The 919604-nt window shown below is 66.8% G+C and carries 870 protein-coding genes, 11 tRNA genes, 1 other RNA gene, 9 pseudogenes, 1 CRISPR repeat array, 1 riboswitch and 1 other annotated feature (2 of these 894 running past the window's edge); of the genes and pseudogenes, 435 read left to right on the top strand and 456 right to left on the bottom strand.

Annotated elements, in window-relative coordinates; translation table 11 throughout:
- Together K6L26_RS05380 and K6L26_RS05375 are read right to left on the bottom strand one after the other, a co-directional pair.
- A protein-coding gene (locus tag K6L26_RS05380) for a cytochrome P450 (RefSeq protein WP_221852828.1) crosses the window boundary here: on the bottom strand, positions 1-1013 show its 5' portion. The gene continues 271 nt to the left of window position 1, outside the view; only the first 1013 of its 1284 coding nucleotides appear in the window; its start codon is at positions 1011-1013; its stop codon lies off the left edge, out of view.
- Positions 1014-1016: 3 nt separating this feature from the next.
- Positions 1017-1253 carry a ferredoxin gene (locus tag K6L26_RS05375; protein WP_019348378.1) on the bottom strand — a complete coding sequence of 79 codons (237 nt, stop codon included), beginning with the start codon at positions 1251-1253 and terminating at the stop codon, positions 1017-1019.
- Between the two features lie 141 nt (positions 1254-1394).
- Here K6L26_RS05375 and K6L26_RS05370 point away from each other — a divergent pair, with 141 nt between their 5' ends.
- The gene (locus tag K6L26_RS05370; protein ID WP_047036219.1) at positions 1395-1988 is read left to right on the top strand and encodes a TetR/AcrR family transcriptional regulator; all 594 of its coding nucleotides are present in this window, start codon (positions 1395-1397) and stop codon (positions 1986-1988) included.
- Here K6L26_RS05370 and K6L26_RS05365 read toward each other — a convergent pair.
- Positions 1981-2820, bottom strand: coding sequence for a mycofactocin-coupled SDR family oxidoreductase (locus K6L26_RS05365; RefSeq protein WP_036392834.1), 840 nt, complete (start codon positions 2818-2820; stop codon positions 1981-1983). The genes K6L26_RS05370 and K6L26_RS05365 overlap by 8 nt on opposite strands.
- A gap of 368 nt (positions 2821-3188) precedes the next feature.
- Here K6L26_RS05365 and K6L26_RS05360 point away from each other — a divergent pair, with 368 nt between their 5' ends.
- A complete protein-coding gene (locus K6L26_RS05360; RefSeq protein WP_221852827.1) occupies positions 3189-4580 on the top strand; it encodes a hypothetical protein in 1392 nt (463 codons plus the stop codon).
- Between the two features lie 62 nt (positions 4581-4642).
- Here the strand turns inward: K6L26_RS05360 and K6L26_RS05355 are convergent, their stop codons facing one another.
- From K6L26_RS05355 to hsaA, 5 genes are all read right to left on the bottom strand, one after another.
- Complete coding sequence (locus K6L26_RS05355) at positions 4643-6175, bottom strand: hypothetical protein (protein ID WP_245008695.1); 1533 nt, start codon at positions 6173-6175, stop codon at positions 4643-4645.
- A 174-nt stretch (positions 6176-6349) separates the two neighbouring features.
- The gene (gene hsaB / locus K6L26_RS05350; RefSeq protein WP_019347995.1) at positions 6350-6919 is read right to left on the bottom strand and encodes a 3-hydroxy-9,10-secoandrosta-1,3,5(10)-triene-9,17-dione monooxygenase reductase subunit; all 570 of its coding nucleotides are present in this window, start codon (positions 6917-6919) and stop codon (positions 6350-6352) included.
- Positions 6920-6932: 13 nt separating this feature from the next.
- Positions 6933-7832, bottom strand: coding sequence for an iron-dependent extradiol dioxygenase HsaC (hsaC, locus tag K6L26_RS05345; protein WP_019347996.1), 900 nt, complete (start codon positions 7830-7832; stop codon positions 6933-6935).
- Between the two features lie 3 nt (positions 7833-7835).
- Complete coding sequence (gene hsaD / locus K6L26_RS05340; RefSeq protein WP_036391585.1) at positions 7836-8711, bottom strand: 4,5:9,10-diseco-3-hydroxy-5,9,17-trioxoandrosta-1(10),2-diene-4-oate hydrolase; 876 nt, start codon at positions 8709-8711, stop codon at positions 7836-7838.
- Positions 8712-8714: 3 nt separating this feature from the next.
- The gene (gene hsaA, locus K6L26_RS05335; RefSeq protein WP_036391582.1) at positions 8715-9905 is read right to left on the bottom strand and encodes a 3-hydroxy-9,10-secoandrosta-1,3,5(10)-triene-9,17-dione monooxygenase oxygenase subunit; all 1191 of its coding nucleotides are present in this window, start codon (positions 9903-9905) and stop codon (positions 8715-8717) included.
- A gap of 168 nt (positions 9906-10073) precedes the next feature.
- Between hsaA and K6L26_RS05330 the strand changes: the two genes are divergently transcribed.
- Both K6L26_RS05330 and K6L26_RS05325 read left to right on the top strand, forming a co-directional pair.
- Entirely contained in the window at positions 10074-11132 is a 1059-nt protein-coding gene (locus tag K6L26_RS05330; RefSeq protein ID WP_036391579.1) for a ferredoxin--NADP reductase, read from the top strand.
- Positions 11133-11160: 28 nt separating this feature from the next.
- A complete protein-coding gene (locus K6L26_RS05325; RefSeq protein WP_036392828.1) occupies positions 11161-11730 on the top strand; it encodes a hypothetical protein in 570 nt (189 codons plus the stop codon).
- On the opposite strand, the gene K6L26_RS05320 is transcribed toward K6L26_RS05325, so the two are convergent.
- On the bottom strand, positions 11659-12174 hold the full coding sequence (locus K6L26_RS05320) for an Rv1443c family protein (RefSeq protein WP_221852826.1): 516 nt from the start codon (positions 12172-12174) through the stop codon (positions 11659-11661). The genes K6L26_RS05325 and K6L26_RS05320 overlap by 72 nt on opposite strands.
- A 60-nt stretch (positions 12175-12234) precedes the next feature.
- Between K6L26_RS05320 and K6L26_RS05315 the strand changes: the two genes are divergently transcribed.
- Positions 12235-12852: a TetR/AcrR family transcriptional regulator gene (locus tag K6L26_RS05315; RefSeq protein WP_245008694.1), complete on the top strand. Its 618-nt coding sequence runs from the start codon at positions 12235-12237 to the stop codon at positions 12850-12852.
- Positions 12853-12927: 75 nt separating this feature from the next.
- Here the strand turns inward: K6L26_RS05315 and K6L26_RS05310 are convergent, their stop codons facing one another.
- Positions 12928-15057: an acyl-CoA dehydrogenase family protein gene (locus K6L26_RS05310; RefSeq protein ID WP_221852824.1), complete on the bottom strand. Its 2130-nt coding sequence runs from the start codon at positions 15055-15057 to the stop codon at positions 12928-12930.
- Between the two features lie 201 nt (positions 15058-15258).
- Between K6L26_RS05310 and kstR the strand changes: the two genes are divergently transcribed.
- Positions 15259-15933: a cholesterol catabolism transcriptional regulator KstR gene (kstR, locus tag K6L26_RS05305; protein WP_019344741.1), complete on the top strand. Its 675-nt coding sequence runs from the start codon at positions 15259-15261 to the stop codon at positions 15931-15933.
- A gap of 3 nt (positions 15934-15936) precedes the next feature.
- A complete protein-coding gene (gene otsB / locus K6L26_RS05300) occupies positions 15937-16686 on the top strand; it encodes a trehalose-phosphatase (RefSeq protein ID WP_065063478.1) in 750 nt (249 codons plus the stop codon).
- On the opposite strand, the gene K6L26_RS05295 is transcribed toward otsB, so the two are convergent.
- The 4 genes from K6L26_RS05295 to K6L26_RS05280 are packed head-to-tail and all read right to left on the bottom strand — an operon-like array spanning position 16683 to position 20437.
- Positions 16683-17783 (bottom strand): Rv3575c family transcriptional regulator, encoded by a 1101-nt coding sequence (locus K6L26_RS05295; protein WP_019344743.1) that lies wholly within the window; start codon positions 17781-17783, stop codon positions 16683-16685. The genes otsB and K6L26_RS05295 overlap by 4 nt on opposite strands.
- Before the next feature lie 11 nt (positions 17784-17794).
- A complete protein-coding gene (locus tag K6L26_RS05290; protein ID WP_076216122.1) occupies positions 17795-18676 on the bottom strand; it encodes a metal ABC transporter permease in 882 nt (293 codons plus the stop codon).
- A complete protein-coding gene (locus K6L26_RS05285) occupies positions 18676-19458 on the bottom strand; it encodes a metal ABC transporter ATP-binding protein (protein WP_065063480.1) in 783 nt (260 codons plus the stop codon). Before K6L26_RS05285 ends, K6L26_RS05290 begins: the two co-directional genes overlap by 1 nt.
- The gene (locus K6L26_RS05280) at positions 19445-20437 is read right to left on the bottom strand and encodes a metal ABC transporter solute-binding protein, Zn/Mn family (protein WP_221853341.1); all 993 of its coding nucleotides are present in this window, start codon (positions 20435-20437) and stop codon (positions 19445-19447) included. Before K6L26_RS05280 ends, K6L26_RS05285 begins: the two co-directional genes overlap by 14 nt.
- 57 nt (positions 20438-20494) lie before the next feature.
- Here K6L26_RS05280 and K6L26_RS05275 point away from each other — a divergent pair, with 57 nt between their 5' ends.
- Entirely contained in the window at positions 20495-21625 is a 1131-nt protein-coding gene (locus K6L26_RS05275) for a GTP-binding protein (protein WP_221852823.1), read from the top strand.
- 7 nt (positions 21626-21632) lie between these two features.
- Here the strand turns inward: K6L26_RS05275 and aztD are convergent, their stop codons facing one another.
- Positions 21633-22793, bottom strand: coding sequence for a zinc metallochaperone AztD (gene aztD / locus K6L26_RS05270; RefSeq protein WP_221852822.1), 1161 nt, complete (start codon positions 22791-22793; stop codon positions 21633-21635).
- Positions 22794-22819: 26 nt separating this feature from the next.
- Positions 22820-23935, bottom strand: a complete 1116-nt coding sequence (locus K6L26_RS05265; protein ID WP_221852821.1) for an ABC transporter — start codon at positions 23933-23935, stop codon at positions 22820-22822.
- Between the two features lie 82 nt (positions 23936-24017).
- Between K6L26_RS05265 and bluB the strand changes: the two genes are divergently transcribed.
- The 3 genes from bluB to K6L26_RS05250 are packed head-to-tail and all read left to right on the top strand — an operon-like array spanning position 24018 to position 25647.
- Positions 24018-24677, top strand: a complete 660-nt coding sequence (bluB, locus tag K6L26_RS05260; protein ID WP_019343598.1) for a 5,6-dimethylbenzimidazole synthase — start codon at positions 24018-24020, stop codon at positions 24675-24677.
- A gap of 9 nt (positions 24678-24686) precedes the next feature.
- On the top strand, positions 24687-25448 hold the full coding sequence (locus tag K6L26_RS05255) for a LamB/YcsF family protein (RefSeq protein WP_019343597.1): 762 nt from the start codon (positions 24687-24689) through the stop codon (positions 25446-25448).
- A 43-nt stretch (positions 25449-25491) separates the two neighbouring features.
- Complete coding sequence (locus K6L26_RS05250) at positions 25492-25647, top strand: hypothetical protein (protein WP_165611133.1); 156 nt, start codon at positions 25492-25494, stop codon at positions 25645-25647.
- Here K6L26_RS05250 and K6L26_RS05245 read toward each other — a convergent pair.
- The 21 genes from K6L26_RS05245 to K6L26_RS05145 all read right to left on the bottom strand — a co-directional run bounded on the left by K6L26_RS05245 (position 25608) and on the right by K6L26_RS05145 (position 46820).
- The gene (locus K6L26_RS05245; protein ID WP_221853340.1) at positions 25608-26741 is read right to left on the bottom strand and encodes an MlaD family protein; all 1134 of its coding nucleotides are present in this window, start codon (positions 26739-26741) and stop codon (positions 25608-25610) included. The genes K6L26_RS05250 and K6L26_RS05245 overlap by 40 nt on opposite strands.
- A 74-nt stretch (positions 26742-26815) precedes the next feature.
- Entirely contained in the window at positions 26816-27940 is a 1125-nt protein-coding gene (locus tag K6L26_RS05240) for an MlaD family protein (RefSeq protein ID WP_221852820.1), read from the bottom strand.
- A complete protein-coding gene (locus tag K6L26_RS05235) occupies positions 27937-29052 on the bottom strand; it encodes an MCE family protein (protein ID WP_221852819.1) in 1116 nt (371 codons plus the stop codon). The genes K6L26_RS05240 and K6L26_RS05235 overlap by 4 nt, the downstream gene beginning before the upstream one ends.
- The gene (locus tag K6L26_RS05230; protein ID WP_221852818.1) at positions 29049-30059 is read right to left on the bottom strand and encodes an MlaD family protein; all 1011 of its coding nucleotides are present in this window, start codon (positions 30057-30059) and stop codon (positions 29049-29051) included. Before K6L26_RS05230 ends, K6L26_RS05235 begins: the two co-directional genes overlap by 4 nt.
- Positions 30052-31137 carry an MlaD family protein gene (locus tag K6L26_RS05225; protein WP_221852817.1) on the bottom strand — a complete coding sequence of 362 codons (1086 nt, stop codon included), beginning with the start codon at positions 31135-31137 and terminating at the stop codon, positions 30052-30054. The genes K6L26_RS05230 and K6L26_RS05225 overlap by 8 nt, the downstream gene beginning before the upstream one ends.
- 10 nt (positions 31138-31147) lie before the next feature.
- Complete coding sequence (locus K6L26_RS05220; protein WP_221852816.1) at positions 31148-32530, bottom strand: MlaD family protein; 1383 nt, start codon at positions 32528-32530, stop codon at positions 31148-31150.
- A gap of 11 nt (positions 32531-32541) precedes the next feature.
- Positions 32542-33354: an MlaE family ABC transporter permease gene (locus K6L26_RS05215; RefSeq protein WP_221852815.1), complete on the bottom strand. Its 813-nt coding sequence runs from the start codon at positions 33352-33354 to the stop codon at positions 32542-32544.
- A gap of 1 nt (position 33355) precedes the next feature.
- Entirely contained in the window at positions 33356-34192 is an 837-nt protein-coding gene (locus K6L26_RS05210) for an MlaE family ABC transporter permease (protein ID WP_221852814.1), read from the bottom strand.
- Positions 34189-35877: a fatty acyl-AMP ligase gene (locus tag K6L26_RS05205; RefSeq protein ID WP_276081321.1), complete on the bottom strand. Its 1689-nt coding sequence runs from the start codon at positions 35875-35877 to the stop codon at positions 34189-34191. Before K6L26_RS05205 ends, K6L26_RS05210 begins: the two co-directional genes overlap by 4 nt.
- The gene (locus tag K6L26_RS05200) at positions 35814-36062 is read right to left on the bottom strand and encodes an acyl carrier protein (protein ID WP_019343373.1); all 249 of its coding nucleotides are present in this window, start codon (positions 36060-36062) and stop codon (positions 35814-35816) included. Before K6L26_RS05200 ends, K6L26_RS05205 begins: the two co-directional genes overlap by 64 nt.
- A gap of 7 nt (positions 36063-36069) precedes the next feature.
- Positions 36070-36840, bottom strand: coding sequence for an ABC transporter permease (locus K6L26_RS05195; RefSeq protein ID WP_221852813.1), 771 nt, complete (start codon positions 36838-36840; stop codon positions 36070-36072).
- Positions 36837-37784, bottom strand: a complete 948-nt coding sequence (locus K6L26_RS05190) for an ABC transporter ATP-binding protein (RefSeq protein WP_221852812.1) — start codon at positions 37782-37784, stop codon at positions 36837-36839. Before K6L26_RS05190 ends, K6L26_RS05195 begins: the two co-directional genes overlap by 4 nt.
- A 7-nt stretch (positions 37785-37791) precedes the next feature.
- Positions 37792-38544, bottom strand: a complete 753-nt coding sequence (locus K6L26_RS05185; RefSeq protein ID WP_019343376.1) for a hypothetical protein — start codon at positions 38542-38544, stop codon at positions 37792-37794.
- The gene (locus K6L26_RS05180) at positions 38541-39047 is read right to left on the bottom strand and encodes an Rv1443c family protein (protein WP_019343377.1); all 507 of its coding nucleotides are present in this window, start codon (positions 39045-39047) and stop codon (positions 38541-38543) included. Before K6L26_RS05180 ends, K6L26_RS05185 begins: the two co-directional genes overlap by 4 nt.
- Before the next feature lie 13 nt (positions 39048-39060).
- Positions 39061-39720, bottom strand: a complete 660-nt coding sequence (locus K6L26_RS05175) for a hypothetical protein (RefSeq protein ID WP_221852811.1) — start codon at positions 39718-39720, stop codon at positions 39061-39063.
- Positions 39717-41219, bottom strand: coding sequence for a pyridoxal phosphate-dependent decarboxylase family protein (locus K6L26_RS05170; protein ID WP_221852810.1), 1503 nt, complete (start codon positions 41217-41219; stop codon positions 39717-39719). The genes K6L26_RS05175 and K6L26_RS05170 overlap by 4 nt, the downstream gene beginning before the upstream one ends.
- Entirely contained in the window at positions 41216-42541 is a 1326-nt protein-coding gene (locus K6L26_RS05165) for an aminotransferase class III-fold pyridoxal phosphate-dependent enzyme (protein ID WP_221852809.1), read from the bottom strand. Before K6L26_RS05165 ends, K6L26_RS05170 begins: the two co-directional genes overlap by 4 nt.
- Positions 42541-43602, bottom strand: a complete 1062-nt coding sequence (locus tag K6L26_RS05160) for a fatty acid desaturase family protein (RefSeq protein ID WP_221852808.1) — start codon at positions 43600-43602, stop codon at positions 42541-42543. The genes K6L26_RS05165 and K6L26_RS05160 overlap by 1 nt, the downstream gene beginning before the upstream one ends.
- Positions 43599-44579 (bottom strand): NAD-dependent epimerase/dehydratase family protein, encoded by a 981-nt coding sequence (locus tag K6L26_RS05155; RefSeq protein ID WP_065063507.1) that lies wholly within the window; start codon positions 44577-44579, stop codon positions 43599-43601. The genes K6L26_RS05160 and K6L26_RS05155 overlap by 4 nt, the downstream gene beginning before the upstream one ends.
- Positions 44579-45700 carry an N-acetyltransferase gene (locus tag K6L26_RS05150; protein ID WP_409347522.1) on the bottom strand — a complete coding sequence of 374 codons (1122 nt, stop codon included), beginning with the start codon at positions 45698-45700 and terminating at the stop codon, positions 44579-44581. The genes K6L26_RS05155 and K6L26_RS05150 overlap by 1 nt, the downstream gene beginning before the upstream one ends.
- A 13-nt stretch (positions 45701-45713) precedes the next feature.
- Entirely contained in the window at positions 45714-46820 is a 1107-nt protein-coding gene (locus tag K6L26_RS05145; protein ID WP_019343384.1) for a hypothetical protein, read from the bottom strand.
- A gap of 163 nt (positions 46821-46983) precedes the next feature.
- Here K6L26_RS05145 and K6L26_RS05140 point away from each other — a divergent pair, with 163 nt between their 5' ends.
- Entirely contained in the window at positions 46984-47523 is a 540-nt protein-coding gene (locus K6L26_RS05140; RefSeq protein WP_019343385.1) for an Rv1363c family protein, read from the top strand.
- Positions 47524-47596: 73 nt separating this feature from the next.
- On the opposite strand, the gene K6L26_RS05135 is transcribed toward K6L26_RS05140, so the two are convergent.
- From K6L26_RS05135 to K6L26_RS05125, 3 genes are all read right to left on the bottom strand, one after another.
- Positions 47597-48244: a universal stress protein gene (locus K6L26_RS05135; RefSeq protein ID WP_047036319.1), complete on the bottom strand. Its 648-nt coding sequence runs from the start codon at positions 48242-48244 to the stop codon at positions 47597-47599.
- A gap of 173 nt (positions 48245-48417) precedes the next feature.
- Positions 48418-50520 carry a heavy metal translocating P-type ATPase gene (locus K6L26_RS05130; protein ID WP_174682944.1) on the bottom strand — a complete coding sequence of 701 codons (2103 nt, stop codon included), beginning with the start codon at positions 50518-50520 and terminating at the stop codon, positions 48418-48420.
- A gap of 44 nt (positions 50521-50564) precedes the next feature.
- On the bottom strand, positions 50565-50849 hold the full coding sequence (locus tag K6L26_RS05125; protein ID WP_065063571.1) for a DUF1490 family protein: 285 nt from the start codon (positions 50847-50849) through the stop codon (positions 50565-50567).
- Positions 50850-50928: 79 nt separating this feature from the next.
- On the opposite strand from K6L26_RS05125, the gene K6L26_RS05120 reads away from it, so the two are divergent.
- Together K6L26_RS05120 and K6L26_RS05115 are read left to right on the top strand one after the other, a co-directional pair.
- Positions 50929-51939 carry a permease gene (locus tag K6L26_RS05120; RefSeq protein ID WP_085140639.1) on the top strand — a complete coding sequence of 337 codons (1011 nt, stop codon included), beginning with the start codon at positions 50929-50931 and terminating at the stop codon, positions 51937-51939.
- Positions 51936-52643 (top strand): TIGR03943 family putative permease subunit, encoded by a 708-nt coding sequence (locus tag K6L26_RS05115; protein WP_221852807.1) that lies wholly within the window; start codon positions 51936-51938, stop codon positions 52641-52643. The genes K6L26_RS05120 and K6L26_RS05115 overlap by 4 nt, the downstream gene beginning before the upstream one ends.
- 29 nt (positions 52644-52672) lie before the next feature.
- Here K6L26_RS05115 and K6L26_RS05110 read toward each other — a convergent pair whose 3' ends face one another.
- The 7 genes from K6L26_RS05110 to rpmB all read right to left on the bottom strand — a co-directional run bounded on the left by K6L26_RS05110 (position 52673) and on the right by rpmB (position 56559).
- Positions 52673-53458, bottom strand: coding sequence for an ABC transporter ATP-binding protein (locus K6L26_RS05110; protein WP_245008692.1), 786 nt, complete (start codon positions 53456-53458; stop codon positions 52673-52675).
- Positions 53455-54471: a FecCD family ABC transporter permease gene (locus tag K6L26_RS05105; RefSeq protein ID WP_036391502.1), complete on the bottom strand. Its 1017-nt coding sequence runs from the start codon at positions 54469-54471 to the stop codon at positions 53455-53457. Before K6L26_RS05105 ends, K6L26_RS05110 begins: the two co-directional genes overlap by 4 nt.
- On the bottom strand, positions 54471-55442 hold the full coding sequence (locus K6L26_RS05100; protein ID WP_221852806.1) for an ABC transporter substrate-binding protein: 972 nt from the start codon (positions 55440-55442) through the stop codon (positions 54471-54473). Before K6L26_RS05100 ends, K6L26_RS05105 begins: the two co-directional genes overlap by 1 nt.
- 40 nt (positions 55443-55482) lie before the next feature.
- Positions 55483-55579, bottom strand: a riboswitch (cobalamin riboswitch).
- A gap of 11 nt (positions 55580-55590) precedes the next feature.
- Positions 55591-55854 (bottom strand): 30S ribosomal protein S18, encoded by a 264-nt coding sequence (rpsR, locus tag K6L26_RS05095; RefSeq protein WP_043367926.1) that lies wholly within the window; start codon positions 55852-55854, stop codon positions 55591-55593.
- Positions 55854-56159, bottom strand: a complete 306-nt coding sequence (gene rpsN / locus K6L26_RS05090) for a 30S ribosomal protein S14 (RefSeq protein WP_019343888.1) — start codon at positions 56157-56159, stop codon at positions 55854-55856. Before rpsN ends, rpsR (K6L26_RS05095) begins: the two co-directional genes overlap by 1 nt.
- The gene (gene rpmG, locus K6L26_RS05085; RefSeq protein WP_019343887.1) at positions 56159-56323 is read right to left on the bottom strand and encodes a 50S ribosomal protein L33; all 165 of its coding nucleotides are present in this window, start codon (positions 56321-56323) and stop codon (positions 56159-56161) included. The genes rpsN and rpmG overlap by 1 nt, the downstream gene beginning before the upstream one ends.
- Positions 56323-56559, bottom strand: a complete 237-nt coding sequence (gene rpmB, locus K6L26_RS05080; protein ID WP_019343886.1) for a 50S ribosomal protein L28 — start codon at positions 56557-56559, stop codon at positions 56323-56325. The genes rpmG and rpmB overlap by 1 nt, the downstream gene beginning before the upstream one ends.
- Positions 56560-56629: 70 nt before the next feature.
- Between rpmB and mrf the strand changes: the two genes are divergently transcribed.
- From mrf to K6L26_RS05055, 5 genes are read left to right on the top strand one after another with little or no spacing between them, the layout of a single operon-like run.
- The gene (gene mrf / locus K6L26_RS05075) at positions 56630-57808 is read left to right on the top strand and encodes a ribosome hibernation factor-recruiting GTPase MRF (protein WP_036391495.1); all 1179 of its coding nucleotides are present in this window, start codon (positions 56630-56632) and stop codon (positions 57806-57808) included.
- The gene (locus K6L26_RS05070; protein ID WP_019343884.1) at positions 57805-58059 is read left to right on the top strand and encodes a type B 50S ribosomal protein L31; all 255 of its coding nucleotides are present in this window, start codon (positions 57805-57807) and stop codon (positions 58057-58059) included. Before mrf ends, K6L26_RS05070 begins: the two co-directional genes overlap by 4 nt.
- Positions 58060-58074: 15 nt before the next feature.
- Positions 58075-58998: an MBL fold metallo-hydrolase gene (locus tag K6L26_RS05065; RefSeq protein ID WP_221852805.1), complete on the top strand. Its 924-nt coding sequence runs from the start codon at positions 58075-58077 to the stop codon at positions 58996-58998.
- Entirely contained in the window at positions 58995-60230 is a 1236-nt protein-coding gene (locus K6L26_RS05060) for an SLC13 family permease (protein WP_221853338.1), read from the top strand. Before K6L26_RS05065 ends, K6L26_RS05060 begins: the two co-directional genes overlap by 4 nt.
- 59 nt (positions 60231-60289) lie before the next feature.
- A complete protein-coding gene (locus K6L26_RS05055; protein WP_019345420.1) occupies positions 60290-61843 on the top strand; it encodes a purple acid phosphatase family protein in 1554 nt (517 codons plus the stop codon).
- Between the two features lies 1 nt (position 61844).
- Here K6L26_RS05055 and rlmB read toward each other — a convergent pair whose 3' ends face one another.
- The 5 genes from rlmB to carD are packed head-to-tail and all read right to left on the bottom strand — an operon-like array spanning position 61845 to position 65846.
- On the bottom strand, positions 61845-62789 hold the full coding sequence (rlmB, locus tag K6L26_RS05050; protein WP_036391490.1) for a 23S rRNA (guanosine(2251)-2'-O)-methyltransferase RlmB: 945 nt from the start codon (positions 62787-62789) through the stop codon (positions 61845-61847).
- On the bottom strand, positions 62790-64190 hold the full coding sequence (cysS, locus tag K6L26_RS05045) for a cysteine--tRNA ligase (RefSeq protein WP_036391489.1): 1401 nt from the start codon (positions 64188-64190) through the stop codon (positions 62790-62792).
- Positions 64191-64209: 19 nt separating this feature from the next.
- Entirely contained in the window at positions 64210-64686 is a 477-nt protein-coding gene (gene ispF / locus K6L26_RS05040) for a 2-C-methyl-D-erythritol 2,4-cyclodiphosphate synthase (protein ID WP_055118001.1), read from the bottom strand.
- A complete protein-coding gene (gene ispD, locus K6L26_RS05035; RefSeq protein ID WP_230983400.1) occupies positions 64683-65354 on the bottom strand; it encodes a 2-C-methyl-D-erythritol 4-phosphate cytidylyltransferase in 672 nt (223 codons plus the stop codon). Before ispD ends, ispF begins: the two co-directional genes overlap by 4 nt.
- A 3-nt stretch (positions 65355-65357) precedes the next feature.
- Positions 65358-65846 carry an RNA polymerase-binding transcription factor CarD gene (gene carD / locus K6L26_RS05030; protein ID WP_003921720.1) on the bottom strand — a complete coding sequence of 163 codons (489 nt, stop codon included), beginning with the start codon at positions 65844-65846 and terminating at the stop codon, positions 65358-65360.
- 297 nt (positions 65847-66143) lie between these two features.
- Here carD and K6L26_RS05025 point away from each other — a divergent pair, with 297 nt between their 5' ends.
- From K6L26_RS05025 to disA, 3 genes are all read left to right on the top strand, one after another.
- Entirely contained in the window at positions 66144-66722 is a 579-nt protein-coding gene (locus tag K6L26_RS05025; RefSeq protein WP_019345415.1) for a copper chaperone PCu(A)C domain-containing protein, read from the top strand.
- Between the two features lie 81 nt (positions 66723-66803).
- Positions 66804-68210 carry a DNA repair protein RadA gene (gene radA, locus K6L26_RS05020; RefSeq protein ID WP_043368484.1) on the top strand — a complete coding sequence of 469 codons (1407 nt, stop codon included), beginning with the start codon at positions 66804-66806 and terminating at the stop codon, positions 68208-68210.
- A 21-nt stretch (positions 68211-68231) separates the two neighbouring features.
- Entirely contained in the window at positions 68232-69350 is a 1119-nt protein-coding gene (gene disA / locus K6L26_RS05015; protein ID WP_019345413.1) for a DNA integrity scanning diadenylate cyclase DisA, read from the top strand.
- Positions 69351-69353: 3 nt separating this feature from the next.
- On the opposite strand, the gene K6L26_RS05010 is transcribed toward disA, so the two are convergent.
- Both K6L26_RS05010 and K6L26_RS05005 read right to left on the bottom strand, forming a co-directional pair.
- Complete coding sequence (locus K6L26_RS05010; protein ID WP_174551571.1) at positions 69354-70127, bottom strand: hypothetical protein; 774 nt, start codon at positions 70125-70127, stop codon at positions 69354-69356.
- A 73-nt stretch (positions 70128-70200) separates the two neighbouring features.
- Positions 70201-70821 (bottom strand): carbonic anhydrase, encoded by a 621-nt coding sequence (locus K6L26_RS05005; RefSeq protein WP_019345411.1) that lies wholly within the window; start codon positions 70819-70821, stop codon positions 70201-70203.
- A 25-nt stretch (positions 70822-70846) separates the two neighbouring features.
- Here K6L26_RS05005 and K6L26_RS05000 point away from each other — a divergent pair, with 25 nt between their 5' ends.
- Positions 70847-71719: an HhH-GPD family protein gene (locus K6L26_RS05000; protein ID WP_019345410.1), complete on the top strand. Its 873-nt coding sequence runs from the start codon at positions 70847-70849 to the stop codon at positions 71717-71719.
- Between the two features lie 100 nt (positions 71720-71819).
- Positions 71820-72080 (top strand): hypothetical protein, encoded by a 261-nt coding sequence (locus K6L26_RS04995; RefSeq protein ID WP_019345409.1) that lies wholly within the window; start codon positions 71820-71822, stop codon positions 72078-72080.
- Between the two features lie 4 nt (positions 72081-72084).
- Here the strand turns inward: K6L26_RS04995 and K6L26_RS04990 are convergent, their stop codons facing one another.
- Entirely contained in the window at positions 72085-73056 is a 972-nt protein-coding gene (locus K6L26_RS04990) for a GlxA family transcriptional regulator (protein ID WP_019345408.1), read from the bottom strand.
- A 71-nt stretch (positions 73057-73127) separates the two neighbouring features.
- On the opposite strand from K6L26_RS04990, the gene K6L26_RS04985 reads away from it, so the two are divergent.
- On the top strand, positions 73128-73358 hold the full coding sequence (locus K6L26_RS04985) for a hypothetical protein (RefSeq protein ID WP_019345407.1): 231 nt from the start codon (positions 73128-73130) through the stop codon (positions 73356-73358).
- On the opposite strand, the gene K6L26_RS04980 is transcribed toward K6L26_RS04985, so the two are convergent.
- Positions 73341-74102, bottom strand: a complete 762-nt coding sequence (locus K6L26_RS04980) for an alpha/beta fold hydrolase (protein ID WP_064898626.1) — start codon at positions 74100-74102, stop codon at positions 73341-73343. The two genes, K6L26_RS04985 and K6L26_RS04980, sit on opposite strands and share 18 nt — an antisense overlap.
- 39 nt (positions 74103-74141) lie before the next feature.
- On the opposite strand from K6L26_RS04980, the gene mhuD reads away from it, so the two are divergent.
- Complete coding sequence (gene mhuD / locus K6L26_RS04975; protein WP_036391477.1) at positions 74142-74459, top strand: mycobilin-forming heme oxygenase MhuD; 318 nt, start codon at positions 74142-74144, stop codon at positions 74457-74459.
- A complete protein-coding gene (locus K6L26_RS04970) occupies positions 74434-75801 on the top strand; it encodes a serine hydrolase (RefSeq protein WP_181821326.1) in 1368 nt (455 codons plus the stop codon). Before mhuD ends, K6L26_RS04970 begins: the two co-directional genes overlap by 26 nt.
- 7 nt (positions 75802-75808) lie before the next feature.
- On the opposite strand, the gene K6L26_RS04965 is transcribed toward K6L26_RS04970, so the two are convergent.
- The 17 genes from K6L26_RS04965 to ftsH all read right to left on the bottom strand — a co-directional run bounded on the left by K6L26_RS04965 (position 75809) and on the right by ftsH (position 92489).
- Positions 75809-76357, bottom strand: coding sequence for a histidine phosphatase family protein (locus tag K6L26_RS04965; RefSeq protein WP_064898628.1), 549 nt, complete (start codon positions 76355-76357; stop codon positions 75809-75811).
- Positions 76354-77112, bottom strand: coding sequence for a CbtA family protein (locus tag K6L26_RS04960; protein WP_221852803.1), 759 nt, complete (start codon positions 77110-77112; stop codon positions 76354-76356). The genes K6L26_RS04965 and K6L26_RS04960 overlap by 4 nt, the downstream gene beginning before the upstream one ends.
- Before the next feature lie 24 nt (positions 77113-77136).
- Positions 77137-77352, bottom strand: a complete 216-nt coding sequence (locus K6L26_RS04955) for a CbtB domain-containing protein (protein WP_036391470.1) — start codon at positions 77350-77352, stop codon at positions 77137-77139.
- A 210-nt stretch (positions 77353-77562) separates the two neighbouring features.
- On the bottom strand, positions 77563-80091 hold the full coding sequence (clpC1, locus tag K6L26_RS04950) for an ATP-dependent protease ATP-binding subunit ClpC (protein ID WP_036391468.1): 2529 nt from the start codon (positions 80089-80091) through the stop codon (positions 77563-77565).
- Positions 80092-80405: 314 nt separating this feature from the next.
- A complete protein-coding gene (lsr2, locus tag K6L26_RS04945; protein ID WP_003882525.1) occupies positions 80406-80747 on the bottom strand; it encodes a histone-like nucleoid-structuring protein Lsr2 in 342 nt (113 codons plus the stop codon).
- A 132-nt stretch (positions 80748-80879) separates the two neighbouring features.
- Positions 80880-82403, bottom strand: coding sequence for a lysine--tRNA ligase (lysS, locus tag K6L26_RS04940; RefSeq protein WP_064898630.1), 1524 nt, complete (start codon positions 82401-82403; stop codon positions 80880-80882).
- A gap of 154 nt (positions 82404-82557) precedes the next feature.
- Positions 82558-83373 (bottom strand): type III pantothenate kinase, encoded by an 816-nt coding sequence (locus K6L26_RS04935; RefSeq protein WP_019347480.1) that lies wholly within the window; start codon positions 83371-83373, stop codon positions 82558-82560.
- Complete coding sequence (gene panD / locus K6L26_RS04930) at positions 83373-83789, bottom strand: aspartate 1-decarboxylase (protein ID WP_019347479.1); 417 nt, start codon at positions 83787-83789, stop codon at positions 83373-83375. The genes K6L26_RS04935 and panD overlap by 1 nt, the downstream gene beginning before the upstream one ends.
- Positions 83789-84733 carry a pantoate--beta-alanine ligase gene (gene panC, locus K6L26_RS04925; RefSeq protein WP_019347478.1) on the bottom strand — a complete coding sequence of 315 codons (945 nt, stop codon included), beginning with the start codon at positions 84731-84733 and terminating at the stop codon, positions 83789-83791. The genes panD and panC overlap by 1 nt, the downstream gene beginning before the upstream one ends.
- On the bottom strand, positions 84730-85701 hold the full coding sequence (locus K6L26_RS04920) for a Rossmann-like and DUF2520 domain-containing protein (RefSeq protein WP_221852802.1): 972 nt from the start codon (positions 85699-85701) through the stop codon (positions 84730-84732). The genes panC and K6L26_RS04920 overlap by 4 nt, the downstream gene beginning before the upstream one ends.
- Before the next feature lie 82 nt (positions 85702-85783).
- Positions 85784-87250, bottom strand: a complete 1467-nt coding sequence (locus K6L26_RS04915; RefSeq protein WP_174552669.1) for a DUF6779 domain-containing protein — start codon at positions 87248-87250, stop codon at positions 85784-85786.
- Positions 87251-87327: 77 nt separating this feature from the next.
- Positions 87328-87804 carry a DUF3180 domain-containing protein gene (locus K6L26_RS04910; RefSeq protein ID WP_221852801.1) on the bottom strand — a complete coding sequence of 159 codons (477 nt, stop codon included), beginning with the start codon at positions 87802-87804 and terminating at the stop codon, positions 87328-87330.
- Positions 87804-88340 carry a 2-amino-4-hydroxy-6-hydroxymethyldihydropteridine diphosphokinase gene (gene folK / locus K6L26_RS04905; protein WP_019348911.1) on the bottom strand — a complete coding sequence of 179 codons (537 nt, stop codon included), beginning with the start codon at positions 88338-88340 and terminating at the stop codon, positions 87804-87806. The genes K6L26_RS04910 and folK overlap by 1 nt, the downstream gene beginning before the upstream one ends.
- Positions 88337-88711, bottom strand: a complete 375-nt coding sequence (gene folB / locus K6L26_RS04900; protein ID WP_043371119.1) for a dihydroneopterin aldolase — start codon at positions 88709-88711, stop codon at positions 88337-88339. Before folB ends, folK begins: the two co-directional genes overlap by 4 nt.
- A complete protein-coding gene (folP, locus tag K6L26_RS04895; protein WP_245008691.1) occupies positions 88704-89537 on the bottom strand; it encodes a dihydropteroate synthase in 834 nt (277 codons plus the stop codon). Before folP ends, folB begins: the two co-directional genes overlap by 8 nt.
- Positions 89534-90151 carry a GTP cyclohydrolase I FolE gene (gene folE / locus K6L26_RS04890; protein ID WP_019346080.1) on the bottom strand — a complete coding sequence of 206 codons (618 nt, stop codon included), beginning with the start codon at positions 90149-90151 and terminating at the stop codon, positions 89534-89536. Before folE ends, folP begins: the two co-directional genes overlap by 4 nt.
- A gap of 19 nt (positions 90152-90170) precedes the next feature.
- On the bottom strand, positions 90171-92489 hold the full coding sequence (ftsH, locus tag K6L26_RS04885) for an ATP-dependent zinc metalloprotease FtsH (protein WP_019346081.1): 2319 nt from the start codon (positions 92487-92489) through the stop codon (positions 90171-90173).
- 134 nt (positions 92490-92623) lie between these two features.
- On the opposite strand from ftsH, the gene K6L26_RS04880 reads away from it, so the two are divergent.
- Genes K6L26_RS04880 through K6L26_RS04865 form a run of 4 tightly spaced genes read left to right on the top strand, consistent with a single transcriptional unit; the run spans position 92624 to position 96484 of the window.
- Complete coding sequence (locus K6L26_RS04880; protein ID WP_167659409.1) at positions 92624-93547, top strand: alpha/beta fold hydrolase; 924 nt, start codon at positions 92624-92626, stop codon at positions 93545-93547.
- Positions 93544-94728 (top strand): LLM class flavin-dependent oxidoreductase, encoded by a 1185-nt coding sequence (locus tag K6L26_RS04875; RefSeq protein ID WP_019346083.1) that lies wholly within the window; start codon positions 93544-93546, stop codon positions 94726-94728. The genes K6L26_RS04880 and K6L26_RS04875 overlap by 4 nt, the downstream gene beginning before the upstream one ends.
- Positions 94728-95738: a zinc-binding dehydrogenase gene (locus K6L26_RS04870; protein WP_065063548.1), complete on the top strand. Its 1011-nt coding sequence runs from the start codon at positions 94728-94730 to the stop codon at positions 95736-95738. The genes K6L26_RS04875 and K6L26_RS04870 overlap by 1 nt, the downstream gene beginning before the upstream one ends.
- Before the next feature lie 20 nt (positions 95739-95758).
- The gene (locus tag K6L26_RS04865; protein ID WP_064898639.1) at positions 95759-96484 is read left to right on the top strand and encodes an SIMPL domain-containing protein; all 726 of its coding nucleotides are present in this window, start codon (positions 95759-95761) and stop codon (positions 96482-96484) included.
- Between the two features lie 83 nt (positions 96485-96567).
- Here K6L26_RS04865 and K6L26_RS04860 read toward each other — a convergent pair whose 3' ends face one another.
- The 5 genes from K6L26_RS04860 to dacB are packed head-to-tail and all read right to left on the bottom strand — an operon-like array spanning position 96568 to position 102812.
- The gene (locus tag K6L26_RS04860) at positions 96568-98784 is read right to left on the bottom strand and encodes a molybdopterin-dependent oxidoreductase (protein WP_221852800.1); all 2217 of its coding nucleotides are present in this window, start codon (positions 98782-98784) and stop codon (positions 96568-96570) included.
- Positions 98785-98803: 19 nt separating this feature from the next.
- Positions 98804-99382, bottom strand: coding sequence for a hypoxanthine phosphoribosyltransferase (gene hpt, locus K6L26_RS04855; RefSeq protein ID WP_019343669.1), 579 nt, complete (start codon positions 99380-99382; stop codon positions 98804-98806).
- A 45-nt stretch (positions 99383-99427) separates the two neighbouring features.
- Positions 99428-100387 carry a tRNA lysidine(34) synthetase TilS gene (gene tilS, locus K6L26_RS04850; RefSeq protein ID WP_064898641.1) on the bottom strand — a complete coding sequence of 320 codons (960 nt, stop codon included), beginning with the start codon at positions 100385-100387 and terminating at the stop codon, positions 99428-99430.
- The gene (locus K6L26_RS04845; RefSeq protein ID WP_076111885.1) at positions 100366-101433 is read right to left on the bottom strand and encodes a zinc-dependent metalloprotease; all 1068 of its coding nucleotides are present in this window, start codon (positions 101431-101433) and stop codon (positions 100366-100368) included. The genes tilS and K6L26_RS04845 overlap by 22 nt, the downstream gene beginning before the upstream one ends.
- Complete coding sequence (dacB, locus tag K6L26_RS04840; protein ID WP_043367820.1) at positions 101430-102812, bottom strand: D-alanyl-D-alanine carboxypeptidase/D-alanyl-D-alanine endopeptidase; 1383 nt, start codon at positions 102810-102812, stop codon at positions 101430-101432. The genes K6L26_RS04845 and dacB overlap by 4 nt, the downstream gene beginning before the upstream one ends.
- A 127-nt stretch (positions 102813-102939) precedes the next feature.
- Here dacB and K6L26_RS04835 point away from each other — a divergent pair, with 127 nt between their 5' ends.
- Complete coding sequence (locus tag K6L26_RS04835; protein ID WP_019343665.1) at positions 102940-103428, top strand: inorganic diphosphatase; 489 nt, start codon at positions 102940-102942, stop codon at positions 103426-103428.
- A gap of 83 nt (positions 103429-103511) precedes the next feature.
- Entirely contained in the window at positions 103512-104027 is a 516-nt protein-coding gene (locus K6L26_RS04830; RefSeq protein WP_221853336.1) for a 2-oxo-4-hydroxy-4-carboxy-5-ureidoimidazoline decarboxylase, read from the top strand.
- Here the strand turns inward: K6L26_RS04830 and K6L26_RS04825 are convergent.
- Genes K6L26_RS04825 through K6L26_RS04785 form a run of 9 tightly spaced genes read right to left on the bottom strand, consistent with a single transcriptional unit; the run spans position 104015 to position 113386 of the window.
- Complete coding sequence (locus K6L26_RS04825; protein ID WP_221852799.1) at positions 104015-104968, bottom strand: 2-hydroxyacid dehydrogenase; 954 nt, start codon at positions 104966-104968, stop codon at positions 104015-104017. The genes K6L26_RS04830 and K6L26_RS04825 overlap by 13 nt on opposite strands.
- A 1-nt stretch (position 104969) precedes the next feature.
- Complete coding sequence (locus K6L26_RS04820; protein ID WP_065063557.1) at positions 104970-106319, bottom strand: enolase C-terminal domain-like protein; 1350 nt, start codon at positions 106317-106319, stop codon at positions 104970-104972.
- A gap of 25 nt (positions 106320-106344) precedes the next feature.
- Positions 106345-107145 carry an IclR family transcriptional regulator gene (locus tag K6L26_RS04815; RefSeq protein ID WP_019343661.1) on the bottom strand — a complete coding sequence of 267 codons (801 nt, stop codon included), beginning with the start codon at positions 107143-107145 and terminating at the stop codon, positions 106345-106347.
- Position 107146: 1 nt separating this feature from the next.
- Positions 107147-107869, bottom strand: coding sequence for a sulfite exporter TauE/SafE family protein (locus tag K6L26_RS04810; protein ID WP_065063559.1), 723 nt, complete (start codon positions 107867-107869; stop codon positions 107147-107149).
- Positions 107866-108849 carry an ABC transporter ATP-binding protein gene (locus tag K6L26_RS04805; protein ID WP_221852798.1) on the bottom strand — a complete coding sequence of 328 codons (984 nt, stop codon included), beginning with the start codon at positions 108847-108849 and terminating at the stop codon, positions 107866-107868. Before K6L26_RS04805 ends, K6L26_RS04810 begins: the two co-directional genes overlap by 4 nt.
- Positions 108842-109903, bottom strand: a complete 1062-nt coding sequence (locus tag K6L26_RS04800; RefSeq protein WP_019343658.1) for an ABC transporter ATP-binding protein — start codon at positions 109901-109903, stop codon at positions 108842-108844. The genes K6L26_RS04805 and K6L26_RS04800 overlap by 8 nt, the downstream gene beginning before the upstream one ends.
- On the bottom strand, positions 109904-110887 hold the full coding sequence (locus K6L26_RS04795; protein ID WP_221852797.1) for an ABC transporter permease: 984 nt from the start codon (positions 110885-110887) through the stop codon (positions 109904-109906).
- 11 nt (positions 110888-110898) lie between these two features.
- The gene (locus tag K6L26_RS04790) at positions 110899-111828 is read right to left on the bottom strand and encodes an ABC transporter permease (protein WP_043367819.1); all 930 of its coding nucleotides are present in this window, start codon (positions 111826-111828) and stop codon (positions 110899-110901) included.
- 4 nt (positions 111829-111832) lie between these two features.
- Positions 111833-113386 carry an ABC transporter substrate-binding protein gene (locus K6L26_RS04785; RefSeq protein WP_019343655.1) on the bottom strand — a complete coding sequence of 518 codons (1554 nt, stop codon included), beginning with the start codon at positions 113384-113386 and terminating at the stop codon, positions 111833-111835.
- 318 nt (positions 113387-113704) lie between these two features.
- On the opposite strand from K6L26_RS04785, the gene K6L26_RS04780 reads away from it, so the two are divergent.
- Positions 113705-114685 (top strand): 2-hydroxyacid dehydrogenase, encoded by a 981-nt coding sequence (locus K6L26_RS04780; protein ID WP_065063563.1) that lies wholly within the window; start codon positions 113705-113707, stop codon positions 114683-114685.
- On the opposite strand, the gene K6L26_RS04775 is transcribed toward K6L26_RS04780, so the two are convergent.
- Positions 114682-115608 carry a LysR family transcriptional regulator gene (locus K6L26_RS04775; RefSeq protein WP_019343653.1) on the bottom strand — a complete coding sequence of 309 codons (927 nt, stop codon included), beginning with the start codon at positions 115606-115608 and terminating at the stop codon, positions 114682-114684. The two genes, K6L26_RS04780 and K6L26_RS04775, sit on opposite strands and share 4 nt — an antisense overlap.
- 113 nt (positions 115609-115721) lie before the next feature.
- Between K6L26_RS04775 and K6L26_RS04770 the strand changes: the two genes are divergently transcribed.
- Complete coding sequence (locus tag K6L26_RS04770) at positions 115722-117326, top strand: HNH endonuclease signature motif containing protein (protein ID WP_221852796.1); 1605 nt, start codon at positions 115722-115724, stop codon at positions 117324-117326.
- Between the two features lie 17 nt (positions 117327-117343).
- Here K6L26_RS04770 and K6L26_RS04765 read toward each other — a convergent pair whose 3' ends face one another.
- Genes K6L26_RS04765 through K6L26_RS04755 form a run of 3 tightly spaced genes read right to left on the bottom strand, consistent with a single transcriptional unit; the run spans position 117344 to position 121150 of the window.
- Positions 117344-118603 carry a glucarate dehydratase family protein gene (locus tag K6L26_RS04765; protein WP_065063630.1) on the bottom strand — a complete coding sequence of 420 codons (1260 nt, stop codon included), beginning with the start codon at positions 118601-118603 and terminating at the stop codon, positions 117344-117346.
- Entirely contained in the window at positions 118603-119526 is a 924-nt protein-coding gene (locus K6L26_RS04760) for a 5-dehydro-4-deoxyglucarate dehydratase (RefSeq protein WP_019343650.1), read from the bottom strand. Before K6L26_RS04760 ends, K6L26_RS04765 begins: the two co-directional genes overlap by 1 nt.
- Positions 119527-119551: 25 nt before the next feature.
- Complete coding sequence (locus K6L26_RS04755; protein ID WP_019343649.1) at positions 119552-121150, bottom strand: aldehyde dehydrogenase (NADP(+)); 1599 nt, start codon at positions 121148-121150, stop codon at positions 119552-119554.
- Between the two features lie 183 nt (positions 121151-121333).
- Here K6L26_RS04755 and K6L26_RS04750 point away from each other — a divergent pair, with 183 nt between their 5' ends.
- Entirely contained in the window at positions 121334-121696 is a 363-nt protein-coding gene (locus K6L26_RS04750) for an STAS domain-containing protein (protein WP_043367822.1), read from the top strand.
- Positions 121697-121747: 51 nt separating this feature from the next.
- Complete coding sequence (locus tag K6L26_RS04745; protein WP_019343647.1) at positions 121748-122191, top strand: ATP-binding protein; 444 nt, start codon at positions 121748-121750, stop codon at positions 122189-122191.
- Here K6L26_RS04745 and K6L26_RS04740 read toward each other — a convergent pair.
- The 5 genes from K6L26_RS04740 to K6L26_RS04720 all read right to left on the bottom strand — a co-directional run bounded on the left by K6L26_RS04740 (position 122164) and on the right by K6L26_RS04720 (position 126957).
- Complete coding sequence (locus K6L26_RS04740) at positions 122164-122607, bottom strand: response regulator (RefSeq protein ID WP_019343646.1); 444 nt, start codon at positions 122605-122607, stop codon at positions 122164-122166. The genes K6L26_RS04745 and K6L26_RS04740 overlap by 28 nt on opposite strands.
- Entirely contained in the window at positions 122604-124181 is a 1578-nt protein-coding gene (locus tag K6L26_RS04735; RefSeq protein WP_076213202.1) for a sensor histidine kinase, read from the bottom strand. Before K6L26_RS04735 ends, K6L26_RS04740 begins: the two co-directional genes overlap by 4 nt.
- Positions 124178-125389, bottom strand: coding sequence for a PP2C family protein-serine/threonine phosphatase (locus K6L26_RS04730; RefSeq protein ID WP_221853335.1), 1212 nt, complete (start codon positions 125387-125389; stop codon positions 124178-124180). The genes K6L26_RS04735 and K6L26_RS04730 overlap by 4 nt, the downstream gene beginning before the upstream one ends.
- Positions 125390-125516: 127 nt before the next feature.
- Positions 125517-125924, bottom strand: coding sequence for a hypothetical protein (locus K6L26_RS04725; protein WP_019346995.1), 408 nt, complete (start codon positions 125922-125924; stop codon positions 125517-125519).
- Between the two features lie 55 nt (positions 125925-125979).
- Complete coding sequence (locus tag K6L26_RS04720; RefSeq protein ID WP_036392743.1) at positions 125980-126957, bottom strand: TerC family protein; 978 nt, start codon at positions 126955-126957, stop codon at positions 125980-125982.
- A gap of 227 nt (positions 126958-127184) precedes the next feature.
- Between K6L26_RS04720 and K6L26_RS04715 the strand changes: the two genes are divergently transcribed.
- From K6L26_RS04715 to K6L26_RS04690, 6 genes are read left to right on the top strand one after another with little or no spacing between them, the layout of a single operon-like run.
- Complete coding sequence (locus K6L26_RS04715; RefSeq protein WP_076213207.1) at positions 127185-131129, top strand: Pls/PosA family non-ribosomal peptide synthetase; 3945 nt, start codon at positions 127185-127187, stop codon at positions 131127-131129.
- Positions 131126-132463, top strand: a complete 1338-nt coding sequence (locus K6L26_RS04710) for a M1 family metallopeptidase (RefSeq protein ID WP_221852795.1) — start codon at positions 131126-131128, stop codon at positions 132461-132463. The genes K6L26_RS04715 and K6L26_RS04710 overlap by 4 nt, the downstream gene beginning before the upstream one ends.
- Positions 132460-133743: a hypothetical protein gene (locus K6L26_RS04705; protein WP_076213210.1), complete on the top strand. Its 1284-nt coding sequence runs from the start codon at positions 132460-132462 to the stop codon at positions 133741-133743. Before K6L26_RS04710 ends, K6L26_RS04705 begins: the two co-directional genes overlap by 4 nt.
- A 24-nt stretch (positions 133744-133767) precedes the next feature.
- Positions 133768-134466: a polyprenyl-phospho-N-acetylgalactosaminyl synthase PpgS gene (locus K6L26_RS04700; RefSeq protein ID WP_019345807.1), complete on the top strand. Its 699-nt coding sequence runs from the start codon at positions 133768-133770 to the stop codon at positions 134464-134466.
- Entirely contained in the window at positions 134463-134813 is a 351-nt protein-coding gene (locus K6L26_RS04695; RefSeq protein WP_019345808.1) for a DUF2304 domain-containing protein, read from the top strand. Before K6L26_RS04700 ends, K6L26_RS04695 begins: the two co-directional genes overlap by 4 nt.
- The gene (locus K6L26_RS04690) at positions 134806-136080 is read left to right on the top strand and encodes a tetratricopeptide repeat protein (RefSeq protein WP_245008690.1); all 1275 of its coding nucleotides are present in this window, start codon (positions 134806-134808) and stop codon (positions 136078-136080) included. Before K6L26_RS04695 ends, K6L26_RS04690 begins: the two co-directional genes overlap by 8 nt.
- Here K6L26_RS04690 and K6L26_RS04685 read toward each other — a convergent pair.
- The 3 genes from K6L26_RS04685 to K6L26_RS04675 are packed head-to-tail and all read right to left on the bottom strand — an operon-like array spanning position 136077 to position 139422.
- A complete protein-coding gene (locus K6L26_RS04685; protein WP_019345810.1) occupies positions 136077-136658 on the bottom strand; it encodes a TetR/AcrR family transcriptional regulator in 582 nt (193 codons plus the stop codon). The genes K6L26_RS04690 and K6L26_RS04685 overlap by 4 nt on opposite strands.
- Before the next feature lies 1 nt (position 136659).
- Positions 136660-138441: an N-acyl-D-amino-acid deacylase family protein gene (locus K6L26_RS04680; protein ID WP_065063620.1), complete on the bottom strand. Its 1782-nt coding sequence runs from the start codon at positions 138439-138441 to the stop codon at positions 136660-136662.
- A 39-nt stretch (positions 138442-138480) separates the two neighbouring features.
- Positions 138481-139422, bottom strand: a complete 942-nt coding sequence (locus tag K6L26_RS04675) for a GDP-mannose 4,6-dehydratase (protein ID WP_065063618.1) — start codon at positions 139420-139422, stop codon at positions 138481-138483.
- 56 nt (positions 139423-139478) lie between these two features.
- On the opposite strand from K6L26_RS04675, the gene K6L26_RS04670 reads away from it, so the two are divergent.
- The 8 genes from K6L26_RS04670 to K6L26_RS04635 all read left to right on the top strand — a co-directional run bounded on the left by K6L26_RS04670 (position 139479) and on the right by K6L26_RS04635 (position 147559).
- On the top strand, positions 139479-141230 hold the full coding sequence (locus K6L26_RS04670) for a hypothetical protein (protein WP_065063616.1): 1752 nt from the start codon (positions 139479-139481) through the stop codon (positions 141228-141230).
- Positions 141231-141287: 57 nt separating this feature from the next.
- A complete protein-coding gene (locus K6L26_RS04665) occupies positions 141288-143573 on the top strand; it encodes a TPR repeat domain-containing protein (RefSeq protein ID WP_221852794.1) in 2286 nt (761 codons plus the stop codon).
- Positions 143570-144361 carry a hypothetical protein gene (locus K6L26_RS04660; RefSeq protein ID WP_221852793.1) on the top strand — a complete coding sequence of 264 codons (792 nt, stop codon included), beginning with the start codon at positions 143570-143572 and terminating at the stop codon, positions 144359-144361. The genes K6L26_RS04665 and K6L26_RS04660 overlap by 4 nt, the downstream gene beginning before the upstream one ends.
- Before the next feature lie 195 nt (positions 144362-144556).
- Positions 144557-144946, top strand: a complete 390-nt coding sequence (locus tag K6L26_RS04655; protein WP_221852792.1) for a hypothetical protein — start codon at positions 144557-144559, stop codon at positions 144944-144946.
- Positions 144924-145271 carry a hypothetical protein gene (locus tag K6L26_RS04650; RefSeq protein WP_221852791.1) on the top strand — a complete coding sequence of 116 codons (348 nt, stop codon included), beginning with the start codon at positions 144924-144926 and terminating at the stop codon, positions 145269-145271. The genes K6L26_RS04655 and K6L26_RS04650 overlap by 23 nt, the downstream gene beginning before the upstream one ends.
- 131 nt (positions 145272-145402) lie before the next feature.
- The gene (locus K6L26_RS31650) at positions 145403-146650 is read left to right on the top strand and encodes a hypothetical protein (protein WP_245008689.1); all 1248 of its coding nucleotides are present in this window, start codon (positions 145403-145405) and stop codon (positions 146648-146650) included.
- A gap of 157 nt (positions 146651-146807) precedes the next feature.
- On the top strand, positions 146808-147164 hold the full coding sequence (locus tag K6L26_RS04640) for a hypothetical protein (protein ID WP_076213215.1): 357 nt from the start codon (positions 146808-146810) through the stop codon (positions 147162-147164).
- A gap of 29 nt (positions 147165-147193) precedes the next feature.
- Positions 147194-147559 carry a carboxymuconolactone decarboxylase family protein gene (locus K6L26_RS04635; protein ID WP_076213218.1) on the top strand — a complete coding sequence of 122 codons (366 nt, stop codon included), beginning with the start codon at positions 147194-147196 and terminating at the stop codon, positions 147557-147559.
- Here K6L26_RS04635 and K6L26_RS04630 read toward each other — a convergent pair.
- Positions 147556-148083, bottom strand: a complete 528-nt coding sequence (locus tag K6L26_RS04630) for a hypothetical protein (protein WP_076213220.1) — start codon at positions 148081-148083, stop codon at positions 147556-147558. The genes K6L26_RS04635 and K6L26_RS04630 overlap by 4 nt on opposite strands.
- A gap of 49 nt (positions 148084-148132) precedes the next feature.
- Here K6L26_RS04630 and K6L26_RS04625 point away from each other — a divergent pair, with 49 nt between their 5' ends.
- Positions 148133-149014, top strand: a complete 882-nt coding sequence (locus tag K6L26_RS04625) for an alpha/beta fold hydrolase (protein ID WP_221852790.1) — start codon at positions 148133-148135, stop codon at positions 149012-149014.
- Here the strand turns inward: K6L26_RS04625 and K6L26_RS04620 are convergent.
- Both K6L26_RS04620 and K6L26_RS04615 read right to left on the bottom strand, forming a co-directional pair.
- Positions 149015-149090 (bottom strand) — tRNA-Thr (locus tag K6L26_RS04620).
- Positions 149091-149146: 56 nt separating this feature from the next.
- Positions 149147-150355 carry a DNA polymerase III subunit delta' gene (locus tag K6L26_RS04615; RefSeq protein WP_221852789.1) on the bottom strand — a complete coding sequence of 403 codons (1209 nt, stop codon included), beginning with the start codon at positions 150353-150355 and terminating at the stop codon, positions 149147-149149.
- A gap of 82 nt (positions 150356-150437) precedes the next feature.
- On the opposite strand from K6L26_RS04615, the gene K6L26_RS04610 reads away from it, so the two are divergent.
- A complete protein-coding gene (locus tag K6L26_RS04610) occupies positions 150438-152042 on the top strand; it encodes an adenylate/guanylate cyclase domain-containing protein (protein ID WP_036391368.1) in 1605 nt (534 codons plus the stop codon).
- Positions 152043-152047: 5 nt separating this feature from the next.
- Here the strand turns inward: K6L26_RS04610 and topA are convergent, their stop codons facing one another.
- The 3 genes from topA to K6L26_RS04595 all read right to left on the bottom strand — a co-directional run bounded on the left by topA (position 152048) and on the right by K6L26_RS04595 (position 155867).
- The gene (topA, locus tag K6L26_RS04605) at positions 152048-154870 is read right to left on the bottom strand and encodes a type I DNA topoisomerase (RefSeq protein WP_036391367.1); all 2823 of its coding nucleotides are present in this window, start codon (positions 154868-154870) and stop codon (positions 152048-152050) included.
- Between the two features lie 103 nt (positions 154871-154973).
- Positions 154974-155567 carry a hypothetical protein gene (locus K6L26_RS04600; RefSeq protein ID WP_019343265.1) on the bottom strand — a complete coding sequence of 198 codons (594 nt, stop codon included), beginning with the start codon at positions 155565-155567 and terminating at the stop codon, positions 154974-154976.
- 96 nt (positions 155568-155663) lie between these two features.
- On the bottom strand, positions 155664-155867 hold the full coding sequence (locus tag K6L26_RS04595) for a cold-shock protein (RefSeq protein ID WP_003882601.1): 204 nt from the start codon (positions 155865-155867) through the stop codon (positions 155664-155666).
- Positions 155868-156165: 298 nt separating this feature from the next.
- Here K6L26_RS04595 and K6L26_RS04590 point away from each other — a divergent pair, with 298 nt between their 5' ends.
- Together K6L26_RS04590 and K6L26_RS04585 are read left to right on the top strand one after the other, a co-directional pair.
- Entirely contained in the window at positions 156166-158523 is a 2358-nt protein-coding gene (locus tag K6L26_RS04590) for a DEAD/DEAH box helicase (RefSeq protein WP_065062690.1), read from the top strand.
- Positions 158524-158813: 290 nt separating this feature from the next.
- Entirely contained in the window at positions 158814-159839 is a 1026-nt protein-coding gene (locus K6L26_RS04585) for a PAS domain-containing protein (RefSeq protein WP_085140925.1), read from the top strand.
- Here K6L26_RS04585 and K6L26_RS31645 read toward each other — a convergent pair.
- Genes K6L26_RS31645 through ssd form a run of 7 tightly spaced genes read right to left on the bottom strand, consistent with a single transcriptional unit; the run spans position 159836 to position 164344 of the window.
- A complete protein-coding gene (locus K6L26_RS31645; RefSeq protein ID WP_342394408.1) occupies positions 159836-160159 on the bottom strand; it encodes an Rv3654c family TadE-like protein in 324 nt (107 codons plus the stop codon). The two genes, K6L26_RS04585 and K6L26_RS31645, sit on opposite strands and share 4 nt — an antisense overlap.
- 19 nt (positions 160160-160178) lie before the next feature.
- Entirely contained in the window at positions 160179-160451 is a 273-nt protein-coding gene (locus K6L26_RS31640; RefSeq protein WP_036391359.1) for a TadE family type IV pilus minor pilin, read from the bottom strand.
- Between the two features lie 50 nt (positions 160452-160501).
- Positions 160502-160705, bottom strand: coding sequence for a DUF4244 domain-containing protein (locus K6L26_RS04575; protein ID WP_076214760.1), 204 nt, complete (start codon positions 160703-160705; stop codon positions 160502-160504).
- Between the two features lie 27 nt (positions 160706-160732).
- Positions 160733-161323: a type II secretion system F family protein gene (locus K6L26_RS04570; protein ID WP_221852787.1), complete on the bottom strand. Its 591-nt coding sequence runs from the start codon at positions 161321-161323 to the stop codon at positions 160733-160735.
- On the bottom strand, positions 161320-162105 hold the full coding sequence (locus K6L26_RS04565; RefSeq protein ID WP_221852786.1) for a type II secretion system F family protein: 786 nt from the start codon (positions 162103-162105) through the stop codon (positions 161320-161322). The genes K6L26_RS04570 and K6L26_RS04565 overlap by 4 nt, the downstream gene beginning before the upstream one ends.
- On the bottom strand, positions 162102-163262 hold the full coding sequence (locus K6L26_RS04560) for a TadA family conjugal transfer-associated ATPase (protein ID WP_221852785.1): 1161 nt from the start codon (positions 163260-163262) through the stop codon (positions 162102-162104). Before K6L26_RS04560 ends, K6L26_RS04565 begins: the two co-directional genes overlap by 4 nt.
- A complete protein-coding gene (gene ssd, locus K6L26_RS04555; RefSeq protein ID WP_076214751.1) occupies positions 163259-164344 on the bottom strand; it encodes a septum site-determining protein Ssd in 1086 nt (361 codons plus the stop codon). Before ssd ends, K6L26_RS04560 begins: the two co-directional genes overlap by 4 nt.
- A gap of 412 nt (positions 164345-164756) precedes the next feature.
- On the opposite strand from ssd, the gene K6L26_RS04550 reads away from it, so the two are divergent.
- The gene (locus K6L26_RS04550) at positions 164757-165626 is read left to right on the top strand and encodes an HAD-IB family hydrolase (RefSeq protein ID WP_221852784.1); all 870 of its coding nucleotides are present in this window, start codon (positions 164757-164759) and stop codon (positions 165624-165626) included.
- A gap of 428 nt (positions 165627-166054) precedes the next feature.
- On the opposite strand, the gene K6L26_RS04545 is transcribed toward K6L26_RS04550, so the two are convergent.
- A complete protein-coding gene (locus K6L26_RS04545; protein WP_019347390.1) occupies positions 166055-166798 on the bottom strand; it encodes a Fic family protein in 744 nt (247 codons plus the stop codon).
- Positions 166799-166925: 127 nt separating this feature from the next.
- On the opposite strand from K6L26_RS04545, the gene acs reads away from it, so the two are divergent.
- Positions 166926-168887 (top strand): acetate--CoA ligase, encoded by a 1962-nt coding sequence (gene acs, locus K6L26_RS04540; RefSeq protein ID WP_221852783.1) that lies wholly within the window; start codon positions 166926-166928, stop codon positions 168885-168887.
- A gap of 11 nt (positions 168888-168898) precedes the next feature.
- Here acs and K6L26_RS04535 read toward each other — a convergent pair whose 3' ends face one another.
- Positions 168899-169594 carry a S1 family peptidase gene (locus K6L26_RS04535; protein ID WP_047036296.1) on the bottom strand — a complete coding sequence of 232 codons (696 nt, stop codon included), beginning with the start codon at positions 169592-169594 and terminating at the stop codon, positions 168899-168901.
- Between the two features lie 114 nt (positions 169595-169708).
- Here K6L26_RS04535 and K6L26_RS04530 point away from each other — a divergent pair, with 114 nt between their 5' ends.
- Both K6L26_RS04530 and K6L26_RS04525 read left to right on the top strand, forming a co-directional pair.
- Positions 169709-170215 (top strand): phage holin family protein, encoded by a 507-nt coding sequence (locus tag K6L26_RS04530; protein WP_043370053.1) that lies wholly within the window; start codon positions 169709-169711, stop codon positions 170213-170215.
- Positions 170215-171165: an alpha/beta fold hydrolase gene (locus K6L26_RS04525; protein ID WP_064898554.1), complete on the top strand. Its 951-nt coding sequence runs from the start codon at positions 170215-170217 to the stop codon at positions 171163-171165. The genes K6L26_RS04530 and K6L26_RS04525 overlap by 1 nt, the downstream gene beginning before the upstream one ends.
- Positions 171166-171169: 4 nt before the next feature.
- Here K6L26_RS04525 and marP read toward each other — a convergent pair whose 3' ends face one another.
- From marP to nth, 4 genes are read right to left on the bottom strand one after another with little or no spacing between them, the layout of a single operon-like run.
- On the bottom strand, positions 171170-172360 hold the full coding sequence (marP, locus tag K6L26_RS04520; RefSeq protein WP_036391347.1) for an acid resistance serine protease MarP: 1191 nt from the start codon (positions 172358-172360) through the stop codon (positions 171170-171172).
- Between the two features lie 11 nt (positions 172361-172371).
- Positions 172372-173148 (bottom strand): NUDIX hydrolase, encoded by a 777-nt coding sequence (locus K6L26_RS04515; protein ID WP_019347384.1) that lies wholly within the window; start codon positions 173146-173148, stop codon positions 172372-172374.
- Positions 173149-173159: 11 nt separating this feature from the next.
- Positions 173160-173804 (bottom strand): TlpA family protein disulfide reductase, encoded by a 645-nt coding sequence (locus K6L26_RS04510; RefSeq protein ID WP_043370051.1) that lies wholly within the window; start codon positions 173802-173804, stop codon positions 173160-173162.
- A 2-nt stretch (positions 173805-173806) separates the two neighbouring features.
- Positions 173807-174580: an endonuclease III gene (nth, locus tag K6L26_RS04505; protein WP_221852782.1), complete on the bottom strand. Its 774-nt coding sequence runs from the start codon at positions 174578-174580 to the stop codon at positions 173807-173809.
- A 412-nt stretch (positions 174581-174992) separates the two neighbouring features.
- Here nth and crp point away from each other — a divergent pair, with 412 nt between their 5' ends.
- Positions 174993-175667 carry a cAMP-activated global transcriptional regulator CRP gene (gene crp, locus K6L26_RS04500; RefSeq protein ID WP_003883807.1) on the top strand — a complete coding sequence of 225 codons (675 nt, stop codon included), beginning with the start codon at positions 174993-174995 and terminating at the stop codon, positions 175665-175667.
- Between the two features lie 69 nt (positions 175668-175736).
- Here the strand turns inward: crp and K6L26_RS04495 are convergent, their stop codons facing one another.
- From K6L26_RS04495 to K6L26_RS04485, 3 genes are read right to left on the bottom strand one after another with little or no spacing between them, the layout of a single operon-like run.
- Positions 175737-176537: an MBL fold metallo-hydrolase gene (locus tag K6L26_RS04495; protein ID WP_036391341.1), complete on the bottom strand. Its 801-nt coding sequence runs from the start codon at positions 176535-176537 to the stop codon at positions 175737-175739.
- Entirely contained in the window at positions 176534-176989 is a 456-nt protein-coding gene (locus tag K6L26_RS04490) for a RidA family protein (RefSeq protein ID WP_064898528.1), read from the bottom strand. The genes K6L26_RS04495 and K6L26_RS04490 overlap by 4 nt, the downstream gene beginning before the upstream one ends.
- Positions 176986-177147, bottom strand: coding sequence for a Sp36 family protein (locus K6L26_RS04485; RefSeq protein ID WP_003883810.1), 162 nt, complete (start codon positions 177145-177147; stop codon positions 176986-176988). The genes K6L26_RS04490 and K6L26_RS04485 overlap by 4 nt, the downstream gene beginning before the upstream one ends.
- A 70-nt stretch (positions 177148-177217) precedes the next feature.
- Between K6L26_RS04485 and K6L26_RS04480 the strand changes: the two genes are divergently transcribed.
- Positions 177218-178249, top strand: a complete 1032-nt coding sequence (locus tag K6L26_RS04480; protein ID WP_174551640.1) for an ATPase BagA — start codon at positions 177218-177220, stop codon at positions 178247-178249.
- Complete coding sequence (locus K6L26_RS04475; protein WP_076214737.1) at positions 178249-179382, top strand: ATPase BagB; 1134 nt, start codon at positions 178249-178251, stop codon at positions 179380-179382. The genes K6L26_RS04480 and K6L26_RS04475 overlap by 1 nt, the downstream gene beginning before the upstream one ends.
- Here the strand turns inward: K6L26_RS04475 and K6L26_RS04470 are convergent.
- The gene (locus tag K6L26_RS04470; protein WP_019347376.1) at positions 179379-179708 is read right to left on the bottom strand and encodes a WhiB family transcriptional regulator; all 330 of its coding nucleotides are present in this window, start codon (positions 179706-179708) and stop codon (positions 179379-179381) included. The genes K6L26_RS04475 and K6L26_RS04470 overlap by 4 nt on opposite strands.
- A gap of 326 nt (positions 179709-180034) precedes the next feature.
- Between K6L26_RS04470 and ponA2 the strand changes: the two genes are divergently transcribed.
- The 4 genes from ponA2 to K6L26_RS04450 all read left to right on the top strand — a co-directional run bounded on the left by ponA2 (position 180035) and on the right by K6L26_RS04450 (position 184854).
- Positions 180035-182485, top strand: coding sequence for a transglycosylase/D,D-transpeptidase PonA2 (ponA2, locus tag K6L26_RS04465; RefSeq protein WP_047036298.1), 2451 nt, complete (start codon positions 180035-180037; stop codon positions 182483-182485).
- Positions 182486-182512: 27 nt separating this feature from the next.
- Positions 182513-183457, top strand: a complete 945-nt coding sequence (locus K6L26_RS04460) for a metallophosphoesterase (protein WP_064898524.1) — start codon at positions 182513-182515, stop codon at positions 183455-183457.
- Complete coding sequence (locus tag K6L26_RS04455) at positions 183454-184560, top strand: L-cysteine desulfhydrase Cds1 (RefSeq protein WP_051752745.1); 1107 nt, start codon at positions 183454-183456, stop codon at positions 184558-184560. The genes K6L26_RS04460 and K6L26_RS04455 overlap by 4 nt, the downstream gene beginning before the upstream one ends.
- A 220-nt stretch (positions 184561-184780) precedes the next feature.
- Positions 184781-184854, top strand: a tRNA-Pro gene (locus K6L26_RS04450).
- Between the two features lie 79 nt (positions 184855-184933).
- On the opposite strand, the gene K6L26_RS04445 is transcribed toward K6L26_RS04450, so the two are convergent.
- Both K6L26_RS04445 and K6L26_RS04440 read right to left on the bottom strand, forming a co-directional pair.
- Positions 184934-186127, bottom strand: coding sequence for a tyrosine-type recombinase/integrase (locus K6L26_RS04445; protein ID WP_221852781.1), 1194 nt, complete (start codon positions 186125-186127; stop codon positions 184934-184936).
- A complete protein-coding gene (locus K6L26_RS04440; RefSeq protein ID WP_221852780.1) occupies positions 186111-186668 on the bottom strand; it encodes a helix-turn-helix domain-containing protein in 558 nt (185 codons plus the stop codon). Before K6L26_RS04440 ends, K6L26_RS04445 begins: the two co-directional genes overlap by 17 nt.
- Positions 186669-186756: 88 nt before the next feature.
- Between K6L26_RS04440 and K6L26_RS04435 the strand changes: the two genes are divergently transcribed.
- The 9 genes from K6L26_RS04435 to K6L26_RS04395 all read left to right on the top strand — a co-directional run bounded on the left by K6L26_RS04435 (position 186757) and on the right by K6L26_RS04395 (position 193182).
- On the top strand, positions 186757-186969 hold the full coding sequence (locus K6L26_RS04435) for a helix-turn-helix transcriptional regulator (RefSeq protein ID WP_245008688.1): 213 nt from the start codon (positions 186757-186759) through the stop codon (positions 186967-186969).
- Positions 186969-187118, top strand: a complete 150-nt coding sequence (locus tag K6L26_RS04430) for a hypothetical protein (protein ID WP_165609147.1) — start codon at positions 186969-186971, stop codon at positions 187116-187118. Before K6L26_RS04435 ends, K6L26_RS04430 begins: the two co-directional genes overlap by 1 nt.
- 5 nt (positions 187119-187123) lie before the next feature.
- A complete protein-coding gene (locus K6L26_RS04425) occupies positions 187124-187426 on the top strand; it encodes a hypothetical protein (RefSeq protein WP_221852779.1) in 303 nt (100 codons plus the stop codon).
- The gene (locus K6L26_RS04420) at positions 187423-188157 is read left to right on the top strand and encodes a hypothetical protein (protein WP_221852778.1); all 735 of its coding nucleotides are present in this window, start codon (positions 187423-187425) and stop codon (positions 188155-188157) included. Before K6L26_RS04425 ends, K6L26_RS04420 begins: the two co-directional genes overlap by 4 nt.
- The gene (locus K6L26_RS04415; RefSeq protein ID WP_221852777.1) at positions 188154-188507 is read left to right on the top strand and encodes a DUF2742 domain-containing protein; all 354 of its coding nucleotides are present in this window, start codon (positions 188154-188156) and stop codon (positions 188505-188507) included. Before K6L26_RS04420 ends, K6L26_RS04415 begins: the two co-directional genes overlap by 4 nt.
- Entirely contained in the window at positions 188504-190282 is a 1779-nt protein-coding gene (locus K6L26_RS04410) for a hypothetical protein (RefSeq protein ID WP_221852776.1), read from the top strand. The genes K6L26_RS04415 and K6L26_RS04410 overlap by 4 nt, the downstream gene beginning before the upstream one ends.
- A gap of 223 nt (positions 190283-190505) precedes the next feature.
- Positions 190506-190802 (top strand): hypothetical protein, encoded by a 297-nt coding sequence (locus K6L26_RS04405; protein WP_064848756.1) that lies wholly within the window; start codon positions 190506-190508, stop codon positions 190800-190802.
- 270 nt (positions 190803-191072) lie between these two features.
- On the top strand, positions 191073-192485 hold the full coding sequence (locus K6L26_RS04400; protein ID WP_221852775.1) for a phage major capsid protein: 1413 nt from the start codon (positions 191073-191075) through the stop codon (positions 192483-192485).
- Between the two features lie 436 nt (positions 192486-192921).
- Positions 192922-193182 (top strand): hypothetical protein, encoded by a 261-nt coding sequence (locus tag K6L26_RS04395; RefSeq protein ID WP_221852774.1) that lies wholly within the window; start codon positions 192922-192924, stop codon positions 193180-193182.
- Positions 193183-193292: 110 nt separating this feature from the next.
- On the opposite strand, the gene K6L26_RS04390 is transcribed toward K6L26_RS04395, so the two are convergent.
- Positions 193293-193484: a YegP family protein gene (locus K6L26_RS04390; RefSeq protein WP_221852773.1), complete on the bottom strand. Its 192-nt coding sequence runs from the start codon at positions 193482-193484 to the stop codon at positions 193293-193295.
- A 115-nt stretch (positions 193485-193599) separates the two neighbouring features.
- Between K6L26_RS04390 and K6L26_RS04385 the strand changes: the two genes are divergently transcribed.
- Positions 193600-194055: a hypothetical protein gene (locus K6L26_RS04385; protein WP_221852772.1), complete on the top strand. Its 456-nt coding sequence runs from the start codon at positions 193600-193602 to the stop codon at positions 194053-194055.
- A 251-nt stretch (positions 194056-194306) separates the two neighbouring features.
- Here the strand turns inward: K6L26_RS04385 and K6L26_RS31635 are convergent, their stop codons facing one another.
- Genes K6L26_RS31635 through K6L26_RS31630 form a run of 3 tightly spaced genes read right to left on the bottom strand, consistent with a single transcriptional unit; the run spans position 194307 to position 195401 of the window.
- Complete coding sequence (locus K6L26_RS31635; RefSeq protein WP_280639568.1) at positions 194307-194741, bottom strand: tyrosine-type recombinase/integrase; 435 nt, start codon at positions 194739-194741, stop codon at positions 194307-194309.
- A 10-nt stretch (positions 194742-194751) separates the two neighbouring features.
- Positions 194752-195000, bottom strand: a complete 249-nt coding sequence (locus tag K6L26_RS31875; RefSeq protein WP_280639567.1) for a tyrosine-type recombinase/integrase — start codon at positions 194998-195000, stop codon at positions 194752-194754.
- Entirely contained in the window at positions 194997-195401 is a 405-nt protein-coding gene (locus K6L26_RS31630) for a hypothetical protein (protein ID WP_245008687.1), read from the bottom strand. The genes K6L26_RS31875 and K6L26_RS31630 overlap by 4 nt, the downstream gene beginning before the upstream one ends.
- Positions 195402-195505: 104 nt before the next feature.
- Between K6L26_RS31630 and K6L26_RS04375 the strand changes: the two genes are divergently transcribed.
- The 4 genes from K6L26_RS04375 to K6L26_RS04360 all read left to right on the top strand — a co-directional run bounded on the left by K6L26_RS04375 (position 195506) and on the right by K6L26_RS04360 (position 197800).
- Positions 195506-195874 carry a hypothetical protein gene (locus K6L26_RS04375; RefSeq protein ID WP_245008686.1) on the top strand — a complete coding sequence of 123 codons (369 nt, stop codon included), beginning with the start codon at positions 195506-195508 and terminating at the stop codon, positions 195872-195874.
- On the top strand, positions 195874-196203 hold the full coding sequence (locus K6L26_RS04370; RefSeq protein ID WP_221852770.1) for a hypothetical protein: 330 nt from the start codon (positions 195874-195876) through the stop codon (positions 196201-196203). Before K6L26_RS04375 ends, K6L26_RS04370 begins: the two co-directional genes overlap by 1 nt.
- Positions 196204-196306: 103 nt before the next feature.
- Positions 196307-197113: a TIGR04255 family protein gene (locus K6L26_RS04365; RefSeq protein WP_221852769.1), complete on the top strand. Its 807-nt coding sequence runs from the start codon at positions 196307-196309 to the stop codon at positions 197111-197113.
- A gap of 339 nt (positions 197114-197452) precedes the next feature.
- Positions 197453-197800, top strand: coding sequence for a hypothetical protein (locus tag K6L26_RS04360; RefSeq protein ID WP_221852768.1), 348 nt, complete (start codon positions 197453-197455; stop codon positions 197798-197800).
- A 38-nt stretch (positions 197801-197838) separates the two neighbouring features.
- Here K6L26_RS04360 and K6L26_RS32000 read toward each other — a convergent pair whose 3' ends face one another.
- The 6 genes from K6L26_RS32000 to K6L26_RS04330 form a co-directional block, all read right to left on the bottom strand.
- Complete coding sequence (locus K6L26_RS32000; RefSeq protein WP_221852767.1) at positions 197839-198096, bottom strand: helix-turn-helix domain-containing protein; 258 nt, start codon at positions 198094-198096, stop codon at positions 197839-197841.
- A gap of 181 nt (positions 198097-198277) precedes the next feature.
- Positions 198278-198718, bottom strand: a complete 441-nt coding sequence (locus K6L26_RS04350) for a hypothetical protein (RefSeq protein ID WP_221852766.1) — start codon at positions 198716-198718, stop codon at positions 198278-198280.
- Positions 198715-199311 (bottom strand): helix-turn-helix transcriptional regulator, encoded by a 597-nt coding sequence (locus K6L26_RS04345; protein WP_221852765.1) that lies wholly within the window; start codon positions 199309-199311, stop codon positions 198715-198717. Before K6L26_RS04345 ends, K6L26_RS04350 begins: the two co-directional genes overlap by 4 nt.
- 745 nt (positions 199312-200056) lie before the next feature.
- Entirely contained in the window at positions 200057-200272 is a 216-nt protein-coding gene (locus tag K6L26_RS04340; RefSeq protein WP_221852764.1) for a hypothetical protein, read from the bottom strand.
- Positions 200273-200516: 244 nt separating this feature from the next.
- Positions 200517-200771 carry a hypothetical protein gene (locus K6L26_RS04335; protein WP_019344669.1) on the bottom strand — a complete coding sequence of 85 codons (255 nt, stop codon included), beginning with the start codon at positions 200769-200771 and terminating at the stop codon, positions 200517-200519.
- 92 nt (positions 200772-200863) lie between these two features.
- The gene (locus K6L26_RS04330; protein ID WP_221852763.1) at positions 200864-202003 is read right to left on the bottom strand and encodes a serine/threonine-protein kinase; all 1140 of its coding nucleotides are present in this window, start codon (positions 202001-202003) and stop codon (positions 200864-200866) included.
- A gap of 68 nt (positions 202004-202071) precedes the next feature.
- Here K6L26_RS04330 and K6L26_RS04325 point away from each other — a divergent pair, with 68 nt between their 5' ends.
- Genes K6L26_RS04325 through K6L26_RS04315 form a run of 3 tightly spaced genes read left to right on the top strand, consistent with a single transcriptional unit; the run spans position 202072 to position 204102 of the window.
- Positions 202072-202566 (top strand): SRPBCC family protein, encoded by a 495-nt coding sequence (locus tag K6L26_RS04325; protein ID WP_019346737.1) that lies wholly within the window; start codon positions 202072-202074, stop codon positions 202564-202566.
- A 36-nt stretch (positions 202567-202602) separates the two neighbouring features.
- Positions 202603-203397, top strand: coding sequence for an acyl-CoA thioesterase (locus tag K6L26_RS04320; RefSeq protein WP_221852762.1), 795 nt, complete (start codon positions 202603-202605; stop codon positions 203395-203397).
- A gap of 42 nt (positions 203398-203439) precedes the next feature.
- Complete coding sequence (locus K6L26_RS04315; RefSeq protein ID WP_221852761.1) at positions 203440-204102, top strand: phosphodiesterase; 663 nt, start codon at positions 203440-203442, stop codon at positions 204100-204102.
- Between the two features lie 3 nt (positions 204103-204105).
- Here K6L26_RS04315 and K6L26_RS04310 read toward each other — a convergent pair whose 3' ends face one another.
- Entirely contained in the window at positions 204106-204252 is a 147-nt protein-coding gene (locus K6L26_RS04310; protein WP_019346734.1) for a hypothetical protein, read from the bottom strand.
- Positions 204253-204335: 83 nt separating this feature from the next.
- On the opposite strand from K6L26_RS04310, the gene K6L26_RS04305 reads away from it, so the two are divergent.
- Positions 204336-204920, top strand: a complete 585-nt coding sequence (locus K6L26_RS04305) for a hemerythrin domain-containing protein (protein ID WP_064898483.1) — start codon at positions 204336-204338, stop codon at positions 204918-204920.
- 50 nt (positions 204921-204970) lie between these two features.
- Here K6L26_RS04305 and K6L26_RS04300 read toward each other — a convergent pair whose 3' ends face one another.
- The 3 genes from K6L26_RS04300 to K6L26_RS04290 all read right to left on the bottom strand — a co-directional run bounded on the left by K6L26_RS04300 (position 204971) and on the right by K6L26_RS04290 (position 207101).
- Positions 204971-205864: a manganese catalase family protein gene (locus K6L26_RS04300; protein WP_036391317.1), complete on the bottom strand. Its 894-nt coding sequence runs from the start codon at positions 205862-205864 to the stop codon at positions 204971-204973.
- Positions 205865-205944: 80 nt separating this feature from the next.
- Positions 205945-206409: a GatB/YqeY domain-containing protein gene (locus K6L26_RS04295; protein WP_019348905.1), complete on the bottom strand. Its 465-nt coding sequence runs from the start codon at positions 206407-206409 to the stop codon at positions 205945-205947.
- Between the two features lie 20 nt (positions 206410-206429).
- Positions 206430-207101 carry an SIMPL domain-containing protein gene (locus K6L26_RS04290; protein ID WP_043371112.1) on the bottom strand — a complete coding sequence of 224 codons (672 nt, stop codon included), beginning with the start codon at positions 207099-207101 and terminating at the stop codon, positions 206430-206432.
- 39 nt (positions 207102-207140) lie between these two features.
- Here K6L26_RS04290 and K6L26_RS04285 point away from each other — a divergent pair, with 39 nt between their 5' ends.
- The 5 genes from K6L26_RS04285 to K6L26_RS04265 are packed head-to-tail and all read left to right on the top strand — an operon-like array spanning position 207141 to position 212103.
- Positions 207141-208127 carry a DUF7847 domain-containing protein gene (locus K6L26_RS04285; RefSeq protein ID WP_080989640.1) on the top strand — a complete coding sequence of 329 codons (987 nt, stop codon included), beginning with the start codon at positions 207141-207143 and terminating at the stop codon, positions 208125-208127.
- A gap of 1 nt (position 208128) precedes the next feature.
- Positions 208129-208716 carry a DUF4129 domain-containing protein gene (locus K6L26_RS04280; protein ID WP_221852760.1) on the top strand — a complete coding sequence of 196 codons (588 nt, stop codon included), beginning with the start codon at positions 208129-208131 and terminating at the stop codon, positions 208714-208716.
- Positions 208713-209825, top strand: coding sequence for a DUF4350 domain-containing protein (locus tag K6L26_RS04275; RefSeq protein ID WP_221852759.1), 1113 nt, complete (start codon positions 208713-208715; stop codon positions 209823-209825). Before K6L26_RS04280 ends, K6L26_RS04275 begins: the two co-directional genes overlap by 4 nt.
- Positions 209822-210781, top strand: a complete 960-nt coding sequence (locus tag K6L26_RS04270; RefSeq protein ID WP_221852758.1) for an AAA family ATPase — start codon at positions 209822-209824, stop codon at positions 210779-210781. Before K6L26_RS04275 ends, K6L26_RS04270 begins: the two co-directional genes overlap by 4 nt.
- Positions 210781-212103: a DUF58 domain-containing protein gene (locus K6L26_RS04265; protein WP_065062632.1), complete on the top strand. Its 1323-nt coding sequence runs from the start codon at positions 210781-210783 to the stop codon at positions 212101-212103. The genes K6L26_RS04270 and K6L26_RS04265 overlap by 1 nt, the downstream gene beginning before the upstream one ends.
- Here the strand turns inward: K6L26_RS04265 and K6L26_RS04260 are convergent.
- Positions 212100-213092, bottom strand: coding sequence for a stage II sporulation protein M (locus K6L26_RS04260; protein ID WP_221852757.1), 993 nt, complete (start codon positions 213090-213092; stop codon positions 212100-212102). The two genes, K6L26_RS04265 and K6L26_RS04260, sit on opposite strands and share 4 nt — an antisense overlap.
- 32 nt (positions 213093-213124) lie before the next feature.
- Between K6L26_RS04260 and K6L26_RS04255 the strand changes: the two genes are divergently transcribed.
- Genes K6L26_RS04255 through K6L26_RS04240 form a run of 4 tightly spaced genes read left to right on the top strand, consistent with a single transcriptional unit; the run spans position 213125 to position 216966 of the window.
- Positions 213125-213958, top strand: a complete 834-nt coding sequence (locus K6L26_RS04255) for an RDD family protein (protein ID WP_221852756.1) — start codon at positions 213125-213127, stop codon at positions 213956-213958.
- 53 nt (positions 213959-214011) lie between these two features.
- Positions 214012-214587 carry a TetR/AcrR family transcriptional regulator gene (locus tag K6L26_RS04250; protein WP_019348081.1) on the top strand — a complete coding sequence of 192 codons (576 nt, stop codon included), beginning with the start codon at positions 214012-214014 and terminating at the stop codon, positions 214585-214587.
- Between the two features lie 24 nt (positions 214588-214611).
- Positions 214612-216138, top strand: coding sequence for an efflux MFS transporter LfrA (lfrA, locus tag K6L26_RS04245; RefSeq protein WP_019348082.1), 1527 nt, complete (start codon positions 214612-214614; stop codon positions 216136-216138).
- 48 nt (positions 216139-216186) lie between these two features.
- Positions 216187-216966 carry a class I SAM-dependent methyltransferase gene (locus K6L26_RS04240; protein ID WP_221852755.1) on the top strand — a complete coding sequence of 260 codons (780 nt, stop codon included), beginning with the start codon at positions 216187-216189 and terminating at the stop codon, positions 216964-216966.
- Positions 216967-216991: 25 nt separating this feature from the next.
- Here K6L26_RS04240 and K6L26_RS04235 read toward each other — a convergent pair whose 3' ends face one another.
- Together K6L26_RS04235 and K6L26_RS04230 are read right to left on the bottom strand one after the other, a co-directional pair.
- Positions 216992-218161 (bottom strand): cation:proton antiporter, encoded by a 1170-nt coding sequence (locus K6L26_RS04235; protein ID WP_221852754.1) that lies wholly within the window; start codon positions 218159-218161, stop codon positions 216992-216994.
- 9 nt (positions 218162-218170) lie between these two features.
- Positions 218171-219484: a carotenoid oxygenase family protein gene (locus K6L26_RS04230; RefSeq protein WP_019346072.1), complete on the bottom strand. Its 1314-nt coding sequence runs from the start codon at positions 219482-219484 to the stop codon at positions 218171-218173.
- Positions 219485-219541: 57 nt separating this feature from the next.
- On the opposite strand from K6L26_RS04230, the gene K6L26_RS04225 reads away from it, so the two are divergent.
- From K6L26_RS04225 to K6L26_RS04215, 3 genes are all read left to right on the top strand, one after another.
- A complete protein-coding gene (locus K6L26_RS04225; protein ID WP_043369009.1) occupies positions 219542-220060 on the top strand; it encodes a PadR family transcriptional regulator in 519 nt (172 codons plus the stop codon).
- Between the two features lie 70 nt (positions 220061-220130).
- The gene (locus K6L26_RS04220; RefSeq protein ID WP_019346074.1) at positions 220131-220856 is read left to right on the top strand and encodes a PadR family transcriptional regulator; all 726 of its coding nucleotides are present in this window, start codon (positions 220131-220133) and stop codon (positions 220854-220856) included.
- Between the two features lie 19 nt (positions 220857-220875).
- Positions 220876-221553 carry a hypothetical protein gene (locus K6L26_RS04215; RefSeq protein ID WP_047036305.1) on the top strand — a complete coding sequence of 226 codons (678 nt, stop codon included), beginning with the start codon at positions 220876-220878 and terminating at the stop codon, positions 221551-221553.
- 3 nt (positions 221554-221556) lie between these two features.
- Here the strand turns inward: K6L26_RS04215 and glpK are convergent, their stop codons facing one another.
- On the bottom strand, positions 221557-223077 hold the full coding sequence (gene glpK, locus K6L26_RS04210) for a glycerol kinase GlpK (protein WP_221852753.1): 1521 nt from the start codon (positions 223075-223077) through the stop codon (positions 221557-221559).
- Positions 223078-223086: 9 nt separating this feature from the next.
- Here glpK and K6L26_RS04205 point away from each other — a divergent pair, with 9 nt between their 5' ends.
- Positions 223087-223851, top strand: coding sequence for a class I SAM-dependent methyltransferase (locus tag K6L26_RS04205; RefSeq protein ID WP_043370493.1), 765 nt, complete (start codon positions 223087-223089; stop codon positions 223849-223851).
- Positions 223852-223857: 6 nt separating this feature from the next.
- Here the strand turns inward: K6L26_RS04205 and K6L26_RS04200 are convergent.
- Positions 223858-224847, bottom strand: a pseudogene (locus tag K6L26_RS04200) (AAA family ATPase); the annotation flags it as partial.
- A gap of 54 nt (positions 224848-224901) precedes the next feature.
- A complete protein-coding gene (gene eccA, locus K6L26_RS04195) occupies positions 224902-226710 on the bottom strand; it encodes a type VII secretion AAA-ATPase EccA (RefSeq protein ID WP_221852752.1) in 1809 nt (602 codons plus the stop codon).
- Positions 226711-226779: 69 nt separating this feature from the next.
- Here eccA and K6L26_RS04190 point away from each other — a divergent pair, with 69 nt between their 5' ends.
- From K6L26_RS04190 to K6L26_RS04130, 13 genes are all read left to right on the top strand, one after another.
- Positions 226780-227097 (top strand): hypothetical protein, encoded by a 318-nt coding sequence (locus K6L26_RS04190; RefSeq protein WP_064898455.1) that lies wholly within the window; start codon positions 226780-226782, stop codon positions 227095-227097.
- Entirely contained in the window at positions 227094-227447 is a 354-nt protein-coding gene (locus K6L26_RS04185; RefSeq protein ID WP_221852751.1) for a YbaB/EbfC family nucleoid-associated protein, read from the top strand. Before K6L26_RS04190 ends, K6L26_RS04185 begins: the two co-directional genes overlap by 4 nt.
- Positions 227448-227745: 298 nt before the next feature.
- A complete protein-coding gene (locus K6L26_RS04180; protein WP_019347241.1) occupies positions 227746-227997 on the top strand; it encodes a hypothetical protein in 252 nt (83 codons plus the stop codon).
- Positions 227998-228137: 140 nt separating this feature from the next.
- Positions 228138-229307, top strand: coding sequence for a hypothetical protein (locus K6L26_RS04175; protein WP_221852750.1), 1170 nt, complete (start codon positions 228138-228140; stop codon positions 229305-229307).
- Between the two features lie 22 nt (positions 229308-229329).
- The gene (locus K6L26_RS04170) at positions 229330-229623 is read left to right on the top strand and encodes a PE domain-containing protein (protein ID WP_221852749.1); all 294 of its coding nucleotides are present in this window, start codon (positions 229330-229332) and stop codon (positions 229621-229623) included.
- Between the two features lie 49 nt (positions 229624-229672).
- A complete protein-coding gene (locus K6L26_RS04165; protein WP_221852748.1) occupies positions 229673-230758 on the top strand; it encodes a PPE domain-containing protein in 1086 nt (361 codons plus the stop codon).
- On the top strand, positions 230755-231567 hold the full coding sequence (locus tag K6L26_RS04160; RefSeq protein WP_221852747.1) for an ESX secretion-associated protein EspG: 813 nt from the start codon (positions 230755-230757) through the stop codon (positions 231565-231567). The genes K6L26_RS04165 and K6L26_RS04160 overlap by 4 nt, the downstream gene beginning before the upstream one ends.
- 77 nt (positions 231568-231644) lie before the next feature.
- Positions 231645-231914: a WXG100 family type VII secretion target gene (locus K6L26_RS04155; protein WP_019344981.1), complete on the top strand. Its 270-nt coding sequence runs from the start codon at positions 231645-231647 to the stop codon at positions 231912-231914.
- Between the two features lie 19 nt (positions 231915-231933).
- On the top strand, positions 231934-232224 hold the full coding sequence (locus K6L26_RS04150; RefSeq protein WP_019344982.1) for a hypothetical protein: 291 nt from the start codon (positions 231934-231936) through the stop codon (positions 232222-232224).
- An 89-nt stretch (positions 232225-232313) separates the two neighbouring features.
- A complete protein-coding gene (locus K6L26_RS04145) occupies positions 232314-233093 on the top strand; it encodes an ESX secretion-associated protein EspG (RefSeq protein ID WP_065062608.1) in 780 nt (259 codons plus the stop codon).
- Positions 233080-234132 (top strand): 3-oxoacyl-[acyl-carrier-protein] synthase III C-terminal domain-containing protein, encoded by a 1053-nt coding sequence (locus K6L26_RS04140; protein WP_081288724.1) that lies wholly within the window; start codon positions 233080-233082, stop codon positions 234130-234132. Before K6L26_RS04145 ends, K6L26_RS04140 begins: the two co-directional genes overlap by 14 nt.
- The gene (locus K6L26_RS04135; RefSeq protein ID WP_019344985.1) at positions 234129-234449 is read left to right on the top strand and encodes a hypothetical protein; all 321 of its coding nucleotides are present in this window, start codon (positions 234129-234131) and stop codon (positions 234447-234449) included. The genes K6L26_RS04140 and K6L26_RS04135 overlap by 4 nt, the downstream gene beginning before the upstream one ends.
- Positions 234450-234479: 30 nt before the next feature.
- A complete protein-coding gene (locus K6L26_RS04130; RefSeq protein ID WP_221852746.1) occupies positions 234480-236267 on the top strand; it encodes a hypothetical protein in 1788 nt (595 codons plus the stop codon).
- A gap of 4 nt (positions 236268-236271) precedes the next feature.
- On the opposite strand, the gene K6L26_RS04125 is transcribed toward K6L26_RS04130, so the two are convergent.
- From K6L26_RS04125 to eccCa, 13 genes and pseudogenes are all read right to left on the bottom strand, one after another.
- Positions 236272-236568 carry a hypothetical protein gene (locus tag K6L26_RS04125; RefSeq protein ID WP_043370348.1) on the bottom strand — a complete coding sequence of 99 codons (297 nt, stop codon included), beginning with the start codon at positions 236566-236568 and terminating at the stop codon, positions 236272-236274.
- The gene (locus tag K6L26_RS04120; protein WP_019347989.1) at positions 236565-237005 is read right to left on the bottom strand and encodes a YbaB/EbfC family nucleoid-associated protein; all 441 of its coding nucleotides are present in this window, start codon (positions 237003-237005) and stop codon (positions 236565-236567) included. The genes K6L26_RS04125 and K6L26_RS04120 overlap by 4 nt, the downstream gene beginning before the upstream one ends.
- 2 nt (positions 237006-237007) lie before the next feature.
- A complete protein-coding gene (locus K6L26_RS04115; RefSeq protein WP_047036310.1) occupies positions 237008-237964 on the bottom strand; it encodes a WXG100-like domain-containing protein in 957 nt (318 codons plus the stop codon).
- Positions 237965-238074: 110 nt separating this feature from the next.
- Complete coding sequence (locus tag K6L26_RS04110) at positions 238075-239598, bottom strand: hypothetical protein (RefSeq protein WP_052773164.1); 1524 nt, start codon at positions 239596-239598, stop codon at positions 238075-238077.
- 5 nt (positions 239599-239603) lie between these two features.
- Positions 239604-239840: a hypothetical protein gene (locus K6L26_RS04105; protein ID WP_019346718.1), complete on the bottom strand. Its 237-nt coding sequence runs from the start codon at positions 239838-239840 to the stop codon at positions 239604-239606.
- Between the two features lie 2 nt (positions 239841-239842).
- Complete coding sequence (locus K6L26_RS04100) at positions 239843-240100, bottom strand: DUF7161 family protein (RefSeq protein WP_019346719.1); 258 nt, start codon at positions 240098-240100, stop codon at positions 239843-239845.
- Positions 240097-255021 (bottom strand): alpha/beta hydrolase, encoded by a 14925-nt coding sequence (locus K6L26_RS04095; protein ID WP_221852745.1) that lies wholly within the window; start codon positions 255019-255021, stop codon positions 240097-240099. The genes K6L26_RS04100 and K6L26_RS04095 overlap by 4 nt, the downstream gene beginning before the upstream one ends.
- 56 nt (positions 255022-255077) lie before the next feature.
- On the bottom strand, positions 255078-255374 hold the full coding sequence (locus K6L26_RS04090; protein WP_043368328.1) for a WXG100 family type VII secretion target: 297 nt from the start codon (positions 255372-255374) through the stop codon (positions 255078-255080).
- 4 nt (positions 255375-255378) lie between these two features.
- Positions 255379-255843, bottom strand: coding sequence for a YbaB/EbfC family nucleoid-associated protein (locus tag K6L26_RS04085; RefSeq protein WP_019345088.1), 465 nt, complete (start codon positions 255841-255843; stop codon positions 255379-255381).
- 248 nt (positions 255844-256091) lie between these two features.
- A pseudogene (locus K6L26_RS04080) lies at positions 256092-257480 on the bottom strand (MinD/ParA family ATP-binding protein); the annotation flags it as partial.
- A gap of 51 nt (positions 257481-257531) precedes the next feature.
- Positions 257532-258914 carry a type VII secretion-associated serine protease mycosin gene (gene mycP, locus K6L26_RS04075; protein ID WP_043368025.1) on the bottom strand — a complete coding sequence of 461 codons (1383 nt, stop codon included), beginning with the start codon at positions 258912-258914 and terminating at the stop codon, positions 257532-257534.
- The gene (eccD, locus tag K6L26_RS04070; RefSeq protein ID WP_019344098.1) at positions 258914-260347 is read right to left on the bottom strand and encodes a type VII secretion integral membrane protein EccD; all 1434 of its coding nucleotides are present in this window, start codon (positions 260345-260347) and stop codon (positions 258914-258916) included. Before eccD (K6L26_RS04070) ends, mycP begins: the two co-directional genes overlap by 1 nt.
- A complete protein-coding gene (gene eccCa, locus K6L26_RS04065; RefSeq protein ID WP_221852744.1) occupies positions 260344-264342 on the bottom strand; it encodes a type VII secretion protein EccCa in 3999 nt (1332 codons plus the stop codon). The genes eccD (K6L26_RS04070) and eccCa overlap by 4 nt, the downstream gene beginning before the upstream one ends.
- A gap of 45 nt (positions 264343-264387) precedes the next feature.
- Here eccCa and eccD (K6L26_RS04060) point away from each other — a divergent pair, with 45 nt between their 5' ends.
- Positions 264388-265893 carry a type VII secretion integral membrane protein EccD gene (gene eccD / locus K6L26_RS04060; RefSeq protein WP_245008685.1) on the top strand — a complete coding sequence of 502 codons (1506 nt, stop codon included), beginning with the start codon at positions 264388-264390 and terminating at the stop codon, positions 265891-265893.
- On the opposite strand, the gene eccB is transcribed toward eccD (K6L26_RS04060), so the two are convergent.
- Positions 265890-267389 (bottom strand): type VII secretion protein EccB, encoded by a 1500-nt coding sequence (gene eccB / locus K6L26_RS04055; protein ID WP_221852742.1) that lies wholly within the window; start codon positions 267387-267389, stop codon positions 265890-265892. The two genes, eccD (K6L26_RS04060) and eccB, sit on opposite strands and share 4 nt — an antisense overlap.
- 62 nt (positions 267390-267451) lie before the next feature.
- Here eccB and eccE point away from each other — a divergent pair, with 62 nt between their 5' ends.
- Together eccE and K6L26_RS04045 are read left to right on the top strand one after the other, a co-directional pair.
- Positions 267452-269146, top strand: coding sequence for a type VII secretion protein EccE (gene eccE / locus K6L26_RS04050; protein ID WP_221852741.1), 1695 nt, complete (start codon positions 267452-267454; stop codon positions 269144-269146).
- Between the two features lie 15 nt (positions 269147-269161).
- Positions 269162-269845, top strand: coding sequence for a DUF5336 domain-containing protein (locus tag K6L26_RS04045; protein WP_221852739.1), 684 nt, complete (start codon positions 269162-269164; stop codon positions 269843-269845).
- On the opposite strand, the gene K6L26_RS04040 is transcribed toward K6L26_RS04045, so the two are convergent.
- Complete coding sequence (locus K6L26_RS04040) at positions 269793-270929, bottom strand: acyltransferase family protein (RefSeq protein WP_064898421.1); 1137 nt, start codon at positions 270927-270929, stop codon at positions 269793-269795. The genes K6L26_RS04045 and K6L26_RS04040 overlap by 53 nt on opposite strands.
- Before the next feature lie 49 nt (positions 270930-270978).
- Here K6L26_RS04040 and K6L26_RS04035 point away from each other — a divergent pair, with 49 nt between their 5' ends.
- The gene (locus K6L26_RS04035; protein ID WP_019344091.1) at positions 270979-272448 is read left to right on the top strand and encodes a glutamate-cysteine ligase family protein; all 1470 of its coding nucleotides are present in this window, start codon (positions 270979-270981) and stop codon (positions 272446-272448) included.
- Between the two features lie 18 nt (positions 272449-272466).
- Entirely contained in the window at positions 272467-273150 is a 684-nt protein-coding gene (locus K6L26_RS04030) for a class I SAM-dependent methyltransferase (protein WP_064898419.1), read from the top strand.
- Between the two features lie 13 nt (positions 273151-273163).
- Here the strand turns inward: K6L26_RS04030 and K6L26_RS04025 are convergent, their stop codons facing one another.
- The 13 genes from K6L26_RS04025 to K6L26_RS03965 form a co-directional block, all read right to left on the bottom strand.
- Positions 273164-274750, bottom strand: coding sequence for an HNH endonuclease signature motif containing protein (locus K6L26_RS04025; RefSeq protein WP_221853330.1), 1587 nt, complete (start codon positions 274748-274750; stop codon positions 273164-273166).
- A 73-nt stretch (positions 274751-274823) separates the two neighbouring features.
- Positions 274824-275939: an ergothioneine biosynthesis PLP-dependent enzyme EgtE gene (gene egtE, locus K6L26_RS04020; RefSeq protein WP_221852737.1), complete on the bottom strand. Its 1116-nt coding sequence runs from the start codon at positions 275937-275939 to the stop codon at positions 274824-274826.
- Positions 275936-276901 carry an L-histidine N(alpha)-methyltransferase gene (egtD, locus tag K6L26_RS04015; protein ID WP_221852735.1) on the bottom strand — a complete coding sequence of 322 codons (966 nt, stop codon included), beginning with the start codon at positions 276899-276901 and terminating at the stop codon, positions 275936-275938. The genes egtE and egtD overlap by 4 nt, the downstream gene beginning before the upstream one ends.
- On the bottom strand, positions 276898-277590 hold the full coding sequence (gene egtC, locus K6L26_RS04010; protein WP_221852734.1) for an ergothioneine biosynthesis protein EgtC: 693 nt from the start codon (positions 277588-277590) through the stop codon (positions 276898-276900). Before egtC ends, egtD begins: the two co-directional genes overlap by 4 nt.
- Positions 277590-278864, bottom strand: coding sequence for an ergothioneine biosynthesis protein EgtB (gene egtB, locus K6L26_RS04005; RefSeq protein WP_221852732.1), 1275 nt, complete (start codon positions 278862-278864; stop codon positions 277590-277592). Before egtB ends, egtC begins: the two co-directional genes overlap by 1 nt.
- Positions 278861-280132: an ergothioneine biosynthesis glutamate--cysteine ligase EgtA gene (gene egtA / locus K6L26_RS04000; RefSeq protein ID WP_221852730.1), complete on the bottom strand. Its 1272-nt coding sequence runs from the start codon at positions 280130-280132 to the stop codon at positions 278861-278863. The genes egtB and egtA overlap by 4 nt, the downstream gene beginning before the upstream one ends.
- A gap of 76 nt (positions 280133-280208) precedes the next feature.
- Positions 280209-280850, bottom strand: a complete 642-nt coding sequence (locus K6L26_RS03995; protein ID WP_036392700.1) for a sensor domain-containing protein — start codon at positions 280848-280850, stop codon at positions 280209-280211.
- Between the two features lie 17 nt (positions 280851-280867).
- Entirely contained in the window at positions 280868-281395 is a 528-nt protein-coding gene (locus tag K6L26_RS03990) for a hypothetical protein (protein WP_085140871.1), read from the bottom strand.
- A 113-nt stretch (positions 281396-281508) separates the two neighbouring features.
- A complete protein-coding gene (locus K6L26_RS03985) occupies positions 281509-281946 on the bottom strand; it encodes a Fur family transcriptional regulator (protein ID WP_019343593.1) in 438 nt (145 codons plus the stop codon).
- A gap of 50 nt (positions 281947-281996) precedes the next feature.
- Positions 281997-282374 (bottom strand): hypothetical protein, encoded by a 378-nt coding sequence (locus K6L26_RS03980; RefSeq protein ID WP_308214024.1) that lies wholly within the window; start codon positions 282372-282374, stop codon positions 281997-281999.
- Between the two features lie 113 nt (positions 282375-282487).
- On the bottom strand, positions 282488-283579 hold the full coding sequence (locus K6L26_RS03975; protein ID WP_221853329.1) for a DUF4185 domain-containing protein: 1092 nt from the start codon (positions 283577-283579) through the stop codon (positions 282488-282490).
- Between the two features lie 40 nt (positions 283580-283619).
- Positions 283620-284654, bottom strand: coding sequence for an aspartate-semialdehyde dehydrogenase (locus K6L26_RS03970; protein WP_221852728.1), 1035 nt, complete (start codon positions 284652-284654; stop codon positions 283620-283622).
- Position 284655: 1 nt separating this feature from the next.
- A complete protein-coding gene (locus tag K6L26_RS03965) occupies positions 284656-285921 on the bottom strand; it encodes an aspartate kinase (protein ID WP_221852727.1) in 1266 nt (421 codons plus the stop codon).
- 87 nt (positions 285922-286008) lie between these two features.
- Between K6L26_RS03965 and K6L26_RS03960 the strand changes: the two genes are divergently transcribed.
- Complete coding sequence (locus tag K6L26_RS03960) at positions 286009-286623, top strand: nitroreductase family protein (protein WP_245008684.1); 615 nt, start codon at positions 286009-286011, stop codon at positions 286621-286623.
- A gap of 102 nt (positions 286624-286725) precedes the next feature.
- Complete coding sequence (locus K6L26_RS03955) at positions 286726-287691, top strand: UTP--glucose-1-phosphate uridylyltransferase (protein WP_221852723.1); 966 nt, start codon at positions 286726-286728, stop codon at positions 287689-287691.
- On the opposite strand, the gene K6L26_RS03950 is transcribed toward K6L26_RS03955, so the two are convergent.
- Entirely contained in the window at positions 287665-289602 is a 1938-nt protein-coding gene (locus K6L26_RS03950) for a hypothetical protein (protein ID WP_245008683.1), read from the bottom strand. The genes K6L26_RS03955 and K6L26_RS03950 overlap by 27 nt on opposite strands.
- A gap of 211 nt (positions 289603-289813) precedes the next feature.
- Between K6L26_RS03950 and efeO the strand changes: the two genes are divergently transcribed.
- Positions 289814-290980 (top strand): iron uptake system protein EfeO, encoded by a 1167-nt coding sequence (gene efeO, locus K6L26_RS03945; RefSeq protein WP_221853327.1) that lies wholly within the window; start codon positions 289814-289816, stop codon positions 290978-290980.
- 9 nt (positions 290981-290989) lie between these two features.
- On the opposite strand, the gene K6L26_RS03940 is transcribed toward efeO, so the two are convergent.
- On the bottom strand, positions 290990-292249 hold the full coding sequence (locus K6L26_RS03940; protein ID WP_221852721.1) for a glycosyltransferase family 4 protein: 1260 nt from the start codon (positions 292247-292249) through the stop codon (positions 290990-290992).
- Positions 292250-292535: 286 nt separating this feature from the next.
- On the opposite strand from K6L26_RS03940, the gene K6L26_RS03935 reads away from it, so the two are divergent.
- From K6L26_RS03935 to K6L26_RS03905, 7 genes are read left to right on the top strand one after another with little or no spacing between them, the layout of a single operon-like run.
- Positions 292536-294044: a lipopolysaccharide biosynthesis protein gene (locus tag K6L26_RS03935; protein ID WP_221852720.1), complete on the top strand. Its 1509-nt coding sequence runs from the start codon at positions 292536-292538 to the stop codon at positions 294042-294044.
- Complete coding sequence (locus K6L26_RS03930) at positions 294041-294640, top strand: hypothetical protein (RefSeq protein ID WP_221852718.1); 600 nt, start codon at positions 294041-294043, stop codon at positions 294638-294640. Before K6L26_RS03935 ends, K6L26_RS03930 begins: the two co-directional genes overlap by 4 nt.
- A gap of 2 nt (positions 294641-294642) precedes the next feature.
- Entirely contained in the window at positions 294643-296508 is a 1866-nt protein-coding gene (locus K6L26_RS03925) for an O-antigen ligase family protein (RefSeq protein ID WP_221852716.1), read from the top strand.
- Entirely contained in the window at positions 296505-297698 is a 1194-nt protein-coding gene (locus K6L26_RS03920; RefSeq protein ID WP_221852715.1) for a glycosyltransferase family 4 protein, read from the top strand. The genes K6L26_RS03925 and K6L26_RS03920 overlap by 4 nt, the downstream gene beginning before the upstream one ends.
- Before the next feature lie 3 nt (positions 297699-297701).
- Positions 297702-298688, top strand: coding sequence for a hypothetical protein (locus K6L26_RS03915; protein ID WP_221852713.1), 987 nt, complete (start codon positions 297702-297704; stop codon positions 298686-298688).
- Entirely contained in the window at positions 298685-299827 is a 1143-nt protein-coding gene (locus K6L26_RS03910; RefSeq protein ID WP_221852711.1) for a glycosyltransferase, read from the top strand. Before K6L26_RS03915 ends, K6L26_RS03910 begins: the two co-directional genes overlap by 4 nt.
- Positions 299824-301029, top strand: coding sequence for a glycosyltransferase (locus K6L26_RS03905; RefSeq protein WP_221852710.1), 1206 nt, complete (start codon positions 299824-299826; stop codon positions 301027-301029). Before K6L26_RS03910 ends, K6L26_RS03905 begins: the two co-directional genes overlap by 4 nt.
- Before the next feature lie 13 nt (positions 301030-301042).
- Here K6L26_RS03905 and K6L26_RS03900 read toward each other — a convergent pair whose 3' ends face one another.
- Genes K6L26_RS03900 through K6L26_RS03890 form a run of 3 tightly spaced genes read right to left on the bottom strand, consistent with a single transcriptional unit; the run spans position 301043 to position 303473 of the window.
- Positions 301043-302782, bottom strand: coding sequence for a serine aminopeptidase domain-containing protein (locus tag K6L26_RS03900; protein WP_245008681.1), 1740 nt, complete (start codon positions 302780-302782; stop codon positions 301043-301045).
- Between the two features lie 32 nt (positions 302783-302814).
- On the bottom strand, positions 302815-303231 hold the full coding sequence (locus K6L26_RS03895) for a 4'-phosphopantetheinyl transferase superfamily protein (protein ID WP_221852708.1): 417 nt from the start codon (positions 303229-303231) through the stop codon (positions 302815-302817).
- A gap of 5 nt (positions 303232-303236) precedes the next feature.
- Complete coding sequence (locus tag K6L26_RS03890; RefSeq protein WP_221852706.1) at positions 303237-303473, bottom strand: acyl carrier protein; 237 nt, start codon at positions 303471-303473, stop codon at positions 303237-303239.
- Between the two features lie 260 nt (positions 303474-303733).
- On the opposite strand from K6L26_RS03890, the gene K6L26_RS03885 reads away from it, so the two are divergent.
- Positions 303734-304795 carry a lipase family protein gene (locus K6L26_RS03885; RefSeq protein WP_221852704.1) on the top strand — a complete coding sequence of 354 codons (1062 nt, stop codon included), beginning with the start codon at positions 303734-303736 and terminating at the stop codon, positions 304793-304795.
- A complete protein-coding gene (locus tag K6L26_RS03880) occupies positions 304792-305745 on the top strand; it encodes an amino acid--[acyl-carrier-protein] ligase (protein WP_221852702.1) in 954 nt (317 codons plus the stop codon). The genes K6L26_RS03885 and K6L26_RS03880 overlap by 4 nt, the downstream gene beginning before the upstream one ends.
- Before the next feature lie 6 nt (positions 305746-305751).
- On the opposite strand, the gene K6L26_RS03875 is transcribed toward K6L26_RS03880, so the two are convergent.
- A complete protein-coding gene (locus K6L26_RS03875) occupies positions 305752-307236 on the bottom strand; it encodes a sugar transferase (protein WP_221852701.1) in 1485 nt (494 codons plus the stop codon).
- A 249-nt stretch (positions 307237-307485) separates the two neighbouring features.
- Here K6L26_RS03875 and K6L26_RS03870 point away from each other — a divergent pair, with 249 nt between their 5' ends.
- Positions 307486-308850 carry an alpha/beta hydrolase gene (locus K6L26_RS03870; protein WP_221852699.1) on the top strand — a complete coding sequence of 455 codons (1365 nt, stop codon included), beginning with the start codon at positions 307486-307488 and terminating at the stop codon, positions 308848-308850.
- A 7-nt stretch (positions 308851-308857) separates the two neighbouring features.
- Here K6L26_RS03870 and K6L26_RS03865 read toward each other — a convergent pair whose 3' ends face one another.
- Genes K6L26_RS03865 through K6L26_RS03855 form a run of 3 tightly spaced genes read right to left on the bottom strand, consistent with a single transcriptional unit; the run spans position 308858 to position 311561 of the window.
- Positions 308858-309574 carry a GntR family transcriptional regulator gene (locus K6L26_RS03865; RefSeq protein ID WP_221852698.1) on the bottom strand — a complete coding sequence of 239 codons (717 nt, stop codon included), beginning with the start codon at positions 309572-309574 and terminating at the stop codon, positions 308858-308860.
- Positions 309571-310257 carry a biuret amidohydrolase gene (gene biuH, locus K6L26_RS03860; RefSeq protein WP_019343584.1) on the bottom strand — a complete coding sequence of 229 codons (687 nt, stop codon included), beginning with the start codon at positions 310255-310257 and terminating at the stop codon, positions 309571-309573. The genes K6L26_RS03865 and biuH overlap by 4 nt, the downstream gene beginning before the upstream one ends.
- On the bottom strand, positions 310254-311561 hold the full coding sequence (locus K6L26_RS03855) for a cytosine permease (protein ID WP_221852697.1): 1308 nt from the start codon (positions 311559-311561) through the stop codon (positions 310254-310256). Before K6L26_RS03855 ends, biuH begins: the two co-directional genes overlap by 4 nt.
- Positions 311562-311747: 186 nt before the next feature.
- On the opposite strand from K6L26_RS03855, the gene K6L26_RS03850 reads away from it, so the two are divergent.
- From K6L26_RS03850 to mgtE, 8 genes are all read left to right on the top strand, one after another.
- Positions 311748-313001, top strand: coding sequence for an ammonium transporter (locus K6L26_RS03850; protein WP_036392695.1), 1254 nt, complete (start codon positions 311748-311750; stop codon positions 312999-313001).
- Positions 313002-313134: 133 nt separating this feature from the next.
- Entirely contained in the window at positions 313135-314439 is a 1305-nt protein-coding gene (gene glnT / locus K6L26_RS03845) for a type III glutamate--ammonia ligase (protein WP_064898396.1), read from the top strand.
- A gap of 14 nt (positions 314440-314453) precedes the next feature.
- Positions 314454-315323 carry a class II glutamine amidotransferase domain-containing protein gene (locus K6L26_RS03840; protein WP_065062562.1) on the top strand — a complete coding sequence of 290 codons (870 nt, stop codon included), beginning with the start codon at positions 314454-314456 and terminating at the stop codon, positions 315321-315323.
- Positions 315311-315997 (top strand): GltB/FmdC/FwdC-like GXGXG domain-containing protein, encoded by a 687-nt coding sequence (locus tag K6L26_RS03835; protein WP_221852695.1) that lies wholly within the window; start codon positions 315311-315313, stop codon positions 315995-315997. The genes K6L26_RS03840 and K6L26_RS03835 overlap by 13 nt, the downstream gene beginning before the upstream one ends.
- Complete coding sequence (locus K6L26_RS03830) at positions 315997-317289, top strand: FMN-binding glutamate synthase family protein (RefSeq protein WP_019343578.1); 1293 nt, start codon at positions 315997-315999, stop codon at positions 317287-317289. The genes K6L26_RS03835 and K6L26_RS03830 overlap by 1 nt, the downstream gene beginning before the upstream one ends.
- On the top strand, positions 317286-318470 hold the full coding sequence (locus tag K6L26_RS03825) for an NAD(P)/FAD-dependent oxidoreductase (protein WP_221852694.1): 1185 nt from the start codon (positions 317286-317288) through the stop codon (positions 318468-318470). The genes K6L26_RS03830 and K6L26_RS03825 overlap by 4 nt, the downstream gene beginning before the upstream one ends.
- A 12-nt stretch (positions 318471-318482) precedes the next feature.
- On the top strand, positions 318483-319127 hold the full coding sequence (locus K6L26_RS03820; protein WP_019343576.1) for a helix-turn-helix domain-containing protein: 645 nt from the start codon (positions 318483-318485) through the stop codon (positions 319125-319127).
- Between the two features lie 85 nt (positions 319128-319212).
- Positions 319213-320589: a magnesium transporter gene (gene mgtE / locus K6L26_RS03815; protein ID WP_221852692.1), complete on the top strand. Its 1377-nt coding sequence runs from the start codon at positions 319213-319215 to the stop codon at positions 320587-320589.
- Positions 320590-320597: 8 nt separating this feature from the next.
- On the opposite strand, the gene K6L26_RS03810 is transcribed toward mgtE, so the two are convergent.
- Positions 320598-320813: a hypothetical protein gene (locus tag K6L26_RS03810; protein ID WP_019343574.1), complete on the bottom strand. Its 216-nt coding sequence runs from the start codon at positions 320811-320813 to the stop codon at positions 320598-320600.
- Between the two features lie 316 nt (positions 320814-321129).
- Between K6L26_RS03810 and leuA the strand changes: the two genes are divergently transcribed.
- Together leuA and K6L26_RS03800 are read left to right on the top strand one after the other, a co-directional pair.
- Entirely contained in the window at positions 321130-322926 is a 1797-nt protein-coding gene (gene leuA, locus K6L26_RS03805) for a 2-isopropylmalate synthase (RefSeq protein ID WP_065062554.1), read from the top strand.
- 50 nt (positions 322927-322976) lie between these two features.
- Complete coding sequence (locus tag K6L26_RS03800; protein WP_019343572.1) at positions 322977-323363, top strand: SHOCT domain-containing protein; 387 nt, start codon at positions 322977-322979, stop codon at positions 323361-323363.
- On the opposite strand, the gene K6L26_RS03795 is transcribed toward K6L26_RS03800, so the two are convergent.
- Entirely contained in the window at positions 323364-324353 is a 990-nt protein-coding gene (locus K6L26_RS03795; protein ID WP_019343571.1) for a DEDDh family exonuclease, read from the bottom strand.
- A 74-nt stretch (positions 324354-324427) separates the two neighbouring features.
- On the opposite strand from K6L26_RS03795, the gene K6L26_RS03790 reads away from it, so the two are divergent.
- Together K6L26_RS03790 and K6L26_RS03785 are read left to right on the top strand one after the other, a co-directional pair.
- A complete protein-coding gene (locus K6L26_RS03790; protein WP_065062552.1) occupies positions 324428-325648 on the top strand; it encodes a Mur ligase family protein in 1221 nt (406 codons plus the stop codon).
- Complete coding sequence (locus tag K6L26_RS03785; RefSeq protein WP_019343569.1) at positions 325645-326352, top strand: type 1 glutamine amidotransferase; 708 nt, start codon at positions 325645-325647, stop codon at positions 326350-326352. The genes K6L26_RS03790 and K6L26_RS03785 overlap by 4 nt, the downstream gene beginning before the upstream one ends.
- 10 nt (positions 326353-326362) lie before the next feature.
- Here K6L26_RS03785 and K6L26_RS03780 read toward each other — a convergent pair whose 3' ends face one another.
- Entirely contained in the window at positions 326363-327082 is a 720-nt protein-coding gene (locus K6L26_RS03780; protein WP_019343568.1) for an MBL fold metallo-hydrolase, read from the bottom strand.
- 524 nt (positions 327083-327606) lie between these two features.
- Here K6L26_RS03780 and K6L26_RS03775 point away from each other — a divergent pair.
- Complete coding sequence (locus K6L26_RS03775; protein ID WP_221852690.1) at positions 327607-328875, top strand: hypothetical protein; 1269 nt, start codon at positions 327607-327609, stop codon at positions 328873-328875.
- Between the two features lie 84 nt (positions 328876-328959).
- Here the strand turns inward: K6L26_RS03775 and recR are convergent, their stop codons facing one another.
- Together recR and K6L26_RS03765 are read right to left on the bottom strand one after the other, a co-directional pair.
- Positions 328960-329571 (bottom strand): recombination mediator RecR, encoded by a 612-nt coding sequence (gene recR, locus K6L26_RS03770; RefSeq protein ID WP_003883644.1) that lies wholly within the window; start codon positions 329569-329571, stop codon positions 328960-328962.
- Positions 329572-329904, bottom strand: coding sequence for a YbaB/EbfC family nucleoid-associated protein (locus K6L26_RS03765; protein ID WP_036391184.1), 333 nt, complete (start codon positions 329902-329904; stop codon positions 329572-329574).
- Between the two features lie 147 nt (positions 329905-330051).
- Between K6L26_RS03765 and K6L26_RS03760 the strand changes: the two genes are divergently transcribed.
- Entirely contained in the window at positions 330052-330792 is a 741-nt protein-coding gene (locus tag K6L26_RS03760) for an Rv3717 family N-acetylmuramoyl-L-alanine amidase (protein ID WP_019343565.1), read from the top strand.
- A gap of 24 nt (positions 330793-330816) precedes the next feature.
- On the opposite strand, the gene K6L26_RS03755 is transcribed toward K6L26_RS03760, so the two are convergent.
- Complete coding sequence (locus K6L26_RS03755) at positions 330817-331257, bottom strand: SRPBCC family protein (protein WP_019343564.1); 441 nt, start codon at positions 331255-331257, stop codon at positions 330817-330819.
- 67 nt (positions 331258-331324) lie between these two features.
- Between K6L26_RS03755 and K6L26_RS03750 the strand changes: the two genes are divergently transcribed.
- Together K6L26_RS03750 and K6L26_RS03745 are read left to right on the top strand one after the other, a co-directional pair.
- Positions 331325-332716, top strand: coding sequence for an FAD-binding oxidoreductase (locus K6L26_RS03750; RefSeq protein ID WP_043367796.1), 1392 nt, complete (start codon positions 331325-331327; stop codon positions 332714-332716).
- A gap of 13 nt (positions 332717-332729) precedes the next feature.
- Positions 332730-334043: a class I SAM-dependent methyltransferase gene (locus K6L26_RS03745; protein ID WP_019343562.1), complete on the top strand. Its 1314-nt coding sequence runs from the start codon at positions 332730-332732 to the stop codon at positions 334041-334043.
- Here the strand turns inward: K6L26_RS03745 and K6L26_RS03740 are convergent.
- The gene (locus tag K6L26_RS03740; protein WP_047328175.1) at positions 334040-336016 is read right to left on the bottom strand and encodes a DNA polymerase III subunits gamma/tau; all 1977 of its coding nucleotides are present in this window, start codon (positions 336014-336016) and stop codon (positions 334040-334042) included. The two genes, K6L26_RS03745 and K6L26_RS03740, sit on opposite strands and share 4 nt — an antisense overlap.
- Positions 336017-336216: 200 nt before the next feature.
- Between K6L26_RS03740 and K6L26_RS03735 the strand changes: the two genes are divergently transcribed.
- Positions 336217-337113, top strand: coding sequence for a DUF559 domain-containing protein (locus K6L26_RS03735; RefSeq protein WP_019349238.1), 897 nt, complete (start codon positions 336217-336219; stop codon positions 337111-337113).
- 51 nt (positions 337114-337164) lie between these two features.
- Here the strand turns inward: K6L26_RS03735 and K6L26_RS03730 are convergent, their stop codons facing one another.
- Positions 337165-338445 (bottom strand): aspartate aminotransferase type Ic, encoded by a 1281-nt coding sequence (locus K6L26_RS03730; RefSeq protein ID WP_043367626.1) that lies wholly within the window; start codon positions 338443-338445, stop codon positions 337165-337167.
- A 34-nt stretch (positions 338446-338479) separates the two neighbouring features.
- Positions 338480-338576: signal recognition particle sRNA small type (ffs, locus tag K6L26_RS03725), an RNA gene on the bottom strand.
- 69 nt (positions 338577-338645) lie between these two features.
- Between ffs and K6L26_RS03720 the strand changes: the two genes are divergently transcribed.
- The 6 genes from K6L26_RS03720 (at position 338646) to K6L26_RS03695 (ending at position 344040) form a co-directional block, all read left to right on the top strand.
- A tRNA-Ser gene (locus tag K6L26_RS03720) sits at positions 338646-338731 on the top strand.
- Between the two features lie 84 nt (positions 338732-338815).
- Entirely contained in the window at positions 338816-339541 is a 726-nt protein-coding gene (locus K6L26_RS03715; protein ID WP_047039831.1) for a lipid uptake coordinator LucA, read from the top strand.
- Positions 339542-339592: 51 nt separating this feature from the next.
- Positions 339593-340615, top strand: a complete 1023-nt coding sequence (locus K6L26_RS03710; RefSeq protein ID WP_019348857.1) for a S1C family serine protease — start codon at positions 339593-339595, stop codon at positions 340613-340615.
- A 3-nt stretch (positions 340616-340618) separates the two neighbouring features.
- Complete coding sequence (locus K6L26_RS03705; protein ID WP_019348858.1) at positions 340619-342142, top strand: PucR family transcriptional regulator; 1524 nt, start codon at positions 340619-340621, stop codon at positions 342140-342142.
- A 75-nt stretch (positions 342143-342217) separates the two neighbouring features.
- On the top strand, positions 342218-343468 hold the full coding sequence (locus tag K6L26_RS03700) for an NAD(P)/FAD-dependent oxidoreductase (RefSeq protein WP_064898374.1): 1251 nt from the start codon (positions 342218-342220) through the stop codon (positions 343466-343468).
- Between the two features lie 98 nt (positions 343469-343566).
- Entirely contained in the window at positions 343567-344040 is a 474-nt protein-coding gene (locus K6L26_RS03695) for a GreA/GreB family elongation factor (protein ID WP_019345919.1), read from the top strand.
- Here the strand turns inward: K6L26_RS03695 and K6L26_RS03690 are convergent.
- Complete coding sequence (locus K6L26_RS03690; protein ID WP_019345920.1) at positions 344024-345103, bottom strand: glycosyltransferase; 1080 nt, start codon at positions 345101-345103, stop codon at positions 344024-344026. The two genes, K6L26_RS03695 and K6L26_RS03690, sit on opposite strands and share 17 nt — an antisense overlap.
- Positions 345104-345142: 39 nt before the next feature.
- Between K6L26_RS03690 and K6L26_RS03685 the strand changes: the two genes are divergently transcribed.
- Positions 345143-345709, top strand: a complete 567-nt coding sequence (locus K6L26_RS03685) for a TetR/AcrR family transcriptional regulator (protein WP_019345921.1) — start codon at positions 345143-345145, stop codon at positions 345707-345709.
- Here K6L26_RS03685 and K6L26_RS03680 read toward each other — a convergent pair.
- Entirely contained in the window at positions 345693-346262 is a 570-nt protein-coding gene (locus K6L26_RS03680; protein ID WP_019345922.1) for a TetR/AcrR family transcriptional regulator, read from the bottom strand. The two genes, K6L26_RS03685 and K6L26_RS03680, sit on opposite strands and share 17 nt — an antisense overlap.
- 84 nt (positions 346263-346346) lie before the next feature.
- Here K6L26_RS03680 and K6L26_RS03675 point away from each other — a divergent pair, with 84 nt between their 5' ends.
- The 3 genes from K6L26_RS03675 to K6L26_RS03665 all read left to right on the top strand — a co-directional run bounded on the left by K6L26_RS03675 (position 346347) and on the right by K6L26_RS03665 (position 349984).
- Positions 346347-347234: an SDR family NAD(P)-dependent oxidoreductase gene (locus tag K6L26_RS03675; RefSeq protein ID WP_019345923.1), complete on the top strand. Its 888-nt coding sequence runs from the start codon at positions 346347-346349 to the stop codon at positions 347232-347234.
- On the top strand, positions 347231-348283 hold the full coding sequence (locus K6L26_RS03670) for an aldo/keto reductase (RefSeq protein ID WP_081281747.1): 1053 nt from the start codon (positions 347231-347233) through the stop codon (positions 348281-348283). The genes K6L26_RS03675 and K6L26_RS03670 overlap by 4 nt, the downstream gene beginning before the upstream one ends.
- Positions 348284-348406: 123 nt before the next feature.
- On the top strand, positions 348407-349984 hold the full coding sequence (locus tag K6L26_RS03665) for a hypothetical protein (RefSeq protein WP_047039826.1): 1578 nt from the start codon (positions 348407-348409) through the stop codon (positions 349982-349984).
- 6 nt (positions 349985-349990) lie between these two features.
- On the opposite strand, the gene ligD is transcribed toward K6L26_RS03665, so the two are convergent.
- Positions 349991-351040, bottom strand: coding sequence for a non-homologous end-joining DNA ligase (gene ligD / locus K6L26_RS03660; protein ID WP_019349137.1), 1050 nt, complete (start codon positions 351038-351040; stop codon positions 349991-349993).
- Between the two features lies 1 nt (position 351041).
- Positions 351042-352100 carry an ATP-dependent DNA ligase gene (locus tag K6L26_RS03655; protein ID WP_047039824.1) on the bottom strand — a complete coding sequence of 353 codons (1059 nt, stop codon included), beginning with the start codon at positions 352098-352100 and terminating at the stop codon, positions 351042-351044.
- Between the two features lie 81 nt (positions 352101-352181).
- On the opposite strand from K6L26_RS03655, the gene K6L26_RS03650 reads away from it, so the two are divergent.
- Positions 352182-353255, top strand: coding sequence for an ATP-dependent DNA ligase (locus K6L26_RS03650; RefSeq protein WP_064898370.1), 1074 nt, complete (start codon positions 352182-352184; stop codon positions 353253-353255).
- On the opposite strand, the gene K6L26_RS03645 is transcribed toward K6L26_RS03650, so the two are convergent.
- The 3 genes from K6L26_RS03645 to K6L26_RS03635 form a co-directional block, all read right to left on the bottom strand.
- On the bottom strand, positions 353252-354106 hold the full coding sequence (locus K6L26_RS03645) for a hypothetical protein (RefSeq protein WP_019347287.1): 855 nt from the start codon (positions 354104-354106) through the stop codon (positions 353252-353254). The genes K6L26_RS03650 and K6L26_RS03645 overlap by 4 nt on opposite strands.
- A 58-nt stretch (positions 354107-354164) precedes the next feature.
- Entirely contained in the window at positions 354165-356963 is a 2799-nt protein-coding gene (locus K6L26_RS03640) for a helix-turn-helix transcriptional regulator (RefSeq protein WP_043369990.1), read from the bottom strand.
- Positions 356964-357038: 75 nt separating this feature from the next.
- Positions 357039-358340, bottom strand: coding sequence for a carboxylesterase family protein (locus K6L26_RS03635; RefSeq protein ID WP_019347285.1), 1302 nt, complete (start codon positions 358338-358340; stop codon positions 357039-357041).
- A 49-nt stretch (positions 358341-358389) separates the two neighbouring features.
- On the opposite strand from K6L26_RS03635, the gene K6L26_RS03630 reads away from it, so the two are divergent.
- The 4 genes from K6L26_RS03630 (at position 358390) to K6L26_RS03615 (ending at position 361925) form a co-directional block, all read left to right on the top strand.
- Positions 358390-358758 carry a hypothetical protein gene (locus K6L26_RS03630; RefSeq protein WP_019347284.1) on the top strand — a complete coding sequence of 123 codons (369 nt, stop codon included), beginning with the start codon at positions 358390-358392 and terminating at the stop codon, positions 358756-358758.
- 13 nt (positions 358759-358771) lie between these two features.
- The gene (gene gluQRS / locus K6L26_RS03625) at positions 358772-359653 is read left to right on the top strand and encodes a tRNA glutamyl-Q(34) synthetase GluQRS (RefSeq protein ID WP_019347283.1); all 882 of its coding nucleotides are present in this window, start codon (positions 358772-358774) and stop codon (positions 359651-359653) included.
- Positions 359654-359748: 95 nt separating this feature from the next.
- Positions 359749-361164, top strand: coding sequence for an ABC transporter permease subunit (locus K6L26_RS03620; protein ID WP_085980473.1), 1416 nt, complete (start codon positions 359749-359751; stop codon positions 361162-361164).
- Positions 361161-361925 (top strand): amino acid ABC transporter ATP-binding protein, encoded by a 765-nt coding sequence (locus K6L26_RS03615; RefSeq protein WP_019347281.1) that lies wholly within the window; start codon positions 361161-361163, stop codon positions 361923-361925. Before K6L26_RS03620 ends, K6L26_RS03615 begins: the two co-directional genes overlap by 4 nt.
- Here the strand turns inward: K6L26_RS03615 and K6L26_RS03610 are convergent.
- The 3 genes from K6L26_RS03610 to hpnE are packed head-to-tail and all read right to left on the bottom strand — an operon-like array spanning position 361912 to position 365223.
- Positions 361912-363252 (bottom strand): aldehyde dehydrogenase family protein, encoded by a 1341-nt coding sequence (locus K6L26_RS03610; RefSeq protein ID WP_048896286.1) that lies wholly within the window; start codon positions 363250-363252, stop codon positions 361912-361914. The genes K6L26_RS03615 and K6L26_RS03610 overlap by 14 nt on opposite strands.
- Before the next feature lies 1 nt (position 363253).
- Positions 363254-363877, bottom strand: coding sequence for a TetR/AcrR family transcriptional regulator (locus K6L26_RS03605; RefSeq protein ID WP_047039819.1), 624 nt, complete (start codon positions 363875-363877; stop codon positions 363254-363256).
- On the bottom strand, positions 363874-365223 hold the full coding sequence (gene hpnE, locus K6L26_RS03600; RefSeq protein WP_019348861.1) for a hydroxysqualene dehydroxylase HpnE: 1350 nt from the start codon (positions 365221-365223) through the stop codon (positions 363874-363876). Before hpnE ends, K6L26_RS03605 begins: the two co-directional genes overlap by 4 nt.
- A gap of 143 nt (positions 365224-365366) precedes the next feature.
- On the opposite strand from hpnE, the gene K6L26_RS03595 reads away from it, so the two are divergent.
- Positions 365367-367796 (top strand): plasma-membrane proton-efflux P-type ATPase, encoded by a 2430-nt coding sequence (locus tag K6L26_RS03595; RefSeq protein WP_109748985.1) that lies wholly within the window; start codon positions 365367-365369, stop codon positions 367794-367796.
- Here the strand turns inward: K6L26_RS03595 and tgt are convergent.
- A complete protein-coding gene (tgt, locus tag K6L26_RS03590) occupies positions 367775-369019 on the bottom strand; it encodes a tRNA guanosine(34) transglycosylase Tgt (protein ID WP_019346935.1) in 1245 nt (414 codons plus the stop codon). The two genes, K6L26_RS03595 and tgt, sit on opposite strands and share 22 nt — an antisense overlap.
- Before the next feature lie 78 nt (positions 369020-369097).
- Here tgt and K6L26_RS03585 point away from each other — a divergent pair, with 78 nt between their 5' ends.
- The 4 genes from K6L26_RS03585 (at position 369098) to K6L26_RS03570 (ending at position 373576) form a co-directional block, all read left to right on the top strand.
- Complete coding sequence (locus K6L26_RS03585) at positions 369098-369535, top strand: lipoprotein LpqH (protein ID WP_019346934.1); 438 nt, start codon at positions 369098-369100, stop codon at positions 369533-369535.
- 326 nt (positions 369536-369861) lie between these two features.
- The gene (locus K6L26_RS03580; protein ID WP_036392676.1) at positions 369862-370368 is read left to right on the top strand and encodes a lipoprotein LpqH; all 507 of its coding nucleotides are present in this window, start codon (positions 369862-369864) and stop codon (positions 370366-370368) included.
- A 107-nt stretch (positions 370369-370475) separates the two neighbouring features.
- On the top strand, positions 370476-371786 hold the full coding sequence (locus K6L26_RS03575; RefSeq protein WP_064898367.1) for a PE-PPE domain-containing protein: 1311 nt from the start codon (positions 370476-370478) through the stop codon (positions 371784-371786).
- Between the two features lie 23 nt (positions 371787-371809).
- A complete protein-coding gene (locus tag K6L26_RS03570) occupies positions 371810-373576 on the top strand; it encodes a penicillin-binding transpeptidase domain-containing protein (RefSeq protein ID WP_064898365.1) in 1767 nt (588 codons plus the stop codon).
- On the opposite strand, the gene K6L26_RS03565 is transcribed toward K6L26_RS03570, so the two are convergent.
- The 4 genes from K6L26_RS03565 to K6L26_RS03550 all read right to left on the bottom strand — a co-directional run bounded on the left by K6L26_RS03565 (position 373573) and on the right by K6L26_RS03550 (position 379266).
- Positions 373573-375279: a diol dehydratase reactivase ATPase-like domain-containing protein gene (locus K6L26_RS03565; RefSeq protein ID WP_064898363.1), complete on the bottom strand. Its 1707-nt coding sequence runs from the start codon at positions 375277-375279 to the stop codon at positions 373573-373575. The genes K6L26_RS03570 and K6L26_RS03565 overlap by 4 nt on opposite strands.
- Positions 375276-375608: a diol dehydratase small subunit gene (locus tag K6L26_RS03560; protein WP_019346929.1), complete on the bottom strand. Its 333-nt coding sequence runs from the start codon at positions 375606-375608 to the stop codon at positions 375276-375278. Before K6L26_RS03560 ends, K6L26_RS03565 begins: the two co-directional genes overlap by 4 nt.
- Complete coding sequence (locus K6L26_RS03555; RefSeq protein ID WP_064898571.1) at positions 375605-377824, bottom strand: propanediol/glycerol family dehydratase large subunit; 2220 nt, start codon at positions 377822-377824, stop codon at positions 375605-375607. The genes K6L26_RS03560 and K6L26_RS03555 overlap by 4 nt, the downstream gene beginning before the upstream one ends.
- A gap of 86 nt (positions 377825-377910) precedes the next feature.
- On the bottom strand, positions 377911-379266 hold the full coding sequence (locus K6L26_RS03550; RefSeq protein ID WP_064898361.1) for a WS/DGAT/MGAT family O-acyltransferase: 1356 nt from the start codon (positions 379264-379266) through the stop codon (positions 377911-377913).
- Positions 379267-379358: 92 nt separating this feature from the next.
- Between K6L26_RS03550 and K6L26_RS03545 the strand changes: the two genes are divergently transcribed.
- Entirely contained in the window at positions 379359-381149 is a 1791-nt protein-coding gene (locus K6L26_RS03545) for a peroxidase family protein (protein WP_064898359.1), read from the top strand.
- 52 nt (positions 381150-381201) lie between these two features.
- Here the strand turns inward: K6L26_RS03545 and K6L26_RS03540 are convergent.
- From K6L26_RS03540 to K6L26_RS03530, 3 genes are all read right to left on the bottom strand, one after another.
- Positions 381202-381292 (bottom strand) — tRNA-Ser (locus K6L26_RS03540).
- Between the two features lie 109 nt (positions 381293-381401).
- On the bottom strand, positions 381402-381857 hold the full coding sequence (locus tag K6L26_RS03535; protein WP_019348793.1) for a nucleoside deaminase: 456 nt from the start codon (positions 381855-381857) through the stop codon (positions 381402-381404).
- Positions 381854-382360 (bottom strand): tRNA adenosine deaminase-associated protein, encoded by a 507-nt coding sequence (locus K6L26_RS03530; RefSeq protein ID WP_019348792.1) that lies wholly within the window; start codon positions 382358-382360, stop codon positions 381854-381856. The genes K6L26_RS03535 and K6L26_RS03530 overlap by 4 nt, the downstream gene beginning before the upstream one ends.
- Before the next feature lie 98 nt (positions 382361-382458).
- Between K6L26_RS03530 and K6L26_RS03525 the strand changes: the two genes are divergently transcribed.
- Positions 382459-383403, top strand: a complete 945-nt coding sequence (locus tag K6L26_RS03525) for a prephenate dehydrogenase (protein ID WP_064898569.1) — start codon at positions 382459-382461, stop codon at positions 383401-383403.
- Here K6L26_RS03525 and K6L26_RS03520 read toward each other — a convergent pair.
- Genes K6L26_RS03520 through K6L26_RS03500 form a run of 5 tightly spaced genes read right to left on the bottom strand, consistent with a single transcriptional unit; the run spans position 383366 to position 387417 of the window.
- Entirely contained in the window at positions 383366-383953 is a 588-nt protein-coding gene (locus tag K6L26_RS03520) for a putative glycolipid-binding domain-containing protein (RefSeq protein ID WP_019347167.1), read from the bottom strand. The two genes, K6L26_RS03525 and K6L26_RS03520, sit on opposite strands and share 38 nt — an antisense overlap.
- Positions 383950-384732 carry an ABC transporter permease gene (locus K6L26_RS03515; RefSeq protein ID WP_064898567.1) on the bottom strand — a complete coding sequence of 261 codons (783 nt, stop codon included), beginning with the start codon at positions 384730-384732 and terminating at the stop codon, positions 383950-383952. Before K6L26_RS03515 ends, K6L26_RS03520 begins: the two co-directional genes overlap by 4 nt.
- Complete coding sequence (locus K6L26_RS03510; protein ID WP_036391116.1) at positions 384729-385394, bottom strand: ABC transporter permease; 666 nt, start codon at positions 385392-385394, stop codon at positions 384729-384731. Before K6L26_RS03510 ends, K6L26_RS03515 begins: the two co-directional genes overlap by 4 nt.
- Entirely contained in the window at positions 385394-386506 is a 1113-nt protein-coding gene (locus K6L26_RS03505) for an ABC transporter ATP-binding protein (RefSeq protein WP_064898357.1), read from the bottom strand. The genes K6L26_RS03510 and K6L26_RS03505 overlap by 1 nt, the downstream gene beginning before the upstream one ends.
- On the bottom strand, positions 386503-387417 hold the full coding sequence (locus K6L26_RS03500; RefSeq protein ID WP_036392664.1) for an ABC transporter substrate-binding protein: 915 nt from the start codon (positions 387415-387417) through the stop codon (positions 386503-386505). The genes K6L26_RS03505 and K6L26_RS03500 overlap by 4 nt, the downstream gene beginning before the upstream one ends.
- Before the next feature lie 154 nt (positions 387418-387571).
- Between K6L26_RS03500 and K6L26_RS03495 the strand changes: the two genes are divergently transcribed.
- The gene (locus K6L26_RS03495; RefSeq protein WP_019347162.1) at positions 387572-387967 is read left to right on the top strand and encodes a LapA family protein; all 396 of its coding nucleotides are present in this window, start codon (positions 387572-387574) and stop codon (positions 387965-387967) included.
- 4 nt (positions 387968-387971) lie between these two features.
- Here K6L26_RS03495 and K6L26_RS03490 read toward each other — a convergent pair whose 3' ends face one another.
- Together K6L26_RS03490 and K6L26_RS03485 are read right to left on the bottom strand one after the other, a co-directional pair.
- Positions 387972-389009 (bottom strand): phosphotransferase family protein, encoded by a 1038-nt coding sequence (locus K6L26_RS03490; RefSeq protein ID WP_036391108.1) that lies wholly within the window; start codon positions 389007-389009, stop codon positions 387972-387974.
- A gap of 3 nt (positions 389010-389012) precedes the next feature.
- Complete coding sequence (locus tag K6L26_RS03485) at positions 389013-389621, bottom strand: histidine phosphatase family protein (protein ID WP_036391106.1); 609 nt, start codon at positions 389619-389621, stop codon at positions 389013-389015.
- 48 nt (positions 389622-389669) lie between these two features.
- Here K6L26_RS03485 and K6L26_RS03480 point away from each other — a divergent pair, with 48 nt between their 5' ends.
- Positions 389670-390425 carry an SDR family NAD(P)-dependent oxidoreductase gene (locus K6L26_RS03480; protein ID WP_064917895.1) on the top strand — a complete coding sequence of 252 codons (756 nt, stop codon included), beginning with the start codon at positions 389670-389672 and terminating at the stop codon, positions 390423-390425.
- Positions 390426-390491: 66 nt separating this feature from the next.
- Complete coding sequence (locus tag K6L26_RS03475; protein ID WP_036392662.1) at positions 390492-391232, top strand: GntR family transcriptional regulator; 741 nt, start codon at positions 390492-390494, stop codon at positions 391230-391232.
- Positions 391233-391283: 51 nt separating this feature from the next.
- Here K6L26_RS03475 and K6L26_RS03470 read toward each other — a convergent pair whose 3' ends face one another.
- The 6 genes from K6L26_RS03470 to K6L26_RS03445 all read right to left on the bottom strand — a co-directional run bounded on the left by K6L26_RS03470 (position 391284) and on the right by K6L26_RS03445 (position 398393).
- A complete protein-coding gene (locus K6L26_RS03470) occupies positions 391284-392618 on the bottom strand; it encodes an MFS transporter (RefSeq protein WP_036391102.1) in 1335 nt (444 codons plus the stop codon).
- A gap of 181 nt (positions 392619-392799) precedes the next feature.
- The gene (locus K6L26_RS03465) at positions 392800-393498 is read right to left on the bottom strand and encodes a phosphonatase-like hydrolase (RefSeq protein ID WP_036391100.1); all 699 of its coding nucleotides are present in this window, start codon (positions 393496-393498) and stop codon (positions 392800-392802) included.
- A 24-nt stretch (positions 393499-393522) separates the two neighbouring features.
- A complete protein-coding gene (locus K6L26_RS03460; protein WP_036392659.1) occupies positions 393523-394662 on the bottom strand; it encodes a TIGR03364 family FAD-dependent oxidoreductase in 1140 nt (379 codons plus the stop codon).
- A gap of 90 nt (positions 394663-394752) precedes the next feature.
- Positions 394753-396630 carry an alkyl/aryl-sulfatase gene (locus K6L26_RS03455; RefSeq protein WP_221852688.1) on the bottom strand — a complete coding sequence of 626 codons (1878 nt, stop codon included), beginning with the start codon at positions 396628-396630 and terminating at the stop codon, positions 394753-394755.
- 18 nt (positions 396631-396648) lie between these two features.
- Positions 396649-397521 (bottom strand): NAD(P)-dependent oxidoreductase, encoded by an 873-nt coding sequence (locus K6L26_RS03450; protein ID WP_221852687.1) that lies wholly within the window; start codon positions 397519-397521, stop codon positions 396649-396651.
- Entirely contained in the window at positions 397518-398393 is an 876-nt protein-coding gene (locus K6L26_RS03445) for an NAD(P)-dependent oxidoreductase (protein WP_076211553.1), read from the bottom strand. The genes K6L26_RS03450 and K6L26_RS03445 overlap by 4 nt, the downstream gene beginning before the upstream one ends.
- 103 nt (positions 398394-398496) lie before the next feature.
- On the opposite strand from K6L26_RS03445, the gene K6L26_RS03440 reads away from it, so the two are divergent.
- The gene (locus K6L26_RS03440; protein ID WP_064896056.1) at positions 398497-398835 is read left to right on the top strand and encodes a winged helix-turn-helix transcriptional regulator; all 339 of its coding nucleotides are present in this window, start codon (positions 398497-398499) and stop codon (positions 398833-398835) included.
- On the opposite strand, the gene K6L26_RS03435 is transcribed toward K6L26_RS03440, so the two are convergent.
- Positions 398832-399329: a metallophosphoesterase family protein gene (locus tag K6L26_RS03435; RefSeq protein ID WP_019344072.1), complete on the bottom strand. Its 498-nt coding sequence runs from the start codon at positions 399327-399329 to the stop codon at positions 398832-398834. The two genes, K6L26_RS03440 and K6L26_RS03435, sit on opposite strands and share 4 nt — an antisense overlap.
- Before the next feature lie 64 nt (positions 399330-399393).
- On the opposite strand from K6L26_RS03435, the gene K6L26_RS03430 reads away from it, so the two are divergent.
- Positions 399394-399750, top strand: a complete 357-nt coding sequence (locus tag K6L26_RS03430; protein ID WP_076211554.1) for a Fe-S protein — start codon at positions 399394-399396, stop codon at positions 399748-399750.
- A gap of 102 nt (positions 399751-399852) precedes the next feature.
- Positions 399853-400224 carry a hypothetical protein gene (locus K6L26_RS03425; RefSeq protein WP_085980356.1) on the top strand — a complete coding sequence of 124 codons (372 nt, stop codon included), beginning with the start codon at positions 399853-399855 and terminating at the stop codon, positions 400222-400224.
- Positions 400225-400539: 315 nt separating this feature from the next.
- On the opposite strand, the gene K6L26_RS03420 is transcribed toward K6L26_RS03425, so the two are convergent.
- The 4 genes from K6L26_RS03420 to K6L26_RS03405 are packed head-to-tail and all read right to left on the bottom strand — an operon-like array spanning position 400540 to position 402260.
- Complete coding sequence (locus K6L26_RS03420; RefSeq protein WP_245008680.1) at positions 400540-400791, bottom strand: hypothetical protein; 252 nt, start codon at positions 400789-400791, stop codon at positions 400540-400542.
- Positions 400778-401116 carry a hypothetical protein gene (locus K6L26_RS03415; protein ID WP_221852685.1) on the bottom strand — a complete coding sequence of 113 codons (339 nt, stop codon included), beginning with the start codon at positions 401114-401116 and terminating at the stop codon, positions 400778-400780. The genes K6L26_RS03420 and K6L26_RS03415 overlap by 14 nt, the downstream gene beginning before the upstream one ends.
- Entirely contained in the window at positions 401116-401448 is a 333-nt protein-coding gene (locus K6L26_RS03410; protein ID WP_221852684.1) for a hypothetical protein, read from the bottom strand. The genes K6L26_RS03415 and K6L26_RS03410 overlap by 1 nt, the downstream gene beginning before the upstream one ends.
- Complete coding sequence (locus tag K6L26_RS03405; RefSeq protein ID WP_221852682.1) at positions 401445-402260, bottom strand: hypothetical protein; 816 nt, start codon at positions 402258-402260, stop codon at positions 401445-401447. The genes K6L26_RS03410 and K6L26_RS03405 overlap by 4 nt, the downstream gene beginning before the upstream one ends.
- Before the next feature lie 196 nt (positions 402261-402456).
- Between K6L26_RS03405 and K6L26_RS03400 the strand changes: the two genes are divergently transcribed.
- Together K6L26_RS03400 and K6L26_RS03395 are read left to right on the top strand one after the other, a co-directional pair.
- A complete protein-coding gene (locus tag K6L26_RS03400) occupies positions 402457-402642 on the top strand; it encodes a hypothetical protein (protein ID WP_221852680.1) in 186 nt (61 codons plus the stop codon).
- A complete protein-coding gene (locus K6L26_RS03395) occupies positions 402639-402911 on the top strand; it encodes a hypothetical protein (protein WP_245008679.1) in 273 nt (90 codons plus the stop codon). Before K6L26_RS03400 ends, K6L26_RS03395 begins: the two co-directional genes overlap by 4 nt.
- Positions 402912-402949: 38 nt before the next feature.
- Here the strand turns inward: K6L26_RS03395 and K6L26_RS03390 are convergent, their stop codons facing one another.
- Entirely contained in the window at positions 402950-404083 is a 1134-nt protein-coding gene (locus K6L26_RS03390) for a site-specific integrase (RefSeq protein ID WP_221852678.1), read from the bottom strand.
- A gap of 360 nt (positions 404084-404443) precedes the next feature.
- Here K6L26_RS03390 and K6L26_RS03385 point away from each other — a divergent pair, with 360 nt between their 5' ends.
- The 3 genes from K6L26_RS03385 to K6L26_RS03375 are packed head-to-tail and all read left to right on the top strand — an operon-like array spanning position 404444 to position 405408.
- Positions 404444-404773 (top strand): hypothetical protein, encoded by a 330-nt coding sequence (locus K6L26_RS03385; protein WP_221852677.1) that lies wholly within the window; start codon positions 404444-404446, stop codon positions 404771-404773.
- A complete protein-coding gene (locus K6L26_RS03380; protein ID WP_221852675.1) occupies positions 404773-405126 on the top strand; it encodes a VOC family protein in 354 nt (117 codons plus the stop codon). Before K6L26_RS03385 ends, K6L26_RS03380 begins: the two co-directional genes overlap by 1 nt.
- Before the next feature lie 57 nt (positions 405127-405183).
- Positions 405184-405408: a hypothetical protein gene (locus K6L26_RS03375; RefSeq protein ID WP_221852674.1), complete on the top strand. Its 225-nt coding sequence runs from the start codon at positions 405184-405186 to the stop codon at positions 405406-405408.
- A 144-nt stretch (positions 405409-405552) separates the two neighbouring features.
- On the opposite strand, the gene K6L26_RS03370 is transcribed toward K6L26_RS03375, so the two are convergent.
- The 5 genes from K6L26_RS03370 to K6L26_RS03350 all read right to left on the bottom strand — a co-directional run bounded on the left by K6L26_RS03370 (position 405553) and on the right by K6L26_RS03350 (position 409863).
- Complete coding sequence (locus tag K6L26_RS03370; protein WP_221852673.1) at positions 405553-408096, bottom strand: hypothetical protein; 2544 nt, start codon at positions 408094-408096, stop codon at positions 405553-405555.
- Positions 408097-408125: 29 nt separating this feature from the next.
- Positions 408126-408509, bottom strand: a complete 384-nt coding sequence (locus K6L26_RS03365) for a helix-turn-helix domain-containing protein (protein WP_221852671.1) — start codon at positions 408507-408509, stop codon at positions 408126-408128.
- Positions 408506-408769 carry a glutaredoxin family protein gene (locus K6L26_RS03360; RefSeq protein ID WP_221852669.1) on the bottom strand — a complete coding sequence of 88 codons (264 nt, stop codon included), beginning with the start codon at positions 408767-408769 and terminating at the stop codon, positions 408506-408508. The genes K6L26_RS03365 and K6L26_RS03360 overlap by 4 nt, the downstream gene beginning before the upstream one ends.
- 23 nt (positions 408770-408792) lie before the next feature.
- The gene (locus K6L26_RS03355; RefSeq protein WP_221852667.1) at positions 408793-409413 is read right to left on the bottom strand and encodes a RuvC family protein; all 621 of its coding nucleotides are present in this window, start codon (positions 409411-409413) and stop codon (positions 408793-408795) included.
- Positions 409414-409578: 165 nt separating this feature from the next.
- On the bottom strand, positions 409579-409863 hold the full coding sequence (locus tag K6L26_RS03350) for a carnitine racemase (protein ID WP_245008678.1): 285 nt from the start codon (positions 409861-409863) through the stop codon (positions 409579-409581).
- 269 nt (positions 409864-410132) lie between these two features.
- On the opposite strand from K6L26_RS03350, the gene K6L26_RS03345 reads away from it, so the two are divergent.
- A complete protein-coding gene (locus K6L26_RS03345; RefSeq protein ID WP_221852666.1) occupies positions 410133-410945 on the top strand; it encodes a hypothetical protein in 813 nt (270 codons plus the stop codon).
- A 603-nt stretch (positions 410946-411548) separates the two neighbouring features.
- Here the strand turns inward: K6L26_RS03345 and K6L26_RS03340 are convergent.
- From K6L26_RS03340 to K6L26_RS03325, 4 genes are all read right to left on the bottom strand, one after another.
- A complete protein-coding gene (locus K6L26_RS03340; protein WP_221852664.1) occupies positions 411549-413846 on the bottom strand; it encodes a hypothetical protein in 2298 nt (765 codons plus the stop codon).
- A complete protein-coding gene (locus K6L26_RS03335) occupies positions 413843-414481 on the bottom strand; it encodes a bifunctional DNA primase/polymerase (protein WP_221852662.1) in 639 nt (212 codons plus the stop codon). The genes K6L26_RS03340 and K6L26_RS03335 overlap by 4 nt, the downstream gene beginning before the upstream one ends.
- Before the next feature lie 64 nt (positions 414482-414545).
- The gene (locus K6L26_RS03330; RefSeq protein ID WP_221852660.1) at positions 414546-415169 is read right to left on the bottom strand and encodes a nucleoside/nucleotide kinase family protein; all 624 of its coding nucleotides are present in this window, start codon (positions 415167-415169) and stop codon (positions 414546-414548) included.
- A gap of 89 nt (positions 415170-415258) precedes the next feature.
- The gene (locus K6L26_RS03325) at positions 415259-415444 is read right to left on the bottom strand and encodes an excisionase family DNA-binding protein (RefSeq protein WP_221852658.1); all 186 of its coding nucleotides are present in this window, start codon (positions 415442-415444) and stop codon (positions 415259-415261) included.
- A 270-nt stretch (positions 415445-415714) separates the two neighbouring features.
- A CRISPR array of direct repeats spans positions 415715-416488; the repeat unit is 28 nt; unit sequence GGTTCATCCCCGCTTGCGCGGGGAGCAG.
- Positions 416489-416571: 83 nt separating this feature from the next.
- Here K6L26_RS03325 and K6L26_RS03320 point away from each other — a divergent pair.
- The 5 genes from K6L26_RS03320 to K6L26_RS03300 all read left to right on the top strand — a co-directional run bounded on the left by K6L26_RS03320 (position 416572) and on the right by K6L26_RS03300 (position 419935).
- Positions 416572-416775: a hypothetical protein gene (locus K6L26_RS03320; protein ID WP_221852656.1), complete on the top strand. Its 204-nt coding sequence runs from the start codon at positions 416572-416574 to the stop codon at positions 416773-416775.
- A gap of 164 nt (positions 416776-416939) precedes the next feature.
- Positions 416940-417260 carry a hypothetical protein gene (locus tag K6L26_RS03315; protein WP_221852654.1) on the top strand — a complete coding sequence of 107 codons (321 nt, stop codon included), beginning with the start codon at positions 416940-416942 and terminating at the stop codon, positions 417258-417260.
- Positions 417257-418069 carry a chymotrypsin family serine protease gene (locus K6L26_RS03310; protein ID WP_245008677.1) on the top strand — a complete coding sequence of 271 codons (813 nt, stop codon included), beginning with the start codon at positions 417257-417259 and terminating at the stop codon, positions 418067-418069. The genes K6L26_RS03315 and K6L26_RS03310 overlap by 4 nt, the downstream gene beginning before the upstream one ends.
- Positions 418070-418084: 15 nt before the next feature.
- Positions 418085-418378: a hypothetical protein gene (locus K6L26_RS03305; RefSeq protein WP_221852652.1), complete on the top strand. Its 294-nt coding sequence runs from the start codon at positions 418085-418087 to the stop codon at positions 418376-418378.
- Between the two features lie 51 nt (positions 418379-418429).
- Positions 418430-419935, top strand: a complete 1506-nt coding sequence (locus K6L26_RS03300) for a hypothetical protein (protein WP_221852650.1) — start codon at positions 418430-418432, stop codon at positions 419933-419935.
- Between the two features lie 9 nt (positions 419936-419944).
- Here K6L26_RS03300 and K6L26_RS03295 read toward each other — a convergent pair whose 3' ends face one another.
- Positions 419945-420289 carry a hypothetical protein gene (locus K6L26_RS03295; RefSeq protein WP_221852648.1) on the bottom strand — a complete coding sequence of 115 codons (345 nt, stop codon included), beginning with the start codon at positions 420287-420289 and terminating at the stop codon, positions 419945-419947.
- Positions 420290-420291: 2 nt separating this feature from the next.
- A complete protein-coding gene (locus K6L26_RS03290; protein WP_221852646.1) occupies positions 420292-420756 on the bottom strand; it encodes a prevent-host-death protein in 465 nt (154 codons plus the stop codon).
- Between the two features lie 160 nt (positions 420757-420916).
- Between K6L26_RS03290 and K6L26_RS03285 the strand changes: the two genes are divergently transcribed.
- The 4 genes from K6L26_RS03285 to K6L26_RS03270 all read left to right on the top strand — a co-directional run bounded on the left by K6L26_RS03285 (position 420917) and on the right by K6L26_RS03270 (position 426366).
- Positions 420917-423055, top strand: coding sequence for a site-specific DNA-methyltransferase (locus K6L26_RS03285; protein ID WP_221852644.1), 2139 nt, complete (start codon positions 420917-420919; stop codon positions 423053-423055).
- On the top strand, positions 423055-425646 hold the full coding sequence (locus tag K6L26_RS03280; RefSeq protein ID WP_221852643.1) for a DEAD/DEAH box helicase family protein: 2592 nt from the start codon (positions 423055-423057) through the stop codon (positions 425644-425646). The genes K6L26_RS03285 and K6L26_RS03280 overlap by 1 nt, the downstream gene beginning before the upstream one ends.
- A gap of 12 nt (positions 425647-425658) precedes the next feature.
- Positions 425659-426075, top strand: coding sequence for a hypothetical protein (locus tag K6L26_RS03275; RefSeq protein ID WP_221852641.1), 417 nt, complete (start codon positions 425659-425661; stop codon positions 426073-426075).
- An 87-nt stretch (positions 426076-426162) separates the two neighbouring features.
- Positions 426163-426366, top strand: coding sequence for a helix-turn-helix domain-containing protein (locus tag K6L26_RS03270; RefSeq protein WP_221852640.1), 204 nt, complete (start codon positions 426163-426165; stop codon positions 426364-426366).
- Positions 426367-426368: 2 nt separating this feature from the next.
- Here the strand turns inward: K6L26_RS03270 and K6L26_RS03265 are convergent, their stop codons facing one another.
- The 7 genes from K6L26_RS03265 to K6L26_RS03235 form a co-directional block, all read right to left on the bottom strand.
- On the bottom strand, positions 426369-426653 hold the full coding sequence (locus K6L26_RS03265; protein ID WP_221852638.1) for a helix-turn-helix domain-containing protein: 285 nt from the start codon (positions 426651-426653) through the stop codon (positions 426369-426371).
- 86 nt (positions 426654-426739) lie between these two features.
- The gene (locus tag K6L26_RS03260) at positions 426740-427195 is read right to left on the bottom strand and encodes a GNAT family N-acetyltransferase (protein WP_221852636.1); all 456 of its coding nucleotides are present in this window, start codon (positions 427193-427195) and stop codon (positions 426740-426742) included.
- A 7-nt stretch (positions 427196-427202) separates the two neighbouring features.
- On the bottom strand, positions 427203-427697 hold the full coding sequence (locus tag K6L26_RS03255; protein WP_221852634.1) for a hypothetical protein: 495 nt from the start codon (positions 427695-427697) through the stop codon (positions 427203-427205).
- 477 nt (positions 427698-428174) lie between these two features.
- Positions 428175-431108, bottom strand: coding sequence for a bifunctional DNA primase/polymerase (locus K6L26_RS03250; RefSeq protein WP_221852632.1), 2934 nt, complete (start codon positions 431106-431108; stop codon positions 428175-428177).
- Positions 431105-431332 (bottom strand): hypothetical protein, encoded by a 228-nt coding sequence (locus K6L26_RS03245; protein ID WP_221852630.1) that lies wholly within the window; start codon positions 431330-431332, stop codon positions 431105-431107. The genes K6L26_RS03250 and K6L26_RS03245 overlap by 4 nt, the downstream gene beginning before the upstream one ends.
- An 85-nt stretch (positions 431333-431417) precedes the next feature.
- Entirely contained in the window at positions 431418-431642 is a 225-nt protein-coding gene (locus K6L26_RS03240) for a hypothetical protein (RefSeq protein WP_221852629.1), read from the bottom strand.
- A complete protein-coding gene (locus K6L26_RS03235; protein WP_221852627.1) occupies positions 431639-431833 on the bottom strand; it encodes a helix-turn-helix domain-containing protein in 195 nt (64 codons plus the stop codon). Before K6L26_RS03235 ends, K6L26_RS03240 begins: the two co-directional genes overlap by 4 nt.
- A 247-nt stretch (positions 431834-432080) precedes the next feature.
- Between K6L26_RS03235 and K6L26_RS03230 the strand changes: the two genes are divergently transcribed.
- The 13 genes from K6L26_RS03230 (at position 432081) to K6L26_RS03170 (ending at position 441891) form a co-directional block, all read left to right on the top strand.
- On the top strand, positions 432081-433082 hold the full coding sequence (locus K6L26_RS03230; RefSeq protein ID WP_245008676.1) for a hypothetical protein: 1002 nt from the start codon (positions 432081-432083) through the stop codon (positions 433080-433082).
- Positions 433082-435067, top strand: a complete 1986-nt coding sequence (locus K6L26_RS03225) for a helicase HerA domain-containing protein (RefSeq protein ID WP_221852623.1) — start codon at positions 433082-433084, stop codon at positions 435065-435067. Before K6L26_RS03230 ends, K6L26_RS03225 begins: the two co-directional genes overlap by 1 nt.
- Positions 435068-435086: 19 nt before the next feature.
- A complete protein-coding gene (locus K6L26_RS03220) occupies positions 435087-435761 on the top strand; it encodes an ATP-binding protein (RefSeq protein WP_221852621.1) in 675 nt (224 codons plus the stop codon).
- A gap of 21 nt (positions 435762-435782) precedes the next feature.
- Complete coding sequence (locus K6L26_RS03215) at positions 435783-436646, top strand: hypothetical protein (RefSeq protein ID WP_221852620.1); 864 nt, start codon at positions 435783-435785, stop codon at positions 436644-436646.
- Positions 436647-436696: 50 nt separating this feature from the next.
- A complete protein-coding gene (locus tag K6L26_RS03210) occupies positions 436697-437068 on the top strand; it encodes a hypothetical protein (RefSeq protein WP_221852619.1) in 372 nt (123 codons plus the stop codon).
- Positions 437065-437571: a hypothetical protein gene (locus tag K6L26_RS03205; protein ID WP_221852617.1), complete on the top strand. Its 507-nt coding sequence runs from the start codon at positions 437065-437067 to the stop codon at positions 437569-437571. Before K6L26_RS03210 ends, K6L26_RS03205 begins: the two co-directional genes overlap by 4 nt.
- A gap of 93 nt (positions 437572-437664) precedes the next feature.
- A complete protein-coding gene (locus K6L26_RS03200) occupies positions 437665-438777 on the top strand; it encodes a hypothetical protein (RefSeq protein WP_221852615.1) in 1113 nt (370 codons plus the stop codon).
- 69 nt (positions 438778-438846) lie between these two features.
- Positions 438847-439410, top strand: coding sequence for a hypothetical protein (locus K6L26_RS03195; protein ID WP_221852614.1), 564 nt, complete (start codon positions 438847-438849; stop codon positions 439408-439410).
- Positions 439411-439433: 23 nt separating this feature from the next.
- Positions 439434-440096 (top strand): hypothetical protein, encoded by a 663-nt coding sequence (locus tag K6L26_RS03190; RefSeq protein WP_221852612.1) that lies wholly within the window; start codon positions 439434-439436, stop codon positions 440094-440096.
- A gap of 14 nt (positions 440097-440110) precedes the next feature.
- Positions 440111-440536 (top strand): hypothetical protein, encoded by a 426-nt coding sequence (locus K6L26_RS03185; protein ID WP_221852611.1) that lies wholly within the window; start codon positions 440111-440113, stop codon positions 440534-440536.
- 36 nt (positions 440537-440572) lie between these two features.
- Positions 440573-440932, top strand: a complete 360-nt coding sequence (locus K6L26_RS03180) for a hypothetical protein (RefSeq protein WP_221852609.1) — start codon at positions 440573-440575, stop codon at positions 440930-440932.
- Between the two features lie 78 nt (positions 440933-441010).
- Entirely contained in the window at positions 441011-441169 is a 159-nt protein-coding gene (locus tag K6L26_RS03175; RefSeq protein ID WP_221852607.1) for a hypothetical protein, read from the top strand.
- 83 nt (positions 441170-441252) lie between these two features.
- Positions 441253-441891 (top strand): hypothetical protein, encoded by a 639-nt coding sequence (locus K6L26_RS03170; RefSeq protein ID WP_221852606.1) that lies wholly within the window; start codon positions 441253-441255, stop codon positions 441889-441891.
- Positions 441892-441958: 67 nt separating this feature from the next.
- Here the strand turns inward: K6L26_RS03170 and K6L26_RS03165 are convergent, their stop codons facing one another.
- Positions 441959-442222 (bottom strand): helix-turn-helix domain-containing protein, encoded by a 264-nt coding sequence (locus K6L26_RS03165; protein ID WP_221852604.1) that lies wholly within the window; start codon positions 442220-442222, stop codon positions 441959-441961.
- A 186-nt stretch (positions 442223-442408) separates the two neighbouring features.
- Here K6L26_RS03165 and K6L26_RS03160 point away from each other — a divergent pair, with 186 nt between their 5' ends.
- Positions 442409-442918, top strand: coding sequence for a hypothetical protein (locus K6L26_RS03160; protein WP_221852602.1), 510 nt, complete (start codon positions 442409-442411; stop codon positions 442916-442918).
- On the opposite strand, the gene K6L26_RS31625 is transcribed toward K6L26_RS03160, so the two are convergent.
- Together K6L26_RS31625 and K6L26_RS03150 are read right to left on the bottom strand one after the other, a co-directional pair.
- The gene (locus K6L26_RS31625; protein ID WP_245008675.1) at positions 442915-444237 is read right to left on the bottom strand and encodes a hypothetical protein; all 1323 of its coding nucleotides are present in this window, start codon (positions 444235-444237) and stop codon (positions 442915-442917) included. The two genes, K6L26_RS03160 and K6L26_RS31625, sit on opposite strands and share 4 nt — an antisense overlap.
- Positions 444234-444512, bottom strand: coding sequence for a type VII secretion target (locus K6L26_RS03150; protein WP_042791437.1), 279 nt, complete (start codon positions 444510-444512; stop codon positions 444234-444236). Before K6L26_RS03150 ends, K6L26_RS31625 begins: the two co-directional genes overlap by 4 nt.
- Positions 444513-444658: 146 nt before the next feature.
- Here K6L26_RS03150 and K6L26_RS03145 point away from each other — a divergent pair, with 146 nt between their 5' ends.
- Positions 444659-445858, top strand: a complete 1200-nt coding sequence (locus tag K6L26_RS03145) for a site-specific integrase (protein WP_221852600.1) — start codon at positions 444659-444661, stop codon at positions 445856-445858.
- Between the two features lie 120 nt (positions 445859-445978).
- On the opposite strand, the gene K6L26_RS03140 is transcribed toward K6L26_RS03145, so the two are convergent.
- A tRNA-Arg gene (locus tag K6L26_RS03140) sits at positions 445979-446051 on the bottom strand.
- Between the two features lie 37 nt (positions 446052-446088).
- Positions 446089-446180, bottom strand: a tRNA-Ser gene (locus tag K6L26_RS03135).
- 88 nt (positions 446181-446268) lie between these two features.
- Here K6L26_RS03135 and hisC point away from each other — a divergent pair.
- Together hisC and K6L26_RS03125 are read left to right on the top strand one after the other, a co-directional pair.
- The gene (gene hisC / locus K6L26_RS03130) at positions 446269-447339 is read left to right on the top strand and encodes a histidinol-phosphate transaminase (protein ID WP_221852599.1); all 1071 of its coding nucleotides are present in this window, start codon (positions 446269-446271) and stop codon (positions 447337-447339) included.
- Positions 447336-447797, top strand: a complete 462-nt coding sequence (locus tag K6L26_RS03125) for a DUF4334 domain-containing protein (RefSeq protein ID WP_019344076.1) — start codon at positions 447336-447338, stop codon at positions 447795-447797. Before hisC ends, K6L26_RS03125 begins: the two co-directional genes overlap by 4 nt.
- On the opposite strand, the gene K6L26_RS03120 is transcribed toward K6L26_RS03125, so the two are convergent.
- Complete coding sequence (locus K6L26_RS03120) at positions 447794-448339, bottom strand: TIGR03086 family metal-binding protein (protein WP_081281744.1); 546 nt, start codon at positions 448337-448339, stop codon at positions 447794-447796. The genes K6L26_RS03125 and K6L26_RS03120 overlap by 4 nt on opposite strands.
- A gap of 19 nt (positions 448340-448358) precedes the next feature.
- On the opposite strand from K6L26_RS03120, the gene K6L26_RS03115 reads away from it, so the two are divergent.
- A complete protein-coding gene (locus tag K6L26_RS03115; protein WP_019344078.1) occupies positions 448359-449174 on the top strand; it encodes a crotonase/enoyl-CoA hydratase family protein in 816 nt (271 codons plus the stop codon).
- On the opposite strand, the gene K6L26_RS03110 is transcribed toward K6L26_RS03115, so the two are convergent.
- Positions 449161-450069 carry an NAD-dependent epimerase/dehydratase family protein gene (locus tag K6L26_RS03110; protein WP_064894035.1) on the bottom strand — a complete coding sequence of 303 codons (909 nt, stop codon included), beginning with the start codon at positions 450067-450069 and terminating at the stop codon, positions 449161-449163. The genes K6L26_RS03115 and K6L26_RS03110 overlap by 14 nt on opposite strands.
- Positions 450070-450492 (bottom strand): hypothetical protein, encoded by a 423-nt coding sequence (locus tag K6L26_RS03105; RefSeq protein WP_064894034.1) that lies wholly within the window; start codon positions 450490-450492, stop codon positions 450070-450072. It abuts the gene before it with no gap.
- 46 nt (positions 450493-450538) lie between these two features.
- Between K6L26_RS03105 and K6L26_RS03100 the strand changes: the two genes are divergently transcribed.
- The gene (locus K6L26_RS03100; protein WP_064894033.1) at positions 450539-451942 is read left to right on the top strand and encodes a MocR-like pyridoxine biosynthesis transcription factor PdxR; all 1404 of its coding nucleotides are present in this window, start codon (positions 450539-450541) and stop codon (positions 451940-451942) included.
- Here the strand turns inward: K6L26_RS03100 and K6L26_RS03095 are convergent.
- The 3 genes from K6L26_RS03095 to K6L26_RS03085 all read right to left on the bottom strand — a co-directional run bounded on the left by K6L26_RS03095 (position 451939) and on the right by K6L26_RS03085 (position 454880).
- Positions 451939-452661, bottom strand: coding sequence for a cutinase family protein (locus K6L26_RS03095; RefSeq protein ID WP_076211557.1), 723 nt, complete (start codon positions 452659-452661; stop codon positions 451939-451941). The genes K6L26_RS03100 and K6L26_RS03095 overlap by 4 nt on opposite strands.
- 137 nt (positions 452662-452798) lie before the next feature.
- Positions 452799-453716, bottom strand: a complete 918-nt coding sequence (locus K6L26_RS03090; protein WP_019347082.1) for an acyl-ACP desaturase — start codon at positions 453714-453716, stop codon at positions 452799-452801.
- 120 nt (positions 453717-453836) lie between these two features.
- Positions 453837-454880 carry a linear amide C-N hydrolase gene (locus K6L26_RS03085; RefSeq protein WP_064894032.1) on the bottom strand — a complete coding sequence of 348 codons (1044 nt, stop codon included), beginning with the start codon at positions 454878-454880 and terminating at the stop codon, positions 453837-453839.
- A 71-nt stretch (positions 454881-454951) separates the two neighbouring features.
- Between K6L26_RS03085 and K6L26_RS03080 the strand changes: the two genes are divergently transcribed.
- Positions 454952-455140 carry a hypothetical protein gene (locus K6L26_RS03080; protein ID WP_019347080.1) on the top strand — a complete coding sequence of 63 codons (189 nt, stop codon included), beginning with the start codon at positions 454952-454954 and terminating at the stop codon, positions 455138-455140.
- 192 nt (positions 455141-455332) lie between these two features.
- On the top strand, positions 455333-456430 hold the full coding sequence (locus tag K6L26_RS03075; RefSeq protein WP_165608689.1) for a GGDEF domain-containing protein: 1098 nt from the start codon (positions 455333-455335) through the stop codon (positions 456428-456430).
- 44 nt (positions 456431-456474) lie between these two features.
- On the opposite strand, the gene K6L26_RS03070 is transcribed toward K6L26_RS03075, so the two are convergent.
- Together K6L26_RS03070 and K6L26_RS03065 are read right to left on the bottom strand one after the other, a co-directional pair.
- Positions 456475-456561, bottom strand: a tRNA-Ser gene (locus K6L26_RS03070).
- A gap of 19 nt (positions 456562-456580) precedes the next feature.
- A complete protein-coding gene (locus K6L26_RS03065) occupies positions 456581-457093 on the bottom strand; it encodes a MarR family winged helix-turn-helix transcriptional regulator (RefSeq protein WP_019347078.1) in 513 nt (170 codons plus the stop codon).
- A 67-nt stretch (positions 457094-457160) separates the two neighbouring features.
- Here K6L26_RS03065 and K6L26_RS03060 point away from each other — a divergent pair, with 67 nt between their 5' ends.
- Positions 457161-458138 (top strand): NAD(P)H-quinone oxidoreductase, encoded by a 978-nt coding sequence (locus K6L26_RS03060; protein ID WP_064894106.1) that lies wholly within the window; start codon positions 457161-457163, stop codon positions 458136-458138.
- 19 nt (positions 458139-458157) lie between these two features.
- Here the strand turns inward: K6L26_RS03060 and K6L26_RS03055 are convergent, their stop codons facing one another.
- Positions 458158-459354 (bottom strand): cysteine desulfurase-like protein, encoded by a 1197-nt coding sequence (locus K6L26_RS03055; protein ID WP_036391076.1) that lies wholly within the window; start codon positions 459352-459354, stop codon positions 458158-458160.
- A gap of 124 nt (positions 459355-459478) precedes the next feature.
- On the opposite strand from K6L26_RS03055, the gene K6L26_RS03050 reads away from it, so the two are divergent.
- The 5 genes from K6L26_RS03050 to wzm are packed head-to-tail and all read left to right on the top strand — an operon-like array spanning position 459479 to position 464501.
- Positions 459479-461437 carry a DUF6541 family protein gene (locus K6L26_RS03050; RefSeq protein ID WP_064894030.1) on the top strand — a complete coding sequence of 653 codons (1959 nt, stop codon included), beginning with the start codon at positions 459479-459481 and terminating at the stop codon, positions 461435-461437.
- A 30-nt stretch (positions 461438-461467) separates the two neighbouring features.
- Positions 461468-461983: a bacterial proteasome activator family protein gene (locus K6L26_RS03045; RefSeq protein ID WP_019344607.1), complete on the top strand. Its 516-nt coding sequence runs from the start codon at positions 461468-461470 to the stop codon at positions 461981-461983.
- Between the two features lie 7 nt (positions 461984-461990).
- Positions 461991-462788, top strand: a complete 798-nt coding sequence (wzt, locus tag K6L26_RS03040) for a galactan export ABC transporter ATP-binding subunit Wzt/RfbE (RefSeq protein ID WP_036391072.1) — start codon at positions 461991-461993, stop codon at positions 462786-462788.
- The gene (gene glfT1 / locus K6L26_RS03035) at positions 462778-463674 is read left to right on the top strand and encodes a galactofuranosyltransferase GlfT1 (protein ID WP_064894029.1); all 897 of its coding nucleotides are present in this window, start codon (positions 462778-462780) and stop codon (positions 463672-463674) included. Before wzt ends, glfT1 begins: the two co-directional genes overlap by 11 nt.
- Positions 463671-464501, top strand: coding sequence for a galactan export ABC transporter permease subunit Wzm/RfbD (gene wzm, locus K6L26_RS03030; RefSeq protein WP_019344604.1), 831 nt, complete (start codon positions 463671-463673; stop codon positions 464499-464501). Before glfT1 ends, wzm begins: the two co-directional genes overlap by 4 nt.
- 28 nt (positions 464502-464529) lie before the next feature.
- Here the strand turns inward: wzm and K6L26_RS03025 are convergent, their stop codons facing one another.
- Together K6L26_RS03025 and K6L26_RS03020 are read right to left on the bottom strand one after the other, a co-directional pair.
- A complete protein-coding gene (locus tag K6L26_RS03025) occupies positions 464530-464949 on the bottom strand; it encodes a pyridoxamine 5'-phosphate oxidase family protein (RefSeq protein WP_036391065.1) in 420 nt (139 codons plus the stop codon).
- Between the two features lie 97 nt (positions 464950-465046).
- On the bottom strand, positions 465047-465694 hold the full coding sequence (locus tag K6L26_RS03020) for a porin MspA (protein WP_221852597.1): 648 nt from the start codon (positions 465692-465694) through the stop codon (positions 465047-465049).
- Positions 465695-466327: 633 nt separating this feature from the next.
- On the opposite strand from K6L26_RS03020, the gene K6L26_RS03015 reads away from it, so the two are divergent.
- The gene (locus tag K6L26_RS03015; RefSeq protein WP_064900149.1) at positions 466328-466666 is read left to right on the top strand and encodes a TFIIB-type zinc ribbon-containing protein; all 339 of its coding nucleotides are present in this window, start codon (positions 466328-466330) and stop codon (positions 466664-466666) included.
- On the opposite strand, the gene K6L26_RS03010 is transcribed toward K6L26_RS03015, so the two are convergent.
- A complete protein-coding gene (locus tag K6L26_RS03010; protein ID WP_064900152.1) occupies positions 466624-467403 on the bottom strand; it encodes a phosphotransferase family protein in 780 nt (259 codons plus the stop codon). The genes K6L26_RS03015 and K6L26_RS03010 overlap by 43 nt on opposite strands.
- Before the next feature lie 20 nt (positions 467404-467423).
- Complete coding sequence (locus K6L26_RS03005) at positions 467424-467894, bottom strand: carboxymuconolactone decarboxylase family protein (protein WP_019349040.1); 471 nt, start codon at positions 467892-467894, stop codon at positions 467424-467426.
- A 49-nt stretch (positions 467895-467943) separates the two neighbouring features.
- Here K6L26_RS03005 and K6L26_RS03000 point away from each other — a divergent pair, with 49 nt between their 5' ends.
- Positions 467944-469356: a MocR-like pyridoxine biosynthesis transcription factor PdxR gene (locus K6L26_RS03000; protein ID WP_109748903.1), complete on the top strand. Its 1413-nt coding sequence runs from the start codon at positions 467944-467946 to the stop codon at positions 469354-469356.
- Here K6L26_RS03000 and K6L26_RS02995 read toward each other — a convergent pair.
- Positions 469353-469979, bottom strand: coding sequence for a trimeric intracellular cation channel family protein (locus K6L26_RS02995; RefSeq protein WP_019349042.1), 627 nt, complete (start codon positions 469977-469979; stop codon positions 469353-469355). The two genes, K6L26_RS03000 and K6L26_RS02995, sit on opposite strands and share 4 nt — an antisense overlap.
- A 48-nt stretch (positions 469980-470027) precedes the next feature.
- On the opposite strand from K6L26_RS02995, the gene K6L26_RS02990 reads away from it, so the two are divergent.
- From K6L26_RS02990 to katG, 4 genes are all read left to right on the top strand, one after another.
- On the top strand, positions 470028-470426 hold the full coding sequence (locus K6L26_RS02990; RefSeq protein WP_043371298.1) for a GtrA family protein: 399 nt from the start codon (positions 470028-470030) through the stop codon (positions 470424-470426).
- A 37-nt stretch (positions 470427-470463) separates the two neighbouring features.
- Positions 470464-471846 carry a decaprenylphosphoryl-beta-D-ribose oxidase gene (locus tag K6L26_RS02985; RefSeq protein ID WP_064900154.1) on the top strand — a complete coding sequence of 461 codons (1383 nt, stop codon included), beginning with the start codon at positions 470464-470466 and terminating at the stop codon, positions 471844-471846.
- A gap of 75 nt (positions 471847-471921) precedes the next feature.
- On the top strand, positions 471922-472353 hold the full coding sequence (locus K6L26_RS02980; RefSeq protein ID WP_019343635.1) for a Fur family transcriptional regulator: 432 nt from the start codon (positions 471922-471924) through the stop codon (positions 472351-472353).
- Positions 472354-472386: 33 nt separating this feature from the next.
- Positions 472387-474594 (top strand): catalase/peroxidase HPI, encoded by a 2208-nt coding sequence (gene katG / locus K6L26_RS02975; protein ID WP_064900156.1) that lies wholly within the window; start codon positions 472387-472389, stop codon positions 474592-474594.
- A gap of 61 nt (positions 474595-474655) precedes the next feature.
- On the opposite strand, the gene K6L26_RS02970 is transcribed toward katG, so the two are convergent.
- From K6L26_RS02970 to K6L26_RS02955, 4 genes are all read right to left on the bottom strand, one after another.
- Positions 474656-475282: a TetR/AcrR family transcriptional regulator gene (locus K6L26_RS02970; RefSeq protein ID WP_221852596.1), complete on the bottom strand. Its 627-nt coding sequence runs from the start codon at positions 475280-475282 to the stop codon at positions 474656-474658.
- A gap of 10 nt (positions 475283-475292) precedes the next feature.
- On the bottom strand, positions 475293-475508 hold the full coding sequence (locus K6L26_RS02965) for a hypothetical protein (protein ID WP_019343632.1): 216 nt from the start codon (positions 475506-475508) through the stop codon (positions 475293-475295).
- Positions 475505-476590, bottom strand: coding sequence for an oxygenase MpaB family protein (locus K6L26_RS02960; RefSeq protein ID WP_065062279.1), 1086 nt, complete (start codon positions 476588-476590; stop codon positions 475505-475507). Before K6L26_RS02960 ends, K6L26_RS02965 begins: the two co-directional genes overlap by 4 nt.
- 86 nt (positions 476591-476676) lie before the next feature.
- Complete coding sequence (locus K6L26_RS02955) at positions 476677-477237, bottom strand: TetR/AcrR family transcriptional regulator (RefSeq protein ID WP_221852594.1); 561 nt, start codon at positions 477235-477237, stop codon at positions 476677-476679.
- 83 nt (positions 477238-477320) lie between these two features.
- Here K6L26_RS02955 and K6L26_RS02950 point away from each other — a divergent pair, with 83 nt between their 5' ends.
- The 6 genes from K6L26_RS02950 (at position 477321) to K6L26_RS02925 (ending at position 490736) form a co-directional block, all read left to right on the top strand.
- Entirely contained in the window at positions 477321-478199 is an 879-nt protein-coding gene (locus tag K6L26_RS02950; protein ID WP_221853322.1) for an SDR family oxidoreductase, read from the top strand.
- A gap of 92 nt (positions 478200-478291) precedes the next feature.
- A complete protein-coding gene (locus K6L26_RS02945) occupies positions 478292-479056 on the top strand; it encodes a decaprenylphospho-beta-D-erythro-pentofuranosid-2-ulose 2-reductase (RefSeq protein ID WP_019343628.1) in 765 nt (254 codons plus the stop codon).
- Positions 479056-480927 (top strand): galactan 5-O-arabinofuranosyltransferase, encoded by a 1872-nt coding sequence (locus K6L26_RS02940; protein WP_221852592.1) that lies wholly within the window; start codon positions 479056-479058, stop codon positions 480925-480927. The genes K6L26_RS02945 and K6L26_RS02940 overlap by 1 nt, the downstream gene beginning before the upstream one ends.
- 34 nt (positions 480928-480961) lie before the next feature.
- Entirely contained in the window at positions 480962-484195 is a 3234-nt protein-coding gene (locus K6L26_RS02935; protein WP_064900167.1) for an arabinosyltransferase domain-containing protein, read from the top strand.
- A gap of 68 nt (positions 484196-484263) precedes the next feature.
- Positions 484264-487545 carry an arabinosyltransferase domain-containing protein gene (locus tag K6L26_RS02930; RefSeq protein WP_245008674.1) on the top strand — a complete coding sequence of 1094 codons (3282 nt, stop codon included), beginning with the start codon at positions 484264-484266 and terminating at the stop codon, positions 487543-487545.
- On the top strand, positions 487542-490736 hold the full coding sequence (locus K6L26_RS02925) for an arabinosyltransferase domain-containing protein (protein WP_221852591.1): 3195 nt from the start codon (positions 487542-487544) through the stop codon (positions 490734-490736). The genes K6L26_RS02930 and K6L26_RS02925 overlap by 4 nt, the downstream gene beginning before the upstream one ends.
- A 79-nt stretch (positions 490737-490815) precedes the next feature.
- Here K6L26_RS02925 and K6L26_RS02920 read toward each other — a convergent pair whose 3' ends face one another.
- The 13 genes from K6L26_RS02920 to glf all read right to left on the bottom strand — a co-directional run bounded on the left by K6L26_RS02920 (position 490816) and on the right by glf (position 512278).
- Positions 490816-492228, bottom strand: a complete 1413-nt coding sequence (locus K6L26_RS02920; protein WP_221852589.1) for a phytoene desaturase family protein — start codon at positions 492226-492228, stop codon at positions 490816-490818.
- 270 nt (positions 492229-492498) lie between these two features.
- Positions 492499-494052 carry an acyl-CoA carboxylase subunit beta gene (locus tag K6L26_RS02915; protein ID WP_019349004.1) on the bottom strand — a complete coding sequence of 518 codons (1554 nt, stop codon included), beginning with the start codon at positions 494050-494052 and terminating at the stop codon, positions 492499-492501.
- On the bottom strand, positions 494049-499475 hold the full coding sequence (pks13, locus tag K6L26_RS02910) for a polyketide synthase Pks13 (RefSeq protein WP_019349003.1): 5427 nt from the start codon (positions 499473-499475) through the stop codon (positions 494049-494051). The genes K6L26_RS02915 and pks13 overlap by 4 nt, the downstream gene beginning before the upstream one ends.
- A gap of 56 nt (positions 499476-499531) precedes the next feature.
- Positions 499532-501424 (bottom strand): long-chain-fatty-acid--AMP ligase FadD32, encoded by a 1893-nt coding sequence (gene fadD32, locus K6L26_RS02905; protein WP_019349002.1) that lies wholly within the window; start codon positions 501422-501424, stop codon positions 499532-499534.
- Between the two features lie 232 nt (positions 501425-501656).
- Positions 501657-502670 carry a carboxylesterase Culp6 gene (culp6, locus tag K6L26_RS02900; protein ID WP_019349001.1) on the bottom strand — a complete coding sequence of 338 codons (1014 nt, stop codon included), beginning with the start codon at positions 502668-502670 and terminating at the stop codon, positions 501657-501659.
- A 41-nt stretch (positions 502671-502711) separates the two neighbouring features.
- Complete coding sequence (locus tag K6L26_RS02895) at positions 502712-503161, bottom strand: DUF732 domain-containing protein (protein WP_036391018.1); 450 nt, start codon at positions 503159-503161, stop codon at positions 502712-502714.
- 64 nt (positions 503162-503225) lie between these two features.
- The gene (locus K6L26_RS02890) at positions 503226-504137 is read right to left on the bottom strand and encodes an alpha/beta hydrolase-fold protein (RefSeq protein ID WP_064900175.1); all 912 of its coding nucleotides are present in this window, start codon (positions 504135-504137) and stop codon (positions 503226-503228) included.
- 168 nt (positions 504138-504305) lie between these two features.
- Positions 504306-505313: an esterase family protein gene (locus K6L26_RS02885; RefSeq protein WP_036391014.1), complete on the bottom strand. Its 1008-nt coding sequence runs from the start codon at positions 505311-505313 to the stop codon at positions 504306-504308.
- A gap of 332 nt (positions 505314-505645) precedes the next feature.
- Positions 505646-507655 (bottom strand): terminal beta-(1->2)-arabinofuranosyltransferase, encoded by a 2010-nt coding sequence (gene zomB, locus K6L26_RS02880; RefSeq protein WP_372514874.1) that lies wholly within the window; start codon positions 507653-507655, stop codon positions 505646-505648.
- Positions 507633-508574, bottom strand: a complete 942-nt coding sequence (locus K6L26_RS02875) for a decaprenyl-phosphate phosphoribosyltransferase (RefSeq protein WP_019343849.1) — start codon at positions 508572-508574, stop codon at positions 507633-507635. Before K6L26_RS02875 ends, zomB begins: the two co-directional genes overlap by 23 nt.
- Positions 508571-509104: a phosphatase PAP2 family protein gene (locus K6L26_RS02870; protein ID WP_019343848.1), complete on the bottom strand. Its 534-nt coding sequence runs from the start codon at positions 509102-509104 to the stop codon at positions 508571-508573. Before K6L26_RS02870 ends, K6L26_RS02875 begins: the two co-directional genes overlap by 4 nt.
- A 1-nt stretch (position 509105) precedes the next feature.
- A complete protein-coding gene (locus K6L26_RS02865; protein WP_047040266.1) occupies positions 509106-511043 on the bottom strand; it encodes a glycosyltransferase in 1938 nt (645 codons plus the stop codon).
- Positions 511040-512278, bottom strand: coding sequence for a UDP-galactopyranose mutase (glf, locus tag K6L26_RS02860; RefSeq protein ID WP_064900177.1), 1239 nt, complete (start codon positions 512276-512278; stop codon positions 511040-511042). Before glf ends, K6L26_RS02865 begins: the two co-directional genes overlap by 4 nt.
- A gap of 236 nt (positions 512279-512514) precedes the next feature.
- Here glf and K6L26_RS02855 point away from each other — a divergent pair, with 236 nt between their 5' ends.
- Positions 512515-513492, top strand: a complete 978-nt coding sequence (locus K6L26_RS02855; protein ID WP_036391009.1) for an exported repetitive protein Erp — start codon at positions 512515-512517, stop codon at positions 513490-513492.
- A gap of 137 nt (positions 513493-513629) precedes the next feature.
- Positions 513630-515246, top strand: coding sequence for an N-acetylmuramoyl-L-alanine amidase (locus K6L26_RS02850; RefSeq protein ID WP_064900178.1), 1617 nt, complete (start codon positions 513630-513632; stop codon positions 515244-515246).
- Positions 515247-515250: 4 nt separating this feature from the next.
- Here the strand turns inward: K6L26_RS02850 and K6L26_RS02845 are convergent, their stop codons facing one another.
- The 3 genes from K6L26_RS02845 to K6L26_RS02835 are packed head-to-tail and all read right to left on the bottom strand — an operon-like array spanning position 515251 to position 517632.
- Complete coding sequence (locus tag K6L26_RS02845; protein WP_064900184.1) at positions 515251-516075, bottom strand: Cof-type HAD-IIB family hydrolase; 825 nt, start codon at positions 516073-516075, stop codon at positions 515251-515253.
- A complete protein-coding gene (locus K6L26_RS02840) occupies positions 516072-516833 on the bottom strand; it encodes a lysophospholipid acyltransferase family protein (RefSeq protein ID WP_064900189.1) in 762 nt (253 codons plus the stop codon). Before K6L26_RS02840 ends, K6L26_RS02845 begins: the two co-directional genes overlap by 4 nt.
- 7 nt (positions 516834-516840) lie before the next feature.
- A complete protein-coding gene (locus K6L26_RS02835; protein WP_019347629.1) occupies positions 516841-517632 on the bottom strand; it encodes a lysophospholipid acyltransferase family protein in 792 nt (263 codons plus the stop codon).
- A 90-nt stretch (positions 517633-517722) separates the two neighbouring features.
- On the opposite strand from K6L26_RS02835, the gene K6L26_RS02830 reads away from it, so the two are divergent.
- Both K6L26_RS02830 and K6L26_RS02825 read left to right on the top strand, forming a co-directional pair.
- Positions 517723-519279: a Rieske 2Fe-2S domain-containing protein gene (locus tag K6L26_RS02830; RefSeq protein ID WP_221852587.1), complete on the top strand. Its 1557-nt coding sequence runs from the start codon at positions 517723-517725 to the stop codon at positions 519277-519279.
- On the top strand, positions 519276-519611 hold the full coding sequence (locus tag K6L26_RS02825) for a hypothetical protein (protein ID WP_019348502.1): 336 nt from the start codon (positions 519276-519278) through the stop codon (positions 519609-519611). The genes K6L26_RS02830 and K6L26_RS02825 overlap by 4 nt, the downstream gene beginning before the upstream one ends.
- On the opposite strand, the gene K6L26_RS02820 is transcribed toward K6L26_RS02825, so the two are convergent.
- Entirely contained in the window at positions 519608-520423 is an 816-nt protein-coding gene (locus K6L26_RS02820) for a DUF5718 family protein (protein WP_064894017.1), read from the bottom strand. The two genes, K6L26_RS02825 and K6L26_RS02820, sit on opposite strands and share 4 nt — an antisense overlap.
- A 124-nt stretch (positions 520424-520547) precedes the next feature.
- Here K6L26_RS02820 and K6L26_RS02815 point away from each other — a divergent pair, with 124 nt between their 5' ends.
- Entirely contained in the window at positions 520548-521237 is a 690-nt protein-coding gene (locus K6L26_RS02815) for a hemerythrin domain-containing protein (RefSeq protein ID WP_036392638.1), read from the top strand.
- A gap of 16 nt (positions 521238-521253) precedes the next feature.
- Here K6L26_RS02815 and K6L26_RS02810 read toward each other — a convergent pair whose 3' ends face one another.
- Both K6L26_RS02810 and serS read right to left on the bottom strand, forming a co-directional pair.
- A complete protein-coding gene (locus tag K6L26_RS02810; RefSeq protein WP_064894016.1) occupies positions 521254-524589 on the bottom strand; it encodes an ATP-binding protein in 3336 nt (1111 codons plus the stop codon).
- A 28-nt stretch (positions 524590-524617) separates the two neighbouring features.
- On the bottom strand, positions 524618-525874 hold the full coding sequence (serS, locus tag K6L26_RS02805) for a serine--tRNA ligase (protein WP_064894015.1): 1257 nt from the start codon (positions 525872-525874) through the stop codon (positions 524618-524620).
- Between the two features lie 137 nt (positions 525875-526011).
- Here serS and K6L26_RS02800 point away from each other — a divergent pair, with 137 nt between their 5' ends.
- The 3 genes from K6L26_RS02800 to K6L26_RS02790 are packed head-to-tail and all read left to right on the top strand — an operon-like array spanning position 526012 to position 528069.
- On the top strand, positions 526012-527454 hold the full coding sequence (locus tag K6L26_RS02800) for a septum formation family protein (RefSeq protein ID WP_064894018.1): 1443 nt from the start codon (positions 526012-526014) through the stop codon (positions 527452-527454).
- A 3-nt stretch (positions 527455-527457) separates the two neighbouring features.
- Positions 527458-527808, top strand: a complete 351-nt coding sequence (locus K6L26_RS02795; protein WP_036390997.1) for a metallopeptidase family protein — start codon at positions 527458-527460, stop codon at positions 527806-527808.
- Positions 527809-527868: 60 nt separating this feature from the next.
- The gene (locus K6L26_RS02790; RefSeq protein WP_019343612.1) at positions 527869-528069 is read left to right on the top strand and encodes a hypothetical protein; all 201 of its coding nucleotides are present in this window, start codon (positions 527869-527871) and stop codon (positions 528067-528069) included.
- Here K6L26_RS02790 and K6L26_RS02785 read toward each other — a convergent pair.
- Positions 528066-528755, bottom strand: a complete 690-nt coding sequence (locus K6L26_RS02785; protein ID WP_064894014.1) for a histidine phosphatase family protein — start codon at positions 528753-528755, stop codon at positions 528066-528068. The genes K6L26_RS02790 and K6L26_RS02785 overlap by 4 nt on opposite strands.
- A complete protein-coding gene (pheA, locus tag K6L26_RS02780; protein WP_019343610.1) occupies positions 528752-529696 on the bottom strand; it encodes a prephenate dehydratase in 945 nt (314 codons plus the stop codon). Before pheA ends, K6L26_RS02785 begins: the two co-directional genes overlap by 4 nt.
- A gap of 142 nt (positions 529697-529838) precedes the next feature.
- Here pheA and K6L26_RS02775 point away from each other — a divergent pair, with 142 nt between their 5' ends.
- The 4 genes from K6L26_RS02775 (at position 529839) to K6L26_RS02760 (ending at position 533435) form a co-directional block, all read left to right on the top strand.
- A complete protein-coding gene (locus tag K6L26_RS02775; RefSeq protein WP_036390992.1) occupies positions 529839-530633 on the top strand; it encodes a DUF2470 domain-containing protein in 795 nt (264 codons plus the stop codon).
- 46 nt (positions 530634-530679) lie between these two features.
- Positions 530680-531444 carry a CPBP family intramembrane glutamic endopeptidase gene (locus tag K6L26_RS02770; RefSeq protein WP_019343608.1) on the top strand — a complete coding sequence of 255 codons (765 nt, stop codon included), beginning with the start codon at positions 530680-530682 and terminating at the stop codon, positions 531442-531444.
- 25 nt (positions 531445-531469) lie between these two features.
- Positions 531470-532738 (top strand): LCP family protein, encoded by a 1269-nt coding sequence (locus K6L26_RS02765; protein ID WP_372516600.1) that lies wholly within the window; start codon positions 531470-531472, stop codon positions 532736-532738.
- Between the two features lie 148 nt (positions 532739-532886).
- Positions 532887-533435, top strand: a complete 549-nt coding sequence (locus K6L26_RS02760) for a ferritin (protein WP_036392634.1) — start codon at positions 532887-532889, stop codon at positions 533433-533435.
- Positions 533436-533447: 12 nt separating this feature from the next.
- On the opposite strand, the gene K6L26_RS02755 is transcribed toward K6L26_RS02760, so the two are convergent.
- Genes K6L26_RS02755 through K6L26_RS02745 form a run of 3 tightly spaced genes read right to left on the bottom strand, consistent with a single transcriptional unit; the run spans position 533448 to position 535767 of the window.
- Complete coding sequence (locus K6L26_RS02755; protein WP_019345344.1) at positions 533448-534275, bottom strand: glycerophosphodiester phosphodiesterase; 828 nt, start codon at positions 534273-534275, stop codon at positions 533448-533450.
- A gap of 5 nt (positions 534276-534280) precedes the next feature.
- Complete coding sequence (locus K6L26_RS02750; RefSeq protein ID WP_064894182.1) at positions 534281-535384, bottom strand: DUF4328 domain-containing protein; 1104 nt, start codon at positions 535382-535384, stop codon at positions 534281-534283.
- Positions 535385-535425: 41 nt separating this feature from the next.
- On the bottom strand, positions 535426-535767 hold the full coding sequence (locus tag K6L26_RS02745; protein WP_064894183.1) for a rhodanese-like domain-containing protein: 342 nt from the start codon (positions 535765-535767) through the stop codon (positions 535426-535428).
- Between the two features lie 409 nt (positions 535768-536176).
- On the opposite strand from K6L26_RS02745, the gene K6L26_RS02740 reads away from it, so the two are divergent.
- From K6L26_RS02740 to K6L26_RS02725, 4 genes are all read left to right on the top strand, one after another.
- A complete protein-coding gene (locus tag K6L26_RS02740; protein ID WP_165608685.1) occupies positions 536177-536335 on the top strand; it encodes a hypothetical protein in 159 nt (52 codons plus the stop codon).
- A 142-nt stretch (positions 536336-536477) separates the two neighbouring features.
- Entirely contained in the window at positions 536478-537101 is a 624-nt protein-coding gene (locus K6L26_RS02735) for a superoxide dismutase (RefSeq protein WP_003883955.1), read from the top strand.
- A gap of 189 nt (positions 537102-537290) precedes the next feature.
- Positions 537291-537827: a hypothetical protein gene (locus K6L26_RS02730; protein ID WP_019345340.1), complete on the top strand. Its 537-nt coding sequence runs from the start codon at positions 537291-537293 to the stop codon at positions 537825-537827.
- Between the two features lie 891 nt (positions 537828-538718).
- Positions 538719-539117, top strand: coding sequence for a secretion protein EspR (locus K6L26_RS02725; RefSeq protein ID WP_043368428.1), 399 nt, complete (start codon positions 538719-538721; stop codon positions 539115-539117).
- 82 nt (positions 539118-539199) lie between these two features.
- Here the strand turns inward: K6L26_RS02725 and K6L26_RS02720 are convergent, their stop codons facing one another.
- The 3 genes from K6L26_RS02720 to K6L26_RS02710 are packed head-to-tail and all read right to left on the bottom strand — an operon-like array spanning position 539200 to position 541313.
- Positions 539200-540333, bottom strand: a complete 1134-nt coding sequence (locus tag K6L26_RS02720; protein ID WP_019345338.1) for a hypothetical protein — start codon at positions 540331-540333, stop codon at positions 539200-539202.
- Positions 540330-540821, bottom strand: coding sequence for an ImmA/IrrE family metallo-endopeptidase (locus K6L26_RS02715; RefSeq protein ID WP_036390982.1), 492 nt, complete (start codon positions 540819-540821; stop codon positions 540330-540332). Before K6L26_RS02715 ends, K6L26_RS02720 begins: the two co-directional genes overlap by 4 nt.
- A 36-nt stretch (positions 540822-540857) precedes the next feature.
- Complete coding sequence (locus K6L26_RS02710) at positions 540858-541313, bottom strand: hypothetical protein (RefSeq protein WP_043368427.1); 456 nt, start codon at positions 541311-541313, stop codon at positions 540858-540860.
- Here K6L26_RS02710 and K6L26_RS02705 point away from each other — a divergent pair.
- From K6L26_RS02705 to rraA, 8 genes are all read left to right on the top strand, one after another.
- Positions 541312-541746 carry a hypothetical protein gene (locus tag K6L26_RS02705; RefSeq protein ID WP_131805828.1) on the top strand — a complete coding sequence of 145 codons (435 nt, stop codon included), beginning with the start codon at positions 541312-541314 and terminating at the stop codon, positions 541744-541746. The genes K6L26_RS02710 and K6L26_RS02705 overlap by 2 nt on opposite strands.
- Before the next feature lie 50 nt (positions 541747-541796).
- Positions 541797-542108 (top strand): hypothetical protein, encoded by a 312-nt coding sequence (locus K6L26_RS02700; protein ID WP_131805829.1) that lies wholly within the window; start codon positions 541797-541799, stop codon positions 542106-542108.
- 169 nt (positions 542109-542277) lie between these two features.
- The gene (locus K6L26_RS02695; RefSeq protein ID WP_036390978.1) at positions 542278-542934 is read left to right on the top strand and encodes a DUF6474 family protein; all 657 of its coding nucleotides are present in this window, start codon (positions 542278-542280) and stop codon (positions 542932-542934) included.
- A gap of 9 nt (positions 542935-542943) precedes the next feature.
- Positions 542944-543642: a YcnI family copper-binding membrane protein gene (locus K6L26_RS02690; protein ID WP_064894184.1), complete on the top strand. Its 699-nt coding sequence runs from the start codon at positions 542944-542946 to the stop codon at positions 543640-543642.
- Positions 543639-544145 (top strand): copper resistance CopC family protein, encoded by a 507-nt coding sequence (locus K6L26_RS02685; RefSeq protein WP_372516601.1) that lies wholly within the window; start codon positions 543639-543641, stop codon positions 544143-544145. The genes K6L26_RS02690 and K6L26_RS02685 overlap by 4 nt, the downstream gene beginning before the upstream one ends.
- The gene (locus K6L26_RS02680; RefSeq protein ID WP_234788402.1) at positions 544121-544975 is read left to right on the top strand and encodes a CopD family protein; all 855 of its coding nucleotides are present in this window, start codon (positions 544121-544123) and stop codon (positions 544973-544975) included. The genes K6L26_RS02685 and K6L26_RS02680 overlap by 25 nt, the downstream gene beginning before the upstream one ends.
- A gap of 89 nt (positions 544976-545064) precedes the next feature.
- Positions 545065-545592: a hypothetical protein gene (locus K6L26_RS02675; RefSeq protein WP_043368309.1), complete on the top strand. Its 528-nt coding sequence runs from the start codon at positions 545065-545067 to the stop codon at positions 545590-545592.
- An 82-nt stretch (positions 545593-545674) separates the two neighbouring features.
- The gene (rraA, locus tag K6L26_RS02670; RefSeq protein WP_043368310.1) at positions 545675-546163 is read left to right on the top strand and encodes a ribonuclease E activity regulator RraA; all 489 of its coding nucleotides are present in this window, start codon (positions 545675-545677) and stop codon (positions 546161-546163) included.
- A gap of 85 nt (positions 546164-546248) precedes the next feature.
- Here the strand turns inward: rraA and K6L26_RS02665 are convergent, their stop codons facing one another.
- Positions 546249-547718, bottom strand: coding sequence for a flavin-containing monooxygenase (locus K6L26_RS02665; RefSeq protein ID WP_019345013.1), 1470 nt, complete (start codon positions 547716-547718; stop codon positions 546249-546251).
- A gap of 61 nt (positions 547719-547779) precedes the next feature.
- Here K6L26_RS02665 and K6L26_RS02660 point away from each other — a divergent pair, with 61 nt between their 5' ends.
- Together K6L26_RS02660 and dinB are read left to right on the top strand one after the other, a co-directional pair.
- Positions 547780-548439 carry a TetR/AcrR family transcriptional regulator gene (locus tag K6L26_RS02660; RefSeq protein ID WP_275084936.1) on the top strand — a complete coding sequence of 220 codons (660 nt, stop codon included), beginning with the start codon at positions 547780-547782 and terminating at the stop codon, positions 548437-548439.
- A 24-nt stretch (positions 548440-548463) separates the two neighbouring features.
- Entirely contained in the window at positions 548464-549669 is a 1206-nt protein-coding gene (dinB, locus tag K6L26_RS02655; RefSeq protein WP_221852585.1) for a DNA polymerase IV, read from the top strand.
- 13 nt (positions 549670-549682) lie between these two features.
- On the opposite strand, the gene K6L26_RS02650 is transcribed toward dinB, so the two are convergent.
- Positions 549683-550111, bottom strand: coding sequence for a hypothetical protein (locus K6L26_RS02650; RefSeq protein ID WP_019345186.1), 429 nt, complete (start codon positions 550109-550111; stop codon positions 549683-549685).
- Between the two features lie 74 nt (positions 550112-550185).
- Between K6L26_RS02650 and K6L26_RS02645 the strand changes: the two genes are divergently transcribed.
- Positions 550186-550476, top strand: coding sequence for a YiaA/YiaB family inner membrane protein (locus tag K6L26_RS02645; protein ID WP_019345187.1), 291 nt, complete (start codon positions 550186-550188; stop codon positions 550474-550476).
- 1 nt (position 550477) lies between these two features.
- Here the strand turns inward: K6L26_RS02645 and K6L26_RS02640 are convergent, their stop codons facing one another.
- Positions 550478-551482 carry a PHP domain-containing protein gene (locus K6L26_RS02640; RefSeq protein WP_221853320.1) on the bottom strand — a complete coding sequence of 335 codons (1005 nt, stop codon included), beginning with the start codon at positions 551480-551482 and terminating at the stop codon, positions 550478-550480.
- Between the two features lie 43 nt (positions 551483-551525).
- A complete protein-coding gene (locus K6L26_RS02635) occupies positions 551526-552872 on the bottom strand; it encodes an NAD-dependent succinate-semialdehyde dehydrogenase (protein WP_047036917.1) in 1347 nt (448 codons plus the stop codon).
- Between the two features lie 186 nt (positions 552873-553058).
- Here K6L26_RS02635 and K6L26_RS02630 point away from each other — a divergent pair, with 186 nt between their 5' ends.
- Positions 553059-553910, top strand: a complete 852-nt coding sequence (locus K6L26_RS02630) for an LLM class F420-dependent oxidoreductase (protein WP_221852583.1) — start codon at positions 553059-553061, stop codon at positions 553908-553910.
- Between the two features lie 484 nt (positions 553911-554394).
- Here K6L26_RS02630 and K6L26_RS02625 read toward each other — a convergent pair whose 3' ends face one another.
- The 5 genes from K6L26_RS02625 to K6L26_RS02605 form a co-directional block, all read right to left on the bottom strand.
- The gene (locus K6L26_RS02625; RefSeq protein ID WP_221852581.1) at positions 554395-555699 is read right to left on the bottom strand and encodes a glycosyltransferase 87 family protein; all 1305 of its coding nucleotides are present in this window, start codon (positions 555697-555699) and stop codon (positions 554395-554397) included.
- A gap of 16 nt (positions 555700-555715) precedes the next feature.
- Positions 555716-556426: an immunity 52 family protein gene (locus tag K6L26_RS02620; RefSeq protein ID WP_221852579.1), complete on the bottom strand. Its 711-nt coding sequence runs from the start codon at positions 556424-556426 to the stop codon at positions 555716-555718.
- Between the two features lie 43 nt (positions 556427-556469).
- Entirely contained in the window at positions 556470-557936 is a 1467-nt protein-coding gene (locus tag K6L26_RS02615) for a glutamate synthase subunit beta (RefSeq protein ID WP_036390961.1), read from the bottom strand.
- Positions 557929-562509 (bottom strand): glutamate synthase large subunit, encoded by a 4581-nt coding sequence (gene gltB, locus K6L26_RS02610; protein ID WP_047037140.1) that lies wholly within the window; start codon positions 562507-562509, stop codon positions 557929-557931. Before gltB ends, K6L26_RS02615 begins: the two co-directional genes overlap by 8 nt.
- A 394-nt stretch (positions 562510-562903) precedes the next feature.
- Positions 562904-564961 carry a heavy metal translocating P-type ATPase gene (locus tag K6L26_RS02605; RefSeq protein WP_221852578.1) on the bottom strand — a complete coding sequence of 686 codons (2058 nt, stop codon included), beginning with the start codon at positions 564959-564961 and terminating at the stop codon, positions 562904-562906.
- A gap of 63 nt (positions 564962-565024) precedes the next feature.
- On the opposite strand from K6L26_RS02605, the gene K6L26_RS02600 reads away from it, so the two are divergent.
- Together K6L26_RS02600 and aqpZ are read left to right on the top strand one after the other, a co-directional pair.
- Positions 565025-565825 (top strand): PaaI family thioesterase, encoded by an 801-nt coding sequence (locus K6L26_RS02600; protein ID WP_221852576.1) that lies wholly within the window; start codon positions 565025-565027, stop codon positions 565823-565825.
- 113 nt (positions 565826-565938) lie between these two features.
- Positions 565939-566712 (top strand): aquaporin Z, encoded by a 774-nt coding sequence (gene aqpZ / locus K6L26_RS02595; RefSeq protein ID WP_221852575.1) that lies wholly within the window; start codon positions 565939-565941, stop codon positions 566710-566712.
- Position 566713: 1 nt separating this feature from the next.
- On the opposite strand, the gene K6L26_RS02590 is transcribed toward aqpZ, so the two are convergent.
- From K6L26_RS02590 to K6L26_RS02575, 4 genes are all read right to left on the bottom strand, one after another.
- A complete protein-coding gene (locus K6L26_RS02590) occupies positions 566714-567538 on the bottom strand; it encodes an MBL fold metallo-hydrolase (protein WP_221852573.1) in 825 nt (274 codons plus the stop codon).
- Between the two features lie 49 nt (positions 567539-567587).
- Positions 567588-568139, bottom strand: coding sequence for a Dps family protein (locus tag K6L26_RS02585; protein WP_019344945.1), 552 nt, complete (start codon positions 568137-568139; stop codon positions 567588-567590).
- A 69-nt stretch (positions 568140-568208) separates the two neighbouring features.
- Positions 568209-569108 carry a DNA-3-methyladenine glycosylase family protein gene (locus K6L26_RS02580; protein WP_221852571.1) on the bottom strand — a complete coding sequence of 300 codons (900 nt, stop codon included), beginning with the start codon at positions 569106-569108 and terminating at the stop codon, positions 568209-568211.
- Positions 569109-569117: 9 nt separating this feature from the next.
- A complete protein-coding gene (locus K6L26_RS02575; protein ID WP_019344943.1) occupies positions 569118-569477 on the bottom strand; it encodes a DUF427 domain-containing protein in 360 nt (119 codons plus the stop codon).
- 70 nt (positions 569478-569547) lie between these two features.
- On the opposite strand from K6L26_RS02575, the gene K6L26_RS02570 reads away from it, so the two are divergent.
- Complete coding sequence (locus K6L26_RS02570; protein WP_047036928.1) at positions 569548-570003, top strand: SRPBCC family protein; 456 nt, start codon at positions 569548-569550, stop codon at positions 570001-570003.
- Between the two features lie 34 nt (positions 570004-570037).
- Here the strand turns inward: K6L26_RS02570 and K6L26_RS02565 are convergent, their stop codons facing one another.
- Positions 570038-571432: an NAD(P)/FAD-dependent oxidoreductase gene (locus K6L26_RS02565; protein WP_047036931.1), complete on the bottom strand. Its 1395-nt coding sequence runs from the start codon at positions 571430-571432 to the stop codon at positions 570038-570040.
- A 107-nt stretch (positions 571433-571539) separates the two neighbouring features.
- Between K6L26_RS02565 and K6L26_RS02560 the strand changes: the two genes are divergently transcribed.
- Positions 571540-571761, top strand: coding sequence for a hypothetical protein (locus tag K6L26_RS02560; protein WP_085140779.1), 222 nt, complete (start codon positions 571540-571542; stop codon positions 571759-571761).
- Positions 571762-571821: 60 nt separating this feature from the next.
- Here the strand turns inward: K6L26_RS02560 and K6L26_RS02555 are convergent, their stop codons facing one another.
- From K6L26_RS02555 to K6L26_RS02540, 4 genes are all read right to left on the bottom strand, one after another.
- Entirely contained in the window at positions 571822-572640 is an 819-nt protein-coding gene (locus K6L26_RS02555) for a class I SAM-dependent methyltransferase (RefSeq protein ID WP_221852570.1), read from the bottom strand.
- A 63-nt stretch (positions 572641-572703) separates the two neighbouring features.
- On the bottom strand, positions 572704-573720 hold the full coding sequence (locus K6L26_RS02550; RefSeq protein ID WP_221852568.1) for an NAD-dependent epimerase/dehydratase family protein: 1017 nt from the start codon (positions 573718-573720) through the stop codon (positions 572704-572706).
- Between the two features lie 4 nt (positions 573721-573724).
- A complete protein-coding gene (locus K6L26_RS02545) occupies positions 573725-574225 on the bottom strand; it encodes a nuclear transport factor 2 family protein (RefSeq protein ID WP_047036939.1) in 501 nt (166 codons plus the stop codon).
- A 42-nt stretch (positions 574226-574267) separates the two neighbouring features.
- The gene (locus tag K6L26_RS02540; RefSeq protein WP_245008673.1) at positions 574268-574672 is read right to left on the bottom strand and encodes a hypothetical protein; all 405 of its coding nucleotides are present in this window, start codon (positions 574670-574672) and stop codon (positions 574268-574270) included.
- 35 nt (positions 574673-574707) lie between these two features.
- On the opposite strand from K6L26_RS02540, the gene msrA reads away from it, so the two are divergent.
- Positions 574708-575220, top strand: a complete 513-nt coding sequence (msrA, locus tag K6L26_RS02535; RefSeq protein WP_019344935.1) for a peptide-methionine (S)-S-oxide reductase MsrA — start codon at positions 574708-574710, stop codon at positions 575218-575220.
- Positions 575221-575224: 4 nt separating this feature from the next.
- On the opposite strand, the gene K6L26_RS02530 is transcribed toward msrA, so the two are convergent.
- Positions 575225-576601: a cytochrome P450 gene (locus K6L26_RS02530; protein ID WP_085140770.1), complete on the bottom strand. Its 1377-nt coding sequence runs from the start codon at positions 576599-576601 to the stop codon at positions 575225-575227.
- A 77-nt stretch (positions 576602-576678) separates the two neighbouring features.
- On the opposite strand from K6L26_RS02530, the gene K6L26_RS02525 reads away from it, so the two are divergent.
- Entirely contained in the window at positions 576679-577263 is a 585-nt protein-coding gene (locus tag K6L26_RS02525; protein ID WP_036390936.1) for a TetR/AcrR family transcriptional regulator, read from the top strand.
- On the opposite strand, the gene K6L26_RS02520 is transcribed toward K6L26_RS02525, so the two are convergent.
- Positions 577240-577809 carry a TetR/AcrR family transcriptional regulator gene (locus K6L26_RS02520; RefSeq protein WP_019344819.1) on the bottom strand — a complete coding sequence of 190 codons (570 nt, stop codon included), beginning with the start codon at positions 577807-577809 and terminating at the stop codon, positions 577240-577242. The two genes, K6L26_RS02525 and K6L26_RS02520, sit on opposite strands and share 24 nt — an antisense overlap.
- Before the next feature lie 54 nt (positions 577810-577863).
- Here K6L26_RS02520 and K6L26_RS02515 point away from each other — a divergent pair, with 54 nt between their 5' ends.
- On the top strand, positions 577864-578535 hold the full coding sequence (locus K6L26_RS02515) for a class I SAM-dependent methyltransferase (protein WP_221852566.1): 672 nt from the start codon (positions 577864-577866) through the stop codon (positions 578533-578535).
- Here the strand turns inward: K6L26_RS02515 and K6L26_RS02510 are convergent.
- The 5 genes from K6L26_RS02510 to K6L26_RS02490 form a co-directional block, all read right to left on the bottom strand.
- Complete coding sequence (locus K6L26_RS02510; protein ID WP_165588895.1) at positions 578532-579611, bottom strand: MMP endo-(1,4)-3-O-methyl-alpha-D-mannosidase; 1080 nt, start codon at positions 579609-579611, stop codon at positions 578532-578534. The two genes, K6L26_RS02515 and K6L26_RS02510, sit on opposite strands and share 4 nt — an antisense overlap.
- Positions 579612-579620: 9 nt before the next feature.
- A complete protein-coding gene (locus K6L26_RS02505) occupies positions 579621-580343 on the bottom strand; it encodes a class I SAM-dependent methyltransferase (protein ID WP_019344816.1) in 723 nt (240 codons plus the stop codon).
- On the bottom strand, positions 580337-581608 hold the full coding sequence (locus tag K6L26_RS02500) for an MMP alpha-(1->4)-mannosyltransferase (protein WP_019344815.1): 1272 nt from the start codon (positions 581606-581608) through the stop codon (positions 580337-580339). The genes K6L26_RS02505 and K6L26_RS02500 overlap by 7 nt, the downstream gene beginning before the upstream one ends.
- Positions 581609-581738: 130 nt before the next feature.
- Positions 581739-582194 carry a PPOX class F420-dependent oxidoreductase gene (locus tag K6L26_RS02495; RefSeq protein WP_221852564.1) on the bottom strand — a complete coding sequence of 152 codons (456 nt, stop codon included), beginning with the start codon at positions 582192-582194 and terminating at the stop codon, positions 581739-581741.
- Complete coding sequence (locus K6L26_RS02490) at positions 582169-582732, bottom strand: hypothetical protein (RefSeq protein ID WP_085140769.1); 564 nt, start codon at positions 582730-582732, stop codon at positions 582169-582171. Before K6L26_RS02490 ends, K6L26_RS02495 begins: the two co-directional genes overlap by 26 nt.
- A 77-nt stretch (positions 582733-582809) precedes the next feature.
- Between K6L26_RS02490 and K6L26_RS02485 the strand changes: the two genes are divergently transcribed.
- The 7 genes from K6L26_RS02485 (at position 582810) to K6L26_RS02455 (ending at position 588306) form a co-directional block, all read left to right on the top strand.
- Complete coding sequence (locus tag K6L26_RS02485) at positions 582810-583100, top strand: hypothetical protein (protein WP_234709373.1); 291 nt, start codon at positions 582810-582812, stop codon at positions 583098-583100.
- Positions 583101-583136: 36 nt separating this feature from the next.
- Positions 583137-583931, top strand: coding sequence for a DUF427 domain-containing protein (locus K6L26_RS02480; protein WP_221852562.1), 795 nt, complete (start codon positions 583137-583139; stop codon positions 583929-583931).
- A gap of 90 nt (positions 583932-584021) precedes the next feature.
- Positions 584022-585851, top strand: a complete 1830-nt coding sequence (locus K6L26_RS02475; RefSeq protein ID WP_221852561.1) for a hypothetical protein — start codon at positions 584022-584024, stop codon at positions 585849-585851.
- Positions 585848-586018: a hypothetical protein gene (locus tag K6L26_RS02470; protein ID WP_019344809.1), complete on the top strand. Its 171-nt coding sequence runs from the start codon at positions 585848-585850 to the stop codon at positions 586016-586018. Before K6L26_RS02475 ends, K6L26_RS02470 begins: the two co-directional genes overlap by 4 nt.
- Positions 586015-586455: a hypothetical protein gene (locus tag K6L26_RS02465; RefSeq protein WP_019344808.1), complete on the top strand. Its 441-nt coding sequence runs from the start codon at positions 586015-586017 to the stop codon at positions 586453-586455. The genes K6L26_RS02470 and K6L26_RS02465 overlap by 4 nt, the downstream gene beginning before the upstream one ends.
- Positions 586452-587735: a hypothetical protein gene (locus tag K6L26_RS02460; RefSeq protein ID WP_048896349.1), complete on the top strand. Its 1284-nt coding sequence runs from the start codon at positions 586452-586454 to the stop codon at positions 587733-587735. The genes K6L26_RS02465 and K6L26_RS02460 overlap by 4 nt, the downstream gene beginning before the upstream one ends.
- Positions 587736-587745: 10 nt before the next feature.
- Positions 587746-588306 carry an isochorismatase family protein gene (locus tag K6L26_RS02455; RefSeq protein WP_019344406.1) on the top strand — a complete coding sequence of 187 codons (561 nt, stop codon included), beginning with the start codon at positions 587746-587748 and terminating at the stop codon, positions 588304-588306.
- On the opposite strand, the gene K6L26_RS02450 is transcribed toward K6L26_RS02455, so the two are convergent.
- Positions 588299-589114 carry an enoyl-CoA hydratase/isomerase family protein gene (locus K6L26_RS02450; protein WP_221852559.1) on the bottom strand — a complete coding sequence of 272 codons (816 nt, stop codon included), beginning with the start codon at positions 589112-589114 and terminating at the stop codon, positions 588299-588301. The genes K6L26_RS02455 and K6L26_RS02450 overlap by 8 nt on opposite strands.
- Positions 589115-589184: 70 nt before the next feature.
- Here K6L26_RS02450 and glgX point away from each other — a divergent pair, with 70 nt between their 5' ends.
- The 6 genes from glgX (at position 589185) to K6L26_RS02420 (ending at position 595986) form a co-directional block, all read left to right on the top strand.
- Positions 589185-591302 (top strand): glycogen debranching protein GlgX, encoded by a 2118-nt coding sequence (glgX, locus tag K6L26_RS02445; RefSeq protein ID WP_036392608.1) that lies wholly within the window; start codon positions 589185-589187, stop codon positions 591300-591302.
- A gap of 301 nt (positions 591303-591603) precedes the next feature.
- Positions 591604-592065, top strand: a complete 462-nt coding sequence (locus tag K6L26_RS02440) for a MarR family winged helix-turn-helix transcriptional regulator (RefSeq protein WP_019347895.1) — start codon at positions 591604-591606, stop codon at positions 592063-592065.
- A complete protein-coding gene (locus tag K6L26_RS02435; protein WP_221852557.1) occupies positions 592062-592889 on the top strand; it encodes an ATP-binding cassette domain-containing protein in 828 nt (275 codons plus the stop codon). Before K6L26_RS02440 ends, K6L26_RS02435 begins: the two co-directional genes overlap by 4 nt.
- Before the next feature lie 43 nt (positions 592890-592932).
- Entirely contained in the window at positions 592933-593685 is a 753-nt protein-coding gene (locus tag K6L26_RS02430; protein WP_047036967.1) for an ABC transporter permease, read from the top strand.
- A gap of 34 nt (positions 593686-593719) precedes the next feature.
- Positions 593720-594877 (top strand): acyl-CoA dehydrogenase family protein, encoded by a 1158-nt coding sequence (locus tag K6L26_RS02425; RefSeq protein WP_019347892.1) that lies wholly within the window; start codon positions 593720-593722, stop codon positions 594875-594877.
- 8 nt (positions 594878-594885) lie between these two features.
- A complete protein-coding gene (locus K6L26_RS02420) occupies positions 594886-595986 on the top strand; it encodes an acyl-CoA dehydrogenase family protein (RefSeq protein ID WP_221852553.1) in 1101 nt (366 codons plus the stop codon).
- Here the strand turns inward: K6L26_RS02420 and K6L26_RS02415 are convergent.
- Genes K6L26_RS02415 through treS form a run of 3 tightly spaced genes read right to left on the bottom strand, consistent with a single transcriptional unit; the run spans position 595936 to position 600513 of the window.
- Positions 595936-597420: an MFS transporter gene (locus K6L26_RS02415; RefSeq protein ID WP_221852551.1), complete on the bottom strand. Its 1485-nt coding sequence runs from the start codon at positions 597418-597420 to the stop codon at positions 595936-595938. The two genes, K6L26_RS02420 and K6L26_RS02415, sit on opposite strands and share 51 nt — an antisense overlap.
- A 13-nt stretch (positions 597421-597433) precedes the next feature.
- A complete protein-coding gene (locus K6L26_RS02410) occupies positions 597434-598756 on the bottom strand; it encodes a maltokinase N-terminal cap-like domain-containing protein (protein WP_047036972.1) in 1323 nt (440 codons plus the stop codon).
- Positions 598753-600513, bottom strand: a complete 1761-nt coding sequence (gene treS / locus K6L26_RS02405) for a maltose alpha-D-glucosyltransferase (protein ID WP_019347888.1) — start codon at positions 600511-600513, stop codon at positions 598753-598755. The genes K6L26_RS02410 and treS overlap by 4 nt, the downstream gene beginning before the upstream one ends.
- A gap of 297 nt (positions 600514-600810) precedes the next feature.
- Here treS and K6L26_RS02400 point away from each other — a divergent pair, with 297 nt between their 5' ends.
- Genes K6L26_RS02400 through K6L26_RS02390 form a run of 3 tightly spaced genes read left to right on the top strand, consistent with a single transcriptional unit; the run spans position 600811 to position 602660 of the window.
- Positions 600811-601200, top strand: a complete 390-nt coding sequence (locus tag K6L26_RS02400) for a hypothetical protein (RefSeq protein WP_036392606.1) — start codon at positions 600811-600813, stop codon at positions 601198-601200.
- A gap of 57 nt (positions 601201-601257) precedes the next feature.
- Positions 601258-602055, top strand: a complete 798-nt coding sequence (locus tag K6L26_RS02395; RefSeq protein ID WP_036390897.1) for a HugZ family pyridoxamine 5'-phosphate oxidase — start codon at positions 601258-601260, stop codon at positions 602053-602055.
- Positions 602056-602090: 35 nt separating this feature from the next.
- Positions 602091-602660, top strand: coding sequence for an orotate phosphoribosyltransferase (locus tag K6L26_RS02390; protein WP_019347885.1), 570 nt, complete (start codon positions 602091-602093; stop codon positions 602658-602660).
- Positions 602661-602775: 115 nt separating this feature from the next.
- On the opposite strand, the gene K6L26_RS02385 is transcribed toward K6L26_RS02390, so the two are convergent.
- From K6L26_RS02385 to K6L26_RS02370, 4 genes are all read right to left on the bottom strand, one after another.
- Positions 602776-603816, bottom strand: coding sequence for an ABC transporter ATP-binding protein (locus K6L26_RS02385; RefSeq protein WP_019347884.1), 1041 nt, complete (start codon positions 603814-603816; stop codon positions 602776-602778).
- Positions 603813-604517: an ABC transporter permease gene (locus K6L26_RS02380; protein WP_245008786.1), complete on the bottom strand. Its 705-nt coding sequence runs from the start codon at positions 604515-604517 to the stop codon at positions 603813-603815. Before K6L26_RS02380 ends, K6L26_RS02385 begins: the two co-directional genes overlap by 4 nt.
- An 80-nt stretch (positions 604518-604597) precedes the next feature.
- A complete protein-coding gene (locus K6L26_RS02375) occupies positions 604598-605452 on the bottom strand; it encodes an ABC transporter permease (RefSeq protein WP_043370316.1) in 855 nt (284 codons plus the stop codon).
- A gap of 8 nt (positions 605453-605460) precedes the next feature.
- A complete protein-coding gene (locus K6L26_RS02370) occupies positions 605461-606597 on the bottom strand; it encodes an ABC transporter substrate-binding protein (protein WP_019347881.1) in 1137 nt (378 codons plus the stop codon).
- Between the two features lie 71 nt (positions 606598-606668).
- On the opposite strand from K6L26_RS02370, the gene K6L26_RS02365 reads away from it, so the two are divergent.
- The 3 genes from K6L26_RS02365 to K6L26_RS02355 all read left to right on the top strand — a co-directional run bounded on the left by K6L26_RS02365 (position 606669) and on the right by K6L26_RS02355 (position 609772).
- Complete coding sequence (locus K6L26_RS02365; protein ID WP_131721860.1) at positions 606669-607100, top strand: hypothetical protein; 432 nt, start codon at positions 606669-606671, stop codon at positions 607098-607100.
- A gap of 19 nt (positions 607101-607119) precedes the next feature.
- Positions 607120-607542 (top strand): TIGR03668 family PPOX class F420-dependent oxidoreductase, encoded by a 423-nt coding sequence (locus K6L26_RS02360; RefSeq protein ID WP_019347879.1) that lies wholly within the window; start codon positions 607120-607122, stop codon positions 607540-607542.
- Between the two features lie 76 nt (positions 607543-607618).
- Positions 607619-609772 (top strand): elongation factor G-like protein EF-G2, encoded by a 2154-nt coding sequence (locus tag K6L26_RS02355; RefSeq protein WP_047036978.1) that lies wholly within the window; start codon positions 607619-607621, stop codon positions 609770-609772.
- Here the strand turns inward: K6L26_RS02355 and K6L26_RS02350 are convergent.
- The gene (locus tag K6L26_RS02350) at positions 609769-610329 is read right to left on the bottom strand and encodes a carboxymuconolactone decarboxylase family protein (protein WP_047036979.1); all 561 of its coding nucleotides are present in this window, start codon (positions 610327-610329) and stop codon (positions 609769-609771) included. The two genes, K6L26_RS02355 and K6L26_RS02350, sit on opposite strands and share 4 nt — an antisense overlap.
- 88 nt (positions 610330-610417) lie before the next feature.
- Between K6L26_RS02350 and K6L26_RS02345 the strand changes: the two genes are divergently transcribed.
- From K6L26_RS02345 to K6L26_RS02335, 3 genes are all read left to right on the top strand, one after another.
- Entirely contained in the window at positions 610418-610963 is a 546-nt protein-coding gene (locus tag K6L26_RS02345; protein ID WP_036390880.1) for a TetR/AcrR family transcriptional regulator, read from the top strand.
- A 41-nt stretch (positions 610964-611004) separates the two neighbouring features.
- A complete protein-coding gene (locus K6L26_RS02340; protein ID WP_036390878.1) occupies positions 611005-611721 on the top strand; it encodes an SDR family NAD(P)-dependent oxidoreductase in 717 nt (238 codons plus the stop codon).
- Between the two features lie 243 nt (positions 611722-611964).
- Positions 611965-613116, top strand: coding sequence for an MCE family protein (locus K6L26_RS02335; RefSeq protein WP_047037151.1), 1152 nt, complete (start codon positions 611965-611967; stop codon positions 613114-613116).
- Here the strand turns inward: K6L26_RS02335 and K6L26_RS02330 are convergent.
- The 3 genes from K6L26_RS02330 to K6L26_RS02320 form a co-directional block, all read right to left on the bottom strand.
- Complete coding sequence (locus K6L26_RS02330; protein WP_047036983.1) at positions 613106-614005, bottom strand: DMT family transporter; 900 nt, start codon at positions 614003-614005, stop codon at positions 613106-613108. The two genes, K6L26_RS02335 and K6L26_RS02330, sit on opposite strands and share 11 nt — an antisense overlap.
- 103 nt (positions 614006-614108) lie before the next feature.
- Positions 614109-614396: a hypothetical protein gene (locus K6L26_RS02325; protein WP_047036985.1), complete on the bottom strand. Its 288-nt coding sequence runs from the start codon at positions 614394-614396 to the stop codon at positions 614109-614111.
- Between the two features lie 118 nt (positions 614397-614514).
- Entirely contained in the window at positions 614515-615222 is a 708-nt protein-coding gene (locus tag K6L26_RS02320; RefSeq protein WP_047036988.1) for a histidine phosphatase family protein, read from the bottom strand.
- A gap of 107 nt (positions 615223-615329) precedes the next feature.
- On the opposite strand from K6L26_RS02320, the gene K6L26_RS02315 reads away from it, so the two are divergent.
- Both K6L26_RS02315 and K6L26_RS02310 read left to right on the top strand, forming a co-directional pair.
- Complete coding sequence (locus tag K6L26_RS02315; protein ID WP_409347527.1) at positions 615330-615911, top strand: O-methyltransferase; 582 nt, start codon at positions 615330-615332, stop codon at positions 615909-615911.
- 27 nt (positions 615912-615938) lie between these two features.
- The gene (locus K6L26_RS02310; RefSeq protein WP_047036991.1) at positions 615939-616757 is read left to right on the top strand and encodes a DUF2127 domain-containing protein; all 819 of its coding nucleotides are present in this window, start codon (positions 615939-615941) and stop codon (positions 616755-616757) included.
- Here the strand turns inward: K6L26_RS02310 and K6L26_RS02305 are convergent.
- Positions 616690-617532 carry an AraC family transcriptional regulator gene (locus tag K6L26_RS02305; protein WP_174682909.1) on the bottom strand — a complete coding sequence of 281 codons (843 nt, stop codon included), beginning with the start codon at positions 617530-617532 and terminating at the stop codon, positions 616690-616692. The genes K6L26_RS02310 and K6L26_RS02305 overlap by 68 nt on opposite strands.
- Positions 617533-617556: 24 nt before the next feature.
- Between K6L26_RS02305 and K6L26_RS02300 the strand changes: the two genes are divergently transcribed.
- On the top strand, positions 617557-618819 hold the full coding sequence (locus tag K6L26_RS02300) for an amidohydrolase family protein (RefSeq protein ID WP_047036996.1): 1263 nt from the start codon (positions 617557-617559) through the stop codon (positions 618817-618819).
- A gap of 167 nt (positions 618820-618986) precedes the next feature.
- On the opposite strand, the gene K6L26_RS02295 is transcribed toward K6L26_RS02300, so the two are convergent.
- The 4 genes from K6L26_RS02295 to K6L26_RS02280 form a co-directional block, all read right to left on the bottom strand.
- Positions 618987-619478: a hypothetical protein gene (locus K6L26_RS02295; RefSeq protein WP_047036998.1), complete on the bottom strand. Its 492-nt coding sequence runs from the start codon at positions 619476-619478 to the stop codon at positions 618987-618989.
- 236 nt (positions 619479-619714) lie between these two features.
- Positions 619715-621451, bottom strand: a complete 1737-nt coding sequence (locus K6L26_RS02290; protein ID WP_019342971.1) for an ABC transporter ATP-binding protein — start codon at positions 621449-621451, stop codon at positions 619715-619717.
- On the bottom strand, positions 621448-624018 hold the full coding sequence (locus tag K6L26_RS02285) for an ABC transporter ATP-binding protein/permease (protein ID WP_019342970.1): 2571 nt from the start codon (positions 624016-624018) through the stop codon (positions 621448-621450). The genes K6L26_RS02290 and K6L26_RS02285 overlap by 4 nt, the downstream gene beginning before the upstream one ends.
- Positions 624018-624728, bottom strand: coding sequence for a TetR/AcrR family transcriptional regulator (locus K6L26_RS02280; RefSeq protein WP_047037157.1), 711 nt, complete (start codon positions 624726-624728; stop codon positions 624018-624020). Before K6L26_RS02280 ends, K6L26_RS02285 begins: the two co-directional genes overlap by 1 nt.
- Positions 624729-624830: 102 nt before the next feature.
- Here K6L26_RS02280 and K6L26_RS02275 point away from each other — a divergent pair, with 102 nt between their 5' ends.
- Positions 624831-625460 carry a TetR/AcrR family transcriptional regulator gene (locus K6L26_RS02275; RefSeq protein ID WP_019342968.1) on the top strand — a complete coding sequence of 210 codons (630 nt, stop codon included), beginning with the start codon at positions 624831-624833 and terminating at the stop codon, positions 625458-625460.
- Positions 625444-626106 (top strand): enoyl-CoA hydratase-related protein, encoded by a 663-nt coding sequence (locus K6L26_RS02270; RefSeq protein WP_019342967.1) that lies wholly within the window; start codon positions 625444-625446, stop codon positions 626104-626106. The genes K6L26_RS02275 and K6L26_RS02270 overlap by 17 nt, the downstream gene beginning before the upstream one ends.
- Positions 626107-626115: 9 nt before the next feature.
- Here the strand turns inward: K6L26_RS02270 and K6L26_RS02265 are convergent, their stop codons facing one another.
- The 6 genes from K6L26_RS02265 to K6L26_RS02240 are packed head-to-tail and all read right to left on the bottom strand — an operon-like array spanning position 626116 to position 632265.
- The gene (locus K6L26_RS02265; RefSeq protein WP_043367576.1) at positions 626116-627006 is read right to left on the bottom strand and encodes an SDR family NAD(P)-dependent oxidoreductase; all 891 of its coding nucleotides are present in this window, start codon (positions 627004-627006) and stop codon (positions 626116-626118) included.
- 52 nt (positions 627007-627058) lie between these two features.
- Positions 627059-627343 (bottom strand): hypothetical protein, encoded by a 285-nt coding sequence (locus K6L26_RS02260; protein ID WP_071533371.1) that lies wholly within the window; start codon positions 627341-627343, stop codon positions 627059-627061.
- 44 nt (positions 627344-627387) lie between these two features.
- Entirely contained in the window at positions 627388-627810 is a 423-nt protein-coding gene (locus K6L26_RS02255) for a Zn-ribbon domain-containing OB-fold protein (protein WP_019342965.1), read from the bottom strand.
- A 4-nt stretch (positions 627811-627814) separates the two neighbouring features.
- The gene (locus K6L26_RS02250) at positions 627815-629035 is read right to left on the bottom strand and encodes a thiolase family protein (RefSeq protein WP_019342964.1); all 1221 of its coding nucleotides are present in this window, start codon (positions 629033-629035) and stop codon (positions 627815-627817) included.
- 9 nt (positions 629036-629044) lie between these two features.
- Entirely contained in the window at positions 629045-631276 is a 2232-nt protein-coding gene (locus K6L26_RS02245; protein WP_047037002.1) for an acyl-CoA dehydrogenase family protein, read from the bottom strand.
- A complete protein-coding gene (locus tag K6L26_RS02240) occupies positions 631273-632265 on the bottom strand; it encodes an NAD-dependent epimerase/dehydratase family protein (protein ID WP_047037006.1) in 993 nt (330 codons plus the stop codon). The genes K6L26_RS02245 and K6L26_RS02240 overlap by 4 nt, the downstream gene beginning before the upstream one ends.
- 112 nt (positions 632266-632377) lie before the next feature.
- Here K6L26_RS02240 and K6L26_RS02235 point away from each other — a divergent pair, with 112 nt between their 5' ends.
- The gene (locus tag K6L26_RS02235) at positions 632378-632959 is read left to right on the top strand and encodes a TetR/AcrR family transcriptional regulator (protein ID WP_047328171.1); all 582 of its coding nucleotides are present in this window, start codon (positions 632378-632380) and stop codon (positions 632957-632959) included.
- Here the strand turns inward: K6L26_RS02235 and K6L26_RS02230 are convergent.
- On the bottom strand, positions 632956-633624 hold the full coding sequence (locus tag K6L26_RS02230; protein ID WP_036392597.1) for a GNAT family N-acetyltransferase: 669 nt from the start codon (positions 633622-633624) through the stop codon (positions 632956-632958). The two genes, K6L26_RS02235 and K6L26_RS02230, sit on opposite strands and share 4 nt — an antisense overlap.
- Positions 633625-634028: 404 nt before the next feature.
- Here K6L26_RS02230 and K6L26_RS02225 point away from each other — a divergent pair, with 404 nt between their 5' ends.
- Positions 634029-635165 carry a helix-turn-helix transcriptional regulator gene (locus K6L26_RS02225; protein WP_235624381.1) on the top strand — a complete coding sequence of 379 codons (1137 nt, stop codon included), beginning with the start codon at positions 634029-634031 and terminating at the stop codon, positions 635163-635165.
- Positions 635166-635175: 10 nt separating this feature from the next.
- On the opposite strand, the gene K6L26_RS02220 is transcribed toward K6L26_RS02225, so the two are convergent.
- Together K6L26_RS02220 and K6L26_RS02215 are read right to left on the bottom strand one after the other, a co-directional pair.
- Positions 635176-636576 (bottom strand): PepSY-associated TM helix domain-containing protein, encoded by a 1401-nt coding sequence (locus K6L26_RS02220; protein WP_047037163.1) that lies wholly within the window; start codon positions 636574-636576, stop codon positions 635176-635178.
- 109 nt (positions 636577-636685) lie between these two features.
- Positions 636686-637231 carry a hypothetical protein gene (locus tag K6L26_RS02215; RefSeq protein ID WP_047037012.1) on the bottom strand — a complete coding sequence of 182 codons (546 nt, stop codon included), beginning with the start codon at positions 637229-637231 and terminating at the stop codon, positions 636686-636688.
- 34 nt (positions 637232-637265) lie between these two features.
- Here K6L26_RS02215 and K6L26_RS02210 point away from each other — a divergent pair, with 34 nt between their 5' ends.
- From K6L26_RS02210 to lipE, 5 genes are read left to right on the top strand one after another with little or no spacing between them, the layout of a single operon-like run.
- Positions 637266-637919, top strand: coding sequence for a class I SAM-dependent DNA methyltransferase (locus K6L26_RS02210; protein ID WP_081288781.1), 654 nt, complete (start codon positions 637266-637268; stop codon positions 637917-637919).
- Between the two features lie 32 nt (positions 637920-637951).
- Positions 637952-638302: an ArsR/SmtB family transcription factor gene (locus K6L26_RS02205; protein ID WP_019344865.1), complete on the top strand. Its 351-nt coding sequence runs from the start codon at positions 637952-637954 to the stop codon at positions 638300-638302.
- On the top strand, positions 638299-638934 hold the full coding sequence (locus K6L26_RS02200; RefSeq protein WP_047037016.1) for an SRPBCC family protein: 636 nt from the start codon (positions 638299-638301) through the stop codon (positions 638932-638934). Before K6L26_RS02205 ends, K6L26_RS02200 begins: the two co-directional genes overlap by 4 nt.
- 25 nt (positions 638935-638959) lie before the next feature.
- Entirely contained in the window at positions 638960-639445 is a 486-nt protein-coding gene (locus K6L26_RS02195) for a peroxynitrite isomerase (RefSeq protein WP_047037018.1), read from the top strand.
- Positions 639442-640677, top strand: a complete 1236-nt coding sequence (lipE, locus tag K6L26_RS02190) for a lipase LipE (protein WP_019344868.1) — start codon at positions 639442-639444, stop codon at positions 640675-640677. Before K6L26_RS02195 ends, lipE begins: the two co-directional genes overlap by 4 nt.
- A gap of 1 nt (position 640678) precedes the next feature.
- Here the strand turns inward: lipE and K6L26_RS02185 are convergent, their stop codons facing one another.
- Positions 640679-641119 (bottom strand): PPOX class F420-dependent oxidoreductase, encoded by a 441-nt coding sequence (locus K6L26_RS02185; RefSeq protein ID WP_036390834.1) that lies wholly within the window; start codon positions 641117-641119, stop codon positions 640679-640681.
- A gap of 49 nt (positions 641120-641168) precedes the next feature.
- Between K6L26_RS02185 and K6L26_RS02180 the strand changes: the two genes are divergently transcribed.
- Positions 641169-642716 carry an acyl-CoA carboxylase subunit beta gene (locus K6L26_RS02180; protein WP_047037166.1) on the top strand — a complete coding sequence of 516 codons (1548 nt, stop codon included), beginning with the start codon at positions 641169-641171 and terminating at the stop codon, positions 642714-642716.
- A 3-nt stretch (positions 642717-642719) separates the two neighbouring features.
- On the opposite strand, the gene K6L26_RS02175 is transcribed toward K6L26_RS02180, so the two are convergent.
- Positions 642720-643205 carry a GNAT family N-acetyltransferase gene (locus tag K6L26_RS02175; RefSeq protein ID WP_047037021.1) on the bottom strand — a complete coding sequence of 162 codons (486 nt, stop codon included), beginning with the start codon at positions 643203-643205 and terminating at the stop codon, positions 642720-642722.
- Between the two features lie 57 nt (positions 643206-643262).
- Between K6L26_RS02175 and K6L26_RS02170 the strand changes: the two genes are divergently transcribed.
- Both K6L26_RS02170 and K6L26_RS02165 read left to right on the top strand, forming a co-directional pair.
- Complete coding sequence (locus K6L26_RS02170) at positions 643263-643700, top strand: DUF4383 domain-containing protein (protein ID WP_019344872.1); 438 nt, start codon at positions 643263-643265, stop codon at positions 643698-643700.
- Between the two features lie 305 nt (positions 643701-644005).
- Positions 644006-644404 (top strand): heme-binding protein, encoded by a 399-nt coding sequence (locus K6L26_RS02165; RefSeq protein ID WP_036392589.1) that lies wholly within the window; start codon positions 644006-644008, stop codon positions 644402-644404.
- 13 nt (positions 644405-644417) lie between these two features.
- On the opposite strand, the gene K6L26_RS02160 is transcribed toward K6L26_RS02165, so the two are convergent.
- Positions 644418-645182, bottom strand: a complete 765-nt coding sequence (locus K6L26_RS02160; protein WP_047037025.1) for an SDR family oxidoreductase — start codon at positions 645180-645182, stop codon at positions 644418-644420.
- Between the two features lie 79 nt (positions 645183-645261).
- Between K6L26_RS02160 and K6L26_RS02155 the strand changes: the two genes are divergently transcribed.
- From K6L26_RS02155 to K6L26_RS02145, 3 genes and pseudogenes are all read left to right on the top strand, one after another.
- Positions 645262-646215, top strand: coding sequence for a LysR substrate-binding domain-containing protein (locus K6L26_RS02155; RefSeq protein ID WP_047037028.1), 954 nt, complete (start codon positions 645262-645264; stop codon positions 646213-646215).
- A gap of 49 nt (positions 646216-646264) precedes the next feature.
- Positions 646265-648232 (top strand): CocE/NonD family hydrolase, encoded by a 1968-nt coding sequence (locus K6L26_RS02150; RefSeq protein ID WP_234791767.1) that lies wholly within the window; start codon positions 646265-646267, stop codon positions 648230-648232.
- Between the two features lie 89 nt (positions 648233-648321).
- A pseudogene (locus K6L26_RS02145) lies at positions 648322-649264 on the top strand (esterase family protein); the annotation flags it as partial.
- A gap of 297 nt (positions 649265-649561) precedes the next feature.
- Here K6L26_RS02145 and K6L26_RS02140 read toward each other — a convergent pair.
- Positions 649562-650668 (bottom strand): FAD-dependent oxidoreductase, encoded by a 1107-nt coding sequence (locus K6L26_RS02140; RefSeq protein WP_019345772.1) that lies wholly within the window; start codon positions 650666-650668, stop codon positions 649562-649564.
- Between the two features lie 59 nt (positions 650669-650727).
- Here K6L26_RS02140 and K6L26_RS02135 point away from each other — a divergent pair, with 59 nt between their 5' ends.
- From K6L26_RS02135 to K6L26_RS02120, 4 genes are read left to right on the top strand one after another with little or no spacing between them, the layout of a single operon-like run.
- Positions 650728-651930: an acyl-CoA dehydrogenase family protein gene (locus tag K6L26_RS02135; RefSeq protein ID WP_065063681.1), complete on the top strand. Its 1203-nt coding sequence runs from the start codon at positions 650728-650730 to the stop codon at positions 651928-651930.
- A complete protein-coding gene (locus K6L26_RS02130) occupies positions 651893-653119 on the top strand; it encodes an acyl-CoA dehydrogenase family protein (protein WP_409347526.1) in 1227 nt (408 codons plus the stop codon). Before K6L26_RS02135 ends, K6L26_RS02130 begins: the two co-directional genes overlap by 38 nt.
- Positions 653120-653167: 48 nt before the next feature.
- Positions 653168-654007 (top strand): alpha/beta fold hydrolase, encoded by an 840-nt coding sequence (locus tag K6L26_RS02125; RefSeq protein WP_065063677.1) that lies wholly within the window; start codon positions 653168-653170, stop codon positions 654005-654007.
- Positions 654004-654909 carry a fumarylacetoacetate hydrolase family protein gene (locus K6L26_RS02120; protein WP_065063675.1) on the top strand — a complete coding sequence of 302 codons (906 nt, stop codon included), beginning with the start codon at positions 654004-654006 and terminating at the stop codon, positions 654907-654909. The genes K6L26_RS02125 and K6L26_RS02120 overlap by 4 nt, the downstream gene beginning before the upstream one ends.
- On the opposite strand, the gene hrpA is transcribed toward K6L26_RS02120, so the two are convergent.
- Positions 654910-658809: an ATP-dependent RNA helicase HrpA gene (gene hrpA / locus K6L26_RS02115; RefSeq protein ID WP_065063673.1), complete on the bottom strand. Its 3900-nt coding sequence runs from the start codon at positions 658807-658809 to the stop codon at positions 654910-654912.
- A 138-nt stretch (positions 658810-658947) separates the two neighbouring features.
- On the opposite strand from hrpA, the gene K6L26_RS02110 reads away from it, so the two are divergent.
- Positions 658948-660777, top strand: a complete 1830-nt coding sequence (locus K6L26_RS02110) for an acyl-CoA dehydrogenase (protein WP_065063672.1) — start codon at positions 658948-658950, stop codon at positions 660775-660777.
- A gap of 25 nt (positions 660778-660802) precedes the next feature.
- Positions 660803-661513 carry a fumarylacetoacetate hydrolase family protein gene (locus K6L26_RS02105; protein ID WP_065063689.1) on the top strand — a complete coding sequence of 237 codons (711 nt, stop codon included), beginning with the start codon at positions 660803-660805 and terminating at the stop codon, positions 661511-661513.
- On the opposite strand, the gene K6L26_RS02100 is transcribed toward K6L26_RS02105, so the two are convergent.
- The gene (locus K6L26_RS02100) at positions 661479-662309 is read right to left on the bottom strand and encodes a helix-turn-helix domain-containing protein (RefSeq protein ID WP_065063670.1); all 831 of its coding nucleotides are present in this window, start codon (positions 662307-662309) and stop codon (positions 661479-661481) included. The genes K6L26_RS02105 and K6L26_RS02100 overlap by 35 nt on opposite strands.
- Before the next feature lie 117 nt (positions 662310-662426).
- On the opposite strand from K6L26_RS02100, the gene K6L26_RS02095 reads away from it, so the two are divergent.
- The 3 genes from K6L26_RS02095 to K6L26_RS02085 are packed head-to-tail and all read left to right on the top strand — an operon-like array spanning position 662427 to position 664678.
- Positions 662427-663482, top strand: coding sequence for a zinc-binding dehydrogenase (locus K6L26_RS02095; protein WP_019344783.1), 1056 nt, complete (start codon positions 662427-662429; stop codon positions 663480-663482).
- Positions 663475-663870, top strand: coding sequence for a nuclear transport factor 2 family protein (locus K6L26_RS02090; RefSeq protein ID WP_019344782.1), 396 nt, complete (start codon positions 663475-663477; stop codon positions 663868-663870). The genes K6L26_RS02095 and K6L26_RS02090 overlap by 8 nt, the downstream gene beginning before the upstream one ends.
- On the top strand, positions 663863-664678 hold the full coding sequence (locus tag K6L26_RS02085; RefSeq protein ID WP_065063668.1) for an SDR family NAD(P)-dependent oxidoreductase: 816 nt from the start codon (positions 663863-663865) through the stop codon (positions 664676-664678). The genes K6L26_RS02090 and K6L26_RS02085 overlap by 8 nt, the downstream gene beginning before the upstream one ends.
- A gap of 6 nt (positions 664679-664684) precedes the next feature.
- Here K6L26_RS02085 and K6L26_RS02080 read toward each other — a convergent pair whose 3' ends face one another.
- The 3 genes from K6L26_RS02080 to K6L26_RS02070 are packed head-to-tail and all read right to left on the bottom strand — an operon-like array spanning position 664685 to position 668695.
- Positions 664685-665866 (bottom strand): cytochrome P450, encoded by a 1182-nt coding sequence (locus K6L26_RS02080; RefSeq protein ID WP_065063666.1) that lies wholly within the window; start codon positions 665864-665866, stop codon positions 664685-664687.
- A complete protein-coding gene (locus K6L26_RS02075; RefSeq protein ID WP_234788399.1) occupies positions 665853-667262 on the bottom strand; it encodes an ABC1 kinase family protein in 1410 nt (469 codons plus the stop codon). The genes K6L26_RS02080 and K6L26_RS02075 overlap by 14 nt, the downstream gene beginning before the upstream one ends.
- Positions 667259-668695 (bottom strand): ABC1 kinase family protein, encoded by a 1437-nt coding sequence (locus K6L26_RS02070; protein ID WP_234788398.1) that lies wholly within the window; start codon positions 668693-668695, stop codon positions 667259-667261. Before K6L26_RS02070 ends, K6L26_RS02075 begins: the two co-directional genes overlap by 4 nt.
- 80 nt (positions 668696-668775) lie before the next feature.
- Between K6L26_RS02070 and K6L26_RS02065 the strand changes: the two genes are divergently transcribed.
- On the top strand, positions 668776-669372 hold the full coding sequence (locus K6L26_RS02065) for a TetR/AcrR family transcriptional regulator (RefSeq protein WP_064894239.1): 597 nt from the start codon (positions 668776-668778) through the stop codon (positions 669370-669372).
- Positions 669373-669495: 123 nt separating this feature from the next.
- Here the strand turns inward: K6L26_RS02065 and K6L26_RS02060 are convergent, their stop codons facing one another.
- Positions 669496-671097, bottom strand: a complete 1602-nt coding sequence (locus K6L26_RS02060) for an HNH endonuclease signature motif containing protein (protein ID WP_081288778.1) — start codon at positions 671095-671097, stop codon at positions 669496-669498.
- A 131-nt stretch (positions 671098-671228) separates the two neighbouring features.
- Between K6L26_RS02060 and K6L26_RS02055 the strand changes: the two genes are divergently transcribed.
- The gene (locus tag K6L26_RS02055; RefSeq protein ID WP_221851836.1) at positions 671229-672524 is read left to right on the top strand and encodes an integrase core domain-containing protein; all 1296 of its coding nucleotides are present in this window, start codon (positions 671229-671231) and stop codon (positions 672522-672524) included.
- Positions 672525-672595: 71 nt separating this feature from the next.
- Here K6L26_RS02055 and K6L26_RS02050 read toward each other — a convergent pair whose 3' ends face one another.
- Positions 672596-673513 carry a mycobacterial-type methylenetetrahydrofolate reductase gene (locus K6L26_RS02050; RefSeq protein ID WP_275084780.1) on the bottom strand — a complete coding sequence of 306 codons (918 nt, stop codon included), beginning with the start codon at positions 673511-673513 and terminating at the stop codon, positions 672596-672598.
- A gap of 133 nt (positions 673514-673646) precedes the next feature.
- Here K6L26_RS02050 and K6L26_RS02045 point away from each other — a divergent pair, with 133 nt between their 5' ends.
- Entirely contained in the window at positions 673647-674408 is a 762-nt protein-coding gene (locus K6L26_RS02045) for an alpha/beta hydrolase family protein (RefSeq protein WP_019347067.1), read from the top strand.
- Between the two features lie 9 nt (positions 674409-674417).
- Positions 674418-674870 (top strand): 6,7-dimethyl-8-ribityllumazine synthase, encoded by a 453-nt coding sequence (locus K6L26_RS02040; RefSeq protein WP_019347066.1) that lies wholly within the window; start codon positions 674418-674420, stop codon positions 674868-674870.
- On the opposite strand, the gene K6L26_RS02035 is transcribed toward K6L26_RS02040, so the two are convergent.
- Positions 674867-675811 (bottom strand): alpha/beta hydrolase, encoded by a 945-nt coding sequence (locus K6L26_RS02035; protein WP_275084779.1) that lies wholly within the window; start codon positions 675809-675811, stop codon positions 674867-674869. The genes K6L26_RS02040 and K6L26_RS02035 overlap by 4 nt on opposite strands.
- A gap of 319 nt (positions 675812-676130) precedes the next feature.
- On the opposite strand from K6L26_RS02035, the gene K6L26_RS02030 reads away from it, so the two are divergent.
- Positions 676131-676541, top strand: a complete 411-nt coding sequence (locus K6L26_RS02030; protein ID WP_234788397.1) for a hypothetical protein — start codon at positions 676131-676133, stop codon at positions 676539-676541.
- Here the strand turns inward: K6L26_RS02030 and K6L26_RS02025 are convergent.
- From K6L26_RS02025 to K6L26_RS01985, 9 genes are all read right to left on the bottom strand, one after another.
- Complete coding sequence (locus K6L26_RS02025) at positions 676520-676912, bottom strand: hypothetical protein (RefSeq protein ID WP_019347063.1); 393 nt, start codon at positions 676910-676912, stop codon at positions 676520-676522. The two genes, K6L26_RS02030 and K6L26_RS02025, sit on opposite strands and share 22 nt — an antisense overlap.
- A gap of 66 nt (positions 676913-676978) precedes the next feature.
- Positions 676979-677419: a hypothetical protein gene (locus tag K6L26_RS02020; RefSeq protein WP_047037172.1), complete on the bottom strand. Its 441-nt coding sequence runs from the start codon at positions 677417-677419 to the stop codon at positions 676979-676981.
- Between the two features lie 168 nt (positions 677420-677587).
- The gene (locus K6L26_RS02015) at positions 677588-678187 is read right to left on the bottom strand and encodes a TetR/AcrR family transcriptional regulator (RefSeq protein ID WP_036390794.1); all 600 of its coding nucleotides are present in this window, start codon (positions 678185-678187) and stop codon (positions 677588-677590) included.
- Between the two features lie 64 nt (positions 678188-678251).
- Positions 678252-678938 carry a hypothetical protein gene (locus K6L26_RS02010; RefSeq protein WP_047037045.1) on the bottom strand — a complete coding sequence of 229 codons (687 nt, stop codon included), beginning with the start codon at positions 678936-678938 and terminating at the stop codon, positions 678252-678254.
- Positions 678935-679843 (bottom strand): VWA domain-containing protein, encoded by a 909-nt coding sequence (locus tag K6L26_RS02005; RefSeq protein ID WP_064895015.1) that lies wholly within the window; start codon positions 679841-679843, stop codon positions 678935-678937. Before K6L26_RS02005 ends, K6L26_RS02010 begins: the two co-directional genes overlap by 4 nt.
- On the bottom strand, positions 679840-680802 hold the full coding sequence (locus K6L26_RS02000) for a hypothetical protein (RefSeq protein WP_019347452.1): 963 nt from the start codon (positions 680800-680802) through the stop codon (positions 679840-679842). The genes K6L26_RS02005 and K6L26_RS02000 overlap by 4 nt, the downstream gene beginning before the upstream one ends.
- Positions 680793-681266 (bottom strand): hypothetical protein, encoded by a 474-nt coding sequence (locus K6L26_RS01995; protein ID WP_019347453.1) that lies wholly within the window; start codon positions 681264-681266, stop codon positions 680793-680795. Before K6L26_RS01995 ends, K6L26_RS02000 begins: the two co-directional genes overlap by 10 nt.
- Complete coding sequence (locus K6L26_RS01990; protein WP_036392580.1) at positions 681256-682122, bottom strand: DUF58 domain-containing protein; 867 nt, start codon at positions 682120-682122, stop codon at positions 681256-681258. Before K6L26_RS01990 ends, K6L26_RS01995 begins: the two co-directional genes overlap by 11 nt.
- 7 nt (positions 682123-682129) lie before the next feature.
- Positions 682130-683131, bottom strand: a complete 1002-nt coding sequence (locus K6L26_RS01985; protein ID WP_064895013.1) for an AAA family ATPase — start codon at positions 683129-683131, stop codon at positions 682130-682132.
- 125 nt (positions 683132-683256) lie between these two features.
- Between K6L26_RS01985 and K6L26_RS01980 the strand changes: the two genes are divergently transcribed.
- Positions 683257-684624, top strand: a complete 1368-nt coding sequence (locus tag K6L26_RS01980; protein WP_064895011.1) for a cytochrome P450 — start codon at positions 683257-683259, stop codon at positions 684622-684624.
- Positions 684625-684645: 21 nt separating this feature from the next.
- Positions 684646-685095, top strand: a complete 450-nt coding sequence (locus K6L26_RS01975; protein ID WP_064895009.1) for a VOC family protein — start codon at positions 684646-684648, stop codon at positions 685093-685095.
- Here the strand turns inward: K6L26_RS01975 and K6L26_RS01970 are convergent.
- Positions 685028-687877 carry an MMPL/RND family transporter gene (locus K6L26_RS01970; protein ID WP_064895007.1) on the bottom strand — a complete coding sequence of 950 codons (2850 nt, stop codon included), beginning with the start codon at positions 687875-687877 and terminating at the stop codon, positions 685028-685030. The two genes, K6L26_RS01975 and K6L26_RS01970, sit on opposite strands and share 68 nt — an antisense overlap.
- A gap of 57 nt (positions 687878-687934) precedes the next feature.
- Between K6L26_RS01970 and K6L26_RS01965 the strand changes: the two genes are divergently transcribed.
- A complete protein-coding gene (locus K6L26_RS01965; RefSeq protein WP_047037051.1) occupies positions 687935-688669 on the top strand; it encodes a TetR/AcrR family transcriptional regulator in 735 nt (244 codons plus the stop codon).
- Here the strand turns inward: K6L26_RS01965 and K6L26_RS01960 are convergent.
- Both K6L26_RS01960 and K6L26_RS01955 read right to left on the bottom strand, forming a co-directional pair.
- On the bottom strand, positions 688666-689343 hold the full coding sequence (locus K6L26_RS01960; protein ID WP_174551556.1) for a DsbA family oxidoreductase: 678 nt from the start codon (positions 689341-689343) through the stop codon (positions 688666-688668). The two genes, K6L26_RS01965 and K6L26_RS01960, sit on opposite strands and share 4 nt — an antisense overlap.
- Positions 689344-689379: 36 nt before the next feature.
- Positions 689380-690561, bottom strand: coding sequence for a zinc-dependent alcohol dehydrogenase (locus K6L26_RS01955; protein ID WP_036390779.1), 1182 nt, complete (start codon positions 690559-690561; stop codon positions 689380-689382).
- A gap of 141 nt (positions 690562-690702) precedes the next feature.
- Between K6L26_RS01955 and K6L26_RS01950 the strand changes: the two genes are divergently transcribed.
- On the top strand, positions 690703-691143 hold the full coding sequence (locus K6L26_RS01950) for a flavin reductase family protein (RefSeq protein ID WP_064895048.1): 441 nt from the start codon (positions 690703-690705) through the stop codon (positions 691141-691143).
- Between the two features lies 1 nt (position 691144).
- Here K6L26_RS01950 and K6L26_RS01945 read toward each other — a convergent pair whose 3' ends face one another.
- Positions 691145-691864, bottom strand: coding sequence for an NUDIX hydrolase (locus K6L26_RS01945; RefSeq protein WP_064895005.1), 720 nt, complete (start codon positions 691862-691864; stop codon positions 691145-691147).
- Positions 691865-691888: 24 nt separating this feature from the next.
- Entirely contained in the window at positions 691889-692266 is a 378-nt protein-coding gene (locus tag K6L26_RS01940; protein ID WP_019347464.1) for a nuclear transport factor 2 family protein, read from the bottom strand.
- 72 nt (positions 692267-692338) lie between these two features.
- Here K6L26_RS01940 and K6L26_RS01935 point away from each other — a divergent pair, with 72 nt between their 5' ends.
- Entirely contained in the window at positions 692339-693031 is a 693-nt protein-coding gene (locus tag K6L26_RS01935; protein ID WP_036390772.1) for a cutinase family protein, read from the top strand.
- Here K6L26_RS01935 and K6L26_RS01930 read toward each other — a convergent pair.
- The gene (locus K6L26_RS01930) at positions 692985-693839 is read right to left on the bottom strand and encodes an adenylate/guanylate cyclase domain-containing protein (protein ID WP_043370125.1); all 855 of its coding nucleotides are present in this window, start codon (positions 693837-693839) and stop codon (positions 692985-692987) included. The two genes, K6L26_RS01935 and K6L26_RS01930, sit on opposite strands and share 47 nt — an antisense overlap.
- An 86-nt stretch (positions 693840-693925) precedes the next feature.
- On the opposite strand from K6L26_RS01930, the gene K6L26_RS01925 reads away from it, so the two are divergent.
- The 5 genes from K6L26_RS01925 (at position 693926) to K6L26_RS01905 (ending at position 701079) form a co-directional block, all read left to right on the top strand.
- On the top strand, positions 693926-694399 hold the full coding sequence (locus tag K6L26_RS01925) for a carboxymuconolactone decarboxylase family protein (protein ID WP_064895003.1): 474 nt from the start codon (positions 693926-693928) through the stop codon (positions 694397-694399).
- 55 nt (positions 694400-694454) lie between these two features.
- A complete protein-coding gene (locus K6L26_RS01920; protein WP_064895002.1) occupies positions 694455-696989 on the top strand; it encodes a DEAD/DEAH box helicase in 2535 nt (844 codons plus the stop codon).
- Positions 696990-697095: 106 nt separating this feature from the next.
- On the top strand, positions 697096-699267 hold the full coding sequence (gene helR, locus K6L26_RS01915; RefSeq protein ID WP_109748971.1) for an RNA polymerase recycling motor ATPase HelR: 2172 nt from the start codon (positions 697096-697098) through the stop codon (positions 699265-699267).
- Positions 699260-700465, top strand: a complete 1206-nt coding sequence (locus K6L26_RS01910) for an FAD-dependent oxidoreductase (protein ID WP_036390767.1) — start codon at positions 699260-699262, stop codon at positions 700463-700465. Before helR ends, K6L26_RS01910 begins: the two co-directional genes overlap by 8 nt.
- 8 nt (positions 700466-700473) lie before the next feature.
- A complete protein-coding gene (locus K6L26_RS01905) occupies positions 700474-701079 on the top strand; it encodes a TetR/AcrR family transcriptional regulator (RefSeq protein ID WP_064894998.1) in 606 nt (201 codons plus the stop codon).
- Here the strand turns inward: K6L26_RS01905 and K6L26_RS01900 are convergent.
- Positions 701061-701840 carry an SDR family NAD(P)-dependent oxidoreductase gene (locus K6L26_RS01900; RefSeq protein WP_019347472.1) on the bottom strand — a complete coding sequence of 260 codons (780 nt, stop codon included), beginning with the start codon at positions 701838-701840 and terminating at the stop codon, positions 701061-701063. The genes K6L26_RS01905 and K6L26_RS01900 overlap by 19 nt on opposite strands.
- 745 nt (positions 701841-702585) lie before the next feature.
- Here K6L26_RS01900 and K6L26_RS01895 point away from each other — a divergent pair.
- On the top strand, positions 702586-703494 hold the full coding sequence (locus K6L26_RS01895) for a leucine-rich repeat domain-containing protein (RefSeq protein WP_131806243.1): 909 nt from the start codon (positions 702586-702588) through the stop codon (positions 703492-703494).
- 193 nt (positions 703495-703687) lie between these two features.
- Positions 703688-704042 (top strand): annotated as a pseudogene (locus K6L26_RS01890) (VOC family protein).
- Here K6L26_RS01890 and K6L26_RS01885 read toward each other — a convergent pair.
- Complete coding sequence (locus K6L26_RS01885) at positions 704039-704935, bottom strand: LysR family transcriptional regulator (protein ID WP_065063330.1); 897 nt, start codon at positions 704933-704935, stop codon at positions 704039-704041. The pseudogene K6L26_RS01890 and the gene K6L26_RS01885 sit on opposite strands and share 4 nt — an antisense overlap.
- A gap of 109 nt (positions 704936-705044) precedes the next feature.
- Here K6L26_RS01885 and K6L26_RS01880 point away from each other — a divergent pair, with 109 nt between their 5' ends.
- Positions 705045-706082 carry an alpha/beta fold hydrolase gene (locus K6L26_RS01880; protein WP_409347508.1) on the top strand — a complete coding sequence of 346 codons (1038 nt, stop codon included), beginning with the start codon at positions 705045-705047 and terminating at the stop codon, positions 706080-706082.
- A gap of 4 nt (positions 706083-706086) precedes the next feature.
- On the opposite strand, the gene K6L26_RS01875 is transcribed toward K6L26_RS01880, so the two are convergent.
- Positions 706087-707232, bottom strand: coding sequence for a glycoside hydrolase 5 family protein (locus tag K6L26_RS01875; protein ID WP_036392571.1), 1146 nt, complete (start codon positions 707230-707232; stop codon positions 706087-706089).
- A 200-nt stretch (positions 707233-707432) separates the two neighbouring features.
- Here K6L26_RS01875 and K6L26_RS01870 point away from each other — a divergent pair, with 200 nt between their 5' ends.
- From K6L26_RS01870 to K6L26_RS01860, 3 genes are read left to right on the top strand one after another with little or no spacing between them, the layout of a single operon-like run.
- Positions 707433-709832, top strand: a complete 2400-nt coding sequence (locus tag K6L26_RS01870) for a molybdopterin oxidoreductase family protein (RefSeq protein WP_065063326.1) — start codon at positions 707433-707435, stop codon at positions 709830-709832.
- Positions 709829-710311, top strand: coding sequence for a hypothetical protein (locus K6L26_RS01865; RefSeq protein WP_065063324.1), 483 nt, complete (start codon positions 709829-709831; stop codon positions 710309-710311). The genes K6L26_RS01870 and K6L26_RS01865 overlap by 4 nt, the downstream gene beginning before the upstream one ends.
- 17 nt (positions 710312-710328) lie before the next feature.
- On the top strand, positions 710329-711171 hold the full coding sequence (locus tag K6L26_RS01860) for a class I SAM-dependent methyltransferase (RefSeq protein WP_051752700.1): 843 nt from the start codon (positions 710329-710331) through the stop codon (positions 711169-711171).
- On the opposite strand, the gene K6L26_RS01855 is transcribed toward K6L26_RS01860, so the two are convergent.
- Positions 711172-712011 carry an SDR family oxidoreductase gene (locus K6L26_RS01855; RefSeq protein ID WP_043368827.1) on the bottom strand — a complete coding sequence of 280 codons (840 nt, stop codon included), beginning with the start codon at positions 712009-712011 and terminating at the stop codon, positions 711172-711174.
- Positions 712012-712130: 119 nt separating this feature from the next.
- Between K6L26_RS01855 and K6L26_RS01850 the strand changes: the two genes are divergently transcribed.
- Both K6L26_RS01850 and K6L26_RS01845 read left to right on the top strand, forming a co-directional pair.
- A complete protein-coding gene (locus K6L26_RS01850) occupies positions 712131-712997 on the top strand; it encodes a DUF732 domain-containing protein (protein WP_047037064.1) in 867 nt (288 codons plus the stop codon).
- Positions 712998-713230: 233 nt separating this feature from the next.
- Positions 713231-713716, top strand: coding sequence for a hypothetical protein (locus tag K6L26_RS01845; RefSeq protein ID WP_036390757.1), 486 nt, complete (start codon positions 713231-713233; stop codon positions 713714-713716).
- Here the strand turns inward: K6L26_RS01845 and K6L26_RS01840 are convergent.
- The 3 genes from K6L26_RS01840 to K6L26_RS01830 form a co-directional block, all read right to left on the bottom strand.
- On the bottom strand, positions 713713-714702 hold the full coding sequence (locus K6L26_RS01840; protein ID WP_221852548.1) for an IS481 family transposase: 990 nt from the start codon (positions 714700-714702) through the stop codon (positions 713713-713715). The two genes, K6L26_RS01845 and K6L26_RS01840, sit on opposite strands and share 4 nt — an antisense overlap.
- A 210-nt stretch (positions 714703-714912) precedes the next feature.
- Positions 714913-715722: a L,D-transpeptidase gene (locus tag K6L26_RS01835; protein ID WP_036390756.1), complete on the bottom strand. Its 810-nt coding sequence runs from the start codon at positions 715720-715722 to the stop codon at positions 714913-714915.
- 107 nt (positions 715723-715829) lie between these two features.
- On the bottom strand, positions 715830-716087 hold the full coding sequence (locus tag K6L26_RS01830) for a hypothetical protein (protein ID WP_043370184.1): 258 nt from the start codon (positions 716085-716087) through the stop codon (positions 715830-715832).
- A gap of 506 nt (positions 716088-716593) precedes the next feature.
- Here K6L26_RS01830 and K6L26_RS01825 point away from each other — a divergent pair.
- Genes K6L26_RS01825 through K6L26_RS01805 form a run of 5 tightly spaced genes read left to right on the top strand, consistent with a single transcriptional unit; the run spans position 716594 to position 721441 of the window.
- Positions 716594-719218 carry a HAMP domain-containing sensor histidine kinase gene (locus K6L26_RS01825; protein WP_052773214.1) on the top strand — a complete coding sequence of 875 codons (2625 nt, stop codon included), beginning with the start codon at positions 716594-716596 and terminating at the stop codon, positions 719216-719218.
- On the top strand, positions 719215-719670 hold the full coding sequence (locus tag K6L26_RS01820; protein ID WP_019348607.1) for a roadblock/LC7 domain-containing protein: 456 nt from the start codon (positions 719215-719217) through the stop codon (positions 719668-719670). Before K6L26_RS01825 ends, K6L26_RS01820 begins: the two co-directional genes overlap by 4 nt.
- 8 nt (positions 719671-719678) lie before the next feature.
- Positions 719679-720044 (top strand): DUF742 domain-containing protein, encoded by a 366-nt coding sequence (locus K6L26_RS01815; protein WP_036392562.1) that lies wholly within the window; start codon positions 719679-719681, stop codon positions 720042-720044.
- Positions 720025-720609 (top strand): GTP-binding protein, encoded by a 585-nt coding sequence (locus tag K6L26_RS01810; protein WP_036390755.1) that lies wholly within the window; start codon positions 720025-720027, stop codon positions 720607-720609. The genes K6L26_RS01815 and K6L26_RS01810 overlap by 20 nt, the downstream gene beginning before the upstream one ends.
- Before the next feature lie 46 nt (positions 720610-720655).
- Entirely contained in the window at positions 720656-721441 is a 786-nt protein-coding gene (locus tag K6L26_RS01805; protein WP_043369424.1) for an MHYT domain-containing protein, read from the top strand.
- Positions 721442-721444: 3 nt separating this feature from the next.
- Here the strand turns inward: K6L26_RS01805 and K6L26_RS01800 are convergent, their stop codons facing one another.
- The 4 genes from K6L26_RS01800 to K6L26_RS31615 form a co-directional block, all read right to left on the bottom strand.
- Positions 721445-721894, bottom strand: a complete 450-nt coding sequence (locus K6L26_RS01800) for a hypothetical protein (protein ID WP_047037067.1) — start codon at positions 721892-721894, stop codon at positions 721445-721447.
- A gap of 63 nt (positions 721895-721957) precedes the next feature.
- On the bottom strand, positions 721958-722443 hold the full coding sequence (locus K6L26_RS01795) for an SRPBCC family protein (protein ID WP_047037071.1): 486 nt from the start codon (positions 722441-722443) through the stop codon (positions 721958-721960).
- 3 nt (positions 722444-722446) lie between these two features.
- Complete coding sequence (locus K6L26_RS01790) at positions 722447-722785, bottom strand: ArsR/SmtB family transcription factor (RefSeq protein WP_047037074.1); 339 nt, start codon at positions 722783-722785, stop codon at positions 722447-722449.
- Positions 722786-722908: 123 nt separating this feature from the next.
- Positions 722909-723280 carry a hypothetical protein gene (locus K6L26_RS31615; RefSeq protein WP_047037076.1) on the bottom strand — a complete coding sequence of 124 codons (372 nt, stop codon included), beginning with the start codon at positions 723278-723280 and terminating at the stop codon, positions 722909-722911.
- Between the two features lie 37 nt (positions 723281-723317).
- Between K6L26_RS31615 and K6L26_RS01785 the strand changes: the two genes are divergently transcribed.
- Positions 723318-724769, top strand: a complete 1452-nt coding sequence (locus K6L26_RS01785; RefSeq protein ID WP_234791749.1) for a hypothetical protein — start codon at positions 723318-723320, stop codon at positions 724767-724769.
- A gap of 31 nt (positions 724770-724800) precedes the next feature.
- Here the strand turns inward: K6L26_RS01785 and K6L26_RS01780 are convergent, their stop codons facing one another.
- Positions 724801-725217 (bottom strand): nuclear transport factor 2 family protein, encoded by a 417-nt coding sequence (locus tag K6L26_RS01780; protein ID WP_047037078.1) that lies wholly within the window; start codon positions 725215-725217, stop codon positions 724801-724803.
- Positions 725218-725321: 104 nt separating this feature from the next.
- Between K6L26_RS01780 and K6L26_RS01775 the strand changes: the two genes are divergently transcribed.
- Positions 725322-725894, top strand: coding sequence for a PadR family transcriptional regulator (locus K6L26_RS01775; RefSeq protein ID WP_036390745.1), 573 nt, complete (start codon positions 725322-725324; stop codon positions 725892-725894).
- Here K6L26_RS01775 and K6L26_RS01770 read toward each other — a convergent pair.
- Complete coding sequence (locus K6L26_RS01770) at positions 725854-727071, bottom strand: serpin family protein (RefSeq protein ID WP_047037081.1); 1218 nt, start codon at positions 727069-727071, stop codon at positions 725854-725856. The two genes, K6L26_RS01775 and K6L26_RS01770, sit on opposite strands and share 41 nt — an antisense overlap.
- Before the next feature lie 120 nt (positions 727072-727191).
- Between K6L26_RS01770 and K6L26_RS01765 the strand changes: the two genes are divergently transcribed.
- Complete coding sequence (locus K6L26_RS01765; protein ID WP_047037192.1) at positions 727192-728217, top strand: fused (3R)-hydroxyacyl-ACP dehydratase subunits HadA/HadB; 1026 nt, start codon at positions 727192-727194, stop codon at positions 728215-728217.
- On the opposite strand, the gene K6L26_RS01760 is transcribed toward K6L26_RS01765, so the two are convergent.
- Both K6L26_RS01760 and K6L26_RS01755 read right to left on the bottom strand, forming a co-directional pair.
- Positions 728210-728860 (bottom strand): maleylpyruvate isomerase family mycothiol-dependent enzyme, encoded by a 651-nt coding sequence (locus K6L26_RS01760; protein WP_047037083.1) that lies wholly within the window; start codon positions 728858-728860, stop codon positions 728210-728212. The genes K6L26_RS01765 and K6L26_RS01760 overlap by 8 nt on opposite strands.
- A gap of 88 nt (positions 728861-728948) precedes the next feature.
- Entirely contained in the window at positions 728949-730295 is a 1347-nt protein-coding gene (locus K6L26_RS01755) for an APC family permease (protein WP_047037195.1), read from the bottom strand.
- Between the two features lie 91 nt (positions 730296-730386).
- Between K6L26_RS01755 and K6L26_RS01750 the strand changes: the two genes are divergently transcribed.
- Positions 730387-730545 carry a hypothetical protein gene (locus tag K6L26_RS01750; RefSeq protein ID WP_165588896.1) on the top strand — a complete coding sequence of 53 codons (159 nt, stop codon included), beginning with the start codon at positions 730387-730389 and terminating at the stop codon, positions 730543-730545.
- A gap of 29 nt (positions 730546-730574) precedes the next feature.
- Here the strand turns inward: K6L26_RS01750 and K6L26_RS01745 are convergent, their stop codons facing one another.
- Positions 730575-731273 carry a DUF1906 domain-containing protein gene (locus K6L26_RS01745; RefSeq protein WP_109783727.1) on the bottom strand — a complete coding sequence of 233 codons (699 nt, stop codon included), beginning with the start codon at positions 731271-731273 and terminating at the stop codon, positions 730575-730577.
- Positions 731274-731475: 202 nt separating this feature from the next.
- On the opposite strand from K6L26_RS01745, the gene K6L26_RS01740 reads away from it, so the two are divergent.
- From K6L26_RS01740 to K6L26_RS01715, 6 genes are all read left to right on the top strand, one after another.
- Complete coding sequence (locus K6L26_RS01740; RefSeq protein WP_047037085.1) at positions 731476-733557, top strand: AMP-binding protein; 2082 nt, start codon at positions 731476-731478, stop codon at positions 733555-733557.
- Positions 733558-733756: 199 nt separating this feature from the next.
- A complete protein-coding gene (locus K6L26_RS01735) occupies positions 733757-735790 on the top strand; it encodes a toprim domain-containing protein (RefSeq protein WP_036390742.1) in 2034 nt (677 codons plus the stop codon).
- Positions 735791-735799: 9 nt separating this feature from the next.
- Entirely contained in the window at positions 735800-737956 is a 2157-nt protein-coding gene (locus tag K6L26_RS01730) for a DNA gyrase subunit A (protein ID WP_047037087.1), read from the top strand.
- Positions 737957-738034: 78 nt separating this feature from the next.
- The gene (locus K6L26_RS01725; protein ID WP_047037089.1) at positions 738035-738844 is read left to right on the top strand and encodes a DUF1906 domain-containing protein; all 810 of its coding nucleotides are present in this window, start codon (positions 738035-738037) and stop codon (positions 738842-738844) included.
- 10 nt (positions 738845-738854) lie between these two features.
- Positions 738855-739391 (top strand): pyridoxamine 5'-phosphate oxidase family protein, encoded by a 537-nt coding sequence (locus K6L26_RS01720; RefSeq protein WP_081288758.1) that lies wholly within the window; start codon positions 738855-738857, stop codon positions 739389-739391.
- Positions 739392-739516: 125 nt separating this feature from the next.
- Entirely contained in the window at positions 739517-740389 is an 873-nt protein-coding gene (locus K6L26_RS01715; RefSeq protein WP_047037201.1) for a serine hydrolase, read from the top strand.
- On the opposite strand, the gene K6L26_RS01710 is transcribed toward K6L26_RS01715, so the two are convergent.
- On the bottom strand, positions 740386-741153 hold the full coding sequence (locus K6L26_RS01710) for an SDR family oxidoreductase (protein WP_065063320.1): 768 nt from the start codon (positions 741151-741153) through the stop codon (positions 740386-740388). The two genes, K6L26_RS01715 and K6L26_RS01710, sit on opposite strands and share 4 nt — an antisense overlap.
- A gap of 99 nt (positions 741154-741252) precedes the next feature.
- On the opposite strand from K6L26_RS01710, the gene K6L26_RS01705 reads away from it, so the two are divergent.
- From K6L26_RS01705 to K6L26_RS01695, 3 genes are all read left to right on the top strand, one after another.
- Positions 741253-742002, top strand: a complete 750-nt coding sequence (locus tag K6L26_RS01705; RefSeq protein ID WP_065063317.1) for an FAD-dependent oxidoreductase — start codon at positions 741253-741255, stop codon at positions 742000-742002.
- A gap of 113 nt (positions 742003-742115) precedes the next feature.
- Positions 742116-742637 carry a hypothetical protein gene (locus K6L26_RS01700; RefSeq protein WP_221852546.1) on the top strand — a complete coding sequence of 174 codons (522 nt, stop codon included), beginning with the start codon at positions 742116-742118 and terminating at the stop codon, positions 742635-742637.
- Positions 742630-743316, top strand: coding sequence for a maleylpyruvate isomerase N-terminal domain-containing protein (locus K6L26_RS01695; protein WP_221852544.1), 687 nt, complete (start codon positions 742630-742632; stop codon positions 743314-743316). The genes K6L26_RS01700 and K6L26_RS01695 overlap by 8 nt, the downstream gene beginning before the upstream one ends.
- Positions 743317-743954: 638 nt before the next feature.
- On the opposite strand, the gene K6L26_RS01690 is transcribed toward K6L26_RS01695, so the two are convergent.
- A complete protein-coding gene (locus K6L26_RS01690; RefSeq protein ID WP_221852542.1) occupies positions 743955-744512 on the bottom strand; it encodes a hypothetical protein in 558 nt (185 codons plus the stop codon).
- Positions 744513-744624: 112 nt separating this feature from the next.
- Here K6L26_RS01690 and K6L26_RS01685 point away from each other — a divergent pair, with 112 nt between their 5' ends.
- Complete coding sequence (locus K6L26_RS01685; RefSeq protein WP_221852540.1) at positions 744625-745269, top strand: hypothetical protein; 645 nt, start codon at positions 744625-744627, stop codon at positions 745267-745269.
- 419 nt (positions 745270-745688) lie between these two features.
- On the opposite strand, the gene K6L26_RS01680 is transcribed toward K6L26_RS01685, so the two are convergent.
- Together K6L26_RS01680 and K6L26_RS01675 are read right to left on the bottom strand one after the other, a co-directional pair.
- Positions 745689-745895: a hypothetical protein gene (locus K6L26_RS01680; protein WP_221852539.1), complete on the bottom strand. Its 207-nt coding sequence runs from the start codon at positions 745893-745895 to the stop codon at positions 745689-745691.
- Positions 745803-745931 (bottom strand) — a sequence feature (AL1L pseudoknot). (Overlaps the previous gene by 93 nt.)
- A complete protein-coding gene (locus K6L26_RS01675) occupies positions 745892-746212 on the bottom strand; it encodes a transposase (protein ID WP_221852537.1) in 321 nt (106 codons plus the stop codon). (Overlaps the previous feature by 40 nt.) The genes K6L26_RS01680 and K6L26_RS01675 overlap by 4 nt, the downstream gene beginning before the upstream one ends.
- Between K6L26_RS01675 and K6L26_RS01670 the strand changes: the two genes are divergently transcribed.
- Entirely contained in the window at positions 746211-746615 is a 405-nt protein-coding gene (locus tag K6L26_RS01670) for an ATP-binding protein (RefSeq protein WP_435405357.1), read from the top strand. The genes K6L26_RS01675 and K6L26_RS01670 overlap by 2 nt on opposite strands.
- Positions 746616-746762: 147 nt before the next feature.
- Here K6L26_RS01670 and K6L26_RS01665 read toward each other — a convergent pair whose 3' ends face one another.
- The 6 genes from K6L26_RS01665 to K6L26_RS01640 form a co-directional block, all read right to left on the bottom strand.
- Positions 746763-749030, bottom strand: coding sequence for a hypothetical protein (locus K6L26_RS01665; protein WP_221852535.1), 2268 nt, complete (start codon positions 749028-749030; stop codon positions 746763-746765).
- A gap of 393 nt (positions 749031-749423) precedes the next feature.
- Positions 749424-752495 carry a type I restriction endonuclease subunit R gene (locus K6L26_RS01660; RefSeq protein ID WP_221852533.1) on the bottom strand — a complete coding sequence of 1024 codons (3072 nt, stop codon included), beginning with the start codon at positions 752493-752495 and terminating at the stop codon, positions 749424-749426.
- A 1-nt stretch (position 752496) separates the two neighbouring features.
- Positions 752497-753711: a restriction endonuclease subunit S gene (locus tag K6L26_RS01655; RefSeq protein WP_221852531.1), complete on the bottom strand. Its 1215-nt coding sequence runs from the start codon at positions 753709-753711 to the stop codon at positions 752497-752499.
- The gene (locus tag K6L26_RS01650; RefSeq protein ID WP_221852529.1) at positions 753704-755275 is read right to left on the bottom strand and encodes a type I restriction-modification system subunit M; all 1572 of its coding nucleotides are present in this window, start codon (positions 755273-755275) and stop codon (positions 753704-753706) included. Before K6L26_RS01650 ends, K6L26_RS01655 begins: the two co-directional genes overlap by 8 nt.
- 4 nt (positions 755276-755279) lie before the next feature.
- Positions 755280-755990: a hypothetical protein gene (locus K6L26_RS01645; RefSeq protein ID WP_221852527.1), complete on the bottom strand. Its 711-nt coding sequence runs from the start codon at positions 755988-755990 to the stop codon at positions 755280-755282.
- Between the two features lie 235 nt (positions 755991-756225).
- Positions 756226-756690 carry a winged helix-turn-helix domain-containing protein gene (locus tag K6L26_RS01640; protein WP_221852525.1) on the bottom strand — a complete coding sequence of 155 codons (465 nt, stop codon included), beginning with the start codon at positions 756688-756690 and terminating at the stop codon, positions 756226-756228.
- 136 nt (positions 756691-756826) lie between these two features.
- Between K6L26_RS01640 and K6L26_RS31610 the strand changes: the two are divergent.
- From K6L26_RS31610 to dszC, 4 genes and pseudogenes are all read left to right on the top strand, one after another.
- Positions 756827-757078: pseudogene (locus K6L26_RS31610) on the top strand (serine/threonine protein kinase); the annotation flags it as partial.
- Between the two features lie 363 nt (positions 757079-757441).
- Complete coding sequence (locus K6L26_RS01630; RefSeq protein WP_221853319.1) at positions 757442-758800, top strand: dibenzothiophene-sulfone monooxygenase DszA; 1359 nt, start codon at positions 757442-757444, stop codon at positions 758798-758800.
- A complete protein-coding gene (locus K6L26_RS01625) occupies positions 758797-759879 on the top strand; it encodes a type 2 periplasmic-binding domain-containing protein (protein ID WP_221852522.1) in 1083 nt (360 codons plus the stop codon). Before K6L26_RS01630 ends, K6L26_RS01625 begins: the two co-directional genes overlap by 4 nt.
- Positions 759876-761123 carry a dibenzothiophene monooxygenase gene (gene dszC / locus K6L26_RS01620; RefSeq protein ID WP_015388811.1) on the top strand — a complete coding sequence of 416 codons (1248 nt, stop codon included), beginning with the start codon at positions 759876-759878 and terminating at the stop codon, positions 761121-761123. The genes K6L26_RS01625 and dszC overlap by 4 nt, the downstream gene beginning before the upstream one ends.
- Before the next feature lie 67 nt (positions 761124-761190).
- Here dszC and K6L26_RS01615 read toward each other — a convergent pair whose 3' ends face one another.
- Complete coding sequence (locus K6L26_RS01615) at positions 761191-762534, bottom strand: IS256 family transposase (protein ID WP_015388812.1); 1344 nt, start codon at positions 762532-762534, stop codon at positions 761191-761193.
- Positions 762535-762558: 24 nt separating this feature from the next.
- On the opposite strand from K6L26_RS01615, the gene K6L26_RS01610 reads away from it, so the two are divergent.
- Positions 762559-763995, top strand: coding sequence for a protein kinase domain-containing protein (locus tag K6L26_RS01610; protein WP_245008672.1), 1437 nt, complete (start codon positions 762559-762561; stop codon positions 763993-763995).
- A gap of 58 nt (positions 763996-764053) precedes the next feature.
- Positions 764054-764860, top strand: coding sequence for a M14 family zinc carboxypeptidase (locus K6L26_RS01605; protein WP_245008784.1), 807 nt, complete (start codon positions 764054-764056; stop codon positions 764858-764860).
- Between the two features lie 12 nt (positions 764861-764872).
- Here K6L26_RS01605 and K6L26_RS31870 read toward each other — a convergent pair whose 3' ends face one another.
- Positions 764873-766426, bottom strand: a complete 1554-nt coding sequence (locus K6L26_RS31870) for a serine/threonine-protein kinase (RefSeq protein WP_221852518.1) — start codon at positions 766424-766426, stop codon at positions 764873-764875.
- Positions 766427-766732: 306 nt separating this feature from the next.
- Between K6L26_RS31870 and K6L26_RS01595 the strand changes: the two genes are divergently transcribed.
- Positions 766733-767398, top strand: coding sequence for a peptidoglycan recognition protein family protein (locus K6L26_RS01595; RefSeq protein ID WP_245008671.1), 666 nt, complete (start codon positions 766733-766735; stop codon positions 767396-767398).
- 68 nt (positions 767399-767466) lie between these two features.
- Here the strand turns inward: K6L26_RS01595 and K6L26_RS01590 are convergent, their stop codons facing one another.
- The 3 genes from K6L26_RS01590 to K6L26_RS01580 all read right to left on the bottom strand — a co-directional run bounded on the left by K6L26_RS01590 (position 767467) and on the right by K6L26_RS01580 (position 770125).
- Positions 767467-767937, bottom strand: a complete 471-nt coding sequence (locus K6L26_RS01590; RefSeq protein WP_221852514.1) for an LppA family lipoprotein — start codon at positions 767935-767937, stop codon at positions 767467-767469.
- 95 nt (positions 767938-768032) lie between these two features.
- A complete protein-coding gene (locus tag K6L26_RS01585; RefSeq protein ID WP_221852512.1) occupies positions 768033-769805 on the bottom strand; it encodes an alpha/beta hydrolase in 1773 nt (590 codons plus the stop codon).
- Complete coding sequence (locus K6L26_RS01580; protein ID WP_221852511.1) at positions 769805-770125, bottom strand: WXG100 family type VII secretion target; 321 nt, start codon at positions 770123-770125, stop codon at positions 769805-769807. The genes K6L26_RS01585 and K6L26_RS01580 overlap by 1 nt, the downstream gene beginning before the upstream one ends.
- Positions 770126-770524: 399 nt before the next feature.
- Here K6L26_RS01580 and K6L26_RS01575 point away from each other — a divergent pair, with 399 nt between their 5' ends.
- Both K6L26_RS01575 and K6L26_RS01570 read left to right on the top strand, forming a co-directional pair.
- Positions 770525-772030, top strand: coding sequence for a serine/threonine-protein kinase (locus tag K6L26_RS01575; protein WP_435405356.1), 1506 nt, complete (start codon positions 770525-770527; stop codon positions 772028-772030).
- 25 nt (positions 772031-772055) lie between these two features.
- Positions 772056-772901 carry a serine hydrolase gene (locus K6L26_RS01570; protein ID WP_221852509.1) on the top strand — a complete coding sequence of 282 codons (846 nt, stop codon included), beginning with the start codon at positions 772056-772058 and terminating at the stop codon, positions 772899-772901.
- Between the two features lie 179 nt (positions 772902-773080).
- Here K6L26_RS01570 and K6L26_RS31600 read toward each other — a convergent pair whose 3' ends face one another.
- Positions 773081-773617 (bottom strand): hypothetical protein, encoded by a 537-nt coding sequence (locus tag K6L26_RS31600; RefSeq protein ID WP_245008670.1) that lies wholly within the window; start codon positions 773615-773617, stop codon positions 773081-773083.
- 213 nt (positions 773618-773830) lie between these two features.
- Positions 773831-773911, bottom strand: a pseudogene (locus K6L26_RS31995) (DUF2510 domain-containing protein); the annotation flags it as partial.
- Positions 773912-774653: 742 nt separating this feature from the next.
- Here K6L26_RS31995 and K6L26_RS01560 point away from each other — a divergent pair.
- Positions 774654-774905, top strand: a complete 252-nt coding sequence (locus K6L26_RS01560) for a hypothetical protein (RefSeq protein WP_221852505.1) — start codon at positions 774654-774656, stop codon at positions 774903-774905.
- 246 nt (positions 774906-775151) lie between these two features.
- On the opposite strand, the gene K6L26_RS01555 is transcribed toward K6L26_RS01560, so the two are convergent.
- Entirely contained in the window at positions 775152-775871 is a 720-nt protein-coding gene (locus K6L26_RS01555) for a hypothetical protein (RefSeq protein WP_221852503.1), read from the bottom strand.
- 60 nt (positions 775872-775931) lie between these two features.
- Between K6L26_RS01555 and K6L26_RS01550 the strand changes: the two genes are divergently transcribed.
- Entirely contained in the window at positions 775932-776192 is a 261-nt protein-coding gene (locus K6L26_RS01550) for a helix-turn-helix domain-containing protein (protein ID WP_221852501.1), read from the top strand.
- Positions 776193-776208: 16 nt separating this feature from the next.
- Here K6L26_RS01550 and K6L26_RS31595 read toward each other — a convergent pair whose 3' ends face one another.
- Entirely contained in the window at positions 776209-777300 is a 1092-nt protein-coding gene (locus K6L26_RS31595; RefSeq protein WP_245008669.1) for a hypothetical protein, read from the bottom strand.
- Positions 777301-777684: 384 nt separating this feature from the next.
- Between K6L26_RS31595 and K6L26_RS31590 the strand changes: the two genes are divergently transcribed.
- On the top strand, positions 777685-777963 hold the full coding sequence (locus K6L26_RS31590; protein WP_245008668.1) for a hypothetical protein: 279 nt from the start codon (positions 777685-777687) through the stop codon (positions 777961-777963).
- Positions 777964-778077: 114 nt separating this feature from the next.
- Here the strand turns inward: K6L26_RS31590 and K6L26_RS31990 are convergent.
- The 4 genes and pseudogenes from K6L26_RS31990 to K6L26_RS01530 all read right to left on the bottom strand — a co-directional run.
- A pseudogene (locus K6L26_RS31990) lies at positions 778078-778503 on the bottom strand (TniQ family protein); the annotation flags it as partial.
- Entirely contained in the window at positions 778500-779612 is a 1113-nt protein-coding gene (locus K6L26_RS01540) for a TniB family NTP-binding protein (protein ID WP_221852498.1), read from the bottom strand. The gene K6L26_RS01540 and the pseudogene K6L26_RS31990, both read right to left, overlap by 4 nt.
- Positions 779609-781732, bottom strand: a complete 2124-nt coding sequence (locus K6L26_RS01535) for a TnsB C-terminal domain-containing protein (RefSeq protein ID WP_221852496.1) — start codon at positions 781730-781732, stop codon at positions 779609-779611. Before K6L26_RS01535 ends, K6L26_RS01540 begins: the two co-directional genes overlap by 4 nt.
- A complete protein-coding gene (locus K6L26_RS01530) occupies positions 781729-782466 on the bottom strand; it encodes a TnsA-like heteromeric transposase endonuclease subunit (protein WP_221853316.1) in 738 nt (245 codons plus the stop codon). The genes K6L26_RS01535 and K6L26_RS01530 overlap by 4 nt, the downstream gene beginning before the upstream one ends.
- 1270 nt (positions 782467-783736) lie before the next feature.
- Between K6L26_RS01530 and K6L26_RS01525 the strand changes: the two genes are divergently transcribed.
- Genes K6L26_RS01525 through K6L26_RS01505 form a run of 5 tightly spaced genes read left to right on the top strand, consistent with a single transcriptional unit; the run spans position 783737 to position 793108 of the window.
- Positions 783737-786130, top strand: a complete 2394-nt coding sequence (locus K6L26_RS01525) for an AAA family ATPase (RefSeq protein ID WP_221852494.1) — start codon at positions 783737-783739, stop codon at positions 786128-786130.
- A 14-nt stretch (positions 786131-786144) separates the two neighbouring features.
- Entirely contained in the window at positions 786145-789117 is a 2973-nt protein-coding gene (locus K6L26_RS01520; protein WP_221852492.1) for a CHAT domain-containing protein, read from the top strand.
- Between the two features lie 27 nt (positions 789118-789144).
- The gene (locus K6L26_RS01515; protein ID WP_076210632.1) at positions 789145-789465 is read left to right on the top strand and encodes a hypothetical protein; all 321 of its coding nucleotides are present in this window, start codon (positions 789145-789147) and stop codon (positions 789463-789465) included.
- A gap of 2 nt (positions 789466-789467) precedes the next feature.
- Positions 789468-790106, top strand: coding sequence for a hypothetical protein (locus K6L26_RS01510; protein ID WP_221852491.1), 639 nt, complete (start codon positions 789468-789470; stop codon positions 790104-790106).
- Complete coding sequence (locus tag K6L26_RS01505; RefSeq protein WP_221852489.1) at positions 790103-793108, top strand: hypothetical protein; 3006 nt, start codon at positions 790103-790105, stop codon at positions 793106-793108. Before K6L26_RS01510 ends, K6L26_RS01505 begins: the two co-directional genes overlap by 4 nt.
- Positions 793109-793583: 475 nt before the next feature.
- Here K6L26_RS01505 and dnaB read toward each other — a convergent pair whose 3' ends face one another.
- The 5 genes from dnaB to rpsF all read right to left on the bottom strand — a co-directional run bounded on the left by dnaB (position 793584) and on the right by rpsF (position 797108).
- The gene (gene dnaB / locus K6L26_RS01500; RefSeq protein ID WP_019345200.1) at positions 793584-794969 is read right to left on the bottom strand and encodes a replicative DNA helicase; all 1386 of its coding nucleotides are present in this window, start codon (positions 794967-794969) and stop codon (positions 793584-793586) included.
- A gap of 514 nt (positions 794970-795483) precedes the next feature.
- The gene (gene rplI, locus K6L26_RS01495) at positions 795484-795939 is read right to left on the bottom strand and encodes a 50S ribosomal protein L9 (RefSeq protein ID WP_003884146.1); all 456 of its coding nucleotides are present in this window, start codon (positions 795937-795939) and stop codon (positions 795484-795486) included.
- 11 nt (positions 795940-795950) lie between these two features.
- Positions 795951-796211 carry a 30S ribosomal protein S18 gene (gene rpsR / locus K6L26_RS01490; protein ID WP_003884147.1) on the bottom strand — a complete coding sequence of 87 codons (261 nt, stop codon included), beginning with the start codon at positions 796209-796211 and terminating at the stop codon, positions 795951-795953.
- 36 nt (positions 796212-796247) lie between these two features.
- Positions 796248-796748, bottom strand: a complete 501-nt coding sequence (locus tag K6L26_RS01485; RefSeq protein WP_019345198.1) for a single-stranded DNA-binding protein — start codon at positions 796746-796748, stop codon at positions 796248-796250.
- A 69-nt stretch (positions 796749-796817) separates the two neighbouring features.
- On the bottom strand, positions 796818-797108 hold the full coding sequence (rpsF, locus tag K6L26_RS01480) for a 30S ribosomal protein S6 (protein WP_003884149.1): 291 nt from the start codon (positions 797106-797108) through the stop codon (positions 796818-796820).
- A gap of 316 nt (positions 797109-797424) precedes the next feature.
- Here rpsF and K6L26_RS01475 point away from each other — a divergent pair, with 316 nt between their 5' ends.
- On the top strand, positions 797425-797868 hold the full coding sequence (locus K6L26_RS01475; RefSeq protein ID WP_221852487.1) for a hypothetical protein: 444 nt from the start codon (positions 797425-797427) through the stop codon (positions 797866-797868).
- A gap of 102 nt (positions 797869-797970) precedes the next feature.
- Here K6L26_RS01475 and K6L26_RS01470 read toward each other — a convergent pair whose 3' ends face one another.
- From K6L26_RS01470 to K6L26_RS01460, 3 genes are all read right to left on the bottom strand, one after another.
- A complete protein-coding gene (locus tag K6L26_RS01470) occupies positions 797971-799596 on the bottom strand; it encodes a glycosyltransferase family 87 protein (RefSeq protein ID WP_085140715.1) in 1626 nt (541 codons plus the stop codon).
- The gene (locus tag K6L26_RS01465; protein ID WP_080989574.1) at positions 799593-801935 is read right to left on the bottom strand and encodes a transglycosylase domain-containing protein; all 2343 of its coding nucleotides are present in this window, start codon (positions 801933-801935) and stop codon (positions 799593-799595) included. The genes K6L26_RS01470 and K6L26_RS01465 overlap by 4 nt, the downstream gene beginning before the upstream one ends.
- A 220-nt stretch (positions 801936-802155) precedes the next feature.
- Positions 802156-802578, bottom strand: coding sequence for a DUF5318 domain-containing protein (locus tag K6L26_RS01460; protein ID WP_036390731.1), 423 nt, complete (start codon positions 802576-802578; stop codon positions 802156-802158).
- 70 nt (positions 802579-802648) lie between these two features.
- Here K6L26_RS01460 and K6L26_RS01455 point away from each other — a divergent pair, with 70 nt between their 5' ends.
- The 12 genes from K6L26_RS01455 to K6L26_RS01400 all read left to right on the top strand — a co-directional run bounded on the left by K6L26_RS01455 (position 802649) and on the right by K6L26_RS01400 (position 815690).
- Complete coding sequence (locus K6L26_RS01455) at positions 802649-803521, top strand: DUF1707 SHOCT-like domain-containing protein (protein WP_036390730.1); 873 nt, start codon at positions 802649-802651, stop codon at positions 803519-803521.
- A 176-nt stretch (positions 803522-803697) separates the two neighbouring features.
- Positions 803698-804243 carry a PadR family transcriptional regulator gene (locus tag K6L26_RS01450; RefSeq protein WP_036392546.1) on the top strand — a complete coding sequence of 182 codons (546 nt, stop codon included), beginning with the start codon at positions 803698-803700 and terminating at the stop codon, positions 804241-804243.
- A 57-nt stretch (positions 804244-804300) separates the two neighbouring features.
- Positions 804301-805392 carry an inositol-3-phosphate synthase gene (locus K6L26_RS01445; protein WP_019344145.1) on the top strand — a complete coding sequence of 364 codons (1092 nt, stop codon included), beginning with the start codon at positions 804301-804303 and terminating at the stop codon, positions 805390-805392.
- A gap of 182 nt (positions 805393-805574) precedes the next feature.
- On the top strand, positions 805575-806138 hold the full coding sequence (gene ahpC, locus K6L26_RS01440; protein ID WP_019344144.1) for an alkyl hydroperoxide reductase subunit C: 564 nt from the start codon (positions 805575-805577) through the stop codon (positions 806136-806138).
- A gap of 130 nt (positions 806139-806268) precedes the next feature.
- Entirely contained in the window at positions 806269-807840 is a 1572-nt protein-coding gene (gene ahpF / locus K6L26_RS01435; RefSeq protein WP_065063658.1) for an alkyl hydroperoxide reductase subunit F, read from the top strand.
- A 21-nt stretch (positions 807841-807861) separates the two neighbouring features.
- The gene (locus K6L26_RS01430) at positions 807862-808776 is read left to right on the top strand and encodes an Rv0045c family esterase (RefSeq protein WP_221852485.1); all 915 of its coding nucleotides are present in this window, start codon (positions 807862-807864) and stop codon (positions 808774-808776) included.
- Between the two features lie 103 nt (positions 808777-808879).
- Positions 808880-810964, top strand: a complete 2085-nt coding sequence (locus K6L26_RS01425; RefSeq protein WP_221852483.1) for a PhoX family protein — start codon at positions 808880-808882, stop codon at positions 810962-810964.
- A gap of 45 nt (positions 810965-811009) precedes the next feature.
- A complete protein-coding gene (locus K6L26_RS01420) occupies positions 811010-811810 on the top strand; it encodes an LLM class F420-dependent oxidoreductase (protein WP_221852481.1) in 801 nt (266 codons plus the stop codon).
- Positions 811811-811899: 89 nt separating this feature from the next.
- A complete protein-coding gene (locus K6L26_RS01415; protein WP_019344139.1) occupies positions 811900-812565 on the top strand; it encodes a GntR family transcriptional regulator in 666 nt (221 codons plus the stop codon).
- Between the two features lie 45 nt (positions 812566-812610).
- Positions 812611-814383: an ABC transporter substrate-binding protein/permease gene (locus tag K6L26_RS01410; RefSeq protein ID WP_036390726.1), complete on the top strand. Its 1773-nt coding sequence runs from the start codon at positions 812611-812613 to the stop codon at positions 814381-814383.
- The gene (locus tag K6L26_RS01405; RefSeq protein ID WP_019344137.1) at positions 814383-815120 is read left to right on the top strand and encodes an amino acid ABC transporter ATP-binding protein; all 738 of its coding nucleotides are present in this window, start codon (positions 814383-814385) and stop codon (positions 815118-815120) included. Before K6L26_RS01410 ends, K6L26_RS01405 begins: the two co-directional genes overlap by 1 nt.
- Before the next feature lie 87 nt (positions 815121-815207).
- Entirely contained in the window at positions 815208-815690 is a 483-nt protein-coding gene (locus tag K6L26_RS01400) for a MarR family winged helix-turn-helix transcriptional regulator (protein ID WP_019344136.1), read from the top strand.
- 4 nt (positions 815691-815694) lie between these two features.
- On the opposite strand, the gene ggh is transcribed toward K6L26_RS01400, so the two are convergent.
- The gene (ggh, locus tag K6L26_RS01395; RefSeq protein WP_019344135.1) at positions 815695-817035 is read right to left on the bottom strand and encodes a glucosylglycerate hydrolase; all 1341 of its coding nucleotides are present in this window, start codon (positions 817033-817035) and stop codon (positions 815695-815697) included.
- Positions 817036-817112: 77 nt separating this feature from the next.
- Between ggh and K6L26_RS01390 the strand changes: the two genes are divergently transcribed.
- Positions 817113-817778: an SDR family oxidoreductase gene (locus K6L26_RS01390; RefSeq protein ID WP_019344134.1), complete on the top strand. Its 666-nt coding sequence runs from the start codon at positions 817113-817115 to the stop codon at positions 817776-817778.
- Positions 817779-817826: 48 nt separating this feature from the next.
- Here K6L26_RS01390 and leuS read toward each other — a convergent pair whose 3' ends face one another.
- Positions 817827-820721 (bottom strand): leucine--tRNA ligase, encoded by a 2895-nt coding sequence (gene leuS / locus K6L26_RS01385; RefSeq protein WP_245008667.1) that lies wholly within the window; start codon positions 820719-820721, stop codon positions 817827-817829.
- Between the two features lie 210 nt (positions 820722-820931).
- Between leuS and K6L26_RS01380 the strand changes: the two genes are divergently transcribed.
- Complete coding sequence (locus K6L26_RS01380; RefSeq protein WP_047037103.1) at positions 820932-821831, top strand: LpqN/LpqT family lipoprotein; 900 nt, start codon at positions 820932-820934, stop codon at positions 821829-821831.
- Positions 821832-821889: 58 nt separating this feature from the next.
- Positions 821890-822240, top strand: a complete 351-nt coding sequence (locus K6L26_RS01375; protein WP_036390723.1) for a hypothetical protein — start codon at positions 821890-821892, stop codon at positions 822238-822240.
- Between the two features lie 7 nt (positions 822241-822247).
- Here K6L26_RS01375 and K6L26_RS01370 read toward each other — a convergent pair whose 3' ends face one another.
- Positions 822248-822853 carry a YqgE/AlgH family protein gene (locus tag K6L26_RS01370; RefSeq protein ID WP_036390722.1) on the bottom strand — a complete coding sequence of 202 codons (606 nt, stop codon included), beginning with the start codon at positions 822851-822853 and terminating at the stop codon, positions 822248-822250.
- Positions 822854-822989: 136 nt separating this feature from the next.
- Here K6L26_RS01370 and K6L26_RS01365 point away from each other — a divergent pair, with 136 nt between their 5' ends.
- Both K6L26_RS01365 and K6L26_RS01360 read left to right on the top strand, forming a co-directional pair.
- Positions 822990-824225: an MFS transporter gene (locus K6L26_RS01365; protein ID WP_109756684.1), complete on the top strand. Its 1236-nt coding sequence runs from the start codon at positions 822990-822992 to the stop codon at positions 824223-824225.
- A gap of 23 nt (positions 824226-824248) precedes the next feature.
- On the top strand, positions 824249-825025 hold the full coding sequence (locus K6L26_RS01360) for a TIGR03084 family metal-binding protein (RefSeq protein ID WP_064894917.1): 777 nt from the start codon (positions 824249-824251) through the stop codon (positions 825023-825025).
- A gap of 29 nt (positions 825026-825054) precedes the next feature.
- Here K6L26_RS01360 and K6L26_RS01355 read toward each other — a convergent pair whose 3' ends face one another.
- A complete protein-coding gene (locus K6L26_RS01355; protein ID WP_065063649.1) occupies positions 825055-825537 on the bottom strand; it encodes a pullulanase in 483 nt (160 codons plus the stop codon).
- Between the two features lie 18 nt (positions 825538-825555).
- Positions 825556-827022, bottom strand: coding sequence for a CCA tRNA nucleotidyltransferase (locus K6L26_RS01350; RefSeq protein WP_076111482.1), 1467 nt, complete (start codon positions 827020-827022; stop codon positions 825556-825558).
- An 84-nt stretch (positions 827023-827106) separates the two neighbouring features.
- Here K6L26_RS01350 and K6L26_RS01345 point away from each other — a divergent pair, with 84 nt between their 5' ends.
- From K6L26_RS01345 to K6L26_RS01310, 8 genes are all read left to right on the top strand, one after another.
- On the top strand, positions 827107-827907 hold the full coding sequence (locus K6L26_RS01345; protein ID WP_047037105.1) for an NUDIX hydrolase: 801 nt from the start codon (positions 827107-827109) through the stop codon (positions 827905-827907).
- Complete coding sequence (locus tag K6L26_RS01340; protein ID WP_234791739.1) at positions 827904-830393, top strand: DUF6049 family protein; 2490 nt, start codon at positions 827904-827906, stop codon at positions 830391-830393. The genes K6L26_RS01345 and K6L26_RS01340 overlap by 4 nt, the downstream gene beginning before the upstream one ends.
- Positions 830390-834055, top strand: a complete 3666-nt coding sequence (gene murJ, locus K6L26_RS01335) for a murein biosynthesis integral membrane protein MurJ (RefSeq protein WP_076210618.1) — start codon at positions 830390-830392, stop codon at positions 834053-834055. The genes K6L26_RS01340 and murJ overlap by 4 nt, the downstream gene beginning before the upstream one ends.
- 98 nt (positions 834056-834153) lie before the next feature.
- On the top strand, positions 834154-834810 hold the full coding sequence (sigM, locus tag K6L26_RS01330; RefSeq protein WP_076111480.1) for an RNA polymerase sigma factor SigM: 657 nt from the start codon (positions 834154-834156) through the stop codon (positions 834808-834810).
- Entirely contained in the window at positions 834761-835507 is a 747-nt protein-coding gene (locus K6L26_RS01325) for an RsmA family anti-sigma factor (RefSeq protein WP_221852479.1), read from the top strand. The genes sigM and K6L26_RS01325 overlap by 50 nt, the downstream gene beginning before the upstream one ends.
- An 80-nt stretch (positions 835508-835587) precedes the next feature.
- Entirely contained in the window at positions 835588-836523 is a 936-nt protein-coding gene (gene trxB / locus K6L26_RS01320) for a thioredoxin-disulfide reductase (protein ID WP_036390713.1), read from the top strand.
- Between the two features lie 34 nt (positions 836524-836557).
- The gene (gene trxA, locus K6L26_RS01315) at positions 836558-836890 is read left to right on the top strand and encodes a thioredoxin (protein ID WP_019344858.1); all 333 of its coding nucleotides are present in this window, start codon (positions 836558-836560) and stop codon (positions 836888-836890) included.
- Positions 836891-837001: 111 nt separating this feature from the next.
- Positions 837002-838192, top strand: a complete 1191-nt coding sequence (locus K6L26_RS01310; protein WP_019344857.1) for an N-acetylmuramoyl-L-alanine amidase — start codon at positions 837002-837004, stop codon at positions 838190-838192.
- Positions 838193-838511: 319 nt separating this feature from the next.
- Here the strand turns inward: K6L26_RS01310 and K6L26_RS01305 are convergent, their stop codons facing one another.
- The 9 genes from K6L26_RS01305 to rpmH form a co-directional block, all read right to left on the bottom strand.
- Positions 838512-839384 carry an acetyltransferase gene (locus K6L26_RS01305; RefSeq protein ID WP_221852477.1) on the bottom strand — a complete coding sequence of 291 codons (873 nt, stop codon included), beginning with the start codon at positions 839382-839384 and terminating at the stop codon, positions 838512-838514.
- A gap of 222 nt (positions 839385-839606) precedes the next feature.
- Positions 839607-840647: a ParB/RepB/Spo0J family partition protein gene (locus K6L26_RS01300; protein ID WP_036392537.1), complete on the bottom strand. Its 1041-nt coding sequence runs from the start codon at positions 840645-840647 to the stop codon at positions 839607-839609.
- A gap of 64 nt (positions 840648-840711) precedes the next feature.
- The gene (locus K6L26_RS01295) at positions 840712-841701 is read right to left on the bottom strand and encodes a ParA family protein (RefSeq protein WP_036390711.1); all 990 of its coding nucleotides are present in this window, start codon (positions 841699-841701) and stop codon (positions 840712-840714) included.
- Positions 841698-842414, bottom strand: coding sequence for a 16S rRNA (guanine(527)-N(7))-methyltransferase RsmG (rsmG, locus tag K6L26_RS01290; protein ID WP_065063007.1), 717 nt, complete (start codon positions 842412-842414; stop codon positions 841698-841700). Before rsmG ends, K6L26_RS01295 begins: the two co-directional genes overlap by 4 nt.
- Before the next feature lie 60 nt (positions 842415-842474).
- Complete coding sequence (locus tag K6L26_RS01285) at positions 842475-843017, bottom strand: Jag family protein (RefSeq protein WP_019344852.1); 543 nt, start codon at positions 843015-843017, stop codon at positions 842475-842477.
- Positions 843018-843056: 39 nt separating this feature from the next.
- On the bottom strand, positions 843057-844136 hold the full coding sequence (yidC, locus tag K6L26_RS01280; protein WP_221852475.1) for a membrane protein insertase YidC: 1080 nt from the start codon (positions 844134-844136) through the stop codon (positions 843057-843059).
- The gene (gene yidD / locus K6L26_RS01275; RefSeq protein ID WP_019344850.1) at positions 844129-844485 is read right to left on the bottom strand and encodes a membrane protein insertion efficiency factor YidD; all 357 of its coding nucleotides are present in this window, start codon (positions 844483-844485) and stop codon (positions 844129-844131) included. The genes yidC and yidD overlap by 8 nt, the downstream gene beginning before the upstream one ends.
- Positions 844482-844838 (bottom strand): ribonuclease P protein component, encoded by a 357-nt coding sequence (gene rnpA / locus K6L26_RS01270; protein ID WP_036390707.1) that lies wholly within the window; start codon positions 844836-844838, stop codon positions 844482-844484. Before rnpA ends, yidD begins: the two co-directional genes overlap by 4 nt.
- A 30-nt stretch (positions 844839-844868) precedes the next feature.
- On the bottom strand, positions 844869-845012 hold the full coding sequence (rpmH, locus tag K6L26_RS01265) for a 50S ribosomal protein L34 (protein WP_003883350.1): 144 nt from the start codon (positions 845010-845012) through the stop codon (positions 844869-844871).
- A 513-nt stretch (positions 845013-845525) separates the two neighbouring features.
- Between rpmH and dnaA the strand changes: the two genes are divergently transcribed.
- From dnaA to gjpA, 13 genes and pseudogenes are all read left to right on the top strand, one after another.
- Positions 845526-847055 (top strand): chromosomal replication initiator protein DnaA, encoded by a 1530-nt coding sequence (dnaA, locus tag K6L26_RS01260; protein WP_036390706.1) that lies wholly within the window; start codon positions 845526-845528, stop codon positions 847053-847055.
- Positions 847056-847685: 630 nt separating this feature from the next.
- Entirely contained in the window at positions 847686-848879 is a 1194-nt protein-coding gene (dnaN, locus tag K6L26_RS01255) for a DNA polymerase III subunit beta (protein ID WP_019344846.1), read from the top strand.
- Between the two features lie 10 nt (positions 848880-848889).
- Positions 848890-849798, top strand: a pseudogene (gnd, locus tag K6L26_RS01250) (phosphogluconate dehydrogenase (NAD(+)-dependent, decarboxylating)); the annotation flags it as partial.
- A 12-nt stretch (positions 849799-849810) separates the two neighbouring features.
- On the top strand, positions 849811-850965 hold the full coding sequence (recF, locus tag K6L26_RS01245) for a DNA replication/repair protein RecF (RefSeq protein WP_065063001.1): 1155 nt from the start codon (positions 849811-849813) through the stop codon (positions 850963-850965).
- Positions 850962-851540, top strand: a complete 579-nt coding sequence (locus K6L26_RS01240; RefSeq protein ID WP_019344843.1) for a DUF721 family protein — start codon at positions 850962-850964, stop codon at positions 851538-851540. Before recF ends, K6L26_RS01240 begins: the two co-directional genes overlap by 4 nt.
- Positions 851541-851750: 210 nt before the next feature.
- A complete protein-coding gene (gyrB, locus tag K6L26_RS01235; RefSeq protein ID WP_036390703.1) occupies positions 851751-853763 on the top strand; it encodes a DNA topoisomerase (ATP-hydrolyzing) subunit B in 2013 nt (670 codons plus the stop codon).
- Positions 853764-853820: 57 nt separating this feature from the next.
- Positions 853821-856325, top strand: coding sequence for a DNA gyrase subunit A (gene gyrA, locus K6L26_RS01230; protein WP_019344841.1), 2505 nt, complete (start codon positions 853821-853823; stop codon positions 856323-856325).
- A gap of 52 nt (positions 856326-856377) precedes the next feature.
- Complete coding sequence (locus K6L26_RS01225; protein WP_221852473.1) at positions 856378-857280, top strand: DUF3566 domain-containing protein; 903 nt, start codon at positions 856378-856380, stop codon at positions 857278-857280.
- 56 nt (positions 857281-857336) lie between these two features.
- Positions 857337-857410: transfer RNA gene (locus K6L26_RS01220), tRNA-Ile, on the top strand.
- Between the two features lie 40 nt (positions 857411-857450).
- On the top strand, positions 857451-857573 hold the full coding sequence (locus K6L26_RS31865) for a hypothetical protein (protein WP_085980379.1): 123 nt from the start codon (positions 857451-857453) through the stop codon (positions 857571-857573).
- A tRNA-Ala gene (locus tag K6L26_RS01215) sits at positions 857572-857629 on the top strand. The genes K6L26_RS31865 and K6L26_RS01215 overlap by 2 nt, the downstream gene beginning before the upstream one ends.
- Positions 857630-857693: 64 nt before the next feature.
- Positions 857694-857764 (top strand) — tRNA-Ala (locus tag K6L26_RS01210).
- 497 nt (positions 857765-858261) lie between these two features.
- Positions 858262-859707, top strand: coding sequence for an outer membrane porin GjpA (gjpA, locus tag K6L26_RS01205; protein ID WP_221852471.1), 1446 nt, complete (start codon positions 858262-858264; stop codon positions 859705-859707).
- 326 nt (positions 859708-860033) lie between these two features.
- On the opposite strand, the gene K6L26_RS01200 is transcribed toward gjpA, so the two are convergent.
- From K6L26_RS01200 to K6L26_RS01185, 4 genes are read right to left on the bottom strand one after another with little or no spacing between them, the layout of a single operon-like run.
- A complete protein-coding gene (locus tag K6L26_RS01200; protein ID WP_221852469.1) occupies positions 860034-860465 on the bottom strand; it encodes a DUF6262 family protein in 432 nt (143 codons plus the stop codon).
- Entirely contained in the window at positions 860462-862468 is a 2007-nt protein-coding gene (locus K6L26_RS01195) for a tyrosine-type recombinase/integrase (RefSeq protein WP_245008666.1), read from the bottom strand. Before K6L26_RS01195 ends, K6L26_RS01200 begins: the two co-directional genes overlap by 4 nt.
- Positions 862455-863567, bottom strand: a complete 1113-nt coding sequence (locus tag K6L26_RS01190; protein WP_221852467.1) for a tyrosine-type recombinase/integrase — start codon at positions 863565-863567, stop codon at positions 862455-862457. Before K6L26_RS01190 ends, K6L26_RS01195 begins: the two co-directional genes overlap by 14 nt.
- Positions 863564-864292 carry a hypothetical protein gene (locus K6L26_RS01185; RefSeq protein ID WP_221852465.1) on the bottom strand — a complete coding sequence of 243 codons (729 nt, stop codon included), beginning with the start codon at positions 864290-864292 and terminating at the stop codon, positions 863564-863566. The genes K6L26_RS01190 and K6L26_RS01185 overlap by 4 nt, the downstream gene beginning before the upstream one ends.
- A 268-nt stretch (positions 864293-864560) precedes the next feature.
- Here K6L26_RS01185 and K6L26_RS01180 point away from each other — a divergent pair, with 268 nt between their 5' ends.
- The 3 genes from K6L26_RS01180 (at position 864561) to K6L26_RS31585 (ending at position 866805) form a co-directional block, all read left to right on the top strand.
- Positions 864561-865658: an ImmA/IrrE family metallo-endopeptidase gene (locus tag K6L26_RS01180; protein WP_221852464.1), complete on the top strand. Its 1098-nt coding sequence runs from the start codon at positions 864561-864563 to the stop codon at positions 865656-865658.
- A gap of 18 nt (positions 865659-865676) precedes the next feature.
- On the top strand, positions 865677-866018 hold the full coding sequence (locus K6L26_RS01175) for a hypothetical protein (protein ID WP_221852462.1): 342 nt from the start codon (positions 865677-865679) through the stop codon (positions 866016-866018).
- A gap of 544 nt (positions 866019-866562) precedes the next feature.
- Positions 866563-866805 carry a hypothetical protein gene (locus tag K6L26_RS31585; RefSeq protein ID WP_435405355.1) on the top strand — a complete coding sequence of 81 codons (243 nt, stop codon included), beginning with the start codon at positions 866563-866565 and terminating at the stop codon, positions 866803-866805.
- Positions 866806-866820: 15 nt separating this feature from the next.
- Here K6L26_RS31585 and cwsA read toward each other — a convergent pair whose 3' ends face one another.
- Positions 866821-867222: a cell wall synthesis protein CwsA gene (cwsA, locus tag K6L26_RS01165; RefSeq protein ID WP_221852458.1), complete on the bottom strand. Its 402-nt coding sequence runs from the start codon at positions 867220-867222 to the stop codon at positions 866821-866823.
- 147 nt (positions 867223-867369) lie between these two features.
- Between cwsA and K6L26_RS01160 the strand changes: the two genes are divergently transcribed.
- A complete protein-coding gene (locus tag K6L26_RS01160; protein WP_019345049.1) occupies positions 867370-867897 on the top strand; it encodes a peptidylprolyl isomerase in 528 nt (175 codons plus the stop codon).
- A 77-nt stretch (positions 867898-867974) separates the two neighbouring features.
- Here the strand turns inward: K6L26_RS01160 and K6L26_RS01155 are convergent, their stop codons facing one another.
- The gene (locus K6L26_RS01155) at positions 867975-868391 is read right to left on the bottom strand and encodes a PH domain-containing protein (RefSeq protein ID WP_036390700.1); all 417 of its coding nucleotides are present in this window, start codon (positions 868389-868391) and stop codon (positions 867975-867977) included.
- Between the two features lie 155 nt (positions 868392-868546).
- Positions 868547-868831: a cell division protein CrgA gene (crgA, locus tag K6L26_RS01150; RefSeq protein ID WP_019345051.1), complete on the bottom strand. Its 285-nt coding sequence runs from the start codon at positions 868829-868831 to the stop codon at positions 868547-868549.
- A 94-nt stretch (positions 868832-868925) separates the two neighbouring features.
- Between crgA and K6L26_RS01145 the strand changes: the two genes are divergently transcribed.
- Positions 868926-869675 carry a DUF881 domain-containing protein gene (locus K6L26_RS01145; RefSeq protein ID WP_019345052.1) on the top strand — a complete coding sequence of 250 codons (750 nt, stop codon included), beginning with the start codon at positions 868926-868928 and terminating at the stop codon, positions 869673-869675.
- 31 nt (positions 869676-869706) lie between these two features.
- Positions 869707-870381, top strand: coding sequence for an aminodeoxychorismate/anthranilate synthase component II (locus tag K6L26_RS01140; RefSeq protein WP_064894887.1), 675 nt, complete (start codon positions 869707-869709; stop codon positions 870379-870381).
- Here K6L26_RS01140 and pknB read toward each other — a convergent pair.
- The 7 genes from pknB to K6L26_RS01105 all read right to left on the bottom strand — a co-directional run bounded on the left by pknB (position 870359) and on the right by K6L26_RS01105 (position 880000).
- Complete coding sequence (pknB, locus tag K6L26_RS01135; RefSeq protein ID WP_043368319.1) at positions 870359-872230, bottom strand: Stk1 family PASTA domain-containing Ser/Thr kinase; 1872 nt, start codon at positions 872228-872230, stop codon at positions 870359-870361. The two genes, K6L26_RS01140 and pknB, sit on opposite strands and share 23 nt — an antisense overlap.
- The gene (locus K6L26_RS01130; protein ID WP_036390696.1) at positions 872227-873504 is read right to left on the bottom strand and encodes a protein kinase domain-containing protein; all 1278 of its coding nucleotides are present in this window, start codon (positions 873502-873504) and stop codon (positions 872227-872229) included. The genes pknB and K6L26_RS01130 overlap by 4 nt, the downstream gene beginning before the upstream one ends.
- Positions 873501-874976, bottom strand: a complete 1476-nt coding sequence (gene pbpA / locus K6L26_RS01125; protein WP_221852457.1) for a D,D-transpeptidase PbpA — start codon at positions 874974-874976, stop codon at positions 873501-873503. The genes K6L26_RS01130 and pbpA overlap by 4 nt, the downstream gene beginning before the upstream one ends.
- A complete protein-coding gene (locus K6L26_RS01120) occupies positions 874973-876388 on the bottom strand; it encodes an FtsW/RodA/SpoVE family cell cycle protein (protein WP_076210594.1) in 1416 nt (471 codons plus the stop codon). Before K6L26_RS01120 ends, pbpA begins: the two co-directional genes overlap by 4 nt.
- Positions 876385-877905, bottom strand: coding sequence for a PP2C family protein-serine/threonine phosphatase (locus K6L26_RS01115; protein ID WP_076210592.1), 1521 nt, complete (start codon positions 877903-877905; stop codon positions 876385-876387). Before K6L26_RS01115 ends, K6L26_RS01120 begins: the two co-directional genes overlap by 4 nt.
- 31 nt (positions 877906-877936) lie before the next feature.
- Positions 877937-878404, bottom strand: a complete 468-nt coding sequence (locus tag K6L26_RS01110) for an FHA domain-containing protein FhaB/FipA (RefSeq protein WP_019347010.1) — start codon at positions 878402-878404, stop codon at positions 877937-877939.
- Positions 878405-878536: 132 nt separating this feature from the next.
- A complete protein-coding gene (locus K6L26_RS01105; protein WP_221852455.1) occupies positions 878537-880000 on the bottom strand; it encodes an FHA domain-containing protein in 1464 nt (487 codons plus the stop codon).
- A 274-nt stretch (positions 880001-880274) separates the two neighbouring features.
- On the opposite strand from K6L26_RS01105, the gene K6L26_RS01100 reads away from it, so the two are divergent.
- A tRNA-Leu gene (locus K6L26_RS01100) sits at positions 880275-880357 on the top strand.
- A gap of 104 nt (positions 880358-880461) precedes the next feature.
- Here K6L26_RS01100 and K6L26_RS01095 read toward each other — a convergent pair.
- From K6L26_RS01095 to K6L26_RS01080, 4 genes are all read right to left on the bottom strand, one after another.
- The gene (locus K6L26_RS01095; RefSeq protein WP_245008665.1) at positions 880462-881139 is read right to left on the bottom strand and encodes a class I SAM-dependent methyltransferase; all 678 of its coding nucleotides are present in this window, start codon (positions 881137-881139) and stop codon (positions 880462-880464) included.
- A gap of 58 nt (positions 881140-881197) precedes the next feature.
- On the bottom strand, positions 881198-881659 hold the full coding sequence (locus K6L26_RS01090; RefSeq protein ID WP_131805818.1) for a hypothetical protein: 462 nt from the start codon (positions 881657-881659) through the stop codon (positions 881198-881200).
- Positions 881660-881674: 15 nt separating this feature from the next.
- Positions 881675-882070, bottom strand: a complete 396-nt coding sequence (locus K6L26_RS01085) for a hypothetical protein (RefSeq protein WP_221852453.1) — start codon at positions 882068-882070, stop codon at positions 881675-881677.
- A 237-nt stretch (positions 882071-882307) separates the two neighbouring features.
- Positions 882308-884437 (bottom strand): Rv1355c family protein, encoded by a 2130-nt coding sequence (locus tag K6L26_RS01080; protein WP_221852451.1) that lies wholly within the window; start codon positions 884435-884437, stop codon positions 882308-882310.
- Positions 884438-884517: 80 nt separating this feature from the next.
- On the opposite strand from K6L26_RS01080, the gene K6L26_RS01075 reads away from it, so the two are divergent.
- Positions 884518-885885 carry a cytochrome P450 gene (locus tag K6L26_RS01075; RefSeq protein WP_234709420.1) on the top strand — a complete coding sequence of 456 codons (1368 nt, stop codon included), beginning with the start codon at positions 884518-884520 and terminating at the stop codon, positions 885883-885885.
- On the opposite strand, the gene K6L26_RS01070 is transcribed toward K6L26_RS01075, so the two are convergent.
- Positions 885882-886529 (bottom strand): TetR/AcrR family transcriptional regulator, encoded by a 648-nt coding sequence (locus K6L26_RS01070; protein WP_019347003.1) that lies wholly within the window; start codon positions 886527-886529, stop codon positions 885882-885884. The two genes, K6L26_RS01075 and K6L26_RS01070, sit on opposite strands and share 4 nt — an antisense overlap.
- 133 nt (positions 886530-886662) lie before the next feature.
- Between K6L26_RS01070 and K6L26_RS01065 the strand changes: the two genes are divergently transcribed.
- From K6L26_RS01065 to K6L26_RS01040, 6 genes are all read left to right on the top strand, one after another.
- Complete coding sequence (locus K6L26_RS01065; RefSeq protein WP_047037116.1) at positions 886663-887424, top strand: dienelactone hydrolase family protein; 762 nt, start codon at positions 886663-886665, stop codon at positions 887422-887424.
- A gap of 113 nt (positions 887425-887537) precedes the next feature.
- Complete coding sequence (locus K6L26_RS01060) at positions 887538-888359, top strand: methyltransferase domain-containing protein (RefSeq protein WP_280639566.1); 822 nt, start codon at positions 887538-887540, stop codon at positions 888357-888359.
- A 136-nt stretch (positions 888360-888495) separates the two neighbouring features.
- Complete coding sequence (locus tag K6L26_RS01055) at positions 888496-889224, top strand: hypothetical protein (protein ID WP_019347000.1); 729 nt, start codon at positions 888496-888498, stop codon at positions 889222-889224.
- Positions 889225-889782: 558 nt separating this feature from the next.
- On the top strand, positions 889783-890202 hold the full coding sequence (locus K6L26_RS01050; RefSeq protein ID WP_036392530.1) for an MmpS family transport accessory protein: 420 nt from the start codon (positions 889783-889785) through the stop codon (positions 890200-890202).
- Positions 890199-893081, top strand: a complete 2883-nt coding sequence (locus K6L26_RS01045; protein ID WP_221852447.1) for an MMPL/RND family transporter — start codon at positions 890199-890201, stop codon at positions 893079-893081. The genes K6L26_RS01050 and K6L26_RS01045 overlap by 4 nt, the downstream gene beginning before the upstream one ends.
- 10 nt (positions 893082-893091) lie before the next feature.
- Entirely contained in the window at positions 893092-896016 is a 2925-nt protein-coding gene (locus tag K6L26_RS01040; protein WP_076112036.1) for an MMPL/RND family transporter, read from the top strand.
- A gap of 85 nt (positions 896017-896101) precedes the next feature.
- Here the strand turns inward: K6L26_RS01040 and K6L26_RS01035 are convergent, their stop codons facing one another.
- Complete coding sequence (locus K6L26_RS01035; RefSeq protein ID WP_019348667.1) at positions 896102-896440, bottom strand: hemophore-related protein; 339 nt, start codon at positions 896438-896440, stop codon at positions 896102-896104.
- 870 nt (positions 896441-897310) lie between these two features.
- On the opposite strand from K6L26_RS01035, the gene K6L26_RS01030 reads away from it, so the two are divergent.
- Entirely contained in the window at positions 897311-898219 is a 909-nt protein-coding gene (locus K6L26_RS01030; protein WP_064894859.1) for a sulfotransferase family protein, read from the top strand.
- A 7-nt stretch (positions 898220-898226) separates the two neighbouring features.
- Here K6L26_RS01030 and rfbA read toward each other — a convergent pair whose 3' ends face one another.
- A complete protein-coding gene (rfbA, locus tag K6L26_RS01025; RefSeq protein ID WP_036390686.1) occupies positions 898227-899093 on the bottom strand; it encodes a glucose-1-phosphate thymidylyltransferase RfbA in 867 nt (288 codons plus the stop codon).
- A 417-nt stretch (positions 899094-899510) separates the two neighbouring features.
- On the opposite strand from rfbA, the gene K6L26_RS01020 reads away from it, so the two are divergent.
- The 5 genes and pseudogenes from K6L26_RS01020 (at position 899511) to K6L26_RS01000 (ending at position 905230) form a co-directional block, all read left to right on the top strand.
- Positions 899511-900767, top strand: a complete 1257-nt coding sequence (locus K6L26_RS01020; RefSeq protein ID WP_065063432.1) for a glycosyltransferase — start codon at positions 899511-899513, stop codon at positions 900765-900767.
- A gap of 481 nt (positions 900768-901248) precedes the next feature.
- Entirely contained in the window at positions 901249-902049 is an 801-nt protein-coding gene (locus K6L26_RS01015) for a TylF/MycF/NovP-related O-methyltransferase (RefSeq protein ID WP_036390684.1), read from the top strand.
- Between the two features lie 31 nt (positions 902050-902080).
- Positions 902081-903349 (top strand): glycosyltransferase, encoded by a 1269-nt coding sequence (locus K6L26_RS01010; protein WP_065063430.1) that lies wholly within the window; start codon positions 902081-902083, stop codon positions 903347-903349.
- A 168-nt stretch (positions 903350-903517) separates the two neighbouring features.
- Positions 903518-904300, top strand: a pseudogene (locus K6L26_RS01005) (TylF/MycF/NovP-related O-methyltransferase); the annotation flags it as partial.
- A gap of 165 nt (positions 904301-904465) precedes the next feature.
- Positions 904466-905230, top strand: a complete 765-nt coding sequence (locus K6L26_RS01000) for a class I SAM-dependent methyltransferase (protein WP_109748914.1) — start codon at positions 904466-904468, stop codon at positions 905228-905230.
- Between the two features lie 11 nt (positions 905231-905241).
- On the opposite strand, the gene K6L26_RS00995 is transcribed toward K6L26_RS01000, so the two are convergent.
- The gene (locus tag K6L26_RS00995) at positions 905242-906495 is read right to left on the bottom strand and encodes a glycosyltransferase (protein WP_065063428.1); all 1254 of its coding nucleotides are present in this window, start codon (positions 906493-906495) and stop codon (positions 905242-905244) included.
- Between the two features lie 72 nt (positions 906496-906567).
- Here K6L26_RS00995 and mtf2 point away from each other — a divergent pair, with 72 nt between their 5' ends.
- The 5 genes from mtf2 to K6L26_RS00970 form a co-directional block, all read left to right on the top strand.
- The gene (mtf2, locus tag K6L26_RS00990) at positions 906568-907413 is read left to right on the top strand and encodes a fatty-acid O-methyltransferase Mtf2 (protein ID WP_081288767.1); all 846 of its coding nucleotides are present in this window, start codon (positions 906568-906570) and stop codon (positions 907411-907413) included.
- Between the two features lie 81 nt (positions 907414-907494).
- Complete coding sequence (locus tag K6L26_RS00985) at positions 907495-907740, top strand: hypothetical protein (RefSeq protein WP_019343968.1); 246 nt, start codon at positions 907495-907497, stop codon at positions 907738-907740.
- 548 nt (positions 907741-908288) lie between these two features.
- Positions 908289-908519 carry an MbtH family protein gene (locus K6L26_RS00980; protein ID WP_065063426.1) on the top strand — a complete coding sequence of 77 codons (231 nt, stop codon included), beginning with the start codon at positions 908289-908291 and terminating at the stop codon, positions 908517-908519.
- A gap of 26 nt (positions 908520-908545) precedes the next feature.
- The gene (locus tag K6L26_RS00975) at positions 908546-918868 is read left to right on the top strand and encodes a non-ribosomal peptide synthetase (RefSeq protein ID WP_221852445.1); all 10323 of its coding nucleotides are present in this window, start codon (positions 908546-908548) and stop codon (positions 918866-918868) included.
- Positions 918865-919604 carry the beginning of a non-ribosomal peptide synthetase gene (locus K6L26_RS00970; protein ID WP_065063422.1) on the top strand. It continues 7000 nt past the right edge of the window, so 740 of the gene's 7740 nt are visible here — the first part of the coding sequence; it begins with the start codon at positions 918865-918867; its stop codon lies off the right edge, out of view. Before K6L26_RS00975 ends, K6L26_RS00970 begins: the two co-directional genes overlap by 4 nt.

Below are 919604 nucleotides of genomic sequence, written 5' to 3'. Positions count from 1 at the left end.
TTGCGTGGATCGCGGTTGGCCGCGCCGAGACACAGCATCAGCACGGTGCCGGCCTTGATCGGCACACCGGCCAGCGTGGTGGACTTGCGACACAGCCGGAAGTCGATCTTGGTGGGGCTCTGGATCCGCAGTGCCTCCTCGATGAAAGCCGGGATCTGGTCCGGGTTTTCCCGCAGCTGCTGCTGGAACTCGGGCCGGTCACCGAGGGTCTGCACCGCGGCGCTGAGCAGTTTGGTGACGGTCTCCTGCCCGGCGGCGAACAGGAATGTCGCCGGGCGCACCACCTCGAGCAGCTCGGGGACAGAGCCGTCGGGATACGTCGCGGCGGCCATCCCGCCCAGGACATCGGCGCGAGGGTTCTCACGTCGCTCGGCGATGTATCCGCTGAACTTGTCGTCCAGGTACTGCAGCGGGTTGAGCCCGACCGCCTCGCCGTCGAGCGCACCGACGCGGCTACCCGGCTGCTTGCCCGCGCCGAGGGCCAACCGGAACTCGGCGCGATCTTCCTCGGGCACACCCAGCAGATCGGTGATGGCCAGGGTGGCGAACGGCTTGGCGTATTCCGACAGGAACTCGCATTTGCCGTTCGCGATGAACTCGTCGAGCTGGCGGTCGGCCAGCTGCCACATGTAGTCCTCGTTCTCCTTGAGCCGGCGCGGGGTCAGCAGCCGGCTGAGCAACGAGCGGGCCCGCTCGTGTTGCGGTGGGTCCATCACGACCATGTGCTCGAAGATGGGGAACTCGTGGCGGTGCGCCTCGATCTGCTCGGTGATGTCGTCGCCCTCGGGCTCGAAAGGCAGCGGGGGGAACGGGCCACCGATGGCGTTCACCGCCGAGAACGAGGCGTGGTCCTTGAAGGCCGCCATGACTTCCTGATAGCCGGTCAAGGCGACCACGCCGTGATGCGGCTCGGTGAACACCGGTCCGTTGCTGCGCAGGTATTCGTAGTACTCGTAAGGGTCCTGGGCGACGGCCGGATCGGCGAAGTAGTCGACTGAAGCGAGATCGGTCATGGCTCACTGGCCTTTCGTGCTGGTGTTGAGCAGGCTGATCGCCTGGCGCGGGCAGGCGTCGACGGCAGATTTGACGTTGTCCCAGGTACCTTGATCCCACTGCCCATCCACCGGGGCAGCGCCGGCCACCTCGTCGTCGGACAGGTCGAACACCTCAGGGGCAAGTTGGATGCACAGTGCATGGCCTTCGCACAGGTCGGCGTCCACCAGGACCCTGGCCGCACTCATGTCTTCGGGCATCTGTTTCCTCAGTTCTGAATTTGATCAGTCGATCAAACCGTTAGGATGGCTCATGCTTACCACCCCCGGCATTCGGCGGTCAAGGTTCCCGGCCCACATGAAATATGCGTTGTCGGGCAACAACTTTGGAGAGCTGCGCTGATGGCGGCGGCACGTGCGACCAAAGAAAAGGACGCGGGCACCCGAAAGCGCCTCATCGAGGCGACCGCCCAGGTGATCCGCGACGAGGGCTATGCCGCGGCCACCACCCGACGCATCGCGGCCGTAGCCGGGGTCCGCTCGGCACTCGTCTACTACTACTTCGACACTCTCGACGACCTCTACATCGCGGTGCTGCGCAGCGGTGCCGATGTCGCCCTGGCCCGGCTGCGCGAGGCCATCACCACCGACGACCCACTGCGGGCTCTGTGGCTGATCAACTCCGATACGCGAGTGACCGGCCTCAATACCGAGTTCATGGCACTGGCCAATCACCGCAAGGCGATCGGCGTGGAACTCAAGGCATACTCCGAACGGGTCCGCGACATCGAGGCGACCGCCATGGCAGGAGTCCTGCGCGCCCACGGTGTGGACATGGAGGAGTTTCCGCCGGTGGTGATGTCGATGCTGCTCACCCAGTCCGCCCGCAGCCTGTGCAACGAAGAGGCGGTCGGCGTGACCGACGGCCACGCCGAGTTCCGCGCCTTCGTCGAACGGTTCCTGCGCCGGTTCGGCAGCGAAGCGACCGCTACTTGAGCATGCTGCCCGCGTCGACCGTGACCGGCAGACCGGTGATGTAGCGGGCCTCATCGGAGGCCAGGAAGAGCACCGCATTGCTGATGTCGACAGGCTCGACCCAGCCGACCGGAAGCACGTGCATCAGCTGGGCAACGACGGCCATGTCGTCGGGGCCCGGGTTCTCCAGGTCCGGCCGGAACAGCTTCATCGTGCCCTCGTTCATGAACATCGGGGTGTTGACGTTCGTCGGACACACCGAGTTCACCCGGATCGAGTGCTGACCCAACTCCACCGCGAAGCTGCGCATCAGGCCGATCACGCCGTGTTTGGCCGCGATGTAATGGCCGGTGTGCGGGTAGGCCTTCAGACCTCCGACTGAGCTGGTCAGGACGATCGAACCGCCCCGGCCGCCGGAAAGAATATGCGGCACCGCGGCTTTCACGGTTTTCCAGACACCCGACAGGTTGACGCCGATCATGTCGTCCCAGTCGGATTCCTTGGTCTCGTGCAGAACATCGCCGCCGTTACCGATGCCGGCGTTGGCCACCACGATGTCGAGCCGGCCGAGCTGCTCGACACCGCTGTCGACAGCCTCCTTGAGCGCGTCGAAGTCACGCACGTCGAGCTCCGCGGTGACGATCCGGCGATCCAGCCCCTTGACGAGATCCGCCGTTTCGGCCAGGTCGTCCGGGGTGGACGCGGGAATCGCGCTGGTATCGGTGACCGGGGCACAGACGTCCACCGCGATGATGTCGGCACCTTCTTGCGCCAATCGCAGCGCATGGCTGCGCCCCTGGCCGCGTGCCGCCCCCGTAACGAGGGCAACCTTCCCCTCGACTCTGCCTGCCATGGCCATCCTTTCGGCGTTTTGATCAGTCGATCAAACAATCGCATTGCCCACCGAGGGTGTCAAGGCCGGCTTTGATCGACCGATCAGCACCTTCCGGCACTCAGACCGGAGATCCCCGCTGCGCACTCAGGAAACTCTCAGCTTGAGGGATGACACCCTGGCGCCGGCGCGACCCTGAACTGGAATCGCAGAGCCGCCCGTGAGCTGCGCTTTCATATCGCAAACCCAGTGCACTCACAGCTCAAACATAGGTAAATAGGCGTCCTAATTTAGGTAAGGCATACCTATTGCCGCTTAGGTAAATCTCAGCTAACGTCCCTCCTCGCCGCCTCCCTGGGCGGCAAATGAATTCGAAAGAGGAGAATCGCGTGCAACAAGCACTCCCCTGGTCAACCGGGCGCAGGAACAAGCTCGTGCTGGGCGGTATCGCGGCGCTGGGCGCCAGCGTCATCGCCGTCAACCCGATCGCCACAAGTCCGGCCCTGATCGAGGCACAACACCGTGCCGTCCAGCTGGTAGCCGACGCCACGGCATCACCACTCGACGTGTACGGCGAGCTGGTCAACAACACCATTACGAACATCAGTACTCTCGGCGGGCAGCTTGCGGCCAATCCCTTCCCGGTCCTGAGCACAATCGCCGCGAACCAACAGGGCTACGCCGAACAGATCGGCACCGCCATCGAGGCGATTCCGTCGACGTTGCAGAACTGGTACGAGAACGGTGGCCGAGAAGGCAGCGCGGGCAAGGTGTACGTGGCCGCCATCCAAAGCGCGCTTCAATCCGGCGACTTCTTCACGGCCTACGACAATTTCAACAAGTTCTTCTTGTTCGCCATGCAGAATTCGGTTCTGCCGGTCTTCAACGTTCTGTTCACCATTCCCCCGCAGATGGCACAGAACTTCGCCAATGCGGTCACCGCGGTATCCAGCGCCGGCACTCTGGTTTACGGTCTCTTCCAGTCGGCCTTCGCACCGCTCAGCGGCGCCGCATTCGAAAGCTCCCGGGTCAGTGACGCGATCTCGAGCGCCCTTTCCTCCGGCGACCTCGAAGGAGCGATCACCGGGCTGGTGAACGCACCCGGCATCATCGCCAACGCGTTCCTCAACGGGTTCGACTACAACGAGGGCGACACCACAGAGGCATGGTCAGGGCTCTTCTCCCCCAAGGGAACCCGGGCCAGCGGTGGACCGATCTCTCAGCTGCTGGTCACCATTCCGCAGAAGATCGCCGCCGCCATCGCCAACTCCACCACAGGCTCCACGACCGGTGCCACTGTGGTCGCGGATGCCCTTTCGCCGGTAAGTGATTCGGCCGCCTCCGGAGCAGTCGAAACCTCGGTCACCGACCTGGGCGCCGGCACCGACGCCGCCGACGCAGCAGAAACCGCCGCTGCATCGACGGCAGTCACCAGCAAGACCACCAAGGCTGCCCTGACCGCCAAGACCGCAACGGACGCCGACACCGAGGACGCCACGGCTGCAAGCGCCACCGATGTAGCCGCCACAACGGCGACCGAGGCGACCGAGTCGGAAGAGGCCAAGCCGGCCAAGGCCGAGTCGAGCACTCAAGGCAAGCCCGGCGGAAGTCGGCTGAGCTCGGCCGCCAAGAAGCTCGGCGAGAAGATCAAGGGCACGAAGAGCAAGGGCTCGAAGAACGAGGCCGGCTCCGGTGACACCGGCGGCACGTCCGCCAAGAAGTCGACCAAGAGTGAGGGTAAGCACCCCAAGAAGGAATCAAGCCACAAGTCTGCGGCGTGACCACCGAATGACGAAACTGGGCCCCACCCTAGACGGGTGGGGCCCAGCCGGTGCAGCGCTGATTACTCGGACGAATCCGAGCCTCCCTTGGAGTCGCTTGCCTTGGAGTCACTCGCCTTGGACTCGCTCGCCTTGGTCTGCTTGGCCTTGACCTTGGCGGCCTTGGCCTCCTTGGCGGCGGTGACCTTGGCCTGCCGCGCGTCCTTGGCCTCCTTCACCTTGGCCTTGATCCGGTCGGTGATCTTGACCCGATCGTTGACCTTCGTCGTGCCTTCCGAGCTGACCGAACTGCCCGCAGCAGGCGCGGTCTCGGCGCCGGCAGCAGGCGCGGTCTCGGAGCCGGCAGCAGCCTCTTCCGTCACCACAGGAGCGGCCTCAGCGACCGGCTTCTCCACCTTCACGGCCTGCACAGCGGCCGCCGGAGTCTTCGAGGACTCGAGCGCCGGTGCCTGATCGACGCTTCCGGTCTCCAGAGCCGGAGCCTGCTCGACGCTTCCGGACTCCAGAGCGCCGGCCGCTTCCTTCTCCTTCACGGAATCGACGGTCGACTCAGCCAGCGCCGCCGTCGGCGATCCGCTCAGCGCCGCCGCAACACGCTGGGCCACGGTAGCCGACGGGGCCTCGGGGGTGTTGTCGATGGCGTCGGCGAGGGTCTTCGGAATGTTCACCAGCAGGTTCTGCAGCAGACCCGCGACAATCCGGGCCCCGCCCTGCTCGCCGGGCTCGGCCCAGGTGAGCAGCGCCGGCCACTCAGTGAAGCCTCCGGCACCCGACTCGTCGGGATCGGCATAGTCGAATCCATTGAGCGCCGCGTTGACGAGGATGCCCGGCGTGTTCACCACGGCGTTGAAGACACCCTCCATGTCGCCGGCGGCGACACTGGTGCTGATCGACTCAGCGATGCGGGCGAGCTCGAACGCCGGGCCGCTGACCGTGGCGAAAGCACCCTGGAAAAGAGCGCTGACGACGACGCTCGAGGTCAAAGTGGCGGCGACCAGATTCGTGAAGTTCTGGGCCATCTGCTCCGGGATGCCGGCCAGGTACTCGGTCCCGCCACGCGGGACGCCCGAGAGAATGAACCCGGGGGCGATCAGTGCGCCGAAGGCGCCCTGGAACGCGTACAGCATGGAGTGGTTGAACCACCGGTATGCCTCACCGATGTTGCCGGCCTGCAGTTCGGCGAGCGCCTGGTCCAAGCGCGCCTGCCCGTTGGCGCCCTCGTACCACGCCTTCAGGTTGGCGGGGATGGCCTCGAACGCCGCACCGAACTTCTCGGCGTAGCCCATCTGGTTCTCCAGAATCTGGCTCAGCAACGGTGCCGGGTTGGCGGCCACAGCCCCGCCCAGAGACTGGAGGTTGTTGAACGTCGTCTCGAACAACGACCCGTAGACGTCGACCGGGGAGGCGGTGGCCTCCATCGTCGCGGTCAGGTCGTAGGCGAGTGACTTCGCCTGCTCGATGACCGTGGTGTTCTGGGCGACGGGGGTCACCGCGATGGCGCTGGCGCTCATCATGGCGACGCCGGCGAGGAGGAACTTGTCCCTCCGACTGACCGCCGGGGCGGTACCGGAGGAGGCAAGGGCAGGTTGACGCACGAAATCTCCTGAAGCTGATAATTGACTGAGGAACGACCAAAAGTTAGCTTAGCGTCCCCTAATAATCAATAGGTATGCCTACCCTGACTTTCGACCAGGTAAATATGTGCTGGCCATGCGACAAGTGGGCCCCCTCCGTCGGGAGGGGGCCCAGTTGATGTCAGCGATGAGAAGTCAGAGCCAGGTGTCGGACGTCGTAGCTGTGAGGAACGCATCCAGGTCGTCACGCCACTGCGCCGGCGTGTTCTTGTCCGGCTCGATACCGGTGTACTCGCCGCGGTAGAACAGTAGCGGTCGTGGCTTGCGCTTGGGCACCTCTGACAACGAGTGCACGGCACCGAACACCACGAAGTGGTCGCCGCCGTCGTGCACCGAATGCACGTTGCAGTCGATGTGAGCCAAGCTGCCGTCGAGCACCGGAGAGCCGAGTTCTGATGGCGTCCAATCGATTCCGGCGAACTTGTCGGGCGCCTTGGAGCCGAACTGCGCGGACACATGCTGTTGCTTCTCGTGCAGCATGTTCACACAGAACTTCCCGCTGGCCTCGATGGCCTTCCAGGCCCGTGACTGCTTCGTGGGACAGAACAACACCAGCGGCGGGTCCAGCGACAGCGCGGCGAACGACTGACAGGCAAAGCCGATCGGCACGTCGTCGTGCAGGGTCGTGATGACCGTGACGCCAGTACAGAACTGGCCGAGCACATTTCGGAACGTACGCGGGTCGATCGGCTGAGCCTGTGTCATCTGAACGCCTGCGTTACTTGAATCCGACGGAGAAGTCGTGGCCCCAGAGGCTGACGCCCACGCTCTCGCGCGCGATCCAGCTCTCATCCTCGACTTCCAGCCCCTCACAACCGAATTCCATGTCGAACCCGCCCGGGGTCTTCATGTAGAAGGACAACATCTTGTCGTTGATGTGCCGGCCGAGGGTCGCCGACATCTTGACCTTGCGGCGGTTGGCGCGGTCCAGGCACAGGCCCACGTCGTCGGAGTTCTCCACCTCGACCATCAGGTGCACGATGCCCGTCGGGTTGGGCATCGGCATGAAGGCCAGCGCGTGATGGCGCGGGTTGCAGCCGTAGAAGCGCAGCCACACCGGATCGCCGTCGGCCGGGCGGCCCGCCAGCTGCGGCGGCAACTGCATCGAGTCACGCAGCCGGAAGCCCAGCACATCCTGGTAGAACGCTTGCGCCGCGGCGTCGTCGTCACAGGTGAGCACCACGTGCCCCAGCCCCTGCTCGGCGGTGACGAACTTGTGGCCATACGGGCTGACGAACCGCCGACCCAGGTACTGGGCCCCGTAGAACGCCTCGAGCACATTGCCGGAGGGATCGGAGAACCGGATCAGGCCCTCGACCCGGCGCTCGCGGATCTCGTCGCGGGTGCCCTCGACGAAATCGACGCCCGCCTTGGACAGGGTCTCGCGCAGATTCTGCAGCGCGGGCGCGTCGGCGACCTCCCAGCCGGAGATCAGCAGCCGGTCCTGTTCGCCGGGCACGATCACCAGGCGGGCAGCGAAGTCGTCCATGCGCAGGTAGAGCGCGCCGGGAATGGCACCCTCGCCTTCGACCATGCCCAGAACCTTCAGCCCGAACTCGCGCCAGGCCGCCACGTCGGTGGCCTCGATGCGCATGTAGCCCAGTGCCTTGATGCTCATCTGCTAACCCCCAAGGAAATCGATGGTGAGTTTGTTGAACTCGTCGAACTTCTCGACCTGAGCCCAGTGTCCACACTGCCCGAAGACGTGCAGCTGTACCCGCGGAATCTGCTTGACCGCGACCAGCGCACCGTCGAGCGGATTGACCCGGTCCTCACGGCCCCAGATCAAGAGCACCGGCTGACGCAGCTTGTACACCTCGCGCCACATCATGCCGAGCTCGAAGTCCGCACCCGCGAACGACTTACCCATCGCCCGCGTGGCGGCCAGCGACTCCGGTGTGCTGGCGATCGCGAACCGCTCGTCGACCAGCTCGGGGGTGACCAGCTTCTGGTCGAACACCATGATCCGGATGAAGGCTTCGAGGTTCTCGCGCGTCGGTTCGAAGTTGAACTTGGCGAGCGCCTTGACGCCTTCCGTCGGGTCCGGCGCGAACAGGTTGACGCTCAGGCCGCCCGGGCCCATCAGCACCAGCTTGCCCGCCCGGTCCGGGTAGTCGAGCGCGAAGCGGACCGCTGTACCGCCGCCGAGCGAATTGCCCAGCAGCGGAACGCGTCCCGTGATACCCAGCTTGTCGAGCAGGCCGAGCACCGCCTTGGCGCTGTATCGGTTGTACTGCTCGTGCTCGGTGTGCTTGTCCGACAGGCCGTAACCAGGCTGGTCGATGGCCAGCACGTGGTACTTCTCGGCCAGCACTGCGATGTTGCGGCCGAAGTTCGACCAGCTCGACGCACCGGGCCCGCCGCCGTGCAACAGCACGATGGTCTGCGCCGCCGGGTCACCGGCCTCGTGGTAGTGCAACCGCATGGCCAGCTCGCCGGCCTGCACGTCGGCGTAGCGGGAGGTGGATTCGAATGTGATCTCTTGCGTGGCAGTCATCGATCAGACCATCGTGTCGGCCGGGGGCAGGCCGAACTCGTTGTTGCCGAAGATCAGGTAGGCCCGCTCGGGATCGTTGGCGGCGTGCACCCGGCCGGCGTGCGCATCGCGCCAGAACCGTTGTACCGGAGCGTCATTGGACAGCGCGGTGGCACCCGAGGCCTCGAAGAGCCGGTCGATCGAGGCGATCGCGCGGCCGGTGGCACGCACCTGGTCGCGCCGCGCCCGGGCCCGCAGCTCGAACGGGATCTCCTCACCGGCCACCAGCAGCGCGTACTCGTCGGCGACGTTGCCCGACAGCTGGCGCCAGGCGGCGTCGATGTCGCTGGCCGCCTCGGCGATGCGGATCTTGGCGAACGGGTCGTCCTTGGCCTTCTCACCGGCGAACGCCGCGCGCACCCGCTTGCCCTGGTGCTCGACGTGCGCGTCGTAGGCACCGTAGGCCATGCCCACGATCGGGGCCGAGATGGTGGTGGGATGGATTGTGCCCCAGGGCATCTTGTACACCGGAGCGGTGTTGGTCCGGTACCCGCCGGCGGTGCCGTCGTTCATCGCCTTGTAGGACAGGAAGCGGTGCTTGGGCACGAACACGTCCTTGACCACGACCGTGTTGCTGCCGGTGCCGCGCAGGCCCACCACATTCCAGACGTCGTCGATCTGGTAGTCGGTCCGCGGGATCAGGAAGCTGCCGAAGTCGACCGGGCGGCCGTCCTTGATGACCGGGCCGCCGAGGAAGGCCCAGGTGGCGTGGTCGCAGCCCGAGGACCAGTTCCAGGCGCCGTTGACGAGGTAGCCGTCGCCGGCCTCGGTCACGGTGCCCGCACCCATCGGGGCGTAGGAGGAGGAGATCCGAACCGAGGTGTCCTCACCCCAGACGTCTTGCTGAGCCTGCTGATCGAACAGCGCCAGGTGCCAGTTGTGCACGCCGATGATGCCGGCCACCCAGCCGGTGGATCCACAGGCGCTGGCCAGCCGCCGGACCGCTTCGTAGAAGACGGTCGGGTCGCACTGCAGGCCGCCCCACTGCTCGGGCTGCAGCAGCTTGAAGAAACCGACGTCCTCCAGCGCTTTCACGTTCGCGTCGGGCAACTTACGCAGATCCTCGGTCTCCTGAGCGCGCTCACGCAGCGTCGGCAGCAATTCATCGATGCCGGCCAGAACCGCCTGCACGTCACGCTGTTCAATGGATGTCACGGAAATGCCTCCCAAGATTCGGACTGCGATAAGCGCGAGCTGACCGCCTAGACAGAGATTAGAACACGTTACGATTTGTGTCGAGTAGCGCCTTGTAATGGTGGGCTGGACCAGCGCAAGTACGTTTTTGTAACATGTTCTAGTTATGAGTGAAGAAAGGGTCCAGCCGTGACTGATGAGCCACTGGGCAGCCATGTGCTCGAACTGCAGGTGAGCGCGGTCATCGAGGAGACGGCCGACGCGCGGTCCCTGGTATTCGCCGTCCCCGAGGGTTCGACCATCCCAGCCGACCGGTTGAGCTACTCCCCCGGCCAGTTCCTGACCCTGCGGGTGCCCAGCGATCGCACCGGCTCGGTGGCTCGTTGCTACTCGCTGTCCAGCTCGCCGGTGACCGACGATCAGCTGACCGTCACGGTCAAGCGGACGGCCGACGGCTACGCGTCGAACTGGTTGTGCGACAACGCCCACGCCGGGATGAAGATGCACGTGCTGGCCCCGTCGGGAACCTTCGTGCCCAAGGATCTCGACACCGACTTCCTGCTGCTGGCCGCCGGCAGCGGCATCACGCCGATGATGGCGATCTGCAAGTCCGCCCTTGCCCAGGGCAGCGGCAACGTCGTCCTCGTCTACGCCAACCGCGACGAGAACTCGGTGATCTTCGGCGCCACCCTGCGGGAGCTGGCCGCCAAGTACCCCGACCGGTTCACCGTCGTGCACTGGCTGGAGACCGTGCAGGGGCTGCCCAGCCCCGCTGCGCTCGCCGGGCTCGTCGCGCCCTACGCCTCCCGCGAGGCCTTCATCTGCGGCCCCGGCCCGTTCATGGCCGCCGCCGAGCAGGCGTTGCAGCAGGCCGGCGCCGCCGACGAGCGCATCCACATCGAGGTGTTCAAGTCGCTGGATTCGGACCCGTTCGCGGCCGTGGTGATCGAGGAAGACGACAGCGACCAGGAGCCGGCCACCGCAGTCGTCACCCTCGACGGCACCACGCACGAGGTCCGGTGGCCGAGGTCGGCCACACTGCTCGACGTCCTGTTGGACAAGGGCCTGGACGCACCGTTCTCTTGCCGCGAGGGTCATTGCGGCGCGTGCGCGGTGCTCAAGAAGTCCGGCGACGTCGAGATGAAGATCAACGACGTGCTCGAACCCTCCGACCTCGAAGAGGGCCTGATCCTGGGTTGCCAGGCCACGCCGGTGTCGGATTCGGTCGAAGTCACCTACGACGAGTAACGAGCGGATACCTTTCTTGACGATGACGATCAACAGGCTCTCCGCAGCGAGCGCGGCAGCAGTGCTGACCGCGGCGGCGCTGGCGTTCCCCGCGTCGGCCTCCGCGGCCGCGAACTCTTCGGTCACCTCGATCCCCAGCCCGCAGGGCGACATCGAGATGCACGTCAGCGCGGACTGCGCGGGCACGCAGTGCACGTTCAACACGCAAGCCAACCTGCTCACGCCGGACGGCCCCATCGGATTCCCCGGTGACGCGTGGGCCCGGCAGACCATCACCCTGCGCAGCTCGAACAAGGACACCTGGCAGGAAGCGTCCTACAGCGCGCCGGCCGGTATGCCCCGAGAAATCAAGGGCTCCAACCACGACAACGTGCTCTCGAAGCTGTACCGGTCGATCAACAAGGTCGAGATCTCGGCGACCTACTTCGGCGGCGGACCGATCGAACGCTTCCGCATCGAGGGCGTATCGACCCCGACCGATTGGCGGACGGGTCAGCCGAACACCAAGGACGAGTTCATCATCTGCTCAGTCATCCAGGTGGTGTTCGGCGGCGTCAACCTGACCACACCCACGGCCTGCACCCAGACGCGGTTCTGACATGTGCTTGTCCACGAGCTTGCGCCAGCGGCGGTGCCGGTAGGCGTAGATGCCGCGGGCCAGCGCGGCCACCGCTGACGTGAGTCGGCCGGCGTCGATCTCGACGGTGTCGCTGTAGCGGCACGACCGATCGGTCACCGGTTCGACGTGCAAAGTGTGGTCCCAGGACCGAAGCACCCCGCCGTACTCGTGCGTGCGGACCGTCCGCGTGGTGTCATCGACCTCGAGCACCTCGATGGTGTGCCGGTAGGCCGGGATGAGGTGAAAGGCGAACAGCCAACCGGTTCCGCGCTCGCCCGCCTCGAACGGTTCGGTACGTCCGGCCAGCGCCGGCACACCGAACAAGCCGCGGCAGACATAGAGAAAAGTCGGGACCTGCTGCATGGCCTGCCACACTCGCGCGGTGTCGGCGGGCAGAATTGTTTCGACGTGGATGCGCTGCATGACACCAATTTTCGACGGCCGCGCACCGGGTGACTACTCGCTTTTCCCGCGGAGATGACGATGACGCCGACGGACCGCTTCCGGCCCCGCAAGCAGCCCAGACAGCAACGCGCGGTCGAAACTCGCCGGGCCATCCTCGAGGCGGCGGCTCGCGTTTTCGCCGAATACGGGTACGCCGGCGGCACCACCAACCGCATCGCCGCAGCAGCCGATCTGTCGATCGGCTCGCTGTATCAGTACTTCCCGAACAAGGACGCGATCCTGTCGGCACTCACCGACGCGCACGTCGACGCCGGCGCGGCGCTGCTGCGCGAACGCACGGCCGCGGGCCTGCCCGAATCAATCGAAGGCCTGCTGCGGCTGTTCGTCCGGGCGGCCATCGACAACCACCGCGACGACACCCGGCTGCACCGGGTGCTGTTCGAGGAAGCTCCCCGGGCGCCGGCGCTCCTGGACCGGTTGCACCGCGTCGAAGCGGACGCGGTGGGCGCGGTAAAAGCCTTGCTGGACAATCACTCTGAGGTGGCGGTGGCCGACACCACGTTCGCCGCACGCATGGTGGTCGCCACCGTCGAATCACTCACCCACCGACTGCTGGCCTGCGACAAGCCCGCCGATGCCGAACAACTCGAGGACGGCATCGTCACGATGCTGGCGGCGTACCTGCGGGGCGACTAATCGCGCGAGCAGACGCAAATGTCCCCGAAACCACGGCGTGTCGGGGACATTTGCGTCTGTTCGCGGAAGAAAGTCCTAGCGCGGCAGGCCCAGCAGGCGCTCGCCGGCGACGGTCAGCAGGATCTGCTCGGTGCCACCGGCGATCGTCAGGCAGCGCGTGTTGAGGAAATCGTGCACCTCCTGGTTGCGCACCGCACCCCCGCCGTCGGACAACTCGAGGCGGAACTCGGCCAGCGCCTGGCGGTAGCGCACCCCGATGAGCTTGCGAGCGCTGGCCTGTGCGCCGGTGTCCTGGCCGCTGACCGCCAGTTGGGCGATCCGCTGATCCAGCAGCGAACCCACCTGCGCGGTCAGGATCAACCCGCCCAGCCGGTCCAGGTCGGCCGGGTCAACATCCGCCTTGGCACCGAGGGTGCGCAGCAGCTCCTCCATCGGATTGCCCAGCGCGGTACCACCGGCCATCGCCACCCGCTCGTTGGCCAGCGTGGTGCGGGCCAGCCGCCAGCCGTCGTTGACGGTGCCCACCACCATCTCGTCGGGCACGAACACGTCGTCGAAGAACACCTCGTTGAACAGCTCGTCACCGGTGATCTCGCGCAGCGGGCGGATCATGATGCCGGGCGTCTTCATGTCGATCAGGAAGTACGTGATGCCCTTGTGTTTCGGAGCATCGGCATCGGTGCGGGCCAGGCACACGCCCCAATGCGCCTTCTGCGCCGCCGAGGTCCACACCTTCTGCCCGGTCAGCTTCCAACCCGGCTCGCCGTTGGGGCCTTCGGCGCGAACGGCTTTCATGCGCAGCGCGGCCAGGTCGGAGCCGGCGCCCGGCTCGGAGAACAGCTGGCACCAGGCCAGGTCGCCGCGCAGGGTGGCCGGCACGAACTGGTCGATCTGCTCCGGGCTGCCGTGCTCCAGGATGGTCGGCACGGCCCACCACCCGATCACCAGATCCGGGCGTTCCACCTCGGCCGCCGCGAGCTCCTGATCGATCAGCAGCTGCTCGGCCGGAGATGCGTTGCGACCATAGGGCTTCGGCCAGTGCGGGGCCAGCAGGCCGGACTCCGCCAGGGCCACCTGCCGCTTCTCCACTGGCAGCGCGGCCACATCGGCGACCGCGGCGCTGATCTCCGGACGCAGGTCGGCCACCGAATCCAGGTCGATCCGAAGTTCACGCCGCACGCCCTGCTGCGTCAGCGCCGAGACCCGGCGGATCCAGCGGCGCCGGCCGCCGAGCGTATGCGAAATCCCATATGCGCGACGCAGATACAGATGCGCCTCGTGCTCCCAGGTGATGCCGATACCGCCGAGCACCTGGATGCAGTCCTTGGCGTTGGACTCGGCCGCCTCGATGCCCGCGGCGGCGGCCACCGCGGCCGCGACCGACAGCTGGGAGTCGTCGGACTCCGACACCGCGCGGGCGGCGTCGGCCGCCGACACCGAGACCTGCTCGGAGCGCAACAGCATCTCGGCACACATGTGCTTGACGGCCTGGAAGCTGCCGATCGGCTTGCCGAACTGCTCGCGCACCTTGGCGTATTCGGTGGCGGTCTGCAGGGTCCAGCGGGCCAGCCCGGCGGCCTCGGCCGCCAGTAGGGTCGCGGCGATGTCGGTGAACCGCTGCCGCGAGACGTCGAGCACCTGGGCGGGCGCCGAATCGAGCACCACGCGGGCCAGCGGCAACGAGAAGTCCGTCGCGAGCAGCAGTTCGACACTCACCCCGGCGGCGCTTCCGTCGACCAGAACCACCCGGTCACCGGCCGGCAGCAACAGCACTCCGGCGGTATCGGCACCGAGTACGTAGTCGACTGTGCCCGACACTGCGTCTCCGGACAGCGTCAGGTCGGCGTACAGAGCCGCGCCGGCGCTGCGCTCACCCGACACCAGTGCCTCCAGCACTGCCTCATCGCTGACGACCAGGGTGGCCAGGGCCGTGGTGGCGACCGGACCGGGCACCAGCGCGGCGGCGGCCTCGTCGACCATCGCGCACAGATCCTCGACCGTGCCGCCGGCCCCGCCCTGCTCCTCGGGGACCGCGACGCTGAAGATCCCTAGTTCGGCGAGACCCTGAAACGGCGTACGCCACGCGTCGGCATCCTGTTCGGCGGAGCGGACGGCGGTGGCTGTAGCGGCTGCGGCCGCCCAGCTACGCACCAGGTCACGGGCGGCAAACTGCTCGTCGGTGATGGTCGCGGACGCGCCGGACATGGTGGACCTCCTAGCCCCTAACGCGAGAAGTCCGTGCTTCCCACTAGAACGTGTTCTAATGGTGACAGCGTTCGACCGTCAAGTCGACCCGCATCACAGCAGGACACGTCCGTGTGTTTACCGGCGCGGAGGTGCGTAGAAGGAGATTGCCGTGCGTATCGTTTTCGACGAGGTACGCCACGAGAGGGGGCCACACACCGCATGTCCAGCGCACCACAGGCAGGCAGTGAATCGTCCGGGTCCGAAACCCGACCGCGTGAGGTTCTGAACGTGGCTGTCCTCGCCGAATCCGAACTGGGATCAGAAGCACAGCGGGAGCGTCGCAAGCGCATCCTGGACGCCACCCTGGCCATCGCCTCCAAGGGCGGCTACGAAGCTGTCCAGATGCGCGCCGTGGCCGAACGCGCCGATGTCGCCGTCGGCACGCTCTACCGCTACTTCCCGTCCAAGGTCCATCTGCTGGTGTCTGCCCTCGGCCGCGAGTTCGAGCGCATCGACGCCAAGACCGACCGGGCCGCCCTCTCCGGCGGCACCCCCTACCAGCGGCTGAGCTTCATGGTCGGCAAGCTGAACCGGGCCATGCAGCGCAATCCGCTGCTCACCGAGGCCATGACGCGGGCGTTCGTCTTCGCCGACGCCTCCGCCGCAGGCGAGGTGGACCACGTCGGCAAGTTGATGGACTCGATGTTCGCGCGCGCCATGAGCGACGGTGAGCCGACCGAGGATCAGTACCACATCGCCCGGGTCATCTCGGATGTGTGGCTGTCGAACCTGCTGGCCTGGCTAACCCGGCGGGCCTCGGCCACCGACGTCAGCAAGCGCCTCGACCTGGCCGTGCGACTGCTGATCGGCGCTGAGGACAAACCTAAGATCTAGCGGGTGAGCCTTCCCGCCGATCTGACCGAAGCGCTGACCGCGGCCGCCCGCGCCGACAGGTTGCTCATCACCTCTGATTTCGACGGCACCCTGGCCCCGATCGTCAACAACCCGGCCGACGCCCGCCCACTGCGCGACGGCGCCGACGCCCTGGTGGCGCTGGCTCGATGCCCGGACACCTCCACCGCCCTGATCTCCGGCCGAGCGTTGGAGGTACTGCGGGAGCTGTCCGGGATGCCCGCGGCCGTGCACATGGTCGGCAGCCACGGAGCCGAATTCGACTCCGGGTTCTCCCATCCCATCGACCGCGACCTCCTCGATCGGATCGGTGCCGAGCTCACCGCGATCGCCGCCGCCCGGCCCGGGGTGACCGTCGAACTCAAACCGGCTAGCGTGGCCCTGCACGTCCGCAACGCCGAACCCGCCGACGCCGAGGCCGCGTGCACGCAGGCACTCGAATCCGCACAAGCCTGGGATGCGCAGCTGACCAAGGGCAAAGCCGTGCTCGAGTTCGCGGTGATCACCACCGACAAGGGCGAGGCCATCGACATCCTGCGCGCCGAACATCAAGCCTCGGCGGTGATCTACTTCGGCGACGACGTCACCGACGAGAAAGCGTTCCGCCGGCTCCAAGACGGCGACGTCGGAGTCAAGGTAGGGCCGGGCGAGACGCTGGCGGGCTACCGCGTCGAAGGCCCCGAAGATGTCGTCGCCGCCTTGAAATTCCTGCTCGACGAGCGCAACGGAAGCTAGGCCGGCGGGCCCGAGGTCCGACCGCGCACCACTTCTGTGTCGAGCACGTCGATCACCGGCAACCCATCCCGCGGCGGATTGTGCAACAGTTCGCCGGCCCGCCGCCCCTTGGCCACGCTGGACTGCACCACCGTGGACAGGCCGCGCCGCAACGCCTCCGGCACCCCGTCGAACCCGGTCACCGTCATCTCCCCCGGCACGTAGATGCCCCGTGACCGCAGATAGTCCATGGCCGACAGGGCCAGTACGTCGGCGGTGCACATCAGCGCGGTGATGCGGGGATTGGCCTCCAAGGCCACCTCGGCGGCCGCCCCGCCGGAGGTCGGCAGATGGTCATAGCTCTCGACCACCGTGAGGGTGTCCGGTGCCAGACCGGCGGCGGTCATCGCGTCGTACACCCCGTGGATCCGTTCACGCTGTACGTGGAAATGCGGGGAGAGCACCCGATCCGGATCTGCCAGTGCGGGTTTCGTGTCCTCGTGCGGCCAGTCCCGACCCAGCCGCATGGTCAGCAGACCGATGTCGCGATGGCCCAGCTCAAGCACATGCTCGGCCAGCCTGCGCATCCCGCCGCGATCGTCGATGCTGACCCGCGAGACCCCGGGCACGTCCTTCGGCTGATCCACCACCACGACCGGCAAGTGACGCTGCCGCACCACCGGCAGGTACGGATCGTCGTCGGAGGCCGAATACACCACGAAGCCGTCGACGCCGGCCGCGAGCACCGCCGCCGCGCCGTCCTCGAAACTGCGGTTGGGCCCGATCGCCACCAGCAACAGGCCCTGGCCCACCGCCTCACAGGACTCGGCAAGTCCGGCAACGAAATCCAGCGCGGCGGGGTCACTGAACGAGTAGTTGAGCGGCTCGGTGATGATCAGCCCGACGGCACCGGCCTTCCGGGTGCGCAGGGAACGTGCCACCGGATCGGGCCCGGCATAGCCCAACCGCTTGGCCGCATCGAAGATCCGGTCGCGAAGCTCGGCGGACAGCTGGTCAGGGCGGTTGTATGCGTTGGAGATCGTGGTCCGCGAGACCTTGAGTTCGGCCGCCAGCGACGCCAGGGTGGCCCGCCGCGGCGGGTGGGGACTCCTCGGCATGCTTCCCGAGGCTAGTGGACCGTCGAATTCCTCACCCGGTCAACCGTCCACACCGCCAGCCAGATCCCGCAGGCGATCGTCACGATCACGAAGCTCGGCGGCATGTTGAAGATTGCTGACACCACCAGACCCGTCCACACCGACAGGACGCTGATCGCGGTCGAGATCGTCATCGCCAGAACCGGTCGCGCGGTCACCATGATTGCCGTCGCGGCCGGGGTGACCACGAGCGCGAACAACAGCAACGTGCCCACGGCGAGCACCGCCATCGTCACCGCGATTCCCAACAGCACCATGAACAGCACCGACAGGGCGCGAACCGGCACGCCTTTGGCCTCGGCCACCTGCGGGTTGACCGATGCGAACAGCAATGGGCGGAAGACGAATACGACGGTGGCGGCCAACAGGAGCAGCAGTGCGGTGAAGGTCAGCAACTGCTGATGCGTGATGGCAAGCAGGTTGCCGAACAACACGTTGGTCAGCGTGGAAGAGTTCTTGGTGGCCAGCGAGTTGAAGAACAACCCGAAGCCGGTGGCCAGGGCCAACACCGTGCCGGTGGCGACCTCGCGGTCGTGGGCCCGGCTGCCCAGTGCCCCGATCACCAAGGCCCCGCCGACGCAGAACGTCAGCAGCCCCATCCCGACCGGCAGTCCGAGCAGTGCCGCACCGGTGGCGCCGGGCAGGCCGATGTGGGCCAGCGCGTGGGCGGCGAACGCGGTGTTGCGCACGATGACGAAATAACCGATCAGCCCGGCGGCAAGCGCCACCAGCGTGCCGCCGATCAGCGCGTTGCGCATGAAGGCCGAGGTCAGGATCTGCCACCAGTTGTGCTGGTAGCCCAGTGCCAGACTGCCTTGGGCGAACGTACCCGCAGCCTGCAGGCTCGCCGGCATCACCCGCTCCTCATGTACATCTGGCCCAGCGGGGTGTGGGCGACCTGCACCTTGGTTCCGTACAGATGGGTCAGCAGGTCGGCGTCCACCACCTCGTCGATGGCCGCGTGGTGAGCGTGGCCGTCGAGCAGGTAGATGGCACTGTCGAGCACACTCAGCAACGGGTTGAGGTCATGGGCCACAACGAGAATCGTCACGCCGAGGTCATGGTTGAGCCGGGCCAGCAGTTGCACGATCTCGTGCTGGTTGCGCAAGTCGAGGGCGGCCAGCGGTTCGTCGAGGATGAGCATCTTCGGATGTCCGACAAGGGCATTGGCCAACGCGATGCGCTGCCGCTGGCCCCCGGACAGTTCGGACAGTCGCATGGTGGCGAACTCGGCGGCCTCGACCCACTCCAAGGCCTCGTCGACCCGGGCTTTTTCGGCTGCCGAGGTGCGGGTGAAACCCCATCGTCGCCCGGTGAGGCCGAGGGTCACCGCGCCCCGGGCCCGGATTGCCTCGCCCGCGCCTGCCGTGTAATCCTGCGGGACGTAGCCGATCAGGTCGTTGTGCTCGCCCGGCGCTGAACCGAGCACCCGCACCGAACCCGACGCCGCGGGCAGCAGACCCAAAATGACCTGCAACATCGTGGACTTGCCCGATCCGTTGGAGCCGATGAGCGCGACGATGCCACCGGTCGGGATCTCGAACGTGCCCTCCGACCAGATCAGCCGACCCCCGCGTACGGCACTGACGTCGTCGAAGACGAGAGCGGGTTCAGATTGACTGTTAGGACTCGACACCGAGAGCCTTGGCGAGCGCCGTCAACTGGTTCACCTGCCAAGCCTCGAACGAATCCGTGCCCGGCGCCACCGTTTCGGTGACATCGACCACCGGAATTCTGGCGCTCTCGGCGGCGGCCCGGATCTGTCCGGGCAGCGAGCCCTCGGTCTGGGTGTTGTAGATCAGCACGTCGACGCCGTGATCGGCGAGCAGACGCAGGAACGCGTCCAGGTCGGCCGGCGACGGGTCGGCCTCGTTGGACGAGGCGGCCTGGTAACCCGCGGGCGTGGCGTTGACCAGGCCGACAGCGGCCGCCATGTCGTCGAACACCGCTTCAGTGGCGGCGTAGCGCTTACCGGCGGCCTTGTTCTTGATATCTGTGATCAGCTGCTGGTAGGGCTGCATCGAGGTGGTGAACTCGGCGCGCCGCTGCGTGAAGTAGTCGCGCGCGTCCGGAGCCAACTGGCTCAACTCTTCGGTGATCGTGTCCGCCAGGCCGGTCACCGCAGCGGGGTTGTACCAGGCGTGCGGGTTGCTCGAGTGCTCGTGAGCGTGGCCGCCGTCGCCGTGGTCATGGTCATGGTCGTCATCGCCGGCCCCGATGGCGGAGACCATGACGGCGTCCGGTGCGGTGCTCTGGGCCAGCTTGGCCGCCCACTCGTCATAGTGACCGCCGTTGATCACCACCATCTGCGCGCCCTGGAATTTGGCCGCGTCCGCGGGCGAGGGTTCGAAGTCGTGCGGATCGACGGATGAGCCGGCGAGCACGGTGGTCACCTTGGCGCAGTCGCCGCCCAGTGCGGACACGATGTCGCCCCACTGATCGACGCTGACGACGACGTCGACCGGGGTCGTCACGCAGTTCGCGCCGGCATCGGACTGCTGGGTTTCTTCGGAGCCGCAGGCGGCGAGAGCGAATGGGGTGGCCAGCAGCAACGCGGTGGCGGCGGCGCGGAGGTTCAGGGGCGTGAGCACAGCGATAACGATAACCGTTTGCATTAGCTGACGCACGTCCGGATGATGAGTTATTGAAAATCATTTTCATTAAGGAGTGCGATGTCCGACCTGCTGCCCGTCACCGTCCTGTCCGGCTTCCTCGGCGCCGGCAAGACCACACTGCTCAACCACATCCTCGCCAACCGCGAGGGCAAGCGCGTCGCGGTGATCGTCAACGACATGAGCGAGGTCAACATCGATGCGGCGCTGATCGCCGGACAAGGCCACCTCGACCGCACCGAGGAGAAGCTGGTCGAACTCACCAACGGCTGCATCTGCTGCACCCTGCGCGAAGACCTGGTCGAGGCGGTCGGCGCGCTGGCTCGGCAGAACCGGTTCGACCACCTGGTCATCGAATCGACCGGAATCTCCGAGCCCATGCCGGTCGCGGCGACGTTCGAGTGGGAGTTCGAGGACGGGTTCCAGCTCGGCCGGCTGGCGAAACTGGACACCCTGGTGACGGTGGTCGACGCGTCCACGTTCCTGAGCGAGATCGTCCGCGGTGAAGGCCTGGCCGACCGGGATCTGGCCGCCGGCGAGGGCGATGCCCGCAGCATCGCCGACCTGCTCACCGATCAGGTGGAGTTCGCCGACGTGATCCTGCTCAACAAGACCGACCTGGTGAGCCCGGCGATCCTCGACACCGTCGAAACGCTGCTGCGCAGGCTGAATCCGACTGCCAAGCTGATCCGGACCGACCACGGCGTCGTCGACATCGGCGAGGTGCTGGGCACCGGGCTGTTCGATCCGGTGGCCGCCGCCCAGACCCCGGGCTGGGACGAGGAGATCGCCGACGGGCACACCCCCGAGACCGAGGAGTACGGCATCAGCTCGATGACCTTCCGCTCCGACCGGCCGTTTCACCCGCAGCGCCTCGGCGACGCCCTCGGTCAGGTGACAAGGGTGTTGCGCAGCAAGGGATTCTGCTGGATCGCCAGCCGCCCGACGATCGCCGCCATCTGGTCACAGGCCGGCCCGAACCTGGTGATCGAGCCGGCCCAGTACTGGTCGGGCACGGAGATCGCGCCCGGCCAGGAGATCGTGTTCATCGGGATCAAGCTCGACCGGGACAAGGTCCGCCGACTGCTCGGACAGGCCCTGCTCACCGACGCCGAACTGGCCGAGGGGCAGCAGGCCTGGGCCGGCTACCCGGACCCGCTTCCGGTCTGGAACGTCACGCACTCGCACTGAGCTCCGGCTAGTGCGCGTGGCCCACGGTGCCGCCGAGCTCGTTGGGTGCCTGCTCGAGGGTCACCGACGCGCCTTTCGTGCCGGATTCGATGTCGACGATGTGGATCTGCCTGGTGGCCGGATCGCTGACGAACACGTCGTGGCCGCGGGCGAACACGCTGGGCCGGGGCTGCTGCCAGTCGTCGGGCTCGGTCCACGGCTCGACGACCGCGATCGTCTTGACGGTGCGCCCGGACACCGGGTCGATGACGTGGAGGTTGCCGTCGGTGCCCAGGATGAGGCCTTCGGCATGCGGCCCGCGCGCCAGCGAGCGGAACGAGTAGCTGACCGACTGCGGCAGGGCCACCAGCCGCAGCTGGCCGGTCGAGGTGTCGACGAGGGCGAACCGGTTGGGCCGTTCCAGCTCGGCATCGGGATCGACCTTGTAGTCGCCCAATGCCACCGGTGAGTCCTGGTGCCCGCGCACGGTACCCACCCGGCCATATGCGTCCGGGGCGCCGATCTTTGTGAAGGCGCCGTCGGCGTAGGTCAGAACACCGTTCTCACAGCCGAATACGATGGTGGTGGACTCCACCACCGTTTCTCCGTGGATGCCGGGGCATTCGGCACTGCGGGCGATCTCCCGGTCCGAGGCGTCGAAGGCGACCGCACCGCTGCGCTCGTCGGGATTGCCTTCGCTGCGCACCCAACTCCCGTCGTCGAGTACCACCGCGACGCCGTGATGCGGCTCCGGTGTTTTCATGCCTCTCATTCGCGGCGCGGCGGCGGCGATATCGTGCGGGTTGAGCACGGTGATCTCGCCGGTCCCGTCGGCGAACAGCACCGTGTGTTCACCGTGGGTGACAACGTGACCGGGTTCCTCGGCGGCGAACGTGGTGTCGGTCAACTCGCCCGCCGAGGCGTCGAGCAGCCGGAACCCCTCCCCGGTGGAGACCAGCACATGGGAATCGTCGCCGGCCGGGTTGACGCGCAGGAACCCGTCCATCGGGACATCGGCCTTGACCTGCAAGCTGTTGCCGTCCAGCACATACAACCCACCGTCATAGGTGACCACCAGCGGATCAGGTATCGGCTCTCGTGCCGCCGACGGCGTTTCACCACCGCCGCAACCGGTCAGCGCCGCCGCGAGCGCACCGGCCAGCACCAGGGCCTTCGAAGAGTTCGGCATTCGGTCTCCTTTTTTGTTGGGTGGAATCACCAGCCCGCGGCCACCAGAAAATCTGGGATGACGCTCGTCCGGTGCGTGCGCTCGACCCGTAGGCCCTTCGCGTAGTCGATTTCGTGTACCGCCCTTGCCGTTGCGTCGTTGACGTAGGCCCGCCCGGCACCGACCTCGATCACCGGCGTGCCGACGGGAGCGTCGAGCAGTTCGAGGCGGCCGGTGTGGACCCCGGCCGCCACGTCGAGCGCGTGCAGAACGCCGTCTTGAGTCACGGCCAGCACGGTGGTGGCATCGGTGGTGTTGACCGCGACCACACCGGGAAGCCGCATAGACACCCAACGGCGGCCGTTGAGCAGCCACACCTCGTCACCGGCTACAGCCGCCAGAGAACTGCCCTGCCTGCGAAAGCCGAACGTTCCCAGAGGTTCTCGGGGACGAACCGACCCGAACGGGATGTTCTCGGCGACCAGCGCTCCGCTGCGACGGGAGATCTTCATCGCACCGTCACGGCAACCGAACACGACTGACCGGCGGAGCGCCACCGCATCGGTGACATCCGGGCAGTCCCCGAGTACAGCGGGCGGTTCGGCGGCAGTGCTGACGATTCCCCGCTCGCCGACGGTCAACAGGTCGGTCCCCAATGCGACTGCGGCTGCTGCTTTTTGGTGATCGCGAGCGACGGACGACATTGTCACCTCACCCCGGGCGAAAGCATCCCGATCCAGCGCGGTGACCGCGCCGTCAGCACTACGGGCCACGGCCAGCGCGCCGGATCCCCGCACTGCGGCGACCCGGCCGTCGATCCGTCCCACCACTGCCGGTGGTGCGTCGTAAAAGTGCGAATGGTCGCCGTGGTCGAACGTCCATGCCCCGCCGTCGAGGATCGTCACACCGGCATCGCCGTGCAGGTAGGCGTACCTGCCGTCACCACCCAGGGCGTCGACGCGGCCGTGTTGCCCAACCCCGGTCTCGACAGAGTCCGCGACATCGAGCACCGCGCCGGCGCCCGTCTGCCGATCCACCAGGACCAGACGCGTCACCGGCCGCTGAGCCTCCCGCGGCGATGCCGCTTGCGGGGCCTCCGCAGTGGTGGTGCACCCGGCGACCAGCAGGGCCACGAGCACCGCCACCAAGGCCCTGTTCAGCACCCCAAACTCTTATCATTAATGACATTCATTTTCAATTAGAGTGCCTGCTCGGCACTCCCGAGAGTCCGCCTAAGCTCGATCCGTGTCCGAGCACGCCTTCAGTTCCGACGAGCGCCGCGCCGTCTACCGCGCCATCGCCGAACGTCGCGACATGCGCCAGTTCGTCCCCGGCAGCACGGTCGCGCCCGAGGTCCTCGGCCGCTTGTTGCAGGCCGCCCACGCCGCCCCGAGTGTGGGCCTGATGCAGCCGTGGCGGTTCATCCGGATCACCGACGACGCCTTACGCAAGAAGATTCACGCGCTGGTCGACGAGGAACGCATCAACACCGCGGACGCACTGGGTTCCCGCGGCGACGAGTTCCTGGCGCTGAAGGTCGAGGGCATCCTCGACTGCGCCGAACTGTTCGTGGTCGCACTCGGCGAGAACCGGGACCGGCATATCTTCGGCCGCCGCACGTTGCCGCAGATGGACCTGGCATCGGTGTCGTGCGCGATCCAGAACATGTGGCTGGCCGCCCGCGCCGAGGGGCTCGGCATGGGGTGGGTGTCGATCTTCCAGCCGCTGCCACTGGCCCAGCTGATGGGTATGCCCGGTGACGCCGAGCCGGTCGCGATCCTCTGCCTGGGCCCGGTGCCCGAGTTCCCGGACCGGCCGGTGCTGGAGATCGAGCACTGGACCGTCGGTCGCCCGCTCCCCGAGTTCGTCTCGGAGAATGGATGGCCGTCCGAGCCGTCCCCTTAGGCTGGACGCATGGCCGTATCCGTCGACCTCAATGCCGATCTGGGCGAGAGCTTCGGCGCCTGGAAGCTCGGCGATGACGAGGCCATGCTGGGCCTGGTCACCAGCGCCAACATCGCGTGCGGTTTCCACGCCGGCGATCCGCCGCTGCTGCTGCACACCTGCCGTGGCGCCGCCGAGCGCGGGGTGCGGGTCGGTGCTCAGGTCAGCTATCGGGACCTGGCCGGATTCGGCAGGCGGTTCATCGATGTCACGCCAGAAGACCTGACGGCCGAGATCATCTACCAGATCGGGGCCTTGCGCGCAGTGGCCGAGGCGGCCGGCACCACGGTGAGTTACGTGAAACCCCATGGCGCGCTGTACAACGCCATTTCCACTCACCGCGAACAGGCCGCCGCGGTGGCGGCGGCGGTGCATGCCGTGGACCCTCGCCTGCCGGTGCTCGGCCTGTCCGGATCGGTGTTCTTCGAGGAGGCCCGGAAGGTCGGCCTGCGTACGGTGGCCGAGGCCTTCGCCGACCGCGCCTACCGGCCCGACGGCACGCTCGTGCCACGCCGCGAGCCCGGCGCTGTCCTGCACGACCCCGCGGTGATCGCCGACCGGGTGGCCGCGATGACGACGACCGGACACGTCATCGCCGCGGACGGGACCAGAGTTGCCATCGACGTGGAATCGATTTGCGTGCACGGAGACTCGCCTGGCGCGGTCGACATCGCCACCGCGGTACGGACGCGGCTGACCACCGAAGGGATCGAGCTTTCGCCGTTCAGCTAGCCCGCCCAGTCGAGACCCTGTTGGAAATGATTACCATTTTCATATGTCCCGGCATTCTCGCGCTCGCGAACGGCTCAAGCTCGCCGCGATGACCTGGTTCGTCCGACTCCTGCGGTTGATCGTCGTGATCGCCGACTGGTGGCCGGAACGCGGATGCGATCAGCGCGGCGGCTCGATCGGCAGCGTCGGCCCGCCATAGGGAGTCGGAATCGTATAGCGGCCCGGCGGCGTCGGATCGGCCGTGGTGGCCAGGTCCGCGCCCGCCGGAGGGCCCGCCGTGTCGTCGCCCGCCGGGCGCGGAGCATTGCGGGCACCGCGAACCAGCAAGCTCGGATCGTCGTCGTGGCAGTACGTGTACAGGAACGGTTCGGGATAGTCGGCCGCCGAGGGTGGGCGCCGAGGTGTGCCGTAATCGCAGGCGTACCGCGGATAGATGTCGGCGGTCACCCACAGTCCGTGCTCGTGCATGGTGCTGATGAAGGCCTCCAGCGCCGAACCACGGTAGTCGGGGAAGAGCGCGGCGAGCGCGGGCACCCGGACGTAGGACAGCTGCGCGACGGTGGCCAGGTTTCCCAGCAACTGCACCATGGTGTCCGAGTTGTCGGTGAACAGGTTGTCGATCGCACCCAGCGTCGCAGGAGACCGGCCGAGCAGCGTGCGGTAGCCGTCCTCCATCCCGGCCACACCCGTCAGCGTGTGGCGCAGATTGGTTGCCGTGGTGGCGATTCCCCCGTTCACATCCACCGCCGAGGAGAACACGACCCGGCTGCTGCGGATGATGCCCACCGTCTCCGGCAGCACCGAATCCAGCGTGGACAGCAGGAACGTCCCGCCGTCGACGATCGCGGAAAGCTTCTGCGGCCCGGCGTCACTCAGGCTCAGCTCCTTCTTGACCCGCTCCAGCTTCTGCGGATCCACCTGCGCCAGAACGCCGTCCGCGTGGGCCAGCAACTCGGCCATCGGGACCGGCACAGCCGTACGTTCGCGGGCGATCACGGCACCGTCGCCCAGATACGGGCCGCCGTCAGAGGCCGACGAGAAGTCGAGGTACTGCTCGCCGGCCGCCGACAGGGCCGAGACCCGGACCGAACTCGACGCCGGAATGCGAACGTCGTCCGACAGTCTCAGTACTGCCTCGACACCACCGGGCGTGAACGCGAGCTCCTCGACCTTGCCCACCCGCACCCCGTGCATGGTCACATCCTGATTGGGCAGGAGCCCGCCGGATTCCGAAAGCTGCACCGTCACGCGGTAGGTCGCCGACAGTGGTCGCACATGCAGCACGCCGACCATCAGGTAGGCGACCGACACGACCAAGGTGAGCGCCAACGCCGCCAGCGCGACCCAGGCGCTGCGCGGGGAGCCGCTCACTGTTGTGGCCCTCGGCCGACGACCCGTTCCTGCAGGCGCCAGAGCACGAACTTGATCGACCCGACGAACTGATGCCAATCGGCCCGTTTGGGACCGTGCAGCCCGGGGTCCCCCGGGAACCCGGCATCGGGAATCGATCCGAGGACCAGCCGGTCGATCCCGGCCGCCCCTGCCATCGACGTGCCCGCCGTCATCTTGATGAACGGCGCGTACAGCCGGTTCAGCGAGGCCAAGCTGGTCTGCGGGTCCACGACGACGTCGTTGAACGCGCGCGCGATCGTGTCCGCATCCGCGATCACGCTGCGACCGCTGGAATCCGTTCCGGCGATGGACGGGAACTTCGCCAGGTTCTGCGAGATGTCACCGAGCGTGAGGACGAGGCCGGTCACCCGGGCAGTGTTGTCGGCCAGTGTCTCGGTGGCCGGCGCCGCGGCCTGCAGCAGTTCGCCGACTTCATGGTTTTTGGACGCCAACAGCTCGGCCAGTCGAGTGGTCTCGGTCATCGCGGAATCGATCTGTGCCGAGCGCGCATTCACCGTGCTCAGCAGCCGGTTCGATTTGGCCACCAGGTCACCGAAGGCGCGGCCATCTGGCCCGGCCGCCTTACCCATGCCGTTGACGATGTTGGTCAGGTTGTGGACGGCGCCACCGTTGACCAGGACCGCCGCCGAACTCAGCACCGACTCGACGGTCGCCGCCGCCGTGGTGGAGTCGAGGCCGATGCTGTCGCCGTCTCGCAGTGAAGGTGTTCCCGCCTCACCGTTGCGAGGCGGAACGATCGACACAAAGACATCACCCAGCGGTGTGGCCGAACGGAGTTCGGCCGTGCTGCCTACCGGCAGCCTGACATCGTCACTGATCCGCAGCGTCGTGACCGCGGTGAAATCGCGGGCAGACATGTCCTCGACCTGTCCGATGTCGGCCCCGCCGAGCTTGACCTTGGCATGCTCGGGCAGATTGAGCGCATTGGCGAACACCACCGTCAGCCGGTAGCCACCCGACCCGAGCCCGGGCGCAGGCAACGGCAGGTCCGCCAGACCGTTCGTGGCACATCCCGCGGTCAGCAACGCCGCCGAAAACAATCCCAGCAACCGGCGCAGATGTGCTCGTGCAGCAGTCATTTCTGACCCATCGCCGCGAGACCGTCGAGCATGTTGGTCAGCCCGAAGTCGGGGCCGTAGTCCTGCAGGGTGCCGGTGCTGCAGCCGAGCTGGCGCAGACCCATCATGTTGCAGACCTCCTTGGCCATCTGGCCGTCGAACACCATGCGATCGGCCAGGAAATGCGCGCGGATGGCACCGTTGCGTTGATCGATCGCGTTGTACAGGTTGTCGGCCATCAGCGGAAGCACGTCGAAGAACTCCGCAAGCTCACGCTGGCGGTCGTTCAGGGTCCGCATGCTGGTGTCGCCGTTGGCGATTCCCTGCTTGATCAGATCCCGGTTCGCCGACAGGATCTGCCCGGTCTTCTCCACCACCTCGTTGAGTTGCCTGCCGGTGGTGCCCGACCCGAAGTCCTCGACGGCCAGAATCTGGCTGAGTTGGCGCACCGTGGACCCGAATTCACGCAGTTTCGCATCGTTGCCGGCGGCCGCGTCCAGTAGCGAACCGAGGTTGGTGATGATCGTGGTCACCTGTTGCCGGGTGCGGGCACCGCCGTCAGAACTCAACCGCAGTGCGCGCGACAGTTCGTCGAGGGCGGCCCTGATCTGCTCACCGTGCCCGGAGACCACACCGTCGCCCGCGTTCTGCAGGTCGGCCACCGGACCGCCCCCTGCTCCGTCCCCGCGTAGAGACATCGCCAGCTTGTCCAGCATCCCGAGGACCCGGTCGAACTCGACCGGGGTCTTGGTGCGGTGCAGACCGATGGTGTCGCCGTTGCGCAGCGTCGGCCCCCCGCGATACGGCGGTGACAGCTCGATCTGACGGTCGGTCAGGATCGAGGTGGACAGCGTCACCGCCTCGACGTCCGCCGGTATCGCGACCGCCTCATCGACGGTGAAGTCGACCTCGGCATAGCCGCCCTTCGGCGTCACCCGGGTGACCTGGCCGACCGGAACGCCCAGTACTGCCACCACATTTCCGACGTACAGCCCTGCCGCACTGTCGAACTGTGCGGTGACGGTGATGCTGTGGCCGCGATGGGTGATCAGGTACCGGCCCACCCCGGCGACCACTGCCAACACGGCGATCAGCGCCGCGGCGATCATCAGGCGCTTGCGCCGGCCGATCATTTGCAGTCCTTCAGATAGGGAATCATCCCGAACTGCTCGGCTCGCCCGCTGATGGCGCACATCCAGGAATCGATCAGGGCGCCTGCCGGGGCGTTGGTCTCGATCGCATTGCCGAACCCGGTGGCGTTCGCGATCTGACGGATCGGGACGGGCGCAATCTGCAGGAGGTTCCGGAACAGCGCATCCTGCTCGGCGAACTTCCCGCTGAGCTGTTCCATGGTGGCAAGCACGTCGTCCAGTGCGGCCCGGTCGTGCACCGCGATGGTGTGCAGCGAGCTCACCACCGACCGCAGGGACTGCATCAGTGCGTGAAAGGCGGCCGAACGCGCAACGAATTCGCCCACGAGGTCCTGGCCCTGACGGATGAAGTTGCCGATCTCGGACTGCTGGCGCCGCAACATGCTGGTGACGTGTTCGGTGTTGAGCAACAGGTTGCCGAGCTGGTCGCGACGCTGCGCGATCACCGACGACAACGCGCGTACGTTGTCCATCGCCTGGGGCACCACCGCGGGCAGTCCGTCCAGTTGCCGACTCAGGACGTCGAGCGAAGCAGCGATCCGGTCGGCGTCGACCTGCTCGAAGGTTCTCGTCGAATCCGCAAGGGCGGCTTGCAGATCGTAGGGAACGTCGGTGTGGGCCAGGTCGATGGTGTGGTCGCCGGGCCGCCCGTCGCCGGCCGGTCGCAAGTCGAGATAGCGGGACCCGAACAACGTGGTCACCTTGATCGCGGCACGGGTGTCGCGGCCCACCGGCACATAGTCACGCACGCGGATGTCGGCCTCGACGTGGTCCCCGGCGAGGCGGACAGCGGTGACCGTTCCCACCGGGATGCCCGCGACCGCCACGATGTCGTCGGCGCGCAAGGCGGCCGCCTGGGCGAATTCGGCTGTGTAGCGGTGATATCCGATACCGGCCTCCTTGACCAGCAGCATCGCCGCGATCAGGCCGCCCACTGTGAGGACGGCCAAAAGTCCGAGCCAGGCCTTCCTGGAAACCTCGTCAGCCATTGGCCATGCTCCTACACTTGGGGGTGTGCTTGGCGGTACCGCCGGGCGTCGCGGCGTCGACGACGATCGGCACGATGTCGTTGAGGCCGGGGAAGAACCCGTAGGCGTTGACGTCACACGCATAGGCGTTCATGTAGGCCCCTTCGCCGAACACCCGCGACAATCCCTTCAACAACAGCGGTGTGTTGAGCCCCGTGTAGGCGATCTGCGGTTCGATGTCGAGCATGTGGCGGGTGTAGCCGGGCTCGCGATTGAGCATGTCCCGGATGGTCGGTTGCACGTCCTGCCCGATCCGAGACAGGTTGCCCGCCACAGCCGTCATCGCGCCCAGAGACGTCACCAGAGGTTGACGGCGATTGTCGAAGGCCGACACCGCATTTCGGGCGGCCGTGATGGTGCGCTCGAAGTTGTCGTTCTGGCCGGACAGGTTGCCCATCGCACCGTCCATCCCGGCGATGATCCGGTCGAGCGTTCGGTCCTGGCCCACGAACGTCTCGGTGAGAACCGATGTCTGGTCGACCAACTGGGTGATGGCGGCGGTGTCGCCCTGCAGCGATCCGACGACGGCGTTGGTGAGGTTGTTCACCTGCTCGGAGTCCAGGACGGCGAACAGCGGCTCATAGCCGTTGAGCAGGGTGCCGATGTCGAAGGACGGCTCGGTGCGATCGATCCCGATCACCGCCCCCGCCGGGAGCTCACCGGCGGGCCCTTCACGACCGCGGTCCAATGCGAGATATCGCTGCCCGACGATGTTCTGGTAGTTGACCGACGCGACGGTGCCGCCGGTGAGGCGGTGGCCTTCCTGCACGATGAACGACACCTTGGCCAAGGTGCCCTGCAACTCGATCCCCTGGACGCGGCCCACCCGGACCCCCGCCACTCGCACATCGTCGCCCTCACGGAGACCGAAGACATCGGTGAACACCGCCGAGTAAGACGCGGCCGGACCGCTGACGTCGCGCCGCAGCGTGACATAGACCAGCCAGGTCAGCACGGTGGCGACCACCAGGAACAGGCACAGACCCAGTAGCGGGCCGCGGCGTCGTATCGAGTCGGCCGCCAGGGCAGATCTGGACATCGTTGATCTCCTACTTGGGTTCGGGTGTGGGCAGCGGCGTTCGCGTGACGACAGTCCCGCGTGCGACGGGCCCCAGAAGCAGTTGGGTGGCCACCGTCGCGGGTTCTCCGACGATCTCGCCCAGCCGGTCGCGCTCCTGGCCGCTGCCGACCGGGCCGACGTTGCCGCCGAACGAGGCGGGGGCCGCGCCACCGGGTACCGCGACGAGGTTGCCGTTCTCCCCGATGGCCGTACCCGGCGGTGGGGCCAGATCCGGCGGCGGCTGATAGTTCTGCGGCAGCAGAACTTCGGGGAGGTCGGCCCGGACGGGCACCTCGGGTGCGGTGAAGCAACTCGGCCCCACCAGCTCTCCGTATCGCGGGCAGTCGGCGCGGGTGTAGGTGAACGAGGGCGTGAACGAGAGATTCACCCGGCCACGCGCGGTGTCGAGTTCGGAGTCCCAGACCTCGGCGAAGAACGTGTCGGAGAACCTGGTCATCCGCTGGCTGATCGGCACGAAATGCTGGGCGTTCTGGGCCAGTACACCCAGCACCGGGGTCAGGTCGGTGGTGATGTGGACCAGCCGGTCGGTCTGATTGTCCAGCGATCGGTCGCTGGTACCCGTGGTGTGCGCGGCGGCCGCGAGGAAATCCTCGAGGCTACGGCGCTGTTCGACCAGGGTCCGCATGGGCACGACCGCCTCATGCAACGCCGAGACGAGGTCGGGCGCCGTCTGAGACAGACCGCGCGCAGCTGCCGCCAACGCCGAAATCGTCGACGGCCCTTCATCGGTCGCGACGACGGCATTCAGCTCATCGATGAGCCGGTTGAGTTCGGCCGCAGATGTCAGCAGTTGCCCGCGCCGGTTGTTGGTGGCTGCCGCGACGGCGGCGAGCACGCCGACGGTGTGATCGTCGCGCCCCCGGCCCGCTGCCGCGAGGATGTCACGCAGTTTGGTGATAGTGGTCTGGAACAACACCGTCGGCAGAGCGGTGTCCTCCGGGATCCGCCCACCGTCCCGGATCGCACCCCCCGAGCCGCCGGCGGTCTCGACCAGCTGCACCGAGGACACCGCGAAGGCGTTGCTGGGTACCACCCGGGCTGACACGCCGGCCGGAATACCGTGTGCATAGGAGGATTCCAACCGGATGCGAACTTGACTCGGCTGTTCGCCGGTGCCGGGCTCGACCCCTTCCACCGCACCGACCAGCACCCCGCGGAACTTCACATCCGAACGGGCCGGCAGACCGTCGCCGATGTTGCGCAGTTCGGCCACCACGTGCAGGCTGCGGTCGAACAGCCCGGCCGATTTGACCAGCAGCGCCGAGGCCACCACACCGACCACCGCCAACGCCACCGTGCCACGCCGGATCAGCTGCCTTCCGGTGAGATGGTTCCCGTCCAGGTCGACCATGCTCGTCACCGTCAACCACCCAGCCTTGCACCGGTATTCACGCTCCAGAGGGCCATGGTCAACAGCATGTTGACGATGATCACCACGGTGATGCCGGCCCGCATGGCGTGCCCCGCCGCGATACCGACCCCCTCCGGACCACCACCGGCACAGAAGCCGTAGTAGCACTGCACCGTTGCCGCGATCCAGACGAACACGACGGCCTTCACCGTGGAGTACACGATGTCAGGACCGCTGATCAGCAACGTGAAGTAGTGCAGGTATGGGCCGAGCGACCCGCCGCTGATGAAGCCCACCATGATCTGGCAGGACAGGTAGCAGATGCCCAGGCATGCGGCGTACAGAGGGATGATCGCGACCACCGAGGCCAGCAGACGTGTGGTGATGAGGTACGGAATCGGCCTTATCGCAAGCGAATTCATCGCGTCGATCTCCTCGGAGATCCGCATCGACCCGATCTGGGTGGTGAACCGGCAGCCCGCCTGAACCGCGAACGCCAGGGCCGCCATGATCGGTGCCAGCTCGCGGGTGGTGACCAACGACGAGATGATCCCGGTCGCCGGACCGAGTCCGAGCAGATTCAGGAAGTCATACCCTTCGACCGCGATCAGGGCGCCCGTGGTGATGCCGAGGACAACGATCACCCCGGCGGTGCCGCCGCCGACCACGATCGAGCCGTTACCCCAGGTGATGTCGGAGACCAGCCGGAGGAACTCCCGACGGTACCGGCGCAGGGCCAGCGGCACACCGGCAAGGGCGTGCGTGGAGAAGGCGACGAAATGTCCGAAGCGCGCCACCGGACGCATCATCACGGGCTGGGTCATCTCACAGTCCCGTCCGTGGGAACAGCATGGTGTAGAGCTGGCTCACCGTGACGTTCACCGTCATCAGCACCAGAACCGATTCCACGACCGCGGCGTTGACCGCGTTGGCCACGCCTGCCGGCCCCGGCCCGGCGGCCAACCCTTTCTGGCAGGACACGACCGCGACGATCGCGCCGTACACCGCCGATTTGAACAATGCGAGCAGCATGTCGCCCGTGGTGGCGAACGAAGCGAAGGTGGCGATGAAGCTCCCTGGCGCACCGCCCTGTACGTAGACGTTGAACAGGTAGCTCGACAGGAACCCGACGAAGCACACCACCCCGGTCAGGGCGACCCCGATGACGATCGCGGCCGCGAACCGGGGCACGACGAGCCTGCGGATCACCGAAACACCCATCACCTCCATCGCGGCCGTCTCCTCGCGCATGGTCCGGCAACCCAGATCCGAGGTCATCGCGGCGCCCACCGCCGCGGCCAGTAGCAGTGCGGCGACCAGCGAGGCGGCCTGTCGCACGACGGCCAGACCGCTGGCCGCACCGGCGAGCGAGGTCGCGCCGACCTGTCCGGCCAGCAGCGCGAACTGGATCGACAAGGTGACCCCGATCGGCAGCGCCACCAGGATCGTCGGCATCACGGCCGCCCCGGCCATGAACGCCGCCTGCCGAACGAACTCGGTCCACTGAAAACGCCCGGCCATCAGGTCGGTGACGCAGAACCGGATCGTCGTCAATCCGAATACCACCTGCTCACCGACGGTGGCCAGCGCCGCCACCGGATGGCGACGCAGGTATCCCGCACCTACCTGGACAACACGGGAACTCCTGTCCCGCACTGTCATCGGGCGAGTTCACGCTCCCCGGGTTGTCCCAGCCGGGCCAGCCGCGCCGTCGTCTCCAACCGTCGCAACTTGCCCGAGGAGGTCTTGGGCAGCCAGCCGGCCGGCACCACGTGCACGGCCCGCGGGCTGAGCCCGAGCCGCCGATAGATTCGATCGGCGATCTCGGCACGGATCCGCGCGATCTCGGCAGCGTCGTCGTGCAGCGCCGATTCGGCCACCATGGAGAACCCCTCGCCGGCAGTCGCTGCGGAAAACCGCACCGCTGCAACGCCCCCCGAGCGAACGCCGGTCACGCCGGCCACGCTTCGCTCGATGTCCTCAGGATGGACGTTGCGGCCCGAGACGATCAGGATGTCCTTCTTGCGGCCGCAGATGACGGGTTGACCGTCATCGGTGAGATAGCCGATGTCGCCGGTGCGAAACCATCCGTCGGCATCGGTGACCGCCTCGAACCCCTCGGCGGTGCGGTATCCGCGGGTCACGTTCTCGCCGCGAATCTCCAGCTCACCAACACTAGGCGAGTCGACCACCGTCCCGTCCTCGGCCACCACGCGGATCTCACAACCCGGCAGCGGCTGCCCGAGCGCCACCCGCTGCGCACATACCCGGTATTGATCGCCAGGACGGACGAACGACACTCCCAGCGTCGCCTCGGCCATCCCGTAGGCCGGCACGATGGCGTGCTTGCGCAGACCGAATCGCGCGCCCTCCGCGGTCAACCGGTCCAGTGTCGCGATATCGATGGCCTCGGCGCCACTGAGCGCAAACCGAAGGGACGACAGATCGTAGGCGCCGTCGGCAGCCTTGCGGAGCCTGCGCGCCAGCACCGAGTACGCGAAGTTCGGTGCCGCGGTCATGGTTCCGCGATACCTGGTGATCAGCTCGGCCCACAGCAGCGGATCGCCGAGGAAGTCCACCGGCGTGACCTTCACGGTCTCGATGCCCAGGCACATCGGCGTGATCAGATAGCCCATCATGCCCATGTCGTGAAAGAGCGGCAGCCAGCTCACCACGACATCGGTCTCGGGGTCCGCACCCGAAGCAGCGGCCATCCCGACCAGGTTGGCCTCGATGTTGCGGTAGCTGATCGCGACGGCCTTGGGCCTGCCGGTCGATCCGGAGGTCAACTGTGCGAACGCGATCGCGTCCTCGTCCGATTCCACGATCGGGCCCGGTGCCGCGTCGAGCAACTCGGTCAGCAGCAGGGTCTGCACCCCGGCCGCGGACAGGGCCTCGCCGGCGGCCTCCAACGGGCTACCGACGACGACAGTGGATGCGCCGACGGTCGACAACGTCGGGATCAGATCCGCCGCCCATTCCGAGATCTCGGTTCGGTGAGTCGGATGATGCAGCATGGTCACGGCCGCACCGGACATCCAGATTCCCTGCACCAGCGGCGCTATCTCGCCCGGTGCGCCGGCAAGCACGGCCACCGCACCTCCCGGCTTGACCCCGGCCTGCTGCATTCCGCCCGCGACGGCGCGGCCGGACCGGTGCACCTGCGCCCAGGTGGTCCTGGTCAGTTGGTCGAGACGCGAGCGGCCGTCCGGATCCACCGGTGCAGCGGTGAGACCGCGCGAGGTGTTCTCCACCGCGGCTTGCAGTCTCGCCAGGATGCGGTTCACGGCTGCCCCAGCAAGGTGCGGTTCTCCACCAGCTCGACCAGGGCGCCGACGGTCTTGCATTCGAACACATCGTCTTTGGTGAGCACGACACCGAATCGGTTCTTGATCTCGGATACCCCGAGGGCGAACGACAATGAGTCGAAACCCAGATCCCCGACCAGTTCCGAGAAATCGTTGACATCTTCGGCGGGAAGTTCGAGTTCGTCGGTGATGAACTCGATGAGGAATTCGCGTACTTCTGACACGGCTTGACTACCTTCCGATCTTGCGGCGAATCACCATGTGAATGGGTATCTGCAGAATGGCGAACATGCCAACGGCGACAAGGCAGCCCGTGATGACGGTGGCGGGGTCGAAATCGCCGTACATGATGGTCGACGCTGCCGCCACGATGTGGGAGAACGGGTTGAGGTTGATGCTGAACCGAAGCCAGTCCGACAGGAACACCGAGGGCATGAGCGCCTGGCTGATGAACAACACCGGTAGTGCCAGTGGCAGCATCGCCACGGGTGCCTGGGGGTTGAGCGTGCGTAGAGCGACCAGGTAGAACAGCGAGCTGTAGGCCGCCGACCACAGGAACATCAGCACGACGAGCAGTGCGGCAGTGAGGATCCCGGCCCGCAGCGGGGCGTCGAGCAGGGCCAGCAACGCGATCACGATGACTGCGGCAGGCAGGATCCGGAACATCTCGAAGCCGAACTTGGCCGCCATGATCTGGCTGGTCGATACCCCGTAGAGCCGCAACCGATCGGTGAAGCCGGACCGGATCTCGTCGATCAGGGTGCCCGCGCCGTAGCCGGCGCCCAGCATCGGGATCAGCATGATGAGACCCGGCGCGATGTAGGCGGTGTAGGACGACAGCGGGAATCCGGGTAGATCGGCGACCCGCTGGAACATCGATCGCACGAAGATCACCAGGACCACGGGGAAGACGATCGGGAAGACGAAACCGAAGACCGGCTGACGCAGGCCCACAACCACATAGCGGCGGAACAGCCGCAGGGTGTTCGACAAGGAGTTCATCGGGTGGCCTCCAGAAACGCGTCACGTAGTGAGGTCGACCGGACCTCGATATCGGCCTCGCCCAGTCCCACTCGCTGCAACTCGGCGCTGAGCCTGCCGAGAGCGGACGCCGATGCCGACTCGAGTGCCGTGGTCAGCGCGGTGTCGCTCGTGCGTTCCACGGCATAGCCGGTCGCGGACAACCCCTGCGCGGCAGTATCGGGTATCGGTGTACCCGACGAGATCGCCGCGACGAATCCATGGCTTCTGGTGAATTCCTGGGTCGTTCCGGAGGCGACCAACCTGCCGTCTTTGATGATTCCGACTTCGTCGGCCAGCGAGACCGCTTCGTCCATGTCGTGGGTGGTCAACACCACCGTGCGGCCCTGCGAGCGCAGGGATCGGATGGCGTTCCACACCTCTTGCTTGCCCTCGATGTCGAGGCCGCTGGACGGCTCGTCGAGGAACAGCATCTTCGGGTCGTGCGCCACCGCCAGTGCCACGTCGACGCGGCGGCGCATGCCACCCGACAACGCCCCGACCTTGCTGGTGAGGTACTTGCCCAGGCCGAACTGCTCGACGAGTTCGTCCTCCCGTATGCGCCTTTCGGACTTCGGCCAGCCGGCCATCGCAAGGCTCATGCGGATCTGTTCGACCGGTGACATCCACAGGTCGAGTGCGACCTCCTGCAGGGCCACGCCGATGAGCGGCCGTAACTGATCGGTTTCTGCGACAGGGATGCCGAGCACTTCCAAGCGGCCGCTGGTCGGCGCGAGCAGCGTCGTGGCCATGCGGATGGTGGTGGTCTTGCCGGCACCGTTGCGGCCGAGCAGGCAGTAGACCACGCCGCGGGGTACCGTCAGGCTGAGTCCGTCGACGGCACTGGTCTGCGCACCCGGATACGACTTGGTCACGTCGTCCGCGAGCAAGGCCGGCGACGAATGGTCTTGATTGTCTTCAGACATGGGCCGTTCAATCTCCGACTCTGGGTAGGACGTGGCGTTCCAGCTCTTCGGTCAGATGGATGCCCTGCGCGGTCAGGTCCACCTTGAGCTCGGTGTAGAGCGGGAAACTGCCGCCCTTGGGCGTCTCGTTGACCTGGTGGATCGTTCCGGTGCTCACCCCGGTCACGTCGAGATCGACCACGGTGCGCACCAGTTCGACAGGCTTACCGCGCCAGGTGCTGTTCCGAGTACCTTCTGAACGCACGCTTCCGCGCACCGCCGCGCCGCCGCCGCAGGAACCGGTCAGTTCACGCGGTTCCCCGGTATCTCCCAGGTCGATTCCACCGTCCACTGCGCATTGCAGGGAGACGCGTGAGTCGAGCGGGTTGACGATCGTGATCGCATCGAGAGTGGCGGCTCCGGCCTCGTCGGACCCGGTGGAGACGATGCCGGTCTCATACGGGAAACGGTCGCCGGAGTAGTACTGCTCGACCTGCACCTCACCACGCCGCGGTCCCGGGCCGATGGTCAGTACACCCGAAGTGGGAAGCGGTGTCTGCTCGTCGAGGTAGGTGACCGAGCCCGAAATCTCCAACGGGTAACTCCCGAAAGGTGATCCGGCGCGGGGTTCGGCCGCAGGGTCGGCCGCGGGGTCGGGATACTTCAGCAGCTCGTAGGCGTGCCCCACCGGCTTTCCGGCCTCTTCGTTCACCGGTGCGCAGCCGGCCAGCAAGCCGGACCCGAGCAAACCTGCCCCGGCCGCCGCGAGAATCCGCCTCACCTCGCCGCGCCCGCACCGGTCAAGGTCCGGCTCAGCCTGCGGTGCCGGTGGGTGAAGAAGGCCGACAGAACGCGGCTCATCACCTTGCCCCAGCCGGGGATCAGGCCCATCGGTGCCTGCGGAGCCAGCGTGATCTCGTCGGTGACGACCGTCTTGTCCCCCAACGGTTCCAGGGTGCGGTGATGAACCCAGATCCGCATTCCGGTCATGATGGACTCTTCCCGGAACATGCGGCCGGGATCGATCTTGGCGATGGTGATGTCGTCGAAGCCGAATGGCAGGATGCCGAACAGCAGCAGGAAGCTCTTGCCGATGCGGGTACCCGGGGTGACGTCGGCGATCGACCGCCCCCGGAACTGGCGTGGCATGGTCATCTTGAGATAAGGACCCATCTCGTCGTTGATGCCCTCCTGGGTGGTTACCCGGTCCCACACGAGGTCGACGGGACAGTCGATCTCGCTGACCTTTCGGAAGGCGTGCTCTTGCGTGTGAATGGATCGCATCTTGGGTATTCCTCTAATTGCTGGACGGTAGAAGGGTTCTGGTGGCATCGGTGATGAAGGATCCGCTGATGTCAACGACGGCAGGAACGCTGTCGGCACCGATGTAGTCCGGCATGATCTCGCCGATCTGGTGGATGCGGGTCGACAACAGCTGGCTGTACCACTCGAACAGCGGAACCACGAGCGCCACGGTGACGTAGTCGACGCCGTCGGCGGACAGGCTGCCGAAGAATGCCTGCCAGATCTGCTCCATCATGCCCACGCGCCGGTGTTTCTTGAGCACGCCCTGGGTCGCGAGTTCGGCGATCCGCTCAGGCGCGATGTCGTCGAAGAACGAATTCCACTCGGGGTACAGGTAATTCCGGGCGGGTCGGCCGGACGCCGCATAGTTGCGGCCGTCGCGCAATGTGCTGAAGCTGTCCAGGCCGAGTTGGGCATCGGCACGCAGGCCCCGCAGCACACCGACCGGTTCGCCGGAATCCTCGCGCAATCCCACGAAGATCTCCGATGACCTTTCCCACGGCCGGTAGTGCACCATTTCGCCGGCTGCGATGTCCGCCTCGCTCGCGTAGTCGTTCTCCAAGCCGAAGATGGTGTACTCGACGCGCTTCGCCCAACCGAACCGTTCGTCATCTGGCCGCACGTGGTCGACCCGCAACACTCTGGTGTTCATGCGGTGGTGAATTCCCTTCCCCGGGCACGCAGGAACTGTTGTCCCTCAGCGGCGATGGCGGCGATCACGTCAGCGGCGTCCTCGGGACTGACCAGCGGGTTGACGAAGGTGAGTTTGAGCGCCTGACTGCCTGCCGCGGTCGACCGGCCGAGCACCGCACGACCTGTTTGGGCCAGGGCCGTTCGGATGGCCTGGTTGGCTTCGTCGCATTCGGCATCGGACAGATCCGGATGCTGCCAACGTACGACGACGGTGTTGGTGGTGACGGGTGCCAGCAGTGCCAGGCGTGGGTGATCGGACACCGCGGACCCGGCCGCAGCCGCAGCCGCACAGGTGGCGTCGATCATCTCCCCCACCCGCTGCCTACCCAGTGCCCGCAATGTCACGAACACCTTGAGAGCGTCGAACCGACGGGTGGTCTGCAGCGACTTCCCGACGAGGTTGACCACGTCTTCGGCCGAATCCTGCACAGGATTCAGGTAATCGGCGTGGTCGGCCAGTATGTCGAAGGATTCCCTCTGGCGCACCAGAAGTGCGCTACAGCTGATCGCCTGAAACAGCAGCTTGTGGAAGTCGATGGCGATGGAGTCGGCGTGTTCGATCCCGCGCAGCAGCTCACGATGGGTGGCACTGAACGCCAGGCAACCGCCTGCGCAGGCGTCGACGTGGGTCCAGATACCGTGCTGCCGGGCGATGGTGATCGCCTCCGGCAGCGGATCGATCGCGCCGAAGTCGGTGGTGCCGGCGGTGAGCACGAGCGCCATGATCGGTGTGCCGGCATCGACCGCCCGATCGATGCTGTCTCTGAGCGCGTCGGCACGCATGCGGCCGGCCGCATCGGTCGCCACTTCGATCACCGCGCCCGACAGCCCAAGAATCCGCAGCGCCTGCCGCACCGAGAAGTGGGTCTGACGAGTACACAACACCCGCCAGGATCCGGCCCCTGCCGGCAGACCCGCAGTTAGGTCGGACCCAAACTTCGCCCGGGCGAACAGGTCTCGGGCCATCATCAGCGCCTGCAGGTTGGATTGCGTTCCGCCGCTGGTGAACGTTCCGTCGGCGTCATCGCCGTATCCGAGCGCTGCGCACAGGTCGCGGATGACCTTCTGCTCGATGGCGGTGGCCGCCGGGGCCTGGTCGAAGGAGTCCAGCGACTGGTTGAAGGCACTGACCAGGATCTCGGCCGCCAGTGACGACACCGTCGGAGGGCAGTGCAGATGCGCCAGATAGCCGGGATGGGTCACGACGGCAGAGCGTCCGGACAGCAGGCCGGCGGCCTCACCCAGCGCGCGCGGCAGTCCGATTCCTGATGGCACGTCGAGGCTGAACTCCTCGACCGCCCGGTCCAACTCTGCGTAACCGGATACCAGTCCCGGACTCGCCGGATCGCGCAGCTCGGTCCCGGACCAGATGGCCGCCAGGGTCAGAGCTTCGCGATACCCGACCAGCCCGCCGGGTGTGAGAAAGTCGCCCGCGAACGGACTCTCGTCGAGTGTCACTGTGCCCCCATCAGGACGCTGTCTGCCGGCCGTTGCCGCTGGACCTGTCGCACCGCGGCGTCGAAGGCCGTGAGCGCAGCCGCCATGTCGACTTCGTCGATGGTCAGCGGCGGCAGGAAGCGCACCACGTTCCCGTACTGTCCGCCGGTCTCGACGATCACGCCGTGCTGCAGGCAGGCCAGCTGGATGCGTTGCGCCAGTTCGGCATCGGGGGCCGCCGCGCCGTGTTGCCCCGTAACCATCGGGTCGACGATCTCGGCCGCCAGCATCAAACCGGCACCACGCACGTCGCCCACGACCTCTGACTGCGCCGCAACCGATTTCAAACCATCAAGAAACGCTGCGCCCGTCGCCTGGACGCGGTCGGACAACCGCGTCTCGACAGCGAACCTGATCACCGCGCCGGCGGCGGCGAACGCCATCGCATTTCCGCGGAACGTGCCCGTGAACGCCCCCGGCTCCCACACGTCATAGCGGTCGCGGATCACCAGTACGGCGATGGGGAGTCCAGACCCCAAGCCTTTCGAGATCACCATCATGTCGGGTTCGACATCGCAGCGCTGGAACGCCCAGGCCGGCCCGGTGCGGAACATCCCCGCCTGGACCTCGTCGGCGATCAGCGGAACATCGAGGCGGGTTGCCGTGTCTCGCAACGCCTTACCCCAACGGGTCGGCGCGGGGATCACTCCGCCCTCCCCCAGCACGAACTCCGCCAGGACTGAGGCCGGTGCGGTGATGCCCGAGTGTGGCCGGGCCAGGTTCTCGGCGGCGGCGATCGCGAGGTCCACTCCACGCTCTCCCCCGACACCGAAGGGGCACCGGTAGTCCTGGGGATATGGCAGGAAGGTGGTGTGCGGCGCCAGCACTACGGGTTGGCGCCGCAGGCCGCCGCCGGAACTGGCTGCCCGGGCGGCCCGGGTGCAGCCGTGGAAGCCGCCTTGGACGCCGATGTGTTCGCGCCCACCGGTGGCGACCTCGGCGAGCATCAGGGCCGCCTCGACGGCACTGGCACCGCTCGGCGCGCACAGGTGCACGCGGCCTTCCCGGGCCAGCCCCGGCGGCAGGATGGACAGCAGATCTTCGACGAATCGTTCCCTAGTCGGGGTGTGGAAGTCCAGGGACTGCCACGGTTCTCCCGATTCCAGAGTCTTGATCACCGCCTCGCGGACAACGGGGTGGTTCCAGCCCAAAGACATCGCCCCGGCCGCGGCCAGACAGTCGACGTACCAGCGGCCGTCGGTGTCGCGCAGGCGGGCACCGGCTGCCTCGATCGGCCTGATCGGCAGCCGTCGGGAGTAGGTCGCCGCCGATGATTCCCGCATCACAGCGCCTCCCGTGGGTGGGTGAGAAGCCGTCTCAGGGAGGCGGTCAGCGACCGGTCTTCGGTGGCCCAGAATCCGCCGTCACGCGGAATCGCCTCGGCCAGGCGGCGGCGAGCCTTACCGAGCTGGTGGTAGGGCAGCTTCGGGAACAGGTGGTGTACCGCGTGATAGCGCAGGCCGAGCGGTGCCCACAGTTCCCCGATGACCGGCATCGACGGATGGTCGATGGAATCGAGCACCTGCTCGGGGAACGTCATTCGCTCATTGCGGCTCTCGTAGCGGTGTGCGGCCAGCACCCGGATCCAGTTGACGAACAGCACCGCCGCGACGATCAGGTAGGCCTCGGCGAGCCGGTTCGGCGAATACACCCCGCCGACGAGCAGTGCCAGCATCGCCACCAGGTAGGCGAAGCAGGCGATTTCCTGCACCAACCAGGATCGGGGGATGCGCCCTTCGGGCAGTTTGCGGACGAAGTCCGCGTCGATCATCAGCGCCGACGCCCGGGTCAGGACATAGGACCGAATCGACGGGATCAACCAGGAAAGCGGCGCCAACACCAGAAACCTCAGCACGAAGACCAGCGGACCGAGCAACGCGGTGAACGGCAACGCGATTACCCGCCAGCGCGGTTCGGTCGCATACGGGACGTACTCACCGTCCTCGGCGGTTCCGTAGGTGCGCGAGCCGTGATGATCCTGGTGGAACTCGTAGGTGAATTGCGGTACCAGCAAGGGGATTCCGCACACCAGGTGCCATACGGCCGAGAACCGGCGCAGCTCTTCGGGGGCGTGCACGACCTCGTGGACGAACAGCACCGCGCGGTAGAACGCCAGGGCGGCGATCAGCATGCAACCGATTCCGAGCGGTGAGAGCAGTCGGTCGGCCGGACACAACAGGAACGCGGCGTAGCCGATCACCACGCAAGCGGTGAGATCGACCCAATAGATCCAGCGGCGTCGCTCGGTCAGGTCCGCGATCAGCGACCGCGCATCGGCCATCGATATGCCGAGCACGTCCTTGGAGCCCGTCCCTGCCGCTGTCCGGCGGGTATCAGTGTTCATCGGATGAACTCCGTAATCAACTCTGCGGCGGACATTCTCGGCATTCCGAGCTCCCGCTCGGCTTTGCCCGAGGCGTAGTACACGTGTCGTCCCATCAACTCGACGTTCTCGGGCACCAGCGCGTCGTCATACCGGGGGTTGCCGATCAGGTCACGTATCACCCGGTTCCCCGCCCCGGCGGTCCGGAACAGCCCCATGGGCAGGGGCCGGACGCGATGGCTCTGCCCGACGGCTTCGACCAGCAGTTCGGCGATCCGCCGATACGTCAGGTTGACGCTGGACAGGATGTACCGCTCACCGGATCCGCCCTTGACCATCGCGGCGGTGGTGCCGGCGACGAAGTCCCGGGCTGAGCAGACCGCTGTCCCGCCGGGGGGCACGCCGCGCAGCAGCCCTCGCCGAGCGGCGGTCACCAGCGCCTGCCAGGATCGCGGCGGCCCGGCTGCCGGCGCGAAAACCGCTGCCGGATTCACCACCACGACGTCGAGCCCGCGCTCTCCGAAGTCGAGCATCACGCGCTCGCCGGCCCGTTTGGTGGCGGCGTACACGTTGTCGAGCACCGAATCCCTGACGTCGAACTGCTCGTCGGCAACCACACCGTCGGGGGGGTATCCGATGGCCGCTGTCGACGACACGTGTACGACTCGCCGGACCCCGAGGCGCAGTGCACTCTGCGCCACGTGATACGAACCCAGCACGTTGGTGTTCCAGATGGTATGGGCCAGGCGCGAATTCGGCGAAGCTATGCCGGCGAGGTGATACACCTGCGAGATGCCCCGCATGGCCGCATCGACACTGGTCGCATCGGTGATGTCGGCACGGACCACCTCGAGGGCACTGCCCAAACCCCTGGGCTGGGCCGCACCGTCATCTGGTCCGGTCATGACGGTGACCGCTTCACCGTTGCGAACCAGCTCGGCGACCAGCGCACTGCCCAGGTACCCGGCTCCTCCCGTGACGAGGGTACGGCCGCTCATCACAGCGCCTTCTGGTAAACGCGGTGTCGTTTATCCGGCTCGGTCTTCATCTGGGCGGCAAGAGAATTCGACCACACATTGTCTTCGTGCACCCATGTTGTCGCCACTGAGGAATACCCGCTGCCGGTGCTGGCCCTGACGATCTCGCCGGCCAGGATCCGGCCGATGCCCGCCCCGAACCGGGTTTCGGACGCACCGATCAGGACGACGACAGCGGTGTCGACGCCGCGGATCCGTCCCCGGCGCTTGGCCGCGATGCGCATCAACATCGACGGGGTGAGCCGGCCGGACTGCCCGGCGATCTGGTTCACGTCTGGCAGCATCAACAAGAATCCGACGGGAGCACCGTCCGCCTCGACGATCCGGACGATCCGGGGATCGATCAAGGGCCGCATCTGTTCGGCCATGCCGGCGAACACCGCCTTGCTCAACGGGACGTTCTCGGGATGGCGGGCGAAGGAGTCGTTGTAGAGGCCGCGGAGAGTCTCCAGCTCGCCGTCGAAGTCCTTCATCCGAACGGACCGCACCGTCGCGCCCTGTGCGTCCATCACCGCATCGGCACGTTTGACGAGCCGTTGCTGGACGGCGCTGTGGGCCCCGGTTTTCCAGCGATAGGAGGCGCTGTCGAATTTCTTTCGGTACCCGGCAATCTCGATGAGCCGCAGGTAGTACGGCGGGTTGTACGGCTGCATGAGGGTCGGCGGGGCGTCGTAGCCCTCGGCCAGCAGGCCCACTTCCTCACGCGTCGAATAACTGTAGGGCCCGATCATCCTGCCCATGCCGCGGCGGCGCGCCCAGTGCTCCGCGGTTTCCAGCAGCGCACCGGCCACGTCGTGGCGGTCGGTGCTCTCGAAATGGCCGAAGAAGCCACAGTCGCCGTACCGCTTGACATACTCGGAGTCGATACTGGCCGAAATCCGCCCGACGGGCCTTTCACCCTGGTAGGCAATAAAGTTGGCGACTTCCACCTCGCGGTGCAGCGGGTTCTTTCTGGCGTCCATCTTGGCCCGCATGCCGCGGCGCAGCACCGGCCGCCACCGGGCATCGCCGCGGTAGAGGCTCCATGGGAGGTCCACGAACGTTCTGGCCTCCGCGTGCGAGGTGACCTGACGGACGTCCAGCGAAGTCTTCAGGTCACTTGGCACGAACGATTCCCAGGTCGTACGCCAGCTCCGGGTTGCCCTTGCTCTTCCAGAGCGCCCCGTCCATGTAGAAGTGGTGCAGCACGAACATCAGCGGAACCGCGAAGATGACGGTGTCCAACTGTCCGGCGAGAATGCCCAGCAATGCCAGACCCGCCACATAGAGCGGTAGCGCCTTGCGCGTCGAGAGTCGGGCCAGCAACAGCTTCTTCTCGGCGGGGTCGGTCGAGGCGGCGAAGCGGGTGTTGTTCCTGGTCCAGTTGATCAAGTGGTACTGCAGGCTGTGGGTGGTCGTGGCGATGAGGATGAGCGCGAACAGGTCCGACACCAGCAGGTAGGACAGGTTGTACGACAGTGCCGCGATGACGAAGGTGGCCACCGCCATCGGAGGCAGTGCCGTCTGCCCGTCGCGCCGTAGCTTGACTTGTTCGGCGACCGCCAGGGCGAGCAGCACCGCGGCCACGGCATACGCGACGACGATGAGCGCGTCGGGAATGGGCGGCACCGGCACACTCAGGTTCGAGAACGGCAACCGGTGGCCGAACACCTCGTACTCCGAGAAGTGCAGGCCGTGGCTCGCCCGGTAGAGAACCGGAGCCAGGCAGGCGGCATAGAGCGCGTACTTGAGCCGGTTCCGGGGACCCTTGTACCCGTTCTTGGCTGCGTAGATGTTCATGATGCCGAAGTGCTGCTTGAGGACGTGAAAGACCTGCCAGTACGCCCAGATCGCCAACAGCGGCACCAACCACCCACCGAACCAGAGCACGCCCACGATCGTGGCGACGACTGCGAAGCTCAGCACGTAATGCAACCGGTACCGCGACCGTTCCCGCGGATCGAGCCACACGCGCACCGTCGTGGTCAACACGTGCGGGAGGTCGGACAGTAACGAAAAGGCCACCGCTCCAACCAGAAACACACCCTTGTGGCTTTCGGCAGCGAACAGTATCGCCGAAAGCAATGCCCCCAGACCGAATACGAAATAGATGTCGACCCGGCGACTGACGAACCATCCGGGGTGATGTTCGCCGTCTTTGAATCGCGGTTGCTGAGTGTCCGCGGCGGTCCCGGCCGTGCCCACGGGCGTTCCAGCGGCCATCCCAACTCCCTCTAAATGAAAATGGTTATCGTTATCGACTTAACGTAGGGTGAGCGCCGGCCGGTGTCAACGCCGACCTCACCGACGCTGCCAGAATGTGGCTCCCGCCACACGCGCGCGGGTAAATGCCTGCCCGAAAACAAGATTCGACGAGGAAAGCACCGTGAGGGCAACAACTGACGACGACACGACCGCTCCGACCGATACCGAAGCACCCGGCACCGGACGGCAGCGTCGGCTGTCGGTAGCAGCGGGCGCGGCGGTCCTCGTCGCGGCCACCGCGATGACAGCGGTACTGGGCTGGCAGGTGCTGCAGCTCCGGAAACTCGATGCCGCAGGCAGCCAGGCCCGAGCTGCGGCGACGTCCTACGCCGAAACACTGACGAGCATCGACAGCAGCAAGATCGACGAGAACTTCACCCGCGTCCTCGACGGCGCCACCGGCGAGTTCAAAGACATGTACGCGCAGTCCAGTGGACAGTTGGGCCGACTGCTGGCCGAGCACAAGGCCACAGCGCACGGCATGGTGGTCGAGTCGGCCGTCAAGTCGGCCACACCGGAGACCGTTGAAGTGCTGCTGTTCGTCGATCAATCCGTGAGTAACGCCGCAATGCCAGAGCCCCGACTGGACCGCAGCAGGATCAGGATGACCATGAAGAAGGTCGACGGACGTTGGTTGGCAAGCAAAGTCGAGCTCATCTGATCCGCCGCTTCACCCAACTCGTGATGCTGCTGCACCCAGACACGGTGATCGGCGCCCGAGGCGGTGCATCCAGCTAGCCGCGGGCTGCCGACTTCGTTGGCTGGGGTGTCAAGAGCACCGGAACCGGCGAATGCTGAACCAGGTCGGCCGATACGCTGCCCATGAGCCGGTTGGTCAAGCCTCGCCCACGCCTGCCGATGATGATGAGATCGATATCCTGCCGGTCCGCCAAGCTACGCAGCGTCTTTGCCGGGGGCCCGGCCAATACCTCGAATGAGACCGGTATCGAGCGGCCTTTGAGTACGTCAGCAGCCGCGGCCAGCCGCGCCGAGGCCGCGTCCACCTCGGCCCGGCCGGATTCTTCTGTGGCATCGAAGGACACCACCTCTGCGAGCACGATCCTTTCGCACGTCAACCCGAATAGCTTGGATGCGGTCGTCAGCGCTTCCTGCGACTCCGGCGAACCGTCCAATCCGATCAATATGCGTAGCCCTTCGGACGGATTTGTTCGCGGCGAGGGCGGACCGTCGGGACCCGCGAAGACAAGGCGGGAGCCATGTTCCGCGCGTTCCAATGCGATGGGAACGAACAGCGGACCCAGCACCACCGCGATCAACAGCCACAGCGGGTGGTGTCCACGACGGATCATCCAGAAACCCGTCACCAGGCCTGTGACGATCCAAAGCGCGGCGAAGGCGACCACAGAACCAAAGGAATTCATGCCTTCCATGGTCACAGGCCGGCCGGCATCAGGAAAGCCGCTCAAGTCCGATCCGCCGGGGACTTACGGCCCTATCGGCGGAGGTTTCCGGGCCGAACTCACCGAATAGCGCGCGCTGCCTGACAGAAAACGGTCGACGCCTGAACAACGATTTCGGCGCGGACGGGTCGGCGCTACTGGTCGAGTTCGTAGCGGATCAGCCGGGCACTGTTGGCCACCACGGCCACCGACGATGCGTTGTGCAGGACCGCGGCCAGTACCGGTGAGAGCGCGCCGCCGGCACCGACGAGCAGACCGATTGCATTCACCGCGATCGACATCGCATAGTTCTGCTGGATCACATCGACCGCCCGGCCACCCAGTGCCCGCACGTCGAGCAGTCGTCGCAAGTCATCACTGGCCAGCGCCACGTCAGCGGTCTCGACCGCCACATCGGTGCCGCCGAGTCCCATGGCGATGCCGATGTCGGCCGCGGCGAGTGCCGGCGCGTCATTGACACCGTCGCCGATGACAGCGACGGTGTGGCCCTCACTGTGCAGCTCACGCACCACGGCCAGCTTGTCCTCCGGCATCACCTCGGCGCGCCATTCGGTGATACCCAACTCCTCGGCGACAGCCGCCGCGGCATCGGGATGGTCGCCGGTCAGCATCACCATGCGGCGCACGCCGGTGGCCCGCAACGCCTGCAACACCCCGATGGCCTCGGGCCGGACCTCGTCGCGTAAACCGATGAGGCCGACCAGTTTTCCGTCGACGGCCAACAGCAACGGCGTCTCGGCACTGCGCCGCAGTTTGTCCACCCACTCCGAGGCCCGTTTGGTCACCCGGACCTTCTCCTGTGCCAGCAGCGAAGGACTGCCGAGCAACAAGGTTCGTCCGTCGGCCCGGGTACGCATCCCCAGCCCGACGAGCACCTCACACTCTTCGTGTGGAGGTATTTCGATGTGCCGCTCCTTGGTCGACCGGAGCACCGCGTCCGCGAGCGGGTGGCGGGCGTGGATCTCCGAGCTGGCCGCGTATGCCAGGACCTGCTCCGGTTCCCAATCCTTGTGGAAGGCAACCACATTGGTGACAATCGGACGCCCGATGGTCAACGTGCCGGTCTTGTCGAAGACGACGGCGTCCACGCGGCCGGCCTCCTCGAGGTGCGAACCGCCCTTGATCAGGATGCCGCGCCGGGCGCCGTTGCCGATCGCGGCGCTGATGGCGGTCGGAGTCGCCAATCCCACCGCGCACGGGCAGGCGACCAACAGCATCGTCATCGCGCGGCGCACGTCCCTGGTGACCACCAGCGTCAGCGCCGACAACAGGAACGAGGCGGGCACGAAGCGCCGCGAAAAGGTCTCACCGACAGTCTGAATGGGCGCGCGGTGATGCTGGGCTTCCTCGACGCGGGTGATGATCCGGCCGATGGTGGTGTGGCGCCCGACCGCCTCGGCGGTGATCACGAGTTTCCCGCGGACCACAACCGAGCCCGCGTACACCTTGGCCCCCGCCGTGACGGCGACGGGCAGGTTCTCGCCGGTGATCGCCGACTGGTCGACGATGGCCTCACCGTCGCTCACCACACCGTCGACCGCGATGGCGACCTGCTCGTGCACCACGACTTCGTCACCGACCCGCAGCCCGTCCACCGGAACCTCGACCTCGGTGCCGTCGGCCAGGCGCAGCCACACTGTGTCCTGAGTCCCCTGCAACAGGTTGGCGATCGCCCGCCGGGTTCGCCTCAGGGTGAGATCTTGTAGGTATTCACCGATATTGAGCAGCCACAAGACGGTCAGTGCTACGACGTTCTCCCGCAGCACCAGGCTTGCCACGGTGGCGGCCGAGACCAGGACGTCGGTGCCGGCGCTGCGGTTTCCGGTCAGCGTGCGCAGCGCACCGCGCAGGAACGGATAGCCGGTGAAGATCGTGGCCCCCGTCGCGAACATCCGACTGGTCGGACCGAGCAACGGCGGCCTGACGAAGGCATAACGCCGTACGCCCAGCAGCACCAGGGCGAGAGCGCCGACGGCCATCCGCAGTATGTCGGCGTTGTGGATGTCGGCCGAACGCGGCGTCCGGACCGGCACGAGGTGTCGCGCCACCTCTGCGGCGCTCGATATCGCCGCCATCACCGCGTCGCGGTCGCACCGCTTCGGCGAGTACCACACCACCACAGAGGCGGTCCGCGGATAAGCGTGAACGGCCCGCACGCCCGCCACCTGGTCGACAGAGTCCTCTATCGCGACGGCGCGCAGCGCGTCGCCGCGAAACCAGGGCGCGTGCACGCGCATCCGGCCCGCGGCGTCGGATACGACCTGAAGCGTGGCCACGACAATCAGTGATCGTGCGAATGCCCGGCATCGGCAACGGCCGGCGGCGGCACTTCCTCACCGATCCGTTCCCGCGCCTCGGCCATCACATCGGCGACCTTGAGCCGGGCCGACTCGGCGCTTTCCTCGGCTTTGCGGGCGCCGCGCAACGCCCACGCCGTCGTGGTCACCGCGGCTTCCCGGATCGGGGCCTTGGCCACCACCTTACGTAGACCGTCGTATGCCGCCACCCCGACCGCGCCGGTGACGACCGTTGTCGCTGCCTTAGCCAGCAAGCCATGCCACACCATCTGCACAGCCTAGCCCCACCGAATGAAAATGATAGTCATTTGCGTGCCGCACAGCCCGGTCCCAACCATGGCTGGCATCATGTCCGCCGTGGCCACGACTTCGGCAGCACTCCGGTGGCGGCCGACATCCATGCAGTTGCTGGTGGTCGGTGTCATCGTGCTGGCCTTGGCCGGTAACACGCTGCGCGGTTTGGTGGACGGCACACCGGATATCGCGACAGCGGCCACCGTGTTCTGCGGTGTCTTCGTGCAAGCCCTGCCGTTCCTGGCACTCGGTGTGATCATCAGCGGGCTGATCGCGGTATTCGTCACACCAGACCGGCTGGCCAGATGGCTGCCGAAACGTACCGGCGCGGCGATCCTGGCGGCAGGCATCGGAGGCGCAGCTCTGCCCGGGTGCGAATGCGGTTCGGTTCCGGTGGCGCGCAGGCTTTTCGGCGACAGCACCGACGGTAGCGCGGTGGGCGCCGCGGCCCTGACGTTCATGCTCGCGGCGCCTGCCGTCAATCCCGTCGTGCTGGTGGCGACGGCTGTCGCGTTCCCCGGCCACCCCGAGATGGTGGCCGCCCGCTGCGCGGCATCGCTGCTGACCGCGCTGATCATGGGCGCACTCTGGGCCAGGTTCGGCAGCCCGGCGTGGATCACCCGGCGCTTACCCAAGCCCCGGCACGGTGAAGGCTCCAAGTGGATGGTGTTCACCGAGGCGGCCCGCCACGACTTCCTCTCGGCAGCGTCCTACCTGGTCATCGGCGCGGCCGCCGCCGCCGCGCTGCACGTGCTGGTGCCGACCTGGGTCTACGAGCGCCTGGCCGGCCAGCTGATCCTCGGCGTGATCACCATGGCGTTGCTCGCCGTCGTGCTGGCGCTGTGTTCGGAGGCCGACGCGTTCGTCGCGGCCAGCCTCACCATGCTGCCGCTGCTGCCGAGGCTGGTGTTCCTGGTCGTCGGCCCCGCCGTGGACATCAAGCTGTTCGCGATGCAGGCCGGGATGTTCGGCCGGGCCTTCGCCAATCGCTTCGCTCCCGTGACCTTTCTGGTTGCCACCGTCGTCGCGACCGGTGTGGGGCTGCTGATCGTGGGGCCGCAGTGAGCCGGGAAACTGAGAACGCACTGTTGCTGCTGGTCGGCGTGAGCACCGGCATCATCACCCTCAGCGGCGCTTTCACCCGCTATGTGAAGCCGTCGCTGCTGCCCTATCTCGCGGCCACCTCGCTGCTGTTGATCCTGCTGGCACTGGCATCGATCGTGGCCGACATCCGGCATGGCGGCGACGAGCAGCACGCCCAGCACGACCATGCCCACCGGCGCGGCACCACCTGGCTGCTGCTCATCCCGATCGCCCTGCTGGCATTCGTGGTGCCACCGGCGATACGTCCGCAGGCCGCGTCGGTGGCCGAGGTGTCCACCGAGGTGCTGCGGCGACCTTTTCCGCCGCTACCCGATGGCCGCGCGCCGGAAATCTCGCTGCCCGACATGCTGGTCCGGATCGCCCAGGACAGTGCGGGCACGCTCGACAACCGCACCGTCACCGTGTCGGGTTTCACCATGCGCGACGGTGACCGCACCGACCTGGCCCGGGTGGTGATCATCTGTTGCGCCGCCGACGCCCAACTGGCCCGCGTCCATCTCTCCGGGCCGGCTGCCGCCGAGTTGGCCGGCTATCCGGACAACACGTGGATAAAGGTCGAAGGCACAGTCCCGGCGGGGCAGGGCGATTCGAGCAGAAGCACCGTCCCGACCATGACGGCCTTGCACGTGGTGCGGACCGATCCGCCCGAGCGTCCCTACGCCTAGCCTCGTGGTCTCGCCGTCCGCGTCGATGTTCACGGCACCGGCACCGCCGTGGGGACGACGGTGACCTGCGGGGTACCGGTATCGGTATCGACGGTGATCCGGGCCGCGACACCGTATACGTCGGCGAGCAACTCCACCGTGAGGACCTCCACGGGGGTTCCGGCGGCAATCAGCTTCCCGCTGTCGAGCACGCAGATCCGATCGCAGTACGCCGCAGCGAGATTCAGATCATGCAGCGCGGCGATCACCGTCGCACCCGTCTCGCGCAGCAGGCGCAGAGCCTCGTGCTGATGACGCAGATCGAGGTGGTTGGTGGGTTCGTCGAGAACAATGACGTCGGTGCGTTGCGCCAAGGCACGCGCGATGAGGACCCGCTGTTTCTGACCGCCGGACAACCGACCGTAATCGGCCCCGCGCAGGTCTGCGATGTCCAGCGCCGCCAACGCCGCGTCGATGATCTGGCGGTCCTCACTGTTGTCGGACTCGAAGGACCGCTTGTACGGTGTGCGGCCCATCGCGACCATGTCGAACGCAGTGAGCTCGAAATCGCCTGTGGCCTCCTGCAATACCGCCGCGACCCGACGTGCGGCCTGCTTGCCCGACAGCTTCCACACGTCGACATCGTCGACCAGCACCCGCCCGGCACTCGGCCGAAGCGCCCGGTACAGCGTGCGCAGCAGCGTCGTCTTGCCCGCCCCGTTGGGGCCCACCACGGCCAACACCTCACCCGCGGCCACGGACAACGAGACATCGGCGACCACCGGCTTGCCACGCATCGACACCGACACCGCGTCGAACACCACCCCGGCGGTCACATCCCGGCCTTTCGTCGCATCAGCCAGAGGAAGAACGGTCCGCCGACCAGAGCGGTCAGAATCCCCACCGGCAGTTCTTCCGGCGTGGCCACGGTCCTGGCCACGATGTCGCACAACACCAAGAACGCCGCACCCAGCAGGGCCGCAGCCGGCAGCGCCCTGCGGTGATCGGCACCGACCAGCAGCCGCACCACGTGCGGCATGATCAGCCCGACGAACCCGATGGTGCCGCTGACCGCAACCATGGCACCGACCATGAGTGCCACGACGACGAACATCGCCGCCCGAAACCGGTGCACGTCCAATCCGAGCGAGGCCGCCGCCTCCTCCCCGGTATAGAGCAGGTTCAGCGATCGGGTGACGGCCAGCAGCACCATGATGCCGACGAGGACCGCCACCGCAGGCACCCAGACCATGCGCCATGTGGTGCCGCCCAGGCCGCCCAGCATCCACCGCACGGCGGCCTGGGTCTTGTGCGGATCGTCGGAAGTGACGATCAGCAGGCTGGCCACCGCGGACAGCACCTCTGCCACTGCCACGCCGGCCAGGATCAACCGCGCCGTCGTCATCCGCCCACCCGAGCGGGCCAGGAAGTACACCGCGACGAGGGCCAGGAACGCCCCGAGAAAAGCCGCCAGCGGCACTGTGAACACCTGCAGCGCACCGGCACCGAACACCAGGATCACCACCGCGCCGACCGACGCTCCCGAGGAGACCCCCAGCAGCATGGGATCGGCGAGCGGGTTGCGCACCACCGCCTGCAGTGCCATTCCGCACGCCGCCAGGCCGGCGCCGACCACCGCGCCCAGCACGACCCGGGGCAGCCGGGCGTCGAGAACGATGGATTCCCGCACCGCGGGCCAGCTCTGCTCGACCAGTCCAGGATGCACGGAGTGCACCACGATGGCCCAGACCTGTCCCGGCGCGATCGACACCGAACCGATCGCGACGCCCGCGGTCATCGTGATCAGCAACAGCCCGGCCAGCGCGGCCAGGGTCAGCCGGTAGGACATCACACAAACCGGTCGGGGTGCAGCTGTCGGGCCAGGGCATCGACCGCCCGGCCCACTCGCACCCCCACCACCACAGACGACAACGGCAGCACCGCGAAACGCTTGTCGGCGATGGCCGGAACGTGCTGCAGCAGAGGATGTTCGGTCAAAAACCGTTTCTTGTCCTCGACCGGCTGGTCACCGTAGTCATAGATCACGATGGCCTCGGGAGCGCGCTCGGCGAACTGCTCGAACGACACGTCGCCCCACACCTTGGGCACATCGGCGAACACGTTGACGCCGCCGGCCGCCTCGATCATCAGGTTGCCGATGCCCTTACCGCCTGAGGTGAACACCGTGGCCTCGCCGCTGTCGTAGACCGCAACCCGCACGGGCGGGACGCCCCGCAACGGCGCCTCCGATCGAGCCAGTTCCCGATGCAGCTTCTCGATCTGCTGCTCTGCACGGTCCTGGATTCCGAATATGGTTCCAAGATTGCGGATTTCGTCGTCCACGGTGGACATGCTGACGGGCCCGGGCCGACAGTCCTCGATATTGAGGTAGGTGTGCACCCCGGCATCGGCCAGCCGTTGACGGCCGCGGCCCTCCTTCTCGTCGAACGCGCTGTCCCAGCCGCCGTAGACGAAATCGGGTTCGACAGCCAGCAACGACTCGTAGGACGGATACTCCTCGGCCAGAACCGGAACCCGGTCGTAGGCGGCCTGGTATTCGGGCAGGATCCGGTCGTCGAGATAGGACGTGCCGACCATCGATTTGTCCAGGCCCAGCGCCAGCAGCACCTCGATCGCATGTTGATTGAGCGCGACCGCGCGGGTCGGGGGCCGGTCATAGGTGGTGCTGACGCCGCAGTTGTCCACGGTGACCGGGAAGCCAGGTGGTGTGTGGCGTGCGGTCTCGGTTGCCGCAGTCGAGGCGCACCCCGACACCATCAGCGCCGACGCCAGTCCGGCGATCAGCCAACGAGCAGCCATGGGCGTACCCATCCTCTCCGGGGAGATCCGCCCCAGTACCTGCGAGGTGGCGACTGCGGTGTGTATCTGGCTATCACAGTGGCGGGACCGCGCCGGATTCACACCGGCTTCCACGATCCGCAGTCGCCCTATGGCCTCGGATGGTAGTTCAGGCGGGACCGACCACCGGCAGCAGCGCCATCTCCCTGGCGTTCTTGATCGCCGTGGCGACCTGCCGCTGCTGCTGCGGCGTGAGCCCGGTGACGCGCCGGGACCGGATCTTGCCCCGCTCGCTGATGAACGTCCGCAACAGCTGGACGTCCTTGTAGTCCACCTCCGTGATGCCCATGGCGGTCAGCTGATTACGCCTCGGCTTCCTGGGATCAGGGGCCGGGGTTCGCTTCTTGGCGTTCTTGCGTGAGCTCGGCGCCATCACCAACTCGACTTCCGTACGCCGGGCAGTTCACCGCGGTGTGCCAGCTCGCGCACCCGCACTCGTGACAGGCCGAACTTGCGCAGATGCCCGCGCGGGCGCCCATCGACGGAATCTCGATTGCGCAGTCGCACCGGGCTGGAATCCCGCGGCAGGCGTTGCAGCGCCGAGACGGCAGCTGCCTTCTGCTCACGGGTGCTGGCCGGATTGCGGATGGCCTCTTTGAGCTCGGCCCGCCGTTCGGCGTAACGCTCCACGAGTTTTCGGCGTTGTTCGTTCTTGACGATCTTGGACCGCTTGGCCATCAGCGTTCCTCGCGGAAGTCGACGTGGCGGCGGATGACCGGGTCGTACTTTCGCAGCACGATCCGGTCGGGGTCGTTACGGCGGTTCTTGCGGGTGACGTACGTGTAACCGGTTCCCGCCGTGGACTTCAGCTTCACGATCGGACGAATATCGGTGCTTGCCATCAGATTTTCTCTCCCGCGCTACGCAGCCGAGCGACCACGGCTTCGATGCCGTCGCGGTCGATCACCTTGATTCCCTTGGCGCTGACCCGAAGTCGGATCCGGCGGCCCTCGGAGGGCAGGTAGTACGTCTTGTTCTGGATGTTGGGGTTCCAGCGTCGGCGACTGCGCTTGTGCGAGTGCGACACCGTGTTGCCGAACCCGGGCGAGCGCCCGGTGACTTGGCAGTGGGCAGACATCGGTCTCCTTCGGATGGGGTACCCTCACGATAATGATAATCGTTTTCAACAACAACTCCGGGGAGGTGCAGTGCGAACCCCTGTAGTGCTGATCGCCGGACAAGGTGACACCGACCAAGTCGCAGCACAGCTGGCCCTCAAACCGGGCACAGTCCTGGTGCGCCACGCATTCGACGGCCAGGTGGTGCTGCGGACCGTGTCCGACAGCAGCGGCACATCCGAACTCGCTCTCGAGCTGGCGCACGGCTGCGTCTCCTGCACAGTGCGCGACGACCTGCTGATCCTGCTGCGGCGGCTACACCGGCGCGATGACGTGGACCGCATCGTCGTGCAGTTGATGCCCTGGCTGGAGGCCGAGCCCGTGTGCTGGGCCATCAACACCATCCGGGTGCACGTCGGTCCCGGCTACATCGACGGGCCCGCCGCCCGCGACGTCACCATCGATGCCGTGATCGCCTGCCTGGACACCTCGGTCTGGTTAGCGCAGTCGGTCGGTGACGACGAGCTGCCCGACGGACGCACGGTCGCCCAGGTGGTCGTCGGCCAGGCCGAGTTCGCCGACATGCTGGTACTCAACGAACCCGACGCCACCACCCTGGCGGTGTTGCGCCGGCTCGCTCCCCGCGCCCGCATCACCGTCGGCCCTGACCACGTCGAGCTCGGCCTGGCGCACCTGGAGGCGAACAGCCCACGCGGACGCACCGCCACCCCGCACGATCCACTGCTGGCCGGTGAACCACCGTTGGAGCCCGACGACGAGGTCATCATCGTCGAGTTCGCCGCGCGCCGGCCGTTTCACCCGACGCGACTGCACGACGCGATAGACCACCTGCTCGACGGCGTCGTGCGTACCCGCGGCCGGGCCTGGCTGGCCAACCGGCCGTCCGACGTCATGTGGATCGAATCCGCGGGCGGCGGAATGCATTTCAGCAATGCTGGGCGCTGGCTGGCGGCGATGGACGACACCGAGCGCGCCTACGCCGACCCCGAACGCCTGGCGATCGCCGCGATCGACTGGCATCACCAGTTCGGTGACCGGCACATCTCGTTGACGGTGTTGGTCTGCGGCGCCCGGCCCGGCGAGGTGATCGAGGCACTGAGCGGCGCGTTGCTCACCGACGACGAGCTGGCACGACCGCACGAGTGGCCCGCTTACCCCGACCCATTCGGCGATTGGCACGAAGAACCGTGTCAGCCCGCGATCGACGAGCCCGCATCATCCGTTCACACAGAAGGGGAATCCCAGTGAAACCCGATATCCACCCCGACTATCACCCCGTGGTGTTCCAGGACGCCTCCACCGGCACCCAGTTCCTCACCCGGTCGACGGCTACCAGTGAACGCACCGTCGAGTGGGCCACGCCGGACGGAGTGGTGACCTACCCGCTGATCGTTGTCGACGTCACCAGCGATTCTCACCCGTTCTGGACCGGATCGGCCCGGCACATCGACTCGGCCGGGCAGGTGGAGAAGTTCCGGCGTCGGTACGGCCGGCGGTAGCTCTAGGGTTGGGCCATGCGGCTCAAGCCCGGCAGGCCCGACCTGACTTCCTATGCGCGGTTTTTCGACGCACCGCCGGCGACGGCCGAGTCCCGGGTCACGGTCACCTGGGCCGGGGTCAGCACTCTGCTGGTGGACGACGGCACCTCGGCGGTCCTCACCGACGGATTCTTCTCCCGGCCCGGGCTGGCGAACGTCGTCCTGGGCAAGCTTTCGCCGTCCTTGCCGCGCATCGACGGCAGCCTGGCCCGCCTCGGGATCGACAAGCTCGAAGCGGTGCTGCCGGTACACACTCACTTCGACCACGTCATGGATTCGGCAGTGGTCGCCGAACGCACCGGCGCCCGACTGGTGGGCGGCACCTCGACGGCCCAGGTCGGCATCGGCGGCGGCCTGGATCCCGAGCGGACGGTGACCGTCACACCCGGTGAAGCCGTCCGGCTCGGCGCCTATGACGTGACGCTGTTCGAGTCCGAACACTGCCCACCGGACCGCTTTCCCGGCACGATCACCACGCCCGTCATACCGCCGGTCAAGGTCGCGGCCTACAGGTGCGGAGAAGCCTGGTCGACGCTGGTGCATCATCGGCCCAGCGACCGCCGGCTGCTGATCGTCGGCAGTGCGGGCGCGGTCCCCGGCGCACTGGCCGGACAGCGAGCCGAGGTGGTGTACCTCGGGATCGGTCAGCTCGGGCTGCAATCCGAACAGTATTTCGAAAGCTACTGGGCCGAGACCGTGCGTACGGTCGGCGCGCGCCGCGTCGTGCTGATTCACTGGGACGACTTCTTCCGCCCGCTGCACAAACCGCTGCGCACCTTGCCGTACGCCGGTGACGACCTCGACGTCTCGATGCGGATCCTGACCCGGCTGGCCGAACGCGACGGGGTGAGCCTGCACCTGCCGACGCTGTGGGAACGCGCCGATCCGTGGATCAATTGATACTCGCGCTCATCGCGCTGGCCGTCGTGCTGGTGTTCGCGCTGGCGCGGCCCGAGGGCTGGCCCGAGGCCGTCGTCGCGATCCCGGCCGCCGGGTTGCTCATCGCGCTCGGGGTGATCTCGACGGACGACGCGCTCGCCGAAGTCCAGCGACTGCTGCCCGTGGTCGGATTCCTGGCCGCCGTGCTGGTGCTGGCGCACTTGTGTGACGACGAAGGCCTGTTCCACGCCGCGGGCACGCTGATGGCCCGGGCCAGCCGGGGTGACTCCCGGCGGCTGCTGACCCGGGTGTTCCTGATCGGGGCGACGACAACGGCGGTGTTGAGCCTGGACGCGACCGTCGTGCTGTTGACACCCGTGGTGCTGGCCACCGCCCGCACGCTGGCGATACCGCCCCGGCCGCACGCGTACGCCAGCGCACATCTGGCCAACTCGGCTTCGTTGCTGTTTCCGGTGTCCAACCTGACCAACCTGTTGGCCTTCGCGGTGGCCGGGTTGTCCTTCACCCAGTTCACCGCGGTGATGGCCCTGCCCTGGCTGGCTGCCATCGGCGTCGAATTCGTCCTGCTGCGTCTGCTCTTCCACCGCGAGTTGAACCGGCCGGCCGCCGAGGTGACGCCGCCGCCGGCCGAAGTTCCGGTGTTCGTGCTCGTGGTGCTCGGTTTGACGCTGGCGGGTTTCGTCCTCACGTCGGTGCTGGACGTGTCACCGGCCTGGGCGGCCCTGGCCGGCGCGGTGGTGCTCGGGGTGCGCAGCCTGGCCCAGCGCCGCAGCACGGTCGGCGGCATCGTGCGCGCAGTCAATGTGCCGTTCCTGGCGTTCGTGCTGTGCCTGGGCGTCGTGGTCGACGCGGTCGTCCGCAACGGCCTCGGCGACGCCATGCGCGGCGTGCTGCCCGTCGGTGACTCGTTGCCCGCGCTGTTGGGTCTGGCTGCGGTGGCGGCCGTGCTGGCCAATCTGGTCAACAACCTGCCCGCGGTGCTGGTATTGCTGCCGCTGGTAGCCGGCGCCGGGCCGGCCGCGGTACTGGCCGTGCTGATCGGGGTCAACGTCGGCCCCAACCTGACCTATGTCGGATCGCTGTCGAACCTGCTGTGGCGCAACGTGGTTCACCAGCAAGGGCTGCCGGCACGGTTCACCGAGTTCAGCCGGGTCGGGCTGGTGACGGTGCCGCTGACCCTGGCCGCGTCCGTGGGCGCGCTCTGGGTCGGCCTGCAGCTCTTCGGCGGATAGGCGACACCGTTAACTTGCCGGTGCCGCCCCGTTCGCATTGACCCGGTAGCACGGCAGGGGTGAGCGACAACGCGAAAGTCAGCAGGCGAACGTTGTTGTTGGTGGGCGGCACCACTGCGATATTGGGAGCCGGCGCGGGAGCCGCCGTCGATGACGCGATCCGCTCCTCTGGGCCCGAACTCTGGCAACGTGCGGACCGCAGCGACGCTCCCCGGGTCAGCGGACTGCACCTGCAGTACGGAGCCGACGCCTCATCCGAGGTGGTGGTGTCCTGGCACACCGCAGCCCGGGTGAGCAATCCGCGCGTCATGTACGGCACCCCGAACGACGGCTTCGGCGAGACCGTCGCCGCTGACACCGTCACGTACCGCGATGGGCAGTCGGGCACCGAGGTACGGGTACATCACGCCCGGCTCACCGGCCTGCTGCCCGACACCGACTACATCTACGGTGCGGTGCACGACGGTACGAGCCCGGAACTGGGTACCGCCCGGACCGCACCTCGGGGCCGGGCAGCGTTGCGGTTCACCAGTTTCGGTGACCAGTCCACCCCGACTCTGGACGCGATGGTGGCCAATGCGTTCGGCAGCGACAACCGCGGTTCGCCTGCCGCGGGCGATATCACGACCGCAGTCGAGAACGCCCGGCCGTTGTTCAACCTGGTCAACGGGGATCTCTGCTACGCCAACCTGTCCGGCGACCGGATCCGAACCTGGTCGGATTGGTTCGAGAACAACTCCCGCTCAGCACGGCACCGGCCCTGGATGCCCGCTGCGGGCAACCACGAGAACGAGCTGGGCAACGGCCCCATCGGATATGGCGCCTATCAGACGTACTTCGCACTGCCCGATTCCGGCGCGGACGCCGAGTTGCGCGGCATGTGGTACGCGTTCACCGCGGGTGCGGTACGGGTGATCAGCCTCAACAACGACGACGTGTGCTACCAGGACGGCGGGAACTCCTACGTCCACGGGTATTCCGGCGGAGCCCAGAAACGTTGGCTGGAAGGCGAATTGGAGCGCAGTAGCGCCGATGAGAGCATCGACTGGATCGTGGTGTGCATGCACCAGACCGCGGTGTCGACAGCCGACCGCACCAACGGCGCGGACCTGGGGATCCGGGAGAACTGGCTGCCGCTGTTCGACCGGTACGGCGTCGACCTGGTGGTGTGCGGACACGAGCACCACTACGAGCGTTCACATCCGATCCGTGGCGTGCAGCCGACCGACACCCTGACGCCGATACCGGTCGACGGTGACGGGGGTGCCATCGATACCAGCCAGGGCACAGTGCATCTGGTGATCGGCGGGGGCGGTACCTCGATCCCGTCGAACCGGATGTTCTTCCCCGAACCGCGCTGTCGCGTGCTGACCGGGGTGGGGGCGGTCGACCCCGCGCTGGGCAAGCGGACCCCGCGCTATGTCACCGAGGCGGCACCTTGGTCGGCGTTCCGCGACCGCGACCACGCCTACGGCTTTGTGATGTTCGACGTCGACCCAGGTTCACCGGGCGGCCAGACATCCATCGAGGCAACCTATTTCGCTGTCGACGGACCGTTCGGCCAGACCACGCCGGCGGATCACTTCACACTGCGCAAGCCGCGCCGGGCCTGAGTCAGAGACTGCGGCGCTGACGCGCGATCTCGGCGAGCACCACACCGGCCGCCACCGAGGCGTTCAGCGACTCCGTCGGCCCGGCCATCGGGATCGAGACCACCGCATCGCAGCTCTCCCGCACCAGCCGGGACAGGCCCTTGCCCTCCGAGCCGACCACCACGACCATCGGACCGCTGCCTTCAAGCTCGTCGAGCGTGGTGTCACCACCGGCGTCCAAGCCGACCACCTGCAGCCCGGCGTCAGCCCAACTCTTCAGCGTCCGAGTCAGATTCGTGGCCCGGGCCACCGGTGTACGTGCCGCGGCGCCGGCGCTGGTGCGCCACGCCACCGCGGTCACCGAAGCCGAACGGCGCTGCGGGATCACCACGCCGTGCCCGCCGAACGCGGCCACCGAACGCACGATGGCACCCAGATTGCGCGGATCGGAGATGTTGTCCAGCGCCACCATCAGCGCGGGCTCGCCAGAATCCCTGGCGGCCTTCAAAAGGTCGTCTGGATGGGCGTAGTTGTACGGCGGCACCTGCAGGGCCAGGCCCTGGTGCAACCCGTTGTTGCTCATCCGGTCCAGATCGTGCCGCTGGACTTCCAGGATCGAGATGCCGCGGTCGGCGGCGATCTGGACGGATTCGGTCAGCCGCTCGTCGGCCTCGGTGCCCAGCGCGACGTAGAGCGCGGTGGCCGGGACCTTGGCCCGCAGGCACTCCACCACCGGGTTGCGGCCCAGCACCAGCTCGGTGTCGTCGGTCTTACGGTGCCGGCCCTGCGCCTGACGCGCCGCCTTGGCGGCCTTCTTGGCGGCCGGATGGTGCGGGCGCTGATCCGCGCGCGGTGTGGCCCCACGGCCTTCCAGCCCGCGGCGGCGCACCCCACCGGACCCGACCGTGGGTCCCTTCTTCGTCCCCGGCTTGCGCACCGCGCCGCGCCGCTGCGAATTCCCGGCCATCTATGCTCCGTTCCCGTCCACCAGTGCCCACTGAGGACCGTCGGCGGTGTCGGTGACCTCGATGCCGGCCGCTTTGAGCCGGTCCCGGATGGCATCGGCGGCCGCCCAGTCCCGGTTTGCCCTGGCCTCGGCCCGGCCGGCCAGGGCCCACTGCACCAGCTCGTCGACCGCTGCCAGCGCGGCCGACGTCTCGTCGCGGGACTCCCAGCGCTCGTCGAGCGGATCGCAGCCCAGGATGGCCATCATCGCCCGGATCGCGGTGGCCTGCGCCATCGCACCCTCATGGTCACCGGCGTCCAGCGCGCGGTTGCCCTCGGCGCGAGCCGCGTGCACCTCGGCCAGCGCCATCGGCACCGCGAGGTCGTCGTTGAGGGCGGCCGCGAACTTCGGCGTCCAGGCACCGACGGCGACGGCCCCGACGCGATTGCGTACCCGGTGCAGGAAGTCCTCGATGCCGCTGTAGGCCTTCACCGCATCCTGCAGCGCGTTCTCGGAGAATTCCAGCATGGACCGATAATGCGCGCTACCCAGGTAGTAGCGCAGCTCGGCAGCCCGAACCCGTTGCAGCACAGCAGGAATCGAGAGCACGTTGCCCAGCGACTTGCTCATCTTCTCGCCGCCCATGGTGACCCAGCCGTTGTGCAGCCAGTACCGGGCGAAGCCGTCACCCGCGGCCTGCGCCTGGGCGATCTCGTTCTCGTGGTGGGGGAAGACCAGGTCCATGCCGCCGGCGTGGATGTCGAACTCCGCACCCAGGTAGGCCTCACACATGGCCACGCACTCGGTGTGCCAGCCCGGACGGCCGCGGCCCCAGGGCGTCGGCCACGACGGCTCACCGGGCTTGGCGCCCTTCCACAGCGTGAAATCGCGCTGATCGCGCTTGCCCGTCGCCACGCCCTCGCCCTGGTGCACGTCGTCGATGCGGTGTCCGGACAGCGCACCGTATTCGGGCAGGCTCAGCACGTCGAAGTAGACGTCGCCGCCTTGGGCGTAGGCATGGCCCTTCTCGATCAGCCGGTCGATGAGCTCGACCATCTGGGTGATGTGGCCGGTAGCCCTCGGTTCAGCCGAGGGCGGAAGCACGCCCAGCGCGTCATAGGCGGCGCTGAAGGCCCGCTCATAGGTCGCGGCCCACTCCCACCACGGCCGGCCGGCATCGGCCGCCTTGTTGAGGATCTTGTCGTCGATATCGGTGACGTTGCGGATGAACGCAACGTCGTATCCATTGGCGGTCAGCCAGCGGCGCAGCACGTCGAACGCGACTCCGCTACGGACATGACCGATATGCGGCAAGCCCTGGACGGTGGCCCCGCACAGGTAGATCGAAGCGTGCCCCGGCCGCAGCGGTACGAAGTCTCGTACGGCACCCGCCATGGTGTCGTACAGCCGCAAATCGGTCACGACGTGCCAGCTTACCGGCCTATTCGGCAGGAACCACCAAAGCGCTGGCCATCGCGGCCAATCCTTCACCCCGCCCGGTCAGCCCGAGCCCGTCGGTGGTGGTGGCCGACACCGACACCGGCGCCCCCACCAGCTCGGTCAGCAGCCGCTGGGCCTCGTCCCGGCGCGGCCCGATCTTGGGCCGGTTTCCTACCACCTGCACGGTGGCGTTGCCGATCTCGAACCCTGCGGCCTGCACCAGTCCGCGGACGTGACGCAACATGTCGGCGCCGGTCACGCCGCGCCATTCCGGCCGGTCGGTGCCGAAGACGCCGCCCAGGTCACCGAGCCCGGCCGCGCTGAGCAGCGCATCGCACAGTGCGTGGGCGGCGACGTCGCCGTCCGAATGCCCGGCGCAGCCGTCGGCGCCTTCGAATTCCAGGCAGAGCAGCCAGCAAGGCCGGCCCGCCTCGATCGGATGGACGTCGGTACCGAGACCGACCCTGGGAATCCTCACGCGCCACGCGCCATGACAGCCTCCGCGAGCAGCAGATCCAGAGGTGTCGTGATCTTGAAGGCCAGTGGGTCGCCCGCGACGGTCTGCACCGGCGTACCGATCTGCTCGACGAGCGAGGCGTCATCGGTGACCGCGCCGGTCCCGGCCCGCTGGTAGGCCCGGCGCAACACGTCGGTGCGGAAGCCCTGAGGCGTCTGTACGGCGCGCAGCCCGGCCCGCTCAGGAGTCCCCAGCACCGCGCCGTTGGCGTCGACCGCCTTGATCGTGTCGGCCAACGGAAGGCCGGGAACGACGGCGGCGTGGCCTTCGGCCAGCGCCGCAACCACCCGATCGATCAGTGAAGGAGGCGTCAGTGCCCGGGCGGCATCATGAACGAGAATGAAATCCGGATCGCCGGCGGCTGCCAGCGCCAGCGCCACCGACTCTGTCCGGTCGGCTCCGCCGGCCACGATCTGCGCCCGCTCCCCGAACACCAAGATGGCTTCGTCGGTGAGCGCGGGCGGGACCGCGACCACGACCTTGTCGATCACCCCTGACGCCAGCAGCCCGTCCAGGGCATGCTCCAGCAGGGGTTTGTCCCCCAGATTGACGAACGCTTTCGGCCTGCCCGCACCCAGCCGCTCACCAGAGCCGGCTGCCGGGACGACCGCGACAGTTGTTGCCACCACGCGTCAGGACGCGGCGGCCAGAACCTCGTCGAGAATGGTCTCGGCCTTGGCGTCATCGGTGTTCTCGGCCAGCGCGAGCTCGCCGACCAGAATCTGCCGGGCCTTGGCCAGCATTCGCTTCTCACCCGCGGACAGACCGCGTTCCTGATCCCGTCGCCACAGATCGCGGACCACCTCGGCAACCTTGTTCACGTCACCGGAGGCCAGCTTCTCGAGATTGGCCTTGTAGCGGCGCGACCAGTTGGTCGGCTCTTCGGTGTGCGGTGCGCGCAACACCTGGAAAACCTTGTCGAGGCCTTCCTGGCCCACGACGTCGCGGACTCCGACGTACTCGGCGTTCTCTGCGGGAACTCGAACGGTCAGATCACCCTGGGCAACCTTCAGTACGAGATATTCCTTCTGCTCGCCTTTGATGGTCCGGGTTTCGATCGCCTCGATCAACGCAGCACCGTGGTGTGGATAGACGACGGTGTCTCCGACCTTGAAAATCATCTGATTCGAGCCCCTTTCGCTAGTCCATCCTAACACGGGCCCGGATCACATGCGCACCAACTGCGCAGGTCAGGGGCACTGCAGGTGAAGAACAGGGGTTGACATGGTGACGAAAGCGTGCAACCGCAGTGCCACCCGGCGGCCCGAAAGGGGCACCCCCGCAAAGCGGTTGCGCGCCTGAACCACCTATGGCCGAACGCCGTTTCGACCCCTCAGCCACGCCCTCACATTCCGCCCGCCGAGGCCACCTACTACTGTGCATAGTCGAAGTACGCCGACCCAGCTCAGGAGGCTTGAGTGAACCGCTTCGCAATGCGCGCCTCGGCCGGTCTGGCCGCATGTGGCCTGACCGCAGCCGTTCTCACCGGTTGCAGCGCCGGGCAGGTCTCCCAGACGGCGACCCAGGAGCCCGCAGTCAACGGCGTCAACGCCCAGGCCGGCTCGATCTCGCTGCGCAACGTGCACCTGCGCGCCCCGCAGCAGAAGGACTATGTCGAGCCCGGCTCGGAGGCCGAACTGCTGTTCGTGGCGGCCAACAATTCCACCGAGGCGCCCAACAAGCTGGTCTCGATCACGACCACCGTCGGCGACGTGGCACTGTCCGGGGACCAGACCGTCCCGGCCGGCGGCGTTCTGGTGGTGGGCGAGCCCGACGGCCAGACCCAGCCGCTGGAGAAGACCGAGGCGGCCGAGGCCGTCACCGCGAAGGTCACCTTGACCAAGCCGGTCACCAACGGGCTGCTCTACGACTTCACGTTCAAGTTCTCCAACGGCGAAACCACTGTGGCGGTGCCGATTTCGGCCGGCGATGCGCCGCGGCGCAACCAGGCCGGCGAAGAGCCGGCCGAGGATGCCGCGGCCGGCGGTCATCACTGATCTGAAGGATCTCTGACCGTCGCGGCCGCGACCCGGCGCGTGCACACCGCCGCTGTCGGGACCGGCCGCTACTGTCACGGTGTGGCCGCTTCGAAAATACGTTCGCAGTACCGGTGCTCGGAATGTCAGCACGCCACTCCCAAGTGGGTGGGTCGTTGCGCCAATTGCGGCACCTGGGGAACGGTCGACGAAGTGGCGACACTCGCCTCTGTCGCCAGCCCGGTCCGCCGCTCGGTGGCCCCGGCCTCGCCCGCGGTGCCGATCACCTCGATCGACCCGGGCATCACCCGGCATTACGCGACCGGGGTCAGCGAGCTCGACCGGGTTCTCGGTGGCGGCCTGGTGGCCGGTTCGGTCACGCTGCTGGCCGGGGAACCCGGCGTCGGCAAGTCCACGCTGCTCCTGGAGGTGGCCAATCGCTGGGCGCACACCGGCCGGCGCGCGCTGTACCTGTCCGGTGAGGAGTCCGCGGGCCAGATCCGCCTGCGTGCCGAGCGCACGGGCTGCACCCACGACAACGTCTATCTGGCTGGCGAATCCGATCTGCAGATCGCGCTCGGCCACATCGACGAGGTCAAACCCAGCCTGGTGATCGTCGACTCGGTGCAGACCATGTCCACCACCGAAGCCGATGGCGTGACGGGCGGGGTCACCCAGGTGCGTGCGGTGACGACGGCGCTGACGGGCTACGCCAAGACCGCTGTCGGCGATCCGGCCGTGGCCATGATCCTGGTGGGCCACGTGACGAAGGACGGTGCCATCGCCGGCCCGCGCTCACTGGAGCATCTGGTCGACGTGGTGCTGCACTTCGAGGGCGATCATGCGTCGAGCCTGCGCATGGTGCGCGGGGTCAAGAACCGCTTCGGCGCCGCCGATGAGGTCGGCTGTTTTCAGATGCACGACAACGGGATCGAGTGTGTGAGCGACCCGTCCGGGCTCTTCCTCGACCAGCGCCCGGCGGCGGTGCCGGGCACCGCCATCACCGTCACCCTCGACGGCAAGCGCCCGATGATCGGCGAGGTGCAGGCCCTCGTCGCCCCGCCCGTGGGGCCGCCGCGGCGGGTGGTCAGCGGGATCGACTCGGCCCGTGCCGCCATGATCGGTGCGGTGCTCCAGACCCGCTGCGGTCTGCCGATCGGCAACAACGACATCTACCTGTCCACCGTCGGCGGTATGCGGCTCACCGACCCGTCCTCGGACTTGGCCGTGGCGGTGGCCGTCGCCTCGGCCTATCTCGACATCGCGTTGCCGATGAACGCCGTCGTGATCGGTGAGGTGGGGCTCGTCGGCGACCTGCGCCGGGTCACCGGCATGGACCGCCGGCTGGCCGAGGCCGCCCGCCTGGGGTTCAACATTGCCGTGGTGCCGCCCGGGGTCACCAGCGTGCCCGCGGGGCTGCGCGCCATCACCGTCGATCACATCGGGGCGGCATTACGGGCACTCAAAGACATCTCGATTGCCAGCAATCAACCCCATCACGGACAATAGCGGCCGACCCGAGGAGAACAGATGGCCGTGAACTCCGGCGCCAGGACCAGCCGCACCGTTGTGCACCTGGCCCGGCCGACGCTACGAGAAACCCTCGGCCGGCTGGCGCCGGGGACCCCGTTGCGCGACGGCCTGGAGCGCATCCTGCGCGGCAAGACGGGCGCTCTGATCGTGCTGGGCTACGACGACAGCGTGGAAGCCATCTGCGACGGCGGATTCGCCCTCGACGTGCGGTACGCCCCCACCCGGTTGCGTGAGCTCTCCAAGATGGACGGCGCGGTGGTGCTGTCCAGCGACGGCAGCCGCATCGTGCGCGCCAACGTCCAGCTGGTGCCGGATCCGTCGATCCCCACCGACGAGTCGGGGACCCGGCACCGATCGGCCGAGCGCACCGCGATCCAGACCGGCTACCCGGTGATCTCGGTCAGCCACTCGATGAGCATCGTGACGGTCTACGTCGCCGGTGAGCGCCACGTGGTGCCCGATTCGGCGACCATCCTGTCGCGTGCCAACCAGACCATCGCCACGCTGGAGCGCTACAAGGGCCGGCTCGACGAGGTCAGCAAGCAGCTGTCCACCGCCGAGATCGAGGACTTCGTGACGCTGCGCGACGTCATGACCGTGGTGCAGCGCCTGGAGATGGTGCGGCGCATCAGCCTTGAGATCGACGCCGACGTCGTCGAACTCGGCACCGACGGCCGCCAGCTCAAGTTGCAGCTAGACGAACTCGTGGGCGACAACGAAGCCGCGCGTGAGCTGATCGTGCGGGATTACCATGCCCTGCCGGACCCGCCGACCGCCGCGCAGGTGCACGCCACCCTCGACGAACTGGACGCGCTCACCGACAGTGAGCTGCTCGACTTCACTACTCTGGCAAGGGTTTTCGGCTATCCGTCGACCGCCGAGGCGCAGGACTCGGCGATGAGCTCACGCGGCTACCGCGCGATGGCCGGGATACCGCGCCTGCAGTTCGCCCATGTCGACCTGCTGGTCCGCTCGTTCGGCTCACTGCAGGGGCTGCTGGCCGCCAGTGCCGACGATCTGCAATCGGTCGACGGCATCGGGTCCATGTGGGCCCGGCACATTCGTGAGGGCCTTTCGCTGCTGGCCGAGTCGACTATCGCCGACCGATTGGCCTGAGCCTCAGTTGCCCGGCGTGGGCACCTCGGCCGCGGGCGCGCCCTCGGCGGGAGGCGGCGCGGGCTGCTGCGGATTGGCCTGAGCCAGGATGAACGGCACCGGCGCCGATCTCAGGTTGCCCAGTTGCACCATCAGGTTGTAGGTGCCGGGTCCGATCGGCTGACGCGGCATCGGGCACTGCGGTGCCGAGCCCATGCCGGTCCAGGTCACCTCGGTGGTGACCTGCTCACCGGGGTTGAAGGTCTTCACCAGCGTCTCGTTGGACGGTGCGCAGTCCAGATTCGACCAGAGCCGGTTGTTGTCCAGCGAGTACACGTAGGCGGCCAGCACCGCCGCGCCCACGTCCCGCTTGCAGGCCACCAGACCGATGTTGGTGACGACCATGGTGAACTTCGGCTGATCACCGACGACGTACTCGGGCTGGCTGGTGATGCCCTTCACCGCCAGCGTCGAATCCGGGCAGTCGTCGCCCTCTTTGAGCAGCGGCGGCGGCGTGACGGCGGCCGTCGGTGTGGCCGTCGGCGCCGGCGCGTGCTGCGCCGGCGGCACCACCGGTGTCTTGACCTCGGGGTTCTCCCCCGGCAGCGGTGTGGGCGGGGCCTGGGCCGCAGCGGTCTCGTCGGCGGCCTTGGTCTCTGATCCCGAACCGCTGGACATGATCACCGCGACGATCGCGGCGATGATCCCCACGACGACTACCGCGATTCCGATGGCCAGCGCACGGCGCCGCCAGTAAATCTGCGAGGGCAGTGGCCCATGAGGTTCGAGATCTAGCACGGCTTTCACGGTAAGCCCAGGTCATACCCAGTTGTACGAGGCGGCCCGGCGTGTCGGCGGCGCAGCGAAATTCTCAGGCTTCGCCGATGTCGCCGAGATGGTGGCGCAACTCCACGCGACCGTCGGACAAATGGTAGGTGGCGCCGACGATGGCCTGCGTGCCCGCGGCCAGACCGTTGGCGATGGCGGACGAGCGCATCTGCAGCTGGCTGACCGTCTCCTTGACGTGGTAGGCCTCGAACTCGTCGACCCGGGTCAGCCCGGCATGCCGTCCCATCAGGATCGACGGGGTCACCCGCTCGACGATGTCGCGGACGTAGCCGCCGGGCACCTGGCTCTCGTCGACGGCGTTGATGGCGGCCTGGACCGCGCCGCAGCTGTCGTGGCCGAGCACCACGATCAGCGGCACGTTCAGAATCGACACCGCGTACTCGATCGAGCCCAGCACGGCGTTGTCGATCACATGGCCGGCGGTCCGGACCACGAACATGTCACCGAGACCCTGGTCGAACAGCAGTTCGGCGGCCACCCGGCTGTCTCCACAACCGAAGACGACGGCCGTCGGCTTCTGGCCGTGCGCGAGCTTGGCGCGGCGGGCGATGTCCTGGCTGGGATGCTGCGGTTCGCCTGCCACGAAGCGGGCGTTACCGTCCTTGAGTGCTTTCCATGCGGACACAGGGTTCGAGTTGGGCATGTAAGCCATTTTGCATGAGTCGCCGATGAGCATCGACGCAGGCGAGCTCGTGAGCTGGTATGAACAGGCCCAACGGGACCTGCCGTGGCGGCGTCCCGGCGTGAGCGCGTGGCAGATCCTGGTCAGTGAATTCATGCTGCAGCAAACTCCGGTAGCCCGGGTCGAACCGATCTGGTCGGCCTGGATCGAGCGCTGGCCCACACCGTCGGCCACCGCGGCCGCCGGGGCGGCCGAGGTGCTGCGGGCATGGGGAAAGCTGGGTTATCCCCGCCGGGCCAAACGCCTGCACGAATGCGCGGTGGTGATTGCCACCGAGTACGGCGACGAGGTGCCCGAGGACGTCGAAACTCTGCTGACCCTGCCCGGCATCGGCGCCTACACCGCCCGCGCGGTGGCCTGCTTCGCATATTCGGCCAGCGTTCCCGTGGTCGACACCAACGTGCGGCGGGTGGTCACCAGGGTGCTGCACGGGCAGGCCGACGCCCCCGCCCGGGCCCGCGACCTCGACGCTGTGGCCGCGCTGCTGCCCGACGACGCCACCGCGCCCACGTTTTCGGCGGCATTGATGGAGCTGGGCGCCACGGTGTGCACGGCCCGCGCACCGATGTGCGGCGGCTGCCCGTTGAGCCGATGCCGTTGGCGCAGTGCGGGTTACCCGGCCGCCACGATCGCCAAGCGGGTTCAGCGGTACGCCGGGACCGATCGCCAGGTCCGCGGCAGGCTCTTGGATGTGCTGCGCGCCAGCAGCTCCCCGGTCACCCGTGCGCAGCTGGACGTGGTCTGGCTCACCGATACCGCGCAACGGGATCGGGCGCTGGACTCACTACTGGTCGACGGACTGATCGAGCAAACAAACGACGGCCGGTTCGCACTGGCCGGTGAAGGCGAAATTACATGAGATCGGCATGAATTCCCGTCGCAGCGCCCCGGATCGGGTCGTTTGCACATAGAACGGAGTCATGTCAAGCAAACTTTTAGCAACCTTGGGGTGTACTGCGATGGCCATCGGGCTGGGCCTGGCCGCGCCGGCCAATGCCGCACCGTCGGGCAGCGGCTCGGCCGCAGACACCGTGCGGGACTTGCAGAACCGGGGCTATCACGTGCAGATCAACTCCAATGCCAATACCGCCCTGTCGAATTGCCGGGTCACCGGAGTGCACGGGCTGGCCGACTCCAACATCGACGAGAGCGGCCACCGGATCGATCCGTCGAAACACACCACCGTCTACGTCAACGTGGCCTGCCAGCCCGACGGCTGAACCGTCACGCCGTGACCGCCTCCTCGGCTGCGCCACATGCGAATCGGCGCCGGTAGTCCGACGGCGTCACTCCGATCACGCGGCGGAAGTGGTGACGCAGCAGCGTCGCGGTGCCGAACCCGGCCTGGCCGGCGATCCGGTCGATGTCCAGGTCGGATTCCTCTAGCAGCCGGCGGGCGTACAGCACCCGCTGATCGGTGATCCACTGCATGGGCGTGGTGCCGGTCTCCTCGACGAACCGGCGGGCGAAGGTTCGGGTGGACATCGCCGACCGCCTGGCCAGCGTGGTGACCGTATGCGGCTTGTCGAGATTGCTCATGATCCAGTCCAGATGCGGGGCAAAGCCTTCCGAACATCGCACCGGGATCGGCTGGTCGATGAACTGGCGTTGGCCGCCGTCACGCTGCGGGGGCACCACCATGCGCCGGGCGATCTTGTTGGTCACCTCGCTGCCGAGTTCGCGACGCACCAGGTGCAGGCACGCATCGATGCCCGCCGCCGTGCCGGCACTGGTGATCAGGTTGCCGTCGTCCACGAACAGGACGTTGCGGTCCACCTTGGCGGTCGGATATGCGCGGGCCAGGGCATCGGCGTGCATCCAATGCGTGGTGCAGGGCCGGCCGTCCAACAGACCGGCGGCGCCGGCGAAGAAGGCGCCTGAGCACACGGTCAGGATGGTCGAGCCGGCGTCAGCGGCGGCCCGGACAGCCTCCAGTGCCTCCGGCAGGTAATCGGACGTGCCGATCGCGGGGATGGCCACCAGGTCGGCGCCCTGCAAGGCGTCCAGGCCGTGCTCGGGCGTCAGCGTCGCGCCCACCGACGTCCGCACCGGCTTGCCCGGTTCAGGTCCGCACACCTTGAAGTCGAAGTTCGGCACCCCGTCAGCGGCCCGGTCGATCCCGAAAACCTCACAGATGACCCCGAACTCGAACACCGCCAGGCCGTCTAGCACCAGCGTTGAGACGCTCCTCAGCATGGCAGCATTTTATCCCACAGTGTCAGCGCTGCCACTGTTGGCGGCATATTTACCTGACAAAAATTACTGCCATGACTGTTGCACTCGCTCTGATCATTCTGATCTCGCCTTTCGCGGTCGCCACGGCGGTGGGCTGGGCGGCACGGCGCGGCAATGTCCTGCGGTTCCGCCTCGATCTGTTCGGCATCGACCAACCCGACTATGAGACCTACCGCGCAGGCCACGACCTGGACGCGATCCGCAGCCGGTTCGAGCACCAACCCACCTGGCCGAGCGCAGGCGCCCTAGGTGAGCGCCGTTAGAAACCCGGTCACGGCTTCGCGGTACACCTCAGGCGCGTCGTCGTGGATCAGATGACCCGCGCCCGGCACGTGCAAATACCTTGTGTCGTGCCCGATCTCGGCCATGCGGCGCATCTGCCCGGGCGGCGCGACGGAATTACCCGCCTCCATCAGCAGCGTCGGCACGCGCACGTCCCGCCACTGCTGCCAGTAGTCCCGCGTCCCCCACTGGGCAGCGATGTCCAGCCACCACTGCGGATACCCGTGCAACCGCCAGCCGGTCTCGGTCCGGTCGAAGGCCTCCAGGAAGTACTGGCCCGCGACGGGCCCGAACTCGTCGTAAACCTCCTGCGCCGAAGCGAATTCGACCGGAAGCGCATGCACCCACGGCTCCCACGGCCCGGTCGTGCGACCTCGGAAATCAGGGGCCATGTCCTCCACCACCACCGCCCGCACCAATTCCGGGCGAGCCGCGGCCAGGCACCAGGAATGCAACGCGCCCATGGAATGGCCGACCAGTATCACCGGCCTCTCGAGCCCGGCCACGGCATCGCCGAGATCCGCCACGAATCGTTCCGTGCTGATCGGATACGGATCGGCCACCTCGCGACCGCGGTGCCACGGCGCGTCATAGGTGTACACCGCCCCCAGGTCCGCCAGCCACGGCAGCTGACGTGACCAGGTGCTGCCACGGCCCATCAGGCCGTGCACCAGGACGATGGGCTCGCCGCGGCCCCCTCGGTGGGTGAGCAGATCTGTGACCATCCCGTTATCTTGCCGGGCCGCCACGGTAACCTGGACACCATGCCCGTCGTGAAGATCAACGCCATCGAGGTCCCGCCCAACGCCGGCCCGGAACTGGAGAAGCGGTTCGCGCACCGTGCACATGCCGTCGACAATCAGCCCGGTTTCCTCGGCTTCCAGTTGCTGCGCCCGGTCAAGGGCGAAGACCGCTACTTCGTGGTGACGCAGTGGGAAACCGAAGAGGCCTTCCAGGCCTGGGCTTCGGGCCCGGCAGTCGAGGCACACAAGGGTCAGCAGGCGAAGCCTGTGGCGACCGGCGCATCACTGCTGGAGTTCGAGGTTGTGCTGGACGTTGCAGGGCCCGCTGCCCAGGCGTAGCCGCGGCCGGACGCTGCACCGCACGGTTGGCCTGACGGCCATCACAGCGGTCGCCGCGGCCCTGGCTTGTGGCTGTTCGCCCAGCGTCGCGCCCGCGGCGGAAGTGTCCTACGGCGCGCACATCGACACCATCACCCCGCCGGGTCTGCGGGCCAAGCAGACCATGGACATGCTCAACTCCGACTGGCCGATCGGTCCGATCGGTGTGCGCACCCTGGCCGCACCCGAGAAGGTCGATCTGGTCGGCACCAAGATGGACTCCATCTGGTGGGATCGCCCGTTCAAGGTCACCTCGGTGGACATCGGCGCCGCGCAGGCCACGCTGCATGTGCTCACGTCCTACAACGTGGCCCAGGACATCGAACTGAGGACCAACGACGCCGGGCTCGTCGACCGCTTCGACGTCACCCTGGTACCGCCGAAGATCGAGACCTGGTCCGATATCGACACCGAGCTGACCAAGTCGGGCGCCCGCTACTCCTACCGGGTGTCCAAGGTGGTGGGCGGTAAGTGCGAGCAGGTCGCGGGCACCAACACCGAGCTGTCGCTACCCCTGGCTTCGATCTTCAAACTGTATGTGCTGCTTGCGGTTTCGGATGCGATCAAGGCCGGAACCCTACGCTGGGACGATCACCTCACGATCACCAAGGAAGGCAAGAAGCTCGGGTCAGCCGGCCTGGACAAGCTTCCGCCCGGGTCCGAGATCACCGTACGGACCGCCGCCCAGCAGATGATCTCGGCCAGCGACAACATGGCCACCGACCTGCTGATCGGCCGGGTGGGCCCAGCAGCCGTGGAACGCGCACTGGTGACCGCGGGCCACCACGACCCGGCCAGCATGACCCCGTTCCCGACCATGCACGAGGTCTTCTCCGTCGGCTGGGGGCAACCCAACCTCCGCGACCAATGGAAGTCGGCCTCCCCCGCCGACCGGGTGGCGCTGCTGCAGCAGACCAATTCCCGCCCCTACGAACCGGATCCGTACCGCACCCACACCCCGGCCTCCAACGACGGCCTGGAGTGGTTCGCCAGCGCGGCCGACATCTGCCGGGTGCACGCCGCGCTGCAGGCCTCCGCCGTCGGCCCTGCCGCCCCCGTCAAGGACATCCTGTCGGCGCTGCCCGGCATCGACCCGGACCCGGCGAAGTGGAAATACATCGGCGCCAAGGGCGGCAACCTACCCGGAGACCTGACCTTCAGTTGGTACGCGGTGGACTACACCGGACAGCCGTGGGTGTTCAGTTTCCAGCTGAACTGGCCGAAGTTCCGCAGCCCCACCGCCGCGGGCTGGCTGCTGCAGATCGCCAAGCGGGCATTCGCCATGGCGCCGGTGGGGCACTAGGCCAGGCCTAGCTGCTGCGCAACGTCCAGGCCTGGCCGCGGAAATGCATGACGGTACGGCTCATCGGCGCAATGTCGATGCGCCAGAAGGACTTCGGCGGTGCATCCAGGACCACCATGATGGCCGCCCGGACCACGGCGGGGTGGGTGACGGCAACGAGCCTGCCCCGCGTCGAGGCCAGGCTGTCCATCCAGCCGCGCACCCGATTGACCAGACCGACCACGGTTTCACCGCCGTGTGGCGCCCGGGCCGGATCGGTCAGCCAGACCGCCAGGTCGGCCGGCGGCAGCCCACCGAGCACACTGCCGCGCCAACTCCCGCAGTCCAGATCGGCGAGTTGAGGTTCGACCGCCGCCGACAGGCCCAGTAACTCCGCGGTCTGGCGGGCCCGTTTCTCCGGCCCGCAATACGCGGCGTCGATGACACCGAGTTCGACGGCAGCGTCGGCCTGACGGTGGCCCAAGGCATTCAGGGGCTCGTCGGTGGGAAACCGTCCGGCCGCCGTGGCGTCGGTCATGGCATGTGACACCAACGTCAGCCGGACGACCTCACTCACGCTGCGACGGACGCTCGTTTGTCTTCGAGCACCTTCGCGGCCAGCACCCCGAACACCAGCCCGATCGTCGCCCAGATCACCACCTGGGTGCCCAGCGAGTACAGCCGGAACTGATACAGATCGTCGGCCGGGAAGCTCGACGGCGTCTCATGGATGCCCGGCAGGATCAGGAACACCACGGCCATCGACACCACATAGTCCGCGATGCCGGCCAGACTGGCGTTCCAGACGCCCAGCTTCGGCATCAGCCGGCGCACCAGTAGCACCGACCCGACGAACAGTCCGGCAGAGAGCACCACCAACAGCAGGTACAGCAGGGTGCGCTGCTGGATGGTCTCCTCCAGGCTGACCGCGGGCGGGTTCGGCGGGTACTTCAGTGCCGGGACGATCCACAGCGAGACGAGCATGCCACCGGCGGTCAGCGCCGCCACCGCCCGAGCGGACAGGTTGGCCCGGCCGTACACCGCGCAGAACACGACGGCCAGCAGTGCGCCCATGGCGACGCTGAAAATCAGGACACCGAGACCCATTCCGATGTTGGATTGCACGCCGCGGGTGAACACCTCGGCGCCTTCGCCGCCGTGGGAATGCCCGCCCGCACCGTGGGTGTGTTCGACGGCCTCATGTGCCGCGCCGTTCTCGAAGTCGATAGCCCGACCGATGATCGGTTCGATCAACAGCTTCGCCCAGAGGAAGGCGAGCACGCCCGCCAGGGCGCCGGCCAGGATGCCGCGCCCGATGAGTTGTCTTTCCATTGACCCGGTTGTCTTGCCCGCGCGTCAGTGGCAGGGGAAACCGAGCAGGTGGCGGGCGTCGTGCACGAACTCGTGCACATACGTGTTGTTGCCGAACACCGAGGTCGCGCCCTGGTCCATCCCGACGAAGTAGAGGGCCAGCAGCGCCACGAACGCCGTCAGGGTCAGCCAGAGCACGGCCTTGGTCGCCGACAGGTCGATCGGCCGAGCGTGACTCACGCGCGCATCAGTGGAAGCCATTCGAGTGGTCCTTTCCGGGAATTCGCGTCCCAGTCCGTGTCGTGACAGGTAAGGGTCTGACTGTTAACAGTGGCGCGGCCGTTCTGGACTCTCACCAGATTCCTTTGCCTGTCGATTACATCAGCATCGTAACCACGAGCGCAGGCGATCTGCCCATCGGCAGGTATGAAAAACGCCCCCGCCGATGGCGGGGGCGTTTCTCGTGTGCAGTTATTCCGCGGTGGCTGCAGCCTTGGCCAGATCCGTACCGTCGGAGCCGGCCGCCTTGGGCGCGCCCGAGAACGTGAACTTCGCGTCCTCGCCGGCGCCTTCGCCGTCCCAGCCCTCGACGTCGACCGTGACCAACTGACCGGGGCCGAGCTCCTCGAAGAGGATCTTCTCGGACAGCTGGTCCTCGATCTCGCGCTGGATGGTGCGCCGCAGCGGGCGGGCACCGAGCACCGGATCGAAGCCGCGCTTGGCCAACAGGGCCTTGGCCTTGTCGGTCAGCTGCATCTCCATGTCCTTGGCCTTCAGCTGGTTGCCGACCCGGCTGATCATCAGGTCGACCATCTGGATGATCTCGTCCTGTGTCAGCTGGTGGAACACGATGATGTCATCGATGCGGTTGAGGAACTCAGGCCGGAAGTGCTTCTTGAGCTCGTCGTTGACCTTCTGCTTCATCCGCTCGTAGTTGTTCTCCCCGCCGCCCTGGGAGAAACCGAGCCCGACAGCCTTGCTGATATCGGAAGTCCCCAGGTTCGAGGTGAAGATCAACACCGTGTTCTTGAAGTCGACCGTGCGGCCCTGGCCGTCGGTGAGGCGACCGTCCTCCAGGACCTGCAACAGGCTGTTGTAGATCTCCTGGTGGGCCTTCTCGATCTCGTCGAACAGCACGACCGAGAACGGCTTGCGGCGCACCTTCTCGGTGAGCTGGCCGCCCTCTTCGTAGCCGACGTACCCCGGAGGGGCACCGAACAGCCGCGACGCGGTGAAGCGGTCGTGGAACTCGCCCATGTCGATCTGGATGAGCGCGTCGTCGTCGCCGAACAGGAAGTTGGCCAGCGCCTTGGACAGCTCGGTCTTACCGACACCGGACGGGCCGGCGAAGATGAACGAGCCGGACGGGCGCTTCGGATCCTTCAGGCCGGCACGAGTGCGGCGGATGGCCTTGGAAACGGCCTTGACGGCATCCTCCTGGCCGATGATCCGCTTGTGCAGCTCCTCTTCCATGCGCAGCAGACGCGTGGTCTCCGCCTCGGTGAGCTTGAACACCGGGATACCGGTCCAGTTGCCGAGCACCTCGGCGATCTGCTCGTCGTCGACCTCGGCCACGACGTCGAGATCACCCGAACGCCACTGCTTCTCCCGCTCGGAGCGCTGGGCGACCAGCTGCTTCTCGCGGTCCCGCAGGCTTGCGGCCTTCTCGAAGTCCTGCGCGTCGATCGCGGACTCCTTCTCCCGGCGCGCGTCGGCGATCTTCTCGTCGAACTCGCGCAGGTCTGGCGGAGCGGTCATCCGGCGGATCCGCATCCGGGCACCGGCCTCGTCGATCAGGTCGATCGCCTTGTCCGGCAGGAACCGGTCGTTGATGTAGCGGTCGGCCAGCGTCGCCGCGGCCACCAGCGCACCGTCGGTGATCGAGACGCGGTGGTGCGCCTCGTAGCGGTCCCGCAGACCCTTGAGGATCTCGATGGTGTGCTCGACGGTCGGCTCACCGACCTGGACCGGCTGGAACCGGCGCTCCAGGGCGGCGTCCTTCTCGATGTACTTGCGGTACTCGTCGAGGGTGGTGGCACCGATGGTCTGCAGCTCGCCGCGAGCCAGCTTCGGCTTCAGGATGCTGGCCGCGTCGATGGCGCCCTCGGCGGCACCCGCACCGACGAGCGTGTGCAGCTCATCGATGAACAGGATGATGTCGCCGCGGGTGTTGATCTCCTTGAGCACCTTCTTCAGGCGCTCCTCGAAATCACCGCGGTAGCGGCTGCCGGCCACCAGAGAACCGAGGTCCAGGGTGTAGAGCTGCTTGTCCTTGAGCGTCTCGGGAACCTCGCCGTGGACGATCGCCTGAGCCAGACCCTCGACGACGGCGGTCTTGCCGACGCCGGGCTCGCCGATCAGCACCGGGTTGTTCTTGGTGCGCCGGCTCAGCACCTGCATGACCCGCTCGATTTCCTTCTCACGGCCGATGACCGGATCGAGCTTGCCTTCCATGGCGGCGGCGGTCAGGTTACGGCCGAACTGGTCGAGGACCAGCGACGTCGACGGGTTGCCCGACTCGCCTCCACGGCCACCGGTGCCGGCCTCGGCGGCTTCCTTGCCCTGGTAGCCGCTCAGCAGCTGGATCACCTGCTGACGCACGCGGGTCAGCTCGGCGCCGAGCTTGACCAGCACCTGGGCCGCGACGCCTTCGCCCTCACGGATCAGGCCGAGCAGAATGTGCTCGGTGCCGATGTAGTTGTGGCCGAGCTGCAGCGCCTCACGCAGAGACAGCTCCAGCACCTTCTTGGCTCGCGGCGTGAACGGGATGTGCCCGGACGGAGCCTGCTGGCCCTGGCCGATGATCTCCTCGACCTGGCTGCGCACGCCTTCCAGCGAGATGCCCAACGACTCCAGCGACTTGGCGGCTACGCCCTCGCCCTCGTGAATAAGACCCAACAGGATGTGCTCGGTCCCGATGTAGTTGTGGTTGAGCATCCGGGCTTCTTCTTGCGCCAGGACGACGACCCTGCGGGCACGGTCGGTAAATCTCTCAAACATCGGTGGTTACCTGCTCTCCATCGCTAGCGGTACCCGCGTACGGCTGCGTTCTGTCGGTTTTCCTCATAGCCCGCACGTAGTACCTACCGTCCACTCTAATGGGCGGCTGTCCCGGGCGCGGAGGTTGGCGGTCCGTTCCGCCGGGGCGGTACCCGGTACGAGCTGTCCACATCTAGTGCTGCAGATGAGCAACGCCGCCGGTCGGCGAATCGTTTCCGAATTTGCGGCCTGACCGGTTCGCCGCTAGCGAAAAACTCCGGACCGGGAATTCTCACCGGTCCGGAGCTGGCAACTGTCGGTCAAGTTGCGGTCGTTTATGTGGCGGCGTGGAACGCGTCGATGACGTCGGCGGGGATCCGGCCCCGGGTGGACACGTTGTGCCCGTTGCGGCGGGCCCATTCGCGGATGGCCGCACTCTGCTCACGATCGATCGCGCCGCGGCCACGGGCCGGTCCGGCCGCACGTCCGCGCCGGCGGCCACCGACCCGGCGCCCGGCCTCCACCCACTGCTTCAGGTCGTTACGGAGTTTGGCGGCATTCTTGGACGAAAGGTCGATCTCGTAGGTGACACCGTCGAGGCCGAATTCGACCGTCTCATCGGCGGTGGCCTCACCGTCGAAATCGTCGACCAACGTGACGGTCACTTTTTTCGCCATTACCCCGCACCGAACCCTTCTGCATACGCATTGGTGACTACGCCTGAGTATCCTGCACCTGCGCCCTAATGTGCCACAAATACGCACATATTTCCAATAGACGCGACGGTCGCAGCGGGTGTGTGTGCTGCCTCAGTTAGTGTGCCGACGAACAATCGGGAACAAAACCGTCTCCCGAATAGACAAGCCCGTCAACGCCATCAACAAGCGATCGATACCCATTCCGGTGCCCGTTGTGGGCGGCATCGCATACTCCAATGCGGCCAGGAAATCGTCGTCGAGAACCATTGCCTCGTCATCACCGGCGGCCGCGGCGCGCGCTTGGGCTTCGAATCGCTGACGCTGGATTACCGGGTCGACGAGTTCGGAATATCCGGTGGCGAGTTCGAAACGCCGCACGTAGAGATCCCATTTCTCGGTGACCCCGGGGATGCTGCGGTGGGCCCGGGTCAGCGGGGATGTCTCCACCGGGAAGTCGCGCACGAACGTGGGGGCCCACAGCTTCTCCCCCACCGTGTGCTCCCAGAGTTCCTCGACCAATTTTCCGTGCCCGTAGCCACGGTCACGCGGAATCTCGAGCTCGAGTCCTTCGGCAATACGCCACAAGTACTCAACCGATGTGTCGGGGGTGATCTCCTCACCCAGTGCTTGCGACAGTGAGGGATACATTTCCAATGTGTCCCATTGTCCGTCGAGATCATAGATAGTGCCATCAGGCAATGGCACTTGACGGGTGCCGATGGCCTCGTCGGCAACCTCTTGAATAAGCTCGCGGGTGACCACCGCGGAATCGTTGTAGTCACCGTAAGCCTGATATGTCTCCAGCATAGAGAATTCTGGAGAGTGGGTGGAATCGACTCCTTCGTTGCGAAAGTTGCGATTCAGCTCGAATACCCGGTCGAAACCGCCGACGATGCATCGCTTGAGGAACAGTTCCGGTGCAATCCTCAAGTACAGATCGACATCGAGCGCATTGGAGTGGGTGATGAACGGTCGTGCCGCCGCGCCGCCGGCCAGCGTCTGCAGCATCGGCGTCTCGACCTCGAGGAAGCCGCGGCGTTCCAACGCCGATCGCACTGCCCGCACCACCGCGACCCGCTGCCGCGCGATGTTGCGGGCCTCCGGCCGGACGATGAGGTCGACGTACCGCTGACGCACCCGCGTTTCTTCGCTCATTTCTTTGTGAGCAACCGGAAGTGGCCGCAGCGCCTTGGCAGCCATCTGCCAGGAGTCGGCGAGCACCGAGAGCTCGCCGCGCTTGGAGCTGATCACCTCACCGTGCACGAAGACGATGTCGCCCAGGTCGACGTCGGCCTTCCAGGCATCCAGCGACTCCTGCCCCACCTGGGCGAGGCTGATCATCGCCTGCAGTTGCGTGCCGTCGCCCTCCTGCAGCGTGGCGAAACACAACTTGCCGGAGTTGCGGGCGAAAACCACTCGCCCAGAGACACCGACGGTTTGACCGGTCTGGGTGTCAGCGGCCAGATCGGGATAAGCGGCTCGCAGTTCGGCCAGCGTATGGGTGCGCGGCACCGTCACCGGATAGGGCTCGCGGCCCTCTGCCAGCAGCCGCTCCCGCTTGGCCTGACGAATCCGGAACTGTTCGGGAAGGTCGGCCTGGGACTGGGACGCGTCGTCGCGATCGGCTGGGCTCACAAAATGCCAGCTTAAATGAACCCGCCGGCCGACTATCGCACGCCGGACCGGCCACCGTTTCGCGAGCGCGAGCCAATGGACCGGCGCCTCAACGGCATACCCGCGTGCGGGCGGGATCGGCGTGCGGGGCCGGTGTGCACAACCTCACACCGCCTCACCTGGCCGGCTTGAGCCGTCCTCGCTGACTGTCGCGGTTGCGTTCGAACACCAGGCGCAGCCCGTCGAGCGTGAGGTGGCGGTCGTAGTGCTCGACCGTCCGCAGATCAGGCAGCACCAACGGGGCGGTGTAACCGGTCGCCACCACCGCGACATCACTGCCGGAGAACCCGTCGACGTCTTCGCGGATCCGGCTGACCAGTCCGTCGACCAGTCCGGCGAAGCCGAATACCGCACCGGCCTGCATGCATTCCACGGTGTTCTTGCCGATCACCGAGCGCGGACGGGTCAGCTCGACGCGGCGCAGAGCGGCCGAGCGGGCCGCCGCGGCGTCGGAGGAGACCTGTACACCGGGGGCGATGGCCCCGCCCAGGAACTCGCCCTTGGCCGACACCACGTCCACACAGATCGACGAACCGAAGTCGACGATGATCGCCGCGGTGCCGTATTTGTGATATGCGGCAAGGCAATTCACGATCCGGTCGGCGCCGACTTCCTTCGGGTTGTCCACCAGCAGCGGGATACCGGTCCGCACGCCGGGCTCGATCAGCACATGCGGTACCGCCGGCCAGTACTGCTCGAGCATCAACCGCACCTCGTGCAGCACCGAGGGCACCGTGGACAGTCCGGCAGCCCCGGTGAGCCGCTCGGAGTCCTCACCGATCAGCCCGTCGATGGTGAGCGCCAGCTCGTCGGCGGTCACCTCGGCTTCGGTCCGGATCCGCCACTGCTGCACTACCTTCGCGTGGTCCCCCGAACCGGAGATCAGCCCGACGATGGTGTGGGTGTTGCGGACATCGATCGCGAGCAGCATCAGCGCGGCGACATCAGTTCGGATGCGTCCGCCGGGACGTACGCGGGGTCGTGGCTGTGCGCACCGAGGTCGATCTGCAAGTTGTCGGAGTCGACGAACACGATCCGCGGGCGGTACGCGCGGGCCTCGGCGTCTTCCATCACCCCGTAGGCGATCAGGATCACCAGGTCGCCGGGATGAATGAGATGCGCTGCGGCGCCGTTGATTCCGATCACCCCGGTACCACGCTCGCCGGTGATGGCATAGGTCACCAGCCGGGCACCGTTGTCGATGTCGACGATCGTCACCTGCTCGCCTTCGAGCAGGTCGGCGGCCTCCATCAGATCGGCGTCGATGGTCACCGAGCCCACGTAGTGCAGGTCGGCCTGCGTGACCGTGGCGCGGTGAATCTTGGATTTGAGCATGGTGCGCTGCATCAGTTCCTCCAGGGCAGTTCGTGATTGTCGCCGTCGCCGACGCGGGGGTGCCCGTCGATGCCGGCGGACGCTCCGATGTCGACGGAAATGTTGTCCAGCAGCCGGGTTCGGCCCAGCCGGGCCGCCACCAGCAGCCTGGCCTGGCCTTCGTTCGGCGCCGCGCCCAGCATCGGGTCGCGTACTTCCAGGTAGTCGACGTCGATGGCGGGCACCTCGTCGAGCACGGCACGGGCCGCGTCGACTGCGGCCGACGCCCCGCCCGCGGCGGCGTACTTGCCGGCCAGCAGGGCGGCCGACAATGCTCCGGCCTGCTCGCGCTCGTCGGCGTCGAGGTAGCGGTTGCGCGACGACATCGCCAGGCCGTCGGATTCGCGGACGATGGGAACTCCGACGATCTGTACGTCGATGTTGAGGTCGGCGACCATCTGCCGGATCAAGGCCAGTTGCTGATAGTCCTTCTCGCCGAAGAACGCCCGGTCCGGGCGGACGATCTGCAGCAGCTTGAGCACGACGGTCAGGACACCGGCGAAATGGCCGGGGCGCGACGCCCCTTCCAGCTCACCGCCGACCGGGCCCGGCTGCACACTGGTGCGCGGACCATCCGGATACATTCCCGAACCGGTTGGGGTGAACGCGATCTCGACCCCTTCGGCGCGCAGCGCGGCGAGATCCTCGTCGAGGGTGCGCGGGTAGGCGTCGAGGTCCTCCCCCGCTCCGAACTGCAAGGGGTTGACGAATATCGACACCACCACCACCGCGCCGGGAACCCGCTTGGCTGCACGGATCAGCGTCAGGTGCCCCTCGTGCAGCGCGCCCATGGTGGGCACGAGGGTGACCCGGCGGCCGCTGGCCCGCAGCGCCCGGGTGACCGCTGCGACATCGGCCGGCGCCGTGTAGACGTTCAGTTCGCCTGCGACGAACTTGGGAAGGTTGTTCGGCGTCATCCTCGACTCGTTTCGGTGCTGGTTTCCGGGCCTGTGTCTGAGAGCACCGCGAAGACCTCCATCGGTGCGTGGGCACGTTGAGCGGTGCGCAGGGAGTCGGCCTGATATGCCTGGGCCACTTGCGAATCCAACATGCGCAGGGCATTCAGATGTGCGGCCACCGCCGCTGCGTCACCGCGCGCGACCGGTCCGGTCAACGCGGCCTGACCGCGCTGCAGCGCGTTCTCCAACGCGGCGCGGGCCAGCGGACCCACAACCCGTTCCGGCAGACCGCCGGGTGCATCGCCGACGAGCTCCTGGCCGAGCAGTTCCTGGCCTCGCAAGGAGGCCCGCAGCGTGTCCACGGCGTCGAGCACGAGTGTGACCAGATGGTTGCTGGCGTGGGCCAGCGCTGCGTGATACTGCGTCCGGGCGTGCTCGGGGACCCGGAACGGCTCACCGCCGATCTCCAGAACGAGCGACTGCCCGATCGCGTACCCCACCTCGTCGGCCGCGGTGACGCCGAAACACGCGTCGGGCAGCCTGGTGATGTCCTCGTCGGAGCCGGTGAACGTCATCGCGGGGTGAATGGCCAGCGGGATGCAGCCCAGCTCGGTCAGCGGCGCCAGCACCGCCACCCCGTTGGCTCCGGAAGTGTGCACCACGATGGTGCCGGGTCGCACCACACCGGTGGCGGCCAGGCCGGACACCAGCGACGGCAACTCGGCGTCGGGAACCGTCAAGAGCAGCAGTTCAGCCCGCTGCGCCACGTCGGGGACGGGCAGGATCGAGGTCTCGGGCAGCCGACGCCGGGCCCGCAGCCGCGAGGTCTCGGAGATCGCGCTGCACGCCACCACCACATGCTCAACCCGTTCCAGGGCATAGCCGAGCGCCGTGCCCACCCGGCCCGCCGAGATGATGCCGACGCTGAGCCTGGCAGGACGCAATCCCTCAGGAGGGGACCACCCGTTTGCAGGGGGCTGCTCCATCGCAGACGACCTCACAGGTTGAATAGGTTTCAGTCGTTCCAGTCCCGCGTTGCGGGTACCGGACGGTCGTCACGAGACTAGCTCACTCTTCGCGACGCCTGCGACGCCCGCCTTCAGCCGGGGTGGACTGGAACCGTGCCAGCAGCTCGTTCACCGACTGCCCGTCGGCGTGATGACCGTTCTGCGGCTCGGGCTCGGCATCGCTGCGGTGCCGTGACGCGCGCCGGGGCGGCTCGGGCGGTTGGGAGGATTCGGTGGCCAGGGCCGGAGACGCCTGGGCGGCTGCCGGACGGCCCGGATCGGCTGCCGCGGAGTGACGTCCTCGGGGTGGCTCAGCAGCCTGGCCGGTCGACATCGCCGGAGCCGGGGTGGGCTCAGGAGCCGGGGTGGGCTCGGGGGCCGGTTCGGTAGCCGCGGGCGGCGTTTCCGGGGCGCGGCGCCTGCCGACGTACTCGGTGGCGGCGCCGTTCTGGGGTGTCACCGGCGCGGACCAATTGCTGCCGGGGGCGCCGGCGGGAATCCACTGGCCCTCGGCGGGGGCCGGTTGCCACCCCGCGGCAGCAGGCTCGGCAACGGGCTCGGCAGCCGGCGCGCTCGCAGACTCGGGCTCGGTGGCTTCGATGGTCGGCGACGGCTGCATCGGCGGCATGGCCGGTGGCGGCGGGGGCGGCGCCCAGGTGGACGGCGGCTCGGGTGGCCTGCTCGCGGCCGGTTCCTCGGGCCGGGGTCGCGGTTCCGGCCGAGGCTCTGGGCGGGGCTCAGGCCGAGGCGCCGGCTCCGGCCGGGACACGGGCTGCGGCTCCGGCCGCGGAGCGGGCTTGGGCTCCGGCTGACGCGGAGTCTCCGGCTGGCGCGGCGGGTCCTGCTGACGCCTGCGGCGACGCGGCTGTTCACCGGCGGGTACCGGACGCGACGGCAGGCGATGGGCCCCACCCGAGGTGGCCCAGTCGTTCTCCGGCGGGTGCGGCTCGGCCGGAACGTCGATGATCGGGCTTTCCTCGGTCCGCGACGACCGGATGTCGGTGACCTCGACCGGCGGCACGTCGAGCCGGCTTGCGGTGACCCGGCCCGCGGTACGCGGCGCGCTCTTGTCGGTCTCGATGGCGGGACGGTGCACCAGGTCGGTGTCGAACAGGATCTCCAGGTTTGCCCGTAGTGCGGCAAGTTCCGAGCGCAATGCGGCCACCTCGTCGGCGGCCTGGGCGCGCAGCTCGGAGGCCAGTTCCCGGCGCAGCTGGGTCTCGACGGTCAGCTCGTACTCCCGCCGCGCCGAGATCTCGCGATCCAGCTGCAGGTCGTAGACGAACTTCAGATCCCGGGCCTTGGCCTGGTCCAGGTCACTCTGGCGCCGGTAGATGACGGAGACGAAGGCCGCCACCACGGCAGCCCACAGAGCCAGGATGACGGCGAGCTTCAGCAACTCGACACGATCGGTGAACACCAATGCGGAGCTGGCCAGAATCGCGAGCACCAGCAATACCGTTAAGAGGAGCCAGCCCGGCCTTCGGCCGCCGCGCCGTGGCCGACCACCGCGGGGCAGAACGGTCATGCGCCGACTGTACCCGTCACAGCTCATCTAGCCCGGTGACCAGTGCGGCGATTCGGCCAACTACCTCAGCTGATCGGTCACTGCGGCGCCGTGTCCCCGTTGTCCGGCGGTTCCTCGGGCGACTTGCAGCAATGCTGCAGCCACACCGCCGCTGCCGCCAACGCCAGCGCGCTGACGGCCGCCACGGCCACACCGGGGGTGTCTTCACCGGCCACCCGCAGTTCGCCCCGCCGCGGCAGCAGGTACACCAGTACCCCGATCCACCAGCCCGCGACGATGGCGCCGACCCAGGCAGAGGCCTTGGCGATCACCACCGACCGGGCCACCGTCAGCGGGTGCAGGCGGCCCGTGCCGACCCCGATCTGCCCGTCGTTGATCTTGGCGCGCACGTAGAACGCCCAGCCCGCCTCGGCAAGCGCGACCGCTAGCAGCGAGAGACCGGTCCAGACCGTCAGCGGCGGGAACCACCGGTAGAGCACCCCGATCAGCACATAGCCGACGATGGCGACGACGACGACCGCCCCGGCCAGGTCGCGTTTGCGGGTCGGACCCATCAGCCTGTCACCGGTTCCGCGCCGAAGTTCAGGACCAGATCGGTGCGTCGCACGCCGGCCCGTTCGACCGGGTCGATCTCCTCCAGCAAGTGGGCTACCCGCCGGCTTCGGCCGACCACCGTCAGGGTCGCGTCGGGATCCACCGCGAGCCACGGGATCAGGACGAATGCGCGAAGGTGAGCCAGCGGATGCGGCAACGTCAGGTCCTCGTCGCGGGAGCACACCTCGGTGTCACCGTCATGGCAGGTGACCAGGTCGACATCGAGGGTGCGCGGGCCCCATTTCTGCTCCCGGACCCGGTCGGCCTCCTGCTCGAGTCGCTGGCCGCGGCGCAGCCAACCGTGACAGTCCAGGTCCGGATCGTCGGCGATCAGCACCGCGTTCAGGAACGGGCTCTGCTCGACCCCGCCCCAGGCGTCGGTCTCGAAAACCGGGGACACCGCGCGCACCGCGGTGCCGAGACCGTCCACCACCGACTGCAGCCGGGCCAGCCGGTCGCCGATGTTCGACCCGATCGACAAGACGGTAGAGGTCACGCGGAGTTCCCCCGTCTCGACCGCCGGGCCACCACCGCGACGTCGTCGAAGGTCAGCGGGATCGGGGCGCTGGGTTTGTGCACGACGACCTCGACGGCGTGCAGGCGCTCGTCGACCATGATGGCCTCGGCGATCTCGGCCGAGACGGTCTCGATCAAATTGCGTGGCGGCCCCGCGACGATATCGGCGGCGCGCTGTGCCAGCGCGCCGTAATCGAGGGTGTCGGCCAAATCGTCGCTGGCCGCGGCCCGGCGCAGGTCCACCCACGCCGTGATGTCGATGACGAACTCCTGGCCGTCCCGGCGCTCGTGGTCGAAGACGCCGTGATTGCCACGAACTCGCAAGCCGCGCAACTCAATTCGATCAGCCAATCCGACCTCCAGACTCCCAGGCTTTCAGTACGGCGAGCGCGTCGACGGAGGCCACCACGTCGTGCACCCGAACTCCCCAGGCCCCGTGCTGGGCGGCCAGCATCGAGATCGCGGCGGTCGCGGTCTCCCGGCCGTCCGGCGGCCGTGGCGTCCCGTCCGCCCCGGCCAGCAGCGCACCGAGGAATCGCTTGCGGGATGCGCCCACCAACACCGGGATGCCGGTGGCGACGAACTCGGGCAGGGCATGCAGCAGGGCCCAGTTGTCCTGGGCGGTCTTGGCGAATCCCAGGCCCGGGTCGATGATCAACCGCTCCGGGGCAACGCCCGCCGCGACCGCGGCGTCTACGGCGGCCATGAGTTCGGACCGGACCTCGGCCACCACATCGCCGTAACCGGGCGCGCGATGTGGGCGCTCTGCGCTGACCGACCGCCAGTGCATCAAGATCCACGGCACTTTCGCGTCGGCCAACAGGGGCGCCATGTTCGGATCGGCGAGGCCGCCGGACACGTCGTTGACGATCTGCGCCCCGCTGTCCAGGGCCACCTTCGCCACATCGGCATGCATGGTGTCGATGCTGACCGTGATGCCTTGGGAGGCAAGCGCTTCGATCACCGGGGCGACGCGGGCCGCCTCTACCGCAGGTGCGATGCGCACCGCCCCGGGGCGCGTCGACTCCCCGCCCACGTCGACGATCGCGGCCCCCGCCGCGGCGAGCGCCAGCCCGTGTTCGACGGCGCGGTCGCGGTCGATGAACCTGCCGCCGTCGGAGAAGGAATCGTCGGTGACGTTCACAACTCCCATGACCTGCACAGGGGTGGCGTTCACTTCCGCAGGATAAGTTCCAGCGCCTCGGCCCGGGATGCCTTGTCGGTCTTGAACTGCCCGCGGACCGCCGAGGTGGTGGTGACGGCACCGGGTTTACGGACCCCGCGCATGGCCATGCAGAGGTGCTCGGCCTCGATCACCACGATGGCCCCGCGCGGATCGAGCTTGCGCATGAGCGCATCGGCGATCTGGGCGGTCAGGCGTTCCTGAACCTGTGGGCGCTTCGAGTACAGGTCCACCAGGCGGGCGATCTTCGACAACCCGGTCACCCGGCCGTCGACCCCCGGGATGTATCCCACATGGGCGACGCCGTGGAACGACACCAGGTGGTGCTCGCAGGTGGAGTACATCGGGATCTCTTTGACCAGCACGAGCTCGTCGTGCTCTTCATCGAAGGTGGTGTTGAGCACCGCATCCGGGTCGGTGTACAGCCCGGCCATCAGCTCCTTGTACGCACGCGCTACGCGGGCCGGCGTGTCGAGCAGCCCCTGACGATCAGGGTCCTCACCGATGGCGATCAACAGCTCGCGGACCGCGGCCTCGGCCCGCGGCTGGTCGAATACCCGCCTGGCCGTATCGGTGTTGTTGTGGTGCTCGCGCAGCGACTGCGACATGAAGCCTCCGTTCTTCCGATCAGCCGTGGGCCGGGGGGTTGGGCCGGTCGGCGTTCTCGTTGCCGCCGTCCTTGCCTGCCTCGCCGCTCGGATTCGGCTGGCCGGGATGAGGATAAGGCTGATACGGGTACGGCTGGGGCTGTTGCCATCCCGACGGATGCGGCGGCGGGTACCAGTAGCCCTGCTGTTGCTGGGGCGGCTGGTATCCCGGCTGCGCCGGCGGGGGCGGCCAGCCCGGGGCGTGCCAGCCTGCCGGTGCGCCGTAATCGGGCTGGGTCGAGCCGTTCTGGTTCGACCCGTTCGGCGGCGCGCCGTTGGTCCCGGCACCGTTGGTCTCCTTGGCCCGCTCGGCGGCCTCTCGGCTGGCGGCGGCGATGGCGGCCTTGAACGCGGGCTCCGGCACCGGCGGCGGCCACGGCTCGCCGCGCTCGATGGCGATCTCGCCCGGTGTCTTGATCGGCGGCTTGTCCGACGGCACCCGGCCGCCGAAGTCGTCGAACATGGTCAGCCGGGGACGCTTCTTGACGTCACCGAAGATGGCCTCCAGCTCGGCCCGGTGCAGCGTCTCCTTCTCCAGCAGCTCGCCGGCCAGGGTGTCCAGCACATCGCGGTATTCGGTGAGGATCTCCCACGCCTCGGTGTGCGCGGCCTCGATGAGCTTGCGCACCTCGTCGTCGATGTCCCGGGCCACCTCGTGGCCGAAGTCGGCCTGGGTACCCATGGTGCGGCCCAGGAACGGGTCGCCGTGTTCGGTGCCGTAGCGGACAGCGCCCAGCTTGGAGCTCATGCCGTACTCGGTGACCATGGCGCGGGCGATCTTGGTGGCCTGCTCGATGTCGGACACCGCACCCGTGGTGGGCTCGCGGAAGACCAGTTCCTCGGCGGCGCGACCGCCCATCGCGAACACCAGCCGGGCGATCATCTCCGAGCGGGTCATCAGACCCTTGTCGTCCTCGGGCACCGCGACGGCGTGGCCGCCGGTGCGTCCGCGGGCCAGGATGGTCACCTTGTAGATCGGCTCGATGTCGGGCATCGCCCACGCGGCCAGGGTGTGTCCGCCCTCGTGGTAGGCGGTGATCTTCTTTTCCTGCTCACTGATGATGCGACCCTTGCGGCGCGGGCCACCCACGACCCGGTCGACGGCCTCTTCCAGGGCCGCACCGGTGATGATGGTGCCGTTCTCGCGGGCGGTGAGCAGTGCGGCCTCGTTGATGACGTTGGCCAGGTCGGCACCGGACATGCCGACGGTGCGCTTGGCCAGCCCGTCCAGATCCGCATCGGGGGCGATCGGCTTGCCCGCCGAGTGCACCTTGAGCACCGCACGCCGGCCGGCCAGATCGGGGTTGGACACCGGGATCTGGCGGTCGAAGCGGCCCGGGCGCAGCAACGCCGGGTCGAGGATGTCGGGCCGGTTTGTGGCGGCGATCAGGATGACGCCCTGGCGGTCGCCGAAGCCGTCCATCTCGACCAGCAGCTGGTTCAGCGTCTGCTCACGCTCGTCGTGGCCGCCGCCCATGCCGGCGCCGCGCTGGCGGCCGACGGCGTCGATCTCGTCGACGAAGATGATGCACGGGCTGTTCGCCTTGGCCTGCTCGAACATGTCTCGGACGCGGGAGGCGCCGACACCGACGAACATCTCGACGAAGTCCGAACCGGAGATGGTGAAGAACGGCACGCCGGCCTCACCGGCGACCGCGCGGGCCAGCAGGGTCTTACCGGTACCGGGCGGGCCGTAGAGCAGCACACCGCGCGGGATCTTGGCGCCCAGCGCCTGATACCGGCTGGGGTTCTGCAGGAAGTCTTTGATCTCGTAGAGCTCTTCGACCGCCTCGTCGACACCGGCGACGTCGGCGAACGTGGTCTTGGGCATGTCCTTGCCCAGCTGCTTGGCTTTCGACTTGCCGAAGCCGAAGCCCATCCGGCCGCCGCCCTGCATGCGGGAGAACATCACGAACAGCGCGACCAGCAACAGCAGCGGCAGCATGTAGATCAACATCGAACCGAGGAAGCTGCCCTGATTGACGGTGGTACCGAACTTGACGTGCTTGGCGTCAAGTTGGTCGACCAGCTTCACCGCATAGCCGGTCGGGTACTTCGTGATGACCTTGTCGCTGTTCTCGGTCTCTTCCTTGCCGCTCTTCAGATCGAGACGCAGCTGCTGCTCGCGGTCGTCGATCTGGGCGCTGTTGACGTTGTCAGCGTTGATCTGCGCCACCGCCACCGAGGTGTCGACGGGTTTGTAGCCGCGGGTGTCGTCACTGAAATAGAAAAACGACCAGCCCAGCAGCAGCACGACCGCGATCACGGTCAGCGTACGGATCACATTTTTGCGGTTCATCGATCACTCGGCCGAGTTCGGCCCGGTCCTTCCAACGTGCGCAGTTGAGACATTCAAGGCTACCGCTAGACCAACGTCCGGCAGTTCCCGACGGTATCTAGCCGACTGCGGGCGGCCTGTGCTTGGGTGAGATCGTGCTCACACCAACCGAACGGTTAGTAGATACCAATGGCGTGACCCTGAAGGTGCTCGAGGCGGGTGAGCGCGGAAATCCGGTGGTGGTGCTGACCCACGGATTCCCGGAGCTCGCTTATTCGTGGCGCCATCAGATCCCGGTCCTGGCCGACGCCGGCTATCACGTTCTGGCCCCGGACCAGCGCGGATACGGGGGCTCGTCGCGGCCGGAGGGCATCGAGGCCTACAACATCGTGGAGTTGACCGCCGACATCGCGGGGTTGCTCGATGATGTCGACGCCGAACAGGCGATCCTCATCGGTCACGACTGGGGCTCGCCCGTCGCCACCAACTTTCCGTTGTTCTTCCCGGACCGGGTCCGCGCGGTGGCCGCCCTCAGCGTGCCTCCGGTGCCGCGGGCGCCCGGGCCGCCGACGCAGATCTGGCGCAGGATCTTCGGCGACAACTACTTCTACATCCTGCATTTCCAGGAGCCCGGGGTGGCGGACGCGCAACTCGGCGCCGACCCTCGGCACTCGCTGCGGCGCTCGCTGGCGATGCAGGGTATCGGCGAACCGCTCGAAACCTTGGCCGACCAGCCTCTGCCCCCGCTGCCGGACTGGATCAGCGCCGACGAGTTCGAGCACTACGTGGAGGCGTTCACCGAGAACGGGTTCACCGGTCCGCTGAACTGGTACCGCAACTTCGACCGGAACTGGGAGCTGACCGAGAGCACTCCCGCATCGACCATCACGGCGCCGGTGCTCTTCCTGGCCGGCACCGCCGATCCGGTGTTGAGCTTCACCCCGCGCGACCGCGTGGGTGACGTGGCCACCGGCGACTACCGCGAAGTGCTGATCGAGGGCGCCGGCCACTGGCTTCAGCAGGAACGGCCCGATGAGGTGAACAAGGTGCTGTTGGAGTTCCTGGGAGGCCTGAAGTGAGTCCGTTGAACTTCGGCGTGTTCATCACGCCGTTCCACCCGGTCGGCCAATCCCCCACCACCGCACTGCAATACGACATGGACCGGGTCGAGGCGCTGGACCGGCTGGGTTACGACGAGGCCTGGTTCGGCGAACACCATTCCGGCGGTTACGAACTCATCGCCTGCCCCGAGGTGTTCATCGCCGCCGCGGCCGAACGGACCAAACACATCCGGTTGGGCACCGGCGTGGTGTCGCTGCCGTACCACCACCCGCTCATGGTGGCCGACCGGTGGGTGCTGCTCGACCACCTCACCCGCGGGCGCGTGATGTTCGGGACGGGGCCGGGCGCGCTGCCGTCGGATGCCTACATGATGGGCATCGACCCGGTGGATCAGCGGCCCATGATGCAGGAATCGCTGGAGGCCATCCTGGCCCTGTTCCGCGCCGCTCCCGATGAGCGGATCAACCGCAAGACCGACTGGTTCACCCTGCGCGATGCCGCCCTGCACATCCGCCCCTACACCTGGCCGTATCCCGAGATATCAACCGCGGCAATGGTTTCCCCGTCCGGGCCGAGACTGGCCGGGGCGTTGGGCACCTCGTTGCTGTCGTTGTCGATGTCGGTGCCCGGCGGCTATGCGGCCATCGAGACCACCTGGGACACGGTGCGCGATCAGGCCGCCAAATCCGGCCGGGACGAGCCGGACCGGCAGAACTGGCGGGTGCTGGGCGTCATCCACCTCGCCGACACCCGCGAGCAGGCCATCGAGGACTGCACCTACGGCCTGCAGGATTTCGCCAACTACTTCGGCGCCGCCGGATTCGTACCGCTGTCGGAGAAAACAGAGGACACCGGCTCCGCGTACGAGTTCGTGGAAAACTATGCCTCCAAGGGCAATTGCTGCATCGGGACCACGGACGACGCGATCGCCTACATCCAGGACCTGCTGGACCGCTCCGGCGGTTTCGGCACCTTCCTGCTCCTGGGCCACGACTGGGCGCCGCCGGCGGCCACCTTCCACTCCTACGAACTGTTCGCCCGCGAGGTGATCCCGCATTTCAAGGGGCAACTCACCGCGGCCCGGGCCTCGCACGAATGGGCCAAAGGTATGCGCGATCAATTGCTCGGCCGGGCCGGGCAGGCCATCGTCAACGCGATCACCGAGGCCGCCACCGAGGACGCCGAGGGCAAGAGCTGATGCGCGCCGCAGTCCTGCGCGAGGGACGCATGATCGTCCGCGATGACGTACCCGAACCGGTGCCCGGTCCCGGCCAGGTGCTGGTCGAGGTGAAAGCCTGCGGGATCTGCGGCTCGGACCTGCATTTCGCCGCGCACGGTGCCGACATGCTGGCGGCCGGTGCCGATATGGAGGGCGTGCCCGACCTGGACATCGACCTGGCCGGTGATGTCTACATGGGCCACGAGTTCAGCGCCGAGATCCTCGATGCCGGACCGGGAACCGAGGCTCCCGCCGCCGGGAGCCTGGTGACCTCGGTACCGGTGCTGATCTCCGGCGACAGCATCTCCCCGATCGTGTACAGCAACACCACCGTCGGCGGCTACGCCGAGAAGATGTTGTTGTCGGCGCCACTACTGCTGCCGGTTCCCAACGGGTTGAGTGCCGAGCACGCCGCCCTGACCGAGCCGATGGCCGTGGGACTGCACGCGGTCAACGCGTCGCGCATCGAGCCCGGCGAGGCCGCACTCGTCGTCGGCTGCGGCCCCGTCGGCATCGCCATCATCGCGGCGCTGAACCTGCGGGGTGTGGAAACCATTGTGGCGTCGGACTTCTCGGCCACCCGCCGCGCACTCGCCGCCACCATGGGCGCCCACACCACCCTGGATCCAGCCGTCGACTCACCGTTCCATCAGTGCCGGCCCGCGGTGGTGTTCGAGGCGGTCGGCGCCCCGGGGATCATCGACGACGTGCTGCGTCGCGCACCGGCGGGCGCGCGCCTGGTGGTGGCCGGGGTCTGCATGCAGCCCGATACCGTGCACCCGTTCTTCGCGATCACCAAGCAGATCAACATCCAGTTCGTCTTCGGCTACGACCCGGGTGAATTCGCGGCCTCGCTGCGCGCCATCGCCGAGGGCGAGATCGACGTGGCGCCGATGATCACCGGGACAGTGGGCCTCGACGGGGTGGCTACCGCGTTCGACGAACTCGGCTCGCCCGAGGAGCACTGCAAAGTCCTGGTGACACCGTGACGTCCCGGTAGGGTGCGGTCATGCCGATCGCTGGGAATGCGAAATTGCGGATCTTCGGCGTCGCCGCAGCGGGACTGATCGCCGTCAGCACCAGTGCGTGCGATACCACCTCGGGCCCCGCCGCGGGCGCGCCGGACGGAGCCCGGCAGGTGACTGTCGTCGGCTCCGGTCACGTGCAAGGAGTCCCGGACACCCTGACCGCGGAGGTGGCGATGGAGTTCACCGCCCCCGACGTCTCGGGTGCACTCAATCAGTCCAGCCAGCGCCAGCAGGCCGTGATCGATGCGTTGGTCGGGTCGGGCCTGGACCGCAAGGACATCAGCACCACACAGGTCAGCGTGCAACCGCAATTCACCGACACCACCATCTCGGGCTATCGGGCCGGCAACGCGATCAAGGTCAAGATCCGTGACACCGCCAAGGCGTCGCAGACCCTGGCCTTGATCGCGAGCACCGGCGGTGACGCCACGCGCATCAACTCGGTCGACTACTCGATCGAGGACGATTCGGACCTGGTGCGCGACGCCCGGGCCCGGGCGTTCGACGACGCGAAGAACCGCGCCGAGCAGTACGCCGGGTTGTCCGGACTGGACCTGGGCAAGGTGATCTCGATTTCCGAGCAGTCCGGTGGCTCGACTCCGCCCCCGCCGACCCCCATGCCGCGTGCCGCGATGCAGGCCGTTCCGCTGGAACCCGGTCAGCAGACGGTGGACTTCTCCGTGACGGTGGTCTGGGAGCTGACCTAGGCAGTGCCCGTTGACTTTGAAACCACGCACACCGCTACCCGCAAAAAGCCTGCGTCAGCTCCAAGTCAACGAGAAGTTCCAATTCAGCCGGCGGGCGCGATGTCGACGGGTATGCCGTTGAGCACCGCGGTGCCGGACAGCGGATCCAGATGGGTGCCGTCGTTGAGTTGGTTGACATTCGCACCGGGATGGCCGGCCGCCAAGCGCTGACCGGTGCCCTCACGGTCATGGCCCCAGCCGTGGGGTAGCGAGACCACGCCGCGCCGCATGCCGTCGTTCACCTCGATCGGGGCCAGCAGTTCGCCGCCGGGCCCCTTGACCACCGCGATGTCGGTGAGCCCCAGGTCGGCGGCGTCGTCGGGGTGGATCTGCAGCGTGCACCGGTTCGAGCCGCCGGACAGGGCAGGCAGGTTGTGCATCCAGCTGTTGTTCGACCGCAGGTGGCGCCGCCCGATCAGCAGGAACCCGCCCGCCGCCCGGTCGAGCGCCTCACGCAGCCGCGCCACGTCGGCGACGATCGGCTCCGGCGCGAGTTCGATCCGCCCGCTTGGGGTTCGCAGGATCTCGGGGATCCGCAGCTGCAGCGGTCCGAGGTCGATGCCGTGCGGGTTGGCCTTCAGCCGCTCCATGGTGAGCCCGTCGGGCTTGGAGCCGAAGGCATCTCCGTAGGGACCGATCCGCAGCATCATGTCGAGGCGGCGTTCATAGCCGGGCCCGTCGCACAGCATCGCGGTGAGCTCGTCGACGTTGCGGCCCGCCACGGGCGAATCGGGGTTGGCGGTCTCCTTCGCCAGTGTCGTGGCGATCACCTGGGCGTCGACCAGCGCGGGATCACCGTCGTATCCGACGCCGTAGAGGATCAGGGCGAGCCGGGACAGGATCTCGGGCTCGTCGGGCCTGCCGTCGAGCGGCAGCGCGGGCGACGAGTACCGCACGTTGTTACGTACCGCGAGGTTGTTCAGCGCGACGTCGAAGTGGGCGCTCTGCGAGGGCGGGGGCGGCGGCAGGATCACGTCGGCGTGCCGCGTCGTCTCGTTGAGGTAGGGGTCGATGCTCAGCATGAAATCGACGCTGTCCAGTGCCTTGTCGAGGCGGTCGCCGTCGGGCGCGGACAACACCGGGTTACCGGCGATGGTGATCATGGCCTTGATCTGCCCCGCGCCGGCGGTGTCGATCTCCTCGGCGAGGGCGGCGGCCGGCAGCTCGGAGAGCACTTCGGGATAGCCCGAGACCCGGCTGGCCCAGCGCCCGGTCGTGAAGCCGCGCCCGGGTTTCGGCGGGCGCGGTGCGGGCGCGGCGGCGCCGAGCGCGAACATCGCCCCGCCCGGGCGGTCGAGATTTCCGGTCAGCACGTTGATCACATCGACCAGCCAACTGCCGACGGTGCCGAACTCGACCGTCGACGTGCCGATGCGGCCGTAGACGGCCGCTGTCGGCGCCGCCGCGAGTTCGCGAGCCAGTTCCCGGATCTCCTCGGCGCCCACTCCGCAGGCCGCCTCCACGGCCTCGGGCGAGAACTCGTCGGCGAGGGTGCGGACCTCCTCGACACCGGTGACGTGCTCGCTGAGCCGGCCGAGGTCGACGAGACCCTCGGCGAACAGCACGTGCACGACCGCAAACAGCAGTGCCGCGTCGGTGCCGGGCCGCGGCGCGAGGTGCCGGTCGGCGAGTTTGGCCGTCTGGGTGCGGGCCGGATCGATGACGACGAGCTTGCCGCCCCGCTTGCGCAATGCGCGCAGCTTGCCCGGGAAGTCGGCGGCGGTGGCCAGGCTGCCGTTGGACACCATCGGATTCGCGCCGATGACGACCAGGTAGTCGGTGCGGTCGAGGTCGGGCACGGTGAAGGCGACCGGGCTGCCGAACATCAGGCCCAGGGCGACATGCTTGGGCATCTGATCGAGGGTGCTGGCGCTGAACACCTGGCGGGTGCCCAGGCCCTTGATGATCAGCGGTGCGTACAGGCTGCCGGCGATGGTGTGGGCATTCGGGTTGCCGAGGTACACCCCGACCGAGGCGCCGCCGTGTTCGGCGATCACCGCACCGAGGCGCTGGGCGATGACGCCGTAGGCCTCGTCCCAGGTGGACTCGGTCAGCGCGCCGTCGCGCCGGATCAGTGGCTGCGCCAGGCGGTCGGGATCGTTGTCGAGTTCGCCGAAGCTGGCGCCTTTCGGGCAGATGAAGCCGGCGCTGAACACGTCGTCGTGGTCGCCGCGCGCGCCGGTCACCCGACCGTCGGAGATGGTGAGCGTGAGGCCACAGGTGGCCTCGCAGAAGGGGCAGATCCGCAGGGCTGTGCTCATGCCACGAATTCTGCGCCGATCAGGTGGCTGAGTACACCTTTGGTTCGAGCGTGCCGATGTAGGGCAGGTCGCGGTAACGCTCGGCGAAGTCCAGGCCGTAGCCGACGACGAACTCGTTGGGAATGTCGAAACCCACGTAGGCGACGTCGAGTTCGGTCTTGACGGCCTCGGGCTTGCGCAGCAGCGTGCAGACCCGCAGCGAGCGCGGGTGGCGGGTGGCCAGGTTGCGCAGCAACCAGGACAGGGTGAGACCGGAGTCGATGATGTCCTCGACGATCAGCACATCGCGGTCGTTGATGTCGCGGTCGAGGTCTTTGAGGATGCGCACCACACCCGAGGACGAGGTGGACGAGCCGTAGGAGCTGACCGCCATGAACTCCAACTGGGTGGGCAGCGGGATGGTCCGCGCCAGGTCGGTGACGAACATGACCGCACCCTTGAGCACGGTGACCAGAAGCAGGTCGTCGTTACCCAGATTGTCTCGATACTGCTCGGCGATCATCTCGGCGAGTTCGACGGTGCGGGTCCGGATCTGCTCCTCGGACAACAGCACCGATTTGATGTCTCCCGCGTACAGCTCGGCAGAGTCGACAGCCACTGCAACAGCGTGCCATGCGAGGCGGCCGCATTCCAACGCGGATCGCTAGACCGGTTCGGCGCGCGTCGTCAGCACCGCACCGTGCCGTACCGCGAACAAGCGCTGTTTGCGCAGTCCGGATGCGACGGCCACGCCGCCCTGCCCGCGCCAGGCTGTCACCAGCCGGTCCACCGCCCTGATCTGGATGTCGGTCAGATCACACGCGCCACCGTCCAGCAACCAGGCCCGGATCACCCGGCGGCGCAGTGCGTCGGGCAACGAGGCCAACCGAGTGGTGTCCAGACCGCCGGCTTGAGTGCGTGCCCCGGCCAGGGCGTCGGCGGCCAACGCGTCGAGCGTGTCGACATCCTCACGCAACGCGATCGCGGTGCGGGCCAGCGCCTCGGCCACCCCGCCGCCGAGCACGTCCTCCAGCACCGGCAGCACCTCGTGCCGTAGCCGGACCCGGGTGAACCTGCGGTCGGCGTTATGCGGGTCCTGCCAGGCGGCGAGGCCGAGTTCGTCGCAGACCGCGTGGGTCTGCGCGCGCCGAACACCGAGCAGCGGCCGGTGCCACGGCGGGTCATGCGGGCGCATCCCGGCAATCGAACGGGCACCCGATCCGCGGCCCAGCCCGAGCAATACCGTCTCGGCCTGGTCGTCGAGGGTGTGGCCGAGCAGTACCGGCGCGCCGTCCCGGGCCGCCTCCAACGCCGCGTAACGGGCCTGACGGGCCGCCGCCTCCGGGCCGCCATCGCGGCCGACGTCAACCGAAAGCACATGTGCGCCAATACATCCCAGCGCCACTGCTTGCTCGCGGGCGGCGGCGGCGACGGTATCGGATCCTGCTTGCAGCCGATGGTCGACGATCAGCGCGACGGTGGGGCGCAACTGTGCGGCCACGGCGGTCAGGGCCAGCGAGTCCGGGCCGCCCGAGAGCGCCACGCACCAGCTCTGGGCGTCGATCCGCTCGCCGGCGGCCGCCACGGCGTGCCGCAGCGCGGCTAGAGCACCCGTTCGATCCATCGTTGCGGTTCGTCGATCTCGGCGGGCAGCGGCAGGGTGTCGGGGCTCGACCAGATCGTGTTGAAGCGCGCCATCCCGACTGCTGCCACCACGTGGTCGACGAACGCCTTGCCTCGGGTGTACTGGCTGATCTTCGCGTCGAAGCCCAGCAGTGCCCGGACCACCCGCTGCAGCGGTGGTGGCTTGCGCTGCCTGCGTTCATCGAAGCGACGCCGGATGGTCGAGACCGTCGGCACCACCGCCGGGCCGACGGCATCCATCACGTGATCGGCGTGCCCTTCCAGCAGGGTGCCCAGCACCAGCAACTGATCGAGTGCGCGACGCTGCGGCTCGGCCTGGATGGCGCGCATCAGCCCGAGCACACCGGACGAGTTCGGGTCGGGGGCAGATCCGTTGCGCTGGTTGCGGACGAACTCCGCGAGCCTGCCAACCATCTCGGTGACATCGTCGCCGGCGTCCTGGGTGAGCACGGCCAGCGCCTGCGACATATGGTCGGCCAGCCAGGGATTGGCCCGGAACTGCACCCGGTGGGTGACCTCGTGCAGGCACACCCATAACCGGAAATCGGCTGGGTCGACCCGTAATTGGCGTTCCACGGCGATCACGTTCGGGTACACCAGCAGCAGCTCGCCGCCGTCGGGACCGAACGGATCGTACTGGCCGAGGATGCCCGAGGAGATGAATGCCAGCACCGCACCGGTCTGCGCCCCGGTCACCCTGCCGGTGATGAATCCCGGCTTGGGCGTGTCGCTTTCGCCGCCGGGCTGGACGCCGGTGGTCATCACCTGCATCGACCTGGTGGCCGCCCGGATCCACGCCGGCCGGTCCACCACCCGGGCCTCGGGTACCTCGGCATTCTCGATCAGGCCCGTCACCTCCCGCACCGGCAGCTCGGCAGCCTGGGAACTCTCCGAGAGCTGCTCGATCACCTGGGTGCGGGTGTAGTCGGTGGACAGCGGAGCCGGGCGGGCCAGCTTCACCCCGACCGTCGCGGCGAAATCCCAGTCGACGGCGCGGCCGGCGGTAACGGCGACCCGCTCACTCATGTGCCGCACCCGCACGATCGCAGCACCGCGGCCAGCTCGTCGATCGCGGTGCGCCCGGTGGGCCCGGCGTTGTTGGAGATGAGCGCGAACGTCAGCACCCGGCCGCTGTCGTCGGTGACGATGCCGGCCAGGGCGTTGGTCCCGGTCAGCGACCCCGTCTTGGCTCGCAGCCAGCCCGCGGCGTCACGCCCGGCATCGGTGTCGAGGTACCGGTTGGACAACGTGCCGCTGCCGCCGGCGATGGGCAGCAGATCCACCAGCGGACGTACGGCGGGCTCGGTGTTGCCCGCCGCGATGTTGACCACGTCGTCGAGGATGCGCGCGGTCAACCGGTCCTCGGTCGACAGACCACTGGAATCGACGAGCTTGGCGGCCGACATGTCGATGCCGATGCCTTCGAGCTGGCTCAGCACCGCGTCGACTCCGCCGTCGAAGCTCTGCGACCGGTTCAGCTGGGCGGCGACCTCACGGGCGATCGACTCGGCCATCACGTTGTCGGACTCGTTCATCATCTGGCGCAGCCGCTCGATGAGCGGCGCGGACTGCACCGCGGCGATCTGCCTGCCGCCCGGCACCGCACTGGCCAGCACCGTCACCGATGCCGGATCCACCTTGAGGGCGGTGGCCAGGGCCCGGCCCGCGTCGAGGGCCGGCGTGGTCGATCGCCTGGATTCCACCGTCGTCGGCTGGATGCGTCCGCCGTCGAGCATCACCGGTTCCATCGGTGCGATGTCGCCGCCCTCGATGTCGGCGGGATCCCAGCCCGGCGCCATCGTCGGGCCGCTGTAGGCGCTGGTGTCCACCCGCACCGCGGTGACCGTCATGCCGGTGTTGCGCACCTGCTCGGCCAGGTCGCTGATCCGGGCCGCGCCCTTGTACCAGGTGTCGGTGTCCTCGGGGGCCGCCGAAAGCGTCGTGTCTCCGCCGCCTTTGAGCACCACCAGACCCGGCTGTGAGTCGACGGCCAGGACGGTGGTGGCCAGCCGGGCGTTGCGGTCGAGCGTGAGCAGCGCGGCGGCCGTGGTCAGCACCTTGTTGACCGAGGCCGGCTGCATCGGCACCCCGGAATTCTGTTCCCACAGTTCGGCGCCGGTCTCCGCGTCGGTGATCCGGCCGGTCACCTCGCCGAGATCGGGATTGGCCAGGGCCGGCGCCAACGCGGCGGCCAGGCCGCTCACGGTCGGTGTCGGCGCGGACATGTCCACCGGGACAACACCCGGGCTGGCGGTGGCCGGTGCGGGTGCGGGCGGGGCCGCCTGGGCGCCACTGGATTGGTGGCCGGTGAGCACGGCAGCAACCGCGACGACGGCGGCGACCAGCACCAGGACCACGACGCCAACCGCCACATGGGTGGACTGCCGCCACCGTGTGGGCCGCATATTTCTCCTGCTCTGCCGGTGGTGGGGACGAGCCACCCGTTTAGGCCAGACTATCGCTCCATTAGGGTTGACCCGCGTCGTCGCCCGACGACCCGAGACCGACCGCAGATGCGAAGGAGCCGCGACGGTGAAGTTCGACGTCGTCATCGAGATCCCGAAGGGTTCGCGCAACAAGTACGAGGTTGACCACGAGACCGGCCGGGTCAAGCTCGACCGCTACCTCTACACCTCGTTCGGTTACCCGACCGACTACGGGTTCTTCGAGAACACCCTCGGCGAGGACGGCGATCCGCTGGACGCGCTGGTGCTGCTGCCCGAGTCGGTTTTCCCCGGCTGCACCGTCGAGGCCCGCCCGGTCGCGATGTTCAAGATGACCGACGAGGCCGGCGGCGACGACAAGTTGCTGTGCGTGCCCGCCGGCGACCCGCGCTGGGACCACATCCAGGACCTCGGTGACGTGTCGCAGTTCGAACTCGACGCGATCAAGCACTTCTTCGTGCACTACAAGGACCTGGAGCCGGGCAAGTTCGTCAAGACCGCCGACTGGGTCGGCCGCGAAGAGGCCGAGGCCGAGTTGCAGCGTTCGGTCGAACGGTTCAAGAACTCAGGTCACTGATAACTCAGGTCACTGATTTTGCCTGCCCGTAACAGGGGGTAACGCCGGCGTCCCATACGCCTTCCATGATTGACCAGGTGTTGATGCATCAGGGCATGGGACTTGAGGCGTACAACGCATCGCCGACGCGCCGTGCGGTGCACGCCGTGTACGAGTGCTGCTACAGCGTCGTGCTGGCCACCGATCTGGCTAGTGGGCGCCCGTACGCCGACCACGATTCGCTGTTCCGGCAAGCCGACGCCCTGTTGTTCAGCCTCGGGGAGGATTCGATCGACCGGGTGCTGCAGGCCTATCCGCATATCGGCAGGCGGCCACGCAGCCCGAAGTCGGTGTGCGAGCAGTGCTCGGTCTGGGACGACGATCCGGCGGTGATGGCGGCGCTCAACACGGAAGTGCAGCGCTACGCCGAGCGCTTCGGGTTCGGCTTCGTGATGTTCGTGGAGGATTGCTGCGCGCACCGGGCCATGGCCGGGATCACCGACCGGTTGCACAACGACTCCGAGACCGAGCGCAAGGTGGTCCGCAACGAATTGGCCCGCATCAACCGGGCCCGGCTGGAACGCATGCTCGGCCCCGAGGGCGGCTACTACAACTGGTGAGTCAGTGGCTCGCCGCGCTCGAGGCGGCCGATGTTGGCGGCGATCTCCTCCGCCCGGCCGCCGAACGTGTCTGTGGTGACGCCTGAGGAATGCGGCGTCATCAGCACGTTGGCCAGTTCGCCGAACGGCAGCTCACTCGGTACCCCCTGCCCGCCCGGACCGGGATAGCGGTACCAGACGTCGATGGCGGCAGCCCTGATCCGGCCCTCCAACAGCGCGTCGTAGAGCGGGCGCTCGGCCACCAGCGGCCCGCGCCCGACATTGACCAGCACGCCGTCAGGACCCAGCGCCCGAAGCTGCTCGGCCTCGATCATTCCTTCGGTCGCAGCGGTGAGCGGCGCCGACACCACGACCACATCGGACTCCGCCATGAGCCGGTTCAGCTCGGAGGTGTCGCCCGCCCAGGACAGGCCGTGGGTCTCGGGGTCAACCCGCCCGGATCCGGTCACCGCAGCCCCGGTCGAGCCGAGGCCGCGGAACAATTCCCATACGCGCCGGCCGATGTGACCGAAGCCGACCAGGCCGACGCGGGCCGCCCCGATCGCGGGCAACTGCGGCAGGTTGGCGTCGTAGACCGAGGTGGCCCATATCCCTCGGCGCAGCGCCCGGTCCTGTGCCAGGAAGTCGCGGCGCAGCAACACCGCGGCCGCGAGCACATACTCGGCGATGGACCGTTCATGATGGAAGGTGTTGGCCACCAGCGTCTCTGGCCGCAGCGCGGCGAAGTCGACCTTGTCGGTACCGGCCCCCGCGACATGCACGAGGCGCAGTTTCTCCGCCGCGGCCGCCATCTCGGCGGTGAACCGGCCGCCCACGAACACATCGGCGTTCCGCAAGTCGTCGATGCTCCCGTTCCAGACCACCTCCGTTCCCGACGGTAGCGCGGCTTCGAAGCGATCGCGGTGCGCCAGCAGGTTGGGTTCGATGACGACGACCAACATGTCAGTCCCTTTGCAGCGCAGGCCGCTTGCGGTCGAACTTCCAACCGGGGATCAGGTACTGCATGGCCACCGCGTCGTCGCGGGCGCCGAGCCCCTTGGCCAGGTACAGCTCGTGCGCGGCGGCGACCCGCTCCTCGTCGAGCTCCACCCCCAGCCCGGGGGTGTCGGGCACATCGAGATAGCCGTCGACGATTCGGAAGGGCGCCTTGGTGATCCGCTGACCGTCCTGCCAGATCCAATGGGTGTCGATGGCCGTGATGTCACCGGGCGCGGCGGCGGCCACGTGGGTGAACATGGCCAGGGAGACGTCGAAGTGGTTGTTGGAGTGCGACCCCCAGGTCAAACCCCAGGCATCGCAGAGCTGCGCGACGCGCACCGAGCCGCTCATGGTCCAGAAGTGGGGATCGGCCAGCGGGATGTCGACGGCGCCGGCCCGGATCGCGTGTCCCAGCTCGCGCCAGTCGGTGGCGATCATATTGGTGGCGGTCGGCAGGCCGGTGGCCCGTTTGAACTCGGCCATCACCTCGCGCCCGGAGAACGTGCCTTCGGGCCCGACCGGATCCTCGGCATAGGCCAGCACGTCGGTGAGCTGGCGGCAGGTCTCGATGGCGTCGGCCAGCAGCCAGCCGCCGTTGGGGTCCAAAGTGATTCGGGCATCGGGGAACCGTTCGGCCAACGCGGTGACGGCTTTGGCCTCATCTGCCGCGGGCAGCACGCCACCCTTGAGCTTGAAGTCGCGGAATCCGTAGCGGGCCCGGGCGGCCTCGGCGAGGCGGACCACTGCCTCGGGCGAGAGCGCCTCGTCGTGGCGGATGCGCTTCCATTCGTCGGCACCGGCAGGCTCGTCGTCCGCGGACAGGTACTCCAGGTCGGTGCGGTTGCGGTCGCCCACGAAGAACAGATAGCCCAACGCCTGGACCCGGCTGCGTTGCCTGCCGTCGCCGAGCAGGGCGGCGACCGGGACGCCCAGGTGCTTGCCCAGCAGGTCGAGCAGCGCCGACTCCACGGCGGTGACGGCGTGCACCATGACCCTCAGGTCGAAGGTCTGGGCACCGCGCCCCGCGCTGTCCCGGTCGGCGAACTCGCGTCGGATGCTCGCCAGGATGGCGTGGTAGCCGCCGAGGGACCGACCGACCACCAGTGGCCTGGCGTCGTCGAGGGTCCGCCGGATCGCCTCACCGCCCGGCACTTCCCCGACCCCGGTGTTGCCGTCGGAATCCTTGAGGATCAGCAGGTTTCTGGTGAAGAACGGCCCGTGCGCACCGCTGAGGTTGAGCAGCATGCTGTCGTGGCCGGCGATCGGGATCACGGTCAGTTCGGTCACGACCGGTGTCGCGTTGTGTGCACTCATCGGTACTCCAATCTCGTGGGCAAACTCAGGCGAACCACTTGTCTCCGTTGGCAAGGGGGCGAACGACGCGGGTCACCTTGTCGCACACCAGGCGTAGCGCCTCGACGATCTCGCGTTCCCGCTCCGGGGTCAGTCGCGACAGCGGGACCGACGCGCTGATCGCATCCTGCGCGGGGTGCCGGTAACGCAGTGTCACCGCGAAACACTTGATCCCGGCGGTGTTCTCCTCGTCGTCGGTGGCATAGCCCCGCACCCGTACCTCGTCGAGGGCGGCTTCGAGGCCGGCGCGGTCGGTGAGCGTCCGGGGTGTCAGCGGCCTCAGTGGGTCCGGGACGTGCGAGTCGAGCTCGGCACCGTGCCGCTCGGCCAGCAGTGCCTTGCCGAGTGCCGTGGCGTAGGCCGGCAACCGGCGGCCCACCTTGCTGTGGTTGCGCACGTACTGGCGGGACTCCCGGGTGGCCAGGTAGACGACGTCGTGGCCGTCTAGGCGGGCGAGGTGGAACGTCTCGTCGAGCTGGCCACGCAGGTCTTCGAGGAAGGGCGCGATCATCGGCAGGTACGGGTCGGCGTCGAGGTAGCTGGTCCCCACCAGCAGCGCCCGCATGCCGATGCTGTACTGGGTGCCCGTGTCGTCGGACCGCACCCAGCCCTGGCCCACCAGCGTGCGCAGCAGGGCGTGTGCCGAGCTACGCGGCATGTCAAGTGCGGCACAGATTTCCCGGATACGGGTGGGCTCGTCAGGCCGCGCCGCCAGGAACTCCAGCAGCTCGACCGTGCGTACGGCCGATTTGACCTTGCGCACCGAAACACTGTCATCGCCGGTCAATTCACCCTCCCATCAACTGACGGACGATCAGCACCACAGCGCCGACGGTGGATATCCCGATGGCCGCCCACCGCTGACGCTGCCGATCCAGATACCGGTTGACCCACCGCGACAGCGCATAGCCGAGGACGCACGCCGGGACGAGCATCGCGAACACCACGACAGTGTGGTGGTCGACGGAACCGGTGAGCGCGAGCAGCACGAGCGACAGGGCCGAGCCGACGAGGAAGAAACCGCTCATCGTGCCCCGCAACCGGGCGCCGGTGTTGTTCTGCCACACCAGCGCCATCGGGGGCCCGCCGATGGACGTCGCGGTGCCGAGCAGGCCCGAGGTGGCGCCGGCCAGCACCAGATTGCGTCTGTGCGGCACGGGGATCCACCCCATACTGGTCAGCGCTACGCCGCCCAGAACCACCGCGGCCAACGTATACGCCAGCGCTTCCTTGGGCATCACCACCAGCAGCAGCGCCCCCGCGACGGTGCCGGGAACCCGTCCGGCCAATGCCCACCCGGTGCCGGCGAGGTCGATGGCCTCCCGTTCGCGGATCACCACCATGAGGGTCACCATGGTGGCGAGCATGATGAGCGTGCCGGGGATCAGTCCGGGGTCCACGATCGCCACGATCGGGGCCGCCAGCATGCCCATGCCGAACCCGATCGAGGCCTGCATACAGGACGCCAGCACGATGGCGGCGGCGACGATCCCGTAGCCGGCGATGCTCACGCCGACACCGGCACGGCCGGCTCCAACGGATGGTGGCACTCGGAGATATGGCCCTCGACCTCCGGGTCCGCGGTCGGTGTCGGCACCTGCGTCGCGCAGATGTCGGTGGCCTTCCAGCATCGCGTCCGGAACCGGCAGCCCGACGGTGGATTCAGCGGCGAGGGCACCTCACCCTTGAGCAGGATCCGGTCTTTACGCTGCGCGGCATCGAGTTTCGGTGCGGCCGACATCAGCGCCGCGGTATAGGGATGCCGCGGATTGCGGTACACGTCCTCGGTGCGGCCGCTCTCGATCATGTGGCCCAGGTACATCACCGTGACCCGGTCGGCGACGTGGCGGACCACCGACAGGTCATGGGAGATGAAGATGTAGGAGATACCCAGTTCCTGTTGCAGGTCGTTGAGCAGGTTGAGCACCTGGGCCTGCACCGAGAGGTCGAGTGCCGAGACGGGCTCGTCGCAGATGATGACGTCGGGATTGAGCGCCAACGCCCGGGCGATACCGATGCGCTGGCGCTGTCCGCCGGAGAACTCCTGCGGATACTTGCCCGCGGCCTTGGCGCCCAGCCCGACCATGTCGAGCAGGCCGCGCACTCGCATCTCCCGGTCCTTGCGGTTGGGGTGCAGGGTCTTGTGGGTGCGCCAGGGCTCGGCGATGATGTCGCCCGCGGTCATACGGGAGTTCAGCGACGCGTAGGGGTCCTGGAACACCATCTGGACGCGGCGCCGGAACTTGAGCAGCTCCGCGCCGCGCAGCCGGAACGGGTCTATCCCGTCGAAGGTCACACCGCCCGAATCCGGACGCTCGAGCATCATCAGGGTGCGCGCCAAAGTGGACTTGCCGCACCCGGATTCGCCGACCAGCCCGAGCGTTTCACCGCGGCCGAGGTCGAGGTTTATGCCGTCGAGCGCGGCCAGCCTGTTCTTGCCCACGCGGAAAGACTTGCGCAGGTCACGGACGGTGAGCAGGTTCTCAGACATCTGTTGCTCCTCCCCGCATGCGGGTGTCGACCTCGTCGGCGAAGTGGCAGGCGCTGCGCCGTCCGTCGCCCTGCAGCGCCGGCCTGGTGGTGACGCAGAGTTCGCGGGCCAGCGGGCAGCGGTCCTGGTACACGCAGCCGGCCGGGATCGAATGCAGATCGGGCGGTGCGCCGCCGATGGACTTGAGGGCCTCGCCGCGTACCGCGCTCACCGGCACCGAGTCGAGCAGACCCTTGGTGTACGGGTGCCGAGGGTTGGCGAAAACCTCTGCCACCGGACCCGTTTCGACGACCTGGCCGGCGTACATGACTGCCACCTGGTCGGCTTCCTCGGCTACCAGCGCCAGATCATGGGTGATCAGCACGACGGCCATGTCGTACTCGGCACGCAGGCTTCTCAACAGCGCCATGATCTGCGCCTGCACGGTCACATCCAGTGCGGTGGTCGGTTCGTCGGCGATCAGCACTCGCGGGTTCAACGCGACGGCCATCGCGATCAGCAGCCGCTGCCGCATCCCGCCGGAGAATTGGTGCGGGTAGGACTTCATCCGCTCTTCCGGCTGCGGAATACCCACCCGCGCCATCAGTTCCACGGCTTTGCGCTTGGCGTCCTTGGCGTTCATGCCGTGGTGGATGCGGAACGGCTCGGCCAGCTGGGTGCCGACGGTGTAGAGCGGGTTGAGTGCGGTCAGCGCGTCCTGGAAGACGATCGCCAGCTCCGGCCCGGCCAGCTTGCGCCGGGTCTTGCGGTCGGCGGCCAGGATGTCCACGTCGATTTCGCCGAGCCGCGCAGTTCCTTCCACGACCTCGGCTACCGGCTCCAGCAGCCCGACCAGCGCGGTGGCCGTCATCGATTTGCCGCAGCCCGATTCGCCCAGCAAGGCCAGGGTCTGACCACGGTGCGCCGCGAAGCTGACGTGGTCGACGGCGCGGACGGTTCCGGTGATGGTGCGGATGTCGACGGTCAGCCCGTCCACCACCAGCGCCGGATCGGTGTCGAGATACTCGGACACGGTCGGCGGTTCTGCCACGCTGCTGCTCAACTGGGAAGTCATCTACAGGGCCTTTCCGGTCTTGGTGAAGCGGGACAGGCGTTTCTGCGGGACGGTGAGCCGCCAGCGCTGGCCGGGGTCGGTGGCGATCCGGGCCCAGGCGGCCAGGATGGTGGCCGAAACCGTGGTGATGACGATGGCCAGACCGGGGAAGAACGAGAGCCACCACGCGGTGTGCAGGTAGGTGCGGCCCTGCGAAACCATGAGGCCCCAGCTGACATCGGGCGGCTGGATGCCGATACCCAGGAAGCTGAGCGAGGATTCGGCCAGCATCACGTAGCAGAAGTCCAGTGTGGCCACGGTGAGCAGGGTGGGCAGCACGATCGGCATCACGTGCCGGACGATGATGGACCGTCCACTGGCCCCGAATGTGCGGGCGGCATCGACGAACACCCGGCTGGAGAGTTCGGCTGACTCGGCGCGGGCCGTCCGCAGATACACCGGGATCCGGGTGATCGCCAGCACCGCAACGATGTTGGCCGCACTCGGGGAGAAGACGTAGAGCACCACCACTGCCAGCAGCAGTGAAGGGAAGCTCATGATCACGTCGGCCACCCGCATCGCCAGCGTCTCCCGCCAACCGCGGTAGTAGCCCGCCCACATACCGATCAACGATCCGACGACCGCCGAGATCACCACGGCGGGAATCGCTACCGACAACGTGGTGCGGCACGCGACGATCAGTCGGGCCAGCATGCTGCGGCCCAGCGGGTCGGTGCCGAGGATGTTGGCCCAGCCGTGGGCGAGCGTGAACGGCGCCTGATTCGAGTTGTCCAGGTCGATGTGGGTGGCGAGGTTGCCGACCAGCATCGGGCCGAACACCGCGGTGAGGATCACCAGGCCGAGCACCACGGCAGCGGCGGCGGCCACCCGGTCATTGACCAGCAGCCGGAACCACACCGAGCGCCTGCGGGCCGGCTCGCTCTCCGGTTCGCCGACGATGGCGGTGGTGGGTTTGACTGGTACCAGGTCGATTTGAGTGCTCACGCTATGTACCCCTAGACCTTTGCCGGTTCCCGTACGCGCGCGTCGAGCAGCGCGTAGCAGGCGTCGATGATGATGTTGAGGACGAAAATGCTGACGGCCGTGAGCAGTACGGCTGCCTGGAGCACCGCGAAATCACGCTGCAGGATGGCGTCGATCATGAGCTTGCCGATGCCCGGCCAGCCGAAGATCGCCTCGACCACGACCGCTCCGTTGATCAGGCCCACCGCGAGGTCACCTGCCACCGTCAGCGCGGGTGCTGCCGCGTTGCGCAGTGCGTGATGGCTGACCACCCGCAGATCGGCGGCGCCCTTGCTCCGGGCGAGCCGGATGTAGGGCGCCGAGAGGGCCGAGACCATGGCGCCGCGAACCACCTGGGTCAGCACGCCCAGCGGGCGGATCATCAGCGTGGCGATCGGCAGGATCCACGACAGCAAGCCGTCATCTGTGCCCGAGGTCGGCAACCATCCCATCAGGACGGAGAACAGCCACACCCCGGTGATGGCGAACCAGAAGTCGGGAATGCTGGCCGCGGTCATCGACAGCAGGCTGGAGAACCGGTCGGCCAGTGAGTTGGGCCGGTAGGCGGCCCAGCAGCCCACGATGACGGCGCCGATGATCGCCAGCAGCATGGTGGTGAAGGCCAGTTGCAGAGTGGCGGGGAAGGCGCGCAGCGCCATGGCCGATGCGGATTCGCCCGTGCGCAGCGAGGTGCCGAAGTCGAGGTGGATCACGCCCTTGAAGTAGTCAAGCAACTGGACGGCGAGGGGCCGGTCGAACCCGTGCTGATGGGCGAACGCTTCCCGCTGGTCGGCGGTGGCGGACTCGGGCAGGTAGAGGTTGGTCGGATCACCGGTGAGCCGGGCGAGCAGGAACACGCCGAGCAGCACGATGATCAACGGGATGGCGCTCGTGTACATCCGGCGCCGGACAAAGGGGAACATCGGCTCAGCTCCTGTCGGTGCGGTCGGGCGCAGCGGGCGTCATCTCCGACAGCCGCATCTCGTCGCCGGTGGCGGCGTTGGGGGTGTAGTCGACGCGCGGTGACTTGCCGAGGATGCCCTTCATGTGGGCGAGGTAGGCGAACTGCATGATCTGCTGCGGTTCCTCGGCGAACAGCGTGGCGAACGCGTCCTGGCGGGCCTGGCCGGTGAGCGCCTCCGCGGCGCGGATCTTCGCGTCGAATTCTTTTGTGCCGTAGGCGCTCTGCGGCCCCTCGGACAGCATGTACTGGTCCATGGTGAACGCGGCGTCACCGGCCTGATTCCCGTGCATGATCATCAGGAGATAAGGACCGGTGTCTGCCGGGAACGGACGCAGCTGGTACTGCAACTGGCCGGCCGTGTCCATCATCTCGATCTTGACGTTGAGGCCGATCTCGGCGAATTCACTCTGTAGCACCTCGATGGTCTCGGAGATCTTCGGGAACTGAGCGGTGCGGCCGATCAGCCGGATCTGACGGTCCACTGGCACGCCGTCCGCCCTGGCCTCGGCGATGAGTGCCTTTGCCTTGTCGAGATCGTGGGGCCACAACGGCAGCTGGTCGTTGTACCCGACGACACCGGAGGGGATGAGCTGGGAGGCCGGCTCCCCGAGGCCACGGAACAACGCCTTGACGATGCCGGTCCGGTTGACGGAGTAATTGATGGCCTGCCGCACACGGAGGTCATTGAGCGGTGCCTCCGTCGCCTGTATGCGCAGTGCGGTGGTCTCGTTGTTCTGGAAAGGCACTCCACGATCACCGGCGCCGTCCTCAGGGCCCAGCGACGTGGCGATGTCGGCTTCGTCGTTGGTGATCATCGCGGCCCGCACACTGCCCTCACTGCGCCACTGGTACTCGGCGCGGGCGAACGCCGGCTTGGCGCCCCAGTACCGGTCGTTGCGCTTGAGCCGCAGCTTCTGGCCGTACTCCCAGTCCTCGATCGCGTACGGTCCGGTGCCGATGGGCTCGCGCACCTTCTCGGTGAGGCTGGTTCCCGACGGCACGATCTCCACGAATGAGATACGCAGCGGCAGAATCGGATCCGGCTTCGGCGTTCCGATCACCACGGTGTTCTCGTCGGGGGTCGTGACCTCGAGCCTGTCGTCGCCGAACACATAGCCGTCGACGTTGCACTGCAGATCGGAGTTCACCGCTCGGTCGATCGAGAAGGCCGCGTCCTTGGCGGTCAACGGCGCGCCGTCGGAGAACACGACTCCCTTGCGGATGTCGAATGCCCATTGGTCGGGCGCGGTTTGGCGCCAAGCGGTGGACAGCAGCGGTTGCAGATCGCCGCTGTCGGGATCGCGCTCGATGAGCGGTTCGGTGATGTTGGACCGCACCACGATGCCGGTCGATGTCAGGGAGCTCTCGCAGGGCTCCAGCGTCGGCGGCTCCTGGGAGATGACGATCCGCAAGGTGTCGGGGTCATAGCCGCCGTGCGCGGTGTTGGCGACGGTGCACCCCGCGGTGAAGGTGCAGGCGGCGAGTGCGACTGCCGGAGCGGCGAGAGCTCGCCTCATGGATCCTCCAGGGGTGTGATGTCCACGTATGTGGATGCCGGTTGTGACCGCAGACACACGCTAAGAACGGTCCACGACGCCCGTCAAGCCACTGGAATCGCGGGAAATGCCCGAAGTCCGGCCACGGCGGGCGACGACGGAAGCGCCGAAGAGACCAGTTTGACCTGCGAATTTGATCTCCGGATCAGACCATCGATACGTCCACGGCAATGCCGTGGCGGCAATTATGCAGCTTGCGTATCAACCCATGCTATTTCCGTGTTGGACGGGTATTTGCAGGCAGGCATACCGTAGCTGCATCCCGACCGAGGAGTACGTGTGCCCGAATCCGATTCCACCCGCCGCGTCCTGCAGGTGGGTCCGCTCAAGCCCTCGCTCGCCGATACGCTGCGGACCAGCTACCACGCCCTGGTTCTGCCCGACGGGTCCGAACGCGCGGGGTTCCTCGCCGAGCACGGCGCCGCCATCGCCGCGGTGGTGACCTCGGGGCGCACCGGCGTCGACGCCGAACTGATGTCCGCACTACCCAATCTGGGCGCGGTGGTGAACTTCGGGGTCGGTTACGACACCACGGACATCGACGCGGCCGCTGCCCGAAACGTCATGGTCAGCAACACCCCGGACGTGCTCAGTGACTGCGTGGCGGACACCGCCGTCGGATTGCTGATCGACACCATGCGGCAATTCTCGGCCGCCGACCGCTATCTGCGGGCCGGCCGCTGGATCAGTGAGGGCAATTACCCACTGGCCCATAAGGTTTCGGGTGCCCGCGTCGGCATCATCGGCCTCGGCCGCATCGGTCAGGCCATCGCCACCCGGCTGGTCGCATTCGGCTGTTCGATCAGCTATCACAACCGTCGTGAGGTCGCAGAAACCCCGTACACCTACGTCGGCTCCGCCGTCGAGCTGGCCCGGCAGGTCGATGTCCTGGTCATTGCCGCCTCCGGCGGCAGCGGGACCCGCCACCTCGTGGACCGGGATGTCCTCGACGCGCTCGGCCCGGACGGCTACCTGGTGAACATCGCCCGCGGCAGCGTCGTGGACGAGGCCGCCCTCGTCGACGCACTCACCGACGGCAGGCTCGCGGGGGCCGGGCTCGACGTGTTCACCGACGAGCCGAATGTGCCTGAAGCCCTGCTGACCTCGGACAACGTGGTGCTGCTCCCCCACGTCGGAAGTGGCACCGTGGAGACCCGCGCCGCCATGGAGGCCCTGACCCTGGCCAACCTGGACAAGTTCCTGGAGTCCGGCGAACTCCTCACGCCGGTGCCGATGCCGGTTCCGGCTGCCCGGAATTAACCGACGAAATCCTCGACCAGATCGTCGGTCGTCCACTCCCGCGGCGGCAGCACGTCGCGCAGCAGACGCAGTAGCGCGGGGTTCGTGCTGTCCCCGCGCCAGACCGCATCCAGTTCGACCGGACGTTCGCGGAACGCGCCGATCGAACGGAACACCACCCCCTCGGGATGCAGGGTGGCCGTGGACGCGGGCACCAGGGCGATGCCGATGCCGGAGCGCACGAGCACCAGCATGGTGTGCACCTGGGTGACGTACTGGACGTAGCGCGGCGTAGCTCCGGCGATGGTGAACGTGCTGATCAGCAGCTCGTGGAAATACCGGGCCTGCACCGGGGAGTACATCACCATGTCCTGGCCGTCGAGGTCGTTGAGCGTGAGCTGACGACGCACCTCGACCAGCGGGTGTGCGGCCGGCAGCGCGGCGATGAGCTGTTCGTGCAGCAGGGGCCGCGATACCAGGCCGGGTCGCTTGAGCGGTGGCCGAGCCATACCGAGATCCAGTTCGCCCGTCATCAGCGCTTCGATCTGGGCGGCCGTCACCATCTCCCGCAACTCGAGTGTCACGTCGGGCAGCTGTTCCCGCGCGGCGTCGAACAACCTGGGCAATACCGGATGGGCCGACGCCGCGGTGAATCCGATCACCACAGTTCCCAGATCGCCTGCGGGAACGCGTTTCACGTTGAGCGCGGCACCCTCGGCCAACTGCAGGATGCGGCGGGCATCGGGCAGGAAGGCCACCCCCGCGGGAGTCAACGTGACCGACCGGGTGGTGCGGTCGATCAGGTTCACTCCGAGTTCGCTCTCGAGCTGCTGGATCTGGCGGCTCAGGGGTGGCTGGGTCATGTGCAGTCGTTCGGCGGCCCGGCCGAAGTGCAACTCTTCGGCGACGGCGATGAAGCACGACAGCCTCGACAGCGAGAACACCGATGCAGCGTATCGACCGCACTCGCCACATATGCGCGAACGGCATGAATGTCGGCGATGAATGGGACGGCAAGGCATTGCCGACCTGCGCATTCCCGATTACTCTCGAACATATGTTCGAGTTACTCGATCGGCCGGCGCTCGGTGAACTCACAGACGCCGCGCTGGTCGACACTCTCGAACACCACACCCGCGCCGAAGCCATCGAGGCAGCCGCACGCCTGGCCACCATCGCCGAAATCGTCGCCCGCCACTGCGACGACGAAGACGAACTCTCCGCCCACTGCGCGATCGACGGCTGGGAAACCGCCAACGCCGCCGTCAGCGCCGCCTGCAACCTCAGCCGCCGCGCCGCCTCCGCCCAGATGCGCATCGCCCAGGCCCTGCGCGACCGACTGCCCAAAGTCGCCGCCGTCTTCGCCCGCGGAGACATCTCCGCAAAAGTCATCTCCACCATCACCTGGCACACCCAACTCGTCACCGACGAGGACGCATTGGGGTTGATCGACACCGCCCTGGCCGGCGCCGCCACCACCTACGGAGCGCTCTCCTCGACCAAGGCAGAACAAGCCATCGACGTCTGGGTCGAGAAATTCGACCCCGCCGCCGTCCGCAGAACCCGCACCGCCGCCCGAGACCGCGACATCCACTTCGGCGACCCCGACGACCCCAACGGCACCGTCTCCATCTGGGGACGACTGCTGGCCACCGACGCCGCCCTGATCAAAACCCTGCTCAACACCATGGCCCGCAGCGTCTGCGACAACGACCCCCGCACCCTCGGACAACGCCGCTCCGACGCCCTGGGCGCCCTCGGCGCCGGAGCCGACCACCTCACCTGCCAATGCGGCAACCCCGACTGCGACGCCACCGGCATCGACCCCCGCTCCCGCAACGTGGTCATCCACCTCCTCGCACAAACCCTGCCCCAAGCCGTCCACGCCGACGAAAGCGACAGTGCGGGCGGCGACGTCGTTGCGCAAACCCATGACGAAAGCCAGGACAGCGCAAGCGATCTGGCCGACAATCCCGACGCACTCGCGGACCCGGCTCAATCACCCCGCGATCCACGCATCCACGGCGAACCCGCCCTCAACGACTACCCAGCAGACCGCATACCTACCGTCGCCGGCAGCCCCGCAGTCATCCTCGGCGGCGGCATCGTGCCCGCACCCCTGCTCGCCGAACTCATCGCCACCGGCGCCACCATCAAACCCCTCAGCGACCCCGACGACCTGGCCACCGAAACCCGCTACCGGCCCTCCACCAAACTGGCCGCGTTCGTCCGCATGCGCGACCTCGTATGCATGTTCCCCGGCTGCGCAGTCTCAGCCACCAACTGCGATCTCGACCACAGCACCCCCTGGCCCGCCGGAGCCACCCATCCCGGCAATCTCGGTCCCAAATGCCGAACTCACCACCTGCTCAAGACCTTTCACACCGGAGAGAACGGCTGGACCGACATCCAACACCCCGACGGCAGCCACACCTGGACCTCACCCACCGGTCAGATCTACCACACGACTCCGTTCAGCCAGATCCTGTTCCCCGACAGCAGCACCCACACCCCAGCCCCACCCGCACAACCAGCCCCCACACCCACCGACCGGCACATCAAAATGCCGCTCCGCCAACGCACCCGCCAGCAAACCCGCACCCAACGCATCAACACCGAACGCCGACTCAACGCCGAACTCGACAAACCCCCACCGTACTAACGGGTTTCAACAGAGCACTACCAGCGCGGGCTGACCGCCTCGAATGACGGATCAACCGTGCGCATGTAGCCGGTGTCGTCGCGGTCAGTGATCCCGCAACGCAGATATTGCTCGTGCAGCGCAGCCAGGGAATCGTCGTCGATCTGCACCCCGAGCCCGGGACCGACCGGTACCGGCACTGAACCGGAGCGGAATTCGAGTGCGCCGGGTCGCACGACATCTTCTGTCTTCCACGGCCAGTGGGTGTCACAGGCGTAGGTGAGGTTCGGTGTGGCGGCGGCCAGGTGCACCATCGCGGCCAGGCTGATGCCCAGATGCGAGTTGGAATGCATGGACAACCCCAGCCCGAAGGTGTCGCAGATGCCGGCCAGCAGCCGGGAGCGCTGCAACCCACCCCAATAGTGGTGGTCGGAAAGCACCACGCGCACGGAGCCTTTCGCCACGGCGGGCGCCAACTGATCGAAGGCCACCACACACATGTTGGTGGCCAACGGCATCGGCGCCGCTGCCGCCACGTCGGCCATCCCGTCCAGCCCCGGCGTCGGATCCTCCAGGTACTCGAGCACCCCGGACAGCCGCGCAGCCACCTTCAGTGATGTCTCGGGAGTCCAGGCGGCATTCGGATCCAGCCGCAGCGGATGGCCGGGGAACGCGGCTCGCAGCGCCTCGATCGCGGCGGCCTCTTCCTCCGGCGGGAAGACACCGCCCTTCAGTTTGATGGCGGTGAAACCGTATTCGTCCACGATGCGGCGGGCCTGGGCCACGATGCCGTCCGGGTCGAGCGCCTCGCCCCAGTTATCGGGTTCGGACCCGGGGTGGCCGGCCCACTTGTAGAACAGGTAGGCGCTGAACGGCACGGCATCACGCACCGCCCCGCCGAGCAGGTCCGACACCGGCCGCCCGGTGGCCTGGCCCGCGACGTCGAGGCAGGCCACCTCGAACGGTGAGAAGACCTGGTCGACGGCACTGGCGGTGGTGATCATGCCGGCGGTCCCGACCGCCGCGGTGTCACCTTGCAGCACCCGGGCGATGGCGGCTCGAATAGCGTTGAGCGCAAACACATCCTGACCGACGATGGCGTCAGCGGCGGCAGCCAGACGCTTTAGATGCCGGGTGTCGGCATACGTTTCGCCCAGCCCGGTCAAGCCCGCGTCGGTGTCGAGCTGGATGATCGCCCGCAGCGCGAACGGTTGGTGCACGCCGACGGTGTTGAGCAACGGAGGGTCGGCGAACGCGACCGGCGTGATGCGCGCGCCGGTGATGCGGACGGGTGGCATCAGTGCACCAGGGCCTCGGCAAGCACCGCGCGCCCGGCCGCCAGGATGCGTTGCAGCTCGGCGACATCGTCGGGCCTGGCATCGATCAGCGGTGGACGCACCGGCCCGGCGGGTATGCCCTCCAACGTGACCCCGGCCTTGATCAACGAGACCGCATAGCCGGGGACGGTGTCCCGCAAGCGCACCAGTGGGTGATAGAACTCGCGCGTGAGGGCCGCGATCAACGGCTCGTTGCCGGTCTCAAGAGCCTGGTAGAAGGCGAGCGCCACATCGGGCGCGAACGCGAACGTCGCAGACGAGTACAACGTGACGCCGATGGCGCGGTACGCCTGCTGCGACACCTCGGCGGTGGGCAGCCCGTTGAAGAATTGGAACGGCTTGCCGAGCGGCTCGAGCGCATCGGTGACCGCCCGCACGATGCGTGACACCCGATCGAGATCACCTGTGCCGTCCTTGAATCCGACGACGTTGGGAATCAGGGCGGCCTCGACCGCCGACTCCTCGGTGTAGCGAGCGTTGTTGCGGTTGTAGACGACGACCGGAAGGTCGGTGACCGCGCTGACCTCACGGGTGTAGGCCACCAGCCCGGACTGCGGCATCTCCACCAGGTACGGCGGCAGCAGGAGCAGCCCGTCGGCGCCGGCTTCGGCGGCCACCTCGGCGAAGGCCTTGGCCGAGGCGACCGAGCCGCCCGCTCCGGCATATACCGGGACCCGGCCGCCGACGGTCTGGACGGCAGTCCGCACCACCGTGCGCATCTCCTCGGGGTCGAGGGCATGGAATTCTCCGGTGCCGCAACCGATGAAAACCCCACCGGGCCCGGCGTCGACACCCTTGGCGACGTGCTGCGCGAGCAGGTCGACATCGACCTCACCGGCCTCGGTGAGCGGGGTTACCGGGAAGAACAGGACGCCGTCCAGCATGTGTGTACTCCTTGTGTTGATCAGGTCAGTCTTGGGTGAGGTTGCCGTCGATGCGCCGCCACAGGCCGTCCGGGTTGCCGTCGGCAATCGCACTGGGCAGCAAGGATTTCGGGGCGTCCTGGTAGCACACCGGCCGCAGGAACCGCTCGATGGCACGGGCCCCCACCGAGGTGGTGCGCGAATCGGAGGTGGAGGGGAACGGCCCGCCGTGCACCATGGCATGACCGACCTCGACGCCGGTCGGCCAGCCGTTGAACAGGATTCGTCCCGCCTTGAGCTCGAGGACGTCCAGCAGGTCAGCGGCCTGCCCGTGGTCGGACTCGTCGGCGTGGATGGTGGCGGTCAGCTGGCCTTCCAGACTGTTGGCGAGCCGCAGCATCTCGGCGGTATCGGAGCACCTGACCAGAACACCCGAGGCGCCGAACACCTCTGACTGCAACGCCGCGGAGTCCAGGAACGTCGGGGCATCCGTGGCGAACAGCGCGGCGCGGCACGGTGCGGCGGGGGCGTCGGCTTCCGAGCCGCGGGCGAGCACCGTGGCCTCAGCCTCCAGCGCCGCAACGCCTGCGCGGAAACTGTCGGCGATGCCGGGGGTCAGCATCACAGTCGGTGTGCTGGACGCGACCGCTTCGCGTGCCGCGGCGACGAAGGGTTCCAGCTCGGGCCCGTCGACGGCGATGATCAAGCCGGGATTGGTGCAGAACTGTCCGGAACCCAGCGTCAGTGATCCGACGAAGGCCCGGCCCAGCTCGGCGCCCCGGTCGGCCAGTGCACCGCCGAGCAGGAACACCGGGTTGACGGCACTCATCTCGGCATACACCGGGATCGGCTCGGGGCGCGCGGCGGCGGCAGCCACCAACGCCATACCGCCCGCGCGGGAACCGGTGAATCCGACCGCCTTGATCCGGGGATCGGTGACCAGGGCGGTACCGAGCTCAGGTCCGAAGCCGTACAGCAGCGAGAACGTTCCGGCGGGCAGCCCGCAGGACTCGACGGCCTCGGTGATGGCACGCCCGACAAGTTCGGAGGTTCCGGGGTGGGCGTCGTGGGCCTTGACCACCACCGGGCAACCGGCGGCCAAGGCGGAGGCGGTATCGCCGCCGGCTACCGAGAAGGCAAGCGGGAAGTTGCTGGCGCCGAACACCGCGACGGGGCCGAGCGGCACACTGCGCTGACGGATGTCCGGACGGGGCAGTGGGGTGCGGTCTGGTTGGGCGGGGTCGATCCGGGCCTGGTTCCAGCTGCCCTCGCGCAGCACTGCGGCGAACAACCGCAGTTGACCTGTGGTGCGCCCGACTTCTCCGGTCAGCCGCGGCAGTGGCAGACCGGTCTCAGCGTGCGCGCGTTCCACCAGGACGTCGCCGATCGACTCAAGATTGGTCGCGATCGCCTCCAGGAACTGAGCCCGCGTCTCGATCGGGGCCGATCGGTACGGCGAGAAGGCCTCCGCGGCGGCAGCACAAGCGTCCTCGACATGGGAACCGTCGCCGTAGGCGTACGCGGGTTCGATGGGCTCGCCGGTTTGCGGGTCGATGCCTCGTATCTCTTTACCGGCACCCCACACCGGTGCACCCGCGATCAACATCTGGCCAGTCAGCTCTGTGGTCTGCACCATGGTTGCCATAGTGGCACCGTACGGCCGTCGATAAATACATGTCCAAGTCAAGTTTGCGACCCATTGATGCACCGATTGCATCAGTTGAGCCGACATGCACTTCCCGGTGCGGGGCGCCCGCGGGCATCTCGGTTTACACCGTTATCATTTGTCGACGTCTCCATAGGCGCACGAATTTCGTCGGAGGTGACGATGACTAGCCAACCGGACCCGGCGAGCTGCTCGGTGGAAGAGAGCCGCGTCGGTGACGTGAGTGTGGTGGCAGTGGCCGGAACGGTCGACATGCTCACCGCACCGAAACTCGAAGAGGCGATCAACTCCGCCGTCAAGAACTCACCCACGGCGGTGGTGGTCGATATGAGCGCCGTGGAGTTCCTGGCCTCGGCCGGGATGGGTGTGCTCGTGGCCGCCCGGGAGCAACTGGGCGACGGGGCACGGTTCGCAGTGGTCGCCGACGGGCCGGCCACCAGCCGGCCTCTGAAGCTGGTCGGAATCACCGAGGTCGTTGAACTGTTCGCGACACTCGATGAGGCATTGGCAGCACTGAAGACATAACACCGGCGACAGACATAACACCGGCGACGACGGGGTAGCCAACGGGTCGACATGATGAACGCAGGCCAGTCAGCTCACTTCACGAAACACGTCACTGCCGCCCCCGAAGAGGCGGCGCTGATGCGCCGTGAGTTCACCAGCTGGCTGAGCAGCAATCTCACCCTCGACCCGACGAAGGCCAGCGATGTCGTGCTGGCCGTCAATGAAGCGTTGGCCAATGCCGCAGAGTTCGCGTACGTAGACGCCCCGTCGCCGGGAGTGATGGGCCTACGCGCCGAGTACGACAGCGATGCAGCGGTTCTCACGGTCACCGTCACCGATGAGGGCACGTGGCGGATCAACCAGACCGACCACAAGAACCCGGCCCGCGGGCGCGGTATCCCGCTGATGCGGGCGCTCACGGATCGGGCCGTCATCGAGTCCAACCACGCAGGCACCGAGGTCCGCCTGCAGTGGGACCACGTCGATCAGAACTGCGGGAGCCGCACCACCTGAACGAAGAACTCGTCGATCTGACGGACCGCACTCATGAACTGGTCCAGGTCAACGGGTTTCGTGACGTAGGCATTGGCGTGCAGCTTGTAGCTGCGCAGGATGTCCTCTTCGGCCGATGAGGTGGTCAGCACCACGATCGGGATGTGGCACAGATCCGGATCGGACTTGATCTTCTCGAGCAGCTGCCTACCGTCGTACTTCGGCAAGTTCAGATCGAGCAGGATCAGGTCCGGTCGCGGCGCCTCTCCGAAAGCGCCGCGCCGGTACAGAAAGTCCAGGCCTTCCTCACCGTCCCGGGCCACGTGCAAGTTGTTCTTGATCTTGTTGTGTTCGAACGCTTCCCGGGTGATCAGCTCATCACCGGGATCGTCCTCGACCAACAGGATGTCAATCGCTCGGTTCTCCGATGAGGTCACTTGGGGCTTCCTTCCAACTGGGCTTCCGGCACGACGTCGGGCACGGTCGTCGGCGTCTCGGGCAGGGTGAACATGAACCGGGTACCAGGCGAATACGAGGTGTCGATCCAGATGGATCCGCCGTGGTGCTCGACGATCTTCTTGCACAGCGCGAGCCCGATGCCTGTGCCGCTGAAGGCGTCGCGTCCGTGCAGGCGTTGAAAGATGACGAACACCTTGTCCACGAACTCCTCACCGATGCCGATCCCGTTGTCCGAAACACTGAATACCCAGTTCTCGGCCAGTTCACCGGTACCGGGCCGGCAGTCGATCACGATCCGGGGCGCCACCCCGTCACGGTGGAACTTCACCGCGTTGCCGATCAGGTTCTGCCACAGCATGGTCATCAGCGTGGGGTCACCGTCTACCTGCGGCAACGGCTCATCCGGTCGCTCGATCTCGGCTCCCGACTCCGCGACCGCGGTGGCCAGGTTCTTCAACGCGCTCTCAAGTGCGTCGTCGAGGTTGACCTCAGTATGGGTGGCGTTGAGTCTGCCCACCCGAGAGAACGTCAGCAGGTCGTTGATCAGCACCTGCATCCGCTTGGCTCCGTCTACGGCGAAGCCGATGTACTCGACTCCCCGCTCATCCAGTTTGTCGCCGTAACGTTTCTCCAGCAGCTGACAGAACGAGGCGACCTTCCGCAGCGGCTCCTGAAGATCATGGGATGCGACGTAGGCGAACTGCTCGAGTTCGGCGTTGGATCGGCGCAATTCCTCTGCCTGCTGGTCCAGCGTCTCCTCGGCTGACCGGGAGGCTTCGAGTTCGTCAACCACCCGCTGCCGCATGTCCTCTACGTCAGCGGCGATCGCCCGAATGTCCTTGGGGCCCTGCGGGACGATGCGTTGACCGAAGTTGCCCTCGGTGATCCTGCGACACGAGGCTGCCAGCGCCGCCAGCGGACGGGTGACCGCGCTGCGCACCAGCACCGTCATCAACACCGCCATGACGAAGAACGCCAGGATCATCGCGATCACCACGCCGTCACGCCAGGCCCGAACGTAGGCCAAGGCGTCGACGCTGGTTTGCCTGGCCTGGCTCAGATGCTCGTTCTGAGCGTCGAAAAGCCCGCGCAGGCGGTCGAATTCGGCTTTGCCGCGATCCGCGGTCCCGGTGTCCAGGATCGCCGGCCGGCCCACCTTGACGCTCTCGATGAGCGGCTCGGCATACGTGGCCCGCCATGCCGCAGCGCCGTTCTCGATCGCATCAAGGTCAGCCAGAAGATCGGCGTGGCCGGCCAGATAGCCACGGATATCTTCTGCCGCAGCCGATTCGGCATCCTGTCCGTCGCCGTAGGGTTCGAGGAACCGGGGATCCGCGGCGATGGCGTATCCCCGCACGGCCGTCTCCTGATCCCGCAACGCTGCCTGCAGCTGATACGCCGCGACGCGGGCGGGCTGAATGTTGTCGATCAACTCTCGCGACACGGCGTCGGTGCGGGCCACCAGCGCGATGCCGGCAGCCGCACCCGTCAGCACGATCACGGACATCACCGTCACCAGCAGGTTCTGCCAGCCTTGGACTGTGAGCTTCATGCCGCAGACCGCTCCACTCTGATCAACGCGATGTCGTCACTGAGACCCCCGTGTGGACGCGCGCGGGATGCCACCTCGTCGATCAGTGCGGTCACGAAGTCTCGACCGGGAAGGGCCGCAAGGGTATTGGCGATATCGAGCAGGCCCTCTTCGCCGAGACGTTCGCCACCGTGTCCCGCGTGCCCCTCGAACAAGCCATCGGTGATCAGCAGCAGCCCGTGCCCTTCAGGCAAGTCCAGACTGTTGACGGGCCACTCGGTGGCCCCCAGGCCGAGCGCGGCACCCGCCGTGGGCTCGATCCACCGCACCGCATGGTCACCGTGCATCAGCAGGCCCGGATGCCCGGCGCGAACCACGTCGAACTGCCCGCTGTCGGGGTCGAGCGCCACGCTGAGCAGGGTCGCGAAGATGCCCGGTCCATGACGCTCGGTGGTCAGTATGCGGTCCAGTTGACGCATCCGCTCGTTTCCCCGCAAGCCTGCGAATGTCAATGCCCGCCAACCGATCCGCAACGCCACTCCGAGCGCTGCCTCGTCCGGTCCATGTCCGGCCACATCGCCCATCATCACATGCACGGTCCGGTCGGGCGTCTGCACGATGTCGTAGAAATCCCCGCCGAGCAGGGCTTCCCGCCGACTGGGCAGAGACTTGGTGACGATCTGGACGCCCGGATCGTCCAAGAGCAGCGGGGACGGCAGCAGGCCGCGCTCGAGTCGCGCGTTCTCCCGTTCCCGCAGCCGGCTCGCGTGCAGGTCCACCGCCGTCAGCTCGGCGCGTTTGCGCTCGATGGAGTACAGGACCGACCGCCGCAGCATCTCCGGGTCGACACGGCCCTTCACGAGATAGTCCTGCGCGCCCGACGCGACCGCCGAGACTCCGAAATGCTCGTCGTTCAGCCCCGTGAGCACGATGATCGGGACGGCCGGATCAAGCATGCCCAACCGGTGCAGGGCATCGATGCCTTGGGCATCGGGAAGGTTCAGGTCGAGCAGCACGCAGTCGGGGCGGTGGCCGATCAGTGCGCGCTGGGCAGCGGCCATCGACTGCACCCACACCAGGTCGATATCGGCGGTGTCGGCGACATCGGCGATCTGCTCTTCGACCAGCAACGCGTCGCCACGGTCGTCCTCGACCAACAACAGGGACAACCGCCGCCCTAGGGCTGGACCGCTGATTGTGGCAGATGGATACGGCTGTTCCGCGCGCATGGGATCACGTCCTTCACTCACTGAGGCCACCCCGGTCGCGGTGACCTCTGCTTTAGTGACGACGTGCTCGACAATACCTATGCGTAGGCGTCAATTCCCCCGCAGCCGATCGATCACGTGCCCGCGATCAAGATGCCCGGGCCTGTGAACGCAGCTCGAGCCGACGGAACACCTCGGTCCCCAACGCCCGCAGATCCTGACCCGCCGTCGCCGGGATCAGGGTCACCCCGTCGGCCACCTGGGCCGCTTCGATGTCGGCCACCAGCCCCGTCAGCCCGTCAACCGTCCCGACGTAACCCACCTGCGCCTCGGGTCCGGCCACCGTCAGGCTGCCGCGGGCCGAGCGGTAATCCCCGGCCACCGCCACGGTGACGTCGAGGATCACCGAGAGGGCGTCGTCCTCGGATTTGAGACCGGATCGGATCCGGCGCGCCTGGGCCAGATCAGGCGCGGAGATTCGCGCCGTCGGCTCGTCACCCTCGGTCAGCTCGGTCCAGGACTCGGCATCCGCCACGAATATCCGCACCCCGGCCACGTTAAGTGCAAATACCGCACCTGCCCAGAGTTACGTTCAGACCGAATCCAAGGGATCAGCGGGCGTCACGCACCCGGGTTTTGTACAGGCTGGCGACGGTCGTGATGGCCAGTGTCACGATGATCACGCCCAGGCTGGCCAGCGTCGGGATCTCCGGCACGTGCACCGGCTCGCCACCGTTGATGAACGGCACCTCGTTCTCGTGCAGCGCGTGCAGCACCAGCTTCACGCCGATGAAGGCCAGGATGAACGCCAACCCCTGGGACAGGTAGACGAGCCGCTTGAGCAGGTCACCGAGCAGGAAGTACAGCTGCCGCAGACCCATCAGGGCGAACACATTCGCGGTGAACACCAGGTAGGGCTCCTGGGTCAGACCGTAGATCGCCGGGATCGAGTCCAACGCGAACAGCAGGTCGGTGGTGCCGAGCGCGACGATGACGAGAAACATCGGCGTCATCAATTTCGTGCCATTCGCGCCGCCTTCCCTGATCCACAGCTTCAGGCCGTCCCACTTGTCCGTGGTCCGCAGGTGCTTGCGGGCGAAGCGCACCACCCCGTTGTCGCCGTCATCGTCGTGATCGGTGTCACGGACCAGGTTGATCGCGGTGTACACCAGGAACGCGCCGAAGATGTAGAACACCCAGGAGAACTGGTTGATGGCCACCGCGCCGAGCGCGATGAAGATGCCGCGGAAGATCAGCGCCAGGATGATGCCGACCAGCAGGGCCTGCTGCTGGTAGACCCGAGGCACCTTGAAGCTGGCCATGATGATCAAGAAGATGAACAGGTTGTCCACCGACAGTGAATATTCGGTGAGCCAGCCGGCGAAGAACTCCAGCCCGAACTGGCTGCCGTGGAACAGCCAGACGAACACGCCGAACGCCACGGCCAGCCCGATATAGACCGACAGCGCGGTCGCGGTCTCGCGGGTGCTGGGTTCGTGGGGGCGTCGCCCGATCACGACGACGTCGAACAGCAGAACGGCAATCGTCACCGCCAGGGTGATGATCCATTCCAGCTGGCTTACCTGCATCGAGAATCCTCCGGTCGTCAAAGCGCCGGAGGTCTCTTCCACCGGTTACACGCACCGGCCCGCGACACCGATCGATCCCTTGACGACCGACGTGATGACGACATCGCAGCGAAGGAATACTCCCCTCCGCCGACCAGTCTGCCTGACGGACCGCGCGAATCGAAATCGAACCGGCACGCCGCTCGGACCACCGAGCCGTCCCGGCAGGGGCTTAGTAGTTTGTACTCGTGACAGCTCCCGCCAGTCCGCACGAGATTCCCCCGCAGTACGTGTTATCCCCACTGGCACCCCAGCCGCGCACCCTCGTCGACATCCTGAACGACACCGCCAGGCGTTTTCCCGACGCGCCGGCCCTCGACGACGGCACTGTCCAGCTCACCTACTCCGAACTGCTCGCCGACGTCGCCGACAGCGTGGCGTGGCTGGCGGCGCGGGGCATCGGACGCGGCGACAAGCTCGGAATCCGGATGCCCTCGGGCAGTTATGCGCTGTACGTGGCGATCCTGTCGGTGCTGGCCTGTGGTGCGGCCTATGTCCCGGTGGACGCCGACGACCCCGACGAGCGAGCCGAGTTGGTGTTCGGCGAGGCCAACGTGGTCGGCGTGATCACCGAGGCCGGTTTGGTCCGTGGGCCGGGCTCGTCGCGCGGCTGGCGCGCGGCCGCCCCACTCGGGCGCGATGACGCCTGGATCATCTTCACCTCGGGCTCGACCGGCACCCCGAAAGGCGTGGCCGTCACCCATCGCAGCGCCGCGGCATTCGTCGACGCCGAAGCTCGAATGTTCTTGCAGGACAATCCCATCGGACCAGGCGACCGGGTGCTGGCCGGGCTGTCGGTGGCGTTCGACGCGTCGTGCGAGGAAATGTGGCTGGCCTGGCGGCACGGCGCCTGCCTGGTGCCTGCCCCACGGTCACTGGTGCGCAGCGGCATGGACCTCGGCCCGTGGCTGGTGAGCCGCGACATCACCGTGGTGTCCACAGTTCCGACCCTGGCCGCACTGTGGCCGGCCGAGGCACTGGAAGCGGTGCGGCTGTTGATCTTCGGGGGCGAGGCTTGCCCGCCCGAGCTGGCGGCCCGTCTCGCCGTCGACGGCCGCGAGGTGTGGAACACCTACGGCCCGACCGAGGCGACAGTGGTGGCCTGCGCCGCCCAGTTGGACGGTCAGGGGCCGGTCAGCATCGGCCTGCCACTGGCCGGCTGGGACCTGGCGGTGGTCGACAAGGACAGCCAACCGGTGGCCATCGGCGAGGTCGGCGAGCTCGTGATCGGCGGAGTGGGCCTGGCCCGCTATCTCGACCCCGAGAAGGACGCCGAGAAGTACGCGCCCATGCCGACGCTCGGCTGGAACCGCGCCTACCGCAGCGGCGACCTGGTGCGTTTGGAGGCCGACGGCCTGTACTTCCAGGGCCGCGCCGACGATCAGGTCAAGGTCGGCGGGCGCCGCATCGAACTGGGCGAGGTCGACAACGCGCTCGTGCATCTGCCCGGCGTCAGTGGCGGTGCCGCCGCGGTACGCAAGACCGCCAGCGGCACCCCGCTGCTGGTCGGCTATATCGCCAGCACGGACCCCGACTTCGATCTGGCTGCTGCCCGGACCGCCCTGTCGGAGTCCCTGCCGGCCGCCCTGGTGCCCCGGCTGGTGCTGCTCGACGAGCTGCCCACCCGAACCTCGGGGAAGGTGGACCGCAACGCCCTGCCGTGGCCGCCGCCGGGAGACGCCGATCAGGACGCACCGCAGCTCGAAGGCACCATGGGCTGGCTCGCCGGGCTGTGGCGCGACGTGCTCGGAACGCCCGTCGACGGCCCCGAAGCCGACTTCATCGCGCTCGGCGGTGGTTCGCTGTCCGCCGCGCAATTGGTGGCCGCACTGCGCCAGCGCTATCCGCTGGTCACCGTCGCCGACCTCTACGACCACCCCCGGCTGGGCTCGCTGGCCGGCTATCTCGACGAACTCAAGCCGCCACCGCAGATCCAGTCCCGCGAGGTCAAACCGACACCGCTGCTCACCCAGGCCGCTCAGGTCGCGCTGTCGCTGCCGCTGGCCACCCTCACCGGCATGCAATGGGTGGTGTGGCTGGCCCTGCTGAACAATGTGGCCGCGCTGACGGGGGTCGTGTCGTGGGCCCACCCCCTCAGCTGGTGGTGGGTGCTGGCCGGGTTCCTGCTGTTCGTCACCCCCCTGGGCCGCATGGGTATCGCGGTGCTGTTCGCCCGGATGCTGCTGACCGGGCTCGAACCCGGCACCTACCGTCGCGGCGGCCCGGTGCACCTTCGCGTTTGGATCGCCGAGCGGCTGGCCGACGCCAGCGGTGCGGAGAACCTCGCCGGCGCGCCGTGGATGGTCTACTACGCCCGCGCCCTGGGCAACACCGTCGGCAAGGGCGTCGACATGCACTCGGCTCCGCCGGTCACGGGCATGCTCAAGATCGGTCACCGGGCCTCCGTCGAGCCCGAGGTGGACCTGACCGGCCACTGGATCGACGGTGACCTGTTCCATGTCGGGCCGGTGACGATCGGCAACGACGCCACGATCGGCGCCCGCACCACCTTGCTGCCCGGGGCGAGTGTGGGCAAGAACGCCGACGTCGCACCCGGATCGGCCGTGACCGGCAAGGTCAAGAACGGCCAGTTCTGGAAGGGCTCGCCCGCCGTGAAATCCGGCAAGGCCCGCCACCCGTGGCCCGATCACCGGCCGGGCCGCGCCCCGCTGTGGGTCGCGGTATACGGCGTGTCCTCACTCCTGCTCGCCGGCCTGCCGCTGCTGGCCCTGGCCGCCGGGCTCGCCGTGATCGTCTGGGGTGTGCACGGCACCGCCACGCCCGCCGAGGCGCTGCTGCCGGCCCTGGCATGGACTCCGCTCGCCGCCGTGGTGTCGCTGCTGACCTACGCCGCGCTGACGGTCATCGGGGTGCGCATCCTGTCGGTCCGGCTCTCGGAGGGGTACCACCCCGTTCGCAGCCGGGTGGGCTGGCAGCTGTGGACCACCGAACGCCTGATGGACGCCGCCCGCAACTATCTGTTCCCGATCTACGCCAGCCTGCTCACCCCATGGTGGCTACGGTTGCTCGGCGCGAAAGTCGGTAAGGACACCGAGATCTCGACTGCGCTGTTCACTCCGAAGTTCACCGAGGTGCAGGACGGCGCGTTCCTGGCCGACGACACCATGGTCGCGTCCTACGAACTGGGCGGCGGCTGGATCCACGTCGCCAAGGCCACCATCGGCAAGCGCGCGTTCCTCGGCAACTCCGGTATCACGCAGCCCGGCCGCAAGGTGCCCAACGATGGCCTGGTGGCCGTGCTTTCGGCCACGCCGCACAAGGCCAAGGCCGGTTCGTCGTGGCTGGGCAGCCCACCGGTTCGGTTGCGCCGCAACGCCACCGCCGCCGACGCGCTGCGCACGTTCCACCCGTCGCCTCGGCTCAAGATCATGCGTTCAGCGGTCGAGACCTGCCGGTTGATCCCGGTGATCGTGACGTTCGCGATCGGCGTCGCGGTGCTGGGCGCCATGCAGGCCGTGACGATCCGGTTCGGCTTCCTGTGGGCCGCACTGACCGCAGGCGTGGTCCTGCTGATCGCCGGCCTGGTGGCCGGCACCATCGCGGTGATCGCGAAGTGGTTGGTGGTCGGCCGGATTCACGCCGTCGAACACCCGCTGTGGTCGTCGTTCGTCTGGCGCAACGAGGTGTCGGACACGTTCGTCGAAACGGTCGCCGCCCCCTGGTTCGCCCGGGCCGCCAGCGGCACCCCGGTGATGAACCTGTGGCTGCGCGGTCTGGGCGCTTCGATCGGCCGCGGTGTCTGGTGCGAAACCTACTGGCTGCCCGAAGCCGACCTGGTGAAACTGGGCACGGCCGCCACCGTGAACCGCGGCTGCGTCGTGCAGACGCACCTCTTCCACGATCGCATCATGCGGTTGGACAGCGTTGTGCTCGAAGAAGGTTCGACGCTGGGCCCGCACTGCGTCGCGTTGCCCGCCGCGCGGTTGGGCGCCGGCGCCACCGTCGGCCCCGGCTCACTGGTGATGCGCGGCGACGAAGTACCGCCGTCGACGCGCTGGCAGGGCAACCCGATCGCGCCGTGGAACATGTTCGGTAAGAAACGGGCGGCCGAGAAGGCCTCCGAAAAGCCCGCGGACAAGACTACGAAGAAGACAGAAGACCCTGCCGCGTGACCCGATCGAAGAAAGCCGCGAAGAAGTTGGTCCCCCCGCCCGCCATCGACCCGTACCTGCCACGCAACGGCAATTTCGGGTACCGGGTGTCGCGCTACGAACTCGACCTCGAGTACAAGGTGGCGATCAACCGGCTGGCCGGAACAGCCACGATCACCGCGGTGACCTTGGCGGCGCTGCGCACCTTCACCCTCGATTTGTCCGACGCCCTGGCGGTGTCACGGGTTTCGGTCAACGGCCGCCGGCCGGCCCAGTACCGATGTTCGGGTGGAAAGCTGTCGGTCACCCTGCCCGCTGCCTTACCGGCCGGCGCCGCGATGACCGTCGTCGTCCGCTACAACGGAACCCCCCGTCCAATCGAATCCTGTTGGGGTGACGTCGGTTTCGAAGAACTCACCAACGGGGCACTGGTGGCCGGCCAGCCCAACGGGGCGGCGTCTTGGTTCCCGTGCGACGACCACCCCAGCTCGAAGGCCAGCTACCGGATCCAGATCAGCGCCGACAGCCCGTACTACGCGCTGGCCAACGGAGAGCTGGTCTCCCGCAAAGCCCGCGCCGGACACACCGTGTGGACCTACGAGCAGGCCGAGCCGACGTCGAGCTATTTGATCACCCTGCAGATCGGCCAGTACGAGAGCCAGCGGTTGGCCAAGACACCGGTGCCGATGCACGCGGTGCTGCCTGCCCGGTTGAAACGCAATTTCGACCACGACTTCGAGCGCCAGCCGCAGATGATGAAGTTGTTCATCAAACTCTTCGGCCCCTATCCCCTGGCCAGCGGCTACACCGTGGTGGTCACCGACGACGATCTCGAGATACCGCTGGAGGCCCAGGGCATCTCGATCTTCGGGGCCAATCACTGCGACGGGCACCGCGGCGCCGAACGGCTCATCGCTCACGAACTGGCCCACCAGTGGTTCGGTAACTCCGTCACGGCACGGCGCTGGCGCGACATCTGGCTGCACGAGGGCTTCGCCTGCTACGCCGAATGGCTGTGGTCCGAGCACAGCGGCGGTCGCACCGCCGCCGAATGGGCCGAGCACTACCACGAACGGCTGCGCGACAAGCCCCAGGACATTCTGCTGTCCGATCCCGGTCCCGAGGACATGTTCGACGACAGGGTGTACAAGCGCGGGGCCCTGACCCTGCATGCGCTGCGCACCCGGATCGGTGACCACAGTTTCTTTGCCCTGCTGAGGGATTGGACGGCTCGCTACCGGCACAGCACGGCCTTCACCGGCGATTTCACCGGGCTGGCCGCCGGCTACACCGACGAGCCACTGCAGCCGCTGTGGCAGGCCTGGCTGTATTCGAAAGAGTTGCCCGACCTGTGACCGACGGCGGCGGCGCCCCCGCAACAGGGCCGATCACGCGCAGCAGCGTCGCCCGTGTCGGCGCGGCGACCGCGGTCAGCGCGCTGTGCGGGTACGCCGTGCTGTACCTGGCCGCCCGCGACCTCGAGCCCGCCGGCTTCTCGGTATTCAGCGTGTTCTGGGGTGCGTTCGGTCTGGTGACCGGGGCCGCCAACGGTCTGCTGCAGGAGGCCACCCGCGAGGTGCGCTCGTCTCGGCACCGGGATCTGAGCGTGCCGGTCGGCTCCTCGCGCGAGCGCTCGTCGGCGGGCCCGACCACTCATCCGATGCGCATCGCCGGTCTCGTCGGCATCGCCGCGGCCGTGGTGATCGCGGCCAGTTCACCGCTGTGGAGCGCGCACGTGTTCGCCGAGTCACAGGCGTTGAGCGTGGTGCTGCTCAGCGTCGGGCTAGCCGGATTCTGTCTGCACGCCACGCTGCTCGGAATGCTCGCCGGGGTGAACCGGTGGACCGAGTACGGGGCCCTGATGGTCACCGACGCCGGCATCCGGGTGGCTGTCGCCGCGGCGACGTTCGTCCTCGGCTGGGGTCTGGCCGGGTTTCTGTGGGCCACCGTGGCCGGCGCCGTGGCCTGGCTGATCATGCTGATTGCCGCACCGGCAGCGCGCTTGGCCGCCGGCCTGCTCACCGCGGGCAGTCCGTCGACATTTCTGCGCGGCGCAGCCCACTCGATCGCGGCGGCCGGAGCGAGCGCCATCCTGGTGATGGGTTTCCCCGTGCTGCTCAAGGCCACCTCGGGTGACCTTGGCGCGGCCGGCGGCGTGGTGATCCTGGCGGTGACCCTGACCCGGGCGCCGCTGCTGGTTCCGCTCACCGCGATGCAGGGCAATCTGATCGCACACTTCGTCGACCAGCGTGACAAACGGTTGCGGGCACTGCTGGCCCCGGCCGCCGCAGTGGCCGGGCTGGGCACCGTGGGGGTGGCCGCCGCGGGCCTGCTCGGCCCCTGGCTGCTGCGGGTGGCGTTCGGCGAGGAGTACCGGGCCGGCGGTGCCCTGCTGGCCTGGCTGACCGCTGCTGCCGTCGCCATCGCGATGCTCACCCTGACCGGCGCGGCGACTGTCGCCGCCGCACTGCACCGCGCCTATGCGGCGGGCTGGATCATCGCCACGGTCGCGGCGGTGGGACTGCTGCTGCTACCGCTGGGACTGGAGGAACGCACCATCGTCGCGCTGCTGTGCGGACCACTCGTGGGTATCGCTGTTCACCTGGTGGCTCTGGCCAAGCTGGCCCTGCGGTGACCGTGTAGTTTGGTGCCCATCGACATGCGCTTCCAGGACGTTTGGATCATCATCCCCGCCTTCAACGAGGCGAGCATCATCGGCGACGTCATCTCCGACGTGCGCTCGGTGTTCCCTAACGTGGTCTGTGTCGATGACGGCAGCCACGACGCGACCGCCGAGTTGGCGCTGCAGGCCGGCGCATACGTCGTGCCGCACCCGGTGAACCTCGGGCAAGGAGCCGCGATCCAGACCGGCGTCGAGTACGCCCGCAGCCGTCCCGGCGCGCGGGTGTTCGCCACGTTCGACGCCGACGGTCAGCACCAGGTCAAGGACGTGGTGCGGATGATCGACCGCCTCGACACCGACGGTGCCGATCTGGTGGTGGGCACCCGGTTCGCCAACCCCGACGCGCACGCGGTGACACACACCCCACCGCTGAAGCGGATCATCCTGCGCGCGGCAGCGTTTCTGAGCCCGCAGAGCCGGGCTCTCGGACTCACCGATGCGCACAACGGCCTGCGGGTCTTCAACAAGAAAGTCGCCGACGAGCTGGACCTCACCATGAACGGCATGAGCCACGCCGGTGAGTTCATCTCGCTGGCGTACGAAAACCATTGGCGCGTGGTCGAGGAGCCGGTCGAGATTCTCTACACCGACTATTCGAAGTCGAAGGGGCAACCGCTGCTCAACGGGGTGAACATCGTCTTCGACGGGCTGTTGCGCAGGAGGCTGTCCCGATGAACTGGATTCAGGCGCTGCTGATCATCGCGGTGCTGGTGCTGCTGGCCTACCTGCTCGGGTCGCGGCGCAGCGCACGGTCCAAGGCCTGGGTGAAGGTCGGCTTCGTGCTGTTCGTGGCGGCGGGCATCTATGCGATCCTGCGACCCGACGACACCACCGTGGTGGCCAATTGGCTCGGCGTGAAGCGTGGCACGGACCTGATGGAGTACGTGCTGATCATCGCGTTCGTCTTCGTGACCCTGTCAACATACTTGCGCCTCAAAGACATTGAGCTGCGCTACGCCCGGCTGGCCCGGGCGGTGGCCCTGCAGAATGTGCGGGTGCCGGCCCGCGCAGAAGATGAGTGATGAGGCATCCGACGATGCAGCACCGCTGAACGCGCTGATGGCTGAGGCAGCAGCGCGCCAAACCGCAGGCGATCTGCGTGAGGCGCTGCGCAACGCCATCGAGGTTCTCGAAGCTCGACGCACCATCCTGGGCGACGATCATCCGGACACACTCGCCGTAGCGTGGCTCGTGGTCAGTTGGCGACACGCTCTGGGCGAAGCCAGAGCGGTCGAAGACTTGCGTGACCTGCTGCCGACAATGGCGCGCGTTCTCGGCACCGAGCACCACGACACGTTGTGGGCCCGGCACACCCTGGCCGCAATCGACGACAGCGCAACGGATCCGGCTGATCGGCTGCTGCGATGGGTTCGCCTGTGCGGCGCCGACACTCGAGCCTTCGGCGCACGACATCCGCTGACGCTGGCGGCCGCATACGGGGCGGCGTTGGCCCGTCGCGATCTCGGCGACCCTTACGGGGCGAGCATGGAAGCGCTCGTGGTGTACCGCCACCGACTCCGCCTCCTCGGTGAGCATCATCCCGATACCCTGGCGGCGCGACTGGCGCAACTGAGCTGGCACGGTGAAGCGACAGGGGTCACCGCGAACACCCTCGACGACCTCGACGCCCTGGTCCCGGTGTTGGAGAAAGCTCTCGGGCACGACCATCCCACCACGTTGGCGGCCCGGTATACCCGAGCCCTGTGGACTCCGGAATCAGCTGACAACCAGATGGACCGCATTTCGGAATGGGAGATCCTCGCCGAGGATCTCGCCTGCGCGCGAGGCGATGCGGACCCATTGACGCTGTCGGCGTTGGGGAACCGCGATGCGGCACGCGTGGAGTGGCAAGGCGTGCTTGAGGTGACCCGTGATATCGCCTACAGCTTGACACTCGAAGAGCAGAGCGGCGGCTCCGACTGCGCCGGCGCCGAGACCAGGGCTGCTGACGTCGCGGACGAGGAAGAGACCGAGCGAGCTCATTTCTTCGAAAGCGTTCTGACGGCGAAGAGAGCGCTGTCGCAGTGCGCCCGGGACGCAGGTAACGATGCCTACCAGACGTTGCTGTGGCGCTACTACCTCGCATGGTGCCTGTGGGCCGGACACGAGTTCGGCTCGGCCGGTCAGCGGGCCCGACGGCTGATCGAGGACAGCACCGTCATGGTCGGCGAAGACCATCCGTTGACCGACGCAGCGCGGGACTTGTTGTCCTTCATCGACGTCCAGGCTTGGACTGGCCTCTCACCGTTCTGGGACGGCAGCGACGCCGCCGAACCGGCCGATACCTAGCGGCTGAGCAACGCGGCCAGCATGTCGATCCTGGCGTCTTCGAGTTCCGGCAGCGGCAGTACGCGGCGCACCATGGCGGCGCCGTCGAAGGTGTTGATCACGATCGACAGCAGTACCGCGAAAACGTCCTCGGGAATCTGATCGGCACCCGGCGCGCCCTTGGCCGTCTCGTAGATGTTGTCGATGTACTCGGCGAGCACGGTCTGCAAAGGGACCCGCAGCTTTTCGTCGGTGCGGGCTGCCATCAGGAGCTCGTGCCACACGGTGTTGGTTTCACTGCCCGCGATGTCGCGCAGGATCGTCAGCACCGCTGGTAGCGCCGGCCGGTCGGCTGGGATCTCGGCGGCGAGCTTGCTGCCCAACTCCAGCTGACGACGCGCCACCTCGTGCGCGGTGGCCGCCATGAAATCGCTCATCGTCGGGAAGTGCCGGAACAGCGCGCCGTCGGAAACCTTGGCCCGCTTGGCGATCACCGCCGCCGAGGCCTTGGCATAGCCCACCTCGATGATGGTGTCGATGGCGGCGTCGAGTAATCGTGCGACGGTTTCCTCGCGGCGCTGCTGTTGTGTCCTGGCCATCTCAGACCGGTGTGTGGACCGGCTTCTCGGCGCCGGCCCGCAGATAGCGTCCTGATTTCACCGACTCACCGTAGCCGTCCCGGAACTGACCGTCGCGGAACACCACCGCGCCGTTGACCGCGGTCGCGACGACGGCTTCGTCGCTGCGGTTGACCATGCGGCTCAGGCCGCCGTAGAACGGGACCGACTCCTCGTGATACGCCTCGATCGTCTCGTTGAGGCCGGCCGGGTCGATCACGACGAAGTCGGCGCGGTCGCCCTGCCGCAGCGTGCCGGCGGACACCCCGAACCAATCGGCCACCTCGGCGGTCAGCCGGTGCACGGCATGCTCGGTGGTCATGAACGGCCGTCCCGCCAGCTGAGCGTCGCGCACCCGCTTGAGCAGCTTCACCGGGTAGTTGTAGAACGCCATGTTGCGCAAGTGTGCACCGGCATCAGAGAAGCCCATGTGCACCGACGGTTCCTTGGCCAGCTTGTCGAGGAACTTCGGCCGGTCGTTGGCCACGATGGTGGTCCAGCGCACGTTGCGCTCGCCGTTGTCGACGAGCACGTCGAGGAACGCGTCGAGCGGGTGGACGCCGCGCTCGTCGGCGATCTGCCCGAAGCTCTTGCCGATCAGCGTCTTGTCCGGGCATTCGACGATCGTGGCGTCGTGGAAGTCGCGGTGCCACAAAGTCGGTCCGAGCACGCGCCGGTCGAAGGACTTGCGGAAGCGGCGGCGGTACTCCGGGTCGGCGAGCAGCTTGTTGCGCTCGAACTGGTCCTTGAGATGAAGGGCGGCCGTTCCGGCTCCGAATTCCTCGAACACCGGCAGATCGATTCCGTCCGAATACAATTCGAACGGAACAGGCAGATGCTGGAACCGCACCTTGGAACCCAGGACCCGGTTCAGCAACCGCACACCCGGCCCGAGCACCCGCACCGCACCGGGCGAGGACTTGGCGTCGGCGGACACCAGCAGGCTCATCCGCACATCGCGGCGCCGACCGAAGAGGCCGCTGCTCTCCAGGAAGAAGTTCAGCGCCTCATGGACTTTGGCCACATTCGGCGCGCTCTGCAGCATCCGTCCACGCTTGCGCAGCACCTTGATCAGACGCCGGCGTTCCCGCCAGGTCGCGAACGTCGACGGCAAGGCGCGGGAGCGGAACCGGTCACCGTCGAGCTTGTCGATCGCCGCGTCCATGCCGGACAGGCCGAGCATGCCCGCCTCGAGAGCCTCATCGAGCTTGGCCGCCATGGTCTCCAGTTCGGCTTCGGTCGGGGTGACCCCGCGGGTGGTGGCCCGGTCCAGGCCCAGCACCGAAGCCCGCAGGTCCGAATGCCCCAGCAGCGATGCGATATTCGGGCCCAGCGGCAACTCGTCGATGGCCTTCACGTACTCGGCCGGCCCCGACCAGGTCCGGTGCTGCTCCAGGGCGCCCACCACGTACTGCCGCGGGACGGCTTCGACGCGGCTGAACAAGTCGGCCGCATCCTCGGTGTCGGAGTACACCGTCGAGAGCGAGCACATCCCGAGTAGCACGGTGGTCACGCCGTGTCGCACCGATTCCCTCAGACCCGGATCTAGCAGGACCTCGGCGTCGTAGTGCGTGTGCACGTCGATGAAGCCCGGCAACACCCACTTGCCACCGGCATTGATCACATCCGGGCAATCGGTCTCATCCAGCGGGGTGGCAGAGACCGCGACCACTACCCCGTCGCGAATCCCCAGTGACCGGACCTGCGGCGGAGCGCCGGTGCCGTCGAACCACAAGCCGTTGCGAACGATGACGTCATAGGGCATGCCCCAACGCTAGACCAGAAAGTGAGTACTCACAATCTTTTACTGAGAATTGCCTCGGAAGAATTCGACCGTCTTCGGAATGCCCTCGGCCAGGTCCACCTGCGGCCGCCAGCCCAGCACGTCCCGGGCCCGGCTGACGTCGAGCTGGGAACGGCGCAGGTCACCGAGCCGCGGCGGGTGCATCTCCGGCTCGTCGGCGGCGCCGACGGCCAACGCGATCGCGGTGTGCATCTCCCGGGTCGAGGTGTCCACCCCGGTGCCGACGTTGAACCGTTGACCGCCGCCGGCCGTCCCGGACGCCTTCACGAAGGCGTCGACCACGTCGTCGACGTAGACGTAGTCACGGGTGTCCGAGCCGTCGCCGAAGATCTTGGTGGGGCGCCCCGCCAGCAGAGCCTTGGCGAAGATCGCAACCACGCCGGCCTCACCGTGCGGGTCCTGACGCGGACCGTAGACGTTCGCGGGCGCGATGTGCGAGCAATCCAGGTTGTACAGGTTGCGGAACATGTTGAAGTAGACCTCGCCGGCCACCTTGCTCGCCGCATAGGGCGAGGCCGGATTGGTCGGGGTGTCCTCACTGGTCGGATAGGACGGTGGGGTGCCGTACACCGAACCGCCGGAGGACGTGTGCACCACCTTGCGCACACCGGCCTGACGGGCCGCCTCGGCCAGCCTGACCACGCCCACCACGTTCACCGTGGAGTCCAATTGCGGGTCGTCCACCGAACGCTTCACCGAGATCTGGGCGGCCAGGTGGAAGATCACCTCGGGCTGGGTGTCCTTGAGCAGGCCCAACAGATCCGCGTCGACGATGTCGGCCTTGACGAACTCGAAGTTGGCGTTGTTGTCGGCGCTGCTCAGGTTCTCCGCCCGGCCCGAGCTCAGGTCATCGAGCCCGACGACGCTGTGCCCGTCCGCCAGCAGGCGGTCAACCAGGGTCGATCCGATGAAACCTGCCGCTCCTGTCACCAGTGTTCGCACGGGCTCACCATACCGACGGCAGATGTGCCCCCGCTGGGTCCGTACAGTCGGCAAGAGTGAACAAGATCGCCCGCATCGCCGCCGCGCTGATCGCGCTGCACCTGGTGGTCAGGGCGATCCTCGCGTTCGGCGGCTACTTCTACTGGGACGATCTGATCCTCATCGGCCGGGCCGGCACCCAGGATCTGCTGTCGCCGTCGTTCCTCTTCGACGATCATGACGGTCACGTCATGCCCGCGGCCTTCCTGGTGTCCGGCGCGATCACCCGCTTAGCCCCGTTCTCCTGGGTATTGGCCGCGGTAAGCCTGGTGGTGATGCAGCTTCTGGCCTCACTGGCGCTGCTGCGGGCGCTGTGGGTGATCCTCGGCTGGCGACCAGTCCTGCTGATCCCGCTGACCTTCGCGTTGTTCACCCCGCTGGCCGTGCCCGGGTTCGCCTGGTGGGCGGCGGGGCTGAACACACTGCCGATGCAGGCCGCGCTGGCATGGGTGGTCGGTGAGGCGGTGCTGCTCGTGCGCACCGGGTCGATGCGGCATGCGGTTGTCGGTGTGCTCGTCTTTCTCGGCGGACTGCTGTTCTTCGAGAAGGCGGCCGTGATCCCGTTCGTGGCGTTCGCGGTGGTGGCGCTGTTGGGGTACGTGAAAGGGACTTATGGCTTGCGCGAGGTCTGGCGGCGCGGTCTTCGGCTGTGGGTCGGGTCGCTGGCGCTCTTGGTGGCCTGGATCGGGGTGTACCTACTCGTCGTCGACCAGAAGCGGTGGAGCTTCGACGTCGCGATGACCTGGGACCTACTCAGTAGGTCCTTCACCCACGGCATCGTCCCCGGAATCGTGGGCGGGCCCTGGTCCTGGCAGCGGTGGGCACCGGCCTCCCCGTGGGCCACCCCGCCCGTCTCGGTGATGGTCTTGGGTTGGGTGGTTTTGATCGCGGCCGTCGCGGTGGTGCTCGTGCGCAAAACCCGCATCTGGCCGGTATTGGTGGTGGCGCTCGGTTACGCCGTGGCCTGTCAGATCCCGATTTATCTGATGCGCTCGTCGCGGTTCACCGCCCTGGAGCTGGCCCAGACCCTGCGCTATCTGCCCGACCTCGTGGTGGTGCTGGCCCTGTTGGCCGCTGTCGGCTTCTGTGCGCCGAACCGGAGTTCTTTGCTTTCCGCTTCGCGCGCTCGGACTCTGGCGTGCGTCGGTGTCGCAGCGCTATTCGTGGCGAGCAGCCTGTACTCGATATTCACTTTTCTCAAGGTGTGGCAGGACAATCCGGTGCCCGCCTATCTGAACAACGCCCGCGCGTCGCTGGCGTCCACCTCAGCGGCCGCTCCCCTGCTGGACCAAGAGGTCGATCCGCTGATCCTGCAACGGGTGGCCGCGCCCGAGAACCTGGCCAGCCACATGTTCGCCCTCGCGTCACCACGGCCCGAGTTCGCCTCGGCGACAACCGATCTGCGCATGTTCGACCGAACCGGGAAATTGGTCGACGCCAAGGTGACCTGGGTGCGCACGATCGCGCAAGGCCCGGCACCGCGCTGTGGTTTCCTAGTGCAACCGGATGAACCCGCCGTCATGCCGCTCGACGGGCCCCTGCTGCCCGCCGACTGGACCGCCGAGATCAACTACCTGGCCAACAGCGACGGATCCCTGACCATGGCCCTGGCCGAGGGACCCGAAGTGAAAGTGCCGGTGCGGCCCGGGCTCAACCGCGTCTTCGTCCGACTACCCGGGGCCGGGCAATCTATCTCTGTGGCCGCCAATACCGCCGCGCTGTCGGTCTGCATCTCTCCCGGACCCGTGGGATTCCTGGCGCCGAGGTAATTCACGTGCTGAGATACTGAACGCTGACCATCGGGATCCTGTCGAGGGGGACATTCTGTGAGCGCGCTGGATGGCTTCTATTCAACGTGGAACAAGGCGCGGGAAACCTTCGGCGTCGGTACGCCTACGGATGGCAGCCAGTACGACGGCAGCAGTTCGAAGCTGATGCAGATGAAGTCCACGATTGAATCAGCTGCACCGGACGACCGCTGGCAGGGCTCCGGGTCGCAGGCGTATGCCGCGGCCAACAAGGAACATGCCGGTGTTTACGAAAAGCTGGCTGACCTTGACAAAAAGATGGCTGCTGAAGTGACCAACGCCGCCAACATCGTCACCAACGGACGCACCCGACTCGACAACACGAAGTCGTGGGTCGACAGCGCTGTCAACTCACTGCCTAGTGGGCTCAGCTCCCAAGCCCGTGAGAAAAGCCTCATCCCGATCGCCAAAGAAGGCATCACTCAGGTCAATAACACCGTCCAGAATGCCAACAAGGACATGAACACAGTCGCTGGGCGCTTCACGGGTCTCAAAGGCGAGTTCGATGCACTGACGAATCAGAAGTTCGCGCCGGGCGAGAAGAAGGGCGACGCCGAAGGCCTCACAGACAAAGACGGCGACGGCAAGCCAGACGAAGACGATGTTCGCAAACAGGCCGAGCAAGATGTCCAAGATGCGCTCAGCGGGAACAAGGACGCAGCCGGCCGCGTCGAAGAGGTGCTCCACGACATCAAGCCGGGCCAACAACTGTCGGAAAAACAAGGTGCGTATCTGAGCCAAATGCAAGCGCAGCAACACGGGATGTCGACGGAGCGCCTCAGAGAGGTCCATGACCAACTAGGCGAGCACGGCGACATCATCTCTAACTCATGGCAACTGATGAGCAATGACGATGTTCGCTTCCCGAAAACCGAAACCACCCCCGAAGCGCTGAACGACCCAAGCAACTCGGTCAAAGGTGGATTCGATCAGCTGCCACAAAGCGTTCAAGACTCGCTGCGAAATGCGGGCCAACTCACGCACCGCGACGGTGGCGAGGAAGCAGTTCTTGCACACGACCATGACCTGTATAACATCTCCCACATCGTGAAGGACGGCGACCCGGCGCTTCAAACCGGCACGGAACTAGACCGCGAAATGATCCGAGCAGCCGACCAAGTGATGGACAGGTATAAAGACGGAAGCTCGAACAATCTCAACTTCTCTGTCGCCTCCGTCGCTGAGGATATCTTCGAAGCGTCCGGAAGAGACCATCAGATTGTCCACGATCACCTGACGGGGACGCATGGCGACAACGGCGACAATTTCTTGCACGACATCACCAGAATTGAGTGGTCCGATGACGGGAAAGCCGCTGGCTCCCTATTGAGTTGGACGAATGATACTTCTGGAACTCAGGCTGATATCGCTGGGGCGACGGCTCGAACCTACGCCGAATACATCGGCAACCACCCGGAGTTGATGAACTTGGCAGGTCATCACACATTGGGTGAGATGAACCCGCATTTGGTGCAGGGTATGGCAGAGGGTCTGGCACCATATGTCAACAACATCGCCGGGACCGAGGGCGGGCTAGACACGTTCCAGCGAGAGTGGCTGCCTGCGGAGGGCACGACTCTCGATGAGGGAGGCGACGTCACCAAGGGGACGTTGCCAGAAGCTAAGGGGGTGTTCTCGATCCTCAACACGGACCCGGAGGCGGCCAAGATTATTAACGGTGAGGCCTATCGTCAGGCAGTGCTCCGAGACATTGACTATGCGCGCAATCCCAATCCACATCCGGATCCGGCGCAGCTCTATGACAGCGCGACTTTGCGTGCACTTGTCGATGTCGGGACCCACAACGCTTTCGAGCAATTCCGCGAGAACAAGGTCCATATCGACTCCGATGAATACACCTGGAAAAGCACGGCTTACGACTGCGGGGTCAAAGCCCTCAGCGGCTTGGCCGGGACCGCTCCTGGAGGGCCCATAAATGCGCCGTTCATCGACATAGCCGGATCAGCCGTCAAGTACGACGTCCTGGGGCCGCCGCCAGCAGAGCCCACCAGTCATCCCGTACCCAGATTGGCACCTGAGTACGCCCAAGCTGAAATGCTCAATACTCTGCAGTCAGTCGGACATCCGATCTCGGGAATACCTACTGAATACCACGAGAATAACGATCCAAGCGGGCGAATCCTCACCTCGGAAGAGATGCGTGCGCAAGGTGTCACACCTGGTCGTTATCAGGAGGTGGTTGGCGCTGCGATCGACGCCACCCTCGGCTACGAATTCCAGGATGACGCCATCAAAGATCGCTACGACCAGGTAGCGGCCGACGCCAAACCACAGCAATCATGACATCGATTGCGGTGACACGCCGGCTCGGCGCAGTGTTGACCGCCGCCGTCCTGGCGGTCAGTGGATGCACACCGCCGGAGCCAGCACCCCAGCTGCTTGCGAGGTGGCCCAAGGGATTTGAGGATTTTGCGTTTGTGTGGAGCTCCGAACCAGGTATCGATCTCACGGTTGGGCCCGCGGTCGTGGCGCGCGCGTACCTGGAGTCCTACCAGCTGGCGTACATGACCGCGGATAACGCGTATCTTTATCCCGGTTTCGCCGAGGCAGTCGAGCAACCGCTGCGACCAAACTCGCGTGACTCGGGTAAACCGTGGGTCGGCGCTCAACGCAACCACATCCTGTCAATCACGCGTACGGACCATGCCGTCACCGTGGTTGGCTGCACGTACACCTACGCTGTCGGCACACAGGCGGCAGGTGGCGAATATTCTCCGCAGGATTACCCGTCCGGTGGCAAGGATGCGGGGATATTCCCAATGGGCGTAGTCATGCTTGCCCCCTCGGAGCCAGTCGAAGAGGCGCCCCAGCTTGGGCCTGCACGATCCCCGTCTCACGACGTTTTCGGTGGGTTCCAAATAACAGGTCGTAGTCGTAATTTCTTCTCGGCCGGTGCCGGTGATACATCGAGCATGCCGCCATTCGAGCAAGTCCGCGACACCTGCGTCGCAAAGGCACCCGACCCGCTGGACCGCCGGGAGTTCTTCATCGGCAAGTTCCATCCCCGTGCTGATTTCCCTGTCCAGCCCGCTCATCCAGGTTGGCCGGCAAATCCGGCTGAGCACAGATGAGTAATCATTCGTCCTCAAGTCGAGGCTTCGGAATGGCAGTCAGCGCCGGAGTGGACCAAGCTACAGAATGACCTGATTGACCACGGTTCGATCCACTACGTCACGGATTATGGGCAGAGCTGCTCGAATGCTGTTGCACCGGTTGTCGACTAATCGGATACCGACAACCCTGATGACGATGAATGGAATCCTGGCATGGCCGTCCGCACGATCTTGAAACGGGCAGGAGTTGTCGTTTCAGCCAGCCTGTTCGTAATGCTGGCAGGAGCAAGCCAGACGAACGAGGGCGGGTCGCCCGACCCCGCCACGTCCACACTTCCGGCATTCCCATACCCGCCGTTCGAGATCCACACCGATGTTGCAGTGCCGCTCCAGCCTCCACTGGCGGACGCTGCCAGATTCGCGTTACAGGTGACCGTTGACGGTCGGCTGAGCAACGATCCCGACGAAGAAGAGCTCTACCAGCGATATCGCAGCCAGATCGCGCCTGAGATCGACAACCCGGGGATTCGGATCCCTGACATCTATGTCGGCCCAAACAGGTGGTGCACTGCAACGCGCGGTGGCCGCTCGCGAGCTTCCTGACGGCGCCGTCGAGATTGTCGATCTGCTTGTACGACACCCCGGGTTTGTTCGCCATAAGCAAGACGGCGAGCTGGACAAACCTCCAGGCGGCAGCGACGGGCTGTGGCGTCCGCAGGTGAAATGGACCGCACAGAAGGCGGCAGCCGGTCCTACCCCAGCTGAGCCAGCACTGATGACTCCCGAACAGGCGAAGCACACCCTCGGCGATTCTGCGTACGGCCAGTACTCCGCAGGTCTGGTCAGTTTCCTATCTCAACGCGACGTCGAGACGTTCATCCGCCACAACATCATTGGACAGTTCAAACTTGTCACCGGCCGGGGTTAGCGAACACTGCATAAGAAGGCAGCGGCATATGAGCAAACTACTAGCGATGTGCGCCACTCTGATATTCATTGTGGCCACGGCAGTCTCGGCGTGTGGCAGCGCACCCAACCTGCCAACTACCCGCTGATCGATTGGCGTGGATCAGCAAGGATGCTCAATCAGCTGACCCCACCACAGCACGACATGCGGGCGAAGCGGCGCATACGATTGCATTGTTTCTTTCTGATCCCAACTATGGATTGTCAAATATTCCAACGGGATTGTTCGGTTTGCAACGTCGATCACTCGGCGACTTGAACCCGAACCTTTTAGCAGCATACGCCGAAGCCCTAACGCCATTTCAGGGAGCACTTGTCGGTGACCTACGGAAAAGCTCAGGCTTCGAAGTTGTCGGCGATCCCCTTAATCTAGCTTCGGCCCGCGAGGTGTTTTCCATTATCGATACGAACACCAACGCCGGCGCCGCTTTCAACAATGCTGCATACGAACGGGTAGAGCACTATCTGCAGGCATATGCAGAGTCCGTCGCCAGTCATAACGCTGACGATCTAGTGGCGCTGCAGTTCGCCGCAGGACTAGCTGGAGTTGTCGAAGGTGGTTGGCGTAAGTCCGGTAACACAGCACTGCAAGTATCTCCGGCACAGCATTTTCTTAATTTGGCCCGTTACGAAGTAGCGAAAGCTATAGGCATACGGCCAGGAGCGAACGGTATTCCGACCCGATTCTTTACGCCCGAAGGCGTCCTCAAATCTCCAGGTGCCGTGCCCTCGAGAGACCTTTCAGAATTCTCGACCGCTATGGAGAACTTCGCCTTCCAAAACGGCATGTCAAATTTGGGACTGACTTTAGACGCTGGTATGACGTCGGCGCCGGGATATAACTTGGCACGCGTATACGACTGTAAAGATGGATGCCGGAGGAAACGTAATCTCGATCAAGGGGTATCCAGCGCCATGATGCGACACCTAGCCACCATGCTGCTGATCACCGCAATCGTCAGCAGCTGCGGGATCCTCGGCGGCGGGTCGAGCCGTCGCGATGATCGTTTCGCGCAGCCCGACCACCCCAAAGACTCTCCCTCCGGGCAATACTCGGTGTCAGTCGACATGGCACCGAACGAGAACGAGGTGGACACATGGGTGGCAGTGATCCGCGAAAAGGCCACGGGCACCGAGGTCTTCCGTGACTCGTACGCCTACAGCAGCCGACATGGCGTTGGGATCACCTGGCTCTCAACGGATGACCAACTATGGCTCCTGTCAAGCGATGTCGGCACAGCCCACGTGGACCGCAAGCCAGATGGGACATGGACCAAGACCAGCATCTACCCCGAAACCGCCGGCGACGTGCCCCAGGAGATCTCCGCACTCGGCGGCTGAACCTTCACCGGTGAGGCGGAGCCGGGGGGCGGTCAGTGTGACACCACAACGCGCAGCCACTGCGATGCTCTTGTGCCTGATTCTCGTCGTCTCCGCGTGCAACCTGGGTTCTCAAGTATCGCCGAGTGCTCCCGCGGCGAAGACAACGTCCAATCCAGTGCGGCACGAACTCGAACCGTTGACCAAACGGTTTCCCGCTCTCGGACCGCCCATCGCAGCATCGTGGGTCAGCGGTGACTGGGGCGATCCACGCATGCCCGGACCGTCGTTGTATTGGATCGATGCCATCGTCGAAGTGAGTTCGGCAACCGTGGACTCTTTGAAAGCGTCGTATCGACCCGTTCCCACCGCAAATAAGCCCGATGTCTGGGAAACCCTGCGCGGCAATCTGCCCCAGGGCGGTTACCTCGCCGGCGACCAGTTGGACCAGGCGTTCCGATCCACGAGGATCAACGCACAGGTATTCCTTGCCGAAGGGGCACCCGTCATCGTCATCACCGCCACCGGCGAGTAAGTCGCGGCGCACATGCCAAGCTGGCAGGCATGACTGAGGTACGTGAACAAGGCCTGCGGGTCCTCCAGGAGATGGTGCCGCACCTGCCGTCGAATGTTGTCGAACCCGACGGGTCCTTCGGTGACGAGCTGATGGGCATCGGTGTCGACAACGTCTTCGGCCGGTTGTGGAGCCGTGACGGCCTGAGCCGCCGTGATCGCAGCCTGGTCACCATGGGCATCTTGATCGCCCTACGGGCCACCGATGAGTTCGAGTCACACGTCAGGATCGGCCTCCGCAACGGCCTTACCGAGGACGAGATCGCCGAGGTCATCTACCACGCCAGTGGGTACGCGGGGTTCCCTGCCGCGAATACTGCCCGCAACGTGGCGCGTGAAGCGCTCAGCAAGGACTAGAAGACGCGGCTCCCACGCTGCGACAACTCGAAGCCGTGGTCACCGACCACGCACACCGTGCTCACTTCGGTGACCGCACACGTCCCGGTATCGGGGTAGTCGAGCCTGCTGCCGGCGGGAAGCAGTTTGTAGTCAGCCGGGTCGACCGTGCGGTCGCGCGGCTCTTTGTAGTCCGTGTAATTCTCCATGTCGGCCAGATCGCCGGTGGAAAACGTCGCCGGTTCGACTGACATGGCCGCGAAGACGCTGACCATGTTGCTCGACGTACCGGGCAGCTCGCCCCAGCAGCTGGCTTGCTTCATCGGCGGATTGGCACGGCCGGTGTAGGTGATCCGGCATCGATATCCGCCCGGGGTGACGAACTGGGCGCCGTTGGTCGTCGGGTAGTTGTAGTACGTGGAGTAGTCCTGGACGCGCACTGCAATGTAGCCGCCCAGATCAGGAACTTGGCCCGGGGCGGCCGCCGCCGGAGATGCCAGCGAAACCGCAGCTACGAGAGCCACGCCCACCACTGTCCGTGCCATGGCGGTGAGCCTATCGCGATGAAAGTGGCGAAACGGGTACTCGAAGTGCGTGACCGTAGTAACCCATCATCGGACCACCGTCGACGGTGTTGACACCTTCTATCGTGCCGCCGGTCCCGTCGACGCCCCGGTACTACTGCTTCCCCACGGCTACCCGGCCTCCTCCTACGTCTACCGCAACCTCATGGCGCGCCTCGGCGACCGATGGCGGCTCGTCGCGCCCGACCTACCCGGATTCGGTTACAGCGCAACGCCGTCGGCCGATGACTTCGAGTACACCTTCACCGCTTACAGCCGCTTTCTGCAGTCGTTCGTCGACACCATGCGTCTCGATCGCTACGTCATCTGGTTACACGACTACGGTTCTCAGTTCGGTTTCCAGCTTGCCATCGCGAGTCCGGAAAGCGTTGCAGGCCTTGTCATTCAGAATGGCGATATCTACGAGGACGCCTTCGGCCCGAAATACGACTTCCTCAAGGAATCGTGGAACAACCCCGGACCTGACGCGCGACGCAGGATCGCCCAGCACGTCACCCTGCACGGCTTCGAAACCGAGTTCCGCGGTGAACTTCCCGACGACATAGCCGACCGGATCAGCCCTGACCTATGGACACTGCACTGGTCTCTCATGTGCACACCGGAGCGCATCGCCAACCTGATCCGGCTGCTGGAGGACCAACCCACCACCCTGGAGTGGTTCGCCGACGAACAGTCCTACCTGCGTGAGCACCAGCCGCCGGCATTGATCGTCTGGGGCCCGCACGACGGCTACATGCCGGAGAAATCCGCCCGGGCGTACCGACGTGATCTGCCCGATGCGCCGATCCACCTGCTCGGCGGCGGACACTGGCTGCTGGAAACCCACCTCGACGAAGTAGTCCCGCTGGTCGAGGAGTTCCTGGCGACCACGTACGGGGCGAAAACAAAATAGTGGAGCCACCCAGGGGAATCGAACCCCTGACCTATTCATTACGAGTGAATTGCTCTACCGACTGAGCTAGGGTGGCGCGCTCGGCGAACCGGGCGGCACGAGTCTACGGCAGCCATGCCCGAGCCTCCAAAGTCACCCTCGCAGCGCCTGCCCGACGGTGGCCACCATGGCGTCGACCGCGAACTTCGGTTTGACGTTGATGGCCAGCGCCTCGCGACATTCCAGCACCGCCTCGATGCAGCGCAGCAGCCGGTCCGGCGGCACGTGCTCGGCCATGGCCACCACTTTCTCGGACATGTCCGGGTGATTGGCGGTCACCGACGAGGCTCCTGACGAAACCAGCAGCGCATCGCGAAAGTAGGTGGCCAAATCGATGAGGGCCCGGTCCAGCGCATCACGCGAAGCCCGGGTCTGCCGGGATTTCTGCCGCTTCTCCAGCTCTTTGAGTGCCCCCGCGGTGCCGCGGGTGGTGGCCGCGGTGCCTTTTCCGGTGCCGCCGGCACCCAGTGCCGTCTTGAGCTCCTCGGTCTCGGTCTCGTTGCGTCCGGCGGTCAACGCCAGCGCCTCGGCCTCGGCGACCGCGACCATCTCCTCAGCAGCCGCGAAGGCCCGTGCCGGCGTCGCCGCATCCCGGGCCAGCCCCAACGCGCGTTTCCGGCGCTCCCTGGCCTCGGGATCGGTCGCCAGCCGGCGGGCCCGGCCCACATGCCCGCCGCTGACCGAGGCCGCCCAGCGGGCATCCGCCTCGGGTAGCCCATCACCGGAAATGAGCACGTCGGCAATCGCGTCGACCGAGGGCGTCGTCAACGCGACGTGCCGGCACCGGGAGCGCAGGGTGATCGCGATGTCCTCGGGATCCACCGACGGCGCGCACAGCAGGAACACCGTCGAGGCCGGCGGTTCCTCCACCACTTTCAGCAGGGCATTGGCCGCCCCCTCGGTGAGCCGGTCGGCGTCCTCGATCACCACCACCTGCCAGCGGCCGGTCCCGGGCCGCCGGGACGCGATCTGGACGATCTCGCGCATCTCCTTGACCGCGATCGACAGGCCCTCGGGCACGATGCGGCGTACGTCGGCATGGGTACCGGCCATCGTCGTCGTGCACGCCCGGCACTCCCCACACCCCGGCGTCCCCTCTGACGTGCACTGAAGCGCCGCGGCGAAGCACAGCGCCGCCACCGAACGTCCGGACCCGGGCGGCCCTGTGATCAGCCAGGCATGTGTCATGGTCCCGACGGTGGTGCCGCTGTGTGGCGAATCACCCCGGGCGGCCGACGCGGCCGCCACCAGCTCCTGTTCCACCGCATGCTGACCCACCAGCCGCGAAAAGACCCCGCTCATCGTCCCCAACAGTAGTGGTCAAGCCGACACAACCACGTCACAGCAGGCGCTCAACGTCCCTGCGGCCCGATACGGTGAACGGGTGACCACGGAGCCCATCCCTATCGCGCGAATCGGTGCATTCGCGCGATGGGTGGCGCGCACCCCGTGGCCGGTGTTCACGCTGGGCATGTTGCAGGCCGACATCATCGGCGCACTTTTCGTGCTGGGCTTCCTGCGTTTCGGCCTGCCGCCCGAGGATCGCATCCAGCTCCAGGACCTGCCGGTGTTCAATCTGGCGATCTTCCTGGGCTACCTGTTCATCTCGTTCACCATCGGCGCCTACCTGGCGCTGCGCCTGCTCATCCCCGTGATTCGCTGGCAGCGTCGCGACACCCTGCTGTCCAAGTCGGACCCTGCCATCACCGAGTTGGCCCGTGTGCGGGCGCTGAAGATGCCCTTCTACCGCACTCTGATCAGCGTTACGAACTGGTTCCTCGGTTCGATCGTGTTCATCGTGGCCAGCTGGCCGGTGGCCAGTAAGTCCGCACCCGTGGTCCTGGTCGCCACCGCCTTGGGCGCCACCGCCACCGCGATCATCGGCTACCTGCAGTCCGAGCGCGTGCTGCGTCCGGTCGCGGTGGCCGCGCTGCGGGGCGGGGTGCCGGAGAACTTCCGCGCCCCCGGGGTGATCCTGCGCCAGGTACTCACCTGGGTGCTGTCGACCGGTGTCCCGGTCCTGGCGATCGTGCTGGCCCTGGTGGCCAGCAAGTTCTCGATCCTCACCGCATCGGCGGACCGGCTCATCACGCCACTGTTGCTGCTGGCCATCGCCGCCCTGGTGATCGGGTTGTCCAGCACCGTGCTGGTGGCGATGTCGATCGCCGATCCGCTGCGCCAGCTGCGCTGGGCGCTGGGCGAGGTGCAGCGCGGCAACTACAACGCACACATGCAGATCTACGACGCCAGCGAGCTGGGCTTGCTGCAGGCCGGGTTCAACGACATGGTGCGCGAGCTGGCCGAGCGGCAACGGTTGCGCGACCTGTTCGGCCGCTACGTCGGTGAGGACGTGGCCCGACGCGCCCTCGAGCGCGGCACCGAGCTGGGCGGGCAGGAACGCGACGTGGCGGTGCTGTTCGTGGACCTGGTGGGTTCGACGCATCTGGCGTCGACGATCCCGGCCGGCGACGTGGTGAACCTCCTCAACGAGTTCTTCCGGGTCATCGTCGACACCGTCAACCGTCACGGCGGATTCGTCAACAAGTTCCAGGGCGACGCGGCGCTGGCCATCTTCGGCGCCCCCATCGAGCATCCCGACGCCTCGGGCGGCGCGCTGGCCGCATCGCGCGAACTGCACGACGAGTTGCTGAGCGTGCTGGGCAGCGATATCGAGTTCGGTATCGGTGTCTCGGCCGGGCGCGCGATCGCCGGTCACATCGGTGCGCAGGCCCGTTTCGAGTACACGGTGATCGGCGACCCGGTCAACGAGGCTGCCCGTCTCACCGAGCTGGCCAAGCTGGAGGAAGGCCACGTGCTGGCCTCGGCCATCGCGGTCAGCGGTGCTCTGGATGCCGAGGCGCTGAGTTGGGATGTCGGCGAGATCGTCGAGCTGCGCGGGCGCACGGTGCCCACCCAACTGGCCCGTCCGATGAATCTGGTGCTGCCGCGCGATCTGGCGCGCGAAGCCGAAAGCGACGTGACCGGCTAGCCTGCTCAGGACTTCTTGGCAGCGGCCTTCTTCGCCGGGGCCTTTTTGGCGGCGGCTTTCTTGGCGGCCTTCTTCGCCGGCGCCTTCTTGGCGGCCTTCTTCACCGGTCCACGGGCGCGACGGTCAGCCAGCAGTTCCGAAGCCCGCTCGTCGGTGATCGAGGCCACGTCATCGCCCTTGCGCAGGCTGGCGTTGGTCTCACCGTCGGTGACGTAGGGACCGAAGCGGCCGTCCTTGATCACCATCGGCTTGCCCGAGGCCGGGTCGGTGCCCAGCTCACGCAGCGGCGGGGCAGCAGCGGCCTGGCGCCCACGGCGTTTCGGCTCGGCGTAGATCTTGAGCGCCTCGTCGAGGGTGATGGTGAACATCTGCTCTTCGGTGGCCAGTGAGCGAGAGTCGGTGCCGCGCTTGAGGTATGGGCCGTAGCGGCCGTTCTGCGCGGTGATCTCCTCGTTGTTCGACGGGTCGACGCCGACCACGCGCGGCAACGACAGCAGCTTGAGCGCGTCGTCGAGCGTCACGGTCTCCAGATCCATTGAGCGCAACAGCGATCCGGTGCGCGGCTTGGGGCCGGTCGGCTTCTTGCCCTTCTTGGCCGTCGTCCCCGCATCCGGATCTTCCGGGGGTTCCGGGAGGATCTCGGTGACGTAGGGACCGAAACGTCCGTCCTTGGCCACGATTTCGTGGCCGGTCGCCGGGTCGACACCCAGCACCCGCCCCTCTTGCGGTGTGGCGAAAGCCTTCTCGGCCAGTTCCAGCGTCAGCTCGTCGGGGGTCAGATCGTCCTTGAGATTGGCCCGCTGCGGCTTGAGCTCACCCGGATTGTCCGGATCGGCGATCATGCGCTCCAGGTACGGCCCGTTACGACCCACCCGAACCACGATGGCTCGACCCTCGTCATCGTCAAAGAGCTTGATGGAGTTGACTTCTCGCGCGTCGATGCCTTCGAGGTTGCCGCCGACGAGGTGCTTGAGGCCACCGGACCGGGCGATCGAGCCCTCGACGCCGTGCTCACCGCCGAAGTAGAAGTTCGACAGCCAGTTGGTGCGCTGCTCCTGGCCGTTGGCGATCTCGTCGAGCTCGTCCTCCATGGCGGCGGTGAAGTCGTAATCCACCAACCGGCCGAAGTGCTGCTCCAGCAGGCCCACCACGGCGAAGGCAACCCAGGACGGCACCAGGGCGCTGCCCTTCTTCTGCACGTAGCCGCGGTCCTGGATGGTCTTGATGATCGAGCTGTAGGTCGACGGGCGGCCGATACCGAGCTCTTCGAGGGCCTTGATCAGCGAGGCCTCGGTGTAGCGGGCCGGCGGGCTGGTCTGGTGGCCGTCGGCGGTCAGATCGGCGGCGTCGACGCGCTGGCCCTGCGTCAGGTTCGGCAGACGGCTCTCGGCGTCGTCGGACTCGCCGCCGGCCAACTCGTCGATGCTCTCGACGTAAGCCTTGAGGAAGCCCGGGAACGTGATGGTGCGGCCCGACGCGTTGAAGACGACCTGCTCACCGCCGCGGGCGGTACCGGCGATGCGCAGCGACAGCGTGGTGCCGCGGGCGTCGGCCATCTGCGAGGCGACGGTGCGCTGCCAGATCAGCTCGTAGAGCCGGAACTCGTCGGTGTCGAGCTGGGCGTGCAGCTGGCCCGGGGTCTGGAACACGTCACCGGCGGGTCGGATGGCCTCGTGCGCCTCCTGCGCGTTCTTCACCTTGCGGGTGTACTGGCGCGGGGACGGATGCACATATTCGTCGCCGTAGAGCTGACGTGCCTGGTTGCGGGCGGCGTTGATGGCCGAATCCGACAGCGTCGTCGAGTCCGTACGCATGTAGGTGATGTAGCCGTTCTCGTACAGCCGCTGCGCGATGCTCATGGTGCGCTCTGAGGAGAACCGCAGCTTGCGGGCGGCTTCCTGCTGCAGCGTCGACGTCATGAACGGCGCGTAAGGGCGGCGGGTGTACGGCTTCTGCTCGACGGAGCTGACGGCCAGCTGGGCGCCGCGCAGCCCGGCGGCCAGCGCTCCGGCGCTGGCCTCGTCGAGGACGAGCACCTCGTCGGGCTTCTTCAGCTGCCCCAGCGAGTCGAAATCACGGCCGGCGGCGACGCGGCGGCCGTCGACGGTGTTGAGCTTGGCGGTGAACCGCGGCGGGGTGGCCTGCGGGTCCGACACGGACGCGTCGAGTTCAGCGCTGACGTCCCAGTAGCCGGCGCTGCGGAACGCCATGCGCTCCCGCTCGCGCTGCACGATGATGCGCGTGGCCACCGATTGCACGCGGCCCGCCGACAGCTTCGGCGCCACCTTCTTCCACAGCACCGGCGACACTTCGTAGCCGTAGAGGCGGTCGAGGATGCGCCGGGTTTCCTGCGCGTCGACCAGGGCGATGTCCAGGTCACGCGGGTTTTCCGCGGCAGCGCGGATGGCCGGTTCGGTGATCTCGTGGAACACCATCCGCCGCACCGGCACCTTGGGCTTCAGGGTCTCCAGCAGATGCCAGGCGATCGCCTCACCCTCGCGGTCACCGTCCGTCGCGAGGTAGAGCTCGTCAACGCCCTTGAGCAGGTCCTTCAGCTCGGTGACCGTGCTCTTCTTGTCGGGGCTGACGATGTAGAGCGGCTCGAAGTTGTCGTCGACATTGACCCCGAGCCGCGCCCACGGCTCGGATTTGTACTTGGCGGGCACGTCGGCGGCATTACGGGGCAGATCACGAATATGCCCGCGGGAGGACTCGACCACGTAATTGGAGCCCAGGTAGCCGGCGATCTTGCGCGCCTTGGTCGGCGACTCGACAATTACGAGTCGCCGGACATTCCCCTTGCTACCGCTGCCGCTATCGCCAGCCAACTGTGCCTACGCTCCACTTCTTTAGTTGCCGCGCCACGCCCGGCAACTGACAATTTCGCATTACGCGCGAGCCTACGCAAACCGGCTCTCCGCGTGTGCATCATTAAATACGAGGCCAATGCGCCAACGCCGCGGCGTCCCCGGGCGGTTCCCCGACGTTCTCCACCAGGCGCGATAGGCGTCGTCGCCCACTGATCCGCAGAGCCGGATGCGAGCCTCTGGTCCCGATCAAGGTCGGGGCGATTCCCACCCGCATCATCGCCTCGGCCAGCGCCGCGTGGGTGTCCGGCGCATGCGGGTCCAATCCGAGCAGGTAGCGGTCGTCCGCCTCGAACGTGCCCGCAGCCAGCGTCCAGGCCCGCAGCTCGCGGGACCCGGGCAGCCAGCCGGCCGGGACGGTTTTGACCGCACCCCTGGTCCAGGCCCCCGCGATCAGCATCAACTGCGGGTCCAGCGCGGTGCGCACCAGCGGGTTGTTCTCGTCGGTCCGCGATATCTCCGATATGAGGCCGGCGTCGCTGATCATCTCGGCCAGGCCGTGGGCGCGCCACAGTTCGTCGACAACCACCGAGATCCGGGCCGCCTGCTGGCCGCCGACGCTCGCCAGCACCACCTGCCCCGGGCCGGCGAGAACCCCGGTCAGGTCGGCCACCGCGGGCGGCACCGACTCGGCCGAGAAGAAGGACAGCTGGCTCACAAGCCGACACTAAGCCAGCTCGAGCCGCAAAAACGCGAACACCCCCGCGGTGTCCGATGTGGACTCACGCGGGGGTGTCCCGTGGGTTTGTTTGGCTCAGATGGCCCGAACACCCGTGGCCTGCGGCCCCTTGGGGCTCTGGCCGACCTCGAACTCAACCTTCTGGTTCTCCTCCAGGGTGCGGAATCCGCTGCCCTGGATTTCCGTGTAGTGGACAAACACGTCGGCAGAGCCGTCCTCCGGAGCAATGAAGCCGAAGCCCTTCTCCGCGTTGAACCACTTCACAGTTCCCTGTGGCATCTTTTGTTCTTTCCTTCTCTTTCAACCGGGTGCGGTCCACCGACTTCCGATGTACCGGGCCCGTTCCGACCGCCATACCAACGCGCGAGTCGACCGGAACTGCCCGACCTACAACCCTCGCAGGAACCGCGATCGCAACGACGATCCTGCGAGTGCGAGTACAAACACAGAAGCTGCGACCGTGATCAGTCAACCATGTTCGGGTCGACTGCGACAGTCTTGGCGTACGGCGCGTGGTGAACAATTCGTTTACAAATCCGGGCCGACGTCGGCAGGGTACATCGCAGGAGGCAGAACAGTGCTGGATCAGGGGTCGGATTTCGGCCGTGAGCTGCTCGCTTGCGCTGTCGAGGGCACCCCGGCCGACGAAGATCCGCTACGCCATGTTGCGGATATCCCTCCGCGACACGGCAAACCACTTCGTTGGCCGCAGTGGGCACATCCGGAGGTCGTGCGGGCCTTGACCGAGCGCGGGATCACCGCGCCGTGGTCGCATCAACTGGCCGCTGCCGAGCTCGCGCACGACGGACGCCACGTCGTCGTGTCCACCGGAACCGCGTCGGGCAAGTCTTTGGCCTACCAACTTCCGATCCTGTCGACCTTGGCCGAAAACCGGCAGGCACGGGTGCTCTACCTGTCGCCGACCAAGGCGCTCGGCCACGACCAACTGCGCACGGCACAAGCTCTGACCGAGGCCGTGGCCGCCCTGCGTGACGTCGCACCGGCGCCGTACGACGGCGACAGTGCGACCGAGGTGCGCCGGTTCGCCCGGGAGCGATCACGCTGGATCTTCTCCAACCCGGACATGATCCACCTGTCGCTGCTGCGCAACCATGCCCGCTGGGCCGTGTTCCTCCGCCACCTCAAGTTCATCGTCGTCGACGAATGCCATTACTACCGTGGCATTTTCGGCTCCAACGTGGCGATGGTGCTGCGCCGACTGTTGCGGTTGTGTGAGCGCTACTCCCCTGAGGGTTCGGGGCCGACGGTGATCTTCGCCAGCGCCACCACGGCATCACCGGCCGAGACCGCCGCGGAGTTGATCGGGCAGACAGTCGCCGAGGTGACCGAGGACGGCTCACCCCAGGGCGCGCGCACCATCGCACTGTGGGAGCCTGCGCTGCTGGACGATCTGACCGGAGAGAACGGCGCACCCGTACGTCGTTCGGCCGGCGCCGAAGCCGCCAGGGTGATGGCCGACCTGATGGCCGAGGGGGCAAGGACTTTGACATTCGTCCGGTCCCGGCGCGGCGCCGAGCTGACCGCGCTGGGCACCCGCGCCCGACTCGAGGACACCGCGCCAGAACTCGCCGAGCAAGTGGCGTCCTACCGCGCGGGCTACCTCTCGGAGGACCGGCGCGAGCTGGAAGCCGCGCTGACTGACGGGAGACTGCGCGGCCTGGCCACCACCAATGCGCTGGAACTCGGCATCGATATCGCCGGGCTGGATGCGGTGGTGATGGCGGGGTTTCCCGGCACCGTCACCTCGTTCTGGCAGCAGGCGGGCCGGTCGGGCCGACGCGGCCAGGGCGCGCTGATCGTGTTGATCGCCCGCGATGACCCACTGGACACCTACCTCGTGCACCATCCGGCGGCCTTGTTGGACAAGCCGATCGAGCGGGTGGTGATCGACCCGACGAATCCACACGTACTGGGACCGCAATTGCTCTGTGCCGCAGCCGAGCTGCCACTCACCGAGGCCGAGGTGCGGCTGTGGAACGCCGAGGCGGTGGCCGGCACCCTCGTCGACGACGGTTTGTTGCGCAAACGCCCGGGCGGCTATTTCCCCGCTCCCGGGGTGGATCCGCACCCCGCGGTCGACATCCGCGGCTCCAGCGGCGGCCAGATCGCGATCCTCGAAGCCGATACCGGACGGATGTTGGGTAGTACGGCAGCCGGCCGGGCGGCCGCCTCGCTGCACCCGGGCGCGGTGTACCTGCACCAGGGAGAGACATATCTGGTCGACTCATTGTCGTTCGAGGACGGTGTTGCATTCGTCTACGCCGCGGATCCCGGTTACAGCACTTTCGCCAGAGAACTCACTGACATCACGGTCACCGGTCCTGGCGAGCGCAGCACGTTCGGTCCGGTCACCGTCGGACTGGTTCCGGTGTCCGTCACCAACACCGTGGTCGGCTACCTGCGCCGCCGCCTGGACGGCGAGGTCATCGATTTCGTGGAACTGGACATGCCGCCGAGCACCCTGGACACCATGGCCGTGATGTGCACGATTACGCCAGAAGCCTTACAGGACAGCGGGATTGACCCACTGCGCGTTCCTGGGAGCCTGCACGCCGCCGAACACGCCTCGATCGGGCTGTTGCCGCTGGTGGCCAGCTGCGACCGGGGCGACATCGGCGGAGTCTCGACGGCCGTCGGCCCGGTCGACGGTCTGCCGTCGATCTTCGTCTACGACGGATATCCCGGCGGAGCCGGTTTCGCCGACCGCGGATTCCGCAATCTCAGTACGTGGTGGGCAGCGACCGCCGACGCGATCGAAGCGTGCGAGTGCCCGCAGGGCTGCCCGTCATGTGTGCAGTCGCCGAAGTGCGGAAACGGCAACGACCCATTGGACAAATCCGGTGCGGTGAAAGTGCTCCGCCTGGTGCTCGGCGCGCTGAGTACGTCCTCAGCGTCTATCCCCCGACCGCGTTGACGACCGACCCCTCGACGGCCGACTCCGCGGATCGACAACCACGTGGCTGCATTCGGCCACGCCGAACACACAGACGTTGCGACGAACGGTCGGACAACGCGATCCGTTCCCAATCCCGGAGGCCGGGCGCAGTGGCAAATTACGTGAACTCGCTCATGTTTGCAAGCCGGCAGACGCAAAGTCCACATACCCGCGACCGTGATCCGAAGTATTGCGGTGCGGATTCCGTCGTGTCCCGGCGTCTACTCAGCCGTGCGGAAAGGTACGTTCCCGCCGGTAAAATGCCGATCATGAACCACGACTGGCTGCTCGTGGAGACACTGGGTAGCGAGCCTGTTGTGGTCGCACGAGGTCTGCAGACAAAGAACCTCGTCCCGATCAGTGTGTTTCTGCGCCGAAATCCGCACCTGATGGCAATACAGACCGCCATCAGGGAAACCGTGCAGGCCGGCCAGGGCCTCAGCAGCATCACAACCAAGAATGACCGCGTAATCCGCACCGAAGTGGTGCGGATGTCCGATGGACGCATCCACGGCGTGCACATCTGGATCGGGCCGAGCGATATCGAACCACCGCAACGCCCCGTCCCGGGACCGCTGGTCTGGGACCTGACCGCAGGCGTGGCTACCGACACCCCCGAATCGCTGATCAACAGCGGCATGAATCCGGAAACCGAAGCCACCCACGACCGGGCGTTCGCCGACGACCTGCCCGCCAAGGATCTCAACGGCACCGAGGCCAAGGTCCTGGCGATGACGATCAAACCCGTCGTCGGCCACACCTTGTGCACCACCTGGGACGTCACCGACCACCTCGGGGAGCCCATCACCGTCGGATTCGTGGCCCGAGTCCTGCTCGAACCACAAGACGACGGCTCCGAGAAACTCATCTCCCGCGCGATGAATTGGCGCACTGAACGAGAAGCTCCCGTGGAACGGCCCGACAACCTGGCCCAGCGCATTCTCAACGGGCTGGCGCAGCCCGGCGTGCACCGAGCCCTGGTCGATCTGGACAACTGGAAGCTGCTGAAGTGGCTCGACGATCCGGCACCCTTCTTCGACTGGCGTAACCGCGACGGCGGGCCGGCCCGCATCCACCCGGCCGACGCCCGGCACATGGCCAGGATGACGACGGAGTTCTCCGGCGGCACCACCGCCGCTGTGCTGCGAATGCGCGCCGAAGGCAGCGACTGGCGCCCCGTCCACATGACGATCAACCGGGTCGAACTCGACGAGAACATCTTCGCGGGGCTGATATCGATGCGCCTGCCCACCGATGACGAGGTTGCCGCAGCAGCCCTCGACCCCATCGACTAGTTCCCGACGTTCACCGGCCCCGCACGAGCCGCTGCCCGGGCCGGCCCCACTCCCCACCGGCCGAGACGAACCGGCGTCGCCACCTCGAGCACCACGTCGAGTTCGTCGATCCGGCAGTCGCCGAGGACCGACCGCATCCGAGCCGCGATCTCAGTAGCCTGTCGGCACGCCGCATCCGGACCGGACACCACGGCGGCCGCGGCGCCCACCGCGGCTAGGTCAGCCGCGGCCTGAGCTCGGTGCCGGGCGCTCACCGCAGCGCCCAGATATGCAGCGCCCGCGGCGAAGACGATCAGCATCGCAATCATGGCCGCGGCCACCAGTGTGGTCGATCCCCGCTCATCCGACGCCGGGTTCGGGCACCGCTGCCGCTTCGGCGGACAGCGTGAGGCCCGGAAAGACCGTGGCCGCGCTGACCCGGGCCACCACCAAACCGCCGTCTTGGCCGACGTGTACCACCGCACCCGATGGCGCCACCCGGCGAGCACTGGCGATGGCCGCTTCACCGTCCCCACGCGCGGCCAGCCGGGCGGCTTCACGTGCCGCGTCGATGCAACGAATCTGCATGCCCACCGCGCTGAGGCCGCCGACGCACAACACCAGAACCGCCACCAGCGACGCGAGCGCGAACGCTGCCTCGACGGTGAGCGCACCCCGGTCATCTAGACGTTGGTGTTCAACGCCCGGCTGATGATGTTCGTCAGGGCACTGACGATCGAGTCCCCCGTGACCACGGTGTACAGGATCGCCCCGAACGCCGCGGCGGCAATAGTGCCGATAGCGTATTCGACGGTGCTCATCCCCGATTCGTCGAGCATCAACAGCGCCACCCTGGTATTGGCCCGCTGAAACCTGTTTACTGCCATGATTTTTCCCCTCTTTGCGATGTGTGTTCACAACAGTCCTGAGCCCAGCACGTCGCCGGCCAGACCGACGACCACAGGTATGACACCCAGACACAGAAATGCCGGCAGGTAGCACAGCCCAAGCGGACCGGCGACCAGAACCGAGGCGCGTTCTGCGACCGCGTCGGCCGACGTGGCGGCCTCGTGTCGCGTCTGGACTGCCAGCTCTGCCACGGCGTCAGCCAGGGCGCTACCGGAGGCGGCGGATCGCCGGGCCAGGCGTAACAGTGCATCGGCGTTCTTGTCCTGGGCCACAAGTGCATTCCCGTCGGCGCTGCCGGCCCAGGCCCGCGCCGGATCAGCCCCGAGCGCCAACAGTTCGGCCGCCCGCCGCAGCACCGTCGCCAGCGGCGCCGGGGCCGACGGCGTGACGGCTGCCGCTGCGGTCGACACCGCCAGGCCGGCGGCCAGGCATGCGGCGAACAGATCGAACGTCGAAGCGGCGGCGAGCGGCCCGTCGGCCGGCACCCGCAGCGGGTCGGCGCGCCGCCGCGGCGTCGGCGCGGCACGGTTGCGTACCAGGGCCGGATCCCCTCCGACCAAGAGCGCGGCGGCGAGAAGTAACGCTACCCAGCTCATTTCAGCGCCCGCTCGGTGATCCGGTCTGACCACAAGAGGCCGGTGCAGGCCAGCGCGACTCCGACTACCAACAGCCAGCCTCCGATGCCCGCGTTGAAGAGGAACGCCAGGGGCCGCGCACCGATCAACTGCCCCAGCGCTATTCCGGCCACCGGCAGCCCGGCGAGCACCGCCGCCGTTGCCCGCGGGCCCGCCATCGCCGCTTCGACGTGTGCGGAAAAGCGTTCGCGTTCAACGATGTCGCGCTGCGCGGTGCGCATCAGGGTGGCGATCGAGAGTCCATGCGCGTGCGCCAAGCGCCAGCAGGCAGCGAGCCGTTCCCAGTGCATGGGCAACTGCGAGGATTCCGCGATGTCGTCCAACCCGGCCGCCACATCGGCCCCCAAGCGGGCGCGGGCCGCCACCGCGCTCATGCCGTCGCACACCGGGCCGGACACCTCACCGGCGGCAGTGGCGAAAGCAGTGACCGGGTGCACCCCGGTACGCAGCTCGCCGACCAACACGTCCAGCGCGGCCTGCAGTGCCGCGGATTGCTGCTGTCGCTGCCGCCCGACCGCACGACGCCGACGGCGGCTCGCCACGGTGCCGGCCACCAACGCCGCGGCCAGCACGACCGGCGGCGGCGCCAACCAGGCCAGCACGACCCCGACAACCGCCACGATCGGCGCGGCGCGGGCCCGCCGCCGGACAGGTGAATCCACCCGCCGCAACGCGGCCGTCCGCCTGGGTGCGGCCGGCCACAGCACCAGTGCCGCTGCCAGCGCCAGAGCGCTCACCGTCACGACGACCCGCGTCCCTCGACAAGCGCATCGAGAGCGTCTGCGCCACAACCCGTTCCGGTATCGGCATGCCAGGCCGTCACCACCTCCAGTTCGCCACGCGCGGCCCGTCGCAGCACGGCGATCTCGGAGAGCCTGCGTTGGCCGGCGCCGTCACGCCCCACGTGCAACAACACCTGTACGGCCGCGGCCAGTTGGCTGACCAGCGCGGCGCGGTCCAGTCCGCCGAGCGCGCCGAGTGCCTCCAACCGGGCCGGCACCTCGGCCGGGCTGTTGGCGTGCACGGTGCCTGCCCCGCCGTCGTGGCCGGTGTTGAGTGCGGCCAGCAGATCCACCACCTCGGCCCCACGCACCTCGCCCACGACGATCCGGTCTGGACGCATCCGCAACGCCTGGCGGACCAGATCGCGCACGGTCACCTCACCGACGCCTTCGACGTTGGCGCCCCGGGCGACCAGCTTGACCAGATGTGGGTGCGACGGCGCCAGTTCGGCGGCATCCTCGACGCACACGATGCGTTCCTGTTCCGGGACGGCGCCCAGCGCGGCGGCCAGCAGCGTGGTCTTCCCGCAACCCGTGCCGCCCGAGATCAGAAACGCCAGCCGGGCGCGGATGATCGCGTGCACGAGGTCGGCGGCTGCCGGCGGGATGGCCCCGGAGCGGGTGAGGGCCTCGAGATTCTGGGTCGCCGGGCGCAGCACCCGCAGGGACAGGCAGGTACCCGCGGCAGCGATCGGCGGCAGTACCGCGTGCAGTCGCACGGCGCACGGCCCGATGCCGGTGAGCTGGCCATCCACCCATGGCTGCGCCTCGTCCAGCCGTCGCCCCGCCAACAGCGCCAACCGCTGAGCCAGCCGGCGGACCGCGCCTTCGTCGGGGAAACACACTGTGCTGCGGTGCAATCCGCTGCCGTCGTCCACCCACACCGCATCGGGGGCGGTAACGAGAACGTCGGTGGTGGTCGGCGCGCACAGCAGTGGCTCCAGGATCCCGGCGCCGGTCAGTTCGGTCTCCAGCAGCCGCAGATTGCTCAGTACCTCGGTGTCGCCGAGCAGGCCGCCCGACTCCGCGCGGATTGCCGCGGCCACCACACCGGGACTCAGCGGGGATGCCTCGGCCACCAGGCGCTCGCGAACCCGGTCGATCAGCGATGCGCTCATGCGGCCCCCGCGTCCTGTGCCGGATGAGCGGCCAGCACCGACAGCACCCGCCGCGCCGCCGAACCCAACGGCGACCGGGGCCGCACTCGTAACCCTCCGCGCTCCAACACTTCGGCGATGCCGGGCTGCGGTCGCATCGCGGCCAGCAGGGGCAGGTCCACGATGCGGGCCACCTCCGCTGCTCGCAGCCCACCGGGCGCCGGGCCCCGCACGACGACACCGGCGTTCGGATTACAGGCCAGCACCCACGGCCGCGCGGCTGCCGCCGCGGCACACGACCGCACATCTGCGGGGGTCACCAAGACGACCAGATCGGCTGCATCCAAAGCGGTTTCGGCCGCGGCGGTGGCGCGACGCGGCACGTCGCACACGACGGTGACACCCCCACGGCACCCGGCCTCGATCACCGCACCCAACGGCTCCGCCTCGATATCGCTGCCCGAACGCCCGCTGGACAGCACGCTGACCCCGTCCCGGCGAGGCAGCGCGTCGCGCAGCGCCGGATAACCCAACCGGCCGCCCTGCAGCGCCAGATCCGGCCAGCGCAAGCCGGCCAGGTCCTCACTGCCCGCCACCAGGTCGATCCCGCCACTCCACGGATCCGCCTCGACCAACAGCGCGGTCGAGGTCGATTGGGCGAGCGCCACCGCGAACACCGACGCGCCCGCTCCCCCGCGGGCCCCCACCACCGCCACCACGGGACCGCGACCGGCATCGTCGTGCCAGGCGGCTTCGGACAGGGCCGCCACGAGATCGGCGTCCTGCGCGGGCAGCGTGACGACGTGCTGCGCGCCGACGCAAATCGCGGCCTGCCAATCGTCGGGCCGGGGGTCGTCGCGACCGACAAGGATCACCCGCGCGCGCCGCGGCAGCGTCCGGGCCGCGCAGCGTCGGGCGGCCGCAGCATCGAGCAGCACCGCAGATGCCGCGACCCATGCCTTCCGCCCAGCGGGGTCGTCGATGACGACGAGCCCGACACCGGCGGCGGCAGCCACCCGCGCCACGTCGTCACGCAGCAGTGGGTCGCCGATGAGGGCCAGCACGGCTCCGCGCGGAGCGGTCGAGAGGTTCGCAACGGCCATATGCCCACCCTGCGGGCAACCGCCGGGTCGGCACCATCACCAATTCGCGGATTGTGGATGAAGTCCGGCCTGTGGATGAACGCCGTGGTCCGCGAACGTACCGTCGCGATGGCCTGAAAATACGGTTCCGCAACCAATGCGGCCCGGCCGCCGAAGATTCTTTCCCCAGAAAAGGGACGACCCCCGCCAGGGGGGGAGGAGGCGGAGGTCGTCGTGTATCAGCCCCGGGGGGTCGGGCTGATACACCCTCGGCATAAGCCGAGTAATGCTCACTATACACACGGAACTGCCAAAACACGCAAGAGACACCTGTGCGGGCTACCGGCAGCGGCGCCGGGACTCACGCCCGGACGAACGCGTCTTGAACTGCCATTTTGCGCTGGCGCTCGAATAATGCGGCGCAGCTGCCTCTATGCTGACGCTTGTGACCGCATCCGATCAGGCTGCCGGGGAGTTGATCGCGCAGCAATCCGGGCCGCAGGGCGGTCAGCCGGTGCGTACCGCGGCGTTCTTCGACCTCGACAAGACCGTCATCGCCAAGTCGAGCACCCTTGCTTTCAGCAAACCCTTCTTCGATCAGGGACTGCTGAACCGGCGGACCGTCCTCAAATCGACGTATGCCCAGTTTCTGTTCCTGATGTCGGGCGCCGACCACGACCAGATGGACCGGATGCGCAGCTACATCACGAACATGTGCACCGGTTGGGATGTCGAACAGGTCAAGTCGATCGTGGGCGAGACCTTGCACGACATCGTCGACCCGCTGGTGTTCGCCGAGGCCGCCGAGCTGATCGCCGACCACAAGCTGTGCGGCCGCGACGTCGTGGTGGTGTCGGCCTCGGGTGAGGAGATCGTGGCGCCGATCGCCCGGGCCCTGGGGGCCACCCACGCCATGGCCACCCGGATGGTGGTCGAAGAGGGCCGCTACACGGGCGACATCGCCTTCTACTGCTATGGCGAGGGCAAGGTCGAGGCGATCCGTGCCCTGGCCGCCCGCGAGGGCTATGCGCTGGACCACTGCTACGCCTACTCGGACTCGATCACCGACATCCCGATGCTCGAAGCCGTGGGGCACCCCGCCGCGGTGAATCCTGATCGCGGGCTTCGCAAGGAAGCGGCGTCCCGCGGCTGGCCCGTGCTGACCTTCACCAGGCCGGTATCGCTGCGCGACCGGATTCCGGCGCCGTCGGGGGCAGCGGTGGCGACCACCGCGGCCGTCGGAATCAGCGCCCTGGCGGCCGGCGCACTGACCTATTCACTGCTTCGTCGCTTCACGTCCTGACCTACCGCGCGTAGTAGCTGGACACCTCGGCGTAACGATCAGAAGTCGGGTGCATTTCACCCTTGCTGTGACCGTGGTCACGTAGTACAAAGGAACCACGGAAGCTTGGATGAGGCCAAGGCTTAGCCGGAAGAGAAGGCTAAATCTCCCGAACCAGGCTCCCCAGCACGGGTCCCGGTACCCACGCGGAGCACATGCCGCGGAATAGGCAAAAGTGTTGCGGGCCTGCGTGATTGCGAAGAGCGGACGGCTACGACGGCCCTTTGGGTGGGGTTGCAGCCGAAGCGCATTGCAAGGACGCCGAGGCCACCCACGCAACCCATCTGGCACGCTTGGTAACCGGTATCCGTGCTAGCGGGCGGCGAGCCGAAACATCGTTTCGGACCGTCGCCCGCTTTCGTTTGCTGACAGTCCCCCGACCCCGCGCGTCAGCCGGCCGCCGACTGGGCGATCTGCAGGGCTTCACGCGCGCCGCCCTTGAGGCCTTCACTGCTGAGCAGCAGCCACGCGGTCAGCCCGTCGGGGGTGCCCGAGGCGAATCCTCGTGCGGCAGCCCGGTACTCCCCCGACTTTCGCATCCAATGCACCTCGGGGACGCCGAGACCGTGCGGGTCGAGGCCGCTGGCGATCGTCACCAGACGCGAAACCGCGCGGGCCACGACGCCGTCGGCGGTGCCGAACGGAGCCAGGCTGAGTAGTTCGCCGTGCGCGACGGCGGCCAGTACGGGGGCGGGGACCTTGGAGCCGCCGGCCAGGATCTCGGTCAGCAGCTCAAGCCGACGGCCGACGTCGGGGTCGGTGCGTGGCCGGCCCAGATGCTCGTCATCGGTGAGATCGGCGGCGGCCAGCGCGTGCAGCCGGGCCAGGGCCTGCATCGGCGCCCGCTGCCACACGCTGACCACCGCGGTGGCGCCGCCTTCGAGCGCCTCGGCGACCCGGATGGCGCCCGCGGTGACCGGGTCGGGTTCGCCGTCGGCAGACAACTGGACGGCCCCGCCGTCGAGTACCGCCGAGGCCCGCGCTGCGCGCAATGCGGCTTCGGCCGCCGTCTGCGGCCAGCCGCGCAAGTTGAACTTGTGTCGGTGCGCCCGGCCCAGGGCATCCCGCGCCTCGTCGCTGGCCGCGGAAACACCCGGCAGATCGACCAGGGGTGCGAGTGGATCGGTCGTCATACCCAGAAACGCTAGCCGACCGCTGAACGTCATTTCGCCGACCGTTGGGCGCAGAAGGCGCGCCGCCCGGCAACCGTCTTGTGAGCTCCCAACGCCGCTGCAACCTTTGGTGACTAGGCTCACACCCATGTCAAACGCGCCAGCGACGCCTACTGAAGTTCCGTCAGCCTATCCGCCGCCTGCCGATTTCGCGGCCAACGCCAACGCGACGGGCGAGTTGTACGCCGAGGCCGAGAAGGACCGGCTGGGGTTCTGGGCCGCCCAGGCCAACCGCCTCAGCTGGCAGACCCCGTTCACCGACGTGCTCGACTGGTCGCAGGCACCGTTCGCCAAATGGTTCGTCGGCGGCAAGCTCAACGTCGCCTACAACTGTGTCGATCGGCACGTCGAGGCGGGCAACGGCGACCGGGTCGCGATCCACTGGGAGGGCGAGCCGGTCGGTGACGCCCGCGACATCACCTATGCCCAGCTCAAGGACGAGGTGAGCAAGGCCGCCAACGCGCTGGCCGCACTCGGGCTGACCGCAGGCGACCGCGTGGCCATCTACATGCCGATGGTGCCCGAGGCCATCGTGGCGATGCTGGCGTGCGCGCGACTGGGTGCCATGCACAGCGTTGTCTTCGCCGGATTCTCCGCGTCGGCGCTGCGGGCGCGCGTCGAGGACGCCGAGGCCAAGCTCGTCATCACCACCGACGGCCAGTACCGGCGCGGCAAGGCCGCCTCACTCAAGGACGCGGTCGACGAAGCCGTCGCCGACCAACCGTCGGTCGAACACGTGCTGGTGGTCCGCCGCACCGGAATCGACGTGAACTGGACCGACGGCCGCGATCTGTGGTGGCACGAGACCGTCGATGTCGCCTCCATCGAGCACACCCCGGAAGCGTTCGACTCCGAGCAGCCGCTGTTCTTGCTCTACACCTCCGGTACCACCGGTAAGCCCAAGGGCATCGTGCACACCTCGGGCGGCTACCTCACCCAGGCGGCCTACACCCACTACAACGTCTTCGATCTCAAGCCCGAGACCGACGTGTACTGGTGCACCGCCGACATCGGCTGGGTCACCGGGCACACCTACATCACCTACGGCCCGCTGGCCAACGGCGCCACCCAGGTGGTCTACGAGGGCACCCCCACCTCCCCGACCGAGCACCGCCACTTCGAGATCATCGAAAAGTACGGCGTCACAATCTATTACACCGCCCCCACGCTGATCCGAACCTTCATGAAGCTGGGCCGCCAGATCCCGGCCGCGCACGACCTGTCGAGCCTGCGGCTGCTGGGTTCGGTGGGCGAGCCGATCAACCCCGAGGCCTGGCGCTGGTACCGGGAGGCCGTCGGCGCGGGCAAGACTCCGATCGTCGACACCTGGTGGCAGACCGAGACCGGGGCGATCATGATCTCGCCGCTGCCCGGTGTCACCGCGGCCAAACCCGGCTCGGCGATGACCCCGCTGCCCGGCATCTCGGCCAAGATCGTCGACGACGAAGGCAACGAGCTGGTGCCCGGTGCCGACGAGGCCGAGCACGTCACCGGTTACCTGGTGCTCGACCAGCCTTGGCCGTCGATGCTGCGCGGCATCTGGGGCGACCCGCAGCGGTTCAAGGACACCTACTGGTCGCGGTTCGCCGAGCAGGGCTGGTACTTCGCCGGTGACGGCGCCCGCTACGACTCGGACGGCAACATCTGGGTGCTGGGCCGCATCGACGACGTCATGAACATCTCCGGGCACCGCATCTCGACCGCCGAGGTGGAATCGGCCCTGGTCGGGCACTCCGGGGTGGCCGAGGCGGCGGTGGTCGGCGCCAGCGACGACACCACGGGTCAGGCGATCTGCGCGTTCGTGATCCTCAAAGCGTCCGCGCACGGCGGGGCCGACACCATGGTCGAGGAGCTGCGGGCTCAGGTGGCCACCGAGATCTCCCCGATCGCCAAGCCGCGCGAGATCCACGTGGTACCCGAGCTGCCCAAGACCCGCAGCGGCAAGATCATGCGCCGGCTGCTGCGCGACGTGGCCGAGGGCCGCGAACTCGGCGACACCTCGACCCTGGTCGACCCCAGCGTCTTCGAGGCGATCCGCGCCAGCAAGTAGTACGAGGCCGCCTAACCGACCGGGACGAAACCCGTTCCCGGTCGGTTCTTGGCGGTGATGTCGGCCAGCTGCGTGTTGAACGACATCGTCACCGCCGGCGTGTGCAGGGGCACGAATTTCACCACGCACGTGGGCAGTTCCTCGGAGTAGGCACCGTGGATCATGCCGACCAGCCTGTTGTTGACCGTGACGGGTGCGCCCGAGTCCCCGGGCTGACCGCACACCTGGTTGACGATGGTGCCCGGGTCTTGTCCGGGACCCCACGTCACGCCGCACGAATAACCCGTGGTGCGACCGAGTTTGCAGGCGATCTCGCCGAAAGCCGGGTCCGGCCCGAGACCGTCGATCTGAAAACCGTTGACGTTGTTGGTCGGAGTGACCTTCGCGGGGTCGAATTCGATCACCGCGTAATCGAGCAGGTCGTTACCGGCGACCATCTTCCCGAGCACCCCGGCGCCGTTCGCGCCTTCAGCCGAAACCACGGCCCCCGGTCCACCGCAGTGTGCCGAGGTGAATCCGATCAGGCGCCCGGCGTTGTCGTGCCCGATCGCGGTGAGGGTGCAGAGGGACTCGCCGTTGACCACGATGCCCGAGCCGCCACCCAGCACCACCGGCGGCGCGGCATGCGCCCGCGCCGGGCTGAGGATCGCGACGAGAGCGATGATCGGTGCACCAATGAGCAACTGCCAGCGGTGTCTGCTCGTCAAGTGTCCTCCAATCGACGCGCCCGACCCGCGCAAGTCAAGATTGCGGTCAGTCTACTAAGGCGAGGTTGTCGGCCGGGATCGTTAACGGGTTCGCCGCATGGCAACATGAACGCCATGAGCACAGGCGACCGCAGGGACGGCGTTCCGACGACGGTGACCTCGATTCCGCTCGTCGACCCGCATGCCCCCAAGCCGGACCCTTCGATCGGTGACCTGGTCAAGGACGCCACCGCGCAGGTGTCCACGTTGTTGCGGGCCGAGGTGGAGCTGGCCAAGGCCGAGATCACCCGGGATGTGAAGAAGGGCCTGACCGGCAGCGTGTTCTTCATCGCCGCGCTGGTGGTCCTGTTCTATTCGACCTTCTTTTTCTTCTTCTTCCTGGCCGAGCTGCTCGACACCTGGCTGTGGCGCTGGGTGGCCTTCCTGATCGTGTTCGGTCTCATGGTGCTGACCACCGGGGCGCTGGCGGTCTTCGGCTTCCTGAAGGTGCGACGCATCAAGGGTCCACAGCAGACCATCGAATCGGTCAAGGAGACCCGCGAGGCGCTGACGCCCGGCCACGACAAGGGCACCCTGCCCGCTGTCCCGGTCCGGCCGGCCACCGACCCGTCAGGCTGGTAATGCCCCCACCCGACCCGTCGATCACCAGGATCGAGGGGCCGTGGCGGCATCTGCAGGTGCATGCCAACGGCATCCGCTTTCATGTGGTGGAGGCCGACCATGTGACCGACGGCGAACGCACCGTAGCGGACCGCCCGCTGGTGATCCTGCTGCACGGGTTCGGCTCCTTCTGGTGGTCGTGGCGTCATCAGCTCACCGCGCTGACCGGTGCCCGGGTCGTGGCGGTCGATCTGCGCGGTTATGGAGACAGCGACAAACCCCCGCGCGGTTATGACGGCTGGACTCTGGCCGGGGACACCGCCGGGCTGGTACGGGCGCTGGGCCACAAGACCGCGACGCTGGTCGGCCATGCCGACGGCGGCCTGGTGTGCTGGGCGACGGCGGTGCTGCACCCGCGTGCGGTCAACGCGATCGCCCTCGTCAGCTCACCGCACCCGGTCGCACTGCGGACCTCCACCTTGACGCGCCGTGACCAGGGCCGGGCCCTGTTGCCGTCGATGCTGCGCTATCAGTTGCCCGTCTGGCCCGAGCGCACGCTCACCCGCCACGACGGCGCGGAGTTGGAACGCCTGATCCGGAGCCGGGCCGGGTCCAAATGGCAGACCAGCCAAGACTTCTCCGACACCATGGCCCACCTGCGTCAGGCCATCCAGATTCCGGGAGCCGCGCACTGCGCCCTCGAATACCAGCGGTGGGCGGTACGCAGCCAACTACGCAGCGAGGGCCTGCGGTTCATGCGCTCGATGAAGCGTCCGATCAACGTGCCGGTGCTGCATATGCGTGGGGACGCCGACCCTTACGTCCTGGCCGATCCGGTGCACCGTACCCAACGTTACGCGCCGCACGGCCGCTACGTATCGATCACGGGCGCAGGTCATTTCGGCCACGAAGAACAACCCGAGGCGGTCAACGAACAGCTGAGCCGGTTCCTGGACCAGCTGCACGCCTAGCCGATCAGGAGTTGATGCAGGTCCCGGTCGCCACCCGCTGGGTGTTGCCCACCTTGGCCAGCTGGTGCTCGACTTCCTTGGCGGTCAGCACGAACCCGGTGTCGGCGTCGTCGACTGCGGCACCGAAGACCACGCCGAGCACCTTGCCGGCCCGGTTGATCATCGGCCCACCGGAATTTCCTTGCCGCACCGTGCCCCTCACCGTGTAGACCTCGCGGGTGACGGTGGTGGTCCGGTAGATGTCGGGCCCGTTGAGCTCGATGATCTCACGCACGCGCGCCGGGGTGGCCAGGAAGTCGCCGCCGCCCGGGTAGCCCATCACCACCGCGTCGGTGCCCTTCGGGGCCGGTTGTTCGGCGAACTGCAACGGGGTGATCGGCAGGTCCGGGACGTCGAGGATCGAGATGTCGGCGTTCGGGTCGTACGACACCACACCCGCGTCGTAGGTCTTGCCGTCGGCTTCGATGGTCACGCTGTCGGCTCCGGCCACCACGTGGGCATTGGACATCACGCGGTTGGGCGCCACCACGAACCCGCTGCCCTCCAACACCTTCTGGCAGCTCGGCGCGACGCCGCGGATCTTGACCACGCTGGGCCGGCTGGTCGTCACCACCGGATCGGTAGCCAGCGAGGCGTCGGGGGCGTCGACGTTGACGATCGGGGTCCGCCCGAACGGTTCCAGCACATCGGGCAGCCCCGAGGTGTCCAGCAGCGCCGACAACCGGTTGGGCACCGAGCGCATCCAGTTCGGCGCCACCTTGTCGACTTCGGAGAGTACGCGTGAATTCTTCACTGCCGCAGCCAAGTTCGGCTGATCAGACGACGTCAGCAGGCTACCCAGCAACCAGGACGCGACGAGGACCGCGACGAGCATCAGGCTGACGCCGACCACCGAGTCCAGGGCGCGGAACAGCCTGTTGCGGATGGTGCCGCGCACGGCACGGCCCAGCACCACACCGGCGATCTCGCCGATCACCACGAGCGCGAGGATCAAGAACAGCGTCGCGAACAGCTTGGTGCGGTCGCCGCTGATGTGCGGGATCACGTGCGGCGCCAACAACACACCGGCTACGGCGCCGAGCACCACACCGATGAACGACAGCAGGGAGCCGAGCGCGCCGGAGCGCCAGCCTGAGATGGCTGCGACGAAGCCGATGCCGAGGATTGCGAAATCGAGCCAGACCGAGGGTGTCATCTATATCCACTTCAACATGGGGCTTCACCGTAACCGTTGTCATGCCCGACGAGGGCCATTGCGTCATCGAGTCCGCGGACGTCCTCGGTGTTCCACGGCTTGGCCCAGCCCGCGACGTCGAGGATCGCCGAGATCACCTGACCGGTGAAACCCCACACCAGCATCTGATTGAGCAGGAAGGCCGGTCCGGCGAAGCGGCTGGTGTTGGCCTCGCGGTACACCATGAGCCGGTTCTCCGGGTTGATGAAGGCCCGCACCGGGACTCGTGCGACGACGGCGGTCTCGGATTCGTTGACGACGGCCACCGGGCCCGGGTCGGGCGAATATGCCAGCACTGGGACGACGTGGAAGCCCGAGGGCGGGATGAACATCTTTTCCATGGTGGCCAGCGGGTACAGCCGGCTGGTGTCGATACCGGTTTCCTCCCACGCCTCACGAAAGGCGGTTCCGACCGGCCCCTCGTCACCGGGATCGGTGGCGCCGCCGGGAAACGCGGCCTGACCGGCATGGTGGCGCAGAGACGAGGCGCGGACCGTCACCAGCAGGTCGGCGTCCTCGGGAAGAGCCTCGGGCGCACCCTCGGGCGGGCCCGAGAACAGCACCAGGACTGCGGCGTCGCGCCGGGCACCGGCGAGCGCGGCCTGATTGTTGGCTTCGACGATGCCCGCCAACACCTCTGGGGGCACCCGTCGGCGATAGGCATCCGGAACCCGGTGGAGGTTGTCCACCAGTGGCTTGAGCCAGGCCGGGGCGGCATCCGGGAACAGCCCGTCGCGCGTCGATCTCACCCCGGGTGCTCCTATCGGCTAGAGCGGATCTTCTCGTCGACCGCCGCCGCGATCTCGTCGGCGCTGACGAACGAGCGAGGCAGGGTCCCGGCCACGCTACCGTCCGAGCGCAGGACCACCGTCGCAGGCATGACGTTGGGCACCTTGAGCGCGGCTGCGACCAGCCGACGACCGTCCTGCAGGGTCGGCAGCCGCACCCCGAGTTCGGCCAGCCGCACCAGCGCCGCCGTCTCGTTCTCGTCCTGGTGCACGGTCACCACCAGCACGTCGTCACCGACCCGGCGTTGGTACTCGGCCATCGCCGGCAGCTCGTCGGCACACGGCCCGCACCAGTACGCCCAGAGGTTGAGCACCACGGTCCGGCCGGCGAGCGCGGATGCCACGTCGACGGGTTTTCCGTCGCCCGCGCAGTCCAGGGTGATGCCGCGCAACGCGTCCGGTCCCGGGCCTTTCCCTGTCGGGCACGGCGGTAGATCCGCGCGCTGCCGGGGGCCGGCCAGGGCCTCGGGGGTGTCGGCGTCGCGGTGATCGCGCGAGGTGGACCGACCCGGCCCGGCCTGCGGCTCCGGCTCGTCGCGCAGCTCCATCCAGAACGCGGTGCCCAGCGCCACCAGGATCACCAGGACCACCACGGTCCAGCGGGCCGAGACACTCACCTTCACAGACCGGCCAGCGCCAGCAGATGCTCGGTTTCGGGGCCTTTGACCAGCGCGGCAGCGGTCTCCGGGTCGGTGGGACCAAGCCCGAAGGAGGGGCAGTCCTTGGCCAGCACACACACCCCGCAGGCAGGTTTGCGGGCATGACAGACCCGGCGGCCGTGGAAGATCACGCGGTGGCTGAGCAGCGTCCATTCCTTGCGCTCGATCAGCTCACCGATGGCGAACTCGACCTTGACCGGATCCTCCTCGGCCGTCCACCGCCAGCGCCGCACCAGCCGCCCGAAGTGCGTGTCGACGGTGATTCCCGGGATGTCGAAGGCATTGCCGAGGATGACGTTGGCGGTCTTGCGCCCCACCCCGGGCAGCGTCACCAGGTCATCGAGGTTGTCGGGCACTTCGCCGTCGAACCGGGCCACCAATTCCTGGCCCAGCCGGATCAGCGAGTTGGTCTTGTTCCGGTAGAACCCGGTCGGCCGGATCAGCTCCTCCATTTCGGTGCGATCGGCCTGCGCGTAGTCCAGCGCGGTGCGGTATTTGAGAAACAGGGCGGGCGTCGTCAGGTTCACCCGCTTGTCGGTGCTCTGCGCCGACAATATGGTCGCGACCGTGAGCTCCAGTGGGTTGGTGAAGTCGAGCTCGCAGTAGACATGTGGGAAGGCCCGGGCCAGTTCACGATTCATCCGTCGAGCCCGACGCACCAGGCCCACGTGGGTTTCGGAATCCCACTTCTTGGACCGGCGCGTTCTCCCGGTAGGGGCGGCAGCCTCAGTCACGACAATCAGCGTACTGACCTCGACAGACAATCTCCTGCGCGGACCGGTGACGATTCGTGACCCCACTGAGACCTGCGCCGTGTTAACTACTGCGTTGTGTCGTGGTTGCTGGTAGCACTCATCCCGGGGTTGCTCATGCTGGCGGCGTTCGGGCTCGAGCGGCTCGAATCAGGTTTGGCCCGTGAGCCCGCCCCGGCGCCTCTCACTCCGAGGGTCAAGCCGATGACGATCGACCTCGATAGTGAGCGTTTGCCGACGCGGTACTACGAACCGCAGGCCATAAATACCGGGTTTCGGGCGTCTCGACCTGTCAATCGTGTGTAGCGTGAGCTAGTCGCGAAACCGCGTACCTCTAGACTGAGCAGGAAGTATCAGTAAGAGGACAACATCACCCAATAGCTTAAGGGGCAACGTGGACGAGATCCTGGCCAGGGCCGGAATCTTCCAGGGCGTCGAACCGACCGCAGTTTCGGCGCTGACGAAGCAGTTGCAGCCCGTCGACTTCCCGCGCGGGCATACGGTCTTCGCCGAAGGCGAGCCCGGCGACCGCCTGTACATCATCATTTCCGGCAAGGTGAAGATCGGCCGCCGTTCGCCTGACGGCCGCGAGAACCTGCTGACCATCATGGGTCCGTCGGACATGTTCGGCGAGCTGTCGATCTTCGACCCGGGTCCCCGGACCTCGAGCGCCACCACCATCACCGAGGTGCGCGCGGTGTCGATGGACCGTGACGCGCTGCGTGCGTGGATCGCCGACCGTCCGGAGATCGCCGAGCAGCTGCTGCGCGTGCTCGCCCGCCGTCTGCGGCGCACCAACAACAACTTGGCCGACCTGATCTTCACCGACGTTCCCGGCCGGGTGGCCAAGCAGCTGCTGCAGCTGGCCCAGCGGTTCGGCACCCAGGAAGGCGGGGCGCTGCGCGTCACGCACGACCTCACGCAGGAAGAGATCGCCCAGCTGGTCGGCGCATCGCGCGAGACCGTCAACAAGGCACTGGCCGATTTCGCCCACCGCGGCTGGATCCGGCTTGAGGGCAAGAGCGTACTCATCAGCGACAGCGAGCGGCTGGCGCGCCGAGCCCGCTAGCTTCCGCCCAGCAGACACAGAACCGCCCCTTTTCCGCTGAAAAGGGGCGGTTTTCTGTCTGTTCGCGGCTCAGGCGCGCAGGTAGTCCAGCTGGGCTTGAACGCTCTTCTCGGCGGCATCCCAGAGTTTCTCGTCGACGTCGGTGTAGACATGCTCGACGACCTGCCGTGCCCCGGCGTCTTCCCCGAGTTCGGCCAGCGCGGCCCGCACCTGGTCCAGCCGCTCCTCGCGGTGGGCCAGATACATCGCGGTCACCGCGGGGAGATCGGGAAGATCCGGCCCGTGGCCGGGAAGCACCACGCGGTGGCCGAGGCCCTGTAGCCGGCGCAGAGAATCCAGGTAGTCGCTCAAGCTGCCGTCCTCGGTGTCGATGACGGTGGTACCTCGGCCCAGCACGGTGTCTGCGGTCAGTACCGCCTCGTCGAGCACGAACGACAGCGAATCCACGGTATGCCCCGGAGTGGCCATCACCTTGATCCGCAGACCGGCGGCGTCGATCACCTCACCATCGGTCAACGGGCCGCCGAGGCCGCGCAGGAAGCCGCTGCCGACCGAACGGACGGTGGCGCCCGTCAGGTCGACGAGCTTGTCGATTCCGCCGGTGTGGTCTTCGTGCTTGTGGCTGATCAAGACCAGCGCCACGGTGCCCAGCTCGGCGATGCGGGCGATGTGCGCCTCGTCGTCGGGTCCCGGGTCCACGACGACGATCTCGTCGCTGCCCGGGCCGCGCAGGATCCAGGTGTTGGTGCCCTCAAGCGTCATCAGACCCGGGTTGTCACACAGCAGCACCGAGGCCGACACCGTGTCGGTTTCGACGACGGGCCGCAGCTGCCCGTACGCCGGGTGCTGCAGGCTCGCCCCAGAAGTCACGAAACCTCGACGATGATCTCGACTTCGACCGGCGCATTGCGCGGCAGTTCCGACACGCCGACGGCCGAACGCGCGTGTGCACCCGCCTCACCGAAGACCTCACCGAACAATTCCGAGGCGCCGTTGACGACGCCGGGTTGCCCGCTGAATCCGGCGGCGGAGGCGACGAAACCGACCACCTTCACCACTTTGACGACGGAGTCGATGCCCACCAGCGCGTGCACCGCGGCCAGCGCGTTCAGAGCGCAGATCCGGGCAAGCTCCTTGCCCTGTTCCGGGCTGATCTCGGCGCCCACCTTGCCCGTGGCCTGCAGCTCGCCACCCTGGATCGGCAGTTGACCAGCGGTGTAGACCAGGTTGCCGGTCCGGACCGCGGGCACGTAGGCGGCCAGCGGCGCGACCACGTCGGGCAGTTCGATGCCGAGTTCGGCCAGGCGTGCGCTTACGGTCATTTCGGCCGCTTCAGGTAGGCGACGTGCTGCTCGCCGGTCGGCCCCGGAAGCACGGAGACGAGCTCCCAGCCGTCGTGCCCCCACTGGTCGAGAATCTGTTTGGTGGCGTGGGTCAGCAACGGCACCGTGGCGTACTCCCATTTGGTCGCTTCGCTCACGCCGCCCACCTCGTTCCTTCGCTCATGGCCCGAGCTTATCGGTCGGACGCTCAGGCTTGGTTAGCATGCACTGGTGGCAACCACTGAGAGCGGCGCCAAACATGTCGGCTGGCCGTCGCGGCTGACCAAGGCCAAGCTGCACTTCGTTTCTGGAAAGGGCGGCACCGGCAAGTCCACCGTCGCCGCAGCGCTGGCCCTGGCCTTGGCCGCGGGCGGCCGCAAGGTGCTGCTGGTCGAGGTGGAGGAGCGCCAGGGCATCGCCCAGCTGTTCGACGTGCCGCCGCTGCCGTACGAGGAAGTCAAGGTCGCCACCGCCGACGGCGGCGGGCAGGTCAACGCGCTCGCGATCGACATCGAAGCCGCGTTCCTGGAATACCTCGACATGTTCTACAACCTCGGCATCGCCGGGCGGGCCATGCGCCGCATCGGCGCCATCGAATTCGCCACCACCATTGCCCCCGGCCTGCGTGACGTGTTGCTCACCGGCAAGATCAAAGAGATCGTCACCCGCGAGAAGAAGGACGCCAAGGGCAAGCGCGGTGTCTACGACGCCGTGGTGGTGGATTCGCCTCCCACAGGCCGCATTCCGCGCTTTCTGGATGTCACCAAGGCGGTCTCCGACCTGGCCAAGGGCGGTCCGGTGCACTCGCAGGCCGACGGTGTGGTCAAGCTGCTGCACTCCGAGCAGACCGCCATTCACCTGGTGACGCTGCTGGAAGCGCTGCCGATCCAGGAGACGCTGGAGGCGATCGACGAGCTCACCGAGATGGGGCTGCCGATCGGCAGCGTCATCGTCAACCGCAACATCCCGGCCTATCTGCCCGCCGAGGATCTGTCCAAGGCCGCCGAGGGCGACATCGACGCCGACGCCGTCCGTGCCGGCCTCACCAAAGCCGGAATCACGTTGTCGGACAACGACTTCGCTGGTCTACTGACCGAGTCGATCCAGCACGCCACCCGGATCGCGGCCCGCGCCGAGAGTGCCGAACTGCTCGACGCCATCGACGTCCCACGCCTCGAGTTGCCGGCGCTGGCCGACGGTGTCGACCTGGGCAGCTTGTATGAACTTGCCGAAGCACTCGAACAGCAGGGGGTCCGATAGTGAGTGCCAAACCGCCCACCCTGGACATGCACGCGATCCTGTCCGACACCGCCAACCGCGTCGTAGTCTGTTGCGGCGCAGGCGGAGTCGGCAAGACCACCACCGCGGCCGCGATGGCGCTGCGGGCCGCCGAATACGGCCGCACGGTCGTCGTGCTCACCATCGACCCGGCCAAGCGGCTGGCCCAGGCGCTGGGCATCAAGGACCTGGGTAACACACCACAACGGGTTCCGCTGGCACCCGAGGTCACCGGTGAGCTGCACGCGATGATGCTGGACATGCGCCGCACGTTCGACGAGATGGTGGTGCAGTACTCCGGGGAAGACCGCGCCGACGCCATCCTGGAGAACCAGTTCTACCAAACGGTGGCGACGTCACTGGCGGGCACGCAGGAGTACATGGCGATGGAGAAACTCGGCCAGCTGCTGGCCGAGGACCGCTGGGATCTGGTGGTGGTGGACACCCCGCCGTCGCGCAACGCGCTGGACTTCCTCGACGCGCCAAAACGATTGGGCAGCTTCATGGACAGCCGGCTGTGGCGCATGCTGCTGGCGCCGGGCCGCGGCATCGGGCGGCTGGTCACGGGCGCGGTCGGACTGGCGATGAAGGCCCTGTCCACCGTGCTGGGCTCGCAAATGCTTTCCGACGCAGCAGGTTTCGTGCAATCACTGGATGCCACGTTCGGCGGGTTCCGCGAGAAGGCCGATCGCACCTACGAATTGCTCAAGCGGCGCGGCACCCAGTTCGTGGTGGTTTCGGCAGCCGAGCCCGACGCCTTGCGTGAGGCTTCGTTCTTCGTCGACCGGCTCTCGAATGAGCACATGCCGCTGGCCGGGCTGATCCTCAACCGCACCCATCCCACGCTGTGCGATCTGCATGCCGAGAAGGCCACCGAAGCCGCCGACGAGCTGGCAGCCGAGGATCCGGAGTCGTTGGCCGCCGCCGTGCTGCGTATCCACGCCGACCGGGCACAAACCGCCAAGCGCGAGGTACGGCTACTGTCCCGGTTCACGGGCGCCAACCCGCACGTGGCGATCGTCGGGGTTCCGTCACTGCCGTTCGACGTGTCGGATCTGGAAGCGCTGCGCGCGATCGCCGATCAGATCACGAGGGAAGCAGCCGGCGCCGCCTAGACGGCGCTGCGATGGTGCTTGCGCTGGGCGGCGAAGAACTCAGCCCACGAGATGACCTCTGGATGCTGCTTGAGCAGCGCGCGGCGCTGACGCTCGGTCATCCCGCCCCACACCCCGAACTCGACGCGGTTGTCGAGGGCGTCGGCGCCGCATTCGAGGATCACCGGGCAGTGCCTGCAGATCACCGCGGCCTTGCGTTGCGCAGCGCCGCGGACGAACAACTCGTCCGGATCCGCTTGGCGGCAGCGCGCCTGGGAAACCCAAGCGATCCGGGCTTCGCCCTCGCCTCGATGGACCAGGTTGGTGGCTGGGGCGGAAGCGTTCATCTTGTCTGCGACAGTTCTTGTACCTGACACCAGCGATCCCTTCGTTCCAGCCATCTCCCCAGATGGCGGGCGTTGAACCTTCCGGTGTAGAACGCCGTTGCGATCTACGCCACATTGCGCCAGCCTGTGTTACCTGGATCGCACTGTGTGTCCAAGCTAGGTGGTCAGAGGGTATTAACGCAACAGTTTGCGAACCACTTTTTTGGGACGGCCGTGCCGTCTGGGCGGTACCTGGGCGCGCCGCGGTATTTCTGCAGGCAAGCGGGATGGGCCGGTGAGCCCCGCTCGCGGGAAGCGGCCAATCCAGAGATAGCTACTCTGTACCCATGCCGGAGCAGCCGACTCGACCGCCCGCGCAGCCACCCCAAGCGGTCACCATCATCAAACTTGCCTGGTGCTGCCTGCTGGCCAGCGTGCTGGTGGCCACGTTCATGTTCCCGGTCGTGGGTGGCTTCGGGTTGATGTCCAACCGGGCCTCCGACGTGGTGGCCAACGGCTCGGCCGCCCTGGTGGAGGGCGAAGTTCCGCAGGTCTCGACCATGGTCGACGCCAAGGGCAACACGATCGCCTGGCTGTATTCACAGCGCCGTTTCGAGGTGCCCAGCGATCAGATCGCCAACACCATGAAGCTGGCTCTGGTCTCCATCGAGGACAAGCGGTTCGCCGAACACAACGGCGTGGACTGGCAGGGCACCCTGACCGGGTTGACCGGCTACATGCGCGGCGACAGCGACACCCGCGGCGGTTCGACCATCGAGCAGCAGTATGTGAAGAACTACCAGCTGCTGGTCGTCGCCCAGACCGACGCCGAGCGGCGCGCCGCGATCGAGACCACACCGGCCCGCAAGCTGCGCGAGATCCGGATGGCGCTCACGCTGGACAAGACCTTCACCAAGCCCGAGATCCTGACGCGCTACCTGAACCTGGTCTCGTTCGGCAACGGCGCGTTCGGCGTCCAGGACGCCGCCCAGACGTATTTCGGCATCAACGCCTCGGAGCTGAACTGGCAGCAGGCCGCCCTGCTGGCCGGCATGGTGCAGTCCACCAGCGCGCTCAATCCCTACACCAATCCCGACGGCGCCCTGGCCCGGCGGAACCTGGTGCTGGACACCATGATCGACAACATCCCGCAGGAGGCGGAGGCGCTGCGCGCCGCCAAGCAGCAGCCGCTGGGCATCCTGCCGCAGCCCAACGAGCTGCCCCGTGGCTGCATCGCCGCCGGTGACCGGGCGTTCTTCTGCGATTACGCGCTGGAGTACCTGGCCCGCGCCGGTCTGTCCAAGGAGCAGGTGGCCAAGGGCGGTTATCTGATCAAGACCACGCTGGACCCGGATGTGCAGGGCTCGGTGAAGTCGGCGATCGACAGCATCGCCCGGCCCGACGCCCCCGGCATCGCCAGCGTGATGAGCGTGATCAAACCCGGCAAGGAATCTCACCCCGTCCTGGCCATGGGCAGCAACCGCACCTACGGCCTGAACACCGATGCCGGCGAAACCATGCAGCCGCAGCCGTTCTCGCTCGTCGGCGACGGCGCGGGCTCGATCTTCAAGATCTTCACCACGGCCGCGGCCATGGACATGGGGATGGGCATCAACACCCAGCTACCGGTACCCGGGTTCTTCCAGGCCAAGGGGCTGGGCAGCAGCGACACCCCGGGATGCCCGAAGGAGACCTGGTGTGTGAAGAACGCCGGCGGCTACCGGGGCACGATGAGCGTCACCGATGCCTTGGCCACATCGCCGAATACCGCGTTCGCCAAGCTCATTTCGCAGATCGGTGTGCAGCGGTCGGTGGACATGGCGGTCAAGCTGGGGTTGCGGTCCTATGCGTTGCCCGGCACCGCGCGCGACTATGACCCGGACAGCAACGAGAGCCTGGCCGACTTCGTCAAGCGGCAGAACATCGGCTCGTTTACCCTGGGCCCCATCGAGGTCAACGCCCTGGAGTTGTCGAACGTGGCGGCCACCCTGGCCTCCGGCGGAACCTGGTGCCCGCCCAATCCGATCGCCCAGGTACTCGACCGGCACGGCAACGAGGTGTCGGTGACCACCGAGACGTGCGATCAGGCGGTGCCCGAAGGCCTGGCCAACACCCTGGCCAATGCCATGAGCAAGGACGACCAGGCCGGCGGTACCGCCTCCGGCTCGGCCGGTTCGGTGGGCTGGGATCTGCCGATGTCGGGCAAGACCGGCACCACCGAGGCGCACCGTTCGTCGGGCTTCCTGGGCTTCACCAACCAGTACGCCGCGGCCAACTACATCTACGACGATTCCAGCAGCCCCGGTGAGCTGTGCTCGTTCCCGCTGCGCCAGTGCGGGGACGGCGACCTGTTCGGCGGCAACGAGCCGGCCCGCACCTGGTTCACCGCGCTGAAGCCGATCGCCAACAACTTCGGCCCTGTCGCCTTACCGCCGACCGATCCGCGTTACGTCGACGGCGGCCCCGGCTCCGTGGTGCCGACGGTCAGCGGACTCGACGAGCCGGCCGCGCGGCAGCGGCTCAAGGAGGCCGGATTCCAGGTCGCCGACGGCGCCGCCTCGGTCAACAGCAGCTCGCGGGCCGGCACCGTGGTCGGCACCGCGCCCAGCGGCCAGACGATTCCGGGTTCGATCATCACGATCCAGGTCAGCAACGGGATCCCGCCGGCCCCGCCGCCTCCTCCGATCGCGTTCCCGATGCCGGGCGGGCCGCCGCCGGAGATCGGCCAGACGGTCGTCGAGATCCCGGGCCTGCCGCCGATCACCGTTCCGGTGCTCGGGCCTCCACCGCCCCCGTGAGCACCGGTTCGCAGTAGGCTTGCCTGCATGTCAGTAAAGAAGGCAGCTGCCGTCGCCGCCGGTTCTCTGGTTGCCGGTATCGGCTACGCGTCCCTCATCGAGCGCAATGCGTTCGTGCTGCGGGAGGCGACCATGCCGGTACTGGCCCCGGGCTCGTCACCTCTGCGAGTACTGCACCTGTCCGATCTGCACATGCGACCCAACCAGCGTCGCAAGCAGGCCTGGCTGCGCGATCTGGCGCGCCTCGAGCCCGATCTGGTGGTCAACACCGGCGACAACCTGGCCCACCCCAAGGCCGTGCCCGCCGTCGTGCAGTCACTGAGTGAGCTGTTGTCAGCGCCGGGCCTGTTCGTGTTCGGCAGCAACGACTATTTCGCGCCGCGGCTGAAGAACCCACTGAACTACATCACCAATCCGCAGCACCGGACCCACGGTGAGCCGCTGCCCTGGCAGGACCTGCGCGCGGCCTTCACCGAGCGCGGCTGGCTGGACATGACCCACGTCCGTCGCGACATCGAGGTGGCCGGCTTGCACATCTCGGTCGCCGGGGTGGATGATCCGCACCTCAAACGCGACCGCTACGACACCATCGCCGGCCGGGCCAACGGCGCGGCGAACCTGACGCTGGGCCTGACCCACTCCCCCGAACCTCGCGTGCTGGACCGCTTCGCCGCCGACGGCTACCAGCTGGTGCTGGCCGGGCACACCCATGGCGGGCAGCTGTGCCTGCCGTTCTACGGGGCGATCGTCACCAACTGCGAACTCGACCGGTCGCGGGCCAAGGGCGCCTCCAAGTGGGGCTCACACATGCAATTGCACGTCTCGGCAGGCATCGGCACGTCGCCGTTCGCGCCCGTGCGGTTCTGCTGCCGTCCCGAGGCCACTCTGCTGACGCTCGTGGCAGCGCCGACCGGGGGCGGGCACGCCGGGATCGGGGCTGGCCAATCCAGCCCGGCCGTCTCGGCCCGGTGAGCCGGCCGGCCAGTATCGCCGCGCATCCCCGGCCCCGCCGGTGGGTCGACAACGCGGTGCGGCTGATCGAGGCCGATTCCAAACGCAGCGCCGACACCCACCTGTTGCGGTATCCGCTGCCGACCGCATGGCGCGACGACGTGGATGTCGCGCTGTATCTCAAAGACGAGTCCACCCACATCACCGGCAGCCTCAAGCACCGGCTGGCCCGTTCCCTGTTCCTGTACGGGTTGTGCAACGGCTGGATCGGTGAGGGGACGACGATCATCGAGGCGTCCTCGGGGTCGACGGCGGTGTCGGAGGCGTACTTCGCGGCGCTGCTCGGTCTGCCGTTCATCGCGGTCGTGCCGGCCTCGACCAGTGGTTCCAAGATCGCACTGATCGAAGCCCAGGGCGGCCGTTGCCATTTCGTCGCCGAGTCCTCGCAGGTGTATGCCGAGGCGCACCGGCTGGCCGAGGAGACCGGCGGGCACTATCTGGACCAGTTCACCAACGCCGAGCGGGCCACCGACTGGCGCGGCAACAACAACATCGCCGAGTCGATCTACGAGCAGATGCGCCTTGAGCCCCATCCGGTCCCGGAATGGATCGTGGTGGGGGCGGGCACCGGCGGCACCAGCGCGACCATCGGCCGCTACATCCGCTACCGCAGGCATGCCACGCAGCTCTGTGTCGTCGACCCGGAGAATTCGGCGTTCTTCCCCGGCTACGCCCAGGGCCGCGATGACGTCGTCACGGGCGCATCGTCCCGCATCGAGGGCATCGGCAGGCCGCGGGTGGAGCCGTCGTTTCTGCCCGGGGTGGTCGATCGCATGATCGCCGTGCCGGACTGCGGCTCGGTGGCCGCCGCCCACCACGCCAGCCGAGTACTGGGTCGCCGGGTCGGGCCGTCGACGGGGACCAATCTGTGGGGCGCGTTCCAGCTACTGGCCGAGATGATCGCGCACGGCCGCAGCGGGTCGGTGGTGACCCTGTTGGCCGACAGCGGTGACCGCTACGCGGACACCTACTTCGATGCGGACTGGCTCAGCGCCCAGGGGCTGGACACCTCGGCATCGGCGGAGGTGCTCTCGGAGTTCGAGCGCTCGGGCAGCTGGTCCTGATCCGTCTCGGCCGTCAGGAACAGCCACAGCGCTGCCAGGGCGAAGAAGCCCAAGTAGACGAAGGCGCCCAGTACGGTCATGCGTCGTATAACGCCGCCGGCACCGCTATTGCTTCCCGTTGCCCGGCGTTTGTCACACCGCCGAACCATGGCGGCCTCGGCGCAGAGGTGGCCGTTTGGCTTTCGAGGTATCCGGTGCGATAGGCTGTCGAAGCTTCACACGGGGTGTGGCGCAGCTTGGTAGCGCGCTTCGTTCGGGACGAAGAGGTCGTGGGTTCGAATCCCGCCACCCCGACAGTGCAGCAAGGCCCTGACCAGCGAAATGCGGTCAGGGCCTTGTTCGTTCGCAGGACACGTTGGCCAGTAGCCCGCAGCTAGCCCGCAGTAGTTTTCGGCAGTGCCGCCACTGCGGCGTCGAAGGCATCGGCAACCGCCTCCAGATCGTCCGGAAACAGGTCTGCGTAGGTGTCCAGAGTCAGGGCAGCGGACTTGTGTCCGAGCATCGTTTGGACCGCCTTCACGTTGGCCCCGGCGCTGATGGCCAGCGACGCCGCGGTGTGGCGCAGATCGTGCAGAGTCGGCCGGGGCCAGTCAGTTGTGGGCTTCCCGTCATCATCAAGGCCCCGGAGCTTATCGACGGCCGGGTTGAACACGCGGGTGCGAAACGTCGCGATGCGCAGCACTCCGCCGGCCGGCGCCGTGAACACCAGATCCTCCCGGCCCTTGCCCTTCATCTGGGCGGCAAGATCGTCGACTAGGAATCGTGGGAAAGGCACCGAGCGGCGCTCGTGGTTCTTCGGCGTCGACCAGGTGAGCTTGCCAGAGACCTCGGTGACCGACTCCCTGATGTTCACGCGACGGCGGAGCATGTCGAAGTTCTGGACCTTCAGCGCAGCCATTTCCCCGTACCGCAGCCCCGTGTAGGCCAGAAACCGGATCACCAGGGCATCGCGGGCCATCGTGTCCGCCAGCTCGGCCACCTGCTGGTGAGTGAGATATGCACGCACCGAGTGTTTCCGTCGTGGCGCCTTGACCCCGTCGCAGGGGTTGCGTGGTATCCGCTTGTCCTCGACGGCTAGGGCGAGCACCATTCGCAGGACACCGAGCGCGTTCTCGATCGTCGGCGCCGCCGAACCCTCGGCCAGTTCGTTGACCCACGCCCGGACAGCGGATGTCTGCACTTCGGCTACCGGAGTGTCCTGCCACCGGTCGCGCACGTGGACAGACCACGCCGACGCTCGCGCGGCCTTTGTTGAATCCTTTACGTGTGCTTGGGTTTTCAGCCATTGCTGATGAATCTCCCCCACTGACACCGTGCCGGCGTTCGGAGCGACGTAGGTACCGGTGACGATTGTTGAGGTGACTTCGTCTAGCCACTTCGTTGCGTCGACTTTTCGGGCGAACAGCTTCTCGTGCTCGTTGCCGCGACTGTCTACATACCGGGCGCGCCAGCGAGATCCCTTGCCATACTTGGCACTATGGACAGTCTGAAGGTTCCCGTCAGCATCGCGGACGGTCTTGGTCCAGCGGTCCTCGACGCCGGCCCGGCGGTTACGCGTCTGAGTCATCAGCTTCGGACCTCACAATCAAGTTAGAGGTTGCGGCCCGCATGATTTCTTCGATTTGGTCAAGGTGTTCATTTGCAGTTGCACGCAAACGCGCGGCGGGTGGGCGTTCTGCGGCCCGCCTAGCTTCTTCGGCGAGATACTGTCGTGGGTCGCTGAAATCTGTCATCACGTTTCCATGCTTTGAAATCGTGCCGGCTGCCAGCAGATACACGGTCGCCATGCGGTGAAAGGCTTCCTGCGCGAGCCTGATTTCCCAGTGCGCAGAATTCGTAAGTTGGCGCAATTCTTCGTCGTGCGGATTGTCGAAATGCGTAACGATTTGATAGAGCGCAACTTCGAGCGCATCTGCGATCGCAGCAGCCTCCCGAAGTTTGATGGACCGCTCGCCGCGCTCAATTCTGGTAATGGCGGAAGGGTCCAGTCGGAGATCGCCCTGTAGCGACTCTGCGAGTTGCCGCTGGCTCCACCCCTTCTTGTTCCGAAGGTCTCGAATGTTGGCGCCGACGCGCTTGTCGAACCCCGGCTCAGCGTCATCATGCATAAATCGCATCGTAGTGCTTGACCAGCACCGCCAACAGTGGCAATCTGACGGTGCAGTTTCAACACCGTTATGCGATTGGAGCACTACCGTGACTGACAGCGAGTTCATTGACACCGGCACGGTGTCGCGGATAACCGGGTTGCCGGCCGGGACATTGCGGTACTTCCGCAGCACCAACCAAGGGCCAGCTTCATTTGCCCTGGGCCGCCGAGTGGTCTACCGACGCAGCGAGGTCGACCGGTGGATTGCCGAGCAGGAGAAGGCGACCAGGCGGGGCGGAACCAGTCCGGAGGTCGCCTGATGCGGGATCTCCCCCAGGCCGACCACGCCGACCTCGGACTCATCGAGGACGACAACACCCCGGACATGCGAAAGGCCCCGGCTGCAACCGAGGCCCTTCAGAAGATCCGCCAGCGAGAAGTCACCACAACTACCACCAAGGAGATCTAGACCCCATGATGACACAACAGATGCAGTGCAAGCACTGCACGATTCCCATCGATTCCGGGGACACCTGCGCGTTCTGCGCGACGTACACCCCGCCGGCCACCATCTCTCAGCGGCTCGATATCGCGGTGAACAAGGTGGATCTGCTGCGGCACGACCTCAACGAGGAGCTGCAGAGCCTGCCCACCGGATCCCCGCTGATGGCCTGCGTCGACCTCGTGACCGCCCTCGGTCACCTGAAGCGCGCAGCCGTCGCGCTCGACCGTGCGACCGACCAGCTCGAAGCCGACGCCGCGGAGGTGACCCGGTGAGCGAGCAGTTGCGGCCGGCGCTCTGCAATACCTGCGGGACGCTCCGGACATTCAAGCGAGCACGGAACTACCAGCCGGAGAACTACTGGCTGAAGCGGCCGGTGGACCTGGACTGGTCGCGTGAGCTCGGCGATCTGAAGTGCGAGACGTGCGGCAAGGTCACCACCCACGCCCTGCTCCATCCCGAGGGGGATTGGGCGGCCGATCACGCCGAGACGGTCCAGCGCATCGCCCTCGGTGACCTCAAGGCGCATCCTCGGTTCCAAGATCCCTGGGCGGCCAAGGATCTGGTCCGCATCATCGACCGGTACCGGCAGAGCAACTACCCGAAGAACCCGTTCGTCAACCACCGCTGGTGGAAGTCCGACGAGAACGAGGCACGCGAGGCCGGACAGAAGTGGTTCCGTGCGATGTGCGGAGAACCGGTTGAGGTACCCGCCGAGCATCGATCGAACGGCAGCAGCATCACCGAGCTTGAAGCGCCCACTCAGGTAACGGATCCCGAGCGGTCCGAGCACGAGAATCTCGACGCCGAGACCGGGCTGTGGTGGATCGCCGACGGCGTGTGCGTCAACTGCCTACGGGTGCGCAACAACTGGCTACTCGACAAGCGCCGCAAGGAAGTGGCGGTACTGCTGCTCAAGCTGGCCGCCGACGTCAACAGCTTGGATGCCGCGACCGTGCACATGCTGGCCGACCTCGCTGACACCGTGGGTGCCTCAGTCGAATGACCCATCAGAAGAACGTGGAGTCCCGCCCCCTCACCGGGGCGGGCTCTCCCGAATCCCAGCAAGTCAGTTGGTGGCCGGTGCACGAGTTCATCACCGCCATGGTCAACAAGGCCAACGTCGGCCCGCTCCCGGTGGCCGGTACCCCCGCATGGTGCGAACTGTCCGACAGCGATCCTCGGAAGCTGCTGGCGCTCGCCCGTTTCGGAGAACATTGGGCACTACGTACCGAGGTCGCCCAGGAGAAACGCGCCGAGGCATCCCGCGAGATCGCCGCGGCCGGCGGATGGACGGCACTCGCACAACGCCTAGTCCAGGGACCCGGCCCCTACATTCCCAGGAAGGCATCGTGACTGACGAAGAATTCTTCAGCGCCACAACAGAACTCAGAACCATCTACCAGTGGGCCCGCGCCCGCTACGCAGCACCGTGGGCTGTGTTCGGCGCGGTCCTACTACGGGTATCGGCCAGCACCGGACCCGAGGTCCAGTTACCCGGGATCATCGGCGGCCGTGCCAGCCTCAACCTTCTCGCCGCCTTCGTCTCCCCGAGTGGTGGCGGCAAGGGCATCTCCGACAAGGTCGCACGCGAGGTCTGGCCGGACCCGATCATCGAACGCCCCATCGGGTCCGGCGAGGGCATCGCCGCCACGTTCATGCCGCCCAAGAAAGACGGCCAAGAGCCGATCACGCGGGCGATCTTCAGCGTCCCCGAGATCGACACCCTGGCTGGCATCGCGGGCCGACAGGGCAGCATCCTGCTCGCTCAACTGAAGTCGATGGCCATGGGGGAACTGCTCGGTCAGTCCAACGCCAGTGATGCCACCACGCGGATTGTTCAGGCTCACACCTACAGGTGCTGCTTGTCGGTCGGCGCCCAGCCCGGTCACTGCGGAGTGATCTTCTCCGACACCTCAGGCGGTACCCCGCAGCGTTTTCTGTGGTTCCCGACCACCGACCCGGATATGCCGGCCTCCCCGGCCTCTGATCCCGGGCCACTCAACACCTCGTTGCCCCCGTGGGCGCGCCTGAGCACCGAGGCGATGGAGATCGAGTACGGACCCGAAGAGATCGCCCAGACGGTCATCGCCGCGCACATCGCCCGCCAGCGAGGCGACTCCGAGGCCCTCGACGGCCACGCCCTCCTGACCCGCTGCAAGGTCGCTGCGGTCCTGGCCGTCATGCACCACCGCTCGGTCGTCTCCGAACTCGACTGGCAGTTGTCCGAGACCGTCATGGCCGTATCCGATCGCACCCGCGACTGGATCCTGTCCGAGGCCAAACGAGCCGACCGGGAGAAGGCCAGAGCGCGTGCACTGCGCCAAGCCGAGTTCAACGACGTCATCGATAACCGCCTACTCGACGGCGTCAAGAACAGCATCATTCGCACCCTGGAACGGGACGGCGAACAGGCCGGCAACGCCCTCCGCAGCCGCATGGGAAAGCGCGAACGACGAGACCTCTTCGACCAAGCCGTGTCTTTGCTGGAACATGAGGGTCGGGTGGCAGCAATTACGGTTGAGCGAGGGGTCCGATACCGACTGACAGGAGTTCAGGGTGAACCCCCGGTTCGGGGTCAATATTCGCACTTCACAGAGGGTGAACCGAAAGTTCAGGGTGAACCAGAAGCTACGGTTACTGACCTCGATTCCCGCAGGTCGCACGATTCCGAGCCGCCGAAGCTCACCGGCCGCGCATGGTTGGCCAACCACCTCGCAGACCTCCGGGCAGCGGGCCACACTACCGCAGAATCGTTTGCTGTACTCGATGCTGGAGAAGCTGCCGGCTTCGCACGTCAGACAATTCGAGTAGCCGCCAGCGACCACCCAGACATCACCGTGATCGGGCGCAACGGCAAGGTCGCGGTCTGGGACATCACCGGCACCCGCAAGACCAAACACACCTCGGCCGCGGACTGGACAGCCAACTATCTCGACAACCTCGCCCGCGACGGCATCGACGTGGTCGACAAGGAACAGTTCCGTCACGCCGCCACCGCAGCCGGCTACTCCTGGACGTCGGCCCGTCACGCCGCCACGGACTCTGGCCGCATCGAATCGGTACCGGGCACCGGCTCCGAAACCATCTGGAAGATCGTTCAACCCGCGGACGCCGAGGATGCGTCGTGAGCATCATCAGCGATACATCGTCAGAATCCCCCAGACCCGTACACATTGCGACTCCTGACTGGGCGGGGTCAGGCCAGACGGTTCCCCCGCGATCGGTCATCGCCCCCCCGGGGGCGGGGTTGCCATCACAGCCAGGGCCTCGTGGCGACCCCTACGCCTGCAGTCGCGTCTCTCTCCGCAGTTTTTCCACACCACAAGCAGCCCTGAAAGGAACCCCACAACCATGAGCGACGATCAGACCCAGAACCGTGTGCAGGAGATTCTGACCGCAGCGGTAGCCGACCTGGACCCCTCCGACCGCGCCGAGCGCATCGCCTGGTGCCACGCCACGGGCCAGCACGGCGTACGTATGTACCCCAGCGACGACGACGACCTGCTCGACTTCCGCTGGGGTGGCCGCACCCTGGCGATGGTTCACCGCGACGTACTGACCGACGACGGCCCGATACAGCGGGAGTTCATCTCCGAGGACACGGTGCCCGACACCGTGCCCGCCGAGTGGACCGACGAGACACGCTAGACCCGAATCGTCGTGGCATGGCGGTAGACTCGGTGCTGACGGTATGCGAGCGTCACCGCTTCGTAGCGGCCCGATCCGAACAGGGTTGGCCCGCAACGAACCGACAGGCTCCCATTCCCGATTCTCACGTCGCGCAGCTTGGCGCCCGACACAGCGCAGCCGAGCACCCGGCGATTCCCCTTCTGTTGATGAGCGGTCTCCGCAGCCCTATCCCGACCGTGGATGGGCTTGCGGTGCACCGCATCCCGAGTACGTGAGGACACACAAATCATGTTCGTCAATCTCAGCCGCGATGCCGCGGTTACCCGTATGGAACAAGCCCACACTCGCATGGAGCAGCTCGGCGGCAAGCACCGCATGAGCAAGGCCGACGAGACCGAGTTCGACCAGCTGCACGAGGAGTTCGAGGAGCTGCGCGATCACGTCGAACGTCTCGACCGCCGCACCGAGATCGCCAAAGCTGCCACCGGTGGTGGCCGGATGCGCATCGACCGCGGCAGCATCGGTGAGGACCAGGCCCCAATGACCGGTACCCGCGATGCGGCGCTACGCACCGTTGACGCCAAGATCAAGGCCGGCACCCTCGGAACAGGTGGAGCTGAGACCGTTGAGCGCCTCGTCGGCAACGGCGAAACCTGGGCAGCCCGCTGGGCTGTTGCGGCCGGCTCGGACGCCTACGAGCGCGCGTTCGCCAAGTGGTACACCGGCGGCTCGACCGGCCACCTGCGCTGGACCCCAGAGGAAGCCGACGCCTACCGCCGTGTCGAGGGCTTGCGCGATGAACTGCGCGCCCTCGGTATCGGCGGATCCGGTAACGGTGGCGACGCCATGGTGCCACTGTCGCTGGACCCGGCGATCCTGCTGTCCAACAACGGCTCGACCTCGAGTCTGCGTCAGATCGCCCGCGTCGAGACCATCGCCACCAACAGTTGGAACGGCGTCTCCTCGGCCGGCGTGACCGCCGAATGGCGCGACGAATTCGAGGAGTCCTCGGACGGCACACCCACTCTCGATGACCCGAGCGTCCCTGTGCACCGCGGTAGCGCCTTCGTGCCCTACAGCTTCGAGGTGGAACAGGACGCCGTCCGATTCATCGCCGAGCTGCAGAAGATCCTGCTGGATTCCGCGCTGCAACTCTCCGATGCCGCCTACACCACCGGCACCGGCACCGGTGAACCCACCGGGTTCATCACCAGCCTGGTCGCCTCGGCCGGCACCGTCCCGCTCATCGCCCCAGCCACCGCCGAGACCCTGGTCGCCGGCGACGTGTACGCGGTGCAGAACGCTCTACCGCCCCGGTTCCAGGCCAATGCACGATGGACTGCCAACCTGGCGATCCTCAACACGCTGCGGCAGATGGAGACCAACAACGGTGCGCTGAAGTTCCCCAGCCTGCAGGACAATCCGCCCTCGCTGCTCGGGCGCATGGTGCACGAGCAGTCCAACATGGATGGCACGTTCAACGCTGCGGCCACCGCCAGTAACTACCTGCTGGCCTACGGCGACTGGTCACAGTTCCTGATCGTCGACCGCATCGGCGCCACCATGGAACGCGTCGACCACTTGCTCGGCTCCAACCGCCGGCCCAACGGCAGCCGCGGTGCCCTGCTGTGGTGGCGCACCGGCTCGGACGTCCTCATGCCCCAAGCGTTCCGACTGCTCAACATCGCCACCACGGCGTAGTGAGACCTCCGTGGCTGGGCTGCTCAATCGCTCGCAGCCCGGTCACGGACGCGGTCCGGCGTCAAACCCGCTTCCGAACCTTTCACCGGGCAAAGGGCCACCATGACGGCAGATGAGGCCAGAGTGGCACCTGCGCCGGACCGCACACCACACCACCCCGGGGGCCGGTCACCATCGTGGCCACCACCCCGAACAGCGACCCCGCCCCAGTCGCCATTTCTCTCTCGGGACAAATTTCGTGTCCGGACAAACAGATCGGTGAGTTGGTATGTACCAGAAGCGTTGCGTGGGCTGCGGGAATGCGTTCGAGTCACTCAAGCCGAACCGCAAGTGGTGCTCGGACACGTGCGGTAAGCGGACGCGGCGGCGAGCTTCACCGGTCAGCCGGCCACCGGCGCCAGTGCGTCGGGTCGACGGGGATGAACCAGACCCCTACGTGCAGTCGAATCGCGATATTGCCGAGGCGCTCGGGGTCTCGCTGCCGGCCGAACTGGTGGCCGCGCTGGCATCGGACGACGACGACCGCAGTCAGAACACCGAGGACGAGGTGGCGGGCGTTGCGCTGCGGCTTGCCGATCGCTTTCAGTCGGCGGTTCGGGGCCGCGACTGGCGGCTATGCGAGCAGCTCATGCAGGCTCTGCAGGACCTCATGGACGACTTCATTGATGCGCGCGTGGTGGCACTGCTCGCGGCCTGAACGATATATCGCCGGAATCCCCAGACCCCGTACACATTGCGACTCCTGACTGGGGCGGGGTCAGGTGGCTGGCTCCTGCCACGATGGCCACCCACCCCCGGGGTGCGCTGTCAGAGCGGTGGTTCGTTGGTCAAGTCGACGGTGCTCGCAGACGCCGCCTCGCGCTTGATGGCCTCGATTCCATCGATGGCGCTCTGCTTCTGTTTGTACAACTCGCTGGTGGCGACGATCTCGTTGTTGTTTGCGCGGAAGTAGAAGTAGAACTGGTTGTCTTTACTGCGTCGGATTACGAACATGGCCATGACTCGGATAGATACATGATCGCCGTGCACAGGCGCCGCGGAATCGGTGAATCAAGGATCGCGGCTCCCAGATTTCGAGTCAGGAGACGTTTGCGAACCCGTACGGTGGTTCACCATGCAGATTGACGAGGATGTTCTCCGCGAGATGAAGAGTGCGGTTTTCAACGGTGGGATATCGCCGGCCCGCAGTTATGTGGAGTTCTTCGCCGAGGCGATGCGGTGGCCTGTCTCGGCGTTCGCTCCGAGGACGCTTTCCGGTATCAGCCATGAGGTGACCTGGCTCAAGGGCAATGTCATCGGCAGGGCCACGTGTTCGACGGCGGATGAAGCTCCGGAGGTGAAGGCGGTTGTGCATCCCCTGGCTTCCGTTACTCGCGTGGACATTGGCTCGACCGTTCGTGATGACGGGCTGTCCCCGGATATCACGCGCTCGCTGATTGTGTATTTCGTGGACGGTGAGTCTCTGACTATCGACCTGGCCACGTTCTCTGCGTGGGTGCAGCGGGATCAGGCCGACGCGTTCATTGATGCAGTCCTGGACTGGGTCGGACGTTCCAGCGCGGCGGAGTGATCACGGCAAACAATTTTGCCGTTTTGGCAAGGCTGGCCCGCAGCTAGCCCGCAGTAGTCCCACCAACGACTCATACATGCCAACGCCACCAACGCATTGACCTGCTACTACCCAGCCAGGTAAACGCAGTCGACAGTCACAAACTCCCAGGACGTGGAGTTCGGGACGAAGAGGTCGTGGGTTCGAATCCCGCCACCCCGACAATGTGAGTAAGGCTCTGACCAGAGTAGGTATCGGTCAGGGCCTTCTCGCTATCTGGGGCCACTTCCGGCCTCCGTCCGCAGTGCGTCCGCAGTAGTTTTCGCCAGCGCCTCGACTGCTACATCGAAGGCGTCCGCAACGGCTTCGAGATCGTCCGGGAACAGGTCGGCGTAGGTGTCCAGAGTGAGTGCCGCGGACTTGTGCCCGAGCATCGTTTGGACCGCCTTCACGTTGGCCCCGGCGCTGATCGCCAACGAGGCCGCGGTGTGCCGCAGATCGTGCAGTGTCGGCCGCGGCCAGTCGGTCGTGGGCTCGCCGTCCTCGTCGATGCCGCGCAGCTGGTCGACCGCCTTGTTGAACACCCGCGTGCGGAACGTCGCGATGCGCAGCACTCCCCCGCCCGACGCCGGGAACACGAGATCCTCGCGGCCCTTGCCTTCCATCCGGGCGGCCAGCTCGGCAACGAGGAACTTCGGGAACGGCACCGATCGCCGCTCATGATTCTTCGGGGTCGACCAGACGTAGCTTCCCGGACACCTCGGTCACCGACTCCCGGATGTTCACCCGCCGGCGCAGCATGTCGAAGCTCTGGACCTTCAGCGCGGCCATCTCGCCGTACCGCAAGCCGGTGTAGGCCAGGAACAGCACGACGAGCGCATCGCGGGCCATCGCGCCGGCCAGCTCTGCCACCTGCTGATGAGTGAGGTAGGCGCGTACCGAGTGCTTCCGGCGAGGCGCCTTCACCCCGTCACACGGGTTACGCGGGATCCGACGATCCTCAACAGCGAGGGCCAGCACCATCCGCAACACACCGAGAGCGTTCTCAATCGTCGGGCCTCTGCGCCGCTGCCGCCGTCTTCTTCTGGGCGGTGCAGATCGTCAACCCACGCGCGCACCGCAGATGTCTGGACATCGACCACTGCAACGTCCTGCCAGCGGTCCTGGACATGCACCGACCAAGCTGACGCCCGAGCCGCCTTCGTTGACTCCTTCACGTGCGCTTGGGTTTTCAGCCACTGCTTGTGCATCTCACCTACAGTGACGGCGCCCGCGCCCGGCGCTACGTAGGTGCCGGTGACGATCGTCGACGTGACGTTCTCCAGCCACTGAGTCGCGTCGATCTTCCGCGCGAACCCCTTCGCCACCTCGCGGCCATCAGCGTCGACATACCGCGCCCGCCAACGCTTCCCCTTGCCATGAGCCGCGCTCGGAACTGTCTTCGGATTCCCGGCGGCATCACGGATCGTCTTTGTCCACCGATCCTCGACACCACTGCGACGCAGCCGGCCGCCGGCTGCGCTGGGACATGGATCAAGCACGGGCCGAGGCCAGCCGGGAACTCAACACCAAATTGGAGTGGTCCGAGCACGAACAGCAGATCATCGACCGTGCAGTGACCGCGGCTGACCGCTCCGAGGCCCTCGGTCGGTTGTGGAAGCAGGAGCTTGACGGTGGGGCGAGCGCAAGCGTGCTCGTCAAGATTGCGGCAGAGCAGCGTGCGCAGGATCGGGCCGTAATTGACCTGATCTCGCGTGTGAATCCGGGTCTTGGGACTGCAAAAAGCGAGCGGCATGCGCGCGCTGCGCAGCCGCGCTGGGGCCGACAGGCGGGTGCCTGATGGCCAGGGTGGCGCGGCAGCGGGCAGCCTCGGTCGGTCTCTACGCCCATCTGATCAGTTACTACGAGACAGAGTTGGCGGCTTGGGTGACCAACGTGAACGAGACACACGCCCCGAGTGAGCCGTTCCCTTGCCAGCGGATCCTCGACGGGTTGCGCGCCGGCGAGTCGGTAAACGTGCCGACGTTGTCGCTGCCGAAGTCTGCCCGGCCAGTTGTCGAGAATGTGGTGTTGTTGTCGCACTCGCGGGCCATCGTGGGTCCGGACGACACCGTCAGGTTCACCGACGACAGCTGGGCCGAATTTTGGCTCGACGAGAACGGGCTGTAACTCCACTGCGCAACATCCGACACGCACAGGCACGGACATGCCGATGAGTCAGGATGAAGGCACGTCATGCTGGCACGGGACGACAGGCATTACTGTTGACACCGTGAGCGACAACTCTGGGGGCTACGACGACATCGCCCTCGGGTTCAGAGGGCTACCACCGGTTATTAACGTGGGGCATCGGTACGAGAATGCGCCCATCGTGGAGGCAACGATGGCCTTGGTAGTTGAGGCCCGGCCGGATCTATCAATAGCCGAGTTGGCAGTGGTCCTCGAGCGCCCTGAGTATCAGGAGCGGACGGAGGTCTACACGGAGTCGTCATCTGAGTGGAGCGAGTCCGGCGAGCGGGTCACGTCCCGAACGCTTAAAGGGTTTCGCGCGCTGTCAGAGGACGGTTCACACGGTGTCGTCGTTACGCCAAGCCAGTTCTCGTTCTCTCGCGTCGGCACCTATGACACGTGGGAGAGTTTTCAGAAGGCATCTGAAGACTGCTGGAACGTGTACCGCAAGGTGGCTGCACCAAGCAGAGTCACTCGCGCGAGTCTTCGCTTCGTGAACCTCATCATGGTGCCGAAGCCTGCCTATGAGATCCGTGATTACCTCCGAACTTCGTTCGAGGTATCTCCCTATCTGCCCCAAGTCGTGACGTCCTACTACACCCAGGTCGAGATCCCACTTGAGGAGTTGATGCCTGACTTCTCGCCGACCTGTCTAGTCACTGTGAGTTCAACGCGAGAAGGCGAACGCGGGATCATCCTCGATATTGTTGCGTCGGTCAGTGTGGATCTCGACACGCAGTATGCTGGGTTCTCTGACAGTTTGACCGACGTACTGGATAAGCTGCGTACTACGAAAAATCTCGTGTTTGAATCCTGCATAACTGACGCGACGAGGGGGTTGATTTCCTGATGGCTGTATTGGTCCTCGGTGACCGTCGGCTAGATGCCGACGAAGCCCTTCGGCCGACCGGATGGAGCAGGTCTGCACTTCGTCGGCCTGTGGCGCCGCGGTCCCCTTCATTCGTGACCACGGACACAGGCACGTTCACCGTTCAGCACCTCCTCGGGATGCCCACGGAGGCAACAGGGCCCGCGCAGAAAGTCGCGGAACGACGTCGGAAGGAACTTCGGCGCGTAACGCTAGACGCGGTGCTCGCAGCTATTGGGTTACGACCAAGGTTGTACCCGCGTCCTGTGGAAGGTCGACTGGCTGCCGCACTGGTGAACGTTCGTAACGACCACAGGAATCGTGCCGACACCTGATCGCTATCGTCTCGCAGTTCTAGCGGCAGTCACTACCGCTCCTGACGAGATTCGTGGCGAAATGATCGAAGAGTTGCGGCACCAACGCAAGATGGAGAACCGCTTCTACTGGGTCGAGGTATGCACCCTCGTTTTCGTCGCACTATTGGTCGTCTTTGTCGCTGGCGTAGCCGCAGTGCTGATCAGCGGTGGTTCTTACGTCGCAGGTGCTCTCACGGTGTGCGCAGATCTGATTGGTGTCGCGGGCATTGCACTTGGCCGCAGCTATTTCATCGGGCAATCGCGCGATTCGTCGAAGCCGGAACTCAAGCCGAAGGCGAAGGCGAAGACCTAGGTCCGGATCGATCCGACCAGCTCCCCTCCCTGAAGAGGCTAATTGTCATTTCGGATCCGTCGGAGCACACGCGACCGCGGCGGTAACGCCGACGGCGCCGACGGTTCAAACGCGATGGCTACAGTCGACATGGCGTCCATCGCAGACTTCACCTGTGACTCGCGCATCATCCAGCGGCCGGCTGGTTTGTAGCCGGCGAATCGTCGCTTGCGCAGCTGCTCACGAAGGAACGATGGCGATACGTGGAGAATCTCGGCAGCCTCGTCAACGGTGTACGCGCGATCATCAATTGCCATGACATCAGCGTGACGGAAAAGTAGCCCGTGCTGATACTCGGGTAGGCTCGGCGCCGTTTTTATAGAGGCGAGTGAGCGCCGAGCCTACCCGAGTATCAGCACGGAACGCGGTTACCGACATGGCCCGGGCGTGTTGTTCCTGGTCAAGCTCGGTTTTCGAGGGATTGCTGAGCTTTTCTATCTATGGCAATTCGCCGGCGGGTTGGTCACCAGAGAGCTTTATTGCCCCCGCGCGAAGGAGCGGCAGCACAGGACGATCCAAGCCGAGAATTGCCGCCGACTGACTGACCGCGGCACGGAGATACGGGTAAACGGTCATAACGCCGACCTTCTCAGCGAAGTCTCGAGCGATACCTTCCTCGAGCATGCATGGAGATTCGAAGGTGAAAATCGCCCCCGCATCTGCAACGTATTGGCCGCCGTGACCGCCCGCCGACACTTTGCAGCGAACTTCGTATTCTTGCTCGTCCAGTCGCGTCAGCACTTGAAGCGTGAACTCTGACTCATCGGAATTGTCGACGCGCCGACTTGAGTTCTCGTATATCACGACATCAGCGAGCTCAGATCGATCTAGCAGCTCTCTGACGTCTTCGAAGGTGGTCTCACCGTTACGCTCAATCATGAGGCGAGTGCGTACGACCGCTGGTAGGAATTGCCTGTCTCGGGTAGCGAACGTCTCTGCCTGAACGTGATGTCAGCAGCCGCAACGTAGGTCGACACGGTGACTGCCCGGACTCCCGCGGCGATCAAGAGATCCAGACGGGTGTGTTCACTCAACGAGGGGAACAACGCGTCGTCAACGCTGTAGTGGTGTGCACGAGCCCAAGCAGCGACATCACCCCACAGCCAGATGCCGCCTGCCACATGTGAAACTGCGGATGGAAACGGCGTGTCCTCGTGTCGCTCACCGCGGACCCAGTTGCCGACGGCCTGGCGTGTCACTCCGATGCGCTCCGCGATGTCCTGACGCGTCACCAGGTCTTGATAGGTGCGGAGAACCCTGATACCGCTTGATTCGATCGCCTTCGCGGCAAAAACCCCTGCCTCGACCGCGTCCGCAGCTCTGACCAGCACTGTCGCCACCATCAGATCGCCGTACGAGGTGAGAACGAAGTTGGGAAGCAGTTCGGCCACTCGGTCGATGCGCTCGTCGGCGGGATCGTCGATGTCTTCGACGACAAATGCGATCTCAAAATTGAAGGTCCCGGCGCTCATGCGCCAAGTGTGTGCCAGAAAAGGCGGTGTTGTCAACAGGAAACAGTGCCGGTAAGCCGCTATGATGTCTCATCCCTGATGCGCTTCTCGAGGTTCTTACATTCCCGATGGACTACTTTCGCGATCCACGCCGCATCTGGACCAGGCGACCCGTCCACGCGAACCCAGTTCGGCGGAGCAAGCCGGACGCCGGGGTCAGGCGGATACAGGGCAAACTTGTGACCCTGCCCACGAACGCGCCACCCCCGCTTAACCCAGTATTCGATGGCTTCGTAGACCTGGTGACGGCCTTTCAAAGCGCGGCGAACCTGGCGGAGGGTTACCTCTGGCCAGCTACCCATCACACGCTCCTTTCCGACGCATGACGGGTGGCCACGAAGTGCCAACCTGGGCATGCTCCGCACATCGCGCTCACCGTGGTCCTGAGTCCGCAGTTCGAGGAGCGCCGGGGGTGCCCGACAGAGTCGAAACTCACAGCGACGAAATACGCACGCGCACAGACGCGCTGATGCGTATCGCATAGGATCGTGGCGTCCGACCAAGACACTTCCGAGCCCTGCTGGAGTCCGCTCCGGCAGGGCCTCGGCGTTCCAAGAGGCGATGTGTTCATCACCCGCAGTCGAGTTTAGGGCCGAAGACGTGGAGTAGAACGGTAGCCATGCCGACCACCACAGACACCGTCACCACAGCAGTCGGCACCTCTGCCTATTGCGGCGCGCAATGCCCGCAGTCGCGGTTGAAGGATTCAGTCGAGTAGGTGCCCGAACCCGGAGTCGTTGACCGAGTAGGTCATCATGGGGCCCGGTGGGTGCATGGCCAGCCAGTCGCGGATCCCGGCCTCCTGGGCGGCTGCGGCCGCAGTCTCAAGGTTCAGGTGCGCCAGCAGTGCGCGCACGGTGGTGGGCTCGTACCGGTCGACCGGCACCAGGTGCAGGTCATCCCGGAATCGGCTGTCGCTCATGCCGCACCAGCCTCCGTCCGCAGTAGTTTCGTCGACCACCAACAGTGCCAAACCTATCCAACGCTCTTACCTCGCACTCTTCGAATCATCCAACGCCATTGAAAATGGCAAACGCCCAGGTCGTGGTTCGCGACGAAGAGGTCGTGGGTTCGAATCCCGCCACCCCGACAATGTGAGTAAGGCCCAGACCAGAGCAATCCGGTCTGGGCCTTTCCCGTTGCGGTCGACAGCTGGTGGGCCTGTCCTATCCCGGCAGTCCTTGTTCTTCCGGCGGCAGCGGGGCCGGTCCCTTGATTCCGGGAGTGGCCATGGGGATCTCGGGTGCCTGCGCCGGGTTGGACGGCGTGATGGTCACCCCGGTCTGCATCGGAGATGACGGCTCGGAGCCGAGAAGCGAGACCGGATTACTCTGCAGGCCTCCGACGACCCCGAACACACTCAGCGCCACGGCAGCGCATCCACCAACGACGGTCGCGAACTTGATGCCGAAATTACTCATATCGAACCACTCCATTGAAAACATAGGATTCCTATGCAATGGAAAACGTCGCAGCCCCGGCATCTATTCCCAGTTATCGGGTCGGACCGGCCTCACTCATGTGGGTGTCCCTTCTTTCCGTGGCCCTTGCCGTTTCCGTGGCCGTTCCCCTTGCCGGGGTCTTGATCCCACTCGTCCTCGGGCACGGTCGGCGCGAAGCCGGGCACGTCGGTGGCGGCCGGCACCGTGGGCTCAACCGAGGTCGTCACCGGGGTGATCGGTGAGCGCTGTGGCGGCGGGTCGGAGATCAGCAGCAGTGCGGCCAAGACCACGCCGGCCAGCAGTCCACCGGTCAGCAATGTCATCCGAACGCGCGACCGCCGGGGCGCGGGCGGCGGGGGCAGCATCAGCGTCGCCGGTGGCGTCGGCGGCAGCGGCGCGGCAGGCGCCGGTGGTGCCGGCTGCAGTGCGGCCCGCATCTCGGCGGCATTGGCGAAGCGATAGGCCGGATCCCGCGACATCGCGCGTTCCAGCACGTGGATCAGAGCCGGATCGACGTCGGGACGCAGCACGCCGATCGGGGTCAGCGGCTCGTCGAGCACCGATCGCATGGTGGCCACCGGATTGTCGCGCTCGAACGGCAGCCGCCTGGTCAGTGCCTCGTAGCCGAGGACGCCGAGGGCGTACAGATCGTCCGACGGCGATGCCGGTTGCCCGGTAATCCGTTGTGGGCTCAGGTAATTCGCGGTGCCGAAGACCATCCCGACGCGGGTGTGAGCGGCCCCGTCGGTCTTGGCGATGCCGAAGTCGGCGAGCTTGGCGGCACCGGACTTGGTGATGAGGACGTTGCCGGGCTTGATGTCGCGATGGAGGATGCCCGCGTCGTGCGCGGCGGTCAGCGCACCGAGCAGGTCGTTGAGCACCCAGCGCACGCGGTCGGCCGACAGCGGCCCGGCCGAGATCTCGTCAGCCAGGGTGGGTCCGGGCAGTCGTTCCATCACGATGTAGGGCGTGCCGCGGTCCTCACCGCTGTCGTGGATCGCGACGATGTTCGGGTGGTTCAGTGCGGCGGCGGCTCGCGCCTCGTTCTCGAAGCGCCGACGCGTCACCTCATCGGCGGCCAGGGCCGGGTAGAGCAGCTTGACCGCGACCGGACGCGACAGCCTGGTATCCCAGCCGTCGTGCACCTCGGCCATGCCGCCGCGGCCGAGAACACCGCGCAGCTGGTAGCGGCCGCCGAGCGCCGCCGTCATAGATCTCCCCTCCGCTGTGCGCTTGGATCCCAGTATCCCGCAGTGCCGTTGTGCGGCATGCTGACACCATGCCCCGGTTCCCGCTGGACACGGCCGACGCCGATTTCTTCACGACTGCCCCGCACATCTTCACCTATCACAAGCGCTTCGCCGCACCGCCCGAGAAGGTGTGGGAGTCGCTGGTGTCCGACGCGTCTCTGGCCGCGTGGGGCCCGTCGGTCACCAAGGTCGACTGGGTGACGCCGAGGCCCTTCGGCGTCGGCAGCTCCCGTGAGGTGACGCTGACGCCCGGGTTGGTCCGGGTGCATGAGACCTTCTTCCGCTGGGAGGAGGGCCGTCGCTACTCGTTCGCCGTGGATCACGCGAACATTCCGTCGCTGCGCCGATTCGCCGAGGATTACCTGGTGGAGCCCTCCGGTGACGGCCAGACCCAGTTCACCTGGATCGTGGCGATCGAGCCCAAGCCAATGTTCGCGATTCCATTCAAGGGGCTGGCGCCGGTGGTCAAGGCGGCGTTCGGACGGCTGGCCTCCGATGGCCAGCGCTATTTCGCCCGAGTGTGATCGAGCTCCCAACCAAGCAGTTGATAGCGTCGGCCGATGGCCGAGCTGAGCTGGATCGCCGCACTGTTGCAGTACAACCGCGACGGTGATGACTTCTGCATTCGCCAACCGCGCCGGGGCGCGACGGAGCGGCTGTTCGGCGGCCTGATCGCGGCGCAGTCGCTGGCGGTGGCCGGGGCCACGGTTGACGACGGCAAGGTGGCGCAGTCGCTGCACGCCTACTTCGTCCGGGGCGGGCGGTACAACGCCGACGTCGAGTTCCACGTCGACCGCACCCGCGACGGGCGCGCGTTCACCACCCGCCACGTCACCGCCAGCCAGGACGGCAAGGTGATCCTGGAGATGATGGCCTCGTTCCATCAGCCCGAGCCGGGTCTCGACTGGTCCCCCGACGCCCCGCCGGTCCGGGAATTCGACGCCGCCACTCCCAAGCACGACGTCATGGATTTCGGTGACAAGTTCGACCTGCGCACCATGCCCTCCGACGACTCGGAGTTCGCGATCTCGCCGTTCTGGATTCGCACGCAGGACGAGATCGAGGACGACCCGCTGATCCGCGCCTGCACCCTGACATTCCTGTCCGATCTTGGACCGGTGCCCTCAGCGCTGCCGCCGTCGGTCCCGCTGCGGTCCGATCTCGGCTTCGCCGCGAGCCTGGACCACTCGATCTGGTTCCACCGGCCGTTCTTGCCCCACGGCTGGCACCGGTACGAACTGCAGTCGGCGAACCACAACGATTCCCGCGGCCTGGCACGTGGCTCCCTCTACGACGCCGCGGGCACGCTGATCGCCAGCGTCACCCAGGAAGCGCTCTGGCGAATTCCGATCTAGTCCGGCGGGTTTGCAACACCCTCATCGCGGGCAGCCGGTGGCATGAGGTTCTCCGATATCGCGTCCCTGCCGGTCGAGCTCGGTGCTGCGGCTCGGCACCGGCGCCTGTTCCACCCGAGCGGCGTGCTGGCACGAGGCAGTCTCGAACGCACCGCACCCACAGGCCGGGGCCTGCCGGTCTACTCCTGTGATGTCGTCGGAAGGTTGTCGAAAGGGATCGGGACGCCAGATTCCGTGCCTGACATCGCCGGCCTGGCCTGGCGGATACCGCCACAGTTGTCCGGTACGCCATGGGATGTGCTGTTGGCCTCGACGCTGGCCGGGAACCGGTTTGTGTTGTGGCCGGCCAATTCGTGGACGGGAATCACGTTCTCGAGCGTGATGCCACTGCGGTTCGAGGGCGCGCTGTGGTGGCTGCGCGCCCGCCTCACCACAGATTTCGACGGCGGCGGGCTCTCGCTCGACAGTGTGCGCCGCCAATTGGAACGTGGCGGCATCCAGTTCGACATCGAACAGTCCAACGCCGCAGGCGAATTCGAGCCGCTGGCCCGACTGTCGCTGATCCAGAAGCTGCCGCACGGTCGCGACGTGTCGTTCGACCCGGCGCTGCATGAGGCGGACGGAGTACGCCTGGCCCCGCACTGGTTGGCCGATGTCCGCCGCGCCGCTTACCACAGCAGCCGCGTCGGGCGCGACGCCGAATAGCGTTCAGTCGGGCGGTTCCTGACTGGTGCTCTCGGTGGTGTCCACGTCCGGGGTGTCTTCCGGCACGTTCTTGGCCCGATCCTGCTTGTCGGCGCTGTCGCCGCTGTCCTTGCGGTGCTGTTCGTCGTAGATACCCTTACCGGTTGGCATACGCCTGAGATACCCGTCGCCGTGAGTTTCAACCCGGCGGCCAGGGGTATGTGCATCCGACTCACCACCGAAAGGCAACGGACATGGATGCACTGACATTTCTGCGTCAGGACCACAAGAGCGTGCTGGGCATGCTGGAGGTGCTCGACGGCGCGCCCACCGGCCCCGGGGCCAAGGAGAGCGGGTTGGCCACCATGGTGACCAATCTGGTCATCGCCGAATCCCAACACGAGGCAATCGAGGAGCAGTTGTTCTGGCCGATGGTTCGCGACGTGCTCGACAACGGTGACGAACTGGCCGATGAGGCGATCGAGCAGGAGGAAGCAGGCAAGCAGCTCTTGCAGCGACTCGAGGACGGCGCACCCGGCGAGCCCGAATATCACGACGCACTACGGGAATTCGTGAAAGTGGGCCGCGAGCACATCGAGTTCGAGGAAGAGGTCGTGTGGCCGAAGTTCGAGGCCGCCGTCGATCGCGAGGAGCGGGAGAAACTCGGCGCCAAGCTGGAGCAGGCCAAGAAGATGGCACCGACGCGCCCCCATCCCGACACGCCATCCAGTCAAGCCGCCCAGATGACGGTGGGCACCGCCGCGGCCGTCGTCGACCATGTCCGTGATGCGGCGACCGGCCGCGCCGAGGACAACCCGCCTGACCCACAGATCCGCTGAACAGCCACTGACGGCCGGCGTCCTCAGGGCGCCGGCCGTCAGCCAGGCAGTTACATGACAGCGGTGTGTTGTTCGTGGGTGAACGGCTTCTCGCTGTCCACCGCGGGGCTGCCCTCCGGGTTCTTCTTCGCGCCTTGATTCTGGCGCAACCTGCCGCCGAGCCATTCTTCCTGTGGCTTGTTGACGTACTTCCACTTCATGCCCTCGGGCCACGGGCCCTGGCCTTGGTTCCACGGGCCGCGCGCGTCACCGGTGCCGTTGGACATGTTGAACGCGACATTCTGGAACCGGTCGTCGCCCGGCAGCTGTCCCGGCGGGAAGTTCACCGGTAGCTCGTTGAGCGCCGCGGTGAATTGCTGGAAGTGGGCCACCTCGCGGGTCATCAGGAAGGTCAGGGTGTCCTGTACGCCCGGATCATCCGTGAACTGCTTGAGATATTCGTAGACGATCTTGGCTCGCGATTCGGCGGCCAGATTGCTGCGCAGGTCCACCGACGGATCGCCGTTCGAGTTGACGTACGAGCCGCTCCACGGCACCCCGGCGGAGTTGCTGACGTCGGGGCCGCCACCGGTCAGCGCGAAGTACAGCGGGTTGGCCGCGACGCTGTGGATGATCTGGTCTCGGCCGTCCGCGTCGGCCACCGCGGGCATCCAGTCGCAGCGCTCGTTGGCGACCTTGAGGTCGTCGTTGAGTCCGTCGAGCAGCATCGTGATCATGGAGCCGACCATCTCCAGATGAGACAGTTCCTCGGTCGCGATGTCCATCATGAGGTCGTACATCTTCGGGCTTTTCTCCCGCAGCACGAATGCCTGGGTGAAGTACTGCATGGCGGCTTTCAATTCGCCGTTGGCACCGCCGAACTGCTCCTGGAGCAGGGTGGCGAAGCGTGGGTCTGGCTCGGTGACCCGAACCTCGAATTGCAGATCCTTGTTGTGAACAAACATCCCGGGTACCTCCAGGGCTGATCGACGGCTAGGGATGCCGGCGGATACCCGTCACCGGCCACCTCAAACGCCAGGGCCCCTCAGAGGCGCGCCTTGACTGCCGCCGAAAGCCGCGCGCCGTCGGCCTTGCCCGCTGCAATGGCGGTGGCGGCCTTCATCACCTGGCCCATCTGGCGCATGCCCGGGCGCTCCCCGATCTGCTCGGCGACTTCGGCGATGGCGGTGTCGGCGACATCGGCGAGTTCGGCGTCGGTCAGCGGGGTGGGCAGGTACTCGTCGATCACGCGGGCTTCGGCGTGTTCGTTGGCAGCAAGCTCGCCCCGGCCGTTCTGGGTATAGATCTCGGCCGCGTCGCCGCGCTTCTTCGATTCGCGGGCCAGTACCGCGATCACCTCGGCGTCAGTCAGCTCTCGGGCCTGCTTACCCGAAACCTCCTCGGCCTGGATCGCGGCCAACAGCATTCGCAGCGTTGCGGTGCGCAATTTGTCCTGCGACTTCATCGCGCTGGTCAGGTCCGTGCGCAGCTTGTCCTTGAGCTCAGCCATAGCGCCAACCTACGCCGCGATCAGCCCTCGCCCGCCACGAATTTCGCGTCGACCGACATCGCGACCTCGATATCGGCGGGTGAGAAGTCGAGTTGGGGAGCGCCGCCGCCCCGGGCTGCCATGGCGCGCATCATCGGCGGGGACGACGCCTCCTCCGGCGGCCGGGCCACCATGCCGGCGTCGCCGATCGCCACCGGCCGCACCGGGCCGAGGCCCAGCGCGTCGGAGTAGCGCTGGGCGCGGGTCACGGCGTCGGCCACGGCTGCGGTGTGTGCTTGCGCGACGAGTTCGTCTCGGTGTTCGGCCGTGAGTGCCCAATCGATCCGCGACAACGCGAACCCGCCGGTGTCGGTGACATGTCCGCCCACCCACCGCGACAGCGCGGTGAAATCGCTGAATCTGACCTCGACGTCGACGCTGGCGTGGTGCACCAACGGCAGCTGCTTGCCCTCGTTGTTCCAGGGCCGGTTGGCCCAGGTCCGCACCTGGCCGGTCGACCATCTGGTGACCGGTCCGCCGTCGGGGTCGTGCAGCGGGGTGATCGAGGATTTCACCGCGTCCAGGTCGCGGACCACCCGCTCGTATACCGGCTCGATGGCCGGGCCTTCGTAGCCGAGCGTGGCGTGGACCGTGGCCCGCTCGGGCGGCCGATAGGTGGAGAACGATCCCCGCACGATGATCTCGGTCGGCATGCCCTCACCGTAGTTGCTGACGGGAACTACGGTGAAGGCATGACGAGCGGCCGGCCAGACCTTGCGCATTTTTCGGCAGGGCGCGTCATCCCGCTTCGCCCGTTGAGCCTGACCGAGATCTTCAACGGCGCGGTCGCCTACATCCGCACCAACCCCAAAGCCACGCTGGGGCTGGCCACCGTGGTCGTGGTCGCTTCGCAGATCGTCACGCTCGCGTTGCAGGTCGGTCCGCTGTCGGCACTCGGCGAGTTCGACTCCACGCTGCAGGGCGAAGCGCCCTCACCCGGGAGCATCGCGGTGTTCGCCGCCGGTGCGTTCAGCGGCATCGTGGTGACGACGCTGGCCTCGCTGCTGCTCAGCGGCATGCTCACGGTGGTGATCGGCCGCTCGGTGTTCGGAGCCGGCATCACCGTGGGTGAGGCCTGGCAGCGGCTGCGCGGCCGGTTACCCGCGCTGATCGGGCTGACCGCGTTGCAGGCTCTGGCGCTGATCGTCGTCATCGTCGGCGTCACCGTCATGATCGTCGGGGCGGGCGTGCTCGGTGGCGGCCTCGCCGGGTTCGCGGTGGGCGCGGTGTCAGTGCCGCTGGCGTTGCTCGGGGTGATCTATGTGTCCACGGTTCTGCTGTTCGCCCCGGCCGTGATCGTGTTGGAGCATCTCGGTATCGTCGCGGCGATCAAACGCTCGTTCACATTGGTGAACAAGGATTTCTGGCGGGTGTTCGGCATCTGGGTGCTGGCCACCATCGTGGCCGCAGTGATCGGTTGGGGCGTCGGCGCGCCGTTCAACGTGGCCGGGCAGATCATGACGATGGTCGCCGACGGCCCCACGTTGCCGGCCCTGATCCTGACCGCCGTCGGCGCTGCGATCGGGCAGATCGTCACCGCACCGTTCAGCGCGGGTGTGGTGGTGCTGCTGTACGCCGATCGCCGGTTCCGGGCCGAGGCGTTCGACCTGATGCTGCAGACGGGTGCGAACGCACCGGTCTGCACGACCGATCAACTGTGGCTACCGCGGTACATCTGAGGTGATGAGCATCGACATCGACCGTGACGCCGCGCACGACGCCGCGCAGAACGAGTTGGCCAAGCCGATCTACCCTCGGGCTTCGCCGAGCGATCAGATCGGCGATTGGCTCAACGACCTGCTGTACCGGATCACGGCCGCGGGCTCCACGATTCCCGGCGGCTGGTTCACCATTTCGGTGTTGGTGATCCTCGTCGTGGCGGCCGTCGTGGTTGCGGTGCGGATCGCTCGGCGCACGATGCGCACTTCGCGTACCGCGGATCAGGCGTTGTTCGGCAGTCAGGAGCTCAGTGCCGCACAGCACCGTTCGATAGCAGAACAGTTTGCCGCACAAGGTGATTGGTCAGCCGCGATTCGGCACCGGGTCCGTGCGCTGGCGCGCCACCTTGAGGAGACCGGGGTGCTGAACGCGGTCCCGGGCCGCACCGCCACCGAACTCGCCCGCGACGCAGCGGCGGCGCTGCCCGCGCTGTCGTCCGAACTCTACAGCGCGGCAACCACTTTCAACGACGTCACCTATGGCGAGCAGCCCGGTAGCGAATCGGCATACCGGGCCATCGCGAACCTCGACGAAGCCGTCCCGGCATGAGGGGCCGCTTTCGCACGGCCCGCTGGGTGCTGCTGGCCTTCGCCGTCGTCGTCGCGGTGGCGGTCGCGACGGTGTACCTCACCGCGCCGCGCCCGGGTGGGGCGATGGATCCCGAGTCCACCTCACCGGAGGGGACGCATGTGTTGGTCAGCCTGTTACGCGACCACGGCGTCGAGGTGATCACCGCCCACAGCGTCGACGAGGTGCAGCGCGCCGCCCGGCCCGGCACCCTGCTGGTGGTGGCACAGACGATGTTTCTGGCCAGCGACAAGACCGTCGACAGATTGGCCGACCTTCCCGGGGATCTGCTGCTCGTGGCGCCCATCGGGCTCACCCGGGAAAAGCTGGCCCCGCAGGTCCGGCCGGGTACGCCGTCGCAGTTCGGCGGTGGCGAACCGGATTGTGAACTGCCCGAGGCGAATCGGGCCGGCAGGACGCAGCTCGGCACCACCGATACCTACGAGGCAGCCGACGGTACCCCGGTGACCCTCTGCTACGGCGGCGCGCTGGCCCGCTACCACGACGGTCCGCGCACCGTGACCGTGGTCGGCACCGGGGATTTCATGACCAATTCGCAGCTGCTCAAAGAGGGCAACGCCGCCTTGGCGATGAATCTGGCCGGCGCCGCGCCGCGGGTGATCTGGTACGCACCACAGCACTTCGAGTCCAGCTCGAGCGGCGACGGCAAGTTGTCGGACCTCGTTCCGCCGCAGGTCCGCTGGATCGTCCTGCAGCTGTGCCTGGTGGTGGCACTGCTGGCCGTGGCGCAGGCCCGCCGCCTGGGCCCGTTGGTCGCCGAATCCCTTCCCGTCGTGGTCCGCGCCTCCGAGACGGTCGAAGGGCGCGGACGGTTGTACCGCTCCCGGCGGGCACGTGGCCGGGCCGCCGGCGCGTTGCGCACCGCGACGCTGGGCCGGCTACTGCCCAGACTCGGTTTGAACACCGCGGCGCCGCCACAGGCCGTCGCTGCCGCCGTCGCCGCCCGCTGCGGCACCGCCGCCGACACGGCCGGGCACATCCTGTTCGGCCCGCCGCCGGCGACCGATGCCGAACTCGTCCATCTCGCACACCAACTCGACGACATCGAAAGGCAGGTCGCCCACTCGTGACTCAGCCCACCTCCGAGAATGCCCGAGAAGCCCTGCTGGCGCTGCGCAACGAGATCGCCAAGGTGGTGGTCGGGCAGGACGCGGTGATCAGCGGCCTGGTGGTGGCGTTGCTTTGCCGCGGGCATGTGCTGCTGGAGGGGGTGCCCGGCGTGGCCAAGACCCTGTTGGTGCGCACGCTGGCGGCGGCCCTGCAGCTGGAGTTCAAGCGGGTGCAGTTCACCCCGGACCTGATGCCCGGCGATGTCACCGGCTCCCTGGTGTACGACGCACGGACCGCCGAGTTCGAGTTCCGCTCCGGCCCGGTGTTCACCAATCTGCTGTTGGCCGACGAGATCAACCGGACGCCACCGAAAACTCAAGCGGCTCTTCTGGAGGCCATGGAGGAGCGGCAGGTCAGCATCGACGGCACGCCCCGCCCGCTGCCCGATCCGTTCATCGTGGCGGCGACCCAGAACCCGATCGAGTACGAGGGCACCTATCAGTTGCCGGAGGCCCAGCTCGACCGCTTCCTGCTCAAGCTCACCGTGCCACTGCCGCCGCGGGATCAGGAGATCGCGATCCTGGGCCGGCACGCGCACGGCTTCGATCCGCGTGACCTGTCGGCCGTTCAGCCGGTGGCCGGTGCGGCCGAGCTGGCGGCCGGACGCGATGCGGTTCGTCAGGTGCTGGCCGGCGAGGAGGTGCTGGGCTACATCGTCGACATCGTCGGGGCCACCCGGCACTCCCCGTCGCTGCAGCTCGGCGTGTCGCCCCGGGGAGCGACCGCACTGCTGGGAACGGCGCGGTCCTGGGCGTGGCTGTCCGGACGCAACTACGTCACGCCCGATGACGTCAAGGCGATGGCGCGCTCCACGCTGCGCCACCGGGTGGCGCTGCGTCCCGAGGCGGAGCTCGAGGGTGCTACCGCCGACGGGGTGCTGGACGGCATCCTGGCCGCCGTTCCGGTGCCGCGCTGATGGTTCTCACCGGCCGCGCCGGTCTGGTGGCACTGATCTGCGTGCTGCCGATCGCGTTGGCCCCTTGGCCGGCAATGGCTTTCGCAGTGCTGGCGGCACTGTTGGCCGTGGCTGTGGCCGTCGACGTCGCACTGGCCGGCCGGATCGGCGGGCTGCAGCTGGCTCGCGGCGAGGAGACGACCGCGCGTCTGGGCCAGACGGTCGACGCCGTGCTCACCGTCCACAACACCGGACGGCGGACACTGCGCGGCGCGATTCGCGACGCCTGGCCGCCCAGCGCGTCGGCACAGCCACGCGCACATCAGGTGAATATTGCTGCCGGGCAGCAGGTTTCCCTGACCACCCGGTTGCATCCGGCCCGCCGGGGCGATCAGCGCAGCGAGCTGGTGACGGTACGCTCGGTCGGCCCGTTGGGGCTGGCCGGTAGGCAACGTTCACAGTGCCTGCCGGGAAAGGTCCGGATCCTGCCGCCGTTCCTGTCGCGTAAGCACCTCCCGTCGAGGCTGGCCAGGCTACGGCAGCTGGACGGCGCGATACCGGTGCTGATCCGTGGCCAGGGCACCGAATTCGATTCGCTGCGTGAATATGTCGTCGGCGACGACGTCCGCTCGATCGACTGGCGGGCCACCGCGCGGCGCGCCGACGTGGTGGTACGCACCTGGCGGCCGGAACGCGACCGGCGGGTGGTGATCGTGCTCGACACCGGGCGCACTTCGGCGGGCCGGGTCGGGGTGGATCCGACCGCACTGGACCCGGGCGGGTGGCCGCGGCTGGACTGGTCGATGGATGCGGCACTGCTGCTGGCGGCGCTGGCCTCGCGAGCCGGTGACCACGTCGATTTCCTGGCCATCGACCGGGTAGCCCGCGCCGGTGTCTGGGGCGCCTCCCGCACCGAGCTGCTGGCCTCACTGGTGGCGGCGATGGCGCCGTTGCAGCCGGCGCTGGTGGAATCCGATGCCACGGCAATGGTTTCGACCTTGTTGCGACGGGTGCGGGGCCGGGCGCTGGTGGTGCTGCTGACAGACCTCAATGCCTCGGCCCTCGACGAGGGATTGATGACGGTGCTGCCGCAACTGTCGGCGCGGCATCAGGTGCTGCTGGCCGCGGTCGCCGATCCGCGGGTGGACCAGTTGGCGGCGGGCCGTTCCGATGCCGCGCAGGTGTACGACGCCGCGGCTGCCGAGCGGGCCCGCAACGACCGCCGCGCCATCGCGTCACGGCTACGCGGGCACGGAGTCGACGTGGTCGATGCCCGCCCCGAGGACCTGGCGCCGGCGCTGGCCGACCACTATCTGGCGATGAAGGCAGCCGGCAAGCTCTAGCCCGTCGGCACCACGTCGGGGGCGTCTTCCAGATCGCCGCTCTCCCCAGCCCGGACGGCTTTGCGCCCGAAGTGGATTACGTAGCCCAGGAACGCCAGTTCGACGACCACGCCGATACCGATCCGCGCCCAGGTGGGTTGCGGCGACGGCGTCACCAACGCCTCGACCAGACCGGACACCAGCAGCACGACTGCCAGTCCGATCGCGGCCGCGACCACGGCCCGGCCCTGTTCGGCCAGCACCTGCCCCCGCGGCCGGTCGCCGGGGGCGATCACCGTCCAGCCCAGCCGCATGCCGACGGCAGCGGCCAGGAATACCGCGGTCAGCTCGAGCAGGCCGTGCGGGATGATCAGACCGAGGAACAGATCGCCCTTGCCCGCGCTGAACATCAGCCCGGCGTTCACACCGAGGTTCGCCGCGTTCTGGAACAGGATGTAGGGAATGGGCAGCCCGAGCAGGATCGCGAAGGCGATGCACTGCGCGGCCACCCAGGAGTTGTTCACCCAGACCTGCAGTGCAAATGACGCGGCCGGGTGCTCGCTGTAATACGACTCGAAGTCGTGGTTCACCAATTCGTCGATCTCACTGGGGGTTCCGATGGCAGCGTGCACGGCGGGATTAGCCGATATCCACAGCGCCACCGCCACGGTGACGACGAAGAACGCTACCGCCGAACCGAGCCACCAGCGCCAGGAACGGTAGGCCACCACGGGGAAGGACACCGTCCAGAAGCGGACGAACTCCCGCCACAGCGGGGCGTGCGCACCGGTCACCGCGGCGCGAGCCCGGGCGACCAGCCCGGACAGCCGCCCGACCAGAACCGAATCCTGGGAACCCGACCGCACCATGGACAGATGGGTGGAGACCCGTTGATAGAGGTCGACGAGCTCGTCGACCTCGGCGCCGGTCAACCGTCGGCGCCGTTTCACCAACTGCTCCAACCGGTCCCAGGTGGGGCGATGGGCCACGACGAACGCATCGACATCCACCTGGCAAAGCGTAGTCGGTAGCGTGTGTCGGTATGGTCTGGCAGCCCGAGCCGGTAGTCACCGGGGACGCCGTCGTTCTCGACGTGGCGATCGCCCAGTTGCCGGTACGCACGCTGGCCGCCCTGATCGACATCGTGGTGATCGCCGTCGGGTATGTGGTCGGGGTGCTGCTCTGGTCGATCACGCTGACCCAGTTCGACGATGCGTTGTCGGCGGCGATCCTGATCATCTTCACGGTGCTGACCCTGGTGGGGTATCCGGTGGTGATGGAGACCGCGACCCGGGGCCGGTCGCCGGGAAAGATGGCGCTGGGCCTGCGCGTGGTGGCCGACGACGGCGGCCCGGAACGGTTTCGCCAGGCCCTGTTTCGCGGGTTGGCCGGATTCGTCGAGATCTGGATGCTCACCGGTGGACCGGCGGTGATCAGCAGCCTGTTGTCGGCCAAAGGCAAGCGGCTGGGCGACATCTTCGCCGGCACCGTGGTGATCAGTGAGCGCGGCCCCCAGCTGAAACCGCCACCGGTCATGCCACCGGCGCTGGCGTGGTGGGCAGCGTCGCTGGAGCTGTCGGGGCTCGGCCCGGAGCAGGCCGAGCTGGCCAGGCAGTTCCTGTCGCGGTCGGCGCAGCTCGATCCGCGGATCCGCCACGAGATGGGGCACCGGATCTTCGGCGAGGTCGCCTCACGCATCTCGCCCCCGCCGCCGCCCGGCGCCCCAGCGGAGTATGTGCTGGCCGCGGTGCTCGCCGAACGGCATCGCCGGGCGCTGGCCCGGCTCATGCCACAAGCCGCCGTGGCGCCCTATCCGGCGCCTTACCCGAGCTATCCGCTACCGCCTCCGACCAGCGGCTTCACTCCGCCCAGCTAGTCGTGTGAGACATCACTGTCTCATTTTGGCCCGTACGTGCTACATTTTGATTCATGACCAGTCCGGCATCGACGCGCAGCGGGCCGCGGGAGCGCACCCGTAAGGCGATTCTCGATGCCGCGATGACGGTCCTGGCCGACAACGCCACCGCCTCGCTCTCCGACATCGCGGCCGCCGCCGACGTCGGCCGCAGCACCGTGCATCGGTACTACCCGGAGCGCACCGACCTGCTGCGCGCCCTGGCCCGGCACGTGCATGAGCTCACCATCGCCGCGATCGATCGTGCGGACCCGATGAACGGTCCCGTCGAAGCGGCGCTGCGCCGGGTGGTGGAGAGCCAGCTCGACCTGGGACCCATCGTGCTGTTCGTCTACAGCGAGCCCACGATCCTGGCCGACCGCGAGTTGGCGGCCCACCTGGACACCGGCGACGAGGCGATCGTCGAAGTGCTCAACCGCGCCTCGGTCGACAGGCCCGAATACCCCCCAGGATGGGCCCGGCGGGTGTTCTGGGCCCTGCTTGATGCCGGCTACGAAGCCGCCAAGCAGGACGGCACCCCGCGCCACCAAATCGTCGACGCCATCATGACCAGCCTGACCGCGGGCACCATTCACCTCCCGCGCGGCTGACCGAACTTTCTTGGAGAAAAACCAATGTCCACCCGCCTCGACGGCGGTCCGGCGGTGACGCCGACCCCGAAACGCGCCTGGGTCGCGCTGGCAGTCCTGGCCCTGCCGGTTCTGCTGATCGCGGTCGACAACACCGTGCTGGCCTTCGCGCTGCCGATGATCGCCGAGGATCTCCGTCCCGCGGCGTCCACCCAGCTCTGGATCGTCGACGTCTACTCGCTCGTGCTGGCCGCGCTGCTGGTCGCCATGGGAAGTCTCGGCGACCGGTTCGGCCGGCGCCGGCTGCTGCTCATCGGCGCCACGGGCTTCGCCGTCGTCTCGGCCGCAGCGGCTTTCGCGCCGAGTGCTGCCTATCTCGTCGCCGCCCGCGCGGCACTCGGCGTGTTCGGCGCGATGCTGATGCCGTCGACGCTGTCGCTGATCCGCAACATCTTCACCGAGGCGTCGTCGCGCCGGCTCGCGATCGCCATCTGGGCCTCATGCTTCACGGCGGGCTCGACGCTGGGCCCGATCGTCGGCGGCGCGCTGCTGCAGCATTTCCATTGGGGCTCAGTATTCCTCGTGGCCGTGCCGATCCTGTTGCCGCTGCTGGTGCTGGGGCCCCGGCTGGTGCCGGAATCACGCGACCCGAATCCGGGCCCGCTGGATCTGCTGAGCGTGACGCTGTCGTTCACCGCGATGCTGCCGTTCGTGTGGGCGATCAAGACCGCGGCTCACGACGGCTTCTCGGGCAGTGTCGTCGCGGCGTTCGTGATCGGCATCGCCTCGGGTGTGCTGTTCGTGCGCAGGCAGAACCGCAGTGCCACACCGATGCTCGACATGGGGCTGTTCTCCTACGCACCGTTCAGCGCGTCGATCCTGGCGAACTTCCTGTCGATCGTCGGCCTGATCGGGTTCATCTTCTTCATCTCCCAGCACCTGCAGCTGGTGCTCGGCCTGTCGCCGCTGGCGGCCGGTCTGGTGACGCTGCCGGGCGCGTTGGTGTCGATGATCGCCGGCCTGGCGGTGGTCAAAGCCGCCAAGCGGTTCGCCCCGGACAAGCTGATGATCTTCGGGCTGGTGTTCGTCGCGGCCGGCTTCGCCCTGATCCTGGCTTTCCGCCACGACCTGTCGGTGGCCGCGGTGATCGCGTCGTTCGTGGTGCTGGAACTCGGTGTCGGTGTCTCGCAGACGGTGTCCAACGACACCATCGTGGCGTCGGTTCCGGCGGCGAAAGCCGGTGCGGCGTCCGCGGTCTCGGAAACCGCATATGAGCTGGGCGCGGTGGTGGGCACCGCCACGCTGGGCACGATCTTCACGGCGTTCTATCGCAACAACATCGAGGTGCCGGCCGGGCTGACCCCGGCACAGGCCGCCGACGCCGGTGAGAGCATCGGCGGGGCGACCTCGGTGGCCGCGGACCTTCCTGCGGAAATCGGTCAGCGCCTGATGGATTCGGCGCGGGTGGCGTTCGACTCCGGCATCGCGCCGACGGCCGTCATCGCGACGACGCTGGCGCTGACGGCGGCGGCCGTCGTGGCGGCGGCCTTCCGCAAGCAGGCTCAGCGGTAGCGCAGGCCGGCCGATCGTCTCGTCCACTCACGCTGCCAAGATGGACCCGTGACGTTCGACGAGTTGATCGCCGAGGCCGATGCGGCGTCGGTCGACGGCTGGGACTTCTCGTGGCTGGAAGGCAGGGCCACCGAGGCGCGTCCGTCGTGGGGTTATCAGCAGTTGATGAGCCGCCGGCTGGCGACGGTGTCCTCGGCACTGGACATCCAGACCGGTGGCGGTGAGGTGCTCGCCGCAGCCACGAAGTTCCCGCCGACCATGGCGGCCACCGAATCCTGGCCGCCCAACCTCGCTCGCGCCACTCGGCTGCTCGGCCCGCGCGGTGTCGTGGTGGTCGCCGACCCCGACGAGCCGCCGCTGCCGTTCGCCGAGGCGGCGTTCGAGCTCGTTGTCAGCCGACATCCGGCCACCGTGTGGTGGGACGAGATCGCCCGTGTACTCGCGCCCGGCGGCGTTTACCTCGCCCAGCATGTCGGCCCGGCAAGCGTTTTCGAGTTGACCGAGTTCTTCCTCGGGCCACAGCCGGAGGCCCGCAAGGCCCGCGATCCCGAAGTCGAGGCCGCGGGGGCGCGGGCCGCCGGGCTCGAGATCGTCGACCTGCGTGCCGAACGGCTGCGGATGGAGTTCTTCGACATCGGTGCCGTGGTGTATTTCCTGCGCAAGGTCATCTGGATCGTGCCGGGCTTCACCGTCGCCGCCCACCGGGACAAGCTCGTCGCGCTGCACCGGCAGATCGAGGCCGACGGCTCGTTCGTCGCGCACTCGTCACGACACCTGATCGAGGCCCGCAAGCCCGAATTGGCCACGAAAGTGACGCAGGGGTCGTGATTTCCGCCGCCCGACGACCCCTGCGTCACTCTGGCGACGACGGCGGGGCGGCCGAAGCGTTGCGCGATGCCTGCGCCGCGAGGCCCCCGGCGATCGAGGTGGTCGCCATGGTGACCAGCGCTCCGAGCATCAGTGCCGCCGGCTCGCCGGGTGCCAGCAGATGCTGCTCGGTGCCGAGCGTCGCGGCCGCGACCGGCACCCCGAGCTGAGCGGCCGAGAAGACAGCGAGCGTCATCGGCTGGCCCAGCAACCGGCCGGCACCATGTGCGAGCACCGCGCCAAGTCCCAATGCCAGGGCGAGCAGGATGAATTCAGGATGGTCGGCAAGTTCGCGCACCTGCAGCGAGGCACCTAACCAGACGAAGAACAACGGACCGAAGAACCCGTCGGTGATACCGAACAACTGCCTGGCCAGCCGGCGCGGCTCCCCGATCGCAGACACCACCAGGCCCAGCGCGAAGCCGGCCAGCATGATCGAAACGTGCGTGGCCAACGCGACCGCCGACAGCCCGAACAGGAAAATCAGACTGAACCGAAGCTCGAGCGCGAACTTGTGCTTGGCGGAATAGTGATGCAGACGTCGCCGTAAACCTCGTGCGTAGCCAGCCCGTAGCGCGAGGAACAGCACCGCCGCGCAGCCAGCGATGGCCAGCGCTCCCAGCGCCGTGCGCGGGGCGCGCTGGATGTCTATCACCAACGGCAGCAATATGATCGACGCCGTATCGGCGATGGCGATCTGGGCGGTCACCGACAGCGCCTGCGGCCCCTCCAGGCGCAGGCCGTCGATGATCGGCAAGGCCAGCGCGGCCGACGACGAGGCCATCACCACGGCGTAGAGCGCCGCATGCCCGGTGCCGAACCCGTGGGCGATCACGACGCCGAGCACCGCGGCGACAGCCCCCACCAGCACCGCGCGCATGAGCGCTTTGGGAAGTGCGGTACGCAGCGCGGTGTCGCGGATCGGCACGTGGGTACCGACGACGAACATCACCAACGCGAACCCGACGTTGGCCAGCAAAGTGAACGTCGGATCGCTGTGGTCGACGATGCCGAATCCGGTTCTGCCAACCACGATCCCGGCGATCAGCTCACCGATCACCACGGGTGTGCGCAATCGCGGCAACGCGGCCAGGGCCGGTCCGGTCAGACCGATGACCGCGACCAGCGCCAACGTGTCGAAACCGAACTCGGCCACCGGCTCACATTAGGCGCTGATCCAGTTCCCGTGGAACCCGTAGGGCACGCGTTGCGGCAGTTTGATGGTGGCCACGGGCTTTCCGGAGAAGTCCGACGCATCCAGGATCATCAGGTCGCTGCCGTCGCGCTCGGGGTTGTAGACGTAGCCGAGGTAGAAACCGTTGCTCTCGTCGGCCGGGCCCGCGCCGGGAACGAACACCGCCTCCCCCGGTCCGCCGGATCCGAGATCGTGGCGCACGCCGGCACCGCTGGTCAGGTCGTAGCGGACCCAGGAGTTGTCTGCGACGGATACCGCGTACCGGGCCGGCAGGCCGGCCAGTCGATCGTCGATGCGGGGGAACTCCACTCCGAGGTCGTCGAGCTGACGTTCGGCGACGGTGCCGGCTGCCAGGTCGATCCGCCACTCCCACAATACGCCTTCGACATCGAACCCACCGCCGTTGCGCCACATCTCGGAGTAGCGAACAGCTTGCAGGACAATCGAATTGCCGTCATCGTGGGCGTTGGCGACGTGGAACACGTAGCACGGGTCGATGTCGAACCATCGGATCGGCGCGTCGGGATCGTCTCGGCGCAGCACGCCGAAGCGGGCGCCGTAGTCGTCGCTCCACCGGTAGGGCATGCCGCTTTCCCCCTTGGCCACCGCGATGTCCAGGTCGAACACCACCGGCAGGTCCATGAAGATGACGTGGCTCGCGGTCATCGCGAAGTCGTGCATCATGGTGTGCGCCTTGACGTCCACGGGCCGGTTGACCGTCAGCTCGCCGTTGGCTTCGGCCCGGTGATAGGTGACATAGGGCTCGAAGATGCTGCCGTAAGAGAAGAAGTGCAACTCGCCGGTCGTCGGGCAGATCTTCGGGTGCGCGGTCATCGAGTCGACCAGCTTGCCGCCGAAGTCGTAGGCGCCCACGGTTTCCAGCTCGTTGGTGATCTCGTAGGGCAGTGAGGATTCCACCAGCGCAAGGGTTTTGCCCGCGTGGTTGACGACATGGGTGTTGGCGACCGACGAGCGCAGGTTGCGGGTGCCGTCGGCGTGGTAGAGCGGAAAGTGCTCGACGAAGCTGTCGGTGCGTACCCAGCGATTGCGGTACCACTTGGCCGCGCCGTTCTCGATGCGGACACCGTGGATCATCCCGTCACCGGTGAACCAGTGCCCGGTCGCCTGACGCGGGTTCGGCCCGTTGCGCAGATACCACCCGTCGAGTTCGGCGGGGATAGCTCCGTCGACGGCCAGGTCGTACTCCGTGAGTTCGTCGGCGACGGGCGCGTAGTTGCCGCGCCGGGAGAAGTCGGTTTCACCGATGGGCAAGGCGGAAGTCATACGGCAACAGTGACATTCCACAACTGACATGTCAATAGTGAGAGGTAGGCTGCGGACATGAGTCTTCGCATGGCGGCGCTCGGCCTGTTGGCACAGCACCCCGGCAGCGGGTACGACCTGCTCAAACGGTTCGAGAGATCGATGGCCAACGTCTGGCCGGCCACCCAGAGTCAGCTCTACGGCGAGCTCAACAAGTTGGCCGCCGGCGGCCTGATCGAGGTGTCGGCCATCGGGCCGCGCGGCCGCAAGGAGTACCGCATCACCCCCGCGGGCCGCACCGAGCTGAAGCGCTGGATCACCAGCCCCGCCGACGACCCACCCGAGCGCAGCGCGGGCCTGCTGCGGGTCTTCCTGCTCGGCGAATTGCCTCGCGACCAGGCGCTGGCCCATCTCGAGGCAATGGCCGCGCACGCCGACGCCGAAGTCGCACGCCTCAAGGAACTCGAGGCGTCGATCCCGTGGGCCGACTTCGGCGGCGACCTCTACGGGCACGCAGCCCTGGAGTACGGCCTGCGCTTCAACGCCATGCAGGCGCAGTGGGCACGTTGGCTCATGGAAACTATCGACAACCGATAGATTCCGATATATCGTTGACGCATCGGAAGCGCACACCGCGCTCCTCAACGACAACGAAGGATTCACTCCAATGACCAACCCATTCAATTCACCGGGCGGCTTCGGATTCGTGCCTTTCGGCCGGGACGAAGCTCGCAGCATGTTCCACCAGGCTCGCGCCGCACGCCGCGACCTGCGTCATCAGATGCGGGCACAGGCACACGCCGCCCGCGAACAGGGCGTCGACCCCAATTGCCAGACCGGCTTCGGCCCGAGCTTCGGCCCCGGCTTCGGTCCGGGCTTCGGCCCCGGGTTCCGTCCCGGACGCGGCGGCTTCGAATTCGGTTTCGGACCGCGTGGCGGTCACCGTGGCGGACGTCGCGGCCGACGCGGTGATGTCCGTGCCGCCATCTTGACCCTGCTGGCCGAACGGCCCATGCACGGCTACGAGATGACGCAGGAGATCGCGAGCCGCAGTAACAACCTGTGGAAGCCCAGCCCCGGCTCGGTGTACCCGACCCTGCAGCTCCTGGTCGACGAGGGACTCATCGCCCCGGCCGAGTCGGAGGGCAGCAAGAAGACCTTCGAGCTGACCGAAGAGGGCCGCCAAGCCGCGGCCGAGATCCAGTCCCCGCCGTGGGCGCAGATCGCCGAGGACGCCGACCCCGCTGCCCTCAACCTGCATTCCGCCGTCAGCCAATTGATGGCCGCTGTCGGCCAGTCGGCCTATGCCGCAGGCGAAGACCAGCAGCAACGCATCCTCGACGTGGTCAACAACGCCCGTCGCGAGATCTACCAGATCCTCGGCGAGGAGTAGCAGCCCGTAGGCTGCCCTCGTGAGCAGCCTCGTCACAACCATCGCGCCGGCCGTCGTTGCAGTGTTGACCGCGGCCGGCGCGGTGATCGGTATCCAGTTCCGTGATGTCGACGCCTACGAGCGCAGGCGCGGCATCTGGCAGTGGCTTCTGGTGCTGCTCGCCGCGGTCGCAACGATGGGCGCCGTCGGGTCGGCGTCCGGCGTCGGCAACCTCCTTCAGGCCACGTTGCTGGCGGTGTTCGCGGCTGCGGCCGTGGTGCTGGCCCACGTCATGTGGCGTCGGCGGGTTCCCGACGCCGAGCCCCGCATCGTGGCCGTCGCGACGACGGCGGCCATCTGCGCGGTCCTGGTGATCGCCGGGGTGGTATCGCTGACCTACATCAATGACAAGGGCTGCCGGCAGGCCGATCTGCTGGTGCAATACACCCGCGTCAGCTCCGGTGCCGTCATGCCCTCGTTCAATTCCGGCCAGGGGCCGACAGCCGGTGACTACGAGAACTGGTCCAAGCTGATCCGCGAGGCGGCCGACCAGGTGACCGCGAGCGATCTCGCCCCGCACGCCAAGCGGATCGGCGAGCTGGCCACAGAGATCACCGAAGCGGCCAAGGCCAACGACAAGCCCCGTCATGCCAGTCTGGGCGTCGAGTATTACGACGAGCTCAAACCGATTCTGGCCAAGTGCCGCATCACGCTGTAACCGTCAGTCGATGTCGACCCAATTCAACGTACGATCAACGGCTTTGCGCCAACCGGCGTAACCGGACTGCCGGGCCTCATCGTTCCACTGCGCGCTCCAGCGTTGCCCTTCCTGCCAGTTGGCCCGTAGATCCTCGGCATTCTCCCAGAACCCGACCGCCAAACCGGCGGCATAACCCGCACCCAGCGCGGTGGTCTCGGCGACGACGGGCTTGACCACGTCGACGCCGAGCACATCGGCCTGGATCTGCATGCACAACGCATTGGCGGTGATGCCGCCGTCAACCTTCAGAACTTCAAGGTGCACACCGGAATCGGCCTCCATGGCCTCCACCACGTCGCGGCTCTGATAACAGATCGCCTCCAGCGTCGCCCGGGCCAGGTGCGCGTTGGTGTTGTAGCGGGACAGCCCGACGATGGCGCCCCGGGCATCTGAGCGCCAGTACGGCGCGAACAGCCCCGAGAACGCCGGGACGAAGTAGACGCCACCGTTGTCGGTCACCTGCCGGGCCAGCGCCTCACTCTGTGCGGCACCGCTGATGATGCCCAGCTGATCACGGAGCCACTGCACCGCTGACCCGGTTACCGCAATCGACCCCTCAAGCGCATACACCGGTTTCTCGTCGCCGAACTGGTAGCAGACCGTGGTGAGCAGTCCGTTGTCCGAGCGCACGATCTTCTCGCCGGTGTTGAGCAGCAGGAAATTGCCTGTGCCGTAAGTGTTCTTGGCCTCGCCGGGCGCCAGACACACCTGGCCGACCATGGCGGCCTGCTGATCCCCGAGCACCCCCGTCACCGGCACCTGCCCGGCCAGCGGCCCGTCGTCGCGGGTGATCCCGAACGACTCCGGATAGGACGACGGTTTGATCTCGGGCAGCATCTGCCGCGGAATCGAGAAGAAGGACAGCAGCTCGTCGTCCCAGTCCAAGGTTTCCAGATCCATCAACATGGTGCGACTGGCGTTGGTGACGTCGGTGACGTGGCTGCCGCCGCGGTAGCCGCCGGTGAGGTTCCACGTCACCCACGAATCGGCGGTGCCGAAGATCGCGTCACCGTTCTCCGCATCGCGCCGGACCCCGTCGACGTTCTCCAGAATCCACTGGATCTTGCCTGCCGAGAAGTAGGTCGCCGGGGGCAGCCCCGCCTTGCGCCGGATCACGTCGCCCCGTCCGTCGCGGTCGAGCGCGGCCGCGATCCGGTCGGTGCGGGTGTCCTGCCAGACGATGGCGTTGTGGTACGGCCGGCCGGTGTGTCTGTTCCACACCAGCGTGGTCTCGCGCTGGTTGGTGATCCCGAGCGCCGCCAGATCCCCGGACACCAGGTTCGTCTTGTTCAGCGCGGTCATGATCACCGCGGCGGTGCGTTCCCAGATCTCGACCGGATTGTGTTCCACCCAGCCGGCCCTCGGCATGATCTGCTGATGCTCGAGCTGGTGACGGCCCACCTCGGCGCCTTCGTGATCGAAGATCATGCATCGGGTGCTCGTGGTGCCCTGATCGATTGCAGCTACGAAGTCCGCGGACATTCGTACATGATGGCCTACATGACTCCCGACCCCTCAGATATCGACCAGATGCCACGGGGCGGGTTCCGCGCATCCTGCCTGGACCGGCTGCTGGAGACCGACCGGTTGGAGTACCTCGACCGTGACGATGTCGACGTATCGACCAAGCGACAGGTGATCGGGGCCCTGGACTGGACCGGCCGGTTCTTCAAGAACCATCAGCGTTTCGCGGCGATCGCGCTCGATCTGGTGGCCGATGTACCGGATCCGCGGATCTTGGAATTGGGTGCCGGGCACGGCGGCGTGTCGCGCCAACTGCTGGCCGACCATCCGACCGCGCGGGTCACCATCACCGACCTCGACCGCGAGTCGGTGGCCCGGATCGCCGCGAGCGACCTCGGCAGCCATCCCCGAGCCGAGGTCCGCCAAATGGACGCCACTGCGATCGACGCGGCCGACGGCAGCTACGACCTGGTGTTGTTCGCCTTGTCCTTCCATCACCTGGCCCCGGCACAGGCCGCGCAGGTGTTCGCCGAGGGTACGCGGGTCGCCGATACCCTGCTGATCATCGACCTACCGCGACCACCGGCGCCACTGCATCTGTTGCGGCTGGCGACGATGTTGCCCGCCGCCCTGGTGCTTCCGTTCGCCCACGACGGTGTCATCAGCTCGCTGCGCAGTTACAGTCCCTCGGCATTGCGCAGCCTGGCCCGGCACGCCGACCCGTCGATCGAGCTCACCCTGCGCGGCGGGCTGACTGCACCGCAGATCGTGATCGCCAGGCGAGCACCGTGATTCGGGTCAGGCGCGCCTTTTGACTTGCGGCGCCACCGAGAACAGGTCGGCCACACTGGACGCCAGTTCCAGGAAGGCCTGCCGCGTCGGGCCGCTGAGGAAACCGAGATCCACCTCGGCGCCTTCGGCCAGGTGATCGTCGAACGGGATCACGTGCAGCGCCCGCACCCGGGGCAGGAAATGACTGGACAGCTGCGCCATGTCGAGGCCGAGCGCGCCCGGCCGCGACGCACTGACCACCACTACCGCCTTCGGCACCAGGTGTGAATAACCGTTACGCTCAAGCCAATCCAACGTGGCCAGCGCACTACGCGCCGAATCGATGGCCGGCGAGGCCACGATCACGATTGCGTTCGCGGCGTCGAGCACGCCGGCCATTGCCGAGTGCACCAGCCCGGTGCCGCAGTCGGTCAGGATGATGTTGTAGAAGCGCTGCAGCACACTCAGCACTCCGCGATAGTCGTACTCGGAGAACGCTTCCGAGGTGGCCGGGTCGCGCTCGGACGCCAGAATCTCCAGGCGGCTGGTGCTTTGCGACGTGTGACGCCGGATGTCGGAGTATCGCGAGATGCCGTCGTCGAGCAGCACGTCACGCACCGTGGACTCGCATTCATTGGGTCCGCGCTGGGCCAGCGTGCCGAAATCGGGGTTGGCGTCCACCGCGATCACCCGGTCACCGCGGGTCGCTGCCAGCGTGGCCCCCAACCCCACGGTGGTGGTGGTCTTGCCCACCCCGCCCTTCTGGGACAACAGGGCGATGTTGAACGGGCCGCCGACCACCGGCTGGTTCACCCGGTCGATGAGTGACTTTCGGCTGGCTTCCTGTTCGGAGACCCCTGGGTTGATGCCGGTGGCCCGGTAAACGGCCTTGCGCCAACCGGATTTCGGCGTGGGCGCGGCCCGGATCAGGCCGAGGTCGCCGTTGCTCACCACCACCGAGGGCCGGTGGCCGGTCGCGCCGTCCGGCTTGATGGACGTGAACGGGGTCTGCTCCGGCGGGCCGAACGTGAGCCGCTCGTCATCGCGGTCGGTCATGGCTGCTTCCCTCCGTCAGCTCGATGCCGTCATGCCGAGTACCTGTTTGAGCGCCGCCTGCATATCGGACAGCTCGATCCGCATCAACTGCGCCTCGTCCAGCTCCGACAGGTTCGTCCCGTGGATCTCGCTGAGGCGGTATTCGCGCTCCTCTTCGGCTGCCTCGATCACGTTGCGTACGAAGCGGCCGTTGCCGGCCAGATCGATCCCGGGGCGCAGTTGACCCGATTGGTCCAGAGCCTCGCTCTGACACAGTGCGACACAAGAATTGACGAGCTCGTCATAGGCGGCGGCTGACAGTTCCGAATCCCTGGTGCGCGCGACCAGCTTTCCGATGTCGCCGAGTTCATAGGGGCTGTACGAGCCGAACCGGATTCGCTTGGTGAAGCGTGACGCCAGACCGTCATTGGACGCCAGGAAACGGTCGATCTCGGCGTCGTAGCCGGCGATGATCACCACCAGGCGGTCCCGGTCGTTCTCCATCCTGGCCAGCAGGGTGTCGACCGCTTCCCGGCCGAAGGCGTCGCCGCCCGACAACCCGGTCTGGATCAACGTGTAGGCCTCGTCGATGAACAGCACCCCGTCCATCGCCGAGTCGATCAGCGCGGTCGTCTTGATCGCAGTACTGCCGAGATGCTGGCCGACGAAGTCGTGGCGCTTGGCCTCCACGATGTTCGGGGTGCGCAGCAATCCCAGCCCGCAGTACGTCTTCGCCACCACCCGGGCGATCGTGGTCTTACCGGTTCCGGGCGGACCGGTGAACGCCAGGTGCAAGCTGCGCGCAGCGGAGCTGAGCCCCTTGTCCCCGCGGACCTTTGCCAGCATCGCCGCCGATTTCAGCTTGGCGACTTGAAGTTTGACCTCCGACAAGCCGATCTGACGGTCCAGTTCCTCCTGGGCGGCCCGCAGGTATTCGTTGCCGCGCTCCGACAGGTCATCGGCCATCAGGTCTTCCGCCGACGGCACGCTGGCCGGGTCCCAGCGGTCGGTGCGCGAGTCGACGATTTCTTTCGATGTGATCACCAGGCGGTACTTCGGATCCGCCAGTGCCGCGGCGTTGGCCTCGAATCCCGGGTCCTCGCTGTAGATCCGCTCGAAGATCACCCGGGCTTCCTGCTCTTCGCCCATCTCCCGCAGGGTCAACCCCTTGCAGAATTCCGCTGCGCGTCGCGCTCCGGGGACCGGGCCTTCGATCGCCCGGTCCAGCCGGCGGATGCCCTCTCCGAACAGACCCATCTGCGCGCACGCCGAGCCGACCATCAGATCGGCTCCGGCACTGATGTAGCTGTCGGTGAACGTTGCCGACTTGCTCAGCGCGCTCAGGACGTCGGGCCAACGCTGCGTGGTGAAGTGCAGGACGCCCCGGATGTAGGCGCGGATCTCGTCGGTGTCGCCGTCGTGGACCGTGATGGTCTGATCCAGTTTGTCGAGTACCTGCTCAGCTTCGTCGAAATCCTTGGCGCCAATCATGCTGGCCGCGTACGCGAGCCACATCTCGGTCTTTGTGCTCAACGGGTAGTCGAGGTACAGCCCGGTCTGGAAGCGTCCGCTCAACGCCCGTTGCGGTAGGCCGAGTCGGCGCTGTTCGCGAAACAACGAGAGTGTGCTGGTTCGGTAGAGGTGATAGATGACCTCGGAGCTGGTGTCGCCGGTGACCGCGCGGCCCAGCCATGCATCACACATATCCGGGTCGTATTCGGTGGCTCGGCGGAACGCCAGCGCCGCGTACGGCAGGTCGCGCTCGGTCTCCAATCCGTCGATGGGAATGCCGAGCGACAGCACTCCGGCATCGAAAACCCGCTGCGCTTCGGTGGATCCACTCATCGGAGGTGACACATCTCCTCACTGCAGCCTCAGCCGCGATTCGCCCGCGAGTGTACTAAGTTGAGCAGAATGGCACAGCCGGTGCAGTCAGCTGGCGGGACGATTTCGGTGCGCACCACCGAACGCGGCCTGCCGGTTGCGCTACGCCTCGACCCCGTCGAGTTGAAGAAGCCCCCCGCCCAGTTGGCCGAGGAGATCATGGCCCTGTGCCGGTTGTCAGCGGCCCGCGCGCAGGTTCAGCGCCGCCGCGAGCTGGCCGAAAAGGGTTACAGTGCATCGATTATCGATCCGCTGAGGCTGGCGAGTGAAGATGAATTGGCCCGCGCGGAGGATGCGGTCCTCGGCGGCGAGGATGACCTGCCGACGACCTGGGGCAGGTCCGTATGAGCGGTCTTGCCGACTCGCTGATCGGCCGCATCCGCAAGCAGCGTGATCTGGTCCAGGCCATGGATGAGCACTGCCAATCGATTTCGGCGCGCGTCACCAGCCGTGACGGCAACGTCAGTGCCGAGGTCGACGGTATGGGCGCACTGACCGGGTTGTGGCTCGGACCGGCCGCACACAAGCTGGGTGCCGACGCACTGGCCAAGCTCATCATCGAAACTGCCGGTGCCGCTGCGCAGGTGGCGACGGCTCGACAGCAGTTCCTGTCGCAGGAATTCGCACAGCGAATGCAGGAACTCAACCAGACTCCGCTGACTCGTTGGGACGGCGACGCTTTCGAACCACGGCGTTAGCGACCGCCGGGCAAACGACGCGCGGCCGGCCGCACCCGACCGACCGGTTGCCCTCTGAACTGCAAGGGCGCCCCCGCCACGCCAATGCGATGTCCGTCCAAATCCGTTACCCAGCAATTTTTACCATTGCACTAATTACTAATTCGAACGATCTACACGTGCAATTCGCACAAAATTCAGTTAGCTGCGGTCGGTCGGCGCGGCTATAGTTTATTGGTCTCGTGCCCACACAACCCCCGCTTCACGCCGGAAAGGTATTAGCACGATGAGCGACATTTTCGCCGCCCAACCTTCGGGTATGGCTACCTTTTCCGCTGCCAGCGACGCGGCCGGAGCCGCGATAACGACAGTCGGTTCGGCCGACTCGGCGGCCATGCTGATGTCTGCGGCGGCGGCCCTCGGGCCGATCGGAGCGGCCTACCTGGCCGCCTTCGGCCCAGCTCAGGCCAACAATCTCGCCGGAACACTGCTGGTGGGCGGGGTACATGCCGCCACTGGCGCCGCCACCGAGGTATCCCGTTCAGCCGTCCTGTCGAACGACGACGCCTAGGCCGCCGCAATATGCCCAACGTTTTGCCTCCCCGCCCGGTAACGCCGGTGGGTCAGCTAGCTCAACAAGTTCCCGGCTACGACGCCACACCGGTTATCGCTGCTCAAGAACAGACTCTGCAAGACTTTCTGAATTTGCCAGTGCGACAGATTCTTGAGCGCCTGGGTTTGCCGCCAATTGCAGATCAAAAGCCCGAACAACAACCGCCGCCCGAGGGCCAACCCGAACAGCAGCCGCCGGCCAATCCCATGGACCCGAGCGCACTGATCAGCCCAGTCACGGATGCGCTCGGCTCCTTGGGCAGCGGGATGTTCGAGGGCGTCGACCCGACGACGATGCTGCAGTCCATTTCGAAGATGTTCGACTCCACCGGCGGCTCCATGGCCAAGTCGGTCAATTCGGTGGGCGATGCCTGGCAGGGCGCCTCCGGCACCGCCGCAGCGGCCAAGACCACCGCTGCGATCTCCGACGGCGCGGAGGTCGGCGCCCAATCGGACGCGCTTCGGACCAGTTTGACCGCAGCCGCAACCAATGTCGGCCAGGCCCGAGCGCGGCTCATCGAGATCATCACCGAATTCGCCGCGACGATCGCGGCGATCGGTCCCATGATCGTCTTCCCGTGGGGCTGGGCAGCGGCAATTGCCGCTGCCAACAAGGCGATTGCCACCACAGCCGAGGTGATGACCGAGCTGCAGGCCTCGCTGGCGACGCAGGCCGCACAGGTCTCCGCTGCCGGTGCGCCGGTCGGCATCACCGCTGCACCCGAGGGTGCCTCGGCACTGGCCGGGTTGGCCCAGCTGATGCCGATGGCGATGAAAGGCGCCGAGGCCGGCGTCCAGGCCGGGACCGGCGCGGCGTCGGCGGCCGGCCAAGCTGCCGCTGGCCCCGCGATCGATCCCGTCGACCCGCTCGAGGCAGATCCGGCCGCGGCCGGAGGCGATGCGGCCGTCGGAGGCGTCGGCATGGGCGCCGTCGGCGGTGGCGGCGCGGGTGTCGGCGGCGCATCGGCGCCCCGGTCGCTGCCGATGTCATCCATGCTTCAGGCGGAAACTGCAAGTGCCCCAGCCCAATCAGCAGCACCACGGATGAGCGGTGTCGCTGCACCCGGCATGATGGGTGGTGCGCCCGTGGGGGCGATGGGCGCCGGTCAGGGCGCGCATGCGTCGGCGAGCAACAACCACACATCGGCATCGTTCCTGCACACCACCGACCAAGGCAGCGAGATCGTCGGCGATCTCGGCACTGCGGCACCCCCGGTCCTCGGGGAGGCCGACCCGTATCAGACCCCGGACGTCGAGCTCCGGATCTAGCCAGCCCGTTAGGAGAACCGTCATGGTCGACAACGCCGGTATGTCCATTCAGCCCGCCGAGGTCCAGGAGATCAGCAATCAGCTCGACGAGCTCGCCAACCGCGTCCAGCGGGTGATGACCGATGAGGCGCCCAACCTCGCGGTGACGCCCTCGGCACGCGACGAGGTCTCGCAACGAATTGCCCAGACCCTCAACGAGGTTCACACCTCCTTCGGTACCTCCGCCGATCAGGGCGTGACCGAGATTCACGAGGTGGCCGCAACGCTGCGCGGTCATTCGTCGAACATTGCCGCTTCTGAGGACTTCGCCGGCTGACCATCCGCACCATCAGCTGATTTCTGTCGACGAGGGGAGGTTTCCGGGCGTGGGGTTCACCGACGTTGCGTGGGAGTCACGCAGCACCGAACAGCTTGCTCGCGACCTCACCGAGGGGCCCGGTCCAGCGTCGGTCGGCGGAGCCGGCGCGGCCTGGATCCGGGTTGCCAACGAATTGGCAAACATCTCCGTTGATTTCGACAAGCTGGTGGCACGGCTGCGGACTGCCTGGGACAGCCAGGCCTCCGACGCGGCGGCGCGACGGCTGGAGGAGTTCGGTCACTGGTTGCAGGCGATCAGCCTCAGCGCCGCGGGCAACGGTCAGCGTGCCGAGGAAGCCGCGGTGGCCAACACCGTGGCGGTGCTGGCGATGCCCAGCGTGTCGGAGGCCGTCGAAGCGAAGACCGCGCAGGACATGATGGCCTCGCTGGCCGCCTACAACGGAGCCGTGCTGACCGGGTCGTTCGCGGAGTTCGACGCGGCCGCTACCGCTGACCAGGCCAACGCGGCGGCCGTCATGCAGCAGTACGAGCAGGCGGCAGCTCCGCTGGCCCAGCCGTGGGAGCAACCGGTGCCCCCGCAGGTGTCAAAAGGCAATGCGCTGGCGGCCGAACAGGGCAGCGATGGCGCTGCCGGCGGGAGCGGTGGATCCGCCGGAGGTGCTCCTGCGGTGGCGCCACCCCCGCTGGCCCCGATGTTCGCACCCGGCATCAAGTCCAGCGCCGATCCGAAGGCGCTGCAGAAGACCGGATTCACCGGTTCGGGCGGCTCCGCGGGGTCGGGCGGGATGAACGGGGCGCCCTACGCGCCGATGGGCGCCATGGGTCGCAGCGATCAGCATCGCGACTACGAGTCGGTGCAACCCGCGGCGACTCTGGACGGTGCGGGTGAGCCGGGCGCCGGGGTTTCCGACGCCGGCCAGTCCTGGCTTCCCGCCGCACAGCAGAACGACGCACCGTTCATGGTGTCGAACGTCAGCTGGGGTCCTGACACGGCGGTGTTCGACGAACTCGCCGCCCCCGAGGTGCCCACCGGCGAAGGTTTCGCCGACGAGCCGGAGCGCACGCTCGAACAGGTGGACAACGGTTGGGTCACGCCGCCTGTGATCGGCGTCGACCGGGGGCTCAACATATGACCGCCTCGCTCGCCCCGCAGTTCGTCGTCACCGATGACGAACTGCATGTTCTGGCAGCGCGTCTCGGTGTCCAGGCACTGCCGCTGGTGTTGAACCTGCGGTCCCGTCACCCCACCGAGACGGCCCGGACCGTGGCCATCGGGGAAGCCACCCGGAGTCTGACCGACCGTGGTCTGCTGTCTGCCGGCGAAGTCGGCACAGATCTCGCTGCGACGGTGCAGTCACTACAACGACCCGACCGTGAGCTCGCCATGCGCCTGGTCACCCCCGATGGCCTGGCCCGTGTCGCGGTGGTTCGGCGTGGCGCGCAATGTGTCTCGGCCTGCCGGGTCCGGGACGAGATCACCCTGGACCTGATCGACGACGGCGCGAGCCTGTCGAGTGCCGCCGGCGCACTGCTGCAGCGGCTCCCGGCATCGGCTCCCGCCGAGTTCACCCCGGTCGGTGCCCCGCTCACCGAAACCGCCCAGGCCCTTTCGGACTCGCATGCCGCCACCGAGTTGTCCGACCAGGTCCGGGCGCTCGGAGCCGACATCCGCACCGCGATGACGTTGGGGGCGGCGCTGGCGGCGCGGTTGGCCTTCGCCGAGATCGTCTATCAGGCGCTCGATGACGACGTCGACCGGATCGCCCGCACGCCAGGCGCGGTGGGCATTTTCTACACCAAGCGCGGACGGATAGTGGGCGCCCCGAGCGCCTCACCCACTGGCCAGTTGTGGACCACCCTGAAGCCGGGGTCGGACCACACGATCAAGCAGGCCATAGGCCAGCTTGTCGAGCTGTCCGGCTACAGATGGGGGGACTGCTAGATCCGCTCCCTGTTCACCAGCGAATTCTCAACAGAACTCCGGCAATTCATGCCGGGTATGACAAAGAGAGGTAAAGCATGACGCTCCATCTGACGCCTGCGGAAGCTCAGAGCAAGATCGAGAACATCGACAAACAGATGATGGATGTCCGGCGGCTGGCTTCCCAGATTCTCGACCAAACCGAGGCCATGACCGCCAGCTCGTGGACGGGCGGCAAGGCAGCGAAGTTCCGCGGGATCATGACCCAGCACCACGAAGACTTCAACTACGTCATCAACAACCTGCAGCAGATCGTCGACAAGGGCAAGTCTGACATCAACGCACTCGTCAGCCACGACGCCGACTAGAAATCGAAAGGTTTGATCAATGGATACAGACAGCATTCGGTACCAGTACGGGGCCAACTACGCATCGCTGGACGACATCCAGGGAGCGACCAACAACGCGCAGGCGATGCGTGAGGAGGTCAGCCAGGTGTTCGCCGCGCTCCAGGGTGTGTACGAGGGCGACGCGGCAGCGACCCTGCACCAGAAGCAGACGCAGATCCTGCAGCAGATGGACGCGATCCTCAACGAGATCACCCAGACCCGGTCCGGGGGCAATCAGTCGCAGGAAGACGCCGCGGCACTCGACAGGCACCTTGCCGGCGGCTTCTGACAAGGTCGTTCGTCGGTGGGCTCGGTCGATGGCTTCATCTCGACCGAGCCCGCTTACGCGTTCCGTTTCCAGCAGAGAAAGGGGTCAACATGATCACCGATGAGGTGGCCCCGCTGCGCCATGACGTCGAACCATGGTTCATGAGCGGTTTCGAGTTCCGTTGCGCCTGGGAGGCACTCGGCCTCGACCGCCTGCCGTCCCCGCTGTCGTATCGCCATCGTGGACCCAAATTCATGTCTGAGGTGGAAGCCGACCGGCGGGACGCACTGGCACGGTTACGTGCCGGCTTGACGCCGAATCGGGTCCGGATTCTGGAGGCCTTGCGGTACCCGGCCTATCTGCTGCACGGGTTCGGCCAGATCGAAGGTGGCAGGATCTATCGATTGCTCGGATTGATCGGCACCACCGGATACTGTGCGGTCATCACCCAGGATCCCAGCGACCAGCTCATCTTCGGCGAGGATGTCCAGATCATCGGATGCGTGAACATCGATTTTCCGCAGGTGGTCCTCGAAGCGCTGCCGGCATACAGTCCCGGCACCCGCCCTCGTAAGGAGGAACTGCTCGAAGACCAGACACCGACCTCGGCTCTTCGGGATGCGAAGATCACCGGATCGATTCTGCTCAGCGGATCCGCCGAGTTCACCAGGGACTACCAACTGCGCGACGCCACCCACTTGACGCTGATCAACATCGCCGACGACGGCGCCTATGTGGTCAACGAGGGCACGAACTCGTTCCAGATCATTCCGGCGACCGTGCCCAACCTGATGCAGGTCTTCAAGAAGATCGAGAAGCGACAGTCAGAAGCGTTGACCGAGAAGCTGTCTGCAGAGCAAGCGGACCGGGAATTCGATGCCCTACCTTGACACCGTTTCCGTGTACGTGCCCGAGGGCACGGACAGCGACGGTCGCCCGAAACATCTCGCAACCGCGGCTGTCGAGATGCAGTCGGTCCACGAGATGGTAGAGGCCGCCGCACGTCAGATCGACAGTGCCGCGCTGTCCGCGGCAGCCGAGAGCTTGGCGGCCTCGTTCCATTGCGGCACCCTGTATCAGGGCGAACACTTCTGGCCGATCACCAATTCGATCCAGCAGTCTGTCCTGGGCAGGACGTCGGCGGGTTCGGCGACCGAGATCCGGCAGTTCTGCTCGGGCGGCCTCTACGGCTTGATGCTCGCCGACGCGGTGCTGCAGGCAGGCTGGGCCGGCGAATATGCCATGGTGACCGGTGGCGACAGCATCTTCTACTTCGACCGGCACGAGTACGCCGCCAGTCCGGCGACCGAGGGTTCGCTGTTGGGCGACAGCGGCTTCTGCGCGCTGCTGAACCGCAACCACGGTTTCGCCCGCATCGTGTCTGTCGCGGCACGGTCGCACAACCCATCTGAAGGAATGATGCACGGGCGGGCTGACGGCGCCATCGACGATCCGACGTTCCCGACGTTGGCGGATTGGATCGACCGGTGGGAGAACTATGACCGGCGCGGCCCGGGCACGGTGAGGGACAACGCGATTGCCAGTTTTCGGGTAGCCGTCGAAACCGTGACGGAATGCTATGAGCGTGCCGGACTGGGGCCCGATGACGTCGATTGGTTCGCCCCGTCCTTCATCGAGCCGAGCTACGTCACGGACATGCTGGCCAAACAGACTCTCCTGCGACCCGCGCCCGGCATCTATGACTTCGCAGCCCAATTCGGGCATTTGACCGTCTCGGACTTCGGCGTCAACCTCGCCTACCTGATGAACAACAAGATCGCCAAGGTGGGCGACCTGGTACTGCTGTACGCCGCCGGTAACTTCGTCAATTCGGCAGCGGTCCTGCTGCGGATCGAGCAAGAGGTGACCCTGCCATTCAATCTTTCGTCGTGGCAACGAGATTCACATGACCGAACAGGAGAATCATGACCAACCCATGGGGCGCACTGGACAACGCTGCCGCGAACAAGAACCTCTATCTCGATCCGGCCGTGATCGGGACCGTCAATACGGTCTACGAACGGTACGAGGAGAGCCTCGAAACGCTCATCAAGAATTCCCTCGATGAAACCACGGAGTACTTCGGCACGGCGGCCAATCCACTGGCGGTTCTCGTTCAGAAACTCTTCGAAGCCCGCGGCAAAGAGTTGACCGACTACGCGACCGAGCAGTTGTCACAATCGCAGGCCTTCATCAAGACTGCTCGCGATGCGGCTGAGGCCATGCGGTCCTCACAGAACGACTAGTCACCCACCACGGACGGACGGCGCACAACTATGAGCGGCTTCGGCAACTACCTCGGCGCGACGATGGGCACCAGCACCAACGAAGAGGGCAGAAGCGGCGCCGTCTATGACAACTCGTTCGTCACCAACCCCAACTACCCCAAACGCGCTGACCTGGTCACTGACGATGGCGACTTCGAGGAGATACCGGAAAAGTGGGCAGAGAAAGACACGGTCGTCGACTACAAGCCGAACAGTGCGCTGCTCGGCGAGGTGCCCGGCCTGATCTCGGACAACAGCACGTACCTGGAGGTCCAGGACAAGCTCAACGGTCCTGACAAACTCAACTGGGAAGACAAAGAGTTCGTCTTCATGCGCAAGGAGAAGGACTCGCTCAATCTCGATGCGATCGCGGCGCTGGCGAAAAACTGGAGAGACAGAGGCACTGATCTCAAGAAGAACTCAGAGGAGTTCAAAGAGTCGGTCGACAAGGAAATCACCGGAAAATGGTCCGGCGAGAGCGCCGCAGCAGCAGAGGCGGCGTCCCAGCAGGTCACCAAGAGTGCGATCTACGACTTCTCGCCCGCTGCCGAAGCTGTAGCGAAACGACTGGACGAGCTGCACAGCGCGTTTGCCCAAATCCATCGGGACTTCCCTGACAAGTACGACAACAACGATTTACTCGATGACGGCAAGTTCAACGCGAAAGAACTCGACGACGCCATCGAGTCCTACAACAACAGGTATGAGGTCGACGGCAGCGGGCACCTACGTAAACGAGACGGCGGGGGTTATGTGACCGCCGCGGACGCTCTCAAAGAACTGGAAGAGCTCAACCGCTCCATCGAGGCCTATCGGACTGCCGTCCAACTGTTTCAGCACGTGTACAACCCCGTCGTCGAGGCCGTCACACAGAATTTTCCTCATCTCCCGACACCGCCGAACATGAAGTACGGAGATCCCACCGGCCCCGGCGGACCGGGCGGACCGGGCGGTGACCCGGCCGGTCCGGGAGGGCCCGGTGGCACCAGCCCGTTCAAACCGGGCGACCCCGGCGCAGGCACCAGTCCGTTCGACAAGTCCGCTTTCGACAAGCTGAACGCCAACAAGCCGACGGACCTCGAAAAGTTCAAGCCCATCGACCAAAAGCCGATCGACCAAGAGGATCTCACGACCGATCCGACCAAAGACGCCCTCGACAACCTGACCGATCCCGTCAAGTCCGCCATGGATACGGCGACCAATGCCGCCAAGGACGCGATCGGTCAGGCGATGGATGCGGCCAAGAACGCCGCCGGGCAGAACCCGTTGGGGTCAGGGATGGGAGGGCCGCCCGAAGGTGTGCTCGGTCTCGGGCCCCAAGGTCTCGGCGGAGCAGCTGCTGCCGGCAAGGGAGCAGGCGGCGCCGGTGGCGGAGTTCCGTTGCGCGGCCTGCCGAGCGGCCTGCCGAGCAGCGCACCGGCCACCGCGGCGGCGAAGATGCCCGCTACCGGGGCCGGGGCCGGCGCCGGACTCGGTGCGGGTGCGGGCAGCCCCGGGGCAGGTGCCCCGGCAGCGGGCCAGCGCGCCGGCGATCAGAACGGCAAGGGCCACCAGGTCAACAAGGCACTGCGGCGTAAGAAGAACGGCAAGGACGTCATCGGTGACAGCGACGCGTCGGTGCCGGTGGTCGGCGCCGACGAGGAAGCGGAGCAGCAGGAGAAATCACCGGCCGACAAGTCCGAGACCCGTCGCCGTATTCCGCAGCGCGGCACCACCTGGCAGCCCGACTCGGCTGTCCAACCCGGACCGGCACGTCCGGCACGTGGACAACAGTTCACGCCGGGCCGCTCAGAGTGAGGCTTCAGGGCTTGTCTTGCTGCTCCAGGGCATCGGCGGTGAGGTACAGGCCGTCGGCGTAATAGTCGAGCAGGTCGGTCTTGGCGGTGATCGACCCATCGACCCAATCCCGCTGCGCCTTATAGCCTTTGCCGCCGTCGGCGAACTGCTTGCCGATCTTGTCGTGCCCCCAGGCTTCACCTTCACCGCTGAGCATCTGCATCAGCGCCGACTGCACAGCTTTCATGTCATTGCTGACAGAGGCGAGGTATTGCGCGGTACTACGAAGTTCACTCGGCGTGACGCCCAACGGTACGGTCATCGCGTACTCCTCACGGTGGGGAAGTCATCGGGTTCGCCGTCGCCCTGCGGCCGCACCGCAGGGGCCGACAGCAAATCTCTGATGTCGGGGGCACCCTCGACGATGTCGGACAGCGAGGGCATCTGCTCACGCCGCTGCGCCAGCGGCGCGAGCAGCTCCGCGAGCTTCTGCTCGACGTCGCGGGCGGCGGCCCGGGCGGCGGCGGTGATGTGATGTCCGAGATCGGCCAGATCGTGGTCGTCCAAATAGGTTTCACTGACCGCCGTGTGGATGACGACGCCGTCGCAGTCGACCGTCACCGTGACGCTGCCATCGGCGCTGGTGGCCGATGAGGACAAGGTTGCCCGTTCCTCCTCGACCATGGCCAGATCGGCGAACTGTTCCTGGATGAGGGCCAGCGCATCGATGAGTTCGTGTCGTGCCGCGTCGGTGTCCACGTCTAGTCCCCGTCTCCCCCGCTGCTCGCCGCCGCGGCGCCGCCGCCGTCTGCCGTCGACGCCTTGTTGCTGTGTGCCGCAGCTCGCCCCCTGACCCCGCCCGTGACGGCCGTGGGAACCGATCCGAGGACGGAAACCGGGTCGATCTCGCTGCCGGTGGCCAGCGCTCCGGTCACCTTCTTGGACATGCCTGCGACGTATCCGACGGCCGCGCCCTTGACCGCCGAATTGCCCACCAGCCGCTGGCCATAGATGCTGACCGTGCCCTGGGTGGCACCACCGACGGAGTTGGCCAGTGCAACGGTTCCCAGCCGGTTCCAGTCGTAGCCGTTCTGATGTCCTTTGGACTGCTGGATGTTCTGGATGAACAGTTCCTGCCCGAGCGCCTCGGCCGCCTCGACACCTGACTTCTTGATGATCCGGTGCACGGTGGTCTTGGTCATCGCCTTGCCCAGATCGGTCATGAGGTCTTTGAGCGCCACCGACACCATCCGCTGGATCGCGGCCGAGGTCGAAGCCTCGATCAGCGGGATCTCGGCCGCCGAAGCGCCGAAGGTCACCGAGGTCTGGGCCAGTGCCCAGGAGATCTCGAAGGCCGCGATCGCCAGGGAGGTCAGGATCTGCAGCTTGGTGTATTCGATGTTCTTGCCGGTACTCTCGGCGAGCTCGCCGAGCGCCGCCATCGCATCGGCGAGTTTGTCGACCGTGGCGTCGCCGTCGAACAACATCGCGAACTCCTTGTCCGCGGCGCCGGCCGTCACACCCTGCAGGACTGCGCTCGTGCTGGCGCGCATCCGGTTCAGTTCGGGTATCAGATCTCTCAATTGTTCGGCGCGATCGCCCCATTCACCGCCGATGCGGTACATGGCGTCTTCGTCGCCCTTCGGCCATTGCGAACCGACGAGATACGACACCCATTGCAGCGGACCGGGAATCTGCAGGGTCACGCGATCCCCCATCGACGAAAACTTCCATGCAGCATCGCAATTCACGCTATTGCGCGTTACCGCAGACCGCCATTTCTGACGGCCTTGTTCGCCGAGAGTTCAGCTGCCCGCCAGCTCGATGTCTATTCGGCCAGCAGGCCGGCCAAGCTCAGCTGGTTGGCCGCCGCATACACCTGCGCGTCGGGGCGGTCGTCGAACACCGCTGCCACGTCGTCGACCGTGGCGGTGCCCTCGGTGGTGACCTCCAGTAGAGCCTGGCACGCTTGCGTCGTCGATTCTCCGGCCTGAGTCACCATGGCGGCGACCGTCGCGTCCGGCGTCCAGATGGCAGGAGTCGGCGCGTCGAGTTCGCCGGACGTGTCGGTCCCACCCCGGTACCACTGACCGTTCGCCCACCAGAAGCAAAAGCTGAGTAGCCCGTTGCGGTTTCGGGTGTTCAACACGGAGTCGTTGACCCACGCCGGGGCCCCGCCGTAGAGATCGGGCAGCGGCCCACCGCCGTTGTAGGCGGCCTCCAGCAACTCGGAATTCCATTTGCCGCCGGAGAGCACCGCACGGTCACCGGGCAGCAGGTACAGTGTCGACCCGCTGCGGGCATCGCTCTCGAACCAGGCGTACCCGGGATAGATACGGGGGCCCCAGCCCGACCCGACTCCGACGTAGGCGGCCGACAACGCCGCCCACCGCGCCAGCAGGTCGGGCAGCGGCGGGATCTGATCGGTGACAACGGCGACGCGGCCTGCGGCCTCGTCGGCCCGGGCCGCCTCGGCTGCCCGGGCGGCGTCGCGTCCCTGCGCGTCGGGCCCGGCGGTGTAGCCGGCCAGCCACACCGGCACCTGGCTGCGCGGATAGGTGTCGAGATCGTTGCGGTAGTGCTCGGCCGCCACGATCTGGTCGTCCGGGAACGGCTCGTCGCCGTAGTCGTAGTCGACCGTGGCCTGGCCAGTATTGGTGACGTTCAACAGCAGCCGCCACCAGGGTCCGGCACTCATCCGGGCCGAGACCTCCCGCTGCTCGCGCACCAGGTCGGCGATCGATTGCGGCACCGGGACCAGTCCAGTTCGGTCCTGGGCCCAGAACCGGAGCTGCGCGATCTGGGAGGTGACGGTGAAGGCGAACACCGCGGAGAACTCGTCCCAGCCTTCCGGGCCGAGTTGAGCCAGCTGCTGCACGATCCCGTCGATGAGGCGGGACGCTTCCTCGGCTGTCGCGGCGTCCTCGTCGGCAGCTGCGTCGCCGACCGGCACCGGCGGCTCGTCGACGATCGTGAAGTCGGCGATCACGTCCGGGTCGTCGGCGGCGGCCAGCCGGAACTGCTTCTCGAACTCGGCCATGAATGCCGCTTCGTCGGTAGCCTCGCCGCCGGCCCGTGCTGCGGGTTCCTGAGCGCTGAACGCCTCGCGCGCCTGCTGCGGCGGAACCGACGACGACACCTCTTCGATGCGCCCGGAGTCGCCCACCAGGAAGATCGACCGGCCGACCGGGATGTCCAGGAACGCCATCGGGTCGCTGTCGTCGACCTCGACCGGTGCGTACACGCTCCAGCCCTTGTCGAAGCGATCGGCTGCCAGCCCTTCGGTCGGATAGTCGAGGCCCCTGGTCCTGATCCAGTCTGCGACCAACGAGATCGCCTGTGCGGCTTCCATCGCGTCTACCTTCCCGTGTTCTTCTGCTCGGCTTCGATCACGTCGGCGAGTGCAGCGCGTTCGGCCTGGTGTCTGGCCAACAGGTCCGCGCTGAATGCCGACCACTCGGCGTCTTGTTCCGGAGTCATCTGGGCGTCGTCCACCTCGGACTCGATGTCGGGATGAGCCTCGTGGAACTGCGCAAACAATGCACTCATCTCGCGGCTGTGCCTGCGGTTGAGCTCGATTCTGCGTGGGTCCATGCCTACTCCCCACTGTCCTCATACAGCGCCAGCTGGTCGAACACCACGAGCGCGACCCGGTCGGGATCGTCGACCGGATGCACCCGCAGGGTGTGGTGCGGGTTCGGGGTGTCGTCCACGATGACAACGGTTTTGATGCCCGCGGGCAGATTCGCCGGCCAGTCGATCTCGTCGGTGGGTTCGTCGACGAGCACGTGTGCGCGCCGACCGCTCAACCCGGTCTGGTCGTACCGCAACGGCGTCGGCTGCTCGCTGCTCATGTCGTGTCACCTTCCTGATCCTGATCTTGCGGACCGCCGTCGTCGGGCCCTCTCATCGGCGGCAGATCGGGTGGATTCTCCGGATCGATGCCGAGATCTGCGTTCACACTGCCACGGCTGCGCGTGGAGCTGGCAATGATGGCTTCATAGATCTCATCGCCAACGCGGCCTTTCGCCCGGTTTCTCTCCACGAGATCCTCGAACGTCGGATTCTGTTCGTTCTCGTTGAGCCATTCAGCCGCGGCCCGGTCTGCCATCAAGGACCGGGTCCACGACCGGATGGTCGCCCGCATGCCATACATGATCCTGGCGCGTTCCTCGACGCTCACACCGTCGCGCAGAAGCTGGTCCCGCAGTTCCCGCATCCGCAGCTCGTAGTTGGTGTAGACGGTGCGCGTCTCCTCGTTCGTCAGGGTGCCTGCCGAGTAGTGACTGTGGGTGGCGGCGTCGATGATGGCGTCGTACACATCCTCGCCGGTGAGCCCCTTGCGTTCGTACCGGGCGACGAGGTCCTCGAACGACGGGTTGCTCTCGTTGGCCGCCATCCAGTCGGCCGCCGCGCGGTTCTCCATCAGTTCCCGGGTCCAGGACCGCAACGAACTGCGCAACGCGGACAACTGCCTGGCCCGGTCTTCGGCACTGAGGCCATCGTTGATCATCTGCTCGTTGAGCGCTCGTAGCCCGAGCTCGAACTGCGAGTACACCGCACCGGTTTCGATGTCGGTCAGGCTGCCCGGAGCGAGGCGGCTGTGCGTCGAGCTGTCGATGATCGCCTCGAAGATCGCGTCGCCGGTCAGACCACGTTCAGTGTTACGGGCGACGAGATCCTCGAAAGTTGGGTTGACCGTGGCGCGCGCCAGGAACTCTGCCGCCTCTCGGTTGCTCATCAGGTCATACGCCCAGGCGCGCAACGAGTTCCGCAGTTCCGAGAGCCGGCGCGCGCGCTCCTCGGCGTTGACGCCGGCTTCGGCGAGCTGATCGTTGAGGTCGCGCATCCGCGCTTCGCCCTGACTGAACGCCGCGATCGCCTGGCCCTCTGACAGCGTCCCGGAGGCATGGTCGGGCAGGCCGAGGTCGCGGGCCGGATGACCCTTGACATCCCCAACTGCATCGGCGGCCCGCATGCCGAGCTGCAGCGGAACATCATGCAGAGGTCGTATCGCCTCGCCGTTCTCGTCGAGGTAGCCGACGGCGGTACGGTCCACCGCGTCCACCCACTCCGGTGGCCAGGACGAGTACTGCTTGGTGCGCGGGTCGTAGAGCTGCACCCGCCTGCCGTCGGTGACGGCGAGATACGCGTGGGCCTCGTGCTGGCGCCCGTCGGAAGCCCAGCGCGACACCACAATTGCCGACGATCCGGCGGGCCTGCCCAGCAATTCGGTCTCGATGTCATCGTGGGTGGCGAACTCGGACCGGGCGTGCGCCGCCTCGAACAGCGCCCAGGCCGGCACGCCGGTCCTCGACGGTGCGATGGGAACCGCGAAGCGCCCAGGATAGATCCGCGACAACTCGCCTGCCACGCCGTACGCACAGTTGTCGAGGGCCGGGGACGGAGCGTTCTCGCGCCCGAACAGGTTCTTCAGCCAGCCCTTCAGACCGGTAGGGGCCGGAGCAACCGATGCCGGGTCGAGGTACTTGACGTAGTGCACGCCGTTGCTGTGTTTCCCGGCCGCACCGTCCAGCAGGCGCTGGCCCAGATCCGGTTCCTCGCGGGTGGCAAGGTTTGAGAGGTCGATGGGTTCCGGTAGCCGCGGATTACTCGGATCCAACTGTGAGACAACCTGATCCAGGAGGTCTCTGGCTTCGTCGCTTACGGTCTCGCGTAGGCTGCGGGCCGATTGCTTCACCCGGTCGAGCGATTGCTGCAGCTGGTCAGGACTGGGGTCCCAGGCGTAACCACGTCGAGCGAAGGCGAAGCTGCCCTTGTCATGCGTGGTGAGGTGGATGCGATCGACGCCCGAACGCACGTACAAGCGTTCCAGCTCGTAGGTCACGGCCTTGGAGAATCCTTTGCCGCGCAACGGTGTGCCGTCGGGCAGCTTCTCATCGATGACAAGGCCGGTGTGATACGCGACGAGGTTGCCCGCACCGTCCCTGTCGAACGACCGCTGGGTCGTCCCGATCTTGTTGTCGCCGTGGAAGATATCGCCGGTCAGCAGGACGTCGCCGGGAAGGTTTTCGGCGCGGAAATGTATGCGATACGGGCCGTACCAGCCGGACAGGTCCTTGGCGAGCTGCAGAACCCGGGCCCGGTCCGACGCATTGTCGACCACATCACCCAGCGGTTCGGCATAGCGGGTGTCCACGAGCCGGGTGGCCGTATCCTGCGCACGGTATTCAGCTTGCCTCCGGGCGAAGTCCGGATCAGCCTGCAGGCCCTGCACATTGCCCACCGCGTCGGCGGCGTCGAGCTGCAGCGGGACGTCCACGGTCATGGGCCCGACGGCTTTGCCGTTGGTCTGCAGGTAGCCGACGGCGGTCTGGGTCACCGCCTGCTGGCCCCAGTGCGGGGGCCACGGCGAGTACTTCCGGGTGTGCGGGTCGTACAGCCGCACCTCGCCGTCGACCTTGACGGCCAGGTAGGCGTGACCGCCCTGCCGTCCACCGGCCCATTGCGAGGTCAGCACTGCCACCCGCAGCGACGGATCGCCCAGTAGCGTCGCTTCGACCTCGTCGTACGTCGCGAACCGGGCATCCGCCCCAACGGCCTGGAACAGTGCCCGCGCGGGCACACCGCGCCGCGAGGGCCTGACGTCCAGTCCGAACTTGCGGCCCTCGAACAACGAGGACAACTCTTCGGTGACGGTGACGGCGCAGTTCGGCGGTCGACGCCACAGCACATTCCAGAACCGCCGGCCTCCCACCCGATCTCCGGCGGGTTCGACGGTGCGCAGCACCGGCGCATGCCGACTGCGGCCCAGCTCTGTGCGGTGTTGCTCAGTGGTGACGACGTCCGTACGTCCGGCGGCAACGCGCCCGAGGTTTGTCGTCGCTTCCGTGTTCAGGAAGTAGGTGTGATGGGTGCCGCCCGTGATCAGGCGGTTCATCGAAGCCGTCGGTTCGGCGGCGACCCGCACGGCACCAAAGGAATCCATCGCCGGGTCGGTACCTAGGCCGATCCCGAGGATCCGCCCGTTGGAGCCGGCACTGCGCCCGCCCAGCGCGGTCACCACATCTCGTGCCGACGACGCGGCGAAGACGTTCTCGGCGCCGATGGCGAACTCACCCGCAGTGCGCACCGGGCCCGCTCCGGGTGAGCCGACCAGGGACACGGTGCGGACGTGACCGGCGAATCTGCCGTCCCGGCCCGCATATCCGGTGGTGGTCGAGCCGTAGGAGTAGCCGAAGACGTGGTTGCCGGCGAAGTGGCTGCCGTCGCCGGCACGGGCGTCGCGGGCCGCATTGAATGCCCTGATGTCGCTGTAGAGAATGTCCCCGCCGGTGCGGGCCATGCCGTGGCCGGCGGCACGCACGACGCTCCGGCCGCTCGGGGCGTCGTACCCGATCCAGGCGATCGAGGCCGCCGACAGTCCCGGGTTCTCCCGATGCACTGCCTGAAGGTGATGCAGTGCCGAGGTGGTGTTGAAGCCCAGAAGTGTGTCCACCGAGCTGGCGACCCCGGGTACGTGCCAGGACACCGATTCCGCGGTGTACGGATCAGCGCCGTAGCTGAGCACGGCACGACCGTCGCCCCCGAACTCTGATACGTCGAGCGCCAACAACATCGGACGCTCCAACCCGGCCCGCACCGCATCACCATCTGCCTTGCGTATGGCGAGGTCCAATGTGTCCATGCGGCGCAGCAATTTCCGCTCGGCCCGCGTCGGCCGTTCTTCGCGGTCGACCTTCGACCGGGCGGCATCAGCATCGTCGCGGAGTTGCTCCAGCACCTTGCGGTTTGCGCGGTTCCGGTCGGCCGCATCGATACCTTCGGCATTGCCGATGTGCTGCGGGTACGCCGCGATGAGGTCGCTGCGCTGTTCTGGGTTCAGCCCGGACCACCAGCGGGCGTTGTTGGCTGCCCGCACGGATGCTTCCTCGGCGGGCCCGAGTGGGTTGCGCAGCTCGTCGGGCCGCACCGGCGGAATCCGCCGCGCCAACGCGTCGTCGGCCTTCTGTTGGATCGCCTGGCGCTCACCGGTTTCGGACCCGGTGGCGTCGGGCCGGGTTACAGATGAGTGTTGCGCCGGACCGTCACCCACCAAGGCATCGGTGCGGCCAGGGTGGTCGGTGGCGATCCAGTCCACACCGAGGTCCCGCGCGAACTGCACGTCGGCTTCGTTGTTGACCGTCCAGCAGTACGTGGACAACCCGCGTGAGGCTGCCGCCCCGACGAGTTCGGGATTGTTGCGGAGGGTTTCGATCGACGGGCCGATCGCCGTGGCGCCCACGATGCCGGCCAGATACCGGGCCGACGGGCCTAACAGAACCGTGGGGACGTTCGGGGCGGCCATGCGGACCCGCACCAGTGCGTCGGGGCTGAACGAGATCACTGCCGCCTTGACCAACTGGTCCGGTCCCGGATTCGTCAACCCGTGCCGTTCCAGCGCGGCGACCACTTCGCGCTCGATCTTCAAGCCCTGCTGCGCAGGATGTTTGGTCTCGATGAACAAGGTCACCGGCTGCTCGGCGTCCTGAGCGAGCTGGATGAACTCGTCCAGGGTCAGGATGCCGTGCCCGTCGAAATCGAGTGCTTGCAGTTCGGCCAGCGTCATGTCGCCGACCCGTCCCGTGCCGTTCGAGGTGCGGTCCACGGTCTTGTCGTGGATTAGCACCAGTTCACCGTCCTTGGTGAGCCGGACATCGCATTCGAGGGCGTCCGCCCCCTGCCGCAGCGCCTCGGTGTAGGCGGCCCGGGTCTGCTCCGGGAAGTCGTGGGAGGCGCCCCGGTGGGCTACCACCTGGGTCGTTGGACGCTCGGCAGGAGTCCGCGAGTCAGCCTGGGTGACAACATGATTCCCGGTGAACGGTCCCGGCTCGCCAAACGCGTGCCGGCTGGCGTGGAAATTGGCCAGCTGCTGGTGCAGCGCGCCCGTGTCACCGACCCAGGCGATGGACGCGGAATCCTGGGATCCTTGCAGGCCGTCGAGTGCACGCGCTGTGACGGTGCCGAGCTGTGCGATCGATCCGTGAGCGGTGTGCCACGTCACGCTCGTAGCGTGGAACGGGTCGGCGCCGAAGCTGATGACCGCGTGACCGCCGCCCCCGAAGGCCGAGGTGTCCAACGCGAGCACCAGCGGGGCGTCGAGGCCGGCCCGCGCCGCGTCCGCGTCGGCCTTGCGTACCGCGAGGTCGAGCCGGTCGATGCGCTCCAGGAAGGCCCGTTCCTCGCGGGTGGTCGGGCCGAACTGGTCGAGCTTGGTCCGGATGTGGTCGGCGCGGTCCCGATAGTGCTGCAACACATCCCGATTGGCGGCATCGCGCTCGGCAGCCGCCCGGTTGTCGACATCGCTGTGGGCCAGGCCCTCAGGGAGGCCCTGGACCCGGCCGATCGCGGATGCCGCGAACTGGTTGTGCCACCGTCCCTTGTGTAAGGGGTTGCCGTTCTCGTCCAGGTAGCCGACGGCGGTCTGGGTTACCGCGTCCTGCCCCCAATGCGGCGGCCAGCCCGAATACTGGCGAGTGTGCGGGTCGAACAGGTACACCCGCCCGTTGATGTTGACCGCCAGATACGCGTGGCCGACGGGCTGCCCGCCACTCCAGCGCGACGCCAGCACCGCCATCGTGCCCGAGGGGTGGCTCAGCAGCTCCCGTTCGATCTGGGCGTACGTCGTGAAATCCGCGCTGGAACCGAACGCTTTGAACATTGCCCGCGCGGGCGTCCCCCGGCGTGAGGGGGTGCCGTCGAGCGGGATTGTTCTGCCGGTCCGGGCCCGCACCTCGTCGGCCAGAACGTGGGCACAATCGTTGCCTCGGGTCCAGCGTGGGATGCGGTTCCGTTGGTGCGTGTCGGTCGGGTGAAAGACGCCGGGATCGTCGTCCAGCCGCATGACCGGTCGGGCGGCCGCGGGTTCGATCGTGTGGGAACCGTTTCCGTCGAGGGTACGGTGCGGTTCGGTGTGCACGTCGTCGTAGCTGCCTGCGGCGATACGGCCGATGTTGGTCAACGACTCGGTACGGATCGCATGCGACGGCGTGACCAGCCACTGCCGGGTGCCCGGGCCGTCGGTTTCCAGGAAGTCGAAGTAGGCGTTGTGTGTGGTCAGGGTGTCTTTGCGGTCCATCGACGCCGGGAACTCGCCGCTGACGCGGCGCGCCCCGAACGTATCCATCGCCGGGTCGGTACCGAGGCCGGTTCCGAAGCGCCCCATCGAATCTGGTGTCCGACCGCCGAGCCCGGTGACGAAGTCCCGCGACGACGACACCACGAACACCCGGCCCTCGTCGAGGCCGAAATCGCCGGCATGCTGCAACGAGCCGGTACCCGGCGAACCGACGAGCGTCACCGTGGTGACGTGAGGGGCCAGCCGTCCGTCGGCCCCGGCATAGCTCGTGGTGGTCGAGCCGTACGAGTGGCCGAATATGTGGTTGCCCTTGAAATGGCTTCCGTCCCCTGCGAGTGCGTCCCGTACCGCGGTGAACGTGCTGACATCGGTGTAGAGCATCTCGCCACCACGTTGCGCCAAGGTGGTGCCCGCCACCCGCGCCGACGCCGATCCGTTCGGTGCGTCGTATCCCAGCCAGGCGATCGAGGCGGATGACAACGACGGGTTCTCGGCATGCACCGACTGCTGAATGTTCAACGCGCAGTGCATGATGTAGTCGAGCTTGTCCAGCTGCGAGCCCAGGCCGGGGACGTACCACGACACCGAGTCCGCCGTGTACGGATCAGCCCCGAAGCTCACCAGCGCACGGCCGTCACCGCCGAAGGCGCCCATGTCGAGTGCCAGCAACAGTGGCCGGCCCTCCCCGGCCGCCTGGGCGGCATCGTCGGCCCGCTGCATCGCGGTTTCGAGCCGGTTGATCCGTACCAGGAAGGCTTCTTCCTTCGGAGTGGTTTTCTGGCCCGCATCGATTTTGGCCTTGACCGCGGCGGCTTCCCGGGCATGTTGCCGCAGCACTTCGCGATTGGCGTGATCGCGGACCGCGGACGGGATGCCCTCGGCGTTGCCGATCTCCTGCGGATACGCCTGCACGAGGACGGCGCGCTGGTCCGCGTCCAGCCCGGCCCACCAGGCCGCGTTCTGCCGGGCCAGGGCCACAGCCTCGGGACCGGTGCCCAGCGGATGGACCAGATCCGCTGCGGTCATTCGCGAATTCCGTTGGTGCAGTGCCTCGTCCGCCGCTACCTGAACGTCAGAAGGCACCGCCGCGCCAGGACGCCACCGGGGATTCCACCGGCGGCGCTCGCCCTGATCCACTTGGATGTCGCCATCCAGGCGCAACATCCGTCCGGTGGCCGGTTCCACGGTGCGTCCGTCAACCAGCCGGCGAGATTCTTCCCGTTGCAGGTCGTTGGTTCGCCCCGCCGCGATCCGGCCGAAGTTGGCCCCCGATTCGGTACGCACCGGCGGGCCCTCACCATCATTCGCGTGGTGGTGGAAGTAGCTCTTGTGGGTTCCGAAGGTGCCCGGGGCGTTCATCGCATCGGAGAATTGAGCGGCCACCCGCACAGCACCGAACTCCTCCATCGCCGGGTCCATACCCAGCCCGCGCCCGGCAATCCGACCATCCTCGTCGGGAGTGCGCCCGCCGAACGCAGTCACCGGGTCCAGCGAGGAGGACGCGACGAACACGTGGTCAGGATCGAGGCCGAATCCACTTGCGTGTTTAATCGGTCCCGTTCCGGGTGAGCCGACCAGTGTCACTGTGGTGACGTCGTGCTTCAATCGACCGTCACTGCCCGCATAGCTTGCCGTGGTCGAACCGTACGAGTGGGCGAAGATGTGGTTGTTGCTGAATTCGCTCCCGTCTCCGGCCAAGATATTGCGCGAAGCGTTGAACGCCCGAATGTCGCTGTAGAGAATGTCGCCGCCACGACGCGCAAGCTCGGGGCCGACCACCCGACCGGCAGCTGAACCGTTGGGTGCGTCATAGCCGATCCAGGCGATCGAAGCTGCCGCCAGTTCCGGATTCTCGCGCATCGTCGATTGCACATGGTTCAGCGCATTGCGCATGTTCCCTTCGAGCTTGTCGATCGTCGTCGCGAACCCCGGCACCAGCCATGACACCGAATCCGCCGTATACGGGTCGGCTCCGAAACTCACCACCGCGCGGCCATCGTCACCGAACGCCGGCGGATCGAACGCCAGCACCAAAGGCGCGTCGAGCCCGGCCTCCGCGGCTTCGCGCCCCATCTGCTGCAACCCGGCGGCCAACCGGTTCACCCGCAGCAGCGTCTTCAGTTGGCTGTCGCTGGGCCGAACGCCGCGGTCGATCATCGACTGCACGTGGTTCTGGAAGCGTCGGATCGCCAGGCGGTTCGCCGCATCGCGATCCGTCGGAGGAATCCCTTCGGCATTGCCGATCCGGGCCGGATACGCATCGATCAAGGTCGCCCGCTGGTCTGGTACCAGAGACGACCACCATCGTGCATTGGCCTCGGCCCGCGACAGCGCAGCGCCAGCCCGGTTCAATGGGTTGACGATGCCGTCGATGGCGACCGGCGGAACCCTTTGCCGCAACAACCGGTCCGCAGCCGCGAGGACCTCCTTGCGGCGTGCCTGATCGCTGTCCTCGCTCGCCGACCAGTCGGGCTCGGCGACGACCTGCTGCGGATCGACGTCGATGTCGGCCGCCCGCCATCGCGGGTTCCACCAGTGGCGGCGCTGGCTGCCGCTGCGTGTCGCCGCGGGTTCGACGGTCTCGCTGCGGGTGCCGAACAAGCGGCCCGGCCGTTCGGCCACGGTGCGGTGTTCTTCGAACTGGAGCCCGTCGAGATTCCCGGAAGCGATGCGGCCCAGGTTGGCCAGCGATTCCGAGGGAACCGCGCGCGAGGGCGTGACCAGCCACTGCCGGGTGCCAGGTCCGTCGGTCTCCTGGAAGTCGAAGTATGCGTTGTGGGTGGAGGTGGTGTCCTTGCGGTCCATCGACGCCGGGAACTCGGCCTGAATTCGCTGTGCGCCAAAGGTATTCATTGCCGGGTCGGTGCCGAGCCCGCGTCCGAGGCGGCCGTGTGAGTCCGATGTCCTCCCGCCGAGGCCGGTGACGAAATCCCGCGAGGACGATGCGACGAACACCCGGTCGGCGCTGATGCCGAAGTCGCGGGCATGGCTCAGCGGACCGGCGCCCGGCGAACCGATGAGCGTCACCGACTCGATGTGGTCGGCGAGCCTGCCCCCGCGGCCGGCGAAACTGGTCGTCGTCGATCCATACGAATGCCCGAACACATGATTGCCCTTGAAATGGCTGCCGTTATCGGCCATCGCGTCCCGCGCCGCGTTGAACGCGCTGATGTCGGCGTGCAGGATGTCACCGCCGGCTTCCGCCAGACCGGCACTCCCGACCTTGAGCGTGGCCGAACCGTTCGGCGCGTCATACCCTAGCCAGGCGATCGAGGCCGCCGATATCGACGGGTTCGCACTCTGCGTCGACTGTAGGATGTTCAACGCGCAGTGCATGATGTAGTCAAGCTTGTCGACCTGCGCACCCAGGCCGGGCACGTACCACGACACCGAATCCGCCACATACGGGTCGAGACCGAAGCTCACCAGCACCCGGCCGTCACCGCCGAAGGCAGGCGGATCGAACGCGAGGATAAGTGGCTCCCCCACACCGGCCTGCCGGGCCGCCTCGTCCGCACGGTGCAGGGTGCTCTCAAGCTTTTTCACCCGGAGCAGGAAGTCGAGCTGCGTGTTATCCGGCTTGGTGCCGGCATCGATCAGCGCTTGAACAGCGGCGGCACGGTCAAGATAGTTCTGCAGCACACGGCGATTGGCGTCATTGCGCACGTCGGCAGGGATGCCTTCGGCGTTGCCGATCTGGAATGGGTGCTCGTTCAGAAGTGCTTGCTGATGATCCGGCGACAACCCCGACCACCACTCGGCGTTGGCGCGGGCCCGGGCGGCGGCCCGCGGCTCGTCTCCCAGCGGGGTGGTGAGTCCATCGATGGATACCCGCGGGTTCCTTAGTCGCAAAGCCTCGGCCACGACCGGGTTGGTGGCGCGAGTGACCTCGCCAGGATGCCATCGCGGGTTCCAGCGGCGCAGTTCCTTCGCCTGCTCGGTATCTGTGTCACTGTCCAGCCGCAGCGGCCGTCCGGCCGCCGGATCCACGGTACGTCCGGCGACAACCTGCCGGTATCCCTCCAGATGCACCCGCTCGGCGTGCCCGGCGGCAATCCGACCGAAGTTGGCCAGCGATTCGGTGCGTACCCGCGGATCGGCGTCGCCCGGCATGTACCGGTAGTAGCTTCTGTGCGTCCCGACCGCGTTCAAGTCGTTCATCGAATCGGGGAACTGCGCGGTAATCCGCACCGCGCCAAAGTCTTTCATCGCCGGGTCGAGGCCCAGTCCGCGTCCGAGGAACCGGCCATTCTGTCCCGGTGTGCGCCCGCCCAGCCCGGTAACCGGATCCAGCGACGACGATGCGACGAAAACGTTCTGAGCGCCGATCCCGAAGCCCCGGGCATGCCGTATCGGGCCCGCGCCCGGTGAACCGAGTAGCGTCACCGTGCTGATGTCTTCGGCCAGTCGCCTACCCTTGCCGGCATAGCTCGCGGTGGTCGAGCCGTATGAGTGCGCGAAGATGTGATTGTTCTTGAATCGCGGGCCATCTCCGGCCAGCGTGTTGCGCGCGGCGTTGAACGCCCGGATGTCGCTGTAGAGAATCTGACCGCCCTTGCGGGCCAATCCATGCGCGGCGACGCGAGGGATGGCCGCATCATTGGGCGCGTCGTAGCCGATCCAGGCGATCGACGCCGCGGCCAGGTCCGGATTCTCCTGTTGCGTCGACTGCAGATGGTTCAGCGCATTGCGCATGTTCCCTTCGAGCTTGTCGATCGTGGTCGCGAAACCCGGAACCAGCCACGACACCGAATCCGCCACATACGGGTCGGCCCCGAAGCTCACGACCGCCCGGCCGTCACCGCCGAACACTGGAGAATCGAATGCCAGAACCAGCGGTGGATCGACCCCAGCGGCGGCCGCCTCGCTCTTCATCGTCTCCAACGCATTGTGAAGGTTGTTCATCCGCCGCAGCAGTTTGAATTCTCGCTTGGTCGGCTGCTCACCACGATTGATCTTGCCGTGCACGAAATCTCGGGCACGTTCGATGGCAAGACGGTTCGCCTTGTCGCGGTACTTCGGCGCGATTCCCTCGGAGTTGCCGATCTGCCTCGGATAGGTCTTGATCAGCGCATCGCGCTGATCCTCGGACAAGCCCGCCCACCATCGGGCATTGGCCTCGGCCCGGTTCACGGCATCGTCGGCCTTGCCCAGCGGGTTGGCCACGTCATCGATACTGACCGCTGGATCCCGTTGTGCCAGGGCATCGTTGGCGATGGTGCGGGTGGTCGGTTCGACGGTGGTGTGCTCGGGAGGCTCGGCCGGAGCATCTGTGTCGGTGGCCGCCCCGAAGGCTTCGGTGGTGGGATCGGCATCCAGGCCGAACTCGGCGGCACTGCGAACCGGCCCGGTCCCCGGTGAGTCGGTGAAGGTGATGGCGCGAATGTCGTGTGCCAACCGGGCATCTCGCCCGGCGTAACTGACCGCGGTGGCGCCGTAGTCCTGGGCGAAGATGTGGTTCTGGTTGAAGTGGCCGCCGTCGACGGCCAAGGTGTCGCGCGCGGCGTTGAACGCCCGGATATCGCTGTAGAGGATCGCCCCGCCTTCGCGGGCGAGCTGGTGACCGGCTGCGCGCCAACGACTCCAACCGCTGGGAGTGTCGTAACCGAGCCAGGCGATCGCGGCTGCCGTCTGTGTCGGATTCTGCTGCTGGACGGACTGCAGGTGGTTGAGTGCGTCCCCCATGGTGACGCCGATCCGGTCGATCGTCATCCCCTGCCCGGGCACGTGCCACGACACCGAGTCCGCCTGATACGGGTTGGCCCCGAAGCTGACGACCGCGCGCCCATGACCACCGAATTCCGACGCATCGAAGGCCAACAGCAGCGGGCCGTCGATTCCCGCGTCCCGGGCCTGGTTCTGCGCCTGGGCGAGCGAACTCTGGATGCGCTCGAGCCTCGCCAGCGTCTTGCTCTGCGCTCTGGTGAGGCGATGACCGCTGTCCCGCCAGCCCTTCAACTGGTCGACCTGCTTCTTGAGCAGCCCGGTGTTCGCCTCGTGGCGCGCCTCGGGTGAGATACCTTCGGCGTTGCTGATCAGCTGCGGGTGCACGTCGATCAGCGCAACCTGCTCGTTGCCGGAGAGCGCGGCCCACCAGGTGGCATTGGCCCGGGCCCGAGCGTCTGCTGACTCCATCAACCCCAAGGGGTTTCGTAGCTCTTCGCCGTCTTTGAGACCCCGCTTGGCAAGCGCCTGATCGGCCAGATCGCTCTGCCGGGTGACGCCTTGCCACTGCTCACCCGGGGTCTGGTCCGGCGTGCCCTGCACGTCGCCCACCTCGATAGCGGCATCGAGATCGTCGGGGCGGAGCCCGAGCTTGTCGACCGGAACACCTTCTGAATCAAGGAAACCGACCGCAGTCGTCGACACCGCGTGCTGACCCCACGACGGCGGCCAACCCTGCCGCTCGCCGCGGTGGAGCAGATATACGTCCTTACCGTCGAAGACCGCCACATAGGCGTGCCCGCCCTGGCGCTGCCCATCTCCGGCCCACGCCGATGTGATGACCGCGGCCGAGCCGGGCGCCATGCCCCGTAGCCTCGCCTCGATCTGGCGGTAGGTGGCGAAGTCGGCCCGCGACCCGACGGCCTGGTACAGGGCCCGGGCGGGCATTCCGGTGGACGTCGGCTCCCCGGTGACCTGATACTGCTTGCCGAAGTGCCGGGACAGATCATCGGCTGCGTCGAGCAGACAGTTCCGGCCGCCATGCGGCGGACCGCCGGTCTCGCTGACCTCGGGTGCGGCGTTGGCTGGCGTGACGTCCTGGTTGGTGTCCTGGGCGGCGCTCTGATTCGTAGCCTGGGCGGTGTCCTGGACCTGCGCAGCCGGAACGCCCGCGACCTGCGTTTCCGGCCCGGCGGGGCGCGCGGCAGGAGCCTCGTGCCTGGTTGTGGTCGACGTCGAATCAGGCTTCGAATCAGGTTTTGCTGCAGTGGGTTTGGCGTTTTGATCCGGTGTCGTCGACGTCGTGGTGACCGGCGTCTGCGAGGCGGGCACCGGCGACGCCGTGCTGGTCGAGGCCGACGGTTGGGCAGGGGCACCGACAGCCGGGGCCTGCTGCTCGGGAGCGTCCGGCGCGGAGGTCTGCGGTGCGGGATCGGTCGGTGCCTGGGCGGCGTCGGTGACCCCAGCGGTCACCTTGGCGTCTTCGACGTCCTGAGTGATGTCGGTCGGCCCGGTATCGACCTGCCCGGTGTCGACCTGTCCGGAGTCGATTTGCCCGGCATCGACCGACACCGGCTCTGCGGCGACTGCAGCATGCGGCACATCCGTCGTCGCGACATTCGCCGCCGGACCGGCGACATCCTGGTCCGGGCTGAGCGTGGCGGTGTGCGCGGGCTCATCTTGCGACGAATGCTGCTCGTCCGGCACCGCGGCAGGCGCATCGTCGCGCGCGTCATCGGATTCGTGCTTGGCGGCGGTGTCGGTGTCGGTGTCGATCTCGGGGTCGGCGTCTACCTGATCCGCCGATTCGTCGGAGTCCTGGCCTGTCGACTTATCGACCGCACTGTCCTGTTGCCCGTTGCGGGCGGCGGACTTCGAATCCGATTGCGGTGTGGTGTTGTTCGGCTGGCCGGTGCCGGCGCGTCCCGGACTCGACTTGGCCGGCGCAGCCGACTGCCCGGCCGAATCGGTCTGCGAAGTCCGGTTGGTGTCATTCTCACCGTCGGTCTCAGCATCCTGCCGGCCGGTGTCCAGCGGGCCATCGGGGTTCTCGCCCCGAAGCCCGACGTTCGGAGCCTCGGGCCCCGGCGGACCGCCGCCCGGATTCGCCTGATTGTTCTGCTGAGGCGTGTGGCCGCCGCCGATGCCTTTCAGACCGCCGATGCTGGTGCTGGTGGAACTGGCCAGAATCGAGATCGTGTCGAATTCCCCGCCCACCGCCAACGTACCGGCCACGTTGCCAGACACTCCGGCGGTGAACATGGTGGTCGCGCCCTTGGTCGCCGCGGTGAACCTGTTGCGCGCGGGTCCGAGTCCGTGGGCCACCGGCACGGCGGTGGCTCCGCCCGCTCCGCCCCCGACAACGGAAGAGATCGCCGTCTGCTGGAACCGGTCCCACCGGTATGGGGCATGTCCGTTGTTGGCCTGGATGCCCTGGACGATCCCTTCTTGAAGCAGGCCCTGTGCCAGCTCCTCCACGGATTCCTGCAGGGTTTCGTGCAGCAGCCGCTTCATCATCGTCTTGGTCAGCAGTTCGGCCATCTTCTCGCCGAGACGCCGGATCGCCCACATAACGAGCGCGCGTATCCACGCGATGGTCGTTGTCTCGATGACGGGGATAGCCGCCGTCGACGCCCCGTAGGTGGGGCCCGCCATGGCGAGGCTGTACGAAATCTCGGCGGCGGCGAGCGCCAGTCCGACGATGATCGACAGCTTGCTGTATTCGATCTCGGAGCTGAAATTGGTGGCGCCCTCACCCATCCCCGAGATGCCCTGGGCGAGTTTGTCTACCGTGTAGTCGCCGTCGAACAGCATGGCGAACTGTTGATCGGCGGCATCGGCGGTGTCGCCGGTCAGTACCGACATCGTTTCTCCGCGGACCCTGTTCAGGTCCGGGATGAGGTCCTGAAGTGCTTCGGCCGCGGCTTGGTAATGCTCGCCGATTCGGCGGGTGCGGGTTTCGCTACCTTGTGGCCATTCGCCGCCCGCGAGGTATGACACCCACTGGAGCTCGGGTGGGATCTGGATGTCCATAAGCGAATTGGTATGGCGGCAGGCCTATGCGGCACGCCATTCGGTGGTGTAGACGGCTACGGCTGGTCGTTCTGTTCGAAGGAGTCCGCAGACACCTTCAAACCGTTCGAGTAGTAGTCGAGCAGATCGGTCTTGATCACCACCGAACCGTCGACCCAATCCTTTTGCGCCAGGTACCCCGCACTGCCTTTCGCGTACCCGTCACCCATCTTGTCGTCACCCCAGGCGGCGCCCTCTGCAGCCAGATTGGCCTGCAGGTTGGACAACACGTTTTTCATCCTGACGCTGACATCGTTCAGGTTCCTCGAGGTTGCCCGTAGTTCAGAAGGCCCGACACCGAGCTCGTCAGCCATCGATTCAGCTCCTCACGGTGGGGAATGCGGTTTCGTCCCGATCGTCATCCTCCGACTCGCCCGGCTGGACGACGTCATCGTCGGTACCGAATACGGCTCGGGTCAGCTCGCGCAGATCAGGGGCGCCGTCGGCGATGTCGGACAGTGCCGGCATCATCCGGCGCCGTTCTTCGATCGGCATCATCAGGGCAGCCGACCGTTGCGCCACGAGCTGCGCCGCGGCCTGCGCGGCCGCGGTGACGTGACCGCCGAGTTCTTCGAGTTCGTACTCGTCGAGGTACGACTCGTCGATCACGGTCTCGATGACATGGCCGCGGGCGTCGACGGTCACCGCGACCAAGCCATCGGCCTCCTGCGCACTCGCGGTGAGCTGCGCCTGCTCGCGCTGCACCGCGGCAATGTCGGCCATCTGCTCGGAGACCAAGGCAAGCACCTCGGTCATCTGATGCCGGAGGGCATCGTTGCTCATTCGGCTCAGTGTTCCAGATTCACAAAGGAGCCGCCATGCACTTTTCCGAATTCGGTTATCGCTGACCGTATTTGAGCGCACGAACAATTACTTCGGCGAAATTGCCATCGTCACAATGTCACTCACTCCGCAATTTGCCACTGCCCCGTAGATAACCGATGTCAACTCGGCGGTCCGGATTGCCAACCGATAGCTCCCATCCCTGCGCTCGGCGCAAGCTTTCTTTGCCTCGGGCCGGACCGGGTTTGTCACCGGTATTGCGGCGCGCCACGCAGCCGGGGAAACTTCTCCGCCACGGCGGCGGCCAGTTCCAGATAGGCCTGGAGCGTCGCCGGGTCCAGCAGGTCGAAGTCCACGTCGGCCCCCTCCGCCAGATGCGGATCGAACGGGATCATGTGCACCGAGCGGCACCTGGCTTCGAAATGCTCGTAGACCTTGTCCAGCTTCAGCTTTGCCGACCCGGGTCGCGAAGCACTGAGCACCACGTGCGCTTCCCGGACCAACGCGGAGTGACCGTGCTGCATGAGCCAGTCCAGCGTTGCCGATGCACTACGCGCGGCGTCGATCGCCGGCGAGCTGACCAGCACGATCGCATGCGCCAGATCGAGCACACCGGCCATCGCGGAATGCATGATGCCGGTGCCGCAGTCGGTCAGGATGATGTTGTAGTAGCGACGCAGGATGCTGATGGTGCGGCGGTAGTCCGATTCGCCGAATACTTCCGACACAGCCGGTTCCTGCTCGCTGGCCAATACCTCAAGTCGGCTGCCCGCCATCCGAGTGTGAGCACGAACGTCGGCATAGCGCTGAATATCGGGATCCGACAACAGGTCCCGTACCGTCGATTGGCTCGACGCGTCCCTGACCCGCTCGGCCAGGGTCCCGCGATCCGGATTGGCGTCCACCGCGATCACCCGGTCATGACGCATCATCGACAGCGCCGAGCCCAATCCCAGGGTGGTGGTGGTCTTGCCGACACCGCCCTTGATCGAAAGCACCGCGATCCGGAAGTCACCCGCGATCGGCTGGCGGATCTGGGACAGCAGGTCTTCACGCTCGCGCTCTTTGCGTGATTCACCGGGATTCAAGCGGCCGGCGCTCGCCAGGTGCACAGCCCGGCGCCAGCCGGAGTGAGGCGCGCTGCGGGTGCGGTTGATGATCCCGGCGTCGTCGAGTGAGGGCGGCACCGCCGAGTACTGCGGCGGTGGGGCCATGCCCACCGGAGGGGGCGCGAGCGGGGGCATGAAGCCCGGAGGGGGAAACGGCAGTGGCGGTAGCGGAGGAGGAGGGGGCGGCGGCAACGGTGCGGGCCTTGGCGGCAGCGGCGGAATCGGGATCAAACCGGTCGGGGGCTCAGGCACAGGCTCAGCCGCTGGTCGCTGAGGTTCGGGCTCATCGAGCTCGAACCGTTCGGCGAACTCCCTGGACCCGATCGGGCTGTGCATCTGCCACGGCGGCGGGGCAAGCCGCCGCACGGGTGCCGCAGGAGGGGGCACCTCGAACGCATCGGTGGTGTCGTCGGCGGGCGAGGTGGCCGTGTGAATCTGCCGAGCTGTCCGTTGTGCGGCAATCTGTTCCAGCAACGCGGCAGCTCGCGCCTCCACCTCGTCCAATTCACCGGGCGCCAGGTCGTCGAGCGATGTGGGCTCGCCGATCGGTCGGTTCTCGTCCGGCATCTTCCCCCTAACTCATCTGGTCCGCCGCCGGGCAGCAGACACTGCCACCGCCGCCACCATCGCCGCAAGACACGCCGCGGTGACGGTGAAGACGATCCTGCGCGCCCGCACATTACCCGCATCAGGTTGCGGCGGGCCGCTGATCGGTGAAGCGGCGGTGACGTCGCGCTCGGCAGCCTTGGGCGGGAGCTGATAGGTCAGTGCCGCCACGGGGTCCACGACTCCATAACCCGTGGCCTGGTTGGGACCATTCCCCGGAGTGCGGGCAGTGCGCTCGACCAGATCCATCACCTCGCCGGCGGTCAGGCCGGGGTAGCGCGATCGGATCAACGCCACCACCCCCGAGACGAACGGCGCTGCGAAGCTCGTGCCGTTCAACGGGGCGAGGCCCTGCTGGCCGAGTTGGGCGTTGCTCAGCCCGGGACCGTCGGCATCCAGTGAGGTGACCCGCTCACCGGGGGCAGCCACCGCCAACCACGGCCCGTGCAGGCTGAAGTCGGCCGGTGTGGCCGAGGTGGTCACGGCACCGACACTCAGCACGTAGTCGGAGAACCAGGCCGGACTGGCGATGGTGCTGACGCTGTTCCATCCGGTGTCCAACGGCTGGTTCGGATCGTCCATGTTGTTCTGCGCGTTGCACATGCTCTGGGAGTTGAAATTGCCCGCAGCGGCCACCACCACGACGTTGCGCTCATAGGCGTAGCGCACGGCACGGCCCAGTTCACGATCGTCCATACCGGCCGCAACCGGAGCGCAGGCCACCTCCGAGAGGTTGATCACCGTGGCACCGAGGTCCACCGCCCGGACGATCGCCAATGCCAGCGTGTGCGTGTTGCCGTAGCCCACCGACGTCGCATTGGGGTCGTCGTTCTGAGTGCTGCTCGTACCCGCGACGCTGTAGGCACCGCTGTTCTGCCGGATCGACAGGATCGCGGCTTCAGGGGCTACCCCGGCGAAGCTGTCACCGTCGGCGGGCGCCGCTCCGATGATGCCGGCGACCAGGGTGCCGTGTGCATCGCAGTCGACGAGCCCGTCGCTGTTCGAGACATAGTCGCCGCCGGGCTCCAGCGACCGAAGACGCGGATGACGGTTGACGCCGGTGTCGATCACTGCCACCTTCTGGCCCGCGCCGCGAGAAAAGCGCCAGGCCTTTCGGTATTCGAGCATGGCCTCGGCGCTGGTCTGTTTGGTGAAGTCGGTGCCTGGGAGCACGTCGGTGGGGACGCCGCAGATCGACTTCTGTTCGGTCGGCTGCGCCGGTGCGACGGGGCCGCTCGGCGGTGGACCGGGTTCTACGACGGGCGGGGTGACCCCGCCCGCCGGTGGCGCACCGAATCCTGAGAGGGCCACCGTGAGAACGACGGTCGCCACCGCCGCGCACCGTCGGGCTCTCATCAGCCGCCCAGCCGTTCGTACAGCCCGAGCGGCCACAGCGCCAACGGGATCACCGCGGCAACGGCCAGATACTCCAAATACGCGGCGACGGACCGGAACCGGCGAAGGTACGGTGCCGCGACTCCGCAGACGGCCAGGACCGCGAGGATGACGACCCCGGTGAGCGCAAGCGGCCACACCCCGGCCTGGGCCTGCACGCAGGCCACCAGCACGAGCGCACAGGCGGGCACGGCCAGCGCCGACCGCTCCGGCCACGTCTCGGCCCTCCGGCTCATCAAGGCCGGCACCGCGGCGCAGGCGAGGGCGAAAGCGAATGCCGCCCAACCGGTGTCGACCCGCATCAAGACGGTGCTGCCGATCAGCGCGGTCGTCGCCGCACCGGCCAGCAGTCCGGAGCGAGTCAGCACCGCTGAATGTACCCGGTCCCACACCTGTTCCGCGCTGGGCATCGGGGTGGCGGGCTGGACCGCCGCGGCGGATGTGGTGAAGGGATCGTCCGCGTGGGACGCCACCACGGGCGCCACCGGGTATTGCGCCAGGCGTGCCGTCAGTACCGGTACCACCAAGCACCCGAACACCGCGACCACGGCGGTCACGGTGGCCACCACCGGGGCCGCTGCGCCCAGCGCCCGGGCCCCGAACGCCACCGTACCGAAACTCAACAGCACCGCGGCGGCGACATATGTCCAATGCCCGGCCCGGATCAGCCGGTGACAGATCACCGTGAGCGTCAACAATATTGCGCAGCCCGCGGACAGACCGACCGCGCCCTGCGGGGCCGCCACCGCCCAACCCGCCGCGGCGCCGATCGCTATCACCGGCGGCCCCGCCGCACCGGCGATGTCGGTTCGGCCCAGCACGCGGCGCACCAGCGCCGCGCCGGCGACCAGGGTCACCAGCGTCAGCGCCGCAGCCACCATGACCACCGCCCGGTGTGCCGCCAATGCGGGTGCCAGCAGCAGCCCGACCCATACCGCCGAGCACAACCACAAGCCGGCGAACGCCATCATCCGCGCCGCGGTGGCGTCCCAGGCCGCGTACGACGCTCGGTTCAGCCGGGCCGCGGCGTCCACCACATCGTCGTACAACGCCGGTGGTGACAGCGCCTGCCGAGCCGAAAGTCGGAGCAAGTCACCGCTTTTCACTCCGGCGGCGCGCAAGCTCCGGTCGGGCTCGAGCACGCCGGCGCCGGTCTGCCCGTCACGGCTGAGCACCCAGAACGTCCGCCGCTCGTCGCGATCGGCCAGGTCGTCACTGCGCTCTTCATCACGTGACTTGATCAGCCGGGCCAGCTCGGGCAGGAACGCGGCCACCGGGACGTCTGCCGGCAGCGCCACGTCGAGTTGGGTGCGCCCGCCGACCACAGACACCCGGATCGCTTCGGGCGCCGCGGACACCACGTGCACCGCGCGAAGCTCCTCGATGCCGGTCACAGGTCGGGCATCCTCGACAGCTGAACCACGCCGCTACGCGTGGTCCGCGAGACCAGCATGCCGCGGCCGGGAGGCATCGCGCCGGCCTTGTACCCGCCGAACAGCCCGCCCTCGTCTCTACTTCCGCTCATCACCAAACCGTTGCAGGACAGGTCCTTCAGACGTCCGATGATCGGGTCCATCATCGCCCGGCCCGCGCCGCCGCTGCGCCGGGTGACGACGACGCGCAGGCCGATGTCGCGGGCCTGCGGCAGATACTCGACCAGCGGTCCCAGCGGATGGCTCAGCGAGCCACCTGGGATCAGGTCATAGTCGTCGATCATCACGAACAGGTCCGGGCCCGACCACCAGGACCGCTCTTTGAGCTGCTGTTGGGTGATGTCGTTGGGCGGCAGCCGATCCTTGAGCGCGCCGGCCAGTGCCGTCATGAGGTCCGTGCACGACTGCGGGGCAGTGGCATAGCCGCCGAGGTACTCGTCGGGAACCACACCCAGCATCGAGCGACGGAAGTCGACGAGGATGATCTTGGCCTCCACCGGGGTGGCGTTCTCCATGACGCCGGCGGCGATGTTGCGCAGCAGGCCGGTCTTTCCGCATTCGGTGTCTGCGAAAGCGACCAGATGTGGTTGCGCATCGAAATCAAGCACCACGGGCGCCAGCTCTTCTTCGTTGATGCCGATGGCGATCCGCGCCTTGCTGAGCTGGCCGGCGTCGCGAGCCACCCGGACGACGTCGTCGCGGTTCACGTCGTGCGGCAGCATCCGCACCTTCGGGGCCTCGCGGTCCTGGTAGTGGGCGCGCACCGCCTCGACGGCCCCGGCCACCCCGGCGGGCAGATCCTCCACCCCGGAACTGGAGTCCAGCCGCGGCAACGCCATCAGGATGTGCAGGCGCTCGGAGTTGATCCCGCGGCCCGGCCTGCCGATCGGTACCAGTTCGGCAGACCTGCGCGCCACCTCGCTGTCGATCGGGTCGCCGAGGCGCAATTCGATGCGGGTGCCGAGCATGTCCTTGACGGCCGGCCGGATCTCCATCCACCGGGACGCGGAGATCGCCAGGTGCACGCCGTAGGACAGGCCCTGGATGGCAAGTGACTGGATCACCGGGTCGAGCTGCTCGAAATCGCTCTTGATCGAAGCCCAGCCGTCGATGACCAGTACCACGTCGCCGAAGTTGTCCTGGCTCACTTCGCCTTTGGCCTTGCGCTGGCGGAAGTCGCGCATCGACTCGATGCCGAGTTCGCGGAACAGTTGCTCGCGGCTGCGCAACACCCCGGCCACCTCGGCCACGGTGCGCCTGATGGCGTCGGCGTCCATCCGGCCGGCGACCCCGCCGACGTGCGGCAGCTTCGCCAGGCTGGTCAACGTGCCGCCGCCGAAGTCCAGGCAGTAGAACTGAAGCTGTTCGGGAGTGTGTGTGGCGGCGGCAGACATGATGAGCGTGCGCAGCGCGGTCGACTTGCCCGACTGCGGGCCGCCGACCACCGCGACGTTGCCCTGGGCGCCGGACAGATCGACCGTGAGCACGTCGCGACGCTGATCGTAGGGACGGTCCACCACGCCCATGGGCATCCACAGCCGGCCGTTGAGGTTCTGCGGTGCCGACCAATCCGATTCGGGCAGCAGCTCGTTGACCGCCGGGCTGTCGTCCAGCGGCGGCAGCCACACCTCGTGCGCGGGCCTGCCGTGGCCGCGGAGCCGGCTGACCACCATGTCCAGCAGCGTGGTCTTGGTGGGGCCCGAACTGACCGGCTCGGCCTCCAGAACCTCGTGCGGCAGCGGCACCCGCTCGGGCACCGGGTCCTTCTTGACCGGTGTGGCGGTGAACAGCTTCGGCGCCAGCGCCCCCAGTTGCGTCACCCGCCCGGTGCGCGTGGAGATCCGGGGTTTGACGTACTCCCCCGACACATAGCAGGCATTGAACCGGATCGGTTCGGAGGCATCGCATTTCAGGAACGCCGAGCCGGGCACACTGGGCAGGTGGTAGGCATCGGGTACGCCGAGGACGCTGCGCGACTCGCCCGCGGAGAACGTCTTGAGGCCGATCCGGTAGGACAGGTGTGAGTCGAGACCGCGCAGCTTGCCCTCCTCCAGGCGCTGCGAGGCCAGCAGCAGGTGCATGTGCAGCGAACGGCCCAGCCGGCCGATCATCACGAACAGCTCGGCGAAATCCGGTTTCTGTGACAGCAGTTCGGAGAACTCGTCGACCACCACGAACAGCGCGGGCAGCGGTTCGAGATCGGCCCCGGCCGCGCGAGCCCGCTCGTATTCGGTGACGTTCGGGAAGTTTCCGGCGGCGCGCAGCAACTCCTGACGACGGTTCATCTCACCGGCCAGGGCGTCGCGCATGCGATCCACCATGGTCAGCTCGTCTTCGAGGTTGGTGATGATGGCCGCGATGTGGGCGATACCCTCCAGGCCGAGGAACGTCGCGCCGCCCTTGAAGTCGACGAGCACCAGGTTGAGCTGCTCAGGGGAGTGCGACGTGATCATCGACAACACCAGTGTGCGCAGGAATTCCGACTTGCCCGAGCCCGTCGCCCCGATGCACAGCCCGTGCGGGCCCATGCCGCCCTCGGCGGCCTCCTTGATGTCGAGTTCGATGGGCTGACCGTTGGGAGTGATGCCGATCGGGACCCGCAGCCGCTCGCGCGGGGACCGCTGCCGCCAGACCTGTTCCGGCACGATGCCGGCCGCATCGGGAATCTTCAGCAGCGCCATCAGACCGGGATCGACTGCCCGCGAATCGGCTTCCAGGCTCACGATGTGTGCGGCGTTCGCCGGGCGGTAGCGCCCGATCCGCCGCGCGGTGGTCTCGGCCTCGGGGATCGTGATGGTGTCCGGGGTGGCGAACCGTTCCACCCCGACCGCGGTCCGGGCAGCCACGTCGTCACCGTCGAGGACCAGTTGCAGGCTGCGGCGTGCCGAGGCCCCGGCTCGCAGGCCGTTGAGGTCCAACAGCGTCACGCTGTCCAGCCCGGCGTCGGTGATCAGCTGCTCGTCACCGGTGACGAATCCGTCGTCCAGCACGACGACGAGTTGTTTGAGGCCCTGCGTGGGCTGCGCGTTGCGGGTGAACCGGCCGCGTTCGGCCAGCTCGGCGGACATCGCGGTCTCCATCAGCTCGAGCGTGGGAAACAGCAACCGCATCGAACCGAGGCCGTCGCGGGTCGACGAATGCTGCGCGTGCGGCAGCCATTTGACCCAGCTCCAGTTCTCCCCGTCCGGGTTGGCGGTGACGATCGCCACCTGCACGTGGTCAGGGCCGTGAAAAGTGCAGAGTTCCAAAACCATCGACCGCACCAGCTGCTGGGCGAGCTTGCGCTCCCCCTCGAAGGTGATGGTGGGAAACGCCCGCAGCGACACCGCGGTCGGCAGCGCATGCACCACCGAATGGGTCTTGACGAACCGGCGCAGCGCCACCGTCGACACCGGTTCCAGGTCCTCGGGTGGGCCGGTCTCGGGCGCCATCAACCGCGTCGCCAACCGGTGGGTCCCGATACCGACCCGGATGTGGCAGTAATCGGCGTCGCTGGGCCGTCGCTCCCACATCCGACGAGTGCCCACCACGTCGCTCAACGCCCGCGGATCGGGATGGCTCCATTCCAGCGCCGTTCGTTGTTCGGCACCCGTGGTGTCGGCTTCCTCGCGAAGATTCGCCAGATAACTGAAGTAGTCCTTGCGTTCCTCGTTGAGCTCGGCGGCTGCTTTGCCGTTGCGGTTCCCGCCGCCCATGAACATGCCGACCATCGACATGATCATCATCATCGGGAACAACAGGAACATCGGGTTTCTGGCCATGTCCCGGCCACCGACCGTGACCATCAGTGCGATCATGCCGATCACCGCGACCAGCATCACGAACGGCATCAGCCGCATCATCAGATTCCCCGGGATGGCCCGCGGCACCTCGGGCGGTGGGGCCAGGTTGACCTCGCCGCCGGGCATCCGCGGCGGCGCCACCCGTAGGCGGCGGACGAACCCCTCGGTACTCAACCTTCCCTCCCCGAAGCTGCTGGCGCCGGATGCTGGGTATTGTTCGTGTCGAGCAATCCCATTGCGCAGGAGGCCGACTGGATTGTGACCCTACTTGAGTCAGAGCTCGAACCCGAAGCAGAACCCGAACTCAGCCGACTGACCCTGGTAGTCGGCGAATTGAACATCGACGTCGGGTTGCCTGCACACGTCAGCATCGCCCAGTACATTCCCGATGTCATCGAAATCGCGAATGAACAGATCACCACGCAGGACGCGATCGTCGAGTTTGACGCCGCCGACGGACGTTGGACGCTGGCCCCGCTCGGCGGCGCACCGATCGCCCCGCACCTGTCGCTGGCGGAGGCAGGGATCTACGACGGCGATCTGTTGATGATCTGTGCGGCCGGCCAGCCGATCAGCCCACTGCTGTTCGACGACGTCGACGACACCCACACCACAGAGACCGGCACCGTCCGGAGTTGGCTGACCGACAACGCGCGCGCACTGACCGGTTTCGGTGTTACCGCAGCTGCCGCGGTCACGCTCGCCGGCGTGCTGGCGCATTGGGCCGAGCAGCCCGCGGTGCCCGCATCGGTGCTGGTTCTCGGCGCGTTGGGGCTGCTGCTGGCCTGTCTGGCGGCGCACCGGCCGGCAGCCGCAGCGGCGTCGGCGTGGATCACCGCGGTGTCGACACCACTGGTGTTCGGTGGCGCGCTGTACCTGGTGCCCGGCGGTTCCGGCGTGACCTCGCTGCCGATGGCCTTCGCCGTGACCGCATTCGGTGCGCTGCTGGTGCTCCTCGTCTCGGGCAGCGGTTCGGCCGTGTACACCGCGATCATCGCAATGTGCGTTTTCGGCGGCGTCAGTTCCACCGCAATGTTGCTGTGGCAGCCGCCCATTCGCACGGTCGGGGCTTTGCTCGCGACCGTGGCCGTTATCGTCGTCTACCTCGCTCCCCGGGTGACCATCGGGCTGTCGAAACTCCCCATCCCCCGGGTGCCGACGGCCGGTGAACCGCTCGACGACATCGAGACCCAGGGCGGCCCCACCGTCGAGGGCGTCAACGCGATCGGCAAGCAGATCATCCCCACCGAGGAAGACCTGATCAGCCGGGTGCGAAGGGCGAATCAACACCTCACCGGAATTCTCGTCGCAGCCGCCCTGGCCGCCCCGATCGGCTGCTATCTCGCGGTGGACGTCACCAACGGGTTCTATTGGCAAGCAACGGTGTTCGCGTTCACGGTGGCGACGGTGCTGTGCCTGCGCGGTCGTGGCCATCACGACCTGGTTCAGTCGGCCACACTCATCGGAAGTGGGCTCGTCATCGCCGTCGCCGTGGTCCTCAAGACCGCGCTGTACGTCGAGGGATGGCAGGTCCGGGCCGTCGTCGTGCTGCTCGCCCTGATGGTGCTGATCCTGGCATGCGGGCTGGTGGCACCACTGCGCGAGTTCTCCCCCGTGGCCCGGCGACAGGTCGAGATTCTCGAATATATCGCCGTGGGATCGCTTTTCCCGCTGTGCTTCTGGATCATCCGGGTTTACGCGTTCTTCAGGGAACTGCGGATCTAACGGGTAGACACCTTGCTGCTGTCCGGGTCAGCAGCCATGCCGTCGTGGGCGACCAGCGCGGCTTCCTGGGACAGCTCCGGCCCGGCGGGCAACAGCGACAGCACCGGCCACGGCGCCCACTGCGGCGCGTTGGCCGGGCCGTCGGGCACCTTGACGCCGCTGACCCCGAGCACGTCCGCCGTCGGCAGATCCTTGATGTGGTAACGCACCCCGGTATCGGACACGTAGAACAGCTGCCCCGTCGAGCGGCTGTCCGGGTCATTTCCGGTGGCCTGCACGTACTCTCCGGCACCAGGAGTCAGGTACACCGAATCGGCTCCGGAGCCGCTGCCGTCGGCGCTGGCCAGTCGGACCATCTGCGCCCCCTCGGCGGTCGGCAGCCGGTGCCCGACCAACAACCGCACATTCGCGCGGGCGTCGGTGTTGGAGCGCTGCCAGCCCATACACACCACCCGATCCGGATTGGGCGACACGATCCGCGGTGACTCCAGCGGGTAATGGTCGATCGCCAGCCGGTGCACGGTCGGCACTTCGGCCAGCGTCGCCGGCGGTATTTCGGCCGCCTGCCCGGTGGCCACCTCACCGGAGGCGCCGTAACGGATGATGTCGGCGCTCACCTGCGACACCGGCTGCAGACCCTCGCGCAACACGGCGTAGAGCTGTTCGCCGCGCGAGTCGACGGATTTGACGATGGCGCCCACCGGGTGATCCGGCCCGAGCGGCCCCGGCTCCCCCGAACCCTCGATGGCCACCGGCGTGATCGGGTCGACCAACGGAAAGGTGTTGAGCACGGACAACGACATCGGCCGAGTCACCGCGCCTTGCAGGTGAAGGCCGTTGACCAGCACCGGATCTGACAGGTCGATCGGGGCCCGCACCCCGCGGTAGATCAGATAGGTGGTGCCGCCGGTTTCGGTGAGAATCGCCTCGGCCGGATCGGCGGGGCGGATGCCGTCGTCGAGCACCGGGTCGTTGGCCAGCACCGTGGTCTGCAGGCTGGGCGTGCCGGTGGTCTCGGTGACCGCCGGCATCAGCAGGTTGTCGCAGACGGTCCACGACGACATCGCCAGATCGTCCCCGCGGTTGATGCTGGCCGGCGCGCCGACGATGCCGACCATCGGCCCGCGCGGCACCACATCGAGGAATTTGTCGTCAACCTGCTTGGGGCTGTCGTTCTTACCGACGATCAGCCGCGCCGAGGCAAGATTGAGCACCGGATGGATCTGGTCACCGATGCGTACGTACGGCGCACCGCTGGACTTGCTCAGCACGATCTGCGCGTCGCCGATATTGGGAGCGGGTTTGAAGAAGGCCATCACCGCGGAGGCGCCGGTGATCAGGACGGCGATCACCGCACCCACGATCAAGGCCCGCATCTGGCCACGCATCGGATCGTGGATCATCCGCGAATCGCCCCGGATGAGCGCGTGCTCAAGGCGGCGGATCAGGAAACGGTAGCCGTTCACCTGTGCGCGAGTGGTAACTTGCGCTGGCATGCGTAGTGTTTAGCACGTCCGCACCACCTCGACATGACGACCGAGCGCCTATTTGAAAAGCGATGCGTCCATTGACATTCGCAGCAAAGCTGACCACCGCCGGCGATACCGGCCCGCAACGGCTCATCCCGTTGATCGACCTGGTCGCCCTGCAAATTGTCGTCGTCGTCGGCATATTGATCGCCCAACTACTGCACCGGCCTGGGTGGCATGGTGCGGTCGCGGGCCTGGTGGTGGGGTTGCTGCTGGTGGCTCCGGTCGTCGCGGGCACGACAGCGCCGCGGGCGCTCGCGCTGCGCGGGAAATTCGTCCGCAACAGGCGACGGCGCACGGGTAAACGCGCGTCGAACTCGCTGCCGGCCGAGCCCTTCGACGTACCGACCCCCGACGGTCAACAGATCGGATTCCGTTGGAACGGCACGACTTTGCTGTCGTTGCTGAGGATCGACGAAAACCCCAGGGCGCTGACCGTTTTGGAGCCAGGGGTGACGGTGTCCGGCGAGATGGTTCCCGTGCAGGCCCTGCTGGACTGCCTGCGTCAGTTCGACATCACGCTGGAGTCCATCGACATCATCAGCCAGGGCGCCCGCTCGGCCGGTCACACCGACGTCGCCGCCGTGTACGACTCGGTGCTGGGACCGTTGCCCGCCATCGCCCAGCGCACGGTGTGGATTGCCGTGCGGTTCAACCCGTCACGTTGCGCGGAGGCGGTCCGGCGCCGGGGCGGTGACCGCGACGGCATCCTGCGCGCGGCCACCACCGCCACCCGCCGCGTCGCCAACCGGCTCGCCGAGGCGGGCCTTCAGCCTCAGTTCCTGTCCGCCAGCGGTATCGCGGCGGCCACCAATCAGCTCAGCGACGGCGTCGCTCTCGCGACCGTCGAGGAAACCTGGGAGGACTGCCGCGAAGGGCACTTCCGGTTGTCCAGCTTCGCGGTCGAGCCGAACATGCTGACCACGGCGGGCCTCGGGCTGCTGTGGACGGTTCCCAGCTACTCCACCACGGTGTGCCTGTCACTGCGTGAGGCTGCCGAGCAGGACGTGGTTCAGGTTCGTGGTCTGGTCCGCTTCGACAGCGACGTGCGCGTCCCCACCCAGCTGCGCGGGCTCATTCCGCTTCACGGCCGGCAGTTTTCCGCGCTGGCGGCGACGCTTCCGATCCCGACGGTCCCCGGGGCCGGACCGATCGCGCACTGGGCGTCGGGAGTGCGCGGCGACGCGTTGAGCGAGCTGGCGTTGCCCGCCTCGGGCTGCGGCCAGGTGATCGGCGCCGACGAGCAGGGGCGGGCCGTCGCCCTTCCCGTGTTCGGCCCGCAAATTCGGCGGGTCGAAATCGTGGGCACCTTGCATCTGGCCCAGCAGGTGGTGCTGCGTGCCCTCGCCCTGGGCGCCCGCGTACTGGTGCACAGCCGCCGTCCGGCATTGTGGCGCGACATGGTCGACGTGGTCGGTCGCCATGATCTGCTCTGGGTGGCGAACTTCAACCGGCGCGCCATCCAGGCCGGCGCCGAACGCAATTACACCGTCGAGATGTTCGACGGTGTTCCTGAGCAATCGGTCCGGATCGGGGTCACCACCATGGTTCTCGTCCCACCGAATAGCCCACCTTCGCAGCATGCCGACGTGGTCCTTGACCTGATCTCGCTGGAGCACGACACCGTCAAGGTGAGCACCCAGGCCGGCTCGGCGGTGGTCACCATGGTCGCCACCGACGACGAGATGCGTTATCTGCGCGCATCCGCGAACAGCACCGACTGATGTGAAGGAGTGATCGTGGCCAATCCGCTTCACCGCAACCTGTCGATCGTGGTGGTCGTGCTCGGTCTGGTGGCCTATGGCCTGAGTTTCGGCCCGGCCGCCGACGGTGGCGGCAATGACTGGCACGTCAGGTTCGCCGCGCTGGCCGGCCTGGCCGCGGCAATCGGCCTGCTGCCCAAGCAGTCTGCCCGCCCATGGCTTACCGCTCTGCTGGCCGCCGCGGGCTTCCTCGACGCCCTGTCCAGCATGGTGACAGCCGGGTCGGGATGGGTGCTGATCACGATTGTGACGGTCAACGGGTTGCAGGCCGTGGCGGCCGTCGCTGCGCTGTGGCTGGCACCGGAAGCACCTGCCGCGGCCGCTGCGGGCGGCTACGAGGCTTACCTCGACTACTACAACCAGGCCGTGCAGCAGTACTACCAACAGAGCGCGATGGCGCAAACCGATTCGGCGCAGCGCTCGGCATACGGCCAGGCTCATGCCCACGGCTACGCTCAGTCCCACGCCACCCACCAGGCGCCCCAGTACGGTGATTACGCCGATCTGCTTTCACCGCAACAGGATTACGGTCAGGCCACCGCTGCCGCGCCCTCCCAATCCGATGGGTTGGCGGCGCCGCCCGGGCGAGCGGGTGCCGGACCGGTCGCTAACCGCGCGGCCGGGTCACCCGATGTAGCAGCCAGGCAAACGGCACCGTGACCGCCAGGGTGACGACGAACAACACAGTGGCCGAACCGGTGTAGACGTTCCAGCCCAACACGAACTCCATGACCAGGTCCATGGCGACCACGTGCAGCAGGAAGACCTCGTAGGAGATCTCGCCGAGGGCCACCATGGGCCTGCTGCCCATCAGCCGGGCGTACAGACCGTCGGCACCGAGCGCCAGCGGGGCCACCACCAGGGTCGCGATGACCGCGTAGAACAGGGTTTTCGCCAAGTCCTCGCTCAGGCCAAGCGCTGGTGCCGTGACGCGACCGGCGATCGGGGTCGACACCACCAAGTAGCAGGCCAGCGCCAGTGGCAAGGCCGCCAGGGCATAAACCCGCACCCCCATCGTGCCCAGCGCGGCCAAGGTCATCCCGCCGACGAACCAGACCAGATAGTGCGGCAGCCACGCCCCACCGCCGACCGGCATCCAGTCGGCGGTGTGCAGCAACACGAGCCACAGCGGGCTCACCGCGGCCAGCACCGCCAGCCCGGCCAGCAGGAGCGCGGGGCGAAAACGCCTGCGACACAACACCACCAAGAGCAGGTATGCGAGCAGCGGCAGCACCGCATAGAACGCGACCTCCACCGCCAGGCTCCACATCTGGCTCAGCCCCTGGTGCAGATAGTCCGTGAAGTAGTTGTCGCTGTAGATCTGGGTCAGGGTCAGGTTACGCAGCAGGCCGGTCCACGTGTGCCCGGGATTCGGTTGCACGGGGCGCAGTTCGTAGACGCCGTAGACGATCAGCACGGTGACGACGTAGGCGGGCATGATCCGGCGGAATCGGTTTCGCGCATAGCGCCGGGTGCTCGGCGCGGCGGCGCCCATGGCAGCGGCGCGCACCCACGGGCGAAACAGCAGCAGCCCCGACAGCACGAAGAAGATGGCCACCCCGACCTCGAGGCGAGCACTCATCAGTCCCAGATAGCCCTGGGAGAGCAGACCGGTGCCATACGCGGCGTGCGTGCCCATCACGGTCAGCGCGGCCACGGCGCGCACCCCGGTCAGCGATGCGACGCGATCCGCGTGACCGATCTGCTCGAGCCCGCCCTGGTCGTCGTCGCCGGGTGAGGTCATTTTGCCATTCTGCTTGCGCGGACCATCCTCGGCACTGTTGCATCGGGGTGTGGGTGAAGAGGTCAAGAACACCGAGTTCAGCCGCATGCACCGCCAGGAGTACCGGCGCAAGGTGCAGCTGTGCCTGGACGTGTTCGAAACCATGCTCGCTCAGTCGAGCTTCGAGTTCGAGCGTCCGCTCACCGGCATGGAGATCGAATGCAACCTCGTCGACAACGAGTACCAGCCCGCGATGGCCAACCAGGAGGTGCTCGCATCCATCGCCGATCCGGCATATCAGACCGAATTGGGCGCCTACAACATCGAATTCAACGTTCCCCCGCGCCCGCTGCCCGGCCGGGCCGCGCTGGACCTCGAGGAGGAGGTCCGGCGCAGCCTCAACGCCGCCGAGATGAAGGCCAACGAGGACGGCGCGCACATCGTGATGGTGGGCATCCTGCCGACGCTGATGCCCGAGCATCTTTCCGACGGCTGGATGAGTCAATCGACGCGATATCAGGCGCTCAACGACTCGATCTTCACCGCTCGCGGCGAGGACATGCCCATCGACATCTCCGGGCCGGAACGGCTGAGCCTGCAGTCGGCATCCATCGCCCCCGAGTCCGCGTGCACCAGCATGCAGCTGCACCTGCAGGTCTCCCCCGCCGATTTCGCCCGCAACTGGAACGCCGCCCAGGTGCTGGCCGGCCCGCAGCTTGCGGTGGGGGCCAACTCGCCGTACTTCTTCGGCCATCAACTGTGGGCCGAGACCCGCATCGAGCTGTTCACGCAGTCCACCGACACCCGGCCAGACGAACTCAAGGCGCAAGGTGTGCGGCCGCGGGTCTGGTTCGGCGAGCGGTGGATCACCTCGATCTTCGACCTGTTCGAGGAGAACGTGCGCTACTTCCCGTCGCTGCTTCCCGAGCTGTCCGACGAGGACCCGGTCGCTGAGCTCGCCGCGGGCCGTGCCCCGCAGCTGGCCGAGCTGCGGCTGCACAACGGGACCATCTACCGGTGGAATCGTCCGGTGTACGACGTCGTCAACGGCGCCCCGCATCTGCGGGTGGAGAACCGGGTGCTGCCTGCCGGGCCGACGGTGGTGGACATGCTGGCCAACGCGGCGTTCTATTACGGCCTGCTGCGAACGCTGTCCGAAGAAGACCGGCCGCTGTGGACCAAGATGAGCTTCGCGGCGGCCCACCACAACTTCGTCGAGGGCGCCCAGCACGGCCTGGACGCCCGCCTGTACTGGCCCGGTCTGGGTGAGGTGACGCCCGACGAATTGGTGCTGCGCAAGCTCCTCCCGATGGCGCACGACGGGCTCCGCCGCTGGGGTGTGGCGGCGCAGGTGTGCGACCGGTACCTCGGGGTGATCGAAGGCCGCGCCAAGACGGGGCGGACGGGGGCGACGTGGCAGGTGGCGACGGTGCAGAACCTGCAATCACAGGGCTTGACCAGGCCCAAGGCCCTGGCCGAGATGTTGCGGGAGTATGTCCAGCGGATGCACAGTAATGAGCCCGTCCATACCTGGGATTGAGGCGCGTACGTTGGAACCATGACATCTGAACAGGTCCTGGACTGGGATGGCGCATACAAGGGGGAAGCAGGTTTCGAGGGCCCGCCGCCGTGGAATATCGGCGAGCCACAACCTGAACTCGCCGCGCTGCACCGGGCCGGAAAGTTCGAGAGCGATGTGCTCGACGCGGGCTGCGGACATGCCGAGTTGTCGCTGGCACTGGCGTCCGACGGGCTCACGGTTGTCGGGCTGGATCTGAGCCCGACGGCGATCGCCGCGGCCAACAACGCCGCGCAGGTGCGCGGCCTGTCGACGGCCAGCTTCGCCCAGGCCGACATCACGTCGTTCACCGGTTATGACGGCCGGTTCAACACCGTGATCGACTCGACCCTGTTCCACTCTCTGCCGGTCGAAGGTCGCGACGGCTACCTGAAATCAATCCACCGCGCCTCGGCGCCCGGCGCGCACTACTACGTCCTGGTCTTCGCCAAGGGTGCGTTCCCGGCCGAGTTGGACACCAAGCCCAACGAGGTCGACGAGGACGAACTGCGGGCGGCGGTGTCGAAGTACTGGGAGGTCGACGACATCCGGCCGGCGTTCATCCACGCCAATGCGGTGGCGATCCCCGCGGATGTTCCTTTCGAAGTGCCGCCGCACGACCGTGACGAGAAGGGCCGCATCAAGTTCCCGGCCTTCCTGTTGAGCGCGCACAAGGCCGGCTGAGTCACCCACCGGCTCAGAACGGTGGGTCCTCCGGATTGAGCGGAGGTGGTGGGGGCGGTTCCCAGTCCGGAGGTAATTCCTCGGGTTCGAATGGGTCGTTGATCCATGTGCAGTACGGACTCTTGCTGGGCTCGTCGCCCTTGAACAACTTGAGGGTCGCCCGCATCCGGTTGTGGTTGCGGCGCCGGTCAAGTTCCTTCCGCCGGGCCTTCTGGGTGTAGCTGTACTTCTCGTTGACCGGCCGCAACCGCCGGTTCTTGGCCCGGGTCTGCTCCACCCGTGCTGCCCGGCTCAGCTTCGGCGGGCGCGCCGGTTGCGGCTGCCCGCACGGGACTGTCGCGAAGCTGTTGAACAGATCCGCCCCGCCCGGGGTCGTGCGGTACGTCTTGCCCGACGGCGATGTCCATACGACGGTGCCGTCGGGATACTGGGTGTCGCTCCAGCCGCCAAAAGTCTTGAGGCGGTGATGAAAACGGCACAGGCATTTCAAGTTGGCCGGCACGGTGAGCCCACCGCGGGTGGGATTGGCGTGGTCGAACGGCATCGTATGGTCAACGTCGCAGTCCTCGGCCGGGTGCTCACAGCCCGGGAAACGGCACGTCAGATCGCGGCACCGGACCCAGCGCTGCACCGACACCGTCGGTTGGTAGCGGAGCGCTGCCGCGGCATCCACGTCCGGTTCGGTCACCAACCGCATCGTGGCTTCGGCGGCGAGTTCGCGAACCAGATCCGCATCGATCACTCCGTAGCCCAACACGTAACCAGGCGTCGTACCGGCGCCCACCACCGTGTCGCGCTCGGCCACCACGTTGAACACAACCGGCGGCGATGACGGTTCCGGCTGCGGGGCCGCCGAGCGGGTAGGGCACTCGGCACGGCCGCATTCACACGACAGCTCTCGATCCTCAGCCAGGGCTTCGATTGCATCGGAGCGGCGCTGATCCTTACTGCGCGGATCTTTCGCACACACCCTGGCCGACATTTCCGAAAGCTTTGCGTCAAAGGTCAATCCGGCACGAGTCGTGACGACGGCGTCGATCTTGGCGGTGCCGTCCCCACGCGGACTCACCTTGACCCGGCGGCGATCGGTGGCGTGTTCACGTTGAGCGATCGCGGCCGGATCCAGAGCCCGCACCTTGGCATCCACCGTGGTGGTGATACGTCCTTCGGACCAGCACTGCCAGCCGGTGATCCGTTTCGCGAGGTCCTCATCGATCTGCGCGATCACCGTCGATGAAACAAACTTGGTACGCGCGATCACTATTTCGACCGTGCGCCAATCGGTCTGACCATCAGCCAGGAGTGCGGCCAATCGGGGCAGCCGATCGCGCAACTCCTCGGCCTGCTCGACGAGCCGGCTGGCGGCGCCCGACGTCAGGTTCAACGCCGCACCCACCTCAGCACTCGCGCGAGCAAAGCCGGTGAGGATCATGTAGTTCGGGTGCACGCCCTCGACATTGAGTTCGGCGGTCCGCTGCACCAACAAATCCGCCACCGCTACCATCCGAGCGGCGATCAGCTTCGCCTCGGCACGAGCGCCATAGGTGAGCGCATCAACGAGCCGGCCCGGCGCCGCCGGATCGAACTCGGTATCGAACATACGTTCGAGTATACGCTGGTCCCCCGACACCGGCATCGATGTCTCGAAAAAGCCAGGAAAATGCGGAAGGCAGCTAAGGCGCGTCCCGCAACACCTCGGCGAACTGCTCGAGATCCTCGGCGGTGGTGTCGACATGCGGCGAGACCCGCAAGACCGGTCTGGTCATCTCGAACGGCGCCCGCGCCAGTTCACATGCGGTGGTGACGATTCCACACTCGGCGATCAGCCAGGCACGCACCGCCGTCGGATCCGCACCATCGGTGGGTGCCAAAGTCGTGATCGCGGTGGGTTCGTCAACGTTTTCGACGACGCGCCATCCCGGCACCTCGGCCAACACCTGCCGCGCCGTGCGGCCCACCTCGGCAAGCCGTCCGCGGACGAGTTCCGGCCCAGCCGCGAGATGTTCGCCCAGCGCCACCGAGTACCCGACGCGGGTCGCGGCATTGTGCTCACCGTGCTCGAAGCTCTGCAACACCGGCACCGGAACGTCCCACGCGGGCGGCGGCACCCGTCGCTGCAGGCGCGCGACCAGTTCGGGACGGACCGCGAGGAAACCCACACCGCGCGGCCCGGCCAGCCATTTGCGTGACGACGAGTAGATCGCATCAGGGCTCACGTTGCAGTCCAGATGCCCGAACGCCTGCGCTCCGTCGACCACGATGGGGACACCGGCCTCGCGGCAGGCCGCAACCATCTCGGCCAACGGCTGGGCCACTCCACGATGGCTGGCCAGCGCGGTGAAATGCACCAAAGCCGGCGGATCGGCGGTCAGCAGGCGGGCGGTCCGGTGAAGGTCAACTCGACCGTCCTCGTCAACGGGCAAGGCGCGCACCTGAAAACCGTTGGCCGCCATGACCGCGAGGTTCGGCCCGAACTCGCCGGGCACGCAGGCCAGCGTGCGTTCGCCCGCCCAGCTGCCGAGCAGCAGGTCCAGAGAATGGTTGGAGCCTGTCGTGTAGACCACATCGGCGGAGTCGAGCCCCGTCAATGCGGCGATCGCGGCGCGGCCCGCCTCGAGCACAGGTGCTGCCGCCTCGGCGGCTACGTAACCGCCGACTTCGGCCTCATGGCGGGCATGGGCGGCGACGGCATCGATGACGGCGAGGCTCTGCCGCGAGCAGGCACCACTGTCGAAGTGCAGCCCGGCGACCTTGGGGCGTGCGTCTGCCCACTGCTGGGCCAGGCTCATTTCACCGCCAGCGACAGGCCGAAGTCTCCGGCTTCATCGGTCCACCAATGAGTTTGCCGCAGACCGGCTTTCGCTAATTCGTCGGCCACCCCGTCGGCGCGGAACTTGCAGGACACCTCGGTCAGCATCTCCTCACCAGCGTCGAATGCGACGTCGAGATCCAGCGCTGCCACCCGCACCTGTTGCGGCACACCAGCTCGCAGCCACATCTCGATCCGCTCCTCGTCGGCGTTCCATTTCGCCACATGCTCGAAGGCGTCGAGGTCGAAATCCGCTTCGAGTTCACGGTTGACCACCGAGAGCACATTGCGGTTGAACGCCGCGGTCACACCGGCACTGTCGTCGTAGGCACGCACCAGCCGGTCGGTGTCCTTGACCAGATCGGTGCCCAACAGCACACTGTCTCCTGGCTGCAGGGACTCGGCCAGCGACGCCAGGAAATCTGCGCGCGGGCCAGGTGTGAGATTGCCGATCGTCGAGCCGAGGAATGCCACCAAGCGCCGTCCTACAGCCGGGATCTTGCCCAGGTGCTCCTCGAAATCACCACATACCGCGTCGATTTCGATACCGGGATACTCCTGACCGATCGCCGCACCGGCAGCCCGCAGCACACCGGCGTCGACGTCGAACGGGATGAACCGGCGCAACTGCCCACCGTCACGCATGGCGTCGAGCAACATCCTGGTCTTCTCCGAGGTGCCGCTGCCCAGCTCGACGAGGGTGTCCGCCCCCGCCGCGGCGACGATCTCCGGCGAACGGTGCGTGAGGATCTGCGCCTCGGTGCGGGTCGGATAGTACTCGGGCAACCGGGTGATCTGGTCGAACAGATCACTGCCCACCGAATCGTAGAACCACTTGGGTGGCAACATCTTCGGCGTCTGGGTCAGCCCGTCGCGCACATCGCGGCGCAAAGCGGTGGCAGCGGAATCGGCCGCCAGGTAGTTGGACAAGGTGAGCGTCATACCGAACCTTTCAGCGGGGTGAGCTCGACGTCAGAGCCGGTCACGGTGACCAGGTGCCGGTCCGGGATGTCGGCCCAGCCGGGATCGTCGTCGTAGGGTTCACTGGCGAGCACGACGCCGTCCGGCAACCGCAGCATCGACAGGGTGTCACCCCAGGTGGTGGCCACCAGGCGAGAACCATTGGCGGCCAGGATGTTCAGCCTTGCATTGGGATCCAGAGCTCCGACCTCGGCAATCGTCGACCCCAACGCATCCACGCCCCGGGCGAAGATGAGCGCGGCCAGCACGGCACTGTCCACCGTGGATTCGGCGATTCCGGTCAACGGCAGCACCGCCCGGTCGACTATCCCGTTGTGCGAGAGCAGCCACTGCCCGTCGCTAAACGGCGCCGAGGCCGACGGTTCGATCGGCATGCCGATGGTCGCCGACCGCACCGCAGCGACCACACACCCACTGCGCAACGCCGGGGCCACCGAGGCGAATGAGGCGTCGCCCCACAGCGGCTTGTCGCTACGCCACCGACGGGGTACACCGGAGTCGAAAAAGCCTGCGCCCCAACCGTCGGCGTTCATCAGGCCGTGCTTCTGCCGACGCGGCGCATATGACTGCACCAGCAGGCCCTGCGGCGGGTCCAGCACCAGTGAGGCCACTGATCGCGGGACGCCGAGCCACCCGATGTGCCGGCACATCAAACGTCCCAGGCCAGGCGGACGCCGGAGAAGATCTGGCGCCGGATCGGGTGGTCCCAGTTGCGGAAGCTGGGCCGCAGGATGTCGGCGGATACCGCCCACGATCCCCCGCGCAGCACCCGGTAGTCACCGTCGAAGAAGGGTTCGGTGTAGCGGTCGTAGACCATCGGCGTGAAGCCGGGCCAGGGCCGCAGCGGCGACGTGGTCCATTCCCAGACGTCACCCAACATCTGCTCGACGCCATAGGCCGAGGCTCCGGCCGGATATGCCCCTACCGGCGCCGGCCGGCGGGCCTGGCCACCGAGATTGGCCAGCGCTTCGGTGGGTTCGGAAGTGCCCCACGGGAATCGGCGTCGAGACCGGGCCGCCGGGTCCCAGGCACACGCCTTCTCCCACTCGATCTCGGTGGGCAGCCGCGCACCGGCCCAGGCGGCGTAGGCCTCGGCTTCGAAGAACGTGACGTGCTGCACCGGTTCGTCACCGGGGATCGTCTCGATGTGGCCGAACCGGGTGCGGGTGCCGTCCGGTCCCCAGAACTGGGGCGCTGTCAGCCCTGACTCCTGCCGGTGGGCCCAGCCGCGCTCCGACCACCAACGGGACTGCTGGTAGCCGCCGTCGTCGATGAACTCGCGCCATTCGGCGTTGGTGACCGGCACCCGGCCGATGCGGAACGGGGCCACGTCCACAGAATGCGCCGGACGTTCGTTGTCGAGTGAATGCGGTTCGGTGAGTTCGTCCACTCCGAGCACAAACGAACCACCCTGGATCAGCACCGAGGTGCCGGCCACACCCGGACGGCCGGCGGGCAACGCCGTTCCGGGGTCGAACAGGGGTGGCCCGTCCCGCAAATTCAGTGCTTGCAGCATGGTTTCGTCGTGCTGGTTCTCGTGGCTGACGATCAGCCCGAAGTTGAACCCGGAGTCGTCGGCGTCGAGGGCATCCAGCGCGTCGAGCGCGCGGGACCGTACCGTCGCGCAGTAGTCGCGCGCATCGGTGGGCGGTAGCAACGGGAGGTCGACGCGGCTGGCACGGGAATGCACGAAGGCGTCGTAAAGCCGGTCCACCTCGGGATCGAGGATGCCGGGACGGTCCGGATCACCACCCCGCAGCAGCCACAGCTCCTCCTGCTGACCGATGTGGGCCAGGTCCCAGACCAGCGGGCTCATCAGGGGGCTGTATTGGCGATGCAATTCGGCGTCGTCGAAGTCGACCAGGCGCAGGGTACGTTCCCGCGCCCGGGTGAGCTGCTGCGCCAGCGTCTCGCGTGTGGTCAAATCTCGCCCTTCACCAGTTGGCTCATCGCAGAAGCGATTCCGTGACCCACCACCTGGTCGGCGAAATCGTCGGCCGGGCAGCGTCCCTCCTGGACCGAACGCGTCAAGCGCTCCATCGATTCCGACAGCTCGGCCGGCGCCCGCTCGGCGGCGGCCGATAGGCACGCGCTCGCCGCCTCCTGCAGCCGTCGATCGGCGAGCCCGATCCGGGCGGCCCGATCCCATGCGGTGGCCACCGGTGCCGTCGCCTCGGTGGCGATCGCAGCGGCCTCGGGATCATCGAGCAGAGTGGTAAGTGTGAACACCACTGCGGGCCAAAGGGTGTCGGGCACGCTGTCGAGGTAGCGGATCTCCAGCCAGCGCCGCGGCCGGACCGGTGGGAAAAGCGTGGTGAGGTGGTATTCGAGATCGGCTTCGGTGGGCCGGCGGCCGCCGAGCACCGCCCGTCCGTCGGCCCAGTCGGCGAAGGGGACCCAGTTGGTCACGGGGACCGCTTCCGGGGCGTTGACGAGCATCACCGGGGCCCGCAGCGCATACCGTGCCCAGTCGCTGGCCGGACCGGCGCCGTCAGCCCCCAGAATCGGGCCGCAGCGCGCGGAATCCAGCTGACCCCACACCCTCTGCCGCGATGACTTCCAGCCGGTGAAGCGTCCACCCAGCATCGGCGAATTCGCGGTGACGGCAATCATGGTCGGGCCCAAGGCGTGCGCCAGACGGACCCGACGGGACCAGCCCTCGCGCGGGCCGGCATCGAGATTGACCTGAACCGAGGCGGTGGACGTCATCATCGCCGCTCCGGCCTCGGCAGAACCGCTGGCCGCGAAGAAGGTTTCCATGGCCTGATAGCGGGGGCCCGGGTTGACCCGCTCGGTGGGCCGCACCGGATCGGCACCCAACAGCACCAAGCCGAGACCGCGGCGCTCGAACTCCTCGCGCAGCACGGCCCGATCGGCCATCAGTGCCGCGATCGCGTCCGAAGGCCCGGCGGCCGGCGGGCCGGAGAGCTCGACCGCACCGCCGGGCTCGACGGTGATCCGGCTGGCACCGGGCAGCGTGGGCACTGCGGCGATGATCTCGGAGAGCTCTTCCCAGCCCGGACGCCGCGACGGGTCGGTGAGGTCGAAACAATGCGCCTCGATCTCCAGGCCCACCGGGCCGACCGGCCCGTCATCCAGGCAGCCGGACTCGATGAACGACGCCGCATGCTCGGCACTGGTGAACTCCACGGGAGCTAGCCGGGCCGCATCAGCCCTGACGGGTACTGCCAACGCAACCACCCCTCCCGGTCCTCACCGGATCAAACGGCTCGGTTCTGTTCCATCATCCAGATCGCACCGACATGTTCTACTGACCCAGCGTGTTCTGCATGGCCCCCGCCAGCACGTTGACGGCCGGACCCGCGTTGCCGGACTGGCACACCTTGGCTTGCAGCAGCACGTTTTCCCGTTTGCGGGTGGTGTTGAAACAGCGGCGGTCCGTGCCTGCCTCCTGCTTCACCCAGTCCGCGTCGGTGCCGCTCGCCGGGCCGCCGGTGAAGGTCCACACCTGGGTCACGAAGTTGTCCAGGTGCATCGGGGTGGTCTGGCCCGAGCAGCCGTTGGTGCGGTCCACCACCCGGTGGAAGGCGCGGTCGGCGGCCTCCGGTGTCGCGAAGACCCCGATCGCCTGCTTGACGTAATGGTTCTGGTCATCGGCGGCGGACTGGGTGGTGGCGCCGTTGAACGACGCGAGATCCGGGTCGTTGAACACCTCGGGCAGGCCGATGTCGGCCCAGTTGTTGCACACCGGGTTCTCCACCGAGAAGGCCTGGAACGGCGCGGTGAACTGGGATTCCCACGTCATCGGAGCGCCGATGATGTTGCCCACCGAGCCTTTGGGCATGACGGCATAGGACACGACACCGGGATCTGAGGGACGCGCACCAGCAGGTGCAGCCAATGCCAGCGCGAGACCGGCCAGCCCGAAACCGACAGTCAGGGCACGCATGGCCTCGATCATGCCAGTTAGTGAACCGTCCGCGTGCAATAGGTTCGCGCCGGCGACGGGTACGGCCAGGCGTAGTGCCCGGTTTCGGCAGGGCAGGCCGCCCCGTCCCGGACGTCGAGCCGTTGGGTCACCTGAACCATCACGCCCGGGCCGCGTTCCGTGCGTACGGCGCAGTCGGCCAGCTCGACCATGCCCGCGGGCATGCCGAGTTCGTAGCAGTGATTGGCGACCAGGTTCGGAACCAGACACAACCGCGCGGTCGACGGGTCGGCGAGTTGGGCCGGCAGCTGCTGATACTCAGCGCTCGGGCACGCCCCGGCCTGATCCGCGATGGCCCCGACGGTATAGCTCGGATCGACGTCGCAGGACACCTTGCCGGCCCGGGCCACTTCGGGGCGGGCGGGAGTGGTGGCCGGGACGCTGACGCAATCGCCGACCGCGAAGACCATGGCCGCAGCGCGCTCGGGTTCGGCGGCCGTCCCGCAGGCAGCGGCCACCACGGACACTGCGAGCAGTGCGGCAACCAGCAGCCGATTGCGGGTCATGGTTAGCGAGAATCTCACGATTTTGGGTACTGGGCCCAATGCTTGGTCGAAAAGCAAGGAGCCCCGGCCACCAAGGGGAAGTGGCCGGGGCGTCCGTTGGGCTGCAGAGTGGTCTAGTTGGAGGCTGCCGCCTGGCAATCCGCACAGATCCCCCAGAACACGACTTCGGCTTCGTCAACCGCGAAGCCGGCCAGGTCCGAGGGTTCCAGGCACGGGGCTTCACCGACGGCGCAGTCGACGTCGGCAACCGCACCGCACACCCGGCAGACCAGGTGATGGTGGTTGTCGCCGGCACGAGTCTCATAGCGCGCCGACGATCCGGCCGGTTCGATACGACGTACCAACCCGGCGTTCACGCAAGCCCGCAGGACGTCGTAGACCGCCTGGGTCGACACCGAGCCGAGGTTCTCGCGCGCCAGGCCCGCCACATCGTCTGCAGTCGAATGCGGATGGTCGGCCAGAGCCTGCAGAACCGCGACCCGCGGTGCGGTCACGCGCAGCCCAGCGGCCCGCAACAGGGCCTTGGGGTCGTGTTCATGCACCGTGGTCACGGCTCCAGTATGCGCCCTCTTTGGAGTCAGTCCAAAAAAGCGGGCTGTGATTATGGTCGCGCAGGCGGTGCCGGTGTCGGCGGGGTCTCAGGACGCTCCGAGCCGTTTCCCGGGCCGGGCCCCCAACCAGGGCCCCACTGCGGCATCATGCCGTGCCGCGGTCCCATCTGCCCCGGTCCGCCGTCAGGTCCGCCACGATGGAACATCATCATGCCGCCGCGGTCATGGCCACCCTTGTGGTGATGCCCATAGCCGCCACCGGAATGAGCACCGAGGAAGAACCCGGTGCCGAAGACGACGGCGACGATGAAGACGGTGCCGGCCGCGATGCCGACCCAGGCCAGCGCCTGCATGAGGCGGCTCGGCTTGTTCTCGGCGGGCGGGGCGGCCACGGGTGCCACAGGCGCAGCCACAGGCTCAGTTGTCACGACGGGCTCCGTCGCGGGTTCACGGGGTGTTTCAGTCATGACTCTGAGCATGCGAGGCCTGCTGAGGTGCCGATCAAGAATTGACTATGAATCAGCTGTGAAAGAGCCGGGGGCTACTGCTCCCACGGCTTGAACGGGTTCACCGCGTACTGGATCACCCGGTACGGGGTGCCGCCGCGGGCCATGGTGTTCCACTGGCTGACGAAGACCCGCACCTGATCGAGTGTCGAGCCCGGCGAGATATAGCCGCCGTAGGGCTGCGCCAACTGATTGACCTCGGGCGGGGGCAACGAGTCGACCGGATCCGGCCAGGCGCTCGCGAACACCACCGTCGTCACCGGCGCGTTACCCAGCCCGGTGGGCTCGTAGGCGACCCGCATCTCCATGTTTCCGGTGGTGGCGTTGAAGTACGACAGCACGGGCTTGCCGTCGATCTGCCGGATGCTCATCTCCCCCACCCGGTCGGGGAACAACGCCGTCGGCGGCTTTCCCCAACCACCCGACGACGACCAGCCCTGCCAGGCGGCCCGGTCGGTGAAGTTCTTCGGGTTGGCCCGGTACAGGAACGCCGGGCTACTGCGATCGAAGTTGTTGGCCAGGATGTAGACCCAACCGCTCGGTGAGTCCGGCGCCGGAACCGGGTCGTAATAGCCGGTGATCTGCGTCTGGGCGCCGCCCTGGTACTTGGCTTCGCGCACAGAACCGGGCACTGTCGGCCAATTCGGCTGGGCCGCATCGGCTTTCACCAACCGTGAGCTGTACGGCTTCAAGTTGTAGGTGGTGGTCACCATCATGTAGTTCTCGCGGTTGATGGAGATGACGCCGGCCGGCAGCTGGGATGCGCCGGCGGGGGTCGGGTCGGCCAGCAGGGGCTTGTCCACTCCGGTCACCCCGCGGTAGCGCACACCACCCGCGTCCTCGATCGAGTCGGCGTCGACATGGAGCGCCACCGGCGAGTGCCAGCCACCGAAGCCCACCGCCTGCCCCGCGAAACTGTCACCGCACACCTGGAGCACCCGGCTGGGAAACTCCATGAACTCGCACAGGTCGGTGGCACCGATGCCGTAATCGCGGGTGGGCGTACCGGTTCCGGCGCTCGGTCCGATGCGCAGTACCTGGCCGGGAGCCAGCGGAGGCACCGTCGGATCGCCGAATCCCGGGGTGGCCCGGGCGAGCGGAGCGTGCCACACCGCCGCAGCAAGCATCGCGACAACGGCGAACCTGCGGGCTGGGCTCACCCGCGAATCAGAGCTCGGCGGCCAGCAGTTCAGCGATTTGAATCGTGTTCAGCGCAGCACCTTTTCGCAGGTTGTCGCCGGACACGAACAGCGCGAGACCACGGCCCTCGGGCACTCCCGGGTCCTGACGGATCCGGCCGACCAACGACTCGTCGACACCTGCGGCGGCCAGCGGGGTCGGCACGTCGACCAGCTTCACACCCGGAGCATCGGCCAGCAGTTCCTTGGCGCGTTCGACCGAAAGAGGCTGGGCGAACTCGGCATTGATCGACAGCGAGTGCCCGGTGAACACCGGGACACGCACGCAGGTGCCGCTCACCAGGAGTTCGGGGATGCCCAGGATCTTGCGGCTCTCGTTGCGCAGCTTCTGGTCCTCGTCGGTCTCACCAGAGCCGTCGTCGACCAGCGAACCGGCCAGCGGGATCACGTTGAACGCAATGGGCGCAACGTATTTCACCGGATCCGGGTAGGTCAGCGCGGAACCGTCGTGCACCAGCTGCTCGGCACCGTCGACGACCGCGCGGGTCTGCGACGCGAGCTCCTCTACGCCGGCCAGGCCACTGCCCGACACGGCCTGGTAGCTCGACACGATCAGTCGGGTCAGCCCGGCTTCCTCGTGCAGCGGCTTGAGCACCGGCATGGCGGCCATGGTGGTGCAGTTCGGGTTGGCGATGATGCCCTTGAGCCGCTGACCCGCATCGCGCTTGAAGTTGACCTCGCTGACCACCAGCGGGACCTCGGGGTCCTTGCGCCAGGCCGACGAGTTGTCGACGACGACGGCGCCGGCCGCGGCGAACCGCGGAGCCTGCACGCGCGACATCGTCGCACCGGCGGAGAACAACGCGATGTCCAGACCGGACGGATCGGCCGTCTCGCTGTTCTCGACCTCGATCTCCTGGCCGCGGAACGTCAGCTTCTTACCTTCGGACCGCGCCGAGGCGAAGAACCGGACCGAGCTGGCCGGGAAGTCCCGCTGCTCCAGCAGGGTGCGCATGACCTGGCCGACCTGGCCGGTCGCACCGACTACACCGATGTTAACCATCTCAGCGCCCCGTTCCGCCGTAGACCACGGCCTCGTCGTCGCCCCCGAGATCGAAGGCCTCGTGCAGCGCGCGGACGGCGGTGTCCAGTTCGGTGTCCTTGACCAGGACCGAGATCCGGATCTCCGACGTCGAGATCAGGTCGATGTTGACGCCCGCCTCGGCCAGTGACTCGCAGAACTTCGCGGTGACACCGGGGTGGCTACGCATACCCGCGCCGACCAACGACACCTTGCCGATGTGATCGTCGTACAGCACCTGGCTGAACCCGATCTCGTCCTTGAGCCCGGTCAGCTTCTCCACAGCCGTCGGGCCGTTGTCCATCGGGCAGGTGAAGGTGATGTCGGTCTTGCCGTCCTCCACCTTCGAGATGTTCTGCAGCACCATGTCGATGTTCACGTCGGCGTCGGCGACCGCGCGGAACACTCTGGCGGCATAGCCGGGTACGTCCGGGACACCGACGACGGTGACCTTGGCCTCCCCGCGGTCGTGGGCTACTCCGGTCAGCAGGGCGTCTTCCATGGGGATGTCCTCGATCGATCCTTTGACGATGGTGCCGGGCTTGTCCGTGTACGACGAGCGCACGTGAATCGGCACGTTGTAGCGGCGGGCGTATTCGACGCAGCGCAACATCAGCACCTTGGCGCCGCACGCGGCCATCTCGAGCATCTCCTCGAAGGAGACGGTGTCGAGGTGGCGGGCGTTGGGCACGATGCGCGGGTCGGCGGTGAAGATGCCGTCGACGTCGGTGTAGATCTCGCAGACGTCGGCCTTCAGTGCGGCGGCCAGTGCGACAGCGGTGGTGTCCGAGCCGCCGCGGCCCATGGTGGTGACGTCCTTGCTGTCCTGGCTGACGCCCTGGAACCCGGCGACCAGCACGATGACGCCCTCGTCCAGCGCATCGCGCAGGCGGCCGGGGGTGACGTCGATGATCTTGGCGTTGCCGTGGATGCCGGTGGTGACGATGCCGGCCTGCGAGCCGGTGAACGAGCGGGCCTGCGCGCCGAGCGACTCGATGGCCATCGCGACCAGAGCGTTGGAGATGCGCTCACCGGCGGTCAGCAGCATGTCCATCTCACGCGCCGGCGGGGCCGGGGAAACCTGACGGGCCAGGTCAAGCAGGTCGTCGGTGGTATCGCCCATCGCCGAGACCACCACGACGACGTCGTTGCCGGCCTTCTTCGTCTCGACGATGCGCTCGGCCACGCGACGGATCCGATCGGCATCCGATACCGAGGATCCGCCGTACTTCTGTACGACGAGCGCCACTATCTAACCCTTCAGAACGCTGGAATGAGTCGAACCAAGGATAAGGGAGACGCGCACGGGATTTTCCCCGCCGGTAGCTTGGCTGGCGTGCCTGACACGCCGAACGGCCGGCTGGCCAGCACCAGCGTGCCGATCCACCCCGACCTCGCGGCCCGCTGGAGCCCCCGGGCGTTCGATCCCGATGCCGTCATTACCGCTGACCAGCTCACCGCGGTCTTGGAAGCGGCGCGGTGGGCCGCCAGCTGGGGTCACCGGCAGCCGATCCGGTTCGTGGTCGGAACCAGAGGCGACGAGACATTCACCACACTGGCCGGGTTGCTCAAACGCGGCAACAGCTACGCGGCCGCCGCCTCGGCACTGATCCTGGTGTGCGCCGACGAAGGCGAGGACGAGCGGACCGCTTTGTACGCGGCCGTCGACGCCGGAGCGGCCATCGCGCAGATGACGGTCGAGGCGGTGTCCCGCGGCCTGATCACCCATCCGATGGCCGGCTTCGACGTCGACGGCGCCCGGTCGGCGTTCAAGATCCCCGACGGGGTGCGGCCGCTGGCCGTCATCGCGGTCGGCACGCTTGGCGATTACGCGACAGCGGACCCGGCGATCGTCGAACGCGACAGTCGGATCCGCGAACGCCTGCCGCTGGAGCAAATTGTGTTCGGTCAGCAGTGGGGTATTCCAATTTCCTCACCCAATTCGGATTAGTCGCAAGCTGGTAATTACCGCCCGATCGCCATTCAGATGCTTTCAGTGGAGCCCAACTCGGTGGTAAACACTGGGAACGCTTCAGATCCGGGAGAGGTACACATGGCTCGACAGACCATCCGCAAAGCCGTCATCCCCGCGGCCGGAATCGGATCACGCCTCCTTCCTCTGACCAAGGCGATCCCCAAGGAGATGCTGCCGGTCGGCGACAAACCGGTCATCGAGCACACTGTCCGTGAACTGGTCAATTCCGGCATCACGGACATCACGATCGTCGTCTCCGGCGGAAAAAACCTGATAGAAGAACACTTTCGCCCGAATGAACAGCTGATCGAGCAGCTACGGAGAGACGGAAAAGACGCGTACGCAGACGCAGTCAAGGAGGTCGGCGAGCTCTCCGCCCGTGGCCACATCACCTATCTCCATCAGCACGGTCCGTACGGCAACGGCACCCCTGTCCTCAACGCATCACGCTCATTCGGCGATGAGCCGGTGCTGGTCCTCTGGCCCGACGACGTCTTCGTCGCCGAGGTACCCCGGGCTCAGCAGCTGATCAGGGCGTATGAGCAGACGTCGTCCCCCGTGCTGGCGTTGATGCCGATGGCCCCTGAGGACTCCCGCCGGTACGGTGTGCCGATCATCAAAGAGGACTTGGACGGCGGGCTTCTTCGGATCACCGGGATCATCGAGAAACCGCAACCGGAGCAGGCCCCGTCCAACTACGCCGCCATCGGCGGCTATGTGATCACACCTGGCGTCATCGACGAACTAGCTGAGCAGACGAAACGCTGGCACGAGGGCTCCCAAACCGGGGAGATCTACCTGACCGATGCAATCAACGCGTACGCCAAAGACCATGCCGTCTACGGCCAGGTGATCCAGGGGCACTGGTGTGACACCGGCAATCCGTCGGACTATCTGGTCGCGCAGTTCGCCTTTGCTCTGGCACATCCCGAATACGGCCCCGTGTTACGGGATCTGGCGTCCCAGCTCGACGGTCCGCTACTGCACACGATCGCGCAGGAGATCGACGGACCGAACTCAGGTGGTACGGCGCCTTCTCCATAGAACAACCCCCGCCAAGCCGATAACCGCCGCAACCGCCAAGCCGGCACCGATGAACAGATTCCGAGTACTGGATGACGCCGACGTTTCGGCGGCGGCGGCGTTTCGGGTGCTTCGGATGTCGAGATTCACTGGCTCGCCGCCCGCGCCCGCGGCGAGTACATCTCCGGTGAGCTTCGAGAAATCACCGCCGAACCCCTCGAGGTAACTGAACACTGGGTCGAGCAACGTCCAAGGGCCAGTGGTGGTCACGAGCAGAACCGAGCGATCATGGGGCCGATCGGCGAAGGCCTGAATCGATCCGAGGCCACCCTTGATGCTCGCGCGAAGCACGGTCGGGAGCTCGAAGTTGATGGCTGTGCCGTCACCGCCGATGGGTGGTCTGAGCGAAGTCTCTTTCAGCGCTGCGGAATTCGCCAGGATCACGGCTCCGGTATTCGCGCCTGCAGCCGTATTGAGATCCACCACCTCCGGTGTCACCGACGTGCTCGCAAAGCGCGCGATCGACACGACCAACCGAGCGGCGGTGGCAAGTTGATCGGGGGCGCTGCCGTCCATCGCCACCATGAATTTGGGGCTGAACTCTGACGGGATGGCACCGAAGCCGTCGAGTGGGGGGCCACCCCGGTGCACGCTCAGCGTCGATTGCGGATTCACTTCGAAAGTGAGCGGAATGAGCAGCCCGCAAGCTTCGTGCGGCGTGTAGGTCAGTGCCATGTCAAGGGTGATGTACTGGCCGATCTGCTTGCTGTCCAAATCGAATGTCGCGTCGAGCCGACCCGAGTTGTCGAGCGCCGCTCGATAGACCACCACACCGCCGGAGCGGATCACCACTGTTGCCGCATCATCTCTGGCCACCGGCGCGTAGTCGGCGAGCAGATGCACCGTTGCGCGGTCGATACGGCCAGGCCCGAGCGACGCGCGGCCGGCGCCGACCGACATGCTGGCGCTCCGGATGACGTCGGTGCTGCCGGTCATGCTCAACTCGCCGAACGAGAACGTGTCGCCGTGCCGACCAGAGTCCGACGAACCGGCCTGATCCACTCGCACCGTGTCTACCTGCGCCAGTACCTGAAGCTTGTTGACCAGCAGCGACAATTGGGGCGACAGCTCACCACCTTGACCGGAGACACGAAGGAACGCATCGGGCGCGCCGGAGTTTTCAACTCGGAGGCCTGGTTTGTCACCCTTCTCGACCAGGACTGCACGGGTCAGTTCGCCGGCCGGCGGCGGTACCGCTCCGCGGGGCTGAGTGACGACCGTAATGACGGTCTGCTGATTGCTGTACAGCCGCGCCAGCGTGGATACCAGCGTCAATACCGCCTGTTGCTCATCGGTATTGGCGTCGACCGGGGTGTAGATCGTGGCTCGCTGAAGCACCGGCGGGAAAAAATCTGCGACCGTCGTCGCCGGAGCTTCCGAGCCCGTGAACACCATCGAGAGATCGCTGAGGACCAACTGCTGACGAGGCCAGCAATATGAATTGGTGTACATCTGAGGGTCGAACCGTGGCCGCAGAGCGAAAGTCAGCCCGATCGGCGAACCCCGGCGTGCCGCCGAGATGTCCACGTCAAGTGGTGTTGCGGGCCTGCTGGATGCACCGGGAGGCAGATCGATCGCCGCGAGCAGCTTGCCATTGTCATCGCTGATATCGAGGGTGCCGGCATCGAAATTCAAGGGCGCCTTGATCGTCCCGCGCAACCGCACTGCAGTCAGTCCAGCCGGCACCGGCACCGTCAGTTTCTCTGGGTTCTCCGGGGACACGAATATCTCAGATTTCATTCCGAGCTCAGGTCCCGGCAGGGTCAGGCTCGGCTGTTCCGGCGGCGGCGGACCATCGACAGGTTCCGCATACGCAGGGGCGACGATTGGCCCGGCGGATACTGCCGGGACAATTACCAGCAGTGCTGACATCAGCGCACGCGCCAGAAACCGATACGGTTTCGCTGACGAAATGGACCTGACCGGATGCACGCTGTTCGACCTGCTTTCGGATGTCCGAGCCTGTAAGCCCAACCGAAATCGGACTATACCGGCGGGCACAGCCAGACCGGCGCACCTTGGAAAGGTTGCAATTCTGCTGTTGCCTTGGCTAATCCATGATGGTGCTGGAAAAGTCGATTGCATGGGAAACGGTGCCCACCACGCGAAGGCCGGTCTGACCACGGCCCTCCTCTTGGCCGTCTTCGCCGGGATGCCCATGTCGGGGTGCGCGCCCAAGGAGACGCTCGATGACGGCAAGCCCGCGAGCAGCGAGATCACCGTGTCGGCATCCGATGATTTCTGCCAGCTGTCACGGACCCGGGCGAACACCGGCACTACCACCTTCGTGGTCACCAACAATGGCACCCTGGTCACCGAGTTCTACGTCTACGCTGCCGGCGACCGGGTGATCGGCGCGGTGGAGAACATCTCCCCCGGCTTACAACGCAAGCTGATCGTGCAACTGCCCGAGCCGGGCAAGTACTACACCGCATGCAGACCCGCCATGGTCGGCGACGGAATCCGTGCCAACTTCACCGTCACCGGCGACGCTGTCACATCTACTAAGAGCAAGCTCGACGCGGCCGCGGACGAATACAAGACCTACGTCACCAACCAGGCCAGCGAACTGGTCACCGTCACCGAAGCATTTGTCGGCACGATCAAGAAGGGTGACATCGAAGGCGCTCAGCCGCTGTACTCAAGGGCGCGCGCGTACTACGAGCGCATCGCGCCAGTCGCACAATCATTCCCGAATGATCTGGACCGGCGCATCGACCTACGCGAGCCAGACTTGCGCCCGGGTGAGAATTGGACCGGCTTCCACCGCTTGGAGAAGAACCTCTGGATGAGCAAGCCGCCGCCGGATACCAACGCGATTGCCGATCAGTTGGCTGCCGACGTCAAGGAACTCGACGCCGCCATCAAGAACCCGAAGTGGACGATCGGCCCCGCCGAGTTCATCGGCGGAGCACAACGCGTGCTCGATGAAATGGCCACGAATGCGATCACCGGCCAGGAGGACATCTTCAGCCACACCGACCTGTGGGACTTCCAGGCCAGCCTCGACGGATCCCGCATCGCAGTCGGCTCAGTCCGCCCGATCGTCGACGAACGTCGCCCGGGATTCGGCGTACAGATAGACCAGGCATTCGCTGCGGTCGAGGGAGTGCTCGACAGTCACCACTGGAACGATGGATTCGTCTACTACGACTCGGTAACCGAGCCTGAGCGCCAAGAACTCTCACAGGCCATCCAGGCGTTGAGCGCTGTCGTCAGGCAAGTCCAGGACATGGTATCCCAGAGATGACATCCGCTGTCAGCCCAACGCGAAAGCCTTGTCGTAACAACTGAATACGGCGTCCTTCGCGAACGTGGTATCGAACTGCCCACGGGCACCGTCGGATATCTCACGGTTCCGGCCGGGATCAGTCAACTCAACCATCGCCTCGACGAATTGTGCGGCCTGGTCGGCAATCATCACCCCGTGCTCGCCACCGGCGGCGAACCCATCGGCTCCCACACTCGTCGAGACCACTGGTAGTCCCCGCCCCAGGGCCTCGATCACTTTCAGCTTTATCCCCGAACCAAATCGCAGGTGGTTGATCAGCGCGGCAGCCGAACTCAGCACCTCCGTGAGGTCATCGACATAGCCCTCCAAGCTCACCGAACCACCGAACCGCCCCACCAACTCGGCCAGTTCCGTCCCGCAGTCCCGCCCGATGATGCGCAGCCGGGCCTTCGGCATCCGGGCCAGCACCACCGGCCACACGTCGGTAAGGAACGACCGGACACCATCCTCGTTGTGCGGCAACGACAACAGCCCGACAAAGACGAAATCAGGCGCTCCGCCATACTGGCGCGCGCGGAACGGCGGCGGTTTCACCAACGGAGGTACTGCCATCACATCGGCAGATCCACGGTCGGCGACCCGGGCAGTCAACCTGGCGGCCTCCCCCGCATTCACCAAGAGGTTCCGCCGGAATCGCAATGCCGCACGGTCCTCGCTACGCCGGACCAGGGCGGCCTCCATGAGAAGGAGCGCTCGTTGCGGAAGCTTGGCATCGGCCAGTGGACGCAGCAGCCTGGGCACATGCTCGGCGAAATTGCCGAGCGGTCGCATCGCCACATCGGGATAACGATCCGCCGCGTCGAGCATGGCCGCGTAACGCTCCGAGAAGAGATCGTCGAGATAGCACAGCTGCCGATCTGCGTTGCCCTGGTCCGCGTATTGCGCCATCCGAATGGTGTCGTATATCTCCAGATCCGGGTCGATCCCTTCGACCGCCGTCTGGACCGCACGTCCAACCTCCGGCGAGTACAGCAAGGATTCCTGCAGGGAGGCCCGCCCGGTCGGGATGCGAAAGGCCGCCGCGGCCAACGTCGCTTTCCGGCGCGGCTTGGGCAGCGGGTGCAAGGTGACTGGGAACTCCGGCTGAGGTCTACCGCCGACAAGCAGGTAATGCACCTCATCCGGCCCCAGACGATCTCGGAAGTACTCCAGAAAACCTGCCAGCACCACCTTCTTGCCAGCGTCGGTGGGATATGGATCAACCGCGCTCACGAGTGTCACAGACACCGCACACCTGCCTCGATTTATTCAGTCGCCCGGCCATTCTCAGGCCGCAATTGCATCACAATTGAACCTACGATCGCGTAGTGACGCCGCGGTTTTTCGCTGCGACCAGCACCGCTGACATACACTGACCCCGCGCGCCGGCAATAACTGAACTCGCGCATCAATACCGTTTCAGCAAAGTCGACAGGAGATATTCGGTGGCGAGACTACGGTTCTTCGCGGAGCCGCATCTCGATGGCAGACTCGTTATGGACGAGCCCCCGCAGCTAGCGAAGATGCTGCGCACATGAATCCGATCGATCCCGCTGACCCACCGATCGAAGCCCCAGGCCGAACGCTCCAAGATCCACCAACGGCCAAATCGGCAAACCTCGGCAAGCAGACGCTCTGGAACTACACCGTGTTTGCCATAAGCAAGAGTTCCACGCTCTTGATGACGGTCGTGGTCGCGCGGCTGCTCACACCAGCCGAATTCGGCATCTTCGCCCTGGCGTTATTGCTGGTCAACTTGTTCGATTACGTCAAGGACCTGGGCGTCGCAGAGTCCCTGATTCAAAGCCGCCAACCTTGGAATCGAATCGCCCCAACCGGATTGACCCTGTCCATCGGCTTCGGGGTGATCGCCGGAGCCATCCTGGCAGCGACGGCCGGGGTCGCTGCCAAGCTGCTGCACCATCCCGACCTCGCGCCGCTGATCCGGGTTCTGGCGATCGCGTTGATGATCTCGGCCTTCAGCGTCGTGCCGTTGTCCTGGCTGCGCCGTGACCTGAACTTCCAACGCCGGCTGTTGCCAGAGTTCGTCGGCGCGGTGGTCAAGACCGGGCTCACGATTTGGCTCGCGGCCACCGGCCACGGCGTGTGGAGCCTGGTCTACGGCCAGCTCGCCGGCGTACTGATAACCGCGATCATGTACTGGTGGGTCGCGCCGACTTTCATGTGGCCGCGGTTTCAGCTGGATGAAGCCAAGGCGCTACTGCGGTTCGGCATCCCCGTCACCGGGGTAACCCTGCTCGCCTACGCCATCTACAACGTCGACTATCTGGCCGTCGGAACCCGGCTCGGCACCACCGAACTGGGTCTGTACACCCTGGCATACCGGGTGCCCGAACTCGTCGTGCTCAACCTGTGCAGCGTCATCAGCGACGTGTTGTTCAGTTCGATGTCGCGGCTGCAGCACGAACGCGGGGCCATGTCGCTGCAGTACCAAAAGGCACTGGGCATCGTCCTGGCGCTGACCGTGCCGGCCGGCGTGGGTTTGGCGGTGGTCGCCGGCCCCCTGCTGCACACCCTGTACGGCACGCAGTACGACGATGCCAAGAACATCTTGGTGGTTCTTGCGTTGTACACGGCCGTTTACTCGGCGTCGTACCACGCCGGCGATGTGTTCAAAGCTGCAGGGCGCCCGGGATTGCTCACCGCGATCAATGCGGCCAAACTCGTACTTCTGGTCGGTCCCATCTGGTGGGCTGCTGGGCATAGCGCGACGCTGGTTGCCGTAGCTCTCCTTGGTGTGGAATTGGTTCATTTCGCTATCCGGATGACCGTGGTCCGTCGGGTCATTCCAATACGTTGGAAGAATATCTTTTCCGTGGTCGGGCGACCGGTGGCAGCCGTAATTCCCATGGCCGCCATCCTGTTTGGTATCGGCCTTGTTGTCGCCCACTGGCCGGCACCGGTCCAACTCGCGCTCATGATTCCGCTGGGCATGGGGATCTATGCAGCGGCGTTGTGCGTCACTGCGCCGCAGCTGGCACGGCCGGTTGCCGGCCGATTGGCGGAAAGGTGGCGCACATGAGTAGCTCGAAGCGCCTTTGGCTCAACCCAGTCGTCGTGGCTTGCGCGGTCATCGGCCTCGTTCTGGGTGCTGTCGCCGGATTCCTTTTCCCGGTGTCGACGACATATCGCGCCACCGCACAGGTGGCCCTGGTCCCGGGGCCCAATCTGACGACGGCGGACGCGTCGGCTTACTGGGAAGTACTCACCCAAGGACAGGTTTCGCGGACCGCGGCAGCTGTCTTCTCTGATCCGCGCTGGGCCTCCAGCGCGGCATCGGCCGCCGAAGTCGACGAATCGAGCCTCATATTGACGGCAGGTGCGGTGCCTGACACCACCATGGTGTCAATCACGGCCGACGCACCATCGGCACACGCCGCGCACGCCGCCGTCGCAGATCTCCTTGCCAAGGCCACACCTGAAGTGTCGGCGGTCTCGGCGCCGTTCCAGGTCCGCGTGGTCTCACCGCCGAGTGGGGCGTACGCGATGACGACCTCCCGGAGCCAGCTGCTCCTGGCCGGGGCCCTCGGCGGGCTGATTTTCGGAGCTGTGATCGGGCTCGGCGTCGTCTGGTGGCGCTCACGCAGAAGCACCGCCTCGCACCGAAGCAACGAGTAGCCGTGCACGAGGTGACCCGCTCCAGCAGGTGGATCGTCGGCGTCCTCGTTGTCATGGTCGTCGTAGAAATCGCCAACCTGTCGGAGGTCGCGAGCGCCTACACCTCGGCCCCGCTGCTCAAAGCCGGTGTTGCCCTTGCCACCATCGCCTTGGGCCTGACGCTGCGCGACCCCGCAGCCCGAGTTCGGCTGAATCGCTGGACGATAGCCGGTGCCGTTCTGATCGGCATCTACGTCGCCGGGCAGGCGATCGCCATGGTCGGCTCCGTCGACCTCGCGGCGTCGTCGAGCGTGATGTACCGGTCCTCCGTCGACCTGGTGTACCTGTTCATCATCCTCATGTTCACCCAAATCACCGGCCGCCCATGGGCGGTAGCCGGAGCGGTAGCCGCCACCCTGGCCGTCCTCTCACTCTTGACGTTGGTCAGCTACCTGACGGGTGGGGCCCAGACGTTCGGTGGGCTCGCCCAGATTTCTGCTGCCCAGGGCGAGTTGATCACGACGCAGCGGTACAGCGGACCTTACAACGACTCCAATTTCTGGGGCCGGGTCCTGGTGATGGGCCTGCCGATGGCATGGGCACTGGCCTACCGCGCCCGACGCGCCGCGCAGCAACGACAGGCACTTATCTGGTTGTTGGCCGGTGTGGCCATATTGATCGGCGCCTATCTGACCCAGTCCCGCGGGACTCAGCTGTCGGCCGGGATCGCGGCAGTGGTGTGGTTCATCGCGTCGGGACAGCCGAAGAAGCTGGCTTTCGTACCACCGGCCGTGTTGGTCGCGTTTGCGATACCCGGCATCGGTGATCGCATGGTGGCGCTGGTGAACGACGTCCTCGGTGGGTCTGGTGGTCAGCGCAGCTACGACATCGACCCATCGGTCCTGGGCCGCGAGGCATCTCAGGAGATGGCCTGGCAGATGTTCCAACACCGACCGGCATTCGGGTTCGGCCCCGGGGCGTTCGGCGCCGAGGTGCCGTACTTCACCGACCGGGTGAAGACGGCCGTCAACGAAGGACTCGTAGCGCCGCACAACCTTTACGCCCAACTCCTTGCCGAGACGGGGATGACTGGGCTGCTGACCTGGGGGATCATGGTCGGCGGGGTGCTGACGATCGTGGCACTGCGAATCGCCGCTGACCCCAAGTCGGTCGAACGCGCACTGGCCGCAGCAACGCTCACGGGCATCATCACCTGGTCGGCAGCCAGTGTATTTCTGCACCTGGCCTATTTCCGGTCATTCGCCATCGTGCTCGCCCTGGCCTGTGCCCTCGGGCCGCCCGAACCCGTGCGGCCGGAGGTGATCCGCAGCATGGTGCGGACCACTGTGCTGTGGACGGTGACCGCCGCAGCCGGTGTCGCAGTTGCCGTGGTCAGCATGATGACGGCAAGCACCCCCGCGGTGAAGGCGAGCCAGAAGGTCATCATGATGCCGGTCGGTCCACTCGATGGATGGGCTTCGTACGCGATGAATGTCCGAGCACGAGAAGCATTCCTGCCGACGATGGTCGAAGTCATGTACAACACGGACGCGCCCGCTGAGATCGACTCCGACTCTATCCGCGGTATCGCAACGTTCTCGGTCACCGCACCTGACGCCGAGAGTGCGAAAAGGCGTCTGGCGAACGCATTAGCGGTATCCCGGACCCGAATCAATGACAACATTGGCCCTATGCAGTACACCGTCGAGACCATCACCGGCGTGGACCTGGAACGCACCTCCGTGCGGTCCAGGTCGGCACTGCTCTACGCAGCCGCTTGGAGTCTGGTCTCGATGGTGCTGACCCGCTTCCTGGCAGGCCGGCTCGCGACTCGCTTTTGGCCGACCACGCACCCAAATTCGCCGAAGCCCGCCGGAGCCGCGGTATGACGGACAATCGGACAGTCCTGGTTGAGTTCTCGCCATCGGGCGGTCTCTTCCAGTTCGCCGCCCAGCTCGGCAGCGCCTTGGCGAAGCACGGGGACGAGGTCGAATTATGGACCGGGCCGGAACCTGAGATCACGTCGGCTGAAGCCGGGTTCACAATCCGCTCTGTGCTGCCCACTTGGCATCCCAACGACAACCCTGACCACGGCCACCTCTGGTATCTGCTGCGCCGAGGTTGGCGCGCCGGTCAGTTGGTACTGGCCTGGCTGGTGCTGGGTTATCAGTTGTGCCGTCGGCCTCCACGCGCGGTGTTGTTCTCGCAGTGGCGCTTCACCTTTGAACCATGGTTTGTTGTCATCATCGCTAAGTTGTTGTCTCGCACAGTGTTCGGCATCATCGCCCACGAGCCACTACCTCGATCCGATGCCACGGACACCAGCAAGCCCAAGGAGGGCCGACTACTACAGGCGTCGTTCGCAGCAGCATGGCGAGAAATGGACGTCGTCTTCGTGTTGGGACCGCAAACTCGGCAGATCGTCCTCGACCACTGGCACCCCAGCTGCGACGTCGTCGTCATTCCACATGGCGACTCCGGCGCAATGCATCACGGTCGTCCACCGGCACCGGTCACCCAAACCGAGCCAGTCGCCCTCTTTTTCGGCACGTGGACCACCTACAAGGGCATCGATGTCTTGATCGATGCCTATGCAATGGTCAAATCCGAGATGCCATCAGCACGCCTGATCGTGGCGGGTGCTATCAGCGCCGACGTGGATGCCACGGATCTGCTGGCCCGGGCCGCCACCATCGGAGTGGACGCTCGGCCGGGCTACTGTGCAATGGAAGAGGTCCCCGGACTCATCGAATCCGCGCGAGTCGTCGTCACTCCGTATATCCGCGCCAGCGCCAGCGGCGTGGCTCACCTGGCCTACACTTTCGGCCGTCCGGTGATCGGCACCACGGTCGGCGATCTACCCGCCGCTATCGAGGACGGCGTCACCGGCCTGCTGGTACCGCCGAACGACGCTCCGCAGCTGGCCGACGCGATGCTTCGGCTGCTGCAGGACCCCGAGTTGGCCGCGAGACTCGGGGAAGCGGGGCAGACTGCGGTACAACGCTCTTGGAGCGTTGCAGCGGCCTCCATCAGCGATGCGGTGACGGCCGCCGGTCCTCGTGTCAGTCCTGAGAAGTGAACCATGGCCGCCAAGATCGCAATCGCTGCGCTCGCTGTGTTGGCCGCAATCACCGTCAGTCAGAGTGTCCCGGATAACTCACCGCAGGCATTCATGGAACAGCCAACGTCCTCCCCACCCCCGCTGACCACCACTCCTCAACTGCCTCCCCTAGTCCAGCCGTTCGCCGAGGACAGCCCTTTTCGGACACCGATCCCGGCGGACGCCGAAGTCGATCCGAATAGCGCAGCGATGATCGGAGCCGTGGGCTGGGATGACAGCGCCTACGTTTCCACTGTCGAATACGGAATCCCGATCTACACCGCGGACGCGAACACGCCCCGCCACTCGGTGCCGTGTCTCATCACCCTGTGGGGCCGCTGCCCCTTCAAAGGCCTCCAGATACCGATACCCGACGACGCGCGGCCGCAATATGGCTCCGACGGCTCAATGGTAGTGATCGATCCGGAAGAACGGAAGATATACGAATTCTGGCGCGCCAAGCGTGAAAATGACTATTGGACAACCCAATTTGCCGCCGTGAACGACCTCGATGGTTCCGGCTGGGGTGGAGCAAGCACGGGTTCGGGCGCATCCCGGCTGGCTGGTGTCGTGCGGGTCGCAGAGATCGCGCAGGGCTTCATCCCGCACGCTCTCGCCATCGAAAGCAACAACGTATGTGCCGACGTGTTTCGGCCGCCGGCCCTCAAGACCGATGGCCGGTCGACGAGACCCGACTGCATACCCGAAGGCGCACGCATACAGCTGGACCCAAGTTTGGACACCGACTCCCTGGGATTGGCACCGGCCGAGCGGTACATGGCCGAAGCGCTCCAGCGCTACGGCGGGTTCGTCACGGATGTCAGCGCATCACCACTGAGCATCAGCTTCGAACGAGACAACACAGCAGCCCCCGGAACCGTCGGCTCAACCTACAGTGACGCCGGGGTGCGATGGGACTATGACGGGATGACCGACATCCCTTGGAAGAAATTGAGGGTTCTCAAATGAAGCCGATTCGGGTGCTCACCCTCATCGACGGGTTCCGGATGGGTGGCGCCGAAACACTTTTGGCGCCATTGGCCGTCGCCATGCGCGACACCGATGTCGACATGGAGTTCGTCGGCCTCGACAGTGCGGCGGTCAACTCCGACAAAACAATGAGCATTCTCGCCGAAGCCGGCGTACACCCGCGCTCGCTCGGCATCAGCCGACTGCTGGACCCCACCGGCGTTCCCCGGTTGGCCCGCGAAATCCGAAGCGGTGGCTACGATCTGGTGCACACTCACCTGGAGATGTCGGCCAGCTTTGCGGTACCTGCCGCGAAACTCACCGGCCGCCCCGTGGTCTGCACATTCCACCACGTAACCGAACGGTGGCCCGGCCTCGAATACTGGCGCGAACACGTCGCCACCGTAGCCGCGACCCGGGGTGACCGGGTGCTGTTCGTTTCCGAGGCCAGCCGGTTGTCGTGGGCGCAGGTGCACCGCAAGGGCCGGGTCGCGGCGAACTGGGATGTGCTGCACAACGGAATCGATGTCAGCAACTTCCACCCCGGCGAGCCGGATCCGGCGGTTCGTCGCGAGTTAGGTGGAGGCCCAGGACCATTGGTCGTGCTACCGGCCGCCTTCCGAGACTTCAAAGGCATACCTGTGGCGATCAAGGCTTGGCCGCGCGTGTTGCAGAAACACCCGGATGCCATCCTGTCGCTGGTCGGCGGCGGCGAGGAAGAGGCCGAGTACCGCAGCCTGATCAGCGAATCAGGCCTGACCGAATCGGTGATCTTCGCCGGGATTCGCTCCGACATGCCAGAGGTCTACCGGGCCGCCGACGTCATACTCCTGCCATCCATCTACGGTGAGAACCTGCCCACCGTGCTGATCGAGGGTTCGGCGTCGGGCAAGGCCATCGCGGCATCACGAATCGGGGGTATCCCCGACATCATCGTCGACGGCTCCACCGGGCTGCTGTTCGAGCCCAACAACCCCACGGCCTTGGCCGACACCGTGACGCGGTTGCTCGATGACCCCCAGCTACGAAGGGCGCTGGGACCGCCGGCTATCGAGCGCGCGCATAGCGAGTTCTCTGCGACCGCATGGGCCCACCGACTACAGGACCTCTACCGCGAACTGATCGAGAGCAAGCGTTGAGTGGCAAGCAGATCGACTACCTGGTGTCGCGATTCCCGGTCACGTCGGAGACTTTCATCGTCAGGGAACTGGATGCCCTGTCGGCTGACGGCCGTCAGCTAGGGCTGCGTTCACTGTTTCCGGCGCCGGATCCGCAGGTTCACGACATTGCCCGCCCCTGGATGGACAAGTTGGTGCGGCCGGGTGTCGGTGCGAGTGTCACCGGAATGCTGTGGGCATTGCTCCGGCACCCACTCATCATGTTGTCGATCATGGCGGATGTAGCGCGTGGATACGGCGCCCGGGCCGGTCTGCTAGCTCGTGCAGTGGCTACAGTTCCGATTGCCGCCGCACACGCCCGCGATCTACACCCTCCGGGGAACACACGTCACGTTCACGCCCACTACGCCACGTACCCCGCATTGGCAGCATGGATCTGCTCCCGACTATCCGGCATCACCTACAGCGTCACCATTCACGCGCACGACCTCTACGTCGACCAGTCCATGCTGGGCCGCAAACTGGACGGCGCAGAATTCATCGTCACGATATCGGAGTACAACCGCCGACTTTTGGAGCGTCATACCTCAACCCCAGTCCATGTGATCCACGCCGGAATCAATACCGCGGCATATCCTTTCCACCCCAGGAAAATTCCCGACCACGGCCCGCTTCACGCCCTCTGTGTCGCCTCACTGCAGGAATACAAAGGCCACGAAGTGTTATTGCGCGCGTTGGCTCTAGGCGGCCCAGGCGTCGACCGGATCGAGCTTGACCTGATCGGCAATGGCCCGCTTCGCGATGAATTGCAGGCCATGGCAAGCGAACTGGGACTCGGGTCGCGGGTCCGATTCCACGGCGGACAGTCGGAGACGGTTGTGAAGCAGGCTCTGGCCGAAGCGGATCTCTTCGTGCTGCCCAGCATCGTCGCTGCCGATGGCCAGATGGAGGGTCTGCCTGTCGCACTGATGGAGGCCTTGGCCAGCGGCATACCGACCGTGTCGACGAACCTGTCGGGCATCCCCGAATTGGTGATACCGGATAAGACTGGGCTGCTGGCCGTTCCTGGCGACGCGCAGAGCCTTCGCGACACATTGGAACAACTGATCTCGTCGGGCCCCGTACTCGACAACTATGCCCGCGCGGGACGCGACTTGGTCGAGCGGGAATTCGACATCAACGCTACGACGGCCGCACTGCGCGCACTACTTGCGTCGATCTGAGGAGACAGTCGCCTCAGAGCTGGTCGGCAAACTCCCGGCGCGCAGCATTCAGAACATACTCACGGATGTAGTTCTGCAAACCGCGATGTAGCACTGCATGGTCACCGCTGGGCACCTGCGTCAGTTTCGGCGCCCAACCGCGACGTGCGAGCCGCTTGGCTCCGATCAGGCCCCGATGCCCTACATACCAATCGAAATCCATCGGTGACAGCACGAGTTCAGTAGGTACTCCACTCTCGCCGAGCGCCTTGAGAAGCACCTCGGGGGCTTGCGTGTACCCGAGCCGGCCGAGTAACAACCAACCCTGATATGGCAGCCAATTTCGAAGACCCTGCTTGACCAGGCCCCACACCCGCCGCTCCTCGGTGTCCTCATCACCGGTGTCCTCATCGCCTGAAACGGCGTCGGTCACCTGCGCGATCCGCTCCGATCCGCCCTCGGAACGCCGCAACGAATACAGCAGTATGTTCAGCAGCACCACCAATTTCGCTCCGCGCTCCAATCCGCCATAGGCGGAGTTCCAAGCACCCGAGCAGATTCCGGTCATGATCAATCGCTCAGGCGACACCGCCAATGCGTCGACCGCCTCGGTCACATCGGCTTTGGCCACTGGAGAATGCATCCACGGGAAATCCTCGGTGGCGACGCCGGTGTCGCCGACCCCACGACGGTCGTAGCGGACCACACTCACGCCAAGAGCGGCCAGATCCCGGGCCGTGTCCGGCCAGATTCGCCCTGACCCGACTCGATGCTCGCACGCGGTGTTGTGAAACAACACGGTCGGGCCACCCTCGGTAGTGCCGGTGAGTTCAGTTCGGATGGCGAACAGCCGGTTGGGCCCGAGTTCGGTGACCGCTTCGGTGACCTTCCGGCCGTCAGGCAACTCATCGACCACTGCACGATCGGTAACCACAGGCCGGAACGAAACAGTCTCTGATGGCAGATTCGTGTCGAGCCACTTCTCGATCATCGCCAAGGTTTCCATCGGAATCTTCACCACGATGCTGGGAGGTTCGACGAATTCAGGCTGCCCGGTGATTTCCTGGACCGTGCAGTTGTCCGCTGCACGCAGGTCGGCGAGCCTCCGATCCTCAACGTGTTCCGGCCTGGTCAGCACCAGTACCGGCGTCGATCCCACGCCTGTCGGCATCTTCAGAGCGCGAAGGGCGGCAGCAGCAGCAGTCGAGAGAGTTAGTCCGAGCAGCGGCACCGTGTCCGGTTCTGACGGCAACTCGTCCGGATCCTGCCCGCCCACCGTCATCTGGTAGAGCGCCTGTTGTTCGCGCAGGTAACGGCGACCATCGGTGGCCGGGTCCCACAGGATCAGCCCGTCAAGACCCCCGATCGAGGACGCCGCTGTCGCCGCCAGCAAGGCACCAGCCCTCAGACCGACCAGTGCCACGCTCTGCACTCCGGACGCACGCAGATAGTCCACTCCAATTTGGATGCTCTCCACGTAGTCGCCCACGGCGCTATCCCGGATTTGTGCTCCCACCGAATCGCCGGTACCAGCGTAGTCAAAACGCAGGACCGCAAATCCATTGGCGGACAACTGTTGTGCCAGCAACTTCAATCCACGGTACGTGTCCAGATGCTGACGGCCCAGCGGTGGACAGATGACCACGCCGGCCCGGGCAAGCCCATCATCCGAGGCATGCACCACACCGAAAAGCCGCGCCTCTTCGGGCCCGAACCACGTCGGCACGCCCTGCACGCTGCCACTACCCATGGATAACCGGAATTCGTAGGTCACTCAAGCGCACCCGGCAATTTTAGCTAATTCGTCTAGCCGCCACTTCCACTCGCGCAAACAGCCACCACCACCGCCGCGGCGTGACAGTCAGCGTGGGACATCGACACCGAGACCTCTTGCCACCCCTGTTCGGCAGCCAATCGAGCAGCTGAACCGGTGAGCCGCAACATCGGCAGATGACCCGATGTGACGACCTCGATCTCCAGCGGGGCGAATGCGGCGTCCGGCCGAGCGAACGCCTTGATGGCGGCCTCTTTGGCAGCGAAACGGGCAGCGAGTCGGGGCAGCCGATTCGGCCCTGCGCAGGTGGCGACCTCCTCAGCGGTATAGATCTTGGTCAGGAACCGGTCTTCGAACGAGGCCAACGAATTCTCGATCTCCTTAATGGCCACTACATCGCACCCGACGCGGATACGGTGCCCGGGCAGCGCGAAGTCCGGCGGGTTCATGCGCGCTAATCGATAAGGCTGTTGACGGCCGCTTCGATGTTGTTGATCGATGCAAAAGTGGACTTTTTCAGCGCTTCGTCGGGAAATTCGATGTCGAACTCGTCTTCGAGAGCAAGCATGACATTGACCGAGGCGTGCGAGGTGAGTCCCAGCTCATAGAGGTCGGCGTCGGCGTCGATGCCAGTTGGGTCGACCGCCATTCTTCCGTGGTCAGCCAGAGCCTTCTCAATTTTCTCCCGCATGCTGGCCAGCATAAGGTGCGGCCGAAAAGAAAGCGTCGGGGATTTCCTATCCGGACTCGAACCGTTCCTCAACAGCGCAGCGTTTGGCCTGACTAGGCTCAGATCTCACACGAACCTGAGGGGAGTTGATGATGCGTCGGGGTTTGGCACTGGTCTCGGCCGCTGTGCTCGCACTTACCGGTTGCGGATCCGACCCCGAGACCGACGCGACAAAAAGTGACTCCGGCGGCGAACCGTCACACAATGTGAGTTCGGTTCCAGTGACTAATGTTGCCGATTCCATCCGCGATGTCGCCGCGTCGATGAACGTCGTCACCCACATCTCCAGATCAGGCGTCTACGACGGCGAAACCCATTTCAACACTTCGGTGTTCACGCCCAAGGGCGACGTGCCGGAGGGAGGATTCCCCATAGTGGTGCTGGGTCACCGCATCACCGGAACGACTCCTGATTGCGCTCCTTCTCTATCCCCGGATCTGCTCGGCCTGGCACCTACCGTCGTAGCGTTACTCAAGGCCGGTTACGTGGTCGCGGTGCCGGACTTTCAGGGCCTGGGTAGGCCTTCGAGCACGACCAACTACGACGACACCTACCACCCGTACCTGGACTCGACGACAGCTGGATACAACATGATCGACGCAGCACAAGCTGCCCATGGTGCGGAGCCTCAGACGTCGACGTCATGGCTGGCGATGGGCATAGCCGAGGGAGCCCAGGCGGCGTGGGCCGCGAATGAGCTGGCCGTCGACTACAACAACTTCGGCGGGGAGCTCGTGGGTTCGGTCTCGGTGTCACCGATATCCGACGTCAATGGCCTCGCCGACGCCGCACAGAACGGCACGTTGAACGACGATCAGAAGGTCGCGTTCGCGCGCTTCGTGGCCGCGCTGCACTCTGAGTATCCGGACGGGGTCAATCTCGACGACTACCGGCGCGGTGCCGCTCTGAAACAATGGAACGCACTACTGGGCTGCCAATCCTCACCAACGGCCCAGCAGGTCGCGGCGCAGATTCCGGCCGGAGATCTGGCACCCGCCAGTCAGGACGCCGTGACCACTCTGCAGGGCTACCTGCGAAAGTCCAGCCTGCCGCAGGGTCCGACCCAAGCGCCGATGCTCGTGAGCTACAGCGGCACCGAACCGCTCAGCCCGGCGCCCTGGACGGACGGCGCACTGAAGGAGGCGTGCAAGATGGGCGACGTCATCACCGTCCGGCAGGAGCCGCAGCCCGAGCCTGCCTCCGCGGCCACACTGTCGTGGATAGACGACCGCTTCAAATCCGCACCGGCCCAGAACGACTGTGACGCTAGGGTTGGCAGATGACCGAGACCGACGCTCAGGACGTGGCTACACAACTCGAGGCGGCCCGCAGGCAGTTCCGCGACGAGCTGGTGGCAGCGGGCCTGTTGGTGCCGATGGGTATCGACGGACTGTACGGCCGTGGAGCGGTTTTCGAGAGCATCGTCGACGGCATCGACCACGCGGTCCGTGCCAAGGGTGCCGAGGTCCACGGCGATCACGCGAAGGTGTTGCGGTTCCCGCCGGTGTATCCGCGCGATCAATTCGAGAAAACGGACTACATCGCGTCTTTCCCTGATCTGACCGGTGCCATCTCGACCTTCACCGGCGGAAACGCCGAGCACCGCGCGCTGCTGGCGGATCGAGATGCCGGCGTGCCGTGGGACGGGCATCTGAGCCCCTCAGGGACCATGCTGGTCACCGCGGCCTGCCACCCCAGCTACGCGACACTGCCGTCCGACCTCCCCGACGGGGGCGTGGTGATGGACATCTACGGCTACTGCTTCCGCCACGAGCCAGCCATCGACCCGGCACGAATGCAGGCCTTCCGCATGCACGAGTACGTGCTGGTCGGTACACCCGATCAGGCGCAGACACATCGCGACACGTGGGTGGACCACGGCATGGCGGTGCTGACCCGGCTCGGCCTGGATGCCCGGCCCGAGGCAGCCAACGACCCGTTCTTCGGACGCGTCGGCAAGATGCTGGCGGCGAACCAGCGCGACGAGGGCCTGAAAACGGAACTACTGGTGCGGCTCTATGGAGACCTGCACGACGGCACCGCACTGGTATCGGCCAATTGCCACCGTGATCACTTCGGGGATTCGTTCGGCCTGCATACTGCCGACGGCGGCGTCGCGCACAGTGCCTGCGTCGGCTTCGGCATGGAGCGAATTGCCTTGGGGCTACTGCGGACTCACGGCTTCGACACGGCATCGTGGCCTGCCGCCGTGCGCACTGCCATGGGTTGGTAACCCCCGTCAGTACGCGCCTTTGCGCTTGAGAACTGCGCCGACCGTACGCCAGATGATCACGAGATCTCCCACCACCGACCAGTTCCCGGCGTAGGACACGTCGAGCCTGACTCGGTCTTTGTCTGCCAGATCCGAACGCCCGGAAACCTGCCACAACCCGGTCATGCCCGGTTTGACGTGCTCGCGGTGTTCCAGAAAGGCAGCGTCCGACCCGGCTTCCCCTGGGACCAGTGGGCGCGGACCCACCACGCTCATCGAGCCGCCCAGCACATTGAACAACTGGGGCAACTCGTCGATGCTGGTGGCACGCAGGAATTTTCCGACCTTGGTGACGCTGGACGATGATGAGCGCTTGTTGAACATGCTCTCTTCATGTTGTTCATTGGTTTGCGGCAATTTATCGGTGCCGACATGCATCGTCCTCAATTTGAAGATCCGGAACGTCTTCTGGTCGACACCTACCCGTTCCTGCCGGTAGAAGACGGGGCCCCGATCATCGAGTTTGATCGCCAGCCCGGCCAGTGCAATCACCGGAAGCGCGATGATTGTTCCGATCGTTCCCAGGACGAGATCCAGGATTCGTTTCGTTATCATCGAAACCCTGTCGTGGGTAGGTGCTTCGATGACGAACAGCGGCAGATTCTCCAGCGGGCGTAGTTGCAGCCTGTGTGTCGCGACCTCGGTCAAACCCGGGACCACGATGAGTCCGGCATTGATCGCCTGCATGCGCCACGCGAGGAATTTGACCTTCTCTGGTCCGAAGTCCCCCGCGTACACAGCGGCCAGCGAATGCGCGCCGGCCGCCTGCACAGCGGTTTCGATCTCGCTGTCGTCGTTGAACCCCAGAACGGGAACGGTACCGGTGGGCACCTGGACGTCCTGCCCGATCATGTCGCCGGCATCCGGCATGAGGACACCCACGAGCTGGTATCCCGCGCTGGGCGAGCGCTGAAAATATTCGGACAACGTGCGCGCGGCATCGAGGTCGCCCAACGCGACGACACGGGAGATGTATTTCCCCCGCTGTCTTCGGCGACGCACGTCCGCGCGGAGCAGGTGCCGGGCCACAAACAGCCCGATGAGTCCGAGACCGAAGGTGACCCCGAATTGGATCCGCGAAATCGGCATGTCGAGGAAGACTTCGGCGGCCGCGGCAATCGCGAATGTCCATCCGGTAGCCGCTGCGACCAGCCGGTATTCCTCGGCCTGCTGCCCCACCAGCGTGAGATCGCGGGAATGTACGTATCCGAGCGCGATCAACCAACCGATATATATGCCGACCGAAAAGGCCGTTGCGGTGGTGAAGCTGGCGAAATGGCGGTGCGCCAGAGAAGTACCGATCCATTCGGCGAAAACGATGACCACGGCGAGAACAACGGCATCTGCGATGAGGACACGCCGGCGGTATGCGGATCTCCATCGGTGCGCTTGCGCCTGCACGGCCGCGGGTTCGGGTTTCGCGCCGGCCGACGTAGTCCGAGGCTCATTCACGGCGTAACCAACTCCAAGGGGATCCCATCCTCAACTATGTCCCCGTGATTATTACGCGCAGGTACTGCTCGAACAGCGTTTTGGGACGAGAACCCCCATCGCGGCGGTCTCAATGTGGTTGCAACCGGCCTACTCCCGAAGCCACCCGTCGGTATAGTCCGACACCAGTGGGATTTCCGAACACTGCGGTCAAAATTGGAGAATCGTGAATCCGGTCAAATCACCGCCCTCACCTAATTCGGATTACCCATGTCCCTGACCAGCGGCCTCATCCCGATAACTCTGCAGCTACTCGCACTTGTCGCGATCGTGGTCGCCATCGGGCGGGGGCGGTCTCCGGAATGGATGCGGCGCTGGCTGCTCGCCGCGGTGCTCGTCGGCGTCGGCCTGGCGGCGGCAGCTCGGCTGTTCGTGCGGGATCAGGGCTGGTCTGCCGAGGCCATCTCATTCGGCACCGTGTTCTGGACAGCGATGTTCGGTTTCGCCGCGACGGTGTTGATCGCCGGCTGGCGCGGCAGCGAATGGTGGCGCAGGCTGGTATCCGCGCTCTCGGTGGTGATGGTGGTGGTGTGCGGCTTGGCCGCCCTCAACACCGCGACCGGTTACTTCCCCACCGTCCGCTCCGCCTGGCTGCGGTTGACCCACACCGAGCCCGAGCAGTGGATCGACGAAGCCCAGCTCGCCGCGCTCCAGCAGAAGGGTGAGGTTCCGACGCGCGGCACAGTGGTGCGGGTGAACATCCCCGGCGACGCGTCGGGTTTCGCGCATCGGACCGAGACGGTCTACCTGCCCCCGGCGTGGTTCGCCAGCAACCCGCCACCGCAGCTGCCAGCAGTCATCATGATGGGTGGCGAGTTCAACCACCCCAACGACTGGCTCCAGTCGACGGACGCGCTGAAGACGCTCGACGATTTTGCGGCGCTGCATCACGGCAACGCACCGATCATCGTATTTCCCGACACCTCAGGGAAATTCAACAACGACACTGAATGCGTTGACGGGGTGCGCGGTAATGCTGCCGCCCACCTGACCAAAGACGTGGTGCCATATATGATCTCGCGCTTCGGTGTCAGCCCGAAGGCCGAGAACTGGGGATTGGCCGGCTGGTCTTCGGGTGCCACCTGCTCCCTGACCACCGCGGTTCGCAATCCCGAAATGTTCAGCGCCATCGTCTGGCTCGACGGCACTCTCGGTCCCAATGCCGGCACCATGGACCAAACCGTCGCGAGGTTGTTCGGCGGCGACCGGGCAGCCTGGGAGGCATTCGACCCGAAGACGATCATCACCCGGCACGGCCCGTACGACGGCATGGCAGCGTGGCTCGGCGTCGCTGAAACCACCCCGACCGTCCACCGCGATGCCAGCGCCACTCCACCAGCCGAGGATGCGATCGCCGACTGGGACACCTTCTCCGAGGAGCACGCCGCCAACGCCAACAAACTGTGCGCCCTGCTGAGCGGCTACAACGTCGAATGTTCCGTGGTGGGTTACAAGGGCGCGCACAGCTTCGAGTCGGCCGGAGCGGCTTTCGACGCCGCGCTACCTTGGCTGGCCAGCACACTCGGCACTCCCTATGTGCGAGAACGGCGCCTGCCCGGCGCGGGCGAGAAGTAGCCGGCTCCTACTTCCAGAGCGCGTCGAGCGAGGTGACCGACTGGCCGAGTGCGCGGGCACTCAGCGCACGCAGCGCACGTCGCTCGACCACCTCGAAACTCGCGCCGACATGCTCGTGCAGGGCGGTGCGGCCGGCGTCGAGCTGATCGTCGAGCAGTAGGTCCACGATCTGGAGGTGCTCGTCGATGGTGGCTATCACCCGTTCCTCGGTGACGAAGTCATACATCCGGATCAACCGGATCCGGCGGTTGACATTGTCGAGCGTGGCGACCATCGCCTGATTCCCGGACGCCGCGCACAGTTCGACGTGGAAGGACTCGTCGCGCAGCACCATGTCGCCGTCCGACGGGGGCGGGCTGGCCTTCAGCCCCAGCCACTGGGCGCGCAGCGCCGCGAGCCGGTCCTTGTCGTACCGCAGCTCGTCGGTTTCCAGGATCCGGGTGATGCCGCGCAGTTCTATGGTGATGCGCAGCTCATAGAGGTCACGGACGCCCGGGATGTCGAGGGCGACCGGGTAGTAGCCGTCGGGCCTGCGTTCGAGCATGCCGTCGGCGTGCAACCGGACCAGAGCCTCGCGTAGTGGGGTCCGGCTGACATTGAGTGTCTCGCACAACTGGGACTCGACCAGCCTCGTCCGATGGTCGATCTCGCCGGCCATCAACAACTTGCCGAGTTCGAGGTAGACCCGGTCGCGCAAGGAGACGGGCTGGGTGGCTGTGGTCATTGCAGTTCCTTGAGCGCTGTCACCACATCCGTACTGGTGGCGTGGGCCCCGAACACCCCGCCCTGCATGGTGATCATGTTCAGCGCCGCAAGGTGATTGGCGTAGTCGGTGGCGCCGGTGGCATCGGAGACGACGAGGCATTCGTAGCCGCGGTCGTTGGCGTCACGCATGGTGGTGTGCACGCAGACGTCGGTGGTGATGCCGGTGAAGATGATGTGCGTGATCCCCCGGTTGCGCAGCACCAGGTCGAGGTCGGTGGCATAGAAGCTGCCTTTGCCCGGCTTGTCGATGACGGGTTCCCCAGGCAGAGCGGCCATCTCGGGTACGAGTTCCCAGCCCGGCTCGCCGCGGGTGAGAATCCGCCCGCACGGACCGGCCGAACCGATCTCGGCACCGATCTGAGCTGAGCGCCAGCGCTTGTTGGCCGGTAGGTCCGACAGGTCGGGCCGATGGCCCTCGCGGGTGTGAATGACGAACAACCCGGCCGCACGGGCCGCGGCGAGCACCTCCTGGGCCGGTCCGAGCGGGGTCCGCACCAGCGACAGGTCGTAGCCCATGGTGTCGACGTATCCACCCTTGCCACAGAAGTCGACCTGCCAGTCGATGTTGATCAACGCGGTACGCCCAGCGGGGATGTCACCGTCGTAGGGCCAGACGTAAGGGTTGGCGTCAATCGTGATCATGCGGTTTCTCCCGCGAGGACGGGTTGCCCGGCCCGCACCGGCAGGTACGCCAGCGCGGTGAACGCGAGGCCACCGACCACCATGGCCACCACCGCGTCGGACAGCTGCGGCGCGTAGAAGTGGGTCAGCAACGCTCCCCCGGCTCCGATTGCCCAGGCGGCAAACGGTTTCCAGGCCAGTGCCGCAGTCGCCCGGCGGCGGGCGAACACCAACTGGTCGAGGATGAGCACGATGCCGATCGGGGGGACCAGCACGCCGAGGATGTTCAGCCAGGTCGCGAAGTACGACCAGATACCGGCGACGGCGGCTACGGTGCCGACGACACCGAGCACGACCGTCAACTGACGCATGGTCTTTCCGGTGATGTTGCCGAATCCGACGGCCCCGTTGTAGAGGCAGTGCGCACACACGCTGCCCAGGTTGACGAAGACGAACACGATCGCCAACGGCACCAACACGCCCCCGGCGCTGACCAGGACATGCAGGAAGTCGCCGCCGGCGGTGCCCGGTGCGGCGGCCCCACCCAGCGCCACCACGAGCGCACCGGCCAGCTGAGCGATGAGATAGGCGACCGGGAACGCGGCGAAGGCCGCCAACGCACCTTCTCTACCGTTGCGGGCCCACCGGGTGAAATCGGCTGTCATGGTGCCGGAGTCGGCGAAGCAGGCGAACACCATGGTCACGGCGACACCGAAGCTGAACGCACTCGCCCCGGCCCCGCCGCCATAGCTCAGCGCCGATCCGATTCCGCCGTTACCGGCGGCCAGCACCACGGCAACCACACCGAGCGGGACGAACAGCACCGATGCCACCACCCCGATCCACGAGATGGCCCGGATCCCGACGAAGGTCAGCGCCACGAACAGCACCCCGGCCAGCAGGGTGATCCACGGCGCGCTCCAGCCCATGGACAGGTTGAGGGTCGAACCCACCATGCCGGTCTGGAAGGCGAACCAGCCGATCACCAGCGCCGACAGGAATGCCGAAACTACGCGGAAGCCCTTGGTGCCGAAGGTGTCCGCCGCGGTGAGCGCGAAGTTCTTTCCGGAGCGCCCGGCCAGGTAGCTGAGCGTGCCCACGTAGCCCATCAGGATGAGGTCGCCGACGAGGATGGCGGCCATGCCGCTGGCGAAGCCGAGGTTGTAGACGACGATGCCGGCGAACACCGCCGAGGTCATGATCATCGGGAACCCGACCCACACTGCCGACACCGAGAAAAGTGACTTGCGGGCGGATACGGGGACCGGCTCGTTCTCGTACTCCTCACCAAGCGTCGAATGTCGTTCGGCGTGCGCTGTATCCATGGCTGTATACGGTGCGGTATACGGATTTCCCTGGCGTTTCAGCACATAAAGCACCGGTTACGAGATCCTCACCGCCCGCCTGGCGACGTTAACGACACCGCAACACAGCGCGTCGGTCTACGTAACAGAAACATCATCTACTGCCGGTGATCGGCCCGTCCGGGCCGCCACCCCCAGGAGATGTTGATGGATACAGGAACCACGGCATTCATGCTGTGTTGCATCATCGGCCTCACGCTGATGATCCCGGGTCTTGCCCTGTTCTACGGCGGCATGGTCTCGGTCAAGAGCTCGACCAACATGATGATGATGACGTTCGGCGCGGTCGCCCTGGTGGGCGTGCTGTGGGTGCTGTTCGGATTCTCGATGGTCTTCGGGACGTCATATGGCGGATTCGTCGGCAGCTTCACCGAATTCGCCGGCATGAAAGACCTCATGGAACCGATGACCACGGTCGCCGGCCTTCCGGTCAGCCTGTTCTCCATCTTCCAGGCCCTGTTCGCGGCCATCACCGTGGCACTGATCTCGGGCGCGGTCGCCGACCGGATGAAGTTCGGCGCATGGATGATCTTCGCCGCGGCCTGGGCCGTACTTGTGTACTTCCCGGTCGCGCACTGGGTGTTCGCCTTCGACGGTGTCGTCACCGAGAACTCGGTCGGCGGCTGGATCGCCAACAAGCTGCACGCCATCGACTTCGCCGGCGGCACCGCCGTGCACATCAACGCCGGGGCGGCCGCCCTGGCCGTGGCCATCGTGCTCGGCAAGTCGGCCATGTTCGGCCAGTTGCGCAAACCGCACAATGTGCCGCTGACCCTGCTCGGCGCGGGCATGCTGTGGGCCGGCTGGTACGCCTTCAACGGCGGATCCGCCCTGGCCGCAGGCAATTCGGCCGCCATCGTCATGGTGACCACCTTCGTCGCCACCTGCGCGGCCACCCTGGCCTGGATCGGCGTGGAGAAGCTCAAGGACGGCCACGTCACCGGCGTGGGCGCCGCCTCCGGCGCGATCACCGGCCTGGTGGCCATCACCCCGGCCTGCGGTGCGGTCACCCCGATCGGCGCGATCTTCGTCGGCGCCATCGCCGGGGCGATCTGCGTCTACGCCGTCGGGTTCAAGGAGAAGCTGGGCTATGACGACTCGCTCGACGTGGTCGGAGTGCACCTGGTCGGCGGCGTCGTCGGCACGCTGCTGATCGGCTTCTTCGCCAGCGAGGGCATGCCGAACGCCACCAACGGACTGTTCTACGGCGGCGGCGTCGACCAGCTGTGGAAGCAGGCGATCGCGGCCGGTGCGGTGATGGCCTATTCGTTCGCGGTCGCGTTCGCCATCGCGTTCGTGCTCAAGAAGACCATCGGAATCCGCATCTCGTCCGAGGAAGAGGAGAAGGGTATCGACACCACGTTCCACCGGGATTCGGCCTACGAGCTCGAATTCGCCTGATCTGAACCATGATTCCCCGGCCCGGCTGCCGTGGGCCGCTCTCACGGCAGCCGGTGACCGGGGTTTACTCGACTTGCCGAAGTTTCCTACCGTGATACGGTGATTCTCACCAAGAGACGAAAGTGCTGGTGCTATGCCCTCCGATCTCGCCACCCTCGCCGAACAATCCGGCACCAAGTTCATCCTCGCGCTGTTCGTAGACCTGCGCGGAAAGCCCTGCGCCAAGCTGGTTCCCGTCGAATCGGTCGAGCTGCTGGCCACCGAGGGCGTCGGCTTCGCCGGCTATGCCGTCGGCGCCATGGGCCAGGAACCCAAGGACCCCGACTTGATCGCCATCCCCGATCCCGACTCGTTCACCCCGATCCCGTTCATCAAAGAAGGCCTGGCGCTGGTGCACTGCGACCCCCACGTCGGGGGCGCCCCGTGGCCCTACGCACCTCGGGTGATCCTCAAGGGCCTGATCCAGCGTGCCGCCGACGCCGGATTCGAGCCCTGGGTGGGCGCCGAGGTCGAGTATTTCCTGTTGCGCCGCACCGCCGATGGTGCCCTTGCCACGGCCGATGCCGCCGACACCGCCGCCCAGCCCTGTTACGACGCACGTGGCGTCACCCGCATGTACGAGCACCTCACCGCGATCTCGACCGCGATGAACACCCTCGGCTGGTCCAACTACGCCAACGACCATGAGGACGGCAACGGCCAGTTCGAGCAGAACTTCGAGTTCTCCGACGCACTGACGACTGCCGACCGGGTGATCACCCTGCGCTACCTGCTGTCGATGATCGCCGCCGAGCGCGACATGGTGGCCACCTTCATGCCCAAGCCGTTCAGCGACCGCACCGGCAGCGGCCTGCATCTGCACCTGTCGCTCACCAGTGGTGGGACCCCGGTTTTCCCCGGCGACAGCGACGAACGAGGCCTCGGCCTGTCCGAGACGGCATACGCGTTCATCGGCGGCATCCTCGACCACGCCTGCGCGCTGCAGTCCGTCGTGGCCCCAACCGTCAACTCCTACAAGCGAACCGGAGCCACCTCGACCGCATCCGGCGCGTCGTGGGCCCCGCGCAAGCCCAGCTACGGCGGCAACGACCGCACCCACTACATCCGGGTGCCCGACAGTCAGCGCATCGAGTTGCGCGGCGGCGACGGCTCGGCCAATCCGTATCTCGCGATCGCGGCGGCGCTGGGCGCCGGGCTCGACGGCGTCAAACGCAGCCTGGACCCCGGTGCGGTGGGCGCCCAGGGACCGGCGGCCCTGCCGCCCACCCTGCTGCACGCCGTCGAGTCACTGGAAACCGACCCGATCGTCACCGGCGTGCTCGACGTCGCCGGCGACGGCGTCGCCTCCTACTTCGCCGACGTCAAACGCGAGGAGTTCTTCGCCTACCACGGCACCGTCACGCCGTGGGAAGTCGACCAATACCTCACTGCTTTCTAGAAGGGAGACAACACATGTGCGGGATCGTGGGGCTACACCTGCGCACACCGGAGCTGTATCCGCGGCTGGGCGAACTGCTGGCCGCCATGCTGGGCGAGATGTCCGACCGCGGCGCCGATTCGGCCGGTATCGCGGTCTACGGCGACCCTGAGTGGTCGCCGTACGGTCAGGGCTGCGTCTCGGTCACCGATATTGCCGGCAAGCCCGATCTGGGACCGGATGTCGATGTGGTGCAGGTGGATTCGACCTACCTGCTGTCGGCGGACATGGATTCCGAGGAGCTGCTGGGCCTGGTACGCGCCGCCTACCCGACGGCACTGATCTCCGGGTTCGGTCCCGATCTGGCGGTACTGAAAGGGGTCGGCCATCCCCGTGCCCTGACCGAGGCGTGGGGCCTGACCAAGGCTCAGGGCTGGCAGGGTGTCGGGCACACGCGGATGGCGACCGAATCGGCCGTGACCCCGTCGGGCTGCCATCCCTACACCGTCGGTCCCGGTCAGTGCCTGGTACACAACGGATCTTTCGCCAACCACGCCACCATCCGCCGCGAGCTGCGCCGGGCCGGGGTGGCGTTCGACAGCGAGAACGACACCGAGGTGGGCGCCCGGTTCGTGGCCGAGCAGCTGGCCGCCGGGCGAGACGTGGCCACCGCATTGAAGGAACTGTGCGCCACTTTCGACGGCTTCTACACCCTGCTGGTCTCCGACCACGACTCGTTCGCGGTGGTGCGCGACGCCATCGCGTGCAAGCCCGCGGTGATCGCCGAAACCGCCGACTGGGTGGCGATGGCCAGCGAGTACCGGGCGCTGGCCGGGCTGCCCGGCGTCGAGCAGGCACGTATTTGGGAACCGGAACCGGAGGTGGTCTACGCATGGACACGTTGATTGGGTTTGATTTGCGCACGACGCCTTTGCGCGATGTCAACGCCGCACTGCATCAGCCGGGCGTCGAGGGCGAGTACGTCATCGCCCACCCCGACGGCGCCCACAATGTGGCCGTCGGCCTCAACGCCCCCATACGCGTGACGGTCGAAGGCCACGTCGGCTACTACGCCGCCGGGATGAACCAGCTCGCCGAGGTCACCATCGACGGCAACGCCGGGACCGGGGTGGCCGAGAACATGATGAGCGGCACGGTGCGGGTCACCGGCAACGCCTCGCAATCGGCAGGGGCCACCGCACACGGCGGGCTGCTGGTCGTCGAAGGGGACGCCGCGGCACGCTGCGGCATCTCGATGAAGGGGGTGGACATCGTGGTGGGCGGCAACATCGGCCACATGAGCGCGTTCATGGCCCAGGCCGGGCGGCTCGTGGTGCGCGGCGACGCCGGGGAGGCGCTGGGCGACTCGATCTACGAGGCCCGCATCTACGTGCGGGGCGAGGTGGCGTCGCTGGGAGCCGACTGCATCGCCAAGCCGATGCGGCCCGAGCACCATGCCGAGCTCGCGGAGTTGTTGGCCGCCAGCGGCTTCGGCGACGACGACACCGCCGCCTACACCCGCTACGGCTCGGCCCGAAACCTCTACCACTTCCACGTCGACAATGCGAGTGAGTACTGATGCGCGAATCCGCCACCTTCGATCGCTCCACGATCGCCGACATCCAACGAGCCGCTGAAACCGGCATTTACGACATCCGCGGCTGGGGCGCCAAGCGCCGCCTGCCGCACTTCGACGACCTGCTGTTCCTGGGCGCGTCGATGTCGCGCTACCCGCTGGAGGGTTACCGGGAACGCTGCGGCACCGACGTGGTGCTCGGTGACCGGCACGCCAAACACCCGCTCCACCTGGATATCCCGGTCACCATCGCCGGCATGAGCTTCGGTGCGCTGTCCGGGCCGGCCAAGGAGGCCCTGGGCCGCGGGGCCAGTGAGGCGGGCACCTCGACCACGACCGGTGACGGCGGCATGACACCCGAGGAACGCGGCCAGAGCAAGCACCTGGTGTACCAGTACCTGCCGTCGCGCTACGGGATGAATCCCGACGACCTGCGCAAGGCCGACGCCATCGAGGTGGTGCTCGGCCAGGGCGCGAAGCCGGGAGGCGGTGGAATGCTGTTGGGCCAGAAGATCTCTCCGCGGGTGGCGCAGATGCGCACGCTGCCCGAGGGGATCGACCAGCGCAGCGCCTGCCGGCACCCGGATTGGACGGGCCCCGACGACCTGACCATCAAGATCAACGAACTGCGGGAGATCACCGACTGGGAGAAGCCGATCTACGTCAAGGTCGGCGCCACCCGCACGTACTACGACGTGAAGCTGGCCGTGCACGCCGGCGCTGACGTAGTAGTGGTCGACGGGATGCAGGGCGGTACGGCCGCCACCCAGGAGGTGTTCATCGAACACGTCGGCATCCCCACCCTGGCCGCGGTGCCGCAGGCCGTGCAGGCTCTCCAAGAGCTCGGGGTGCACCGGAAGGTGCAGCTGATCGTGTCCGGCGGCATCCGCACCGGAGCCGACGTGGCCAAGGCGCTGGCCCTGGGCGCCGACGCCGTCGCGATCGGCACCGCCGCCCTGATCGCGCTGGGCGACAACCACCCTCGCTACGCCGCGGAGTACGAGAAGCTCGGCAGCGCCGCCGGTTTCTACGACGACTTCCAGGACGGGCGCGATCCGGCAGGCATCACCACGCAGGACCCCGAACTGGCGGCGCGGTTCGATCCGATGGAAGGTGGGCGGCGGCTGGCGAATTACCTGCGGGTGCTGACCATGGAGGCCCAAACCATCGCGCGGGCCTGCGGCAAGGCACACGTGTGCCACCTTGAGCCCGAGGACCTGGTCGCGGTCACCATCGAAGCCGCGGCGATGGCCCGGGTTCCGCTGGCCGGCACGAACTGGATCCCAGGCCTATGAGCACGGCAGACGTGGTCATCGTCGGCGGAGGGCTGGAAGGCGTCGCGGCGGCGTGGGCGTTGAGCCAGCGCGGGGTCACCGATGTGACTCTGCTGGAACGCAACACCGTCGGCGCCGGGATGACCGGGAAATCCAGCGGGATCGTGCGCTGCCACTACGGGGTCAGCTCGCTGGCCGCCATGGCGACGGTCGGCCTCGAGGTCTTCGAGAACGCCCAGCAGACCTTCGGCGACGACATCGGGTTCCGGCAGACCGGCTATGTCGTCGGCGTCGGCGAACCCAACGTCGAGAACCTCCGCAAGAGCCTGGCCGCCCAACGCGAGGTCGGCGTGCAGACCGAGGAGATCGACGCTTCCGAGGTGGCCAAGCTCTGGCCATGGGCCGACCTGGAACCGTTCGCGGCGTTCGGCTGGGAGGCCCGCGGCGGGTACGGCGACGCCTACCAGACCGCTCAGGCCTTCGCGCTCTCGGCCAGGGCCGCCGGGGTCCGAATCATGCAGGGCGCCAACGTGACCGGGCTGAAGCTCGACGGAGGCCGGGTCACCGGCGCCGAACTGGCCGACGGCACAAGGATTTCAGCGGGCACCGTCGTCGTCGCCACCGGGGTGTGGACCAGGCCTTTCCTGCTGCCCTACGGCGTCGACGTACCCATCCGGGTGCACCGGGAACAGATCGTGACGATCAAGCCCGGCGTGGAGACCGGCCCCGTGCCGGTGTTCTCAGACCTGGTCTCGCTGCAGTACATCCGGCCCGAACTGAGCGGCGAGCTACTGTTCGGAAACTCCGACCTGGCCGAGTTGGAACCCGCCGACCCGGACGGCTACCTGAACCGGGCCACCGACGACTTCATCGACCTGACCGTCGACAAGGTCGGCACCCGATTCCCCGGCTTCCCCGACGCGGCGATCAGCGGCAGCTACGCCGGCTGTTACGACGTCACCCCGGACTGGAACCCCGTCATCTCCACCACCGGCATCGACGGCCTACTGGTAGCGGCCGGATTCAGCGGGCACGGGTTCAAGATCGCCCCGGCGGTCGGCAAGTTGGTCGCCGATCTGGTGACCGAGGGACACAGCCGCGACCCGCGGATACCCGAGACGGATTTCCGGCTCGCCCGGTTCGCAGAGGACAATTTGCTCACCAGCCGGTATCCGTACGTCGGTGCCGGGGAGATGCGATAGATCAGGAGTGTCGTGAGCGACCAGCCTCTGCTGCGTAATTCCGGCACGGCCCGCGAGCGCGATCCGCACGAACCCGTCGAGGAGCTCGAATTCGAGGCGGCCATCGGGCGCAACGTCCGGCAACTGCGCCAACAGCACGGGCTCACCGTCGCCGACATGGCCGCCCGGGTGGGCATCTCCAAGGCCATGCTGTCCAAGATCGAAAACGCCCAGACCTCGTGCAGCCTGTCCACCCTGGCCCTGCTCGCCAAGGGCCTCGACGTTCCGGTGACCAGCCTGTTCCGCGGCGCCGACGTCGAACGTCCGGCGGCCTACGTCAAAGCCGGCACCGGCCCGGAGATCGTGCGCAACGGCACCAAACAGGGCCACGAGTACCAGTTGCTCAGCTCGCTGCGCGGTGAGCACAAGCGGCTGGAATGCCTGCACGTCACGCTGACCGAGAAGAGCCAGACCTACCCGCTGTTCCAGCACCCCGGCACCGAGTTCCTCTACATGCTCGAAGGCGTCATGGACTACAGCCACAGCCGCTCCGTGTACCGGCTGCAGCCCGGCGACTCCCTACAGATCGACGGTGAAGGCGCTCACGGGCCGGTGGATCTGATCGAACTGCCGATCCGGTTCCTGTCGGTGATCGCCTTCCCCGACTCGCAGGTATAACGCCCTATCCGGACACCTTCTGCTCATACTGCGTAAACCTCGGGTCGATACTTCTGAACTCCGACCGGGGCGGCAAAGGAGACAGATGAGCAGCACCAAGGCCGGCGCGGCCACCATCAGCCTGCGCGAGGCAGTCGAGATGGACACCACCAAGGCCATCGAGCTGTGGCTGGAAATCGAATCCGATCCGACCGAGCGCGAGCGCCAGATCGCGGCCTTGTCCGCCGACGCCAGGGCCAAACTCGGCGGGCTGCTCGACGCCCACACCGGCCCCGAGCTGTTGACGACCATCGACGCCCACCTGGCGGCGAAGGTACTCAAGGCAGCACCAGTCGAAGCCGCGGCCGGAGTCGTCAGCACGCTCGACGCCCCGCACGCCGCCGAGATCCTGCGGCGGTTCGACAATCCCAGACGCGATTCGCTGCTGGACGCCATGGTTATCGACCGGGCCCGGATGCTGCGCGGTGTGCTGTCGTGGCCGGAGGACTCGGTGGCGGCCCACATGCAGCCCGATGCGCTGACCGTGGCACCGACATCGACCGTGGCCCAAGCCGTCGACCAGATCAGGGAGCACGCCGCCGGCCGCCCGCACGGTTCAGCCGGGGCCTACGTCTACGTCGTCGGTCCCGAGGGCATTCTCCTCGGGGCAGTACGGCTGCGCGCGCTGGTGCTGACGCCCGCCGATCGGCCGGTCGAGGCGTTGATGGACGACCCGGTCACCGTCGCACCGCTGACGGACGTCGAGGACGCCGCCATGACGCTCATCGACCATCAGCTCGATGAGCTACCGGTGGTAGACGCCGAGAACCGGCTGCTGGGCGTGCTCACCGAGGATGACGCCGTGCAAGTCGCCGAACAGGAGGCCACCGAGGATGCCGAGCGCCAGGGCGGATCCGCGCCGCTCGAGGTGCCCTACCTTCAGGCCTCTCCTTGGCTGCTGTGGCGCAAACGCATCGTCTGGCTACTGGTGCTCTTCGCTGCCGAGGCCTACACCGGAACGGTACTGCGGGCGTTCGAAGAAGAGATGGAAGCCGTTGTGGCCCTGGCCTTTTTCATCCCGCTGCTGATCGGTACGGGCGGTAACACCGGCACCCAGATCACCACCACGTTGGTCCGGGCCATGGGCACCGGACAGGTCCGGTTCCGCGACGTGCCCGCCATCGTCACCAAGGAGATGTCCACCGGCGCGCTGATCGCCATCGCCATGGCTGCCGCGGCATTGGTGCGTTCTTGGACGCTGGGTGTCGGGCCGCAGGTCACCCTGACCGTGTGTCTGACGGTCGCCGCGATCGTGATGTGGGCCTCGCTGGTGTCGTCGGTGCTGCCGCTGGTCTTGAAGAAGATGAAGGTCGACCCGGCGGTGGTGTCGGCCCCGATGATCGCGACGATCGTCGACGGCACCGGCCTGATGATCTATTTCTGGATCGCCCACCTCACATTGCCGCAGTTGGCGGGTTTATAGGGCGGCGCTCACTCGTAGATGCCGACGATCCGCTGCGGACCGTGATGGTTGTGCCAGCCGGGCTTCATCCCCGGGGCCGGGGTGGCGTAGGTATCCGGGCTGAACTGGTTGCCCGGGCCGTGCGGCTCTTGCGCGGCGGCCGTGCCCGCCAGGCCGAGCGCGACGGCGCCGAAGACGCCCGCGGACAGGATGGGCAGGGCCAGGGCCTTGGTGAACTTCGTCATGATCTGAAATCCTTTGTCTCAGTGTATGTTTCGGTTTCTTCGGCGGCCTGTTCGGCCACTGAGACAAGAATGCGATCTCCGGCGCCCCGGGTCTGTCCGGCAATCAGGCGATCAACCTGATGAAGATGTGTTCCCCCGATCGGGGGAAGTGCACGTCATCGGCGGGTTTTGGCCTGCGATTCGCGCGGAGTACAGTTGAGCGCGTGCAGCGGGTGCTCCTTCTCGGACGCCGCGACGGGGTCTGACCAGACCGGCTTCCCGTCGCGGGTTTTGCGATGCGCCGGTCGAGTCCCCCACTCAAACTCCCGGAGCAAACATGACCAGCCCAGACGCCTACACGTCCGTACGCACCATCACCACTCCTGCCGGCGCTCCCAATCCCGGCCAGCCCGCATGGAACACCCAGCGCGGCTCAGCGATGCCGGTAAGCCGGTACCGCAGCTTCGCCGAAGAGGTCGAAGATGTCCGGCTGCCCGACCGCACCTGGCCCGACAGGGTCATCGACAAGGCGCCGATGTGGTGCGCCGTCGACCTGCGTGACGGCAACCAGGCCCTGATCGATCCCATGAGCCCGGCCCGCAAGCGCCGCATGTTCGACCTGCTGGTGCGGATGGGCTACAAGGAGATCGAGGTCGGCTTCCCGTCAGCCAGCCAGACCGACTTCGACTTCGTCCGCGAGATCATCGAGCAGGGCGCGATCCCCGACGACGTGACCATCCAGGTGCTGACCCAGTGCCGGCCGGAGCTGATCGAGCGCACCTTCGAAGCCTGCGCGGGCGCACCCCAGGTGATCGTGCACTTCTACAACTCGACGTCGATCCTGCAGCGCCGCGTGGTGTTCCGGGCCGACCGCGACGCGGTCAAGAAGATCGCCACCGACGGCGCCACGATGTGCGTCGAGGAAGCGAAGAAGTACCCGCAGACCCGGTGGCGCTTCGAGTACTCCCCCGAGTCCTACACCGGCACCGAGCTGGAGTACGCGGTCGAGGTGTGCAACGCGGTGGCCGACATCGTCAAGCCCACGCCGCAGTGGCCGCTGATCGTCAACCTGCCCGCCACCGTCGAGATGGCCACCCCGAACGTGTACGCCGACTCGATCGAGTGGATGAACCGGCACTTGACCCCGCGGGATTCGATCATCCTGAGCCTGCACCCGCACAACGACCGCGGAACCGGTGTCGCCGCAGCCGAATTGGGCTACCAGGCCGGTGCCGACCGGATCGAGGGCTGCCTGTTCGGCAACGGTGAGCGCACCGGCAACGTCTGCCTGGTGACGCTGGGGCTGAACATGTTCAGTCGCGGCGTCGACCCGCAGATCGACTTCTCCAACATCGACGAGATCCGTCGCACCGTCGAATACTGCAACCAGCTGCCCGTGCACGAACGTCATCCCTACGGCGGTGACCTGGTCTACACCGCGTTCTCCGGCAGCCACCAGGACGCCATCAACAAGGGCCTGGACCAGATGAAGTTCGACGCCGACGAGGCTGACGTCGATGTCGACGATCTCCTGTGGCAGGTTCCCTACCTGCCGATCGACCCCAAGGACGTCGGCCGCACCTACGAGGCCGTGATCCGGGTGAACTCGCAGTCCGGCAAGGGCGGCGTGGCCTACATCATGAAGGCCGACCACGGCCTGTCGCTGCCGCGCCGGCTGCAGATCGAGTTCAGCCAGGCCATCCAGCAGATCACCGATGGTGAGGGCGGCGAGGTGTCGCCCAAGGAGATCTGGGACGCGTTCTCCGAGGAGTACCTGGCCCCGATCACCCCGTTGGAGCGGATCCGCCAGAAAGTGGTCGCCTCCGAGGTGGACGGCGGCACCGACACCATCACCGCGATCGTCAAGATCGACGGTGAGGAGCGCGAGATCGTCGGCGCGGGCAACGGACCGCTGGCGGCGTTCGTCGACGCTCTCGGCGCCATCGGCTACGACATCAACGTGCTGGACTACTCCGAGCACGCCATGTCCTCGGGTGAAGAGGCCCAGGCCGCGGCTTACGTCGAGGCGTCGATCGGCGGCAAGACGGTCTGGGGCGTCGGGATCGCCACGTCGATCACAACTGCATCACTTCGGGCCGTCGTATCTGCTGTCAACCGCGCGGCACGTGGTTAGCTGACGTCGGCGCAAAAACTGCGCCGAACGTCGACTGCGAGGAGTGACCCATGGACTGGGGTCCAACTTGGGATTTCCTGTGGCATTTCCTGATCATCTTCGCCTGGATCGCCTACCTGCTGGTCCTGTTCCAGATCCTCACGGACCTGTTCTGGCGTGATCACAAGACCTCCGGCTGGGTGAAAGCCGTATGGGTGGTCTTCCTGATCGTGTTCCCCTGGCTCACCGCGTTGATCTACCTGATCGCCCGCGGCAAGGGCATGTCGGAGCGCGCGCAGGCAGCGGCCCTGGCGGCCAAGAAGGAGACCGACGACTACATCCGCCAGGCGGCAGGGCGGTCCCCGGCACAGGAGATCGCCGACGCCAAAGCGTTGTTGGACGCCGGCACCATCACCCAGGCCGAGTTCGACGGGCTCAAGGCCAAGGCGTTGAGCTAGTCAGAACAGCGTGTACTGATCGCTTTCGGGCGCGGTGTCGATGAACTCCTCGATGCTCGCACCGCCGACGACGTGGTCCAGCAGGCCCATGAACGACGCGTCATCCAGCAGCGGCACCCCCAGCTCCACCGCCTGGTAACCCTTGCCCTGATCGGGTGCGGGCTCGTTGCAGAGGACCAGCGAGGTCTGCTGGTCCACCAGGTCGGTGTAGGCCAGCCCGGCGTGCAGAATGCGCTCGATGAGTTCCTCATGGGTGCGGGCCACCTCGGCTGACAAAGCCACCCGCATGCCCTGCACGAGCGGCCGCCCCGGCACGTAGACCCCCGGGTTGGCGTACTCGCATGGCAGCCGCGAGGCCAGCACCTTCAGCGGCCGTAGCTCGTCATGGGTGATGTGGCCGTTGGGCCAGCGGCGCCGGCTCACCTCGCGCAGCGGCAGCCAGACCTTGCGGTCACGGGCCCGGGCCAGGGTGGGCTTGAGGATCTGCGCCAGCACCAACGCGTCGTCGAGGGCATCGTGGGGCTTCATCTGGCTCACGCCCCAATGCGCGGCCAACGTCTCCAGCCGCAGGTTCTCCGTGCCCAAGGCCAGCCGCCGGGCCAACTCGACCGTGCACATCACACTGTCGACCGGCAATTCCGCGCCGACCAGCTCGGCCTCGGCCGTCAGGAAGCTGTAGTCGAAGCCCACGTTGTGGGCCACCAGGGTGCGGCCCCGCAGGATGTCACTCACCTCGTCGACGACGTCGCCGAAGGTCGGCTGGCCCTCCAACATCTCGGCCGTCAGTCCATGCACATGGGTGGGCCCGGGATCAACCCCCGGATTCAGCAAGGTGGCCACACTGCGCTCGACGTTGCCGTCGTCTCCGACGGCGAGGGCGGCGACGCTGACGATACGTGCCTGCCCGGGCCGGAACCCGGTGGTTTCCACGTCGACGACGGCCCAGCCCGCGCCCGGCTCCTCGGCCGGCCTGCCCCACGCGCTGCTCATATTCGCCAGGATGGCACGTGAGCCCGACAACCTCAGGCGGCGCGGCAGCGTGTCGTGCCCCTAAAATCGCCGGAATGCTGACCCTTCGAGGGCGTGCCGCACTGGCCGCCGGATCAACCGCGCGCTGGGCGTCGCGGGTCACCGGGCGCGGCGCGGGCGCGATGATCGGCGGCCTGGTGGCGATGACGCTGGACCGCTCGATCCTGCGTCAGCTGGGCCAGGACCGCCGCACCGTCGTCGTGACCGGCACGAACGGTAAATCGACCACCACCCGGATGACCGCAGCCGCCCTGGCCACGCTCGGCCCGGTGGCCAGCAACTCCGAGGGCGCCAACATGGATGCCGGGCTGGTAGCGGCACTCGCCTCAGCGCGCGAGGCCACACTGGCCGCCCTGGAAGTCGACGAGATGCACGTCCCGCACGTGTCCGATGCGGTGAACCCGTCGGTGATCGTTCTGCTCAACCTGTCGCGCGACCAGCTCGACCGGGTCGGTGAGATCAACCACATCGAACGCACCCTGCGGACCGGCCTGGCCCGTCACCGCGACGCGGTGATCGTGGCCAACTGCGACGACGTGCTGATGACCTCGGCCGCCTACGACAGTCCCAACGTGGTGTGGGTGGCTGCCGGCGGCAGTTGGTCGGGCGACTCCGTCAGCTGCCCGCGGTCCGGCGAGATCATCGAGCGCAACGGGCGCGACTGGCACTCGACCGGGAGCGACTTCAAACGGCCCAGCCCGCAGTGGTGGTTCGACGACACCCACATCTACGGGCCCGACGGCCTCACCCTGCCGATGACGCTGGCCCTGCCGGGTGCGGTCAACCGCGGCAACGCCACCCAGGCCGTCGCGGCAGCCGTGGCGCTGGGCGCTGACCCCGCCGCCGCGGTGGCCGCCGTCTCCGGCGTCGACGAGGTGGCCGGGCGCTACCGCACGGTGCAGATCGGCTCGCACACCGCCCGGATCCTGCTGGCCAAGAACCCGGCCGGCTGGCAAGAGGCCTTGTCCATGGTGGACAAGCACGGTGCGGGCGTGGTCATCTCCGTCAACGGGCAGGTGCCCGATGGCGAGGACCTGTCGTGGCTGTGGGATGTCCGCTTCGAGCACTTTGACGACACTGTCGTGGTCGCCGCCGGCGAGCGCGGAACGGATCTGGCCGTGCGGCTCGGCTATGCGGGCGTCGAGCATTCCCTGGTGCACGACACCCTCGCCGCGATCGACAGCTGCCCGCCCGGGCACGTCGAGGTGATCGCCAACTACACGGCCTTCCTGCAACTGAATCGGAGGCTGTCGTGACGGTGCAGATCGGGCTCGTGCTGCCCGACGTGATGGGTACCTACGGCGACAGCGGCAATGCCGTGGTGCTGCAGCAGCGATTGCGGTTGCGCGGCATCGACGCCGAGATCGTGGAGATCACGCTGTCCGATCCGGTGCCCGACTCACTGGACCTCTACACGCTCGGCGGCGCCGAAGATTACGCGCAGCGGCTGGCGACCAAGCACCTGATCCGCTATCCCGGCCTGCAGCAAGCGGTTTCGCGAGGTGCGCCGGTGCTGGCGATCTGCGCGGCGATCCAGGTGCTCGGCCATTGGTACGAGACCTCGGCCGGGGAACGCGTGGAGGGAGTCGGGCTGCTCGACGTCACCACCTCCCCGCAGCAGGCTCGCACCATCGGTGAGGTCGCGTCGAGGCCGCTCCTGGAGGGGCTGTCCCAGCCGCTGACCGGGTTCGAGAACCACCGCGGCGGAACGGTTCTGGGCCCGGACGCCAGGCCACTGGCCGCCGTCACCAAGGGTGCGGGCAACCGGGCGGGCGACGGCTACGACGGCGCGGTGCAGGGCAGCGTGGTGGCCACCTACCTGCACGGCCCGTGCCTGGCTCGCAATCCGGAACTGGCCGATCATCTGCTGTCCCAGGTGGTTGGTGAGCTGCCGCCGCTGGAACTGCCGGAGGTGGAACTGCTGCGCCGCGAACGGTTGGCCGCCCCGCGCCGGGTGTAGGGCCGCGATATCAGGCTTCGGCGGCGAAAGGGTCCGCAGCGGCGGCGATCTTGGCCGCGGCGTCAGCGAGAATCGGCTCGCCATGGCCGAATCCGGCGATCTGGGCGCCCGTGGCGGCAAGCTTGGCCACCGACTCGGCGAGCTCGGCGCGGTCGGTGTTGAAGACCCCGAAGATCACCTGGCCGTTGAACTCGGCGACCACGTCACCGGTGAGCACGGTATCGGCCGCCGGCAGATAGAGCGCGATGCTGCCGGGGGTGTGGCCGGGCACTCCGATCACCCGGGCCCCGCCGGCGAAATCCAACACGTCACCGTCGCTCACCACCGCGTCCACCCGGCAGGCCGGGCCGTGCGGCGACGCGTCGAAATCCGGGCGGAGCGTCCGCTCCGAGTCGGTCAGCACCGGCAACGGTCCCGGTTCGCACCCACGGACGAACTCCGCGTCCCCCTTGCCTGCGACGACTTCCACGTCGGACCAGTCGGCGATCTCGGCGGCCGCACCGCAGTGGTCTTCGTGAAAATGGGTGAGCACTATGCGCTTGACGTGAATCCGTCGCAGGCGCAGTTCGGCGAGCGCATCGGCGATCAACTCCGCGCTGTCGGGCCAGCCGGTGTCGATCAGCGTCACGCCGTCGGGCTCGGTCCACAGGTAGCTGTTGAGCAGATGAGCCTGGCCGCCGGGGATCCGCAGTCGATACAGCGAGGGCGCCATCAGGAGTAGATCGGGCATGACACGACGCTAGTGGCTCCCGACGGGAACCCCGCCACGGCTTTCGCGACAGATCATCGCGGCGTGTCCGCGAACCAGACAAAATTGTTACCTGTGTAAAACCTATGATTGCCGACGCGAATCCAGCGAAGTCGTGATCCAGGCCCCCATGAGTCCGATAGTCGCTTCCCTCACATCACTGCCGCAAATTGCCGTGCGTCACGTCCAACCAAAGCTACCGGCCAGTATGGACCATTCCGTGGACCATTAATCAGCCGACGGGCAAACTGCTGACAGCCCCCGCCACATTGGTGCCGACCCCTGGTTGACGGAGCCTGATCCGACCGTCGACTTGTTTGCCACAGCGCATCCGGACGACCACTCACAAGGGCATCTCAGCAAAGAAATTGACCATCGAAACGGGATGTCCGTTTTCTCATTATTTGAACTAACTATGGACTTGACGTGGCACTATGTGTTCAATCTGTTATTACTTTCAAGTAAGTATCAGCTCCTTCTTAAGGGGCAAGCAAAGGAATAGATTGATGCAAACCGCTGTTCGCTCCTACCTCACTGCCGGGGTCGCCCTGGCCGGCGCCGGCGTCATCGCCGTCAGCCCGGTCGCGCCAACCCCGACGGACATCCAACTGCCCGCCATCCACGCGTCATCGGCGGCGGTGACGCTCAATGCGCTGACCAACCCGCTCGATGCGTGGGTCCAGACCCTGACCAAGGCGGGCACCAACCTGCAAGCGCTCGGCGAGCAATTGATGGCATCGCCGGCGCCCATCCTGCAGACCGTCATCAGGAATCAGATCGGCAACGCGACGGTCATCGGGAACGCCGTCCAGTCCTACGGCGATCTCCTCGGCACCACCCTCCAGGGCCTGCCCGCGGCCCTCCAAGAGGCCTCCGACCTGATCAACCAAGGTCAGATCACCAAGGCCATGGACGGGCTGACGAACGCACTGCTCCCGGCCATCGTGGGCGTGCTCGACCTGATGAACGGCACCTGGTCCGCGGTCGACACGACGACGCAGAACATCCAGAACGTGATCGCGGCGGTGCCGACCCTCGTTCAATCGGTAGCCCTGCCCGCGCTGTATCCGGTGCTGTCGGTGGTGAACGGTTTGGCCGCCACCGCGGAAGAAGTGGTGACGGCGGCCACCGCCGGCGATACCGAAGGCGTCGTCAACGCGTTCATCAACGCTCCGGCCAACCTCACCGACGCCTTCCTCAACGGCAAGGGCACGATACTCGGGTTCATCAACACCCCCGGGCTCTTGTCTCCGGAGTCCGGCTTCGGCTTCCTGGGCGACGGTCCCATCACGTCGATACTGAACATCCCCAAGACCATCGCCGGCTTGCTCGACCCGAACCCGCAGGCACCGGCCACCGCCTCGGTGGCTACGGTCAACTCCGCCAAACTGGCCAGCTCGCCCGTCAAAGCACTCAGCAGCGGCGTCTCGGCGCGCACCGTCACGCTCAGCGCCCCTGCTGCCGAGACGGCTGACGAACCTGCCAGTGCCGCAACAGATTCGGATGCAGCCACGACAGCAGACAGCCCCGCGGCGTCATCTCAGGCGGACGACTCGGCATCCGATTCGACCGAGGCCAAGGCCCCGGCACCGGCCAAGACGGCGACGGCGACGGCGGGCAAGACCGCAGTCAAGAAGCCGACCGCCACCGCGAACCCGGCGCAGAAGATCCGCGACAACATCAAGAAGGCCACGCAGCGGTTGACGGGGAAGACCGCCGAGACCGGCAAGCGCTCCAGCGCTGCGGGCAAGGCCCGCCACAAGAGCGGTCACTGATCCGCTAGATCCCGCCGAGTGTGACGCAGACGTTGTTCGTGGACCTACGAAACGACGTCTGCGTCGCACTCGGCGGATTTTGAACTACGCCATGGCACGACGGCCGGCCAACGCCCGGCCCAAGGTGAGCTCGTCGGCGAACTCGAGGTCACCGCCCATCGGCAGGCCCGAGGCGATACGGGTGACGGTCAGGCCCGGGATGTCGCGGAGCATCCGCACCAGATAGGTGGCCGTGGCCTCGCCCTCGGTGTTGGGGTCGGTCGCGATGATCACCTCGGCCACATCGACACCGTCGACACGTTCACCGATCCGGTTGAGCAGCTCCCGGATGCGCAACTGGTCGGGGCCGACGCCGGACAACGGATCCAGCGCCCCGCCCAGCACGTGGTAACGACCGCGGAATTCGCGGGTGCGCTCGACGGCCTGCACGTCCTTGGGCTCCTCCACCACGCACACCAATGAGGCGTCACGGCGTGGGTCCTTACAGATCCGGCAGCGTTCCTCGTCGGAGACGTTGCCGCACACCGCGCAGAACGTGACCCCGTCACGAATGCGGCCCAGCACCGCCGTCAACCGATCGATGTCCGGCGGCTCGACGCTGAGCAGGTGAAACGCGATCCGCTGCGCGCTCTTGGGCCCGATCCCGGGGAGCTTGCCGAGCTCGTCGATCAGATCCTGTACCGGGCCTTCAAACACTCAGACCCCCGGAAGCCCGAACCCGCTCAACCCGCCGGCCAGCGGGCCCAGACGGCTCTGCGCCAGCGTCGTCACCTGATTGGAGGCATCGGCAAGGGCGCCCACGATGAGATCCTGCAGGGTCTCGACGTCCTCGGGATCAACCACCTTGGGGTCGATCGCCACCGCGACCACCTCGCCGCTGCCCTTGACCGTCACCTGCACCAGCCCGCCACCGGCCTGGCCGTGCACCTCGGAATTGGCCAGCGCCTCCTGCGCCTCCATGAGCTGCTGCTGCACCTGCTGCGCCTGCGCCAGCAGGGCGGACATATCGGGCGTGCCTCCGGGTTGCATGAGTGGTCCCCTTGCCGTGTTGATTAAGTCTTGGTCTCGACTTGGTTGCTCTCGCCTGTCGGCGGCGATTTGAGCTTTCAGCCTAGTCGGCGCCCGGGCTAGCGTGACGCCGTGCGAGTTCCAGACTGCGTGCGTGTCGGCACCGCCATGGTCAGCAGCGTATTCATCGCTGCTGCCGTCCCGGCCGTCGTCGACGCGCCCCATGCCACCGCCGCCCCCTCGAACATCGCCGGCATGATCGTCTTCCTCGATCCCGGCCACAACGGCGCCAACGACGCGTCGATCAGCCGCCAGGTGCCCACCGGCCGCGGCGGCACCAAGGACTGCCAGGCCAGCGGCACCTCCACCGCGGACGGCTTTCCCGAGCACACCTTCACCTGGGACACCACGCTGCGGGTCCGCGCCCTGCTGAACCAGATGGGCGTGCGGACAGCCATGTCGCGCGGCAACGACAACGCCCTGGGACCCTGCGTCGACGAGCGCGCCTCGATGGCCAACGCCCTGCGCCCCAACGCCATCGTGTCCATCCACGCCGACGGCGGACCGGCCAACGGCCGCGGTTTCCACGTGCTCTATTCGTCCCCACCGCTGAACAACGTGCAGGCCGGGCCGTCGGTGCAGTTCGCCAAGACCATGCGCGATCAGCTGTCGGCCTCGGGGATTCCGCCCGCCACCTACATCGGTTCGGGGGGACTGGATGCCCGTTCGGACATCGCCGGGCTCAACCTGGCGCAGTTCCCGTCGATCCTCGTCGAGTGCGGCAACATGAAGAACCCGGTCGACTCATCCCTGATGAAGTCCCCGGAGGGCCGGCAGAAGTACGCCGAGGCCATCGTCCGGGGTGTCACCGCTTACCTGGGCAGCCAGGGCGGAACCCCGGCTCGCTAGCCCGCTGTGCCAGATGGTCGGGCGCTACGCGCCCTCCACTTCCTTCTTCAGGTTGGCCAGCACCTCGTCCTGAATCTTGCGCAGGCCCAGCGGCGCGAAGGTCTTCTCGAAGAAGCCCTTGACCCCGCCGGCACCGGTCCAGCTGGTCTTGAGGTTCACCGAGGACCCGGTGCCTGCCGGGGCGACGGTCCAATTGGTCACCAGGCTGGAGTTCGCGTCCTTCTCGATCACCGTGTGGCCGGCCACGTCGACCGACGCCTTGATGTCACGCACCCGGGATTCGGTCGCCTGCAGCTTCCAACTGGCCACCGTGCCGGCACCCTGACCACCCTCGAGGACCTGGTAATCGCGGTAGTGCGAGGAAAGGATCTTCGGGCGCACGGTCTGGTAATCCGCGATCGCGGCGAACACAGCGGCCGGCTCGGCGTTGATCAGAACCGTGCTGACCGCACTGACCTGTCCCATGACTGAAACTCCCTTATTGCTCGTGTCTGCGGTCGCATCGTCGGCAACCTCCGACTAGCGTATATGTGTGTCTGTTGTTACGACTGACGCACAAGCTGTCCATGCCCTCGGCGTGCGGCGCCTCATGGATAGCTACCGCGCCATACCGCCCAATTCGCCGGTGCGGCTTGCCAAGCCCACGTCGAACCTGTTTCGTGCGCGCGATCGCAGCGCGGTCAAAGGTCTGGACGTCTCGGGCCTGACCGGTGTGATCGCGGTCGACGCCGAAGCCCGTACCGCCGACGTCGCCGGCATGTGCACCTATGAGGATCTGGTGGCCGCGACGCTGCCGCACGCGCTGGCACCCCTGGTGGTGCCGCAACTCAAGACCATCACCCTGGGCGGCGCCGTCACCGGGCTGGGCATCGAATCGACGTCGTTCCGCAACGGCCTGCCACACGAATCGGTGCTGGAGATGGACATTCTCACCGGGGCAGGCGAAATCGTCACCGCGTCACCCGAGCAGCATGCCGATCTGTTTCGGACATTCCCCAATTCCTATGGCACGCTCGGCTATTCGACCCGACTGCGGATCGAGCTGGAACCCGTCACACCTTTTGTCGCGTTGCGGCACCTGCGGTTTCACACCCTGGACGCACTCGTCGCGGCGATGGACCGGATCATCGAGACCGGTGGGCTCGACGGCCAACCGGTCGATTACCTCGACGGCGTGGTGTTCAGCGCCGACGAAAGCTACCTCTGCGTGGGTTTCAAGACGACGACACCGGGCCCGGTCAGCGACTACACCGGCCAGGACATCTACTACCGCTCGATCCAGCACGCCGACGGTGAGAAACACGACCGCCTGACCATTCACGACTACCTGTGGCGTTGGGACACCGACTGGTTCTGGTGTTCGCGGGCTTTCGGCGCGCAGAACCCCTCGATCCGGCGGTTCTGGCCGCGTCGCCTTCGCCGCAGCAGCTTCTACTGGAAACTGGTCGGCTACGACCAACGCTTCAACATCGCCGACCGGATCGAGAAGCGCAACGGGCGCCCGCCGCGCGAACGGGTGGTGCAGGACATCGAGGTGCCACTGGAGAACTGCAGACAATTCCTCGACTGGTTCCTGGAGAACGTGCCGATCGAACCGATCTGGCTGTGCCCGCTGCGATTACGTGAAGACGACCGCCACGGTTCCGGGTGGCCGCTGTATCCCCTTCGCGCGCACCACACCTACGTCAACGTCGGGTTCTGGTCGTCGGTGCCCGTCGGCCCGGTCGAAGGGCACACCAACAAGCTGATCGAGGCCAAGGTCAGCGAACTCGACGGACACAAGTCCCTGTACTCCGACTCCTACTATCCGCGTGAGGATTTCGACCAGCTCTACGGCGGCGAGACCTACAAGACCGTCAAGAAGTCCTACGACCCCGATTCACGTCTGTTTGACCTGTACTCGAAAGCCGTGTTGCGCCGATGAATGGAGAACAGCGATGACCACCTTCAAAGAACACTCGACGCATGCGACCGATCACAAGCTCAGCCTGGCCGAGATTCTGGAGATCTTCGCCACGGGTTCGCAGCCGCTGAAGTTCACCGCCTACGACGGCAGCAGCGCCGGGCCCGAGAACGCCACACTCGGCCTGGATCTCAAGACGCCGCGCGGCACCACGTATCTGGCCACCGCTCCCGGTGACCTCGGCCTGGCCCGCGCCTATGTGTCCGGCGACCTGGAACCGCACGGAGTGCACCCCGGTGACCCGTACCCGCTGCTGTGCGCTCTGGCCGAGAAGATGTCGTTCAAGCGCCCGCCGGCCCGGGTGCTGGCCAACATCGTCCGCTCGATCGGCATCGAGCATCTCAAGCCGATCGCGCCGCCACCCCAGGAGGCACTGCCGCGGTGGCGCCGGATGATGGAGGGCCTGCGGCACAGCAAGACTCGTGACGCCGAGGCGATCCACCACCACTACGACGTGTCCAACACCTTCTACGAATGGGTGCTCGGACCGTCGATGACCTACACCTGCGCGTGCTATCCGGACGCCGACGCCAGCTTGGAAACCGCGCAGGACAACAAGTATCGGCTGGTGTTCGAGAAGCTGCGGCTGCAACCGGGCGACCGGCTGCTCGACGTCGGTTGCGGCTGGGGCGGCATGGTGCGTTATGCCGCCCGCCACGGTGTCAATGCACTCGGCGTGACGCTGTCGGCCGAGCAGGCCCGGTGGGCGCAGGATGCCATCGCCGAAGAAGGCCTCGGCGACCTGGCCGAGGTGCGCCACGGCGACTACCGCGACATCGTCGAAGATGGGTTCGACGCCGTGTCCTCGATCGGCCTGACAGAGCACATCGGGGTGCACAACTATCCGTCGTACTTCGGTTTCCTCAAGTCGAAGATGCGTCCCGGCGCGCTGCTGCTCAACCACTGCATCACCCGTCACGACAACCGGTCCGGCGCGGCCGCGGGCGGATTCATCGACCGTTATGTCTTCCCGGACGGCGAGCTGACCGGCTCGGGACGCATCATCACCGAGGTACAGGACATCGGCCTTGAGGTCCTGCACGAGGAGAACCTGCGCCATCACTATGCGATGACGCTGCGTGACTGGTGCGCCAACCTCGTCGCGCACTGGGACGAGGCCGTGGCCGAAGTCGGTTTGCCCACCGCCAAGGTGTGGGGCCTGTACATGGCCGGCTCACGGCTCGGTTTCGAAACGAATGTGATTCAGCTGCACCAGGTATTGGCCGTCAAGCTCGACGAACGCGGTGACGACGGCGGGCTGCCCTTGCGGCCGTGGTGGACGCCTTAGCCCTCGATCTTTCGCGCACCGAGTTCGTTCTGCAGCAGCTCGAGCGCGACCTCTTCGGGGTCGCGACGCGGCCCGGCCTCGGTCTGTGAAGCCTCGGCGAGCATCTCGGCCTCCTCCTCTTCAGGGGACGACGGAGGCTCCGGTGCCGGTTCCGGTTCAGGCTCGGGGATCACGCGGCCCGGCCGACTGGGGACCCGTGGCGGGGGCTTGGCGGCCTTCGGCGGGGGCGGTGGGGCGGCTTCGGCTGTGCCGACCTCACAACGGATCTGCCAATCCACCCCGAGGGCGTCCTTGAGCGCATCGCGGATCACGTCGGCGTTGCGCGACTCGGTCAACCGCTTGGCCAACGGTGGCGAATCATGCGACAGCACAAGGGTTTTGTCCTCGACCGCACGCACGATCGCCCCGGACAGCATGACCTCGGTGGTACGGCTGCGCTCACGCACCTTCTCCCGCACCGTCGACCACATCGAGCGCACGGCAGCCGCGTTGGGCTCACCCCCGGGAGCGGCAGACGCCGAGGCCGACACCGGCTCGGGTTCGGGCTCCGGAGGAGGCTCGGGCTCGAAGTCCGGCTCCGGCGGCAGCGGCGGCTCAGGTTCGCGTTCAGGCTCGGGCGCGGGGGGCGGCGGCGCCGCGGCCGGTTCAGGCGCCGGTGCCGGTTCGGGCGCCGGTGCCGGTTCGGGAACCGGCGCTTCGGCAGGGGCCGGCGCCTGCACCGCCTGGCTGCGCCGCACGAACGTCTTGGCCGGCTCGGCGGCGGGACGGGCGGCCGCCGATGCCGCGGCCTCACCGGCCGGGATCGACATGTCCAGCCGGGTCTCGATGCGTTCGATGCGTTGCAGCAACGCCGATTCGGTGTCATGCGCCGAGGGCAGCAGCAACCGGGCACAGACCACTTCCAAGAGCAGCCGCGGCGCGGTCGCCCCGCGCATCTCACCGAGCCCGGCGTGCACCACCTCGGCATACCGGGTCAGCGTGGCCGCACCCACCTTGGCGGCCTGCTCCCGCATGCGTTCCAGCACATCGGCGGGCGCATCGACGACACCGCGGGTGACCGCGTCGGGAACGGCCTGCAGCACGATCAGATCCCGGAAGCGCTCCAACAAGTCGGTGGCGAACCGCCGCGGATCGTGCCCGGCGTCGATCACCGCCTCCACGGCGCCGAACAACGCCGCGGCGTCCCCGGCCGCCAACGCCTCCACCGCGTCGTCGATGAGTGCCATGTCGGTGGCACCGAGCAGGGCCAGCGCCCGCTGATAGGTGATGTGGTTGCCACCGTCGGCCTGTTCGGAGCCGGCGAGCAGCTGGTCGAGGACCGACAGGGTGTCACGGGGTGAGCCCCCGCCGGCCCGGATGACCAGCGGGTACACCGCGTCGTCGACGTGAACGTTCTCCTCGGCGCAGATGCGCTCGAGCAGCGGGCGCATGGTGCGCGGCGCCAGCAGCCGGAACGGGTAGTGGTGTGTCCGCGACCGGATGGTCGGCAGCACCTTCTCGGGCTCGGTGGTGGCGAACACGAAGATCAGGTGCTCGGGCGGTTCTTCGACGATCTTGAGCAGCGCGTTGAAACCGGCCGTGGTGACCATGTGGGCCTCGTCCACGATGAAGATGCGGTACCGCGACTGGGCCGGCGCGTAGAACGCGCGATCGCGCAATTCACGGGTGTCGTCCACACCGCCGTGGCTGGCCGCGTCGAGCTCGACGACGTCGACGTTGCCCGGGCCGTTGGGGGCCAGCGCGACGCACGAATCGCACACCCCGCACGGTGTCGGCGTGGGCCCCTGCTCACAGTTGAGCGAGCGGGCCAGGATGCGCGCCGAGGACGTCTTGCCGCAGCCGCGCGGCCCGGAGAACAGATAGGCGTGGTTGATCCGGTTGGCGGTCAGCGCTGTCGATAGCGGCTCGGTGACATGTTCCTGGCCAACGACTTCCGCGAAGGTTGCCGGCCGGTATTTGCGGTAGAGAGCCACGGAAGAAGGCTACCGACTGCGTCTGACGGCGTGCCGATGCCCGTTGACTTTGACACCAAGCACACCATTACCCGCACAAATGCGGCGTCAGTTCAAAGTCGACGTAGACGTTCGCCCACAGCGCGCGATCCATCCACAGGTGGCCATGCCCCGACCGGCACACCGCCGTGGTTGTCCCTGCGACCGGCGACTCTCACCGAATGAGCGAGCCTTTCATCGGCACCGAAGCCTTGGCGAGCGGCGTTGTCAACCGCTACCGGCTCAACCGCTACCACCGCGCGATCCTGCCGAACATCTACGTCGACAAGCGAACTGCGGTGTCACTGCGGCAACGCACGGTGGCGGCATGGTTGTGGTCGGGCCGCGACGCGGTGATCGCAGGAGCCGCCGCATCGGCGCTGCATGGCGCGAAGTGGGTGGCCGACGACGTTCCGATCGAGTTGATCAGCGCCAAGACCAAGCCGCCAGAGAACGTGATCACCCGACAAGACCGGGTCTATGACGGCGAGGTCATGCGCATCGACGGGCTCCCGGTCACGAGCGTCGAGCGCACTGCCTTCGACCTCGGGCGCCGCGGCTTGATCGGTGCGGCCGTCGCGCGACTCGACGCACTTGCCCGAGCCACCGGAGTCAAGGCCGACGACGTGCTGGCGCTCGCCGCAAACCACCGCCACAGCCGTGGCCTGCGGCAACTCGAACGGGCGCTGGCTCTGTTCGACCCGGGCGGCCAGTCCCCGAAAGAAACCTGGCTGCGGCTGATGCTCATCGACGCAGGCTTTCCGCGGCCGCAGACACAGATCCCGGTGCTCGGGCCCGACGGATACCCGAGGTACTTCCTCGACATGGGATGGGAGGAATTGATGCTGGCGGTGGAGTACGAGGGTGCGCAGCACGCCGATCAGCTCGGCTATGACATCACGCGTACCGACTACCTGGAGTGCGTCGGCTGGACCCACGTCAGAGTGGCCGCCGGACACCGACGGCCGACCATCATCGCCCGGGTGGAGCGTGAATGGGATCGGCTGTGGCGGCCAGAGCTCGGGATCACGCCCCGACGGCCTGCCTTCGCCGGTCCCCCACTCGAACTCGGCTGTTGACTTTGAATCTGCGCACACCGCTACCCGCACAAATGCGGCGTCAGTTCAAAGTCAACGCAAAAGCGACTCGGTCGCCGCCAGCAGCGCACATGTGGCCAGGCCGTCGATCGCCTCACGCACATCGGACAGCGACGGGAACGTCGGCGCGATGCGGATGTTCTTGTCCTCGGGGTCCTTGCGGTACGGGAATGCCGACCCGGCCTCGGTGACCGCGATACCGGCGTCCTTGGCCAGCGCCACAGTGCGCTTTGCAGTGCCGGGCCACACGTCGAGGCTGACGAAGTAGCCGCCCTTAGGGTCGGTCCACGACGCGATCTTCGACTCCCCCAGCCGGTCCTCGAGGATCTCGGCGACCAGGGCGAACTTGGGGGCGATCAACTGCCGGTGCCGCTGCATCTGCAGCCGCACACCGTCGGCATCGCCGAAGAATCGACTGTGCCGCAACTGGTTGACCTTGTCCGGGCCGATCGTCTTCTTGCCCGCGTGCTGCAGGTACCAGGCGATGTTGCCCAGCGAGCCGCCGAGGAAGCTCACCCCGGCCCCGGCGAAGGTGATCTTGGAGGTCGAGGCGAACACCAGCGGGCGGTTCGGGTTACCGGCCGCCTCGGCCAGGCCCAGCACGTCGACCTGGCGGATGAACTCGTCGGTGAGGGTGTGGACCGCGTAGGCGTTGTCCCACATCAACTGGAAATCGTTTGCGGCCGTACGCATTTGAACGAGGCGGCGGACGTTCTCCCAGGAGTAGGTGACCCCGGTCGGGTTGCCGTACACCGGAACGCACCACATGCCCTTGATCGCCGGGTCCGCCGCGACGAGCTCCTCGATCAGGTCGACATCCGGCCCGTCCTCACGCATCGGTACCGCGATCATCTCGATACCCAGGGATTCGGTGATCGCGAAGTGACGGTCATAGCCGGGCGAAGGGCAGAGGAACTTGACCTTCTCTTCCTGCACCCAGGGCCGCACCGAATCCACCCCGCCGTGCAACAACGAGTACACGATGACGTCGTGCATCATCTCCAGGCTCGCGTTGTTGCCGGCGATGAGGTTCTGCACCGGGATGCCGAGCAGTTCCCCGAAGATCTCCCGCAATTCGGGCAGCCCGTGCAGGCCGCCGTAGTTGCGGGTGTCGGTGCCCTCGCGGTCACGGAAGGAGTTCGCCTCCGAACCCGGCAGCGACAGCAGCGCGTTGGACAGATCCAACTGCTCGGGAGCCGGCTTGCCGCGGGTCAGGTCCAAGCTCAGCTTCTTGGCCTGCAACTCCGCATAGTTGCGCTGTTGGACTTCGTGCAGCGCGAGCAGATCGTCGCGGCCGAGAGACTGGAACGACACCGCGCGCCTTTCACAGAAGCGGAACGAGCTGGACATAAAGGGGACCCCGCGCACCCGCCAGAGCCCGTTGACCCTTGCTGCCTTCCGGCCCTGGGGGAGTTCACAGGATGGACGCCGCGCGGGGTCCGATGGCGAGTGTAGTACCCGGCCCGCCCCTGGCGTTTTCGGGAGTGGTCCGGGCGTCGGTTAGGATTGCCGACGGAGGATTCGCCTAGTGGCCTATGGCGCTCGCCTGGAACGCGGGTTGGGTTAACAGCCCTCAGGGGTTCAAATCCCCTATCCTCCGCGCTCGGGTCCGGGGTGCGACCTGCTGAATCAACCCTGATCAGCGGTTCGCACCCCGGCCCAATTTCAGTACCCGAGGAGGAGCATGGGCCGCACCGTCGCGGTGATCTGGCACGCGTCGTTTTCGATCGTGGCCGCCGGCCTTTACTTCTTTTTCGTTCTTCCCAGATGGCCCGAGCTCATGGGCGATACCCCGCAGACGCTGGGCTTGGTCCTGCGCATCGTCACCGGTGTGCTGATCGGTCTCGCGGCGCTTCCGGTGGTGTTCACCCTGCAGCGGACCAAGCGTCCCGAGCTGTCCACGCCGGAGCTGGCGCTGCGGCTGCGGACCGCCTCGATTTCCCTGCACGTGCTGGCGGCGGTGCTGATCGTCGGTACCGCGATCGCGGAGATCTGGCTGTCGCTGGACAGCTTCGGGCCGTGGCTGTTCGGGATCTACGGCGCTGCCGCCGCGATTGCCCTGCTCGGCATTTTCGCCTTCTACCTGGCCTTCCTCGCCGAACTACCGCCTCCGCCGCCCAAGCCGGTCAAGCCGGTCAAGAGCCGCGAGAAGTCGCAGCGCCGCGGTCGCAAGAAGGCTGCCGAAGCCGAGGAGACCACCGAGGCGGCAGCCGAAGAGGTTGAAGAGGCTGAAGCAGCCGAGGCTGAAGCAGCAGCCGACGCTGAAGAGGCTGAAGACGCTGAAGAGACGGCAGCCGAGGAAGACGAGAAACCGGCGGTGAAGACCCTGGGCAACCGGCGCCCGTCGAGCAAGAGCGGCACCAAGCGGCGGGGCTGGCGCTCGCGCGGCGAAGTCGCCACCGAAGACTGACGCAACACCGATCGCGTCGACATCGGGTTCTTGCCCAGCCAAGATGGGTACATGAGCAAAGTGGGCTCGCATCCGTTCAAAGTGATCCTCGCGGCGGCACTGACCGCCGCGGCTGCCGTCGTCGCCCCGTCGGCACCTGCCGCAGCGGCGCCCGGCGACCCGGAGGCGGTGGCCACCCAGATCGAACCATCGGTGGCGCGCATCGACACCCGAGTGGATTACCAGCAGGCCTACGGCATCGGCACCGGCATCGTGCTGTCGCCCAGCGGTGAGGTGCTGACCAACTACCACGTCGTCCAAGGGGCCAACTCGATCAGCGCCACCGTCGGCGGACAGAGCTTCCCGGCGGATTTGGTGGGCTACGACCGCCAGAACGACATCGCGGTGCTGCAACTGCACGGCGCCGCCGGCCTGGTACCCGCACCGATCGGCGATTCGAGGGCGCTGGTGCCGGGGCAGCCGGTGGTCGCGCTCGGCAACGCCGGGGGTAGCGGCGCACCGCTGACCCGCGAGATCGGCACGGTCAGCGCGTTCAACCGCACCGTCAACGCCGAAGACGAACTGACCGGCACCAGCGATGAGATCAACGGACTGTTCGAGTTCGCCGCACCGGTCCGTGCCGGCGATTCCGGCGGCCCCGTGGTCAACGATGCGGGCCAAGTAGTCGGCATGACGACGGCCGCCTCGGTGAACTTCCGGATGGGCCCCGGCGGCAAGGGATTCGCCATCCCGATCAACGACGCGATGGGCATCGCCGGCCAGATCCGCTCCCGCACCCCGTCGCCGACGGTGCACATCGGACCGCCGACCATGCTCGGTGTCGGAGTACGCACCGCACAGCGCCAGAGCGGCGGGGTGATCGTCCAGGACGTCATCCCCGGCGGCCCGGCCGAAGCCGCCGGCCTGGCACCCGGCGACCTGCTCACCACCATCGAGGGCACCGCGCTGGACTCGGCGCGCACCCTGACGCTGGTTCTGGATCGGCATTACCCGGGCGACGTCGTCGGCCTGACCTGGCTGGACCAGGGCGGCCAGCAGCACACCGGCAAGGCGACGCTGGCCGCCGGGCCGTAATCCGTGGTCACGTTAGACCGCCTGATCAACGTTCTGGGCGGCTACGGCGTGCGACTGCGCGCCCCGGCCCGGGGATCCCGGCCGGCGCCGCGCTCGACCGAGTTGCGCAGCGTCGTCATGCACGAGCCGGGGCAGGTGATCGGCGACGTCCTGCTGGCAGTCGGGGCCGAATCGGTGGCCGAGGCGGTGCGCTGGGCCACGGCGGCGCGTGCCGTAGTGGTGCTGGTGCGCGGACCTGATGACGAGGCGGCGGACGACGGCGGCATCGCAGTGATGACGGTCGACCCGGAGGTCTCCTGGAGTGAACTGGCGGCCGTCGTCTACGGCGTGGTGCTGGAGGGCCGGGAAACCGAATCCGGGCGCGGCCCAACCGATTTGTTCGCGTTGGCCGACAGCCTCGCCGACGCGGTGGGCGGCTCGGTCACCATCGAGGACCGGCGCAGCGCAGTCCTGGCGTACTCGCGTCTGCAGCAGCACGCTGACCCGGCTCGCGTCGAGACGATCCTGAGCCGCGGCGCGCCGGAACGACTTCGCGCCCTGTTCGAAGCCCGCGGGGTGTTCCGGCACCTCGCCGAGTCCGACGAACCGATGTTCGTCGAAGGCGAGCACGACCGCGGCCTGACCGGGCGGATGGTCGTGGCCGCCCGCGCCGGTCGCGAGCTGCTCGGTTCGATCTGGGTGACCTGCGCCGAGCCGTTGCCGGACGCGCGACGGGCCGCGCTGGCCGACGGGGCCCGCATGGTCGCGCTGCACCTGCTGCGCTCACGGGCCAGCGCCGACCTGGAACGCCAGGTGGAATCCGAGCTCGTCATCCGCCTGCTGGAAGGCGCCGCCGACGCCACCACGGCGGCCAGCCGACTCGGCCTGCCGCAGACTCCCCTACGAGTCATCGCGCTGCGAGCCCAGACCACCGACGAGCGGCACGCCGCCCTGCTGCTGGCATTCGATCGTGCCACCGCCGGCTTCGGCTGGTCACGTCCCGGCCGTAGCGCCCTGGCCGGCAACACCGTCTACACCGTGCTGCCCGGCGCCGAGCCCGACGGGGCCAGCAGCTGGGTGACGGGCTTGCGGGCCGCACTGCCCGAGCGGGTGACCGTACTGGCCGGGATCAGCGGCCCGGCCACGGCCGCCGAACTGGCCCTGGCCCGCAGCGAGGCCGACGAGTGCCTGGCGCTGCACGAGGTACGTCGCGAGGGCCCGGCGCCGGTGTACGACGAGGAATGGGACGAGATCCTGCTGCAGCGCCTTCGGATCGCGGCCCGCTCCGGCCGGGCCCCGCAGCGAGGCCCGGTCGCCGAATTGCGGGCGCACGACCAAGCCCACGGCACGCAGTACGCGGCGACACTGCGAGCCTGGTTGGAGGCCCAGGGCGATCTGGCCGGGGCCGGGCGGGCCCTCGGCGTCCACGAGAACACCGTGCGTTACCGGCTGCGCAAGATGGTCGAGTTGACCCAACTCGACCTGGCCGATGCGCGCAAGCGGCTGGCGATGATGATCGAACTGGCCGCCACCGAGGAGTTGTCGTAGGGCGACAATCAACCACCTCTCGATTGTCGAGTTCATCCAAACGCAGAGTGGCCGGCCCGGCCCACCATGGGAGACATGCATGGTGTCGAGCGCATTGACGGCGGTCCGCGGTCAGCGGTGGTTGTGGGTGCAGGCATCGTCGGCCTGTCCACGGCATGGTTTCTTCAGGAGCGCGGAGTCGAGGTCACCGTGGTCGACCGCCGCGGGGTGGCCGCGGGAGCATCGTGGGGCAACGCCGGCTGGATTTCGCCGACGCTGACCATCCCGCTCAATGACCCCGCGGTGCTGCGGTACGGCCTGCGATCCCTGTTCGACCCGGCCGCGCCCCTGCACATCCCACTGACCTCGGGTCCCCGGCTGCTGGCCTTCCTGGCCCGGTTCGCCATGAACTGCCTGCTCTCGACGTGGACGCGGGCCGCCAAGGCCAACGTGCCGTTCAACGAGGAATGCCTCGAGGCCTACGACGTGCTGACCGCCAACGGCGTCGCGGTACCCACCACCGACGGACCGATCACCGCACTGTTCGAAACCCAGCGCCAGGCCGAACACCTGATGACCGAACTGCGCCGGATGGCCGCCGTCGGCCAAACGGTGACCGTCACCGGGCTGTCCGGTGAGGCACTGCGCGAGCACGTGCCGCTGGCGTCGACGGCCATCACCGCGGGCATCAGCGTGGAGGGCCAGCGGTTCGTCGACCCGGGCCGCTTCGTGGAGGCGCTCGGCGAGGCCGTCGTCGCCCGCGGTGCGGAGCTGCTCACCGGGGAAGTCACCGACATTCGGACCCAGGGCTCCGCTGTCACGGTGGAGCTGGCCACGGGTTCCCTCAGCGCCGACACCGCCGTGATCGCCACCGGGGCGTGGCTGTCGAAACTCGCCAAGCCCTGGGTTCGCACGCCGGTGCAAGCCGGACGCGGCTATTCGTTCACCGTGCCGGTGCAGCGGCCGCTGCTCGGACCGATCTATCTGCCCGACGCCCGTGTGGCCTGCACGCCGTACCAGGGCGGGTTGCGGGTGGCCGGAACCATGGAGTTCCGCGGTCCCGACGACCCGCTGCAGCCGGCACGTGTCGACGCGATCATCGCGTCGGCGACCCCATTGCTCGACGGCGTGAATTGGCAAGCCCGAACCGATGTGTGGGTGGGCCCGCGACCGGTCACCCCGGACGGACGCCCACTCATCGGTGAAGTGGCCCAAGGCATTTTCGTGGCCGGCGGCCACGGCATGTGGGGCCTGGCCCATGGCCCGGTCACCGGCCGCCTGCTCGCCGAATACATCACCACCGGAAAGCAACCCGAGACGCTACGGGAATTCGACCCCCTGCGCTGACGGGCTCACGACATCGCCCTAACGGGCCAACAAGCCGTCAGGGGCGGCGCGGCAAACCCGCCCCTGACGGCATCTTCGCATCATCGGAAGGAACGACAATGACTGTCAGCCAACGTGTTTGGTTATCCCCACAGGCATACGAGCGGCTCCAGACCGAGCTGTCTACGCTGCGGGAACTGATCTCGACCGAAGCCGCCTCTGATTCCGACGAAAACGAGGTGGCCGTCCAGCGCGCCCGTCAGACCCGCATCCAGCAGATCCACGACCTGCTGCTCAACGCCGTCGTCGGTGAAGATCCGCCCGACGACGGGGTGGCCGAACCGGGCATGGTGCTGACCGTGCGCTACGACCAGACCGACGAGATCGAGACGTTCCTGCTGGGCATCCGCGGCGCCGAATACGGCGACCTGGAGGTCTATTCGGTGAACTCGCCCCTGGGCGAGGCCATCGTCGGCGCACGACCCGGCGAGCAGCGCCACTACCCGGTCCCCAGCGGTGAGGCCGTGCCGGTCACCCTGATCAGCGCGGTGCCGTTCGGGATGCACCTGCCCATGGTCACGCCAGCCCAGTAAGCAGCTGAGCCGCCCTTCTCGCGGCGTTGCTCGCCCTGATCTCCGCACCGACAACTGCCGCGGCATCGGCCCACCCCGGTTCGACGAGCAGCGTGATGATCGAGCGTCGAATCGACTCGACCGAAGCCGATCTGCGCAGCGTCAGACCGGCACCGGCAGCAGCGATCGCACGCCCGATCAGCGGTTGGTCCGACAAGCCGCTGGCCGGCATGATCAGCGTGGGGATCCCGTGGGCCAGTGCCCGGAATGTCGTCGCGTGCCCGCCGTGGCCGACCAGCAGCGAACATGCCGGCATCAGTTCGCCGTGGTCCGCATATTCCCGGACATCGACATTCGGCGCACTGGGCAGCGCGGCTGGTTCGACCACCCCGCCGGTCGTCACGACCGCATCCACCGGCAGGGTCGCCAGCGCCTCGATCACGCGGGCCAAGGTGCGGCGCTGGCCCCGAAAACCATTGGTGGACATGCTGACAAGCACCTGCGCCGGACCTGCTGACCGGTCGGGTTCGCGCGCGTCGACCACCGCGCCCACCCATCGCACATTGTGCGGCTGAGGTCGACGAGATTCCGGGTCGAGACGCGCCACCGTGGCCACGATGTTGAGGTCCGCGGAGTTCCACAGTCTGTTGATGCGATGCCCGTACAACCACGCCGCGGCGCCGGCTCCGAGCCGGTGCGCACCGTTCAAGTAGTCCCGCAGCGTGTGGCTGAACACCGCATGTGGGACCGCGGCGTCTTGTACAGCCTGTAGCGCCGGAAGCAGCATGCAGTCGACAACGGCGACGTCCGGCCTGTCCCGTTCACACAGCTGCCGGACATCGGCGCCGATGTTGGCGTCGTTGAACATCGGCACCCACCGAAGCGGGCTTTGCTCGCGGCACGAGTCCCAGGGTCGCGCCGTGGGGTACGCCAAGAACGGGAGGCCGGCATGCTCGACTTCTCGTCGCAAACACTCATGCCCGACGATGCGGACCTGCTCGCCTCGGTCTGCCACCGCCCGGGCCACGCCGAGCATCGGCGGCACGTTGCCTCCGCCGTCCATCGTCACGAACAGAACGTTCATCGCGTCACGGGTCCCCGAGCCGCAACCTACCCTGTTCGGATGGCAGGCGAACGCAAAGGCACGCCAGGCAACCTGACCGCCGACGACTGGGTGCAAGCCGGGTATGCGCTGCTCGCGTCAGACGGGGTGCGGGCGCTGAAGATCGAGCGGCTCTGCCAGCAGATCGGCGCCACCAGGGGAAGCTTCTACTGGCACTTCACCGACATGAAGGGCTACCGGGCCGCCCTGGTGGCGTCGTGGAACGCATTCCTGGAGCAGGACCGTCGCGCGCTGGCCGAACTCGAGGATCTGCCGCCGCGCGAGCGGTTGTCACAAATGATGAAGCAGCTGCTGAGCCCGCGGCACTGGACGTTGGAAAGGGCGATGCGGGAGTGGGCGCGCACCGATGACATCGCCGCGGCCAACGTGCGGGCTGCCGATCACCGGGTGCTGGTCGCCGTCACCAAGGCCTACCTCGACTACGGGTTCAGCCCTGAAGATGCGGGGCTGCGCGGCCAGGCCACCTTCGCCACGGGGATCGGCGTGCTGCATCTCATGGACTCCGCCGATGCTCTCACCGACGCCGATCGGTACGAACGATTCCTCGATCTCATGCTGGCTCGATGATCGCGGCGAAAACGCGCTCGAACAGCTCGGTCAGCTGGTCGTTGTCGCAATCGGTCAAACCTGGACTGCGCACCACCCGACGCATCAGCAGGACACCGCTCATCACCGACAGCATCGCGTCGGCGCGGAGCTGACGGTCGGGCCCGGTGAGTTGTCCGGCCAACCGACTGCCGACGTGGCGCGCGATCGCGTCACGCACGATGTTCACCGCAACCGGGTTCGAGACCGAGCGGAGCATGATCAGGAACGGCTCCAGGGGATCGGCGTCCGGGTCGGAGCGTTCCGCCAGCGCGGTGGCCGCATCGTGGGCGAGCGCGTTCGGTTCCTCGGCGACGATCGTCGGTGGCGCGAACGAGGTTTCGACCGCCTCGGCGAACAGCTGCTCCTTGGAACCGAAGTAGCGGTTCACCAGCATCGCGGTGACCCCGGCGTCTCCCGCGATCTCCCGGACGCCGACGCCGTCATACCCGGAGTGCGCGAAGTGGCGGATCGCCGACTGCAGGATCGCCTCTCGAGTGGCGGCAGCGTTGCGTGTCCGGGAGGAGGAACCCATACCGACAACGCTAGGGAATAACCGGCACCGAGTCTACGTATGTATACCTGTCAGATGTATACAGTCGTAGACATAGGAGTAGTCATGGACATCGAGTTATCGGCCAAGCCAGCCGTGTTCCTGGTTTCCGGCGCATCCCGCGGCCTGGGCCGTTCGATCGTCGAGGCCGCGCTGAATGCCGGGCACCGCGTCGTCGCCGGCGTCCGCTCCACCGCCGCCCTGTCCGATCTGGCCGCTCAGGAGCCGGACCATCTCGCCGTCGTCGAACTCGATGTGACCGACGACGACCAGGTGTGCGCCGCCGTGGCCACCGCAGTCGAGCGGTTCGGCCGACTCGACGTGTTGGTCAACAACGCCGGATACGCGAACATGGCCGCGATCGAGGACTTCGACTTCGACGACTTCCGCGCCCAGCTCGACGCCAACTTCCTCGGCGTCGTACGGCTCACCCAAGCCGCACTGCCCGTCATGCGGACCCAGCGCGCCGGCCACATCGTCCAGATCTCCTCGGTCGGCGGGCGACTCGTACGGGCCGGACTGAGCGCCTACCAGTCGGCCAAGTGGGCAGTCACCGGATTCTCCGGCGTGCTCGCACAGGAAGTCGCACCTCTCGGCATCAAGGTCACGGTCCTGGAACCCGGTGGGATGCGCACCGATTGGGCTGGGTCCTCGATGCAGATCGCCGAGGTCCGCGCGGAATACGCCGACACCGTCGGCGCGTCGATCGCCCACAGCACGCCGGAAAACCTCGGTGCCAGCGATCCCGCCAAGGTGGCCGAACTCGTCCTCGCCATCGCCGAGATGCCTGATCCCCCAGGGCGGTTACTCGTCGGCCCCGACGCCTACCACTACGCCACCGCTGCCGGACGCGACCTGCTCGCCGTCGACGAGAAGTGGGAGGCCCTGAGCCTCTCCACCGCAGCCGACGATGCCACCGCCGCTCAGATCGACCCGCTGGGAGCAGCCAAATGACAACACCTACTCAACGCCCGGCATTCGGAGCGGCGACCGTCACCCTCGGGCACTCCGAGTTGACGGTGCGCCCAATAGGCCTGGGCTGCATGGGAATGTCGCAGTTCTACGGCCCCTCCGACGACAACGAGTCAATGGCCACCATTCGCGGCGCGCTCGAACTCGGGGTCGACTTCCTCGACACCTCCGACGTGTATGGCGCCTCCGACATCACCTTCGGTGTGCCGATCCGTGGCTTCGACCACAACGAACAACTGATCGGCGAAGCGATCGCCGGACACCGGGACGAGATCGTGCTGGCGACCAAGTTCGCGGCGAAGATCAACGACACGGAGGACGGGATCGCGATCGACGGCCGACCGGAGTATGTGCGGACCGCATGTGAGGCCAGCCTGCGGCGCTTGCGCACCGACGTCATCGACCTGTACTACTGCCATCGCCTCGATCCGAGCGTGCCGATCGAGGAAACCGTCGGAGCGATGGCCGAACTCGTCACGGCGGGGAAAGTCCGCGCCATCGGACTCAGCGAGGTCGGTCCGGATCAGATCCGCCGTGCCCACGCCACCCACCCGATCTCCGCACTGCAATCCGAGTACTCGCTGTGGGAACGACGCGTCGAACACGGCATCACCTCGACCTGTCGGGAACTGGGCATCACCCTGGTTCCCTACAGCCCACTGGGCCGCTCGGCGCTCACCGGCTCCTTGAAAAGCGGCACCACCTTCGCCGCGGGCGACTTCCGCGCCACGAATCCGAGGTTCTCTGCCGAGAATCTCGCGGTAAACCTTGAGCCGGTGCAACGCCTTCAGGCGCTCGCAGCGGATAAGGGGTGCAGCCCAGGACAACTGGCGTTGGCGTGGCTGCTCGCCCAGCCGCTCGATGTGGTACCGATTCCCGGAACCAAACGGATTTCGTTCGTCCGGCAGAACATCGCCGCCACCGACGTTGCGATCAGTGCCGACGAAGTGGCACTGCTGGCCGAAATCTTCGCCCCGGGGCGCATCGCCGGCGAGCGTTACGCGCCGGTTCACGCCCGCACCATTCAGTGAGGCGGACAGGACGTCGAACGGTTCCGGGCCCGATCGTGCGCAGATTGCGAAAACTGTCTACTGCAGCCTGCTGGTGTCATAAATTGACGCTCGAGATACGAGCTTCTCGGGGCAGGAGACACAGTGGCGCGACTATCGGTTTGGCTCGGGGCAGGCGCGGTGGCGGCCGGGGTGTCTGCGGCAATGGTGGCCGGAGCCGATGTGGCGAAGGCCGACACCCCATCGGGTTCGGACGGACCGAAGGCATCCGAATCCGCCGCGAGCGCAAGCCCGTCGGGCAAGAGCCACCGGGCCGGTCCGCGTCGCAGCCCGAACCGGACCCGTCTCTCAGCCCAGTCGGCCGACGCCGCTCAGGCCGTCCTGGGAAAGAAGGCGATCAAGCCCGCCACGAGAGCCAAGACAGTCGTGTCCCGGCCCGCCCAGGAAACCGGACCTGGCGCAAGCACAAGCGAAGTCCGTGCCGCGCAAAGGAAGGTCGCGCTCGCCAAACTGGTCTCGAAGGCCGATCTCAGCGCTGCGCCCGACGCACCGGCAACCTCTGACGAGGCGATCGCACCCACTTCGCAGGTGTCGGCAACCGCGGCACCGTCGCTGTCACTTCCGGAGAAGGTCCAGTCATTCGTCTTCGACTTCGTCGGCGTGGCCGTCACCGCCATCGCGGGTCACCCCAGGGTTCCCGCGGGAAGCGACGTCACGGTCAGAAGCTCCTCGCTCGAGATCACCGAGGGTCGCAACGTGCCGGCCGACTGGTACTACCCCGAGGGCGACGCACCGCCGGAGCGGATCATCCTGCTGCAGCACGGGTTCCTCGGTGTAAGTGCGATGTACAGCTACACCGCGGCAAACCTTGCCGAGCGCACCAACAGCGTCGTGGTGGTACCGACCTACTCGTCGAATCGCTTTGTCCGGGACGGATTCTGGTTGGGCGACGATCAGGTCTATCGGGCCACAGCCGAGCTGTTCCTCGGTGACCGCGAAGCGTTGACCGCCAGCGCGCAGGCAGCCGGATACGCCGCAAGGTACGGTGCCGACGTACCGCTACCGGAAACGTTCGCCCTGGTCGGGCACTCGCTGGGCGCAGGTGTGGTGGCCGGCGCCGCGGGTTACTACGCGGATGCGATCAAATCGACTGGCGCAGAGAACCATCTGGCCGGCGTGGTATTGCTCGACGGAGCTCCGCCGGAGAACGTCCTGCCGGATGCGTTGGACAAATTGGACGGGCTGGACACCTACGTCCCGGTACTGGAACTAGGTGCACCCAAGGACGTCCGCAGGGTCGATGCGGCGCTGATCGAGCATCGACCGGACATGTTCAACGGCGTGGTGCTGGCCGACGGCCAACACCTGGATGCCATGCAGGGCGGGAGCCCGGCCATCCAGCTCCTGTCGTACCTGTTCTACGGATTCTCCACGGAGCCGAACAAGGCGGCCTCACAGACCCTCATCACCGGCTGGGTGGACGACATGTTCGCGGGCCGGATCGATGCCTCCACCGGAGCCTGTGAGGGCGTCGAATGCTCGGGCATCTACGGCGATCCGGGTCAGACCCTCGCGCTTCCGACACCTGCCGGACCGACCAGCGCCGTTGTGATCGGCGGTTCCGCGCTGCCACCGATCACCACCGCGTTCCAGCCGATGCTTGCCACCGCGGCGGTGACTCCTCGACCACCGTCAGACTTCACCTTGCTCCGCGTACTCTGACGGCGCCTAATCCTGGCGCCGGTTACCCTGCTCGTCCCAGTGCTCGGCGACCTTCTTGCTGGGCTGCACCCGTGGCGGCTCACCGGGCATCTTGGGATAGCTCGGCGGGTACGGCAGATCGCCCAGGCCACGTTCCTCGTCGGCGGCCACCAGGTCCAGCAGCGGCTGCAGTGACTGCTTCTTCTTGTCGATGTCAGCCCACGGATCCTCGCGTCCGGCAAGGAAATCCGGCACGGTGGCGATCGTGTAGTCGTCAGGGTTGGCGTCGCGCAGCTCGTCCCAGGACAACGGCGTCGACACCGTGGCGATCGGGGTCTTGCGGGCCGAGTAGGCCGAGGCGAAGGTGCGGTCGCGGGCGTTCTGGTTGTAGTCGATGAACAGCCGCTCGCCCCGCTCTTCCTTCCACCACGACGTGGTCACCGCATCGGGGGCACGCCGTTCCACCTCACGGGCCAGCGCGATCCCGGCCCGGCGCACCTCGATGAAATCCCAGTCGGTCCTGATTCGCAGGAAGACGTGCACGCCACGGCCGCCGGAGGTTTTCGGGTAACCGACCAGACCCAGCTCGTCCAGCAGCGGCTTGAGCACGTCGCAGGCAACGGCGGCGGACTCGGCGAATCCGGTACCCGGTTGCGGGTCCAGGTCGATACGAAGCTCGTCGGGATGCTCGGTGTCCGGGCACCGAACCTGCCACGGGTGCAACGTGATCGTGCCCATCTGCGCGGCCCACGCGATGGACGCGGGATGGGTCACCTTGAGCGCGTCGGCGGTGCGCCCCGAGGGGAACGTCACCACACAGGTCTCCAGATAGTCGGGATGCTTCTGCGGCACCCGCTTCTGGTAGATCTCCTCGCCCTCGATGCCGTCGGGGAACCGCTGCAGGTGCGTGGGCCGGTCTTTGAGCAAGGTGACCATGCGATCGGCGACGCTGAGGTAGTACTCCATCAGCTTGCCCTTGGTGCCGTCCTTACCCAGTTTCGGGTAGTACACCTTGTCCGGGTTGGTGAATCGGACCTTGATCCCGTCGACATCCAGTTCGGTTGCCGGTGTTGCCATTTCAGCCCTCTCCCGCGAGTACGTCGGTCAGGTCGTAATTCAGGGGCACGTCGAGCTGGTCGAATGTGCAGCTCGAAGGCTCGCGGTCCGGGCGCCAGCGCAGGAACTTCACCGCATGCCGGAAGCGCCGGCCGTTCACGGTGTTTCCTTCCATCTGGTCATACGCCACCTCACACACCTTGTCCGGACGCACCGGGATCCAGCGCTTGTCGGCAGCCGAGTTCCAGCGGCTGGGGTCACCCTCGCGGACTTCATCGCCCTCCCGCAGCGGCTCCAGGTCGGCCAGCAGTTTGTTCCGGTCCTTGACGCTGAACGACGCTGCGCCGCCGACCATCTGCAGTTCGCCGTCGTCGCGGTAGAGGCCGAGCAGGATCGAGCCGACGCCCTCGCCACTCTTGTGGATGCGGTAGCCCATCGCCACACAGTCAGCATCGCGGTGGTGCTTGACCTTGACCATCTCTCGCTTCCCGGGCAGATACGGCCCGTCGAGCCGCTTGGCGATGACGCCGTCGAGCCCGGCGCCCTCGAAAGTCTGTAGCCACTCGGCGCCGAGCCGGGGATCGGTGGTGGTCCGCGTGACATGGCACCACACCTTGGACCTGACGGCCTCGATCAGGGCTTCACGGCGGACCCGGAAAGGCTCGGCGAGCAACGACCGGTCACCGGTGGCCAGCGCATCGAATCCGATGAAATGTGCCGGGGTCTGCTCGGAGAGCATGCGCACCCTCGACTCGGCGGGATGGATACGCTGCGACAACGACTCCCAGTCCAACCGCATCCGTCCGTCGATCTCGCGCGGCACCACCACCTCGCCGTCGAGCACACAACGTTCGGCGAGTTCGTCACGCAGCGCGTCGAGCAACTCCGGGAAGTACCGGCCGAGCTCCTTGCCGTTGCGCGACTGCAACACCACCTCGTCGCGATCCCGGAAGGCCAAAGCCCGGAAACCGTCCCACTTGGGTTCGTAGGACCACACCCCCGCCTCGTCTGGCACCTTCACCTGGGCTTTGGCGAGCATGGGTTCGATCGGCGGCACTACGGGTAGGTCCACAGGCTCCATCCTGGTTCATCGGGGCGTCATGGTTCTAGACCGCCGCGCCGCCGCGAACTCATCGCGCAACCGCGCATACTGGGTAACCACATGCTGCTACCCGTGATGCCACCCGTCTCGCCGATGCTGGCCAAGCCGGCGACGGTGATTCCCCCGGATGCGTCCTACGAACCCAAGTGGGACGGTTTCCGGGCACTGGTGTTCCGCGACGGCGACGAGGTCGAGCTCGGCAGCCGCAACGAGCGGCCGATGACCCGGTACTTCCCCGAACTCGTCGATGCCGCGAAAGCCGAACTTCCGCCGCGATGCGTCGTCGACGGCGAGATCGTCCTGCCCACCGAGCTGGGCCTGGATTTCGAAGCGTTGCAACTGCGTCTGCACCCCGCGGCATCCCGGGTGCGCTTGCTGGCCGAGCAGACACCCGCCTGTTTCATCGCCTTCGACCTGCTGGCGCTGGGCGACGACGACCTGACGGCCCGCCCGTTCAGTGAGCGGCGCGCCGCCCTGGTCGAGGCGCTGGGGCCCGGTCCGCGCTTCCATGTCACCCCGGCCACCACCGACCTTCCGACCGCGCGGCGCTGGTTCGACGAGTACGAAGGCGCCGGGCTCGACGGACTGATCGCCAAGCCGCTCACCCTCACCTATCAACCCGACAAGCGGGTCATGGTGAAGATCAAGCACCAGCGGACCGCCGACTGTGTGGTGGCCGGCTATCGGCTCCACAAGTCGGGACCGGATGTGGTCGGCTCGCTGCTGCTCGGCCTCTACACCGATGACGGCGAGCTGGCATCCGTCGGCGTCATAGGCGCGTTCCCGATGGACCGGCGCCGGGCCCTGTTCACCGAATTGCAGCCCCTGGTCACCAGTTTCGACAACCATCCCTGGAACTGGGCCGCACAGGTGGCCGCCGACCCCGACCTCGCCCGCCGATACGGCGGAGGCTCACGCTGGAACGCCGGCAAGGACTTGTCCTTCGTTCCGTTACGGCCCGAACGTGTTGTCGAGGTCCGCTACGACCACATGGAAGGCAGGCGCTTCCGCCACACCGCTCAGTTCAACCGCTGGCGCCCGGAGCGCGACCCGCGATCGTGCACCTACGCCCAGCTGGAACAGCCGGTCACATTCCGGCTCAACGACATCGTGCCGGGCCTGTTGCCCCGCTAGTGGCGGTCCGGTGGCTGCAGCCAGGTGGCGAGATTACGGACGTAATCCTTGTACACACCCAGAAGCGACGGATCGGCCCCGATCTGCCAGCCGGGCCGGTCGGTCACGAACGACGGTGCTCCGTGCCCCAGGTCCCAGTTGTAATCGGCGAAATGATGGAACGTCGACTCGGCCACGGCCCGGCCCATCGGCTTGCCCTGCGGTGTGCGCTCGCCGTCCAATGCCACCGCGAGATTGAACTGCCGGCCGGTCGCGGTGCTGCGCCCCCGCGCCACCACGGTCGCGAACGGCACCTGCGCCGACACCAGTCCTTCGTGGGGATGGGCCGGGAACCACTCGATGCGTCCGCTGGCGGTGCGCGAGGTGCGCAGCAGCTGGTGCACGGGCTCGTCAACCAGTACCGGTTGATAGTCGCCGTTGGCACCCGAGTGATAGTTGGGCCAGGAGATGTCCGGATTGTCCTGATCGTCACACCGCGACACCGGATCGAGGCTGGCATCGTGAAACTCGTTGACCTGCCCCAACGCGCCCAGCCCCCGCAGGCAACTGCCGAGGTTCTGATGGTCGCGGGCGGTGAGCACCCCACCACCGAGCCCACGGAACCTGCCGATCGCCGCGCATTCGTCGGGTGTAAGACCGTTGCCGACGTCGACGGCCATCAACCACAGCTGGTCGAACCCCAGCTCATCGAGATGGCTGAGCACCGGATCCTCCCCGGGATGGTCGGCCCGGTTACGGGCCAGCACATCGTGCCCGTCCGCACGCAACTCGGCGGCCAGCATCGAGAACCGGCTGACATCCCAGTCGTCGGGATTCTCGGTGATCGTGGTCTGCAACAGTATTGTCGCCATGCGATGAGCCTGGCCCCGACGGCGACGCTTGGGACCCTTGAAAACCCGTGGTCGTGGTTCAGTTGCCCCACGACACGGACCGCAGTTGCCTGCGGGACCGGACACCGAGCTTGACGAACACCTTGCGCAGATGCCATTCGACGGTGTGGGTGCTGATGAACAACTGCGCGCCGATCTCCTGATTCGTCAGCCCGTCGCGGGCCAACTGCGCGATCTGCGCCTCTTGTGCGGTCAGTTCATCACCCGAGGCCAACGGCTCTTTACGCACCTTCTCCCCGGTGGCGATCAGCTCCCGGCGGGCCCGTTCGGCGAACGCGTGCGCGCCCATCTTGGTGAACATGTCGTACGCGGTGTTGAGGTGCTCGCGTGCGCTGGTGCGCTGCTTCTGGCGACGCAGCCACTCCCCGTATCGCAGATGCGTCCGGGCCAACTGCACCCCGATCCGCGTGCGGCTGAGCCGCTCGATGGATTCTTTGAACTGCACGTCGGCCTCGGTGTCGTCGGCGACGATAGCCCGGGCCGCGGCCAATAGGCCCAACCCCCAATCGGTTTCGCTGGACTCCGTACATACTTCCAACCGTCGCACCGCGTCCTCGGCGACATCCCGCTCGCCGACTCGCACAGCGGCCTCGACCAGTTCGATCAGGGTCCAGCAGTAGAACCCGATGTCGTGGAATTCGCACGTCTGCTTGGCAGCTGTCAGGGCCTCCTCATAGCGGCCCAAGCCGTTGTAGAGCACTGCGGCGGCGTAGCCCGCCGCCCCGAGCAGTCGGCCCTCCCCCTTGGCGGTCCCCTCTGCCATACCCGCCTCGATGAGGTCGCCGGCCACGGCCAGATCGCCGCGCCAGGCCGCCAACTCCACCTTGTGGTACTTCATCGGACGGTGGCCGATCGCCTCCGAGATGGAGTCGGCCTCCTCCATAAGCCCTGCAGCTGTGACGAATTCGCCTTTGTGCGTCTGGACACCGGCCTGGTAGGCGATTGCCGGTGGAAGTATGGCCAAGGCACCGGTGGCACGGGCATAGCCGATCATGTCGGTGGCCAACCGGTCGACCAGGTCGTCATCCCAGATCTCATGGGCAGCGGATTCGTGGACGATCGGGAAAGCCAATGCCAACCAGCGCAACGCCCGGCCGTCGTGGCGTCGCGCGTGCTCACCCCACAGCTCCAGCGCGGTGCGTAGGGGCTCAACCGCCGCGGGCAGTCCATCGGTGATCAGGTTCGCCATGCCGATGAGGAGTAAATCGATAGGCCCAGTCGGCGCCTCGGCCCTTTCGACTGCGGCGCGCGCCGCCTCCGCGGCCACCACGAGGGCTTCTGGCTGACTGCGCGAAGTGAACATCGCGGCGGCCAGCGCCTCCATGTAGGTCTCGCGAGCCATCTCGTCGTCGAGATTCTCCAACCGCTTGGCAGCGTCGAGCAGCAATCCAGCCGCATGCCGGACCGGTGGTGCACCTGGTAATCCGCCCCGGCTGCGGGTGAATTCCATCTGTGCCCGCAGCCGGCCCACCTGTGCCCGCTGCAACTCGGTCAACGGATTCAGTTCGGCCAGGGAGAGCAACTCATAGGCGGCTTCCGGAGCCGCCGCTTCACGTTTGGCCTCGGCCGCCGCGATCGCCCGGGAGCTGCGCAGGGCCGGATCAGCGGACAGGATCGCCGCCCGCTCGAGGAAAGTCGCCGCGGCGGCGATCCCGCCTCGGCGCTGAGCCCGCCATGCCGAGGCTTCCAGTTCGGCTGCCACCGCGTCGTCGGGGCCGGCCGCGGCGTATGCCGCATGCCAGGCCCGGCGGTCGGGATCGAGTTCGGGGTCAATGGCAATTGCCAAGGCACGATGCGCTTCCCGGCGGTCGGCCAGCTCCGCCGCCCGATAGGCCGCCGACCGGGCCAGCGGATGATGAAACCGCATGCGGGGGCCGAACTCGATCACCCCGGCGGCCTCGGCGGGCGCCAGCGCGTCCATGCTGATCCCCAAATGCCCTGCGGCACGCGAGAACACCACCGGGTCGCCGACCGGATCCGCCGCCGCGAGCAGCGCCAACTGACGAGTGTCCGCGGGCAGCGACTGGATTCGGCGGACGAAGCCCTCCTCCACCTGCCCGACCGATGGCCGCGTCCCCGCGATCCAAAAGCCACCGGCACGCTCCGCGGCCGAGACATTGCGCGGGATTTCCAGCAGGGCAAGCGGATTGCCGCGGCTCTCGGCGATCAGCCGGTCACGCACCCGCTCATCGAGCCGCCCCAGCACCACCGAGTCCAGCAGGTCCCTGGCATCACTGTCCGACAGGCCTTCGACCCGCAGTTCGGGCAGGCCGGGCAGCACCGACGCGGCGCCGTCGTCGTCGTCGCGGGTGGCGAACACCAAGACCACCGGCTCGGCCAAGAGCCGCCGCGCGACGAAACCCAGCGTCTGCACCGACACCTGATCGAGCCACTGCGCATCGTCGATCACGCACAGCAACGGCTTCTTGTCGGCCGCCGCAGCCAACAGGCTGAGCACCGCCAGACCGACCAGAAAACGGTCCGGCGCCGGTCCGGCACCACGACCGAAGGCCACGGACAGGGCGTCACGCTGCGGCTCGGGAAGCTTGTCCAGGTGATCCAGCAGCGGCGCACACAACTGATGCAATCCGGCGAAGGCGAGCTCCATGTCGGATTCGACCCCGGCGACCTGGGTCACCCGGAAACTCGGTGCCTGCTCGACGACATAGTCGAGCAACGCCGTCTTGCCGATGCCCGCCTCGCCGCGCACCACCAAGACGGCGCTGCCCCCTGACCTGCCCCCGGATACCACTGCTCGAAGGGCCGCGCATTCGCTGACGCGGCCGCGTAGAGACAGGCCTGCGCCCATAATCGCCATCACACCACCGCGTCCTGATTTTGCCGGAACCCTATCAAGACGGACCGGATCCGGCTGGCTCAGCGGGGTACCGGCTCAGCCGAACCGCAATGCCGGCCCAGGCAGCGATTCGACCCCGTGATGGGCGAATTGCGCCCAGCGCGTACGCATCTCGGTGGCGATGTGGTGGTCGATGGACCGTTGCGGTCCGAGCATCGGCGCGTCTGCCCAGACCTGCGGTGAGCCGAGCAGGAACGGCAGTTCCATGCAGTGGCAGCTGCCCAGCGGGGCATCGGCCGGTGTCCAATCGAAACGATAGGTTCCGACCCGGCCGCCGTGGGTTCGCCAGGCCTGGGCCAGACGCTCGGCGGGGCCGGAGAACGCCTGCTTCGTGATCGCCTTCGTACCCGCCCGGACCGCCAGCCGGCCCAGAACCGGCACCCGGTCCAGCCTGGCCACCCGGGGGTCCATCGCCACGAAGGGAGCGGCGTCGTCCTTGGTGTAGCCGATCAGCAGCTCGAAATGGCCCGCCGCGGCGGCGATGGCCGCAGGCACGTCCGCGGGTGCCGGCAGCGGTCCCCGGCCCAGCCGCGGCGCGAAAGCCAGGCCGCCGAGCAGGCCGAATCCCTGCGCGGCCGCGACCGCGGCACCCTCGGCGGCGAGTAACCTCTCGACACTCGCCTCCATCGGATCGGCACCGGCCAGCGAGGTGGCCATCGCCGAGCCCATGTCGTGCGCCATGTCGTCTCGCCCGTCGTCCAACTCCAACGGGGTGCTCTGCAGGATCGCGCGGTGGAACAGACCGACCGCGTCCTCGCACAACATCAACGACCAGACGGAATGTGCGCCTGCCGATTGACCGAACGCGGTCACGTTGGCCGCGTCGCCGCCGAATGCGGCGATATTGGCCTGAACCCAGCGCAGCGCCAGGATCTGATCATGCAGGCCGAGGTTGTCCGCAGCGATCCCGGGCGGCGCCAGGTAACCGAAGATGCCGAGCCGGTGACTGACGTTGACCACCACCACGTCGCCGGCACGGGCCAGCGCGCCGGGGTCGTACTTGGCCGACTCGCCACTGCCCGCGACATAGGCACCGCCGTGGAACCACACCATCACCGGTAGCCGGTGTGCATTGACCGGGGCCGTGACCGTGAGCACCAGGCAGTTCTCGTCAGTAGACAGGCCATCGAGGACGTCGCCCGTCACCCAGCCCAAGCGCGAAGGCCGCTGCGGGCAGGCCGGACCCGGTCGGGTGGCATCGCGAACGCCGGCCCAGGCCGGAGAAGGCTCGGCAACCGCGAATCGTTTCGCGGTGCCATAGCGCACCCCGCGTGCGACTACCAGCCCGTCGCGGTGGTCGACCTGGATCGTGCCGCCGGTGATGTGTCGCTCGCGCACACGCCCACGCTAGCGTTTACCACCGCGGGCAGACGGGCATGCCGACAGCATGTCTGTTACCGCATTTCAGGACCTGCCACTGGCTGATCGGGACCGGGAGTGGGACGGCGATGCCGCCGACAAACGGGTCCGTAAATGGGCCGGTGCCGAGGACGAACCCAACGAGAAATACCGCGACGCGCACGTCTGGTACGACAAGGACGCGAAGGACAATTTCACCGGCTACAAGTTGCTGATCGCCGATGTCGTCGGCGGCAAGCTGGAAGTCGTACCGCGCGGCGTGATGGCTGCCGGCGGGATCATGGACGGCGCCCGCGGCGGCATCGATCTTCCTGAGGACGACATCGACCGCGTGAAAAGCCACCTGGCGAAGTACTACAAGAAGATGGGCGAGACGGCGCCCTGGGACCGCGATTAGCTAGATTGCGGGCGTGAGCCCAACCCCGGCCGGGCGGTTCGCGCCGAGCCCGTCGGCCGACCTGCACATCGGCAACCTGCGCACGGCGGTGCTGGCCTGGCTCTTCGCCCGCTCCACCGGGCGGCGCTTCCTCCTGCGGGTCGAGGACCTCGACGACCGGACGTTTCCCGAGATCGGCCACCGTCAAGTGGCCGATCTGGCGGCGATCGGACTGACCTGGGACGGGCCCGTGCAATGGCAGACGGCTCACCAGGACCGCTACGACGCGGTGATCGGCGAACTGTTCGAGCGGGGCCTGCTGTACGAATGCTATTGCAGCCGAAGGGATATCGCCCAAGCTCCACGGGCCCCGCACGCCCCGGAAGGTGCGTATCCGGGCACCTGCCGCGACCTGACCGACGCCGAACGTGCGCAGCGTCGCGCCGAGACCGGCCGCCCGCCCGCGCTGCGGCTGCGCACCGACACCTTCGTCGGCACCGTCACCGACCTGCTGCACGGCAGCTACACCGGGATCATCGACGACTTCGTGGTGCGCCGCGGCGACGGCGTGCCCGCCTACAACCTGGCCGTCGTGGTCGACGATGCCGCCGGCGGTGTCGACCAGGTGGTACGCGGCGACGACCTGTTGAGCTCGTCGCCGCGCCAGGCCTATCTGGCCCGGTTGCTCGACTACCCCGAGCCCAGCTACGCCCACGTTCCGCTGGTGCTGAACGAAGACGGCGCCCGGCTGGCCAAGCGCGACGGAGCGGTCACGCTCGGGGAGATCGGCATCGAGCGGGCGCTCGAACAGATCAGCGCCTCGCTCGGGTGGCCGCCACTCGATCTGCCCGCGATGCTGGACCGATTCGACCCGGCCGCCCTGCCACGGCACCCGTGGATATATCAGCCGGGCTGAGCAGAAGCCTGCAGAACGTCGCGCAGCCCTGTTAGCGTCCGGCCGTGCGCTCCCGACGAATCCCGCTGCTCGGACTTCTTCTGATCGTCGCGGTGATGGTCGCCGCCTGCGCGGGAAAGACGGCCGACACCGACGAACCGCTGAAATCGGCCGATGTGCTGCGCGTCGGCACCGAAGGTGTGTACTCACCGTTCAGTTACCACGACACCGCCACCGGCCAGCTCGTCGGCTACGATGTCGACGTCGCCCGCGCAGTCGGCGACAAACTGGGCGTCAGAGTCGAATTCATCGAAACACCCTGGGATTCGATCTTCGCCGCGCTGGAGGCCAACCGGTTCGACGTAGTGGCCAACGAAGTCACGATCACGCCCGATCGGCAAGCCAAATACGATCTTTCCCAACCATATTCGATCGGCGAGGGCGTCATCGTCACCCGCGCCGACGACAACTCCGTCAAGTCGACGGCGGACCTGAAAGGCAAGGTGGCCGCCGAGAACGCCACCAGCAACTGGTCGGAGATCGCCCGCAAGGCCGGAGCCCGCGTGGAAGCGGTCGAAGGATTCACCCAGGCCATCAAGCTGCTCAACCAGGGCCGTGTGGACGTCGTGGTCAACGACAGCATCGCCGTCTACGCGTATCTGGCCGAGACCAACGACAACTCGGTGAAGATCGCGGGCACGGTGGGCGAGAAGAGCGAGCAGGGCTTCGCCGCACGCAAGAACAGCGGCCTGCTGCCCGAACTCAACGCCGCCCTCGACGAGTTGCGGGCCGACGGCACCCTGGCCGCCATCTCGCAGAAATATCTCAAGGCCAACGCATCCGGCGCGCCGGAAGGTGCCCCGCCTCCGCGGTCCACCTGGCAGCTGATCGCCGACAACTTGTGGCCGCTGGCCAAAGCCGCCCTGACCATGACGATTCCGTTGACGATCATCAGCTTCGCGATCGGCCTGCTGATCGCCTTGGCGGTGGCACTGGCCCGGCTGTCACCGAATGTGGTGTTGAGTAACCTGGCCCGCTTCTACATCTCGATCATCCGCGGCACTCCGCTATTGGTGCAGTTGTTCATCGTGTTCTTCGCGCTACCGGAGTTCGGCGTGAAGATCGACCCGTTCCCGGCCGCCGTGATCGCCTTCAGCCTCAACGTCGGCGGATATGCGGCCGAGATCATCCGCTCGGCGATCCAGAGCATCCCGAAGGGACAGTGGGAGGCCGCCGAGACCATCGGGCTGAACTATGCCGGCACATTGCGGCGCATCATCCTGCCCCAAGCCGCCCGGGTGGCGGTGCCGCCGTTGTCGAACACCTTGATCTCACTGGTGAAGGACACGTCTTTGGCGTCGACGATATTGGTGACCGAACTGCTGCGGCAGGCCCAGATCGTCGCGGCGCCGACGTTCGAGTTCTTCGCTCTCTACGGCACGGCCGCGATCTACTACTGGGTGATCTGCCTGGTGCTGTCGTTCGGCCAGAGCCGCCTGGAGCACCGACTGGAAAGGCACGTCGCCCGATGACCACACCACGCGAAGACCGGATCGTCGCCACCGATGTGCACAAGGCGTTCGGCGACGTTCAGGTGCTCAAGGGCGTCTCGTTCACCGTCCCGCGCGGCACCGCGACCACCGTCATCGGGCCGTCGGGTTCGGGCAAGACGACACTGCTGCGCACACTCAACGCCCTCGATGTCGCCGACTCCGGGGTGATCCGGGTCGGTGATACCGAGCTGGACTTCGCCAAGCCGGTGCCCAAGGACGTTCTTCGCCGCTATCGGGCGCAAAGCGGCTTCGTGTTCCAGTCCCACAACCTGTTTCCGCACAAGACGGTGCTGCAGAACGTCACCGAAGGCCCGCTGGTGGTGCAGAAGCGCCCCCGCGAGGAGGTGCTGGCCGAGGCCACCGAACTCCTGGGCCAGGTGGGGCTGGCGAACCAGCAGGACAAATACCCGTACCAGCTCTCAGGGGGTCAGCAGCAGCGGGTCGGGATCGCCCGGGCACTGGCGATGAAACCCAAAGTGGTGCTGTTCGACGAGCCGACCTCGGCACTGGACCCCGAGCTCGTCGGCGAGGTGCTCTCGGTGATCCGCGATCTGGCCGTCGAAGGCTGGACCTTGGTGATCGTCACGCACGAAATCCAATTCGCCCGGCAGGTTTCCGATCAGGTGCTGTTCACCGACCGCGGCGTGATCCTGGAGCAGGGCCCACCGGCCGCCGTGATCGGCGATCCGAGGGAAGAGCGCACCCGCCAGTTCCTGCAGCGGATCCTCAACCCGCTGTAGTCCAGTGCACCACCTTCACCGCAGTCATCTCGTCGAGCAGTTCGGGCCCGAAACCGAATCCGCTGCCACTGGCCCGGCGCGGTTGGGACGCACCGCCGGGGGCGCCGCCGAACACGTCGTTGATCTTGACCGTGCCCACCGGTAGCGCGCGCCATGCCTGCTGGGCGTGGGCCAGGTCAGAGGTCAGCACCGTCGCGGCCAAGCCGTAGCGGTCGTCAGCGGCCTCCAGGAGCGCGGTGTCGAAGTCGGGCACGGCGCGGACCGGAGCGACAGGGCCGAAGGTCTCCTCGCAGAACACCGCCATGTCCTGGGTACAGTCGGCCAAAACCGTTGGCGGATAAAATGTTCCGACCCCCTCAGCGGGTTGGCCCCCGGTGAGCACCCGAGCCCCGCGTTTGACGGCATCGGTGACCTGCTGGTGCACCTGAGCCCGCTGGCGCTCGTCGACGACGGGGCCGATGCGGTCGGCCCACGTGCGGGCCTCCTGCACCAGCGCCCGGGTGAACTCGTCGGCCACCGCCGCCACGGCGAAGATTCGCTCCACCGAGACACAGATCTGGCCGGCGTTGGCGAAGGCGCCGAGCGCGGCCTGCTGCGCCGCCCACGTCGGGTCCAGTCCCGCGTCGACGATCAGCGCATCGTTGCCGCCGTTCTCCAGCAGCGCCTTGGCACCCCGCTGGGCACAGGCCCGGGCGATGGCCCGTCCGGTCACGCTGCTGCCGACGTGCGCCACGACGTCGACGCGCTCATCCCCGGCCAGGTGCGCCCCCACGGTGCCGTCGCCGTCGACGATCTCCAGCACACCGGCGGGCAACTGTTCGGCGAGCAGCTCGGCGAACCTGCGGCCAGTTCTCGGGCAGCGTTCGCTCGGTTTGTGCACGACGGTGTTGCCGGTCACCAGCGCGGCGCCCAGCAGCCCGGCCGCCACCGCGACCGGGTCGTTCCACGGCGTCAGGACGGCCACCACTCCGCGCGGTTCGGGAATCATGAAATCGGTGGCCGACCAGTCGCCCTGCAGCGTGCGGCCCCCGTGCAGCGGCCCGAGTTCGGCGTACTGAACCAGCGTCGCGGCACCCGCTTCGACGCCGCCGAGGGCGTCCTGCCGTAACTTGCCGGTCTCCCGGACGTTGAGCTCGGCGAGTTCTTCGGCCGCGCCCCGAACCGCCTCGGCGGCCGCGCTCACCGCGGCGGCCCGTTCCGCCGCGGGCGCCCGGGCCCAGTCCGTGCGCGCAGCGCACGCCTTCTCGATTGCCGCACCGCATTCCGCGGGTCCGGCGATGGGCACCCGGGCAACGAAATCGCCCGTGCGTGGGTTACGAATCGTCAGTTCAAGTGTCTGAGGCACACCTTCGGGTACCCGTGTCGGGCGCACCTACACGCCCGGCTGTCTTCGCGGCCCACTCGACGAGCGAACGCAGGTGTGTGAGCACCTCGTCGTCGGGATGACCTTCGGGATCTTCCAGGTGTATCCGGGCGAGTTCCTCGACGGCCGACAGAAGGACTCGCACCGTGGTGGCGTCCGGGTCGATGTCCACGCCGGCCGCCAGCGACAGCGGCCGCGCCGCGACCTTTCTGGCGTACGCCCGGCCCAACTCGATGCGTTGGCGCACCTCGGGAGGCGCGCCGTCGGGCGGGCGCAGGATGATGCGCCAACTCGTCGGCGCCGCATGCAGGTAGGCCAGGATGCCCCTGCCCAGCTGCTCGGTGTCGAAATCGGGCCGATCCACGGTACTCATCCCGGCGAACGCGATCGCGGACTCCCGGTCCAGCAGCGCGGTGGTCAGGCCCGCCAGATCGGTGAACTGTTGGTAGACAACCGTTCTGGTGACACCAGAACCGCCGGCCACCCGCTCGATGGTCAATGCGGGGTAGCCACCCTCGGCGACGATGTCGCGGGCCACGTCCAGCAATTGCGCCCGGCGGTCCGCACCGCTGAGCCGGCGCCGCGTCATCGTTTGCTGCCGAGCAACAGGTCCACGGCCGTGGCGGCGCTCTGCACGGCGCTCTCCATGGTCGCCGACCAGTCCGTCGCGGTCCAGTCGCCTGCCAGCACCAGCGAGGGCACCGAGGTACGTTGCGGCGGGCGCAGCGCGTCGGTGCCCACCACCTGGGAAAACGTCGCCTTGGGCATCTTGACGACCTGCGCTTGAACCACTTCCGCCTGCCGCGCCGCCGGGTAGTAGCGACGCAGCAGCGCCATCTGCTCATCGACGATCTCGTCGTTGGTCTTGTGGATCTGCTCGTAGGCACCGCTGGTGGTCAGGCAATACAGCCAGGCCCGGTCGGTGGTGCGGCCGTGCATGATTTGGCGGTCGAAAACCTCGTCGATCACGCCGGTACCGCCGATGAGCCCCTCGAATGCCGACTCGGTGCCCAGCGGCCGGTCAAGATAGAGGTTGGTGCTGACGATCGGTGTGTATCCCAGTTTGTCTGCGGCGGCATAGATTTCGGGATGCTCAGGCAGCTCGTCGAGCAACCCGCCGATGCCGGAGTTCGGCACCGCACACACCACGGCGTCGGCGGGTATCTCGGAACCGTCGGCGAGCAGCACCGCGGTGACCGCACCGTTCTCGATGCGAATGCGGCGCGCCACGGCGCGGTACCGCACGTCGACGCCGCGTTCGGCGAAGACCTTCAGAGCTCCGTTGACATAGAGGGTGTCGAGGTCGACGGTGGGGTAACCGATGGTGACCGGCGTGCGGTGCTTGACGCCGAGCCGGAAACCGGTGGCCATCACGTTGGCGAACACCTTGGCGGATTCGCGGTCGACCGGCTCGGCGGCGATACCCAGGGCCAGCCAGTCCCACAACGCTTCTCGCGCCGGGGCCGGCATGCCGACCCGCTCGAACCACTGTTCGGTGGTGAGATCGGCCAAGTCGGCCGGTTGATGCAGGGCCTGCCAGCCGAGCCGCAACGTGGCGCGCGCCGCCCGCAGCCGGTCCGCCCAACTCGCGTCGGGATGAACCCCGAGCAGGGTGCGGATCGCTCCGGCGCCCGTGGTCTGCATGGTGACCTTGCGCCCGTCGGGCCACCGCAGCGTGGAACTCTTGGGAAATTCGATGAACTGCCGGGTTCCCACGCTGGTGAGATAGCGCCACAGGTGCTGATATCCGCTGGCGACCACGTGCTGGCCGTTGTCCGGGACGTCGTCGACCGTCTCGGCGCGCATCGCGTGGGTGCGTCCGCCGAGTTGGCCTCGACGTTCCAGCAGAGTGACGCTTTTGCCCGCTTCGCTCAGCCAAACAGCGGCGGCCAGGCCGGCCAGCCCACCGCCGATCACCACGTAGCGTTCGCCCATGTCGCAGCCCTCCGTCGACTAACTTGCAAAGTGTAAGTTAGTCGCCTCCGTCATACGCCCCGAACACCGAATCACCGTGTGGTCCATGGCGATTGCCGCCGGAAACCGGGCGATCGACCGCGAAAACTGGTGAACTGGTTCAGGTGAGTGCCGACACGGGGTCGCCGGAGCCCAACCTTCAGGACACGTTCGCCGAGGTGGACAGCTCGCCGTCAGGCCTGAGCAGCCAGCAGGCCGCCGACAGGCTGAGCCGGTTCGGACCGAACGAGATCACCGATCACCAGCCCAACCCCCTGCTGACATTCCTCGGCTACTTCTGGGCGCCGATCCCCTGGATGATCGAAATCGCGCTCGTGCTGTCGCTGATCGTGCGGCACTGGCCAGAAGCCATCGTGATCGCGATTCTGCTGGCGATGAACGGGCTGGTTTCCTTCGTCGAGGAACACCAAGCGGCCGGTGCGATCGCCGCACTCAAACAACGACTCGCCGGCACCACATCGGTGCTGCGCGACGGCAACTGGACGGTGCTGCCGGTGCGTGAACTCGTCCCCGGCGACGTCGTGCGGCTACGGCTCGGCGACGTCATCCCGGCAGATGCCCGGCTGATCGACGACGTCACCCTGGAAGTCGACCAGTCCGCACTCACCGGCGAGTCGCTGCCCGTCGAACACACCAAGGCCGCGTTGCTGTACTCCGGCTCGGTGGTGGTACGCGGAGAAGGTGACGCCCTGGTGTTCGCCACCGCGGGAAAGTCCTACTTCGGCAGCACCGCCAAGCTGGTCGAGACCGCGGGCACTGTCAGTCATTTCCAGCAGGCGGTGCTGCGCATCGGCCACTACCTCATCGTGGCGGCGCTGGTCCTGGTGACGCTGACGGTCGTGGTGTCGTTGGCCCGGGGCAACCCGGCACTGGAAACCGTGCAGTTCGCGCTCGTCGTCACCATCGCATCCATCCCCGTCGCACTACCGGCGGTGCTGTCGGTGACGATGGCCGTCGGCGCGCGAAACCTCGCGCGCAGTCATGCCGTGGTCAGCCATCTTCCCGCGATCGAGGAACTCGGCGGCATGGACGTGTTGTGCTGCGACAAGACCGGCACCCTGACACAGAACGCGTTGAGCGTGACCGACGTATGGACAGTCGACGGCGTGGATCGCGACACGCTGCTCTCGGCGACCGCCCTGGCCTCACGGGCCGAGGACCGCGATCCGATCGACGCCGCGGTGCTGGCGGTGGCCGAGGCACCCGCCGACATGCGGGTGCTGTCGTTCTCCCCGTTCGATCCCACCCGCAAACGCACCGAGGCCGTCGTGGTCGACGAGGCAGGAAACCGCTTCAAGGTCACCAAGGGCGCACCCCAGGTGATCGCGCGACTGGCCGTGGACGACGCGGCGGCCGCGCAGGCCTCCGCAGCCGCTGAGCGATTTGCCGGGACCGGGCAGCGGGCTCTCGGGCTGGCTCGGGCCGACGGTGACGGCGGCTGGCGGATGTTGGGCGTACTGGCACTTGCCGACCCGCCCCGCGCGGACTCGGCACAGACAGTGGCCGCGGCACGAGAGCTCGGCGTGAGCGTCAAGATGGTCACCGGGGATCAGGTGGCGATCGGGCGACAGGTCGGGCAGGCGGTCGGCATCGGTGACCGGATCATGGCTGCCGAGGAGTTGGGCGCCAAAGGAGAGAAGGTCACCCCCGCCCTCATCGACAGCGTCGACGGATTCGCGCAGGTCTTTCCCGAGCACAAGTTCGCCATCGTGAAATCGCTTCAGGCCGACGGACATATCGTCGGCATGACCGGCGACGGCGTCAACGACGCCCCGGCGCTCAAACAGGCCGACGCCGGGATCGCGGTGGCCGGGGCCACCGACGCCGCCCGGGCCGCTGCCGATGTGGTGCTGCTGGCCCCCGGCCTGTCGGTGATCGTCGAGGCGATCCGCCAGGCCCGCCAGATCTTCGCCCGGATGACCAACTACGCCACCTACCGCATCGCCGAAACCATCCGGGTGTTGTTGCTGATCGTGATCTCGATCGTGGCGCTGAACTTCTTCCCGGTCACCGCGATCATGATCGTGCTGTTGGCGGTGCTCAATGACGGCGCGATCCTGGCCATCGCCTACGACCGGGTGCGCGGTGCCGCCAGCCCCGCGGCGTGGGACATGCGGCGGGTGATCGCACTGGCCGGAACCTTGGGGCTGCTCGGGGTGGTCGAGACGTTCATCCTGCTGGCGATCGCCCGGGCCGGCCTGCACCTCGACGACGAAACCCTACGCACCCTGATCTACCTCAAGCTGTCGGTATCCGGTCATCTGACAGTGTTCGTCACCCGCACCAACGGCCCGTTCTGGTCACGACCCGCGCCGTCGCCCGTGCTGCTGACGGCGGTGATCGGCACCCAGTTGGTGGCCACGCTGATCGCGGTGTACGGGCTGCTGGTCCAACCCATCGGCTGGGGGCTGGCCGGTCTGGTGTGGGCCTACTCGCTGCTGTGGTTCCTCGTCGAAGACCGGGTGAAGCTGGTCACCCTGCGCATGCTCTCCCGGCCCAACCAGGCGCAGGCTCAGCTGATCGGCACTCCGTAATACCGCCCCAGCACATGGGCCTTCAATTCGTCGAACTCACCCGCGACGATCGAGGCCCGGATCTGGTCCACCAATCGGATCACGAACCGCTCGTTGTGAATCGTGCACAGGGTGGCCGACAGCATTTCCTTGGCCTTGAACAGGTGCCGGATATAGGCCCGCGAGTAGTTGGCACAGGTGTAGCAGTCGCATTCGGCGTCGATCGGGGTGAAATCCCGCTTGTACCGGGCTCCGGTGATGTTGAACCGCCCGGTCGCCGAGTACACCGCCGCATTGCGCGCCACCCGCGACGGCGACACGCAGTCGAAGGTGTCCGCGCCGGCGGCCACCGCGTCGAACAGGTCGTCGGGCTCGCTGATCCCGAGCAGATGGCGCGGTTTGTCGGCGGGCAGCTCACTGCTGACCCAGCCGACGATGGTGGCCAGATTCTGCTTCTCCAGTGCACCGCCGATGCCGTAGCCGTCGAAGCTCAGCCCCGCGGCCGCCCCGGCCTCCTGGCCGATCGTGGCCAGCCCGCGCGCCGCCTGCCTACGCAGGTCTTCGTACTGGGCGCCCTGCACCACACCGAACAACGCCTGCCGCGGCCGCTCCGGCGACAACGCCTGCAACCGGTGGTGTTCGGCCAGACACCGCACCGCCCACTCATGGGTGCGTTGCACCGAGCTCTCCTGGTAGCCGCGGGTGTTGACCAGCGTGGTGAGCTCGTCGAACGCGAAGATGATGTCAGCACCGAGCTGGTTCTGGATCCCGATCGAGACCTCGGGGGTGAACCGGTGTTTCGAGCCGTCCAGATGGGAGCGGAAGGTGACGCCGTCGTCGTCGACGACCGCCAACCGTTCCTTGCCCTTGGCGATGATGTCGTCGGTCTGCAACCGCTCGGTGTCCATGGCCAGGACCTTCTTGAACCCGACACCCAACGACATCACCTGGAAGCCGCCGCTGTCGGTGAAGGTCGGGCCCGGCCAGTTCATGAACGCCCCGAGCCCGCCGGCCTCGGCCACGATGTCGGGACCCGGCTGCAGGTAGAGATGATAGGCATTGGCCAGGATCGCTTGGGCGCCAAGCTGTTTCATCGTCTCGGGCAACACCGATTTCACGGTGGCCGCGGTACCGACCGCGATGAATGCCGGAGTGTGGATGTCACCGTGCGGAGTGTGAATGGTGCCGACCCGGCCGAGACGGCCGGGCAACTCGGCCTCCACGGTGAAATACGGCTGGTCCACAGGGTGTATTCAACCGGATGCGCGTCCGATTTCCGTCATGGGGGCGTACGCGACCATACTGCGGACGTGAATTTGGTCATGAGCCGCCCCATTGTCATTGCCACCGGATTTGCTGTCTGTCTGGCTGCGGTCGCCGGATGCTCGTCGCAGGAATCAGGATCTTCCGGGAAGTCCGGCCAGGGCCGGGTCACCTTCGGCCCCAACGACGCAGGTCCCGTGACCAGCGTCAGCTGCGAGACCAAAGACGGGCTGACCACGATCGGCATCGAGGGCAAGATGCCTTCCTCCGTGGTTCTGACCGACGGGGAAGCCCCGGCGGTGCAGTCCGTGAACATCGGCGACGTGAACGGCGAGGGCGCGTCGCTGACCTACCTCTCCGGGCTGTCCGGCGCGCCGGTGGTAGCCGCGCGCGACGGCAAGGGCTACACGATCACCGGCACCGGCATGGGCATCGACCCCAACGAGCCGGGCACCCCGGTGGACATGCCGTTCGACATCGCGGTCACCTGCCCCTAGTCGCACCCCGAAACCTGTGAGTCGTTGCCCACGCAACGACAGTTGTCGACCGGCATCGAACGGGAGAAGTCCCGTCCGGTGCCGGTCTTGCGCATCCGCCGCGCCTCTGCAGGACTTGTAAGACGTTGGCCCCGTGACGATTCCGTCGAGCCAGCGGCCTGTTCGGCGGCCGACTCCGCGGGCCGGGCGGGTTCCTCGATGCGTCGACGGCCATCCGCCGACGCATCAATTCCACCAATCCCACGCCCACGACCTGCGGGAACTCCATACTTCTGCCTGACAGTCCGCCACCGGAGACGGGCTGCGCAACCGTGAGGAGAGCAGTGGTGAAGCGTGAGTTCCTGGTAGCCGTCGGCGGCGCCGCGATCGTCATCGCCGGCCTGTCCGGCTGTTCGTCGAGCGACAAGAAAGACACCTCCAACGACTCGACCGCCACGGCCACCGCCACGGCGTCAGCAACCGCGTCGGTCGAGGCCGGCGACGCCAAAGCCACCACCGGCGCGGGCACCGCCCGGGTCAGCATCGACGGCAAGGAACACAAGGTCGAGGGCACGGTGGTGTGCGCCACGGTCGCAGGCAATGTCAGCCTCACCGCCGGCCAGGGTATGAGCGCGGTCACCGCCACCGTCAGCGAGGGCGACCAGCCGTCGGTGACCGCCGTAGGACTCGGCAACATCGACGGCGTCACCCTCGGCTACACCCCGGGCCTGCCCGGCGGCAGCGCCGAAGCCACCAAAGACGGCAACAAATACACGATCAAAGGCAACGCGACCGGCATGGACGGGATGAACCAGGTGACCAAACCTTTCGAACTCGAAGTCGCCTGTCCTTAACGAAAACACTCACATCTAGCAAAGCACTGGAATAGTGTGGGCCCGGACTGACCCCGGGCCCACACTCCGTTCTCAGTCGCCTCACCCGCACGACTCGGAGGTGCACCGTGGCCAATCACCGGGCGCGTTCATCCGCCGTCGCGGTCGCCAGTGCCACCGCCGGCATGACCGCGGTACTCACCTTCGGGTACGTCGCCGACGCGCTCGCCGCCACCGTCCTGCCGGATGGCAATGCCGTTGTCGGCGTGGGCGGCAGAGGCGACACCGCGGGCGAGCGGATCCAGAACAAGTTTCGGGGCAGCTACGTGCCGTATGACGGCGAGTTCGTCACTGCCAGTGGCACCCAATACGAGGGCGTCCACTACTCGGCCACATTGCCGATCGATTCGAGCGTGGCCGACGGGCGCCAGCCATTGATCAACCAGGTTGGCATCGCCCGCAGTCAGGTCGGCCCGAACGGAACCGTCTACATCGTCGGCTACTCCGAGGGAAGCCTGGTCGCCGAGAACTACAAGCGCGAAATCAATGCCGGAACGGTCAATCCCGGCGGGAAGGTCGCGTTCGTCTACATCGCGGCACCGACCGTTCCCAACGGCGGCATCTACGCCCGCTTCCCGGATCTGGGCCCGCTCGGGCTGCTCGGCTTCACCAGCACCGGGGCCGCCGCGCCCACCACGTATGACGAGACCTTCATCACCATCGAGTACGACCCCATCGGCGACTTCCCGGCCTACGCCAACCCCCTGTCACTGGCCAACGCCGCGGCCGGCTTCTTCTATCTGCACGGCGACCCGACACCCGATGCCGCCGACCTGAACGATCCGGACGGGCTGTTGATCAAGACCGTGAAGAAGGACAACGGGGCCACCGACACCTACATCCTGGTCAAGACCGAACACCTGCCCCTGCTGCAGCCCATCAGGGACGTGTCGCTGGCCCTGAACACCGTGGCGTTCACCGAACCGGTGCTCGGGGCGATCGAGCCGACGCTCAAGCTCGCCGTCGACATGGGCTACACCGATCGGGACTATCAGAACGCCGACAAGCCGACCCGCTTCTCGTTGATCACGCCGCCGAAGCGGATCGCCGAGACCATCAACCAGCTGCCCGACGCCTTCCAGGAGGGCGCGGACAACGTCAAGAACGGATTCCCTTCCACCACATCACCTTCGACGACGTCGCAGCCGACCGATCGCAACGCGACCAAGAAGGATGTCCCCAAGGTCGACTCGCCCAAGGTCGACACCCCCAAGAAACCCGTCAAGCGCACCCCCATGCACCGACGGGACGACGCCCGCAATGCCATGTCGGACATCGCCAAGAACGTCAGGGACACGTTCAAACCACATAAGCCGAAACACCAGGCCAAGCCCAAGGCCGAGTCATCCACCGAGTCAGACGCAGGCAAGGCCGCCTGACTCGCTGATGTCATGCTGGGAGCATGACTCGACGGATCGTCTGGCTGGTTCTGCTCGGCCTGTTTCTCCCGATCGTGGGATGTTCGTCGTCTCCCGACCCGGCTGACCGCTTCGCGGCCTTTGCCGATGCGCTGCAACGCAAAGACGCGCACGCCGCCGCGGCCGAGACCAGCGACCCGGGGACGGCCGAGACGGCAATCAAGTCGATGTTCGACGGCATGGGCGACGCCGCCACGGTCAAGGTCAGCGCCGAAACCGAAGACGGCGACGAGGCCGGCGCAACGCTGAAGTATCAGTGGTCCTGGGGAGAGGGCCGGGATTTCGGCTACGACACCACCGGCACCGCCACCAAAACCGGTGACGACTGGCGCATCTCGTGGGCGCCGACGCTGCTGCACCGAGATCTGCGGGACGGCTTGAAGTTTCAGTACAGCACCGACAGCGACCTGCAGACCCCGGTGCTGGACCGGACCGGTCAGCCGTTGATGACGTGGCAGACCGTGGGGGTGATCACCCTGGACCGCGCCCGCCTGGATTCGGCCGCCCCGCTCGCCGCGCTGCTCGCGCCGTTCGATGCCAGCACCACCGCGGAATCCATCAACGCACAGTTCGCGTCGAACACCGATGACCGGGTGACGGTGATGAAACTGCGCGAGGACGACCTCGCCACGGTGCGCGACCAACTGGGCCAGGTTCCCGGCGTCACCGTGACCGAACAGGGTGAGTTGCTGACCACCGACCGCCAACTTTCCTCACCGGCCATCGGCGGTCTGGCCCAACTGTGGCACGACCGGATCACCGAAGCCGCCGGATGGTCGGTGTACCTGGTCGACGGCGACGGCGCGGCGGCGCAGCGGCTGGCCTCGACGCCGCCCGCCCAGACCGACCCGATGCGCACCACGCTGGACCTGCGACTGCAACTTCTCGCCCAACAGGCGGTGAACCAGGAGGCCCGGCCCGCCGTGGTGGTCGCGATCTCCGGATCGACGGGCGGCATCCTGGCCGCCGCGCAGAATGCCGCCGCCGACCCACAAGGCGCCATTGCCTTTTCGGGGCTCTATCCGCCCGGGTCGACGTTCAAGACCATCACCACCGCTGCCGCCCTCGAAGCCGGCCTGGCCACCCCGGAGTCCCCGGTCGCCTGCCCGGGTCAGCTGACGATCGAGAACCGCACCATTCCCAACGACGACGACTTCGACCTCGGCACAGTGCCTTTGGCCTCGGCGTTCTCCCATTCGTGCAACACCAGTATGGCGGCGCTGTCCGACAAGCTGCCCGCTGACGCGCTGACCAAAACGGCCCGCGCCTTCGGCATCGGGGTGGACTTCACCATCCCGGGCCTCACCACGGTGACGGGAAAGGTCCCCAACGCCGACACCGCCGCTCAACGCGTCGAGAACGGTATCGGCCAGGGCACCGTGACCGTCAGCCCGTTCGGGCTCGCGGTGGCCGAGGCCAGCCTGGCCCATGGCTCGACCGTACTGCCCAGCCTCGTCGACGGTGACAAAGTCACCGCCGATACCCCGTCGCAGCCGCTGCCGGCCGCCGTCACCTCCGCCTTGCGGGACATGATGCGCAAGACCGTGACCGAAGGCACGGCAAGCCAATTGAGTGACATCCCCGATCTGGGCGGCAAGACCGGGACGGCCGAGTTCGGCGACAACACCCACTCGCACGGGTGGTTCGCCGGGATCGCCGGGGACATCGCGTTCGCGACCCTGGTGGTGGGCGGCGATTCGTCGGCACCCGCGGTGAAAATCTCCGGCGACTTCCTGCGATCGGCCGGCTAACCGGTTCCGGATTCGGCGGCCAGGTGGACCAGGCCCGAGGCGACCGCGAACCGCGGGCCGTGCACACCGTCGATGTTGGCCCGCCCCACCACAACGCCGACGCCGCGTACGGACTCACCGACCGTGCGCAACAGTTCGTCGTCAAGCGCGCCGCCACCGGCCAGAACCAGCGCCGTCGGAGGTTTCTCGAATGCGGTCAGGCAGCGGGCGATGTTGGCGGCGACCGTTTCCTGCTTGATCGCCAGCCGAAGGCTGCGCCATTCCTCGGCAGCCAGTTTGGTGGAGAACGGCACCAACCCGGCCGTGCCGCGGGTGCATAGCCGGCCGATCGCGTCGGCCGCGGCCGGTGCGTCCAGGAACAACCGCCGGCCGTCTTCCTCGTGCGCGACGTGCGGGCCCTCGACCCGGATGGCCGGGGTGCGCTTGACCCGCTCGGCCAGCGCCCGCGGGATGTTCAGCATGCGTGCCACCGCCACGGTGATGGACTCCCCGGCACCGGCCGCCGTGACCGTGCGCTCGGGGCCGATCAAATCGATGGTGCCGCCACCGATATCGCACACCACCGAGTCCGGCGGCAGCCCCGGGGTGGTGCGGGCACCGCGGGCGGCGGCCTCCGGTTCGGTGGCGATGGTGCGGGCCGGGCGTCCGGTCAGCTCCGCGAGCGTCGTCGCGGCGTCCTCGACGTGATCGGCGGCCAGCAGGGCCACCACGGTGCCGCGGGCCTCGGCCACGCCGCGGCGCAGCCACGTCCCGCTGTCCAGCGCCGCGAGGTCGGTGAAAAAGGCATCGTCGACGGTGATCTCATGATCGGCGGTCGGGATGGAGCGCAATCGGATCCGCACCACACTGCCCGGCGGTTCGCGGCGCAGGATGGCGTGGGCCTGAGCCGGCGAGTACCGAACACGGGCTCCGTCGATCCGGAACTCGACGTAGTCGTCATCGACCGCGGGCGGCGCCGGCGGCTCGGTGCGCGCCGTCACCGCGATGGCCGGGGAATCGGCGAGCTCCCTGGTGAACTCGGCGACGTCGTGGATCTGCTCATGGCCGAGTTCCAGCGCCGCACACAGCGCGATCGGATCTGCCAGCGCCCGATAGGCACGCCCCTCGGCCACCACCTCCACTGCAACCAGCACCCCCGGTGCCAGCCCGTCGAGGACCACCTCGTCGACCACCGGGACGTCGACCGGAATCCGGTTGCCGATCAACACCGCATCGTCCTGGGCAGCCAGCACACCGGCCACGGTCCAGCCTTCCGATACCGCGGTGGTGATCGCCTCGGCGGCAACCTCGAAGTCGGTGTGGCCGTCAACCGAGACGATCACCGGCCCGGATTGTGGCTCCGATGTCAGTGCGCTCAACGGCACATGCCGGCCCACCGCGTACCCCGTCCCGGCCGGGGTACTGGCATCGGGCCTGCGCAGGCTGCGCACCGGGGAGCGCGGCGACGGCGCCGGGGCCAGCGGAGCCGTTTCGGTGTCGACCGGCCGGATCCTGGAGAGCACCAGTTCATCCGCCCGCACCTGGGCGTCGACCTCGATCCGATGTAGCAGCGCGGCGGCGCCCTCCAGCGAGTCCAGGGATCCCTTGCGGCCCCGGGTAGGTGCCTGACCGTGGGTGATCGGCTCGGCGGCGCCATCGGTGATGCGCGCCAGGACGATCTCGGTGGTGTGGTTGCCCACGTCGATGCCGGCGACGACCCTCACCGCAACAAGCCCCGGCGCGCGTACACCGCGGCGGCTTGCCGGACCAGCTCGGCGCAGCGCACGGCACCGCGGGTTTCCAGTGACGCCTGCAGCGCGTCGAGTTCGGCGGCAGTGGAGCGGTGCGGGCGCAACGCCTCGTACAGCCCCATCACCTCTTCGTCGTCGATGGTCGCCAATTCGGCTGCGCGTAGGAAGTTCTCCGCGAGCTGCGGGTTGCCGTTCTCCTCGGCGACCACGGCCTGATGTGCCAGGGTAGCCGGATCCATGCGTAGGTCCGACAGATCCAACTTGCCGTCGACTGCGGCTTCGACCGTGTACTTCTCGCTCATTTCCGGGTCACCTCCACTGTGACGGGCGCTTGGCCCGGTTCACAGGCTTCACGTTCCAGTGCCACCAACGCGACCGCGCGGGCGTGATAGCGCGCCGAGATCGACTCGTCGGTGCCGCCGGTCAAGATCGGCACCGGCGCCATGCCCTTGGCGTGGCGGGCGGCGTTGCGACCCAGTTCCCGGTAATTCTTTGCGGTCAGCAGGGGCGCCACACTGAACAGCTCCAGGTTGGCCAGGGGTGCCAGATCCCGGCGGTGAATGAGGGCAGTGCCCTTGCCCTGCAAGCCGATTCCGATGCCCGATCCGGACAGTTTGGCCGCGGTGAGGCCGATCAGGCCGACGTCGATGGTCGAGCGCACCCGCACGAACCGCGGCACACAGCCCTCCTCCTCCAGCCCGGCGGACAGTTGACGGATCACCTCGCCGATGGGCAGCCCGCACAAGCTCAGCCACACGCTGCGCCCCAGCGCCGGTGACAGGCCGATACACACCTCCCGCGGATCGCCACCCTGACGGGCGGTTTCGAGGTCGGTGACACCGATGTGGCCGGCATGCTCGTCCTGGTCGGCGGTGAGCTCGGCCGCGCTGCGTTGTTGGCGGATGGCGTCGATCTCAGCCCGGCGCGCTTCGGTGAGCGTGTAACCCGTTGCCGGGCCGGTGTAGTCATTCGGGTCGGTGACCTTGGACAGCACCCGGAACTGCTCATCGAAGATCGCCGAGGTCTGCAACTGGTCGCCGCGTAGCCGTTCGACCGTGAGCCGCATGATGGCTTCGGCCTCGTCGTCGTAACCGGTGCGTTTGAGGGAGGCGATCACGTCGAACACGGTGAGCTGCCTGGCCTCGATGGCATTGGCCGCTTCCGCAACGGCCTTCGGGTCTCCGGGCGGCAGATCGCGTGACCCGTTGGCGATCACCACCTCCTCGATGTGGCTGTCGTCGAAATCGGCCAGGCCCAGGTCGCGGTACACCGCCTGCACGGCGGTCGCAGCGCGTCGTCGTACCGCGGCCAGGTGCTCGGCCGGCACCGTCCGCAAACCACCGTCTGCACCCCAATCACGTTGCAGGACCAGAAAATCATCCATGTCGTCGGCGTTGAAGTTGGAGAGCGCGAAGGCGTTGTCGTAGCGCGGGATCGAGCCGAACCCGGAGAAGATGAAATCGGCGCCGGCCAGCAGCACCGGCAGCGTGTGGGCGCTTCGGCGAATGTCGGATTCGGAGATCAGATTGTCGTTGCCCGCGCACGACTCCAGATCGCGCATCATCACCATCAGGTTTTCGGCGAGCAGCTCCTTCATCCCCTCGGGCACCGAGGCCACCACGCCGACCCCGTCGATGCCGCCGTTCTGCACGCCCTGGGAGCCGAGTGCGCGCGCCAAAGACACACAGCGCGATTCGAGGTAGAGGATCGAGCACTTCTCGGCCGCACCCATCAGCACCTCGGCGCCACCGCCGCTGGTGACCCGCATCTTCAAACCGCGCGAGGCGTAGGCGCTCGTCAAGATCGCCTTGGAGAACGGGGTGTCGTCACCGTCGACGAACACCTGCTCGGTGCCGTAGATGGAAATGGTCTCGGCGTAGCTGGTCAGCCCGCGCAGGCCCAGCCGCAGCTCCATCGCCTCCTCGATCGAGCATTGCGCCATCGCGCCTGGCACGCCCACCTGCGAACCGATCAGCAGCGCAACGGCATTCGACGGCGCATCGCCGAGCACCGGCACCGTCGTCTCGACCTCCCGGAACCCGTAGGCCACCGCGCTGGCGGCATCGGCGGCGATCAGCATGGGATCGTCGAGCTGGTTGGTGACATGGGCTTGATTGCTCGGGGTGCGCCTGGCGCGCATCTTGGCCATCGCCATCTGCATCTCGACCGGCGTCAGCAGGGCGATGACGCGAGCGAGCTTGGCCGGCGTGGTACCGCCGATCAGCCGGACCACCTCGGCCCGGGGAACGTTGAGGTCGACGGTCTTGCGGGCCAGTTCGACCTCGGGCATGGCCATGGCTTCCTCTGCGACGTCGAGGTCCAGGCCGTACCGGGCGATGAACTCGTCGATCACGTCGAAATCGGTGGCGGCCTTGCCGTCCATCTCCACGACCTGGCCGTCGCGCACCACCAGCGACGGTTCCGGATCGTGCGGGCTGCGCATTGCGACCAGGCCCAGCTCCGGGTTGGTCACGCTGAAGCCGTCGAGGTTCACCGGCTTCGCATCGAGGATCCGCATCCTGCCGAGGTAGGCACCGCCGTCATCCGCCACGCGACCATTTTGCGTGACCGACCCTATTTGGTCTACCCATTACGCCTTTTGGGTCAGACCCCGGCCGCCACCTCAAGCTCCTTGAGGGAGTCCTCCAGATGACTGAGCATGCGCTGCAGATGCGGCACACTCCGCCGGCAACCCACCAAGCCGAAATCCAAGTTGCCGGCATTGCTGGCCAAGGTGATGTTCATCGCCTGCCCGTCCAGCGCGATCGACAACGGATAGTTGCCGTCCAGCCGAGCACCCTTCCAGTACAGCGGGTTTCGCGGTCCCGGCACATTGGAGATGACCAGGTTGAACGGTGGCGAGGTGGCCTTGACGAAACCCGGCACGGCGGCCAGGCCGAGCGGGGCGATCATCATCGCCGACAGCGCCAGAGCCTGAACCCGGGGCAGCTCGGAGAACACCTTCTTGTTGCCCCGCATCGACTCACCGACGACCTTCAGCCGCTCGGCCGCGTCATCCAGATCGGTGCCCAAACTGCACAACACCGAACCGACCAGATTGCCGCCGGAATCGGCCTCGTGCTCGGCGCGCAAGCTCACCGGCACCATCGCGATCAACGACCGATCCGGCAGCGCGTCCTGCTCCAGCAGATACGCACGCAACGCTCCGGCGCACACCGCCAGCACCACATCGTTGACCGTGGACCCGGCGGCCCGCGATATCCGTTTGAACCGCTCGAGCGGCCAGGACTGCGCCGCGACTCGGCGGGCCCCGCCGATCTTGACGTTGAACATGGTCTTGGGCGCCGCGAACGGCAACGTCAGCTGCTGTTCCAGCAGCGCCGAGCGAGCCAGCTTGACGGTGGACGGCGCCAGCCCGGCCACCGACCCGACGGTGTCGGTGACCGTCTTCATCACCGACGAACTCTGGTGTGGCCGTTTACGGCGCGGCACGGTCCATGGCACCCGAACCTCCGCGTCATCGGGGTCCTCCGACAACGTGCGCATCAGCAGCTTGAGTGCCGACACCCCATCGATGAGCGAATGGTGCATCTTGGTGTAGACCGCGAACCTGCCGTCGGCCAAGCCCTCGATCAGATGCGCCTCCCACAGCGGGCGGTGACGGTCGAGCAGGCTGCCGTGCAGGCGCGAGGTCAGCTCCAACAGATCGCGGACCCGCCCCGGTGACGGCAGACCCGAGCGACGCAAGTGATAGTCCAGGTCGACATCCTGGTCATACGTCCAGCCGACGTTCGCAATGCCGCCCAGGATGGTCGCCGGATGCTTGCGGAACACGGGCTCGAACTCGGTGTGGGCCACCATCTCGTCGTACAACTCGCGGACGAACTCGCGGCCCGCACCGTCCGGGGGCTCATAGAGCGCCAGGCCGCCGACATGGAACGGGTGCTCCCGCGTCTCGGCGATCAGGAACATCGAATCGGTCGGCGACATCAGCTCCATGGACCCATTCAACGCCGGTCCGGGACCCGGGGATGCAAAACAAGTAGCCGACTACTCATGCACGGGCCCGGGCAAGCACCCAAGATCGACACATGCCGGGGCCATCGCTTCTCACAAGACTGTTCCTCAAGACCACCGAGCTGGTTGACCGCCGGGTCGGCTGGGACAAACTGCCGCCGTTCCTGGGCATCTCGGTGCTGGTCGGAATCCGGGACGCGTTGCGGGAACACAACTTGTACGACGCCTACGAAGGCAACCCACCGCAGGCACCCCCGCTGGACCCGACCGAGTATCTGACCAACCGGACGGCCGACGGCACGTACAACGACCTCTCGGTGCCGTCCATGGGCATGGCCAACACCCGATTCGGACGCAACGTGCCACTGGCCGAGGGCCGTGCCGAGACGCTGCCGGAGCTGATGGATCCCAATCCCCGGCTGATCAGCACCAAACTGTTGCAGCGGCGCGAATTCCAGCCGTCCACCACCCTCAACGTGCTGGCCGGGGCGTGGTTGCAGTTCGAGACCCGAGACTGGTTCAGCCACGGCACCGACGCCAACCGGATGCTCGAGATTCCCCGCCCCGACGGCGACGACGAATGGCCCGAGGACACCATCAAGGTCCCCGCCACCCCGGCCGATCCCACAGCGGACCAGAACGACACGACCTGCTCCACCTTTTTAAACACCGAAACCCATTGGTGGGACGCCTCCCAGATCTACGGCAGCAACCAGGAATTCCAGAACGCGATCCGCAGCCACCACGACGGCAAGGTCCGCATCGACGCCGACGGGTTCATCGACATCGACCCGGCCCTCATCGGGGCATCCGGCGGAGCCGACGGCTGGTGGCTGGGTATGGAGCTGATGGGCACCATCTTCATGCGGGAGCACAACGCGATCTGCGACCGGCTCAAGGCCGCCTACCCGCAGTGGTCCGACGACCAGCTGTTCAACAAAGCGCGGCTGATCAACGCCGCGCTGATCGCCAAGATCCACACCATCGAATGGACCCCGGCGATCCTGGGACATCCGACCCTGCAGATCGGGATGCGGGCCAACTGGTTCGGCCTGGCCGGTGAGCGCGTCAAGGAGTTGTTCGGCCGGCTGGGCTCCAGCGACATCCTCAGCGGAATCACCGGATCGACAACCGACCACCACACCGCGCCCTACTCGATCACCGAGGACTTCGTCACCGTCTACCGGATGCACCCGCTGGTGCCCGACGACTACGAATTCCTCAGCCTCACACCCGGAGTCGAGCCGCGCACACTCACCTTCAGCGAGATCCACGGCGGCGCCAACTCCCGCGGCGTCCTCAAGAGCATCGGCGCCGCCGAATGCCTGTACTCCCTGGGCGTCGCTCATCCCGGCGCGGTCACCCTGCACAACAGCCCGACCTTCATGCGGAGCTTCCAGCGCACCGACGAGCACACCCTCGACATGATCGCCACCGACATCCTGCGCTCCCGCGAGCGAGGAGTGCCGCGCTACAACGACTTCCGCCGCGCCCTCCGCCTCGCCCCGGCGACGAGTTTCGACCAGATCAGCGGCGGCGACGCCTCGACTGCCGCGGTGATGGCCGAGATCTACGGCGGAGACATCGAGAAGGTCGACACCATGGTCGGCATGTTCGGGGAAAAACTGCCGGAAGGGTTCGGATTCAGTGACACCGCATTCCGGATCTTCGTGCTGATGGCCACCCGGCGGCTCAAGAGCGACCGGTTCTACACCGTCGACTTCACTCCGCGGGTATACACCCCTGAAGGCATGGACTGGATCGACCACAACGACATGACCTCGGTCCTGCTGCGGCACTACCCCGAGCTCGGGCCGTCACTGCGCGGGCAGCGCAACGCGTTCGCGCCGTGGGCGCGGATCTAGGTCCGTCGGTCATCAAAAAACCCGCTACCTGCATCGACAGGTAGCGGGTCTATGGCGGTGGCGGAGGGATTTGAACCCTCGGACGGGGGTTACCCGTCACACGCTTTCGAGGCGTGCTCCTTAGGCCGCTCGGACACGCCACCGTGTGGCAGCTTACCGGGCGAGCGCGCCAGGCCCTAATCGGTCGCGAGTCTGAGGTTGATGTCGAGAATCCAGCGCAAACTCGCACAGAAGTTCAGACTGGCGCCCGAACTAGCGCTGGGCCGCGAAGAACTCCTCGAGCAGGGCCGCGCACTCGTCGGCCAGCACGCCGCCGACCACCTCGGGCCGGTGATTGAGCCGGCGATCGCGCACCACATCCCACAGCGAGCCGACCGCCCCGGTCTTGGGCTCCCACGCACCGAACACCACCCGCGCCACCCGGGCCAGCACCAGCGCACCGGCACACATGGTGCACGGCTCGACGGTCACGGCCAGCGTCGCACCTTCGAGCCGCCAACCGTCGCCGAGCACCCGGGCGGCTTCGCGCATCGCGACGATCTCGGCATGCCCGGCCGGGTCGCCGGTGGCCTCACGGACGTTGGCCGCGCGGGCCAGCTCGGTGCCGTCGGCGGCGAACACCACCGCACCGATCGGCACGTCGCGCGGCCCGGCGGTGCGGGCAGCCTCCAGTGCCGCGCGGATCAGCGCTTCGTCGGAAGAACTCACCGACCGAGCCGGTCGAGCACCGCCGACAGTTCGTCGGCGAAGCCCATCTCGCGGGCGATGCGCCCGATCTGCTCGTCGGCGTACAGGTCGGTCTCGGACAAAATCACGCCGAGCACGTCCTCGTGCAGGCCGATGTCCGACAGCACCGACAGATCGCCCTCCTCGAACGGGTCCGCGTCTTCGAGATCCTCTTCTTCGAGGTCAGCGTCCAAGTTCTCCAGCGCCTCGGCGGCGATGTCATAGTCCAGCGCGGCGGTGGCGTCCGAGAGCAGCAGCCGGGTACCCGCCGGTGCCGGCCGCACGATCACGAAAAATTCGTCGTCCACGTCGAGCAACCCGAAGACCGCTCCGGCGCTGCGCAGCTCACGAAGTTCGGTCTCGGCCGCGGTCAGGCTCTTCAAGGATGACGAACGCATGGGCGCACATCGCCACTTGCCGTCCTCCCGGACAACGGCCACCCCGAAGCCATCGGGCAGGTCTGCCGGCGCACGCTGTGCCTCCATGCCCGCATACGGTAGTCGCCGACCAGCAATTTTGACAGGGATCACCCTCGGCCCCGGCCCAGCCGGTGTGCCAGTCTTGATGCGTGACGAACACACCGGTGTGCGTGCTGGGCCTCGGCTTGATCGGTGGCTCGCTGATGCGGGCCGCCGCCGCGGCCGGCCGCGCGGTCTTCGGCTACAACCGGTCGATCGAGGCCGTCTCCGCCGCGAAGTTCGACGGGTTCGACGCCACCGAGAACCTGGACGAGGCACTGCGCCGGGCTGCCGAATGCGACGCGCTGATCGTGCTCGCCGTGCCGATGCCGGCCCTGCCGCAGATGCTCGACCGTATCCGTGACACCGCGCCGAGCTGCCCGCTGACCGACGTCACCAGCGTCAAAGGCGCGGTGCTCGACGAAGTGCGGCGGGCCGGCCTGCTGACGAACTTCGTCGGCGGCCATCCGATGGCGGGTACCGCCCACTCGGGCTGGTCGGCCGGGGACGCTGCGCTGTTCACCGGCGCCGCCTGGGTGGTCAGCGTGGACGATCACGTCGACGCGCGGGTCTGGTCACAGGTGGCCCAACTGGCCCTGGACTGCCATGCCGTCGTGGTGCCGGCCCGCTCCGACGAGCACGACGCCGCAGCAGCCGCCATCTCACACCTGCCGCACCTGTTCGCCGAAACACTGGCGGTGACCGCCAGTGAAGTGCCGTTGGCCTTCGCCCTGGCCGCCGGGTCGTTCCGCGACGGCACCAGGGTGGCGGCCACCGCCCCGGACCTGGTGCGGGCCATGTGTGAGGCCAACGCCGACCAGCTGCTGCCCGCGCTCGAACACGGCATCGAACTGCTGACCCGCGCCAAGGACGCCCTGGCGGCCACGGGTTCGGTGGCCGAGCTGGTAGAGCACGGCCACGCCGCCCGGATGCGCTACGACAGCTTCAGCCGCCCCGAGATCATGACCACGGTGGTGGGCACCGGCAACTGGCGCGACGAACTGGCCGCGGCCGGACGGGCCGGCGGGGTGATCAGATCCGCTCTGCCAATCCTGGGTAATCAAGGATGAACCCGTCGGGATCCACCGTGATGGTGGTGTCAGCCACCGGCGAGCGCAGCTTGACCGCGGCACCGGGACCGGGACTGCTGTAGCCGATGTTGGCGGTCTCGACCGACAGGTCCGGCAACCGCACGTAGACCACCGGCAGGGTCACCGACTCCGCACGCTGATGCAGACCGGTCCGCCGGATCGGCAGCGCATTGAAGAACGGGCTGAACACGAGATCCACATCGAGCGCACCGCCGAAGTCGGAGCGCTTGGTCTGCGTGTGGTCCTGCACCAGCCACATGTTCTCCTCGTCGCGCGCGATGGAGAGCTGGCGTTCCCGCTCGGCCAGCGTGACGGTCAGAGACAGCCGCTTGGTGGCGCCGGTCTCATCGGTGACCAGGTCATAGGAGGCCGAGAACGCCGGGTGGGAGTCCGTGGCAGCGGCCACTATCCGGCCGTAGGCCTTGATCCTGTTGCCCGACAGCTGAACCCGAACGGATTCCATCCGGGGTTCGTCGTGCGCCCGCCAGGTCAACACTGCTGGCCAGGCACGATCCTTCTGGTCGCTCACCCTTCTACCGTATGCGACGGCGCGCGGCCTTCGTAGCCGAGTCCGGAACTCCCCGCCGAGCGTGACTCGAGCGCCATCTCGTCACCGAGCAACGGCTGCGGAATTCGCCGTCGCCCCCTCAACCGGCCACTACCGGGCACCGACAACCACACCGCCAAGGCCAGCGCCGCGTCGAGGATCAAGGCCAGCGCCGTGACCATGAGCGCACCCACCAGAGCGATGTGGAACTGCCGCACCTTGATGCCGTCGATCAGATACCGGCCCAGCCCACCGAGGCTCGCGTAGGCCGCGACCGTCGCGGTCGCCACGATCTGCAGCGTCGCGGTGCGCAGCCCGCCGACGATCAGCGGCAGCGCATTGGGCACCTCGACCCCGAACAACACCCGGCGCTCGGTCATGCCCATCGACCGGGCCGCATCCACGACGGCGGGATCCACGTTCGCGATCCCGGCATAAGTGCCGGCCAACAGCGGTGGAATGCCCAGCAGCATCAGCGCGACCGTCGGCGGCACCAGCCCCAGCCCCCACAACAGCACCCCGAGCAGCAGCACCCCCAGCGTGGGCAGGGCACGCAGCGCGTTGACGCCGGTGACAACCAGGAACGTGCCGCGCCCGGTATGCCCGATGAGCAGGCCGACGGGAATCGCGATCACCGCCGAGGCCAGCACCGCGACCACGGTGTACTGGAGGTGTTCGACGATGCGGGCGGTCAGGCCCGCCGGGCCGGCCCAGTTGGCGGCGGTGAAGATGAAATCCAGGGCCTGCTGCAGAAAGTTCATGCGGCCGCCTTGGCCCGGTTGGGCGTGCGGGCGGTGCGGTTCCACGGCGTGATGGCCTTGCCGACCAGCATGATCAGGGTATCGATGACGATGGCCAGCACGAAGATCGCGATGATCCCGGCGACGATCTGGTCGCTCTTGTTCGACTGGTAACCCTCGGTGAACCAGGTGCCCAGGCCACCGATGCCGATCACCGAGCCCACCGAAACCATCGAGATATTGGTGACCGCGACGACCCGCAGCCCGGCGATCAACACCGGTATGGCCAGCGGAAGCTCCACCTTGAGCATGCGCACCCACGGCCGGTAGCCGACCGCCGTCGCGGCGTCGCGCACCTGCTCGGGTACCGCGTCGAGCGCCTCCGGCACCGCCCGCACCAACAGTGCCGTGGTGTAAAGCGTCAGCGCCACAATCACATTGGCTTCATCCAGGATGCGGGTCGGGATGATCAGGGGCAGCACCACGAACAACGCCAGCGAGGGGATGGTGAAGATGATGCTGGCGGTCAGGGTGGTCAGCCGCCGCAGTGCGGTGGTGCGCTGCACGGCCGCACCCAGCGGCACGGCGATCAACAGGCCGAGCACGATCGGCACCAACGACAACCGCAGGTGCACGACCGTCAGCACCCACAGGTCGTCGAGATGGTTCAGCAGATACCGCATCAGGTCCCCAACGCGGGAATGTGACGCTGCGTCTCCAGCGCGGCCAGCACGTCCTCGGCCCGCACTCCCCCGATCACCTGATCGTCGGCGTCGACCGCTACCCCCAGTCCCGACGGCGAAGACAACGCCGCGTCCAGCGCCTGCCGCAGCGTCCCGTCCGGGCGGAACAGTGAACCGCCGGCAATCGTGCTGTCGTACAGGGACTTCCCCGACCGGTGCACGCCGACGCCTTCGGCATTGACCCAACCGTAGGGCGTGCCATCGGGTTTGGTGATCAACACCCAGTCCCCGGCGCCGAGTTGCAGCCCGTCGAGCTGCGCCTCGGGAACGTGACGAATGTCGTGCAACGGCAGCCCGGTGCTGTGGAAGAACTGCAGCCCGCGATAGCCGCGGTCGGCGCCGACGATTCCGGCCACCAGGTCGTTGGCCGGGTTGGACAGCAGCCGCGCCGGCGAATCGTACTGTTGCAGCACGCCACCACGGCCGAACACCGCGACCAAGTCGGCGAGCTTGATCGCCTCGTCGACGTCGTGGGTGACGAAGACGATGGTTTTGCGCAATTCACTTTGCAGCCGCAGGATTTCGGCCTGCAGATCCTCCCGAACCACCGGGTCGACCGCGCTGAACGGCTCGTCCATCAACAGGATCGGCGGATCGGCGGCCAACGCGCGGGCCACCCCGACCCGCTGCTGCTGCCCACCGGACAACTGCGCCGGGTAGCGGTCGGCCAGCTTCGGGTCGAGCCCCACCCGCTCCATCACGCCGATCGCGGCCTTGCGCGCACTGCGCCGCGACTCGCCCCGCAACACCGGCACCGTCGCGACGTTGTCGACCACCCGCAGGTGCGGCATCAACCCCGCGCTCTGGATGACGTAGCCGATACCGAGCCGCAGCTTGACCGGGTCCACCGTGCTGACGTCGTCCCCGTTGACCGTGAGGGTGCCCGAGGTGGGGTCGATCATCCGGTTGATCATCCGCATCGAGGTGGTCTTGCCGCACCCCGACGGACCGACGAACACCGTCAGCGTGCCCTGCGGCACTTCCAGATTGAGGTTGTCGACGGCGACCGTGCCGTCCGGGTACTGCTTGGTGACGTTCTCGAACGTGATCACTTCTGTACCGGCCTGTCGAATCCGTTGTCCCTGACCCACTTCTCGGCAGCCTCGTCGGGATCGACGCCGGCATTGCCCTCCACTGCGGTGTTCAACTCGATCAGCGCCTCCGTGGTGAGCTTGGCCGACACCGCGTCGAGCACGGTCTTGAGCTCATCGGACATCTTCTGCGAGGCCACCAGCGGAACGACATTGGCGGCCAGGAACGCGTTCTTCGGATCCTCCAGCACGACCAGGTGGTGCTGCTCGATCGCCGGGGAGGTGCTGAAGATGTTCGCCGCGGTGACGGCGCCGCTGTTGAGGGCTTGTACGGTGGCCGGCCCGCCACCGTCACTGATCGCCACGAAATTGACCGGCGCGATGTCCAGACCGTACCGGGACTTCAGGCCTACCAGCCCCGTCTGGCGGGTCTGAAATTCCGATGGTGCACCGACTTTCACCTCAGCCGAGTGCGCGGCCAGATCCGCGATGGTCTTCAGGTTCCAACGCTGGGCGGTCTGGGCGGTGACCGCGAGGGTGTCCTTGTCCTCGGCCGGTGAGGGATACAGGATCGACAGATCTCCGGGCAAGGCCTTGAACAGCGCGATCAGTACCTCGTCCGAGGTGGTGGCAGTGGCCTCGGCATCGAAGTACTGCAGGAGATTCCCGGTGTACTCGGGTATCAGATCGATCGAGTGGTCCTGCACCGCAGGCACATACGTCTCGCGGCTGCCGATGCCGAATTGACGCCTGATCTGAAAATCGTTGGCCTCCAGAGCCTGGGCATAGATCTCGGCGATGATCTTGGACTCCGGGAAGTCAGCGGAGCCGACCGTGATGGTCTTCAGGTCGCCCGAGATAGGTCCACCGCCCAGTGGATTGGCACTTCCGCAGGCCGCCACCAGCGGCACGAACAGGGCGAGCAGGGTCATCGCGATTGCCAGGGTTCTGCGCTGCACAGGCGCATCCTTTCGGCGACGGCGGCCGGACGATCAGCCTCCCCGACCCTAACGGCACACCCGACATGCCGCCGCGCTTTACCCCACGGTGGTTTGCTTTGCGGCCTTCACGGGCAAAGATGTCAGTATGACCAGCGATCCGTCTGCATCGCCCGATCTGCCTGAGCCGACGCCGAACGTGCCGGTGACCCCGTCGCCCGACCCAGGCAAAGCCCCCGATGCCGACAAGCCGCCCGCCAAGTCGGGCAAGGCCAGCGAGCCCAAGCTGACCCGCGCCGGGGCACTGTGGTCAGCGCTGATCCTGGGTTTCCTGGTGCTGATCGTGCTGCTGATCTTCATCGCGCAGAACACCGATCCGGTGCCGATGTCGTTCCTGGCCTGGCATTGGTCATTGCCGACGGGCGTGGCCATCCTGGGCGCGGCGGTGGCCGGCGGGCTGCTGACCGTCGCCGCCGGGTCGGCCCGGATCTTCCAGCTGCGCCGCAACGCCAAGAAGAACTTCAAGGCCGCCCAGCGCCGCTGACGCGTCAGCCGATGGCGCGCAGTCCCGAGGCGATCGCCGGGGCGACCGCCGCACCGACGCTGGTACCGCCCGGCGTGTCGGATCCCTGGCGGGCCCGGAAGTCGATACCCGCGGCGATGATGGCGGCCTTGAAGTAGGCCAGCGCCATGTAGAAGTCCCAGTGCGCGAGTTCCTGGCCGGACTGCACCGAATAGCGGTTGGCGAGTTCGTCGGCCGACGGCATCTGCGGTGAACTCCACGCCGCTTCCATGCTCAGGATCAGGTTGAACATCGGGTCGCGGTAGACGCACATCAGTGCGGCATCGCTCAACGGGTCACCCAGCGTGGAGAGCTCCCAGTCCAGCACCGCGAGCACCTTCGTCGGGTCCTGCGCGTCCAGGATGGTGTTGTCGATGCGGTAATCGCCGTGGACGATCGAGTTGCGGCTCTGCGCAGGCACCGAATCGGCCAGCGCCTGATGCAGGCGCTTGACGTCGTCGTCGCGGGGGTCGTCGGGCAGCCGGACCAGGTCCCACTGCGAACCCCACCGGCGCACCTGGCGCTCCAGATAGCCGGCCGGCTTGCCGAAATCACCCAGACCGACCGCCTCGGGGTCGACTGCGTGCAGATCGGCCAGCACCCGGATCAGGGCGTCGACGCTGTCGCTGATGGCACCAGGGCCGCCCGTCGCGGCGAGCGCTTCAAGTTCCGAAGCGCTGCGGACCACCCGGCCGTCGACGTTCTCGACCATCTGGAACGGTGCACCCAGTACCGAGTCGTCGTTGCTCATGGTCACCGCGCGGGCCACGGGCACCGGGGTGCCGGCCAGCGCCGCCACCACCTTGTACTCGCGGGCCATATCGTGCGCGGACGGGGTGAGCCCGTGCAGCGGCGGACGGCGCAACACCCAGGCGGATGCGTCGTCGCACACCCGGAAGGTCAGGTTGGAACGGCCACCGGCGATCAGTTCGGCGCGGAGCTCACCGCTGCGGGCGATGCCCTCCGAACGCAGGTGCCGGTCCAGGGCGGCGAGGTCGAGGCCCTCCAGATTCGTCACCGTCATTGTCTACCACCGCACATTTCGCGGCAGCAGATCCCATACGTGTTCGGTGCCGTTGACCGAGGCGACGGCCAGCTTGCCCGACCGCGACGACAGCAGCCGGGTGACCGAGGCGTAATCGACATGGAAGGACAGCAGCCGCTCAGTGCCCAGGATCTGGTGCAGCAGCACGTTGATCACGCCACCGTGGCTGAACACCGCCACGGTCTCGTCGTGTTCGCCGGTGGTCACCAAGTCCTCGACCGCGGCACTGGTCCGCGCCAGAAACGCGTTCTCGTCCACGCTGCTGGGCAGGTGCCCGGAGGCCAGCCGGGCCAGCTCCTCGGGGTTCTCCTTCGCGATGTCCTCGATCGGCACGTAGTGCGACATGTCGCGGTCGTATTCGGCGAGTCGCTCGTCGACCTCGATCTGCAGGCCCAGCTCCTTGGCGAGTGGCTCCGCGGTCTGGACCGCGCGGCGCTGCGGGCTGCTGATCAGTCGGCTGACCGGAAACCGGGCCAGCGCGTCGGGCAGGCGCTGCGCCTGGGCGATGCCGTCAGCGGACAGGTCTGGGTCAGACCCTTGACCGGGCTCGCTGCGGAGCGGTAGAGCATGTCGGACGAGAAGCAGTTGCACCGTGCCACCATAGGGCGGCGGTGACCGACGGCCGGAGAGGGCTGCGACATGGGCTATGCCGACGAACTGTTCGACCTCACCGACAAGGTGGTGCTGGTCACCGGTGGCAGCCGCGGGCTAGGCCGCGAGATCGCCTTCGGCGCGGCGCGGTGCGGCGCCGACGTGGTGATCGCCAGCCGCAACCTGGAGTCCTGCGCGGCCACCGCCGAGGAGATCAGCGCGGCCACCGGTCGCGCTGCCATGCCGTATCAGGTGCACGTGGGCCGGTGGGATCAGCTCGACGGGCTGGTCGACGCGGCCTATGAGCGGTTCGGCAAGGTCGACGTGCTGGTCAACAACGCCGGCATGTCGCCGCTGTACGAATCGCTGGGCTCGGTCACCGAGAAGCTCTACGACTCTGTCTTCAACCTGAATCTCAAAGGGCCGTTCCGACTTTCGGCCCTGCTCGGTGAGCGGATGGTGGCAGACGGTGGTGGCGCGATCATCAACGTCAGCTCATCGGGATCGCTGCGGCCCGACCAGTACATGCTGCCCTACGCCGCGGCCAAGGCCGGCCTGAACGCTCTGACAGAGGGGTTGGCCAAAGCGTTCGGGCCGACCGTGCGGGTCAACACCTTGATGGCCGGACCGTTTCTCACCGATGTCAGCAAGGCCTGGGACATGGCAGGCAATCCGTTCGGCCACCTGGCCTTGCGGCGGGCCGGCAACCCACCCGAGATTGTCGGCGCCGCACTGTTTCTGATGTCGGACGCGTCCAGCTTCACCACCGGTTCGATCCTGCGGGTGGACGGCGGCCTGCCCTGAGCCCGGCACGGTAATGTAGCCCGGGTAGCAAACTTGTCATGACAACCTGACCGGAAGGTGATGCGGATGGCGGGGCCCCGTTCGCGCCACGAGCACGTCGCCGCCGAGTTGCGTCAGCGCATCACGCGGGGGGACTACGCCATCGGGCAGCCGCTGCCCACCGAGAGCGCCCTGTGCGCGGAGTTCGACGTGTCCCGGGGCCCGGTCCGGCAGGCCCTGGCCACGCTGAAGAACGAGGGCCTGATCCGCGTCTCACGTGGCAAGCCCGCGGTGGTCCGCAGCCGTGACGCCACGCAGACCCTGGACACCTTCACGCCGTTCACCCAGTGGGCCGAGCGCGTCGGACGCATCGCCGGTAACCGCACCATCGAGGTGGCGCGCCGCCGCGCCTCCGAGACCGCCATGGAGGCACTGGGTTTGACGGCGGACGACTTCGTTGTCGAGGTGCTGCGCGTGCGCCTGCTCGACGGCGAGCCGGCGATGATCGAGCGCAGCACCTTCATCGAATCCGTGGGCTCCCTGCTGTTCGAGTTCGACACCGACTCCGGCTCGATGACCGACTACCTGGCCAGCCGCGGTGTGTACTTCGACTCGATGGAACACGTGCTCGACGCGGTGGCCGCCGGCCCGGACGACGCGGCGAATCTCGGTATCGCACCGGGCAGCCCGTTGTTGCGGGAACGTCGGGTCTCGCGCGATCAGCACGGTGTGGTGTTCGAGTGCGCCGACGACCGCTACCGGCCCGACGTGGTGACGTTCAGCATCGTCAACGCCCGCACCAAGTTCTCCTCCGCCGAACAGACATAGAACTGTCCCTCTTCGCACGAAAAGGGACAGTTCTTTGTCTGCTCGCGGGAGTCAGTCGGCGGCGGGCATCCGGTTCCAGTGCGGGATCAGCAGCAGCATGGAAAGCAGTGCCGCACCGGCGAATCCGTAGAACAACGTGGACGTGTTCAGATAGCCGGGCAACAAACCACCGAGGATCGCGCCCACCGAACCGCAGCAGTTGATGAAGCCGGCCGCCGTACCGGCATGCTTGGATGTTCCGAAATCCACCGCGGCGACACAGGAGATCATCGCGTCGGCGCCGTAGACGCTCAGTCCGATCAGGCCGAGCACCACCACCATGACCCAGGCGTTGCCGGTCGCGGTGAGCGGGCCGAACAGCGCCAGCACCGCCACCAAGATTCCGAGACTGATCACACAGGCGGGTACCCGTCGCGCGCTGAACACCCGGTCAGAGATCCGGCCGAGCAGGATCGGGGCGAGGACACCCGCGATCCCGAACGCCACCGGGATGGTCACGGCCTGGAACTTGTCGCCGTCGGCCAGCCGCTCGGCGACGATCACCGGGCCCCACAACAGGATCGCGTACCGCGCCGGCTTGAGCAGGAAGTACGACGCGCCAAGGGTTCTCACCATGCTGTCGCCCAGTACCACCTTCAGCGATTCCCGCCAGGACGGTTTCGGCTCGGCAACCGCCTCAGCCTCGGGCGACTCGTCGAGCTCGACGCCTTCGCGGGCATCCTGGGCCGCCCGGTACTCCTCGATGGGCGGCAACCCCACATCCTGCGGCCGGTTGCGCTGGAAGAGCAGCACGAGCACGAACACCCCGACCACGATGGCCGCGCCGGTGAAGAACGCCGCCCGCCACGAACCGAACACGTCGTAGGCGGCCCAGCCCAGGATCGGCGCGGCCACCAGACCACCGAATGCGTAGTTGGTGCTCCACAATCCGAGGACGCGGCCCCGCTCACCAATCGAGAAGAACTGGGCCATGTTGCTCAACGTCGGGGACCAGCCGGTGGACTGGGCCAGACCCTGCACGATCATCAGCGGCAGCAGGAACACGAGCGCGGGCAGCAGCCCCATGAACACGGTGGCGACCGCCGATATCGCCAGGCCGCCGAGAATGACCACCCGTGGGCCGAACCGGTCGGAGACCTGGCCCCAGACGAACTGTCCCACCGCATAGGCCGCCAGATAGGCGGCATCGAGATTGGCCAGGGTGCTCTTGGTCAGGTGGGTGCTCAGGATCGGGTCTTCGAGGATGCCGAGCTTGGCAACCGAGAAGGCCTGACGGGTGAAATAGAAACCGGCATAGGCGATCCAGGTGACGGCGAAGATCTGGAAGCGCCATCGCCGGTAGCGCGGAATTGTTGTGGAAGTGACGGGAATAGCGGTTTGAGTCATGAGAGTGCACCTCTGGTGGGCGTGCTGCAGGCGGTGTTCTGACGGGCCGGGGCAGATAGCCGAGCGAATGTGGCCGAACGTCAAGGCAGGTTTCTCGGACGAGAACGGGTGCAGAGGAGCTGCGGCGGTCGGGAGGCACGGCCTACGACCGACCGCCGCAGAGCGGTACAGGGGTGGCGAACTATCGGAGGGCGGCCACCAAGGCGGGGAGATCGGCGACGCTGTCGAGGATGTGGGTGGCGCCCGCCTCCGACAGCTGGGTCCGGTTGTGGGCACCGGTCAGCACGCCGATCGAGGCCCGCGCACCGGCGCGCAGCCCGCTGATGACGTCCGAGGAGGTGTCACCCACGACGATCATCGACCGCACCGAGTCGGTTTGGGTCTGCATCAGCGCGGTCAGCGGCATGTCCGGATACGGCCTGCCACGCATACCCGGTGCCGGGCACAGCACCAGGTCGGCCAGGTTCTGCCAGCCCAACGCCTCGATGATGGCCGTCTGCGTCTCTTTGGCGAATCCGGTCGTCAGCGCGGTTTTGATGCCGCTGGACCGCAGCGAAGCAATGACATCCTCAGCTCCGGGGATGGGGCTGCAGTTCCCCTCGGAGACCAGCTGGGCGTAGCACCTTTCGAATTCCTTGTTCGCGGCCTGCGCCTGCTCCTCATTGCCTTTGGCCAGGTGCCGGAACACCACGATCTTGGACTGGCCCATGGTGTCGGAGACGTAGCGCAGCATCTCCTCCCGGTCGGCGTCGGTCTTCGACAGACCGGCGTGACTGTCCGCGGCGAGGAAGGACTGCTGAACCAGCCCGCTGTCCTCGACGGTGGTCCCGGCCATGTCGAACACGATCAGGCTGATCGGCTCGGTTGTCTTGGTGCCCATTGGTTTTCCCTTCGAATTCGGTCGTTAGACGGTGGCGACGAGTTGGTCCAGCGCGTTGCCGACACTGGCGTGGGCCAGGCCCATGCTGGTGGTCATGCCGATACCCGTGGTGACGGTGACGACGTGGGTGCCCTCGATGGGCTGCTCGATCAGGAATTCCTGCCCGGGCGCTGAGGTGTACAAGCCCTGCCAGCGTTCGCTGATCTCGATGTCCTTTACCCCGAACAATTTCCGGGCCTCGTCGAGCAGCACCGCGAAACCCTCTTCGGACTGGAACGGCGGGGCGGAGATGTCCCGGTAGTGGGTGTCGCCGATCAGCAGTGAACCGTCGGGCTGCGGGGTGTACATCTGGTGCAGGTCGATCGCGACGTAATCGGGGTGTTCGGCATGCAAGCGGGCGGCGACCGCAGCTGTGCTCGGCAGCCCCTCGAATCCCGAGTACCTCAGCAGGGACCAGCCGGTGAACAGCGGAGCGGGCAGCGCGAAGGCCAGCGGCAGCCGGGCCCGCAGCATGTGCAGCCGGCACCGCAGCAGGCCGTCGCGTTCGGCCAGGTCGGGGAACAGCCGGTCGACGTCGTAGTTGACCGTGACGAACGTCGTGCCCGCACGCAGCGGCCCGCGTGAGGTATGCACCACTCCCGGCTCGAAGCCGGATGCCGCCGTGCGCCAATGGAAATCGACACCCTCGGATTCCAGCCACCGAGCGATCGACGGCGCGGCGGTACGCGGATCGACCTGCAGGTCGTTCGGCAGGTACATACCGCCGGTGACACCGGACGCCACCACCGGGATCTGTTCGAGGATCTGCTCACGGCTGAGCAGACGTACCTCGCCGTCCTCGCGCGTGGCGGCGAACTCGCCCATCACCGCGAGTTCGTCGTCGTGGCGCGCGACGCAGTACGTGCCGGACTCGGCCGACCAGAACCCGGCCTTGCGGGACAGGTCGAGCCAGTGCCGGCGGCCGTTGCGGCCGTAGTCCCGCGCGACGCCGGACTGGGCGGTGATGCAGGCATGGCCGAAGTTCTGGACCGAGGCGCCGACGACGCCGTCGGCGTGATCGACGACGGCGACGCTCAGCCCGCGTTGCTGAGCGTGGTAGGCGTGCGCCAGGCCGACAATGCCCGCGCCGACCACCACGACGTCATAGCTGTGATGAATTCCCATGCGGAACACTGTGGTCCACATCACCACCACTTGTCAATACAAGTTTGAGGTTTTTACAACCTATCTATATACGTTAACGCTCCGTTCACCTCACGGCGTGACGATGTTGAAGTTGGGGTCCGGCCGGTCCATAGCCGCCAGCAGTGACGGCAAGGCATCAGCGTCACCGGCGACCTCCAGTCCCGGCGAACAGGTATCGCCCGCTGCGACGGCCAGCAGCCGCAACTTGTTCGCCAGCGTCACAGTGGCATTCGCACTGGCCTCGTCGGCGTCGGCCTTGCGGTACACCAGCACCCCGTTGCGTACGGTCAGCCGGTAGTTGATCGCCGAGTCGAGGAACGTGACGTCGATGGCCAGGTCAAGGTCCCAGGCCCGCGGTCCGTTGAGGCTGATCGCCAGCACGTCGAACATCTGCTCGGGGCTCAATTGGGCCAGCATCGTGGGAGCGGTGACCTGCCCTACCGTGCCGAATTTGCCCTCACGTAGCTCAAGGGCACCAGACAGGAAGTAGTTGCGCCAGGTGGCGTTCTCCGCGCCGTAGGCCAACTGTTCGAGTGTGTCCGCATAGAGCGCGCGGGCCGCGGCATGCTCGGCGTCGGTGAACATGACATGATCCAAAAGAGTTGCAGCCCAGCGGTAATCACCTTCGTCGAACGCCTGCTGGGCCAGCTCGACCACCCGGTCCGCGCCGCCCATCGCCGCGACGTAACGAGGTGACAATGCTTCGGGCGGGTGCGGCCACAGCCGGGCCGGGTTGCCGTCGAACCAACCCATGTAGCGCTGGTAGATGGCCTTGACGTTGTGGTTGACCGAGCCGTAGTAACCGTGGGCGTGCCAGGCTTTCTCCAGCGCGGGCGGCAGCTGGAACCGCTCGGCGATCTCGACCCCGGTGTAGCCCTGGTTCAGCTGGCGCAGCGTCTGGTCGTGCAGATAGGCGTACAGATCCCGTTGCAGGGAAAGGAATTCCACGATCCGCTCGCGGCCCCAGGTGGGCCAGTGGTGCGAGGCGAAGACCACGTCGGTGCGATCGGCGAAGGTGTCGATGGCCTCGGTGAGATAGCCCGCCCAGCCGTGCGGATCACGCACCAGCGCGCCGCGCAGGGTCAGCAGGTTGTGAAGGTTGTGGGTCGCGTTCTCGGCCATGCACAGCGCCCGGAACTTGGGAAAGTAGAAGTGCATCTCGGCAGGGGCTTCGGTACCCGGCGCCATCTGGAACTCGATCTCGACACCGTCGATGGTGTGGGTCTCACCGGTGCGGCGGATATCGATGGTGGGCACGATCATCGCCACCTCACCGGTGGAGGTGCTCTGCCCCAGCCCGCACCCGACCTGTCCCTGCGGCCCACGATCCAGCCGCCCGCCGTACTGATAGGTCGCCCGCCTGGTCATCGCGGTGCCGGCATAGACGTTCTCCTGCACCGCGTGTTCGACGAAACCCTCGGGCGCCAGCACCGCCACCTTGCCCGCGTCGACGTCGGCCTGTGAGGTGACGCCCAGGACTCCGCCGAAGTGGTCACCGTGGCTGTGCGTGTAGATGACCGCCACCACGGGCCGGTCTCCGCGGTGCTCGCGGTACAGCCCGAAGGCCGCCGCGGCCACCTCGGTGGAGAGCAACGGATCGATGACGATGACGCCGGTGTCGCCTTCGATGAAGCTGATGTTGGAGATGTCGAGCCCGCGAACCTGATAGATGCCCGGGACCACCTCGTAGAGGCCCTGTTTGGCGCACAGTTGCGACTGGCGCCACAGGCTGGGATGCACCGATGTCGGGGCCTGCTCCGACAAGAAGGCGTAGGAATCGTTGTCCCACACCACGGTCCCGTCGGCGGCCTTCACCACACACGGATCGAGCGCGGCGATGAAACCGCGGTCGGTGTCCTCGAAATCACGGGTGTCCTCGAACGGCAGGTTCTCCAGGTACGCACGGTGGGCGGTCTCGATGACGGCGGCCGGTGGCTTCTGCTCCATACCGACGAGCCTGCCATCTCAAGGTGACGGCACGATCACACTTGCCGGAACGATCCGGCTGATCTCGTCGGCCCCGTACCCGGCGTCGACCGCGGCGTCCACATAGCCCCGGAATGCTTCCAGCGCCCCGGCATCCAAACCCGCCGACCCCGAGGCCGCGATCAGATGTCGTACCGAGGCGGCCACCGAGGACACCGAGGCACTGGCGTCGCCGTGCCGATCGGCCTCGACGCGCTCGGCGATCTCGCCGAAGATCGGCGGCAGGATCGCGGCGATGTTGTTCGCGTGCGGCAGCAGTTCGGTGGGTGCGATGCCGTGCGCACCGGCCATTGCCACGGCATGGACGAACCCGCTGATCGAGGTCCAGAACACATCGAGCAGCGCCATGTCGAACGCCGCGGCGCGACCCACATCCGAGCCGACCCAGCTGACGGTCGCCAGCACCTCGAGCACGTCGCGGTGGGCGTCGAACAGGTCCCGCGGCCCGGCGAGAAGGATGCTGGCATTGCGGGTTCCGATGGTGTCGGTCGGCGTCATGATCGCTCCGTCCAGATACCGCCCGCCGCGGGCGACCACCAGGTCCTCGGTGTGGTGCGCCGAATCCGGGATGTCTGAGGACAGCCCCACGATCACCCGGCCCGCGAGCGCATCGCCTGCAGCGGCCAGCACCGAGTCCGCGGCCGCCTGATCGACGACGTTGACCAGGATGAGGTCGGCGACGGCAGCGGCCCGTGCGGGCGTGTCGGCCCACAACGCACCGCGGGCAAGCAACCCGTCGGCCTTGGCCGCTGTCCGATTCCACACGGTGGTGCGGAGATTCGCCGCAACCAGGGCCCCGGCCAGCGCCTGCCCCATCGGTCCGAGACCGAGCACGCTCACGGTGATGCTCATGCTGCCGCCCCGTTCTTGATGCTCTCGATGATGCGGGCGAAGCCGTCGTCGCCGTGGCCCGCGTCGATCTGCCGGTGGATCAGCCGTTGCACCATGTCGACGACCTCGGTGCTGATTCCTTGGTCCCGGCTGGCGTTGACGATGTCGGTGAGATCGGAGAAGTACAGGCTCTGCTGACCGGGCACCGAGTAGTCCCCACCGTCGATGACGGTGGCGTATCCGGCGATGGCGGGCATGAGCGCCGGCAGCCACGCGGCGGTGCGGGTGGCGAACTCTTTCGCCGATACCCCTGCGGCTCCCACCATGGCGGCACCGTGCGCGAAGCCCGCGAACATCACGTACATCGCCGACAGGAGCGCCAGGTCGTACAGCGAGGCCAGGCCGGCATCGTCGCCGAAGTACTCAGTGCTGCCCCACAGTTCGAAGAGCTCGCGATACTGCTCGAACACGGCGGCCGAACCGCTGTAGAGGATGGCCGATTGCGGTGTCGCGATCATCTCGGGCGTGGCCATGATGCCGCCGTCGAGATAGTCGGCCCTGTGTCCGGCGGCCCACCGGGCCAGCTCACGCGCACCGTTCGGTGATGTCGTGGTCAGGTTCACCATGCGGCGCCCGGCCAGCTGGTCGGCCACCGAGTCCAGAACTTCGTGCACCGAAGCCTGATCGAACAGGCAAACGACGATCAGGTCGGCATCGAGGGCCTGCGCCGGATCGGCTGCCGCAGTGGCGCCTTCCGCGACGAGTGCGGCGGCCCGCTCGGCGGTGCGGTTCCAGACGAGGGTCTCATGGCCCGCGTTCATGGCGGTCCGGGCCAGCTCGGAACCCATCTCACCGAGACCGAGAAAACTGACCGTCAGGCGTGTGGAAGTCATGCCACCATCGTTGGAGAGACACTGACCAGACGACAAGTACCCACTTGAAAGTGCGATACTTACTTTTTTGAAACTATTGGCGATGAACTGCGAGGATGCTGTCATGGCACAGCTGGGGAAGTACACCTGCGGGCTCGATGCGGCGTTCGCCGTGGTGGACGGCAAATGGAAACCGTTGATCCTGTGGGAGCTTCAAGAAGGGCCGAAGCGCTTCAACGCGCTGCACCGCAGCCTGCCGGGGGTGTCGCAGAAGATGCTGACCCAGCACCTCAAGGAACTCCAGCGTCACGGCGTGGTGCACCGGGAGAGCTACCACGAGGTGCCGCCGCGAGTGGAGTACTCCATGACACCCGCCGGCCGGGAGCTACTCGACGCCCTTGAACCACTGGGCGATTGGGCCACCAAGCACATCGCGCTGATCTGCGAGGGCGAGGCGAGCTAGCGGTCCACGGTGTGCAGACTGACGTCGGACAGCACACCAGCGGTGATGTGCGCCGTCATGTATGTGCAGTACGGCTGGCGCCGACGGTCTGTCGGAGAGCCCGGATTCAGCAGGCGCAGGCCAGTTTTCGCGGTGGTATCCCAGGGAATGTGGCTGTGCCCGAAGACCAGGACGTCGGTTCCGGGGTAGTCCCGGGCCATCCGGGCCTCGCGGCCCGTGGCCGCACCGGTCTCGTGCACGACGGTGAATCGCAAACCGTCCAGAGTCACGTCGGCGCGTTCGGGCAGCCGGCGGCGCAGTTCGGCCCCGTCGTTGTTGCCCCAGCAGCCGACCAGATGCGCCGAACGTGAGCTGAGCGCGTCGAGCAGCGCGGGATCCACCCAATCACCGGCGTGGACAACGACATCCGCTTGATCCACCTCGTCCCACACTTGTGCCGGGAGGTCCTTGGCGCGCTTGGGTACATGAGTGTCGGCGATGAGCAGCAGCCGCATGCCAGCCGAGCCTACGTGACCGATACCGGTGTGCCCGGGATCCCGCACCGCATACACTCCGACCATGGATCTACTACGCAACGTAGTTGTTTATGCGCATCTCATCGGTTTCGCGGTCATGGTCGGTTCCTGGATCGCAGAGGCGGCCGCCCGGCGCTTCCTGATCACCCCGGTGATGACCTACGGCATGACGCTGTCACTCATCACCGGCCTGGCCCTGGCCGCCCCCTGGCCGGCCGGCATCGTCCTGAACTACCCCAAGCTGGGCACCAAGCTGATCCTGCTTGTGACGCTCGGTGCGGTGCTGGGCATCGGCACCGCACGCCAGCGGCGCGCCGGCGGCCGGCCGGTCATGCCGCTGTTCATCGCGGCCGGAGTCCTGCCCCTGCTCGCCTCCGCGATTGCGGTCCTCTGGAACTGAGCGCCGGCAGCGAACCTGAGCTGAACCTGAGACGTTCCCGTAAAGTTAACTGGCAAAGAACATTTGTCGGCAGGTACGGGGACGATGGGTCACAGACACGCCATGGCAACGGCCAGGGTCATGCGCACGGCGGCATTCACGGGATGCAACTCACCGCACGGTGATACCCGCGTGCGGGCACGGACGCGGCCCGCGGGTTCGGAACGTCAAACCCACCAGTTGAGAACCTCGACGTCCGCGGTGGCCGGCCGGTCACCGTGGATGAACGATCGCGTCACCGTCCTGCGCGGATTCCTGGCCGATCTGCACGGCCTGCACCTGCCGCCGGAGCTGGCCCGGGTCCAAGTGGCCGGGCACATCGAACTTCTGGTTTCCGTGCTGCGGCTGGACCGCCAGGCCGCCCGCCAGTTCGTCACCGACGACGTGCTGCGCGAGATGGCCCTCGACATCGCCACTGCCGTCGGCTCCGATTAGGCGGCTCCTGGGGTCGGCCGCCGGCGCCGACGCGTCGAGATCGACGCCATGGTCGTTGCGTCGCAAGAATCACAGCCCTGGCGTCGATCTCGACGAAAAAAATCGAGGCGCGGTCCGCAGACCACGCCTCGATTTTTCTTGTGTGCGCCCGAAGGGATTCGAACCCCTAACCTTCTGATCCGTAGAAGTCTGCTCGACTATCGCCCCAGGTCGCGGGTTCGTACCCCGGAGCGGTGACCTGGGCTTTCTCTGTCGCGGTTGCGCGCGGCGGTGCGGCTTGTGTGTCACTTGCGTGTCACCTGACCCCTGATCGGGCTACGCCCGCCGCAGCGCGTCGCGCAGCTCACGCATCCACAGTTGGACAAACCCCGCCCGCTCCCCGGTCGGCACGTCGACGGCGACCAGCTCGGCCAGGACCACCGCGGTGTGCAGGTCGAGTTCGACGTCGTCGGACAGCAGAAACTCAACTGCGGCACGCTCTGCTACCGAGAGGTCCGAGCCGGGCTCGCCGGCCGCGGCCGCGCGCATAAGACGGGTCTCCCAGACGCGCCGCTCACTGCTCGTCATCGTCGTCTCGCACCTCTCGTCGGAGCACCAGTGCCACGACCGGGTCGCCGACCAACTTCGGTAGCGGCTCGGGGTCGCTGATGATCCACCCCGCGGCGTCGTCACCGGCGATCGCTCGCGCCGCATCGGCCGGGTGCTCGAATCGGCCGAGGTAGCTGGGTCGGCCGGACAACTCCTGCACCTCGGTGACCACCGCGGCGGCTATGGGTGAGTACGCGGCCTCGTATCCGTCGACAAGGATCAACGCGTCCCCCGGCAGCTGATCGAGCAGCTGCCGCAGCTCCGCGACCGTCTTCGGTGGCGGGAACTCGATGTTCTCGGTCACTACTCCTCCTCGCTCTCGGTCGCGGGTCGGATCACCACGCTGTCGCCGGGTTCCCAACCGCAGCTGCCGACGCACTCACCCACTTCCGCGTGCTCCTCGATCACGTGCGCGGCGAGGTCTACGAGTCCGCACGGCCGGTGCCACGCCACGGTGCCATCAACGAGTTCCGCGGCCTGGATCGTCTCCGCGGTGAAGGATGCGAACACCGAGTCGGGCGGGTTGTCTCGGAGGAGGTAGGAGAAGTCGGTGTCGTGGATCAGTCCGCTCTTGTGTGTGATCCGCAGCACGGTGCCACCGCGCGGCTCGATGCGGACGATGTCGCTGTCGCTCATCGCACCCGCTCGATGCTCGCGATCGTTCCGGACTCGACCTCGGTACCGTCGGCCAACCGAATCCGCCACGTGCGCAGGACGCTCGGCAGTGCCAGCACCTTGATGTCGCGGTACCTGTCCCCGTCGATGATGGACACGTCGCCGTGGCTCATGTCCCAGTGCGAGTCCGGGCCGTCGCCACGACAGGTCACCCGCCACAGGCCGAGACGGTCAGGGGTGAGGTCGTTCACCAGTTCGCCGAGCGGTTCGTACCCCTTCTCCGAGGACGCTGCGCAGTTCGCGCAGAGGGTGCGCAGCCAGCCGTGCGGTGTGGTGTGGCGGGTGCCGGGCTCGCCGCACTGCTCGCAGGTGACCTCGCACTGCTCCTCCGCGGCGTTGACGAGCTCGTCCATCCGCTTACGGGCACCCTCGACCTCGGTGCGGTAGTAATACCGGAGCCCAGCGAGCTTCTCCTTCACCTGGTGCAGTTCGTAATCGGGGTCGATCGCGGCGAGCGCCTCGTCGAGCTCGATGATGATGGGGTACCAGCCGCGTGAGCAGGAAATCCACCTGCCCCACCCGTCCGGGATCCGCATCATGATCGCGCGGAGGCCGTCCTCGTACCCGTGCGCGTCCTTCGGCATGTGGATCTTGTTCAGCAGCGCACTCCGGTCCAGCCGAGTGTTCGCCTGCTGCACCGCGGCCATCGCCGCCCGCGCGCCCTCACGGTCCCCGCTGAGCATGGCCCCCGCGAAGTCACCGACCGCGGCGTTGCTCGCGGCGAGCGACGCCTTCTCCGCCTCGGTCATCTCCAGATCGTCATCGCTGCTCATGCCCTGATGATGACCGCCGGCACTGACACCGCGCGACCCGTTTCTCCGATGCACGCCGTAATGCAGGTGCATCGGAACCAGCAACATCGACTGGGCCAGCGACGGCATCGAGTCCCGATGCAGGATCGACGAACTAGTCTGCGCTCCTTGCTGTTCCAGCTCCCCTCTGTCACATCGCCATGGCAGTCTTCGTTGGATGAGCAACGCAACCGCTACCCGCCCCGTGATCCGCGCCAGCACCGCAGACATCGCCCGCACCGCTGAGTTCCTGAGCTTGTTGTTCGACGCCCCGGTGCTGATCACCGCGTCGGATGAAGTGGTAGCCGCGCCCGCCGAGCGGCACCTGGTGATGATCGTGGCGGAGACGGGAGGCGCGGCGTGATCACCGAGGTCCGCCTGAACTCCAACGACGGCGAGAGCACCGCACGCTTCTGGAGCGCGATCTTCGGTGTGCAGGCGCAGAAGCTCGGCGACGGCAGCTGGCGCATCACACCGGTCAACGGGCCCACCGTGGTGGTCAGCACCGCACGCGTGTGGGAGACGATCTCCAGGTACGTCGACGTCACCGTGGCCGTTGACGCCGGCGCGGCGGATCGGCTGCGGGAGAGCGGGTTCGAGGTGTCCGTGGACGGATTGCAAGCCGTGGAGTGAACGGCTGCGACAACACAGTGGTCCTGGTGCAGCAGTAGTCAGAGTCCGAGCACGGTGACCGCGTTCCCGATCAGCGGCGCCGACTCACGGACGTACCGGGTAACCATGGCCGGTGTCCGGTGCCCGGTCTGCCGCATGATCGAGTGGTGGTCGGCTCCGGCCCGCGCGGCCTGGGTCACGAACCCCGCCCGCAGCGAGTGCCCACCGAGTCGCTCGACCGCTTCCGGCTCGAACCCTGCTCGCAGCGCACGCCTCCGGATGACCGCATGGATACCGGCGCCCGACAACGGCCCCTCCGACAGCACCCCGTTGCGACACGACCGGAACACGGGCGAGCGAGGCGCAAGCTTCGGTGCGCGGGACCGGCACACGTGCCGTCTCCCGAACTCGGGGGCGTCGGTGATCAGCCGGATCACCGCGTCTTTGCCTCCGGCGTCGTACTCGGAAACTACTGCGGCCCAACGGACGAACGCGCACGCGGGGCAGCGCAGCGGCTCTTTCGTGCGCGGCAACGGGTACACGCCGCCTTCGCCCATCTGATCGGTCTTGCTCTTGCGCAGATGGACGTGCACACCGTCCGCGGCGTGGAGCTCAACGTCGCCGCCGGTGAGCCCGCTGAGCTCGCTGCGGCGGAACGCGCCCGCGAACCCCATCAGGAGCAGCGCTGAGTCGCGGCGCTCGCAGACCTGCGACGCCCATCCAGTCGCCTGCTCCCGCGCCGTGGAGACGAGCAACATCACGTCGTCGGTGAGTAGAGGGGTGCGCGGCTGCCGTGGACGGTCACCGCGGGCGGCGTATTGCCTCCTGATCCCGCTCATCGTCTGCCGCACCAGTTCGTGCGCTGCGGGGTTCGGGTCCAGCCCGGCGCGGCGGTGACGGTCGAAGATCGCCGCGCACCACTTCCCGAGACTCATCGTGGAGTACGCGCGCTCCCCGTTCTCGGTGACCGTCTCGGCGGCATCGACCAGGTACGCGGCGATCACCGTCGGATGCGCCGGAAGGGACTCATACCCGCTCCGCTGACACCAGCCCTCGAACCGTCTCCACGCCGACGCGTACGCGCGGCGGGTGCCCTCCGACTGGGAGTCGATCGTGGTCAGCCGGATCCGTTCCACGACATCAGAGGCGAGGTCCGGCACCTCGGCGGCGGCTGTCACTGCGGGAAGGATCATGCGCGGAAGGTAGGCCCGACACCCCCGCGGCGGCGGTGCGCGGCGCGGGTACGGACACCCGGATCGGCCCCTCGACCACCGAGAATCCACTCGCTTCCCAGCCCGTTTCCCCAGCTCACCGGCCTGCCATGTGCGGGAAGTGGATTTCTCGTAGCCTCGCGCGCATCCATCGCGAGTGACTACGCCGGGGCTGGTGGAGAGGTGGATTCGGGCTGGGGAAACAGGCTTCCGGGGTGGTGTCGGAGACAGGTTGGACGAATTTCTCGTTGGTAACTCGGGTTGGGTTTGAGCTGCGGATTCGGGGTGGAGGTGCCAGAAACCAGTCGCCCCGTGTCGTAGCCCGGGCCTACTCTGCAGGCCATGAACGAGTCTGCGCCCGTCGAGCTGTGCGACTGCCCGCGCCGCGATCACGTGGACAGCGCGGACGGCCGGTGCGTCAACCCGTCACTGCGCAGCGAGTCGCCTGACCTCTCCGGCTACTCGGAGTGCGGCTGCTGTGTGGCGGACTGCCCCGATGTACATCCCGACTCCGAGAGAAAGCTGACCGCTGTTCCCGGCTCGGCGGTCATCGCCGAGGAGTACGTGGCCACGCTGCCGGCCGAGAAGCAGAAGGCCTTGCGCGACCAGGAGGCCCGCGGCGAGCTGCGGATCGCTCCGCGGTCGGAGATGCGGCTGCCGGGGACGGACTGATGAAGCTGTCGCTGATCGTCCTCTACTGCCCCGGGCCGACCCTTGACCGCGCCGCGAAGTTCTATGGGGCGATCCTCGACGCGGAACCCGTCGCCGAGAAGCATGGCAGCGGGCCGCAGCATTGGTCGGTCACCGGTGCCGACGGGTTGGTGATGGAGCTGTACCCGATGGGGTCTCGGCCGCACACCGCGACCAGGTTGGAGTTCCGGGGCCCGGGCATGGACGCTGCGGTGCAACGGTTGATGGACAAGGCCTACGCGTTGCCGGAGCGGACTCGCGACGGCAACGGTTGGTGGACGAACGACCCGATCGGCAACACGGTGATCCTGTTGCCGGAGCCGACGCCGAGCTGAGAGCAGCTACCCGCGCCGCACACACCATCTTGTCGGCACCGCCGACATGCTCGCCCCATGAACGAGTCGAACTGGCCCAAGCCTGCCCCTGAGGACGTGCCGCCCGAACTGCTGCATGAAGTGCTAGCGCTACTGAATGAGTTCCAGGAGCTCGCCCCGTCCGCCGCCGGGTACGCCGAGGCCGTCTCCGCGCTGCGGGTGGCACGCGACGCCATGGCCGCTGCGGTGACCGCCTCCGATCCCGCCTTCATCGCGGCACAGCGGGAGGGGACGATCGCATGACCGGACCTGTGTACGACACCGAGGACGTTCACGACGACGGCGAGCGGTGGCCGGACGAGGACCGCGAACGCGACTGAGCACGCCCACCACCGACACAGGAACACCCCGCAGCCGATTGGGCTGCGGGGTGTTCTGCTGCTCGTGTCAGCGCACCGCGGTGGGGTCGAGCGCGCTGGTCGAGGGTGACGGCGACGTCTGCCCGGCCCCGGTCTGCGTGGCCTCCGCGCTCGCCGGTCCACCGCCCGACGGTGCGGGCTTCGGCGCCCCCGGCGTACCGGTCGACGGGACTCCACCTGCCGGGGCCGGTGCCGGAGCACCAGGAGCCGGATCGTTGGGCTTCGGCGGGGTGCTCGCATCAGCTGGCGCAGCGGGTGCAGGGGTGCCACCCGGCACCGCCTGGTCCACGCCCGCTGTCTGACCCGAGACCGGCTGCGTACCCGGGACAGCGCCCGGAGCCGGATCGTTCAGATGGAAGTAGCCGCCCCTGCTGCCCATGTCCTGCGGCAGCTGGTCGGCGTTGACCACCTTGTATTCCTGCAGGTCGTAGAACTTGCCGTCGCCGAGGAGCAGGTACGACTTGTCGCCGGCCACGAGCAGGTCGCCGGGCTTGGCCTGGGCGGGTGCGACCTGGCTGCCGGGATCCTGCCCCGGAACGGGAGGGGTGAGGCCGGCCATCTTCGCCGCCTCGGAGAGGCTGAGCGGGTGCGCGGGGTCCGCCGCCGCGAGGAGCTGAGCCATCTTCGCGGTCTTGGCGTCGGGGAACGTCGTCTTCGTGCCCTTCACGTCGACCTCCTTCGACTGCTCGGGAGGCTGCGGCTGTCCCTGCGCAGCGGGTGCCGCGGGGCTCGTCGCCGCGGCGGGCTGTGTCGGAACCGCAGCCGGAGCGCCGGGCTTCGACTCCGTGGTGAGCTTCGGCTCGGGGGTCTTCCCGTTCTCGGTCTTCGACGCGCTGAGCGGCGACGGCTTCTTCTCCTGCTCCTTGTCCTTGGCCGGGTCGGTGAGCTTGCGCTCGGCCTTCTTGTCGTCGCCGAGCTTCTTGTCCGCGCTGTCGAGCTTCTTGCCCTCTCCCGAGGAGAGGGGCTTGCTCTGCTGCGAACCGAGGGGCGACCCGCCACCGCCGCTGTTGAGCGGACTGCCCCCGCCGAGACCACTCGTACCCAGGTTCGGCATGCTCGGCGTCGAGGGCGTCTGCTGCTTCTGGTTCAGCGACCGGAGCAGGTCACCGAGAGCGTCGTTCGTCTTCGTCGGCGTCTCGGCCTTGGTGGGCTCCGCCTTCTGCGGCGTCTGCGACACCGGAGCGACCGGAGTCTGCGCCGCGGGAGTGGTCTGCACGGGCGCGGTCTTCTTGCTGGGGTCGATCCGCGTGCCGGTGCCGGACGCGACCGTCGGGGTGAGCACGGCCGGCGGCTCGGCAGAGAAGATGCTGGCGAGGTTCTGGTCCGCCGAGCTCACCTTGCTCACGGCGGCGGTCACCGTAGAGGTGAACGTCTGGGCGGGTCCCTGGTCACTGAGCTTCGAGTCGTTCGACAGCTGCTCGCGCGCGGCGCGGTTCGTCTCCAGCACCGCCTTGTAGGCCTCGCCGCTGCCGTCACTCGCGGCGGTGAGCTGCTGCACGAACGGCTTGGCCTGCTCGCGCAACGCGGCCATCGCGTCGAGGTGCGGCTGCAGGCGTGCCTTGTACTCGGTGAAGTACTGCTCGCCCGCGCTCGCCATTGCCTTGTCGACCTCGGCAAAGAGGTCACTGATACCGGCGAACGCCTCGGTGATCTCCTTCTGGATGTCGGCGCCGTCCAGGCGCAGCGCCTCGGGCGGCGAGGAGTCCCAGACCTTGCCGTTCGGTCCGTCCTGGAAGCTGAACACCAGCTGCTGTGCCTGCCTCAGCTGCTGGTCGAGCGCAGTGACGCCTCCGATCTCCTTCGCCGCTCCGGGAAGGATGAATGTCGAGCTGCCGTCGGGCTGATCCCACTGCCCGATCTTGTTGCCGCCCAGGTCGAACATGTCCCAAGCCGTGGCGGCTGCGATGCCCACCCACCCGATCGGCCCAGGGATGGCACCGACCATGTTCAGTGCAGCTCCGAGGTAGTCGCCGTTCTTCGCGTGCTGGTACGCCTGGACCGCGGAGTACGCGGCGCCGAGACCCGGGACGAGGCGGGCGGCCGTCTTGAGGGCACCCTTCGCGCCCATCTTGCCGGCGAGCGTGGCAGAGATGTCGGCACCGGTCTTGGCCTGCGTCTTGAGCAGCGCCGGGAACTTCTTGATCGGGCTCCTGGTGTACCCGTCGGGGATACCGGCGGCGCGGGCGAACTTCGACGCCGCGGTGGGCTTCGCCTTCGTCTCCGGTTCAGGCTTGGGCTTCTCGTCCGGCTTCGAGTCCGTGTCGGGCTTGGTGTCCGGCTTCGACTTCTCCTCGGTGTCCGGCTTCTGCTCCGTGTCGGGCTTCGGCTCGGTCGCGGGCTTCGCGTCGGGCTTCGCGTCGGCCGCGGGCTTACCCCCGTTGTGGAACTCCTCCATGCGCTGCTTCTCCGCCGCGTAGTGCTCGTCCCAAGAGGCGTTCCGCCGCTTGGCCTCGGCTTCTGCCCACGCCTTGTCGGCGGCCGCCCGCCGTTCGGCCTCGACGCGGATCCGTTCCTCTTCCCTCGCCTGGATCTCTGCCCTGATCTGCTGCTGGTGCATGTCGTCGTTAGTCATGGTCGTTCCTTCTCTCTGCTGTCTTGGGGTCACCGGCGACGCGGCGGTATCACACGGCGGGGGGTCGCGGCTTTGCGTACGTCGGCCTCGCGCAGGTACAGGCGGCCGCCGAACGTCTCGGCCGGCAGGTCGCCTCGCGCCACCATCAGGCCGACGGCACGGTGTGTGCACCCGAGGATCGCGGCGGCGGCGTGGCGGGAGATCCACCCCTCGGGCGGCACAGTCGGCAGGTCGAGCTCGAGGACGTCGGCTTCGAGCACCATCACCCGCCCGCCGACCTGGTAGGCCGGCAGCTCCCCCTCTTGGATGAGGGTGTCGATCCGCCTGCGTGTCACGCCGACCAGCTGCGCCGCCGCCGGGCGGGTGATGAAGACGCCGCCACCCGGTGCGGGACGCCGGATCGTTCCGCTCACGCGGCGCTCTCCTGACGCAGCTCGCGCAGACGCGACCGGATGTCCGGGCCGAAGACGATGCCGTGGTCTTCGAGGATCGTGACGGGCGTGGCCGGGTGCATCCCGGGCCGGAGACGCTGGTAGATGCCGACGAGCAGGTCTTCGGCTGAGGGATCCTGGCGCACGTCTCGCAGCTCGTAGGGCAGGCCCTCGGCGTCGAGCGACTTGGTCACCCAGCGGCATGCGGCGCAGTTCGGCTGGGTCAGGACGGTGATCGTCATGGGGTTCTCCTTCTGGGGTTGGGTCAGGCCACCGCACCGCGGGGGCAGATGCGGGGTGGGATCGACGGGGCGGTGACCTTGGCGAGGGCCTTGCGGCGCTTGCCGGTCACCGTGAACGGCAACACGTCGGCGCGCAGGTACGCGGCTCCGAGCGCAGCGGCGAAGGCGGCGTCGGCGCGGTCCTGCACGTTCTTGTCGCGGGTGGCGTCCGGCCACGCGAGCGCGTACTCGGCCACCATCATGTCCTTGCTCGCGGCTCCGTTCCCGGTGGCGAGCATCTTGATCTGCGACGGCGTCACTTCGAGGACGGGCGCACCCGCTGCGACGAGTCCTTCTACGACGGCCCACCACAGGAACCCGCGGCGGGAGAGGCTGCTGTCCTGAGCGCTCACCGAGAACCGCAACCCCTCCACCACCACGAGGGCGGGGTCGCAGGCCACGGCCTGCTGCACGATCCCGTCCACGAGCGCTCGATGCCGTGCGACGTGCGCGCCGATGCTGTCGCTCTTCGGCGCCGGGGAGCGGTGCACGGCGGTGGAGAGGGCGCCGGTCACCAGGTCCAGGGCGGCGATGCCCGCTCCCGTGAGCGACAGGTCCAGCCCCACCACGGTGCGGCCGGCGGTGGCGGGGTCCAGCTCGGTCATCGGCGTGCCTCTCGCCGCGCTCGCAGTGTCAGCAGGAGACGCCTCCACCAGGGCAGGTGCGGATGCTGGGCTGGGCCTCGGTACTCGGTCACGGTCGTTCTCCTTGGAGTTGGTGCCGGTCGCCGCACCGCGGTGATGCAGGCGCGGCGACCGGGGATCAGGGGGTCAGGGGTGCGCGCCGGCGACCAGAGCCGCGGCCACGTAGCCCATGCCGACACGCAGTGCCTCGGCCGCGGGCATCACCGCCTCGCCGTGCCACACCTGCCCGTCGATCACGTCGGGGACGAGCTCGCCGAGGTAGACGGCGTCGCCGAGGTGGATCTCGGCGTGGAGCAGCGCCTGCTGCACGGCGGTGGTGAGGGCGTCGGGATCGAGGTTCGCAGCGAGTGCGTGGACGAGGCTGCCGACTGCGGCATCGGCCGGGCTGATGGTCTCGGCGGTGAGGGTCACGGGTGGCTCCATTCGTTGCTGGGGCAGCAAGTTGTTGCCACCGATACTACTGGCCGTTCCGATACTGCGCAAGGGCTCATATTGCTTCTACCTGCGAAGATGTCTCGAAAATCAGAGAATGAGGAGGGGTTGAGGCCGGACGCCGTACGCGAAGGAAGGTGCGTCAAATGTTTGCTCAGTGAAGACGTTGACGACGCGGATCACAGCGCGGGGACAGGCAGGGTCACGAACCTGTGCGCTCACACACCGGGGCCTGGTATCGGTAACCCATGGACAGTGACGACACCGACGCCGGGATCCGCGACGAACTGCAGCGGGTGCTCGACATCGTCGAGGTCGTGAACGCGAACCCGGGCCACCACGCCGAGCCGAATAGCGACCTCACGGCCGACGAGACCCGGTTCCCCGACATCTGGGCCGCCACCGTCGCCCGCCGCGGGGTCGTGTACGCCGCCGAGAACATCGAAGCGGCGTGCCTGCTGATGTTCAACGGTGACTGGTCCGTCCCGCAGTACGCCCTCCTGCGCGCCGCCTACGAGTCGGCCGGCGCCGCGACGTGGCTACTCCAACCCGACGACATCGACACCCGCCTGGCCCGCCTGCTGTGGCAGCACCGCGAGTCGTGGAGGTACTCGTCGAAGGCGTACGACGGGACACCGCTCGACCACGACGGTGAGGAGCGTCAGCGGTGGGCCGACGACGCTGCGGCTCGGTTGGGCATCGATTTGCGTGCCGGAAGGTCCGGCGGCTTCGAGAACCTGATCGAGGAGATCGACGACTTACTGGGACAGCCGGAGTCCCTGCTGACCGCGTGGCGGCTGTGCTCGGGCGTGAGCCACGGGAAAACGTGGGCGCTGAACGAGGTGACCACGGAGCTCGACAGCGTGGAGATCTACGAGCACGGCCGCATCAGTCAACGGGTCCCGGACCGCGGGCTGTTCCTCACCGACCTGAGCGTGGCGCGGCGGGCGGTGCAGCAGGCGTGGGGTTGGTACCGCATTCGCACCACGGCGCGGCCGCACTCGATGTCGATGCGCCTGGAGCTGAGGGACCGCGACGGGAACGTGGTGCCGGAGGGGTGACGGGTGGCCTCGGCGTGCCGACGCGGATGCGGGCATCTCCTCGGCGTGTACACCGCGTGGGACTCGATGAACTGACAAGCACCGGGGGAACCAGCGCATGGGTGACCGCAGCAGGTAGTCGGAGCCGCAACCGTGAGTCGGGGCACGTCCTCGCAGCCTCTGGGCGGGTTACGACATCGCAGCGGGGGAGGCTCAGGTTCACGATCACGGGACGGGTCCGTGACACCGCAGCGGGGTTCGAACATCGCAGCAGGATGAGACCCGGTTCATGTCCGTTTCGCCCGGTTTCACAGCCGCCTCGACTGCCGGTAGTTCAACTGGCGGTAGTCCCGGTAGTTCTCGGCCGTCCGCAGTCAGAGTGTCCGATTTGTACCGATATGAGAAGAAATTCCTCGAATCTAGGGGTCTGGGCAGATTCCTGCCGCCGGTTAGAGACCCGAAAACTACCGGTAGTACCGGAACTACCGTAAGACATACGTTCGATAGAACGACTGATTCGAACACGGCCGTCCAGAAACAACCCCGCTGCGACCCGACCCCACAGCCTCGGGCAACGACAGAACCCCGCAGCGATTGACCGCTGCGGGGTTCCGTTCGTCACCGTTACGCGCCCTGCACGTCCTGCGTACGTCCCAGCTCCGTCACCGTGAACTTGAGCACCGGTCCGCGGTGGGGAACATCCTCCACCACCTGCGCGAGGAGGCCGGCCGCGACAAGGTCTGCGCAGATCCTCTCGGCGTTCTCCTCTCGGTACGACCGCCGGCCGCCGGCCCGGCCCTGCTCGCTCGCCGTGAACGCCACGGTCTGCTTGCGTGCCCACTTGAGCGCCCGCTGCATCGCGGAGGTGTGCTCGGACGCTTCGCGTGCCTCCTTCCGCAGGGAATCCCGCACGCCCTGATCCACCGCCTCGCCGACTCGCGTGATGCCGACCGCGGTCTGGCAGGCGGTGCGCACGCGGCGGTGGTGCTCGAGAAGGTGCTCGGTCCAGCACCACCACTTCCACGTCACCTCGGCGGGCTCACCGTGGTAGATGGCAGCCGCGACCGCGAGTTTCAGGCGCATCAGCGCCGTGTGCGTCTCCAGCGCCAGTTCGGGCGTCTCCTCCTCTGTGGCCATCCGCATACGCAGGATGCGCACCTCGCGATGGACATTGGGATCAACTGGGACAGGTCCCGGCCGGAAGGTCGGGAGGTTGAGCGTCATGCGGTCGATCTTCGGAGCGGCGTCAGCCAGCGCGTCCCACTCCGGAGATCCCTCGACAGGTGCTTCGGTCAGCTCGGCGCTCACGTTCCAGACGCGCTGCCCCAGGCCCATCAGCGTCGAGGCCGGGTCGTACATGGCTCCCGCCGTTGCGAGCTGAGACGCGACCGTAACGGTGCACCGGTAGGTGTGTTCGTCGCAGAACGCCGTCTCGGTCTTGGTGTCGGACCCCAGCTGCTCAGACGACCACACCTGGCACAGCTCAGCGGCGAGCGTGCTGCCGCTGCGGCCGCGGACGGCCGTCAGCTTGGTGATCTCGGGCCAGAACAGCCGCGCGTACGGGTTGTGCGTCACGGCCTCCTTGTTCCCGTCGTCGTCGGTCTCGATGTGCGCGAACACCGACGCGATCACCTCGCCCGACCCCACGCTGCGGGGAACCGGCGGGTGCTCCTCGACGGTGCCGATCACCCCGAACTCGCTCTTCCGGTACGCGCGGAAGGTGACCCGGGTACTGGTGCTCTTGCCGGCACCCGAGCGGCCGACCACGTTATGGATGAAGTTCAGGCCCGCCTCGGAGTCCATGACGATCGGGGGCAGTGTCACGGTGGGCGGCACCAGCGAGAGCACGCCGGTCAGGTCCGCCATGAGCTTCACCGTCGGTGAGACCAGCGACAGGCGCGAGTTCTCCCGCAAGGTCTTCATCTGCTCGGTGCTGAAGATCTTGTCGAGCAGCTCCGGTTCAGACGCGTACAACAGCTGCGCGCGAGCCCGCAGCTTGACGGCCTGGATCTGGTCGTCCGCCGTCTCGGTGGTCGCCGAAGGCGTGGAAGGCGCCTGCGGCACTGCGGGCACTGCGGGCGGAGGCGTGGTGGTCTCCTCCGTGGCTCCTCCAGGAGACCCCACCGGGGCCGGACCCCCGAGAGTGCCGATCGCAGGCGGCGGAGACAGTCTCGCTGCCTCCGGAGCCGGACCGCCCAGGTTTCCGATCGGAGGCGCGGGAGCGAGACCGCCTGGGATCACGGTGAGCGTCGGCCGCTCCGACTCCGGCACCGCGATCGGATCGGGCGCGACCGCACCGACCACGGGTCCGGTGAGGAAAACCTCGCCCTGCTCTTCCATATAGGCCTGCACACGAGCACGGTGGGCCGCAGCCTGCGTCCGCAGCGCATCGGCGTACGCAGTGTCCCCCGCCGCGTCCTTCTCAGCGGCCATGGCCTCGAAGTCGGCGGCGCTGAACGTGTACAGCTCGGAGTCCTCGCGCCCACCACTGAGCTCGATCCCGGCCTCCCGGGCGACGTCCGCGAACGTGCGGCCGTAGAGCCCGGCGATGAAGTCCGGCCACGACATGTGGTCGCGGTTCTCGCCGTTGTTGCTCAGGTGGGCCAGACACGTTCCGCTGTAGATGTGGACGCCGTACCCGATGGCGCAACCCTGGTGCAGCTCCAAACCGGTCGCGCTGCTCTGCCCCTTGAACCGGCCCTTGTTGCAGCCGCAGCTGCCCGCCTGGTCGAGCACCTCGATGTACCGGTCTACATCCTGTTCCAGCCAGACGGCCATCGGCACCTGGTCGATGGCCTCGGTCAGGTCAGCCTGTCCTGCCGTGAGGTACCGCTCCTCGGCGGCGTCGAACACACTCCGCCGCGTGAACAGCCCGGCGAGCGGGTCGGTGACGGTGGTGTCGATCCTCTCCGCCGCGGTCACGCCGCCACCTCCCAGTTCCCGCCCCACAGCTCCCGCGGGAACGTGGGGATGTCCCTGCGCATCGCGCCCAGCGCCGCGTAGGTCGCGACGTGGCCGAACTCGCCGAGGACGGACGGCGGCAGGACCATGTACTTGCGGCCGGCCAGGGCGTCGAGCTTGCCGCCTCCGGGCAGGTGCGTGGTGCGTCCCGGACCCCGCAGCTCGTCGCCGGTCACGCCCCACTCAGCCGGGATACGGAAGAGGAAGTGCAAGCCTCCCTCCTTCCCCTTGGGGTGGTCAGGGTTCTGCGCGTTCGCCGGCTCAGTCACCGGGTCGAAGCCCCGTTCGACCATCACGCAGCTCGCCGCGTCGTTGTCGGTGTCGATCCCGAGCAGGTCGCTCTTGCCGAGGTTCAGTCCGATGTTGCCGCCGGTCATGATCCACTCGAGGACGTGCGCTCGGCTCGGGTTCGGCAAGTCGGGCCAGCCGAGGTCGGAGGTGGGGCGCTTCAGACCCTTCCGGAGGAGGACGAGGTGGAAGCGGTGGTAGGCGTACCAGTCGAGCAGGTTCTCGACCACGGTCTCACGCGCCGCGATCTGCCGGTCGATCTCGGTCCACATCTCCGGGGTGATGGTGTCGTCGTGCATACTGGACATGTCCTTTCTGAGGGGACTGTGATGCGGAGGCCCGGGCTCATCGAGCCCGGGCTTCGCTGGTGTTTCAGGCGTTGAGGCTGCCGTTGCGGCGGAACTTCGGCATGAGGCCGTTGTTCTCGGCGACGTCGAAGATGGGCGGCTGGACGTTGATGGTGGACAGTCGGAGGCACTCGCCGCCGTTGCGGTGCCGGTAGTGGTCCGTCACGGCGTCGCCCCACAGCTCCTGGAGCTGAGCCGCCAAGGCGCTCTTGCCGGAGCCGGACGGCCCGTCGATCCGCACTTCCGCTCCGCTCTTGGTCGCGTAGGCGGTGACCTCGACATCCGTCGACGCGGTCCGCCGCTTCCGGGCCGGCCGGCCGAGGTTGCCGGAGCTCGCCGCACGAACGCGGTCGTACACGTGATCGACGTGAGTCCACCAGAGCGCGCTGGCGATCATCAGCCGCGGCACCGCGACCGGATCAGCAGGGTGCACCGCGAGGTCCGCATCAGTGCGGCCGTCCATGCAGATGTAGCCCTCGTGGCCGACGTAGTAGACGGCGGGGCCGACGCCGCGGCGGCGCCACATGGAGCAGCCGCACGAGATCGGGAACGGGACGCGGTCAGCGAAGGGGCCGAGGATCTCGGACCAGAGCGGCGGAGGCAACGGCACCGCGCCGCGGTTGACGGCGAAGCGGGGGTGGGTCATCATGTGGTTGATTCCTTTCCGGTGGAGTGGCGAGGATCTTTGAACGGCGTTGGGAATAGGCCCCCGACGCCGTTCGTCGTTGATGGGGTTGGTCAGGCGACCTTCGCGGCGGTGGCGATGTACTGGTCGACGTCGCTCTGCAGCACGCGGTAGGTCCTGCCGACGCGGATCGCGGGCAGGCGGCCGCGCTGGATCTCCTGACGCACGGTCTCATCTGACACGCCGAGCTGCTCGGCGACAGCTGGCGTTCCGATGCGGATACGGGTGGTGGTGGTCATCGTCTCTCCTCCGGTTGGCTGGTGAGCTTGGGGAAGCTGGCTCCAGTTGTAGCAGTCACATTGGACAGGCATCGGAAACGAAGCCGCCGCATCGTGCCTGATCAGACCCCGAATCCGTCTCGATAATCGAGAGCCCCCTGGTCAGCGGGGCGGTGGGACAGAATCAGAAATACTGTTCCAACTTTTCCGGGATCCTCTGCAGCGCAACGGTTCCTACCGCCGCGAGGTACCGACTCCGTGAACGCGGCACGACTTCGGTGCGCACCATGGGGAGCATCCCCGCTCGCGCGGGGAGCAGGTCTGCCGCCGCCATGATCCCCGCGACCGGCCACGGTTCATCCCCGCTTGCGCGGGGAGCAGTCCCCACCGAGGGCGGCGACAGCGGGGCGGTGGTGGGTTCATCCCCGCTTGCGCGGGGAGCAGGGCCACTGCGATCGAACCCCGCATGGACAAGTCGGTTCATCCCCGCTTGCGCGGGGAGCAGTCGTCCCAGGCGAACCAGGCCGACTCGTTGTGGGGTTCATCCCCGCTTGCGCGGGGAGCAGAGCGGCGCTGGAACGCCGGGCCTCATCTCAGGGGGTTCATCCCCGCTTGCGCGGGGAGCAGGGTGCGTCACCGATCACTTCCACCGCCCGCACCGGGTCATCCCCGCTTGCGCGGGGAGCAGGGCGGCGGATCGGACGGTGGCCTGACCGAGGTCGGTTCATCCCCGCTTGCGCGGGGAGCAGGCCTGAGTCGACGCGGTGCTGTCGCTCGAGGGGGTCATCCCCGCGGTTCATCCCCGCTTGCGCGGGGAGCAGGCGAACAGCGGCCACACGAGCTCCTCGATCCGGGGTTCATCCCCGCTTGCGCGGGGAGCAGGCCTTCGAGCCGAGGTCGGTCGGGGCGGTGTCCGGTTCATCCCCGCTTGCGCGGGGAGCAGCGCGGCGTCGACGGCGCCGTGGGGCTGGCCACGGGTTCATCCCCGCTTGCGCGGGGAGCAGATCGCGGATCCGTACTCGGATCGATCGCAGCGGGGTTCATCCCCGCTTGCGCGGGGAGCAGACTCACTGACCTGGGACTATACAGCGCATCTCGTACCCGCGCCGCGCACACCACCCCACAGCTGGGGCATGCCACCGTGCGGCATGCGCATCGACTACCGCGACCTGATCACGAACCTGCACAGCGGAGTGCACAGCGACATGGACAGCGCACAGACGCGTCTGCGCGGCGTGGTGGAGCTCCTGGAGCAAGCGCCCGGCACCGTCCCCGGCGGGGGCAGGTTAACCGACACGGTGGCCGACCTCCGCGCCGTGGAACGGCGCCTCGCAGAGCTGGTGCGTCGATGAATCCGACTCCCGCTCAAGCCATCCGGACGGGGGACGTGACACGCGCATCGGCGGTTCGTTTGGTCAGGTCTGGGAGAATCGAACGCATGAGCAGGAGGAACGGACCCACCGCCGAGGTCGCGCCACGCACGTCTCGGCGGGCAGGAGCGTGCCACCGTGCCGGCATGAACGAGAACCCGCTGGACCAGGCCGACCAGGACGACGACTTCGATGAGTACCTCGCTGAATCCGCGGAGCGTCACCGCGCGTCGACCGAACGCTTCAACGGCATGCTCACCGACATCCTGAACTCAGCGCGCGCTGAGATGGACCAGATGTACGCGGGCCTCGGCGACGTCATCCGCGACCTTGAGAAGGCGCACGCCGCCGGTGAGATCGAGGTGACCAGTGAGCAGGGCTCCGCTGATGTGCTGGAGAACCTGCGCGCCATCGAGCGGAACCCGGTCCAGGTGCCCCGGCCGGAAGATGTGGTGGTCGAGCCGTGAGCACGAGGACCGGGCTCTTCACCGCCACCGCGAGCGTTGCTCTCGCAGCGGCGATCCTGTCGGGCTGCTCCACTTCGGTCGCAGGGCAACCGGTCGCGGACACTCCGAACACCGTCGCAATCACCGGCACCTCCGCTGAGAGCCCCTACGTCGCCGTGACCGTGACCCCGCCGCGGGTAGGCAACGACGACGTGCAGTACGGGGACCTGCCGTACCCCGGCATCGCGATCGGACAGCATCAGGCCGACGGGCGCACGAAGGACTGCTCGCTCGGCCCGCAAGTGAAGTCGGGAACGCGCACCGGATTCCTCACCGCCGGCCATTGCGACCGGACGCCCGGAGGCGAGGTTTTCGTGTTCGCGGATCCTGACGCTCAGCAACCGGTCCTCGTCGGGGTACTCAGCGGCACCGATGTCTCGACCGCCCCGTCGCCGGACCGGGACGTCGCCGTGCTCTGGACCGACTCCGCCGACCCTTCCGCCGCCCGGATCGCGGGCAAGTACCCCGTCGTGGGAGTGATGCCGACCGAACAGGTCCGGGAGCTCCCGGCGGGCACTCCGATCTGCGTCGATGGTGCCTGGTCTGGCGTCCAATGCTCCGACCTGATCAGTGCCGACGAGAAGATCCGCTACGAGCACAGCACCGAGGGAGGCGACTCCGGCGGGCCTGTGTTCGTGGTGGACCGCGCCGGCCGCGCAACGCTCATCGGCATCCACCGTGGCCACGATCCCGATATGCCCACCGTCGGCGAGGCAACGTTCCTGGCCGCCGCCCTCGATCACCTCGACGTCACCGCCGTGACCAGCTAATCACCAGGAGTACCCGTGACCAGTCCGAACACCGACATCTCGATCTCCGACCCGGGTGCCTTCCAGGCCGTGCTCGACAGCCTCGCCGCGGTCAAGGGCGGCGTAAAGACCGATGGCCTCTCCCAAGTGCTCGGCGCTTCGGACGGGTCGGACACCGCGGGGAGCGTCGCCGCGATCCTCTCCAAGGTCCAGGCCAACGTCACGCGGAGCGACACCGCCGTGGCCGGTATCATCAGCGATCTCGAAGCGTTCCGCACCGAGGTCACCGGCATCGACCGCAAGGGCAAGGACGAGGTACTGCGCGCCTGACGCGCCGCGCCGCAGGCTCCCTACCAGCGAAGATCCTGGCAAGCTGGAGCCATGGCACCCTCAGGAGAACATCGCCCCGAAGACCTCGGGTCCAAGACCGTCGCTACCGTAGCGCTCGGCCTGTACGCGCGCGCCGCCTCACTGCGGGCCCAAGCCACCTCAACGGGCAGTGCCACGGCGGGTGAGCGCCCCGACGACGCCAGCACCCGCATGGTCGCCGAGGCCCAGGCCGCGGAGAAGGACGCCGAGCGGCTGCGTGTGACGGCGGAGGCCCTGACCATCAGGGAAGAAGCCGCCAAGGCATGGAACAGGGATGCGCCGAAGGACTCGGAGCTCGAAGCTGCGCGGGAAGCGGTCACCGCCGCGAAGAAGAAGTTGTCGGACGCCGCGGCGGCCAGCGGCGATACCAGCGCGGCCCGAACCGAGCTCGAAGCAGCCTCGAATCATCTGGGCATTCTGCTCCGCAAGCGCCGTGACGCCGACAAGGCGTACGACGCCGCGGAGAAGAAGGCGCAGGAGAAGTTGGGCACCCTCGGTACCAGCAGCGGTGACGGCGCCGAGACCGACGACCACGGTCGCGGCACTCCCGGCACCAGCAACGGCACCGGCTCCCCCTCTGGCAAGCCCTCCGGTACCGGCACCTCCACCGGCTCCCCCTCCACCGGCAACGGCACCGGCAAGCCCTCCACCGGAACCGGAACCGGCAACGGCAAGCCCTCGACCGGCAAGCCCTCAAACACCCCCGCCGCTACCCCCTCCTCGACCAAGCCGAGCACGACCGAGGCCTCCACCGCCACCCCGGATTCCACCGCTGCTCTCGCCGCGCTCCTCGCCTCCCAGCAGCAGCAACAGCCCGCCGCGCAGGCCGCACAGCAGCAGCCCACCGCGCAGGCAACACCGGCCGCGTCCACCCCGCAGCAGACCCAGCAGCCGGACAAGGACAAGGATCTGTCGCAGGACAAGACCAGCCCCTGGGACAGGATCGTCGGCGCGGACGGCGTGCTGGACACCGGCGACCTCGCCGGCATCATCGGCGCACCCCTCACCCTGGGCGGCGGCTCGACGCCCACGCACGCCACCCCCGCCGCGACGGTCACCCCGTCCGCACCCGCGACGCCCACTCCCTCGGCTACGGGTCTCAGTGCCAGTGCCACCGCCAACGCACAGCCCGTCACGAGCGGCACCTCCGCGACTGGCCTGAGCACGCCGACGGACGTGTCGGGGCGTACCGCCGAGCAGCAGCGCGGCCCCTTCTCCGTGGGACCGGAGACCAAGACCAGCGGTGCCACGGGTACCGGTACCAGCGCCACGTCGCCCGCTCACTCCACCGGTGCCCGGCCGATGGGCGGCGGCATGCCGATGATGCCGATGGGTGCCATGGGCGGTCCGGGTGGCGGCGGTGGCAAGGACCGGGAGCAGGCGCAGACGACCTCCGCGGCGGGCAGCGCGGAATCCGACCTGCTCCACGGCCGCCACACCGTCGCCGAGGCCGTGCCCGGCGGCACCATCGCGCAGCGGGACCACCCGCGCCACCGAGGCGAGTCGGACGCGGCGTAGGGACTGCGTCTACTTCGTCTCGTTCGGGTGGCGGGTGTGCACCTGCTCCAGGTACACCGTGCGGCCCTCGACGTAGAACCAGATGCGGGCGTCGCCCTGCTTGGTGGGCTTGTGCTGCCACCGCTCGTACCTCTCGCCGCTGCGGGTGATGGTCCCGAGCTGGCCCTTGAGCGGGTAGTTCGTAGGGGTGTTCGCCAACGGCGTTCGGGTCAAAAAGTCCCAGGCATCGGCCAACGGGTTACGGATCGTCGCGGCGAGATCCTGCCAGCCCTTCTTGGCGTGGGTGGTGGCGAAGCGGATCTCGTACTCGACCTTCTTCGGCGGCCGCGGGACGAGCTCCCCCTTGCCCGCCACCGCTACGGACGCTCCACGACGGTGGCGTCGCCGTCGTCGTCCAGCCAGTCGAGGTCTGCCTGGCCGAGGCCAGCAGCGATCGCAGTCGCGGTCTCCCGCCACGAGGTCAGCTCCGAGAGGGCCAGGTGTGGCTGGTCCGTGGAGAATGACGCCCGCGCGGCGTCGACAAGGTCCTGAGCGCAGGTAGCGCGGTCCTCTGGTGACAGGGCGAGCATCCAGGGGAACGCCTTGGACATCCGCCCGGCGAGAGGTCCGTCATCGTCCACAGCCACGCCGATAAGCTGAGCCGCGAACTCGAGCAGGCGGGCACGGCCCTCTGCCTCGCGCTGCGACATCAGCACCAGGGGCGCGCCGTCACGGCGGGTCACCGTCACCGGGTGATCCTCAGCCTCCGCGAACACCTCGGCCGAGTGCTTGCTCAGGTCCGAGGAGCGGCGCGTGGTGGTGCGGAACGCGATCGTAGTCATGCCGCCATGCTATTCGGAACGTGTTCGGAAGTCCACGTGAGATCCATCGCCTCTGCCTGTACACCCCACCGCTTCCGACACGACGCAGCGGGTAACGACTCCGCCCGCGAGCTGCTCGTTTACGGTTACCTGGAATGGGTTCTCTACCAGGAGTTGACGCGTGTCCAGGTTGTCCGATCTGATCCGCCAGGCAAAGGCTGCGGACTCCCAGCTGGGTGCTGACCTGGAACGGGAGTTCCGCGCCCTCACGAAGCGTCGCTCCTTCGGACTCGTCTTCGAGCGACACCAGCCCGAGGCCGTCGAGCTCGCCGGTCGTCCGGTGCGTAAGGGCGACAAGGTGCACATCCTCCCGCCGCGAGGCAGCCGATCCCGGGGCGACCAGCGGCTGTGGACTGTAACCGGGTTCGAGGGACGGGGAGAGAACCGTGCCGCGAAGCTCGTCGAGGCTGGGCAGGTAGAGGAGCCCGAGTCCATGGTCGCGCTCGTGGCTGATCTGGTTGTCGTCGCCGAGTTCCGGGACCACATCTACCCCGGCCTGATCGAAACCGGTCGCGTCGAACGCGGCGGCGACAAGCCCTTCCACACGGTCATCAACGCCGAGAACTTCCACGCCCTGGAGATGCTGACCTACACGCATCGCCACGCGATCGACGCCATCTACATCGACCCGCCGTACAACACCGGCGCGAAGGACTGGAAGTACAACAACGACTACGTCGAGGCCGACGACGACTACCGGCACTCGAAGTGGCTCGCGATGATGGAGCGGCGGCTGCTGATCGCCCGTGAGCTGCTCAATCCAGCCGACTCGGTCCTCATCGTCACGATTGACGAGAAGGAGTACCTGCGGCTCGGACTTCTGCTGGAGCAGACCTTTCCCGAGGGGCGCGTCACGATGGTGTCGAGTTCCATCAACGCCGCGGGGGCAACCAGAAAGGGCACGTTCGGCAGATCAGCCGAGTACCTCTACTTCGTCCAGTTCGGCGCCAGCCGCCCTGTGGCACTTCCACTGGAAGCCGAATGGAATCCGGTTCGCACCAAGAACAAGCAGGACATCTACTGGAGCCGCCTTATCAGGAGCGGCGCCGATTCGTTGCGCGAGGACAGCCCTAACCAGTTCTATCCAGTCTTCGTCCGCAACACCCCCGACGGCCCTGTCTTCGACTCCGTAGGCGACGCGGCTATTGGCATTGAACGTGGGGACGTCGCGGTGCCGGAGGGCTGCGTGGCCGTATGGCCCATTCGGAAGGATCGCAGTGAAGGTCGCTGGCGTATCGGTCCCGGTGTGCTGCGGGGCCTAATCGCAGCCGGGCACGCCCGCTTGGGCAACTGGCGTGAGGGCAGCACGACTGTCTACTACCTCAAGCAGGGCGAGGCGAGGAAGGTGACCGACGGGACGTTTCCAATCCTCGGTCGCCGCCCCGACGGGTCCGTGGTCACCGACGCGTCGGACTACCAACCGCGCTTCGTCCCGACTGACCTCTGGCGCATCACGAGCCACGACGCGGGCAATAGCGGAACCCGGCTCCTCGGCAACCTGCTCCCGGGTCGGAAGTTCCCGTTCCCGAAGGCCTTATACGCAGTAGAGGACGCCCTACGGTTCTTCCTAGTCGACAAGCCGGAAGCGGCGGTGCTCGACTACTTCGCGGGTTCCGGCACCACGGCACACGCAGTGATGCGTTTGAACCGAGAGGACGGAGGTCGCCGGCAGTGCATCTCGGTGACGAACAACGAGGTGTCTGCCGAGGAACAGACTCGGCTGCGCAGGCAGGGACTTCGCCCCGGCGACGCCGATTGGGAAAAGCTCGGCATCTGCGACTACATCACCAAGCCGCGAATCACCGCCGCGATCACGGGCAAGACACCCGAGGGCGATCCGATCAGTGGCGACTACAAGTTCAACGACGAGTTCCCGATGTCCGAGGGCTTCGAGGAGAACGCCGCGTTCTTCACCCTGACGTACGAGGGACCGCTGTCGGTGGCCCACCACCGTGCCTTCGCCCGGATCGCGCCGATGCTTTGGCTGCGGGCCGGGGCGCGCGGACCGATCATCACCGAGATCGGCGACAAGGGCTGGGACCTCACCAACGTGTACGGCGTACTCGACGACCTCGACACCGCCGCCCGCTTCGTCACCGAGGTGAAGAAGACGCCGGGCGTGGCGATGGTGTACATCGTCACCGACGACGACCTCGCCTTCCAGATGGTGTGCCGAGAACTGCCGAAGGGCGTGCGACCGGTCCAGCTCTACGAGTCGTACCTGCGGAACTTCGAGATCAACTCTGGGAGGTTCGCCTGATGGAGTACACGCTCAAGGACTACCAGGTCGGTGCCGTCGCGGGTGTGCTCGACAACCTCACCCAGGCGCGCACCCTCTACAAGCAGTTCGGCTCCAAGTCGAGGTTCGCGCTGTCCGCCGTGACCGGCGCCGGCAAGACCGTCATGGCGGCCGCCGTCATCGAGGCGCTGTTCTTCGGCAGCGACGAGTTCGACTTCGCTGCAGACCCGGGCGCCGTGGTGCTCTGGTTCAGTGACGACCCCAGCTTGAACGAGCAGTCGCGGAGACGAATCCAGGCCGCCGGTGGGGAGCAGCTCGACTCGCGACTGCGGATCATCGAGTCCACGTTCAACGAGCCGAAGCTGCGACCGGGGAACGTCTACTTCCTCAACGCGCAGAAGCTGAGCAAGGGCGCCCGGCTGGTCCGCGGGGACCGCAACGGCGACATCGATGAGATGGCACTGGTGCCTCGCCCCGACGAGGTGCAGAGCAACATCTACGACGTCATCGCCGAGACGATCGCCGACGAGCGGCTGACGCTCTACTTCGTCCAGGACGAGGCGCACCGCGGGTGGAACAACTCTTCCGGCGACCGCACCACCATCGTGCAGCGTCTGGTCAACGGACACGGAACCACTCCACCGATGCCGATCGTCTGGGGCATCTCCGCGACGACGCAGAACTTCGAGGACGCGTTCAAGGACTCCCCGCAGGGGCGGGTGGCACTGCCGCCAGTAGAGGTGGACTCCGCTCTGGTGCAGGCCTCGGGTCTGCTCAAGGACGACATCGTCCTGTCGATCCCCAGCGAGTCGGGCACGTTCGACACCGTGCTGCTCAAGCGTGCCGTGAGGAAGGTGATCGCCAGCACCAAGGCGTGGGCTCAGTACGCGACGGAGCAAGGCGAGACGGACCCCGTCGTGCCACTCCTGGTGGTGCAAGTCCGTGACGGCGACGCCGCCGCGACCCAGACCGCGGTCGCGCGGGCAGTGGAAGCGGTCTTCGAGGAGTGGACGGACCTGCCGACGGCCTCGTTCGCGAACGTCTTCGGCGAGCACCAGGACCTGTCGGTGAACCAAGTCCCCGTTCCGTACGTGGCGCCGGAGACGGTGCAGGAAGAGACGTGGATCCGGGTGCTGTTCGCGAAGACGGCGATCAGCACCGGCTGGGACTGTCCACGCGCTGAGGTGCTCGTCTCGTTCCGGCCTGCGGTTGACCCCACCCACATCACGCAGCTACTCGGGCGCATGGTGCGCACCCCGCTGGCGCGCCGGATCCCCGGCAACCAGGTGCTGAACTCCGTGGAGTGCCTGCTGCCGTTCTTCGACCGGAAGACCGCGACCGCTGTCGCGGAGGAGCTGATGCGCGGCGCCACCGGCGGTGGTGACGGTGACTCCGGCGGCGGCCCGGGCCGGCGCGTTCTGTTCGACCCCGTGACACTGCTACCCAACCCGGAAGTGCCCGAGGAGGTCTGGGAACGCTTCGACATGCTGCCGTCGCAGACGATCCCGAAGCGCGCCGCGAAGCCCATTAAGCGACTCACCGCGATCGCCAAGGCACTCTCCGACGACGACCTGATCACCGACGCCGGGAAGCAAGCGCACGCACACCTGCACTCCGTCCTCGACGGGCGACGGGTGCAGTACAAGGACAAGATCGACGCCGCCGTGAAGGACGTCATGACGATGGAGGGCGAGGAGCTGCGCGGCAAGTTGCACAGCAACACCGCCATCTCCCGCAAGGCCTTCACCGACACCGCCGACCACCGTGCCATTCAGGACGCATACCGGGCCGCTGGCCGAATCTTCAGCGCCGACCTCGCGCGGACCTACGTCGGGCACCTCGCCGGCGACGACGCCGACGATGACGAGCTCCGCGACGCGACCGTCCAACTCGCAGCGCTGGCTCTCGTGCCCGAGGTCGCGGAGGACATCGACGACGAAGCGAACAAGCTCGCCGCCGACTGGCTGCAGCAGACGCGGGTGCAGCGCAAGGGACTGACCGACGAGCGGCAGGCCGTCTACGACGAGCTGGAATCGATGACGACCCAGCCGCAGCCGATCCTGCTCACACGTCCCCGGACCGGACAGGCCGACACCAAGGTGCGTGACGCCGCCGGCAACGAGTCCGACCTCCCGACGCAGAAGCACCACCTGCTCTGCGACGAGAACGGTGACGTGCCGACCACTCTCAACGACTGGGAGACGCTGGTCCTGGAGCAGGAGATGAAGGCCGCGGGCTTCGTCGCCTGGTGGCGTAACCCGTCACGCACCGCGCAGGACTCGCTGGCGATCGCCTACCGCGACCCGTCGAGCGGCACGTTCAAGGCGCTACGGCCGGACTTCTTGTTCTTCTCCCGCCGCGCTGACGGGACGATCGCCGCGAACATCGTGGACCCGCACGGGCACCACATGTCCGACGCCATGCCGAAGCTGCGCGGCCTCGCCGACTTCGCGGAGACGTTCGGCTCCGAGTACGGCCGCATCGAGGCGGTCGCGAAGGTCGGCGACACGCTACGGGTGCTGGACCTGACTAAGGAGTCGGTACGCAAGGCTGTGCGGGCCGGAACGGACGCGAAGGCGCTGTACGAGTCGGACGCCGCGGTGGACTACTGACCAGAACGCACCATGGCCCGCCGCGCAGGCTCCGACGAGCACTACACCCTCGACTTGTGCGACGAGGTGCTCGGCGTACCCGGCATCCGTCAGGCGACGTTCGACTGGCTGCGCGGCGACCCGTCACCGGCACGGCCGCGCGGGACCAAGCTCCCCGTCGACGGGTACTGGCCGGACCTACAAGTTGTGGTCGAGTTCCAGGAGGAGCAGCACTCGCAGCCGTCCCCGTTCTTCGACCGCCGGCAGACCGTCTCGGGGATGGGTCGCGGTGAGCAGCGCCGCCGCTACGACGAACGCAAGCGCACGCTGATCCCTGAGCATGGACTACGGCTGGTGGTGATCGAGAAATCGAAGTTCGTGTTGAGGTCGCGGAAGATCGACCGTGACCGAGCGCGGGACCTCCAGGTTGTGCGTCGGCACCTGGCGTAGTCGGATGCATCCACCGGTGCCGCTGCATCCGCAGCGGCACCGGAGGAGACCTCGCAATGCACGTGCGTTTCGTCCTACGGTCGCGCCATGGAACCAGGCAGCGACGAGTTGCTCACCATCCCCGAGGCGATCGAACGGTTGCGCATTTCGCGGACCCATTTCTTCCGGCTGAAGAGGCAGGGCGTCATTGTCGGGATGCGCCTCGGGCACCGCACCCTGATCCCCAGCCGCGAGATCGCGCGGCTGATCGCCGAGAGGTACCACCCGCCAGCGCCGAAGAGTGACGGGTAGAGCTACTGCATCGCCGCGGCTTGCACCGCGGGGTCCGCCGCGATCGCAGCTGCGAGCTCAGCTGCGGTCACCCCGTACGCCGTGGCGAGCGGCAGGAGCTCGGTCACCCTTGCCGGCCGCTCACCACGCTCCGTCCGGCTCAAGACAGGCTTGGAGATGCCGGACGCCTCCGCGGCTTGGTCGAGCGTCAGTCCGGCCCGTTCACGTACGCGGCGTAGCACTGCGCCAGCGGCGGCGTCTGCCGTCGTGACTCGTTTCGGTGTCCATTGCTGTTCGTCGTCACCCACACAGCCATGCTTCAGGAGTGGGTGGCCACGTGGTTGGTGGCGCGCCGGGGTGGGGGAAGCGAGGTCCGATCTGACGAGGAGCTCGGCTACGTCGGCTGGATGAACAGCGGCCGGTGGAACTGCTCACCTTCTGGGTGGTCGAACCTCTCCCAGCCGAGCGACGCCCAGAACTTGTGCGCCTCCTCCGAGTACGCGAACAGCCGCCGATCCGGATGCCTCTGCTGCAACGCCTGCACCACCCGGGTGCCGACACCATGACCACGTGCGGCGGTGGACACCTCGAAGAACTGGATCTCCAGCCGCTCCGGTCCCAGCTCCGGCACGTTCGCGTATTCGGGGTTGATACCGCCGGGGTCGTCGAGTTCGACGCGAGCGACTTCGGCACCGTCCTCGATCACCTTCACGTACCAGGGGTCGTCGAACAGGTACGGGACGTCGTCCCACCACCGCTCGTTCTCGTAGGCGGTATCGAAGTCGAACGGCGGCACCCAGGAGTATCGACTCGCACCGCCGCGGCGTAGGTCGACGAGTTCGAGTGGCACGGCCGGGTCAGTCCTGGAGCTCGAACGGCACCGAGGAGTAGTACCGGTCGAACTCCCGGTAGTCCCCGATGTCGCTGAGCAGGCGCGCCACCGCCAGCTCGTACCCGGTGATGCGCAGTCCCTGGTGTCCACTCCCAAGGGGAAGGATGCCGCGGGCCCCGTCGACGTGGACGTAGTTGAGCCTGTCTACGAGCGATCCGCGCCAGAAGAAGTCGACCAGGCTGATCTCGCGGATGTTGGAGTCCGGGAAGTTCTCCGACCACTCGAACTTCAGGTCACGATCGCGCTGGCTCTCGGCCATCCCGTAGGCGATCGTCAGGTCGATGTCCGGACGGTACACCGCCAGTTCGACATGGCTGTCATGGTCGACGCCCGAGGTTCCGTCGGCGGGACTACTCCAGGAGCCGAAGCGGTCGCGGTAGGTGGGGCCGATCTTCAGGATGCGGTGCCAGTCGCTCGCGGTGGAGTCAGCTACTAGGGTGCGCAGCTCGTCGAGTGTCATGGGATGCCTCCGTGTAGGTGGTGGCGGGCGGAGTGCTCGCGCGGTGGCGTCAGGGTAGTCGGTGACTACGACAGTCGCGGCGAGGTTCGAGGTGTCGGCGACAGGGCGCCACACCCACACCCGCAGCGGGGTCGACAGGTACAAGTCGCAGCTGCGATCAGTCGAACAACGCCGCTGGATTCAGGTCGTTTTCCGATCCCCTGGACCCATGGACCCATGGACCCATGGACCCCCCGCTGTAACGCGAATCCGGGTTTGCGATTCCACACGAAGTTGCGTTTCTGCAGGTAGAAGAGAAATTCATCGATTAATAGGCTGGTTCCATGTTGCGATAGAGCGGGGAGGGTCCATGGGTCCATGGGTTCCATGGGATCAGACGTTCGAATGAGCGAGACTTTCGAACAAGCAGCGTCGGAGAGCAGCAACAAGCCCCGCCACGGTGTCGTGACGGGGCTTGTCGCCAACCCGCTGCGGGGGCTACTGAACGGCGTCCAGGTCGATGTCCAGGCCGAGCTGCGTGGGTCCGTGGTAGGCGACCTCGCCGCCCACCTGCGGGACATGCACGAGCTGCACGCCGAGCAGACCATCCTCTACGAGTTCCTGCACCAGCTGCGCGCCGTGCTGGCGCCGGTAGGAGCCGGCCTTGCCGCTGTTGGCGCCCTGCGCGGCCGTGAACTGCTTCCCCGCCGCGTGCTGCGCCCGCGCCCACCGGAGCAGGTTCTGCTTGGCATCCCGATGCTGGGCGGCCTCACGGGTCGAGGAACGGATGTCATCGAGGATCCCCGCCTGCACGGCCTCGCCGGTGCGCAGAAGCGGTTGGGCGATCTGGCACGCACGGCGGACGCGGCGGTGATGCTGCTCGAAGATCGCGGTCCAGTCCCACCACTTCTTCGTGATGGCGGGCGCCTCTCCGTGGTACACCGCCGCGGCGAAGGCCCAACGGAGACGGATCAGCGCCGTGTGCGTCTCGAGCGCCGTCTCCGGATCGCGCTTCGCGGCCTGCAGGCGCATGCGGATCTTGCGGACCTCGATGCGCACCTCTCGATCGACGGGGACGTTCCCAGCGGGGAAGGCCGGGATCGGGAGGTCGACCAGTCCGTCGTTGTCGCTGTTCATGCTGTCGGGGATGCGCTCGGCCCACTCCTCGAACTCGGGCGTCCCCTCGACAGGCACATCGAAGGTCTCGCCGCACACCCACCACACGCGCTGGGACAGTCCCATGAGCGCACTCAGCGGGTCGAGCGCTGCGCCGGCCGTGGCCAGCTGGCTACCCATCGCCATGATCAGGCGGTACGAGTGCGGCAACGCGAAGGCGCAGTTCGTCTTGGTGAGCGACCCAAGCTCCTCCGACGAGAAGGCCTGACACATCTCGGCGCTGAGCGTGGACCCCGACTGCGTCTTCGTCGCGTCCATCCGGCTGATCTCCGGCCAGTAGACCCGGGCACTGTCGTTGTGGACCACCGGGTACCGCTCCTTGGTCTCCTTGTCCTTCTCCATGGTCACGAACAGCTCCGCCATCGCCGGCCCCGATCCGAGGGGCATGCACGGCGGGACGAAGGGCGTTGGCAAGCCCACCGCGCCGGCCACCGGGTTGAACGACACGGTCGCGGTGCCGGACTTGCCGCCGCCGGACTCGGCCACCGAGCTGTAGATGGCGTTGAACCCGGACTGTCGGTTCATCACGATCGGCGGGATGCGCGTCGTCGGCGGCACGAGCGACAGGACGCCCGCCAAGTCCGCGGTCAGCGCCAACACCGGCGGTGCCAGACCCTCCTCCGCCCGCTTCCGGACGCGCTTGAGTTGCGGGGTGCAGAACAGTCGGTCGAGCAGCTCCGGTTCGACCGAGTGATGGAGCGCCGCGCGCGCACGATCCTTCACCGCCTGCGTACGGCCCGCCGGGTCATCAGCGGCCGGCGCTTCCACCGCGGTCTCGGGGGCGGACCCCACCTGACTCGTACCGGCGGGTTCCGCCGCGGGCACCACCACCGGAGCCACCGCGGGCTCGGCGGCGACCGTCGCGACGGCGTCAGGCACCGGCTTCAAGGCGAGCGAACCCGCGACACCACCTCCCAGCGTTCCGATTGCGGGTGCGGACTGCAGCGGAGTGCCACCCTCGATCAGGGTCAGCCGGGGAGCCGCTCCCACTGCGGGGATCGGGGCAGCCGGCACACCACCCACGGCGGCCTCGGTCAGGAACACCTCACCGTTCTGCTCCGCGTAGGCCATCACCGCCGCCCTCTGCTTCGCCGCGGCGACCCGCAGCTCCTCGGCCCGCGCCGTATCCCCGCGCGCATCGGCCTCGCCTGCGGCCTGATCCAGTTCCTCGGCAGTGATGTGGTCGAATTCCTGACGCTCGGCCCGCAGTTCGATGCCGGCGTCGCGCACCACGTCACGAAACGACCGCCCGTACAAGGCGGCGATAAAGTCCGGCCACGACATGTGATCGCGGGTCTCACCGTTGCCGGCGAGGTGCGCCGCGAGCGTGCCGCTGTAGACGTGCACCCCGCGCCCGTAGGCGCAGCCGTCATGCAGTTCCATGCCCGTCGCGCTGCTCTGGAGGCTGAACCGGCCCTTAGGGCAACCGCAAGAGCCGACGGTGTCGAGCACCTCGATGTAGCGCTGGTCGTCCATCGCCAGCCACGTCGCCATCGGCACGCCGTCGATCAGCTCCGTCAGCTCGCGCGAACCGGCGGACAGCATCCGCTCCTCCGCCCGCTCGAACGCGGTGCGCTTGCGGATGTCCACCCGCAGCGCTGCGAGTTCGGCAGGCGGTTCCGGAGTGCCTTCGGGGCGCACCCAGTCGGGCCAGAACTCCACCGGCAGAGGCGGCGGCGAGGGAGTCCAACCCGCACCAGGGTTGTACGGGTTGAGGTGCCCCTCCTCGCACAAGTAGCTCGGCGGCAGCACGATGAACTTGGCGCCCGTGAGCACGTCGACGGTGCCACCGTTCGCCAGCGTCACCGTCGCACGCGGTGCGGTGAGCTCCACGCCGGACACGCCCCACTCGGCGGGAACCGACCACAAGAAGTGCCGGCCACCGAACCGGCCCTTGCTGTGGTTGGGGTTGAGCGCGTTGGCCGGGATCGCGAACGGGGTGTAACCCGCGGCCTCGAGCGCCTCTGCGGCAGCAGCGTTGTCCGCGTCCCAGGCGATCAAGCCGCGCTCACCACTGGCACCCAGGAGAGCGCCGACGTTGCCACCCTGGTCGAGGTGCCACGCGAGCGCGGCCTCAGTGAGGGCGGGGGCGGTCGGCCACCCGCGGTTCACCGGGCGCTTCCTGGCGCGCTCGAGGGGCAGGGCGTGGAACGCGTCGGCGATCCCCGCAGCCCACGCCGCGTTGATCGGCCGGCGGTCTGCGAGCTTCGCGTCGATCGCCCTGTGCTCGGCGGGGGTGAAGGGAACCTCGCTCATCGCGTCACCGCCTCTCCGCCGGCGGTGGCGGCGACCGTGACGGCCACCCCCACTCCGAACAGCTCGGCGGCGGCCGGACCCTCCAGCCGCACGTGCAGCGGTTCACCCTCCGCGCGGGGACGGGTGAGCAGGTCGTGGAGCTCGGAGATGGAGTGGGCGACCACCTCGGGGGTCGGCGTGTCGTGCGCCGGACTTGCTTCACGAGTGGTGACAGGTACAGTCATGTTCGTTCCTCTGTTTCTTGGTCGAAGCGGTGGACATTCGAGAACTGGCCCGGCGTCGCTAGCGCCGGGTCGTCTCGTATCTGGGTCAGGACGCGATGCGCGCCCAGTGCGAGTCGAGCCATGCGTCGATCGCCGCGGCCCGTGCGCGCTCCTCGGCGGCAAGTGCCCCGATGGTGAAAGCCTGGGCATGATCCACGTGCGCGACGCGTGCAGCCGCTCGGCACCCGGCGATCAGCGCACCGTTGCGGTCTCCGGGATGGGCGGCGCGGAACAGGCACTCGGCGGCGGCGCGGACTCCTTCGGTGCTCACGCGGCGGCACCATCCGCAACGGTGGGCATGGCGTCGAGCCAGGCCTGGAGGTCCTGCGGGTAGACAAGGATCGCCTTCCCGCACTTGTGCGCGACGAGCTCGCCGTCTGCGATCTTGCGCTGGATGGTGCGGAGGCTGAATCCAGTTCCCGCTGCGATCTCGGCCGGCCGGTAGCCGATCCTCTGCTTCATCTCGGTCCTTTCTCCCGACTTCAGACGCCTGGCGACGCCGTGTGCCGCAGCACTATGTCAGCGACCGCCACCGGGAGACGACTCAAACGCCAGCCCCTGGTCAGGGGCGTGTCGCGCCGGAAACTTTTTCGGGCCGCGACATGTTGCGACACCAGCCGTCACGAACCGCCTAAGTACGCCAGAAACGCCCCTGACCAGCGCATTCACTGATTGCGCGACGGTCTTAGAACGGGCCAGCATGGTCGTCATGATCAACCGCCTCCACCGCAGCTCCCAGACGCTGAGTGTCACGTCCCCGGCTCGCGCCAGCCTTCTGACCTGCGGGTTCACCCTCGCGACCGTCACAGTGGCGACGCTCAACACACCGGTTGCGTCCGCAGAGCCCGTCGTACGGTGCCGCACGCTTGAGGGCGGCGGCGACTACGTGTGCATCACGGAGACCCCTACTCCGACCACCAGCTCGACCGGAAGCGGATCCAGCGGGGGCGGCGGTCTCGGCGCGTGGTTCAGCGAGCACGCCGGCGTGATCCTGTTCGTGATCGCCGTCGCCGCCGTGATCGCGATCGTCGCCGCCGTAAAGAGCGGCACGTCCAAGGACAAGGCCGCGGCCTCCGAGGCCGAGCTGGCCCGCGGCCGTCAGATCGCCCAGGCTGCACATGCCGCCGCGGTCCAGCTTGCGCACGAAGAGGCCGCCGCACAGGTCCCGCCGAGAGAGGTCTACGACCCCCACAACGTCGGTCTCGCCCCGCCCCCGATGCCTGCGCCGAAGATCCCGGCCGCCCCCGCAACCGCGCCTGAGGATCTGCAGCGGTACGCCACCTTCGGATGGGCAGTGCCCTGGACCCAGGGCACTGCGTTCGCCGCAGCCGTGAGCCGGTCGGGTGACATCACCCGCATCGAGCGGGCATGGGTCGACGCGTGCCGACTCGCCGGCCTCGGTGACACCGACGAGCAGGGCGTGTTCACCCCCGCCGCGACCGTCGTGCGCGTGAACGGTATCGAGGGCTCCGGTGACGCGTGGGTCGCCGTCGACACCCGCGACTACACGGTGGGTGCGAAGCAGTTGGACAGCGTCCGCGACCACCTACTGCGCACCGCGCGTGTAGAGAGCGCGACCCCGTTCCAGCGCGACGCGGCGCGCGACTGGTTTATCACCGTGTTGTCCATGGACGCACCCGCCGCGACGCAGGCAACCGCTCCCGCAGCGGAGGAAGTACAGGGCCCGCGCGTCGATCCGAGGTGGAGCTGATGTCCGGGTTCGACGAGCTGTTCGGCGAGACGCCCACCACCGCGGCGCCGGCGAAGGAGACGTCGAAGACCGACGCGAAGAAGCCCGCCGCCGCCGACCGACCCCAGCGGAGCCAGGCCGACCACGACGGCGAGGTACGGGCCGCGGCCGACCGGTACATGGCGCTGCTCCCCGAGATCCGTGCGGCACGCCCGCAAGGCCCTCGCACCGAGGATGCCGCTCCGCAGCTCACCGGTCCGGCTTGGGTGATCGACGCCTGGGAGACCGCGCTGTTCGGCGGTGACCACGCCGCGTTCGGCCTCGACGCCCGCTTCGGCGCTGAGGTCTTCACCCGAGGGGACACCCTCTACGTTCAGGTCACCGTGCCCGCCGAGCTCGCTGGCGAGGGACGCAAGGCTGTCGCGGAGACGATGCTCGCCGAGGCCGCCCGCCGGAAAAACCTCGGCGACTACGAGGTGGAACCGGGCGAGGACAAGCGCAAGTTCTTCCTCGTCCGCACCAACGCCTTCGACACCACGAACGGTTGGCGCGAGCACCCGAAGACCCGCGCGTTCTACCGCAGCGCGACGAGCGGCGGGAAGTATCACCAGGAGCTGTTCGACCTCGTCGGCCTCCGCGTTGTCGACCCGAAGACCGGCGAGATCAAGTACCCGCAGCGGGAGTTCGGATCCGACGACCGTGGCGGAACGGTGACGTTGACGCTGCCGCCGGGGATGCTTCCGCGCGACGTGATCGCAGCGGAGCCCGCACTGCGCGCGGCGCTGGCGATGCCGGAGCTGACTGTGACGGTGGGCGACGGACTGCGGCCGACGATCCACCTGAACTCGAAGCCGTTGGTGCGTGCGTTCCCCACGTCGAACCCGCTCTCCGCGGGCCGTCTCTGGCTGCCGCGCACCGAGGCCGAGCGATACGCCGTCAGCAATGAGGTGCGCCTGTTCCTCGGCGTGACCGAGACCGGAGAGGTGGTCGCGCCGCGGCTCAAGGACAGGTCGCACGCCGCGATCTTCGGCATGACGAACAGCGGCAAGAGCACCACCATGGTCATCCTCGCGCGTAGCCTCGCGGCGCAGGGCGCCGAGGTGTGGCTTGCAGATGCAAAGGGCACGCCGGAGTTTCGGTCGCTCTACAAGGAGAACGTCCCGGGGATCACGCACCTGAGCGTTGCGACTCCCGCACTGATGCACGCCACCGTGCACAAACTCCGCGAGCTCTACAAGTTCCGCGCGGCCGTCGCCAACGAGCTCGCGGACCGGGGCCTCGGCGTCGACGACATCCTCTGGCCGCGCGTCGTCCTGATCTTCGACGAGATGGGCGAGTTCCTGAACACCGCATTGAGCGACGGCGGAGACAAGGTCGCCAAGGCTCAGGCGCAAGCCACCGTGAACATGCTCGGCGAGATCGGGGCGAAGGCCCGCGCCTACGGCGTGCACCTGATCGTGGCCGGACAGCATGTCTACGTCGCGGCGCTCCCGAACAAGGTGAAGGAGCACCTCAGCATCCGCGCCGTGCTCGGCAAGGCCTCCGATACGCACATCCAGAGACTGTTCGACGAGCAGGATCGCGACGCCGCGAAGGCCGCGCGTGAGGGGATCCTGCCGGGCCAGAAGGGCCGCGGGATCGTGATGGCCGACGACGCCGAGGTCGTGCAGTTCCAGTCGTTCTACAACGACGCGGAGCAAGCCGCGAAGTTCGCTCGCGACACCGCAGGTACCCCGCGCCTCAAGCGGTGGGGGCACCAGTTCCCGACCGGTGACGACGTCCCCGGGGCGCGGGGTGCGTGGCAGTCGTGGGGGGCTTGGGAAGGCGACAAGTCCTTCGAGCCGGACGGCACCGTCGAGGACCTCGGCACTGTCGTCCTCGACCGGCCGAACCCCGTCACCGGAGAGCTGGAACCCGACCCCGACGCCGCGCCCTGGGACATGACCAGCCCTGCCTACAACCCCGGATCGGCACCGCTGTCCGCTGCCTTCCAGAACGTCAACTGACCCACGAACGGAGACCACCATGATCACGAACACCAACGCCACCTTGACCGTCCCTATCGGCTCGACCCACGACGGCGACCCGATCACCGTCGATCTTCGCCGGCACCCCAACCTGATCCTCGCCGGCAACGCCGGCTGCGGTAAGTCGACGCTGCTCCGCCAGATGGCCGGCGCCCTCGAGCGGCAGGTCGGCAGCAACGGCAAGGTGCTGCTCGTCGAAGGCATCTACGCCGGCGTGGAGGACTTCATCGCCGAGGTGCACGAGGAGCTGCGGCACCGCCGGTCCGAGCGCACCCCGGATCCGGAGCGAGGACCGATCGCCCTCTGCATCGACGACTTCGGGGTCTACGCAGAGCACCGCATGTCGCCCGAGACCCGGACCACGCTGCGCCGCATCGCGAACATGGGCCGCGCTAGCGACGTGCACCTGCTACTCGCCACGCAGAGCACGGTCGGCATCAACACCGACCTCCTGATGGCGATGTCGAACCGGATCGTCCTGGGCAAGGTGACCCGACACGTCAGCCGGCTCTTCTCGGAGGCGCAGTGGCCCGACGTCGCGGCGGCGGCGGAGTCGGCGAAGGGCGACCGCTTCTCGGGCGTGGTCGTCGGCTCGGCAGGCCAGCCCACCGCGTTCACGCCGCTGCTTCCCGAGACGTTCGCCGCCGCTGTCCCCGCCACTCCCCGGCGCTGATCCGCGAAGGAGACCAACAGCATGACCATGCAGACCCACGCCATCATCGCCGCCGCCGACGCCGTCCGCGCGTCGCACCTCGACGCCCTCCGCCCGCTCGCGGAGGTCGCCGGCCGCACCGTCGACGCCCCGCCCACCGTCGAGGCTGGCCTGACCGCGGCGCTGCACCTGATCGACGCGAAGCCCGCCCTCGACGCCTCGGTGACCGGACTCCTCCGCGAGCTCGTCACTGCCGGCATCAGCTCGACCAAGTTGGCGCGCCTTCTCTCGATCCGTCACTCGACTCTCACCGACCGCCTCGCCGCACCTGCTCCCGCCGCCCCCATCACCCCCGAGCTGCACTTCGGCATGTTCCGGAGGAAGGACAAGCTGTCGATCCGTGCCGCCCGCGAGTCGCTGATCACCGCCGCCCGCGACCTCGGCCGTACCTACGCCGCGGCTCTCCGTCCGATCAGCACGGTGAGTCAGGGAGCGGTCCCCGAGGCCGCCGTGATCGATGCGGCCCTCGAAGCGGTGCTGCACCTGCACCGGTCGCGGTCCGCACTCGACGCAGCGCTCGATCCCGTGCTGGCGTGTCTCGTCCTCGGTGGAGTCCGGCGGATGAGTGTGGCCGAGGCGCTCGGCGTGCACCCGAACACGCTGCAGCGCCGTCTGGCCGGACAGCCCCTCGCGCACGCCCGACACGCGGACCTCATCGAGAACGGGGACGGCACCTGGAGCGTCGCCCCCGCCGAGGTGGGTCGATACGCGCCCACCGAGGAGCTCGACGAGGCCCTGGTCGAGGCCGCCGTGGCCGAGGCGATCACCGGAATCCAGGAAACGGCACCCAACGTGCGCGTGCGTGAAGACAGCGCGACCGTCCCGCAATCCGCACCTCAGTTCTAAGACCGTCCCGCATCAGAAATCTCAGACCGTCTAGCAGGAAAGGACAAGCAATGGCGTTCCGCAAGGTCAACCCCGAGACCGCAGCCGAGATGGCCGCGATCGCAGCTAAGTTCGCGGGCACCCTGGGCAGGCGTCACGGAGCCGCCGCCGCCGGCCTGCTCAAGGCCGGCGAGGTTCCCACCGACGCGAACACGGTGCTCGCCGCGATCAAGGCCTGGCGCTCCGACCAGGAGCGGCATCGCCTCCGCTGGTGCAACGCCGCACTGCTGCAGATCACCAGCGGTGACAGCCCCGACGACGTGTGCGCGGGCTTCGGCTTCGGACGCACCGCCCTCCAGCAGGTGGTCCAAGCCGAGGAGTCCGAGCTGGCCTCGTTCACCCAGTTCCTGTACCGAGCCCGTCCCACGAAGGCGGTGGCATGATGGCACGCTTCCGTCGACCGACTCCGAGCAACGCCGCCGCGTCCCGCGCGATCCAACAGCAGGTTCTGCGCCGGATCGCCGAGTTGTCCGCCACGGTGACCGAGCAGCTGGAGGCCGCCGCCGACCCCGCGGTCGACGTGGAGACGCGCCGCGGTCACCTGGTCGCCGCCCGGCAGGCCGAGCGCTCCATCGACGACGCCGTGATCGAGCTGGCCGCCGCCTGCATCCTCGGGGGTATGTCCGCCGCGGACGTTGCCCGCCGATCCGGGGTCAGCACGGCCACCCTCACCCGACGCATGCCGCCCTACCTGCGGGCCCTGCGTGGACACCACGTCGTGCCCGACCCGGACGCCCCGTACGGCTGGAGGCCCACGGCCACTGTTTCGCGGGGCCTCGACCAGGGGTTTTGTGTCGCCTCGGAGCCCTGCGCCCTGAACCGATCGCTTAGCCGATCAGGAAGCCAATCCAGCAGCCGGGAATGGATCGACGAGCCGATCGCCTAGCCGACGAACCGATCCCTTAGCCGATCACCAAGCCACGAACCACGCACGAAGCCGATCGCAGAGCCGATCAGGCAGCCGCCCAGGAGGGACACCATGACCACCTCGACCTCAGGTACTCGGACCGCGTACCGCTACGCCCGAGGCCTCCTGGCCATCAGCGTGCTGCTGTCGCTCGGATGCAACGCGGCGCACGCCTACCTGACCTCGGGCTCCGCCCCCCTGTGGCTCACGATGGGTGTCGGGTCGATCCCCCCGCTGATCCTCGCGCTCAGCGTGGAGGCGGTCGTCTTCTGCTCGCGCCACGCCCGCTGGGCATGGGGGTGGGGCGCTGTCCTCTTCGCGGCGACGGCGGGCCTTGTCACGGGATTCTCGATGAGCTTCGCGGCGATCTCGGATCTCGGCCGAATGGCGAACATGAGCTGGTGGACCGCACCGATGCTGCCGGTCGGCATCGATGCGCTGGTGATCACCGGCCTCGGCATGGTGGCCCTGTTCCGGCCGCGGCAGCTCGGCGAGGAGGAGGTGGCGCGTGACGCAGCGCCTCGCGTGCCGCAGCGCCTGCGTCACGCAGTCGATCGGGGGCTCCGTCGCGACGCAGCGGCGACTAAGCGACGCGTCGACGCACCGCCGCGTCGCGACGAGTCGCCCACGACGTACCCGGCCGAAGCCGCGGCGATGCGCGACGCAGCACCCGCTCCCGCCGCGACGCAGACCGACTCCGTTCGCGACGCGGCGCTCGCGACGCACACCGACGCGACGCCCGAGGAACCCGCGACGCAGCCCGACGCGCTTCGCGACGCAGACACGGTCGAGATCCCCGTGACCAGGGATGATTCGCGCGACGCAGCCGCGAAGCACGGCGACGGAGCGGCCACGTCGCGGCGGCTCGCTGCGGTGCCGACTCCTCGACCCGCCGCGACGCACGCCCCTGCTGCACCCGCGACGCAGACCGCGACCGACCACGGCGCGAACGACGACGACGACGACGAGTTCATGGTTCGCGCGACGCGGCTCGTCGAAGCAGGCCGCACCACCGCCCCGCTCGACGCGGTGCACCGCGTGCTTCGCGGTAAGGCGAACCGCGAATCGAACCGCGTCGTCGCCTCGAAGACCGGACTCACTGACAGCCAGGTGCAGCGCATCGTCACGGCGGCGCGCGAGCTGGACGCCGCCGAGGAGCCCGAGCCCGAGCCAGCCTTCGCCTAACCAGACCCTCCGCTACGCCACCCACCGACACCCGGGTGCAACCCCCACTCCGTCCACGAAAGGGACAACATGAACACGAAGAAGCACAACGCCCTCGCCGCGGTCGTTGCAGCGGCCACCATCACCCTCGCCGCGTGCGGCACCAACACCGCCGAGCCCGCCGCGGCGCCGAGCAGCTCGGCCTCGCCGTACGACGAGCTCGAGGTGAAGAAGGCCGAGATGAAGGTCGCCGAGCGGGATCTGGATATGCACGGTGTCCTCGCTCTCCCCGCGAACGTGGACCGCGTCGCAGCCGAGGACGCGGCACGCCAGGCGCTGCCGTTCGCCTTCACCTACCGCGACGGATGCCGGTACCTGCGTACGTGGGACGCCGGACTCTGGCCCCTGTATCGCGGCGAGGGCGCGCTCACTCGTGCCCGCGACGACGAGGAGTGGTTCCGGCTCCATCCGGGTGCGGCGTCCGACCGCACCTGCCACCAGCTCGCGAACGTCCCCACTGCCGACGATCCGACCGTGACGACGCCGTACCGCTGGCGCCAGGGTTCCCGCGATCTCGTGCGCGTCCAGGGCGTCGTCTTCGTCATCCCCGACGCCATCCCCGAACGCGGCGTGGCACTGCGCACCGCGAACTGATCGAGAACAAGGAGAAGAACACCATGAACACGAAGAAGTACATCGCCCCCGTCGGCGTCGCCGCCCTCGCGGTCGCGACCATGCTCACCACCGCGTGCGGTGCGCCGACCGAGACCAGGGCGGCGTCGACCAGCAGCAGCGCGACCGCCGCATCGTCGTCCGCCGACGAGGCACTCCGCCGCGTCGTCCCGTACGGCGCCGAGCGCATGGACCGCGCCGCCGCCCGTGCCGCGCTCGAAGCGGGCAAGCCGTTCCTGGTCAGCCTGCCCGACGGCGGCGTGGAGGCGTGCCACTCGGCGCTGCTTCTCCCCGGCGACGCGCGGCCGTGGATCCTGAACGAGTCCGCCGTCCGGGTCGCCGGCAACGCGCTCATGGCGGAGCGGCTGCAGACCTACGGCTGCGGCGTGAGCGAGAGTGTCCCGTCGGCTTCCATCCCGGCTCCGGCTCCCGACACGGCGATGGACACCGCAGCGGCCGCGGCTGCGCGGCGTGAGGGGAAGCCGTTCATCTACGCGATCCCGGACGGCCTGAACTCGGTCTGCAACGTCGCGGTGATCGTCGGCGACGAGGAGTGGTTCCTCAACCGCTCCACCGGACCGAGTGCGAAGGGCGACGCGCTGTCGCAGATCCAGCGCGGCTACGGCTGCACCAACGGCGAGACCGTGCCGGGCGTGCCGGCGAACTGAGACAGGAGACAAGCATGAGCAAGTTCCGAAGCATCATCGCGAGCCGTACGACCCTCGTCGCAGCGCTCGCTCTCGCGCTGGGAGTGCTGCTGACGCTCGCGTTCACGCCGCGTCAAGGAGAGGGCGTCGCCCCGCCCGCCGCGGCAGCGCACCGCATGGTCGGGAACGAGTGCCAGCTGTCGGTCGTCGCGTTCGACGGCCGCACCTGGACCGCCGCGGCGGGAGACCAGCAGCTCCGCCGCGTCGACGGTGTCGGCGACGCCTGCACCCCCGCGGTCGTCACCGATCGGGTCTCGGTTGGCGACCGCTGCGTCAGGGTGCTCCGCGTCGACGGACGGACCTACGCGCTGCCGGAGAACGACGGTGACGGCCCGCTCCAGGCGGCTCCGGCTGAGGCCACGACCGCCGTCACCGGCTGCCGTACCGATCCGAGCAGCTGATCCGACGGACCCCCGAGAAGCAAGGAGAAGAACATGATGATCGACCCGAACGCCACCCCCGAGGAGCAGCTGGACGCGTTCATCGCCCGCGGTGGCAGCCCCGACGATCCGTTCCTGCCCACGCGCCTGCGCCGCGTGTGGGAAGCGCGAATCCAGAACGTCTCGCTGCCGCCGAGCCGCGCCGCGCAGATCGCTTGGGGTGAGCCCCACCTCCGCCTCGTGGACCTGGTTAGCAGCGGGCACACCGACAGTGAGCTGTGTCTGCTCGCGGCTGCCGCGGAGATCGGCGCGGGACAGGAGCTGCCCGGGCTCACCGAGATGCTGATCGGGTACCGCAGCCAGTTGCGCAACGCGATCGCGGAGGCGGGATCCCGGGGAGCGAGCGACCTGGCCTGACCCGACGCGCGGCCGTGCTTCACGTCGCGGGTGACGTGAAGTGCGGGGTCCGCCGGACCAGAGAGAAGGAAGAGAACCATGACCGACCCCAACGACGAGAACCTGACGCGCACCTGGACGCCGGATCCCGACGCCCGCGCCGTGCCGGCAGGCGGCGATCCGTTCGGCCACTACGCCAGCGAGCAGCCCGAGCCGTTCGTCGTCACCACCGGCGACCCCGACGACGCCGATCGCTGATCCCGGCGGTGAGGGTGCGGCATCCGCCACCGAACGCGGGTGCCGGGCCCCGACTGCCGGACCACAAGAAGAAGGAACAGATCATGACGAACATCGACCTCGACATCGCCGCCTTCCGCTTCGCCGCCTACGCCATCGCCCGAGACAGCCGCGCGCCCGCCGCCGTCACCGCGTACGCAGGGGCAGTGGCCGCCGCACGACACCGCGCGCACGCCGAGGGGACCACGGTGACGTGCCAGCTGATCCACAAGCTGAGCACGGACCCGGTGACGCACGCCGCCGCTGCGGAGGTCGGTCCCTTCACGATGCTCACGCTCCAGGACTGGCTGCAGGAGGTGTGGGGTGACGTCGCCGCACTCGCGGCGGTGACCGAGGTTCCGGAGCTGACCGAGTCCGAGGTGCTGTACCGCCGCGCCGCCGTCGAGTTGTTCGCGGAGACCGATCCCGACGCGTCGACCGCCACGCTGGCGTTCGCCGCCGCGCTCGCGGTAGCCCACGTCCGGTGGCTCGCCGCGGGTATCGATGGGCTCACCGATCCGGCGGCCACCACCGTGATCGACGTAGTGATCGAGAGCGATCCTGTGGCCGCCGCCGCTCGCGAGGAGCTGGACGAGTCGACCCGCGCGAGCATCGCGATGGCGATCGGCAACAGGTGGCGCGAGATCATGGAACGCGTGCAGGTCATGGAGGCCTTCTCCGCGATCGAAGCCGTCACCGCCTGACCCACCGACACAGGAACAGCCCCCGACCGCTTGGGTCGAGGGCTGTTGCCGTGGTTCGCTACGGGGACTACGCCGCCGCTGCCTCACCGTCGATCAGCCGGTTGATCTCGGACATGGGTACCAGCCGGCGCCTGCCCACCTTCACTCCGCGGAGTCGGCCGTCCTTGAGCTGTGCGTAGATGAGCGACTCACTGCACCGCAGCAGCTCGGCGGTCTCGCTCACGGTCAGCATCGTGACGGGTGCGGCCGGCACCGCAGACTGCGTCTGCCCCACCGCGGCCAGCAACGCGGCGACCGCGGTGGCGATGTCGGGGCTCGTGTTCTCGCTCATGTCTCTATCGCACCACGGAGTTCGGACACCTCCAACTGAGCCGGAATCACGTACTTTTCGGCGTGTCGCGCTGAGTGCAGGTCGGTGTACGGTCTACATCTCGACGCATTGCCCTGCTGGTCGCTGACCTCTACGAGCTACTTCGCCACCCTCACCCCACCCCTGTGCCGGGTAGGGTGGCTTGCCATGGGGATCCCGACTCACGTCATGGAGTACACCGGTGGTAGCGCCGCGACTATGGACGGCGGAGCCGGGCGATTGCAGTTCCGCGGACCCCTCGGCGCGATGGACGGCGTTGAGAACTGGTACCTCACCTTCTCCCCGCTCCCTCCGGGACAGACCATTGACGACATCCGGCACGGTGACACCCCCGAGTACCTCCAGGCCGGAGGTCGCGCCGACAAGATGATGCTCGACATGCGCCGGCCCGGCGGTGAGCAGTGGGGGGTCGCCGGGGTGCGCTACGTGATCGGCCACGTCCACGAGGGGAACCCGCCGCTGGACGTGGCGATCGAGCTGCCCCACGGTCCCGAGTACGTCAGCGCGCCCGAGGTGTTCACCTCCGACGAAGCCACCGAGATCTTCTACACCTACTACAAGACGGGCGACATCCCCGACGGCTACGTGCTGCGGCCGGTCGAGGGGTACACCGCCGACGGCAGGAATGTCGACTTGCGCGGGGTGGCCACGACTTAGGCGATTCCGCTCGGGTCGACGATGCCCTGCTCCGCCATCCTGCGACGGATCTCCTGTCCAGCGGCGATCAACGCCGGGTCGCCGCTGTCGATCATCTGCTGCGGCGTGAGTTGCGTGCCCCAACCTGGATAGTTGGGGGCGTTCGCAGGCGCTGGACTCACGGGCACGGCGCCCTCGGCCTGGGCACCGCCGAAACCACCAGCACCGCCGTCCACGGCGGACTTCGGGACAGGTCCGGCAGTGGCCTCGCCCGCAGAAGCGCCGGCACCCGGTCCCATCTCGGCCGATGGTGGTTTCCACCCCTCCGGCGGATACACCGTCTGGGCGCCGACGATCCTGATCTCACGTCCGTTCAGCACCGCCGTCGCCGGTCGCTCGGGTGTGACCGCCGCGTCGAACGTCTGCTGATCGCGCCGTAGCGCCTTCGGATTCGTCTTGGCCTCGATGCCGAGGTACTCATCGGGGTTGTCGGTCGGCTCGAGGGCGTCGTAGTAGCGGAACTGCGGCGTCCCGTCCGGATGGCGCACATCGGGATGGGTCGCGCGCACCTCCTGGCGCGTGAGCGGGATATGCGTCTTGCGCTCCCGCTCGTCGAGCGCGGCCTTCGCCGCGGCCTCACCGTCTTTGCTGTTCTCCTTGCCGTACTTCCCGTTCCTCGTGCGGTTCGGGAAGTCGGGGTGTGGCGCCCACGGATCGTCCTCGTCCTGCGGGTTCAACTTGAACTCGTTGCTCACCAGCTGCACCGTGGGCTCGCCGTCACGCCCGTCGCCCTCGCCCTCGAAACGGATGCCGTCCAGTTCGGCGGCTTTCGTCTGCAGGCGCTCCCCGACGAAGGAGTCGGTCTGCACTAGGCGCTCGGCGTACCAGCGGATGTCTTCGGCGTGCTCCTTGGCGGCCCTGTTCCGCTCGACGATCGTGGTGATGTCGTAGCGGCGGGAGTCGGTCACCGACAAGTCCTCGCCGACGGTGAACCCGTCGTTCTCGGCGGCGGTGATCGCTTCGAGCACCTCACGCTTGGCGGCCCGCACGTCGTGGCCACCGTTCTCGGCGATGTCGGCGGCCTCGTCCTGAACGTCGCGCTGCCGGCGCACCACCGCGGTGTCGGCTGTCACCCGATCGAGCGCGGCGTCCTTGGCGTCGCCCTCCCAGGTGGTGCCGCCGGGAGCGGCGATGCTCTGGCGGTGCTCGTCGAACAGCGTGACGGACTGGTTGCCCAGGGTCCGTAGCTGCGCCGCCGTGTTGTCGAGGTGTTCCGTCGGCCAGTCCACGAGCACCGACCGAGACGGCAGCGCACCACCGGTGGACGCCGCAGGGCTCACACGGACACCGTGGTGATGGCGTCGGAGCTGTCTCCGTCCGTCGTGTCGTAGCGCGTGCCGCTCACCGAGAGGTCGTCGGCCTGACCACTGATCCGGTTGGACTGCCGGGTGCGGGCGGACTGGGCGGCGGTCAGGATCGCGGCCGCCCCGGCCTGGCTCGGGGTCGTGCCGCGTCCACCGTCTACGGTCCCGGTGGACAACTCCGCCGCGATGACATCGCTGCTGGCAGCGGCGGTACGCAGGCCGCTCGCATCGACTTCCAGTTCGTTTGCCATGGCATCCCCCAACCGGCTAACACACTGGTCGTGAGGCTACCTCAGGATTTGCAGCCGCATCGACACGAGATTGGGCACCGTGGGAGGGACTCGGCGTGTCGTACGACTCGCTCGTCCCCACTCAGCACAGGTGCCACTCTGTAGCAATGGCAAAGATCCCCGACTACGTGAAGGCCCTCGACCTCGACTCCGGCCGCAGGTATGAAGTGCGCCCCGAGGTCACCGGACCCGACGGCAAGCGCAAGCAGCAACGCAAGCGGTTCAAGACACTCAAGGAAGCCACCGACTTCTACACCCGGATCGCCGGCGACCGCTCCCGTGGTGTGCACGTCGCACCGTCGGAGCTGACGGTGGAGGCAGCGGTCGACGCATGGTTGGCCGCGCAACGGGTGCGCACCAAGACGATGACCGGATACATCACCGCGCTGCGGCCGCTGGTCGATCACCTCGGCGGGAAGGCGGTCCAGGCGGTGACGAAAGCCGACATCGAGAAGGTGGTGGCCGCACTTCGCGGCGGCACCTCGAAGATGGGCACCTGGAACGCCCCCGAGAAGATCAAGGGCAAGCAGGTGCGCGCAAAGTGGGGTCCGTCAGGCACGAACCACTTCATCCGGAGATCCCGCGCCGTGTTCGAGGACCTAGTGCAGCAGGGAGTGTTGGGCCGCAACCCGGCCGCACTGGTACAGCCGGTACCCAAGGCGAAGGCCGAGCTCCACACGCTCACCGGTGCACAGGCGGAGAGTTTGCTGGCCGCGACCCGTAACGACGTCTTCGCCGTCGCGTGGCGCCTCGCACTCATGGGTCTGCGCCGCGGTGAGATCCTCGGCCTCAGCTGGGACTCCGTCGACCTCGACGCCGGACTGCTGACCGTCCGCGCCAACCGTGCCCCAGTTCCCGGGGGCGTCGAGGTGGGCTCACCCAAGACCGCCGCCGGACTGCGCACCCTCCCCATGCCGGCCGAGCTCACCGTCGCGATGAAGCAGGCGCGGAAACAACAGAGGGAACGCCGACTTGCGCTCGGCTCCAAGTGGGTCGAGTCCGGGTTGGTGGTCGTCGGCGAGGACGGCACTCCCCCGCACCCCGACACCTTGTCGCACGCCTGGGCGGAGACCATCGCGGCACACAAGCTTCCGGCCGTGCGGCTCCACGATGCCAGGCACACGTGTGCGACGTTGATGCATCAGGACGGTGTGCCGCTCGCGGTGATCTCCGCGTGGTTGGGCCACACGAACGCCGCGTTCACCCTCGCCACCTACGGCCATAGCTCCGACGATTCACTCGCGGCGGCGGCGCAGCGACTGGACGCGTTGACCGGTGGGAGGTCCAACCCGGCCGAGGCGAAGTGACACGGGATCGTGTGTCACCGAAGCGAATAACGGAGCCGATGTGTCACCTCGTGTCACATCGGGGTGGTCCAGATAGCGGAAACGCCAGGCGATTCGCACTCTCACCTGGCGTTTCTCTTGTGCGCCCGAAGGGATTCGAACCCCTAACCTTCTGATCCGTAGTCAGATGCTCTATCCGTTGAGCTACGGGCGCCTGGCGTTATTCAGTTGTGTGGTTGACAAGTCAACCATGGCGGAGGCGAGAGGATTTGAACCTCCGGTCCCCGGTAAGGGGGACAACTCATTAGCAGTGAGTCCCATTCGGCCGCTCTGGCACGCCTCCTTTGAACTTCTGTGAGGGTACCGGACTCCGTCCTGTCGCCCGAAACCGCCGAGGGCACACAGTACACAGCCTCCCCTATTCTGGCCAAGTGAGTATCCGTCTGCGCCCCGAAATGGCCGACCTCCCGGCGTACGCACCAGGCAAAACAGTTCCGGGCGCAATCAAGATCGCGAGCAACGAAACCGTGTTCCCGCCGCTTCCCAGCGTGCGCGAGGCGATCTTGCGAGCCACCGAGAACATCAACCGTTACCCCGACAACGGCTATCTTGACCTGCGCGAACACCTCGCCAAGCACGTCGGCTTCGCACCCGAGAACATCGCGGTGGGCTGCGGTTCGGTGAGCCTGTGCCAGCAGTTGATACAAATCACATCCGCCCCGGGCGACGAAGTCGTGTTCGGATGGCGCAGTTTCGAGATCTACCCGCTGCAGATTCGCACCGCCGGCGCGACGGGCGTGCCGGTGCCGTTGCGTGACGAGACTCACGATCTCGACGCCATGCTCGCGGCGATTACCGAGAACACCCGGCTGATCTTCGTCTGCAACCCGAACAACCCGACTTCCACCGTGGTCGACCCCGAGGCCTTGGCCCGGTTCGTCGCGGCAGTGCCCGACGACATCCTGATCGTGCTCGACGAGGCGTACGTCGAGTACATCCGCGACGGCTTGCAGCCCGACAGCCTCGGGCTGGTCCGCGCCCACCGCAACGTGGTCGTGCTGCGCACGTTCTCGAAGGCCTACGGGCTGGCCGGACTCCGCGTCGGGTACGCCGTCGCCGATCCGGAAATCGTCACGGCCCTGGGCAAGGTCTACGTGCCGTTCAGCGCGACCAGCGTGTCCCAGGCCGCGGCCATCGCCAGCCTGGAGGCCGCCGACGAACTGATGGCCCGCACCGACGCCGTCGTCGCCGAGCGCGTCCGCGTCAGCGCGGCCCTGCGCGCGGCCGGCTACGAGCTGCCGCCCTCCCAGGCCAACTTCGTCTGGCTGCCGCTGGCCGAACGCACCCTCGACTTCGTCGCCAGGGCCGCTGACAACCGCATCATCGTGCGCCCGTACGGTGAGGACGGCGTGCGGGTCACCATCGGCGCTCCGCACGAGAACGACGCCTTCCTCAGCTTTGCCACCGAGTACGCCCAGCACTGGAACGGAGATAACGAGTGAGCGACGCACGCGGCACGTTCGACGGGTTCGTCAGCCGTGACGGGCAGATCCCCGACGCCGAACTCGACGCGTTCTGGGCACTGCTGCGGCCGGCCAGCATCGACTTCATGCTCGGCGAGTGGAAAGGCGGCGAATTCCAGACCGGGCACAAGGCCAACGGATTCATGAAGCGGCTCAACTGGTTCGGCAAGACGTTCCACTCGGCTACCGACGCCAAGCCGCTGGTGTGCCTGGACGCCGAGGGCAACAAGTTCTCCAACACCGAAGCCATGAAGGGCGAGGCCAGCCTGTGGCTGGAGGAGTTCCGCGGCGAGGTGACCGCGACGATGGTCTACGACGGCGCACCCGTGCACGATCACTTCAAGGTGGTCGACGACCACACGGTGGTGGGCATCATGAACGGCAAGGGCGCCGTGGTCGACGGCCGTTACCTGTACTTCTACCTGCAGCGCGTCTAGCCCGTCGGCCGGCGGCCGGTGAAGGCCAGCAAGCGCTCCAGTGCGGGCACGTCGTCGGCTACCGCCACCGGATCGTCGAAACCCGCACGCACCCGCCCCTCCGGGGTGATGATCTGGCGCGCCCACCCCAGGACGCACTCGGGCTGCTGATCCGGCACGTCGAGCGGCTGTCCGGTGGCCACGGCGTAATCCCAGGCGTGCACCAGGAATTCGAGCGACAGGATCCGCGCCATCATCTGCGCCGGGGCCTCGCCCTGGCCGAAGGGCACCGTGCCGTCCACCCCGCGCCGCCGCCAGGCCGCCACCGCCGGCCGCGCCGCGCCAAGCACCTGATCCTCAACCGAGGCGCCGGGGGCGCGGTCTGGAATCTGCGCACCAGCCGCCGAGCCGATCAAGGTGATCGAGTTCAGCAGATGGTCCGTCAGGCCCGCCACGTCGAACTCGCGACACGGGGTCGGACGGGGCAGATCGTCGGCGGTGACGCCCCGCAGCACGCGTTGCAGCACGTCGAGGGTGGCCTCGGCACTTTCGAGTTCGTCCATAGTCGGTAGTGTCCACCCCATGACCGACACGTACGAGTCCGTTTCCGTCGAAATCAAGGACCACGTCGCCCAGGTGACACTGCTCGGTCCCGGCAAGGGCAACGCGATGGGCCCGGCGTTCTGGGCGGAGATGCCCGACGTGTTCGGCACCCTCGACGCCGACCCCGAGGTGCGCGCGATCGTGCTCACGGGCTCGGGCAAGAACTTCAGCTACGGCCTGGACCTGCCCGCCATGGGTGCCGAGATGCCCGGACTCGACGCCGGTGCGGCTGATCGGGCGGCGTTCCACAAGCGGCTGATGAAGATGCAAGGCGCCATCACCGCCGTCGCCGACTGCCGTACCGCCACCATCGCCTCCATCCACGGCTGGTGCATCGGCGGTGGCGTCGACTTGATCAGCGCCGTGGACATCCGCTACGCCAGCACCGACGCCAAGTTCTCGGTGCGCGAGACCAAGCTGGCCATCGTCGCCGACGTCGGCAGCCTGGCCCGACTGCCGCTGATCCTGTCCGACGGACATCTACGTGAGCTGGCTCTGACGGGCAAGGACATTGACGCTGCGCGCGCCGAGAAGATCGGTCTGGTCAACGACGTCTACGACGACGCCGACGCCTCGTTGGCCGCCGCGCACGCCACCGCCGCTGAGATCGCCGCCAACCCGCCGCTGACCGTCGCCGGGGTCAAAGACGTGCTGGACCAACAGCGCACCGCCAGGGTGGCCGAGAGCCTGCGCTACGTGGCCGCGTGGAATTCGGCCTTCCTGCCGTCGAAGGATCTGGCAGAGGCGGTCACCGCGATGTTCCAGAAGCGTCCGCCGCAGTTCACCGGGGAATAGGCGCCCAGCCGAGTTCGGCCTTGGCCTTCGCGTTCGACAGCGGAAGCCAGGCCGTGCCGAACGCCGTGGCCGGATAGGGCGCTGCCAGCCCGACCAGGCGGTGCGAGATCGGCCACGGCCGCGGCCGGTTCAACTTCGCGTTGAGCTCCCGCACGTAATCGCCGAAGGACTGCGGCCGGTCGTCGACGATGTTGTAGATCTGCCCACCCCGGCCCCTTTCGAGCGCATCGGCGGTGGCCCGGGCGACGTCGTCGATGTGCACCCACGACAGCACCCCGGTGCCGGACAGCGCAGGCATGGCCCACCATTTGGCCAACCGGCGAAACAGGTCGTCATGGGTGACACCGGGGCCGTAGAAGACGCCGTAGCGCAACACGATTCCCTCGGTGTCGCTGTGTTCTCCCGAGCTGATGACGTTGCGCTCCATCCCGCGCAACGCCTCCAGCATGGCGTCACCGCCACGCGGCGGCGGCCCCGGATACGGATCTGTCTCGTCGATCAACTCCGGTCCGGTCGACCCGTACCCGTAGGCGAAGATCACCGATTCGGCGACGACCCGGCGGACCCCGGCCCGCTGCGCGGCGGCCACCAGATTGCCGGCGCCCCGGCTCCACAACTGGATGGCCGGCTCGAAATCCTTCATCCGCTTGGGGCCCAACTTCGGCAGTGTGGTCAGCAGGCTGACCACCGTCTCGGGCGCGAACTCGGCCAGCACGGCATCGATCTGGGCGCTGTCGAGAACATCGGCCACCACGGGCTTGGCACCGGCCGCCGAGATCTGGGCGGCCTTGCCCGGCGCGCGGGTCACCCCGATGACGTCGTGGCCGCGCGAGTTCAGCTCACGCAGCAGCGGGATACCGGGGACACTGGTCGCTCCTGCCACCAGGACACGCATCTAGCGTTCTCCTGTCTTGTCGTCGGATACGCTGGCCCGCAACGCGATTGCCAGCAGAGCGGTGGTCACCACCAGGCCCGCTGCTTCCAGCCAACCGACCCAGTTGCCGGCTGCGTGGTTCGTGTCGATCAGGTGGCTCAACGAATGCAGGGCCCAGTGCGCGGTGGCGAAGGCCAGGGCCGGCACCCGCCACTGCGGCCACTTGAGCGCCGCCAGCATCATCAATCCGAGCGGCAACTCGAACGACGCGTTGTCGAGGATGTAGTGGTCGTTGCGCACACCGAAGGCGCCGAGCGTGTCGAAGAACGTGCCCGGCGCCACGAGCATGAACGCCCCGAGGCCCACCGAGTAGACGCCGAAGACGGCGAGGACCACTTCTGGATAGCGCCTGGTGTGTGTCACCGCGCCGGCAGCATTGGCCATGCCATCACGCTAGCGCCGCAGTGGTCTCCGAGTAGGCTCCAATTTCATGGCGACTTCGGGTACCAGTTCGGCTCCCGAGCTGCTCGTCGAACTGGACCGGGACAGCAAGCGGCCGCTGCACCGTCAACTCGCCGACCGGCTGCGCGACGCCATCCGGTCCGGCCGGCTGACTGCCGGCACCCGCCTGCCGTCCACCCGTGTGCTGTCGGCCGACCTCGGGGTGTCCCGCCGGTTGGTGGTCGAGGCCTACGGGCAGCTGACGGCCGAAGGGTTCCTGCACAGCCACCAGGGCGGCTGCACCCGTGTCGCCAGCGTGGACGTGCCAGCCTCCAACAGTCCGCAGCCCGAACGCGTGCGACCCCGATTCGACGTCGACTTCGCCCCCGGCTCGCCGGATCTCGCCAGCTTCCCGCGCCAGGCCTGGCTGCGGGCCATGCGGCAGGGACTCGCCGAAATCGAGTCCAGCGCCTTCGGTTACGTGGCGCCGCACGGATTACCGGCCGCGCGCGCCGCGGTGGCCGATTACCTGCAGCGCACCCGCGGCGTCGTCGCCGACCCCCGACTGGTCGTATTGTGCTCGGGTGCAACGCAAGCCGTCGCGCTGCTGGCCCGCTGCCTCGGCGGCCCGGTGGCGACGGAAGATCCGGGATTCTGGCTGCACCGAATGGTGCTACGGCACAACGGCATCGATCCGCTGCCCATTCCGGTGGACGACAACGGCATCGACGTCGGCACCTTGACCAACAGCGGCGCAAGCGCCGTGCTGACCACCCCGGCTCACCAATCCCCCACCGGAGTGGTGCTCTCAGCGGCCCGGCGCACCGAGCTTCTGGAGTGGGCCCAACCCGGGCGGCTGATCATTGAGGACGACTACGACGCCGAGTACCGCTATGACCGGACCCCGGTAGGCGCGCTGCAGGGCATCGCACCAGACCGGGTGGTGTACCTCGGATCGACCAGCAAGACCCTGGCGCCGGGGCTGCGCATCGGCTGGATGGTGGTGCCCGCACACCTGATCGAGCCGGTCCGGACCGCCAAAGGCCTTGCCGACACCGGCAGTTCGGTGATGGACCAGATCGCCTTCAGCCAGTTTCTGACCTCGGGCGGCTATGACCGCCACTTGCGCCAGATGCGTCGCCGCTACCCGGCGCGGCGCGCCGCCCTGCTGGCCGCGTTGAACCGTCACCTACCCCAGGGTGAGGTTCTCGGCGCGGCCGCGGGCGTGCACCTGACCGTCCGGTTCCCGGCCGGTTTCCCCATCGACGAGCTGGTGCGGCGCGCCGCTGAGGCACGCATTCGGCTGGAAGCCCTGGGGCCCTGCTACGCCCAGCCCGACACCGCACCACCCGGCTTGATCTTGGGCTATGCCAACACCACCGAATCCCAGATCACCGCGGGCGTAGAGCAGCTGGGCCGGATCGCGCACCAGCTGGGAGCGGCGAGCGACTAGCGCCCGGAGGCCTGAACGTTCGGCTCCGCCGGCTTGGCGCCCAGTTTGCCGGCCACGTAGTCCGCAGCCTGATCCGTCAAACCGTTGACCGCGTACAAGTTGTGCGCGTTGTTGTCACCGCCGGTGGGTGAACACACCGGATCCTCGGGGATACACAGGTCGTCGGTCTTGGCGGCATACCGCGAACCGACCGTGATCGGTGGTGCGCCGGTGTAGATCATCTGCAGGAAGCCGCTCGACGGCTTGCCGAACAGTGCCACGGCGGCGACGTGATCAGCCGCCTCCGGGGGTAGCGGGCCACTGATGCTCGGCGGCAACACGAAGCCCTGCGGCACCGCATCGGCGGTGATGTAGGCGGCCACCGCCGCACCCTGCGAGAAACCGCCCAGCACGATCTTGGTGTCAGGGCAGGCCGCCACGGTGGCCCTGACCTTGTTGCTCGCATCGGCCACGCCGTCGGCCGCCGTCGCAAAGTCAAGGGATGCAGGGTAATTCACCGGGTAGACATCAACGGACTTCCCGCCGGTCCTGGCCCGCAGAGCATCCACGAACGCGTCTCCGACTCCGCCGACCCCCGGCGGTTCGAACGTGCCGCGCGCGAATATCACCTGCACGTCCGAGCAGGGGTCCGCGGAAGCCTGCCCGGCGGCGGCGATACACCCACCCGCCGCGAAGACCGCTGACGCCACTGCGCTCAACCAACGACCAACCCGATTCATTTTTCGACCCCACACTCGTCGCGACCAACCACGTTTCGTGCCAACTACTCCTCGATACCCAAGATCGAGGCGAAGCGAATCCTTCGGACGTGTGATCTACGACACGTTTAATTGTCGACGCGGGAGGTTCGAGTTTGCTATGAGGCGACGCCGACGCGCTGGCGCTCGCGCTTCTCGTCGTAATACCGGGCCCGCTCGTCGACGGCTTCCAGGAACTGCGCGAGCTCCTCCCGGGCTTTCTCCCCTTCCGGCCCGAAATCGGTCCGGTCGAAGATCCGCCAGAACCGCAGCACCGGCTGCACCACGTCGTCGTGGTGGACGCGCAGGTCGTAGATGCCGGCCTTGGCGATGGTGATGGCGTTCTGCGCGAAATCGGCCATGCCCTGGCCCGGCATCGCGAAGTTCACCACCTCGTCGCGGATGGCCGCCATCGCGGCGTCGGGAGCGATGTCCAGCGCGGCCGCCATGAGGTTGCGGTAGAACACCATGTGCAAGTTCTCGTCGGCGGCGATGCGCGCGAGCAGCTGATCGGCGATCGGGCAGCCGGATGCCCGGCCGGTGTTTCGGTGAGACACCCGGGTGGCCAACTCCTGGAATGACACATAGGCCATCGCCGCCAGCGGCGTCTTGTCACCTGAGTCATATCCGGCGACTGTGTGTGCCATCCGAAGACGTTCCAGCGCAACAGGATCCACGCCGCGCGTAACGACGAGGTAGTCGCGCAGCGCGATGCTGTGCCGGCCTTCTTCTGCCGTCCACTGCCCGACCCAGGTGCCCCACGCACCGTCGCGGGAGAACCGCGTGGCGATCTCACGGTGATAGGACGGCAGATTGTCCTCGGTCAGCAGATTGACCGTCATGGCCACCTTGGCGACGTGGTCCAACGGCGAATCCTCGGGTTGCCAATCCTCGCCGTCCAAGAAAGCGAAGTCGCGCCCCCTGCTCCATGGCACGTAATCGTGCGGGAACCATTCCCGTGCCATCGACAGATGGCGGTCGAGGTTGCTCGCGACAACCGGTTCGAGTTCGTGGAGCAGTCCGCTCTGGACATCCATACGTCGTCCTCCCAACAGTCTCGGCAGGTGTCGGCATCAGAGTGCCGCCTCGTAACCTACGGTAGCGTAGGTTACGGAACCGTAGGTTACTTTTCGGTGAACCGAGCGCCGGGAGGCCCACTATTTTGTGGCTTGTCCCAACTTCTCCTTCGTCGCCGCCTCCGCCAATTGGTGCAGCAGTCCGAGCGACAGGAAGGTCATGGCACCCCGGTCCTCGAACTTGTCGGCAACGTTGCCGGCGATGCCGCCCTGCACCGCCAGGTCGCTGATCAGATCGAGTTTGAGTTGCGGACTGCCCTCGGAGAAGTCGAGATCCGCGAGGTCGACCCACACGATGTTCGGGCGGGTCGTGGACTCGTAGACATACCGCTTGTTGGTGAGATCGAGAACCACCTGCCAGATGGTCTGCGAGGCATCGGGTTTCCCTGGGTCGGGGATACGGAACGGCTGTGCGGCGTTGCGGATCACCGAGAACATGCCCGCGATGGCCTCGACTTGGCCGGACGGCTGCGGCAAGCGACCGACGTAGTAGCTGGCGCGGGCGAACCGATCGCTGGCCAACGTCGAACCCGGGAGCGGCTGATCTCCACCCAGACCGGTGAACGACTTCACCAGCTCCAACTGCTGATCGAACGTCGGCGAATTGGTCATGACCCGGTAATCCCGGGAGTGGTACACCCGAGCGGTTCCGTCGACGTATTCGATGATCGCCGAGTCGCCGGTGGCGTCGTCGAGCGCCAGATGCAGTCCGGGGCGGGCACCGCCGGTCGGATCGTCCATCTGCACCACCTGCACGTCGCTCTGGGCGATCCACGCGGTCGCCTCCGCGACCGTGGCGAAGTTGTCCAGGAAGTACTGCAGCCAGATCGCCTGCCCCAGTTGGATTCGCGAAGCGTCCGGCTCGCCGTAGGTGGACTCGGCCAGCCACAAGATGTGCCCCGCCAGACCGGCCTCATTCATCCCGTCGACAGACGTGATGTCGAAAGCGGTAGCCACCACACTGCCGTACTTCGAGGTCCAGGTCAGCTTGCCCGAAACCCCATCGTCGCGGCGGACGCCGCGGGGCTGCTTCCACAAGTTGGTCATCAGATCCTTGTGGAAATCCATGTTCCTTCCGACCAGTACCGCACCGCCCGCTTCCGGCCACATGACTCGCGTGCACATTCGAGCGAGCCTAGTGTCGACGTGCACAGCTGTACCGCAACCGCGCATGCCGCCCGATAAAGTTCGGCTTCATGGTGCCGGCACGATGGGTTGCGGCTGCGACGGCGATCGTCACCAATTGGCTGCCCACGTCGAGCGGGCTCGAGGTCTATGTGTCGGTGGCCCATGCGCTGGGTGACTACGTGGTGGTGACCGTGCCGTGGGACCGGATCGCCGATGTGCTGAGGCCGGGGATGCTCGATGTGTTGACCGCGGACTGAACACGAACACCCACCGGCGGCACCGACAACGGCGCCTCCGATCCGAGTCTGTGAACACTCACGGCATAGTGCCGGCCGCGTCATCACCGCCACAGTTCGAGAATGTGCCACATTGCCCCCACGGGACACGCTCCAGCGGTTTAGATTTCAGGTTGTTCCAGGAAAAGCGGCATGGCGAAGACGGAGAATTGGGTGAGTAGGGCCGAGTTCGAGTTTGCTACCGGCGCTCTGCGCCACGGCCGTTTCATGGGCGCCTTCTGCCTGGTGACGGCGCTGAGCTGTTTCGCGCTGGCGGGGTTGGGCATCATCGTCCAGTTCAATCCGGCGGGGCCGACCGGTGTCGCGTCGCGATCAGTGCAAGCCGCTGCGGTGATCTCCGGTGCCGTGATCGGGTATCGGTGGCTGCGGCGCCCCTGGCCGCGGTACGAAGCCGCCGTCGCGTTCGTGGTGTGGGCCGACGTGGCCGTGGCCGCCGTCGCGACAACCATGTCCACCACCGAGGCGCAGCTGAGCACCACGCTGTACCTCGGCATGACGGGGGTCTTCGTCGGATTCCTGCTCGGGGCGCGACCGCTGGCAGTGCACTGCGCCTTCGGCGCCGTGGTGATCACCGGCATCACCGGCTGGGCAGTCCTGTTACGGCCCGGCAGCCTGTGGGATCTGTTCCCGATCTACATGCCGGCACTGATGTGGGTGGTAGTGGTGCCGCTGACCGGCTGCATCCTGATCGAGAGAGGCCGCAACGCGGTCGTCCAGGTCGCACAGTCGGCGCACCGTGATCAACTGACCGGGCTGCGCAACCGGCGAGGCATGCACGCGGCCGTGCGTCGAGTCGTGACAGGCAGGACGACACCGGCGAACCTGGCGGTGGCCGTGTGCGACATCGACCGGTTCAAGCGACTCAACGACGACGAAGGTCACGCGGCCGGCGACGTGGCTCTGATTGCGATGGCGGAGCGGCTACGGTCCATCGCCCGCCCCGGGGAGATCGCCGCGCGACTCGGTGGCGACGAGCTGGTCCTGGTGACGATGATCGACCACCCTGACGGCATCTCGGAACTGCTCGACCGGCTGGACGTACTCACCCGGATAGAGGTCGGCGGCCGGGAACTGTCCGTGAGCGTCGGTGTCGCGTCGATGGCGGCGACCGAGCCGCACTTTTCCGTCGACCATGTGATCCGTCAAGCCGATTCCGCCATGTACGGGGTGAAGCGATCCGGCGGCGGGGCGTGCGCAGTGCACGGACGGGAGACCGACGGCACCGTTCAGGGTTTCCTCGCCGGGACATAGACCCGCACGTCAACTTCGATGGACGGCATACCCGCTGTCAACAGCGGTGGCGGAGGGATTTGAACCCCCGGACGGTGTTAGCCGTCTCTCGCTTTCAAGGCGAGTGCATTAGGCCGCTCTGCCACGCCACCGCCGACAAGAGTACGGGCTTTACACGCGACCGATGTGAGCGGGCGGCGCTCCGCTCTTCAGTGCGACGCTGATCCGCCGACAGTTCTCACCCATCGCGGCGATCTGCGGCCGCGAGAGCCGGCCGAGAAAGTGTGAGCGGACACCCTGTCCGTACGTCACCATCGCCTCACGAACAGCGACCCGGCCCTCTTCGGTGATCGTGGCGACCACTCCACGCCCGTCATCGGGACTGGCACACCTGGTCACCAGGTTCTGCACTTCCAGTCGCCGGATCTGCCGGGTCACCCGGCTGGGCAGAGACATCAACCGCTCGGCCAAGTCGCCCATCCGGGCGGACCCGGTCGCCGATTTGTCCAAGATGTCGAGCAGGCGCACATCATTGAGGGTCAGGTGATGTGCGTCCACCAGCGACCGGTTCAAGGTCGCATACATTCGCAGCGCCGAGTCGAGGTAGTTCTGCCATGACCTCTGCTCGGCGATGTCCAGGCCCGGCATGTCACCCGCCGTGCGCCCCGCAATCATCCCCACCATGGGCGCAATCGTAAGGGACGTCAGTATTGCTGCGCGCGAAAAATAGCGTGCTTGTAGCGTGGAAAAAATGCATGCAATCGCCGCGTCCACCGAGGGCCGTCTGACCTGGGAAAATGTCGCTGATCTAGGAGTAGCAAACGACGAGGTTCTGATCCGCGTTCACGCCGCCGGGGTCAATCGCGCCGATCTGCTCCAAGCCGCGGGCAAGTATCCGCCCCCGCCAGGCGCCAGTGAAGTGATCGGGTTGGAGGTCTCGGGCACCGTCGCCGCGCTCGGCGCCGACGTTACCGACTGGTCAGTTGGGCAACCGGTATGCGCATTGCTCGCCGGGGGCGGCTACGCCGAATACGTCGCGGCACCCGCCGCCCAGGTGTTGCCATTGCCCGATGGCGTTGCTCTCAACGAAGCCGCAGGACTTCCCGAGGTGGCTTGCACCGTGTGGTCGAACCTCGTCATGACCGCGGGTTTGACGGCCGGTCAGGTGGTGCTCCTCCAGGGTGGTGCCAGCGGCATCGGCACCCATGCCACTCAGGTGGCGCGCGCCCTCGGTGCCCGGGTAGCGGTGACGGCCGGCTCCGCCGACAAGCTGGCCCTGTGCCGCGAACTGGGCGCCGACATCACCATCAACTACCGCGACGACGACTTCGTGGAGCGGCTCCGGGCCGAAACCGACGGTGCCGGAGCCGACGTCATCCTCGACATCATGGGAGCCGCCTACCTGGACCGCAACGTCGACGCCCTGGCCACCGGCGGCCGGCTGGTGATCATCGGCATGCAGGGCGGCATCAAGGCCGAGCTCAACATCGCCAAGCTGCTGGGTAAGCGGGCCGGGGTCATCGCCACCTCACTGCGGCCGCGGCCCGTCGACGGGCCGGGCGGCAAGGGCGAGATCGTGCGAGCGGTGATCGACAACGTCTGGCCGATGATCGCCGACGGACGAGTCCGCCCGATCATCGGTGCCGAACTGCCCATCGCCGAAGCCCAGCGGGCCCATGAGCTACTGGCCGCCGGTGAGGTGTCGGGAAAGATCGTGCTGACGGTCTAGCTCTCGAGCCGAGGCGCGATCAGCCGAGCGAGGCCAAAGCCCGCACAAGCTGATCGACCTCGGCGCCGGTCGAGTAGTGCGACAGCCCGACCGTCACCGCGCCGCCGATGTCGTTGACCCCGATCACGTCGAGCACACGCGAGCTGGCGTTGGAGATCGCCAGGATGCCGTTGTCGGCCAGCCGTTGCACCACCCGCTCGGCCGGAATGTCGCGTACGACGAAGCTCAGCACCGGAATCTGCGACTCCGGCCTGCCGATCACCATGACCAACGGCAACGAGCGCAGCGAGGCCACCAGGTACTCGAACAGCCGATCCAGGTAGGCCCCCGCCGACTTCATCGACACGGCCAGCCGCTCGCGCCGCGAACCACTGGCCGAGTCATCGAGGTTCGACAGGTACTCGATGCTGGCCACCACACCACCCAGCAGGCCGTACTGATGTGCGCCCACCTCCAGGCGGGCCGGTCCGGTGGCGTGCGGGTCCAACGACACCGAGGCCAGCGAATCGAGCGTCGAGGGCTCGCGGAAGACGAGCGCGCCGACGGGCGGTCCGCCCCACGGCACCGCGTTGAGCGCCACCACGTCGGCCTCGATCTCGTTGATGTCGATGAGCCGGTAGGGCGCCGCCGCGGAGTGGTCGACCACGACCATGCCGCCGACCTCGTGGGTGAGTTTCGTCACCTCACCCAGATCGGTGACGGTCCCCAGGGTCGACGACGCCGAGGCGATGGCCACCAGCCGGGTCGGCTTGTCGATCAGCCCTTCCCACTGCCAGGACGGCAGCTCACCGGTTTCGATGTCGACCTCGGCCCACTTGACCTTGGCGCCATAGCGATTCGCAGCCCGCAGCCACGGTGCGATGTTGGCCTCGTCGTCCAGACGGGTGACCACCACCTCGTAACCAAGGCCGACCCGGCTCGAGGAGGCCTCGGCCAGTGCGGTCAGCAGCTGGGCCCGGTCGGCCCCGAGGACCACCCCGCGCGGATCGGCGTTGACCAGGTCAGCGACCGCTTGCCGCGCGGCGGTGAGCACGGCCGCACTGCGGCGTGCGGACGGGTGCGGCCCCACAGCGGTGGGCATCGAGCCACGGAAGGCGGTGGAAACCGTCGTCGCGACGGAGTCGGGCACCAACATGCCGTTCTGGGCATCGAAGTGAACCCACCCATCGCCCAATGACGGGTGCAAGCCCCGCACCCGGGCGACGTCGTATGCCATGCCAGCCACCTTAGAGCGTCCGCCGATATCACAAACCGACACGATTTGGGGAGCGCCCGATGAGCACGTTTGCGCTTCCGAGACCATGCTCGGACCGGGTCACCTGGGCAGCCATACTAGTCCAGTGGGCTTCGGGTTCGGAGTGCTAATCGCACTGTTGTTGCTGGTGATCCCCGGGGCGCTGATAGCCAGGGCGGGCGGACTGACCGCGTCGACGGCGGTGGCGGTGGGTCCAGCCTTGACCTACGGCACCGTTGCGTTGGCGATCGTCCCGCTCGGGGCGATCGGCGTGCCGTGGAACGCATGGGCAGCGTTGTTTGCTGTGGCCGTTGTCGCCGCCATTGCGGCCGGGGTACGCAGGCTGCTGGCCCGCTTCCGTGACCGCGACGCCGAGGCGTCAGGCGCCTCGCGGGGGCCCGCCGTAGTGGTTGCGGTGGGCGTCCTGCTGGGTGCCGTGCTGATTGCTGCCGCGGCGTGCGCCGGCCTGCCGCACTGGCAATCCATCCCCAGCACCTGGGACTCGGTCTGGCACGCCAACACGATCCGCTGGATCCTCGACACCGGCCAGGCCTCGCCGACCCACATGGGCGAGCTGCGCAACGTCGAAACTCACGAGGCGCTCTACTACCCGTCGGCGTTCCACGCCTTGGCCGCCGTCTACTGCCAACTCACGGGCGCCGCCGCGACCACCGCCTACACGGTGAGTTCGGTCACCGCGGCGGTGTGGCTGTTCCCGGTCAGCGCCGCGATGCTGACCTGGAAGATGGTCCGCCCGCACACCTGCGAGATGCGCACCGCCGTCGCGGCGGCCACCGCGGCCGCGATCACCGCCTCCTTCACCGCGGTGCCCTACGTCGAATTCGATGTGGCGGCAATGCCCAACCTGGTGGCCTACGGGCTCGCGGTGCCGGCATTCGCACTGATCATCTCGACGCCGGCCCACCGCGATCGCATCGGCCTGGCCGTGCTCGCGACAGTCGGCGTCTTCTCGGTGCACCTCACCGGTGGTGTGGTGACCGCACTGCTGGTCGGTGTCTGGTGGCTGGCCGAGGCGCTGTGGCGGCCGGTGCGCAGCCGGCTGTCGGACTTTCTGGCACTGGCCGGCGTCGCGGTGCCGACGCTGGCGATCATGCTCCCCCAGTTCCTGGGAGTCCTCCAGCAAGCCGACATCATCGTGGGCCACGCCTTCGTCAACCACCTCGGCAAAAAGCACTCGCTGTTCGCGGCCATCGTGCAGCACACCCGCCACCTCAACGACTTCCCGATCCAGAACATCCTCATCGCACTGGCCGGCCTCGGCGGACTGGTGATGCTGATCAAGAAGATCTGGTGGCCACTGGTGGTCTGGCTGATCCTGATCGCCTCGATCGTGCATTCCGGCGCACCGTTCGGGGGCCCGCTGGGCGTCATCACCGGCACGTTCAGCGACCTGTTCTACAGCGACCCCCGTCGCCTGTCGGCGGTCGTCACGATGCTCTACGCGCCGATGGCCGCGATCGGCCTGTGCACCTTGGTACTGCTGGGTGCCGCCGCACTGCGCCGCGCCGGGGCCCGCCCGGTGTGGGTCCGCGCGACGGCCGCCGTTGCGCTGGTCGCCACCACCGTGGGCCTGGCCTGGCATTACTTCCCCCGACACAAGTACCTGTTCGGGCAGAAGTACGACTCGGTGATGATCGACGCCAAGGACCTTGATGCCTTCGCCTACCTGGCCGAGCTACCCGATGCCCGCACCACGCTGATCGGCGACGCCAACACCGACGGCACCGCCTGGATGTACGCGGTCTCGGGGCTACATCCGCTGTGGACGCACTACGACTACCCGGTGCAACAGGGCCCGGGGTATCACCGGTTCATTTTCTGGGCATACGCAGATGACGCCGACACCGATCCCCGCGTTGCCGAGGCGGTCGAGGCACTCAACATCCGCTACGTGCTCACCAGCACACCGGTGGTCCGAGGGTTTGTCATGCCAGACGGGCTAGTGTCGCTAGACAGCTCACGGTCGTGGGAGAAGATCTACGACAACGGCGAGGCGCGCATCTACCGCTGGCACGGTGAGAACGCGGCCACCAAAAAGAAGTGACACGAGACAGCACAGCTTCAAGGGAAGGCGATGACCATCAACCCCGACGATGACAACATCGAGATCCTGGCCAGCACGGCCGACGACACCGATGCCGAAGCTGACGGCAAGTCGCTGACCGACCTCGTCGAACAACCGGCGAAGGTCATGCGCATCGGCACCATGATCAAGCAGCTGCTCGAAGAGGTACGGGCGGCACCGCTCGACGACGCCAGCCGCAACCGGCTGCGCGACATCCACCGGACCAGCATCCGCGAACTCGAGGACGGTCTGGCCCCCGAGCTGCGCGAGGAGCTGGAGCGGCTGACGCTGCCCTTCACCGAGGACAGCGTGCCGTCCGATGCCGAACTACGCATCGCCCAGGCTCAATTGGTCGGCTGGCTGGAGGGCCTGTTCCACGGCATCCAGACGGCGTTGTTCGCCCAGCAGATGGCCGCCCGCGCCCAGCTCGAACAGATGCGTCAGGGCGCGCTGCCACCGGGGCTGCAGGTTCCCGGCGGCCAGCGCGGCGGCCCGTCGCACCCCGGCACCGGCCAGTACCTGTAGGTCGCAGTTGTCTGATCCGTACATCTCGACGCGCGACGCGTGGGTGGAATTTCCCATCTTCGATGCCAAAACCCGCTCGCTGAAGAAGGCATTCCTCGGTAAGGCCGGCGGCGCGATCGGGCGCAACGAGTCCAACGTCGTCGTCATCGAGGCACTGCGCGACATCACGATGTCGCTGAAAATGGGCGACCGGGTCGGGTTGGTCGGCCACAACGGCGCGGGCAAATCCACACTGCTGCGGCTGCTTTCGGGCATCTACGAGCCCACGAGGGGCTCGGCTACGGTCAACGGCAGAGTCGCCCCGGTGTTCGATCTCGGCGTCGGGATGGACCCGGAGATCTCGGGTTTCGAGAACATCATCATCCGCGGGCTGTTCCTCGGGCAGACCCGCAAGCAGATGCTGGCCAAGGTCGACGAGATCGCCGAGTTCACCGAGCTCGGCGAATACCTGTCGATGCCGCTTCGCACCTATTCCACCGGTATGCGGGTGCGGCTGGCGATGGGCGTGGTGACCAGCATCGACCCCGAGATCCTGCTGCTCGACGAAGGCATCGGTGCTGTCGACGCGGAGTTCCTCAAGAAGGCGCAGTCCCGGCTGCAGAGCCTGGTGGAACGTTCCGGAATCCTGGTGTTCGCAAGCCATTCCAACGAGTTCCTGGCCCGGCTGTGCAAGACCGCGATGTGGATCGACCACGGCACGATCCGGATGACGGGCGGCATCGAGGAAGTCGTCGGCGCCTACGAGGGCCCCGACGCCGCGCGGCACGTGCGCGAGGTGCTGGAGGAAACCGCGCGTGGCACCTGAGACCGTCATCGCGGTGATCGTGACGCACCGGCGCCGTGAATTGCTGGCCAAGTCCCTTGCGGCAGTGGTGGAGCAGGACCGCAGGCCTGACCACCTGATCGTGGTCGACAATGACAACGACGAAGCCGTCCGCGAACTGGTGCTCGGCCAGCCGGTACCCGCGACCTATCTGGGGTCACGCCGAAACCTCGGCGGCGCAGGCGGTTTCGCACTGGGCATGCTGCACGCCCTGGCCCAAGGCGCCGATTGGATCTGGCTGGCCGACGACGACGGCCGGCCCGCCGACAACACCGTGTTGTCTACCCTGCTGGCCTGCGCCGAGCAGCACACCCTGGCCGAGGTATCGCCCATGGTGTGCAACCTCGATGATCCGGAACGGTTGGCGTTCCCGCTGCGCCGGGGGCTGGTCTGGCGCCGATTGGTCAGCGAATTGCGCACCGAGAGTGAAAGCGACGTGCTGCCCGGAATCGCCTCGCTGTTCAACGGTGCCCTGTTCCGGGCCGCCACAGTGGAATCCGTGGGCGTGCCGGATCTGCGTCTGTTCGTCCGCGGCGACGAGGTCGAACTGCACCGCCGGCTCGTCCGCTCCGGCCTGCCGTTCGGAACCTGTTTGACCGCAAGCTATCTGCACCCGTGCGGCACCGACGAGTTCAAACCGATCCTCGGCGGCCGGATGCACACGCAATACCCCGACGACGAGACCAAACGGTTCTTCACCTACCGCAACCGCGGCTACCTGCTGTCCCAACCCGGCCTTCGCAAACTCCTGCCGCAGGAGTGGGTGCGGTTCGGCTGGTACTTTCTGGTGTCCCGCCGCGACCCGGCAGGTTTACGCGAATGGATTCGCCTGCGGCGACTGGGCAGACGCGAAAGGTTCCAGAGATGAGCTTCACCGACGCGGCATCCGACTCCAAGACGATGGCGCGGGCAATTCGCGATCTCTCCGAAGGTTTCAGCAAGCGCGAACTATGGCTGCACCTGGGCTGGCAGGACATCAAACAGCGCTACCGGCGCAGCGTGCTCGGCCCGTTCTGGATCACCATCGCCACCGGCACCACCGCGGTGGCGATGGGCCTGCTCTACTCGAAACTGTTCAAGCTGCCGCTCGAAGAGCACCTGCCGTACGTGACGCTCGGACTGATCATCTGGAATCTGATCAACGCGTCCATCCTCGAGGGTTCCGAGGTGTTCATCGCGAACGAGGGCCTGATCAAACAACTTCCGACGCCCCTGTCGGTGCATGTTTACCGGCTGGTGTGGCGGCAGCTGATCCTGTTCGGCCACAACATCGTCATCTTCGTGATCATCGCGATCATCTATCCGAAACCGTGGAAGTGGATCGACCTTGCCGTCATCCCGGCACTGGGTCTCATCGTGCTCAACTGCGTATGGGTGTCCATTTGTTTCGGCATCCTGGCCACCCGGTATCGCGACATCGGACCGCTGCTGGCCTCGATCGTGCAGCTGTTGTTCTTCATGACGCCGATCATCTGGAACGAGTCGACCCTGCAGCAGCAAGGCGCCGGATCGTGGGCCAAGATCGTCGAGATCAACCCGCTGCTGCACTATCTGGACATCGTGCGTGCCCCCCTGCTGGGAGCCGATCAAGAGGTGCGGCATTGGCTGGTGGTCTTGGTTCTCACGGTGATCGGCTGGGGCTTCGCCGCCATCGCCATGCGCCAGTACCGCGCCCGCGTCCCGTACTGGGTGTAGGGATTTCAACCACGAACCCGGTTGGCAGCTACATATCTTCGGGCTCAGAGCCGAACACGAATCGGCGGCCCGAGATCTCCTTCGGCTGGATCCGCACGAAGCGGCGTTTCCTGGTGCCGATCCACGACAGCAGCTGGGCGCGTTCGGCCTCGGCGACCTCGTCGGGAGCTTCGAGAAGCCGTGGTGCGCCGCGGACTATGACGCTCCAGCCGCCGACGAGATTGTGATCGTCGGCCTCGAACAGCACCCGGTCGTTGAACAGGGTGCTCACCAACTTCGTCCCCTCGGCGGTGCGGAACAGCAGCGTGCGGTGTTGGACGATGAAGTTCACCGGAAAGATCTCCAGCCTGGTACCGATGGTGGACACCAAGCGGCCCAGCGTGACGCTGGACAGCAGCTGCCAGCACTCGTCCTCGCTGAGCACTGAGACCGGGCTCTGCGCCGTCATGCCGCCACCCTACGGCCCAAATGACAATCGGCGCGCCCCGCTCCTCGACGAGAGGCAGGACGCGCCGACCACAGACTGCTGTGTCTAGCTCATGCGCTCAGTTCATGTTCCAGGGCTCGCCGTAGGTGGTGACGCTGTCACCGGTCGAGGCGATCAGCCGGGCGAACGGACGCAGCAACACACCACCGGCCGCACCGGTCACCGTGCCGTGCGCGTTGGACACCGCCACACCGCCGGCCGCACCCTTGACGTCCACCGAGAAGGTCGCCACCTCCTGGATGCCCGGGCCGTTGCCCAGATCCGCGCTGATCGACACGCCCGGGAACAGGTTCGGGGTGATCACCGACTCCAGACCGAACGGCGGGCCGGTGATGTCACCATCGTCGATCAGGATGTTCGGGGTGGTGTAGGAGAAGTTGATCCCCACACCCAGTGACCAGGGGAAGCCGATCTGGTAACCCAGCTCCAGCGTGCCCTCGAAGTCTTCGGCGCCCGGGCCGGCCACGGTGTACTTGGCCCGACCGGAATGGAACCACTCACGGGTCAGCCGGTTGCGGTCCAACGGGAACACACCGTTGAGGAAGGTGTCCCACTGCTGAACGGTCAGCGTCCGATCCTGACCATCGACCAGGCTCAGTTCATTGTCCAGACCCGCATGAGAAGTACCGGTGCCTATGAACAGGCCCGCAAAGATCCCGGCCATTGCGGTCACCAACGCGACCAGCATTCGACTCAATGCCAACATGTTCTCCCTAGCTCTGTCGGTGATCCATTCGTGCTTCACCAACCAGGGTCCCCACCCAGAGCGCCAGCGCGATCGGCCACCCCATTAGGGACGTCACACCCGGCTCTCATGCCTTGCTCATGATTGGCAGGAGGAAACGTAACCGGGCGGCATTCCGGCGGCAACGGCAGCAGTTTCGGCCATCTGACCAGACAAACGGTAATACAACGTTTGCTAGAACCGCACCGGCTTACGTCACACCGTCACTGTTGGTTACCTGTGAATGCCGAGCGTCGCGACGGCGGCGACGCGAGTGGACGAGCACACCGGAAAGCCGTTCCATGCGGTTGGAACTGGTATTTTACCCGCTCCGCCGGAGTCACCTCCGACAATCACGGTGACCAGAATGATTGCCACAGCCACTGTCGACATCGCGTGCCGGCCCGTGGATCAGCCCAAGTTTGCGCTTGCTGTGTAAATGTTCCGTTACACAGTGCCGAACACTCGGATTAACTGAACGGCCACCCGAGGATTGAACCGCGCCCTGGCCGATATTCCGATTTGTGACTGACATCACACCGCTAGCCCCGATAACTCCCACCTACCCGCCCCACTTCACAGGCACTTCACAGCGGGTTCGGACGTTATGGCGATATGAGCATCCCGCCATATGAGCCCCCGAAGTCCCCGACCCCGTCCGGTGTCGGCAACACCCTGCTGTGTCCGAAGTGCGCCGGCGTCATGAAGACCTACGAGCGCAACGGCATCCACCTCGAGCAGTGCGATACCTGCCGCGGCATCTTCCTGGATTTCGGCGAGCTCGAGGCGCTGACCCAAATGGAGAACCGGTTTGTCCAGGCGCCGCCGCCGCCGGCACCCCAGCAGCATCCCGGCTACCACCAGGGCTACTCGGACTACGGGCCGGGCTGGGGGCACCGCGGCAACAAGCACTACCGCAAGCAGGGCTTCGGCCGGCTGTTCTTCTCCAGCTGAGGCATCCGCGCGCAGGCCGCCATCAACAGTTCGTCGTCGGGATCGGTGGCGGCGGCGTGGATGACGGCGGCCCGCGCGAACGGCTCCAGAACCGGCCACGGATCCCCCGCGGGCACAGCCGGACCGCCGGCGTCCCGGTAGGCATCGAGGAACGAAAGCCAATCCGCGTCAGGGATGAGACCGGCCGCCCAGAACCCGGACGGACGCGCCAAATCCCAAGCGGGATCACCCAATCCGAGGTCATCGACGTCGATGAGCCGCCAATGTCCGCCATGCCGGCCCACCTGGCCCAGGTGGAAATCGCCGTGCACGAGGGTGCGTGGCCGATGCTCCGAGCCCGGCCGCCACGCTTCGCCGGGCAGACCCGCCGCGGCCCGCATCACCACATCCGCACGATGCCGCCGGGTCAAAACGACCGCCCGACGTAACCGCGCCGGCCAGCCGTGGGCCGGCAATCGCTGAGTAACCGGCTCGGTGTGCAGCGCCGCCAGCAGTTGCCCGATAGCCACCCACGGCACGCATTCCGGTTGCGCTACAAGGGTTTCGGCCAGCGGCCAACGGCTCATCCAGCGGCCGTCGACCGCCTCGGGCATCGCCGACAGCGGGCTCAACAACGCACTGATCCGCCCGGCCGCCCGCAGCCGTACCCGCAGCGCACGCGGATCAGTACCCGGCCGGTGCAGTTTCACTACGACAGCGCCGTGCACCGTGATGTCTGCACCGGACCGGGTCTGCACATCTCCAGTTTCCCGCGAGATCAGCGCCGCGGGGCCGGCATCCGCACGGTGACGTTGATCCGGTTCCAGGCATTGATGGTGACGGCCATGGCGATCACCTGACCGAGCTCGCGTTCGGTGAACGCGGCGGCAGCGCGGGCGTACACCGCATCGGGCACGTGGCCGTTGCCCAGCTCGGTGATGGCCTCGGTCAGGGCCAGCGCGGCCTGCTCACGTTCGGTGAACAGATCGCCGGCTTCCCGCCAGGCCGCGATCAGGGCCAGCCGCTGCTCGGTCTCCCCCTGCTTGGCGGCATCGCGGGTGTGCATGTCGAGGCAGAACGCGCAGTGGTTGATCTGCGACGCGCGGATCTTGATCAGCTCACCGATCGTCGGGTCGACATCCTTCGCCGCGGCGTTGGACAGCGTCATCATCGCGTCGTACAGCTCGGGCGACGTCTTGTAGATCTTGAGCCGGTCGACGGTCTTGGTGGGTTCGAGTGTCTGTGTCATGCCGTCAACGCTAGATCGAAAAATACCGCCTAGATGGTTCAATTCAAGCGTGACTTCGCGGGCCAATTCGGGGAGCCGAGACCTGCACCTCGCGCTGCGCGCGATGATCGAACCCGGCAGCCGCACGGCCCGCGAACAGCTGATCGCCGCGCTTCGCGACGGCATCCGCGGCGGCAGCCTGAGCACCGGCACACGGCTGCCGCCGTCCCGGGCGCTGGCCTCCGATCTGGGATTGGCCCGAAACACCGTCGCCGAGGCCTATGCCGAACTCGTCGCCGAAGGCTGGCTGGCGTCACGGCAGGGGGCCGGCACCTGGGTCGCCCGCACCGATTCGACCCGGACGCCACCACGCCCACGCCGCATCCCCGCGGTACCGCGGCACAACCTCATGCCCGGCTCCCCCGACGTGTCGGAGTTCCCCCGATCGGCCTGGCTGGCATCGGCACGTCGAGCCGTCACCAACGCACCGGTCGCGGCGCTGCGGATGGGGGACCCACGCGGACCGCTTGCCCTGCGTGAGGCGCTCACCGAATATCTGGGCCGAGTGCGCGGCGTGCGCACCTCACCTGAGTCGATCGTGATCTGCTCCGGCGTGCGTGACGGCATCGACCTCTTGGGGCGAGTACTGGGTGTCCGACGCCCGATCGCCGTAGAGGCCCACGGCCTCTACATCTTTCGCGACGCGCTCGCGGCGCTGGGAGTGCCGACCACACCGATCGGGATCGACGAGCACGGCGCGGTGATCAGCGATCTGGACGCGCTCGACACCCCGGCGGTGCTGCTGACTCCCGCGCATCAGAGCCCGTTCGGCATGGCCCTGCACCCCGCCCGGCGCACCGCGGTCATCGACTGGGCCCAGCGCACCGGCGGATATGTGGTGGACGACGACTACGACGGCGAGTTCCGCTATGACCGGCAACCCGTCGGCGCCCTGCAGGCGCTCAACCCCGACCGGGTCGTCTACCTGGGCTCGGCCAGCAAGGCCATGGCCCAGGTGATGCGCGTGGGCTGGATGGTGCTGCCCGATGCGCTTATCGATCCCGTCATCGCCGCCGCCGGCGGGGCCCAGTACCACGTCGACGCCCTCACCGCGCTGACCCTGGCGGACTTCATCCACAGCGGCGGCTACGACCGGCACATCCGCCGGATGCGCAACCGCTACCGTCGCCGGCGCGACGCCCTCGTCGACGCCTTGACCGGATTCAACCTCGGCATCGGCGGACTGGCGGCCGGGGTGAACATGCTGCTCACCCTGCCCGACGGGGCCGAGCCGGAGGTGCTGCGCCGGGCCGGCGAGGCCGGGATCGCGCTGTGCGGGCTGTCGATCATGCGGCATCCACAAGCCGGCCCGGGCACCGCCGATCCGGACGGGGTGATCATCGGCTTCGGCGCACCCGCAGAGCACGCCTTCGGACCGGCGGTCGACGCGCTGTGCGCGGTGTTGTCGGCCACCCTCCGCTAGGAATCCTCGCCGACGATCAGGTCCGACGGACCGGTGGGCAACCGCCAACCAAAGATCAACCCGGCCAGCCGCAACGTCGTCGCAAGCACCGTGCCGACCACCAGGCCGATCCACTGCGGGCCGAAGTAATCGATGACCACATAGGCCGTCGCACCCATCAACGCCGGGACGGCGTAGAGATCGTCCGGGCGCATTAACATCGGGATCTCCCGAACCAGCACGTCACGGATGATGCCGCCGCCGATCGCCGTGGTCATGCCGATCAGAACCGCCGCGAACCAGCTCGCCCCCTTGTCGACGGCGAACGCCGCGCCCGAGGTCGCGAAGAAACCCATGCCGATCGCATCCAACGGCAACACGATGTGGTGGAACCGGATGAGGTGCTTGGCGGTGAGAGTGGCCACAGCCGTCGCCGCCAGGGCAACCGTGATGTTGGGCCAGTGCTGGATGGAGATGGGTGGGTGGACACCGAGGAAGAGGTCACGGATCACCCCGCCGCTCACACCGGTCAGCACGCCCAGGGCCGCGATACCGAACAGATCGAAGCCCTTGCGGATCGCCACGATCACCCCCGAGGACGCGAACACCGCTATCCCGAGGTCGTTGAGCACCGTCTGCAACACGACTGAACGGTAGGCCCTCGCTAAGCTGCCTGGGTGGCCGAACCCGTCATGTCGCCGACACTGGACCTCAAAACGCAGGCGTTCCGGTTCATCGTCACCGGTGGGCTGTCGGCGATCGTGGACTTCGGGCTCTACGTACTTCTCTACAAAGCCTTCGGGTTGCAGGTCGACCTCGCCAAGACGATCGGCTTCATCGCCGGGACCACCACGGCCTACCTGATCAACCGGCGCTGGACCTTCCAGGCCCCGCCGAGCACGGCCAGGTTCATCGCGGTGTGGGCGCTCTACCTGGTCACTTTCGCCGTGCAGGTCGGGCTGAACCACCTGGTGCTCCACCTGGCCGATTACCGATCGTGGGCGGTGCCGGTGGCCTTCGTCATCGCCCAGGGCACCGCGACGGTGATCAACTTCATCGTGCAGCGTGCGGTGATCTTCAAACTGCACTGAGGTCCGTACCGGCTACTGCCGGGTACGCTTCTCTGCGATGTCGACTACCGAATTGCCGACCACTCCCAAGCGCCTGACGGGCTGGGGCCGGACCGCACCGACCGTGGCACAGGTGCTCTCAACCAGCGATCCCGAGGTCATCGTCAAGGCCGTCACGCAGGCCGCCGAGCAGAAGGGCCGAGGCGTCATCGCCCGCGGGCTCGGCCGCTCCTACGGCGACAACGCGCAGAACGGTGGCGGGCTGGTCATCGACATGTCGGCGCTCAACCAGATCCACTCGATCGATGCCGGCACCAAGCTGGTCGACGTGGACGGCGGGGTGAACCTCGACCAACTGATGCGCGCCGCACTGCCCCACGGCTTGTGGGTCCCGGTGCTCCCGGGCACCCGACAGGTGACCATCGGCGGCGCCATCGGCTGTGACATCCACGGCAAGAACCACCACAGCGCCGGCAGCTTCGGCAACCACGTGCGCTCGATCGACCTGCTGACCGCGAATGGTGAGATCCGCAAGCTCACCCCGGACGGTTCCGAATCCGAATTGTTCTGGGCCACGGTCGGTGGCAACGGCCTGACCGGGATCATCCTGCGGGCCACCATCGAGATGACCCCGACCGAGACCGCGTATTTCATCGCCGACGGCGACGTCACCCACAACCTCGACGAGACCATCGAATTCCACAGCGACGGCAGCGAATCCAACTACACCTATTCTTCGGCGTGGTTCGACGCGATCAGCGCGCCGCCCAAGCTCGGGCGGGCCGCGATCTCACGAGGCTCACTGGCAACCCTGGACCAGCTGCCGCCGAAACTCCGCAAGAATCCGCTGAAATTCGATGCGCCACAACTGCTTACGCTGCCCGATGTGTTCCCCAACGGGCTGGCCAACAAGTTCACCTTCGGACCGATCGGCGAACTCTGGTACCGCAAGTCGGGCACCTACCGCAACAAGGTGCAGAACCTGACGCAGTTCTATCACCCTCTCGACATGTTCGGGGAGTGGAACCGTGCGTACGGTCCGGCGGGCTTCCTGCAGTACCAGTTCGTCGTGCCCACCGAGGCCGTCGATGAGTTCAAGGCCATCATCGTCGACATCCAGCGCTCCGGGCACTACTCGTTCCTCAACGTGTTCAAGCTGTTCGGCCCGGGCAATCAGGCGCCGCTGAGCTTCCCGATCCCTGGCTGGAACGTGTGTGTCGACTTCCCGATCAAGGCCGGCCTGAACGAGTTCGTCACCGAACTCGACCGCCGCGTAATGGAATTCGGCGGCCGGCTGTATACCGCCAAGGATTCGCGGACCACCGCCAAGACCTTCCACGCCATGTATCCGCGCATCGAGGAGTGGCTGGCGGTACGCCGCAAGGTCGATCCGGACGGCGTGTTCATCTCGGACATGGCCCGCCGGCTGGAGCTCGTCTAGCACCCTCACCGTTCCCCGCGGATTCACGAGAATTTTATTCTTGACTAATTCCAGAAAAGGGGCGAGACTCGGTTCGTGTCGACGACGGCGGACTTCCAGCAGTTGCTGAGAAGCGCTGACCTGCGTGTGACCCGCCCCCGGGTGGCGGTGCTGCATGCAGTCAGCACACACCCGCACGCCGACACCGAAACGATCATCCGTGCCGTGCGCGACGAACTGCCCGACGTCTCGCATCAGGCCGTCTACGACTGCTTGCACGCATTGACCGCAGCCGCGCTCGTGCGTCGCATCCAACCGTCCGGTTCGGTCGCCCGGTACGAATCCCGTATCGGCGACAACCACCATCACGTCGTGTGCCGATCGTGTGGCGCAATCGCCGACGTGGACTGCGCGGCCGGGTCGGCCCCATGCCTGACCGCGTCAGACGACCACGGTTTCGAGATCGACGAAGCCGAGGTGATCTATTGGGGCACCTGCCCCGAATGTTCCGTTGTTCCAAGTAGGTAACCCCTTAACCCGCCAGCCCCGGAAAGGATTGTCATGGCCGACGCCGAAACCCATCCCCCGATCGGTGAAGCACAGACCGAACCCGCCGAGAGTGGTTGTCCCATGCGGATCAAGCCTCCCGTGGAGGGCGGCAGCAACCGCGATTGGTGGCCCAACGCGGTCAACCTGAAGATCCTGCAGAAGAACCCGCCCGCCATCGATCCGTCGGACGAGGGCTACGACTACCGCGAGGCCGTCAAGTCGCTCGATGTCGAGGCCTTCCAGCGTGATTTCGATGAACTGCTGACGAATTCGCAGGACTGGTGGCCGGCCGACTTCGGACACTACGGTCCGCTGTTCGTCCGGATGTCCTGGCATGCTGCCGGCACCTACCGCGTCGAGGACGGCCGCGGTGGCGGTGGACGCGGCATGCAGCGCTTCGCCCCGCTGAACAGCTGGCCCGACAACGTCAGCCTGGACAAGGCCCGCCGCCTGCTGTGGCCGCTGAAGAAGAAGTACGGCAAGCAGATCTCGTGGTCCGACCTGCTCGTCTACGCGGGCAACCGCGCGATGGAGCACATGGGCTTCAAGACCGCAGGCTTCGCCTTCGGCCGCCCGGATTACTGGGAGCCCGAGGAGGACATCTACTGGGGCGCCGAGGCTGAATGGCTGGGCTCACAGGACCGCTACGCCGGTGCGAACGGTGACCGGACCAAGCTGGAGAACCCGCTGGGCGCCAGCCACATGGGCCTGATCTACGTCAACCCTGAAGGCCCCGAAGGCAATCCGGATTACCTGGCCGCCGCCATCGACATCCGCGAGACCTTCGGCCGGATGGCGATGAACGACGTCGAGACCGCCGCGCTGATCGTCGGTGGCCACACCTTCGGCAAGACGCACGGCGCCACCGACATCGAGAACGGTGTCGAGCCCGAGGCCGCGCCGCTGGAGCAGATGGGCCTGGGCTGGGCCAACCCCGGCGTCGGCAACGACACCGTCAGCAGCGGCCTCGAGGTCACCTGGACCCACACTCCGACCAAGTGGGACAACAGCTTCCTGGAGATCCTCTACAGCAACGAGTGGGAGCTGACCAAGAGCCCGCAGGGCGCCAACCAGTGGAAGCCCAAGGACAACGGCTGGGCCAACTCGGTGCCGATGGCACAGGGCACCGGCAAGACCCACCCGTCGATGCTGACCACCGACCTGTCGATGCGCTTCGACCCGATCTACGGCGAGATCACCCGCCGCTGGCTGGATCACCCCGAGGAGCTGGCCGAGGAGTACGCCAAGGCCTGGTTCAAGCTGATCCACCGCGACATGGGTCCGGTGACCCGCTACCTCGGCCCGCTCGTGCCGAAGCAGACCTGGCTGTGGCAGGACATCATCCCGGCCGGTAAGCAGCTGTCCGACGCGGACGTCGCCACCCTCAAGGCGGCCATCGCTGACTCGGGTCTGAGCATCCAGCAGCTGATCAACACCGCGTGGAAGGCGGCGGCCTCGTACCGCTCCAGCGACATGCGTGGCGGCGCGAACGGTGGCCGGATCCGGCTGCAGCCGCAGCTGGGCTGGGAGGTCAACGAGCCCGACGAGCTAGCGCCGGTGATCGCCAAGCTCGAGGAGATCCAGGCTGCCTCGGACACGGGTGTGTCCTTCGCCGACCTGGTGGTCCTCGGCGCCGTCGTCGGCCTCGAAAAGGCGATCAAGGACGCCGGTTTCGACGTCGCGGTGCCGTTCACCTCGGGCCGGGGTGACGCCTCGCAGGAGCAGACGGACGTCGACTCGTTCGCCTACCTCGAGCCCAAGGGCGACGGCTTCCGCAACTTCGTGGCCAAGGGCGACAGCCTGCCGCCCGAGTACCGCCTGATCGACCGGGCCAACCTGCTCGGCCTGTCGGCTCCGGAGATGACCGTGCTGATCGGTGGCCTGCGCGTGCTGGGCGCCAACCACGGCGGCTCGGAGCTGGGTGTGTTGACCGACAAGTTGGGTCAGTTGACCAACGACTACTTCGTCAACCTCACCGACATGGGCACGAAGTGGGCGCCGGCTCCGGCCGACGACGGCACCTACGTCGGCACCGACCGCGCCAGCGGCTCGCCGAAGTGGACCGCCAGCCGGGTCGACCTGCTGTTCGGCTCGAACTCGCAGCTGCGGGCGCTGGCCGAGGTGTACGCCGAGGACGATTCCAAGGAGAAGTTCGTCAAGGACTTCGTCGCGGCGTGGACCAAGGTGATGAACAACGATCGGTTCGATCTGGAGGTCTAGTCGCCTGATCGATGACTGAACGCAACACCCCGCGGGCTGGAGCTCGCGGGGTGTTGTTGTCTCACTGAGGTTTTGCCCGCATCGCGCGATACGCCGCCTTGCCGAAGGTCTCGGCGACCAGCGCGGAGTCGTCGCTGTCGTCGAGCATCTTCCGCACCGCCGCCTCACAGATCGCCAGGAACACCTCGATCAGCAAGGGCAGCGTGACGTCGACATCGGCGACCTGCCACCGCTGCAGCAGTGGGCGCATCGCGGTGGCGAGCTGCCCGCGGATGCGCTCACGGCCGGCGACGATCGCCGCGGTCAGCACCGGATCGGGATCGGCGGCGAAGATGATGCGCCACGAGGCCGGGCGTTCCCGCACCGTGCTGTGCAGGGCGCGGAAACCGTCGACGAACAATTGCTCGATGGAGCCGGTGCGCTCTGGCGGCAACAGCTCCAGCAGGCTTGACAGCACCTCGTCGGTCTCCCGATCCAGCAGTGCGGCAAGCACTTCCCCGCGCCCGGGGTAGCAGGCGTAGACCACGGGCCGGGTGACACCCATCCGCTGCGCGATGGCGCCCATGGTCACGTTGGCCAGGCCCTGGTTCGCGGCGATGTCCAACGCGGTGTCGAGTACCTGAGGCCGGCGCCGGTCCGGGCCCAGGTGTTCGGCGCGGGCCCGGTTGGCAGTTGCGGCGTCGTTCACTTCGCTCCGCTCATGTCAGTGTGACGTTCGCGATGACCAGCACCGGCCACGCGACGATCTCGCCCAACAGAGAAAACAGCTTGTCCAGCCCGGTCAATCCAGCGATGTGATCACTGTGGGTCAGCGCCCAGATCATGCCGACCATCAAGTACGGTGCGCCCACCACGATCGCAAGGTAGACGAGTTGCCGGATGCTCAACCGGTAATCGAGCAGGTTCTTGATCACGAACCGATCCCACCGAGAATCGGCTGCGACTCGATGATGCCCTCGTCACTGGGCGCGAGCCCCTCGCCGAACACCCGGACCTGCTGGCGTTCACGCAGCGTGAAGTGCGCCTGACTGGGCGCGTCGTAGCCGAAGCGGCGCTGGGCCTCACGCGGTGTCGTCGTCACCGCGTTCTTGGGCGGGACCGACAACAGGACGCGCGCGCCGATGGGCAGGGTCGCCGGGGACAGCAAGCGAAGCAGAATCAGCTGCAGCCGCTTGCTCATGGCGATGAGGGTGAAGGAGGCGCTCAGCGGCGGCACCACCAACGCATCGAGCACCCGGGAAGTGCTGAGCCCGGCCATCTTTCGCATCCAACGCGGCATCGTCGCCAGGGTGCCGCGACGCAGGAACGCGGTGATGACCAAGGTGGCGGGCCGCAGCAGAAGCGGCATCTCGGGCAGCATCACCTCGGCCCCCAGCAGGTGGCGCATCGCTTGGCGGGCGATGTCGGAGCCGATCAGCTGAGGACGCATCTGCTCGAAGTATTCGCGAATGCCTTCGCGGGTCAAGGGAACGTCGGACGGGTCGCAGGTCTGCAGCTCGGCGGCGATCGCGCATTCCCGCCAGTACTGCAACTCCTCTTCGGGCGACAGCCGGCCGGGCCCGTATTTCTCGTAGGCCACCAGGATGGAATGCCACGCGGTCAGGTGGATCCACAGCTGCGAAGCGGGATCGTTGGCGTCGTAGGTCTTTCCGGTGACCGGGTCGGTGCCGATGGCCTTGGAGTGGATCTTGACCAGGACATCGGCGGCCTTGGCGGTGGAGCGGCTGTCATCGAACGCCACCATCGCGAAGTACCGCAGCGTCCGGTCGTACCGGGTGCGCGGGCGTGAGTAGATCTCGTGGGTCTTGTCGACCGCTGCGACCAGCGCCGGGTCGAGTTCTTCGATGACGACGGCACGTTGGAAGCCGATCGACAACGAGGTGGGATAGCTCCACACCTTCCAGGTCACCGAATCGGGCCCGAAGAACCCGTAGTCCTCGCCCGGTTCCGTCGCGGGCAACGTCAACCAGTCGCGAATCGTCATGGTCTCCCCCATTTCCTACACGGTGTAGAAAAAAGCTACGTCGTGTAGGAAGTGCGGTCAAGACCCGATTTCGGCGGACGCCGAACCGGACACGGGCCTCAGATCGCAGTGATGGCTTTGAGCTCCGCGAATGCCGCGTCGATGAGATCGGCCAAGTCGGCTCCATCGGACGCCGAGATCCATTGCCCGAAAGCCACTTTGAATACCGCGATGCCGGCCTGTGCGGCCAGGCCGGCCGCGGGCTCCGCAACGCCGCGGCTGCGCAGCACCTCGGCTGTGGCGGTCGCGAGCCCGGCAAGCTTGGCCAACTCACGCTCCTGCAAACCTGGATTGGCGTCGATCACCGCCTGCCGCCGGCGGGCGTGGTCCCGCCGTTCGGCGAAGATCGCCGTGACCGCCCCCAGCCCCGCCCTGACCATCTCCAGTGCAGACGACTCCGGCGCGTCGGCGATCGCAGCCACGAGGGTGTCCCGCAACAGGTGTTCACCCCAGAACAAGACTTCGCGCTTGTCGGCGAAGTGGCGGAAGTAGGTGCGCTCGGTGAGCCCGGCTCGCGCCGCGATCTCGGCGACGGCGGTCCGCTCGAAGCCCTGCTCCCCGAAGAGGTCGAGCGCGGCCTCTTCCAGCCGGCCGCGGGCATTGGGTTCCCATCGCGCCATCCCGGGATTCTATGTGATGACAGTTGCTGACATCGCGCGTATCGTCGTCGATGACAGCAACTGACATCACTCTGGAGGTTCCCATGCGGATATTCGTCACCGGCGCATCCGGCTTCATCGGCTCGGCCGTCGTACCCGAACTCCTCGCGGCCGGCCACGAGGTTCTCGGCCTGGCCAGATCCGACGCATCGGCGGCGGCGCTGAGAGCCGCCGGCGCCGACGTGCACCGCGGCGACCTCGATGATCCGGACAGCCTCCGGTCCGGCGCACAAGTCACTGACGGGGTCATCCACCTGGCCTTCGTGCACGACTTCAACGACTTCGCCGCCGCGAGCGATACCGACCGCCGCGCGATCGAGGCCCTCGGCCAGACACTCGCCGGGTCAGGCCGCCCACTGGTCGTGGCGTCGGGCACCACTGGCATCCGGCTGGGAGAAGTCTCGACCGAGGACGACGCGGTGACACCCGGCTCGCCGCGCGTCTCCGAGACGACGGCCTTGGCTTTCGCCGACCGCGGCGTGCGCTCATCCGTCGTGCGGTTGCCACCCTCGGTACACGGGCCCGGCGACCACGGATTCGTCCCGCGGCTCATCGAGATCGCCCGGGAAAAGGGCGAATCGGGCTACCCCGGAGACGGCGCCAACCGCTGGCCGGCCGTGCACCGGCTCGACGCCGCGCGACTGATCCGACTGGCCGTCGAATCCGCGCCCGCCGGCTCGCGACTGCACGCGGTCGCCGAGGAGGGCACGCCGGTCCGCGACATCGCCGGCATCATCGGCAAGCAGTTGCAGCTGCCCGTCACCGGCGTCGCCGCAGAAGCCGTCATGGAGCATTTCGGATGGCTCGGAGCATTCTTCTCGCTCGACGCTCCGGCGTCGAGCGCGCGTACCAGAGAACAGTTCGACTGGAAGCCGACCCAGATCGGACTGCTCGACGACCTCGCGCTCGGCCACTACTTCTGAGCACCTAGGGCCTGGCCTGGACGTTCGGCGTCGAGGGAGGGGGCGCACGGTACCCTCGTCACGATGTCCCCCGAGGCTTGGAGCTGCGCTAGATGGTGTTCGACGCCGTAGGTAACCCCCAGACGATTCTGCTGCTCGGCGGCACTTCAGAGATCGGACTGGCGATCTGTGAGCGCTATCTGCGCGACGCGTCGGCCCGCATCGTGCTGGCCGCCCTGCCCGGCGATCCGGGCCGCGACGACGCGGTGGCCCAGCTGCGCAAGGCCGGTGCCAGTTCGGTGGAGGTCATCGACTTCGACGCCGTCGACACGGCGAGCCACCCCGACGTGATCGACAAGGCGTTCGCCTCCGGCGACGTGGACGTCGCGATCGTCGCGTTCGGTCTGCTCGGCGATGCCGAAGAACTGTGGCAGAACCAGCGCAAAGCCGTGCAGATCGCCGAAATCAACTACACCGCAGCGGTTTCCGTCGGTGTGCTGGTCGGCGAGAAGATGCGGGCGCAAGGCTACGGCCAGATCATCGCGATGAGCTCGGCCGCGGGCGAGCGGGTGCGCCGGTCCAACTTCGTCTACGGCTCCACCAAGGCCGGGCTCGACGGGTTCTACCTCGGGCTCGGCGAGGCCCTGCGCGAATTCGGCGTGAAGGTGCTGGTGATCCGGCCCGGACAGGTACGCACCCGGATGAGCGCGCACGTCAAGGAAGCCCCGCTGACCGTCGACAAGGAATACGTCGCCGAACTGGCCGTCACGGCATCGGCCAAAGGCAAGGAGCTGGTCTGGGCGCCGGGTGCGTTCCGCTACGTGATGATGGTTCTGCGGCACATCCCGCGGCCCATCTTCCGCAAGCTTCCTATCTGATGCAGACGCGTCCGGCCAGGGTCATCGGACACATGGTGATCGCCGTGATGCTCGCCTCGGCGGTCGCCGGGGTGTCGATCGCCGCGATCGCCCAGGTCCAATGGCCGGCCTACAACACCTCCAACCAGCTGCACGCGCTCACCACGGTGGGCCAGGTCGGCGCCCTGGCGGGCATCTTCGCCGCGGGCCTGATCTGGCGCCGGGGCCGGCGCACGCTGGCCCGGCTGGCCGCACTGATCTTCCTGTCGGCGTTCTCGGTGGTCACCCTGGCGATGCCGTTGGGCGCCACCAAGCTGTACCTGTTCGGGGTGTCGGTCGACCAGCAGTTCCGCACCGAATACCTGACCCGGCTGGCTGATGCCCCCGGCCTGCACGACATGACCTACTTCGGGCTGCCGCCGTACTACCCGGCCGGCTGGTTCTGGATGGGCGGGCGGATCGCCGCCGCCACCGGCACCCCGGCCTGGGAAATGTTCAAGCCCTGGTCGATCGTCTCGATCACCATCGCCGTGGCACTCGCATTCGTGTTGTGGGCGACCATGATTCGCTTCGAGTACGCGCTGATCGTCACGACCGCGAGCACTGCGGCCATGCTGGCCTACTCCTCCACCGAGCCCTACGCCGCGATCATCACCGTGCTGCTGCCGCCGGTGTTCGTGCTGGCCTGGTCGGGCCTGAGAGGCAAAACGCGCAACGGCGGCTGGGCCGCCGTCATCGGCGTCGGCATCTTCCTCGGCTTCGCCGCCCTCTTCTACACCCTGCTGCTCGCCTACTGCGCGTTCACGCTGGCGCTGATGGCGCTGGTGCTGGCCGTTTCCCGCCGCAGCATCGACCCGCTGCTGCGCCTGGCCGTCATCGCCGTCATCTCCGGCGCCCTCGCCCTGATCACCTGGGGCCCCTACCTGCTGGCGGCGTTGCGCGGAACACCGGCCGAGAAGGGCACCGCCCAGCACTACCTGCCCGACGCAGGCGCCCAGCTGACCTTCCCGATGCTGAGCTTCACGCTGCTCGGCGCGCTGTGCATGCTCGGCACCCTGTGGCTGGTGGTCCGGGCCCGCACCTCCACCCGGGCCGGGGCGCTGGCCATCGCGGTGCTCGCCGTCTACGCCTGGTCGCTGCTGTCGATGCTGACCACACTGGCCGGCACCACGCTGCTGTCCTTCCGGCTGCAACCCACCCTCACCGTGCTGCTCACCACCGCAGGCGCGTTCGGGTTCATCGAGGCGACGCAGGCGATCGCCCGGCGCTATCAGCCCGAGACCCGGCGGCGCGTGATCGCGGCGGCCGCGGCCGTCGGGTCCATCGGCGCCGTGACGTTCAGCCAGGACATCCCCGACGTGCTGCGCCCCGACATCAACGTGGCCTACACCGACACCGACGGCACCGGGCAGCGCGCCGACCGGCGGCCACCGGGCGCCGAACGCTACTACCGCGAGATCGACGCCAAGATCGCCGCGGTCACCGGGGTGCCCCGCAACCAGACCGTGGTGTTGACCGCCGACTACAGCTTCCTGTCGTTCTATCCCTATTACGGCTTCCAGGGACTCACGTCGCACTACGCCAACCCGCTGGCCGAGTTCGACAAACGCGCCAAGGCCATCGAAGGCTGGGCCACCATGAGCAAGCCCGACGAGTTCGTGAAGGCGCTTGACGAAATGCCCTGGAAAGCGCCGACGGTGTTCCTGATGCGTCACGGCGCGAACGACACCTACACGCTGCGCCTGGCCTCCGACGTCTACCCCAACCAGCCGAACGTGCGCCGCTACCACGTGGCGCTCGACGCGGCGCTGTTCAAAGATCCACGTTTCGAGGTGACCGACATCGGACCGTTCGTCCTGGCGATCAGAAAGCCAACTCCCGATGGCCATTAATTCCGGCGCTGATACGCCGATAACATCAGAGCCCGTGACGGGACCGCAGGGGACCGCCGGCAGCAATCACCGGACGGTGCGGCTCATCGCGATCGTCGCCGGTCTGCTCGGCGTGCTGATGGCGGTGGCGACACCGCTGCTACCGGTCAAGCAGACCACTGCCCAGCTGAACTGGCCGCAGGACGGCACCTGGCAGAGCATCAACGCCCCGCTGATCGGGTACGTCGCGACCGACCTGACCATCAGCGTGCCGTGCCAGGCGGCCGCCGGGCTGGCCGGGCCGGAGAACCGGGGCCGCACGGTCCTGCTGTCCACGGTTCCGAAGCAGGCACCCAAAGCCGTCGACCGCGGCCTGCTGATCGAACGGGTCAACGACGACCTACTGGTCATCGTGCGCAACACTCCGGTGGTCAGCGCACCGCTGGACGCGGTGCTCAGCCCCGCGTGCCAGACCCTCACGTTCACCGCGCACGCGGACAAGGTGACCGGCGAATTCGTCGGGCTCACCCAACGTGACGCCAGTGCCACCGCCGACCACCCCGACGCGCCCCTGCGCGGCGAACGCGGCGGCTACGACTTCCGGCCGCAGATCGTCGGCGTCTTCACCGATCTGTCCGGGCCCGCACCCGAGGGCCTGAAGTTCTCGGCCACCATCGACTCCCGCTACAGCAGCGCCCCGACGCTGCTCAAGATGCTGGCGATGATCATCGGCGTCGCGATGACCGTGATCGCGTTGGGCGCCCTGCACCGCCTCGACACCGCCGACGGTGTCCGGCACCGGCGCTTCCTGCCACCTCGCTGGTGGTCGATGACACCGCTGGACGGGCTGGTCACCGCGGTGCTGGTGTGGTGGCACTTCGTCGGCGCCAACACCTCCGACGACGGCTACATCCTGACCATGGCCCGGGTGTCCGAGCATGCCGGCTACATGGCCAACTACTACCGCTGGTTCGGCACCCCCGAAGCGCCGTTCGGTTGGTACTACGACCTGCTGGCGCTGTGGGCCCACGTCTCCACCAACAGCGTCTGGATGCGCCTACCCACCCTGCTGATGGCACTGGCCTGCTGGTGGGTGATCAGCCGTGAAGTGCTGCCGCGACTCGGTCGCGCCGTCAAGACCAACCGCGCCGCGGCCTGGACCGCGGCCGGCATGTTCCTGGCGTTCTGGCTGCCGCTCAACAACGGCCTGCGCCCCGAACCGATCATCGCCCTCGGCATCCTGCTGACCTGGTGTTCGGTGGAACGCGGGGTGGCCACCAACCGGATGCTGCCGGTGGCCGTCGCGATCATCATCGGCGCGCTGACCTTGTTCTCCGGCCCCACCGGCATCGCCGCCATCGGCGCCCTGCTGGTGGCCGTGGGACCGCTGAAAACCATTGTCGCCCGGCATACTTCACGCTTCGGGCATCTGCCGCTGCTGGCCCCGATCCTGGCCGCCTGCACCGTGACGATCATCCTGATCTTCCGCGACCAGACCCTGGCCGGTGAGCTGCAGGCCAGCACCTTCAAATCCGCCGTCGGCCCCAGCCTGGCCTGGTTCGACGAGCACATCCGCTACTCGCGGCTGTTCACCAGCAGCCCCGATGGTTCGGTGGCGCGCCGCTTCGCGGTGCTGACCCTGCTGGTGGCGCTGGCGGTCTCGGTGGCGATGACGCTGCGCAAGGGCCGCATCCCCGGCACCGCCGCCGGTCCGAGCCGGCGCATCATCGGCATCACGATCATCTCGTTCCTGGCGATGATGTTCACCCCGACCAAGTGGACCCACCACTTCGGCGTGTTCGCCGGGCTGGCCGGATCCCTTGGCGCCCTGGCCGCCGTCGCGGTGACCGCCGCGGCGATGAAGTCCCGGCGCAACCGCTCGATGTTCGCCGCGCTGGTGCTGTTCGTCATGGCGCTGTCGTTCGCGACGGTCAACGGCTGGTGGTACGTCTCCAACTTCGGTGTGCCGTGGTCGAACTCGTTCCCCGAGTGGCACTTCGGGTTCACCACCATGCTGCTCGGCCTGTCGGTGCTGGCCCTGCTGCTGGCAGCCTGGTTCCACTTCACCGACCGCGACCGGTCCCCGGACGGGCCGCCGCGCCGCTGGCAGCGGATCGCGCAGTCGCCGCTGGCGATCGCCGCGTGGCTGCTCGTGACGTTCGAGGTGGTCTCGCTGACCCTGGCGATGACGGCCCAGTACCCGGCCTGGTCGGTCGGACGCTCCAACCTCGAAGCGCTGACCGGCAAGACCTGCGGGCTGGCCAACGACGTGATGGTCGAAGAGAACGCGAACGCCGGCATCCTGTCGCCGATCAGCGAACCCCCCGGGCAGGCGCTCGGCGCCGTCACCTCGCAGGGATTCGGCCCCAACGGCATCCCCTCGGACGTCTCCGCCGACCCGGTGATGGAACAGCCCGGTGCGGGCAACTTCGCCGACACCGACTCCGGCACCGTGACCGGCAGCGAAGTGGGTACCGAAGGCGGCACCACCGCCGCCGCCGGCATCAACGGCTCCCGGGCTCGGCTGCCCTACGGCCTCGACCCGGCCACCACCCCGGTGCTCGGCAGCTGGCGGGCCGGTACCCAGCAGCCGGCCACCATGCGCTCGGCCTGGTACCGGCTGCCCGACCGCGACAAGGCCGGCCCGTTGCTGGTCGTCTCCGCCGCGGGCCGCTTCGATCCGGGCGAGGTTGTGGTGCAGTGGGCCACCGACGCGCAGGCCGCGGCGAACAAGCCCGGCGGCGGCGTCGGATTCGCCGACGTGGGCGCCGCCCCGGCCTGGCGCAACCTGCGGGCCCCGATGGCCGCCATCCCACGCGAGGCCACCCAGATCCGCTTGGTCGCCTCCGACGACGACCTGGCGCCGCAGCACTGGATCGCGGTGACCCCGCCGCGCATCCCGCAACTGCGCACCCTGCAGGACGTGGTCGGATCACAGGACCCGGTGCTGCTGGACTGGCTCGTGGGGCTGGCGTTCCCGTGCCAGCGACCGTTCGCCCACCAGTACGGCGTCACCGAGGTACCGAAGTGGCGGATCCTGCCGGACCGCTTCGGCGCCGAGGCCAACTCGCCGGTGATGGACTACCTCGGCGGTGGCCCGCTGGGCATCTCCGAACTGCTGCTGCGGCCGTCGAGCGTGCCCACGTACCTGAAGGACGACTGGTTCCGGGATTGGGGCTCGCTGCAACGGCTCACCCCGTGGTATCCCGACGCCACCCCGGCCCGTCTGGACCTGGGCACCGCGATCCGCGGCGGACTGTGGAGCCCGGCCCCACTACGACACAGCTAGGACACAGCTCCTGAGCACGCGGCAGGGCGGACCGGGCCTCACATACGGGTCGCATAACATCGAGCCTCGTGCCTTCCGATGAGCCAACCGACCGTGTTGTGGGCATCGCACGCCTGATCGCCATCGTCGCGGGCATCGCGGGTGTGGTGTTGTGCGCGCTGGTGCCGCTGCTGCCCGTCAAACAGACCACTGCGGCCATCCTGTGGCCGCAGGGAACCGATGCCGCGGGAAACGTCACCGCGGTGACGGCCCCGCTGGTCTCGGGCGCCCCGCAGTCCCTCGACGTGTCCATCCCGTGCTCGGCGATCGCGACGCTGCCCGCCGATGGTGGCCTGGTGTTCTCGACGATCCCCTCGGGCGGCATCGACGCCAGCCGCAACGGGCTGTTCGTGCGCGCCAATCCCCAAACCGTGGTGGTCGCGTTCCGGGATTCGGTGGCAGCCGTCGCCCCCCGAGCGGCGATCAACGCCGGAGCCTGCAGCGCGCTGCACCTGTGGGCGAACCTCGGCGGCGTGGGCGCCGACTTCGTCGGCATCCCGGGTGCCGCCGGGACCGCGGCCGTGGAGAAGAAGCCTCAGGTCGCCGGCCTGTTCACCGATCTGAAGATGGCGCCCCAGCCCGGGCTGAGCGCCCGCGTCGACATCGACACCCGGTTCATCACCTCACCGACGGCACTCAAGCTGCTGGTGATGGCGCTCGGTGTGGTGTGCGTGGTGGCCTCGATCATCGCGCTGGCCGTACTGGACCGGCGCGGGGGTCATCGCGCGGGCGGCGCGTGGAAGCGCTTCGTCAAAGTTCCGGTGGCGACCTGGATAGCCGACATCGGCGTCATCGGCGGTCTGTTGCTGTGGCACATCATCGGTGCCATCTCGTCGGATGACGGTTACAACCTCACCATCGCGCGGGTGTCGGCCGACGCCGGGTACACCGCCAATTACTTCCGCTACTTCGGCGCCACCGAAGCCCCGTTCGACTGGTATCAGTCGGTGCTGGCCCACTTCGCCGCGATCAGCACGGCCGGCGTCTGGATGCGGGTGCCCGCCACCCTGGCCGGCATCGGCACCTGGCTGCTGCTCAGCCGCTGGGTGATTCCGCGGCTCGGCCGCCGCGTCGCGCTCAACCGCGTCACCATGTGGACCGCCGGCGCCGTGTTCCTGGCCGCCTGGTTCCCGTTCAACAACGGCCTGCGCCCCGAACCGCTGATCGCATTCGGCGTGCTCGCGGTGTGGGCGCTCGTCGAGACGACCATCGGAACACACCGATTGTGGCCCACCGCCCTGGCGATCATCGTCGCCGCCTTCAGCGTCACCCTGGCGCCACAGGGCATCATCGCCGCCGCACCGCTGCTGGTCGGGGCCCGCAGCGTGGTCGCCATCATCCGCAGCCGCCGCATCGCCCTGCCGGCGCTCGCGGCGCTGGCGGGCTCGGCCGCCTTGATCTTCGTCGTCATCTTCCGCGACCAGACCCTGGCGACCGTCGCCGAGTCGGCCCGGATCAAGTACACCGTCGGCCCGACCATCTCCTGGTACCAGGAATTCCTGCGCTACTACTTCCTGACCGTGGAAGATTCGGTGGACTCTTCACTCACCCGACGGTTCGCGGTGCTGGCCATGATGCTGTGCCTGTTCGGCATGATCACCCTGCTGCTGCGCAAAGGCCACGTGCCCGGGATCGCCAGCGGCCCGGTCTGGAGACTGCTCGGTACCACCGCGATCGGCCTGCTGCTGCTGCACTTCACCCCGACCAAGTGGGCTGTGCAGTTCGGCGCGTTCGCCGGGCTGGCCGCTGCCCTCGGCGCGGTGACGGCGTTCGCCTTCGCCCTCGTGGGCCTGCACAGCCGACGCAACCTCGCGCTCTACGTCACCGCCCTGCTGTTCGTGCTCGCCTGGGCCACGTCCGGCATCAACGGCTGGTTCTACGTCGGCAACTACGGCGTGCCGTGGTTCGACCGCCAGCCGGTGATCGCCGGCTATCCGGTGACCACCATGTTCCTGGCCCTGGCGATCATCTCCGCCGTGCTGGCCGGCTGGCTGCACTTCCGCATCGACTACGCCGGGCACACCGAGGTGGCCAACACCCGACGCAACCGCGTGCTCGCCTCCACCCCGCTGCTGGTGGTCGCCGTCATCATGGTGGTGCTGGAGGTCGGGTCGATGACCAAGGGCTTCGTCCAGCGCTACCCCGTCTACACCACCGCCAAGGCCAACCTCTCGGCGCTCACCTCGGGCCTGTCCTCGGACAGTTGCGCCATGGCCGACGACGTCCTGGTCGAGGCCGACACCAACGCGGGCATGCTGCAACCCGTTCCGGGCCAGACCTGGGGCGAGTACGGCCCGCTCGGCGGTCAGAACCCAGTCGGGTTCACCCCCAACGGAATCAGCGACACCCTCGAACCGCCGAAGCCCGTCGTCGCCAACCCCGGCACGGTCAACTCCGACGGCTCGCCCAACAAGCCCAATGTCGGCATCGCCTACGCGGCCGGCACCGGCGGCGGCTACGGACCCGTCGGCGTCAACGGGTCGCGAGTGTTCCTGCCGTTCGGGCTGGACCCCACGCGCACCCCGGTGATGGGCAGCTACAACGAGCCCAGCTCAAAAGAGCCACGGGTCGCAGCCAAAGCCACCTCCGCCTGGTACCAACTGCCGCCGCGCACCGCCGACCGGCCGCTGGTGACCGTCGCCGCCGCCGGCGCCATCTGGTACTACGACGAAGAACACGAGTTCCACTACGGCCAGTCGCTGAAACTGCAGTGGGGGGTACACCGTCCCGACGGCAGCTTCCAGGCGCTCGACGCCGTGCAACCGATCGACGTGTTCGCCCAATACGCCTGGCGCAACCTGCGTTTCCCGCTGGCCTGGGCGCCGCCGGAGGCCAACGTGGCCCGCATCGTCGCCGACGACCCGAACCTGTCGGACGACCAATGGTTCGGCTTCACCCCGCCGCGGGTGCCGACCCTGCAGACCGCGCAGCAATTCCTCGGCGCCCAGACCCCGGTGCTGATGGACATCGCGACTGCCGCGAATTTCCCCTGCCAGCGGCCGTTCTCCGAACGGCTCGGGGTGGCCGAGCTGCCGGAATACCGCATCCTTCCCAACGTCAAGCAAGTGGTGGTGTCGTCGAACATGTGGCAGTCCGCCCAAAAGGGTGGTCCCTTCCTCTTCATCCAGGCGCTGCTGCGCACGTCGACCATTCCGACGTATCTGCGGGACGACTGGTACCGGGACTGGGGCTCGATCGAGAAATACGACCCGGTGGTACCGGCCGGGCAGGCGCCTGTGGCCACGATTGATCAAGGAACCCAACGAGTGTTCGGCTTCAGCCGGCCCGGACCGATCCGAGCCCTGCCATGAGCGTGACCCTGCGCGAGCACAGCGCCGACAAGAACGTTCAGCTGACCCGCTGGGTCGCGATGATCGCCGGCCTGATCGGCTTCCTGTGCGCGGTGGCCACCCCGCTGCTGCCCGTGGTGCAGACCACCGCCACGCTCAACTGGCCGCAGGCCGGCCAGCTGAACAACGTCACCGCGCCGCTGATCAGCCAGACGCCCGTCACCATGTCGGTGACGGTGCCGTGTGACGTGATCCGGTCGATGCCGCCCGAGGGTGGCATGGTGCTGGGCACCGCCCCCAAGGAGGGCAGGCAGGCCTCACTGAACGCGTTGTTCGTCCACGTCAACGCCAAGAGCGTCGACGTCACCGACCGCAACGTGGTGATCGCCAGTGTGCCGCGCGAGAAGGCCGCAGGCTGCTCACGGATCGAGATCAGCTCGTCGGAGGCGGGCACCTTCGCCACCTTCGTCGGGCTGACCGACAAGGACGGCAAGGAGCTGCGCACCGGCTTCGCCGACCCGAACCTGCGCCCTCAGATCGTCGGCGTCTTCACCGAACTGAGCGGGCCCGCGCCGCAAGGACTTTCGCTCTCCGCCACGATCGACACCCGCTTCACCTCCAAACCGACAGCACTCAAACTGGTGGCGATCCTGCTCGGCATCGCCGCCACCGTGGTCGCGGTGCTGGCGCTGTGGCGGCTGGACCGGCTCGACGGCCGGCGCATGCACCACCTCATTCCGTCGCGCTGGCGCACGTTCAGCGCGGTGGACGTGGTGGTGGTCGGCGCCTTCCTGCTGTGGCACATCATCGGCGCGAACTCGTCCGACGACGGCTACCAGCTCCAGATGGCGCGGGTGGCCGACCACGCCGGCTACATGTCCAATTACTTCCGCTGGTTCGGCAGCCCTGAGGACCCCTTCGGTTGGTACTACAACCTGCTGGCCCTGATGACGCACATCAGCGACGCCAGTATCTGGATGCGGCTGCCCGACCTGCTGTGCGGCATCGTGTGCTGGCTGCTGCTGTCCCGTGAGGTGTTGCCCCGGCTCGGGCCCGCGGTCATCGCGTCGCGGCCCGCACTGTGGGCGGCCGGCATGGTGCTGCTGGCGGCCTGGATGCCGTTCAACAACGGCCTGCGCCCCGAAGGCCAGATCGCCACCGGCGCCCTGGTCACCTACGTGCTGATCGAGCGGGCCATCATCTCCGGACGGCTGACCCCGGCCGCCCTGGCGATCATCTCGGCGGCCTTCACCCTCGGCATCCAACCGACCGGCCTGATCGCCGTCGCCGCGCTGGTGGCCGGTGGCCGTCCGATCCTGCGCATCCTGGTGCGGCGCCGCCGCGTCCTCGGCGTGTGGCCGCTGGTGTTGCCACTGCTGGCGGCAGGCACAGTGATCCTGACCGTGGTGTTCGCCGACCAGACGTTGGCAACGGTGATGGAAGCCACCAGAATTCGCACCGCGATCGGTCCCGCCCAGGAGTGGTACACCGAGAACCTGCGCTACTACTATCTGATCCTGCCGACCGTCGACGGCTCGCTGTCGCGCCGCTTCGGCTTCATCATCACCGCGCTGAGCCTGTTCGCCTCGCTGTTCATCATGTTGCGGCGCAAGCGGGTTCCCGGCGTGGCCCGCGGGCCGGTATGGCGGTTGATGGGCATCATCTTCGCCACGATCTTCTTCCTGCAGTTCGCCCCCACCAAGTGGGTGCACCACTTCGGCCTGTTCGCCGCGGTGGGCGCGGCGATGGCCGCGGTGGTGACGGTGCTGGCCGGGCCTGCGGTGCTGCGCTCGGCACGCAACCGGATGGCCTTCACCGCTGCCGTGCTGTTCGTGCTCGCGCTGTGCTTCGCCAGCACCAACGGCTGGTGGTACGTGTCCAGCTACGGCGTGCCCTTCAACAACGACAAGCCCAACATCGGCGGAATCACGGTGAGCGCCATCTTCTTCGCGCTCTTCGCGATCACCGCACTGTGGGCCTCCTGGCTGCATCTGCGGCCATCGGCCGAAGGCCGGGCGGCGCGGGCACTGACCGCGGCTCCGGTACCGCTCGCGGCCGGGTTCATGGTGGTGGTCTTCGTCGGTTCGATGCTCTACGGCGTGGTGCGCCAGGACGGCACCTACTCCAACGCCTCGTCGAACCTGCGAGCGTTCGCCGGCGGCTGCGGTCTCGCCGACGACGTGCTCGTCGAACCCGACACCAACGACGGGTTCCTCACCCCGCTGCCGGGCGACTACGGCCCGCTGGGACCGCTCGGCGGCACCTCCCCCACCGGTTTCACCCCCAACGGGGTGCCGGACCACATTGTCGCCGAGGCGATTCGGATCACCGTGCCGATGCCTGGCATCGACGCCGACTGGAACGCCGCCGCCGAGCTGGACACCCCCGGGGTCAACGGATCGACCGTGCCACTGCCCTACGGGCTGGACCCCGACCGCGTTCCGCTGGCCGGCAGCTTCGCCGAAGGCCCGGCACAGCAGGTCAGCAAGCTGGCCTCGGCCTGGTACCAACTGCCGGCACCCGACGACGCCCACCCGCTGGTCGTCATCACGGCGGCCGGAACCATCACCGGCAACAGCATTTTCAACGGGCGCACCGAAGGCCAGACCGTCGAGCTGGAATATGGACGGACCGGGCCCGACGGTGCCCCGGTGCCTGCCGGCCGGGTGGTGCCCTACGACCTGGGGCCGAACCCGTCCTGGCGCAACCTCCGCTTCGACCGCAGTGAGATCCCGGCCGACGCCACCTATGTCCGGGTGATCGCGGACGACCTGTCACTGAGCCCCGGCGACTGGGTCGCGGTCACCCCTCCACGGGTGCCCGAGGTCAAGACCGTGCAGGAGTACGTCGGATCGCAGCAGCCGGTGCTGATGGACTGGGCGGTGGGCATGGCCTTCCCGTGCCAGCAGCCGATGCTGCACGCCAACGGGGTCACCGAGGTGCCCAAGTTCCGCATCACCCCGGACTACAACGCCAAGATGAAAGACACCGACACCTGGGAGGACGGCATCAACGGCGGCCTGCTGGGCATCAGTGACCTGTTGTTGCGCCAGCACGTGATGGCCACCTACCTGAACAAGGACTGGGGTCGAGACTGGGGCTCGCTGCGTAAGTTCGACACCATCGTCGACGCCGCTCCGGCGACGATCGAGCTCGGAACGGCGACCCATTCCGGGCTATACAAGCCGGGCCGTATCCGCATCAAGCCGTAGGGAGTTCCGCCGCCGGTTTCTGCCCCCGGGCTGCTGCGCCACGAAAATCGCAGCCCGGGTGCAGAAATCGGCGCTGCGGCTAGCGGTTGCGCAGCTGCGCGAGAGCGCGATTCGCCGCGTTGGCACCACACATTCCGTGCGCGCCCGGTCCCGGCGGCGTGGCGGCCGAGCAGATGTACATGCCCGGAATCCCGACGTCGTAAGGCGCCAGGGTGGGCCGTGGCCCGAACGCCAGTTGCCGAATGTCCTTGGCGCCGGTGCAGATATCGCCGCCGACGTAGTTCGGGTTGTACACCGACATCTCGGTGGTCGAACGCACCGCGGTGGCGACGATCCGGTCGGCGAACCCCGGCGCGAACCGCTCGAACTGGGCGATGATCGCGTCGGTGGCGTCACCGGAATAGCCGTGCGGCACATGGGCATACGCGTAGACCGGGTTGATCTCCCCGGCCGAGCGGCCCGGGTCGGCCAGGTACTGCTGACCCACCAGCACGAATGGCCGGCGCGGCATCCGTCCCGCCTGGATCTCCCGCTCGGTGGCCGCGATCTCGTCGAAATCACCGCCGAGGTGGACCGTCCCGGCCCGGCCGACCTCGGCAGTGGTCCACGGCACCGGACCGCGGATCGCGAAGTCGACCTTGAACGCGCCGGGGCCGTAACGGAATCGCCGGAACCCACGGGCCGTTCGGCGGGGCAGCCGGTCACCCAAGATGTCCGCCACGGCGGTCGGCGCGAGGTCGAACATCGTGATGTCGGCTTGGGGCAGCTGGGCTGCCGCGGTGATCGCCACACCCGTGCGCACCTTGCCGCCGAATTCGGTCAGCGCTGAGACCAACGCATCGGTGATCGCCTGCGATCCGCCTTCGGCGACGGCCCAACCGTGCCGGTGCCCGGCCGTGAGGATGCCCAACCCGATGGCCGAGGTCATCGGATAGTGCAACGGCCGGAAGGTATGGGCGGCAACGCCTCCGAACAACGCGCGGGCGGCCGGGGTTCGGAAGATCCGGGCCAGCACCGAGGCCGGCAGGACCGTGGGTGCCCCGAACCGGGCCAGCGTCAGCGGATGCGCGGGGACACGCAGCAGCGGGCCCATGATGTCGTCGGCGAGCGTGTCGAAACGGGCGGCAGGCCCGGCGAACAGGGCACGCCAGCGCGGCCCGTCGACGCCCAGCCCGGCCGCGGTCTGCTCCACGCTGCGATACAGCAGACCGGCGTCACCGCCGTCGAGCGGATGCGCACAGTCGACTTCCGGCCAGCGCCAGCGCAATCCGTGCCGTTCCAAGCCCAAGCCGGCGAGAAAGGCCGAACCCACCGCCATCGGATGGATCGCCGAGCAGTGGTCAACGACCACACCTCCGAGCGTGCCGGAGCGCACCCCACCGCCGACCTCGTCGGACGCCTCCAGCACGGTGACCTCGTGCCCAGCCCGGGCCAACACGATGGCCGCCGCCAACCCGTTGGGCCCACTGCCTACGACGACTGCGGTGCTCATAGCCGATCCCCCTCTCGCCCTCAGACTAACCAGCCGGGCATCCAGCCAACCTCGGCGGCCTGTGGATAACTTGTGGATGGTTTCGGAGAGCGCGGGGATTGCGGCTGCTCAAAGGCGGTGAAATTGAATTACACGCTTGTGAGTAAGGCTGTGCGATTGTCGTGTACCGCAAACCGGTGCAGGCGGTGCACGCTCGCGGGTGACGAGTGTGCGCGATCTGCTGCCCGATCACCGTGTGTCGGGCAGCAGACACGCACGCTCGCGGTGCTGCTAGAGGGGCAGGAGGCCGTGCTTGCGCTGCACCTTGGGGCCGTTCTGCTTGTCGCGCAACAACTTCAGGGACTTGCGCAGCAACAGCCGGGTCTCGTGCGGCTGGATGACACCGTCGATGTAGCCGCGCTCGGCCGCGATCCACGGCGTGGCCATGTTGTCGTTGTAGCCCTTGATGAAGTCGGCGCGGATCTTCTGCACCTCAGGTGCGGTCGGATCCGGGAACCGCTTGACCAGCAGCTGGGCCGCACCCTCGGCACCGATCACCGCGATCCTGGCGGTCGGCCAGGCGTAGTTCAGATCGGCCGTCAGCTGCTTGGAACCCATCACCGCGTACCCGCCGCCGTAAGCCTTGCGGACGATGATGGTCACCTTCGGCACATCAGCCTCGACGATGGCATTGAAGAACCGGCCGCCGCGCTTGATGATGCCGCCCGTCTCCTCGGCCACACCAGGCATCGCGCCCGGGGTGTCGACCACGAAAACCAAAGGCAGGTTGTAGGAGTCGCAGAACCGGATGAAGCTGGCCGCCTTGTCCGAGGCCTCGTTGCCGATCGCTCCCGACATGACCATCGGTTGGTTGGCCACGACGCCGACCGGATGCCCGTCCACCCGGGCGAATGCCGTGATCAGCTCCGGCGAGCGCTGGTCGGCGATCTCGAACACGTCACCGTCGTCGAAGATGCGCAGCAGGATCTCGTGCATGTCGTAGGCCGTGTTGTCCGCGTCCGGCACGATGGAATCCAGCTCCAGATCGTGCGGCGTGATCTCCGGCTCCAGGCCGGGGTTGATGATCGGCGGATTGTCGAAGTGGTTCGACGGCAGGAAGCTCAAGTAGTCGCGCACGTACTGGTAGGCCGCGGCCTCCGACTCGACCACCTTGTGAATGTTGCCGCGCTGCGCCTGTACGTCCGCGCCGCCGAGCTCGTCGAAGGTCACATCCTCGCCCGTGACGTCCTTGATCACGTCCGGGCCGGTGATGAACATGTAGCCCTGGTCGCGCACGGCCACCAGCAGATCGGTCTGGATCGGTGAATAGACCGCTCCGCCGGCGCATTTGCCGAAGATCAGAGAGATCTCCGGGACCAGGCCACGCAGCATCTCGTGCCGGCGGCCGAGTTCGGCGTACCACGCCAACGAGGTCGCGGTGTCCTGGATACGGGCACCCGCGGAGTCGTTGATGCCGATGATCGGGCAACCGACCATGGCCACCCACTCCATCAGTCGGGCCACCTTGCGGCCGAACATCTCACCGACCGAGCCCTGGAACACCGTCTGGTCATGGCTGAACACACCGACCGGACGTCCGTTGATGGTGCCGTGCCCGGTCACCACGCCGTCGCCGAAGAACGCGTTCGGGTCACCCGGGGTCTTGGCCAGCGCGCCGATCTCCAGGAAGCTGCCCGGATCGAGCAGAGCGTGAATCCTGGCCCGCGCGGACGGAATTCCCTTCTTGTCCCGACGGGCCTTGGCCTTCTCGTCGCCCGGATCGGCAGCGATCTCCAGCTTCTCACGGAGCTCCGCCAGCAGTTCAGCGGTCGTCTTGTTCGTCACTTGCTCTCGCTCTCCGCCTCGATACGGTTGATCGCCTCGCTCATATGAGCACCGACCTTGGCAATGTACGGCTCATCGATCGCCTGGATGTGCTCGCCCCCGATGTGCACGACCTCCAGGTCCGACGCATAGTCGCCCCAGCCGCCGTCGGGCTGACGCGTGGCGTACGCGGGCTCGAAGACGATGGCGTCATCGTGGTAACGGTCGGCCATGTAGAGCGTGACGTGCCCGTCGTAGGGCTGGATCTCGATGGTGTCCAGCGCCCGGTTGTCCAGGTAGGACGTGCGCTGATGCTCGATGATCCCGCCCGGGATCTGCACACCGCTCTGCGCGACGACCTCCAGGACGAACTTCACCTGGCCCTCGTCGTCGAGCTTCTCCAGCTCCTCGTAGGGGATCTCGGGCACCTCGACGTTGAAGGTGCGCTCGGCGAAACGCGCGTAGCGATCCCAGCGAGCCCGCATTCCCGCCTGGCTCTGATCGATCGGCTCACCAGGGCGCACGCAGTCGATCAGCCCCACGAACCGGACATCTGCACCGGCCTGCTTGAGCCCGATCGCGCACGCGTAGGCCAACGCCCCACCCAGCGACCAGCCGGCCAGGATGAACGGACCCTTGTGCATCTCCAGCAGCTTCGGCACGTACTCGGCCGCACGCTCCTCGATCGAACCCTCGACGCGCTCGATGCCGTACACCGGGGTGTCGGCCGGCAGGCGCTTCATCAACGGCTCGTAGACCACCGTCGATCCGCCGGCCGGATGGAACACGAACACCGGGACCTGCGGACCGCCCTCTTTCGCGGGCCGCAGGGTACGGACGAATCCATCCACCACACCCTCTTCGAGCTGATCGCGCACGATCGTCGCCAGCTCTTCGATGGTCTTGGCCGCCCGGACCTGGTCGACCGTCACGGTGCCCTCGGCACGCTCGGACAGCCGCTCCGACAGCTTCGTCGCGGTCTCGACATCGACGAACGGCAGCTCGTTGAAGATGCCGCCCGGCGACTTGCCGGTCACGATCGCCCACGTGGCGAACGTGACCCGCTCGGCGGCGTCACGCGGGGGCACATCGGCGCCGAGCGCCTCGGTGACCGCCTCCTGGGTGAGCACCTTGGCCGCAGCCGCCGCCGCGGTGGCCTTGCTCGGGCCCGACGGGTCGCTCGGCGGAGCGGGGATGGCCGGTCCGCTCGGATCGGTCGGCGGCGGTGGGATCTCCAGGCCTTCGGTGGCTGCGGCCTCGGCAGCCGGGTCCGGCCCGGTCTCCTCGGACTCCTTGTCTGCCAACGGATGTCCGGCTTCGGCCAACTTGGCCTCGAGCTCGGCCACGGTCGAGGCACCACCCAGCAGCTCGGACTGCTCGGCGGCGATCTCCTCGGCCGACTTGCCCTTCTGGGACTCGGCGATCTGATCGACCTCGTCGCGGTGCTCGATCGCGTACTTGATCAATTCCTCGACGTTGTAGAGGTTGGCGTCACGGACCGCGGTCAGCTGGATCGGCGGCAGGTCGAAGTCGTACTCGACGCGGTTCTTGATCCGCACCGCCATCAGGGAATCCAGGCCCAGCTCGATCAGCGGCACCTCCCACGGCAGGTCCTCGGGCTCATAACCCATCGCCGCCCCGACGATCGTGCCGAGCCGCTGCGCGACGGTCTCACCGGAATCCGGGGACCACTTCTCGAAACCGGCGCCCATGCCGGCGCCCTTGGTGAGGTTGTCGGACAGGATCTCCGCATCGTCCTCGGGTTCCGGTTCGGCCACGGCCGGTGCCGCCGAAACCTGTTCGGCGACAACGCCGGCACCCACCGCGGTCGGCAGCGTGGTCGCCGCGCCACCACGGGTGACGATCGCGTCGTAGACCAGGGTGAAGCTCTCATCGATCCGGGCGTGCACCTGCACCGAGGCACCACCCGGGTGCCGGGTCAGCGTGGTGACCAGACGCGAGCCTTCCGCGGGCACCGCGCGCTGCTCGGACGCGGTCAGCCGGGCATCCGGAAGAACCTGGGCGGCAGCGGCTTTCACAAGAGCAGCCAGATCCGTGGTGCCCTTCGACACGAACTCCCAGACATGCTTGCCGTCGGGCGTCGCGACATGGTTGCCGGGCATCACCGCGGAGCTGTCACCGGTGAAGTGCGCGTCCAGCCAGTGCGGCTTGCGCTTGAACTTCGTCGGCGGGATGTTGGCGAAGTCCAGTGCGCCGGCCAGGCCGGTGGACTTGCGCGGGAACAGCGTCCGCAGGTCCAGGTCGTGGCCGTGGACGAACAGGTGCGCCATGGCCGTCACCATCGAGGTGACCTCGTCCTGCTTGCGGGCCAAGGTGGCGATCAGCTGCGCGTCGTGCAGCCCGGCCGAGGCCGTCGTCAGCCCGACCTGCATGAGCGCCACCGGGTTCGGCGCCAACTCCAGGAACGTGGTGTGGCCGTTGTCCACGGCGTTGCGGATGCCGTGGGTGAAGTAGACGCTGTGCCGCAGCCCCTTCTTCCAGTACTCCACATCGTGGATCGGCTCGGCGCCGGCCCGGATGAACTTGCCCTCGTGCACGGTCGAGAAGTACGCCGTCTGCAGCGGAAGCGCCTCGATGCCCTGGATTTCGGCGGACAGCTCACCGAGCAGCGGATCCATCTGCTGGGTGTGGCTGGCGCCCTTGGTCTGCAGCTTGCGGGCGAACTTGCCCTCGGCCTCGGCCCGGGCGATGATCGCGTCGATCTGCTCCGGCGGGCCACCGATGACGGTCTGGGTCGGGGCGGCGTAGACGCACACCTCCAGACCCGGGTAGTCGGCGAAGACCGTCTTGATCTCGTCGGCCGAGTACTCGACCAGCGCCATCAGGCGGATGTACTCACCGAACAGCATCGCCTCGCCCTCACCCATCAAGTGGGCACGCGAGCAGATGGTGCGGGTGGCATCGGCCAGGCTCAGACCGCCGGAGAAGTAGGCCGCGGCCGCCTCGCCGAGCGACTGCCCCACCACCGCACCGGGTTTGGCGCCGTGCGCCTTGAGGAATTCACCGAGTGCGACCTGGATGGCGAAGATCACCGTCTGCACCACTTCGATGGGGTATTCGCAGGTCTCGTTGGTGTAGTCGATCGCGTCATCGAGGATCAGCTCGACGACGGAGTACCCGCGCTCATCCTGGATGTGCGCGTCGACCTTGTTGATCCACTCGGCGAAGACCGGCTCGCGCAGGTACAGCTCTTTGCCCATCTTGCGGTGCTGGGCACCGAAACCGGCGAGCACCCACACCGGGCCGTTGGTGACCGGGCCGTCGGCCGAGATCACGCTCGGGTGCTGCTTGCCCTCGGCGACGGCCCGCAAGCCCTTGATCGCCTCGTCGTGATCGTGGGCCAGCACGATGGCGCGCGAGCGGCCGTGGTTGCGGCGCGACAGCGAACGCCCGATGGACTCCAGCGACGACGCCCGGCCCTCCTCGCTGTCGATCCAGTCCGCCAGCTCAGCGGCGGCGACCTTCTTACGCGACGTCAGGAATGCCGAAACAGCAAGCGGGACAACCTTCTTTACCGGTTCGGCGGCGTCAGCGGCCTCCAGCTGCGCACGGGACTCCTCGATCAGGCGCTTGGCCTCATCGGTCAGGCCGGGCAGTTCGTGATTCGCCTCGTCGTAGGCCGGGTACTCGCCGTCGCCGGCACCCGACTCATCGTCGTCGTGGATGAACTCGCCGTACTCGTCCATCCGGACGCCGCCGACGTAGACCGCGTTGGCCTCATCGGAAGCCGACTTGTCCTCCACCGCTTCGGGTTCGGGCTGCGGCTCGACCAGATCCGAGGGCAAGACCTCGCGCAGCACCAGGTGCGCGTTGGCACCGCCGAAGCCGAACCCGGACACACCGGCGATGGCATGTCCGCTGTAACGCGGCCATTCCGAGACGGTGTCGTTGACCTTGAGGTGCTCTTTGTCGAAGTCGATGTACGGGTTGGGCCCGGCGTAGTTGATCGACGGCGGCAGCTTGTCGTTGGCCAGCGACAGCGTCATCTTGGCCAGGCTCGCCGCACCGGCAGCCGATTCCAGGTGTCCCACATTGGATTTCACCGCACCCAGCAGGGCCGGCTTGTCCGCGTCACGACCGCGCCCGACCACCCGGCCCAGCGCGTCGGCCTCGATCGGATCACCCAGGATGGTGCCGGTGCCGTGCGCCTCGATGTAGTCGACGCTGCGTGGGCTGATCCCGGCATCCTTGTAGGCCCGGCGCAGAACCTCTTCCTGCGCATCGGGATTCGGGGCGAGCAGGCCGTTGGACCGGCCGTCGTGGTTGACCGCGCTGCCGGCGATCACCGCGAGAATCTGGTCACCGTCACGGCGGGCATCGGAGACCCGCTTGAGCACCAGCATGCCGCCGCCCTCGGAGCGCGCGTAGCCGTCCGCGTCCGACGAGAACGACTTGATCCGGCCGTCGGCGGCCAGCACGCCGCCGACCTCGTCGAACCCGATGGTCACCAGCGGGGTGATGAGCGCGTTGACGCCGCCGACGATGGCGACGTCCGCCTCACCCGAGCGCAGTGCCTGCACACCCTGGTGGGCGGCGACCAGCGAGCTCGAGCACGCGGTGTCCACCGACACCGAGGGGCCGCGGAAGTCGTAGAAGTAGGACACCCGGTTGGCGATGATCGCCGTCTGGTTGCCGGTGATGGCGTAGGGGTGGGTGACCGTCGGATCGGCCAGCGACAGGTAGGAGTAGTCGTTGTTGGAGCTGCCGATGTAGACCGCGACGCTGCCGCCCCGCAGGCTCGACGCCGGAATGCGGGCGTGCTCCAACGCCTCCCACGTCAGCTCCAGCGCCATGCGCTGCTGCGGGTCGATGTTGTCGGCCTCCATCTTCGACAGCGCGAAGAACTCGGAGTCGAAACCCTTGATGTCCGACAGGTAGCCACCGCGGGTGCGGGCCTTGGCCACGCGCTCGGCGATCCGCGGCTCGGACAGGAACTCCTCCCACCGGCCCTCGGGCAGGTCGGTGATGCAGTCCTTCCCGGCGAGCAGGGCCTCCCACATCTGGTCAGGCGTGTTGAGGTCACCCGGGAAACGGGTCGACACACCGACGATCGCTATGTCCTCCACGTCGCGATCGCGCGTCCAGTCCTCGTCGTCGGTGGACTCGGGCTCGGGCTCGCCCTCGATGATCACGGTGGCCAGCGACTCGATGGTCGGGTGCCGGAACAGCACCGTGGCCGTCAGCGTGACCCCGGTGAGGTCCTCGATATCGCTGGCCATGGCCACCGCGTCACGCGAGGACAGCCCCAGCTCGATCAGCGGGGTGGATTCGTCGATCGCGTCTGCGGACTGCCCCGTGGCGTTGGCCACCGCCTTGCGCAGCCACTCGCGCATCTCCGCGACGGTCAGATCCGGACGCGACGCCGGTGCCGCGGCGGGCTCGGTGCCGTCTGGAAGATTCGAATTGCTTTGTGTTTCATCCATGTTCAGGTCACCTTTGTCTCAACCGGCCGGCAGTCGGCGGTGTGGGTCAGCTCAGCTCAGTCGGTCTCGTCGGGGAAATCGTTGGCGATCTTCCCGCTGCGCAGCGACCCGTCGAGGTAGGCCGAGCGGCACGCCCGCCGGCCGATCTTGCCGCTGGAGGTACGCGGGATGGCGCCGGCCGCGGTCAGCAGCACGTCGCGCACGGTGACACCGTGCCGCACCGCGATCGCCGCGCGGATGTCGTCGGTGATCGGGCCGACTTCGAGCTTGTGGGCGCCCGGCGCCCGCTCGGCCACGATCACCAGCTGCTCGGAGCTGTCGTCAGGATCGCGATGCAGACCCGAGTGCGCGTTCTCGAAGACCTCGTCGGGCAGCTGGTTGGCCGGCACCGAGAAGGCCGCGACGTAACCGGTACGGACCGCCTTGCTGGCCTCCTGCGCGGAGTACTCCAGATCCTGCGGGTAGTGGTTGCGGCCGTCGATGATCACCAGATCCTTGACGCGGCCGGTGATGTACAGGTCGCCGTCGTAGAACGCGCCGTAGTCGCCGGTGCGCACCCAGGTGGCGTCGTCGGCGGCGCCCTCGGCGTGCGACGGGCTGGTCCGCGACTTCAGAATGTTCTGGAACGTCTCGGCAGTGGCTTCCGGCTTGCCCCAGTAACCCGTGCCCATGTTCTGCCCGCTGATCCAGATCTCGCCGACCTGGCCGTCGGGCAGCTCGGTCGCGGACTCGGCGTCGACGATCACGGCCCACTCGTCCACCCCGACCTTGCCGGCCGAGGCCTGAGCCACCGCCTTGGGCGAATCCTCGGGCACCTCGACGATGCGGCCGTTGTTGAGCTCGTCGCGGTCGACGGTGATGATCTTGGGCTCTTCGGCGCTCGGCGTGGTCGAGACGAACAGCGTGGCCTCGGCCAGACCGTAGGAAGGCTTGATGGCCTTGGGCGGGAAACCGTACGGGCCGAACGCCTCGTTGAACCGGCGCACGGTGGCCGCCGAGATCGGCTCACTGCCGTTGAGCACAGCCTTGACGTTGGACAGGTCCAGCGGCGCCGAGCCCTCCTTGGGCACACCGCGGGCGGCGGCATGGTCGAACGCGAAGTTCGGGGCCACCGAGATGGTGCCGCCGGTGTCGCCCTCCTTGCGCGCCAGCTCGCGGATCCAGCGCTCGGGACGGCGCACGAAGGCCGCGGGCGTCATGAAGGTGAAGTAGTGGCCGATCATCGGGGCCAGCAGCGCGGTGATCAGACCCATGTCGTGGAAGAACGGCAACCAAGACAGGCCGCGGTCACCCTCCTCGCCCTCCAGCGCCTCGATCACCTGCACCACGTTGGTGGCCAGGTTCAGATGGGTGATCTGCACGCCGGTCGGGATGCGGGTCGAACCGGAGGTGTACTGCAGGTAGGCGATGGTGGTCTCGTCGACATCGTCGACGTGGACCCAGGTGGCCGCGACGTCGTCGGGTACCGCGTCGACGGCGATGACGCGGGGACGCTGGTTGGCCGGGCGGCTGCGGAAGAACTTGCGCACACCTTCGGCGGCTTCGGTGGTGGTCAGGATGGCCGAGGGGTGGCAGTTGTCCAGCACCGCGTGCAGGCGGCCGACGTGGCCGGGCTCGGACGGATCGAACAGCGGCACCGCGATGCGGCCGGCGTAGAGCGCGCCGAAGAAGGCGACGAGGTAGTCGAGGTTCTGCGGGCAGAGGATGGCGACGCGGTCACCGGGCTGGGTGACCTGCTGAAGCCGGGCAGCGACGGCCTTGTTGCGGGCGCTGAACTGCGCCCAGGTGAGGTCGCGGGCCACGCCGTCACGTTCGGTGGAGAAGTCCAGGAAGCGGTATGCCAGCTTGTCACCACGAACCCTGGCCCAGCGCTCGACGTGCTCGACGATGCTGGCGCCGTCAGGGAACTTGATCTGACCGTCCTTGATGAACGGATTGATGAACGGCATTTAACTCTCCTGTCAGAGCGGTACTCGTCGCGTTGGCGCACGTCACTGGCGGTGCGTCGCAGCCACTCGGCGGCCGGTACGTACCAAAACCCGGACGATCGTACCGGGCGCGCCGATCCATACCCACAGATCAGCTGATGGCACTATCCAACCCGCTGTGCACGCGCGATGCTCTTATTTTTCTCTTAATGTTAAGGGACCGTGACGGTCCCGACCAAATCCGGCGCGCGCCTCAGCCGTGCTTCGGATGAGGCGCGTTGTCCACCAGGTCCTTCGCCCAGCTCAGCGTCCACTGCGTGGCCGTCTGCCCGTTCTCCACCCAGAACTGCGGGGTGTTGTAGAGCGCGTGCACCGGACCGGCCGCGCTACCGGTCAAGGTCTCCAAGGTCTTGGGCAGGTTGAAGATCGAGAACGCCTCTTCCGGCGCCGAGCAGATCAGGTCCCCCTTGCCGCAGATCTGATTGGTCCGGTCATCGAGCGCACCGAAGCCGCCCTGCCGCGGACCCGTCATCGTCAGGCCCATCTCGGACAGCACCGGCACCTCGTGCAACGTGATCTCGGCGCCCTGACCGGGCGGGTTGGGGCCGATGTCCTGCCCGACGCCGAGCTGGCGGCGGCCGTCGGCGATCAACGTCACCCCCAGAACCAGGTCCTCGTCGACCGGGCCGCGGCCATTGCCGATATCGCTGGCCAGGTCACCGCCGATCACCGCGCCTTGCGAGAAGCCGGCGATCACATAACTGGTCAGCGGGCAGCGGTCGTTCATCTCCGTCATGGCCTTGACCGCGGTGCGCTTGCCCTCGGCGCGGCTGTCGTTGTACGACATCTGGTTGTCGGCCGAGAACGGGTTATGGAACTGGGCGGTGTAGGGCACCGTGTAGACCTCGAGGCGATCCTTCCCGAACTGCTCGGCCATCGGCCGGCTGACGTTGGTCATGAGAGACAACGGGAACTGCGTCGGATTGAACGGGTCATCCTGCGGCGAGGACTCCCAGGTGCCCGGGATCGAAACCATCATCACGTCGGGGCAGTCGGCGGACTGGAACTCCGGGCGCGGCTTCCGCGTCGCCGACGGGCCGGGTACCCCGGCCGGAGGCTCGGCCGTCGGCGGCGCCGACGGAGTCTCCGGGCGGCGCATCACGATCACCACGATCGTCACCACCAGCACCACGACGAGTGCCATCGCCGCGGCGGCGATCAGGGCCAGGATGCGGTGACGCTTCCTGCGGCTGGCATTTTTGGCCATGGGTTACTCGGGCTCCTCGCGTGCGGTGCGGTGATCTGCGGCTAGCAGAGATGTTCGGTGGCGGTGCGGATGTAGTCGGTGGCGGCGGCGTCGATCTCGGCGGCGCTCGGGCTTTCCCGCCCGGACCGGGACGCCCGGACGTCACTACGCACCAACGGCAGCACGAACGCGCGTACCGCCTGGTCATTCTGCCTGGCGGCGCGGGCCTGGCACACATACGACCCGATCGAGAGCGCCAGCAGCTCACTGGACGGGGTGATCCCGGCAGCCTTCAGTTCGTCGAGATAAGTGTGTTGCTGCGACGTGATGTCCAGCTCACCGCTGCTGCCCTGCTGCGGCTGCGCGGACACCGCCTGCGGCTGGGCGCCGTTGACCTGTGAGGTGGGCAGAGCCAGGGGCGCCATGATGTCACCGCCCGCATCGCATGCCGTGAGCAACGACGCAGCGGACACCGCTACCACCAGGGTGGCCGACCGTACCGTGTGCTGCACGCCTCCACCGTACCGGCTGGTGAAAAGTGCCCCGGCGCAGCTGATTAGCAGTTCCGCCGGCCGTCTACTTGATGGTCGCGACCAGTTCGCCCGACATCTGCGCCAGCTGCGGGGCCCAGCTGCCCCAGTCATGCTGACCACCGTTGGGCATGTCGAAGTGCCCGTTGCTGCCGCCGACGGACCGGTAGTGCTGGTAGAACGACCGATTGCTGCCCGCCGCCTGATCACACACACCGATCATCGCGGCCGGGTCACTACAGGTCAGCGTGGCCGGGCTGTACACCCACAGCCGGGTATTGGCGTCAGCCAGCAATTGCACGTGCACGTCGGGGTCATGCCACTTCCAGCGACCCAGCTGTGGGGCACCCCACATGCCGTAGCTGTCCACACCGCCGAACTCGGCCATCCCGGCGGTGATCGCGCCGTTGAGGGTGGTGGCAGACGGGGTCAGGAAACCCGAGAGCGATCCGGCGAAGCGGAAGCGGTCGGGGTGGAACGCGGCCAGCGTCAGCGCGGCGGTGCCGCCCTGCGAGGCACCGACGACTCCGTGCCCGCCCGGGGCCAGACCCTTGTTCGCCGCGAGCCAGTCCGGCAGCTCGGCGGACAGGAACGTCTCCCACTGCTTGCTGCCGTCCTGCTCCCAGTTCGTGTACAGGCTCCACGCGCCACCGGCCGGGGCCGCCACCGAGATACCGCGGCCGGCCAGGGTCGACATCGCATGCCCGGCGTTGACCCAGTTGCTGACGTCAGGGGCCGCGTTGAACGCGTCGAGCAGGAACACCGCATGCGGGCCGCCACCCTGGAACGCCACCGGGATGTCGCGCCCCATCGCGGCCGACGGGACCATCAGGTACTCGACACCCTCGGCCCGGGCCGGCGCATCCGTCGCCGCCGAGACCGCCCAGAGACCGACACCGAGCACCGGAGCCAACAGGGCCAGCAGCATCGCCCGCATCAGACTCAACGCACGCCTCATCATCAACCTCTCCTGCTGCCGGTCGCTCGAAGTGCCCCCGCACACGTAACCCGCGTTGTAGTGAACCACATCGCCCCCGAGGCAGGGGTCGCAAACGGCGGACGGCGGCGACCCCGTGGGGATCGCCGCCGTCTTCGGTTTGTCTTACCCGGTGCTACCGGCGACCGCTCAAGCGGTCGGGGTGGCGCCCAGGACGCGCTGCAGGTCAGGCTTCATGGCCTGCAGCTGCTGGCCCCAGTAGGCCCAGGCGTGCGTACCGCTCTGCGGGAAGTTGAACACACCGTTCTTGCCGCCGGCCGCGATGTACTTCTCCTGGAACGTGGAGTTGGTCCGGCAGACGAAGCCCTCCAGGAACTTGGCCGGGATGTCGGTGCCACCGAGCTCGCCCGGCTTGCCGTTACCGCAGTAGACCCAGATCCGGGTGCCGTTGTTCGCCAGCGTGGCGACGTTCTCCGTCGGGTCGTTGGCCTTCCAGGCGTTGCCCGGGTCACCGGTCTTGCCCCACATGTCGTCGGCCTTGTAGCCGCCGGCGTCACCCATCGAGACACCGATCAGCATCGGCCACCAGCCCTCGGACGGGTTCAAGGTGCCCGACAGCGAGGCCGCGTAGATGAACTGATCCGGGTGGCGGGCCGCCAGCATCAGCGCCGACGAACCGGCCATCGACAGACCGACCACGGCGCTGCCGGTCGGCTTCACGTCGCGGTTGGCTGCCAGCCACTGCGGCAGCTCCTGGGTCAGGAAGGTCTCCCACTTGTAGGTCTTGCAGCCGCCGTCCTTGGTGCCACACGCCGGCTTGTACCAGTCGGTGTAGAAGCTGGACTGGCCACCGACCGGCATCACAACCGAGATGCCGGAGTTCAGGAACCACTCGAACGTCGGGAGCTCGATGTCCCAACCGTTGTTGTCCTCGCGGGCGCGCATGCCGTCGAGCAGATACAGCGCGGGTGCACCCGCCCCACCGCTCTGGAACTCAACCCGGATATCGCGTCCCATCCCTGCGGACGGAACGTCGAGATACTCGACCGGAAGGCCAGGTCGAGACCAGGCTCCGGCGGTCGCCGAGCCGCCGACGACGCCAACCAGGCCAGGCAGTACGGCCGCCGCGGCGACCGCAACCGTCAGCCGGCGCGACAGACCTGCCGCTGCGCCGCGCATCTTCCCAACGAACTTCATACCGCTCCCTATCTGATCTCTTCTTCGTATTCCGCACATCGATTCACACCGACGTCAGCGGCTCACGTGCCCGTGTAGTCAACCACACGAACACGCGGTGCTTCTCTGCAGCAGTTGTCGTCCCTGGTCGCCCCTACGCCGTTGACGGTCGCGATCAGGCACGGTTCGAGAGCCTGCCGCCCCTGGCGGCGCGTGAGGTGAACACCAGAGGTCAGCATGGGTTTCTCTGTACCGTCCAATCAAGATCTGTACACAGGCTCGTCTGCCTATCGACGCAACCTCGCCCAGCGTTACCAAACACACAGATTCGGATGCGACGAGTTGGCGAACGGTCAGGGTCCGGTGGCCGGCATCCCGGTGTACGGCGGCTTCTTCGGCTCGGGAACCGGCAGGCCGCAGCGCTGGAGGTCATAGAGCGGGACCCGGTCGATCCGGTACTTCGTGAAGTCGTACGCGTGCGCCAGGTTCGACAGGAACCGGCGCGGGCTCATCTCGCCGCGCACCGAGGTGAGCATCGACTCGGTGGCCGGGCAGGCCAGGGCGGCCTGGGCCTGGGCGATCCAATCCTCGTCGAGGTAGGCCGGGATGTAGGGCCGGGTCTTGAGGAACGGCCCCTCGGCCACCGCCCAATCCGGAAACAGGTTCTTGTCGTGGCCGATTCGGCCGTCGGTCAACCGCTGGGTATGCATGGCAAGCGGATTCGTCAAGCCGATCTGGTCGATGACCCGCACGTCGAGGCCGACGTTCATGCCCAGCATGCCCATGTTGGTGAAGAACACGGTGTGCGGGGTTCTCAGCGCCCGGCGCTCCGCCGGCGTGAGATCGGGCGGCGGCGGGAACGCCGGGACGACGTCCCACACGTCGTAGTTGCCCGACGGCAACAGCAGTGCCCCGTCAGGAGTGTTGTCGATCGCGGTCAGCACCGCCCGCATGCGCGGGTAATCCAGGTAGTCGGCGGCGGTCAACGGGTGCGCATGACCGGTGGCCTGCGAGTAGAACCGGCGCTCGTCGACGATGCCGGAGTAGGTGACCCGAGTCGCGTCGGCGCCCAGACCGGGTGAATTCGCGGCCCAGATCGACCATCCCACCACCGCGGCCCACAGCACGCTGGTCGCGGCGGCCAGCAGGTAACCCGTCTCCCTGGTGAACTTGGTGCCGTCGGGCAGCACCACGGGAATCACCGCGACGGGTATCAGCAGGCAGAACAGCGGTGTCAGCAGCACCCGGCCGTGCATGAAATCACCGCCCTGGCGCACCCAGTAGATGGCCTGCAGCAGCCCGCTGACGAACATGAAAAGCACTACGGCGGCGGGACTTTGGACGGTCCGGGCCAGCCAGCCGTAGCCGCGGGGCACCTGATGACGCACCCACCACGGCCGCGTCCTGGTGGTCAGCAGGACCACCCCGAGCGCGGCCAGCAGCATCACCGGCACCCACAACAGGTACGGCTGGTTGAAGTTGGTCAGGTAGGTCAGCCCCTGGGCCCACTTGGAACCCGAGGCGTCCTTGGCCACCGCGGTGCCCGGCACCAAAAGTCCGTAGTAGCCCATCCGGAAGATCTGGTAGGCCACCGGCAGCAGGCCGCCGGCCACCACGATCAGCACCCGGCGGCGCCACCCGCGCGCCGCGATCAGCATCATCACCAGGGCGCCGCCGCCGATCAACGCCAACTCGGGGCGGATCAGCACACTCAGCCCGGCAACGGCGGCCAGCGTCGCGTCGAAGTACTTGCTGGACACCGGGTTCGGTCGCCGCAACGCCTGCGACCAGCACACCATCATCCACCACAGCAGGCCCAGATAGGCCAGCACCAAACCGTTTTCGAGCCCCGAGGTGGCGAAGTCACGCGCCGGCGGGACCGCGATGTAGACCAGCGCCCCCGCGGGCAGCAACAGAGCGCGACGGCCCTGCAGGCTCGGGGCATACAACCGGCCGGTGCCGAGCATCGCCAGCACGACGCCGAGCACGCTCAGGGTCAGCGCGAAGGCCAGGGCCACGTACTCCATCCGGACCGGGCCGCCGAGCCACGCGCCCAACGTCACCAGATAGGTCCACACCGTGGAGGTGTTGGCCTCGATCCGCTCACCGGCATTGAAGACCGGGCCGTTGCCCGCCAACAGGTTTCGCACCGTGCGCAGCACGATCAGGCCGTCGTCGGCGATCCAGCGGCGCTGCCAGGCGCCCCAGCCGAAGAGCGCGGCCGTCACCACCACGCTCAGCCAGAGGCTGATCCGCACCGTGGCGTCGTACGGGAACACCGGCCAGCGCGCCGCCAACCGGTCACCCACGCCACCGGCCAGGCGGCGCAGCGTGATTCGGTCAGCTGAAGTAGATGGCTGCACCGATGGTTCCGATCCACGCCAGGAACAGGATCTGCAGAACTCGGTCTTTCAGAGCGATCTCCTCCGGCTCACCGGCAATGCCACCATCGATGTCGACCGCGTAGCGCAGGATCGCGACCGTCCACGGCACCATCGTGATCGCGTACCACGATGCGTCCTGGCCGTCGAGCCCGAGCGCGTCGTTGACGCTGTCGCGGCCGAAGGCCCACAGGCCGTAACAGAGGACCACCGCGGTGGCCGACATCGTCCAGACGAACCGGAGATAGCTGCTGGTGTAGCTCTCCAGCGACTTGCGGATCTTGGCACCGGTGCGCTCGGCCAATTGCAGCTCGGCATAACGCTTGCCTGCTGCCATGAACAGCGAGCCGAAGGCCATCACCAGCAGGAACCACTGCGACAGCGGGATACCGGTGGCGGCACCACCGGCGACGGCCCGGATCAGGTAGGCCGAGGACACGATGCAGATGTCGAGCACGGCTTGATGTTTGAGGCCGAAGCAGTACGCGAGCTGAATGGCGATGTACACCGCGATCACCGCGGCCAGGTTCGGGGTGAGCAGCCAGGAGATGACCAGCGAGGTCACCGCGAGAACGATGGCCACCACGTAGGCCAGCGATGCCGGCACGACCCCCGCGGCGATGGGGCGGAACCGCTTCGTGGGATGCGCCCGGTCCGCCTCGACGTCGCGGGCGTCGTTGATCAGGTAGATCGACGACGCGGCCAGGCTGAACACCACGAAAGCCACCCCGACCTTGACGGCGAGATCGGCGTAGTTGTACTCGATTCCGCTGCCGACCGCCGCCAACGGCGCGGCCAGCACCAGCAGGTTCTTGATCCACTGCCGTGGCCGCAGCGCCTTGATCAGCCCGGAGGCCAGGTTCTTCGGCGGAGCACCCTCCGGCTGCGCTTCCTCAGTCATTTGGCCACGGTCTCCTTCGGCCCCACACCGGCAGTTTTTCCGACCACAGACCCCACGACCGTCCCGACGGCCACGCCGGTCAGTACGTCGGTGGGATAGTGCACACCCAACACCAGTCGCGACAGCGCCATCGGCACCACCAGCGCGGCCCGGACCGGCAGACCCGTCGTGCGGGCCAGCAACAGTGCGGCCGCCGCGGTCGAGGTGGCATGTGCCGACGGGAAACTCAACCGGCTCGGGGTCCCGACGTTGACCGCGATGTCGGGGTGATGCGGCCGCTCCCGGCGCACCACCCGTTTGATCAGAACCGCGGCGGCATGGGCGGCGAAGGCGCCGACGCCCACCGCCAGCCATGACCTGCGCCTGGCCGGCTGGGCCAGCGCACCGACAGCGGCGAGCCCCAGCCACCCCAGGCTGTGCTCACCGAAATGCGACAGCGCACGCGCACCGGTCAGCACGCCCGGCCGGTCGGCCAGGGCGGACTGCACGGCAACCAACACGGCGTCCTCGCCGCGCGGGGCATCGGTCATGTCAGTTTTTCTCCGCCGACTCTGTCAGCAACACCGTCTCCCACTTCTGGGTGCTGGTCAGCACCGGCAGCGCCTCACGATAGACCTTGCGCATCCGGTCGAACTGACGGACCACACGTAACTGCTGGCGCAGCGAGGCGCGCAACAACGCGAACATCTTGGCGCGGTCGCGCTGCCGGTACACCACACCACGGCCGTCGGCGGTGGTGACGGTGACCCCGTCGACCCGGCACAGCGAGAACCAGCGCGCGTCCTGGGTCGCCACGTTGATCTGCGGCCTGACATGGGTTTCGGGATCGTGTTGGCGCAGCTGGTGGACCACGCCGCGGGCCAGGTTCACCAGGATGGCCGGCTTTGACACCGGGATGCCGATCTTCTTGCGCTTGAGATCCGAGGGCGGCGGCAGCTCGGTGGCGCCGGGCAGCACCACGGCGTCAGGGAACTGCTGGCGCATCTTGCGGACATCGGGCAGCGCCGATTCCAGGATGGAGAAGATGTGTTCCGGCCCGGCCAGGAAATCCTCCATGGCCCGGTTCTGGATGGCGACTGTCGAATATTCAAGGCACAGAAGGTGTTTGAACGTGGCCTTGAGGTGGCTGGCCAGCAGTCCGCGCGCATCGCCGTCCCAGTGCAGGGCCGACACCACCAACCGGTTGCGCAGGTGGAAGTAGGCCTGCCAGTCGATCGCGTCGTCCTTGTCGCTCCAGGCCATGTGCCAGATCGCCGCGCCGGGCAGGGTGACCGTGCGGTAGCCGTGCTCGGCGGCGCGCAGGCCGTATTCGACGTCGTCCCACTTGATGAACAGCGGCAACGGCTGACCGAGCTCCTCGGCGACCTGCCGCGGGATCATGCACATCCACCAGCCGTTGAAGTCCACGTCGACCCGGCGGTGCAGCAGCTTGCTGCGGTTCGAATCGGTGTCGTCGAGGGCGTGCTTGGCGAAGTCGTGGTCGTACTCGGCGTTGGGGGCGGCCGACCACATGAAGTTGGTGCGGTCGACCATCTCGCCCATGATGTGCAGGTGTGACGGCTCCTGCAGGTTGAGCATCTGCCCGCCGACCAGAGTGGGTTCCTTCGCGAACCGGTTCATGGCCAGGGCCCGCAGGATCGAATCGGGCTCGATGCGGATGTCGTCGTCCATGAACAGGATCTGCTCACAGTCGGTGTTCTTCAGCGCCTCGTACATCACCCGGCTGTAGCCGCCGGAACCGCCGAGATTGGGCTGGTTGTGGATGGAGAGGCGGTCGCCCAGTCCCGCGGCGGCGGCCTCGAAACCAGGATGATCCTTGGCCTTGCTGGTGCCCTGGTCGGACACGATGACCGCGCTGATCACCTCGTCCACCAACGGGTCCGAGGTCAGTGCGGCCAAGGCGTTGACGCAGTCCGATGGCCGGTTGAAGGTCGGGATGCCGACGGCGACGTTGGCCCGGCCGGGTGCGGGCGTCGGGGCGTACCAGCCGGCGCTGTGTACCCGCACCGCGGTGTCGGAGGTGATGTCGAACCAGATCCAGCCGCCGTCCTCGAACGGCGCCAGGTCGATCTCGAATTCGACTGCCGCTGGTTCGGAGGCGTCACCGCTGGAAACCGGGGCGCCGCCGACGGTGATCCGGGCGCCCGTGGCCTTGGAGCGGTAGACGTCGACGCGGGCCGTGCCGGTCAGCTCGACGCGAAGAACCACCGTCTTCAGCGTCGACCACCGGCGCCAGTAGCTGGCCGGGAACGCGTTGAAGTAGGTCGCGAACGAGATCCCGGACTCGGTGCCGATCTCCAGGGTCGTACGGGTCGGGGCATGTGCCCGGCGCGCATTGGTCGGGTCTTCGACGAGGTAGAGCTTGCGGACGTCGAGCGGCTCGCCCGGTCGCGGCAGGATGACGCGGGCCAGCAGACTGACGGCCCGCGATTCTCCGGCGTCGAGCGCGCCGGATGGGATGTCACTCATGCTTTGCTGCTTTCCTCTTCGGTAGCCAGCGGCGCACCGTCGGACAGGTGCGGGGCCAGGATGTTGTCGTACATGTTCAGTGCGCTGGCGATGGCCATGTGCATGTCGAGGTACTGGTAGGTGCCCAGCCGGCCACCGAAAAGCACCTTGGCCGAGGCGGTCTCGGCCTTGGCGCGGGCCCGGTAGGAAGCCAGCAGGGCGCGGTCGGATTCGGTGTTGATGGGGTAGTACGGCTCGTCGTCTTCTTTGGCGAACCGCGAGTATTCCCGCATGATGACGGTCTTGTCGGCCGGGTATTCGCGCTCCGGGTGGAAGTGGCGGAACTCGTGGATCCGCGTGTAGTCCACGTCGGCGTCGTTGTAGTTCATCACCGGGGTGCCCTGGAAATCTCCGGTGTCGAGCACCTCGAGTTCGAAATCGAGTGTGCGCCAGCCCAGCCGGCCTTCGGAGTAGTCGAAGTAGCGGTCCAGCGGGCCGGTGTAGACCACCGGGGCCTGCGGCGACTCCGCCCTGAGTTCTTCCCGGACGTCGAACCAGTCGGTGTCGAGCCGCACCTCGATGCGGTCGTCGGCGGCCATGTTCTCCAGCCAGGCGGTGTACCCGTCGACCGGCAGGCCCTCGTACTTGTCGTTGAAGTAGCGGTTGTCGAACGTGTAGCGCACCGGCAGCCGGGTGATGTTGGCCGCCGGAAGCTCGCGCGGGTCGGTCTGCCACTGCTTGGCGGTGTAGGCCTTGACGAACGCCTCATACAGCGGGCGCCCGATCAGCGAGATGGCCTTCTCCTCGAAGTTGGCCGCCTCATGCCCGGCGATCTCGCTGGCCTGCTCCTTGATCAGGGCGCGCGCCTCGTCCGGGGTGAAGTACCGGCCGAAGAACTGCGAGACGAGACCGAGGCCCATCGGGAACTGGTAGGCCTGGCCGTTGTGCATCGCGAAGACCCGGTGCTGGTACCCGGTGAAGTCGGTGAACTGCCGCACGTAGTCCCACACCCGCTGGTTGGAGGTGTGGAACAAGTGGGCACCGTACTTGTGCACCTCGATGCCGGTCTGCGGTTCGGCTTCGGAGTAGGCATTGCCGCCGATATGCGGACGGCGTTCTATAACAAGGACACGCTTGCCCAGTTGCGTCGCCACGCGCTCAGCGATCGTCAGACCGAAGAAACCGGAACCGACGACGAATAAGTCGAAATGTCCGCTGGACTGGTCTGTAGCGACCCGGGGAGATAAGGACGTCATCGGCAGCCAGGGTATCCGACCGCGCCCCGCTGCCCCGAATTCGACAAAGGGCCCAGGTCGCAATTCGCTCACGATTCAATATCGTCACTTCAGACCCATGAGTCACAGCTTTAACATCGATCTCGTTGGTACTCATGGGCTTCACGCATCGACCCGGATTGCCGACGAAGCAAGAGGAAAGCACCACCCGTAGTCCGAAGTGCAGTCCTTGCAGTAAACATATTGAGGAGACTTCCGTGCCGAACCGTCGTCGACGCAAGCTCTCGACAGCCATGAGCGCAGTCGCCGCAGTGGCAGTCGCAAGTCCAGTCGCCCTTGTTGCCATGTCGCAGCTTTCCCCCGCACCGCAGGAGCGCGAATTCACCCAGGCCGCACTGGTCACCGACCTCCCCGGTGAACTGATGTCCGCGCTGTCGCAGGGCCTGTCCCAGTTCGGCATCAACCTGCCGCCGATGCCGACCAGCCTGCTGACCGGCTCGTCGCCGACCCCGACGCTGGGCTCCCCGACCCTGACCTCGCCCGGCCTGGCCTCGCCGGGCCTGACCTCCCCGGGTCTGACCGCGCCGGGGCTCACCGCACCGGGCATGCCGAGCCAGGGCTTGACCGCGCCGGGACTGGCGTCCCCCGACGCCGCACTGACCAGCCCCAACGGCCTGTCCCCCACCGCCGGCTCGCCGGCCGGCGCCTTGCCGGGGGCGACCGGATCGCTCACCGACCCGGCACTCACCCCGGCCGGTGCGGGTTCGTTGACCAACCCGGCGCTGACCCCGCCGACCACCGGCGGGCTGACCGACCCGGCGGGCGCGCTGACTAATCCGGCACTCACCCCGCCGACCACCGGCGGGCTGACGACGTCGCCCACCTCGCTGGGCGGCACCGGCTTGACCACCTCTCCGGTGGGCCTCGACCCGTCACTGTCGGGTGGCCTGCCCGCCCCGGGCGAGGTGCCGATCTCGGCTCCGATCGGGCTGGATCCGGCCGCGGGCACCTACCCGCTGCTGGGCGCCGATCCGTCGCTGTCGGCGATGCCCGCCACCAGCAGCGGTGGTGGCGGCCTGTTCGGTGACCTGTCGAGCGCGGCCAACCAGCTCGGCGCAGGCCAGGCGATCGACCTGCTCAAGGGCATGGTGATGCCGGCGATCACCTCGGCGATGAAGCCGCCGGTGCCCGCGCCGGCCGCTCCCGCCCCGGCACCTGTGCCGCCGCCCGCGTAACGAAGACCCGGTTAGAAGAACGGCACCGCAGAAGCCATCGGCTCTGCGGTGCCGTTGCGTGGAATCCGCGGCACGAAAGCGCGCCGCGGGCCGTGTCGAAACATTCGTAACACCAGACCCATACGTAACATCAGTCCGTGCAGTCCCGCCGTTCCGCGCCGTCAATTCTCTTCACCGCCCTCGCGGCGACGGTCGTGATCGTGCCGTGGGCGATCAGCGGAACCGATGCCGGCGAACACCCCACTGCGGCAGACGCTGCGCCGAAGCTGACACAGCAACCTCTCGACAACCTCGCCGTCGGCGAGAGCATCCGCGAGATCCACCAGGACACCCCGTTTTCGATGGTCGCGCTCACCTCGCCGGACCTTCGCGGCACGTCCGCCCGGGTCCGCGCCCGCAAAGACGACGGCAGCTGGGGTCCCTGGTATCAGGCCGAGAACCTCGACGGCGTCGGCGCCGACACCCCGGGGCCGCGCGGCACCGAACCGGTGTTCGTCGGGCGCACCAACACCGTGCAGATCGCCGTCACCCGTGCACCACAGGCCCCCGCCCCAGCGCCCGGCAAAGCCGGGAAACCCGGCGCTGCGAAGCCCGCCCTCGGCTATGTCCCCGCCAACGTCGAGGCACCGATCGGCCAGAACGTCACCGCGGTGCTGATCAGCCCGCCGCAGGCGCCCGTCGATGTCGGGCCGCTGCCGACCGCCGCCATCAACCCCGGCCAACCGCCGGTCATCATCAGCCGCGCCCAGTGGGGCGCCGACGAGTCGATGCGGTGCGGAAACACGGTGTACGACAAGGGCATTCGAGCCGGCATCGTGCATCACACGGCGGGCAGCAACGACTACGCGCCCGAGGACTCGGCGGGCATCGTCCGATCGATCTACGAGTACCACACCCGTGAGCTGGGCTGGTGCGACATCGCTTACAACGCCATGGTGGACAAGTACGGGCAGGTGTTCGAGGGGCGCGCCGGCGGGATGGACAAGCCCGTCGAGGGCTCCCACACCGGCGGCTTCAACATCGACACCTGGGGCGTGGCGATGATGGGCGACTTCGACGTCGTGCCGCCCACCGAGATCCAGGTGCGCAACACCGGCCGCCTCCTGGGCTGGCGGCTCGGGCTCAGCCACGTCGATCCGCACGGCACCGTCCAACTCACCTCCGCGGGCGGGTCGTTCACCCACTTCCCCCGCGGAGCCACCCCCACCCTGCCGACCATCTTCACCCACCGCGACGTCGGCATCACCGACTGCCCCGGCAACGCCGCCTACGCCCAGATGGATCACATCCGCGACATCGCCGCCCGGTTCAACCAACCGCCCGGACCCGCGGACCTGGCCGACCAGATGCGCGGCGGCGCGATCTACAACCGATGGCAGGCCGAAGGCGGCCCCAACGGCATGCTGGGCAACCCGACCTCGCCCGAGACCGCAGGGGAAGGGACCGCCCGCTACGCGACCTTCGAGCGCGGCGCCGTGTACTGGTCACCGGAAAGCGGTGCCGAACCGGTCACCGGCGCCATCTACGAGGCGTGGGGAACGCTCGGCTTCGAACGCGGAGTCCTCGGCCTGCCGACCAGCGCCGAAATCCCCGAGCCCCAATGGATCGTGCAGAACTTCCAGCACGGCACGCTGAACTTCGACCGCGAGAAAGGCACCGTCACCCGCGTCGTCGACGGCGTGCCGGTGGAACTGCCCCCGCCGTCACCCGATCAGCAGCCGGTACAGCTGGAGCGCTTCACCCCGATCACCTGAGCGCTCAGGACCACCAACGTTCCAGCACCCGGGCCACCCCGTCCTCACTGTTGGTCACCGTCACCTCGTCGGCCGCATCGACCGCGTCGGGATGGGCATTGCCCATCGCCACCCCGCGCTGGGCCCAGCGCAGCATCGGTATGTCGTTGGGCATGTCGCCGAAGGTCACGATGTCGGCGGCGGTGAGCCCCAGCGGAGCGGCCAGCTCTTCGATGCCGGTGGCCTTGCTGATGCCCAGCGGCACCACCTCGATCAGGCCGTTGTTGGTCGAGTACGTGATATCGCCCTGCAGCCCAACATGTTTGAGGAGTTCAGCGGCCATGTCCGCGCTGCGCGCACCGGCCTTGCGGATCAGCAGCTTGACCGCCGGGGCGCTGAGCAGATCCTCGACCGACACCTCGGTGTTGTCCGGGTTGAGCCAGGCATGCTCGTAACCCGGCGAGCTGACGAACTGCGGGGTCGCAGCATCATGCGCGGACGAGCCCACCCGCTCCACCGCCAGCCCCGCGCCGGGAATCACCCGCGTGGCGATCTCGGCGAGCTCGCCGAGCACGTCAGCCGACAACGTGTGGGCCGAGACGATCCGGTCGGTCGACGGGTCGTAGATCACCGCGCCGTTGGCGCACACCGCCATCGGCGCCAGCCCGAGCCCGTCGACCACAGGGGCGATCCACCGCGGCGGGCGACCGGTGGCCAGCACGAACCTCGCCCCCGCCTCGACCGCGGCCTGCACCGCGGCCCTGGTCCGCGGCGTGACCTTCTCGTCCTCGTCGAGCAGCGTTCCGTCCACGTCGGTGGCGATCAACCCCGGCGCCCTCTCGACGCTCACCTGCTGCTCTTCGCTTCACGCTCGGCACGCTTGCGCGCGCGTTCGGCCAACTCCGCCTCGTCGAGCCGCTTGGCCTCGGCCGGCGTCGGCGCCGTCCCACCCAGCCGGCGCGGCACCCAGTGCGCACCGGCCGGCGCGGGGTAGTCCCGCTGGATCTGGGTCAGCAGCGAGGACATACCGGCCCGCAATGCCTCATCGAGCCGGGCAACGGTACCCGTGGGCGCAATCGGTGCGCCGACCTGAACAGTGACAGGAATCTTCTTCCGCCCCAATGCTTTCGGATGGTCCTTGGTCCAGATGCGGTGCACACCCCAGACGATCAGCGGGATGATCGGGACGTCGGCTTCCAACGCCATCCGGGCCGCACCGGTCTTGAAGTCCTTGAGTTCGAAGCTCCGGCTGATCGTCGCCTCCGGATACACCCCGACCAGCTCACCCCGGCGCAACGCCTCCACCGCCGCGGCGTAGGCCCCCGCGCCGGCCGTGCGGTCCACCGGGATCGTGCCGGTGTGCTTGATCAAGTGGTGGACCACCTTCACCTCGTCCATCTCCGCCTTGATCATGAACCGCATCCGTCGGCCACGCTCGGTGGCCGCCAGCCCGGCCGGCAGGAAATCCACGTAGCTCGTGTGGTTGATGGCCACGACGGCACCGCCCGTAGCGGGCAGGTTGTGCAACCCACCGAAGGTGATCCGGGTTCCGGTGGCCCGGACCGCCAGCCTGGCGGCGATCTCCAAACTTCGGAAAACCGGTTCCATACGCGTGTTACCCCGAGGCCCCGGTGGGTTCGGAAGGCCCAGCGGGGCCGGCCTCAGCTCGCTTGGCCGCCTTGGCGGCCGCCTCCTCGGCATCCATCCGGTTGGCCTCGGCCAGCGTCGGCGCCGAACCACCCAGGCGGTGCGGCACCCAGAACTCGCCGGGCGGATACGGGCCGTAGGCATCCTGAACCTCGGTCAGCAGATGCTGCATGCGGGAATGCAGCAGCGCGGTGAGCTCGCCCGCGGGCAGGGTCGGCTGGATCGGCTCGCCCACCGCGATCGAGATCGGCACCTTGGGCCGGTACAGCTTCTTCGGATGACCCTTGGTCCAGATGCGCTGCGCGCCCCACACGATGTGCGGCACGATCGGCACCCCGGCCTCGATCGCCATCCGGGCCGCGCCGGACTTGAAATCCTTGATCTCGAAGCTGCGGCTGATGGTGGCTTCCGGGTACACCCCGACCAGTTCACCGGCCTTGAGGTAGTCGACCGCCGCCTCGAACGAGGCCGCACCACTGTCCCGGTCCACCTCGATGTGGCGCAGGCTGCGCATGATCGGCCCGGTGACCTTGTTGTCGAAGACTTCCTTCTTTGCCATGAACCGCACCTTGCGGCCCCGCTTCTGCAGGTAGGCAGGCAAGCCGGCGAAGGTGAAGTCGAAGTAGCTGGTGTGGTTGATGGCCACCACCGCCCCGCCGGTGACCGGGAGGTTCTCCACCCCGGTCACGGTGAACTTCAGCCCCTGCAGCCGCCAGGCCAGCCGAGCTAGTTGTATGACAGTGCCGTAGACCGGTTCCACGTAGCCAGCCTAATCCCAGCCCGTATCGGCGCGTCACCCAACTCGGGCTAGGCTGGGCGGGCATCGAAGTACTCCATCGAAAGGCCGTTTGTGCAGGTCACCAGCGTCGGGCATGCCGGCTTCCTGATCGAGACCAAGGCGGGAAGCATTTTGTGCGACCCCTGGGTCAACCCCGCCTACTTCGCCTCCTGGTTCCCGTTCCCCGACAACAGCGCACTGGACTGGGACACCCTCGGTGACGTCGACTACCTCTACATCTCACACCTGCACAAGGACCACTTCGACCCGGAAAACCTGCGCCGCCACGTCAACAAGGACGCGATGGTGTTGCTGCCCGACTTCCCGGTACCCGACCTGCAACGCGAACTGCAGGCACTGGGCTTTCACCGATTCTTCGAGACCACCGACTCGGTCAAACACACCGTGCGCGGCCCCAAGGGCGACCTCGACGTGATGATCATCGCGCTGCGCGCCCCCGCCGACGGCCCGATCGGCGACTCAGGCCTGGTGGTCGACGACGGCCAGACCGTCGCGTTCAACATGAACGACGCCCGCCCGGTCGACCTGGAGATGTTGCACGCCGACTTCGGCCAGATCGACGTACACATGCTGCAGTACTCCGGGGCCATCTGGTACCCGATGGTCTACGACATGCCGGCCCGGGCCAAAGAGGCCTTCGGCATCCAGAAACGCCAGCGCCAGATGGACCGGTGCCGCCAGTACATCGCCCAAGTCGGCGCCACCTGGGTGATCCCCTCGGCCGGCCCGCCCTGCTTCCTCGACCCCGAACTGCGCGACCTCAACGACGACCACGGCGACCCGGCCAACATCTTCCCCGACCAGGTCGTCTTCCTCGACCAGATGCGCCGCCACGGCCACGACGGCGGCCTGCTGATGATCCCCGGCAGCACCGCCGATTTCACCGGCTCACACCTGAATTCGCTGACCCACCCGGTCACCGACCCCGAGACCATCTTCACCACCGGCAAAGCCGCCTACATCCAGGACTACGCCCAGCGGATGGCCCCGGTACTGGCCGCCGAGAAAGCCTCGTGGGCGCCGGCCGCCGGAGAACCCCTGCTGCCCGGACTACGGGCACTGTTCGAGCCGATCATGACCCAGACCGACCAGATCTGCGACGGCATCGGCTACCCGGTCGAACTGCGCCTGTCCGGCCCCGACCACACCGAGACCGTGGTCCTGGACTTCCCCAAACGCCTGGTCCGCGAACCCATCGCCGACGAGAAGTTCCGCTACGGCTTCGCGATCCCACCCGAACTGGTGCGCACCGTACTGCGCGATGGCGAACCCGACTGGGTCAACACCATCTTCCTGTCCACCCGGTTCACCGCCTGGCGCGTGGGCGGCTACAACGAGTACCTGTACACCTTCTTCAAATGCCTCACCGACGAACGCATCGCCTACGCCGACGGCTGGTTCGCCGAAGCCCACGACGACTCCTCATCGATCACACTCGACGGCTGGGAAATCCAGCGCCGCTGCCCACACCTCAAAGCCGACCTGTCCAAATTCGGTGTAGTGGAAGGCAACACGCTCACCTGCAATCTGCACGGCTGGCAGTGGAACCTGGAGAACGGCAAATGCCTCACCACCAAGGGCCACGAGTTGCGGTGCAGCAAGTTATGAGTGCGCCGCGCCAGTACTACGACGACGGCCTGATCCAGCTGGATCGCGAGGCGATCACGTTGCGGCGCTACCACTTCCCGTCGGGAACCTCGAAGGTGATCCCGTTGCGGGACATCCGCTCGTACCGGGCCGAGTCACTCGGGCTGGTACTCAACCGGTTTCGCATCTGGGGCAGTTCAGACCTGCGCCGCTGGCTGCCACTGGACGTGTGGCGGCCGATCAAGTCGACCCTGATCACCTTGAAGGTCAGTGGGACTCGGCCCGACCCCGCCTTCACGCCGCAGCGCCCCACCGAGTTCGTCGCGCTGCTCGACGAACTGCTCGGCGGCTAACGCGCAGAGACCACCTGCCGCAGTTCGGAAGCCGCACTGGAGGCACTGTCGTAGACCCGGACGATGGCCTCGTCCCCGGGCTTGAGGAAGGTGGACTCACCCAGCGGCGTGTAGCGGGTGGCGCCGATGCCGATCAGCACGTTCTCGGGATGCCCGCTGGCCACCATCAAGGCGCCGACATCCTCCAAAGGCGTATCGGCCGAGCCCTTCTGGTTGGCCAGCCGCTCGACGATCCAGTCCAGCAGCACCTCGCCGTAGTACGAGTAACCCACCAGCGGTGAATCAACCCCGTAGGCGTGCTGCTCGCCGTCGTTCTGGCTCAGGTAGCAGACCAGCCGCATCGTCGCCGTCGGGCCGTCCGGGGTCAGATCGCTGATCTCGAAGAATTGCGGCGCAACACCTTTGGAGGCCGGACCCCAGTTCTTCTTGTGGCTGATCTTCGGCGCGCCCGGCCGTCGGATCGAGCAGTCGTTGAAGGCGCCCAGAGCGAACGGCTCCAGTCGGGCCACGGTGTCGCCGTTCCACACCACGTGGCAGGCCACCCCGACCTCGGGCTCGATCTGCAGGTTCAGCGGCCCCTCGACTTCGCCGGGCTCGGGCAACAAGATGGAATCGGTGGACAGAGGGAACTCACCCAGGAAGTCGTCGCGGCCGGGCGCATACCACGGGAAGATGCCCTTGGGCGCATACCCTTCGGTGACCACCTTGACGAAATCCCCGGCTTCACCGGCCTGTTCGAGGTGGCCGGCGAAGTTGCCGGCCACACCGAAGCCGAACCAGTTACGTGCCTCGCCGAGGTCGATGTCGATCATGGCTGCAACCCTACTGTGGCCGCCACAAGCCGGATACAAGTCGCACTTAAGTCGGCGCCATCAGGCTGTGCTCCGAGACATCCGATCCGCCAACCGGGATCGGCACAACCTGAGGAGCACCGTCGTGCCAACCACCGTCACCGCCGAACCCCGTCAAACCGGCGATCCCGCGCCCGACCTGCTGGGTATCACCCTGGCGCACCGCGCGATGCTGGCCGATCTGCTTCGCCTGGCCGACCTGGCCGTGGCCGTACGCGACCGTGACGTGATCTGCACACCCGGCCGCGCCCGGGCGATCTCCCGGTACGTGGAGTGGCTGTGCGATTCCATCCACCATCACCACACCACCGAGGACACCGTGTTGTGGCCGGTGATCCAGGCCAGCGTGGGCACACACGTCGACCTGAGCGAGTTGACCGACGACCATGCTGCCCTCGATCCGAGGTTGGATCAGCTGCGGGCCAGGGCCGCGGCGTTCCGGCTGTCGATGGGCGACCGCCGGATCGCCGGCGTGATGGCTCTCGAGCTGGCCGAACTCTCGGCATTGCTGACCGAGCACATCAACGATGAGGAACTCGAGGTGTTTCCGCTGATCACCGAACACGTGTCGGTGGCGGACTGGGAGTCGGTGGAGCGTGCCGCCCGCGACGGCAGCCGGATGTCGTTCGACGGCCCCCGCTCCCTGGCGGCGATGACCGACGAGGAGCGATCGACACTGGCTCAGCACACCGGGATCGGGCTGCGCGTGCTGCTCTCGGTGCTGCGGCTGGTACACCGGCGGCGGGAACGGGCGGTGTTCGGCGTGAGCCGATAATCCGGCACCGCCGGCGTCAGTCGATGAAGGCCAGGGCCTCGGCGGCCAGCCGGTCGCGCAGCGTCGCGGCGGCCTCGCGGTAGCCGCGTGCCGCATCCGGGCGACCCAGCGCCTCGGCCGCGGCGGCGAGCGCCTCGTCGACCGGGCCCACCATCAGCCCGTCGACCCCGAGCCCGGCGATCCGGCCGGAATAGGCCTCGAGGTCGGCCGCCCTGACGCGGGCCTCGTCGAGGTCGCCGAGTGCCACTGCCGCATTGACGCGCAACACGGTGAACGGCAGCCAGAAATACGCCCGCTCGATCGGTTGACGGGCCTGCCACAACTCCCGCGCCTGCTCCTCCCGGCCGCGGGCGATCAGCGCCAGCACCGTGGCGTCGAGCGCCGCGACCGACACCTCGCGGTAGAAGAACACCAACTCGTCGGCCAGCAGACCCAGGTCCCCGAGGCAGAACTCACCCGTCACCCGTCCGACCATCGCCAGTTTGGCGCCGTTGGCGGCCCCGTTCTCCACCATGCGGGCGGCCAGATCGGTATAGGCGCTCACCGCGTCGTCCAGCCGCCCCGCCAGCAGGTGCATCCGGGCCCGGAAGAGGCCCAGCACACCGAGAAGGTGCACGAGCTGCCCGGTGCCGGCGCGGGCCACCGCGATGTCCACGTGGCGTTTCGCCGTCGCCAGGTCGCTGCGATGGCCGGCCGCCAGTGACAGCAGCCAGTGCGCCACCGCTTGATAATCGGCCTGCTCGGTGGCCTCCGCGGTCCGCAGCAGCTCGGCGGCGGTCGAATCCCGTTCGGCGTCGAGGTCGGGCCCCAACGCGCAGTAGGCCCGGACGTTGAGCGCGGTGCACAGCAGCCGTCCCGATGCCGCCGGGTCCTCGGCGTAGGCCTGCCGAGCCAGCTCGAGCAGTTCTGTGCTGGCGGCCAGCGCCCCGTCCGGATCGGTGCCCTCCAGTTCCACGTACAACGCCTTGAGCAGCCGGATCCGTTCGGCCACCGTCAGTTCGGTGGGCTGTCCACTTCCGCCGCCGGCCAGCACCCGGCGCAGCAGCCCGATCATCTGCGTGTCGGATTCGTCGTATTCGCGGTCCCGCCAGACCAGCGGGGTGTCCCACGCGGTGAGCACCCGGACTGTCAGGTCGTCACGCGACTGTCCGGTCAACAGTTGCAGCGCGGCCTTCATCTCGATACGCGCCGCGACCGCGTCTCCGGACTGCGCCAGCGCGGAGATCAGCCCGCACCGCGCCTCGATCTCGCGCTCCAGGGCCTCGTCGATGGGCGCCAACCGGCGGCCGGCCGCCAACTCCAGCATCTGCACGGCGGCCCGCCACTGCCGGGCGGCTTCGGCGTGCGCGCCCACCGAATCCGCCTCGCGCGCCGCGTCGGTGGCGAAACCCGCGGCAGCCAGGGAAGTTTCGGCTGTCGCGGCGGCGACGGCGTGGTGCGCCAGGGCAGCCGGATCGACCGAGCGGCCCGGCGCCCGCAGCAGTTCCAGCGCCGCGGCGTGTAACCGGGACCGGCGCAGCTTCGAGGTGTCCTCATAGAGGGTGTCGCGGACCAGGGCGTGGGCGAACCGCAACCGCCCGGGCTCAGGCTCGTCGAGCAGGCCCAGCAGGACGGCCGGTTCCAGCGCGTCGAGCAGGTCGTCGGGGTCGCTGCGGCCGAGTTCTGCAAGCAGGTCGACGTCGATGTCACGTCCCAGCACCGCGGCCTGGCGCAGTGCCGTCACGGTCGGCCCCGGCAGCCGGGCCAGCCTGCGCCGCAACACATCTCGCACCCCGACGGGCACCGATGCCCACACCGCGTCCGCTCCTTCGGCGGCCATCAGCCGGGCCAGCTCCCGGATGAACAGCGGGTTGCCTCCGGTCCGCTCGCGCAGCAGCCGCAGCGCTTCCCCACTGGCGGCACCGAGGCCGCAGTCCGCGGCCAGCGCGGCAGTGGCCGCGGCATCCAGCCCACCGAGGTTCAAATGTGCCGCGGTGTGCACCGTCAGCGCCGCCCGGGCCACCTCCAGCTCGCCACGGTCCTCCGAAGGCCGGTAGGTGGCGATGACCAGCACCCGTAGGTCCTTGATCCGATCGGCCACCAGCCGCAGCAATTCCAGCGTCAGCCCGTCGGTCCGGTGCAGGTCGTCGAGCACCACGGCCAGCGGCTGCTGCGCGGCGACCGCGCTGAGCACGTCGGCCACCGCATGCCCCAGCCAGAACGTGCCGGGCTCGACGGCGGCGCCGTCGTGCAACAGCGGAGCCAGCGCCGCCCGGTCGTCCGCCGGGGCACCGGGTTCCATGAGTTCTCGCAGCACCTCGGTCCAGGCCCATCCGGCCGGTGCGCCGTGCACCTCCGGGCAACGGCCGTGCACCGTCCGCCAGCCTGCCGTGCGCAACCGGCTCGTCGCGGCGGCCGCCAGAGTGGTCTTGCCCGACCCCGCTTCGCCGGCGATCCAGAGCACCGCGCTCCCGCCGGCAGCGACAGCGCTTGCCGCGGAATCGATCTCGGCGAGTTCCTCGGCCCGGCCGTAAGCGGCGGCCTCGGTGCGATCCGGCGTCGCCACCTCCGGTACCGGCGGCTGCGGAAGCGGCCGGGCCGGCTCCAGATGGTCGGCCTGACACAGGATGTCGCGTTCGAGGTCGCGCAGCGCGCGGCCCGGTTCCAGCCCCAGCTCGTCGACCAGGTGGTCCCGGGTGCGCCGCAACACCTCCAGGGCGTCGGTCTGCCGCCCGGTCCGGTACAGCGCAGTGGCCAACACGGCGGCCGCGCCCTCCCGGCCGGGGTGCTCGCGGACATGTCGTTCCAGCCCGGCGACGACAGTGCCGTACCGGCCGAGTTCCACCTGGGTTCCGGCCTGGGCTTCCACCGCGGCCAGCCGGAGTTCGGTCAGCCGGGCCACCTCGGGTGCCGCCCACAACGCATCGCCCGCACCGGCGAACGGGTCTCCCGTCCAGCCGGCCAGCGCCCGCTCGAGCCGGCGCACCCGCTGCTGTGGATCCGTTTCTTCGTACGCCGCAGTGACTCTGGCCTCGAACTGCCAGGCGTCGACGGCGTCGACCGGCAGTCGCAGGCAATAGCCGGGCGCGGCACTGACCAGGATGCGGGCCGGCGCCCGCCGCTGCCGGCCCGGCTCCAGCCCGCGCCGCAGATGCGACACATAGACCTGCAGCGCCGACAACGCCTTGGGTGGCGGCTCGCCCTCCCAGAGATCATCGATGAGCCGGTCGACCGACACGGTGTGGCCGTGCGCGACCACCAACCGCGCCAACAGTGCCCGCTGCAGCCGGGCACCGAGATCCACCGGGTCGTCACCGACCCAGGCCTGTACCGGGCCGAGCACCTTCACCCGAACCGGGCTGTCCCCCGACATGTCCCCCGACATGGCCGCGGTGCGGTGCTTACCGGGGTTCCAGCACCGGGGTGCCGACGAACGGCACCAGTGCGTCAGGGATTCGCACGCTGCCGTCGGGTTGCTGGTGGTTCTCCAGGATCGCCACCAGCCAGCGGGTGGTACCGAGCGTGCCGTTGAGCGTCGCGGCGATCTGCGGCTTGCCGTTCTCGTCGCGGTAGCGCGTGGCCAACCGCCTGGCCTGGAACGTCGTGCAGTTCGAGGTCGAGGTGAGCTCGCGGTAGGTCTGCTGGGTGGGCACCCACGCTTCGCAGTCGTACTTGCGTGCCGCCGAGGATCCGAGATCGCCTGCGGCGACGTCGATCACGCGGTAGGGCACTTCGATCGCCGCCAGCATCTGGCGCTGCCAGCCCAACAGTTTCCGGTGCTCGGCCTCGGCGTCTTCGGGCTTGCAGTAGACGAAGCCCTCGACCTTGTCGAACTGATGCACGCGGATGATGCCGCGGGTGTCCTTGCCGTAGCTGCCCGCCTCGCGCCGGAAGCACGACGACCAGCCGGCGTAGCGCTTGGGCCCCGCGGACAGGTCGAGGATCTCGCCCGAGTGGTAGCCCGCCAACGGCACTTCCGAGGTGCCGACCAGGTACAGGTCGTCGGCCTCGAGCCGGTAGATCTCGTCGGCGTGGGCGCCCAGGAAACCGGTGCCCGCCATGACTTCCGGGCGCACCAGCACCGGCGGGATCATCAGCGTGAACCCGTTCTGCACCGCCACCTGGGTGGCCAGTTGCAGCAGGCCCAGTTGCAGCAGCGCGCCGTGGCCGGTGAGGAAGTAGAACCGCGAACCCGACACCTTGGCGCCGCGTTCCATGTCGATCAGCCCGAGCGTCTCACCAAGTTCGAGATGATCTTTCGGGTTCTCGATCGCGCGCGGTTCACCGACCGTGTCGAGCACCACGAAGTCGTCCTCGCCGCCGGCCGGTACTCCGTCGATGATCACGTTGCCGATCGCCATGTGGGCTGCGGTGAAGGCGCTCTCGGCCTCGGCCTGGGCAGTCTCGGCGGCCTTGACCTGTTCGGCCAGGTCCTTGGCCTGTTGCAGCAGGGCCGGACGCTCCTCAGGTGTCGCCTTGCCCACCAGCTTGCTGGCGGCCTTCTGCTCGGCGCGCAGGTTGTCGGCCGCCGAGATCGCGGCGCGGCGCGCCGCATCGGCCTGCAACAGCGCGTCGACGCGCGCCGGGTCTTCTCCGCGAGCCCGTTGCGATGCACGGACGGCGTCGGGATTGTCGCGCAGCAGCTTGAGGTCGATCACGGGCGCAACCCTACTTTTTGAAGTGCGTCGACGTACATCTGAGGTGGCGGTTGTCGATGGCCGCCGGGCACAACCTCGCAACATTACAACCGCATCAGTTGTCACAGGTGCTGACACGCCTGTCACAATGGAGCGCAATGTTGGAACCATCCGAGCACCCTGAGCACCCCGACGGTGGGGTCCTGCTCGCCGATCCTCTGCCGGACGAACAACCCGCACGGGAACGGTGGTGGCAGAGTCTGGCGGCCGCGTCGACACGACGCGCGCTGCTGTTGACCGCACTCGGCGCCCTGCTCATCGCGGGGCTGATCACCGCGTTGCCCCGCAGCGAGGGGTCGAATTCCGGAGGCACGATCGCGCTGGGCCCGCGCGGCAACGACACCTTCAATCACGTCAAACGCGGCGATTGCCTGAACTGGCCCGGCCGCAACCCTGACGCCGCGCACATCGTGGACTGCAAGGACAACCATCGCTTCGAGGTGGCCCAATCGGTGGACATGCGGACGTTCCCGGGCAGCGAATACGCCGCCGGTTCGCCGCCGCCGTCGGTGGACCGGATCAAGCAGATCAGCCAGGAGCAGTGCACCCCGTCGGTGCGCAGTTACCTCGGGCCGAAATACGACCCGAACGGCAAGTACACGATCGGCCTGCTGTGGTCCGGCGAGAAGGCCTGGAAGCAGTCCGGTGAGCGACGCATGTTGTGCGGCCTGCAGTTGCTCGGCCCTGGCGACAGCCAGTTGGAGTCCGCGGGCAAGGTGTCCGAAGTCGATCAATCGAAGGTTTGGGCCGCTGGCACCTGCCTGGGCATCGACGCCGCCACCAATCAGCCCACCGATGTCCCGGTCGATTGCGCGGCGCCGCACGCCATGGAGGTCACCGGCGCGGTCAACCTCGGCGAGAAGTTCCCCGGCGGGCTGCCGTCGGAGGGCGATCAGGACAACTTCATCAAGAACACCTGTACTGCGCAGACCGATGCCTACCTGGCCCCGGTTCAGCTGCGCACCACCACGTTGGCCTTGAGCTACAGCACGATCTCGCTGCCCAGCTGGTCGGCCGGTAGCCGCCAGGTGTCGTGCAGCATCGGCGCGACGCTGGGTAACGGCGGCTGGTCGACACTGGTCAACAGCGCCAAGGGGCCGCTGATGATCAACGGGCAGCCCCCGGTGGCACCGCCCGACATCCCGGAGGAGCGGCTCAACATGGAGCCCATCCCGATGCCGGATGTCGATGAACCGTCGTCGTCTTCGAGTTCGAGTTCGTCCTCCGGGTCGTCGTCGGACTCCTCGGGGTCGAGTTCGTCGGGCTCGTCGTCGGGGTCCTCCGGTTCGTCGAGTTCGTCGGGATCCTCCGGCTCGTCGAGTTCGTCAGGCTCGTCGTCGAGCGGCCAGCACATGCCGCAGGCCGCGACCACTGCGGCGCCGGCGCCCCCGCAGTCCAACACCTTCAACCCGCCGCCGCCCGAGCAGGCCCCGGCGCCGGCTCCGGCCCCCGAGCAGGCCCCGGCACCGGTCCCGGACGGTGGTGCGCCGCCCGCCGGGCCGCCGCCGGGCGAGCCGGTGCCCGTACCACCGGGGCCGTAACTCGTGCCGGTGCGGATGAGCTCGCAGCGGTTCGAAGAGTTGGTATCCGACGCCCTCGACCTGATCCCGCCGCAATTGGCTGCCGCGATCGACAACGTTGTGGTCCTGGTCGAGGATCGCGATCCCGACGAGCCCGAGATCCTCGGCCTGTACCGGGGAGTCGCGCTGACCGAGCGGGATTCCTGGTACGCCGGGTCGTTGCCGGACACCATCACCATCTACCGCGAGGCCCTGCTGGATTTCTGTGACAGCGAGGCGGCCGTGGTCGACGAGGTGGCGATCACCGTGATCCACGAGATCGCGCATCATTTCGGGATCGATGACGAGCGGCTCCACGAATTGGGTTGGGGCTAGGAGCCCGAAAGTCCCGCGCGGCAACCACGTTTTGTCGGCCCGCAGTGCTATCAACGGGCTATGACGATCCAGTGCCGGGAGTGCGCAGCCGGGCTGGAGCATTGCCACGGCACCGTGATCCTCCACGTCCAGTACCGCGCGGAATGCACCGATGACGGCTGCACCACCCCAGAAGCAGCGCATACCTTCAGCATCGACTGTGCGGCGGTCGGCTGTACGTGCGCGGACGAGAGCGCGCCCTCGATCCGGCGGTTCGCCTAACCCATCGGATCGGTTTCGGACGTCACCGCGTCCGCGACCTGGGTGGCACCGGGCTCCGGGTAGAACGGCGGGGTCACCGACGCCCACTGCACACAGCTCCACCGTCCGTCGGTGATCGGTGCCAGCACAATCGATTCGGTGTTGGCCAGGTGGTGATCGAGGGCGAAGGTGCCGTCGACACCGGCCAGCACGGCGGCCACCAACCGGATCGCCGCGCCGTGGCTCACCAGCACGATGTCGCTCTTGAAGTCATGGTCGTCGAGATAACGCAGCCGCAGCTCGGTGAGCACGGGCACGTATCGGGCGAGGACAGCCTCGGCGCTCTCACCGCCCGGCATCGGCACGTCCAGTTCACCCCGATGCCAGCGCGCGTAGATCCGGTTGAACTCGGCGACGGCGTCGTCGTCACTGCGGTCTTCGAGCTCACCGACCTGGACTTCGTGAACCCCGTCGAATTCGAATGGCACCAGGCCGGTTTCGGCGCCGATGCCGGCAGCTGTCTGCGCGGCCCGCCGCGCCACCGAGTGGGCCAGGATCGAGGGACGCTGGCCGAGCGTTCCGGCGAACCGCCGGGCCTGTTCGTGACCGAGGTCGGTCAGCTCGGCGCCGGGCGGGAGGGTGTCCAAGCGCCGAGCGACGTTGCCGTGGGACTGGCCGTGCCGGACGAGTATCAACCGTCCGCTCATGAGGCGCCCGTCCCGTCACGCAAACCCGTCAACCACCGTGTGGCCTCGTCCAGACGCGGCGGGGGCGCACCCGCGCTCGCTCCGGTCGGCCAAGAACCCAGATATCGCACATCGGTACAACGTCGGTGGAGCGCTTTGAGTGCCTCGGCCACCGAATCGTCGTCGATGTGTCCGACGCAGTCGAGGAAGAACATGTAGGTGCCCAGCTCCGTTCGGGTGGGCCGGGATTCGATCCGGGTGAGGTCGATGTCGCGGATGGAGAACTCCGTCATCGCGGTGACCAGCGCGCCCGGGACGTTGTCCAGCCGCAGCACCACCGAGGTGCGGTCGGCGCCGGTGGCCGGAGGCGGCACGCCGGGCGGGCCGACGAGGACGAAGCGGGTGCGGGCGTTGGCCTCGTCGACGACGTCGGCTGCCAGGATGTGCATCCCGTAGCGCTCGGCGGCCAACCGGGTGCTGACCCCGGCGTCGGCGCGGCCTTCGGCGACTTCGTGGGCGGCCGCGGCGTTGGAGGTGGCCGGCACGACCTCGGCGTCGGGGAGGTTGGCGGCCAGCCATTGGCGCACCTGAGCCAGCGCGACCGGGAAGGCGGCCACGGTCCGCACCGGCCCGCTGTGCCCGGGCCGGGTCACGATGGCGAATGCCACGTCGAGGATCAGCTCGGCATAGATCTGCAGCGGCTTCCCGACGGCCAGGCTGTCCAGGGTGGGCAGCACCGATCCCTCGATGGAATTCTCGATCGGCACGCAGGCGTAGTCGGCGCGACCGTCCCGCACCGCGGCCAGTGCGCCCGGCGTGCTGTCGGTGCGCACCGGCGTGAATCGGTCTTCGCCGGTACCGGCCGCCGGCGGCAGGCCGGGCACCATCTCGCGGGCCACCATCTGCAATAACGCCACTTCGGTGAAGGTTCCCTCAGGTCCGAGGTAGGCGATGCGCGGCACAGCCCAACCCTATCGGTTCGAGCTGCGCGGGAGCGGTCGATGAGCTCGGCGCCGGTGTTTCACCGAAGGCCTTGCCCGCGCCGCCCGCCGCAGTTAAGTTAGGCTTACCTCACCTAGTTACCTCACCCACGAAGGCGGCGAGATGGCCATTGCGACACCGACGACAGCTGAGCGGATCCGCAGCGCATGCGCACGAGGCGGCGGTGCGATGGTCGCGGTCGAGGGCATCGAGCCGGTCGCCTCACCCGTGCATCACCTGCTCGACGACGGGTCCTTCGCGGTCACCGTCCCCGAGACCAGCCCGCTGGCCGGCATGGCGATGTCCGCCGGCTCGGCCGGGGTCCAAGCCGTGCTGGAAATGACCGACTACGCCCCGCTGCCGCTACGTGAGCCGGTGCGTTCCCTGGTGTGGATCCGTGGGCGCCTTCAGCATGTGCCGTCCGCCGAGGTCGCCGCCCTGCTGGATCTGGTCGCGACCGAGAACCCGAACCCGGCTCTGCTGCAGGTGAATTCCGCAGCCGCCGCGAACGGCGAACACGATGACGACAACTACACGCTGATGCGCCTGGAGATCGAGTCGGTGGTGGTGGCCGATTCCACGGGCGCCGAGGCGGTCGGCCTGGGCGCGCTGCTGCAGGCCCGCCCCGATCCGTTCTGCGCGATGGAATCCGGCTGGCTGCAGCACATGGAGTCATCCCACCGCGACGTGGTGGAGCGCCTGGCCACCCGACTGCCGGTGACACTGCGCCAGGGCCGGGTCCGGCCCCTCGGCCTGGACCGCTACGGCGTGCAATTACGGGTGGAGAACGAACACGGCGACCACGACGTGCGGCTGCCGTTCCCCAAGCCGGTCGACGACGTCACCGGGCTGAGCCAGGCCATCCGCGTGCTGATGGGTTGCCCGTTCCTCAACGGCCTGCGGGCACGCCGGATCTGAACCGCAGGATCCGCTCCTGCGCCGCGGCGCCGCTACCGTAGCTCCGGTGACCGCGCCCCAAGAACACCTCGAGCCGCAGCGGCGCACGCTCAAGATCGAGATCGCCGTCGTGCTGGCGGTGACCTTCGGGCTCAGCGCGTATACCGCGGGCCTGCGGCTCGTCGAAGCGGTACTGCTGGGCCTGTCCGGGCAGACCGTCGCACTCAATCCCAAGCGCTCGCCGTTCGACCTGATCGACCTCGGCCTGCACCTGGCCGTGGTGCTGCAGCTGCTGGCCTGGGGTGCGCTGGCCCTATACCTGTTGTGGCGCAGCGGTTTCGGGCCGTCGGCGATCGGGCTGTCTCGCCCGCAATGGCGTGCCGACGGGCTGGGCGGGCTGAGCCTGGCTCTGCTCATCGGCCTGCCCGGCCTGGGCTTCTACGTGCTGGCCCGCGTGCTGGGCCTGAGCGCCGACGTCGAGCCCGCCGAGCTGTACGACACGTGGTGGCGCATCCCGATGCTGCTCGGCGTGGCGTTCGCCAACGGCTGGGCCGAGGAGATCATCGTCGTGGGGTTCCTGCTGACCCGGCTGCGCCAGCTCGACGTGAGCCCGGCGAAAGCGCTGCTGATCTCCAGCCTGTTGCGCGGCGCGTACCACCTCTATCAGGGCTACAGCGCCGGGCTCGGGAATGTGGTGATGGGTCTGGTGTTCGGGTACGCCTGGCAGCGCACCGGGCGGTTGTGGCCGCTGATCATCGCCCACACCTTGATCGATGCGGTGGCGTTCGTGGGCTACGCCCTGGTTGCAGAACATCTCAGCTGGCTGCGCTGACGCCGTCGGCACGTACATTTCTGCTGTGGACGGTTTCACCCCTGGGCGGTATCCCGACCCGCATTCGCGGCGTCCGGGACCGCGCCGCCGTGACGCCGAACCGTCCCAGGTGATCCGTCGGGACCCGAACTACCGCCCGGCCTGGCCACCGAATCCGCCCACGCCCACGCCGCCGCGCACCCCGCCGCCTCCGCCTCCCCCTCGAAGGCAACCTCCGCCGCCTCCGCCCCGGCGTCCCCCGCCTCCGCCTCCGCCCACGCCTCCGCGGCAGCGTCAGCGGCCCGCAGCGCCCCGACCGGCCGCGGCCCCCGCCCCGGCGCGCAAACCCCGACGGCGCCGGCACTGGGGTCGTCTGGTGCTGGCGGTGTTGCTCATCGGTGTGCTGGCGCTGGTCGGCGGCGGGCTGTGGATCGACTCGTCACTGCACCGCATTCCGGCGCTTGCCGACTATCCGGAACGGCCCGCCGCGGCCAACGGCACCACCTGGCTCCTGGTGGGCTCCGACAGTCGGCAGAACCTCAGCCCCGAGCAGCAGGCCGACCTCGCCACGGGCGGTGACATCGGCAACGGCCGCACCGACACCATCCTGTTGGTGCACATCCCCGGGATCGGCTCAGGGACGCCGGCCACGATGGTCTCGATTCCCCGGGACTCCTACCTGCCGATTCCCGGCTACGGCGAGGACAAGGTGAATGCGGCGTTCTCCCTGGGCGGGGCGCCGCTGCTGGCACAGACCGTCGAGCAGGCCACCGGCCTGCACCTCGACCACTACGCCGAGATCGGGTTCGACGGCTTCGCCGGGCTCGTCGACGCCGTCGGCGGGGTGAGGATGTGCCCGGCCGAGCCGATCAGCGATCCCCTGGCCGGCATCGAGCTACCGGCCGGCTGCCAGGAACTCGACGGCCGCAGCGCGCTCGGCTATGTCCGTACCCGTGCCACTCCGCGCGCCGACCTGGATCGCATGATCCACCAGCGGGAGTTCATGTCCGCCCTGCTGCATCGCGCCACCAGCCCGGAGGTGCTGTTGAACCCGTTGCGGTGGCAGCCGATGGCCCGAGCCGCCACCAATTCGGTGGCTGTCGACGAGAACGCCCACGTCTGGGACCTGGGCCGGCTGGCCTGGGCGATGCACGGTGACGACATGGTGACCACCACGGTGCCGATCGGAGAGTTCACCGGTAGCGACTCGGGCGCGGTCGTGGTCTGGGACAGCGACGCGGCCGGGCGCCTGTTCACCGCGCTGGCCAACGACGCGGCGGTCCCCGAGGACGTCATCGAAAAGCCCCAACCTTAAGCGAGGCAACGCTAATTTCGACGACAGCAAATTCTCGACAGCAAATGTAATGCCCGCCACACCAGTGGACTGCAACTAAGGTAAAGCTGACCTCAATGAGGTCAACCTTCGATGACAATGCGTGCTGACCTGCTCTATTCTGGCGATCATGACAACGACCAGTGAACTCGACACGAAATTCCACGCGCTTATCTCTGACCAGATTCGTAGCGAGTTCACCGCGTCGCAGCAATACATCGCAATTGCGGTCTATTTCGACGGTGCCGACCTTCCGCAGCTCGCCAAGCACTTCTATGCGCAGGCGGTCGAGGAGCGCAACCACGCCATGATGCTGGTCCAGTACCTGCTCGACCGCGATATCGACGTCGAGATCCCCGGTGTCGATGCGGTCTGCAACCGCTTCGACGCTCCGCGTGACGCGCTCGCACTGGCCTTGAGCCAGGAGCGCACCGTCACCGAGCAGATCAGCCGGCTCGCGAGCGTGGCCCGCGAGGAAGGCGACTACCTCGGCGAGCAGTTCATGCAGTGGTTCCTCAAGGAGCAGATCGAAGAGGTCTCGTCGATGGCGACGCTGGTGCGCATCGCCGACCGCGCCGGTTCCAACCTGTTCCACATCGAGGACTTCGTGGCCCGTGAACTCGCCGGCGGCACTGCCGCGGACCCGAGCGCCCCGAAGGCCGCGGGCGGCAACCTCTAGCTTTTCGCTCCGTCAGTCCCGGCCCGCACCGGTCAGGCCGTTCTGCAGCCAGCTCTTGGTGCGGCCGGGATGATTGGTGGCCACCCACCCCACGCCGATGTCCCGGCAGAACTGGACGTCCTCGTAATGGTCGACGGTCCAGCAATACAGGGCCCGCCCCTGGGCGGCGGCCCGGTCGACCAGTTCCGGGTGCTCACGCAGCGTCGCGATCGACGGGCCCACCGCCGTGGCGCCGACGGTGGTCGCGGCGCTGCCACCCAGGTATCGCGAGGTCTCCCCGAGGAGCACGGTCGGCAGCATCGGTGCGGCCCGACGGATCCGCCACACGGCCGCCGCCGAGAAGCTCATCACCACGGCGCGGGACAGATCGGCCGAGGCCGGCGCCGCGATGCCGTAGCGGTGCAACAGCGCCAGGACCTTGTTCTCCACCAGCGCGCCGTAGCGCACGGGATGTTTGGTCTCGATGAACAACTTGACCGGCCGGTTCCAGTCCAGCACCAACGAGACGAGCTCATCGAGGGTCAGTAGCCCGTCGGATCGCCCGCCGGCATGCCAGGATCCGTAGTCCAGCCGGCGCAGCTCGGCCAGTGTCATCTCACTGACCAGCCCGGTGCCGCTGGAGGTGCGGTCCACCCGGCGGTCGTGCACACAGACCAGATGCCCGTCGCGGGTCAACCGCACATCGCATTCCACGCCGTCGGCGCCCTCACGCAAGGCCAGGTCGTAGGCGGCCAGCGTGTGTTCGGGCTTGTCGGCGGACGCTCCCCGATGGGCCACCACAAACGGGTGCCCGGGTTCCGGGCTCGCCTGCCCAGCGGCTCCGCCGTCGCCCGTTTCCATACCGCCTATGCTGCCGGGTTCTGCCCTTGGGGCTCAACCGGAACGGCGGATTCAGGTGCATCCTCACGATTCTGCGAGGGGTCGACGGCCTCGGCCTCGGCTTTGGGTGAGTCTTGCTCAACCACCACCCAGCGCCGGACGCTGCGCTGCGCCGTCGTACCGCTGCTGCCTTCGAACCCGGCGAACACCTTTGCCGTCAGCAGGAAAGCGGCCATCGCCAGCAGGTAGCCGACGATCGTGGTCACCGTGTTGTCGGCGATGTTCTGCGGGGTGTTGTTGAAGAAGGTGACGTACGCGGTGCTCACCACCGACCACGTCGCGACGACTGCGGTCAACACCCACACGATCCACCACACCACGATGGTTCGCCTCAGGTGGGAGAGGCGGCCTTCGAGGGCGGCCAGCTCCCACACGAACACCGGCGCCATCACGAGGTTGACGCCGGGAAGCAGACAGCAGACCCACAGGGTCGTGGTGCTGCGCGGGTCGGCCTCGCCGTGGGCGGCATATCCGGCGGCGCGTCGCGCGATCAGCCAGCGGACGAGTACCACGACTGTCATGACCACACCGGCAAGCGCCAGGACACTGGCGAGCAAGCCGATCACCACGCCGCCGATCGCGATCAACGGGTGCAGCAGCACACTGCGGTTGATCAGCAGCAGCGCGTACCGAACCAGGTGGGCGAAGGCCGCGATGCCCAGCAGCACCATCGCGGCGACGAGCATGAGCCGGACGGCTCCGACGCTCGAATCGTCGGTGGTTGTCTGCGATTGGTCGTCGACATCGAACTGTTGGTGCAGCCCCCAGCTCGGAATCGTGCGGTAATGCGGGGTGGGACCGAGCGGCCGACGCTGGCGCCGCTGATATGGCGGGGCTCCGGGGCGCAGAGCGACCCAGCGGTAGCCGGGCGCGAGTTGGGGCGGACGTTGCGCCGTTGCCGACGGCGCCTGCCCGGCAGACGTGGGCGGCGCGGCGGGCGGTGGTCCCCACTGGCTGTGCGGGGACGACACCGCGGGGGCCAACAGCGAGCCCCCGCACCGGGGACACCACGACCGCTGCCGGTCACGCACGTTCCAGCGCGTCCCGCACTGCGAACACACCTGGATCATCCGACCAGCCTAGCCACGATCTCCCGACAATTCCGGCTCGGTCAGACGCTGCCCGCGGCGCCGGCATCGGTGATGACCGGGCGCCCGGCCCCGGCCCAGGCCAGCATTCCGCCTTCGACGTTGATCGGGGTGTAGCCGTTGCGGGCCAGATAATTGGCCACCCGCAGGGACCGTCCGCCGGCGTGGCAGATGACGTACAACTCGGCGTCCGGATCGATCTCGGTGATCCGGGCCGGGATGTCGCCCATCGGAATGTGCTGCGCCCCGGCGGCGTGGCCGCGCTGCCACTCGTCGTCCTCACGAACGTCGAGCAGCACCACCGACCCCTCGAACGTGGTGGGTACCGCAGCGATGTCGACCTGCCCGACTTCCACATCGTCCATGCCGTCAATGCTCGCATGCCACAAGAGGTCGCCGCACCCGCCCCGGCGAGCTCCCCGCCGCGTTAGCAACGGGAAGCTATCCACAGTTTCCACAGGTTCATCCACAGCCCGGCACCAGCGGGAAGTGCCCCGAGGTGGGGATTACTGTGCGGTAGCTGTCGAAAACTGTGGATAACCCTGGGGTGGGCGGACCGACGATCAACAACCGTCGCCGGGGCGGAGCGAAATTAAGCATTCGGCTAAACGCGGCCTTGGGATCAGCCTGATTCCAGCGGCCGAGCGTCTCCATCGGCTCACGCGAGGCCGATTTTCACCTGGCCATTACAGGGTCTATGATCGGCGTCACACCAGCTGTTGTGACAGAACTCACTGGGGGACCAGGATTGATCGTGCAGGTCAGGAGTCGTTGATGGCGTCGCATCCGATCGGGACGGGATCAGCCTTTTCGCAGCCCGAATGGCATTCGTCCGGACATCTGCACACCCGTAATCAGCTGATGGCCTTCCTCCGGGCCAGCGTGATCGCGCTGCTGCTGCTCGGCGTGCTCGCCGTGATCGTCTTGTTCTGACCGCCATCGGGTATACGTGAGGGCGGCACGCGCGTCCTTGCGGTGCGCCCTGCGATGGAGCAATGTTGGCAGCGATCTTGAGTGTCGAACTTCAGGATCGTTGAAGCCTCGCTCCATCGATCGATAATGAGGAAGGAATCTCGTGGCTGAATACACTTTGCCGGACCTGGATTACGACTACGGAGCGCTGGAGCCCCACATCTCCGGTCAGATCAACGAGCTCCACCACAGCAAGCACCACGCCGCCTACGTGAAGGGCGTCAACGACGCGGTCGCCAAGCTCGACGAGGCGCGGGCCAACGGTGACCACGCCGCCATCTTCCTCAACGAGAAGAACCTGGCCTTCCACCTCGGCGGCCACGTGAACCACTCGATCTGGTGGAAGAACCTGTCCCCCAACGGCGGTGACAAGCCGACCGGTGACCTGGCCGCCGCGATCGACGACCAGTTCGGCTCGTTCGACAAGTTCCAGGCGCAGTTCACCGCCGCTGCCAACGGACTGCAGGGTTCGGGCTGGGCCGTGCTCGGCTACGACAGCCTCGGCGACCGCCTGCTGACCTTCCAGCTGTACGACCAGCAGGCCAACGTTCCGCTCGGCATCATCCCGCTGCTGCAGGTCGACATGTGGGAGCACGCCTTCTACCTGCAGTACAAGAACGTCAAGGCCGATTACGTCAAGGCGTTCTGGAATGTCGTGAACTGGGAGGACGTGCAGAACCGCTACGCGGCGGCCACCTCCAAGACCAACGGCCTGATCTTCGGCTAGTCCCGGTTCGGTCCGATCGAGGGTCTCTCACCAAGGGGCGTCGCGCAATCGCGTGGCGCCCCGCCCTCGTTTCCGGGGCCGTGTCGCCTTGCACACCCGCGGTGGCTGTCGCATTCTGATCTGATCGACCCACAGAAGTGTCGGCGCACCGTTCAGCCGGTGACCCAACACCGATGTCCCGGAGGCGATATGGATACGACGGGTTCCGGCAGGGCGATCGAGATCGCGCCCTTCCATTCCGGCGGCGCGCTCAAAGGCTTCGTGGTCTCCGGACGGTGGCCCGACTCCACCAAAGAGTGGGCGCAGCTTCTCATGGTCACCGTGCGCATCGCTTCACTTCCCGGATTACTATCCACCACAACGATTTTCGGGGTCCGCGAGGAGCTGCCGGAACAGCCGGCACCCGGCACGGTCGGCCTGGTCATCGCCGAGGGCCCGGTGGTCGGCGAATCCGCGGTTCCGCCCGGGTATTTCGCCGAGCATCAACCGCCGGCGCTGCTGATGCTGCATCCGCCGTCGGAGACCACTCCGTCCCTTCCGGAATGCGCCGGCGCCGCTTCGGGATGCGTACTGCTGCCGGGACTTCCGCATCTCGGGCTCGAGCACCGGGCAGCCTGGGTCGAAGCGGAGTCGGACGGCACGGTGACCTCTGTGGTCAGCCGGGTGGGCGTCGACCCGATCAGCCACCCTGACACGGCGATCCTGGCGATGCTGCTGGCGGCGTGACGCTGCCAGATACGGGACACCCTCTCCAAGCCGGAGAATCCGGCTGCCCGAAAAAGATAGGAAACGTAGCGCGCTCGGCCGACAACGGCTATGGTCCTCAAGATCAGCGAAGGGCAGCAGCCCGCAATCGTCGCGTCGACATGCCGGCGTAGGCCCGGTCGACAAACCCGCGATGCGGTGCGCGAGACCTTCGGCCGTGTGTAAGGAGAGCCGCGCGAGCGGCACGTATCAGCGGTGTGTGTCGAAAGGCCGTCATGTCCGCAGCCGCAGGCGTCAGCGTCGCCCGCAAGGTCGGCGATCTCGGCTTCCCTCACACCGCTGGCGATAGCCGTAGCGCTCCACCGCAACCGTGGCCGCCGCCTGTTTTGTGTCAACGCTTGTCCCTCGACGGGCTGAACCGGGCACCGTTGCCGTCCCGCAACCCCGCCTGGAATCGGCGCGGGAGTCCTTCCGCAACCGTCTGGCTATCGCACGCAAGGGGGCCGATGCGCATTCCATCGCTCAACCTGTAACGTGTTCCACGTCGTTCGACAACAGCGTCACGCGCAATCTGACGCCACCCGAGCTTCGTGCTACAGCAAATATGCGTTTCCCCTAGTCACGGCCCTACGAAGGTTGCCGGCTCAGAAGTTGATCATGATCGAGCGCCCGCGTGCGCGCAGCTCACCGCACTCAATACAACGCGACCGTCACCTTTTGCATTGCCAGACGGCGCAATCCCGCCTCACCTCCATGGCGAAGCCGTCCGTTTCTGTGACAGAGACTGCCAAAACACAAAGGTCGTTTAACTTTTGTGGCGTTTGCACTTGGTTGTCGTCACAACACTCGCTACCATAGTCAGCAAATACGCCGCCTATTCGTACCGCTCTGAAGCATGTGGAGGTCAAATCGATGAGCAAGACGTTCGCCGCCCGCCTAAACCGCCTGTTCGATACGGTTTATCCGCCCGGGCGCGGACCCCACACGTCTGCCGAGGTGATTGCTGCACTGAAGTCTGAGGGCGTCACCATGTCGGCTCCGTACCTCTCGCAGCTTCGTTCGGGCAACCGAACCAACCCGTCGGCGGCAACCATGGCCGCACTTGCCAACTTTTTCCGGATCAAGCCGGCCTACTTCACCGACGACGAGTACTACGAGAAGCTCGACAAGGAGCTGACCTGGCTGGCCAGCATGCGTGACGAGGGGGTCCGCCGGATCGCCGCCCGTACCGTCGGATTGTCCAACGAGGCTCAGCAGGACCTGGTTCAGAAGGTCGATGAGCTGCGCCGCCGGGAACACCTCGACGACTGATTCGCCGGTTTCCACTGGCGTTTCTACGCGCTTGAACCCACGCCAGTGGGGATCATTTCGGTGACTCCCACTCGCGCGGGTTTCAGCTGCGCGCTGCCCCGCGGTCCAGTTCCCGGTATTGCCCGGCAATCGCCAGAATCCACTCCCGGTCTGAGTACGACTCGGGCTGACTGAGCCACGCCAGCCCCGGGAAGGCTGAATCCTCATCACCGTCACGGGTGTCGTAGATCCACCGCGCGACGGCGTGCGCCTGATCATGGGGTGCCACGTCAGGTCGCTCGATATCCCCGAAATGTGTTGTGTCACTTGACCCGCCTGACCCACGGGGTCCGGCGGTCTCGTGCCGACGAGCGTCGGCGGCGGTCGCTTCCAGGTAGAGCGCATCCGAGATCAGCGACATCCGTTCGGCCACACGGAAAACGAGCGGTCCCCGCGGGCGTACCCCGATGCCCACGTCGGGCTGTCGCCGCGCCAGCTCGCTCAGCAGTGGCTTGATGGTCCGCAATTCCTGTCGGGCACCGAACCAGTCTTCGACGCTCGGCAGCAGGGATCCGGCGGCGACGATGACCATCGCGCATCCGAGCATGGTCGCCGCGACGCCGACACCGACCGGCTCGATCCGACCCGCGGCCCGCAGCAGGACGAATCCGCTGGCGGCCACGATCAGCACCATGCCGACGGTGAACAGGAACAGCGCACGCCCACGTCGGCTGCGGTTCGAGTAGCGCAGGCCGGCCCACGCCACCAGGGTCAGCGCCAGAAACACATAGAGCAGCGGCAACAGCCATGAGGCGCCTTGCGACCCGAGATCGCGCTGCAGGTACTCAGACGGCGACATCTCCGGCTGCCGGCCGGCCCGGAAGAAGATCACCAGGCTGATCACGGCCACCACACCGGCGATGCCGTACTGGATCAACGCGATACGCCGGGTGAGTGTGGCCGAATGGCCCGACGACGCCGTCGTGATCATCACGCAACTGCCGGCCGCGCAGGCGATCAGGGCGACCTGGCTGAGGCCGGCGGCGATGTTGGGCCAGTGCACGACGGTGTCGATCAACAGGGCCAGCGGCTGCCAGTTCAGGGCCGCGACCATGCCGAGGCTGCCCAACGAGAGGATCATCGCGGAGCTCACCAGGGATTGCTTGTTGACCAGTGCCCAACCGATGCGCAGGCCAGTCGCCAAGCCCAGCAGGCCGGCGATCACCCAGACGATCAACCAAACGCCTCTCCGAGGCGGACCTGGACGATCGAAGACCGATCCGACGGCAGGCGGCCGAGCCGGTACAGCAACAGTGCGGCGAAGTCCTCTGCCTCCTGTTCGATGTCCTCGCCGTTGGGACCCATACAGCCGGTCCGCTGGTTGAGCATGTAACTGATCAGATCGGACGTGGCCACTTCGGCCGAAGCGGCGGCCGCGTCGACGATCGAGATGCCCTCGTGGCCCAACACCAGGTGGCCGAGCTCGTGGGCCAGCGTGCGATCCCAGGCCGGCAACCCCTGCTGGATGAGGAACACGTCACGGTCGGCGTACTGCCGCCACTGCCCGCAGACTCCGGGGGGAAGTTCGGCCATGGTCAGCTCGATCGGCCGACCGCGGTCTGCGCTCACCGCGTCGACCAGGCGGGTCAACGTGATTTCGCCCTGTCTAGGGGCGAGGTCGAGAACCTCGTTCACAGCGCGTGTGACGTTTCGACTGGCTGACATGATCCCCCTTTCCACCCTTTCGTAGCACGGTCGCTCCTAACGCATGAACCGACTGGCGTCGATTCGGACGCTACGGCCGGCTTTGGCCTGCCGGTAACCGAGAAGCCCGCCCAGGCCGGTCAGCGCCATCATCCCGGTCACGCCGGGCACGGCCATCGCCGCGATTTCCATGGTGTTCGCGGTGCGCAGGTAGTCCGCGTAGCCGGCCCGGTAGGACGCCGGCGGGATGGCGGCGTCCAACCCGACCGCCGCGGGCGGCGCCGCCTCGGTCCGCATCTGGGTGGCCGATTGCACGTCCGGACCGGATCCGGGCCCGGATTGCGGCCCGTGGTCGGAATCCGGGGCACCCATGGGCAGCACGACAGGCGGCACGATGACCGGCAGCACGACGATCGGAGCGACGACCGGGACCAGCCCGGCTGCGGCAGCCAGCCCCGGCGGTGGCGGCGCGGCCAGATCGGGCGCTTGGGCCTGCGGCGCCGTCAACTGCATGTCCGGCAAGCGTGGAAAGTTGAACGGTGCGGGGACACCGGGTGCGCCGTCGTCACGGCCACCGCCGATGAGGGTGGTCGTTGTCTTCGTGGTCTCGGTGGTCTCAGTCGTGGTTGCGGTCGTCTGCGATGTCGTCGCGGTCGTCTCCGATGTCGTTGCGGTGGTCTCCGATGTCGTTGCGGTGGTCTCCGATGTCGTCGCGGTGGTCTCTGTCGTCGTTCTGGTGGTCTCGGTGGTACGCGACGTCGTCGCCGTGGTCTCGGACGACGACACCGCGCTGGTCGTCGCGACGGGACCAGAAGTGGTGGGCGTCTCGGACCCTGAGGGCTCGGTGCTCGGAGGTGTCTCGGTGTTGGTCGCGGTGCCGGTCCCCGTTTGCGGGGGCGTCCGGGTGCCGGACGGGTGCGACGACTCGCCGGGTTCTTCGGTGTGAGTGGGTCTGCCGGTCGTCTTGGTCGGCTTGCCGGTCGTCTTGGTGGGTCTGTGAGTCGTGCGGGTGCCCGACGAGCCGGTGCCGCCGTCGTCTTCACCGTGAGAATCGCCGTGGGAATCGCCGTCCCGGTCGTGGCCCCGGCCGTGATCCTTGCCCTCGTGCCCGTCATGCCCCTTGCCGGCACCATTCGACGAACCCTGACCGCTGTCAGGCCGGCCACGATCCGGATCGGCAAACGCCAGTGCTCCCCCGAGACCGGCGATGATCAGGCCCGTAAGCACCAGACCGGTCGAGGCGGCGACGCGCAACCGCGAACGCACGTTGTCACCACCCTTTCGCGCACCGCCCGCAAGCTTGTTTGATGAAGTCGATTCTTGCACAAACACGCAGTCGAAATTTGCTAGCTGTGGCGATTGGCCGCCGTGATCGCGGGGAGGCACGGCGGAGCAAATCCGCCGGACGATACTGTGGGTCTGCAGCACTTCTGCGGTGACCACGAACACACGACGAATTGACCGGGAGGCAACCGGAATGGGCCTGTTCACGCGACGAAAAAGCCGCGCCACCCGCCGCGCCGAAGCCCGCGCCATCAAGGCCAAGGCCAAGCTGGAAGCCCGGCTCACCGCAAAGAACGAGGCTCGTCGCATCAAGTCCGATCGAAAATCGGCGGACCGGGCGCTCAAAGCTCAGGTCAAAGCGCAGCGGGACAGCGACCGCGCGGCCCTCAAGGTCGCCGAGGCCGAGTTGAAAGCTGCCCGCGAGGGCCGGCTGCTGGCCCCCGCCAGAATTCGGCGTCTATTGACCGTCACACGTTTGCTGGCCCCGGTGCTCGTGCCGCTGGTCTACCGTGCCGCCACAGCCGCCCGTGGAGCCCTGGACGAGCGTCGTGCCGATCGCCTCGGGGTCCCGCTGGCCCAGCTCGGCCAGTTCTCCGGGCACGGAGCCGAGCTGTCCGCACGAATTTCCGGCGCCGAGCAGACGCTGCGTCAGGTCGCCGAGAAGAAGCCCAAGGACGCCGAGACCAAGCAGTTCGTCACGGCGATCAACGAACGGCTCACCGACCTGGCCGCGGCGGTGACCGCCGCCGAGAACATGCCGACGCCACGGCGCCGGGGTGCTCACGCGGCGATCGCTGCCCAGCTCGACGGCATCGATGCCGATCTGATGGCTCGGCTGGGATTGGTCTGAGCCACTGTCATGACCTTCCGATCCGACCGCCTCGCCGGGGCGTCGTCCCGCGCTCTGCTCACGACCGCCGCGATAGCCGCCGCCGGGCTGCTCTCCGCCGCACCGGCCTGGGCGCACGTCCACGTCGAGGCCGACAACCCGACTCCGGGAACCACCTCGGTGCTTACCTTCCGCGTCCCCGGTGAGTCCGAAACCGGGGCGCTCACAACACAATTGAAGGTTGACCTGCCCAACGTGGCCTCGGCCCGCACCGAGGTGATGCCGGGTTGGACAGCCAAGCTCGACCGGGATGCCGGCGCGGGCACCGTCCGTTCGGTGACGTGGACGGCGGCTCCCGGCGTGGGCATCTCCTTCGAGCAGTTCGCGCTGTTCCGAGTGTCGGTCAAACTGCCCGATGCGGCGACGGCGAGCTTCCCGACCACCCAGATCTACTCCGACGGCGCGGTGGTCCGGTGGGATCAAGCCCCGCTGCCCGACGGGGGCGAGCCTGAGCACCCGGCCCCGCAGCTGGCGCTGACCGGCACTGGGCCCGAAGGCGGGCACGCCGAACACGGCACCGAGATTCCCGCGGCCCCCGGCCAGCCCGGTCCTGCGGTCGCACAGCCCGCAGGCAGCGCCGACAATTCGGCCCGATGGCTGGCCGGCGGCGCGTTGATCGTCGCGGCCGCCGCCCTGGTCGCAGGCCTGCTGAACAGGCGCCGGCCGTGAGCAGACTGCTGGCGACGGCGCTGACCGGGCTGATGTTGGCAGCCTCGGCATTGGCCGGGGCACCGGCGGCGTCGGCGCACGCGGTCCGCATCGCCACCGACCCGGCCGAGCATGCCGCGCTCACCGCGTCACCGCCGCGGGTGAGCGCCACGTTCAACGAGGCGCTGCAGCCCGCTTTCGCCCACATGACGGTGGTCGGCCCGGACAACAACCTGTGGTCCGACGGTGACCCGCTGGTCGCCGGCGCGGTGCTCAGCGTCGGGGTCCGCCCGCTCGGCCCGGCCGGCACCTACATGGTGAACTACCGGGTGACCTCCGCCGATGGGCACGTGGTCTCGGGCTCCTGGTCGTTCGAGCTGACCGTCGCCGGTACGGGCACTCCGGGGCCGTCCGCCTCGGCGCCCGCACCGCCGGACGGTGGCATACCGGTGTGGCCGTTCGTTCTGGTCGCCGTCGTGCTGATCGGCGGCGGGGCCTGGTGGGCGGTCCGCCGTCAGCGGTGACGGGCGCGCTGATCCGGGCGCTGGCTGACGGCGCCGCAATCGTCACCCTCGGACTGGCCGCGGTGCCGCTGCTCGAATCCGATCGCTATCGCGACGAGGTGAGCCGCCGCGCGGCCGGGCCCATGGCCTTGGCTGCGGCGCTGTGGCTGCTGGCCGAGATCGTGCGGCTGGCTGTGTCGGGCGCGCAGACCGCGGGCGTCGGGTTCTGGCAGATGGGTGTGCGAACCCTGACCGACTTCGCCTTGCACACGGCGGCGGGCCGGTCGGGGCTGGTGGCCATCGCGGCGGCGCTGATCGTCGGCGTGGCGGCGGTCCTCACCCCGCGCCGGGGTGCTGCCACCGCCACGACCGTCGGGTTGGCGGCGGTCGGCCTGGTTGCCAGGACCTTGGCGGGTCATCTCTCGGAGAGCCCGATCGGCGGGACGGCTGTGGCTGTGCACGCCGTGGCGGCCGCGGTGTGGTGTGGCGTGCTGGCGGCGCTGGTGTTGACCGTGGCGCATCGCGGCCAGTGGGCCAGGGTGTTGCCCCGCTTCTCGCAGTTGTCGCTGTGGTGCGTGGGTGTACTGCTGGTGGCCGGGGTCAGCGGGGCAGCGATCAAGTTGAGTTCGCCCGCCGAGTTGTGGACCACCGGCTATGGCCGGGTGCTGGCGGCGAAAATCGCCGTGACGGTGGCTCTGCTGGCGCTGGCCTGGCGAAACCGGTCGCGGTGGCTGCCCGCGGCACGGGCGCACCGCAGTAGCGCCGCGTTGTCGCAGAACCGCTCGCTGGCGGAGTTGGGCATGATGGCTGTTGCGGTCACGCTCGCCGCGGCTCTGGCCGTCACGGGTTGACCGCTGCGGCGCCTGGCATGATGGGAAACACTGCCGGCCCCACTCTCCGCGACGGCGCGGAGCACCAGATACTGCAAAGGAGCAGCCAGATGGCAGAGCAGCAGGATCAACCCGCCGAGAAGCCCGATACCGCTTCCGGGTCGGCTGCGGCCGCGTCGTCAGCGGCCGGCGCGGATCCTGCTCCGCCTACTCCGGCTCCCAAACCCGGACCTGCGGCGGCCAAGAAGGCTCCGGCCAAAGCTCCGGCGAAGAAGGCCGCCGCCAAGAAAGCCGCGGCCAAGAAGGCACCCGCCAAGGCCGCCAAGAAGGCTCCTGCGAAAAAGGCCCCGGCCAAGAAGGCTCAGCCTGCCCCGCCGCCTCCGGCCGCGGCGACGCCCCCGCCCGTGCCGCCCGTCCCTGAAGTCACTCCGGTCCCGGATGTCGCCGAGGCGGCCAAAGAGACTGCAGCTCAAGCTAAATCAACGGTCACCTCGGCCACCAACCCGGTGTCGGGCCCGGTGCCCGTGCCGGTGAGTGAGAGTACGTCGTCCAAGGTGCCGCTGGCCGCGGCGGTGGCCGTGGGTGTCCTGGCCGTGCTGTTGGTGTTGCTCAGCCGCCGCCATTCCGACGAGGACTGATCGCCGGCTCGACCCTGGCGCGACGTCAATGGACGACGAACGTGCAAAGTGTCGGCCGCCGGCCGCCTGCGATAATCGCCGGGTGAGTATCGAACCGCGCGCCACCGCTGATCTGGTCGACGAGATCTATCCCGACGTCCGTAGCTGCGATCTGCAGTTGCAGAACTACGGCGGCAAGGCGATGTTCGCGGGGCCGATCACCACGGTGCGCTGTTTCCAGGACAACGCGCTGCTCAAGTCCATTTTGTCCACACCGGGTAACGGTGGGGTGCTGGTGGTCGACGGCGACGGGTCGCTGCACACCGCACTGGTGGGCGACATCATCGCGGGGCTGGCCGCCGACAACGGCTGGTCCGGGGTGATCGTGCACGGCGCGGTGCGCGACGCGGCCGCGCTGCGCACCATCGACGTCGGCATCAAGGCGCTGGGCACCAACCCGCGCAAGGGCACCAAGACCGGCGAGGGTGAGCGCGACGTCGAGGTCAGCTTCGGCGGCGTGACGTTCGTGCCGGGCGAAATCGCCTACGCCGACGAGGACGGGATCGTCGTAGTTGCCGGAGGCGACGATTAGGACCCGTCGCCCTTCCGCCTGACCAGACACAAAACTGGCCCTCTTCGCATGAAGAGGGCCAGTTTTGTGTCTGCTCGGTGAGGAACTAAACCGTCACTGCGGCACGGTGTTTGGTGAACATCAGCGCTTCCTCGTCGACCTTGCCGTAGCGGATGGTCCGCATGTCGAAGAAGTAGTTCTGCTTGAGCTTCCACGGCGCTTCCGAACCCGACTTGGGCAGGCTGTCCATAGCCCGGCGGAAGTAGCCCGGGGTGAAGTCCATGAACGGCAATTCGTCGACGGCGTCTCCGGGGTGCTGCGCCTCGACGCGGTCGAATCCGTTGGCGTCCATGTAGTTCAGCAGGCGGCAGATGAACTCGGAGACCAGGTCGGCCTTGAGGGTCCACGATGCGTTGGTGTAGCCGAAGGTGATGGCCATGTTCGGCACACCCGAGAGCATCAGGCCCTTGTAGGTCATGCACTTGGTCAGGTCGATCGGTGTGCCGTTGCGGTTGGCGGTGGCCCCACCGAACAACTGCATGTTCAGGCCTGTCGCGGTGACGATGATGTCGGCGGCCAGCTCCTCACCGGAGGTCAGCTTGATGCCGGTTGCGGTGAAGGTCTCGATGGTGTCGGTGACGACGTCGGCCTTGCCGGAGCGGATCGCCTTGAACAGGTCACCGTTGGGCGCCAAGCAGACTCGCTCATCCCACGGGTTGTAGCGCGGGCTGAAGTGCTTGTCGTAGTCGAAGCCCTCGGGCAGCCGGCGTTCGGCCATCTGGCGCAGGGCCTTCTTGAAGATGCCCGGGAACTTGCGGGCGATCTGGTACTGCCCGGTGCTGTAGCCGATCTGCTTCCACCGGTTGATGAAGTGCGCCAGGTTCTTGGGCAGGTACTTGTTGGTCCGCGCCGCGACCGGATCCTCCAGCGGGAGGGCGCCGATGTAAGTGGGTGAGCGCTGCAGCATGGTCACGTGGCCGGCGCCCTCGTTGACCAGTGACGGGATCAGTGTGACGGCCGTGGCGCCGGAGCCGATCACGACGATCTTCTTGCCCTTGTAGTCCAGGTCCTCGGGCCAGTGCTGCGGGTGGATGATCTGGCCCTTGAAGTCCGCCGCACCGGGGAACTCCGGCGAGTAACCCTCGTCGTAGTTGTAGTAGCCACTGCACACCGACAGGAATGACGCGGTGATCTGCTTGGCTTCGCCGTCCGCCTCGACGTCGACGGTCCAGCGGTTGTCGGCGTCGGACCAGTCCACCGACAGGACGCGGTGCCCGGTGCGGATGTGGTTGCGGATGCCGTTCTCGTCTGCGGCTTCGTTGATGTAGTTCCAGATCGACTGGCCGTCGGCGATGGATTTCGCGGACTCCCAGGGCTTGAACCGGAATCCCAGGGTGAACATGTCCGAGTCGGAGCGGATACCCGGGTACTTGAACAGGTCCCAGGTGCCGCCGATGTTCTCCCGGCGCTCGAGGATCACGTAGCTCTTGGTGGGGCAACGGTTCTGTAGGTGCCAGGCCGTGCTGATGCCGGAGATGCCGGCGCCGACGATCACAACATCGAAATGTTCGGTCATGGGACCGACGGTATCAACATGGTGTTGAGTCGGTCAACGGTGTGTTGAAAAATTCAACACGATGTTAGGCTTCGTGACTGTGACGAGCTCCAGCACGACCCGCGCCCCGCGCGGTCGCCGCGCCGCCCGCCCCTCGGGCGACGACCGCGAGGCGGCGATTCTCGCGACCGCCAGGCAGCTGCTGGAAACCAAGAAGTTCGCTGACATATCGGTCGATGACCTGGCCAAAGGTGCCGGCATCTCCCGGCCGACCTTCTACTTCTACTTCCCGTCGAAGGAAGCCGTCGTACTGTCCTTGCTCGATCCGCTGATCAAGCGTGCCGACACCGGTTTCGACAGTGCACTGGAGGACATGCCGGCCGAGCCCGCGCGGGCGATCCGCCGGGGTATCGAGATCTTCTTCAGCTCGTTCGGCTCGGATCCGGCCATAGCCCGTGCCGGCGCCGAGGCACTCGACAGCAGCCCGGAGTTTCGCGCGTTCTGGTCCGGGCTCATGCAGAAATGGATCGCCCTGACCGCCGCGCTGATCACCGCTGAGCGTCAACGCGCCGCCGCCCCGGAGACCATCCCGGCCATGGACCTGGCGACCTCGCTCAACCTGATGAACGAGCGGACGATGATGGCGGCGCTGGGGGCCGAACAACCCGCGGTCGCTCATGACAAGGTGGTCGACACCCTGGCTCACATCTGGCTGACCAGCATCTACGGCGAGGCACCCTAGCTCGTCCGCCCGCTGTGCGAACATATGTTCGTGTCCGACAGCGCGGCCATCCTGCACGCCGATCTCGACTCGTTCTACGCATCGGTCGAGCAGCGTGACGATCCCGCCTTGCGCGGCCGCCCGGTGATCGTCGGTGGCGGCGTGGTGCTGGCAGCCAGTTACGAGGCCAAGGCATTCGGCGTGCGCACGGCGATGGGCGGTGGTCAGGCGCGGGCGTTGTGTCCGCAGGCCATCGTGGTGCCGCCGCGGATGTCGGCCTATTCCGAGGCCAGCCGGCATGTGTTCGAGGTCTTCCACGACACCACGCCGGTGGTCGAGCCGCTGTCCGTGGATGAGGCGTTTCTCGACGTGTCCGGGCTGGGCCGGGTATCCGGTACCCCGGTGGAGATCGCCCGGCGGCTGCGCGAGCAGGTCAGCGAGCAGGTGGGCCTGCCCATCACCGTCGGGATCGCGCGGACGAAGTTCCTGGCCAAGGTCGCCAGCCAGGTCGCCAAACCGGACGGTCTGCTGTTGGTTCCGCCCGACCGTGAGTTGGCGTTCCTGCACCCCCTGCCGGTGCGCCGGCTGTGGGGTGTCGGTGCCAAGACCGCCGAAAAGCTCCATGCGCACGGCATCGAGACGGTCGCCGATGTCGCCGAACTGCCCGAGTCGGCCCTGCGGCCGATGGTGGGTGGCGCGATGGCCCGTCAGCTGTATGCGTTGTCGCGCAACATCGATCGACGCCGGGTGACGACGGGCGTCCGACGTAGTTCTGTCGGCGCTCAACGTGCACTCGGGCGCCGGGGCAACACGATGTCGGCCGCGGAGGTCGACGTCGTGGTGGTCAACCTCGTCGACCGGATCACCCGCCGTATGCGGGGCGCCGGACGTACCGGACGCACCGTCGTATTGCGTTTGCGCTTCGACGATTTCGGCCGGGCCACCCGGTCGCACACGCTGCCCCGGGCCACCGCCTCGACCGACGCGGTCCTGGCCGCTGCCCGCGCGTTGGTGACGGCCGCCGCGCCGGTGATCGCCGAGCGCGGGCTGACCCTGATCGGGTTCGCGGTGTCCAACATCGACCACCAGGGCAGCCAGCAGTTGGAGTTGCCGTTCGAATCAGAGCCCGATCCGGTCGCGATCGACGGCGCCATCGACGAGGTGCGGCAGCGGTTCGGCAACGCGATGCTGACCCGTGGCGTGCTGGTGGGGCGTGATCCCGGCCTGGAGATGCCCACGCTCCCGTATTAGCGCGGTGTCCGCATCAGAACTGCGCGGCAACGAATCCGGCGAGCAGCACGGCGAATCCACCGATCTCGCCGACGATGAGCGCGACCATTCCGGCGTGCAGGGCGGCCGTGGGCTTCTCGAATTGGTTGGTGGTGTCCCGTTTGGCGCCGTGCTCGATGTAGGCGGCGATGGCGACGACGAAGAAGAGCACGAGCACCATGGCCGCGGTGAGGTTCACCCAGGTGGGCCAGGCGCTGAGTTCGACGAACACCGCCACCAACAGCGTCGCGAACGAGTACAGCAGCGCGGCCCGGTGGGCGATGTCGACGTAAGGATGGGCCAGGTGGTTCTCACTGGTGGCCATCTGCCGGTATTTCCACACCCCGAGCACCAGCGCCAGCAGGAAGATCAGGCCGGCGGCCAGCAGGGTGATGACGGTGTCGATGCCGAGATCCGCTTGCATCGGGTGAGCTTAGACCGGAGATTTTGAGTAGTCTCACGCATCCCTCGCGACGGGTTCTGCGTCAGGCTCGGAGCATGATCGCACTCAACGACAGTTCGAAAGTCACCGCCGCGTTCGCGCTCCAGGCCGCTATCGCATTCGGGGTGAGTTTCCTCGGCGTGCTCGGCGGGATCTACTTTCTCCCGATCGATGTCTGGCAGCGGATGTTCCTGGGAATGTCCGCTCTGTTCCTGGTGACCAGCGCGTTCACCCTGGCCAAGGTGATTCGTGATCAGCAGGAAGCAGCTACCGTGCGGGTCCGCCTCGATGAGGCACGCATGGAAAGGCTTCTCGCCGAGCATGATCCGTTCACGTCAGGAACCTGATTCAGCGGGCTGCCCAGTCCAGGAGTTGCTCGGCGGACCAGGTGTTGACGATCCGCTCGACCGGGACCTCGGCTTCCAGGGCCCGTTGCGCCCCGTAGCCGAGGAAGTCCAACTGGCCTGGCGCGTGGGCATCGGTGTCGATGCTGAACAGGCAGCCGAGGTCCAGCGCGAGGTTCAGCAAGCGGGTAGGTGGGTCGCGGCGCTCGGGACGGGAATTGATCTCGACGGCGGTGTCGTGATCGCGGCAGGCGGAGAAAACCTTCTCCGCATCGAATTTCGATTCGGGCCGCATGCCGCGCCCACCGGTGACCAGGCGCCCGGTGCAGTGTCCGAGGACGTCGGTGTGCGGGTTGGACACCGCTTTGACCATGCGCCGGGTCATGGACGCCGCGTCCATGGCGAGTTTGGAGTGCACACTGGCGACCACCACGTCGAGGCGCGCCAACAGGTCGGGTTCCTGGTCCAGGGACCCGTCTTCGAGGATGTCGACCTCGATTCCGGTGAGGATGCGCATCGGTGCCACGAGTTCCCGCAGCTCCTCGATGACGTCGAGTTGCTCCCGCAGCCGCTCCGGGGACAGCCCGTTGGCGATCTTGAGCCGCGGCGAGTGGTCGGTCAGCGCACAGTACTCATGGCCGAGGTCGCGGGCGGCCAGCATCATCTCCTCGATCGGGGCTGATCCGTCGGACCAGTTCGAGTGCACGTGCAGGTCGCCCCGCAGCGCCGAACGTAGCGCGCCGCCACCGAGATCCTTTGCTGCCATGCGTAATTCGACGAGGGCGTCGGGTTCATGGCCGGCCCAGGCCTGGGCGATCACCTTCGCGGTCTTTGGCCCGATGCCCGGCAAAGACTGCCAGCTGCCCGACGCGCCGAGGCGATCCCTCTGCGCGTCGGGCAGCGCTTCGACGATGTCGGCGGCGTTGCGATAGGCCATCACCCGGCGCGGGTCTTCCCGCGCGCGGTCCTTGTAGTAGGCGATCTGGCGCAGCGCTGTCACCGGGTCGATGGGCCGGTCCATATCTTCAGTGTGCCCGGGCCGCGGCCCGCGGTCAGCTCACGGTGCGGATGAGTTTCTTGTTCACGAACTCGTCCATGCCGAATTTGCCCAGCTCGCGCCCGAAACCGGACCGCTTGATCCCACCGAACGGCAGCTCGGCCCCTTCTGCGCCGACGGCATTGACGAACACCATGCCGGCATCGATCCGGTCGGCCACCCGCGCGGCCTGGTCGGCGTCGGTGGTGAACACGTAGGAACCCAACCCGAACGGGGTGTCGTTGGCGATTTCGACGGCCTCGTCCTCCGAGCCGGCCTTGTACACCACGGCCACCGGGCCGAACAGCTCTTGCCGGTAGGCGTCGTTGTCCTGGGTGACGCCGGTCAGCACGGCCGGTGGATAGAAGGCTCCCCGGCGCTCACCCGCGGACGTCAGCTTGGCGCCTTGGTCGACGGCGGCCTTGACCTGTTGCTCGAGCCGCTCGGCAGCCAATTCCGAAGACAGCGGGGCGATTCCGTCGGCAGCGGCCAGCAGCTTCTCGGTGAACTTGGCCAGGAAGTCGTCGTAGAGGTTCTCGGCGACGATGAAGCGCTTGGCGGCGTTGCAGGCCTGCCCGGTGTTCTCCATCCGTCCCTCGACCGCGGCCTCAACCGTCGCGTCGAGATCGTCGGTGGACAGCACGATGAACGGGTCGGAACCGCCCAGCTCCAGCACGCACTTCTTGAGGTTACGGCCGGCGATCTCGGCCACGGCGGCTCCCGCCCGCTCCGAACCCGTCAGCGACACCGCGGCCACGCGGGGGTCGGCGATGATGTCGGCAACCTGGTCGTTGGTGGCGCGGATGTCGACGTAGGCACCCTGCGGCAATCCGGCCTCGAGGAAGATCAGTTGCAGCAGCTCGGCGGATTCCGGGCATTGCGGGGCATGCTTGAGCAGAATTGTGTTGCCTACGATCAGGTTTGGGCCGGCGAAGCGGGCAACCTGGTAGTAGGGGTAGTTCCACGGCATGATGCCGAGCAGCACCCCGACCGGGCCCCGCTTGACCACCGCGGTGCCCTCCCCGTCGAGCAAGGTGATCTCCTCGTCGGCGAGAAACTTCTCCGCGTTGTCCGCGTAGTACTGATAGATGGCGGCACTGAAGTCGACCTCACCCAGGGCCTGGTCGCGCGGCTTGCCCATCTCACGGACGATCACGTCGGCGAGCTGTTCGCGGCGCTGCTCGTGCAGGGCGGCGACCTTGCCGATCAGCGCGGCCCGCTCGGCCACCGTGGTGGTGCGCGCCCAGCTGCGCCCGGTCTTGGCAGCAGCTTCGATCGCGGCCTGGATCTCGGCGTCGGTCGAGGTCGGGTAGGTGGCGACCACCTCTGCGGTCGCCGGATCGGTGACTGCGTACTCGGTCATGTTTACTCCCAGATGGTCTGATCGCGGGATTCCGCATATTTCCGTGCCTGAGACTACCGATTGCGGCGGCCAAATGGCACCGAAGATACGGAATCAGCACTATGGGGTGGGTACCGGAGCTGAAAGATTCCTGGCAGATGCCCGAACTTCGGAATGAATCCCCGGACGGGACTAGTTTCCGATGGCGTGCGCTTCGCCTTCAAAACATCCCCGCAGAACACGACCTGGGCCGACATGCTTTCCATCTGGAAAACGGCCGACACGATCGACGTCTTCGAATCCGGCTGGACGTTCGACCACTTCTATCCGATCTTCTCCGACTCTTCTGGCCCGTGCCTTGAGGGTTGGACCACATTGACCGCGCTGGCACAGGCCACTGAACGGTTGCGCGTCGGCGTGCTCGTCACCGGTATCCATTACCGGCATCCCGCCGTGCTGGCGAATATGGCATCGGCGCTCGACATCGTCTCCAACGGTCGCTTGGAACTCGGGATCGGTGCCGGCTGGAACGAGGAGGAATCCGGCGCCTACGGCATCGAATTGGGTTCGATCAAGGAACGCTTCGACCGGTTCGAGGAAGCCTGTCAGGTCCTCAAGGGGCTGCTGACGCAGGAGACGACGACGTTCGACGGCAAGTTCTACCAACTCAAGGACGCCCGCAACGAGCCCAAGGGCCCGCAGCAGCCGCACCCGCCGTTCTGCATCGGCGGAAGTGGCGAGAAGCGGACCCTGCGCATCACCGCGCAGTACGCCGACCACTGGAACTTCGTCGGCGGCCCGCCCGAGGAGTTCGCCCGCAAGCGTGACGTGCTCGCCACACACTGCGCGGATATCGGCCGGGACCCGAAAGAAATCACCCTGTCGGCGCACGTGCGGCTCGGCCCGGACCACGATGTCGCGAAGGTGGTCGACGAGGCCGCCGCCCTGGGTGCCGAGGGCTTGGACCTGGCGATCATCTACCTGCCGCCGCCGTACGACCCAGCAGTGCTGGAGCCGCTGGCCGAGGCGATCAGGGATTCAGGTCAGCTGAGCAGCTGACACATACAGCTACGCCCTCGGATCGGCGCTATCGCGCCGGTTCGAAGGCGTGGTGCTCTGCGACGGATACTCGTCAAACTCCGAACCGAAGTAGCTCGTCTGCCGTGACCAGTCGCTCGTTCTTGGCCGGAAACTCACGGCTCTTCATCGGATGACGGAACAATGACCAGGCAATACGACCCATCCGTGACCGACTGATCGGGTTGATGTACACGGTGATCACTCCTGCGAATTTCTGGTTGCTGTACCCGTAGTTCCACGTTACCGCAGCACTCTCACCACGTCATTAAATACCCACTATCCGGCAAACTGGGCTAGCCACGCCGCAGAAACCGCAGGTGTTTCTGGTGTGACTGAAGTGGTTCATGAGGCGCCCAATGTAGCGATTTCAGAGACGTAGATCACTTTTTCGGGTCGGTTGTGGATCTCACCAGGTGTGACACACAACACAACAGTTAATTAAGAGACTCTCTCAATCAACCTCTCAAGCCCGCGTCAGCTCGTCATCGCGGAATTCCGGCGGGTAATCACCGAGATCGTCGGTCGTCACCGACATCGCATCGGAAGGGTCGCGCGTCGTGCTCAGCCGCAACCAGCTGACCGCCGCGATCACGAAGCAACCGAACACCAGCGGGTACCAACCGCTGGCGAGCTGGCCCGTCCAGAAACGGCGCAGGTCCAGGTAATTCCAGTACACCCCGCTGAAGTACATGGTGGTGTGGTTGCGACCGGGCCGATGCAAGGTCCACATGAACACCATCGCGTACAAGCCGGCGGCCCGGAAGATCCAGCCACGCGCCCAGACACCTTGCGTCGTAACTGCTTTTGCAACCAGCCAAATGATCGCTGGGGCAAACCACACCCAGTGCGCGGCCCAACTGAACGGCGAGACCGCGCAGCCGGTCAGGCCTACGATCACCACCGCCAGGGCGTGTTCGTCGCGTCGATGGGCCCACACCGCGACAGCAAAGCAAGCGGCTAGCGCCAAGAGGCTCAACGCAACCCATAGCCACTCCGGTCGTGGTTCGGGCTCGAAGTACCTCGCAAGAAATCCGTTGATCGACTGGTTCGCCAGGTGGTCGATGGCGCTGATGTGCGCGGTGTCGCCGAGGTGCGTCCAGAACCAGGCGCTGTCTTTCGGTAGCACCGGCCAGGTGAGGGCGGCAGTCACGACGAATGTGATTGCCGCAGTGGCTGAGGCCCGCCACTGCCGGGTCAGCAGCAGGTAGGGCAGGAAGATGAGCGGGGTGAGCTTGATCCCCGCGGCCAGGCCCAGCCCGATGCCGCGCCACCGGGACCCGGCGGGGCGTAGCAGGTCGAGCATCACCATCGCCATGAGCAGGACGTTGATCTGGCCCCACCACAGCGTGGCCTGAACCGGTTCGACATCGATGACGATCACCGCGAGGGCGGCACTCAGCACACCGAGCCTCAGATCAGCGCGGATCCCGGCCAGCCGCAGGATGCGCCACGCGATGAGAGCCAGCACGCAGATCGACAGGGCCAGCAGGACGTACTTGGCGACGTCGAAACCCAGCCAGGCCAGCGGCGCGAGGAAGAACGTCGCGAATGGCGGATAGACAAACCAGGCGCCGCGCAGCGCCGGTTCCTGGTACAGGCTCCTGCCGTCCCAGGACGCGTGCACCGCAGCGCGATACGTGTCCAGGTCGAAGTTGTTCTCGGTCAGCCCGAAGAAATGCGTGCTGAACGGCACCAGCTGGTTGTGCATCAGCAGTGCCAGCGCCGCCCCGATCAGTGCGATCGAGACGACGCGACCTTGCAGCCTCATATCTCCACCCCCGTGGTCATGTGGGATACCCAAGCGCGCGACGGACTGCCATCGCTTGGTCGAGCGACGGCTCGCCCGGGGTACCCGACAATGTCAGGTACCGACCACCGTCACCCGCCTCAATGTGTACTTCCTCCGGCACGAGGGAGGTGTCCAATGGGACGTCGTCGCGGATGTACGTAAACCAACCGACGCGTACCTGCTGGGGCTTCTTATGCCGTTGTGCCTTGTGAAAGGCGGATGTACACACTGACACGTATTCCGGCTCCCACGCCGCAACCAGCGCAGTGAGGTAACCCCGCACCACCTTGTTTTCGTCGGCAGGATCCCCCGCGGCCGGGTCGAGCTCCAGAAACACATGGTTGCGTAGCGCACGCGGCCCGGAGAAGCCGCACCGCACCTTGTACGAAAATAGCGGGCCTCCGGCCGCGACCACTGGCTCGTCCAGCCTCTCCCGTACGAACTCAAGGTAAACCCCGGGCGCAGTCCGAGAGCCCTCGTTGATTCGCTCGGTCACCGAATTGACCGCATCGACGATCGCATCGAGATCATCGGTGGGCACTGGCTGCAGCTGCAGCACTTCCTCGGCATCCCAGAGCTTCAACGCCCATGGCGTGTACACGCCCGGCTCCTCGGGAAACATCTGCCACGAACGCTGCATCCGTTCGGCTGACTCACGGATCGACTCCGAGCGGTTCTCCCACGACCCGATGTAGGAGAGCGACATCTGGCGATGGTAATCGGCCTCCGATGGAGGCCGATTCACCAATTCAGCGCTGCGGCGCTGCCGTCGGCTTGATCGGCACCGGCAGGGCGGTCTTGCCCATCAGGTAGCGATCCACGCCCGCGGCGGCGGCACGGCCCTCGGCAATGGCCCACACGATCAGCGACTGTCCGCGCCCCATGTCGCCGGCGACGAACACGCCGGGCACCGTGGTCTGGAAGTTGTTGTCGCGTGCGACGTTTCCGCGGTCGGTCAGTTCGACGCCGAGCTTGGTGAGCAGGCCTTCCTTCTCGGGGCCGACGAATCCCATTGCCAGCAGCACCAGGTCGGCCTTGAGCTCGAAGTCGGTGCCTTCGACCTTTTCGAACTTGCCGGCGTTCATCTTGACCTCGTGGGCGCGCAGGGCGGTCACATGACCGTTCTCGCCGATGAATTCCTCGGTGTTGACCGAGAACACCCGCTCACCGCCCTCTTCGTGGGCAGAGGACACGCGGAACATCAGCGGGTAGGTCGGCCACGGGGTCGAGTCCGCCCGGGTCTCGGGCGGGCGCGGCATGATCTCGAACTGGTGGATGCTGGCCGCACCCTGACGGTGCGAGGTGCCCAGGCAGTCCGCGCCCGTATCGCCGCCGCCGATGATGACGACGTGCTTGTCCTTGGCGGTGATGGGCGGCTGGCCGTTCTCGTCGAGGACGTCGTCACCGAGCTGAACCCGGTTGGCCCACGGCAGGAATTCCATGGCCTGGTGGATGCCGTCGAGCTCGCGGCCCGGGATCGGCAGGTCACGCCACGCGGTGGCCCCGCCGGCCAGCACGACCGCGTCGTAGTTCAGCCGCAGCTGGGCCACGGTGATGTCGACGCCGACGTTGACACCGGGCCGGAACTGCGTGCCTTCGGCCGCCATCTGCTCCAGGCGCCGGTCGATGTGGCGCTTCTCCATCTTGAATTCCGGGATGCCGTAGCGCAGCAGGCCGCCGATGCGGTCGGCACGCTCGAACACCGTGACGGTGTGGCCGGCCCGGGTCAGCTGCTGGGCGGCGGCCAGTCCCGCGGGGCCGGAGCCGACGACGGCGACCTTCTTGCCGGTCTGCACGTCAGGCATCTTGGGGACGACCCAGCCCTGGTCGAAGGCGTTGTCGATGATCTCGACCTCGACCTGCTTGATGGTCACCGGATCCTGATTGATGCCGAGGACGCAGGACGCCTCACACGGAGCGGGGCACAGCCGCCCGGTGAACTCCGGGAAGTTGTTGGTGGCGTGCAGCCGTTCGATCGCGTCGCGCCACCGGTCCTTGTAGACCAGGTCGTTCCACTCGGGGATCAGGTTCCCCAGTGGGCAACCGTTGTGGCAGAACGGGATACCGCAGTCCATGCATCGCGACGCCTGGTCGGCCAGCTTGTCGTGGGAGAAGTCCTCGTAGACCTCTTTCCAGTCCTTGAGGCGCAGCGGAACCGGCCTGCGGACGGGGAGTTCCTTGGAGGTGTGCTTGAGGAAACCGCGTGGATCAGCCATTGGCGGCCGCCATGATCGCCTCGTTCACGTTCTCGCCGGCCGCTTCGGCCGCGGCGATCGCGGCCAGCACACGCTTGTAGTCGCGCGGCATGACCTTCACAAAGTGCTTCAACTCGTTATCCCAATCAGATAGGACCCGCTGCCCCACAGCCGAATCGGTGGCGTCGACGTGGGCGGCGATGAAACCGCGCAACCATTCGATGTCAGAAGCCTCCAGGGCTTCCAGCTCCACCATCTCGCTGTTCAGGTTCTCGCCCAGCACCCCTGCGGGGTCGTAGACATAGGCGACACCGCCGGACATGCCTGCCGCGAAGTTGCGGCCGGTGGGTCCGAGGATGACGACCTTGCCGCCGGTCATGTACTCGCAGCCGTGGTCGCCGACACCTTCGACGACGGCGTGGGCACCGGAGTTACGGACCGCGAACCGCTCGCCGACCTGCCCGCGGAGGAACGCCTCGCCGCTGGTGGCGCCGAACAGCACCACGTTGCCGGCGATGATGTTGTCCTCGGCGGCAAAGTCGGCCGGGGCCTCGTCGGCCGGCCGGACCACGATGCGGCCACCGGACAGACCCTTGCCGACGTAGTCGTTGGCGTCGCCGTAGACCCGCAGCGTGATGCCCTTGGGCACGAACGCACCGAAGCTGTTACCCGCCGACCCGTCGAAGGTGATGTCGATGGTGCCGTCCGGAAGTCCTTGCCCGCCATAGGCCTTGGTGACCTCGTGGCCGAGCATGGTGCCCACGGTGCGGTTCACGTTGGTGATCTTGGCGGCGAAACGCACGGGCGTGCCCTTGTCCAGGGCGTCGCGGCTCTGGGTGATCAGCTGCTGATCCAGGGCCTTGTCTAGACCGTGGTCCTGACGCGAACTGCAGTACAGGTCCTGGTTCATGAACGCCGACTCGGGCTCGTAGAGCACCGGTGTCAGGTCCAGCTTGTGGGCCTTCCAGTGCTCGGCTGCCTGAGTGGTGTCCAGCGCGCCGACCTGGCCGACCATCTCGTTGACGGTGCGGAAGCCCAACTGCGCCATGAGTTCCCGGACTTCTTCGGCGATGAACATGAAGAAGTTCTCGACGAATTCGGGCTTGCCGTTGAACCGCTCACGCAGCACCGGGTTCTGGGTGGCCACACCCACCGGGCAGGTGTCGAGGTGGCAGACGCGCATCATGATGCAGCCCGAGACCACCAGCGGCGCAGTGGCGAAGCCGAATTCCTCGGCGCCCAGCAGCGCGGCGATCACCACGTCGCGACCGGTCTTGAGCTGACCGTCCACCTGAACGACGATGCGGTCACGCAGGCCGTTGAGCAGCAGGGTCTGCTGGGTCTCGGCCAGGCCCAGCTCCCACGGCGCACCGGCGTGCTTCATCGAGGTGAGCGGGGTGGCGCCGGTTCCGCCGTCGTGGCCGGAGATCAGCACCACGTCGGCGTGGGCCTTGGAAACGCCCGCGGCAACCGTTCCGACGCCGTTCTCGCTCACCAGCTTCACGTGCACGCGGGCACCGGGGTTGGCGTTCTTCAGGTCGTGGATCAGCTGTGCCAGATCCTCGATCGAGTAGATGTCGTGGTGCGGCGGCGGTGAGATCAGGCCGACACCCGGGGTCGAGTGCCGCACCTCGGCCACCCACGGGTACACCTTGTGTCCCGGAAGCTGGCCGCCCTCACCAGGCTTGGCACCCTGGGCCATCTTGATCTGGATGTCGGAGCAGTTGGTCAGGTAGTGGCTGGTCACGCCGAACCGACCGGAGGCCACCTGTTTGATGGCGCTGCGGCGCCAGTCGCCGTTCTCGTCGGGATCGAATCGGTCGACGCTTTCGCCGCCCTCGCCCGAGTTCGACCGGCCGCCAAGGCGGTTCATCGCGATGGCCAGCGTCTCGTGCGCCTCGGCCGAGATCGAGCCGTAGCTCATGGCACCGGTGGAGAAGCGCTTGACGATCTCGGAGGCGGGCTCGACCTCGTCGATCGAGATCGGCTGTCGCACACCGTCCTTGAACTTCAGCAGACCTCGCAGCGAGGCCATCCGCTCGCTCTGGTCGTCGACCAGCGCGGTGTACTCCTTGAAGATCGAGTACTGCCCGGTCCGAGTCGAATGCTGGAGCTTGAACACCGTGTCCGGATTGAACAGGTGGTACTCGCCCTCGCGGCGCCACTGGTATTCGCCGCCGACCTCGAGCTCGCGGTGGGCCCGCTCGTCGGGGCGGTCCAGATAGGCCAGCGCATGGCGGGCGGCGACGTCGGCGGCGATGTCGTCGAGGTCGATGCCGCCCACCGGGCAGCTCAGTCCGGTGAAGTACTGGTCGAGCACTTCCTGCGAGATGCCGATGGCCTGGAACAGCTGCGCACCGGTGTAGGAGGCCAGGGTGGAGATGCCCATCTTGGACATCACCTTCAGCACGCCCTTGCCGGCCGCCTTGACGTAGTTGGCCTTGGCCTTGTCGCTTGAGATTCCGGAGATCACGCCGCGGTCGACCATGTCCTCGATCGACTCGAACGCCATGTACGGGTTGATCGCAGCGGCACCGAAGCCGCACAGCATGGCCATGTGGTGCACCTCGCGGGCGTCGCCGGCCTCGACCACCAGGCCGACCTTGGTGCGGGTGCGCTCGCGCACCAGGTGATGGTGCACGGCTGCCACGGACAGCAGCGACGGGATCGGCGCCATGGTCTCGTTGGACTCACGGTCGGACAGCACGATGATGCGGGCGCCCTCACGGATGGCCTCGGAGACCTTCGCGCGGACGTTGTCCAGCGCCTCCTTGAGTCCCTGACCGCCCCGGTTGACGGGGTACAGGCAGCGGATCACCGCGGCGCGCATGCCGTGCTTGCGGCCCCGCACCTCGTGGTCGGGGTCGACGCAGATCAGCTTGGACAGGTCGGCGTTACGCAGGATCGGCTGCGGCAGCACGATCTGGCGGCAGGATTCCGGACCCGGGTTCAGCAGGTCGCCTTCGGGGCCGATGACGCCCTGCAGGCTGGTGACCACCTCTTCGCGGATGGCGTCCAGGGGCGGGTTGGTGACCTGGGCGAACAGCTGCTGGAAGTAGTCGAACAGCATCCGCGGCCGAGCCGAGAGGATGGCGACCGGGGTGTCGGTACCCATCGATCCGAGGGCTTCGGCACCGGTGCGCGCCATCGGCGCCACCAGCAGGTTGAGCTCCTCGTAGGTGTAGCCGAAGATCTGCTGGCGCAGCACCACCCGATGGTGCGGCATCCGCACGTAGTCGCCCGGCGGCAACTCGTCGAGGGGGAACAGGCCGGCCTCGACCCATTCCTGGTAGGGCTGCTCAGCGGCCAGCTGGGCTTTGATCTCCTCGTCGGAGACGATGCGGCCCTGGGCGGTGTCCACCAGGAACATCCGGCCGGGCTGCAGACGCATCTTCTTGACGACGGTGGACGGGTCGAGCGGCAGCACGCCGGCCTCGGACGCCATCACCACCAGACCGTCTTCGGTCACCCAGATGCGGGACGGGCGCAGGCCGTTACGGTCCAGCACGGCGCCGATCACGGTGCCGTCGGTGAAGCACACCGATGCGGGGCCGTCCCAGGGCTCCATCAGTGAGTCGTGGAACTCGTAAAACGCCCGGCGGGCCGGATCCATCGTCTCGTGGCGTTCCCATGCCTCGGGGATCATCATCAGCACCGCGTGCGGCAGGCTGCGGCCGCCGAGGTGCAGCAGCTCGAGCACCTCGTCGAAGCGTGCGGTGTCGGACGCGCCGGGGGTACAGACCGGGACGATCTTGTCGAGCCCGTCGGTGCCGAACACATCGGTGCGGATCAGCGCCTCACGGGCGCGCATCCAGTTCTCGTTTCCGGTGACGGTGTTGATCTCGCCGTTGTGGGCGATTCGCCGGAACGGGTGGGCCAGCGGCCAGGACGGGAAGGTGTTGGTGGAGAAGCGGGAGTGCACGATGCCCAGCGCACTGGTCATCCGCTCGTCCTGCAGGTCCAGGTAGAAGGCCTTGAGCTGCGGGGTGGTCAGCATGCCCTTGTAGACGAAGGTCTGCCCGGACAGGCTCGGGAAGTACACGGTCTCGCGGCCGGGGCCGTCCTGGCCGGGGCCCTTGGTACCCAGCTCGTGTTCGGCCCGCTTGCGCACGACGTAGGCCTTGCGCTCCAGGTCCATGCCGGAGGCGCCGGCGATGAACAGCTGGCGGAAGGTCGGCATGGCGTCACGTGCGAGGGCGCCGAGTGAGGAGTCGTCGGTGGGGACCTCGCGCCAGCCCAGCACCTGCAGGCCCTCGGCTTCGACGATCTTCTCGACGGCTTCGGCTGCCGTGGAGGCATCGCGCGACGACTGCGGCAAAAAGGCGATGCCGGTGGCGTAGCTTCCGGGTTCCGGAAGCTGGAAGTCGACCACCTCGCGCAGGAATGAATCCGGGACCTGGAGCAGGATGCCTGCGCCGTCGCCGGTGTTCGGCTCTGCGCCCTGAGCACCGCGGTGCTCCAGGTTCACCAGTGCTGTGATCGCCTTGTCCACGATGTCCCGGCTGCGGCGACCGTGGATATCTGCCACCATTGCCACACCACACGCATCGTGTTCATATGCGGGGTTGTACAGCCCGACCTTGTTGGGCGCCATTCCCACCTTGCCCTTCAACACGCTTCTACGAAGAAGCCGGCTCGGCGTGGGCGCCTCCGTGCAGCACTGGACGACGGCAATGTCCCACACGCCATAAGTGGAGAAAACGATAAGGCAACTAGCGGGGCAGATGCCAACTTAGCCAAGCCTAACTATACTCGTTGGGCGACTTCGGAACCCGCTCGCCGACTACGCGTGAAAGTTGCGAATTCCTTTGCGGTGCTTGCCGTTTCACGACACCCCCGGCACGGGATCTCCAGCCGCCGCCGGGCCCGGCGGCCACCCCTTGCGTCAATTTAGTTTGCTGCACAAATCACATTAGCCCGTTATAGTGCTGTTATATCCGTATTCTGATTTTGCGGGAAAGCTTAGTCAGATTCTTAGATTTGCATCGTCAATGTCCCGAGGCCCGCGCAACGCTGCGCACCCCGGCCTCGGGTCGCAGGTCGAGGCGGCGTAGCGACTGCGCATTCAGTGCCACGACAACCGTCGACGCTGACATCAATATCGCCCCGACCGACATCGGCATTACAAAGCCCAGCGGAGCGGCCACGCCGGCCGCCAGCGGGACCGAGATCAGGTTGTAACCCGCTGCCCACCAAAGGTTCTGCTTCATCTTGCGGTAGGACTGCCGGGAAAGCTCGATCACCGAGAGCACCGATCGCGGATCGGAGCTGGCGAGGATGACGCCGGCCGAGGCGATGGCGACATCGGTACCCGCTCCGATGGCGATGCCGACGTCGGCGGCGGCCAGCGCCGGGGCGTCGTTGACGCCGTCTCCCACCATCGCCACCGTCAGCCCCTCGCTCTGCAGTTCGGCAACTTTGGCGGCCTTGTCCTCGGGCCGCACGCCCGCGAAAACCCGGTCGATTCCCAGCTCAGAGGCCACTGCGGCAGCCACCGGAGCTGCGTCGCCGGTGATCATCACCACTTCGATGCCCAGAGCGTGCAGCGCGTCGACCGCTTCGCGAGATTCTGACCGGATTTCGTCGGCCAGGGCCAGCGCACCGGCCGGCTCACCGTCGACCAAGACGTGCAGCACGGTCGCGCCGCCCCACTGCGCGGTGGCGGTCAGGGCGGTATGACCGGCCTGATCGAGCAGCGCCGGCCCGCCGACCTGCACCCGCCGCCCACCGACCAGCGCGCTCACCCCGACCGCGGGTGACGAACTGAAGTCGGTCGCCGCCGGGATGTCGAGGCCACGACGCTGTGCCGCCGCGACGATGGCGCGCGCCAGCGGGTGTTCGGAGTCCGCCTCGGCCGCTGCGGCCAGCGCCAGCAGGTCGTCGTCGGTGCGATCGGTGGCCACCACCTCGGTGACGGCCGGCTCGCCCTTGGTCAAGGTGCCGGTCTTGTCGAACAACACCGCGCCGACAGTGCGCATGGTTTCCAGCGCCAGCCGGTCCTTGATCAGCACCCCGCCCCTGGCGGCCCGCTCGGTGGCGATGGACACCACCAGCGGTATCGCCAGCCCCAGGGCGTGAGGGCAGGCGATGACCAGGACGGTGATGGTACGGACCACGGCCTGGTCAGGTTCGCCCAGCAGCGTCCACGCCAGCGCTGTGAGCACCGCTGATCCCAGCGCGAACCAGAACAGCCAGCCCGCGGCCCGGTCGGCCAGACGCTGCGCCCGCGACGAGGAGTTCATAGCCTCGCCGACCAGCCGCTGAATGCCGGCCAGGGCGGTGTCCTCGCCCACGGCAGTCACCCTGATCCGCAGTCCGGAGTCGGTGGCGACGGTGCCCGCGACGACGTCGTCGTCCCCGCTTCGGCGGACCGTGCGCGATTCCCCGGTCACCATCGACTCGTCCATGTCGGCCGCGCCGTCGACGATGCGCCCGTCGACGGGCACGCTGCCCCCGGGGCGGACGATCACCAGGTCACCGACCCGAAGCTCCGACGGCGTCACGGTCACCACGCGTTCGGAGCCGCCGTCCCCCTCGACGCGCTCGGCCTCGTCGGGCAGCAGCGCGGCCAGCGAGTCCAGGGCAGAGGTGGTCTGCGCCAGTGAGCGCATCTCGATCCAGTGGCCCAGCAGCATGATCACGATCAGCAGCGCCAGTTCCCACCAGAAGTCGAGCTGGTGGTGCAGCATCCCGAGGCTCGCGCCCCACGAAGCGAGGAACGCCACGGTGATCGCCAATCCGATCAGAAGCATCATTCCCGGTGCGCGCGAGCGTATTTCGCTGACCGCCCCGGTCAGGAACGGGCGGCCGCCCCACACGTACATCACCGTGCCGAGCACCGGGGATATCCAGCGTGCGCCGGGGAAGCCAGGGAGGTCGTAGCCGAGAAGCATCGCGAACATCGGCGAGAGAGCCACGGTCGGCACCGCAAGGGCCGCCATGACCCAGAACAGCCGCCTGAACTGGGCGACATGGTCACCGTGGCCGGCATGCCCCGCATGACCGGTGTGTTCGTGCTCGTGCATCACGTGGTCGGTCGTGGTCATGACACCCACTGTATACCCCTGGGGGGTATATAGCCATGGTGATGGGCGTAACTGTTGACGGCGATGCACTATCCGCTGAATACCCCGCTGGGCCGTATGGCAGTCCAGACCCTCGAAGAGGGTCCGGACCGCTGCGTGGCCTCCATACCTGTGGGCGGTCTGCTCAATCCGTTGACGCAGGCACCGACGCTGGCCCCGCTGGCCATGCTGGTCGATCACGTCGGCGGTCTGGCCAATCACTACCGCCGCGATGACGACGAGTGGACGGTGTCGAGCGAACTGGCTCTCGAGCTGATCCCGCACGCGCTGGACGTCGTGCTGGCGGCGCCCGAGGTGCCCGTGGTGGCGACCGCGCGCCCGTTCGGGCCGAAGGGCACGGGTTCGTTGAGCTTGTCCGAGTTGACGCATGGCGCTCAGGTGATCGCGACGGCGACGGTGCGGTCGTTTCACATCAAGGTCCCGGGCCACGTCGTCGCGTGGCCGTCCGACGTCGACGACGCGACGCCACCCGCCACGCTGGCAGAACGCATGTCGGTCGAGGTAGCCGAGACCGGCGGTCGGGCGGCGGTATTACGCCAGTTGCCGGATCCCGTCGTCAACAACAGCATCGGCATCGTGCACGGCGGCGTCTCCGCCGCGGCACTCGAATTGGTGGGGTCCGCCGCCTTGGGCGACGGCGCGGGCGGCCCCTGGCATACTGCTTCGCTGCGGGTCAACTACCTGCGCCAGTTCCGCGGTGGCAACGAATCACGTTATGAGGCAAGACCGTTGCGCACCGGACGAAGCTCCGCGGTGGCCGACGCCCAAGCCATCGGCGACGACGGCGCGGTTGCCCTGACAGCCCGGCTGACTGCGTACCGCTGATTGCGGTGCCGCAACGTAAATTTCATTGTCGAATCGATTTCGCAACAACGATCCTGCCATCGCACAGTGGCGTGACACGCTCCGGATGAACCACATCTACGGAGGAGTTCGCCATGAGTACGCCAACCATGTCACATCGATTGGCAGCCGAGTTCATCGGGACGTTCTGGCTGGTCCTGGGCGGTTGCGGTAGCGCGGTGTTCGCCGCGAAGGTTCTCTCTGACGGCTTCTCCGTGGGGATCGGATTCCTCGGGGTCGCACTCGCCTTCGGCCTGACGGTGCTGACCGGCGTTTACGCCTTCGGCACCATCTCCGGCGGGCACTTCAATCCCGCGGTCACCCTCGGTGCCGCGCTGGCCCGCCGCGTCGAGTGGGCAGCCGTTGTGCCGTACTGGATTTCGCAGGTCATCGGCGGTTTGGTGGCCGGTCTGGTGATCTTTGTGATCGCCCGCGGCAAGGACGGTTGGACCGCCACCGGCAACATGGCTGCCAACGGCTTCGGCGAGCACTCCCCCGGCGGGTATTCGCTGGCCGCGGTTCTGCTCGCCGAGGTGATTCTCACCGCGGTGTTCCTGATGGTCATCCTCGGTTCGACGGATGACCGCGCGCCGAAGGGCTTCGCCGGCTTGGCGATCGGCCTCACCCTTACCCTGATCCACCTGATCTCGATCCCGATCTCCAACACCTCGGTCAACCCGGCCCGTTCCACCGCAGTGGCCTTCTTCAACGGAGACGGAGCGCCGGCGCAGCTCTGGGCGTTCTGGCTCGCCCCGCTGGTCGGCGCGGCGATCGCCGGGTTGGCGTACCCGTTCCTGTTCGGTGTCGCCGACGAACTGGCCGACCGCCCGGTGCGCGAGGATGCCCTCGACCGGGAGGATGGCCGGTAGGTCAGGTTAGGTGGTCGAATTCTCCGCTGACCCAACGGATATGGGTCTCGGCCGACCGGTGCACCACCTCCTTGGCGGCGATGTCGATCTCATCGCCGCCAAGGGTGTAGAGCCGGTCATAGTCGTACGCGTCGAGCCGGTCGACGATCCGCCGGACCACCGCCGCCGACAGCGGGACGTGCTTGGGGTAATTCCGTTGAAACGACACCCAGTTCTTGGCCAAGCCACCGGAAATCGTGTCCCCGGCCAGTAGCGTGCCGTCAGCCGTCAGCGCCACCGAACTGCCCCGCATGTGGCCGCCGACGTGGATCAGCCGCAGGCCCGGCAGCGGTTCCAGCTCCCCGGTCCACTGCACAATCAGCGGATCGGGAGCCGGAAGCCACTCTGCGTCAAGGGCATTGACGTACACCGGCACCCCGCCGAAGGCCTGGCTCCAGCTGAGCTGCGCGCCGAACATGTGCGGATGGCTGGCGGCCACCGCGGCCACCCCACCGAGGCCGTGGACCAGGCTCAGGATTTCGTCATCGAGATAGCCCGGCGAGTCCCATAACAGGTTTCCGTGCGCGGTCTGCGCCAAGAAGGTCCGGTGCCCGATGGCGAACTTCGGCGTTCGCCGCAGGCTGTGGACCCCGCGGCCATGGTCGACGTGTTCGGTGTGGTGCGGTTGAGCCGCCAGCTCGTCCAGCGTGGTCCAGGTACCGTGCGGCGGCAGGTCGCCGCGTTCCTCGATCGACACGACGTCTGAGGTCAGCACGCAACCGGCCGCTGGTTCGGTCGCTGAATCCGGGTGGTCCACACCGCAACCGGTGCATATCCAGGTGGGCATCGCCCCAGGCTGGCACCTCAACAACGGTTGAGGTCAACCCCTGCCAGCACTAGGCGCTCTTGCGCCGGGCCTTGCCTGCCGCCCCACGCTCGGTCGGCGCGCCTTCGTGCGCCAGCTTTCCCCCCGCGCTCTCCAGGTGCGCCCGCACGAACCATTGGAACTTCTCCAGTTCGGCGGCGTGGTCGATGAGGACGTCCTGCGAGACCAGGTCGAGTTTCTCCAGCTTGTCGATCGCTTTGCGGGTGTCCTCGATGACCCCGTTGTAGACCAGGTCGAGGGCGGCCAGGTGAGCCTGCACGTTGTCCCGGCCGACGGAGTAGTCGTCCCAGGTGCGGTCGGCGACGATCGCGCCCGGGGTTCCCTTGGGCGATTTGCCCAGTGCGGCAATCCGTTCGGCGACCTCGTCGGCGTACCCCCGCACCAGCTCGACCTGCGGGTCGATCATCTCGTGCACGCCGATGAAGTTGGGTCCGACGACGTTCCAGTGGATGTGCTTGAGCGTCAGATGCAAGTCGTTGTATGTGCTCAGCTGCTTCTGCAGCAGCTCGGCAACGTCGCTGCCCTGTTTGTCGGTCAGCCCGGGGATGGTGAACGCGGTCATTGCGGTTCCTTCCTGTTCACGATGGTCGCCTCCCGGGTACCCGGCAACCGTGCCGGGCAATCACCGCAGCTACAACGTGCGCAGGTTGGGAATGGCCTGACGTGCGCCGAAGCGCGGATTGTGAGCCAACCCACTGGCTTCCAGTAGCCGCACCGCCCGCTGGCGGTGTGGGCGCAGCGGCTCGAGCAACTCGACCATGGCCGCGTCGTCGATCGGCCGGCCGAGCAGCGTCCGGCCCACCATCGTGGCCAGGTGGTAGTCCCCCACGGATAGGGCGTCGGCGTCACCGAAGGCCCGCTGCACGGTTTCAGCTGCCGTCCACTCGCCGACTCCGGGCAGTGACCGCAATCCCCTCACGGCCCGTTCAGCTGTCAGCCGCTCAAGGGCCTCGGCGCGCTGCGCGCACCCGACGATCGTGCGGGCCCGGCCCGGGTCGACGTTCGCCCGGTGGAATTCCCACGATGGGATCCGTCGCCACACCTCTGCCGTGGGCGGAACCCGCATACCGGTCGGCGCCGGGCCCGGAGCCGGGGCGCCGTATTTCGTCACCAGCCGCCGCCAGGCGCGCCACGCGTCCATCCCGGACACACGCTGCTCGATGATCGCCGGCACCAGGGCCTCCAGTACCCGGCCGCTGCGCCCGAGGCGCAGGTGCGGCACCCTGCGGCGGGCCTCGGCGATCGTCGGCTCGACGGGATCGAAGCCGCTGGCGTCATCCTCGGCGCCTACCAGCGCGGCGAATCCGTCCAGGAACTCGGCGCTACCGGGCCCCCACACCTCGCAGTCCACCGTGCCGGGCGCCGACTTGGTGATCCGCGTGGTGACCGCACCGGACTTCATGGCGCTGGTACGCCAGCACACACCACCAGGATCGACCTGGTTGGTCGGGTCAAAGCCGCCGCGCCGCCACGGCGCCAACGTCAGGCCCGGGCTGGCCGGGCCCTCGAATACGACGCTGGTTGAGGGCACGGCACCAGATTAGGCCAGGGCGATGTCCGCCTTGTCCGGGTAGAAGGCCAGGTGGCCGGCGATTTCGGCGACCGCCGGGTACGGCTGTTCGTAGGTCCAGACCGCGTCGGCGACCCCGCCGACGTCGTAATAGTTGGCCTCACCCTTGTACGGGCAGTAGGTGGTGGTGGCGCTGCGGCTCAGCGTCTCGAACACCACGTCGCTGCGCGGAATGTACTGCACCGCCGGATAGGTCGATTCCTGCAAGGTCAGTGCGTCGTCGGTCTGCGCGACGATCACGCCGCCGACCGTGACGGTGACCCGACGGCCCGTAGGCCGGATGGTGATGGGGTGGGCTGCGCTCGGCTGCAGCACCTGGCGCTCTGTCATACGGGTCACAACGTCGCAGGCGTCGCGAAGGATTCCCGGGCTCACCGAGGCACCGGACTACGATCGGCCCATGACCGAGCCCGTGAAAGCCACTGTGTCCATCGCTGCCGATCCCGCAGCGGTATACGCGCTGATCACCGACCTGCCCACCTTGGCCTCGCTGGCCGAGGAGGCGCACGCCATGGAGTGGCAGAAGGGCACCGCGGCCACACCCGGTTCGGTTTTCAAAGGGCACAACCGCAATGGTTCGAAGGCCTGGAGCACCACCTGCACGGTGACCGACGCCGAGCCCGGCAAGACATTCGCCTTCGACGTGAAATCACTGGTGTTCCCGGTCGCGCATTGGCGCTACGACATCGTGGCCTCCGACGGCGGCTGCACGGTCACCGAGTCGACCTGGGATCGTCGCGCGGGCTGGTTCAAGAAGGTCGCGGGACTGGCCACCGGGGTATCCGACCGCGATACCGCCAACGCCCAGCACATCGAACTCACCTTGCAGCGTTTGAAGGAACGCGCCGAAGGTTGATCACCGCCGGAGGCTCACCGAACCCCGAACCGGCCTAATGCGGCTTACGGGTGATGACGTCGGCGAGTCCGGCGATCGGTGAGGTCCGCGGCCGGCCGCCGGCCTCGTGCCGGTCGGCCAGCTTGTAGGCGACGTAGAGTCCCCGCACCCCGAGCCATCGCAGCGGCTCGGGTTCCCAGTTGCGCGACTGATGCCCGACCCACGGCAACTCGGTGATCGGGGTGTCGCGCCGCAGGACCAGGTCGGCCAGCGTGCGCCCGGCCAGGTTGGTGGCGGTGACGCCATGGCCCACGTAGCCGCCGGCCCAGCCGAGACCGCTGGCCCGATCCAGCCCGACACTCGCCTGCCAGTCCCGCGGAACCGCCAGCACCCCGCACCACCCGTGGGCGATCGGCACGTGACGCACCTGCGGCAGGATCGAGTGCAGGACATCGGTGAGCAACCCGATGGTGCGGTTCGGTACCTGCCCGTCGACGTCGGTGCGGGATGCGAACCGGTACGGGACGCTGCGCCCGCCGATGGCGATGCGATCGTCTACGGTGCGCTGCGCATAGAAGAAGCCGTGGGCGCTGTCTCCCACGGTTTCTCGTCCCTGCCAACCGATTTCGTCCCACAATGCCGCCGGGATGGGATCGGTGGCGATCATCGAGCTGTTCATCGGCAGCCATGCCCTACGCAAGCCGGCCAAGGCGGGGGTGAAGCCTTCCGTGGCGCGCAGCACGATCGGCGCCCGCACCGTGCCCTTGGTGGTGACGGCGCGGCCCGGCCCGATCCGGGTGACGGGTGTGTCTTCGTAGATCGTGACGCCGAGACGTTCGACGGCCTCGGCCAGCCCGCGGGCCAGCCGGGCCGGCTGGATCCGGGCGCAGTGCCCGGTGTGGTAGGCAGACACCACCCCGTCGAAGCGAATCCGTTCGGCGGCTTCATCTTTCGACAACTCGGCGACGTCGTTGCCCCAAGAACGTTCTTCGGCGATCGCGGCAGCCAACCGGGTGGCCTGGGCCTGGTTGCGGGCGATTTCCAGCGTCCCACCCTTGACCGCTCCGGCATCGATTCCCTCACGGTCGGCTACCTCGATGACCTCGTCGATGGCCTCGTTGAGCGCCTGCTGCCAGGCCAGTACCCGGTCGCGTCCGTGCTGGGCAGCCATCTTTCGGCGGTCCCCCGGAATCAGGCCGGAAAGCCAGCCGCCGTTGCGCCCCGAGGCTCCGAAGCCGGCGAACCGCGCCTCCAGCACCGTGATCCGCAGTGAAGGGTCGGCCTGGGCGAGGTAGTAGGCGGTCCACAGTCCGGAGTACCCGGCGCCGACGATGCACACGTCGGCGTCGCGGTCGCCGGGTAGCGCCGGCCGCGGCGTGGGCAGTTCGTCGAACCAGTGGGACACCTGACCGTTGACGGTGTTGGGCACCGGAGGATTCTGCCTGAACATCCTTCTTTCTGCCATGAGTCGATCAATTCCTGCCAACGGAAATTGGCGGGCTGACCTGTCGGTTTACCCAGTCATAACCGATTGGTCGAGACAGGAAGAAGCAGAAAATGAAGAAGTTCGGGTTCTCCGTCATCGCCGCCGGCGGACTGGGCGCCGCCGTCGTCCTGGGCCTGGCCGCACCGGCCCAGGCCGCCGCGCCCGCTGAGGTCGCAGCACCCAGCTCCGTCATCATCTCCGCGGGTGTCGACCACCTGGGTTGGCTGGATCAGCTGCATCCCAAGCCGATGGTTCCGAAGGTGGACAACACTGTGCGGCACAGCGGTCGGTGACGTGATACCACCAAGAGGGGCGACCCGGAAAGGGTTGCCCCTCTTTGCCGTTCGCCTCACTCAGAATGCGTAGCGGTGATACTGCGCCATGTACCGCAGCACCGGCACCGGCTTCATGACGGCCAGCATCAACCGGTAGTACCAGGGCAGCGTGTTGAACACCGGGTCTTCGAACGGTGAGTTCCACGCCAACAGCCGGGTGCCCGGCACCGCACGCAGGATGTCCTCGGGCTTGTTGATCCCCCAGTGCAGTTTGGCCCCGGACCGGCGCACCACGGTATTGACGAATTGCGCCTTGATCCCGAGGCTGTTGAACGCATCGAATTGCAGCTCCCCAGAAGGAAATACGTCCACGATGCGCCGCAGCAGCGCCACCCCGTCCTGTTGGGTGAGGTACATCGTGAGCCCCTCGCCGACCATCAGGGTGGGCCGGCCGGCGGGGATGTCACGCAGCCAGGCCGGATCGGTCACCGAGGCGGCGATGACGTGGTAATGCTCGGCCGACGGGTACAGCTGTTCGCGCAGATGCGCGACGTCGGGGTAGTCGATGTCGTACCACTCGACACCCGGGCCGGGCTGCAGACGAAAGAACCGGCCGTCCAGGCCGCAGCCCAGATGCAGCACCACGGCCTCGGGGTGCACAGCCAGGAACTGGCGGGTCCAACGATCGAAGTGGGCGCTGCGGGTGGTCACCGACGGCGCCGTCGCTTCGGTGATCGAGGTCCGGCTCCAGTCGTAGTCGATACGGTCGGCGATCTCCTTGGCGAGCTTGTCACCCAGGATCGGGTGGGGCAGCCCGGCATCGAGTGCCTTGGCGTAGAACGTCGCCAGCATGGTCTGGGGCGCGCCGGAGAGGTCGACTTTCAGCTTGTCGGTCATGTTCGCCAGGCTAGGCCGGAATCCGCTTGCCGCCCAGTGGCTTAACACCTCTCGGCGTGGTGTTCAGCTGCTCTTCTGTGCGCGTTTGGCCGCCCGCAGACCCACCCAGAACTTTGCCGCCTCGGCGATCGACTCCTCGACCGGCCTCGGCTGCCAACCCAGTTCGCGCACCGCCTTGGAGTGATCGAGCTCGGCTTCGGCCCGCATGAGGCGCAGGGATTCCAGCGACAGCCGCTCGTCGGTGCCGCGCAGCGTGCCTTTGAGGGTGCCGGCGGCGGCCAGCAGATAGGACACCGGCAGCGGAATCGATCGCTGCGGGGGTGCGACTCCGGCAGCCTCGGCGGCAAGTCGCGCCACCTCGGCGTTGCTGATCATCTTTTCCGAGATCAGGTAACGCTCGCCGGGGGTGCCCCGTTCGGCGGCGAGCAGCATGGCCTTGGCCGCGTCGTCGATCCCGACGGCTTCCAGGTCGATCCCGCTCATCACGAACGGCAGCTTGCCGAATGCCGCGCCGGCGATGATCGCGCCGTGCGGGGTTCTGCCCCAGTCCCCAGTGCCGTAGGTGGTGGAGACACACATCGCGACGGCGGGCAGCCCGCGCTCGCGGGCGTACCGCAACACCAGCTCTTCGGCCTGCACCCGTGAACGCACGTACGGCGTCACTCCCCGCAGGTCGATCGCATCGTTCTCCGAAGACCGCTTGCCGCGCTTGCGTCCGACGGTGACGTAACTGCTGGTGTAGACGAATTTGCGCAGGCCGTCGATCCCAGCGGCGACCTCGAGCACATTGCGGGTGCCCTCGACGTTGGTGCGGAACAGCGGCGCCGGGTCCCGCAACCAGCCACGGGCGTCGACGACGCAGTGGTAGACGACGTCGCAGCCGGTCATCGCCTCGCGCAACGCCTCGGTGTCGAAGACATCGCCGAACACCCGCGTGACGTCGAGGTCGTCGATCCCGATGGTGTTGGCCTTGGGGCGCACCATGGCACGAATCTCGGACCCGTCATCAGCTGCTACCAATTGCCGCAGCACATGCGAACCCAGGAATCCGTTGGCCCCGATGACCAGCTTCGCGCCCACGTGTTCAGCCCCCGAACTTCTTGAGCCACGCCTCGGCCTCATCGGTCAAGGTGCCGAGTTCGGCGGCCTTGCGGCACCATTTGCGGGCCGCGGACGCGAACCGCAGCGGGTTGTAGACGTCTTCCTGACGCGACCACAGGCCGTTGCCGGCGTAGGTCAGGATCGAGATGTTGGTGGCGCTGATGATGGTCCCGTCGCCCGGGTCACGCATCGGGTTGTCGAGTTCGCAGATGATGCGGCCGGTGGGCTCGTCGATCACCGACCACAGCGACGGAAACGAGGTCATGTAGCTGCCGGGGAAGGTGGTCATGGTCTTCCAGATCCAGGGCCGGACCTGTTCGCGGCCCTTCATGGTGCCCACGGCGTGTTCGATGTAGTCGACGTCGACGGTGTAGTGGTCGGCCCACACGTCCCAGTTCTTGGTCTGCGCGGCCTTCTCGACGGTCTGCTCGAACGTTTCAAAGGCAGCGGCGAGTTCCTCGCGGCTGAAAGGGCTGCTCGTCACCCCAAAACTAGAACACGTTCTACCAACCTTTGTCGAGACCCGTCACTGCACTGCCAGCACCTGCCGGGAACCCAACGGGGCCTGCAGCGGGACGTCGACGGTGCCGTGCACCGCCAGCGCGATACACATGCGGCCGACGGACTGCGGTGGCGTACCGCCGCGAAGGTCGATCATGACCGCGTCGGAGGTCTCCCTGGTGATCAGGTGGACGCCGAAGCAGTCCGGGGTGCCCGCGGTGAAGTTGACCCGCAGCCCGTCGCCGTCGCGGCTGAACGATTCGATCCCGGTCAGGTGCGGGTCGACGATCGCGGGATTGTCGGTGAACAGGGTCCGCGCCGGGTCCGGCGCCACTTCCGGCACCGCGACCGGGTTCGGATCAGCGGCCGCCGGTGGGCAGTCGGCCAGCAGGAGTAAACCGGCCAGCGCTGCGGTTGCAACTACACGCATGACCATCACGGTAACCACGGAGCACAATGGGGCACATGGGCAACTATTCGACAGCGATCCTGGCCGGCGGCTGCTTCTGGGGGATGCAGGACCTGATCCGTAAGCAGCCCGGGGTGGTCTCCACCCGCGTGGGCTACACCGGCGGTCGCAACGATCACCCGACCTATCGCAACCATCCAGGCCATGCCGAGGCCGTCGAGATCGTCTACGACCCCACTCAGACCGATTACCGTGCGCTGCTGGAGTTCTTCTTCCAGATCCACGATCCGTCCACCAAGGACCGGCAGGGTAACGACGTCGGCACCAGCTACCGGTCGGCGATCTTCTATCTCGACGACGAGCAGAAGCGCGTCGCGCTGGACACCATCGCCGACGTGGACGCCTCGGGTTTGTGGCCGGGCAAGGTGGTCACAGAGGTGACGCCGGCCGGTGATTTCTGGGAGGCCGAACCCGAGCACCAGGACTACCTGGTTCATTACCCGAACGGGTACACCTGCCACTTCCCGCGCGCGGGCTGGAAGCTGCCCAAACGCCAGACGGCCGGCTGAGCGCCTAGGCGCCCAGCGGCGTGGCGCGGCGGCGTAGCACGACCCGCCCGCCAGCCGCCGGGGTGTAGGCCACCCCCCGGGAGTGCACTTTCTCCCCTGGGGCGTCGGTGGTCTCGATCGCGAAGTGCCGCAGCACTGTTCGCAGCACGACGTCCATTTCGACGTTGGCGAACACCGCCCCTACGCAGCGACGGGTGCCGCCGCCGTAGGGCAGCCAGCCCAGGCCCGGCCGGTTGCCGACGAACCGATCCGGATCGAACCGCTGAGGATCGGAGAACTCTTTTTCCGCCTCCTGGATTTGCGAGATCGCCACGATGACGGAGTGTCCGCGCGGAATCTCCCACTCCCCCAGCCGGATCGACGGTGCGTAGACGTGGCGGCCGGCGAAGTCGATGACGGTGCGGTTGCGCTGCACCTCCAAGATGGTGGCCTGACGGTATTCGTTACCGTCGGTGGCGGCCTCGGCCTCGAGTCGGGCCAGCACCTGCGGATGCCGGCTGATCCGCTCGAATGCCCAGCCCAGGGTCGAGGCCGTGGTCTCGTGCCCGGCGGCCAGCAGGGTCAGCAGTTCGTCCCCGATGTCCTTGCGGGACATGGCCGAGCCGTCCTCGTAGGTGCTGCGCAGCAGCAGCGCCAGGATGTCGTCGCGCTGGTCGAATTCGGGGTCGGCCTCGACCTTGTCGATGAGCCGGTTGATGACGGCGTCGTACTGCCGGCGGTATCGGGCCAACCGGCCCCACGGACTGAACCGGCCGTAGGTGCGGCTCGGGGTGGGCACCACCACGAGCCGCGAGCCCAGGGTGACCCACGGCGGGATGATGCGGCGCAGCTCGTCGAGTTGTTCACCGTCGGCGCCGAACACCGCGCGCAGGATCACGTTGAGGGTGATCCGCATCATGGGTTCGAGGGTCTCGAACTCCTGCCCCTGCGGCCAGTTCGCCATTTCCCGCAGCGTCTCCTCTTCGAAGATCCGCTCGTAGTTCTTGATGGACTTGCCGTGGAACGGCGGGGTGAGCAGCTTGCGGCGGCGACGGTGATCAGTTCCGTCGAGGGCGAACACCGACCCGGAGCCGAGGATGCGGCTCAAGTTGGGCTGGATGTTGCCGACGTCATCGGTGTTGGCGGTGAAGAGCTGCTTGGCCAGCTGGGCGTCGGCGATCATCACCGTGGGCCCGAAGATGGGGAGTCGGAGCTTGAAAACGTCGCCCTGCCGGCGGGCGATCTGTTTGACCACCCAGCGCCTGGCCAGCGCAAAACCGATGGCCTGCAACGGCTTCGGAACTCGCGCGTCGGGTGGCACGCGCCCCGGGGTAGCGCTCTCGGTGGAGAGCTCGGTGGTCTTCTCAGCTGCTGACAGGTCGGTCATACCATCTCCAGCCATTCCTGGTACCACGCGGTACCAACGGTTGTGAGGTACGGTACTCCCAGGTACCAGACAACGCAAGGGGGTCAGCCGCGATGACCTACCGGCTGCGCCTGCTCGACGGGCTCGCCGCCGCGATCACGGACAAGGGTTATCGCGAGACCACGGTGGCCGACATCGTCCGCCATGCCCGAACGTCCAAGCGCACGTTCTACGACCAGTTCGGCACCAAAGAGGACGGCTTCCTCGAGCTGCTTCGCGCCAACAACGCCACGCTCGTCGACAGGATCCAGGCAGCTGTCGATCCCGAGGCCTCCTGGCCGGACCAGATCGGGCAGGCCGTGGGCGCCTATGTCGACCACATCGCGTCGGCCCCGGCGATCACGCTGAGCTGGATCCGTGAACTGCCGGCACTGGGCAGCAGGGCCCGCCCGCTGCAGCGCGAAGCCCTGCGACAGCTGACCGACCTGCTCATCGAACTCAGCGGCAGCGCAGGCTTTCAGCGCGCGGGCCTACCTCGGCTCACCGAGCCGATGGCCATCATCCTGCTCGGCGGGCTGCGCGAACTGACCGCGCTGATCGTCGAGGACGGCCGCGACATCCACGAGATCTACGGGCCCGCAGTGGCCGCGTCGACCGCGATCATGACGGCGAATTCAGCTGAGCAGCAACCGCGCTGACTTCTCCAGCCGTTGCGTGACGGCTGTGTAGGGGTCATACCCCATGCCCGCCCAGACCAGGGTGCCGGTGTAGAGCAGTTCCAGGGCTTCGATGACATCCAGGTCCACATCCGGTCCGAGCGCCGCCACCAACCGGCCGCGGATGTCGGCACCGATCCGTTGCCGCAGCACGTCCACGTCGGGATCCTTGCCGAGCAGTGCGTTGGTCACCGCACCGGCGAACTCGGGTTCGTCGGCCACCAGCGACGCGATGTGCTGCAACACCTCGACCACCCGGGTGGCCGGGTCGGCGGAGGTGTGCGCGGCCGGCGGCGCGGCAGAGAGCCGGCGCCAGAACACCTCGGCCACGAGGTGTTCCTTGGAGGAGAAGTAGGTATAGGCCGTGGCCGCCCCGACACCGGCTTCGGCGGCCACCCGGCGCACGGTCAGACCGGCGAATCCGTCGCGGGTGATCAGCTGCAATGCGGCCCGGCCCAGGCGCTCCACGGTGTCGGCCTGCCGGGCGCTCAGACGGCGGCGCGTCGACTCAAGGGCCGCATCAGACACGTGTCCGGACGCTACTACAACCGCCCATGGCCAGCAACGGTAGGTTGTGCATTCATGAGCACCGCCGACACCGCCCTGCCGCCCCACGCCCAGCGCTTGTTCGCCCTTGCCGAGCAGGTCACCGGCTTCATGCCGGCCGATGAGGGCCGCGCCCTCTTCGACGCCGGATTGCGTTATCTCGGAGGCGGGGTCGGAGTCGAGATCGGTACCTACTGCGGCAAGTCGACGGTGATGCTCGGTGCGGCCGCGCAGGAAACCGGTTCGGTGCTCTACACCGTCGACCATCACCATGGCTCGGAAGAGCACCAGGCCGGCTGGGAGTACCACGACACCACGATGGTGGATCCGGTGACCGGTCTGTTCGACACGCTGCCCACGATGCGCCACACCCTCGACGCCGCGGACCTCGACGAGCATGTGGTGGCCGTAGTCGGCCGCTCACCCGTGGTCGCGCGCGGATGGCGAATGCCGTTGCGGCTGTTGTTCATCGACGGCGGTCACACCGAAGAAGCGGCACAGCGCGACTTCGACGGCTGGGCCCGCTGGGTCGAGGTGGGCGGTGCACTGATCATCCACGACGTGTTCCCGGATCCCAACGACGGCGGTCAAGCCCCGTTCCACATCTACCAGCGCGCACTGGCGACCGGGGCCTTCAAAGAGGTCGCGGTGACGGGGTCGATGCGGGTGCTGGAGCGGACCTCGGGCGAGCCAGGCCAGTTGGACTAGCGGTCCCCGGCTTTCCTGCCGACGCACTCGCAGTCGTACTCACCCTCCAGTCCTCGCGGCAGCCCGACCCCTCGGAAGATGCCGCTCGCCGCGGTGGTCTGCGACAGGGCGTCGGCGGCCAGGACCATGGCCGCACCGGTCCAGGTGGTGCGCTCCTCGGGCCAGCGCTTGCCATCGGCGAAAACCAGCCCGGTCCAATAGGATCCGTCGTCCTCGCGCAGATGCTGCATGGCCGCGAACTGCTCGTGAGCCCGTCGGGTGTCGCCGATCGCATCCAGTGCCATCACCAGCTCGCAGGTCTCCGCACCGGTGACCCACGGCCGGTGATCGACGCACCGGATACCCAGCCCCGGTACGACGAAGTCATCCCAGCGTGCCTCGATGCGGGTCTCGGCTGCCGCGCCCCGCAGCGCGCCACCGAGCACCGGGTAATACCACTCCATCGCGTGGGTGTCCTTGGCGGAGAACGCCTCCGGATGCGCGGCGATGGCGTGACCGAGGCGCCCGACGGCGACCTCCCATTCCGGCTGCGGGTCGTCGAGGTACTCGGCCAGCGCCAACCCGCACCGAATGCTGTGGTAGACGCTGGCGCATCCGGTCAGCAACGCTTCCTCGACCGGGCCCGCCGGGCTTGCCGCCCAATAGATCTCACCGCCGGCGGCCTGCAGGCCGAGGACGAAGTCGAGCGCGCTGGTCACCACCGGCCACATCGACTCCGCGAAAGCCCGGTCTCCGGTGATCAGCACGTGATGCCAGACACCGGTGGCCACGTAGGCGCAGAAGTTGCTGTCGCTGTTGGCGTCCTCGACGACGCCGTTGCGCAGCTGGATGGGCCAGGATCCGTCGGGCCGCTGCGTAGTGCGGCACCAGTCGAAAGCCGCGCGGGCCGGTTCGATCAGCCCGGCCACGGTCAGCGCCATGGCGTTCTCCACGTGATCCCACGGGTCGGTGTGGCCGCCGTCGAACCACGGCAACGCGCCCGAGGATTCCTGGGTGGCGGCGATCGACCGCGCCGTCTGCAGGCAGTCGTCTGGTGTCAGAACTCCGGGCACACCGGGGATCTCAGGCACTCGCACCGTGTGCGCCTATCCGTTGAGTTCCGGCTTGCGGAAGTAGAGGGCGACGCTCTTGCCGATCACCGGGTTCAGCAGTGACTCGGCGGTGCGGGTGAGCCACGGCCGGCCCATCATGTCCCACACCAGCAGCTGGTGATACGCCTTGACCGCGAAGTGGTCGTTCTTCTCGGTACCGACCAGGCATTTGAGCCACCAGTACGGTGAGTGCAGCGCATGCTCGTGATGCGTGTGAGTGAGCGTGAGCCCGTGCGCCAGCACCTTGTCGCGCAGTTCGTCGGCCTTGTAGATGCGGATGTGTCCGCCCTCGTTGGCGTGGTATTCGTCCGACAGCAGCCAGCACAGTTTCTCCGGGAGCCAGCGCGGCACCGTGATGGCCAGCGAGCCACCGGGTTTGAGGACGCGCACCAGTTCGGAGATGGCACGGTCGTCCTGCGGTACGTGTTCCAGGATCTCCGAGGCGATCACGCAGTCGAAGCTGGAGTCGGGGTACGGGAGGTCGAGCGCATCGCCCTTGACGGCCTCGCCCTTGGCCGACAGCGGAACCTCGCCCTCTGCCCGCATGGCCTGCAGCATCGTGTCGACGTCGTTGAGGTCCGACACGCTCTGGTCGAAGCCGACCACCGACGCGCCGCGCCGGTAGGCCTCGAACGTGTGCCGGCCGGCTCCACAGCCGACATCGATCACCGTGGTGCCCGGCCCGACACCGAGTCGGTCGAAGTCGACGGTCAGCATGACGTCACCTTCCCTTCTCCTGCTCCTCGCGTGCGTGCCCCCACCCGCTCGCGGGCCATCTCATACACCGCTACCGTCTGTGCGGCAACGGATTCCCAACTGAAGACATCGAGTGCCCGTTGCCGCCCCGCGGCGCCCAGCTTGCGGCGCTCCGACGGTGAGTCGAGTAGTTCGCCCAGCACCGCGGTCAGCTCGTCGACGTCCGCCGGGCGCACCAGCCGGGCGCAGGCACCGTCGTCACCGACCACTTCGGGCAGCGCCCCGGCGCGGCTGGCCACGATCGGGGTGCCGCTGGCCATGGCCTCCACGGCGGGCAGCGAGAAGCCTTCGTACAGCGACGGGATACAGGCGACCTCGGCGGAGGCCAGCAGCGCGGCGAGTTCCTCGTCGCTCAGCCCGCTGGAGCTGTGCACGATGTCGGAGATGCCGAGTTCGGCGATGAGTTTCTCGGTCGGCCCGTTCGGGTCGAGCTTGGACACCAGCTGCACGTCCAGGTCGCGCGCCACCCGCAGCCGGGCCACCGCATGCAGCAGATTGCTGACCCCCTTGAGCGGGACATCGGCGCTGGCGATCGCGATGATGCGTCCCCGCACCCGGTGCTCGGCGGGCTTGAACAGTTCGGTGTCCACCCCCAGCGGCACGATGTGCAGCTGGTCCCGCGTCACCCCGAAGTCCTCGGCGATGTCGGCGGCCGAGGACGACGACACCGTCAGCAGTTCGGGGATCTTGCGGGCCACCTTCTTCTGCATCTCGGCGAACCCGTACCAGCGCCGCACCAGCGGCTTGCGCCACCACTTGGCAGCGGCGATCTCGACCACCCGGTCACGGGTGATCGGGTGATGCACGGTGGCGACGACGGGAAGACCGCTCTCGGCGATCTTCAGCAGTGCCGAGCCCAGGCTCTGGTTGTCGTGGACCACGTCGAACTCGTCGCGGCGCTCGGCGAGGATCCGGGCGACGCGCATGGTGAACGTACGCGGCTCGGGGAACCCGGCACTCCACATGGTGGCCAGTTCCAGCGCGTCGATACCGTCGCGGATCTCGCTGGGCCTGGGCACGCGGAACGGATCCGGTTCGCGGTAGAGATCGAGGCTGGGGACCTTGGTCAGCTTGACCCGCGGGTCCAGGCCTTCTGGGTAGGGCTGGCCGGAGAACACCTCGACCTCATGGCCGAGCTCGGCCAGCCCGCGGCTCAGATAACGCACGTAGACGCCCTGGCCACCGCAATGGGTCTTGCTCCGATAGGACAGCAACGCGATACGCATAATCAGATCACCCGACGGCCGGAAGCGTGCTGAGCTGGGAATATACGCTCACGCGTCGACTCCGAACCCTCTGGACATGTGTCCAGACTATAGTTTGACCTGCTAGCCAACGCAACGCGTCGGCCCGCGCTCAGGCCGGGGGGAAGCCGCCCGTCGCCACGGGACCCCACCGGGTCGGTGTGATCCGGATCAGGCATTTGCCCTGCTCGACCATCGCTTGCCGGTATTCATCCCAATCGGGGTGTTCGCCGGCCACCGCGCGGAAGTAGTCGACCAGCGGCTCGACCGCATCCGGCAGGCCGATCACCTCGGCATCGCCGTCGACTTGCACGTACGGCCCGTTGAACTCTTCGGACAGCACCGTCACGCTGGCCCGCGGCGTGCGCCGCAGGTTGGCCGCCTTCGCCCGCTGCGGATAGCTGGCGATCACGATCCGGCCCTCGTCGTCCACCCCTCCCGTCACCGGCGAGGTCTGCAACGAGCCGTCGACCCGGAACGTGGTCAGCACCATTTGGTGTCGCGGTCGCACGAAATCCAGGAGTTCGTCGATGTCCACTCGGTCAGCGGTCGCATATTTTCGGGCCATGGTCCGACGGTAGGACAAATGCGAAGGGCCGCGGGAAACCCAGCCCGGTCAGCCTGGCGCCCCGCAGGGCCGCGAGATCGACCGGCAGCACCCGCCCCGATGACGGCTCGTAGCACTCCAGCGCCTGCTCGGCGGCGCCGACGAGCAACACCCAATGCCGCGGGATGCCCCGCTCACCGATCAGCATCGGAACCGGCCGGCCCCGGGCGACGGCGCCGAGCACGTCCGACAGCGAGTCTCGGCTGCCGCCGAAAAGTCGCCACCGGTATCGCACCGACCGCTTCGCACCGTGGACGTTCAGTGCTCGGACCATGCCCGCCGGGGTGGTTCCGAGCCGGCGCGGCCAAATCCGGTTGACCGCGGCGTGTATTCGGCCCTGCTCGGCGGCGAACCACGCCGCGCCGTCCGGATGCAGCAACTCGGCGCGGTAATCGTGATCCAACATGGCGCCGGCCACCACGGCGACCGTGGGGCCACACGTGATCCCGTCGCGCTGCCGCAGCCCTAGGGCCGCCAGGAAGCGATCAATTTCTGCCATCGGAACTAAAGCGCCTGAGCTGCTGGTTTTTACCGGTATCTGGCAGCGTAACCAAAAGCGTGGAAGAGGGCAGTCCCGTGCGAAACACATTCGGAAGGTCTCGGATCGTCGCCGCGGCGGTGGGCGTCGCAGTGGCAGCCATCGTCGGATCGGCCGGGCCGGCGGCGGCCGCACCCAACGGCCCCAGCAATGCCGAGCAGACCATCAGACAGCTTGAGTCCCAGGGCTACACGGTCATCGTCAACCGTATCGGTTCCTCGCCGTTGGAGGAGGCATCGGTGGTCGCCGTACGACCGGGACCCAACTTCAGCCGCACCGACACCCTGAGCGCTGTGACCCGGCGGACGGTTTACGTCGACGTCAAGTAGCAGACAGCGGGTGCCGTCGGCGTCGATAATGACGGCATGGCAGTGAAAATGGAGGAGCTGCTGGGCAGCGCGCTGGGTGCCCTGCGATACCAACCCACTGCCAAGCGAATTCGGGTGTGCCTGGGCGGCGAGCCGGTGGCCGATACCCGCGAAGCGGTCCTGATCTGGGAGCCGCGGCGGGTGGTGCCGACGTACGCGGTACCGCGTAAGGCGTTGACGGCGCAGCTTGTACCGGCCGGCGGGGAGGTCGGCGACGACGAGATCCCCGGTTTCCTTGACCCGCCGGTGCCGTTCACCGCACATACCTGTGCGGGGACGGCGTTCGACGTCATCGCCGGCGAGGAAACCGGTGCGGCCGCGGCGTTTCAGCCGGCCGACCCGGAGCTGGCCGATTATCTGATCCTGGACTTCGCGACGTTCGAATGGCGCGAAGAGGACGAGCCGATCGTCGCGCACCCCCACGATCCGTTCCACCGGATCGACGTCCGCCGCAGCCGGCGGCCGGTCCGCATCGAGCTCGACGGGCGGGTATTGGCCGAATCCCGCAGTGCCATGCTGTTATTCGAGACCGGGTTGCCTACCCGTCACTACCTTCCCCGCGCAGACGTGGCCGCCGCCCTCGAGGTCAGCGACACCGTCACCTACTGTGCGTACAAGGGCCGGGCCACCTACTATTCGCCGCCCGGCGGGCCCGCCGACCTGGCCTGGTCGTATCACGAGCCGCTGATCGACGCGGTGCCCGTCCGCGACCACATCTGCTTTTTCGACGAGCGGGTCGACGTATTCGTCGACGGCGACCGCATGGCGCGACCCCGGACGGCATGGAGCTGACAGCGCGGGGCTGACCGAACGTCTGTTTTGACCATGCCAGTTCTGGCAACATCAGTCACCGACACCACAGTCGGCTGACCGGAGGTCGTGATGGGCTCATCGGATGTCAGGTTCACCGCCGCCGCCGGGACCGAAGGCGGTGGTGCCGCACTCGATCAGGTGATCGGGATGTCGGTGGTCGCCCTGATCGTCACCGTGGCACTGCTGTGGATCGGCTACCTGCACCGCGCCCGGCGCATCACGTGGCTGAACGATTTCGCCGAATGGCTGGGCCGTAAATTCCACCGCCCACCGTGGGTCGCGCTGCAGGTGTTCCTGTTCACCGCGACCATCATCTGCGCCCTGTTCGGGTTCATCTGGGACGTCAGCCTGCACATCGGCAAGGGACGTGACGCCGGCCCGCTGGCCAACCCCGCGCACTACTTCATCCTGATCGGGTTGTTCCTGTTGTTCATCGCCGGCTCGATGGCCATCGTGCTGCCCTACGACAAGCCGGGTCCGGCCGCCATCCGGATCACCCGCACCTGGTACGCGCCGGTGGGCGGGGTGCTGATGGCGTTGTGCGGGCTGTACGCCCTGATCGGCTTTCCGCTCGACGATATCTGGCACCGCATCTTCGGTCAGGACGTCACGCTGTGGGGCCCAACCCATTTGATGCTGATCGGCGGAGCCGGCCTGTCCCTGATCGCCGTGCTGTTGCTGGAGCACGAAGGCCGGGTCGCGATGGGTCCCGAGGGCTTGGCCGAGGACAGCAAGTTCAACAAGTTTCTCTACTTCCTGTCGTTCGGCGGCCTGTTCATCGGGCTCTCGGTGTTCCAGATCGAATACGACTTCGGCGTCGAGCAGTTCCGCCTCGTGCTGCAACCGATGATGATCGCGGCAGCCGCGGCGTTCGCGGCCGTCGCTGCCCGTCTGGTCCTGGGGCCCGGCGCCGCACTGATCGCTGCCGGGTTCGCCATCGCCTTGCGCGGGGCCGTGGCCTTCGTCGTCGGCCCGGTTCTCGGGGCGCCGACGAGTTGGTTCGCGCTCTACCTCGGTCCGGCACTGGTGGTCGAACTCATCGCGCTGACCCCACTCGTCAAGCGCCCCATCCTGTTTGGTGCGGTAGGTGGATTGGGTGTGGGCACCGCTGGCCTGTGGCTGGAATCGTTGTGGGTCGGCGCGGTGTATCACTACCCGTGGCCGACCAGCATGTGGGGTGAGGCGCTGGCAATGGCGATCCCGGTGGCCGTCGCGATGGGCCTGTGCGGCGCGCTGCTGGCCCTTGTGCTCACCGGACAACCGCTGCCCCGGCCCGCGGCCGGAATCTCCATCGTGGTGGTCACCGTCCTGGTGATCGGCGGCGCGGTGACCAACGGGTTGCGCACCGAAGTTCCGGAAAATGCCAGCGCCGCCATCACTTTGACAGACCTGCAGGCAGACAACGGACACCGCATGGCGTCCGCCGACGTCCGGATCACCCCGGGCGACCTGGTCGGTGACGACCCGGAGTGGGTGTCGATCCTGGCCTGGCAGGGCGGCCTGGCCAACCATCGCGGGTTGGTCATCGACCGGTTGGAGAAGGTCGGTCCGGGCCACTACCGCTCGACGCAGCCCATCCCGGTGTCGGGCAGCTGGAAAACGCTCCTGCGCGTCCAGGACGGAACCACCATGGCCGGGGTGCCGATCTTCCTGCCCGCCGACCCGGGCATCGGCGCCGCCGAAACGCCGGCGCTGGCCTCCAGTGACCGGGAGTTCGTGCAGGAGATCACGATCCTGCAGCGCGAACGCAACCTCGATCACCCATCGTGGCTCTACAGCGTGGCTTCGCTGGTGGTGCTGGTGTGCACGCTGATCCTCATCGCCGGGCTGACCTGGGGTGCGGGCCGGATCAATGCCCGCGAACTGGCGTCGGGCCGCGAACCCGCCGGGCTGACATGACGTATCAGGCCGACCACACGTTGCTGCTGGCGTTGCCTGCCTTTGCTCCGGCGGTCGTCGTGGTGGGGGTGGTGGTGTACGTGGCCATGCGGGATCGGCGCCGCGGGCCTCAAGACGATGTTCGAGATGACGGTATCGAGTCCTCAAGCGAAGATGGTCCACCGTGATCAACCTCAAAAGCAGTGTCATCGCCCTGACGTCCGCCCTCGCCGTGCTGACGGCGGGTTGTGGCGGTTCCGGCGAGTCTCAGAAGACCGACGGCTCAGCCGGTTCGGCCACTCCGTCGGCGACCACAGTCAATCCGTCGGACATGACCAACCAGCAGCAGGCGCCGACCCGGCTGCTGATCGACGTCACGATCAAGGGCGGTCAGGTGACGCCGACCAACAAGCCGCTGCAGGGCAAGGTCGGGGAGCCGATCGTGGTGCGGGTGAACAGCGATGCCGCCGACGAGCTGCACGTGCACTCCAATCCCGAGCACAGCTTCAAGATCGAGCCGCGCAACGGCCAGCAGTTTCAGTTCACCGTCGACGTGCCCGGCACCGTCGACATCGAGCTGCATCAGCTGAACCGCACGATCGCCAGCGTGCAAGTGCAACAGTGACGCCCGCGTCGACCGCGCTGCTGGCCCACGGTCTGGGCGGTTCGACGGATCTCCCGATTCCCTACACCTACGCGCTGATCGGCGCGGCGTGGACACTGACGTTCACCTTCGCGGTGGTGGCACTGGCCTGGCGGCAGCCCCGGTTCGATCCGGACAAGCCGGGTCGGCCACTGCCGTCGTGGGTGACGACAACGCTGGACTCGGCCGTGACCCGTTGGGGTATCGGCCTGCTCTCGCTGGCCCTGACCGGGTGGGTGGCGTACACGGCCTTGACCCGGCCGGCCGCCCTCAATCCCCTGCCCACCGTCTTCTACGTCCTGTTGTGGGTGGGCCTGGTCGCGGCCTCGGTGCTGTTGGGCCCGGTGTGGCGACTGATCTCACCGGTGCGCGCGGTGTGCCGGTTTCTGCCGGCTGCTGCCCGCAGCTATCCGGAGCGCATCGGCTATTGGCCCGCGGCCGTCGGGCTGTTCGCCTTCGTGTGGCTGGAGCTGGCCAGCCCCGACCCGGGATCGGTTGCGGCCATTGGTAACTGGCTGCTGATCTATCTGGTGCTGACGCTCACCGGCGCCGTGTTCTGCGGCCCGCGCTGGCTGGAGAGCGCCGACCCGTTCGAGGTGTACAGCACGGTGGCGTCCAAGCTCTCGCCGCTGCGTCGCCACGACGGGCGGATGGTGCTGGGCAACCCGTTCGATCATCTGCCGTCACTGCCGGTGCGGCCGGGGCTGGTCGCGGTGCTGGCCGTGCTGCTGGGCTCCACCGCATTCGACAGCTTTTCGGCGATGCCCCAGTGGCGCAACTTCGTCGACGCACATTCGGGATCTCCGTTGGGCGCCAGCCTGATCCGTACCGCCGGACTGCTGGTGTTCGCCACCACGGTGGCCGTCACGTTCTGGGCGGCCACCCGCGCCACCGGCGGGGTCGACCGCCGGCTGCGGCGCGAACTGCCCGGGCTGATGGGCCATTCCCTGGTCCCGATCGTGGTCGGCTACGTGTTCGCGCACTACCTGTCCTATCTGGTGGAGCGTGGCCAGCAGGCGGTGATCCTGCTGTTCGGGCTCCACGACGTGCAGGTCAGCTATTTTCTGTCGGCCCACCCGACACTGCTGGCAACCCTGAAGGTGGGGTTCGTGCTGGCCGGCCACGTTGCCGGGGTGATCGCAGCGCACGACCGGGCACTGCGCCTACTGCCGAAACGGCATCAGCTCACCGGCCAGCTCGCGACGATGCTGGTGATGGTCGGATACACCTTCACCGGGTTGTACCTGCTGTTCGGCGGGTAGCGTCGGGACCATGCACCCGTCTCGCGCACTCATCGTCGTCGACGTGCAGAACGATTTCTGTGAGGGCGGCTCGCTGGCGGTGGCCGGCGGGGCGGCCGTCGCGCGCGACATCACCGCACTGCTGGCCACCGACCACGGGTACGACCATGTGGTGGCCACCAAGGATTTCCACATCGACCCGGGTGAGCACTTCTCCGACACCCCCGACTACCGGACGTCCTGGCCGCGGCACTGCGTGGCCGGTACCCCGGGAGCGGCATTTCATCCCGATTTCGATCCGGCCGCGGTCGAGGCGGTGTTCACCAAGGGCCAACATTGCGCGGCCTACAGCGGGTTCGAGGGTGTCGACGACTCCGGTACGACGCTCGCGGACTGGCTGGCCCGCCGGGGTGTCGAGGCGGTCGACGTGGTCGGTATCGCCACCGACTACTGCGTCGCGGCCACCGCCGCCGATGCGGTCAAGGCCGGGCTGCGCACCCGCGTGCTGACCGGTCTGACCGCCGGCGTGGCACCGGAGAGCACAACGGCGGCAATCGATCAGCTCCGCGACGCCGGGGTACAGATCAGCTAGTCGGGTCCACGGGCCGTCCGGTCCACCGCGGGTCGCGCCGCTCAAGGTAGGCGCGCACCCCCTCACGCGCGTCGTCGTGCGCCATCAGGCGTAGGTGGATCTCGGTCTCTCTGGCGCCGACGCCGGCTCGGTCCAGGTCATAGGAGTCCCAGAGCAGCCGCTTGCTGGCCGCGACCGACATCGGCGCGGTGTTGGTCGCGATGTCTCGGGCCAGTTCCAGTGCGGCGGGCAGCACCTGCTCGGCCGGCAGCACCCGGCTGCCCAGGCCGAGTTCGACGGCGCGGTGCCCGTCGAATGTGGCTCCGGTCAGCAGGATCTCGGCGGCGTTGGCCAGGCCGACGAGCCGGGGCAGGACCCAGTGCGAGTAGGCGTCACCCACCATGCCGCGCCGGACCTGCACGACGCCGTAGCGCGCGTCCGCGGCGAAGACCCGGATGTCGCATTGCAGGGCAAGGGTCAGGCCGATGCCGACGGCGTGTCCGTTGACCGCGGCGATGACAGGTTTTCCGAGGGTCCAGGCCGGCACGGCCAGGCCCGCAGCGCTGAACTCCGCACCGGGCCCGGTGAAGGTCTGCTCCCCCGCTCCCAGATCCGCACCGGCGCAGAACGCGGGCGGAGTCCCGGTCAACACGATCACGCGGATCGCGTCGTCGGCGTCGCAGCGCAGGTAGGCGTCGGCCAACTCTTCGCGCATGCCGCCGCCGAAGGCATTGCGGTGCTCGGGGCGGTTCATCGTGACGGTCGCCACGGAGCCGTCCAGAGTGACCCGCAGGGTCCGATACCGCGGAAGCTCAGGGCGAATGGTCACCGCTGTAAGGTACCGCCGCACATTCGCCCGGCCACGGCTGCGCGGGAGCCGTAAGGTCGAATGTGTGACTCTGGAGACGTGGCGCGGTAAGGCCTACCCACTGGGTGCGACGTACGACGGCTCGGGCACCAACTTCGCGTTGTTCAGTGAGGTGGCCGAGAGCGTCGAACTGTGCCTGTTCGATCCCGACGAATCCGGGACGTTGCACGAAACCCGGGTGACACTGCCCGAGGTCGACGGATTTGTCTGGCACGGTTTCGTTCCTGGGGTCGAGCCGGGCCAGCGCTACGGCTATCGGGTGCACGGCCCGTACGATCCCGCGTCCGGGCACCGCTGCAATCCGAACAAGCTGGTGCTGGATCCCTACGCCAAAGCCATCGAGGGCACCTTTGACTGGGGTCAACCGCTGTTCTCGTACAACTTCGACGATCCCGCGACCCGCAACGACGACGATTCAGCGGCCAGCATGCCGAAGGCCGTGGTGATCAACCCGTACTTCGACTGGGGCGTCGATCATCCGCCCAGCCATGAGTACGCCGACACCGTCATCTACGAGGCCCACGTCAAGGGGCTGACCCAGACCCACCCGGATATTCCCGAGCAACTGCGCGGAACCTACGCCGGCGTCGCCCACCCCGTGATCATCGAGCACCTGAAAGCCCTGGGCGTCAACGCCATCGAGTTGATGCCGGTGCATCACTTCGTCGATGACTCGACCCTGGTCGAGAAGGGTTTGTCGAATTACTGGGGTTACAACACGATCGGGTTCCTGGCCCCGGACCCGCGCTACAGTTCCGCGGGCACCCCGGGCGGCCACGTCCAGGAATTCAAGGCCATGGTGCGGGAATTGCACGCCAACGGCATCGAGGTGATCCTGGACGTCGTCTACAACCACACGGCCGAGGGCAACCACCTGGGGCCGACGCTGTCCATGCGCGGCATCGACAACGCCGCCTATTACCGGCTGGTCGACGACGACTTGCAGTACTACATGGATTACACCGGTACCGGCAACAGCCTCAATGTCGGCCACCCGCATGCGCTGCAGCTGATCATGGACTCGCTGCGGTACTGGGTCACCGAGATGCATGTCGACGGATTCCGCTTCGATCTGGCCGCCACGCTGGCCCGCGAGTTCTACGACGTGGATCGGCTGAGCGCGTTTTTCGAACTGGTGCAACAGGATCCGGTCGTCAGCCAGGTCAAGCTGATCGCCGAGCCGTGGGATGTCGGCCCGGGCGGCTACCAGGTGGGTAACTTCCCGCCGCAGTGGACGGAATGGAACGGCAAGTTCCGCGACACCGTTCGCGACTACTGGCGTGGTGAGCCGGCGACGCTGGACGAGTTCGCCTACCGGCTGACCGGCTCGGCCGATCTCTACGAGCAGACCGGCCGCCGCCCGTTCGCCTCGATCAACTTCGTCACCGCCCATGACGGTTTCACGCTTCGAGACCTGGTGTCCTACAACGAGAAACACAACGAGGCCAACGGCGAGGACAACCGGGACGGGGAGAGCAACAACAAGTCCTGGAACTGCGGCGCCGAGGGTCCGTCCGACGATCCGGCGGTCAACACGCTGCGCGCCCAACAGCAGCGCAACTTCCTGGCCACTCTGCTGCTCTCCCAAGGGGTTCCGATGCTCTCGCACGGTGACGAGCTCGGCCGCAGTCAGAGCGGCAACAACAACGTCTACTGCCAGGATAACGAGATCTCCTGGATCGATTGGGCCAGCGCAGATTCCGATCTGCTCGAGTTCACGCGGTCGGTGTCGGCGCTGCGTTCGGCACACCCGGTGTTCCGGCGCCGCAGGTTCTTCGACGGCCGGCCGGTACGCGAGGCGGGTAGTGAGGGGTTGCCCGACATCGCCTGGTTCGCGCCCGACGGTTCGGACATGACGGCCGAGGATTGGGAGACCGGGTACGCCAAGTCGGTGGCGATGTACCTGAACGGGGAGGGCATCGCCGACCCCGACGTGCGGGGCCAGCGCGTGGTGGACGACTCGTTCGTGTTGTGCTTCAACGCACACTACGAACCGATCGAGTTTGTTTTACCACCGGAACAATTCGCCGCTCGATGGGTTCCTGCGATCAGCACGTCGGCAAACTCCACACGCGAGGCGGTCGCGGCCGGCAGCGCGGTGAAAGTCGATGCCCGCGCGGTCTTGATACTGCAGTCGGAATCAGATTGAACGTCAATTCAAAGAGGTTGCTCATCAGTCGGATCCCCCTGTCCTAACCAGGAAGTCTGGTAACTTGAACATGTAGCAGCCGTGGTCGCCTAAGTAGACATTGAGCGCTTGTTTCGATGTCACCGGCCGGGCGGGCTGGGGGGTACGAGCCGAAGAGCGGCGGCAACTACCCTGCGACCACGGCTGCGGCCTATTGCCGGGTTTGCCGCAGCGGCCTCCACACTCCACCGATTGGTTCATTCGATGTTCACCTGGCGCCGCCCCCTTTTAGATACCTCTGTCACAGAGGTATCTTCGGGACATGGCGGAATACGGCGATCTCGTCAGCGAGCTGTTCACGGTCGTGGGCCGGTTCCGTCGGCAGCTGCGCCGGTCCACCGGCGGGGGATTCGATGCCACGGGGTTGACCCAGTCCCAGGGTGAACTGCTGCGCCTGGTCGGCCGCCGCCCGGACATCTCGGTACGGGAGTCGGCCGCCGAGCTCAGCCTGGTGCCCAACACCGCCTCCACGCTGGTGTCCCGACTGGTCGCCGACGGAATGCTGACCAGAACCACCGACCCCGCTGACCGCCGCGTGGTGCGCCTGAGGCTCACGCCGTCCGCGCAGGCGATCGCCGACGAGTCGCGGGCCGCCCGCCGGGCCGCCCTGGCGGGCGCACTGGCCCAGCTCAAGGACACCCAGATCGCAGACCTGGCAAACGGATTGGATGTGATGACCGAACTCACCCGGCTGCTGCACGAGCGCGAAGAGGACCGACAGTGACCACGCCGGCCATCGACTGCAGGCACCTGACCCACCGCTACGGCGCGTTCACCGCGGTCGACGATCTGACTCTGCAGGTTTACCGCGGTGAGACCTTGGGACTGCTCGGCCCGAACGGCGCAGGCAAGACCACGGCGGTGCGGGTGCTCACCACTCTCACCCCGGTACAGCAGGGCGAGGTGCGGATCTTCGGCCTCGACGCCGGCCGGCGCACCATGGACATTCGCCACAATATCGGCTATGTGCCACAACAACTCTCGATCGAGGCGGCGCTGACCGGACGGCAGAACGTCGAGTTGTTCGCGCGCCTGTACGACGTGCCCCGCGCCGAACGCCGAGAGCGGGTGACCCAGGCGCTGGAGTCCATGCAGCTGCTCGATGTCGCCGACGCTGTGGCCGGGACCTATTCCGGCGGCATGGTGCGCCGCCTGGAGCTGGCCCAGGCCCTGGTCAACCGTCCGCAGCTGCTGATCCTCGACGAGCCCACGGTAGGGCTGGATCCCATCGCCCGTGACAGCGTGTGGACGCAGGTCGGCCGGATGCAGACCGAGTTCGGCATGACGGTGCTGCTCACCACGCACTACATGGGCGAGGCCGACGCGCTGTGCGACCGGGTGGCCCTGATGCACCACGGCCGGTTGCAGGCGCTCGGGACCCCCGCCGAATTGAAGGAGCGCGTAGTACGCGCCACCGATGCCCAGGACGCCACGCTGGAGGACGTCTTCCGGCATTACGCCGGTTCCGATCTGACCGACGACGGGCAGCAGCCCGGCGGTATGCGTGAAGTGCGCGCGACCCGGAGGACGGCCCGCCGTGTCAGCTGAGGCCCTGGTCCTGGCCCCGCGCGGAGTGCGACGAGTCCGCGCCATGGGCCGGCGGATGTCGGCCTTCGCGCTCGTCGAACTGCAGAAGCTGCGCCACGACCGCACCGAGCTGTTCACCCGGATGGTGCAGCCGGCGCTGTGGCTGCTGATCTTCGGCCAGACTTTCAGCCGGCTGCATGTCGTCGACACCGGTGGTGTGCCCTACTTGGCATTTCTGGCGCCGGGCATCATCGCGCAATCTGCCCTTTTCATCTCGATCTTCTACGGCATCCAGATCATCTGGGACCGCGACGCCGGCATCCTGGCCAAGCTCATGGTGACCCCGGCCCCGGCCTCGGCACTGGTGGCGGGCAAGGCGTTCGCGGCCGGGGTCCGCTCGGTGGTTCAGGTACTGGGCGTGGTGGTGCTGGCGTATCTGATGGGCATCGCGATGACGGTCAATCCGTTGCGCATCCTGGCCGCTATGGCCGTGGTGGCCCTCGGCGCGGCGTTCTTCGCCTGCCTGTCGATGACGCTGGCCGGGCTGGTGCGCAAACGGGATCGGCTGATGGGCATCGGCCAGGCCATCACGATGCCGCTGTTCTTCGCGTCCAACGCGCTCTATCCGGTCGAGATCATGCCGACGTGGCTGCGCTGGCTGTCCACCGTCAACCCGCTCAGCTACGAGGTCAACGCGTTGCGGGGGCTGTTGATCGGCACCCCGACCAACTGGGCGCTCGACATCAGCGTGCTGGTTGGCGCGGCCGTGCTCGGAGTGGCCGTGGCCTCGTTGCTACTGCGTCGACTGGTCCGTTAGCGGCCCCAACCAACCGCTGGGTTAGTGTGCAGTCATGCAGCTAGCCCTCACCCCGGAGGAAGCCGCCTTCCGCGACGAACTCCGCACCTTCTACACCACGAAGATTCCCGCCGAGCTTCGCGAACGAAACCGGCTGGGGCTGCCGATCGGCAAAGAAGGCATCGTCACAGCGCACAAGATCCTGCACGAGCACGGACTCGCGGTGCCCAACTGGCCCGTCGAGTGGGGCGGCAAGGACTGGACGCCCAACCAGCATCAGATCTGGCTCGACGAGATGCAGCTGGCCAGCGTCCCCGAGCCGCTGACCTTCAATGCCCGCATGGTCGGACCGGTGATCGCCGAGTTCGGATCGCAGGAGATCAAGGAGCGTTTCCTGCCGCCGACCGCGGCGCTCGACATCTGGTGGTGCCAGGGCTTCTCCGAGCCCGAGGCCGGCTCCGACCTGGCGTCGCTCCGTACCACCGCGGTGCGCGACGGCGACAGCTACGTGGTCAACGGACAGAAGACCTGGACCACGCTGGGTCAGCACGCGGACTGGATCTTCTGCCTGGTCCGCACCGACCCGCAGGCCCCGAAGAAGCAGGCCGGCATCTCGTTCCTGCTGTTCGAGATGAACACCCCCGGCGTCACGCTGCGCCCGATCAAGCTGATCGACGGCAGCTACGAGGTCAACGAGGTGTTCTTCGAGGACGTCCGGGTGCCCGCCGACCAGCTCGTCGGCGAGGAGAACCAGGGCTGGACCTACGCGAAGTTCCTGCTCGGCAACGAGCGCACCGGCATCGCCCAGGTGGCCCGGACCAAGGTGCGGCTGGCCGAGGTGAAGGAACGCGCCGCGGCCAACGGGCTGCTGGCCGACCCGCTGTTCGCCGCGCGTCTGGCCGAAGCCGAGAACGACGTGCTGGCATTGGAACTCACCCAGATGCGGGTCACCTCCGATTCGGCCGACGGCAAGCCCAGCCCGGCCTCGTCGGTGCTGAAGCTGCGCGGCAGCCAGCTGCAGCAGACCGCCACCGAGCTGCTGGTCGAGGTGGCCGGCGCCGACTCGCTGCCGTATGAGGCCGGCGACATCGCCTCACCGGACTGGGCACAGCACGCCGCCCCGCACTACCTCAACTACCGCAAGACCTCGATCTACGGCGGTAGCAACGAGGTGCAGCGCACCATCATCGCGTCCACCATTCTCGGATTGTGAGTTGAGCCATGGATTTTCAGCTGACTGACGAACAGACCCTGCTGGCCGACACCACCCGTGACCTGTTGAGCGGCTACGACACCGAGAAGCGCAACAAGGTGGTCGAGGCCGAGCCCGGATTCGACCGCCAGATCTGGGGCCAGCTCGCCGAGGTCGGCGTGCTGGGCCTCGGGTTCGACGAGGATTCCGGCGGCCAGATCGAGATCATGGTGGTGCTGAACGAGCTCGGCCGCCGGCTGGCACCCGAGCCGGTGCTGCACGGAGCGATCGGCCCGGGCGCCATCATCGCCGAGGTCGGCACCGACGCTCAGCGCGCCCTTCTCGACGAAGTCGCCTCCGGCGAGCGGATCCTGGCCTTCGCGCACGCAGAGCCGGGCAACCGCGGGACGGCCGGGGTGAGCACCACCGCGACGCGCAGCGGTGACGGCTGGACCCTGAGCGGCACCAAGAACCCGGTGCTGGCCGGCGATGTCGCCGACACGTTGATCGTCAGCGCGGCATTGCCCGACGGCGGCACCGGACTGTTCCTGGTCGACGCCGCCGACGTGAGCCGAGCGGGCTACCGCACCTTCGACGGCCAGCGCGGTGCCCAGGTGACCCTGGACGCCACGCCCGCCGAACCCCTCGGCGAGGCAGTCGACGCTTCCGGGGCCATCACCAATGCGCTGGTGCGGATCTCGGCGGGCCTGTGCGCCGAGGCCGTCGGCGCGATGGACGAGTCGCTGCGGCTGACCACCGATTACCTCAAGCAGCGCAAGCAATTCGGGGTGACGCTGAGCAAGTTCCAGACCCTGACCCAGCGTGCCGCCGACATGTACATGTCGCTGGAGCTGGCGCGCAGCATGGGCAACTATGCCGCGATGTCGATCGCCGACGGTGAACTCGACCCGGTGATCGCGGCCCGCGCCAAGCTGCAGATCGGGCGTTCGGGCCGGCACATCGCGCAGGAGTCGATCCAACTGCACGGCGGTATCGGTGTCACCGCGGAGTACCCCATCGGGCACTACGCCGCCCGGCTGACCGCGATCGAGCACACCCTGGGCTCGTCGGCCGATCAGCTACGGACGCTGGTCGGCCAGCTCGACAGCTACGAGATCGCCACGCTCTGACCCCAGTTCCGCGGGGGCCTCGGCTGGTTCAATCGGCCGGGGCCCTCTCGGTATCGCCATCGCGACCAGGGCAGCGCCCGCGGCTGCGGCGGCCGCGATCAACAGCGCGACCCGGAAGCCGTCCAAGGACGGCAACGCGTGCCCGGCCACATTGATGGTCATCTGAGCCAGCACCGCGGTCATCACCGCACTCGACGTCGAGGTACCCAGCGAGCGGGCCAGCGAGTTGATGCTGTTGGCGGACGCGGTTTCCGACACCGGCACGGCGGCGTTGATCAGGGCCGGAAGCGCCGCGAAGGCGAACCCGACCCCGAAGCTGACGATCAGGCACAGCACCATCACCCCGATCGGCGTACCGAGCAGGACGATGCCGGCCAGGTAGCCCGCGGCGATGATCACGCTGCCGATCACCAGCACGATCTTCGGCCCGCGCGCGGCCACCACGCGGGCGGCCAACGGTGCGGCGGCCATCATCGCCAGCCCGCCGGGCGCCATCCACAGGCCCGTGGCGATCATGCTCTGCCCCAGCCCGAATCCCGTTTCCCGGGGCATCTCCAGCAGTTGCGGGCCGACGAGCGACAACGCGAACATGCCGAAACCCACCGCGATGGACGCCAGGTTCGTCAGCAGCACCGGCCGTTTCAGGGTGGTGCGCATGTCGACGATCGGTGCGGGCACCCGGTACTGCCACCAGGTGAACACGCCGAAAACCACTGCCGCACCGGCGAACAGCCCCAGCGTGGTGCCGCTGCCCCAGCCCCACATGCCGCCCTTGGAGATCGGCAGCAACAGCATCACCAGCCCGATCCCCAGCGTGAGGGCGCCGATCGGATCGAAGCGGTGATCAGCGGACACCGGTTCCAGGTCGGGCACCAGCAGGACGAAGAGAATGCCGGACGCCAGGCCGAGAAATGCCGAGCACCAGAACAGGGCATGCCAGTTGAAGTGCTCGGCGATCACCGCGGACAGGGGCAGGCCGAGCGCGCCACCGACGCCCAGCGAGGCACTCATCAGACCCATCGCCGAGCCCACCCGCTCGGCGGGCAGGGCGGTGCGCAGCACGCTGATGCCCAGCGGGATGACCGGCGCGCCGAATCCCTGGAGGCCGCGTCCGATCACCAGCGGGATCAGTGAGGTGGTCGTCGCGGCGACGAGCGAGCCGATGAACAGCAGCGTCGCGCACAGCACCAGGATCCGTTTGGGGCCGTACATGTCGCCGAGCCGACCCAGCATCGGGGTGGCCACGGCGCCGGTCAGCAGGGTCGCGGTGATCGCCCAGGACGCGTTGGCCGCGCTGGTGCCGAGCAGCGCCGGCAGCTGCGGGATGAGCGGGATGATCAGGGTCTGCATGAGGGAGACGCTGATGCCCGCCGCGGCGAGCACCGCGATCAGCAGCCCACCCGACGCCGATCGGCGCGGGGGCTGATTAGGCATGCTAAAGAAGATATCAGCCGATCAGGCGCGCCACCGAAGCCAGCGGGACAGGTAACCAGCTCGGCCGGTAGCGCGCCTCGTAGGCCGCCTCGTACACCGCCTTGTCCAGCTCATAGGCGGCCAGTAGTTCGGCGTGCTCACGCGGATCGACGCCGGACACCTCGGCGTAGCCGTCGCAGAACGCCGTGCTGTTGCGGTCGGCCCATTCCCTGGCCCTGGCGCCCAGTTGCCTGGCCCGGTCATCGTCGCCTGCCAGATCCACCAGGCGCGCGTACGCCGCGTACTCGAACGACCGCACCATGCCCGCGACGTCACGCATCGGAGAATCCGGGCTGCGGCGCAACTGCAGCGGCTGACCGGGCTCCCCTTCGAAGTCGATCAACAGCCACCGCTCCGGGGTTCGCAACACCTGGCCCAGATGGAGATCGCCGTGGACCCGCTGCACGCTCATCGGCTCGTCGGCCAGCTTGCGGTACCGCTCCTCGATCAACGAAACATATTGGCGCAGTTCGGGTACCGCCTCCGCGGCGGTGGCCAGTCGAGCCGACATGAGCTCGGCCGGGAACGGCACCGACCCGGTGCCGAGCTCCTCGGCCAGGCAGGCATGCACCGAGGCCACCGCTTCTCCGAGCCGGTGGGACTCGGCGGCGAAGTCCCCGCCCACCTCGTCGGCGTAGAGGTCACCCTCGGCGAACAGATCGCGGGTGCTGGTGTTGGCCATATCCCAGCCCTCGGCGGAGTTGGCTGCGAACTCGGTCACCATGCCCAGCGCGAAAGTCTCACCGCCCCAGTCGATCTCCATCGAGCCGAGCAGCGCGGCGACGTGCGGGTTGCCGGCCCTGGCCAGCACGCGGTTGAGTTCGATGTCGGGATTGACGCCGGGGGTGATCCGGCGGAACACCTTGAGCACCGCCTCCTGTCCGAACACCACACTGGTGTTGCTCTGCTCGGCCCCCGAGACCCGTGGCGCGGCGTCCAGCGGCAGCACGGCATCGGGTTCCTTGCCGCACCGCAGCCCGTCCACCTCGGCAGAACGGTCGATCATCTGCAGCAGGTACCGCGCGGCATCCTGGTCATAGAGAGCGTCATAGGCGGTCCGCCCGTCGCCGCTACCGATGGTGGCCACCGCGCTGTACTCGTCGATCGGCTCGGCGTCCCACTTCACCAGCACCTGGTATCGCTGGACGGTCCCGTCGGCGTAGGACACCTTCAGCAACGTGAGGTCCAGATCAGTATCGAGCGATACCACCAAACCCGGTGTTGCGGAAACCAACTCACGGCCACGGCCGGCATACCACCGTTGCTGAGCAAGCCAGTCACCGAATTCGACACTCATTGCTGCACTCCAGGGTCTTGCTCGGGCTTGCGGAGCTGGAACCAGTAGAACCCGTGCCCCGGAAGGGTAAGCAGGTAGGGCAACTGCCCGATGCTGGGAAACTCCACGTAGCCCGACATCTCGACGGGCGTATACCCGTTCCACTCCTGCAAGTTCAGCTCGATGGGCTGCGGGAACCGCGACAAGTTGTTGACGCACAGGATGGCGTCACCCTCGACACCGGGCTCCTCGTCGATCTGACGGACGTAGGCCAGCACCGACGGGTTGGAACCGCCGAGCTCACGGAACGTCCCGACCGCGAACGCCTCATGGCGGCCCCGGATCGCCAACATGCTGCGGGTCCAGTTCAGCAGCGACGTCGAACTGTCGCGCTGGGCTTCGACATTCACCGATTGGTATCCGTACACCGCGTCCTGGTTCGGCGGCAGGTAGAGCCGGCCGGGGTTGGCCTTGGAGAACCCGGTGTTGCGGTCGGGGGTCCACTGCATCGGGGTACGTACGCTGTCGCGGTCGCCCAGCCAGATGATGTCGCCCATGCCGATCTCGTCGCCGTAGTAGAGCATCGGTGACCCCGGCAGCGACAGCAGCAGGGCGGTGAACAGCTCGATCTGGTTGCGGTCGTTCTCCAACAACGGGGCCAGCCGGCGGCGGATGCCGACATTGGCCTTCATCCGCGGGTCTTTGGCGTATTCGGCGTACATGTAGTCGCGCTCGTCGTCGGTGACCATCTCCAGCGTCAGCTCATCGTGGTTGCGCAGGAAGATCGCCCAGTGCGCCATGTCCGGAATGGCAGGCGTCTGCGCCAGGATCTCCGAGATCGGGAACCGCGACTCCCGGCGCACCGCCATGAAAATGCGTGGCATCAAGGGGAAGTGGAAAGCCATGTGGCATTCGTCGCCACCGGTGGCCGGGTCCCCGAAGTACTCCACGACATCGGCGGGCCACTGATTGGCCTCGGCCAGCAGCACCCGGCCGGGGTATTCGTCGTCGACCACCTTGCGGCAGCGCTTGAGGAAGGCGTGCGTCTCGGGCAGGTTCTCGCAGTTGGTGCCTTCCCGCTCGAACAGGTACGGCACCGCGTCCAACCGGAATCCGTCGATACCCAGGTCCAGCCAGAACCGCAGGACGTCGATCATCGCTTCCTGCACCGCGGGGTTGTCGTAGTTCAGGTCGGGCTGGTGGCTGAAGAACCGATGCCAATAGAACTGGCGACGCACCGGATCGAACGTCCAGTTCGACTCCTCCGTGTCGACGAAGATGATGCGCGCGTCGGCGTAGCGGTCGCTGGTGTCACTCCAGACGTAGAAGTCTCCGTACGGGCCGTCGGGGTTGTGCCGCGACTCCTGGAACCACGCGTGGGAATCGGAGGTGTGGTTCATCACCAGATCGGTGATGACGCGGATGCCTCTGCGATGGGCTCCGTCGAGCAGCGCGACGAAGTCCTCCACGGTGCCGAATTCCGGGAGCACCTTGTAGAAGTCCCGGATGTCGTAGCCGCCGTCGCGCAGCGGCGAATCGTAGAAGGGCGGCAGCCACAGGCAGTCCACGCCCAGCCATTTCAGGTAGTCGAGCTGTTGGGTAAGCCCCTTCAGATCCCCGACGCCGTCGGCATTGGAGTCGTAGAAGGCGCGGACCAGAACCTCGTAGAACACCGCCCGCTTGAACCAGTCCCGGTCGGTCGGCAGGGTTCTGGCGTGGCCGAAGTCATCCGCGGTCGGATGCTCGACCAGTGATTGGTTGTCCGCAGCGTTGTCCATACAGCTTTCCAACGTACCCACTCCCGCCTGTCCCGACACCCGCTACGAACGGCTGCCGCACGGTGCCGGCCCGAAATGATCCTGCAGCAACGTGATTCGCCCGGGCGCAGGTGTTTGCGGAAAAACTAACGGTTGAATAAGAGACGGCGACGGGTTACGTTTTTCCCGCATTTGATCTCCTCGTCGGCTATGGGCCGGCGATCACGAACATTCGACGAGGGATGGCCTGTGGGTGAGTCCGCACCAAATGACGGTGAAGCACCAGTAATCGTTGGACTGTCTGATGCGGCGATGCACATGTACATCGCAGCGATCGACGCGCTACCGCCGGTCGGCGACCCCGAGTACGGCGACCGCGTCGCGGTCGTTCTCAGCGGTCTGCGCAAGCTGCAGACGTCGCTGTCGGAGGCGGCGGGCCGCAGCCGCGTCACTCCGTCGGTCATCGTCGCGCTGAGCGGTGTGCGGCACCGCTACGACGAGCTGATGACGGCGGCGGCCGAGGGGCCTGCCGCCACGCTCGGTCAGCGTCTCTACGTGGCCCGCGGCCGCGCGAAGCTGTCCACCCAGGAAGCCGCCAACGGCGTCGGCCTGCGCAAGGACCTCATCGAGGCCGTCGAGGCCGAAGAGCCCGCGACCGAGTCCGAAACCGCTCAGATCAAGGACCTGATCGCCGCTCTCGGCGGCTGAGCCGCCCGACACATCGAGTGGCTGAGCCGCCTGATGTGTCGACGGTAGGGTCGCTGCGTGACCCGCGATCATGGTGACCCTGGTGATGCCCCTTCGGTTCCTCCCCCGTTGACGGAGGTAATCGAGGGGGCACGTCCGTCTGCGGCCGAGGAAGCCCGCACCGTCGCGGCGTCCACGAACGCCGGCACGCTGGCCACCCTCACCGCCGATGGCGACCCGTGGGCGTCCTTCGTCACCTACGGCCTGCTGGCCGGGGCGCCGGTGCTCTGTGTGTCGAACATGGCCGAGCACGGCCGCAATCTCACCGGCGATCCGCGGGCCAGCATCTCGATCGTCGCCCCCGACGCCGGGTCGGATCCGTTGGCGAGCAGTCGCATCACGTTGGCCGGGATCGCCGAGCGGCCCGCGGGTGAGGAACTGGACGCGGCGCGCCAGGCCCATCTGGACGGAGTCGCCTCCGCCCGCTATTACATCGACTTCAGCGACTTCTCGCTGTGGGTGCTGCGCGTCCGGCGAGTGCGCTGGGTCGGCGGGTACGGCCGGATGGACTCGACCACCGGGCAGGCCTACGCGGAGGCCGAACCCGATCCGGTATCGCCACAGGCCGCGGGCGCGATCGCCCATCTCAACGCCGACCACGCCGATTCGCTGGCCGACATGGCCCGCACCCTCGGCGGCTACCCCGACACCACCGCGGCGGTGTGCACCGGCGCCGACCGGTACGGCCTGGATCTGCGGGTCACCTCCGAGCGCGGCATGGCCTACACCCGGGTCGGCTACGCCACGCCGATCAGCTCGTACGGCGAGTTGCGGGCGGCCACAGTCGAGTTGGCCCAGCGCGCCAGGCAGGGCTGAGACCGCGTCGACGGCGGTGCAATACGATTCCGGGTATGCCCGAGCGCCCGGAAACCTGGCAAGCCGCCTTCGACCTGATCCGCACCCGCGGCTACGAACACCGCGAGGAACCGTTCCGGCTGGCCTCCGGGCAGCTCAGCCACGACTACATCGACGGCAAGTTTGCCATCGACACCGGCGAGCGGATGGCGATCGTCAGCCGCGCGGTCGCCGACCTGGCCGCGTCGCGCGGCATCGAGTTCGACGCCGTCGGCGGCCTGACCATGGGCGCCGATCCGCTGGCACACGGTGTGGCGATGGTGACCGGTAAGGCCTGGTTCTCGGTGCGCAAGGAACAGAAGTCCCGCGGCCGCGAACAGTGGATCGAGGGCACCCGGCTCGAACCCGGCACCCGCGTGCTGCTCGTCGACGACGTGATCAGCACCGGCGGCTCCACCGAGATCGCCTATGAGCGTGTCACCTCCGTCGGTGCCGTCGTCACGGGCGTCATCCCGATGGTCGACCGCGGCGACATCGCGACCGGGCGGTTCGCCAAACGCGGCGTACCGTTCGCGGCGCTGGTCACCTACCGCGATCTCGGCATCGAACCGGTCAAAGACGTCTAGGGCCGACGTCTAGGGCCGACCTCCGGCCTTTCCTCCGCCGTTTTCCACGCGACGGCTGCGGCTCCGCAAGAAGCACCGCCCTCCGGTAGAAAGCGACGAGCCTCGGCGAGACGCGCTAGACCACCAGCACCGGAGCCCGCTCCAGCGCGAGGCTCACCACCACACCGGGGGCGAACGCACGCGCCCGCGAGCTGGGCAGCTGGGCGTGGATCAGCGAGCCATCCGGCAGGCTCAGGTAGACGTGCGACGTCGGCCCCAGGAAGGCCACCGATTCCACCACCGCCGGCCCGTCGGGATCGGCACGCACCCGGATCGCTTCCGGTCGCAGCATCGCGGTGCCGGCCCCCGAGGTGATCGAGCCGGGCAGCGTCGGCAACTCGGCACCCAGCAGTCTGGCCCGGCCACCGGATACCCGCGCCCGCACCTTGTTGTGCAAACCCACGAACTCGGCGACGAACGGAGTCGACGGCCGGGCATAGAGCTCGGCCGGAGTGGCGAGCTGCTCGAGTTTGCCGTGGCTCATCACCCCGACCCGGTCCGCAACGGCCAACGCCTCCTCCTGATCGTGGGTGACGAACAGCGTCGTGATCCCGACTTCGAGCTGTACCCGGCGGATCTCGTCCCGCAATTGCGAGCGCACCTTGGCGTCGAGTGCCGACAGCGGCTCGTCGAGCAGCAGCACCCTCGGCTCGATCGCCAGGGCCCGGGCCAGCGCCACCCGCTGCTGCTCACCGCCGGACAATTCGCTGGCGTACTTGCCGCGATGCGCGGCCAGGCCCACCAGATCGAGCATGTCCGCCGCTTGGAACAGCCTGTCCCGCTTGGATTTTCCGCGCATCTTCAGACCGAAGGCGACGTTGTCCAGCACGGTCAGGTGCGGGAACAGGCTGTAGGCCTGGAACACCATGCCCATGTCGCGTTTGTTGGCCGGCACCGCACTGATATCCCGCCCGCCGACCAGCACGGTGCCCGCGGTGGCCTCCTCCAGCCCGGCCAGGATGCGCAGCGCCGTGGTCTTGCCACACCCCGAGGGTCCCAGCAGGGCGACCAGCTCCCCCGGTGCGATGGACAGGCTCAGCCCGTCGAGCGCGTTGACGTTGCCATAAGTGCGCGTGAGGTCGCGAAGTTCAACCCGCACACCGGCGCCGACGCTCACTGCAGGACTCCTGACCTTCTGCGGCGGCCCCGGGTGAAGGCCGCCAGTATCAACAACAACGCGAATCCGAGCACCAGGGTGGCCAGCGAGGCGGCCACCGATGTCGGCCCGTCGACCTTGCCTATCGCGACGATCTGAACCGGCAGGGTCTCAAACCCGCTCAGCGAGGCGACGGTGTACTCACCGAGCACCACGGCGATCGAGATGAACGCCGCCGACAGGATTCCCGACCAGATATTGGGCACGATCACCCGGCTGATCGTCGACACCCACCCGGCGCCCAGCGACCGGGCCGCCTCCGACAACGTCTGCAGGTCGATGGCGGCCAGCGCGGAATCGATGGCCCGGTACGCGAACGGCAACACCAGCACCACGTACACGAACGTCAAGGTGAGCGCCGACTCGCCGAGAAGGTAGGTGACCCACAGGTAGACGTTGCGCAGGCCCACCACGATCACCAGGGCCGGGATGATCAGCGGCAACAGGCAGAGAAACTCGACGAACCGCCCGGCCCACCGGGCCCGCATGCGCACCCAGATCATCGTGGGCACCAACAGGACGAGCATGGCGATGACGGTGAACACCGCGAGCAGCAAGGACACCACGATCGCGTGGTAGAGGTCGTCGTCGGTCACCAGGTTGCGCCATGCCGCACCGGTGCGGCCGCCGGCGATCAGATTGCGGGTGGAGAAGTCCGCCATCGCGTACAGGGGAAACAGGAAGAACAGACCGAACAGCACCCACAGCGCCCACCTCGAAGCCGACCGCGGCCATCTCCGACTCACTTGAGCCACCTCGCGGTCCGGCGCACCAGCGCGTTGTAGGCGAACATCACCGCGGCCACCACCACGATCATCTCCAACGCCAGCGCGTAGGCGAATCCGGACTGGCCCAGCACGACCTCGCTGGTCAGGGCGGCCCGGATCAACAGCGGAACGATCGGGCTGCCCTGGCTGACCAGTGCGGCCGCTGTGGCATACGCGGCGAAAGCGTTGGCGAACAACAGCAGCATCGAGCCGAGGAACGCCGGGCTCAGCAACGGCACCGCGACCTCCCGCAGGTATTGCCATTGTGAGGCGCCGAGGCTCACCGCGGCCTCGCGCCACTGCTCGCGCAGGCCCTCCAGGGCCGGCAGGAAGACGATCACCATCAGCGGGATCTGAAAGTAGCTGTACACCAGGATCAGCCCGGGCAGGCCGTACAGCCAGCCGGAGCCGGCCAGATCCCAGCCGAGATTCTCCCTGACCCACAAGGTCAGCACCCCGTTGAGCCCGATCGTGGCCAGGAATGCGAACGCCAGTGCCACCCCGCCGAACTGGGCGAGCACGCTGCACAGTGCCAGGACCGCCCGCCGCAGCATGGACGCCGGCGGGCTGCTGACGATCAACCACGCCAGCACCGCACCCAGTACCGCCCCGATCAGTGCGGTACTCGCAGACAGCGCAATGCTTTTCGCCAGCGCGGTCAGCGCGGTGCCGGAGAACAGCGCGGCGATGCGGTCAAGGGAGAACGACCCGTCGGCGAAGAACGCCATGACGATCACGGTCACGGTCGGCACGATCAGGAACACCGTCACCACCGCCACGAACGGCAGCAATGGCAGGGCGTCGCGCATCCGCCTCGTACTACCCGGCATGGACGACCTCAGCCGATCGCCTTGGCCCAGTTATCGGCCAGATACTTGTTGGCCGTGTCGGTTTGGGCCTGGCTCGCGACCGTCACCGGACCGTCGATCGGCGGCAGCTGACCGAACGCCGCACGGTCGGCGGTGCCGGCCAGGATCATCTTGTCGGCGCGCACCGGGCGGACCCCGCCCTTGGCGTACAGGTTCTGCCCCTCGTCACTGAACAGGAACTCCTGCCACAGCCGGGCCGCCGCCGGATGCGGGGCATCCTTGTTGATGGCCTGGTAGTAGTAGCCGGCGACCAGCGCCTCGTGCGGGACGATCACCTGCCAGCCCGGGACCTTCTGACTCTCGGTGCCGTTGAGGTAGTTCCAGTCGATCACCACCGGGGTCTGCCCCGATTCGATCGTGGCCGGCGTCGGGTCCAGCGGCAGGAAGTTGCCCGCCTCGTTGAGCTTTGCGAAGAAGGCGACGCCGGGCGCGATGTCGTCGGCTGACCCGCCCTGCGCCACCGCCGCCATCAACACGCCGGCGAAGGCGGCACCGGCCTGGGTCGGGTCACCGTTGAGCGCGACCTTGCCGTGGTACTCGGGCTTGAGCAGGTCCTCGACGGAGGTCACCGCTGGCACCTTCGTCGAGTCGAACCCGATGGACATGAAGCCGCCGTAGTCGTTGACCCAGGTGCCGTCGGGGTCCTTGAGCTTGTCCGGGATGTCGTCGAACGTGGCCACCTTGTAGGGCGCGAACATCGACGTATTCGCCAGCGCTACCGATTGTCCGAGGTCGAACACGTCGGGTGCGGTGCTCTTGCCCTTCTGCTGGTTGGCCGCGTTGATCTCTTCCTGGCTGGACCCGTCTGGCTGTGCCGAGTTCACCTTGATGCCGTATTTGTCGGAGAACGCCTTGATGATGGCGCCGTAATTGGCCCAATCCGGGGGCAGCGCAATCACATTCAGTTCGCCTTCGGCCTTGGCCGCTTCGACGAGCTTGTCCATCCCGCCGAAATCCTGGGCCGAGCGCGCCTCGGCGACCTTGACCCCGGTATCGGTCTTGCCGCCTGCGGTGTCCTTCTGCGGCGGCGCGCACGCCGCCAGCCCCAGCGCGACGAGCGTCGACGCGGCGAGGGCGGATACCGTCGCGATCCGGGATGCGATCATTTGCCATGTCCTCCGATGGTCGGCGAGCGCGCGCACCGGCACCCTATCGCGAAGGGCGTTAACATCGCGTGGTGTCTGTTCGGCGACCCGGCGGCAACTTCGAGCTGGACGGCTGGAATTTCAAGCCGGCCGCCGTGCCGTGGTACCGCACCCGCCCCGCGGTGATCGCGACGATCGCCGCCGCCGTGGCCGCGGGGGCCATCGTGGTCTCGGGAGTGCTTTTGCTGCTTAGGGATTCACCGTCCGCCCCGGAACAGGCGACGTCCCCGTCGCCCGCGCCTTCGGCAACCGCCCCGCCGCCGTCGCCGCCGATGCGGGTCGGCGTGCCACCCGCTCCCGCGGAACCACCGCCTGCCCCGCCACCGGAAAACCAGCAGGCCCCGGTGTACCGCCCCACCCACCGGCCGACCGCGACCAAGAAACCCGAGATCGGCGTCACCCGCACCCCGGTCACCCGCTCGCCGATCAGCGTGGCCCCGCAACCGCGCCATCCCCGTAACTGAGTGCGCCTACGCTGAGGCCATGGCCGGGCCCGAGACCATCGCCCAGTTCGCGAGCGCACCCTGTGCGGTCCTGGCGACGTTGGCCGCCGACGGTGCCCCGCACCTGGTGCCGGTGGTGTTCGCCGTCCATGTCGCGGCCGACTCGACTGCCACCATCTACACCGCGGTCGACGCCAAACCGAAGTCCACCCAACGTCTGCGGCGATTGGCCAACATCGAAGGCGATTCCCGCGTCAGCCTGATCGTCGACCATTACACCGACGAGTGGGCGCACCTGTGGTGGGTGCGGGCCGACGGGCGGGCCACGGTGCACCACAGCGGCGACGCGATGGCCACCGGCTACGGACTGCTGAGGGCGAAATACCCGCAGTACGAGCGCATCGCGCTGACCGGGCCGGTGATCACCGTCGCCGTCACCCACTGGTCGTCCTGGCAGGTGTGATCGGCAACCCCGGGAGGGGTTGTGCTCCAGGTCACATCGGGGAAGGGTGGGAAACAGGGACACCGGGAGGCATGCCATGGCGGACAAGACTCATTCGGCCGGCAACGGGGCTGTTCCCACCGCGGACAGCCCCGCCGCCATTCGCAATGTGGTGCTGGTCGGACCGTCGGGCGCGGGCAAGACCACCCTCGTGGAGACACTGCTGGTCGCCGCAGGCGTGCTGACCCGGCCGGGCTCCGTCGTCGACGGATCGACGGTGTGCGATTTCGACGACGCCGAGATCAGCCAGCAGCGCTCGGTCGGGCTGGCGCTGGCCCCGTTGCAGCACAACGGCATCAAGGTCAATCTGATCGACACTCCCGGATACGCCGATTTCGTCGGTGAGCTGCGCGCCGGCTTGCGGGCCGCTGATTGCGCACTGTTCGTCATCGCGGCCAACGAGGACATCGACGAGCCCACGAAGGCGCTCTGGCAGGAGTGCGCTGCGGTGGGCATGCCGCGGGCGGTCGTCATCACCAAGCTCGACCATGCCAGGGCCAACTACGCCAACGCACTGGCCGGCGCCCAGCAGGCCTTCGGCGACAAGGTGGCCCCGTTGTACTTCCCCGCCGGCCAGGGCGTGATCGGTTTGCTCACCCGGACCCACTACGACTACGGCGACGGCACCCGCACCACCCGGCCGCCCGACGGCTCCTACGACGGCGAGATCGCCGAACTTCGCGGTGCCCTGATCGAGGGAATCATCGAGGAATCCGAGGACGAGACGCTGATGGAGCGTTACCTCGGCGGCGAGGAGATCGATGAAGCGGTGTTGATCGCGGATCTGGAGAAGGCCGTGGCGCGGGCTTCCTTCTTCCCGGTGATCCCGGTGTGCAGCGGGTCCGGGGTCGGCACGCTGGAACTCCTCGAGATCGCCACCCGCGGCTTCCCGTCACCGCCCGAACACCGGCTGCCCGAGGTGTTCTCCGCCGGCGGCGCCGCCCGCAAGCCGATGGCCTGCGATCCGGGCGGACCGCTGCTGGCCGAGGTGGTGAAGACGACGTCGGATCCCTACGTCGGCAGGGTCAGCCTGGTCCGGGTGTTCTCCGGCACCATCAGGCCCGACGCCACCGTGCATGTGTCGGGCCATTTTTCTGCCTTCAACGACGCGGTGGCTGCCGACGGGTCGCACGGCCACGCGGATCACGACGAGGACGAGCGCATCGGCACCCTGTCCTTCCCGCTGGGCAAGCAACAGCGCCCGGCCCCCGCGGTGGTGGCCGGTGACATCTGTGCGATCGGGCGGCTCAGCCGGGCCGAGACCGGTGACACCCTCAGCGACAAGGCCGATCCGCTGGTGCTGCGCCCGTGGACGATGCCCGATCCGCTGCTGCCTGTCGCCGTGCAGCCCCGGGCCAAGACCGACGAGGACAAGCTCTCGGTGGGCCTGCAGCGGCTGGCTGCCGAGGACCCCACCCTGCGCATCGAGCAGAACCCCGAAACCCACCAGATCGTGCTGTGGTGCATGGGTGAGGCGCACGCCGGCGTCGTGCTCGACGCGCTGTCGCGGCGTTACGGGGTGTCGGTGGACACCGTCGAGCTGCGGGTGCCGCTGCGAGAAACACTCGGCGGCAAGGCGAAAGGTCACGGCAGGCATGTCAAGCAGTCCGGCGGCCACGGCCAGTACGCGGTGTGCGACATCGAGGTCGAGCCGCTGCCCGAGGGCAGCGGGTTCGAGTTCGTCGACAAGGTCGTCGGCGGTGCCGTACCGCGCCAGTTCATCCCGAGCGTCGAAAAGGGTGTGCGGGCCCAGATGGAGAAGGGCGTCGGTTCCGAGGTCGGCTATCCCGTCGTCGACATCAGGGTGACGCTGGTCGACGGGAAGGCGCACAGCGTCGACTCGTCGGACTTCGCTTTCCAGGTGGCCGGCGGGCTCGCCCTGCGGGAGGCGGCCGCGGCCGCCGGGGTGGACCTGCTCGAGCCGATCGATGACGTGACCGTGGTGGTGCCCGACGATCTGGTGGGCGCGGTGATGAGCGATCTGGCCGGCCGGCGCGGCCGCGTGCTGGGAACCGACAAGGCCGACGACGACCGAACGATGGTCAAGGCCGAGATTCCGGAGGTCGAGCTCACCCGCTACGCGATCGACCTGCGATCACTCTCCCACGGTGCCGGGGCGTTCACCCGCGCGTTCGCCCGATACGAGCCGATGCCCGACGCCGCCGCGGCACGGGTCCGCAAGGCGGTTTAGCTGACCGTCGAGGCGTAGAACTCGTCGCTGCCCGCACCGTCTTCGAGCTGGACGCCGAAGGTGTTCAAGGCGAATGCCAGCGTGCTGTAGCCGCCGAAGGTGAACATCAGGTCCATGCGCTGCCGGTCGTCCAGCCATTGTCCGAGGCGCTGCCAGGTCTGGGGGGACACGCGCGATCCGGTGTGCAATTCGTCCACCGCGTCGAGCACGGCCTGGTCGAATTCGTCTGCCGCTGTGCCGCTTCGGGTCGCCTCGATGTCGGCCTCGGTGAGCCCGACCTGGAGGGCCATCGCGCTGTGATGTCCCCACTCGTACTCGCAGTCGTGGTGGAACGCGGTGCGCAGGATCACGAGTTCGCGCTGCCGCTCGGGCAGCGTCGAATCCTTTTGCAGGTAGGTGTTGAACGGCAGGAATGCCCCGGCCAGCACGGGGTGGCGCACCAGGGTGGCCAACGCGTTGCCCACCTTGTCCGGGCGACGGCGCTCCGGCGGCACCGTGGAGGCCAACGCCTCGCGGGCCTGGTCGTCCCAGTCTTCGGCTGGCAACGGCGTCAACATGCGGTACCCCTACTTTACGATCGACTAGTAATCGTACTTTACGATCGTAAAGGAACTTCGGCCGCAGCGCACACGAGGGGACGTACCGATGGACACCACCCGAGAACGCCTCGTCGAGGCGGCGGTGCAGCTGTTCACCCGGCACGGCTTCGCGGGGACATCGCTGCAGATGATCGCCGACGAACTGGGCTTCACCAAGGCCGCCATCTATTACCACTTCCGCACCCGTGAACAGCTGCTGACCGCCGTGCTGGACCCGGTACTGCAGCAGATGCAGCAGATCGTCGAGGAAGCCGAGAATCTGCGCGGCGTGCACAGCCGCGCGGATCACATGGTGCGCGGCTATGTCGAACTGGCGGTGCGCAACCGCGCCCTGGTCTCGGTGCTGGGGTGCGACCCGAGCGTGAACGAGGCCCTGCGTACCCGTCCCGAGTGGGACACCGTCATCGACCGCCAGATGGCCCTCCTGGCCGACGTCGACCCCGGGCCGGCAGGCACCGTCAAGGCCGCGATGGTGTTCTCCGGCGTCGCCGGTGGCGCGGGCGTCGCCTCGACCGGCCTCACCGACGACGAGCTCTTCCACCATCTCGCCGAAGCCGCCCGCCGCACCCTGGGCCTGCGGATCAGGCGTTGACGAAATCGATTGCCGATCAACAATTCTCGAAAGGACTCACAATGACGACCTCGCCGGGCAAGACCGCACTGGTGACCGGAGGCGCATCCGGAATCGGCAAGGCGATCGCCGACCGCCTCGTCGCGGACGGTTATCGGGTCGCCACTCTCGACCTCAATGCGACCGACGACGAGCACTCCTATGCCGCCGACGTCACCGACCGGTCCCAGGTCGACGCCGTCTTCAAAGCGGTCCGCGAGCAGCTGGGGCCTGTCACGATCCTGGTGAACTCCGCCGGTCTCAGTGATTTCACCCCGTTCACGGAGCTCACCTTCGAGCGGTGGCAGAAGGTCATCGACGTCAACCTCAACGGCGTCTTCCATGTCGTACAGGCCGCGCTGCCCGACATGATCGAGGCCGGCTGGGGCCGCATCGTCAACATCTCCTCGTCGAGCACGCACTCCGGTGTGCCGTACATGTGCGATTACGTGGCCGCCAAGTCCGGCGTCAATGGGCTGACCAAATCGCTGGCGCTGGAGTTCGGGCCGGCCGGGATCACGGTCAACGCCGTGCCCCCGGGTTTCATCGACACCCCGATGCTGCGCGCCGCCGAATCCCGGGGCGAACTGGGCGATATTCGCGACACGATCAACGCCACCCCGGTGCGCAGAATGGGTAAACCCGAAGACATTGCCGCCACGTGTTCGTTTCTCATTTCGGAAGAGGCCGGTTACATCACCGGGCAGATCATCGGCGTGAATGGCGGCCGAAATACCTGATCAGCGCCTACGCTGTGACGGGGGTCTCCCGGTACCGGCGATTTGATATTCGCCGCACCGGGTCTCCGGTAGTTGCACTTATCTCTAATTGTTTGGGACAGTTTGCAGACCTTTAGTTGCTGGCTGCGTCAATAATTCGGAGGTTTGCGCGTGGCCTCATCCACCGCGACACTGCGGGACCGCTTCGAACAGCGGTTCAAGCATTGGCGGTACGACCCGCCGTACAAGACCGCGACCGCGGCGATGGTCCTGCTCGTGGTGGCGGTCCTGGTGTTGACGTGGATGCAGTTCCGCGGGGCGTTCGAGCAAAAGACACAGCTCACGGTGTTGGCCAACCGGTCCGGTCTATCCATGGACCCGGGTTCGAAGGTCACCTTCAACGGCGTACCGATCGGCCGGTTGACCGCCGTGGACGTGGCCGAGGTCGACGGTGAGCAGCAGGCCGAACTGACCCTGGACGTCAAGCCGCAGTACCTGAAGCTGATCCCCGAGAACGTGACCGCCGAGCTGAAGGCCACCACGGTGTTCGGCAACAAGTACATCTCGTTCGTCGCACCGGACAATCCGTCGTCAGCCCGAGTCTCCCCTGACACGCCCATCCGCGCCAAGGGGGTCACGACGGAGTTCAACACGCTGTTCGAGACCATCACCGCGATCTCCGAGCAGATCGACCCGATCAAGCTGAACGAAACCCTGACCGCCACCGCACAAGCCCTCGACGGCCTGGGTGAGAAGTTCGGCCAGTCCGTCGTCAACGGCAACACCATCCTGGCCGACCTCAACGGGCGCATGCCGCAGATCCGCCGCGACATCTCCGGCTTGGCCGACCTCGGCGAGGTGTACGCCGACGCGGCCCCCGATCTGTTCGACAGCCTGACCAACGCCGTCACCACCGCCCGCACCCTCAACCAGCAGCGCGGCAACCTGGACCAGGCCTTGGTGGCCGCGGTCGGCTTCGGCAACACCGGCGGTGACATCTTCGAACGCGGGGGCCCCTACCTGGTCCGCGGCGCCCAGGACCTGCTTCCGGTCAGCGCGATGCTCGACCGCAACAGCCCGGCCTGGTACTGCATGATCCACAACTATGCCGAGGCCGCGCCGAAATTCGCCCAGCAGACCCGCAACGGCTACGGGTTCGAGTTGCAGGACTTCCTGGTCGGTGCGCCCAACGCGTGGGTTTACCCGGACAACCTGCCTCGGGTGAACGCCAAGGGCGGTCCCGAGGGCCGGCCCGGCTGCTGGCAGCCGATCACCAAGGACCTCTGGCCCGCCCCGTACCTGGTGCTGGACACCGGCGCCTCGATCGCCCCGTACAACCACTTCGAACTGGGCCAACCGCTGGTGTCCGAGTATGTGTGGGGCCGCCAGATCGGCGAGCACACCATCAACCCCTGACGGGCTTGCCTTCCAGCTCCGCCTCCAGCTTCTCCTCGTAGGCGCCCTCGTCACGGCCCAGAGCGATGGTGGCGGCGGCCATGGCGCCGACCGCGACCGACAGGGCCACCGGTTCCCACCCGGTGATGGTCAGGTGCTCACCCAGGACGACCGAGCCCAGCACCACGGCCACCACGGGTTCGAGGACCAACATGGTCGGCACCGAGGTCTGCAGCGACCCGGCGTGAAATGCCGACTGCTGCAACAGCGTGGCGATCACCCCGAGGGCCACCACCAGGTACAGCGCCGGAGTGGTCAGCACGGCGAGCACACCGTCCACGGCGATCGTGTGCATGACGATCTTGGTCAGCACCGCGACCACGCCGAACATCACGCCCACCGCGAGGGCCAGCAACACCGCCCGGCGCCAGTTGGTGCTTCGGGTGGCGGCCAGGACACACAGTCCGACGGCTGCCGAGCACACCACGACGACGATGACCGTGGTGGTCACCGACACCCCGTAGGTTCCGGTGCTGGCCCTGGCGAGGGCCACGAACACCGTCAGCGCGCCGGTCAGCAGCAGTGCCCACAACCATTCGGCGCGGCTGACCCGCCGGTGGGCCAGCCGGGCACTGAGTGGGAGCGCGAACAACAGCGCCGAGACCAGTACCGGCTGGACGAGCAGCAGTGAGCCGAAACCCAGCGCCAGCGCCTGGAATACGTAGCCGGCCACGGCGGACGCGGTTCCCGCCCACCACAGCTTGCGGCGCAACAGCGTGCGCAGCATGACAGCGCTGACGCCCTTCTCGGGCGGGACGTCCATGGTGGCGCGCTGCCGCACCACAATGCCGACAGCCGCGAAAATCGCTGCGCAGAGAGCGAACAGCACCGCAAGACTGTTGCCGAGCAAGCCTCGTCAACCCCTTTCGGGCCAGTGTGTCGGCCGCCTCGCGAGGGGAGAAGGCCAGTGCCCTCCAACCGTAGAGCGCCGACGACTCTCGCGCTGCGCTGGGTCAGACGACCTGCAGATGCCGCTTCGGCGGCTCGTCGGAGGAGCCTGTGGGATCGGTCGGTGGGGCGGGAGCGATCTTGTCGTTGACGTTGGCTACTGCCAGGTCGACGCGGTTCACCGCGGTGTCGCACAGGTCGCGAACCCGGCCGCTGGCCGTCTCGACCTCGTCGGCGGCACTGCGCAGGTAGGCCCTGAGGTTGATCCGGAGCCGCTCGCCGGCCCGGCGCGCCCGCAGCCGCACCCGGTCGTCGACCTCGACGGTGACGTATGGCAACAACCGAAACCTCATAGCCCCGCTCCCATCTGCGCTTGCCTTGGCACACAGTATCCGCGCCCGGCGGTTGTTCGGGCCAGACGTGATCGGCACCGCATATCGGCAGTCTATGACCGGCGGGTCACATCGACCGTCAGCTTCCGGCGCCGTCCCAATCGGTCAGGGTCCAGCCATCGGTCGGATTGCCCTTGATGACGACGTAGCCGGTGTTGTCGAGCGGGTGTTGCATCAGCAGTTGGGGATTGGGATTGGTGACGTTCATCTGTACCCACAACATGATCGCGGCGCCGTGCGAATACGCGACGGGATTGTCGTCCCCACTGTCGTAGATCTGCTGGACTGCCTCGTCGAAGCGGCCGTCGAATTCGTTTCCGTCGATCGAACCGGGTATCCGGGCGCTCCGGTCCCCGCGCAACCACTGCTCGGGGGCCGCGAAGTAGGTCTGGACCGCGCTCGCCTCGGGCTGGCCCTCGTAGATCCCGGCCTCGACCTCGTGGAGCCCGGGCAGCACCGTGATCGGCTCGCGGAGGATGTCGGCCATGGGTTGGGCGGTCTGCTGGGTCCGGATCATGGTCGAGGCGAAGATGCCGTCGTAGTGGTGGGGCGCCAACCGCTGTGCGCTGGCCACGGCTTGGGTGCGACCCAGCTCCGTGAGCGCCGGTCCGGGCGTCGAGCTGTCGATCAGGCCGGAGGCATTGCCCGCCGACTGGGCGTGCCGGACGAACGTCAAGGTGATGGAGCGGTAGCCACCCGCGGTCGCGGTCGGGGCCAGCAGTGTGGCGAGGACAAGGACGATTACGGCCAGCGACGGGAGTGCTCGTAGTTTTCGCACACGGGCCATAATCCACCCTTCGGCGTAGCTTCGTTAGCGTGACTACCCTCAACGACGGCCGGGTCGCCGATGCGCTGGACCGGATGTACGCCGCGGCCGACGAGCAGTTCAAGAAGATGCGGGAGGACGGGTCGCGCCGGTTCGCGGATCTGTCCGATGCCAGCGCACAGGAGCGGGCGGACGCGCTCAGCGACATCTACATGCCGGTGACGCGCGAGGCCGGCCGGTTGTTGTACTCCTTGATTCGGGCCACCAAGCCGGCGATCGTGGTCGAGTTCGGGATGTCCTTCGGCCTGTCTGCCCTGCACTTGGCATCGGCCGTGCGCGACAACGGAACTGGCCGGGTCTACACCACCGAGCTGAGTGCCACCAAGATCGCCGCGGCCAAGCAGACCTTCGCCCATACCGGCCTGGACGATGTCATCACGGTGCTCGAGGGCGACGCGTTGGAGACGCTGAAGTCGGTGACCGGCGACATCGGCTTCGTCCTGCTCGACGGTTGGAAGGAGCTCTATCTCCCGGTGCTCGAGCTCCTGGAGCCCCAGTTGACCACCGGCGCGCTGGTGGTCGCGGACAACACGTCCATGGCCGACACCCAGCCGTACCTGGACCGCGTCCGGGAGCCGTCGAACGGATATGTCAGCGTCAACTTTCTGGCGCGCGACAGCGACAGCATGGAGCTCAGCTGCCGGGCCTAGCCCGTTGCGCCCCGCTACGGTGCTGACATGGTGGATTTCGCCCTGCGGTCGTGCGGGCTGCGCGGGCATGCGACGTTCGCCCCCGACGAACCACAGCTGCGCGCGCGGCTGCGGGTAGACACCCCGGTCGGCGAAGCCTGGCGCTGCCTGCGGTGCGAGACGTTCGTCGTCGGCGCGCCGCGCGGTCACGGGCCTGCCGACACCGCTCCGGAGATCCCGCGCGGACGCCTGCTGCGCGATCGCACCCTGATGCGGTTGCTGGCCACCGAGCGGGCCATCCGTGGTGTCGTCTTCGTGCTACTGGCCGCGGGCATCCTCAAGGTCCGGGCGTCCCAGAGCGAGCTGAAGGACGCCTTCGAGAAGGACATCCCGCTGATGCGGCCGCTGGCCGACCAGATCGGTTGGAACATCGACGATTCCAAGATCGTCCGGCACATCGGCGAGGCGTTCACCTTGTCCTCGACGACCTTGCTGTGGATCGCGGTCGGGGTGGCCGCCTATGCCCTGATCGAGTTCGTCGAGGCGGCCGGGCTGTGGCTGATGAAGCGGTGGGGCGAGTACTTCGCGGTGATCGCCACCGGTGTCTTTCTACCGCTGGAGATCTATGAGCTGACCGAGAAAGTGACCGTCCTGCGCCTCGGCGCGCTGACGGTCAACCTGGCCGCGGTGGTCTGGTTGCTCTGGAGTAAAAGGCTTTTCGGGCTCAACGGCGGCGGTGCGGCCTATCGGGCCGAGCATCACACCGAGAGCCTGCTCAGCGTCGAGCGGGCCGGGCTGGTTACGCCTGATGCTCCTCACGCGCGCGATTCCGATACGCCGAGGGCGTCTGGCCACAAAACTGGGTGAAGCAGCGGGTGAACGAGCTGAGGTTCTCGAAACCCACCGCCGTGGCGGTGGCCTGCACCGACTGATCCGGCCCGGCCAGCAGTGCCATGGCCCGCAGCATCCGGGCATGCAGAAGGTATGTCCGCCAGGAGATTCCGATCGTCTCGGCGAACAGCCGGCGCAGGGTACGCTCGGACACCGCGACCGCCCGGCTGACGTCCTCGGCGGTCACCGAGGCCAGGTGTTCCTTGGTGTGGGCCAGCGCCGCGGCGACGATCGGGTGATCGGTGGTCGGAAGGCTCAGCGGCGCTTCGTGATCGAGCGCATCGGTGACAAGGTTGGCCAGAGTTCGAAAGAACGTGTCCGAGGTGTCGTCTCCGTGGGCGCGGTCGATCGGCCAGCGCAGGCCGTAGATCATCATCTCGCGGATCAGCGGGGAGACCGCGATGATCCGGGCCCGATCGCCCGGATCGGCGATCAGCTGCGCGTCGAACATCACCGCGACGGTCTTGACGTCGGGGTTCATCACCGCCTGGTGCTGCAGGCCGGCCGGAATCCAGGCGGCCTGCTGCGGCGGCAGCAGATAGTGTGCGGCGTCGGTCTCCACTTCCACCACGCCGTGCAGGGCGTACTCGATCTGATGCACCTCGTGGGAATGCCACCCCGTGATCAGCCCGTCGCCTTCGTAGAGGTAGCTGCCGGCCGGCGCGCGCCCGCCCCGGCGCAGCTCGATGACCGGCCTCGACATGTTGGCCGATTGAGTCAAACCTCTGTCCGAAGATGCAGAGACGGTCATGCTGCTAGACGGTACTAGTTGTTTATGAAGACCGACGACCTGATCCTCATCAGCATCGACGACCACGTCGTCGAGCCGCCCGACATGTTCCTGCGCCACGTGCCGGCCAAGTACAAGGAAGAGGCGCCCATCGTCGTCACCGACGACAAGGGCGTCGACCAGTGGATGTACCAGGGCCGCCCGCAGGGCGTGTCCGGCCTGAACGCCGTGGTGTCCTGGCCGGCCGAGGAGTGGGGCCGCGACCCGGCCGGGTTCGCCGAGATGCGTCCCGGTGTGTACGACGTGCACGAGCGGGTCCGCGACATGAACCGCAACGGGATCCTGGCCTCGATGTGCTTCCCGACCTTCACCGGGTTCTCCGCTCGCCACCTCAACATGCACCGCGAAGAAGCCACGCTGGTCATGGTGTCGGCCTACAACGACTGGCACATCGACGAGTGGGCGGGGTCCTACCCTGGCCGGTTCGTCCCCATCGCGATCCTGCCTACCTGGAACCCCGAGGCCATGTGCCGCGAGATCCGCCGGGTCGCCGCCAAGGGCTGCCGGGCCGTCACCATGCCGGAACTGCCGCACCTGGAAGGACTTCCGAGCTACTTCGACGAGGACTACTGGGGCCCGGTGTTCCGAACTCTCTCCGAGGAGAACGTGGTGATGTGCCTGCACATCGGCACCGGCTTCGGCGCGATCTCTATGGCCAAGGACGCTCCGATCGACAACCTGATCATCCTGGCCACCCAGGTTTCGGCCATGTGCGCCCAAGATCTGCTGTGGGGACCGGCGATGCGCAACTATCCCGACCTCAAGTTCGCCTTCTCCGAGGGCGGAATCGGTTGGATCCCTTTCTATCTGGATCGCAGCGACCGCCACTACACCAACCAGAAATGGCTGCGGCGCGACTTCGGCGACAAGCTGCCGTCCGACGTGTTCCGTGAGCATTCGCTGGCCTGCTACGTCACCGACAAGACCTCGCTGAAGCTGCGGCACGAGATCGGCATCGACAACATCGCCTGGGAATGCGACTACCCGCACAGCGACTGCTTCTGGCCCGACGCCCCCGAGCAGGTGCTGGCCGAGCTGAATGTCGCCGGCGCAAGCGATTCCGACATCAACAAGATCACCTGGGAGAACTCGGCACGGTTCTTCAGCTGGGACCCCTTCCGGCACACCGCACGTGACCAGGCCAACGTCGGCGCCCTGCGCGCCAAGGCCACCGATGTCGACACCTCGATCCGGCCGCGCGCGGAGTGGGCCCGCCTCTACGAGCAGAAGCAGCTCGCCAAGGCCTGACCCATCTGCCATCGAGTCTGCGGTGAGGGCGTGAAAGTGCGCGTCGCCCTCACCGCGGAGTCAACGGATGCCGGCGCCTCCGGCGGTCGGTGTCGAGGACCCACCGCCTGGGGGACGACAGCCGACCTCACGAAGGTGCTCGCCGGGTCCGCACAGAAGATCTGCGGTCAGGCGCGGAGACCGATGCCGAAGGTTTTCGCATTCATCGACGTGAACGTCTCGACAGCGGCCACCTCGTGGAGCGTGACGCGGGCCGCGGCAACCGCCCGGGCTTTGAATGCTCGCGCCGCCGCGCTGAGGTGATGGTCGTAGAGGTGAGGCGGGTCGGGAGATTCGCCCCAGACCAGGGCCTCGACATATCCAGCCGGAAGTTCGTGGCCGGCACCGGAAACCGCCGGGGCATACGCGTCGGCAGCCATGACCAGTACACATCGTTCCTCGTCCGGACGGTCCGGTGACGTCAGCGCATCGACCAGCTCGGCGCCCAGTATCCGCACCGCACGGGTGTCGACGCTGTCGAGCAGCTGAACCGTCACTCGCCAACCGCTCATCATCCGGTCGACGATCAGGCCCCCGGCGTTGGACGCCAGCTCCGCGGCGTCGCCGGCGATCACGTGCATGCGGTACGTCACGGCGCCACCGCCCCTGTCGTTCTTCATCGCAGCGCCCTCCCACCAGATCCGCTCACCACCCCGACGCCATTCCGGGACGCCCAACTGTAATATTTACAGTAGGTCGGCGACAAGTGGCGATCGGCGCGCATTCGGCCAGCCGCCGCGCACCCGGCGGGCACCCGGCGGGCACCGGCGGCCCCATTGTCACGCCAGAGTGGCTCTCGAGCTCGGCAGCCACGCCAGCGTGACATTCGACGGGTAGGTGGCCCGAATCTGGCCTACTAGTGGGTGATCTGCCAGTCGGCAGCCTCCCGCTGCTGGTTCCAGAACTCGTCGAACCGCCCGCGCGCGGCCAGCAACTCCTCGATGCTGCCGTCCTCGACGATCCGTCCGCCGTCGAGGAACAGCACCCGGTCGGCGTGCCGGATGCTGGCCAGCCGGTGCGCGACGATCACACGGGTCCGGGAGCGCTCTTCGGCAGTGAGGGCGTCGACCACCGCGGCCTCGTTTTCGGTGTCCAGCGCGCTGGTCGCCTCGTCCACCAGCAGCACCGGCGCCGGCTTGACCAGGGCCCGGGCGATGCTGACCCGTTGCCGCTCACCACCGGACAACGCCGTGCCGGCTTCGCCCACCTTGGCGCCGTCACCGTCGGGCAGCCGGCTGGTCAGTTCGTCCACCCGCGCCAGCCGCACCGCGGTGGCGAGTTGGCCGGCATCGGCATCGGGATCGCCGACCAGGATGTTGTCCCGGATCGTCCCGTCGAACAGGTAAGGGTGTTGGAACACCACACTCGTTGCTGCCCTGCGGGTTTCGGCGTCCATCTGGGAGGTGTCGACTCCGTCGATCAGCACCCGGCCCGCGGTCGGCTGGTGCAGGCCCGCGATGAGCGACAGGATGGTGCTCTTACCCGATCCTGACGGCCCGACGATCGCGGTGGTGCCGCCGGGTTCCAGGACGAAGCTGACGTCTTCCAGCACCGGGGTGGGCCCGTAACCGAAAGTCACGCGAGAGAATTCGATGCGCGGCGCCGTGGTCGAAGACAGGGTCGCCGTGCCTGCCGTCATCACGGGAGCATCGAGGACGGCGCGGATCCGGTCGAGGGTGGCCCGGGTGGATTCGATCGCCGGGGCCAACTCGGAAAGCGACGTGAACGGCTCGAGATAGCGGGCGGCGACGACGATCATCGCGATCGCCTCAGGAACGCCGAGCGTGCCGCGCAGCGTCAGGAAGGTGGCCATACCGGCCAGGATCAGCAGGGCCAGTTGGCTGGCCAGGCTGAACAGCAGCTGTCCGGGTACCTGCATCAGCAGCAGCCGCATGCTGGCGCCGTGTTGTGCGGCCAGCGCATCGCCGACCATGCTGCGGGCGGGTTCGACCCGACGGGCCGCGCGCAGTGCCTGCTGAGTGCGGGCGAACTCGATGATGCGTTCGGTGAAGGCCCGGTTGGTCTCGTCGGCCACCGCGTCGGCTTTACGGCTGAGCCGTCCCGATGCCCAGAACGCACCGAGCAGGATCACCACGCCGGCCAGCGCCGCCAATCCCAGTGGAACCGAGATGAACAGCAGCGCAAGCGCAATGGCTGCGGGCAGCAGGATCGCGCCGATCAGCGGGGTCAGCAAGTTGACCACCATGCCGACCAGTTCGGGTCCGGTGGCGGCGATCGCCTGGCGGGCGTTGGCGGTGTTGGCGCCGTTGTCACCGCTCAGCCAGTCCATCCGGATGCCGGGCAGCCGGTCGGCCACATCGTGCTGGGTGTGGTCCAGCAGCGCGAAGCCGAGGTCGAATCCGAGCCGCGAGGTGGCGGTGTCGACGATCCAGCCGATGACGGTCGCGGCGGTAAGCCAACCCAGCCAGGGCAGCGCGTCCCGCGGGACATCGCTGAACAGGGCGGCCACCAAGGGAATCAGCAGCACTGTGCCGGCCGCCCGGATCACCACCGAGGCCAGCGTGAGCGCTGCGTAGATGCTGACCTTGCCGCGGCGGTCCGCCGGGATGAGGGCAATCAGGGTGCGGATCATCGGGTCTCTCCTGCGGTGACGGTATCGCCGGGGCGCAGCGATTGTCCGGTCTGCCAGAGCTGGTGGTAACGCCCGCCTGCGGCCAGTAGCTCTTCATGAGTGCCGGTCTCGGCGATCTGTCCGCCGTCGAGCACGACGATCTGGTCGGCGTGGGTGATCGTGTGCAGCCGGTGTGCGATCACCAGCACCGTGCGGTCCTTGGTCAACCGGTTGAGGGCCTGCTGCACAAGGTATTCCGATTCGGGATCGGCGAAGGCCGTGGCCTCGTCCAGGATCAGCACCGGGGTGTCGGCCAGGATGGCCCTGGCGATGGTCAGTCGCTGCCTTTCGCCGCCGGACAGCGCCGACGACGCGCCGAGTACCGTTTGATAGCCCTCGGGTAGCCGCAGGATGCGTTCGTGGATCTGGGCGTCGCGCGCGGCCTGCTCGATCCGGTCCTGATCGGCTTCCGGGTCGGCCAGCGCGATGTTCTCGGCGACGGTGCCCGCCACCAGTTGGGTTTCCTGCAGCACGAAGCCGACGCGGCGATACAGCTCGTCGGCGGACAACGTTCGGATGTCCTTGCCGTCCAACTGAATCGAACCGGAGTCGACGTCGTGGAAGCGGGCCAGCAGCGCCGCCAGCGTGGACTTGCCCGATCCAGAGGGGCCGACCAGCGCGGTCACCGTTCCCGGGCGCAAGGTCAGCGAGACGTCCTTGATCACCGGCACACTCGGCCGGTAGCCGAAGGTCACGCCGTCGAACACCACGCCACCGGAGCTGCCGGGCTCACCTTGACCCTCAAGTTGCGCCAGATCTGCCTCGTCGAGCGCGTTCTGGATGCGTCGCGCGGCCAGCATGCCGCCGCGGATTCCGCCGAGCCCGTAGCCGACACCCAGCAACCGGACGCCGAAGGTGGTGCCCAGCAACAGGAACGGCAGCAGGTCGACGGGGTCCATCGAGCCGCCGATGATCATCGGGGTGCCGACGGCGACGATGAGCCACAGGAAGGTGCCGGGCCGGGTCACCAGGTCCATCAGCGACTTCTTGCCGGTGAAGGGGCGCTGCCAGCCGACCAGGAAGCCGATGTATTCGTCGAGGCGCCGACGGAAGCTCGACGATGCGGCGCCGCCGAACACCCGCACGACGGGCTGGCCTTCCAGGTAAGCGCCGGCCTCGCCGCTCATCCGGTCGGCCCAGCGCTGCGCCTGCCCGATCTTGGCACCGGACTGGATGGTCATCACCGACATCAGCACCAGGTAGGTGAGCACCGGGATGAACAGCACCAGGGCCAGTCGCCAGTCGACGGTGAACAGGTAGACCAGCACGGCGACCGGAGCGATCACGGCCGCTACGGCATCCGGGATGGCATGAGTCACCAGGTAGTGCAGGGACAACGTGTCGTCCTGCACCAGTTGCTTGATCGAGCCGGAGCCGCGGGCGGTGAACCAGCCCAGCGGCAGCCTGGCCATCTTGGTCAGCAGCCGGCTTCGTAGGTCCCGGGCGAACCGCGCGTCGAGGCGGTGCAGCCAGAGGGTCAACCCGGCGCCCAACAGCGCGCCCAGGCCCAGCAGCCAGACCGCGGTCAGGCCCAAGGTCCACAGCCGGGATTCTTCGGCACCGGTCAGCAGCAGGCGAGCCAGTTCCACCAAGAGCACGAATGGGGCGAGCTGGATGAGGGTGATGACGGCCTGCAGTACGCCCGAGACGATCAGCGGCGTTTTCAGCGGGGCAAGTAATCGCCCCGCGCCTTGTGCCCGCCAGGTGCCGCGCGCGGGGGCGGCGGCCGGCGCGGAAACAGGTTCGGCCACAGCAGGTTCGGTCGGGGCCGCGTCCTTTTCCTCGGTGCGGTCGGTGCCCATGGCCCGGCCCTCGGTCCAGTAGGCCTGGGCGTGCAGTTCGGACTTGGGAAAGCCGAACTCATCTTTCAACCGCGTGCGCAGGTGTTTGAGCGAGCCGGCCTCGGGCGTCACCCAGCAGTACCAGTCCGACCAGTCGCGTGCCTCGATCGCCGCGGCCAGCGAGGTCGTGTCACGACGTTCGACCCAGTGCACCTGCAGCCGTGGATGTTCGGCGATCGGGATGAGCAGATCGTTCTCGTCGTGCTGCTCGAGATAGGCCTCGATCGGCACGTCGTGCGGGAGGGCGCCGATGATCCCGTTGATGGCGGGGATGGCCGCCGCGTCACCGATCAACAGATAACCGGCGGGCAGGTCCTCGGGCACGGTGAACCCTGTCGAGCCCAGCGCCATCACCGGGATGGTATCGCCCGGCTTGGCGGCCCTGGCCCACTTCGACGCCGGGCCCGAGGGTTCGTGCAGCACCACATCGACCGCGAAATGACCGGTCTCGGGGTCCATTTCGGACATCGTGTAGCCGCGCTGGAACTCTGTCTTCGAGCCGTCGGGGTCCGGAACCCAGAATCGCAGGTACGACGTCGGCTCGGCGATCGCGTCCTCGAACACCGTCGGCGACACCAGCCGCAGCCGCACCATGTTCGGCGTCAGGTAGGTCGTCTCGACCACGGTCGCCTGGTGATCGCGCGCGCCGAAGCCGCGCATCATCACTCCCTGAAATCCGCGTGCCATCAGCGGTCCTCTCCCCGGGCGGTCAGCTCCGCCACGATGTCGGTAATCGGCCTGCCGGGCGCCGCGGACGTCAGCAGCCCCCGGATCAGTGCGTTCATCAGAAGTTCCAGATACTGCGGACTGCTCAGTTGCATGCCCGCGGTATGCACCGGGCCCAAGGCGGCGTCGCCGGCCAGCCGCTGCGCGGCCGCATCGCGTTCCAGGACGAATTCGTCACCGCCACTGGCCTCGGCCTTGAGTTCGTGTTGGGCGGCCAGGCCGATGGCCAGCACCGCCACCGAACTGCTCAGCAGCGCCGCACCCTCGGCGGTGTAACCCCGCCGGCCCAACGCGGCGATCTCGTCGGCCAGCAGCCGAGCGCCGGCTTCTCCACGCGGAAAGAGCACTTGCATGTAGGCGGCCAGGCCCGGATTGTTCAGGGTGAACCGGTGCAGGCTCACCCCGAAGGCCAACAGATGGTCTTCGACGGAGCGGGCCGGATCATCGACGAACTCAAGCTCGGCGAGCAGGCTCTCCCCGACCAGACGCTCCAGTTCCCAGCGGCCGCTGATGTGCCGGTACAGCGCCGTCGCCGACACCCCGAGTCGGGCGGCGACGGCGTTGATGCTCAGGTTGCGCATGCCGAGCTCGCGTCCTGCGGCGACGATGTCGGACACCGCGATCAGCGGCGGGCGTCCACCCACGCGCGCGGGGACACCGGTTCCGGCCACGACTACCTCCACAGGAAAGTTACCCCCACAAACTAAGGGTCGCCTTAGTCCGCGTCAACCGCTTCCTCGATAACAGAGCGGTCGCTCTGTTATGGTGTTCCGGTGCCACGTCCTCGCGTCTACGACCCGGATGCGGTCCTCGATGCCGCGGAATCCCTGGCCGTGCGCTCAGGACCGGCATCGGTCACCATCCGCGCCCTCAGCGACGCCGTCGGGCTGTCCAACGGAGCGCTCTATCACTCGTTCGGCTCCCGGGCCGGCCTGCTCGGCCAGGTGTGGCTCCGGGCCGGGCGGCGGTTCCTGGCCCTGCAACGTGAGTTGGTCGAGCAGGCGACGCGGGGTACCGACGCGATCGCGGCGGCCGCCCACGCCCCAGTGGTCTTCGCCGAGCGCAACCCGGCCTCGGCGCGGCTACTCCTGCAGGTCAGCCGCGACCAGTTGCTGAGCCATGACCTGCCGGCCGAACTGACCGACCAGGTGCGCGAGCTGGAACAACAGTTGGTGGACTTGATGATCGAACTCGCGATGGGTACGTGGGAGCGGCGCGACCGGGCGGCCGTGGACACCGTGACGACGTGCATCGTGGACCTGCCCACGGCCATTCTGTTGCACCGCAACCGTATTGACGACCCGACTGCCCGCCACCATCTCGGCGCCGCTGTGGCGGCCGTGCTGGCGGTGGGGCCTGCACCCAACCCCCGAAGGAAGGAAAACCATGGCCACCAACCTTGATTACGACGGCGACATCGCCATCCTGGATCTCGGCGACGACGAGAACCGGTTCTCGCCCGAGTTTCTCGACGAGGTCGACGCCCAGCTCGACGCCATCCTCGCCAAAGGGGCACACGGTCTGGTGACGACCGCGGACAGCAAGTTCTATTCCAACGGCCTCGATCTGGATTGGCTCGGCGCCCACAGCGATCAGGGCGACTGGTATGTGGGCCGGGTGCAGGGCCTACTGGCCCGGATGCTGACCTTGCCGATCCCGACCGTGGCGGCAGTCGTCGGGCACGCCTTCGGCGCCGGCGCGATGCTGGCAATCGCCCACGATTTCCGGGTCATGCGTGACGACCGGGGTTTCTTCTGTTTCCCCGAGGTGGACATCCGAATCCCGTTCACCCCGGGAATGGCCGCGCTGATCCAGGCCAAACTGACCCCGCAGGCCGCGGTCGCGTCCATGACCACGGGCCGCCGGTTCGGCGGCATCGATGCCAAGGCGTACGGGCTGGTCGACGCCACCGCACCCGAGGGCTCGGTGACCACGACGGCCACCGACCTGCTGCGCCCGTTGGGCGGCAAGGATTCCGGCACGCTGGGCGCGATCAAGCAGGGCATGTTCGGTCCCGCGGTCCAAGCGTTGACGGCCGGGCAGCAGTAACCCGACAAGCTAGACCGGAATGGCCGTGCCGGTCTCGTGTTCGGCGAATTCGACCACCCGAGCGGCGATTTCGTAGTCGCAGGCAACGGCCGATCGCCCGATCAGCACGGGGCCGCCGCGCAGTCCGAACCTGCCTTCGACTCCGACGTAGCTGCCCGGCGGAATGGGCTCGCTGAGGCAGTACAGCGTCGGTGCGGCCCCGGCGTCGATATCGTTGGCCAACACGTCGGCCACGGCCTTGACGCCACGTTGCACGGCGGACATCAGCGGTTTGTCCGAGACGTTCGGCAGGTTGGAGGCCACCCAGCCCGGATGGGTGAGTTGGGTGACCACAGGCGATTTGGCGGCCCGCAGCCGGCGGTCGAGTTCCAGGCCCCACAACATGACCGTGAGCTTCGACCGGCCGTAGGCGCCCATCACCGTCCACTTGTGGTGCCGCAGGTGCATGTCGTCGAGCCGCAGGGTCGCCGACTTGTGCGCCTCGGATCCGACATTGATGATCTGCTTGCGGATCCGGCCGAACAGCGAATTCGTCAGCGCGAACGGCCCGAGCAGGTTGGTGCCGATGGTCATCTCGAAACCGTCGACCGTCTCGGACCGGTGCTGGCTGAGCGCACCGGCGTTGTTGATCAGGATGTCCACGTCGCCGTCGAGACGCTGCGAAAAGGCTTGCACCGAGGACAGATCCGCGAGGTCGAGTTCGATGACCTCGGTGGATCCGCCGATCTCTGCGGCACGTTGTGCGCCCAGCGCGGTGTTGCGCACGGCCAGGATCACGTGCGCACCGGCACGCGCCAGCGCCCTGGCGGTACCGAGGCCGACACCATTGGTGGCACCGGTGACGATGATGCGTGTCCCGGCGAGGTCACCGAGACGGTCGGGCGTCCAATGCGTCGTCATGACGGGGTGGTCACCCCGGCGCACTCAGGCCGGGATGACGCTGACCCCGCTATCAGCCGCCCCAGCCGCGCTGGCCGTCCCAGCCGCCGCAGATGCCGTTGAGGCAGCCGTGACCCCAGCCGCCCTGGACCGGATTCCAGCCGCCACAGCCATTCCAGCCGGGCCCGCTGTCGCAGCCGCCACCACCGCCGGCGTCACCGCCACCGCTGGGTGTTGCGGTAATCGTCGTCGTCGAAGCAGGTGCATCGGTGATAAGAGCGGCGGCAGGTCCTGCTGCAATCACCGCTGCGGCTCCCGCTACGAACACTGACCCCATGAGTTTTCGTATGGTTAGCATGTCTCCATACTGCTCTCCTGTGAGCCTCCTGCCAAGTGATGTGATCAAGCCCGCGTGTAGCGCAGCATCGTCACTCCAGTCCCAGCAAACGCGTCGGGATAGTCGCAGAAGACGGGCTTGACCCGCATACCGACGGCGAGGTCTTCCGGTGCGACATCGACCATCTCGGTGGAGAACCGTGGTCCCTCGTCCCATTCCACAATGCCGAGAATTTGCGGTACCGCATCGGCGAAGTGCGGGCCGACCGGGCGGCGGGCGACGGTGAACGAGTACAGCGTGCCCATCCCCGAGATCTCCCGCCACTCGAGGTCGGCGGCCAGGGTGCGGGGCGCCAGCACGCGCGGGTAGAACACGTAGGCCTGCGTGGACGGCGAGTACTGGATGACGATGCGGTGCTCGGCCAACGCATCCCAGAACGGCGTGCTGGTCGGGGTTTTCACCGGCATGGGCCGGGCGAATCCGGTCATCGGTTCACTCACCTTCCAGGATCAGGGTGGTTTGCTCGGACAGGATGCCGCCATTTCCGGAGACGAACGCGCGATTGCAGTCGGCCACCTGCGCGGCACCCGCGCGGCCCATGATCTGCCGGGTGGCGTCGCACACGTGGTGCATGCCGCCGGCCAAACCCGCCTGCCCGAAACCGAGTTGGCCGCCGGCGGTGTTCAGCGGGAAATCGCCGCGGAAGGTCAGGTCGTGATCGGACACAAAGGACATGCCCTTGCCCTTCTCGCAGAATCCGGCGTCTTCCAGGCTGAGCAGCACCGTGATCGTGTAGCAGTCGTAGATCGACACCATGTCCATGTCGTCGCGCGTCAGATCGGTCATTGCGAACGCCGTGTCGGCCGCCTTGCGGATCGGGGTGTCCAGCAGATCCTCGGCGTAGGTGGGCGTCTTGAACGGCACGTGCTCGCCGAAACCCTTGACCCACACCGGTCGGTTGCGGGTTCGCGCGGCAACTTCGGCGCTGGCCACCACGACGGCGGCCCCACCGACACACGGCATCACGATCTCCAGCATGTGCAGCGGATCGGCGATCACCGGGCTGGCCAGGACGTCCTCGACACTGAGCGGGGTGTCTTTCCAGATGGCACCTTCGGTGTGGTTGGCGTTGAACCGTTGGTCCACGACGATCTTGGCCATCGCCCGCTCGTCGTATCCGTACTCGTACGCGTAGCGCTGCGCCACCTGCCCGTACGGCCCGTTCTGCCCGAGGTTGCCGTAAGGAATCTCGAATTCTGCCTGCGGCGAGCCGAATTGGTTGCTGGACGAGCCGAAGAACACCGCGTCGGTCAACGTCTTCGGCTTCAGTTCGGACGACGGGGTGATGTAGCGCGCGGGTAATGCGCACAGCACCACGTCACACAGGCCAAGTTCGATGGCCGCGGCCGCCCGCCACACCATGCCGGCGGCGCTGGCCCCGCCGAGATCGAGCAACTCGGCGAAGTTCGCTCGCACACCCAGATACTCGGCCACCGTCGACGGTACGAAGATCTCCGATTCACCCAGATGCGACGTGACGATGCCGTCGACCTGCTCGGCCGACAGACCGGCGTCCTCCAGAGCGGCGGCCGCCAGCAGTGCCCACTGCTCGAGGGTGAAGGGTGCCGGCGAGGCCTTCGTCAGCCGTTCGGGCGGCAGTTCGACGTAGCCGACGATCGCGGCATCGCCCTGCAGTCCCCTACGCGGTCTCATACTCACTCCTCACTTGCGGGGTAGACCCAGGATCAGCTGGGCAATGATGTTGAGCTGGATCTCGGTGGTGCCGCCGCCGATCAGCTCGGCCGGCAGGTCCAGATACGGCGACACCACCGCGGGTTGGCTGTCGAATTCCATTGCCAACGGCCCGGTCAGGCGCAGCGTGAGCTCGGCGGCCCGGCGCAACATCACGTTGGTGGCCACCTTGGCGATACTCGACGCCGGTCCCGGTGCCTGCCCGTCGAGCAGGCGCAGCGTCTCACGCACGCCAAGCGCCTTGAGCGCATTGGTGTAGGCGTCGATCTCGCCGATGGCGTGCCGTATCGGATCTGGGTCGGGGCTGAGATCGACAAGTTCGCGCAGCGCGCCCATCCGGTCGATGTTCACGTATCCGCTGATCGCCACCCGCTCATGGGCCATGGTGCTGATGGCCAGCTGCCAGCCCGACGCCGGCTCACCCAAGAGCATTTCGTCGGGGACGAAGACGTCGGTTAAGAACACCTCGTTGAACTCGGCGCGACCGCTCGATTGGGCGATCTGCCGGAATTCCACCCCGGGCGAACGCATGTCGAGAATGAAGTAGCCGATGCCGCGGTGTTTGGGTGCGTCGGGATCGGTACGGGCCAGCAGGGCGCCGAAATCGGCCCGGTGCGCCAGCGAAGTCCAGATTTTGTGCCCGTTGATCTTCCACCCGCCGGCTACCCGCACGGCCCGGGTACTCAGCGAAGCCAGGTCCGAACCAGCTCCCGGCTCGCTGAACAGCTGGCACCAGGAGAGCTCGCCGCGCAATGTGGTCGGCACGAAACGTTGTTGCAGTTCTTCGGATCCGGCCGCCATCAGGCTCGGCAGGATCCACTCGGCGATACCCACCGACGGCCGCACCAGCCCGGCGCGCTTGGCGAACTCCTCGTCCACGATGAGCTGCTGGCGCACCGTCGCGTCGCATCCCCATGGTGCGGGCCAGTGCGGAGCGATCAGGCCCGCATCGGCGATCAGCTCGCGCCGGGCCCCGACGGTGAACTCCGGATAGTCACCTTGGCGGCCGAAACCGGTGTCGGACAGTGTGAGTGCATGATCCAACGTCGCACTGACCCGAGCCCGGAACTCGGCGTCGGAATCTCCGAGGTTCACCGCCATGTCCCGCGTTGCGACGGCCGACAGCTCGCCGAGGCTGCGCGTCCACCGCGACACCGGGCCTATCGATGCGGCCAGGCTGGTGGCTCGGCGCCAATAGAGGTGCAGGTCGTGTTCCCAGGTGAACCCGATCGCGCCCAGCATGGTCAGCGTCTCGAGTACCAGCCCCGGACCCGGCATGACCGCCATGACCGCGGCCGAGCAGGCGGCGAGCCGGTGCTGCTCGGCGTCCGGGGGTCCGCTCAGCGCCCGCACCGCATCCCAGGCCGCTGCCGTCGCCAGCGCACTGTTGACCAACAGCATGGCCGCTTTGTGCTGCAACGCCTGGAACGTACCGATCGGCTTGCCGAACTGTTCACGGGTGCGTAGGTGGTCGGTGACGGTATCCACACACCACTGAGTGATGCCGGCCGCCACCGAGGCGGTGAACGCGACGGTCAGGTCGGTGACCAGCTCGGTGTCCATCTCGGTGAGCACAGCCGTGGCGGGGACCGCGTGATCGCTCAGATGCAAGATGCCCAGATCCGTGGTGAGGTCGGTGCCACGGCGCGACTCGATCTGTCCCTCAACCGGGCTGAGGACGGCCCAGCGTAGGTCACCTACCTGGTCCGCGAACGGCACCACGACGCGCTGTGCCGAACCCAGTCCCAGGGCCAAGCCCGACGACCCGGTGAGCAGCCAACCTTCGGCGCCGGGCCGGCCGTGGACGTCGCACTGCTCACCTGACACCACGACAGCGGTGACACCTTCGGCAATCTCCTTGAGCAAGGTCTGGGCGGCCGGGTTCTGCTGGCGGGCCAGTGCGGCCCCGGCGATCGCCGTGGTGAGCAAGGGCCCCGGCAACAATGCCGACCCCGCGGCCTCCAGCACACAGGCCATGTCTTCGAGCCCGCCGCCCTGACCGCCCACGGATTCGGGCAGATGCACGGCGTGGAAGCCGTTGTCCACCAATGCGCCCCACCATGGCGGCAGCTGGCCCCGGGCCAGGTCGTCGAGCGCGGCCCGGGTGGCGTCGATGGGTGCGTGCCGGGCCGCGAACTGTGCGACCGCCTGGCTCAGCTGCTGCTGTTCGGGTGTGACGGCGATGGAAACCTGGGTGGTCATGCACGCCTCCTGGCGGCGAAGAACCGTGCGCCCTCGGCGATGGCCTCGGTGGTCGGCCGCGGTTGCCACCCGAGTTCGCGCTCCGCCTTGCTGTGGTCCATCGGAGACATCACATGCATCAATCGCACGGTCAGCGGACTGAGCTGGTTCTCCTTTTTGCGCAGCCGGGCCAGTGGATCGACCGCCGCGCCTGCGGCCGCCAGCGCACGGATCGGGATCCCGCGCCGGGGCGGCTCGACATCCACTGCTGCACACGCGGTTCGGTAGATCTCCTGGGCGCTCATGAAGCGCTCGGAGACGATGTAGCGCTCACCGACGCGGCCCTTTTCCCCGGCCAGGATCAGTGCTTCGGCAGCATCGGCGATGCCGACCGTCTCGGCCGCAGCCCCTTTGACGTAGAACGGCATCTTGCCCCGCACCGCGGCGGCCACCAGCCCGCCGTGCGGTGTCGGCAGCCAATCCCCCGGGCCGTAAGTGTTGGACACACACATCGCGACCGCGGGCAGGCCGTGCTCGCGGGCATAGCGCAGCACCATCTGTTCGGCGAGCACTCGGGTGTGCACGTAGTCACCGCCGATATCCAGCCAGTTGTTCGCCAATTCCTCGGTGGCAAGACCGGTTTCGGCGATGCCGATGGTGGCGATCGAACTGGTGAAGACGAACTTGCTCAGCCCCGCCTCGACCGCGACATCCAGAACCTCTTGCAGGCCTTCGATATTGGTCCGCCACAACGGCGTGGGGTCGCTGAGCCAGGCCCTGGCGTCGACCACGCAGTAGTACACGACGTCACAGTCGTCCATCGCCTCGCGGACCGACTCGGGATCGAAGATGTCGCCATGGACCCGCTCGACGTCGAGGTCGTCGATCCCGCGGGTGGAGCTGGTGCTGCGGATGAGCACCCTGACATCCTCACCTCGCTCGACGAGCCGCCGGGCGACATGCGAGCCGAGGAATCCGCTGGCCCCGATGACCAGTTTTTTAGTTCTCATGCACCCTTGCGTCCGTCGTTCTCCGTGTTTACGAGACGCTACGTCTCGTCTTGTGGGAGACTACGGCGGGTAGCTTTCCGTGTAAAGATCCGTGCGGAGGACCGACCAGGACATGCCGACGAGCCCGACTACCGAGCAAGCGACGCCGCGGCGACGCAGCGAGAAATCTCGGGTGGCCATCATCGAGGCCACCCGGGCAATGCTGCTGGAGCGGGGATTTGACGGGTTGAGCATCGAGGCGGTGGCGGCGCGGGCCGGGGTCGGTAAGCAGACCATCTACCGCTGGTGGCCCAGCCGCCCAGCGCTGGTCGCCGACGTCCTGCTCGAAGATGCCGACAAGATCCTGGCCACCATGCCGCACACCGAGGATGTGACCGCGGACCTGGTCTCCTGGGCCGGCACGCTGGCCGCCGCTCTGACCACCAAGCGGGGCAACGCGATGCTGCGCATCCTGACGGCGGCCTCCCTCGAGCACGAGGACACCGCCGCCCGGCTGAGGGCGGGTTTCAGCAGACCGCTGGTCGAATCCGTGCGCAACCGGCTGCTGGCCGAACACATCGAGGCCGACATCGCACAGGCCGCCGCCGACGCCCTGTTGGGTGGAGTGGTCTATCCGATCCTGTCCGAGGGACAGTCATATTCCCGGCAGCGGGCCGAGCTCACGGCACGCACCATCGTGGCGAGCCTGGGCTAGGCGCCGGGCACCGCGCCCGGCGCCCGCACCACCATCGGCACCGCGGGGAAGTACGTCGCCATCTCCGCCCGACACTTACGCAGGGCAGCGGTGCCGTAACCGCGCTTGCGGAAGTCCGGGTGGATCCAGATCCGGACGTTGACCTCGCCGTGGGTCAGCTCGCCGAACACCATCCCGACCTTCTGGTCGCCCTCCAACGCCACGAACCAGGCGGCCTCTTCGGCGTCCACCCGGCCCAGGGCAGCCCGGATCTCGTCGTCGACGTCGGAGGCGGGCGCGCCCGATCCGTCCCCGGAGGCGCCCACGTCGGTGGTTCGGGCGACGAAGATGTCGCGATCGGTATCGGCGGAGAACGCCCGCAACTGAAGCGATTCACCCGAGGCCGCCGGACGCTCGGACACGGTGAAGCTGAGCTGGCTGTTCAAATCGTCGAGTTCGGCGGCGATCGCCTTCCGCGAATCCTTGGTGATCTGTGCGAACGACAACCCCACCACCGCTTCCGACGCCACATGTGACGTGCCGAGCAGCTGGGCAACCGCCTCGACGGCGCCCGCGCGATCGTCGGCCTCCACGATCACGTCGAGCACTTCGTGGCGCCGGTTGAGGGCGTTGAGCAGAGCGTCGGCGATTTCGCGCCGGGCCGCGGCTTTGTCGTGATCGGTCATACCGCGAGAGTAGATCAGCACGGCGCGCTCTGTGCAGACCAATTCTGCGCTCAGAGTCGGTCCATTTCGCGCGCCATCTCCGACCACTCGAAATAGATCAACCGCGATGCGCACTCGAAAGGATGGCGGCCGTGGTCATGACCGTCGATCGCCCTTTGCCAGGGTTGGCGGGCAACCCTCTTCGGGCGTGATGAGGTGAATGAGAACATGGCGGAGCCCCCTTCGCTAGCTCGGTTGTCGGCAGCCCTGCCGTCGACGGCGAGCGCCAACCATCTCCGCAGAAAACCATCCCGCTCGCGCTGAAACATCATCCATCCGGTTGATGTTGGTTTGGTTTACTCTGGCGTCAGGGGCCCGGCAATGCCCGGCAGATCCACAGCTATCGACCCGGCAAGTACTCACATGTGCCCAACGACGACGAACGAAGCGGGATCCGTGCCATGTTCACGGTCGAAGGATTCTCGCGCCTGGTAGCCGGCATCTACGCCGCCGCGATCGCTCCCCAGCACTGGGAGTCGACCATCCGCGACATCGGCCGCACCATCGGCGGCAACGGTGGCGCGTTGCTCTCCGCCGAGAAGTCTGTCTGGTCGATCCAGAATTCGATCCTTCCCGCGGGTGCGGCGGCCAGCTATGCCGCCTACTACCACCAGCTCGACGCGCCGATGGCCGCGGTGGAAAAGGGTGCGGTGGGCACGGTGCGCACCGGAACGGAGCTGGTCATCCCGATTCGGCAGTCGGAGTTCTACACCGATTGGCTGCACCCCCACGAGTTGGAGGACGGGCTGTTCATCCGGTTGTCGCGCGGCTCCCATCCCGGGTGCTTCCTGCTGCACTCCTCCGATCGGTCCGAGCCGTTCGGCACGAGGGAGCGGATCCGTCAGTTCAGCGGCCTGGTCCCGCATCTGCAGCAGGCCCTGAGAGCCCAGGGCGCCCTCGAGAACTTCGCCCACGAGGATGCCGACCTGCACGCCGCGCTCGACTCGGTGGACCACGGCATCGTCGTGGTGGGACCCAACGCGCAGGTGCTCAACCTCAACGCGGAGGCCGAGAAAGCCTTGCGCGGCGATGACGGGCTACGGATCACCTCCGGTCGTCTCACCGCAGTCAACGCCACGACCAACCGGACCCTCAACCGCGCCCTCCACTCTGCTCTGACCGGAACCTCCGACAACATTCGCGGTGGCTACTCGTTAACGGTCCAAAGACCCTCGGACACAAGACCGTTCGTCCTGCACATCCTGCCGTTGCACCGACACGAGGAACCGGACCGGCGACGCGCCCTGGTGGTACTGGTCGATCCGGCGCACGAACCAGAACCCAGCACGGCACTTCTGCAACGCCTGTACCACCTGACCCGAACCGAGGCCGACATCGCGCTGCGAGTCGCCCACGGCGCCGAGCCCAAACACATCGCCGAAGACCTCTCGATCTCGATCACCACCGTGCGCACCCATCTGCACCGGGTTTTCGACAAGACCGACACCCACCGCCAGGTAGAGCTGGTGCGGCTGCTGCTCACGCTGCACCCGGTCGCCTGAGGTAAGCCGATCAGCTTCGGCGCCGGCCCTGCTTTCGGGATGCGACGATCACGTCGACAACCAGGAAAGCCAGCAGGCTCAACCCGAAAAGCGGCAGGGCCCAGCCGATGACAATTGCGATGACAACGACGGCCACGCCGCCCCACGGCGGCAACTGGCGCAGCGCCCCACGCAGCGGCGGCCGGCCCACCGCCCAGGCCGAACCACGAGTGGGCCTGCGCTGCCACCACATTCGGTAGCCACGCACGATGACGGTGATCAGCCCGACCATGGTGAGGGCCAGCACGACCTGGTTGGCAATCCCGAACAAGAGACCCATATGGGCGTCGATCGTCCAGTCGGTGAGCTTGGCCAGCAGCGGCCACTGCGCGAAGTTCACCCGGTCGGTCACCTTGCCGGAATCAGGGTCTACGGCGATCTCGTCGGCGCGGGTGGGCCAATCACGTTTACGCTCAGCCACTTTCCACGCCTGGCCGGTTTCGGTCGGCGGGTACATCCACATCGGGCCACGCAACCCGGCCTGTTCGGCCGCGCGCAGCACGGTGTCCGCCCCGCGCGGGTCGGAGCGGCCGCCGTGGTGGCCGTGATGCGCGGCCACGGCGGTGTCACCGGACAGCGAGGTGTCGACGGCAGGCGCCGTGGTGTTCAGCTGCGCCTGGATGCCGTTGACCGTCTCCCCCGCGTAGCGAGACCAGGTGACACCCGATACCGACAAAGCCAGCAGGACCGCCACCGTCCACACCCCCACCGCGCCGTGCCAGGACAGGGTGCGGCGGCGGCCTGACACGCTGCGGTCGGGCAGAACCAGACCTCGCATCCCGCGGTTCTCCCGGCGCCGCATGATCCACAGGGCGAGCCCGGCCAGCGCGATCACCCACATCCAACTGGCCGCCAGCTCGCTGTAGTTGCGGCCGAAAGCGCCGAGATGCAGGTTACGGTGCAACTCATCGAACCAGGCCCGCAGCGGCATCCACTGGCCGTAGGTCGTCAGCGCACCCCGCACCTCACCGGTGTACGGGTCGACGAACACGGTGCGCGAGTAGTCCGCGGGGATGTCTTTGAACTCCGGTCCCACCACCAGCCGGATCTGAGTCGTCTCGTCGGCTTCCACCGGCGGACGGATGCTTTCCACCGTGCCCTCGGGATGGGCGTGGCGGGCCGCAGCCACCTGGTCGGCCAGCGGGATGCGCTCGGACCCCACCTGCTCGACCGTCAGCTCGTGCCGGTAGACCAACGTGTCGATCTGCGGGATCAGGGCGTAGAGCAGACCGGTGACGGCCGCTATCAAGATGAACGGACCGACGAAAACGCCGGCGTAGAAGTGCAGGCGCACCAGTAATGCGCGGTACGAATGGGTTCGGGCGGAGGGAGAAGATTCCTCGCGCAGTTGATCGTCGGGGGTGATGGTCATGGAAATGCCTTCGCGGAAAAGAACTGTGGAATGCGCATGCGGGCGCACAAACGGGTAACGGCCCGTCAATTCGGCGGGCTCAGCAACAAGGTGCAACAAGGAAAGGGCGTCAGAAGCCCATACCGGGCACCGCCGGCGGTGCCCGCATTCCCAGCCCGGTACGCAGCAGGACAGGCCGCGCGACAACCACATTCGAAGGCCGCCTGGGCTCATGGATCAATGGGCGGATCCGGGCGGTGGCGAAGATCCGCAGCCAGGTCAGCACCGAAGCGCAGACCACGAACAGATATTCGGCCACGCCGATCAGCACACCGAGACCGATGGCAGCAGCGGCATGCATACCGGCCATCGGCGCGGTCAGCAGCGCTTCGGCGTGGTGATGGTGACCGCCGGACATCGCCAGCGCGAAGTGGCCGAGCAACTGACCCGCGCCGAGGCCGGCGATCAGCCACCATGTCCTGGCCGAGCGCGTCTGCAGGTTCAGGCCACCTACCGCAGCACCGAGCGCCGCGCACAGCAACAACAGCACGATCAGCGGACTGCCCGCCGGCGCCATGCCGCCGGCCGCGGTGTGCGCGACCGTTGCGGTGAGCGCCGAACACGCACCCACCAAGCCGCCGCGCAGCCGCGCAGCGTGACTGGCAGGCGTGCTCACCTGCGGAATCTTACGGCTGCCTACAGTGGGCGGCGTGGCTGGCCGGGCATACGAGCAGTACGACCTGATCGCCGAGGCGTACGCCCGGACCTTTGCCGGCCAGTTCGGCCACCGCCCGCTCGATCGAGCAATCCTGCGGTCCTTCGCGGAACTGGTCTTGCAGGGCGGCGGTGTCACCGTGCTGGACGCGGGGTGCGGCCCCGGCGAGGCGACCACCGAGCTCTCCGCGTGCGGGCTTGCGGCCCAGGGCGTCGACGGCTCTGCGGCGATGGTGGACCTGGCCCGGCAGCGGTGCCCCGAGCTGCGGTTTCAGACCGCGGACATGTTCGCTCTCCCGCATGAGGCGGGCGCCTTCGATGCGGTGTGCGCGTGGTATTCGATCATTCACAGCCCTGCCGAGACCTTGCCCGAACTGTTCACCGAATTTCGCCGGGTCCTGACTGATCCTGGATGGTTACTGTTGGCATTCCAGACCGACGGCGAGACTGCGGTCTACGACCATGCCTTCGGCCGGGACGTCGACTTGACGTTCCTGCGCCACCACGTGGCCACGGTCTGCGCCGCCCTGGAGCGATCCGGGTTCGCCGTGTATTCGACCACCACGCGAGCCCGGCAGGTGCAGCTGGATGAGCCCACGTCCCAGGCCATGGTGATCGCGCAGACCTGGCCTGGACCGTATCAGGTTTGACTTATATAAGTAGGCGCTTTTACTCTGGGCTGGTGCACGCCTTCGACATCCTCGGAGACCCGGTGCGCAGGCGGATCCTCGAGCTCCTCCACGACGGCGAGAAACCTTCCGGCGCCATCACCGAGGTGATCCGCGCCGAGTTCGGGATCAGCCAGCCTGCCGTTTCGCAACACCTCAAGGTGTTGCGGGACAACGGTTTCGCCACTGTGCGGTCCGAAGGCACGCGCCGCCTGTACAGCGTCGACACCGCCCCGCTGCGTGAGGTCGACCAGTGGCTGGAACGGTTCCGGCGTAACTGGACACCACACCTGGGTGCGCTGGCGACCGAGATCGCGCGCGGCAAGCGACAGCGCCGAAATACGACGAACAAGGAGACCTCATGATCGACGTCCAGCACCAGCTCAACTCCGTGCGCCGCAGCGTAGGCCGCAAGATGTTCGAAGCCCGTGAGGCTCGGGTCGTCAGCGTCAGCCAGACCTATGACACCGACGCCGCCGATCTGTGGGATGCCTGCACCAGCCTGGAGCGGATCCCCCGCTGGTTCCTGCCCATCACCGGCGATCTGCGGGTGGGCGGGCGTTTCCAGCTCGAAGGGAACGCCTCCGGCGAGGTGCTGACCTGCGAACCGCCCCGATCGTTCACGACGACATGGGAGTCCATGGGCGCCACCAGCTGGGTCGAGGTCACCATCACCGAGGCCGAGGAGAACCGGGCCACGTTCACCCTGGACCACATCATGCACGTCGACGATGACGACGAATTCTGGTTGCAGTTCGGCCCTGGGGCCACCGGAGTCGGTTGGGACTCCGGGCTTCTCGGTCTCGCCGGCTACCTCAGTGGCGGCGACCGCATAACCCCCGAGGAAGGCGCGGCCTGGGCGGCCGGCGAAGAGGGTCGCGGATTCATGACCGCGGCCAGCGAACTCTGGTACCAGGCCGATCTGGCCGCCGGGGAGGATCCGGGCCAGGCCCGCGCCGCCGCGGACCGCACCGCTGCGGCCTACACCGGAGGCTGACCCGGCCTCGCCGTACCCTGTCGGTGTGCCTGACCTCCACCCGAACCTGACCGCGCTGGCTCCCCTGCTCGGCACCTGGGCCGGTCCCGGCGCCGGTGAATACCCGACGATCGAATCGTTCGAGTACCTCGAAGAGATCACCTTCGGCCACGTCGGCAAGCCGTTTTTGACCTACAGCCAACGCACCAAGGCCCGCGACGACGGCCGGCCCCTGCACGCCGAGACCGGATACCTGCGGGCCCCGGCGCCCGGGCGGGTCGAATGGGTACTGGCCCATCCGACCGGCATCACCGAGATCCAGGAGGGCACGGTGCGCGCGGACGGCGCCCGCATCGACATGGAACTGACCGCGACCACCATCGGCCTGACCGCGTCAGCCAAAAACGTTGCGGCACTGTCACGTTCGATACAGGTCGACGGCGACAAGCTGACGTACAGCCTGCAGATGGGCGCGGTCGGCCGGCCACTGCAACACCACCTCTCCGCCACCCTGACCAGGAAGACCGCATGAGCCAAGACGGCAAGATCACCCTGCCCGCAGACCTGGACTCTGTCACCGACATCGGCGAGGAGGACCACTCGGAGATCGACCCGAGGGCCGTCGAGCGGATCTGGGAATCGGTCCGGCACTGGTACGGCTCCGGCATGCACCCGGCCATCCAGGTGTGCCTGCGGCGCAACGGAAAAACCGTGCTCAACCGGGCCATCGGCCACGGCTGGGGCAACGGCCCCACCGATGCACCGGATGCCGAGAAGATCCCCGTCACCACGCAGACCCCGTTCTGCGTCTACTCGGCGGCCAAGGCGATCAGCACGACCGTGGTGCACATGCTCGTCGAGCAAGGGCACTTCTCCCTCGACGACCGGGTCTGCGACTACCTGCCCAACTACACCAGTCACGGCAAGGACCGCACCACCATCCGGCACGTGATCACCCACAGCGCCGGTGTCCCCATCCACACCGGGCCGCGCCCGGACGTCACGCGCGTCGACGACAGCGAGTACACCCGCGAACAGCTGGCCCTGCTCAAACCGGTGTACCGGCCCGGCCTCGTGCACATCTACCACGGCCTGACCTGGGGTCCGCTGGTCCGTGAGATCGTCTCGGCCGCCACCGGCCGCAACATCCGTGACATCCTGGCGGACGAGATCCTCAACCCCCTGGGATTCCGCTGGACCAATTACGGCGTTGCCCCGGAAGAGGTTCCGCTGGTGGCACCCAGCCACGTCACCGGCAAACCGCTGCCGGCGCCCATCGCCGCGGCGTTCCGGGCCGCAGTGGGCGGGACGCTGGATCGCATCATCCCGCTCAGCAACACCCCGCTGTTCCTCACCAGTGTCATCCCGTCGTCGACCACCGTCTCCAACGCCGATGAGCTGTCGCGGTTCGCCGAAATCCTGCGCCGCGGAGGTGAACTCGACGGAGTCCGAATCATGAAACCGGAGACCTTGCAGGCCGCGACGACCCCGTGCCGGCGGATGCGCCCCGACGTGGCGACCGGCCTCAAGCCGATGCGCTGGGGCACCGGGTACATGCTCGGCGGGAAGCGCTTCGGGCCCTTCGGCCGCAACACCCCCTCGGCGTTCGGACACACGGGCCTGGTCGACATCGCGGTGTGGGCCGACCCACAGCGCAGCCTGTCCGCCGCGGTCGTGAGCAGCGGCAAGCCGGGGGCACATCTGGAAGCCAATCGGTACCCGGCGGTGCTGAACCGGATCGCGGCCGAGATCCCGATCGGCTGACTCAGCGCAACTTCTCGCCGTAGACCCGCTCGACGGTCAGCTTCATCAGCACCCGGCGGTCGGACACCATCACCGACCGGTACTCGTCCCAGTCGGGATGTTCGCCCGCGGCGCTGCGGTAGTAGTCGACCAGTGCCCGAACCTCGGGGCCGTGCGGATCGGTGCCCGGGCCGGTCAACGTCACCGCGCCCTCCGCGGTCGCCCAGGCCCAGCCGTCGGCACTGGTCACCTCAAGCGCCGCGCGGGGGTCGCGACGCAGGTTGGCCGTCTTGGCGCGCCCGTCGGTCATCGACACGTAGATGACTCCGGCGGCCCGGTCGTAGAACGGCGTCACCGGCGACAGCTGCGGCATACCGGAGGCCTTGATGGTGGCCAACACGCCCAACCGGGCCTCGGCCAGTAGGTCATGCGGGTCGAACGAGTTAGATGAGGTGGCGGTCACATGTGTGCGCAACCTCAGGCCGCCCGCCCGCTATTCCAGGAGCCTGCCGATGCCCGACGAACCACTCCGCGACGATCTCACCGAACTGCTGCGCCGCAGGGCGTTGACGCAGGACGCGGGCAGACCCGACGCGGTCACCCGCCGGCACGCGGCCGGGGGCCGCACCGCGCGGGAGAACATCGCCGACCTGGTCGACGAGGGGTCGTTCATCGAATACGGGCGCTTCGCCATTGCGGCGCAGCGGCAACGTCGCAGTCTGGACGACCTCATCGAACGCACGCCGGCCGACGGTCTGCTGGCCGGAACCGCGCGGATCGGCGGTGCGGCGTGTGCGGTGCTGTCCTACGACTACACCGTGCTGGCCGGCACGCAGGGCGCGGTGGGCCACCGCAAGAAGGACCGGCTTTTCGAGATCATCGAACGGTTGAAGTTGCCGACGGTGTTCTTCGCCGAAGGCGGTGGCGGACGCCCGGGTGACACCGACTATCCGACGGTGTCCTCCCTGGAGGTCCGGGCATTCGCGCTGTGGGCGGGCCTGTCCGGTGTGGTGCCGCGCATCGCCGTGGTCAAAGGCCGGTGTTTCGCGGGCAATGCGGTGATCGCCGGGGCGTCCGATCTGATCGTGGCCACCGAGGACAGCTCTATCGGCATGGGCGGTCCGGCGATGATCGCCGGCGGCGGCCTCGGCGACGTCGCGCCCGACGACGTCGGCCCCATTTCGGTGCAGGCACCCAACGGCGTCGTCGACGTCGTGGTGGCCGACGAGGCACAGGCCGTCACCGCGACCAGGAAGCTGATGGGTTACTTCACCGGGTCCACCGAACCCGGCCCGGCGCCCGACCAAAACGCGCTGCGCACAATGATTCCCGAACGTGCCCGGCGCGCGTATCCGGTAGCTCCGATCATCGAGACGCTCGCCGACACCGGCTCGGTCACCTTTCTCCGGGAGAAGTTCGCACCTGAGTTGGTGACGGCGCTGGCCCGCGTCGACGGCAGGCCGGTGGGGATCATCGCCAACAACACCATGGTGATGGCCGGTGCCATCACCGCCGCGGCGTCGGACAAGGCCGCCCGGTTCCTGCAGCTGTGCAACGCATTCGGCCTTCCGGTGGTGTCACTGGTGGACTGCCCCGGCTACATGGTCGGCCCGGCGGCCGAGGCCCAGGCCCTGGTCCGGCGCGGATCCCGCATGCTCGTGGCCGGTGCCGCGCTGACGGTGCCGCTGGTAGCGGTGATCCTGCGGCGTGGTTACGGCCTTGGGGCACAAGCCATGTGCGGCGGCAGTCTCCACGAACCGATTCTCACGGTGGCGTGGCCCGGCGCCCATCTGGGCCCGATGGGCCTGGAGGGCGCCGTCCGGTTGGGTCTGCGGAAAGAACTGGAAGCCATCGCCGACGATGACGAACGCGAGCAGGCCGTGCGGGCGGCCACCGCAGCAGCCGAGGAGAACGCCCGGGCGCTCAACTCCGCATCGCTGTTCGAGATCGACGACGTCATCGACCCGGCGGAGACCCGGGGATTGATCGCCGCCACCTTGGCCGCAGCCGCACAACACGAACGCCCCGCACCTCGCGCCCGGTTTGTCGACACCTGGTGACGCTCACAACTCCAGGTACATGATGTGTAGCCCGACCAGGCCGTGGCGGCGGGACCGGTAGGACTTCGGGACGGTGCCGATGATCCGGAAACCCAAGTCCTGCCACAGCGCCACCGCCCGGGTGTTCGTCTCTACCACCGCATTGAACTGGATTGCCCGGTAACCGTTTTCCCGGTGCCAGTCGATCACCCACTGCGCCATGGCCCGCCCGACACCGCGGGCCGACGCGCCCGGGTCCACCATGAAGCTCGCGGTCCCGACGTGATCACCACGGCCGGGCTTGTTGGGCCCCATCCGCGCGGTGCCCACGATAGCTCCGTCGACCACCGCGACGATGGTGTGGCCCGGTTGAGGGGCCAGCCAGGCGTCGCGTATCTGTAGGTCGGTCAAGCCTTCTGGATACGTGTAGCTTTCGCCGTCGGCCACGATGGCGCGGAAGAACGGTGCGATCTCGGCGATGTCCTCTGGTGTGGCGGCACGGATCTCCACGCCCTGAGAATACGGCCAGCCGTTGACTACACACTGTAGTAGACGTACGGTCCGGGTATGCGGCAGTGGAGTTTCGCTCAATGGGGACTGCTGATCATCTCGCTGTTCCATGTGGTCCAGGCAATCATCGGATTCATTGCCGAACCGAGTTTCGCTATCGGACCGGATGCGCCGACGACACCGATTCTCGGCATGGATTACAACGGCTGGCATGCAGTGGCGGGCCTGGCGCTGTTCGGCCCGGGCCTGCTGCTCTGCTGGCGCAAATCCTGGGCTGTGCTGTATCTCCTGCTGGCCGCGGCAGCCGGAGCGTTGCCGGGCATCTGGGCATTCTTCTCCAACCAGGTGGCCGTGATCTTCGCCTTTCCCAACAACACCACCGATGCGGTCGTGCACCTGGCAACCGCCGCAGTGATGCTGGCCGTGGCAGGCGTGCAGATCTACCGCGACGGCGGTCTGCACAACTCGCTTGCCGGGCTAACCCTGAAGCGGTGAGCGGATCGGTTTGCTCCGGGGACGCGCCGATAACAATTCGGTTACTACGGGCGTCACCACACATCACGATCAATTAAGAATGGCGATCCATCTCTGAGACATTTCAAGATCATCGGCCGGGATCGGGTGACATTGAGGCGCAATTCACGTCCGCCCGCTGTAACGCCACCACAGCCGTCACAGCCGTTTCACAGCACCGATGTTTTGCTCGGCCGCGTTGCGGTTACTTTCGAATTCGGGCCGGGGAATGCGATACCGAATCGCGACCCAACGAGATTCCCAGAATCTGCGAAGGAAAAATGATCATGAAATTCACTGGTATCAGCGCGCGCCGCGGAATTGCCGGCGCTTGTGCCGCCGGCCTGCTCGGCGGGATGGCCGCGACAATCATCGGCGCGCCGACGGCGGCGGCCGCACCCGACTGCAGCGCCAGCGGGGTGGCCGGCACGGTCAGCAGCACCACCGGCGCCGCCCGCGCCTATCTCGACAGCCACCCGGGCGCCAACCAGGCCGTGACCACCGCGTTCAGCCAGCCGCGTCCGCAGGCCGCGGCCACGCTGCGTGGTTACTTCACCGCCAACCCGCAGGAGTACAACGACCTGCGCGGCATCCTGGCTCCGATCGGGGACACCCAGCGCGCGTGCAACGTGACGGCGCTGTCTCCGGAACTGGCCTCGGCCTACTCGGAGTTCATGGCCGGTTAGTCCAAGTCCGGCCTCAATGACCGTGTGGGTCAGCGGCATTGAGGGTGGCAACCACCTGGTCATAGTCCCCGCGCGCTTCGCCATAGCGCAGGAACTTGACCCGGTCCACTTGGATCTCCCTGGCGTCGGGCTGGCGCTCGAGCAGGTCGACCACCTCGGCGACGAATTCGTCGAGGGGCATGGCGAAGCTGCTCTCGCGCTGGCCCGGCACCAGGTCAGTTGCCACCGAGGGCGGAATCAGCTCGACCAATTCGACGCTGGTGTCGGCCAATTGCATCCGCAACGACTCGGTGAGCATGTGGATGGCGGCCTTGGACGCGTTGTAGCTCGGCGTCGCTCGCAGCGGGGCAAAGCCCAGACCCGAGGACACCGTCATGATCGTGGCGTTGGGCTGTGCCCTCAGGTGCTCGACGAAGGCCGCAATGAGGCGAATGGGACCGAGCACATTCGTGGTGATGGTGGCCTCGGCCGAGTGTAGGAAGCCCCCCGGCGTGTGCCAGTCCTCGATCGCCATGATGCCGGCCATGGCAATCACGACGTTCAGGTCCGGATGATCATCCAGCACCGTGGCGGTCGCCGCGGCGATGCTGTCTGGATCAGCGGTGTCGATCCGGACAGTGTCCAGTTCGGGATGCTGGTTGGCGATCTGTTGCAGTAACTCGCTTCGTCGGCCCCCGACGATCACGGTGTTGCCCTTGGCCTGCAGTGCCAGTGCCAGAGCCAAGCCAATCCCGCTGGTCGAGCCTGGGATGAAGATGGTGTTGCCGGAAATCTTCACGGTGGGGTCCCTTCTGTATGTGTCATCCAGCGTGTCAGCGCCGGGCCTATAAGTCATATGCATATTTAGTATGTGCGGTATGCGAGCTGTGCATATCGAAGGGATCGACCTCAATCTGATTCCGCCCCTCATCGCGCTTCTGGAAGAGAGGCAGGTGTCCCGCGCTGCCGACCGCGTCGGCTTGAGCCAACCGGCCATGAGCCGCGCGCTACAGCGGCTGCGCCGACTGCTGGACGATCCACTGCTGATCCGTGACGCAACCGGGTATCGGATGACCGCACGCGCGGAGTCGGTCCGAACGCAGTTGCTCACCGTCCTCCCCCAACTCGAAATGCTGTTTGCACCGGCATATTTCGACCCACGAAAGGCGACCGCGCCGGTGCGCCTGGCCGCCACCGACTACGCGGTGCAAACCTTCGGTCCGGCCATCTGCCAGGAAGTGCTGAGCCAGTCGACCGCACCGGTGAGGTTCCACAGCTGGAGCCGCGAGAGTGTCGCCGAACAGATCCGCGACTCAGGCGTCGATCTCGGGCTTTTCGGCGGTTACACGACCGCGCAGCTGCACTCCGAGGAGTTGCTGGTCGAGCGGTTCATGTGTGTGGTTGCCGCCGACCATCCGCTGGCCGCGCACGGCGTCGTCACGCTGACCGACTATTGCCGAGCACGCCATGTGATGGTCGACGTACATGACGGAATCCAGCCCGATGTCGATCTGCCGCTGCAGAAGCTCGGTCGCCCACGGCAGGCGGCGGTGACCGTGCCGTACCACTCGGTGGCGGCGCGATTGCTGCCCGGCACAGACCTGATCGCCACGTTGCCCAGCCAGTTCGTAAACGCCCTCTCCGCGACCGACGGCATCCGAGTAATGGATGCGCCGGAGGAGATCGCCACGATGGAGTACAGGATGGTCTGGCACCCCGCCTTCGACAACGACGGGCGCCATCTGTGGTTACGCGACGTGGTCCGGACGGCAGTCCGTCGGACCCTGCGGCAGTCGGCCAGGCGGGGAGGTGGGGCCGCGCCGGCCAGCTGAACCTCGCGTCCTACCGTGAAGCCAGGCCGACACGCGTCAAGGAGGACGAATGGCGAACCCGTGGCAGGTGGTCCGAGGCAACCGCGGCAAGAAGGTGGCCGGGCAAACGGTGACCCGCGTCCGTAAACGCAATCCGTCGCCGCTGGAACCGGCTTGGACAGCACCGCCGGCCCGCTACGGCGTCGGCGTCCACCACAACGTGGCGGTTCGCGCCTCCGACGGCACCGTGCTGCGGGCCGACATCCACTATCCGACGGACCCCGAGACCGGGGCACCGGCACCGGGTCCGTTCCCGGTGTTGCTGTCCATGACCCCGTACGGCAAGAAGGCCCCGCCGCCGGCCGCCCAGATCGGTGGCGGGGCCACCCCGTACCTGATCCGGCGTGGATACATCGAGGTGATGGCCGACGTGCGCGGTACCGGCGTCTCGGGCGGATCGTTCGAGATGCTGGGTGCCGTGCAGGTCCAAGACGGTGTCGATCTGGTGAATTGGGCTGCGCGGCTGCCGAATTCGAACGGCCGAGTCGGGATGTTCGGGATCTCCTATCTGGCCTTGAACCAGCTTCTCACCGCCGCCGCGGTGGGTCCCGACTCGCCACTGAAGGCGATCTTCCCGGTGATGGCGGCCAACGACTTCTACCGCGACGTGGTCACGATGGGCGGCGTGCCGCACATGCGCACCGTGCGCGCCTACGGTGCGGTCTACTCGCTGCTCAATGTGGTCAACCCGGCGCTGGAGTTCGCCAAGCGCGGCGCCCATGAGCGGCCCCGGGCCGGCGGCTTGGCGGCCGTGCGCCAACGCGGGCGCGATCAACGCCAGTACTTCCGTACCATGATCGGCGACGCCACGGCCGGCGGGGATACCGCCTTCGACGGGCCGTTCTGGGACACCATGCGCGCCTCGGACATCTTGCCCGACATCGCCAAGAACAACGTCGCGGTGTTCTTGATCGGCGGCTGGCACGATGCGTTCCAGCGCGGCGCCCCGCTGAACTACGCCGCACTCCAGAACGCCTACGCGGGCCGGCCGCCGAACGCTCCGATGGAGCCCGGCCAGCCGCTCACCGACCGGGTCCAGTTACTCATGGGTCCCTGGTATCACGTCTCCGACATGGACGGACTGCACGTCCATGCGCTGCAGCTCCGCTGGTTCGACCGCTGGCTCAAGGACGAAACCGAGGCTGCGGTGACCGGGGCGCCCATCCGCTTCCAGGCCATCGGCAGCCAGTCGTGGTTCCAGGCGCAGGACTATCCGTTCCCCGCGGCCACGCCGACGCGGCTGTACCTGGCCGAGGGCGGACAGCTGGCCGTGGAACCGGCCACCGAACTGACGGAGGCCACGCTGCGCTATGCGGTGCGCGGTCCGATATCCGGGCGGAGCCTGGAGCAGTGGACGCTGGGCATGGGCAGCTTCATGGCCGCCCAGACCGGCCGACGCATCCGCTACGACCTCGACAACCGCCGGCTGCAGCGCGAGGCCCTGACGTACACCACGGCCGAGTTCACCGAGGCCCGACTCATCGCCGGTCCAGTTACCTTGACCGTGCACGCGACGGCCGACACCACCGAGACGCTGTGGGTGGCTCACCTCGACGACGTGGCACCGGACGGCGCCAGCCGCCCACTGACCCAGGGCGCGCTGCTCGGATCCCATCGGGCGCTGGATCCGGAGACGACGTGGTACACGGCGGACGGATCGGAAAGAGCAGTGCTGCGGGCTCATCACCTCAGCACCCGCGCTGCCGTCAAGCCGGTAGTGCCCGGCGAGCTGACGCGGTACGACATCGACGTCTTCCCCACCGCCGCGCTCATCGAACCCGGCCACCGTCTGCGGCTCACGCTGACCACCTACGACTTCCCGCACCTGGTGCCCACGCAACCGGCCCGGCGGGCTCTGAACGGAGGTACCTACCGCGTCCGTCAAGGCGGAGACGCGCCGTCGAGCCTGCTCATCCCGCTGGCCGACCCCGCCGCGCTCACCGCCGAGCCGTCCGGCATCAGAACCGAATCACCTTGATAACAGGGGGGTTACGCCAGGCGCGGCCCCTATAGGTGCCAGCCAGGCGTTGTTAGCGTGCCGGTGTGAGACTGAGAATGTTCGGTCGGATGTCGCGCCGCGCCGCGGCTGCGGCCCTCGCAGGGTTGATGTTGCCGGCACTGGTGATCGCCGGGCCGGCGCCGACCGCGGAGGCGTACTCGCGCGAGGGGCTGCCCGTGGAGCGCCTGCAGGTTCCCTCCGCCGCGATGGGCCGCGATCACCGTGCAGTTCCAGGGCGGCGGTCCACACGCGCTGTACCTGCTCGACGGGTTGCGCGCCCAGGATGACAACAACGGCTGGGACATCAACACCGCCGCGTTCGAATGGTTTTACAAGTCAGGCATCTCGGTGGTGATGCCGGTGGGCGGGCAGTCCAGCTTCTACACCGACTGGTACCGCCCAGCGGTCGGTAGCGCGGGCACCACCACCTACAAGTGGGAAACGTTCCTGACCCAGGAACTTCCGGCCTACCTGGCGGCCAAGTACCAGGTGTCGCCGACAGGCAACGCCGTGGTCGGGCTGTCGATGTCCGGCGGGGCGGCCCTGACCCTGGCGATCTGGCATCCGGCCCAGTTCATCTTCGCGGGTGCGCTGTCCGGCTTCCTGAATCCGTCACAAGGCCTGTGGCCCACCATGATCGGCTTCGCGATGAAAGACGCCGGTGGCTACAACCCCACCGACATGTGGGGCATCTCCAACGATCCGGCCTGGCGCCGCAACGACCCGATGGTCAACATCAACCGACTGGTGGCCAACAACACCGCGATCTGGGTGTACTGCGGCAACGGAGTTCCGTCTGAACTCGACGACCCCGGCGGCAATTTCGGCACGCTCTACAGCGCGCAGTTCCTGGAGAACATCACGATCAACTCCAACAAGGAATTCCAGCAGAAATACGTGGCCGCAGGCGGTCGCAACGCGAAGTTCGACTTCCCGCCCAACGGCACCCACAACTGGAACTACTGGGGATCGCAGTTGCAGCAGATGAAGCCCGACCTGTTGCGGGTTCTCAACCAGAACGCGGCAGCTGCGGCCGCGCCCCCGGCGCCTGTTCCGGGCCAGATCCCTCCGGCCGTGCCCGGCCAGGTCGCACCTGCGCTACCCGGCCAGGTCGCACCTGCGCTACCCGGCCAGGTCGCTCAGGTTCCCGGCGTCGCCGCAGCGCCTGCCGCACCCGCCATACCCGGCCAGGTCCCCGGTGTGGCCGGCGTACCTCGGGTGGCGGGGGTGCCCGGTGTTGCCCCCGCGCCGGCGGCCCCGGTGAGCCCCGGCCTGCAGACAGTGCCCGTGGCCCTGCCGCGGTAACACTCAGCGCACGCCGCGATAGATGCCGCGGCGGACGATCCACGGCTGCAGCACCCGCTCGATCGACCAGGCCGGGAACCGGAACGCGAACCCGTTGGGCGCGAACACTTCCAGCCCGTCGGGCTGCACACCGAGCACCGACCCCCATCGGCTGGCCGGCGGCCGGTAACTGCGCATCCGGTCGCCGGTGAAGTACGCCGTGACGTTGCCTGCCACCAGTCCGTCTGCCCGGTTGCGGGCTGAGGAGCGCAGCGGGTCGGTGGCCGCGACGTCGCCCACGGCGAACACACCGTCGAGTCCGGGCACGCGAAGCTCGGGTGTCACCCGCACGAAGCCGCGCTCGTCGAGAATCTCCGCCGGAAGCCAGGCGGTGTTGGGCCGGACCCGGCCGATGGCCCACAACACCGCATCGGCCTGGACCGAAGACTGGCCAGTGCTCCAGCTCACCGGCTCCGAGGTGATTGCCGAGCAGTCGAAACCGTCGGGCACCACGGCTCGGTGTCCGGAACGCAGCGTCACCCCGGCAGCGGCCAGCCTGCGCTCCACCCGCCGGCGGGTGCGCCAATGATGGTGTGGCAGCAGGTGTTCGCCCGGGTAGTAGAGGTTCACCGAGATATCCGGCCACCGCACGGCGATGTTGGCCGCGCTGCTGACCGCAGCTGCTCCACCTCCGATGACGGCGACCGACTGGGCCGAGCCGAACCGCTCGTGGGCGGCGCGCAGCCCGGCACCGACATCGTCTGCCGACTGCAGGACGGCTTGCCGCCAAAACCCGTTGGTCACGCCCGTGGAGATGACCAGCGCGTCATAGGGTTCCACGCGCACGTTGCCGTCGGCGTCACGCACGCTGACCGTGCGCGCGGACAGGTCGGCGCCGGTCAGCGTGCCGTGCACGGTACGGACCCGGTCGAGTTCACGGAACCGGTCGAATGCGATCCAGTAGTTGCGCGCCCAGTCCTCGGGCCGGGCCAGCCGGGTGCCGAGTTCCTGACCGCTGACCAGGCCGGGATTCACCGATATACCGACGACGTCGTACCGGCGGGCCAACCGGATCGCGGTGAGTACCCCGGTGTCACCGAGCCCGGCGATCACGACGCGCTTTCGGTCCACGATCGGTGACGCTACCGCCCGCCCGCAGGCCGCTGAATCCCTTTCCCTATCGTGGCTGGATGAGCAGCGTCGCTGATGCGGACCGGGTCGCCGACCTCGCCCGCCGGGTCGTGGCCGACCACGACCCCAAGAAAGTCCCGATCCCCGAATACCTGGCCGCCTGCTACGACGCGGGACTGTCCTGGGTGCACTTCCCGGAGGGGCTCGGCGGCCTCGGTGTGTCGCGAGGTCTGCAGGCCGTGGCCGACCGCATCCTGCAGGGCGCCGGCGGGCCGGTGCCGCTGGGTCTCAACCCGATGGGCTACGGCATGGCCGCACCAACGGTGCGCGAACACGCGCAATCCGAAGAGCTCAAGAAGTCCTGGCTGCGCCCGCTGGCGAGTACCGAACACATCTGGTGCCAGCTGTTCTCCGAGCCCGGCGCCGGATCCGACCTGGCCGGGCTGGCCACCTCCGCGGTCCGCGACGGTGACGAATGGGTGCTCAACGGCCAGAAGGTGTGGACCAGCCTGGCGCACCGCGCGCGCTGGGGGTTGCTCCTGGCCCGCTCGAATCCCGATGTGCCCAAACACAAAGGCCTCACCTACTTCGTCCTGGACATGCACGGGCCGGGCGTTCAGACCCGACCGCTGCGGCAGATGACCGGGCAGGCCGAGTTCAACGAGGTGTACATCACCGACGCTCGTATCCCTGACGAGCATCGGCTCGGGGAGGTCGGTAACGGCTGGAACGTCGCGATGACGACCCTGATGAACGAGCGCAGCGCGCTCGGCGGCAGCGGCAACCGGCGCGGCGCGGGGACCATCTCGGACGCCGTGGCGCTGTGGGCCTCGCGCCCAGACCTGCGCACTCCGGTGCTGCGGGACCGGCTGTCCCAGCTGTGGCTGCGCTCCGAGGCTCAGCGGCTGACCGCTGAACGTTCCCGCGCGGCCGCCACCGTCGGCGGACCAGGTCCGGAAGGGTCGATCGGAAAGCTCGTCGGCGCCGAACTCAACCAGCACATCTACCAGTGGTGTATGGATCTGCTTGGGCCCGAAGGGATCCTGTACCACGGCTACGGGTCCGGTGACCGCGAGGACGACGAGAGCGCCAAGGACTGGCGTGGCCCGATCCAGCAGCGCTTCCTGCGCAGCAAGGCCAACACGATCGAAGGCGGCACGTCAGAAGTTATGCGCAACATTCTGGGCGAACGGATCCTCGGCTTGCCGGGCGATCTGAGGGCGGATGCCGGTATGCCGTGGAAGGAGATACCTCGTGGCTGAGAAGCTTGCGGATCAGCCCAAGAGCACGGCTGAGAATGCCGAGTTCCGCTTCACCGACGAACAGGCTCAGCTGCGGACGGCGGTCCGCAAGTTCTGCGCCGAGAACTTCGGCGAGCAGACGGTGCGGACCCTGATGGAATCCGAACCGCGATTCGACCCGAAAGTCTGGGCGCGGTTGGGTAGTGAACTCGGGGTGCTGGGCCTGGCCGTTCCCGAGGCCGACGGCGGAGCCGGCGGCACCCTGGTCGACCAGGGTGTCGCTGTCGAGGAACTCGGCGCGGCGCTGGCCTGCGGTCCGGTGTTCGGCACGGTGCTGCTGGCCATCCCCGCACTCGTCGCCGCCTCGGCCGGCCCCGTGCGCGACGAACTGCTCGGCGCGCTGGCCGAAGGCACCCGCACCGCGGCGTTCGCGGTGCCCGACCAGGCGGGCGGGTTCGATCCCGCTGCGGTGAAAGTCCTTGTGGCCGAGGATGGGACGCTCACCGGCACGGTTGAGCGGGTAGTAGACGCCGACTCGGCGGACACGTTGTTGGTGGCAGCCACCGGTTCGGATGGCGTCGGCCTGTACGCGGTGGACGCAGCCGCACCCGGAGTGCAGCGCAGCCAGCTGGTGACGCTCGACCTCACCCGTCCGCAAGCCACGGTGGCCTTGAGCGCGGCCCCGGCGCAGCTGGTGGCAGGCAGCGGCGAAGCTGAGCGCGTCATCACCCACGCCTTCCAGGTGGCATCGGCGCTGCTGGCGGCCGAACAGGTAGGCGCCGCACAGCATCTGCTCGATCTGTCGGTCGACTATGCGAAGTCGCGGCTGCAGTTCGGCAGGCAGATCGGATCGTTCCAGGCGGTGAAGCATCGGTTGGCGGACTGCCTGGTCGATCTCGAGCACGCCCGCTCGGCGACGTATCACGCGGTGTGGGCACTGACCGACGGCACCGACGACCCTGCGCTGGCAGCCAGCATCGCGCAGGCCACCGCATCGGCGGCATTCGCCAAGATCGCTGCCGACACCATCCAGGTGCACGGCGGAATCGGTTTCACCTGGGAGCACCAGGCGCATCTGTATTTCAAGCGGGCGACCACCGACGCCGCGCTGTTGGGCAGTGCCGAAGCGCACCGCTCACGTGTGGCGGAGATGGTGCTTGACAACGCAACCTCCGACCGGCTGCCGTGGGTGGCGACCGGCACACCGTGATCGGTTGAAAACGCGCGGGAACCGTTAGCCGACCGTAAGATCCCGCTGATGGACAGCCCCGTCGAGCACCGCACGCTGGCGGTCGACGGGGTGCGGTCGCCGGTGCTCGTCGGCGGGCCGGCCGCGTCGGACAACGGCGAGGCCGTGGTGTTCGTGCACGGCAACAACGCCGGCGCGAAGTGGGACCGGTTGCTTGCGCCGGTCGCCGGTTTCACGCGGGTGATCGCCCCGGAGATGCCTGGATTCGGCGCGGCCGACAAGCCCACCCAATGGCCGTACACCGTGCCTGCCTATGCGGCGCATCTGGGAGCGATCCTCGATCAACTCGGGGTCCGGCGTGCGCATCTGGTCGCCCATGATTTCGGCGGGCCCTGGGCCCTGGCGTGGGCTGCCGACCATCTCGACTCGGCGGCCAGCATCACCCTGATCAACGCCCCGGTGGTGATCAACCACTTCGCCGCCAAACTGTGGCGCACACCCGTGCTGGCCGAGGCGCTGTCACGGATCGGCAATCCAGCGGTGCTGCGCCGCGTCCTGGCCATGCGGGATCCCGGCTTGCCGGCCGATGCGCTCGAATCGATCGCCGAGCACATGTTCGCCCGGGGAACCCCCGATGCGGTGCTGAAGCTGTATCGGTCAACCGGTCCGAATGCGCTTGCCCCGTATGTGGACCGGCTCACCGAGTTCAGCGGCGACGTCCTGGTGGTGTGGGGCGCCGAGGACCGCTACGTGCCGTTCTCACAGACCGACGAGTATCGCCGCATCTTCGGCAGCTGCCAGATTCAGCCGATACCCGGGACGGGGCACTGGCCCTGGCTGGAACAACCCGACGTGGTCGCCGGGCACCTCACCACGTTCTTACGCACCCAGCTCAGGAGCGCCCGGTGAAACTGCGCCGCATCCGCACAACCACCGGGTTGAGCCTGCAATCTCTTGATTCCGAGGGTAATTGGTCGGATGGCGCCGATCTGACGCCGCTCGGCGGCAAGGTATTCGACGATGGCTGGCTGGCCGCCGCAGCCGAGCGCCAGCTGCAGCACAGCGATCACCTGCTGCCGTTCCAACCGGTGTCCTTCCGCGACTTCATGCTCTACGAACAGCACAACATCGACGCGGCCCGCGGGCTGGTCCGCCGACTGCACCCCGGCCTGTACCGCGTGACGTCGCTGTACGAACGGGTGACCGGCCGTCCCGTGCCGCAATTCAAACCCAAGCCGCTGTTCTACCGGCAACCGATCTACTACATGTCCAACGCGCAGACCTTTGTCCCGACCGGTACGCCGGTGGCGGTCCCGGACTACTCGCAGGCACTGGATTTCGAGCTGGAGATCGGATTCGTCTTGGCGGCACCGCTGTTCAACGCGACGCCCACGGAAGCCACCGAGGCGATCGGTGCGTTCGTCGTGCTCAACGACTTCAGCGCACGCGACGTTCAGCGGCCCGAGATGCTCAGCGGCTTCGGGCCGCAGAAGTCCAAACACTTCGCCAGCTCGATGTCGGACACCGCCGTCACCGCCGACGAGATACTGCCCCGCATCGACGCCCTCACCGGTTCCGTCGCACTCAACGGGTCTGTGGTCAGCACCGTGCGCAGCGCGGGGATGCAGCACAGCCTCGGGCAGGTGCTGGCCCACGCGTCACGCAGCGAACCGCTCTATCCCGGAGAACTGTTCGGCACCGGGACCCTGCCCGGAGGCAGCGGCATGGAGACCGGGCATTGGCTGCGCCCCGGAGACACCCTCACGCTGGCCCTCGACGGCATCGGCCACATCGAGCACACCATCCTCTGACTATCTGGCGACGGCGTCGATGGCCTTGTAGATGCGCTGCTCGCTGACCGGCCGCGGCGTGCCGAGCTGCTGGGCCCACAGGCTGACCCGCAGCTCCTCAATCTGCCACGCGATGTCCCGGACGTCAGGCGCAGCGGCTCGGCCCGGTGAGAGCGCCTGGAACAGTTCGTCATAGGCGTCCTCGACGGCATGCACGCGCGCCATCCGGTCCCGGTCGGCACTCAGCGCCTGAGGCAACCGCTCCAGCCGGCGGGCGATCGCGGTGACATACCGGGCCAGATCGTTCAACCGCGCGATCCCGGCGATGGTCACAAACCCCTTGGGCAACAGGCGATCCAGTTGAGATCGGATGTCGGCGACGGCATCGGCCTGCGCGGGCGACGGTTTGTCGGGCAGCGCCACCTGTACCTCGTGCGCGGCGGCCAGCACCTTCTCGACCCGGTTCACTCCGGCTTGAGTGGTGGGGCCGAGTTCCTTGGTGGCGCGCGCTGCCAACTCGGTGAATGCCGCCTTCGTCCACAGCGGCTTCGGCACCAGCACGTCAGCGGCCGCGTCGGCACAATCGTCGAGCAGTGCGGCCAGTGTGCCGTCGGGATTGGCGTTGAGGGCCAGTCGGGTCCGCGTGCTCAGCCCCCGCTCGATCGCCTTGACCGGTGACGCTACGGTCAGCCGCAGCAGCCGGCGCAGTCCCGGCCTCATTGCCGCGGCCTGATCGGCCGGATTGGCGAACACCTTGATGTCCACGGCTTTCCCGGTGTCGACGAAGGCCGGGTAACCGCGCACGGTGTGCCCACCGCTGACGTTTTCCACGGTGCGCGGCAGCTCGTCGAGGTCCTCGGGCCAGGCCCGCAGCCCGGTACGTTCCAGGTCACCGCCCAGCGCGTCGGCCACCGCTTGCGCGACGGGTACGGCCAGCTGTTCGCGCAGCGCGTCGATGTCCTTGCCGCGGGCCACCTCTTTTCCGTCGGCGTTCTCGACGGCGAAGGTCATCCGTAGATGGTCCGGGATCTTGCTCAGGTCGAATGCGTCGATCGGCACCAGAATGCCGCTGCGCCTTCGGAGTTCGCGTTGTACCTCGTCCAGCAGTGAGCCGGCGGACGGATCGATGTCACCCAGGATGGCCCTGGCGGTATCCGGGGCCGGGACGAAATTGCGGCGCAGATCCTTCGGCAGTGATTTGATCAGCGCGGTGACCAACTCCTCCCGCAAAGCCGGAACCTGCCAGGCGAAGCCGTCGCCGCCCAGGCGGGCCAGCACGCCGACCGGGACGTGCACGGTCACGCCGTCATCGGCGGCTCCGGGCTCGAAGCGGTAGGTCAGCGGCAGTTCGAGATCGCCGGTCTGCCAGGTGTCGGGATTGTCCGCACCGTCCTCGGACTGCAGCAAGTCGTCGCGGGTGAAGGTCAGCAGGTCGGGTGTCTTGTGCCGCTGCTTCTTCCACCAAGCATCGAAATGTCGCGCGGACACGATGTCGGCCGGGATGCGCGTGTCGTACAGCGCATAGATCTCGTCATCACCGACCAGCAGGTCGCGCCGCCGTGCGCGTTCCTCGATCTCCTCGAGTTCGGCGCGCAGCCTGGCGTTGTCGCGGAAGAAGTGGTGGCGGGTCTGCCAATCGCCTTCCACGAGTGCATGGCGGATGAACAATTCGCGGCTCAGCTCCGGCTCGATCTTGGCATAGCCGACCTTGCGGCGCGGCACCAACGGCAATCCGTACAGCGTCACCCGCTCGAACGCCACCACCTCACCGCGCCTGGCCTCCCAGTGCGGCTCGCTGTAGGTGCGTTGCACCAGATGGCCGGCAACGCGCTCGATCGCCTCGGGTTCGACCCGCGCGGCGATGCGGCCGAACAGCCGGCTGGTCTCGACCAGATCGGCCACCACGATCCAGCGTGGCGGCTTGCGGGTCAGCACCGAACCCGGCGCCAGCACGAACTTCGAGTTGCGGGCGCCTTGATAGTCGCGGCCGTCGCCCTCCCGTAGACCGACGTGAGACAACAGACCCGCGGTGAGCGCGGCGTGGATGCTGGCGGGCTCGGCCGGCTCGTCGCTCTCTCGGATGCCGATATCGCGGGCGATGCTGCGCAGCTGCCCCGTCAGGTCCTGCCACTCCCTGATTCGCAGGTAGTGCAGGAACTCCTCCCGGCACATCCGGCGGAAGGCGTTGCCGGAGCGCTGGTTCCGCTGCTCGCGCAAGTAGTTCCACAGATTGAGGTAGGACACGAAATCCGAGGACTCATCCGCAAATCGGGCATGCTTCTGCCGCGCCGCCTCCTCCTTGTCGGTCGGCCGTTCGCGAGGATCGGGAATCGACAGGGCGGCCGCGAGCACCAGCACCTCCCGGACGCAGCCCTCGGTGTCGGCCTGCAGGATCATCCGGCCGACCCGCGGGTCGAGCGGAAGCCGGGCCAGGCGACGCCCGACGTCGGTCAGGGCTCCGGATGCGTCGAACGCACCGAGTTCCTGCAGCAGCTGCACACCGTCGCGGATGCTGCGGGAGTCTGGTGGGTCTAAGAAAGGGAAAGCACGGGAACCCTCCAAATCACCGAGCTGCAGGGCGGCCATCTGCAGGATGACCGCGGCCAGGTTGGTGCGCAGGATCTCCGGATCGGTGTAGCGGGGCCGCGATTCGAAGTCCTGTTCCGAGTACAGCCGGATGCACACACCGGGTGCGGTACGGCCGGACCGACCGGCGCGCTGGGCGGCCGAGGCTTGCGAGATCGGCTCGATCGGCAACCGCTGCACCTTGGTGCGACGGCTGTACCGGGAGATCCGCGCAGTGCCCGGGTCGACGACGTAGCGAATGCCGGGCACGGTCAGCGAAGTCTCGGCCACGTTGGTGGCCAACACGATTCGCCGACCGCTATGGCTGGGCTGGAACACCTTCTGCTGTTCGGCGGTGGGCAATCGGGCATACAGCGGAAGCACCTCGGTGTTCCGTAGGTCCTTCAAAGCTTCCGCAGTGTCCCGGATTTCGCGCTCACCCGACAGGAACACCAGCACGTCACCCGGCGGTTCGGACTCCAGCTCACGGACGGCGTCGACGATCGCTTCGGTGGGGTCACGAACCTCGGTACGGACGATCTCGTGGTCGGGATCGTCGGGGTCGTCGTCGTCGGAGACTGGTGCGGGGACTTCCAGTGGCCGGTAACGGATCTCGACCGGGTACGTCCGCCCCGACACCTCGACGATCGGCGCGTCGTCGAAGTGAGCCGCGAACCGCTCGGGCTCGATGGTGGCCGAGGTGACGATGACTTTGAGGTCCGGGCGTCGTGGCAGCAGCTCACGCAGGTAGCCGAGCAGGAAGTCGATGTTGAGGCTGCGCTCGTGGGCCTCATCGAGGATCAGGGTGTCGTAGCGCAGCAGCCGGCGGTCCCGCTGAATCTCGGCGAGCAGAATGCCGTCGGTCATCAGCTTGATCAGCGTGGAATCGCTGGCCTGATCGGTGAAGCGGACCGTGTATCCGACGGCGTCGCCGAGCGGGGTGCCGAGTTCGTCGGCGATGCGCTGCGCGACGGTACGCGCCGCCAACCGGCGGGGTTGGGTATGGCCGATGGTTCCGCGGATACCGCGGCCCAGCTCCAGGCAGATCTTGGGCAGCTGCGTGGTCTTGCCCGAACCGGTCGCACCGGCGACCACCACCACCTGGTTCTCGCTGATGGCCTTGGCCAGCTCGTCGCGATGCTCGCTGACCGGCAGGTCAGGGTAGGTGATGTCGGGGACGGCGGCCCGGCGGGTGAGCACGAGGGCTTCGGCAGCGGCGATTTGTTCGGCGATCGGCCCGATCTTGGCCGCATCGCCGCCGCGGAGATTCCGCAGGCGCCGGCGCAGCCGGTCCGCGTCGCGGATGGTCAAGCCGTCGAGGCGGGAGCGCAGCTCGGCGACTGACCATTCGGACACTCGGTCAAGGATAGGTGCTCGAACGGGTGTGCTGCAGGTCACATCCGACACTGAACTGGCAACCTGCGGTTCCGTAGCCGTAGGTTGCCGGTACCTACGGTTGCGTACCCAGCCCGGCATCGGCGACGCTTGCCGATCGTGGGTCACTACATCGCCAACGTTCGTGATATCGAGTTCAACCTTTTCGAGGTTCTGCGGCTGGGGCCGGTTCTTGACGGGGGCGCGTTCGGCGACCTCGACGCCGACACCGCGCGCACCATGCTCGACGAGGTCGCCCGCTTTGCCGAAGGCGTTGTCGCCGAATCGTTCGCCGACGCCGACCGCAACCCGCCCGAGTTCGATCCGGCCACCCATGAGATCACCGTGCCCGGACCGCTCGCGAAAACCGTTCAGGCCGTCAAGGACGCCGAGTGGTGGCGCGTCGGCATCGCCGAGAATGCCGGTGGCACACCGGCTCCCGCATCGTTGGTGTGGGCGATCCAGGAAATGATCATGTGCGCCAACCCGTCGGCGATGTTCTTCTACGGCATGGGCCCGGCGATGGCACACACCCTCGCCGAGGTCGGTACCGCCGAACAGCAACGCTGGGCGCGGATGAGCATGGACAAGGGCTGGTCGGGCACCATGGTGCTGACCGAGCCCGATGCGGGCTCGGACGTCGGCGCCGGTCGCACAAAAGCCATCGCCCAGCCTGACGGCACCTGGCACATCGAGGGCGTGAAGCGCTTCATCTCCGGTGGCGACGTCGGCGACACCGCCGAGAACGTCTTCCACCTCGTGCTGGCCCGCCCCGAGGGCGCCGGCCCCGGCACCAAGGGGCTGAGCCTGTTCTATGTCCCGAAATTCCACTTCGACCCGGAGACCCTCGAACTCGGCGAGCGCAACGGCGTGTTCGTCACGGGCCTTGAGCACAAGATGGGCATCAAATCTTCGCCTACGTGCGAGCTGACCTTCGGCGCGCACGGCACCCCGGCCGTCGGCTACCTCGTCGGCGACGTGCACAACGGCATCGCCCAGATGTTCCGGGTGATCGAGAATGCCCGGATGACCGTCGGGGTGAAATCGGCAGGCACCCTGTCCACTGGCTACCTGAACGCGCTCGCGTACGCCAAGGACCGGATCCAGGGCTCGGACATGCTGAAGATGACCGACAAGACCGCCCCGCGCGTCGCGATCATCGAACACCCCGACGTGCGCCGCAGCCTGCTCACGCAGAAGGCCTACGCCGAGGGTCTGCGCGCGGTGTACCTCTACACCGCGGCTCATCAGGATTCTGTTGTAGCACAACATGTCTCGGACGCTGATGCCTCGTTGGCGCACCGCGTCAACGATCTGCTGCTGCCGATCGTCAAGGGCGTCGGTTCCGAGAAGGCCTACGAAATCCTCACCGAATCACTGCAAACCCTGGGCGGTTCCGGCTATCTGCAGGACTACCCGATCGAGCAGTACATCCGGGACGCCAAGATCGACTCGCTGTACGAGGGCACCACCGCCATCCAGGCCCTTGACTTCTTCTTCCGCAAGATCGTCCGCGACCAGGGCGGTGCGCTGGCCCACGTCGCGGCCCAGATCTCGGCCACGCTCGAGGCCGACAACACCGGGCTGGAACCCGAGATCGCCCGGCTGTCCACCGCCTTGGCCGATGTCCAGTCGATGGCGGCCACGCTCACCGGCTACCTGATGGCGGCTCAGGACCATCCCGAGCAGCTGTACAAGGTCGGTCTCGGTTCGGTGCGGTTCCTACTGGCGGTCGGCGACCTGCTGATCGGCTGGCGCCTGCTGGTCGGCGCGCAGGCCGCCCAGACCGCGCTGGACGCAGCGACCGACCGTGATCGGCCCTTCTACCAGGGCAAGGTCGCGGTGGCGAAGTTCTTCGCGCACAACATGTTGCCGCTGCTGACGGCGGTGCGCGAAGTTCTGGAATCGGTCGACGGCGACGTCATGCAACTGGACAACGACGCGTTCTGACACCGGGCCGGGGAAGATGGTTCCCATGGCCGACTTCGTGATCGCTCCCCCGCCGCAGGCGTCGCTCCCCGTCAGCGGCGGGGCCGGGCGCTTTCCGATCCGCCGGGTGTTCTGCGTGGGGCGCAATTACGCGGCCCACGCGCGTGAGATGGGTAAGGACCCGGACCGGGAACCACCGTTCTTCTTCATGAAACCGGCCGACGCGGTGATCGACGCGGCGGGCACGGTGCCGTATCCGTCGCTGACCGCGTCGTTGCACCACGAGGTCGAACTCGTGGTGGCGCTCGGTGCCGGTGGCCGCGACGTGGCGCCTGCCGACGCGTTGACGCTGGTGTGGGGCTACGGCGTCGGCGTCGATCTGACCCGGCGCGATCTGCAGGACGAGGCCAAGAAACTCAGCCGGCCCTGGGACTGGGCCAAGGGGTTCGACGCCTCCGCCCCTTGCACGCCGATCCGCCCCGTCTCCGAGGTCGGTCATCCGCAGAGCGGAGAGATCTGGCTTCGGGTCAACGGCGACCTCAAACAGCACGGCGACCTCAAGGACCTGATCTGGTCGGTGCCAGAGGTCATCAGTGCGATCTCGACGGCAGTGGACCTGGCCCCCGGTGACCTGATCTACAGCGGAACCCCGGCCGGGGTCGGTCCGATGCTGCCAGGTGACGTCGTCTCGGGTGGCGTCGCAGGTGTCGCGGAGTTCGCCTTCACGGTCGGCTCAGCCGATCGGCCACCCGCCTGACCCGCGTGCCCACGGTGTCGACTTGCCGGGCCGTCATGGGTCGCAGCGGGTGGACGCACAGGATCAGCGCGACGCGACCGTGAGTCTCGAACACCGGTGCCGCGATCGTAGCCACCGGCTGCGGCTTGCTCGCCGTGTCACCGGCCGGCGTCAGGCCGATCGTGGTGAATTCGGCCAGCAATTGATCGGTGATGCCCCGGACGTGGTCGGGCAGTCCGTCGCTCGGCAGTGAGACGACCATCTGAGCTGCCCGGGTCAGATCCGGTGTCGTCCAGTCGACATCGAACCCCCTGGCTCGCGTCTGCGCGAGCACCTCGCTGAGCCGTTCGGCGAGCCCTCCGCTGGTGGTGGGCGCCCTGTCGACCCAGGCACGCTGCCCGGCCGGCGAGTCCCACGCGGCAAAGGCGACACCGAACGGCGGCGCGTACCGGATGCGATCGCCGGGCGCACCGGCCGGACGCGGGCCGGCGCCTTCGAATGCGGTGATCACCAGCTCGTCCGCCACCCGCTCCACGACCGAAGCGGCGTAGCCGAGTTGGTCCGAAAGCTCCTGCGCGGCAATGCGTGCGGCATGAGCCAGGGGACGCGCCGCCGCGGTTCGGGCCGCGACCACGGCCAGACCCGGCCCGAGCGCGAATGTCTTGTCGGCAGGATCGCGGATCAGCCAACCGCGGTCACACAACGTCTTGAGGATCGCGTGCGCGGTGGCCTGGGTCAGATCCAGCGCTCCGACCACATCCGAGAACCGCAGACGCTTGTCACCGGAGCTCGCCAGCAACTCGATCACGTCGAGCACCCGGCTCGTAGGCGCCGAGCTCGCACCACGCACCCTTGACTCCTTTCAGGGTGGTTCCTACAGTCGCCCTTGTACATTCGAGAGAGTATCTCGATTATTCGAGAATCGGTAGGTGCCATGCGTGCAGTCGTCTTACGTGAGGGCGCACTCACCGTGCGCGAGATCGCCGATCCGGTACCGGGCCCGGGCGAGCTTCTGTTGCGAGTGCTCAGTACCGCGATCTGCGCGTCCGACGTCCACTTCATGGACCACCCCGAACTCGGTCTCAACGATCCGACCGGCCGCTCGCTCTATGACACCCGGCAAGACGTCGTGTTGGGCCATGAGTTCGTCGGGGAGGTGATCGGGCACGGCCCCGGCTGCACCGATCAGTTCCCGGCCGGCACCCGAGTCACGTCGATACCCATCAGGTTGATCAACGGCGGTGCCGACGGGGCACACATCATCGGCCAGCACCCCGACTCCCCCGGCAGTTTCGCCGAACAAGTCGTGGTGTCGGAATCGATCGCACGAGGCGTCGCCACCGGTGCATCCGACGACGCCGTCGCCCTCACCGACGCCTTCGCCGTCGGCGAGTTCTACGTGCGCTCGGCCAGATTGGAGCCCGGCGAGATTCCCATCGTGATCGGCGCCGGTGCGATCGGGCTGTCCGCGGTGGCCGCCCTGGCCCGACGCGGTGTCGAACCGATCATCATCTCGGACTACCAGGCGGACCGACGGGCACTGGCCTGCAAGGAGTTCGGCGCTCACATCGCCGTCGACCCGGCCGAACGCTCACCGATGGACGTTTGGCGCGAGGTACGCGCCGAACGCAACCTGTGGGGTCCGGCCGTCGTGTTCGAATGCGTCGGGGCCTCGGGTCTGATCCAGAAAATCGTCGAACAATCCGATATGGGCACCCGAATCTACTGCGCCGGTGGTTGGTACACCGGTGACACCCTCGACATCACCACCGCCACGCGCCAAGGCGTGACCCTTCAGTTCGGCGGCGGGCCGTGGCCGCAGGACTGGTACGGAACGTTGGAAGCCATCGTCGCCGGGGAGCTGGACCCGGCGCCCAGCATCGGCATGGTGGTGCCGCTCGACGAAGTCCCCGACGCACTCGATCTGGCCCGCCGCTCTGCCGGCCCGGCGCGAATCATCGTGCATCCGAATGGTGTTGGCAATGAGTGATCGTGAAGACATCACCGAAGTCCTGGTCCGCTACGCAACTGGGATCGACCGCCGGGACTGGCCGCTGTTCCGCACGGTGTTCACCGACGACTGCGTGCTGGACTACGGCGAGATCGGCACGTGGAACGGCGTGGACGCCGTGACCGAGTTCATGGATCAATCCCACGCGATGGCCGGGCACACCATGCACCGGCTCAGCAACCACGCGATCGCCGTCGACGGTGACACCGCGACGGCCCGCACCTACATCGACGGGCTGATCATGGCTCAAGACAACAACTCCGGTGTCAACGCCATCGGGTTCTACGACGACGAGCTGGTGCGTACCCCCGCGGGCTGGCGGATCGCGTGGCGACGTTTCACCGCGGTCCGGATCACCAATGTCTGAGTTCGCGGCCAAGTACGGACCATGGGCACTCATCGCCGGTGCCTCCGACGGCGTCGGCGCGGCGACGGCCGAGGAGCTGGCCCGTCGCGGACTCAACGTGGTGCTACTGGCCCGCCGGCAGGCGGTGCTCGATGACGTGGCGGCCCGTATCGCCGACCGTACCGGGGTCCGAACCCGCACGCTGGCAATCGATCTGGCCGCACCGGGCGCCGCCGGCGAGGTGCTCGACGCCAGCGCTGACCTCGGCATCGGCTTCCTGGTCTGCTGTGCGGGGGCGGATCCGCACTTCCGACCGTTCCTGACCAGCCCGCTGTCCGCGGCGGAATCGTTGGTGCAGCGCAACTGCATGGTGCCCATGCAACTTTGCCACCACTTCGCACAGCCGATGGTGGATCGGGGGCGCGGCGGCATCGTCGTCTTCGGATCCGGCGCCGGATTCGCCGGCGGCCCCAACATGGTCGCCTACGGAGCGAGCAAGGCCTTCGACATGGTGTTCGCCGAGGCATTGTGGACCGAGCTGCACGACAAGGGTGTTGATGTCCTCGGGCTGATTCTCGGCAAGACCGACACGCCCGCGTTACGCAAGCTGGAGCACGAGCGAGGTCAGATCGACTCCGCAGAACAGACACCGCCCGGAGCCGCCGACGTCGACGATGTGGTGGCAGCCGCGTTCGCCAACCTCACGGCAGGGCCGACCTGCCTGGTAGGACCGGAAGTCCAAGCGGCCGCGCAACTGATGGCCGCAGTGAGCCGCAACGAAGCGGTGCGGTTCATCGCGCAGGCTGTGACCGCAGCGATGGGTGACTGACGGTCGTTACACCGCGAACCGGATCGGGACGGTCAGCGGCCCCCGGATAGCCGGGGTGTCGCGCCAGGTCGGCAGGCCCGAAAGCGTCGGCCGGCGTCGCAGGACGTGCCGTAGCGCGATGCCTGCCTCCAGCCTGGCCAACGGGGCGCCCAGGCAGTAGTGCGCTCCGTGTCCGAACGTCAAGGGGGCCGGACCCGGACGACCCGGCCGAAACAGGTCGGGAGCGTCATAGACGGCGGGATCGCGGTTGGCCGCCGCCACGCAGGCCAAAACGGTTTCACCGCATCGGATGTCATTGCCCGCGACGGTCTGGTCGGCGGTGGCGGTACGGCTGGTAGCCTGCACCGGGCCGTCCAGCCGCAGTAGTTCGGTGACCACCGCGGGGTCTGCGGGGTCGATCTCATCTGCCGCGCGAGCGCCTTCACCGTCAGGAGTGAGCAACCGGATGAGGCCGGCGCCCAACAGATTCGCGGTGGTCTCATGCCCGGCAACCGCGATGAGGATCGCTGTGACGACGACCTCGTCGAGCGAAAGCCCAGGTTCGGCGGCGATATAGCTGAGCAGATCGTCGCGAGGATGCGTACGTCTGTCAGCGGCCGCGGGCAGCATCTCCGTGAGTAGAGCCGCAGCCGCCCCGATCCCGCGTTCGAGTTCTTTCCGGTCCGTGAACCCGCCGAGGATCCGGATGACGTCAGGAGAGTGTTCGCGCAGTGCCGAACACTGCTCCGCCTCCAGCCCCAACCATGCGCCGATGACCGCTATCGGCAGCGGGAGGGCGATGTGCGCCATCGCATCGAAGGGTTGATCGACGGCGATCGCGGAAACTGCGTCGTGGCAGATCGATTCGACACCATCGGTGAGCCGGTCGATGAATGCGCGGCCGAACACATCCCGCACAGAGCCGCGCAACCGATCATGCGCCAGACCGTCGGTGAACAGCATGCTGGCTTCGACGAAGGACGAGTTGAAGAAGTCAGCCGCGCCCGCCGCGCCCATGCTCGCCCGGGGGTCGCTGGTCCAGTGCGGTCCGGCGAGCACCTCGCGGACGGCGTGATAGCCGAGGGCCAGCCAGGCCTGGGCGGTGTCGTCCCACACCACCTCACCGTGGCAGCGCCTCGTCTCGTAGAACGGGTAGGGGTCGGCGGCATCCCATGGAAGCCGGGCCACCGTGAGGTCAGGGGTGGTCATGGTGATCCAACCCGCAGGGCAATCCGCGCTCGCGGACCCAGGCATGGTGCAGCTTGCCGAGTTCCGTTGTGGGTTCGGCGATGCCGGAGAGGTCTTCGAGGATGGAGCGCACCGGCACGGTCGCCCGCAATCCGGCGGCGATATGGTCAAAAGCGATCTGCAGACGCGGAAGGAATACGAACTCGCGGGTCACGGTGACGTGGCCGGGCGGTCGGGAGTTCTGATCGCCCATGAACGCCCGGAGGCTTCGCGCCGCGATGTCGGGCGTATAGGTGACCGGCTGCGGAGCTGTGGTGGCATGGGTCATGTCCGAGACGATCCGCCGCAGGTCCTCATCGCTCATCGAGGTGCCGGCCGATATCAGCCCCATCGCGGTCATCAGTTCGCGGCAATCGTCGTATCGCCCCTCCATCCCGGCATGCATCAACGAAAGAAAGAGCCAGCGTGGCCGTTCCGTGAACGTCTGCACACAGCCGAAATCCAGGCAACCGACCGTACCGTCGGGGTTGAAGCGGAAGTTGCCGGGATGCGGATCGACCTGCACCAGGTTGCCATGCCGGGAGCCGCTGTTGATGAACCGGAACACCACCTCAGCCCAGGTGTTCCGCAGATCCTGATCGGCGTGTCGTGCTGTTGCCCAATCCATCCCGTCGAGATAGGTCATCGTCAACACCCGTTCGCTGGACGCCTCCGGGATCACCTCGGGGACATGGATGAACGGATGACCGCGAAGCAGATCGGCGAATGCGGTGATCATCGCCGCCTCGTGGCGGTAGTCCACTTCCTCGGTGACTCGCGCGGTGATCTCGGCGGCCATGGCCCGGATGTCTGCCGTCGCGCCCATCGCCGCGGCGCCCAGACGCATGAAGGTCAGCAGCAACTCGGTGTTGGCAAGGTCGTCGCGGATAGCCTGTGCCACACCGGGATACTGCACCTTGACGGCGACCACCCGCCCGTCGCGCAACACTGCGCGGTGGACTTGCCCCACCGAAGCAGCCGCGATCGGATCGTCGTCGAACTCGGCGAAGCATTCGACACCCGCCCCGAGTTCGTTATCGAGGACCGCGTGTACCAGGGCGGCGGACATCGGCGGTGCGGCAGTCTGCAACTGTGCCAACGCCTTCTGGTAGGGAGCGAACCCGGCGTGGCCTATCGCGTCGGCGTCGACCATGGACAGGATCTGGCCGGCCTTCATCAAGGCACCTTTGGAATGCCCCAGCAGTTCGGTGTAGCGCTCGGCGGTGCGCTCATGGAACCGCTCAACAGCGCCACCGTCGCCGGCACGTTCCCGCAGGCCCGCAACCAGCCGGCCGCCTGCGGCCCGCGCGGTGAATCCCGCGAGCGGCATCGTGCGACGGACCCTCCCGCGGGGCACCAGCTCGTCGGAGGGTCTCATTGGATCTCCATCGCCGCAGCTCGTGCAGCCGTGTGATCGTCGAATGCCCCCGGTAAACCGCGTCGACGCACCCAGGCATGGTGCAGCTTGCCCAATTCGGTTGTTGGTTCGGCGACACCGTCCATGTCGTCGACGATGGCGCGTGCGGGCAGCGTGGCATGCAATCTGGCACAGATGTTGGTCAGCGCCTGGTTCACCCGCGGGGCGAAGGCGTAGTCGTCGGGAACCAGCATGCGCGACAAGGGATTGCCGGAGTCGGGACTGAACATCCAACGCGTGGTTCGTGCGATGCTGCTCGCCGTATAGGTAACCGGCTGCGGTGCGGCGATGATGTCGTAGAACACCTGGGTCCAGAAATCACACAGTTCCTGGCCGGTGATCGGGAAATCGTCCGTGATGAACCCCGCTTCGATCACATCTGCGCGCAGGTCGTCGATGCGCTTGTCGATGGTGTTGCGCACGATGGAGACCCACATTCTGCGCTTCTGCTCGGTCAGGACCTTGATGCAGCCGAAGTCGACGAATCCGACGCTGCCGTCATCGCCGAAACGGTAATTGCCCGGGTGCGGGTCGGCGTGAAGGAGATTGCTGTGCCGCAGGTTCGAGTAGCTGAAGCGCGTCACCACTTCGGCCCAGCGGTTCTTGAGATCTTGTTCGGCGTGTTGTGCGGCCGCCCAACCGATCCCCTCCATGTAGGTCATCGTGAGGACTCGGTCGGTGCAGGCATGACCCACGAGGGCGGGGACCCGGAAGAACGGGTGGTCGACATACAGTTCGTGGAAGGCGGCGATCATCTTCGCCTCCCGCCGGTAGTCGACTTCCTCGACGATGCGCGCCGTGTACTCGCGCGCCAGCTTGCGTAGGTCGAAGACGATGCCGGAGGCGGAGGCGGCGAATCGCAGGAACGTGGCGATGAGTTCGGTGTTAGCCAGATCCTCGCGGATCGCCTGTGCCACACCGGGGTACTGCACCTTGACCGCAACGTCACGTCCGTCGGCAAGCACCGCGCGGTGTACCTGGCCGATAGATGCCGACGCTATTGGCTCGTCGTCGAACTCATCGAACGTCCGGACGCCGTCTTCGAGTTCATCGTCGAGGACGTCGTGAACCAGTGCCGGCGCCATGGGTGGCGCATCCGACTGAAGCCGGGTCAGCGCTTGTTGATAGGGCTGAAAGCCGCCGGTTCCTACGTCTGACGGGTCGATCAAGGACATCAACTGCCCGACCTTCATCAGGGCGCCCTTGGAGTGGCCGAGCATCTCGACATAGCGGTCAGCGGTGCGCTCATGGAACCGCTGCACCGCGTTGTCGTCACCGGCGCGCTGCTGCATGCCCGCGATGAGACGCCCACCAGCGGCGCGAGCCGTGAACCCGGCTATGGGCATCGTCCGACGTAGCCGGCCCTGCGGCACTGTCCTGTCGCGTTCTGACATCGAATCGCTCCCATCGGGTTGGAGCCCGTTGTAAAGTGTATTCCTACGTACAGTAAGTGATCACTTTCAGGAGGTCAACGATGTCGGCCGGATCGACCCGGGAACGGCTGGTCACCGAGGCGATGAAGCTGTTCAGCGACAAGGGTTTCGAAGCCACCAGCGTGTCTCAGATCGAAGCTGCAGCGGGGTTGTCCGCTGGATCGGGAGCGCTGTACCGCCACTTCAAATCCAAGGACGCCCTCCTCTCGGCCGGCATCGACCGTCAGTTGGATCGTCGCTCGGCCATGCAGGACATCCGCGCCCTGTTCGCCGGACTCGGGGACTTACACAGCGAACTGACGGTGCTGGGTCGCTACCTGCTCACCGTGATCGATCAGGAAACCGAGTTGCTCCAGGTCGCGGCCCGCACCCCGGCCGGGATGTCTGATCGACTGGACACCGCATACGCCGCACTCGTCGACGGGCTGTGCGACGAACTGCACGGCTGGATCAACGTCTGGGCGCCGAACCGATCTTCCGAGGAGACACGAGTACTGGCTTCACTCGGCATCAACAGCCTTCTCGGAGAACGCTTCGCCGCCAACCTGTTCCGCCGTCCGACAGCAGCCGCGTCCGATGACGAATACCTGAAGGAATGGACGGCCACACTCGCCGCTCGCGTAGAAGCGCTGGGTTGATAGACAGCCTGCTTGCCTGTGCAGAGGGGACGGTCCTACCGCTATACCGACACTCGATGGTTATCAGCTTCCGCACGATCATCCCGGGCACGCAGATTCGCGTCGCCACCGCGATAGGCGCAGTTAGGGCCCGCGCACTTCCTTGCCGGTGAGGTCGGTGGCGTCGAGCAGGATCCAGTCGGGCGGGGCCGGCGCGGGATGGCCGAAGTCGTTGTCCCAGTCCAGGTCCCACTCAAACTCGGGTTTCATGTCCCATTCCGGGAACCACTCCGGCTCGAGCTCGGGCTCGGACTCGGGCTCGAAGTCAGGCTGCAGCTCCCAGTCGGGTTCAAGGTCCCATTCGGGTTCGGGGCCGTCATCGGGTGGGGCGAGTAGGAGTTCGGGGCGGTGGTGGTAGTTGATCCGATTTTGGCCGTGGTCGAGCCCCGGTGGGGGATGCCATTCAACCTCGCCGTGTTCGTCGATGGTGGTGCTGTAGCCGCCGTCGCTGTGGACCAGGCGGTTGTGCGGCCCGCAGGCCAGGGTCATCTCGTCGACATTGGTGTTGCCGCCGTCGGCCCAGTCGGCGGTGGCATGGTGGGCTTGACAGCCGTAGGCGCCCACGGTGCAGCCCGGTTTGGTGCACCCCCCGTCGCGGGCGATGAGTACGACGCGTTGGGCGGGGCTCGCGATACGCCGAGCTCGGAAGAGATTCAGTGCCGATCCGGTGGCCTGATCGAAGACAGCCAAGTAGTGACTGGCATGGGCGCCCATGCGGATGAGGTCCCCGATCGGAATCTTGGTGCCCCCACCGGTTACCCCGATTCCGGCGCGCGATTCGAGGTCTCGCAACGTGGTGCGCACGATCACCGACACCGGCAACCCGTTGAGCTGACCCAGATCCGTCATCAACGCGATGCGTCCGACCACCAGGAGCGCGTCGTGTCGGCGTTGGGCCAGGCTGCGGTGATCATTGTCGATCTGAGCTTGGGTGGGGGTGCCGCACGTGCAGGGCTGGTCATCATCGGGGTTGCACATGCCCGGGGCGGCGAACTTGGCGAACAGCACTTCCCACACTGCAGCAGCTTCCGGGGTCAGGGTGCCCGTGAGCGCCGTCATCGCATCACGGCCCTGCTTGCCGGTGGACAGCCCGCGTTTGCGGGCCCGTTCGGTGTCGTCGGGTTCGGGTCCGTCCTGATCGAGCAGAAACAACCGCAACTCGGCGGTGTCTTTGAGTTCTCTGGGCCCCACCCCGACCGCGACCCGCACCAGGTCGGCTTCGAACTGCTCCCGGGTCACCCGGTCGACGAACCCGGGCAACCCCTTGACCGCCTCACGCAGCACCTTGACGTGATCGGGATTAATCAAGCCAGCCCCCACCGCGGCAGCGACCACCGGCAGCGCCGGTGGCAGCGGTTGGCCGGTCAACGAACGCCGCGGGCCCGACTCAGCGGCCTCACCCAACCGCCGGCCGGCCTCAGCGCCGGACAGCCGCCAGCGGACACGCAACACCTCGTTCCACGACTTGGCGCCCAACTCACGAGGCGTGGACTCGGCCTGCAATTGCGCCAGCAGCCGATGCAGCGCGGAAGGCAGTTGGCAGGTCAACGCCTCGTACTCGTCGAGCACCGCCAGCAGTTCAGCGCGGGTCAGGCAACCGAAGTCACACGCGGCGAACGCGGCGAGAGCGGCCCGCAACCCCGCCACCGCTTGAACCGCCCCCGCCTGCATGGTTCGAACATACATTCGACCACCGACAAGTTGCGGCCACGAGAACTAGTGTTATCTCTCAGGACATCGGTGACAGTTCCGCATCAGGACATCGGTGACAGTTCCGGTGGTCTTGGTGGTGACACTTCTGGGGCCACGCTCTGGCGGTGGCTGGTAATGAACCCATCGATCCTCGTGTTCGCCTTGCGATCTCGCAGTGGCCTGATGACGCACCCCGCGGAGCGGTGTCGACGTTCTGCGCCGAACACGGCATCTCCCGCAAGTCGTTTTACGTCTTGCGGAATCGCGCCAAGGCCGACGGACCGGCCGCAGTGCTCGAACCGAGGACCCGACGGCCGAAGTCCAGCCCGTCGACATTGAGCGATGGGGTCAAGGATCAGGCCATCAAGGTTCGTGCCGCACTTGAGCAGTCCGGTCTGGATCACGGGCCGGTCAGTGTGTACGACAAGATGCGCACGATGGGCCTGCAGCAGGTCCCGTCCACAGCGTCGCTGGCGCGCATCTTCCGCGAGGCGGGCGTGGCTCGTGCGGAGCCGAAGAAAAAGCCCCGCTCGGCATGGCGACGGTTCGTGTATCCGGCCCCGAACGCGTGCTGGCAACTGGACGCCACCGAGTACGTGCTCAGCGGCGGCCGCAAGTGTGTGATCTTCCAGCTTATCGACGATCACTCCCGCTACGCGGTCGCCTCCCATGTCGCCTGGAGTGAGACTGCTGAAGCCGCAATCACATTGGTGGACAAGGCAATTAACGCACACGGCGTCCCGCAGCGACTGCTCTCTGACAACGGGGCCGCGCTGAACCCGTCACGACGTGGGTACAACGGCCAACTCGTCGCACACGTGTCTCGACTGGGTGTGGAGGCGATCACCGGCAAGCCCTACAAGCCGACCACCCAGGGCAAAAACGAACGCTTCCACCAGACCCTGTTCCGCTACCTCGACAAACAGCCGCTGGCCGAGACGCTCGACGAACTGCAAGCCCAGGTCGACGAATTCGACCGCATCTACAACACCGAACGTCCCCACCAAGGACTGCCCGGGCGTGTCACCCCGCTGACCGCGTGGGAAGCGACCCCAAAAGCTGATCCACCCCGACCCAAACCGGACCGGCCACTCTTCGAGAAACCCGCCCCGCGCCGCCACCAACGCCTCCGGCCGCAGCTGCCCGCTGACCTGCCCGCCGGCGCACAAGTCAGAACCGTGACCACATCGGGCACCATCGGCCTGGACCGCGTGCAATACAAGCTCGACGTCGACCTCGCATTCCAACCGGTCCTCGTCGTCAGCACCGGCAACAACACCGGCGACGCGATCATCATCACCGACCTGCAAGGCGAGGTCCTTGCTGAGCACACCCGACCCGCACCCGGCATCCGATACGTCGGCAACGGCCGACCACCAGGAACCCGCCCCAGAACCCCACAACCGTCACCGAAGTCCTGATACACCAACTGTCACCGAAGTCCTGATGCAGAACAGTCACCGATGTCCTGATACATCACAGGCCACGAGAACTAGCCGATTCGGTCTGGCGACCAGTACTCCAACATCTCGGCGAAGGTCTCGAAGGCCGGCTTCGACACCCCGTAGGCGGCCTCGAAGTGGATGCTCAACGGGAAACCGAGCTCGGCCACCCCGTCGATGACCCGCTTGTAGAGGTCGAGCATCAGGCGGCGCTTGTCCGCGGGCTCCCGCTGGGCCAGGTCGGTGACGAATGCCTGCTCAGCGGCCACCGCCTCGTTGCCCGGGTCCTGGATGAGCCAGTTGATCAGACCGACCTTGGTCTCCATCTTCGGCACGAACCCGAAAGACAGCAGAATCTCCGGGCGATGGTCGGTGGTCTTGGCGAGTTCGGTGAGGAACTCGACGATGGCGTCGGAGTACAGCAGCTGGGTCATGCCGTACGTCGCGCCCTTGTCGCACTTGAAGTTGAACCGGCCCTGCTCGCCCTCACGGGTGGGGATGAGGATGGCGCCCCGGTTGGGGACCACGTCCTCATAGATCGACAGGGCATCGGTGGGGGCGACGCCCTCGCCCTCACCGTCTTTCATGGTGCGGGGCACGCCGACGAAGGCGATGCCTTCGAATCCAGCGCCGCTGAGGTCGTCGAGGCGCTTGCCCAGCGCCTCGGAGTCCAGGAACGAGGTGACCTGCGTGCACAGACCACGCATGCCGGGCAGCTCGGGCCGGAGGATGTTCCAGTAGTCCAGGACATCCATCCGCGGCTTCATCTCGATCGGACGGTCGTCGTCCTCATCGATCATCCCGGGGATCATCACGTGGCGGATCCGGCCTTCGATGCCGGTCTCAGCTGCCAAGGCGAGCACTTTTCGCGCCTCTTCAACGGGGTACTGCACACCGCGGTCAAGGGTGGGCGGGACAAGTTCCAGCGCGATGGTGTTCAGAGGCACCTGATTGCTCCACACTCTCATTACATTCAGACACGGCGTCCTGGGCGGCATTGACCATGAGGCCGGTCCATCCACCCTACGGAGCCAGGCCGGCGACCACACAGGTACCTCCGTCAACACCCGGCGCCGCTCGCCCCCGTGGTAGACCACCTGCATGGCTGAGCGTGTCACATTCCCCAGTTCGACCGGCCCCACGCTGGCGGGCGTCATCGATCGGCCGGACGGGCCGGTCCGAGGCTGGGGCGTGTTCTCGCACGGTTTCACCCTCGGTAAGGACTCGCCGGCCGCCTCCCGGATCTGCAAGCAGCTGGCCGCCGACGGCATCGGGATGTTGCGCTTCGATGCGCTGGGCCTGGGCGACTCCGAAGGCGACTGGGGTGACGGCTCGTTCACCGTCAAGGTCAACGACATCATTGCGGCCTGCACGTTCATGGCCGAGCGCGGCACGCCGCCCGACCTTCTGATCGGACATTCCTGGGGTGGTGCGGCGGTGATCGCCGCGGCGCGGCGGTCCCCCGGCGTGCGAGCCGTGGTGACCGTCGGTGCGCCGTTCGACCCCACACACGTCGAGCGCCAGTACGACGCGGTGATCGACCAGGTCTGCGCCGAAGGTAGCGGCCAATGGATGGTGGGCGGGAAGACGCTGACACTCAAGCGGGCCTTCGTCGAGGATGTCCGGGCCACCGAGCTGCTGGACAAGATCAAAGGCCTCAAACTGCCGTTGCTCATCCTGCACTCCCCGACCGACAACACCGTCGGCATCAAGAACGCGAGCGACATCTTCTGGGCCGCCCGCCACCCCCGCAGCTTCGTCTCGCTGGAAGGTTCCGAACACCTGCTCACCGGGCCCGGGCAGGCCAAGCGCGCCGGCCGGATCATCGGCGCCTGGGCCGACGCCTACCTCGACGTGCGATAGCGTCAGCACATGTCTGACGCAGCCACTCAGATCGCGTTCGTGCAAGCCACCTGGCATCGCAACATCGTCGACAAGGCGCGCGAGGGGTTCACCCAGCAGATCGGCACCCATGGATTCGCCGATGCGTCCCTCGAGTTCTTCGAAGTGCCCGGCGCCTTCGAAATCCCGCTCACCGCAAAGCGTCTGGCGCTCACCGGGCGGTACCGGGCGATCGTGGCGGCCGGGCTCGTCGTCGACGGCGGCATCTACCGCCACGACTTCGTGGCCACCGCGGTGATCGACGGGCTGATGCGGGTGCAACTCGACACCGACGTTCCGGTGTTCTCGGTCGTGCTCACTCCGCACCATTTCCACGAGCACGACGAGCATGTCGACTACTTCACGAAGCACTTCGTCAAGAAAGGTGCCGAGGCGGCCAACGCCGTCGCGGCGACGCTGGCCCTGCACAGTTCGTTGGACTAATTGCCCGTCGCGCGGCGAACGTGTCCGGCGATGTGGTCGTAGACCCTGCGCGTGACCTCGACGTCGTCACTCATGATGTTGTAGCCGTGGTCGACGCCGGGCACTTCGTGATACTCGGCCAGTGAGCCGACCGCGTCGAGCTTCTGGGCGTATCGCCAGGCCTCGTCGCGCAGCCGGTCGTACTCGGCGGTGACGATCAGCGCCGGGGCGATGCCTTCGATTCCGTCGGCGTTGGTGTCCCAGGCCGGGGAGGCCAGGCGGTCACTGCGCCGAGCCCGCTCGGGAATGTAGGCGGTGTCGAACACCTCACCCATCCAGGGCTTCATGACGGCTTTGGCACCCAGCGGGGAATGCTTGTCCTTCGTCGCGGTCACCAGATCCAGCGGCGGGTAGTGCAGAACCTGCAATGCGATCGACGGCCCGCCGTGCTCGAGGGCCAGCCGACAAGCCGCAGCGGAAAGGCTGCCGCCCGCGCTCTGGCCGCCGACACACAACCGGCTGCCATCCCAATCCCGCTCGGGCGCCGAGACCCAGCCCAGTACGTCATAGATCTGCTCGGCCGAAGTGGGAAACCTGCGGTGCGGCGCCAAGAGGTAATCGACATTGACCACGACGACATTCGCCTTGGCCGCCAGATAACGGCACCACGGGTCGTCCTGTTCCCGATGCCCGACGACAAAACCGCCGCCGTGCACGTTCACGTACACGGCGGGTTTCGCGTCATCCGACGGCGGGTGGTACACCGTCGCGGCTACTCGTCCGTGCCGGGTCGGGATATCGGTCAGCGTTGTGCGGCCCGGGATTTCGGGAAACCGCACGCCCGGTTTGGGCGCCGGATTGACGGCCGCGGAGAACAAGCGCGCCAAGGCGTCGGCCAGCATCGGTGTGGAAAGTATGGACACGGTTTCCTTCGAATGCGCGGTCAGGACTGAACGTCCCATTGTGAACCCGACCACTTCGGCAGGGAACCGAAGGGGGTAAACCGCTGGACATGTCCCTGCCGACCGAGAATGTGAACATGGCTCATGTCAGCGATATGCGACGATTCTGAGGTGGTCCCCCACAAGCCACTACGGCGCCGCCAACCCGTCCAGGAACGCAGCCGACGCCGTGTCGAGCGCATCCGGGCCGCGGCGCTCGAACTGCTGGAGACCCGGGGCGTAGACGCCGTCAACCCGCGCCATCGCGCAACGGGCCGAAGTCCCGGTCGCGACGGTCTATCAGTTCTTCCCCAACCGCGATGCGATCCTGCAGGAGATCGTGGCCGATCACCTCGACCGGCGGGACGCCGAAGGCGCGGCGATCCTGGCCGCACTGGCACCGACCAGCCTGGCCGAGGTCGCCCACGGCATCTTCGAATTCCACTACGAGCACCTGCGCAACCATCCGCACCTGGTGGACCTGCACTACACCAGCCTGGCCAGCGGCCTGATCGCCGACCCACGGGCACGCCGAACCGAGTTCGCCCACGCCCTGCACGGTGCGCTGTTGCACTGGGGTCTCTTGGCCGAGGGCACCGATCCCTTGGTGACGATGGTGGCTGTCGAGATGGGCGATCGCCTGCTGGAGATGGCTTTCCATGCGGGACGGGGGCCGGACCGGGCGATCCTCACCGAGGGCGAGCGGGCGCTGACCCAGTATCTGCAGACCTACGCCGCACCCACGTCCTGAACGACGGCGCGTCGCTGCTTTGCCAGCGCGAAGCGGGTGAGCGTGCCGACGAACCGCTCGAGGGCGACGCCGTGGCCGCGCGTAGCCGAGGCCGGGATCCAGGTTCCGCCGCGGCGTTCGAGCAGCAGTTCCTCGACCGGCTCGTCGAATACCTGGGTCGCCACTCCGGGCTCGGCCGCATCCCGCCAGTCCTCGACGATGTGAACCTGCAGGCTCCTGCCGTCGAGCCGGCGCACCCGCACCGACGAGGCCGACACGGAGACGGCGAGGGTGGTGGTGGGAAAGTCACCGCCGATGCCCACCTGGACGGCACCGTCGACGAGCGGAACCGTCAGCAAGGTGGTGCCCCGGCATAATCGGTCGAGCTCCATGCCGTTAATGATTATCATTTTCAGCTTGGGCGTTCAACTGAACTCACAAGCCCGCTGCTCAGCCGGTCAGCGACGCACGCCGCTACCGCCGACTTCGGCGGCAAGCGGCGGCGGCAACGGGGTGGTGGGCGTGGGCGACGCCGCCGCCGGGGCCGGCGCTCCCGGGCGATGGAAGTCGACCATCGCCTCCTCGCGGATCACCTTCTCTCCCACGCTGAGCACCAGCGACTTCGAGGTCACCAGGTATTCGATCCCGGCGTTCTCCACGCGGAACGCGCCGTCGTCGTTGCGGGTCGCGGGCACGATCAACTTGGCGCCGTCGCGCAGCCGCACCCCGCGGTATTCGTATTTGCCGCCCGACACCGAGCAGATCGCCACCCGGGACGCGTCGGTACTGCCGAACAACACGGTCGCGTCCGCGGTCGCACAGCGCGCGGTGGAGTCGACATACCCCCGGGCATCACTGGACGGTGCGGCCGAGGCCGCCGGAACACCCACCGCGAGCATCGTGACACCCGCCGTCACCGCAGCGGTGAGACAGCGACGCGGGGAGCAGGCACCAGTCATCGGTTACCACTGAACCACGGCTTTGCTGCTTACGGCAGCGTCAACCCCGAGACACCACCGAATCGTTAGATCTCCGCAACACAACCGGATCCGCGGCGAGCCAGGGACCTAGGGCGCCAGGCTGCGCATGGTCCTGACGACGTAGTCATCCAGCAGGGCGTCGCGGGTGGGCCAATCGTTGGTCGTGATCAACAGCGCGTAGAAGCCGAGCAGGAAGAACACCGCGCTGTTCCACGGGTTCACGTCGGCGGCCACCTCGCCCTGCTGCTGCGCCACTTCGATCTCCCGAGCCACACCGGTGATCACCGGGTGTTCCTGGCCGTCCCCCACGGGCGGCCGCGTCTGTGAGAAGTGCAGGGCCAGAAAGTCTTTGAACAGCACCCCGCCGAGCCGGCGTTCGAGGCCGACCACCAGCCGCATGGCCTCGCGCAAGCCTTCCTCCAAGCTGTGCGGCTTCTTGAGGAATTGGCCGTACTGCTTGGCGATCCGTACCTCTTCGCGCTGCTCCAGTTCCAGCAGCACATGCTCCTTGGTGGGGAAGTGGAAGAAGAACGTGCCGTGTGCCACGCCCGCCGCGGTGACGATGGTGCCCACATCCGCCTCGGCCATTCCCGCGCGCTTGAACTCTGCGATCGCCGCACCCATCAACCGCTCACGGGTCTGTAGGCGCTTCGCCTCCCGCGCAGACAGCCCGTCCGCCACCGCCATTCCATCTCCTCCACTTGAGCCCAGGGACAGACGAACCGACTCGACCGCACTGACTGACTCGAATCTATCCCCTGGCCGCATCGCGCAGAATCTGTTGCAGCCGGTCCAGCGGGTCACCTGACGCGGGGTCGAGCCGGTTGGGCGGTCGCGTCGGTGCTGTGCCGGCCGGCCCCGGCGGCGGCGCCTGCGCCGGCGGTGGCGGGGGTGGCGCGTTGGGCGGGACGGCGGCGCCGGCTGCGGAGATCTTGCGGTTCAAGCGTGCCTGCGCGTCGTTGCGGACGTGGCGCCGATCCACGTCGGGGTCGGCGTTGCCGGCAAAGCACCCGTCGGGGGCCCGGTCCACCACCTCTCGTGCGGCCAGGTAGTAGCCCAGGGCGCTGCGGTGGTCGGAGGCCGCGGCCGCCCGGTCACCCCGTGTCTCTCGTACCAGCTCCAGATTGACCCTGGCCGAGCATGATTCAGCCGCACTCGAACGGGCCGCCGCCTCAGCGAAGTTCCGGTCGGCGTCGGCCAGCCGGTCCTGAAGAACGGCCAGAGCGCCTGCCGCGAAAGATGCCTTGGCGGGGTCGACGACATTGAACCGCTCAAGCTGCGCGACCTCTTCGGCCAAAGCCCCGGCGTCACGGTCGGCGAAGCCGGCGGCTGCCGAGTTGCCGGCCGCCACGACCGAGAACAGCTTGACGATCACGACGACGATCACCAGCGCCACCGGCGCCGAGTACACCAGCAGTCGACGGCGCACCGGGCTCATGATCCCGGCCCCATGTCGATGGGCTGGTTGCGACGGAACTCGCGCAGCACCAGATAAAGCTCCACCACGATGAGCAGGGCGGCCACCGCGGCAAAAACCCAGTACAGCTCGACGGTGGTGGTTACCGGTTCGGCCGCGGCTTCCTGTGCCCGGTCCTGGCCGGCGGGAAGAACCTCGGCCAGCGGCGCCGGATCGTCGCGCGGCACGAACGGCACGCCGATCTGGCCGGCGACCCCACGAAGCGCCTGCGCCCCGCCGCTGCCGTATCCCAGCACCGCGCCCCCGTCGACCGCATCTTCGGGGAGCTGGAATTCGCGTTGCGGTGCTTGCGATTCCGGGGCTCCGGCACCGAGATAGAACACCAGGTTCTGGGCACGGGGAAACTGCTGCATCGCACTGATCAACTGGTAACGCAGGACGCTGGCGGCCGCACCGACGTTGGCGTCCGGAGAATCTCCGGTCGCAGCCGCGGCGTTCATCGCGGCCGCTACCGGGCGCAGGCTCCAGGTGTCGGCCGACAACGGCCAGTCCACAGCCGGCCGGTCGGTGAAGGAGATCAGGGCGACGCGCGCCTGTGGATAGCGTTCGATCAACGCCGCGATGTCGTCGCGGGCGGCGGCGATCGGTGACCCCGTCATATCCGGTGAACGGTCCAGCAATACAAAGACGTTGGGATCACGATCGCCGGCCGGCCGGGGCACCGCGTCACGTGCACTTCCGGCGACCGGGCCGAGGGCGGCCACGAGCAGCAACAACCCGGCCGTGGTGAGGGCCGACCAGCGCCACACCGCGGGCCAGCCGCCGCCCTGCGTCCGGACTCGCCGGAAGGTCAACCCGCGAGCCACGAGCAACGCCGCCGCGAGCACTGCGACCAGCAGCGGCGGCAGGACCGGTTCCAGCCTCATGGCCGCATCACCACCGGCCACCACCACAGCACCACCATCGCCAGCAGCGCGAGCAACACCGGGATCCCCGGGGTTTCGGCAGATCGGACGTCCGCGGACTCGCCGGTGGACCCGGCCTGGGGCGGGTGGTCCCGGATCTCGGCGAGATGTGCTCCCACATCGGCCGAATCGGAAAACCACAGGCCGCCCGTGCTGCGGGCCAGGTCGGCCGCAGCGCCGTCGCCGGAACCGGGCGTGATCGCGTTGACCTGAACACCGGCCGTTACCGCCAAATCGTGGAGTCGATCCGTGCTGAACAGCGGGGTCGCTTCACCGGGACGCGGCAACGATTCGGGGCCGACGTAGATGATCGACCGCCGCTGCGCCGACGGTTCCGAGAAGGACGGGAAACCGGTCAGACACATGGCCAGCACGTCCTCGACGTTGACTGCGTAATCGACGTATGACACCGGTGCCACGAAGGGTCGCGACCCCTCCCGCTGTCCGAATGCGGCGAATTGTGCTGCGGCGTATTGATAGTCCCGGGTGAGTGGGATGACACGCCGGTTCGCCGAGGAGAGGCCGATCCGTTCGGTGCCGAAGGAGCCGACCCGCTCGGCGAAGTACCGCAGCGTGGCGCTGACCGCGGGATCGGTCAGTGGGCCGCCGACGCACACCATGATGTCCTCGGGGGTTGCGACCTCGGTGGCGCGACCCCACGACGGCAGGCCGGTCGGGCGCGCCGCGACCAGAGCCGACGCCACGAAAGCGACCACCAGCATCGCGATCGCGACGACGGCCGACACGGTTCGCCGGCGCGCCGTCCGAACGTATGCGGGCAGCCGGGTCAGCCGCCGGGTGTTGGCCAGGGGTATGAATTGGTCCCGGTCGACCGACGGCTTCGGCAACAGGGCCAGGCCCACGCACCCGGCAAGCGCCAGGCAACCAACCATCGCCACCGCCCACCAGATCAGGTCCATCCGCGGATCAACTCCTCCGCTGTGACGCTGGCGGTGCCGGCGTCGAGCGTCGAACGGTGGTTGAACTGAATATCGGTGATCTCGGCGAGGATCGGCGCGGCGGGTGCGGCGGCGCTGTCGGCGATCGCGTCGACCTGCATGTACTGCGCCGGTACTCCCGTCGCGGCATGCAGGAATTCGCGTAGCTCGACACTGAGCGCGGCACCGGCGCCCGCTGCGGTGAGATCGCCTGACCGGTAACGGTTTCCGATGTTGCGAACCGCGCGGGCCGCCCGGCGGCGCAGCAATTCGGACCGCGCGGCGCCGAGGACCGGCAGCTCACGGACCGGGCGTCGCCGCGAGGTCAGCACAAAGACGCCCGCGTACCACGCACCCAACAGCAGGGTCAGGCCGATCGCGGTCCACAGCCACACCGAGGAGTAGGGCGTGGGGCCGATCACGTACTGCAACAGGTCATCCGGCACGGGCGTACACCCCGGTCATCGCGGTCAGCGCCGCCCTGATCCGCATACTGCCGGTGACCCGGGCATGCGGGACCCGGTGCAGGGTGAGGAACTCGGAAAGTTCTTCGCGCCGTTGCGCTTCGGCGCGCCGGTAGTCCTCGATGACGCTGTGGTCCAGGCCGGTCAGGATGGTCCGGCCGTCAGACACCTCGTAGCTGCGACCGTCACCCCGTTGCGCGCTGACCGCCGGCATGTCGCTGACCAGGGCCCACAGCACATCGTGGCGGGCGGTCAACGACCCCAGCACCTCGGCCAACCGGTCGCTGAGCTCCGGCTCGTCGGACACCACGAAGATCAGCAGCCGGTGTCGGTAATGGCGGGCCACCCACTCGAGCTGAACCAGGATGTCGCTGGGACCGGGATGGTCGGTGGCGTGGTGGTGGAACCGGTGCAGCAGGCTCTCGATGTGCGTCTCGCCTCGGCGCAGCCGAATATCCACGTTGCCACGGTGGTCACCGAGCACCATGGCGATCTCGTCGGATCGGGGTAGCGTCATCAACCCGATCGCGCCGATCAAGTGCAGGGCCACCGTCCTTTTCAGTTCTCCTGACGGCGCCTGCGCGCAGGTGTTGCGTCCGGCATCGGCGACCACCAGCACCTTGTGGTGCTTCTCTGAGACGAACCGTTTGATCAGGGTGTGACCGGAACGTGCGGTGGCCTTCCAGTCGATGTCGCGCACGTCGTCACCCGGCACATAGGGCCGCAGCTCGTCGAATTCCAGGCTGCGGGTGTGGATCAGCGCGTAACGTCCGCCTTCGAGCAACCCCCCGATGTCGCGTCCGGCATACGCCTTGGCGGAGTCCAGGTATCTGCCCATCACGGCCTCACGGCACCTGGACCGCGCGCAGTACCTCATCGACGACCACGTCGGGAGTGATTCGCGCGGTGGCGGCTTCGAAGCCCAGGATCAGCCGGTGCCGCAACACCCGGTGGGCCAGTCGGGCGATGTCGTCGGGCACCACGTGGTCGCGGCCGCGCAGCACTGCCAGGGCGCGAGCCGTGCGGCAGAACGCCAAAGTGGCTCGGGGGCTGGCCCCGTATTCGATCACCCGAGCCAGGTTGGCCGGCAGATGGTGGTCCGGGACCCGGGTGACGGCCACCAGCCGGCTGGCGTACTCGACCAGAGCCCGGTCCAGATACACCCTGCGCACGATGTCCTGCACGCGGCGCACGTCGTCGATGGTGACGACGGGCGCCGCCCGGTGGTTGCGGTCGTAGAGGCCGGCGTCCATCCGGGCAGCGATCTCGACCTCGTCCTCGATCGAGGGATAGCCCACGATTTCCTTGAGCATGAAGCGGTCGGTCTGCGCCTCCGACAGCGGGTAGGTGCCTTCCTGGTCGACCGGGTTTTGGGTGGCGATGACGAGAAATGGTTCCGGGATGGGATATTCGACGCCGGCGATCGTGGTCTGGCGTTCCTCCATCGCCTCGAGCATGGCGCTCTGGGTCTTGGCGCTGGAGCGGTTGATCTCGTCGAGCAGCACGATGTTGGCGTGCACCGGGCCCAGTTGGGTGACGAAGGAGTTGCCGGCCGCTTCGTAGATCTGGGTGCCGATGATGTCGCTGGGCAACAAGTCGGGCGTGCACTGGATGCGGCGGAAGCTACCGTCGATGGACTCGGCCACCACCCGGGCCGCCGTGGTCTTGGCCAGTCCGGGCACGCTCTCCAAGAGCAGGTGCCCGCCTGCCAGCAACGCCACCAACATCGATTCCCGCAGGTGTTCCTGCCCGACGACACGGGTGGCGAAGGCCGAGGTCACCGCCCCGACGATGCGCTGGGCTTCGGCGGCGTCGCGCTGGTCAGCCTGCAATCGCGGTGCGGTCATGGATCCTCTCCGGTCGGTCGTCCCCCTTCCCCAGACCCAGTCGATGTACCCAGACTTTGCCGATGTCATGCGCGCCGCAGCGGTCGCGGCGTTTCAACCTCGGTGGCACGGGTAGTTGGTTTGCCATGGGTTATCGACGCCATGAAGTCACCGGCACAGCCGCGCTCGCGACATTGACCGACCTCGGGTTCTCCTCGATCGCCAGCGGGGTGCTGGCCCGACGTCGCCCGATGGTTCGGCTGCTGGAACGGACTCAGGCCGACAGTCGCGCCGTCAAGCGGATACACCAGCTGCGCCGCCGATTCGGCCGAGGCCCCGTGGAGGTGGTGATCCCGGGCCGTCGGATCATCGTCCTGCTCGACCCCGCGGACGTCGGACGGGTGCTGGACGAGGCCCCGGTTCCGTTTCATCCCGCCAATCTCGAGAAACGCAAGGCACTGCAGTGGTTTCAACCGCACGGTGTGCTGATCTCCCAGGGCTCCATCCGCGAACCGCGGCGGGCGTTCAACGAGGCGGTGCTGGACACGGCCGCGCAGATGCACCGCCTGGCGGGCTCATTCGTCGAGGTGATCGCCGAGGAGTCCGGCAAGCTCGTCGACGAAGCCGCCGAGCACGGCCGTCTGGATTCCTCGATGTACATGAAGAGTTGGTGGCGCATGGTTCGGCGCCTGACCCTGGGTGACCGGGCCCGAGACGACGAGTCGGTCACCGACGATTTGATGCACCTGCGCAAGGCCGGAAACTGGTCGTTCCTGTCGTTGCCGCACTACCGCAGGCGGGCGCGGTTCCTCGACCAGCTCTACCGGTACGCCGAGGACCCCCAGCCTGGGACGTTGGTCGACGCGGTGGCCGCGACACCGGCCCGCGGTGCCGTCGATCCCGTCGGCCAGATGCCGCAGTGGCTGTTCGCATTCGACGCGGCCGGCCAGGCTGCGATACGGGCGTTGGCCCTGCTGGCCGGCCATCCGGACGCGTTGGCGCGTGCCCTCGACGAAGCCGCCGACCCAGGGCAGCCCGCACTGCGGCCCTATCTGCGGGCAACCGTCCTGGAGTCGGTGCGGCTGTGGCCGACCACTCCGGCGATCCTGCGCGACACCACCTCTGACACCACCTGGGGCGAGGGTGCCGATCGGTTCACCATCGCCAAGGGCGCGGGCCTGATGATCGTGGTGCCGGCCTTCCACCGCGACGAAGCGTTGTTGCCGTACGCCCACCAATTCGTTCCGGACATCTGGCTGGACGGCCGGGCCCAACAGCAGCCTCAGCTGGCGCCGTTCTCCGCCGGCCCCGCCGAATGCCCGGGCCGCAACCTGGTGCTGCTGGCCACCAGCACCATGCTGGCGAACCTGTTGCACGCCTTGGACCTTCGGCTGACGTCTACGCCGCGCGTGGAAGCCGACCAGCCGCTACCCATGACGCTCAACCAGCTCACCCTCGACTTCACCGCCCGGCGCCGGGCCGCTGCTCAGTCGTGGACCGCGACAGCCCGGTGACGACCTCGGAGAGGACTTCCGATGGAAAACAAGGACCTGCCGACCCCCGAAACCGGGTTGTTGTTGACCCACTTCCTCACCGTCGCGGACGTGGCCCGATCGCGGGCCTTCTACAGCGACGTGCTCGGCGGTGAGGTGGTGATGGCCGAGGACCCGTGCATCGTCAAGCTCGCCAACGGCTGGCTGATCATGAACCCCGGCGGCGGCCCCACGCCCGACAAACCGGACGTGACACTGCACCCGCCGACCGATCCGCACACCGCGACCAGCTTTCTGAACATCCGGGTGGCCGACATCGACGCGTGTTACCGCGAATGGAGAGCCAAGGGAGCCGAGTTCCTGACCCCGCCCATCGACCGAAAGGCCGAAGTGCGTTGCTACATGCGGGATCCGGACGGCTACCTCATCGAGGTGGGGCAAATGACGGGGCTACTGAGCGGTGTTCACGCCGGTACCGGCGCGACGACCTGAGGGGCCGCCGCGGCCACCAGAACCAGCGGCCGAGCAACACGGCGATGGGCGGCACCACGAACGTCCGCACCACCAGGGTGTCGATCATCAAGCCGATCCCGATCGTCGAACCCACCTGGGCGATCGTCACCACACTGGCGCCCAGCATGGCGAACATGGTCAGCCCGAACACGATTCCCGCGATGGTGACGACGCTGCCGGTCCCGGCGAAGGCGCGGATGGTCGCGGTCCGCACTCCGGCGGCGGCCTCGTCACGCAACCGCATGGCCAACAGCAGGTTGTAATCGGCGCCGACGGCGACCAAGGCGATGAACGCCAGCGCCGGTACCGCCCAATGCAGCGGTTGGCCGAGCACCAACTGCCAGATGGCGACGCTGGCGCCCAACGCCGATGCGTAGGAGACCGTGACGGTGGCCAGTACCACGATCCCGGCGACGGGGCTGCGCAGCATCCCGGCCACGATCACGAAGATGAGCACGAGCGTGGCGAGGACGAGCAGGGTGAAATCGTGCTGCACGTAGTCGATGAGTTCGGCGGTGGCGGTGCCCACCCCGGTGAGGTCGACGACGCCGCCGGCCGCCAGCGGAGTGTCCTTGAGTGCCTCGGCCGCCGCGACGCGGATCTCGTCAGAGCGGTCCGCGCCGTCCTGGCCCCAGGACTCGCCGTCGCCGTAGACCAGCAGCCGGGTGGCATGGCCGTCCGGGGAGAACATCATGTCCATCACCCGCCGATACTCGGGATCGTCGAAAGTTCTTGGCGGCAGGTAGAACCCGCCCTCCGGACTGCCGGCGAAGTCGGAGCTGAGCTGGGACAGGTAGCCGGTCATCTGCCGCATCTGCGGGCCGACCGTGTCCAGGCTGGAGCGCAGGGTCGAGGTGAGGCCGCGCAGCTGGGACAGTGCCCCGCGCATGGTCACCACTGCATCTGCCGTGCCGTCGAGTGAGTTGGTGGCGCTGGTGGCGCCGTCTCTGAGCGCGCCTGCTCCGCCGGCCAGGGTGCCGGTCGCGCTGACCGCATCGTCGAGCGGCTTGACGATTTTCTGCACGGCGGCGCAGATGGGATTGGCCGCACAGTCGGGGTTGCCGTTGACGAACTGGCGCAGCGGATCGGCATATCCGGAGACCTCCCGCAGGTTGCCCTGTAGTCCGGACATCCCCGCCCCGATGTCCTGGGACCCGGCCCCCACCCGGTTCAGTCCGTCGACGGCACCGGCCAAACCACGTTGCATACCGTCGAGCGCGGTGTCGAGTCGACCGATGGTGGCCGTCACGGTGTCGACAGAGGACATGCCGTCGAGCGCGGATTGTGCTGTGCCGTCGAGCTGTTCGCCGATCTGGCCGGCCTGATAGGCCAGCGTGCCCTGGCGCACCGGGGTTCCGGCGGGCCGGCTGGCCGACTGCACCGTACGTACCCCGCGCACCTCCAGCACCTTTCGGGTGACCCGTTCGATGGTGATCAGCCCGGCCGGGGTCCGCAGATCGCGGTCGGCCTGGATCGACACGATCTCGGGCAACAGCCGGTTGTCCGGGAAGCGGCCGTGCATCGCTTGGTAGCCGCGGCTGGAATCGGTGGTGGCCGGCTGCGCGGACAGCTCCGCGAAACTGATCTTGGCGCCGAGCAGTGGGACCGTGCAGACGATGAGAACGGCTGCGGCAGTCACCAGCACCGGCCCCGGCCACCGGGCGACGGCGGTGCCGATCCTGCGCCACCGATGGTTGATCCGTGCGACTCTGGGCTCGGCCCTCCCGCGCCGGCTGAACCAGCCGATCATGGCCGGGGTCAAGGTCAGCGCCCCGAGCATGGCTGCGAGAATGCCTATCCCACTGGGTATCCCGGCGCTGCGCAGAAAGCTCACCTTGGCGAAGGTGAGGCAGAACAGGGCCGTGGCGATGGTGGCGGACGACCCGGCGATGACCGGCGCGACCCGGCGATAAGCGTCGGCCAGCGCCTCCGGTGCCGCCAGGCCGGCGCGCCGGTTCTCGTGGTAGCGGCCCAGGAGGAAGATGCCGTAGTCGGTCCCGGCGCCCAGCACCATCGCCGACATCAATGCCACTGAGAACACCGACACCTCGATCACTCCGTGTTCACCCAGCAGGGCGACCACGGGGCGCGCGACCGCCAGCGACAGCCCCACCGATGCCAGCGGTACGGCTGCGGTGATCGGCGACCGGTAGACGAACAACAGCAGCGCGGCGATCATCCCCACGGTCAGCACCGTGATCCGCGCCAATTGCGCGTCCAGAGCGGCGAATTCATCGACCAGGCTGGCGCCCGGCCCGGTGACGTGGGTGCGCAGGCCCTCCGGCGGGTCGGTCAGATCGACTGCCCCGCGCAGGGCAGCGACGGCCTCGGTGGCAGTGCTGCTGCCGAGTTGGCCGGACAGCCGCGCCATCAGGTAGGCCGCCTTGTGGTCTCGGCTCTCGAACACTGCGGCGGCAGCCGGGTCGTCCCACAGGTCCATCACCGACTCGACGCCGGGAGTCTGCGTGCGGAGCCGCTCGGCCAGGGCGCGGTAGTAGGCCCGGTCGGGCTCCCCCAGTGTCCGATCAGCTTCGAGGACCACGTAGGCGATGTTGTTGCTGTCGGAATCCCCGAACAGCTTTCCCATCCGTTGCGCTGCCTGCGTGGCTCCCGAATCGGTCGGGAAGAACGCCCGGGACTGCTCCTTCACGACGTGTTCGAGCTGAGGCACCGCGACGTTGCCGACGCCGGCCAACAGCACCCACACCGCCATGACCAGCAGTGCGTATCTACTTGCCGCCCGCGCGATCGTCCCCAACATCGCTCCCCGCCCCGTCCATAACAATGTTATTGGCAGGTATAACATTGTTATGGCAGCATGTCCAGGACGATGTCCACCATGGGAATTCGCGACAGCCTGATCGAGGAAAGCCTGCAAGTTCTCGAGGAGAGCGGGCCTGAGGCACTCAACGCGCGCATGCTGGCCAAGCGGATCGGCGCCTCCACGATGGCGGTCTACACCCACTTCGACGGCATGCCCGGCCTGTACGAGGCCCTGGTCCGGGAGTCCTTCGTCCGCTTCGGCGAGCACCTGCGCCGCCGCCCCGACACCGACGATCCGGTGGCCGACCTGCTCGCCTCCGGGCTGGCCTACCGCGAGTACGCGCTGACCTATCCGCAGCGCTACCGGCTGATGTTCGGCATCACCTCGCCGTCCATCGCACTGCCCATAGGCCGGGACGTCACGGTGGACGGCAATCCGGCGGAGCTCTCCGAGATCAACTCGGTATACGCCCAGATCCCGGCCTTCGTGCAGCGCTGCATGGACATCGGAGCCATCGCCGAGGGCGATCCGGTGGCCGTGGCCGCCCAGATCTGGACCATGATGCACGGCTATGTACTGGCCGAGATCATCGGCGTCTTCGGCACCGACGGCGCCGGTGTCTCACGGGTACTCGCCCCGCACGTCACCAACCTCCTGGTCGGCCTCGGCGGTGACCGCGATCGGATCCAGCAGTCTTTTCAGCGACTGAAGCCGCCCGAGCCGCCGCCGCGCCCGGTATCGCCCGTAGCCGCCACGGTCCGCCGTGGCCGCCGGACCCGCAGCCCTTAGCCGGCGGCGCGCTTCACGAGTTCGTCCATCGCCGCGGGATCGTCGGCATCCACGACGGGAAAACCGGCGCCCGGCTCGCCCACCCAATGCAGCTCGATGCCCGGGTTGTGCACGTCGGACCCGTCGGGCAGGAAGAAGTGCGGACTGCCCTGCACCTCATCGCGGTGATCGCGATAGCCCCGCATCATCTCCGCCCTGGCCGTCCCCTGCTCAAGGTCGCGGCGCAAGGCGCCGGCATCGACACCCGAGCACCGCTGCGCCACACCGATGATCTCGTGCAATAAGGAGACCGGCCTGCTGTCGGTGAAGAACGCGTGCCGCAACGCCATGTCGAGCCGCTCTGCCGCCGGCAGAGATTGTCGCTTGGCCGCATGCACCGCCTCGTTGGTGAGCAACGAGGTGATGGGCCAGGTCGAGGCGTCGCCCTGCCAGGGCTTCCAGCCGAACTCGGGCGCCAGTGCGCCCACCACCGGAATCTCGCTGTCGAGGTAGCGCTTCGGGATCGGAAACTCGTTGACGTCCTCGAGCAGGAACAACTGGTGGTCCACCCGCACCGCATCGGTCAGGCCGGCCTTCTCCCGCGCCGCGTAGAAGCGGTGCAGCGCCACGGTCGACCACCCGCACACCACGTCGGTGAATACCACGACAGTTCCCGGCTGCACATCTATCTTCATGACGGCCGGGTTCCCACCGTGCGGGCCGCGATACGCCTACGGCCTGAGGATGATTTTGACGGCACCGTCCTTCTTCTTCTGGAAGATGTCGTAGCCGTGCGGAGCCTCGTCGAGCGGCAGCACGTGGGTCGCGAAACCGTCGACGCCCAACGGATCGTCGTCGCCGAGCAGCGGCAGGATGTCGCCCACCCACTTCTTGACGTTGGCCTGTCCCATCCGCAGCTGCACCTGCTTGTCGAACAAGGTGAGCATCGGCAGTGGATCGGCCATGCCCCCGTAGACACCGATCAGAGAAATGGTGCCGCCGCGGCGCACCGTGTCGATCGCGGTGTAAAAAGCGTCCAGCCGATCGACCCCGGCCGTCTGCATCAGCGGTTTGGCGATGGCATCGGGCATCAACGCGGTCATCTTCTGCAGCGTGGAGGCCACCGGTGAGCCATGCGCCTCCATGCCGACCGCGTCGATCACCGAATCCGTGCCGCGGCCGTCCGTCATCGACCGCACCGCGTCGCCCACCGATTCGTCCAGTGAGCTCAGGTCGATGGTGGTGATGCCACGCTGCTCGGCGCGGGCCAACCGCTCGGCGACCCGGTCCACCGCGATCACGCGATAACCGAGATGCGCTGCGATGCGGGCTGCCATGTCGCCGATCGGCCCGAGCCCGAGAACCGTCACCGAGCCGCCGTCGGGAATCTCGGCATACGCGACCGCCTGCCAGGCGGTGGGCAGCACGTCCGAGAGGTAGACGAACCGCGAATCCGGTGGCCCCTCAGGCACTTTGATGTGCGTGAACTGGGCCTGGGGCACCCGCAGGTACTCGGCTTGGCCGCCGGGCACCTGACCGTAGAGCTCCGAGTAGCCGAACAGTGCCGCGCCCATGCCCTGGTCTCGGACCTGGGTTGTCTCGCATTGGGTGTAGAGCTGCTCATCGCACATGAAGCAGTGCCCGCACGAGATCTGGAAGGGAATGACCACCCGCTCGCCCACCGACAGGCTGCCGACAGCGGAACCCACCTCTCGGACGATGCCCATCGGCTCATGGCCCAGGATGTCGCCGGGATGCATGAAGGCACCGAGCACCTCGTAGAGATGTAGGTCTGAGCCGCAGATGTTGGTCGAGGTGACCTCGATGATCGCGTCGGTGGGCTCTTGAATCTCGGGGTCGGGCACGGTGTCGACCCGCACGTCTCGCCGGCCGTGCCAGGTAACGGCTTTCAAGTTCTGCTCCCATCGCTCGCGGTGTCGCACGTGGGGCTACCCCGCCAGGGCTGCACCAAACCGGGTCGCTGTGGTGACAATGGTGGGGTGGCACAGAGCTGGGCAGGCTTCGACGGATTCGTCGGACTCCTCGATTACCCGATGTTCGTCGTGACGGCGCGAGGCGAAGACGGGCCGGCGGGCTGCCTGGTCGGCTTCACCACGCAGGCCAGCATCGACCCGCCCCGGTTCCTGGTCGGCATCTCGAAGGCGAACCACACTTTCGGTGTCGCCGAATCGGCCACGCATCTGGGGGTGCATCTGCTGGCCCGCGACGATCTCGAGTTGGCCCGATGGTTCGGCGGGCAGACGGGTGACGAGGTCGACAAGTTCGCCGGGTGCGAGTGGCATCCGGGCACCGCCGAGACACCGATCCTCGATGCCGCCCCCGCCTGGTTCGTGGGCGTCGTCCTCGACCGGTTCGACCTCGGCGACCACGTCGGATTTCTGCTCGATCCGGTCGACGGCCAGGCCCCCGACGAACCACAGTCGTGGATCCAACTCACCGACGTGGCCGATCTGGAGCCTGGCCACGACGCCTGAGTCACTTCCAGGCGAAGACCGGCTGCTCGAGTTCGTCGACCGGATCGGTGCGGCCTTCCAGGGCCAGCCAGCGCAACTGCAGCAAGACCGCGCCCGTCGGCGCGTGGATCAGGTCGTTGCCCAGCGGAATCTGCACGACCGGGCGCGGGCTCTCCGGAATCGTGATGAACCGCGGCGAATCCTCGCGCTGCAGTTGGTGCAGCCCCACCCGGTAGGCCGCGACCACCTCGTCGGGCGACGGTCTCAGCTCCAGCCGTCCGCCGCCCCAGATCACCACCGGGGTGATGACATAGCCGGAACGGGTCGGATAGTCGTCGAGCAGGCCCAGCACCGCCGAGTCGGGCAGGTTCACCCCGACCTCTTCGTCCAGTTCCCGCAACGCCGCGTCGACCGCGGTTTCCCCCGGGTCCAGCCGGCCACCGGGCAGCGCCCACTGCGCGGCATGCGACGACAATCGAGAAGCCCTGCGGCACAACAGGAAAGCGGCACCACCGGACACGTCGACCATACGGCCGTCGAGGCCGGGTTCCGGCATCGGCCGGCCACCGATCCACTCATCGACAGGGGCCGGGTCCACCCGGTCCTCACCCAGCTCGGAATCGACCAGTACCACCGCAACGGCTGCGTGCCGCTTCGTCGGGTCGGTCACCGCGCGGCGCTGATACCCCGACAGATGTGCACCGATACGCGTGCGCAGGGCTTCGTCATAGGCGATCGTCACCGCTCGACCATATGCGGAGCCCGCTCAGTGGTCCGGCTTGCGGGTCTGCTGGTAGAGCGCCAGCTTCCAGACACCGTCGACCCGGTGGTAGACGCTGGACATGGCGCCGACGAACGCGGGCTCCTGTCCGTCGCGGTAGGCCGTGCCCGTGTAGACCAGGACGGCGTTGTCGTCGTCGAGCACGATCACGTGCACGCCGCTGAGCTCGTAGGCGCGCCACGGCGGTGATTCGGCCAACGCGGCCACGACGGTGTTGCGGTCCATCACCATGCCGTTGGCCAGCACCATGACGGCGTCGGGCAACATCAGGCCGCCGTAGAAATCCGCGCCGGTCGACTCGCACAACGAATCCCACCCGGCACGCTCGATGTGCAGGAGTTCGTCGAGAACTGAGCTGGTCACCGCAAGGTGATACCCGTTACCCGAACCTGGTATGCCTGGGCATCACTGTGAAAACAGTGGTAGAAGTGATTCGTGGGTGTCCGTAAGGTATCGGCCCTCGCGGGCGTCGCAGCGGTGACTGCGGCCGCCGCCGTGGGCACGATCGTGACGCCCGTCTCGATACCTTCCGCCTCGGCCGCACCGGACTGTCCCGACATCGAGGTCGTCTTCGCCCGGGGCACCGACGAGCCCGCGGGCATCGGCAATGTCGGCAAGGCGTTCGTGGACACGCTGCGCCCGATGGTCAAAGGCTCGACGGTCGGCACATACGCCGTGCAGTACCCCGCGTCGTGGGACTTCATGAAGGCTGCGGCCGGAGCCACCGACATGAGCAAACGCGTCCAGGCCACCGCGGCGCGCTGCCCCAAGACCAAGATCGTGATGGGCGGCTACTCGCAAGGCGCTGCCGTCGTCGACGTCGTCGCCACCTCACCCGTTGCCGGTCTCGGCTACAGCGCGCCCCTGCCCGCCGCCGTCGTCCCACGCGTCGCCTCGGTTGTGGTGTTCGGCAACCCGTCGGCGCGCCTCGGGCAACCGCTCACCCGGATGAGCCCGGACTTCGGCGCCAGAACGGCCGACCTGTGCAACACCAACGACCCGATCTGTTCGCTCGGCCGAGACTGGAACGCCCACATCAGCTATCCGAAATCGGGCCTGATCAAACTTGCGGCGCAATGGGTTACGCGTCACGTCCAGCCGGCTCCAGCGCCCGCTGCTCGACGCTGAGCACCGGATAGAGCCGGTGCGTCCCGGGTAGCCCCTTGAGTTCCACTTCTCGTGGCGCACCCAGCACGATGTCGTCGAGATGCCTGACCGCCTCGCCGACCGGTTCGCTGACCAGGATCTCGCCGCCGTCGGCCTGACCCGCGACCCGGGCCGCCATCGCGACGTCAAGCCCGAACAGGTCGTCGCCGCGGCGCACCGACGTGCCCATGTGCACCCCGATCCGCACCCGGATCGCCTGCCACCGCTGCGGGTTCTCCGCGAGCGCGCACTGCACGTCGGTGGCGAACCGCACCGCGTTCTCCGGGTCGGCGAACGCGATCATGAATCCGTCACCCTGGGTTTTGACGACGTGGCCGCCATGTTTGTCGACGCGCCCCTGAACCAGCTTGTTGTGTTTCTCCAGCAACTTCACCCAGGCCCGGTCACCCATCGAGGCGTTGTATTCGGTCGAGCCCTCGATGTCGGAGAACACGATGACGACCCGCCCGTCCGCGGTCAGCCGGGCCAGATCCGGACGCTCCACCTGCGCCCACCCGGCCAGGTCCTCGATCGAGTTGCGAACCGTCGCGCCCAGGCCCTTGTTGATCAGCATGTCCGCGGTCTGGAAGACCGTCTTGATCGCCAAAGGCGCCACCCCGCGCCGACGCCTGCGCCGGCGGTCCTCGTCCTCGAGCTTCATGCGCTCGATCTCGCGGCGAGCCCTGGTCAACTGCCGCCGGCTCACGATGAACAGCACCAGGAACGTGACGAACGCCGCGAACAACACGACGACCACCACCAACAGGACGGCTTCGAGCGTGGTCGGCATCGGCACCCGCTGATTATCGCCGGATGTCACATTCCGTCGATTCGCGGTGTCTTGAGGGGGTACGCACCGACGACATAGGAGGGCACATGGATGCTCGTTTGAACCTCTTCGAGAACGCGACCGCCACCAAGATGCTCAAGTACGTCACCGCGGCGGGCAAGGTGATCACCGACTCCGCGCTCCCCGAGACCACCCAGCAATTGGTGGCGCTGCGCGCCAGCCAGATCAACGGCTGCGCCTTCTGCACCGACATGCACACCAAAGACGCGGTCGCCGCCGGGGAGAGCCAGCAGCGCCTGCACCTCGTCGCCGCCTGGCGGGAGGCGACGGTGTTCACCGAGGCCGAACGCGCCGCCCTGGAGTTGACCGAGCAGGGCACCCGGATCGCCGACGCGGCAGGCGGGGTCAGCGACGAGGTGTGGGCCAATGCGGTCAAGCACTACGACGAGGACCAGCTGGCCGCGCTGGTGTGCCTGATCGCCTTCATGAACACCGTCAACCGCCTGAACGTGATCGTTCAGATGCCCGCCGGCGACTACCAGCCGGGACAGTTCGGATAACTCACTCGACCGGGCCGATCGTCGGCAGGGGTGAACTGGCACGCTGGTTACCAACATGACCACTCCCCTGCTCGACGATCCGGGCGACCTCTCGGCACTGCAAGCCAAGGGCGGCGACGCCGACACGCTGTTCACCGACTTCGCCGCGTGGGCCGAGGCCAACGGCACCACGCTGTACCCCGCACAGGAAGAGGCGCTGATCGAACTGGTCAGCGGGGCGAACGTGATCCTCGCGACGCCGACCGGATCGGGCAAGTCGCTGGTGGCCACCGGGGCGATCTATGCGGCGCTCGCCACGGACCGCGTCAGTTTCTACACCGCCCCGATCAAGGCGTTGGTCAGCGAGAAGTTCTTCGCGCTGTGCGATGTGTTCGGGGCCGACAACGTCGGCATGCTCACCGGGGACGCATCGGTGAACGCCGACGCGCCGATCATCGCCTGCACCGCCGAGATCCTGGCCAACCTCGCGCTGCGGGAGGGTGCCGATGCCGACATCGGCTTGGTGGTAATGGACGAGTTCCACTTCTACGGCGACCCCGACCGCGGCTGGGCCTGGCAGGTACCGCTGCTGGAACTGCCGAAAGCCCAGTTCCTACTGATGTCGGCGACGTTGGGCGACGTGACGTTCCTGCGCAAGGATCTGACCCGGCGCACCGGCCGGGAGACGGCGTTGGTCACCGGCGCGCAGCGCCCGGTCCCGTTGTTCTACTCGTACGCCACCACCCCTATGCACGAGACCATCGCCGATCTGCTCGAGACCAAGCAGGCACCGATCTACGTCGTGCACTTCACCCAGGCGTCGGCGCTGGAACGAGCCCAGGCGTTGATGAGCGTCAACGTCTGCACCAAGGAAGAGAAGGCCGCGATCGCCGAACACATTGGCAGCTTTCGTTTCTCGACGACATTCGGATCGACGCTGTCGCGGCTGGTGCGGCACGGCATCGGCGTCCACCACGCCGGCATGCTGCCCAAATACCGCCGCCTGGTGGAGCAGTTGGCCCAGGCCGGGCTGCTCAAGGTGATCTGCGGCACCGACACTCTCGGCGTCGGCATCAACGTGCCGATCCGCACCGTGGTGTTCTCCGCCCTGTCCAAATACGACGGCACCCGGATGCGGTTGCTCAATGCCCGCGAGTTCCACCAGATCGCCGGGCGGGCCGGACGGGCCGGGTACGACACCGTGGGCACCGTCGTGGTGCAGGCACCCGACCACGAGGTCGAGAACATCAAACAGTTCGCCAAGGTGGCCGACGACCCGAAGAAGCGACGAAAATTGGTGCGGCGCAAGGCCCCCGAGGGCATGGTGCCGTGGGGTGAGAACACCATGAACCGGCTGATCGACGCCGCACCCGAAGCGTTGACCAGCAACATGCGGGTGTCGACGGCCATGATCCTCGACGTCGTGGACCGTCCCGGCGATCCGTTCGAGGCGATGCGCCGACTGCTCACCGACAACCATGAACCGCGCAAGCGTCAGCTGAAGCACATCCGGGAGGCCGTGGGCATCGCAAGGTCGCTGCTGCAGGCCGGCGTGGTGGAACGGCTCGATCAACCCGAGGCCGACGGTCGCCGCTACCGGCTCACGGTCGACCTGCCTCCGGACTTCGCGCTCAACCAACCGCTGTCCACCTTCGCGCTGGCCGCCGTCGACGTCCTCGACCCTACGGCGGAAAGCTATGCGCTGGACGTGGTTTCGGTGATCGAGGCCACCCTGGAAGATCCCCGCCAGATCCTGGCCGCCCAGCTGAACAAGGCCAGGGGCGAGGCGGTGGCCCAGATGAAGGCCGACGGGATCGAGTACGACGAGCGCATCGAACTGCTCGACGAGGTCACCTACCCGAAACCGCTGGCCGAACTGCTCGAGCACACCTACGAGGTGTATCGCCAGACCAACCCGTGGGCGGCCGACGGGCACCTGTCCCCCAAGTCGGTGGTCCGTGAAATGTGGGAGCGGGGCCTGACCTTCCGCGAATACATCAGCCTCTACGGCTTGACCCGCTCCGAGGGCGCGGTGCTGCGCTACCTGTCCGATGCGTTCAAGGCGCTGCGCTCGGGAGTGCCCGCCGGCGCCCGCACCGAGCAGCTGGCCGACATCGTCGAATGGTTGGGAGAACTGGTGCGCCAGGTGGATTCCAGCCTGCTCGACGAATGGGAGCAGCTCACCAGCCCCGATCAGCCGCACGATGTGCCGGTGGCCGTGCCCGTCCGGCCGCGTCCGCTGACCGGCAACGAGCGCGCGTTCACCGCGATGGTGCGCAACGCGTTGTTCCGGCGGGTGGAGTTGTTCGCCCGGGCCCGCTGGGACGAGCTGGGCGCCCTGGATGCCGCGTCAGGTTGGACCGCCGATCGGTGGGCCGACATCGGTGACGAATATTTCGACGAGCACGCCGAGGTGCGCACCGGCGCCGACGCACGTGGGCCGGCATTGCTGATCTTCGACCGGCAGCCGCAGGTGTGGCGAGTACGACAGATCCTGGATGATCCTGCCGGAGATCACGATTGGGGCTTCGACGTGGAAGTGGACCTCGCCGCCAGCGACGAGGAAGGTGCCGCGGTGCTCCGGATCATCGATGCCGGACGGATGGGATAGGCGATTGCTAGGTCCCATTTTATCGCGACCCCGGGGCCTTGCGGCAAGGCCGGGGTGATGGCGCACAATCGCTGGCCTGAACATGCCGAGGATGAACGAGGAGCACGTGCCAGCTGACGATCACGACGCCGAAGTACAGACCGAACAGATCTATGTCGACGGGCTGTACGCCCGCTTGGACGCCGAGCGGGCCCGGGTGCGTGACCGGTACCGCACCGCTCTGCGCGAGCACGGCGGTACCGCGGTGGAACGCGACGCCGAGGTCCGCGCGCTGGCCAAGGAAGCCAACCGGCTCGATGTGGCCGACAACGGCCTGTGTTTCGGGCGGCTCGAAACCGTTGCCGGAGAACATCTCTATGTCGGGCGCCTGGGCCTGTTCGACCGCGAGAACGACTACGAACCGTTGCTGCTGGACTGGCGGGCACCGCTGGCCCGGCCGTTCTACACCGCGACCGGGGCCAACCCGGAGAACATGCGCCGGCGACGCCAGTTCCGCACGCTCGGCCGCCGCGTCCTAGATTTCACCGACGAGGTACTGGGCCGGCCCACCGACGGCGACGGAGGCGATGAGGACGCCGCGCTGCTGGCCGCGGTCAACGCCCCTCGCGGCGAGGGCATGCGCGACATCGTGGCGACCATCCAGGCCGAACAGGACGAGGTGATCCGCAACGAGCACACCGGTGTGCTGGTGGTCGAGGGCGGACCAGGCACCGGCAAGACCGTGGTGGCGCTGCACCGGGTGGCCTATCTGCTCTACACCCACCGCGAGCGCATCGAACGGCACGGCGTGCTGGTGGTCGGCCCCAACGAGGCGTTCCTGGACCACATCGGCCGAGTGCTCCCGTCACTGGGCGAGTCGGACGCGGTGTTCATGACACCGGGTGACCTGGTGCCCGGACTGCACGTCAGCGCCGAGGACGCGCCCGAGGTGGCGGAGCTCAAGGGCTCGCTGAAGATGCTCGACGTGCTGGCCGCCGCCGTGGCCGATCGCCAGGAGGTGCCCGACGAGCCGATCTACATCGACCTGCCCGACGTCACGGTGCGCATCGATGCCGAAACCACGCAGTGGGCGATCGAAGAGGCCCGCGAGACCGGGCTGCCGCACAACGAGGCCCGGCCCACCTTCCGCGACATCGTCACCTATGTCCTGACCGAACGTGCCGTGGCGCGCATCGGCAAAGGCTGGTTGACCCGCGCGGACAAGGCGGCCTGGGAAGAGTTGCGGGCCAGCGTGGTCAGCGAACTCGACGACAATGCCGCGTTCGCCGCGGCTCTCGACCGGTTATGGCCGATCCTCACCCCGCAAACCCTGCTCGCGCCCCTGTACTCGTCGCCCGAACGACTGTCGGCAGCCGGAGCCGATCCCCGGTTGTTCCGCGCCGAGGGCGACGCCTGGACCGTCTCGGATGTACCGCTGCTCGACGAACTGGTCGACCTGCTGGGACGGGACAAGGCCGGTGAGGAGGCCGCCGAACGCGAACGACGTGAGGAAGCCGCGTACGCCGCCGGGGTGCTCGACCTGATGGTCGCCCGCGAGGATCTGATGGACGACGAGGACCACCTGCTGGCCGCCGACCTGATCGACGCCGAGGACCTGGCCGAGCGGTTCCTCGAACGCGACACCCGGGAACTGGCCGAACGTGCTGCGGCCGACCGGGATTGGACCTACGGTCATGTGGTGGTCGACGAAGCCCAGGAGCTGTCCGAGATGGACTGGCGGGTGCTGATGCGTCGCTGCCCGCGGAGATCCTTCACAGTGGTCGGCGACCTGGCTCAGCGCCGCTCGGCTGCCGGGGCCAGGTCCTGGGGCGCCATGCTCGAGCCGTACGTGCCGGGCCGGTGGGTCTACCGGACGCTGTCGGTCAACTACCGCACCCCGGCCGAGATCATGGCCGTGGCCGGCGCGGTGCTTGCCGAGTTCGCCCCGGACGTACAACCGCCCGAGTCGGTGCGGTCGTGCGGCGTGCAGCCCTGGTCACGCCGATTGACCGCGGACGAGATCCCCTCTGCTGTCGAACAATTCGTGCAGGACGAAGCCGGCAGAGAGGGCACCAGCGTGGTGATCGGTCCGCCCGAGGTGCCCGGCGCCGTCGCGCCGTCGGAAACCAAGGGCCTCGAGTTCGACGCGGTGCTGGTGGTGGAGCCCGCCCGCATCCTGGCCGACGGGGACCGCGGTGCCGCCGAGTTGTACGTCGCCCTCACCCGCGCGACCCAGCGCCTCGGGGTACTGCACACCGAACCGCTACCCGCAGCACTGAACGGACTGGTCGATGTCTGACACGACCTGTGCGATCGTCGGCGGCGGCCCCGCCGGGATGATGCTCGGGCTGATCCTGGCCCGTTGCGGGGTCGCGGTCACCGTCATGGAGAAGCACGCCGATTTCCTTCGCGACTTCCGGGGCGACACCGTGCATCCGAGCACCATGCGGATGCTCGACGAGCTGGGACTGTTCGGCGAATTCGACAAGATCGGCTACAGCAAGGTGGAGAAGGCGGAGTTCCCGGTCGACGGCCGACCGGTGACATTGGTCGACTTCCGGCGGCTACGCCAGCCCCATCCGTACGTGGCGATGGTGCCGCAGTGGGACTTCCTCGACCTGCTGGCCGATGCGGGCCGTAGTGAGCCCAACTTCACCCTGCGCATGCGGACCGAGGTGACCGGCCTGCTGCGGGAGGGCGACCGGATCACCGGCGTGCGCTACACCAGCCCCGATGGGGACGGTGAACTGCGCGCCGAGCTCACCATGGCCTGCGACGGGCGCACCTCGGTGGTACGCCGGGCAGCCGGGCTGAGTACCCGCGACTACCCGGTTCCCTTCGACGTGTGGTGGTTTCGGTTGCCGCGCACCGAGGACGGCCAGTACTCGCTCATCCCCCGTACCGCACCCGGTCGTGCCCTGATCATGATTCCCCGCACCGGCTACTTCCAGGTGGCCTACCTGATCCCGAAGGGCAGCGACAGGCAGCTGCGGGCGCGCGGCCTCGACGCCTTCCACGCCGAACTCGCCGAGCTGATCCCCGAGGCGGACACGGCGACGCTGACCTCCTGGGACGATGTCAAACATCTCGACGTCCAGCTCAACCGCCTGCGACGGTGGCACCGGGACGGCCTGCTGTGCATCGGCGATGCCGCGCACGCCATGTCGCCGGTGGGCGGGGTCGGAATCAACGTCGCGATCCAAGATGCGGCCGCCGCGGCACGCCTGCTGTATCAGCCGCTGCGCGAGCACCGGGTCACCGAGTCCGACCTGGCCGCCGTGCAGCGCCGGCGCGCCCTGCCGACCACCGTTACCCAAGGCCTGCAACGCATCCTGCATCGCCAGGTGATGGCCCCGGTGATGGCCGGCGCTGACATCACCCCACCCGGAGCCCTGGTGCGTATCGTGCGCCGGCTGCCGCAGCTGACCGCGTTCCCGGCCTACCTGGTGGGCACCGGCGTGCGTCCCGAACATGTCCCTCTGCCGGCCCGCCGTTAGGTTGGCAGGTGGGCGGCAAACAGAACCCCGAGCAGCGCCGGCGCGAATTGTGCGATGCGGCAATAGCTCTGCTGGCCCGTGAGGGCATCAAAGGCGTCACGCATCTGAAGGTGGACCGTAAGGCCGGCGTTCCGGACGGCACCACGTCGTTCTACTTCCGCACCAGCTCGGCGTTGATGCGGGCTACGGCCAACCGCATCGCCGACCTCGACCTCGCCGATCTCACCGCGGCCACCGGCTCGGGTACCCGCGACGTGGTGGGCGGCCTGGCCCGGCTGGTCATCCGATCCGCAACCGGGGCCCGCCTGGTGCGCAGCAAGGCCCGCTTCGAGCTCGCGATGCCGTCCAGCCGCGATCCCGGGCTGGCCGAGGCGTTCAGCCACAATCAGCAGCGGCTCTTCGAACTGCACCGCAACGTCGTGGTCGCCCTCTGCCCACCTGACACCGCCTCCGACCTGATCGACGAAAAGTCTTACGTACTACTCACTTTCATCGGAGGGTTGATGTTGGCGCTGGCCCGCGGAGACCGCACGATCAGCTCTGCCGGGCAGCTGACCGACATCATCACCGCGATCGTCGCGGCGGCCCGGCCGTGTCACATCGCGAAGGAGTAGCCGCCGTTGACCGGTAGCGTCTGGCCGGTGATCCACGAACCGTGGTCACTGGCCAGCAGCACCGCCAGGTAGGCGACATCCTCGGGCAGGCCCGGCCTGCGGATCGGGTAGCGCGACAGGATCGCCTTGGCCTGCGGCGAATCCGCCATCTCCGCCCACAACGGTTCGGTCAGCGGTGTGCGCATGGTGCCCAGCGCGATGTTGTTGGCGGTGATGCCGTAGCGACCGTTCTCCAACGCGATCGATCGGGTCAGGCCCGCGGCACCGGCCTTGGCCGCAGCGTATACGGCACCGCTGGCGTCCCCGGTCCGTCCGGCATCCGACACGATGGTCACGACCCGGCCCCATTGCCGCTCCACCATCGCCGGCAGAGCGGCCCGGGTGCAGTGCAGTACCCCGTACAGATTCACCTGCAGGAAGGGATCCCAATCCGCGGGCGTGCTCTCGGCGAACGGCATCCGGGCGGCGAAGCCCTCGGCCCCGGCGTTGCCCGCATTGTTGACCAGGATGTCGACGGGTCCGGCCTGGGTGAGCGCCTCCGTGACCGCGGCGAAGTCGGTGACATCGAACGGCACCGCCATCGCGTCACCGCCGGCATCCCTCAGCTCTGCGGCCACGGCCTCGGCTCGTTCCCCGCGGAGATCGTTGACCAGCACGGTGGCGTCGGCAGCGGCGAAGGCGTCGGCAAGGCCGCGGCCGACGCCTTGCCCGGCACCGGTGATCAACACCCGGCGGCGCGACAGATCAAAGTGCAGCGTCATCGTCGGTCGTCCTCCTCGCGGTCCGCGTTTGGGACAACCTAGCCCAGGTCTCTATGCCAGTAGAGACTCGAGGTCGGGAAAGAAGCGGCGCTTCACGGCAAAGGCGACAAGATTCCACCCAACCGTGCCCAGTTCGACCACGACGCCCAACCGAAATCACGCGGCGGCACCGGTGGCACCAACGGTGAAGACGTCAAGATTCTATGTGCACGATGCAACGGACCCGCCGGCAAAAGCGACAAAACCCCCGAGGAATGGGCAGCTGCCCAAGATGAGGTCGGCCGGCGTTCGCGGGAGCGAATTCAGGAACATGTTCGTGTTCATGGTGAGCCGCCGGACGGGGTAATCCGGACCCCCAATCTGCGCCCGCAAGCCGCTGAGCGCAATGATGAGGCCCAGGCGCACACCCAGGCCACCGCGTCCCAGCATCGTGACACCGCCATCAGCCGGACGCGTGAAGCCAACAAGGCGCCCTCGCAGGACAACACATCCTCGGCCACCGCGAAATCTCAGGATGGCGGAAAAAAGAAGGGCGACAAGAAAAAGTCTGACAAGAAAAACAAGAAAAACGATAAGAACAAAAAGAAGACCAAAAAGAAGAACAAGAAGAGCAAGCAAAACCACAAAAAACCCAAATAGTCGACCAGGTTTGAAACCCGTTGTGGAATGTCTCGCTATCCTCGACCTTTCACAACCCCTGCACTGACCGCGATCCGCGCTTGTGATGAAAAAGGGAGGGATGTTGGTGACCAGCGCCACTTCAGACAGCATCGAAGGCTACCGCGACGTCGCCTCGCCGCTGACCGCTCAGATGTTGGCACCATTGCCGCCGCAATGCCCTGGAGTGTCGATCATCGAACCGCTCAGCGACGGTGACTACCAGAAGGTGGCCGAGCTTCTCAGCGAAAGCCCAGGCAAAGAGCTCTATATTTCACAGCTCGAAACGCCGGAGTGGAGTTCCCGTCCGTTCGTCGAACATCCGATCACTGATCTGAAGTTTCTACGTTTTTTCCCGAGCCTGCAACGATTCGCTTGCAATCTGTTCTATCTGGAATCTCTTGATGGCCTGCGCCACTTGGCATCCTGTACATGGCTGCAGATCTACAAAAGCCCGAAACCACTGTCGGCTGCCTCGATCAAGGAACTCACCGGACTCGACTACCTGATGCTCGACGGCCAGATCCGCGACCTCGACGCCCTCAAAACGCTGCCCAACCTGACCACCTTGAGCCTGGGATACGCACGCAAACTGCCAGGCCTGGGCTTCCTGCCGGCCAGCCTGCGCACCTTCTACATGAACCGCGGCAGCATCACAGACATCAGCGCCCTAGCCGACACGCACCTGGAGAAACTGTCATTCTTCAAAGTCGTCGCACTATCCGACCTCAGCCCAATCTCCCAGGTCACCAGCCTGCACCACCTACAGCTCTACCACCTACGCGAGGTCACCGACCTACCCGACATGAGCGCACTAGGCAACCTCACCGACCTCATCATCGACGACCTCAAAAACCTCTCCGACACCCGTCCGGTCCTCACCGCACCCCACCTGACCAACCTCACCGTCACCAACCTGCCCAGCATCGACCCCCAAGCCTGGGAACAAACCTGGAAAACCTGGCTCCAACAAGGCCGCCCACCCTTCTGGGAATAGCCGCCAAGAAATCGCAAGCGTCGCGCTGTGCCAACGCCGTTGGGATTTCAACTCATCGCCGTGCTTCCACACCGCGACGTCCTCCCGCCTTCGTGGACAATCCCGGATCGGCGACAAGACCTACGGTGACCTTCTGCACCGTGGCTGTGTACCCAGATTTAAGCTGAAAACCCGGCCTTCAGGAGGTATCTCAATGAGCGACCACGACGTACGGATGATCATCCTGTCCACCGACGACCTGGATGAGTCGATCCGCTTCTACACCGAGACGCTGGGAATGCCGCTGAAGTTCCGCGACGGCGCGCACTTCGCCGCCCTCGACGGTGGATCGCTCACCCTGGCCCTCGCGACATCGGTCGATCACCCCGATCCCCGGCCAGGTGGTGGTCGGCATCAAGACCGACGACGTCGACGCCGCTGCCAAGGCCATCGAGGACAGCGGCGGCGGGATCATCAAGCACCCGTACGACGACGCTCACGAGCGCCGCGCCGTGGTCTACGACAACAAGGGCAACGGCCTGGTGTTCTACAAACCGCTGGCACGCTAGCCGGAGGCCGAAGCCGCTGCGGCAAGCAGGGTTTCGGCCAGACGCGCCGCGGCCGGGGTCATGCGCTGCGCCGGCGGCGCGGCGAGGTAGACCTGCCACACCGCCGGCTCGCGCAGCGGAACGGTCCGTAGCTCGCCGAAGCGGCGCGCCTCCGACGCCGGCATGAAGGCCGTGCCCAGACCATTGCCGACCAGTTCGGCGATCGCGGCGAACCCGGCCGGAACCTCGTACTGCGTGCGCGGCTCCACACCGGCACGGTGAAACGCCTCGTCCATCAGGCGACGCAGCCCGAACTCCGGTGGGAAGCCGACCAGATCCTCGTCGGCCAGCTCTGCCAGGTCGAGGCGGCGGCGACGGACGAAGGCATGGTCCTCGCGGCAGACGAACATCATCGGCTCCTCGAAGAGCAGCTTCATGTCCAGCTGCGGAGGGAATCGGTTGGGCAGTGACACCAGGGCCAGATCCAGCGAGCCCTCCAGTAGCGCGGCCAGATAAGCCGACGCGCCGGACTGGCTGAGTCTCAATCGCAACCGGACATGCGGGTGGGCCCGGTGGAAGTCACCGAGGGCACCGCCCACATCGACCGGACCGTATGAGATCAGAGAGCCGAATTCGACTGTACCCATGAGGGATCCACGGAACTGAGCCGCGGACTCCGCTGCCGCGCGGGCCGCGTGCAACACCTCGTGGGCGCGGACCTCGAAAGCCTCCCCGGCCGCCGTGAGGCTGATCTGTTGCCGCGAGCGGTCGAACAGTTCCACCCCGAGTTCACGCTCCAGTTTCGCGATCGAGGTCGACAACGCCGATTGGACGACATGTGCCCGTTCGGCGGCACGGGTGAAGCTCATCTCACCCGCGACGGCGATGAAGTGTTCGATCTGCCGTAACTCCACGATGCCAGCTTATCTATGTGATGGATGACCTTCATCAGTTTTAATCGTTGGACTTGATGATGCGGCGCGGGGTGGGATGGATGCCGAGAGCCTGCGAGAAGGAGCAACGGTGACAGGTCTGAGCAGAAGAAACTTCGGCTTCCTCACGGCGGCGGCCGCCGGCACGGCGGCACTGGCGGCGTGCGGCACCTCCCCCACCACCGCCCCCTCGTCGGCGCCCATGGGGATCCCGTCCAAGCCGTCGCACACCATGAACCCGGTCAAACAGATCGACGCCGGCGACCTCAACGTCGGCTACACCGAAGCCGGGCCTGCCGACGGACTGCCGGTGATCCTGCTGCACGGTTGGCCGTACGACATCCACAGCTACGCCGATGCCTCGGCGTTGCTCGCCGAACAGGGTTTCCGCGTCATCGTGCCCTACCTGCGCGGCTTCGGCAGCACCCGGTTCCGCTCGGCCGATACCGTGCGCAACGGACAGCAGGCCGCGCTGGCGCACGACGTGATCGCGTTGATGGATGCGCTGAACATCCCCAAGGCAGTGCTGGGCGGGTACGACTGGGGCGGGCGCACCGCCAACAACGTCGCCGCCCTCTGGCCGCAACGATGTGCCGGACTGGTCGCGGTCAGCGGCTACATCACCGTCAACCTGGCCGCCAACCTCAAGCCGCTGGCCCCGGAAGCGGAATTGGGTTGGTGGTACCAGTACTACTTCGCCACCGATCGCGGTGAACTCGGCTACCGGCAGAACACCAAGGAGTTCAACCGGCTGATCTGGACCAAGGCCTCACCGCTGTGGCATTTCGACGACGCCACCTACGACCTGACCGCCGCGGCCTTCGACAACCCCGACCACGTCGAGATCGTCGTGCACAACTACCGGTGGCGGCTCAGCCTGGCGCCCGGTGAGCCCCGCTACGACGCCGACGAAGCACGCCTGGCCGGCAAACCGCCCGTCACCGTGCCGACGATCACGATCGGCTCCGACTTCGACGGTGCTGCCAAGGACGGCGCGGGCTACCGCGCGCTCTACGCGGGACCCTACGAACACCGCGTCCTGGACGGCATCGGGCACAACGTGCCCCAAGAGGCACCCGAACAGTTCGTCGCCGCGATGGCCGACGTCAGCCGCATGGGCGGACGCTGACGGCTCACGGGTACGGCCGGCCGGTCAGCTGCCGGATCGTCCGGATCTCACCGTCTCGATACGGACGCCCGTCCTCGTGGAACAAGTCGTGGAACCATTCCCGCGGGGGCGCCTTGTACGGGTGGTCCCAGGAATCCCACGGTAGGTACGTCTGCGTCTTGCCTGCTACCAGGCCCCAGGTGTACGCGCCGACATTGTGCCGTTTGGCGATGGGCAAGACACCCTCGATCGTGCTGCCCTCGCCCCGGGCCAGGTACTCGGTGCACATCATCGGACGTCCCATGGGTGCCAGTTCACCGATCCTGGCTTCGAACCCGGCCGGGTGGTCGTAGCTGTGAAAGGTCAACACATCCGAGAGATCGAGCTGAAGCGTCGCCATCCGGCTGCGCGCCGCCGGATCGGCCCACGGGCCGTCCCACACACCGCTGGTCAACGGCTGCACCGGGTCGACCGAGCGGGCCCAGGCGAAAACCTGCGGCAACAGTTCTTCGATCAGGCGCACCTTGTCCTGCCGTTCCACCGCACGGTAGGTGGCGGCGGGATTGTCCGGTTCGTTCCACAGATCCCACCCCAGGACCCGGTCGTCATGGCGGAACTGGCTGATCACGCCGACGACATACTCCCGCAACGTCCGTCGATACCGGTGATCGTCGAGCCGCTGCGCACCCGGTCCCTGCACCCACACCGAGTTGTGTATCCCGGGCCGGGGCCTGCGCTGACGTCCCAATCGAGGGAACGGATCCCAGCAGGAATCGAACAGCACGAACAGCGGTTTGATGCCGTGACTCGACGCCAGGGCAACGAACTGAGCCAGTCGATTCTGAAAGCCCAAGTGGCCCTGGGCCCACAGCTGATCATGCAGGAAAACCCGCACGGTGTTGAAACCGGCCAGCCGGGCGATACGCAACTCGCTGTCGATCCGCTGCGGGTCGTAGGTTTCGGGCTGGAACATCTCGAGCTGGTTACCCGCGTTGGACGGAATGAAGTTGGCACCGACCAGCCAGCCCTGCGCGGCATACCAGCGGTGCGCCCGCTCAGGTGACCAACGGGCGCCGTGGCCGTCGATCTTCGCCTGCGCCGCGGGCACCTTCCCCAACGCCGCGGCGACCGTCATGACCAGCGGCACCTTGAACGCCGCCCGACGGGCCAACCGGCCATGGGCGACCTGCCTGATGTGTTGCACCGAACTACCAAACAACCTGGCTTCCTTAAGATTTCGTATCCAACATCGGCACTCTCGGGTCTGCGGCTCATCAACGCGCCTACCACTCGAGGTGTACCCGACAGTGCCGCCGGCTGCACGGCACGGCGCTGTGGTTTGGGCTACCCGGCGACGGGTACCTGTTCACGGTGACCGACCGCATCGCCGATCCATGGGGCCCGAGGACACCCTACGGGTGCGGGCAGGCATGGCCGCAACGCGAGGACAGCTACCTCGACGGCGGGCTGGCCCCCGAACAGGTGGACCGGTGGGTTCAATCCGCCGCGGTCCTGCACTCCAACGGCGACGGGATCGACATCGCCGTGAAGGACGGACGCATCGTGGGCGTGCGCGGGCGCCCGGTGGATCGCGTCAACCACGGCCGGGTGGATCCCAAAGACCTTTTCGGCTGGCAGGCCAACGCCTCACCCGACCGGTTGACCAGCCCGCTGATCCGTCGCGACGGCAAGCTGGTCGAAGCCGACTGGGACACCGCGATGGACCGGATCGTGGCGCACACCAAGAGCCTGCTGAACGACCACGGTCCGAGCTCGATCGGCTTCTACACGTCCGGCCAGCTGTTCATCGAGGAGTACTACACCCAGGCCGTGATCGCGCACGGGGCGATCGGCACCAACCACGTCGACGGAAACACCCGACTGTGCACCGCGACCGCCGCCGAGGCGCTCAAGGAATCTTTCGGCTGCGACGGCCAGCCCGGCTCCTACACCGATGTCGACCACTGCGACGCCATCGCGCTCTACGGCCACAACGTCGCCGAGACCCAGACGGTGCTGTGGATGCGCATGCTCGATCGCCTGGCCGGCCCCGATCCTCCGGCCATCGTGTGCGTGGACCCCCGGCCGACGCCCGTCGCACAACACGCCACCGTGCACCTGGCACCGCTGCCCGGCACCAATGTGGCACTGATGAACGGGTTACTACACGAGATCCTCGCCCACGACTGGGTGGACCACTCCTATGTCGACACCCACACCGTGGGCTTCGACGAGTTGGCCAAGAGGGTTGTCGAATTCCCTCCGGAACGCGTCGCCGAAATCTGCCGGATCGACCCCGACCGGTTGCGGGCAGCCGCCGAGATCCTCGGCACCGCCGAGCGCCTGCTCTCGACCGTGCTACAGGGCTTCTACCAATCTCACCAGGCCACCGCGGCGGCCGTTCAAGTCAACAACGTGCACCTGGTGCGCGGCCTGCTCGGCAAGCCGGGCTGCGGCATCCTGCAGATGAACGGCCAGCCCACCGCCGAGAACACGCGCGAATGCGGAGCCGATGGGGACCTGGCCGGATTCCGCAACTGGGCCAACGACTCACACATCGAGGAACTGGCGCGGCTGTGGAACCTCGATCCGATGCAGATTCCGCACTACGCACCTCCCACCCACTGCATGCAGATGCTGCGTTACGCCGAGGAGGGCAGCCTGAACATGTTGTGGGTCACCGCGACCAACCCTGCCGTCTCCCTGCCCGAGCTGGCCCGCATCCGGCGCATCCTGTCCCAGGACCGGCTGTTTCTCGTCGTTCAGGACATCTTCCTGACCGAGACCGCCGCTCTGGCCGATGTGGTGTTACCGGCGGCGGCCTGGGCCGAGAAGACCGGAACCTTCACCAATGCCGATCGCACCGTGCATCTTTCGGAGAAGGCGATCGATCCGCCCGGACAGGCTCGCCCGGACCTCGACATCTTCCTCGACTTCGCCCGGCGCATGGACTTTCGGGACGCCGACGGGCAACCACTACCGCCCTGGAGCACGCCCGAAGCCGCCTTCGAAGCGTGGAAACAGTGCAGTGCCGGACGCCCGTGCGACTACACCGGTCTGAGCTACGACAAGCTGCGCGGTGGCAGCGGCATCCAATGGCCCTGCAACACCGAGAATCCCGACGGCACCGAGCGCCTCTATGCCGACGGAAACTTCTGGGCGCAACCCGACTACTGCGAGGCCTACGGGAAAGACCTCATCACCGGCGCCCCACTGGAACCCACGGAGTACCGCGCGATGAATCCCGAGGGACGCGCCGTCATCAAGGCCGCCGAATACGTTGCGCCCCACGAACCGCCGTCGCCGGAGTACCCGTACGTACTGATCACCGGGCGCACCGTCTACCACTTCCACACCCGCACCAAAACCGGACGAGCGCCCCGACTCAACGCCGCAGCGCCCCAGGTCTGGCTCGAGATCTCCGAAACCGACGCCCGCAGAACCGGAATCGAGGAAGGCGATTTCGTCGAGGTGAGCACCCCACGAGGTTGCGTCGTCGCGGCCGCGCGAATCACCGGGATCCGGCCGGGCGTGGTGTTCCTGCCCTTCCACTACGGCTACTGGGACACCCCGCCGAAACCGGCCGGCGGGGCGCATCACCGGGCCGCCAATGAGCTCACCCTCACCGATTGGGACCCGGTATCGAAACAACCGATCTTCAAGACCGCCGCGGCGGCACTGCGGCGCATCGGCGGCGGCCGCAGACCCGCTCCGGCGCCGACGAACACGGCCTCGGCGCCGGTCTCGCCCGTTCCAGAAGGTCCATCATGAGCAAGGTCGCCCTGGCTCTGGCCGAACTGCACCGTAGCGAGCAGTCCCTGGCCCGCGACCTGCGCGCCATCGCGGCCCGCCACCACAGCGACCAGGACATCTCGCACCTCGCCGATGACCTCGCCCGCTGGTCCGAAGAACACGTCGAAGCGCTGGCCGAGCACGGCCGCCACTACGGCCTGCACCTGTCGAGCGATTGCCGGCGCGTGTCGGTGACCCGCCGGATTCAACGAGGACTCAGTGCGGCCCTGCGCGAACGTCCGGAACCGGCCCTCGTGCTGCTGGCCGACCTGCGGCGCGTCCATCGCGCCGCCGCCGGGGTGTCGCTGGACTGGGAACTTTTGGCGCAGGGCACACAGGCGATCAAAGACGACGAGCTGCTCGCGCTGAGTAAGCAGTGCCATCCGCAGACCCTGCGTCAGATGCGGTGGGCCAACGCCATGCTCAAGGAGCTCTCACCGCAGGCTCTGGCCGGATAGCGCCGGGTAGCGTTGCGATGGTGGATCTCCCAGAGGACGGCAGAGTCGACGCCGGCAGCTTGACCGGGGTTTCGGAAACCGCACTGCTGACCCTGAACGGGCGGGCACATCAGGCGCGTCATGCCCACGCCATCATCGACGATCCCATGGCTGTCGAGTTGGTCGACTCGATCGACTTCGACTTCGACAAGTTCGGCCGACGCAAGGGCCAGGAGATGGCCCTGCGCTCACTGGCCTTCGACGAGGCGGCCCGGCGTTACCTCGATGAGCACCCGTCGGCCACGGTGGTCGCGCTGGCCGAAGGCCTGCAAACCAGCTTCTGGCGGCTGAACGCGGCACTGCCCGAAGCCCGGTTCCGTTGGCTCACCGTCGATTTTCCGCCGATCATCGCGTTGCGCGAGCGGCTCCTGCCCGCATCCGAACGCATCGTCACCCGAGCACAGTCCGCGCTGGACTACAGCTGGATGGACGCCGTGGACCCAAGCAGCGGAGTCTTCATCACCGCCGAGGGATTGCTGATGTACCTGCAGCCCCCGCAAGCCCTTGATCTGATCGCCGAGTGCGCCAAACGCTTTCCCGGTGGCCAGATGATCTTCGACCTGCCGCCGGTGCTGGTGAAGAAGTTCGCCCCCAAAGGCATGCGGTCCTCACGGCACTACCGCGTGCCACCGATGCCGTTCAGCCTCTCACCGGCCCAACTGGCAACTCTGGCCGACACCGTGCCCGGTATCACGGCGGTGCACGACCTGCCGATGCCCAGCGGCCGCGGATGGTTCTTCGGCACCGTGTTCCCGGCGTTCTGGCAATTCAAGCCCACCAGGCAGTTTCGCGGGGCCTACACCCTGCTCGAGTTCGGCTGACTAACCGCCGGCGGCGGCCAGCCGGGCGCGTTCGCGCATCGAGGCGACGACGCCGCCGTCGTTGAGGATGTCCGTACCCGTGAGATAACCGGCCCGGTCACTGGCGCAGTAGGCCAGCAGATCCGCCATCTCCTCCGGCTTGCCCCACCGCGGCACCGCGGCATCGGCCACCATCGCCCCGGCTCCGGCCTGCTCCTCGAGCCGGCCCATCTCGGTGTCGATGGAGCCCGGGGACACCGAGACGATCCGAAGGCCCCGGGTGTTGAACCGCTCGGCCTGCGCCGAGCTGTACCACTTCACGAACGCCTTGCTGATGGCATAGGAGAAGCCCGACCTCATGTCGTCCGGCGCCATGCCGCACGCTGCCAGCATCTCGGTCAGAAAGCGGTCCTGATCTTGCAACGCCAGCGGAAAATGCTGTGCGGGAATGACTTCCTCGGGAAGCAGGTGGGCCGCCATCGACGCCACGTTCACGATCGCCGCGCCCTGGGGCGCCGAGGCGAAGAAGGACTCGTTGACGTGCAACGTGCCCAGCGCGTTGGTTCTCATCACGTACTCGGCGTCACCCATGCTGGGGCTGACCCCGGCCGCGTGCACGACTGCGCTGACATCACCCACCTCTGCCGCGGCCTCCAGCAGCCGATCGACGGCTGCCCGATCGGTGACATCGGCATTGACGACCGTGGCCGCGATACCCAGCTCACCCAGCGCAGTCGCCGCGGAGTCGAGCCGATCCTGGCGCACATCGCACAGCACCACCGCCTGGTCGCGGCCGACGACCTTGGCCGTCGCCAGCCCCATGCCACCTGCGCCGCCTGTGATCACCGTCACCCGTGTCATGGCCAGCACGGTATACGCCCGATCCATGGCCCCGCACCGGTGGGGTTGGTGCGACTGCTCAGCAGCCAATCTGCACGGCTCGCTGTGCGGACGGACCGACCGGCATATAACAGGTAGTGATGGCCTGCCCGTATTGCGGATCCCCGCTCGACGAAAACGACACCTGCAGCCGCTGCGGGCAGATCCACGCGTCCGCACCGACCGGGTGGCGGCCGGATCCCACGGCTCGCCATGAGGGCCGCTACTTCGTCACCGGCCGTCCGACGAACCGGGTCCGCGACGGCAGGAAGGTACAGAGCGATCCGGCCGGCGCACGGATGCTGCCCGACTACCTCGAGTTGAAGACCTCGGGCATCCGGTCGACCTGGTTGGGCACCACCGCGGCCGCGGCCATCATCGTGATGACCGCCGCGGTGGTGTGGGTGCTGCTGGTGGCAGGCCGTAGGACACCGCCGCCGCCAGACACCGGATACCTTGCCGCACTGAGGGATGCCGGGCTGCGCGATCAGTTCAATTCCGACGCCAACGCCATCGCGCACGGCCGCCACGTGTGCCGTCAGCTCGAAGACGGTGACGCCCAGCAGGGGCTGCTCGCCGACAAGATCGCCGTAGAGGCGTTTTGCCCCCATTTCGCCGAAGGTTTCCGGGTGCTTGAGAAGACGACGGTGACAGGTACTTTCGTGCTTTCAGACCACGCCGGAGCCGACGGCATCGCCTCCGATGGAACGACCTGCCAGGGCTCGAACGGATACTCCGACGTCAATCCGGGCACCATCGTCACCGTGAAGAACGGCAGGGGCGACGTGCTGGCCACCACCACCCTCGGGACCGGAAAGGGCGGCGCGGCCAGTTGCACCTTCACCTTCCAGGTGCCGTTGACCGAGGGCCAGGATCGCTACGTGTTGTCGGTGGGGCGGCGCGGCGAGTTCAGTTACAGCTTCGAACAACTTGTTGCCAAAGGGATCCGGATGCAGCTGGGTCAGTGATATTTGCGAAAACCACTACCTGAAGCAGAATTTCGGCCAGAACCGGCCGTTCCATATCACGACCGGCGCCGCCGGTTGGAAACGATGTGGTCACGAGTACGGATCACTCGCATGTCAACACCGCATCCATCCGAGAACTCGTGTGGACACCCGCATCGGGCAGCTCTACGGTTGCGCTCGACACAATTGTCACCGATGTAATTTCGAGCACGAAACAAGGGAGTCGGTCGGGGATGACAACCTTTGCCAGAATCACGGTCAAAGCTGCTGTCGGCGTGGGTTTGTGCGCGACCGCGGTGACCGCCGCGGTGGCGCTGAGCCCGCTCGCGGCAGCGCTGCCATTCAAGACCGGCGGATACAAGTGCGTCGACGCGGCCGCCGGCGTGCCCGGCGTTCCGTGTGCGGCTCCCGCGGTAGAGGCCGCCGGGGTCGTTCCCGCGGCGGCACCCGCAGCCGTACCACCGGTGCCGGTCGCACCACCACCGGTGGCTCCCCCACCGATCGGAGTTCCACCCGTACCCCTGGCACCGCCGGTGCCGGTAGTTCCGGTGGTCCCGGCGGGCGCTCCCGTCGCCGCGGCACCGGCTCCTGTCGCCGCTCCGGTGGCGGTGGCGGCCGGCGCTCCGTCCGGCAAGGGCGTACCGACGGTCTCACCCGGGGGCGGGCCGGTCGCCGGCACGCCGACGCTGCCCGGCCCGGTGGACGGAGCCGCCGGCTAGTTGTACTGACCTGAGAGGTTAGGTACGCGGCTGGCGGGTGGTTGACCTTTGAGTGCTGTGTGGCCGCGATGGTGATTGTAGGTGTGTAGCCACCGCGGGAACTCGGCGCAGCGTTCGGCGTCGCTGCGGTAGAGCCGGGCGTAGGCCCATTCGTCGGCAAGGGTGCGGTGGAAACGCTCGACCTTGCCGTTTGTCTGTGGACGGTAGGGGCGGGTTCGTCGGTGCTTGATGTCACCCAGGGCATCACGAAATTTGTGTGACCGGTAGCAGGATCCGTTGTCGGTCAACACATTTCGTACCGTGAAACCACACTCGTTGAACCAGGCGTTGGCGCGCTGCCAGAACGCTGCGGCGGTTTCTTTGCGTTCATCGGTCAACAATTCGGAGTAGACCAGCCTCGAGTGCGCATCGATCGCGGTGTGCAGGAAGTGGTAGCCGCGAGCTGGATCCCCGTTGCGGCTGCGCAGTCCGGTGCTTTTGTCGGCTACCGAGTTGTGTTTGCCGGCGGTGCGCCCCAGTTTGCGCCAGCCGCCGCCGGCCGGGATCTTGCCGAGTTTCTTGACATCGACGTGCACCAGATCGCCGGGAGCGTCGGAGTTCATTCGACGAATAACGCGTCCCGTGGGACGGTCCAGCCAGCGCAGCCTGGCCAGTCGGTACCGGCGCAGGACGCGGTGCACCGTAGACACATTCAAACCCAGCAGGTAGGCAATGCGTGCGGGGCCCCAGCGGCGCAGAACACGGACTTTGACGATGCGACGTTCGGTCCGTACCGGGGTCCGGTTGGGACAGCGGTGGGGTCGTGAGCTGCGATCGGCCATCCCTGCCGGACCTTCTTCGCGGTAGCGCCGCGCCCACCGCTGAGCGGTGGTGACGGCCACCTGGAACCGTTCAGCGGCTCGCCGTAGGGACCAGCCGTCCTCGACGATGCAACGAGCCAGGCGCAGACGGCCGGTTTCTGACAACGGGGCATTACGGTGGGACATGAAGACCTCCGAGGTGAGCGTGTGTTCCTAGACAGCTCGCACTTCACTCGGAGGTCTTCTTCATGTCACCACGCCACGCCGTACCTAACGTCCGTGGTCAGTACAGCTAGTCGCCACCCCAGCGCCGCAAAGGCGCCTGGCCCACGGGCCAGGCGCCTTTTTCGTGCTGTTTGCCTGGATCGTTATTTGCCTGGATCACAACGAGGTTGATCACTCCTGAACGATGACCGGATCGCCGATGTTGACCGTGTTGAAGTACCACTCGGCGGCCGCCGGGACAAGGCTGATGCAACCGTGGCTGGTGTTGTCGAGCCCCATCGACGGGACTGCCCACGGTGCCGAATGCACGAACAGGCCGCGGTGGGTGAAGCGGACCGCGTAGTCCACGTCGAGGAGATAGCCGTCCGGGGCATCGACGGGAATGCCGACGCTGCTCGAATCCATCCGTACCGTCCGGTCTTTCCCGAGAACCGTGTAGGTGCCGACCGGGGTCGGATATTCCGGCCGCCCCAGGGAGGCGAGCAATACCCCCGGTTCGCCGGCGTGCGGCAGGTGGTGCGGTGCCGGAAGGGCGATCGGCGGGTCTTCCCCTAGTCCGTCGATGGTCACGGTGAAGGTGTGGTCGGAGATGTCGGCGACGCCGATAACGGCTGGGCCGGTTTGGAATTCGGTTCGCATCCCGCTGACCGACAGCATCACCGTGCTGTGCGCGGGCCAGAATTGCGCCGGCGTCCACGACACGACGTTGGCGTCGAGCCATTCGTAGGTGCCCGTGCGCGCGGGCGTCGACTTGAGCCCGAGGGCACGTTCGACGGAGGCCCGATTGGCGATCGGCTTCTTGAACGTCACCACCACGGGATGGCCCACGCCGACCACGGCGCCCTGGGCCGGAGCGATCGATTCGATGGTCGAGGTCAACGGAAGGCTCACCGCCGCCGTGTCGACGCTATCGGTACCACCGGAGAAGAAGGCCGTGACGAGCACGACCAATACGAGAACACCCTGAAAAACCGCGCGCATCAATTCGATCCCTCTGCGATGCCCCCATGATCTTGAACGTTGTCATGGTATTGGCTCGCAGCGGCTCGAATGTGTAGTCACACGTAGACAATTCGGTCAAGCGTTCGTCACGGTTCGGCCACGGCGTCAAGCAATTTGAGGACCCGGGCGCAGGACAGGGGGGTCACCAGAGCGTTGGTGCGCAGGCCGGACTGCGGAGCGCGCTGGGATTCGAGGTCGAGCGCGTCGTCGTCAGCCTCGGCCCGGTAGGACGAGGGATGCCGGCGCTTGGCCGCCGCCAGCTCACGGGAGTAGCGCTGCGACGAACACCAGAGCGGATGCGTGGCCAACTCGATGACCGTCGAACCGGCAGCTTTTGTCGCCATTTTCACTGACCTCCGGAGGAGCTTCACGACACTTCTATTCAGTGCCAAGCGTGCTCGGCCAAGCTGAGGCGATGCATCGAGTTGGCCGTGGACACATTAAGGATCCCTCTTAATGAGCTTTTACACACTGAAAGAATCGCGACAGAGACGCATTTCACACTTACCGATTTGACATTCTCCGCCGCGATGTTTGCTGCTCGGCGTTGCACCCTCGGACTGATCGAACGATCAAGATCATCGCCGCCGTCGCTGCCAGCTACCGAAGTTGTGGCCGCGCGCCCGAAACCGGGCAGAAACCCCGTCCGGCAGCCCAGCCACAATCGCAGCATCTTCTTACATTCGCAAGAAACCCGCACGTAAGAAGCGCGCACAAATTAAGAGCGCACGCCAGCGAACGCGCCGCCGTTAGCCCCGTCGATGCGGAATCGTTACCTATCATTTAACCTGTCCCGTGGCCGAGCTCCCCTGCTTCAACGTCAATTAGCTCGGTGAAGGGTGGTACGGCTGTGGATGCACATGATCCGAGCGTCGGAGAACATGCGCGTCCGACCGTGACGCGGGCGTCCCGCGCATCGATCGAGAGCTGGCCACTGCGGTGGAAAGTCGCGGCGACCCTGGTGTTGCCGATCCTGCTCGCGGCCACCTTCGGCGCGGTCCGTATCTACAGCGAGTTGTCGGCGGCATCGCGATTGAACCTCGCCTCCGACAACGCGGCGATCGTCGTGCCCGCCGTGGAGTTGGTCGACCGGCTCGACGGACTGGCCTATGCCGCCGCGACCGGTGCGCCCCTCGCGGAGCCGCTCGCACAGTTCGACGAAGCCTCGAAGGCCCTGGACACCCTGATCACCTCCACGGAGTTCGATCCGACCGCCGCGGCGCAACTGACCACGGCGTCCTCGACCGCCAAGACGCTGCGTGACGACATCAAAGCCGGACCACTACCCCAGCAGGTGATCGCCGATCGCGCGTCCGAGGCGGCCTCGGGCGTGGTCTCCGCGATCGCGACCACCACCGCAACCGTCGACGACCGCGTGGTGCGGCCGATTGCCGACCAACTCGTCGACACCCTGGCAGCGCAACGCGCGCTGACCACGCAGCGGGTATTGATCGCGGCCCCCGATTTCGCCGATTCCGACGAGCTACGTACCGAGGTGGCCGACGCGGCGGGCGCAGAAGCGGCCGCCATCGATCGACTCAGCACACTGACGCCCGCGGACGAAGCCACGGCGTTGGCCAAGGATTCCGATGTCCGTCGCGGCACCTACACGCAACCCGCCGGCGACGGCGTGCACGGACCCGCCTTCGCCGAGGCGATGCGGGCCAGCGTGGACCAATACCGCGCGATGACCCAGCGCCTGTCCGCCGACCTCGACGGCACGCTGCATCACCGGGCCAACGTGCTGCGGTCGGACGCGCTGCGTGACACCGCGATCATCCTCGGCGCCGTTCTGGCCGCCCTCGTCTTCGCCCTGGCGGTCGGCCGTTCGCTGATCCGGTCGATCGGCCGGCTGCGGCAGGGAGCGCTGCAGGTCGCGCAGGTCGAGCTGCCCGAGGAGATCGAACGTCTCAGCAAGGGCGGCGGCATGCCCGAGATCCAGGCGCTACCCTTCCGGACCAACGAAGAGGTCGGCCAGCTCGCGCGCGCCATCGACGACATCCACTCCCAGGCCGTCCGCCTCGCCAGCGAGCACGGTGTGCGCCTGCAGATCGGCGACATGTTCGAAACCCTGTCCCGCCGAAGCCGCTCGCTGGTCGAGGAACAGCTGGCGCTCATCGAGACCCTCGAGCTCGACGAGGAAGATCCGGCCCGCCTCGACCACCTCTTCCGTCTCGACCACCTTGCGACGCGGATGCGCCGCAACGGCGACAACCTGCTGGTCCTCGCCGACACCGTGGAACGCCACCGCGCGTCAGCTCCCGTCGCCCTGCCCGACATGCTGCGCGCCGCGATGTCCGAGGTCGAGGAGTATCGCCGGGTGCAGGTCGGGCACATGGCCGACGTCTCGATCGCCGGCTCGGCCGCGGCCGACATCGGCCACCTGATCGCCGAGCTGCTCGACAATGCCCTGCGTTACTCACCGCCGGACTCACCGGTCATGGTGACGGTGGGGCGCGCGGTCGACGCCGGCCTGCTGGTCGAAGTCGCCGACCGGGGCCTGGGCATGTCCAAGGAAGACCTGACCGCGGCGAACGAGCGTTTGGCGCTCGGTGGCGAAGTGACTTCCGAGACCGCCAAACGCATGGGCCTTTTCGTGGTCGGCCGATTGGCCCGCCGCCACGACGCCACCGTGCGGCTGCGGACCACCTCGGCGTTGACCGACCGCCCCGGCGTCACCGCGAGCGTGCACCTGCCCGGCACCCTGGTCTCACCCATCGGCATGACCGACACCCTCGACGACCTGCGCAGCGGCTCGTTCACCGAATCCCGGTCGCGTACCGCGCCGAACGGGCGCAGCGCACACAGCGCCGGCACCGCGGCACCCGCCGCCACGAACAGCTCGCGGGCCGCGACGCCGCAGCCCGAACGTGGACCGGACGCGCCGGCCCAGTCGACTGCCAGCGGGCTGCCGAAGCGCTCACCGGGCGCCAGCGGTGTGAACGGCATCCCGGCACCCGTGAACGGACTGAGCGCCCCGGCCGCAGAAGAACCCGAGCGGCAACAGCGGGGAAACCCGCTGTCCTACTTCACCTCGGGCAACTCCAACTCGGGCAACTCCAATCCGCCTGCCCCCGAACCCACTCCATCCACCGAATCGGAGCCACGGCGCATCGCGGCGGAGAGCTTGGAGAGTGCGCCGATCTTCGAGCGGATGACCTCGGAGTGGCTGATGGACCCGACCACGCCGGAATACCGAAACCGGGTGTGGGCCAGCGCCGCCGATGCCGGCTGGGAGGCCGCGGCCAAGGCGGTCGAGCAGGAACCCAAGCGCCACACCGCATCCGGGCTGCCGATTCGCGAACGCGGAGCGCGACTGGTGCCGGATGAGGCAAGATCGGGATCGCACGCCAGGGCCGACGGGTCAAACGATCCCGCGGCCATCCGAGACATCCTGAGCCGACAGCTGGCCGGTGTCCGTAGGGGCCGAGCCGAAACCGATGCAGCACACAGCCGAATCGAAGGAGATCGATGAACACCGGCACGCAACCACATGAACGGTCCGCGGGGTCTGCTGCAACACCGTCCGGGACCTCCGGCACCCTCGACTGGTTCGTGTCCAACTTCGTCCGTGACGTACCGGGTGTGTCCCACGCGATCCTGGTGTCGGCAGACGGTCTGCTGATGGCCTCGAACTCCCACCTGCCGTCCGACCGCGCGGAGCAACTGGCCGCCGTCACCTCAGGTTTGGCGAGCTTGTCGACGGGCGCCGCCCGGTTGTTCGAGGCCGGCAACGTCCGTCAGTCGATCGTCGAGATGGACGACGGGTTCCTGCTGTTGATGGGCGTGGGCAACGGCTCGTATCTGGCCACCCTGGCCTCGATCTCGTGCGATATCGGGCAGGTCGGCTACGAGATGGCGTTGCTGGTCGACCGGGTCGGCAAGACCGTCGAGGCGACGCCGCGCACCTCGCATGGGGCTCGATGACCCTGAGCATGGACAGACCCGAGCAGAAGCGGGCCGCCAGTCGCGCGCGCCCGTACACCCTGACCGGCGGACGCACCCGCGCACGGGTCGAGGTGCCGATCGAGGCTCCGGTGGAGGCCTTGCTGCCGGCCGGCGAGCTCGACTGCGCACCGGGCGACATCCCGGCCGTCATCGTCCGGTTGTGCGAGCGCCGACCGTCGATCGCTGAGCTCTCGGCGTATGCCGGGCTCCCCATCGGCGTGACCCGCGTGCTGGTCAGCGATCTGGTGGACAGCGGCCACCTTCGCGTTCACGCCACCCTGACCGACCGCTCGACCGTCGCAGAACGGCGCCTACTGATCGAAAGGACCCTCAGTGGCTTACGCGCACTCTGACTCCGGCCCCACGGTGTCTTCGACGAAGATCGTGATTGCCGGCGGCTTCGGTGTCGGCAAGACCACGTTCGTCGGCGCCGTGTCGGAGATCGTGCCGCTGCGCACGGAGGCCCTCGTCACGAACGCATCCCAGGGCCACGACGACCTCGAGGCGATTCCCGGCAAGGAGACCACCACGGTCGCCATGGATTTCGGCCGCATCACGATCGCCGACGACCTGGTGCTGTACCTGTTCGGGACGCCCGGGCAACGGCGGTTCTGGTTCATGTGGGACGACCTGGTGCACGGCGCGATCGGCGCTGTGGTGCTGGTCGACACCCGCAGGCTCGACGACAGCTTCGCGGCTGTCGACTTCTTCGAGGCCCGCAACCTGCCGTTCCTGATCGCGGTCAACGAGTTCGACGACTCCCCGACCTACAGCATCGAGGAGCTGCGTGAGGCGCTCTCGGTGTCCCCCAACGTGCCCATCATCAATGTCGATGCACGGCAACGCGATTCGGCCAAGAACGCGTTGATCGCGATTACGTCGTTCGCGCTGGAACGACTCCCGTCGTCAGCGTTCTAACTCAACCGCCCGCAGTCACAGTCACACAGTCACGAGGAAACCTGTCATGAACCACCAAGTACATCACTTCGACATGGGCCTGTGGCTGCTGTTCCTGGCGTACATCGTCTCGGTCACCGGCTCCGTCGTCGGCCTGGCGTGCACCCGGTGCGGTGCCAGGGCAACCAACGGACGCGACCGGCTCCGCTGGCTGCTGATGGCCTCGATCGCCATTGGCGGGGTCGGTATCTGGCTCATGCACTTCATCGCGATGCTCGGCTTCGCGATCCCCAGCAGCACAGTGCGCTATCACCTCGGCTGGACAATCGCCTCGGCCGTGATCGCGATCGCCGCGGTCTTCGTCGGGCTCATCACCATCGGCCGCGAATTCGAACTGCGTCGGCTGTTGGCCGGTGGCGTCATCACCGGGCTGGCGGTCGCGGTCATGCACTACACCGGCATGTGGGCGGTTCAGATGCAGGGCACGATGACCTATGACACCACCCTCGTCGTCCTCTCGTTCGTGATCGCCGTGGTCGCGGCCACCGCTGCGTTGTGGTTCACCCTGGTCCTCGAATCACGCGGTCTGCGATTCGTGGCCGGCCTGGTGATGGGCGTCGCCGTTGTCGGCATGCACTACACCGGAATGGCGGCGGTGCGGGTCAGTGTCGATCACACGATGCCGGTTCCCGGTGGGCCCGAGGTCTTCTCGTTCCTGTTCCCGGTGTTCGTGATCGGCCTGCTCGCACTCGGCGTCCCGATCACCGCCGTGATGCTGGCTCCTGATCGCAGCTCCGAGCAGAGCAACGCCGAATCTCGCCCCGTGGCAGCGCCGGCCGGCCGGCACCGGTAGGGGCTAACCCCAGTAGGAGAAGTTGCAGACCGGCTTCACCTCGGTCTTGAACGACACCAGCTTGTCGCCGTCCAGCGTGATCGTGCAGGTGAGTTCGGTGTTGCCACCATCGGCGGCCACCTCTGACTCGACTTCTTCATATACGGAGTACTGCTTTTCCCACGGCAGCGTCACATTCGATTCGGTTTGCTCTGCCCCGCCGTTGATCCGGTAACGGATCGTCACCGGGGCAGACCCGCCGAGAACCTTCATGACCGCCGTGCCGACGGGTGCACCGGTCGGCTCCGCCGCGCTGGGCGACTCTGTCGTAGTGTCGGTCGAGTCGTTGCCAAAAGCCACGCCATCGGCGGTCTCCGCCACCGGGGTTCCCGTGGTCGTCGTACATCCCGCGACCACCGCGGCGGCCGACACAACACCGACGGTGATCCCGGCCAGACCCCTGAGCAAACGCATACCTGAGATTACGACGCCGGAGCGCGCCCGGATCCCTTATCGCGACAAGTGATTGCCGGCCGGTCAGGACGCGATCAGGTCATCGATCTGGTTGATCGCCGACGAGGCACCCTCGACCACACCCATGTCCAGCACCTGTGCCAGCGCCTCGGCTGACTCGTAGGTGCTCACGTAGACCGCACGGGTGCCACCGTTGTGGTCGGTGAAGGTGTAGACGTTCTTGGACACCGGCATGTCCGGGTTCGGGTTGAAGTCCGCGTCGGCGAAACCGTCGTCGAACGAGAAGCTCGACGGCTCGTCCACCGCCGTGACATCCCAGTATCCGGCGTGCTTGTCGCCTTCCGGGCCGATCATGAAGTAGGTGACGCGGCCACCGGGGGTGAGGCTGTGGTCGACGACCGTCGCCGGGTAGGTCGGCGGCCCCCACACCTTCTCCAGCTGGCGCGGGTCGGCGTATACCTGCCAAATGCGCTGCACCGGCGCGGCGAAGTCCGCGGTGATGGTCAGCGTCAGATTGTCGAGATCGTGTTGGACGTCGGTCACGGGCATGGTTCAGTCCTTCTTGATATCGGTTGCGATCAATTCATCGATGCGTGCGATGCGGCCACGCCAAACCTGTTCCAGCTCAGTCAACATGGACGCCACCGACCGCACTGCCTGCACATCACCGCTGGCCAGCTGCTCACGACCGTTGCGTCGCTTGGTGATCAGCCCGGCCTTCTCCAGCACGGCGACGTGCTTCTGCACTGCCGCGAAGCTCATGTCGTACTTCGCGGCGAGCACCGAAACCGAGTGCTCGCCTGCCAACACCCGGCGCATGATGTCCCGCCTGGTGCGGTCGGCGAGCGCGTGGAACAGGGCGTCCGCCCGGTCCTCGTCACTCTCGGTCACAGCCCAAATATACAACCAATCGGTTGTATGTTGTCAAGGGTCTCACTGAACCAAAACGCCATCGTGACATCAGCCGATGTCATATATTGACGCGGCGTGTGTCCGCAGCAGCCGGCATTCCCGTCAGCGATAGACCCGGACACCATGCGGAATGTCAAGGGGGACATCGGTAATGGTGAACAGTTCGCGCTGCCCGCGGAACGCCGGGCGGATACCGCTGCGGTACGGCCTTTCGGTCGTGGCCATCGGCCTCGGAATCGCAAGCGCCAGCGCACACCCCGTGGCATGGGCGGATCCCGGCTCCGCCGGTTCCTCCACATCGTCAACCTCATCGAGCTCATCGGGCCAGGCATCGAAACACTCGGGTGCCGGAGCCAACCGCGGACCGAAAAAGCCCGTCGACCGACGTGGCACCCGGCCGAACCGGCCCTCGCCGCCCGCGAACACCAAGGCGCCCGACACCGACGACAAAGCCGGGCAGCCGGCTGATGACACGACTTCGCAAGCGCCTCAGCGGGTTTCGATTGCCGACGTGGTGCGCGGCAAACTCCGCGACATCGAGCCGTCCGCGCCGTTGCGGGCCGACGGCCCGCGCCCGGCCAAGTCCGACTTCTCGCCCCGGAGCACGGCAAAGCCTCTGGTAGCGGCCGCGCCGTCGGCCGGGCCCGCAGAGATCGGTTCCACGATCACGGCGCCGGCACACGAGATCGAGCCGCCGGCGCGCACACCCGCGCTGCCCCAGATCACCGCGGTCCTCCGGGCCGCCCCGAAGACCGCCGTGAACGCCGTGCCGCTCACCACCAAGGTCGCCGCGGTCACCACCACCAAGACGACTCCGAATCCCCCGGAGCCGTTGTCCCCGATCGCCAAGATCGCCGAGCTGCCCGGCCGCATCGTCAACACCGTGCTGCAGGTCCTCGACATCACCGTCTCGGCCAACGGACCGACGAGCCCGATCGACCTGGCCCCGATCAACAATGCCCTCTTCGCGGCGTTCCGGGAGATCGAAGGGCAGCTGGGGCTGACCAAAACTCCTGTCGCGCAACCGGTACCGCCGACCATGACCTACAACGGGCCCACCACCGGCAAGACCCCGACGGTGTCCCAGTTCCTCAACGCCGCGACCGCCGCGTATACCTGGGGCAGCATCCCCGGCGACCTCAAACCGTTCGTGGTCGACGGCAGGCAGATGGAATCCACCAATGTGCTGACCGGCATGTCCGGCAAGGCCTGGGTGACGCCCGATGGGCAGATCATCGTCGCCTACCAAGGCACGACCGGCGGAACCAACCTGCTCCACAATCCGCTGATCGTGGTTTCCCAGGTGCTCGCCGATGCGCAGGTGATCTTCACCGACACCACCCCGCAGGCCTTCATCGATGCGCTGGCCTTCGAGCAAGAGGTCGAGGCCGCTGCCGTCGAACAGGGCTACCGCCAGGAGGACATCTTCGTCACCGGGCACTCACTCGGTGGCTGGGAGGCGGCCTACGTCGCCCAACAAACGGGCGTGGGCGGCATCGGATTCGAGAGCCCGGGCCTCAACACCACGGTGCCGGGCAACGGCGCGGATTCCGGCTTCGTCAACGTCCTGACCTATGGCGATACCGCGGCCTACTTCTCCACCGACCTGCCCGGCCTGCAGCCGTTCGTGCCGGAGTACGTGCCGGGCGGAGGAAGCAAGCCGCACTACGGGTCGATCGTGATGATCGGCAACCCGGAGGCCGCCAACCCGCTGATCAACTCGGCGGCGTTGCTGAGCACCGGACCGATCGGCGCCGCCATCTTCGTCGTGGACATCGCGGTCAACTTCCTGCAGTACCACCTGCCCGGCATCCAGGCCTACCACCTGGGCGTCGCCCCGGACCCCGGCGTGGTGCCGTGGCTGGGCAACCCGTCGGGACCGGTCAACGCCGACTATGCCGACATGACCATTTACGAACTGCAGAAGGCGGCCTCGGACGCCGGGACCCTGATCAGGCCCTGAGCAGCGATCAAGCGAAGCGGCGAGCCGCTCATCAAGCAGTAGCGGACCCTCGCTGAATCTGTTCTGCCGCTTCGGTTTTGATCTGCTCAAACTGTGCGGCCATGGCCTCGGCCAGCGCCGTCGCACCCGACAGCGGCCGGACCATCACCATGAAGTCGTCGATCTTGCCGTCGTCGTCGTGGTGCAGGAAGTCGCATCCGGTGATCTTCTTGCCGTCCACCGTGGCCTCGAAGACCAGCGCGTGGTCGCGGCCTTCGGCATCGGCGATCTCGCGGATGTAGCGGAAGTCCTCGAACACCCGCATGACCCCGCGCAGGATCGCCGCGGTGATCGGCTTGCCCGGATACGGCTTGAAGGCGACCGGGCTGGTGAACACGACATCGTCGGCCAGCAGTGCTTCGATCGCGGCCTCGTCACGGGCCTCCACTGCCTCCCGGAACGGGTGCATACGACACCTCCCTCACTTGGTTCATCGGCTGGTGGCGATGCTATGCACGACCGGATTGCATAGTCAACATTTTGATTAATCACTTCGCTGATAGCATCTGCCCCATGGCGTTACGCGACGCAGTGCTGGCCGCGCTCCTCGACGGAGAAGCATCGGGGTATGACCTGGCCAAAGGTTTCGACGCGTCGGTCGCCAACTTCTGGATGGCCACGCCCCAGCAGCTGTACCGCGAGCTCGACCGCATGGCCGCCGACGGACTGATCGAGGCTCGGCTCGTCGAACAGGACCGGCGGCCGAACAAGCGCCTCTACTCACTGACCGAGCAGGGACGGCAGGCGCTGCTCGAATTCACCGAGAGCCCACCGAAACCCGGGGCGATCCGGGAAGACCTGCTGGTCCAGATCCAGGCGGTGGATTCCGGCAACATCGAGGCGGTCCGCGACGCGCTGGCCGAGCGTCTGCAGTGGGCGACTGCCAAACTCGCGCGCTACCGGCGCACGCAGGACCACCTGCTGGCCGGGCGTACCGAAGATGCCTACCTGGCCGAGGCCGAGCGCATCGGGCCCTACCTGACCTTGCTGCGCGGAATCCGGTTCGAGGAAGAAAACGCCGACTGGGCGCGCCGGGCGCTGGCGGTCATCGAACAGCGACTGGCCGCGGCGGTCCGGCCTCGTTGACGACGGTCTCCTGCGGCTCGTTGACCCAGGCACTGAACACCGGCACCCCGCGCCAGGCCGCCGGGCCGTCATATCGGTCCGCGCATGCCAGGACCGCGAACGGGCGGTTGAAGCGGATCTCGATCCGCTTCACCAGCACGTCGTGGAACTGCGGCACGGATCCCGCGACCATGCCGATCGCCGTGACCGCCGCCGCCTTGAATCCTTCGCGGGTATAGGACGCCACGGCCGACTGCTTGGCGTCCAGCTCCACCGGCAGATCCTCCGGCCGCGCGAATCCGCTGATCGTCGCGAACACCGGCGCCACCCCGGGTGCGTCGGCGAGGTCGTGGTCGCTGATCGCCGACCAGGCCGGCAGGACACTGCACCACTCGGCATGAACGCCCGGACCGCCGACCCGGCGTTCACGCCGTTCGGTCACCGTCCACGCGTGCCCGTCGACCAGGTCCGCGATCGGAACCCGGCGCGCAGCCCGGCCATCGCCCCGCAACATCGCCGCCACCTGATGCGCGGCGGTGTCCATGTCGTGGGCAGCCACGTCGGGCGCGCCGATCACGCTCAACACCTCGAGCGCCGAGGACGAGGGCGGCGCGGCCACCGCGACCGGGCCGGCGGCGTCGGTGTCGACCACCAGCTGGACGCCGTCCCGGAGCGTCAACGCTGTGCGGATCTGTTCACCGAACGGGCCACCCAAATCATCCCTGGTGTCCAGCGGTTGCGCCCAGCTGATGTCGGTGGCCAGCGCCGAAGCCAGGACCAGCCTGGTCAAATCGTGCAGCTGCAGCGGGAACCTGTCGATCAGCCCGTTGGTGCGAGCCCGGGCCCAGGCATCGGCGTGCGCCTGATCCGGGACCGGGCCCCGCTCCACGACGTCAGGTAGCGTCCGCACCCAATCGTCAAAAGTGGGCCCCAACTTGCGATCCCACACCGCCGCGAGGGCGGACACCGCCGGGTGCGGATCACGCAGTAGGGCGCCGGCCCGCACGGCAGCGTCGTCGACCGTGGTACCGAGCACCGCCTCGAGGTCGCCCCGAGACGCTCCTGCGGTGGCCGGCCCGACCAATGCCAGCAACAGCCACAGCCCCAGCGGCGAGGCCACCGCGTGTCCACCGAGCACGCTCCGGTTGAAGCCGGCCGCATAGGCGGATACCAGCTCGGGCGTAGTGAGGCCGGGCATGGCCGAACCTTATCCGCGAAGAGCCCTGGACAAGCACCGTGTGGCTCGACGCGCCGGCCAGACGTTAGTGTGCTTGCGTCGGCTTCAGCGAACACGCCGATAGAAAAGATGAGCAAATTCATGACCGCAGCACCAGAAGCATCGGCGCTCGAAGCCCGCGTCGGCCACTACTACGAGGCAGACAGCCTCTACCTGGTCGGCCGCGAGAAGGTACGCGAGTACGCCCGTGCCGTGCAGGACTACCACCCCGCACACTGGGATGTCGACGCCGCCGCGAAGCTGGGCTATTCGGGCCTGGTCGCACCGCTGACCTTCACCTCCACCCCGGCCATGGCCTGCAATCGACGCATGTTCGAGTCGATCGTCGTCGGCTATGACACCTACCTGCAGACCGAAGAGGTCTTCGAGCAGCACCGCCCCATCGTGGCCGGCGACGAGCTGCACGTCGACGTCGAACTGACATCGGTGCGCCGGATCGCCGGGCGCGACATGATCACCGTCACCAACACCTTCACCGACACCGCCGGCGAGCGGGTGCACACCCTGCACACCACCGTCGTCGGAGTGACGGCCGAGGACCTCAATCCGGAGATCAAGACCGCCGTTCAGCGCGCGATGATGCACGACGTCGACATCTTCGGCATCGGCGACGACGAGTACCAGAAGACCGTGCGTCCCGAAGGTGAGATCCGGATCGCCGAGGGCGGCACGACCCGCACCCCGGGGACGCCGTCCTTCGACGACGTGAAGGTCGGCGACGAACTCGGAGTGCACCACACCCGGTTGTCCCGCGGCGACCTGGTGAACTACGCCGGCGTAGCCGGCGATGCCAACCCGATCCACTGGGACGAGGACATCGCCAAGCTGGCCGGCCTACCCGACGTGATCGCCCACGGCATGCTGACCATGGGCCTGGGTGCCGGATTCGTCTCCACCTGGACGGGCGATCCCGGTGCGGTCACCCGCTACGCGGTGCGGCTGTCCCAGCCGGCCATCGTGTCGGCCAAGGAGGGTGCCGACATCGAGTTCAGCGGCAAGATCAAGTCGTTGGACTCCGAGACCCGTACCGGTGTCGTCATCGTCGCCGCGAAGGCCGACGGCAAGAAGATCTTCGGGCTGGCCACCATGAACGTCCGCTTCAGCTGAGCAGCCGCGACCGCAGAACGGGCACACCCGCGCCCACCAGGCGCTCCAGCGCGACGGTCCGCCCGCACACCGCCAACAGCACGGCGCTGCCGGGCCCGGCGACGACCTCGCCCTCACCCCAGGTTCGCCCGGTGTCCTCGTCGTGCAACTGGATGCCACGCAGACGCCGGTGCGGAAAAAACCCGAATTGTGTTCGGCTGGTGAGGAAGTCGAGCGCCCGCGCGACGTGCCGAGGGTCCGGGTGATGCGGTAGCCCGAGGGGTAGCCGTATGTCGGCACCGTGCACCAAGACATCGGTGAGGCCCGACAGCGGTCCGGTGACGGGCGGACTGAGTCGATGGTCAGCCTGTTCACGCAGCGTCCGGGCGATCTCGGACGCAGCGGCCTGTGCCCGGCGGCGGGCCAGGGCATCGATGCCGCGGTTCACGCTACCGTGGCGAACACCGCTGGCCAGAAAGCCCCAGAAGCCGTCGACGAAATCGCTGACCAGATGTGCCGCAACGGTTTTGACATCCCACCCGGCGCACAGGCTCGGCGTGGCCAGCTGGCCGGCGTCCAGCCCGTCGATCAGATCCGCGATCGACCTCCGCTCGTCGGCCACCGCCGCGAACACCTGCTCGCGTTCCTCCGGGCTCAACCGCACGATCAGCCGCCCAGCTGGGGAGGTTCGGAGTCGGTCATGGTTCCTCCTGGCCGGTGGCATGTCACCGCCCAGGGTATCCAGCGGACGCTCACCCGTTCCGGCGGTCCTGTCGGGGGGTGGCCGCCCGCGCCAGGAAGTACAACACCACACCGACGGCCAGCAGGATCGCCCCGAAGAGCCACACCGTGGCGCTCTGCTGGGTCAGCAACATCACGCACGATGCCACCCCGAGCAGCGGGACTGGTGTCCACACTCGGAAATGGCTGTGCTCCACCGTGTCTCGGCGCAACGTCAATACCGCGACATTGGCCGATATGAACACCAACAACAACAGCAGCACCACGGTCTCGGCCAGGGTCGACAGGTCGCCCACCAGCGTGAGCAGCATCGCAACCGCCGTCGTCGCGACGATGGCCACCCACGGGGTGCGGCGCCGGGGCAGCACCCGGGTGAGCGGCTGTGGCAGCAGACCGTGTTCGGCCATCCCGAAGGCAAGCCGGCTCGACATGATCATGGTCAACAGCGCCCCGTTGGCGACCGCGACCAGAGCGATCGCACTGAAGACCCGATCGGGCACCGCCAGTCCGGACACCGACACCACCTCGAGCAGCGGGCCCGAGGACCGGCTCAGTTCCCCGGGTGGCAAGGCGACCGAGCTGGCAACACCGACCAACACGTAGACGATGCCGGCGGTGACGAGTGCGCCGAACAGCGCCGCGGGATAGATCTTGCTCGGCCTACGGATCTCCTCGGCGACATTGGCCGAGGTCTCGAATCCCACGAAGGAGTAGTAGGCGATGATGGCGCCGGACAGGATCGCCACCGCCGGAACGGAACCCTGGGGAAACTCCCCCAGCCGGCTGACATCGGCACGGCCCCCGGCGACCAGGACCGCGCCCGCGACGATGACGATGAGCAGACCGGTCAACTCGATCACGGTCATGACCACGTTGCTCTTGACCGACTCGCTGATCCCGCGGGCATTGAGGGCGGCGACCAACCCGAGGAACCCGATGGCCGCAGGCACCATCGGAACGTCGACGAACGTGGCGAGGTAGTCACCGGCGAAGGCCAACGCCAGCCCGGCCGCACTGGTCACCCCCGCCGCCAACATCGCGAACCCGACCAGAAACGACACCAGCGGGACACCGAAGGCCCGCTCGGCAAATACCGCCGCGCCACCGGCCTTGGGATATTTGGTGACCAGCTCGGCATACGAGCCGGCGGTCAACAGCGCCAGCAGCAGGGCCACCAGCAGCGGCGCCCACAGCGCACCACCCACTTTGCCGGCCAGCACCCCCATGAGCGCGTAGATGCCCGCACCGAGGACATCGCCGAGGATGAACAGGAACAGCAACGGCCCGGTGATCCCGCGTTTGAGTTTGCCGTCGGATTCCTGTTCCTTTTGCCCGCCCGCCGTGGCCTCCGCCGTCATGGCGTCCGGCATACCCCGCGTGGCCGCGCCCGAAAACCGGCTGGCCTGCGCGGGCGAATGAAATCCGCGGCCTGCGGGCATTCCTTTCACCATGACTGACCACAGCGCCGATTCACGGCAGCCCGCCAAGGGCAACAAGGCGAACGACCCGCCGCCGGGTCCCGCCGACCACCATCGCGACGGTGGAATGGCCACCCGCGAGGTCGCTCCTGACGTGGTGGAAAAGCACGCCGGGGAATCCGGGGACTGAGCCCACCGGCCGTCACAGCCGTGGGCGCATCACCTCGCCAGATCCCACTGGCCGAAATCCGGTGCGAGAACATCGTTCACGTCGACATGGATGCCGTCGATGACGAAACCCGGGTCGGACGCGGTGACCACTTCGCGCTGAAACAGCACGGCAGCCGGCTCCCGCTCACCCCGGGACCAGGCCTTGGTCTGCCAGGCCCAGCGGTGGCCGGGACTGGTCGAGGAGCCGACGACACCGTCGGCGATGGCCCAGCCGCACTGGCGCCTACCGCCGTAGATTCCGGTGCGGCCCACCCCGAGGACCGAATTGATCCCCCGAAACCACTGCACGCCGAGGTTCTTCCAGGCCGATGCATCGATGTCCTCATCGACGCTGAAGAAGATCGGCGCCGACGCGGGCCCGCCGGCGGCGCCGTGCAGACGCAGCGCCGTCCGGGCATCGGCCACTCCGCCGTCATAGCCGCGGGTGAAATCCGACGGCGTCGGCCATCCCGGCTTGCCGAACTGGTAACAGCTGACGATCTGCAGGCCGGACGCGCGCAGCTGGTCCGCGTAATCACGGGTGACGGGCTTGAAATCGAACGTGGCTCCCGGCCGCAGTTCGGACACATAGACCAGTGCCCCGCCGAAACCGGCGGCCTTGATCTGCTCGGGCTGCACCAGCCGGTCGGCGAAATCGACGAGCTGCAGGCCCTCCGCCGAAGCCGCCCTGGTTCCCGTGGCTGCCATTGCGAGCACACCTGGTACTGCCAAAGCCGCTGCATAACGGAGGACGTCGCGCCGTGAAGCCGATCCCGTCACGATCCGCAGCGTATCCGGCGGGACCGGGAAACGGCCACCTCCGGGTTCGTCGACAAAACCGGCACGTACCGGCGGCAGATGGCCCACAATGGTTAGTCACAGCTAACTACCGACCCTGACAGAAACCACCGTGGCACGAGACGTGATCGCCGTCGACACGACGCTCGATCACCCATGCCCGGACATCTGGCCCATCCTGGAGGCACCGCATCTGTACCCGCGCTTCTTTCGCGGGCTCGGGTCCTGCGAGCAGGTGGCCGGTGACCCCCAACTCTTCGAGGTACGGCTCTCGACCGCCCGCGGTGCCGTGGTGGTTCACCAGATGCGCCGCACGGTCCGCCTCTCCGGCATGGAGCTGCGTCTCGACGCCACCCAGACGGGCCGCTGTTTCGCGTCGATTCGCCTGACCCCCGAAGGGCGGGGCGCCCGCATCGCGTTGCGTATCTTCGCGATCGGCACGCTCCACCCCGACATCGCGAAAGCCAGCGACAACGCCGTCGAGAGTTGGATTCACGAAGGGCTCCAACGCATCTCGGACCATCTCGAAGGCAACCCGACCGCACAACTGGTCAACATGGGTGACGGGAGATCGTTGCAACTCAACGTCCTGAAAACCATGATCACCAGCGGAGTCGTGCGAGCATCTCGACCCGATCGCGGTGTTCGCCAACTCAATTCGCTGGCCAAATGGGGCTTCACCCTCGCCGGCGGACTCGGCGCCGCCGCCGCGCGATCACCCGGCACCACAGCGTCGATCGACGGCTACGGCACCTCCACCTACGGGGACATGGCCGACCGCACCAGCCGATTGGCGGCCGGCCTGTCGGTGATCGGTTTCACCAGCGACAGCACGTTCGCCGTCTTGGCCCGCAACCATTCCGCAATGGTCGAGTGCATGGTGGCGACGAGCAAGTTGGGCGCCGATTTGGTGCTGCTCAACACCGGCCTGGCCGCCCGCGCGATCGAAGAGATCGTCAACCGACATCGCATCGACGCCATCTTCGTCGACAACGGCTTCGAACCCGAGGTCCGCTATGTCGCAGCGGACATCCCGAGAATCTCGATCCATCCGAATTCTGCTACCCCGCAACGGCGTTCGATGGAAGATCTGATTTCCACCGGTACCGGCGCCACACCGGTGCCGCCACCGAAACAGCCGGGCAAGCTGGTGGCCCTCACCTCGGGCACCACCGGCACCCCCAAAGGCGCCCGACGGCCCACCCCGCCCGGATTCGGCGCCATCGCCGCGATGTTGTCGCGCATGCCGCTGCGGCACGGCGAAGTGATGCTGCTGTGCGCGCCGCTGTTCCACACCTGGGGCCTGGCCGCGCTACAGGTGAGCACGCCGCTGCTGGCGACGGTGGTACTGATGGAACGGTTCGACGCCGAAGAATGTCTCAAAGCCATTGAACGCCACCGCTGCACGGTGGTGATCCTGGTTCCGGTGATGCTGCAGCGCATCCTGGAACTGCCCGCCGCCGTGCTCAAGCGTTACGACACGTCGTCGCTGAAGGTGGTCGCCAGCAGCGGTTCACCGATCCCGGGCGCGGCCGTCACCAAGTTCATGGAGATCTTCGGCGACGTTCTCTACAACTTCTACGGTTCCACCGAGGTGTCGTGGGCGACGATCGCCGACCCCGCCGACCTGCGCGTCGCCCCCACCACCGCGGGCCGGCCACCGCTCGGCACCCGCATCGCCATCCTCGACGAGGCGGGCCGGGTCGCGCCGGCCGGCGCCGTCGGGCGCATCTTCGTCGGCAACGACATGCTGTTCGACGGCTATACCAACGCCAAATCGCCGACCGTCGAGGACAAGTTGATGGATACCGGTGACCTCGGTTACATCGACGGCAGCGGACGCCTGTTCGTGGCCGGCCGTGACGACGACATGATCATCTCGGGCGGGGAGAACGTCTTCCCACGCCCGGTGGAGGAAGCCCTCGCAGTGCTGCCGCAGGTCGCGGACGTCGCGGTGGTCGGCGTTCCCGATCCGGAGTTCGGCCAGCGGCTCGCGGCGTTCGTCGTCCGTACCGAAGGGGCATCGCTCGACGAAGACACCGTCAAGAACTACGTCCGGAACCGCCTGAGCCGCTTCTCGATTCCGCGCGACGTGACCTTCGTCGATCAACTTCCCCGCACCGCCACCGGCAAGGTTTTGAAGCGGCACCTGATCGAAGGCCAGTTTCCGATGGAGATGGGCTGGCCGGGCTAGTTGCGCCCGGTGACGACAGCGGCGCAGATCACACGGGCGCGTCTCGGGCCGTGGCGGTAAGACCCCGTGTCGGCGGCGCAGGGCACAATGCTTACGCCACCCGTGCCACAGGGCGGCCGCGCGGCGCAGCCCGCCACGCGTAGCGACACTCCGACGGGCGTCGATTGCTGCGGCATCGGCCCTGGTGGAAAGGACAGCAGTGAGTTACAACGCCGCGGACATCACCGAGCTCGACGATGTCCAGCACACGCGCCTGCGGCCGGCGGTGAACCTGGGCCTCGACGTGCTCAACACCGCTTTGCGCGAACTGGTGGACAACGCGATCGAAGAGGTCGCCGATCCCAGCCACGGCGGGTCCACCGTGACCATCACCCTGCACGCCGACGGATCGGTGAGCGTCGCCGACGACGGCCGCGGCCTGCCCGTCGACTCCGACCCGGTGACCGGGAAGAACGGCATCGTCAAAACGCTCGGCACCGCACGTGCCGGCGGCAAGTTCTCCGCACACAGCGACGCCACCAGCACCGGCGCCGGGCTCAACGGGATCGGCGCCGCCGCAGCGGTGTTCATCTCGGCCCGCACCGACGTGTCGGTGCGCCGCGCCGGCAAGACCTATCTGCAGAGCTTCGGCCACGGCTACCCCGGGACGTTCGAGGGCAAGGAATTCGACCCGGACGCCCCGTTCACCCGGGCCGACACGCAGAAACTGAAGGGCTCGGGCAACCGCAAGCCCGATGCCCACGGCACCACGGTGCGTATCCTGTTCGACCCGGCCGTCGTCCCCGACTCCAGCCTCGACATCGGTGAGGTGCTGCTGCGTGCGCACGCCGCCGCGCGGATGTCGCCGGGAGTGCACCTGACCGTCGTCGACGAGGGCTGGCCCGGCGGCGAGGTTCCACCCGCATTGATCGAGCCGTTCAGCGGCCCGTGGGGCACCGACACCCTGCTCGACCTCATGTGCACCGCGGCCGGTACTCCCCTGCCCGACGTGCGCGCAGTCGTGGAGGGTCGCGGCGAATACTCGACCGGCCGCGGCCCAACCCCGTTCCGCTGGTCACTGACCGCGGGCCCGGCCGAACCGACGACGGTGGCCGCGTTCTGCAACACGGTGCGGACCCCGAACGGCGGGTCACACCTGACCGCTGCCATCAAGGGGCTGTCCGAAGCCCTGGCCGACCGGGCCTCGCGCATCCGGGATCTGGGCCTGGCAAAAGGCGAAGACGGCCCGGAGGCCCAGGATTTCGCGGCCGTCACCGCACTGGCCGTGGACACTCGCGCACCCGATGTGGCGTGGGACTCCCAAGCCAAGACCGCGGTGTCGTCGCGGTCGCTGAACGTGGCGATGGCCCCCGACGTGGCGCGCAGCGTCACCATCTGGGCGGCCAACCCCGCCAACGGAGACACCGTCACCCTGTGGACGAAGCTCGCGCTGGAGGCCGCCCGCGCCCGCCGCAGCGCCGAGGGTGCCAAGGCCCGTTCCCGGGCGGCTTCGAAAGCCAAAGGGCTGGGCACGAATCTGTCCCTGCCACCCAAACTGCTGCCCAGCCGCGAGACCGGCCGCGGGTCCGGTGCCGAGCTGTTCCTGTGTGAGGGTGACTCGGCGCTGGGCACCATCAAGGCCGCCCGCGACGCCACCTTCCAGGCCGCTTTCCCGCTGAAAGGCAAGCCGCCCAACGTATACGGCTTTGCCGTGAGCAAGGCGCGCGCCAAGGACGAATTCGATTCGATCGAACGCATCCTGGGTTGCGGGATACGCGACAGTTGCGATCCGGAACTGTGCCGGTATGACCGCATCCTGTTCGCCTCCGACGCCGACCCCGACGGCGGCAACATCAACTCGAGCCTGATCTCGATGTTCCTCGACTTCTACCGCCCGCTCGTCGAGGCGGGGATGGTCTACGTGACGCTGCCGCCACTGTTCGTGGTCAAAGACGGCAACCAGCGCGTCTACTGCCAGGACGAGTCCGAACGCGACGCCGCCGTGGCCGAGATGAAGGCCACCTCCAAACGGAGGGTGGAGGTTCAGCGCAACAAGGGTCTGGGCGAGATGGACGCCGACGACTTCTGGAACACCGTGCTGGACCCACAGCGCCGCACCGTGATCCGGGTTCACTCCGATGACAGCGAGAAGAAGCTGCACCACATCTTGTTCGGCGGCCCGCCGGAGGGCCGGCGCACGTGGATGGCCGATGTCGCCTCCCGTGTCGACACCTCCGCGCTGGACCTCACCTAGGAGCACGACTTGACCGCCACCCTCGACGTTCCTGAGCAGAACGAAGACCTGGTGCTCGACCAGAGCGCCGACGACTACTGGAACCACTATCAGCTGACCTTCGCGCTCTACAGTGTCAGCGACCGGGCCATCCCGTCCGCATTCGACGGCCTCAAGCCGGGTCAACGGCGCCTGCTCTATCAGATGCACGAATCGAAGCTGCTGCCCGGAAACAAGCCGCAGAAGTCGTCGAAGATCTGCTCGGCAGTCACCGGCAACCTGCATCCCCACGGCGGGGCGTCGATGTACGGGGCCGCGGCACTGATGGCCGCCGAGTTCCAGCGCGTGAAAGTCATTGACGGACAAGGCGCCTTCCCGCGCATCCAAGGCGACATTCCCGCGGCCGACCGGTACACCGAGATGCGGTTGTCCGCACCCGGCGCAGCGCTGACCGCCGAACTCGACAGCCACGCGGTTCCCATGGTCCAGACGTTCGACGGGGAGTGGACCGAGCCGACCTGGCTGCCGGCCCAGTGGCCGGTGCTGCTGTGCAACGGCGCTGTCGGTATCGCCGAGGGCTGGGCCACCAAGGTCCCCGCCCACAATCCGCGCGAAGTGATCGCGGCGTGCCGGGCACTGCTGAAAACCCCGAACATGACCGACGACAGGTTGGTCAAGCTCATTCCCGGTCCCGACTGGGGGTGCGGAGCCACCGTCGTCGGCACGGCCGGGCTGCGGGAGTACATCACCACGGGGCGTGGCCAGTTCACGGTGCGCGGCACGGTTTCGGTGGACGGAAAGAACTGCGTCATCACAGAACTGCCACCCGGTGTGGCGAGTAACACTGTGCAAGACCGGATCCGGGCCCTGGTCGAGTCCGGTGAGCTGTCCGGTGTGGCCGACATGTCCGATCTCACCGACCGCCGTAACGGGCTACGCGTAGTGGTCACCGCCAAACGCGGCCACAGCGCCGAAACCATCCGCGAGCAACTGCTGGCCCTGACCCCGCTGGAGTCGACGTTCGCGGCCAGCCTGGTGGCGCTGGACGAGGACCGGGTGCCGCGCTGGTGGTCGGTGCGCGAACTGATCTCGGCCTTCCTGCACCTGCGGGATTCGGTGGTGCTGCGGCGCAGCGAGTACCGCCTGGACAAGGTCTCTGCACGGCGCCATCTGGTCGCCGGGTTGATGAAGATCCACCTCGACATCGACACCGCCGTGGCGATCATCCGCGCGTCCGAGACGGTCGATGAGGCCCGCCAGGGATTGCAGGAACGGTTCTCGATCGACTCCGAACAGGCCGATTATGTGCTGAGCCTGCAGCTTCGGCGCCTGACCAAACTCGACGTGATCGAGCTGCAGGCCGAGGCGGAGCGGCTGGATGCCGAGTTCGCCGAGCTCACCGAACTGGTCGGCAACCCCGACGCGCGCCGGGTGGTGATCGACAAAGAGCTGGTCGAGACGGCAAAGCTGTTCAAAGGCCCCGAGTTCGACCGTCGCACCGTGCTGGACTTCGACGCCACGCCGACGGCGTCGAGTTCCGACGACGACGGCCCGCGCGAGCGGAAGGTCAACGCTTCCTGGCGGCTGGACGACCGTGGGGTGTTCTCCGACAGCCACGGCGAACTGCTGACGTCGGGCCTCGGGTGGGCGGTGTGGACCGACGGCCGGGTGAAGTTCACCAGCGGCAACGGTCTGCCCTTCAAGATCCGCGACATTCCGGTGGCGCCGGACATCACCGGGCTGCTGCAGTCCGGTGTTCTCCCCGAGGGCTATCACCTGGCGCTGGTGACGCGGCGCGGCAAGATCTTGCGCATCGATCCGGCGGCCGTCAATCCGCAAGGCGTGGCGGGCAACGGTGTGGCCGGGGTGAAGCTTGCCGGCGACGGGGACGAAGTCATCGCGGCGCTGCCCATCACCTGCCGCAACGGCGAAGCCGTCCTGTCCATCTCCGAAAAGGGTTGGAAGGTAACCGAAGTGGCCGATATCCCGGTCAAGGGCCGCGGCGGCGCCGGTGTCGGGTTCCACCCGTTCGTCAACGGCGAGGACGCGCTGCTCTCGGTGTCGATCTCCCCGACCGGATTCGTCCGGGGCAAGAAGGCCGTGCGGGCGGAGAACCGGGCCAAAGCTTCGGTCAAGGGTGCGGGCGGCGCTGACGTGACGCCGGCGCCCGATACCGCGACCGACTGAGAGGCCGCCGCTTACAAATTGGACTCGTTTCGGCCGTGGCCACACGGTTAACACCAGTCACTTTGTTAACATCACGGCATGCAGGACTCGCCTGGGAACAGCGGCCTGCGCAGATCAGGCCCGATTTCCCGGCGTGACGCGCTGCGCTTGGCCACCACGGTGTCAGCGCTGGCCGGCCTCGGTGTGGCCGCCGCAGGGCTCGGCGCGCCCTCGGCGTCGGCCGCCGCGCCTACCCTGATCGACTTCGCCATGCGCCAGATCCCGGCACAAGACATCCGGGCGGCGGGCCACTCCGGGGTGATCAACTACGTCGCGACGTCGCGTCCCGGCTCGTCCTTCGGCGCCAAGCCGATCACCTTGCCCTATGCCCGGCAACTCACGGCCGCCGGGCTCGTCATCGTCAGCAACTTCCAATACGGCAAGCCCGGCGGGACCGCACCATCGGACTTCACCCGCGGGTTCCCCGGCGGTGTCGCCGACGCGAAAACCGCCTGGAGCCTGCACACCGCAGCAGGCGGCGGACGCAGCGCACCGATCTTCTTCAGTGTCGACGACGACATCGACCGCAACACCTGGAACACCGTTGCCCTGCCGTGGTTTCGCGGAATCAACTCGGTGATCGGCGTGCAGCGCACCGGCATCTACGCGGGCATCAACCCATGCCAATGGGCCATCGAAGACGGCGTCATCGGGAGGTCGAGCACACCGGGCCGGGCGTGGGCATGGCAGACCCGATCCTGGTCCGGCGGCAAGGTCCACCCCGCTGCGGTTCTCTACCAGCGAATCATCGACACCGCGTCGAATCCGGGGCCAGTGGTCGGCGGCCTCCGTGTCGACGTGAATGACGCCCTGGCCTCCGATGTGGGCCAATGGAACCTGCATCCGTGAGCCTCGTTCCATGACGGTCGAAGACCGATACGCGCTCGACGAAATGCACTGGGCAGCGGTCAAAGACATTGTCGCCCGGGCGAAGAAGTCGACCTTGCACTGCGCAATCGCCTCGACTGACGCCGACGGCGCACCGCACATCACACCCGTCGGCACCGTGTTCCTGCGAGATGACCGCACCGGCTTCTACTTCGACGAATACACCAGCGCATTGGCCCGCAACGTCGACCGTGACCCGAGGGTGTGCGTGATGGCAGTCGACGCCGGGCGCATGTTCTGGCTGCGCGCATTGGTCACCGGCCGCTTCACCGCGCCGCCGGCAGTCCGGCTGTATGGCACGGTCGGAGCGCTACGCGCGGCGAGTCCACAAGAGCTCGAACAGGTGCGGCAGAGCGTGGGTACCGTACGACGGCTGAAAGGCGGCAAGCTGCTCTGGTCGGACTTCAGCCAGGTCCGTGACATCACCTTCAGCGGTTTCCGGCCGGTCCGCTACCCCGTCATGATGTCGCACCTCTGGCACTACGCGGCCCCTCTCACCGACCGTTAAGCTGGGACCACCCGTGGGCGGCGCAAAGTCGATTTCAGCTCACCTGGCTCAGGATTTTTGGAGGACTTGTGCGGCGGCAGCGGTCGAAGTGGGTGACGACCACCCTGGCAGTGCTGGGTGTGGCGATGCTCGTCAATGGCTGCGAGGCCCAATCCTGGGGAATGCCACCGAGCGGAGAGAACGCTCCGTTGGCAACAGCTGTCGCTCCCCAGGCGCCGGTTACCGCGCCTCCCCAGGCTCCCACCGAGGAGCCCCTGGCGCCGTTGGCGGGGCTCGAGGCCCGCACCCGGCAAGCCAGCGCGGATGCAGCCAGTTCCGGGGCCAACATCAAGGTCGCGGTGCTGGACCGGGACACCGGCCAGATCGTCTCCCACAACGCCAACCAACCGTTCCCCATCGCCTCGGTGGTAAAGCTGTTCATCGCCGACGACCTGTTGCTCCAGGTCTCGAAGGGCGAAACGAAACTGTCTGACGCCGACCGCAAGTCGCTCGACATCATGCTGCGCTCGTCCGACGACGGCGCCGCGCAGACGTTCTGGGACCGCAGTGGCGGCAACGCCATCATCGGCCGCGTCGTGGCACGGTACGGACTGTCGGGAACCACCGCGCCCTACAACGGACACTGGGACGTCACGCAGAGCACCGCGAGCGACCTCGTTCGCTACTACAACATGCTGTTGGACGGCAGCGGCGGGCTACCCGCCGAACAAGCCGATGTGATCATGGGCAACCTCGCACAATCCACACCGACGGGAACCGACGGATACCCGCAGCGCTTCGGCATCCCCGACGGGCTCTATGCCGAGCCGGTCGCGGTCAAACAGGGCTGGTTCTGCTGCTGGAACGGCGCCAACCAACTACACGTGTCCACCGGCGCGATCGGTCCCGAGCGCCGGTACGTCATGGCGTTGGCCTCCTTGGAACCCGGCGACGCCGCCTCTGCTCGCAACACCATGACCCAGGTCGTCAAGACGATGTTCCCAGGCGGGCACGTCTAGCCCAGGTAATCCGCACCGCCGACATAACCGGTGTCGGGATAGCTGGAAACCAAGGCCGCCCGGGCTATTTCGGTCGCGAATTCATCGACGCTCGGAAGCACTGCCCGGCTGCGGCGGGCCTCGACCGCGGCTGGATCCCGCCGTTGCAGCAACCGCACGATGATCGTCCCGTCGATCATGTCGCCCGAAACCACCTTGAGCGTGATTCCACGTTCGGCCAGTTGCGGTTTCGCGGCGAGCAGCGCGTCTTCACCGGCACGCTTGCTCTCCGCGATGGGTTCGTAGCCCTGCGGCACCGGCTTGGCCGGGTAGAAGTGCGCTTGATGGCTGGTGACGAACACGATTCGTGCACCTGGCGGCATCAGTGGCAGAGCCAGTGTGGCCAGGCACAATTGGGCGTCCCGGTTGAGACGCATGGCGTAGCCCGGTTCAGCTCCGCGCTCGAGGCCGCCGGAGGCGTTGAGTACCAACACATCGAGGGTGCCGAATCGCTCACGGACATCGGCCAGTAGTGCGTTGACCGCTGCCTCGTCGCAGACGTCGGCACCGGCAGCCGAAGCCTGTCCCCCCGCCGCCCGGATCTCGTCGACGACACCGTTGGCTCGTGCGGCTTTCTCCCGGTAGTTGACCAGGACGTGGAGCCCGCCCGCACCAAGCTTGCGGGCCACCTCCGCGCCGATTCCCCGGGACGCTCCGGTGACGAGTGCGACGCCTCCGATCACTTCGGCACCTCGTCGGATCACTGCGGCCTCCTCACGCGTCATTGAACCTTAGAGTTTACTTATCTTCGTCTTATTTTTCTTAGACTAGTGCTAGCGTCAACGACATCGCTCAGTTCGACACGCAGGGGAGGCGTGCACGACATGACTGACCACTCCGTTGTCCTCGGCGCCGGCATCGCCGGCCTATTGGCCGCGGCCACACTCGCCGACGCCGGCCACAATGTCACGATCGTTGAACGAGACCGCCTGCCGGACAAACCCTCCCGACGCCGTGGCGCACCTCAGGGGCCACACCTGCACAGCCTGCTCTCCCGGGGTTGGCAGACCATGGAAGAACTGGTCCCGGGCCTGATCGACGACGTGATCGCCGCGGGCGGCTACGCCCTCGACGACGCCCGACTCGGCGCGCGCATGCACATCCAGAACGGCCCGTACACCTTCAACCGCACCGATCCGGTAGCCGATCCCGCCGCTCTCGCGAGCTACCTGGTGACCCGACCGCTACTGGAATATGCGCTGCACCAGAGGGTTTCGGCGCTGCCCTACGTCACCATCAAAGATGGACGCGACATCGGCGAATTCGTTGCCGGCCAACCTGATCGGATCGCCGGCGTCACCATCCACGACCGTCAAACGGGGGCAGCCGAGACGCTGGACGCCGGCCTGATCATCGATGCCACCGGCCGCGCCACCCGCACTCCCCTGCTCATGGAAAAGCTCGGTTACCAGCGGCCACCGCAGCGGACGTTCACGGTGCACGGCGTGTACTACAGCCAGCAGATCACCATCCCGGACCAGGACACGTTTCCTGAACGGCTGGTCCTGGTGATTCCGCCGGGCGGCGCGGCCGCGGCGGGCTGGCCACCGCCGAGCACGACACCTGGACATTGACCATCGCGACACACTCCGGCGCGCACCCCGCACCGCCGACCACCCTCACCGAAATGCTCTCGCTGGCGGAGGAATTCGCGCCTCGCCATATTGTTCCTGCGCTTCGCAGGGCCGTGGCACTCTCCGATATCGCGGTCTACCACTACCCCGGCGGCACCTGGCACCGCTACGACCACTGTGCCCGACACCCGAAGGGACTGCTCGTGATCGGCGACGCACTGTGCTGCCTGGACCCCCTTCAGGGCCAAGGGGTGACCATGGCCGCACGCCACGCCCACGCGCTCCGGACACACCTTCGCGACCACGGGGACGTTGACCCACAACGGTTCTACCAATCACTGGCACACATGATCGCTCCGGTATGGGCTGCCAACCAGCCCACCGGTAGCGCACCCGAGCGAGGCGTGAAGGCGAAGGTTCGCCGCCGTGCTCTGCAATGGGGCCGCCGCAAGATACTCGAAGCCGCCGACGACATCGTCGTCACCGAACGCCTCGTCCGGGTGGTGAACATGGTCGACCCGCCCCAGCGGCTCCTCGAACCCCGCTTGCTCGGCCGCGTCGCCGCCTACCATCTGAGCAGAGTGTGCCGCTCGCCTGCGTCCCGACTGCGTGTGAGGACGAATGCCCATGCTTGACACGTCATACCGCGAAACCCGGCTTCGCGTAGTCACGGTCGCGGCCGGCCTCGACGAAACTCAACTGCGGGCACCCGTCCCGGCGACACCCGGATGGTCCGTGCACCACCTGCTGGCCCACCTGGTCGGTGGGGCGGCCGACGCCGCGTCCGGTCGCCTCGACGGCGCCGGCGGCAGGCGCTGGACAGCACGACACGTCGCTGAGCGCGAAAACGATTCGGTTGAGGCATTACTGGCGGAATGGCAACGAGTTGCTCCAGTGGTCGAAGCCGGCCTCGCTGGTCAGCAGTTCACCGGGCCCAACCTGGCCGCCGACCTCATCTGTCACGAAGCCGATTTGAACGAGGCGCTCAACCTACCTCCCGTTGACCGCGGGTATTGGCAGGCGCCGTTCCTGAACGTGATGATGTGGCTCCTCGTGCAACGGCTGCGTCCCCTCACCTCGATACTCATCCGCGATGAGCACGGCAGCGAATGGTGCTGCGCCACAGACACACCGGCGCTCACCCTTCATGCAGACGGATACGAGCTTTTTCGAGCCATGTTCAGCCGAAGATCTCGCCTGCAGATCGCCGCCTGGAACTGGGCTCCCACCCCAGCGCAGGAAGTCATCGACAGCTTCGGGTTCTTCGGGCCCCGAGACGACGACCAGCCGCTGCCCTGCAAGCCGAAGAAGTAGGTGGTGGCGGACACCGCCTCGCGGTGAATCCGTTGGCTGTCTGTAGGTTCTCGTTCTCCGTGTCATCTCGCGACCTTCTGAACTGCTGTGATGCAAGCTGTCTCGGCTCGTGTCATCTAAGTTCTGTCTCAATTTCGTGTCATTTCTTCAGCGGCGACGTCGATGCATACGGACGGCGCCGTCACTCTGCCATCTCAACGCGCGCGAGGAGGGTTGCCGGCGGTGACGGTGGTAGGTGCGCACGGTCCAAGTCACTATCGCCACGCGTAGCTCGGGTCGGGTGGACCATCGTTTCCGGGCAACAGAGCCACACAACCACTGGACTCTACGAAGGGCTCACCTCAGCGGCGCAAATCGTCGCAGCAGGCACGATAAGGCCTGCTCCAGCCAAACCCCGGATCGCTGGTCTTGACTACGAAGGGTTGGGGCACGGCTGTGGTCGTCTGCACCTCAGTCTGGGTCACTGTTATTGGCGGAGGTGGGGGTAACTGCACGGTTGTGGTCACAGTCGGTGGGGCTGCCGTAGTGGTTACCGGAGTTGGCGGTAGCGGCGAGGTCACGCGCTGATGTTAGGTTGGGCCGCGAAGATGAGTCCGTAATAATCACGCCAACCGTGCTTACCGAACTAAGCGACTCACCTACTCCTCAACCGGCGTCTGGTTCTTCGGCTCAAGCGCCCTGAACAGCTTGAGCTGCTTGCGCCGGGACATCGGCTGCCGTTCAATCTCCGCCAGGCCGTTGAGCAGCACGTTGATGTTGTCCTGGGCTCTCACCAGCCACGGCCGGAGCACGTTGGCCTTGATCAGATCCACGTGGGGAATGAACGCTGAGTCATTGCGCGGCACATGGTGCGCTACTGCGAGCTTCACCAGGGCGTCGTCAATGGACTTGATGACGGTCTCTATGTGAGCCGGCCGTGGCACATCGAACCGGTGCGCCCTCCCGCTCAGGTAGTACCGGAACTCATCAAGGTCTGCCCTAACGGCGTCACCAGGAAGACCGCGATCGAGCGTGTTCACGGCCCGCACCAAGCGGTGCTGCTTGTTAATCCACCGGCGTAGATCCGCGCGGAGCTCGGCCTGGCGCTCATCGAACGGGGCGGCCTTGGAATGGCGGTACGCACGGTAGCCGTACCAGGCACCGATACTGCCGCTGACCAGCCCAAGGACGCTGAGACTGCTCTCAAGAACGTTCATGCTGCGGAGTGTACGGAGCGGGGGTGTACGGACCCGGTGAAGCAGTTGCCCGGCGATTCCCTGGTAACCGCCAGCTGTCTGGTTGAATGCCTGGAAAACACGGGAGGTTGTTGTGACACAGGCTGGCATCGTCACGCAGGTGGAACGCGTGCGGATCACAACAAAAAGCCGGGGTCACACGACAAACCTCCAGAAGGTTGAGCAGGACCTTCGCGATCTCAACAGCCTCCTTGTTGTAAGCGCACTGCGGGCAACCCGCCCTTACACGATGGAAGGCTTTCGTAAGTCTCGCCCCGGGGTGCTGACAAGCGATTTTCGCAAGGCGCAGCAGAATGCAGACGCCATCAACCTCTCCGAATTCAGGATCAACTCGCCCTGGACCGCGGTGCTGGAACAAGTCGCGGATGCGGCCACCGGCGGCGGCGTCCTGGCCGGTCTGCTCTACCTGTACAACCGGTTCCTGAAAACGGCGAGTGGGAGTATCGATGTCCAGCTGGAGTACTACGAAGCCAAGCAGAAGAAATCTGAAATCAAGAACGTCTTGATCCGCAACAAAATTGTCGAACAACGCCTGAAGCAAGAGCTCAAGCTTGAGACCGCAAAGACCGAAGCCCACAAACGGTTAATAGATGCTGGTTTGAAGGGAACACGGGGCTTTCTCTCCGCGGCTCAGCGTGAGGCCCTGGAGAATGAGATCATCGGAGCAGCGCGGGCGCTCACATTCATCGAATCGATCGAACCCGACCCACTGCCATAAATGGACACTCTAACTAGCCCGCCAAACATCAATGTGAACAGCTCATTTCAAGCTCTCATTATTGACTAGGGGACTCCACAAACGCGAGGTGTTCAAAGCATGAGACACTTTGCTCTTGTGCCCGATAGACGATGCCCAATGTTGGATCTCGATCTACAGGTCATGATAGACAGAACTGGGTGCTAGCAACCTCTAAGGCGATTTGCGCGGCGCGCCTACCGTTTTGTCACCTCCACGGCCTCACGCCCCGAAGACGTTACGAGCTCATGGCGGAGGTCCCGTATTCCCAAGGGTTCCTGGGGGCCTTCGCCACTCGACGGATTGAACTAGCCTCAGACGGCACCACCTCCGAAGAAATGGTTTGCAGCGGGCCACTTCGATGCCCTCGCGGCGACATTGCAGCCACACCTTGCGTGCGCCTAGACCGAGTAGTTCTGTCGGTGCACACGGGTGATCTCGGTTTTGAGTTCCTCATCACGCACCTGGCGCTTAGACGGATTCTGGCGGCGAGTACAGGCATCGTAGTAGGTGGACGGCGCGATCTTGCAGCCATGTGTGGAGAGCACACGGCAGATCGGCTCGGCGCCGTACTCCTGCTTGTGGGTGTCGATGTAGCCGAGGATCACCGATTGCGGCGGTCGAGCTCCGCCGCGAAGAAAGTCGATGCCGACTTAAGAATATCGTTGGCCCGCTTGAGTTCTCGGTTCTCTGCGCGCAACCGCCGGAGTTCTTCGGCCATATCGCTGCTCACCCCGGGGCGGCTGCCGGCATCGATCTGATCTCGACGTACCCAGCTCAACAATGTCTGCGGGGTGCCGATGCCCAGCTTGGCCGCCACCGACTCGATCGCCGCCCACTCCGACCCGTACTGATCGCGAACCTCGGCGACCATCCGCACCGCACGCTCACGCAGCTCGGCCGGATACTTCCTCGAACCTGCCATGACTCCATCCTTAACAAGAGATGAAGTCTCCGGACTCACCGTGGCGATTCAATTCACCCTGCTCGTCATCGACGAACTCGGCTACCTCCAGCTACCCGCTGAGGCCGCCTCTGCACTGTTCCAGGTGGTCCCCCAGCGCTATTTGAAGATCAGCATCGTCATCACCACCAACCGCGGAGTGGGCGCCTGGGGTGAGATCCTCGGCGACACCACCGTCGCAGCAGCCATGCTCGACCGCCTCCTGCACCGCTCGGTGGTCATCAACCTCGACGGCGAGTCCTACCGACTGCGCGACCACCAAGCCGCCGCCGAACCGCTACCGGCAACCGCCAAAAGGCCCGCGGTGGTGCAGGCAAACCTGAGAAACTCTGTCAGAGTTGAGAACTCACACAGCGTGTTGTAAGTTCTCATGTCCGGCTGCGCCGAAACGCTCCGCTGATCGGCTCCGATTCAGTTCCACGAGACACACATTGATGTCGTCGATGCCAAACGCTGCTTTCCTACAGCCAGTTCCCGAGAGCCAAGATACCCACGCTTCGCACAATCTGAGCTAGAGGTAGGTCTCGCTACCCTTCCCCTCGCCCGCGAGTGCGGTGATTGCACGAGTCTTTGGCGCCAGTCCATTTGGCCAATCATGCTGTGCCACCGCCTGCGCCATCACGTCCAGGCTGTTGGACTTCCAGCTAGGTGCAGTGGTTGCCATGACGATCTCGTCGGCGTCGAAGATCTCTGCCAACTTGACTCGGCCCTGCGCACAGGCCATTGCCTCATCACCGTCGCCGAGTGACCCGTTGCATTTTGCTTCGGCCACGATCAGTCTTCCGTCTGCCACCGCAACGAGGTCGGCCTCAGCGACCGTCCTTCGACCACGACGAATGACAATTTCTGTCGTGTCTGCGTATCGGTTCTCTGCTCGCATGCGCAAGTACGTCGCGAGCAACAACGGGATATCTCCGTTATCGCGCACTAGATTTCGGCCAAGGGGGTGGAGGTCGTAGAACCAATCGGGTTCACCAGCGGGCACGCGATATCTCGCGTGGGTGAAATCGTCAATGTTGCCACACCTGGGACACTCAATGCTCCTGCCTACCGCATCAACCGCGTGGAAGCTGAACATGTGGCAGATACTGCAGCCCAGTAGGAGGCCGCGAGTAAGAAGGCCTGACACCAGGAACTCGTCCACTAGTTGCCGCACATCCTCCTCCGGTCTCCCGGAGATGCTCTGAAAACCCAAGAGAGTCAGGTATACAGACCGATTGATGACGGCGCCGCGCTGCCCTTCTTTGTTGTCGAAAACATCCTGCGTTGCCGTGCCCGCAGGCTTCGGCATGTACTGAAGTAGAGCGGACCTTAATGGTCCGCTGAATGCTTCTACCAAAGCGCGCCTCGATCCGAACATGCCCGCGAGCACATGGGCTGGCCAGCCGGCGTCCGACACTTGCGCGTCGTAGCCGCACATCTCCGCTCTGGCACGAGCCCAAGCCACCATCCCAGGTTTCTTGATGCGGGGTCGCGCAAAGCGTTCCTCTGGAAGGATTCCCTCTTGAACAAAATCAAACCGAAGGGACTCATAGCTCACGCCCGTGCGGCCGTTTCGAACCCATGCCCGGTATCGGTCTAAGTAGTTGTCCGACTTATGTATTAGTGCGGCTGGGGGGACGGCCCGCCCTTGCGGCATAACCACCGAATGGATGTCCAGATCGACATGGAACGACAATGCGGCGAGATTGATCTTGGGGGCATCCAACACGGGAGCATCGGCACTAGCAGCTAGCGTGGCACCGTCCTCGGAATCTCGAATCACTGGCACGGTCGTAGATCGCTGATAATGGCGGCGCAGCCCAAGGAAGTACCTACCACGATCGGGAAAGTCGAGTACTTCACCCGGCAACACATCAATCTGGTCTTTTCCCAGCTCGTCACCCACGGCCGTTCCCGTAGAAATGTCTCGCATGACGACGAGTGGTTCGACAGCCACGATGTTTTCCACGAACTCGTCAAGCCGGGCTCGATCTGATGTGACTGAGCTGACTACGCATCGAACCATCCCCGACGGGGAGCGAATATTGCGTGCCATGCCGTGCGCTAGTGAACTGGCGTGCTTGTCTGCGAGCGGAGAAGCGCCTGGAACCCAGAGTTCGTCACAAATCCAGACCGCCTGGCCATACAACCGTTCCCAAATCATGGCGAGGCTGAAATCTTCCGGTTCATTTCCAACCACATGCAAGATCGCGTTGTATCGGTAATCGTTCACGTGCGTCAGCTCTGTCTGAGTAGCTGACCAGGCTGACTGGGGCTCCTCGCCAGCACCTTCGTCATCGATTCGTTCGAAGCATGACCAATGCGGCCGGATGAGGGATGAGGATCTAGGCCCCGCCAGCGATCGAACAAACAGTTCCTCGTCTCGCTCGAGCACTTGACCAAGCTCTGTGGTTGGGGTCCCGACGATCCCAAATTGATTTGCAACCATAAGGCCGAAGGGGGAATTCAGCGACGCTTTAGCACCAAAGACAGGGGGTTGTTTGGGATCTATCAGATGAATGGGGGTCAGGGGGCCGTTTCCGCTGTCGTCCGCCTGCAAGACGAAGATGCGCTCGGTCCACTCGTTTGGATCCGCGTCCCCGCCAAGGGCCATCCTGTAGGGCGAACAGGCCGCCACGACTGCCTTTCGGGCTCGCTGATCGTCCTCGGCGTTGAGCTGAAAAGCCGGCAACTGGTTGCGCAACGCTTCAAGAGCGTCCGCGTCGGCGCCAGCCGCACGTTGCGATTCAATCTCGGCTTCGATTGCGCCGGGATATACCGTGTCGTGCTGACCCATCGTCGTTGGCATCGTGACGACATAGTCCGGGTCGTACGCCTTGACTGCCCGCAGGATTATCGGGTCAACGACCCCTCTTCGGTGCGGCACGAGAATGAATCCTGAGCCGCCCCAGATAGAGCAACAGGCATATATTGCCTCCCGTGCCCAGTAGATCCAGTCGCCGTCAGTCCTAGTGACAACTGCCACGCGGGGTGCGCGGTAACTCACGCTGGCATCTGCGTACTCAAGATGGCCCGGTTGAGCTGGCCTCATTGGCTTGCCTCCGACCTATTGTATTGAAGTAGCGTCCGACTGAAGTCCATACGCACGACGGAACTCAGCTGGTGGGTCATCACTGGCGATATGCCACTGCGAGGGGCCGCTCAGGTTTCGAACCCTCGCCGACTAGCGCTAGTAGTTCTCGCGCACATATTGATAGATCCGGTCAAACAATTCGCCCTTGATCGGCAGCGAGTAGTTCTTCAAGACCGCACGCAGCTCCCGACGGACGGACTTGTCACCGGAGTCGCTCGAAGTCCAGCCCGTGTAGGCGACTTCGCCGACGATCGCGTCGATGCGTTCGACGATGTCCGGCACGATCTTGTGCAGCCCTTCCGGCGTGTTCTCCTCCACGATCTGCGTGAGAACGCCCCTCTTCGGATCGGCAAGGCGCTCCAGTGTCTCCTCGTCGGCCTCCTCAGCTGCGCGATCGGCCGCGACAACATCCTGGGCAACCTTCAGCGCCTCCTCGAGGAACGCGAGCGAGTCCTCGACGTTCTCGATCGCTTTGGCCCGAAGCTTCTCGATCCGTTCGGCGAGTGACTTGTACACAGGGCTGTCGCCCTCCGCGAGCCTGCGCTTGAGCCGCATCTCGATCGAATCCAGCACGTCCTGGTAGACGTCGGTGTCACCCTTGCCCGATGAATCGTCCGGGAGCTTCAACTGCTCCGCGATCCTCTTCAGCAGCGCCAGCCCGGCGGCATCGAGGGTTACTGTCCGCGACGCCATCGACTTCACGGCGACCTCGTTCATGTGGCCGTGGATAAGTTCCGTGGTCTTCGCGCCGAGGCGGGCCCACAGGAATGCCTTGGAGACATCCTTCGGGCGGATGGACTCGTACACCTTCGCGAGCCAGTGGTACTGCTGCTTGAAGGGCAGCAGCATCGGGTGGGGGTCGAGGAACTCCCACACGGTCTGCAGCGCCACGTAACCCTCGACGAACTCCGTTCGCTGCGAGCTTCCGCCGGGGATCCGCTCGTGCGCTTCGGCGAGGGACTCGAAGGAGGCGTCGGTCGTGTCTATGCCGGCGAAGAGGTGGAGGAGCTTCGTCAGGTCGGTGACGAACTTGCCCGCCAACTTGGAGGCGTCGACAACATTGAGTTCGTTGTCCTCGTCCTCGCTTGCGTTCGGGCCTGCAATCGCGTTGCCGATGGCCTTTGCGAGGCCGATGTAGTCGACCACGCGCCCATAGTCCTTGCGCTGACCCGTAATTGGGTTCTTCCACGGCCGGTTCGGCCGGGTGATCGTCTGGAAGAGGTTCGCATCCTTGGCGGGCTTGTCGAGGTACAGCACGCCCTCGATGGGCGCGTTGAATCCTGTCATCCACTTCGCGGTGACCACGACGAACGACATCGGGTCATCCACCTTCTTGAACCGGCGCTTGAGCGCTTCTTCCTGCTCCGAGGTGAGCAAGTACTTCTTGAACTCCTTCGGTGTGTCCTTGCTGTCGGCGACGTGCATCACCACGCCGACCCCGCGCAGCTGACCATCGGGCATCACAGCTCCGCGGCGCGCGAGCTCAGCCTCAATGGCCTGTGCGTACGCGATGACCAGCCGCTGGTTGTAAGCCACAACCTGCGCTTTCTGTCCCAGCGGAGCGACGAATGTCAGGAAGTGGTCGACAATGTCGGCGCACACCGCGGCGACGCGGTCCGGGTTGGACAGGATCGTCTCGATGTGCGAAGCCTTCCCCGAGAGATAGACCTTCTCGTCCTCTTCGAGGTCCTCCTCCACCGCCAGCTCGTCGAACGCCTCGTCCAACGCTTCCTTGTCGAGGCTGAAGCCGACGGACCTGCCCTCGACGACGACGGGCTTGGTGAACCCGTCGGCGATCGACTGCTCCGGGGTGTAGCGAGACATGACGAAGTCCGGATCCGACGGATCGCCAAACAACTTGAAGGTCGAACGCTCCTTGTCCTGGATCGCGGTTCCAGTCGCGCCGAAGAACTTCGCGTTCGGGACCGCGTCCCGCCACGCCTTGCCGAACTTCCCTTCCTGAGAGCGATGTGCCTCATCGACGAGGACGATGATGTTCGAGCGGTCGTTCAGGTGCCCGGCCTCGGCGAACTTGTGCACCGTGGTGATGACGACTCCTGGCTCATTGCTCCGAAGCAGAGCGAACAGCTCGCGCCGATTCTTAGGCACGCTCATTCGCGGCATTCCGGCGGTCTCGAACATCTCCGCGGTCTGTCGCACAAGATCTTTGCGGTCCGCGATGACAATCACGGTGGGCGCACCGCCGAACTTCTCGACGACCGCGTCGTCCCTCAGCAGGCGGGCTGCGGCGAACGCCATCAGCTCGGTCTTGCCCGAGCCCTGGTGATGCCAGATCAGCCCGCCGGGCCGGTCCGCGAGGACCTTGTCGTGGATCGCCAACGCCGCCTCGAACTGCGGGTAGCGCGGCAGGAGCTTGATGTCGATCTCGGACGCATCCCGTGCGTGCCGGAACATCACCAAGTCCTTGAGGATCGGCAGGATCGTCTCCGGTCGTAACAGCAGCCGCGCGGCGCGCTCGACGCGGGCCGGGCCAGTGACCACCTTCGGGTCGTCCTCGGTCGAGCCCCACGGAGCCCAGATCTCGGAGTCGGGGTCCGGGACCGCGCGGATCGGAGCCATCCGGAAGTCGAGGCCCTCGGTGGCGACGTTGAAGACGTTGGTAGCGAAGAAGTTCGGGTACTCCTCCTCATAGACGTCGTAAATGTCCTTCGCGGCGTTCACCCACGAGACAGCCTGCTTGACGGGCGTCTTCGTCTCGGCGACGACGAGCGGGAACCCGTTGACGTAGTAAACGACGTCGAGTCGCCGGGTCTTTACGGCCCCGCTGATGGTGACCTCGTCGGCGACGACGAACAGGTTGTTCTCCAGGTACTCGAAGTCGATAAGCCTGCGCGGCACGTGCTTGCCGTCGATCGTCGGGAAAGAATGGTCCCCGCGGAGCATCACGGTCAGCAGCTCGTTGGCGGGCACAAGCCCGTTGTGTGCGTCCAGGACGGCCTGGTTGATCTCGTGCACCACCAGATCGACGCTCTCCGGGTCGTCGACCAGCTCGGGGTTCAGCGCGAGCAGTGCATCCCTGACCCAGGTTTCGATGACGACGTCGTGCTCCTCGCGCGGCAGCTCGCCGCCAGTGGTGTGCTCCCAGCCGGCTTCCTCCGCCCATTCGATCAGCGACCGCTGGATCGTGCTTGCCTCTGTCCAGCCCATGTCAAGACACCTTTTCCTGCAACGCATCGTAAGACTCGGGAGTTTCGATCTCACCGCTGAGCAGTGAAGCCAGAAGGACGGAGCGGAACGAGCGGAGGTGGGCGAGTTCGTCACGGACAGCAGTGTTCTGCGCCGTCAAGCTGTCCAGTTCATCGGCAATTGTGCTCTGCTCTTCGATCCCTGGCAGGGCGACTGGGACTTCGAGGACGCGGATGGCGGTGATGTGTTTGATGTTTGTGCCGCTCGATATCTTCAAGAAGGTCCCAGACTCGAATGCCCATTGGCACCAATGATTGGTGAAGGCTGCAGTCGAGACACCGTCAACCGCGCGGAACCTCAGAAGTGTCTTCTGGAAGCAGACGGGGTCTTCGATCTCTCCATGCCAAACCGCGCTCAATCCCACAGCCGCCGCACTGGCGCTGCCCTCTGAGACGAGGACATCGCCCACCCGAAGACCGAACTTCGCCCGCTCATCTGGGTTGAAGTTCATCTGCTTGATATCAGCGAGATCAAGTACTCCATCGCCGATATTTGCCGAGCGCAAATAGTTGGTCATGTAGGGACCGATTGCATGCTGCGGGGCACGCTGCCGGCCCATCAGAACTGCGAATGCCTTCTTCAGCGGAATCGTTGCTGATTCACGGACGAGGAGTTCAGAGCGACGGGCTCGCAGCAGTACTCGCGCAGCTTTGGCCTCCGCCGCCAACGCGTGAATCTGCGCGTCCACCGCTTCCATGACGTCAACGATTCGGCGCTGCTCGGCGTGCGGCGGGACTACCAACCGCGCACCGAAGAACTCGGCAAGGCGAACATTCAGTAGGCCATGAGCGCGTGCTCCCTCTCGCAGCGTCCCACGGAGTGAGTTGAAGAAGTACGTGCCGTTGCAGGCATGAAGGAGGTAGTCCGACTCGATGTTGGGCCGGGCTCGGAAAACGATGTAGAGCGTCGTGACGACCGCGGGCTCGTCGCCATCCCAACGCGCAATGACGCCCCAAGGAGCGTCCTTAGAAGTGCTCTTGTTGTAGACAAAGTCGCCTGGCTCGACGACCCAGTAACCGCTGACATCCGCGCTCGCAACGCGTTTGTTGAAATATGTCTCCTGATCGACAAGGCCATGGCCTGCGGCGACGGTCAGAACCCGCTGATATCCAGCAGAGTTCTTGACGGCGATTCGATCAGCCACTTCATCTAGCCGCTTCACCTCCCACTCATTCATCGGCCAACTCGAACATGCTCAGGTCAATCCCCGCAGCTGCGAGACGCTCGAACATGACAGCTTCAGTCCGGATACGGTGCTGGCGTGCGTCTGCGTAAGCGACAAGTGCGGTGCCCAGGTCGGCAGTCTCCTCAGCCGCGACCTTGATGTAGCGGCCGATGTTCAGATCGAAGCCGTTGTCCTTGATCTCGTTAATTGACACCAGCCGGACGTCCGCGCCGCCTTCGCCATCGGGGTCCTCACCGGTGCGGTAGGCCTCGACGACCGCGTTGACATCGTCCTCGGACATGCGGTTCTGGTTCTTGCCTGTCACGAACCTGGACGATCCGTCGACGAATAGCACGTGGTTCTTCCGGTCAACTGGTTTCTGATCGCGGAAGATCAGCAGGCAGGCGGGGATCTGGGTCGAGTAGAAGAGGTTCGGCGGAAGCCCGACCACGGCCTCGAGGAGATCCTTCTCTATCAGGCACTGCCGGATGCGTCCCTCTGCCCCACCCCGGAAAAGAGCACCATGGGACATGACAACCCCGACCCTGCCGGTTCCAGCGTTCATCGACGACACCATGTGCTGGATGAAGGCGTAATCGCCGTTTTGCGCCGGCGGAACGCCGCAGAACGCTCGCGGGTCGGACGACCACCGGTCAGCACCCCAGTTCGCCAGTGAGAAGGGAGGGTTGGCGATTACGGCATCGAACTGGCGAACCGCGCCGCTGGTGTCCTTGAACGCGGGCGCCCGGAGCGTATCGCCGCGCTTGATGTCGAAGTCCTCGATCTCATGCAGAAAGAGGTTCATCCGTGCGATCGAGGAGGTGGTGAGGTTGATCTCCTGCCCGTACAGGCGCAGCGTGCGGTGGTCCATGCCGGAGTCGCGCAGCTGGTTGATGGTGGCCACCAGCATGCCCCCCGATCCGCACGCCGGGTCGTAGACAGTCTCGCCTGGCTGAGGCTCCAGGATCCCGACGAGCAGGTGCACGACCTCGCGCGGCGTGAAGAACTCGCCGGCCTTCTTGCCGGATTCGTCGGCGAAGTTCTTCAGCAGGTACTCGTAGCCGGCACCGAGCAGGTCATGGGAGACGGTGGACGGGTCGAGCTTGATCTGGTTGAAGGCCTTGATAAGGCCCAGCAGCGCCGATTCGGGTAAGCGCTCCTGGTTGCCCCACGACGCATCGCCGAAGACGCGGGCCAGCGAGCGCGGGTTTGCCTTCTCGATCTGCTGGAACGTCCGCGCTATCTCCGCCCCGAGGTTCTTGACCTTGGTCGTGACGTCGGACCACAGCGTGCCCGCGGGCATCTCGAACCTGTGGAAGTCGGCCTCGATCTCGTCGTCGAGGTCGTCGCCGTACTCGTCGAGGGCCTCTTTGTGCTCGTAAGCCCAGGTGTCGGAGATCCACTTCCAGAACAGCATCGGAAAGACATAGGTCTTGAAGTCGGCGGGGTCGACCGGCCCGCGCAGCGCGTTGGCCGCGTCCCACAGCCGTGTCTCAAGTTCTTGCTGGGTGATTGTCACCGGGTGCGCGCTTCCTTCGGTCAGTTGAACTCCTTCAATTTCGGAGCCGCGTGACATTCTTTCAGCAGGTCCGGACTTCCCCAGGCAGGCCGGGCCGAATTTCAACACCCTGCGTGACGGCGCCGTATGTTGGCGGCTTGGGCAGTCGTTGATCCGCCGCGGAACATTCGCGGTCGTGAAAGTAGAGGCCGCCGCGGCCGTTCTTTTCGTGCTCGGCGAGGAAGGCGCCGATTGCTGCTCCCATGATCGGAGCGTTCGGCAGATCGAGGCTGAACTCGGGTACCCGCAGGGGGATGTCCCAGCCTTCCTCGTCATCGGAACACCGAAACCATTCGATGTCGGCGGGGTCTGTGTCGCGCGACATGGTTGCGGTGAAGCGAACTTCACCGTCTTCAGAGAATGCCGCAAGCCGAGCAACGAGATCCTTGCGCCCGTCGTTGCCGATGCCCCAATTGTGGATGGTGTGACGGTACAGGTAGCCGAGGCATCGGGCTTCCTCGTCGCCGCCCGTCGACTTCGGTAGTGCGATAGACACAGCATCGCTGTCGAATGGGTTGTCTGGCCGGGGTATCAGCACTACCGGGACCGAGATACGCCCCACTCGTTTGCCATTCGCGGCGAAGGCGGAGTCCGCGTAGTCCGCCAAACGATGGTCATAGATGCCGTTGCCTTCGTCATCGCGGATCCATGCCCAAGAGACCCCGTCCGGGTTCATGGGACCGGCCGGTGGCAACGTGACTGCCTTGCCGTCCCATTCGACCGTGTAGCCCATGCTCCTCCACCAACAATCTGTCGAGCATCACATTGATCACGCTTGTCGAAATGCTCAGGTGAGCCCGCCGAGAATCCCCCGCCTTTCGGGTGCGGTCAGTGTAGTGGTCGGCCGGACACGCGACGGTCGACTTTGAAGTGCGCGGGCAAGTACTGGTCTGCCCGCGGAGTGACGGTGCAGGAGTCGTCCAGGCGAAGGGTGTGTGGCCAGTTGCTAGGTAAGTTGGGCGCGTAGATCACGGGGCGTCGGCATGGACCTGACGTTCGGCCAGTCGCTGAAACTCGTCGTCGGTGAGTTGGCCTCGGTAGAAGGCAGTTTCGATGGAATCCCAGTCACCGGCAATGTACGAGTCGGTGGCGACCTCGTTGATGCGGACTACCTGGCCGACGCTGTAACTCCAGCCTAAGAGTCTTTCCATCATCTGCTGAGTGGTGATGATGCCGGCCGTGCGCTGGTCAATGATCTCGGCAGGTTTCACGTCGAGCATGGTTGGGTCATCGGCGATGCGGCGCAAAATTCGTTGGATGGTCGCTTGGGACTGACTTACGACCAGTTCGCTGATCTGCCGCTGGGTGAGGCCTTGGACCACCGCAGCGTCATAGATCTCTCGTTCCAGCTCACATTCGCAGACTCGTTGACGTGCAGCTTTGGCTGCGAGTCGTTTCTGGGCGGCGGTCTGGATCGGGGGGTCGGGCAACATTTTGCACCTCCTGATTCATTATGAATCAGGAGGTCTGTCTGCGCGATAGGCGTCGGCTCGCTGCCGAGAATCACGGCCCTCCCCGAAGACCCGAGATTCGCCAGAGTCGCTGACTGTCTGCGTATACGATCCTGCAATGCCGCTGGGCGTGGGACAGGAATTCGCGGGTTATACCGTGGTCAGACGGCTAGGAGCCGGAGGAATGGGCGAGGTGTACCTCGCCCAACATCCCCGTTTGCCACGCCGCGATGCACTGAAGCTGTTGAATGCTGACATATCGGCGGATCCGACATTCCGGGAGCGCTTTCTTCGCGAGGCAAACCTCGCTTCGACGCTGTGGCATCCCCACGTTGTCGGAGTACTTGATCGCGGTGAGCACGACGGCAAGGGTGATGTCCCAGGAGCGGTGTAAAAGGGGCGTCACGTAGGCTCCCTGTTTTGCGTTGGTGATTTTATGCGATCGCTGACGAATTGGATGCCGCCACGGCGAGTATGTCTTGGTCTTAGATCGCGACATGCTCACTGACGCCGGTTTCGGATTGCCGGTCGAATCCGTTGCAGCAGTTGGAAGTCCCGTCGGTGGCAAGTCGACCGTTGTGTCCGACAGACCGTGCATCCGATCACCCCCGGCGCGATGGAAAGGAATCACCGGAATCATCGAGGTTTTAACCCTGTGCTGCTGATGGCTCGTGAATAGATACTCGATCGGACCGCCCACTCCTCGAAAGGGAGGACATCTTTGACCACGACCGTGCCCCAAGGCCGTCAACTGCACCTCGCTGGGTTTTTCTCGGCTGGCAACGTGACCCACGCCCACGGTGCGTGGCGTCACGTGGGCGCTACGAATGGCTTTCTCAGCGGTGAGTATTACAAGCGGATCGCTCGGACGTTGGAACGCGGGAAGTTCGATTTGTTGTTTTTGCCGGACGGTTTGGCGATCGAAGACAGTTACGGTGGGGACCTTCAGACCGGCGTCGGCCTGGGCGGTCAAGGCGCGATCGCCCTGGAACCGACCAGTGTTGTTGCAACAATGGCCGCGGCGACCGACAGATTGGGTTTGGGCGCGACGGTTTCCACGACGTACTACCCGCCCTACCACGTCGCGCGGATCTTCGCGACGCTGGACCATCTGTCGGATGGCCGGGTGTCCTGGAATGTGGTGACGTCGCTTAACGACTCGGAGGCGCGCAATTTCGGGGTCGACAAGCACCTAGAACACGATATCCGCTACGACCGTGCCGACGAGTTCCTTGAGGTCGTGAAGAAGCTGTGGAACTCCTGGGGCGACGATGCTCTGCTGTTGGACAAGGCGGGCGGGCGGTTTGCCGACCCGAAAAAGGTCCAATACGTCGAGCACCAGGGCAAATGGTTGTCGGTTCGCGGCCCGTTGCAGGTCCCCAGGTCACCGCAGGGCGAGCCGGTTATCCTGCAGGCGGGATTGTCACCGCGCGGTCGGCGCTTCGCCGGGCGGTGGGCCGAAGCGGTGTTTAGTATCTCGCCGAATCTGGACATCATGCGTGCGACCTATCAGGACCTCAAGGCGAATGTGGCCGCCGCTGGCCGCGATCCGGACCAGACGAAGGTTTTCACGGCGATCATGCCGGTCCTCGGAGAGACTGCGGCCATCGCCCGAGACCGGCTGGAATACATCAACTCGCTGGTGCATCCTGAGGTCGGTCTGTCGACCCTGTCGAGTCATAGCGGGATTGATCTCTCGGCGTATCCGTTGGACACCAAGTACGCCGATATCGTGGCCGACCTTGGTGACCGGCATGTGCCGACCATGTTGCAGATGTTTTCCGCGACCGCTGGCGGCAGCGACTTGTCGCTCGGGGAACTGGGACGGCGATACGGGACCAACGTCGGGTTCGTGCCGCAGTGGGCGGGAACAGCCGAGCACATCGCCGAGCAACTCGTCAGCCATTTCGAGGCTGGTGCCGCAGACGGGTTCATCATCTCTGCGGCCTATCTGCCCGGCGTCTACGACGAGTTCGTTGATCAGGTGGTGCCGTTGCTGCAGGAGCGCGGAGTGTTCCGCACCGAGTACGAGGGAACTACCTTGCGCGAGCATCTCGGGTTGAGCCGCCCCACCGGTAGGAGCGTGCAATGACCACGACTCCGGTCGAGCGTGATGTCCTGGCCTACAGTAACTGCCCGGTTCCCAATGCGCTGCTGACCGCCTTGGAAGCGGGTTTGTTGGCGCAGGAGGGTATCGCCCTGGAGGTGTTGAGCGGCGCCCAGGGCGCTTTACACTTCACCTACGACCATCCCGCCTACACCAGGTTCGGTGGGGAGATCCCGCCGTTAGTCAGCGAGGGGCTGCGGGCACCGGGGCGTACCCGCCTGCTGGGCGTCACCCGCTTCGCCGGGCCTCAGGGCTTTTACGTGTGCGCGGACAGTCCGGTGCGGTCGCCCGCCGAGTTGGCGGGCCGCCGGGTCGGGGTCTCGGCGGCGGCGATTCGCATCTTGCGCCGCGAGCTGGGTGACTATCGCCAGCTCGACCCGTGGCGGCAGACATTGATCGCCCTGGGCACCTGGGAGGCTCGTGGCCTGCTGTCCACGCTGGAGCGCGGCGGTGTGAAACTGGGCGATGTCGACCTGGTCGCCATCGAGACTCCCGGCGTGGATCTGCCCGCGGACCGGTTTAGCGCCGCCACCAGCGTCAAGGGCGCCGATCTGTTCCCCGCGGTGGCCCACCACCAAGCCGGCGTCCTAGACGCTGGCACAGTCGACGCGCTGTTCAGCTGGTTGCCGTGGGCTGCCGAACTGGAAGATCTCTACGGCGCTCGTGTACTGGCCGACCTCAGCGGCGACCAACGCAACCTATACGCCAGCGTCTGGACGGTCAGCGCGCAGCTGGTCGAGACCCACCCCGATCTGGTGCAGCGGCTCGTCGACGCCGCGGTGCGCGCTGGCCAGTGGTCCCGTCACCACCACGACGAGGTGGTGACAATCCATGCCGCCAACCTCGGCGTGGCGCCCGCGGCGATCGACCGAGGATTCGGCCCCGACTTCGCTGAGCACCTAGTGCCACGCCTGGACGAATCCGCCATCAACCTGCTGGACCAGACACAGCGGTTCCTCCTCGACAACGACCTGATCGATCACCCGGTCGATCTTGAGCAATGGGCCGCACCGGAGTTCTTAGCCGCAAGCCTGAACCGATCGACACCAGGAAACGGATCATGACACTGACGACCAACACCGCGAAGCCCCGGCCAGCCGACCTCGCCGACCCCGTTGCCGTAGCGCGTGATCTGGCCCGGACATGGCAGGACGGCCTCATCGAGCGCGACCGTGCCGGCGGATCGGCCACCACCGAACGCGAGGACCTGCGCGCCAGCGGCCTACTGTCGCTGGCAGTTCCGCAACGGTTCGGGGGATGGGGTGCTGACTGGCCCACCATCTTCGAGGTGATCCGCGAGATCGCCAAAGTAGACGGCTCCTTGGGTCATCTGTTCGGGTACCACACCGTGTGCATCGCGTTCATCGAGCTCTTGGGGTCGAGCGAACAGACGGAGCACGTCTACCGCCAGGTGGCGCAACACAACTGGTGGGCCGGCAACGCATCCAGCGAGAACAACAGCCACGTGCTGGACTGGAAGGTCCGTGCCACACCCCACGAAGACGGAAGCTACCGATTTGAAGGCACCAAGCACTTCACCAGCGGCGCCACGGATTCAGACCTGCTGCTCGTCTTTGGAGTAGTTCAAGACGCGTCAGCGCAGCAGGGATCGATCATCACCGCGGTGATCCCGACCGACCGAGCCGGCGTCACAGTCAACGACGACTGGGACGCCCTGGGCATGCGTCGCACCGACAGTGGCACCGTGGAGTTTCACGACGTGGAGGTGCGCGCTGACGAGGTTCTCGGGGGCCCCAACGCCATCATCAATGACTTCTTCCAGTTCCAGCCCGCCAGCCTGTTCGGGCCACTGGTCCAGCTGAGCTTCGCCAACGTCTACCTTGGGATCGCGCAGGGGGCGCTCGACGCCGCGCGCGACTACACCCGAACCCAAGCCCGCCCGTGGACACCAGCCGGTGTCACCCAGGCGGTCGAGGATCCCTACGTCGTGCGCGCCTACGGCGAAATGGGCATTGCCTACCAAGGCGCGGACGCCGCCGCGCGAGACGCCGCGCGACTGTTGCAAACCGTCTGGGACAAAGGCCGACAACTGACCGCCGAGGATCGCGGTGAGCTCATGGTCCGCGTGTCCGGCGTTAAGGCGTTGACCTCACAGGTCGCCCTCGACATCACCAGCCGCATCTTCGAGGTCATCGGAGCCCGCGGCACACACCCCCGGTACGGATTCGACCGATTCTGGAGAAACATCCGCACCCATACCCTGCACGACCCGGTCTCCTACAAGATCGCCGAAGTCGGCAACTACATACTCAACGGCCGCTACCCGGTGCCCGGCTTCACGTCATAGCCACGTTCGGGTGGGGAGAAGGCTCGCTCCCCACCTGAAACGAATAGTCGGCCTGTGACAATCGATTCTATGCGGTGGCAGCTGAATCGGTTGGCGCCACGCCGGTTTCGGCGTGAACTCCCGAATTCCGTTGCGGGAGTTCGGAAAGTGGGTCATGCAGCGACCTGCGCAGGTTGGCCAGCAGCCGCAGCCCGGCCGGTGTCATGGTGAACCCTCGCCACCCGGCCGAGGCGCGATCGAGCACCGCCCACACCAGCTTCAGACAGGAAACCTCGCCGGGCAGCCGACCGATGACCTTGACCCGGCGGCGGGTCTCACCGAACGTCCGCTCGATGAAATTGGAGTGCCGCACCCGGGTCCAGTGCTCACGCGGGAACCGCAGGTAGGCCGTCAGCGAGTCACGGTCGCTGAGCAGACACCGCACCGCTGCCGGATAGGAGTCGCGCCAACGCCTTTCGAACACGTCGAGCCGCTTCTGCACATACCCGACCGCGTCGGGGCCGGGCTCGATCGTGTCGGGCACCTCGAAGATCGACCAGTAGTCGGCCTTGACCTCCGCTTGGGCGTTCTTGGGCACCTTGGCCAACACGTTTCTGGCGCGATGCACCAGACACCGCTGCCGCAGCGCCGCGCCCATGGTGCGCTCGACCGCGCCGATCAACCCGGCCGCACCGTCGCTGACCACCAGCAGCGGACACGCCAACCCACGCTCACCGAGCCCGGTCAAAAACCCCTCCCACGCGTCACCGGACTCGCTTGAAGCGGCCTCCAGCCCGACGAACACCGGGTTGCCGTCGGTGTCGATACCCCACGCGGCCAGCACCGGGTCGGCCGACGCGTTGGCGTGGTATTTGAAGTGGCTGCCGTCGAGGAACAGGTAATCCAGCTCGATGTCGTCGAGCCGGCGAGCGCTCCAGGCCTCGAACTGGTCGCGGATGTCTTCGCAGATGCGCGACACCGTCGATTTCGACACCGCGGCGGTCTCGCCGAGCGCCTCGGTCAAGGTGGCCTGCACATCGCGTGTCGACAGTCCGCGCACGAACCCGGCGATCACCAGCGACTCCAGCGCGTTGGTCTTGGTCACCCCCTTACCGAACAACTGGGAGGCGAAGCGCTCGGCGGTGCCGCGCACCTTCGGCCGCTCCAGCGTCACCGGGCCGGCGGTGGTTTTCACCGTGGTCGGGCAGTACCCGTTGCGCATCCCGGCGCGGGCGCCCGCACTGCCTGCGGCCCGCTCATAGCGGTCCCGGCCCAAAAACGCGGTCACCTCGGCCTCGATCGCGGCCTGCAACAGCAACCGGGCGCCGAGCACCGCGACCTGCTCGATCGCACCCGCCAGGTCCTCGCCGCCGGCGAACACCTCATCAATTTCTGCCTGCAACCGCTGCGCAGGCGATATCCTCTTCGACACGGACGTGGGTTCCTTCCTTCAGACTTGCTGGTCTTCGAGGGAACCTACGTCCGAACCCTTTTACACCGCTGGAGGGACACAACCGACGGCAAGCTCTGGATCGCAATGGACTTTGTCGACGGCGAGGACGCTGCCAGTCTGCTGGCCCGGCGCTACCCCGCAGGTATGCCGGCTGATTTGGTAAGCGCGATCGTCACCGCAGTCGCGTCGGCGCTCGATCATGCCCACAAACGTGGGCTATTGCATCGCGATGTGAAGCCGGCCAACATCCTGCTCACTGCCGAAGACGACGATGACGGGCAGCAGCGAATCCTGCTCACCGACTTCGGGATCGCGCGCACTATCGATGACCCGGGTGGATTGACCGAAACAAACATGACCGTCGGCACGGTCGACTACACCGCGCCCGAACAGTTGATGGGCAATGATCTCGACGGCCGCACCGACCAATACGCATTGGCGGCAACCGCTTTCCACCTACTTACCGGGGCTCCACCTTTTCGCGATCCCAATCCGACAGTCGTGATCAGTCGCCACCTCAACAATCCAGCTCCCGCGTTATCCGGGATGCACCCCGACCTCGCAGGACTCGATGAAGTGCTCGCTACGGGATTGGACAAGGACCCAGACAAGCGGTACTCGAGCTGCAGTGCTTTCGCCCGAGCGTTGGCAGCGGCAAAACCCACCGTCGGATCGGAAAAGACGCGTCTGGCACCGACGATGCTGGCGCCCACACCAAAGAAGCCTGCCAAACGTGTGGACACCAAGGTGGAGACGACACCGGCGACAATGTTGGCGCCCGGTTGGTATCCCGACCCCAGCGGAAGACAAGGCACGCTGTATTGGGACGGACAACAGTGGCGAACCGCCTCGATTCCGGAAAGTGTTCCAGCAGCAAGTACTTCGGCGCAGTCACCTCGGTGGAGCACCCCGGTTGTGGCAGTTCTGGGATTGCTTGCCATCGTGGTGGTAGGTGGGGCGTTCGCTTTGGTCAGCACTGTGACCAATCAGCGAGGCGAGACAGCGCAGACGGCTCCAGCCCCAGTCACGGTCACCAGTCGGGTGCCGACGGAGCCGGTTGCAGCCGAGCCCGCGACAACCACAACGCCAGCCGCGTCCCCCACAAACTCAACAACGACGATCATCGTCACACCCGCCCCCACGGCCACCCAGTCAGCGCTACCCGCACCAGGTTTCCGCAACGGGCTCGTGGTCGGAACGTGCGACGAAGGTGGTTCGTGCGGGGTTAAGCAGCGGATAGCTCCGTATACGGATTCGGAGCGGCTTTACCCCAACGACCTCAAGGACGGTACTGCGGTGACGGTGGTGTGCCAGACCACCGGGGATCTGCGTTCCAACGCGGGCCAAGGGTCTAGCTATGTCTGGTACCGGCTGTACAACGGCGCCTACATCAACGCGGTGTACGTGAGCCTGCAAGAAGGAGTAACCCCATCATGTTGATGAACCTCCGGTGAGGAACCTCCTGCTGGCAGTAGGTATCGCCAGCGTCTTGGTCACGATGGTGGCAACCTCCTGCAGCCGTCAAGCTGACGAATCCGGCCCGGCAGCGCCATTGCATACCTCAGGCAAGACGCTCAGCGGATCACCGTCCACGTCGATGCAAGTTGAGCCCCACCCAGTGACCACTGAAACGGGCCAAACCGTAGACGACACCGGCTGGCAGCCGATCGGACTGTCGGTGCAGTCGCGGCCGATTCGGACGCGCACGATCGGTAACGGCCCACGCCGCGTGTTGTTCGTAGGCGGGATTCACGGCGACGAACCTGAGGGCGCTTACACCACCGGACAACTTGCAAGTGCCTTCACCGCGGACGGACTTGCTGGCCTCGCCACCCTGACGATTCTCGAGGACGCCAACCCGGATGGCCGCGCGGCAGGTACGCGCGGCAACGCTCACGGCGTCGACATCAACCGCAACTTTCCGGCCGCCAATTTCGATGCGGCTGCCCCTTCCAATGGGGGAACACCACTGAGCCAGCCTGAATCCCGAGCCCTGGTCGAGACGATCGACCGCACGGCCCCAGAACTTGTACTAGTAGCCCATTCCTGGTTGGGCCGCGAGTTCGTGAACTTCGACGGCCCTGCCCGCGCCATCGCCGAGCGGTTCGCGAGGACCGCCGGGATGCCGGTCGAAGAGTCCAGTGCGTTCGCCCCAACACCGGGGTCGCTGGGCTCGTATGTGGGTCGTGACCGCGGTATCGCCGTCGTGACCATCGAAGTACTCCGGGGCTCTGACCCTCTTCAAGTGTGGGAAAAGCTACGCCCAGCGCTGCTGGAAGCGATCCGCGGCGCCCAATCGTCCTGAGCCAATTGCGATTCAGCAGCGGAAAGGAACTGCGGGGTTGGTGGTGTAATCCAGCACCTTGCCGTAGGCGTCGCCGCCGGCGGCCCGTACGGCGGCGCACATCTGAGCTTGAGTGGTTCCGCCGGGGCGGAATACCGCGTAGATCGGGTTTCCGTCTTCGGTCGCCGCGCGCAATGAAGGGCAGGTTTGGTCGGTGCGGAGGTAGAAGGCACCTGGGTGGGCATCCAACAGTCGCTGCACGCCAGCTTCATAGAGTCCCGGCGTGGTGACGGAGCCCAAGATGACGATGTACTGGCCGTTGCAGGATGGTCGGCTCATCGGTTGACGCAATCCGAGATCACCCGAGGACACCGTCGGTGGTCGAGGTGGTGCGGACGGTGGCCGCTGTACAGGCGCGCTGGGCGATTGGTTCGGCGGAATTGACGGCGGGCTGGGAGAGGCGCTGACCGGCGGTTTTGGGGGGTCGGAGATTTCCTGCCACGGTGATGCTGTCGGCTGTGGTTGAGCCGTGGGAGCGGACGGCTGGCCTAATCGCGCCCCAACATAGGCAACCAACCCAACGGCCAGCAATCCGACAGCGACGGCTGCCGCTATCAGCGGCCATCGCCGCGATGAACGCTCCTGACGCACAACTGGTTCGGGAGCCGCAGACGCCGGGAACGCATACATAGTGGGAGCGGCCGATGCGGGAACACCGAACTGGGTGGCATCGCCCGAGCCTGCGACACGGGCCCCGCGTCCAGTAAGCGCGGTGGCGAAGGCGCGGCATGTCTCGAACCGTTGGTGCGGTTCTTTGGCCATCGCTTTGCCGAGCACGTCATCGATGTCGCCAAGGTCGGGCCGAATGGAGGCAATCCTCGGAGGTGGTGAGGACAGATGATTGCCGATCACCACCGCCGGGTTGGTATTGGAGAACGGCGGGGTGCCAGTCAGAAGGTGAAACGCTGTCGCAGCCAAGGCGTATTGGTCTGCATGGCCGTCCAGCGGCTGACCTGTGAGTTGTTCGGGGGCAGCGTAGGCGACCGAGCCCACCGTCACATTCGTGGCGGTCAATCCGCCACTGTCGAAGGTGTCACGGGCAATACCGAAGTCGGCCAACAGGATTCGTCGATCTTCTTGACGCTTGTCGGTGAGCAGAATGTTGGCGGGTTTGACGTCGCGATGGAGCAGATACCGTTCGTGGGCGTAGTCGAGCGCTTCGGCGATCGCTGACACGATTTCGAATGCTTCAGCGGGTGGCATCCCGTGCGGGTAGCGGTTCCGCAGGAGTTCCGCGGCGTCTTTGCCTTCGACGTAGTCCATCGTGATCCACAATTGGCCGTCGTCCTCACCGCGATCATGGACGGCCACGATGTGCGGGTGCCATAACGTCGCGGCGATGTCGGCCTCGCGAGCGAACCGGGCACGAAACTGCGGGTCCGCACTGACTGCCGATGGCAAGATCTTCAGCGCCTCCTGCCGGGGCAGCCGTGGGTGTTGCACGAGATAGACCTCGCCCATTCCCCCGGTTCCCAGCAATCGCAGGATGCGGTAGCCGGCGAACACCTGCCCTTCGGCAATCGACATGGGCGCATATTACCCAGCTCCACCGAGTTGATCAGGCCTTTTACGGCCCATCATCGTGCGTGATTCCCTCCGCACCGGATACCGGTCAGTTTTGCCAACGAGCCCTGGCGTCCTGAGTTGCTGCGTATCGTGACGACGATGGAGATGCAGCCCAGCCGCGGATACGGGCCGCGGCTTGACGCTCTGAGTCGGCGGCGGCTCCTCCAGCTCAGTGGCAGCCTCGGATTGGCCGCAACACTCGGCGCATGCGCTGGCAGTACCGAATCGACTTCGACGCCCACCGCGCAACCCACTAGCACCGCACCGGTGTTGCCGCCAGAACCGATCGCGGTCAGTCCGCTGCCGCTGGAACCTGGCCCACCCGCCGCCACGATGGCCGGCGGACAGCCGATGGTGGAGATCTGCCGGCAAGCCTGGGGCGCGGCACCGGCCAGGGCCGGTGGACGCCCGCACACCATTACCCGAATGACGCTGCACCACACCGCCGTTGTCCTCGGAGACAACCGCACTGCCCCCAGCCGATTACGTCAGCACCAGCGCTTCCACCAAAATGACCGGGGATGGATCGACATCGCCTACCACGTCGGCGTCGACCGTAACGGCAACATCTACGAACTACGCAGCCCGGAGCTCGCTGGCGATACCGCAACCAACTACGACCCAGCTGGACACTTCCTGGTCCTCTGCGAGGGCGACTTCGACCAGGAAACCGTCACCGAAGCTCAACTCAATGGTGCTGCAACAGCATTCGCGTGGGCTGCCCAACAGTTCCACCTAGCCAGCGGCACCCTCGGCGGGCATCGAGACTTCGCTGACACCGCCTGCCCCGGCGCTAACCTCTACTCCCACCTCACCTCAGGGGATCTGCATACACGTATCGATGCCCTGCTCGCCGCAGGACCTGTCGACCTGCAGCGCCTCTGCGGAGAAGAGGCCGCTACCAAGGTCGCTGCTATCGAGGCGGGCCAGTGACAGAGCGGGATGGGGCGCCAGCGCCAATTTGGTGAGCGTTACGCGCGCGGCAGACGGTATTGAGGCCGCTACTTATATTTGCTTGGCAGTCGGCACCCGGTGCTGCCGGTGATCAGCGCTGCAGCTTGGGATCCAAAGCGCAGCGTTGTCCCGGTGTCGCTGGTGAATTGTAGGTCGTGATCGTTGGGATGGTCCTTGAATACCGTGAGCTCGGTTGCACCCAACGAAGAGGCAGCTTGCTGCGCCAGATCGAGAGCCTGCTTCCAGTTCTGTTCGGGAATTGGAGTGTCGGATACGTAGTTTCGTAGCAGTATCAGTTGGCCGTCGGACTGCTCGTACGGTGGATTGCAGCCGCCTCTGCTGTCTGTACGCCGCCATTCCCATGTCACAGACGGAGCGATGGCGGTGATCTGCTGGCCAAGATTTACGATCGCAGACTCCACTTGCGTTTGTGTGTCTTCAAGCGACGGCAGAGTTTTCAGCGCGTCTGCTGCTTGGCTGGCTTGGCTGGCGTCGGTGGGCTTGTATGGATTGCTCACGTGGCATCCTGTCCCTAATAGCGCAATCGAGGCGAGGCACGTAATCGCGCTGAGTTGGTGGCGGACGGTGCGGTTCAAGGTCATAGGCGCTGTGCTCACTTGTCCGGGATCGGGGCTGTGCCTGCCACGACGGCAGCGATGTTGTAGCCGCTGATACGGGGCTGATTGTTATCGCCCAGTTGAGGGTACTGGCTATGCGCGTGCGGACCGCTGACTCCTTCTAGCGTGCGACCATCGGGCACCGTGGTTGGGGCCGTCGCGAGTTGGGTGAAGTTGGGATTGGTGGCTGGGTTCGGGCCGAAGTCGCCGAATTCGTCGTTGAGGTACGAACCGATAATCGGGATTCCTTGAATCACAGACCTGGCGTCGTACACACCCTGAATGGGATCGTCAGGGGCTTCCATCGCGTAAACGTGGCCGGGTTGCATCTGTAGGTCTTGCGGTGTGGACGCTTCGATACCGGGCGAACCGTAGAACAGGACGTTGTCGACACCGTGGTTACCTGGCTCCTGCAGAGCCAGACCAGTGGTAAGCGAACCGTAGGAGTGTCCGATCGCTGTGAGGTCCAATGGGCCCTGGTGTGCGGCGTTGATGCCGTCATAGAACCCGGCCAGGTCGTGCGCGCCGGCACGGGCCATGTCGTCATGCATGACGTCCCACACTCCATCCGCCGACGTACCAAACTGGTCCCAGCCGGGAACCTGGGGGATGTCATAACCGATCCATGCAATGGCAGCAACGGTCTCGTCACCACGCTTGGCCAGATCGAGTTGGTCAAGCGCTTCCTTGCGAACATTCATGGCCTCATTGGCCATACCCTCAATGGAACCGTGCACGGTGGTGTTCAGACCCGGAGCCGTCACCGAGACGTGATCGGCGGTGTCAGGGTCTCCCACAGCGATTGCGGCATGAACCTGCTCGCCGGATTTGGTATCCAGCAGCATGAGCTTGCGTTCGGGGTTGTCGCGGACGGCCCTGTCGATGGCCTGCAAGTCCGGCAGGTACCTAGCGCCGTTCTGGGCGTCGCTGAGTTCCTTCTGCCACGCCTCGTACTTGGGCCGGTCAGCGAAGATCGCGCCGGGCTCATTAGGGGGCGGGATGTTCTTGCCGTCAGCCCAGTCCGGGTGCTGAGCCTTGAGGGCATCGACGCGGTCCTGGGCAGCCTGCGCCCGGGGCAGTTCGCGGTCCAACGTCTGGCGGTTGTAGTAATCCTGGTCGACGCCAGGCATACCGTTGTGGTTGGCGATGGTGGGGTCCCGCTGATAGAGCGCGTCACGCTCTTCTGGCGTCAGACCCTCCCAAAAGTCATGGAACTGGTTTGGATCATCGGGAACCGGCTTGGTAAGGGCATCACGCACATCGGGCGGATCGGTGCCAGCCGAATGCCCACCCGCATCCGTGATGGCCTTCGCCAAGCCGTCGTCGGCTTCATCTGCTGCGACGAGCAGGTCCTTTATTCGTACTTCAAGGTCTGCCTGTTGCAACGCATATACAGGATCGCCGACTTTCGACTGGTCGGTAGCAGTTACTTCCCCGGAGACGGGGTCGATGCTGAATCCTTCGTTGCGGGCGTCCTCGTAGATGCGGTGCAGTGCTGATTTGACGCCTTCGATCTCGTCGGCGCTGGACCTGGTCGCCGACGAGACTCTGGCCATTTCCTCGCCATGGGAGGCGAGGTAGGCGCTCAGTTTGTCCAATGAGGCGCGTGCTGCGTCTCCGCCGCTGCCCTGCCAACTTTCGATGAGTGGGAGTTTCGTCAGCCCGGAACGGACGTCGTTGGTGCTGGCACCACGCTTGCCGAGCGCAGTAGCGACTTCTCGAAGTGTCGAGGCGTCCCAACGCTCGATGTCGGCAAGGGTCAGGCCCATCAGAGCTGTTTTTCGATAGCTTCTGAGTTCTTTTGGATGGCTTCTGAGCTTTCGGTATCCACGGTCGTGTAACCATGGGCCGCCGCACGAAAAGCTGTGCCGTGGGCAGCGACGTCGGCCTGCATCTCCTGCGAGGCGGCCTGCCACTCGGCAAACTTCGCACGTAATGCCGCAGCGGATGCCCCCACCCACCCTGACTGTGCGGCCTCGATATCAGCATCTGCGGCCGCGTGAGCAGCCGATAAGTCGGCATGGTGCATGTCCATGTGATCCGACGACATGTGCAGGTCGACCGGATCGACTCCCAGATGGTCTCCCACCGTCTGCCCCCTCCCGCATAACGATCGCGCACCCAACAGCAATCCGGTGAATGCGCCTTTTCACGATACAACCCCTGCAACAGCTACCGCGCCACCAATTTCTGACCTCCGCCCAAAGCCAATACTGTTGGCCCACTCCAAGCCTGTCTACGGGACCGCAGGTTTGTCCGCCGGCCGGTGGCGTCTCCGGCTCATTTCCGCTGGCCTAGAAACGTACAAGCGCGTAGCGCCTGCGTGCCTGCCTGCGAAAGACAATGGCTCAACACGGCATTCGGATGTCGTGGCCGAGGCGCCAGCCCGTGTATCGCGAGCGGTCCAACATCAACCACGCGCGCCCGAGCTTGGTCTGCAAAGTCGTACAATCCCGCGGAGCGATCGGTAGAACTTTCGGGAGAAATGATGAGTGCGCTGGACAAACGGGTCGGCACACAGTTCGGCGTCTACGCGATCATCAGCCTGCTGGGCAAAGGCGGGATGGGTTCGGTCTACCAGGCCCGCGACATCAAAAAGAAGCGCCTCGTCGCGCTGAAGATCCTCGCCGACGAGTACTCCCAAGACCCCGAATACCGCACCCGCTTCACCCGTGAGGCCCACGCCGCGGCCGAATTGCAAGAACCTCACATCATCCCGATCCACGACTGGGGCGAAATCGATGGCTCGCTCTACATCGATATGCGTCTAGTCCGCGGCTCCACCCTGCGCGAACTGATCGCTGCCGGGCCGCTGGATCCCCAGCGCGCGGTGCACATCATCGGCCAGGTCGCCGCCGCACTCGATGACGCCCACAAAACTGGTCTGTTTCACCGAGACGTCAAGCCCGAGAACATCATCGTTACCGGGGACGCCGACTTCGCCTACCTGCTTGACTTCGGCATCGCTGAACGCGTTGGAGAAGACCACATCACCAAAGCCGGCATGACCGTCGGATCCATGGCCTACATGGCCCCCGAACGACTCAACGGCGAACCCACCACCGCCGCCTCTGACATCTACGCCCTGGCCTGCGTGCTGTATGAAACCCTCACCGGCGACCGCCCGTTTGGCGCCGTCAGCATGCAACACCTGCTCAATGCACACCTGAGCAGCGCGCCACCACAACCATCCCGGGCCAGCTCGGCTCTGTCGGCGTTCGATCCGGTCATTACCCGGGGCATGGCCAAGGAACCTGACGAACGCTATGGCACCGCCGGCGCGTTGGCACGCGCCGCAGGGCGCGCCCTGACCGTCGCCCCGGCCACACCGGTACCGGCCGATCAGTTGGAAACCATGGCAGGTCCAGTCGTACTGGCGGCCACCGACGTTCACACCCGCGCAGCATCATCGTCACCGCCGGCAGCCGACACTGCGGCCCAGCCGCCAGTCCCGGCCGCCACGGGTCCCAATTGGCCGATGATCGGCCTCGGCGCGGCCGGCGTCGCCGCACTGCTGTTGGCGATCGGACTCGTGATCGGTGTGACCTCAGCCAACCGATCCGGCCCGAGTACGCCGTCTGCACAACCACCGCTGACCACCCATACCCCGGCGCCTCTGCCGACGGCCACCGTGGCGGCTGATCCCACCACGAGCTGGGCCTCCACCCCGCCGCCGATCGTCACCGGCGCCGACGCCAGCCACCACCGCTGCGACGCCGGCATCGACCACCCCAACCACACCGGCCCCGGCAGCCGCGCGGGCCGCGGCAGCGCTGCTACGAGCTGCCTGTTCACCTACAACGTGCTCACCGAATACTGGCGCATGGGCCCACCCAACAGATACCTGCGCATCGTCAACGCCTATGGGGCAGTCCCGTGCAACCCCAGCAAAACGCAATGCTTGGGCGACCAATTCGTGATGGAGTGCCGAGACCACGGCCAAGGCTGGATCACCTGCGAAGGCGGAGTGAACGCGCGTGTTTACATCTACTAAAAGCCTTGCAACACTAGCTATCACATTGCTCCTCGCGGGATGTTCCTTCACGCCAGCCAGCATCAGACCTGCCCCGCCCGCAGCCTCGACCCCTGCCGCGGCCGCTGCAACGCCCGCACCCGCCGACCCACCACCGGTCGCTGGCCAACCGAACACTGCAAACCTCACCGCCAGCTTCACCGCCCTGGCCGAACATATCCCCGGCGAAGTCGGCATAACCATCACCGACGGCCAACACACCTTGCAGTTCGGCACCTGGGACACCGGACCCGCCTGGTCCACCATCAAAGTGCCCCTAGCCATCGCTGCCGCCCGACACGACCCCGCTAACACCGCCCCGTTGATCGAACGGGCGATCACCGCATCTGACAACGCCGCCGCCGATGAACTCTGGGCCTCCCTCGGCGACCCCGCCGCCGCGGCCACGGCCGTGCACCAGGTCCTCGCCGATGGAACCAACCCCGACGTCTACGTCCAAGCCGAACAAATCAGGCCGCCCTACAGCCCCTACGGCCAAACCATCTGGCCCCAAATTGACGCCGCACGATTCGCCTGGACCCTGCCCTGCATACCCGACGCCGGACCCGTCCTCACTCAGATGCGCAACATCACCCCAGACCAACAATGGGGACTAGCCGCCCTCGATAACACCGCTAGCAAAGGCGGCTGGGGCCCCGGCCCCGACGGCAACTACCTCGCCCGCCAAATCGGCCTGTACCAAACTGAAACCGGCCCCCTCGGCGTGGCGATCGCCACCACACCCGACGACGGCACCTTCGCCACCGCCACCAGCATCCTCAACAACCTCGCCAACTGGATCACGCAGAACACTGCCGAGCTGCCGGGCGCCGGCTCCTGCACAAACAGCTGATCCACATCCCCGAGTCGACAGCCTGCAACGTCGAGCCGGCCGCTGGAGTGCACGGCGGACCGTGTTGAAAATCCGTACATCGATGACCAGCTGTGATGCGCGCCTTGGCGCTGGAACGCAGTGGTGCAATTCCGGAACGGTGGCCACAGGTTTGATGTCACGTTGGCCGTCCCGGCTGCTTACCCAGCGCTCGGAGACGAGTCTCTGCGTCGTTCTAGAACAAATGCTGTGACACCAAGTCCCATAAGCGCGAATGCTGCGACTGTCGCCGCCACCAGCCCAAAACCGGCCGAGTAATGGGCAGTACTCCAGCCCGCTGGATCGTTGAACATGCCTCGCACATCTGCCATTCTCCACAGGCCGTTGATCACGCTTGCTGCAGCCGCAATTACGATCACGATCAGGGCCCGCAACCGATGTCGGTTCTGCAGAAACAGCCACGCCGACCCCGCCATCAGCAAACCCATCACCAGCGCGGCGACTCCTGGCGCATTTGGTCCCTCAGCCTCCAGCGCAGACGCCTCTTGATGTTCCACAAAGCCGCGCTCGCTCGAATCCTTGATGCCCGGAACCTCTACCGATACCGCACCGAAGCCCGACAAGGTCGCCGACACCTTGAGCGACCCGTACCCGCCGTCAGAGGCTGCGTAGCTCAACCGCCCCCACTGGGCAAACGACGTCAACGCCAGGCCTAGGGCAACAGCAAAAATCGCCACTCCGATTATCCACCGATTACTTCCCTGCTCAATGGGTCCGGGCCGCGCAGGCCATTGTCCTGGAGGTCCGTAGCCGATGGTCCGGCGTCGGTCGTGTGGTTCCACTGGGTGTCGATGGCCTGTGCCCGGAGGTGATGATTCACCCGGACGCGGCGCAGGTCGCAGTATCCCGTGAGAGCCCCTGGGACTGAAGGTCTGAGACATTCGTTGTTCATTGGTCCACCGCGCGCCGTCCCAGTAACACTCGCTCGGCGAGCCGTCTGGATTGGGATACCAGCCAGCCGGCGTCTTCATCGGCAACTGGCTCCACACCTTAGGCGGTGTTTGACGACCGCAGTACCACAGCTGGGAATCATCCACGCATTCTGGCAGGAGCACCGCCCGGTTGGTATTGGGTTGGGAGGGCAATCTAAGTCACGAAGCCAGCGGGGTGCCTGTCATTGCGCGACAGAGCCGCAGCTCTTGACGATTCCGCCCGACCGCGGCCGCAACCAGTCAAGCCGGTCAAGCCTCTACAAGCAGGCCTGATCTGCTGCATGGTCAGGTGGCAGTAGCGATCACGCGGCCCGGCTGGCCGGTCTGGCACACGATGGATGCGCATGGGATCGGGCCAGCAGTCCGAGCCCGGTCTGGCGCACGCCGGTGGCGGTGGGTGCGTTCGCTCCAAGGAAGCCGCCCGACGGCCAGCAGTTTGGCATGGTGCTCGTTCCCACAGGCATCGCGCTAATGTCCTACTAGTAGTACATTGGACTCGCGGGTCCGGAAGTGGCTTGCCGGAAGAGCCAACGTCGGGTGTCAAGTTGGCCGCGCACGAAACGGACGCACCGTTAATAGTCGCCCCATCGTGCCCTTCCGGGCTCGCCCGAGCCGTTCGTCTCGCTGCTCGGTCCTACAGACAGTTCCGCAGTTGGTTGCGCTGGAGCCTCGCTGTGCCTCGGCGGATAGTTGGTTGCTTTCTGATGAAATGCATAGTGCAACTGCGGGAAACTGCCAGCTAGACGACACGGTCTAGCTGGCAGCACACGGAAGGGGCGCGATGACGCGCGGCGAGGAAATGCCCACGGCCCATGGTGACAAGTCCAGCGGGGATATGGAACTGCTGCAACGAGTTACAGCACACCTGACCACCGACGTTCAACGAACTGTGCGAACAGCTGTAGCAGACGCGATGTTAGAAGGCTGGTCACCAACTGAGGTTCAACTGCTGCGCTTGGCCGCCCTAGCAGCAGGAAAACTGACCTACAGCGAGTACGCAGAGCGTTGCATTGGCGCCCTGGACGTCAGCTGAGACGCAAAGCTTCGTGCGTAGTTTAGGAAAGCATTGGCTGATTACATTGCCCGCCAATCAGATTCACCGAAAGTATCGTTGACAGCTCTGGCGTCGGCGCATTCGGGAATAGCCACAACGTAGGTCGAGCGAAGCAACGGTCGATTTCGCAGGGCGGTGCGTTGACCGGTTCCGCCTACCACCCGATTCTGTCGGCGACGCCGCAACCGCACCTCTAAAACCGCACTGACATCACGCCGTTGCTGATCATGCCAAGTTGGATGGTTTCCCCCTCTCGGCCGGAAGCCGAGCTAGTTCTTCGAGGTGCTTCTGCCGGCGTTCTCGGCGTTGAGTCCAAAGGTCGGCAATCACCTCGCCGACGCGTTGCTGGATGTCAAGCAACTCCTGATGCGACGTGGACTGGCGCGCATCGACAGCACGAGCATGAGCGCGATACTTTTCGCGTTCGACTGCGGTGGCGTGCGAGTAGCAATGAGCGGCGAATGTGCCGGCTCCTACGTAGATCACGGCGCTGGAGCATCGCGAACCGGTCGCTCGGATCGCAGCCTGACAAACAGGGCGGCTCGCAACAAAATCTTGAGAGCGATCGAGGGCCGGCAGTTGCCATACCTGGCGCTCGAAACGGTCACTAAGCCCACGAAGCGGATTTACTCGCGGGGCGCCGCCGCGCACTGCTGCGCTGTGGCGAGCGAAGATCGCCTTCGGGCGTGACAAAGCCGTGCCCCAACTCTCATCCAGTTTCGCACCCTGATGTACGACACTGGACGCCTCGAAGGCTTGCTTGGCTTCTTCACGAGCACACACCAGGGCGTGCTGGAGTTCGCCGAAGCTCAGGTCTGCCTGGTTGGAGAGGACGCCTAGTACCAGAAGACATTGCGATACGTTGAGCCGCAGTTCATCAAGCAAATCCAGAGCGTAGGCCGTGACGTGCTCTTCACCGCCAAAGTTGGATTCCAGCACATCCATTCCCGCAATGTACTACTAGTAGGGCAGACTTACTGCGTCGACTCGCCCTGACTAGACGACGTGCCGACGCGTCCAGAGCAAACAGACCCACACCGCTCTGCCCACTGGGCGACCGTCAGGCTCCTCGTCGGCGGCCGCATCCGAGCCCTACGGGTCCAACGCGGAATGACCCAGGAGGGCCTTGCCCTCGCCTCCGGGGTCACCCGCAACGTTCTCATCGACGTCGAACATGGCCGGCGCGGTCTGCTCTACGAACGCCTCTTCGATTTAGCAGACGCGCTGGGGGTACCGGTCAGTGAGCTTCTCAGCGCCCCGGACTGACTGAGCTCACAACTCGTTAGGTTGATGGACCTGCGCGATCCCTGGCACCGCCGCGAGGTCTCAATGGGATCCCGTGCGTTTGGGCCCATCGCGCCATTGTTGAGGTACTCACCCCTTGTTCGCGTGCCAGATCGGGAAGCGGTCGACCGTGAGTGACGTACTCGGTGTACAACCACTCACGCTTGATGGTCTTTTTGGGCGCGCGTCCAGGTTTGCGGAGATCGAGGTCGTACTCGTCAGCGAGGCGGACCATAGTCTGTCTGCTCACACCCAACTCATTAGCCATGTCGCGCAAGCTCTTTCCTTGCGTTTGGTACAGGTCGATGAATTGCGGCCGCGGGTAGGCGTGCTTCGCGCGGTAGTAGGCTCCGTGCTCCCCGTTCGGTGCCACTGGTGCGGGAAAACGGGTCAAGAGATAACGTGCGACTTCGAGTTCGACGCCAATCTGTGTCGCGGCATCACCAAGAGTCAGCCCGTTCCTGACATGGTGGTGCAGACCGTCGATGTCGGCGTCGTCGGGGTTGTCGCCCGGCAACTGTAGGCCCCGAAAGCACTCGCTCGACGGCTCATAGTGGATGGGCTCGCCCCGCACCCCTTGACTAGCCAGGAATTCCACAGCGTGTTCATCGAGTTCGTCAGCTAGTTCTGGGGTCAGGTGATAGGGGAAGTTTGCAATCTTCGTGCGCAAAGCTGCGCTGATGGCTTGGCTTTCAACTGTTGACCCGGATACGCGCTGATACAAGTAGTGACGGGCGACCGTCGCACGGGCGGGGCCTTGGGACGCGGTGTCAGTGTCTCGGCAGATACGCCGCCATGATTTGTCCGGCAACAAGGACCCATAGTCCAGCTCGCGCCGTCGGTGGTAGTCAATCGGAACCTCAACGTCGCTCAGGTGGTCGGCAACAGCGTTTATGGCGCAGTTGATGTCATGCCAAGCTGCATGCCTTTCCAGTAGCTGAAGGATTCGGGAAACGCCATGGCCATCGATCGAGCCGCGAATGGTCCGAACGCAGAAGTCGAGAGTCGCGCGGGTCCCCACGAGCAGCACTACCACGGCTAATGCCGAGCGGAGTTGACGGTGATGACAGCCCGGAATCGCCAACCGCAACGACCAAGCCTGCCACAAGGAGGCCGGCATCCGTCTGGCTAACCGCCTAATATCGGCCGATTTCCGCGTTGGAACAGCTGGCGATGATGTGGCGGTGCGGTACCGCAGCTGGTCGCTTGGCTTGAGGGTAGGGCCAAGTGCGGCGAGTTGTACGGACTTCGTCACGCCTCCGCTCCACAGCAGATTTGTGGTGCACGGCTGCGCTTTCCGTTTCCGCATCGCAGTAATCAGCCATCGCATCGCCTCTCCGGCTGATTGCACGTCATCCCGTTGAAGGCAATGCAACGCGGCGACAACCCCGACGGCGGTCAAGCTTGCCGGTCTAGGCGACCGAATAGTGAGCTGCTTTGTTGTGCTTCGAGTTTGGGGCGTCGGTAGCTGTGGATGATCTCGCTCATAGAACTGCAGCAGATCGACTGGAATGATGGCTTCAAGCTCGCCCGGGGTGGCGTAAGCGAGAACTCTGACAGCAATTGCTCGGACAGCCTGCAGCACCTCGGAGCCGTTCTCGCAGCTGCTGCCGAAGATGCCTGTCTCGACCCGATTGCCAGTCAGCACACCATCAATCCACCTCTGCGCAGCCAGGGCGGGATGGTGTTCTTTGCGGAGAATGTCGAACGGCGCACTGGTCAGATCGGCTGCACATCGCGGGTGCCGCGTTGAACTTTGCTTTGCGGGGGCATCGCATCGGCCTGGGGCAGGGATCAGGTGCGCTGGTAGGTGCCGTGCCCTAGAGCGGGTTTGACAGACGGGACAACTGTCAATGAGAAGACAACCGTGTTTGAGACAGGCGAATGTCCAGCTCAAACGCCAGGCCAACTGCCACCGGCCGCCGGACTCTGAGAGACACAGCGGGCAGTATCTTGTCCCGGCACGTGGGCCCCAGGGGAATGTGTTGTCCAAGTCGATCCGGCTGTCAGCGATTGCGAGTGCACGGCAGTCGTAGTGCGACAGAGTCATTCTGGCGATGGTGGTTGGCGAGACACCCGTGGCTTCGTGGATTGCTGCACGCTGCCAATCGGAGAGCTCCACCATCCACGGTGGGAGCCAGCGGTTGCTGGCAGATTCGGCAAAACCGACGGCCGTGAGCAGATCGGCCCAACTGGTCTGGGTGCGGTGAGCGAGTGCCTCCAGCCACGAGTCCAGCGCCTCCCCTTCAACAGGAAAAACGTTGAAGGGGAGGCGACGCGGGAGAGCGCTCACGCAACGTCGTCCCGGGTCGTGACTTTTCCACTCTTGATCGCGGATTCCAATTCTTTACGGGCCTTTTCAGCGGCAGCGTCGTTCTTGACTTGGTCAAGGAGATCCCTGCTGAGGCGTTCCGTTCCAGTGCGAACCGCCCGTTGACATCCGCGATTGATCAGTGTCATCAACGAACCGATATGTCCGGTTGAGCGAGCATAAAGGTAATCGGAGAGCTCATCAGCAAGCATCCCAGGGTGCTTGTCCGCCAAGATAATTCGCTGCTCAAGGGAAAGCAGTAGTTGCCGCCACTGCCGTCGCCCTGTCTTCGACTTCGAACTGAAGGGCTCCATGCTGAGCCTGGTCGTGCGGCGGCCAGTTTGTGCGATCACCGCGTCGTGGTAGGAGGCCCCTTCTGAGAAGAGCCCCCGGGCGGCCAGGCCGACACCGATGTAGATGATTGTCACCGGAAACTCGTTTGCGATGTACTTGAAGTGGTTGCTGATCTCGACGCTCTGGCTGTTGCCCCAGCGCAGGAAGTGCAGATCATCGATCATGAGCAGTCGGGTCTCGCATGTCAGAACACAGTCGAGCACTCGATGGGCGAGTTGAGCCGCCGTTCCTCGAGTGATGCCGGGGTGGCCGAAGAATGCAAGCATCGCTCGGTTGAAATCCAACATGCCGGTGTTGCCGGCCAACCCCACTCGACATACCGGAATCCTTTGGTGGCCTTCGGTGGTTGTTCGTCCAAGCTCGACGATCTCGCGGTGATGGAAGTCCCGACAGAAGGACAAGCCAGCGGTTGTCTTACCCAAACCAGGAAAGCCGTCGATGGCGACCGCACTCTTCGGCTTGTCACCGGTGTGACGGTTGCTGTCCACGATGTCCCACAGGTCTTCATGGAGGTTCGCCAACTGCGGGGTCTTGATGGGACCGAGGTTGGCATGCCATCGGCGCCGCTGTGAGTTGTAGTCCGACGCGGCATCGGTGCCGAGTTTCTTGATTTCTGTGCGCGTCAGCGGTTCCGGCGCAGTGGGCGCGGGACTCTCCGCGTATGCAAACCACCCTTCTTTGCGCGACAAGGTGAGATTGTCCAGCGTCGGCTGGTGTGGTCGGTTACGAGGTGTCACGCGTCCTCCCAAGCGCTTGCGTAAAAATCTTCGGGTCCGTCGGCATCGTCGTCATCGCCGCATTCACTGGTAGGGGCCGGATCGGCCTCATCGTCTTCATCGTTGGATTCGGTGGAAAGTGCACGCTGTACGGAAGGCAGCGTCGAGATCGCTTGACTGTCAGTAGTTCCGGTTGCACATAGCAGCTCGTCTTGACGCGACAGTCGAAGAGCCATCCGACGCTCGGCGGAGGATGTGCCTAGGCCGAGGTTCCATCGTTCGAGCAGAAGTTCCAGAGCCAGCTCGTCGTTGGGATATGTGTATTTCTGCCTGGCCAGTTTTCGGGCATAGCCGAGGGCATCCTCACTGAACGGTGCATCGAGTGCACCTGCGTGCTCCCACATCAGCGTGTGCCAACGGTGGTCAGCAGGGTCACGGAAGTAGACGCGGGAGACATCGTCGGGGTGGTAGTGCACCGGCCACAGCCCACCGCGATAGGGGCTTTTCTCGTTTCGGTAGGGGTCGAGCCCGGCGCCGTTGTATCGGCGGCCACCGATTTCGATGCCGTAGTGCTGGATGGTGCGCTTTTCGACGCCTAGGAACTCGTAGGCGAGATTGCCGTGGCGGGGTGCCTCGATGTAACCAGCACGGGCAAGCCCATGCTCGAACATGGTGACCGGCGACAGGTCAAGTCCCGGTAGTGCAGGATCTACCAATCCCGCATGAGGCCGCCGGTGATAAACCACCGCAATCCACTCACGGATAATTTCCTCAAGTTCGTTGAGGTAGAAGTGCGCATCTGCTTCGGGATCAGCCCCGCGGGAATGGATGTCGGGACCTTTGTATCCCGGCAGGTACTGCAAAAGGTCTTCCCGAAGTGTCCGAAAGAAACGCTCGACTGGACCCTTGTCTCGACCGGTCCGCAGCCGTGCCGGCTGAATCGATATCCCCATGCGTTGGCAGACGCTGGTTGTATGGTCCGCGCCGTAGGCCTTGCCGTGGTCCACAATCAGTGTTTCAGGGACAATCGTCGGCCCGGTAACCCGAGCAGTCTCACGGTCGATGGCGTTGGTATCGACCAATACCGATCGCGGGATTCCGTGCTCTGGCCACGTAGCCTCCTTTGGCCATGTCGCCGGGGCAGACAGCGGTCGATAGGCCTGGAACAGCACGGCAGCGACGTCTGAAGATTTGGTGGACACTGGCGTCAGGCGCAATCCGGTGATGCACCGTGTGTACCAGTCCATCGACACGGTGAGCTCGACCTGACTCCACCTCAACGTGACAGGGTCCATGGCGAAGACGTCGAGTCTGGTGGTGTCCATGAGCATGTACTCGCCTGGCCGGGTAGGCCGAAGCTTTCCGTATACACCCGGGTTTCGCTCTGCGATATCGCGATTGCGCTTGGTACTCAGCCGAAAGGTCGGGTGCTTCGACTCAAGCTCGGTTAGCACTCGAAATGCCGTGGCCCGGCTTGGAATCGGTACGACGTCCGCTCCATAACGGGCGGTGACACGTGCGTTCGTACGCCTGATCACCGCCGTTCGCGACGGCCGTGATTGATCCGTGTGCTCCACCATGACCTCGATAGCGATCTCTCGCCATCGCTCATCGACGCTCGGCAACGTCTTAACCCGCACCCCCTTGCCGCGGACCAAACCGGCCTCGCCATGCTCGCGGAAAGCAGCCACCATCCGCTGGACAGTGCGTACGTCAACACCAAGTTCAGCGGCCTTCGCTTCATAGCGCGCAGTTAGTGGAAGCGACGGGTCATACTCCGGTTTAGCTGCGCCGATATCGTCCGAACTGGCCGCCGCGGCTGGACAGCCGGTAAGAACCTCCCGGATGTGGTCGGCACGCTCACGGAGCTTCCTGCGCTCAGCTTGATTCAGCATTGCCAGAACGGTTGCCGCGACGTCCTCGGGTCCATCGCTAGTGGCCACCTCGTGTAGTTCGTCATGAGCATGTTCACTGTGATACATCAGGATTTCACGCAATGCGATGGCGCGAATCTGCGTAGTACCAACGGGTTTGACGGTTACGACGTTGCCAAAGGAGGTGGTGCGGATTTCGATAATCTCAAGCAACTCACCCTGGAACGTGAGTCGTACGCCCGGCCCGATACGTAGGCGATGGTTCATTTGGTTACTCCTTCTCGGAGAATGGCAGTGGATTGAAGGGGGACGTGCAGATCGGTTTCCACTACGCCGCGCCACAACAGATGGAGGACGCTGGCACGAACTAATGACTCCGGCCACGCGGTAGTTGCGCTGATCACCTGTCTGATGGAGAGCCCGTGTAACTGGGCCCCTTCGAGGTGTTCAACGACCTTCCGGTTCATCCGCTCTTCATTGCGATACCCCGCGAGAAATCGCAGGTTCGCTAGTTCAATCGGAGGTGGCTCGCTCCATACTTCGTAGTGCCATCCCAGACTGCTGACCAGCCGTCTTGTCCACGCCAAGGTGTAGGACACTTTTGGGGCCGTCGTACGGTGCAGCGGCTTGACGTCAACGACGACCGGTCCTGCAGGTGTCCCAAACAGGTAGTCCGGCACATGCTTCCGCCGCTTTCCCTCGACCTCGGCTTCGATCAGAAATGGCTGTGCCACGATGGAATTCACGTCTGGGCAGAAGTCTGCATAGAGCAGACGCGCTAGCTCCAGCCTCGACTCGTAGATCACGTGATCTCGCTGTGTAGCAGACCAGTAGGTTCCCGAGTAGTGACGCTGGCCATACCACCACCGAAATGTCCGCCACGGTGCAAGCGAGCCGGCGATGACAGCGGGTGCGTTCTCCCAATCCGTGGTATCCGCCTCGGCGCCTTGGCTAGATCTGAACGAGACTGTGGCCTGGTCGGGCTCTGGACCGCTAAGCACCTCAGGCACGTTCACCGCCGGCACCGAGTGCCATCAAGATGCGTACTGCGGCGTTGACAAGGGCACGCGAATAGGCTGAAATCATGAGGTCCCTCCGTTAGGGGATTTGTAGGTACGCGGCATCTTGTGCCGCTAGCGAGGGCCGGGTGGCAGCCCGGCCCTTTCGCTATATCGGTATCTGCCGCTATCGCGGCGAGGTTCACTTCATCTGCGGGCTGCTCACCGCCCCTTCTGTCGACGCAGTCACCTGTGCCGGTGGTCCAGACGGATTCGGTTCATCTGAATCACGCCGGATATCAGAGCTTTTCGCGGCCACTGCGTGCTTCTCGTAACCCGACTCGATGAGCCGGGCGCCAGCTTCAGACAGCGAGACGTTCCACTCCCGCGCACAACGGTAGGCCGTCTCTGCGACGGCCGGTGGGAGGCGGAATTCCACGCGGACTCGGTCCCGCGGAACCAGGTGAGGTCGTTCCATCACCACTTCCTCCTCGACAGCTGACGCCTACGCGACGGCATAATCCCGGCATTTCACCGGCGTAATACCGACAATCAAACACCCTGGGAGCCCAGTTCATTCGCTGTTATCGGGGACCGATGCTCGTCGGGCGACAGTTACGCACTCGACGTGAACACCTCGACTCTTAGGCACTGTGCGCACATCTGCTGCAACCTTGCAAGTGGCGGTGTCTCGTCGCTACACGAATCGCGCAGGTGAGGCAGTACGCGAACAGGTCAGCCTCTGGGAGGTGATGTGCATCACACTAAAGGCACATGCCGCGCGCGAACCCCGCCTGATTGCTTAGTCCGCGAGTTGTCGGGCGCGGCAACAGAGGTCCGTCTTCGCGGTCATCGAGATACTGAGTCACTCATTTGTCGAACTCCTGGGCTGCAGGCCGGACAGGCCGCCAGCGCTGGGAAGTGATCTGTCGGATGTGATGTGGATGATCTTCCCATGACCGACACGACGCTTGAGAAATCGATACGGGGCGCGCAGAGGCACGGCACGCTGAGCGGCGCGATTTGCGTCGGTCAACCAGATGGGAGACCGCGGGACTGGTCTTAGCTTAGTGCTCATGCCTTTCGCGTTGGCGCTGGGATGGGGGCGCTTGCATTCCGACAGTTCGAACAGCTGCTCACCAAGCGATGAACCCGCGCGGACACCAAGCCGCGCACCAACACGTCCGTCAGAGCGCATCTCAAACCGCGCATTCGCGTCGTACCTAGCTGAAACAATCAGAACCACGTCTTCGGTACACGACAGGACCTTTGTATGCGACTGCACGCAACTTACGCCCGGTTCTTCCGGCCGCTGAACTACGACTACATCCGCGCTTCATCGGACACCTACCAGCCTGACCCCTGGGATGAGACACCGTCAGGCGCTGACTACCCGTTCGTGCGTCTACGTTTGCGTCCAGACATCACAACCGTGGTCGGCGGCAACGAATCCGGTAAGAGTCAGATGCTGCGCGCCATATCCGCCGCACTGACCGGTGAAGGCTTCGACCGCAGCGACTTCTGCCGATACTCCACCTTCTTCGGGGTAGACAAGGCCCTGCTCCTACCGGAATTCGGGGCCGAGTTCAGTGACGTCACTTCCGGCGACGTCGCCACCATCGAGCAAATGATCGGGCAAGAGAACCTGGGGCCGGTCCAACGGGTGGCCGTCTTCCGGATGAACACCACCCCGAAGTTCCGCATCTACCTTCGCCAGAACGGCAGCTGGAGCGGCCCGACACACATCAAGACACCCAAACCCCTGCGCACCATCGGTGTTCCGGCGCCCTTCTTCATCGATACCGACGTTCCACTGCCCGACAGTGTGCCACTGGAGTACCTGGTCACCGGTTCGGCGACCACTGCACTGGGCCGCAACTTCCTCCGCCGAGTCTGGGACCGATTCCTCGACAACCACAGCTGGTTCGATTCCCACACAACCGTCAGCGAACGCTCCACCGAGATCGCCGATGCGTTCGCCGATACTCGCCGCGTCGATGACGACGAACTTCGCAAGTTCGCCCTGGCCGCCGACTTGCTCCTGAAGGTCGCAGATCTCGACACTTCCCTGTTCGCCGAACTGCAGAAGGCGGTGCGCGCCCAAAACGGCTACGCCAACAGCATCGTCGACACCATCAACAGCGAACTGGCCAAAGCCCTGAATTTCCCGCACTGGTGGTCACAGGACAGCCGCTTCGAACTATTCGTGGCCCTGCACGAATACCACCTCATTTTCATGATCCGCGATCGCACCGGTCGCTCCTACGGCTTCGATGAGCGCAGCGACGGCCTGAAGTACTTCCTGAGCTACTTCGTGCAGTACCTGGCCCATACACCGCCCGACGACGGTGCCAACGAAATTTTGCTCATGGACGAACCCGACCGATTCCTGCCCTCCTCCGGGCAGCAGGACCTGCTTCGCGTCTTCGAAGATTTTGCTCATCCACGCGACCCCGCCCGACCACCAGTCCAGGTCGTCTACGTCACGCACTCACCGTTTCTCATCGACAAGAACGACGCCGGCCGCATCCGGGTAGTCGAGAAAGGCGAATTCGACGAAGGCACCCGCGTCGTGGCCAGCGTCGCGGCCAACCACTACGAACCGCTCCGGTCGGCGTTCGGCGGGTTCGTCGCCGAAACCACGTTCATCGGCACCTGCAACCTCATGCTGGAAGGACCGTCGGACCAAGTGCTACTGGCGGGCGTGGCACGCTGGCTGACCACCCGTGGCGTGGCCAGCCGCGACCGTCTCGACCTCAACACGATCACCCTGGTACCGACCGGCGGAACCCGACATGTCCCCTACATGGTCTACCTCGCTCGCGGACGTGACGTCGAGAAGCCACCCGTGATCGTGCTACTCGACGGCGACAAAGCCGGTAACGAGGCCCGCCAGCAACTGCAAGCCGGGGGCGCCTACGGGATCCCGTTGATCGACGACCGTTTCGTCCTGCAACTCACCGATCCGGAGCTGGCCGGCATCGACGGCGACAACCCCGCAGGCGTCACCGTGATCGAAGACCTCATCCCCGTCTCCATCGCCGTCGCTGCCGTCAAGTTCTACTGCGAGGAATTTGTGCCCGACATCGACATCGACGCGCTGCACCTGCGCCGCGAGGACCTCACCATCGACACCACCAGGACGGGTCTGCTGGCGCAACTCGAAACACACGTACGCTCCCGCTCCGGCGCAGACCGTTTCCACCTCGACAAGGTCGCGTTCGCCCGCGCGGTCATCGCGACCCTCACCGCCCGCAGCCGCTCCGCCAGCGAGCACCCCATTTCAGACGCCGACCTTGACCGCGCCCAACGCAACTTCACGCTGCTGCTGTCAGCGCTAGCACACCGACAACGACAAGCCGTGCGGGCCGAAGCGGTCGACAAAATTTCCAGCCGCATAAACCGAGCCAAGCGACAGTTCCTGCGGACCCAACGCGGAAACGCGCGCCGCGAGGACGTGCTCGCGCTCATCGAGGAAATCTCCGATCAACTCGACAACTCCGCCGACGCCGAGGACGTACGGGCAACGACACGCCAATGGCGCGAGCGGTTCCACCTCGACGACGACCCTCGCGCACCGATCGAGGACTACCCCGCCCTCGTGAAAGCGATCGAGTCGCTCGCCTACCAAGCCGTACGCGCCTCGGCAAACGACACCACCAGCTGACGCTGGCACCCCAGATGACCGAGCCGTCGGTGCCTACTCCGGGCGAAGAGCAAGGACGCGCCGCCGAGGCCTTACTACGGGCCGCGGCCGAAACCTACTCCGACGGCGCAGTGGCCCGCGCCCTAGAACTGCTCACCGCCGCCCTCGCCGCCATCGACAACGCCCCGGCGCCCCCACACGCCGACACGGAGTGGCCGGTACGGCTGGCACGCGTGCGCGCGCTGAGGCTCAACAACCGCGCCGCGGCCTACGGAATGCGCCACCGCCACCACGGAGCACCCAGCGACCTCGACGACGCCATCGCTGCCCAGCGCGCCTCACTGCAGGCAGCACCGCCCAGCGATCCTCCAACCGCGCTCGGCCGGGCCCGGCTGGCCGCGTTCCTGCGAACCCGCTTCACCGCCTGCCACGTCGATGCCGACCTCACCGAATCGCTTGTACTGTGCCGCGGCGCCCTAGAGGAGGCGCGCACCGACACCGCACGGGCACGCGCCCAATCCGAACTTTCCCTGTCGTTGCGCATCCACTACGAACACGAGGGCGACCTCGCCGCCCTCGACGAATCGATCGATATGGCGCGGGCCGCCGCCGCAACGGCCTCGGGAACCGCGCTCTGGGGTGGGTACGAGTCCAACCTGTCGATCTGTCTGCGCGACCGATTCCTCGCACGCCGCCACACCGCTGACCTCGACGGCGCAATACGAGCCGCCCGCGCCAGCCTGACGGCTCCCGCCACCACCAACAGCCGCAGCGCCCGAATGGCGAATTTGGCTGCAGCACTGCGATCCCGCTACATCGCTGCAACCCGCGGCTTCACCCACCATGTCGACACCACCGACATCGACGAGGCGATCGACCTGCTCCGCGGCGCACTGCCCGATGCCGCGCCGACCCGCCGCGGCTGGCGCAGCGCCGACCTCGCCGCGGCACTGCTGACCCGCTATGACAGCCTTCAACACGCTGCCGACCTCGACGAGGCGATCACCTGCGCGCGCGAGGCAGTCGCCGATACTGGCGTCAACCGCTACGACCTGGCGTTGCGCACCAACGACCTCGGCTACGCACTGGCCAACTACGCGGCAGCAACTGGTGACCCTGACACCGCCGCCGAAGCTGTCGCAACGGCCACCGCGGCGGTCGCACTGCTCACACCCGGCTCGGCTAACCATGCGATGTTCCACGAAAACCTCGGTCTGGCGCACCGAGTGCACTTCGATACCACCGGGGCCCCCGACGCGTGGCACGCCGCAGTCACGACCTGGCGGCGCGCCGCCACCTCACCCACCGGCGCCACTATGGACCGCTTGCGGGCAGCCCGCCGCTGGGCCGATTTCGCCGAGAGAACCGCCCCCCACAGCGCCACCGCACTGCTCGCGCACGTCACCGCCCTCGACCTGCTGCCAAGGCTGGCCTGGCACGGCATAGACCGCGCCAGTCAGGAAGCGGTGCTCACCGAAGTGAACACCTTGGCCGGCGCCGCCGTGGCCAGCGCCATCCAGCACAACCGCCCTCAGCTCGCTCTGCAAGCCCACGAACAGAGCAGAGCCGTGCTCTGGTCCCAGCTGCTCCACTTCCGAAGCGACTTGCACGACCTGACCGTCGGCCACCCGACCACCGCGCACCGCCTACGCGCGCTAACCGCCGCGCTGGACCCCTCCACCGTGTCGACGCCTCCCACACCCGCGAAACATCGCACAACCACACCCGAGAAGGAGCCGACCAGTATGGCACCGCCCCACAACGCCGGCCACGACGAACGCATGGCCTGGGCCCGCGAATGGGACGACCTCATCGAACACGTCCGCACCAATCTCGACGGCTTCGAGAATTTCCTGCGCCCACTACCCGTCGAACAACTGCTGGCGGTCACCGCAGTCGGGCCCGTCGCCGTCATCAATATTGCCCAGACACGCTGTGACGCACTACTTCTCACTCCCGACGGTGTACAGATCTGCCCACTGCCCGCGCTCACCCACGACGACACCGCCGCATGGCTGGCCCGCTACCTCCACACGCTTACCGCTTTGGACCAGGCCGTGCAGGCGCACGCCGGCGCACGCGCCGTCGCCGACCATGACGACAGTCGCACCGCCGCGCTGCGCGTGTACCGGGCGGCCACCGCTGCCGATGCCGCGCACGTCGAGGCCAACACCATGTTGACCGAACTTCTGGCGTGGCTATGGAACACGATCGCCGACCCGGTGCTGGCACACCTGGATCTCACTTGCGCCGGAACCGGCCGACTGTGGTGGTGTCCTACGGGGCCGCTGACCTTGCTACCGCTGCACGCCGCCGGCCTGTTCGACGACACGGGCCGCACTGTGATGGATCGATGCGTCTCGTCGTACACACCCACCGTCGAGGCGCTGGTACGCGCCCGCGCATCCACCCCGCCGACATCCACTCGACGGCGGGTCCTGGTCGTTTCCCCGACCGACGCCGGCGCGCAGAGCGCCCTGGCTGAGGACACGGCGCTGCGCGCGGCAACCCCACCGGAACTGCTCTCGACGCTGACCGGGGCCGACGCCACCCGCGACGCGGTGCTTGCGGCGCTGGCCACTCACCCCATCGTGCACTTCGACTGCCACGGCGATCAGGACCTCGACGACCCCTCCCACGGTGGTCTGCTCCTCAGTGACACCACGCTCAGTGTTCTCGACATCGCCGCACGCTCCTGGCATGGTGACTTCGTCGGGCTGGCGGCCTGCAAAACGGCCGTGGGGGGAAAGGAGCTGCTCGATGAAGCCATCACCTTGGCTGCCGCATTGCACTACACCGGCTTCCGGCACGTCGTCGGGACCCTGTGGTCAGTTCGCGACGCCGACGCCCGCGACGTCTTCACTAATCTCTACCAAACTCTGACCAACACAGGAGATTTCGATGATCGCAATGCCGCCGCAGCGCTCCACTGCGCCGTGCGCACCCTGCGCGACGCCGCTCCGTCGCTTCCCCTGCATTGGGCCGGCTTCGTCCACGTCGGCCCGTGAGGTGACGGCGCTGAGGACCGACCGCTCATGACCTCACCGCACGCTGCGAGGCGATTCGATATAGAGACCACCGACGCCTTCTCAGCCGCCGCGGCCACCACGTTCGTCGCTCAGCCCACGACCGGCGGCATCGTACTGGTCGGGCCCTGTCCGCGGTGCGCCGATCCGATGCAATACCCGTGGGTGGATGACTCCTACCGAGGGATCTTGCCGCCCACTGGCATCTCCGCTCTACCGGCCAATCGCCGCATCGCCAAGATGATCTGCACCTGCTCGGCCCCGCACGACGGGCGTCCCGACGGCGAGATCGGTTGCGGTGCCTACTGGAATCTCTCGCTGGAGGAGTGACGGTGAGACTCGTTTCTAGCTCGGGGGCCACTGCCGCCGATCGCCAAGACGCATACGCCGCCTACCAGGTGGTGGCCAATGAGCTTCCGGCCGTCCGGGCGATGGCCGATAGCTGGCGAAAAGGCCTAGCGGGCTTGTTGGCCGCGGTCATCGGGTTCAGCCTGATTCAGGGCCGCTCCAATCTGAACCAACTGTCGCCAGGTTGGGCCATGCTCGTCGGCGTCCTGCTGGCCGCGGTCTTGGTCGTCGGAGCCGCCGCGGCCTGGCTGATCCTCGGCGCCGCTCATGGCACACCACGACCCATCCCGGTGATCAGCGGGCAGCGCTCCGATGGCACCACAGCCGTCGCCGCCACCACCCACGATCTGGCCATGTCGGCGCTACGCCGACTGCGCATCGGTCTGCTACTGACCGGGTTAGCGGTCGTCCTCTTGGTCGCGGCGATTGGTTCGACCTGGTACGGCCCGGCCAGGAGTGGGTCAAAGATCGCCGTCACCGATGGCGGCGGCACGCTGTGGTGCGGCACATCCAAGCAAGCACGCAACGGATCGTTGACCCTCGACACGGCAGCGGGAACCGTGGTCGTCGACCTCACCAAGGTTCAGACGCTCACCCCCGTGGAGTCCTGCCCGAAGTCGTGAACATCGTCCGACGGGTATGGCTCGACCTGCGCGCCCGACAGTTACTGCGACGCATCGACACTCGCGCCAGCGCCTGTGTGGCACTGGAAAACCTGCTGCAACGGCATATCGCCTATTGCACCGACCACGTCGTTGCCGCTGCTGCCGCCCACTGCTGCGGCACCCACCCCCACCGACAACTCGCCACAGCGGACGCGGTGATCGAGGTCTACGACTACACCGGCCGTACCCACCTACTCGCGCTGGCCGCGTCCCGGTTGCGCACCGCGTTACCCGGTCTCACCGATGAGCCCGCGCTCGCCGGCCAAGCTCACATGTTGCTCGGCAACGTATACCGCGAAAGTGCAACGGCTTTGGGCATGCCGGACCATTTCGAGGAGGCACTGCGACACACGGAGCAGGCTACGACCCTTCTACCCGACGACCCGCTGAGCTGGTCCAGCCACGCCACGACACTTCGAGCCCGCCACGACGTGCAGCCCACGCAAAGCCTCATGGCATCGGCAGTCGCTGCCGCCCGCACCGCCGCCACCCTGGTTGCTCCCGCCGACCGCGCCGCCGCACACTACTGGTGCGACCTGGCCACTCTGCAGCTCAGCCGCCGAACGGCCGACGCCGAAAGCCTCGCCGACGGAGCCGCCGCAGCTCGCCGCGCAGTTCAGCTCGCGCACCCCGGCGACCCCGAACACGGGATATACCTGTCTAATCTGTGCCTTGCGCTGCGTGAACTCGGCCAGTCACGCCGCGACGACACCTTGATTACCGAGGCCATCACCCATGGGCTCGCGGCCACCACCACCGCAGACAGCTCCGCCAACCAATGGATCATCGTGGCCGGCGCCTATCTGGCCCGCTACGAACTGCGCGGCAACCCGGCCGACCTCGATGACGCCATCCACTTCGGGCTGCAAGCTGTGCGCACGGACCCTGAACACGCGCCGGCAGCCACGTTCACCAGCTCGGCGTTGCACCGCCGCTTCGAACACACCACCGACTCCGCAGACATCGACCACGCCGTTGCTTTGGCCCGCATTGCCAGCACCCTTCAGCCGAGCCCAGAAGCCTTCGACGCGCTCGCCATCGCGCTCGCCAGTAGACGGCACCCCGGCGACGCCGAGGCATCCGTGGCTGCCGCCAGACGCGCGGCTCCCGACCCATCAACGGCGGACCTGGCACACGTCATCACCCTGGCCAACACCCTGGCACTCACCCACGATGTCCACGGCAACGACGCCGCCCTCGACGAAGCCATCACACTGCTGCAAGTACACGCCGACACCCCAAGTCGCCTCCGAAGTGTCGTACTTTCCAACCTCGCCGCCGACCTGATCACCCGCTTCGATCACCGCCACCACCTCGATGATCTCGACGCCGCCATCACCGCACTGCACACCGCGACCACCCACACCGCCAGCGACGCCGCACAGCGCGCCGTTACCCAGGCCAATCTGGCCAACGCCTACCTCGCGCGTAGCGAAACCACGGGGCAGGCAGCAGATTTGGACACCGCAGTGGATGCGGCCCTCAACGCCTCAGAAAACCTCCCCCCGAATTCCGGGGACCGACTGACCGCACTCGCGACCCTCGCTTTGGCGCTGCGCACCCGCTACGACCTGTTCGGCCACCTCCCAGACCTCCACACCGCGATCGCCGCCGCCAACGTTGCGCTGGCGCGCGCACATCCCGACCCCACACGGTGCGCTCATCTGTTGGACCTGCTCGCCGGAGCGCGCCGCGCGCTGTTCGAGCGCACCGCCAACGTCGACGATCTCAGCTGGGCCCGCCAAGCCGCCGACATCGCCCTAGCCCAAACGCCCGCAGACCACCCGTCACGGCCCACACGGCACACGACCCTGGCTACGTGCCTTCTCACGCGCTACGAAACCACCGGACATAGCGCCAGCCTCGACGAGGCCGTGCGCCACGGCATGCTGGCCCTGCGAACGGCCAATCAGAGTCAAGTAGCCGTGGCGGCCACCAACCTGGGGAACGCACTGCTCACCCGCTACGAATTGCGTCACGCCGCAAGAGATATCGCTGACGCCGTGCACGCAGCACAACGCGGTGTCGACGCCACCCCGGCCCTGAGCCCGTTCCAGCGCGCCCGGCAATCCAACCTGGGAAACGCGCTGCGCGCCTACGCCAACACCCACGGTGACCGAGACGCGATGGGGGCCGCCATTCTAGCAGGCCGGCGTTCGGTCGCGATCAACGACAGCGCAGTTCCCGCCATCGCCGCGTATTGGTCGAACCTCGCACTGTCCTACAGCGACCGTTTCGACCTCGACGCCGATCCAGACGACCTCGACGCCGCCATCCAAGCTGCCACACGCGCACAGTCACTGAGCCCGCCCCAACACCCCTCGACTGCGCTCTACAACACCAACCTCGCGATGCTGCTTCGCATGCGTTACCGGACTCGGCGCGTCCAACACGACATCGACACCGCCATCGCACTGCTCACCGCTGCAGCTAAGGGCACCTCTGAAACTCATCCCCATTACGGAGCACTTCATCTCGCCCTGGGCAACGCTCACCACAGCCGATACGAAGCGGTCGGCCGGCACGCTGATTACACAGCGGCGCAACAGCACTGGACCCAGGCCTGCTCATCGACCACACCGCCAAGCACCCGTCTCGTCGCCGCTGAGTCCGCTGCCGTCGCCGCCCACAACGTAGGCGATACGACTGCCGCCGCGTACGCTTACGCCCAGGCCGTCGCATGCGTGCCCATCGTCGCCTGGCACGGCCTTGACCGACCTGGCCGCGAACAAGCTCTGCGCGACATCGGTTCCTTGGCCGGCGCCTCATGCGCCGCAGCCCTAGACGCGCAGCAACCGGCGATCGCCCTGACAAACCTAGAAACCGGGCGCACCGTGTTGTGGCGACAGCTGACCGACCTGCGGGCCGATTACCAGTCACTGGAAGAACGTCACCCTGATATCGCGCACCGGCTGGAAGAACTGGGGCGTCTACTCGACCGTCCCCACACGCGCGACTAACGCTCGCTCCTCAATAGTGTGATTCTGTGCGAACCGGTTAAGTCGCGCGTAACACAAGGCTAACGAGGCACCTGCGAGAACCGCGACGGAATCCATTCATGATTCGCACGCAACAAGGTCCGCCGCAGACAAGTCTACGGACATCGGCGATGCCGAAGGGGTCTGCTGAACGATCATTGTCCGGCTACCCGAACGCCACAATCCCGCAGCGGTGTACTCCGGTCGAGCGGCGGCGGGCGGGCTGCCGACAATCAGCGAATTCGCATACACAGTCGCACGAGCGGTCGACGACCCGTCCCCCAGCGAGACCATCTACGTCGGCGGCCACGACTACCTGGCCGACTGCTCAAACCCTCTGATGCCCGGCGGGTAGTCGGAACTTTGGTTGATGACATGAACTTGAGACAACTGACAACCACATGACATCGGCGCTGAGAATATGACACGTGAGCTGAGACCCTACACTGTCGGCGGCTCAGCGCGCCATATTGGTGAACCGCGAGAAGTGAAGCTGGTGCGCCACAGTGATATTCGCGGTCGGGCCGTTACGGTGCTTGCCGAGGATGATGTCGGCTTCGCCGCCACGCGGGTCTTCCCGATCGATGGCGTCGGGGCGATGCAGCAGCAGGACCATATCCGCATCCTGTTCTAGCGATCCCGATTCGCGCAGGTCAGAGACTTGCGGACGCTTGTCGGTGCGCTGCTCGGGGCCGCGGTTCAGCTGGCTGATCGCGATCACCGGTACTTCGAGTTCTTTGGCCATCAGCTTGAGGCTGCGGGAGAAGTCCGAGACTTCCTGCTGGCGTGATTCGTACTTCTTACCCGAACTCATCAGCTGCATGTAGTCGACGACGACGAGCTTCAGATCGGCCTTCTGAGCCAGCCGCCGGCCCTTGGCGCGGATCTCCATCATGGTCAGGTTCGGCGAGTCGTCGATGTAGAGCGGCGCCTCGCTGATCTCGCTCATCCGGCGGGCCAGCTTGGTCCAGTCGTCATCGCTCATCCGACCCGAACGCATATCGGCCAGTTTGATTTTCGCCTCGGCAGACAGCAGCCGCATGACGATCTCGGACTTGCTCATTTCCAGCGAGAAGATGACGCTGGCCATCCGGTGCTTGATCGAGCAGGACCGCATGAAATCCAGGCCCAGCGTCGATTTCCCGACACCGGGACGCGCCGCGATGATGATCATCTGCCCCGGATGCAGGCCGTTGGTGATCTCGTCGAACTCGGTGAACCCCGTCGGGACACCGCGCGAGATACCGCCCTGTGAGGCGATCGCGTCGATCTCGTCCATCGTGGGCTGCAGCAGGTCTTCGAGAGCCACGAAGTCCTCGGAGGCGCGCCGCTCGGTGACGTCGTAGATCTCGGCCTGCGCCCGGTCCACCACATCGGTGACATCGGCTCCGTCGGCGCCGGCGTAGCCGTACTGGACCACCCGGGTGCCGGCCTCCACCAAGCGGCGCAGCAGTGCCTTCTCAGCGACGATGCCGGCGTAGAAGCCCGCGTTGGCCGCCGTCGGCACGGTGGAGATCAGGGTGTGCAGATACGGGGCTCCGCCGATGCGGCGCAACAGGCCGCGGCGGTCGAGCTCGGCGGCCACGGTGACGGCGTCGGCCGGCTCACCCCGACCATAGAGATCCAGGATCGCGTCGTAGACGTTCTGGTGGGCCGGGCGGTAGAAGTCGCCGGGACGCAAGCGCTCGAGTACGTCTGCGATCGCGTCCTTGCTCAACAGCATGCCGCCGAGCACGGCCTGCTCGGCTGCCATGTCCTGTGGCGGCTGCCGGCCGAAATCCTCCCCAGGCGGAGGACCATCCATCTCCGAATCTGGATGCCCCAGGTCGTCCACCACCGCCACGGACTCCCCACCCCCTTCCGAGACCCGTCTTTCGACAGACTCGAACGTTTATTCGAATCGGTACTGCAACTGTAAAGCAGGGCTCCGACAAAGCTTTGTGACGGCGCTGCGACGCACCACGGTAGACGTTGCTGGCGCCGCCCGAAACCGCCCCTGTTGATCAACCTGTGGATGGCATGGGGATAGGTCTCGGTCGCAGTGTTGAGGCTCTGGGGAGAACCTGTGGATCAATCCCGAACGATCTGTTGTTTTCCCAGCTCAGGGTGCCACGGAGGCTGTCAGTCATTGTGCATGGGAAGTTCTTCGGCGTGTCGTGCCGGGTTGCCGTCCCGGGCGTGTTGTGTTGCGTCTGGGAACCGCCCCGGTTAACACCGAGTGTGCTTCGCTGTCCAGGGTTTCCCGCAAAGAGTTCGCCAGAGACACAGCAACGCCCGGGTGGAAACCTCTACAGGTCCCCACCCGGGCGATTGAGTGCCGGCGGAATGACTCCGCTACGGATTACTCCGCGACCGGATTACTCCGCAACAACGTTGAGCGACACCTTGGCTTCCACCCCGGTATGCAGCTTGACGGTCACGGGGTGCGTGCCGACGGACTTGATGTGCGCCTTGGGCAGCTGCACCGTGCGCTTGTCGAGGTTCGGGCCACCGGCCTTCTTGATCACGGCCACGACGTCAGCCGCGGTCACGGAACCGAACAGCTTGCCGGTGTCGGCAGCGGCGTGAACCGGCAGCGAAACCTCGCCCAGGTTCTCCAGAGCGGTCTTGAGCTCGTTGGCGTGCTCGACACCCCGGATGGTCTTGGCTTCGCGAGCCCGACGGATCTCCTCGGCCTGGCGCTCGGCACCGCGGGAAGCCACGATGGCCAGCCCACGGGGCAGCAGGTAGTTACGGCCGTAGCCGTCCTTGACCTCGACAGCGTCGCCGGCGACACCCAGGTGCTCCACCTCAGCGGTGAGAATCAGCTTCATTGGTCTATCCCCTACCGCGTCGACGAACCGAACGGCAGCAGAGCCACCTCGCGGGCATTCTTCACCGCGATGGCGACATCGCGCTGGTGCTGGACGCAGTTGCCGGTCACCCGGCGGGCACGGATCTTGCCGCGCTCGCTGATGTAGGTGCGCAGCAGCGCAGTGTCCTTGTAGTCGATGACCTGCCCCTTACCCTTCTTGGAGCAGAACACGCACTTACGAGTCTTGACCGGCTTTTCCGGTGCCGGCCGTCGCTTTGTGGACTTGGCCATTGGTTATCTCTTCCTTGCAAAAATTTTCGTTGTTGATCAGAACGGCGGCTCGTCGTCGGCCCCGCTGAAGGAACCGGACGCCGGTGCACTGCCCCACGGATCGTCTTTGGGCTCGGCCTGGCGCGAACCACCGCCGCCGCCACCACCGAAGCCGCCGCCTCCGCCGCCGCTACGGCTGGCCTTGTTGACCTTGGCCGTGGCGTAGCGCAGGGACGGACCGATCTCGTCGACCTCGACCTCGACAACGGTGCGCTTCTCGCCCTCACGGGTTTCGAACGAACGCTGCTTGAGCCGGCCGGTCACGATCACCCGCGAACCCCGCACGAGGCTCTCGGCCACGTTCTCGGCCGCCTCACGCCAGATGTTGCACCGAAGGAACAGCGCTTCGCCGTCCTTCCACTCATTGGTCTGCCGGTCGAACATCCGCGGCGTAGAAGCAACGGTGAAGTTGGCAACAGCTGCGCCGGACGGGGTGAAACGCAGTTCCGGGTCAGCGGTCAGGTTTCCGACAACTGTGATGGTGGTGTCACCAGCCACGAGATCCTCCTGGGATAGGCATGTCCGTTTGCGCGAAGCCTACGTAGCCCCGCCGACGACTGACAGCCTTTAGTGCTTGTCGGTCCGCATCACCTTGGTCCGCAGCACGGACTCGTTCAGGTTGAGCTGACGGTCGAGCTCGGACACGGTGGCCGGTTCCGCCTTGACGTCGACAACGGCGTAGATGCCCTCGGCGTGCTTGGCGATCTCGTAAGCCAGCCGGCGACGGCCCCAGATGTCGACCTTGTCGACACTGCCGCCATCCTTGCGGACGACGTTCAGGAACGTCTCCAGCGACGGAGCTACGGTGCGCTCGTCAAGTGTGGGGTCGAGAATGACCATGATTTCGTATGGACGCATTAGAACCTCATCACCTCCTCTGGTCGTGTACGGCCACGGTGGATTCCGTGGCAGGAGGGTCGCCTGCGTCGGCAACCGGCCCAGGCTACCCGAAATCGCCCTGATCTGCGAAATCCGTATAAAGTGGCCCCGTCGTCTCGGAGTATCGGGGGAATCGGTGACCTATCCCAACGGGCCCTATGGTCAGGGGTTTCCCGGGCAACCCGGCTACCCGCAACCACCGGGCTATCCCCAACAACCGGGCTACCCGGGCGCGCAGCCACCCTATGGACCACCGCCGGTGCGCCCTACCGGACCGAGCGGTGCCACCGCGATCATGGCCGCCGTACTCGCCGGGCTGGGCGGGTTGTCGAATCTCACCACCTCAGTAATCGACTTGTTCGGGCTGATGGTCGCCCACCACGACGACGGCCTGTCAGGCGGGGTGATGGTCACGCTGATCCTGATCATCCTGCTGAACAGCGTCGGTGCACTCTCGATGCTGGCCGGCAGCGTGACGCTCGTGCAGCGCAAGATCATCGGCCGATGGCTGGTGATCGTGGGATGCGCAGCCACGATCCTCGCGTGCCTGGTCGGGATCGTGCTTTACGGTTTCATGCCGGCACCTTCCAGCTCTCCTGGGAGCTTGGCAGCCTCGGTCGGCGGCCTAGTCTTTCCGACCCTGACGCTGGTGTTAGCGCTGCTGCCGTCGACCACACGCTGGATCGAAGCGAAGCCGAATACCATTGCACCGCAGTACTATCCGCCCTACCAAGGCTGAGCTTTACCAGCGCCGTCGTCCCACCGGTTTCCACCTGAGGGTCGCGACGAAGCAGATTCGCAGCCCTGGTGCAGAAACCGGCGCGGCCGCGGCCGCAGGGCCTCACTTCGCGTCGGCCAACTCCGGCTCCGGCTCCGGCTTGGGCTCGATCCGCACCCGGCCGGCCGAGGGACGCAACCAATCCGGCAACCAGCGCGGCGGGTCGTCGGGTGCCCCGTCGAACACGCCTCCGGTGGGGTCGTCAATGCGTCCGCCGTGGCGCACCAGGTCGAGCTCCGGGCGGTAGATCTGGCGAATGATCAACGCACACAACACGATCACCGCCAGATCGCGGATCAGCACCGTGGTGGTGAACCACTGCTCGGGCAAGCCCTTGTTCTGCTCGCCGTACAAATACAGCATGCGCGGTATCCACACCAAGGCGTCGATCGTCATCCATGCCAACAGGATCCGGCGATGCGGCAACGCCAGCACCGCAAGCGGCACCAGCCACAGCGAGAACTGCGGGCTCCACACCTTGTTGGTCAGCAGGAACGCGGCGACCACGAGGAACGCCAGTTGCGCCACCCGCGGGCGCTGCGGGGCTGTCAACGCGATGTAGCCGATCGCGATACAGCACGCCGCGAACAACACCGCCGTGACCGTGTTGAGCACCGTGGGCGGCTGCCAGAATCCGAGGTCGGGGTCGAAGCCCTGCCAATCGGTGAAGGACTTCACCACGTTGTAGAGCGAGTCCATGTCGTCGCCGCGCCGAGTGTTGAGCCGGAAGAACTCTGACCATCCTCGCGGGAAGAGCACCATGATCGGCAAATTGATCAGGAGCCAGGTGACGACGGCAGTCAGCGCCGCCTTGCCCACCGCCCGCAGGCGCCCGGTACGCAGCCCGAGCAGCACCAGCGGGACGAAAAGCAGCAGCGGATACAGCTTGGCCGCCACGCCAATGCCGATCAGCGCCCCGGCCCACACCGGTTTTCGCCGAGCCCACGCCAGCATCGCGCCTGCCGCGGACGCTGTGGCCAATGCGTCAAAGTTGGTGAATACCTGGAAGATCACGATCGGCGAACCCGCCACCAGCGCGGCATCCCATACTCGCCGGCCGGCCATTCGCGACGTGGCCCAGATGGTGGCCAGCCAAGCCAGCGCCAAGCCGAACGCCGAGATGTTGAAGAACATCACCACTTCGGCCACCAGCGGAACCGATACCAGCTTGGTCAGCGCGGTGTAGGTCTTGGCCAGCGACATCGACACGTACTGGTACAGCCCGGTCAGCACCGGATACTCCATGTAGCGGATCGCCGGACTGCCGTCGTACTGGATGCGTGGGTTGCCGGTCGCGTCGTTCTCGACCCAGCTGGATTTGTAGGGAAACTTGCCGAGGTTCAACAACTCCGCGGTGTACAGCGGAACCGTGTCGGAGTAACACAACTCGTAGTACGCCCGGTTGTTCTCCCAGTTGGCCACCCGCTCGCCCGCGGAGCCCTTGCCCGTGGTCTGCAGGCAGGCGGCCTTGGTCGTATAGCCCAGCGCCAGGAACACCACCGCGATCACGAACATCACCCGAAGCGGGGTCATGAACCGTGACCGGCCGATCAACGCGTGACGACCGACCGGCCCGCCGACCGTCTGCGACAACGCCTCGGCCAGCCGGTCGTTGCGGCTGGGGAGGTCGCGGTCGTCGGCGCTCCGCTGATCTTCTGCCAGCGGTGCCGGAGATACCCGGTCGGTCACGGAGGCGGCGGGCCCACCGGGACTTCCGGCACGCCGGGCACGACGGGAGCTCCCGGCGGCGGTCCGATCGGCACGGTCGTCGGAGGGCCGATCGGGATCGTGATGCCCGGGGCCACTTCGATGGTCGGCTGAATCACCGTCTCCGAAGGCATCACCGAGACCTGCGGGCCACCTGGCGGCAGGGTGCCGGGCGGCGGGGCGGCCGGGGCCTGGGGCACACCGGCATAGCCGCCGATCTCGGTCGGCTTCGGGAACGTCTCGTTGTCGGTGCCCTTCAGCGCACCGTCCATGGTGGATTTCCAGATGTCCGACGGAAGCCCGGATCCGTAGACCGGGCTGCCGCCCGCCGTCTTCAGCGGTTTCACGCCCTCGGAGGTACCCACCCAGACCGCCGTCGAAAGCGACGGTGTGTAACCGACCATCCAGGCATCGCGGTTGTCGCCGGTGTCGCCGAGCTGGTTGGTGCCGGTCTTGGCGGCCGAGGCGCGGCCACCGGCCAGATTGTGACCGCGGGACCAGCCGGCGATCGGCTGCATGGCCGAGGTCACGTTGTCGGCAACAGCCTTGTCGATGCGCTGTTCACCGTTGTCCTGGGTCGAGGCATCGAACAGCACCTGACCCGAGGAGTTCACGACCTTCTGCACGAAGTGCGGCTTGTGGTAGACGCCGGACGCCGCCAGCGTGGCGTACGCCGAGGCCATGTCGATCACCCGGGACTGGTACTGGCCCAGCACCACACCGTTGTTCGGCGGACCGCCCTTGCCGTCCTCCGACAGCGTGTGCTCGACGCCCGGGAAACTCTCGGCCACACCCGCGTCATGGGCGGCCTTGGCCACATCCTCGGGACCGTGCTCCAGCTTGAGCATCAGCCGGTAGTAGCTGGTGTTGAGCGAGCGTTTGAGCGCCTCGGCGATGGAGCAGGTGCCGCAGCCCTCCCCTTCGACGTTGCTGATCTTGATGCCGTTGACGGTGACCGGCCCGCTGTCGACCTGGTAGCCCAGACCGATGCCCTGCTGCAGGGCGGCGACGAGCGCGAAAACCTTGAACGACGAACCCGTCGGCAGGCCGGCCTGGGCGAAGTCGAAGCCGTTGGCGTCCGAGCCGCCGTAGTACGCCTTGACCGCGCCGTCATGCGGATCGATGGAGACCACCGCGGTCCGCATGTCGGGGTCCTGGCCGTCCATGTACTTGGACACCGCGTTCTCGGCGGCCTGCTGCGCCTGCGGGTCGATCGTGGTGGTGATCTGCAGGCCCTCGGTATTCAGCGCCTGCTCACTGATGTCGAACAGGTCCAGCAGTTCCTTGGTGACCTGACGCTCGATCAGTCCGTTGGGGCCGGTGGTCTGGTTCGCCTGGCGAGCCTGGTCCGGCGGCACCGTCGGCGGGAACACCTGACCGGCGCGTTCCTGGGCAGACAGCGCACCCATGTCGACCATGCCGTCGAGCACCCAGTTCCACCGGTCGGCCGCGCCCTCCGGATTGACGGCGGGGTCCAACCCCGACGGGCGCTGGATCAGCGCGGCCATCAGCGCACCCTCGGCGACGGTGAGCTGTTCGACGGGCTTGTCGAAGTAGGCCTTCGCTGCCGCGGCGATGCCGTACGAGCCGCGGCCGAAGTAGATCATGTTCAGATACGCCTGCATCACAGCGTCTTTGGACCATTCGCTGGCCATCTTGGTCGAGATGACCAGCTCCTTGGCCTTACGGATCAGACCGCCGATGCCGGAGCGCTCGTCACCGACGAGTGCGTTCTTGACGTACTGCTGGGTGATGGTCGAACCGCCCTGCAGGTCACCGCCCACCAAGTTGTTCTTGATCGCGCGCAACAGCGCGGTGAACGAGAAGCCCGGGTTGGAGTAGAAGTCACGGTCCTCGGCCGCCATCACCGCGTTGCGTACATGCTCGGGGATCTTGTCGATGCCCACGTCGACGCGGTTGCCTTCGGGCGGCACGATCTTGGCGATCTCACTGCCGTCGCTGGCCAGGATCGTCGACACCTGATTGGTCCGGATGTCGCCGGGCTGCGGGACGTCGACGATCATGTACGCCATCCCGAACGTCACCAGCGGAAGCAGAATCATCGCCACCACGGCGGCGATCGACAGACGTCGCACCAGCTTCCAGTTGATGTGGAACTGCCGCGTCGGCTTGGGGCCAGGTCCCGACGGACCCGAAGGCCCCGATCCACGACCGCCTCCCGGCGGCGGAGGCGGTGATTTGGGCGGCTGCGGTTTCGGCGGCGGGGTGCCGTCCATCGCAGCCCTGACGACGTCGAGCGGAGCCGGTTTGTCGTCGCGAACCGGGGGCAGCACCGTGGTGAGCCGGTCGTCGGGCGGCAGCGCCGGACGGCCGGGACGACCCACCGGACCGTTGCTCCGTCCCACGGGACCGTTCTCGCGAGGCGGCAGCCCGGCCTCCCGAGCCGGAGGCCGGGGGTCGCGGACCGGGGGCTTGTCGCGGGCGGGCGGTTTCTCCCGGGCCGGTGGCCTGTTTTCGCGCGCGCCGAGGCGGTCAGCCGCGTTACGGATGTCGTTGGCTGACCGGCTATGGCGCCCTTCGTTATTCACTGGCCGTACGCGCCGACTTGCGCGTGCCTCGAGTGCCACGTGCCTTCGGCGGCTTCGGCGCGCCCAGGACATATGACTTGACCAAATGATTCCAACTGCAGGTGCGGCATACCTCAACCACATGGACTGCGAACTCGTCGTAACGAGTTGCCAACATCACCAGCTCCTCCGCGGTGCGCGCCGAGCCCGATACCGGGCCCAGATGATCACCGAAAACCCACGACACCAGCGTGAGCTGCTCCTTACGGCAGATCGGACACATCACCGAGCTCTGCTTGCCGTGAAACTTTGCCGCGCGAAGCAGGTAGGGATTGGCATCACAGACCTCCGAGACGCCGGTGCGCCCCGAATAGACCTCAGCCAGCAGGGACCGCCGCCGAAGCGCGTAATCCACCACCTGTCTCTGCAATCGCACGATGACCAGAGTACGTCGGCCCCCTGGACACCGAGGCGCGACCGCGTCACACCTCCTACGATCATCTTCCGTGGCAACCCGGCAACCCTCGAACACGCGGGCCAAAGACAGCGATCGCAACGACACCTGCAAAGTGCTCGACAATGCGCTGGGCGAGGGCCAGTTGTCCATGGAGGAACACCGCCAACGAGTGTCGGCGGCGACCAATGCCACGACACTCGGCGATCTGGCCCGTCTGGTCGAGGATCTGCAGACCTCGGGTGCGCCGGTGCAACTGCCGACGCTGACCAAGCCCCGCCTGCCGCGCATCCGCAAACCGGCCGGCTCCGGGTGGGGGCTGCGGCTGGCGTCGGCCGCGGTGCTGGTCGTGCTCGGCATCGGCATCGGCTGGGGCCTGTACGGAAACACCCCGTCACCGTTGAGTTTCAACCCCGACCCCGGAGCCGTGCCCGACGGCATCGAGCCGGTCGTGCTGACCCCGCCGACACAACTGCAATCGCTCAACGGGGTGAAAGGACTGTTCGAGCAGATGCGCCACAAGTTCGGCGCCACCACCGGTTTCGAACTGCACATCGATCCCGATTCGGCCCTGCTCTATCGTCCGGACCCACAGGACAGCCGCAAGAAGCTCTATTACCGCTATACCGGCGGCTGGGGCGACCCCAGCACCGATCCACGCAACGTCGAGAAGGACGACCGTCTCGTCGACCTAGCGGCCTTCGACTACGAGAAGGTCCTCGGCATCATGCGGGGCGCCCCCGACACGCTCAACACCAAACGTGCCGACGTGAAGAGCACCTGGCTGCGCATCACCCCGTCGGAAGACCCCGCGACACCTGAGGCGATCAACATCGCCGTGATCGTCAGCAGCGATTTCGGTGGTGGCAGCATCGACCTCTACCCCGACGGCACGGTCAAGGGGATGTACCGCAACAACGGATAGTCGGCACGTCGTCACGCTGGAGTGGCGCTCGGACTCGGGCGCCACTCTGGCGTGACAATCGCGCCTAAGAGCGGCCACCACTTGGCACCAAATATATCGGCGCGATACAGTTTGGCGAGGTGTTGATCCGTCGTAGCGATCAATTCCATCTGATCTGTCGAAAGGGGGTGACCTTGATGCTTGAGCTCGCGATTCTGGGCCTCTTGCTCGAGTCACCCATGCACGGCTACGAGCTGCGCAAGCGTTTGACGGGTCTGTTGGGGGCGTTCAGGGCGTTCTCGTACGGATCGCTCTACCCGGCATTACGTCGCATGCAGGCCGACGGCCTGATCGTCGAGGACGCCGCACCCTTGGGTCCCACCAAAGTGCGCCGGGCTCGGCGGGTCTACCAGCTGACCGACGCCGGCAAGCAGCGATTCAGCGAGTTGGTCGCCGACACGGGGCCACAGAACTTCTCCGACGACGGGTTCGGTGTCCACCTCGCCTTTTTCAACCGCACCCCGGCCGAGGCCAGGATGCGAATCCTGGAGGGGAGACGCCGCCAGGTGGAGGAACGTCGGGAAGGTCTGCGTGAAGCCGTGGCGCGGGCCAGTAGTTCGTTCGACCGCTACACCCGTCAGCTGCACCAGCTGGGCCTGGAGTCCAGCGAACGAGAAGTCAAATGGCTCAACGAGTTGATCGCGGCCGAACGTACGGCCCAGGGGCGCTCGGAAAACATATGAGCACCGACCCGCACATGGCCCCAGGCCGAGCACACAGAACGAGTAAGGAGATCGTCCATGTCTGAGCACGCAGGAGAAATCCGGGTCGCCATTGTCGGCGTCGGTAACTGCGCATCGTCCCTGGTCCAGGGCGTGCAGTACTACCACAACGCCGACGAGAACGCGTCCGTGCCGGGCCTGATGCACGTGAAGTTCGGCCCGTACCACGTGCGTGACGTCAAGTTCGTGGCCGCGTTCGACGTCGACGCCAAGAAGGTCGGCTTCGACCTGTCCGAGGCCATCTTCGCCTCCGAGAACAACACCATCAAGATCGCCGACGTGCCGCCGACCAACGTGACGGTGCAGCGCGGCCCGACCCTGGACGGCATCGGCAAGTACTACGCCGACACCATCGAGGTCTCCGACTTCGAGCCCGTCGACGTGGTCAAGGCGCTCAAGGACGCCAAGGTCGACGTGCTGGTCTCCTACCTGCCGGTGGGCTCCGAAGAGGCCGACAAGTTCTACGCCCAGTGCGCCATCGACGCCGGCGTGGCCTTCGTCAACGCCCTTCCGGTGTTCATCGCCTCCGACCCCGTGTGGGCCAAGAAGTTCGCCGACGCCGGTGTCCCGATCGTCGGCGACGACATCAAGAGCCAGGTCGGCGCGACCATCACGCACCGCGTCATGGCCAAGCTGTTCGAAGACCGCGGCGTCACGCTGGACCGCACCTACCAGCTCAACGTCGGCGGCAACATGGACTTCCTGAACATGCTGGAGCGCTCGCGCCTGGAGTCCAAGAAGGTCTCCAAGACCCAGGCGGTCACCTCCAACCTGACCGGCTCGCTGGCCGGCAAGGTCGAGGACAAGAACGTCCACATCGGCCCGTCCGACCACGTCGCGTGGCTCGACGACCGCAAGTGGGCCTACGTCCGCCTGGAAGGCCGTGCCTTCGGTGACGTGCCGCTGAACCTGGAGTACAAGCTCGAGGTCTGGGACTCGCCGAACTCGGCCGGCGTCATCATCGACGCGGTGCGCGCCGCCAAGATCGCCAAGGACCGCGGCATCGGCGGCCCCATCGAGGCGGCCTCGGCCTACCTGATGAAGAGCCCGCCGAAGCAGATCGCCGACGATGTCGCGCGTACCGAGCTGGAGAGCTTCATCAACGGCTAGGTTTTCTTGCCTCAGTGGGCGGCCAGGTGAAACCTGGCCGCCCACTTTGCATTTGAGGTACCTCACCATGCCGGCGCCGTTGTGAGACCTACCACAAGAGGGCCGATAAACTGGATCTATTCAAGAAAACAACTACGCTGGAGGACGCAGTAAACATCCGACAGTGACGAATAGAGGTACCCATGGCCCTGATCAACAAGCAGATCAAGCCGTTCTCCGCGACCGCTTACAAAAATGGCGCGTTCATTCCCGTATCGGACGCCGACATCAAGGGCAAGTGGGCCATTTTCTTCTTCTACCCGGCCGACTTCACCTTCGTCTGCCCGACCGAGCTCGGAGACCTGGCTGACCACTACGAGGAGCTGCAGCGCCTCGGTGTCGAGGTGTTCTCGGTGTCCACCGACACCCACTTCACCCACAAGGCCTGGCACGACTCGTCCGACACGATCGGCAAGATCCAATACGCCATGATCGGCGACCCGACCCTGCAGATCAGCACCGACTTCGAGGTGCTCCGCGAGGGCCAGGGCCTGGCCGACCGCGGCACCTTCCTGGTCGACCCCGACGGCGTCATCCAGTTCACCGAGGTCACCGCCGAGGGCATCGGCCGCAACGCCGCCGAGCTGGTCCGCAAGGTCAAGGCCGCCCAGTACGTCCGCAACCACCCGGGCGAGGTCTGCCCGGCCAAGTGGGAAGAGGGCGAAGACACCCTGGCCCCGTCGCTGGAACTCGTCGGCAAGATCTAGTTCGACACTGCTGATGGCGGTACGGGCCCGGCCCGCCCGGGCTCGTACCGTTCACCAGAACTGCTTTACCCCAACATCTTTCGGGCCGCGCACGGCCCAGCCCGTCCCCTCATCGATGGAGTTGATCCGTATGCTCGACACCTCACTCGCCGGCCAATTGAAGTCCCTGCTGGAGCGGCTGACCGTGCCGATCGAGCTGGTGTCCTCCCTCGATGACGGCCCCAAGTCCGCCGAACTCGCCGAACTGCTCACCGAGATCGCGGCGATGTCGGACAAGATCACCTATTCGCGTGCCGACGACGACGCCCGGCGGCCGTCGTTCGCGATCCGCCGCACCGGCACCGATGTCGAGGTGCGGTTCGCCGGTATCCCGCTGGGCCACGAGTTCTCCTCGCTGGCGCTGGCCCTGCTGCAGGTCGGCGGATACCCGTCGAAGGAGGCCCCCGAACTGCTCGAGCAGGTGCGGGCCCTGGACGTCGATCTGCACTTCGAGACCTACTTCTCGCTGTCCTGCCAGAACTGCCCCGACGTGGTGCAGGCCCTGAACCTGATGGCGATCCTCAACCCGCGCATCAGCCACGTCGCCATCGACGGCGCGCTGTTCAAGGACGAGGTCGAACAGCGCAAGGTGCTGGCGGTGCCCACCGTCTTCCTCAACGGTGAGTTGTTCGACTCGGGCCGCATGACGCTGGAGCAGATCATCGGCAAGGTCGACACCGGCGCCGCGCAGCGCACCGCCGAGGCGATCACCGAGAAGGACCCCTTCGACGTGCTGGTGGTCGGCGGCGGCCCCGCAGGCGCAGCGGCCGCGATCTACGCTGCCCGCAAGGGAATTCGCACCGGCGTGGTCGCCGAGCGCTTCGGCGGTCAGGTGCTCGACACGATGGCGATCGAGAACTACATCTCCGTTCCGCACACCGAGGGACCCAAGTACGCCGCGGCGCTGGAAGCCCACGTCGGCGAGTACGACGTCGACGTCATGAAGACCCAGCGCGGCGCGAAGCTGCTGCCCGCGATCGACGAGGGCGGGCTCATCGAGATCTCGCTGGAGAGCGGCGCCTCGTTGACCGCGCGCACCGTCATCCTGGCCACCGGTGCCCGCTGGCGCGCGATGGACGTGCCCGGTGAGGCCGAGTACCGCAACAAGGGCGTCACCTACTGCCCGCACTGCGACGGACCGCTGTTCAAGGGCAAGCGTGTCGCCGTCGTCGGCGGCGGCAACTCGGGCGTGGAGGCCGCGATCGACCTGGCCGGCGTCGTCTCCCACGTGACGCTGATCGAATTCGATTCGGTGCTGCGCGCCGACGAGGTGCTGCAGCGCAAGCTTCGCAGCCTGCCCAACGTCGACATCCTGCTGAGCACGCTGACCACCGAGGTCCTCGGCGACGGCGATCAGGTCACCGGCCTGACGTACCAGGACCGCACCACCGGCGAGTCGCACAAGCTCGAGCTCCAAGGCGTCTTCGTCCAGATCGGTCTGCTGCCCAACACCGAGTGGCTGGAAGGCAGCGTCGAGCTGTCCAAGCGCGGCGAGATCGTCATCGACGAGCGCGGCCAGACGTCGGTACCCGGCGTGTTCGCGGCCGGCGACTGCACCACGGTGCCGTTCAAGCAGATCGTCATCGCCGCCGGAGCCGGTGCGACGGCAGCGTTGTCCGCATTCGATCACCTGATCCGGACCACCGCCCCGGTCGGCAACTGAGGCAGGCTCGGCTCCGGAGTAATGTCCGCAGACGTGGCCCCGGAGATTTCTGACGACGAACTGCTGACCCTCGACGAGTTCGCGCTGCTGCCCGAGAACGCCGAGCAGATCGGCGCGAGCGGGCCGTTGCCGGCGGTCGAGCGCATCGAGCAGGGGCCGATCAGCGCGCTGAAGTTCGGCGCCGAGGCGCCGCGGGTGGTGTTCCTGCACGGCGGCGGTCAGAACGCCCACACTTGGGACACCGTGATTCTCGGCCTCGGCGAACCGGCGCTGGCCGTCGATCTGCCCGGCCACGGCCGTTCCTCCTGGCGCGAGGACGGCGACTACGGCCCGAAACTCAATGCGGCCAGCCTGGTTCCGGTTCTGCAGGCCCACGCTCCCAGCCCACGGCTGGTGGTCGGCATGTCGCTGGGTGGCTTGACGGCGCTGCGGATCGCGGCGACCGAGCCCGCGCTGGTGCCCGAGCTGGTGTTGGTCGACGTCACCCCGTCGGCACCCGAGCGGCACAACGAGATGACCAAGGCGCAGATGGGCACCGTGGCCCTGGTGCAGGAGAACCGCACGTTCCCCACGTTCCAGGACATGCTCGACGTGACCGTCGCCGCCGCCCCGCATCGCGACCGGAATTCGTTGCGACGCGGCGTATTCCACAACTCGAAGCAGCTCGAGGACGGCAGCTGGACGTGGCGCTACGACACGTTCCGCAAGGGCGACGGGTTTGAGGGCCTGTGGGACGACGTCCCGGCGATCACCATGCCGACCACGCTGATCCGGGGCGCCAACTCGTTCTTCGTCAACGACGAAGACGCCGAGACATTCGCCGCGAACGCGCCCGGTTTCCAGCGCACACACGTCGTCGCCGACTCCGGGCACTCGGTGCAGGGTGATCAGCCGGCCAAGCTCGTGGAGATCCTGCGCGGCATCCTCGATAGCTAGCAGGTTGCCTTCTGTTAACCCGCTGATAGCCCGCCTCCAGTAGGTTTCGGCCAGTCCGGCCTCCCAGCCCGTGGCCGGTGTCTGGCGGAAGGACCTGCGCGGAATGCCCCTCGTACCGTTGAATCTGTTTGTCACCCACCGTGGAACGTCGTCGCGTCAGCACGTCACCTGCCGCTACCGGTGTGGCGACGCGTGTTCGAAGCCGGCGCCGAACACCAGTGACAACCAGTATTTCGGCGACATCGCCAAGCAGGTGTCCCGCCGGTCGATGCTGCAGGCCGCCGGGGTCACCGTGCTGGCCGTCGGTGCCGGTTCGGCGCTGGCTGCCTGCGGTACCGACGCGAAGCCCGGGCAGACCCCGTCACCGGCCGCGCTGCCCGTCGAAACGCCGCCCGGGATGAAGTTCGCCGCCGTCGCACCGAACACCGAAGACGCCGTGGTGATCCCGGACGGTTACCAGCAGCGGGTGGTGATCGCTTGGGGCGACCCGGTCCTGCCCGACGCCCCGATGTTCGACATCAACCGGCAGACCGCCGACGCGCAGCGCAAGCAGTTCGGGTTCAACAACGACTTCGCGGCGCTGCTGCCGATCGAAGGCCAAGCCAACCGGTTCCTGTTGGTGACCAACTTCGAGTACGTGACACCCGAGTTCATGTTCCCCGGCTACAACGCCGCGGCGCCCACCCGCGAGCAGTTCGACATCGAGATCGCCGCCATGGGCATGGGCGTGGTCGAAGTGGAACGGGGCACCGACGGTGCGCTGAAACCCGTGATGGGTCGCTACAACCGCCGCATCACGGCGGACACCCCGTTCACGCTGACCGGACCCGCCGCCGGAACCGACTTCGTCAAAACCGCCGCCGACCCCACCGGGCGCGCCGTGGCCGGCACCTTCGCCAACTGTGCCGGCGGCGTAACCCCTTGGGGCACCGTGCTTTCCGGTGAGGAGAACTTCCACAGCTACTTCGGGGCGACTGAAGGGGCGCCGGCGCCGAAACCGGCCGACGCGCAGCGATTCGACCGCTACGGCATCGAGCACGAGCGCTCCGAGCTCAAATGGGAAGACTTCGACCCGCGCTTCGACCTCACCAAGACGCCCAACGAGGTCAACCGCTTCGGCTACGTCGTCGAGCTCAACCCGTGGGATCCGGCGTCGACGCCGGTCAAGCACTCGGCGCTGGGCCGACTCAAACACGAGGGCGCCAACGTCTACGTCACCGGCGACGGCAGCGTGGTGGTCTACACCGGAGACGACGAGCGCTTCGACTACATGTACAAGTTCGTGTCCGACAAGAAGATCGCCCCCGGCTGGAAAACCGGCGACCCCGCCGCGATGGCCCACAACCTGACCCTGCTCGACGAGGGCACGCTGTACGTGGCGAAACTGAGCAGCGACATCCCCACCGGGGAGATCGACGGCAGCGGCAAGCTGCCCGCCAAAGGGTCCTTCTCCGGAACCGGTACCTGGATCCCGCTACTGAAGTCCGGCCCGAACGGGCAGGCCGAGTCGCTCGTCGAGGGCATCACCGCGGCCGAGGCGGCGGTATTCACCCGCATCGCCTCCGACAAGGCCGGCGCCACCAAGATGGACCGCCCCGAAGACTTCGAGGCCAACCCCCACACCGGCAAGGTCTACGTAGCGCTGACCAACAACGACAAGCGCGGCACCGAGGGCAAGGCCGGCGTCGATGCGGCCAACCCACGCACCGAGAACAAGAACGGCCAGATCCTGGAGATCACCGACAACCACACCGGCACCGACTTCACCTGGGACCTGCTGCTGGTGTGCGGTGACCCCAAGGCCGCCGACACCTACTACGCCGGGTTCGACAAAAACCAGGTCAGCCCGATCTCGTGCCCGGACAACCTGGCCTTCGACAGCCACGGCAACCTCTGGATCTCGACCGACGGCAACGCACTCGACGCCAACGACGGACTGTTCGCGGTGGCGCTCGACGGCCCCAATCGCGGTGAGACCAAACAGTTCCTCACCGTGCCGATCGGTGCCGAGACGTGCGGACCGGTGGTGACCGACGATCTCGTCACGGTATGTGTGCAGCACCCGGGCGAGGGCGACGACCACAGCCTGGAGAAGCCGTTGTCGCACTGGCCCGGCGGTGCCGACACCCCCGCGCGGCCCGCCGTGGTCGCGGTGTGGAAGCCCGGCGCCCAGATCGGCACCGCCTGAGCGCTTGCGCGAAGACCATCCGGCACGTGAGTACGCTCGGAAATTGTGACCCATCCCATTCGCATCGGTGTGCAACTGCAGCCGCAGCACTCGCCGAAGTACAGCCACATCCGTGACGCGGTACGCCGCTGTGAGGACATCGGCGTCGACATCGCCTTCAATTGGGACCACTTCTTCCCGCTCTACGGTGACCCCGACGGCGCGCACTATGAGTGCTGGACGATGCTGGGCGCCTGGGCCGAGCAGACCTCACGCATCGAGATCGGCGCCCTGGTCAGCTGCAACTCCTACCGCAACCCCGAACTGCTGACCGACATGGCGCGCACCGTCGACCACATCTCCGACGGCCGGCTCATTCTCGGCATCGGAAGTGGTTGGAAACAAAAGGATTACGACGAGTACGGCTACGAGTTCGGCACCGCGGGCAGCCGGCTCGACGACCTCGCGCAGGCGCTGCCGCGGATCGAGGCCCGGCTGGCCAAGCTGAACCCGGCACCCACCCGGGAGATCCCGATCCTGATCGGCGGGCAGGGCGAACGCAAGACCCTGCGGTTGGTGGCCGAGCACGCCGACATCTGGCACGCCTTCGTCGACCGCAACACCTACCCGGGCAAGGCCGAGGTGCTCGCCGAGCACTGCGGGATCACCGGGCGGGACCCGGCCACCGTGCAGCGCTCGGCCGGGGTGCAGGAATCCGGCGGGATCGACGCCATGCTCGCCGAGGCAGACGCACTGGCCGACCTCGGTGTCAGCATCCTCACCGTCGGGGTCAACGGACCGGACTACGACCTGACGGCGGCCGAGGCCCTCTGCCGCTGGCGCGACGGGCGGGTCGGCAAAGTTTAGCTGCTGAGCTGTATCCGCTCAGCTCCCCGATCGCGCGCGCACGTGAGAAACTGGCGCAACACAATCGCCATAGGGGGAGATATACAAGGGTGCCCAAAAACTACGGGGTCAAGGAAAAGGATCAGGTTGTCACGCACATCATCAATCTGGTGATGACGGGCAAGCTGCGATCCGGTGACCGCATCGACCGCAACGAGATCGTCCGTGACCTCGGGCTGAGCCGTGTCCCGATCCAGGAGGCCGTGGTCCAGCTCGAGCACGACGGCATCCTCTCGACGCGATATCACCGCGGCGCATTCGTATCCCGGTTCGACGAGGCCACCGTGGCCGAACACCACGAGCTCTACGGCATCCTCAACGGCATCGCCTCGGCCCGCTGTGCCACCAACCCCACCCCGCGCATCCTCGCCCACCTCGATGACACGTTGCGGGTGATGCGTTCAGCAAAGGACACCAAGTCCTTCCAGGAAGCCTGCTGGGTGTACCGCGACGCGATCAACGACGAGTACGCGGGGCCCCGGCTGCACGCCACCATCCGCGCCGGGAAGAGCTTCGCGCCCTCGGAGTTCTGGATCAGCTACCCCAAGGCGAAAGCCGATTTCCTGGCCGGCTACGAGGCTGAGACCGCCGCCATCCACGCCCACGATCCCGACGGCGCCCGCAAGGCCTGCACCGAGCGCGCCGACAAAATGGCACAGATCATGGTCGCCGAGCTCACCCGGCGCGGAGTCTTCGGCGACTTGCGGTCCCCGTGAGCGGAATCGCTCATCACCGGGCATCGGCCCACTAGGTTGCATCAGATGGACGCCAGACGATCGGCCGCGCTGCTGACCACGGTCCTGATACTGCTCGGGCTGCTGTGCGCAGCACCGGCAGGCGCAGACGTCGACCAGTGCGCGCCCCCCGGCGTGGACAGTGCCAGCGCGCTGCCCACCAACCTGGCCGCCGCGGCCACCGGGCCGGGCGCCGACAAGTACACCACCGCCACCACTGCCCCGCTGGACACGGTGCGGGCTGAGAACCTCGGCCTGAGCACCCCCGGCGTACTCACCGTCGGCACCTTGTCGGACGCACCGCCCAGCATCTGCATCAACTCGGCCGGCCAGTTCACCGGCTTCGACAACGAGCTGCTCCGCGCCATCGCCGACAAGCTCGGCCTGCGGATCAACTTCGTCGGCACCGACTTCTCGGGCCTGCTGGCGCAGACCGCCTCCCGGCGGTTCGACGTGGCGTCCTCGTCGATCACCACCACCGACGCCCGGCGCCGCACCGTCGGGTTCACCAACGGCTACGACTTCGGATACTTCTCGCTCGTCGTGCCCACCGGTTCTCCCATCACCGGTTTCGGCCAGCTCGCACCCGGTCAGCGCATCGGCGTGGTGCAGGGCACCGTGCAAGAGGCGTACGTCATCGACACCCTGCACCTGCAACCTGTGAAGTTCCCCGACTACAACACCGTCTACGCCAGCCTCAAGACCCGCCAGATCGACGCCTGGGTGGCGCCGTCGCAACAGGCGTCGGGCACGGTGCAGCCCGGTGACCCGGCCCAGATCATCGAAAATACCTTCAGCTTGGACAATTTCGTGGCGTGGGCAGTGGCCAAGGAGAACCGGCCGCTGATCGATGCGCTCAACTCCGGCCTCGATGCCGTCATCGCCGACGGCACGTGGGCCAAGCTGTATTCCGACTGGGTACCACGCGCGCTGCCGCCCGGCTGGAAGCCCGGCTCCAAGGCCGCGCCCGCACCACAGCTGCCCGATTTCGCCGCGATCGCCGCGGCGAAGGAGAAACCGGCCGCCGGGGCTGCCGCTGCACCCAAATCGACACTCGCGCAACTGCGGGACTCGTTCCTGGACTGGGACCTCTACAAGCAGGCGATCCCCGACCTGCTGCGCACCGGCCTGCCCAACACTCTGATCCTGACCGTGTGCGCCAGCGTCATCGGTCTGGTGCTCGGGATGATCCTGGCGGTGGCCGGTATCTCGCGGTCGCGGTGGCTGCGCTGGCCCGCGCGGGTGTACACCGACATCTTCCGGGGCCTGCCCGAAGTGGTGATCATCCTGCTCATCGGTTTGGGCATCGGGCCCGTGGTCGGCTCACTCACCGGCAACAGCCCCTACCCGCTCGGCATCGCGGCGCTCGGCCTGATGGCGGCGGCCTACGTCGGAGAGATCTTCCGCTCCGGCATCCAGAGCGTCGAGCCCGGACAGCTGGAAGCCTCACGCGCCCTGGGCTTCAGCTACACCTCGTCGATGCGCCTGGTCGTCGTGCCACAGGGCATTCGCCGCGTGCTGCCCGCGCTGATGAACCAGTTCATCTCACTGCTCAAGGCCTCGTCGCTGGTGTACTTCCTCGGCCTGGTCGCCAGCCAGCGCGAACTGTTCCAGGTGGGCCGAGATCTCAACGCCCAGACCGGAAATCTGTCACCCCTGGTGGCAGCCGGGCTGTTCTACCTGCTGCTGACCATCCCGCTGACCCATCTGGTCAACTTCGTCGACAACCGGCTGCGCCGCGGCCGCGCACCCGTCGAAGAAGAACTGCCGCCCGCCGCGACCACGCAGGAGATGATCTGATGTCGGCACCACAGCCAGTTGCGCTGGCCGCCAAGGACATCCACCTCTCGTTCGGGCCGAACGCGGTACTGCGCGGGGTCGACCTGGACGTGCCCGCCGGCACCACGACGGCCGTCATCGGGCCGTCCGGATCCGGCAAATCGACGCTGCTGCGCACCCTCAACCGCCTCTACGAACCCGACCGCGGCGACATCCTGCTCGACGGCCGCTCCGTGCTGAACGACAACCCCGACCAACTGCGCCAACGCATCGGCATGGTCTTTCAACAGTTCAACCTGTTCCCGCACAAGACCGTTCTCGACAACGTCACCCTCGGCCCGCGCAAACTCAAACGGCTCAGCGCCGAGCACGCCCGTACCGTGGGCCTCGAACAGCTGGACCGGGTTGGACTGCGGCACAAGGCCGATGCGCGTCCGAGCACGCTGTCGGGCGGCCAACAGCAGCGCGTCGCGATTGCCCGGGCACTCGCCATGGGTCCGCAGGTGATGTTCTTCGACGAGGCCACCTCGGCGCTGGACCCGGAACTGGTCAAGGGCATCCTGGAGTTGATGGCCGAGCTGGGGGCCGAGGGTATGACGATCCTGGCGGTCACCCACGAGATGGGCTTCGCCCGCTCCACGGCCGACGCCGTCGTGTTCATGGATCACGGCAAAGTGGTCGAGTCGGGCACCCCCGACCAGATCTTCGACGCCGCCGAGACAGATCGGCTGCGGCGCTTCCTGTCGCAGGTCCTGTGACGGCGGCGCTGTGAGGCGGGGAAACCCCGGTGCCAAACCCAACAAGCTGCCGACCTGGCAGCTTCAGACAGGTTAGACTAGCGAATTATGGTGGAGTCCGATTCACAGGTCACTGAGCTGGCCGGAGAGCTGCAACGCGTTCTCTCCAAGGTGTTCTCGGTGCTGCGCCGGGGGGACACCAACAAGGGCACGGCCGGCGAGCTCACGCTGGCCCAGCTCTCGATTCTGCTCACCCTGCTCGACCAGGGCCCGATCCGGATGACGGAGCTGGCTGCCCGTGAGCGTGTGCGCACCCCCACCACCACCGTGGCGATCCGCCGGCTGGAGAAACTGGGCCTGGTAAAACGCTCACGTGACCCTTCTGACCTGCGTGCCGTCCTCGTGGAAGTCACCCCGCGCGGGCTGGTCCAGCACCGCGAATCGCTGGCGGCCCGTCGAGCCGATCTGGCGGCACGCCTGGCCAACCTGAGCCAGGAAGACCTCGACACCCTGGCTACCGCGCTCGCTCCCCTGGAACGGCTGGCCGTCCAGAACGAGCAGGCACCGGCCGCTCAGGCAAAGTCCGAGTAGCGAGCTATCCCAGCCAGTCCAATACCGCCGCGGCGGTCCACGACTGCTGCATGCTGCCCAACGGCTCCCCGGTGAACGGCTCGTAGTACTCGGCGAACGTGCCGTCACTTGCCTGGCGCAAGCCTTCGCGGCGCAAGGTCGAAGCCCGCTCGGCCCAACCGCGCCGCGCGAAACACCATGAGAACAGCCAGGTCATCACCGGCCACACCGGGCCACGCCAGTACTCACGCGACCGGAAATCCCGCGACACCGGCGAGGTCGACGGGATGAGTGCGTACTTCAGGTCCGGATGCCCGCAGAACCGGGGACCCTCCAACAGCCGCAGCAGGGCGCGTTCCCGGTCGTGCGGCAGCCCGCCGCACAGCAGCGGAGCGAACTGCGCCACCGTCTCGGTGGCCACCCACTTCTTCGCGCGGACATCGTAATCCCTTGCCGCACCGCTACGTTCGTCAGTGGTCTCGACGACTCCGACCCGGAACCGCTCGGCCCACGAATACAGATCGCGGACATCGGCGTGCGGGCGTTTGTAATCCTCACCGATCTCGGCGAGCACCTGACACGCCACCGAGAAGATCGCCGAGACGAAGACGTCCTCGACCGCGAAGCTCATCACCTTCGGCAGCAGATCATCGTCGTAGCGAACGGATTTCATCTCCTCGAGCAGCCACAGATACCGGTCGTACTCGAGATCACTGGGCCGCTGCGTGGCGTCGGTGATGATCGCGTTGTCCTCGCGCTGGTACTCGGGCACATTGCCGGGAACCACGTTGGCGTAGGCGCTGTCCCAGCGCGGCGAGTTGTCCATGCCGGACTCCCACCCGTGATACAGCGTGATGCGGCCGCGGCCGTCCTGGTCGCGCTGCTCCGCCAGCCAGCGATGCCAGCGCACCAGATCCGCCCACCGCCGATCGAGGAAACTGGCCGCCACTGCCCGCGTCGACCGGCCCCGGGTGCGGGCGTGGTCGAGGATGCGCTGCACCGCGATCGCATGCACCGGCGGCTGGGTGATGCCGGAGGTGTGCCGGATCCGCGGAGCGTTGGCCGCCAGCGCCGAGGTGGCCCACCGCGCCGGGCCGGGAAAGTAGCCGTCGACACCGTTGGCGAACACGATGTGCGGGATCATGCCGTTACGCCACTGCGCCGAGAGCAGGGTGTCGAGCTCCACCACTGCGCGCTCCACACTCAGCGGCGCCAGACCGATCGAGACGAACGCCGCGTCCCAACTCCACATATGCGGATACAGCAACGGCGCGGCAGTGGTCATCACACCCAGGTCGTTGCCGCGCAACAGGTAGGCGGCCCGCGCGGCGAGCTGGGTGGGAGCGAAGCTGGGATCCGGTGGCATCCCTACCATGATGCGACGTCGGCCCCCGGTCCGCAGGTCGGGCCCGCCCCATCCGGCGTCACAGTAACGTTGCAGATGTGCCGACTGCATTGATCACCGGAGCCGCGGGCGGAATCGGCTCGGCCATCGCCGCCGCGCTTGCTCCCACCCACACGCTGCTGCTGGCCGGACGGCCGTCGGCCCGGCTGGACGCCCTGGCCGAACGCCTCGGCGCGCCGACCTGGCCGTTGGACCTGACCGACGCCGACTCGATCGAATCCGCGACCGAGGTGCTCGCCGAACTCGACGTACTCGTGCACAACGCCGGCGTGCTCTACCCCGGCCGGGTCTCCGAATCCATCGCCGAACAGTGGCGGGCGTCGTTCGAGGTGAACGTCACCGGCGCGGTGGCCCTCACCCTGGCCCTGCTGCCGGCGCTGCGAGCCGCCCACGGGCATGTGGTTTTCATCAATTCCGGTGCGGGCCAGAAGGTTTCGCCCGGGATGGCGTCCTACTCGGCGAGTAAGTTCGCCCTACGGGCCTTCGCAGACTCACTGCGTGCCGACGAACCGGCCCTGCGCGTCACCTCGATCTTCCCCGGGCGCGTCGACACCGAGATGCAACGCGACCTGGTGGCCTACGAAGAGGGCGAGTACGACCCGGCCAAATTCCTCAAGCCCGAGACCGTGGCCGGGCTGGTGGCCACCGCCGTCACCACCCCGCCCGACGGGCATGTCCACGAAATCGTGGTCCGCCCCGGGTGATTTCGGTGCATCCGGTAACGCTGACCGTTACCGGATGCACCCAAATCACTAGACGACGAGGTTGACCAGCCGGCCCGGCACCACGATGACCTTCTTCGGCGTGGCGCCGTCGAGGAAGGCCTGCACCTTCTCGTCGGCGAGCGCGGCGGCCTCGAGCGCCGCCTTGTCAGCATCGGCGGCCACGGTGATCTTGCCGCGCACCTTGCCGTTCACCTGAACCGGGAACTCGATGGTGTCGTCCACCAGGTACTGCGGATCAGCCTGCGGGAAGGGCCCGTGCGCCAGTGAAGTGTCGTGGCCCAACCGCTTCCACAATTCCTCGGCCAGGTGCGGGGCCAGCGGGGCGACCATGAGAACCAGCGGTTCGATGGCGGCGCGGGCCGACACCCCCTCCTTGGTCAGGTGGTTGGTGTACTCGATCAGCTTGGCCGCGGCGGTGTTGTTGCGAAGCGCCGCATAGTCTTCGGTCACCCCGGCGATCGTGCGGTGCAGGATCTTGCGCGTGGCGGTGTCGAGAGCCTCGTGCTCGTTGACGCTGGTGGCCCCGGTTGCTTCGTCGACCACCACGCGCCACACCCGCTGCAGGAACCGGTGCGCACCGACGACGTCCTTGGTCGCCCACGGCCGCGAGGCCTCCAGCGGACCCATCGACATCTCGTAGACGCGCAGGGTGTCGGCACCGTACTCGTCACAGATCTCGTCGGGTGAGACCGAGTTCTTCAGGCTCTTGCCGATCTTGCCGAACTCCTGATTGACCTCGATTTCACCGTCCGGGCCGGTCCAGAAGAACTTCCCTTCGCGCTCAACGACTTCCGCCGCGGGCACATAACTGCCGCGCGAATCGGTGTAGGCGAAGGCCTGGATGTAGCCCTGGTTGACCAGACGGCGGTAGGGCTCGCTCGAGCTGACGAAGCCGAGATCGAACAGCACCTTGTGCCAGAACCGCGAGTACAGCAGGTGCAGCACCGCGTGCTCGACGCCACCGACGTACAGGTCGACACCGCCCGGATCGTTCGGGCCGTGCTCGGCCGGCCGCGGGCCCATCCAGTAGGCCTCGTTCTCCTTGGCGCACAGCTCTTCTGAGTTCTGCGGGTCGGCGTAGCGCAGCTCGTACCAGGAACTGCCGGCCCACTGCGGCATCACGTTGGTGTCGCGGGTGTAGGTCTGCAGCCCGTCGCCGAGGTCCAGCTCGACATGCACCCACTCGGTGGCCTTGCCCAGCGGCGGCGACGGTTCACTGTCGGCGTCGTCGGGGTCGAACGACACCGGTGAATAGTCGGGGATGTCCGGAAGTTCCACCGGCAGAGCCGATTCCGGCAACGCGTGGGCGCGGCCCTGCGCGTCGTAGACGATCGGGAACGGCTCACCCCAGTACCGCTGCCGGGCGAACAGCCAATCCCGCAACTTGTACTCGATCCGGGCCCGGCCACGACCGTCGGCCTCCAGGCGTTCGATGACCTTCGCCTTGGCCTCGGCCACCGACAGCCCGTTCAGGTAGTCGGAGTTGACCATGGTGCCGTCGCCGTTGTACGCGGCCTCGGTGATGTCGCCGCCGGCGACCACCTCGATGATGGGCAGGCCGAACTCAGTCGCGAAGTCCCAGTCCCGCTGGTCGCCACCGGGCACCGCCATGATGGCGCCGGTGCCATAACCGGCCAGCACGTAGTCGGCAATGAAGATGGGGACCTGTTGTCCGTTGACCGGGTTGGTGGCATAGGCACCGAGGAACACACCGGTCTTGGTCTTGTTCTCCTGGCGCTCCAGATCCGACTTGGCCGCGATCCCGGCCCGGTAGGCGGCGACGGCCTCCGCCGGGGTCGCCGCACCAAAGGTCCACCGCGAATCGGTGCCCTCGGGCCAGGCGTCGGCCACCAGTGCATCCACCAGATCGTGCTCGGGCGCCAACACCAGGTAGGTGGCGCCGAACAGCGTGTCCGGCCGCGTGGTGAACACCTCGACATCACCTGCTGCGGTGCCGAATTCGACCGAGGCACCGGTGGAGCGGCCGATCCAGTTGCGCTGCATGGCCTTGACCTTGTCGGGCCAGTCCAGCAGCTCCAGATCGTCGAGCAACCGGTCGGAGTAGGCGGTGATGCGCATCATCCACTGCCGCAGGCGCTTCCGGAACACCGGGAAGTTGCCGCGGTCGCTACGCCCGTCCGCGGTGACCTCTTCGTTGGCCAGCACCGTGCCCAGCCCGGGGCACCAGTTCACCATCGAGTCGGCGCGGTACACCAACCGGAAACCGTCCACCACATCGGCACGCTCAGCCGCCGACAACGCCGCCCAGGACCGGCCGTCGTCGAGAGTGCGTGCCCCGGAATCGAATTCGGCCACCAGCTCGCCGATGGGGCGGGCCTTCTTGGCCGCGGTGTCGAACCAGGCGTTGTAGATCTGCAGGAAGATCCACTGCGTCCACTTGTAGAAGTCGACGTCGGTGGTCGCGAAGCTGCGCCGCGAGTCGTGGCCCAGCCCCAGCCGGCCCAGCTGCCGGCGGAAGTTGACGATGTTGGCCTCGGTGCGGATGCGCGGGTGCGTCCCGGTCTGCACCGCGTACTGCTCGGCCGGCAGACCGAAGGCGTCGAACCCCAGTGCATGCAGCACGTTGCGGCCCGTCATGCGGTAGTACCGGGCGTAGACATCGGTGGCGATGTAGCCGAGCGGGTGCCCGACGTGCAGGCCCTCCCCGGACGGGTACGGGAACATGTCCTGCACGAACATCTTGTCGGCCGGAACCGACGAGCCGTCCTGCGGGGCGAGGGAACCTACCGGGTTGGCCACGTTGAACGTCCCGAGCTCGGCCCAGGTCTGCTGCCAGGACTGTTCGATCTGACCCGCCAGTTCCGCGGTGTAACGGTGCTGCGGGGTATCTTCACCCGCACGCGCGGAGGACAAATCACCTTCTGAAGGCCCTGACTGGGACGTGGTGGCGGGTTCGATCACGGTGTTCAGGGTATAAGGCCACGGTTTGAGCAGCTCACCGCCCATCTCACGGCATGCAAGCCACAGCTTGGTATCGGTTCCGTCGCGGCATAGTCAGGGGTTGATCCCAGGTCGATTGAGTTGCTGGTGGCGGATGCGAAACCCTGGATATTCTCGGCCCCTAGTGACAAGTTGCCTGGTGAAGGCATGGTTTGCGGAGGGAAGCGAGTGATGATCGAGTTGGCCGGCCGGTGGCGGGTGCTGGCAGCAGGCACCGCGATCGGCATCTCCGGGGTGGTGGGCTTCGCCGGTCAGACCGCCTCAGCCGAACCTCTCCTGCCGGCTCCCAGCGTGCCCGGGCCGGTGACCGTGACCCAGACCGTCACCGTCGCGCCCGCCGCGGTCCCGGCGGCAGCACCGGCTGCCCCCGCCGTACCCGGTGCGGCACCGGCGGTTCCGGTAGCCGCGGCACCCGCGGTGGCCGCGCCGGCCCCGGTGGCCCAGATCACCCCGGCCGCCTCAGGGACCTTCGCCGAGTTCTTCAAAAGCAAGGGCGTGAAGATGGAGCCGCAGGTCAGCCACAATTTCAAGGCGCTGAGCATCGTGCTGCCGCTGCCGTCCGGCTGGACCAACGTGCCCGATCCCAACGTGCCCGACGCGTTCGCCGTGATCGCAGACCGGTCCAGCCGCGATCTGTACACGCCCAACGCCCAGGTGGTGGTCTACAAGCTCGTGGGCGACTTCGACCCGGCCGAAGCCATCAGCCACGGCTTCGTCGACACCCAGCAGTTGCAGAACTGGCGCGCCACCGACATGTCGATGGGTGATTTCAACGGCTTCCCGTCGGCATTCATCGAAGGTAGCTATATGTCGGGCAGTCAGATGCTCAACACCTCCCGCAGGCACATCCTGGCCACCGCCGGCCCCGACCGCTACCTGGTGTCGTTGTCGGTCAACTCCTCGGCCGCCAACCAAGGTGTTTCAGCGGCTGCCGACGCCGCCGACGCGATCGTGTCCGGGTTCAAGGTCAGCGCGCCGGCCCCCGCCGCCGCGCCGCCGCCAGCTACTCCGGCTGCGCCCGCACCGGCACCGGCACCAGGTTTGCCCCAGCTCCTGGGCCTGCAACGCTGAGTCATCCGGACCAAACCCGACCTCGCGTCAACGATCGGCGCCTCGTATTGTGTGGCGCATGCTGATCGCCGCGCTGCTGTGTTTGAGCGCCGCCGTCATCGTCGGCGTGTTCGGGCTGTGGTTGTTGACCAGACCTCGCACCGGTGATCCCGTGCGCTCCGTGTTGAGGGCCGTGGCCCCCACCCAACTGGCCGCCGCGGTGATGCTCGCCGCCGGCGGTGCCGCCGCCCTGGCCGCCGCCCCCCACACGGGCCTGATGGTCGTCATGGTCTGCATCATCGGGGCCGTCGCCACCGTGGCCGCAGGGTGCTGGCAGAGCGCCAAGGCCGTCGCTGCGGCCGAGGCCGCCACCGGTGCGGGCGGGGACTGCGCCGGCTCGTGCGCCAGCTGCACCCTGTCTTGCAAGTAGTCGGAGGCTAGTTGCGGCTCACGTCGATCGGATGCGTGGCCAGTAGCGACATCGGCAACGGCTGACGGCGCAGCACCCGGCCCCACAGGTCGATCCGCGGCTCGATCAACACATCCGACGGCAGCGCGGACAACACGATCCAATCGTCGCGCTCGATCTCGCCGTCCAGTTGGCCGATGGTCCAGCCCGAGTATCCGGCGAATATCCGCACGCCCTCGATGACCGGGGCCAAAGTGTCCGGGTCCGCGTCGAGATCGACCATCACCACGCGGCCCTGCACATGGCGCAGCCCCGGGACGCCGTCGGCCTGCATGCCCACCCGCAACGTCGCCAGGCACAACGCGGAGTCCCGCTTGACCGGGCCGCCGATGAACATGGTCTTGGGCTTGGTGGTGAGCTTGGCCCACTGCGGCAGAACGTTGTAGACCGCGGTCTCACTGGGCCGGTTCAACACCACGCCGAGGGTGCCGCCGGCGTTGTGCTCGACGATGTAGATGACGCTGCGCCGGAAGGTCGGCTCCAGCAGATCGGTATTGGCCAGCAGCAGCGTGCCCGGCCGCACCCGATGCGCCGCAGGCGCGATGAAATCCTCCGGGTCTTCTGACTGCGCCACGTCTACATCATGGCACCGCGATTGCCGAGACGTGGCGAACAAGCCCGGGCGCGGTCGGATTTCGGCCCGGCTTTGTACTGTTGATCGGGTGGTTCATGTAAGCGCCCCCCGTGCCCTCTGGCACTCCTTGCGCGGCATGACCGAGTTCCGCCGGCTGCTGGAGTTGCGCGCGGTCAGCCAGTTCGCCGACGGCCTCTTCCAGGCCGGGTTGGCCGGCGCGATCCTGTTCAACCCCGAGCGCCAAGCCGAGCCGTGGCAGATCGCCATGGCGTTCGCGGTGATGTTCCTGCCGTACTCGGTGCTCGGCCCGTTCGCCGGCGCCCTGCTGGACCGGTGGGACCGGCGCCTGGTGCTCATCGGCGCCAACGTGGGCCGGCTGGTCGTGGTGCTGGCCGTGGGCGCGCTGCTGTCGTTCGGTGTCGGCGATGTTCCGATCCTGTGCTGTGCCCTGATCGTCAACGGGTTCACCCGGTTCGTGTCCTCCGGCCTGTCCGCCTCGCTGCCCGACGTGGTGCCGCAGGACCGGGTGGTGACGATGAACTCCGTGGCGACCGCGGTCGGATCGCTGGCCGCCTTCCTCGGCGCCGACTTCATGCTGGTGCCGCGCAAGCTGTTCGGTGCCGACGACACCGGCGCCTCGGTGGTCATGTTCATGGTGGCGTTCCCGGTGGCACTGGCGTTGTGGCTGTCGGTGCGCTTCGGCCCGCACGTGCTGGGCCCGCACGAGAGCAAGCGCGCCATCCACGGCTCGGTGGCCTACGCGGTGTCCACCGGCTGGGTGCACGGCGCCCGCACCGTGCTCGCCGTGCGGCCCGTCGCCGCAACCCTGGCCGGGCTCGCCGCACACCGGATGGCGTTCGGCATCAACTCACTGCTGGTGCTGGTGATCGTGCGGCACAGCGACGACCCCGATGTGACCGGGCTGGGGCTGGGCAGCGCCGTGCTGTTCATGGCGGCCGGGGGGATCGGGCAATTCGCGGCCACCGTGGGCGCTCCGGCAGTGATCGGCCGGTTCGGGCGCTATGCGACCGCCAACGGCGCCCTCGGCGTGGCCGTGGTCATCCAGTTGGCCGCCATGGGATTGCACGTGCCGGTGATGCTGGTGTGTGGCCTGCTGCTCGGCGCGGCCGGGCAGCTGGTGAAGCTGTGCGCGGACTCGGCGATGCAGATCGACGTCGACGACGCCCTGCGCGGCCACGTGTTCACCGTGCAGGACGCGCTGTTCTGGATGTCGTTCGTCGCGGCGATCGCTCTTGCGGCCACGGTGATCCCCGCCGACGGACACTCCCCCGCCCTGGTGGCCGCCGGCGCGGTCGCCTACCTGATCGGGCTCGGCCTACACGCCGTGGTGGCTTCGCCGAAGCGGGTGTGACGCTGCGGTCTAGGCTGGCCGCCATGGTGAGCGCCGAGCCGATCGTGGCCGACTTGTCCGCCGAGAGCGACGAACTCGATGCCCTCGTGGCCGACCTCCCACCCGAGCGCTGGGCCACTGCCACCCCGGCAGAGGGCTGGACCATCGCCCACCAGATCGCCCACCTGTTGTGGACCGACCGGGTCTCGGTCATCGCGATCACCGACCAGGCCGGCTTCGATGCGGTCCTCGCCGAGGCGTGGAAGAACCCGACGGGGTTCGTGGACGCCGCCGCCGAGGAACTGGCGCTCACCCCGCCGGAGCAGTTGCTGGCCGAGTGGCGCACGACCCGAGCGCGGTTGCACACCGAACTGGTGAACGTCGCCGAAGGCCGCAAGCTGCCGTGGTTCGGCCCGCCGATGAGTGCGACCTCGATGGCCACCGCTCGCCTGATGGAGACGTGGGCGCACGGCCTCGACGTGGCCGACGCTCTCGGGGCGCGCCGGCAGCCGACGGCGCGGCTGCGATCCATCGCCCATATCGGGGTTCGCACAAGGGATTTCGCTTTCACCGTGCATGAGCTGACCCCGCCGGCCGAGCCGTTCCGGGTCGAGCTGCGCGCGCCTGACGGCTCGTTGTGGGAGTGGGGCCCGCCCGACGCCGCGCAACGCGTGACGGGTTCTGCCGAGGACTTCTGCATGCTGGTCACCCAGCGCCGGGCTCCCGCCGAACTGGACGTGACTGCCGAAGGCGACGACGCCGCCAAGTGGCTGACGATCGCGCAGGCCTTCGCCGGGCCGCCGGGTCCCGGGCGGGCCTGAGCAGTCGACCAGCACCATCGACTCTGCGCTCACGACGCGGAGTCGGCGCGGCCGTCCCCGTCGGTGTCGGTCAGTTTGAGGTCCCAACGCCCGTCACCGTCGGTGTCGACGTAAGCCAGGTTGCCGGCCAACACCCGATCGGCCAGCCCGTCCCCGTCGACATCGAGCAACCGATCGTCGACAGCGCCGTCGGCGTCGAAATCCACCATCGGTCCCCCGGTCGCCTCGGTCCCGTCCAAACCGAACCAGCGCACCTGACCGGACCGGTCCACGCCGACCGCCCAGGTACCCGAACCGTCATCGGTGAAATAGGCCGGATCCTCGGGATGGTCCCGGACCAGATGATCGGCAACACCGTCGCCGTCGAGATCGGCCATCACGTCATCGATACGGCCGTCCCCGTCGAAATCCAGACCGATGCCGTCAGGGCCGCCGTCACCGTCCACGTCCACATCGGGAACGCCGGTAAAGATGGCCGCGGTGCCGTCGGGCTCACCCAGGCAGTAGTCCATGACTGATCAGACGCACGATCAGCTCCTGGCGTTCCACCATTTCAACAATTCGTCGACGGCCTGCTCACGGGACAGCGGCCCGTGGTCGAGCCGGAGCTCCTTGAGGTACTTCCACGCCTCGCCCACCTGCGGGCCCGCCGGGATGCCGAGGATCTCCATGATCTCGTTGCCGTCGAGATCCGGCCGCACCCGCTGCAGGTCCTCCTTGGCCGCCAGCTCGGCGATCCGGTTCTCCAGGTCGTCGTAGTTGGCCTGCAGCCGCGCGGCGCGGCGCTTGTTACGGGTGGTGCAGTCGGCCCGCACCAGCTTGTGCAGCCGGCTCAGCAGCGGGCCGGCATCGGTGACGTAGCGGCGCACCGCCGAGTCGGTCCACTTGCCGGTGCCCTTGTCGTCGGCGTAGCCGTGGAACCGCAGATGCAGGTACACCAGCTGCGATACGTCGTCGACCATCTGTTTGGAGTACTTGAGCGCCCGCATCCGCTTGCGGGTCATCTTCGCGCCGACCACCTCGTGGTGGTGGAAGCTGACCCCGCCGTCGGATTCGTGCTTGCGGGTGGCCGGCTTGCCGATGTCGTGCAGCAGCGCCGCCCAGCGCAGCACCAGGTCCGGACCGTCATCCTCCAGTTCTACGGCCTGCCGCAGCACCGTCAGCGAATGCCAGTAGACGTCCTTGTGCTGGTGGTGTTCGTCGATGGCCATCCGCATCTCGCCGACCTCGGGAAGCACCACGTCGCCCAGCCCGGTCTGGACCATCAGGTCGACCCCGGCGACGGGGTCCTTGCCCAGCAGCATCTTGTCCAGTTCGGCGGCGACCCGCTCGACGGTGATCCGGCCCAGCTGCGGAGCCATCTCCAGCAATGCCTCAAGCACCCGCGGCGCCACCTCGAACCCGAGCTGTGAGACGAACCTGACCGCACGCAACATCCGCAGCGGATCGTCCCCGAAGGACACCTGCGGCGCGGACGGCGTATCGAGCACCTTGGCCTGGATGGCCGCCAAACCGCCCAGCGGATCGATGAATTCGCCGATACCGCCCGGTTGGTCCGGCGTGATGCGGACCGCCATCGCGTTCACCGTGAAATCACGCCGCACCAGATCGTCGTTCAGGTTGTCGCCGAACTCCACGGTCGGATTCCGTGACACCTGGTCGTAGCTGTCGGCGCGGAACGTGGTGATCTCCAGCCGGTGCTCGCCCTTGCCCACACCGACGGTGCCGAACTCGATCCCGGTATCCCACAGCGCGTCGGCCCACGGCCGCAGGAACTTCAACATCTGCTCGGGCCGGGCGTCGGTGGTGAAATCGAGATCGCTCTGCGCGGTCAGCCGGCCCAGCAGGGCATCACGCACACTGCCACCGACCAGATACAGCTCGTGACCGGCCGCAGCGAACACCGCACCGAGCCCGTGCAGCACCTCGGCGCGCTGCTTCAGCGAGACCAGCGCGCCGGCCAGCAATTCGGCATCAGTAACAACAGCGTCGGACACGTTCGATGAGCCTAATGCTCGCAGTGTGGTCACAACCGGCGAGTGTGGCAGGAGGGCCACCCCGTGGCAGCTACTATCGCTTGGGTGTCGGACGGCGAACAGGCCAAACCACGACGGCGCCGCAGTCGGCGTCGTGGCCGTCGTCGTGCACAAAGGGCGGCGGGGCCGCCGGCCGCTGATCAGGGCACCGATACCGCCGCCAGCGAAGCGACCGTCGATTCCGCAAATCCCGTGCCGACCCCTCGCGACCAGTCCAAGCAACACAAGTCCCGGCCGCGTCGGCCACCGGAACGCCTGCGCACAGTGCACGAGACTTCGGCGGGCGGGCTGGTCATCGACGGTATCGACGGCCCCAAGGAAACCCAGGTGGCAGCGTTGATCGGCCGCGTCGACCGGCGCGGACGGATGCTGTGGTCGCTACCGAAGGGACACATCGAACTCGGCGAGACGGCCGAGCAGACCGCGATCCGCGAAGTCGCCGAAGAAACCGGTATCCGCGGCGACGTGCTGGCCGCCCTCGGCAGCATCGACTACTGGTTCGTCACCGAAGGTCGCCGGGTGCACAAGACCGTGCACCACTACCTCCTGCGCTTCCAGGGCGGGGAACTGTCCGACGACGACGTCGAAGTGACCGAGGTCGCCTGGGTTCCGCTGCGTGATCTGCCCTCCCGGTTGGCCTACGCCGACGAGCGCAAGCTCGCCGAGGTGGCCGGCGAACTCATCGACAAACTGCACACCGACGGTCCCGGCTCCTTGCCGCCGCTGCCTCGCAGCGCGCCCCGGCGCCGTCCTCAAACCCATTCCCACACCCGCAATCACCGCCGCGACGACCCTGCGCAACCCCAGCCCCGCCGGCGCACGAACGGATGCGGACAGGGACCGTGACCGCGGCCCCGGCGGTGCGCCGAGGGGTCTCCCTCCTCGCGCACACAGTGGTGCTTGTGGCGGTGGTGTTGCTGTTCTCGGTGTGGTCCACCGCCGCGCTTCCGGTACTTCTGCCCCAGGCGCAAGCAAGCGAACCCGGCGCGCTGCCGTTCCTGCAGATCAAGATCGACCGCGTCACCCCGGATGTCGTCACCACCACCAGTGAGTCCACCCTGACCGTCACCGGGTCGGTGCTCAACGTCGGTGACCGCCCGGTGCGCGACGTGGACATCCGCATGGAACACGCCAAGGCCGTGACCTCGTCGAGCCAATTGCGTACCGACCTCACCGGGGATGTGGCCCAGTTCGAGCCGGTGGCCGACTTCGTCACGCTGGCCCCCGAGCTGGACCGCGGCCAGTCCGTCGGATTCAACCTGACCTACCCGCTGCGCGCCGAGGGCGCGGGCTCCCTGCACATCACCGAACCCGGCGTCTACCCCGTGCTGATCAACGTCAACGGGACCCCGGACTACGGCGCACCGGCCAAGCTCGACGACGCCCGCTTCCTGCTGCCCGTTCTCGGCGTGCCTCCGGACCGGCCCGAGGGCGAGGCACCCGACTCGATGTCGGCGGCGGAAACGCTCAATTCGGTGGTGCCGCCGGACACATCGCAGCCGGTGCGCATGACCATGCTCTGGCCCCTGGCCGACCGCCCTCGGCTGGCCCCGGGCGCACCGGGCGGAACGACGCCCGTCCGCCTGGTCGACGACAGCCTGGCCGCCTCCCTGGCCCCCGGCGGGCGGCTCGACACCCTGCTGTCGGCGGCCGATTTCGCCACCGGCCCCACCGTCGACTCCGGCGGCCAGATGCGCGCCACCCTGTGCCTTGCCGTCGACCCCGACCTTCTGGTCACGGTCAATGCGATGGCCGGCGGCTACGTGGTCAACGACGGTCCCGACGCCGGAGCCGCCACCCCGACCCGCCCCGGCGCCGGCCAGGAAGCCGCGATCGGCTGGCTCAATCGGCTACGCACCCTGGCCACGCGGCTCTGCGTGGCCCCCACCAACTACGCGCAGGCCGACCTGGCCGCGCTGCAACGAGTGGGCGATCCGGGACTGAGTGCGATCGCCACCAACGGCGCCGGCGACATCGTCGACCAGATTCTGGGAGTCACCTCGGTCCGGGGTGCCAGCATCCTGGGCGACGGCCCGCTCACCCGGCCCGCCCTGGACCTGCTGGCGGCCCAGGGCCAGACGGTCAGCATCTCGGCCGCCCACATCACCGCCCAGGATTCGGAGACCGGTGCCCCCGAGACCGCCGACGTGACACCGCTGCGGTACGGGCCGGAAGTCGTGGCCGCGGGCTTCGACCCGGCCGTCGGTGCCGCACTGGCCGGTGCCGGGACCGACCCGGTCGCGCCGTCCTACCTGGATCCGTCGCTGCAGATCCCGGTGCGTCACGATTCGCAGACCGCACGGCGCCAGGATGCGCTCGGTGCCCTGTTGTGGCGCGGGCTCACCCCTACCGAGGAGCCTCGGACCCAGATCCTGATGCCACCGCTGGTGTGGTCCCTGGACGCGGACGACGCGCAGGCCATCCTGACCTCGGTGGCCACCACGATCCACGCCGGACTGGCTGTGCCGCGCCCGCTGCCGGCGGTCATCGCCGAGAGCAACGCCCTGCCGCCCGAGCCCATGGCGTCCCCGCCCCCGGACGCCCTGGGCGATCCGCGCAGCAACATCGACCAGAACATCGACGGCGGTATCGCCGCGGTGGTCAGCCGGCTGTGGGGCCTGACCGCGGCACTGACCACCGACGAGCGCACCGGCCTGACCGGGCTGCAGTACACCGCGCCGCTGCGGGAGGACATGCTGCGCGCGCTCAGCCAATCCGTGCCACCGGAGGCCCGTGAGGGGCTGGCCGAGCAGCGGCTGCAGGCGGTCAGCCGCAGCGTGAACGACATGTTCGGGGCGGTCACCATCGTCAACCCGGGTGGGGCTTACACGCTGGCCACCGAACGCAGCCCGCTCCCTCTGGCCCTGCGCAACGACCTGCCGGTGCCCGTGCGCGTGCGGCTGCACGTCGACGCGCCGCCGGGGATGACGGTGACCGACATGGGCGAGATCGTGCTGCCACCCGGCTATCTGCCGCTGCGGGTGCCCATCGAAGTGCACTTCACCCAGCGGGTGGCCGTCGACGTCAGCCTGCAGACCACCGAGGGCCTGACCCTCGGCGAGCCGGTGCGGCTGTCGGTGCATTCCAACGCCTACGGCAAGGTGCTGTTCTTCATCACCCTGTCGGCCGGGGCGGTGCTGGTGGCGCTGGCCGGCCGCCGGCTGTGGCACCGCTTCCGCGGGCAACCCGACCGTGCGGACCTCATCCCGCCCGGCGAACACCCCGACCCGCTCGATGTCGCCATGGCGTTCAACGCTGAGCCCGGCACCGACGACCGCGTGGAGCCCGCCACCGCGCCGGGCTCTGAATCCAACCCGGACCGACCCCGATGACTGCGTCCGGCCACAACCCGTCTCGCCCTCAGCGAGCACCGGCGCCGCCGGCCGGGCGCGCCGAGCTGTCCGATGCCGCCGTGGTGTCGCGGTCCTGGGGCATGGCGTTCGCCACCCTGATCTCCCGGATCACCGGCTTCCTGCGGTTCGTGTTGCTCATGGCACTGCTCGGCGGGCCGCTGACCAGTTCGTTCTCCGTGGCCAACCAACTGCCCAACATGGTGGCGGCGCTGGTCCTGGAAGCCACCTTCACCGCGATCTTCGTTCCGGTACTGGTCCGCGCCGAACGGGACGATCCCGACGGCGGCCGGGCCTTCATCCGCCGGCTGGTGACCCTGGCCACGACGCTGCTGCTGGTCACCACCGTGGTCTCGGTGGTGTGCGCGCCGTTGCTGGTGAAGCTCATGCTGGGCAGCCACCCCGAGGTCGACACCGCGCTGACCACCTCGTTCGCCTATCTGCTGCTGCCGCAGGTGTTGTTCTACGGCCTGACGTCGGTGTACGGCGCAATCCTCAACACCCGCAACATCTTCGGGCCGCCGGCCTGGGCACCCGTCGTCAACAACGTCATCGCCATCCTGACGCTGGGCATCTTCGTGCTGGTGCCCGGCGCCCTGTCGGAGAACCCGGTTCAGATGGGCACGGCCAAACTGCTGGTGCTCGGTATCGGAACCACGCTCGGTGTGGTGGCACAGGCCGTGGTGCTGCTGGTGGCCATCCGCACCGAACGGGTGAGCCTGCGGCCGATGTGGGGCATCGACGACCGGCTCAAGAAGTTCGGCGGCATGGCCGCGGCGATGGTGCTCTACGTGCTGATCAACCAGGTCGGGTTCATCGTCGGCAACCGGATCGCCAGCAGCGCGGCCGCCTCCGGGCCGGCCATCTACAACTACACCTGGCTGGTCCTGATGTTGCCGTTCGGGATGATCGGCGTCACCGTGCTCACGGTGGTGATGCCGCGGCTGAGCCGCAACGCCGCCGCCAATGACATCCCCGCCGTGCTCGACGACTTCTCGCTGGCCACCCGCTTGACCATGGTGACGCTGATCCCGATCGTCGCGATGATGACCGTCGGCGGGCCCGCGATCGGCAGCGCCCTGTTCGCCTACGGCAGGTTCAGCGCCTCCGACGCCGGCTATCTGGGCATGGCGATCACCCTGTCGTCGTTCACCCTGATCCCCTACGCCCTGGTACTGCTACAGCTGCGGGTGCTCTACGCGCGGGAGCGGCCGTGGACACCGATCGTGATCGTCGTGGTCATCTCGGTCGTGAAGATCATCGGTTCGGTCGCCGCGCCGCACGTGACCGACGATCCCAGCATGGTGGCCGGGTACCTCGGGCTGGCCAACGGCTTGGGATACGTGGCCGGGGCGATCGCGGGTTATGTGCTGCTGAAGGGCAACCTGCGGCCGCGCGGCGGACAATTGCTGCGTCCCGCGGTGATCCGCACGATCCTGGTAACCGTCGCCGCTTCGTTGGTCGCGAGCCTGGTGGCGCACACCGTCGACCAGCTGCTGGGTCTGGAATCGCTGACCGCCTGGGGCGGGCCCGGCGGATCGTTGCTGCGCCTGATCGCACTCGGTCTGATCATGGTCCCGATCATCGCCGGAGTGATGCTTGCGGCCGACGTGCCCGAGGCTCACTCGGCGTTGGACATGGTCCGCCGGCGGCTAGGACGCGGGCGTGTCGCACCCGCTCCGGGGGCCGGACAGGTAGCCGCGCAAACAATTGCGCCGCCCGTCGCGGCGCACCCCGCAGCGCCCGTCACGTACCCTGATCAGAGGAATTCTTCTCCCAGCGGGTGGCCGTCAAGCCCGGCAGCCGCCGGAGGCGGGACTCCGGCAGGTGTTGCCGGGGCGGGGATGTGGAAAGGATCACCGGTGACCGACGAATCTGCGGACGGCCCGGCAGCGAACTCCGCCTCGAGTTCCGGGATGACAACCGAGACGACGAAGTTGCCGCGCCCGGCCGCCGACGAGTTCCAGCCGGACGTGGCACCCGCCGGGCCGGAATCCACCACCGGGCCGGATACCGGCGACGCTTCCGATGACGCGGCCGGCGGTCACACGAACGGGGCGACGCGCCCGCTCACCGACTTCGGCGGTGACCCGACCCGTGAACCGATCTCGTTCGCCGCCCCCAACGATGCCGGGCTCGATTCGGCCGACGACGACGTGCACCTCATCCCGGGCGCGACCATCGCCGACGGCCGCTATCGCTTGCTTGTGTTCCACGGCGGTCCGCCGCACCTGCAGTTCTGGCAGGCGCTGGACACGGCGCTGGATCGCCAGGTGGCGCTGACTTTTGTCGACCCGGATTCGACGATGCCGGACGCCAAGGTGCAGGAAATCCTCTCGCGCACACTCAAACTCAGCCGCATCGATGTTCCCGGTATCGCTCGTGTGCTCGACGTGGCCCACAGCGGATCGGGCGGGCTGATCGTCTCGGAGTGGATTCGCGGCGGCTCGCTGGCCGAGGTCGCCGACACCTCCCCGTCCCCGATCGGCGGGGCCCGAGCCATCCAGTCGCTGGCGGCTGCGGCCGAGGCCGCCCACCGCGCCGGGGTGGCGCTGTCGATCGACCACCCGGCCCGGGTGCGCGTCAGCATCGAAGGCGATGTGGCCCTTGCCTTCCCGGCGACCATGCCGGATGCCACCCCCGACGACGACATCCGCGGCATCGGGGCCGCGCTCTACGCACTGCTGGTCAACCGCTGGCCACTGCCCGAGTCCGGAGCCCGCAGCGGGCTGGAGCCCGCCGCGCTTGACCAAGCCGGCCAACCGGTCGAGCCGCGGGCCATCGACCGCGACATTCCGTTCCAGATCTCGGCGGCGGCCGCTCGAGCCGTCCAGCCCGGTGGTGGAATCCGCAGCGCGCCAACGCTTTTGAACTTGCTGCAGCAGGCCACCGCGATCGCCGACCGGACCGAGCTGCTGGGCTCGGTCGAGGAGACCCCGGCACCGGCCGCCCCGGTGCGCGCACACGAGACACCCGAGGAGCACGAAGCCGCCGAGGCCCGGCGCCGTAAGGGTCTGATCATCGGAATCAGCGTGGGCGCCGCCATCATCCTGATCGCACTGCTGGTGATGGCGTCGGTCCTCAACAGCATCTTCGGCGATGTCGGGGGCGGGCTGAATCGCGACGAACTCGGTCTGAACGCCCCGTCGGCCAGCACTGAGGAGACCCAGGACGATTCCGCTGCCGCCAGCGGCAGCACGGTGAAACCTGTTCGGGCCACGGTGTTCTCACCCGAGGGCGAAGCCGACTCACCGGCCACGGCGGGACAGGCCATCGACGGGAACTCCAGCACGGCGTGGTCCACCGACACCTACTCGGATCCGGCTCCGTTCCCCGGGTTCAAGAACGGTGTCGGCCTGATGCTGCAGTTGCCGCAGCCGACCGTGGTCGGCTCGGTCACCCTCAACGTGACGAGCACCGGAACCTCCGTGCAGATCCGCTCGGCCCAGTCGGCGAACCCGTCGTCACTGTCGGACACCACCGAGCTGACGCCGTCGACCGCACTGAAGCCGGGCTCCAACACCATCTCGGTGAAGAAGGAGTCCTCGACGTCCTACGTGCTGGTCTGGATCTCGACGCTGGGCACCGTGGACGGCAAGAGCCGCACCGATATCTCCGAGATCACCATCAAAGCCGCATCCTGACCGCTATCCCCAGCCGCTTGGGCTTCCTGACCAGGCGTTATGCGGGCTCTGGCAAACAAGTGTCCAGGCCGCGGCCCCGCAGCGTTTAAGTTCAGCGTGTGGGAAGGTTCGGGGGGACCGGCAAGCCGGACACAGAACAGCTTCGGGGGCGGCAGGACACCGTCACCCGCTCTGATGCCGAGCTGCTCGCCGCCCACGTCGCCGGGGACCGCTATGCGTTCGAGGAGCTGGTTCACCGACATCATCGGCAGTTGCGTCGCTTGGCCTTTCTGACCAGCCGCCACCACGAGGACGCCGACGACGCCGTGCAGGAGGCCCTGCTCTCGGCCCACCGCACTGCCGCGTCCTTCCGTCACGACTCGGCGGTCAGCAGCTGGCTGTACCGGATCGTGGTCAACGCCTGCCTGGACCGGGTGCGCCGGTCCCGGACCCAGCCGGCGGCCTCCCACTACGAGGTCAGCCATCTGTCGCACGTCCACGACCCGGCCGGTGACCCGGCACCGCGGGTGGCCACCGCGATCGTGGTGGAGCGGGCCCTCATGCAGCTGCCGGTCGAGCAGCGGGTCGCAGTGGTGGCGGTCGACATGCAGGGCTATTCGGTGGCCGAGACGGCCAAGTTGCTCGGGGTGGCCGAGGGCACGGTGAAGAGTCGCTGCGCCCGCGCCAGACACAAGCTGGCACGGCTGCTCCAGTATTTTGAATCCGATGAACGGCAGCACGCCCCGAGTGCCGTCGGACGGCTCGATTCCTGCTGACCTGCTGGCTGACCTGCAGGCCGGGTTGCTCGACGACGCCACCGCCGCGGAGGTTCGCCGGCGCGTGCGCACCGACCCGGTGGCCGGCCCCGAGGCGCGCAGCACCCTGGCCGCCCTGGATCGGGTGCGCCGTGATCTACGGGAACTGGGCGCGGATTCTCGGTCCGCTCCCCCGGTTCCGGCCGAGGTCAGTGCCCGGCTGTCCGACGTGCTGCGGGCGCAGCCGCCGCCAGCTGTACCGACACGGCGCTGGAAGTCGATCGCCGCGGTTGCCGGAGCGGGGTCGGCGGTGGCGGCCGCGGTGCTGGGCGTCGCCGTACTGGTACGTCCGGCCGGTGAGGTCGCCTCGACGCGGGTCAGCCTCGGCCAGATCACGGTGTCGCCGCCGCGTGCAGACGTCGGCCTGTCCGAATCCCAGATCCTGGACCTGCTGTCGAATCCCCCCGACCTGGGACCGCTGACCGACCCGAAGCGCCGCAACGCCTGCCTCACCGCGCTGGGATACCCACCCGGAGTCGCGATCCTCGGCGCCCGGCCCGTCGAGGCGGCCGGCCGGCACGGGGTTCTGGTGGTCGTGCCACCGAACCCACCCGAGCCACCCGATTCCGTCGTCGCTGTGGTGCTGGCCGCAGACTGCACCGGTCACAGCGGATCGCTGGCCCAGACCGTGGTCCAACGGCCGGGGAAACATCCGTAGGCTGTCCTGCAAAGCAGGCGGGAACACATCCGGCCTAGGCTGACGTTGCAACCCGTGCCGAGTACGGCAGAAAGGCCTACATGTCCACCTCAGCGACGGTTCACGACGTCATCATCATCGGTTCCGGCCCCGCCGGCTACACCGCAGCGATCTACGCTGCCCGCGCCCAGCTCAAGCCGCTGGTGTTCGAGGGCACCCAGTTCGGCGGCGCATTGATGACCACCACGGAGGTGGAGAACTACCCCGGCTTCCGGGAGGGCATCACCGGCCCCGAACTGATGGACGAGATGCGCGAACAGGCGCTGCGCTTCGGTGCCGACCTGCGCATGGAGGACGTCGACGCCGTGGATCTCACCGGCCCGGTGAAAACCGTCACCGTCGGCGACGAAACCCACCAGGCCCGGTCGGTGATCCTGGCGATGGGTGCCGCGGCCCGGCACCTGGGTGTTCCCGGGGAAGAAGCCCTGACCGGTATGGGTGTGAGCACCTGCGCCACCTGCGACGGCTTCTTCTTCCGCGATCAGGACATCATCGTGGTGGGTGGCGGCGATTCGGCGATGGAGGAGGCGACGTTCCTCACCCGCTTCGCCCGGTCGGTGACCTTGATCCACCGCCGCGACGAGTTCCGCGCCTCCAAGATCATGCTGGAGCGGGCCCGTGCCAACGAGAAGATCACCTTCCTCACCAACACCGAGATCACCCAGATCGAGGGCGATCCGAAGGTGACCGGCGTGCGGCTGCGGGACACCGTCACCGGCGACGAGTCCAAGCTCGACGTCACCGGTGTTTTCGTCGCCATCGGCCACGATCCACGTTCGGAACTGGTGCGCGGGCAGATCGACCTCGACGACGAGGGCTACGTGAAGGTGATCGGTCGTACCACCGCCACCACGCTCGAGGGCGTGTTCGCCGCGGGCGACCTTGTCGACCACACCTACCGCCAGGCCATCACGGCCGCGGGCAGCGGCTGTTCGGCGGCGATCGACACCGAGCGTTGGCTCGCCGAAAACGACTGATCCCCAATAGATTTCGACCCGACAGGAGAGTTCCATGAGTGCGGACAGCGCGACAGTAACCGTCACCGACGATTCGTTCTCCACCGACGTCCTGACCAGCAGCACCCCTGTGCTGGTGGACTTCTGGGCCACCTGGTGCGGCCCGTGCAAGATGGTGGCCCCGGTGCTCGAGGAGATCGCCGGCGAGAAGGCCGGCGAACTGCGGGTCGCCAAGATCGACGTCGACGCGAACCCGGCCACTGCTCGCGACTTCCAGGTGGTGTCGATCCCCACACTGATCCTGTTCAAGGACGGCGAGCCGGTCAAGCGCATCGTCGGAGCCAAGGGCAAGGCCGCACTGCTGCGGGAAATCGCCGACGCACTCTGACATCACTCACACCCCGGATACGCCTGGCGTTTTCCGGTATGTGGCCAAAGTCTGAGACAATGCTGGCTAGCTAGTCCGGCAGACGGCCGGAAACCAGCATGGAGGGGCCGAATGTCGAGTCTGCGTCGCGGTGACCGTGGCGGAGCAGTCACCGAGATCCGGGCCGCGCTGGCGGCGTTAGGTCTGATCGACAATCCTGACGCCGACCTGAGCACCGGTAGGCATGTTGCGCTCGACGCATTCGACGACGAGCTTGACAGCGCTGTGCGGGCGTTTCAGCAGCACCGCGGCCTGTTGGTCGACGGAATCGTCGGCGAGGCCACCTATCGTGCTCTGCGCGAGGCCTCCTACCGACTCGGTGCCCGCACGCTGACCCACCAGTTCGGTGCACCCATGTACGGCGACGATGTGGCCACCCTGCAGGCCCGTTTGCAGGACCTCGGTTTCTATACCGGCATGGTGGACGGCCACTTTGGCCTGCAGACCCACAACGCGTTGTCTTCGTATCAACGTGAGTACGGGCTGTATCCCGACGGGATCTGCGGGCCGGAGACATTGCGCTCGTTGTACTTCCTGGGTTCCCGGGTGACCGGCGGATCGCCACATGCGATTCGTGAAGAAGAGCTGGTACGTCGCTCCGGACCACAGCTCTCGGGTAAGCACGTCATCATCGATCCGGGTCGCGGCGGAGCGGACCACGGCATGATCATGAACGGGCCGGACGGACCGATCAGTGAAGCAGACATCTTGTGGGACTTGGCAAGTCGTCTCGAAGGCCGGATGACCGCGATCGGGATGGAGACGTTCATCTCACGGCCGGCCAACCGCAGCCCGATGGATGCCGAACGTGCCGCCACCGCCAACCGGGTCGGCGCCGATCTCATGATCAGCCTGCGGTGTGAGAGCCAGCGCTCCCCCGCCGCAAACGGGGTGGCGTCATTCCACTTCGGCAATTCCCACGGCTCGGTATCGACCATCGGCCGCAACCTTGCCGACTTCATCCAGCGAGAAGTGGTGGCCCGCACCGGTTTACGCGATTGCCGGTCGCATGGGCGGACTTGGGATCTGCTGCGCCTGACCCGCATGCCCACCGTGCAGGTCGACATCGGCTACATCACCAACCCCCACGACCGTGGGCTGCTGCTGTCCACTCACACGCGTGACGCGATCGCCGAAGGCATCCTGGCCGCCGTCAAGCGCCTGTATCTGCTGGGCAAGAATGACCGCCCCACGGGGACTTTCACTTTTGCCGAGCTGTTGGCGCATGAGCTTTCGGTGGAACAGGCGAGCCGCGGCGCGTGAGCGCCAGTTCAACGTGAGCGCGTGATCGCCGGTTCAACGTGAGTGCGTGAGCCTGTCCGTCACTACACCGTAGATTCGTCATGTGACGCAGCCCTTTTCAGTCTGGAGAGGCATGCCCCCGGGGTCACGCAGCCGCCGGTACGGGTAGGTCTGCTTGATCGATGACACGTAACACCTTGCGAATCCGTACATCTCGGCGGGCTACGCACCGTTCATAGCCCTGTCTTTCCCGAGCCACGACTTCAATTCGAGCGCACGCCACTACACGTGAAACGACAGCACGCCGTCGACCGGACCATCGTCCGTGGTGCCAGCGGTCCTACTGCGGGACAGTACTTTTCGCTCCGAAGCCGGCGCTGGAGAGTCCTGCACCGATAGGCACCTCGATGCGGGCGTTTTCCAGGAGGCGCTCGAGCGCGGCCTCGACCTCAGCTTTCCACCCGAGACCCTTGTCGAGTTCCAGGCGCAGCCGTGGGAAGTACGGGTGTGGCGCCACCACCGTAAAGCCGACGTCTTCGAGAAAGTCGGAGGTCAGCATGCACTCGTCGACAGAACAGTCCCCGAGCACCGCCACCACCGGGGACAGCTCCGCCGGGAGCCGGCCGGCTTCGGACATCTCCGTCACGGCTGCGGTGTAGCCGAACGCCTCCAATGCGCGAACTCCACGCCGCACCAGATCGTTGACCACAGCGGCAAGCAGACTCTGCGACAGCAGCTCACGATCGTCGGCGCATTCCACGCCGACCGCGGTCAACAGAATCGCATCAGCGCTGACTGGAGCGGTGGGAAACAGTCGGGCTCGTGGCACCGCACCGGGGGGCGCGTAGAAGGCAAAACCGAGACACGGATCGTCCACAACATCAGGAGCCGTCCACTCACTCCCCACTGCCGAGATCTCCAAGTCGGCGACACCGGCACGGCTCACCAAATCGAAGTCGGCATCGGGGCCGGGGCCTTGGCCACTACCCGAGCCGCCGTCCGGAAGGTCGGCACGAGCGGTGACCGCAAGTTGCCCGCATGACCCCCACTCGAGCATCACCATCGAGAGCCAGGCTTCTTTCTCGAACTCTGGATCTGTCAGGTGGTCGTCACCCACGGTGGAAGGGTCCATCTCCCAGAAGACGCAGCGCCGGGCATGCTTGGGCAGCTGCTCGAAGCCCTCGAGCCGAAGCGGCGTGATTCGTGCTGTCACTGAGGTCCCTGGCTTTCACACTTTGTGCGTGGCTGCCCCTCAAGAATAGGAGAGTCCGCCGGAGTCGGCCCACTGCGTCCCGAAAATGTCATCGAGCCCCGCCTTCAAAGTGAAATGCTATGCCGCACAAATGCTTTGGGTTATGTGGTGCTCACGACTGCCGGCTTTGATCACTGTTGTGTCACAGTGACGGAACAACCTGGTGTCCTTGGTCGTGGGTTTTCAGTGCTCTTCCGCGCTCATAATTTCGACAATTCGTTGTAGGTCATCCACCGAGCCGAACTCGACCACGATCTTGCCTTTTCGTTTGCCCAGACTCACCGTCACCCTGGTATCGAAGGCTGACGAGAGCCGTTCAGCAACGTCCTGGAGGCCGGGCATCTGGATCGGCTTGCGCCGGGGGGCCGGCGGCGCGGTGTTCCCCTCGCGGTTGGCCAGGGTCACGGCCTCCTCGGTGGCCCGGACCGACATTCCCTCGGCGACGATCCGGGCGGCGAGCTCCTCCTGCTTCTCCGCTCCCCCTTCGAGGGCGAGCAGTGCCCGCGCGTGCCCCGCGGAGAGCACGCCGGCGGCGACGCGGCGCTGGACCGCAATGGGCAGGCGCAGCAGACGGATCATGTTCGAGATCAGCGGTCGCGATCGCCCGATCCGGGCAGCCAGTTCATCGTGGGTGACTTCGAACTCGTCGAGCAACTGTTGATAGGCCGCGGCCTCTTCCAGAGGGTTGAGCTGCACCCGGTGAATATTCTCCAGCAGCGCGTCGCGCAGCATGCTGTCGTCGCCGGTCTCCCGGACGATGGCCGGGATCGCCTCCAGCCCGGCCTGCTGCGCGGCCCGCCAGCGCCGCTCCCCCATCACCAGCTGGTAGCGGGTTTCACCGTTTTCTTCGACAGCGCGGACGACGATCGGCTGCATCAATCCGAACTCGCGGATGGAATGCACCAGCTCGTTCAGTGCCTCCTCGTCGAACACCTGGCGGGGTTGACGTGGATTCGGCTGGATCAGATTCGGATCGATCTCGCGGTAGGTGGCGCCGACGTCGCTGGCGAGTACGGCCTCCGAACCGTCGGGCGCGGGACCGGGCGCGGCCGGTGCTCCCGGACCGCTCGGCGTGGACGTCGGGCCGCCCCCGAGCAGAACATCGGCGGCATTCGCACCGATCCGTGGACTCAGAGCATCGGTGCCGTCCTCAGCGGGACCGGTCGGAATGAGGGCTGCCAGTCCCCTGCCCAGGCCACTCCGCTTCCGTGCCGGCTGATTCATGGTCGTCTCCTGCTCATCGCTGCCGTCCGCTGTCTGTCTGCTGCTGTTGGTTCGGGGCGCCTGTTCAGGCGCGGGGTGGTGCGCCACGTTCCGCGATCTCGCGGCTGGCATCGAGATAGCTCAATGCTCCACGGGAACCCGGATCGTAATCGAGGATCGTCATCCCATAGCCCGGGGCTTCCGATACCTTCACGCTGCGCGGGATGACCGTGCGCAAGACCTTGTCCCCGAAGTGCTCCCGCACGTCTTCGGCGACTTGATCCGCCAGCTTGGTCCGTCCGTCGTACATGGTCAGTATCACGGTGGACACCGACAGCTCCGGATTCAGATGCGCCTTGACCATCTCGATGTTCCGCAGCAACTGGCCCACACCTTCCAGCGCGTAGTACTCGCACTGAATCGGGATCAGCACCTCCGGCGCCGCCACCAAAGCGTTGATGGTGAGCAGCCCGAGGGACGGCGGGCAGTCGATGAACACGTAGTCGAAGTTGTGGTTGGCCAGAGCGGCGAGCGCACCGCGCAGCCGTCCTTCACGCGCGACCATGCTGACCAACTCGATCTCGGCGCCGGCCAGATCGATGGTCGCGGGAATGCAGAACAACCGGTCGCTGTGTGGGCTCTGCTGCAGTGCCTCCTCCACCGGGATGTCACCGAGCAGAACCTCGTAGGAAGAAGCCGTCCCGGGCCGATGCTCGATCCCGAGCGCGGTGCTGGCATTGCCCTGGGGATCGAGATCGATCACCAGCGTCCGCAGGCCCTGTAGCGCGAGCGCCGCCGCGACGTTCACTGCGGTGGTCGTCTTGCCGACCCCACCCTTCTGGTTCGCGATCGTGAACACGCGTTGGCGTTCCGGCCGGGGCAGCTGTCCGTGCGAGGTATGTAGCACTCGCGTCGCCTGCTCCGCCTCAGCCGCGATCGGGGTGTCCATGCTGGCGTCCGTAGACCACGTGGCCCCGCCTGAGCTGTTCCATGTTTCACGTGAAACCGTTTCACGTGAAACGGCGGCTGGAGCATCCGCGCCCGCGGTTGCTTGCCGATCAGAACCCATCCTCATCTCCTGCCCGATCTCCCCCGCGACCCGGAGGCTCTGCCCGCTGACCGGTTGCCCGGTTTCACCGCCACGCGCCGCACGGCGACGACGGTTACGGGCGGGTTCAAATAGTTCACGCCACATTTCACCACCCTGGCATCGACCGCACCCAGGGAAGCCATCACACGCCGATGCTCTTCAATCTCCGCCTCGGCCCGCTCACCTTTCAGGGCAAGCATCCGTCCATCGACGCGGAGCAGCGGCATGCTCCAGCGCGTCAACTTGTCCAGCGAGGCAACCGCACGTGAGGTCACCACGTCCAACTCTCCGACGGATTTGCGAACCTCGGAGTCTTCGGCCCGACCACGGACCACCGTCACGTCCAGACCCAACTCTTCGACCGCCTCGCGCAAGAACTCGCTGCGACGCAGGAGAGGCTCGATTAATGTGACGTGGATATCGGGGCGCGCCAGGGCCAACGGGATACCCGGGAGGCCCGCGCCGCTACCGATATCGGCGATGCGCTCATCGGGAGCCAGGAGCTCTCCGAGAGCCGAGCTGTTGAGAATGTGTCGATCCCAGAGCCGGTCCACTTCCCGTGGACCGATCAGACCCCACTCGACACCGGCACCGGCCAGAATCGCCGCATACCGTTCGGCGGCCCCCAGACGATCACCGAAGACCTCCGCCGCGGCGTCCGGTGCCGCGGGGACCGGTCCATGTTTCACGTGAAACATCCTCCGCACTCCCTACGGCACCGTCGCCGCAATCGAACTACACCCTTGTAACTAAGAACTTCAGCCGAGCAGGACGACCACGCGTCGCGACGGCTCCACGCCCTCACTCTCGCTGCGGACGCCATCGACCGCCGCGACTGCGTCGTGAACGATCTTCCGCTCGAACGGGGTCATCGGCGCCAGCTCCTCGCGCTCCCCCGACTCGAGCACGCGACGGGCCACCTTGTCGCCCAGCGCGGCCAGTTCGTCGCGCCGGCGACGACGCCACCGCGCGATGTCCAGCATCAGTCGGCTGCGCTCGCCCGTCTTCTGATGCACGGCCAATCGGGTCAGTTCCTGAAGCGCATCAAGCACCTCGCCCTTACGCCCGACCAGCTTGCTCAGATCGCTCCCACCGTCGATGCTCACCACGGCACGGTCGCCCTCGACATCGAGGTCGATATCGCCATCGAAGTCCAGCAGGTCGAGCAGCTCCTCGAGATAGTCGCCGGCGATCTCGCCCTCGGCGACCAATCGCTCCTCGAGGTCGTCCTCGCTCTTGGCCGCCGGCTGGGTGCCCTCCTCGAGCTCGGTGTCAGCCTCGGTCGTCTGTGCGTCCGTCATATCGGTCTTCTCCCTACTTGTAGCCAGTCTGTGAACTGGTCACCGTTTCCGCTTCTTCGGGCGTGCACCGGGCTTGGGCGTGCGGTTGGCACTCTGCCCTCCCGGACCGCTCACAGTCCCGCTCTGGTCGTCGGTCTGCGCCGCGTCCGCTGCCGCCTCGCTACCCGTCGTCTCGCTGATCTCCGCGGCGCTCGCTGTGTCGGCTTTACGGGCCCGATTGGGCTTCGCACCAGGGGCCGGTGCATTCGCGGATCGACGCTCGATCGCCTCAGCCTTCTTGGCTTCTTCTTCCTTCTCGATCATCCCGAACACGTAGTGCTGCTGACCGTAGGTCCAGATGTTGTTGGACAACCAGTAGATGATCACCGCGAGCGGCAGGAACGGTCCGCCGACCACCACGCCGAGCGGGAAGACGTACAGCGCCAGCTTGTTCATCATCGCGGTCTGCGGGTTGGCCGCGGCCTCCACACTCTGACGTGCCACCGAGGCCCGGCTGTTGAAGTGCGTCGCGATGCCGGCCAGGATCATGATCGGCACACCGACCAGGACTACGGACAGCCGGTTGAATTCCGTGAACGCCTCGAGCCCGTGCTGCTGGATCATCGTCGCACCGAGCGGTGCCCCGAACAGGTTGGCGTCCAGGAAGTGCCCGACATCGGTCGCGCTGAAGACGTAGTTCGGCAGGCTCCGGTTCTCCTCCACCGACAGCCCGAGCCGGCCGATGCCGGTCTGGGTCCGGTTGAAGGACATCAACACGTGATACAGGCCGAGGAACACGGGCACCTGAGCCAGCATGGGCAGACAGCCCAGGATCGGGTTGAACCCGTGCTCGCGCTGCAGCTTCTGCATCTCCAGCGCCATGCGCTGACGGTCCTTGCCGTACTTCTTCTGCAGCGCCTTGATCTGCGGCTGCAACTCCTGCATCTGCCGCGTGGTGCGGATCTGCTTGACGAAGGGCTTGTAGAGGATCGCGCGCAGGGTGAACACCAGGAACATCACCGACAGCGCCCAGGCGAAGAAGTTCTCGGGGCCCAGGAGGAAGGCGAATGCCTTGTACCAGACCCACATGATCGCCGACACCGGGTAATAGATGATGTCCAGGCTGAACCAATTAAACACGCGACTTGCTCTCCCCTCGTTCCGCTGGGGTTTCCCAGACAAGGTTTTCGGCGGCGGCTATTTCGCCAGGGACGGTCTCGTCAGAACCGACGGACTCGTGATCGTGGGGGCACCGTTCCGGGATCGGATCCCATCCGCCCGGGTGCCACGGCCCGCATTTGAGGAGCCGGATCGATGCCAGCCACACACCGCGGAACACGCCGTACTCGGTGAGGGCGTCGACCGCGTACTGACTGCAGGTCGGAATGAACCGGCACGACGGCGGCCGGTACGGAGAGATCGCATGGCGATAGACCTGGATGAGGAAGATCGCACCGCGGGCCGCACCGGCACCCGCCCTGCGGATCATGGTGACGTCCTGCGCCGCGCCTCAAGGCGCTCGAGAGCGCGATGCAACTGCTGTTCCAACCGCGATGACGGCGCATCACCACTGCCCGCCCGGGCCCGGATCACCACGAGATCCGTGGCATCCAGATCGGGTATCACCGTGCGGGCCACATGACGCAGCCGCCGGGACACCTGGTGACGTTGCACCGCGTTCCCGACGGCTTTGGACACGATCAGACCGACCCGCGGGCCGGTAGCGTCCGTCCCCTCGTGTAGCGCGTGCACGACAACATCAGGTTGCACGGCACGTGCGCCACGACTGACGGTGGCACTGAACTCCGCGGACCGCCTCATCCGGTTTCGAGCCGGAAGCACCGCGCTAGATCCTGCCTGAGAGCCGCAGTATCACGCAGTGAGTGCGCGACGGCCCTTGCTACGACGGTTGGCGACGATGGCGCGGCCGGCGCGAGTGCGCATCCGCAGCCGGAACCCATGCACGCGCGCACGGCGGCGGTTGTTGGGCTGGTAGGTCCGCTTGCCCTTGGCCACGGCAATCTCTCCTTGTTCCATTTGGTGCCCGCTCTCACCGACACCGAAATGTCGCCAAGAACACGGTCACCGTGCAAGCTCGGTTTAAGCTCGTCCGTCGTGCTTTACTAACCGGCGCGTTCTCCGGAACCTCCCGGGCGCAGCCGTATCGCCACGTGCGGGCGACTGCTCGAGGGTACTGATGAGATTTCCCTCGGTCAAACCTGCGCCGAGGCTCCTACATCGCCGGCATCCGATGTTGCAGAACTGTTGGCACATCGAGAGAAAACTGTTAGCTTCTGGCAATGCCGTTCCGAGCCTGGATCGGCCCCGGACAATAAGATGAGGACGTCGCTCCGCCGCAAGCCTCACTGCGTGTGATGACCCGGCCACGACGCTCTCACGAACAGACAACAGAGCGACGACGACTGTCCTTTCTCCACAAGCTGTGGATAAATATGTGGACAGTTCGTCATCGTTCTTTTTGGTCGTCACCGGGTCGACCTCGAAGCACCTCAAAGGGGGAAACGGTCGTTGACAGCGGACCCCGACCCACCATTCGTCGCCGTCTGGAACAGCGTCGTCGCCGAACTCAACGGCGACCGTGCTCCAGAATCGGGCCTCTCAGGTGACACCGCCGCACCCCAGCTGACCCCCCAGCAAAGGGCCTGGCTCAAGCTGGTCGAACCACTCGTGATCGCCGAGGGGTTTGCTCTGCTCTCGGTCCCCACCACGTTCGTCCAGAACGAGATCGAACGCCATCTGCGCGAACCCATCATCAACGCGCTCAGCCGCAAACTGGGCCAGCGCGTCGAGCTCGGTGTACGCATCGCCACCCCCTCCGAGGAAGCTCAGGAGTCCGCGGCCGAGACCACGGCCGATTCCCGGGAGACCGCTGAGGCCACATCTCCGACGCCGGCCACTGACGCCGACGAGATCGATGACGATCGCGCCGCCAAGGTCAGCGCCGAGGAAAGCTGGCCGACCTACTTCAGCAGTCCGCAGCGTGACTCGACCGTCAGCGACGACAACGCGGTCAACCTCAACCGCCGCTATACCTTCGACACGTTCGTCATCGGAGCGTCGAACCGCTTCGCCCACGCCGCTACCCTCGCCATCGCCGAGGCGCCCGCGCGGGCCTACAACCCGTTGTTCATCTGGGGCGAGTCGGGTCTGGGCAAGACCCATCTGCTGCATGCGGCCGGAAATTATGCGCAACGTCTCTTCCCCGGCATGCGCGTGAAGTACGTCTCCACAGAGGAATTCACGAACGACTTCATCAACTCACTGCGCGACGACCGCAAGGCCTCGTTCAAACGGAGCTACCGCGACATCGACATCCTGCTGGTCGACGACATCCAGTTCATCGAAGGCAAGGAAGGTATCCAGGAGGAGTTCTTCCATACCTTCAACACCCTGCACAACGCCAACAAGCAGATCGTCATCTCCTCGGACCGGCCGCCGAAACAGCTGGCCACCCTCGAGGACCGGCTGCGTACCCGCTTCGAGTGGGGCCTGATCACCGACGTACAGCCGCCGGAGCTCGAAACCCGCATCGCGATCCTGCGCAAGAAGGCGCAGATGGATCGACTGGATGTGCCTGATGACGTGCTCGAGCTCATCGCCAGCAGCATCGAACGCAACATCCGCGAGCTCGAGGGTGCGTTGATCCGTGTCACGGCGTTCGCCTCGCTCAACAAAACCAGGATCGACAAGGCTCTGGCCGAAGTCGTGTTGCGCGATCTGATCGCCGACGCCACGACCATGCAGATCAGCACGGCCGCGATCATGGCCGCCACCGCCGAGTACTTCGAGACCACGGTGGAGGAACTGCGCGGCCCCGGCAAGACCCGGGCACTGGCGCAATCCCGGCAGATCGCCATGTATCTGTGCCGTGAGCTCACCGATCTCTCCCTGCCCAAGATCGGCCAGGCATTCGGGCGGGACCACACCACCGTCATGTATGCCGAGAAGAAGATTCGTGGCGAGATGGCCGAGCGGCGCGAGGTTTTCGACCACGTGAAGGAACTCACGACAAGGATTCGTCAGCGCGCCAAGCGCTGACCACTCCCGAACCCCTCGCTGAATCCCCCGCCACCCCTCGAGATGACCTCTCGAGGGGTTTAGTGCTGACCTGGCGGGGTATCCGCCGTCTCACATCGTGGTCTGACTCGAGTCCTCCGGCGAAAAATCTTGTAACAACTTTCGCCTCATTTGGCACCACGAGTCACAGCCCACCGCTGTGGATACTGCTGTGCACAACCTGCGGGCAAACCACGGGATGAATGACAAAATCATCCACACCCGGGCGGCTGTCCACACTCGAGCGCCGGTCCATCCACCGGACTCCACAGCGGACTCACATTGCGACACACCGGCGGTGCTGGGCAAACACCCGTTCATCCCCAGTTTTCACAGGCCCTAATACTGTTACTCAAATATCTTCTAAGAATTCCTTCTAGAAGAAGGGCCTTGGGGACACCGGACGGACGGTACGTCCGATCGGGGCCTCGAGGCACGAGCCGATCCCCGTGTCACCCCGATCGATTAGCTTTCAAGTTGGTGAGGAAAGCTCTACGGTGGTTCATCGACAGCGGTTTCCAGCTTTGTCATTCAGCGTCGTGCTGCGTGGTGCGGTTTTCGGAAAACGCAGGTAGAGCTCGTTATGGGGATCATCGAAGGGGCGCATAGCACGTGGCGACGACGACGGCTGGGCTGACCGACTTGAAGTTCCGCGTGGTGCGTGAGGACTTCGCGGACGCGGTGGCCTGGGTGGCCCGCAATCTGCCGACCCGGCCCACCATCCCGGTGCTGGCCGGCGTCCTGCTGACCGGTACCGACGAGGGCCTGACCATCTCCGGCTTCGATTACGAAGTGTCCGCGGAGGTGCGGGTGAGCGCTGAAATCGCTTCTCCCGGAAGCGTTTTGGTGTCAGGGCGGTTGTTGTCCGACATCACCAAGGCCCTGCCCGCCAAGCCGGTCGAGCTCAGCGTCGAGGGCACCCGGGTGGCATTGACCTGTGGTAGCGCGCGGTTCTCACTGCCCACCCTCGCGGTGGAGGACTATCCCGCGCTCCCGACCCTGCCCGAGGAGACCGGCGTGGTGTCGTCGGATCTGTTCGCCGAGGCCATCGGCCAGGTGGCCGTCGCCGCCGGCCGCGACGACACCCTGCCCATGCTGACCGGTATCCGGGTCGAGATCTCCGGTGAATCAGTGGTTTTGGCGGCCACCGACCGCTTCCGGCTCGCGGTGCGCGAGCTGACCTGGGAAACCAGTGCCACCGACGTCGAAGCCGCCGTGCTGGTGCCGGCCAAGACGCTGGCCGAGGCCGCCAAGGCCGGTACCGACGGCAACCAGGTGCACCTGTCGCTGGGTTCGGGGGCCGCGGTCGGCAAGGACGGCCTGCTCGGTATCCGCAGTAACGGCAAGCGCAGCACCACACGTCTGCTCGACGCGGAGTTCCCGAAGTTCCGTCAACTGCTACCGTCCGAGCACACCGCGGTGGCCACCATCGGGGTCGCCGAGCTCACCGAGGCGATCAAGCGTGTGGCGCTGGTCGCCGACCGTGGAGCCCAGATCCGGATGGAGTTCGGCGACGACGTGCTGAGGCTGTCGGCCGGGGCCGACGACGTGGGCCGGGCCGAGGAAGACCTGCCGGTCGAGTTCGCCGGGGACCCGTTGACCATCGCCTTCAATCCCACCTACCTGACCGACGGGCTGAGCTCGCTGCATTCTGACCGGGTGACTTTCGGTTTCACCACGCCGAGCCGGCCGGCAGTGTTGCGGCCGACGGGCGAGGATGGTGGTACCGGTGGAGGCTCGGGGCCGTTCCCGGCCGCCAAGACCGATTATGTCTACCTGTTGATGCCGGTCCGCCTTCCCGGCTGATCGGCGCTGGCGAGAGAGGGCGCACATGCAACTGGGGTTGGTCGGCCTGGGCAAGATGGGCTTCAACATGCGCGAGCGCCTGCGCGCCGGTGGCCATGAGGTCGTGGGTTACGACCCGCGTCCGGAGGTAAGTGACGTGGCCAGCCTGACCGATCTGGCGGCTGCGCTCGAGACGCCGCGGGTGGTCTGGGTGATGGTGCCGTCGGGCACCGTGACGCACGAGACCATCGTCACGCTCGCCGATGTGCTGTCACCCGGTGATCTGGTGATCGACGGCGGCAATTCGAGGTACACCGAAGACGGCCCGCACGCGAAGTTGTTGGGTGACAAGGGAATCAACTTCGTCGACGCCGGTGTCTCGGGTGGCGTCTGGGGCCTGCACGAGGGCTATGGCCTGATGGTCGGTGGCAGTGACGCCGACGTGGCTCGAGCCATGCCGATCTTCGACACATTGCGTCCGGCCGGCGACGCGGCCGACGGATTCGTCCACGCCGGCCCGGTAGGTGCCGGGCACTACGCCAAGATGGTGCACAACGGCATCGAGTACGGCTTGATGCACGCCTACGCCGAGGGATATGAGCTGCTCGCGGCCGAAGAACTGATCGCCGACCCCCAAGCGGTGATCCAGGCCTGGACCAATGGCACCGTGGTGCGGTCGTGGTTGCAGCAACTGCTGGCCAAGGCGCTCAAGGAGGATCCGGGCTTCGCCGCGATCAGCGGGTACACCGAAGATTCCGGCGAAGGCCGCTGGACGGTGGAGGAGGCGATCAGCCACCGGGTGCCGATGCCGGTGATCGCGGCGTCGTTGTTCGCCCGGTTCGCCTCGAGGCAAGAGGACTCCCCCACCATGAAAGCCGTGTCCGCGCTACGCAACCAGTTCGGTGGCCATGCGGTGCACCGGATCAGTGAGTCCGGTTAGGCGCGATTTCCGATGTATGTCCGTCACCTGGGACTGACCGACTACCGGTCCTGGGCACACGTCGAGCTCGAGCTCGAGCCCGGCCGCACGGTATTCGTCGGATCGAACGGTTTCGGCAAGACGAATCTCGTTGAGGCACTGTGGTATTGCGCCACACTGGGTTCTCACCGGGTGGCCACGGACGCGCCGTTGATCAGGGCCGGCGCGCCCCGCGCGATCGTCTCGACCATCGTCGTCAACGAGGGTCGCGAACTGGCCGTCGACCTCGAGATCACCAGCGGCCGGGCCAACAAGGCCAGGCTGAACCGTTCCCCGGTGCGTTCTCCGCGCGAGATCCTCGGCGTCTTGCGGGCAGTGCTGTTCAGTCCGGAGGACCTGGCGCTGGTACGGGGCGACCCGGGTGAGCGCCGGCGTTATCTCGACGAGTTGGCCACCACCCGTCGGCCGGCCATCGCCGGCATCCGCGCCGATTACGACAAGGTCGTGCGCCAGCGCACAGCGCTGTTGAAAACCGCTGCGGGAGCGCGGTATCGGGGTGATCGCAGTGTGCTGGACACCCTTGACGTGTGGGACGGGCACCTCGCCGCGCACGGCGCGGCGTTGATCGCCGCCCGCGTCGCGCTCGTCGAGCAACTGCATCCGGAAGTGCAGAAGGCCTATCAATTGTTGGCGCCCTCGAGTCGTCCCGCGGCCATCCGGTACCGCAGCAGTGTGGAGGCGATCGAGAACGCTCCGGGCCTGGAGCCCGTGGAGTTCTATGAGGCCGCGCTGCTCGATGCACTGGCGCGACGACGCGATGCGGAATTGGATCGCGGGGTGTGTCTGGTCGGTCCGCATCGCGATGATCTCGAGCTGTGGCTCGGTGACCAGCCCGCCAAAGGCTTTGCCAGCCACGGCGAATCGTGGTCGATGGCGCTTGCCTTGCGGCTGGGTGCTTATGAATTGCTGCGGTCGGACGGCGTCGATCCGGTGCTCTTGCTCGACGATGTGTTCGCCGAGCTGGACACCGCACGCAGGCAGGCGCTGGCGGCCGTGGCCGGTGAGGCCGAGCAGGTTCTGGTGACCGCGGCGGTCGCCGAGGACATCCCGCATGACTGGGCGGCCAACCGCATCGAGATCAAGATGACCGACGGCGACCAGGGACGGGTATCGGTGGTGCAGTCATGACAGACGATTCTGCTCAGGTCCCGGATCCCGCGCCCGCCGTCAGCCCGGAGGATCTCACCCGCATGCGCGGCATGGATCTGGTGAGGCGCACCCTCGAGGAGGCTCGCGGCGCGGCCCGCAGCCAAGGCAAGGATGTCGGCCGCGGCCGCAGCGCCCCGGTACGACGGGTGGCCGGCAATGCCGGTCGCCGCCGCAGCTGGTCCGGTCCCGGACCCGACGTCCGAGATCCGCAACCGCTCGGGGCCGCCACCCAGGATCTGGCCAGAGTGCGGGGCTGGTCCTCGAGGGTCGCCGAGGGCTCGGTGTTCGGCCGGTGGCGCACCGTCGTGGGCGACCAGATCGCCGACCACGCCAACCCGACCGGCCTGAACGAAGGGGTTTTGACCGTCTCGGCGGAGTCCACTGCGTGGGCCACCCAGCTGCGAATGGTGCAGTCCCAGCTGCTGGCCAAGATCGCCGCCGCGGTCGGTGACGGTGTGGTGACCTCGTTGAAGATCGTCGGGCCGGTGGGGCCGTCGTGGCGCAAGGGCCGGTACCACGTCTCCGGGCGCGGTCCGCGCGACACCTACGGCTAGGACTGCGCTCAGAACGCCGAGACGCGCGGAATGCCTCTCCTCAAGCGTCCGGAGGCACCAATGGCCGAGAAATTCAGCGCACGGCGCAGTTAGATAGGTGGAAACGCCGCTACAGAGTCGGCCCTGTCCGTATCGACCGGTAGACTGTGGCGAGATCTGCAGGGCGGTGACGCAACCACCTCCCGCGAACCCCAAGGAGACGCGTCCGACGTGGCTGCCCAGAATCAGTACGGTGCCGACTCGATCAAAGTGCTGGAAGGCCTCGAAGCCGTTCGTAAACGACCCGGCATGTATATCGGTTCCACCGGTGAACGTGGCCTGCACCACCTGGTGTGGGAGGTCGTCGACAACGCGGTAGACGAGGCGATGGCCGGCTTCGCGACGAAAGTGGATGTCCGCATCCTCGAGGACGGCGGGGTCCAGGTCTCCGACGACGGGCGCGGTATCCCGGTGGCCATGCACGCCACCGGCATCCCGACCATCGACGTGGTGATGACCGTCCTGCACGCCGGCGGCAAGTTCGAAGAGGGCGCCTATCAGGTGTCCGGCGGCCTGCACGGTGTCGGCGTCTCGGTGGTCAACGCGCTGTCCACCCGGCTCGAGGCCGATGTCCGCACCGATGGGTACGAGTGGTTCCAGACCTACGACAACTCGGTCCCCGGAACCCTGCGCAAGGGCGAGAAGACCAAGGAAACCGGAACCACCATCCGGTTCTGGGCCGATCCGGACGTCTTCGAGACCACGGTCTACGACTTCGAGACCATTGCCCGCCGGCTTCAGGAGATGGCATTCCTGAACAAGGGCCTGACCATCGAGCTCACCGATGAGCGGGTGACCCAGGACGAGGTGGTGGACGAGGTGGTCGCCGACACCGCGGCCGCACCCAAGTCGGCGGAGGAGACGGCGGCCGAGGCCTCCGCTCCGCACAAGGTCAAGCACCGCACCTTCCACTACCCGGGTGGCCTGGTCGACTTCGTCAAGCACATCAACCGCACCAAGACCGCGATCCAGCCCAGCGTGATCGACTTCGACGGCAAGGGTCCCGGCCATGAGGTCGAGATCGCGATGCAGTGGAACGCCGGCTATTCCGAATCGGTGCACACCTTCGCCAATACGATCAACACGCACGAGGGCGGCACCCACGAAGAGGGTTTCCGCGCGGCGTTGACGAGTGTGGTCAACAGGTACGCCAAGGAAAAGAAGCTTCTCAAGGACAAGGATCCCAACCTCACCGGCGACGACATCCGTGAGGGTCTGGCCGCGGTGATCTCGGTGAAGGTGGCTCAACCGCAGTTCGAAGGCCAGACCAAGACCAAGCTCGGTAACACCGAGGTCAAGTCGTTCGTTCAGAAGATCTGCAACGAGCAGCTCACCCACTGGTTCGAGGCCAATCCAGCTGAAGCGAAAACCGTGGTGAACAAAGCGGTTTCGTCAGCGCAGGCGCGGATCGCCGCACGCAAGGCCCGTGAGCTGGTCCGGCGCAAGAGCGCTACCGACATCGGCGGTTTGCCCGGCAAGCTGGCGGATTGCCGCTCCACCGATCCGACGAAGTCGGAACTGTATGTGGTGGAGGGTGATTCGGCCGGCGGCTCGGCCAAGAGTGGTCGCGATTCGATGTTCCAGGCGATCTTGCCGTTGCGGGGCAAGATCATCAACGTCGAAAAGGCCCGTATCGACCGGGTTTTGAAGAACACCGAAGTTCAGGCCATCATCACCGCGCTGGGCACCGGTATCCACGACGAGTTCGACATCTCCAAGTTGCGGTATCACAAGATCGTGCTGATGGCCGACGCCGACGTCGACGGTCAGCACATCTCCACGCTGCTGCTGACCCTGTTGTTCCGGTTCATGAAACCGCTGGTCGAGCATGGCCACATCTTCTTGGCGCAGCCTCCGCTGTACAAGCTCAAGTGGCAGCGTCAGGAACCGGAGTTCGCCTACTCCGACCGCGAACGCGACGGTCTGTTGGAGGCGGGTAAGGCTGCGGGCAAGCGCATCAACGTCGATGACGGTATCCAGCGTTACAAGGGTCTGGGCGAGATGGATGCCAAGGAACTGTGGGAAACCACCATGGATCCGACAGTGCGGGTATTGCGTCAAGTGACGCTTGATGATGCGGCTGCCGCCGACGAGCTGTTCTCCATCCTGATGGGTGAAGACGTCGAAGCCCGCCGCAGTTTCATCACGCGCAACGCCAAAGACGTTCGCTTCTTGGATGTTTAGCCGCTACGCGCCCAAGTCCTCTGACCGCATCAAGCCGAGCCGACGAGCGAGGAGTTCATGACTGACACCACGTTGCCACCAGGCGACGGAGCCTCCGACCGCATCGAGCCGGTCGACATCCAGCACGAAATGCAGCGCAGTTACATCGATTACGCGATGAGCGTGATCGTGGGCCGCGCGCTGCCGGAGGTACGCGACGGCCTCAAGCCCGTGCATCGACGCGTGCTGTACGCGATGTACGACTCGGGCTTCCGTCCGGACCGCAGCCACGCCAAGTCGGCGCGCTCGGTGGCCGAGACGATGGGTAACTACCACCCGCACGGTGACGCGTCGATCTACGACACCCTGGTCCGCATGGCCCAGCCGTGGTCGCTGCGTTACCCGCTGGTCGACGGTCAGGGCAACTTCGGTTCGCCGGGTAACGACCCCGCCGCCGCGATGCGGTACACCGAGGCCCGGCTGACCCCGCTGGCCATGGAGATGCTGCGTGAAATCGACGAAGAGACAGTCGATTTCATCCCGAACTACGACGGCCGGGTGCAAGAGCCGACCGTGCTGCCGAGCCGGTTCCCCAACCTGCTGGCCAACGGCTCGGGCGGTATCGCCGTCGGCATGGCCACCAACATCCCGCCGCACAACCTGCGGGAGTTGGCCGAGGCGGTGTACTGGTGCCTCGAGAACCACGAGGCCGATGAAGAGGCCACCCTGGCCGCGGTGTGCGAGCGGGTCAAGGGCCCCGACTTCCCCACCAGCGGCCTGATCGTCGGCTCGCAGGGTATCCAGGATGCCTACACCACCGGTCGCGGCTCGATCCGCATGCGTGGTGTGGTGGAGATCGAGGAGGACAGCCGGGGCCGTACCGGCATCGTCATCACCGAACTGCCCTACCAGGTCAACCACGACAACTTCATCACCTCGATCGCCGAACAGGTGCGTGACGGCAAGCTGGCCGGCATCTCCAACATCGAGGACCAGTCCAGCGACCGCGTGGGCCTGCGAATCGTGGTGGAGCTCAAGCGCGATGCCGTCGCGAAGGTCGTGCTGAACAACCTCTACAAGCACACCCAGCTGCAGACGTCCTTCGGTGCGAACATGCTGTCGATCGTCGACGGGGTGCCCCGCACGCTGCGCCTGGACCAGATGATCCGGTACTACGTCGCGCACCAGCTCGACGTCATCATCCGGCGCACCCGGTACCGGCTGCGCAAGGCCAACGAGCGGGCTCACATCCTGCGCGGGTTGGTCAAAGCGCTCGACGCGCTCGATGAAGTGATCGCGTTGATCCGCGCCTCCGAAACCGTCGAGATCGCCCGCGCTGGCCTGATCGAGCTGCTCGACATCGACGAGATCCAGGCTCAGGCCATCCTCGACATGCAGCTGCGTCGATTGGCTGCCCTGGAACGTCAGAAGATCATCGACGATCTGGCCAAGATCGAGGCCGAGATCGCCGACCTCGAGGACATCCTGGCCAAACCGGAACGGCAGCGCGCGATCGTGCGCGACGAGCTGGCCGAGATCGTCGAGAAGCACGGTGACGACCGGCGCACCCGGATCGTCCCGGCCGACGGCGACGTCAGCGACGAGGACCTGATCGCCCGGGAAGACGTCGTGGTCACGATCACCGAGACGGGATACGCCAAGCGCACCAAGACCGACCTCTACCGCAGTCAGAAGCGCGGCGGCAAGGGCGTGCAGGGCGCGGGGCTCAAGGCCGACGACATCGTCAACCACTTCTTCGTGTGCTCGACGCACGACTGGATCCTGTTCTTCACCACACAGGGTCGCGTGTACCGGGCCAAGGCCTACGACCTGCCGGAAGCCTCGCGTACCGCGCGCGGACAGCATGTGGCGAACTTGCTTGCCTTCCAGCCGGAGGAGCGCATCGCCCAGGTGATCCAGCTCAAGACCTACGAGGACGCGCCGTACCTGGTGCTGGCCACCCGCAACGGCCTGGTGAAGAAGTCCAAGCTGGTCGACTTCGATTCGAACCGGTCCGGCGGCATCGTGGCGATCAACCTGCGCGACGGTGATGAACTGGTCGGTGCGGTGCTGTGCTCGGCCGAAGACGACCTGCTGCTGGTCAGTGCCAACGGTCAGTCCATCCGGTTCTCCGCAACAGATGAGGCGCTGCGGCCGATGGGCCGGGCCACCTCGGGTGTGCAGGGCATGCGGTTCAACGAAGACGACCGGTTGCTGTCGCTCAATGTGGTCCAACCGGACACGTATCTGCTGGTCGCGACCGCGGGCGGGTACGCCAAACGGACCGCGATCGAGGAGTACACGGTCCAGGGCCGCGGCGGCAAGGGCATCCTGACGATCCAGTACGACCGCAAACGTGGCAGTCTGGTCGGAGCGCTGATCGTCGATGACGAGACGGAGCTGTACGCCATCACCTCCGGTGGCGGCGTGATCCGGACCGCCGCACGTCAGGTTCGCAAGGCTGGACGTCAGACCAAGGGTGTCCGCTTGATGAACCTGGGCGACGGCGACACACTGATTGCGATTGCGCGCAACGCCGAGGAGGACTCGGACCCGGATGGTGCTGAGTCTGACGAGGAATGACGCTGTCGCCGAGGCCCGACGCGGACCTCGGCCTGAGCTAAGGAGCTGTTAGGTGAGTTCACCGAACGAGCCGGGATACCCGCGAGCGGGCGACCGGCCCGGCAGTTCCAACGGCTCAGGCACCGGGGCCGCTGGGGCCGACGGGGCCTCGGCCGCGGCAAAGGCGGGCGGGGTCCAGGCCCGGCCCGCCGGCGGTCAGATCACCGAGACGGGTGAGGCGCCGCCGTGGCAGCGCGGGACCGCCAGGACCACGCCGCCCGCCCCAAACGAGACGCGCGACGAGGGTGCCCGCCCGACGAGCGCCCACTCCCCCGGTGTCGAGGCCAGGTTGCAGCGCTTCGTCGCCGGCTCGGAGAACCAGGAAACCGAGCAGCAGGCTCGCCCGGCCCGACCGTCGTCCCCCCAGGCGCAGTCTGGATCCCGCGGTGAGCCGGCGCGGTCGGAGGCTTACACCAGCGAGATCCCGGACCTGTCCGGTCCGGCTCCGCGCCCAGCGCCGCGCAAGTCCTCCGGCGACGCTTCCACGGCAAGATCTTCGAGCAACAGTCCGACCACGCGGATCCAGGTGGCCAGCCGAACTGCGCACCAGGGGCCGGTCCGGGCCAGCATGCAGATCCGCCGGGTCGACCCGTGGACTGTGCTGAAGGTCTCACTGGTCTTGTCGGTGGTGCTGTTCTTCGTGTGGATGATCGCGGTGGCGTTCCTGTACCTGGTGCTCGGCGCGATGGGTGTGTGGAGCAAGCTCAACAGCAACGTCGGTGACCTTCTGACCAGCGCCAGCGGCGCCGCTGGAGGCGAATTGGTGTCCAGTGGAACGATATTCGGTGGGGCGGCGCTCATCGGCCTGGTCAACATCGTCGTGCTGTGCGCGATGGCCACCATCGGGGCCTTCATCTACAACCTGACCACCGATCTGGTCGGCGGAGTCGAGGTCACGCTGGCCGACCGGGATTGATTTGGGAGTCTGCGCCTCGGTGCGGTAATCTCTGCGCTCGGTCGATCCCAATTTTCGGGCCTATAGCTCAGGCGGTTAGAGCGCTTCGCTGATAACGAAGAGGTCGGAGGTTCGAGTCCTCCTAGGCCCACGACACCCGGTGTAACCGGTGATCATCGAGAGGTTGCGCCATGCGGTTCGTACTTCTGGCCGGCATCGCAGCCGCCGCGGTGATCGTCTGGCGGTCACGCCACGGTGAAGAGGTTTGGCACGAGGCCGAAATGCCGGCGTCGAAGCCGAATACGGGGCCTTAGCTCAGTTGGTAGAGCGCTGCCTTTGCAAGGCAGATGTCAGGAGTTCGGTACTTATCTGTAGGAGACGGAGATAGAAGTGGATATGACCAGCGGTGATGCCGTCATGGTCATGTCCGTGACGGGGCCATAGTTCAACGGTAGAACGGGGCCTTTGCAAGGCTCAGATCGGGGTTCGATTCCCCGTGGCTCCACTTTTGGCGACAGCGCCACGACCTGACGCGGCCACCCAGCTGTGTCCCGCTCGATCACCGGCATACCTAATCTGGTCGACGCCCAGGTCAGAAATACGTGCATCGCCCAGATCAGGTTCACAGACTTTCCGAGTGACAGGCATTAAAGGCTGTCCTGCGGCGGTTCGGGAGTGGGCGGGGGCCGCAACAAAGTGTTACTGACACCCCGAGACTGTCGGTAACACGTTTCAGTTTGACCAGAGGTCGTCACCGCTTTCGGTGCTTCTCCAGCGTACTGAGGTTCTCGTGTGCGCCCGAAATCCGCACGGGGGATCGTAAAAGCGGGTCAGGTCATCATGCGGCCTCACGCCCCATCGTAGCGGTGCGGGCGGCATACGAATTGAAACGAGTTCTAGAAATCTGCTGATTTTCAGGTTGCTCTCAGCTACGGTTCGGCGGGTAGGTGTTAACGACCCCGTCAAAAGGACATAATCTTGCAGCCCACAATTCGTCCCTTCGTGACCGCCGGTGTGGCGATGGCCGCCGCCGGTGCGGTCGCGTTTACGCCCCTAACCATGCCCCCCCCGGACGTCCAGATAGCCGCAAACCAACCGGTTACTGCCTCCGTTGAGCTGACTGCGGCCGCCGACTTCCTCACCCGATGGGCAGAGGTTTTCAACGACACCGCAGCCAACGCCACCAAGGTTTCCGAGTTCTATTCCAAGGCGCCCGCCGCGGCGCTGCAGCAGGCGATCGTCAACCAGATCGACGACCTCCGCGCCATCATCAACGACCCGGCCAGCATCGGCGACGTGATCTCGGCCAATGCCGCCCTGCTGCAGGACGTTATCCAGGCCACCACCTTCTCCGGCGACCCATTTGGATACCCACCGGTTCTTTCACCTGCCTTCGAAGCGTTGGAGCAAACCCTGGACCCCCAGCACATGCTCATGCTGCTGGCAATCAACGGCTGGCCGATTCCCATGGAGCTCCCCGAGATCCCCGCAGCCGTTGCTTCTCTCCTCAATTTCGCGGCCTCCCCACTAAGCGGCGCGCTGATCGGGGTGGTAGGGCCGATGCTCAGCCCAGGTGTGGCGGCCCTCAACAGCGTTCTTGCCGGGGACCTGCTCAACCTTCCCGCCAATGTCGTCGACGGTTTCTTTAACGGCGCCACCCTCAACCTTGACGCGGCGTTGCCTCTGATCTCCGGATCTTTGCCGCCGGGCATGGACATCAAATCGCTGAGCATCGAGCTCGGCGGCCTATTCAGCACGGGATCGGTGGGAAATGACGCGGCCCCCGGCGGCTCCATCTTCAACGCGGTAACCCTTGTCCTCGATCGAGGTAACTCGGACCTGACCTTTGCCGGCCATCGGCTCGGGCCGATCGCGGCCTTGGCGAACCTCTCTCAGATCATCGCGAAGACAACAGGCTGGGACGGGACTGGCAACCCGCTGGACGAGCTGTCCGAGCCGGCAAGTGGCACGACGACTGCTGTGGCTGCCAAGGCCGAGGATGGCCCGGCGGCACTGCCGTCCGCGCCGCGTAAGTTGGCGGCGCTCAATGTGTCTTCGGATGGCGCACCGGAAGTCAAGAGCCTGAGCCTGGCAGAGGCGCCGGCGGTGGACAACGACACGGAGGCTGATGCAGCGAAAGCGGTTGAGGTGAGTACCGAGTCCGGCATTGAGAACTCCGCTGAGGGCGCTACCGGTCAGGTTGTGCGTGAAAGCCCCAAGGCTGAGCCCGGGAAGATCGGCACTGCACGGGTGAAGCCGTCGGCGAAGCTCAAGGAGTCCATTGATTCCGTTGGTGGCAAGGTGAATTCGACGGTCAAGAAGGTTCGTGACGGGTTGAAGAGCGGGTTCAGCAAGCCAGCCAAGAAGAATAGTGTTGCAGGAACTAAGAAGAGCGCGGGCTCTGACGGCGCCGGCGCCGCAGGCTCGGGCGGCGACAGCGACAAGTAGCCCAACGGCCGATCAGCCCCCTGCGATGCAGGGGGCTGATTGCGTTTGTGAGAGTCACTCCTCGCCGAGGACTGGCTATGGTCAACCGGAGGTCGACCCGGTGGTCAACGACGAGTTGCTTGGTCCGGGGCGTTCTCGTTGAATCTGTGGCATCGGATTCCGAACAAGCACCGGTCGGTTCGGACAGGCCACCTGCGGTAGTCCGTGCCGCGTGGCCAGGTCCGCCGCAGATGGCGGCAACCGCCTGGGCAACCAGATTCCGTGGTGCCATCTGCATGAGCGCTAAGCCGTAGCGGGGCTGTCACGCTCTATCGGTCAGCACCCGCTCAGCCATCGGTAGCGGGCCGCGCTCGGGGAGCGGAGGTATGACGGTGGTTGAGGTCGAGGACACGGCTGCGGAGGGCCTCGTTCTCGGTACGCAGCACCGCAACTTCTTCGGCGAGGTCGCGGTTGCGGTGCAGGGCTACTTGGAGTTTGGTGCGCAGCGACTCGACTGTGGCCGCAGCAGGGTTCGGTGTGTGCAGGTCGCCGGTCGCTCGGCGACGGTGCTCGCTGATATCGCGCCGAAGGTCGGTGTGCTGATACAGGAAGCTGGTCGATACTCCCGCGGTGCGTGCGATGGAAACGAATGTGATCGGCTGCCCGGCGGCGTGCAGTTTGGTGATGGCCCGGCGGGCGCGGGCGGTCGCGTCAGCCGTGCGGGCCGCGGCGGCTTCGGTAAGGCGGGCAGTCCGCTGTTGGCGGTCGTCGGTGGTCACGGGCGTTCCGGGCTGTCGGGGTCGAGTTCGGCGATCAGCTTGGTGACTTTGGCGAGCATGGTCGTGTTCAGCTCGACCGCTTCGGTGTCACCGCGTTCACGAGCATCGTCGGTGAGGCGCTGCAGTTGGTCTCGGTGAACGATATGAGCGCCGAGGAAGACCCGGCCGCCCGGGTCGTGGAAGGAGCAGTCCAGGCAGGGGTTGGGCCGAAACTCGCAGCGTTGCGCCGACGGCAGCGTGCAGAACCCGTTGGGCAGGGCCGCGGCGAATCGTGCGCGGAGCCGCTCAACACCCGCGTCGCCCCCAGACCGGTTCTCGGGCTTGTTGTCCCAGAATTCGCGTGCCTTGCGGGCCAGCGTGTCGTCGGTTATCCGAGCGTACGTCGAGGTCATGGTGTCGCTCTGATGCCCGAGGAAGTCGCGCACTTCCTGTTGGGTCCATCCGTTGTTGAGCAGGGTCATCCCGACGGTGTGCCGGAATCGGTGGACGTCCCCTCCGGAGATCGGCTCACCGGTGATCGCCGACGAGATGATTCCATGTTCGCGAAAAAGGACTGAGAGACGGTGCCGCAGACCGCTGGTGGACCAGGGCTGTGTGCGTCCGACGGCGGCGCTCGATCGCGCCCCGGGGAACAGGTGCGTGGCCTCGGGGCCGTAGGTGTCTCGAACGCGGGTCTGCTGCGCCAAGATGACGGTGGCCAAGGTGTCTGGGATGGGAAACCGGCGCCATGCGTTGGTTTTGGTCATCCAGTACTCGATCCAGTAGCCCCCGTCGCAGTGGTGCAGGCAGTCGAGCGGGAGGGCGACCAGTTCGGAGATTCGGCAGCCCGCCCATCGCGTCGTGGCAATCATCGCCCGCAGTGTCGGGTCGGTTTCGGGGTTGTCGACGATCAGGGTGTCGATGCGCTCGACGACGTCCGGCGGGAACGGGCGAGGGTTGCGAGTCTTGCGGTGGACGTTCTCGCCGCGGCGCAGAAACATCGCCGAGCCCAGGTCGCAGACGAGCCCGGTCTCGTGCAACGACTCCAGCAGGTATGCGCCGGTGTTGGCCAACCGGGCGTCCGCGTCGGTGTCGCTACGGCGGGTCCAGGCCAGGTAGTCAAGGAACAGCGAACGGGTCACCGAGGGTGGATCGGGAACCGTGCCGTCGGTGGTGAGGAATCGGGCCAGCTGGCGGGTGGCGCGCACCCATTGGGTGAGGGTTCCCCAGGACAGGGTGGCGGTGGTGAGCTGTTGTCGTGCAAGCTTTTTGACGGCTACCTTAAGCCAGGGCACCGGTACCGATGACCAGTCGACGGCGGTGTGCGTGGATCCCGATTGGGTGGCGTCGAGGACGAACTCGAATTGATCGCGCCAGTGCCAATGATCGCTGGTCCACGCGTCGGGGTTGGTGGCGCCGTCGAGCAGGCGGAAGAAGCTCCGGATGTACGGTGCGCACAGCGTGTCGAACGAGCTGGCATGCGGCCAGTGCTGTCGGCAGAGCAGAAGCCAATCGTGCACGGGCCGTTCGGTCAGCGAATCCGTGACCCGGCCGTCGGCCGCATCGACGAGCACCATGAGGACGCGGCGGAGGCTGGCGTTGGGCGTCCAGTCGCCTCTCCCGACCTTGGTGGCCACGACGAACCGGACCTCGTCGGCAGCCGTCGGCGGGAACCGACGGAAGTCGACTACTTGGGTGCAAGTGCGGCCGCGTGGCGGCCCTACCGGTGTCGACCCGGTCTGGGCCCAGGCCGTGAAGTCGGCCGGCTGGCCGGCGCGGAACCATTGGAAGTAGTGCGCGTAGCACAGTCCTGACGTGGCGGCGGAGTTGCTGCGGGGGCCGCCCAGCCAGTATTGGGGGCCGTCGCAGCCGTCGACCGCGCATGGGTCGACGGCCTGCCTGCGGCGATCCCCTGCCACCTCGACCACCTGCCAGGTCGGCTGGCACCATGGGCCGTCGGGGACCCGCAGTGTCGGATGGGAGCGCACGCCGCGGGATTCGGTCCGGGACTCACCGCGTGTCATTGCCAGCCCTGTTCTGCGGTGCCCGCCACACCAGATGCTCGGTACGGCGCAGCCGCTCGGCCAGATCATCGCCGGCAAGGTGGATGTACACGTCGGCGCTGGCGGCGTGCGATTGGCCGAGTCGGGCGGCGATCTCGGCGGCCGTCCATCCGGCCCGCGCCAGCGCCGTGGCGTGGGTGTGACGCAGCATGTGGGGATGCAGGTCGTCGACGCCGGCGGAGGTGCCGATGCGCTCCACCAGCTGGTAGGCGTTCGAGTACGACAACGGACCACCCCGCGGGCGCCGGGACAGGTTCACGAACACGTAATCGCTGTCCACATCGGCGAGTTCGCCGAGCAGGTATGCGGCGTACAGGTCGAAAAAGCGCCGCGGTGCCTCCACGGTGAACTGCGCCCGCTGCTTGGACAAGGCCCCGTTCTGGTTGTCTTCCCGGCGGCAGACCCGCACTCGTCGGCGCATCGGGTCCAGGTCACCGTGGCGCAGCCCCAACGCTTGCCCCACCCGCAGCCCCAGGTCATACAGGGCAGAGAGCAGCAGCCTGTCCCGGTCAGTGGACGCTGACTCCAGTAGCCGCGTGAAGTCGGTCTCGAAGTCGATCACCTGCACCGTCTCCGCTGCAGCCTTGCCCGGTCTCGTCAAGCGTGACACCTCGCTGGGGCGGCGCCGCTCGACGTGTGCGAGGAAGCTGTGCGATCGGCGCGGCAGCCTCGACGGGTTGCGGGTCAGCACCAAGTCGAGCGGTCCCCGGCCTTCGACCCGGTGGAACTCGTAGAACTCTCGGATGCCCGCGCTGACTGCTTTCACCGTTGCTGGTGATCGGCCGTTACGCCAGGTTTGCAGCGGCGGCAATCCCACTGACAGCGCCCCGACAAAGTCGCACAACCCGTCGAAGACGACGGCATCCCAAGCGATTCCGCGTGCCGAGAGCCACCGGTAGAACAAGCTCAGATGCCGTGCATAGGACCGGACGGTGTTCTGTGAGCGTCCCACCGCCCGCAACCAGTGCAGGAACTGCTCGACCTCTGCGATCGGCAACCCATGATCGTCGACCACCGTCCACGACGGTTGCCCGTGCACGGTCACCGGCGCCGCCCTCACTGGGCGTCCCCGGCGTCCTTCGAGCGCTGCGGCGGCTGAATCTCGATGCCTGGCTGGAGGCGCTCCTGTGCGTCGCGGGCCGGCAACGGTGCCACCGCGTGCATGTCGGCGGGCAGCTCTCCTGGCAGCCACTTCATCTTGCGCTTGCGCCAGGACGCGAGCTGGGCTTGGGCTTTGGCCATGGGAACTTCGAATCTGGCCCAGTCGACGCTGGGGGCGCTGACCCAGATCCGGCGGATGTGCGCATCGGTGTAAGGGTCGTAGTCCCACGTCAATTCGCAATGCGTGGGATTGCCTATCAGAGACGAGGTTTCGGCATCGATGAGCCGCAAGGTTTCGGAGTCCTGGTTGCAGAACGCGGTGCGTCGCGCATTGGTCGGTTCCATCTCGTAGTGGTGGATGGCCATGTAGGTCTTGCCGTGGCTGCTGATCATCGGCCACCGATGCGGTTTCGACACGATATGACCAGGCGGGTGCATGCCCTGCGTGCCCAGCCACACCGCAGTGCTTGCCGCAGTGAGACCGGCGACATGCGAACCCCGGAGCAGCCCGTGCAACTCGGTGCGCAGGTGCGCAGCGTGCCGCTCGGACAGGGCATTCCAGTCATCGACAGCGGCAAGGAGCAGCGCTGCGACCCCGGTAGTGACCTGCCGCAGCAAGCGGGTCGCCTCCTTACGCGACACCGCGCGGTCCCGCGGCTCGGAATCCTCAAAGAGCGCCGTCACGACTGCACCTTTCGATTGAAAATCTTGCCCAGAATCGTGCTGACCGTGGTAAGGTTTGTCGCGTGCGCCACGCCGTACCAGCACACGTGCATATCGGTGGCGAGATCACCGCTACGGTGAGTTCTGAGTCACACCAGCCACTCTTGTCGCAGGCCGGACAGCCACAGAATCGAGAAAGACGCAGATCACACGGTGTTTCTGCAGAGCTCCGGCTCGACGGAGGGTTAGTGTCCAGACACGAGCACCGAGACGGATGGGGAGTTGATCTGTGACGGCACCGGAGCCCTACGCTGAGGCGAACAACGTGATGGTGCAGCTGACCAGACTCGCCTGCGGATGGTCGAAGAAGAAGTTGGCCGACCAGGTCGGTGTATCGGCGTCACACGTAAGCAAGGTCGAATCCGGTGTCCTGCCTCTGGCCGGGAAAGCCCTGCTCGATTACGCGCGAGTCCTGCAGTGCCCACCCGAGGCGTTGTGCGTCCCGTTCACCCGGTCGCCGGCCGAAGGCACCCACTTCCGCGCCAATGCCAGCACCGCGGAGTGGAAACGTGACCGCGTGTGGGCGCGAGCGAACCTCATCGCGATGCGGCTCGGGCGCATCGAAGCGCGTGCGGACATCGAACCTCTGCTCGCGCTCCCCGAACTCGACCCCGCTGACTACGCCGCCGAGCACGGCGAAATCACCGCCGCGCAGGTACTGCGGCGCCTCTGGCGGGTGGCCGGCCCGATCCGTTCCATGGCCGAATTACTGGAAGCCGCAGGAGTTTTCGTTATCCTCGAAGACTTCGCCGACCGCGAGATCGACGCCGTAACCCTGCGGGCAAACCAGCACCATCCGCATCTGGTGTACGTCAACGCAGCCCTGCCTCCCGACCGCATGCGGATGACCCTCGCCCACGAACTCGGCCACCTCGTGATGGACGCGATGACCCTGGTCAGCCCAACAGAGACCGAACGCCGAGCCACCGCCTTCGCCGCCGAATTCCTGGCGCCCATCGATGACATCGCGTTCGACCTGGACCGGGTCTCCATTCGCACCGTCCACGAACTCGACGAGCTGCGCCTGACCTGGGGTGTGAGCGTGTCGTCACTGGTCATGCGTGCCCGCGAACGCGGCATCCTCTCCGACTATCAGTACCGATCCATGTTCCGGCTACTCAACGAGACCGGCCGCATGTACGGGAACCGGGCCGGCGTCGCCGCCGAACAACCCAAACTCACCAGCTCAGTGCTCGAACAACTCCTGGCGGCCGGATACACCAACGCCGAACTCGACGAAATCACCCTGCTCACAAGCACACAACGCGCTGACCTATTTCGCACCGCCAGCGATCAACCCGTCACCCGACACCTCACCATGGTGTAAAGACGCCGAGGTTCGAACGTGGGCTGGAACAAGACTCCCGTCCGCGACACCCAGTGGCGGGTCCACCCCTACTGGACCAAACAATCCCAAGCACTCGAACAAGACCAGGCCGCAGGTGGTCGAGCTTGTCGCGTCATCCAGGACTGCGGTGCCCTCGGGCGAGTGATCCTCCGACGCCGCTACCTGCGTCTATACGCCGAACTACGGTGGCAGATCAACAAGAAAGAATGCAGCCAGTTCCTGTGCGAGGTGTCCGCCGACAGCCGGGCAGCCAATCTAGCCGCAGCCTGGCAACGTGCTCACGAGCTCGGCCTGACCACGCCGAGCAGCGCGGCGGCCTCGGAGAACGTCCAGACCTGATCGCTCTGGTTACATTGCCTCGCCCTCGTGGAGCCGTCGAATGTGATCGTTGACCCAGTCGGCGTCGACAACGGCGAGTACTTCGCATCCTCGCTGGCGCGCACCAATGACGCAGGCCGCCGTCGTCACGGATCAGCTGTAGATAACTCGTTCACGACAGGCGCTTGCGCTCCGAACCAGCAGTCGTCGTGTATGTCGTGGATACCTTTGCACCACCTAGAGATATCGAATCTCCTAGGCTCCACAACTCCGTTCAGTCACTGATCGTTGACGTGAACCATCTTGCCCGACAAGCGTTTCGGAGTTGCCGTCGGCAAACTCCGGAGAACACGGGCGTCAATTGCTACCGTCGCCTCACATGAAGTGTTTGCACAAGGTAGTACCTCTCGCCGCAGCACTCGTATTCTGCAGTGCTGCCTGTGGTACCAACAGCGATGAACAGGCGCCGTCGAGCCAGGCCCCGGTCACCTCATCGAGCCACGCGCCGGCCGCACCCCACACACCGGCGGCGCCGGGTGCGCCCGCCACATCGACGGTGCCGATGATGCCCAACCCCAATGGCGACGGCTCGATGGTTCCGTGTGAGGGCACGATCTGCACCAACCCGAATCACGGTGCCGGTGACGATCCGGAGGAAAACGGCGGCGCGGTGATGCCCAACCCGAATGGGGACGGTTCCGACGTGCCGTGTGAAGGGACGATCTGCACCAACCCGAATCACGGTGCCGGTGACGATCCGGAGGAAAACGGCGGCGCTGACGTGCCGGCCCCGGACGGAGACGGGTAGCCGCCACGGACTGCCCTAGGGCTTCGGGCTGACTTCCACGCTCGGCGGCAGCGGTGACGGCTCGGGCCGGGTGGACCGTCGCACGATCGAAAATGCCAGCGCTCCACCGGCCAGGGTTGCCGCGGCGGCACCGGCCAGAAGCAGCCGGCGCCGGCGTCGCGGCTTGGCCTGCGGCGCGGCGGCCGCCTCCTGCAGTACCTCGGGCAGTGCCGCCACCGTTTGGGCGGCTGCGGCGAGCTGACGGCGCAGCTTGCCCGACTCGTAGCGCTTGCGCAGCCCGGCCGCTGCCGCGGACACGGTATTGGCGCTGATGCCAACCACGCCGCGAGTTACGTCGACGGGGCCCACCGTGCTGTATTTCAAGCCGCGGGCTAGGCGCTGACGGGGGGCCAACCGGGTCTCGATGTTCGCGGTCATCTGGCACCTTTCTGGGCACGGGCGGCGGAAGTGAGCTGCGGCCGAAGTGTGTCGGCTGAGATCCACATTGCCATCTCCGCGGGAGTCTGGGGGCGTTGGTGGGGTATCTGACCGTCGCCGGCGGCCGGGATGGCAGACTGAGTAGCCGTGACGAGCCCCATTCAGACCGCGACGGCGACACTGCACACCAACCGCGGCGACATCAAGATCGCACTGTTCGGAAACCACGCTCCCAAGACCGTGGCCAACTTCGTCGGCTTGGCGCAGGGCACCAAGGACTACAGCACCGAGAATGCCTCGGGCGGAACCTCCGGTCCGTTCTACGACGGCGTCATCTTCCACCGGGTGATCGACGGCTTCATGATCCAGGGCGGCGACCCGACCGGCACCGGTCGCGGCGGCCCGGGCTTCCAGTTCGCCGACGAGTTCCACCCCGAGCTTCAGTTCGACAAGCCCTACCTGCTGGCCATGGCCAACGCCGGGCCGGGCACCAACGGCTCCCAGTTCTTCATCACGGTCGGCCAGACCCCGCACCTCAACCGCCGCCACACGATCTTCGGCGAGGTTGTGGATCCGGAGTCCCAGAAGGTCGTCGACGCCATCGCGTCCACCCCGACCGACCGCTCCGACCGGCCGACCGATCCGGTCGTCATCGAATCGGTCACCGTGTCATAACGGGTCCTACCCCGCACGTACCAATGCGCGACGCCCCCGGAGTCGGGGGCGTCGCGTGTTGTGTGGGGTCTGATTCATCACGGGGCCGCGAAACCGGCCTCTGTGAGCGCGTCCAAGACGTCGAGCGGGTCCGTTCCGAGATCCCAGCGCGTGAAGACCACCAGGCGGTCGTCGACGGTGTCGATCTCCAGTAGGCGGACCTTGCGGGCGATCCGACGGAACTCGGTGATGCGGACTTTCCGGATCTCATTGCGGCGATATGTCCGGGTACGCCACCACCCGGCGACGGTGAGACTGTCTTGGTTAATTGCCAGTTTCGGCCGTGCCCGCCACGACAATGTTGCGAAGGTGAGCAATCCCACGCCAGCAATGCCGGCAAGAACACGTCCGGGCGGGTCTGTGATCAGGGTCACAGCTGCGATAGCCATCATAAGCCCGGCTATGCCGCAACCAGCGACTCCAGCGGCCGATGGCCCCCAATGAGTTTGCTGCACGGGTTGTTCACACCCTCTTACCGCGACTAATGGAGTTATCCACAGGTGCTATCCCCAATGGGGATGAATCACAACGATGTGATTGAGCATCGCCAAGGTTGCTGAACCGGTAACGCTGAAAACGTAAGATGAATTCATTATGAAGGCGCCTCGGCTTATCGCCAGCGCATCGTGAGCAACAGCCCGGTGATCATGAAGGCAAAGGCAATCGCGTAGTTCCACGGACCCAGGTCAGCCATCCACTGAAGGAAGGACGGAGTGTCCACCGGGTTGGTCGCGGCGAGCTGGAAGACCAGCAGCCACAACAGGCCGAACAACATGAGGCCGATGAACAGCGCGACGAACCACACACTCGACGGTCCGGCTTTCACCTTGACCGGGGTCCGGCTCACCGACTTGATGGTGAAATCGTTCTTCTTACGGACTTTGGACTTGGGCATGGGTACCTTCGCGGACAGTCGGCGTCACACGGTGCGACGATGAGGCAGGATGCCTCACGAGCCTAACGTAGCTGCACGTCCAGGAGAGACTGCGATGGACCAACCGGATCGATCCCCGTGGCGTTTCGGCGTCCCGGCCGTCTGCCTGGCCGCCGGCTTGCTCCTGGCCGCAACCCACGGGGTCTCCGGCGGTGACGAAATTCGCCGCAGCGACGCCCCCCGCCTCGTCGACCTGGTCCGCGAGGCCCAGCAATCGGTAGACCGGCTGACCGCCGAACGGGATTCGCTGTCGACCGAGATCGACAGCCATCACGGCGGCTCCCCCGGCTCACACGCGGCCCTCGGGGCGATCACCCGCCGCTCTGCCGAGCTCGCCGTCGACGCGGGCACGGTCCCGATGCGAGGACCCGGACTGGTTGTCACGCTCAATGACGCCCAGCGCGACGCCGAGGGCCGCTTTCCCCGCGACGCCTCCCCTGACGACCTCGTGGTGCACCAGCAGGACATTCAGGCCGTCTTGAATGCACTGTGGAGCGCCGGCGCCGAAGGCATCCAAATGCAGGACCAGCGCATCATCGCCACCTCAGCTCCCCGCTGTGTCGGTAACACGCTGCTGCTCAACGGCCGTACCTACAGCCCGCCGTATGTGATCACCGCGATCGGCGACGCGTCCGCCATGCAGGCCGCGCTGGCGGCCGCCCCCAACGTCACCCTCTACAAGCAATACGTGGTGCGGTTCGGCTTGGGATACCTGGAAGAACCGCGGGCCGAGGTCGAACTGACCGGGCATACCGAGCCGCTGCGGATGCGCTACGCGAAACCAGCGGGCCCTGTCGGCTATTAAACCCGTTCGTCAGGGCCGGTAGCCTATGTCAATGCAGGTTCTGGTCGTCGACAACTATGACAGCTTCGTGTTCAACCTGGTCCAGTATCTGGGCCAGCTCGGGGTCGACGCGCAGGTGTGGCGTAACGACGATGACCGCCTGGCCACCGAAGCCGACCTCGCCAAGGTGGCAGCTGACTTCGACGGCGTACTGCTGAGTCCCGGTCCCGGCACCCCGGAACGGGCCGGAGCCACCATCCCCCTGGTGCGCGCCTGCGCGGCGGCCGGCACTCCCCTACTCGGGGTCTGCCTCGGTCACCAGGCGATCGGCGTCGCCTTCGGCGGCACCGTCGACCGCGCGCCCGAACTACTGCACGGCAAGACGAGCGTCGTGCACCACGCGGACACCGGGGTGCTCAAGGGTCTGCCGGACCCGTTCACCGCGACCCGGTACCACTCGTTGACGATCCTTCCCGAGACGGTGCCCGATGAGCTCGAGGTCATCGGGCAGACCGACGGCGGGGTCATCATGGCAGTGCGGCACCGGGAGCTGCCGATTCACGGTGTGCAGTTCCACCCGGAGTCGATCCTCACCGAGGGTGGCCATCGGATGCTGGCCAACTGGCTCGGCGTCTGCGGTGCGGCCCCCGAGGAAGCTCTGGTGGCCGCCCTCGAAGCGGAGGTGGCTCGCGCCGTAGCGGCGGCTACGACGCGAAGCTCAGCGTGATCCGTGCGTCGCGGTTCACCCCGGTGCCCGCCGGCGGGCTCTGGGTGACCACGGCGTTGGTGCGCTGACCGCTGTCGCGCACATCCGGGCCCTTGTCCAGCACACCGGTCCAGCCGAGGGCGGTCAGCCGCGGGTAGACGTCGTCCCAGAACTGGCCGACCAGGTTGGGCATCACGAACTGATTGCCCTTCGAGACGTGGATCTGAACCGGGGTGTCCTTGGGCACCGAGGCGCCGGCGGCCGGTTCGGTGGCCACCACCTGTCCGGCGGGAGCGGTGTTGTCGACCTCGATGACGACGGTGCTGGCGAAACCGGATGCGGTCAGGATCTGCTTGCACACGTCGACACTCTGGCCGCCGCAGTCGGGAACGGCGGTGTTCTCGGGACCTGAACCGACCACGAGCGTGACCTCGTAGATGATGCCGGCGGTCTGATTGGCCGGCGGGTTCGTCGCGAGCACACGCCCCTTCTGCTCGGGTGTCGACGGACTCGGCGTTTCCTTGACCTTCTCGAAGCCGGCGTCCTTGAGCTTCTGCCGGGCCTGTGACGGGGTCAGGCCGGCGACGTCGGGGATCTGGGCCTGCTGGGGTCCCTGCGAGACGTTGACGGTGATCTCGTCTCCGGCGGCGAGCATGCTGTTGGCCGCCGGGTCGGTGCCGATCACCACACCCGGGGGCACCTTGTTGTCGGTCTGGGGCTCTGTGCGGGTCTTGAAGCCCCGGTTCTGCAGGGCGGCAACGGCATCCGCGGACCGCTGGCCGCTCACATCGGGCACCTGCACGTCGCGGGGGTTGCCGCCGATCATGTTGATCGCCACCGTGACCACGACGGTCAGCACCGCCAGCACCGCGACGGCGATCAACCACCGGGCCACCGACGTATTACGGTCGGCCGGCCGGGGCACGACCATGTTCTGGGTGGGGGCACCGCCGCCCTGGGCCAGCATCGGACCGGAATTCATCATCGACGTCCGCTCGGCGTCGGTGAGCACCTTGGGCGCCTCCGGGGCCTCACCGCTGTGCACCCGGATCAGATCGGTGCGCATCTCGGCCGCCGTCTGGTAGCGGTTGTCCGGGTTCTTGGCCAAGGCCTTGAGCACCACGGCGTCGAGCTCCGGCGAGATGCCGGTATGCCGGTGCGACGGCGGAATCGGATCCTCGCGGACATGCTGATAGGCCACCGCGACAGGGGAATCACCGATGAAAGGTGGCTCCCCCGTGAGGATCTCGTACAACACGCAGCCCAGCGAGTACACGTCGGAGCGGGCGTCGACCGTCTCACCGCGAGCCTGCTCGGGTGACAGGTACTGCGCGGTGCCGATCACCGCGGCCGTCTGCGTGACGCTGTTGCCGGTATCGGCCAGGGCCCGCGCGATGCCGAAGTCCATCACCTTCACAGCGTTGTTCTTGCTGATCATGATGTTGGCCGGCTTGACGTCGCGGTGCACGATGCCGTGCTGATGGCTGAAATTGAGCGCCTGGCACGCGTCGGCGATGATCTCGATGGCCCGCCGCGGCGGGATCGGGCCTTCGCTGTGCACGATGTCGCGCAGCGTCACACCGTCGACGTACTCCATGACGATGTAGGGCAGCGGTCCGTTGGGTGTCTCCGCCTCGCCGGTGTCGTACACCGCCACGATGGCGGGATGGTTCAGCGCCGCCGCGTTCTGTGCCTCGCGGCGGAAACGCAAGTAGAAGCTGGGGTCACGGGCAAGATCGGCGCGCAGCACCTTGACCGCGACATCACGGTGCAGGCGTGTGTCGCGCGCCAGATGAACTTCGGACATACCACCGAAGCCGAGAATTTCACCGAGTTCATATCGGTCAGAGAGGTGCTGAGGCGTCGTCATCGCAGTATCTGTTCCGGTGCCGCTGATATGGCCGGAGGGTCGATCCCGGCGTCTCGGGGCATGATCACGTGGAATGCCAGGTTCGGCAACGCTGCCGGGGTCTGGTAGGGCGTCGTCTGGGTCACCGTGTCGGTGACCGTGGGCGGTGGTGACTGCTGCTGATCCTTGCGGTCCTGCGCATTGAGCACGATCAGGATCGCGATCACGATAGCCAGCGCGCCGAGTACCCCGGCGGCCCACAGCAGGGCCCGCTGACCCGACGAGAACGTGCGCCGGGCGGGCTGCACAGGTCGGTGCGCAGCTGCTGTCGGCCGGGCCCGGGTGGCGGTCACCGGAGTGCGACCGGACAGGTCGGCTGCGGCGCGGGCCTGGGCGGCCGACGGCACCGCAGCCGGCGCGGCCCGGCCCAGTGTCGGCGCCTGATTGGGACGCGGAGGACGGCGTCCGGAGCGCACCGCGGCGACCGCGTCGGCGAACGGGCCACCCGACTTGTAGCGCATCCCCGGGTTCTTCACCAGGGTGATCTCGATCAGCTCGCGGACATTGGGCGGCAGATCGGCGGGCAGGGGCGGCGGCGTCTCCTTGATGTGCTTCATCGCCACCGTCAACGCACCGTCACCAGTGAACGGGCGCTTACCCGAAACCGATTCGTAGCCAACGACTCCCAGTGAATACACGTCGCTGGCGGCGGTGGCGTCATGGCCGAGGGCCTGCTCGGGCGCGATGTACTGGGCGGTGCCCATCACCATGCCGGTCTGGGTGACCGGGGCGGCGTCGACGGCCTTGGCGATACCGAAGTCGGTCAGCTTCACCTGACCGGTCGGGGTGATCAGGATGTTGCCCGGTTTGACGTCACGGTGGACCAGGCCCGCGGTATGGGCCACCTGCAGGGCGCGGCCGGTCTGCTCGAGCATGTCCAAGGCATGACGCAGCGACAGCCGGCCGGTGCGCTTGAGCACAGAGTTCAACGGCTCGCCGTTGATCAACTCCATCACCAGATAGGCCGTGCGTCCCTCCCCGTCCAGCTCGGTCTCGCCATAGTCGTACACGCTGGCGATGCCGGGGTGGTTGAGCATCGCCACGGTGCGGGCCTCGGCACGGAACCGCTCGACGAACTCGGCATCGGTGGAGAACTCGGCCTTGAGCACCTTGACCGCGACGCGTCGGCCCAGCCGTGAGTCGACGGCCTCCCAGACCTGACCCATGCCGCCGGTGGCGATCAGGCGCTGCAGCCGGTACCGCCCGGACAGCGTGACTCCAACCCGGGGACTCATGAATCCTCCCGTAGCGCCGCCGCAATCGTGGCGCGTCCGATCGGGGCGGCAAGTGCGCCGCCGGTGGCCGACAACCGGTCCCCGCCGTCCTCGATCAACACCGAGACCGCGACCTTCGGGTCGGAGGCCGGTGCGAATGCGATGTACCAGGCATGCGGCGGAGTATTACGGGGATCCGTCCCGTGCTCTGCCGTACCGGTCTTCGAAGCGATCTGCACGCCGGCGATGGCTCCCTTCTGCTGAGTCACCTGCTCGGCGGCGACCATCAAGTCCGTAAGTGTAGCTGCGACCTGGGGTGACACCGCCCGGCGCTCTTGGGCGGGCGCAGTGGTGGCGATGGTGGTCAGGTCGGGTCCTTTTAGGCTATCCACAAGATACGGGCGCATGGCGATGCCGTCATTAGCGATGGTGGCGGCCACGTGCGCGTTCTGCAGCGGGGTCAGCGCGACATCGCGTTGCCCGATGCTGGACATCCCCAGGGCGGCCGCGTCGGCGATCGGCCCCGTGGTGGATTCGGCCACCTGCAGCGGGATCGTCGGCGGCGGCGAGTCCAGACCGAACGCCTGGGCGGCGGACTTGAGTTTGTCGGCCCCGGTCTTGATGCCCAGTTCGACGAACGCGGTGTTGCACGATTTGGCGAACGCCTCGCGCAGGGTGGCTGTGGGGCCGGGGCCGCAGGAGGCCCCACCGAAGTTCTCCAGCGTGGCGGTGCTGTCGGGCAGCGCGATCCGCGGCGCCGCCGTCAGCTGGGTGTCGGGGGTGCTGCCGGACTGCAAGGCCGCCGCGGTGGTGATCACCTTGAACGTCGAGCCCGGCGGGTAGGTCTCGGAGATGGCGCGGTTGAGCAGCGGGGACTGCTCGTCGTCGCGCAGCTGCTGCCAGGCCTCGCTCTGAGCGTTCAGGTCGTGGGTGGCGAGTCGGTTGGGGTCGTACGACGGAGACGACGCCATGGCCAGGATCTTGCCCGTCGACGGCTCCAGGGCCACCACCGAGCCCTTGCACGGGCCGTCACAGCCGTGCTGCAGGGCGTCCCAGGCGGCCTCCTGCACCTGCGGCTTGATCGTGGTGTCGACGTTGCCGCCGCGCGGATCACGCCCGGTGAAGAAATCGGCCAGCCGCCGGCCGAACAGCCGTTCGTCGGAGCCGTTGAGGATCGCGTCCTCGGCCCGTTCCAACCCGGTGCTGGAGTACCCGAGCGAGTAGAACCCGGTCACCGGGGCGTAGACCTCCGGGTCGGGGTAGGTGCGCAGGAACCGGAACCGGCCTTCGGTGGCCTCCGAATAGGCCAGCAGCTGACCGCCCGCGGTGATCTGGCCTCGCTGGCGCGAGTACTCGTCGAGCAGGACCCGCTGATTGCGCGGATCGGCGCGCAACCCGTCGGCGGTGAAGACCTGGGTGATCGTGGCGTTCGCCAACAACAGCACGATCAGCACCATGATCGTGACTGCAACCCGGCGCAGGGAGGTGTTCATACCTTCTCGATCACCTCGGTGCTGGCCGCGGCGATCGGCGTGGGGTTCGGCGCCGGGGTGGTGGTGATCGGCCGGCGTGCGGCGTGCGAGATGCGCACCAGGATGGCCAGCAGGATGTAGTTGGCCAACAGCGAGGAGCCGCCGTAGGACATCCACGGCGTGGTCAGGCCGGTCAACGGGATCAGCTTGGTGACGCCGCCGACGACGATGAACAGCTGGATGGCCAGCGTCGAGGCCAGCCCGGCGGCCAGGAGCTTGCCGAAGCTGTCGCGCACGGCGATCGCGGTGCGCATGCCGCGGATGATCAGGATCGTGTAGAGCATGAGAACGCCTGCCAGCCCGACCAATCCGAGTTCTTCGCCGATCGCGGCGATGATGAAATCGGTGGCCGCGGCGGGCACGGTCCCGGGCTGTCCGTTGCCCAGGCCGGTGCCGAAGATGCCGCCGGTGGCGAAGCTGAACAGCGACTGCACCATCTGGTAGCCGGCCCCGTCAGGGTCGGCGAACGGGTCCAGCCAGGTTTCCACCCGCACCCGAACATGGCCGAAAACCTGGTACGCCACAATGCTTCCCGCGGCGAACAGGCCCAGCCCGATGAGCACCCAGCTGAGTCGCTCGGTGGCTACGTAAACCAGCACCAGAAACGACGCGTACAGCAGAAGTGAAGTGCCCAAATCCTTTTCGAAGACCATCACGCCCACCGAGGCGGCCCAGGCCAACAGCAGGGGAGCTAGGTCGCGAGGCCGAGGCAGGTCGAGGCCGAGGAAATGCTTACCCGCACTGGTGAACAGGTCACGCTTGGCTACCAGCACCGCGGCGAAGAAGATGAGCAGCAGAATCTTGGAGAACTCAGCGGGCTGAATCGAGAAGCCGGGAAACTGGATCCAGATCTTGGCGCCGTACTGCTCGGAATACCTCGCCGGCAACAACGCCGGAATCACAAGCAGCACAAGGCCGGTCAGTGCGCAGATGTACCCGTAGCGGGCGAGCATGCGGTGATCGGTCAGCAGGGCCACCACGATGGAGAATCCGATGACACCCACCAGTGTCCACATCATCTGCTGGTTGGCGGTGCCGCCGAGCCCGTCGGAGGCCGTCTCACCCTTGGCGAGGTCGAGCCGGTGGATCATCACCAGGCCCAGACCGTTCAGCAGCGCCGCGACCGGCAGCAGCAGCGGGTCGGCGTAGGGCGCGAACCGGCGCACGGCCAGGTGCGCGGCGCCCATCAGCGCGATGAACGCGATGACGTAGCGGATCAGATCCCAGCTCAGGCCCTGTTCCTGGTTGGCCTCGACGATCAGTAGCGCCACCGTGGTGATGAAGGCCGCAAACCCCAGAAGCAGCAGTTCCGCGTTGCGCCGATTGGGTAGCGGCGGCATGACGGTAACCGGCGACTGGGGTTGAGTCGTCATGACACAGCTCGGCAGTTCATCCCCGGTTCGGGTGGTGGGGGAGGCAGTGCGGTGACTGTCGGCGACGGGGTCGGTAAGACGGGAGCCGGGACGACGGGGGAACCGGGAGCCGGTGATTCGGGTGCGGGAGTCTCGGGGGCCGGCGGCTCGGCGCCGGGTGCCGGCGCGGGGCTGGCTCCAGGTGACGGCGACGGTGACGGCGAGGGACTGGGTGCCGGCGCGGGCTTGGAGGTCGTGGGCGCGGTGCGCGGTGCGCAGACGGGAAGGACCGAGCCGCGGGCCAGGTCGTTGATCTGCTGGATGGCTTCGTCCTGGGTTCCGCCGGGCAGGCCGGCCCGGACCGAGGCGCGTGCCGACGGGCGCATGTCGTCGACGGCCATCAGGCGGCAGCCCAGTGCGCTGCGGTCCTGGTCGGCGCTGATCAGCGACAGTTCGTTGCGGGCGTTGAGACAGCCCAGGCGATAGGGCTCCTGCAGCGAGATGCCCAGAAACGTGCCCTGGACCCCGCGCATGATCGAGACGGTGCCCTCGTGTTCTGCGACGTAATAGTTGTTGCGGATGATCTCGCGGCCGATGGCCAGCCCGCCGATGATCACCAGCAACAGCAGTATTGCGGCGATGAGGATGCGGCGGCGCGACCGTGGCCGGCGATCCGGCTCGGCGGGCTGGGGGATCACCCGTTTGGGCTCGTTGCGGCGGGGGTTGAACGCCGAGGCCCGCCCGGCGGCCGTATCCGGCGGTGCGCTCTGGTCGTCGTCCCCGGATACCGCGCCGGCCAGGATCGGCTGCGTCTGCCCGTAGTCGTAGTCGACGACGTCGGCGACCACCACGGTCACGTTGTCGGGGCCGCCGCCGCGCAGCGCCAGCTCGATGAGCCGGTCGGCGCTTTCGGCGACGTCCTCGATCTGCAGGGCCTCGTGGATGGTCTCGTGGCTGACCGGATCGGACAGACCGTCCGAGCACAGCAGGTAACGATCGCCGGCCTTGGCTTCCCGCATGATCAAGGTCGGCTCGACCTCGTGGCCGGTCAGAGCCCGCATGATCAGCGACCGCTGCGGATGGCTGTGGGCCTCCTCGGCGGTGATGCGGCCTTCGTCGACCAGCGTCTGGACGAAGGTGTCGTCCTTGGTGATCTGGGTCAGCTCACCGTCACGCAGCAGGTAGCCACGCGAATCGCCGATGTGGACCAGGCCCAGCCGGTTGCCGGCGAACAGGATCGCGGTGAGCGTCGTGCCCATGCCTTCGAGTTCGGGGTCGGCCTCCACGTGGGCCGCGATCGCGGAATTGCCCTGCCCGACCGCGGTGTTGAGCTTGCTGAGCAGATCGCCGCCGGGCTCGTCGTCGTCGAGATGGGCCAGCGCCGCAATGACCAGCTGTGAGGCCACTTCGCCCGCGGCATGGCCACCCATGCCGTCGGCGAGCGCCAGCAGCCGTGCCCCGGCGTACACCGAGTCCTCATTGTTGGCGCGAACCAGCCCGCGATCACTGCGCGCGGCGTATCGGAGAACGAGGGTCATAGTGTGTCTCGCGCTCCTTGTATGCGCGGCGTCACGGACGCAACTCGATTACCGTCTTACCGATTCGAACCGGTGTTCCGATCGAAACCCTTACCGCTGTTGTCACCTTCGCCCTGTCAAGGTATGTGCCGTTGGTCGATCCTAGGTCCTCGACGTACCACTCCGAACCTCGTGGCGAGAGACGGGCGTGGCGCGTTGAAGCGTAATCATCGGTGAGCACCAGGGTGGAGTCGTCGGCACGGCCGATCAGCACCGGCTGGGTACCCAACGTGATGCGGGTTCCGGCCAGTGCGCCCTCGGTGACCACCAGTTGCCGCGCGATATGACGTCCGTCCCGGCTCGGAAGCAGGGAACCGCGGAGCGCCAACCCCCGGCGAACCATCACGGCGCCCGTCGGCGCGTAGATGTCGGTTCGCAGGATGCGCAGCACCGACCAGATGAACAGCCACAGCAGCAGGAGGAAACCGACGCGCGTCAGTTGCAGCACTAACCCCTGCATCTGACGTCCTCTCCGTATCCGCCCCACTGGTGCCGCTCAGCTACCGTCGGCAACGTCACGATACTTGGACGCCGATCGCCGTGAGGGCGAAGCGGTGCGCTTGCCACCCAGGTGTGTCCGGTCTCGCCGGGCTCAGTGCACGCGCACGATGATCTCGGAGTGGCCGAGCCGGATGACGTCGCCGTCGGCCAGCTGCCACTCCTGCACCGGCGCGTTGTTCACCGTGGTGCCGTTGGTGGAGTTGAGGTCGGACAGCAACGCGACCTGACCGTCCCACCGGATCTCGAGGTGCCGCCGCGACACCCCGGTGTCGGGAAGCCGGAACTGGGCGTCCTGGCCGCGACCGATCACATTGGCACCCTCGCGCAGCTGGTACGTGCGGCCACTGCCGTCGTCGAGCTGAAGCGTGACCGCGGCACCGCCGGCGGCGTAGTCGCCTCCGCCGTATCCGCCCTGCTGGCCGCCGTAACCTGCCTGGCCGCCCTGGGGTGCGCCGTAATCGCCGCCGCCGTAGCCGCCCTGGTCGCCATAGCCGGGCTCGCCGTAACCCTGCTCGGGGTAGCCGCCTTGCTGGGGTTCGGGGTAGCCGCCCTGCTGAGGGTCGGCGTAGCCGCGACCGTAATCCTGCGGCTGACCGTAGTCCTGGCGTCCGTAGGGCTGCTGGCCACCGCCGTAGCCGCCCTGATCGGGGTAGCCACCGCCCTGGCGTGGGTCCTGACGACCGTAGTCGTAGTCGCCGCCGCCGTATCCGGGCTGACCGCCCGGCGCGGGCTGGCCGTAGCCGCCGCCCGGTTGGCCACCGTAACCACGGTCATAGCCACCGCCCTGCGGAGGACCGCCGTAACCGGCGGGCGGGCGCTGCTGTTCGTAGGACTGCGGGGGGTAGCCACCCTGGTCGGGATAACCGCCTTGATCCGGGTAACCGCCTTGGTCCGGGTAGCCGCCCTGATCGGGGTACCCACCCCGATCGCCGCCGCCGTAGCCGCCGCGCGCCGGGGGATAGCCGCCCTGATCCTGGGGCGGGTACCCGCCCTGATCCGGTGGGTACTGGCCGCCGCGGGGATCATCCTGCGGGTGTCCGTAACGGTCGTCGTAGTAATCGTCGCCGGGCCGCCCTTGTCCCTGGCCGCCGCGGTAATTCGGGTTATCGGTCATAGGTGGTTCTCCTGATTCTGCGGTGAACGCATGGTCGCCGTGGGCTCGCGCGGATTCGCCAGCGGTCGAATCGGGGTTGACCGCGCCGTGTGCGCGGAACTGTCCGGTGTGCAAGTTCGGTGATTGCTCGAATCTAACGACCACATCACCATACGTTTGCCATCCCTGATCACGAATGAATCCCCCCAGATGCTTGGCGAACGCGGTCGAGGTCAGGTCAGTATCGGCGCTTACTTTCTTATAGTCGGTGCCACTGAGCGTAATTACGTAGTCGTTCGGTGCCAAAACTTGTCCACCGGCCACCGTACGGGCCCTGGACTCGGCTTCCCGGCACAACGCCGTCTCTACTTCCTGGGGCACGATCGAGCCGCCGAAGACCCGGGCGAACGCATCGCCGACGGTCGACTCGAGTTTGCGTTCGATGCGGTCGACCAGACCCATGTCACCGCCCGCCTTTTCTCGTTGTCGTACGCCGCCTCGGCACGGCCGCCCGTGCTCCCGCGTGTCGCTCTGGCCACACTGCTCACAAGCATGGTATCGGCCTGGTGCCGTAAAGCGGGACCAACAGAACTCTGAGAATCCGATCGATGCAGGTCAGTGACCTGATCTAGATGAGCTTAAGGATTTTCTGACAATCGGACGGTCCCCTGATCGGCCTGGTGATCTGCCGGTTTGGGAACGACGCGCTCGCAGTGTTACGCTGCCTCGGTCATTCGGGCGAGTGGCGGAATGGCAGACGCGCTGGCTTCAGGTGCCAGTGTCCTTCGGGACGTGGGGGTTCAAGTCCCCCTTCGCCCACAGAGAGCGGTTCTACGAACTGCGACGCAAAAGGTCACGAACTCATTCGGGTTCGTGACCTTTTGCGTTTGGTGGTGGTCGACCGTCAGCGCGGCGACGCCGTCTTACGGAGCCGCCTTGTGGGCGGTGAGAAGCAAGGCCGGCAGGTAGGTGAGACCGTTCTCGTCGGTGCGGAAGTCGTGCTTGGGGAGGTTGGGGATGTCGGGCAGCCGGACCGCGACGTGGGAGGGCTCGATGCGCTCGACGGTCCAGTGTTTGGCGACGGCGTCGCGGACTTCGGCTTCGGTGACCAGGTTCGGGACCGGGCACGGTGAATCGACCGGCAGTGCGTCGGTGGTGAACACCAGGAGGTAGAGGCGGCCTCCCGGGTTGGCGGCGGCGTGGATGCCGCGCAGGTAGTCGTCGCGCGCGTCGAGGGGCAGCGAGTGAAACAGGGTGCAGTCGATAACGGTGTTGAACTGCGGTTCACCCAGGCCGAGACCCGCGAGGTCGCGTGCGTCGCCTTGAATGAACCGGGCGGTGAGGCCGCGGTCGTTGGCTTGCCCGGTGGCGTCGTCGATGGCCGCGGTGGAGATGTCTATGCCGGTGACGTCGTGGCCGGCTTCAGCGAGTGCGATGGTGAGATCGCCGATGCCGCAGCCCGCGTCGAGGACTGGGTCCTGGACCTGGCCGGCGGCGATGAGCGCGGCGATCGCGGGTTGGGGTTTACCGATATTCCACGGGGGAGGGCCGGCGAAGATGTGGCCGCGGTAGGCGGCGTCCCAATCCATGACATCTGACATGAGCTGCAGCGTAGCGGGCCGGTGCCGATCCGGCGCGAAGTACTGGTGAAGCCTCAAATCATTTCAGCGGCACGGCTCTTGGGCGTGCGATGTACCACGGGAAGATGGGGCGTTCGAGCATGAGAACGCCGAACGAGCCGCCGATGTTGGATTCGGCGATGGCTGCCTGGACGGTGGCCAGTTCGGTCTCGACGGCCGAACGGTCGGTGGATAAGGCCAAGCCCCATGGGACGTAGTGGTCGGCGACGTGGTAGCCGACGGTGTACTCGTACAGCGCCGGGCGGCGCTCGATGTCGGTTGCCGGCGCCCAGGGCAAAATCCTCTGCTCGATGAGGACGGCGTGTTGATCGTTTGATTCGGCGAGCTCAGCCTCTGCGGCGCTGCGATTCAGCGTGACCGTGCTTTGTTGCAGCGGATGGAGCTCGGCGTCCTCGCCGCGGCTGGCGACCGCATACACCAGCAGTGGAACCGGAACCGAGGAAGGTGTTCCTGGATGCATTGCTTCCTTTCCCGTTGTCATCTTCGCTGCGGCCGGTCAGAGGCGCTGGCGATATCGGCCGTGGGCCACTGCGGGCGTTGAACCGACGGCTTCGCCGATTTGTTTCCACGTGGCGCCGGCGTTGAGGGCGGCCGCTACCGCGTCGACGTCGGGTGTGCGGATGCGTTCGCGGCGGCGCTCGACAAGGGCGTTGGAGATGAGGGAGAGCACGTCCAGGGACCAGTCGAGTCGGTATGGCGACAGGGCGCCCCACTGGGGGTCGGCGGGATCTGCGGCCAGGAGCACCGCGGTGATGTCTTCGGCGTCGCCTCGCAGTGTCATGCCGGCCGCGGTGAGACGGTTCGTGATGCGGGTGCTGGCGATACGCCGGGCGGCCTGGAGAGCAGCGGCGCGGACCTCATTTTCATCACTGCAAGACGTTCCGTCTTTCATAGGTGTAGACACTAGGAGCCATCAGCAGTGATGACATCTGCTAATACAGTATGGCACGCATTGTTCTACAGGATGCGCCGGCCGCGGCTTCAGGGATGGGCGAGACCCTGCGCAGGCCGCCTCTCACCCAGATTGGATTCCATGGGGTCATGGAGACGCCTTTGCCACGATCTCGCGTTCACGCAGGGCCCCGCCACCCCATTATTCGGACCCGAGTCGACCAACGGGGACATCTCGTCAGAGTGGGTGGGCGGCGGGCCGTATGCGGCTGATGCTGCGTCGGCTCGGCAGTGTTGCCGGCGGCGCGACGGCCAGTCGCAGGACCAAGGCGATGGAGTCTCCTGCCCGCAGCTGCGTCAGAGCGTTGAATTCGCTTTGCAATTCTGCTAATTCGGCTGCGAAGGGCGCGGAAAGCTCCTCGAGTTCGGCTTGGGTGTGGGCATAGAGGAAAACCGGGGACACCGGCTGAACTCCGAATCCTTGTTGCTGGGCCGCGATCCACACGGCTTCGACTGCCGATCCGCCCGTGGCGTAGGCGTGCAGGTCGGTGCCGGCGACGGTGACGACCGCAAGAGCCGAGCTGGCCAGGACGCGGTCTCTCATGTCGTCGCCGAGTGCGGATCCGGCGTCCCATTCGGCGAGGTGCGCCATGACGTCGGGGCGGCGCAGCACGTCGAGAACGGCCATGTCGCCCGGATCGAACTCGAGGCTGCGTACGTCGATGCCCGTGTCCGGATCGGGGTCGCCGGGCCAGCGCAGCTCCGAAATCATCTCCTGGTGCAGGTGTGGGGTCAGGAAGCGGATGCGATCGGCTGCGGCGAGGATCGTGGCGGCCTGGGCGATGTCGTCGCGTTGGGTGAGCAGGTGCAGGCGTGCGCCGTGCTGCTCGGCCACGGCGGTGAGCTGCGTGACGGTGGCGTCGTCGAGCGGCTTGGGTGTGCCGTGGTGCCGGTTGGATTCGCGGGTCAGCATGGGCTGGTAGAGGCGCGCGAGCGCCGGGTCGTCGCCATCGGGGGTGATGCGCATGGTGGCCTGCAATGGCGCGTTGCCGGCGTCGGTGAGGCTGACGGGGCCGAGTACGTGGTGTTCGGCGGCGGCGATCTTGATGTTCAGCAGTGCCGCGCCCAGGGCGACGGCGCTGCCCCGGAACTCGAGGTCCATGGTCGAGGTGTGGTGGGGGTCGATGCCGACCGTGATGGAGTCCTCGGTGAGAACGATCTGCCAGGGCTGAGTGTTGCCGCCGGACGGGGCCCGCATGGCGGCCGTCGCGAGGTGTTCGAGCGGGCCGCCGTCGAGGGCCTGTGGGGTGTTCGGATCGTCGGTGGTGGTTTCGTAGCGATGCACCATGTCGGGCTCGTCGATCTGGCCCAGGGCCCAGTTGACGTCGATCCGACTGCGGCCGGAGCGGAGATCTTCGCCGAGGCCGATTCTGCGGACCGCTTCGGCGATCGCAGCAGCCCCGATGATGACGTCGGAGGCCATCTGCGGCCAGGTGGACAAGGTTCTGTCGATCTCGATCAGGGATGCGGCGGTGCGGGGGGACAGGCGCTCGGCTTCCAAATGGCGCAGGACGTGGGGGATTTTCTCCCGGCTGGTCATTCCGGGGAGCAGTGCGATGTCGAGTTCCCCGAGCAGGCCGTGCAAGATGGGGCGCTCGGGTTCCTGATCGAACCGCTCGACGTCGACGATGCCGCGGTCGCTGGTGGCCATCAGTACCGGGATCTGCAAGTCGCGGGCAGCGACGCGCAGCAGGGCTTTGATGTCGAGTGAATCGCACTCCTCGACTGCGATGTCGAGACCCCCGACGAAGTCGTCGAGGGTTTCGGCGTTGAGGCCGGCGTCGAGCACCTCGACGGGCAGGTAGGGGTCGAGCTCGGCGATTCTGCGGGCCGCGACGACAGCTTTGTTGATCCCGAGGTCGAAGACGGTGGCCGGCACGCGGTTGAGGTTGGACAGTTCAAGGTGGTCGAAATCGGCCAAGCGAAGTTTGCCGCAAAGCCCTTGGGCGGCCAGCGTGTGGGCGATGACGTGGCCCACGCTGAGACCGGCGACGCCGATGGTCAGTGTGCTGAGCGTGGTTTGCTCTTCGGCAGTGATGTTGTTGCGATTGCGGTCCAGCCGCAGCGCTTGGAATCCGCGGGGGCCGAGCACGGCGACGACGGCGCGGCGCCACGGGTAGTAGGCCCATCGTCGCTCCTCGCGCAACAGCTCGTCAGCCGGCGCCGGGCGAAGTGCACGCAGGCTTTCCAGTTGCACGTCGTGATCGTCGAGAAAGGCAATGTCCGGGTCAGCGCGGAGCTCGTCGAGGCGGGCTTTGTCGCCGGCGTCGGTCGGGTCGAGAACTTGTGCGCGGTAAGCGGTCTGCATGCTGTTCCTTCATCGATTCGGCACCGGGGGCGCCGAAGGCCTCAGTCGTAGACTATGTCCGACGCATGGGAGGTGCGCGCGTGACCGAGACTGCGCATGAGCAAACCGTGGCGGATCTTCCGCTGGCTCCGATCAATCCGCTGCCGTACAAGCAACGGCGTGATGCTTTGCGGAACTTTCACACCGGCACCGACATCCTGCGGGATGCCGGTGGGCCGGTTACGCGGTTCAGCCTTGGCCCGCGGTGGTTGATGCCGCCGATCGTTTTAGCCACCTCACCTCAAGGTATCCGCGACATCGTCAGTGTGCGAGACGGCTCGATCGACAAGACGAGTGCGGTGGGCCGAGAGCTTCGACGTTTGCTCGGCGGGAACCTTTTCGTTTTGCCGCACCAGGAATGGCTACCGCGCCGGCGCACACTGCAGCCGGTGTTCACGAAGAAGCGCGTGGACTCTTTCGGGGCCCATATGGCCGAGGCCACAGAGATGGTGGTGTCCTCGTGGGCCGACGGTGCACAGATCAGCTTGGATGCCGAGGCGCGTCAGCTCACGATGCGCGCGCTCGGCCGCTCGGTGTTGGGGCTTGATCTGGATGAGCAGGCGGATGTGGTGGCCGAGCCGTTGCGGGTGGCGACCAGTTACGCGGTGCGGCGGGCGTTGAAACCTTGGCGGGCGCCGGCGTGGTTGCCGACGCCGGCGCGGCGGCGCTCCCAAGAGGCGGCGGCAACGATTCGGGGGCTGGCTGCCGACATCGTGCGTGCCTGTCGGGCCGACCCTGACCTGGACGCCCCGCTGGTGCAGGCGTTGATCGCCGCGCGTGATCCCGAGACCGGGCAGCCGTTGACGGATGACGAGATTCGCGACGAGCTGGTGATCTTCCTGTTCGCTGGCCATGACACCACGGCGACGACACTGACGTATGCGTTGTGGCAGCTGGGTCGTCATCCGGACGTGCAGGAGCGTGTGCACGCCGAAGTCGCCGAGCTCGGTGATCGGCTCCTGACGCCCGGGGATGTCGAGCAACTCGGGTACACCGTCCAGGTTCTTCGGGAGGCGCTGCGCCTGTGCCCGCCCGGGCCTACGGGGACGCGGATGGCGATCGAGGATGTCGAGGTTGCCGGGTACCGGGTTGAGGCGGGAACCATGTTGGTGTTCGGCCGTATGTCAGTCCAGCGTGACCCGCAGTTGTGGGAGGATCCGCTGCGGTTCGACCCTGAGCGGTTCACCCCGGAGAACATGAAGGGGCGGGACCGGTGGCAGTACGTGCCTTTCGGTGGCGGGCCCCGGTCGTGCATCGGTGATCACTTCGCCATGCTGGAAGCGACGTTGGCACTCGCCTCCATCGTTCGGCGCGTGACGTTGACCTCGCTGGAGGACGATTTCCCGTTGGCTGTGCCGTTCACGATGGTGCCGGGCGGACCGATCCCCGCCCGCGTCGCCCTGCGTTAGGTGTGCTCTGCGGGGTCGGCTGTGAACTGGCCGTGCCGGATCAACGCTGTGACGCTGGCGTCCCACCGTTGTAGCTCGGCGGGTGTGGTGAACGCGCCATCGATGTGACGGGCGATGTGTGAGCGCAGCAAGATGGGGCCAAGGCGCAGCATCAGCGGATTGAGCGCGGCCCAGTCCGGGTCGATGTCATCCCTGGTGAGTCCGGCAGCGGTGAAGGTGTCGCGCTGTCTGATGCTGATCTTGAGCAGGCCGTCGAAGATCACGGCGCCGATGTCGTTGCCCTCGATGAGGGCGTGGCTCACGTAGTCGACGACCTCTGGGCGGTCGTGGATGAGTTTGGACATTCGTCCGCCCAGCGAGCTGAAATCGTTTGTCGGCTCGGCCGGCACCGGTAGCGGGTTCGATTCGAGGGCATCGCTGAAGACGCGCAGCACATGGTCGTCGACGGCGGCGATCAACCCGTCTTTGCTGCCGAAGTGATGTCGCAGCAGGCCGTGTGAAACCCCCGCGGCTTCGGCGATCGTGCGCATCGTGGTTCCGCTGATGCCACCGGTGGCGAAGCAACGCAACGCGGCGTCTCGGATCCGGTCTGCGTTGGACAGTTGGATCGGAGCCGGCTGCAGCGCGAATACGGAGCCCTCCATGAGGACCGACAATACAACACGATCGTAACGCTATACATCTGGATCAAGAACACTATCCAAGTGGATTGGACAACTATCCATGCATCCGATATACCTATACAGCAGGACAGCTTGAGCAGTTAGGGGCGGCGCCGTGCCGGACATCTCTTATCCCACGCCCAAAGGCACCCTCCCGGGGTATCTGGCAGTACCCCCAGGAGAGGGGCCGTGGCCAGGCGTGGTGGTCGTGCAGGACGTGCGGGGAATGACCAACGATCTGCGGCGTATCAGCGATCGTCTCGCCGGCGAGGGTTATCTCGCCCTGGCTCCCGACCTGTACGGGCGAGGCTTCAAACCCAGGTGCATGATCACCACCATCCGGTCTCACTTCGCCGACACCGGCGATGCCTACGACGACCTCACCGCTGCGCGCGACTACTTGCTCGGCGACGAGCGGTGCAACGACCGGATCGGGCTGATCGGATTCTGCATGGGCGCAGGCTTTGTCCTTCAGTTGTCGCCACGGGGGCTCTTCGACGTGGCCGCGGCCCAATACGGACTCGCTCCGAAAAACATTGATGCGCTTGCCCGTTCATGCCCTGTCGTAGCCAGCTACGGTGCCGACGACCGCATCGTCAAACAGGGTTCGGCCAGTGCGTTGGAATCGGTACTGGCCAAAGGCTCTGTCGATCGCGACATCAAGGAATACCCGAACGTCGGACACAGCTTCATGAACAAGTCGGGCATCCCGGCGCCGTTCACCATTGTCGAAAGGCTGGCCGGATTCTCCTACTCGGCGCCAGAAGCCGAGGACGCATGGAGGCGGACCTTCGCCTTCTTCCAGAAGTATCTGATGGACACACCTCCCTCAGAGCTTCCCGAGCAGGACGGCAGCACCGATGCGCGAACCAATTGAGCGCTGGGTGCGGTGACGATCATGCTCACCCCCGAAGGCGTGGCCGTGATGACAACCGCCGAATCGTCGTGTGCTGCAGAAGAAACCGGCTCAGCCCCTAGGAAAGGCACACGATGACGTTGACGGGACAACCCCGGTTCCGGCCATGGTTGGACGTGGCGCCCCCCAGCGACTACCTCCGGAACATCGCAAACTCAGCGACGGGCAAAAGCTACAAAGCCTTTGTGAAATCCCTGCTCGACATCCAGCCGGGAGCCGTGGTGGTCGACCTCGGATGCGGGGCCGGAGTGGATCTTGCCGCCTATGCCGCAGCTGCCGGGCGCACCGGAAAAGTGATCGGCATCGACCACGACCAAGCCCTGCTGACCCATGCTGGCAAGTCCACGAATCACCTGCCGACGGTGTCCACCGCCCAGGCCGATATTCACCAGCTGCCGTTGGAATCCGGCACAGTGGACCGCGTCCATATCGACCGTGTCCTTCAACATGTGCGTACGCCGCCCACGGTGCTCGCCGAAGCTGCGCGGACCCTGAATGCCGAAGGCCGCATCGTCTGTGTCGAACCGGACTGGGCAACGCTGGTCATCGACCACCCCGACGTCGCTTTCAGTAACTCCTACACACAACATGTCGTCGCGCACGTCATTCGCAATGCCACCATCGGCAGGGCGTTGCCCAGGCTGCTCGACGAGGCAGGGTTCAGCGTCGACGCCGTCTATCCGGTTACAGCCTTCTGGACCGACGCGGTCGAGGGTGACAAAGTTCTCGGCCTCCGCGATGTCTGCACTCACGCGGTAACTGACGGGCTGTTGCCCACCGCGCGAACTCAGGAATGGATCGATGACCTCATGACAGGCCCGTTCTTCGGTTCGTTGTCTCTGTTCATTGTGTCCGCGCAGATCAAGAGCCGATCGATGTCCAGCGCCGTCAGTTAGGAGTGCGCTATGTACCAGTTCTCGAGCGCAGCCCACGAGCGTGCATGGAAACGGCCGGGTCATATCCGGCTCAGAGTTGAGCGGTCTACCGCGAATGCGACGAAGAAATATTCGCCGGTCCAATGGGGAGACGTCAATGGTGTTGTCTGACATCGACATGCTCGAACTGATACGCACACTCCCAATACCGGTTCCGTGGGATCGGGAAGCTTTCGTGCAGGCAATCGCCGACATGCGGGGCCGGCCCATCACGGTGATCGCAACCGAAACAGCGTTCTTGTCGCACAGCCTGTGCGGGGTGTGGTTGGAGCGAGAACACGACGACGTGATCCTGCATGAGCGCGACGCCTCGGATTTCCGCGTTCACCAGGTCGTATGCCACCAAATCGGACACATGGTCCTGGGGCACCACAGCAGCGGTGCTCGGTCGTACGTCTGCGACATGCTTGTTGAATCGGCGCTGCGTCACGCCCTGCCCGACCTCGCTCCAGAATTGGTGACGACCGCCCCGGGCAGCAATGACTATGGTGATGAACAGGAGCACGAGGCCGACCTATTCGCTTTGTTGCTGATGAATGCCGCTGAGGGGGAAGAGCATTCGATGATTCGCGATACGCCGAACAGTTCCACGGCGTCGAGGTGGCAGCAGCGGGCCCGGGCATGCGCCGCTTCATCCACTGAAGACGCCGACCTGGCACTGGTACGCGGCTATGCCCGTGAGTTGAGGAGTGCCTGCGACGACCTGCGCGACGAGCCGTTCAACCGGGAGGCTCGCGAGCACCTGATTCGCCTGGTCATGCAGGACAGCAAGACCGCCGATGAGGCCAACCAGCGGCTGCGCGCCGGCTTCGCCCGCGGGCAGTGAGATCAGACCGGACTCCCACCGGACTGCGAAGAAGGCCGCGGACTCCCAAAGTTCGCGGCCCCGGTTTCTGGCCGGCCCCTGACTGACAGGTCGTGGCCGACGTCCCTCAGCCCGGCGTCCAGAGGCGCCGGTCGTATCCCTTGCCGTCCGTCGCCTGTCCGGCCATGCGTCGATTCCGGCCCGTCACGCGGCGTCGGTTGCCCGAGGCCGTGCAGTCGCAGCAACCACCGGGCCGCCGCCCAGGTGTTCGCCAGAACCGGTCGCCCAGGGACTATGTAACGGTAGTCGGGCACGTTCGCCGAAAATAACGAATTTGCCCGATTTGCATCGGCCGAATTTAGGAAACGCGGCCCGATATTGAATTGAATTTGGCCCAAAATTTACGCCCGCGTACGCACCTATAGTTCGGTGCGGAGGTGCGGGCAACGGGCTGATGAGGCGGAGCATGACATGGTTTACTCTTCAACGACCGAGCTGGCTCCGTGAGGCGTCGTGGGAATTCGCTGCACCCGCACCGGGTGGAGCGATAAGTGGAGGAGATCTGCGATTTTCAAGCTCTTGAAGCGCTTGTGGATTCCGTTGCTCGCCATTGTGGTGATCTCCGCTGCGGCATTTACCGTGTCGCGCCTGCACACTATCTTCGGTAGCGACAAGCGCGCTACCTACGCCGACACCCAGGTCAACGATACGAAGCCATTCGATCCAAAGAAACTTACGTACGAGGTATTCGGGTCGCCCGGAACGGTAGCAGACATCAGCTATTTCGATATGAATGCTGATCCGCAATTCATTAAAAAGGTTCCCCTGCCCTGGACTCTGCAATTCGATATCACCAAGACCACCGCCGTCGGCAGCATCATGGCGCAAGGCGACAGTAGCAATATCGGCTGTCGCATTACTGTCGACAATGAGGTCAAGGCTGAAAAGTCGTCGAATCAGATAAATGCCTTCACCTCGTGCCTACTGAAGGCTGCATGAGCGATAAAAACATGGATACAGACCAAGCCTCCAGGCCGCGATTGGCTTCGGCGATCCGCCGGTTCGCACCCCTGATCATCTTGGGGTGGGTGGCGATCACGGTGCTGGTGACCGTGGCGATCCCACCCCTGGAGGTCGTCGAGCGTGACCATTCGGTGTCGCTGAGCCCTCCGGATGCACCGTCGGTCAAGGCGATGACCCGCATGGGCGAGTTGTTCCAGGAATCCAACTCGGAGAGTGTGGCGGTCATCGTCCTCGAGGGCGAGGAGCCCCTCGGCGACGCCGCCCACAAGTACTACGACAGCCTCATCAGCCAGCTGAAGCAGGACCCCAAGCACATCCAGCACGTCCAAGATTTCTGGGGCGACCCGCTGACCGCCGGTGCGGCCCAGAGCGCCGACGGAAAAGCCGCCTATGTGCAGCTGAACCTGCACGGCAGTTTCGGGCAGGCCGAGGCCAACGAATCGGTCCAAGCCGTCCAGGACGTCGTCAAGAACACCCAGGCCCCGCCCGGGGTCAAGACATACGTCACCGGCCCGGCGGCGATCGTCGCCGACATGGGGCAGAGCGGCAACCGCACGGTCATTCTCATCACCCTGGTCAGCGTCGGGGTGATCTTCCTGATGTTGCTCCTGCTCTACCGGTCGTTCATCACCGTGATCATCCTGCTGTTCACCGTCGGGATCGAATTGCAGGTGGCGCGCGGATGCGTCGCCTTCCTCGGCATGCACGGCTGGGTCGGTCTCACCACCTATGTGGTCAATCTCCTGGTCTCGGTCGGGATCGCGGCCGGAACCGACTACGCGATCTTCTTCACCGGTCGATACCAGGAGGCCAGACAATCCGGTGAGGACCGCGAGTCGGCGTACTTCACCGCCTATCGAAGCGTCGCCAAGGTGGTCCTGGCTTCCGGAGTGACGATCGCGGGAGCGATCGCCTGCCTGAGCTTCACCCGGCTGCCCTACTTCCAGCCACTCGGAATCCCCGGCGCGGTAGGCATTTTGATCGCGGTGGCGGTCGCGCTCACGCTGGTGCCGGCCTGCATCGCCGCCGGCAGCCGGTTCGGCGTCTTCGACCCCAAGCGGCTGGTGGTGACCCGCCGGTGGCGGCGTATCGGCACCGCCGTCGTTCGCTGGCCGGCGCCGATCCTGCTCGCCACCCTCGCGGTGGCCCTGATCGGGCTGTTGACGCTGCCGGGCTACAAGCCGAGTTACAGCGACCAGAAGTACATCCCGCAGGACATTCCGGCCAACCAGGGATTCGCGGCCGCCTCCCGCCATTTCCCGGAATCGAAGATGACGACGCCCGACCTCTTACTGGTCGAGGCCGATCATGACATGCGTAACCCCACTGATCTGCTGATCTTGAACAAGTTGGCCAAAGCGGTGTTCGCGGTCCCCGGAATTGCCAACGTGCAATCCATCACGCGGCCGGAGGGCACCCAGATCGAACATTCGTCGATCCCGTTCATGCTGAGTATGTCCAACGCCAGCCAGCGGCTCTCGCTGCCGTTCCAGAAAGAACGGATGGAGGACCTGGTCAAACAGGCCGACGACATGACCAAGACGATCAACCTGATGCAGCGCATGTACGAACTGATGCAACAGATGGTCGGCACCACGCACCGCATGGTCGGCACCACCCATGAACTGCAAGCGGATATGGGTGAATTGCGGGACCATATGGCTGATTTCGATGATTTCTGGCGTCCGCTCCGCAATTACCTCTATTGGGAGCCGCACTGCTATGACATTCCGTTGTGCTGGTCGATCAGATCGATATTCGACGGGTTGGACGGCATCGACGAGGTGACCGACAAAATGCAGGGATTGGTCAAGGAACTCGACCAATTGGACCTGCTCATGCCCCAGATGCTGCTGCAGTTCCCGCAGATGATCGCCACCATGCAGAGCACCCGCACCATGATGCTGACGATGCACAGCACCATGTCGGGGCTGTTCACCCAGATGGACGAATCCAGCGACAATGCCACCGCCATGGGGAAGGCGTTCGACGCGTCTAACAACGACGATTCGTTCTATCTGCCGCCGGATGTTCTGGAGAACAAGGACTTTCAGCGGGTCATGAAGATCTTCCTGTCCCCGGACGGCAAGGCCGCGCGCATGCTGATCACCCAGCGCAGCGATCCCGCCACTCCTGAAGGCATTTCGCGAGTCGAACCGCTGCGAATCGCGGCCGAGGAGGCCCTCAAGGGCACCCCGCTGGAGAGTTCCAAGCTGTACCTGGCCGGTACCGCGGCCGGCGTGAAGGATCTGGTGGACGGATCGAAGATCGACCTCATGATCGCCGGCGTCACGGCTCTGGCGCTGATCTTCCTGATCATGGTGCTGATGACCCGCAGCTTCATCGCGGCCCTGGTGATCGTGGGCACGGTGGCGCTCTCGCTGGGTGCCTCCTTCGGTCTATCGGTTCTGGCGTGGCAGTACATCCTCGGCATCCAGATCAACTGGGTGGTGCTGGCCATGTCGGTCATCGTGCTGCTGGCGGTGGGGTCGGACTACAACCTGCTGCTGGTCTCGCGGATGAAAGAGGAGATCCACGCGGGCATCAACACCGGCATCATCCGCGCGATGGCCGGCACCGGCAAGGTCGTGACGGCCGCGGGTCTGGTATTCGCGGCCACGATGGCGTCGATGATCGTCAGCGACCTGCTGACCATCGGTCAGGTGGGCACCACGATCGGCCTCGGGTTGCTGTTCGACACGTTGATAGTTCGCGCGTTCATGACCCCGTCGATCGCCGCACTGCTCGGCCGCTGGTTCTGGTGGCCCCAACAGGTGCGGCCGCGCCCCGCCAGCGCCATGCTGCGGCCGACAGGCCCGCGCCCGCTGGTGCGCAGCCTGCTGTTGAGGGACTAGCGGCGGCCGCATGACTGAGAACTCTCGGCCGCCGTTCTTCGCGCGCACCGTACGCAAGCTTTCGCCGCTCATCATCGTGGGCTGGCTGGCCGTCACGTTGATCTTGACGCTGGCATCGGTCGGCGGGGACTGGTCGGCTGCCATCCCCTCTCTCGAGCGGGTCGCGGAGAAGAACGCCGTGTCGTTGATGCCCAAGGACGCGCCCTCGGCCCTGGCGATGAAACGTATCGGCCACAACTTCGGAGAATCCGATTCCGACAGCTCGGCGATGATCGTCCTCGAGGGACAACAACCCCTCGGCGATGACGCACATCGGTATTACGGCGAGCTGATCACGGCGCTGCGCGGCGATCCGAAGCACGTCGAGCACGTGCAGGACCTGTGGGGCGATCGCCTGACCGCGTCGAGCGTGACGAGTCCCGACGGCAAGGCCACCTATGTCCAGCTGAACCTGGCCGGTGACCAGGGCACACCGCAGGGCGACGAATCGGTGGCCGTCGTACGCGACATCGTCGACCGGTCTTCTCCGCCGGCAGGCGTGGAGGTCTACGTAACCGGCGCTGCACCATTGGCTTCGGACATGCAGCACAGCGGCAACCGGTCGATTCTGAAGATCACCGCGGTGACCGTCGTGATCATCTTCATCCTGCTCTTTTTGGTCTACCGCTCGGTCGTCACGGTGATCCTGCTGCTCATCATGGTGGGAGTCGAGCTGGCGGCGGCCCGGGCCATCGTCGCGTTTCTGGGGGCCAACGAAGTCTTCGTGCTCTCCACATTCGCTGTGAACATGCTCGTGTTCCTGGCCATCGCAGCCGGAACCGATTACGGCATCTTCTTTTTCGGCCGATATCAGGAGGCCCGGCAGGCCGGCGAGGACCGAGAGCAGGCGTACTACAGCATGTATCGCGGGGTCACCCCAGTGGTCCTGGCCTCCGGTCTGACGATCGCAGGAGCGATCCTCTGCCTGACGTTCACCCGGCTGCCGTACTTCGAAACCATGGGCATCCCGTGCGCGATCGGTATGGCCGCGGCGGTCGCGGTGGCGGTGACGCTGGTGCCGGCCGGAATCGCGGTCGGCAGCCGCTTCGGATTGCTGGAACCCAAGCGCGCGTTGCGGGTTCGGCGTTGGCGCGGCATCGGCACCGCCGTGGTCCGGTGGCCGGTCCCGATCCTGGTCGGGTCCCTGGCGGCCGCGCTGGTCGGCCTGCTCGCCCTGCCCGGATACGAGACGAGCTACAACGACCGGCGCTACATCCCCGGGGACATCCCGGCCAACATGGGCTTCACTGCCGCCGAACGCCACTTCTCCCAGTCGCGGATGACGCCGGAGGTGCTCATGGTCGAGACCGACCGTGACCTTCGGAACCCGGCCGATTTCATCGTGCTGAACCGGTTGGCGAAGGCGATCTTCAAGGTGCGCGGCATTTCTCGGGTACAGGGCATCACCCGGCCCGAGGGCACCCCGATCGACCACACCTCGATTCCGTTCATGCTGAGCCTGCAGAGCGCGGGGCAGGTCCAGGCCACGGAGTTCCAGAAGAAGCGCATCGACGACATGGTCCAGCAGGCCGCTGACATGCAGGTGATGATCGACACCATGCAGCACACGTACGACGTGATGCGCAAGATGGCCGCCACCACCCACAACATGGTGCAGCGGACACATGAGGTCTACGAAGTGGCTCGTGACCTCCGCGGCAGCATCGCCATCTTCGATGACATGTTCCGGCCGGTCCGCAATTACTTCTATTGGGAGCCACACTGTTTCGACATCCCGATCTGTTGGTCGCTGAGGTCGATCTTCGATGCCATGGACGGTGTCGACAAGCTCGACGACAACCTGCAGATCATGGTCGAGAACATGGACGAGCTGGACGCGATCATGCCGAAGCTGCTGGTCCAGTTTCCCCAGATGATCGCGATCATGAAGACCATGCGGGTGAGCACCTTGACGATGCATACCACCATGTCGGGGCTGATGGCGCAGATGGACGAGACGAGCAAGGATGCCGCCGTCATGGGGCAGACATTCGACGCCGCGAAGAACGACGACTCGTTCTTCCTTCCGCCGGAAGTGTTCCAGAACCCGGACTTTCAGAAGGCGATGAAATCATTCATCTCCCCCGACGGGCGATCGGTGCGGTTCATCATCTCCCACAACGGTGACCCGCAGTCACCTGAGGGCATCGAACGCGTCGAACAAATCCGCACGGCGGCAGAAGAGGCGCTCAAGGGCACGCCGCTGGCGAGCGGGAAGATCTACATCGCCGGCGCCGCGGCGACCGCGAAGGACTGGCAGGAAGGGTCCAAGTACGACCTGTGGATCGCGGGGATAGCCGCGATCTGCCTGGTGTTCCTGATCATGCTGTTCATCACGCGAAGCTTCATCGCCGCCCTGGTCATCGTCGGGACCGTGGTGCTGTCCCTGGGCGCGTCGTTCGGGCTGTCGGTGCTGCTGTGGCAGTACATCCTGGGAATCCATCTGCACTGGATGGTGCTCGCGATGTCGGTGATCATCCTGCTGGCAGTGGGTTCGGACTACAACTTGCTGTTGGTGTCGCGGATGAAAGAGGAGATCGGCGCGGGTATCAACACCGGCATCATCCGGGCGATGGGTGGCACCGGAAAGGTCGTCACCACTGCCGGCGTCGTCTTTGCCTGCACCATGGCGGCGATGGCCGTCAGCGACCTGCAGATCATCGGCCAGATCGGCACCACGATCGGCCTGGGGCTGTTGTTCGACACGATGATCGTGCGCTCGTTCATGACGCCGTCGATCGCTGCCCTGCTGGGGCGGTGGTTCTGGTGGCCGCAGCGGGTACGGCCGCGCCCGGCCAGCGTGATGCTGCGCCCGCATGGGCCTCGTCCGGCGGTCCGTTCACTGCTGAGTCCCGGCCCTGACGCGGCCACGCAGCCGATCAGGACGCCTGACTAGCCCAACCCGGCGCCGAAAAGGATTGCGCCACGACGAGATCGGGCGCCGACCAATGGTCGGCGCCCAATCCGTTGGCGGTGGTGGGTCAGTACTTCACGCAGCTGGTCAGCATCTGCTTGAACACGGGCAGGGCCTGATCGGCGCCCTGGTTGTTCTTGATCTGATTGAGCAGATTCACCCGCTCATCCCTCGGAGAGCTCAGGAACACCCGCAGGAACTGCAGGTTGGGCGGCGACTGGTCGAGGTACTGAGCGGCCATCGGGTTCTCGGCATGCACCGCGGCGATCGCCTGATCGTAGGTGCAGGGCGAGTCGACCAACGGCCCGAGATCGGGCTCGGCGGACGCGAGACCGGCCCCGGCGCTCAACAGCAGGCCGGCACCGCCGATCGCGGCCGCGAGTCTGGTCAATGGAAGCTTGTTCATGTTTCCCCTCCTGGTAACTGTGGCTCGAACTCTGGTAGTCCAGCGACGGTTCGGGCCCGATTCACACCGCGCCGAGATATTTACCACTCAACCATCAATATCAAACTTTATGCCGGACGCCCACCTGGAATATCCGGTTTTGATTCAACGGTGTTACGCGGCATTCACGGCCGCTACGGCGCCGATATTTCCCGAGAATCCCGACGATCGCGCCTTTCCCAGCACAACCTCTTCGGGAAAGTGCCGGCCAAAGTTGCTGGCGCGGGTGAAAAAAGTTCACCGGCCGCTCCGGGATGGTCGCGAGCAACATGGGAGGCGGAAGGGTTGGGGCGGGCCGGGTGGGCGGCTGTGTCGGATAACTCCTGGAAATCTCCTGGGAAAATGCAACCGCCGTCCGGGTGAAGATCGCTGATCGGAGCCTCTGCCAGGACAGCGGAGTGGCCGTTATGGCAAACGGATTCCGAGCGTGGTTACGGCCGTAAGCACGTGTGACTCTCGTCGGATTCCGGGCCAGCCAATAGACCGAATTCTTGTGATCGGCGCATTGCTGGGGAACGGCCTCCCATCAGCGCTTTTTGCGCTCCGGTTAAATAACGCAATTCTCATTTCGAAGCCTTGTATTCAACATCGAGACCGGGCTAACGTCTGTGCCGCGGTAGCTGTCACGTTTGGCCGCATACGAACGGTCGGGAAGTTTCAACGGGAACGGGGGAACCTGATGGTCTGTGCTGCATTGGAATTGCCGAATCTCTTGCTCAGGTTGAGCAGTCCGGTCACGTGCCGGGTATCGAGCGCCCAGGACTGTTCGTGACCGCGCCGGGTGAGCTCACGGAGAAGCCGGCTCGGCCGGTGGTGCTGTTCGTACTCGGGATGGGACGGTCGGGGACCTCGGCACTGACGCGGGTTCTCTCGCTGTGCGGAGCGGCGCTGCCCGGCGGGATGATGGGTGCCGACAGCGGTAATGAGCGCGGCTACTGGGAGCCCAGGGCCGGGCTGTATCTCAACGAGAAGTTCCTGTACCGCCATGGAAGCAGTTACTTCGACCCAACACTGCGCCTTCAGGAGGAAGGCGGGTTGAGCGCCGAGGAGACCGCCGCCTTCACCGCGAAGATCCGCGACTACCTGCGGACGCTGCCGGCCGCACCGGTGGTGGTGGTGAAGGTGCTGCACATCTCGGTGCTGGCGAGAATGTGGTTCGACGCGGCACATCAGGCCGGATACGACATCGCGGCGGTGCTGGCCGTGCGCGATCCGCAGGAGGTCATCGGTTCGCTGGCCAAACTCATGAAGGCCTCACCGCAGCTGACCAGTGCCCTGTGGCTGAAGTACAACCTGCTGGCCGAGCGTGAGACACGAGGACTGCCGCGGGTTTTCGTCGACTACTCGAACTTTCTCGACGACTGGCGCCGGGAGATCAAGCGCGTCTCCCACACCCTTGCCCTGGACCTCGATACCGGCGACGAGGGCGCGGTGGAGAAGTTCCTGGCCAAAGACATGCGTCATCAACGCCAACGCGGCCCACTCATCGAACCGTTCGGGACGAACTGGCTGTCCGTGGCCTACCAGGGCCTGAGCGCCGCGGCACGCGACGAGCCGTGGGAGGAAGCCGCGCTCGATGGGGTCTTCGACGAGTACGTGGCCAGTGAGCATGGGTTCCGCACGGCCATAGAGGATTTCCAGGGCCAGTTCAACCGCCGGTACCGATTCTCCAGGGCCTTCATCAAGCCGTTGTTCGAAGGCGTTGCGCTCATCCACGGCCGGCGGGGAACCTGGGCCTGAACCGCGGCTACTTGCGTGAAAGGAGCTCCATCAGATAGTCGCCGTACCCGGATTTCGGGAGTTCCTTGGCGCGAGCGGCAAGTTGATCGTCATTGATGAATCCTGCCCGCCATGCGATCTCCTCGGGAACACCGATTTTCAGCCCCTGACGGCGTTCGATGGTGCGAACGAAATCGCTGGCGTCCAGCAGTGAGTCGAAGGTCCCGGTATCCAGCCAGGCGGTCCCGCGGGCCAGCACCTCCACCGAGAGCTGCCCCTGGTTCAGGTAGATCTGGTTGATCTCGGTGATCTCGTATTCCCCGCGAGCCGACTTCTGCAGGGAGCGGGCGATGTCGATGACGTTGTTGTCATAGAAGTACAACCCGGGAACCGCATAGTGGGATTTGGGTGTGGCCGGCTTCTCCTCCAGCGACAGGGCGGTGCCGTCCGCACCGAACTCGACCACTCCGTAGGCAGACGGGTTGGCCACCCAGTACGCGAAAATCGCTCCACCGCTGACGTTCTGGAATCGGCTCAGGCTCGTACCCAAGCCCGGGCCGTAGAACACGTTGTCGCCGAGGGCCAGGGCCACTGTGTCGGTGCCGATGTGCTCGGCTCCGATCATGAACGCCTGCGCGAGACCCTCCGGTTGGGGCTGGACCGCATAGCTGAGGTTCACCCCGAACGCCGAGCCGTCGCCGAGCAGCCGCTCGAAGGCCGAGGCGTCGGCCGGTGTGGTGATCACCAGGATGTCGCGAATGCCGGCCATGATCAACGTGGACAGCGGGTAGTAGACGAGTGGCTTGTCGTACACCGGAAGCAACTGCTTGCTGACACCCATTGTGATCGGATGCAGACGTGTGCCGGAACCACCGGCAAGAATAATTCCGCGCATGCGTGCCCCTACACCTCGAAAACAATGGATTCGCTCCAGTTCGGTGGCTGCGACGACGTTTCCTGGCTCGTCATCGCGCAACACGGACGCCACCTTATCGTGCCGGTACGGCAATGGCGACGAAATGGTTTGCGGTGAAGCCGGTGCCCGCGAAACTTCCCCGCCCGGGTGGCCGTGGCCCCGGGGGCCCTTGTGATCGATGGCGTCGGATTTGCCAGGGCGAATATGGCCGGTGGTTGTCCCCTGCCCCGCGGCGTGTTTCGGAGGGGTGCGAGTTAGCGAAATTTGCCCACCGAATTGCGATTGTCTCCGGCGGTGGTCGTAAAAACCTTTGTCGGCGTGGACTATTCGCCAGTGGAGGCACCAATCGGGCTGTGCGTCCACTAATGTCGACCCGGTGGGGGTCGCAGCGCTATCATGAGAGTTGCACTGTCGAGCTATGGCACGCGGGGGGATATCGAGCCCTCCGTGGCGGTCGGACATGAGCTGCTCCGCCGAGGGCACGAAGTGCGGATGGCGGTGCCACCCGACCTGGTGGGTTTTGTCGAGGCGGCGGGGCTGCCCGCGGTCGGCTACGGGTTGGCGGTCGAGCCGCAGCTGGACGGCTATCGCGACCTGTGGACCACATGGGCGCGGCACTTCTGGCGAATTCAGGATCTGGTGGCGTTGTGCCGGGAAGCCCTCAATACCGTCACCGCGCAATGGGACGAACTGAGCCGAACCCTGGCCTCGTTCGCCGACGGTGCCGACGTGCTGACCACCGCCGTGGGATATGAGCAACCGGCGGCCAATGTCGCCGAGTACTACGGAATCCCGTTGGTCGCGCTGCACACCATGCCGTGGCGGCCCAACGGTCAACTGTTTCCGATTCTGCCGGCTCCGGTCAGCCGCACCGCCATGACGGCCTACGACTGGCTGGCCTGGCGACTGACGAAGCGGCACGAGGATGCACAGCGGCGCGAACTCGGTCTTCCGAGGACAACCGGCCCGTCGCCACGGCGGATGGCCGAGCGGGGTGCATTGGAGATCCAGGCCTACGACGAGGTCTGCGTCCCCGGATTGGCGGCTGAGTGGTCGAAGCTGAACGGGCGACGGCCGTTCGTCGGTGCACTCACCATGGAGTTGTCGACTCGCGCCGATGACGAGGTGGCCGCGTGGATGGCAGCGGGGCCGGCACCGATCTGCTTTGCCTTCGGCAGCATTCCCGTTGAATCTCCGGCCGATACGGTGGCGATGATCAGCACCGCCTGTGCGGAACTGGGGCAGCGGGGGTTGATCTGCGCCGGTGGCACCGATCTGACCGATATCCCGGTGGCCGACCACGTCAAAGTGGTGGGCGTGGTGAACTACGCAGAGGTCTTCCGGCTCAGCAGAGCTGTCGTGCACCATGGCGGCTCGGGCACGACGGCAGCGAGCCTGCGTGCCGGCGTTCCGACCCTCATCCTCTGGTCGGTGGGTGATCAGCCGGTCTGGGGCAACCAGCTCAAGCGACTGAAAGTCGGCACGTCACGGCGGTTCTCGACGACCAACGGTGAATCGTTGGTGGCGGATCTGCGTCTGATCCTGTCGCCGGACTATGCGGTGAGGGCACGCGCATTGGCGGCCCGGATGACCCGACCGTCGGACAGCGTCGCGAAAGCCGCAGATCTGCTCGAGCGCTTCGCTCGAGCGTGAGATCTGCTCCCGCGTCGACCGCTCTCGGTCGCCGGGCGCACAGCTAATCCCTGCGGACCGGTCTCCAGTAGCGTCGACGTCAATTAATCGTCGACCCACGGACACCGTCACCCATTCGCGACCGCATTTGCGGTGATGATCATCGCGCCATGGGGCGCGGCACCCTGTGGCTGTTGCGCGCGATTTCGGGTACGTCAAAGACGCTGGCCACCGCCGAGTTCTGTCGGTCCTGCGACGGCGAGATGAGACGGGGTTTTCTTTGCCAGTACTGCGCCCGGCGGGGATCGCCCCACACAGTTGACCGGACGGCCGGCCGCACCGAATTCGCGTCTTTTGCACCATCCCGACGAATTGTTCGTCGATTTGCCAAAAAGCCAGAATCCCAAGGACATTGGTCGTATCCGAAATGCACTTCAGACGGTGCCGGGAGGCTAGGCTCATGGCCTGACCAGCAACCGAGTTAGGGGGCAGTTTTTTGACCGTGACAGATCACGACACCCGATCTGCATACCTGGACCTGCTCCGCCAGGACCTCACCAGATACGGGGTCGACGAATTGGTACCGGTCGGCTGGAACTGGCTGCACCGCCCAGTTTTCAAGATCGGCAACCTGATGCTTGTCCGCAAGCGCCCCTTCGATCGGCACAAGCGCGATCTCGGTCTGGATTGGCCGGCTGATGCGCTGACGATGATCGGCATGAAGCGGCTGACGAGCCTGCAGCAGTGCGTCGAGACCGTGATCGCCGAAGACATCCCCGGCGATCTGGTCGAATGCGGGGTCTGGCGCGGTGGCGCGTCGATCCTCATGCGCGCGGTGCTCGCGGCCTACGGCGACGAGAGCCGTTCGGTGTGGCTCGCCGACTCGTTCGAAGGCGTGCCCCCGCCGGACGCCGCGAACTACCAGGCCGACAAGGGCGACAAGCTGCACCTGGCCGCACCCATCCTGGCGGTTTCGGAGAAGGACGTCAGGGCGAACTTCGCCCGCTACGGACTGCTGGACGACAAGGTTCGGATCCTGCCCGGCTGGTTCAAGGACACCCTGCACGATGCACCGATCGAACGCATCGCGGTGCTGAGGCTCGACGGCGACCTCTACGAGTCCACGATTCAGGCGCTCGACGGCCTCTATTCGCGGCTGACTCCCGGCGGGTTCTGCATCATCGACGACTACCACGCGATCGAAGGGTGCCGGAAGGCGGTCACGGATTACCGGTCCAGGCATGGAATCTCCGCCCCGATAACCGAGATCGACGGCACCGGGGTGCTCTGGCGCAAGGAATGAGCCCATCGCACCTGAAAGGCAGGGATTGGCAATGAAACTCGTCCTGGCAGCCTATGGAACCCGCGGAGACATCGAACCGTCGGTCGCGGCCGGGCGCGAACTGATGCGGCGAGGCCATGACGTGCGGATGGCTGTTCCCCCTGATCTGGTGGGCTTCGCCGAGAGCGCGGGCCTGATCACCGTTCCGTACGGGCTGGACACCCGCGCCTGGGTGGGTGTGTACCGGGATTTCTGGACCTGCTTCTTCCACCGGTTCTGGCGCATCGGCGAGCTCCGGCGCCTATGGCGGGAGATGTGGGATCTCAGCGATCGCTCGTGGACCCAGATGAGTACCGCGCTGACTTCCCTGGCAGACGGTGCCGATCTGCTGTTCGCCGGGCAGAGCTATCAGGAGCCGGCTGCCAATGTCGCCGAGTACCACGACATTCCGTTCGCGACCTTGCACAACACCCCGGTACGGGTCAACGGCAAGTTGCTGTCCCGGTTGCCGGATCCGCTGGCGCGGGCAGCGATGTGGGCCTACGACTGGTTCGGGTGGCGGTTGAACAAGAAGGTCGAAGACGCCCAGCGTCGAGGGCTGGGTCTGCCCAAGGCGACTGGGCCGGTCTCGCGGCGCATCGCCGCTCGCGGGGCGCTCGAGGTTCAGGCCTACGACGAGGTGTGCTTCCCCGGACTGGCGCAGGAGTGGGCGCAATGGCGCAGTGAACGACCGTTCGTCGGTACTTTGACCATGGAACTGTCGACCGACGCCGACGAAGAGGTCGCGTCGTGGGTCGCCGGCGGGCCGGCACCGATCTGTTTCGGGTTCGGCAGTATGCCGGTCGAATCTCCGGCTGCCACAGTGGAAATGATCGCGGCAGCATGCGCTGAGCTCGGTCAGCGGGCGTTGGTGTGCTCGGGATCCAGCGACTACAGCGATGTCGGGCAGTACGACCACGTGAAGGTGGTGGGCCCGGTGAACTACGCCACGGTTTTCCCCGCCTGCCGCGCGGCCGTTCACCACGGTGGGGCCGGAACGCTGGCGGCGAGTCTGCGCGCGGGTGTGCCCACCTTGGTGCTGTGGATCGACGGCGTGCAGCCGGTATGGGCGTCGCGGGTCAAGCTGTTGAACGTCGGCGCGGTACGCAGTTTTGCCGGCACTACGCAGCAGACCCTGGTTGAAGACCTGCGTAAGGTCCTCGACCCCGAGTGTGCGGTCCGGGCGCGCGACGTGGCCGCCCGGATGGTGCCGGCCGCCGAAAGCGTGACCCGCACCGCGGACCTGATCGAAAGCTATGCCCGCCAGAGGTGTTCGGCCTGAGCCCGATGACCACCGACCGACATCTTCGGCCGAGGCCGGAACGTAGCCATGTGAACTGTCCGCGCGGCAGTTCCCTGAACATTCAGAGAGTCAACATGTTCGAAGTAACTGAACGCAGCGGGGTCCGAACACGGATGTCCCGGGCCGACGACGTCCTTGGCGGCGCCGATGCCTGACGGGCTGAAACTCAGCACCCAGCTCTGGCTGAAGGCGGTCCGCGCCGAGTACTGGCTGGCCCGCAAACTGTTGCCCGACGTCTACAGCAACGACGCATTGATCTGCTTCAACAGCTATGCGTTCATGGATGATCCGGACTTTCAGCGGGCTTACCAACGGGGTGCGCGTGCTCTCGGCGACATGGACTGGTACCAGTGGCACTGGCGGGTGCATGTGGGGTTGTGGGCTGCCCGTAACGCCAGTCAGATCGAGGGCGACTTCGTCGAGTGCGGCGTCAGCTATGGATTTCTCAGCAGTGCGGTGATGGAGTACCTCGACTGGGATCAGCTCGGCAAGACGTTCTATCTGCTCGATACCTTCGCCGGGCTCGATCCGCGCTTCGTCACCGCTGCGGAGCGAGAGTCCGGCGCCTTGGAGAAGAGCCAAGAGCTTGTTCGGAACGGGATGTACGGCAGCTCGGTGGACAGCGTCCGCGCCAACTTCGCTCAGTGGCGCAACCAGCGCATCGTCGTCGGTTCCGTGCCCGAAACCCTTGAGCACGTCGACTCGGATGCGGTGGCCTTCCTGCATCTCGACATGAACTGCGCCCCGCCGGAAGTATCAGCGCTCCGGCACTTCTGGCCGCGGCTGTCTCCCGGCGCCTTCGTCTTGCTCGACGATTACGCCAACCGGGGGCGCGACGAGCAACGGATCGCGATGGACGAGGTGGCCGCAGAACTGGGCGTTTCGGTCTGTTCCCTGCCCACCGGTCAGGGATTGCTGATCAAGCCGCCCGCGCGGACCGGCCGAGCCGATGAGCCGGCCCGACTTCCCAACAGGGCGGCCGAGGGTATCGCTGGGCGGAATGCGGCCCCGGCACCCGCGGCCCACAAGTGGCCACTCAAGTTCCGGATCGCATGGGCGGCGCTGCGCACCGCGTACTGGATACCGCGCAAGGTATTGCCTGACGTGTACTCGGACGACGCGCTGATCTGCTTCAACAGCCATGCGTTCATGGACGATCCGGCCTTCCAGCGGGCCTACCAGCGCGGAGTGCTCGCTCTGGGTGGAAAAGACATCCATCATTGGCACTGGCGGGTTCACGTGGGGCTGTGGGCGGCCGCGACCGCGAGCCGGATCGAGGGTGATTTCGTCGAGTGCGGCGTCAGCCACGGCTTTTTGAGCAGTGCGGTGATGGAGTACCTCGACTGGGACCAGCTGAACAAGATGTTCTATCTGCTCGACACCTTCGCCGGAATGGATCCCCGCTTCGTCAGCGCGGGCGAGCGCGAAGCCGGGGCGTTGGTCAAGAACCAGGCGGCGCTGGACTTCGGCATCTATGGAAGTTCGGTGGACAGCGTCCGGGCCAACTTCGCCCAGTGGGCCAACCAACGTATCGTCGTCGGCGCGGTGCCCGAGACGCTCGAGCAGGTCGAATCCAAGTCCATCGCCTTCCTCCACATCGATATGAACTGTGCCCCACCAGAAGTCGCAACATTGCGCTACTTCTGGCCGCGGTTGTCGCCTGGTGCGATCGTGCTGCTTGACGACTACGCCAATCGTGGTCGAGACGACCAGCGCATCGCGATGGACGAGGTGGCGCACGAGTTGGGTGTGCAGATCTGTGCCCTGCCCACCGGCCAGGGCCTACTCGTCAAGCCACCCGAGCAGTTCAGCCCGCCCTCGGTGGCTGCTGAACACGCGGAATCTAGCCGGCCCGGCTGAGATCGGGCGGGTCAGCGCCTGATCGGACGGATGGCCCGCTCGTAGAGGTCGGCGGCCTGGCGGACGCTGTCGACCGAGCTGGTCATCTGCTTGGCGACTGATCGAGCTCGGGCGGCGTAGTCCGGGCTCAGGATGCGGTGCAGGTCGGCCACCAGTGTTTCGGCGCTGGCCGCTGAGATCCGCCGGGAGGTACCGACTTTCAGGCGTTTGATCTGGTTTCCCCAGTACGGCTGGTCGGCCGAGCTCCAGAGGATCAGGGTGGGTGTGCCCGCTCGCAGGCTGGCCGCCGTGGTGCCCGAGCCGCCGTGGTGCACGACAGCCCGGCAGGCGGTGAATACCTCGGCGTAGCTCACCGGCCCGACCACCTTCACGTGATCGGGAATGGGGACATCGCCGAAATCGGTTCCGCCCGCGCAGATCAACGCGCGCTCGCCCAGCTGTGCGCAGGCGGCACCGACCATGTCGATGGTCGCCGCGGGCGATTCGACCGGGATGCTGCCCGTGGCAAAGCAGATCGGCGGGGTGCCGGCCGCGATCCACGACGTGACTTCGTCGTCGACCTCTGTGGTGAGCCCCAGTGTCAGTGCCCCGACGAATGGCCTGCGGCCGTTCCACTTCGCCCACTCGGCTTGAAGGCCGGGAACGCTGACCGCGTCGTAGGCCTGGATCTCTAGAGCGCCGCGGTCGGCCATCCGCCGGGGCGAGGGCGCCGAGGCCGCGGGCAGGCCGAGGCCTGCGCGCTGCACGTCTTCGGCCTGCTTGGTGGCTCGCCACATCAGCCACTCGGACACCACGCCGCCGGAACGGACCAGGGCAGAGGGCAGCGCGGGAATCAACCGACCGTTGGGTCGCATCGGGAAGTGGTGCAGGGCGACCAACGGAATATCGTAGAACTCAGCGACATTGGCCGCCGGCTGCTCGTAGTTGAGCCCGGTCGACAACAGGTCGGCACCCCGCGCCAGTTCGATCAGTGTCGCACTGGTCTGCTGCCAGTGCTCGGCGATGGGTGCCCAGAGCTCGCGCAGGGTCCCGACGGGATTGCGCGGCAACCGCATCCAGAAGTCGCGCAGGAAGTCCTCCTGCAGAAAGTCCGCCAATTTGGGACCATAGGAAACGGTTTCGAGACCGGCCGCTTCGGCGAAGTCGACCAGATCGGGAGGCACGGCCAGCGAGACGTCGTGGCCCCTGCGCTGAAGTTCGCGCCCGACGCTGACCGAGGGCTCGACATCACCGCGAGTTCCGTAGCATGCCAGCGCAAATCTCATGCGGCCCTAGCCTTTCACTCGATATCTCGCGTAGTTGACCTTACCGCCCCCTGGGTTTGCGATAGTTAGCTTATGGACCTCAAAGAACGCGTGCGCGAATCCCGTGACCGGATAGTCAAGAACCAGAACGAGAAGCTGGCGCAGTACGTGCAAAAGTTCATCTATCCGTACGCCACGCGCAAGCTCGAGGCCGAGGACGTGGTCTTCCTCAACTATGGGTACGAAGAGGACCCGGCCATGGGGATACCGCTGTCGGAGGCCGACGAACGCAATCGCTACTTCATCCAGCTATATCACGCCACCGCAACACAAGTGGATATCCAGGGAAAACGAGTGCTGGAGGTCGGTTGTGGCCACGGCGGCGGGGCGTCGTATCTCACGCGGACACTGCATCCGGCGTCCTACACCGGTCTGGACCTGAACCCGTCAGCCATCGCGTTTTGCCAAAAGCGGCACAAGTTAAAGGATCTGGAGTTCGTCCAGGGCAATGCGGAGGATTTACCCTTTGCCGACAACACCTTCGACGCGGTGATCAACGTGGAATCGTCCCACCTGTACCCACAGTTCTCGAGGTTTCTGACCGAGGTGAGCCGGGTCCTGCGTCCGGAGGGATACTTCCTCTACACGGATGCCCGTCTGCGGGGCGATATTCCGGCCTGGGAGCAGGCTCTCGCGGACTCGCCGTTGCGACTGGTGTCGCAGCGGACGATCAGCGCCGACGTGGTGCGAGGCATGGAGAAGAGCATGCAGCAGTGGCAGTACGTGATCGACCGGGTCGCGCCACGGCCGCTACGTGGTCTCACGCGGCGCTTCTCCCCGGCCCGCAAGGCCTGCGAAAGCCTGCGGCCAGGAGGGACCTCGGAGTACCGGATGTTCAGCTTCTCCAACACCGGCGCTGCGTCGAATCATGGTGCGTAGCGGAGGAATTAGTGGCCCGATGTCGCGCTTCGGCTTCGTCGTTCTCCGCGTTCGTACTTTGCTCGCAGGTATGGTGAGGGCATGAATCTGCTCGAGTCGATCGAACGCGGCCTGGATTGGCTGGCGACGCCGAAGCGCTTGCCCGGTCACCTCGAGATGGAGACGCAGCGAGGAAAGCGCCTCGAGCTAGAGGTGGTCTCCCTGGCGATTCGTATGCCGGTCGGCGGTGGAGTGAAACTCAAGGTGCCGGTGTTCGTCATGCTCATGCCGACCGGGACGTCGGCCCTCCAGTCGCCGCAGGATCGCACGGAACCGGACGATCAGTAGCTTCTGCACATTGCTGTAGCAGTGCTGCCTGACGCCACGTCGGGGGGCGGACCGCGTCGTTGAGCGGCGCGCGCCCGCGTGGAATGTCCCGCTACGTCATGAATGGCAATGACCGCTGTGCCTGATCCCCCAGCCCGCAGGCTGGGGGATCTTCGCATTTGTGCAGTTTCAGTTAATCGCTTGGCCGACCTATCGGCGTTTTGCATTCAATACCGGACAGCTTTTCCCGGTGTGTGTTCCGGCTGTCCATTCTTTGCTGCGATTGCGCTTTTCGGAACAATTCGAGTTTGGGCGCCCGGTCAGCGGCCGCTGAGACCACACAACATTCACAATCTCGCTGAATACGCAATAGCGTGACGGTTTCGTCAAAAGATGATGACCTCACAAAAGCACATGATATTGAAAATGCAGTTAACTTATTAGGCTCTCTACTGAGAGTTCGCTGTTCGCGACTGCCGGCCGGACTTCCGGAAAACCGGGAACCGCGCGATGCAGCCTCCCGTATGTTTGCGCTATCTTTGCGAAGTCACCGACCAACCTGGAGAAACGTGAGCATTAACCCGTTCGACGACGACAACGGCAGCTTCTACGTCCTGATCAATGACGAGGAGCAGCACAGCTTGTGGCCGAGCTTTGCCGAGGTGCCCGCAGGGTGGCGGAAGGTCTATGGCGAAGCGAACCGTTCTGACTGCTTGGAGTTCGTTGAGCAGAATTGGCCGGATATCAGACCGAAGAGCCTGCGTGAGCGGTTGGCGCAGGACGGGTCTATTCAGCGCTAAATCGTCATTGGGAAGTTGAATACATAATGGAACCTGAGGGCGGAGCACTGCCGCTTTCTCGTGGGCAGTTGGATATCTGGCTTTCACAGGAAAGCGGTCTTGCCGGCACCGAGTGGCAACTCGGCCTTCTCGGGCGAATTGACGGTGCGGTGCAGCGCGACCTCCTCGAGCAGGCGATCCGGCAGGCGCTGCAAGAGGCGGAGCCGGCCCGAGCGGCGATCTTCGAGGTGGACGGGCGCGTCTTCCAGAAGGCGCTCGACTATTCCGACCTGGAATTGGTGTTCCACGACGTCCGAGACTGCGACGACCCGGTACAGAAGGTCCGGGAACTCGCGTCGGCGATTCAACACACGCCGCTGCCGCTGCATGGTCAGCTGGTGAAGTTCGCCCTGTTCAGGACCCAGCCGCAGGAGTACTTCCTGTTCGGGCTGGGACATCACATCTCGGTCGACGGCCTCGGCATGGCCCTGGTCAGCCGACGGATCGCCACCATCTATACGGCGCTGGTCTCTGGAGAGCCAGTGCCGCCGGCCTACTTCGGGTCCTTGCGGGATCTGGTGGACTGCGAAACCGAATATCAAGCGTCCCAGAGCTTTCAGGACGATCTCGCCTACTGGCGGGACCACCTTCCGTCCGAAGGCGGTGTCGACCAGGGTCTGCCGCGGGCGGAGCGCGGGCGCGACGCCTATGCGCCCTCTGCCTCGGTCGAGGTCGACCGGGCCGCCGTCGGGCACATCAAGGAACTGTCCAAGAGCCTGCGCGTCCGCCGGTACTCGGTCACCACGGCGGCATGCGCGCTGCTGGTGCGGGCGTGGACCGCCAACGCCTCAGAGGTGGCTCTCGACTTCCCGGTCAGCAGGCGTGTGACCCCGGAATCGAAGACCCTGCCCGCGATGCTCGCCGGGGTGGCGCCGTTGGTGCTGAAGGCCCCACCGGAATGGACGGTCGCAGAATTCTGCCAGCACGTCGATTCGCGCATCCGCGAGCTCCTGCAGCATCAGCGTTTTCCCGTGCACACCCTCAACGGTGCAAACGGATCCCGCCAGGCGTCCAACCGGGTGGCGATCAACTTCATCCCGTCCCGTCTCACGCTGGATCTGGCCGGCGCCCCGGTCACGGTGTCCTACACCAACCACGGGCCGATGGGGCATTTCGGCTTGTTCTTCATCGGGGCCAGTGACCAGCTCTTCCTGAGTACGGCCGGCACCGGGCGCCCGTTCGCCGACTTCGAAGTCTCCGATCTGGCCGACCGCATCCAACGGGTCCTGGTGGAAATGGCCGCCGATCCGCAGCGGCCGCTGTCCGCGCTGGACCTGCTGGCCGGTGCGGAGCGGGCCGAACTGGCCGAGATGGGCAATCAGGCTGTGCTCGCTCAACCCACGGCCGCTCCGGTATCGATACCGGAGCTGTTCGCCCAACAGGTGGCCGCCGTTCCCGACGCCGCGGCACTGACTTTCGAAGGCCGCTCGCTGACCTATCGCGAGCTCGACGAAGCGTCGAATCGGTTGGCGCATCTGCTGGTCGCCCAAGGAGCCCGGCCGGGTGAGCGGGTCGCCCTGTTCTCGAACCGTTCGGCCCGGGCGGTCGTCGGAATGCTGGCGATACTCAAAACCGGTGCCGCCTATCTGCCGATCGATCCGGCCGTACCCGCATCGCGGATGGAGTTCATCCTGGCCGATGCGGCACCGATCGCTGCCGTCACCACGGCGAAACTCCGGTCGCGGCTCGAGGGTTACCCGGGCGCCGTGATCGACGTCGACGAGCCGTCGCTCGAGGCTGCGCCGAGCACCCCGTTGTCGCTGGCCGTCCCGGCCGATATCGCATACGTCATCTACACGTCGGGAACCACCGGTACGCCGAAGGGCGTGGCGGTCACCCATCAGAATCTGACCGGGCTGATGGCGTCGCTGGACGCCGGCCTGCCGCGGCGAGGAGTCTGGCCGCTGTGCCACTCCCTGGGCTTCGACGCCTCCGTGTGGGAGATCGGCCATGCCCTGTTGCGGGGCGGCCGCCTGGTGGTGGTGCCCGAATCGGTCGCCGGCTCCCCAGAGGAGTTCCACCGCCTGCTGGTCGCCGAAGGGGTGACCGTCTTCACCCAGACTCCGTCCGCGGTGGCGATGCTGTCTCCGGACGATCTCGAATCCGCGGTGCTGGTGGTGGCAGGCGAGGCCTGCCCCACCGAGCTGGTGGACCGCTGGGCGGCCGCCGGCCGGGTGATGTTCGACGCCTACGGCCCGACCGAGACCACGATCTGCGCGGCGATGAGCGCGCCGCTGCAGGCCGGAGCCACCGGGCCCGTGGTGCCGATCGGCTCACCCGTGCCCGGCGCCGCCCTGTTCGTGCTGGATACCTGGATGCAGCCGGTGCCGGCCGGTGTGGTCGGCGAACTGTATGTGGCCGGCGACGGCGTGGCATGCGGATACATCGGCCGGCCTGACCTGACGGCCTCGCGGTTCGTGGCGTGCCCCTTCGGCGGCGTGGCCGGACAGCGGATGTACCGCACCGGCGACCTGGTGCGGTGGGGCGAAGACGGGCAGCTGCAGTATCTGGGCCGGGCCGATGAGCAGGTCAAGATCCGCGGCTACCGCATCGAGCTGGGCGAGGTGCGTTCCGCGCTGGCCCGCGTGGCGGGGGTTGAACACGCCGCGGTGATCGCCCGCGAGGACCGCGTCGGCGACAAACGGCTCGTCGGCTATGTCACCGGAGCCGTCGATCCGGTGGAAGCCCGGGCCCAGCTGGCGGATCAACTTCCGCCCTACATGGTCCCCGCAGCGGTGGTCGTGCTCGACGCGATGCCGCTGACCGCCAACAACAAACTCGACACCCGTGCGCTGCCCGCTCCCGAATACCAAAGCGGGAGAGCCGAATACCGGGCCCCGGGCAATGCGGTCGAGGAGATCCTGGCCGGGATCTACGCCCAGGTTCTGGGCCTGGACCGAGTCGGGGTGGACGATTCGTTCTTCGACCTCGGTGGCGACAGCATCCTGTCGATGCAGGTCGTGGCGCGGGCCCGGGCCGCCGGCGTGTGGTGCCGGCCGAGGGACATCTTCGTGGAGCAGACCATCGCCCGGTTGGGTGGCGTGGCCAAGCTGGCCGGAGGCCAGGCTGTCGTCGACGAGGGCACCGGTGCGGTGAACCCGACGCCGATCATGCAGTGGCTTCAGGACGTGCCGGGCCGCACCGACCAGTTCAACCAGACCCTGGTGATCCAGGCGCCCGCCGCGGTCACCCGGGTCGACGCCGAGACCGTGCTGCAGGCGCTGCTGGATCGGCACGCCGCCTTGCGGCTGCGCGCCGAGACCAGGGATATGACGGGGAGTGAGGACTGGTCGCTGACCGTGCCCGAGCAGGGCACGGTCACCGCCGGCGACTGCCTGTCTGTGGTCGGGGAGCTGTCGGAGGAGGCGGTGACAGCCGCCCGGTCACGGCTCGCCCCCGCCGACGGCGTGATGGTGCGCGCGGTGTGGGCCGAAGCCACCAATCAACTGGCCCTGATCGTCCACCATCTGGCGGTTGACGGCGTGTCCTGGCGAATCCTGTTGGAAGACCTGAACATCGCCTGGGCACAGCACAACAGTGGACAACCGGTGGCGCTGCCGTCCGGTGGTACATCGTTCGCCCGCTGGTCCGAGCTGCTGGCAGAGCGGGCGCGCGACAACGATGTCGTCCGGCACGCCGACACGTGGCGGGCCGTCGCGGCGACCCCGGCAGCGCTGCCGCCGGTACAGCCGGAGCTGGATACCTATGCCGACGCCGGCCGGCTGACGGTGGCCTTGGACGAAGCGACCACGCGGATGCTGTTGGGGGAGGTTCCGGCGGCATTCCACGCCGGCGTGCAGGACATCCTGCTGATCGCCTTCGGGCTGGCCTGGGCGGAGTTCTCCGGAGCCGGCACCGGCAGTGTGCCGATCGGTATCGACGTCGAAGGTCACGGGCGGGCCGAAGATCTGGCCCCCGATGTCGATCTGTCCCGCACCGTCGGCTGGTTCACCGCCAAGTACCCCGTGGCGCTGACCGTGGGCCAGGTGTCCTGGGCCCATGTGGTCGGCGGCGGCGCGGCACTCGGGCCGGTGATCAAGGGCGCCAAGGAACAACTGCGGGCGCTGCCCGACGGGCTCACCTACGGGCTCTTGCGTTACCTCAATCCGGATGTGGACCTGGGTGGTTCCGACCCGACTGTCGGATTCAACTACCTGGGACGGCTCGGCGCGGGGGCGGTGGAGCTGTCCGAGGACCTGTGGCGGATCAGCCAGGACAACTTGTCGATGACCGACGTGGCGTCGGCGATACCGATGGCGCTGGCCCACAGCGTCGAGCTCAATGCCGGCACCCTGGACAGCGCGACGGGCCCACAGCTGCAGGCCAATTGGATGTGGGCGCCCTCGGTGCTCAGCCGGGAGCAGGTCGACCGGCTCAGCCGGCTGTGGTTCGAGGCCCTGGCCGGCATCTGCGCTCACGTGCAGTCCGGCGGCGGTGGGCTGACCCCGTCGGACATCGCCCCGGTGCGGCTGACCCAGAAGCAGATCGACGAGCTGACCGATCGGTACCGGGTCGCAGATGTCCTTCCGCTGACCCCGTTGCAGAAGGGTCTGCTCTTCCAGTCCACGCTGGCCGACGACACCGGGAGCGTCGGCGACGACATCTACGCCGTGCAACTGGCCGTCACCGTCACCGGAGAGCTCGACCCGCAGCGGTTGCGCGACGCGGTGAACGCGGTCATCGTCCGTCATCCCAACCTGGCGGCCCGATTCCACGAGGAGTTCGGTGAGCCGGTACAGGTACTGGCGGCCGACCCGGTGATCGCGTGGCAGTACGTCGACCTGGCCGGCGCCCCGGCCGATGTGGCGGTCCGGCTCGAGCAGCTGTGCGCTGCCGAACGCGGTGCCGCGTGTGATCTGGCCGAGCAGCCGACCTTCCGCGCGGCACTGATCCGCACCGGCCACGGGCAGCACAAGCTGGTGCTCACGATCCACCACATCGTCATCGACGGCTGGTCGCTGCCGATCCTGCTGCAGGAGGTCTTCGCCGGGTACTTCGGTAACCGGCTGCCCGCACCCGCCTCGTACCGAAACTTCGTCAGCTGGTTGGCAGACCAGGATGACGCTGCCGCGAAGGTGGTGTGGCGCGATGCCCTGGCCGGGTTCGAGGCGCCCACCCTGGTCGGGCCGCCGACGCCGGCCGGGCCCCGGGCGACCGAGTCCTACCGGCTGCCCGCCGAGTCCAGCCTCGCGGTCACCGAGCTGGCCCGCTCGCAGCGCACCACGGTGAACACCGTGCTGCAGGCGGCTTGGGCGCAGGTGCTCATGGCACTGACCGGCCAGCGCGATGTGGTGTTCGGTACCGCGGTCTCGGGGCGGCCGGTGGATCTGCCCGGCGCGGAGGCCATGGTGGGCCTGCTGATCAACACCGTGCCGGTCCGGGCCAGCATCACCGCTACCAGCACGGTGGCCGATCTGCTCGATCAGCTGCAGCGGGTGCACAACGACACCGTGGAGCACGAGCATCTGGCACTCGCCGAGATCCATCGGGTGGCGGGTCACGACCGGCTGTTCGACACGCTGTTCGTCTACGAGAACTATCCGATCGACGCCGAGGCTCTCCTGGGTGCGCGGGAACTGGGGATCACCGATTTCACCAGCCGCGAGTACAACCACTACCCGCTGTCGGTGGTGGCGATGCCCGGCGACGAGCTCGGATTGCGGATCGAATTCGACAGTGGGGTGTTCGACGCGGACGACATCGCGGCTCTGGTCGACCGGATGCGCTACGTGCTGGAGATCATGGTCGCCGATCCGGCCCGCAGGCCGGCGTCGATCGATCTGCTCGACGCCGACGAGCACGCCCGGCTGGACGCCTGGGGCAACCGCACCGTCCTGACCCGGCCTGAGAGCGCGCCGACGTCCATACCGCAGCTGTTCGCCGATCAGGTGGCCCGGGACCCGGGCGCGGTGGCACTCAGCTACGACGACCGCTCGATGACCTACGGCGAGCTCGACGAGGCGTCGAACCGGTTGGCGCAGTGGCTGTCCGCCAAGGGCGCCCGGCCCGGACAGCGGGTCGCCATGCTGCTGCCCCGCGATGCCGATGCCGTCGTCGCCATCCTCGCGGTGGTGAAGACCGGCGCGGCCTACGTGCCGATCGACCCGGCGCATCCCGATGCCCGTATCGAGTTCGTCCTGGCCGATGCCGCACCGGTGGTGGCGCTGACCACTGCGCAGCTGCGTACCCGGTTGGAGTCGTCCGGCGTGCCGGTGCTCGAGATCGACGACCCCGCCTCCGGAACCGAACTGCCTGCGGCACTGGCTGATCCGGTGGTCGCGGCGGCACCCGACGACATCGCCTACATCATCTACACGTCGGGAACCACCGGTGCGCCGAAGGGCGTGGCGGTCACCCACCGCAACGTCACCGCGCTGCTCGAGGCGCTCGGCGGCGAACTGGCGGCCGGGCGGGTGTGGAGTCAGTGCCACTCCCTGGCCTTCGACTACTCGGTGTGGGAGATCTGGGGTCCGCTGCTGTCCGGTGGCCGCCTGCTGGTGGTCCCGGATGCCGTGGTTCGCTCGCCCGAAGACTTGCTTGCCCTGTTGGTCAGTGAGCGGGTCAACGTACTGAGCCAAACGCCGTCGGCGTTCTACGCGCTGCAGACCGCCGATGCGCTGGCGCCCGACCTGGGTCGCCGGCTCGAGCTGCAGACCGTGGTGTTCGGCGGAGAAGCGCTTGAGCCACAACGGCTTTCACCGTGGATGCGGAGCCACCCAGAGGCTCCGCGGCTGGTCAACATGTACGGCATCACCGAAACGACGGTGCATGCCTCGTACCGACAGATCGGCGCCGCAGACGTCGATGACAACTCGAGCCCCATCGGCGTACCGCTGCAACACCTGGCCTTCTTCGTGCTCGACGAGTGGATGCGCCAGGTCCCGGTGGGCGTCGTCGGCGAGTTGTATGTGGCCGGTGCCGGTTTGGCGGCGGGCTACGTGGGCCGGCCGGACCTGTCGTCGACGCGGTTCGTGGCCTGCCCCTTCGGAGCACCCGGACAGCGGATGTACCGCACCGGCGACCTGGTGCGGTGGGGTGCGGACGGGCAGCTGCGCTACGTCGGGCGCGCCGACAAGCAGGTGAAGATCCGCGGCTACCGGATCGAACTCGGTGAGGTTCAGGCCGCGCTGGCGGCACTGGACGGAGTAACGCAGGCGGCGGTGATCGCTCGCGAGGACCGTCCCGGCGACAAGCGTCTGGTCGGCTACATCACGGGCTCCGCGGATCCGGCGGCGGCGCGCAGCGCGCTGGCCGAACGTCTGCCGGCGTACATGGTTCCGACCGCGGTGGTGGCGCTGGATGCGTTGCCGCTCACCGTCAACGGCAAACTCGACACCCGCGCTCTGCCGTCACCGGAATATCAGGACGCCGAGGCGTACCGGGCACCGCACGACGCGGTCGAGCAGATCCTGACCGGGATCTACGCGCAGGTGCTCGGCGTCGAGCGGGTCGGTGTCGACGATTCGTTCTTCGACCTCGGCGGGGACAGCATCTCGTCGATGCAGGTGGTGGCCCGGGCACGGGCCGCGGGCCTGGTCTGCCGGCCGCGCGATGTGCTGGTCGAACAGACGGTGGCGCGGCTGGCCCGGGTGGTGGTGTCGGCCGACGGTCAGGACACCGTCCTCGACGAGGGCATCGGCCCGGTGGTGGCCACACCGATCATGCGCTGGCTCCGTGAAATCGACGGTCCGGTCGACGAATACAACCAGACCGTGGTGCTGCGGGCACCTGACGGGGCGACCGAATCCGACGTGGCGGTGCTGTTGCAGACCCTGCTGGACCGGCACGCCATGTTGCGGTTGCGCGCTGAGACCAACGCGGCCGGCGGCTGGTCCCTGGCCGTACCCGAGCGCGGCGCGGTGGATGCCGCCGCGTGTGTGCAGGTGGTCGACGAACTGTCCGACGAGGTCCTGCGCACGGCGCGGTCACGGCTGAACCCCGGGGCAGGCACGGTGCTGACGGCGCTGTGGGTGCCCGGCACCGCAACCCTGGCGCTGATGATCCATCACCTGGCCGTCGACGCGGTGTCCTGGCGAATCCTGTTGGAAGACTTGAATATCGCCTGGGCTCAGCATCGCGCCGGCCAGGAAGTGGAATTGCCGGCGCCGAGGACGTCGTTCGCCCGTTGGTCCGCGGTGCTCGACGAGCACGCCCACAGCCCGGCCGTGGTGGGGCTGGCCGGGGCCTGGCGTGAGGTAGCGGCGATCCCGGCGGCTTTGCCCCCGGTGCAACCGGCGGTCGACACCTATGCCGGCGCCGGGCAGCTGTCCGTGGAGCTCGACGCCGACACCACCCGACAGTTGCTCGGTGACGTGCCCGCGGCGTTTCACGCCGGAGTGCAGGACATTCTGTTGATCGCCTTCGGCCTGGCCGCCGCGGAATTCCTGGGCGCCGAACGCACGCCGATCACCATCGATGTCGAGGGCCACGGCCGCGCCGAGGAGCTCACCGCCGACATCGACCTGTCGCGCACCGTCGGCTGGTTCACCAGCAAGTACCCGGTAGCGCTCAGCCCGGGCGAACTGCCCTGGGAACAGGTGACTTCGGGTGCGGTGGCACTGGGCGGTGTCATCAAGGCCGCCAAGGAACAGCTCCGGGGTCTACCCGACGGACTGACCTACGGACTGCTGCGGTACCTGAATTCCGATGTGGCCCTGGACGGGCCGGATCCGGCCTTCAGCTTCAACTACCTCGGTCGGCTCGGCGCCGGGGCCGGGGAGCTGTCCGACGAACTGTGGCGAATCGATCAACAGGCGGTGTCGATCACCGCGTCGGCCACGGCGGTGGATACCCCGCTGGGACACGCCATGGAGCTCAACGCCGGCGTGCTGGACTCCGGCACGGGTGCCGGCCCGAGCCTGCACGCCACGTGGACCTGGGCCCCCTCAGTCCTCGACGAGGAGCAGGTCGCCCGGTTCAGCCGGCTCTGGTTCGACGCGCTGGCCGGAATCTGTGCTCACGTGCGGGACGGGGGAGGCGGGCTGACCCCGTCGGACATCGCCCCCGCGCAGCTGACCCAGCCCCAGATCGATGAGCTGCAAGCCGAATACGCGATCGCCGATGTGTTGCCGCTGACACCGCTGCAGCAGGGCCTGCTGTTCCACACCGAAGCAGGGCAGGGCGGCGACGACCTTTATGCGGTGCAGCTCGACATCACCGTCGCCGGTGCGCTGGATCCGGATCGGCTGCGCGATGCCGTTCAGGGCGTGATCACCCGGCGGCCGAACGTGGTGGCGCGCTTCTACGAGGACTTCGGTGTGCCGGTGCAGATCCTGCCGGCCGATCCGGAGCTCGCCTGGCAGTACCTGGATCTCACCGGCGATGCGGATGGCGATGTGGAACAGCGGGTTCAGCGGATCTGCACCGCCGAGCGGGGCCGGGTCAGCGGCCTGGGCGATGAGCCCCCGTTCCGGGCCGCACTGATCCGCACTGCTGAGGATCAGCACCGATTCGTGCTCACCAACCACCACATCGTGCTCGACGGGTGGTCGAAGCCGATCCTGCTGCAGGAGATCTTCGCCGGCTACCTCGGCGCGCGGCTGCCGGCCCCGGTTCCGTACCGGCGATTCGTCACGTGGCTGGCCGAGCAGGACATCAGTGCCGCACAGACCGCGTGGCGCAAGGTTTTTGACGGGTTCGAAAACCCCACGCTGGTCGGCAACCCGGGGCAGGCGGCCCTCGGCCCGCGCGGTGTCGAATCGTTCCAGCTGTCGGCCGAGACCACGCAGGCCCTCGGCGATCTGGCCCGCACGTGCCACACAACCGTCAGCACAGTGCTGCAAGCGGCGTGGGCGCAGCTGCTCATGTGGCTGACCGGCCAGCGTGACGTCGCGTTCGGCACCGCGGTCTCCGGCCGGCCGGCCGATGTGGCCGGCGCCGAATCGATGGTCGGGTTGCTGATCAACACGGTGCCGGTGCGGGCCAGCATCACCCCGGCCACCACCGTGGCGAGCCTGCTGGCCGAGCTGCAGGGTGCCTACAACGACACATTGGACCATCAACACCTGGCGCTGAACGAGATCCATCGCGTGACCGGCCACGACCAGTTGTTCGACACCGTGTTCGTCTACGAGAACTATCCGATCGACACCGCCGCGCTCTCGGGTGTGGACGGGCTGACGATCACCGGATTCACCAATCGCGAGTACAACCATTACCCGCTTTCGGTGCAGGCGGTTCCGGGCCATGAACTAGGCCTACGCGTCGAATTTGATTCTGATGTCTTCGATTCAGCCCGAATCGGGCGATTGGTCGAGCGGTTCCGGCGGGTACTAGACGCCATGACCGCCGACCGGAGGGAGCACTCATGAGCATCGATGCCAGCCGGACGCTGTTGTCCTTCGACCTTCTCGACGACGATGAGCACGACCGGCTCGATGACTGGGGTAACCGGTCGGTGCTGAGCCGACCGGCATCCGACCCGGTCACGATCCCCGTGCTGTTCAGCGCGCAGGTGGATCGTGCCCCGGAGTCGGTGGCGCTGGTCTGCGGCGACCGATCGTGGAGCTATCGCGAGCTCGATGAGCAGTCGAATCGGCTGGCTCACCTGCTGGCCGGTCATGGTGCCGGGCCGGGGGAAACCGTCGCACTGCTGATTTCCCGCTCGGCCGAGGCGATCGTGTCGATCCTGGCGGTGCTCAAGACCGGGGCCGCCTACCTGCCGATCGACCCCGCGCATCCCGACGACCGGATCGCGTTCATGCTCACCGATGCGGAGCCCGTCGTTGCCGTCAGCACCGCGGAGCTGCGTGACCGGCTGGACCGTGGCGACGTGCCGGTGATCGGTGTCGACGATCCCGCCGTCGAGAGTCAGCCGGGCAGTGCGCTGCCGGGCCCGCAACCGGATGACCTGGCCTACATGACCTACACGTCGGGCACCACCGGCGTACCGAAAGCGGTTGCGGTGACTCACCGCAACGTGACTTCGCTGGTGGAACACCTGCATGCCGATCTGCCCGCTGAGCCGGGTCAGGCTTGGTCGCAATGGCATTCGCTGGTTTTCGACGTCTCGGTGTGGGAGATCTGGGGCGCACTGCTGCACGGCGG

Origin of the sequence: Mycobacterium farcinogenes (assembly GCF_019739075.1) — a bacterium.
Taxonomy (GTDB): domain Bacteria; phylum Actinomycetota; class Actinomycetes; order Mycobacteriales; family Mycobacteriaceae; genus Mycobacterium; species Mycobacterium senegalense.
This window is presented reverse-complemented; position numbering and strand designations above follow the sequence as displayed.

Excerpts from the sequence above, each read along its gene's own strand:
- K6L26_RS05375 (WP_019348378.1), bottom strand. The coding sequence starts at position 1,253 with ATGCCCGAAGACATGAGTGCGGCCAGGGTCCTGGTGGACGCCGACCTG.
- K6L26_RS05370 (WP_047036219.1), top strand. The coding sequence starts at position 1,395 with ATGGCGGCGGCACGTGCGACCAAAGAAAAGGACGCGGGCACCCGAAAG.
- K6L26_RS05365 (WP_036392834.1), bottom strand. The coding sequence starts at position 2,820 with ATGGCAGGCAGAGTCGAGGGGAAGGTTGCCCTCGTTACGGGGGCGGCA.
- hsaB (WP_019347995.1), bottom strand. The coding sequence starts at position 6,919 with ATGACACAGGCTCAGCCGATCGACCCGCGTACGTTCCGAAATGTGCTC.
- hsaC (WP_019347996.1), bottom strand. The coding sequence starts at position 7,832 with ATGAGCATCAAGGCACTGGGCTACATGCGCATCGAGGCCACCGACGTG.
- hsaD (WP_036391585.1), bottom strand. The coding sequence starts at position 8,711 with ATGACTGCCACGCAAGAGATCACATTCGAATCCACCTCCCGCTACGCC.
- K6L26_RS05320 (WP_221852826.1), bottom strand. The coding sequence starts at position 12,174 with ATGCAGCGCATCCACGTCGAAACAATTCTGCCCGCCGACACCGCGCGA.
- K6L26_RS05315 (WP_245008694.1), top strand. The coding sequence starts at position 12,235 with ATGACGCCGACGGACCGCTTCCGGCCCCGCAAGCAGCCCAGACAGCAA.
- K6L26_RS05310 (WP_221852824.1), bottom strand. The coding sequence starts at position 15,057 with ATGTCCGGCGCGTCCGCGACCATCACCGACGAGCAGTTTGCCGCCCGT.
- kstR (WP_019344741.1), top strand. The coding sequence starts at position 15,259 with ATGTCCAGCGCACCACAGGCAGGCAGTGAATCGTCCGGGTCCGAAACC.
- K6L26_RS05295 (WP_019344743.1), bottom strand. The coding sequence starts at position 17,783 with ATGCCGAGGAGTCCCCACCCGCCGCGGCGGGCCACCCTGGCGTCGCTG.
- K6L26_RS05290 (WP_076216122.1), bottom strand. The coding sequence starts at position 18,676 with ATGCCGGCGAGCCTGCAGGCTGCGGGTACGTTCGCCCAAGGCAGTCTG.
- K6L26_RS05280 (WP_221853341.1), bottom strand. The coding sequence starts at position 20,437 with ATGCAAACGGTTATCGTTATCGCTGTGCTCACGCCCCTGAACCTCCGC.
- K6L26_RS05275 (WP_221852823.1), top strand. The coding sequence starts at position 20,495 with ATGTCCGACCTGCTGCCCGTCACCGTCCTGTCCGGCTTCCTCGGCGCC.
- aztD (WP_221852822.1), bottom strand. The coding sequence starts at position 22,793 with ATGCCGAACTCTTCGAAGGCCCTGGTGCTGGCCGGTGCGCTCGCGGCG.
- K6L26_RS05255 (WP_019343597.1), top strand. The coding sequence starts at position 24,687 with ATGGCCGTATCCGTCGACCTCAATGCCGATCTGGGCGAGAGCTTCGGC.
- K6L26_RS05250 (WP_165611133.1), top strand. The coding sequence starts at position 25,492 with ATGTCCCGGCATTCTCGCGCTCGCGAACGGCTCAAGCTCGCCGCGATG.
- K6L26_RS05245 (WP_221853340.1), bottom strand. The coding sequence starts at position 26,741 with ATGGTCGGCGTGCTGCATGTGCGACCACTGTCGGCGACCTACCGCGTG.
- K6L26_RS05240 (WP_221852820.1), bottom strand. The coding sequence starts at position 27,940 with ATGACTGCTGCACGAGCACATCTGCGCCGGTTGCTGGGATTGTTTTCG.
- K6L26_RS05235 (WP_221852819.1), bottom strand. The coding sequence starts at position 29,052 with ATGATCGGCCGGCGCAAGCGCCTGATGATCGCCGCGGCGCTGATCGCC.
- K6L26_RS05230 (WP_221852818.1), bottom strand. The coding sequence starts at position 30,059 with ATGGCTGACGAGGTTTCCAGGAAGGCCTGGCTCGGACTTTTGGCCGTC.
- K6L26_RS05225 (WP_221852817.1), bottom strand. The coding sequence starts at position 31,137 with ATGTCCAGATCTGCCCTGGCGGCCGACTCGATACGACGCCGCGGCCCG.
- K6L26_RS05220 (WP_221852816.1), bottom strand. The coding sequence starts at position 32,530 with ATGGTCGACCTGGACGGGAACCATCTCACCGGAAGGCAGCTGATCCGG.
- K6L26_RS05215 (WP_221852815.1), bottom strand. The coding sequence starts at position 33,354 with ATGACCCAGCCCGTGATGATGCGTCCGGTGGCGCGCTTCGGACATTTC.
- K6L26_RS05210 (WP_221852814.1), bottom strand. The coding sequence starts at position 34,192 with ATGACAGTGCGGGACAGGAGTTCCCGTGTTGTCCAGGTAGGTGCGGGA.
- K6L26_RS05205 (WP_276081321.1), bottom strand. The coding sequence starts at position 35,877 with ATGCAAGACCGTCGGCGCCCTGGTCGAGCTGGTGGAGAACCGCACCTT.
- K6L26_RS05195 (WP_221852813.1), bottom strand. The coding sequence starts at position 36,840 with ATGAACTCCTTGTCGAACACCCTGCGGCTGTTCCGCCGCTATGTGGTT.
- K6L26_RS05190 (WP_221852812.1), bottom strand. The coding sequence starts at position 37,784 with ATGTCTGAAGACAATCAAGACCATTCGTCGCCGGCCTTGCTCGCGGAC.
- K6L26_RS05180 (WP_019343377.1), bottom strand. The coding sequence starts at position 39,047 with ATGCGATCCATTCACACGCAAGAGCACGCCTTCCGAAAGGTCAGCGAG.
- K6L26_RS05175 (WP_221852811.1), bottom strand. The coding sequence starts at position 39,720 with ATGAACACCAGAGTGTTGCGGGTCGACCACGTGCGGCCAGATGACGAA.
- K6L26_RS05165 (WP_221852809.1), bottom strand. The coding sequence starts at position 42,541 with ATGCGGGAATCATCGGCGGCGACCTACTCCCGACGGCTGCCGATCAGG.
- K6L26_RS05160 (WP_221852808.1), bottom strand. The coding sequence starts at position 43,602 with ATGAACACTGATACCCGCCGGACAGCGGCAGGGACGGGCTCCAAGGAC.
- K6L26_RS05155 (WP_065063507.1), bottom strand. The coding sequence starts at position 44,579 with ATGAGCGGCCGTACCCTCGTCACGGGAGGAGCCGGGTACCTGGGCAGT.
- K6L26_RS05145 (WP_019343384.1), bottom strand. The coding sequence starts at position 46,820 with ATGGCCGCTGGAACGCCCGTGGGCACGGCCGGGACCGCCGCGGACACT.
- K6L26_RS05135 (WP_047036319.1), bottom strand. The coding sequence starts at position 48,244 with ATGAATTCCTTTGGTTCTGTGGTCGCCTTCGCCGCGCTTTGGATCGTC.
- K6L26_RS05130 (WP_174682944.1), bottom strand. The coding sequence starts at position 50,520 with ATGCGCGTGCACGCGCCCTGGTTTCGCGGCGACGCGCTGCGCGCCGTC.
- K6L26_RS05125 (WP_065063571.1), bottom strand. The coding sequence starts at position 50,849 with ATGGTGTGGCATGGCTTGCTGGCTAAGGCAGCGACAACGGTCGTCACC.
- K6L26_RS05120 (WP_085140639.1), top strand. The coding sequence starts at position 50,929 with ATGTCCGCCGTGGCCACGACTTCGGCAGCACTCCGGTGGCGGCCGACA.
- K6L26_RS05105 (WP_036391502.1), bottom strand. The coding sequence starts at position 54,471 with ATGTCCTACCGGCTGACCCTGGCCGCGCTGGCCGGGCTGTTGCTGATC.
- K6L26_RS05100 (WP_221852806.1), bottom strand. The coding sequence starts at position 55,442 with ATGGCTGCTCGTTGGCTGATCGCCGGACTGGCGTCGGCGCTGATGGTG.
- rpsR (WP_043367926.1), bottom strand. The coding sequence starts at position 55,854 with ATGGCGCCGAGCTCACGCAAGAACGCCAAGAAGCGAACCCCGGCCCCT.
- rpsN (WP_019343888.1), bottom strand. The coding sequence starts at position 56,159 with ATGGCCAAGCGGTCCAAGATCGTCAAGAACGAACAACGCCGAAAACTC.
- rpmG (WP_019343887.1), bottom strand. The coding sequence starts at position 56,323 with ATGGCAAGCACCGATATTCGTCCGATCGTGAAGCTGAAGTCCACGGCG.
- rpmB (WP_019343886.1), bottom strand. The coding sequence starts at position 56,559 with ATGTCTGCCCACTGCCAAGTCACCGGGCGCTCGCCCGGGTTCGGCAAC.
- K6L26_RS05065 (WP_221852805.1), top strand. The coding sequence starts at position 58,075 with ATGCGGCTCAAGCCCGGCAGGCCCGACCTGACTTCCTATGCGCGGTTT.
- rlmB (WP_036391490.1), bottom strand. The coding sequence starts at position 62,789 with ATGGCCGGGAATTCGCAGCGGCGCGGCGCGGTGCGCAAGCCGGGGACG.
- carD (WP_003921720.1), bottom strand. The coding sequence starts at position 65,846 with ATGATTTTCAAGGTCGGAGACACCGTCGTCTATCCACACCACGGTGCT.
- disA (WP_019345413.1), top strand. The coding sequence starts at position 68,232 with ATGGCCGTGAACTCCGGCGCCAGGACCAGCCGCACCGTTGTGCACCTG.
- K6L26_RS05005 (WP_019345411.1), bottom strand. The coding sequence starts at position 70,821 with ATGCCCAACTCGAACCCTGTGTCCGCATGGAAAGCACTCAAGGACGGT.
- K6L26_RS05000 (WP_019345410.1), top strand. The coding sequence starts at position 70,847 with ATGAGCATCGACGCAGGCGAGCTCGTGAGCTGGTATGAACAGGCCCAA.
- K6L26_RS04995 (WP_019345409.1), top strand. The coding sequence starts at position 71,820 with ATGGCCATCGGGCTGGGCCTGGCCGCGCCGGCCAATGCCGCACCGTCG.
- K6L26_RS04990 (WP_019345408.1), bottom strand. The coding sequence starts at position 73,056 with ATGCTGAGGAGCGTCTCAACGCTGGTGCTAGACGGCCTGGCGGTGTTC.
- K6L26_RS04985 (WP_019345407.1), top strand. The coding sequence starts at position 73,128 with ATGACTGTTGCACTCGCTCTGATCATTCTGATCTCGCCTTTCGCGGTC.
- K6L26_RS04980 (WP_064898626.1), bottom strand. The coding sequence starts at position 74,102 with ATGGTCACAGATCTGCTCACCCACCGAGGGGGCCGCGGCGAGCCCATC.
- mhuD (WP_036391477.1), top strand. The coding sequence starts at position 74,142 with ATGCCCGTCGTGAAGATCAACGCCATCGAGGTCCCGCCCAACGCCGGC.
- K6L26_RS04960 (WP_221852803.1), bottom strand. The coding sequence starts at position 77,112 with ATGGAAAGACAACTCATCGGGCGCGGCATCCTGGCCGGCGCCCTGGCG.
- K6L26_RS04955 (WP_036391470.1), bottom strand. The coding sequence starts at position 77,352 with ATGGCTTCCACTGATGCGCGCGTGAGTCACGCTCGGCCGATCGACCTG.
- clpC1 (WP_036391468.1), bottom strand. The coding sequence starts at position 80,091 with ATGTTTGAGAGATTTACCGACCGTGCCCGCAGGGTCGTCGTCCTGGCG.
- lsr2 (WP_003882525.1), bottom strand. The coding sequence starts at position 80,747 with ATGGCGAAAAAAGTGACCGTCACGTTGGTCGACGATTTCGACGGTGAG.
- K6L26_RS04935 (WP_019347480.1), bottom strand. The coding sequence starts at position 83,373 with ATGCTGCTCGCGATCGATGTCCGCAACACCCACACCATCGTCGGGCTG.
- panD (WP_019347479.1), bottom strand. The coding sequence starts at position 83,789 with ATGCAGCGCACCATGCTCAAATCCAAGATTCACCGCGCCACGGTCACG.
- panC (WP_019347478.1), bottom strand. The coding sequence starts at position 84,733 with ATGACGCCGAACAACCTTCCCAAGTTCGTCGCAGGCGAACTGAACGTC.
- K6L26_RS04920 (WP_221852802.1), bottom strand. The coding sequence starts at position 85,701 with ATGGAGCAGCCCCCTGCAAACGGGTGGTCCCCTCCTGAGGGATTGCGT.
- K6L26_RS04915 (WP_174552669.1), bottom strand. The coding sequence starts at position 87,250 with ATGACCGTTCTGCCCCGCGGTGGTCGGCCACGGCGCGGCGGCCGAAGG.
- K6L26_RS04910 (WP_221852801.1), bottom strand. The coding sequence starts at position 87,804 with ATGGGTCCGACCCGCAAACGCGACCTGGCCGGGGCGGTCGTCGTCGTC.
- folE (WP_019346080.1), bottom strand. The coding sequence starts at position 90,151 with ATGTCGCAGTCGCTGCGCGAGCACCACAACAACACCGATACGGCCAGG.
- ftsH (WP_019346081.1), bottom strand. The coding sequence starts at position 92,489 with ATGAACCGCAAAAATGTGATCCGTACGCTGACCGTGATCGCGGTCGTG.
- K6L26_RS04870 (WP_065063548.1), top strand. The coding sequence starts at position 94,728 with ATGCGCGCCGCAGTCCTGCGCGAGGGACGCATGATCGTCCGCGATGAC.
- K6L26_RS04865 (WP_064898639.1), top strand. The coding sequence starts at position 95,759 with ATGCCGATCGCTGGGAATGCGAAATTGCGGATCTTCGGCGTCGCCGCA.
- K6L26_RS04860 (WP_221852800.1), bottom strand. The coding sequence starts at position 98,784 with ATGAGCACAGCCCTGCGGATCTGCCCCTTCTGCGAGGCCACCTGTGGC.
- tilS (WP_064898641.1), bottom strand. The coding sequence starts at position 100,387 with ATGGATCGAACGGGTGCTCTAGCCGCGCTGCGGCACGCCGTGGCGGCC.
- K6L26_RS04845 (WP_076111885.1), bottom strand. The coding sequence starts at position 101,433 with ATGAGTGAGCGGGTCGCCGTTACCGCCGGCCGCGCCGTCGACTGGGAT.
- dacB (WP_043367820.1), bottom strand. The coding sequence starts at position 102,812 with ATGCGGCCCACACGGTGGCGGCAGTCCACCCATGTGGCGGTTGGCGTC.
- K6L26_RS04830 (WP_221853336.1), top strand. The coding sequence starts at position 103,512 with ATGCATCAGGGCATGGGACTTGAGGCGTACAACGCATCGCCGACGCGC.
- K6L26_RS04825 (WP_221852799.1), bottom strand. The coding sequence starts at position 104,968 with ATGTTGGTCGTCGTCATCGAACCCAACCTGCTGGCGCACCGCGATCGC.
- K6L26_RS04820 (WP_065063557.1), bottom strand. The coding sequence starts at position 106,319 with ATGAGTGCACACAACGCGACACCGGTCGTGACCGAACTGACCGTGATC.
- K6L26_RS04805 (WP_221852798.1), bottom strand. The coding sequence starts at position 108,849 with ATGTCTGAGAACCTGCTCACCGTCCGTGACCTGCGCAAGTCTTTCCGC.
- K6L26_RS04800 (WP_019343658.1), bottom strand. The coding sequence starts at position 109,903 with ATGACTTCCCAGTTGAGCAGCAGCGTGGCAGAACCGCCGACCGTGTCC.
- K6L26_RS04790 (WP_043367819.1), bottom strand. The coding sequence starts at position 111,828 with ATGTTCCCCTTTGTCCGGCGCCGGATGTACACGAGCGCCATCCCGTTG.
- K6L26_RS04785 (WP_019343655.1), bottom strand. The coding sequence starts at position 113,386 with ATGAGGCGAGCTCTCGCCGCTCCGGCAGTCGCACTCGCCGCCTGCACC.
- K6L26_RS04770 (WP_221852796.1), top strand. The coding sequence starts at position 115,722 with ATGTTCGAGTTACTCGATCGGCCGGCGCTCGGTGAACTCACAGACGCC.
- K6L26_RS04765 (WP_065063630.1), bottom strand. The coding sequence starts at position 118,603 with ATGCCACCCGTCCGCATCACCGGCGCGCGCATCACGCCGGTCGCGTTC.
- K6L26_RS04760 (WP_019343650.1), bottom strand. The coding sequence starts at position 119,526 with ATGCTGGACGGCGTCCTGTTCTTCCCGGTAACCCCGCTCACCGAGGCC.
- K6L26_RS04755 (WP_019343649.1), bottom strand. The coding sequence starts at position 121,150 with ATGGCAACCATGGTGCAGACCACAGAGCTGACTGGCCAGATGTTGATC.
- K6L26_RS04750 (WP_043367822.1), top strand. The coding sequence starts at position 121,334 with ATGACTAGCCAACCGGACCCGGCGAGCTGCTCGGTGGAAGAGAGCCGC.
- K6L26_RS04745 (WP_019343647.1), top strand. The coding sequence starts at position 121,748 with ATGATGAACGCAGGCCAGTCAGCTCACTTCACGAAACACGTCACTGCC.
- K6L26_RS04735 (WP_076213202.1), bottom strand. The coding sequence starts at position 124,181 with ATGAAGCTCACAGTCCAAGGCTGGCAGAACCTGCTGGTGACGGTGATG.
- K6L26_RS04730 (WP_221853335.1), bottom strand. The coding sequence starts at position 125,389 with ATGCGCGCGGAACAGCCGTATCCATCTGCCACAATCAGCGGTCCAGCC.
- K6L26_RS04720 (WP_036392743.1), bottom strand. The coding sequence starts at position 126,957 with ATGCAGGTAAGCCAGCTGGAATGGATCATCACCCTGGCGGTGACGATT.
- K6L26_RS04700 (WP_019345807.1), top strand. The coding sequence starts at position 133,768 with ATGCGCTTCCAGGACGTTTGGATCATCATCCCCGCCTTCAACGAGGCG.
- K6L26_RS04695 (WP_019345808.1), top strand. The coding sequence starts at position 134,463 with ATGAACTGGATTCAGGCGCTGCTGATCATCGCGGTGCTGGTGCTGCTG.
- K6L26_RS04690 (WP_245008690.1), top strand. The coding sequence starts at position 134,806 with ATGAGTGATGAGGCATCCGACGATGCAGCACCGCTGAACGCGCTGATG.
- K6L26_RS04685 (WP_019345810.1), bottom strand. The coding sequence starts at position 136,658 with ATGGCCAGGACACAACAGCAGCGCCGCGAGGAAACCGTCGCACGATTA.
- K6L26_RS04680 (WP_065063620.1), bottom strand. The coding sequence starts at position 138,441 with ATGCCCTATGACGTCATCGTTCGCAACGGCTTGTGGTTCGACGGCACC.
- K6L26_RS04660 (WP_221852793.1), top strand. The coding sequence starts at position 143,570 with ATGACATCGATTGCGGTGACACGCCGGCTCGGCGCAGTGTTGACCGCC.
- K6L26_RS04655 (WP_221852792.1), top strand. The coding sequence starts at position 144,557 with ATGGCCGTCCGCACGATCTTGAAACGGGCAGGAGTTGTCGTTTCAGCC.
- K6L26_RS04635 (WP_076213218.1), top strand. The coding sequence starts at position 147,194 with ATGACTGAGGTACGTGAACAAGGCCTGCGGGTCCTCCAGGAGATGGTG.
- K6L26_RS04630 (WP_076213220.1), bottom strand. The coding sequence starts at position 148,083 with ATGGCACGGACAGTGGTGGGCGTGGCTCTCGTAGCTGCGGTTTCGCTG.
- K6L26_RS04615 (WP_221852789.1), bottom strand. The coding sequence starts at position 150,355 with ATGAGCGGGGTCTTTTCGCGGCTGGTGGGTCAGCATGCGGTGGAACAG.
- K6L26_RS04595 (WP_003882601.1), bottom strand. The coding sequence starts at position 155,867 with ATGCCACAGGGAACTGTGAAGTGGTTCAACGCGGAGAAGGGCTTCGGC.
- K6L26_RS04585 (WP_085140925.1), top strand. The coding sequence starts at position 158,814 with ATGAACCACGACTGGCTGCTCGTGGAGACACTGGGTAGCGAGCCTGTT.
- K6L26_RS04575 (WP_076214760.1), bottom strand. The coding sequence starts at position 160,705 with ATGGCAGTAAACAGGTTTCAGCGGGCCAATACCAGGGTGGCGCTGTTG.
- K6L26_RS04570 (WP_221852787.1), bottom strand. The coding sequence starts at position 161,323 with ATGAGCTGGGTAGCGTTACTTCTCGCCGCCGCGCTCTTGGTCGGAGGG.
- K6L26_RS04560 (WP_221852785.1), bottom strand. The coding sequence starts at position 163,262 with ATGAGCGCATCGCTGATCGACCGGGTTCGCGAGCGCCTGGTGGCCGAG.
- ssd (WP_076214751.1), bottom strand. The coding sequence starts at position 164,344 with ATGGCCGTTGCGAACCTCTCGACCGCTCCGCGCGGAGCCGTGCTGGCC.
- K6L26_RS04550 (WP_221852784.1), top strand. The coding sequence starts at position 164,757 with ATGCTGACGCTTGTGACCGCATCCGATCAGGCTGCCGGGGAGTTGATC.
- K6L26_RS04545 (WP_019347390.1), bottom strand. The coding sequence starts at position 166,798 with ATGACGACCGATCCACTCGCACCCCTGGTCGATCTGCCGGGTGTTTCC.
- acs (WP_221852783.1), top strand. The coding sequence starts at position 166,926 with ATGTCAAACGCGCCAGCGACGCCTACTGAAGTTCCGTCAGCCTATCCG.
- K6L26_RS04530 (WP_043370053.1), top strand. The coding sequence starts at position 169,709 with ATGAGCACAGGCGACCGCAGGGACGGCGTTCCGACGACGGTGACCTCG.
- K6L26_RS04525 (WP_064898554.1), top strand. The coding sequence starts at position 170,215 with ATGCCCCCACCCGACCCGTCGATCACCAGGATCGAGGGGCCGTGGCGG.
- marP (WP_036391347.1), bottom strand. The coding sequence starts at position 172,360 with ATGACACCCTCGGTCTGGCTCGATTTCGCAATCCTCGGCATCGGCTTC.
- K6L26_RS04490 (WP_064898528.1), bottom strand. The coding sequence starts at position 176,989 with ATGACCGTAAGCGCACGCCTGGCCGAACTCGGCATCGAACTGCCCGAC.
- K6L26_RS04470 (WP_019347376.1), bottom strand. The coding sequence starts at position 179,708 with ATGAACGCTTCCGCCCCAGCCACCAACCTGGTCCATCGAGGCGAGGGC.
- ponA2 (WP_047036298.1), top strand. The coding sequence starts at position 180,035 with ATGCCGGAGCAGCCGACTCGACCGCCCGCGCAGCCACCCCAAGCGGTC.
- K6L26_RS04460 (WP_064898524.1), top strand. The coding sequence starts at position 182,513 with ATGTCAGTAAAGAAGGCAGCTGCCGTCGCCGCCGGTTCTCTGGTTGCC.
- K6L26_RS04445 (WP_221852781.1), bottom strand. The coding sequence starts at position 186,127 with ATGACTCAGACGCGTAACCGCCGGGCCGGCGTCGAGGACCGCTGGACC.
- K6L26_RS04440 (WP_221852780.1), bottom strand. The coding sequence starts at position 186,668 with ATGCATGATGACGCTGAGCCGGGGTTCGACAAGCGCGTCGGCGCCAAC.
- K6L26_RS04430 (WP_165609147.1), top strand. The coding sequence starts at position 186,969 with ATGCGGGATCTCCCCCAGGCCGACCACGCCGACCTCGGACTCATCGAG.
- K6L26_RS04425 (WP_221852779.1), top strand. The coding sequence starts at position 187,124 with ATGATGACACAACAGATGCAGTGCAAGCACTGCACGATTCCCATCGAT.
- K6L26_RS04415 (WP_221852777.1), top strand. The coding sequence starts at position 188,154 with ATGACCCATCAGAAGAACGTGGAGTCCCGCCCCCTCACCGGGGCGGGC.
- K6L26_RS04405 (WP_064848756.1), top strand. The coding sequence starts at position 190,506 with ATGAGCGACGATCAGACCCAGAACCGTGTGCAGGAGATTCTGACCGCA.
- K6L26_RS04400 (WP_221852775.1), top strand. The coding sequence starts at position 191,073 with ATGTTCGTCAATCTCAGCCGCGATGCCGCGGTTACCCGTATGGAACAA.
- K6L26_RS04390 (WP_221852773.1), bottom strand. The coding sequence starts at position 193,484 with ATGGCCATGTTCGTAATCCGACGCAGTAAAGACAACCAGTTCTACTTC.
- K6L26_RS04385 (WP_221852772.1), top strand. The coding sequence starts at position 193,600 with ATGCAGATTGACGAGGATGTTCTCCGCGAGATGAAGAGTGCGGTTTTC.
- K6L26_RS04370 (WP_221852770.1), top strand. The coding sequence starts at position 195,874 with ATGGCCAGGGTGGCGCGGCAGCGGGCAGCCTCGGTCGGTCTCTACGCC.
- K6L26_RS32000 (WP_221852767.1), bottom strand. The coding sequence starts at position 198,096 with ATGGCAATTGATGATCGCGCGTACACCGTTGACGAGGCTGCCGAGATT.
- K6L26_RS04350 (WP_221852766.1), bottom strand. The coding sequence starts at position 198,718 with ATGATTGAGCGTAACGGTGAGACCACCTTCGAAGACGTCAGAGAGCTG.
- K6L26_RS04345 (WP_221852765.1), bottom strand. The coding sequence starts at position 199,311 with ATGAGCGCCGGGACCTTCAATTTTGAGATCGCATTTGTCGTCGAAGAC.
- K6L26_RS04340 (WP_221852764.1), bottom strand. The coding sequence starts at position 200,272 with ATGAGCGACAGCCGATTCCGGGATGACCTGCACCTGGTGCCGGTCGAC.
- K6L26_RS04335 (WP_019344669.1), bottom strand. The coding sequence starts at position 200,771 with ATGAGTAATTTCGGCATCAAGTTCGCGACCGTCGTTGGTGGATGCGCT.
- K6L26_RS04330 (WP_221852763.1), bottom strand. The coding sequence starts at position 202,003 with ATGACGGCGGCGCTCGGCGGCCGCTACCAGCTGCGCGGTGTTCTCGGC.
- K6L26_RS04325 (WP_019346737.1), top strand. The coding sequence starts at position 202,072 with ATGCCCCGGTTCCCGCTGGACACGGCCGACGCCGATTTCTTCACGACT.
- K6L26_RS04320 (WP_221852762.1), top strand. The coding sequence starts at position 202,603 with ATGGCCGAGCTGAGCTGGATCGCCGCACTGTTGCAGTACAACCGCGAC.
- K6L26_RS04315 (WP_221852761.1), top strand. The coding sequence starts at position 203,440 with ATGAGGTTCTCCGATATCGCGTCCCTGCCGGTCGAGCTCGGTGCTGCG.
- K6L26_RS04310 (WP_019346734.1), bottom strand. The coding sequence starts at position 204,252 with ATGCCAACCGGTAAGGGTATCTACGACGAACAGCACCGCAAGGACAGC.
- K6L26_RS04305 (WP_064898483.1), top strand. The coding sequence starts at position 204,336 with ATGGATGCACTGACATTTCTGCGTCAGGACCACAAGAGCGTGCTGGGC.
- K6L26_RS04300 (WP_036391317.1), bottom strand. The coding sequence starts at position 205,864 with ATGTTTGTTCACAACAAGGATCTGCAATTCGAGGTTCGGGTCACCGAG.
- K6L26_RS04295 (WP_019348905.1), bottom strand. The coding sequence starts at position 206,409 with ATGGCTGAGCTCAAGGACAAGCTGCGCACGGACCTGACCAGCGCGATG.
- K6L26_RS04290 (WP_043371112.1), bottom strand. The coding sequence starts at position 207,101 with ATGCCGACCGAGATCATCGTGCGGGGATCGTTCTCCACCTATCGGCCG.
- K6L26_RS04285 (WP_080989640.1), top strand. The coding sequence starts at position 207,141 with ATGACGAGCGGCCGGCCAGACCTTGCGCATTTTTCGGCAGGGCGCGTC.
- K6L26_RS04275 (WP_221852759.1), top strand. The coding sequence starts at position 208,713 with ATGAGGGGCCGCTTTCGCACGGCCCGCTGGGTGCTGCTGGCCTTCGCC.
- K6L26_RS04265 (WP_065062632.1), top strand. The coding sequence starts at position 210,781 with ATGGTTCTCACCGGCCGCGCCGGTCTGGTGGCACTGATCTGCGTGCTG.
- K6L26_RS04255 (WP_221852756.1), top strand. The coding sequence starts at position 213,125 with ATGGTCTGGCAGCCCGAGCCGGTAGTCACCGGGGACGCCGTCGTTCTC.
- K6L26_RS04250 (WP_019348081.1), top strand. The coding sequence starts at position 214,012 with ATGACCAGTCCGGCATCGACGCGCAGCGGGCCGCGGGAGCGCACCCGT.
- lfrA (WP_019348082.1), top strand. The coding sequence starts at position 214,612 with ATGTCCACCCGCCTCGACGGCGGTCCGGCGGTGACGCCGACCCCGAAA.
- K6L26_RS04230 (WP_019346072.1), bottom strand. The coding sequence starts at position 219,484 with ATGACTTCCGCCTTGCCCATCGGTGAAACCGACTTCTCCCGGCGCGGC.
- K6L26_RS04225 (WP_043369009.1), top strand. The coding sequence starts at position 219,542 with ATGAGTCTTCGCATGGCGGCGCTCGGCCTGTTGGCACAGCACCCCGGC.
- K6L26_RS04220 (WP_019346074.1), top strand. The coding sequence starts at position 220,131 with ATGACCAACCCATTCAATTCACCGGGCGGCTTCGGATTCGTGCCTTTC.
- glpK (WP_221852753.1), bottom strand. The coding sequence starts at position 223,077 with ATGTCCGCGGACTTCGTAGCTGCAATCGATCAGGGCACCACGAGCACC.
- K6L26_RS04205 (WP_043370493.1), top strand. The coding sequence starts at position 223,087 with ATGGCCTACATGACTCCCGACCCCTCAGATATCGACCAGATGCCACGG.
- eccA (WP_221852752.1), bottom strand. The coding sequence starts at position 226,710 with ATGAGTGGATCCACCGAAGCGCAGCGGGTTTTCGATGCCGGAGTGCTG.
- K6L26_RS04190 (WP_064898455.1), top strand. The coding sequence starts at position 226,780 with ATGGCACAGCCGGTGCAGTCAGCTGGCGGGACGATTTCGGTGCGCACC.
- K6L26_RS04185 (WP_221852751.1), top strand. The coding sequence starts at position 227,094 with ATGAGCGGTCTTGCCGACTCGCTGATCGGCCGCATCCGCAAGCAGCGT.
- K6L26_RS04180 (WP_019347241.1), top strand. The coding sequence starts at position 227,746 with ATGGCTACCTTTTCCGCTGCCAGCGACGCGGCCGGAGCCGCGATAACG.
- K6L26_RS04170 (WP_221852749.1), top strand. The coding sequence starts at position 229,330 with ATGGTCGACAACGCCGGTATGTCCATTCAGCCCGCCGAGGTCCAGGAG.
- K6L26_RS04160 (WP_221852747.1), top strand. The coding sequence starts at position 230,755 with ATGACCGCCTCGCTCGCCCCGCAGTTCGTCGTCACCGATGACGAACTG.
- K6L26_RS04155 (WP_019344981.1), top strand. The coding sequence starts at position 231,645 with ATGACGCTCCATCTGACGCCTGCGGAAGCTCAGAGCAAGATCGAGAAC.
- K6L26_RS04150 (WP_019344982.1), top strand. The coding sequence starts at position 231,934 with ATGGATACAGACAGCATTCGGTACCAGTACGGGGCCAACTACGCATCG.
- K6L26_RS04145 (WP_065062608.1), top strand. The coding sequence starts at position 232,314 with ATGATCACCGATGAGGTGGCCCCGCTGCGCCATGACGTCGAACCATGG.
- K6L26_RS04140 (WP_081288724.1), top strand. The coding sequence starts at position 233,080 with ATGCCCTACCTTGACACCGTTTCCGTGTACGTGCCCGAGGGCACGGAC.
- K6L26_RS04135 (WP_019344985.1), top strand. The coding sequence starts at position 234,129 with ATGACCAACCCATGGGGCGCACTGGACAACGCTGCCGCGAACAAGAAC.
- K6L26_RS04130 (WP_221852746.1), top strand. The coding sequence starts at position 234,480 with ATGAGCGGCTTCGGCAACTACCTCGGCGCGACGATGGGCACCAGCACC.
- K6L26_RS04125 (WP_043370348.1), bottom strand. The coding sequence starts at position 236,568 with ATGACCGTACCGTTGGGCGTCACGCCGAGTGAACTTCGTAGTACCGCG.
- K6L26_RS04115 (WP_047036310.1), bottom strand. The coding sequence starts at position 237,964 with ATGGGGGATCGCGTGACCCTGCAGATTCCCGGTCCGCTGCAATGGGTG.
- K6L26_RS04110 (WP_052773164.1), bottom strand. The coding sequence starts at position 239,598 with ATGGAAGCCGCACAGGCGATCTCGTTGGTCGCAGACTGGATCAGGACC.
- K6L26_RS04105 (WP_019346718.1), bottom strand. The coding sequence starts at position 239,840 with ATGGACCCACGCAGAATCGAGCTCAACCGCAGGCACAGCCGCGAGATG.
- K6L26_RS04100 (WP_019346719.1), bottom strand. The coding sequence starts at position 240,100 with ATGAGCAGCGAGCAGCCGACGCCGTTGCGGTACGACCAGACCGGGTTG.
- K6L26_RS04095 (WP_221852745.1), bottom strand. The coding sequence starts at position 255,021 with ATGGACATCCAGATCCCACCCGAGCTCCAGTGGGTGTCATACCTCGCG.
- K6L26_RS04090 (WP_043368328.1), bottom strand. The coding sequence starts at position 255,374 with ATGGCTGACGAGCTCGGTGTCGGGCCTTCTGAACTACGGGCAACCTCG.
- K6L26_RS04085 (WP_019345088.1), bottom strand. The coding sequence starts at position 255,843 with ATGAGCAACGATGCCCTCCGGCATCAGATGACCGAGGTGCTTGCCTTG.
- mycP (WP_043368025.1), bottom strand. The coding sequence starts at position 258,914 with ATGAGAGCCCGACGGTGCGCGGCGGTGGCGACCGTCGTTCTCACGGTG.
- eccB (WP_221852742.1), bottom strand. The coding sequence starts at position 267,389 with ATGCCAGCGCAAGTTACCACTCGCGCACAGGTGAACGGCTACCGTTTC.
- eccE (WP_221852741.1), top strand. The coding sequence starts at position 267,452 with ATGCGTCCATTGACATTCGCAGCAAAGCTGACCACCGCCGGCGATACC.
- K6L26_RS04040 (WP_064898421.1), bottom strand. The coding sequence starts at position 270,929 with ATGACCTCACCCGGCGACGACGACCAGGGCGGGCTCGAGCAGATCGGT.
- K6L26_RS04030 (WP_064898419.1), top strand. The coding sequence starts at position 272,467 with ATGACATCTGAACAGGTCCTGGACTGGGATGGCGCATACAAGGGGGAA.
- K6L26_RS04025 (WP_221853330.1), bottom strand. The coding sequence starts at position 274,750 with ATGTTCGATACCGAGTTCGATCCGGCGGCGCCGGGCCGGCTCGTTGAT.
- egtE (WP_221852737.1), bottom strand. The coding sequence starts at position 275,939 with ATGAGCCTGGCCCAGCAGTGGGCAGACGCACGCCCCAAGGTCGCCGGG.
- egtD (WP_221852735.1), bottom strand. The coding sequence starts at position 276,901 with ATGACGCTCACCTTGTCCAACTACCTGGCGGCCGATTCCGCTGCCACC.
- egtC (WP_221852734.1), bottom strand. The coding sequence starts at position 277,590 with ATGTGCCGGCACATCGGGTGGCTCGGCGTCCCGCGATCAGTGGCCTCA.
- K6L26_RS03995 (WP_036392700.1), bottom strand. The coding sequence starts at position 280,850 with ATGCGTGCCCTGACTGTCGGTTTCGGGCTGGCCGGTCTCGCGCTGGCA.
- K6L26_RS03990 (WP_085140871.1), bottom strand. The coding sequence starts at position 281,395 with ATGACCCGCAATCGGCTGCTGGTTGCCGCACTGCTCGCAGTGTCCGTG.
- K6L26_RS03975 (WP_221853329.1), bottom strand. The coding sequence starts at position 283,579 with ATGCTTGCTGCGGCGGTGTGGCACGCTCCGCTCGCCCGGGCCACCCCG.
- K6L26_RS03970 (WP_221852728.1), bottom strand. The coding sequence starts at position 284,654 with ATGGTTAACATCGGTGTAGTCGGTGCGACCGGCCAGGTCGGCCAGGTC.
- K6L26_RS03955 (WP_221852723.1), top strand. The coding sequence starts at position 286,726 with ATGGCTCGACAGACCATCCGCAAAGCCGTCATCCCCGCGGCCGGAATC.
- K6L26_RS03950 (WP_245008683.1), bottom strand. The coding sequence starts at position 289,602 with ATGTCAGCACTGCTGGTAATTGTCCCGGCAGTATCCGCCGGGCCAATC.
- efeO (WP_221853327.1), top strand. The coding sequence starts at position 289,814 with ATGGGAAACGGTGCCCACCACGCGAAGGCCGGTCTGACCACGGCCCTC.
- K6L26_RS03935 (WP_221852720.1), top strand. The coding sequence starts at position 292,536 with ATGAATCCGATCGATCCCGCTGACCCACCGATCGAAGCCCCAGGCCGA.
- K6L26_RS03930 (WP_221852718.1), top strand. The coding sequence starts at position 294,041 with ATGAGTAGCTCGAAGCGCCTTTGGCTCAACCCAGTCGTCGTGGCTTGC.
- K6L26_RS03920 (WP_221852715.1), top strand. The coding sequence starts at position 296,505 with ATGACGGACAATCGGACAGTCCTGGTTGAGTTCTCGCCATCGGGCGGT.
- K6L26_RS03915 (WP_221852713.1), top strand. The coding sequence starts at position 297,702 with ATGGCCGCCAAGATCGCAATCGCTGCGCTCGCTGTGTTGGCCGCAATC.
- K6L26_RS03910 (WP_221852711.1), top strand. The coding sequence starts at position 298,685 with ATGAAGCCGATTCGGGTGCTCACCCTCATCGACGGGTTCCGGATGGGT.
- K6L26_RS03895 (WP_221852708.1), bottom strand. The coding sequence starts at position 303,231 with ATGAACCCGCCGGACTTCGCGCTGCCCGGGCACCGTATCCGCGTCGGG.
- K6L26_RS03890 (WP_221852706.1), bottom strand. The coding sequence starts at position 303,473 with ATGCGGGAGAAAATTGAGAAGGCTCTGGCTGACCACGGAAGAATGGCG.
- K6L26_RS03880 (WP_221852702.1), top strand. The coding sequence starts at position 304,792 with ATGACCGAGACCGACGCTCAGGACGTGGCTACACAACTCGAGGCGGCC.
- K6L26_RS03870 (WP_221852699.1), top strand. The coding sequence starts at position 307,486 with ATGTCCCTGACCAGCGGCCTCATCCCGATAACTCTGCAGCTACTCGCA.
- K6L26_RS03865 (WP_221852698.1), bottom strand. The coding sequence starts at position 309,574 with ATGACCACAGCCACCCAGCCCGTCTCCTTGCGCGACCGGGTCTACCTC.
- biuH (WP_019343584.1), bottom strand. The coding sequence starts at position 310,257 with ATGATCACGATTGACGCCAACCCTTACGTCTGGCCCTACGACGGTGAC.
- K6L26_RS03855 (WP_221852697.1), bottom strand. The coding sequence starts at position 311,561 with ATGGATACAGCGCACGCCGAACGACATTCGACGCTTGGTGAGGAGTAC.
- K6L26_RS03850 (WP_036392695.1), top strand. The coding sequence starts at position 311,748 with ATGGATACAGGAACCACGGCATTCATGCTGTGTTGCATCATCGGCCTC.
- glnT (WP_064898396.1), top strand. The coding sequence starts at position 313,135 with ATGCCCTCCGATCTCGCCACCCTCGCCGAACAATCCGGCACCAAGTTC.
- K6L26_RS03840 (WP_065062562.1), top strand. The coding sequence starts at position 314,454 with ATGTGCGGGATCGTGGGGCTACACCTGCGCACACCGGAGCTGTATCCG.
- K6L26_RS03835 (WP_221852695.1), top strand. The coding sequence starts at position 315,311 with ATGGACACGTTGATTGGGTTTGATTTGCGCACGACGCCTTTGCGCGAT.
- K6L26_RS03830 (WP_019343578.1), top strand. The coding sequence starts at position 315,997 with ATGCGCGAATCCGCCACCTTCGATCGCTCCACGATCGCCGACATCCAA.
- K6L26_RS03825 (WP_221852694.1), top strand. The coding sequence starts at position 317,286 with ATGAGCACGGCAGACGTGGTCATCGTCGGCGGAGGGCTGGAAGGCGTC.
- mgtE (WP_221852692.1), top strand. The coding sequence starts at position 319,213 with ATGAGCAGCACCAAGGCCGGCGCGGCCACCATCAGCCTGCGCGAGGCA.
- K6L26_RS03810 (WP_019343574.1), bottom strand. The coding sequence starts at position 320,813 with ATGACGAAGTTCACCAAGGCCCTGGCCCTGCCCATCCTGTCCGCGGGC.
- leuA (WP_065062554.1), top strand. The coding sequence starts at position 321,130 with ATGACCAGCCCAGACGCCTACACGTCCGTACGCACCATCACCACTCCT.
- K6L26_RS03800 (WP_019343572.1), top strand. The coding sequence starts at position 322,977 with ATGGACTGGGGTCCAACTTGGGATTTCCTGTGGCATTTCCTGATCATC.
- K6L26_RS03795 (WP_019343571.1), bottom strand. The coding sequence starts at position 324,353 with ATGAGCAGCGCGTGGGGCAGGCCGGCCGAGGAGCCGGGCGCGGGCTGG.
- K6L26_RS03790 (WP_065062552.1), top strand. The coding sequence starts at position 324,428 with ATGCTGACCCTTCGAGGGCGTGCCGCACTGGCCGCCGGATCAACCGCG.
- K6L26_RS03780 (WP_019343568.1), bottom strand. The coding sequence starts at position 327,082 with ATGCCCGATCTACTCCTGATGGCGCCCTCGCTGTATCGACTGCGGATC.
- K6L26_RS03775 (WP_221852690.1), top strand. The coding sequence starts at position 327,607 with ATGCAAACCGCTGTTCGCTCCTACCTCACTGCCGGGGTCGCCCTGGCC.
- K6L26_RS03765 (WP_036391184.1), bottom strand. The coding sequence starts at position 329,904 with ATGCAACCCGGAGGCACGCCCGATATGTCCGCCCTGCTGGCGCAGGCG.
- K6L26_RS03760 (WP_019343565.1), top strand. The coding sequence starts at position 330,052 with ATGGTCAGCAGCGTATTCATCGCTGCTGCCGTCCCGGCCGTCGTCGAC.
- K6L26_RS03755 (WP_019343564.1), bottom strand. The coding sequence starts at position 331,257 with ATGGGACAGGTCAGTGCGGTCAGCACGGTTCTGATCAACGCCGAGCCG.
- K6L26_RS03745 (WP_019343562.1), top strand. The coding sequence starts at position 332,730 with ATGACCACCTTCAAAGAACACTCGACGCATGCGACCGATCACAAGCTC.
- K6L26_RS03735 (WP_019349238.1), top strand. The coding sequence starts at position 336,217 with ATGAGCGAGCCTTTCATCGGCACCGAAGCCTTGGCGAGCGGCGTTGTC.
- K6L26_RS03715 (WP_047039831.1), top strand. The coding sequence starts at position 338,816 with ATGGGCCGCACCGTCGCGGTGATCTGGCACGCGTCGTTTTCGATCGTG.
- K6L26_RS03710 (WP_019348857.1), top strand. The coding sequence starts at position 339,593 with ATGAGCAAAGTGGGCTCGCATCCGTTCAAAGTGATCCTCGCGGCGGCA.
- K6L26_RS03700 (WP_064898374.1), top strand. The coding sequence starts at position 342,218 with ATGCATGGTGTCGAGCGCATTGACGGCGGTCCGCGGTCAGCGGTGGTT.
- K6L26_RS03695 (WP_019345919.1), top strand. The coding sequence starts at position 343,567 with ATGACTGTCAGCCAACGTGTTTGGTTATCCCCACAGGCATACGAGCGG.
- K6L26_RS03690 (WP_019345920.1), bottom strand. The coding sequence starts at position 345,103 with ATGAACGTTCTGTTCGTGACGATGGACGGCGGAGGCAACGTGCCGCCG.
- K6L26_RS03685 (WP_019345921.1), top strand. The coding sequence starts at position 345,143 with ATGGCAGGCGAACGCAAAGGCACGCCAGGCAACCTGACCGCCGACGAC.
- K6L26_RS03680 (WP_019345922.1), bottom strand. The coding sequence starts at position 346,262 with ATGGGTTCCTCCTCCCGGACACGCAACGCTGCCGCCACTCGAGAGGCG.
- K6L26_RS03675 (WP_019345923.1), top strand. The coding sequence starts at position 346,347 with ATGGACATCGAGTTATCGGCCAAGCCAGCCGTGTTCCTGGTTTCCGGC.
- K6L26_RS03670 (WP_081281747.1), top strand. The coding sequence starts at position 347,231 with ATGACAACACCTACTCAACGCCCGGCATTCGGAGCGGCGACCGTCACC.
- ligD (WP_019349137.1), bottom strand. The coding sequence starts at position 351,040 with ATGGCAACACCGGCAACCGAACTGGATGTCGACGGGATCAAGGTCCGA.
- K6L26_RS03655 (WP_047039824.1), bottom strand. The coding sequence starts at position 352,100 with ATGGAGCCTGTGGACCTACCCGTAGTGCCGCCGATCGAACCCATGCTC.
- K6L26_RS03650 (WP_064898370.1), top strand. The coding sequence starts at position 352,182 with ATGCTGCTACCCGTGATGCCACCCGTCTCGCCGATGCTGGCCAAGCCG.
- K6L26_RS03645 (WP_019347287.1), bottom strand. The coding sequence starts at position 354,106 with ATGGCGACAATACTGTTGCAGACCACGATCACCGAGAATCCCGACGAC.
- K6L26_RS03640 (WP_043369990.1), bottom strand. The coding sequence starts at position 356,963 with ATGGCGATTATGGGCGCAGGCCTGTCTCTACGCGGCCGCGTCAGCGAA.
- K6L26_RS03630 (WP_019347284.1), top strand. The coding sequence starts at position 358,390 with ATGTCTGTTACCGCATTTCAGGACCTGCCACTGGCTGATCGGGACCGG.
- K6L26_RS03620 (WP_085980473.1), top strand. The coding sequence starts at position 359,749 with ATGGTCGCCGCCTGCGCGGGAAAGACGGCCGACACCGACGAACCGCTG.
- K6L26_RS03615 (WP_019347281.1), top strand. The coding sequence starts at position 361,161 with ATGACCACACCACGCGAAGACCGGATCGTCGCCACCGATGTGCACAAG.
- K6L26_RS03605 (WP_047039819.1), bottom strand. The coding sequence starts at position 363,877 with ATGACGCGGCGCCGGCTCAGCGGTGCGGACCGCCGGGCGCAATTGCTG.
- hpnE (WP_019348861.1), bottom strand. The coding sequence starts at position 365,223 with ATGGGCGAACGCTACGTGGTGATCGGCGGTGGGCTGGCCGGCCTGGCC.
- K6L26_RS03585 (WP_019346934.1), top strand. The coding sequence starts at position 369,098 with ATGAGCCGCCCCATTGTCATTGCCACCGGATTTGCTGTCTGTCTGGCT.
- K6L26_RS03570 (WP_064898365.1), top strand. The coding sequence starts at position 371,810 with ATGACTCGACGGATCGTCTGGCTGGTTCTGCTCGGCCTGTTTCTCCCG.
- K6L26_RS03560 (WP_019346929.1), bottom strand. The coding sequence starts at position 375,608 with ATGAGCGAGAAGTACACGGTCGAAGCCGCAGTCGACGGCAAGTTGGAT.
- K6L26_RS03555 (WP_064898571.1), bottom strand. The coding sequence starts at position 377,824 with ATGCGGATCCTCGATGCGAAGCCGGTGAACCTCGACGGCTTCAGCGTG.
- K6L26_RS03550 (WP_064898361.1), bottom strand. The coding sequence starts at position 379,266 with ATGGAGCTGATGTCGCCGACCGATTCGATGTTCCTGATCGCCGAGACG.
- K6L26_RS03545 (WP_064898359.1), top strand. The coding sequence starts at position 379,359 with ATGCCGGGGCCATCGCTTCTCACAAGACTGTTCCTCAAGACCACCGAG.
- K6L26_RS03530 (WP_019348792.1), bottom strand. The coding sequence starts at position 382,360 with ATGGAGGCACAGCGTGCGCCGGCAGACCTGCCCGATGGCTTCGGGGTG.
- K6L26_RS03515 (WP_064898567.1), bottom strand. The coding sequence starts at position 384,732 with ATGAACTTTCTGCAGCAGGCCCTGGATTTCATCTTCACCGCCGCCAAC.
- K6L26_RS03510 (WP_036391116.1), bottom strand. The coding sequence starts at position 385,394 with ATGCGGTATCTGCTGAACCATCTCGACGACCTGTGGGTGCTGACGGTC.
- K6L26_RS03500 (WP_036392664.1), bottom strand. The coding sequence starts at position 387,417 with ATGACCCTGCTCGCCCTGTTCGTGCCGCTGGTGGCGGCCTGCGGAAGT.
- K6L26_RS03495 (WP_019347162.1), top strand. The coding sequence starts at position 387,572 with ATGACCAGCGATCCGTCTGCATCGCCCGATCTGCCTGAGCCGACGCCG.
- K6L26_RS03490 (WP_036391108.1), bottom strand. The coding sequence starts at position 389,009 with ATGACGGTGACGAATCTGGAGGGCCTCGACCTCGCCGCCCTGGACCGG.
- K6L26_RS03480 (WP_064917895.1), top strand. The coding sequence starts at position 389,670 with ATGGGCTATGCCGACGAACTGTTCGACCTCACCGACAAGGTGGTGCTG.
- K6L26_RS03475 (WP_036392662.1), top strand. The coding sequence starts at position 390,492 with ATGGCGGGGCCCCGTTCGCGCCACGAGCACGTCGCCGCCGAGTTGCGT.
- K6L26_RS03470 (WP_036391102.1), bottom strand. The coding sequence starts at position 392,618 with ATGACTCAAACCGCTATTCCCGTCACTTCCACAACAATTCCGCGCTAC.
- K6L26_RS03465 (WP_036391100.1), bottom strand. The coding sequence starts at position 393,498 with ATGGGCACCAAGACAACCGAGCCGATCAGCCTGATCGTGTTCGACATG.
- K6L26_RS03460 (WP_036392659.1), bottom strand. The coding sequence starts at position 394,662 with ATGGGAATTCATCACAGCTATGACGTCGTGGTGGTCGGCGCGGGCATT.
- K6L26_RS03455 (WP_221852688.1), bottom strand. The coding sequence starts at position 396,630 with ATGGAGCAGAAGCCACCGGCCGCCGTCATCGAGACCGCCCACCGTGCG.
- K6L26_RS03450 (WP_221852687.1), bottom strand. The coding sequence starts at position 397,521 with ATGAGCATCACCGTGAGCGTGCTCGGTCTCGGACCGATGGGGCAGGCG.
- K6L26_RS03445 (WP_076211553.1), bottom strand. The coding sequence starts at position 398,393 with ATGACTTCCACACGCCTGACGGTCAGTTTTCTCGGTCTCGGTGAGATG.
- K6L26_RS03440 (WP_064896056.1), top strand. The coding sequence starts at position 398,497 with ATGGCACAGCTGGGGAAGTACACCTGCGGGCTCGATGCGGCGTTCGCC.
- K6L26_RS03435 (WP_019344072.1), bottom strand. The coding sequence starts at position 399,329 with ATGCGGCTGCTGCTCATCGCCGACACTCATGTACCCAAGCGCGCCAAG.
- K6L26_RS03430 (WP_076211554.1), top strand. The coding sequence starts at position 399,394 with ATGGATCTACTACGCAACGTAGTTGTTTATGCGCATCTCATCGGTTTC.
- K6L26_RS03425 (WP_085980356.1), top strand. The coding sequence starts at position 399,853 with ATGGCAACGGCCAGGGTCATGCGCACGGCGGCATTCACGGGATGCAAC.
- K6L26_RS03420 (WP_245008680.1), bottom strand. The coding sequence starts at position 400,791 with ATGACGAGCAGTGAGCGGCGCGTCTGGGAGACCCGTCTTATGCGCGCG.
- K6L26_RS03410 (WP_221852684.1), bottom strand. The coding sequence starts at position 401,448 with ATGAGCGACAGCGACATCGTCCGCATCGAGCCGCGCGGTGGCACCGTG.
- K6L26_RS03405 (WP_221852682.1), bottom strand. The coding sequence starts at position 402,260 with ATGAGCAGCGATGACGATCTGGAGATGACCGAGGCGGAGAAGGCGTCG.
- K6L26_RS03400 (WP_221852680.1), top strand. The coding sequence starts at position 402,457 with ATGAGCAACGCAACCGCTACCCGCCCCGTGATCCGCGCCAGCACCGCA.
- K6L26_RS03390 (WP_221852678.1), bottom strand. The coding sequence starts at position 404,083 with ATGATCCTTCCCGCAGTGACAGCCGCCGCCGAGGTGCCGGACCTCGCC.
- K6L26_RS03385 (WP_221852677.1), top strand. The coding sequence starts at position 404,444 with ATGAACGAGTCTGCGCCCGTCGAGCTGTGCGACTGCCCGCGCCGCGAT.
- K6L26_RS03380 (WP_221852675.1), top strand. The coding sequence starts at position 404,773 with ATGAAGCTGTCGCTGATCGTCCTCTACTGCCCCGGGCCGACCCTTGAC.
- K6L26_RS03375 (WP_221852674.1), top strand. The coding sequence starts at position 405,184 with ATGAACGAGTCGAACTGGCCCAAGCCTGCCCCTGAGGACGTGCCGCCC.
- K6L26_RS03370 (WP_221852673.1), bottom strand. The coding sequence starts at position 408,096 with ATGACTAACGACGACATGCACCAGCAGCAGATCAGGGCAGAGATCCAG.
- K6L26_RS03360 (WP_221852669.1), bottom strand. The coding sequence starts at position 408,769 with ATGACGATCACCGTCCTGACCCAGCCGAACTGCGCCGCATGCCGCTGG.
- K6L26_RS03355 (WP_221852667.1), bottom strand. The coding sequence starts at position 409,413 with ATGACCGAGCTGGACCCCGCCACCGCCGGCCGCACCGTGGTGGGGCTG.
- K6L26_RS03345 (WP_221852666.1), top strand. The coding sequence starts at position 410,133 with ATGGACAGTGACGACACCGACGCCGGGATCCGCGACGAACTGCAGCGG.
- K6L26_RS03335 (WP_221852662.1), bottom strand. The coding sequence starts at position 414,481 with ATGTCCAGTATGCACGACGACACCATCACCCCGGAGATGTGGACCGAG.
- K6L26_RS03330 (WP_221852660.1), bottom strand. The coding sequence starts at position 415,169 with ATGATGACCCACCCCCGCTTCGCCGTCAACCGCGGCGCGGTGCCGTTG.
- K6L26_RS03325 (WP_221852658.1), bottom strand. The coding sequence starts at position 415,444 with ATGACCACCACCACCCGTATCCGCATCGGAACGCCAGCTGTCGCCGAG.
- K6L26_RS03320 (WP_221852656.1), top strand. The coding sequence starts at position 416,572 with ATGCGCATCGACTACCGCGACCTGATCACGAACCTGCACAGCGGAGTG.
- K6L26_RS03315 (WP_221852654.1), top strand. The coding sequence starts at position 416,940 with ATGAACGAGAACCCGCTGGACCAGGCCGACCAGGACGACGACTTCGAT.
- K6L26_RS03300 (WP_221852650.1), top strand. The coding sequence starts at position 418,430 with ATGGCACCCTCAGGAGAACATCGCCCCGAAGACCTCGGGTCCAAGACC.
- K6L26_RS03290 (WP_221852646.1), bottom strand. The coding sequence starts at position 420,756 with ATGACTACGATCGCGTTCCGCACCACCACGCGCCGCTCCTCGGACCTG.
- K6L26_RS03280 (WP_221852643.1), top strand. The coding sequence starts at position 423,055 with ATGGAGTACACGCTCAAGGACTACCAGGTCGGTGCCGTCGCGGGTGTG.
- K6L26_RS03275 (WP_221852641.1), top strand. The coding sequence starts at position 425,659 with ATGGCCCGCCGCGCAGGCTCCGACGAGCACTACACCCTCGACTTGTGC.
- K6L26_RS03270 (WP_221852640.1), top strand. The coding sequence starts at position 426,163 with ATGGAACCAGGCAGCGACGAGTTGCTCACCATCCCCGAGGCGATCGAA.
- K6L26_RS03255 (WP_221852634.1), bottom strand. The coding sequence starts at position 427,697 with ATGACACTCGACGAGCTGCGCACCCTAGTAGCTGACTCCACCGCGAGC.
- K6L26_RS03250 (WP_221852632.1), bottom strand. The coding sequence starts at position 431,108 with ATGAGCGAGGTTCCCTTCACCCCCGCCGAGCACAGGGCGATCGACGCG.
- K6L26_RS03245 (WP_221852630.1), bottom strand. The coding sequence starts at position 431,332 with ATGACTGTACCTGTCACCACTCGTGAAGCAAGTCCGGCGCACGACACG.
- K6L26_RS03235 (WP_221852627.1), bottom strand. The coding sequence starts at position 431,833 with ATGAAGCAGAGGATCGGCTACCGGCCGGCCGAGATCGCAGCGGGAACT.
- K6L26_RS03230 (WP_245008676.1), top strand. The coding sequence starts at position 432,081 with ATGATCAACCGCCTCCACCGCAGCTCCCAGACGCTGAGTGTCACGTCC.
- K6L26_RS03225 (WP_221852623.1), top strand. The coding sequence starts at position 433,082 with ATGTCCGGGTTCGACGAGCTGTTCGGCGAGACGCCCACCACCGCGGCG.
- K6L26_RS03220 (WP_221852621.1), top strand. The coding sequence starts at position 435,087 with ATGATCACGAACACCAACGCCACCTTGACCGTCCCTATCGGCTCGACC.
- K6L26_RS03215 (WP_221852620.1), top strand. The coding sequence starts at position 435,783 with ATGACCATGCAGACCCACGCCATCATCGCCGCCGCCGACGCCGTCCGC.
- K6L26_RS03210 (WP_221852619.1), top strand. The coding sequence starts at position 436,697 with ATGGCGTTCCGCAAGGTCAACCCCGAGACCGCAGCCGAGATGGCCGCG.
- K6L26_RS03205 (WP_221852617.1), top strand. The coding sequence starts at position 437,065 with ATGATGGCACGCTTCCGTCGACCGACTCCGAGCAACGCCGCCGCGTCC.
- K6L26_RS03200 (WP_221852615.1), top strand. The coding sequence starts at position 437,665 with ATGACCACCTCGACCTCAGGTACTCGGACCGCGTACCGCTACGCCCGA.
- K6L26_RS03195 (WP_221852614.1), top strand. The coding sequence starts at position 438,847 with ATGAACACGAAGAAGCACAACGCCCTCGCCGCGGTCGTTGCAGCGGCC.
- K6L26_RS03190 (WP_221852612.1), top strand. The coding sequence starts at position 439,434 with ATGAACACGAAGAAGTACATCGCCCCCGTCGGCGTCGCCGCCCTCGCG.
- K6L26_RS03185 (WP_221852611.1), top strand. The coding sequence starts at position 440,111 with ATGAGCAAGTTCCGAAGCATCATCGCGAGCCGTACGACCCTCGTCGCA.
- K6L26_RS03180 (WP_221852609.1), top strand. The coding sequence starts at position 440,573 with ATGATCGACCCGAACGCCACCCCCGAGGAGCAGCTGGACGCGTTCATC.
- K6L26_RS03175 (WP_221852607.1), top strand. The coding sequence starts at position 441,011 with ATGACCGACCCCAACGACGAGAACCTGACGCGCACCTGGACGCCGGAT.
- K6L26_RS03170 (WP_221852606.1), top strand. The coding sequence starts at position 441,253 with ATGACGAACATCGACCTCGACATCGCCGCCTTCCGCTTCGCCGCCTAC.
- K6L26_RS03165 (WP_221852604.1), bottom strand. The coding sequence starts at position 442,222 with ATGAGCGAGAACACGAGCCCCGACATCGCCACCGCGGTCGCCGCGTTG.
- K6L26_RS03160 (WP_221852602.1), top strand. The coding sequence starts at position 442,409 with ATGGGGATCCCGACTCACGTCATGGAGTACACCGGTGGTAGCGCCGCG.
- K6L26_RS03150 (WP_042791437.1), bottom strand. The coding sequence starts at position 444,512 with ATGGCAAACGAACTGGAAGTCGATGCGAGCGGCCTGCGTACCGCCGCT.
- K6L26_RS03145 (WP_221852600.1), top strand. The coding sequence starts at position 444,659 with ATGGCAAAGATCCCCGACTACGTGAAGGCCCTCGACCTCGACTCCGGC.
- K6L26_RS03120 (WP_081281744.1), bottom strand. The coding sequence starts at position 448,339 with ATGGACGAACTCGAAAGTGCCGAGGCCACCCTCGACGTGCTGCAACGC.
- K6L26_RS03115 (WP_019344078.1), top strand. The coding sequence starts at position 448,359 with ATGACCGACACGTACGAGTCCGTTTCCGTCGAAATCAAGGACCACGTC.
- K6L26_RS03110 (WP_064894035.1), bottom strand. The coding sequence starts at position 450,069 with ATGCGTGTCCTGGTGGCAGGAGCGACCAGTGTCCCCGGTATCCCGCTG.
- K6L26_RS03105 (WP_064894034.1), bottom strand. The coding sequence starts at position 450,492 with ATGGCCAATGCTGCCGGCGCGGTGACACACACCAGGCGCTATCCAGAA.
- K6L26_RS03100 (WP_064894033.1), top strand. The coding sequence starts at position 450,539 with ATGGCGACTTCGGGTACCAGTTCGGCTCCCGAGCTGCTCGTCGAACTG.
- K6L26_RS03095 (WP_076211557.1), bottom strand. The coding sequence starts at position 452,661 with ATGAATCGGGTTGGTCGTTGGTTGAGCGCAGTGGCGTCAGCGGTCTTC.
- K6L26_RS03090 (WP_019347082.1), bottom strand. The coding sequence starts at position 453,716 with ATGGATGTCCAGAGCGGACTGCTCCACGAACTCGAACCGGTTGTCGCG.
- K6L26_RS03085 (WP_064894032.1), bottom strand. The coding sequence starts at position 454,880 with ATGTGCACGCGAGTCATGTGGCCGGAAGCGGGCGGTGCGGTACTGGTC.
- K6L26_RS03080 (WP_019347080.1), top strand. The coding sequence starts at position 454,952 with ATGGTGCCGGCACGATGGGTTGCGGCTGCGACGGCGATCGTCACCAAT.
- K6L26_RS03065 (WP_019347078.1), bottom strand. The coding sequence starts at position 457,093 with ATGGTGGGGATGATTGCGGGGCGCACGGCGGGTGACATGCCGGGCCTG.
- K6L26_RS03060 (WP_064894106.1), top strand. The coding sequence starts at position 457,161 with ATGCATGCAATCGCCGCGTCCACCGAGGGCCGTCTGACCTGGGAAAAT.
- K6L26_RS03055 (WP_036391076.1), bottom strand. The coding sequence starts at position 459,354 with ATGGCATACGACGTCGCCCGGGTGCGGGGCTTGCACCCGTCATTGGGC.
- K6L26_RS03045 (WP_019344607.1), top strand. The coding sequence starts at position 461,468 with ATGACCATCAACCCCGACGATGACAACATCGAGATCCTGGCCAGCACG.
- wzm (WP_019344604.1), top strand. The coding sequence starts at position 463,671 with ATGAGCTTCACCGACGCGGCATCCGACTCCAAGACGATGGCGCGGGCA.
- K6L26_RS03025 (WP_036391065.1), bottom strand. The coding sequence starts at position 464,949 with ATGACGGCGCAGAGCCCGGTCTCAGTGCTCAGCGAGGACGAGTGCTGG.
- K6L26_RS03020 (WP_221852597.1), bottom strand. The coding sequence starts at position 465,694 with ATGTTGGCATTGAGTCGAATGCTGGTCGCGTTGGTGACCGCAATGGCC.
- K6L26_RS03015 (WP_064900149.1), top strand. The coding sequence starts at position 466,328 with ATGAGCATCCCGCCATATGAGCCCCCGAAGTCCCCGACCCCGTCCGGT.
- K6L26_RS03005 (WP_019349040.1), bottom strand. The coding sequence starts at position 467,894 with ATGACACAGACACTCGAACCCACCAAGACCGTCGACCGGCTCAAGATC.
- K6L26_RS02990 (WP_043371298.1), top strand. The coding sequence starts at position 470,028 with ATGTCGCCGACACTGGACCTCAAAACGCAGGCGTTCCGGTTCATCGTC.
- K6L26_RS02985 (WP_064900154.1), top strand. The coding sequence starts at position 470,464 with ATGTCGACTACCGAATTGCCGACCACTCCCAAGCGCCTGACGGGCTGG.
- katG (WP_064900156.1), top strand. The coding sequence starts at position 472,387 with ATGGCCGACGCCGAAACCCATCCCCCGATCGGTGAAGCACAGACCGAA.
- K6L26_RS02960 (WP_065062279.1), bottom strand. The coding sequence starts at position 476,590 with ATGGGGGAGACCATGACGATTCGCGACTGGTTGACGTTGCCCGCGACG.
- K6L26_RS02955 (WP_221852594.1), bottom strand. The coding sequence starts at position 477,237 with ATGGCGCGATGGGAACCCAATGCCCGCGGCCGGCTGGAAGAGGCCGCG.
- K6L26_RS02950 (WP_221853322.1), top strand. The coding sequence starts at position 477,321 with ATGCGGATATTCGTCACCGGCGCATCCGGCTTCATCGGCTCGGCCGTC.
- K6L26_RS02945 (WP_019343628.1), top strand. The coding sequence starts at position 478,292 with ATGGTGTTCGACGCCGTAGGTAACCCCCAGACGATTCTGCTGCTCGGC.
- K6L26_RS02940 (WP_221852592.1), top strand. The coding sequence starts at position 479,056 with ATGCAGACGCGTCCGGCCAGGGTCATCGGACACATGGTGATCGCCGTG.
- K6L26_RS02925 (WP_221852591.1), top strand. The coding sequence starts at position 487,542 with ATGAGCGTGACCCTGCGCGAGCACAGCGCCGACAAGAACGTTCAGCTG.
- K6L26_RS02920 (WP_221852589.1), bottom strand. The coding sequence starts at position 492,228 with ATGAGCACCGCAGTCGTCGTAGGCAGTGGGCCCAACGGGTTGGCGGCG.
- pks13 (WP_019349003.1), bottom strand. The coding sequence starts at position 499,475 with ATGGATGAAACACAAAGCAATTCGAATCTTCCAGACGGCACCGAGCCC.
- fadD32 (WP_019349002.1), bottom strand. The coding sequence starts at position 501,424 with ATGCCGTTCATCAATCCGTTCATCAAGGACGGTCAGATCAAGTTCCCT.
- culp6 (WP_019349001.1), bottom strand. The coding sequence starts at position 502,670 with ATGGCCAAAAATGCCAGCCGCAGGAAGCGTCACCGCATCCTGGCCCTG.
- K6L26_RS02890 (WP_064900175.1), bottom strand. The coding sequence starts at position 504,137 with ATGAGGCGTGCGTTGAGTCTGATGCGGGCGATGCTGCTGGCCCTGTTG.
- K6L26_RS02885 (WP_036391014.1), bottom strand. The coding sequence starts at position 505,313 with ATGAAGTTCGTTGGGAAGATGCGCGGCGCAGCGGCAGGTCTGTCGCGC.
- K6L26_RS02875 (WP_019343849.1), bottom strand. The coding sequence starts at position 508,574 with ATGACTGAGGAAGCGCAGCCGGAGGGTGCTCCGCCGAAGAACCTGGCC.
- K6L26_RS02870 (WP_019343848.1), bottom strand. The coding sequence starts at position 509,104 with ATGACCGATGCCCCGCGCGGCGAGGACGCCGTGTTGGTTGCCGTGCAG.
- K6L26_RS02865 (WP_047040266.1), bottom strand. The coding sequence starts at position 511,043 with ATGAGTGACATCCCATCCGGCGCGCTCGACGCCGGAGAATCGCGGGCC.
- glf (WP_064900177.1), bottom strand. The coding sequence starts at position 512,278 with ATGACGTCCTTATCTCCCCGGGTCGCTACAGACCAGTCCAGCGGACAT.
- K6L26_RS02840 (WP_064900189.1), bottom strand. The coding sequence starts at position 516,833 with ATGGAACCGGTTTTCCGAAGTTTGGAGATCGCCGCCAGGCTGGCGGTC.
- K6L26_RS02825 (WP_019348502.1), top strand. The coding sequence starts at position 519,276 with ATGAGTGCGCCGCGCCAGTACTACGACGACGGCCTGATCCAGCTGGAT.
- K6L26_RS02820 (WP_064894017.1), bottom strand. The coding sequence starts at position 520,423 with ATGATCGACATCGACCTCGGCGAGGCACGTAACTGGTTCGGCTTCGGT.
- K6L26_RS02810 (WP_064894016.1), bottom strand. The coding sequence starts at position 524,589 with ATGTCGGGGGACAGCCCGGTTCGGGTGAAGGTGCTCGGCCCGGTACAG.
- K6L26_RS02800 (WP_064894018.1), top strand. The coding sequence starts at position 526,012 with ATGTTGGAACCATCCGAGCACCCTGAGCACCCCGACGGTGGGGTCCTG.
- K6L26_RS02790 (WP_019343612.1), top strand. The coding sequence starts at position 527,869 with ATGACGATCCAGTGCCGGGAGTGCGCAGCCGGGCTGGAGCATTGCCAC.
- K6L26_RS02785 (WP_064894014.1), bottom strand. The coding sequence starts at position 528,755 with ATGAGCGGACGGTTGATACTCGTCCGGCACGGCCAGTCCCACGGCAAC.
- K6L26_RS02775 (WP_036390992.1), top strand. The coding sequence starts at position 529,839 with ATGGCCATTGCGACACCGACGACAGCTGAGCGGATCCGCAGCGCATGC.
- K6L26_RS02760 (WP_036392634.1), top strand. The coding sequence starts at position 532,887 with ATGACAACGACCAGTGAACTCGACACGAAATTCCACGCGCTTATCTCT.
- K6L26_RS02755 (WP_019345344.1), bottom strand. The coding sequence starts at position 534,275 with ATGGAAACGGGCGACGGCGGAGCCGCTGGGCAGGCGAGCCCGGAACCC.
- K6L26_RS02750 (WP_064894182.1), bottom strand. The coding sequence starts at position 535,384 with ATGATCCAGGTGTGTTCGCAGTGCGGGACGCGCTGGAACGTGCGTGAC.
- K6L26_RS02745 (WP_064894183.1), bottom strand. The coding sequence starts at position 535,767 with ATGGACGATGTGGAAGTCGGGCAGGTCGACATCGCTGCGGTACCCACC.
- K6L26_RS02740 (WP_165608685.1), top strand. The coding sequence starts at position 536,177 with ATGGCGTCGCATCCGATCGGGACGGGATCAGCCTTTTCGCAGCCCGAA.
- K6L26_RS02730 (WP_019345340.1), top strand. The coding sequence starts at position 537,291 with ATGGATACGACGGGTTCCGGCAGGGCGATCGAGATCGCGCCCTTCCAT.
- K6L26_RS02725 (WP_043368428.1), top strand. The coding sequence starts at position 538,719 with ATGAGCAAGACGTTCGCCGCCCGCCTAAACCGCCTGTTCGATACGGTT.
- K6L26_RS02715 (WP_036390982.1), bottom strand. The coding sequence starts at position 540,821 with ATGTCAGCCAGTCGAAACGTCACACGCGCTGTGAACGAGGTTCTCGAC.
- K6L26_RS02705 (WP_131805828.1), top strand. The coding sequence starts at position 541,312 with ATGTCCGGCAAGCGTGGAAAGTTGAACGGTGCGGGGACACCGGGTGCG.
- K6L26_RS02710 (WP_043368427.1), bottom strand. The coding sequence starts at position 541,313 with ATGCAGTTGACGGCGCCGCAGGCCCAAGCGCCCGATCTGGCCGCGCCG.
- K6L26_RS02695 (WP_036390978.1), top strand. The coding sequence starts at position 542,278 with ATGGGCCTGTTCACGCGACGAAAAAGCCGCGCCACCCGCCGCGCCGAA.
- K6L26_RS02690 (WP_064894184.1), top strand. The coding sequence starts at position 542,944 with ATGACCTTCCGATCCGACCGCCTCGCCGGGGCGTCGTCCCGCGCTCTG.
- K6L26_RS02675 (WP_043368309.1), top strand. The coding sequence starts at position 545,065 with ATGGCAGAGCAGCAGGATCAACCCGCCGAGAAGCCCGATACCGCTTCC.
- K6L26_RS02665 (WP_019345013.1), bottom strand. The coding sequence starts at position 547,718 with ATGACCGAACATTTCGATGTTGTGATCGTCGGCGCCGGCATCTCCGGC.
- K6L26_RS02660 (WP_275084936.1), top strand. The coding sequence starts at position 547,780 with ATGTTAGGCTTCGTGACTGTGACGAGCTCCAGCACGACCCGCGCCCCG.
- dinB (WP_221852585.1), top strand. The coding sequence starts at position 548,464 with ATGTTCGTGTCCGACAGCGCGGCCATCCTGCACGCCGATCTCGACTCG.
- K6L26_RS02650 (WP_019345186.1), bottom strand. The coding sequence starts at position 550,111 with ATGCAAGCGGATCTCGGCATCGACACCGTCATCACCCTGCTGGCCGCC.
- K6L26_RS02645 (WP_019345187.1), top strand. The coding sequence starts at position 550,186 with ATGATCGCACTCAACGACAGTTCGAAAGTCACCGCCGCGTTCGCGCTC.
- K6L26_RS02635 (WP_047036917.1), bottom strand. The coding sequence starts at position 552,872 with ATGACCGAGTACGCAGTCACCGATCCGGCGACCGCAGAGGTGGTCGCC.
- K6L26_RS02625 (WP_221852581.1), bottom strand. The coding sequence starts at position 555,699 with ATGAGGCTGCAAGGTCGCGTCGTCTCGATCGCACTGATCGGGGCGGCG.
- K6L26_RS02620 (WP_221852579.1), bottom strand. The coding sequence starts at position 556,426 with ATGTCGCTCTCCTACATCGGGTCGTGGGAGAACCGCTCGGAGTCGATC.
- K6L26_RS02615 (WP_036390961.1), bottom strand. The coding sequence starts at position 557,936 with ATGGCTGATCCACGCGGTTTCCTCAAGCACACCTCCAAGGAACTCCCC.
- gltB (WP_047037140.1), bottom strand. The coding sequence starts at position 562,509 with ATGGCGCCCAACAAGGTCGGGCTGTACAACCCCGCATATGAACACGAT.
- K6L26_RS02605 (WP_221852578.1), bottom strand. The coding sequence starts at position 564,961 with ATGACCACGACCGACCACGTGATGCACGAGCACGAACACACCGGTCAT.
- K6L26_RS02600 (WP_221852576.1), top strand. The coding sequence starts at position 565,025 with ATGCACTATCCGCTGAATACCCCGCTGGGCCGTATGGCAGTCCAGACC.
- aqpZ (WP_221852575.1), top strand. The coding sequence starts at position 565,939 with ATGAGTACGCCAACCATGTCACATCGATTGGCAGCCGAGTTCATCGGG.
- K6L26_RS02590 (WP_221852573.1), bottom strand. The coding sequence starts at position 567,538 with ATGCCCACCTGGATATGCACCGGTTGCGGTGTGGACCACCCGGATTCA.
- K6L26_RS02585 (WP_019344945.1), bottom strand. The coding sequence starts at position 568,139 with ATGACCGCGTTCACCATCCCCGGGCTGACCGACAAACAGGGCAGCGAC.
- K6L26_RS02575 (WP_019344943.1), bottom strand. The coding sequence starts at position 569,477 with ATGACAGAGCGCCAGGTGCTGCAGCCGAGCGCAGCCCACCCCATCACC.
- K6L26_RS02570 (WP_047036928.1), top strand. The coding sequence starts at position 569,548 with ATGACCGAGCCCGTGAAAGCCACTGTGTCCATCGCTGCCGATCCCGCA.
- K6L26_RS02565 (WP_047036931.1), bottom strand. The coding sequence starts at position 571,432 with ATGTTCAGGCAGAATCCTCCGGTGCCCAACACCGTCAACGGTCAGGTG.
- K6L26_RS02560 (WP_085140779.1), top strand. The coding sequence starts at position 571,540 with ATGAAGAAGTTCGGGTTCTCCGTCATCGCCGCCGGCGGACTGGGCGCC.
- K6L26_RS02555 (WP_221852570.1), bottom strand. The coding sequence starts at position 572,640 with ATGACCGACAAGCTGAAAGTCGACCTCTCCGGCGCGCCCCAGACCATG.
- K6L26_RS02540 (WP_245008673.1), bottom strand. The coding sequence starts at position 574,672 with ATGCGTGTAGTTGCAACCGCAGCGCTGGCCGGTTTACTCCTGCTGGCC.
- msrA (WP_019344935.1), top strand. The coding sequence starts at position 574,708 with ATGGGCAACTATTCGACAGCGATCCTGGCCGGCGGCTGCTTCTGGGGG.
- K6L26_RS02530 (WP_085140770.1), bottom strand. The coding sequence starts at position 576,601 with ATGGCTGGAGATGGTATGACCGACCTGTCAGCAGCTGAGAAGACCACC.
- K6L26_RS02525 (WP_036390936.1), top strand. The coding sequence starts at position 576,679 with ATGACCTACCGGCTGCGCCTGCTCGACGGGCTCGCCGCCGCGATCACG.
- K6L26_RS02515 (WP_221852566.1), top strand. The coding sequence starts at position 577,864 with ATGAGCACCGCCGACACCGCCCTGCCGCCCCACGCCCAGCGCTTGTTC.
- K6L26_RS02505 (WP_019344816.1), bottom strand. The coding sequence starts at position 580,343 with ATGCTGACCGTCGACTTCGACCGACTCGGTGTCGGGCCGGGCACCACG.
- K6L26_RS02500 (WP_019344815.1), bottom strand. The coding sequence starts at position 581,608 with ATGCGTATCGCGTTGCTGTCCTATCGGAGCAAGACCCATTGCGGTGGC.
- K6L26_RS02495 (WP_221852564.1), bottom strand. The coding sequence starts at position 582,194 with ATGGCCCGAAAATATGCGACCGCTGACCGAGTGGACATCGACGAACTC.
- K6L26_RS02490 (WP_085140769.1), bottom strand. The coding sequence starts at position 582,732 with ATGGCAGAAATTGATCGCTTCCTGGCGGCCCTAGGGCTGCGGCAGCGC.
- K6L26_RS02480 (WP_221852562.1), top strand. The coding sequence starts at position 583,137 with ATGGCAGTGAAAATGGAGGAGCTGCTGGGCAGCGCGCTGGGTGCCCTG.
- K6L26_RS02475 (WP_221852561.1), top strand. The coding sequence starts at position 584,022 with ATGGGCTCATCGGATGTCAGGTTCACCGCCGCCGCCGGGACCGAAGGC.
- K6L26_RS02470 (WP_019344809.1), top strand. The coding sequence starts at position 585,848 with ATGACGTATCAGGCCGACCACACGTTGCTGCTGGCGTTGCCTGCCTTT.
- K6L26_RS02455 (WP_019344406.1), top strand. The coding sequence starts at position 587,746 with ATGCACCCGTCTCGCGCACTCATCGTCGTCGACGTGCAGAACGATTTC.
- K6L26_RS02440 (WP_019347895.1), top strand. The coding sequence starts at position 591,604 with ATGGCGGAATACGGCGATCTCGTCAGCGAGCTGTTCACGGTCGTGGGC.
- K6L26_RS02430 (WP_047036967.1), top strand. The coding sequence starts at position 592,933 with ATGGGCCGGCGGATGTCGGCCTTCGCGCTCGTCGAACTGCAGAAGCTG.
- K6L26_RS02425 (WP_019347892.1), top strand. The coding sequence starts at position 593,720 with ATGCAGCTAGCCCTCACCCCGGAGGAAGCCGCCTTCCGCGACGAACTC.
- K6L26_RS02420 (WP_221852553.1), top strand. The coding sequence starts at position 594,886 with ATGGATTTTCAGCTGACTGACGAACAGACCCTGCTGGCCGACACCACC.
- K6L26_RS02415 (WP_221852551.1), bottom strand. The coding sequence starts at position 597,420 with ATGCCTAATCAGCCCCCGCGCCGATCGGCGTCGGGTGGGCTGCTGATC.
- K6L26_RS02410 (WP_047036972.1), bottom strand. The coding sequence starts at position 598,756 with ATGAGTGTCGAATTCGGTGACTGGCTTGCTCAGCAACGGTGGTATGCC.
- treS (WP_019347888.1), bottom strand. The coding sequence starts at position 600,513 with ATGGACAACGCTGCGGACAACCAATCACTGGTCGAGCATCCGACCGCG.
- K6L26_RS02400 (WP_036392606.1), top strand. The coding sequence starts at position 600,811 with ATGTACATCGCAGCGATCGACGCGCTACCGCCGGTCGGCGACCCCGAG.
- K6L26_RS02390 (WP_019347885.1), top strand. The coding sequence starts at position 602,091 with ATGCCCGAGCGCCCGGAAACCTGGCAAGCCGCCTTCGACCTGATCCGC.
- K6L26_RS02380 (WP_245008786.1), bottom strand. The coding sequence starts at position 604,517 with ATGGCGGACTTCTCCACCCGCAATCTGATCGCCGGCGGCCGCACCGGT.
- K6L26_RS02375 (WP_043370316.1), bottom strand. The coding sequence starts at position 605,452 with ATGCCGGGTAGTACGAGGCGGATGCGCGACGCCCTGCCATTGCTGCCG.
- K6L26_RS02370 (WP_019347881.1), bottom strand. The coding sequence starts at position 606,597 with ATGATCGCATCCCGGATCGCGACGGTATCCGCCCTCGCCGCGTCGACG.
- K6L26_RS02360 (WP_019347879.1), top strand. The coding sequence starts at position 607,120 with ATGGCCGGGCCCGAGACCATCGCCCAGTTCGCGAGCGCACCCTGTGCG.
- K6L26_RS02355 (WP_047036978.1), top strand. The coding sequence starts at position 607,619 with ATGGCGGACAAGACTCATTCGGCCGGCAACGGGGCTGTTCCCACCGCG.
- K6L26_RS02350 (WP_047036979.1), bottom strand. The coding sequence starts at position 610,329 with ATGTTGACGCCGTTGCCAGCCGAAGACTGGGACGACCAGGCCCGCGAG.
- K6L26_RS02345 (WP_036390880.1), top strand. The coding sequence starts at position 610,418 with ATGGACACCACCCGAGAACGCCTCGTCGAGGCGGCGGTGCAGCTGTTC.
- K6L26_RS02340 (WP_036390878.1), top strand. The coding sequence starts at position 611,005 with ATGACGACCTCGCCGGGCAAGACCGCACTGGTGACCGGAGGCGCATCC.
- K6L26_RS02335 (WP_047037151.1), top strand. The coding sequence starts at position 611,965 with ATGGTCCTGCTCGTGGTGGCGGTCCTGGTGTTGACGTGGATGCAGTTC.
- K6L26_RS02325 (WP_047036985.1), bottom strand. The coding sequence starts at position 614,396 with ATGAGGTTTCGGTTGTTGCCATACGTCACCGTCGAGGTCGACGACCGG.
- K6L26_RS02320 (WP_047036988.1), bottom strand. The coding sequence starts at position 615,222 with ATGGCCCGTGTGCGAAAACTACGAGCACTCCCGTCGCTGGCCGTAATC.
- K6L26_RS02315 (WP_409347527.1), top strand. The coding sequence starts at position 615,330 with ATGCGGGAGGACGGGTCGCGCCGGTTCGCGGATCTGTCCGATGCCAGC.
- K6L26_RS02310 (WP_047036991.1), top strand. The coding sequence starts at position 615,939 with ATGGTGGATTTCGCCCTGCGGTCGTGCGGGCTGCGCGGGCATGCGACG.
- K6L26_RS02305 (WP_174682909.1), bottom strand. The coding sequence starts at position 617,532 with ATGACCGTCTCTGCATCTTCGGACAGAGGTTTGACTCAATCGGCCAAC.
- K6L26_RS02300 (WP_047036996.1), top strand. The coding sequence starts at position 617,557 with ATGAAGACCGACGACCTGATCCTCATCAGCATCGACGACCACGTCGTC.
- K6L26_RS02295 (WP_047036998.1), bottom strand. The coding sequence starts at position 619,478 with ATGAAGAACGACAGGGGCGGTGGCGCCGTGACGTACCGCATGCACGTG.
- K6L26_RS02290 (WP_019342971.1), bottom strand. The coding sequence starts at position 621,451 with ATGATCCGCACCCTGATTGCCCTCATCCCGGCGGACCGCCGCGGCAAG.
- K6L26_RS02285 (WP_019342970.1), bottom strand. The coding sequence starts at position 624,018 with ATGGCACGCGGATTTCAGGGAGTGATGATGCGCGGCTTCGGCGCGCGC.
- K6L26_RS02270 (WP_019342967.1), top strand. The coding sequence starts at position 625,444 with ATGGCCACCAACCTTGATTACGACGGCGACATCGCCATCCTGGATCTC.
- K6L26_RS02265 (WP_043367576.1), bottom strand. The coding sequence starts at position 627,006 with ATGACGACGCATTGGACGCCCGACCGTCTCGGTGACCTCGCCGGGACA.
- K6L26_RS02260 (WP_071533371.1), bottom strand. The coding sequence starts at position 627,343 with ATGCTAACCATACGAAAACTCATGGGGTCAGTGTTCGTAGCGGGAGCC.
- K6L26_RS02255 (WP_019342965.1), bottom strand. The coding sequence starts at position 627,810 with ATGACCGGATTCGCCCGGCCCATGCCGGTGAAAACCCCGACCAGCACG.
- K6L26_RS02250 (WP_019342964.1), bottom strand. The coding sequence starts at position 629,035 with ATGAGACCGCGTAGGGGACTGCAGGGCGATGCCGCGATCGTCGGCTAC.
- K6L26_RS02245 (WP_047037002.1), bottom strand. The coding sequence starts at position 631,276 with ATGACCACCCAGGTTTCCATCGCCGTCACACCCGAACAGCAGCAGCTG.
- K6L26_RS02240 (WP_047037006.1), bottom strand. The coding sequence starts at position 632,265 with ATGAGAACTAAAAAACTGGTCATCGGGGCCAGCGGATTCCTCGGCTCG.
- K6L26_RS02235 (WP_047328171.1), top strand. The coding sequence starts at position 632,378 with ATGCCGACGAGCCCGACTACCGAGCAAGCGACGCCGCGGCGACGCAGC.
- K6L26_RS02230 (WP_036392597.1), bottom strand. The coding sequence starts at position 633,624 with ATGACCGATCACGACAAAGCCGCGGCCCGGCGCGAAATCGCCGACGCT.
- K6L26_RS02220 (WP_047037163.1), bottom strand. The coding sequence starts at position 636,576 with ATGACCATCACCCCCGACGATCAACTGCGCGAGGAATCTTCTCCCTCC.
- K6L26_RS02200 (WP_047037016.1), top strand. The coding sequence starts at position 638,299 with ATGATCGACGTCCAGCACCAGCTCAACTCCGTGCGCCGCAGCGTAGGC.
- lipE (WP_019344868.1), top strand. The coding sequence starts at position 639,442 with ATGAGCCAAGACGGCAAGATCACCCTGCCCGCAGACCTGGACTCTGTC.
- K6L26_RS02180 (WP_047037166.1), top strand. The coding sequence starts at position 641,169 with ATGCCCGACGAACCACTCCGCGACGATCTCACCGAACTGCTGCGCCGC.
- K6L26_RS02170 (WP_019344872.1), top strand. The coding sequence starts at position 643,263 with ATGCGGCAGTGGAGTTTCGCTCAATGGGGACTGCTGATCATCTCGCTG.
- K6L26_RS02165 (WP_036392589.1), top strand. The coding sequence starts at position 644,006 with ATGAAATTCACTGGTATCAGCGCGCGCCGCGGAATTGCCGGCGCTTGT.
- K6L26_RS02155 (WP_047037028.1), top strand. The coding sequence starts at position 645,262 with ATGCGAGCTGTGCATATCGAAGGGATCGACCTCAATCTGATTCCGCCC.
- K6L26_RS02150 (WP_234791767.1), top strand. The coding sequence starts at position 646,265 with ATGGCGAACCCGTGGCAGGTGGTCCGAGGCAACCGCGGCAAGAAGGTG.
- K6L26_RS02135 (WP_065063681.1), top strand. The coding sequence starts at position 650,728 with ATGAGCAGCGTCGCTGATGCGGACCGGGTCGCCGACCTCGCCCGCCGG.
- K6L26_RS02130 (WP_409347526.1), top strand. The coding sequence starts at position 651,893 with ATGCCGGTATGCCGTGGAAGGAGATACCTCGTGGCTGAGAAGCTTGCG.
- K6L26_RS02125 (WP_065063677.1), top strand. The coding sequence starts at position 653,168 with ATGGACAGCCCCGTCGAGCACCGCACGCTGGCGGTCGACGGGGTGCGG.
- K6L26_RS02105 (WP_065063689.1), top strand. The coding sequence starts at position 660,803 with ATGGCCGACTTCGTGATCGCTCCCCCGCCGCAGGCGTCGCTCCCCGTC.
- K6L26_RS02095 (WP_019344783.1), top strand. The coding sequence starts at position 662,427 with ATGCGTGCAGTCGTCTTACGTGAGGGCGCACTCACCGTGCGCGAGATC.
- K6L26_RS02090 (WP_019344782.1), top strand. The coding sequence starts at position 663,475 with ATGAGTGATCGTGAAGACATCACCGAAGTCCTGGTCCGCTACGCAACT.
- K6L26_RS02085 (WP_065063668.1), top strand. The coding sequence starts at position 663,863 with ATGTCTGAGTTCGCGGCCAAGTACGGACCATGGGCACTCATCGCCGGT.
- K6L26_RS02080 (WP_065063666.1), bottom strand. The coding sequence starts at position 665,866 with ATGACCACCCCTGACCTCACGGTGGCCCGGCTTCCATGGGATGCCGCC.
- K6L26_RS02075 (WP_234788399.1), bottom strand. The coding sequence starts at position 667,262 with ATGAGACCCTCCGACGAGCTGGTGCCCCGCGGGAGGGTCCGTCGCACG.
- K6L26_RS02070 (WP_234788398.1), bottom strand. The coding sequence starts at position 668,695 with ATGTCAGAACGCGACAGGACAGTGCCGCAGGGCCGGCTACGTCGGACG.
- K6L26_RS02065 (WP_064894239.1), top strand. The coding sequence starts at position 668,776 with ATGTCGGCCGGATCGACCCGGGAACGGCTGGTCACCGAGGCGATGAAG.
- K6L26_RS02060 (WP_081288778.1), bottom strand. The coding sequence starts at position 671,097 with ATGTATGTTCGAACCATGCAGGCGGGGGCGGTTCAAGCGGTGGCGGGG.
- K6L26_RS02050 (WP_275084780.1), bottom strand. The coding sequence starts at position 673,513 with ATGAGAGTGTGGAGCAATCAGGTGCCTCTGAACACCATCGCGCTGGAA.
- K6L26_RS02045 (WP_019347067.1), top strand. The coding sequence starts at position 673,647 with ATGGCTGAGCGTGTCACATTCCCCAGTTCGACCGGCCCCACGCTGGCG.
- K6L26_RS02040 (WP_019347066.1), top strand. The coding sequence starts at position 674,418 with ATGTCTGACGCAGCCACTCAGATCGCGTTCGTGCAAGCCACCTGGCAT.
- K6L26_RS02035 (WP_275084779.1), bottom strand. The coding sequence starts at position 675,811 with ATGGGACGTTCAGTCCTGACCGCGCATTCGAAGGAAACCGTGTCCATA.
- K6L26_RS02025 (WP_019347063.1), bottom strand. The coding sequence starts at position 676,912 with ATGGAGCTCGACCGATTATGCCGGGGCACCACCTTGCTGACGGTTCCG.
- K6L26_RS02020 (WP_047037172.1), bottom strand. The coding sequence starts at position 677,419 with ATGCTCGCGGTGGGTGTTCCGGCGGCCTCGGCCGCACCGTCCAGTGAT.
- K6L26_RS02015 (WP_036390794.1), bottom strand. The coding sequence starts at position 678,187 with ATGGCGGTGGCGGACGGGCTGTCTGCGCGGGAGGCGAAGCGCCTACAG.
- K6L26_RS02010 (WP_047037045.1), bottom strand. The coding sequence starts at position 678,938 with ATGAGCCCGGTGCGCCGTCGACTGCTGGTGTACTCGGCGCCGGTGGCG.
- K6L26_RS02005 (WP_064895015.1), bottom strand. The coding sequence starts at position 679,843 with ATGAGGCTGGAACCGGTCCTGCCGCCGCTGCTGGTCGCAGTGCTCGCG.
- K6L26_RS02000 (WP_019347452.1), bottom strand. The coding sequence starts at position 680,802 with ATGGACCTGATCTGGTGGGCGGTGGCGATGGTTGGTTGCCTGGCGCTT.
- K6L26_RS01990 (WP_036392580.1), bottom strand. The coding sequence starts at position 682,122 with ATGGGCAGATACCTGGACTCCGCCAAGGCGTATGCCGGACGCGACATC.
- K6L26_RS01985 (WP_064895013.1), bottom strand. The coding sequence starts at position 683,131 with ATGACCGCACCGCGATTGCAGGCTGACCAGCGCGACGCCGCCGAAGCC.
- K6L26_RS01980 (WP_064895011.1), top strand. The coding sequence starts at position 683,257 with ATGGGTTATCGACGCCATGAAGTCACCGGCACAGCCGCGCTCGCGACA.
- K6L26_RS01975 (WP_064895009.1), top strand. The coding sequence starts at position 684,646 with ATGGAAAACAAGGACCTGCCGACCCCCGAAACCGGGTTGTTGTTGACC.
- K6L26_RS01970 (WP_064895007.1), bottom strand. The coding sequence starts at position 687,877 with ATGTTGGGGACGATCGCGCGGGCGGCAAGTAGATACGCACTGCTGGTC.
- K6L26_RS01965 (WP_047037051.1), top strand. The coding sequence starts at position 687,935 with ATGTCCAGGACGATGTCCACCATGGGAATTCGCGACAGCCTGATCGAG.
- K6L26_RS01960 (WP_174551556.1), bottom strand. The coding sequence starts at position 689,343 with ATGAAGATAGATGTGCAGCCGGGAACTGTCGTGGTATTCACCGACGTG.
- K6L26_RS01950 (WP_064895048.1), top strand. The coding sequence starts at position 690,703 with ATGTTCGTCGTGACGGCGCGAGGCGAAGACGGGCCGGCGGGCTGCCTG.
- K6L26_RS01930 (WP_043370125.1), bottom strand. The coding sequence starts at position 693,839 with ATGCCGACCACGCTCGAAGCCGTCCTGTTGGTGGTGGTCGTCGTGTTG.
- K6L26_RS01925 (WP_064895003.1), top strand. The coding sequence starts at position 693,926 with ATGGATGCTCGTTTGAACCTCTTCGAGAACGCGACCGCCACCAAGATG.
- K6L26_RS01920 (WP_064895002.1), top strand. The coding sequence starts at position 694,455 with ATGACCACTCCCCTGCTCGACGATCCGGGCGACCTCTCGGCACTGCAA.
- K6L26_RS01910 (WP_036390767.1), top strand. The coding sequence starts at position 699,260 with ATGTCTGACACGACCTGTGCGATCGTCGGCGGCGGCCCCGCCGGGATG.
- K6L26_RS01900 (WP_019347472.1), bottom strand. The coding sequence starts at position 701,840 with ATGACGCTGCACTTTGATCTGTCGCGCCGCCGGGTGTTGATCACCGGT.
- K6L26_RS01865 (WP_065063324.1), top strand. The coding sequence starts at position 709,829 with ATGAGCAAGGTCGCCCTGGCTCTGGCCGAACTGCACCGTAGCGAGCAG.
- K6L26_RS01860 (WP_051752700.1), top strand. The coding sequence starts at position 710,329 with ATGGTGGATCTCCCAGAGGACGGCAGAGTCGACGCCGGCAGCTTGACC.
- K6L26_RS01855 (WP_043368827.1), bottom strand. The coding sequence starts at position 712,011 with ATGACACGGGTGACGGTGATCACAGGCGGCGCAGGTGGCATGGGGCTG.
- K6L26_RS01850 (WP_047037064.1), top strand. The coding sequence starts at position 712,131 with ATGGCCTGCCCGTATTGCGGATCCCCGCTCGACGAAAACGACACCTGC.
- K6L26_RS01845 (WP_036390757.1), top strand. The coding sequence starts at position 713,231 with ATGACAACCTTTGCCAGAATCACGGTCAAAGCTGCTGTCGGCGTGGGT.
- K6L26_RS01840 (WP_221852548.1), bottom strand. The coding sequence starts at position 714,702 with ATGTCCCACCGTAATGCCCCGTTGTCAGAAACCGGCCGTCTGCGCCTG.
- K6L26_RS01835 (WP_036390756.1), bottom strand. The coding sequence starts at position 715,722 with ATGCGCGCGGTTTTTCAGGGTGTTCTCGTATTGGTCGTGCTCGTCACG.
- K6L26_RS01830 (WP_043370184.1), bottom strand. The coding sequence starts at position 716,087 with ATGGCGACAAAAGCTGCCGGTTCGACGGTCATCGAGTTGGCCACGCAT.
- K6L26_RS01820 (WP_019348607.1), top strand. The coding sequence starts at position 719,215 with ATGAACACCGGCACGCAACCACATGAACGGTCCGCGGGGTCTGCTGCA.
- K6L26_RS01815 (WP_036392562.1), top strand. The coding sequence starts at position 719,679 with ATGGACAGACCCGAGCAGAAGCGGGCCGCCAGTCGCGCGCGCCCGTAC.
- K6L26_RS01805 (WP_043369424.1), top strand. The coding sequence starts at position 720,656 with ATGAACCACCAAGTACATCACTTCGACATGGGCCTGTGGCTGCTGTTC.
- K6L26_RS01800 (WP_047037067.1), bottom strand. The coding sequence starts at position 721,894 with ATGCGTTTGCTCAGGGGTCTGGCCGGGATCACCGTCGGTGTTGTGTCG.
- K6L26_RS01795 (WP_047037071.1), bottom strand. The coding sequence starts at position 722,443 with ATGCCCGTGACCGACGTCCAACACGATCTCGACAATCTGACGCTGACC.
- K6L26_RS01780 (WP_047037078.1), bottom strand. The coding sequence starts at position 725,217 with ATGCACCCGTTCCGGGAGGCAGTGGAGGCCCGTGACGAGGCCGCGATC.
- K6L26_RS01775 (WP_036390745.1), top strand. The coding sequence starts at position 725,322 with ATGGCGTTACGCGACGCAGTGCTGGCCGCGCTCCTCGACGGAGAAGCA.
- K6L26_RS01770 (WP_047037081.1), bottom strand. The coding sequence starts at position 727,071 with ATGCCCGGCCTCACTACGCCCGAGCTGGTATCCGCCTATGCGGCCGGC.
- K6L26_RS01765 (WP_047037192.1), top strand. The coding sequence starts at position 727,192 with ATGACCGCAGCACCAGAAGCATCGGCGCTCGAAGCCCGCGTCGGCCAC.
- K6L26_RS01755 (WP_047037195.1), bottom strand. The coding sequence starts at position 730,295 with ATGACGGCGGAGGCCACGGCGGGCGGGCAAAAGGAACAGGAATCCGAC.
- K6L26_RS01750 (WP_165588896.1), top strand. The coding sequence starts at position 730,387 with ATGACTGACCACAGCGCCGATTCACGGCAGCCCGCCAAGGGCAACAAG.
- K6L26_RS01745 (WP_109783727.1), bottom strand. The coding sequence starts at position 731,273 with ATGGCAGCCACGGGAACCAGGGCGGCTTCGGCGGAGGGCCTGCAGCTC.
- K6L26_RS01725 (WP_047037089.1), top strand. The coding sequence starts at position 738,035 with ATGCAGGACTCGCCTGGGAACAGCGGCCTGCGCAGATCAGGCCCGATT.
- K6L26_RS01720 (WP_081288758.1), top strand. The coding sequence starts at position 738,855 with ATGACGGTCGAAGACCGATACGCGCTCGACGAAATGCACTGGGCAGCG.
- K6L26_RS01715 (WP_047037201.1), top strand. The coding sequence starts at position 739,517 with ATGCTCGTCAATGGCTGCGAGGCCCAATCCTGGGGAATGCCACCGAGC.
- K6L26_RS01710 (WP_065063320.1), bottom strand. The coding sequence starts at position 741,153 with ATGACGCGTGAGGAGGCCGCAGTGATCCGACGAGGTGCCGAAGTGATC.
- K6L26_RS01705 (WP_065063317.1), top strand. The coding sequence starts at position 741,253 with ATGACTGACCACTCCGTTGTCCTCGGCGCCGGCATCGCCGGCCTATTG.
- K6L26_RS01695 (WP_221852544.1), top strand. The coding sequence starts at position 742,630 with ATGCTTGACACGTCATACCGCGAAACCCGGCTTCGCGTAGTCACGGTC.
- K6L26_RS01690 (WP_221852542.1), bottom strand. The coding sequence starts at position 744,512 with ATGAACGTTCTTGAGAGCAGTCTCAGCGTCCTTGGGCTGGTCAGCGGC.
- K6L26_RS01670 (WP_435405357.1), top strand. The coding sequence starts at position 746,211 with ATGACTCCATCCTTAACAAGAGATGAAGTCTCCGGACTCACCGTGGCG.
- K6L26_RS01675 (WP_221852537.1), bottom strand. The coding sequence starts at position 746,212 with ATGGCAGGTTCGAGGAAGTATCCGGCCGAGCTGCGTGAGCGTGCGGTG.
- K6L26_RS01665 (WP_221852535.1), bottom strand. The coding sequence starts at position 749,030 with ATGGGTCAGCACGACACGGTATATCCCGGCGCAATCGAAGCCGAGATT.
- K6L26_RS01660 (WP_221852533.1), bottom strand. The coding sequence starts at position 752,495 with ATGGGCTGGACAGAGGCAAGCACGATCCAGCGGTCGCTGATCGAATGG.
- K6L26_RS01655 (WP_221852531.1), bottom strand. The coding sequence starts at position 753,711 with ATGAATGAGTGGGAGGTGAAGCGGCTAGATGAAGTGGCTGATCGAATC.
- K6L26_RS01650 (WP_221852529.1), bottom strand. The coding sequence starts at position 755,275 with ATGTCACGCGGCTCCGAAATTGAAGGAGTTCAACTGACCGAAGGAAGC.
- K6L26_RS01645 (WP_221852527.1), bottom strand. The coding sequence starts at position 755,990 with ATGGGCTACACGGTCGAATGGGACGGCAAGGCAGTCACGTTGCCACCG.
- K6L26_RS01640 (WP_221852525.1), bottom strand. The coding sequence starts at position 756,690 with ATGTTGCCCGACCCCCCGATCCAGACCGCCGCCCAGAAACGACTCGCA.
- K6L26_RS01625 (WP_221852522.1), top strand. The coding sequence starts at position 758,797 with ATGACCACGACTCCGGTCGAGCGTGATGTCCTGGCCTACAGTAACTGC.
- dszC (WP_015388811.1), top strand. The coding sequence starts at position 759,876 with ATGACACTGACGACCAACACCGCGAAGCCCCGGCCAGCCGACCTCGCC.
- K6L26_RS01605 (WP_245008784.1), top strand. The coding sequence starts at position 764,054 with ATGGTGGCAACCTCCTGCAGCCGTCAAGCTGACGAATCCGGCCCGGCA.
- K6L26_RS31870 (WP_221852518.1), bottom strand. The coding sequence starts at position 766,426 with ATGTCGATTGCCGAAGGGCAGGTGTTCGCCGGCTACCGCATCCTGCGA.
- K6L26_RS01585 (WP_221852512.1), bottom strand. The coding sequence starts at position 769,805 with ATGGGCCTGACCCTTGCCGACATCGAGCGTTGGGACGCCTCGACACTT.
- K6L26_RS01575 (WP_435405356.1), top strand. The coding sequence starts at position 770,525 with ATGAGTGCGCTGGACAAACGGGTCGGCACACAGTTCGGCGTCTACGCG.
- K6L26_RS01560 (WP_221852505.1), top strand. The coding sequence starts at position 774,654 with ATGACGCGCGGCGAGGAAATGCCCACGGCCCATGGTGACAAGTCCAGC.
- K6L26_RS01555 (WP_221852503.1), bottom strand. The coding sequence starts at position 775,871 with ATGGATGTGCTGGAATCCAACTTTGGCGGTGAAGAGCACGTCACGGCC.
- K6L26_RS31590 (WP_245008668.1), top strand. The coding sequence starts at position 777,685 with ATGATCTCGCTCATAGAACTGCAGCAGATCGACTGGAATGATGGCTTC.
- K6L26_RS01535 (WP_221852496.1), bottom strand. The coding sequence starts at position 781,732 with ATGAACCATCGCCTACGTATCGGGCCGGGCGTACGACTCACGTTCCAG.
- K6L26_RS01525 (WP_221852494.1), top strand. The coding sequence starts at position 783,737 with ATGCGACTGCACGCAACTTACGCCCGGTTCTTCCGGCCGCTGAACTAC.
- K6L26_RS01520 (WP_221852492.1), top strand. The coding sequence starts at position 786,145 with ATGACCGAGCCGTCGGTGCCTACTCCGGGCGAAGAGCAAGGACGCGCC.
- K6L26_RS01515 (WP_076210632.1), top strand. The coding sequence starts at position 789,145 with ATGACCTCACCGCACGCTGCGAGGCGATTCGATATAGAGACCACCGAC.
- rplI (WP_003884146.1), bottom strand. The coding sequence starts at position 795,939 with ATGAAGCTGATTCTCACCGCTGAGGTGGAGCACCTGGGTGTCGCCGGC.
- rpsR (WP_003884147.1), bottom strand. The coding sequence starts at position 796,211 with ATGGCCAAGTCCACAAAGCGACGGCCGGCACCGGAAAAGCCGGTCAAG.
- rpsF (WP_003884149.1), bottom strand. The coding sequence starts at position 797,108 with ATGCGTCCATACGAAATCATGGTCATTCTCGACCCCACACTTGACGAG.
- K6L26_RS01475 (WP_221852487.1), top strand. The coding sequence starts at position 797,425 with ATGGCCGCCGTACTCGCCGGGCTGGGCGGGTTGTCGAATCTCACCACC.
- K6L26_RS01450 (WP_036392546.1), top strand. The coding sequence starts at position 803,698 with ATGCTTGAGCTCGCGATTCTGGGCCTCTTGCTCGAGTCACCCATGCAC.
- K6L26_RS01445 (WP_019344145.1), top strand. The coding sequence starts at position 804,301 with ATGTCTGAGCACGCAGGAGAAATCCGGGTCGCCATTGTCGGCGTCGGT.
- ahpC (WP_019344144.1), top strand. The coding sequence starts at position 805,575 with ATGGCCCTGATCAACAAGCAGATCAAGCCGTTCTCCGCGACCGCTTAC.
- ahpF (WP_065063658.1), top strand. The coding sequence starts at position 806,269 with ATGCTCGACACCTCACTCGCCGGCCAATTGAAGTCCCTGCTGGAGCGG.
- K6L26_RS01430 (WP_221852485.1), top strand. The coding sequence starts at position 807,862 with ATGTCCGCAGACGTGGCCCCGGAGATTTCTGACGACGAACTGCTGACC.
- K6L26_RS01425 (WP_221852483.1), top strand. The coding sequence starts at position 808,880 with ATGCCCCTCGTACCGTTGAATCTGTTTGTCACCCACCGTGGAACGTCG.
- K6L26_RS01410 (WP_036390726.1), top strand. The coding sequence starts at position 812,611 with ATGGACGCCAGACGATCGGCCGCGCTGCTGACCACGGTCCTGATACTG.
- K6L26_RS01405 (WP_019344137.1), top strand. The coding sequence starts at position 814,383 with ATGTCGGCACCACAGCCAGTTGCGCTGGCCGCCAAGGACATCCACCTC.
- K6L26_RS01400 (WP_019344136.1), top strand. The coding sequence starts at position 815,208 with ATGGTGGAGTCCGATTCACAGGTCACTGAGCTGGCCGGAGAGCTGCAA.
- ggh (WP_019344135.1), bottom strand. The coding sequence starts at position 817,035 with ATGCCACCGGATCCCAGCTTCGCTCCCACCCAGCTCGCCGCGCGGGCC.
- K6L26_RS01380 (WP_047037103.1), top strand. The coding sequence starts at position 820,932 with ATGATCGAGTTGGCCGGCCGGTGGCGGGTGCTGGCAGCAGGCACCGCG.
- K6L26_RS01375 (WP_036390723.1), top strand. The coding sequence starts at position 821,890 with ATGCTGATCGCCGCGCTGCTGTGTTTGAGCGCCGCCGTCATCGTCGGC.
- K6L26_RS01365 (WP_109756684.1), top strand. The coding sequence starts at position 822,990 with ATGACCGAGTTCCGCCGGCTGCTGGAGTTGCGCGCGGTCAGCCAGTTC.
- K6L26_RS01360 (WP_064894917.1), top strand. The coding sequence starts at position 824,249 with ATGGTGAGCGCCGAGCCGATCGTGGCCGACTTGTCCGCCGAGAGCGAC.
- K6L26_RS01355 (WP_065063649.1), bottom strand. The coding sequence starts at position 825,537 with ATGGACTACTGCCTGGGTGAGCCCGACGGCACCGCGGCCATCTTTACC.
- murJ (WP_076210618.1), top strand. The coding sequence starts at position 830,390 with ATGACTGCGTCCGGCCACAACCCGTCTCGCCCTCAGCGAGCACCGGCG.
- K6L26_RS01325 (WP_221852479.1), top strand. The coding sequence starts at position 834,761 with ATGAACGGCAGCACGCCCCGAGTGCCGTCGGACGGCTCGATTCCTGCT.
- trxB (WP_036390713.1), top strand. The coding sequence starts at position 835,588 with ATGTCCACCTCAGCGACGGTTCACGACGTCATCATCATCGGTTCCGGC.
- trxA (WP_019344858.1), top strand. The coding sequence starts at position 836,558 with ATGAGTGCGGACAGCGCGACAGTAACCGTCACCGACGATTCGTTCTCC.
- K6L26_RS01310 (WP_019344857.1), top strand. The coding sequence starts at position 837,002 with ATGTCGAGTCTGCGTCGCGGTGACCGTGGCGGAGCAGTCACCGAGATC.
- K6L26_RS01300 (WP_036392537.1), bottom strand. The coding sequence starts at position 840,647 with ATGAATCAGCCGGCACGGAAGCGGAGTGGCCTGGGCAGGGGACTGGCA.
- K6L26_RS01295 (WP_036390711.1), bottom strand. The coding sequence starts at position 841,701 with ATGAGGATGGGTTCTGATCGGCAAGCAACCGCGGGCGCGGATGCTCCA.
- rsmG (WP_065063007.1), bottom strand. The coding sequence starts at position 842,414 with ATGTTTCACGTGAAACATGGACCGGTCCCCGCGGCACCGGACGCCGCG.
- K6L26_RS01285 (WP_019344852.1), bottom strand. The coding sequence starts at position 843,017 with ATGACGGACGCACAGACGACCGAGGCTGACACCGAGCTCGAGGAGGGC.
- yidD (WP_019344850.1), bottom strand. The coding sequence starts at position 844,485 with ATGATCCGCAGGGCGGGTGCCGGTGCGGCCCGCGGTGCGATCTTCCTC.
- recF (WP_065063001.1), top strand. The coding sequence starts at position 849,811 with ATGTATGTCCGTCACCTGGGACTGACCGACTACCGGTCCTGGGCACAC.
- K6L26_RS01240 (WP_019344843.1), top strand. The coding sequence starts at position 850,962 with ATGACAGACGATTCTGCTCAGGTCCCGGATCCCGCGCCCGCCGTCAGC.
- gyrA (WP_019344841.1), top strand. The coding sequence starts at position 853,821 with ATGACTGACACCACGTTGCCACCAGGCGACGGAGCCTCCGACCGCATC.
- K6L26_RS31865 (WP_085980379.1), top strand. The coding sequence starts at position 857,451 with ATGCGGTTCGTACTTCTGGCCGGCATCGCAGCCGCCGCGGTGATCGTC.
- K6L26_RS01195 (WP_245008666.1), bottom strand. The coding sequence starts at position 862,468 with ATGACACGCGGTGAGTCCCGGACCGAATCCCGCGGCGTGCGCTCCCAT.
- K6L26_RS31585 (WP_435405355.1), top strand. The coding sequence starts at position 866,563 with ATGCCCAACCCCAATGGCGACGGCTCGATGGTTCCGTGTGAGGGCACG.
- cwsA (WP_221852458.1), bottom strand. The coding sequence starts at position 867,222 with ATGACCGCGAACATCGAGACCCGGTTGGCCCCCCGTCAGCGCCTAGCC.
- crgA (WP_019345051.1), bottom strand. The coding sequence starts at position 868,831 with ATGCCCAAGTCCAAAGTCCGTAAGAAGAACGATTTCACCATCAAGTCG.
- K6L26_RS01145 (WP_019345052.1), top strand. The coding sequence starts at position 868,926 with ATGGACCAACCGGATCGATCCCCGTGGCGTTTCGGCGTCCCGGCCGTC.
- K6L26_RS01140 (WP_064894887.1), top strand. The coding sequence starts at position 869,707 with ATGCAGGTTCTGGTCGTCGACAACTATGACAGCTTCGTGTTCAACCTG.
- pknB (WP_043368319.1), bottom strand. The coding sequence starts at position 872,230 with ATGACGACGCCTCAGCACCTCTCTGACCGATATGAACTCGGTGAAATT.
- K6L26_RS01130 (WP_036390696.1), bottom strand. The coding sequence starts at position 873,504 with ATGAGTCCCCGGGTTGGAGTCACGCTGTCCGGGCGGTACCGGCTGCAG.
- pbpA (WP_221852457.1), bottom strand. The coding sequence starts at position 874,976 with ATGAACACCTCCCTGCGCCGGGTTGCAGTCACGATCATGGTGCTGATC.
- K6L26_RS01120 (WP_076210594.1), bottom strand. The coding sequence starts at position 876,388 with ATGACGACTCAACCCCAGTCGCCGGTTACCGTCATGCCGCCGCTACCC.
- K6L26_RS01115 (WP_076210592.1), bottom strand. The coding sequence starts at position 877,905 with ATGACCCTCGTTCTCCGATACGCCGCGCGCAGTGATCGCGGGCTGGTT.
- K6L26_RS01110 (WP_019347010.1), bottom strand. The coding sequence starts at position 878,404 with ATGCAGGGGTTAGTGCTGCAACTGACGCGCGTCGGTTTCCTCCTGCTG.
- K6L26_RS01105 (WP_221852455.1), bottom strand. The coding sequence starts at position 880,000 with ATGGGTCTGGTCGACCGCATCGAACGCAAACTCGAGTCGACCGTCGGC.
- K6L26_RS01095 (WP_245008665.1), bottom strand. The coding sequence starts at position 881,139 with ATGTCAGATGTCATGGATTGGGACGCCGCCTACCGCGGCCACATCTTC.
- K6L26_RS01090 (WP_131805818.1), bottom strand. The coding sequence starts at position 881,659 with ATGACAACGGGAAAGGAAGCAATGCATCCAGGAACACCTTCCTCGGTT.
- K6L26_RS01085 (WP_221852453.1), bottom strand. The coding sequence starts at position 882,070 with ATGAAAGACGGAACGTCTTGCAGTGATGAAAATGAGGTCCGCGCCGCT.
- K6L26_RS01080 (WP_221852451.1), bottom strand. The coding sequence starts at position 884,437 with ATGCAGACCGCTTACCGCGCACAAGTTCTCGACCCGACCGACGCCGGC.
- K6L26_RS01070 (WP_019347003.1), bottom strand. The coding sequence starts at position 886,529 with ATGGAGGGCTCCGTATTCGCGCTGCAGCCGGCTCCGATCCAACTGTCC.
- K6L26_RS01060 (WP_280639566.1), top strand. The coding sequence starts at position 887,538 with ATGACGTTGACGGGACAACCCCGGTTCCGGCCATGGTTGGACGTGGCG.
- K6L26_RS01055 (WP_019347000.1), top strand. The coding sequence starts at position 888,496 with ATGGTGTTGTCTGACATCGACATGCTCGAACTGATACGCACACTCCCA.
- K6L26_RS01045 (WP_221852447.1), top strand. The coding sequence starts at position 890,199 with ATGAGCGATAAAAACATGGATACAGACCAAGCCTCCAGGCCGCGATTG.
- K6L26_RS01040 (WP_076112036.1), top strand. The coding sequence starts at position 893,092 with ATGACTGAGAACTCTCGGCCGCCGTTCTTCGCGCGCACCGTACGCAAG.
- K6L26_RS01035 (WP_019348667.1), bottom strand. The coding sequence starts at position 896,440 with ATGAACAAGCTTCCATTGACCAGACTCGCGGCCGCGATCGGCGGTGCC.
- K6L26_RS01030 (WP_064894859.1), top strand. The coding sequence starts at position 897,311 with ATGGGACGGTCGGGGACCTCGGCACTGACGCGGGTTCTCTCGCTGTGC.
- rfbA (WP_036390686.1), bottom strand. The coding sequence starts at position 899,093 with ATGCGCGGAATTATTCTTGCCGGTGGTTCCGGCACACGTCTGCATCCG.
- K6L26_RS01020 (WP_065063432.1), top strand. The coding sequence starts at position 899,511 with ATGAGAGTTGCACTGTCGAGCTATGGCACGCGGGGGGATATCGAGCCC.
- K6L26_RS01010 (WP_065063430.1), top strand. The coding sequence starts at position 902,081 with ATGAAACTCGTCCTGGCAGCCTATGGAACCCGCGGAGACATCGAACCG.
- K6L26_RS00995 (WP_065063428.1), bottom strand. The coding sequence starts at position 906,495 with ATGAGATTTGCGCTGGCATGCTACGGAACTCGCGGTGATGTCGAGCCC.
- mtf2 (WP_081288767.1), top strand. The coding sequence starts at position 906,568 with ATGGACCTCAAAGAACGCGTGCGCGAATCCCGTGACCGGATAGTCAAG.
- K6L26_RS00985 (WP_019343968.1), top strand. The coding sequence starts at position 907,495 with ATGAATCTGCTCGAGTCGATCGAACGCGGCCTGGATTGGCTGGCGACG.
- K6L26_RS00975 (WP_221852445.1), top strand. The coding sequence starts at position 908,546 with ATGGAACCTGAGGGCGGAGCACTGCCGCTTTCTCGTGGGCAGTTGGAT.